The sequence below is a fragment of the Paracoccaceae bacterium genome (genome assembly GCA_019454225.1).
Taxonomy (GTDB): Bacteria; Pseudomonadota; Alphaproteobacteria; order Rhodobacterales; family Rhodobacteraceae.
The window spans coordinates 1068343-1980210 of sequence record CP075370.1 but is presented as its reverse complement, the minus strand read 5'-3'; the positions used below and the strand labels follow the sequence as shown (position 1 = coordinate 1980210).

General features: G+C 68.6%; 876 protein-coding genes, 9 tRNA genes, 2 other RNA genes and 2 pseudogenes (2 of these 889 cut by a window edge). 366 read left to right on the top strand and 523 right to left on the bottom strand.

Annotated features, from left to right (window positions below):
• On the bottom strand, window positions 1-843 hold the 5' portion of the coding sequence (locus KF887_09445; GenBank protein QYK43288.1) for an aminotransferase class I/II-fold pyridoxal phosphate-dependent enzyme. It extends 312 nt beyond the left edge of the window; only the first 843 of its 1155 coding nucleotides appear in the window; it begins with the start codon at window positions 841-843; the stop codon falls past the left edge of the window.
• A 58-nt stretch (window positions 844-901) separates the two neighbouring features.
• Here KF887_09445 and KF887_09440 point away from each other — a divergent pair, with 58 nt between their 5' ends.
• Complete coding sequence (locus KF887_09440) at window positions 902-2236, top strand: M48 family metalloprotease (GenBank protein ID QYK43287.1); 1335 nt, start codon at window positions 902-904, stop codon at window positions 2234-2236.
• Window positions 2233-2973, top strand: coding sequence for a thioredoxin domain-containing protein (locus tag KF887_09435; GenBank protein ID QYK43286.1), 741 nt, complete (start codon window positions 2233-2235; stop codon window positions 2971-2973). Before KF887_09440 ends, KF887_09435 begins: the two co-directional genes overlap by 4 nt.
• Window positions 2974-2996: 23 nt before the next feature.
• On the opposite strand, the gene KF887_09430 is transcribed toward KF887_09435, so the two are convergent.
• Complete coding sequence (locus tag KF887_09430; protein ID QYK43285.1) at window positions 2997-4217, bottom strand: MFS transporter; 1221 nt, start codon at window positions 4215-4217, stop codon at window positions 2997-2999.
• A gap of 91 nt (window positions 4218-4308) precedes the next feature.
• Here KF887_09430 and KF887_09425 point away from each other — a divergent pair, with 91 nt between their 5' ends.
• Window positions 4309-5202, top strand: coding sequence for a LysR family transcriptional regulator (locus KF887_09425; protein QYK43284.1), 894 nt, complete (start codon window positions 4309-4311; stop codon window positions 5200-5202).
• A 3-nt stretch (window positions 5203-5205) separates the two neighbouring features.
• Here the strand turns inward: KF887_09425 and ispG are convergent, their stop codons facing one another.
• The 4 genes from ispG to KF887_09405 all read right to left on the bottom strand — a co-directional run bounded on the left by ispG (window position 5206) and on the right by KF887_09405 (window position 9707).
• A complete protein-coding gene (ispG, locus tag KF887_09420; GenBank protein QYK43283.1) occupies window positions 5206-6330 on the bottom strand; it encodes a flavodoxin-dependent (E)-4-hydroxy-3-methylbut-2-enyl-diphosphate synthase in 1125 nt (374 codons plus the stop codon).
• Window positions 6331-6424: 94 nt separating this feature from the next.
• Complete coding sequence (locus KF887_09415; GenBank protein QYK43509.1) at window positions 6425-7552, bottom strand: DUF4115 domain-containing protein; 1128 nt, start codon at window positions 7550-7552, stop codon at window positions 6425-6427.
• A gap of 219 nt (window positions 7553-7771) precedes the next feature.
• Entirely contained in the window at window positions 7772-8995 is a 1224-nt protein-coding gene (gene hemA, locus KF887_09410) for a 5-aminolevulinate synthase (protein ID QYK43282.1), read from the bottom strand.
• Between the two features lie 148 nt (window positions 8996-9143).
• Entirely contained in the window at window positions 9144-9707 is a 564-nt protein-coding gene (locus KF887_09405) for a DUF4189 domain-containing protein (GenBank protein QYK43281.1), read from the bottom strand.
• Between the two features lie 109 nt (window positions 9708-9816).
• Between KF887_09405 and KF887_09400 the strand changes: the two genes are divergently transcribed.
• Window positions 9817-11211: a M20/M25/M40 family metallo-hydrolase gene (locus KF887_09400; protein ID QYK43280.1), complete on the top strand. Its 1395-nt coding sequence runs from the start codon at window positions 9817-9819 to the stop codon at window positions 11209-11211.
• 151 nt (window positions 11212-11362) lie between these two features.
• Here the strand turns inward: KF887_09400 and KF887_09395 are convergent, their stop codons facing one another.
• Window positions 11363-12100 (bottom strand): GNAT family N-acetyltransferase, encoded by a 738-nt coding sequence (locus KF887_09395; protein ID QYK43279.1) that lies wholly within the window; start codon window positions 12098-12100, stop codon window positions 11363-11365.
• A 106-nt stretch (window positions 12101-12206) separates the two neighbouring features.
• On the opposite strand from KF887_09395, the gene msrB reads away from it, so the two are divergent.
• Window positions 12207-12626 (top strand): peptide-methionine (R)-S-oxide reductase MsrB, encoded by a 420-nt coding sequence (gene msrB, locus KF887_09390; protein QYK43508.1) that lies wholly within the window; start codon window positions 12207-12209, stop codon window positions 12624-12626.
• A 21-nt stretch (window positions 12627-12647) separates the two neighbouring features.
• Here msrB and KF887_09385 read toward each other — a convergent pair whose 3' ends face one another.
• Entirely contained in the window at window positions 12648-13118 is a 471-nt protein-coding gene (locus KF887_09385; protein ID QYK43278.1) for an outer membrane protein assembly factor BamE, read from the bottom strand.
• A 155-nt stretch (window positions 13119-13273) separates the two neighbouring features.
• Between KF887_09385 and KF887_09380 the strand changes: the two genes are divergently transcribed.
• The 8 genes from KF887_09380 (at window position 13274) to KF887_09345 (ending at window position 18858) form a co-directional block, all read left to right on the top strand.
• The gene (locus KF887_09380) at window positions 13274-13855 is read left to right on the top strand and encodes a DUF177 domain-containing protein (protein ID QYK43277.1); all 582 of its coding nucleotides are present in this window, start codon (window positions 13274-13276) and stop codon (window positions 13853-13855) included.
• A gap of 163 nt (window positions 13856-14018) precedes the next feature.
• The gene (gene rpmF / locus KF887_09375; GenBank protein QYK43276.1) at window positions 14019-14225 is read left to right on the top strand and encodes a 50S ribosomal protein L32; all 207 of its coding nucleotides are present in this window, start codon (window positions 14019-14021) and stop codon (window positions 14223-14225) included.
• 22 nt (window positions 14226-14247) lie between these two features.
• Window positions 14248-15381, top strand: a complete 1134-nt coding sequence (plsX, locus tag KF887_09370) for a phosphate acyltransferase PlsX (protein QYK43275.1) — start codon at window positions 14248-14250, stop codon at window positions 15379-15381.
• Window positions 15378-16349, top strand: a complete 972-nt coding sequence (locus tag KF887_09365) for a ketoacyl-ACP synthase III (GenBank protein ID QYK43274.1) — start codon at window positions 15378-15380, stop codon at window positions 16347-16349. The genes plsX and KF887_09365 overlap by 4 nt, the downstream gene beginning before the upstream one ends.
• 110 nt (window positions 16350-16459) lie before the next feature.
• The gene (gene ihfA / locus KF887_09360; protein ID QYK43273.1) at window positions 16460-16762 is read left to right on the top strand and encodes an integration host factor subunit alpha; all 303 of its coding nucleotides are present in this window, start codon (window positions 16460-16462) and stop codon (window positions 16760-16762) included.
• A gap of 20 nt (window positions 16763-16782) precedes the next feature.
• Window positions 16783-17568, top strand: coding sequence for a MerR family transcriptional regulator (locus tag KF887_09355; GenBank protein ID QYK43272.1), 786 nt, complete (start codon window positions 16783-16785; stop codon window positions 17566-17568).
• Window positions 17569-17640: 72 nt separating this feature from the next.
• Window positions 17641-17718 (top strand) — tRNA-Pro (locus KF887_09350).
• Window positions 17719-17778: 60 nt separating this feature from the next.
• Window positions 17779-18858: a 2'-deoxycytidine 5'-triphosphate deaminase gene (locus KF887_09345; protein ID QYK43271.1), complete on the top strand. Its 1080-nt coding sequence runs from the start codon at window positions 17779-17781 to the stop codon at window positions 18856-18858.
• A gap of 24 nt (window positions 18859-18882) precedes the next feature.
• Here KF887_09345 and KF887_09340 read toward each other — a convergent pair whose 3' ends face one another.
• The 7 genes from KF887_09340 to lipA all read right to left on the bottom strand — a co-directional run bounded on the left by KF887_09340 (window position 18883) and on the right by lipA (window position 25362).
• Entirely contained in the window at window positions 18883-19095 is a 213-nt protein-coding gene (locus KF887_09340) for a hypothetical protein (GenBank protein ID QYK43270.1), read from the bottom strand.
• Between the two features lie 3 nt (window positions 19096-19098).
• Window positions 19099-19743: an SMC-Scp complex subunit ScpB gene (scpB, locus tag KF887_09335; GenBank protein QYK43269.1), complete on the bottom strand. Its 645-nt coding sequence runs from the start codon at window positions 19741-19743 to the stop codon at window positions 19099-19101.
• Window positions 19740-20525, bottom strand: a complete 786-nt coding sequence (locus KF887_09330; protein ID QYK43268.1) for a segregation/condensation protein A — start codon at window positions 20523-20525, stop codon at window positions 19740-19742. The genes scpB and KF887_09330 overlap by 4 nt, the downstream gene beginning before the upstream one ends.
• On the bottom strand, window positions 20515-21525 hold the full coding sequence (locus tag KF887_09325) for a glycoside hydrolase family 3 protein (protein QYK43267.1): 1011 nt from the start codon (window positions 21523-21525) through the stop codon (window positions 20515-20517). Before KF887_09325 ends, KF887_09330 begins: the two co-directional genes overlap by 11 nt.
• Window positions 21522-22514, bottom strand: a complete 993-nt coding sequence (locus KF887_09320; protein QYK43266.1) for an SPOR domain-containing protein — start codon at window positions 22512-22514, stop codon at window positions 21522-21524. Before KF887_09320 ends, KF887_09325 begins: the two co-directional genes overlap by 4 nt.
• A gap of 90 nt (window positions 22515-22604) precedes the next feature.
• Window positions 22605-24338 carry an arginine--tRNA ligase gene (locus tag KF887_09315; protein QYK43265.1) on the bottom strand — a complete coding sequence of 578 codons (1734 nt, stop codon included), beginning with the start codon at window positions 24336-24338 and terminating at the stop codon, window positions 22605-22607.
• A gap of 73 nt (window positions 24339-24411) precedes the next feature.
• The gene (gene lipA, locus KF887_09310) at window positions 24412-25362 is read right to left on the bottom strand and encodes a lipoyl synthase (GenBank protein ID QYK43264.1); all 951 of its coding nucleotides are present in this window, start codon (window positions 25360-25362) and stop codon (window positions 24412-24414) included.
• A 113-nt stretch (window positions 25363-25475) separates the two neighbouring features.
• Between lipA and KF887_09305 the strand changes: the two genes are divergently transcribed.
• Window positions 25476-26162, top strand: coding sequence for an aquaporin (locus KF887_09305; protein ID QYK43507.1), 687 nt, complete (start codon window positions 25476-25478; stop codon window positions 26160-26162).
• Window positions 26163-26198: 36 nt separating this feature from the next.
• On the opposite strand, the gene KF887_09300 is transcribed toward KF887_09305, so the two are convergent.
• The 7 genes from KF887_09300 to katG all read right to left on the bottom strand — a co-directional run bounded on the left by KF887_09300 (window position 26199) and on the right by katG (window position 36524).
• Complete coding sequence (locus KF887_09300; GenBank protein QYK43263.1) at window positions 26199-27110, bottom strand: endonuclease; 912 nt, start codon at window positions 27108-27110, stop codon at window positions 26199-26201.
• Between the two features lie 51 nt (window positions 27111-27161).
• Window positions 27162-27980, bottom strand: a complete 819-nt coding sequence (locus KF887_09295) for a sulfite exporter TauE/SafE family protein (GenBank protein QYK43262.1) — start codon at window positions 27978-27980, stop codon at window positions 27162-27164.
• Window positions 27981-28169: 189 nt separating this feature from the next.
• Window positions 28170-29147 (bottom strand): tRNA dihydrouridine(20/20a) synthase DusA, encoded by a 978-nt coding sequence (dusA, locus tag KF887_09290; GenBank protein ID QYK43261.1) that lies wholly within the window; start codon window positions 29145-29147, stop codon window positions 28170-28172.
• Between the two features lie 641 nt (window positions 29148-29788).
• The gene (locus KF887_09285) at window positions 29789-30814 is read right to left on the bottom strand and encodes an ABC transporter ATP-binding protein (GenBank protein ID QYK43506.1); all 1026 of its coding nucleotides are present in this window, start codon (window positions 30812-30814) and stop codon (window positions 29789-29791) included.
• Window positions 30815-30851: 37 nt separating this feature from the next.
• A complete protein-coding gene (locus tag KF887_09280; protein QYK43505.1) occupies window positions 30852-33041 on the bottom strand; it encodes an iron ABC transporter permease in 2190 nt (729 codons plus the stop codon).
• Window positions 33041-34063 (bottom strand): ABC transporter substrate-binding protein, encoded by a 1023-nt coding sequence (locus KF887_09275; GenBank protein QYK43260.1) that lies wholly within the window; start codon window positions 34061-34063, stop codon window positions 33041-33043. Before KF887_09275 ends, KF887_09280 begins: the two co-directional genes overlap by 1 nt.
• A gap of 259 nt (window positions 34064-34322) precedes the next feature.
• Window positions 34323-36524 (bottom strand): catalase/peroxidase HPI, encoded by a 2202-nt coding sequence (gene katG / locus KF887_09270; protein ID QYK43259.1) that lies wholly within the window; start codon window positions 36522-36524, stop codon window positions 34323-34325.
• 179 nt (window positions 36525-36703) lie between these two features.
• Between katG and KF887_09265 the strand changes: the two genes are divergently transcribed.
• Together KF887_09265 and KF887_09260 are read left to right on the top strand one after the other, a co-directional pair.
• On the top strand, window positions 36704-37621 hold the full coding sequence (locus KF887_09265; GenBank protein ID QYK43258.1) for a LysR family transcriptional regulator: 918 nt from the start codon (window positions 36704-36706) through the stop codon (window positions 37619-37621).
• 117 nt (window positions 37622-37738) lie between these two features.
• Window positions 37739-39064 (top strand): UDP-glucose/GDP-mannose dehydrogenase family protein, encoded by a 1326-nt coding sequence (locus KF887_09260; protein ID QYK43257.1) that lies wholly within the window; start codon window positions 37739-37741, stop codon window positions 39062-39064.
• 33 nt (window positions 39065-39097) lie between these two features.
• Here the strand turns inward: KF887_09260 and KF887_09255 are convergent, their stop codons facing one another.
• From KF887_09255 to KF887_09230, 6 genes are all read right to left on the bottom strand, one after another.
• Window positions 39098-40519: a gamma-aminobutyraldehyde dehydrogenase gene (locus KF887_09255; GenBank protein ID QYK43504.1), complete on the bottom strand. Its 1422-nt coding sequence runs from the start codon at window positions 40517-40519 to the stop codon at window positions 39098-39100.
• Between the two features lie 34 nt (window positions 40520-40553).
• Window positions 40554-41360, bottom strand: a complete 807-nt coding sequence (locus tag KF887_09250; protein ID QYK43256.1) for an ABC transporter permease — start codon at window positions 41358-41360, stop codon at window positions 40554-40556.
• Window positions 41350-42198: an ABC transporter permease gene (locus KF887_09245; protein QYK43503.1), complete on the bottom strand. Its 849-nt coding sequence runs from the start codon at window positions 42196-42198 to the stop codon at window positions 41350-41352. Before KF887_09245 ends, KF887_09250 begins: the two co-directional genes overlap by 11 nt.
• Before the next feature lie 83 nt (window positions 42199-42281).
• A complete protein-coding gene (locus KF887_09240; protein ID QYK43255.1) occupies window positions 42282-43289 on the bottom strand; it encodes an ABC transporter ATP-binding protein in 1008 nt (335 codons plus the stop codon).
• 156 nt (window positions 43290-43445) lie between these two features.
• Complete coding sequence (locus KF887_09235) at window positions 43446-44597, bottom strand: ABC transporter substrate-binding protein (protein QYK43254.1); 1152 nt, start codon at window positions 44595-44597, stop codon at window positions 43446-43448.
• 143 nt (window positions 44598-44740) lie between these two features.
• Entirely contained in the window at window positions 44741-45643 is a 903-nt protein-coding gene (locus tag KF887_09230) for a LysR family transcriptional regulator (GenBank protein ID QYK43253.1), read from the bottom strand.
• Window positions 45644-45849: 206 nt separating this feature from the next.
• Between KF887_09230 and KF887_09225 the strand changes: the two genes are divergently transcribed.
• The 5 genes from KF887_09225 (at window position 45850) to KF887_09205 (ending at window position 52473) form a co-directional block, all read left to right on the top strand.
• Window positions 45850-46809, top strand: a complete 960-nt coding sequence (locus tag KF887_09225) for a TAXI family TRAP transporter solute-binding subunit (protein QYK43252.1) — start codon at window positions 45850-45852, stop codon at window positions 46807-46809.
• An 82-nt stretch (window positions 46810-46891) separates the two neighbouring features.
• Entirely contained in the window at window positions 46892-48970 is a 2079-nt protein-coding gene (locus KF887_09220) for a TRAP transporter permease (protein ID QYK43251.1), read from the top strand.
• Window positions 48967-49320, top strand: a complete 354-nt coding sequence (locus KF887_09215) for a DUF1850 domain-containing protein (GenBank protein QYK43250.1) — start codon at window positions 48967-48969, stop codon at window positions 49318-49320. Before KF887_09220 ends, KF887_09215 begins: the two co-directional genes overlap by 4 nt.
• Before the next feature lie 76 nt (window positions 49321-49396).
• Entirely contained in the window at window positions 49397-51145 is a 1749-nt protein-coding gene (locus KF887_09210) for a sensor histidine kinase (GenBank protein ID QYK43249.1), read from the top strand.
• Complete coding sequence (locus tag KF887_09205) at window positions 51142-52473, top strand: sigma-54-dependent Fis family transcriptional regulator (protein QYK43248.1); 1332 nt, start codon at window positions 51142-51144, stop codon at window positions 52471-52473. Before KF887_09210 ends, KF887_09205 begins: the two co-directional genes overlap by 4 nt.
• 129 nt (window positions 52474-52602) lie before the next feature.
• Here KF887_09205 and KF887_09200 read toward each other — a convergent pair whose 3' ends face one another.
• Window positions 52603-53034, bottom strand: a complete 432-nt coding sequence (locus tag KF887_09200; protein QYK43502.1) for a DUF1489 domain-containing protein — start codon at window positions 53032-53034, stop codon at window positions 52603-52605.
• Between the two features lie 95 nt (window positions 53035-53129).
• Between KF887_09200 and KF887_09195 the strand changes: the two genes are divergently transcribed.
• On the top strand, window positions 53130-55409 hold the full coding sequence (locus tag KF887_09195) for an adenosylcobalamin-dependent ribonucleoside-diphosphate reductase (GenBank protein QYK43247.1): 2280 nt from the start codon (window positions 53130-53132) through the stop codon (window positions 55407-55409).
• Between the two features lie 65 nt (window positions 55410-55474).
• Here KF887_09195 and dnaE read toward each other — a convergent pair whose 3' ends face one another.
• Window positions 55475-58912, bottom strand: coding sequence for a DNA polymerase III subunit alpha (gene dnaE, locus KF887_09190; GenBank protein ID QYK43246.1), 3438 nt, complete (start codon window positions 58910-58912; stop codon window positions 55475-55477).
• A 38-nt stretch (window positions 58913-58950) separates the two neighbouring features.
• On the bottom strand, window positions 58951-59496 hold the full coding sequence (locus KF887_09185; GenBank protein QYK43245.1) for a DUF2269 family protein: 546 nt from the start codon (window positions 59494-59496) through the stop codon (window positions 58951-58953).
• A gap of 311 nt (window positions 59497-59807) precedes the next feature.
• On the opposite strand from KF887_09185, the gene xdhA reads away from it, so the two are divergent.
• The 10 genes from xdhA (at window position 59808) to KF887_09135 (ending at window position 71272) form a co-directional block, all read left to right on the top strand.
• Complete coding sequence (gene xdhA / locus KF887_09180; protein ID QYK43244.1) at window positions 59808-61184, top strand: xanthine dehydrogenase small subunit; 1377 nt, start codon at window positions 59808-59810, stop codon at window positions 61182-61184.
• Window positions 61181-63535: a xanthine dehydrogenase molybdopterin binding subunit gene (gene xdhB / locus KF887_09175; GenBank protein QYK43243.1), complete on the top strand. Its 2355-nt coding sequence runs from the start codon at window positions 61181-61183 to the stop codon at window positions 63533-63535. The genes xdhA and xdhB overlap by 4 nt, the downstream gene beginning before the upstream one ends.
• Complete coding sequence (gene xdhC / locus KF887_09170) at window positions 63528-64466, top strand: xanthine dehydrogenase accessory protein XdhC (protein QYK43242.1); 939 nt, start codon at window positions 63528-63530, stop codon at window positions 64464-64466. The genes xdhB and xdhC overlap by 8 nt, the downstream gene beginning before the upstream one ends.
• Window positions 64463-65992, top strand: coding sequence for an ABC transporter ATP-binding protein (locus tag KF887_09165; protein QYK43241.1), 1530 nt, complete (start codon window positions 64463-64465; stop codon window positions 65990-65992). Before xdhC ends, KF887_09165 begins: the two co-directional genes overlap by 4 nt.
• Window positions 65993-66067: 75 nt before the next feature.
• Entirely contained in the window at window positions 66068-67153 is a 1086-nt protein-coding gene (locus KF887_09160; protein ID QYK43240.1) for an ABC transporter permease, read from the top strand.
• Window positions 67153-68088 (top strand): ABC transporter permease, encoded by a 936-nt coding sequence (locus KF887_09155; GenBank protein QYK43239.1) that lies wholly within the window; start codon window positions 67153-67155, stop codon window positions 68086-68088. The genes KF887_09160 and KF887_09155 overlap by 1 nt, the downstream gene beginning before the upstream one ends.
• Window positions 68089-68136: 48 nt before the next feature.
• Window positions 68137-69222 carry a BMP family ABC transporter substrate-binding protein gene (locus KF887_09150; protein ID QYK43238.1) on the top strand — a complete coding sequence of 362 codons (1086 nt, stop codon included), beginning with the start codon at window positions 68137-68139 and terminating at the stop codon, window positions 69220-69222.
• Window positions 69223-69414: 192 nt separating this feature from the next.
• Window positions 69415-69663 (top strand): hypothetical protein, encoded by a 249-nt coding sequence (locus tag KF887_09145; protein ID QYK43237.1) that lies wholly within the window; start codon window positions 69415-69417, stop codon window positions 69661-69663.
• Window positions 69660-70055: a hypothetical protein gene (locus tag KF887_09140; protein ID QYK43236.1), complete on the top strand. Its 396-nt coding sequence runs from the start codon at window positions 69660-69662 to the stop codon at window positions 70053-70055. The genes KF887_09145 and KF887_09140 overlap by 4 nt, the downstream gene beginning before the upstream one ends.
• Before the next feature lie 143 nt (window positions 70056-70198).
• Window positions 70199-71272, top strand: coding sequence for an FAD-binding oxidoreductase (locus KF887_09135; protein QYK43235.1), 1074 nt, complete (start codon window positions 70199-70201; stop codon window positions 71270-71272).
• 1 nt (window position 71273) lies between these two features.
• Here the strand turns inward: KF887_09135 and KF887_09130 are convergent, their stop codons facing one another.
• Complete coding sequence (locus KF887_09130) at window positions 71274-72353, bottom strand: RluA family pseudouridine synthase (protein QYK43234.1); 1080 nt, start codon at window positions 72351-72353, stop codon at window positions 71274-71276.
• On the opposite strand from KF887_09130, the gene KF887_09125 reads away from it, so the two are divergent.
• The 8 genes from KF887_09125 (at window position 72352) to KF887_09090 (ending at window position 81426) form a co-directional block, all read left to right on the top strand.
• Window positions 72352-72687 carry a hypothetical protein gene (locus tag KF887_09125; GenBank protein QYK43233.1) on the top strand — a complete coding sequence of 112 codons (336 nt, stop codon included), beginning with the start codon at window positions 72352-72354 and terminating at the stop codon, window positions 72685-72687. The genes KF887_09130 and KF887_09125 overlap by 2 nt on opposite strands.
• A gap of 68 nt (window positions 72688-72755) precedes the next feature.
• On the top strand, window positions 72756-74504 hold the full coding sequence (locus tag KF887_09120; protein ID QYK43232.1) for a response regulator: 1749 nt from the start codon (window positions 72756-72758) through the stop codon (window positions 74502-74504).
• A gap of 50 nt (window positions 74505-74554) precedes the next feature.
• Window positions 74555-76003, top strand: coding sequence for an amidase (locus tag KF887_09115; GenBank protein QYK43231.1), 1449 nt, complete (start codon window positions 74555-74557; stop codon window positions 76001-76003).
• Between the two features lie 88 nt (window positions 76004-76091).
• Entirely contained in the window at window positions 76092-77141 is a 1050-nt protein-coding gene (locus tag KF887_09110; protein ID QYK43501.1) for an ABC transporter ATP-binding protein, read from the top strand.
• A gap of 5 nt (window positions 77142-77146) precedes the next feature.
• Window positions 77147-78058 carry an ABC transporter permease gene (locus tag KF887_09105; protein QYK43230.1) on the top strand — a complete coding sequence of 304 codons (912 nt, stop codon included), beginning with the start codon at window positions 77147-77149 and terminating at the stop codon, window positions 78056-78058.
• A complete protein-coding gene (locus KF887_09100; protein QYK43229.1) occupies window positions 78051-78854 on the top strand; it encodes an ABC transporter permease in 804 nt (267 codons plus the stop codon). Before KF887_09105 ends, KF887_09100 begins: the two co-directional genes overlap by 8 nt.
• A 40-nt stretch (window positions 78855-78894) precedes the next feature.
• Window positions 78895-79920, top strand: a complete 1026-nt coding sequence (locus KF887_09095; GenBank protein QYK43228.1) for an extracellular solute-binding protein — start codon at window positions 78895-78897, stop codon at window positions 79918-79920.
• Between the two features lie 96 nt (window positions 79921-80016).
• Entirely contained in the window at window positions 80017-81426 is a 1410-nt protein-coding gene (locus KF887_09090; GenBank protein ID QYK43227.1) for an amidase, read from the top strand.
• A 66-nt stretch (window positions 81427-81492) separates the two neighbouring features.
• Here KF887_09090 and KF887_09085 read toward each other — a convergent pair whose 3' ends face one another.
• A complete protein-coding gene (locus tag KF887_09085) occupies window positions 81493-82527 on the bottom strand; it encodes a cytochrome-c peroxidase (GenBank protein QYK43226.1) in 1035 nt (344 codons plus the stop codon).
• Window positions 82528-82693: 166 nt separating this feature from the next.
• Here KF887_09085 and KF887_09080 point away from each other — a divergent pair, with 166 nt between their 5' ends.
• Window positions 82694-83662 (top strand): threonine dehydratase, encoded by a 969-nt coding sequence (locus KF887_09080; GenBank protein ID QYK43225.1) that lies wholly within the window; start codon window positions 82694-82696, stop codon window positions 83660-83662.
• Between the two features lie 13 nt (window positions 83663-83675).
• Here the strand turns inward: KF887_09080 and thpR are convergent, their stop codons facing one another.
• Window positions 83676-84218: an RNA 2',3'-cyclic phosphodiesterase gene (gene thpR / locus KF887_09075; GenBank protein ID QYK43224.1), complete on the bottom strand. Its 543-nt coding sequence runs from the start codon at window positions 84216-84218 to the stop codon at window positions 83676-83678.
• On the bottom strand, window positions 84215-85354 hold the full coding sequence (locus KF887_09070; protein QYK43223.1) for an acetoin utilization protein AcuC: 1140 nt from the start codon (window positions 85352-85354) through the stop codon (window positions 84215-84217). The genes thpR and KF887_09070 overlap by 4 nt, the downstream gene beginning before the upstream one ends.
• Here KF887_09070 and KF887_09065 point away from each other — a divergent pair.
• On the top strand, window positions 85337-86050 hold the full coding sequence (locus KF887_09065) for an NUDIX domain-containing protein (GenBank protein ID QYK43222.1): 714 nt from the start codon (window positions 85337-85339) through the stop codon (window positions 86048-86050). The two genes, KF887_09070 and KF887_09065, sit on opposite strands and share 18 nt — an antisense overlap.
• A 113-nt stretch (window positions 86051-86163) precedes the next feature.
• Window positions 86164-86592 carry a DUF1178 family protein gene (locus KF887_09060; GenBank protein ID QYK43221.1) on the top strand — a complete coding sequence of 143 codons (429 nt, stop codon included), beginning with the start codon at window positions 86164-86166 and terminating at the stop codon, window positions 86590-86592.
• Between the two features lie 19 nt (window positions 86593-86611).
• Here the strand turns inward: KF887_09060 and KF887_09055 are convergent, their stop codons facing one another.
• Complete coding sequence (locus tag KF887_09055) at window positions 86612-87421, bottom strand: VCBS repeat-containing protein (GenBank protein QYK43220.1); 810 nt, start codon at window positions 87419-87421, stop codon at window positions 86612-86614.
• Between the two features lie 4 nt (window positions 87422-87425).
• Window positions 87426-87749 carry a 2Fe-2S iron-sulfur cluster binding domain-containing protein gene (locus tag KF887_09050; protein ID QYK43219.1) on the bottom strand — a complete coding sequence of 108 codons (324 nt, stop codon included), beginning with the start codon at window positions 87747-87749 and terminating at the stop codon, window positions 87426-87428.
• 207 nt (window positions 87750-87956) lie between these two features.
• Here KF887_09050 and KF887_09045 point away from each other — a divergent pair, with 207 nt between their 5' ends.
• Window positions 87957-88502 (top strand): peptidoglycan-binding protein, encoded by a 546-nt coding sequence (locus KF887_09045; GenBank protein ID QYK43218.1) that lies wholly within the window; start codon window positions 87957-87959, stop codon window positions 88500-88502.
• 80 nt (window positions 88503-88582) lie between these two features.
• On the opposite strand, the gene KF887_09040 is transcribed toward KF887_09045, so the two are convergent.
• The 6 genes from KF887_09040 to ssrA all read right to left on the bottom strand — a co-directional run bounded on the left by KF887_09040 (window position 88583) and on the right by ssrA (window position 95229).
• Window positions 88583-90052, bottom strand: coding sequence for a DegQ family serine endoprotease (locus KF887_09040; GenBank protein QYK43500.1), 1470 nt, complete (start codon window positions 90050-90052; stop codon window positions 88583-88585).
• Between the two features lie 230 nt (window positions 90053-90282).
• Entirely contained in the window at window positions 90283-91179 is an 897-nt protein-coding gene (locus KF887_09035; GenBank protein QYK43217.1) for a protease modulator HflC, read from the bottom strand.
• Window positions 91179-92360 carry an FtsH protease activity modulator HflK gene (gene hflK / locus KF887_09030; GenBank protein QYK43216.1) on the bottom strand — a complete coding sequence of 394 codons (1182 nt, stop codon included), beginning with the start codon at window positions 92358-92360 and terminating at the stop codon, window positions 91179-91181. The genes KF887_09035 and hflK overlap by 1 nt, the downstream gene beginning before the upstream one ends.
• A 63-nt stretch (window positions 92361-92423) precedes the next feature.
• Window positions 92424-93881 (bottom strand): FAD-dependent oxidoreductase, encoded by a 1458-nt coding sequence (locus KF887_09025; protein ID QYK43215.1) that lies wholly within the window; start codon window positions 93879-93881, stop codon window positions 92424-92426.
• Between the two features lie 72 nt (window positions 93882-93953).
• Entirely contained in the window at window positions 93954-94739 is a 786-nt protein-coding gene (gene rpiA / locus KF887_09020) for a ribose-5-phosphate isomerase RpiA (protein ID QYK43214.1), read from the bottom strand.
• Window positions 94740-94871: 132 nt separating this feature from the next.
• Window positions 94872-95229: a transfer-messenger RNA gene (ssrA, locus tag KF887_09015) on the bottom strand.
• 101 nt (window positions 95230-95330) lie between these two features.
• On the opposite strand from ssrA, the gene KF887_09010 reads away from it, so the two are divergent.
• A complete protein-coding gene (locus KF887_09010) occupies window positions 95331-95993 on the top strand; it encodes a hypothetical protein (GenBank protein ID QYK43213.1) in 663 nt (220 codons plus the stop codon).
• 61 nt (window positions 95994-96054) lie between these two features.
• Here the strand turns inward: KF887_09010 and KF887_09005 are convergent, their stop codons facing one another.
• Window positions 96055-97107: an extracellular solute-binding protein gene (locus tag KF887_09005; protein QYK43212.1), complete on the bottom strand. Its 1053-nt coding sequence runs from the start codon at window positions 97105-97107 to the stop codon at window positions 96055-96057.
• Between the two features lie 273 nt (window positions 97108-97380).
• On the opposite strand from KF887_09005, the gene KF887_09000 reads away from it, so the two are divergent.
• A complete protein-coding gene (locus tag KF887_09000) occupies window positions 97381-98619 on the top strand; it encodes an aminotransferase class V-fold PLP-dependent enzyme (protein ID QYK43499.1) in 1239 nt (412 codons plus the stop codon).
• Window positions 98620-98626: 7 nt separating this feature from the next.
• Here the strand turns inward: KF887_09000 and KF887_08995 are convergent, their stop codons facing one another.
• From KF887_08995 to KF887_08985, 3 genes are read right to left on the bottom strand one after another with little or no spacing between them, the layout of a single operon-like run.
• Window positions 98627-100006, bottom strand: coding sequence for an L-serine ammonia-lyase (locus tag KF887_08995; GenBank protein QYK43211.1), 1380 nt, complete (start codon window positions 100004-100006; stop codon window positions 98627-98629).
• 6 nt (window positions 100007-100012) lie between these two features.
• Window positions 100013-100663: a glutathione S-transferase family protein gene (locus KF887_08990; GenBank protein ID QYK43210.1), complete on the bottom strand. Its 651-nt coding sequence runs from the start codon at window positions 100661-100663 to the stop codon at window positions 100013-100015.
• Window positions 100664-100670: 7 nt separating this feature from the next.
• A complete protein-coding gene (locus KF887_08985; GenBank protein ID QYK43209.1) occupies window positions 100671-101360 on the bottom strand; it encodes a glutathione S-transferase family protein in 690 nt (229 codons plus the stop codon).
• Between the two features lie 173 nt (window positions 101361-101533).
• Here KF887_08985 and KF887_08980 point away from each other — a divergent pair, with 173 nt between their 5' ends.
• From KF887_08980 to KF887_08955, 6 genes are all read left to right on the top strand, one after another.
• A complete protein-coding gene (locus KF887_08980) occupies window positions 101534-102190 on the top strand; it encodes a DUF1194 domain-containing protein (GenBank protein QYK43208.1) in 657 nt (218 codons plus the stop codon).
• A gap of 93 nt (window positions 102191-102283) precedes the next feature.
• Window positions 102284-103558 (top strand): chromate efflux transporter, encoded by a 1275-nt coding sequence (gene chrA, locus KF887_08975; GenBank protein ID QYK43207.1) that lies wholly within the window; start codon window positions 102284-102286, stop codon window positions 103556-103558.
• A gap of 70 nt (window positions 103559-103628) precedes the next feature.
• Window positions 103629-104081 (top strand): hypothetical protein, encoded by a 453-nt coding sequence (locus tag KF887_08970; protein QYK43498.1) that lies wholly within the window; start codon window positions 103629-103631, stop codon window positions 104079-104081.
• Between the two features lie 89 nt (window positions 104082-104170).
• Entirely contained in the window at window positions 104171-105565 is a 1395-nt protein-coding gene (fumC, locus tag KF887_08965) for a class II fumarate hydratase (protein QYK43206.1), read from the top strand.
• A gap of 2 nt (window positions 105566-105567) precedes the next feature.
• Window positions 105568-105759, top strand: coding sequence for a DUF4169 family protein (locus KF887_08960; protein ID QYK43205.1), 192 nt, complete (start codon window positions 105568-105570; stop codon window positions 105757-105759).
• A gap of 85 nt (window positions 105760-105844) precedes the next feature.
• A complete protein-coding gene (locus tag KF887_08955; protein QYK43204.1) occupies window positions 105845-106060 on the top strand; it encodes a ribbon-helix-helix domain-containing protein in 216 nt (71 codons plus the stop codon).
• 4 nt (window positions 106061-106064) lie between these two features.
• Here the strand turns inward: KF887_08955 and KF887_08950 are convergent, their stop codons facing one another.
• Together KF887_08950 and KF887_08945 are read right to left on the bottom strand one after the other, a co-directional pair.
• Window positions 106065-107129, bottom strand: a complete 1065-nt coding sequence (locus tag KF887_08950) for a Hint domain-containing protein (protein QYK43203.1) — start codon at window positions 107127-107129, stop codon at window positions 106065-106067.
• 112 nt (window positions 107130-107241) lie between these two features.
• Entirely contained in the window at window positions 107242-108144 is a 903-nt protein-coding gene (locus KF887_08945; protein ID QYK43202.1) for a DUF2219 family protein, read from the bottom strand.
• A 233-nt stretch (window positions 108145-108377) separates the two neighbouring features.
• Here KF887_08945 and KF887_08940 point away from each other — a divergent pair, with 233 nt between their 5' ends.
• A complete protein-coding gene (locus KF887_08940; protein QYK43201.1) occupies window positions 108378-108614 on the top strand; it encodes a hypothetical protein in 237 nt (78 codons plus the stop codon).
• A gap of 9 nt (window positions 108615-108623) precedes the next feature.
• On the opposite strand, the gene KF887_08935 is transcribed toward KF887_08940, so the two are convergent.
• Complete coding sequence (locus KF887_08935) at window positions 108624-110618, bottom strand: AsmA family protein (GenBank protein ID QYK43200.1); 1995 nt, start codon at window positions 110616-110618, stop codon at window positions 108624-108626.
• A gap of 148 nt (window positions 110619-110766) precedes the next feature.
• On the opposite strand from KF887_08935, the gene rimO reads away from it, so the two are divergent.
• The 3 genes from rimO (at window position 110767) to KF887_08920 (ending at window position 114239) form a co-directional block, all read left to right on the top strand.
• The gene (gene rimO / locus KF887_08930; GenBank protein QYK43199.1) at window positions 110767-112143 is read left to right on the top strand and encodes a 30S ribosomal protein S12 methylthiotransferase RimO; all 1377 of its coding nucleotides are present in this window, start codon (window positions 110767-110769) and stop codon (window positions 112141-112143) included.
• Between the two features lie 132 nt (window positions 112144-112275).
• A complete protein-coding gene (locus tag KF887_08925; GenBank protein QYK43198.1) occupies window positions 112276-112839 on the top strand; it encodes a hypothetical protein in 564 nt (187 codons plus the stop codon).
• Window positions 112836-114239 (top strand): sigma-54-dependent Fis family transcriptional regulator, encoded by a 1404-nt coding sequence (locus tag KF887_08920; GenBank protein QYK43197.1) that lies wholly within the window; start codon window positions 112836-112838, stop codon window positions 114237-114239. Before KF887_08925 ends, KF887_08920 begins: the two co-directional genes overlap by 4 nt.
• Before the next feature lie 13 nt (window positions 114240-114252).
• Here the strand turns inward: KF887_08920 and KF887_08915 are convergent, their stop codons facing one another.
• The gene (locus KF887_08915) at window positions 114253-115014 is read right to left on the bottom strand and encodes an NAD kinase (GenBank protein ID QYK43196.1); all 762 of its coding nucleotides are present in this window, start codon (window positions 115012-115014) and stop codon (window positions 114253-114255) included.
• A 176-nt stretch (window positions 115015-115190) separates the two neighbouring features.
• On the opposite strand from KF887_08915, the gene KF887_08910 reads away from it, so the two are divergent.
• Entirely contained in the window at window positions 115191-116498 is a 1308-nt protein-coding gene (locus tag KF887_08910; GenBank protein ID QYK43195.1) for a serine hydroxymethyltransferase, read from the top strand.
• A gap of 51 nt (window positions 116499-116549) precedes the next feature.
• On the opposite strand, the gene KF887_08905 is transcribed toward KF887_08910, so the two are convergent.
• The 9 genes from KF887_08905 to coxB form a co-directional block, all read right to left on the bottom strand.
• Window positions 116550-117134, bottom strand: coding sequence for a GNAT family N-acetyltransferase (locus tag KF887_08905; protein ID QYK43194.1), 585 nt, complete (start codon window positions 117132-117134; stop codon window positions 116550-116552).
• Complete coding sequence (locus KF887_08900; protein QYK43193.1) at window positions 117134-118393, bottom strand: insulinase family protein; 1260 nt, start codon at window positions 118391-118393, stop codon at window positions 117134-117136. Before KF887_08900 ends, KF887_08905 begins: the two co-directional genes overlap by 1 nt.
• Window positions 118390-119787 carry a threonine synthase gene (locus KF887_08895; protein QYK43192.1) on the bottom strand — a complete coding sequence of 466 codons (1398 nt, stop codon included), beginning with the start codon at window positions 119785-119787 and terminating at the stop codon, window positions 118390-118392. The genes KF887_08900 and KF887_08895 overlap by 4 nt, the downstream gene beginning before the upstream one ends.
• A 10-nt stretch (window positions 119788-119797) precedes the next feature.
• Window positions 119798-120478 carry an SURF1 family protein gene (locus tag KF887_08890; GenBank protein QYK43191.1) on the bottom strand — a complete coding sequence of 227 codons (681 nt, stop codon included), beginning with the start codon at window positions 120476-120478 and terminating at the stop codon, window positions 119798-119800.
• A gap of 69 nt (window positions 120479-120547) precedes the next feature.
• A complete protein-coding gene (locus KF887_08885; protein QYK43190.1) occupies window positions 120548-121354 on the bottom strand; it encodes a cytochrome c oxidase subunit 3 in 807 nt (268 codons plus the stop codon).
• Between the two features lie 11 nt (window positions 121355-121365).
• On the bottom strand, window positions 121366-121935 hold the full coding sequence (locus tag KF887_08880) for a cytochrome c oxidase assembly protein (GenBank protein ID QYK43189.1): 570 nt from the start codon (window positions 121933-121935) through the stop codon (window positions 121366-121368).
• Window positions 121932-122126, bottom strand: a complete 195-nt coding sequence (locus KF887_08875; GenBank protein QYK43188.1) for a hypothetical protein — start codon at window positions 122124-122126, stop codon at window positions 121932-121934. Before KF887_08875 ends, KF887_08880 begins: the two co-directional genes overlap by 4 nt.
• Window position 122127: 1 nt before the next feature.
• Complete coding sequence (locus tag KF887_08870) at window positions 122128-123060, bottom strand: heme o synthase (GenBank protein ID QYK43187.1); 933 nt, start codon at window positions 123058-123060, stop codon at window positions 122128-122130.
• A 44-nt stretch (window positions 123061-123104) separates the two neighbouring features.
• Entirely contained in the window at window positions 123105-123986 is an 882-nt protein-coding gene (gene coxB / locus KF887_08865) for a cytochrome c oxidase subunit II (protein ID QYK43186.1), read from the bottom strand.
• A gap of 178 nt (window positions 123987-124164) precedes the next feature.
• On the opposite strand from coxB, the gene tldD reads away from it, so the two are divergent.
• The 3 genes from tldD (at window position 124165) to KF887_08850 (ending at window position 126588) form a co-directional block, all read left to right on the top strand.
• Window positions 124165-125589, top strand: a complete 1425-nt coding sequence (gene tldD, locus KF887_08860) for a metalloprotease TldD (protein ID QYK43185.1) — start codon at window positions 124165-124167, stop codon at window positions 125587-125589.
• A 155-nt stretch (window positions 125590-125744) separates the two neighbouring features.
• Window positions 125745-126119, top strand: a complete 375-nt coding sequence (locus KF887_08855; GenBank protein ID QYK43184.1) for a hypothetical protein — start codon at window positions 125745-125747, stop codon at window positions 126117-126119.
• A 37-nt stretch (window positions 126120-126156) separates the two neighbouring features.
• Window positions 126157-126588, top strand: a complete 432-nt coding sequence (locus tag KF887_08850) for a hypothetical protein (protein ID QYK43183.1) — start codon at window positions 126157-126159, stop codon at window positions 126586-126588.
• Between the two features lie 157 nt (window positions 126589-126745).
• Here the strand turns inward: KF887_08850 and KF887_08845 are convergent, their stop codons facing one another.
• The 4 genes from KF887_08845 to KF887_08830 form a co-directional block, all read right to left on the bottom strand.
• Window positions 126746-129028 (bottom strand): RNA-binding transcriptional accessory protein, encoded by a 2283-nt coding sequence (locus KF887_08845; protein QYK43182.1) that lies wholly within the window; start codon window positions 129026-129028, stop codon window positions 126746-126748.
• Window positions 129029-129130: 102 nt separating this feature from the next.
• Window positions 129131-129207 (bottom strand) — tRNA-His (locus tag KF887_08840).
• A gap of 13 nt (window positions 129208-129220) precedes the next feature.
• On the bottom strand, window positions 129221-130114 hold the full coding sequence (locus KF887_08835; GenBank protein ID QYK43181.1) for a DMT family transporter: 894 nt from the start codon (window positions 130112-130114) through the stop codon (window positions 129221-129223).
• Window positions 130111-131022 (bottom strand): bifunctional helix-turn-helix transcriptional regulator/GNAT family N-acetyltransferase, encoded by a 912-nt coding sequence (locus KF887_08830; GenBank protein ID QYK43180.1) that lies wholly within the window; start codon window positions 131020-131022, stop codon window positions 130111-130113. Before KF887_08830 ends, KF887_08835 begins: the two co-directional genes overlap by 4 nt.
• A gap of 119 nt (window positions 131023-131141) precedes the next feature.
• Between KF887_08830 and KF887_08825 the strand changes: the two genes are divergently transcribed.
• A complete protein-coding gene (locus tag KF887_08825; GenBank protein QYK43179.1) occupies window positions 131142-131351 on the top strand; it encodes a hypothetical protein in 210 nt (69 codons plus the stop codon).
• Here the strand turns inward: KF887_08825 and KF887_08820 are convergent.
• Entirely contained in the window at window positions 131332-131805 is a 474-nt protein-coding gene (locus KF887_08820) for an MmcB family DNA repair protein (GenBank protein QYK43178.1), read from the bottom strand. The two genes, KF887_08825 and KF887_08820, sit on opposite strands and share 20 nt — an antisense overlap.
• A 76-nt stretch (window positions 131806-131881) precedes the next feature.
• On the opposite strand from KF887_08820, the gene ssrS reads away from it, so the two are divergent.
• Window positions 131882-132038, top strand: a non-coding RNA gene (gene ssrS, locus KF887_08815) — 6S RNA.
• A 59-nt stretch (window positions 132039-132097) separates the two neighbouring features.
• On the opposite strand, the gene KF887_08810 is transcribed toward ssrS, so the two are convergent.
• The 9 genes from KF887_08810 to KF887_08770 form a co-directional block, all read right to left on the bottom strand.
• On the bottom strand, window positions 132098-132931 hold the full coding sequence (locus tag KF887_08810; protein QYK43177.1) for a DUF481 domain-containing protein: 834 nt from the start codon (window positions 132929-132931) through the stop codon (window positions 132098-132100).
• 237 nt (window positions 132932-133168) lie between these two features.
• Entirely contained in the window at window positions 133169-134050 is an 882-nt protein-coding gene (locus tag KF887_08805) for a LysR family transcriptional regulator (GenBank protein QYK43176.1), read from the bottom strand.
• A gap of 66 nt (window positions 134051-134116) precedes the next feature.
• A complete protein-coding gene (locus KF887_08800) occupies window positions 134117-134434 on the bottom strand; it encodes a hypothetical protein (protein QYK43175.1) in 318 nt (105 codons plus the stop codon).
• A gap of 72 nt (window positions 134435-134506) precedes the next feature.
• Window positions 134507-134896 carry an META domain-containing protein gene (locus KF887_08795; protein ID QYK43174.1) on the bottom strand — a complete coding sequence of 130 codons (390 nt, stop codon included), beginning with the start codon at window positions 134894-134896 and terminating at the stop codon, window positions 134507-134509.
• 36 nt (window positions 134897-134932) lie between these two features.
• Window positions 134933-135409, bottom strand: coding sequence for a transcription antitermination factor NusB (nusB, locus tag KF887_08790; protein ID QYK43497.1), 477 nt, complete (start codon window positions 135407-135409; stop codon window positions 134933-134935).
• 11 nt (window positions 135410-135420) lie between these two features.
• Entirely contained in the window at window positions 135421-135939 is a 519-nt protein-coding gene (locus KF887_08785; protein QYK43173.1) for a 6,7-dimethyl-8-ribityllumazine synthase, read from the bottom strand.
• 3 nt (window positions 135940-135942) lie between these two features.
• Window positions 135943-137049 carry a 3,4-dihydroxy-2-butanone-4-phosphate synthase gene (gene ribB / locus KF887_08780; protein ID QYK43172.1) on the bottom strand — a complete coding sequence of 369 codons (1107 nt, stop codon included), beginning with the start codon at window positions 137047-137049 and terminating at the stop codon, window positions 135943-135945.
• A 67-nt stretch (window positions 137050-137116) separates the two neighbouring features.
• A complete protein-coding gene (locus KF887_08775) occupies window positions 137117-137674 on the bottom strand; it encodes a hypothetical protein (GenBank protein ID QYK43496.1) in 558 nt (185 codons plus the stop codon).
• Window positions 137671-138270, bottom strand: a complete 600-nt coding sequence (locus KF887_08770) for a riboflavin synthase (protein QYK43171.1) — start codon at window positions 138268-138270, stop codon at window positions 137671-137673. The genes KF887_08775 and KF887_08770 overlap by 4 nt, the downstream gene beginning before the upstream one ends.
• A gap of 159 nt (window positions 138271-138429) precedes the next feature.
• Here KF887_08770 and KF887_08765 point away from each other — a divergent pair, with 159 nt between their 5' ends.
• The 3 genes from KF887_08765 (at window position 138430) to KF887_08755 (ending at window position 143031) form a co-directional block, all read left to right on the top strand.
• Window positions 138430-139719, top strand: coding sequence for a capsule biosynthesis protein CapA (locus KF887_08765; GenBank protein QYK43495.1), 1290 nt, complete (start codon window positions 138430-138432; stop codon window positions 139717-139719).
• Between the two features lie 110 nt (window positions 139720-139829).
• Window positions 139830-140960: a polysaccharide biosynthesis/export family protein gene (locus KF887_08760; GenBank protein QYK43170.1), complete on the top strand. Its 1131-nt coding sequence runs from the start codon at window positions 139830-139832 to the stop codon at window positions 140958-140960.
• Window positions 140961-140967: 7 nt separating this feature from the next.
• Window positions 140968-143031, top strand: a complete 2064-nt coding sequence (locus tag KF887_08755; GenBank protein QYK43169.1) for a capsular polysaccharide biosynthesis protein — start codon at window positions 140968-140970, stop codon at window positions 143029-143031.
• A gap of 4 nt (window positions 143032-143035) precedes the next feature.
• Here the strand turns inward: KF887_08755 and KF887_08750 are convergent, their stop codons facing one another.
• The 4 genes from KF887_08750 to KF887_08735 form a co-directional block, all read right to left on the bottom strand.
• Complete coding sequence (locus KF887_08750; GenBank protein ID QYK43168.1) at window positions 143036-143515, bottom strand: hypothetical protein; 480 nt, start codon at window positions 143513-143515, stop codon at window positions 143036-143038.
• A 60-nt stretch (window positions 143516-143575) separates the two neighbouring features.
• Window positions 143576-144067 (bottom strand): MarR family transcriptional regulator, encoded by a 492-nt coding sequence (locus tag KF887_08745; GenBank protein QYK43167.1) that lies wholly within the window; start codon window positions 144065-144067, stop codon window positions 143576-143578.
• Between the two features lie 87 nt (window positions 144068-144154).
• Window positions 144155-144433 carry a succinate dehydrogenase assembly factor 2 gene (locus KF887_08740; GenBank protein QYK43166.1) on the bottom strand — a complete coding sequence of 93 codons (279 nt, stop codon included), beginning with the start codon at window positions 144431-144433 and terminating at the stop codon, window positions 144155-144157.
• Entirely contained in the window at window positions 144430-144828 is a 399-nt protein-coding gene (locus tag KF887_08735; GenBank protein QYK43165.1) for a helix-turn-helix transcriptional regulator, read from the bottom strand. Before KF887_08735 ends, KF887_08740 begins: the two co-directional genes overlap by 4 nt.
• A 92-nt stretch (window positions 144829-144920) precedes the next feature.
• Here KF887_08735 and KF887_08730 point away from each other — a divergent pair, with 92 nt between their 5' ends.
• The 5 genes from KF887_08730 to KF887_08710 all read left to right on the top strand — a co-directional run bounded on the left by KF887_08730 (window position 144921) and on the right by KF887_08710 (window position 149808).
• Window positions 144921-146123 carry a pyridoxal phosphate-dependent aminotransferase gene (locus KF887_08730; protein QYK43164.1) on the top strand — a complete coding sequence of 401 codons (1203 nt, stop codon included), beginning with the start codon at window positions 144921-144923 and terminating at the stop codon, window positions 146121-146123.
• Window positions 146120-146485 carry a bleomycin resistance protein gene (locus tag KF887_08725; protein ID QYK43163.1) on the top strand — a complete coding sequence of 122 codons (366 nt, stop codon included), beginning with the start codon at window positions 146120-146122 and terminating at the stop codon, window positions 146483-146485. The genes KF887_08730 and KF887_08725 overlap by 4 nt, the downstream gene beginning before the upstream one ends.
• Before the next feature lie 7 nt (window positions 146486-146492).
• Window positions 146493-146909: a hypothetical protein gene (locus tag KF887_08720; protein QYK43162.1), complete on the top strand. Its 417-nt coding sequence runs from the start codon at window positions 146493-146495 to the stop codon at window positions 146907-146909.
• A 214-nt stretch (window positions 146910-147123) separates the two neighbouring features.
• Window positions 147124-148398 carry a 4-aminobutyrate--2-oxoglutarate transaminase gene (locus KF887_08715; GenBank protein QYK43161.1) on the top strand — a complete coding sequence of 425 codons (1275 nt, stop codon included), beginning with the start codon at window positions 147124-147126 and terminating at the stop codon, window positions 148396-148398.
• 129 nt (window positions 148399-148527) lie between these two features.
• Window positions 148528-149808: an O-acetylhomoserine aminocarboxypropyltransferase/cysteine synthase gene (locus KF887_08710; protein ID QYK43160.1), complete on the top strand. Its 1281-nt coding sequence runs from the start codon at window positions 148528-148530 to the stop codon at window positions 149806-149808.
• Window positions 149809-149850: 42 nt separating this feature from the next.
• Here the strand turns inward: KF887_08710 and KF887_08705 are convergent, their stop codons facing one another.
• Window positions 149851-150588 carry an SIMPL domain-containing protein gene (locus KF887_08705; protein QYK43159.1) on the bottom strand — a complete coding sequence of 246 codons (738 nt, stop codon included), beginning with the start codon at window positions 150586-150588 and terminating at the stop codon, window positions 149851-149853.
• Window positions 150589-150759: 171 nt separating this feature from the next.
• On the opposite strand from KF887_08705, the gene KF887_08700 reads away from it, so the two are divergent.
• Entirely contained in the window at window positions 150760-154185 is a 3426-nt protein-coding gene (locus KF887_08700) for a hypothetical protein (protein QYK43158.1), read from the top strand.
• On the opposite strand, the gene hppD is transcribed toward KF887_08700, so the two are convergent.
• The gene (gene hppD, locus KF887_08695; protein ID QYK43157.1) at window positions 154186-155280 is read right to left on the bottom strand and encodes a 4-hydroxyphenylpyruvate dioxygenase; all 1095 of its coding nucleotides are present in this window, start codon (window positions 155278-155280) and stop codon (window positions 154186-154188) included.
• Between the two features lie 132 nt (window positions 155281-155412).
• Between hppD and KF887_08690 the strand changes: the two genes are divergently transcribed.
• On the top strand, window positions 155413-155868 hold the full coding sequence (locus tag KF887_08690; protein ID QYK43156.1) for an Lrp/AsnC family transcriptional regulator: 456 nt from the start codon (window positions 155413-155415) through the stop codon (window positions 155866-155868).
• Window positions 155869-156015: 147 nt separating this feature from the next.
• Here the strand turns inward: KF887_08690 and KF887_08685 are convergent, their stop codons facing one another.
• On the bottom strand, window positions 156016-157674 hold the full coding sequence (locus KF887_08685; protein ID QYK43155.1) for a cation:proton antiporter: 1659 nt from the start codon (window positions 157672-157674) through the stop codon (window positions 156016-156018).
• A gap of 59 nt (window positions 157675-157733) precedes the next feature.
• Entirely contained in the window at window positions 157734-158753 is a 1020-nt protein-coding gene (cobT, locus tag KF887_08680; protein QYK43154.1) for a nicotinate-nucleotide--dimethylbenzimidazole phosphoribosyltransferase, read from the bottom strand.
• Window positions 158754-158832: 79 nt separating this feature from the next.
• Between cobT and cobS the strand changes: the two genes are divergently transcribed.
• Window positions 158833-159576 (top strand): adenosylcobinamide-GDP ribazoletransferase, encoded by a 744-nt coding sequence (cobS, locus tag KF887_08675; GenBank protein QYK43153.1) that lies wholly within the window; start codon window positions 158833-158835, stop codon window positions 159574-159576.
• A 61-nt stretch (window positions 159577-159637) separates the two neighbouring features.
• Here cobS and KF887_08670 read toward each other — a convergent pair whose 3' ends face one another.
• From KF887_08670 to KF887_08650, 5 genes are all read right to left on the bottom strand, one after another.
• A complete protein-coding gene (locus tag KF887_08670; protein ID QYK43152.1) occupies window positions 159638-160147 on the bottom strand; it encodes a CarD family transcriptional regulator in 510 nt (169 codons plus the stop codon).
• Window positions 160148-160446: 299 nt separating this feature from the next.
• Window positions 160447-160785, bottom strand: coding sequence for a ferredoxin family protein (locus KF887_08665; protein ID QYK43151.1), 339 nt, complete (start codon window positions 160783-160785; stop codon window positions 160447-160449).
• Between the two features lie 52 nt (window positions 160786-160837).
• Entirely contained in the window at window positions 160838-161158 is a 321-nt protein-coding gene (locus tag KF887_08660; protein QYK43150.1) for an RNA-binding S4 domain-containing protein, read from the bottom strand.
• Between the two features lie 27 nt (window positions 161159-161185).
• Entirely contained in the window at window positions 161186-164215 is a 3030-nt protein-coding gene (locus KF887_08655) for a helicase (GenBank protein QYK43149.1), read from the bottom strand.
• Between the two features lie 29 nt (window positions 164216-164244).
• Window positions 164245-164802 (bottom strand): hypothetical protein, encoded by a 558-nt coding sequence (locus tag KF887_08650; protein ID QYK43148.1) that lies wholly within the window; start codon window positions 164800-164802, stop codon window positions 164245-164247.
• Window positions 164803-164882: 80 nt separating this feature from the next.
• On the opposite strand from KF887_08650, the gene KF887_08645 reads away from it, so the two are divergent.
• Both KF887_08645 and KF887_08640 read left to right on the top strand, forming a co-directional pair.
• Complete coding sequence (locus KF887_08645) at window positions 164883-165167, top strand: SCP2 sterol-binding domain-containing protein (protein QYK43147.1); 285 nt, start codon at window positions 164883-164885, stop codon at window positions 165165-165167.
• A gap of 5 nt (window positions 165168-165172) precedes the next feature.
• The gene (locus tag KF887_08640; protein QYK43146.1) at window positions 165173-166117 is read left to right on the top strand and encodes an alpha/beta hydrolase; all 945 of its coding nucleotides are present in this window, start codon (window positions 165173-165175) and stop codon (window positions 166115-166117) included.
• A 69-nt stretch (window positions 166118-166186) separates the two neighbouring features.
• Here KF887_08640 and KF887_08635 read toward each other — a convergent pair whose 3' ends face one another.
• The 4 genes from KF887_08635 to KF887_08620 all read right to left on the bottom strand — a co-directional run bounded on the left by KF887_08635 (window position 166187) and on the right by KF887_08620 (window position 169411).
• On the bottom strand, window positions 166187-166909 hold the full coding sequence (locus KF887_08635) for a proteasome-type protease (GenBank protein ID QYK43145.1): 723 nt from the start codon (window positions 166907-166909) through the stop codon (window positions 166187-166189).
• A gap of 111 nt (window positions 166910-167020) precedes the next feature.
• Entirely contained in the window at window positions 167021-168001 is a 981-nt protein-coding gene (locus KF887_08630; protein QYK43144.1) for an alpha/beta fold hydrolase, read from the bottom strand.
• Window positions 167994-168746, bottom strand: coding sequence for an alpha/beta hydrolase (locus tag KF887_08625; GenBank protein QYK43143.1), 753 nt, complete (start codon window positions 168744-168746; stop codon window positions 167994-167996). Before KF887_08625 ends, KF887_08630 begins: the two co-directional genes overlap by 8 nt.
• A gap of 8 nt (window positions 168747-168754) precedes the next feature.
• Window positions 168755-169411, bottom strand: a complete 657-nt coding sequence (locus KF887_08620) for a DNA-3-methyladenine glycosylase I (protein ID QYK43142.1) — start codon at window positions 169409-169411, stop codon at window positions 168755-168757.
• Window positions 169412-169545: 134 nt separating this feature from the next.
• Between KF887_08620 and thrS the strand changes: the two genes are divergently transcribed.
• From thrS to KF887_08590, 6 genes are all read left to right on the top strand, one after another.
• Window positions 169546-171531, top strand: a complete 1986-nt coding sequence (thrS, locus tag KF887_08615) for a threonine--tRNA ligase (GenBank protein ID QYK43141.1) — start codon at window positions 169546-169548, stop codon at window positions 171529-171531.
• A 73-nt stretch (window positions 171532-171604) separates the two neighbouring features.
• Window positions 171605-171898 carry a DUF2282 domain-containing protein gene (locus KF887_08610; protein ID QYK43140.1) on the top strand — a complete coding sequence of 98 codons (294 nt, stop codon included), beginning with the start codon at window positions 171605-171607 and terminating at the stop codon, window positions 171896-171898.
• A gap of 55 nt (window positions 171899-171953) precedes the next feature.
• Window positions 171954-172802, top strand: a complete 849-nt coding sequence (locus KF887_08605) for a DUF692 domain-containing protein (protein QYK43139.1) — start codon at window positions 171954-171956, stop codon at window positions 172800-172802.
• Window positions 172799-173536 (top strand): putative DNA-binding domain-containing protein, encoded by a 738-nt coding sequence (locus tag KF887_08600; protein QYK43138.1) that lies wholly within the window; start codon window positions 172799-172801, stop codon window positions 173534-173536. The genes KF887_08605 and KF887_08600 overlap by 4 nt, the downstream gene beginning before the upstream one ends.
• The gene (locus tag KF887_08595; protein QYK43137.1) at window positions 173533-174087 is read left to right on the top strand and encodes a DoxX family membrane protein; all 555 of its coding nucleotides are present in this window, start codon (window positions 173533-173535) and stop codon (window positions 174085-174087) included. Before KF887_08600 ends, KF887_08595 begins: the two co-directional genes overlap by 4 nt.
• Window positions 174088-174236: 149 nt before the next feature.
• Window positions 174237-174443: a cold-shock protein gene (locus KF887_08590; GenBank protein QYK43136.1), complete on the top strand. Its 207-nt coding sequence runs from the start codon at window positions 174237-174239 to the stop codon at window positions 174441-174443.
• A 9-nt stretch (window positions 174444-174452) separates the two neighbouring features.
• On the opposite strand, the gene KF887_08585 is transcribed toward KF887_08590, so the two are convergent.
• Together KF887_08585 and KF887_08580 are read right to left on the bottom strand one after the other, a co-directional pair.
• Complete coding sequence (locus KF887_08585; protein QYK43135.1) at window positions 174453-174779, bottom strand: hypothetical protein; 327 nt, start codon at window positions 174777-174779, stop codon at window positions 174453-174455.
• Between the two features lie 63 nt (window positions 174780-174842).
• Window positions 174843-175253, bottom strand: a complete 411-nt coding sequence (locus KF887_08580; protein QYK43134.1) for a DUF2177 family protein — start codon at window positions 175251-175253, stop codon at window positions 174843-174845.
• 253 nt (window positions 175254-175506) lie between these two features.
• On the opposite strand from KF887_08580, the gene KF887_08575 reads away from it, so the two are divergent.
• Entirely contained in the window at window positions 175507-175887 is a 381-nt protein-coding gene (locus KF887_08575) for a hypothetical protein (GenBank protein ID QYK43133.1), read from the top strand.
• 216 nt (window positions 175888-176103) lie between these two features.
• Here the strand turns inward: KF887_08575 and KF887_08570 are convergent, their stop codons facing one another.
• Both KF887_08570 and KF887_08565 read right to left on the bottom strand, forming a co-directional pair.
• A complete protein-coding gene (locus KF887_08570) occupies window positions 176104-176694 on the bottom strand; it encodes a hypothetical protein (GenBank protein QYK43132.1) in 591 nt (196 codons plus the stop codon).
• Window positions 176691-177593, bottom strand: a complete 903-nt coding sequence (locus tag KF887_08565) for an FAD-dependent thymidylate synthase (GenBank protein QYK43131.1) — start codon at window positions 177591-177593, stop codon at window positions 176691-176693. Before KF887_08565 ends, KF887_08570 begins: the two co-directional genes overlap by 4 nt.
• Window positions 177594-177793: 200 nt before the next feature.
• Between KF887_08565 and KF887_08560 the strand changes: the two genes are divergently transcribed.
• Window positions 177794-178807, top strand: a complete 1014-nt coding sequence (locus KF887_08560; GenBank protein ID QYK43130.1) for a thymidylate synthase — start codon at window positions 177794-177796, stop codon at window positions 178805-178807.
• 2 nt (window positions 178808-178809) lie between these two features.
• Window positions 178810-180210, top strand: a complete 1401-nt coding sequence (locus KF887_08555; protein QYK43129.1) for a hypothetical protein — start codon at window positions 178810-178812, stop codon at window positions 180208-180210.
• Window positions 180211-180231: 21 nt separating this feature from the next.
• Here the strand turns inward: KF887_08555 and KF887_08550 are convergent, their stop codons facing one another.
• From KF887_08550 to KF887_08540, 3 genes are all read right to left on the bottom strand, one after another.
• Complete coding sequence (locus KF887_08550) at window positions 180232-180696, bottom strand: DUF1203 domain-containing protein (GenBank protein ID QYK43128.1); 465 nt, start codon at window positions 180694-180696, stop codon at window positions 180232-180234.
• A 99-nt stretch (window positions 180697-180795) separates the two neighbouring features.
• Window positions 180796-181179, bottom strand: a complete 384-nt coding sequence (locus KF887_08545; protein ID QYK43127.1) for an HIT domain-containing protein — start codon at window positions 181177-181179, stop codon at window positions 180796-180798.
• A gap of 4 nt (window positions 181180-181183) precedes the next feature.
• Window positions 181184-182761, bottom strand: a complete 1578-nt coding sequence (locus KF887_08540) for a glycosyl transferase (protein QYK43126.1) — start codon at window positions 182759-182761, stop codon at window positions 181184-181186.
• Window positions 182762-182913: 152 nt separating this feature from the next.
• Here KF887_08540 and KF887_08535 point away from each other — a divergent pair, with 152 nt between their 5' ends.
• From KF887_08535 to KF887_08525, 3 genes are all read left to right on the top strand, one after another.
• Complete coding sequence (locus KF887_08535) at window positions 182914-183732, top strand: sulfotransferase family protein (protein QYK43125.1); 819 nt, start codon at window positions 182914-182916, stop codon at window positions 183730-183732.
• A 242-nt stretch (window positions 183733-183974) separates the two neighbouring features.
• Window positions 183975-185075, top strand: a complete 1101-nt coding sequence (locus KF887_08530; GenBank protein ID QYK43124.1) for a GSCFA domain-containing protein — start codon at window positions 183975-183977, stop codon at window positions 185073-185075.
• A complete protein-coding gene (locus tag KF887_08525; protein ID QYK43123.1) occupies window positions 185072-185875 on the top strand; it encodes a hypothetical protein in 804 nt (267 codons plus the stop codon). Before KF887_08530 ends, KF887_08525 begins: the two co-directional genes overlap by 4 nt.
• Before the next feature lie 54 nt (window positions 185876-185929).
• On the opposite strand, the gene parE is transcribed toward KF887_08525, so the two are convergent.
• Complete coding sequence (parE, locus tag KF887_08520) at window positions 185930-187882, bottom strand: DNA topoisomerase IV subunit B (GenBank protein ID QYK43122.1); 1953 nt, start codon at window positions 187880-187882, stop codon at window positions 185930-185932.
• 157 nt (window positions 187883-188039) lie between these two features.
• On the bottom strand, window positions 188040-188699 hold the full coding sequence (locus KF887_08515) for a glutathione S-transferase family protein (GenBank protein QYK43121.1): 660 nt from the start codon (window positions 188697-188699) through the stop codon (window positions 188040-188042).
• A 156-nt stretch (window positions 188700-188855) separates the two neighbouring features.
• Between KF887_08515 and ppk2 the strand changes: the two genes are divergently transcribed.
• From ppk2 to KF887_08495, 4 genes are read left to right on the top strand one after another with little or no spacing between them, the layout of a single operon-like run.
• Complete coding sequence (ppk2, locus tag KF887_08510) at window positions 188856-189800, top strand: polyphosphate kinase 2 (GenBank protein ID QYK43120.1); 945 nt, start codon at window positions 188856-188858, stop codon at window positions 189798-189800.
• A 59-nt stretch (window positions 189801-189859) separates the two neighbouring features.
• Window positions 189860-190477: a class I SAM-dependent methyltransferase gene (locus KF887_08505; protein ID QYK43119.1), complete on the top strand. Its 618-nt coding sequence runs from the start codon at window positions 189860-189862 to the stop codon at window positions 190475-190477.
• Window positions 190478-190486: 9 nt separating this feature from the next.
• The gene (locus KF887_08500) at window positions 190487-191140 is read left to right on the top strand and encodes a DUF1007 family protein (protein ID QYK43118.1); all 654 of its coding nucleotides are present in this window, start codon (window positions 190487-190489) and stop codon (window positions 191138-191140) included.
• A gap of 50 nt (window positions 191141-191190) precedes the next feature.
• The gene (locus KF887_08495) at window positions 191191-192147 is read left to right on the top strand and encodes a hypothetical protein (protein QYK43494.1); all 957 of its coding nucleotides are present in this window, start codon (window positions 191191-191193) and stop codon (window positions 192145-192147) included.
• Between the two features lie 3 nt (window positions 192148-192150).
• On the opposite strand, the gene KF887_08490 is transcribed toward KF887_08495, so the two are convergent.
• The 4 genes from KF887_08490 to KF887_08475 form a co-directional block, all read right to left on the bottom strand.
• Complete coding sequence (locus tag KF887_08490; protein QYK43117.1) at window positions 192151-192558, bottom strand: hypothetical protein; 408 nt, start codon at window positions 192556-192558, stop codon at window positions 192151-192153.
• A 3-nt stretch (window positions 192559-192561) separates the two neighbouring features.
• A complete protein-coding gene (locus KF887_08485; GenBank protein ID QYK43116.1) occupies window positions 192562-196881 on the bottom strand; it encodes a hypothetical protein in 4320 nt (1439 codons plus the stop codon).
• A 187-nt stretch (window positions 196882-197068) separates the two neighbouring features.
• Window positions 197069-198013: a glyoxylate reductase (NADP(+)) gene (locus KF887_08480; protein ID QYK43115.1), complete on the bottom strand. Its 945-nt coding sequence runs from the start codon at window positions 198011-198013 to the stop codon at window positions 197069-197071.
• Complete coding sequence (locus KF887_08475; protein QYK43114.1) at window positions 198010-199035, bottom strand: LacI family DNA-binding transcriptional regulator; 1026 nt, start codon at window positions 199033-199035, stop codon at window positions 198010-198012. Before KF887_08475 ends, KF887_08480 begins: the two co-directional genes overlap by 4 nt.
• A 433-nt stretch (window positions 199036-199468) precedes the next feature.
• Between KF887_08475 and KF887_08470 the strand changes: the two genes are divergently transcribed.
• The 10 genes from KF887_08470 to KF887_08425 all read left to right on the top strand — a co-directional run bounded on the left by KF887_08470 (window position 199469) and on the right by KF887_08425 (window position 210334).
• A complete protein-coding gene (locus KF887_08470) occupies window positions 199469-200617 on the top strand; it encodes a mandelate racemase/muconate lactonizing enzyme family protein (protein QYK43113.1) in 1149 nt (382 codons plus the stop codon).
• Between the two features lie 103 nt (window positions 200618-200720).
• The gene (locus KF887_08465; protein QYK43112.1) at window positions 200721-202307 is read left to right on the top strand and encodes an ABC transporter substrate-binding protein; all 1587 of its coding nucleotides are present in this window, start codon (window positions 200721-200723) and stop codon (window positions 202305-202307) included.
• 13 nt (window positions 202308-202320) lie between these two features.
• Window positions 202321-203259, top strand: coding sequence for an ABC transporter permease (locus KF887_08460; GenBank protein ID QYK43111.1), 939 nt, complete (start codon window positions 202321-202323; stop codon window positions 203257-203259).
• Window positions 203256-204164 carry an ABC transporter permease gene (locus KF887_08455; GenBank protein ID QYK43110.1) on the top strand — a complete coding sequence of 303 codons (909 nt, stop codon included), beginning with the start codon at window positions 203256-203258 and terminating at the stop codon, window positions 204162-204164. The genes KF887_08460 and KF887_08455 overlap by 4 nt, the downstream gene beginning before the upstream one ends.
• The gene (locus tag KF887_08450; GenBank protein QYK43109.1) at window positions 204161-205141 is read left to right on the top strand and encodes an ABC transporter ATP-binding protein; all 981 of its coding nucleotides are present in this window, start codon (window positions 204161-204163) and stop codon (window positions 205139-205141) included. The genes KF887_08455 and KF887_08450 overlap by 4 nt, the downstream gene beginning before the upstream one ends.
• On the top strand, window positions 205138-206139 hold the full coding sequence (locus KF887_08445) for an ATP-binding cassette domain-containing protein (protein QYK43108.1): 1002 nt from the start codon (window positions 205138-205140) through the stop codon (window positions 206137-206139). Before KF887_08450 ends, KF887_08445 begins: the two co-directional genes overlap by 4 nt.
• On the top strand, window positions 206136-207155 hold the full coding sequence (locus KF887_08440) for a CoA transferase (protein QYK43107.1): 1020 nt from the start codon (window positions 206136-206138) through the stop codon (window positions 207153-207155). The genes KF887_08445 and KF887_08440 overlap by 4 nt, the downstream gene beginning before the upstream one ends.
• On the top strand, window positions 207142-208386 hold the full coding sequence (locus tag KF887_08435) for a CoA transferase (GenBank protein QYK43106.1): 1245 nt from the start codon (window positions 207142-207144) through the stop codon (window positions 208384-208386). Before KF887_08440 ends, KF887_08435 begins: the two co-directional genes overlap by 14 nt.
• The gene (locus KF887_08430) at window positions 208386-209237 is read left to right on the top strand and encodes a MaoC family dehydratase (GenBank protein QYK43105.1); all 852 of its coding nucleotides are present in this window, start codon (window positions 208386-208388) and stop codon (window positions 209235-209237) included. The genes KF887_08435 and KF887_08430 overlap by 1 nt, the downstream gene beginning before the upstream one ends.
• Window positions 209234-210334 (top strand): mandelate racemase/muconate lactonizing enzyme family protein, encoded by a 1101-nt coding sequence (locus tag KF887_08425; protein QYK43104.1) that lies wholly within the window; start codon window positions 209234-209236, stop codon window positions 210332-210334. Before KF887_08430 ends, KF887_08425 begins: the two co-directional genes overlap by 4 nt.
• Before the next feature lie 42 nt (window positions 210335-210376).
• On the opposite strand, the gene KF887_08420 is transcribed toward KF887_08425, so the two are convergent.
• The 5 genes from KF887_08420 to KF887_08400 form a co-directional block, all read right to left on the bottom strand.
• The gene (locus KF887_08420) at window positions 210377-211501 is read right to left on the bottom strand and encodes a fumarylacetoacetate hydrolase family protein (protein ID QYK43103.1); all 1125 of its coding nucleotides are present in this window, start codon (window positions 211499-211501) and stop codon (window positions 210377-210379) included.
• A gap of 102 nt (window positions 211502-211603) precedes the next feature.
• The gene (locus tag KF887_08415; GenBank protein ID QYK43102.1) at window positions 211604-212776 is read right to left on the bottom strand and encodes a D-galactonate dehydratase; all 1173 of its coding nucleotides are present in this window, start codon (window positions 212774-212776) and stop codon (window positions 211604-211606) included.
• Between the two features lie 42 nt (window positions 212777-212818).
• The gene (locus KF887_08410; GenBank protein ID QYK43101.1) at window positions 212819-214093 is read right to left on the bottom strand and encodes a TRAP transporter large permease; all 1275 of its coding nucleotides are present in this window, start codon (window positions 214091-214093) and stop codon (window positions 212819-212821) included.
• Window positions 214090-214533 carry a TRAP transporter small permease gene (locus KF887_08405; protein QYK43493.1) on the bottom strand — a complete coding sequence of 148 codons (444 nt, stop codon included), beginning with the start codon at window positions 214531-214533 and terminating at the stop codon, window positions 214090-214092. Before KF887_08405 ends, KF887_08410 begins: the two co-directional genes overlap by 4 nt.
• A gap of 180 nt (window positions 214534-214713) precedes the next feature.
• Window positions 214714-215736, bottom strand: a complete 1023-nt coding sequence (locus KF887_08400) for a DctP family TRAP transporter solute-binding subunit (GenBank protein ID QYK43100.1) — start codon at window positions 215734-215736, stop codon at window positions 214714-214716.
• A gap of 145 nt (window positions 215737-215881) precedes the next feature.
• On the opposite strand from KF887_08400, the gene KF887_08395 reads away from it, so the two are divergent.
• Together KF887_08395 and KF887_08390 are read left to right on the top strand one after the other, a co-directional pair.
• Window positions 215882-216661 (top strand): FadR family transcriptional regulator, encoded by a 780-nt coding sequence (locus KF887_08395; GenBank protein ID QYK43099.1) that lies wholly within the window; start codon window positions 215882-215884, stop codon window positions 216659-216661.
• A 162-nt stretch (window positions 216662-216823) separates the two neighbouring features.
• A complete protein-coding gene (locus KF887_08390) occupies window positions 216824-218185 on the top strand; it encodes an MATE family efflux transporter (GenBank protein ID QYK43492.1) in 1362 nt (453 codons plus the stop codon).
• A gap of 4 nt (window positions 218186-218189) precedes the next feature.
• Here the strand turns inward: KF887_08390 and KF887_08385 are convergent, their stop codons facing one another.
• Window positions 218190-218483, bottom strand: coding sequence for a DUF1330 domain-containing protein (locus tag KF887_08385; GenBank protein ID QYK43098.1), 294 nt, complete (start codon window positions 218481-218483; stop codon window positions 218190-218192).
• A gap of 30 nt (window positions 218484-218513) precedes the next feature.
• Window positions 218514-219290, bottom strand: a complete 777-nt coding sequence (locus KF887_08380) for a 23S rRNA (adenine(2030)-N(6))-methyltransferase RlmJ (protein ID QYK43097.1) — start codon at window positions 219288-219290, stop codon at window positions 218514-218516.
• 64 nt (window positions 219291-219354) lie between these two features.
• Between KF887_08380 and KF887_08375 the strand changes: the two genes are divergently transcribed.
• Complete coding sequence (locus tag KF887_08375; GenBank protein QYK43096.1) at window positions 219355-220293, top strand: hypothetical protein; 939 nt, start codon at window positions 219355-219357, stop codon at window positions 220291-220293.
• Here KF887_08375 and KF887_08370 read toward each other — a convergent pair.
• The 10 genes from KF887_08370 to KF887_08325 all read right to left on the bottom strand — a co-directional run bounded on the left by KF887_08370 (window position 220290) and on the right by KF887_08325 (window position 230980).
• On the bottom strand, window positions 220290-220670 hold the full coding sequence (locus KF887_08370; protein ID QYK43095.1) for a hypothetical protein: 381 nt from the start codon (window positions 220668-220670) through the stop codon (window positions 220290-220292). The two genes, KF887_08375 and KF887_08370, sit on opposite strands and share 4 nt — an antisense overlap.
• Window positions 220671-220701: 31 nt before the next feature.
• Window positions 220702-221781, bottom strand: a complete 1080-nt coding sequence (locus tag KF887_08365) for an endonuclease (protein QYK43094.1) — start codon at window positions 221779-221781, stop codon at window positions 220702-220704.
• The gene (locus KF887_08360; protein QYK43093.1) at window positions 221762-222463 is read right to left on the bottom strand and encodes a molecular chaperone DjiA; all 702 of its coding nucleotides are present in this window, start codon (window positions 222461-222463) and stop codon (window positions 221762-221764) included. Before KF887_08360 ends, KF887_08365 begins: the two co-directional genes overlap by 20 nt.
• A gap of 57 nt (window positions 222464-222520) precedes the next feature.
• Window positions 222521-223006: an N-acetyltransferase gene (locus KF887_08355; GenBank protein ID QYK43092.1), complete on the bottom strand. Its 486-nt coding sequence runs from the start codon at window positions 223004-223006 to the stop codon at window positions 222521-222523.
• The gene (locus KF887_08350; protein QYK43091.1) at window positions 223003-223611 is read right to left on the bottom strand and encodes a VOC family protein; all 609 of its coding nucleotides are present in this window, start codon (window positions 223609-223611) and stop codon (window positions 223003-223005) included. The genes KF887_08355 and KF887_08350 overlap by 4 nt, the downstream gene beginning before the upstream one ends.
• A complete protein-coding gene (locus KF887_08345; GenBank protein ID QYK43491.1) occupies window positions 223598-225148 on the bottom strand; it encodes a Ppx/GppA family phosphatase in 1551 nt (516 codons plus the stop codon). Before KF887_08345 ends, KF887_08350 begins: the two co-directional genes overlap by 14 nt.
• A 72-nt stretch (window positions 225149-225220) precedes the next feature.
• Complete coding sequence (locus KF887_08340) at window positions 225221-227413, bottom strand: RNA degradosome polyphosphate kinase (protein QYK43090.1); 2193 nt, start codon at window positions 227411-227413, stop codon at window positions 225221-225223.
• Between the two features lie 104 nt (window positions 227414-227517).
• Entirely contained in the window at window positions 227518-228189 is a 672-nt protein-coding gene (locus KF887_08335) for a chromosomal replication initiator DnaA (GenBank protein ID QYK43089.1), read from the bottom strand.
• On the bottom strand, window positions 228186-229289 hold the full coding sequence (locus tag KF887_08330; protein QYK43088.1) for an AI-2E family transporter: 1104 nt from the start codon (window positions 229287-229289) through the stop codon (window positions 228186-228188). Before KF887_08330 ends, KF887_08335 begins: the two co-directional genes overlap by 4 nt.
• A gap of 62 nt (window positions 229290-229351) precedes the next feature.
• Entirely contained in the window at window positions 229352-230980 is a 1629-nt protein-coding gene (locus tag KF887_08325) for a pentapeptide repeat-containing protein (protein ID QYK43087.1), read from the bottom strand.
• Between the two features lie 224 nt (window positions 230981-231204).
• On the opposite strand from KF887_08325, the gene KF887_08320 reads away from it, so the two are divergent.
• The 6 genes from KF887_08320 (at window position 231205) to KF887_08295 (ending at window position 236626) form a co-directional block, all read left to right on the top strand.
• Window positions 231205-232542 carry a proline--tRNA ligase gene (locus KF887_08320; GenBank protein QYK43086.1) on the top strand — a complete coding sequence of 446 codons (1338 nt, stop codon included), beginning with the start codon at window positions 231205-231207 and terminating at the stop codon, window positions 232540-232542.
• 25 nt (window positions 232543-232567) lie between these two features.
• Window positions 232568-233533, top strand: coding sequence for a hypothetical protein (locus KF887_08315; protein QYK43085.1), 966 nt, complete (start codon window positions 232568-232570; stop codon window positions 233531-233533).
• A gap of 5 nt (window positions 233534-233538) precedes the next feature.
• The gene (locus KF887_08310; GenBank protein QYK43084.1) at window positions 233539-234204 is read left to right on the top strand and encodes a hypothetical protein; all 666 of its coding nucleotides are present in this window, start codon (window positions 233539-233541) and stop codon (window positions 234202-234204) included.
• Between the two features lie 32 nt (window positions 234205-234236).
• A complete protein-coding gene (locus KF887_08305; protein QYK43490.1) occupies window positions 234237-235484 on the top strand; it encodes a lipoprotein-releasing ABC transporter permease subunit in 1248 nt (415 codons plus the stop codon).
• The gene (locus KF887_08300; GenBank protein QYK43083.1) at window positions 235477-236154 is read left to right on the top strand and encodes an ABC transporter ATP-binding protein; all 678 of its coding nucleotides are present in this window, start codon (window positions 235477-235479) and stop codon (window positions 236152-236154) included. The genes KF887_08305 and KF887_08300 overlap by 8 nt, the downstream gene beginning before the upstream one ends.
• A 64-nt stretch (window positions 236155-236218) precedes the next feature.
• Window positions 236219-236626: a c-type cytochrome gene (locus KF887_08295; protein QYK43082.1), complete on the top strand. Its 408-nt coding sequence runs from the start codon at window positions 236219-236221 to the stop codon at window positions 236624-236626.
• On the opposite strand, the gene KF887_08290 is transcribed toward KF887_08295, so the two are convergent.
• The 3 genes from KF887_08290 to scpA form a co-directional block, all read right to left on the bottom strand.
• Complete coding sequence (locus KF887_08290; protein ID QYK43489.1) at window positions 236617-237330, bottom strand: DUF1194 domain-containing protein; 714 nt, start codon at window positions 237328-237330, stop codon at window positions 236617-236619. The genes KF887_08295 and KF887_08290 overlap by 10 nt on opposite strands.
• Before the next feature lie 89 nt (window positions 237331-237419).
• On the bottom strand, window positions 237420-238130 hold the full coding sequence (locus KF887_08285) for a hypothetical protein (GenBank protein ID QYK43081.1): 711 nt from the start codon (window positions 238128-238130) through the stop codon (window positions 237420-237422).
• 66 nt (window positions 238131-238196) lie between these two features.
• Window positions 238197-240332 (bottom strand): methylmalonyl-CoA mutase, encoded by a 2136-nt coding sequence (gene scpA, locus KF887_08280; protein QYK43080.1) that lies wholly within the window; start codon window positions 240330-240332, stop codon window positions 238197-238199.
• A 67-nt stretch (window positions 240333-240399) separates the two neighbouring features.
• On the opposite strand from scpA, the gene KF887_08275 reads away from it, so the two are divergent.
• Window positions 240400-240879, top strand: coding sequence for a DUF4174 domain-containing protein (locus tag KF887_08275; GenBank protein QYK43079.1), 480 nt, complete (start codon window positions 240400-240402; stop codon window positions 240877-240879).
• A 4-nt stretch (window positions 240880-240883) separates the two neighbouring features.
• On the opposite strand, the gene KF887_08270 is transcribed toward KF887_08275, so the two are convergent.
• The 7 genes from KF887_08270 to KF887_08240 all read right to left on the bottom strand — a co-directional run bounded on the left by KF887_08270 (window position 240884) and on the right by KF887_08240 (window position 247065).
• On the bottom strand, window positions 240884-242887 hold the full coding sequence (locus tag KF887_08270) for an acetyl/propionyl/methylcrotonyl-CoA carboxylase subunit alpha (protein QYK43078.1): 2004 nt from the start codon (window positions 242885-242887) through the stop codon (window positions 240884-240886).
• A gap of 114 nt (window positions 242888-243001) precedes the next feature.
• The gene (locus KF887_08265) at window positions 243002-243208 is read right to left on the bottom strand and encodes a hypothetical protein (GenBank protein QYK43077.1); all 207 of its coding nucleotides are present in this window, start codon (window positions 243206-243208) and stop codon (window positions 243002-243004) included.
• A gap of 322 nt (window positions 243209-243530) precedes the next feature.
• The gene (locus KF887_08260) at window positions 243531-243929 is read right to left on the bottom strand and encodes a hypothetical protein (GenBank protein ID QYK43076.1); all 399 of its coding nucleotides are present in this window, start codon (window positions 243927-243929) and stop codon (window positions 243531-243533) included.
• Window positions 243930-244001: 72 nt separating this feature from the next.
• Window positions 244002-244139, bottom strand: a complete 138-nt coding sequence (locus KF887_08255) for a hypothetical protein (protein QYK43075.1) — start codon at window positions 244137-244139, stop codon at window positions 244002-244004.
• Between the two features lie 214 nt (window positions 244140-244353).
• A complete protein-coding gene (locus KF887_08250; protein ID QYK43074.1) occupies window positions 244354-244722 on the bottom strand; it encodes an acetolactate synthase in 369 nt (122 codons plus the stop codon).
• Between the two features lie 26 nt (window positions 244723-244748).
• Window positions 244749-245501, bottom strand: coding sequence for a class I SAM-dependent methyltransferase (locus tag KF887_08245; GenBank protein QYK43073.1), 753 nt, complete (start codon window positions 245499-245501; stop codon window positions 244749-244751).
• A 31-nt stretch (window positions 245502-245532) separates the two neighbouring features.
• On the bottom strand, window positions 245533-247065 hold the full coding sequence (locus KF887_08240; protein QYK43072.1) for an acyl-CoA carboxylase subunit beta: 1533 nt from the start codon (window positions 247063-247065) through the stop codon (window positions 245533-245535).
• A 177-nt stretch (window positions 247066-247242) separates the two neighbouring features.
• On the opposite strand from KF887_08240, the gene KF887_08235 reads away from it, so the two are divergent.
• The 3 genes from KF887_08235 to KF887_08225 are packed head-to-tail and all read left to right on the top strand — an operon-like array spanning window position 247243 to window position 250325.
• On the top strand, window positions 247243-247596 hold the full coding sequence (locus KF887_08235) for a DMT family protein (protein QYK43071.1): 354 nt from the start codon (window positions 247243-247245) through the stop codon (window positions 247594-247596).
• Between the two features lie 57 nt (window positions 247597-247653).
• Entirely contained in the window at window positions 247654-248874 is a 1221-nt protein-coding gene (locus KF887_08230) for a multidrug effflux MFS transporter (protein ID QYK43070.1), read from the top strand.
• 56 nt (window positions 248875-248930) lie between these two features.
• The gene (locus KF887_08225) at window positions 248931-250325 is read left to right on the top strand and encodes a DUF2083 domain-containing protein (GenBank protein QYK43069.1); all 1395 of its coding nucleotides are present in this window, start codon (window positions 248931-248933) and stop codon (window positions 250323-250325) included.
• 3 nt (window positions 250326-250328) lie between these two features.
• On the opposite strand, the gene KF887_08220 is transcribed toward KF887_08225, so the two are convergent.
• The 4 genes from KF887_08220 to betI all read right to left on the bottom strand — a co-directional run bounded on the left by KF887_08220 (window position 250329) and on the right by betI (window position 254320).
• Complete coding sequence (locus KF887_08220) at window positions 250329-250565, bottom strand: DUF465 domain-containing protein (protein QYK43068.1); 237 nt, start codon at window positions 250563-250565, stop codon at window positions 250329-250331.
• Window positions 250566-250638: 73 nt separating this feature from the next.
• Window positions 250639-252297 (bottom strand): choline dehydrogenase, encoded by a 1659-nt coding sequence (betA, locus tag KF887_08215; GenBank protein QYK43067.1) that lies wholly within the window; start codon window positions 252295-252297, stop codon window positions 250639-250641.
• Entirely contained in the window at window positions 252297-253742 is a 1446-nt protein-coding gene (gene betB / locus KF887_08210; protein ID QYK43066.1) for a betaine-aldehyde dehydrogenase, read from the bottom strand. The genes betA and betB overlap by 1 nt, the downstream gene beginning before the upstream one ends.
• A complete protein-coding gene (gene betI / locus KF887_08205) occupies window positions 253739-254320 on the bottom strand; it encodes a transcriptional regulator BetI (protein QYK43065.1) in 582 nt (193 codons plus the stop codon). The genes betB and betI overlap by 4 nt, the downstream gene beginning before the upstream one ends.
• A gap of 87 nt (window positions 254321-254407) precedes the next feature.
• Here betI and KF887_08200 point away from each other — a divergent pair, with 87 nt between their 5' ends.
• The 3 genes from KF887_08200 (at window position 254408) to choV (ending at window position 257266) form a co-directional block, all read left to right on the top strand.
• Window positions 254408-255334: a choline ABC transporter substrate-binding protein gene (locus KF887_08200; GenBank protein ID QYK43064.1), complete on the top strand. Its 927-nt coding sequence runs from the start codon at window positions 254408-254410 to the stop codon at window positions 255332-255334.
• A 67-nt stretch (window positions 255335-255401) separates the two neighbouring features.
• Entirely contained in the window at window positions 255402-256247 is an 846-nt protein-coding gene (choW, locus tag KF887_08195) for a choline ABC transporter permease subunit (GenBank protein ID QYK43063.1), read from the top strand.
• Window positions 256244-257266, top strand: a complete 1023-nt coding sequence (gene choV / locus KF887_08190; GenBank protein QYK43062.1) for a choline ABC transporter ATP-binding protein — start codon at window positions 256244-256246, stop codon at window positions 257264-257266. Before choW ends, choV begins: the two co-directional genes overlap by 4 nt.
• A 21-nt stretch (window positions 257267-257287) precedes the next feature.
• On the opposite strand, the gene KF887_08185 is transcribed toward choV, so the two are convergent.
• The 3 genes from KF887_08185 to dprA all read right to left on the bottom strand — a co-directional run bounded on the left by KF887_08185 (window position 257288) and on the right by dprA (window position 262228).
• Complete coding sequence (locus KF887_08185) at window positions 257288-258277, bottom strand: hypothetical protein (GenBank protein QYK43061.1); 990 nt, start codon at window positions 258275-258277, stop codon at window positions 257288-257290.
• Window positions 258274-260970, bottom strand: coding sequence for a type I DNA topoisomerase (topA, locus tag KF887_08180; GenBank protein QYK43060.1), 2697 nt, complete (start codon window positions 260968-260970; stop codon window positions 258274-258276). The genes KF887_08185 and topA overlap by 4 nt, the downstream gene beginning before the upstream one ends.
• A gap of 97 nt (window positions 260971-261067) precedes the next feature.
• A complete protein-coding gene (gene dprA, locus KF887_08175; protein QYK43059.1) occupies window positions 261068-262228 on the bottom strand; it encodes a DNA-processing protein DprA in 1161 nt (386 codons plus the stop codon).
• Window positions 262229-262349: 121 nt separating this feature from the next.
• Here dprA and KF887_08170 point away from each other — a divergent pair, with 121 nt between their 5' ends.
• The 9 genes from KF887_08170 to KF887_08130 all read left to right on the top strand — a co-directional run bounded on the left by KF887_08170 (window position 262350) and on the right by KF887_08130 (window position 269470).
• Entirely contained in the window at window positions 262350-262790 is a 441-nt protein-coding gene (locus KF887_08170; GenBank protein ID QYK43058.1) for a TerB family tellurite resistance protein, read from the top strand.
• Entirely contained in the window at window positions 262787-263551 is a 765-nt protein-coding gene (locus KF887_08165; GenBank protein ID QYK43057.1) for a PhnD/SsuA/transferrin family substrate-binding protein, read from the top strand. Before KF887_08170 ends, KF887_08165 begins: the two co-directional genes overlap by 4 nt.
• A gap of 47 nt (window positions 263552-263598) precedes the next feature.
• Window positions 263599-264420 (top strand): amino acid ABC transporter ATP-binding protein, encoded by an 822-nt coding sequence (locus KF887_08160; protein ID QYK43056.1) that lies wholly within the window; start codon window positions 263599-263601, stop codon window positions 264418-264420.
• Window positions 264420-265139, top strand: a complete 720-nt coding sequence (locus KF887_08155; protein QYK43055.1) for a transporter substrate-binding domain-containing protein — start codon at window positions 264420-264422, stop codon at window positions 265137-265139. Before KF887_08160 ends, KF887_08155 begins: the two co-directional genes overlap by 1 nt.
• Before the next feature lie 49 nt (window positions 265140-265188).
• Window positions 265189-265911 carry a transporter substrate-binding domain-containing protein gene (locus KF887_08150; protein QYK43054.1) on the top strand — a complete coding sequence of 241 codons (723 nt, stop codon included), beginning with the start codon at window positions 265189-265191 and terminating at the stop codon, window positions 265909-265911.
• Window positions 265912-265957: 46 nt separating this feature from the next.
• The gene (locus tag KF887_08145; GenBank protein QYK43053.1) at window positions 265958-266839 is read left to right on the top strand and encodes an ABC transporter permease subunit; all 882 of its coding nucleotides are present in this window, start codon (window positions 265958-265960) and stop codon (window positions 266837-266839) included.
• Entirely contained in the window at window positions 266836-267663 is an 828-nt protein-coding gene (locus tag KF887_08140; GenBank protein ID QYK43052.1) for an ABC transporter permease subunit, read from the top strand. Before KF887_08145 ends, KF887_08140 begins: the two co-directional genes overlap by 4 nt.
• Window positions 267664-267795: 132 nt before the next feature.
• Window positions 267796-269139 (top strand): glutamine synthetase, encoded by a 1344-nt coding sequence (locus KF887_08135; GenBank protein ID QYK43051.1) that lies wholly within the window; start codon window positions 267796-267798, stop codon window positions 269137-269139.
• Window positions 269140-269143: 4 nt separating this feature from the next.
• The gene (locus KF887_08130; GenBank protein ID QYK43050.1) at window positions 269144-269470 is read left to right on the top strand and encodes a hypothetical protein; all 327 of its coding nucleotides are present in this window, start codon (window positions 269144-269146) and stop codon (window positions 269468-269470) included.
• Here KF887_08130 and KF887_08125 read toward each other — a convergent pair.
• A complete protein-coding gene (locus tag KF887_08125) occupies window positions 269467-269784 on the bottom strand; it encodes a DUF3775 domain-containing protein (GenBank protein ID QYK43049.1) in 318 nt (105 codons plus the stop codon). The two genes, KF887_08130 and KF887_08125, sit on opposite strands and share 4 nt — an antisense overlap.
• A gap of 368 nt (window positions 269785-270152) precedes the next feature.
• Between KF887_08125 and KF887_08120 the strand changes: the two genes are divergently transcribed.
• The 4 genes from KF887_08120 (at window position 270153) to KF887_08105 (ending at window position 274838) form a co-directional block, all read left to right on the top strand.
• On the top strand, window positions 270153-270845 hold the full coding sequence (locus KF887_08120) for a type 1 glutamine amidotransferase (protein QYK43048.1): 693 nt from the start codon (window positions 270153-270155) through the stop codon (window positions 270843-270845).
• A gap of 36 nt (window positions 270846-270881) precedes the next feature.
• On the top strand, window positions 270882-272237 hold the full coding sequence (locus KF887_08115) for a glutamine synthetase (protein ID QYK43047.1): 1356 nt from the start codon (window positions 270882-270884) through the stop codon (window positions 272235-272237).
• Window positions 272234-273535 carry an FAD-binding oxidoreductase gene (locus KF887_08110; protein ID QYK43046.1) on the top strand — a complete coding sequence of 434 codons (1302 nt, stop codon included), beginning with the start codon at window positions 272234-272236 and terminating at the stop codon, window positions 273533-273535. The genes KF887_08115 and KF887_08110 overlap by 4 nt, the downstream gene beginning before the upstream one ends.
• 103 nt (window positions 273536-273638) lie before the next feature.
• A complete protein-coding gene (locus tag KF887_08105; protein ID QYK43045.1) occupies window positions 273639-274838 on the top strand; it encodes an aminotransferase class I/II-fold pyridoxal phosphate-dependent enzyme in 1200 nt (399 codons plus the stop codon).
• 36 nt (window positions 274839-274874) lie between these two features.
• Here the strand turns inward: KF887_08105 and phaR are convergent, their stop codons facing one another.
• The 3 genes from phaR to phaC all read right to left on the bottom strand — a co-directional run bounded on the left by phaR (window position 274875) and on the right by phaC (window position 277962).
• Window positions 274875-275426 carry a polyhydroxyalkanoate synthesis repressor PhaR gene (phaR, locus tag KF887_08100; GenBank protein ID QYK43044.1) on the bottom strand — a complete coding sequence of 184 codons (552 nt, stop codon included), beginning with the start codon at window positions 275424-275426 and terminating at the stop codon, window positions 274875-274877.
• A 139-nt stretch (window positions 275427-275565) separates the two neighbouring features.
• Window positions 275566-276027: a Phasin gene (locus KF887_08095; GenBank protein ID QYK43043.1), complete on the bottom strand. Its 462-nt coding sequence runs from the start codon at window positions 276025-276027 to the stop codon at window positions 275566-275568.
• Between the two features lie 144 nt (window positions 276028-276171).
• Window positions 276172-277962, bottom strand: coding sequence for a class I poly(R)-hydroxyalkanoic acid synthase (gene phaC, locus KF887_08090; protein ID QYK43042.1), 1791 nt, complete (start codon window positions 277960-277962; stop codon window positions 276172-276174).
• Between the two features lie 137 nt (window positions 277963-278099).
• Here phaC and phaZ point away from each other — a divergent pair, with 137 nt between their 5' ends.
• On the top strand, window positions 278100-279383 hold the full coding sequence (gene phaZ, locus KF887_08085; GenBank protein ID QYK43041.1) for a polyhydroxyalkanoate depolymerase: 1284 nt from the start codon (window positions 278100-278102) through the stop codon (window positions 279381-279383).
• A gap of 54 nt (window positions 279384-279437) precedes the next feature.
• Here phaZ and KF887_08080 read toward each other — a convergent pair whose 3' ends face one another.
• The 4 genes from KF887_08080 to KF887_08065 all read right to left on the bottom strand — a co-directional run bounded on the left by KF887_08080 (window position 279438) and on the right by KF887_08065 (window position 283430).
• Window positions 279438-280256: a transglutaminase family protein gene (locus KF887_08080; GenBank protein ID QYK43040.1), complete on the bottom strand. Its 819-nt coding sequence runs from the start codon at window positions 280254-280256 to the stop codon at window positions 279438-279440.
• Complete coding sequence (locus tag KF887_08075; GenBank protein ID QYK43039.1) at window positions 280256-281206, bottom strand: alpha-E domain-containing protein; 951 nt, start codon at window positions 281204-281206, stop codon at window positions 280256-280258. Before KF887_08075 ends, KF887_08080 begins: the two co-directional genes overlap by 1 nt.
• Window positions 281207-281210: 4 nt before the next feature.
• A complete protein-coding gene (locus KF887_08070; GenBank protein ID QYK43488.1) occupies window positions 281211-282614 on the bottom strand; it encodes a circularly permuted type 2 ATP-grasp protein in 1404 nt (467 codons plus the stop codon).
• A gap of 138 nt (window positions 282615-282752) precedes the next feature.
• Entirely contained in the window at window positions 282753-283430 is a 678-nt protein-coding gene (locus tag KF887_08065) for a hypothetical protein (protein QYK43038.1), read from the bottom strand.
• 107 nt (window positions 283431-283537) lie between these two features.
• On the opposite strand from KF887_08065, the gene KF887_08060 reads away from it, so the two are divergent.
• The 5 genes from KF887_08060 (at window position 283538) to KF887_08040 (ending at window position 289568) form a co-directional block, all read left to right on the top strand.
• Entirely contained in the window at window positions 283538-284542 is a 1005-nt protein-coding gene (locus KF887_08060; protein ID QYK43037.1) for a ligase-associated DNA damage response exonuclease, read from the top strand.
• 67 nt (window positions 284543-284609) lie between these two features.
• The gene (locus KF887_08055) at window positions 284610-286211 is read left to right on the top strand and encodes an ATP-dependent DNA ligase (GenBank protein QYK43036.1); all 1602 of its coding nucleotides are present in this window, start codon (window positions 284610-284612) and stop codon (window positions 286209-286211) included.
• 75 nt (window positions 286212-286286) lie between these two features.
• Window positions 286287-288110: a M3 family oligoendopeptidase gene (locus KF887_08050; protein QYK43035.1), complete on the top strand. Its 1824-nt coding sequence runs from the start codon at window positions 286287-286289 to the stop codon at window positions 288108-288110.
• Between the two features lie 195 nt (window positions 288111-288305).
• Entirely contained in the window at window positions 288306-289121 is an 816-nt protein-coding gene (locus KF887_08045; protein QYK43034.1) for a cyclase family protein, read from the top strand.
• A gap of 39 nt (window positions 289122-289160) precedes the next feature.
• Entirely contained in the window at window positions 289161-289568 is a 408-nt protein-coding gene (locus KF887_08040) for a carboxymuconolactone decarboxylase family protein (GenBank protein QYK43033.1), read from the top strand.
• Window positions 289569-289681: 113 nt separating this feature from the next.
• Here KF887_08040 and KF887_08035 read toward each other — a convergent pair whose 3' ends face one another.
• From KF887_08035 to KF887_08015, 5 genes are all read right to left on the bottom strand, one after another.
• A complete protein-coding gene (locus tag KF887_08035) occupies window positions 289682-290527 on the bottom strand; it encodes a B12-binding domain-containing protein (protein QYK43032.1) in 846 nt (281 codons plus the stop codon).
• 197 nt (window positions 290528-290724) lie between these two features.
• Complete coding sequence (locus tag KF887_08030; GenBank protein ID QYK43031.1) at window positions 290725-291714, bottom strand: Gfo/Idh/MocA family oxidoreductase; 990 nt, start codon at window positions 291712-291714, stop codon at window positions 290725-290727.
• 73 nt (window positions 291715-291787) lie between these two features.
• The gene (gene rpoH / locus KF887_08025; protein ID QYK43030.1) at window positions 291788-292681 is read right to left on the bottom strand and encodes an RNA polymerase sigma factor RpoH; all 894 of its coding nucleotides are present in this window, start codon (window positions 292679-292681) and stop codon (window positions 291788-291790) included.
• A gap of 159 nt (window positions 292682-292840) precedes the next feature.
• Window positions 292841-293614, bottom strand: a complete 774-nt coding sequence (locus tag KF887_08020; protein ID QYK43029.1) for a hypothetical protein — start codon at window positions 293612-293614, stop codon at window positions 292841-292843.
• Window positions 293611-294777 carry a hypothetical protein gene (locus tag KF887_08015; GenBank protein ID QYK43028.1) on the bottom strand — a complete coding sequence of 389 codons (1167 nt, stop codon included), beginning with the start codon at window positions 294775-294777 and terminating at the stop codon, window positions 293611-293613. Before KF887_08015 ends, KF887_08020 begins: the two co-directional genes overlap by 4 nt.
• A gap of 131 nt (window positions 294778-294908) precedes the next feature.
• Here KF887_08015 and KF887_08010 point away from each other — a divergent pair, with 131 nt between their 5' ends.
• The 6 genes from KF887_08010 (at window position 294909) to serS (ending at window position 302052) form a co-directional block, all read left to right on the top strand.
• Complete coding sequence (locus KF887_08010; GenBank protein QYK43027.1) at window positions 294909-295145, top strand: acyl carrier protein; 237 nt, start codon at window positions 294909-294911, stop codon at window positions 295143-295145.
• Window positions 295146-295367: 222 nt separating this feature from the next.
• Entirely contained in the window at window positions 295368-295889 is a 522-nt protein-coding gene (locus KF887_08005) for a TRAP transporter small permease subunit (protein QYK43026.1), read from the top strand.
• Entirely contained in the window at window positions 295886-297208 is a 1323-nt protein-coding gene (locus tag KF887_08000; protein QYK43025.1) for a TRAP transporter large permease subunit, read from the top strand. Before KF887_08005 ends, KF887_08000 begins: the two co-directional genes overlap by 4 nt.
• Before the next feature lie 49 nt (window positions 297209-297257).
• Window positions 297258-298295 carry a TRAP transporter substrate-binding protein DctP gene (dctP, locus tag KF887_07995; GenBank protein ID QYK43024.1) on the top strand — a complete coding sequence of 346 codons (1038 nt, stop codon included), beginning with the start codon at window positions 297258-297260 and terminating at the stop codon, window positions 298293-298295.
• A gap of 209 nt (window positions 298296-298504) precedes the next feature.
• Complete coding sequence (locus KF887_07990) at window positions 298505-300661, top strand: D-alanyl-D-alanine carboxypeptidase family protein (GenBank protein QYK43023.1); 2157 nt, start codon at window positions 298505-298507, stop codon at window positions 300659-300661.
• Window positions 300662-300759: 98 nt separating this feature from the next.
• Window positions 300760-302052 carry a serine--tRNA ligase gene (gene serS / locus KF887_07985; protein QYK43022.1) on the top strand — a complete coding sequence of 431 codons (1293 nt, stop codon included), beginning with the start codon at window positions 300760-300762 and terminating at the stop codon, window positions 302050-302052.
• Window positions 302053-302090: 38 nt separating this feature from the next.
• Here serS and KF887_07980 read toward each other — a convergent pair whose 3' ends face one another.
• Window positions 302091-302768: a lytic transglycosylase domain-containing protein gene (locus KF887_07980; protein ID QYK43487.1), complete on the bottom strand. Its 678-nt coding sequence runs from the start codon at window positions 302766-302768 to the stop codon at window positions 302091-302093.
• Window positions 302769-302894: 126 nt separating this feature from the next.
• On the opposite strand from KF887_07980, the gene ssb reads away from it, so the two are divergent.
• The 6 genes from ssb (at window position 302895) to KF887_07950 (ending at window position 307278) form a co-directional block, all read left to right on the top strand.
• The gene (gene ssb / locus KF887_07975) at window positions 302895-303419 is read left to right on the top strand and encodes a single-stranded DNA-binding protein (protein ID QYK43021.1); all 525 of its coding nucleotides are present in this window, start codon (window positions 302895-302897) and stop codon (window positions 303417-303419) included.
• 92 nt (window positions 303420-303511) lie between these two features.
• Complete coding sequence (locus KF887_07970; protein ID QYK43020.1) at window positions 303512-303874, top strand: SUF system Fe-S cluster assembly protein; 363 nt, start codon at window positions 303512-303514, stop codon at window positions 303872-303874.
• A gap of 27 nt (window positions 303875-303901) precedes the next feature.
• Entirely contained in the window at window positions 303902-304261 is a 360-nt protein-coding gene (locus tag KF887_07965; protein ID QYK43019.1) for an iron-sulfur cluster assembly accessory protein, read from the top strand.
• 114 nt (window positions 304262-304375) lie between these two features.
• Window positions 304376-305122: a triose-phosphate isomerase gene (gene tpiA / locus KF887_07960; GenBank protein ID QYK43018.1), complete on the top strand. Its 747-nt coding sequence runs from the start codon at window positions 304376-304378 to the stop codon at window positions 305120-305122.
• A 51-nt stretch (window positions 305123-305173) separates the two neighbouring features.
• Window positions 305174-306097, top strand: coding sequence for a DMT family transporter (locus KF887_07955; GenBank protein QYK43017.1), 924 nt, complete (start codon window positions 305174-305176; stop codon window positions 306095-306097).
• On the top strand, window positions 306097-307278 hold the full coding sequence (locus KF887_07950) for a cytochrome P450 (protein ID QYK43016.1): 1182 nt from the start codon (window positions 306097-306099) through the stop codon (window positions 307276-307278). The genes KF887_07955 and KF887_07950 overlap by 1 nt, the downstream gene beginning before the upstream one ends.
• Window positions 307279-307286: 8 nt before the next feature.
• On the opposite strand, the gene KF887_07945 is transcribed toward KF887_07950, so the two are convergent.
• Window positions 307287-307748 carry an Lrp/AsnC family transcriptional regulator gene (locus tag KF887_07945; GenBank protein QYK43015.1) on the bottom strand — a complete coding sequence of 154 codons (462 nt, stop codon included), beginning with the start codon at window positions 307746-307748 and terminating at the stop codon, window positions 307287-307289.
• Window positions 307749-307883: 135 nt separating this feature from the next.
• Between KF887_07945 and cobA (KF887_07940) the strand changes: the two genes are divergently transcribed.
• The 6 genes from cobA (KF887_07940) to KF887_07915 are packed head-to-tail and all read left to right on the top strand — an operon-like array spanning window position 307884 to window position 312671.
• Entirely contained in the window at window positions 307884-308645 is a 762-nt protein-coding gene (gene cobA, locus KF887_07940; protein QYK43014.1) for a uroporphyrinogen-III C-methyltransferase, read from the top strand.
• The gene (locus KF887_07935) at window positions 308642-308947 is read left to right on the top strand and encodes a DUF2849 domain-containing protein (GenBank protein ID QYK43013.1); all 306 of its coding nucleotides are present in this window, start codon (window positions 308642-308644) and stop codon (window positions 308945-308947) included. Before cobA (KF887_07940) ends, KF887_07935 begins: the two co-directional genes overlap by 4 nt.
• A complete protein-coding gene (locus tag KF887_07930) occupies window positions 308940-310622 on the top strand; it encodes a nitrite/sulfite reductase (protein QYK43012.1) in 1683 nt (560 codons plus the stop codon). Before KF887_07935 ends, KF887_07930 begins: the two co-directional genes overlap by 8 nt.
• Window positions 310612-311361, top strand: coding sequence for a phosphoadenylyl-sulfate reductase (locus KF887_07925; GenBank protein QYK43011.1), 750 nt, complete (start codon window positions 310612-310614; stop codon window positions 311359-311361). Before KF887_07930 ends, KF887_07925 begins: the two co-directional genes overlap by 11 nt.
• Window positions 311358-311765, top strand: coding sequence for a DUF934 domain-containing protein (locus KF887_07920; GenBank protein QYK43010.1), 408 nt, complete (start codon window positions 311358-311360; stop codon window positions 311763-311765). Before KF887_07925 ends, KF887_07920 begins: the two co-directional genes overlap by 4 nt.
• A gap of 51 nt (window positions 311766-311816) precedes the next feature.
• Window positions 311817-312671, top strand: coding sequence for a ferredoxin--NADP reductase (locus KF887_07915; protein ID QYK43009.1), 855 nt, complete (start codon window positions 311817-311819; stop codon window positions 312669-312671).
• Between the two features lie 73 nt (window positions 312672-312744).
• On the opposite strand, the gene KF887_07910 is transcribed toward KF887_07915, so the two are convergent.
• Window positions 312745-313461 carry a hypothetical protein gene (locus KF887_07910; protein ID QYK43008.1) on the bottom strand — a complete coding sequence of 239 codons (717 nt, stop codon included), beginning with the start codon at window positions 313459-313461 and terminating at the stop codon, window positions 312745-312747.
• A gap of 183 nt (window positions 313462-313644) precedes the next feature.
• Here KF887_07910 and infC point away from each other — a divergent pair, with 183 nt between their 5' ends.
• From infC to KF887_07895, 3 genes are all read left to right on the top strand, one after another.
• Window positions 313645-314184, top strand: a complete 540-nt coding sequence (gene infC, locus KF887_07905; protein QYK43486.1) for a translation initiation factor IF-3 — start codon at window positions 313645-313647, stop codon at window positions 314182-314184.
• A gap of 136 nt (window positions 314185-314320) precedes the next feature.
• A complete protein-coding gene (locus KF887_07900) occupies window positions 314321-314731 on the top strand; it encodes a winged helix-turn-helix transcriptional regulator (GenBank protein ID QYK43007.1) in 411 nt (136 codons plus the stop codon).
• Entirely contained in the window at window positions 314667-315089 is a 423-nt protein-coding gene (locus tag KF887_07895) for an SRPBCC domain-containing protein (protein QYK43006.1), read from the top strand. Before KF887_07900 ends, KF887_07895 begins: the two co-directional genes overlap by 65 nt.
• A gap of 118 nt (window positions 315090-315207) precedes the next feature.
• Here the strand turns inward: KF887_07895 and KF887_07890 are convergent, their stop codons facing one another.
• The 6 genes from KF887_07890 to KF887_07865 all read right to left on the bottom strand — a co-directional run bounded on the left by KF887_07890 (window position 315208) and on the right by KF887_07865 (window position 322289).
• The gene (locus KF887_07890; protein QYK43005.1) at window positions 315208-316206 is read right to left on the bottom strand and encodes a molybdopterin-binding protein; all 999 of its coding nucleotides are present in this window, start codon (window positions 316204-316206) and stop codon (window positions 315208-315210) included.
• Window positions 316206-317186, bottom strand: coding sequence for an XdhC family protein (locus KF887_07885; protein ID QYK43004.1), 981 nt, complete (start codon window positions 317184-317186; stop codon window positions 316206-316208). Before KF887_07885 ends, KF887_07890 begins: the two co-directional genes overlap by 1 nt.
• A 106-nt stretch (window positions 317187-317292) precedes the next feature.
• Entirely contained in the window at window positions 317293-319017 is a 1725-nt protein-coding gene (locus KF887_07880) for an OmpA family protein (GenBank protein ID QYK43003.1), read from the bottom strand.
• Between the two features lie 92 nt (window positions 319018-319109).
• Window positions 319110-320372 (bottom strand): VWA domain-containing protein, encoded by a 1263-nt coding sequence (locus KF887_07875; GenBank protein QYK43002.1) that lies wholly within the window; start codon window positions 320370-320372, stop codon window positions 319110-319112.
• A gap of 66 nt (window positions 320373-320438) precedes the next feature.
• Entirely contained in the window at window positions 320439-321347 is a 909-nt protein-coding gene (locus KF887_07870) for a MoxR family ATPase (protein ID QYK43001.1), read from the bottom strand.
• A gap of 48 nt (window positions 321348-321395) precedes the next feature.
• Complete coding sequence (locus KF887_07865) at window positions 321396-322289, bottom strand: LysR family transcriptional regulator (protein ID QYK43485.1); 894 nt, start codon at window positions 322287-322289, stop codon at window positions 321396-321398.
• A 100-nt stretch (window positions 322290-322389) separates the two neighbouring features.
• Between KF887_07865 and KF887_07860 the strand changes: the two genes are divergently transcribed.
• Both KF887_07860 and KF887_07855 read left to right on the top strand, forming a co-directional pair.
• Window positions 322390-323616, top strand: a complete 1227-nt coding sequence (locus KF887_07860; GenBank protein QYK43000.1) for an acyl-CoA dehydrogenase — start codon at window positions 322390-322392, stop codon at window positions 323614-323616.
• Between the two features lie 361 nt (window positions 323617-323977).
• Window positions 323978-324241, top strand: a pseudogene (locus tag KF887_07855) (transposase).
• A 19-nt stretch (window positions 324242-324260) separates the two neighbouring features.
• On the opposite strand, the gene KF887_07850 reads toward KF887_07855, so the two are convergent.
• From KF887_07850 to pyrC, 5 genes are all read right to left on the bottom strand, one after another.
• A complete protein-coding gene (locus KF887_07850; protein QYK42999.1) occupies window positions 324261-325172 on the bottom strand; it encodes a DUF4435 domain-containing protein in 912 nt (303 codons plus the stop codon).
• Window positions 325173-326531 carry an AAA family ATPase gene (locus KF887_07845; protein QYK42998.1) on the bottom strand — a complete coding sequence of 453 codons (1359 nt, stop codon included), beginning with the start codon at window positions 326529-326531 and terminating at the stop codon, window positions 325173-325175.
• A 148-nt stretch (window positions 326532-326679) separates the two neighbouring features.
• On the bottom strand, window positions 326680-328185 hold the full coding sequence (locus KF887_07840; GenBank protein ID QYK42997.1) for a replicative DNA helicase: 1506 nt from the start codon (window positions 328183-328185) through the stop codon (window positions 326680-326682).
• A gap of 219 nt (window positions 328186-328404) precedes the next feature.
• Window positions 328405-329085, bottom strand: a complete 681-nt coding sequence (locus KF887_07835; GenBank protein QYK42996.1) for an orotate phosphoribosyltransferase — start codon at window positions 329083-329085, stop codon at window positions 328405-328407.
• A gap of 93 nt (window positions 329086-329178) precedes the next feature.
• Window positions 329179-330219 (bottom strand): dihydroorotase, encoded by a 1041-nt coding sequence (pyrC, locus tag KF887_07830; GenBank protein ID QYK42995.1) that lies wholly within the window; start codon window positions 330217-330219, stop codon window positions 329179-329181.
• Between the two features lie 82 nt (window positions 330220-330301).
• On the opposite strand from pyrC, the gene KF887_07825 reads away from it, so the two are divergent.
• Window positions 330302-330703 (top strand): DUF1311 domain-containing protein, encoded by a 402-nt coding sequence (locus KF887_07825; protein ID QYK42994.1) that lies wholly within the window; start codon window positions 330302-330304, stop codon window positions 330701-330703.
• Between the two features lie 10 nt (window positions 330704-330713).
• Here the strand turns inward: KF887_07825 and KF887_07820 are convergent, their stop codons facing one another.
• The 4 genes from KF887_07820 to KF887_07805 all read right to left on the bottom strand — a co-directional run bounded on the left by KF887_07820 (window position 330714) and on the right by KF887_07805 (window position 336123).
• On the bottom strand, window positions 330714-331640 hold the full coding sequence (locus KF887_07820; GenBank protein ID QYK42993.1) for a phosphoadenosine phosphosulfate reductase: 927 nt from the start codon (window positions 331638-331640) through the stop codon (window positions 330714-330716).
• 129 nt (window positions 331641-331769) lie between these two features.
• A complete protein-coding gene (locus tag KF887_07815) occupies window positions 331770-332813 on the bottom strand; it encodes a glycosyltransferase family 2 protein (protein ID QYK42992.1) in 1044 nt (347 codons plus the stop codon).
• Entirely contained in the window at window positions 332792-333775 is a 984-nt protein-coding gene (locus KF887_07810) for a glycosyltransferase family 2 protein (protein QYK42991.1), read from the bottom strand. The genes KF887_07815 and KF887_07810 overlap by 22 nt, the downstream gene beginning before the upstream one ends.
• A 68-nt stretch (window positions 333776-333843) precedes the next feature.
• A complete protein-coding gene (locus KF887_07805; protein ID QYK42990.1) occupies window positions 333844-336123 on the bottom strand; it encodes a glycosyltransferase family 2 protein in 2280 nt (759 codons plus the stop codon).
• A gap of 193 nt (window positions 336124-336316) precedes the next feature.
• Between KF887_07805 and KF887_07800 the strand changes: the two genes are divergently transcribed.
• The 7 genes from KF887_07800 (at window position 336317) to KF887_07770 (ending at window position 343103) form a co-directional block, all read left to right on the top strand.
• A complete protein-coding gene (locus tag KF887_07800; GenBank protein QYK42989.1) occupies window positions 336317-338587 on the top strand; it encodes a hypothetical protein in 2271 nt (756 codons plus the stop codon).
• An 87-nt stretch (window positions 338588-338674) separates the two neighbouring features.
• Window positions 338675-339724 carry an alanine racemase gene (gene alr / locus KF887_07795; protein QYK42988.1) on the top strand — a complete coding sequence of 350 codons (1050 nt, stop codon included), beginning with the start codon at window positions 338675-338677 and terminating at the stop codon, window positions 339722-339724.
• Window positions 339721-340503 (top strand): ABC transporter permease, encoded by a 783-nt coding sequence (locus KF887_07790; GenBank protein QYK42987.1) that lies wholly within the window; start codon window positions 339721-339723, stop codon window positions 340501-340503. Before alr ends, KF887_07790 begins: the two co-directional genes overlap by 4 nt.
• Window positions 340500-341246 (top strand): ATP-binding cassette domain-containing protein, encoded by a 747-nt coding sequence (locus KF887_07785; GenBank protein QYK42986.1) that lies wholly within the window; start codon window positions 340500-340502, stop codon window positions 341244-341246. Before KF887_07790 ends, KF887_07785 begins: the two co-directional genes overlap by 4 nt.
• 4 nt (window positions 341247-341250) lie before the next feature.
• Complete coding sequence (locus KF887_07780; GenBank protein QYK42985.1) at window positions 341251-341616, top strand: hypothetical protein; 366 nt, start codon at window positions 341251-341253, stop codon at window positions 341614-341616.
• A 230-nt stretch (window positions 341617-341846) separates the two neighbouring features.
• The gene (locus KF887_07775) at window positions 341847-342587 is read left to right on the top strand and encodes a DNA repair protein (GenBank protein QYK42984.1); all 741 of its coding nucleotides are present in this window, start codon (window positions 341847-341849) and stop codon (window positions 342585-342587) included.
• Between the two features lie 51 nt (window positions 342588-342638).
• Window positions 342639-343103: a paraquat-inducible protein A gene (locus tag KF887_07770; GenBank protein QYK42983.1), complete on the top strand. Its 465-nt coding sequence runs from the start codon at window positions 342639-342641 to the stop codon at window positions 343101-343103.
• Between the two features lie 6 nt (window positions 343104-343109).
• On the opposite strand, the gene KF887_07765 is transcribed toward KF887_07770, so the two are convergent.
• The 3 genes from KF887_07765 to radA are packed head-to-tail and all read right to left on the bottom strand — an operon-like array spanning window position 343110 to window position 346227.
• Entirely contained in the window at window positions 343110-344225 is a 1116-nt protein-coding gene (locus KF887_07765; GenBank protein ID QYK42982.1) for a cystathionine gamma-lyase, read from the bottom strand.
• Window positions 344222-344821, bottom strand: a complete 600-nt coding sequence (locus KF887_07760; GenBank protein ID QYK42981.1) for a CvpA family protein — start codon at window positions 344819-344821, stop codon at window positions 344222-344224. The genes KF887_07765 and KF887_07760 overlap by 4 nt, the downstream gene beginning before the upstream one ends.
• Window positions 344822-344868: 47 nt before the next feature.
• Entirely contained in the window at window positions 344869-346227 is a 1359-nt protein-coding gene (radA, locus tag KF887_07755; protein ID QYK42980.1) for a DNA repair protein RadA, read from the bottom strand.
• Window positions 346228-346366: 139 nt separating this feature from the next.
• On the opposite strand from radA, the gene KF887_07750 reads away from it, so the two are divergent.
• The 3 genes from KF887_07750 (at window position 346367) to KF887_07740 (ending at window position 352206) form a co-directional block, all read left to right on the top strand.
• Window positions 346367-346711, top strand: a complete 345-nt coding sequence (locus KF887_07750) for a carboxymuconolactone decarboxylase family protein (GenBank protein ID QYK42979.1) — start codon at window positions 346367-346369, stop codon at window positions 346709-346711.
• 170 nt (window positions 346712-346881) lie between these two features.
• The gene (locus KF887_07745; GenBank protein ID QYK42978.1) at window positions 346882-347673 is read left to right on the top strand and encodes a glycoside hydrolase family 25 protein; all 792 of its coding nucleotides are present in this window, start codon (window positions 346882-346884) and stop codon (window positions 347671-347673) included.
• 138 nt (window positions 347674-347811) lie between these two features.
• Window positions 347812-352206, top strand: a complete 4395-nt coding sequence (locus KF887_07740; protein QYK42977.1) for a hypothetical protein — start codon at window positions 347812-347814, stop codon at window positions 352204-352206.
• Between the two features lie 55 nt (window positions 352207-352261).
• On the opposite strand, the gene KF887_07735 is transcribed toward KF887_07740, so the two are convergent.
• From KF887_07735 to KF887_07720, 4 genes are all read right to left on the bottom strand, one after another.
• Window positions 352262-354760, bottom strand: coding sequence for an FAD-dependent oxidoreductase (locus tag KF887_07735; GenBank protein QYK42976.1), 2499 nt, complete (start codon window positions 354758-354760; stop codon window positions 352262-352264).
• Between the two features lie 293 nt (window positions 354761-355053).
• The gene (locus KF887_07730; GenBank protein ID QYK43484.1) at window positions 355054-355842 is read right to left on the bottom strand and encodes a metal ABC transporter permease; all 789 of its coding nucleotides are present in this window, start codon (window positions 355840-355842) and stop codon (window positions 355054-355056) included.
• Window positions 355835-356611 (bottom strand): metal ABC transporter ATP-binding protein, encoded by a 777-nt coding sequence (locus tag KF887_07725; protein ID QYK42975.1) that lies wholly within the window; start codon window positions 356609-356611, stop codon window positions 355835-355837. The genes KF887_07730 and KF887_07725 overlap by 8 nt, the downstream gene beginning before the upstream one ends.
• A gap of 8 nt (window positions 356612-356619) precedes the next feature.
• Entirely contained in the window at window positions 356620-357087 is a 468-nt protein-coding gene (locus tag KF887_07720) for a transcriptional repressor (protein ID QYK42974.1), read from the bottom strand.
• Window positions 357088-357168: 81 nt separating this feature from the next.
• On the opposite strand from KF887_07720, the gene KF887_07715 reads away from it, so the two are divergent.
• Window positions 357169-358203: a zinc ABC transporter substrate-binding protein gene (locus KF887_07715; GenBank protein QYK42973.1), complete on the top strand. Its 1035-nt coding sequence runs from the start codon at window positions 357169-357171 to the stop codon at window positions 358201-358203.
• 54 nt (window positions 358204-358257) lie between these two features.
• The gene (locus KF887_07710; GenBank protein QYK42972.1) at window positions 358258-359232 is read left to right on the top strand and encodes a galactose mutarotase; all 975 of its coding nucleotides are present in this window, start codon (window positions 358258-358260) and stop codon (window positions 359230-359232) included.
• A gap of 4 nt (window positions 359233-359236) precedes the next feature.
• On the opposite strand, the gene KF887_07705 is transcribed toward KF887_07710, so the two are convergent.
• Window positions 359237-360466: a urate hydroxylase PuuD gene (locus KF887_07705; protein ID QYK42971.1), complete on the bottom strand. Its 1230-nt coding sequence runs from the start codon at window positions 360464-360466 to the stop codon at window positions 359237-359239.
• A 109-nt stretch (window positions 360467-360575) separates the two neighbouring features.
• Between KF887_07705 and KF887_07700 the strand changes: the two genes are divergently transcribed.
• A complete protein-coding gene (locus tag KF887_07700; GenBank protein QYK42970.1) occupies window positions 360576-361517 on the top strand; it encodes a LysR family transcriptional regulator in 942 nt (313 codons plus the stop codon).
• 6 nt (window positions 361518-361523) lie between these two features.
• Here the strand turns inward: KF887_07700 and KF887_07695 are convergent, their stop codons facing one another.
• On the bottom strand, window positions 361524-363035 hold the full coding sequence (locus KF887_07695; GenBank protein ID QYK42969.1) for a hypothetical protein: 1512 nt from the start codon (window positions 363033-363035) through the stop codon (window positions 361524-361526).
• Between the two features lie 70 nt (window positions 363036-363105).
• Window positions 363106-363465 (bottom strand): hydroxyisourate hydrolase, encoded by a 360-nt coding sequence (gene uraH, locus KF887_07690; GenBank protein QYK42968.1) that lies wholly within the window; start codon window positions 363463-363465, stop codon window positions 363106-363108.
• A gap of 148 nt (window positions 363466-363613) precedes the next feature.
• On the opposite strand from uraH, the gene puuE reads away from it, so the two are divergent.
• From puuE to KF887_07670, 4 genes are all read left to right on the top strand, one after another.
• Window positions 363614-365017 carry an allantoinase PuuE gene (gene puuE, locus KF887_07685; GenBank protein QYK42967.1) on the top strand — a complete coding sequence of 468 codons (1404 nt, stop codon included), beginning with the start codon at window positions 363614-363616 and terminating at the stop codon, window positions 365015-365017.
• Window positions 365014-365856 carry a (S)-ureidoglycine aminohydrolase gene (locus tag KF887_07680; GenBank protein QYK42966.1) on the top strand — a complete coding sequence of 281 codons (843 nt, stop codon included), beginning with the start codon at window positions 365014-365016 and terminating at the stop codon, window positions 365854-365856. The genes puuE and KF887_07680 overlap by 4 nt, the downstream gene beginning before the upstream one ends.
• Window positions 365857-365905: 49 nt before the next feature.
• Entirely contained in the window at window positions 365906-366379 is a 474-nt protein-coding gene (locus tag KF887_07675; GenBank protein ID QYK42965.1) for an ureidoglycolate lyase, read from the top strand.
• An 84-nt stretch (window positions 366380-366463) separates the two neighbouring features.
• On the top strand, window positions 366464-367879 hold the full coding sequence (locus KF887_07670) for a purine permease (protein ID QYK42964.1): 1416 nt from the start codon (window positions 366464-366466) through the stop codon (window positions 367877-367879).
• Window positions 367880-367924: 45 nt separating this feature from the next.
• Here the strand turns inward: KF887_07670 and KF887_07665 are convergent, their stop codons facing one another.
• Window positions 367925-368701 (bottom strand): methyltransferase domain-containing protein, encoded by a 777-nt coding sequence (locus KF887_07665; GenBank protein QYK42963.1) that lies wholly within the window; start codon window positions 368699-368701, stop codon window positions 367925-367927.
• A gap of 62 nt (window positions 368702-368763) precedes the next feature.
• Between KF887_07665 and gloB the strand changes: the two genes are divergently transcribed.
• The 3 genes from gloB (at window position 368764) to KF887_07650 (ending at window position 372397) form a co-directional block, all read left to right on the top strand.
• The gene (gene gloB, locus KF887_07660) at window positions 368764-369531 is read left to right on the top strand and encodes a hydroxyacylglutathione hydrolase (protein ID QYK42962.1); all 768 of its coding nucleotides are present in this window, start codon (window positions 368764-368766) and stop codon (window positions 369529-369531) included.
• Between the two features lie 180 nt (window positions 369532-369711).
• Complete coding sequence (gene clpA, locus KF887_07655; protein ID QYK42961.1) at window positions 369712-372030, top strand: ATP-dependent Clp protease ATP-binding subunit ClpA; 2319 nt, start codon at window positions 369712-369714, stop codon at window positions 372028-372030.
• A gap of 70 nt (window positions 372031-372100) precedes the next feature.
• Entirely contained in the window at window positions 372101-372397 is a 297-nt protein-coding gene (locus KF887_07650) for a hypothetical protein (protein QYK42960.1), read from the top strand.
• 16 nt (window positions 372398-372413) lie between these two features.
• Here KF887_07650 and KF887_07645 read toward each other — a convergent pair whose 3' ends face one another.
• From KF887_07645 to KF887_07635, 3 genes are all read right to left on the bottom strand, one after another.
• Window positions 372414-374552 (bottom strand): peptidoglycan -binding protein, encoded by a 2139-nt coding sequence (locus KF887_07645; GenBank protein ID QYK42959.1) that lies wholly within the window; start codon window positions 374550-374552, stop codon window positions 372414-372416.
• Window positions 374553-374555: 3 nt separating this feature from the next.
• Window positions 374556-375800, bottom strand: a complete 1245-nt coding sequence (locus tag KF887_07640) for a biopolymer transporter ExbB (protein ID QYK42958.1) — start codon at window positions 375798-375800, stop codon at window positions 374556-374558.
• A 114-nt stretch (window positions 375801-375914) separates the two neighbouring features.
• Window positions 375915-376448 (bottom strand): gamma-glutamylcyclotransferase, encoded by a 534-nt coding sequence (locus tag KF887_07635; protein ID QYK42957.1) that lies wholly within the window; start codon window positions 376446-376448, stop codon window positions 375915-375917.
• Between the two features lie 64 nt (window positions 376449-376512).
• On the opposite strand from KF887_07635, the gene KF887_07630 reads away from it, so the two are divergent.
• Window positions 376513-377532: a DUF2125 domain-containing protein gene (locus KF887_07630; GenBank protein ID QYK42956.1), complete on the top strand. Its 1020-nt coding sequence runs from the start codon at window positions 376513-376515 to the stop codon at window positions 377530-377532.
• A gap of 4 nt (window positions 377533-377536) precedes the next feature.
• On the opposite strand, the gene KF887_07625 is transcribed toward KF887_07630, so the two are convergent.
• On the bottom strand, window positions 377537-378130 hold the full coding sequence (locus tag KF887_07625; GenBank protein ID QYK43483.1) for a nicotinate-nucleotide adenylyltransferase: 594 nt from the start codon (window positions 378128-378130) through the stop codon (window positions 377537-377539).
• Between the two features lie 156 nt (window positions 378131-378286).
• Here KF887_07625 and KF887_07620 point away from each other — a divergent pair, with 156 nt between their 5' ends.
• Complete coding sequence (locus KF887_07620; GenBank protein ID QYK42955.1) at window positions 378287-379021, top strand: hypothetical protein; 735 nt, start codon at window positions 378287-378289, stop codon at window positions 379019-379021.
• 36 nt (window positions 379022-379057) lie between these two features.
• On the opposite strand, the gene KF887_07615 is transcribed toward KF887_07620, so the two are convergent.
• The gene (locus KF887_07615) at window positions 379058-380002 is read right to left on the bottom strand and encodes a sterol desaturase family protein (GenBank protein QYK42954.1); all 945 of its coding nucleotides are present in this window, start codon (window positions 380000-380002) and stop codon (window positions 379058-379060) included.
• On the bottom strand, window positions 379999-380400 hold the full coding sequence (locus KF887_07610; protein ID QYK42953.1) for a hypothetical protein: 402 nt from the start codon (window positions 380398-380400) through the stop codon (window positions 379999-380001). Before KF887_07610 ends, KF887_07615 begins: the two co-directional genes overlap by 4 nt.
• 99 nt (window positions 380401-380499) lie before the next feature.
• Between KF887_07610 and KF887_07605 the strand changes: the two genes are divergently transcribed.
• Both KF887_07605 and ettA read left to right on the top strand, forming a co-directional pair.
• The gene (locus tag KF887_07605) at window positions 380500-380952 is read left to right on the top strand and encodes a GNAT family N-acetyltransferase (GenBank protein QYK42952.1); all 453 of its coding nucleotides are present in this window, start codon (window positions 380500-380502) and stop codon (window positions 380950-380952) included.
• 314 nt (window positions 380953-381266) lie between these two features.
• A complete protein-coding gene (gene ettA / locus KF887_07600) occupies window positions 381267-382922 on the top strand; it encodes an energy-dependent translational throttle protein EttA (GenBank protein ID QYK42951.1) in 1656 nt (551 codons plus the stop codon).
• Between the two features lie 221 nt (window positions 382923-383143).
• Here ettA and KF887_07595 read toward each other — a convergent pair whose 3' ends face one another.
• The 6 genes from KF887_07595 to KF887_07570 all read right to left on the bottom strand — a co-directional run bounded on the left by KF887_07595 (window position 383144) and on the right by KF887_07570 (window position 388460).
• Window positions 383144-383494 (bottom strand): H-type lectin domain-containing protein, encoded by a 351-nt coding sequence (locus KF887_07595; protein QYK43482.1) that lies wholly within the window; start codon window positions 383492-383494, stop codon window positions 383144-383146.
• Window positions 383495-383618: 124 nt separating this feature from the next.
• Window positions 383619-384017, bottom strand: a complete 399-nt coding sequence (locus KF887_07590) for a F0F1 ATP synthase subunit epsilon (GenBank protein ID QYK42950.1) — start codon at window positions 384015-384017, stop codon at window positions 383619-383621.
• 9 nt (window positions 384018-384026) lie between these two features.
• The gene (gene atpD / locus KF887_07585) at window positions 384027-385451 is read right to left on the bottom strand and encodes a F0F1 ATP synthase subunit beta (GenBank protein ID QYK42949.1); all 1425 of its coding nucleotides are present in this window, start codon (window positions 385449-385451) and stop codon (window positions 384027-384029) included.
• An 18-nt stretch (window positions 385452-385469) separates the two neighbouring features.
• Window positions 385470-386336 carry a F0F1 ATP synthase subunit gamma gene (locus KF887_07580; protein ID QYK42948.1) on the bottom strand — a complete coding sequence of 289 codons (867 nt, stop codon included), beginning with the start codon at window positions 386334-386336 and terminating at the stop codon, window positions 385470-385472.
• 23 nt (window positions 386337-386359) lie between these two features.
• The gene (gene atpA, locus KF887_07575; GenBank protein ID QYK42947.1) at window positions 386360-387898 is read right to left on the bottom strand and encodes a F0F1 ATP synthase subunit alpha; all 1539 of its coding nucleotides are present in this window, start codon (window positions 387896-387898) and stop codon (window positions 386360-386362) included.
• A gap of 1 nt (window position 387899) precedes the next feature.
• Complete coding sequence (locus KF887_07570; GenBank protein QYK42946.1) at window positions 387900-388460, bottom strand: F0F1 ATP synthase subunit delta; 561 nt, start codon at window positions 388458-388460, stop codon at window positions 387900-387902.
• A gap of 338 nt (window positions 388461-388798) precedes the next feature.
• On the opposite strand from KF887_07570, the gene KF887_07565 reads away from it, so the two are divergent.
• The gene (locus KF887_07565; protein QYK42945.1) at window positions 388799-389239 is read left to right on the top strand and encodes a nuclear transport factor 2 family protein; all 441 of its coding nucleotides are present in this window, start codon (window positions 388799-388801) and stop codon (window positions 389237-389239) included.
• Here the strand turns inward: KF887_07565 and KF887_07560 are convergent.
• Window positions 389236-390213: an aldehyde dehydrogenase gene (locus tag KF887_07560; protein ID QYK42944.1), complete on the bottom strand. Its 978-nt coding sequence runs from the start codon at window positions 390211-390213 to the stop codon at window positions 389236-389238. The genes KF887_07565 and KF887_07560 overlap by 4 nt on opposite strands.
• A 161-nt stretch (window positions 390214-390374) precedes the next feature.
• Between KF887_07560 and KF887_07555 the strand changes: the two genes are divergently transcribed.
• From KF887_07555 to KF887_07535, 5 genes are all read left to right on the top strand, one after another.
• Window positions 390375-391706, top strand: a complete 1332-nt coding sequence (locus KF887_07555) for a flagellar biosynthesis protein FlgA (protein ID QYK42943.1) — start codon at window positions 390375-390377, stop codon at window positions 391704-391706.
• 189 nt (window positions 391707-391895) lie between these two features.
• Window positions 391896-392645: a type I methionyl aminopeptidase gene (map, locus tag KF887_07550; protein ID QYK42942.1), complete on the top strand. Its 750-nt coding sequence runs from the start codon at window positions 391896-391898 to the stop codon at window positions 392643-392645.
• Window positions 392646-392692: 47 nt separating this feature from the next.
• Complete coding sequence (locus KF887_07545; protein ID QYK42941.1) at window positions 392693-393316, top strand: winged helix-turn-helix transcriptional regulator; 624 nt, start codon at window positions 392693-392695, stop codon at window positions 393314-393316.
• 30 nt (window positions 393317-393346) lie between these two features.
• Complete coding sequence (locus tag KF887_07540) at window positions 393347-393877, top strand: dihydrofolate reductase family protein (GenBank protein ID QYK42940.1); 531 nt, start codon at window positions 393347-393349, stop codon at window positions 393875-393877.
• Between the two features lie 124 nt (window positions 393878-394001).
• Window positions 394002-394661 carry a glutathione S-transferase family protein gene (locus KF887_07535; protein ID QYK42939.1) on the top strand — a complete coding sequence of 220 codons (660 nt, stop codon included), beginning with the start codon at window positions 394002-394004 and terminating at the stop codon, window positions 394659-394661.
• A 165-nt stretch (window positions 394662-394826) separates the two neighbouring features.
• Here the strand turns inward: KF887_07535 and KF887_07530 are convergent, their stop codons facing one another.
• The 4 genes from KF887_07530 to KF887_07515 all read right to left on the bottom strand — a co-directional run bounded on the left by KF887_07530 (window position 394827) and on the right by KF887_07515 (window position 399269).
• The gene (locus tag KF887_07530; protein ID QYK42938.1) at window positions 394827-395786 is read right to left on the bottom strand and encodes an ornithine cyclodeaminase family protein; all 960 of its coding nucleotides are present in this window, start codon (window positions 395784-395786) and stop codon (window positions 394827-394829) included.
• Window positions 395787-395867: 81 nt separating this feature from the next.
• On the bottom strand, window positions 395868-397031 hold the full coding sequence (locus KF887_07525) for a DSD1 family PLP-dependent enzyme (protein QYK43481.1): 1164 nt from the start codon (window positions 397029-397031) through the stop codon (window positions 395868-395870).
• 8 nt (window positions 397032-397039) lie between these two features.
• Window positions 397040-398008 (bottom strand): pyridoxal-phosphate dependent enzyme, encoded by a 969-nt coding sequence (locus tag KF887_07520; protein QYK42937.1) that lies wholly within the window; start codon window positions 398006-398008, stop codon window positions 397040-397042.
• Between the two features lie 67 nt (window positions 398009-398075).
• The gene (locus tag KF887_07515; GenBank protein ID QYK42936.1) at window positions 398076-399269 is read right to left on the bottom strand and encodes an aminotransferase class V-fold PLP-dependent enzyme; all 1194 of its coding nucleotides are present in this window, start codon (window positions 399267-399269) and stop codon (window positions 398076-398078) included.
• Window positions 399270-399445: 176 nt separating this feature from the next.
• Between KF887_07515 and KF887_07510 the strand changes: the two genes are divergently transcribed.
• Window positions 399446-400267, top strand: coding sequence for an IclR family transcriptional regulator (locus tag KF887_07510; GenBank protein QYK42935.1), 822 nt, complete (start codon window positions 399446-399448; stop codon window positions 400265-400267).
• Between the two features lie 13 nt (window positions 400268-400280).
• Here KF887_07510 and KF887_07505 read toward each other — a convergent pair whose 3' ends face one another.
• Window positions 400281-400985, bottom strand: a complete 705-nt coding sequence (locus tag KF887_07505) for a tellurite resistance TerB family protein (protein QYK42934.1) — start codon at window positions 400983-400985, stop codon at window positions 400281-400283.
• Window positions 400986-401198: 213 nt separating this feature from the next.
• On the opposite strand from KF887_07505, the gene KF887_07500 reads away from it, so the two are divergent.
• The 3 genes from KF887_07500 (at window position 401199) to KF887_07490 (ending at window position 403705) form a co-directional block, all read left to right on the top strand.
• Entirely contained in the window at window positions 401199-401357 is a 159-nt protein-coding gene (locus tag KF887_07500) for a hypothetical protein (GenBank protein QYK42933.1), read from the top strand.
• Complete coding sequence (locus tag KF887_07495) at window positions 401354-401569, top strand: hemin uptake protein HemP (protein QYK42932.1); 216 nt, start codon at window positions 401354-401356, stop codon at window positions 401567-401569. Before KF887_07500 ends, KF887_07495 begins: the two co-directional genes overlap by 4 nt.
• A gap of 120 nt (window positions 401570-401689) precedes the next feature.
• On the top strand, window positions 401690-403705 hold the full coding sequence (locus KF887_07490; protein ID QYK42931.1) for a hypothetical protein: 2016 nt from the start codon (window positions 401690-401692) through the stop codon (window positions 403703-403705).
• A gap of 49 nt (window positions 403706-403754) precedes the next feature.
• Here KF887_07490 and KF887_07485 read toward each other — a convergent pair whose 3' ends face one another.
• A complete protein-coding gene (locus KF887_07485) occupies window positions 403755-404864 on the bottom strand; it encodes a phosphatase PAP2 family protein (GenBank protein ID QYK42930.1) in 1110 nt (369 codons plus the stop codon).
• A 202-nt stretch (window positions 404865-405066) separates the two neighbouring features.
• Here KF887_07485 and KF887_07480 point away from each other — a divergent pair, with 202 nt between their 5' ends.
• On the top strand, window positions 405067-406680 hold the full coding sequence (locus KF887_07480) for a hypothetical protein (protein ID QYK42929.1): 1614 nt from the start codon (window positions 405067-405069) through the stop codon (window positions 406678-406680).
• Here the strand turns inward: KF887_07480 and KF887_07475 are convergent.
• From KF887_07475 to KF887_07465, 3 genes are all read right to left on the bottom strand, one after another.
• The gene (locus tag KF887_07475; GenBank protein QYK42928.1) at window positions 406677-407498 is read right to left on the bottom strand and encodes a sugar phosphate isomerase/epimerase; all 822 of its coding nucleotides are present in this window, start codon (window positions 407496-407498) and stop codon (window positions 406677-406679) included. The genes KF887_07480 and KF887_07475 overlap by 4 nt on opposite strands.
• 56 nt (window positions 407499-407554) lie before the next feature.
• Window positions 407555-407764, bottom strand: coding sequence for a heavy-metal-associated domain-containing protein (locus KF887_07470; GenBank protein ID QYK42927.1), 210 nt, complete (start codon window positions 407762-407764; stop codon window positions 407555-407557).
• A 237-nt stretch (window positions 407765-408001) separates the two neighbouring features.
• Window positions 408002-409606, bottom strand: a complete 1605-nt coding sequence (locus KF887_07465) for an alpha glucosidase (GenBank protein ID QYK42926.1) — start codon at window positions 409604-409606, stop codon at window positions 408002-408004.
• Window positions 409607-409793: 187 nt separating this feature from the next.
• On the opposite strand from KF887_07465, the gene KF887_07460 reads away from it, so the two are divergent.
• Complete coding sequence (locus tag KF887_07460) at window positions 409794-410072, top strand: helix-turn-helix transcriptional regulator (protein QYK42925.1); 279 nt, start codon at window positions 409794-409796, stop codon at window positions 410070-410072.
• Window positions 410073-410124: 52 nt separating this feature from the next.
• Window positions 410125-411834, top strand: coding sequence for a SulP family inorganic anion transporter (locus KF887_07455; GenBank protein QYK42924.1), 1710 nt, complete (start codon window positions 410125-410127; stop codon window positions 411832-411834).
• A 4-nt stretch (window positions 411835-411838) separates the two neighbouring features.
• Here the strand turns inward: KF887_07455 and KF887_07450 are convergent, their stop codons facing one another.
• From KF887_07450 to KF887_07395, 12 genes are all read right to left on the bottom strand, one after another.
• Entirely contained in the window at window positions 411839-412750 is a 912-nt protein-coding gene (locus tag KF887_07450) for an MBL fold metallo-hydrolase (GenBank protein QYK42923.1), read from the bottom strand.
• A 54-nt stretch (window positions 412751-412804) separates the two neighbouring features.
• Complete coding sequence (locus KF887_07445) at window positions 412805-414067, bottom strand: FAD-dependent oxidoreductase (GenBank protein QYK42922.1); 1263 nt, start codon at window positions 414065-414067, stop codon at window positions 412805-412807.
• Window positions 414068-414127: 60 nt separating this feature from the next.
• Entirely contained in the window at window positions 414128-414832 is a 705-nt protein-coding gene (locus tag KF887_07440) for a c-type cytochrome (GenBank protein ID QYK43480.1), read from the bottom strand.
• A gap of 5 nt (window positions 414833-414837) precedes the next feature.
• Window positions 414838-415899, bottom strand: coding sequence for a c-type cytochrome (locus KF887_07435; GenBank protein QYK42921.1), 1062 nt, complete (start codon window positions 415897-415899; stop codon window positions 414838-414840).
• Window positions 415883-417136: a sulfite dehydrogenase gene (gene soxC / locus KF887_07430; GenBank protein QYK42920.1), complete on the bottom strand. Its 1254-nt coding sequence runs from the start codon at window positions 417134-417136 to the stop codon at window positions 415883-415885. The genes KF887_07435 and soxC overlap by 17 nt, the downstream gene beginning before the upstream one ends.
• Window positions 417137-417168: 32 nt before the next feature.
• Window positions 417169-418860 carry a thiosulfohydrolase SoxB gene (gene soxB, locus KF887_07425; GenBank protein QYK42919.1) on the bottom strand — a complete coding sequence of 564 codons (1692 nt, stop codon included), beginning with the start codon at window positions 418858-418860 and terminating at the stop codon, window positions 417169-417171.
• Between the two features lie 135 nt (window positions 418861-418995).
• Window positions 418996-419862, bottom strand: a complete 867-nt coding sequence (gene soxA / locus KF887_07420) for a sulfur oxidation c-type cytochrome SoxA (GenBank protein ID QYK42918.1) — start codon at window positions 419860-419862, stop codon at window positions 418996-418998.
• Window positions 419863-419894: 32 nt separating this feature from the next.
• Window positions 419895-420224 carry a thiosulfate oxidation carrier complex protein SoxZ gene (gene soxZ, locus KF887_07415; protein QYK42917.1) on the bottom strand — a complete coding sequence of 110 codons (330 nt, stop codon included), beginning with the start codon at window positions 420222-420224 and terminating at the stop codon, window positions 419895-419897.
• Window positions 420225-420248: 24 nt separating this feature from the next.
• Window positions 420249-420668 carry a thiosulfate oxidation carrier protein SoxY gene (gene soxY, locus KF887_07410; protein ID QYK42916.1) on the bottom strand — a complete coding sequence of 140 codons (420 nt, stop codon included), beginning with the start codon at window positions 420666-420668 and terminating at the stop codon, window positions 420249-420251.
• A 25-nt stretch (window positions 420669-420693) separates the two neighbouring features.
• Entirely contained in the window at window positions 420694-421167 is a 474-nt protein-coding gene (soxX, locus tag KF887_07405) for a sulfur oxidation c-type cytochrome SoxX (protein QYK42915.1), read from the bottom strand.
• A 103-nt stretch (window positions 421168-421270) separates the two neighbouring features.
• Window positions 421271-421843 carry a thioredoxin family protein gene (locus KF887_07400; GenBank protein QYK42914.1) on the bottom strand — a complete coding sequence of 191 codons (573 nt, stop codon included), beginning with the start codon at window positions 421841-421843 and terminating at the stop codon, window positions 421271-421273.
• Window positions 421844-421858: 15 nt separating this feature from the next.
• A complete protein-coding gene (locus KF887_07395) occupies window positions 421859-422593 on the bottom strand; it encodes a sulfite exporter TauE/SafE family protein (protein ID QYK42913.1) in 735 nt (244 codons plus the stop codon).
• An 82-nt stretch (window positions 422594-422675) separates the two neighbouring features.
• Between KF887_07395 and KF887_07390 the strand changes: the two genes are divergently transcribed.
• The gene (locus KF887_07390) at window positions 422676-423029 is read left to right on the top strand and encodes a thioredoxin family protein (protein ID QYK42912.1); all 354 of its coding nucleotides are present in this window, start codon (window positions 422676-422678) and stop codon (window positions 423027-423029) included.
• A 7-nt stretch (window positions 423030-423036) separates the two neighbouring features.
• On the opposite strand, the gene sulP is transcribed toward KF887_07390, so the two are convergent.
• Entirely contained in the window at window positions 423037-424773 is a 1737-nt protein-coding gene (sulP, locus tag KF887_07385) for a sulfate permease (protein ID QYK42911.1), read from the bottom strand.
• A gap of 245 nt (window positions 424774-425018) precedes the next feature.
• Between sulP and KF887_07380 the strand changes: the two genes are divergently transcribed.
• Window positions 425019-425633 (top strand): autoinducer binding domain-containing protein, encoded by a 615-nt coding sequence (locus KF887_07380; protein QYK42910.1) that lies wholly within the window; start codon window positions 425019-425021, stop codon window positions 425631-425633.
• 46 nt (window positions 425634-425679) lie between these two features.
• Here the strand turns inward: KF887_07380 and KF887_07375 are convergent, their stop codons facing one another.
• The 4 genes from KF887_07375 to KF887_07360 all read right to left on the bottom strand — a co-directional run bounded on the left by KF887_07375 (window position 425680) and on the right by KF887_07360 (window position 439602).
• Window positions 425680-435504, bottom strand: a complete 9825-nt coding sequence (locus tag KF887_07375) for a hypothetical protein (protein QYK42909.1) — start codon at window positions 435502-435504, stop codon at window positions 425680-425682.
• A 617-nt stretch (window positions 435505-436121) separates the two neighbouring features.
• Window positions 436122-436198, bottom strand: a tRNA-Met gene (locus KF887_07370).
• A 35-nt stretch (window positions 436199-436233) separates the two neighbouring features.
• Window positions 436234-438246: a hydantoinase/oxoprolinase family protein gene (locus KF887_07365; GenBank protein ID QYK43479.1), complete on the bottom strand. Its 2013-nt coding sequence runs from the start codon at window positions 438244-438246 to the stop codon at window positions 436234-436236.
• Between the two features lie 90 nt (window positions 438247-438336).
• Window positions 438337-439602 carry an RNA polymerase sigma-54 factor gene (locus tag KF887_07360; protein QYK43478.1) on the bottom strand — a complete coding sequence of 422 codons (1266 nt, stop codon included), beginning with the start codon at window positions 439600-439602 and terminating at the stop codon, window positions 438337-438339.
• A gap of 123 nt (window positions 439603-439725) precedes the next feature.
• On the opposite strand from KF887_07360, the gene selD reads away from it, so the two are divergent.
• A complete protein-coding gene (gene selD, locus KF887_07355; GenBank protein ID QYK42908.1) occupies window positions 439726-441939 on the top strand; it encodes a selenide, water dikinase SelD in 2214 nt (737 codons plus the stop codon).
• Here the strand turns inward: selD and mnmH are convergent.
• Window positions 441923-443005: a tRNA 2-selenouridine(34) synthase MnmH gene (mnmH, locus tag KF887_07350; GenBank protein ID QYK42907.1), complete on the bottom strand. Its 1083-nt coding sequence runs from the start codon at window positions 443003-443005 to the stop codon at window positions 441923-441925. The genes selD and mnmH overlap by 17 nt on opposite strands.
• Window positions 443006-443101: 96 nt before the next feature.
• On the opposite strand from mnmH, the gene KF887_07345 reads away from it, so the two are divergent.
• Both KF887_07345 and KF887_07340 read left to right on the top strand, forming a co-directional pair.
• Window positions 443102-443713 (top strand): DUF1287 domain-containing protein, encoded by a 612-nt coding sequence (locus tag KF887_07345; protein ID QYK42906.1) that lies wholly within the window; start codon window positions 443102-443104, stop codon window positions 443711-443713.
• Between the two features lie 275 nt (window positions 443714-443988).
• Window positions 443989-444471, top strand: coding sequence for a VOC family protein (locus KF887_07340; protein ID QYK42905.1), 483 nt, complete (start codon window positions 443989-443991; stop codon window positions 444469-444471).
• Window positions 444472-444482: 11 nt separating this feature from the next.
• Here KF887_07340 and KF887_07335 read toward each other — a convergent pair whose 3' ends face one another.
• The 16 genes from KF887_07335 to KF887_07260 form a co-directional block, all read right to left on the bottom strand.
• Window positions 444483-445235 (bottom strand): TIGR02186 family protein, encoded by a 753-nt coding sequence (locus KF887_07335; protein QYK42904.1) that lies wholly within the window; start codon window positions 445233-445235, stop codon window positions 444483-444485.
• Entirely contained in the window at window positions 445232-446152 is a 921-nt protein-coding gene (locus KF887_07330; protein QYK42903.1) for a sulfite exporter TauE/SafE family protein, read from the bottom strand. The genes KF887_07335 and KF887_07330 overlap by 4 nt, the downstream gene beginning before the upstream one ends.
• Window positions 446153-446233: 81 nt before the next feature.
• Window positions 446234-447031 carry a purine-nucleoside phosphorylase gene (locus tag KF887_07325; protein QYK42902.1) on the bottom strand — a complete coding sequence of 266 codons (798 nt, stop codon included), beginning with the start codon at window positions 447029-447031 and terminating at the stop codon, window positions 446234-446236.
• A gap of 177 nt (window positions 447032-447208) precedes the next feature.
• Window positions 447209-448174, bottom strand: a complete 966-nt coding sequence (locus KF887_07320) for an ABC transporter permease (protein QYK42901.1) — start codon at window positions 448172-448174, stop codon at window positions 447209-447211.
• A complete protein-coding gene (locus KF887_07315) occupies window positions 448174-449268 on the bottom strand; it encodes an ABC transporter permease (protein ID QYK42900.1) in 1095 nt (364 codons plus the stop codon). Before KF887_07315 ends, KF887_07320 begins: the two co-directional genes overlap by 1 nt.
• 160 nt (window positions 449269-449428) lie before the next feature.
• Window positions 449429-450985, bottom strand: coding sequence for an ABC transporter ATP-binding protein (locus KF887_07310; protein QYK42899.1), 1557 nt, complete (start codon window positions 450983-450985; stop codon window positions 449429-449431).
• Between the two features lie 9 nt (window positions 450986-450994).
• Window positions 450995-451990, bottom strand: coding sequence for a BMP family ABC transporter substrate-binding protein (locus KF887_07305; protein ID QYK42898.1), 996 nt, complete (start codon window positions 451988-451990; stop codon window positions 450995-450997).
• Window positions 451991-452126: 136 nt separating this feature from the next.
• Window positions 452127-452543, bottom strand: a complete 417-nt coding sequence (locus KF887_07300; GenBank protein QYK43477.1) for a GNAT family N-acetyltransferase — start codon at window positions 452541-452543, stop codon at window positions 452127-452129.
• Window positions 452544-452554: 11 nt separating this feature from the next.
• Window positions 452555-453250, bottom strand: coding sequence for a tRNA (adenosine(37)-N6)-threonylcarbamoyltransferase complex dimerization subunit type 1 TsaB (gene tsaB / locus KF887_07295; GenBank protein QYK42897.1), 696 nt, complete (start codon window positions 453248-453250; stop codon window positions 452555-452557).
• Window positions 453240-453797, bottom strand: coding sequence for a NifU family protein (locus KF887_07290; GenBank protein QYK42896.1), 558 nt, complete (start codon window positions 453795-453797; stop codon window positions 453240-453242). Before KF887_07290 ends, tsaB begins: the two co-directional genes overlap by 11 nt.
• Window positions 453798-453908: 111 nt before the next feature.
• On the bottom strand, window positions 453909-454877 hold the full coding sequence (locus KF887_07285) for a hypothetical protein (GenBank protein QYK43680.1): 969 nt from the start codon (window positions 454875-454877) through the stop codon (window positions 453909-453911).
• A gap of 120 nt (window positions 454878-454997) precedes the next feature.
• Window positions 454998-455453, bottom strand: a complete 456-nt coding sequence (locus tag KF887_07280) for a universal stress protein (GenBank protein ID QYK42895.1) — start codon at window positions 455451-455453, stop codon at window positions 454998-455000.
• Between the two features lie 235 nt (window positions 455454-455688).
• Window positions 455689-456552, bottom strand: a complete 864-nt coding sequence (locus KF887_07275) for a branched-chain amino acid aminotransferase (GenBank protein QYK42894.1) — start codon at window positions 456550-456552, stop codon at window positions 455689-455691.
• Window positions 456553-456571: 19 nt separating this feature from the next.
• On the bottom strand, window positions 456572-457897 hold the full coding sequence (locus KF887_07270) for an MATE family efflux transporter (protein ID QYK43476.1): 1326 nt from the start codon (window positions 457895-457897) through the stop codon (window positions 456572-456574).
• A gap of 11 nt (window positions 457898-457908) precedes the next feature.
• Entirely contained in the window at window positions 457909-458427 is a 519-nt protein-coding gene (locus tag KF887_07265; GenBank protein QYK42893.1) for a PaaI family thioesterase, read from the bottom strand.
• Window positions 458424-458849: a PaaI family thioesterase gene (locus tag KF887_07260; GenBank protein ID QYK42892.1), complete on the bottom strand. Its 426-nt coding sequence runs from the start codon at window positions 458847-458849 to the stop codon at window positions 458424-458426. The genes KF887_07265 and KF887_07260 overlap by 4 nt, the downstream gene beginning before the upstream one ends.
• Window positions 458850-458957: 108 nt before the next feature.
• Here KF887_07260 and KF887_07255 point away from each other — a divergent pair, with 108 nt between their 5' ends.
• The 11 genes from KF887_07255 to KF887_07205 all read left to right on the top strand — a co-directional run bounded on the left by KF887_07255 (window position 458958) and on the right by KF887_07205 (window position 468301).
• Window positions 458958-459332: a MerR family DNA-binding transcriptional regulator gene (locus KF887_07255; protein QYK42891.1), complete on the top strand. Its 375-nt coding sequence runs from the start codon at window positions 458958-458960 to the stop codon at window positions 459330-459332.
• Between the two features lie 167 nt (window positions 459333-459499).
• Window positions 459500-459892 (top strand): MerR family DNA-binding transcriptional regulator, encoded by a 393-nt coding sequence (locus tag KF887_07250; GenBank protein QYK42890.1) that lies wholly within the window; start codon window positions 459500-459502, stop codon window positions 459890-459892.
• A 74-nt stretch (window positions 459893-459966) separates the two neighbouring features.
• Window positions 459967-461742, top strand: a complete 1776-nt coding sequence (locus KF887_07245) for an acyl-CoA dehydrogenase C-terminal domain-containing protein (GenBank protein ID QYK42889.1) — start codon at window positions 459967-459969, stop codon at window positions 461740-461742.
• A 67-nt stretch (window positions 461743-461809) separates the two neighbouring features.
• The gene (locus tag KF887_07240) at window positions 461810-462022 is read left to right on the top strand and encodes a hypothetical protein (protein QYK42888.1); all 213 of its coding nucleotides are present in this window, start codon (window positions 461810-461812) and stop codon (window positions 462020-462022) included.
• A 272-nt stretch (window positions 462023-462294) separates the two neighbouring features.
• Window positions 462295-462930: a glutathione S-transferase family protein gene (locus tag KF887_07235; protein QYK42887.1), complete on the top strand. Its 636-nt coding sequence runs from the start codon at window positions 462295-462297 to the stop codon at window positions 462928-462930.
• Window positions 462931-462940: 10 nt separating this feature from the next.
• Window positions 462941-464152 carry an acetyl-CoA C-acetyltransferase gene (locus KF887_07230; GenBank protein ID QYK42886.1) on the top strand — a complete coding sequence of 404 codons (1212 nt, stop codon included), beginning with the start codon at window positions 462941-462943 and terminating at the stop codon, window positions 464150-464152.
• Window positions 464153-464296: 144 nt separating this feature from the next.
• Complete coding sequence (locus tag KF887_07225) at window positions 464297-464695, top strand: hypothetical protein (GenBank protein ID QYK42885.1); 399 nt, start codon at window positions 464297-464299, stop codon at window positions 464693-464695.
• Window positions 464696-464729: 34 nt separating this feature from the next.
• The gene (locus KF887_07220; GenBank protein ID QYK42884.1) at window positions 464730-465200 is read left to right on the top strand and encodes a cupin domain-containing protein; all 471 of its coding nucleotides are present in this window, start codon (window positions 464730-464732) and stop codon (window positions 465198-465200) included.
• Window positions 465200-465664: a cupin domain-containing protein gene (locus tag KF887_07215; GenBank protein ID QYK42883.1), complete on the top strand. Its 465-nt coding sequence runs from the start codon at window positions 465200-465202 to the stop codon at window positions 465662-465664. Before KF887_07220 ends, KF887_07215 begins: the two co-directional genes overlap by 1 nt.
• A complete protein-coding gene (locus tag KF887_07210; protein QYK42882.1) occupies window positions 465661-466116 on the top strand; it encodes a hypothetical protein in 456 nt (151 codons plus the stop codon). The genes KF887_07215 and KF887_07210 overlap by 4 nt, the downstream gene beginning before the upstream one ends.
• The gene (locus KF887_07205; GenBank protein ID QYK42881.1) at window positions 466109-468301 is read left to right on the top strand and encodes an enoyl-CoA hydratase/isomerase family protein; all 2193 of its coding nucleotides are present in this window, start codon (window positions 466109-466111) and stop codon (window positions 468299-468301) included. The genes KF887_07210 and KF887_07205 overlap by 8 nt, the downstream gene beginning before the upstream one ends.
• Before the next feature lie 186 nt (window positions 468302-468487).
• On the opposite strand, the gene KF887_07200 is transcribed toward KF887_07205, so the two are convergent.
• The 55 genes from KF887_07200 to KF887_06930 form a co-directional block, all read right to left on the bottom strand.
• Window positions 468488-469162, bottom strand: coding sequence for a sulfotransferase family 2 domain-containing protein (locus KF887_07200; protein ID QYK43475.1), 675 nt, complete (start codon window positions 469160-469162; stop codon window positions 468488-468490).
• A 124-nt stretch (window positions 469163-469286) separates the two neighbouring features.
• A complete protein-coding gene (locus tag KF887_07195; GenBank protein ID QYK43474.1) occupies window positions 469287-470222 on the bottom strand; it encodes a D-glycerate dehydrogenase in 936 nt (311 codons plus the stop codon).
• A gap of 11 nt (window positions 470223-470233) precedes the next feature.
• The gene (locus tag KF887_07190) at window positions 470234-470569 is read right to left on the bottom strand and encodes a tRNA-binding protein (protein ID QYK42880.1); all 336 of its coding nucleotides are present in this window, start codon (window positions 470567-470569) and stop codon (window positions 470234-470236) included.
• On the bottom strand, window positions 470566-471378 hold the full coding sequence (locus KF887_07185; protein ID QYK42879.1) for a pyrroline-5-carboxylate reductase: 813 nt from the start codon (window positions 471376-471378) through the stop codon (window positions 470566-470568). Before KF887_07185 ends, KF887_07190 begins: the two co-directional genes overlap by 4 nt.
• 28 nt (window positions 471379-471406) lie before the next feature.
• On the bottom strand, window positions 471407-471910 hold the full coding sequence (locus KF887_07180) for a YbjN domain-containing protein (GenBank protein QYK42878.1): 504 nt from the start codon (window positions 471908-471910) through the stop codon (window positions 471407-471409).
• 1102 nt (window positions 471911-473012) lie between these two features.
• Window positions 473013-473948 carry a hypothetical protein gene (locus KF887_07175; GenBank protein QYK42877.1) on the bottom strand — a complete coding sequence of 312 codons (936 nt, stop codon included), beginning with the start codon at window positions 473946-473948 and terminating at the stop codon, window positions 473013-473015.
• 1094 nt (window positions 473949-475042) lie between these two features.
• A complete protein-coding gene (locus tag KF887_07170) occupies window positions 475043-475864 on the bottom strand; it encodes a DNA adenine methylase (GenBank protein QYK42876.1) in 822 nt (273 codons plus the stop codon).
• 139 nt (window positions 475865-476003) lie between these two features.
• Window positions 476004-476822 (bottom strand): hypothetical protein, encoded by an 819-nt coding sequence (locus KF887_07165; GenBank protein QYK42875.1) that lies wholly within the window; start codon window positions 476820-476822, stop codon window positions 476004-476006.
• A 1-nt stretch (window position 476823) separates the two neighbouring features.
• Window positions 476824-479127: a hypothetical protein gene (locus KF887_07160; protein QYK42874.1), complete on the bottom strand. Its 2304-nt coding sequence runs from the start codon at window positions 479125-479127 to the stop codon at window positions 476824-476826.
• The gene (locus KF887_07155) at window positions 479124-481853 is read right to left on the bottom strand and encodes a hypothetical protein (protein QYK42873.1); all 2730 of its coding nucleotides are present in this window, start codon (window positions 481851-481853) and stop codon (window positions 479124-479126) included. The genes KF887_07160 and KF887_07155 overlap by 4 nt, the downstream gene beginning before the upstream one ends.
• Window positions 481838-482251, bottom strand: coding sequence for a hypothetical protein (locus tag KF887_07150; GenBank protein QYK42872.1), 414 nt, complete (start codon window positions 482249-482251; stop codon window positions 481838-481840). The genes KF887_07155 and KF887_07150 overlap by 16 nt, the downstream gene beginning before the upstream one ends.
• Complete coding sequence (locus KF887_07145; protein QYK42871.1) at window positions 482248-482937, bottom strand: hypothetical protein; 690 nt, start codon at window positions 482935-482937, stop codon at window positions 482248-482250. The genes KF887_07150 and KF887_07145 overlap by 4 nt, the downstream gene beginning before the upstream one ends.
• Complete coding sequence (locus KF887_07140) at window positions 482937-483614, bottom strand: hypothetical protein (GenBank protein ID QYK42870.1); 678 nt, start codon at window positions 483612-483614, stop codon at window positions 482937-482939. Before KF887_07140 ends, KF887_07145 begins: the two co-directional genes overlap by 1 nt.
• Window positions 483614-485785 carry a hypothetical protein gene (locus tag KF887_07135; protein ID QYK42869.1) on the bottom strand — a complete coding sequence of 724 codons (2172 nt, stop codon included), beginning with the start codon at window positions 485783-485785 and terminating at the stop codon, window positions 483614-483616. The genes KF887_07140 and KF887_07135 overlap by 1 nt, the downstream gene beginning before the upstream one ends.
• Window positions 485782-486204, bottom strand: a complete 423-nt coding sequence (locus KF887_07130; protein QYK42868.1) for a DUF1799 domain-containing protein — start codon at window positions 486202-486204, stop codon at window positions 485782-485784. Before KF887_07130 ends, KF887_07135 begins: the two co-directional genes overlap by 4 nt.
• Before the next feature lie 262 nt (window positions 486205-486466).
• Window positions 486467-487399: a hypothetical protein gene (locus KF887_07125; GenBank protein ID QYK42867.1), complete on the bottom strand. Its 933-nt coding sequence runs from the start codon at window positions 487397-487399 to the stop codon at window positions 486467-486469.
• 1 nt (window position 487400) lies between these two features.
• Window positions 487401-487559, bottom strand: coding sequence for a hypothetical protein (locus KF887_07120; protein QYK42866.1), 159 nt, complete (start codon window positions 487557-487559; stop codon window positions 487401-487403).
• A 2-nt stretch (window positions 487560-487561) separates the two neighbouring features.
• The gene (locus tag KF887_07115; protein ID QYK42865.1) at window positions 487562-488008 is read right to left on the bottom strand and encodes a hypothetical protein; all 447 of its coding nucleotides are present in this window, start codon (window positions 488006-488008) and stop codon (window positions 487562-487564) included.
• Complete coding sequence (locus KF887_07110; protein QYK42864.1) at window positions 488008-488436, bottom strand: DUF1320 domain-containing protein; 429 nt, start codon at window positions 488434-488436, stop codon at window positions 488008-488010. Before KF887_07110 ends, KF887_07115 begins: the two co-directional genes overlap by 1 nt.
• An 18-nt stretch (window positions 488437-488454) precedes the next feature.
• On the bottom strand, window positions 488455-488952 hold the full coding sequence (locus KF887_07105) for a hypothetical protein (protein QYK42863.1): 498 nt from the start codon (window positions 488950-488952) through the stop codon (window positions 488455-488457).
• Window positions 488953-489019: 67 nt separating this feature from the next.
• Complete coding sequence (locus tag KF887_07100) at window positions 489020-489913, bottom strand: Mu-like prophage major head subunit gpT family protein (protein ID QYK42862.1); 894 nt, start codon at window positions 489911-489913, stop codon at window positions 489020-489022.
• Window positions 489914-489925: 12 nt separating this feature from the next.
• Window positions 489926-490357: a hypothetical protein gene (locus tag KF887_07095; protein ID QYK42861.1), complete on the bottom strand. Its 432-nt coding sequence runs from the start codon at window positions 490355-490357 to the stop codon at window positions 489926-489928.
• Entirely contained in the window at window positions 490357-491346 is a 990-nt protein-coding gene (locus KF887_07090; protein ID QYK42860.1) for a hypothetical protein, read from the bottom strand. The genes KF887_07095 and KF887_07090 overlap by 1 nt, the downstream gene beginning before the upstream one ends.
• A gap of 102 nt (window positions 491347-491448) precedes the next feature.
• The gene (locus tag KF887_07085; protein QYK42859.1) at window positions 491449-491943 is read right to left on the bottom strand and encodes a phage virion morphogenesis protein; all 495 of its coding nucleotides are present in this window, start codon (window positions 491941-491943) and stop codon (window positions 491449-491451) included.
• On the bottom strand, window positions 491930-492127 hold the full coding sequence (locus KF887_07080) for a hypothetical protein (protein ID QYK42858.1): 198 nt from the start codon (window positions 492125-492127) through the stop codon (window positions 491930-491932). Before KF887_07080 ends, KF887_07085 begins: the two co-directional genes overlap by 14 nt.
• The gene (locus KF887_07075; protein ID QYK42857.1) at window positions 492124-493650 is read right to left on the bottom strand and encodes a hypothetical protein; all 1527 of its coding nucleotides are present in this window, start codon (window positions 493648-493650) and stop codon (window positions 492124-492126) included. Before KF887_07075 ends, KF887_07080 begins: the two co-directional genes overlap by 4 nt.
• On the bottom strand, window positions 493643-495316 hold the full coding sequence (locus tag KF887_07070) for a DUF935 domain-containing protein (protein QYK42856.1): 1674 nt from the start codon (window positions 495314-495316) through the stop codon (window positions 493643-493645). Before KF887_07070 ends, KF887_07075 begins: the two co-directional genes overlap by 8 nt.
• Window positions 495313-496962 carry a hypothetical protein gene (locus KF887_07065; GenBank protein QYK42855.1) on the bottom strand — a complete coding sequence of 550 codons (1650 nt, stop codon included), beginning with the start codon at window positions 496960-496962 and terminating at the stop codon, window positions 495313-495315. The genes KF887_07070 and KF887_07065 overlap by 4 nt, the downstream gene beginning before the upstream one ends.
• On the bottom strand, window positions 496959-497234 hold the full coding sequence (locus KF887_07060) for a hypothetical protein (GenBank protein ID QYK42854.1): 276 nt from the start codon (window positions 497232-497234) through the stop codon (window positions 496959-496961). Before KF887_07060 ends, KF887_07065 begins: the two co-directional genes overlap by 4 nt.
• Window positions 497234-497815, bottom strand: a complete 582-nt coding sequence (locus tag KF887_07055) for a DUF3486 family protein (GenBank protein QYK42853.1) — start codon at window positions 497813-497815, stop codon at window positions 497234-497236. Before KF887_07055 ends, KF887_07060 begins: the two co-directional genes overlap by 1 nt.
• A gap of 2 nt (window positions 497816-497817) precedes the next feature.
• On the bottom strand, window positions 497818-498123 hold the full coding sequence (locus KF887_07050) for a hypothetical protein (GenBank protein QYK42852.1): 306 nt from the start codon (window positions 498121-498123) through the stop codon (window positions 497818-497820).
• Between the two features lie 4 nt (window positions 498124-498127).
• Entirely contained in the window at window positions 498128-498517 is a 390-nt protein-coding gene (locus KF887_07045; GenBank protein QYK42851.1) for a DUF2730 family protein, read from the bottom strand.
• Window positions 498514-499026 (bottom strand): hypothetical protein, encoded by a 513-nt coding sequence (locus tag KF887_07040; protein QYK42850.1) that lies wholly within the window; start codon window positions 499024-499026, stop codon window positions 498514-498516. The genes KF887_07045 and KF887_07040 overlap by 4 nt, the downstream gene beginning before the upstream one ends.
• A 3-nt stretch (window positions 499027-499029) precedes the next feature.
• Window positions 499030-499398, bottom strand: coding sequence for a hypothetical protein (locus KF887_07035; protein QYK42849.1), 369 nt, complete (start codon window positions 499396-499398; stop codon window positions 499030-499032).
• Window positions 499398-500333, bottom strand: coding sequence for a glycoside hydrolase family protein (locus KF887_07030; GenBank protein QYK42848.1), 936 nt, complete (start codon window positions 500331-500333; stop codon window positions 499398-499400). Before KF887_07030 ends, KF887_07035 begins: the two co-directional genes overlap by 1 nt.
• A 99-nt stretch (window positions 500334-500432) precedes the next feature.
• Complete coding sequence (locus tag KF887_07025; protein ID QYK42847.1) at window positions 500433-500822, bottom strand: helix-turn-helix domain-containing protein; 390 nt, start codon at window positions 500820-500822, stop codon at window positions 500433-500435.
• Window positions 500819-501391, bottom strand: coding sequence for a DNA methyltransferase (locus KF887_07020; protein ID QYK42846.1), 573 nt, complete (start codon window positions 501389-501391; stop codon window positions 500819-500821). The genes KF887_07025 and KF887_07020 overlap by 4 nt, the downstream gene beginning before the upstream one ends.
• The gene (locus KF887_07015) at window positions 501388-501648 is read right to left on the bottom strand and encodes a hypothetical protein (protein ID QYK42845.1); all 261 of its coding nucleotides are present in this window, start codon (window positions 501646-501648) and stop codon (window positions 501388-501390) included. Before KF887_07015 ends, KF887_07020 begins: the two co-directional genes overlap by 4 nt.
• A gap of 3 nt (window positions 501649-501651) precedes the next feature.
• Complete coding sequence (locus KF887_07010; protein ID QYK42844.1) at window positions 501652-502086, bottom strand: regulatory protein GemA; 435 nt, start codon at window positions 502084-502086, stop codon at window positions 501652-501654.
• The gene (locus KF887_07005; GenBank protein QYK42843.1) at window positions 502083-502298 is read right to left on the bottom strand and encodes a hypothetical protein; all 216 of its coding nucleotides are present in this window, start codon (window positions 502296-502298) and stop codon (window positions 502083-502085) included. Before KF887_07005 ends, KF887_07010 begins: the two co-directional genes overlap by 4 nt.
• A gap of 4 nt (window positions 502299-502302) precedes the next feature.
• Entirely contained in the window at window positions 502303-502560 is a 258-nt protein-coding gene (locus tag KF887_07000; protein QYK42842.1) for a hypothetical protein, read from the bottom strand.
• The gene (locus KF887_06995; protein ID QYK42841.1) at window positions 502557-502727 is read right to left on the bottom strand and encodes a hypothetical protein; all 171 of its coding nucleotides are present in this window, start codon (window positions 502725-502727) and stop codon (window positions 502557-502559) included. Before KF887_06995 ends, KF887_07000 begins: the two co-directional genes overlap by 4 nt.
• Before the next feature lie 13 nt (window positions 502728-502740).
• Complete coding sequence (locus tag KF887_06990; protein ID QYK42840.1) at window positions 502741-503391, bottom strand: DUF3164 family protein; 651 nt, start codon at window positions 503389-503391, stop codon at window positions 502741-502743.
• Entirely contained in the window at window positions 503388-503591 is a 204-nt protein-coding gene (locus KF887_06985; protein ID QYK42839.1) for a hypothetical protein, read from the bottom strand. Before KF887_06985 ends, KF887_06990 begins: the two co-directional genes overlap by 4 nt.
• Window positions 503584-504030 (bottom strand): hypothetical protein, encoded by a 447-nt coding sequence (locus tag KF887_06980; GenBank protein QYK42838.1) that lies wholly within the window; start codon window positions 504028-504030, stop codon window positions 503584-503586. The genes KF887_06985 and KF887_06980 overlap by 8 nt, the downstream gene beginning before the upstream one ends.
• Window positions 504027-504401, bottom strand: coding sequence for a hypothetical protein (locus KF887_06975; protein QYK42837.1), 375 nt, complete (start codon window positions 504399-504401; stop codon window positions 504027-504029). Before KF887_06975 ends, KF887_06980 begins: the two co-directional genes overlap by 4 nt.
• Window positions 504398-504985, bottom strand: a complete 588-nt coding sequence (locus KF887_06970) for a hypothetical protein (GenBank protein QYK42836.1) — start codon at window positions 504983-504985, stop codon at window positions 504398-504400. The genes KF887_06975 and KF887_06970 overlap by 4 nt, the downstream gene beginning before the upstream one ends.
• Window positions 504982-505773, bottom strand: coding sequence for an ATP-binding protein (locus KF887_06965; protein ID QYK42835.1), 792 nt, complete (start codon window positions 505771-505773; stop codon window positions 504982-504984). The genes KF887_06970 and KF887_06965 overlap by 4 nt, the downstream gene beginning before the upstream one ends.
• 37 nt (window positions 505774-505810) lie before the next feature.
• A complete protein-coding gene (locus KF887_06960) occupies window positions 505811-507949 on the bottom strand; it encodes a Mu transposase C-terminal domain-containing protein (protein QYK42834.1) in 2139 nt (712 codons plus the stop codon).
• Window positions 507946-508809 carry a ParB N-terminal domain-containing protein gene (locus KF887_06955; GenBank protein QYK42833.1) on the bottom strand — a complete coding sequence of 288 codons (864 nt, stop codon included), beginning with the start codon at window positions 508807-508809 and terminating at the stop codon, window positions 507946-507948. The genes KF887_06960 and KF887_06955 overlap by 4 nt, the downstream gene beginning before the upstream one ends.
• A complete protein-coding gene (locus KF887_06950; GenBank protein ID QYK42832.1) occupies window positions 508806-509072 on the bottom strand; it encodes a hypothetical protein in 267 nt (88 codons plus the stop codon). The genes KF887_06955 and KF887_06950 overlap by 4 nt, the downstream gene beginning before the upstream one ends.
• Window positions 509069-509323: a hypothetical protein gene (locus KF887_06945; GenBank protein QYK42831.1), complete on the bottom strand. Its 255-nt coding sequence runs from the start codon at window positions 509321-509323 to the stop codon at window positions 509069-509071. The genes KF887_06950 and KF887_06945 overlap by 4 nt, the downstream gene beginning before the upstream one ends.
• A complete protein-coding gene (locus KF887_06940) occupies window positions 509320-509649 on the bottom strand; it encodes a hypothetical protein (protein QYK42830.1) in 330 nt (109 codons plus the stop codon). Before KF887_06940 ends, KF887_06945 begins: the two co-directional genes overlap by 4 nt.
• Window positions 509646-509873 (bottom strand): hypothetical protein, encoded by a 228-nt coding sequence (locus KF887_06935; GenBank protein QYK42829.1) that lies wholly within the window; start codon window positions 509871-509873, stop codon window positions 509646-509648. The genes KF887_06940 and KF887_06935 overlap by 4 nt, the downstream gene beginning before the upstream one ends.
• Before the next feature lie 130 nt (window positions 509874-510003).
• Window positions 510004-510279, bottom strand: a complete 276-nt coding sequence (locus KF887_06930; protein QYK43473.1) for an HU family DNA-binding protein — start codon at window positions 510277-510279, stop codon at window positions 510004-510006.
• 197 nt (window positions 510280-510476) lie between these two features.
• On the opposite strand from KF887_06930, the gene KF887_06925 reads away from it, so the two are divergent.
• Complete coding sequence (locus KF887_06925) at window positions 510477-510731, top strand: hypothetical protein (GenBank protein QYK42828.1); 255 nt, start codon at window positions 510477-510479, stop codon at window positions 510729-510731.
• A gap of 35 nt (window positions 510732-510766) precedes the next feature.
• On the opposite strand, the gene KF887_06920 is transcribed toward KF887_06925, so the two are convergent.
• Complete coding sequence (locus KF887_06920) at window positions 510767-511009, bottom strand: hypothetical protein (protein QYK42827.1); 243 nt, start codon at window positions 511007-511009, stop codon at window positions 510767-510769.
• Between the two features lie 87 nt (window positions 511010-511096).
• Here KF887_06920 and KF887_06915 point away from each other — a divergent pair, with 87 nt between their 5' ends.
• From KF887_06915 to KF887_06900, 4 genes are all read left to right on the top strand, one after another.
• On the top strand, window positions 511097-511816 hold the full coding sequence (locus KF887_06915; protein ID QYK42826.1) for a helix-turn-helix transcriptional regulator: 720 nt from the start codon (window positions 511097-511099) through the stop codon (window positions 511814-511816).
• A complete protein-coding gene (locus tag KF887_06910; protein ID QYK42825.1) occupies window positions 511813-512436 on the top strand; it encodes a hypothetical protein in 624 nt (207 codons plus the stop codon). The genes KF887_06915 and KF887_06910 overlap by 4 nt, the downstream gene beginning before the upstream one ends.
• Before the next feature lie 12 nt (window positions 512437-512448).
• On the top strand, window positions 512449-513072 hold the full coding sequence (locus KF887_06905; protein ID QYK42824.1) for an SOS response-associated peptidase: 624 nt from the start codon (window positions 512449-512451) through the stop codon (window positions 513070-513072).
• A 469-nt stretch (window positions 513073-513541) separates the two neighbouring features.
• Complete coding sequence (locus KF887_06900; GenBank protein ID QYK42823.1) at window positions 513542-514165, top strand: SOS response-associated peptidase; 624 nt, start codon at window positions 513542-513544, stop codon at window positions 514163-514165.
• Window positions 514166-514428: 263 nt separating this feature from the next.
• Here KF887_06900 and KF887_06895 read toward each other — a convergent pair whose 3' ends face one another.
• Entirely contained in the window at window positions 514429-516348 is a 1920-nt protein-coding gene (locus tag KF887_06895) for a PAS domain S-box protein (protein QYK42822.1), read from the bottom strand.
• Window positions 516349-516534: 186 nt separating this feature from the next.
• Here KF887_06895 and KF887_06890 point away from each other — a divergent pair, with 186 nt between their 5' ends.
• From KF887_06890 to mtaB, 3 genes are read left to right on the top strand one after another with little or no spacing between them, the layout of a single operon-like run.
• On the top strand, window positions 516535-517302 hold the full coding sequence (locus tag KF887_06890; protein ID QYK42821.1) for a DeoR/GlpR transcriptional regulator: 768 nt from the start codon (window positions 516535-516537) through the stop codon (window positions 517300-517302).
• A gap of 45 nt (window positions 517303-517347) precedes the next feature.
• On the top strand, window positions 517348-518187 hold the full coding sequence (locus KF887_06885; GenBank protein QYK42820.1) for a diaminopimelate epimerase: 840 nt from the start codon (window positions 517348-517350) through the stop codon (window positions 518185-518187).
• Window positions 518184-519449 carry a tRNA (N(6)-L-threonylcarbamoyladenosine(37)-C(2))-methylthiotransferase MtaB gene (mtaB, locus tag KF887_06880; protein QYK42819.1) on the top strand — a complete coding sequence of 422 codons (1266 nt, stop codon included), beginning with the start codon at window positions 518184-518186 and terminating at the stop codon, window positions 519447-519449. Before KF887_06885 ends, mtaB begins: the two co-directional genes overlap by 4 nt.
• A gap of 227 nt (window positions 519450-519676) precedes the next feature.
• Here the strand turns inward: mtaB and KF887_06875 are convergent, their stop codons facing one another.
• On the bottom strand, window positions 519677-520657 hold the full coding sequence (locus KF887_06875) for a quinone oxidoreductase (protein QYK42818.1): 981 nt from the start codon (window positions 520655-520657) through the stop codon (window positions 519677-519679).
• Window positions 520658-520899: 242 nt separating this feature from the next.
• Here KF887_06875 and KF887_06870 point away from each other — a divergent pair, with 242 nt between their 5' ends.
• On the top strand, window positions 520900-523410 hold the full coding sequence (locus KF887_06870) for a DEAD/DEAH box helicase (protein QYK43472.1): 2511 nt from the start codon (window positions 520900-520902) through the stop codon (window positions 523408-523410).
• Here the strand turns inward: KF887_06870 and KF887_06865 are convergent.
• The 4 genes from KF887_06865 to KF887_06850 all read right to left on the bottom strand — a co-directional run bounded on the left by KF887_06865 (window position 523407) and on the right by KF887_06850 (window position 527056).
• The gene (locus KF887_06865; GenBank protein QYK43471.1) at window positions 523407-524438 is read right to left on the bottom strand and encodes a tetraacyldisaccharide 4'-kinase; all 1032 of its coding nucleotides are present in this window, start codon (window positions 524436-524438) and stop codon (window positions 523407-523409) included. The two genes, KF887_06870 and KF887_06865, sit on opposite strands and share 4 nt — an antisense overlap.
• On the bottom strand, window positions 524438-525643 hold the full coding sequence (locus tag KF887_06860; protein QYK42817.1) for a 3-deoxy-D-manno-octulosonic acid transferase: 1206 nt from the start codon (window positions 525641-525643) through the stop codon (window positions 524438-524440). Before KF887_06860 ends, KF887_06865 begins: the two co-directional genes overlap by 1 nt.
• A gap of 12 nt (window positions 525644-525655) precedes the next feature.
• Entirely contained in the window at window positions 525656-525901 is a 246-nt protein-coding gene (locus KF887_06855; GenBank protein QYK42816.1) for a DUF4170 domain-containing protein, read from the bottom strand.
• 99 nt (window positions 525902-526000) lie between these two features.
• Window positions 526001-527056 (bottom strand): LacI family DNA-binding transcriptional regulator, encoded by a 1056-nt coding sequence (locus KF887_06850; GenBank protein QYK42815.1) that lies wholly within the window; start codon window positions 527054-527056, stop codon window positions 526001-526003.
• A 106-nt stretch (window positions 527057-527162) separates the two neighbouring features.
• Between KF887_06850 and KF887_06845 the strand changes: the two genes are divergently transcribed.
• From KF887_06845 to KF887_06835, 3 genes are all read left to right on the top strand, one after another.
• Window positions 527163-527238, top strand: a tRNA-Arg gene (locus KF887_06845).
• An 87-nt stretch (window positions 527239-527325) separates the two neighbouring features.
• Entirely contained in the window at window positions 527326-528111 is a 786-nt protein-coding gene (locus KF887_06840; GenBank protein QYK42814.1) for a ThuA domain-containing protein, read from the top strand.
• Between the two features lies 1 nt (window position 528112).
• Complete coding sequence (locus KF887_06835) at window positions 528113-529171, top strand: Gfo/Idh/MocA family oxidoreductase (protein QYK42813.1); 1059 nt, start codon at window positions 528113-528115, stop codon at window positions 529169-529171.
• Between the two features lie 4 nt (window positions 529172-529175).
• On the opposite strand, the gene KF887_06830 is transcribed toward KF887_06835, so the two are convergent.
• The 3 genes from KF887_06830 to KF887_06820 all read right to left on the bottom strand — a co-directional run bounded on the left by KF887_06830 (window position 529176) and on the right by KF887_06820 (window position 532872).
• Window positions 529176-529904 (bottom strand): serine/threonine protein phosphatase, encoded by a 729-nt coding sequence (locus KF887_06830; protein QYK42812.1) that lies wholly within the window; start codon window positions 529902-529904, stop codon window positions 529176-529178.
• Window positions 529905-529982: 78 nt separating this feature from the next.
• Window positions 529983-531593, bottom strand: a complete 1611-nt coding sequence (gene serA / locus KF887_06825) for a phosphoglycerate dehydrogenase (GenBank protein ID QYK42811.1) — start codon at window positions 531591-531593, stop codon at window positions 529983-529985.
• A 121-nt stretch (window positions 531594-531714) separates the two neighbouring features.
• Window positions 531715-532872, bottom strand: coding sequence for a phosphoserine transaminase (locus KF887_06820; GenBank protein QYK42810.1), 1158 nt, complete (start codon window positions 532870-532872; stop codon window positions 531715-531717).
• 200 nt (window positions 532873-533072) lie between these two features.
• Here KF887_06820 and KF887_06815 point away from each other — a divergent pair, with 200 nt between their 5' ends.
• Window positions 533073-533906 carry a c-type cytochrome gene (locus KF887_06815; GenBank protein QYK42809.1) on the top strand — a complete coding sequence of 278 codons (834 nt, stop codon included), beginning with the start codon at window positions 533073-533075 and terminating at the stop codon, window positions 533904-533906.
• A 68-nt stretch (window positions 533907-533974) separates the two neighbouring features.
• Window positions 533975-534850, top strand: a complete 876-nt coding sequence (gene serB, locus KF887_06810; protein QYK42808.1) for a phosphoserine phosphatase SerB — start codon at window positions 533975-533977, stop codon at window positions 534848-534850.
• Window positions 534851-534867: 17 nt separating this feature from the next.
• Here serB and KF887_06805 read toward each other — a convergent pair whose 3' ends face one another.
• The 7 genes from KF887_06805 to KF887_06775 form a co-directional block, all read right to left on the bottom strand.
• Window positions 534868-535941: an AFG1 family ATPase gene (locus KF887_06805; protein ID QYK42807.1), complete on the bottom strand. Its 1074-nt coding sequence runs from the start codon at window positions 535939-535941 to the stop codon at window positions 534868-534870.
• 39 nt (window positions 535942-535980) lie between these two features.
• Window positions 535981-536964: a biotin-dependent carboxyltransferase family protein gene (locus KF887_06800; GenBank protein QYK43470.1), complete on the bottom strand. Its 984-nt coding sequence runs from the start codon at window positions 536962-536964 to the stop codon at window positions 535981-535983.
• A gap of 14 nt (window positions 536965-536978) precedes the next feature.
• The gene (locus KF887_06795) at window positions 536979-537689 is read right to left on the bottom strand and encodes an allophanate hydrolase subunit 1 (protein QYK42806.1); all 711 of its coding nucleotides are present in this window, start codon (window positions 537687-537689) and stop codon (window positions 536979-536981) included.
• Entirely contained in the window at window positions 537686-538453 is a 768-nt protein-coding gene (locus KF887_06790; GenBank protein QYK42805.1) for a LamB/YcsF family protein, read from the bottom strand. The genes KF887_06795 and KF887_06790 overlap by 4 nt, the downstream gene beginning before the upstream one ends.
• A gap of 69 nt (window positions 538454-538522) precedes the next feature.
• Entirely contained in the window at window positions 538523-539107 is a 585-nt protein-coding gene (locus KF887_06785; protein ID QYK43469.1) for an aminotransferase class IV, read from the bottom strand.
• A 29-nt stretch (window positions 539108-539136) separates the two neighbouring features.
• Window positions 539137-540240, bottom strand: coding sequence for an aminodeoxychorismate synthase component I (locus tag KF887_06780; GenBank protein QYK42804.1), 1104 nt, complete (start codon window positions 540238-540240; stop codon window positions 539137-539139).
• A 75-nt stretch (window positions 540241-540315) separates the two neighbouring features.
• Entirely contained in the window at window positions 540316-540975 is a 660-nt protein-coding gene (locus KF887_06775) for a CPBP family intramembrane metalloprotease (protein QYK42803.1), read from the bottom strand.
• A gap of 181 nt (window positions 540976-541156) precedes the next feature.
• Between KF887_06775 and carB the strand changes: the two genes are divergently transcribed.
• From carB to KF887_06750, 5 genes are all read left to right on the top strand, one after another.
• The gene (gene carB, locus KF887_06770) at window positions 541157-544486 is read left to right on the top strand and encodes a carbamoyl-phosphate synthase large subunit (protein ID QYK42802.1); all 3330 of its coding nucleotides are present in this window, start codon (window positions 541157-541159) and stop codon (window positions 544484-544486) included.
• Between the two features lie 725 nt (window positions 544487-545211).
• Window positions 545212-546401, top strand: a protein-coding gene (locus KF887_06765) for an IS3 family transposase (GenBank protein ID QYK42801.1) whose coding sequence is annotated in 2 segments (ribosomal slippage) — window positions 545212-545470 and window positions 545470-546401 — 1191 coding nt in all. Because the reading frame shifts where the segments join, the coding sequence is not laid out codon by codon here.
• Window positions 546402-546873: 472 nt separating this feature from the next.
• Window positions 546874-549006, top strand: coding sequence for a PAS domain-containing protein (locus tag KF887_06760; protein QYK42800.1), 2133 nt, complete (start codon window positions 546874-546876; stop codon window positions 549004-549006).
• 295 nt (window positions 549007-549301) lie between these two features.
• Window positions 549302-550624 carry a DEAD/DEAH box helicase gene (locus KF887_06755; GenBank protein ID QYK42799.1) on the top strand — a complete coding sequence of 441 codons (1323 nt, stop codon included), beginning with the start codon at window positions 549302-549304 and terminating at the stop codon, window positions 550622-550624.
• Window positions 550625-550808: 184 nt separating this feature from the next.
• Entirely contained in the window at window positions 550809-551390 is a 582-nt protein-coding gene (locus tag KF887_06750) for a thymidine kinase (GenBank protein ID QYK42798.1), read from the top strand.
• Window positions 551391-551411: 21 nt separating this feature from the next.
• Here KF887_06750 and KF887_06745 read toward each other — a convergent pair whose 3' ends face one another.
• Window positions 551412-552350, bottom strand: a complete 939-nt coding sequence (locus KF887_06745; protein QYK42797.1) for a DMT family transporter — start codon at window positions 552348-552350, stop codon at window positions 551412-551414.
• 92 nt (window positions 552351-552442) lie between these two features.
• On the opposite strand from KF887_06745, the gene KF887_06740 reads away from it, so the two are divergent.
• Both KF887_06740 and KF887_06735 read left to right on the top strand, forming a co-directional pair.
• Window positions 552443-554071 (top strand): AMP-binding protein, encoded by a 1629-nt coding sequence (locus KF887_06740; protein QYK42796.1) that lies wholly within the window; start codon window positions 552443-552445, stop codon window positions 554069-554071.
• An 82-nt stretch (window positions 554072-554153) separates the two neighbouring features.
• Window positions 554154-555176 carry a hypothetical protein gene (locus tag KF887_06735; protein ID QYK42795.1) on the top strand — a complete coding sequence of 341 codons (1023 nt, stop codon included), beginning with the start codon at window positions 554154-554156 and terminating at the stop codon, window positions 555174-555176.
• Between the two features lie 104 nt (window positions 555177-555280).
• On the opposite strand, the gene KF887_06730 is transcribed toward KF887_06735, so the two are convergent.
• From KF887_06730 to KF887_06700, 7 genes are all read right to left on the bottom strand, one after another.
• Window positions 555281-556693, bottom strand: a complete 1413-nt coding sequence (locus KF887_06730; GenBank protein QYK42794.1) for an SPOR domain-containing protein — start codon at window positions 556691-556693, stop codon at window positions 555281-555283.
• Window positions 556694-556759: 66 nt separating this feature from the next.
• Window positions 556760-557392 carry a uracil phosphoribosyltransferase gene (upp, locus tag KF887_06725; GenBank protein ID QYK42793.1) on the bottom strand — a complete coding sequence of 211 codons (633 nt, stop codon included), beginning with the start codon at window positions 557390-557392 and terminating at the stop codon, window positions 556760-556762.
• Complete coding sequence (locus KF887_06720) at window positions 557385-558368, bottom strand: adenosine deaminase (protein QYK42792.1); 984 nt, start codon at window positions 558366-558368, stop codon at window positions 557385-557387. The genes upp and KF887_06720 overlap by 8 nt, the downstream gene beginning before the upstream one ends.
• A complete protein-coding gene (locus tag KF887_06715) occupies window positions 558365-559561 on the bottom strand; it encodes a phosphopentomutase (protein ID QYK42791.1) in 1197 nt (398 codons plus the stop codon). Before KF887_06715 ends, KF887_06720 begins: the two co-directional genes overlap by 4 nt.
• Window positions 559558-560865, bottom strand: coding sequence for a thymidine phosphorylase (locus KF887_06710; GenBank protein ID QYK42790.1), 1308 nt, complete (start codon window positions 560863-560865; stop codon window positions 559558-559560). The genes KF887_06715 and KF887_06710 overlap by 4 nt, the downstream gene beginning before the upstream one ends.
• Window positions 560866-560867: 2 nt before the next feature.
• Entirely contained in the window at window positions 560868-561263 is a 396-nt protein-coding gene (locus tag KF887_06705; protein ID QYK42789.1) for a cytidine deaminase, read from the bottom strand.
• A gap of 71 nt (window positions 561264-561334) precedes the next feature.
• Entirely contained in the window at window positions 561335-562417 is a 1083-nt protein-coding gene (locus KF887_06700; protein QYK42788.1) for a cupin domain-containing protein, read from the bottom strand.
• 149 nt (window positions 562418-562566) lie between these two features.
• On the opposite strand from KF887_06700, the gene KF887_06695 reads away from it, so the two are divergent.
• Together KF887_06695 and KF887_06690 are read left to right on the top strand one after the other, a co-directional pair.
• Window positions 562567-564846 (top strand): NADP-dependent malic enzyme, encoded by a 2280-nt coding sequence (locus KF887_06695; GenBank protein QYK42787.1) that lies wholly within the window; start codon window positions 562567-562569, stop codon window positions 564844-564846.
• Between the two features lie 148 nt (window positions 564847-564994).
• Window positions 564995-566884, top strand: coding sequence for a propionyl-CoA synthetase (locus tag KF887_06690; GenBank protein ID QYK42786.1), 1890 nt, complete (start codon window positions 564995-564997; stop codon window positions 566882-566884).
• A 90-nt stretch (window positions 566885-566974) separates the two neighbouring features.
• On the opposite strand, the gene KF887_06685 is transcribed toward KF887_06690, so the two are convergent.
• Window positions 566975-567970 (bottom strand): sugar kinase, encoded by a 996-nt coding sequence (locus KF887_06685; protein ID QYK42785.1) that lies wholly within the window; start codon window positions 567968-567970, stop codon window positions 566975-566977.
• Window positions 567861-568568: a GntR family transcriptional regulator gene (locus tag KF887_06680; protein QYK42784.1), complete on the bottom strand. Its 708-nt coding sequence runs from the start codon at window positions 568566-568568 to the stop codon at window positions 567861-567863. The genes KF887_06685 and KF887_06680 overlap by 110 nt, the downstream gene beginning before the upstream one ends.
• Window positions 568569-568671: 103 nt before the next feature.
• Here KF887_06680 and uxaC point away from each other — a divergent pair, with 103 nt between their 5' ends.
• The 11 genes from uxaC (at window position 568672) to KF887_06625 (ending at window position 579440) form a co-directional block, all read left to right on the top strand.
• Window positions 568672-570078, top strand: coding sequence for a glucuronate isomerase (gene uxaC, locus KF887_06675; GenBank protein QYK42783.1), 1407 nt, complete (start codon window positions 568672-568674; stop codon window positions 570076-570078).
• Between the two features lie 24 nt (window positions 570079-570102).
• A complete protein-coding gene (locus KF887_06670; protein ID QYK42782.1) occupies window positions 570103-571086 on the top strand; it encodes a TRAP transporter substrate-binding protein in 984 nt (327 codons plus the stop codon).
• A 56-nt stretch (window positions 571087-571142) separates the two neighbouring features.
• Complete coding sequence (locus KF887_06665) at window positions 571143-571667, top strand: TRAP transporter small permease (protein ID QYK42781.1); 525 nt, start codon at window positions 571143-571145, stop codon at window positions 571665-571667.
• Entirely contained in the window at window positions 571668-572948 is a 1281-nt protein-coding gene (locus KF887_06660) for a TRAP transporter large permease (GenBank protein QYK42780.1), read from the top strand.
• Window positions 572949-572956: 8 nt separating this feature from the next.
• Complete coding sequence (locus KF887_06655; GenBank protein QYK42779.1) at window positions 572957-573277, top strand: cupin domain-containing protein; 321 nt, start codon at window positions 572957-572959, stop codon at window positions 573275-573277.
• Window positions 573278-573288: 11 nt separating this feature from the next.
• Complete coding sequence (gene kduI, locus KF887_06650; protein ID QYK42778.1) at window positions 573289-574113, top strand: 5-dehydro-4-deoxy-D-glucuronate isomerase; 825 nt, start codon at window positions 573289-573291, stop codon at window positions 574111-574113.
• The gene (kduD, locus tag KF887_06645) at window positions 574110-574835 is read left to right on the top strand and encodes a 2-dehydro-3-deoxy-D-gluconate 5-dehydrogenase KduD (GenBank protein QYK42777.1); all 726 of its coding nucleotides are present in this window, start codon (window positions 574110-574112) and stop codon (window positions 574833-574835) included. The genes kduI (KF887_06650) and kduD overlap by 4 nt, the downstream gene beginning before the upstream one ends.
• 42 nt (window positions 574836-574877) lie before the next feature.
• Window positions 574878-576278, top strand: a complete 1401-nt coding sequence (locus KF887_06640) for a mannitol dehydrogenase family protein (GenBank protein QYK42776.1) — start codon at window positions 574878-574880, stop codon at window positions 576276-576278.
• On the top strand, window positions 576275-577438 hold the full coding sequence (uxuA, locus tag KF887_06635; protein ID QYK42775.1) for a mannonate dehydratase: 1164 nt from the start codon (window positions 576275-576277) through the stop codon (window positions 577436-577438). The genes KF887_06640 and uxuA overlap by 4 nt, the downstream gene beginning before the upstream one ends.
• Window positions 577431-578951 (top strand): altronate dehydratase, encoded by a 1521-nt coding sequence (locus KF887_06630; GenBank protein QYK42774.1) that lies wholly within the window; start codon window positions 577431-577433, stop codon window positions 578949-578951. The genes uxuA and KF887_06630 overlap by 8 nt, the downstream gene beginning before the upstream one ends.
• Window positions 578952-579179: 228 nt before the next feature.
• A complete protein-coding gene (locus KF887_06625) occupies window positions 579180-579440 on the top strand; it encodes a hypothetical protein (protein ID QYK42773.1) in 261 nt (86 codons plus the stop codon).
• A 48-nt stretch (window positions 579441-579488) separates the two neighbouring features.
• On the opposite strand, the gene KF887_06620 is transcribed toward KF887_06625, so the two are convergent.
• On the bottom strand, window positions 579489-580967 hold the full coding sequence (locus KF887_06620) for an NAD-dependent succinate-semialdehyde dehydrogenase (GenBank protein QYK42772.1): 1479 nt from the start codon (window positions 580965-580967) through the stop codon (window positions 579489-579491).
• A 69-nt stretch (window positions 580968-581036) separates the two neighbouring features.
• On the opposite strand from KF887_06620, the gene KF887_06615 reads away from it, so the two are divergent.
• A complete protein-coding gene (locus KF887_06615; GenBank protein QYK42771.1) occupies window positions 581037-581828 on the top strand; it encodes an alpha/beta hydrolase in 792 nt (263 codons plus the stop codon).
• Between the two features lie 123 nt (window positions 581829-581951).
• Here KF887_06615 and KF887_06610 read toward each other — a convergent pair whose 3' ends face one another.
• The 5 genes from KF887_06610 to KF887_06590 form a co-directional block, all read right to left on the bottom strand.
• The gene (locus tag KF887_06610) at window positions 581952-583214 is read right to left on the bottom strand and encodes an FAD-binding oxidoreductase (protein QYK42770.1); all 1263 of its coding nucleotides are present in this window, start codon (window positions 583212-583214) and stop codon (window positions 581952-581954) included.
• Window positions 583215-583316: 102 nt separating this feature from the next.
• Window positions 583317-584462, bottom strand: a complete 1146-nt coding sequence (locus KF887_06605) for an iron-containing alcohol dehydrogenase (protein ID QYK42769.1) — start codon at window positions 584460-584462, stop codon at window positions 583317-583319.
• Window positions 584459-585844, bottom strand: coding sequence for an aldehyde dehydrogenase family protein (locus KF887_06600; GenBank protein ID QYK42768.1), 1386 nt, complete (start codon window positions 585842-585844; stop codon window positions 584459-584461). The genes KF887_06605 and KF887_06600 overlap by 4 nt, the downstream gene beginning before the upstream one ends.
• 77 nt (window positions 585845-585921) lie before the next feature.
• Complete coding sequence (locus tag KF887_06595) at window positions 585922-587301, bottom strand: glutamine synthetase (protein QYK42767.1); 1380 nt, start codon at window positions 587299-587301, stop codon at window positions 585922-585924.
• Window positions 587302-587401: 100 nt separating this feature from the next.
• Entirely contained in the window at window positions 587402-588277 is an 876-nt protein-coding gene (locus KF887_06590; protein ID QYK42766.1) for a DMT family transporter, read from the bottom strand.
• 176 nt (window positions 588278-588453) lie between these two features.
• Here KF887_06590 and KF887_06585 point away from each other — a divergent pair, with 176 nt between their 5' ends.
• Complete coding sequence (locus KF887_06585; protein ID QYK42765.1) at window positions 588454-589440, top strand: hypothetical protein; 987 nt, start codon at window positions 588454-588456, stop codon at window positions 589438-589440.
• Between the two features lie 19 nt (window positions 589441-589459).
• Here KF887_06585 and KF887_06580 read toward each other — a convergent pair whose 3' ends face one another.
• From KF887_06580 to KF887_06550, 7 genes are all read right to left on the bottom strand, one after another.
• Window positions 589460-590398, bottom strand: a complete 939-nt coding sequence (locus tag KF887_06580; protein ID QYK42764.1) for a glyoxylate/hydroxypyruvate reductase A — start codon at window positions 590396-590398, stop codon at window positions 589460-589462.
• Window positions 590399-590427: 29 nt separating this feature from the next.
• Window positions 590428-591567 (bottom strand): rod shape-determining protein RodA, encoded by a 1140-nt coding sequence (gene rodA / locus KF887_06575; GenBank protein QYK42763.1) that lies wholly within the window; start codon window positions 591565-591567, stop codon window positions 590428-590430.
• A gap of 8 nt (window positions 591568-591575) precedes the next feature.
• Window positions 591576-593516, bottom strand: coding sequence for a penicillin-binding protein 2 (mrdA, locus tag KF887_06570; GenBank protein ID QYK42762.1), 1941 nt, complete (start codon window positions 593514-593516; stop codon window positions 591576-591578).
• The gene (locus KF887_06565) at window positions 593513-593992 is read right to left on the bottom strand and encodes a rod shape-determining protein MreD (GenBank protein ID QYK43468.1); all 480 of its coding nucleotides are present in this window, start codon (window positions 593990-593992) and stop codon (window positions 593513-593515) included. The genes mrdA and KF887_06565 overlap by 4 nt, the downstream gene beginning before the upstream one ends.
• A gap of 52 nt (window positions 593993-594044) precedes the next feature.
• Entirely contained in the window at window positions 594045-594965 is a 921-nt protein-coding gene (mreC, locus tag KF887_06560; GenBank protein ID QYK42761.1) for a rod shape-determining protein MreC, read from the bottom strand.
• Window positions 594966-595015: 50 nt separating this feature from the next.
• Window positions 595016-596053, bottom strand: a complete 1038-nt coding sequence (locus KF887_06555; protein ID QYK42760.1) for a rod shape-determining protein — start codon at window positions 596051-596053, stop codon at window positions 595016-595018.
• Window positions 596054-596332: 279 nt separating this feature from the next.
• On the bottom strand, window positions 596333-597919 hold the full coding sequence (locus KF887_06550) for a 2-isopropylmalate synthase (GenBank protein ID QYK42759.1): 1587 nt from the start codon (window positions 597917-597919) through the stop codon (window positions 596333-596335).
• Window positions 597920-598250: 331 nt separating this feature from the next.
• Between KF887_06550 and KF887_06545 the strand changes: the two genes are divergently transcribed.
• Entirely contained in the window at window positions 598251-599396 is a 1146-nt protein-coding gene (locus KF887_06545; protein ID QYK42758.1) for an MFS transporter, read from the top strand.
• Window positions 599397-599451: 55 nt separating this feature from the next.
• Here the strand turns inward: KF887_06545 and KF887_06540 are convergent, their stop codons facing one another.
• Entirely contained in the window at window positions 599452-599658 is a 207-nt protein-coding gene (locus KF887_06540) for a cold-shock protein (protein QYK42757.1), read from the bottom strand.
• Window positions 599659-599855: 197 nt separating this feature from the next.
• Here KF887_06540 and KF887_06535 point away from each other — a divergent pair, with 197 nt between their 5' ends.
• Window positions 599856-601106, top strand: coding sequence for a Coenzyme F420 hydrogenase/dehydrogenase, beta subunit C-terminal domain (locus KF887_06535; protein QYK42756.1), 1251 nt, complete (start codon window positions 599856-599858; stop codon window positions 601104-601106).
• 110 nt (window positions 601107-601216) lie between these two features.
• Window positions 601217-601699 carry a peptidoglycan-binding protein gene (locus tag KF887_06530; GenBank protein QYK42755.1) on the top strand — a complete coding sequence of 161 codons (483 nt, stop codon included), beginning with the start codon at window positions 601217-601219 and terminating at the stop codon, window positions 601697-601699.
• A 216-nt stretch (window positions 601700-601915) separates the two neighbouring features.
• Here the strand turns inward: KF887_06530 and KF887_06525 are convergent, their stop codons facing one another.
• Window positions 601916-602275, bottom strand: coding sequence for a winged helix-turn-helix transcriptional regulator (locus KF887_06525; protein QYK42754.1), 360 nt, complete (start codon window positions 602273-602275; stop codon window positions 601916-601918).
• 203 nt (window positions 602276-602478) lie between these two features.
• Here KF887_06525 and KF887_06520 point away from each other — a divergent pair, with 203 nt between their 5' ends.
• The 5 genes from KF887_06520 (at window position 602479) to KF887_06500 (ending at window position 605008) form a co-directional block, all read left to right on the top strand.
• Window positions 602479-602808 (top strand): AtpZ/AtpI family protein, encoded by a 330-nt coding sequence (locus tag KF887_06520; protein ID QYK42753.1) that lies wholly within the window; start codon window positions 602479-602481, stop codon window positions 602806-602808.
• A gap of 42 nt (window positions 602809-602850) precedes the next feature.
• Complete coding sequence (locus tag KF887_06515) at window positions 602851-603561, top strand: F0F1 ATP synthase subunit A (protein QYK43467.1); 711 nt, start codon at window positions 602851-602853, stop codon at window positions 603559-603561.
• 40 nt (window positions 603562-603601) lie between these two features.
• A complete protein-coding gene (locus KF887_06510) occupies window positions 603602-603838 on the top strand; it encodes a F0F1 ATP synthase subunit C (protein QYK42752.1) in 237 nt (78 codons plus the stop codon).
• A gap of 74 nt (window positions 603839-603912) precedes the next feature.
• The gene (locus KF887_06505; protein QYK42751.1) at window positions 603913-604449 is read left to right on the top strand and encodes a F0F1 ATP synthase subunit B'; all 537 of its coding nucleotides are present in this window, start codon (window positions 603913-603915) and stop codon (window positions 604447-604449) included.
• Between the two features lie 4 nt (window positions 604450-604453).
• Window positions 604454-605008 (top strand): F0F1 ATP synthase subunit B, encoded by a 555-nt coding sequence (locus tag KF887_06500; GenBank protein QYK42750.1) that lies wholly within the window; start codon window positions 604454-604456, stop codon window positions 605006-605008.
• A 48-nt stretch (window positions 605009-605056) separates the two neighbouring features.
• On the opposite strand, the gene KF887_06495 is transcribed toward KF887_06500, so the two are convergent.
• The 3 genes from KF887_06495 to KF887_06485 all read right to left on the bottom strand — a co-directional run bounded on the left by KF887_06495 (window position 605057) and on the right by KF887_06485 (window position 607529).
• A complete protein-coding gene (locus KF887_06495) occupies window positions 605057-605824 on the bottom strand; it encodes an FCD domain-containing protein (protein ID QYK42749.1) in 768 nt (255 codons plus the stop codon).
• 72 nt (window positions 605825-605896) lie between these two features.
• Window positions 605897-606550, bottom strand: coding sequence for an OmpA family protein (locus tag KF887_06490; GenBank protein ID QYK42748.1), 654 nt, complete (start codon window positions 606548-606550; stop codon window positions 605897-605899).
• Between the two features lie 115 nt (window positions 606551-606665).
• Window positions 606666-607529, bottom strand: coding sequence for a methylated-DNA--[protein]-cysteine S-methyltransferase (locus KF887_06485; GenBank protein QYK42747.1), 864 nt, complete (start codon window positions 607527-607529; stop codon window positions 606666-606668).
• A 110-nt stretch (window positions 607530-607639) separates the two neighbouring features.
• Here KF887_06485 and nth point away from each other — a divergent pair, with 110 nt between their 5' ends.
• Entirely contained in the window at window positions 607640-608284 is a 645-nt protein-coding gene (nth, locus tag KF887_06480) for an endonuclease III (protein QYK42746.1), read from the top strand.
• Window positions 608281-609264: an adenosine kinase gene (locus KF887_06475; GenBank protein QYK42745.1), complete on the top strand. Its 984-nt coding sequence runs from the start codon at window positions 608281-608283 to the stop codon at window positions 609262-609264. Before nth ends, KF887_06475 begins: the two co-directional genes overlap by 4 nt.
• A gap of 14 nt (window positions 609265-609278) precedes the next feature.
• On the opposite strand, the gene KF887_06470 is transcribed toward KF887_06475, so the two are convergent.
• Window positions 609279-609581 (bottom strand): DUF4387 family protein, encoded by a 303-nt coding sequence (locus KF887_06470; protein QYK42744.1) that lies wholly within the window; start codon window positions 609579-609581, stop codon window positions 609279-609281.
• Window positions 609565-610935 carry an acyclic terpene utilization AtuA family protein gene (locus tag KF887_06465; protein ID QYK42743.1) on the bottom strand — a complete coding sequence of 457 codons (1371 nt, stop codon included), beginning with the start codon at window positions 610933-610935 and terminating at the stop codon, window positions 609565-609567. Before KF887_06465 ends, KF887_06470 begins: the two co-directional genes overlap by 17 nt.
• Before the next feature lie 127 nt (window positions 610936-611062).
• On the opposite strand from KF887_06465, the gene KF887_06460 reads away from it, so the two are divergent.
• Window positions 611063-612406: a glutamine synthetase gene (locus tag KF887_06460; protein ID QYK42742.1), complete on the top strand. Its 1344-nt coding sequence runs from the start codon at window positions 611063-611065 to the stop codon at window positions 612404-612406.
• Window positions 612407-612565: 159 nt separating this feature from the next.
• Window positions 612566-613237, top strand: coding sequence for a hypothetical protein (locus KF887_06455; protein ID QYK42741.1), 672 nt, complete (start codon window positions 612566-612568; stop codon window positions 613235-613237).
• 39 nt (window positions 613238-613276) lie between these two features.
• Here KF887_06455 and KF887_06450 read toward each other — a convergent pair whose 3' ends face one another.
• The 7 genes from KF887_06450 to KF887_06420 all read right to left on the bottom strand — a co-directional run bounded on the left by KF887_06450 (window position 613277) and on the right by KF887_06420 (window position 622595).
• On the bottom strand, window positions 613277-614458 hold the full coding sequence (locus KF887_06450) for an MFS transporter (protein ID QYK42740.1): 1182 nt from the start codon (window positions 614456-614458) through the stop codon (window positions 613277-613279).
• Window positions 614459-614613: 155 nt separating this feature from the next.
• Window positions 614614-615675, bottom strand: a complete 1062-nt coding sequence (locus KF887_06445; protein ID QYK42739.1) for a serine protease — start codon at window positions 615673-615675, stop codon at window positions 614614-614616.
• Between the two features lie 26 nt (window positions 615676-615701).
• A complete protein-coding gene (locus tag KF887_06440) occupies window positions 615702-617687 on the bottom strand; it encodes a caspase family protein (protein ID QYK42738.1) in 1986 nt (661 codons plus the stop codon).
• Window positions 617688-617759: 72 nt separating this feature from the next.
• On the bottom strand, window positions 617760-619211 hold the full coding sequence (locus tag KF887_06435; GenBank protein ID QYK42737.1) for a patatin-like phospholipase family protein: 1452 nt from the start codon (window positions 619209-619211) through the stop codon (window positions 617760-617762).
• Between the two features lie 6 nt (window positions 619212-619217).
• Window positions 619218-620558, bottom strand: a complete 1341-nt coding sequence (locus tag KF887_06430; GenBank protein ID QYK42736.1) for a HAMP domain-containing histidine kinase — start codon at window positions 620556-620558, stop codon at window positions 619218-619220.
• Window positions 620555-621274 (bottom strand): response regulator transcription factor, encoded by a 720-nt coding sequence (locus KF887_06425; GenBank protein QYK42735.1) that lies wholly within the window; start codon window positions 621272-621274, stop codon window positions 620555-620557. The genes KF887_06430 and KF887_06425 overlap by 4 nt, the downstream gene beginning before the upstream one ends.
• Before the next feature lie 19 nt (window positions 621275-621293).
• The gene (locus KF887_06420) at window positions 621294-622595 is read right to left on the bottom strand and encodes a trypsin-like peptidase domain-containing protein (protein QYK42734.1); all 1302 of its coding nucleotides are present in this window, start codon (window positions 622593-622595) and stop codon (window positions 621294-621296) included.
• 195 nt (window positions 622596-622790) lie between these two features.
• On the opposite strand from KF887_06420, the gene KF887_06415 reads away from it, so the two are divergent.
• Window positions 622791-623417 carry a hypothetical protein gene (locus tag KF887_06415; protein ID QYK42733.1) on the top strand — a complete coding sequence of 209 codons (627 nt, stop codon included), beginning with the start codon at window positions 622791-622793 and terminating at the stop codon, window positions 623415-623417.
• Window positions 623418-623428: 11 nt separating this feature from the next.
• Window positions 623429-625501, top strand: a complete 2073-nt coding sequence (locus KF887_06410) for a caspase family protein (protein QYK42732.1) — start codon at window positions 623429-623431, stop codon at window positions 625499-625501.
• Between the two features lie 69 nt (window positions 625502-625570).
• On the opposite strand, the gene KF887_06405 is transcribed toward KF887_06410, so the two are convergent.
• The 3 genes from KF887_06405 to KF887_06395 form a co-directional block, all read right to left on the bottom strand.
• A complete protein-coding gene (locus KF887_06405; GenBank protein ID QYK42731.1) occupies window positions 625571-627553 on the bottom strand; it encodes a VWA domain-containing protein in 1983 nt (660 codons plus the stop codon).
• A complete protein-coding gene (locus KF887_06400) occupies window positions 627550-628089 on the bottom strand; it encodes an RNA polymerase sigma factor (GenBank protein QYK43466.1) in 540 nt (179 codons plus the stop codon). Before KF887_06400 ends, KF887_06405 begins: the two co-directional genes overlap by 4 nt.
• 177 nt (window positions 628090-628266) lie before the next feature.
• Window positions 628267-629076, bottom strand: coding sequence for a division plane positioning ATPase MipZ (locus KF887_06395; protein ID QYK42730.1), 810 nt, complete (start codon window positions 629074-629076; stop codon window positions 628267-628269).
• Between the two features lie 129 nt (window positions 629077-629205).
• Between KF887_06395 and KF887_06390 the strand changes: the two genes are divergently transcribed.
• Window positions 629206-629799, top strand: coding sequence for a rhomboid family intramembrane serine protease (locus KF887_06390; protein ID QYK42729.1), 594 nt, complete (start codon window positions 629206-629208; stop codon window positions 629797-629799).
• Window positions 629800-629809: 10 nt separating this feature from the next.
• On the opposite strand, the gene KF887_06385 is transcribed toward KF887_06390, so the two are convergent.
• From KF887_06385 to KF887_06340, 10 genes are all read right to left on the bottom strand, one after another.
• Entirely contained in the window at window positions 629810-630601 is a 792-nt protein-coding gene (locus tag KF887_06385) for an inositol monophosphatase (protein ID QYK42728.1), read from the bottom strand.
• Between the two features lie 94 nt (window positions 630602-630695).
• A complete protein-coding gene (gene cobA / locus KF887_06380; GenBank protein QYK43465.1) occupies window positions 630696-631472 on the bottom strand; it encodes a uroporphyrinogen-III C-methyltransferase in 777 nt (258 codons plus the stop codon).
• A gap of 20 nt (window positions 631473-631492) precedes the next feature.
• Window positions 631493-634111 (bottom strand): molybdopterin-dependent oxidoreductase, encoded by a 2619-nt coding sequence (locus KF887_06375; protein QYK42727.1) that lies wholly within the window; start codon window positions 634109-634111, stop codon window positions 631493-631495.
• Window positions 634108-634443, bottom strand: coding sequence for a nitrite reductase small subunit NirD (gene nirD, locus KF887_06370; GenBank protein QYK42726.1), 336 nt, complete (start codon window positions 634441-634443; stop codon window positions 634108-634110). The genes KF887_06375 and nirD overlap by 4 nt, the downstream gene beginning before the upstream one ends.
• Entirely contained in the window at window positions 634440-636866 is a 2427-nt protein-coding gene (gene nirB / locus KF887_06365) for a nitrite reductase large subunit NirB (protein ID QYK42725.1), read from the bottom strand. Before nirB ends, nirD begins: the two co-directional genes overlap by 4 nt.
• 6 nt (window positions 636867-636872) lie before the next feature.
• Entirely contained in the window at window positions 636873-637667 is a 795-nt protein-coding gene (locus KF887_06360; protein ID QYK42724.1) for an ABC transporter ATP-binding protein, read from the bottom strand.
• Between the two features lie 14 nt (window positions 637668-637681).
• Window positions 637682-638572, bottom strand: coding sequence for a nitrate ABC transporter permease (gene ntrB, locus KF887_06355; GenBank protein QYK42723.1), 891 nt, complete (start codon window positions 638570-638572; stop codon window positions 637682-637684).
• Between the two features lie 10 nt (window positions 638573-638582).
• A complete protein-coding gene (locus KF887_06350; protein QYK42722.1) occupies window positions 638583-639872 on the bottom strand; it encodes an ABC transporter substrate-binding protein in 1290 nt (429 codons plus the stop codon).
• A 276-nt stretch (window positions 639873-640148) separates the two neighbouring features.
• The gene (locus tag KF887_06345; GenBank protein QYK42721.1) at window positions 640149-641327 is read right to left on the bottom strand and encodes an ABC transporter substrate-binding protein; all 1179 of its coding nucleotides are present in this window, start codon (window positions 641325-641327) and stop codon (window positions 640149-640151) included.
• Window positions 641324-641908: an ANTAR domain-containing protein gene (locus KF887_06340; GenBank protein ID QYK42720.1), complete on the bottom strand. Its 585-nt coding sequence runs from the start codon at window positions 641906-641908 to the stop codon at window positions 641324-641326. Before KF887_06340 ends, KF887_06345 begins: the two co-directional genes overlap by 4 nt.
• Before the next feature lie 338 nt (window positions 641909-642246).
• On the opposite strand from KF887_06340, the gene KF887_06335 reads away from it, so the two are divergent.
• Complete coding sequence (locus tag KF887_06335) at window positions 642247-643338, top strand: GTP cyclohydrolase I FolE2 (protein ID QYK42719.1); 1092 nt, start codon at window positions 642247-642249, stop codon at window positions 643336-643338.
• A gap of 18 nt (window positions 643339-643356) precedes the next feature.
• Here the strand turns inward: KF887_06335 and purD are convergent, their stop codons facing one another.
• On the bottom strand, window positions 643357-644622 hold the full coding sequence (purD, locus tag KF887_06330; GenBank protein ID QYK42718.1) for a phosphoribosylamine--glycine ligase: 1266 nt from the start codon (window positions 644620-644622) through the stop codon (window positions 643357-643359).
• Between the two features lie 302 nt (window positions 644623-644924).
• Here purD and KF887_06325 point away from each other — a divergent pair, with 302 nt between their 5' ends.
• Entirely contained in the window at window positions 644925-646445 is a 1521-nt protein-coding gene (locus tag KF887_06325; protein QYK42717.1) for an exodeoxyribonuclease VII large subunit, read from the top strand.
• Between the two features lie 126 nt (window positions 646446-646571).
• Here KF887_06325 and KF887_06320 read toward each other — a convergent pair whose 3' ends face one another.
• A complete protein-coding gene (locus tag KF887_06320; protein ID QYK42716.1) occupies window positions 646572-647612 on the bottom strand; it encodes a LacI family DNA-binding transcriptional regulator in 1041 nt (346 codons plus the stop codon).
• A gap of 103 nt (window positions 647613-647715) precedes the next feature.
• On the opposite strand from KF887_06320, the gene KF887_06315 reads away from it, so the two are divergent.
• From KF887_06315 to KF887_06285, 7 genes are read left to right on the top strand one after another with little or no spacing between them, the layout of a single operon-like run.
• Window positions 647716-648816 carry a glycoside hydrolase family 88 protein gene (locus KF887_06315; GenBank protein ID QYK42715.1) on the top strand — a complete coding sequence of 367 codons (1101 nt, stop codon included), beginning with the start codon at window positions 647716-647718 and terminating at the stop codon, window positions 648814-648816.
• Window positions 648813-649646: a 5-dehydro-4-deoxy-D-glucuronate isomerase gene (gene kduI, locus KF887_06310; GenBank protein QYK42714.1), complete on the top strand. Its 834-nt coding sequence runs from the start codon at window positions 648813-648815 to the stop codon at window positions 649644-649646. The genes KF887_06315 and kduI (KF887_06310) overlap by 4 nt, the downstream gene beginning before the upstream one ends.
• A gap of 6 nt (window positions 649647-649652) precedes the next feature.
• Window positions 649653-652124, top strand: coding sequence for a hypothetical protein (locus KF887_06305; protein ID QYK42713.1), 2472 nt, complete (start codon window positions 649653-649655; stop codon window positions 652122-652124).
• Window positions 652125-652182: 58 nt separating this feature from the next.
• The gene (locus KF887_06300) at window positions 652183-653445 is read left to right on the top strand and encodes a carbohydrate ABC transporter substrate-binding protein (protein ID QYK42712.1); all 1263 of its coding nucleotides are present in this window, start codon (window positions 652183-652185) and stop codon (window positions 653443-653445) included.
• Window positions 653446-653449: 4 nt separating this feature from the next.
• Window positions 653450-654463 (top strand): sugar ABC transporter permease, encoded by a 1014-nt coding sequence (locus KF887_06295; protein QYK42711.1) that lies wholly within the window; start codon window positions 653450-653452, stop codon window positions 654461-654463.
• A complete protein-coding gene (locus KF887_06290) occupies window positions 654460-655509 on the top strand; it encodes a carbohydrate ABC transporter permease (GenBank protein ID QYK42710.1) in 1050 nt (349 codons plus the stop codon). The genes KF887_06295 and KF887_06290 overlap by 4 nt, the downstream gene beginning before the upstream one ends.
• A 10-nt stretch (window positions 655510-655519) precedes the next feature.
• Window positions 655520-656572, top strand: coding sequence for an ABC transporter ATP-binding protein (locus tag KF887_06285; protein QYK42709.1), 1053 nt, complete (start codon window positions 655520-655522; stop codon window positions 656570-656572).
• On the opposite strand, the gene KF887_06280 is transcribed toward KF887_06285, so the two are convergent.
• Both KF887_06280 and hpaR read right to left on the bottom strand, forming a co-directional pair.
• A complete protein-coding gene (locus tag KF887_06280) occupies window positions 656573-657487 on the bottom strand; it encodes a hypothetical protein (GenBank protein ID QYK42708.1) in 915 nt (304 codons plus the stop codon).
• A gap of 18 nt (window positions 657488-657505) precedes the next feature.
• Window positions 657506-657979 carry a homoprotocatechuate degradation operon regulator HpaR gene (gene hpaR / locus KF887_06275; GenBank protein QYK43464.1) on the bottom strand — a complete coding sequence of 158 codons (474 nt, stop codon included), beginning with the start codon at window positions 657977-657979 and terminating at the stop codon, window positions 657506-657508.
• Between the two features lie 109 nt (window positions 657980-658088).
• On the opposite strand from hpaR, the gene KF887_06270 reads away from it, so the two are divergent.
• From KF887_06270 to hpaH, 5 genes are read left to right on the top strand one after another with little or no spacing between them, the layout of a single operon-like run.
• On the top strand, window positions 658089-658493 hold the full coding sequence (locus KF887_06270; protein QYK42707.1) for a 5-carboxymethyl-2-hydroxymuconate Delta-isomerase: 405 nt from the start codon (window positions 658089-658091) through the stop codon (window positions 658491-658493).
• A complete protein-coding gene (gene hpaE / locus KF887_06265) occupies window positions 658490-659998 on the top strand; it encodes a 5-carboxymethyl-2-hydroxymuconate semialdehyde dehydrogenase (protein QYK42706.1) in 1509 nt (502 codons plus the stop codon). The genes KF887_06270 and hpaE overlap by 4 nt, the downstream gene beginning before the upstream one ends.
• Window positions 659999-660027: 29 nt before the next feature.
• Entirely contained in the window at window positions 660028-661008 is a 981-nt protein-coding gene (gene hpaD / locus KF887_06260) for a 3,4-dihydroxyphenylacetate 2,3-dioxygenase (GenBank protein ID QYK42705.1), read from the top strand.
• Between the two features lie 6 nt (window positions 661009-661014).
• Entirely contained in the window at window positions 661015-661899 is an 885-nt protein-coding gene (locus KF887_06255) for a fumarylacetoacetate hydrolase family protein (GenBank protein ID QYK42704.1), read from the top strand.
• Window positions 661896-662693: a 2-oxo-hepta-3-ene-1,7-dioic acid hydratase gene (gene hpaH / locus KF887_06250; protein QYK42703.1), complete on the top strand. Its 798-nt coding sequence runs from the start codon at window positions 661896-661898 to the stop codon at window positions 662691-662693. Before KF887_06255 ends, hpaH begins: the two co-directional genes overlap by 4 nt.
• 9 nt (window positions 662694-662702) lie before the next feature.
• Here hpaH and KF887_06245 read toward each other — a convergent pair whose 3' ends face one another.
• The 5 genes from KF887_06245 to KF887_06225 are packed head-to-tail and all read right to left on the bottom strand — an operon-like array spanning window position 662703 to window position 668464.
• The gene (locus KF887_06245; GenBank protein QYK42702.1) at window positions 662703-663956 is read right to left on the bottom strand and encodes a Tm-1-like ATP-binding domain-containing protein; all 1254 of its coding nucleotides are present in this window, start codon (window positions 663954-663956) and stop codon (window positions 662703-662705) included.
• A gap of 2 nt (window positions 663957-663958) precedes the next feature.
• Window positions 663959-665446: an aldehyde dehydrogenase family protein gene (locus KF887_06240; protein ID QYK42701.1), complete on the bottom strand. Its 1488-nt coding sequence runs from the start codon at window positions 665444-665446 to the stop codon at window positions 663959-663961.
• Complete coding sequence (locus tag KF887_06235; GenBank protein ID QYK42700.1) at window positions 665439-666926, bottom strand: tripartite tricarboxylate transporter permease; 1488 nt, start codon at window positions 666924-666926, stop codon at window positions 665439-665441. Before KF887_06235 ends, KF887_06240 begins: the two co-directional genes overlap by 8 nt.
• Window positions 666927-666932: 6 nt before the next feature.
• A complete protein-coding gene (locus KF887_06230) occupies window positions 666933-667472 on the bottom strand; it encodes a tripartite tricarboxylate transporter TctB family protein (GenBank protein QYK42699.1) in 540 nt (179 codons plus the stop codon).
• A gap of 26 nt (window positions 667473-667498) precedes the next feature.
• Complete coding sequence (locus KF887_06225; GenBank protein ID QYK42698.1) at window positions 667499-668464, bottom strand: tripartite tricarboxylate transporter substrate binding protein; 966 nt, start codon at window positions 668462-668464, stop codon at window positions 667499-667501.
• 120 nt (window positions 668465-668584) lie between these two features.
• Between KF887_06225 and KF887_06220 the strand changes: the two genes are divergently transcribed.
• The 4 genes from KF887_06220 to KF887_06205 all read left to right on the top strand — a co-directional run bounded on the left by KF887_06220 (window position 668585) and on the right by KF887_06205 (window position 675777).
• The gene (locus KF887_06220) at window positions 668585-669364 is read left to right on the top strand and encodes an IclR family transcriptional regulator (GenBank protein QYK42697.1); all 780 of its coding nucleotides are present in this window, start codon (window positions 668585-668587) and stop codon (window positions 669362-669364) included.
• Between the two features lie 14 nt (window positions 669365-669378).
• Entirely contained in the window at window positions 669379-670743 is a 1365-nt protein-coding gene (locus tag KF887_06215; protein ID QYK42696.1) for an aminotransferase class III-fold pyridoxal phosphate-dependent enzyme, read from the top strand.
• Between the two features lie 82 nt (window positions 670744-670825).
• The gene (locus KF887_06210) at window positions 670826-672043 is read left to right on the top strand and encodes an exonuclease SbcCD subunit D (GenBank protein QYK42695.1); all 1218 of its coding nucleotides are present in this window, start codon (window positions 670826-670828) and stop codon (window positions 672041-672043) included.
• A 5-nt stretch (window positions 672044-672048) separates the two neighbouring features.
• A complete protein-coding gene (locus tag KF887_06205; protein ID QYK42694.1) occupies window positions 672049-675777 on the top strand; it encodes an AAA family ATPase in 3729 nt (1242 codons plus the stop codon).
• 18 nt (window positions 675778-675795) lie between these two features.
• Here KF887_06205 and KF887_06200 read toward each other — a convergent pair whose 3' ends face one another.
• The 6 genes from KF887_06200 to KF887_06175 form a co-directional block, all read right to left on the bottom strand.
• Entirely contained in the window at window positions 675796-677895 is a 2100-nt protein-coding gene (locus KF887_06200; protein QYK42693.1) for an FAD-dependent oxidoreductase, read from the bottom strand.
• 1 nt (window position 677896) lies between these two features.
• On the bottom strand, window positions 677897-678652 hold the full coding sequence (locus KF887_06195) for a nitrilase (GenBank protein QYK43463.1): 756 nt from the start codon (window positions 678650-678652) through the stop codon (window positions 677897-677899).
• A gap of 88 nt (window positions 678653-678740) precedes the next feature.
• Window positions 678741-679766, bottom strand: coding sequence for an extracellular solute-binding protein (locus KF887_06190; protein QYK42692.1), 1026 nt, complete (start codon window positions 679764-679766; stop codon window positions 678741-678743).
• A gap of 18 nt (window positions 679767-679784) precedes the next feature.
• Window positions 679785-680591 (bottom strand): ABC transporter permease, encoded by an 807-nt coding sequence (locus tag KF887_06185; GenBank protein QYK42691.1) that lies wholly within the window; start codon window positions 680589-680591, stop codon window positions 679785-679787.
• The gene (locus KF887_06180; GenBank protein QYK42690.1) at window positions 680588-681517 is read right to left on the bottom strand and encodes an ABC transporter permease; all 930 of its coding nucleotides are present in this window, start codon (window positions 681515-681517) and stop codon (window positions 680588-680590) included. Before KF887_06180 ends, KF887_06185 begins: the two co-directional genes overlap by 4 nt.
• Entirely contained in the window at window positions 681517-682575 is a 1059-nt protein-coding gene (locus KF887_06175; GenBank protein ID QYK42689.1) for an ABC transporter ATP-binding protein, read from the bottom strand. Before KF887_06175 ends, KF887_06180 begins: the two co-directional genes overlap by 1 nt.
• 92 nt (window positions 682576-682667) lie before the next feature.
• Between KF887_06175 and KF887_06170 the strand changes: the two genes are divergently transcribed.
• Window positions 682668-683459, top strand: coding sequence for a helix-turn-helix transcriptional regulator (locus KF887_06170; protein QYK42688.1), 792 nt, complete (start codon window positions 682668-682670; stop codon window positions 683457-683459).
• Between the two features lie 19 nt (window positions 683460-683478).
• On the opposite strand, the gene KF887_06165 is transcribed toward KF887_06170, so the two are convergent.
• The 6 genes from KF887_06165 to KF887_06140 all read right to left on the bottom strand — a co-directional run bounded on the left by KF887_06165 (window position 683479) and on the right by KF887_06140 (window position 690936).
• Window positions 683479-684432, bottom strand: coding sequence for a LysR family transcriptional regulator (locus KF887_06165; protein QYK42687.1), 954 nt, complete (start codon window positions 684430-684432; stop codon window positions 683479-683481).
• Window positions 684433-684483: 51 nt separating this feature from the next.
• Window positions 684484-685965 (bottom strand): aldehyde dehydrogenase, encoded by a 1482-nt coding sequence (locus tag KF887_06160; GenBank protein ID QYK42686.1) that lies wholly within the window; start codon window positions 685963-685965, stop codon window positions 684484-684486.
• A gap of 10 nt (window positions 685966-685975) precedes the next feature.
• On the bottom strand, window positions 685976-686650 hold the full coding sequence (locus KF887_06155; GenBank protein QYK42685.1) for a DUF1028 domain-containing protein: 675 nt from the start codon (window positions 686648-686650) through the stop codon (window positions 685976-685978).
• Window positions 686651-686654: 4 nt separating this feature from the next.
• On the bottom strand, window positions 686655-687071 hold the full coding sequence (locus tag KF887_06150) for a RidA family protein (GenBank protein QYK43462.1): 417 nt from the start codon (window positions 687069-687071) through the stop codon (window positions 686655-686657).
• Between the two features lie 57 nt (window positions 687072-687128).
• Complete coding sequence (locus tag KF887_06145; protein ID QYK42684.1) at window positions 687129-688370, bottom strand: NAD(P)-binding domain-containing protein; 1242 nt, start codon at window positions 688368-688370, stop codon at window positions 687129-687131.
• A gap of 142 nt (window positions 688371-688512) precedes the next feature.
• Entirely contained in the window at window positions 688513-690936 is a 2424-nt protein-coding gene (locus tag KF887_06140; GenBank protein ID QYK43461.1) for a copper-translocating P-type ATPase, read from the bottom strand.
• Between the two features lie 300 nt (window positions 690937-691236).
• Between KF887_06140 and KF887_06135 the strand changes: the two genes are divergently transcribed.
• Together KF887_06135 and cueR are read left to right on the top strand one after the other, a co-directional pair.
• The gene (locus KF887_06135; GenBank protein QYK42683.1) at window positions 691237-691623 is read left to right on the top strand and encodes a DUF305 domain-containing protein; all 387 of its coding nucleotides are present in this window, start codon (window positions 691237-691239) and stop codon (window positions 691621-691623) included.
• A gap of 94 nt (window positions 691624-691717) precedes the next feature.
• On the top strand, window positions 691718-692161 hold the full coding sequence (gene cueR, locus KF887_06130) for a Cu(I)-responsive transcriptional regulator (GenBank protein ID QYK43460.1): 444 nt from the start codon (window positions 691718-691720) through the stop codon (window positions 692159-692161).
• A gap of 2 nt (window positions 692162-692163) precedes the next feature.
• On the opposite strand, the gene KF887_06125 is transcribed toward cueR, so the two are convergent.
• Entirely contained in the window at window positions 692164-693078 is a 915-nt protein-coding gene (locus tag KF887_06125; GenBank protein ID QYK42682.1) for an aldo/keto reductase, read from the bottom strand.
• Entirely contained in the window at window positions 693075-693920 is an 846-nt protein-coding gene (locus KF887_06120; protein QYK42681.1) for an NAD(P)-dependent oxidoreductase, read from the bottom strand. The genes KF887_06125 and KF887_06120 overlap by 4 nt, the downstream gene beginning before the upstream one ends.
• Before the next feature lie 174 nt (window positions 693921-694094).
• On the opposite strand from KF887_06120, the gene KF887_06115 reads away from it, so the two are divergent.
• Window positions 694095-695237 (top strand): ester cyclase, encoded by a 1143-nt coding sequence (locus KF887_06115; protein ID QYK42680.1) that lies wholly within the window; start codon window positions 694095-694097, stop codon window positions 695235-695237.
• Complete coding sequence (locus tag KF887_06110; GenBank protein QYK42679.1) at window positions 695237-696427, top strand: MFS transporter; 1191 nt, start codon at window positions 695237-695239, stop codon at window positions 696425-696427. The genes KF887_06115 and KF887_06110 overlap by 1 nt, the downstream gene beginning before the upstream one ends.
• On the opposite strand, the gene KF887_06105 is transcribed toward KF887_06110, so the two are convergent.
• On the bottom strand, window positions 696424-697491 hold the full coding sequence (locus KF887_06105) for an ester cyclase (protein ID QYK43459.1): 1068 nt from the start codon (window positions 697489-697491) through the stop codon (window positions 696424-696426). The two genes, KF887_06110 and KF887_06105, sit on opposite strands and share 4 nt — an antisense overlap.
• Before the next feature lie 227 nt (window positions 697492-697718).
• Between KF887_06105 and KF887_06100 the strand changes: the two genes are divergently transcribed.
• From KF887_06100 to KF887_06030, 15 genes are all read left to right on the top strand, one after another.
• Complete coding sequence (locus KF887_06100; protein ID QYK42678.1) at window positions 697719-698936, top strand: extracellular solute-binding protein; 1218 nt, start codon at window positions 697719-697721, stop codon at window positions 698934-698936.
• A 90-nt stretch (window positions 698937-699026) separates the two neighbouring features.
• A complete protein-coding gene (locus tag KF887_06095) occupies window positions 699027-700055 on the top strand; it encodes a sugar ABC transporter permease (protein ID QYK42677.1) in 1029 nt (342 codons plus the stop codon).
• A 13-nt stretch (window positions 700056-700068) separates the two neighbouring features.
• Complete coding sequence (locus tag KF887_06090; GenBank protein ID QYK42676.1) at window positions 700069-700950, top strand: carbohydrate ABC transporter permease; 882 nt, start codon at window positions 700069-700071, stop codon at window positions 700948-700950.
• Between the two features lie 10 nt (window positions 700951-700960).
• Window positions 700961-702019, top strand: a complete 1059-nt coding sequence (ugpC, locus tag KF887_06085) for a sn-glycerol-3-phosphate ABC transporter ATP-binding protein UgpC (protein ID QYK42675.1) — start codon at window positions 700961-700963, stop codon at window positions 702017-702019.
• Between the two features lie 38 nt (window positions 702020-702057).
• Window positions 702058-703368, top strand: a complete 1311-nt coding sequence (gene hisD / locus KF887_06080) for a histidinol dehydrogenase (GenBank protein QYK42674.1) — start codon at window positions 702058-702060, stop codon at window positions 703366-703368.
• A gap of 9 nt (window positions 703369-703377) precedes the next feature.
• The gene (locus KF887_06075; protein QYK42673.1) at window positions 703378-704142 is read left to right on the top strand and encodes an SDR family oxidoreductase; all 765 of its coding nucleotides are present in this window, start codon (window positions 703378-703380) and stop codon (window positions 704140-704142) included.
• Complete coding sequence (locus KF887_06070) at window positions 704139-705170, top strand: LacI family DNA-binding transcriptional regulator (GenBank protein QYK42672.1); 1032 nt, start codon at window positions 704139-704141, stop codon at window positions 705168-705170. The genes KF887_06075 and KF887_06070 overlap by 4 nt, the downstream gene beginning before the upstream one ends.
• Entirely contained in the window at window positions 705167-706174 is a 1008-nt protein-coding gene (locus KF887_06065; GenBank protein QYK42671.1) for a nuclear transport factor 2 family protein, read from the top strand. Before KF887_06070 ends, KF887_06065 begins: the two co-directional genes overlap by 4 nt.
• Window positions 706171-707160 carry an ester cyclase gene (locus tag KF887_06060; protein ID QYK42670.1) on the top strand — a complete coding sequence of 330 codons (990 nt, stop codon included), beginning with the start codon at window positions 706171-706173 and terminating at the stop codon, window positions 707158-707160. The genes KF887_06065 and KF887_06060 overlap by 4 nt, the downstream gene beginning before the upstream one ends.
• 20 nt (window positions 707161-707180) lie before the next feature.
• Window positions 707181-708140 carry a cupin domain-containing protein gene (locus KF887_06055; GenBank protein ID QYK43458.1) on the top strand — a complete coding sequence of 320 codons (960 nt, stop codon included), beginning with the start codon at window positions 707181-707183 and terminating at the stop codon, window positions 708138-708140.
• 53 nt (window positions 708141-708193) lie between these two features.
• Window positions 708194-709315, top strand: coding sequence for a cobalamin-independent methionine synthase II family protein (locus tag KF887_06050; GenBank protein QYK42669.1), 1122 nt, complete (start codon window positions 708194-708196; stop codon window positions 709313-709315).
• Window positions 709312-709998, top strand: a complete 687-nt coding sequence (locus KF887_06045; protein ID QYK42668.1) for an alpha/beta fold hydrolase — start codon at window positions 709312-709314, stop codon at window positions 709996-709998. Before KF887_06050 ends, KF887_06045 begins: the two co-directional genes overlap by 4 nt.
• A complete protein-coding gene (locus tag KF887_06040) occupies window positions 709995-710705 on the top strand; it encodes an RraA family protein (protein ID QYK42667.1) in 711 nt (236 codons plus the stop codon). Before KF887_06045 ends, KF887_06040 begins: the two co-directional genes overlap by 4 nt.
• The gene (locus KF887_06035) at window positions 710686-710877 is read left to right on the top strand and encodes a hypothetical protein (protein ID QYK42666.1); all 192 of its coding nucleotides are present in this window, start codon (window positions 710686-710688) and stop codon (window positions 710875-710877) included. Before KF887_06040 ends, KF887_06035 begins: the two co-directional genes overlap by 20 nt.
• Window positions 710864-712210, top strand: coding sequence for an amidase (locus KF887_06030; protein ID QYK42665.1), 1347 nt, complete (start codon window positions 710864-710866; stop codon window positions 712208-712210). Before KF887_06035 ends, KF887_06030 begins: the two co-directional genes overlap by 14 nt.
• Here KF887_06030 and hisD (KF887_06025) read toward each other — a convergent pair.
• From hisD (KF887_06025) to lepA, 9 genes are all read right to left on the bottom strand, one after another.
• Entirely contained in the window at window positions 712195-713487 is a 1293-nt protein-coding gene (hisD, locus tag KF887_06025; GenBank protein ID QYK42664.1) for a histidinol dehydrogenase, read from the bottom strand. The two genes, KF887_06030 and hisD (KF887_06025), sit on opposite strands and share 16 nt — an antisense overlap.
• A gap of 291 nt (window positions 713488-713778) precedes the next feature.
• A complete protein-coding gene (locus tag KF887_06020; protein ID QYK42663.1) occupies window positions 713779-714135 on the bottom strand; it encodes a hypothetical protein in 357 nt (118 codons plus the stop codon).
• 70 nt (window positions 714136-714205) lie between these two features.
• Window positions 714206-716575 carry a hypothetical protein gene (locus KF887_06015; protein ID QYK42662.1) on the bottom strand — a complete coding sequence of 790 codons (2370 nt, stop codon included), beginning with the start codon at window positions 716573-716575 and terminating at the stop codon, window positions 714206-714208.
• 401 nt (window positions 716576-716976) lie between these two features.
• On the bottom strand, window positions 716977-718200 hold the full coding sequence (locus KF887_06010; protein QYK42661.1) for an RNA polymerase subunit sigma-70: 1224 nt from the start codon (window positions 718198-718200) through the stop codon (window positions 716977-716979).
• Window positions 718197-718553, bottom strand: a complete 357-nt coding sequence (locus KF887_06005; GenBank protein QYK42660.1) for a hypothetical protein — start codon at window positions 718551-718553, stop codon at window positions 718197-718199. Before KF887_06005 ends, KF887_06010 begins: the two co-directional genes overlap by 4 nt.
• Window positions 718554-718569: 16 nt before the next feature.
• The gene (locus tag KF887_06000; GenBank protein ID QYK42659.1) at window positions 718570-719070 is read right to left on the bottom strand and encodes a hypothetical protein; all 501 of its coding nucleotides are present in this window, start codon (window positions 719068-719070) and stop codon (window positions 718570-718572) included.
• Between the two features lie 249 nt (window positions 719071-719319).
• Window positions 719320-719517, bottom strand: coding sequence for a hypothetical protein (locus KF887_05995; GenBank protein QYK42658.1), 198 nt, complete (start codon window positions 719515-719517; stop codon window positions 719320-719322).
• A 398-nt stretch (window positions 719518-719915) separates the two neighbouring features.
• Complete coding sequence (locus tag KF887_05990) at window positions 719916-720728, bottom strand: hypothetical protein (protein QYK42657.1); 813 nt, start codon at window positions 720726-720728, stop codon at window positions 719916-719918.
• Between the two features lie 229 nt (window positions 720729-720957).
• Window positions 720958-722757, bottom strand: a complete 1800-nt coding sequence (gene lepA / locus KF887_05985) for a translation elongation factor 4 (protein QYK42656.1) — start codon at window positions 722755-722757, stop codon at window positions 720958-720960.
• A 396-nt stretch (window positions 722758-723153) separates the two neighbouring features.
• Here lepA and KF887_05980 point away from each other — a divergent pair, with 396 nt between their 5' ends.
• Window positions 723154-723468, top strand: a complete 315-nt coding sequence (locus KF887_05980) for a hypothetical protein (GenBank protein ID QYK42655.1) — start codon at window positions 723154-723156, stop codon at window positions 723466-723468.
• Between the two features lie 28 nt (window positions 723469-723496).
• Here KF887_05980 and KF887_05975 read toward each other — a convergent pair whose 3' ends face one another.
• Entirely contained in the window at window positions 723497-723946 is a 450-nt protein-coding gene (locus KF887_05975) for a low molecular weight phosphotyrosine protein phosphatase (protein QYK42654.1), read from the bottom strand.
• 29 nt (window positions 723947-723975) lie between these two features.
• On the opposite strand from KF887_05975, the gene KF887_05970 reads away from it, so the two are divergent.
• A complete protein-coding gene (locus KF887_05970; GenBank protein QYK42653.1) occupies window positions 723976-724677 on the top strand; it encodes an NAD-dependent deacylase in 702 nt (233 codons plus the stop codon).
• Between the two features lie 21 nt (window positions 724678-724698).
• Here the strand turns inward: KF887_05970 and KF887_05965 are convergent, their stop codons facing one another.
• The 4 genes from KF887_05965 to KF887_05950 form a co-directional block, all read right to left on the bottom strand.
• On the bottom strand, window positions 724699-725580 hold the full coding sequence (locus KF887_05965; protein QYK42652.1) for a copper chaperone PCu(A)C: 882 nt from the start codon (window positions 725578-725580) through the stop codon (window positions 724699-724701).
• Between the two features lie 43 nt (window positions 725581-725623).
• Window positions 725624-725971, bottom strand: coding sequence for a hypothetical protein (locus tag KF887_05960; protein QYK42651.1), 348 nt, complete (start codon window positions 725969-725971; stop codon window positions 725624-725626).
• Between the two features lie 106 nt (window positions 725972-726077).
• The gene (gene rpmB, locus KF887_05955; protein QYK42650.1) at window positions 726078-726365 is read right to left on the bottom strand and encodes a 50S ribosomal protein L28; all 288 of its coding nucleotides are present in this window, start codon (window positions 726363-726365) and stop codon (window positions 726078-726080) included.
• Between the two features lie 102 nt (window positions 726366-726467).
• On the bottom strand, window positions 726468-726875 hold the full coding sequence (locus KF887_05950) for a DUF4864 domain-containing protein (GenBank protein ID QYK42649.1): 408 nt from the start codon (window positions 726873-726875) through the stop codon (window positions 726468-726470).
• 131 nt (window positions 726876-727006) lie between these two features.
• Here KF887_05950 and KF887_05945 point away from each other — a divergent pair, with 131 nt between their 5' ends.
• Window positions 727007-727873 (top strand): CHAD domain-containing protein, encoded by an 867-nt coding sequence (locus KF887_05945; GenBank protein QYK42648.1) that lies wholly within the window; start codon window positions 727007-727009, stop codon window positions 727871-727873.
• An 11-nt stretch (window positions 727874-727884) separates the two neighbouring features.
• Here the strand turns inward: KF887_05945 and KF887_05940 are convergent, their stop codons facing one another.
• Window positions 727885-729468 carry a lysine--tRNA ligase gene (locus tag KF887_05940; GenBank protein QYK42647.1) on the bottom strand — a complete coding sequence of 528 codons (1584 nt, stop codon included), beginning with the start codon at window positions 729466-729468 and terminating at the stop codon, window positions 727885-727887.
• Window positions 729469-729565: 97 nt separating this feature from the next.
• Between KF887_05940 and KF887_05935 the strand changes: the two genes are divergently transcribed.
• Window positions 729566-729988, top strand: coding sequence for a tellurite resistance TerB family protein (locus KF887_05935; GenBank protein QYK42646.1), 423 nt, complete (start codon window positions 729566-729568; stop codon window positions 729986-729988).
• 45 nt (window positions 729989-730033) lie between these two features.
• On the opposite strand, the gene KF887_05930 is transcribed toward KF887_05935, so the two are convergent.
• The 3 genes from KF887_05930 to KF887_05920 form a co-directional block, all read right to left on the bottom strand.
• Window positions 730034-730846, bottom strand: a complete 813-nt coding sequence (locus tag KF887_05930; protein QYK42645.1) for an ion transporter — start codon at window positions 730844-730846, stop codon at window positions 730034-730036.
• A 146-nt stretch (window positions 730847-730992) separates the two neighbouring features.
• The gene (locus tag KF887_05925) at window positions 730993-731883 is read right to left on the bottom strand and encodes a DMT family transporter (protein QYK43457.1); all 891 of its coding nucleotides are present in this window, start codon (window positions 731881-731883) and stop codon (window positions 730993-730995) included.
• Between the two features lie 55 nt (window positions 731884-731938).
• Window positions 731939-732826, bottom strand: coding sequence for a LysR family transcriptional regulator (locus KF887_05920; GenBank protein QYK42644.1), 888 nt, complete (start codon window positions 732824-732826; stop codon window positions 731939-731941).
• A gap of 131 nt (window positions 732827-732957) precedes the next feature.
• Here KF887_05920 and KF887_05915 point away from each other — a divergent pair, with 131 nt between their 5' ends.
• The 3 genes from KF887_05915 (at window position 732958) to KF887_05905 (ending at window position 734744) form a co-directional block, all read left to right on the top strand.
• On the top strand, window positions 732958-733428 hold the full coding sequence (locus KF887_05915) for a hypothetical protein (GenBank protein QYK42643.1): 471 nt from the start codon (window positions 732958-732960) through the stop codon (window positions 733426-733428).
• On the top strand, window positions 733425-733901 hold the full coding sequence (locus tag KF887_05910) for a hypothetical protein (GenBank protein ID QYK42642.1): 477 nt from the start codon (window positions 733425-733427) through the stop codon (window positions 733899-733901). The genes KF887_05915 and KF887_05910 overlap by 4 nt, the downstream gene beginning before the upstream one ends.
• Before the next feature lie 72 nt (window positions 733902-733973).
• A complete protein-coding gene (locus KF887_05905) occupies window positions 733974-734744 on the top strand; it encodes a methyltransferase domain-containing protein (protein ID QYK42641.1) in 771 nt (256 codons plus the stop codon).
• A 136-nt stretch (window positions 734745-734880) separates the two neighbouring features.
• On the opposite strand, the gene KF887_05900 is transcribed toward KF887_05905, so the two are convergent.
• Entirely contained in the window at window positions 734881-735318 is a 438-nt protein-coding gene (locus tag KF887_05900) for a transcriptional repressor (GenBank protein ID QYK42640.1), read from the bottom strand.
• 339 nt (window positions 735319-735657) lie between these two features.
• On the opposite strand from KF887_05900, the gene KF887_05895 reads away from it, so the two are divergent.
• Window positions 735658-736368, top strand: a complete 711-nt coding sequence (locus KF887_05895) for a hypothetical protein (GenBank protein QYK42639.1) — start codon at window positions 735658-735660, stop codon at window positions 736366-736368.
• A gap of 39 nt (window positions 736369-736407) precedes the next feature.
• Here the strand turns inward: KF887_05895 and KF887_05890 are convergent, their stop codons facing one another.
• Window positions 736408-737235 (bottom strand): transglutaminase family protein, encoded by an 828-nt coding sequence (locus KF887_05890; protein ID QYK42638.1) that lies wholly within the window; start codon window positions 737233-737235, stop codon window positions 736408-736410.
• Between the two features lie 185 nt (window positions 737236-737420).
• On the opposite strand from KF887_05890, the gene KF887_05885 reads away from it, so the two are divergent.
• The 9 genes from KF887_05885 to KF887_05845 all read left to right on the top strand — a co-directional run bounded on the left by KF887_05885 (window position 737421) and on the right by KF887_05845 (window position 743890).
• Window positions 737421-738113 carry a DUF1868 domain-containing protein gene (locus KF887_05885; GenBank protein ID QYK42637.1) on the top strand — a complete coding sequence of 231 codons (693 nt, stop codon included), beginning with the start codon at window positions 737421-737423 and terminating at the stop codon, window positions 738111-738113.
• 111 nt (window positions 738114-738224) lie between these two features.
• Window positions 738225-738734, top strand: a complete 510-nt coding sequence (fabA, locus tag KF887_05880; GenBank protein ID QYK42636.1) for a bifunctional 3-hydroxydecanoyl-ACP dehydratase/trans-2-decenoyl-ACP isomerase — start codon at window positions 738225-738227, stop codon at window positions 738732-738734.
• Window positions 738735-738750: 16 nt separating this feature from the next.
• Entirely contained in the window at window positions 738751-739980 is a 1230-nt protein-coding gene (gene fabB / locus KF887_05875; GenBank protein QYK42635.1) for a beta-ketoacyl-ACP synthase I, read from the top strand.
• A gap of 26 nt (window positions 739981-740006) precedes the next feature.
• On the top strand, window positions 740007-740795 hold the full coding sequence (locus KF887_05870; GenBank protein QYK42634.1) for an SDR family oxidoreductase: 789 nt from the start codon (window positions 740007-740009) through the stop codon (window positions 740793-740795).
• A 269-nt stretch (window positions 740796-741064) separates the two neighbouring features.
• Entirely contained in the window at window positions 741065-742321 is a 1257-nt protein-coding gene (locus KF887_05865; GenBank protein QYK42633.1) for a PQQ-dependent sugar dehydrogenase, read from the top strand.
• Window positions 742321-742917, top strand: a complete 597-nt coding sequence (locus tag KF887_05860) for a c-type cytochrome (protein QYK42632.1) — start codon at window positions 742321-742323, stop codon at window positions 742915-742917. The genes KF887_05865 and KF887_05860 overlap by 1 nt, the downstream gene beginning before the upstream one ends.
• A 62-nt stretch (window positions 742918-742979) precedes the next feature.
• Window positions 742980-743053 (top strand) — tRNA-Gly (locus tag KF887_05855).
• Window positions 743054-743320: 267 nt separating this feature from the next.
• Window positions 743321-743566, top strand: a complete 246-nt coding sequence (locus KF887_05850; GenBank protein QYK42631.1) for a hypothetical protein — start codon at window positions 743321-743323, stop codon at window positions 743564-743566.
• Window positions 743567-743632: 66 nt separating this feature from the next.
• Window positions 743633-743890 carry a hypothetical protein gene (locus KF887_05845; GenBank protein QYK42630.1) on the top strand — a complete coding sequence of 86 codons (258 nt, stop codon included), beginning with the start codon at window positions 743633-743635 and terminating at the stop codon, window positions 743888-743890.
• A gap of 225 nt (window positions 743891-744115) precedes the next feature.
• On the opposite strand, the gene KF887_05840 is transcribed toward KF887_05845, so the two are convergent.
• The 5 genes from KF887_05840 to KF887_05820 all read right to left on the bottom strand — a co-directional run bounded on the left by KF887_05840 (window position 744116) and on the right by KF887_05820 (window position 748908).
• A complete protein-coding gene (locus KF887_05840; GenBank protein QYK42629.1) occupies window positions 744116-745177 on the bottom strand; it encodes a DUF475 domain-containing protein in 1062 nt (353 codons plus the stop codon).
• A gap of 209 nt (window positions 745178-745386) precedes the next feature.
• Window positions 745387-745854 carry a YHS domain-containing protein gene (locus tag KF887_05835; protein ID QYK42628.1) on the bottom strand — a complete coding sequence of 156 codons (468 nt, stop codon included), beginning with the start codon at window positions 745852-745854 and terminating at the stop codon, window positions 745387-745389.
• Between the two features lie 158 nt (window positions 745855-746012).
• Entirely contained in the window at window positions 746013-746648 is a 636-nt protein-coding gene (locus KF887_05830) for a DUF1109 domain-containing protein (protein QYK42627.1), read from the bottom strand.
• Window positions 746645-747199 (bottom strand): sigma-70 family RNA polymerase sigma factor, encoded by a 555-nt coding sequence (locus tag KF887_05825; protein QYK42626.1) that lies wholly within the window; start codon window positions 747197-747199, stop codon window positions 746645-746647. Before KF887_05825 ends, KF887_05830 begins: the two co-directional genes overlap by 4 nt.
• 113 nt (window positions 747200-747312) lie before the next feature.
• Complete coding sequence (locus KF887_05820) at window positions 747313-748908, bottom strand: 5'-nucleotidase C-terminal domain-containing protein (GenBank protein ID QYK42625.1); 1596 nt, start codon at window positions 748906-748908, stop codon at window positions 747313-747315.
• 162 nt (window positions 748909-749070) lie between these two features.
• On the opposite strand from KF887_05820, the gene KF887_05815 reads away from it, so the two are divergent.
• Both KF887_05815 and KF887_05810 read left to right on the top strand, forming a co-directional pair.
• A complete protein-coding gene (locus tag KF887_05815) occupies window positions 749071-749424 on the top strand; it encodes a DUF952 domain-containing protein (GenBank protein ID QYK42624.1) in 354 nt (117 codons plus the stop codon).
• Window positions 749421-750482, top strand: coding sequence for a quinone-dependent dihydroorotate dehydrogenase (locus tag KF887_05810; protein QYK42623.1), 1062 nt, complete (start codon window positions 749421-749423; stop codon window positions 750480-750482). The genes KF887_05815 and KF887_05810 overlap by 4 nt, the downstream gene beginning before the upstream one ends.
• A 17-nt stretch (window positions 750483-750499) precedes the next feature.
• Here the strand turns inward: KF887_05810 and KF887_05805 are convergent, their stop codons facing one another.
• The 5 genes from KF887_05805 to KF887_05785 all read right to left on the bottom strand — a co-directional run bounded on the left by KF887_05805 (window position 750500) and on the right by KF887_05785 (window position 755506).
• Complete coding sequence (locus tag KF887_05805; protein ID QYK42622.1) at window positions 750500-750736, bottom strand: Lrp/AsnC ligand binding domain-containing protein; 237 nt, start codon at window positions 750734-750736, stop codon at window positions 750500-750502.
• 54 nt (window positions 750737-750790) lie between these two features.
• Window positions 750791-752323, bottom strand: a complete 1533-nt coding sequence (locus tag KF887_05800; protein ID QYK42621.1) for an AAA family ATPase — start codon at window positions 752321-752323, stop codon at window positions 750791-750793.
• Window positions 752324-752385: 62 nt separating this feature from the next.
• Window positions 752386-752580 carry a hypothetical protein gene (locus KF887_05795; protein ID QYK42620.1) on the bottom strand — a complete coding sequence of 65 codons (195 nt, stop codon included), beginning with the start codon at window positions 752578-752580 and terminating at the stop codon, window positions 752386-752388.
• A gap of 154 nt (window positions 752581-752734) precedes the next feature.
• Window positions 752735-754027 carry a crotonyl-CoA carboxylase/reductase gene (ccrA, locus tag KF887_05790; protein ID QYK42619.1) on the bottom strand — a complete coding sequence of 431 codons (1293 nt, stop codon included), beginning with the start codon at window positions 754025-754027 and terminating at the stop codon, window positions 752735-752737.
• Between the two features lie 114 nt (window positions 754028-754141).
• The gene (locus KF887_05785; GenBank protein ID QYK42618.1) at window positions 754142-755506 is read right to left on the bottom strand and encodes a 1-acyl-sn-glycerol-3-phosphate acyltransferase; all 1365 of its coding nucleotides are present in this window, start codon (window positions 755504-755506) and stop codon (window positions 754142-754144) included.
• A gap of 134 nt (window positions 755507-755640) precedes the next feature.
• On the opposite strand from KF887_05785, the gene KF887_05780 reads away from it, so the two are divergent.
• On the top strand, window positions 755641-757605 hold the full coding sequence (locus KF887_05780; GenBank protein ID QYK42617.1) for a protein meaA: 1965 nt from the start codon (window positions 755641-755643) through the stop codon (window positions 757603-757605).
• A gap of 1 nt (window position 757606) precedes the next feature.
• On the opposite strand, the gene KF887_05775 is transcribed toward KF887_05780, so the two are convergent.
• From KF887_05775 to sucC, 10 genes and pseudogenes are all read right to left on the bottom strand, one after another.
• Entirely contained in the window at window positions 757607-758044 is a 438-nt protein-coding gene (locus tag KF887_05775; GenBank protein QYK42616.1) for an ASCH domain-containing protein, read from the bottom strand.
• Window positions 758041-759429: a dihydrolipoyl dehydrogenase gene (gene lpdA / locus KF887_05770; GenBank protein ID QYK42615.1), complete on the bottom strand. Its 1389-nt coding sequence runs from the start codon at window positions 759427-759429 to the stop codon at window positions 758041-758043. Before lpdA ends, KF887_05775 begins: the two co-directional genes overlap by 4 nt.
• Before the next feature lie 82 nt (window positions 759430-759511).
• Window positions 759512-759922, bottom strand: coding sequence for an MAPEG family protein (locus KF887_05765; GenBank protein QYK42614.1), 411 nt, complete (start codon window positions 759920-759922; stop codon window positions 759512-759514).
• A gap of 343 nt (window positions 759923-760265) precedes the next feature.
• A pseudogene (odhB, locus tag KF887_05760) lies at window positions 760266-761483 on the bottom strand (2-oxoglutarate dehydrogenase complex dihydrolipoyllysine-residue succinyltransferase).
• Window positions 761484-761530: 47 nt separating this feature from the next.
• On the bottom strand, window positions 761531-764491 hold the full coding sequence (locus KF887_05755; protein ID QYK42613.1) for a 2-oxoglutarate dehydrogenase E1 component: 2961 nt from the start codon (window positions 764489-764491) through the stop codon (window positions 761531-761533).
• Complete coding sequence (locus tag KF887_05750; GenBank protein ID QYK42612.1) at window positions 764488-765327, bottom strand: FkbM family methyltransferase; 840 nt, start codon at window positions 765325-765327, stop codon at window positions 764488-764490. Before KF887_05750 ends, KF887_05755 begins: the two co-directional genes overlap by 4 nt.
• Complete coding sequence (locus tag KF887_05745) at window positions 765314-765487, bottom strand: hypothetical protein (GenBank protein QYK42611.1); 174 nt, start codon at window positions 765485-765487, stop codon at window positions 765314-765316. Before KF887_05745 ends, KF887_05750 begins: the two co-directional genes overlap by 14 nt.
• 31 nt (window positions 765488-765518) lie before the next feature.
• Window positions 765519-766403 carry a succinate--CoA ligase subunit alpha gene (gene sucD, locus KF887_05740; GenBank protein QYK42610.1) on the bottom strand — a complete coding sequence of 295 codons (885 nt, stop codon included), beginning with the start codon at window positions 766401-766403 and terminating at the stop codon, window positions 765519-765521.
• Between the two features lie 42 nt (window positions 766404-766445).
• Window positions 766446-766946, bottom strand: coding sequence for a hypothetical protein (locus KF887_05735; protein ID QYK42609.1), 501 nt, complete (start codon window positions 766944-766946; stop codon window positions 766446-766448).
• A gap of 175 nt (window positions 766947-767121) precedes the next feature.
• Window positions 767122-768315: an ADP-forming succinate--CoA ligase subunit beta gene (sucC, locus tag KF887_05730; protein QYK42608.1), complete on the bottom strand. Its 1194-nt coding sequence runs from the start codon at window positions 768313-768315 to the stop codon at window positions 767122-767124.
• A 268-nt stretch (window positions 768316-768583) separates the two neighbouring features.
• Here sucC and KF887_05725 point away from each other — a divergent pair, with 268 nt between their 5' ends.
• On the top strand, window positions 768584-769642 hold the full coding sequence (locus KF887_05725) for a glycosyltransferase family 2 protein (protein ID QYK42607.1): 1059 nt from the start codon (window positions 768584-768586) through the stop codon (window positions 769640-769642).
• Window positions 769643-769650: 8 nt separating this feature from the next.
• On the opposite strand, the gene KF887_05720 is transcribed toward KF887_05725, so the two are convergent.
• The 3 genes from KF887_05720 to mdh all read right to left on the bottom strand — a co-directional run bounded on the left by KF887_05720 (window position 769651) and on the right by mdh (window position 772616).
• Window positions 769651-770844 carry a hypothetical protein gene (locus KF887_05720; GenBank protein QYK42606.1) on the bottom strand — a complete coding sequence of 398 codons (1194 nt, stop codon included), beginning with the start codon at window positions 770842-770844 and terminating at the stop codon, window positions 769651-769653.
• 81 nt (window positions 770845-770925) lie between these two features.
• Window positions 770926-771597 (bottom strand): class I SAM-dependent methyltransferase, encoded by a 672-nt coding sequence (locus tag KF887_05715; GenBank protein ID QYK42605.1) that lies wholly within the window; start codon window positions 771595-771597, stop codon window positions 770926-770928.
• A gap of 56 nt (window positions 771598-771653) precedes the next feature.
• Window positions 771654-772616 (bottom strand): malate dehydrogenase, encoded by a 963-nt coding sequence (gene mdh / locus KF887_05710; protein QYK42604.1) that lies wholly within the window; start codon window positions 772614-772616, stop codon window positions 771654-771656.
• Between the two features lie 131 nt (window positions 772617-772747).
• Here mdh and KF887_05705 point away from each other — a divergent pair, with 131 nt between their 5' ends.
• Window positions 772748-773485 carry a sulfite exporter TauE/SafE family protein gene (locus KF887_05705; protein ID QYK42603.1) on the top strand — a complete coding sequence of 246 codons (738 nt, stop codon included), beginning with the start codon at window positions 772748-772750 and terminating at the stop codon, window positions 773483-773485.
• 23 nt (window positions 773486-773508) lie between these two features.
• Here the strand turns inward: KF887_05705 and KF887_05700 are convergent, their stop codons facing one another.
• Window positions 773509-773817: a hypothetical protein gene (locus KF887_05700; GenBank protein QYK42602.1), complete on the bottom strand. Its 309-nt coding sequence runs from the start codon at window positions 773815-773817 to the stop codon at window positions 773509-773511.
• Window positions 773818-774031: 214 nt separating this feature from the next.
• Here KF887_05700 and KF887_05695 point away from each other — a divergent pair, with 214 nt between their 5' ends.
• The 13 genes from KF887_05695 to KF887_05635 all read left to right on the top strand — a co-directional run bounded on the left by KF887_05695 (window position 774032) and on the right by KF887_05635 (window position 782922).
• The gene (locus KF887_05695; protein QYK42601.1) at window positions 774032-774913 is read left to right on the top strand and encodes a CoA ester lyase; all 882 of its coding nucleotides are present in this window, start codon (window positions 774032-774034) and stop codon (window positions 774911-774913) included.
• A 5-nt stretch (window positions 774914-774918) separates the two neighbouring features.
• Window positions 774919-775470 (top strand): NnrU family protein, encoded by a 552-nt coding sequence (locus KF887_05690; GenBank protein QYK43456.1) that lies wholly within the window; start codon window positions 774919-774921, stop codon window positions 775468-775470.
• Window positions 775470-775673 (top strand): DUF1737 domain-containing protein, encoded by a 204-nt coding sequence (locus tag KF887_05685; GenBank protein ID QYK42600.1) that lies wholly within the window; start codon window positions 775470-775472, stop codon window positions 775671-775673. The genes KF887_05690 and KF887_05685 overlap by 1 nt, the downstream gene beginning before the upstream one ends.
• Before the next feature lie 138 nt (window positions 775674-775811).
• Window positions 775812-776846, top strand: coding sequence for a MaoC family dehydratase (locus KF887_05680; protein QYK42599.1), 1035 nt, complete (start codon window positions 775812-775814; stop codon window positions 776844-776846).
• Between the two features lie 40 nt (window positions 776847-776886).
• Window positions 776887-777657 (top strand): hypothetical protein, encoded by a 771-nt coding sequence (locus tag KF887_05675; GenBank protein ID QYK42598.1) that lies wholly within the window; start codon window positions 776887-776889, stop codon window positions 777655-777657.
• Window positions 777658-777861: 204 nt separating this feature from the next.
• Window positions 777862-778245 (top strand): succinate dehydrogenase, cytochrome b556 subunit, encoded by a 384-nt coding sequence (sdhC, locus tag KF887_05670; GenBank protein QYK42597.1) that lies wholly within the window; start codon window positions 777862-777864, stop codon window positions 778243-778245.
• A 10-nt stretch (window positions 778246-778255) separates the two neighbouring features.
• Window positions 778256-778627 carry a succinate dehydrogenase, hydrophobic membrane anchor protein gene (locus tag KF887_05665; protein QYK42596.1) on the top strand — a complete coding sequence of 124 codons (372 nt, stop codon included), beginning with the start codon at window positions 778256-778258 and terminating at the stop codon, window positions 778625-778627.
• Between the two features lie 9 nt (window positions 778628-778636).
• Window positions 778637-780439: a succinate dehydrogenase flavoprotein subunit gene (locus KF887_05660; GenBank protein ID QYK42595.1), complete on the top strand. Its 1803-nt coding sequence runs from the start codon at window positions 778637-778639 to the stop codon at window positions 780437-780439.
• An 83-nt stretch (window positions 780440-780522) separates the two neighbouring features.
• Window positions 780523-780864 (top strand): hypothetical protein, encoded by a 342-nt coding sequence (locus KF887_05655; GenBank protein QYK42594.1) that lies wholly within the window; start codon window positions 780523-780525, stop codon window positions 780862-780864.
• The gene (locus KF887_05650; protein QYK42593.1) at window positions 780861-781154 is read left to right on the top strand and encodes a hypothetical protein; all 294 of its coding nucleotides are present in this window, start codon (window positions 780861-780863) and stop codon (window positions 781152-781154) included. The genes KF887_05655 and KF887_05650 overlap by 4 nt, the downstream gene beginning before the upstream one ends.
• On the top strand, window positions 781154-781897 hold the full coding sequence (locus KF887_05645) for an FkbM family methyltransferase (protein ID QYK42592.1): 744 nt from the start codon (window positions 781154-781156) through the stop codon (window positions 781895-781897). The genes KF887_05650 and KF887_05645 overlap by 1 nt, the downstream gene beginning before the upstream one ends.
• A gap of 3 nt (window positions 781898-781900) precedes the next feature.
• Entirely contained in the window at window positions 781901-782677 is a 777-nt protein-coding gene (locus KF887_05640; GenBank protein ID QYK42591.1) for a succinate dehydrogenase iron-sulfur subunit, read from the top strand.
• A 101-nt stretch (window positions 782678-782778) separates the two neighbouring features.
• Window positions 782779-782922 carry a hypothetical protein gene (locus KF887_05635; protein QYK42590.1) on the top strand — a complete coding sequence of 48 codons (144 nt, stop codon included), beginning with the start codon at window positions 782779-782781 and terminating at the stop codon, window positions 782920-782922.
• Here KF887_05635 and deoD read toward each other — a convergent pair.
• The 4 genes from deoD to KF887_05615 form a co-directional block, all read right to left on the bottom strand.
• On the bottom strand, window positions 782919-783638 hold the full coding sequence (gene deoD / locus KF887_05630; GenBank protein ID QYK42589.1) for a purine-nucleoside phosphorylase: 720 nt from the start codon (window positions 783636-783638) through the stop codon (window positions 782919-782921). The genes KF887_05635 and deoD overlap by 4 nt on opposite strands.
• A gap of 65 nt (window positions 783639-783703) precedes the next feature.
• Entirely contained in the window at window positions 783704-784066 is a 363-nt protein-coding gene (locus KF887_05625; protein ID QYK42588.1) for a DUF1127 domain-containing protein, read from the bottom strand.
• A 65-nt stretch (window positions 784067-784131) separates the two neighbouring features.
• Window positions 784132-784782 carry a GntR family transcriptional regulator gene (locus tag KF887_05620; protein QYK42587.1) on the bottom strand — a complete coding sequence of 217 codons (651 nt, stop codon included), beginning with the start codon at window positions 784780-784782 and terminating at the stop codon, window positions 784132-784134.
• Window positions 784783-784829: 47 nt separating this feature from the next.
• Window positions 784830-785552 (bottom strand): M48 family metallopeptidase, encoded by a 723-nt coding sequence (locus tag KF887_05615; protein QYK42586.1) that lies wholly within the window; start codon window positions 785550-785552, stop codon window positions 784830-784832.
• A 156-nt stretch (window positions 785553-785708) separates the two neighbouring features.
• On the opposite strand from KF887_05615, the gene KF887_05610 reads away from it, so the two are divergent.
• Complete coding sequence (locus KF887_05610) at window positions 785709-786044, top strand: TIGR02300 family protein (GenBank protein ID QYK42585.1); 336 nt, start codon at window positions 785709-785711, stop codon at window positions 786042-786044.
• 91 nt (window positions 786045-786135) lie between these two features.
• A tRNA-Ala gene (locus tag KF887_05605) sits at window positions 786136-786211 on the top strand.
• A 425-nt stretch (window positions 786212-786636) separates the two neighbouring features.
• On the opposite strand, the gene KF887_05600 is transcribed toward KF887_05605, so the two are convergent.
• On the bottom strand, window positions 786637-787557 hold the full coding sequence (locus KF887_05600; GenBank protein QYK42584.1) for a LysR family transcriptional regulator: 921 nt from the start codon (window positions 787555-787557) through the stop codon (window positions 786637-786639).
• 96 nt (window positions 787558-787653) lie between these two features.
• On the opposite strand from KF887_05600, the gene KF887_05595 reads away from it, so the two are divergent.
• Window positions 787654-787974 carry a nuclear transport factor 2 family protein gene (locus KF887_05595; GenBank protein QYK42583.1) on the top strand — a complete coding sequence of 107 codons (321 nt, stop codon included), beginning with the start codon at window positions 787654-787656 and terminating at the stop codon, window positions 787972-787974.
• A complete protein-coding gene (locus tag KF887_05590; GenBank protein QYK42582.1) occupies window positions 787974-788750 on the top strand; it encodes an SDR family oxidoreductase in 777 nt (258 codons plus the stop codon). The genes KF887_05595 and KF887_05590 overlap by 1 nt, the downstream gene beginning before the upstream one ends.
• A 95-nt stretch (window positions 788751-788845) precedes the next feature.
• Here the strand turns inward: KF887_05590 and KF887_05585 are convergent, their stop codons facing one another.
• Window positions 788846-789832, bottom strand: a complete 987-nt coding sequence (locus KF887_05585; GenBank protein QYK42581.1) for a GlxA family transcriptional regulator — start codon at window positions 789830-789832, stop codon at window positions 788846-788848.
• Between the two features lie 179 nt (window positions 789833-790011).
• Here KF887_05585 and KF887_05580 point away from each other — a divergent pair, with 179 nt between their 5' ends.
• Complete coding sequence (locus tag KF887_05580) at window positions 790012-790842, top strand: alpha/beta hydrolase (GenBank protein ID QYK43455.1); 831 nt, start codon at window positions 790012-790014, stop codon at window positions 790840-790842.
• 138 nt (window positions 790843-790980) lie between these two features.
• Here KF887_05580 and KF887_05575 read toward each other — a convergent pair whose 3' ends face one another.
• From KF887_05575 to KF887_05565, 3 genes are all read right to left on the bottom strand, one after another.
• Window positions 790981-799143 carry a hypothetical protein gene (locus tag KF887_05575; protein ID QYK42580.1) on the bottom strand — a complete coding sequence of 2721 codons (8163 nt, stop codon included), beginning with the start codon at window positions 799141-799143 and terminating at the stop codon, window positions 790981-790983.
• A gap of 644 nt (window positions 799144-799787) precedes the next feature.
• A complete protein-coding gene (locus KF887_05570) occupies window positions 799788-801155 on the bottom strand; it encodes a sensor histidine kinase (protein ID QYK42579.1) in 1368 nt (455 codons plus the stop codon).
• On the bottom strand, window positions 801155-801820 hold the full coding sequence (locus KF887_05565) for a response regulator transcription factor (GenBank protein ID QYK42578.1): 666 nt from the start codon (window positions 801818-801820) through the stop codon (window positions 801155-801157). The genes KF887_05570 and KF887_05565 overlap by 1 nt, the downstream gene beginning before the upstream one ends.
• Before the next feature lie 162 nt (window positions 801821-801982).
• Here KF887_05565 and KF887_05560 point away from each other — a divergent pair, with 162 nt between their 5' ends.
• The 4 genes from KF887_05560 to KF887_05545 all read left to right on the top strand — a co-directional run bounded on the left by KF887_05560 (window position 801983) and on the right by KF887_05545 (window position 807313).
• Entirely contained in the window at window positions 801983-803089 is a 1107-nt protein-coding gene (locus KF887_05560) for a tricarboxylate transporter (GenBank protein QYK42577.1), read from the top strand.
• Between the two features lie 164 nt (window positions 803090-803253).
• Window positions 803254-805188, top strand: a complete 1935-nt coding sequence (locus KF887_05555; protein ID QYK43454.1) for a tripartite tricarboxylate transporter permease — start codon at window positions 803254-803256, stop codon at window positions 805186-805188.
• Between the two features lie 59 nt (window positions 805189-805247).
• On the top strand, window positions 805248-806339 hold the full coding sequence (locus KF887_05550; GenBank protein QYK43453.1) for a 4-oxalomesaconate tautomerase: 1092 nt from the start codon (window positions 805248-805250) through the stop codon (window positions 806337-806339).
• The gene (locus KF887_05545; GenBank protein QYK42576.1) at window positions 806336-807313 is read left to right on the top strand and encodes a D-2-hydroxyacid dehydrogenase family protein; all 978 of its coding nucleotides are present in this window, start codon (window positions 806336-806338) and stop codon (window positions 807311-807313) included. The genes KF887_05550 and KF887_05545 overlap by 4 nt, the downstream gene beginning before the upstream one ends.
• A 5-nt stretch (window positions 807314-807318) precedes the next feature.
• On the opposite strand, the gene KF887_05540 is transcribed toward KF887_05545, so the two are convergent.
• A complete protein-coding gene (locus KF887_05540; GenBank protein ID QYK42575.1) occupies window positions 807319-808353 on the bottom strand; it encodes an AbrB family transcriptional regulator in 1035 nt (344 codons plus the stop codon).
• 214 nt (window positions 808354-808567) lie between these two features.
• Here KF887_05540 and dnaG point away from each other — a divergent pair, with 214 nt between their 5' ends.
• Both dnaG and rpoD read left to right on the top strand, forming a co-directional pair.
• A complete protein-coding gene (dnaG, locus tag KF887_05535; GenBank protein ID QYK42574.1) occupies window positions 808568-810499 on the top strand; it encodes a DNA primase in 1932 nt (643 codons plus the stop codon).
• Window positions 810500-810603: 104 nt separating this feature from the next.
• A complete protein-coding gene (gene rpoD / locus KF887_05530) occupies window positions 810604-812589 on the top strand; it encodes an RNA polymerase sigma factor RpoD (protein ID QYK42573.1) in 1986 nt (661 codons plus the stop codon).
• Between the two features lie 58 nt (window positions 812590-812647).
• On the opposite strand, the gene KF887_05525 is transcribed toward rpoD, so the two are convergent.
• Window positions 812648-812848: a transposase gene (locus KF887_05525; GenBank protein QYK42572.1), complete on the bottom strand. Its 201-nt coding sequence runs from the start codon at window positions 812846-812848 to the stop codon at window positions 812648-812650.
• A gap of 321 nt (window positions 812849-813169) precedes the next feature.
• On the opposite strand from KF887_05525, the gene KF887_05520 reads away from it, so the two are divergent.
• Window positions 813170-813257, top strand: a tRNA-Ser gene (locus tag KF887_05520).
• A 147-nt stretch (window positions 813258-813404) separates the two neighbouring features.
• Here the strand turns inward: KF887_05520 and KF887_05515 are convergent.
• From KF887_05515 to KF887_05485, 7 genes are all read right to left on the bottom strand, one after another.
• The gene (locus tag KF887_05515; protein ID QYK42571.1) at window positions 813405-813971 is read right to left on the bottom strand and encodes a hypothetical protein; all 567 of its coding nucleotides are present in this window, start codon (window positions 813969-813971) and stop codon (window positions 813405-813407) included.
• A gap of 184 nt (window positions 813972-814155) precedes the next feature.
• Entirely contained in the window at window positions 814156-816231 is a 2076-nt protein-coding gene (locus tag KF887_05510) for an FAD-dependent oxidoreductase (protein QYK42570.1), read from the bottom strand.
• An 18-nt stretch (window positions 816232-816249) separates the two neighbouring features.
• Complete coding sequence (locus KF887_05505; GenBank protein QYK42569.1) at window positions 816250-816909, bottom strand: TetR family transcriptional regulator C-terminal domain-containing protein; 660 nt, start codon at window positions 816907-816909, stop codon at window positions 816250-816252.
• Complete coding sequence (locus KF887_05500; GenBank protein QYK43452.1) at window positions 816906-817991, bottom strand: ABC transporter ATP-binding protein; 1086 nt, start codon at window positions 817989-817991, stop codon at window positions 816906-816908. Before KF887_05500 ends, KF887_05505 begins: the two co-directional genes overlap by 4 nt.
• A 50-nt stretch (window positions 817992-818041) precedes the next feature.
• A complete protein-coding gene (locus tag KF887_05495) occupies window positions 818042-818857 on the bottom strand; it encodes an ABC transporter permease (GenBank protein QYK42568.1) in 816 nt (271 codons plus the stop codon).
• A 3-nt stretch (window positions 818858-818860) separates the two neighbouring features.
• Entirely contained in the window at window positions 818861-819751 is an 891-nt protein-coding gene (locus KF887_05490) for an ABC transporter permease (GenBank protein QYK42567.1), read from the bottom strand.
• A gap of 3 nt (window positions 819752-819754) precedes the next feature.
• Window positions 819755-820879 carry an extracellular solute-binding protein gene (locus tag KF887_05485; protein ID QYK42566.1) on the bottom strand — a complete coding sequence of 375 codons (1125 nt, stop codon included), beginning with the start codon at window positions 820877-820879 and terminating at the stop codon, window positions 819755-819757.
• Window positions 820880-821062: 183 nt separating this feature from the next.
• Here KF887_05485 and KF887_05480 point away from each other — a divergent pair, with 183 nt between their 5' ends.
• A complete protein-coding gene (locus KF887_05480; GenBank protein QYK42565.1) occupies window positions 821063-821764 on the top strand; it encodes a DUF861 domain-containing protein in 702 nt (233 codons plus the stop codon).
• Window positions 821765-821781: 17 nt separating this feature from the next.
• Here the strand turns inward: KF887_05480 and KF887_05475 are convergent, their stop codons facing one another.
• The 9 genes from KF887_05475 to KF887_05435 all read right to left on the bottom strand — a co-directional run bounded on the left by KF887_05475 (window position 821782) and on the right by KF887_05435 (window position 833524).
• Window positions 821782-822405, bottom strand: a complete 624-nt coding sequence (locus KF887_05475; protein QYK42564.1) for a glutathione S-transferase family protein — start codon at window positions 822403-822405, stop codon at window positions 821782-821784.
• A gap of 153 nt (window positions 822406-822558) precedes the next feature.
• Entirely contained in the window at window positions 822559-823812 is a 1254-nt protein-coding gene (locus KF887_05470; GenBank protein QYK43451.1) for an FAD-dependent oxidoreductase, read from the bottom strand.
• Window positions 823813-823844: 32 nt separating this feature from the next.
• Complete coding sequence (locus KF887_05465) at window positions 823845-826304, bottom strand: GcvT family protein (GenBank protein QYK42563.1); 2460 nt, start codon at window positions 826302-826304, stop codon at window positions 823845-823847.
• A 529-nt stretch (window positions 826305-826833) separates the two neighbouring features.
• Entirely contained in the window at window positions 826834-828597 is a 1764-nt protein-coding gene (locus KF887_05460) for a hypothetical protein (GenBank protein QYK42562.1), read from the bottom strand.
• A 274-nt stretch (window positions 828598-828871) separates the two neighbouring features.
• Window positions 828872-829659, bottom strand: a protein-coding gene (locus tag KF887_05455) for an IS5 family transposase (GenBank protein ID QYK43450.1) whose coding sequence is annotated in 2 segments (ribosomal slippage) — window positions 828872-829323 and window positions 829323-829659 — 789 coding nt in all. Because the reading frame shifts where the segments join, the coding sequence is not laid out codon by codon here.
• 97 nt (window positions 829660-829756) lie between these two features.
• Window positions 829757-829833: transfer RNA gene (locus tag KF887_05450), tRNA-Arg, on the bottom strand.
• 59 nt (window positions 829834-829892) lie between these two features.
• Window positions 829893-831242 carry a HAMP domain-containing histidine kinase gene (locus KF887_05445; protein ID QYK43449.1) on the bottom strand — a complete coding sequence of 450 codons (1350 nt, stop codon included), beginning with the start codon at window positions 831240-831242 and terminating at the stop codon, window positions 829893-829895.
• A 125-nt stretch (window positions 831243-831367) separates the two neighbouring features.
• Window positions 831368-832789, bottom strand: a complete 1422-nt coding sequence (locus tag KF887_05440; protein QYK42561.1) for an FAD-dependent oxidoreductase — start codon at window positions 832787-832789, stop codon at window positions 831368-831370.
• A gap of 3 nt (window positions 832790-832792) precedes the next feature.
• Entirely contained in the window at window positions 832793-833524 is a 732-nt protein-coding gene (locus KF887_05435; GenBank protein ID QYK42560.1) for a TVP38/TMEM64 family protein, read from the bottom strand.
• Window positions 833525-833791: 267 nt separating this feature from the next.
• Between KF887_05435 and rpmH the strand changes: the two genes are divergently transcribed.
• From rpmH to yidD, 3 genes are read left to right on the top strand one after another with little or no spacing between them, the layout of a single operon-like run.
• Window positions 833792-833926: a 50S ribosomal protein L34 gene (gene rpmH / locus KF887_05430; GenBank protein QYK42559.1), complete on the top strand. Its 135-nt coding sequence runs from the start codon at window positions 833792-833794 to the stop codon at window positions 833924-833926.
• A gap of 37 nt (window positions 833927-833963) precedes the next feature.
• Window positions 833964-834371 carry a ribonuclease P protein component gene (rnpA, locus tag KF887_05425; GenBank protein QYK42558.1) on the top strand — a complete coding sequence of 136 codons (408 nt, stop codon included), beginning with the start codon at window positions 833964-833966 and terminating at the stop codon, window positions 834369-834371.
• Window positions 834368-834616 carry a membrane protein insertion efficiency factor YidD gene (yidD, locus tag KF887_05420; GenBank protein ID QYK42557.1) on the top strand — a complete coding sequence of 83 codons (249 nt, stop codon included), beginning with the start codon at window positions 834368-834370 and terminating at the stop codon, window positions 834614-834616. The genes rnpA and yidD overlap by 4 nt, the downstream gene beginning before the upstream one ends.
• A gap of 137 nt (window positions 834617-834753) precedes the next feature.
• Here yidD and yihA read toward each other — a convergent pair whose 3' ends face one another.
• The 6 genes from yihA to KF887_05390 all read right to left on the bottom strand — a co-directional run bounded on the left by yihA (window position 834754) and on the right by KF887_05390 (window position 841421).
• The gene (yihA, locus tag KF887_05415) at window positions 834754-835404 is read right to left on the bottom strand and encodes a ribosome biogenesis GTP-binding protein YihA/YsxC (protein QYK42556.1); all 651 of its coding nucleotides are present in this window, start codon (window positions 835402-835404) and stop codon (window positions 834754-834756) included.
• Window positions 835401-836159 (bottom strand): MOSC domain-containing protein, encoded by a 759-nt coding sequence (locus KF887_05410; GenBank protein QYK42555.1) that lies wholly within the window; start codon window positions 836157-836159, stop codon window positions 835401-835403. Before KF887_05410 ends, yihA begins: the two co-directional genes overlap by 4 nt.
• Window positions 836156-838009 (bottom strand): membrane protein insertase YidC, encoded by a 1854-nt coding sequence (gene yidC / locus KF887_05405; protein ID QYK42554.1) that lies wholly within the window; start codon window positions 838007-838009, stop codon window positions 836156-836158. The genes KF887_05410 and yidC overlap by 4 nt, the downstream gene beginning before the upstream one ends.
• A gap of 106 nt (window positions 838010-838115) precedes the next feature.
• A complete protein-coding gene (locus KF887_05400; GenBank protein QYK43448.1) occupies window positions 838116-839636 on the bottom strand; it encodes a GGDEF domain-containing protein in 1521 nt (506 codons plus the stop codon).
• A 101-nt stretch (window positions 839637-839737) separates the two neighbouring features.
• Window positions 839738-840616 carry a tRNA 2-thiocytidine(32) synthetase TtcA gene (gene ttcA, locus KF887_05395; protein QYK42553.1) on the bottom strand — a complete coding sequence of 293 codons (879 nt, stop codon included), beginning with the start codon at window positions 840614-840616 and terminating at the stop codon, window positions 839738-839740.
• A gap of 73 nt (window positions 840617-840689) precedes the next feature.
• Window positions 840690-841421, bottom strand: a complete 732-nt coding sequence (locus tag KF887_05390) for an SDR family oxidoreductase (protein ID QYK42552.1) — start codon at window positions 841419-841421, stop codon at window positions 840690-840692.
• A gap of 120 nt (window positions 841422-841541) precedes the next feature.
• Between KF887_05390 and argB the strand changes: the two genes are divergently transcribed.
• Entirely contained in the window at window positions 841542-842426 is an 885-nt protein-coding gene (argB, locus tag KF887_05385; GenBank protein QYK43447.1) for an acetylglutamate kinase, read from the top strand.
• A gap of 590 nt (window positions 842427-843016) precedes the next feature.
• Window positions 843017-843421, top strand: coding sequence for a hypothetical protein (locus KF887_05380; protein ID QYK42551.1), 405 nt, complete (start codon window positions 843017-843019; stop codon window positions 843419-843421).
• A 401-nt stretch (window positions 843422-843822) separates the two neighbouring features.
• Here the strand turns inward: KF887_05380 and KF887_05375 are convergent, their stop codons facing one another.
• On the bottom strand, window positions 843823-844185 hold the full coding sequence (locus KF887_05375; protein QYK42550.1) for an IS1595 family transposase: 363 nt from the start codon (window positions 844183-844185) through the stop codon (window positions 843823-843825).
• A gap of 11 nt (window positions 844186-844196) precedes the next feature.
• Between KF887_05375 and KF887_05370 the strand changes: the two genes are divergently transcribed.
• Genes KF887_05370 through KF887_05360 form a run of 3 tightly spaced genes read left to right on the top strand, consistent with a single transcriptional unit; the run spans window position 844197 to window position 845699 of the window.
• On the top strand, window positions 844197-844469 hold the full coding sequence (locus KF887_05370; GenBank protein ID QYK42549.1) for a hypothetical protein: 273 nt from the start codon (window positions 844197-844199) through the stop codon (window positions 844467-844469).
• A 43-nt stretch (window positions 844470-844512) separates the two neighbouring features.
• On the top strand, window positions 844513-845199 hold the full coding sequence (locus tag KF887_05365) for a ferredoxin (protein QYK42548.1): 687 nt from the start codon (window positions 844513-844515) through the stop codon (window positions 845197-845199).
• Entirely contained in the window at window positions 845196-845699 is a 504-nt protein-coding gene (locus KF887_05360; protein ID QYK42547.1) for a histidine phosphatase family protein, read from the top strand. The genes KF887_05365 and KF887_05360 overlap by 4 nt, the downstream gene beginning before the upstream one ends.
• 15 nt (window positions 845700-845714) lie before the next feature.
• On the opposite strand, the gene KF887_05355 is transcribed toward KF887_05360, so the two are convergent.
• From KF887_05355 to rpmC, 30 genes are all read right to left on the bottom strand, one after another.
• Complete coding sequence (locus tag KF887_05355; GenBank protein QYK42546.1) at window positions 845715-847067, bottom strand: sulfotransferase; 1353 nt, start codon at window positions 847065-847067, stop codon at window positions 845715-845717.
• A 14-nt stretch (window positions 847068-847081) separates the two neighbouring features.
• The gene (locus tag KF887_05350; GenBank protein ID QYK43446.1) at window positions 847082-847831 is read right to left on the bottom strand and encodes an amino acid ABC transporter ATP-binding protein; all 750 of its coding nucleotides are present in this window, start codon (window positions 847829-847831) and stop codon (window positions 847082-847084) included.
• Window positions 847832-847878: 47 nt separating this feature from the next.
• The gene (locus tag KF887_05345) at window positions 847879-849183 is read right to left on the bottom strand and encodes an amino acid ABC transporter permease (protein ID QYK42545.1); all 1305 of its coding nucleotides are present in this window, start codon (window positions 849181-849183) and stop codon (window positions 847879-847881) included.
• Between the two features lie 2 nt (window positions 849184-849185).
• Window positions 849186-850448 carry an ABC transporter permease subunit gene (locus KF887_05340; GenBank protein QYK42544.1) on the bottom strand — a complete coding sequence of 421 codons (1263 nt, stop codon included), beginning with the start codon at window positions 850446-850448 and terminating at the stop codon, window positions 849186-849188.
• 141 nt (window positions 850449-850589) lie between these two features.
• Window positions 850590-851609, bottom strand: a complete 1020-nt coding sequence (locus KF887_05335; GenBank protein QYK42543.1) for an amino acid ABC transporter substrate-binding protein — start codon at window positions 851607-851609, stop codon at window positions 850590-850592.
• A gap of 217 nt (window positions 851610-851826) precedes the next feature.
• A complete protein-coding gene (locus KF887_05330) occupies window positions 851827-852549 on the bottom strand; it encodes an ATPase (protein QYK42542.1) in 723 nt (240 codons plus the stop codon).
• Window positions 852550-852552: 3 nt separating this feature from the next.
• Entirely contained in the window at window positions 852553-853599 is a 1047-nt protein-coding gene (locus KF887_05325; GenBank protein QYK42541.1) for an RluA family pseudouridine synthase, read from the bottom strand.
• Window positions 853596-853967 carry a fluoride efflux transporter CrcB gene (gene crcB / locus KF887_05320; GenBank protein ID QYK42540.1) on the bottom strand — a complete coding sequence of 124 codons (372 nt, stop codon included), beginning with the start codon at window positions 853965-853967 and terminating at the stop codon, window positions 853596-853598. Before crcB ends, KF887_05325 begins: the two co-directional genes overlap by 4 nt.
• 84 nt (window positions 853968-854051) lie before the next feature.
• The gene (locus KF887_05315) at window positions 854052-855353 is read right to left on the bottom strand and encodes a replication-associated recombination protein A (protein QYK42539.1); all 1302 of its coding nucleotides are present in this window, start codon (window positions 855351-855353) and stop codon (window positions 854052-854054) included.
• Between the two features lie 86 nt (window positions 855354-855439).
• On the bottom strand, window positions 855440-856825 hold the full coding sequence (locus tag KF887_05310) for a trypsin-like peptidase domain-containing protein (GenBank protein QYK42538.1): 1386 nt from the start codon (window positions 856823-856825) through the stop codon (window positions 855440-855442).
• A gap of 104 nt (window positions 856826-856929) precedes the next feature.
• Complete coding sequence (locus KF887_05305; GenBank protein ID QYK42537.1) at window positions 856930-857520, bottom strand: N-acyl-L-homoserine lactone synthetase; 591 nt, start codon at window positions 857518-857520, stop codon at window positions 856930-856932.
• Between the two features lie 54 nt (window positions 857521-857574).
• Window positions 857575-858186, bottom strand: a complete 612-nt coding sequence (locus KF887_05300) for an autoinducer binding domain-containing protein (protein ID QYK43445.1) — start codon at window positions 858184-858186, stop codon at window positions 857575-857577.
• 227 nt (window positions 858187-858413) lie between these two features.
• Window positions 858414-858833, bottom strand: a complete 420-nt coding sequence (rplQ, locus tag KF887_05295; GenBank protein QYK42536.1) for a 50S ribosomal protein L17 — start codon at window positions 858831-858833, stop codon at window positions 858414-858416.
• 143 nt (window positions 858834-858976) lie between these two features.
• The gene (locus KF887_05290) at window positions 858977-859993 is read right to left on the bottom strand and encodes a DNA-directed RNA polymerase subunit alpha (protein QYK42535.1); all 1017 of its coding nucleotides are present in this window, start codon (window positions 859991-859993) and stop codon (window positions 858977-858979) included.
• Window positions 859994-860112: 119 nt separating this feature from the next.
• Entirely contained in the window at window positions 860113-860514 is a 402-nt protein-coding gene (gene rpsK, locus KF887_05285) for a 30S ribosomal protein S11 (GenBank protein QYK42534.1), read from the bottom strand.
• Window positions 860515-860529: 15 nt separating this feature from the next.
• Window positions 860530-860898 carry a 30S ribosomal protein S13 gene (gene rpsM, locus KF887_05280; protein ID QYK42533.1) on the bottom strand — a complete coding sequence of 123 codons (369 nt, stop codon included), beginning with the start codon at window positions 860896-860898 and terminating at the stop codon, window positions 860530-860532.
• Window positions 860899-861110: 212 nt separating this feature from the next.
• Window positions 861111-861764 (bottom strand): adenylate kinase, encoded by a 654-nt coding sequence (locus tag KF887_05275; GenBank protein ID QYK42532.1) that lies wholly within the window; start codon window positions 861762-861764, stop codon window positions 861111-861113.
• Window positions 861765-861776: 12 nt separating this feature from the next.
• Window positions 861777-863141 carry a preprotein translocase subunit SecY gene (gene secY, locus KF887_05270; GenBank protein QYK42531.1) on the bottom strand — a complete coding sequence of 455 codons (1365 nt, stop codon included), beginning with the start codon at window positions 863139-863141 and terminating at the stop codon, window positions 861777-861779.
• A 121-nt stretch (window positions 863142-863262) separates the two neighbouring features.
• On the bottom strand, window positions 863263-863739 hold the full coding sequence (rplO, locus tag KF887_05265; protein ID QYK42530.1) for a 50S ribosomal protein L15: 477 nt from the start codon (window positions 863737-863739) through the stop codon (window positions 863263-863265).
• Between the two features lie 324 nt (window positions 863740-864063).
• A complete protein-coding gene (rpmD, locus tag KF887_05260; GenBank protein QYK42529.1) occupies window positions 864064-864258 on the bottom strand; it encodes a 50S ribosomal protein L30 in 195 nt (64 codons plus the stop codon).
• 3 nt (window positions 864259-864261) lie between these two features.
• Window positions 864262-864831, bottom strand: coding sequence for a 30S ribosomal protein S5 (gene rpsE / locus KF887_05255; protein ID QYK42528.1), 570 nt, complete (start codon window positions 864829-864831; stop codon window positions 864262-864264).
• Between the two features lie 12 nt (window positions 864832-864843).
• Window positions 864844-865203: a 50S ribosomal protein L18 gene (rplR, locus tag KF887_05250; protein QYK42527.1), complete on the bottom strand. Its 360-nt coding sequence runs from the start codon at window positions 865201-865203 to the stop codon at window positions 864844-864846.
• Between the two features lie 11 nt (window positions 865204-865214).
• Window positions 865215-865748 (bottom strand): 50S ribosomal protein L6, encoded by a 534-nt coding sequence (gene rplF, locus KF887_05245; GenBank protein QYK42526.1) that lies wholly within the window; start codon window positions 865746-865748, stop codon window positions 865215-865217.
• A 10-nt stretch (window positions 865749-865758) separates the two neighbouring features.
• A complete protein-coding gene (rpsH, locus tag KF887_05240; GenBank protein ID QYK42525.1) occupies window positions 865759-866157 on the bottom strand; it encodes a 30S ribosomal protein S8 in 399 nt (132 codons plus the stop codon).
• Between the two features lie 12 nt (window positions 866158-866169).
• Window positions 866170-866475 (bottom strand): 30S ribosomal protein S14, encoded by a 306-nt coding sequence (rpsN, locus tag KF887_05235; GenBank protein ID QYK42524.1) that lies wholly within the window; start codon window positions 866473-866475, stop codon window positions 866170-866172.
• A 16-nt stretch (window positions 866476-866491) separates the two neighbouring features.
• On the bottom strand, window positions 866492-867052 hold the full coding sequence (gene rplE, locus KF887_05230) for a 50S ribosomal protein L5 (GenBank protein ID QYK42523.1): 561 nt from the start codon (window positions 867050-867052) through the stop codon (window positions 866492-866494).
• Window positions 867052-867357 carry a 50S ribosomal protein L24 gene (gene rplX / locus KF887_05225; GenBank protein QYK42522.1) on the bottom strand — a complete coding sequence of 102 codons (306 nt, stop codon included), beginning with the start codon at window positions 867355-867357 and terminating at the stop codon, window positions 867052-867054. The genes rplE and rplX overlap by 1 nt, the downstream gene beginning before the upstream one ends.
• Window positions 867357-867725 (bottom strand): 50S ribosomal protein L14, encoded by a 369-nt coding sequence (gene rplN, locus KF887_05220; protein QYK42521.1) that lies wholly within the window; start codon window positions 867723-867725, stop codon window positions 867357-867359. Before rplN ends, rplX begins: the two co-directional genes overlap by 1 nt.
• Window positions 867726-867786: 61 nt before the next feature.
• A complete protein-coding gene (rpsQ, locus tag KF887_05215; protein ID QYK42520.1) occupies window positions 867787-868029 on the bottom strand; it encodes a 30S ribosomal protein S17 in 243 nt (80 codons plus the stop codon).
• A gap of 10 nt (window positions 868030-868039) precedes the next feature.
• Window positions 868040-868246, bottom strand: a complete 207-nt coding sequence (gene rpmC / locus KF887_05210) for a 50S ribosomal protein L29 (GenBank protein QYK42519.1) — start codon at window positions 868244-868246, stop codon at window positions 868040-868042.
• Window positions 868247-868594: 348 nt separating this feature from the next.
• Here rpmC and KF887_05205 point away from each other — a divergent pair, with 348 nt between their 5' ends.
• Window positions 868595-869305, top strand: coding sequence for a class I SAM-dependent methyltransferase (locus tag KF887_05205; protein QYK42518.1), 711 nt, complete (start codon window positions 868595-868597; stop codon window positions 869303-869305).
• A gap of 87 nt (window positions 869306-869392) precedes the next feature.
• On the opposite strand, the gene rplP is transcribed toward KF887_05205, so the two are convergent.
• From rplP to KF887_05065, 28 genes are all read right to left on the bottom strand, one after another.
• A complete protein-coding gene (gene rplP, locus KF887_05200; GenBank protein ID QYK42517.1) occupies window positions 869393-869806 on the bottom strand; it encodes a 50S ribosomal protein L16 in 414 nt (137 codons plus the stop codon).
• Between the two features lie 12 nt (window positions 869807-869818).
• Window positions 869819-870535: a 30S ribosomal protein S3 gene (rpsC, locus tag KF887_05195; protein ID QYK42516.1), complete on the bottom strand. Its 717-nt coding sequence runs from the start codon at window positions 870533-870535 to the stop codon at window positions 869819-869821.
• Window positions 870535-870915, bottom strand: a complete 381-nt coding sequence (gene rplV / locus KF887_05190; GenBank protein QYK42515.1) for a 50S ribosomal protein L22 — start codon at window positions 870913-870915, stop codon at window positions 870535-870537. The genes rpsC and rplV overlap by 1 nt, the downstream gene beginning before the upstream one ends.
• Window positions 870916-870918: 3 nt before the next feature.
• A complete protein-coding gene (rpsS, locus tag KF887_05185; GenBank protein ID QYK42514.1) occupies window positions 870919-871197 on the bottom strand; it encodes a 30S ribosomal protein S19 in 279 nt (92 codons plus the stop codon).
• 3 nt (window positions 871198-871200) lie between these two features.
• The gene (gene rplB, locus KF887_05180; protein ID QYK42513.1) at window positions 871201-872040 is read right to left on the bottom strand and encodes a 50S ribosomal protein L2; all 840 of its coding nucleotides are present in this window, start codon (window positions 872038-872040) and stop codon (window positions 871201-871203) included.
• A gap of 117 nt (window positions 872041-872157) precedes the next feature.
• The gene (locus tag KF887_05175; GenBank protein QYK42512.1) at window positions 872158-872454 is read right to left on the bottom strand and encodes a 50S ribosomal protein L23; all 297 of its coding nucleotides are present in this window, start codon (window positions 872452-872454) and stop codon (window positions 872158-872160) included.
• Complete coding sequence (rplD, locus tag KF887_05170; GenBank protein ID QYK42511.1) at window positions 872451-873071, bottom strand: 50S ribosomal protein L4; 621 nt, start codon at window positions 873069-873071, stop codon at window positions 872451-872453. Before rplD ends, KF887_05175 begins: the two co-directional genes overlap by 4 nt.
• Window positions 873068-873790, bottom strand: a complete 723-nt coding sequence (gene rplC / locus KF887_05165; GenBank protein ID QYK42510.1) for a 50S ribosomal protein L3 — start codon at window positions 873788-873790, stop codon at window positions 873068-873070. The genes rplD and rplC overlap by 4 nt, the downstream gene beginning before the upstream one ends.
• Before the next feature lie 13 nt (window positions 873791-873803).
• The gene (gene rpsJ, locus KF887_05160; protein QYK42509.1) at window positions 873804-874112 is read right to left on the bottom strand and encodes a 30S ribosomal protein S10; all 309 of its coding nucleotides are present in this window, start codon (window positions 874110-874112) and stop codon (window positions 873804-873806) included.
• 56 nt (window positions 874113-874168) lie between these two features.
• Window positions 874169-875344 (bottom strand): elongation factor Tu, encoded by a 1176-nt coding sequence (tuf, locus tag KF887_05155; GenBank protein QYK42508.1) that lies wholly within the window; start codon window positions 875342-875344, stop codon window positions 874169-874171.
• 88 nt (window positions 875345-875432) lie between these two features.
• Window positions 875433-877547, bottom strand: coding sequence for an elongation factor G (gene fusA / locus KF887_05150; protein ID QYK42507.1), 2115 nt, complete (start codon window positions 877545-877547; stop codon window positions 875433-875435).
• A 12-nt stretch (window positions 877548-877559) separates the two neighbouring features.
• On the bottom strand, window positions 877560-878030 hold the full coding sequence (gene rpsG / locus KF887_05145) for a 30S ribosomal protein S7 (protein ID QYK42506.1): 471 nt from the start codon (window positions 878028-878030) through the stop codon (window positions 877560-877562).
• An 11-nt stretch (window positions 878031-878041) separates the two neighbouring features.
• Complete coding sequence (rpsL, locus tag KF887_05140; GenBank protein QYK43444.1) at window positions 878042-878413, bottom strand: 30S ribosomal protein S12; 372 nt, start codon at window positions 878411-878413, stop codon at window positions 878042-878044.
• A 257-nt stretch (window positions 878414-878670) separates the two neighbouring features.
• Window positions 878671-879564 (bottom strand): DMT family transporter, encoded by an 894-nt coding sequence (locus KF887_05135; protein QYK42505.1) that lies wholly within the window; start codon window positions 879562-879564, stop codon window positions 878671-878673.
• A 136-nt stretch (window positions 879565-879700) separates the two neighbouring features.
• Window positions 879701-883945 (bottom strand): DNA-directed RNA polymerase subunit beta', encoded by a 4245-nt coding sequence (gene rpoC, locus KF887_05130; GenBank protein ID QYK42504.1) that lies wholly within the window; start codon window positions 883943-883945, stop codon window positions 879701-879703.
• A gap of 86 nt (window positions 883946-884031) precedes the next feature.
• Window positions 884032-888165 carry a DNA-directed RNA polymerase subunit beta gene (gene rpoB, locus KF887_05125; protein ID QYK43443.1) on the bottom strand — a complete coding sequence of 1378 codons (4134 nt, stop codon included), beginning with the start codon at window positions 888163-888165 and terminating at the stop codon, window positions 884032-884034.
• A 263-nt stretch (window positions 888166-888428) separates the two neighbouring features.
• Window positions 888429-888806, bottom strand: a complete 378-nt coding sequence (gene rplL / locus KF887_05120; protein ID QYK42503.1) for a 50S ribosomal protein L7/L12 — start codon at window positions 888804-888806, stop codon at window positions 888429-888431.
• A gap of 66 nt (window positions 888807-888872) precedes the next feature.
• Window positions 888873-889388, bottom strand: a complete 516-nt coding sequence (gene rplJ, locus KF887_05115) for a 50S ribosomal protein L10 (protein ID QYK42502.1) — start codon at window positions 889386-889388, stop codon at window positions 888873-888875.
• A 276-nt stretch (window positions 889389-889664) separates the two neighbouring features.
• Window positions 889665-890363, bottom strand: coding sequence for a 50S ribosomal protein L1 (rplA, locus tag KF887_05110; GenBank protein QYK42501.1), 699 nt, complete (start codon window positions 890361-890363; stop codon window positions 889665-889667).
• Window positions 890364-890368: 5 nt separating this feature from the next.
• Window positions 890369-890821, bottom strand: coding sequence for a 50S ribosomal protein L11 (gene rplK, locus KF887_05105; GenBank protein QYK42500.1), 453 nt, complete (start codon window positions 890819-890821; stop codon window positions 890369-890371).
• Window positions 890822-890932: 111 nt separating this feature from the next.
• Window positions 890933-891466, bottom strand: a complete 534-nt coding sequence (nusG, locus tag KF887_05100) for a transcription termination/antitermination protein NusG (GenBank protein QYK42499.1) — start codon at window positions 891464-891466, stop codon at window positions 890933-890935.
• 168 nt (window positions 891467-891634) lie between these two features.
• Complete coding sequence (gene secE / locus KF887_05095; GenBank protein QYK42498.1) at window positions 891635-891832, bottom strand: preprotein translocase subunit SecE; 198 nt, start codon at window positions 891830-891832, stop codon at window positions 891635-891637.
• Between the two features lie 90 nt (window positions 891833-891922).
• Window positions 891923-892153: a hypothetical protein gene (locus KF887_05090; GenBank protein QYK42497.1), complete on the bottom strand. Its 231-nt coding sequence runs from the start codon at window positions 892151-892153 to the stop codon at window positions 891923-891925.
• Between the two features lie 103 nt (window positions 892154-892256).
• A tRNA-Trp gene (locus KF887_05085) sits at window positions 892257-892332 on the bottom strand.
• 45 nt (window positions 892333-892377) lie between these two features.
• On the bottom strand, window positions 892378-893742 hold the full coding sequence (locus tag KF887_05080; GenBank protein ID QYK42496.1) for an acyl--CoA ligase: 1365 nt from the start codon (window positions 893740-893742) through the stop codon (window positions 892378-892380).
• Between the two features lie 24 nt (window positions 893743-893766).
• Window positions 893767-894282 carry an outer membrane beta-barrel protein gene (locus KF887_05075; GenBank protein QYK42495.1) on the bottom strand — a complete coding sequence of 172 codons (516 nt, stop codon included), beginning with the start codon at window positions 894280-894282 and terminating at the stop codon, window positions 893767-893769.
• 409 nt (window positions 894283-894691) lie between these two features.
• Window positions 894692-895711 (bottom strand): ACR3 family arsenite efflux transporter, encoded by a 1020-nt coding sequence (gene arsB, locus KF887_05070; protein QYK42494.1) that lies wholly within the window; start codon window positions 895709-895711, stop codon window positions 894692-894694.
• On the bottom strand, window positions 895708-896031 hold the full coding sequence (locus tag KF887_05065; protein QYK42493.1) for a winged helix-turn-helix transcriptional regulator: 324 nt from the start codon (window positions 896029-896031) through the stop codon (window positions 895708-895710). The genes arsB and KF887_05065 overlap by 4 nt, the downstream gene beginning before the upstream one ends.
• 131 nt (window positions 896032-896162) lie before the next feature.
• Here KF887_05065 and KF887_05060 point away from each other — a divergent pair, with 131 nt between their 5' ends.
• From KF887_05060 to KF887_05035, 6 genes are all read left to right on the top strand, one after another.
• Window positions 896163-897023, top strand: coding sequence for a PhnD/SsuA/transferrin family substrate-binding protein (locus tag KF887_05060; GenBank protein QYK42492.1), 861 nt, complete (start codon window positions 896163-896165; stop codon window positions 897021-897023).
• A gap of 3 nt (window positions 897024-897026) precedes the next feature.
• On the top strand, window positions 897027-898445 hold the full coding sequence (locus KF887_05055; GenBank protein ID QYK42491.1) for a HAMP domain-containing histidine kinase: 1419 nt from the start codon (window positions 897027-897029) through the stop codon (window positions 898443-898445).
• Window positions 898438-899643 carry a sigma-54-dependent Fis family transcriptional regulator gene (locus tag KF887_05050; GenBank protein QYK42490.1) on the top strand — a complete coding sequence of 402 codons (1206 nt, stop codon included), beginning with the start codon at window positions 898438-898440 and terminating at the stop codon, window positions 899641-899643. The genes KF887_05055 and KF887_05050 overlap by 8 nt, the downstream gene beginning before the upstream one ends.
• 151 nt (window positions 899644-899794) lie before the next feature.
• Window positions 899795-900316 (top strand): arsenate reductase (azurin) small subunit, encoded by a 522-nt coding sequence (locus KF887_05045; GenBank protein ID QYK42489.1) that lies wholly within the window; start codon window positions 899795-899797, stop codon window positions 900314-900316.
• A 12-nt stretch (window positions 900317-900328) separates the two neighbouring features.
• The gene (locus tag KF887_05040; GenBank protein ID QYK42488.1) at window positions 900329-902788 is read left to right on the top strand and encodes an arsenate reductase (azurin) large subunit; all 2460 of its coding nucleotides are present in this window, start codon (window positions 900329-900331) and stop codon (window positions 902786-902788) included.
• Between the two features lie 63 nt (window positions 902789-902851).
• Window positions 902852-903382 (top strand): DUF2478 domain-containing protein, encoded by a 531-nt coding sequence (locus KF887_05035; protein QYK42487.1) that lies wholly within the window; start codon window positions 902852-902854, stop codon window positions 903380-903382.
• A 42-nt stretch (window positions 903383-903424) separates the two neighbouring features.
• Here KF887_05035 and KF887_05030 read toward each other — a convergent pair whose 3' ends face one another.
• The 3 genes from KF887_05030 to KF887_05020 all read right to left on the bottom strand — a co-directional run bounded on the left by KF887_05030 (window position 903425) and on the right by KF887_05020 (window position 906815).
• On the bottom strand, window positions 903425-904777 hold the full coding sequence (locus KF887_05030) for a hypothetical protein (protein ID QYK42486.1): 1353 nt from the start codon (window positions 904775-904777) through the stop codon (window positions 903425-903427).
• 154 nt (window positions 904778-904931) lie between these two features.
• Window positions 904932-906107, bottom strand: coding sequence for an elongation factor Tu (gene tuf / locus KF887_05025; protein ID QYK42485.1), 1176 nt, complete (start codon window positions 906105-906107; stop codon window positions 904932-904934).
• 132 nt (window positions 906108-906239) lie between these two features.
• A complete protein-coding gene (locus tag KF887_05020; protein QYK42484.1) occupies window positions 906240-906815 on the bottom strand; it encodes a hypothetical protein in 576 nt (191 codons plus the stop codon).
• A 131-nt stretch (window positions 906816-906946) separates the two neighbouring features.
• Between KF887_05020 and KF887_05015 the strand changes: the two genes are divergently transcribed.
• A complete protein-coding gene (locus KF887_05015) occupies window positions 906947-908320 on the top strand; it encodes a cytochrome P450 (GenBank protein QYK43442.1) in 1374 nt (457 codons plus the stop codon).
• A gap of 104 nt (window positions 908321-908424) precedes the next feature.
• On the opposite strand, the gene pbpC is transcribed toward KF887_05015, so the two are convergent.
• Both pbpC and KF887_05005 read right to left on the bottom strand, forming a co-directional pair.
• Complete coding sequence (pbpC, locus tag KF887_05010; GenBank protein ID QYK42483.1) at window positions 908425-910467, bottom strand: penicillin-binding protein 1C; 2043 nt, start codon at window positions 910465-910467, stop codon at window positions 908425-908427.
• Window positions 910467-911868 carry the end of an alpha-2-macroglobulin family protein gene (locus KF887_05005; protein QYK42482.1) on the bottom strand. 4016 nt of this gene lie beyond the right edge of the window, so only the last 1402 of its 5418 coding nucleotides appear in the window; its start codon lies off the right edge, out of view; its stop codon occupies window positions 910467-910469. The genes pbpC and KF887_05005 overlap by 1 nt, the downstream gene beginning before the upstream one ends.

The following is a 911868-nucleotide window of genomic DNA, read 5'->3' as shown; positions in this document are numbered from 1 at the left end:
CTCCAGTTCATCCACCGCATCAAGCGCGGCCAGCGCCGCCACCTGGCTGGCATGGGGCGGGCAGATGAACATGTTCTGCGCCAGCCGCTCGATGCTGCGCACATGCGATTCCGGCACCACCATCCAGCCGATGCGCCAGCCCGTCATGCTGAAATACTTCGAGAAGCTGTTGATCACATAGGCATCGTCCGAGATTTCCAGCGCCGAGACCGCACGGTCGCCATAGTGCAGCCCGTGATAGATCTCGTCAGAGACGAAGGCGATCCCGCGATCCCGCGCATGGGCGATCAGCGACGCCAGCGCCGTACGGTTCAGCATGGTTCCCGTCGGGTTGCCTGGCGAGGCCACGATCAGCCCGGCAAGGTCGGCCACGGCCGCGACATCCCCCGGAACCGGCTGCAACCGGTTCTCCGGCGCCGCCGGAATGCCGACCGGCACCAGCGACAGCGCGCGCAGGATCTGGCGATAACTGGGATAGCCGGGCTCTCCCAGGCCGACCCGATCCCCCGCATCGAACAGCGCCGTGAAGGCCAGCAGGAAGGCCGCCGAGGACCCCGCCGTCACCACCACGCGGTCGGGGTTCAGGTCGACGCCATACCAGCGCCGGTAAAGCCCCGCGATGCCCGCCCGCAGTTCGGGCAGGCCCAGTGCCACGGTATAGCCCAGCGGCCCCGACTCCATCGCGCGGGCCAGCGCCGCGCGGGCCGCCGCCGGTGCGGGGGTGCCGGGCTGGCCCACCTCCATGTGGATGATGCGGTGTCCCGCCGCCTCGGCCGCGCGCGCCGCCTCCATCACGTCCATCACGATGAAGGGATCGACCGCACCCCGCCTTGAAAGCCGCATCTCCGCCCTCCTATGGTGCGCCCGTTGCCGGAATGCCAAAGGACGGGGGGCAAGGTCAATGCGCGCGGGGGCCCTTGCCCTGATCTGCTGGTTCCTGCCGCTGGTCGCGGCCGCCCCGCCGGCGCAGGCGCAGGGCATCATCCGCGATGCCGAGATCGAGCACGGTCTGCGCGAACTGGCCCGCCCGCTGGCCGCGCAGGCCGGCGTCAGCGCCGGAAACCTGCGGGTGATGCTGATCAACGACCGCAGCCTGAACGCCTTTGTCGCCGACAACCAGACGATCTTCATCCACGCGGGCCTTGTGCTGCGGGTCAAGACGGCGGCCGAACTGCAATCGGTCATCGCGCATGAACTGGCCCATATCGCGAACGGCCACATCACCCGTCGCGGCACCGCCATGGGCAACGCCCGGTCGGCGGCGATGCTGGGCCTGATCCTGGCCGCGGCCGCAGGCGCGGCGGGCGGCGGCGAGGCCGCGGCGGGCGTCGCGCTTGGCGTCGCGGGATCGGCGCAGCGGATGTTCCTGGCCCACACGCGCGCCGAAGAGGCATCCGCCGACCAGTCCGGCCTGCGCTACATGGCTGCGGCGGGCATCGACCCGCAGGCGGCGGCGGACCTGCTGGAACTGTTCCGCGGACAAGAGGCGCTGAGCGCGCACCGGCAGGATGCCTATGTCCGCACCCATCCGCTGACCCGCGACCGGCTGCGCGCGGTCCAGGCCTTCGTGGCAGGCTGGAAGGGCACGCCGCGGGACGATCCGAACGCGGATTACTGGTTCGCCCGCGCGCAGGCCAAGCTCGATGCCTTCACCCGCAATCCCTCGGACGTGCTGCGCCGGGCGCCCGCCCGCGACACCTCGGACGCGGCCACGATCCGCCGGGCGGTCGCATGGCACCGGCAGGGCAAGACCGATCAGGCGCTGGCCGAGATCGGCCGCCTGGTCGAGCGTCGGCCGCGCGACGGTTTTGCCATGGAAACGCGGGCCCAGATCCTGCTGGAATCCCGCCGCTTCGACGCGGCCGCACGCGACTGGGGCCGCGCCGCCGCGCTGGCGCCGAACGAGCCGCTGATCCTCGGCGGCCATGGCCGCGCCCTGCTGGCCGCAGGCCAGACCCGCGCCGCCCTGCCCGCCCTGGAACGCGCCGCCGCGCGTGACGGAGCCGATCCGCGCATCCTGCGCGATCTGGCCACCGCCTATGCCAAGGCCGACCAGCCCGGGATGGCCGCCCTCGTCAGCGCCGAACGCTATGCCCTGGTCGGCCGCCTGCCGGATGCCGGGCCGCTGGCCAGACGCGCCGCCGGGATGCTGGCGCAGGGTTCGCCGGGCTGGCGGCGGGCACAAGACATCATCAGGGCGGCCGAGACAGCCGCGAAACGGAGCAGAACCCCATGACCCCTCGCCTTGTCACCGCGCTCGCGCTTGCGCTGTGTTTCCCCGCCCTGGCCCCGGCCCAGACGATGACGGATGCGGAACGCACCGCCTTCCGCGCCGAGGTGCGGGCCTACCTGCTGGAAAACCCCGAGGTGCTGATGGAGGCCATCGCGGTGCTGGAGGACCGGCGCAACGCCGATGCGGCGGCCTCCGACCGGCAGATGCTGTCGGACAACCGCGCCGCGATCTTCGAGGACCCGGCAAGCTGGACCGGCGGCAACCTTGAAGGTGACGTGACGGTGGTGGAATTCGTCGACTATCGCTGCGGCTATTGCCGCCGTGCCCATGACGAGGTTGCCGAACTGATCGCATCGGACGGCAATATCCGCTTCGTTCTCAAGGAATTCCCGATCCTCGGCGAGGCCTCGGTGATCTCGTCGCGCTTTGCCATCGCGACGCTGCAGATCGCGGGGCCCGATGCCTACAAGCGCGTCCATGACGAACTGATCGCGCTGCGCGGCGAACCCTCGCCCGACACGCTGTCCCGTCTGGCGACCGATCTCGGGCTCGATGCGCCCGCGATCCTTGCGCATATGGAATCGTCCGAGGTCACGGCGGTCATCGCCGCGAACCGCGACCTTGCCGACCGGATGGAAATCAACGGAACACCGACCTTCGTGATCGAGGGCACGATGGTCCGGGGCTATGTGCCGCTGGACGGCATGCGGCAGATCGTGGCCGAGCAGCGCAAGGGCTGAGCCGCGCGGCGGGGTGGCGGCGCTCAGGCCGCCACCGGATCGCGCCGCATCGTTCCGGCCGCCGCCACGCCACCGGCGATGGCCACCAGCCCCAGCCCCAGCACCGCGAAGGCGCCCTGCAACCCGAAGGTCGCCACCAGCGGCGCCGACACCAGCGGCGATGCGAACTGCCCCAGGAAGAAGGCCGTGGTCAGCATTCCCGCCGCGCGGCCCCGCTGGGTCGCGGGAACCCGCGCCATGAACCACGTGGTGTAGTTGGCCATCGACGGTCCCATGGCCAGCCCCGCCAGGACCGAGCCCAGCAGAACCCCCTGCCACCCTGTCGCCTGCGAATGCGCCAGCAGCGCGGCGCCCATCAGCGCAAAACTCCAGGCAAAGACGCCGAAGGCCGACACATGCCGCCGGATATGCCCGTAAAGCAGCGCGACCGGCATCGACACCAGTGTCAGCACGGCCATGATCGCGCCCACGGCCAGCGTGTTGCTGACGCCCAGATCCTCCAGCAGGAAGGGCAGCCGGGTCGGCGTCACGTAGAAGGCCACCATGAACAGGAAGGCCAGCGGCCCGACGAACAGATACGCCCCCCAGGGGAACGTCCCGTCCCCCGCCTGCGGCACCGTGCCGCCCGCCCGCGCCGCCGCCCTGCGGGTGCGGATCGACCGCGCCTCGGGCGCCAGGGCCCACAGCGCGAAGGCCGCCACCGGCAGCACCAGGCCATAGACGGCAAAGGCGCCGCGCCAGTGCAGCAGCGCCATCGCCCCGCCCAGCAGCATGAACACGATGCCGCCCGCCGAGATCGCCGCGCCCTGCATCCCCATGAACCGCGCCCGCGCCGGTCCCTGCCACAGGTCGGCCGCCCAGGCCATCGCAAGGGTCATCGTGCCCGCCACGCCGATCCCCAGCACGATCCGCCCGGCCAGGATCGCGGTCAGGCTTTCGGCCCACAGCCCCGCCATGCCCCCCGCCGCATAGAACAGCGCGGCGACCGCCAGCAGCACCTGCCGGTCGAACCGGTCGGCGAGCCACCCCACCAGCCCGGCCGTCAGCACGATCGACGCCGACGGCAGCGTCACGATCAGGCCCGCCAGCGTGTCGATGCCGGGCACCTCGGCATAATGGGCCCGCAGCCCGGGCAGCGACGACGCGATGGTCGCGTTCGCCATGATCGTCATGGCGGCGATGCCCATCACCGCCGCCGTCACCGGCCATCCCGGCTGCGCCTCGCCGGCACCCGTTGCCTGCATGTCCGTCTCCTGCATCTGTCGTCAGGCTGGACCTTGCAGAAATCCCGACATATGGACAATATCGCAATCAATGGAATGAGTGTTCAGAATCATGGATAGTGATCTTGATCTCGCCGCCCTTCGCGCCTTTCGTGCCGTGCTGCGCGAGGGCAGCTTTTCCGGCGCCGCCCTGTCGCTGCGGGTGCCGAAATCGACCCTGTCCAAACGTGTGGCCGATCTCGAAACGCATCTGGGCGTGCGGCTGATCGAACGCACGACCCGGCACCTGCGCGTGACGCAGGAGGGCGAGGTTCTTGCCGCCCGCGCCGACCGCCTGCTGGGCGAGGCCGACGACATCCGCCGCGCCCTGGGCGAGGCCAGCGGCCAGCCGCGCGGCCACCTGCGGCTGGCCATGCCGCCGGTGGTGGGCAACCTGCTGATGGGCCGGATCGCTGCCGAGTTCCGCCGCGCCCATCCCGAGGTGACGCTGGAAATCCACTTCCTCGACCGTGCGCCCGACCTGCTCGAGGAAGGGTTCGACGGCTGCCTGCGGCTCGGCCCGATGGAGGACAGCGCGCAGGTGGCGCGGCTGATGCTGCACGGCCAGGCGGTGCTGGCCGCGCATCCCGACCTGCCCGGCCTGTCCGCCATCCGCCACCCCGGGGATCTGACCGACCATCCCCTGATCGGGCTGGCGGCGCCCTGGCCCGGCGGCTGGCCCCTGGTGCGGGGCGACGAGATGATCGAGGTTCCCGCCCGGCCCGCGCTGCGCCTCGGCTCGCACCTGGCGATCCGCGACGCGGTGCTGGCCGGTGGCGGCATCGCCGCCCTGCCCCGCATCATCGCGCGCCCCGAGATCGCGGCGGGCCGCCTGGTGCAGGTGCTGCCTGGCTGGACGACCCCGCGCAAGGGCATCTATTTCGTCTATCCCTCGGCCCAGTCGGTCACCGCGCGGCTGCGCGCCTTCATCGACTTTCTGGTGCCCCGCCTGAAGGATGACGACTGATCGCTATTCCGCCGCCTGCGCGGCGGCCGCCTCGATCTCGGCCGCCTTGCGCTCGACCAGTTCGACGATGTGGTCGATCATCCGGTCGTTGCCCAGCGTATGCGCCTGCCGGCCCGCCAGATAGACCATGCCCTTCCCCGCGCCGCCACCGGTAAACCCGATGTCGGTCATCAGCGCCTCGCCCGGGCCGTTCACCACGCACCCGATGATCGACAGGCTCAGGCTGGTCGTCACATGCGCCAGACGTTCCTCCAGCGCCGAAACCGTCTTGATCACGTCGAATCCCTGCCGCGCGCAGGACGGGCAGGAGATGATCGTCACCCCCCGGTGCCGCAGGCCCAGCGACTTCAGGATCTCGAAGCCGACCTTCACCTCTTCCACGGGATCGGCCGACAGGCTGACCCGTATGGTGTCGCCGATCCCCATCCACAGCAGGTTGCCAAGGCCGATGGCCGATTTGACGGTGCCGCTGACCAGCCCGCCCGCCTCGGTGATCCCCAGGTGGATCGGCGCATCGGTCGCATCGGCAAGCTGCTGGTAGGCGGCGGCGGCCAGGAACACGTCCGACGCCTTCACGCTGATCTTGAATTCGTGGAAATCGTTGTCCTGCAACAGCCTGATGTGATCCAGGCCGCTTTCGACCATCGCATCGGGGCAGGGTTCGCCGTATTTCTCCAGCAGGTGCCGTTCCAGGCTTCCGGCGTTCACCCCGATGCGGATGCTGCAGCCGTGGTCCTTCGCGGCCTTCACCACCTCGCGCACCCGGGCGGCATCGCCGATGTTGCCCGGGTTGATGCGCAGGCAGGCCGCACCCGCCTCGGCGGCCTCGATCGCGCGCTTGTAGTGGAAATGGATGTCGGCCACGATCGGCACCGGGCTTTCCGCCACGATCTCGCGCAGGGCGCGGGTGCTGTCCTGATCGGGGGTCGAGATGCGCACGATGTCGGCGCCCGCGACCGCGCAGCGCTGCACCTGCTCGATGGTCGCGGCGACATCGGTGGTCAGCGTGTTCGTCATGGTCTGCACGCTGATCGGCGCGCCGCCGCCCACCAGCACCTTGCCGACGCGGATCTGGCGCGACGGACGCCGGTCGATGTTCCGCCAGGGGCGTATCGGATTGTGCGTCATGTCTGGGCCTGCCGGGTTCGGGATCGCGTGGCTCACAGATAACCCCGCCACGGCGTCCGGGCAACTGTGTCAATCCGGATTGACAGTGCGGCCGTCAGTCGGCGGCTGCCTCGGCAACCGTCGTGACATAGCGCGACAGGTCGGCATCGCGCGACAGGTCGGCCAGCGCATAGGCCTCGGTCAGCGCCTCCGGCGACAGCACCACGTTGCGCACCACCTGCGCCCCGGGCGCCGCCGGTCCATAGGCCTGCCCGTTGACCGAGAAATACAGCGAACCGGAATTGCCGGCACGCAAGAGCGGCGGCTGTTCCATCACCGGCACGGCGTAACGCTCGCCCGCATCGAGGATTTTCTCGAACAGTACCGTTCCGTCGGCCGATTGCACCCGCACCCATGACGGACGGACGGCCAGCAGCTCGACCCCCGGCGCGGCGGCGGCCAGCACCTGCACCGGCGCCTGCGCCGTATCCTCGGCGGTCAGCGCCTCGTCCACGGCAGCGGCGATGGCGTCGACCTCCCGGCGCGGGTCGATCGCGGCGATGGGGCCGTCGCGCGACACCATCACGGGCAGATCCAGCGCTTCGGGGCGATACAGCCGGTCGATGCCGCTGGGGCTGGCGCCCTGCGCCAGACCGGCGGGTGTCGCGCCGACAACCGCATCCGCGCCCCCCTCGGGCGCAGACCGGACCAGCGGGGGGGCGCCGGGAACATTGCCCAGCGGGTCGATATCGGCCACCACCTGCGGCGCCTGATCGACCGGGGCAAGCTGCACGCGCTGCACTTCCTGAAGAACCGACCAGCCGCCATAGCCAAGCGCCGAGATCAGCGCGACCAGAACCGCCACCGATCCGATGGCGCCCGGCTCGACCCGCGCCAGCACGCTCTCGCGGCGCGGCACGAAGGCGGTCGCCGGATCGGCGAAGGGATCGCGCCCGGGCGAGGCGCGGCGTTCGCGCGCCAGCGCGCTGGCGGGCGAGGACGCGGCCGCCGACATCCCGTGCGCCAGGGTGAAATTCGCCTCGGCGCAGAACCGGGCGAAGGACTCGTCGGGGTCCATGCCCAGATAGCGCGCGTAGGAGCGCACATAGCCGGCGATGAAGCCCGGCGTCTCGAAGGCCGACACATCGGCATTCTCGATCGCGGCGATGTAGGTGGCCTTGATCTTCAGGTCGCGCTGAACGTCCAGCAGGGATTTACCCATGGTCGCGCGCTCGCCGCGCATCAGGTCGCCCAGGCGCAGTTCAAAGTCGTCAAACCCCTTGGGTTTGGCCTCTGCTGGCGTCGAAGGTGTGGTCCTTCGCCCGATCATCCAAGCTGCCCCGTCCCGCCCCGTCTTGGTCGTTGTATCTGCCCGAGTCGCCCCCGGCAGTCTGTCGCGATTCCGCTCTATTGACGAAACGCTAACACATCACAAGGGCGTATGCACACGCAGAAAGCCGGATCACCCCGCCAGTTCGGCACGATTCAGCGCACAATGCCGCCACAGCCCGTCCATGGCGCGCACCAGATCGTCGATCATGCCCGCGTCATGCAGCGGCGAGGGCGTGAACCGCAGCCGCTCGGTGCCGCGCGGCACCGTCGGATAGTTGATCGGCTGCACATAGATGCCGTGGTTCTCCAGCAGCATGTCGCTCAGCATCTTGCAATGGATGGGGTCGCCCACATGCACCGGCACAATATGCGACCCGTTGTCGATGATCGGCAGGCCCAGCCCCCGCAGCCGCAGCTTCAGCGCGCGGGCCTGCGCCTGGTGACGGTCGCGCAGCGCCTGCGCCCCCTTCAGCACCCGCACCGAGGTCGCCGCACCCGCCGCCACGACCGGCGGCAGCGAGGTGGTGAAGATGAACCCGGGGGCATAGCTGCGGATCGCGTCGACCATCTTCGCACTTGCAGCAATGTACCCGCCGAACACGCCATAGGCCTTGGCCAGCGTGCCGTTCACGATGTCGATCCGGTGCGCCAGCCCGTCGCGCTCGGTCACCCCGCCGCCGCGCGGGCCGTACATGCCCACCGCATGCACCTCGTCGATGTAGGTCAGCGCGCCGAAGGCGTCCGCCGCGTCGCAGATCGCCGCGATCGGCCCGAAATCGCCGTCCATCGAATAGATGCTCTCGAAGGCCACCAGCTTGGGCGCCGCAGGGTCGTCCGCCGCCATCAGCTCCCGCAGATGCGCCGCGTCGTTGTGCCGGAACACCCGCCGCGCCCCGCCGTTCCGCCGGATCCCCTCGATCATCGAGGCATGGTTCAGCGCGTCGGAATAGATGATCAGCCCCGGAAACAGCCGGGGCAGCGTCGACAGCGTGGCATCGTTGGCGACATAGGCCGAGCTGAACACCAGCGCCGCCTCCTTGCCGTGCAGGTCGGCAAGCTCGGCCTCCAGCGCCTTGTGGAACACCGTGGTGCCCGAGATGTTGCGCGTGCCGCCCGACCCCGCGCCCGACCGGTCCAGCGCGCCATGCATCGCGGCCAGAACCTCGGGATGCTGGCCCATGCCCAGATAGTCGTTGCCGCACCATACCGTGATGTCGCGTGTCGTGCCGTCGGGACGGCGCCAGACCGCGCGCGGAAAATCGCCCTGCCGCCGCTCGATGTCGATGAAGGTGCGATAGCGCCCCTCGTCATGCAGACGCTTCAGCGCGGCATCGAGGGCGGCTTCGGGGTTCATGCTTGTCTCCGGTCGCTGGCGGAACCCCGGCAGGCCCGGAGTTCGCTTACTGCCGCAGCATGTATCGGCGGCGCATATTCAAGCTTTGATATTGATCAATTGCCGGTCTGGCGACAGGTCAATCTGACACACCCGCAGGCGATCCCCGTCAGTCGGCCACCACCACGCTGCAATCGCCCTTGCCCTTCACGTTGCATTCGGCCAGCGCGCGGGCCTGCGCCTCGGCGCCCTGTGCCAGCGCGAACTGCCCCGTCGCCGCCGACAGCGCCAGCGCGCGCGGCCCGCTGCGGCCATAGTCCTTGCGGAACGCCGCCGCCGCCGCCGCCGACATCTGCACCGGGCGCGGTTCCCACGCCGCGGGACGGATCAGCGCGACGATCACGCATTTCGCCCGCCCCTTCCGGCGCGCGTCGCAATCGGCCGCCGCCGCCGCAGCGGCCGCCTCGGTGCTGTGATAGTCCACCGCCGCCACCGTCGCCTCCGACATCAGCCCGTCGTCCGGCGAAAAGGCCACGGCACCGTAATGCGCCTGCCCCTTGGCAACCGTCGCCAGAACCTGCGCCTGCGCATCAGGCAGCGCCTTGTGGCGGATGATCTCGACCGAGACGCCCTTGTCCGGGATCAGCGCCTTGCGCGCCGCATCGCCGCCCAGCGGTTCGGCCACCGCCGGCCCCGCCGCAAGCATCATCGCCAGAACCGCCACCTTGCGCATCGCCGCCTCCTCGCACCCGACGATCGTTCTCCTAGCGCGGAACGCGCGGTCTGGACAGGGGCCGTTGCCCTGCTAGGGTCGCGCGCCGCATCACGACACGGAGAGTGCCATGCCCGCCCCCGCCGCGACCCCCGCCCTGCCCCCGGTGCTCGACGCGGTCGATGCCGCCCTGCCGCAGGCGATCGACCGCCTGATGGACCTCCTGCGCATACCCTCGATCTCGACCGACCCGGCCTATGCCGGCGATTGCGCCCGCGCCGCCGACTGGCTGGTGGCCGACCTGCGCGCGCTGGGCTTCACCGCCGCGGCGCATGCAACGCCCGGGCATCCGATGGTCGTCGGGCACGGCGGCGAGGGTGGCCCGCACCTGCTGTTCTACGGCCACTACGACGTGCAGCCGGTCGATCCGCTGTCGCTCTGGCACCGCGATCCCTTCGACCCCGCGATCGAGGACGGGCCGCGCGGCAAGGTGATCCGCGCGCGCGGCGCGTCCGACGACAAGGGCCAGCTCATGACCTTCATCGAGGCGATGCGCGCATGGAAATCGGTGCATGGCACCCTGCCCTGCCGCATCACGGTGTTCTGCGAGGGCGAGGAGGAATCGGGGTCGCCCTCGCTCATCCCGTTCATGCGCGAACAGGCGGAAACCCTGCGCGCCGACATCGCCCTGATCTGCGATACCGGGCTTTTCTCCGATCATGCGCCCGCCATCGTGACCATGCTGCGCGGCCTGACGGGCGAGGAATTCACCCTGCGCTGCGCCACGAAGGATCTGCATTCGGGGATGTATGGCGGGGCGGCGCTGAACCCGATCCGCGTGCTGACCCGGATTCTCGGCGGCATGCATGACGACCGGGGGCACGTGACGATTCCGGGCTTCTACGACGGCGTGGGCGAACTGCCCGAGACGATGCGCGCCCAGTGGCAGGGGCTGGCCTTCGATCACGCGCGGTTCCTGGGTGATGTCGGGCTCAGCGAACCGGCGGGCGAAACCGACCGCACACCGCTCGAAATGCTCTGGTCGCGCCCCACAGCCGAAATCAACGGCATCTGGGGCGGCTATACCGGCGACGGCTTCAAGACCGTGCTTCCGGCCGAGGCGCATGCCAAGGTCAGCTTTCGCCTCGTCGGCGATCAGGATCCCCACGCCGTGCGCGCGGCCTTCCGCGCCTGGGTCGAGGCCCAGCTTCCCCGCGATGCCCGCATCGAATGGCAGGCGCATGGCGCCAGCCCCGCCGGCCGGATGGCGATCGACCATCCCGCGTTCGAGGCCGCCCGCGCGGCGCTGACCGACGAATGGGGCCGCCCCGCGGCCTATGTCGGCTGCGGCGGGTCGATCCCGATCGCGGGATATTTCAAGTCGGTCCTCGGCATGGACGCGATGCTGATCGGCTTCGGCCGCGACGACGACCAGATCCACAGCCCGAACGAGAAATACGATCTCGAATGCTTCCACAGGGGCATCCGGTCCTGGGTCCGCATCCTCGACCGGCTGGCGGGCTGAGGCACCGGGCGCGCAGGCGAACGCGCGGGCCTGGGCCGCCCTGCGGCCCGGGAAACCGGCGCCCGCAGGGGACGATTCCTAACAGGTGGTTAACGCGCGCCGCCAAGTCATTGGAATCAAACGGCGCAGAAAGCGTCCCACCGTGGGACGCCTAGCCCGCCACCCCGCGCAGCAGCCGCGCCCGGCTTGGCGGGATCGACCGGATCTCCAGCCCCGTGAACACATGCAGCGTGTTCAGGTCCCGGTCGACGACCGCATGATCGCTGACCCAGCCCCCCATCATCAGATAGGTCCGCAGCAGGGGCGGCATCCCCAGCATCGCGCGCTTCGCGTCGGGTTTCCGCAGCCGCAGCTTCTGGGCGAACCGGAACACGTTCGGCGCCTTCACCCGCGGCAGCCAGCGGCGCGGCGCCAGATGCGCATCCTTCAGCATCGCGAAGGCATCCAGATAGGCCTCGGCCTCGGTGCCGTGGAACGACGAGCAGCCGAACAGCATCTCGACCCCCTCACGGTCCACCCAGGCGGTCATCGCCCCCCAGGCCACCCGCAGGATGTCGGCATCCTTCCAGTCGGGATGGATGCAGAACCTGCCCATCTCGACCATGCGGCCCTCATAGGCCGACAGCGCCCGCAGGTCGTAGAACTGCGCCGAATAGCTGCGGCTGATCTCGCAGCCCGCCGACAGCGGCAGCAGCCGGAAACAGGCGACCAGCGTGCCGCTCCGGGTTTCCTCGACCAGCATGTGGGTGCAGATCGCATCGAAGGCGTCGGCATCCTGCGGTCCGTCCGCCCCCCGGAAACACAGGGTCCGCAGATCCTGCGCGCGGGTGATGTCGTCCGGTGTGTCGGCGGTGCGGGCGCGATAGCGGCCCCGAAGAAGCGAGAGCACGGAAGGCTCCTCCTGCCTTGGCGGATGCGCATGGCCCGCCTAGATATGCGTATGGGTGGCATATCACGCAAGCCATGACGGCGATGCGACACAAGGGGCGGCGGCGATGGACGGAACGTCAGGCAACAGCGACGGCAAGGTGGTGAAGTCCGAGGCCGAATGGCGCGCGCAACTCTCGGACCTGGCCTACAAGGTGACGCGCCAGCACGGCACCGAACGGGCCTTCACCCATGACAACTTCCCCAAGGCCAGGGGCATCTTCCGCTGCATCTGCTGCGATGCCCCGCTGTTCGACCAGGCGCGCAAGTTCGACAGCGGCACCGGCTGGCCCTCGTTCTGGGCCCCGGCCGAAGACGCGCCCATCGCCACGACCGAGGATCGCAGCTGGTTCATGCGCCGGACCGAGGTGCACTGCGACCGCTGCGACGCGCATCTCGGCCACGTGTTTCCGGACGGACCGAAACCCACCGGCCTGCGCTACTGCATCAACGGGGTTGCCCTGCGGTTCGAACCGCAGCCGGACTAACCGCCAGGCGCCCCGCCGGCGTCAGCGCAGCAGCTCGCCCGCGTTGAACCGCCCGAAGTTCTGCAGCAGCTGGCGCACGAAGCTGAAGCTGCGGACGTTCGATTCGGTCACGCGGCGCGACAGGGCGACAACGCGCCCCTGCTCCAGCCCGAAGCGCTCGATGTTCTGCACCACGCCCGCCTGATCGTAGGTGATCGCGACGACCTGGCGCTCGATCTCCTTGGGTTCGCGCGGACCCATGTGGCGGAAACGGCTTTGCACATAGAACCAGCCGTCGTCGTTCAGCAGCCCCTGCGCCGAGGGTCGCCCGACCGTTTCGGCCACGCTGTCGCGCGTATCGACGCCCACCACGATCTCGGAGAGTTCCGCATCGGTCGGTGCGTAGCCATGCGTCCGGACGATCTGCGCGCAGGCCGCCGCCACCGCGAGTATTGCCACGGCAACACCCAGGCGCGCGCGCCGCATCCTCATCCCGCCCGACTGCCCCGCCATCGCCGCCTCTTGTTCCGGCCTCTTGTCCCGGGCGCCGCCTGCCCCTATGCGAAAGGTCAGGCCGCGCCGCCCTATCGGCTTAACGAAGGACGCGCGGCTGTTCAAGGAACATGCGCGTCGCCCTCCCGGCCCGCGCCCCTGACTGCGGAGGTCCCATGACAGACGCCGATGTCCCGCCGGATGCCCTGCCCTGGTCATGCCCATGGCCGGTGCGCAAGCTGCCCGCCCGCCGCACGCAGACCTTCGACCTGGCGCCCGACGCCGCGACGCGGGCCCGGATCGCGCGGTATCTCGACCTCATCGACCTGCCCGCGCTTCGGCTGTCCGGCGAACTGCGCCCCGTGGGGCGGCACGACGTGGAACTGCTGGCGCGGCTGACCGCGCGGGTGGTGCAGCCCTGCGCGGTGACCCTGGCCCCGGTGACCACCGATATCGCCGAGCCGGTGCGCCGCCTGTATGTGGCCGGGCACGAGGCGCCGCAGGGCGACGAGGTGGAACTGCCCGAGGACGTGGATACCGAGCCGCTGCCCGAGGCGATCGACGGCGGCGCTGTCGCGGTCGAGGCGCTGGCCCTGGCGCTGCCGCCCTATCCGCGGGCCCCGGGTGCGGGCCTGGGTGAGGCGGTCTTTGCCCCGCCGGGCATCGCGCCGCTGCGCGACGAGGATCTGCGACCCTTCGCGGGGCTTGCCGCACTGAAGGACAGCCTGTCGCGCGACCCGCCCGAGGACGAGCGCTGAGACACCGCGGCACAGGGCGAGAAAGCCCTTGCACCCGGGCGGAATCGCAGTATGTTCCGCGCCTCGTTCGAGGTTTGGCGCGCGTCGCCCCGGTTGTCGGGGCATGCCCCGGATCCGTGAGGAAAATCAGGGCCATCCGCCCGCATCTATCAAAGGTCGAGACATGGCTGTCCCGCAGAACCGAGTCACCAAATCCCGCCGCAACATGCGCCGTGCGCATGACGCGCTTGTCGCCGCCAATCCGGCGGAATGCCCGAACTGCGGCGAGCTGAAGCGCCCGCACCACGTTTGCGGCGCCTGCGGCCACTATGACGCCCGCGAGGTTGTGGCGACCGCGAAAGAGGTCGATCTGGACGAGGACGCGGCGTAAGCCGCGCCACTCCCGCCCTGCCATGCGCGATGCCGCCGACCGGCCCCCGACGGGCGAAGTAACGGGCGACGCGGGCCACGCCGCAGGGCGCATCGTGATATCGGTCGATGCGATGGGCAGCGACAGGGGTCCGGCGGCAGTGGTCGCCGGACTTGTGATTTCTGCCAGCAAGAACCCGGACATCGCCTTCATCCTGCATGGCGACGAGGCGGTGCTGCGCCCGCTGGTCAATCGCCGCCGCATGCTGGCCGGACGCTGCGAGGTCCGCCATGCGCCGCGCGCGGTGACGATGCACGACAAGCCCAGCCAGGTGATGCGGCACGGCGAGGGCACGTCGATGTGGTCCTGCATCGACGCGGTGAAATCGCGCGAGGCGACGGTGGCCGTGTCCTGCGGCAACACCGGCGCGCTGATGGCGCTGTCGATGATCAAGCTGCGCAAGCTGCCGGGCGTGAACCGCCCCGCGATCGCCTGCCTCTGGCCCAGCCGCAACACGGGCGGCTTCAACGTGATGCTCGACGTGGGCGCCGATATCCGCGCCGATGCCGACGACCTGCTGCAGTTCGCGACCATGGGCGCATCCTATGCGCGCAACGGCCTGAACCTGGACCGGCCGCGCGTCGGCCTGCTGAACGTGGGCACCGAGGAACACAAGGGCCGGGCCGAGCTGAAGCTTGCCCATGACAAGATGGCGGCGGCGGCCGAGGCCGGGGCCTACGAGTTCGTGGGTTTCGTGGAGGGCGGCGACATCCCGGGCAATCGCGCCGACGTCATCGTGACGGACGGGTTTACCGGCAACATCGCGCTGAAGACCGGCGAGGGGACGGCCAAGCTGATCTCGGACTTCCTGAAGGAGGCGTTCAACGCGACCTTCCTGTCGAAGATCGCGGCACTGCTGGCCATCACCTCGCTGCGGCGACTGCAGAAGCGCATCGACCCGCGCCGGGTGAATGGCGGCGTGTTCCTCGGGCTGAACGGAACCGTCGTGAAATCGCACGGCTCGGCCGATGCGACCGGCGTGGCGGCGGCCATAAAGCTGGCGTTCCAGCTTGCCAAGTCCGGCTTCAACGACCGCCTGGCGGCGCGGGTTGCCAGCACGGGCCGGGCGGGGCAGGATGCCGCGCAGTTGGGAGCGGGGGCAGAGTCAGCCGAATGAACGTGCGCGCCGTGGTCAGGGGCGTCGGGCACTATCTGCCCGAGCGCGTGGTGCCGAACAGCGAATTCGCCGCCCGCATCGAGACGTCGGACGAATGGATCCGGTCACGGTCGGGGATCGAGCGGCGGCATTTCGCGGCCCCCGGCCAGACCACGTCCGACCTTGCGATCCGCGCCGCGCAGGCCGCGCTGGCCGACGCGGGCCTTGCTGCCGACGATGTGGACGCCATCGTCCTGGCCACATCGACCGCCGACCTGACCTTCCCCTCGGCCGCGACCATGGTGCAGGCGGGTCTGGGCATGACGCGGGGCTTTGCCTATGACACCCAGGCCGTCTGCGCGGGCTTCGTGTTCGCGCTGGGACAGGCCGACGCGCTGATCCGGGGCGGCATGGCCGGACGGGTTCTGGTGATCGGCGCAGAGACCTTCAGCCGCCTGATGGACTGGGACGACCGCACCACGAGTGTGCTGTTCGGCGACGGCGCCGGGGCGCTGGTGCTCGAGGCGGCCGAGGGTGCGGGCACATCGGCTGACCGCGGCATCCTGTCGGTCGACCTGCATTCGGACGGGCGGCATCGCGACATCCTCTACGTCGACGGCGGCACCTCGACGGGAACGACGGGCCACCTGCGGATGCAGGGGAAAGAGGTGTTCCGCCACGCCGTCGAGAAGCTCGCCGAGACCGCCCATGCGGCGCTGGACAAGGCAGGGCTCTCGGGGGCGGATGTCGACTGGATCGTGCCGCATCAGGCCAACATCCGCATCATCGAAGCCACGGCAAAACGCATGCAGGTGCCCATGGAACGGGTCGTCGTGACCGTTCAGGACCATGGGAATACCTCTGCCGCATCGATTCCCCTGGCGCTGTCGATCGGCTGCGCGCGGGGCCAGATCAAGCGGGGCGACCTGGTCGTGACCGAGGCAATCGGCGGCGGACTGGCCTGGGGGGCTGTCGTCCTGCGCTGGTAGGCCCGCCGACCGGCGGAATCGCGCATTTGAAGAACGCGGCCCAAGTGTCTGATATTGACTCGCAAAATCCCGGCGCGCATCCTGCCGGGAAACAAGCGTGGGGGGACGACATGGGCGACCGGACTTTGACCCGGATGGACCTGAGCGAAGCGGTGTTCCGCGAGGTGGGCCTCAGCCGCAACGAAAGCGCGCAACTTGTGGAAAGCGTGCTGCAGCACATGTCCGACGCCCTGGCGGCAGGCGAGACCGTGAAGATCTCGTCGTTCGGCACGTTCTCGATCCGCGACAAGTCGGCCCGCGTCGGCCGCAATCCCAAAACCGGCGACGAGGTTCCGATCAGCCCGCGCCGTGTCCTGACCTTCCGCCCCTCGCATCTGATGAAGGATCGCGTGGCTGCCGGGGCCAAGGCCTGAGCCTGCAGGAAGGGGGGTAAGTGGACAAGTCGCCCGACGCCTTCCGCACGATCAGCGAGGTTGCCGAATATCTGGATACCCCGGCGCATGTCCTGCGTTTCTGGGAAAGCCGGTTTCCGCAGGTGCGGCCGGTCAAGCGGGCGGGTGGGCGGCGATACTACCGGCCCTCCGACGTGGCCCTTCTGGCGGGCATCCGGCGGCTGCTGCATGACGAGGGCATGACCATACGGGGTGTACAGAAAGTGCTGCGCGAACAGGGTGTCCGGCATGTCGCGGGCCTGTCGGCCGACGATGCGGCGGCGTTCGATCCGGTTGCCGCCGACGATGTGCCGCGCGCTGACATGCCGGTGGCGGAGATCTGGGACGGCGACGCGGATGCCGCACCTGGCGCCGAGGTGCGGGCCGGTCCGGACAGTTGGTTCGCGGCGGCGGGGGGCGATGAAGCCCCCGACGCGGCAGCAGAGGTGCCCGCCGAGCCGGTGTTGCCCGCGAGGCCGGACGGTGACGATGTGAGGGCGCCTGCGGCACCGGCGCAGGCGCCGCCGCAACCCGACGGGGCGCCGGATGGTTCGCGCGGTCCGCTTGACGGGCTTCCGCTGTTCTCGGGCGGGTTCGCGCAGCGGGAAGCGCCTGCCGCCCCGCCGCCGCCCGATCCCGCGGCCGCGTCGGCCCTGCCCCCCATGGCGACCCGTCTGCGCGCCTTGCGGGTGGGTGCGCTTGCCCCGCGTGCCGAGGCCGTAGCCCCCCTGCGCGCCGCGCTGGCCGACCTGTCCGAGCGGCTGGCGGACCGCAGCCCCCGCCGCTGACGCCGGGCCCGTCGTGGCAACCGCCTTTTCCCGCTTGCCCCTGACCGGAAAACCGGTATGTATCCCGGCGTTCGGGCCGTGGCGCAGCCTGGTTAGCGCGTCCGTCTGGGGGGCGGAAGGTCGCGAGTTCGAATCTCGCCGGCCCGACCATCATCGAAACCGCCCGCCGTCCGAAGGGACGCGCGGGCGGTTCCGTTCCGGGGGGATCGAATGACGGCGCACGGCGTTCTGCCCGCACAGACCCTGCGGTCACTGATCACCAGCGGGGCGATCTCGGCGGACGGCGCCGTGCTGCCGGTGCAGGTGCAGCCGGCCAGCCTTGACCTGCGGCTGGGGGGCGAGGCGATCCGCGTGCGCGCGTCCTTCCTGACCGGCGCGGGCCGCAGCGTGCAGGACCGGCTGGCCGATTTCGAGATGCACCGGGTGGACCTGACGAAGGGCGCGGTGCTGGAACGCGGCTGCGTCTATCTGATTCCGCTGGCAGAACGGCTGGCCCTGCCTGCGGCTGTGTCGGGTGTTGCGAACGCCAAGTCCTCGACCGGGCGGCTGGACCTGCTGACCCGGACGATCACCGACGGCGGTGTCGAGTTCGACCGCATACCCGCCGGATACAGGGGCCCGCTGTGGGCCGAGGTTTGCCCGAGGTCCTTCTCGGTCCTTGTGCGCAGCGGCATGCGGCTGAACCAGCTCCGCCTGCGGCAGGGCGAGGCGGTCCTGGACGATGCCGCGCTGAGCGCGCTTCATGCGGCGGTGCCGCTGGTCGACGGCCCTGCGGTGATCGCGGGCGGGCTGGGATTCTCGGTCGATCTGGAGGCGAAGGACGGCGATCTGGTGGGCTGGCGCGCAAAGCCGCACAGCGGCGTGATCGACCTGGACCGGATCGGGCACTACGTCGCCACCGATTTCTGGGAGCCGCTGACGGCCCGGAACGGGCAGCTGATCCTCGATCCGGGGGCGTTCTACATTCTTGTCAGCCGCGAGGCGGTGACGATCCCGCCCGATCATGCCGCCGAGATGGCGCCCTACCTTGCCATGGTCGGTGAGTTCCGGGTGCACTACGCGGGTTTCTTCGATCCCGGGTTCGGCTGGGCCGCGGCGGGCGGCGCGGGATCGCGGGGCGTTCTGGAAGTGCGCTGCCACGAGGCACCCTTTGTGCTGGAGCACGGGCAGGTCGTGGGTCGGCTGGTCTATGAGCGGATGGCCGAGGTGCCCGATGTGCTCTACGGCGCGGGAATGGCGTCGAACTACCAGGGCCAGGGCCTGAAGCTGTCGAAGCATTTCCGGGGCTGACAGGCCCCTGCGCAGGGCCCGGTGCTACTTGCCCAGCCGCCGGGTGACGCGGGCCGCCTGCCGTGCCCGCTTGGCAAGTTCGCGCCCGCGCGCCGCCTGATCGCGCTCGGCCGGTGTCATGTCCTTGGGCGCCTTGCCCTTCGCCGCCGTATGGCGAATGCCCTTGTTGATCGCGGTATTGACCCCGCGCCGCAGGAAGCGGTTGATGATCATCCGGATGACGCCGCCGAAATCCATGCCCTACTCCTCGAACATCTCGCTCTGGCCGGTGGTCCCGGCGTCATCGTCGTCCTCGCCCGATCCGCCCATGCCGGACGGAAGCGGGCGACTGTCAAGCAGGCCCGCCGCGCGCAGGTCCTTCAGCCCAGGCAGATCGCGCGCGGTCTCCAGGCCGAAGTGATCGAGGAACGCCTCGGTGACCACGAAGGTGACCGGGCGCCCCGGGGACATGCGGCGGCGGCCGAAGCGGATCCAGTCCATTTCAAGCAACTGGTCGATGGTGCCCCGGCTGACCGCCACCCCGCGGATTTCCTCGATCTCGGCGCGGGTCACGGGCTGATGATAGGCCACGATCGCCAGCGTCTCGATTGCCGCCCGCGACAGCTTGCGGTGCTCGACCACGTCCTTCTGCATCAGGAAGCCCAGATCGGCGGCCGTGCGGAAGGCCCAGGCATCGCCCACGCGCACCAGGTTGACCCCCCTGCCCTCGTACCGGCGGCGCAGCAGCACCATCGCCTCGGCCGGATCGCAGCCATGTGGCATCCGCGCGGCAAGATCCGCCAGCGTCACGGGTTCGGCCGAGGCAAAGAGCATCGCCTCGATCATCCGCTCCTGCTCGGCCAGGGGCGGGGCTGCGAACAGGCCGGGTTCGGGCGCCTCGGTCATGTCTCGCGCCGCCGGATCATCAGGGGGGCAAAGGTATCGGCCTGCCGCAGGTCGACATGCCCGCGCTTGGCCAGTTCGAGGATCGCCGCGAAATGCGCCGCCGTGGCCGATCGCCGCCGCATCGGATGCCCGCCCCAACCTTCGGGCAGGAACGAGGCAAGATCCGACCACTGTGCAGCGTGACCGATCAGGCCACGCAGCCGGTCAAGCGCCTGCTCCATGGTGAAGACATGGTCGCGCTCCATGGCGTAGGGGCGGAACTCGTCCTTGGTGCGGATGCGGGCATAGGCGCGCATCAGGTCCATCAGCGTTGCGCCGAAATGCACCTTCCGCAGCCGCACGACATCCTCGGGCAGGCCACGGACAAAGCGGTCCCGCCCCAGCCGGTCGCGCGCCATCAGCCGGGCGGCCGCGTCGCGCATCGCTTCCAGCCGTGCAAGCTGAAAGGCCAGGTGCGCGGCCAGATCCTCGGCCGAGGGGCCTTCCTCCTCGGGGTCCGGGGGCAGCAGCAGGCGCGATTTCAGATAGGCAAGCCAGGCGGCCATGACCAGGTAATCCGCCGCCAGCTCGATGCGCAGGCTGCGCGCACGGTCCACGAAGGCCAGATACTGTTCCGCCAGGTTCAGCACCGATATCCGGCGCAGGTCCACCTTCTGCGTCCGCGACAGCGTCAGAAGCAGGTCGAGCGGACCCTCGAACCCATCCACGTCGACAATCAGCGACTCGGCCGCCAGCCGGTCGGCGGTCGTCACGGGTTCGGTGCTGTCCCAGTCATCCGCCAAGGGCCACCCCGCCAGCAAGGCCCCGAAGTTCGGCCTCGAGCGCGGGGATGTCAACGGGGTCGGGCAACTGCCGTGCCGCAATGGCGCGGGCCGCACGATCAGCCGCCACCGCCGACAGGCGTCCGGCGGCTTCGGCGACGCGTTCCATCTCGGGGCGCTTGCCGTTGCAGTGCAGCGCGATGTCGCAGCCTGCCGCGAGGGCGGCAGCGGCCCGGCTGCCCACATCACCCGACAGCGCGTGCATCGACAGATCGTCGGTCATCAGTAGCCCGCCGAAACCGATCCGGTGGCGGATCAGCGCGATCAGCGCGGGCGAGGTCGTGGCAGGGGCGCTGTCGATGCTGCGGAACACCAGATGCGCGGTCATTGCCATCGGCAGGTCGGCAAGCGCGGCGAACGGCGCGAAATCCGTCGCTTCCAGTTCCGGCAGCGCCGCGCCGGTCTCGGGCAGGTGGTGGTGGCTGTCGGCGGTGCCGCGCCCATGGCCCGGCATGTGCTTGGCCACGGGCAGCACGCCGCCGGACAGATGCGCCTCGGCCACGGCACGGCCGATCGCGGCGACGGTGGCGGGGTCGGACCCGAGGCAGCGGTTCAGCAGGAAGGGATGCGTTTCCGGGCGTGCCAGATCGAGGCAGGGCGAGGCATTGGCGTCGATGCCGCAGGCGCGCAGTTCATGCGCGATCAGGCGCGACCGCAGCCAGAAGGCGCGCGGCGCCTGCGGCCCCGCCGCCGCAGCCAGCGTCAGGGGGGGCGACCATTCGCGCCAGTGCGGGGCACGCAACCGCTGCACGCGGCCGCCTTCCTGATCGGTCATCACGACCGCATTCCGCCCGACCGCATCGCGCAGGTCGCCTGTCAGGCGGCGCAGCTGCGCCGGGCTTTCGACGTTGCGGGCGAACAGGATGAAGCCCCAGGGATCAGCCTCGCGGAAGAACGCCGCCTCATCCGCCGAAAGGTCGCGCCCGGCACAGCCCAGTATCGTGGCGCCCGCAGACATCACCGCAGGGTAACCGGGATACAGGCTGTCTGTTCGGCAAGCAGGACGGCACAGAACCGGCGCGCGTCGGCCTCGGACTCGAAACCCTGCGCGCGCAGGCGCCAGAACGCCCGGCCGCCCGACTGCGCCTCCTGCACCACGCGCGCCTTGCCTGCCATGAGATCGCCGAAACGGATCGCCACGCGGTCCCATTCGGCACGCGCGAGATCGGCCGTTTCGAAGGCGCCAAGCTGAACCAGACGCATTCCGGGCGAAAGGCTGGCGGCGTCGACCTCGGCCGCCGGTGCGGCGGCCAGTGCCGTCGGTTCGACATTGGCACGCGCCGCCGGTTCGGCCTGGCTGCCCGGACGGGGCCTTGGGCGCACGGCCGAGGCGACGGCGCCGCGCGGCATCCCGGGGCCAAGGCGCAGCACCGGCTCGGCCACCTGGCCCGAACCGTCGAGCGACCCGGACAAGGCTGTCGCGGTGTCCGACAGCCGCGCCACAGCGTCCGCGTCCTGCCCCAGTGCTTCGGCCAGGGCGGCGGCGATGGCATCCTCCTGCGTGACTGGGGCGGACGGCGCGGCGGGCATTGGTGGCAGTTCCAGCGCGACCGCACCCTCGGCCCGGCCCGACACCGGCGCCGCCAGCGCGGCCAGCGTGCCGGCCAGATCCTCGTCGGCCAGATCGACGGGTGCGGGGGCAAGGACCAGCCGGTCGGCCGGGCCCGTCGCCGCGCCGGCGGCTGCGACCTCGTTCACGGCAAGGCCCATGTGGGCGGCGATCTCGCCTCCGGGGGCTTCGGGGGCCACGCGCATCGGCCCCTCCATCGCGCGCACCACCGGCACACCCGACACGTCGCGCACCGCAAGCTTGTAGCCCCATGCGCCCAGTCCCAGCACCAGCGCCACCGAAAGCCCCGCCGCCACCAGACTGACTGTCCGCGCCATCACGCCGTGGGAAACGCCCAAGGGCGAATCCGCTTCGAACCGATCGAAGTCAACTTCTGCCATGCTCTGCCTCTCGGCCCCGGATCGGTGCGGGTTTTCCCGCATCCCCCCGAAACTCGTTCTACTGTGCCCGTTCCCGGCAGGCGCCTTGCCTCAGCGCATTTCCTCCACCGGTTGGACGCCAAGGATAGCAAGGCCAGCGCGGATCACAACCGCCACGGCGCGGGCAAGGGCGATTTTCGCCGCCGTTGTGGCCGGATCGCCCTCCTGCACGAAGCGCAGCGCGGGTTCGTCGTTGCCGCGGTTCCAGTGGGCGTGCAGGTCGGAGGCCAGTTCATAAAGGTAGAAGGCCACGCGATGCGGCTCGTTCCCCCTGGCCGCGATCTCGACCAGACGCGGCCATTCGGCAAGCTTCGCGATCAGTGCCAGTTCCGAAGGATGCGACAGAAGCGTGGCATCGAAGGCCGTATCCGGGCCGATCCCCGCCTCGGCCGCGCGCCGTTCGACCGACCGGATGCGCGCATGGGCATACTGGACATAGAAGACGGGGTTGTCCTTGGACTGTTCCAGCACCTTGTCGAAGTCGAAATCCAGCGCGACGTCATTCTTGCGGGTCAGCATGATGAAGCGGGTGACGTCGGCGCCGACCTCCTCCACCACGTCGCGCAGCGTGACGAACGTTCCGGCGCGCTTGGACATCTTGAACGGCGCCCCGCCCTTCCACAGCTTCACCAGCTGGATCAGCTTGATGTCCAGTGGCACGCGCCCCGCCGACAATGCCGCGACCGCCGCCTTCATCCGCTTCACGTAGCCGCTGTGATCGGCGCCGAAGATGTCGATCAGCGCATCGAAGCCGCGCTCGACCTTGTCGTAGTGGTAGGCGATGTCGGGCGCAAAATAGGTCCAGCCACCGTCGGATTTCTTGACCGGACGATCCACATCGTCGCCATGCGCGGTCGACCGGAACAGCGTCTGTTCGCGGGGCTCCCAATCCTCGGGCGTCTTGCCCTTGGGCGGTTCCAGAACGCCCTCGTAGATCAGCCCCTGTTCGCGCAGCCGCGCCAGCGCCGCCTCGATCTTGCCGGTGCCGTAAAGCGCCTTCTCGCTGGAATAGACGTCCATCGTGACACCCAGCGCCGCCAGATCCTCGCGGATCATGGCCATCATCATCCCGGTCGCGAAGTCGCGCACCTCGGCCAGCCAGAACTGCTCGCCCTTGTCGAGCAGGCTGTCGCCGTACCTTGCCTTCAGCGCCTCGCCCACGGGGATCAGGTAATCGCCGGGATAGAGGCCCTCGCGGATGTCCGGGGACAGGCCGTGCGCCTCGCGGTAGCGTTCGTAGGCCGAACGCGCCAGAACGTCGACCTGTGCGCCGCCGTCGTTGATGTAGTATTCGCGGGTGACGTTCCATCCGGCGAATGCCAGAAGGCGCGCCAGCGCATCGCCGACAACCGCGCCGCGCACATGGCCGACGTGCATCGGCCCGGTGGGGTTCGCGCTGACGAATTCGACGTTGACCCGCGCGCCGCCGCCAATAGCGGACCGCCCGAAATCCGGCCCCGCCGCCAGCACGGCGGCGACGTGGCCCTGCCACACCTCGGGCCTCAGCCGCAGATTCAGGAAACCCGGCCCTGCCACATCGGCCGCAAGGATGCGCGGGTCCGCTGCCAGCCCCGCCGCCAGCCCTTCGGCGATCTGGCGCGGCGGCAGTCCGGCGGGTTTGGCCAGCACCATGGCCGCATTGGTTGCCATGTCGCCGTGCCCTGCGTCCCGCGGCGGTTCGACCGTGATCGCGGCAATGTCCAGGCCCTGCGGCAGTTCGCCCGCCGACTGCATGGCCGCCACCTCGGCCAGCACGAGCGCACGGATTTCACTGAAAAGGTTCATGATCGCGTCCCCTGTTGCCCCCGGCATTGCCAGAGGCCCGGCGCGGGGTCAATGGCGGGCGGGTTGCCCCGGGTCAGCCCCGGCCCAGCCGGGCCTCGCGGGCGGCGCGCATGGCCGCGAAATCATCACCCGCGTGATAGGACGACCGGGTGAGCGGCGTCGCAGATACCATCAGAAAACCCTTGCCGCGTGCCGCCTGTTCGTAGGAGGCGAATTCGTCCGGCGTGACGAACCGGTCGATCCGATGATGCTTGGGCGTCGGTTGCAGGTACTGGCCGATGGTCAGGAAATCGACGTCCGCCGCGCGCATGTCGTCCATCACCTGCAGCACCGCCTGCCGGTCCTCGCCCAGGCCCACCATGATCCCCGATTTGGTGAACATGGCGGGATCAAGCTCCTTGACCCGCTGCAACAGCCGCAGCGAATGGAAGTAACGGGCTCCGGGCCGCACCTCGGGGTAAAGCCCGGGGACGGTTTCCAGGTTGTGGTTGAACACGTCCGGGCGCGCCGCAACCACGGTTTCGAGCGCCGAGGGCCCGCATTTGAGGAAGTCCGGGGTCAGAACCTCGATCGTCGTGCCGGGCGCACGGTGGCGTATGGCACGGATCGTCTGGGCGAAATGCTCCGCCCCACCGTCCGCCAGATCATCGCGGTCCACAGACGTGACGACCACATGGTTCAGGCCAAGCTGTGCCACGGCATGCGCAACGCGGCCCGGCTCGAACGCATCGAGCGTCTGCGGCCGACCGGTCGCCACGTTGCAGAAGGTGCAGCCCCGGGTGCAGATCTCGCCCATGATCATCATGGTGGCGTGGCCCTGGCTCCAGCATTCGCCGACGTTGGGGCAACCTGCCTCTTCGCAGACGGTGACGAGCTTCTGATCGCGGATGATGTCGCGCGTGGCCTTGTAGCCGTCGGAGGTCGGCGCCTTGACCCGGATCCAGGACGGCTTCCTGGGCTGGGCCTGATCGGGACGATGCGCCTTTTCGGGGTGACGGCCTTCGGGCAGCTTGAGATCGCGCAAGGAAATTCCCCCTGACACATGGCTTTTGCGGTCATAGGCTCATTCCACGGCAGGGGCAACCGGACGCCACGCCGCAACGGGCCGGAAAGGCCCGCAACATGAACGAGGGAACCATGACGAAGAAACTGATCGCCGAAGGGCTTGGGACATTGATCCTTGTGCTTTTCGGCTGCGGGTCGGCGGTGCTGATGGGCGCGCAGATCGGAATGATGGGCATCGCGCTGGCCTTCGGCCTGGCCATCGTAGCGGCGGCCTACGGCCTGGGCGCGATCTCCGGGGCGCATCTGAACCCCGCCGTATCGCTGGGCATGGTGGCAGCGGGACGCATGAACATCAGCGAGTTCGCTGGCTATGCGGCCGCGCAATGTGCGGGGGCTCTGGTCGGCGCGGCAGTCCTGCTGACCATCGCAAGCGGCAAGGCAGACTATTCGCTGGCGACAAATGGCCTGGGGCAGAACGGCTTTGGCGCCGGGTATCTTGGCGAGTACTCGCTCGGTGCGGCACTGCTGTTCGAACTGGTGATGACGTTCATCTTCGTCACCGTGATCCTCGGCGCCACCGCATCGGGTGCCCCGGGCGCCATGGCCGGGCTGGCCATCGGGCTGACCCTGGCGGCGATCCACCTGGTCGGGATCAACGTGACCGGCGTGTCGGTGAACCCGGCCCGATCCTTCGGCCCGGCGGTTCTTGTGGGCGGCAAGGCACTGGGCGACCTGTGGGTCTTCATTGCGGCGCCACTCGCCGGGGGTGCACTGGCTGGCATTGCCTACAGGTCCGGCTTAACCCGGGCCGGGGACTGATCATCGCGGGAAGGGGCGCCAAGGCCGGCGCCCCTTTCATTCCGGCAGCGTCACATCGGCCACCACAGGATAGTGGTCGCTGGGCCATTCGCCGCCGAACCTCTGCCGCAGCACTGTGGGCGCACCCGCCGCCCGCAGCGGCCCGGCGAGCGCAATGTGATCGATCGCGGGCAACAGGTTCAGACCCCCGTTCAGGTGAAATGTGGCGCCCTGCACCGGCAGGAAGGAAAACCCCGCATCCTGCAGGATGGCCAGGGTCCGGGTTCCGGCAATATCGTTCAGGTCGCCTGCCAGGATCACCGGTTCGCCCGCCGTCAGCATCGGGGCGAGCCTTTCGGCGACCAGTGCCGCAGAGAGATGCCGGTTCGACCGGCTGCGGTGCTCGAAATGCACATTGACGACGCGGATGCGGCGCCCTCCATCCAGCGGCAGGAAATCGGCCCATGATGCGAAGGCGGGCCATGATCCGTTGAAGGTGCGGGAGTAGATCACATCGGGCGTCGTCGAAAAGAAGAACCAGCCCTGGTCCATCAGGCGCAGGCGGTCGCGCCGGTAGAAGATCGGCTGGGTCGAAGGAAAGACCCGCCAGTCACCGATCGCCGCCGCCGCATAGCCCGAGTTCCGCGCCAGCAGCCAGGCGCGGGCAATGTTGTCGCTGTCCTCGTCCCCGCCCCGAAAGCTTTCCATTTCCTGAAATGCGACGATGTCGGCACCGGTTGCCTTGAACGCCAGGTCGAGCGGTTCCCTGCGCCGGTCCCAGTCTGCCAGTGACCACGCACCCGTGGCACGGTTTGCCAGGATATAGTGGACGTTCAGCGTCGCGACGCGCAGCGCGCCGTCCGGACGCGGCGGCAGGGCCGGGTTGCCCGATTGCGCCACATGCAGCCCGCAGGCGACCAGCGCCAGCGCCGCCAGCACCAGGAGCATGCCCTTCGCGATCCGGCGCATCGCCGCCTCCCCTCGAGTCAAGGCGGGCTCGGCATCATGCCGACGGACCGCCTACCACCCCATCGACTTGCGCAGCATGTTGACCGCGACGATCAGAATGAACACCGCGAATATGCGCTTCAGCCGCCCCGCGTCCATGCGATGTGCCAGCCGCGCGCCCCAGGGCGTGGTGATCATCGTGGTTCCGATCACCGCCAGGAAGGCCGGAATGTTCACCGCGCCCACGGTCATCGGCGGCGGTTGCGCCACCGACACGAACAGGAACCCCGCGACAGCGGGCACCGCGATGACCAGGCCCAGCCCCGCCGCCGTGCCGATGGCGCGATGGATCGCCATGCCGTGCAGGGTCATCAGCGGCACGCCGAATGTGCCGCCTCCGATGCCCATCAGAACCGCAACATAGCCCAGGGCGCCGCCATAGCCGTAGAGCCGCGCTCCACTGGGCATCGCCGCCGCAAGTCGCCACTGCGCCCGACCAAACGCGAGATACAGCCCGGCGATCATCGCCAGGACACCGAACACCGCCTGCAGGGTCTCGGTCCGAAGCTCCATCGCGGTTGCCGTTCCGAGCACCGCGCCCAGCACAACGGCGGGCGATATCTGACGCAGCAGGCCACGGTCGACCGCACCCCGCGCATCATGCAGACGCACCGAGCGGAGGGACGAGAACACGATCGTTGCCAGAGAGGTGCCAAGGCAGACCTGCATCAGTCCCGGCCCATCGTAGCCGAGATGGGAAAAGGCGAACAGGAAGGCCGGCACCAGAACGATGCCCCCCCCGACACCCAGCAGCCCGGCGATGACCCCCGCCGCGCCGCCGATGACAAGCAGGAAAGCCAGCATGGGCAGAAGTTCGGCTAGTGCGGGCATGGCGGGGCTTTCACGGCTTTCGTACCCGTCTAGCGCGGCACGCAGGTGGGGGGAAGTGGCCGGGACGCGGGCGTTTCCATTGGCGCCGTGCCGGACGGCACGGGCGGCGGCGCATGACGGCAGGACGGGACAGGCAAGGGATGCACGCGGCCCCCCGGCTCCGGTGGCCTGGACATGGCTGCGCGGACGTCAGGCCGCAGCCTGCACGACCTGCCCCAGGGCCGCGTCATACACCTCGATCCCGCCGCGCGCGGCCCCCTCCGACAGCATCCGCCGCCAACCTCGTGCGCCCGGGCGACCGGAAAAGAGCCCCAGCATGTGCCGCGTCACCTGATGCAACCGCCCGCCGTTCGCCATGTGGTCGGTGATGTAGGACCGCATCCTTCGTGCCACGTCAAAGGGATCGGGGGCATGGTCCTCACCCCAGAGCGCATCGGCCCCGATCAGGACCGAGGCGGGATCGTGATAGGCCGCACGCCCGATCATCACGCCGTCGATGCCCTGCGCCAGCAGGTCGCGGGCCTGCGCAAGGCTGGTCACCCCGCCGTTGAGGCAGATCGTCAGCTGCGGGAACTCCCGCTTCATTCGGAACACCAGCGCATGGTCGAGGGGCGGAATCTCGCGGTTCTCCTTGGGTGACAGGCCTTGCAGCCAGGCCTTGCGCGCATGGATCACGAAATGCCCCACCCCGGCCGCCGAGACGTGGTGGATGAAGTCGGGCAAGGCACGTTCCGGAACCTGGTCATCAACCCCGATCCTGCATTTCACCGTGACGGGCACCGGGCTTTCCGCGATCATGGCTGCCACGCATTCGGCCACGAGCGCGGGCCGCTCCATGAGCACCGCCCCGAAGCAGCCGGACTGCACCCGATCGGAGGGGCACCCGACGTTGAGGTTGATCTCGTCATACCCCCAGTCCCGCGCAATCCGCACCGCCTGCGCCAGCTCGTCGGGATCCGATCCGCCGAGTTGCAGCGCGACGGGGTGTTCCGCCTGCGCGAAGCCCAGCAACCGCGCGCGCGGGCCGTGAATGACGGCGGGCGCGGTGACCATCTCGGTGTAAAGCATCGCGCGCCGGGTCATGCAGCGGTGGAAGGCCCGGCAATGCCGGTCCGTCCAGTCCATCATGGGCGCGACGGATAGTCTATGTGATTGATTTTCTTTCATTTTTCTTGTATCTTCAATCCGTTGGCACGCGTGATGTCCACGCCAGACTACGCCCTGCCAGCCCCGATTGTCCCCCGTTCCGACGTCTCACTGCACACATGGCGCACACGAAAATGGCCTCGATCACCAGGCTTCCCTCCGGTGCTTGCCGGGTCCAGGTCAGACGGAAGGGCCGCTGCGCGAGCGCGACGCCCCTCACGCCGTGGCGACGCCCGGAAACGGGCGCGCCAGGCCAAGACCCTGGTCGATCCGGCGCTTCCGCCCGACCGATCATCCCTCGCCCGCCTGCACGCCTTCGGTGACCTGGTTGACCTTCCCATAGCCGAAATATGCGCCGGAGGGAAACCACCCCGACGCGGTCCGGGGCGGCGCCCCTCACGCGCGATCGGATACAACGCCCCGACCACCCTGCATCCCCGCGATGGCGCCGCCGGCACCTCATCGTGAAAGCGCCGGGAAGAACCGGCTTCCGGCGGTCAAGGGCAGCATGGCGGCGCATTTCGGATCATCGCCGGCGCGCATCCCTGCCGCAAGGTCCGGCCCACCGCGCCGTCGCAGGCGGGGCTTGACGAAGACACCGATCGCACCGGTTCTGTCCCGTGCTGCCGACCTGACTCCGGGGGGGGAACCGCGGCTTGTGGTCAGGACACCCGCGTCAGATCGGCATGGTCGATCAGCAACGAGGCCTCCGCGCCCTCGGCCAGCACGGGTTCCGCGATCGGGCGCGAAACCAGAAGCTCACCCGCCCCTGTGGCCAGAAGGTATTCGGTGCGGCTGCCCAGATAGGTCGCCGACACGACGCGCGACGTCCCGCCGGGGCCGAGCCTGATACGTTCGGGCCGGATCGACACCGTGGCGGCACCATCCGCCCCCGGCACCGGGAACCGCAGGTCTCCGGCCACGAACACCCCGGCCGTGACTTCGCCGCGCAGCAGGTTCGCATCCCCGATGAAATCGGCCACGAAGGCATTCGCAGGCTGGTCGTACAACTCGCGCGGGGTTCCGATCTGGGCGATCCGGCCCTTTTCCATCACCACGATCCGGTCCGAGACGGCCAGCGCCTCCTCCTGGTCGTGCGTCACATAGACGGCGGTCAGCCCGAACCGGCGTTGCAGCGCCCGAATCTCGGCGCGCACGCGCCGCCGCAGCTTGGCATCCACATTCGACAGGGGCTCGTCGAACAGCAGGACATCCGGCTGCTGCACGATGGCGCGCGCCACCGCCACGCGCTGCTGCTGCCCGCCCGAAAGCTCGGATGGCAGGCGGTCATGCAGCCCCGACAGGCCGATCTGGTCCAGGATCGCCCGTGCCTTGTCACGCGCCGCGGCCTTGGGCAGGCCGCGGATCACGGGGCTGTAGGACACGTTGTCCAGCACGGTCATGTGCGGGAACAGCGCATAGGACTGGAACACCATCCCGACGTTGCGTTCCGATGCCGGGTCGCGGCTGACGTCGCGTCCGGCGATGATCACCTGCCCCTCGCTCGGCAGTTCCAGCCCCGCGATCAGCCGCAGCGAGGTGGTCTTGCCGCAGCCCGACGGCCCCAGAAAGGTGACCAGTTCCCCCTTGCGGATGGCAAAGCTGATGCCATCCACCGCCGTCGCGGTGCCATACCGCTTGATGACCTTGCGGAACTCGATCGCGGGGGCGGCTTCGGGGGCGGTCATCGCATCGGGTTGTGCTGTGTCGGGCATCATCGATCCTTCATTCCGCAGGCTGGGCGATGCTGCCCTGCAATTCCTGCCGTCGGCCCAACTGTCGACGGCCGACCAGCGCCTGGATCGCCACGACGCACAGGACCATCACGATCATCAGCACGGCGGAATAGGCGATCGCCAGCGCGTATTCGCCATTCTCCACGCGCCCCATGATGTAGGCCGTTGCCATGTTGTGCCGCGCCGTGACCAGAAAGATCACGGCCGACACCGCCGTCATCGCGGTCACGAACGAATAGACCAGCGCGGTAAAGACAGCAGGCCGGACCAGCGGCAGAACCACGCGGCGCAGCGTGGCAAAGCCGCCCGCCCCCATCGTCTGGCTCGCCTCCTCCATGCTGCGGTCGATCTGCGCCAGCGCGGCCATGCCTGCCCGCATGCCCACCGGCATGTTGCGGAAGACAAAGCAGATGACAAGGATCGCCATGGTGCCCGTGATGTCGACCGGCGGCACATTGAAGGCCGCAACATAGGAAACGCCCACCACGGTGCCGGGAATCGCGAATGACAGCATGGTACCGAATTCGAAGGCGCGCTTGCCCGCGAAATCCTGCCGCGCGATCAGCCAGGCCGCCAGGATGCCGACGATGGTGGTCAGCGGGGCCGCCACGCCCGACACCCACAGCGTGGTGATCATCGAGTTCCAGGCCGACCCGTAAAGCCGCAGCCCCTCGGCACCGATCTCGAAAGAGAATGCCGTCCACAGATGGGCGATGGTGGGTGACAGGTCCATCCGCGCCACGTCCTTGACGAACCCGCCGCCGATCACGATGGCATAGACGCCGATCGTGAACAGGACCCAGGGCACGATCACGGCCACGACGGCAATCTTCACCGGGCGCGGCAGCGGCGCGGCAAGGCCCGCATCGGACTTGCCGGTCACCGTCACATAGCTCTTGCGGCCCAGCCAGCGCATCTGCAGCCAGAACGCGATCATGGTCAGCGCCAGCAGCACCATGGCCAGCGTAGCGGCATTCGACAGGTCATAGCGGGCGCCCACGACGGCGAAATAGATCTTGGTGGACAGCACGTCATAGCCGCCGCCCAGCACGATGGGGTTCCCGAAATCCGCAAGGCTTTCGATGAAGGCCAGCAGGAACGCCGCCGCCAGACCGGGCCGCAGCAGCGGCCATGTGACCGTGCGGAAGGTGGCAAAAGACCGCGCGCCCAGCGTCTTCGACGCTTCCTCCAGCGTTGGATTGATCGCTTCGATCGTGCCCAGGAGCACCAGGAATGTCACCGGCGCGAAGGCCAGAACCTGCGCCATCAGGATGCCCGGCAGACCATAGACCCACCGGGTCGGACGCACGTCGAACACCTCGGCGCCGAACTGTGTCAGGACGCCCGTGCGCCCGAACAGCACGATGATCGCGACGCCCACGACGAAGGGCGGCGTGATGATCGGCAGGATCGAGATCGCCCGCAGCGCGCGCTTGAACCGCACATCGGTGCGCGCCACCAGCATCGCAAGCGCCAGGCCCAGCAGTGTGGAAAAGAACGCGGCCAGCACCCCCAGAACGACGGTGTTCACCACCACCCCGCAGCGCAGGCCCGATCCGGTAAAGCAGGACAGCCCCCACAGGTCCGGCGCCGCAAGCCGCGCGAGGAATGGCCCGAACGAAAGGCGGCCCTCATCGTCCATAAAGGCCGCAGCACCCAGCTTGACGATGGGAAACAGCACGAAGGCCGACAGCAGCGCCACGACAAAGACCACCGCGCCCGCAGGAAACCGCTCTCCCCGGCAGAAGCCGCGCACCGCCAGAACCTCGGCCAGCAGGCCAAGCAGCGCGATTGCCGCAAGAAATCCCCCCGGCCCCAGCCCGGGCTGGCCCTGCAGTGCGGCCGGGAACAGCACCTCGATCCCCGGAACCGCCGGGCCGCGCAGCCCCACCGCAAAGCCCTGCAGCACCAGCAGCGCAAGCCCCGCCACCACCAGCGGCATCGCTGCCGGACCGCGCGACCAGTGACGCCCCGCCGCCGCCAGGCCGCAAAGCGCCGCCGTCACCGCGACCAGCGGCAAAAGCCACGCCCGGCCCGCCAGCCCTTCGGCCAGTGCCGACGCAAGAGGCACGGACGCCAGCCCCGCCCCCTTGAACCAGGGCAGCAGACCGACGCCAGCCACCAGAAGGACGAGCCAGATCACCCCGGCTCGCCCTGTGTTGCTGGAATAGCCCGCGATCACTTCGGCAGCGAACCGATCTCGGCATCCGACCGGGCCAGCAGCCGGGTGCGTTCGTCGCTCGACCCGAACTTTGCGAAGTCGTAGTCGATCAGCTTGATGTCGGCCAGTTTCGGCGCCTCCGGCGGGGTGGCCGCGTTCTTGTTCGAGGGCACCTGGAAGCTCTTGGCAGTGGCGCCCAGTTCCTGCGCGGCCGCCGACAGCGCCCAGTCATACCATTTCTTCGCGTTGTCCGGGTTCGGACCGCCCTTGATCAGCGACATCGAGCCGACCTCATAGCCCGTGCCCTCGCAGGGGGCGACGGTCACGATGGGGGCGCCGTCAACCGCCTGGGTCACCGCGTCATGCATGAACACGATGCCGACCGCCGTTTCGCCGGTCGCCGCAGCACGGATCGGTGCCGATCCCGACTGGGTGTATTGGCTGACATTCTGGTGAAGCTTGGCCATGAAGGCAAAGGCTTCGTCCTCGCCCATCAACTGAACGAAGGTGGCCAGCATCGTGTAGGCCGTACCCGACGAATTCGGGTTCGCCACCTGCACGTCATCCTTGAACCGCGCGTCGATCAGATCGGCCCAGCAGGCCGGGGGGTTCTCGGTCACAAGCTCCGAGTTGTAGCCAAATCCAAGCCCGCCCGCATAGATGCCCACCGTGCGATAGCCGGCCGTCTCGGCCTGGGACAGCGCCCAGGGTTGCAGGTCGGCCAGCATGGGCGAGCGGTATTCCTCGGTCAGCCCTTCCTGCGCCGCCTGCAGATGCGGATCGCCGGTGCCACCCCACCACACGTCGCCGCGGGGCTGGCCTTCCTCGGCCTTGATCTGCGCATAGGTCTCGCCGCTCGACTTGCGGGTCATCAGCACATTGACGCCGGTCTCGCGGGTGAACGCCTCCGACATCACCCGGCACCATTCCTCCTGCACCGAGCAGTAAAGCACCAGTTCGTTCGACTGCGCCTGCGCGCCGGTTGCGGCAAGAAGGCCCAGCGCGGTGGACCCGGCCAGCAGCATTGTGCGACGTTCCATGACTCTCTCCCATCAGGTTGCTGTCGCGGCACTTAGGGGCCGCTTGTGACAGGACGGTGAAACGTCTGCAGGCAATTCGTCAAGCCCGGATCAAGGAATGCGCCCATCTCCTGCCGCCGGGCCGCGATTCCCGGGGTTCGAGCTGCCGCTGGACAGGGAATGTAACGATTTGATGAAACCGCGCTGCGACATTCTCGGCATGCGGACATGGCAAGGGCGCGGGCGGTTGCCCGCCCGCGCCCCTGCCAGCGACCTGCGGTCAGGCCAGATCGAACCTGTCGGCGTTCATCACCTTGGTCCAGGCCGCAACAAAGTCGCGCACGAACTTGCCGCCGTTGTCGGCCTGGCCATAGACCTCGGCCAGCGCGCGCAGTTGCGAGTTCGACCCGAACACAAGGTCCACCCGCGTGCCCGTCCACTTCACCGTGCCGGTCGCGCGGTCGCGGCCCTCGAACAGCGTCTCGGCCTCCGACACGGCGCTCCATACCGTCCGCATGTCCAGCAGGTTGACGAAGAAATCGTTCGTCAGCACACCCTCGCGCGACGTGAACACACCATGCTTCGCACCGCCCGCGTTCGCGCCGAGCACCCGCAAGCCGCCCACCAGCACCGTCATCTCGGGCGCGGTCAGCGTCAGCAGTTGCGCCCGGTCGACCAGCATCTCCTCGGCCGTCACCGCAAACTCGGCGCGCTGCCAGTTGCGGAACCCGTCCGCCTCGGGTTCGAGCGCCGCGAAGCTCTCGACGTCGGTCTGCGCCTGCGTCGCGTCGGTGCGTCCCGGGGCGAAGGGCACGGTCACCGCATGGCCTGCGGCCTTTGCCGCCGCCTCGACGGCCGCCGCACCGCCCAGCACGATCAGATCGGCGAGCGATATCTTCTTGCCGCCGGCCTGCGCCGCATCGAAGCGGGCCTTGATCCCCTCCAGCACCGCCAGCACGCGGGCAAGACGGTCAGGTTCGTTCACCGCCCAGTCCTTCTGCGGGGCCAGCCGGATGCGCGCGCCGTTCGCGCCGCCCCGCTTGTCCGATCCCCGGAAGGTCGAGGCCGAGGCCCAGGCGACCGATACGAGATCGGCCACCGACAGGCCCGAATCAAGGATCATGACCTTCAGCGCCGCGACATCGATCGCATCGACCAGCGGATGATCCACGGCCGGCACCGGATCCTGCCAGATCAGGTCTTCGGCCGGCACCTCGGGGCCCAGATACCGCACCTTCGGGCCCATGTCGCGATGCGTCAGCTTGAACCAGGCCCTGGCGAAGGCATCGGCGAACTGGTCGGGGTTCTCGTGGAACCGCTTCGAGATGGGGCCATAGATCGGGTCCATCTTCATCGCCATGTCGGCCGTCGTCATCATCGGACGATGCATCTTCGAGGGATCATGCGCGTCCGGCACCATGTGCTCGGGCGCCACGTCCTTCGCCAGCCACTGCCACGCGCCGGCGGGGCTCTTCACCAGTTCCCAGTCATGGCCCAGCAGCATGTCGAAATAGCCCATGTCCCAGCGGATCGGATTCGGCGTCCAGGCGCCCTCGATCCCGCTGGTGATGGCGTCGCCCGCCTTGCCGCTGCCATAGCTCGACAGCCAGCCAAGGCCCTGCGCCGTGATCCCGGCACCTTCCGGCTCCCGCCCCACAAGCGCCGCGTCCCCGGCGCCATGGCACTTGCCGAAGGTGTGCCCCCCGGCCGCCAGCGCCACGGTTTCCTCGTCGTCCATCGCCATGCGCGCAAAGGTCTCGCGGATGTCGCGGCCCGACGCGACCGGATCGGGTTTGCCGTTGGGACCTTCGGGATTGACGTAGATCAGGCCCATCTGCACCGCGGCCAGCGGGTTTTCCAGTTCCCGCTCGCCCTTGTAGCGGGCATCGCCCAGCCAGGTGTCCTCGGCGCCCCAGTAGATGTCCTCCTCGGGCTCCCACACGTCGGCGCGGCCGCCGCCGAAGCCGAAGGTCTTGAACCCCATGGATTCCAGCGCGACGTTCCCGGTCAGGATCATCAGGTCGGCCCAGGAAATTGCGTTGCCGTACTTCTGCTTGATCGGCCAAAGCAGGCGCCGCGCCTTGTCGAGGTTCGCGTTGTCCGGCCAGCTGTTCAGCGGTGCAAAGCGCTGCGTGCCCGACGAAGCGCCCCCCCGCCCGTCGCCCGTGCGGTAGGTGCCGGCCGAATGCCATGCCATCCGGATGAACAGCGGGCCATAGTGGCCCCAGTCGGCGGGCCACCAGTCCTGACTGTCGGTCATCAGCGCGTGCAGGTCACGCTTCAGCGCCTGATAGTCCAGCTTCGCGAACGCCTCCGGATAGCTGAACGCCTGCCCCATGGGGTCGGACAGGGACGAATTCTGGTGCAGGATTCGCAGGTTGAGCTGGTTCGGCCACCAATCGCGGTTGGACCGCGCCGCAAACGTCGCCTGCTTTGCCGTGCCGTGCATCACCGGGCACTTGCCCGCGTCATTTCCGTCCATGTCTTGCTCCGATCGTGGCTGGTTCGATACCCGGGGTCGCAACGGCCGCGATGCCCGGCGGGCGCCACGCAGGGCGGCGTCCGCAGCGGCTCGGCATCCCGTCGCCATGGAGGATGGTCTAGCAAACTCGCACGATTAGTTTAAGTTGAATCTCCTGATTGATGCGATAACTAATACTGATGAGAAGCCCGACACTGAAACAGTTGCGCTACTTTGAATCCGTTGCCCGCCACGGCCATTTCGGCCGCGCCGCCGAAACCTGCGCGATCTCGCAGCCCGCCCTGTCGATGCAGATCAAGGAACTTGAGCAATCGCTCGGCACCGCGCTTTTCGAACGCGGCGCGCGGCAGGTCACGCTCACCCCTTTCGGCGAGGCTTTCGCGCCGCGCGCCCGCGACATCCTGCGGTCGGTCGACGAACTGGCCGATCTTGCCCGCGCGGCCCGCGACCGGCTGGCGGGCCAACTGCGCATCGGCGTGATCCCGACCGTCGCGCCCTACCTTCTGCCCACGATCATGGGAAACCTGACACGCAGCTTTGCCGGGCTCGACATCCATCTGCGCGAAACGGTGACGCCGCGGCTGTTGCAGGAACTGGCCGAGGGGCGGCTCGACACCGCCATCGTCGCGCTTCCGGTATCGGAGCCCTCGCTGACCGAGGTCGCGCTGTTCGCCGAGGAGTTCGTGCTGGTGCGTCCTGCGGCCGATGCGGCCCGGCCCGTGCCCAGCCGCGAGACGCTGCGCGAGATGCGGCTTCTGCTGCTCGAGGAAGGCCATTGCTTCCGCGATCAGGCGCTGTCCTTCTGCAACCTCACGCCGGGACCGCCGCGCGAGATCCTTGACGGCAGTTCGCTGTCCACGCTGGTCCAGATGGTCGGCGCGGGCATCGGCGTCACGCTGATCCCCGACATGGCGGTCGCGGTCGAAACCCGGTCCGCCCCCGTCTCGGTCGCCCGCTTCGGCGATCCGCGCCCGACCCGCACGATCGGCATGGTCTGGCGCCGCACCACGCCGCTCGCCGCGCAGATGGCCCGCATCGCCGACGTCGTGCGCGAATCTGCGGTCGGCCTGCGCGCAGCCTCCCCGTCCGGGTCCTGACCCCCCTGTGGCCCCGGCGCGACGCGGGCCGGGCCGATCTGCGGTTTCCCGGTTGACGGCGCGGCGCGCTTTGCCGACCAGATGGCGCCAGTTCGCCAGGGCAGAGGTAGGCAGGCAATGCGCATCGCCATGATCGGCACGGGTTATGTGGGGCTCGTCTCGGGCGTCTGCTTCTCGGACTTCGGGCACGAGGTCATCTGCGTGGACCGCGACGCTGCCAAGATCGACCGCCTGAAGCGCGGCGAGATCCCGATCTACGAGCCCGGGCTTGACCTGCTTCTGGCCCGCAATGCGACTGCCGGACGCCTGGCCTTCACGACCGATCTGGCCGAGGCCGTGGCCGGCGCCGATGCGGTGTTCATCGCCGTCGGCACACCGACCCGTCGCGGCGACGCCCATGCCGACCTGACCTATGTGATGGCCGCGGCCGCCGAGATCGCCCGGGCGCTGACCGGCTATGCCGTGATCGTCACGAAATCCACCGTCCCGGTCGGCACCAACCGCAAGGTCGCCGAGGCGATCCGCGCCGCCAATCCGCAGGCCAGCTTCGACATCGCCTCGAACCCCGAATTCCTGCGCGAGGGCGCGGCCATCGACGATTTCATGCGCCCCGACCGCGTGATCATCGGCATCGACAGCGCCCGCGCCCGCGCCGTGATGTCCGACATCTATCGCCCGCTGTTCCTGCGCGACTTCCCGATCGTGTTCACCGATTTCGAAAGCGCCGAGGTCATCAAGTACGCAGCCAACGCCTTTCTGGCCACCAAGATCAGCTTCATCAACGAAATCGCCGCGCTGTGCGAACGGGTCGGCGCCGATGTCAAGTCGGTGGCCAAGGGCATCGGCCTCGACGGCCGCATCGGAAACAAGTTCCTGCATGCCGGGCCGGGCTATGGCGGTTCGTGTTTCCCCAAGGATACCAAGGCGCTGGCCCGCATCGGGCAGGAGCACGCGGTGCCCATGCAGATCACCGAGACGGTGATCCGTGTCAACGAGGGGGTGAAGGCCCGCATGACCGAAAAGATCGTCGACGCCTGCGGCGGCTCGGTCAATGGCAAGCGGCTGGCGGTGCTGGGCGTCACCTTCAAGCCGAACACCGACGACATGCGCGACGCGCCGTCGCTGACCATCGTTCCCGCCCTTGTCGGCGCGGGCGCGAAGGTCGGCGTGGTCGACCCGCAGGGCCGGCGCGAGGGCGTCGCACTGCTGCCGGGCGTCGAATGGATCGACGATCCCTACGCCGCCGCCGCCGGGGCCGAGGCGCTGATCATCCTGACCGAGTGGAACGAATTCCGCGCGCTCGACCTGCGCAGGCTGGCCGCGTCGATGTCGACCGCCCGGATGGTCGACCTGCGCAACGTCTATGACCCGCAGGACGCGCGCGACGCGGGCTTCGTCCACTATGAAGGCGTCGGGCGCCCGCAGGCGGCTCCCGCCGCCTGACGGCCCCGAACCGCCGCCCGGGCATCCGGCGGTTCAGTGCTTCACCATCACGTGCCGGACGACGGTATAATCCTCCAGCGCGTAGGAGGACATGTCCTTGCCATAGCCAGACTGCTTCAGCCCGCCATGCGGCATCTCGTTGACCAGCATGAAATGCGTGTTCACCCAGGTGCAGCCATAGCGCAGGCGCGCCGCCGTCGCCATCGCGCGGCCCACGTCCCGTGTCCAGACCGAACTGGCAAGGCCGTAGTCGCTGTCATTGGCCCAGTCCACCGCCTGTTCGACATCGGCAAAGGGCGTGACCGACACCACCGGCCCGAACACCTCGCGCCGCACGATCTCGTCCTCCTGCCGCGCCCCGGCGATCACCGTGGGGCGATAGTAGAACCCGCTGTCCATCCGCATCCCGCCCGTGGTGATCTCGATATGCGGCAGTTCGCGTGCGCGCTCCACAAAGCTTGCGACCCGGTCGCGCTGCCGCAGGCTGATCAGCGGGCCGATCTCGTTGACCGTATCGTCATCGTCGGCCAGCGCGATGGTCGAGACCGCCGCCGTCAGGTCCGCCACCAGCCGGTCATAGATGCCCTTGCCCGCATAGATGCGGCAGGCCGCCGTGCAGTCCTGCCCGGCGTTGTAATAGCCGAAGGCGCGCAGCCCCTCGACCACGGCACCCACGTCGGCATCGTCGAACACGACGACCGGCGCCTTGCCGCCCAGTTCCAGATGGGTGCGCTTCACCCCGCGCGCCGCCGCATCGAGGATCTTCCTGCCTGTCGCCACGTCGCCGGTCAGGCTGATCATGTCGATGCCCGGATGCGCGATCAGCGCCTGGCCCACCGTATGCCCCCGGCCCGTGACCACGTTCACCACCCCCTCGGGCAGGACCTCGGCCAGCACGCGGGCCAGTTTCAGCGCGGTGAAGGGGGTCTGCTCGGACGGCTTGAACACCACCGTGTTGCCCCCGGCGATGGCGGGCGCGATCTTCCAGGCCATCATCATCAGCGGATAGTTCCAGGGCGCGATGCTGGCGACCACGCCCACCGCATCGCGGCGGATCATGCTGGTATGTCCCGGCAGGTATTCGCCCCCCACCTGGCCGTGCATCGTGCGCACGGCCCCGGCAAAGAACCGGAAGCAATCGACGACGGCGGGGATTTCATCGTTGGTGGCCGCGTTGATCGGCTTGCCGCAGTTCAGCGCCTCCAGCGCCGCAAATCCGGCGGCCTCGGCCTCGATCCGGTCCGCGATGCGCAGCAGGGCCGTCGCGCGCTCGCCCGGTGTGGTGCGCGACCAGGCCGGAAAGGCCGCCCGCGCCGCCGCCACGGCCCGATCCACCTGCCCGCCCGAGGCTTCCGGCACCTCGACGATCAGATCACCGGTGCGCGGGTTCAGAACCGGCTCGGGCGCATCCTGCCCGGTCTCGAAATCCTTTCCGATCAGCAGTTCAAGGTCCATGGCGGTCATCGCGCGTCCTCCCCTCGCATTGCGTTCACTTGCCCCCGCCGGCGGTATCCGACCCGCCGCGCGTCAGGTAATAGGCCAGCAGGATCGGCACGAAGGTCACGGCAAAGACCACGATCGCCACGACATTCGTCACCGGCCGCTGCCGCGGCCGCACCAGTTCGTTCAGCATCCAGATCGGCAGGGTCGATTGCTGCCCCGCCGTGAAGGTGGTCACGATCACCTCGTCGAAGGACAGCGCGAAGGCCAGCATTCCCCCCGCCAGCAGCGCCGACCCCAGGTTCGGCAGCAGCACGTGGCGGAAGGTCTGGAACGCATTGGCCCCCAGGTCGGCGCTGGCCTCCATGATCCCGCCCGACAGCCGGCGCAGCCGTGCCACCGCGTTGTTGTAGACGATCACGATGCAGAAGGTCGCGTGGCCCAGCACGATGGTCCAGGTGCTGAACGGGATATCCATGATCGCGAAGGCCGACCGCAGCGACATGCCGGTGATCACCCCGGGCAGCGCGATCGGCAGGATGATCAGCAACGAGATCTGGTCGCGCCCGAAGAACCGCGTGCGGGCCATCGCACCCGCCACCAGCGTGCCCAGCACCATGGCCAGCGCCGTGGAAATCGCCGCCACCCGCAGCGACAGGTACAGCGGCGGCCAGATGTCGGCGCGGTTCCAGGCGACGCCGAACCATTGCGTCGTCAGCCCCGGCGGCGGAAAGGCATAGGTGCGCTCGTCCGTGGTGAAGGCGTAGAGAAAGATCAGCAGGATCGGCAGGTGCAGGAACAGCAGCCCCGCCCCCGCCGCGATCGCCAGCCCCAGCGGTGCCCGGTCAGAGCGCATCGAACGCCCCCGCCCGCCGCGCCAGCGCCAGATACACCAGCATGATCACGATCGGCACCACCGCAAAGGCGGCCGCCAGCGGCAGGTTCCCGGCCGTGCCCTGCAACTGATAGACCGTCTGCCCGATGAACCGCGCCGAGGTGCCGACGATCTGCGGGATGATGTAATCCCCCATCGTCAGCGAGAAGGTGAAGATGGACCCCGCGATCACCCCCGGCAGCGCCAGCGGCAGGATCACCGTGCGGAAGGTCTGCGACCGCGTGGCGCCAAGGTCGCTCGACGCCTCGAGCATCGACACCGGCACCCGTTCCAGCGCCGCCTGCATCGGCAGGATCATGTAGGGCAGCCAGACATAGACGAACACGATCCAGGTGCCGAGGAAGCTGGTCGACAGCGAATTGCCCCCGATCCAGGGCAGGCCCAGCACCGCGTCGAGGATCGGCGTGGTGCCGGTGGCGCCCGCCGCCCAGCCGATGATCCCCTCCTTGGCCAGGATCAGCTTCCAGGCATAGACCTTGACCAGATAGGACGACCACAGCGGCAGCATCACCCCCAGGTAGAACGCGGCCTTCCACCCGCCCCGCGCGTGGCGCGCGGCATAGTAGGCGATGGGAAAGGCGATCACCGCGCAGCCCAGCGTCACCGAGACCGCCATGGCCAGCGTCCGCAGGATGATGTCGAGGTTCTGCGCCCTGAACAGTTCGGCATAGGTCTTGAGCGTGAACTCGGGCACCACCAGGCCCGAGAATTCGTCGATCGAATAGAAGCTCTGCACCAGCAGCGCCGCCAGCGATCCCAGATAGACCAGCCCCAGCCAGACCAGCGGCGGCGCCAGCATCAGCAGCAGCAGCAGGTTGGGGCGCCGCCAGAACAGCGCGGTCAGCCGGTCGCCCGCCCCCCGTTCCGCCAGCACCGGGCCGGTCACGCGCCCCCCTCCATCACATGCAGCGCGGCGCGGTCGAAGGCCAGACCGGCCCGCGCGCCCGGCGCCGGCACCGCCCCGCCCGCCGGCACGAACACGGCCACCTCGGGCGCCTCCTCCGGCCCGTCCAGCCGCAGCGCCACCCGCGTCCCGGCGCCCAGATAGCGCGCGGCAACCACCGTCCCCGCCATCGCCGCCCCGTCCGGCGCCACCAGCCGCAGCGCCTCGGGCCGCAGGCTCGACCACGCGGGACCGCCACCCAGCAGCAGCGTCAGCGCGGGCGGCAGCACGTTCGACGAGCCCACGAAATCCGCCACGAACCGCGTGGCGGGGCGGGCATAGACCTCGTCGGGCGTGCCCACCTGCGCGATCCGCCCTTCGCTGAACACCGCCAGCCGGTCGGCCATGCTCAGCGCCTCGTGCTGGTCGTGCGTGACAAAGACAAAGGTGATGCCCAGCCGCTGCTGCAGCGCCTTCAGCTCGTCCTGCATCGCCTCGCGCAGCTTCAGATCCAGCGCGCCAAGCGGCTCGTCCAGCAGCAGCACGCGCGGCTCGTTCACCAGGGCACGGGCCAGCGCCACGCGCTGCCGCTGCCCGCCGGACAGTTGCGCGGGCTTGCGGTCGCCGTAGCCCGCCAGCTTGACCAGCGCCAGCATCTCCTCGGCCCGGGCGTGCCGGGTCGCGCGCGCCACGCCCTTGACCATCAGCCCGTAGGCCACGTTGTCCCGCACGTTCATGTGCGGGAACAGCGCATAGTCCTGGAACACGGTGTTCACGTTCCGCCGGTTGGGCGGCACCCGGCTGACATCCTGCCCGAAGATGCGGATATCTCCGCCGGTCGGCGCCTCGAAGCCCGAGATCAGCCGCAGGCAGGTCGTCTTGCCCGAACCCGACGGGCCCAGCATGGCAAAGAACGACCCCTCGGCGATGGTCAGGTCCACCCCGTCCACCGCCCGGACGGGGCCGAAATGGCGCGATACGTTGCGGAATTCGACGGCTTCGGTCATCGGAGGCCTGCGGCGTTCTGGCCCCGACGCCCGTGCCCCGGTCCCTTCCCCGCAAGGCGGAAGGTCAGGCGGCGGAACGGCCGGGTGCAGCGCATGTCACAAGGGCGGCTCCCTCCCCGGTCGCGGGGAGGGCATGGGTTCGGACCCGCGCGGCGGTCAGCGCCCGCCGATCACCCCGATATAGTCCGACACCCAGCGGTAATAGGGCACGCAGGTCCCCGCCCCCTGCGAGCAGTTGGCCACCGGCGTGGTCCAGAACCGGATCTTGTCGAAGTCGTCCAGCCCGTTCTTCGTGCAGCCCTCGGCGGTCTGCATCCCGCGCCCGTCGGTGCAGGCGGCCGGAACCGAGGGGTTGGCCCCGAACCAGACCGACAGGTCCGATTGCAGGTTCGACGCCAGCGAATGCTCCATCCACAGATAGGCACAGGTCGGGTTCGCGGCATCCACATGCATCATCGTCGTGTCGGCCCAGCCTGTCGCCCCCTCCTGCGGGATCACGCTGGCCACCGGCACCTTGTCGCCCTGCAGCAGGTTCACCTGGAACGGCCAGGTGCCGCTTGCCGCCATGCCCTCGTTCTTGAAGTCGTCCATCTGGATGAAGGCGTCGTGCCAGTAGCGCGACACCAGCGTCCGCTGCACCCGCAGCAGGTCCAGCGCCGCCTTGTACTGATCCTCGTTCAGCTCATAGGGGCTCGTGATCCCCAGTTCCGGCTTGTGGAACATCAGGTACTGCGCCGCGTCGGCAATATGGATCGGGCCGTCATAGGCCTGCACGCGCCCCTTGTTCGACTGCCCGTCGGGCAGCGTCATCTCCTCGAAGACGACGTTCCAGGACGTCGGCGGGGCATCCTTGAACACCTCGGTGTTGTACATCAGCACGTTCGGGCCCCACATGTAGGGCACGCCGTAATGCACCCCGTCGACCGTGTGCCAGGGCGCCGACTTCAGCCGGTCGTCCACCGTCGACCACGACGGCACGAGGTCGGTGTTCACCGGCTGGACCCGCTTGCCCGCCACCAGCCGCAGGCTGGCGTCGCCGCTGGCCGTCACCAGGTCGAAACCGCCCTCGTTCATCAGCGCGACCATCTCGTCCGAGGTGTTCGCCGTCTTGACATTGACCTTGCAGCCCGAGGCTTCCTCGAACTTCGTCACCCAGTCGAATTCCTTCATCGTCTCGCCGCGCTCGATGTAGCCCGGCCAGGCAACGATGTTGACCTGCCCCTCGGGCGTCCCCAGCGCGGCGATCTGCGCGGCGGCGGGGGTCACGGCAAGGGCGGTGGCAAGCAGGGTGGTCAGTGTGGACGTCATGCGCGGCATCTGGAATCTCCCTGGATTGACCGCCCGTCTTTCGGCGCGGACGGCTGGCCCGGAAACCATGAAACGCACGGCGACCTTTCGCAAATTCAAATGACAGAATGACGGTATCGGAAAAACCGATGCCTGAAATTGCGTCACCCCCCCTGCACCGCCCCCTGCGCGGTGCGCACGAAATGATGCGCGGGCGCCGACAGCGGCGCTCCCCGGCGCCAGGCCAGCCCCACCTGCACCGTCGGCAGATCGCCCGAAACGTCGCGAATCTCGATCCGGTCGCCCTCCAGCGACCAGGGCCGGTAGACCAGCCCCGGCAGCAGCGCCACCCCCGCCCCCGTCGCCACAAGCGACCGCACCGCCTCGACGCTGCGGGTGCGGAACATCACCCGGGGCGGCACCGCCATGGCCGCCATCAGCGCCCGCGTCGCCTCCTCGATCTCGTCCACCATCAGCTGGATCAGCGGATGGCTCGCCAGTTCCTCCCGCGCGATGGACTCCTGCTGCGCCAGCCCGTGCCCCAGCGGCAGCCAGAGCCGGAACGGCGACACCAGCAGCGATTCCACATGGAACGCGTGCCGGTCGCGCACCGAACTGGTCAGCAGCACCGCCACATCCAGCTCGCCCCCGATCAGCAGGTGCTGCAGATAGTCGCCGGTCTCCTCGATCACGCTCAGCTCGACCCCGGGAAACGCCCGGCGATACCGCGCCAGGATGTCCGACAGCACATAGCCCGCCACCAGGCTCGTCACCCCCAGCGACAATCGCCCGCTGGCAGGTTCGCCCTCGGCGCGGAACGCATCGCGTGCCAGCGCCACATCGCTCAGGATCTGCTGCGCATGGCGCAGGAAGGCCGCGCCGCGATGGGTGATCCGCAGGCCGCGCGCCTGCCGCTCGAACAGCGTGACGCCAAGGTCATCCTCCAGCGACCGGATCGCCTCGGTCACCGACGACTGGCTGATCGACAGCGCCCGCGCCGCGGCCGACACGCTGCCCGCCTCGGCGGCCGCGACAAAGAACTTCAGCTGGCGCAGCGTGAACGACATCGCCCTGTCCTATGCCTGCCGGCCCCCCGCCTCAAGCGCGGGCTGCGCGCGGCCGTGGCGGGCGTTTGCGCCGGGTCTGGCGGGGTTCTGCCAGAAATCTCGGCCATGATGGCCGAAACCGGTTCATCCGCCGCCGGTTTCGCGGCATCGTGCCCCCAGCCCCGAAGAGGAGAACGGGGTTCGCACAACGTCCGAAGGGAGGACCCATGACCCATCTCGTTCCGCGCGCCCTGCGCGCCGCGCTGCTTTGCGCCACCATCGTCGCGGCACCCGTGGCGGCCAAGGCCGAACAGTTCATCAACATCCTGACCGGGGGCACCTCGGGCGTCTACTATCCGATCGGCGTCGCGCTCTCGAAGGTCTATGGCGAAGGCATCCCGGGCGCCCGCACCCAGGTGCAGTCCACCAAGGCCAGCGTCGAGAACCTGAACCTGCTGCAACAGGGCAAGGGCGAATTCGCGCTGACGCTGGGCGATTCGCTGAAACTCGCCTGGGAAGGCGACGCCGACGCGGGCTTCGCGGCACCGCTGACCAAGCTGCGCGGCATCTCGGCCGCCTATCCGAACTACATCCAGATCGCGGCCAGCGCCGACAGCGGCGTCACCACGATGGCCGATCTCAAGGGCAAGTCGCTGTCGGTCGGCGCGCCGAAATCGGGCACCGAACTGAACGCCCGCGCGATCCTGACCGCTCTCGGCATGACCTATGACGATCTCGGCAAGACCGAATACCTGCCCTTCGCGGAATCGGTCGAACTGATGAAGAACCGCCAGCTTGACGCCACGCTGCAATCGGCGGGCCTCGGCGTCGCCTCGATCAAGGACCTCGCAACCTCGGTCCCGACCACCATCGTCTCGATCCCGCCCGAAGTGGCCGAGACGCTGGGCGCGCCCTACCTCGCCGCGACCATCCCGGCGGGCACCTACCAGGGCCAGACCGCCGACGTCCAGACGCTGGCCGTGGGCAACTTCTTCGTCACGCATGAGGATGTCGACGAGGAAACCGCCTACCAGATGACCAAGCTGCTGTTCGAGAACCTGCCCGAACTGGTCGCCGCGCACCAGGCCGCCCGCGCCATCAGCCGCGACGCCGCGCTCGACGGCATGCCGGTGCCGCTGCATCCGGGGGCCGAGCGGTATTACCGCGAGGTCGGCCTGATCCAGTAACGCAACCGGACGTCAACCGGGACGGGCGCAGCGGGGTGAACCCGGCGGCCCGTCCCGCCTTGCCTTGGGGAGAGGGGCGGCGATGACCGAACCGACAGCGCCGCCGGCGGCGGCCAACATGCATGACCCGCTTGCGGGGGGCTTTCCGCCCGGATCGGTCGGCCGCGTCCTGTTCTGGATCGCCGTCGCCTTCTCGGCCTTCCAGATCGCCACGGCCGCGCATCTGGTCGACTTCGCCAGCCAGATCGCCCGCGCCTTCCACGTCGGCTTCCTGATGCTGCTGGGCTTTCCGCTGCTGGCGATCGCGCGCGGCGCGGGCCCCGCGTTGCGCGCCCTTGCATGGGCGGCGGCGGCGGCGGGTGTCGCGGTCGCGGCCTACCAGTGGTGGGAATACGTGCCGCTGATCCTGCGCGCCGGCGATCCCCTGACCCGCGACGTGGTGATCGGGGCACTGGCCCTGGTTCTGGTCTTCGCCGCCGCCTGGGCGATGATGGGCCCCGCGCTGCCGGTCATCGCGGGCCTGTTTCTGGCCTATTGCTTCTTCGGCCAGCACCTGCCCTCGCCGCTGAACCACCGCGGCTATGACGTGGCGCAGGTCATCGACCACATGGCCTATGGCACCGAAGGCATCTACGGCATCCCGACCTACGTCAGTTCCACCTTCATCTTCCTGTTCATCCTGTTCGGCGCCTTCCTGGAAAAGGCGGGCATGATCCGGCTGTTCACCGACGTCAGCCTCGGCCTCGTCGGGCACCGCATGGGCGGCGCCGCCAAGGTCTCGGTGCTGTCCTCGGGGCTGATGGGCACCATATCGGGCTCGGGCGTGGCCAATGTCGTCACCACCGGCCAGTTCACCATCCCGCTGATGAAACGGTTCGGCTACCGCGCGGGCTTTGCCGGCGGGGTCGAGGCCACGGCCAGCATGGGCGGCCAGATCATGCCCCCCGTCATGGGCGCCGTCGCCTTCATCATGGCCGAGACGCTGGGCGTCGCCTATGTCGAGATCGTCCGCGCCGCCATCATCCCCGCGATCCTCTACTTCGCCGCCGCCTTCTGGATGGTGCATCTCGAGGCCGGGCGGATGAAGCTTGTCGGCCTGCCGAAATCCGAACTGCCCTCGCCCCGTGCGGCGCTGCGCGCGGGCTGGCACCTGATCCTGCCGCTGGCCGTGCTGGTCTGGCTGCTGTTCTCGGGCTACACGCCGCTCTATGCCGGGACGGCGGGCCTTGGCCTTACCGTGATGCTGATCCTCGGCGCCTCGGCCGCGCTGGGCCTGCCGCAGGGCGTTCTGCGCCTGGTGTTCTGGATCGGCCTCGGCCTGCTCGCCGCCGCCTTCCTGCAATTCGGAACGAAGGTGATGCTGGGCACGGTGGTGGCGCTGGTGGCGGCCAACGCGCTGACCCGCGGCGGGCGCGAGACGCTGGTCATCTGCCGCGACGCGCTGGCCGATGGCGCCCGCACCGCGCTGCCGGTCGGCATCGCCTGCGCGCTGGTCGGGGTGATCATCGGCACCATGACGCTGACCGGGGCCGCCAACACCTTCGGCCAGTTCATCGTGGGCGTGGGCGAAAGCAGCCTGTTCCTGTCGCTGGTCCTGACGATGATCACCTGCATCGTGCTGGGCATGGGCATCCCCACCATCCCCAACTACATCATCACCTCCTCCATCGCCGGCCCGGCGCTGCTGGAACTGGGCGTGCCGCTGATCGTCAGCCACATGTTCGTGTTCTACTTCGGCATCCTCGCCGATCTCACGCCGCCGGTGGCGCTGGCCTGCTTCGCCGCCGCGCCGATCGCCAAGGAACGCGGCCTGACCATCAGCCTCAACGCCGTCAAGATCGCGGCGGCGGGCTTCGTGATCCCCTTCATGGCGGTCTATTCCCCCGCGCTGATGCTGCAGGACGGCGGGCCGGTGGCGCAGTCCATGGGCTATGGCGCGGCGGTGGTCTATGTCGTGGCCAAGACGGCGCTGGCCATCGGTCTCTGGGGCGTGGCGGTGATCGGCTGGCTCGGGCGGCCGCTGACGCTCTGGCAGCGGTCACTTGCGATGGCGGCGGCCGGGGCGCTGGTGCTGGCCCTGCCCGCGACCGACGGGGTGGGCTTTGCCCTGGTCGCGCTGTTCGTCGCCCAGCACTACCTGATGCAGAGGGCGCGGGCGTGACCTGCCTCGTGGCGGGGGCGGCGGCGATCCTGCTGGCCGGTCCCGCCTTCACGCTCACCTGGACCCATTCGGTCGAACGCACCGAATGGCGCGAGCACTGGCGCATCGCCGAGGGCGCCCTGCATCTCGACCGCGCCGCGGTGCGCGGTTCGGGCGCGGGCATGGAACCGGGCCCCGGCGCCGTCCTGGCCGACGGCTGGTGGACCTGGTCGCCCGGACTGTCGCTGCCCGCCCTGACGCTCGCGGCCTCGGGCGCCACCGGCGCGGGCTGGCGGCTCTGCGACGCCGCGGCCTGCCACGACCTCGGCGCCGCCCCCGGCGCGCCCCTCACGCTGCGGCCCTGCCCGTGACCGCCGGGCGGCCTTTCCACCGGTGAACCGCGCGCGCCCCCTTTCCGTCCGCGCCGTCCTTCCGCAGGATGCGGGGATGCCACGCCTGCGCCCTGCCCTGCTGCCGCTGCTTGCCGCCCTTCTGGCGGCGCTCCTCGCCTATGCGCTGGCCCGCCAGATCGCCACCGCCGGGCTGCGCGACGATCTCGACCGGACGCTCCTGCTGACGGCCCGCGCCGTCGAGGCCGAAATCGACCGCTTCGCCGCCCTGCCCTCGGTCGCGGGCGAGGATGCCCGCATCCGTGCCGCGCTGACCGATCCGCGTGCCCTCGATGCCGCCAACCGCTATCTGGAAACCGTCGCGGCCCATGCGGGCGCGTCGGAACTGTTCCTGATCGACGCGCAGGGCGTCACCATCGCCGCCTCGAACTGGAACCGCCCGGGCAGCTTCGTCGGGCAGGACTACGGCTTCCGTCCCTATTTCCGGCAGGCGATGGACCGCGGGCGCGGCCAGTTCTACGCCATCGGCGTGACCACCGGCGTTCCCGGGTATTTCCTCTCGACCCGCGTCACGGCGGGCCCGCTGACCGGCGTGCTGGTGGTCAAGGTCGATCTGCGCCCCTTCCAGGCCACCTGGCAAGGCGCGGGCGCCACCGTCGCGCTGGCCGATGCCGACGGGGTGGTGTTCCTGGCCGGCCCGCAGGGCTGGCTCTACCGCCCGCTGGTGCCCCTGGCGCCCGACACGCTCGCACGGCTTGCCCGCGAACGCACCTACGATGGCGTAACGCTGGCCGCCGCCGATCCGATCCTCGCGGCCCCGCCCGATGGCGCCGACGCGGCCGGGGCGGGCCTGATCCTGCGGCTTGCCGCGCTGCCCGGCCCCGGCTGGCGCCTGATCGCCGCCCGCCCTGCGGCCGCCGTCACCGCCACCGCCGCGGGCTGGGCGCTGGGCGCCGCGCTGCTGGCGCTGTTCCTGGCGGGACTGGCCAAGGCCCGCGCGCAGCGCCGCCAGATCCTCGCCCTGCGGCTCAGCCAGTCGGACCGGCTCGAAGCCATGGTGACCGCCCGCACCATCGACCTCGCGCGCGAGGTTCAGGCCCGCGCCCAGGCCGAATCCGACCTGCGCGCCGCCCAGGAACACCTGATCCATGCCGAAAAGATGGCCGCCCTCGGCCGCATGTCCACCGCCATCGTGCACGAGATCAGCCAGCCCCTCGCCGCGATGGAGGCGACCCTTGCCGCTGCCGAGATGGGTCTGGCCCCGCAGGACAGCCGCACCGCCCCGCGCCTTGCCACCGCGCGCGGCCTGATCCGCCGGATGCAGCGCACCACCCGGCACCTGAAAAGCTTCGGCCGGAAAGAGGCGGGCACCCTGTCGCTGATCGACCTGCGCCCGGTCGTCGCTTCGGCGATCGAGCTCGTCACCCCACGCGCCCGCGCGGTGGGCGTGATGCCCGGCTTCGATGCCCCCGATAGCGCCGTCACCGTGATGGCGGGCGCGGTGCGCATGGAACAGGTCGTCGTGAACCTGCTCCTGAACGCGCTCGACGCGGTCGAGGGGCGCGCGGACGGCAGCATCCGCGTCACGCTCGACAGCACGCCGTCCGGCCTGCGCCTGATCGTGGCCGACACCGGCCAGGGCATCGCCGCCGACATCCTGCCCCGCGTCACCGAACCCTTCTTCTCGACCAAGACTGGGGGCGAGGGGCTGGGCCTCGGCCTTGCGATCAGCCGCGCGATCCTCGCCGAATTCGGCGGCGACCTCGCCGTCGCCTCGCAGGACGGACAGGGCACGACCGTCACCGTCACGCTGCCCGCCGCCGCCCGGGCCGAGGCCGCGGAATGACCGCGCGCCTGTTCCTGGTGGACGATGACGCCGACCACCTCGCCGCGCTGGCCGACCTGCTGACCGCGGCGGGCCATTCGGTGCGCGGCTTCCCCGCCGCCGCCGCGGCGCTCGACGCGCTTGCCGCCGATCCGCCCGACCTGCTGCTGACCGACCTGCGGATGCCCGGCACCGACGGGCTGGCGCTGCTCGCCGCGCTGCGGTCGCAGGCGCCCGACCTGCCGGTCATCCTGATCACCGGCCATGGCGACGTCGCCCATGCGGTGCAGGCGATCCGCGCCGGGGCCGAGGACTTTCTCGAAAAACCCTATGACGCGGCGCATCTGGTCGCGGTGATCGACAGGGCCCTGCGTGCCCATGCCACCCGGGCCGAGGTCGGGCGCCTGCAGACCGCGCTGGCCGACCGCACCGGCACGGCCATCCTGGGCGACAGCCGCGCCCTGCGCGCGCTGCGCGACCGGATCGCGGCGCTGGCCCCGCTGGATGTCGATGTGGTGATCACCGGCGAGACCGGCACCGGCAAGGAACTTGCGGCCCGCGCGCTGCACGGCGGCAGCCCGCGGGCGCGTGCCCCCTATGTCGCGGTGAACTGCGCCGCCCTGCCCGAGGCGATGTTCGAAACCATCATGTTCGGCCATGCCTCGGGCGCCTTCCCCGGCGCCGGCCCCGCCCGTCCGGGCAAGATCGAGGCCGCGCAGGGCGGCACCCTGATGCTCGACGAGGTCGAGGCGATGCCCCAGCCGCTCCAGGCCAAGCTCCTGCGCGTGCTGCAGGAACGCATGGTCGAACGGCTGGGCGAAAACACCCTGCGCCCGGTTGACCTGCGGGTGATCGCCACCACCAAGACCGACCTTCGCGCGGCCTCGGCCGAAGGCCGGTTCCGCGCCGACCTGTTCTACCGGCTGGCCGCCGCCGAACTGGCGACACCCCCCCTGCGCGAGACGGGTGACGACATCGCGCTGATCTTCGCGCATTACGCCCAGCTTGCCGCGCGCCGCTATGGCCGCCCCGACCCGGCGCTGCCCTACGGCCTGCGCCGCCTGCTGGCACGCCGCCCCTGGCCCGGAAATGTCCGCGAACTCAAGGCCGCCGCCGAGGCCCATGCGCTGGGCCTGCTCGACCTGCGCGCGGGCGATGCTCCGGTGCTGCCCGACGCCACGCTGGCCGACCGGGTGGCCGCCTTCGAGGCGCGCGAGATCGCTGCCGCGCTCGACCGGCACCGGGGCAACACCGTGCGCGCCGCCGAGACGCTGGGCCTGCCGCGCCGCACCCTGAACGACAAGATGCGCCGCTACGGCCTCACCGCGGAAGGTCCTGCGCCCGACTGATCGGCCGCGCGGTGCCAGCCGATGCCAGACGCGCGCCAGACGCAGGCCAGACGCGAGCCAGACCGTTCATCTTCCGGTAACGTTCCGGTTTCCGCAGCCGCACGAATGCCTTGCGCGGCATTCCTCACGCTACCGCAAGCCCATGTCCGCCAGCGCCCGCGCCATCTCCGGCGGCAGCAGATCGTCGCGAATCCGGCCGGAATCGAGGTCGCGGGGCGCCTCGGACGGGTCGAAATACCGCCAGCCCTGGAACGGCCTGCGCGGCACCGCCTCGGTCCGGTGGATCGCGCTGTCCAGATGGATCGCGCAGCGGCTGATCCCGTCACCCTCGGTCACCTGCTCCAGATCCAGTATGCGCTGGCGGCACAGGATCAAGCCCTTGATCACCCAGTACAGCGACCCCCCGTCCAGCACCTCGGCCTCGCGCTTCGGCCACATCCGCGTCACATGCACCGCCCGGCCCTTCGGCCAGCGGCCCGCCTGGCTGGCCTGCCAGTCGGCCAGATCCTCGACGCTTTCGGCGCCCACGCACAGCTTCAGAATGTGAATCATGGCCCGCAGGATAGGCGGCCGGACGGCGACGGCAAGGTGGACAATCGCCCCCCCCTGCCCTATCTTGTGGCCTCCCCCGACTTATCCACAATCCCGAGGGTCGCATGTCCCCTTTCTCCACCCCCATTGCCGAACAGATATGGGACATGAAGTATCGTCTGAAGGCGGCCGACGGCACGCCCGTCGACCGCACGGTCGAGGATACCTGGCGCCGCATCGCCCGTGCCCTCGCCGAATGCGAGGCCGATCCGGCACAGTGGGAACCCGTTTTCTATCAGGCACTTGCGGGGTTCAGGTTCCTGCCTGCGGGCCGCATCACGGCAGGCGCGGGCACCGGCCGGTCGGTCACGCTGTTCAACTGCTTCGTCATGGGCACGATCCCCGACACCATGCCCGGCATCTTCGAATCGCTGAAGGAAGCCGCGCTGACGATGCAGCAGGGCGGTGGAATCGGCTATGATTTCAGCACCATACGCCCGAAGGGCGCCGAGGTGCGCGGGGTCGCCGCCGATGCTTCGGGACCGCTCAGCTTCATGGATGTCTGGGACGCGATGTGCCGCACCATCATGTCGGCGGGGTCGCGGCGCGGCGCGATGATGGCCACCATGCGCTGCGACCACCCCGACATCGAGGCCTTCATCGAGGCCAAGAAAGACCCCGCCCGTTTACGGATGTTCAACCTGTCGGTGCTAGTCACCGACGCGTTCATGGCCGCCGTGCGGGACGACGCGCCATGGGAACTGTCCTTCGGGGGAAAGGTCTTTCGCACGATCCCCGCGCGCGACCTGTGGAACCGCATCATGCGCTCCACCTACGACGTGGCCGAACCCGGCGTGATCTTCATCGACCGGATCAACGCGGCCAACAACCTGTCGTATGTGGAAACGATCGCGGCCACCAATCCTTGTGGCGAACAGCCGCTCCCCCCCTATGGCGCCTGCCTGCTCGGGTCGATCAACCTGGCCGCGCTCGTCACCGGCCCCTTCACTGCCGGCGCCACGCTCGACCTGGCAGAGCTTGACCGCCTGACCCGCGTCGCCGTCCGCATGATGGACAATGTGGTGGACACCAGCCGCTTCCCCCTGCCGCAGCAGGCCGCCGAGGCGCAGGCCAAGCGCCGCATCGGCCTGGGCGTGACCGGCCTCGCCGATGCGCTGCTGCTGGTCGGGCTTCGCTATGGCTCTGATTCTGCTGTGGAAATGACCGAAACCTGGATGCACGCCATTGCCCGTGCGGCCTATCTCGCCTCGGTCGACCTGGCGCGCGAAAAGGGCACCTTTCCGCTGTTCGACGCCGAACCCTACCTCGCCTCGGGCACCATGCGCGGGATGGACGAGGACGTCCGCGCCGCCATCCGCACCCATGGCATCCGCAATGCGCTGCTGACCTCGGTCGCCCCCACCGGAACCATAAGCCTTTATGCCGGCAACGTTTCCTCGGGGATCGAGCCGGTTTTCGCCTACAGCTACACCCGCAAGGTGCTCCAGAAGGACGGCAGCCGGACCGAGGAGGAGGTGGTGGACCACGCCGTCGCGCTGTGGCGCAGGCTGCACGGCGACGCCCCGCTGCCCGACCATTTCGTGAACGCCCAGACGCTGGCCCCGCTTGACCATGTGCGGATGCAGGCGGCGGCACAGAAATGGGTGGATTCGAGCATCTCCAAGACGATCAACTGCCCCGAGGACATTTCCTTCAACGATTTCAAGGATGTCTACATGGCGGCATGGGACATGGGCTGCAAGGGCTGCACCACCTATCGCCCCAACGACGTCACCGGTTCGGTGCTCAGCGTCTCGGAATCCTCGGAAAAGACGCCGGCCGAGCAGCCCGCACAACTGCACGCGGCGCCCGGCGGGGCCGAGGTGGTCTATCTTTCCGAACCGCTCGACCGCCCGACGGCGCTGGAAGGTCAGACCTACAAGCTGAAATGGCCGGGCTCCGAGCACGCGCTCTACATCACCATCAACGACATCGTCATCGCCGGGCACCGCCGCCCCTTCGAAGTGTTCATCAATTCCAAGAACATGGAGCATTTCGCCTGGACCGTCGCGCTGACCCGGATGATCAGCGCGGTGTTCCGGCGCGGCGGCGACATCTCGTTCGTCGTCGAGGAACTGAAGGCGGTGTTCGACCCGCGCGGCGGGGCCTGGATGGAAGGCCGCTACATCCCGTCGATCCTTGCCGCCATCGGCGGCGTGATCGAACGCCACCTGATCGCCATCGGCTTCATCGAGGGTGAGGGGCTGGGCCTGAAATCCGATCCCAAGGCCGATGTGGTGGCGCTGCCGCGCGGGCGCAGCTGTTCGTCCTGCGGCAGCCACGACCTGCGGATGATCGAGGGTTGCCTGACCTGCGCGGCCTGCGGATTCTCGAAGTGCGGCTAGTAGAATCCAGAAAAATCATTGAATAGCAGAATATTGAACGATGTTCTTCAGACTCCGGATGAAGGCTAGAGATCCTCGACCATCGCCACGCCGGGCACCGCCCGCAGTGCGCCCTTGATCGCGGGCGATACCGGAAAGTCGCGCCCCAGCACGATCTCGACCTCGCGGTCCGGGTCGGGGCGGACGCACAGATGCACCGGCGCCCGCGCCTTGCGGCCGGCCTCGGCGCCGATCCGCGCCAGCAGCGCGGCAACCGCGCCGGCGGCCTCCTCGCGGTCCAGATGCACCCGCAGCCCGCTGGTGCCGCCCGCCTCGGCCACCCGGTCCACCGGTTCCACCCCGCGCGCCAGAAGCTTGACCCCCTCGCCTTCGGGCGTCGCCTCGACGGTCAGCACCACATTCGCCCCCGGTTCCAGAAAGGCGCGTGCGGCCTCCAGCGTGTCCGAGAACACAGTGACCTCGTAAAGCCCTGTCGGATCGGACAGGCTGACAAAGGCGAACCTGTTGCCCCGCGCGGATTTCTTTTCCTGCCGCGATGACACGGACCCGGCGATCCGGGCCACCAGCGGGCCGCGTTCCACCGCCGCCGCCACCTCGGCCAGGGTCTGCACACCGCGCCGGCGCAGCGCGCCCATGTAGTCATCCAGCGGATGGCCCGACAGGTAGAACCCGATCGCCTGATGCTCCTCGGCCAGCCGCTCGACCGGCAGCCAGTCGTCTCGGAACGGCAGGCGCGGCGGCGGCAGGTCGGCGCCCGGTTCGCCGAACAGGCTGACCTGCGCCGAGGCGCGGGCCTCATGGATCGTGGCGGACCAGGCGACCAGCGTGTCCAGACCCTCGAACACCCGCGCGCGGTTGCGCTCCAGCCGGTCGAAGGCCCCGGCGCGGGCCAGCATCTCCAGCGGCCGCTTGCCGACCCGCCTGAGATCCACGCGCCGGGCGAAATCCGCAAGATCGGCAAAGGGTTGGTCGCGCCGGGCGGCCACGATCAGACGCATCGCCTCGACCCCGACATTCTTCAGCGCGCCAAGCGCGTAGACCACCGCACCGTCACGCACCGAGAACATCGCCTCGGAGGCGTTGACACAGGGGGCCACGGTGCGGATACCCATCCGGTCCACCTCGCGCTTGTAGACGGCCAGCTTGTCGGTCAGGTGGATGTCGCAGTTCATCACCGCCGCCATGAACTCGACCGGGTGATTGGCCTTGAGCCAGGCGGTCTGGTAGCTGACGACCGCATAGGCGGCGGCGTGGGACTTGTTGAACCCGTAGTTCGCGAACTTCTCCAGAAGGTCAAAGACTTCGCCCGCCTTTTCCTTCGACACGCCGTTCTTGACCGCGCCCTCGATGAACTTCGGGCGTTCCTTGGCCATCTCCTCGGGTATCTTCTTGCCCATGGCGCGGCGCAGCAGGTCGGCACCGCCCAGCGAATAGCCGGCCATGACCTGGGCAATCTCCATCACCTGTTCCTGATAGACAATGATGCCTTGCGTCTCCTTCAGGATGTGGTCGATGGAAGGGTGAATGGATTCAAGGGGTCGCAGCCCGTTCTTCACCTCGCAGTAGACCGGGATGTTCTCCATCGGGCCGGGGCGGTACAGCGCCACCAGTGCCACGATATCCTCGATGCAGGTGGGCCGCATCCGGCGCAGCGCGTCCATCATGCCGGAGCTTTCCACCTGGAACACCGCCACCGTCCGGGCAGCGGCGTAAAGCTCATAGCTTCTGGCGTCGTCCAGCGGGATCAGGCCGATATCCACCTCGATCCCCCGCAGGCGCAGCAGATCAAGCGCGTTCTGGATCACCGTCAGCGTCTTGAGGCCGAGGAAGTCGAACTTCACCAGCCCCGCCGCCTCGACCCACTTCATGTTGAACTGCGTCGCGGGCATGTCGGACCGGGGGTCCTGGTAGAGGGGCACGAGTTCATCCAGCGGGCGATCGCCGATCACCACGCCCGCGGCGTGGGTCGAGGCGTTGCGCAAGAGCCCCTCGATCGCCGCCGCATAGTCCAGAAGCCGCGCGACCACCTCTTCCCGGGCGGCATCGCGCAGGCGCTGTTCGTCGGCCAGCGCCTTGGTGATGCTGACCGGCTTGACGCCCTCGACCGGGATCATCTTGGACAGGCGGTCGACCTGGCCGTAGGGCATCTGCAGAACCCGCCCCACGTCGCGCACCGCCGCCTTGGACAGCAGCGCGCCGAAGGTGATGATCTGGCCCACGCGGTCGCGGCCATACCGGTCCTGCACGTAGCGGATCACCTCTTCCCGACGGTCCATGCAGAAGTCGATGTCGAAGTCGGGCATGCTGACCCGCTCGGGGTTCAGGAACCGCTCGAACAGCAACCCGTAGCGCAGGGGGTCGAGGTCGGTGATGGTCAGCGCATAGGCCACCAGGCTGCCCGCCCCCGACCCCCGCCCCGGCCCCACGGGGATGCCCTGCGCCTTGGCCCACTTGATGAAATCGGCCACGATCAGGAAATAGCCCGGGAACCCCATCTGCTCGATGATGCCCAGTTCGAAGGCCAGCCGCGCCTCGTAGGTCTCGACCGGGGCGGCATGGGGAATGACCGCCAGCCGTGCCGCCAGCCCCTGCTGCGCCTGACGCCGCAGTTCCTCGACCTCGTCATCGGCAAAGCGCGGCAGGATCGGCTTGCGCTTGAAGGCCGCGAAGGCACAGCGGCGGGCAATCTCGACCGTGTTCTCGAGCGCCTCCGGCAAGTCGGCGAACAGGGCGCACATCTCGGCCTCGGTCTTGAGGCAGTGCGCGGGGGTCAGGCGGCGGCGCGGGGCCTGCTGATCGACATAGGCGCCCTCGGCGATGCAGATCAGCGCGTCATGCGCCTCGAACATCGCGGGTTCGGGGAAATAGACGTCATTCGTGGCGACCAGCGGCAGGCCCATGTCATAGGCAAGGTCGATCATCGGGCCTTCGGTGGCCCGTTCCGACTCGGGCAATGCGCCGGCGTCGCCCGGGTGGCGCTGCACCTCGACATAGAGCCGGCCCGGAAAGGCCGCGGCAAGCCGCCCGGCCAGGGCCCGCGCCTTTGTGGACTGCCCGTTGACAAGATACCGTCCCAGAGGCCCCTCGGCGCCGCCGGTCAGGCAGATCAGGCCCGCGGCGTGCTGCGCCAGTTCCTCGACCGTCACCTGCGGCAACTGTCCCCCCGCATCCAGCCAGAGGCAGGAGTTCAGCCGCATCAGGTTCATGTACCCCGTCTCGTCCTGCGCCAGCAGCACGACCGGCGCGGGCAGGCGCGGGCGTTCGCCGGGCTGCGCGGGATCGTAGGCAACCGCCACCTGGCAGCCGACGATCGGCTGCACGCCTGCCGACAGCGCCGTGGTCGAGAACTCGAGCGCGGCGAACATGTTGTTGGTATCGGTCACGGCGACGGCCGGCATTCCCGCCTTCTGGCAGAGCGCCACGAGCTTCTTGACCGGCACCGCGCCTTCCAGCAGCGAGTATTCGGTATGGACGCGAAGGTGGATGAATCGGGGGGCAGACATGGGCAGACCCTAGCCAGCCCGCCCCCCGGCGTGAAGGGTCAAGCGAAGGCGGGACGGCGCTGCGCCGGCCGCAGGCAGAGCACCGCGCCAACCAGGACGGCAAGCGCAACCCCGCCCAGCACGGCCTGATCGCCCCAGCCGGGCTTGGCCACCATCAGGAACACGATGGCGAACTGCACGACATAGTCAAACCGGCCAAGCCGCATCAGCCGTTGTGCGCCCGCCAGGTCGACGGATGGCCCCTGCGCCGCGAGCCGTTCAGCCTCGGGGCCGATTGCCACCGCGCCGAGCACGGCGGTGAAGGCGATACCGGCCAGACCCAGAACGATCCACGCCGGCCAGCCAAGCCCGCCCGCAAAGACCAGCGAAATCCCGGTCAGCAGGGTCAGCAGGCTGGCAGGCATGAACAGGCGCGGGCCGATGAAGGCGGTGTGCCTGATCAGGGCCGTCAGGCTGCCGTGCGCGGCGTCACCGCTGGCGCGCGCCACCAGAACCGAGCCGAGGAGGATGAAGGCAAAACCTCCGCCCAGCCAGACGACCGCGCAAAGGACATGCATGAACTTGAGACCGGTATAGAGGTCCATGGAAACACCTGTGTTCGATAATTTTCGATCCGGCGCGGATATCCGCCTTTCCGGGGCGCGGTCGAGTGCGGAATTCCTTACCCGCCGCGTGATCCAACGGCCGCCGCGCCGACCTCCTGCCCGTTCTTTCGGCAAATCCTGAAACTCCTTCGCCCGGCGCTGCAATCGTGGCGCTTGCCTTGTGGATCAGGGCCGGGCTTCATGCTTTCAACAACAAGGGGCGAAAACGTCCCGGGGCGCGGGCCCGCTTTACGCCGCATCGGGCGGACCCGCACAAGGCCTCCAACGGGGAGAAGGCGGCGGGTTGTGACATGTCGGAGATCGCGTTTCTGCTCAACGGAACGCCGGTCCGTGTGGCGGATGAACCGCCCACGCGGACCCTTCTCGACTGGCTGCGCGACAGTCGCGGACTGACCGGCACCAAGGAAGGCTGCAACGAAGGCGATTGCGGTGCCTGCACCGTGATGGTCACGGATGACCGGGGGGCACGCGCGCTGAACGCCTGCATCCTGTTCCTGCCGCAGGTGCACGGAAAATCGGTCCGCACGGTCGAGGGCATCGCCGGTCCGGATGGCGCACTGCATCCGGTGCAGCGCGCGATGGTGGAACACCACGGGTCGCAATGCGGGTTCTGCACGCCCGGCTTTGTCATGTCGATGGCGACGGCGCATCTGAACGGCCGCACCGACCATGACGACCAGCTTGCCGGGAACCTGTGCCGCTGCACCGGCTATGCCCCGATCGTACGCGCCGCCGAGGCGGCGGCGGCAGAGCCGGTGCCGGACTGGATGCGCGCCGCACCGGATGGCGCGCTGGCCGAGATGGGCGATCCCGCCGTGCAGATCCCGCGCAGTTCCGACGAACTGGCCGCATGGTATGCGGACCATCCCGACGCAACGCTGATTGCGGGGGCCACGGATGTCGGTCTCTGGGTCACGAAGCAGTTGCGCGACCTGTCGCCCGTTGCCTTCCTGAACCGCTGCACCGACCTGACCCGCATCGACCGGCAGGGCGACGCGCTGCGGATCGGTGCCATGGTCACCCTGTCGGACCTGTGGGAGGCGATGAAGCCCCTGCATCCGTCCTTTGCCGAGATGCTGCGCCGCTATGCGTCGGTGCAGGTGCGCAACGCCGCGACCATCGGCGGCAACATCGCCAACGGCAGCCCGATCGGCGACGGCCCGCCCGCACTGATCGCCCTGGGTGCCACGCTGCACCTGCGCCGGGGCAACGACCGGCGCGACATGCCGCTGGAGGATTTCTTCCTCGACTACCGCAAGCAGGACCGCCGCCCCGGCGAGTTCGTGGAGGCGGTCACGATTCCGGCGACGGCGCCCGGGCTGCGGTGCTACAAGCTGTCGAAGCGCTTCGACCAGGATATCTCGGCGGTGTGCGGCGCGTTCAACGTGACGGTGGCGAACGGCACCGTCACGGGCGCGCGCATCGCATTCGGCGGCATGGCGGGCATCCCGAAGCGCGCCGCCCAAGTCGAGGCGATGCTGGTCGGCCGCCCCTGGACACCCGGCACCATCGACGCCGCCAGGGCCGCATTCCCGCAGGATTTCACGCCGCTGAGCGACATGCGGGCCAGCGCGGACTACCGGCTCGCCGCCGCCGCGAACATGCTGACGCGCTACTGGCACGATCTTGCCGGTGCCCGGGTTTCGGTTCTGGAGGTCCGGACATGACGATCGGCGCCCCGCTGCCGCATGACGCGGCCCCGCTGCATGTCACCGGCCAGGCCCGCTATGTCGATGACATTCCGATGCCGGGTGCCGCGCTGCATCTGGCCTTCGGCCTGTCCACCGTCGCGCATGGCGACATCCTGTCGATGGATCTGACGGCCGTGCGCAGTGCGCCCGGCGTGGCAATGGTGCTGACAGCCGAGGATTTCGACGAGGTTCCCGACTGTTCACCCTCGGTGCATGACGAGCCGCTGCTTGCCACGGGAACCGTCCATCACGTCGGGCAGGCGGTGTTCCTGGTCGTGGCCGATAGCCACTTGGCCGCCCGCAAGGCCGCGCGGCTGGCGCGGATTGCGTACCGCGAGCGACCGGCCCTGCTGACGGTCGACCAGGCCCTGGCCGCGAACAGCCGGTTCGAGGGCGGTCCCATCGTCTGGTCGCGGGGCGATGCCGGCGCGGCGCTGGCCACCGCGCCCGTCGTCGTCGAGGGCCGGTTCGAGGTGGGCGGGCAGGAACATTTCTATCTCGAGGGCCAGGTCGCGGCAGCAATCCCGCTGGAAGGCGGCGACATGCTGATCCATTCCTCGACGCAGCACCCGACCGAAGTCCAGCACAAGGTTGCCCACGCGCTGCACCTGCCGATGAGCGCGGTCCGCGTGGACATGCGGCGCATGGGCGGCGGCTTCGGCGGCAAGGAAAGCCAGGGCAACGCGCTGGCCATCGCCTGCGCCGTGGTGGCCGCGCGCACCGGCCGTCCGGTCAAGATGCGCTACGACCGCGACGACGACATGGTGATCACCGGCAAGCGGCACGATCTGGCGATCCTGTATCGCGCCGGCGCGGATGCCGAAGGCCGCATCCTGGGGGTGGAGTTCACGCATCTGTTCCGCTGCGGCTGGAGCCAGGACCTGTCGCTGCCGGTGGCCGACCGTGCGATGCTGCATGCCGACAACTGCTACTGGCTGCCCGCGATCCGCATCGAAAGCCACCGCCTGCGCACCAATACCCAGAGCGCCACGGCCTTCCGCGGCTTTGGCGGGCCGCAGGGCATGGTGGGAATCGAACGCGTGATGGATCACATCGCCCACGCCACGGGCCAGGATCCCATGGCGGTGCGCAAGGCCAATTTCTACCGTGCGGTCGGGCCAGCTGGCGCGGGCAAGGGCCACCGCTTCGGCGGCGCGCATTCGCCGAAACCCGAGCAGATCGGGCCGCAGACCACGCCCTACGGCATGCCAGTCGAGGATTTCATTGGCGACGACCTGGTGGCAGAGCTGGAGCGGACATCCGATTTCCACGCCCGCCGCGACGCGATCCGCGCCTGGAACGCGCAAAGTCCGATCCTGAAACGCGGGATCGCGCTGACACCGGTGAAGTTCGGCATCAGCTTCACGCTGACCTGGTACAATCAGGCGGGCGCGCTGGTGCATGTCTATCAGGACGGTTCGGTGATCCTGAACCACGGCGGGACCGAGATGGGCCAAGGGCTGAACCAGAAGATCGCCCAGGTAACGGCGGCGGTGTTCGGGCTGGAGGCCGGGCAGATCCGGATCACCGCCACCGACACCGCCAAGGTGCCCAACACCTCGGCAACCGCAGCCTCGTCCGGGTCGGACCTGAACGGAATGGCGGCACAGGACGCGGCCACGCGGATCCGCGACCGTCTGGCGGTGCACCTTGCCGCGAAACATCAGGCCGATCCGTCGGAAGTGGTCTTTGAAGGCGGGCGTGTCCGCGTGAAGGGCGCCGACCACGCCTTTGCCGATGTCGCGAAAAGCGCCTATCAGGCGCGCGTGTCGCTGTCCTCGACAGGGTTCTATGCGACACCAAAGATCACATGGGACCGTATCCGGGGGCATGGCCGCCCGTTCTATTACTTCGCCTACGGCGCCGCGGTGACCGAGGTCGTCATCGACAGCCTGACCGGCGAGAACCGCATCCTTCGCGCCGACATCCTGCACGACACCGGCACCTCGCTGAACCCGGCGCTGGACATCGGCCAGGTCGAGGGGGCCTATGTTCAGGGTGCCGGATGGCTGACGACCGAGGAGCTGGTCTGGGACGGCAAGGGGCGGCTGACGACGCATGCCCCCTCGACCTACAAGATCCCCGCCTGTTCCGACCGCCCGCGCGTGTTCAACGTCGCGCTTTGGGGTCGGGCGAACCGCGAGGATACGGTGGGCAAGTCGAAGGCCGTGGGCGAGCCGCCGTTCATGCTGGGCATTTCGGCGCTGATGGCGCTGTCCGACGCGGTCGCGGCCTGCGGCGATGGCACGGTCTATCCTGCGCTTGATGCGCCTGCGACAGCCGAACGGGTGCTGGCGGCGGTGCGGAGGGTGCGGGGCCATGCTTGATCTCGACGGTCTTCGCACAACGGTCGCGCTTCACGGGCGGGTGGCCCGCGTCGTGATCGCGGATTTCGTGGGGTCCTCGCCGCGCGAGGCCGGGGCCGCCATGCTGGTCTGGCAGGACGGCCAGTCGGGAACGATCGGTGGCGGCGCCCTGGAGTGGGAGGCGACGCGGCAGGCGCGGGCCATGCTGGCGGACGGCGGAACGCGGGTCGATCGACTGCCCCTCGGCCCCGCGCTGGGCCAGTGCTGCGGCGGGGCCGTGACACTTGTGACCGAGGTGTTCGACGCGCGGAACCTGCCGGTTCCGGTGGCGGGGGTGGTTGCGCGCAGCATCGACGGGCGCGACATGCCGCTGTCCGTGCGGCGCATCATCGACCGGGCGCGCGCGCAGGGCGTTCCGGCGGCCGTCACGCTGACGCAGGGATGGCTGGTCGAGCCTGTGGCGCTGCCGCTTCGGCACCTGTGGGTCTGGGGTGCGGGACATGTGGGGCGCGCGCTGGTGGCGGTGCTGGCGCCGCTGCCGGAGTTGGCGATCACCTGGATCGACGTGGCCGAGAACCGGTTTCCGGCGGAGATCCCGGCCGGGGTGACGGTGCTGCCCGCGGCCGATGCCGCCGCGCTGGTGCCGCATGTCCCACGTGACGCGGAACACCTGATCCTGACCTATTCGCATGCGCTGGATCTCGACCTCTGCCACCGGTTGCTGGGCCATGGCTTTGCCGGCATCGGGCTGATCGGATCGGCAAGCAAATGGGCGCGATTCCGGTCGCGGCTGGCGGCACTCGGCCACGCGCCCGGCCGGGTGGCAACCATCCGCTGCCCCATCGGCGACCCCGCCCTTGGCAAGCACCCGCAGGCAATCGCAATCGGCGTCGCGGCAGAAATCCTGCGGGGCTGCACCATGGGAACCAACCGGCAGGAGAATGCGCGATGACGGAGCGGCCCGAACTTCTGGCGGTCGAAGGCGTGACCAAGGCCTATCCCGGCGTCGTTGCCAACAGCGACGTGTCATTTTCCATCGGCATGGGCGAGGTGCATGCCTTGCTTGGCGAAAATGGTGCGGGCAAGTCCACGCTGGTCAAGATGATCTATGGGCTGGTCAAGCCGGACTCGGGAACGATGCGGTTCCGCGGGGCGCCCTTCGCACCGGCCGAGCCCGCCGAGGCGCGGCGGACGGGCGTGGCCATGGTGTTCCAGCACTTCAGCCTGTTCGAGGCGCTGAACGTGGCCGAGAACGTGGCGCTGGGCATGGAGACCCCCCCGCCGATGCGCGACCTGTCGGCCCGCATCAAGGCCGTGAGTGAGGAATATGGCCTGCCGCTCGACCCTGCGCGGATGGTCGGCGACCTGTCGGCCGGCGAACGCCAGCGGGTCGAGATCGTGCGCTGCCTGCTGCAGGACCCCAAGCTTCTGATCATGGACGAACCGACCAGCGTGCTGACGCCGCAGGAGGTGGACATCCTGTTCAAGACGCTGCGGCAGTTGAGCGCCGAGGGCACCGCAATCCTCTACATCAGCCACAAGCTCGAGGAAATCCGCGCGCTTTGCGATGCGGCGACGATCCTGCGGCGCGGCAAGGTGGTGGCCACCTGCACCCCCCGCGAGCGGACCGCGCGCGAGATGGCGGAACTGATGGTCGGCGCCACGCTGACCCCGCCGGAACGACACCCCCGCGCAGGCGGTGCGGTGGCGCTGCAGGTGACCGGCCTTTCGGTCGCATCCCCGATCCCCTTCGGAACGGCGCTGAAGGACGTGTCGTTCAGCGTCGCGCAGGGCGAGGTTCTGGGGATCGCGGGCGTGGCAGGCAACGGGCAGGACGAACTGTTGCTGGCGCTGTCGGGCGAACTAAAGACCCCGAGCGACGCGGTGCGCATCGACGGCGCGGGGGTGGGCACGCTCGGCCCCAACGACCGGCGGAAGCTGGGCCTTGTGGCAGCACCCGAGGAACGGCTGGGCCATGCGGCGGCCCCCGACATGAGCCTTGTCGAGAATGCCCTGCTGTCGGGCGCGGTCCGCAAGGGGCTGACCCGGCGCGGCTTCATCGACTGGTCGGCGACACGCGACTTCGCGGCCCGGATCGTGGAACAGTTCGACGTCCGCACCCCGGGAACGCATGTGGCGGCGCGGGCGCTTTCGGGGGGAAACCTGCAGAAGTTCGTGGTGGGCCGCGAATTGAGCCAGGCGCCCGGGGTCGTGATCATCAACCAGCCCACATGGGGCGTGGATGCGGCGGCGGCGGCGGCGATCCGGCAGGCCATCCTGGACCGCGCGGGCGAGGGCGCGGCGGTCGTGGTGATCAGCCAGGACCTGGACGAATTGCTGGAGGTGGCAGACCGCTTTGCAGCGCTGAACGGCGGACGGCTGAGCGAACCCCGCCCGGTGCAGGGCCTGACCATCGACGAGATCGGCCTGATGATGGGCGGCGCGCATGGCATGGAGGTGGCGCATCATGGGCACTGACTGGCGCTGCGGCGGGCAGCCCGGAACGCGGGACTGCCGTGACGACCGCAACAACCGGCACGGAGGGCGCACGACATGCTGATCCTGGAAAAACGCCCCTCGCCCAGCCGGTTCTGGCAGGCGGCGACGCCGGTGCTTGCGGTCGCGCTGACCATGGTGGCAGGCGGCATCATGTTCGCGTTGCTGGGCAAGGACCCGGTGGCGGCGATCCGCACGATATTCTGGGACCCGCTGTTCGGCGAGTTCGCCTGGTATCTGCGCGGGCAGCTTCTGGTGAAGGCCGGGCCGCTGATCCTGATCGCGGTCGGGCTGAGCCTGGGGTTCCGCGCCGGCATCTGGAACATCGGTGCAGAGGGTCAGTACATCATGGGCGCGATCTGCGGCGCCGGTGCGGGCCTTGCGTTCTATCCGGATGGCGGCTGGTTCGTGTTTCCGCTGATGGTGATGGCGGGCGCCCTGGGCGGCTGGGCCTGGGCGATGATCCCGGCGATCCTCAAGACCCGCTTCAACACGAACGAGATCCTCGTGTCGCTGATGCTTGTCTATGTCGCGCAGACCATCCTGTCGAAGGCTGCGACCGGGTTCCTGCGCAACCCGGAAGGCGCCGGCTTCCCGGGGTCGCGCAACCTGTCGCGGTGGCAGCCGGGATCGAACCCCGAACTGATCGCGGGCTCGGGCATGCACTGGGGCGTGGTCGCCGCCTTCATCGCCGTGATCTTCACCTACATCCTGCTGCAAAGGCACATCCTGGGGTTCCAGATCAAGCTGGCGGGCCAGGCGCCGCGTGCGGCACGGTTCGCGGGCGTGAGCCCGGCGCGGCTGGTGGTGCTGTGTCTGGGCATCTCGGGCGGTCTTGCCGGGCTTGCCGGGCTGTTCGAGGTGGCCGGGCCCGCCGGGCAGATCTCGATCGACTTCGCCAGCGGCTATGGCTTCACCGCCATCATCGTGGCCTTCCTCGGGCGGCTGAACCCCTTCGGCATCCTGCTGGCCGGGCTGCTGATGGCGCTGACCTACGTGGGCGGCGAGATGGCATCGACCAACCTGCGGCTTCCTTCGGCGGCGATCCAGGCCTTCCAGGGAATGCTCCTGTTCTTCCTCCTCGCGGTCGACCTGCTGTCGAACTACCGCGTGCGGTTCCTTCTGGCGAAAAAGGTGGCGTGATGGACATGTTCGGCGGAATCAACCCGGCGGTTCTGATCGCCTCGCTGATGGCGGCCTCGGTGCCGATCATGCTGGCGGCGATCGGGGAACTGGTCGTGGAAAAGTCAGGCGTGCTGAACCTCGGGGTCGAGGGGATGATGATCATGGGCGCGGTCTGCGGGTTCGTGACTGCTGTCGGCACGGGAAGCGCGGTGCTGGGTTTTCTGGGTGGCGCGGCGGGCGCCATGGCGATGGCACTGGTCTTTGCCGTGCTGACGCAGGTCCTGCTGGCGAACCAGGTGGCAACCGGACTGGCGCTGACACTGTTCGGCCTGGGGCTGTCCAGCCTGATCGGACAGGGCTACGTCGGCATCAAGCCGCCGCCGACCGGCGCGGTGCCGTTCGGGCCGCTGGCGGACATCCCGGTGATCGGCCGCATCCTGTTTTCCCACGATCCCATCGTCTACCTCTCGATCGCGGCCATTGCGGCGGTCTGGGCCGTCCTGCGCTTTACCCGTACGGGCCTGATCCTGCGGGCGGTCGGCGAAAGCCATGACGCGGCGCATGCGCTTGGCTACAAGGTCACGCGCATCCGGGTCCTGGCAATCCTGTTCGGCGGCGCCATGGCGGGGCTCGGCGGCGCCTATGTCAGCCTTGTGCGGGTGCCGCAATGGACCGACGGGATCACCTCGGGCGCGGGCTGGATCGCTCTGGCCATCGTGGTGTTCGCCGCGTGGAAACCGTGGCGGGTGCTGATCGGGGCCTACCTGTTCGGCGGGATCACCGTGCTGCAGCTTAATCTGCAGGCAGCCGGTGCCCGAATTCCGGTCGAATACTTGTCGATGTCGCCGTACCTGATAACGATCCTGGTGCTGGTCCTGATGTCGGCAGACCGCGCGCGGGCGGCCATGAACGCGCCTGCCGCTCTGGGCAAGAATTTCCACGCCTCGCGCTGAGGCCAATGCAAACCGGGGCCGTCCGCGCCCCGCAACAGGGAGACGACAATGAACAGAAGAACGCTGCTGGCCGGGGTGGCCATGGGACTGGCGCTGACGACGGGCGGGGCCGCGCAGGCGCAGATGGACAAGGTGAAGGCCTGTTTCGTCTATGTCGGTCCGATCGGCGACGGCGGCTGGACCTATCAGCACCATCAGGGCCTGCTGGCCGTCGAGGCGGCCTATGGCGACAAGGTCGAGACCGCCTATCAGGAATCGGTGCCAGAGGGCGCGGACGCCGAGCGTGTGCTGACGCAGATGGCGCTGTCGGGCTGCAACATCATCTTCACCACCTCGTTCGGCTACATGGATGCGACAAACAGCGTCGCCGCCAAGTTCCCGGACGTGAAGTTCGAGCATGCCACCGGCTACAAGCGCGAAAGCCCGAATGTCGCCGTCTATGACGCGCGGTTCTACGAAGGCCGGGCGGTCATCGGCACCATCGCCGGCCGGATGACCAAGTCGAACAAGATCGGCTACATCGCGTCCTTCCCGATCCCCGAGGTGATCCAGGGCATCAACTCCAGCTTCATCCACGCCCGCAAGGTGAACCCCGACGTGACGATCTCGGTCGTCTGGGCCTACACTTGGTTCGACCCTGCGAAAGAGGCCGATGCGGCCAAGGCGTTGATCGAGCAGGGCGTGGACGTGATCCTGCAGCACACCGATTCGACCGCCCCGCTGGCCGAGGCGGCGAAGACGCCCGGCGTGATCGGCTTTGGCCAGGCCAGCGACATGGCCGCCTACAAGCCTTCGCCCCGCGTGGCGTCGATCATCGACAACTGGGCACCCTACTACGTCAAGCGCGTGGGAATGCTGCTGGACGGCACCTGGGAGTCGACCGCCTCGTGGGAGGGGATCGCGGCCGGCGAGGTCGAGATCGGCGAGATCACTGACGCCGTTCCGGCCGAGGTGAAGGCCGAGGCCGAAGCGATCCGCGACGCGATCGCGGCCGGCACCTACCACCCGTTCACCGGCCCGCTGAACAAGCAGGACGGGTCGGCCTGGCTGGCCGAGGGCGAGGTGGCCGAGGATGGCGTGCTGGCCGGGATGAACTTCTACGTCGAGGGGATCACCGGCGACATTCCGCAGTAACCAGGGCCCTGACCACATTGCAAAGGGGGGTGTCCGCAAGGGCACCCCCATCTGTTTGCGGGGGCCGTCAACAACACGTCAAAGTTGTTTCTCTGCGTGAATTGTCACGCTTGGGATGCGCTCCCTTGCGTTCGGCATGGCACATTGAACCGGCCGGAATTTCCCGGCCCGGTGCCCACAAAGGAGTTTCCCATGCCGCGCTTCGTCATCGACCTCGGCGACATCGAGATGCCGCCCGAAAAGGTGCAGGCCATCAACGCCGACCTGCAGAAAACCGCCCTGTCGCACCTGACCGGGATCAAGTTCGAACGCCCGATCGCCGTCCGCTTCCCGTGGGAATGGCTCGGCCTGGTGGCGCGGCTGGACCTGGAACGCGTCCAGATCGCCGAGAAGGATATCCTGGCGGGCATCGGCGATGTCCGCATGGGGAGGATGAAGTGACCGCCCCCGGGCAAGGTCTGACCTGCCCGAGCGCCCCGGCAGAACCCGGGGCGCTGCTACTGGGCCTGAAGGGTCCGCAGGGGCGGATCGTCCCCCTGCGCAGCGCGATGACGGTGGACGAGGGGTTCATCTCGGCCGCAACGGCCGAGGGACCGCCGGAGGCGCGCATGCGGTTTGCCAGCCCCTGCCGCGAGGGCGGATGCGCACAGTGGACCGGCGACCGCTGCGGCGTGATCGCCCGCGTCATGGATCACCTGAAGGTGTCGCACGACCCGGCTCCCGGCCTGCCGCCCTGCCTGATCCGGGCAACCTGCCGCTGGCACGCCGAACGCGGCAGCGCGGCCTGCAAGGTCTGCGACCTCGTCGTGACCGATCAGGTCGCGGCTGGCTGACCAGCCGGGGTTGCCGCCGCTCCCGCAGCCGTGGCACGGTGCAGTGCGGGGCATGGCGTCCCGAGGGGCCGCCCACGGGCAACCCCCGCAAGGTGTCTGCACGGGATCAAACAGGCGGCCTGCCCTGTTTCGGGATTGTTTCGATGTTCGACGTCGCGATCGTCGGGGGCGGTATCGCCGGGGTGTCGCTGGCAGCATCGCTTGCCGCGGATGCCCGTGTGATCCTGATCGAGGCCGAGCCGGTGCTGGCGCATCACGCCTCGGGGCGGTCCGCCGCTCTGTACGAACCGCGATACGGCAAGCCCGCCGTGGTGGAATTGTCGCTGGCATCGGGCACCGCGTTCGGCGCGCTGCCGGGCGTGCTGTCGCCACGCGGAATCATGGTGGTGGCCGACAGGTCGCAGCGCGCGGCATTTGAGGCGGACGCCGATGCGATGCAGATGGACCGGCTGACTGTCGATGAAGCCGTGGCACGCGTGCCGATCCTGAACCCGGATGCGGTGGCCCATGCGGCCCTGGCTGATCACGCCTGGGACATCGACACCGACCTGTTGCTGCAGGGCTATGCCCGCGCCGCCCGCAGCGCGGGGGCGCAGATACGGACCGGCGCGCGGGTCACCTCGGCCACCCGGGCCGGCGGGGCCTGGCGCCTGGCCTGGCCGGGGGGCGGGGCCGAGGCGCAGATCCTGGTCAATGCCGCAGGCGCGTGGGTTGACGGTGTGGCGGAAATGGCGGGCGCCGCACCACTTGGATTTGCGCCGATGCGTCGCTCGATGGCCCGGATACCCGCCCCGGGCGCGCATGACCCTTCGGGCTGGCCCATGGTCTTTGGCGCGGGCGAGGGCTGGTACATGAAGCCGGACGCGGGCGCCCTGATCGTCTCGCCGGCCGAGGAACACCCGATGCCCCCGCAGGATGCCTGGGCCGATGACATGGTTCTGGCGGAAGGGCTGGCGCGCTACGAGGCAATGGTGACCACCCCGGTCACGCGGATGCTGGCGAACTGGGCAGGCCTTCGCACCTTCGCGCCCGACCGGGTGCCGGTGATCGGCTTCGACCGCGCCGTCGCCGGGTTCTTCTGGCTGGCCGGACAAGGCGGATACGGGTTCCAGACCGCACCCGCGGCGGCGCGTCTGGCCGCCGACCTTCTGGCTGGCCGCGCGACCGAACTGTCCGCAGACCTTGTCGCGGCACTGTCACCCGCCCGCTTCGCCTGACCTAACCCTGCGACAGTGCCCGGGTCAGGGCCTGCATGTCGGCGGGCAGCGGCGCCGCGAAATCAAGGCGCTTGCCCGTCACCGGATGGTCAAAGCCAAGCTCGGCCGCATGCAGCGCCTGGCGCGGAAAGCCATTCGCAAGCGCCGCAGCCTCGGCACCGACCGCCCGCACCGGCAGGCGCCGCCGCCCTCCGTAGACCGGATCACCCACCAGCCCGTGCCCGGCATGGGCGAGGTGAACGCGGATCTGATGCGTCCGGCCGGTTTCCAGCCGACATTCGACAAGCGCGGCGGCCGGGGGCTTGCCGTAGGCCGCAACCACGCGGAATCGCGTCACCGCGTGACGCCCGCGCCCCTCGACCACGGCCTGACGCTGCCGGTCGGTCGGGTGCCGGTCAAGCTGGGTCGAAATGCGGATGACGCCACCGGGTTCCGCCGCCACCCCCCGCAGCCCGCGCAGACGCGGATCGCCGGGGTCCGGCAGGCCGTGCACCACCGCCAGATAGGCCCGCGCCACGCTGTGTGCCGCGAACTGCCCCGACAGTCCGCGGTGCGCACGATCGGACTTGGCGACAACCAGTAGGCCGGTCGTATCCTTGTCGATCCGGTGGACGATTCCGGGACGGCGTGCGCCGCCCACGCCCGACAGGCTGTCGCCGCAGTGATGCAGCAGCGCATTGACCAGTGTGCCGGTCCACGCACCGGGTGCAGGATGCACCACCATCCCGGCAGGCTTGTCGATCACGACCAGGTCGGCATCCTCCCAGATCACCGACAGGGGAATCGCTTCCGGCCTTGCCGCGACTTCGGCCGCTTCGGACAGGATGATCTCATACACCGCTCCGGGCTCCGGGCGCGCGTTCGCGTCGGACAGCGTCACGCCGCCGCACGATACGGCGCCCTCCGCGATCGCCTTGGCGATCCGCGAACGCGAGGGGGCCTCGCTCGGCGGCAGCGCAGCGGCGGCGGCACGGGCCAGTGCCTTGTCAAGACGACCATCGGGCTCTAGGCCGATGTCCAGACGCAGCACGTCGCCCGGCGGCGCATCGTCGTCGTCGGGATCATCGGAGGGCGGGATCATGAACGGCGGAACCGGCGATGGGGGGGATGTGGCGCTGCCGCCATCCCTGCGCTTTCTGAAATGGCTGGTGATCGTGCTGACGATCAGCATGATTGCCGGTGTCATAACGGTGGTTGCGCTGATTGTCACGCGGATGCCGCAGGCGATCCGGTCACCGCTGCCCGACCTGCCGGCGTCGCTGGCCCTGCCCGCAGGCACCCGCGCCGAGGCGGTAACCTTCGGCCGTGGCTGGATCGGGGTCGTGGTGTCCGGAGCGGACGATGTCGACCGGCGCTTCCTGATCTTCACCCCCGAGGGCGATCTGCGGGGCTCGGTGACACTGGACACCCCGTAGGATGACCGGAACCGATTGACGAACGGGCGGGGGGCGCCATGTCGGAAGAGACCCAAGGACAGAAAGGCATGACACGTCCACCCGCCGGTCCCATCGACACCGAAGCGCTGCACGACGAGATTGCGCGGCAGGCCGAGTTCCTGCGCGAGGAAACCCCGGTGCGGGCGGTGGCCACGCTGCTGGCCTACGGGATGACCACGATCTATCTGCCGTTGCCCTTCGTGGCGACGCTGCTTGTCCTCGACCTTGCGGGCGAGGTGATGTCGCAGCGCCTGATGCGCGACCCTGCCGCGATGGTCCGCGATCCCTGGCGCAGGCGGGTCATCCTTGCGGTCGTCTTCTGGATCGAGACCTGCTTTGCCCTGCCAGCGGCCGTCGTCTGGCATGTGGACGATCCCTACGCCAAGGCCCTTTCGCTGGGGTTGCTGTCCGGGTCGATGATGCACATGGCGACGGTACGCGCGATCCATCTGCCGCATGGTCTTGCCGGGGCGGCGGCACTGGCGCTGCTGATCTTCGGGTCGAATGTGGTCTACTGGCTGCCGCGTGGCGACTGGTCGGCGCTGGCGCTGACCAGCCTGTGCGGCGTGGTCGCGGTCGGCTACTTCGTGTCGGCCATGCTGTCGAACCACCGGCTGCACCGCGACATGGCGGCCGGACGGCGGGCGGCGCTCGAGGCGGATGCGGCGAAGGGAAGGTTTCTTGCGCGGATGAGCCATGAACTGCGCACGCCGCTGAACGGGATCCTTGGCCTCGCCCACGCCGAACTGCGCCTGAGCCGCGACCCCGAACAACGCGACCGCCTTGGCGCATTGCTCGCCTCGGCAGAGGGCCTGGCCACCATCCTGAACGACAGTATGGACGATGCGGTGGTCCGGGTGGGCGACATGCCGGTCAGGCCACGTGCGGCAGAACCCGCTGCCGTTCTGGCCGCATCTGTCGCCCTGTTCCGGCCCCGCGCGGCCGAGGCCGGGCTTTCGCTTGATCTGGAGATCGGGCCGGGGCTCGACCGCCCGGCGATGATCGACAGTCACAGGCTGCAGCAGTGCCTGTCGAACCTGCTGTCGAACGCGCTGCGCCACACGGCGCGGGGCGGCGTGAAGGTGACCGCCAGCCGGCGATCACAGGCGGCCACCGGCAGCGATGTGCTCGACATCATCGTGTCCGACAGCGGTCCCGGCGTCGCACCCGATCTGCGCGGTCGTCTGTTCGATTCGCAAGCGCCGTCCGGCGGCCCGGGAACCGGCCGTCGCGGCCTTGGGCTGATCATCGTGCGCGATCTCGCGCGGCGGATGGGCGGGGATCTGGCCTTGCTGCCGCCGTCCGACACCTGGTCCGGGGCCCGGTTTCACCTGAGCCTGGCCCTGCCGGATGCGCCGGAGGTTGCCCCGCCGCCCGCGCCCTCGGGAACGGAACTCGCCGGACTGCGGGCGCTTGTGGTGGACGATCTGGCAACCAACAGGCTGGTTGCCCTGTCCTGCCTGCGACTTCTGGGTGCAGAGGCTGCCGAGGCGGCGGGGGGCGAGGCCGCCCTTTCACATCTGGAAAGGTCGCAGGTGGATGTGGTGCTGCTGGACATGAACATGCCCGGCATGAGCGGGGCCGAGACCTGCGCAGCCATCCGCGCCCTTGCCGCCCCCGGCCCTCGCCCGGCCATCGTGGCGATGACCGCCGACGCCCTGCCCCAGGATCGCGCGCGGCACATGGCGGCGGGGCTGGACGGGTATCTGGTCAAGCCGGTCACACCCGACAGCATTGCGGCCGCGCTGACGCCCTTCCTGCGCCGCCATGCGGCTGGAAAACGCGATCCGGGCTAGCCTTGCCGCGCGCCTCCGCGCAATCTGCCACCAACCGGAAGGAGCGCCCGATGACCACCAGCCTGCCAGATGCCACCGCCGTTGCCGCACGCGTCGCCAAGGGCGAGGTGACACCGGTCGAGCTGCTCGACCGGGCGCTCGACGCGGTGGCGCGGGTGAACCCGCACCTGAACGCCGTGGTCCTGATGCAGGAAGAGGTCGCGCGTCGGGCCATCGCGGCGGGGTTGCCGCGCGGTCCGTTCCGGGGGGTACCCTTCCTGCTCAAGGACCTGGGCGCCGAGGCCGTGGACTTTCCCAGTCACATGGGGTCGCGCCTGTGGGCCGATACCCGCTACCGTCGGGACAGCGCGATCTGGGACCGGATGCGCGCAACGGGAGTGGTGACCTTCGGCCGGACGACAGCCCCGGAAGGCGGCATCGGCGCTGCGACCGAGGCCGCCGTCTATGGCGGGCCGACGCGCAATCCGTGGAACCCCGATCACACCCCGGGCGGATCCTCCGGCGGGGCCGGGGCGGCTGTGGCGGCAGGGATCGTGCCCTTTGCCCATGGCTCCGACGGTGGCGGATCGGTCCGCATTCCTGCGGCAAGCTGCGGGCTGTTCGGATTGAAGCCGACCCGCGCAAGGTTGCCGGATGGCCCCTACGCGGGCGAGGGCTGGGCCGGCATGGCGATCGACGGTTTCCTGACCCGCTCGGTGCGCGATACGGCCGTAATGCTGGATGCGTGCCACGGTGCCGATCCCGGCGCGCCCTACTGGGCCCCTCCCCTTCGTGTCAGCCACTCCGATGCCATCAGCCGCCCGCCACGTCGGCTGCGCGTGATGCTCTGCGATACCACCTTCACGGGCGGACCTGTCCACCCGGAGGTGGCCGAGGCCGTACGATCCGCCGCGCGTCTGCTGGAGGGACTTGGGCATCATGTCGAACCCGGGCGACCCAAGGCCGATGTCGCGATGATGATGCGGGCCTGGACCGATATCGTGGCCGTTGGAACCGCCCTGTCGATCCGGACCAGGCTGGCAGCACTGGGTCGCGACCTGCGGCCGGACGACGTGGAAGGCGTCGCGCGCGGCGCGCTGCGTCATGCCGAAACCCTGCACCCCACCCGCTACCTGGAGGCGGTGGGCGAGATCCACGACTTCGGCCGCCAGATGGCAGCGGCATTCGACCCCGATGCCGGACCGGCCTGCGACATCATCCTGTCTGCGACGCTTGCCGAACCCCCCGCGCGGGTGGGCCGCTTTTCGCATGTGACCGAGGACTATGTTGCATTCCGAACCGGCCCGCAGGGCATTTTCGCCTATTCGCCCTTCTGTGCCGTGTTCAATGCCTCGGGCCAGCCTGCTGCCTCCGTTCCGCTGGCAATGTCGGCAGCGGGGTTGCCGATCGGCATCCACCTGGCTGCCCGCTTCGGCGATGACGAGACCCTGATCGCGCTTTGCGCGGAACTTGAGCAGGCGCAACCCTGGTCACAACGGCTGCCGCCGATCTGTGCATGAAATGATCAAAAGACGGTGGACAGCGGGGAAATCCGCCGTCTAACCTGACATAGGGACAAGGGGACATCCGGTGACAGGAGCCACGGGCATCGAGGTGCGCCAGGCCGTCAAGGCCTTCGGTCTGGGCGCTTCCGCAGTTCGGGCGCTCGACAATGTGTCGGTCGAGATCGCAACGGGCGAATTCTTCACACTTCTGGGACCGTCCGGCTGTGGCAAGACCACGCTCCTGCGGCTGATCGCAGGGTTCGAGGCGCCGACATCGGGCACCATCTGGCTGGACGGACAGGACATCACCGCCCTGCCCCCGAACCGTCGCCCGGTGAACACGGTCTTCCAGTCCTATGCGCTGTTCCCGCACCTGACCGTGGCGCAGAATGTCGCGTTCGGGCTGGAAATGCTGGGCAAGCCCCGTGCCGAGGTGACGGCGCGCACCGACGCGATGCTGGCACTGGTCAAGCTCGAGTCGATGGCAGGGCGCAGGACATCCCAGCTTTCGGGCGGGCAGCAGCAGCGGGTGGCCCTGGCGCGCGCCCTGGCGCCGCAACCTCGCGTCCTGTTGCTGGACGAACCGCTGTCGGCGCTCGACCTCAAGCTTCGCAAGGAGATGCAGATCGAACTGAAGCGGTTGCAGACCGAGACAGGGATCACCTTCGTCTTTGTCACGCATGATCAGGAAGAGGCGCTGACCATGTCGGACCGCGTGGCGGTGATGCAGGCCGGGCGCATCCAGCAGGTCGGCGATCCGCGCATGATCTATACCCGCCCGGTGAACCGGTTTGTCGCGGATTTCATCGGCGAGACGAATTTCCTGATGGGTACCACCGTGCCGGGTGGCGTGCGGCTGGACTGCGGCGCGGTTGTCGAGGCGCAGGGGGCGGCGGGACCGGGGCGTGTCACCGTGGCGGTTCGGCCCGAACAGGTCCGGCTCGCGCCCGAAGGCGAGCCGGGCGCAATTCCCGCCACGCTGCGCGATCTGGTCTATTTCGGGACAGACACGCATTGCCATCTTGTGCTGTCCGACGGTGCCGAAGTCGTGGCCCGGGTGCAAAGCCCGGCGTCGGGCGATGCCGGGCTGTCGCGGGGGGCGGCGGTCGGGCTGCGATTTGCCCCGGGCGCCGTCCAGGTTCTGGGGGACTGACGGCGATGCGGGACGCCGAGACCGAGGCAGCCACACGTTCCGCCCGCAGGGCGTGGCTGCTGTCGGCGCCGGCGCTCGCTCTGCTGTTCTTCGCGGCCTCCGGGCCGCTCCTGATCGTTCTGGTCTATTCGTTCCTGGCGCCGGGCACATACGGCAATGTCGTATGGGAGTTCTCGTGGGACGGCTGGGTCAGCATCCTTTACACCCGCGATATCTTTGACGGCACGCTGAAGCTGGCGGATGCGCATCTGACGATCTTCTGGCGGTCGGTGAAACTGTCGCTCATGACAACCCTGATCACCTTTGCCGTCGGGTTCCCGACGGCGTGGTTCATCGCCACACGGCCACCCCAGCAACGCGCGATGTGGCTGTTCCTGATCACCATTCCGTTCTGGACCAACCTGCTGATCCGGACCTTCGCAATCAATGAGGTCATCCGGAACGAGGGCCTGATGAACACGGTGTTGATCAAGCTGGGCCTGATCGCACGCCCCATCCAGCTGGTCTATACCGACACCGCCGTCCTGATCGGCATGACGTATGTCTATCTGCCGCTGATGGTGTTGCCATTGTTCGCGGCCATCGACCGGTTCGACATGCGTCTGCTGGAGGCCGCGCATGACCTTTACGCCAGCCGCATGGCGATCCTGCGCAGGGTGATCCTGCCGATCGTCAAACCGGGCATCATCGCCGGGTCGATCCTGGTCTTCGTGCCCTCGCTCGGCGCCTATGTCACGCCGCGGGTGCTGGGCGGCGGCAAGAACATGATGATCGGCAACTTCATCGAACTGCAGTTCGGGCAGGGCCGCAACTGGCCGCTGGGGGCAGCGATCTCGATGACCCTGCTGGTGATCGTGATGGGGGCGCTGCTGGTCTACGTGCGGGTGGCCAACCGGGGGTCGAACCCGCATGGCTGAGCGCAGCTTCTCCGCATCCTACCTGCCGGGATTTGCCACGGTCGCCATCGTTGCCTTCGTGCTGCTTTACCTGCCGATCGCGACACTGGTCACGTTTTCGTTCAACGCGGGCAAGTCCGTCGCCGTCTGGGAAGGGTTTTCGCTGCACTGGTACGGCGATGCCTGGAAGAACCAGGCGATCAAGGACGCCACGGTCCGGTCGCTGGTCATCGCAAGCTTCGCGGCAGCCATCGCCACGACACTTGCCACCATGGCGGCGCTGGCGACGACCCGGCGCAAGGCGTTCAAGGGCCAGACCTTCATCTATGTGGTGATCAACCAACCGCTGATGGTGCCCGAGATCGTGACCGCCGTGGCATTGCTGATCTTCTTTGCCCAGATCAAGGTTGCCACGGGCTATCAGGGGCTTGGCTATCTGATCGTCGCGCATTCGGCGTTCTGCATCCCCTTTGCCTATCTACCCATACGTGCTCGTCTGGAAGGCATGGACCTGACGCTGGAAACAGCCGCCGCCGATCTCTACGCGACGCCGTGGCAGACCTTTCGCAGGGTGACGCTGCCATTGATGGCACCGGGGATCGCGGCCGGCGCGATGCTGTCCTTCGTGATCTCGCTCGACGACGTCGTGATTACCGAATTCGTGAAATCCGGGGGGCAGGATACCCTGCCGACCTACATGCTTGGGCAGATGCGCCGGGCGATCACGCCAGAGGTCAACGCAATATCGACCGCGCTTCTTGCGCTGACCGTGGTATTGTTGACCGCGTTTTTCCTGCTGACCCGCAAGCGGACGTAGACGCCGCCTGACCGACAGAAGACCAACAAGGAGAGAACACATGAAAAAGCTGCTGATGGCCACCGCGCTGACCTTCGCGTCGGCCCCGCTCGCGCAGGCTGCGGGCGAGTTGAACATCTTCAACTGGGGCAACTACACGAGCCCGGAACTGATCGAGAAGTTCTCGAAAGAGTTCGACGTGAAGGTGACGGTCACGGACTACGACAGCAACGACACGGCGCTTGCCAAGATCGAGGCGGGCGGCCACGGGTTTGACATCGTGGTCCCGTCGAACTCCTACGTGCCGATCTTCGTGGAGAAGGGCCTGCTGATGGAGCTGGATCCGGCCGAACTGCCGAATCACGCCAATATCGCGCCCGAGTGGATGAACGTGGACTGGGATCCGGGCCGCAAGCACACGATTCCGTGGCAGTGGGGCACGACCGGCGTTGCGGTGAACAAGTCGGTCTATGCAGGCGACGTGAACACCTCGGACATCTGGCTGAACCCGCCGGATGAGCTGAAGGGCAAGATCAACGTCGTGCCCGAGATGGCCGACGTGATGATGCTGGCGATTTCTTACGTCGGCGGCGACCGCTGTTCCGAAGACCTGGAGGTGATGCGCAAGGTGCGCGACGTGCTGGTGGCGGCCAAGCCGCACTGGATGTCGATGGACTATGGCATGACCGAGAAGCTGGCCAATACCGATGTCGCGGCCTCGGTCAACTGGAACGGCTCGACCATGCGGGCGCGTCTGGTCAATTCCGACATCGTCTATGGCCACCCGAGGGAAGGCTTCCCGCTGTGGATGGATTCGGCCGGCATCCTGTCGGACGCGCAGAACGTCGAGAACGCCAAGCTGTTCCTGAACTTCGTGATGGATCCCGAGAATGCCGCGATGATCTCGGCCTTCGCGCGCTATGCCAACGGGATCAGCGGGTCGGCACCGTTCATGCCCGAGGACATGAAGGACGCGCCGGAGCTGAACATTCCGCCGGAACTGATCTCGGCGGGCAAGTTCAACGCCACCTGCTCGCCCGCGGCCCAGGCGATCCAGACAGCGATCTGGACCGAACTGCAGAAGTGACGGAATGCACCCGCTGATGCGGGAGCCGCGCAGGGGGGCATGCCGCCCCCCTGCGCAGGCGGGACAGGCATGGCTTGCCAACATGAGGCTGAACAATTGGACCTGACCGACCTGTCGGCGTCGGAGCTTTCCCGCAGGATCGCCGCGCGGACCGTGGCCCCATCCGAGGTTGCCGCCGCCTTTCTGGCGCGCATTGCCAAGGTGAACCCCACAATCAACGCAGTGGTGTCACAGCGCGATCCTGAAACGGTGATGGCCGAGGCGCGTTTGCTGGACGATGCGCCACGCAGCGGCTGGCTGCACGGCCTGCCATTGTCGGTGAAGGACCTGGCGAATGTCGCGGGCATGCCCACGTCGTTTGGCTCACCCCTGTTCGCGGGACAGATCGCGCCGCAGGATGACCTGATCGTCGCCCGGATGCGGGCGGCAGGCGCGTTGTTCCTTGGCAAGACGAATACACCCGAGTGGGGCCATGGCAGCCACACGTTCAACACCGTGTTCGGTGCAACGCGGAACCCTTACGACCGGTCGCGCAGCGCGGGCGGATCGTCGGGCGGTGCAGCGGCGGCGCTGGCCGCGCGGCTCGCACCGGTCGCCGATGGCTCGGACATGATGGGCAGTCTGCGCAACCCGGCCGCGTTCTGCAACGTCTACGGTTTTCGCCCGACCTACGGGCTGGTTCCGGCGGACGCAGACGGCGAGACATTCATGGCGACGCTGGCCACGGAAGGCCCGATGGGCCGTACCGTCGAGGATGTCGCCCGACTGCTCGACGTGCTGGCGGGCGAGAACCCCGAGGTGCCGTTTGGCCGCACCGCAGGTGGATTCGGTGACCGGCTGGACCTCGACACCAGGGGGCTGCGGATCGGCTGGCTGGGTGACTGGGGCGGGGCCTATGCCTGCGAGGCGGGCATCCTTGACCTGTGTCGTGCAGCGCTTCGGGTTCTCGAAGACATGGGTTGCGTGGTCGACGAGGTGCAGCCACCCTTTGCCGCAGAAGACCTGTGGTTTTCCTGGACAACGCTGCGCGCCTTCCTGAATGCCGGGGCCAAGCGCGCGCTCTGGGCCGATCCGGCCAAGCGCGCCGCCCTGAAACCCGAGTCCGCATGGGAGATCGAGCAGGGCCAGGGCATCGGGGCCGATGCGGTGTTCCGCGCATCGGACATCCGCAGCCGCTGGTACGCCACCGTGGCGCGGCTGTTCAGGCGCTATGATGCCCTGGTGATACCGTCGGCGCAGGTCTGGCCCTTCCCGGTGGAATGGCGCTGGCCGCAGGCCATCGCGGGGCGGGCAATGGACACCTATCACCGCTGGATGGAGATTGTGGTGCCGGTCAGCCTGGCAGGGCTGCCCAGCCTTGCCTGTCCGGCCGGTTTCGGGCCGACGGGACTGCCCAACGGGTTCCAGCTGTTCGGTGCGGCCGGCAACGACGCAAGGGTGCTGGCCATCGGCAACGCCTATCACAGGGCAACGGACTGGCCGGGGCGGCATCCACCGCCCCTCTGACCGTGCCGATGTCCGTCGGATATCGCTCCGGGGCGGACTTTCGGATCCGCCCCGGAGACGTTCGCATCATCTGACCTCTGAGGTCGGCCGCGGCGTGGCGGCCGTCTCGGCCGGAAGGACCGGCAGGGTCACGGGCGCCAGTTGCCCCGTCAGGCTGTCAAGGAAAGCCACGAGTTGTGCGGTCTCGCCCGGTTGGAGCGATTCGCCAAGCTGGCTTTCGGCCATGATCTCGACGGCGACAGACAGATCCCAGACCTTGCCCGAGTGGAAGTAGGGCGCGGTAAGCCCGATGTTCCGCAGCGGCGAGGCGCGGAAAACATACTCGTCATCCGCGGTCTCGGTCACGGCAAAGCGGCCCTTGTCGCCCGGCGGCAGGATCTCGGCGCCGGGGCGCTCGATCAGGCCGAAGGGATAGTAGCCGTGGCCACCGACGTTGATGCCCGAATGGCAGGACGAACAGCCCTTGTCCATGAACAGGCGCAGCCCCGCCTTGGCGTCGGCGGTCATCGCGTTGTCGTCGCCGTTCAGCCAGGCGTCGAAGGGGGCCGGGGTGATCAGCGTGGCCTCGAAAGCTTCGATCGCCTTGGCCATGTTGTCAAAGCTCAGCGGATCGGCCTGGTCCGGGAAGGCGGTGGCGAACCATTCGACATAGGCGGGCATCGAGGACAGCGTGGCCTCGACATTCTCGGGCGTGTTCGCCATCTCGACACCGGCCTGCACCGGCCCCTTGGCCTGTGCGGCCAGGTCTTCGGCGCGACCGTCCCAGAACTGGGCTTCGTTCAGAACCGCGTTCAGCACCGTGGGGGCATTCCGCGGGCCCTTCTGCCAGCCGTGACCGACCGACACCTCCATGTTGTCGTCACCACCCGTTGTCAGGTTGTGGCAGGAATAGCACGAGAACACGCCCGATGCCGACAGTCTGGGGTCAAGGAACAGTGCCTTGCCAAGCTCGATCTTGGCGGGCGTCACCACGTTGTCCTTCAGCGCGGGAATGGTCGATGGCAGCGGCTTGAATATCTCGAGGGCCTCATCCCGCATCGGGTCGGCATAGGCAGTGCCGGCCAGCGTGCTGATGGCCAGCAGGGAAAACATAAGACGCATGGGACTCTCCGTTCGGAAGCTTGCTCTTGCAGCGCGTACAGACTGCCGGGTCGCGCGTGTTCGGAACCTGATCTGGATCAATTCTAAATCAATCTGCGACCACGGGCCGCATCCCCTTGCAGGCCGCCGGATTGCCTGAGAACGATGGACCGGAGGAGGACGCAGCATGTTCACCAGCGACGAACTCACGGCCGCGGCAGCCCTTGTGCACCGCCACATGTCGCCCACGCCACTCTATGCCTGGCCGACGCTGCAGCAGCGCACGGGTGCAAGGGTCTGGGTCAAGCATGAGAACCACGGCCCGACGGGGGCGTTCAAGGTGCGGGGCGGGATCACCTTCATCGACTGGCTGCGCCGCACCAGCCCCGACTGCCCGGGGGTGATCACCGCGACGCGCGGCAACCACGGGCAATCCCAGGCCAGGGCTGCGGTGGCCGCCGGACTGCGCGCCGTGATCTATGTTCCGCGCGGCAATGCGGTGGAGAAGAACGCGGCGATGCGCGCCTTCGGGGCGGAACTGGTCGAGTTCGGGGACGATTTCGATGCCGCGCGGGAAGAGGTGTTCCGCGTGGCCGCGACGTCCGGCCTGTTTCCCGTGCCGCCGTTTCATCGTGAACTGGTCCGTGGCGTGGCCACCTATGCCTGGGAGATGTTCACCGAAAAGCCAGACCTGCACACGGTCTACGTCCCTATCGGCTGCGGTTCCGGCATTTGCGGCGTGATCGCGGCACGCGATGCGCTTGGCCTTGCGACGCGCGTCGTCGGGGTGGTGAGCGAGGCGGCGCAGACGGCGAAGCTATCGGCCGAGGCCGGCCGACCGGTGGCCACCGAAACCGCGCGCACCTTCGCGGACGGCATGGCGGTGCGCGTTCCGGTCGAGGAGGCGCTTGCGATCTATGGCGCGGGCGCCGACCGCATCGTGGCGGTAAGCGACGATCAGGTGGCGCAGGCGATCCGCATCTACTTCGCCGACACCCACAACGCCGCCGAGGGCGCGGGTGCCGCGCCGCTGGCCGCACTGATGGCAGAACGTCATGCGATGGCGGGGCGCGAGGTGGGCCTGATCCTGTGCGGTGGCAACATCGACAGCGAATGGATGCGCATCGTGCTGGCCGGCCACACGCCACAGGTCTAGGACTGTTGCGCGCTCAGGCCAGCCGATAGCTCGCAAGCGCCTGATAGTGCGGACCCTTTGTACCCAGCCATGACCGGTAGAGTGTCACCTCCTCGACCTGCCAGGGGCCGGCCTGAAAGCCCGCTTCGGCCAGGATGGCGCGTTCCAGACGCACCCGATCAAGTGGCGCGGGAGGGGCGAACCGGCCCAGCGTGACATGCGGCAGAAACCGCCGCGCCTCGATCGGCACGCCGGCCTGCCGGGCAATGCGTTCGACTTTCGCCTGCAGGCGGCTCAGCGGTTCCGAAGGCGCAACCGTCGCATGGGCACCGCGCGCAGCCGCCCCCCCGATCACGTCCACACCCGACAGCATGATGGCGAAGGGCGCCATGCGCAGCGCAACCATGCCGTCGTCGACCGCAACCAGCACGGCGTCGGATACCTCACCCAGAAAGGCAAGCGTCAGATGCAGGTCTTCCCGCTCTACCCGGCGCGGCATCGGCAGCATGTATTGCAGAACCTGCAATCGCGCCCGCACATCGTCGGGCGGCGACAGGGCGAGAAAGGCCCGGATCATCCCGGCATCCCCCGTCGCGCCAGAACTGCGATGGCCTCGCGCAGATCGCGGCGAACGGGACCCTCGCGCGGGGGATCGGCCAGCGTGGTCAGCATCCGGGGATCCGGTGGCGGACGGCCGCCGCCACCCCAGGTCAGTCCGCGCAGCACCGCCTGCGCGGCATCCGGCAGATGGTCTGGCAGCTCCTGCCCCGCGAGGATCGCCCAGACGCCGGACCACAACCGCCCCACCGACCAGGGGTTATAGCCCCCGCCCCCCAGCACGATGAACCGCCGCGACAGCGGGGCAAGCGCCCGAACCACCCCCCAATGGGCATTGTTCGACAGCGACAGTCGCGAAAGCGGGTCCTCCTCGACGGCATCCGCCCCGCATTGCAGCACGATCGCCTGCGGACGGTGCGCCGCCACGCGGGGCAGGATCAGGTCGTCTAGGACGACACGCATCTCGGTATCATTGAACCCGCGCGCAACAGGAAGGTTGAACGCGTTGCCACAGCCACCGTCTTCCAGTCGTCCCGAAAACGGCCAGCGGCCCTGTTCATGCACCGAGATCATCAGAATTTCGGGCGTGTCGGCAAAGGCAGCCTCCACCCCGTCGCAGTGATGCGCGTCGATGTCCACATAGGCCACGCGGTCGATGCCCATCCGGCGCAGTGTCAGGATGCCAAGGACCACGTCGTTCAGATAGCAGAACCCGTTTGCCCGGTCGGGCATCCCATGGTGTGTGCCGCCACCCGGCACATGCACGACGCCGCCGTCGCGCACCAGTTCCGCCGCCAGCATCGTGCCACCCGCCCCTGTCGCGGGGCGACGCCATACCTGTGGAAATACCGGGTTCGACAGCGTGCCCAGATTGAACCGCAGGCGCATCTCCTCGGTGGCCTGACCGCTGGCCTCGGCGGCCTGAAGCGCCGCGATATAGTCCGGATCGTGCCAGACGGACAGCGCGGCCGCCTTGGCGCGCGGACTTGGGCGATAGCTGTCCGGCGGCAGCCAGCCCATCGCACGGCAAAGGTCCATGACGGTGGAAACGCGCGGAACACGCAACGGATGCGCGGGCCCGTAGCTGGACCCGCGATACACCTCGGACCCGACGAACGTCGGCATCGCCGCCACCTGATGCGCTTCTCCGTCCATGCGTCCCCGCCGCTCCGCGGCACCAGCCTAGTGCGCCACGCATCAGCGTCAATTCTGCGACATGACGCGATTTTTCGGTGGGCAAGAGCCCAATGCTGTGAGAGGGTTGGAGATGAACAGACATCTAGACAAATCCGCAGATGTCGGCACCGCGAGGATCGGACACGCCACCTGGCGTCAGCCGGTTCCGGACAGGCAACGAGCAAGGCGGGCAGAGTGAAACGGGCGGCAAGTGACAGTTTCCTGTCGGGCGAAGACGTAACGCACAGCCAGAATGCGGCACTGTGCTGGCGGGCGCACAACGGAGTGATCGAGATCCTTCTGGTCACCAGCCGCGAGACGGGGCGGTGGGTCATTCCGAAGGGCTGGCCGATCGAGGGTATGGACGGAGCCCGTGCCGCAGCGCGCGAAGCCTGGGAAGAAGCCGGGGTTCGCGGCAGGATCGAACCCCAATGCGTCGGCTTTTTCAGCTATGACAAGGTGCTGAACCGGAACGAAGACCGGTCGGTTTCCGTACCCTGCGTCGTGTCCGTGTTTTCGATCGCCGTCGACCGTCGGGACAAGCGTTTCCCGGAAAAGGGTCAGCGCCGGGTCCGCTGGTTCCGGCAGGACAAGGCAGCGACAAAGGTGGACGAGCCAGACCTGCAGGCGCTGATCGCCGCATTCGCCCCGCCCGCCCCTTCGTCCAGGGACTGATCGGACCATTGCCCTTGAACTTCTCCGCCCCGTGTTTAGCTTGATCAAAGGCATGCGCTGTGACGGCCGCATTGCCCAAGCACGACTGAAAGCCCCGAACCGGACCTGCACCGATGATCCGCTTCTCGCTCCGCTGCGCCGATGGCCACAGCTTTGACAGCTGGTTCCAGTCGTCGGCCGCCTTCGACTCGCTGTCGGCGGCGGGGCGGCTGACCTGCGCGGTCTGCGGCGGGGCGCAGGTCGACAAGGCGCCCATGGCACCCTCGGTCGTCACCGAACACGCCTCCGCCCGCCCCGAACGCCCGCTGTCAATGCCGACCTCGCCCACCGAGGCCGCACTCGCGGCACTTCGGCGCCATATCGAGGAGAACTCGGACTATGTCGGCATGAACTTTGCCGCCGAGGCGCGGAAGATGCATGCGGGTGAGGTTCCGGAACGGTCGATCCATGGCGAGGCGCGCCCGGATGAGGCGCGGCGACTGATCGAGGACGGCGTGCCAGTCGCCCCTCTGCCCTTCCTGCCTGCCGGCAAGGTCAACTGAGCGACTGGCCGAACGCGGGCTAGCGTTCGCAGGACGCGAGCGCGCGCGCCATGTCTCTTGCGCCGCGCCACGGACCGACATCACGGGCGATGACGCGCGCGCCATTCAGCCTGAGCGCCATCAGGCGCCCGCCCGCCGCCTGCGGCACCAGAACCTCGTCCCGGCCATCGCAGCGCCGGACACCGCCGTGGATCACGGTTTCCCCGATCGCGTGGTTCGAATAGCCGGGCACCCGCGCGATCTCTCGCAAGGTGGCACCGTCAAGCCGGACAAAAACCAGCTCGCGCAGAAGGTGCGGGCGATCGACATAGGCGATCACCGGTTTCCCGTCGCCCGCCAGATCGCCGATCCCCGCAGGGGCAAGCCAGCGAAATCGCGTCCCGATGTGCGGCGTGACCGCCGTGCGCACAAGTTCCGCCCCGGTGTCGGAATAGGTCCATACCGCAAGCCGCGCACCCAGCCGTTCATGGCTCTCGACGACCACGATCTCGGGACGTCCGTCGCCGTCGACGTCCCACAGGCGCGGCGCCACATCCTCGAACACAAGCGGCCGCGCCAGGATCTCGGTGCGCCCTTCACGGGCGTGGCGACATCCGCCGCAGGACAGGGCGCCCACCACAAGGGTGGTGAAGGCCGGAATGTCCCCCAGCACGTTGTGCGGATACCGGTCGGTAGGCCCGGACAAGGCCGCCTTCACCGGCCAGGCCGGCGTGAGATCGGTCCGGACTGCGGGACCGGGGCCCGTCACCTCGACCTGCTCGGTCCGCGCACTGGCATCGGTCATCCCGATCAGGCACGCCGCCGCGATCAGGAGCGCCGTGCGGACCATCGGCCTAGATCTGCTTTTCGGGCATGAACACCCGCAGCCCGTCAAGGGCCGGGCCAACCTTGATCTGGCATGTCAGGCGCGACCGGACCGGATCGGGCTGCCAGGCGAAATCCAGCATGTCCTCTTCCATCGCGTCCTTCTTGGGCAGCCGCGCCACCCAGTCGGGGTCGACATAGACATGGCAGGTGGAACAGGCACAGGCACCGCCGCAATCCGCCTCGATTCCCGGGATACCGTTGTCGCGCGCACCTTCCATCACCGTCAGGCCGTTTGCGACCTCGACGACATGTTCCCTGCCGCCATGTTCCACATAGGTGATGCGTGCCATTTACGTCCCCTCGCGCCCGCGCGCCATGTCAAGTCTTGTTGCTGCAAATAGGCCATAGTACCGGCGTTTGCCAGAGGGCGCAGGCGCACATGGGGCCCGCATGTCCATCCTGCGATCCAGGGCTTTCGCGCCCCCGTCCGGGCCGCTATCCTGCGATGCGGCCGCATCTGCGGCCCAAGAAACGGCGAACGGGCATTGACCGCAGGCATGACACAGAGCCCCGATTTCCGGCTGCGGCCCGCGCTGTCGATTGCGCTGTTGCTGGCGGCCTGCGCGGGCGGTCCGCTGCCGGCGCCGCCGTCCTCGGCCGATCTGACCGCTGCGCTCATCCCCCGCACGGGCCCGACCCCGCCCGAAACACCTGCGGGTGCCTGCTGGGCAGGCGACGTGACCCCGGCGGTGATCGAAACCGTCACCGAGCAGGTGCAGGCAAGCGCGGAACGTCGCGCGCCAGACGGAAGCCTGATCGCCCCGTCGACGTTTCGCACGGAGACCCGGCAACGCATCGTGTCCGATCGGCGCGAGGTCTGGTTCGAGACGCTCTGCGAGGACGAACTGACGGTCGATCTGGTGTCGACCCTGCAACGCGCGCTCAAGGCGCGTGGGTTGTATCTGTTGCCGCTGAGCGGACAGATGGACGGCCCGACCCGCAGCGCGATCCTGGCGTGGCAAAGGCCACGCGGACTGGACAGTGACATCCTGTCGCGCGAGGCGGCCCGTGCGCTTGGCATCGTCGCCGTCCCCAGGGAATAGATCGCGGAACGCTCAACGCCTGCCATCACGCGAAAAGGGGCGACGCCGCGCGCCGCCCCCGATCCCACGGTTGGCAGGGTTCAGTTCTCGATCGACAGCGCCACGAAGCGCGGATCGCCGCCCCGACGTATCAGGAGCAACAGCGACTTGCGCCCCGCCCCTTCGGCTTCCGAGATCCTGTCGGTCAGGTCCTGCAGCCGCGTGACCGCCTGCTGGCCTGCCTCGGTGATCACGTCACCCACGCGCAGGCCCTTTGCATAGGCCTCGCTCGTCTCGTCCACCGCGGTGACCGCCAGCCCCTGCGTATCCGCAGGCAGGCCCAGTTTCTCGGCTTCCTCGGCGGTCAGCGGCGTCACCGTCAGCCCAAGCACATCGGCGCTTTGCGGTTCCGGCACCTCGGTCGAGGCCGCGGGGGTTGCGGCACCCTCGGCCTCTTCCCGGCGCCCGAGCGTGACCGACAGCGTCTGGGTCTTGCCCTCGCGCATCACGACAACGCGCACCGCCTGCCCGACCGGTGCATCGGCAACGCGACGCACCAGTTCGCGCGTGTCGGCCACATCCGCCCCGTCGAAGGTGACGATCACGTCACCTGCCAGCATCCCGGCATCCTTGGCCGGGCCGTCAGGTACATCGGTGATCAGCGCGCCCTTGGCGGCGGCAAGCCCCATCGCTTCGGCCACGTCGGGCGTCACATCCTGAATGCGCACGCCCAGCCAGCCGCGCCGGGTTTCCCCGAACTGCCGAAGCTGGTCAACGACCTTGACCACCACGTTCGAGGCCATCGAGAAGCCGATGCCGATCGACCCGCCGTTGGGCGACAGGATGGCGGTGTTCACACCGATCACCTGTCCGTCCATGTTGAACAGCGGTCCCCCCGAGTTGCCCCGGTTGATCGCGGCGTCGGTCTGGATGTAGTCGTCGTAGGTGCCCGACAGCGCCCGGTTTCGGGCCGAGACGATGCCCGCCGAAACCGAAAAGCCCTGGCCCAGGGGGTTGCCCATGGCGACCACCCAGTCACCCACGCGCATCAGGTCGGAATTGCCGAACGGCACGAATGCCAGCGGCGTGTCGCTTTCCACCTTCAGAAGGGCAATGTCGGTCTTCGGATCGGTTCCCACGACCTTTGCCTTCAGCCGGGTGCCCGAAAAGAACTCGATCTCAATATCGTCGGCCTTCTCGATCACATGGTTGTTGGTGACGATATAGCCGTCCTCCGAGATCACGAACCCCGATCCAAGCGCCTCGGACCGGCGCGGCGCCTGATCGCCACGGCCCTGACGATCAAGGAAATCGCGGAAGAAATCCTCGAATGGCGATCCTTCGGGCACGACCGGCGAAGGGCCACCCGAACGGCCCGCAACGGTGGTCGTGGTGGTGATGTTCACCACGGACGGGCTGATCTGGGCCGCGAGATCGGCGAAACTCTCGGGCGCGCCCCGCGCGCCCGCGCCGGACGCCTGCGAGAGCGCAAGCGCCAGACCGAGCACGAGCGCAAGGAAAACGCGCATCGCACCTGTCGTCACAAGGCCGCGACCTTCGGCGGCCGACATGGTTCTGGACTGCACTTCGGAAACTCCTTTCCCTCTCGGTGGTCGAGCCGCCCTGCGGACCCGCACAGCCACCGCCTTGTTGCAGCATCCACCTAAGGTTGGCGCGCCGCAATGCAAACCCTGTTGCAGCCTCTCAATAGGATGTGAAAGTTCGTGGCGCAGGGCACCCCGGAACGGAACGGGCGGGCCGCATCGCAACCCGCCCGTTTTCACGCAGTTGAGCCTGTCCGTCAGTTCGCGGGTGCCGTGCTGCGATCAGCCGGCAGTTCGAAGCTGCGCAGGTAGTCGAAGAACTGGCTGTCAGGCTGCATCACGATCGAGGAGTTGCCACCGCGCAGGGCCCGCTCGTAGCTGGTAAGGGACCGGGTGAAGGCAAAGAACTCCGGGTCCCGCCCGAACGCCTCGGCATAGATGGCGTTGCGGGCGGCGTCAGCCTCACCTCGCACCACCTCGGCGTTCTTGCGGGCCTCAGAGGTGAGTTCCACCACCGTCCGGTCGGCGCTCGCGCGCACGCGCTGCGCCGCCTCGTTGCCGCGCGCGATCTCGTCCGCCGCCTCGCGCTCGCGCTCGGCGCGCATCCGCGCGAAGGTTGCCGCAAGGTTCTGTTCCGGAAGATCCGTGCGGGTCAGGCGCACGTCGATGATGTCGATGCCAAGGCTTGCGGCCTCGCGGCGGGCACGGTCACGGATCTGGTTCATCAGGGCGGTCCGGTCCTCGGACAGCACCCGGTTCGATGGCACGGCACCCAGAACCTCGCGGATCGCCGCGTTCAGGATACGGTCCAGCCGGACTTGCGCAGCGCGCACACCCTCGGTGCCGACCGATTCGCGGAACTCGATCAGGTTCACGATCCGCCAGCGGGCAAAGGCATCGACCACCAGGCGGCGGTCATCGAGCGGGGTAACCTCGAGCGGTTGGGTCGCCAGCCCCAGCACCCGGCCGTCATAGCGCACCACCTCCTGGATCAGCGGCACCTTGAACCCCAGACCGGGCGCTTCCTTGACCTGGCGCACCTGCCCGAATTGGAGAACAAGCACCTTCTCGCGCTCGTCCACGATGAAGATCGAGGACAACGCGGCGGCGGCGACAACACCCAGAATGGGCAGGATAAGCGCAGAACGTGCCATCAGTTGTTCCCCCCGGTCACGGCGCCCGCGCCGACCTGCTGGCCGGCCCGCGACAGTTCGTTCAGCGGCAGGAACGGCACAACGCCCTGCCCCCCGCCCTCGCCCCCGGTCACCCCGTCAAGAATGACCTTGTTCATGCTGCCAAGCACTACTTCCATGGTCTCCAGGTACATCCGTCGCCGTGTCACGTCAGGCGCCTTCACGTATTCCTCATAGACGGCGAGGAAGCGGCTCGCCTCACCCTGCGCGTTGTTCACCACCTGCGCACGATAGGCCTCGGATTCCTCCAGCAGCCGCGCGGCCTCGCCGCGGGCACCGGCCGTCACCCGGTTGGCGTAGGCGTCCGCCTCTTTCTCAAGCCGGTCGCGTTCCTGCTGGGCGGCCTGAACCTCGCGGAAGCTGTCGATCACCTCGCGGGGCGGGTCGGCCTTGTCAAAGTTCACGCGGATCACGCTGATCCCGGCGTTGTAGCTGTCCAGCGTCCCCTGCACCGCGGCGCGCAAGTCGCTAGCGATCACGCCACGGTCACGGTTCAGGATCGGGGAAAGCTCTGACCTGGCGATGATGTCGCGCATGGCCGATTCCGAGACCGCGCGGATCGTGTCCGCCGGATCGGCAAGGTTGAACAGGAAGGCCGCCGGATCGGACACGTTCCAGACCACCTGGAATTCGATGTCCACGATGTTCTGGTCGCGCGTCAGCATGAGGCCCGAATCCATCGCACCGCCACGGCCGGTGCCGATGTCGGTCTGGCGTTCGCCTGTCACCTGAACGATTTCCGCGGTGACGAGCGGCCAAGGGGCAAAGTTCAGACCCGGGTTGCCGACCGCCGAGAACTCGCCAAGAAACAGCTCGACCGAGCGCTCTTCGGGCCGCACCGTGTAGAACGACGCGAAGGCCCAAAGGCCGATCGCGGCAAGCCCGCCCAGCAACAGTCCGTTGCGCGAGAACATCGGCCCCATCGGGCCGCCCCCGCCGCCGCCCGAGCCACCGCGGCCGCCGCGCCCGCCCATCAGCACGCGCAGCTGTTCCTGGCCCTTCTTGACGATCTCGTCGATCTCGGGGATTGCGGGCTGGCCCTCGCCGGGGCGGCGCGGTCCGCGCGGCCCCTGATCGCGCCGGTCGTCATCGCCACCGCGGTTCCCGCCGCCGCCCCCCCAGGGACCTCCGTTGCCTGACATGCCTGTTCCTCTCCTGGAGCTTTGGCCCTTAACTGGTCATCCGGACGGCAAATTCAAGCGCTGTCAGCCGCGCCTGACGGGTTGCCGCATGGTGACCAGTTCCTCGGCCATGGTTGGATGGACCGCGACCGTCCGGTCGAAATCCTCTTTCGTGGCACCCATCTTCACCGCGATGGCGGCAAGCTGGATCATCTCGCCCGCCTCCGGTGCGACGATGTGGCAGCCAAGTACCCGGCGCGTCGACGCGCTGACGATCAGCTTCATCAGAACCCTGTCCGGTGTTCCGGCAAAGGCCGTGCGCATCGGCCGGAACGAGGTGCAATAGACCTCGATCTCCTCACGCTCGCGCGCCGCCTCCTCGGTCAGGCCGACGGTGCCGAGTTCGGGTTGCGTGAAGACCGCCGACGGGATCAGGTCATGATCGACCGGAGTCTGCACACCGCCAAACACCGTCTGCGAAAAGGCCGTGCCTTCACGGATCGCGACGGGCGTCAGGTTCACACGGCTGGTCACATCGCCGATGGCAAAGATCGAAGGCACGGAGGTCTGGCTGTAGCTGTCCACCTGCACCTCGCCACGCCGTCCGATCTGGACGCCCGCCTCGGCGAGACCCAGTCCGTCGCTGTTCGGACGGCGCCCGGTGGCGAAAAGCACGGCATCGAAGACCTTCGTCTCGCCGTTCGTCGCCTTCACCCAGACGGGCCCGCCCCGCGCGCCCTGCGGCAGAAGATCGGCGGCGTCCCGTGCCATGGCACCAAGGTCGGCGCCGCCGCCCGTCACGATGCCGGACAGCGCCTGATCGGCAGAGGCGGACGCCATCTCGACGATGTTCGTGCCGCAATGCAGCGCGATGCCACGCGAACGCATGGCCTCGGCCACCAGTCCGCGCGACTCGTCATCAAAGCCACGCAGGATCTGGGCGCCGCGGTAGTACTGTGTCACCGCAACGCCAAGGCCGTTCAGGATGCAGGCCATTTCGCAGGCGATGAACCCGCCGCCGACGATCAGCATCGACTGCGGCAGGCGGTCCATCAGGAACACGTCGTCAGACACCATACCAAGATCGGCATTCGGAAGATCCGGTCGTTCCGGGCGCCCACCGGTCGCGATGAGGACATGTCGCGCGGTGATCCGCGCGCCCGTATCCAGCCGAACCGTATGCGCATCCTCGACCACGGCACGGGCATCGTGGATCGCCACGCCCGATCCCTCAAGCAGACGGCGATACACACCCTCCAGCCTGTCGAGTTCGGCATGAAGCTTGCCCCGGAATGCCGGCCAGTCAAAGACACCGTCAGGAATGTCCCAGCCGTAGGCGCGCGCCTCGCCCGGCATCTCGCGGAAGGACGAGGCAAAGACCATCAGCTTCTTGGGCACACAACCGCGTATCACGCAGGTCCCGCCCATCCGGCTGGCCTCGGCCAGGACGACCTTCGCGCCGTAGCCGGCCGCAACACGCGCCGCGCGCACGCCGCCCGAACCGCCGCCGATCACAAAGAGGTCGCAGTCGAAATCCGCCATATCCCCACCCTGCCACCGACCCGCTATTTCACACAAAGTCGCGCAACGCCAGCCGCCGACCCGGCAGACACCTCAATCGAGGTCGGCAAAGATGTTCGCGGGCGGCACGAATTCCACCCGGTCGTCCTCGGTCGTGCCCGCGTTGATGTCGCGCACCACCACCCGGCCGTCGCCGTGCCCGATCACGACGATGTCGCAGATGTCGATGAACAGCCCGTTCTCCACCACGCCCGGGATCTGGTTCAGCACAAGAGCCAGTTGCCGAGGGTTGCCGATCCGCTTCAGGTGCAGGTCAAGGATATGGTTCGCCTCATCCGTGACCAGCGGCGCCGGGCCGTTCATGCGCAGCGACACGTCGCGGCTGAGCACATCCATCGAGACAAGCGTTTCCTCGATCAGCGCCTTGGTCGTCTGCCAGCCGAAAGGGATCACCTCGACCGGCAGCGGGAAGGCCCCGAGGCACGACACCTCCTTTGCGGCATCTGCGATCACGATCATCTGGTCCGACGCGGTCGCCACGATCTTTTCCTGCAGCAGCGCGGCGCCACCCCCCTTGATCAGGTTCAGATCGGCGTCGAACTCGTCCGCTCCGTCAATCGTCAGGTCCAGCCATTTCGCCTCGTCGAGGCTCATCACCGGAACCTTCAGCTGTCGCGCAAGATCGGCGGTGCGGCTGGACGTCGGCACCCCGGTGACGCGGAGCCCCTCTTCCCGGATGCGCTCCGCCAGGCAGCGGACCATCCAGGCAGCGGTCGATCCGGTACCAAGTCCGACCCGCATGCCGCCCTCGACATATTGCACCGCGCGCTGCGCGGCCAGGAACTTGGCCTTGTCGATGGGGGAAAGCTCGGCTGCCATGGCGATCTCCGGTCGTGCGTTCGCGGCGGTTATACCAGAGGCGCCACATTGGGCGAGGGGCAATCGGACCGTAACGCCTGCGGCGCGTTTTCCGGTCTGACGCGGTTCCCCGGTGAAATGACAGGCGGCGAAGGTGCAGGTTTCTGTTGCCAGGTACCTGCGAACCCCGCCTTACGCGGCTAGGCGCAAGGGCTTAGGTTTCGATGTTCCAGCTGCTTACGCAGCGAGAGCCACCGGAGCACGGTTGTCGTTGGCAACTATGCAATTTGCACCGATGACGGTGGTAGCTCACCGAGCGAAAGCTGGCCCCTTTAGACGTTCGTCGATCCTGTTTCGGCCCCGTCCTCCCGGCCAACGCCCGGGTGTGATGGTGGAGCCGCCGGGTACCGCCCCCGGGTCCGATCCGCGTATTACGGGTGCGTTTATCGCCATAGTTCCGGTTGCCCGGCACGCTTTGAATATAGGATGCACCGGGGCCCGCCCGCAAGCCCTGCCCGGAATCCGGCTTTGACCGTTGATCCGACTCGCCTTGCATGGATTAATCCCGCAGCCGCGCGGGTTGTGCGGTTTTTTCGAAGCGGAGGATTTCGGATGCGGTTGATTGCCTTTGGTGCGGGCGGTGCCCTTGGTGCTGTCCTGCTTGCGTTTGCGCCGTCGATGGCGTCTGCGCAGGATCTGCCTGCCTGCGGGCGCTACCCCGTGGCGGATGACACCTACACCTGCGCCTGCCCGGCCAATGCGCCGACGCGGTCTGCCTGGGGCAGCGGGCCCTACACGGCCGACAGCGACATCTGCACGGCGGCCCGCCATGCCGGAATGATCACCGAAGAGGGCGGCGCCGTCATGGCGTTCAAGCTTGACGGCATGGCCGAATACCCGGGCAGCGCCATGAACGGCGTCACCACATCCCGCTGGGGCCGCTACAACGTGTCGATTGCCTTTGCCCCGGTCGCAGCCGAGACCGAGGTGGCGGCAGGTGGCACCTGCAGCACGCTCGGACCCGATGTCGAGACGCGCTGCACCTGCGAGGCAAACGGCGTGAACCATGCGATCTGGGGTGCAGGCCCCTACACCACCGACAGCGACCTGTGCACGGCAGCCCGGCATGCGGGCGCCATCGGACTGGCGGGTGGAGAGATCAGCGTGATCAGGGCGCCCGGTCTGACCTCGTACAAGGCGACCGAGCGCAACGGCATCCTGTCGATGGAATGGGGCCAGTACGGCGAAAGCTTCATCGTGAACGCCAACAACTGATTGCAACGCAAAGGGCCGCGCCTTCCCGGCGCGGCCCCCCCATATCCGTCAAGCCGGTGGATCAGAACCCGGCCTTGATCTTCTCGAATTCTTCCAGCATCCGGTCGCGCACTGCGGTCGGGATGGGCGTCTGGGCCAGAAGCGTCGTGTCGATCGGGTTCACATCGGCGGCCGTCAGTTCCTCGGTCGAGATCTCGGCCATGGCGGCATCGTTGGAATGCGCGTAGCCAAAGTTCTCCAGAAGCCCGCGGGCGGACCCGTGGTCGAGCCAGGCGTTGATGAAATCATAGGCCTTGTCTTCCGACCCCGGCGCGTCCTTGATGTTGACATAGCCGCAGAACCATGACGATGCGCCTTCGGCGGCCTGCCGCTGGAAGCCCACCGGGAATCCTTCCTCACGCATCAGCGCGATCGAGTCGTTCCACGACCAGGCAACCAGAACCTCGCCGGTCGCCATCAGTTGCGCCAGTTCCGACGGGTCGGACCAGTAGGCGCGGACATTGCCATGCGCCGTGCGCAGCCAGGCGGCGGCAGCCTGGAACTGTTCCTCCGTCACGTCGGTCCAGTCGGTCACACCGGTGGCAAGCAGGGCGAGCGCGAACACGTCGTCGGTGTTGTCGGGCAGAGACATGCGGCCCGCATACTTCGGATCGTGGAAGACCTGCAGGCTGGCCACGTCCGCCTCGGGAACCTGATCGGTATTCCACGCGATCGCGGTGTAGGCATAGTCGGTCGGGATGTACCAGACGGTATCGCCATCCACGAAGGTCGTGCTGGCCTTGAAGCGGGGTGCGATGTTCGGCCATTCCGGGATCCGGCTGACATCCCAGGGCTCGATCAGACCGGCATCGCGGTACTTCGACACCATCTGCGAGCAGGGATGCACGACGTCGGCCTTGAAGCCCGAGGCGACCTTCTGGAACGCCTCGTCGTCATCGCCGAATAAGGCGTAGGTCGGGCCCTGCCCATGCTTGGCGAGATAGCCCTCGATAAGCGCGGATTCCTCGAAACCGGCCCAGTCGAACACGATCAGTTCGGGGTCGGCGGCAAGCGAAGGCGTGGCCAGGCCTGCGGCAAGCGCGGCTGAGGCCAGAAGATGGCGGCGAAAGGACATCGGTGCTCCTCGTCTGTCGGTGGCGGTTGGTCCGCTGTGTCTCGGGCCGGCCCTTCCCCTGGCCGTGCCGATTGCAGCGAAACTAGGTGAGGTGCTGCCGGCCCTCAAGGAAAAGTCGCGGCAGAGGGCATCATTTGCGCAAAGTTGATGCACAGCCCGTGCCAGATGCGCCGTCCCCTTGTGCGACATCGCCACACGAGCGGACTTGCAGGCGCCGTTCCGCCGGGCAAGGATCGTGCGCACCGCTGCAGGGAGTCACAGATGAACGCCGTTTTGCCCGCCCTCGACACCGCCTGGGTTCGGCGCCAGTTTCCCGCGTTCTCCGACCCGCTGACAGCCGGGCACGCGTTTTTCGAGAATGCCGGCGGCTCCTACCCTTGTCGCCAGGTGGTGGACCGGCTGACCCGGTTCTACACGTCGCGCAAGGTGCAGCCCTATGGGCCCTACCCCGCCGCGCAGGCGGGCGGCACGGAGATGGACGAGGCGCGCGCGCGGCTCTCGGCACTGCTCGGCGTGACCCGCGAGGAACTGAGCTTCGGCCCGTCCACCAGTGCCAATACCTTCGTTCTGGCGCAGGCCGTCCGCCAGTGGCTGCGGGGCAAGGACGCGGCCATCGTCGTGACCGATCAGGACCACGAGGCCAACAGCGGCGTATGGCGCCGTCTGGCGGATGAAGGCGCAGAGATCCGGGAATGGAAGATCGACCCGGCCACCGGTCATCTTGACCCTTCTCGCCTGCGCGACCTGCTGTCGGACGGCAGGGTGCGGCTGGTCGCCTTTCCGCATTGCTCGAACGTGGTGGCCGAAATCAACCCGGTCGCCGAGATCTGCGCCATGGCCAGGGCGGCGGGCGCGCGCACGGTCGTGGATGGCGTCAGCTATGCCCCGCACGGCTTTCCGGACGTTGCGGCCCTCGGTGCAGATGTCTACCTGTTCTCTGCCTACAAGACCTACGGGCCGCATCAGGGGATCATGACGATCCGCACGGATTTCGGTGCGGAACTGCCCGCGCAGGGGCACTGGTTCAATTCAGGGTGCCTGTTCAAGCGGTTCACGCCCGCCGGGCCGGACCACGCGCAGATCGCCGCATCGGCCGGCATGGCGGATTACATGGACGCGTTCTACGCCCACCACTTCGGCCGCACCGCCGCCGCCAGCCCCACCGCCCGTGCCGCCGCCGTGCATGACATGATGCGCAGCACCGAAGAAAGGCTGCTGGCCCCGCTTCTGGAACGGCTCGCGGCGCGGAACGATCTGCGGCTGATCGGCCCGGCCGACGCCGCGCGGCGGGCACCGACGGTTGCCGTCGCGCTCGACCGTCCGGCCGAAGCTGTGGCCGAAGCGCTGTCGAAGCGCGGGATCGCCTGCTGGGCGGGGGATTTCTATGCCGTGCGGCCGCTGACGGCGATGGGGGTCGACATGTCGAAGGGCGTGCTGCGCCTGTCCTTCGTGCACTACACGACCGTGGACGAGGTGGCGCAGTTGATCGCGGCGCTGGACGAGGTGCTGTAGCGCCCCGTCAGCAGTTCGGAACATTGACGGCCAGCCCGCCCAGCGAGGTTTCCTTGTACTTCTCGTGCATGTCGCGGCCGGTCTGGCGCATGGTCTCGATGCATGCGTCGAGACTGACAAGGTGCTGGCCGTCACCGCGCAGTGCGAGGCTGGCGGCCGACACCGCCTTGATCGCACCCAGCCCGTTCCTTTCGATGCAGGGCACCTGAACCAGGCCCTTCACGGGATCGCAGGTCATCCCGAGGTGGTGTTCAAGCGCGATCTCGGCCGCGTTCTCGACCTGCTCCGGTGTTCCGCCCAGCACCGCGGCGAAACCTGCGGCGGCCATCGCGGCGGCGCTGCCGACCTCGGCCTGACAGCCGCATTCGGCGCCACTGATCGAGGCGTTGTGCTTGCACAGCCCCCCGATCGCGGCGGCGGTCAGCAGGAAGTCCCCCACCTGCCGCGGACTCGCCCCGGGCACATGGTCCAGCCAGTACCGGATGACGGCAGGCACGACGCCCGCCGCGCCGTTGGTCGGCGCCGTCACAACCTGCCCGCCGGCGGCATTTTCCTCGTTCACGGCCATGGCATAGAGGCCGATCCAGTCGTTGATGGTGTGCGGCGCCGTCAGGTTCCGCCCGCGTTCCGCGAGCAAGGCATCGCGGATGCCCCTGGCGCGGCGACGCACCTTCAAGCCACCGGGCAGAATACCGTCCCGCGCCACGCCCCGGTCGATGCAGGCGTTCATCACCTCCCAGATCCGTGCGATGCCACGGTCCAGTTCGCTGGCGCTGCGAACGGTCAGTTCGTTCGCCCGTTTCATCCCCGCAACCGACAGCCCCGATGCGCGCGCCATCTCGAGCATCTCGGCGGCCGTCTCGAACGGATAGGGCACCTCTGCCCGCGCACGGCCCTTGGCGCCGCCCGATGCCGCGAGTTCATCCGCCGTCAGCACAAAACCGCCGCCGATCGAGTAATAGGTTTCCTCCAGGATCACGTCACCTTGCGCATCGGTGGCCCGCAGGATCATGCCATTCGCATGGCCCGGCAAGGCCGGGCCATAGTCGAACAGCAGGTCACGCCCGGGATCGAAGGACAGCGGCGGCAGGCCCGGGGGCGCGACCATCCGGGTGTCGCGGATCGTTGCAAGCGCGGCCTCGGCCTTTTCGGCATCATAGGTATCTGGCGCGAACCCTGCGAGGCCCAGGATCGTCGCGCGGTCGGTCGCGTGCCCGACGCCGGTGAAGGCCAGCGACCCGTGCAGCGAAACCCGCAGCCCGCGCGCCACAAAGGGCGAACCGCGCAGCCGGTCCAGAAACCGCGCGGCGGCCACCATCGGCCCCATCGTGTGGCTGGACGATGGGCCGATCCCAACCTTGAACATGTCGAATACGGAAAGGAACATGGCGGGTCAGCCTTGCGGACGGGTGAACGGGGTGCTGCCCAGACCTTCCTCCGCGGCGACCGCACGCGCGGCGGCCCGCGTTTCGGTGGCGGCCAGCAACGCGCTGAGGGCGGGAAGCTGCGACAGGTCAAGAGCATCGGCAGGATCGGCCGGAAAGGCCTGCACCCACCGCAGCAGCACGGCGACGTAGAAGGCCAGCGCAGGCCATGCGATCTCGGGCTCCACCGAAAGCGCCGCGTCGAGAACCGGCAATACCTCGCGCAGCCGCAGGGCGGCGGCACGCCCTGCCGCGGCCGACGCCTCGACCCCCGCGGCCCGTTCGGGATGAACCACCTGCATCGCCAACGGATGCAGCGTATTCGTCGTGAAGGCGAACCACGACAGGAACGCGCCGCGCCGCGGGTCGCCGGGCGGGGGCGCAAGCCCCGGATGGCGGTCGGCCAGCCACATCAGGATTGCCGCAGTCTCGAACACCGGGCCTTCCGGGGTTTCTAGCGCCGGGATCAGGCCGAACGGGCTGATCCGCAGGAAGCCCGGGGTCACGCGGACATCGCGCGCCTCGTCCTCCCAGACGATGGCGAACGGCGCCGCGATCTCGACCAGGGCCAGATGAATGATGGTCGATGCAAAATCGGGAATCGCATGAAGGGTCAGCATCGCATCCTCATGTGGAACTCCCTTCGGGCGGACGCGTCGGCACCGGCGCCGAGAACGGCGCATCCCCCAGACCTTCGGCCCGTGCAACTGTCCGTACCGCGGGGCGGGATTCAAGTGCTGCGGCAACCCGCATCAGCGACGGGTAGGCCGCGGCGTCGAACCAACCCGCCTGCCCGCGGGGATAGATCACCGACCACCGCATCAGCGCCGCGACATAGGGGGCCAGCACCGACGGCGGCGTGAACAGGTCGGGACTGTCGGCGCCGGCATCGTCAAGCAGGCGGAAATGCCGCTGCATCCGCGCCACCATCAGCGCCCGATGCCCTACACGGCCCGCATCATCGGCATACTGTGCCGGATAGAACACCTGTCGCAGGTCCGCGTGTGCCGTATTCGACAGGAAAAACAGCCATCTGAGAAAGTCCCCCCGTCGCGGCGCCTGCGGTGCGGGCGCAAGGCCCGCCTCGGGGTGCCGGTCGGCCAGCCACAGCAGGATCGCACCGGTTTCAGAGATCGGGCCATCGGGGGTTTCCAGGGTCGGGATCAGCCCCGCCGGATTCAACCGCCGGTACGCCGCGCTGTCCTGCGCCCGGATCCGGCGGTCGACGAGCGCGGGCCGATACGGCAGGACCGCCTCCTCAAGCACGATCCGCACGATCATCGAGGCGTTGTCGGGGGCGTAGTGCAGGACGTACATGCGGGCTCCGGGCCGGAATTGCCCGACCATCGCAGGCCGCGCCCCCGGCAGCGAGACAAAAAGCGACCGCCCGCAACGGCCCGGCGCCATCCGGCCGCCGGAGCAAACACAATTCCGCCATCTGCGGTGCCCGGGGGCTTGCCAGCCGGACGGGGTCACCCGACCATCGCAGGATGTTGCGCCGCGCCACCCTTGCCCTCTTGCTTGCCAGTGCCGCACCGGCCGGCGCCTGCGACACCGCGCTGCTGCTGGCCGTGGATATTTCCGGCTCGATCGATGCCGGCGAATATGCCGTTCAGATGCGTGGGCTGTCCGATGCGCTGGCCGACCCGGCCGTCGCGGAGCTTCTGGTCGCGGGCCAGGTGGCACTTGGCGTCGTGCATTGGTCGGGCGTCGGACGACAGGCCTTTGTCATGCCCTGGCAGCGGATGCTGACACCGCGACATGTCACGGCCTTTGCCGACCGCGCCGGTGCGCTGCCCCGCGCCTTCACCGCCTCCGATACCGCGGTGGGCGAGGCGCTGGCGTTTTCGGCCGCGCAGTTCGCGGCGGTCCCGGACTGCCGCCGCCGTGTCATCGACATCTCGGGCGACGGGCCCGAGAACGCAGGCCATACCGTGACGCGCGCCCGCGCCGCCGCCGTGGCGCAGGGGATCGAGATCAATGCGATCGCTATCGAGGACCCCGGGCCGTCGTCGCCTGTCAGCCGGTTCTATGCCCGATGGGTGATCAGCCCCAACGGCTTCGTCATGACCGCGCCCTCGGTTGATGCCTATCCCCGGACGCTGCGCGCCAAACTGATCCGCGAACTCGACAAACCCAGCAGCTAGACGGCGGCACGCCGGGGCATTGACCCCGATCGTCCCGCCGCTATCCCTGCCTGCACCGCGAATCGTCGGACGGCCCCGGGGAAGAGATCGACCATGACCGAAACGCACCGCGCGGCCCCGACCCTGGCAGATGTCACGCAGGTTTTCGGGCGCATCGGCGTCACCTCGTTCGGCGGCCCTGCAGCACAGATCGCGATGATGCACCACGAGCTGGTGGATCGCCGCCACTGGCTGACCGAAGCCGAGTATCTGCGCGCCCTTTCGTTCTGCATGATGTTGCCGGGGCCCGAGGCGATGCAGCTTGCGACCTATGCGGGATGGCGGCTGCACGGAACGGCGGGCGGCCTGATCGCGGGCCTGCTTTTCGTGGCGCCGGGGGCGCTCGTGGTGCTGGCGCTGGCCATGGCCTACGCCGCCTTTGGGCAGGTGCCGCTGGTCGCCGCCCTGTTCGCGGGCGTGCAGGCGGCGGTCCTGGCGATCGTGCTGCATGCCCTGTTGCGGGTGGCGCGCAAGGCGCTCCATACGGGGGCGCACTGGGTCTTGGCCGCACTTGCGTTCGCGGCGCTGTTCCTGTTCAACCTGCCCTTTCCGGTGGTCGTGGCCGCCGCCGCGCTCTGGGGGCTTGTGACGACGCGCGGCGCGGCCGTCACGGGCCCCCCGCTGCCGCCGCAGGCGCTCCGCGCGGCAATCGGGCGCATCGCGATCTGGGGTGCGGTCTGGCTGGTTCCGCTCGCTGCGCTCGGACTGGCCGAGGGCGGGTTGCTTTGGGAAATCGGCCTCTTCTTTTCGCAGCTTGCGGTGATGACATTCGGCGGCGCCTATGCCGTGCTCGCCTGGATGACACAGGCCGTCGTGCACGAGAAGGGCTGGCTCAGCCTGCAGCAGATGATCGACGCGCTCGGACTCGCCGAAACCACCCCCGGACCGCTGATCCTTGTCACCGAATTCGTGGGCTACCTGGCGGGGCACCGGGCAGGCGGTGTCTGGCTGGGCGCCGCAGGGGCCGCAACCGCGCTCTGGATGACCTTTGCACCCTGTTTCCTATGGATCTTTGCGGGCGCCCCCTTTGTCGAACGCCTAGCCACAGCGCCGCGGCTGTCCGGTGCGCTGGCCGCGATCACGGCAGCAGTCGTGGGGGTGATCGCCAACCTCTCGGTCTGGTTCGCCCTGCATGTCGTCTTTGCGCGGGTCGGGCTTCTGCAGGCCGGACCACTGCGCGTCGCCCTGCCCGACCCATCGTCGATCGACCTCGTTGCACTCGCCCTGGGGCTGATCGCAGGATGGCTGATCCTCGTCCGGCATGCCGGAATCCTGGCCACGCTGGCCCTTTGCGCGGGCCTGTCGGGCGCGATCTCGTTTCTCGTCTGATCAACCTCCCCGCCCCCTTCCCATCCGGGGGGAATCCCCTATGCTGACCCCCGAAAGGCGAGGAACGGCCATGGCGCGCGGCATCGACTACGGCAACCTGATGCACCGGGCGATGCGCGGACTGATCCAGTCCGTCCTGTCGGATGTTGCCGAGAACGGGCTGCCGGGTGCCCACCATTTCTTCATCACCTTCGACACCACGCACCCCCGGGTCGAGATGGCCGACTGGTTGCGCGCGCGGTATCCGGCCGAGATGACGGTTGTGATCCAGCACTGGTTCGAGAATCTGCAGGTCACCGATGACGGGTTTACCGTCACGCTGAATTTCGGCAACCAGCCCGAACCGCTCGCCATTCCCTTCGACGCCGTCCGCACCTTCGTTGACCCCTCCGTCGAGTTCGGCTTGCGCTTCGAGACGCATGAGGACGAGGATGACGAAGAGGGCGAGGATGACGACGACCTGTCCGAGGCGCCGCCCCGTCAGGATGCCGAGGTCGTCAGTCTGGACAAGTTCCGGAAATAGCCTGCGCGGCGGTATGCGACGGCATGCCGATTGATTTCCCGTCCCCCTGCGGCTAGTCCCCTTGCGACAATCCGCAGCCGGAGGCCACCATGTCCGCGACCCGTACCGAAACCGACAGCTTCGGCCCGCTCGAGGTGCCTGCAGACAAGTACTGGGGCGCGCAGACGCAGCGCTCGATCATCAACTTCCCGATTGGGTGGGAACGGCAGCCCGTCGCGATCGTGCGGGCGCTTGGTGTCATCAAGAAGGCCTGCGCCCTTGTGAACATCGCGCAGGGCGACATCCCAAGGGATCTGGGCGAGGCCATAGCCGCAGCGGCGCAGGAAGTCATCGACGGAAAGTTCGACGACAACTTCCCGCTGGTCGTCTGGCAGACCGGATCGGGCACGCAGTCGAACATGAATGCGAACGAGGTGATTTCGAACCGCGCGATCGAGATGCTGGGCGGCGCGATGGGGTCGAAGAAGCCCGTGCATCCGAACGACCATGTCAACATGGGTCAATCGTCCAACGACACCTTCCCCACCGCGATGCATGTGGCCATCGGAATGATGGCGCGTGACGTCTTGATCCCGGGGCTGGAGAAGCTTTCGGCCGGGCTTTGGGCCAAGTCGGCCGAGTTCAAGGACATCATCAAGATCGGCCGCACGCATACGCAGGACGCCACGCCGCTGACACTGGGGCAGGAGTTTTCGGGCTATGCCACGCAGGTTGACAAGGGCATTGCGCGGGTGAAGGCCTGCCTGCCCGACATCTACGAACTGGCGCAGGGCGGCACCGCTGTCGGCACCGGCCTGAACACCCGCGTCGGCTGGGATACCCGCGTGGCGGCGCAGATCGCCGAGATCACCGGCCTGCCCTTCGTCACCGCCCCGAACAAGTTCGAGGCCCTTGCCGCGCATGACGCGATGGTCATGTTCTCGGGGGCGCTGAAAACCGTGGCGGCCAGCCTTTTCAAGATCGCCAACGACCTGCGGCTTCTGGGTTCCGGCCCCCGTTCGGGCCTGGGCGAGCTGATCCTGCCCGAAAACGAACCGGGTTCGTCGATCATGCCCGGCAAGGTGAACCCGACGCAGGCCGAAGCGCTGACCATGGTCTGCGCGCATGTCATGGGCAACGACGCGGCGGTGGGTTTCGCGGGGTCGCAGGGGCATTTCGAACTGAACGTCTACAACCCCATGATGGCCTACAACGTGCTGCAGTCCATGCAGTTGCTGGGCGATGCTGCATCGTCCTTCACCGACAACATGGTGGCGGGCACCCAGGCCAATATCGCGCGGATCGACAAGCTGATGAACGAGTCGCTGATGCTGGTTACCGCGCTCGCACCGACCATCGGCTATGACAATGCCACCAAGGTCGCCAAGACAGCCCACAGGAACGGCACCACGCTGAAGGAAGAGGCCATCGCGCTTGGCTTCGTCGACGCCGAGACCTTCGACCGCATCGTGCGGCCCGAGGACATGATCGGACCGAAGGGCTGAGGGTGGGCGAGGTCGTCAACCTGCGTAACGCCAGGAAGCAGGCGGCCCGCAAGGCCGCCCGCGCCAGGGCGGACGAGAACGCGGTCCGCTTCGGCCGGACCGCCGCCCAGAAGGCGCGCGAGGCGCAGGATACCGCCCGCGCGCGGGCGGAACTCGACGGCAAGCGGATCGGGCATGAAGCATCCGACGAATGATCGCCCCGGCCCGAAAAAACTCTGCCCACCCCAACACCAACGCCAGCGCGGGCGGTCAGGGTCGGCCGGGCAGTAGCGTATCGCAATGACCACGCGACCCGAAAAGCATTCGCTCACCCTGCGCGGCCACCGGACCAGCGTGTCGCTGGAACCCGAATTCTGGGCGGCATTCCGCGAGATCGCCGATGCGCAGGGCTGCGGAATCAACGCGCTTGCCGCGCGGATCGATGACGCGCGCGGGCCGGACATCGGCCTTGCCTCGGCAATCCGTGTCTTCGTGCTGAACCATTGGCGGCGCTGACCGGTCAGGCCGCCAGATCGTGCCGCAGTATCGCCGCCTCGGCCGTCGTCAGGCAGCGTCTGGCGAAGTCGCCATAGGCCATCGGATCACCCGCCACCTCGGGCAAGATCGCCTCGAGCGCGAAACGGTCATGCGGATCAAGCGTGTCAAGCGCCGCTGCCCCTGGGTGGAAGCTTTCGGTGGCCAACCCGTTTGCCCAGACAACCTCGTGCCGTTCCAGCAGGACATGCACATAGGTCACCTCGCGCGCGGCCAGATCGACCGTGATGGACCCGCCGTTGACCAGGTCGGCCGCCGCCACCAGAACTTCCTCGGCGTTGAACAGCGCACGCGCCGCAGGGCCGCGCACCAGCATCCGGTGACGCGGTGATACCAGAAGGTCGCGGTCTGGCCGGCCGACCCCCATGGCACCGGCACGGAACCGAACCGGCCGCAGGTGCGGCATGGCGTAGAGCCTTGCGCCGGTCATCCGGCGACGTCCGGTCCACAGCACCTCCTGCGGGCCGTCGTCACGCGTCTGTATGCGATCGCCGGGACGCAGATCCTCGATCCGCACGCTGCCACCGGCAGTGCGCAACAGCGTGCCCGGCGTGAAGCAGATTACCCCGGCCTGCGTCGCGGGATCGGCCACCGGCGCGTCACCCAGCGACGACCGCACGATCCAGAGATCGGTGTCCGGTGGTGGCAGGTCGCCCGCAAACATCACCAGCCGCGCGCCGGTATCCGCCACCTCGATCACCGTGGCGACATGGCACGTCCGCCCATCCGTCAGGACAAAGCCGCGATCCACCATCGCCTCGGCCCCAGCCATCGCGGGTTTCGGCACGGCCCCGTGGACCGCCTCCCCCACCAGCCGCCGCACCATGCGCGCCGCCCGCGCACGCAATTCCGCCCCGCCCTCGGCCCCGGTCAGAGGGAGGATCTCGGGCACCCCGTCAACCCGCACGGCCTGACCCGTCCAGCGCCACGCGGCGCCGGGGGCGATCATGCTGACAGGGGCAGCGCGAAGGCCGTCCACTTCCGTCTGAGACCAGGACATGACGAACGTCGCCCGAAAGCCCGTTCCCATCGCCTGTATGCCTGCTCGTTTTTTGTCGTTTGTGCACAAAGGTTAACAGGACGAACTTCACCTGAATAGGGCAGAAAAGACACAATTGCCGGAAAGTCGTGCAGGAGGTGGATCAGAACCTGATCCGCGCGCGAATCGACCCGACCATCTGTCCGTCATGCTGCCCCTCGAACTCGGGGCCCAGATGCGTCAGGCCATAGAACAGCTCCGAAGTCGCGCCCTGCCAATGCACCCCGGCGCGCAGCCGGTGGCGATTTTCGCGGTGGGCAGGCCCGCCGGCAGGCAGCAGCGCGCTGTCGAACACCCGCGCCACGTCGCCCCCGAAGGTAAAGCTGAACCCGGGTGCCTCGGGGCCCCGGATGCCGTGATAGCGCTGGCCGGTGGTGGTGTCGCGCAGCATCAGGGCGCCGGTCCCGAACCGGCCGACGGTGACATCCGCGCCGCTCCGCACGAAGGTCTCGATCCCCGCCTGCGCCTCGACAAAGGGACGGACGACCGTGCCGCCCAGGGCGAACGCGCGTCCGACCTCGACCGAGGCGGTCGGATGGATGCCGTTCGGGATCTGGCGCGACAGGTCGGGCTTCGGCAGGTCGAAGATGCCGTGCGCCCAGGACTGGAACCGACCCAGGCCCGTGCCCGGCCCCGTGCCGACCAGATCGAGGCCCAGCCGGGTCTCGAACCCGCTCATGTCGAAATGCGTGTGGACGCCGATCGACAGAAGGCCCGCGTAGCGCCGGTCGCCCGCAGCGGGACGGCTCAGGTTCTCGGGCGCCACGATCTCGGCCCGCAGGCGGTACTCCAGCATGTCGCCGAACCGCGCAGGGGCAGCCCCGCGCCAGTCGCTGCCGCGCACCATGCTTACGGTGTAGGCGCCCGTGCGCCACCGGTCGCGCGCATCGCCAAGGCCATCGTTGGAAAACAGCCGGCCAAAGCCCAGCGTGGTGCGATCCTGCGCGATCGCCGGTGCGGAAAGCATCGGAAAAAGCGCGATCAGCGCGGGGAGAACCCATCTCATCTCGAACCCCGTTCGTGTCAGGCCCCCCAGCCTGTTCCGGGATTTACCCCGAACCGCCCGCCGCCGCTAGTGCGCGCGGGACACATGCTGTGAACATCGCCCCGGAAGGTCCGGGCAACGCTCGAAAAAGCTGTTTACGCACGGCCTTGGCCCGGTCCGTCACCACGTGGCGCTTTCAAAACCTGTGCGGGTTTGCTTTACTCTCGCCACATTGTTCCGTGGGAGAACCTGTTATGAGCTTCGGAAAGATCATCAAGGAAGTCACGAAACACGCAAAGACCATTACCAGCGACAGCAAGGACCTCGCCAAGGTCGTCAAGGACCTCGAGGACAAGATCGGCGACACGGACAAGCCGAACAACGAAGTTCAGCAGAGCATGAAGAAGCTGTCCGAGACGATGAAGAAGATCTCGGACCTTCAGACCGAGGCGAACAAGATCTCGCAAGAGGTGATCAAGAACGTGCGCTGACGGTTCAGGTCAGTTTCCGCCCAGCAGACGGTTCAGCGCACGCCCCGCCTCATCGCGCAACGCCTCTTCCGCCCGGCGCTTTGCCGCATCCTCCAGGCTTTCGCCGTCCTGACGCACGACGCCCAGTTCCTCGGCGGCCTTGGCCTCTAGCTGGGCCCTGGCCTTTGCCTCTGCCTCCTTGGCACGCGCTTCCAGCCGCGCCCGTTCCTCGGCAAGTTCCTGATCGGCAAGCGCCTTCAGATCCAGCCTGAACCGCGGGTCGGACCACGGCCCGGACACGATCAGCGGCACCCGGACGCCGCCCGTGCCATCCTCCTTGGTCAGGGCCGTCGGCGTGATGCGGTAGTCGATCACCTGCGCCCCGAGCCCCACGGTGCCCTGCCCGGACGCCGTGACATAGGGTGCGGTCATCCGCAGGTCGTCATTGCGCAACACGCCATTCTCGACGGTGAAGCTCGCGCTGAGCCCGTTGAAGATCGTGGTCTGCCCTGGCCCGACATAGCTGGCATCCAGCCGGCGCAGCATTCCCAACAGGTCAAAGCCGCGCAGTTCGCCCTGGCCAAGAACCACGCGACCGTCACCCTTCAGCGACGCCATGATCGTCGCCATGCTGTCGCCGACGCCCAGGAACTTGACCCGCAGGTCTCCGTTGGAGATCAGCCGGTCATATCCGGCAAGCTGCGACAGCAGCGGCTGCATCGCCAGCCCCGCCAGCACCAGATCACCGCCGACAGACAACCCCCCGCGCCCGTTCACCACGAACTGCCCGGAAATCTGGCCGCCGAACGCCTGCAGTTCGCGTGCCTCGATCACGGCGCGCGCCCGGTCCACGGTCAGCATCATCCGCAGCGGCCCGGCCCTTGTGCCGCCAAGGTCAACGGTCTCGGCCGTCAGCGCAACCTCGGCATCCAGGGTCGCAAGCGCCGATACGTCGATGCGCTCGCGGCTCCAGCCCGCATCGGTTCCCGCGTCGCCCCCGCCATCGCCGCCCCCGGTCATGCCCGGCATGGTCAGCGTGCCCGCCTGCACCTGCGCCGCGAGTTTCGGGCGAGGCCCGTCAAGGGTCAGATCGGCGGCAACGGCGATGCGGTTGCCGTCCAGCGTGACCGCAGCATCCCGCAGATGCAGCGAACCGGCCGGCGCAAGCGTCACCTGCCCGGTCATCTCGCGCAGGCGCCGCCCCATCCCCTCAGGCAGGTCGGGCGGCGACTGCCCGGTCAGCGCGGCAACAGCGCGCATGTCGGCGAGGTTCAGCGCCAGGCGGCCCTCGGCAACCGCCGGAACCAGCCCGGCGCGCCCGTCGAAGTCCGCCGTGCTGCCGCCCGCGGCAACGCGCAGCGAAACGCCGCCGACCCCGCCCGCCAGCAGGGTTGCGGCATCCGCCAGCTCTGCCGAAAGCCGCAGCGGCGTATCCGCCATCCGGCCTTCGGCGGTCAGCGTCAGGGGCGCATCGGGGGCGGGCCAGGCGGCCTCGGCCGCAATCCCCTCGACGGCGATGCGCGTAGCCGACGCATGGTCGATCCACAGCACGGCCGCATCCGTCACGACCAGCCGGTCCCAGCCGGTCACCGTGCCATCCGCCGCAGCACCTGTCCCGTCGCCCGGCGGAGGCGCAGGGTTGCCGCCGAGGTTCCAGTTCTCCCGACCATCCGCGCCGCGCTCCAGCACCAGCCGGGCGCCCCGCAGATCGATCTGGCGGATCTTCACCTGGCCCCGCAGCGCCGCTGCCACATCAAGCGCGACCGACAGGTCCTCGGCGACAAGCATCGGCCCTTCGCCGGACCAGTCGGCATTGGCCAGCGTGACACGGCCGGTGGAAATGCCTATCACCGGCCACAGCGTCGGACGCACATCGCCCTCGACCGTCAGCGTCCGGCCGGTCAGCCGCTGGAACTCGGTGCCGGCGGCGCGCGCGATGACATCGGCCGGTATCAGCCACAGCGCGGCAAACGCCAGCCCGACAAGCACGACGATCACCGACAGGCCCCGCAGGATCAAGCGCATGGCCACCCCACTTTCCACCAGATATGGAAAGTGTAAGGCGCAGGCACCCCCCGGGGCAAGCCATCGCCACCCTCCGCCCGAAAAGGTGAGCGAACCGCCGCCGTGCGCCCCCCTGTTCGCGGCGCCGCCCCCGCGCTATACCGCGCGCATGACCACGAACCCGCCCCTTCTGCGCCCCGATCTGGCACGCGCCTCGGTCCCCGACACACCCCGTCGCGACGGGCAGCCGACAATCGGAATGGTCAGCCTCGGCTGCCCCAAGGCACTGGTCGACAGCGAACGCATCCTGACCCGGCTGCGCGCCGAGGGCTATGCGATCAGCCCGAACTACCACGGTGCCGATGCGGTGATCGTGAACACCTGCGGCTTTCTCGACAGCGCCAAGGCCGAAAGCCTCGACGCCATCGGCGAGGCGTTGCGCGAGAACGGCCGGGTGATCGTCACCGGCTGCCTCGGGGCCGAACCCGACTACATCACCGGTGCGCATCCCAAGGTGATGGCCGTCACAGGCCCGCACCAGTACGAGGCGGTTGTCGATGCCGTCCACGCCGCGGTGCCCCCCGCGCCGGATCCGTTCATCGACCTTCTGCCCGCGTCATCGGTCAGCCTCACGCCGCGCCACTACAGCTATCTGAAGATTTCCGAAGGCTGCAACCACAAGTGCCGGTTCTGCATCATCCCCGACATGCGGGGGCGTCTGGTCAGCCGCCCGGCCTTTGCGGTGATGAAGGAGGCCGAAAGGCTGGTCGCGGCGGGCGTGCGGGAACTGCTCGTCATCAGCCAGGATACCTCGGCCTATGGCGTCGACCTCAAGCATGCGGAGGACCGCGGGCACCGTGCCCACATCACCGACCTTGCGCGCGATCTGGGATCGCTGGGTGCATGGGTGCGGCTGCACTATGTCTATCCCTACCCGCATGTGCGCGAGCTGATCCCGCTGATGGCCGAAGGTCTGGTGCTGCCCTATCTGGACATACCGTTCCAGCACGCCCACCCCGACACGCTGAAGCGCATGGCCCGGCCTGCCGCCGCGGCCCGGACGCTGGACGAGATCGCGGCATGGCGAGCGATCTGCCCTGAGCTGGCGCTGCGGTCGACCTTCATCGTGGGCTACCCCGGCGAGACCGAGGCCGAGTTCCAGACCCTGCTCGACTGGCTGGACGAGGCGAAACTCGACCGGGTCGGCGCCTTCCGCTACGAGAACGTCAAGGGTGCGCGGTCGAACGACCTTCCCGACCACGTGCCCGACGAGATCAAGGAAGACCGCTTCGCCCGGTTCATGGAAAAGGCGCAGGCGATCAGCGCCGCGAAACTCGCGGACCGGGTGGGGCAACACCTGACCGTCATCGTGGACGCCGTCGATACCGAGGGCGCGACCTGCCGCACCATGGCCGATGCCCCCGAGATCGACGGGAACCTGTTCATCGACGAAGGTTTCGCAGGCCTGTCTCCCGGCGACATCCTGACGGTCGTGGTGGACGAGGCCGGGGAATACGACCTTTGGGGCCGCCCCGCCGCAGGTTGACGCAGGGGCAACCGCGCGGTTCCGGACGCATCCCACTGGACATGACGCGTGCAGCGGGTAACTTCGGCCCATGCCACAACCTTGCACGACATGCGGATCCCCGCCGGTCATTTGCCCCCTCGGGGGCGCAGCATGACGTCGGACCCCGGGCGCGACAGGCTGCTGCCCGCACCGGGCCACGCCGCGGCGGCGCTCGTCGAACTGCGGGCCGGACTTGCCGGACTGATCGGCGCCGATCTGTCACCGGGCGAACGGCAAAGCCTGATCACCGCCCTGGCAGCGGCGGAACGCCTGCGGGACATCGTCGGGGGCCCCGATCCGCAGTTTCCCGGCACGCATCCCGACATCGACCCCGCCGCCTTCGATCCCGCACCGCTCAACCGGCTTTTTGCACTGATCGGCCCTGCCGATGCGGCCGACCTGACCACCCGCCTGAAGGCGGATCTCGAAACCATGCGCCGCGGCATCGTCACGGCCTTCGGGCCGCCGCCGGACGTCGCCACGCTGCGCCGCCACGCACACAGCCTGATCGCGGTGGCCGGAACCTGCGGTGCCACCGGCCTGCACCGCGCCGCGCTCGCGCTTCAGGCGGGTTCGGACGCCACGCTTCACCCCGAACTGCCCCTTCTGATCGAGGCCTGTTTCGACGCCATCCTGGCCCGAATCAACACCGGCCTCGGCAGCCAGGCAACATGACAAAGGCGGCGGCACGCACCCTGCCGGATACCGGCCCCGACATCCTGGTGATCGAGGATGCGCTGTCGCTGCAACTCGTCTATCGCGCCCTGCTGATCGAGGCCGGGCACCGCGTCCGCACCGCAGGAACCGCAGCCGAGGCCATGCGCGCCTTCGAGACGCACCGCCCCGCCGCAATCCTGCTCGACCTGATGCTGCCCGATCGCGACGGCCTTGACCTGCTGCGCGACCTCCTTGCGCGGGAACCGGGGCTGAAGGTGATCGTGGTCACCGCCAACGGGTCGATCCAGCGTGCGGTCGATGCGATGCGGGCGGGCGCGCACGATTTCCTCGTCAAGCCGGTGGACGAGACGCGCTTTGTCGCCGCCGTCGCCAATGCGCTGCGCAGCGCGCCGCCTGCGCCCCCGCCCCGCATCGCCGCCGCAAATCCCGCCGGCATGATCGGCACCTCGCCTGCCATCCGGCGGGTCGACGCGATGATCCGATCGGTGGCGGGGTCGATGGCCACGGTGTTCATCACCGGCGAAAGCGGCACCGGCAAGGAACTGGCGGCGCTTGCCGTGCATCAGCATTCCGGGCGCGCCAACGGACCCTTCATCGCGCTGAACTGCGGGGCGATCCCGCAGGACCTGCTGGAGTCCGAGGTGTTCGGCCATGTGAAGGGCAGCTTCACCGGCGCCGTGTCCGACAAGCCCGGCGCGGCGGTTGCCGCCGACGGTGGCACGCTGTTTCTGGACGAAGTGTGCGAGATGCTGCCCGCGCTGCAGACCAAGCTGCTGCGATTCCTGCAAACCTCCACCGTCACCCCGGTCGGCGCGGTGCGGCCGCGCAAGGTGAACGTCCGCATCGTCTGCGCCACCAACCGCGATCCGCTCGACGCGGTCCGCCGGGGCCTGTTCCGCGAAGACCTCTACTACAGGCTCTATGTCGTTCCGGTCCACATGCCGCCGCTGCGCGAACGGCTGGGCGATGTGATCGAGATCGCCGAGGCCGCCCTGCAACGTTTTGCCGAAGAGGAAAGCCGGCATTTCGACGGGCTTTCACCCGAGGTGCAGGCGCTGTTCCGCGCCCATCGCTGGCCGGGCAACGTGCGGCAGGTGCTGAACGTCATCCGCAACATCGTGGTGCTGAACGATGGCGGACAGGTCACGCTCGAGATGCTGCCCGAGAGCTTCGTGGCAGAGGCCGCCGCGCTGGCCCGCAGCGCCGGGGCCTCGGCGCGGGCGCTGTCAGGGGGCGATCCCTTTGCCGGGCTGACACTCGCGCAGATCGAACGGCAGGCGATCATGGCGGCGCTCGACCGTCACGGGGGGTCGGTGCCCCGCGCCGCGCGCGAGCTCGACCTGTCGCCCTCCACGCTCTATCGCAAGCTCGATGCCTGGGGTGAGGGCCGCACCTGACGGCACCCGAACGTCAGACGAATTGCTCGCGGATCAGCCGCTCGTCCAGCCCGTGCCCCGGATCAAACAGGATGCGGTGGCTGACCGTCCCGTCGGATCGCACCGTCACACGCCGTACGCTTCGCACCGAATGGCGGCTGTCGGCATCCGCCATCACCGGGCGCTTCTCGGGCTCCAGAATCTCGAAGGTGACCTCGGCCGACTTCGGCACAAGGGCGCCGCGCCACCGACGCGGACGGAATGCCGCCACCGCCGTCAGCGCCAGCACATCCGCCCCGATGGGCAGGATCGGCCCGTGCGCCGAATAGTTGTAGGCGGTCGAACCGGCGGGCGTCGCCACCAGGGCCCCGTCGCAGACCAGTTCGCCCAGCCGCTCGCGCCCGTCGATCAGGATGCGCAGCTTGGCCGCCTGCGGCCCTTCGCGCAGCAGGCTGACCTCGTTGATCGCCAGCGCCCGGTGCAGGATGCCGTCGGCATCCAGTGCCTCCATCACCAGCGGGTTCAGCACCTCCTCCACCGCCGCCGCCACCCGCGCGGCCAGGCCCTCGGCGGCGTAGGCGTTCATCATGAACCCCACCGTGCCGCAATTCATGCCATAGACCGGCACGCCGAGCCCCTGCACCGCCGACAGTGTCTGCAGCATGAACCCGTCGCCGCCGAGCGCCACAATCACCTCGGCCGCCTCGGGCGGATGCTGGCCATGGACATCGGTCAGTTCAGTCAGCGCCGCCTGCGCGGCAGGCGCCGGGCTGGCCAGAAAGGCGATGCGCTCCATGGGCTCCTTCCCTCCGGCAACGCTGCCGGACCTGCGGCAGTCTTGCCCGCCCCCCGCCCCGGGCACAACCCCGCCCGTGCGGCCTTCGCGGGTGCCTGCATCTGCGTCGCTTTCGGCGCTTTTCGCCGGTGCCGTCCTGCTCTATCTGTGCGCCACCCCCGGAACAGGAGCCGCCCATGAACGCCCCCGCCGATGCCCCGCACCGCGATCCCGGTTTCTTCACCGACACGCTGGCCACCCGCGACCCCGCGCTTGCCGCCGCGATGGCGGCCGAACTCGGCCGCCAGCGCGACGAGATCGAACTGATCGCGTCGGAGAACATCGTGAGCCGCGCCGTGATGGAGGCTCAGGGCGGCGTGATGACGAACAAATACGCCGAGGGCTACCCCGGCCGCCGCTATTACGGCGGCTGCCAGCATGTCGACGTGGCCGAGAACCTGGCGATCGACCGTGCCCGCCAGCTGTTCGGCTGCGCCTTCGCGAATGTCCAGCCGAACTCGGGCAGCCAGGCCAACCAGGGCGTGTTCACCGCGCTCCTGACCCCCGGAGACACCATCCTTGGCCAGAGCCTCGACGCCGGCGGCCACCTGACCCACGGGGCCAGGCCGAACCAGTCGGGCAAGTGGTTCAATGCCATCCAGTATGGCGTCCGCCGCCAGGACCTGACCATCGACTACGACCAGATCGCCGCCCTGACCGCCGAACACAAGCCGAAGATGATCATCGCCGGGGGCAGCGCGATCCCCCGCCACATCGACTTTGCCCGCATGCGCCAGATTGCCGACAGCGTCGGTGCCTTCCTGCTGGCGGACATCGCGCATTTCGCGGGCCTGGTGGCTGCCGGGCTGTATCCCGATCCGTTCCCGCATGCCCATGTCGTGACCACCACCACCCACAAGACGCTGCGCGGCCCCCGCGGCGGCATGATCCTGACCAACGACGAGGACATCGCGAAAAAGGTCAACGCGGCGATCTTCCCCGGCATCCAGGGCGGCCCGCTGATGCATGTCATCGCCGCCAAGGCCGTGGCCTTCGGCGAGGCGCTGCGCCCCGAGTTCAAGACCTACCAGGCGCAGGTCATCCGCAACGCCCAGGCGCTTGCCGATCAGCTGATGAAGGGCGGGCTCGACATCGTGACCGGCGGAACCGACTGCCACCTGATGCTCGTCGACCTTCGGCCCAAGGGCGTGAAGGGCAATGCCACGGAAAAGGCGCTCGGCCGCGCCCACATCACCTGCAACAAGAACGGCATCCCCTTCGACACCGAAAAGCCCACGGTCACCTCGGGTATTCGCCTTGGCACGCCCGCAGGCACCACCCGGGGCTTCGGCGAGGCCGAATTCCGCCTGATCGGCGATCTGATCGTCGAGGTGGTGGACGGGCTCGCGGCCCATGGCGAGGATGGCAACAGCACCGTCGAAGAGGCGGTGAAGGCCAAGGTCGCGGCGCTCTGCGCCCGCTTTCCGATCTATCCGGGTCTCTGAACCGGGACGCCGGGGGGCACACCCCCGGCCACCCGCCGGACCGGCGCGCGGTCAGCCTGCGTCGGTGCGGCCGCGCCGGTCGCTCCGCAGGTTGGCGTACAGCACATGGTTGCGCCATCGCCCCGCGATCTGCAGATAGCTTTGCGCGACACCCTCGTACTTGAAGCCCGATGCCTCCAGCAGGCCGCGCGACGGCGCATTCTCGGGCAGGCAGGCCGCCTCGATGCGGCTCAGGTCCATCTCGCGGAAGGCGTGGTGAACGACGGCGCGGATCGCCTCGGCCATCAGACCCTGCCGGGCGTGCGGCGCCCCGATCCAGTAGCCCAGCGTTCCGGCCTGTGCGGGCCCCCGCCGGATGTTGTCCAGCGTGATCGCGCCCAGCAGCGCCTGATCCGCGCGCCGGATCATCAGCAACGGCAGCGCCGTTCCCTGCGCCTCGGCCCGGGCGGCCCAGTAGACACGGTTGGTGAACGACCGGCGCGACAGATGGTCGGGCGACCAGACCGGTTCCCACGGGGCCAGGAACTCTTCGCTCGCGCCGCGCAGGTCGGACCATGCCCGCCAGTCGGCATGCTGCGGCAGGCGCAGCGACATGCGCTCGGTCTCCAGCCTGACCCTGCGCCGGAACCCGAACATCAGGCGGCCAGCCCCTTCCGCATCGCCTCCAGGTCCGGCGCCGCCGTCACCGGCCCGTAAAGGGCCAGCGCGGCACCGCCCTGCGTCATCGACCCGGCAAAGGCCCGCACCGCCGCCACATCGACGGCATCGACCTTGGCCACCGCCTCCTCGACGCCCGGCACCCGGCCCCAGATCGCCACCATCCGCGCCAGACGCTCGGCCCGCGACGACGGGCTTTCCAGCCCCATCACCAGACCGGCCTTCAACTGCGCACGCGCACGCGCCACCTCGGCCTCGGTCATGTCATCGGCCGACCGCTTCAGTTCCTCGACGGTCAGCGCGGCCAGTTCGGCAACCTCCTCGCCCGAGGTTCCGGCATAGATCGTGATCGACCCGGTATCCTCATAGGCACCGGCCTGGGCAAAGATCGAATAGCACAGACCCCGTTCCTCGCGGATCTTCTGGAACAGCCGCGATGACATGCCGCCGCCCATCGCCATCGCATAGACCTGCGCGGCATGAACCCGGTCGTCACGATAGCCCGGCGCCTCCAGCGACAGCGCGAAATGCGCCTGCTCCAGGTCCTTCTCCTCGCGCCGCTCGACCCCGGCGAACCGCGCGGGCACGACGCCCCCGTCACCCACCGCCGCGCGCCCGCCCAGCAGGGCGGTGGCCTGTGCCACGATGGTGTCATGGTCGATGCCGCCCGCGGCCGACAGGATCATCCGGTCCGGCCCGTAATGGGCCGCCACGAACATCCGCATGTCGTCGGCCCCGAATCGCTCCACCAGGTCGGCAGGCCCCAGGATGGTGCGCCCGAACGGCTGGTCGGGATAGCTCGCTTCCTGCAGCCAGTCGAAGATGATGTCGTCGGGCGTGTCCAGCGCCTGCCCGATCTCCTGCAATATGACATGCCGCTCGGTCTCGATGTCCTCCGCGGCAAAGACCGGGTTCATCACGATGTCGGCCAGGATGTCGATGGCCCTCGCCACGTCGCCCGACAGCACGCGGGCATAATAGGCGGTCATCTCCTTCGAGGTGTAGGCATTGATGTAGCCTCCGACATCCTCGATCTCCTCGGCGATGCGCAGGGCGCTGCGCGTCGGCGTGCCCTTGAAGGCCATGTGCTCCAGGAAATGCGCGACGCCATTCTGCTCGCGCCGCTCGTGCCGTCCCCCGGCGCTGACCCAAAGCCCCACCGAGGCCGACATCAGCCCCGGCATCTCCTCCGTCACGATCCGCAGCCCGTTCGGCAGCGTGGTCAGGCGTGCGGTCAATCTGCGATCCTTTCGCGGATGAGGGACTGGATGGCCTGCAGGTCGTCGGGCACCCGGGTGACCCGCTCGGGCCGGTCGAACAGGTCGGCCATGCGCGGCGGCAGCGGCGGACGCAGCCCTGTCGCGGCCTCGACCGCATCGGGAAACTTCGCCGGATGCGCGGTCGCAAGCGTGACCATCGGCGTCGCGGGGTTGCGCGGCCGATGGCGGTTGGCCACGGCCACGCCCACCGCCGAATGCGGGCACAGCAGTTCGCCCGTCTCGGCCCGCGCCCGCGCGATCGTGGCCGAGGTCGTCGCCTCGTCGGCCATGCCGCTGTCATAGATCGCCGTCAGGTTCGCCATGGCGTTCTGCGACAGGCGGAACCCACCGCTGGCCGACAGTTCGGCCATCAGCGCCGCCACCGCCGCACCGTCGCGGCCATGCGCCCAGAACAGCGCGCGCTCGAAGTTCGACGACACCTCGATATCCATCGACGGGCTGATCGTCGGCGCGACGCCGTGCTTGGTGTAGGCGGCGGTCTCCATGCAGCGGTGCAGGATGTCGTTCCGGTTGGTGGCGATCACCAGCCGGTCGATCGGCAGCCCCATCTCGCGCGCGATGAAGCCCGCGAAGATGTCGCCGAAATTGCCGGTGGGGACGGTAAAGCTGACCGGGCGCTGCGGTGCGCCCATCGCCACGGCGGCATAGAAGTAATAGACCACCTGGCTCAGCACCCGGGCCCAGTTGATGCTGTTCACCCCCGCGAGCCGCACCCCGTCGCGAAAGGCGAAGTCGTTGAACATGTCCTTGACCCGCGCCTGGCAGGCGTCGAAATCGCCATCCACCGCCAGCGCATGCACATTCGCCTCGGCCGGCGTGGTCATCTGGCGGCGCTGCACGTCCGACACGCGGCCGTGCGGATACAGGATGAACAGCCGCACGTTCGGCAGGCCCCGGAACGCCTCCATCGCCGCAGAGCCGGTATCGCCGCTGGTCGCCCCGACGATCGTGATCCGCTCGCCCGATTTCGCCAGCTGCGCCTGCATCATCTGCCCGATGAGCTGCATGGCGAAATCCTTGAAGGCCAGCGTCGGCCCGTGGAACAGCTCAAGCAGGAAATGTCCGGGCGCCAGTTGCACCAGCGGCGCCCGCGCCACATGGCCAAAGCCCGCATAGGCCGCCGCGACCAGACCGCGGAACTCGTCATCGCCGAAGGTGTCGCCCAGGAACGGGCGCATCACGCGGAACGCCACCTCCTCATAGGACAGCCCGGCCAGCGCCGCGATCTCCTCGGGCGCCAGGGCGGGCACGGCCTCGGGCACGTAAAGCCCGCCGTCGCGGGCAAGGCCCGTCATCATCGCTTCCGCAAAGCTCAGGACCGGGGCCGCCCCCCGGGTGGACACATAGCGCATCGCGACCCCTTCAAACCGTCCTGCGCCTGATACGCCAGACCCAGAACGCTGTCATCCCCAGCCATACGGCCGCCAGCCCGAACCACTGCACGGCATAGCCCAGATGGTCGTTCGGAATGCCCCCGGTATCCACCGGCATCGGCTCCACCCCCGCCCCGGTCGGGGTCCGCGCCACCACCAGCACCGGCTCGGTCCCCAGCGCCCCGGCCATGGCGGGCAGGTCGCGCGCGAACCACAGGCCGGTGCGGGCATCCGGTGCGGGGGTGAACCCGTCCACCTCGTCCGGCCACAGCAGGTTGCCCTCCAGCAGCACCGGCCCCGCCTCGGGCCCCGGCCGCGCGCTGCCGCGCGCCGCCTCGGGCAGGAACCCCCTGTCGATCAGCAGACGCCGCCCGTCGCTGTCCTCCAGCACCGCGATCACCCGGTATCCCGCGCCGATCTGCTTGCGGCTGACCAGCACGTCCAGCCCCTGCCCGGTGAACCGCCCCGCCACCGCGACCGGCAGATACTGGTCGCGCGCGGGGTCCGGCGCGGGCGGCACCGCCCCCGGCACGGCCGCGATGCGCGCGGCGATGTCGGCCAGCACGCCCTCTTTCCAGGCCAGCCGCTGCACCTGCCACAGGCCCAGCGACACCAGCACGGCAAAGCCCGCCAGCCCGAGGATCACCGGAAAGATCAAGCGGCGCAGCATGGCCGACCCCTCAAACAGACGGGGCGCGGGCCGTCTCCGGCCCGCGCCCGCCAACCCCCTGATGCGGGGTCACCGACCCCAGATATAGATCGCCAGGAACAGGAACAGCCAGACCACGTCGACGAAGTGCCAGTACCAGGCTGCCGCCTCGAACCCGATGTGCTTTTCCGGGGTGAAGTGCCCGCGATACACCCGGATCAGGCAGACCGTCAGAAAGATCGTGCCGACCAGAACGTGGAACCCGTGGAACCCGGTCGCCATGAAGAAGTTGGCGCCATAGATGTTGTCCGAGAAACCGAAGGCCGCATGGCTGTATTCATAGGCCTGGAACCCGGTGAACAGCACCCCCAGCGCGATCGCCAGGATCAGCCCGTGCTTCAGGTCCTGCCGGTTGTTCTCATGCACAAGCGCGTGGTGCGCCCAGGTGGCGGCAGCCCCCGAACACAGCAGGATCAGCGTGTTGATCAGCGGCAGGTGCCAGGGGTCGAAGGTCTCGATCCCGGCGGGCGGCCAGACGCCATCGACGATCGGGCTGATCCCGTCGGGATGCATCGGGTACATCGCGTGCTTGAAGAAGCTCCAGAACCACGCCGAGAAGAACATCACCTCGGACATGATGAACAGGATGAACCCATAGCGCAGGCCGATCCGCACCACCGGGGTGTGGTCGCCCACCGCGCTTTCCTTCACCACATCCGCCCACCAGGCGAACATGACGTAGAGCACCCCGACAAACCCGATCAGACCCATCCACGGGCCGCTGCCGTGCATCCACAGCACGGCGCCGAACAGCATCACGAAGGCCGCGACCGCGCCAAGGAACGGCCAGATCGACGGGGCAAGGATGTGGTAGTCGTGGTTCTTGGCGTGGGCCATGGTTCCCTCGTTCAGTTGACCGCGCCGGTCGTTGCCGGTGCGATGGCCGCCTGTTCTTCCGGCAGCGGCGTTTCGTGGAATGTATAGGACAGCGTGATGGTATGCACGAACCGCCCCTCACGGTCGGTCACGATGCCCGGATCGACGTAGAAGGTCACGGGCATCTGCACCGATTCGCCCGGTTCCAGCACCTGCTGCTGGAAGCAGAAGCAGTCGATCTTGGTGAAATAGCCGCCGGCCGCGTCGGGCGTGACGTTGAAGCTTGCGGTGCCCGCCACGGCGCGGTCGCCCGGGTTCGAGGCCTGGTAGAAGGCCAGCCCGACCTCGCCGATCCGCACCTTCATCTCGCGCTGCATCGGCACGAAATCCCACGGCATGCCGGATTCCTTCGACGCGTCGAACCGCACCGTCACCATCTGGTCCAGCACCGTCCCGGGCGCGGCCGATGCCGTCGCCGTGGTGCCGCCATAGCCGGTCACTCGGCAGAACCAGTCATAGAACGGCACGGCGGCGAAACTCAGCGACAGCATGGTCACGCCCACGGCGGCCAGCTGCGCGGCGGTCCTCTGCTGCGGGGTCATTGGCCTGCCCCCTCGGACGGAACCATCTCGGGGCGCATCACATGGTCGAAACCCTGCATCGGATCGCCCCGCGTCACCTTGACCACGGTCAGCGCAAAGACCAGCGCGACAAAGGCCACCAGGGTCAGGCCCAGCCCCAGGTTGCGCGAGAACCGGCGACGGTGGATTTCGTGATCGGGCCGGAACGCCATGTCACCAGCCCCCCAGACCATGGGTCCGCAGCGCCGCCTCGGCGAGGAAGGCCACGAAATGCAGGAACAGATAGGACAGCGAGAACCGGAACACCCGCTTCTCGACGCGATAGCCATCGGCAACGGCCGCCACCTCGTCGCGACGCCAGATCCGCCAGGCGCCCAGCAGGAACCAGCCGTTCAGCACCACCGCCACGGTCAATGTCAGCGGCCCGCCGATCCCCGACAGCGCCGCCCAGACCGACACCGGCACCAGCGCCAGCGTGTAGCCCAGGATGTGCGCCCGCGTCGTGCGCCGGCCATGCGTGACCGTCAGCATCGGCACCCCGGCGGTGTGGTAGTCCTCCTTCATGAACAGCGCCAGCGCCCAGAAATGCGGCGGCGTCCACATGAAGATCAGCGCGAACATCAGGCAGGCTTCCACGCTGACCGACCCGGTCGCGGCGACCCAGCCGATCATCGGCGGAAAGGCCCCCGCCGCGCCGCCGATCACGATGTTCTGCGGGGTCGACCGTTTCAGCCAGACCGAATAGACCACCGCATAGAAGAAGATGGTAAAGGCCAGCAGGGCCGCCGCCATCAGGTTCGTGGCCAGCCCCAGCATCACCACCGAAATCCCCGACAGCGCCAGCCCGACCGCCAGCGCCTCGCCCGCCTCGACCCGGCCCGAGGGCACGGGGCGGCGGCGCGTGCGGGTCATCACCGCATCGATGTCGGCGTCGTACCACATGTTCAGCGCGCCCGAGGCCCCGGCCCCCAGCGCGATGAACAGGATCGCCGCAAAGGCTTCGACCGGGTGCATCGACACCGGCGCCACCAGAAGGCCGACCAGCGCCGTGAACACCACCAGCGACATGACGCGCGGTTTCAGCAGGGCGACGTAATCGCCGAACCCCGCATCGCCCGTCCGGATGGTGGTGGTCGTGTCGGTCATTGTTCCGTCCCTTCAGCGGGGCCGCCGCGGCGGCCCCGGTTCCGTCAGTTCGCCGCGACCTGCACCGCCGGCACCGATCCGGCATATTCGGCCTTCGCGCCTTCCAGCCATTCGGCATAGGCGGCCTCGCTGACCACCTTGACGGTGATCGGCATGTAGGCGTGCGCGATGCCGCAGAGTTCCGAACACTGGCCGAAATAGACGCCTTCCTGTTCGGCCTTGAACCACAGCTGCGCCAGGCGGCCCGGCACCGCGTCCTGCTTCACCCCGAAGGCCGGGATCGTCCAGGAATGGATCACGTCAGACCCGGTCACCTGCACCACGATGGTCTTGTTCACCGGCACGACCATGGCGGTATCGGTCGCCAGCAGGAAATGCTCCCGCTGATAGCCGGCCTCGACCAGCTGCGCCTCGACCTCGGGCGTCAGGCGGTTGTCGCCGCCGGTCGCCGGGGCACCGATCATGTAGCTGTCGAAGGCAAAGCCGTCATCCACATACTCATAGCCCCAGTACCACTGGTAGCCCGTCGCCTTGATCGTGATGTCGGCCGTCGGGATTTCCTGCTGCTTGAACAGCACCGGCAGCGAGAACGCGCCGATGAACACAAGGATGATGATCGGAACCACCGTCCAGGCCACTTCCAGCGGGCTGTTGTGGGTGAAGGTCGCAGGCTTCGGGTTGCGCTTGTCGTTGTAGCGGATCGCCACCCAGGCCAGCAGGCCGGTCACGAAGATCGAGATCACCGTGATGATGTAAAGCAGCATCGTGTCCAGCCAGACGATGTCATGCTTCAGCTCGGTCGCCGATGGCTGGAACCCCATCCCCCCGTCGACCGGCACACCGATGATCGGAAGATCCTGGGCAAGGGCGGCCCCGGCGGCCAGAAGGCCGGCCGTCAGGCCTGTGATGAGGGTCGAAATGCGCATGTCCGGTTCCCGTTTCTCTACGCGGCCTCTGCGGGCCGCCGCGATCCCGCCCTCCCGGCCGGAATCCCGTTGTCTCCACCGCCTCTGAAACCATATTGGGGGGAACCGGGCAAGTACCCCGGTTGCGGCACTTTGGCCCGCTTGACGCAGATCAAGGCGCCACCCCCGAGGAGCACCCATGTCCGACGCCCCCTTCCGCCCCTTCGACACCCACCTCGACCAGACGGCCGCGCTGCGCATCCTGCGGGCCGCGACCGCCGGCGCCGAGGATGGCGAGCTGTTCCTCGAACGCCGCCGGTCCGAGGGCATCGTGCTGGATGACGGCCGGGTCAAGACCGCCTCCTACGACGCCTCCGAGGGCTTCGGTCTGCGCGCCGTCCGGGGCGAGGTGGCGGGCTACGCCCATTCCACCGAGATCAGCGAACGCGCCCTGACCCGCGCGGCGGACACCGCGCGCCTTGCGGTGGGCGATGGCGGCGGCACGCTGGCCGCCCCGCCCCCCGGCACCAACCGCCGCCTCTATTCCGACGCCGACCCGCTCGATGACGCGGCCTTCGCGGTCAAGATCGACACCCTGCGCGAGATCGACGCCTGGCTGCGCGCCCAGGACCCCCGCGTCGTGCAGGTGTCGGCCACGCTGTCGGCCAGCCACCAGGAGGTGACGATCCTGCGCCCCGAGGGGCATCTGGTCTCCGACATCCGCCCCATGGCGCGGCTCAACATCTCCTGCATCGTCGAGCAGAACGGGCGCCGCGAATCCGGCGGCATGGGCGGCGGCGGACGCTTCGGCCTGGCCGGCCTGATGGCACGCGACCACTGGCAGGGCGTCGCGCGCGAGGCGCTGCGCATCGCCTTGGTGAACCTCGGCGCCGTCGACGCCCCGGCGGGCGAAATGGATGTCGTCCTCGGCCCCGGCTGGCCCGGCATCCTGCTGCACGAGGCCATCGGCCACGGGCTGGAGGGCGATTTCAACCGCAAGCGCACCTCGGCCTTCGCCGGGCTTCTGGGAACCCGCATCGCCGCCCCGGGCGTGACGGTGCTGGACGACGGCACGATCCCCGACCGGCGCGGCTCGCTCTCGGTCGATGATGAAGGCACCCCCTCGGCCCGCAACGTGCTGATCGAGGATGGCATCCTCGTGGGCTACATGCAGGACCGCCAGAACGCCCGGCTGATGGGCGTCGCCCCGACCGGCAACGGTCGGCGCGAAAGCTTCGCCCATATCCCGATGCCGCGCATGACCAACACCTACATGCTGGGCGGCAATTCCGATCCGGCCGCGATCCTCGCCGACCTGAGGGACGGCATCTATGCCGTGGGATTCGGCGGCGGGCAGGTCGACATCACCAACGGCAAGTTCGTGTTTTCCTGCACCGAGGCCTATCGCGTGAAGAACGGCGTCATCGGGGCCCCGGTCAAGGGCGCCACGCTGATCGGCGACGGCGCCACCGCGCTGAAACACATCCGCGCGGTCGGCAATGACATGGCGCTCGACCCGGGCATTGGCAATTGCGGCAAGGCAGGCCAATGGGTGCCCGTCGGCGTCGGCCAGCCCACGCTGATGATCGGCGGGTTGACCGTGGGCGGCGCCGCGGCGCGCTGACGCGCCTGACGGGCGTTGTCAGTTGACTCGCATTTTGTTCGAACCTAGCGTTTTTCGCGTCTGATCGCGGTCCCGGGCGGGCCCGATCAGCACGCCGTGCAACGAAGTTTCAGTGAAAGGTTAGGAAAGTGGCTGCGAGACTGACAGATGTATTCATGGTGAACTTCGCCTTCGAACTGGTGAAGAACGAACCCACCGCAAAACAGTTCACCAATCTCAAGGAACCCCGGCAGCTTGCCAAGATCTGGAACCGGCGCATCGACCCGCTGATCTATGAGGCTGTCGGACAGTTTCTGGAAGCCGACAAGTTCTTCCAGGTCGTCGGCGACAAGCCGATGCCAAAGGTCACGCCGCAGGGCTTTGGCGACGTGATCAAGATGCTGATCAATGCCAAGACCAAGAAGCCCGCAAAAGAGGCCGATGTCCTCAAGCGGCTCGAAGACAACGCCCTGCTGAAATTCGCCATGCGCAAGGGCTACGGATCGACCATCATCAACATGCTCAGCGCCGAGAAACTGCTGCAACTCTGATCGGGGCGCCACCGTCGGGGAAGACGGGGATCGGACCATGGACCACCCTGCCACCTTCCCGGCGACGCTGATGCGATCACCCCCGCCGCCGCCGTGGCGGGGCCTTGTCCTGGCCGTGATCGTGCTATGGGTCGCCCCGGCCATCCTCGGCGGCATCCTTCTGGCGGTCTTCGCCCTCGCCGGTCAGGTGATGGGCGAGGTCGCGCTTGCCCTCTGGGCGATCGCCATGGCGCTGCTGTTCTCGCCCTTCCTGTCCTGGATCGGCTGGGCGCTTGCGCTGCCGATCGTCTGGCTCCTTCTGGAACGCGGCCGCTTCGGCTATCTGCCTGCCGGGCTTGTCGGCCTGGTGGCGGGCGCACTGGCCGCACGCATCGTGTCCAGCGAACTGGCCACCGGCTTCGGCGTGGCGATGCTTCTGGCCCTCCGCGCGATCCTCTGGCGCATCGGACCGGCCGCCCGCGCCGGATGATCCCGCACCCCGGCCGCGCGTTGCGTTTACCCCGCCACCGGGGCGCGGCCTGTCGGGACGGATGCCATACGCGGAACCGACGCCTGCGGGACGGGAAACCGACGCGGAAATTCCTGCCCTTTCAGCCGTTAACCGCCGATTCGCCGCGCCTTCCGCCTCATCCCTTGCCGAACCGCCCGCGCAACGCCTCGGCAAGGGCACCGCCTGCCCCCGGCGTCGCAGGCGCCGCCTTGGCCGGGCGCGCCGCCGCTGCCGCAGGCCGTTCGCCGCCCCCGTCCCTGCGCATGCTCAGCGCGATGCGCTTGCGCGCCACATCCACCTCGACCACCCGCACGCGGACGATATCGCCAGCCTTTACAACATCATGCGGGTCCTTGATGAAGCGGTCGGCCAGCTGGCTCACATGGACCAGCCCGTCCTGGTGCACGCCCACATCCACGAAGGCGCCGAAGGCCGCGACGTTCGTGACCGTCCCTTCCAGCATCATTCCCGGGCGCAAATCCTTGATCTCGTTCACACCTTCGGCAAAGACGGCGGTGCGGAACGCGGGCCGGGGGTCGCGCCCCGGCTTTTCCAGTTCCGCCAGGATGTCCCGCACCGTCGGCAGCCCGAACCGGTCATCCACGAAGCGCGCCGGGTCAAGCCGCCGCAGCGCCGCCCCGTCGCCCATCAGCGCGCGAATGTCCCGACCGCAGGCCGCAACGATTTTTCTTGCAACATCATAGGCTTCCGGATGAACGCCCGAGGCATCCAGCGGCTCCTTCCCGCCCTGGATGCGCAGGAATCCGGCTGCCAGTTCAAAGGCGCGGGGCCCCAGCCGCGCCACCTTCAGCAGGTCGCGCCGCGTCGCAAAGGCGCCCGCCGTCTCGCGATGCGCCACGATCGCCTCAGCCAGCGACGGCCCCACCCCCGACACCCGCGCAAGCAGCGGGGCAGAGGCGGTGTTCAGGTCCACCCCGACCGCGTTCACCGCATCCTCGACCACGCCCTCCAGCGCCCGCGCCAGCCGCGTCTGGTCCACATCATGTTGATATTGCCCAACTCCTATCGCCTTGGGCTCGATCTTCACCAGTTCCGCCAGCGGGTCCTGCAACCGTCGCGCGATGCTCACAGCCCCCCGCAGCGACACGTCCAGATCGGGCATCTCCCGCGCCGCCAGTTCCGATGCCGAATAGACGCTGGCCCCTGCCTCGCTCACCACCACCCGCTGCGGCCGCTCCCCGGGCAGGCGCTGCAGCAGGTCATCCACCAGCTTCTCGGTCTCGCGCGATGCCGTCCCGTTGCCGATCGCGATCAGCCGCACCCCATGCGCCCCGATCAGCCGCGCAAGGCTCGCCTGCGCCCCCCGCAGGTCGGATTTCGGCGGAAATGGATAGACCGTATCGGTCGCAAGCACCTTGCCGGTGGCGTCCACCACGGCCACCTTCACCCCCGTCCGGATCCCCGGATCAAGGCCCATGGTGGCCTTGCCCCCGGCCGGGGCCGCCATCAGCAAGTCTTTGAGGTTGCGCGCGAAAACCCGGATCGCCTCGGCCTCGGCGGCATCCCGCAGCTCGGCCGTCAGATCCAGCACCAGCGCGGTGCGTATCTTCACCCGCCAGGCCCATGCCGCCGCCTCGCGCAGCCAGGCATCCGCGGCGCCCGTGCCTGCGGCCTTCAGAGCCGCGCCGCAGGCGCGCTCTGCCGTGCTCTGGCCGCGCGGCGCCTCGGGCTCCACCTCCAGATCGACGGTCAGTACCCCCTCGTTCCTGCCCCGCAGCATGGCCAGCACGCGATGCGACGGCGCCTTGGCCCAGGGCTCGGAATGATCGAAGTAGTCCGCGAACTTCTGTCCCTCGGCGGCCTTGCCCTCGACCAGCTTCGCGACGATCCGCCCCGCCTCGCGCAGATGCGCCCGCAGCCGTCCCAGCAGCGCCGCGTCCTCGGCCAGCCCCTCAGCCACGATGTCACGGGCCCCTTCGAGCGCGGCCTTCGTGTCGGGCACCGCCCCGGACAGGAAAGCGGCGGCCAGCACCGCCGGATCGGCCCGGCGATCCTGCAGAATCGCCTCTGCCAGGGGGCCGAGCCCGTTCTCCCGCGCAATCTGCGCCCGGGTCCGGCGCTTCGGGCGGAACGGCAGGTAAAGATCCTCAAGATCGGCCTTGGTCGCCGCCTGCGCGAAGGCCCGTGCAAGCTCGGGCGTCATCTTGCCCTGTTCGGTGACCGCGGTCACCACGGCGGTGCGCCGGGCTTCCAGTTCGCGCAGATAGTCCAGCCTTTCCGAAAGCTTGCGCAACTGCGTGTCATCAAGGCCCCCCGTCGCCTCCTTGCGGTAGCGGGCGACGAAGGGCACCGTCGCACCGCCGTCCAGCAGGTCAGCCGCGGCTTGCACCTGCGCGGCCGAGGCGCCGATCTCGGTGGCGATCAGGCGGGCGATGCGGGGGGCGGCGGCGTCGGTCATGTCATCCTCGCAGGTCGGGGGACGGTGACCATAGCGGCACCCCGCCGGGGGGCCAAGGGCAGACCCGGCGGCACGCCGCAAACTGAAGGACGGGGGATCGGATGGTACCGCCTCCCCGGCTCGAACGGGGGACCCCCAGATCCACAATCTGGTGCTCTAACCAACTGAGCTAAGGCGGCACTGGCGGGGCATTTACCCCCGGGGGCGGCGGAATGCAAGCCGCGATGCGACCGGGCGCCCCGCCACCCGCAGCCCCGCCAGAACCAGCGCCAGCCCGGCCCAGACACCCCAGCCCGCGGCCTCGCCGAGCAGCCAGGGCGCAGCAATCGCGGCCACAACCGGCGAAAGCCCAAGATAGAGTGTGGCGGCAGCGGGTTCGAGGTTGCGCAGCGCCGTCAGCCACAGCAGGTATCCCGCCCCCGAGGATAGCCCGATGGCAAGGACAAGCAGCATCTCATGCCCCTGCAACCGCATCAGGGCGGACGCGGGCGCCTCGGCCAGCGCGGGCAGCGCCAGAACCGCCACTGCGGCCGCCATGGCCAGGGCGCCGACCTGCAAGGTCGGGTAGCGCGCCAGATAGGGGCGGCTGGCAATCGCGGTAAGCGCGCCGGTCGCCGCCGCGCCAGCCACTGCCAGCAGGCCCGGCATGTCACCCCAGGCCACCGCCATCGGCCCCAACGCCGCCGCCACGCCCGCCAGAACCAGCACCATCGCGCAGAGCTTTCGGGGGGTCATCGGCTCGACGGCAAGTGCGGCGGCAAAGGCCAGCGTCATCGCGGGCATCGTGGCAAAGACAAGTGCCGCAGGTGCGGCGGGCAGGCTCTGCAGTCCCAGGTTCAGCAGCCAGACCAGCAGCGCGAACTGCGCCGCCCCCAGCAGCGCGATACCCGCCAGATCGCGCCGGGGGATCGGTGCGCGAGCCATCAGCGCGAAGGGCAGTGCCAGAACCAGAACGGCCACACCATAGCGCAGGCAGGCCAGCGTCGCCGGGCCCACCGCGTCGCCCAGGGCCCGCGTGGCCAGGATGCCACCGCCCACCTGCAGCCCGGTGAACGCCGCCGCCAGATGGCCCAGCCTGCGGTTCAAAGCGGACGTTCCCAGACCTGTTCGACGACGTCCTGACCGAAGGCATGCGCCGCCGCACTCGACACCAGGCCAAAACCGTTCCGGTCATACAGCCGCCCGGCAGCCCGATGGCTTTCATGCGTCCACAGCCGCATGCGGGCATAGCCCGCCCCGCGCGCAAACCGCAGACATTCCTCGATCATCCGCTGCGCAAGTCCGGTGCCCCGCTCGGAATGCTCGACAAAGAACAGCCGCAGGCGGGCGCAGTCGGCTTCGTCCGCGCCCTCGGCCATGCAGAAGATCGCCCCGACCCGCACACCGCCCCGCCAGGCGATCCAGCCACGCTCGCGCGAGGGGTCATGGCTGTTCAGGAACCGCGCCACGATGTCCGCCACCAGCCCCTCGAAGCTGGCGTCATAGCCTTCGTCCTCGGCATAGAGCACGGCATGCCGGGCGATCACCCAGCCTGCGTCGCCCGGGCGAAGATCGGCCAGTTCGGCCGCGTCGCGCGTTGCGGTCAGGTGTGTCCTGACCTGCGTCAGCGCCTCGGCCACCGCATCCTGCGCCTCGGGCGGCAGCGGGGACAGAACCTGCGCCACGGCAGCCCGCGACCGGGCCTGCAGATCCTGCAGCCGGCTGCGCCCGGCATCGGTCAGCACCACGTCGCGCTGGCGGGCATCCTGCGGATTGGTGCTGCGCATGATCCAGCCGCGCGTCTCGAAACCGCGCAGGACGCGGCTGAGAAAGGCTTCGTCGATGCCCAGCGACCGCGCCAGTTCGCGCGCCCGGACCGGGCCTTCGCCCTGAAGGTCGTGCAGGATGCGCACCTCGGTCACGCCCAGCCCCGAACCCAGGTAGCTGCGCCCCAGCAGGCCCAGATGCCCGGTGTAGAAGCGGTTGAAGGCGCGGATGCGGTCGATCGTGTCCATGGCAACTCTCCCTGCGCAGGTGCAGCGGATGGCATTTCCTTGATTCCGTCAAGCAATTGCCGCTTGCACCGCCCCGGCATCCTTCGCTATCGGCAGTCGGGCGGGATCCGGAGGGTTTCATGGGTATCGACAAGCAAAGCGACATCGCGGCGAACCTGCAGATCGGGCCCACCAGCATTGGCATGGTGCGCATCTACATCGAGGCCGAGGGCGGCATCGAGCTGCCGCTCGACTTCGACCCCGACGAGGCCGAGGAGATCGCCGAGGAACTGCGCGCGGCGGCCGAGGCGGCGCGGGCCATGGGCGCGGTCAAGCCGAAAAGGCGCTGACCCCGGGATCGCGCAGCGCCTGCAGGCGCAGCGCGGCATGGCGGGCGAAACGCTGCGTCATCGCGCGGCGCCGCGCAGATGCCAGCGGCGTATCCGGAGCCATGCGCAGGATGTCGGCATCCCAGGCATCGGCAAGGATCAGCCCGGTCTCTTCGGGCAAGAGCGCGACCGGAAACTCCGCATCGACCGCCCAGAAGAACCGGTCGCAGAATTCCAGATAACCCTGCCACTTGCGGTCTGCGGCATAGTCCGCCCGGCCCGACTTGCACTCCACCACCCAGAGTTCGCCGCGCGGCCCGAGCGCCATCACATCGACCCGAAGGCCCGGCGCCGGAACCAGTTCCTCGACGCAGGCAAAGCCCAATGAGACCAGATGGCGGCAGACGCCGCGTGCCAGACGCTGCCCCGGAAGGGCAGGCAGCGACAGATCTGGCGATGCAGTCAGCGGATTCATGGGGCAATCATGAACCAAAGGTGAACATGTCGCAAGCCTTGCGGTGGCGGCGCGGCAGCCCTATCTTCGGCGGCGGCGGGTTCTGCTCTGCGCGTGCTTGGCACTTTTCCAGTGGCCGATAAGCATTTCCGAGGGGGCTGGCTCTGCCAGGGTTCTGGCCCTGGTATCTGGCGCCCACCTGATACGTCAGGCTCTCGGGAAATTCACGCCTTCACGGCTGCTGCGGTTCCCGCCGCAACGAGATGGGGCGGACCTTGCGGCCCGCCCCTTCCGTTCCTGCCCGGCGCCGATGTCAGAAGTTCAGCACCAGCGACACGCCCAGCTTGTTGTCGGTGCGGATCGCCCGGCTGTCGTTGTAGTCGGTCAGATAGCTGACCCGTGTGGTCAGGCTGTCCGTCATCTTGAAGTTCACACCCAGGTCGTTGTTCGCCCGCAGCGCCGACTTCGAGTTCAGCACATCGGTATCCATCGTCACAAAGGCCGTTTCGGTCAGTTTCCAGAACAGCCGCGACGAGGCGATTGCGCCGCCTTCGGTGTCAGACACGCCGGTGCCGTCCTTCAGGTAGCTGACACCGGGGCCGGCCTGGACGCGCCAGGCCACATCGGACGTGTTGACGATCCGATACCCCAGACCAAAGCCCAGGAAGGCATCGGTCTTGACGTCGTCAACCGTCGTGGCCAGGCCGTCGGTCTTTACCCGACCGAGGACGAAACCATACGCGTTCGGTGCAAAGTAGTAGTTCGCGTCATAGATGCCGAACACGTCTTCCTTTGTCTTGGACCCGGCGGCCTCGGCAAAGTCGAGCGCGATGCCGATCGACTGCACGAAGTCGCCCTGCGCATGGCGCAACCGGGCCCCCAGGGTGAATTCCTGCGTGTCCTGGTTGCCGGTCTTGGCCGCATAGGCCAGCGAGGCCGAGCCGGACAGGCCCGGACGGAATTCAGGGTTGCCGAACCGGCTTGCGTCCTCGGCCCGCGCGATATCGTCGCGCACGGCGGTGTCGATGTCATCCAGCCGGTCCTCAAGCGCCCGGGTCCCCGTAAGGGTCGCCTGAGCGAACGCGGCCGGGGCCGCCGTGGCGAGAAGAAGCGCGGCGACCGCGCCGGTCGAAAGCATGGTCTTCATGGCAAATCCACTCCATAAGTCCCGGCCGGCACATGCCGCAGCACCGGGGGTTGCTACCGACTGCGCACATAAGCACCTGACCGGGAAAGAAAAATTCGGAATACTCATGGATGACCCGAGAATTACTCATCGCAGTCGGGGGAACCGGAGCGCCGCACAGCAAACGGCCGGGCAGAAGCCCGGCCGCGCAATCATGTGCTGCCTGTGGCGCTCGCGGCGCAACTTCGCGCAATCGCCCTACAGGCTGTCCAGAAGTTCCGCGATGTCGCTCTCGGTCCGCTCGGCAACATGACGCAGCGTCTTTTCGGCGATCTCGGCAAGATCCTCGTCCAGATCGTCGCGCCAGACCGACCAGACCGGGTAGGGAAAGCGCGGCACATCCTCGACAAGATGCAGCCGACCGGCATCGACGTGCCGCTTGACATGTGCCGCCGGCAGGAAGGCCGCCATTCCGCGCCCGACCGCGAAGCGCGTGGCAAGCGCGCCAACCCCCAGCGTCAGGCCCGTGGCGCGCAGGCCGGGCAGGTTCTGCCCCTGGAAGGCCATGAACTCGGCACCCCAGTCGACCTGCGCATAGCGACCGTTCAGATCTTCCACCGTCGCCCCCTCCCATGACGCCACCAGGACCAGTTCATCCTCGATCAGCCGCTCCACCGACAGGCCGGGGCGGACGCGCGGCGTATGGGTCAGCATCACCTGCATGGCGCCCTCGGTCATGCCAAGTGTCAGCTCCTCGGTCGTGCCCATGTCGGCGCGGATCCCGAGGTCGGGCACCGCCTCGCGCAGGGCGTCGATCCAGCGGAACCCGATGCGCGGCCACAGTGTGACCTGCGCGCCGATGGTCAGCACCCGCGCAAATCCGTCGGGCACAGCAACGCGGGCGCGCGCCTCTTCCCAGGTGCGGATCAGCGAACGGGCATAGCCCTCGAACTCGCGGCCGTTGGGGGTCAGTTCGGCGCCGGTCTTTGCCCGCAGGAAAAGCTGCTGGCCAAGCTGGTCCTCAAGCCGCTGGATGCGCAGCGACACGGCCGACTGGGTGACAAACAACCGCTCCGAGGCCGCGATGAACGACCCGGTCTCGGCAACCTGAAGGAACGTCTTGAGAAGCGCGAGGTCCATGCCGCCAGAGAGTGCGACCGCGCCGCAGCCGCAAGGGGGCTCGCGGCGCCGTGACGCGCCCGCGGATCAGTGCCGCCGATGACCGGCGGCAATCCTCACGGGAACGGTGGCGATGGCGGGGGGCCTGTCACCTTTCGTGAACCTGCCGCCGCCGCCCGACCCCCTGTCGCCCATGCGCATCACCGCCACGGCAAACTGAACGCCGGCAAAGACAATGCCGTTGAACACCACGAGCATCGCCGCTGCGACCATCCCCATGTCGGACCCGAGGATCAGCCGACGCAGATGCGCCACGTCAAGTAGCAGCAGCAAGCTTACGAAGACCCCCGACAGGGCAAACCCGATCAGCACATTCACGATGTAGAGACGCACGAGTTTCGGCATGGCACCCTCCGGCTGGGTCGCATCCTAGCACGGGCACCGCAACGGAAAAGCGCCGCCTTGACGCAGGGGGGATCAGTCGAGCGGGGTGGCGTATTCCAGAACCGTCCCGGGGCCGGTCAGCGCCATCCGCACGCCGTCCGTTTCGATCCGGTCGACCTGCGACAGCGCCGCGAAATAGCGCGACTCGAACTCGAGCGCGGGGCAGGCCATCCGCGTTGCCATCACCGGACCGGCGCGGAATGCGGGGGCCGTTCCCGTCACTGATCCGCTGTAGCGGTTGCAGGGTCCCTGCCCTGCAAGACGCCCGGGCTCGGGAAAGGCAAGCGTCACCACCACATCCGGTGGTCCCTCGCCGTTCAGTGCGATCAGCCGCCAGACCCCGGGCCCCTCTGCCACGTCAGAGGCGGGCGCCATGGCAGGCATCAGGCAAAGCGCGACAAGCAGGGCAAGGACAGGGCGCATGGTGGTCTCCTCCATATGGGTCCGGCATGAGACGTATCAGAATCCGTCCGGCTTGGCCTCATGCGCCATATGATCGAGCACCGCATTCACGAAGGCGGATTCCTTGCCGCCGGGAAAGAACGCCTGCGCGATCGCCACATATTCGGTGATCACCACGCGGGGCGGCGTTTCCAGTTGCGTCAGTTCCGCCCCGCCTGCCCGGAACAGCGCACGCAGCACCGGATCGATCCGGTCGATGGGCCATTTCGCGACAAGCGCGCGGTCAGTCATCTGGTCGATGATCGCCTGCGCATTCACCGCATGGGCGATCACCGAGCGGAACAGGTCCACGTTGCCCTCGGCCAGTTCCGCGACCTCGCCATCCTCGATCTCGACCGTCGCGCCGAAGCGGTGCGTCTCGAACTCGCGCGCCACGGCTTCCACCGTCTGGCCCGAGCTTTCCATCTGGAAAAGCGCCTGCACCGCATAGAGCCGCGCGGCCGACTTGGCCCGGCGTTTCTCCTCGGTCTTCATCTGCCTGTCGGTCACGCCCGGTGCATCCCTTCCGCACGAAAGCCGATTCCCTTGCGCTCGCCCGACCAGCGGCGCGCGAGCGCCACCAGATGCAGCGCCGCCGCGGCCGCGCCGCCACCCTTGTCCTGCCCGGCCGGATCGGCACGCAGCACGGCCTGTTCGCGGTTCTCGACCGTCAGGATCCCGTTGCCGATGCACGCGCCCTGCAGGCCCAGCAGGCTGATCGCACGCGACGAGTCGTTGCAGACCGTCTCGTAATGCGTGGTCTCGCCCCGGATCACGCAGCCAAGCGCGACATAGCCGTCATAGTTCGCCATGCGTTCGGCCAGCCCGATCGCCGTCGGCACCTCAAGTGCGCCGGGCACCTCGACCAGATCGACCTCGGCGCCGGCGGCTGCGGCCCGGGCCCTTGCGCCCGCGATCAGGTTGTCGGCGATGTCGCGATAATAGGGCGCGACCACGATCAGCAGTTTCACCGGCCGGTCGAAGGCGGGCAGCGGCAGGTTGTAGTGCGTTTCGGTTCCGGCCATGGATCACTCCGATGCGGGGATGCTGCGGGTGCCGACGATTTCAAGGCCATAGGCCTCGAGCCCGACCACCTTGGGCTTTGGCGAATTGGTCAGCAGGATCAGATCCTTGATGCCCAGCGACGACAGGATTTGTGCGCCCAGCCCGTACTGGCGCAGCGTCTGCGGCGAAACCTCGTGATCGCTGACCATCTTCATATGCAGGTCGCGCAGCAGCACAAGGACACCCCGCCCCTCGGCCGCGATCAGCCGCATCGCATCGCCGAACTCACGGCTGCGGCCGGGTGCGCCGAGACCGAGCACGTCAAGTTGCGGGTCCAGCGTGTGCATCCGCACCAGCAGCGGCCCGGGGGCGGTGATGTCACCCTTGATCAGCATCACATGCTCGGCGCCCTCGGTCACGTCGGTATAGACGCGCATCGTCCAGTCGCCGCCGAACTCGCTGGACACCTGACGCTCCGATGACACCTTCACGAGGTTGTCATGGCGGCGGCGATACGCGATCAGGTCGGAAATCGTGCCGATCTTCAGGCCGTGGCGCTGCGCAAAGGCGATCAGGTCGGGCAGGCGCGCCATCGTGCCGTCCTCGTTCATGATCTCGCAGATCACGCCCGAGGGGTTGAGCCCGGCCAGCCGCGCCACATCCACCGCCGCCTCGGTATGCCCCGCGCGCACCAGCACGCCGCCGTCGCGCGCGCGCAGCGGGAACACATGGCCGGGCGTGGCGATGTCGGCGGCGCCCCGGGTCGGGTCGATGGCCACGCTGACCGTGCGCGCGCGGTCGGCGGCGGAAATGCCCGTGGTCACGCCTTCGCGCGCCTCGATCGACACGGTGAAGGCCGTTTCGTGCCGGCTGGAGTTCTTCGGGCTCATCAGCGTCAGGCCGAGCGCCTCGATCCGCGCCGAGGGCAGCGCCAGACAGATCAACCCGCGCCCGTGGGTTGCCATGAAGTTGATGACGGCAGGCGTACACATCTGCGCGGGGATCACCAGATCGCCCTCGTTCTCGCGGTCCTCATGATCGACGAGGATGAACATCCGGCCGTTGCGCGCGTCGTCGATGATCTCCTCGACCGAGGAAATCGCATCGGAGAAATCAGGGCTGTCGGTCATCAGGGTCCCCCGGGGCATTTCCCTGCCTCTAGCGCGGGCCGCGCGCGAAGGCCAGAGGCACGCCCCGTCACAGGGCGGCGAAGAACCGGTCGGCCGGAACAGCCGCGGCCAGCCGTCCGGCCGCCGCCCAGTCGGCCTCAAGCCCATGGGCCGCGATCAGGATCGCCCGGTCTGGGGGAACCGTGCCGAGCGCATCGCGCAGCCGCGCCCGCGCCTCGGAAAAGGCGGCCAGCGCCGCCGGGGCCGGATACGCTGCATCCAGTGCCGCCCCCGCCAGCGCCAGCAGGACCGGCGGGCTGATCGGCCGGGTGGCCAGCCCGATGCGCGCCGCCCCCGCAACCGCCGCGACCTTGCCAACACGGTCGGATGGCAGCGCGCGCCCGGCCAGCGCCATCAGCGCATTTGACGAAAACAGCACGGCCACCACGTCATGCCCGGTGGTCGCCCGGATCCCCGCATAGGTCCGGTAGTCGAGCCCAAGCTCGGCGGCACGCCGCAACCGGCCGCGCAGCACCTCGATGGGCAGGTGCGGCACCAGCGCAGCCCGCGCCGCGCCCCAGCAATGCCGCCGCCAGGATTGCCCGCCGTCCATCGACGGGCCGCGGTTGTGGCCGATCCCTGTCACATCCCCCACTCCCGCAACCGGGCGACATATCGCGCCAGGGTGTCGATCTCCAGGTTCACCGCATCGCCCTCCGCCACGCTGCCCCAGGTCGTCACCGTCTGCGTGTGCGGGATGAAGTTGATCCCGAAATCCGCTCCCTCGACCTCGTTGACCGTCAGCGAGGTGCCGTTCAGGCAGACCGATCCCTTGGGGGCGATGAACCCCGCCAGATGGTCAGGTGCGCGGAACGTGACCCGAAGGCTGTCGCCTTCGGGGCGCAGCCCGACCACCCGCGCCAGGCCGTCGACATGGCCCGACACGATGTGCCCACCCAGTTCGTCGCCCACCTTCAGCGCGCGTTCCAGGTTGATCCGCCGTCCCGGCCGCCAGTCGCCCGCGGTCGTCTTCGACACGGTTTCCGCCGATATCTGCACGTCGAACCAGTTGCGCGGCGCCGTGCCAAGCGCGATGACGGTCAGGCAGACGCCGTCGCAGGCGATCGATGCGCCGATGTCGATGGTTCCCGTGTCATAGGCCGTGGCAATCCGGGCGCGCAGGTCGCCCCCGCGCTCGACCTCCAGCACCTCGCCCATGTCGGTGACGATCCCGGTGAACATGTCGCTGCCTCCTGGTCCTGCTACCGAGGTAGCCGCCGCAACGCGCGGCTGCAAGTCCCGCCCAATTTCCGCCTGCATTGCCCTGTATCGACCCGATGCGCCACCTGTTCATTCCATCCGATTGCGGCAAGAATGACCGGCACGGCGCGGAGGAACGACATGCGCGCATCCGGCGAGGGCCGCCGCTTCCTGCTGCTCCAAGGGCCTCACGGGCCCTTTTTCCACCGCCTCGGCCGCATGCTGCGGTCTGCGGGGGCAGAGGTCTGGCGCGTCGGGTTCAACCGCGGCGACCGCGCCTTCTGGCCCGACACGGCCAGCTACATCCCCTATCGCGGCACGGTGGCCGACTGGCCCGGCGCCTTCCGCGCGCTTCTGGCAGATCGCGCCATCACCGACGTCGTGCTTTACGGCGATACCCGCCCGATCCATGCCACTGCCGTGGCCGCCGCGCGCGACGCGGGTGTCACCGTGCATGTGTTCGAGGAGGGGTACATCCGCCCCTACTGGGTCACCTACGAACGCGGCGGATCGAACGGACATTCCCGCCTCATGGATCTCTCCGTGGCCGAGATGGCGGCGGCGCTTGCACGTTCGGACGCAGAACTGCCCGACGCCCCCGCCCGGTGGGGCGACATGCGCCAGCACATGTTCTGGGGCGCGCTCTACCACTGGTTCGTGCTGACCGGCTTCTGGGACTATCGCAATTTCCGCCCGCATCGCGCGCTGACCGTCCGGCAGGAATTCCTGCTGTATCTGCGCCGGTTCCTGCTGATGCCGTTCCATCGCTGGGAACGCGCGTGGGAGACGTTCCGGATTCGCCAGGGCGGCTTTCCCTATCACCTCGTGCTGCTGCAGCTTGAGCATGACACCAGCTTCCAGAAACACTCGCCCTTCTCCACGATGACCGAATTCCTGGCCCTGGTGGTCGAGGGGTTCGCCCGTGGCGCCCCGCCGCATCACCGCCTGGTGTTCAAGGCCCATCCTCTCGAGGATGGCCGCGTACCGGTGCTGCACGACATCCGCACGCTTGCCCGCCGTCATGGCGTGGCCGACCGCGTGCATTTCGTGCGGGGGGGCAAGCTTGCAGGGCTGCTGAACCGGGCGCGTTCGGCGGTGACGGTGAACTCCACGGCCGGGCAGCAGGTGCTGTGGCGCGGCCTGCCGCTGAAGATTTTCGGGCGCGCGATCTACGGCAAGCCCGAGTTCGTCTCGGCGCAGCCGCTGGCCGAATTCTTCGCCAATCCCGACCGGCCCGACGCGCGCGCCTATCGCACCTTCCGCCATTACCTGCTGGAAACCAGCCAGGTTGCCGGCGGCTTCTACTCCTCGCGGGGGCGGCGCGAACTGCTACGACAGGTTGTGGACATGCTGCTGATGCCGCAGGATCCCTATGACGCGCTGACCGCCGGGATCGCGGCACCTCGGCAACAGTTGCGCCTCGTGACCTGACCGCCAAACCGGGGACTGGCGTTTTTTGTCGCCTTTCTGTAGGGTTGCAGACAAAACTTGAGGCAAAGCCAAGAACAACGCTCCAAACAAGGGGTCGAGCAGTGACAGGAATGGCAATCAGGGCAGCCCGCGGGGCCGTCCTCTTCGCGCTCGTATTGGGCGTTGCAGGCTGCGGCCTGCCGCGATCGGGCCCCAACAAGGCCGAGATCTTCAAGGGTTCCGTGCTGAAGGAAGGCGACGCCTTCATCGTCACCGTCAACCCGCGCGTCACCCGCGCGACCTCGGTGCTGCCCGCGCTCGGCTTCGGGTCGAACTTCCGGAACGCGGGCGTTGTCGGCTCGGACCTGATCTCGCCTGGCGACACCCTGGCCCTGACGGTCTTCGAGAACGTCAAGGACGACCCGCTTCTGGGCAACACCGGGCAACGGGTCTCGGTGCTGGAAACCGTGCAGGTCGATGGATCGGGCTTCATCTTCGTGCCCTATGCGGGCCGGATCAAGGCTGCCGGCAACACGCCCGAGGCCTTGCGCCAGGCAATCAGCCGCAAGCTCGACGCGCAGACGCCGGACCCGCAGGTCACCGTGCAGCGCGTGGCCGGCGACGGCTCGACCGTATCGGTCTCGGGCGCGGTCGGGGGCCAGGGCGTCTATCCGATCGAGCGGCCGACCCGCATGCTCAGCGCCATGCTGGCGCGGGCGGGCGGCGTCGCGATCGAGCCTGCATCGGCCATCGTCCGGGTGACACGCGGCGGTCATACCGGGCAGATCTGGCTGGAGGACCTCTACGCCAACCCCGCGCTCGACATCGCGCTGCGCCCGGGGGACCGGATCATCGTCGAACGCGACACGCGCGCCTTCGTGGCCCTTGGGGCCACCGGCGCGCAGAACCGCATCCCGTTCGAGACACAGGCGCTTTCCGCGATCGAGGCGATCGCCACCGTGGGCGGCCTCAACACCTCGCTCGCCGACCCGACGGGCGTCTTCGTGTTCCGCAACGAGCCTGCGGAAATCGCCAACCAGGTGCTCGGCCGCAATGACCTTCAGGGCGATCAGCGCATGGTCTACGTGCTCGACCTGACGCAGCCGACCGGCATGTTCGAGGCGCGCGACTTCCTGATCCGCGACGGCGACACCGTCTATGTCACCGAGGCGCCCTTCGTGCAGTGGCAGAAGACGCTGAGTGCGATCACCGGCACCGCAGGCGCGGCCAGCACGATCTCGGACATCGGCAGCGGTTCGTGACAACGGGATGAGCGCGGGCGCCCCCGACCCCGCTGCCGCCATTCCCCGGCGGCTGCGGGTGTTCAGCGCGGGCTTCCTGACCAATCGCCCGCTGCGCCGGATCATGGCCGCGGCGGGCCACGACCTGCGTGCGGGCTGGCCCGGCGAGGGCGAGGGCGTGGCGGTCTGGGGCCGGTCTCCCCATGCCTGGCGCGGGGAATGGGCCGCGGCCCGCAGTGGCGCGCCGCTGGTGCGGATCGAGGATGCCTTCCTGCGCTCACTGCGCCCCGGTCGCGCGGGCGATGCGCCGCTCGGCCTGATCATCGATCCGCTCGGGGTGCATTTCGACGCCGCGGCACCGTCGCGGATCGAGACCATCCTTGCAACCGACCCGCTGGACAATTCCGATCTTCTGACCCGCGCGAGGGACGGCATGGGCCGCCTGGCCCTGCATGACCTGTCGAAATACAACATGCACGATCCAGACGCCGCGCTGCCGCCGCCCGGCTACGTTCTGGTGATCGACCAGACGCGGGGCGATGCCTCGGTCCGCCACGCGGGGACCACGCCCGATGTCTGGGCGCGAATGCTCGGCGCCGCGATGACCGGGCATCACGGTGCCCCGGTGGTGATCAAGACCCATCCCGAAACCGCCATGGGCCTGCGCCCCGGCCATTTCGGCCCGGCCGATCTGCGGCCCGGCGTGACGCTGCTGTCGGCGCCCGTATCGCCCCGGCGCCTGCTGGAAGGGGCGGTTGCGGTGCATACCCTGTCGTCGCAGATGGGGTTCGAGGCGATCCTCGCCGGGCATCGCCCGCATGTCTGGGGCGGCCCCTTCTATGCCGGATGGGGATTGACCGAGGACGATCTGGCCTTTCCCCGCCGCAAGCGCCGCCTGACGCGGGCGCAGCTCTTCGCGGCCGCAATGATCCTTGCACCGGTCTGGCACGACCCCTGCCGCGATCGACCCTGCACCTTCGAAGAGGCGCTCGACCAGATCGAGGCCGAGGTGCGGGCGTTCCGCGAGGATCGGCGCGGCCATGTTGCCTGCGGCATGCGGCTGTGGAAGCGGCCGCGCCTGCAGCAGGTGTTCGGGCGCGAACGCCCGCTGGTCTTTGCCGACACGCCGGCCCGGGCGATTGCCGAGGCGCGGACGCGCGACCGCCCCATCCTGATCTGGGCAGGGCAGGAACCCGAGGGCTTTGCCGACGCGGCAGGTGCCCCGGTGCGCCGGGTCGAGGACGGGTTCCTGCGCTCGCGCGGCCTTGGCGCCGCCCTGGTGCCGCCACTGTCGCTGGTGGCCGACGATCTGGGCATCTACTACGACCCCACGCGCGAAAGCCGGCTGGAACGGCTGGTCCTGGCGCCGCTGCCGCCCGGCGGGGCGCGGCGGGCAGACCGGCTGGCGGCGGCCCTCGTGGCGCAGGGTGTCACGAAGTACAACCTGCCGGGCGCCCTGCCCGAGCTGCCGCAGGGGCACCGCCTGCTGGTTCCCGGTCAGGTCGAGGACGACGCCTCGATCCGTCTCGGGGCAGGGACGGTGCGCACCAATCTGGCGCTGCTGCGGGCGGCCCGCGCCGCCCATCCCCGCGCCGTCATCGTCTACAAGCCGCATCCGGACGTCGAGGCCGGCCTGCGGCCCGGAGCCATTGATGACACGGCGCTGCAGGGCCTGGCGGATGTCGTGACCCGTGGGGCAGATCCGGCCGCGCTGCTGGCGGCCTGCGACGAGGTCTGGACGATGACCTCGCTGATGGGGTTCGAGGCGCTGCTGCGCGGCAAGCCGGTGACCTGCCTGGGCGCGCCGTTCTATGCCGGATGGGGCCTTACCGCCGACCTGGGGCCGGTGCCGGACCGCCGCCGCCGCGCGCCCGACGGGCACCCCCTGCCCCGCCCCGGCCTGGCTGCGCTGGTCCATGCCGCGCTGATCGCCTATCCGCGCTACGTCGACCCGATCACCCTGCGGCCCTGCCCGCCGGAGGTCGCCGCCGACCGGCTGGCCAGCGGCGCGGTCCCGAAGGCCGCCCTGTGGAACCGGCTGCTCGCCAAGGCACAGGGCGCGCTGGCCGGACAGGCGCACTGGTGGCGGTAAGAAGTCACTTTCCGCAGGTGGTAATGCCTTTCTCGACCATCTCTTGCCATTTCGGCCCAAGCACACCCTTGGCATCCACGCCGTTGGAATAGCCAGGATCAGCACGATTCAACATTACAACGCCCAACGCTGCGTCGTGACTGCCGTAAATCATTGGCCCACCTCCACCGAATGTTGTCGTAGCATTGCCGTAGGTTGTGTTGCCGTAGTTCTGTAGCGTTCCTGTGGTGGTCGCATAGGTTGGCGAGCGCTGAATAACCCCCACATTGTTCGCCGACTGCGCACCGACAATGACGAATCGTTCAAATCCCCTTCGAATCGTCTCAACAGCGGCCATCCTCGCCGCAACGCCCTGTGCCCCGGAAGAACCGCAGACGGGGGCAGCTGAGGTATTGATAATTATCTGATTTCTAGCAACCGGCGTGACTGAGGTTGATGCACATGAGGAGAGTAGAAAGATTGCGAAAGGAATAAATTGTTTCATTGATCACCCCTGTCACAGTAGCGCCGACTATTTATTGCGCGTACTGATGTGTCAATCGCGTCAGTAGATGTACCGAATCTGCTCGGTCCAGAACCGTTCCATCCGTTTCAGGCTGGTGGTGATCTCGTCCATCGCCGACAGCCCGATCACGCCCCGCCGATCCAGAGTCGCGGCATGGCGCGAGAACAGGTCCGACAGCAGGGCCCGCACCCGCCGCCCCTTTTCGGTCAGCCGCACCCGCACCGACCGGCGGTCCACCTCGGACCGCTGGTGGTGCATGTAGCCCAGATCGACCAGCTTCTTCAGGTTGTAGCTGACGTTCGACCCCTGGTAGTAGCCGCGCGTCTTCAACTCCCCCGCCGTCACCTCGTTGTCGCCGATGTTGAACAGCAAGAGCGCCTGAACCGCGTTGATCTCCAGCACGCCCAACCGCTCGAACTCGTCCTTGATCACGTCCAGCAACAGCCGGTGCAGCCGTTCGACCAGCGACAAGGCCTCAAGGTATCCTGTCATCATCGCCCGGTGCGAACCGTCCAGAACCTCGTGCTGCATGATCCTCTCCGCCCGTTGCAACCGCGGGGCAGAATCAGCACGAAGCGCAAACATTCCGTAAACTCGCGGCGATTTCGCCGCGAATTATCAGGCGGGTCGGTCGCGTCGGACGAAGGCCGCGATCTCGGCGATCAGCGGCGCATGGGCGGCGGGTGCCGCCTGCGACCCCAGGACCCAGGGCAGCAGGTCCTGATCGTTTTCCAGCAGCAGCCGGTCGAACCGGTCCAGCGTCCCGTCATCCATCGCCGCCAGCCGGGCATCGGCAAAGGAACCCAGGATCAGATCCATCTCCTTGGTGCCCCGCCGCCAGGCGCGCATCGCCAGGCGTTTCAGCCGCGCCTCGGGCGTCTCGGCGACCGTGGTCATGCGGCATCCTCGCGCAACAGCACGCGCAGCCGTTTTTCCGCCCGCCCGACATCGGCGGACAGCACAACGAGCGCGTTGCGCAGCCGCGCAAGATCGGTCAGCACCTCCTGCGCCTCGGCGGCCAGCACGGTCTGCGCGGGCGGACGGTCCAGCCCGTCACCCTCGCCCGTCAGCAGCCAGCGGATCGACACGCCCAGCATTCCGGCCGCCATCTGCAACCTGTTGGCGCGCGGGTCGGCCCGGTCGTCCTCCCATGCCTGGACGGTGGTCAGCCGCACGCCCAGCCGGCGCGCCAGATCCTCCTGGCTCAGCCCCGCCGCCTCCCGCGCACCGGCCATCCGATCGCCGAAGGTCGCGGCCTCGTCGCTGAACCATCCCTGTTCCGTGTCGGTCATCTTGCCTCTCCTGCCTGCGATACCGCTTGAACGCCGATGCACCGGACCCTAAGAGAACCTGCCCCGAACGTCCACCCGAGAGGTCCCGGCCGATGGCCTTCCTGTCCGATACGCTTGCCCGTGTGAAACCCTCGCCCACCATCGCCGTGACGATGAAGGCGGCCGAACTCAAGGCCGCAGGGCGCGATGTGATCGGTCTCGGCGCGGGAGAGCCCGATTTCGACACGCCCGACCACATCAAGGCGGCCGCCAAGGCGGCGATCGACGCGGGTCGCACGAAATACACCGCCGTCGACGGCATCCCCGAGCTGAAAAAGGCGATCTGCGCCAAGTTCGCGCGCGAGAACGGGCTGACCTATGCGCCGAACCAGGTGACCGTGGGCACCGGCGGCAAGCAGATTCTCTACAACGCGCTCGTCGCCACGCTGAACCCGGGCGACGAGGTGATCATCCCCGCACCCTACTGGGTCAGCTATCCCGACATGGTCCTGCTGGCGGGCGGCACGCCCGTGCCGGTGACCTGCGGCATCGAGACGAATTTCAAGCTGACGCCCGCGCAGCTCGAGGCCGCAATCACGCCGCGCACCAAGTGGTTCATCTTCAACTCGCCCTCGAACCCCACCGGCGCGGGCTACACGGCCGACGAACTGAAGGCGCTGACCGACGTGCTGATGCGCCACCCGCAGGTCTGGGTGATGTCGGACGACATGTATGAACACCTGGTGTTCGACGATTTCGTCTTTGCCACCCCCGCGCAGGTCGAACCGGGCCTCTACGACCGCACGCTGACCTGCAACGGCGTGTCGAAGGCCTATGCGATGACCGGCTGGCGCATCGGCTATGCCGCAGGCCCCGCGCACCTGATCAAGGCCATGGGCACCATCCAGTCGCAGTCCACCTCGAACCCGTCCTCGGTCAGCCAGTATGCGGCGCTCGAGGCGCTGACCGGGCCGCAGGATTTCCTTGTCCCGTTCCGCGCCGCATTCGAACGCCGCCGGAACCTCGTGGTCGGGATGCTGAACGACGCGCCCGGCATCGTCTGCCCGAAACCCGAAGGGGCGTTCTACGTCTATCCCGACATCTCGGGCCTGATCGGCAAGACCACGCCCGCCGGAACGAAGATCGCCGATGACGAGACCTTCGCCACCGCGCTCCTGGAAGAGACGGGCGTGGCCGTGGTCTTCGGCGCGGCCTTCGGGGTATCGCCCAACTTCCGCATCAGCTACGCTACCGCCGACGACGTGCTGCGCGACGCCTGCACGCGCATCCAGCAGTTCTGCCGGAGCCTCGCATGACCGACCGCGCCACGCCCAACCTGCCCGCCCGCGATTTCGGCGAAACGGCAGCCTTCTGGGCGCGGCTCGGTTTCCGGACGTCCTATCGCGATGATCACTGGATGATCCTGGCGCGCGGCGACATGCAGGTGGAGTTCTTTCCCCATCCCGGCGTGGACAAGTGGTCAAGCTGGTTCTCGGCCTGCCTGCGCGTCGATGATCTTGACGCGCTCCATGCCGAATGGGCGGCACTGGACCTGCCCCGGGACAACACCGCGATCCCGCGCCTGACCGCGATCACCGACCGCCCCCCGGTGCCCCGGATGTTCGCAATGGTCGATGCCGATGGCAGCCTGATCCGGGTTCTCGAGAACGGCAGATAGGGCAGCGATGGCCGGCGATCTTCCCGACCATTACTTCCGGGTGCGCGAGAACGGCGCGGCTGTCTATCGCGTGGACACCGAGAACCGGAACCGCCGGATCGAGATGGACCAGATCGCCACGGTCAACGTGAAGAACGGCGACGTGAAACCCCACGGCGACCGCAAGCTGACGCCCGAGGATCGCGCCGCCATCGACCGCTGGCTGAAGGATCGCCAGAGGCTGCTGGCGATGCGCGAGGTCGACGACATCCTGCGCGCCGTCGACCATCTGAACCTGACCGCGCAATGGGTGCAGTCGCGGGCGACCGACGCCCAGCTGGAACAGGTGACCGACACGCTGCTGCTGGCCATGCATGACCTGCGCAGCGTGCTGGTGCGGAAAAAGGCCGAACGGCTGACCCGCGACACGGACACCGCCGAATAGGCCTGCCGCCGCGAAGATTCTGCCGTTTTTCGCCCCGGCCCGGAATGCCCGGGCAAGTGTGCCCCGCCCACCGCCCGTTCCGCGCAAGAATTCACCGCACCATGGCGATTTGATCAAAACTTCTTCCGCTGTGGCCGGCGCAGCCCCATCACCCCCGTTGCGCCCCCCGGCGCTTCCCTGCGAAGATGCGGCGAAACCGGCACCGGAGGGGAAGATGCTGAACGCAGAAGTGGCCAGGCGGCGCGATCAGGCGATCTCGCGCGGCGTGGGGATGATGACGCAGATCTATGCCGACCGCGCGCTGAATGCCGAGGTCTGGGATATCGAGGGCAACCGCTACATCGACTTTGCCGCCGGCATCGCCGTCGTCAATACCGGCCACTGCCATCCGCGCGTCATGGCAGCCGTGACCGAACAGCTGGGCCGCTTCACCCACACCTGCCATCAGGTCATGCCCTACGAGCCCTACATCCGCCTGGCCGAGCGGCTGAACGACAAGGTTCCGGGCGACTTCCCGAAAAAGACGATCTTCGTCACCACCGGCGCCGAGGCCTGCGAGAACGCGGTCAAGATCGCCCGCATCGCCACCGGCCGGAATGCGGTGATCGCCTTTGGCGGCGGCTTCCACGGCCGCACCTTCATGGGCATGTCGCTGACCGGCAAGGTCGAACCCTACAAGAAGGGCTTCGGCGCGATGATGCCCGATGTCTATCACGTGCCCTTCCCGATGGGGCCGCACGGCATCTCGACCGCCGATGCGATGAAGGGCATGGAAAAGCTGTTCAAGGCCGATCTCGACCCCGCCCGCGTCGCCGCGATCATCTTCGAACCGGTGCAGGGCGAGGGCGGGTTCTACCCCGCGCCCACCGACCTGGTGCGTGCCATCCGCCAGCTCTGCGACCAGCACGGCATCGTCATGATCGCCGACGAGGTGCAGACCGGCTTTGCCCGCACCGGCCATCTCTTCGCGATGCAGGCGCATGGCGTGGCCGCCGACCTGACCACCATGGCCAAGGGCCTGGCGGGCGGGTTGCCTCTGGCGGCCGTGACGGGGCGGGCCGACCTGATGGACGCCGCCAACCCCGGGGGCCTCGGCGGAACCTATGCCGGCAATCCGCTGGGCATCGCCGCCGCCAATGCCGTGCTGGACGTGATCGAGGACGAAGACCTCTGCGCGCGCGCCAACGAACTGGGCAGCCGCCTGAAACAGCGGCTCGAGGCGATCCGCTCCACCACGCCCGAGATCATCGACATCCGCGGTCCCGGCTTCATGGTGGCGGTGGAATTCGCCAACCCCGGCAACGGCGAACCCGATGCGGGCTTCACCAACCGCGTACGGCTCGAGGCGCAGAAGCGCGGTCTGATCCTGCTGACATGCGGCGTCTACGGCAATGTCGTGCGGTTCCTTGCCCCGATCACCATTCCCGACGCCCATTTCGCCGAAGCCATGGACATCCTCGAGGCTTCCGTCGCGGCGGCCCGCGCCTGAACCGGGCCCCGGCAACGATCCCGGCCCGCTGCCCTGCAGGGTGGCGGGCCGTTCGATTCCGGCCAACGACCGGCTAGGCGGCCCCGGCACAACCGGCTAACCTCACGCCCGAAACGCAGGGAGGTATCCATGACGCATGGTTTCGACACGCTTCAGATCCACGCAGGCGCCCGGCCCGACCCGGCCACGGGCGCGCGGCAGGTGCCGATCTACCAGACCACCGCCTATGTCTTCCGCGATGCCGACCATGCGGCGGCGCTCTTCAATCTCCAGGAGGTCGGCTACATCTATTCGCGCCTCACCAACCCCACCGTCGCGGCGCTTCAGGAACGCATCGCCACGCTCGAGGGCGGGGCCGGCGCGGTCTGCTGTTCCTCGGGCCATGCCGCGCAGATCATGGCGCTGTTCCCGCTGATGAACCCGGGCTGCAACGTCGTCGCCTCGACCCGGCTCTACGGCGGCACGGTGCAGCAGTTCACCAACACGATCCGCAAGTTCGGCTGGTCCGCCCGCTTCGTCGATACCGAGGATCTGGACGCCCTGCGCGCCGCCATCGACGAGAACACCCGCGCCATCTTCTGCGAATCGATCGCCAACCCGGGCGGCTACATCAGCGACCTTCCGGTCCTTGCCCGCATCGCCGAGGAACATGGCCTGCCGCTGATCGTCGACAACACGAGCGCGACACCCTACCTCTGCCGCCCGATCGAGATGGGGGCGACGCTGGTCGTCCATTCGACCACGAAATACCTCACCGGCAACGGCACGGTGACGGGCGGCGCCATCGTCGATTCCGGCCGGTTCGACTGGTCGGCCTCGGGCAAGTTTCCCTCGCTCGCCGATCCCGAACCCGCCTATCACGGGCTCAAGTTCCACGAGGTGCTCGGCCCCATGGCCTTCACCTTCCATTCCATCGCCGTGGGCCTGCGGGATCTTGGCATGACGATGAACCCGCAGGGCGCGCACTACACGCTGATGGGGATCGAGACGCTGTCGCTGCGGATGCAGAAGCATGTCGCCAACGCGCAGATGGTCGCCGAATGGCTGGAAGGCCACCCGCTTGTGGACACCGTGACCTATGCGGGGCTGCGGTCATCGCCCTGGCACCACCGGGCCGAAAAGGTCTGCCCGAAGGGGGCGGGGGCGCTGTTCACCTTCGCGCTCAAGGGCGGCTATGACGCCTGCGTCAAGCTCATCAACAACCTGAACCTGTTCAGCCATGTGGCCAACCTCGGCGACACCCGGTCGCTGATCATCCACTCGGCCTCGACGACCCACCGCCAGCTGACCCCCGAACAGCAGATCCGCGCGGGGGCCGCGCCGAATGTCGTGCGGGTGTCGATCGGAACCGAGGATCCGGCCGACATCATCGCGGATCTGGATCAGGCCCTGACCAAGGCCCACGCCTGATGGCGACGGGCGGGGCCGCCATGGCCCCGCCCGGCCTGCCCGTCAGGGCAGGAGTTCCCATACGACGGTAACCGAGGCTCGGATCGCGACCTCGCCCTGCTCGACCGGCACCGGGCTGGCCAGGGCGGCATCGGCACGGAACATCGGCGCCGGCATCCCGCCGCCGCCGCCCTCGCCGATCGTCAGCACCCGGCCCAGCCGCACGCCCGCCGCCGCCGCCAGCAGTTCGGCCCGGCGCCGCGCATCGGCCACCGCGCGGTTGCGCGCCTCGTCCATCAGCGGGCCGGGCTCCGCCATGCCGAAGGCCAGGCCGTTCAGCGTGTTCGCCCCGTCCTTCACCGCCGCATCCAGCACCGTCCCCAGCCCGTCAAGGGCCCGCACCCGCACGGTCACGCCATTCACCGCCTGATAGCGGTCGATCCGCTGGGGCCGGTCCCCCGAATAGTTGGACCATACCGGGTTCAGCGACAGGCCCGAGGTCTGGATGTCGCGCCCCTCGATCCCGGCGGCACGCAGGTTCGCGATCACCGTGGCCAGTGCCGCCGAATTGGCCGACAGCGCCTCGGCCGCCGTGACGCCCTCGGTCGTCACGCCCAGCGTGAGGGTCGCGAGGTCCGGCGCGGCCTCGACCTGGCCCTCGCCGGTCACCGTGATCTGCGGGATCGCCGCCAGCGGCAGCGGCGCATCCGCCCGGGCGGGCAGGCCGAAGGCCACCAGCGGCAGCGCCGCAAGCGCGGCCAGGGCAAGGGTGGTCAGGACAGGTGTGGTCTGGGGGCGCATCGGTAACCTCCGTGATCTGCGCGACGCTTCCCCATTGTGACGCAGGTCGCAAGCCGTTCCTTGGATCGCCGGGGCGGTCGGCTTTCCTTCGGCGGAAACCTGCTGTAGGAAAGAAGAATTTCGTGGCGTGCGCTACCGGCGCGCCGCTTAGCCATGCTAGACCGGCCCGCGATGAAACCGAACTTCGCCCTCACCCTGACCTTCGAGACGATCGGGATCCTGCGCCGCACCAGACGCGGCTGGATGGTCGTCGGCGAGGTGGCCACCGACAGCCCCGACCTGGAAGAAGCCCTGTCCTACCTGCGGTCCAAGGTTCTTGGCCTGTCGCCGCAGGGCTTTACCACCAAGGTTGTTCTGCCCGCCTCGGAAATCCTCTACACCCGCATCCCGGCTACCGGCACCGCGGACGAACGGCGCGCGACCGTCCGCGCCGCACTGGACGGGATGACGCCCTATGCGGTGGACGATCTGGTCTTCGATCTGGCCGAGGACGGTCAGGTCGCCGTCGTCGCGCGCGAGACGCTGGAACAGGCCGAGGCCTTTGCCACGCAGCACCGGCTGAACCCGGTCAGCTTCGTCGCCATGCCGGACAGCGGGCAGTTCCCGGGCGAACCGTTCTTCGGCACTGCGCAGTCGGCGGCGGCGATGATCGCGCCGGACGAAACCGTGGAACGCGACGACCAGCCTGTCGCGGTCGTGTCACGCGACGACGTGCGCGCCGCCCGCGCCGCCGAGGTGGCCAAGGCGACCGAGGCGGCACGCCTCGCCGCGGAAAAGGTGGCGGCAGCCGCGCGCGACAGATCGGGCGGCGCAGCGCCGCAGACCGCGCCCCCGGCAGAACCCGCCGCACCCGCACAGGCGATTGCGGGCGGCCCGGATGCAACCCCGGCAACCGCCCCCGCCGACAGCGCGCCCCCGGTCGAACCGCCCGCCGCGGCGGCGCCTGCCGCCACGCCGGACCCTGCGGCCGACACTCCGTCCACCGACAGCGCGCGGACCCCGCCCGAGGGCGACGCGCCACCGCCCGAGACGGCGGCCCCTGCCCCGAAGCCGGATGATGGCATCAAGCCTGCGGCCGACGGCCCCGCAGTCGAACCCGCGCCCCCGGCCCCGGCCGTGCCCGAGGCGGCGCCCGACACGGCGCCCGAGCCACCCATGGCCAAGGCCGAACCCGCCCCGGTCTCCGGGCCAAAGCCCGACCCCCTGGCGCCACCGCCGCTTGGCCGCCCGGCCGCGACCGCGTCGCCACCGCAGGACAGCGCCACCGCGCCGGAACCCGCAGCCGCAGCGGATGCGAAACCCGCGGGCGCAACCGTCGCCCCACCCGATCCGAAACCCGCGGCTGCGGATGTCGCGCCGCCGCCCGTCGCCGCAGCCGCGACGGGGGCCGACATCGCGGCGGCCCTGCCCGATGCGCCGGGTCCGGCCGGGGTCAAGGCCCCCGCGCGCGCCTCTGGCGCCGAACCCGCGCCGGACACCACACCCCTCGCCAGGCCCGAGGTCGCGACGGCCGACACCGCAGCGGCTTCGGCCGATGCCGCACCGGTCGGCAAGGCCGCGGCAGCGAAAACCGCCGACCCGGCGACACCCGGAGCCCCCGCCGCGGCCGCCGCCGGAACCCCGACAGGCACCGCACCGCCGGAACCCTCGCCCTCCTTCTCCAGCCGCCGCCGCGCCGATGCCGGTTCGGCACCGCAGCGGGGCGCCGCGCCGCCGCCCGCCGCCCGCAGCACCGGCCCGGCGGTCGCGCCGCCGCCCGCACCGGCGCCGCGCGCGCAGCCCGTGGTTCCGCCCCCGGCGGCCGCCGCGACACGGACAGAACCGGTTGCCGCCGCCACCCTGACCCAGCCACCCCGCGCCAGCGCATCGCCCCGCGCGGGCGCGACGGCAACGGTCGGCGGCAAGGCCAAGTCGATCATCACCTCCGTCACCGCCCCCATGATCCCGGGCAAGCGCGTGCAGACCCGCCCGCTGCCCCCCCCGGCCCAGCCCGGCGCCACCCCCGCCCCGGCACAGCCCGCCGCCAGGCCCGCGACCGGCACGGGCCTTGGCCGCAAGGCCGCTGCGCCCCCGCGCGGCAAGCCCCGGTATCTCGGGCTCGCGCTGACCGGCGTGCTGCTGCTGTTCCTTGCCATCGTCGCGGCCTGGTCCTCGATCTACCTGTCGCGCGACGACACCGCGCCGGACCCTGCGGTCCAGGTGGCCGAAACCCCGGCCCCCGATGCGCCGCTGCCCACCGCCCCGCCGCCGCTTGAGGTGACGGCGGGCGACTCCGTCGCCCCGCCACCCGCACCTGAGGCCGTGGCCGAACCCGCGCCCGCCGCCGATCCGGCCGGAACCGAGGTCGCGGCCGCCGACGCCACGGCCGAGGCCGAACCGCCTGCCCCAGCCGAGGTCCCGCCGGACCCGGAACCCGCGGCCGAGGAAACGGCGGTCGAGATACCGCCCGAGGCACCGCCCCCCGGCCTGAACGACGTGGCCGCCACCGCTGCCGCACGGCAGGCGCAGGCCACCGACGCGCAGCCCGAAATCTTCCTTCCCTCGAACGATGCAGCCCCCCCGGGCTTTGACGCGATGGCCCTGCCGGGCCCGGTCGCCCGGGCTGATCCGCCCCCCGCCGCGCCGATGCCGCCGCCGCCGGCCGGAACGGTCTATACCTTCGACACCGATGGCCGGATCGAGGCCGGACCGCGCGGCGTCGTGACGCCCGATGGTGTCTGGCTGATCGCCGCGCGGCCGCCGGTGCTGCCACCGGCCCGCCCCGCGCCACCGGCCGCCGCGCCCGAGGCCGCCCCCGCCGCCGAACAGGCGCAGGCCCCGCCGCCAGACCCCGCCACCGCCACCGAAGCCACTGCCTTCCAGCCCGATCCCGCCGCCGCCGCCCGCCGCCCCGAAGGCCGCCCCGCCGCGCTCACCCGGCCCCCCGCATCCGAGACGCCGCCCGATGCCGATGTGCAGGCCGAGGATGACGCGGCGCTGACCACCCCCGCCGATCCGCGCTTTGCCACGCTGCGCCCGCGCGGGCGCAGCCCCGCCATCCTCGCCCGCGCGGAAGAGGCGCGGCGCACGGCCGAGGCGGCCTCGCTGGTCGCCACCACCGCCACGGCTTCGGCCTTCGCAGATGCCAGCCCGCTGGCCGTCCCGATCTCGCGCCGCCCCGCCGCCCGTCCCCGCGATTTCAGCCGTGCCGTTGCCGCCGCCGTCGCCGCCGCGACCGGCGCCGCCCCGGTGGTCGAGGCCGCCGCGACCCGCAGCGCCCCGGCCGCCCCCGCGTCGCAGCCGCGCGCGGCCGAGCCCGAGGAAGAGGACGAGCCCGAACTCACCGCCGCCCGCGCCGCGCCGCGCATCCCCACCCGCGCCGACGTGGCACGCCAGGCGACCTTCGCCAACGCGATCAACCTGTCCCGGCTGAACCTGATCGGCATCTACGGCACCGCATCGAACCGCCACGCGCTGATCCGCACCGCGAACGGGCGCTATACCAAGGTCAGGGTAGGTGACCGGGTGGATGGCGGCACGGTCGCCGCCATCACCTCGACCGAGGTGCGCTATCAGAAAAGCGGGCGGATGCTGACGCTCGCCATGCCGCGCGGCTGATCACGACGCCTTCAGGACGCCGCGCTCGATCTGGTCGGCCTCGATCGATTCAAACAGCGCGCGGAAATTCCCCTCGCCGAACCCGTCATCGCCCTTCCGCTGGATGAACTCGAAGAAGATCGGGCCGATCACGGTCTTCGAGAAGATCTGCAGCAGGATGCGCGTCTCGCCGCCATCCACCACGCCCTCGCCGTCGATCAGGATGCCGTGCTTCGCCATCTGCTCGATCGGCTCGTCATGGCCCGCCACCCGGGTTTTCGACAGCTCGTAATAGGCCATCGGCGGTTTCGGCATGAACTTCAGCCCGCGCGCCGCAATCTCGTCGGTCGCGGCATAGATGTCCTGCGCGCCCACCGCGATGTGCTGGATGCCCTCGCCCTTGTAGCGCTTCAGGTATTCGACGATCTGCCCGGTCTCGCCCCGGTCCTCGTTGATCGGAATGCGGATGCGCCCGCAGGGGCTGGTCAGCGCGCGGGAAAACAGGCCGGTATACTTGCCCTCGATGTCGAAGAACCGGATCTGCCGGAAACCGAAGATCCCTTCATAGAACCGGAACCAGGTGTCCATGTTCCCCTTGTGAACATTGTGCGTCAGGTGGTCCAGATAGTGGAACCCCACGCCTTCCGGCTTGGGCGAGGTGACGAAGTCGAACCCCGCATAGGGGTGCGCGCCGTCGCGGTAGGCCTCGATGAAATAGATCAGCGACCCGCCGATGCCGACAATCGCCGGCACGTCCAGCACCTTGTCCGCCCCCTCATAGGCCGTGGCACCGCGCGACACCGCATGTGCCAGCGCGTGCTGCGCATCGACCACCCGCCAGCCCATCGACGGTGCGCAGGGTCCATGCTCATCGACAAAGCGGCGCGCATGGCTGCCGGGTTCGTCATTCAGCACATAGGTGATGTCGCCCTGCTGCCAAAGCTCGACGGCGCGGGTCGGATGGCGGGCGGTCATCGCATAGCCCATCATCGCGAACAGGTCGCGCAGCTTCTGCGGCTCGGGATGGGCGAACTCGACGAACTCGAACCCGTCCGTGCCAGCCGGGTTCGCCTCGGAAATGACAGCCTGCGGGGCCTGGTGCGGGAAGGGTCCCATGATGCGCTCCTGTTCTCTGGTCAATGCCAGAATACCGCATCTCACATGCAGGTTTTCCGCGTTCTTTCTTTCCAGACACTGAAATCGCGCGTATCTCTCGCATCAGTTGGGCATCGAACGAGGGATTCCCGCATGATCGACGCGACAGACACGCGCCTTCTTGCCGCGATTCAGGACAATGCCATGCTGACCGCGCAGGACCTCGGCGAACGGCTGAACCTGTCCGCCAGCCAGGCCGCCCGCCGCCGCCAGCGGCTGGAGGCGGAGGGCGTGATCACCCGCTACCGCGCCGAGCTCGATCCCGCCCGGATCGGCCTGGGCGTCGAGGCGTTCATCCGCGTCGTGATGGCCACCCACAGCGAACAGAACGCCCGCGACTTCGTGCGCCTGACCCGGGTGCAGCCCGAAATCACCGGCGCGTGGACCCTCACCGGCGAGGCGGATTACCTGTTGCGCGTGTTCTGCGCCGATCTGGTGGCGCTCAACCGGCTGGTGCAGCAGGTGCTGCTGCCTCATCCCGCCGTCAGCCGCGTGCAAAGCCAGATCGTCATGGAACGGATCAAGCCCGACGCGCCGCTGCCGCTCTGACCCGCGCGTTGCGTTAACCCCGCCCCCGGGGCACGGGCCGTCGGGACGGATGCCATACGCGGAACCGACGGCTGCGGGACGGCGGACGGCCCCGGGGTTTTGCCGCAGTTCCAATGCATTAACCCCGAAGCGAATCACCCTGCGCCGTCACAGCCGGGCCAGCTTCTCCGCCGCATGGTCGGCCGCATCCTCGAACGGGGTCAGCACCAGGTCCGCGCCCTGCGCCCGCAGGGCCTCGCCCTGCTCCGCGTCCCCCGCCGACAGGGCCACGACACCCCGGAACCCCGCCGCGCGCAACCCCTGCACCACCGCCACATGCGGGTCGGCCTCGCTCAGCGGACCGCGCTCGCGCGGCACGGCGGAAATGACCGCCCGCACCTCGGTCAGCGGCAGATGCGCCACGAACTCGGGATCGGTGGCATCGCCGAACGCGCCCGCCATGCCCATCTGACGCCATCGGGCCAGGGCCTCGGGGTCGAAATCGACGCCAAGCACCCGAAAACCGCGCGATGTCAATGCCTTGCCAATACGTCGCCCATAGCGGCCCAGGCCGAAGATGACAAAGTCATGCGGCGCCTCCGTCTCGCGCCCTTCCTCGGCCAGCTCACGGAACGGTTCGCGCCGCTCGGCCCAGCCCAGCAACGGCTCGCACAGCGCGTACAGTCGGTGCGAGAACGTGATCATGTAGACCGACAGCGCGATGGTGATCAGCCCGACGATGGTAACCAGCCCGACCGCGCTTTCCTCCACATGCCCAAGGCTCAGCCCCATCGCCATGAAGATCAGCGAGAACTCCGAGATCTGCGCCACCGTCAGCCCGGCCAGAAACCCGGTCCGCTTCCGGTACCCCATGTACCCAAGAATGATCAGCACGATCAAAGGGTTGCCCAGCAGCACAAAGACCGACAGCACCGCAGCCGGCCAGACCTGCGCGCCGATGGTCGAAAGGTCCAGCCCCGCACCCAGGTTGATGAAGAAGAACAGCAGCAGAAAGTCCCGCAGGCTGGCCAGCCGCGATCCGATGGCGTCGCGGTACTCGGTCGACGCCAGCGAAACCCCCGCCAGCAGGCCGCCAAGTTCCTTGCCAAAGCCGATCATGTCCGACAGCGCCGCAAATCCCCCCGCCCAGCCGACCGCAAAGATCACCATCAGCTCCGGCGACCGCGCGATCAGCCGCAACAGCGGCCCGGCGGCATAGCGGATGAAGACCAGCGTCCCGGCGATCAGGCCCACGCCGCCAAGCGCCAGCCGCAACACATCGCCCCCGCCCGCGCCGTCCTCGCCCGTCCCCATGCCGAACGCCGACAGGGCGATCATCGCGAAGACCACGAAAAGGTCCTGAACGATCAGGAATCCAAGCGCGATCCTGCCGTGCAGCGCCGCGATTTCCTGCTTGTCCGACAACAACTTGACGATGATGATGGTAGACGAAAACGTCAGCGCGACCGCAACGTAGACCGCCGTCAGCGCGTCGATCCCCAGGGCCACGCAGATCAGGAAACCGAAGACGGCGGTAAACCCCACCTGCCCCAGCCCCGTCGCCACGGCGACCCGACCAAGGCTTTTCACCAGGGAAAGATCCAGCTTCAGCCCGACCAGGAACAGCAGCACCGCAATCGAGATCTGGCTCAGCGTCTCGATGAACTCGGGCGAGGAGACCAGCCCCAGGGCACCCGGTCCGGCCAGGATGCCGACCGCGATGAAGGCCACGACCAGCGGCTGCCGCAGCATCAGGCCGACGAACCCGGCCCCGGCGGCAAGGATCACAAGGCCCGCGATCTCGTAGAACACGTTCCCGCCATGCATCGCCGCCCGCCTTTCATCCCGCCGTTACACCGCCCGGCACGTGCCTGGAATCCGGCCGATCAGCCGCCCGATACCCCCGCCTCCGCAAAGGTTGCCATGCCCGCGTGGCATTCGACCGCCGCCCGCATCACCGCCATCGCCAGTGCCGCACCCGAACCTTCGCCCAGCCGCAGCCCAAGGTCCAGCAGCGGTTCCTTGCCCAGCATCGACAGCAGCGCCCCATGCGCCGCCTCGGCCGAGACATGCCCGGCGACCGCATGGTCCAGGCAGCCCGGCACCGCCTCATGCAGCACGGCGGCGGCCGCGCAGGTGATGAAACCGTCCAGGATCACCGGGATCCGCTCGACCCGGGCCCGGGCGATGGCGCCCGCCATGGCGGCGATCTCGCGCCCGCCGAGGCAGCGCAGCGTTTCCAGCGGCGGCACCCCGGCATCGGCTCCGCCATGCCGCGCAACACCTGCCGCCACGGCTTCGGTCTTGCGGGCCAGTCCGGCATCGTCCACCCCGGTGCCCCGCCCGACCCATTGCGCCGGGTCGCCGCCATAGAGCGCGCAGGCAATCGCGGCGGCCGACGTGGTGTTGCCGATGCCCATCTCGCCCACCACCAGCAGATCGGCGGCGGGATCGACGGCTTCCCAGCCTGCGGCCAGGGCCTGCATCACTTCGCGCACCGACATCGCGGCGCCCTCGGTGAAATCGGCGGTCGGGCGGTCCAGATCCAGTGCCACCACCGACATCGCCGCACCGGCGACGCGCGACAACTGGTTGATCGCGGCCCCCCCGGCCTCGAAGTTCGCCACCATCTGCGCCGTGACAGCGGCCGGAAAGGCGCTGACACCCCGCGCGGCAACCCCATGATTCCCCGCGAATATCACGACCTGCGGCCGGGCCAGCACGGGGCGCGCCTCACCGCGCCAGCCGGCGTACCAGACCGCCAGATCCTCCAGCCGGCCCAGTGAACCGGGGGGTTTCGTCAACTGTCCCTGCCGGTTCTGCGCCGCCGCGATCGCACCGGCGTCAGGCCCGGGCGCCCCCGCCAGCGTCGCGCGAAAGGACTGGAGCGAGGTAAGCGGGGCCATGCGCGTTCTCCGTTGCCGAATGCCTGGCACTTGGCTACCCACGGCAGACCACGATGGCCAGCCCGAAAGCGACCCCGCAATGATGCACCGCGTCCTGTCCGATCTGGCCGAGGCCGCCGCGCTGCTGACGCGCCTGCCGGTCCCCGCCCACCGCCCGCGCGGCGCAGCCTCTGCCTGGGCCTGGCCGGTGATCGGCGCGGGCCTGGGGCTGCTGGCCGGGCTGGCGGGCCAGGCGGCGATGGCGGCGGGCCTGCCGCCGGGCGTGGCGGCGGTCTGCGTGCTGCTGGTTCTGGTGCTGACCACCGGCGCCCTGCACGAGGACGGGCTGGCCGATACCGCCGACGGCCTGTTCGGCGCCCGCGATCCCGCGCGCCGCCTCGCGATCATGAAGGACAGCCGGGTGGGCAGTTTCGGGGTGATCGCACTGTCGCTGGTCACGCTGGCCCGCTGGTCGGCGCTTGCCGCCCTCGCCGAAGGCGGCGGGCTGCTGGCGGCATGCGTGGCGGCGGGGGCCCTGTCGCGCGCGCCGATGGCGGCGATCATGGCCGCGCTGCCGAACGCGCGGGGCGCGGGGTTCTCGCATGCCACCGGCAGGCCCCCGGCGGGCACCGCCTGGGCCTGCGCCGGGGTCGCCATCGCGATCGGCCTTGTCGCGCTTGGCCCCGTGGTGGCGGCGGTCGCCATGGCAGGGGCGGTTCCCGCGATGCTGGTGGCCTGGACGGCGCGGGCCCGCATCGGCGGCCAGACCGGCGACATCCTCGGCGCGGCGCAGCAGGTGACCGAGGCGGCGGTACTGGCGCTTGCCGCGGCCTGGACGCGCTAGGCCCGAACGGAAACGGCGGCCCCCCGGGGGGACCGCCGTCCTTTGCACGCCGCAGGATGGGTCAGGCCGCGCGGGTCAGCAGAACCTCGTCCACCGCCTTCTGCGCGCCCTTCTCGTCCAGGTTCGACACCGCCGCAACCTCGCGCGTCAGGCGTTCCAGCGCGGCCTCGTAAAGCTGGCGCTCGGAATAGCTCTGTTCCCGCTGGTCGTCGGCGCGGTGCAGGTCGCGCACCACCTCGGCAATCGACAGCAGGTCGCCCGAGTTGATCTTCTGCTCGTATTCCTGCGCCCGGCGCGACCACATGGCCCGCTTGACCTTGGCCTTTCCCTTCAGCGTGTCCAGAGCCTTGGTCACCACATCGGGCGCCGACAGCGGGCGCATCCCGATCTCGGTCGCCTTGTGGGTGGGCACGCGCAGGGTCATCTTGTCCTTCTCGAAGGTGATGACGAAGAGTTCGAGCTTGAAGCCCGCGATCTCCTGCTCTTCGATGGAAATGATCCGGCCCACGCCATGCGCGGGATACACGACGAACTCGTTCGGACGGAAATCAGGCTTACGGGTCTTGGTCATTCGGTGCGCTTCCTCGGTCGGTTTGCATGCCCATCACCGGCGACACGCCACCGACCGCGGCGTGGCATCCGCGATGATGACGGTCATTTGTCACAGATGAACCCGGCCCAGGGTGGCAGTCCCGGGCCAGGCGGCAGGCTCCCATGCTTCTTTGTAACTGTTGTATAGCACAAAAAAGCCGCAAATCCAACGGGCGCCCACGCCGCAGGCATGCCGCAGCCCTATTGGAATCATTCACAGATTCGCGCGAACCCGCCGGACACCGCGCTTGACGCAGCGTCAGCCGATTCGGCGCCCGCTCAGCCGCCCTCGCCGGCGGCGGGCGAGAAGTACTTGTCCAGCTTGCCGGTTTCGCCGTCCCGCTCGGTCGCCTCGGGCAGCGGATCCTTGCGGGTCACGATAACCGGCCACATCGTCGAATACTTCCGGTTGAACTCGACCCATTTCTCCATGTCCGGCTCGGTGTCGGGGCGGATCGCGTCGGCCGGGCACTCCGGCTCGCACACGCCGCAGTCGATGCACTCGTCCGGGTGGATGACCAGCATGTTCTCACCCTCGTAGAAGCAATCGACCGGACATACCTCGACGCAGTCGGTGTACTTGCAGGCGATGCAGTTGTCGGTGACGACATAGGTCATGGGTCGGGTGTCCCTGGGTGTGGCACGCGCCTAGCTAGCCCGGCACGGCAGATCATTCAAGCGGGCCGGGGCCCTCAGCATCGCCCGAATCGAGATCGGCATAAAGCGCCTGCGCCTCGGGCGCCGGGCCGCGCCGGTCACCGAGCGCAAGAATCCGCACCACCCGGATGCGCCCGCCCTGCGGGAAGGTCAGCACATCGCCCGGCGCAACGCCATGCGCGGGCTTGCCGATGCGCTGCCCGTTGACCCGCGCGGTACCGCCCTCGATCATTGCGGTGGCCGCGCCGCGCGCACGGAAGAACCGTGCGTGAAACAGCCACTTGTCGATGCGCAGCGTTGCGCGCGGGGCGTCGCCGGGGGGCGGGGCCGCCATTGTGCCGTCAGGCCGGCAGCCGCGGTGTCACAGCCGCCCCTTCAGCGCGGCCAGCACGGCAAAGGGATTGTCGGGGTCGATGGGCTTTTCGGGGCGCGGCGGGCGCGCCTCGTGCACCTTCGGCCGGCCGTCGCGCGGGCGGTGGTCCGGCTTGCCGCCCTTGCCGCCCGGTTTCCCGCCATGCTTGCCTTGGCCGCCGCCATGCGGCTTGCCGCCGTGCTGGTGGCGCGGACCGCGGCCCCCTTCGCCCTCGGGGCGGGCTGCGGGTTCGGCGGGGCCTGCCTCGGCCGCCGCAGGCTGTGGCGCCGGGGCGGCGTCGCCCCGGGGCGGACGGCCGCCCTGCGGCTTCCGGTCGCCACGCGGACGGTCGCCACGGCCGCGGTTGCCGCCGCCGCCGGTGCCACCCTCTGCACCCTCGCCCTGCCCCCGGCCCTGGCCGCCCCGGCGCGCGTCGCCGCGCGGGCGCGGTGCCCAGGTGAAGGTGTAGAACGCTTCCATCTCGACCGGGGCCGCCGCCTCTGGTTCTTCCACGGCAGCCGCCTGTGGCCCCTCCGACGCGGCCTCGGGCGCCGCAGGCTGGGCGGGTTCGGCCGGTGCGGCATCCGGCGGCACGTCGGCTGCCCCTGCTTCGGCGGGCGCCTCGGTGGCCGGGAGTCCGGTCGCCGCCGCAGCCGCCTCGGGCCTGACCTTGGGCCGCTCGGCCTTCTCGGCGCGATATCCGAGCCCCCCCATCAGGTCGGCGAACTGGTCCATCGTCATGCCGGTGATCGACAGCATTTCGGGCATCGCCTCGAATCCCGCGCGGCTGTCCTTGGCCCGCAGCAGGTCGGCCAGCCGTTCCAGCATGTCGATGCGGATCGCCCGCGCGCCCGCCGGATGATAGCCCGACAGCGTGTAGTGCCCGCGCGGCACCTCGCGGAGGTTCGGAATGGTCACCAGGCCAGGCGGCGGGCTTTCCGGAAACTCGGACAGCCCAGCCCACAGCGACCACAGCACCAGCCGCAGCCGCGTCGGTGCCGGTTTCAGCAGGGCCTGCTGGAAGATCGTGTACTGCCCGAACCGCACGCCATTCTTGCGCAGTGCCGCCCGCGCCTCCTGGTCGAGCGCCTTGACATCCTCGGCCACATCGGCGCGCGGCAGCACCCCCATCGCCTCGACCAGGCGGAACGCGACGCCCCGCGCCAGTCCGGTCACCGCCTCGTCCTTCTGCAGCGCCAGCAGCGGCTCGAACAGCGACGCGACCTTGCGGTCGATGAAATGCTGCAGGCGGCGGCGCACCTTTTCGGCCACGTCGGGGCCCGCCTCGTCATCGACGAAGGGTTCGACGGCCGGGCGCAGCGCATCGCCCCCCTTGACCAGCTTGCCGACCGCCGTGGTGCCCCACATCAGCCCGCCCTGTTCGGTATAGTCCAGTTCGGTGTCCGGCGCGTTGTAGAACCGGTCCGCCCGCAGGTGGAACTCGGGGCGCAGGGCCTGTTCGGCCGCCTGGCGCAGCACGCGCGCCTCGTCGGGCGATCCCGTCGCATCCTGCCGGAAGCGGAAACCCTCCAGCCGTCCGGCGGGCTGCCCCTCGACGGTCACCTCGCCCTTGTCATTCACCTCGGCCACAAGGCTCTCCTTCTGCTTCAACCGGCGCAAAAGCACGGATGTGCGCCGGTCCACGAATGCGCGGGTCAGTGCGGCGTGGAGCGCATCCGACAGGCGGTCTTCTACCGCGCGGGTCTCGCCGCGCCAATGGGGTTCATCGGCGACCCAGCCCGCGCGTTGCGCCACGTAGGTCCAGGTGCGGATGAAGGCGAGCCGTTTCGACAGCGTGTCGATGTCGCCATCGGTGCGGTCGATGCGGGCGATGGCGGTGGCGATCCAGTCCGAGGGGATCTGCCCGTCCGACAGGAAGCCGAACAGACGCGCCAGCAGCGTCGCATGGTCATGGGTGCCCAGCCCGCGGAAATCGGGCACCCGGCACACATCCCAGAGCCGCCGCACCGCCTGCGGGCCGGTCAGCCGGGCCGCCACCTCGGGCATCTCCATCAGCGTCTTCAGCGCGATCTGGTCATCGGCCTCGCGGGCCCTGATCAGCCATTCGTTGGCCGTCGGCGCCTCCAGGCTGGCCACCAGCCGCGCGGCCGTGCCGAAGTCCAGTTCGCCGTTGCGCCAGAACAGCCGCCGGACCGGCGCGAACCGGTGATTCTCGATGGCCTCGATCAGTTCGTCGTCCAGCAGCCCCGCCTCGCCCGTCACCCCGAAGGTTCCCGGCGTCAGGTGGCGCCCTGCCCGGCCCGCGATCTGGCCCATCTCATGGGGGAACAGCGGGCGCATCCGGCGCCCGTCGAACTTGTCCGTCGCCGAAAAGGCGACATGCCGGATGTCAAGGTTCAGGCCCATGCCGATGGCATCGGTGGCGACCAGGTAATCCACCTCGCCGTTCTGGTACAGGTCGACCTGCGCATTGCGCGTGCGGGGCGACAGCGCCCCCATCACCACCGCCGCGCCACCCTTCATGCGGCGGATGACCTCGGCCATCGCATAGACATTCTCGACACTGAAACCCACGATGGCCGATCGCGCGGGCATCCGGCTTATCTTTTTCGAACCTGACCAGCTCAGCGTCGAAAACCGCTCGCGGCGCATGAACTGCACATGCGGCACCAGGGCCGCGATTGCCCCCCGCATCGCCTCGGACCCGAGGAACATGGTCTCGACCAGCCCCCGCGCGTTCAGCAGCCGGTCGGTGAAGATGTGGCCCCTGTCGGGGTCGGCGCACAGCTGGATCTCGTCGACCGCCAGGAAATCGGCCCCGATGTCGACCGGCATCGCCTCGACCGTGCAGACCCAGTAGGCCGCCCGTTCGCCCACGATCCGCTCCTCGCCCGTGACAAGCGCGGCAACCGAGGGGCCGCGCGCCTTGACGATGCGGTCATAGACCTCGCGCGCCAACAGGCGCAGCGGCAGGCCGATCACGCCCGTGCGATGCCCCAGCATCCGCTCGATGGCGTAATGCGTCTTGCCGGTGTTGGTGGGGCCCAGGACGGCCGTCACGCGCGAAGGTGTCAGCATGTGGCGTGCCCCGCCCGGGCGTGGTCAGGTCAGAGTTCCTGCCCCGACCGCTTGGCTTCCAGCCGGGACACCGCGTCCCTTACCCCGGCAAGGTGGGGATGTATAGCAAGCGCGGCGCGATAGACCTCAAGCGCCTCGGCCTCGCGGTCGGTTGCCTCCAGGATCGCGCCAAATCCGGCAAGCGCCCCGAAATGCCGCGGCTCCAGCCGCAGGACCTCGGCGATGTCGGACACCGAAGGGCCATACTGGCCGGCCTGGAAATAGGCGGTCGCCCGCGCATTCCACCCCTCGGCAAAGCCCGGGGCATGGTCGACAAGCGCCGTCAGGTGCTCGATGGCCGCATCCAGCTTGCCCTCGCGCATCGCGTCGCGGCCGCGCTGCAGCAGAAGGTCGGCCGAGGCAGAGCCCGATTTCGACCAGGCATTCCAGATCTCGCGCTCGACCCGCCGGGCGGCGCGCTCGTCCGCTTCCTTCAGGCGTGCAAAAAGGTCATCCGTGCTCGCGTCCTGCGCGAAACCGGGCACCGCCAGAAAAATCGGCACGAGTGCCGCAACGATATATTTGTGAAACAGCCCGCGTGCTTTCATAACGGCAAGTGTAGCGTGGGCGGGCCCGAATGCCAGTGGGGCGGCATCACGACTTCGGAACAGACGGAATGGAGACTGGGATGAGCGACGTGATCGCCGCGGCCGTGGCCGCGCTGAGCGAAAAGGTAGCCGGGTTCGACGGCGTGGCGAAGTTCGTGATCGAGGGCGAAGGCTCGATCATCGTCGATGGCGACGGCGTGCGCGCCGGCGATGACGAGGCCGATGTGACGCTGACGGCGGATGCCGATGTGTTCCAGGCGATCCTTTCGGGCGACATGAACCCGACCGCCGCCTTCATGCAGGGCAAGCTCGCCGTCGACGGCAACATGGGCATGGCGATGAAGCTCGGTTCGATCCTCGGCTGACGTTGATGGAAGGCGAAGCGCCGCTGCATCACGGCATCGCCGATGGCCCGCCCGGGGGGCGGGCGTTCTGGCTGCGGGCCGATGACGGCCTGCGCCTGCGCGCGGCGCATTGGCCGGGCGGCGACCGTGGCACGGTGTTCCTGATCCCCGGCCGCACCGAGTGCATCGAGAAATACGGCCGCGCGGCGGGCGATCTGGTGGCGCGGGGCTTTCATGTGCTGGCCATCGACAACCGCGGCCAGGGTCTCGCGGACCGGCTGACCCCGGACCCGATGCTGGGGCATGTGGGCCGCTTCGCCGACTATCAGCGCGACCTGCGCGCGGCGCTGCCGCTGGTGCAGGCGCTCGGCCTGCCCGCCCCGCTGCACCTGCTCGGGCACTCGATGGGTGGCGCCATCGGCCTGCGCGCGCTGATCGAGGCGTTCCCGGTGCGCTCGGCCGTGTTCTCGGCACCGATGTGGGGCATCGCCATGGCACCGATGCTGGCGCCCGTGGTCCGTGTGATGGGGGCCGCGGCGCGGGCCACGCGGCTGGGCGCGCGCTATGCGCCGTCGACCAGGCCCGTCCCCTACCCGCTGGCCGCCCCGTTCGAGGACAACACGCTGACCACCGACCGCGCGATGTGGGACTGGATGGGCGGCCAGTTGCGCGCCCATCCCGAACTCGGGCTGGGCGGGCCAAGCCTGCACTGGCTCGACTGCGCGCTGGCCGAATGCAACTGGCTGGCACGCCAGCCGCTGCCCGCGATCCCGGCGCTGGTGATCGTCGGAACCGGCGAACGCATCGTCGAGGTGCGGCGCCTGCGCGCGTTGATCGACCGCTGGCCCACCGCCCGGCTGGACATGGCCGAGGGCGCCCAGCACGAGGTGATGATGGAAACCCCCGCGATCCGCGCCCGCTTCTTCGACGCGGCGGCGGCGCATTTCGCGGCGGTTCCTAACAAACCGTAAACGCGGAACGACAACCCATTGGAATCGTTGGGCCCGAAAAGCGTCCCATCGTGGGACGCCCCGGCGCGATCAGATCTCGATCCGCGAGAACCCGTCGCGCAGCGCCTTTGACCAGGCCTCGGACATCGCGCGGAACGCCTCGTCGCCTGCCTCGATCCGGCGGCGCTCGGTCACCCGGCAGGCATCCCGCGCGATCACCGCCAGGTCCAGCGGCATTCCCACCGACAGGTTCGACCGCAGGGTCGAATCCATCGACAGCAGCACCGCCTTCTTCGCATCGGTCAGGCTGGTGGTGGGCTTGACCACCCGGTCGAGGATCGGCTTGCCATACTTGTGCTCGCCGATCTGCAGGAACGGCGTGTCCTCGGTCGCCTCGATGAAGTTCCCCTCGGGATAGATCAGGAACAGCCGCATCGCCCCGCCCGCGCGCTGCCCCGCCACGATCATCGTCGCGGTCACACCCTGCGCCATCGACATCTTCTCGTCGATCTCGCGGCGCACCTCGGCCAGCATGTCGCCGATGATCTGGGCGACCTTCAGCATCGTCGGCGCCAGCATGATCGAGGTGTCGGGCGTGGGTTCCGGCCCGTCGATCGCCTCGCGCAGGCGGGCCAGCGTCGTCTGGCTGACCGACAGGCTGCCCGCCGTGAGGATCGCGATGACCCGTTCGCCCGGTTCCTCGAACACGAACATCTTGCGGTAGGTCGCGATGTTGTCGAGCCCGGCATTGGTGCGCGTGTCCGACAGAAGGACGATGCCCTCGTTCAGCATGAGACCGACGCAATAGGTCATGAAAGCCCCCCGGGTCGCGCAGGGGGAACAGCTAGCGCCCGCAACGCCCGGGGGGAAGCGGCACGGCGCGCAAGCATCGGGATGTTGCGCCGAAGGCACGCCATGCCGCGCTCAGAGCCCCCGCGCCCAGTCGAGGATCAGCGCGGTTGCCCAGGCGGTCTGGCCCGGCGACAGCACATCGCCCGCGATCACATGGGCGTAGGGATCGTCGGCCGGGGTCAGATCCGGCTCGACCAGCCGGGCGGGCGCGCCCCAGGCCGACACGACAGCCGCCGAAGCCCCGGCATCAACCACCCGGTCCTGCGGCGACCGGATGACCAGCAGCGGCACCGTCATCGCCCCGAAGTCCAGCGCGCGCGCATGGCGCATCAGCGTGGCCATGGGAAACAGCGCAGCGGTCGGATAGCGGGTCGTCCACCACCGCGCGTGATCCGCGTTCACCGGCGTGAAGGCCCGTTCCGCCCCTGCCACCCAGGGGCCCCAGTGCCGCGCCAGCGGCATGTCGAGGATCGCGCCCGCAACCGATGCCAGCCGGTAGTTCGGCGACACGAACACCGCGCCCGCCACGTCGCGGGCCCCGGCAGGGTCGGCCAGCCCGACGGTGGCCAGGGTCGCCCCGGTCGAGGTGGCGATGATCAGCACCCGATCGCCCAGCCGCCGCCCGATGGCCAGGGCCTCGGCAAGGTCGGTCATCCAGTCCTCGGGGCTGGCCGTGGCCATCGCCGCCCCGTCCCGCCCATGCCCGGCCAGCCGGGTCAGGTAGAGGTTGGCGCCAAGCGCCCGCGCCACGTCCTGCGGCACCGGGGCGATTTCGTGCCAGGTGGCCGAAAAGCCGTGGACATAGACCACCGCCATCGCCGTGCGGACGCCCGGTTCGCCCGCCCATACGATGGCCTTCCCGGCGCCGGGCACGATGTCCGGGATGACCGCCTCGCGCGCCGCGAGCCAGGCATCCAGGTCTTCGGGCAGCGCGGCCGCATCGAAGTCCAGCGTCGGGTCCATCCGGTCGCGCGGCACGAGAAACCACAGGGCGGCGACCGTCACGATGACCAGGACAAACACGCGCCCGATCCATTTGCCAAGGCTACGCATCGTTGTCTCCGCACAGGTCGTCCACCGCCGCGCCGATCACGGCAAGCGCGCCGGGCGATGACAACCGATGGTCGGCGCCCTTGATCAGGGTCAGCCGGATGTCGGGGCCGTTCGCATGATCCATCAGCCGCAGCGCCACCGAGGGGGGCACGTCGGTGTCGGCCGTGCCCTGCACCAGACGCACCGGCATCGGCAGGTCGAGCGCGTCGCGCAGCACCAGATGGCGGCGCCCGTCCTCGATCAGCCGGCGGGTGTAGACATAGGGACCGTCGGCATAGGCCGAGGCGCGTTCCACCCGGCCCGCGGCCATCAGCTGCGCACGGTCGGTATCCGACAAGCCCGCCCAGACCAGATCCTCGGTGAAGTCCGGGGCGGCGGCGACCCCGACGAGGCCGATCACCCGGTCGGGCATGGCGCGCGCCAGCAACAGCGCGATCCATCCGCCCATCGACGACCCGACGATGACCTGCGGCCCCTCGGTCAGCGCCGCGACGGCCGCCATGGCGTCGGCCGCCCAGTCGCCGATGCAGCCCTCCTCGAAGGTGCCCGAGGACTCGCCATGGCCGGAATAGTCGAAACGCAAGAAGGCCCGTCCCGCGATGCGCGCGCGTTCCTCCAGATAGACCGCCTTGGTGCCTGTCATGTCCGACCGGAAGCCGCCCATGAACACCACCCCCGGCCCGCGCCCGGGTGTGCGGTGGTGGGCGATGCGACGGCCTTCGGGTGTCGTCAGGTAGTCCGTCATGCCGCCCCCTAGCCGATGCTCTGCGCCAGCACGCGGCTGATCGCCGACAGGCTCTGTCCGCTTTCGGCCCGCCAGCGGTCGAACGCCGCCTGCACCGCCGCCATGGCCTTGCGCGATCCCGGGGGGCCGTCGATCACCCCTTCGGCGACCAGCCGAGCCACCACGTCGCGCGTCAGGATGAAGCTTTCCTTGCCCATCTGGCGCAGCATGTATTGCCCCGTCGTGCCGCCGAGCCGGCTGCCGCCCCGGCCCAGCCAGTCCAGCAGCCCGACGAAATCGGAGGCGGGCCAGTCGCCCACCCGGCGCCCGAAACCGCCGGTTTCGCGGATGAAGGCGGCGTTGTCGCGGATCGCCGCGATCTTGGCGCCGCTGCGGATCACCCTCGGATCCGACACAAGCGCATCGAACCAGTCGTCATCCATCATCGACACACGGCCCACGTCGAAGCCGTGGAATGCCGTCTCGATGCCGGGCCATTTCGCATCGACCACGGACCAGCTGATCCCGGCCTGAAAGATGCCGCGGGCCATCGCGGCCAGCCAGCGGTCGTCGGGGATCGCGGCCAGTTCGTCTGGCGACTTCGGCACGGGCACGCCCGCCAGCACCCTGTCGGCCCCGCCTTTCCGTTCCGCCGCGATGGAAAGGATTTCGTCGAAACTGCGCATCCGCCCCTCCCTGTGCCGCGGCAGGCTGGCAGAGTGCCGGACCGTTGACAATGCCATGCGCTGCGCGCAGAACGCCGCGACCATACCCGCAACCGGGCGTTCCGTAGGCGCCGAACCGACGAGGAGAGCCAGCCATGGCCCCGATATCCCTGACCTTCCCCGATGGCGCCGTGCGGTCCTTCCCCGCCGGGACGACCCCCGCGCAGGTGGCCGCCGCCATCGCGCCCGGGCTGGCGAAGAAGGCGATCAGCGCCAGCGTGAACGGCGCGCACTGGGATCTGGCCTGGCCGATCGAGGCGGATGCCGCCATCGCCATTCACACCATGGCCGACGAGGTGCAGGCGCTCGAACTGATCCGCCACGACCTTGCGCATATCATGGCCCGCGCGGTGCAGGAGATCTGGCCCGACGTGAAGGTCACCATCGGGCCGGTGCGCGACCACGGCTGGTTCTATGACTTCGACCGGGCCGAGCCCTTCACGCCGGAGGATCTTGGCCAGATCGAGGCGCGGATGAAGGCGATCATCAACGCCCGCGATCCGGTCCGCACCGAACTGTGGGACCGCGCCCGTGCCCGCGCCCATTACGAGCAGCGCGGCGAACCCTTCAAGGTCGAGCTGCTGGACCGAATCCCCGAGGGCGAGCCGATCCGCATGTACTGGCACGGCCCCTGGCAGGACCTCTGCCGGGGTCCGCATCTGTCCCATACCGGGCAGGTGCCCGCCGATGCGTTCAAGCTGACCCACGTGGCAGGCGCCTACTGGCTGGGCGATGCCACCCGCCCGATGCTGCAGCGCATCTATGGGGTGGCGTTCCGCAGCCGCGACGACCTGAAGGCGCATCTGACCATGCTGGAGGAGGCCGCGAAGCGCGACCACCGCAAGCTGGGGCGCGAGATGGACCTGTTCCACATGCAGGAAGAGGCGCCGGGACAGGTGTTCTGGCATCCGAACGGCTGGACGATCTATACCGTGATCCAGGACTACATGCGCCGCCGCCAGCGTGCCGATGGCTATGTCGAGGTGAACACGCCGCAGGTGGTGAACCGCAAGCTGTGGGAAGCCTCGGGCCATTGGGAGAACTACCGCGAGAACATGTTCATCGTCGAGGTCGACGAGGATGGCGCGCGGGAGAAGACCATCAACGCGCTGAAGCCGATGAACTGCCCCTGCCATGTGCAGATCTTCAACCAGGGCATCAAGAGCTATCGCGACCTGCCGCTGCGGATGGCCGAGTTCGGCAGCTGCGCGCGCTACGAGCCCTCGGGCGCGCTGCACGGCATCATGCGCGTGCGCGGCTTTACCCAGGACGACGCGCATATCTTCTGCACGCTCGACCAGGTGGAGGCCGAAAGCCAGAAGTTCATCGAGTTCCTGGCCCGCATCTATGCGGACTTCGGCTTTGACAAGTGGCGCATCAAGCTGTCGACCCGCCCCGAAAAGCGCGTGGGCAGCGAAGAGATGTGGGACCGGATGGAGGCCGCGATGGCCAATGCGGTCACGGCGGCAGGCCACAGCTATACGATCTTCCCGGGTGAGGGCGCGTTCTATGCCCCGAAGCTGGAGTTCGTGCTGACCGATGCCATCGGCCGTGACTGGCAGCTTGGCACGCTGCAGCTGGACCCGAACCTGCCGGAGCGGCTGGATGCCAGCTATATCGGCGAGGACGGCGCGCGGCACCGGCCGTTCATGCTGCACCGCGCCGTGCTGGGGTCGTTCGAGCGCTTCATCGGCATCCTGATCGAGAACCACGCGGGCAAGCTGCCGTTCTGGCTGGCGCCGCGCCAGGTGGTCGTGGCGTCGATCGTGTCGGATGCCGACGATTATGTGGAAGAGGTTGCCGCAGCGCTGATCATGGCCGGGGTGCGGGCAGAGGCCGACACCCGCAACGAAAAGATCAACTACAAGGTGCGCGAGCATTCGGTCGGCAAGGTGCCGGTGATCCTTGCCGTCGGCATGCAGGAAGTGGCCGCGCGCAGCGTGTCGGTCCGCCGTCTGGGCGAGACGCGGGTGGAGTCCGTGCCGCTTGACACGCTGGTCACGGCGCTTGCCGCCGAGTCCCGGCCGCCCGATCAGCGCGCCGCCGATCACAGCCGCGTCAACGGCGCGCAACAGCCGTAACGCCGCACGGGGCCGCGCCGAATGGCTGGATGGCATCGCAATGGTGCGATCCGTCCAGCATCCGGAGTTACTCATGGCCCAGAACCTGTCCACCCTCGCTATCGCCGGCGCGCTTGCCGCCGCCTTCGCCGGTCACGTCGCCACGCCCGCCAATGCGCAGGCACAGGAAAAGTGCTTCGGCGTCTCGCTCGCCGGCAAGAACGACTGCGCCGCCGGTCCCGGCACCACCTGCGCGGGCACCTCGAAGGTCGACTATCAGGGCAACGCCTGGACGCTGGTTCCGGCGGGTTCCTGCACCACCATGGAACTGCCCGACGGCCGCATGGGCAGCCTCGAGGCTCTGGAGCGCGACCTGCCGCAGGGCTGATGCCCGCCGCCCCCTCCGGCATGCCGGAGGGGGCTTTCCACCGACGGAGGCACCGATGCTCGACCTGATCCCCGCACATCTGCCGCCGCGCCCCGGCGTCGGCTTCAAGCCCCAGCATTTCGCTTCGATCTCGGCGGGGCAGGACGCCGTCGGATGGATCGAGATCCACGCGGAGAACTACATGGGTGCCGGCGGCCGCCCGCTGGCACAACTGCGCCATCTGGCGGGACAGATGCCGGTGTCTGTGCATGGCGTGGGCCTGTCGATCGGCGGCGAGGGGCCGCTGGACGCGGATCACCTGGCGCGTCTGCGCCACCTGTGCGACTGGCTGCAACCCGCGAGCTTTTCCGAACACCTGGCCTGGTCGAGCCACGAGACGACCTATCTGAACGACCTGCTTCCCCTGCCCTACACCGCCGCGACGCTGGCCCGCGTCTGCGACCATATCGACCGCGTGCAGGACGTGCTCGGGCGGCGGATGCTTCTGGAGAATCCGTCGACCTACCTTGCCTTCGCGGCGACCGAGATGGACGAGGTGACGTTCCTGTCCGAAATCGCCCGGCGCACCGGCTGCGGCCTGCTGCTGGACGTCAACAATGTGTTCGTCTCGGCCACCAACCAGCAATTCGACGCGAATGACTACATCCGGCGGTTTCCGCTGTGGCTGGTCGGGGAAATCCATCTGGGCGGCCATGCCGAGGATGCCGACGACCACGGCGCGCCGCTGCTGATCGACAGTCACGGCAACGCGGTGGCCGATCCGGTCTGGGCGCTCTACGCGCGGACCATCGCGCTTGGCGGGCCGAAGCCCACGCTGATCGAATGGGACAACGACGTGCCCGAATGGCCGGTGCTGCAGGCCGAGGCGGCCCGGGCGGCGCGCCTGCTGGAGGCGGTGGCATGAACGCCGGTTTCACGGCCGCACTGCTGGATCCGGCCCGGCCGGTGCCCCCGGGCCTGACCGATCCGCAGGGCCGCCCCGCAGGCCGCCGCTTTGCCGTCTACCGCAACAACGTCGCGGTGGGCCTGACCGAGGCATTGATCGCCGGCTTTCCGGTGCTGACCAGGCTGCTGGGGCAGGATTTCTTTCGCGCGATGGCGGGGGTGTTCCTGCGCGCCCACCCGCCGCAAAGCCGCATCCTTGCCGACTACGGTCAGGAGATGCCGCTGTTCCTGCAAGGCTTTCCGCCGGTCGCGCATCTTCCTTACCTGCCCTGCACCGCCCGGCTGGAACTGGCCATGCGCGCGGCCTATCACGCGGCCGATGCAACACCGCTCGCGCCCGGGCGGCTGGCCGCGGTGCCGCCCGAACGACTGCCCGGGCTGCGGCTGCGGCTGGCCCCCGCCGTGCGGGTCGTCCGGTCCGCCTGGCCCGTTCACGGGATCTGGGCCGCCAACATGACCGATGCGCCACCGCCCGCGATGCGGCCCGAGGACGTGGTCATCCTGCGCCCGGATTTCGACCCCGTCCCTGCCCTGCTGCCGCCCGGTGGCGCCGCGTTCCTCGCCGCGCTGATGGCGGGCGAGACGCTGGGCAGCGCGGTCGAACGGGCTGGCGAGGCGCATGACATCAACGCCACGATCGGGCTGCTGGTCACCGGCGGCGCGATCACCGATCTGGAAGGGGACCGCCCGTGAACCGCCTGCTATCCTTGCACGACCGGATTGCCGACCACGCAGACAAGGCCGCGCCCGGCCTGTTGCCCCTGATCGCGCGCGCCGCCTTTGCCGCCGTGCTGCTGATGTATTTCTGGGCCTCGGCCGTCACCAAGGTCGGCCCCGGCATCGCCGGCCTGTTCGTGCCCTCGCAGGGTGCCTACATCCAGATCTTCCCGCGGGCGGTCGAGGCCGCGGGCTACGACATCTCGCAGCTCGGGGCGTTCCACTGGCTGGTGGTGCTGGCTGGCACCTGGGCCGAGTTCATCCTGCCCCTGCTGGTCGTCATCGGGCTGGCCACGCGGCTGGCGGCATTGGGAATGATCGGCTTCGTCCTTGTCCAGAGCGCGACCGACGTGATCGGCCATGGCGTCGGCGGGGAAACGCTGGGGGCGTGGTTCGACAGGGCGTCGGATGCGCTGATCCTGGATCAGCGCACGCTATGGATCGTGGTTCTGGCGATACCGCTGGCCATGGGTGGTGGATGGCTGTCGGCAGATGGATGGCTGCGCGCGAAACGCACGGCATCTTGATTTTTCGGGGGGTTTTGGCAGAGTCGACCCCGTGACGACAGCCTTTCTGACCTGATCCTGTCTGCTGAGCAGCCGGACGACACAAGGCCTGGCAGCACGCGCCCCCGGCAATGGCGCCCGGGGCGAACAGAGATTGGGGGATGTGGGGAATGCCCACCGGCACCGTGAAGTGGTTCAACGCGACGAAGGGCTATGGCTTCATCGCCCCCGACGACGGCGGCAAGGATGTGTTCGTCCACATCTCGGCGGTCGAGCGGGCGGGGCTCAAGGGTCTGAACGACAATCAGAAAATCGGTTACGAACTGCAGTCGGGCCGCGACGGGCGCGCCTCGGCCAGCGACCTGCGCCTGCTTTGACGCCGGCCGTCAGGCCGTCAGCGCGGCCTCGGTTGCCGCATCCCAGCCGAGCCAGAATCGGCCGTCCGATTCGATGACCGGGCGCTTCATGACCGAGGCCTGCGCCGCGATCTGCGCCTCGGGGTCCGCTGCCTTCAGGAAGTCGCTGAAGGCGCGATAGGTCGTGGACTGGCGGTTCACGATCCGGTCGCCGAATTCCTGCACCAGCCGCGAAATCTCTTCCGATGTCAGGGGGTTGGCCCGGATGTCGCGGAACGTCACGGGCTTTCCCGCGGCGGTCAGCGTCTTCAGCGCGCGCTTGCAGGTGTCGCAGGTCGAAATGCCGTAGAGGATCATTCGTTAACCGGAGGTTGATGGTCTGGCAGGCGTATGGCACGCGTCTGGCACGCGTATGGCGTTCTAGGACGTTCCGGCGCCCCCGAAAAGCCCCCGCGCCACCGCCACGCCGGCCCAGGCCGACACCGCCGTCAGCACCGTCCCCCAGGCCACATCGGCCGCCACCATCGCGGGGTGCCAGTCCTTCATGATGGCATAGCTGGTGAACTCGTAGGTGCCATAGGCCATCGCCCCGATCACCGCCGCCGGGATCACGACCGAGGTCCCGTCCCGCAGCGCAGGCCAGGCCGCCAGATAGACGAGGCCCGCCACATAGGCGAGGTAGAAGGCCGCCGCCGCCGCCAGCCGGATATCCTCCAGCATCAGCGGCCCGATGTGGCGGGTGAAGAGCGGCTTCATCACCGTCGTCAGCATGATCGCATCGAGGATCAGGAAGGTGGCGGCGGTGGCGAGGTAGAGGGTGGCGATCTGCATGGCGGCGGCTCCTTTCGGCTGCATCTAGCACGGCCGACACGGGCGGACAGGGCCGACGCACCCGGGCGCCGCCGCCGGGCACGGCCCGCCGCATGCGGGTGGCCACAGCCCGGAACCCTTGATCGGAAAGGAGAATCGGTCAAAGGTGAATCCGGGCCACATATCTGGTCCGGGGTTCCACCATTGCGGTTCGATGGCCTCGCCATTTCCCGTTCAGGTGGTTTTTTGTTATGCCAGGTGACGGAGGTTTCTGATGGCCGCGAATGACCCGAAGAAGAAGGCCGCCGCAATCGGATCGGCGATGGTCCATGCCCGGAAGGGGATGATCTATCTCGTGTCGGAGATCGGCGGCCAGAAAGGCGGCGCGGGCAAGGACCTGAAGACGCTGCTGGTGGATTTCCAGAAGCTCGAGATGGCCTTTGACAAGATCACCAGGGACATGCCCGACAGCGGCAAGGATGTGCAGACCTACATCGACGCGGTCAAGGGCGACATGGACGGCATCCGCAAGGCGATGATGGATATCGTGGTCGAGGTCGGGGACAGGACGCCGAAGGGCAAGGAGATCTCGAAGATCCTCGTCGATTTCCAGAAGGTCGAGGCGAATTTCAAGACGGCGGCGAAGTCGCTTTGACGGGCGGGCGGCGGCCCCGCATTGATCGCGGGGCTGGGGCACCTGCCGTCTTTTCCGTCCGGAATTGACGCGCTCCATGCGTTTCAGGAATTGACGGCCGTCCGCGCATCGGCCCGGTTTCGCAGCGACCGGTTGTTCCGCCGCCACACGGCGCGTGCGGGAAGAGGTTGCGCGGGCGAACGGTGCGCCATGAATGCGCACCCTACGGGCCTTGCTTCAGCTCCAACTTCTAGTCTGATACCGCTGGATAGTCAGACCTGAAACCTCTTGTAGGAATTGTATCTGATCATTTTCAGGAAGTTTGGAAAATCTTGCAATGTCAGAGTTAGTTAAGGCGGACATACCTGCTTCAGTAAGTATATAGCGTGAGTATTCAGTGGTAGAAATCACAGCAGGATGTGATTCTATAAAATTGTGCCGACGTAACTCTCTAACGCTTGGATGCTCACGCAATAGCTGAACGTAGTCAGGCGCGCACGAATGCACAAAGCCTAAGATAACGCGAGCCTCAATTGAAAGATCAACTCTTGATGCCGACACATTTTTAGCAATTCTCCTAATGCGACCAGAAGCCCAACCCAGCAAATTCAAAAGCAAATTCAGCGCCAAGATTGCTGAACTTACCCAGAACGTGATCGCAAACAACAACTTAAAGCTTGCTACTTGGTCAACAAGGCCAAAGTGGGTTGAAATTCCAAATAGATCAGTCAAGAATGCGCCTGAACCAAGGGCGACAATAAAAAAAATGTGCCATGGCTTGGCTATACTTCCTACCCAATCGGCTACCTTATCCCAGAAACCATTCACCCCCAAACCCCCACAAACTCCCGCCACTCGCCCTTGCTCATGCCGGACTCTTCCTGCGTTACCACCTCGCCCGCCAGCCGTCGTTTCAGCACCGCCACGGCCTTGGCCGACAGGTTCACCCCGCCCATCCGGTAATCCTCGAACGCCGCGAAGGCCAGGGGCACCCAATCGCGCACGGTGGCCGCGATCGCCTCGGCGTAGACGCGGATTTCGTATTGCGCGTGGGCATCGGCGCGCAGGCGCAGGAAATGGAACAGGTTGTGGAGGTCGGTCTTCCAGTACCACTGGGTATAGATGTTCATCGGCAGGTTCATCCGCGCGAGTTCGCGCGCAAGGCCCTGCTGGCCGTCCTGCGACAGCATCGCTTCGTAATGGTCGTACATCTGGGCGGCATCGGACTTGAGCATCGCCAGCACCCGCGCGGATTCGGCGCCCGACAGCACCTCGCCCCGGCCCTGGTTGTTGACGGTGGACTGCGCGGCCAGCTGTTCCGGCGCGGGGATGTAGAATTCGCGGTCAAGGATCGAATAGCGGGCCGAGTATTCGTTGACGTTGGCGGTGCGGTGCCGGATCCACTGCCGGGCCACGAAGACCGGCAGCTTCACATGAAGCTTGACCTCGCACATCTCGAAGGGGGTCGAGTGCCAGTGCCGCATCAGGTAGCGGATCAGCCCCTCGTCGTTCTGCACGTGCCGGGTGCCCGCGCCATAGGACACCCGGGCGGCCTGCACGATGGCGGCATCGTCGCCCATGTAGTCGACCACCCGGACAAAGCCGTGGTCCAGCACCGGATGGGGGATGTAGAGATGCGCCTCCATCCCCGGCGAGACGGCGCGCAGCGTGGGGCGTGGCGCGGCGCGCGAGGATGCGATCTCGGCCTCTTGGTCGGGGGTGAGCATGGGCGCCTCCGGCTAGATGTGGGGGGTGGACCGGATGAGACTACGACATGGGGGGTGCGGGCGGCAAGGGCGCGCGACATTCCTGCATCATCCGGACGGACCGGGCAGCCGAGGGGGCGGAAAAGATTGACAGATTCCGCTCATGCAGGCAGCGTGGCCGCAAAACGAACATAACATGGCGAGCAGTGACCATGAGATTGATGACGCTTGCGCCCCTGGCGCTGATGCTGCTTGCGGCATGTGACGGGAATCCGTTCGCGGGGGGAACCGACCCGACGGATCCCACCGATCCGACAGACCCCACCGACCCGCAGCCCACCGACCCGGTGGTGGTGGCCGAGGTGCTGGCCGCCAACATGAAGTCGGTCGCCTATGACGCCGACACCGACACGTTCCGCATCACCATGCAGGCGCTGGATACGACGCCGGTGACCGCGACCTGGACGCGCCGCGCGGCGCTGGACATGCCCGGCTACCGCGCCTACGCGGTACAGGAAGACCCGCTGGACCGCATGTTCGTCGGCCTGGCCAGCACGATCCCGACCACCGGCGGCAGCGTGACCGGGGTTCTGGGCGCCGATGGCGGGCAGTTCAACAAGGTGTTCCAGGGCGCATCCTATGGCCGCACGGGCGAGTACAGCGCGCCCGTGGGCACCGGCGCGCCGGGTTCGGGCCAGGTGAGCTATGCCGGAAGCTATGCCGGGATGACGAACATCGCCGCCCCGCGGCCCGGAGAGATCCTGCCGGTCGCTCCCGGAACCGCGCCCGAGGTCATCCCCGGGCAGCCGGCCCGCGTGGGGGGCGACATCTTCATCAACGCGAACTTCAGCGACAACAGCGTGAACGGCGCGATCTACAACCGGATCCTGATCGACTACGGGTTCAGCCTGCAGTCGGTGATCCTGACGCCCGCCGACATCCAGCCGAACGGCACCTTCCTGGGCGAGACCGAACGCTGGGTGAACGACGATCCGAACATGCCCAAGGTGGGCGACTATGGCGGCGTGTTCGGCGGCACCGGCGCAGATGGGGTGGCCGGTGCGGTGGCGCTGACGCGGATCTTCTGGGGTAGCGGGCCGCGCCCGGTGGATACCGACCCGGGCGACGAGATCCAGGGCGGGCTGGAACACGGGCTGTTCGTGCTGCAGCAATGCGGCGCAGCGGGCGCCCCGGCCATCTGCTCGCAGGTGCGGCCGGACTTTACCAATCCCTGACGATGGGGGCGCGGCGGATCCTTCGCGCCCTGGCGGTCATCGCGGCGGTGGGGATGGCGGCGGCATCGGGTGCCGGACCGGCGCCCGGCACCGCCGAGGGGCGTTTCCTGTCGGTCGAGGAGGCGCGGGCGATGGGGATCGCCGCCATCGAGGCGGCGCGGCCCGACGTGGCGGCGGACATCGCGCGGCAGATGCTGGCCAAGGACGCCGCCGACCCCTTCGCGCGGTTCCTGCTGGCGCGCGCGCTGATGGAGATGGGCGACCTTGCCTCGGCGCGGGGCGAGGCGCGGCTGGCGTTCCGCCACGCGCGCAGCCGCGAACAGCGGCACCAGGCGGCACGGCTGGCGGCGCTGGTGGCCTGGAACGACGGGCGTCATTCGGTGGCGCAATACTGGCTGCACAGGTCGGCCCTCGCCGCCCCGGCCGAGGTCAGCCGCACCGAGCGCCTGCGCGAACTGTCGGCGGTGCGCGCGGCCAACCCGGTGGACGTGAGTTTCGGCTTTTCCGCGATCCCGACCGACAACGTGAACGATGGCGCATCGTCCGAGTTCAACATCATCGACGGCGTTCCGGTGGTCGGGTGGCTGAGCCCGGACGGGCAGGCGCTGCCGGGCGTCGTGTCGCATCTGCGGGCGGGGATCGGCTATCGACTGCCCGAGGTGCAGAACCTGAGGGTCGGGCTGTCGGTTGACTGGCGGCGCGTCGACCTGTCCAGCGCGGCGCGGGCCCGGGTGCCGGACCTCGACCCGCGCAGTTTCGATTCGGGGCGTGTCGAGGTGGGGTTGCGCCGCACCTGGCGGCCCGAGGGTTCGCCATGGATGGCGCAGGCCGGGCTGACGGCGGGCGTGCAGATCAACGGCCGCGACACGGCCTATCGCTATGCGCGGCTGGACGGCGCGGTGATGCGCGGGATCGGCAACGCGACCGGGGTGGACGCGGGCTTTGCCATCGAACGGCGCGGGGCACAGGGCAGCCAGACCGATCCGGCCTGGGCCAAGAGCCTGTCGCTGGGCCTGCGGCGGCTGATCGGCGATGATGGCGGCCAGCTGACCACGCGGGTCTATGTCAGCCGCTATGACACGCCGATCGCCGGGCGCAGTTCGGAGACGCTGGGCCTCGACGTGAGCTATTCCTTCGGGCAGCCGCTGGGACCGGCGATGATCGCGCTTCAGGCCGGCTATGCCGAGACGCGGTTTCCCGACTACATGGTGGGCTTCATCGTGGTGCCCGGCGGGCGGCAGGACCGCAGCGTGAACGCAGCACTGACCGCGACCTTCCCGAAATACGCGGTGGGCGCGTTCGAGCCGCGGCTGACGATCAGCCACGGGCGCACCGATTCCAACGTCAGCCGCTTCGACACGCGGCGCAGCGGCATATCGCTGGGGCTGAACGCCAGTTTCTGACGGCAGGGCGGCGGGGCGGGCTCAGGCGCGCTCGATCCGGCACTGGTAGCAGTTGTTCCGGGCCGAACGCACATGCAGGTAGGCAACGCGCGGATCGTCCAGCAGGGCGGCAGCGCGCGCCGGGATATCGGGCGTGGCGACCACGGCGCCGGTTCCATAGACGATGCGGTCATCCGCGCCATAGCCGCGCAGGATGTAGTCGGGCGAGGCCAGCATCGCGGGCATCCCCGCCCCGCCCCCCGCGGCGCAATCATCGGCGCAGAGGAAGATCGGGCCGACCTCGGCATAGGGCTGGGGTGCCGGAAAGGGGCGGTGCGCCAGCACCAGCATCGGGGCATCCTCGGGCACCATGCCAAGGCAGTGGCGGCAGGGATTGCCGCCGCCCCGGGCCAGATGGCGTTCCGGCGGCTGGCCGTTGGCATCGAGGGCACCGGCGCGCCAGTTGCGGACGGTTCCGGTGGGGATCGGCAGGAAGCGGATGGTCATGGCGGGTCTCCTTGTCCGGCCACCCTGCCCTGCCGCCCCGCCGCGCGCGACCCGGACCCTGCGGTTTCGGCCGGGTGCCTGCGGACACCGCCGCGCCGGTCAGGAGGGGTCCGGCAGCATCCGCCCGAGGTTGCGGCCCCCGAGGATATGCAGGTGGTAATGCGGCACCTCCTGCACCCCGGCCTCGCCCGCGTTCGAGATCGTGCGGAAGCCGCCGCCGCCCTCGCCCGGCGAGACCCCCGCCATCGCGCAGACCTGCGCCGCGACGCGATGGAAATCGGCGATCTCCTCGGCCGTCGCCTCGGCGGCGAAATGGTCGAAGGCCACGTAGGGGCCCTTGGGGATCACCAGCACATGCACCGGGGCCTGCGGGCGGATGTCGTGGAAGGCGAGCGTGTGGGCCGTCTCGACCACGGTGCGGTTGGGGATTTCGCCGCGCAGGATGCGGGCGAAGACGTTTGTCGGGTCATAGGCATAGGCCATGGCGTCAATCCACGAAAAGGTATTCGGTTTCGGCGATCTTCCTCGCCCGGTCACCCGGGATACCAAGGAAGGCGGACAAGGCAACCGTGTTCTCGTCGACCCCGGCGGATTGCCGCATCCGGTAGAGCCCGGGGAAGTCGGCGTCGCGGATGCGGTCGCTTTCGAACTTCAGGTCGTAGCGGATGGTGGGCATCAGCCGGGCGATGACCTCGCGCGGGGTGCGGTCACCGGCCAGTCCGACGCGGCGGGCGTGGCCCAGGAGGTAGTCCTCGGTGAAGTCGCACTCGATTTCCAGGAAGCGGGTCTTTGCCTTGTCGCTGGCGAAGTCGCGCATCAGGTCGACCGAGGCGGGATCGAGGCACATCACCAGATGGTCCGACTGCCACCAGTCGAACAGCATGCGCACCAGCGCGCGGCGGTGGCGGGTGCGTTTTTCCAGCGTCGTCTCGATCCCGCCGAGGTCGGGGAGCGGTGTCGATGCCTCGTTGAACAGGTAGTCCACGGCCGGATAGTTGGTTTCCTGCCGGACCCGCTCCACCAGCCGCTTGGCGACATGCCACTTCTTGCACACCACCATCAGCAGCGTGCGTTCGCGCCCGAGGCTCGATTCCGTTTCCCAGAACCGGGGGGCGAAGCGGCGGCCGATGCGGCCCCGGCCCGACAGGAACTGGAACAGGCTGCGGCCCTCGTTCGAGATCGGGAAGCGCAGGCCGGTGGCGGCGTAGAGCTGGCCCAGGCGGCTTTTCAGATCCATCGCGTCGGGGCTGATCTTGCGCGCGAACAGATAGTCCTGCGAGGTCAGCAGGTCGTAGTGGTCGTTGTAGAAGGTCACCGGCATCCCGTAGTCGGTGAACATCAGGAAGGTGAGCGTACGGGTGCGTATCTCGGCCTCGGGCACCAGGTGGCGCACGATGGTCTGGAAGAACGTCTCGTCGGGGATCCAGGTCGTGGCGAAGAAGCGCATCACGTCGCGGCGCCGCCTGCAGAAGTCGAGCACCGCCTCGATGGTGCGGCGGCGCAGGCACCACCACTGGCTGCCGATCATCATCTGGATGTCGGCCGGCACCTTGCGCGTCAGGCCCAGCCGCTTCTGCCAGGACATCGAGGCATAGAACATCGCCTTGCGGGTGCGTTCGTTAAACCAGTGGCGGTAGATCAGCCGTTCTTCCTTGATGCCGGTCTTGATCCAGTCCGACTTGAAGAAATCGAAGCTCTCGATGAAGTCGGCATCGTCGCGATCGAGGAAGTCATGGGCGTATTCGGCCGACTTGATCGGCATGCAGTCGCCCGAGAGCATGTAGAAATGGGTGGCCGAGGGGAAGGCATCGACGGCGGCGCGCGTCGCCTCGAGCGTGGCGGCAACGAGGCTCCATTCGCCCCAGCCGCACCTGTGGCGACGCCGCGCGAAGGCCACGCCGGGGTTGGTCTCCAGCGCCGTGCGGATACGGTCGTAATCGGCGGGGCGGGCGCGGCCGTCGAAGTGGATCGCGACATAGTCGCCCGCCGCGGTCAGCCGCCGCGCCTGGGCGATGATCCCCTCGGGATCCTTGTGGCAGAGCAGGATGTAGGCGATTCTTGCCATGGTCGGAAACGATGCTGCCCTGTCCTGCCCGGTCGTTTCCAGTAAAGTGCTTCATGTGCCGTTGAAAAGACAGAAGTTGTTTGCTTCTGTGCAGCAGGCGTCATGCGGCGGGTGGCCCGCCGCGGGCGGCAGGAAGGCAAGGAGCGTGAGGCATGGGGTTTCCCGGCACCTGGATGACCGAGAGCGGCAGCGTGATCTACCGCGTGGTGCCGAAATGCGCCTGTTCCACCATCGGCCAGATCATGTTCCATTCCGATCACGGCCGGTTCTTCGACGGCGACATCCATGACGCCACCTCGGGGCTGCACAAATGGGCGCAGGAGAGCAGCCAGGCCGCCATCGAGAAGGCGGTAAAGGGGCGGCGCACCTATGCCTTCACCTGTGTCCGCAACCCCTATACCCGCGTTCTGTCGTCGTTCTTCGACAAGATCTGCGGCATCCAGCGGAACGGCAAGCGCTATCGCGGCAACCTTGTGCCGCTGCTCACCCAGAAATACGGGATCGAGGTGGGCGGGCCGGACGGCAAGGAGCCCTTCGACCAGGTTGCGAGCTTCCGGCGGTTCCTGCTGTTCGTGCGCGACACGATCCGCTGGAAGAAGCCGATGGAACCCGACATCCACTGGTCGGCGATGTCGGGGCATATCTCGACCTTCATCGTCAACGGCGGACGCTATGACCGCATCTTCTTTACCGAGGAGTTCAATCCCGGGATGCAGGGGGTGCTGGATGCAATCAAGGTGAAGCATCCCGTCGACCTGGCGACGATCCCGCGCTTCAACGAAAGCGAGGGCCACGGCCCGAAGCGCGAACATCCGGTCGAGGCCTATTTCGACGATCTTTCGATGCATCTGATGTGGGAAATCTACAAGCGCGACTTCCAGCTGTTCCGCTATGACTTCGACAACCCGGGCAACAAGATGCCGAAGGGGGAGGTCGATCTGGACGAGGTTCACAAGAAGCTGGGCGATTGAGGCGCGCGGTGCGGTGCGGGACCGCCGCGTGGCTGTCGCGAAGCATCGGGCGGACAGCGGCGGCGTGAGCCGACGATACGCGCGAGCCTGGCGGGCTGACGCCGATGCCCGCGCAGACTGCCGGTAAATGGTGCAGCCGCCCGGACCGGCAGCGGGGGCCGGGGGACCTGCGACGATTTTGCGTTGGCGCCCCCGACCCGCAGGTCTAGGGTCCAGCCAACCGGACCGGCAGGAGAATCGTGATGAATTCGCCCTATTCCGACCTTCCTCCGAAGGCCTACTGGCGCAATGCGGTGGCCGAGCGCGAACCGCTCGACCCCGGCGAGCTTTATGTGCCGCGCTTCCCGATCAACAAGCGGATGCGGATCGTCACGGCGGGGTCGTGCTTTGCGCAGCACGTGGGCCGCACGCTGCGGAAGGGTGGCTTCAACGTGCTGGACGTCGAGCCTGCGCCAGCGGGGATCAGCGACGAGGCCGCGAACAGGTTCGGCTATCGGCTGTATTCGGCGCGCTACGGCAACATCTACACGTCGCGGCAACTGTTGCAGTTGCTGAAGGAAGCCTGGGGCGAGTTCACGCCCGCCGATCCGGTGTGGGAGCGCAAGGGACGCTATTTCGACGCGCTGCGCCCCAGTGTCGAGCCTGACGGGCTGGACACGCCCGAACTGGTGATGGAGCATCGCAAGCTGCATCTTGAGAAGGTGCGCGAGGCGTTCGCGGCCGCCGACCTGTTCGTCTTTACCTTCGGGCTGACCGAGACATGGTCGCATCGCGCGACCGGCACGGTCTATCCCACCGCGCCCGGCACCATCGCGGGAACCTTTGACCCCGAGGTCCATGCCTTCACCAACCTGGGCTTCCAGGCCGTGCTGGCGGATTTCCGCGAGGTGCGTCAGCGGCTGGTGAAACTGAACCCCAAGATCCGCTTCATGCTGACGGTATCGCCCGTGCCGCTGACGGCGACGGCCTCGGGACAGCATGTCGAGGTTGCGACCTGCTATTCCAAGGCGGTGCTGCGGGCGGTGGTCGGCACGCTGTACGAGGAAAGCGCGCGGACCGACTATTTCCCGTCCTACGAGACGATAACCTCGCTGAACAATCGCGGCGTCTACTTCGAGGCGAACAAGCGGTCGGTGTCGAAGCTGGGCGTCGAGACGGCGATGGGCCTGTTCATGCGAAGCCACGGGGCGGCGGCGGAGGCGGCCGAGGAGACCCCCGCGCGGCGCGGCGACCGGCCCGGCAAGCCGGCGGGTGAACGCCGCCAGAAGGCTGGCCGGCCGCCGGTGCAGGAGACCGAGGATCTGGTCTGCGAGGATGCCCTGCTGGACGCGTTCGCGCGATGATGCGGATCGTCGTTGTCGGCAATTCCCATGCGGCCGCGATCCGCATGGGATGGGATCTTGTGGCGGCCGAGTTCCCCGAAGTGTCGCTGACCTTCCTTGCCGCGCCGCGCGCGGTGTTCGAGACCTTCGCCCATGACGGCAAGGGGCGGTTCGGCCTGGTGGACCCGGGCGGGCTGACCCCGAACATGCGCAAGGTGGTGGAGAGCCTGTCGGGCGCCGAGGGTGCGGCGCTGACCGTCGATCCGCGCGCCTTCGACCATGTGCTGATCGTCGGGCCGGAATGGGGCGAGTTCTCGCTGTTCGCGATGCTGGCGCATTTCGGCATCGACGGGGTGCTGGACCATCCCGGGGCGCCGCGGCTGTCGGCACCCGCCTTTGCCGCGTTCTGCGACGATCTGGTGCGGCAGTCGCTGGCGGTGCGGATGGCCGGGCTGCTGGCGGGGCACCGGGTGGCGGTGATGCCGCGCCCGCGCCGGTCGGAGCTGGGCCTTGGCAGCGATGCGGCGGGGGAAGAGACGGTCGTGCCGCGCCTGCCCGCCGGGCTGGACCCTGCGGGGGTGGAACGCGGCTTTGACCTGCATGCCGACCGACTTTCGGCGGCGCTGGGCAGGCTGGGGGCCACGCTGGTCCGCCAGCCCGCCGCGACCGTGGGCACGCGGCACCTCAGCCGGGCAGAGTATTCGGTCGGCCGAAAGGTGATCGAGCGGCGGGGTGTGACGACCGAGACGCTGGATACCGTGCCCATGAACGCCGACTATGGCGCGCTGTGCCTGCGGGGGTGGCTGGCCGGCCTGGCCTGAGCGCGGGCGCGAACGGACGGGCCGACGCCCGGGCATCAGCGGCGGCCGGCAACGCTAGACATCCAGTTCCTCGACGAACCGCGCGTTCTCCTGGATGTACTGGAACCGCAGTTCGGGCTTCTTGCCCATCAGCCGCTCGACCAGTTCGCCGGTCTCGCCGGGTTCATCCTCGTCGATGCTGACCCGGATCAGCTTGCGCGTGGCGGGGTTCATCGTGGTGTCCTTGAGGTCCTTGGCGTCCATCTCGCCCAGTCCCTTGAACCGCTGCACGTCGATCTTGCCCTTGCCGCCCAGCCCCCTGGCCAGCCATTCCTCCTTTTCCGCATCGTCGGCCACATAGATGCGCCGCGCCCCCTGGGTCAGACGGTAGAGCGGCGGGCAGGCGAGGTAGAGGTGGCCCTTGTCGATCAGCGGCCGCATCTGGCTGAAGAAGAAGGTCATCAGCAGGCTGGCGATATGGGCGCCGTCGACATCGGCGTCGGTCATGATGATGATCTTGTCATAGCGCAGGTCATCGACGTTGAACTTCGTGCCCATCTGCACGCCCAGAGCTTCGCAGATGTCGCGGATCTCGGAATTCTCGTGCAGTTTCGACGAGGCGGCGCCGAGCACGTTCAGGATCTTGCCCTTGAGCGGCAGCAGCGCCTGGGTCTCGCGGTCGCGCGCGCCCTTGGCGCTGCCGCCCGCGCTGTCGCCCTCGACGATGAACAGTTCGGTGCCCTCGCGGTTCTTGGCGGTGCAGTCGGTCAGCTTGCCGGGCAGCCGCAGCTTCTTGACCGCCGACTTGCGCGCGGTTTCCTTTTCGGCGCGGCGCCGCAGCCGTTCCTCGGCGCGCAGCACCATGAAATCGAGGATGGCGCCGGCCGATTTCGTGTCGGATGCCAGCCAGTTGTCGAAATGGTCGCGCACCGCCCCCTCGACCAGGCGCCCGGCATCCTCGGTCGCCAGCCGGTCCTTGGTCTGGCCCACGAACTGCGGGTCGCGGATGAACACCGACAGCAGCGCGCATCCCCCCGTCAGCAGGTCGTCGCGCGAGATGAGTTCCGCCTTGCGGTTCTTCACCAGGTCGCCATAGGCCCGCAACCCCTTGAGGACGGCCCACCAGAACCCCGCCTCATGCGTGCCGCCCTCGGGGGTGGGGACGGTGTTGCAATAGCTCTGGATGAAGCCGTCGCGGGCGGGCGACCAGTTGATCGCCCATTCCACCGATCCGGGCAGACCGTATTTCTCCTGGAACGAGATGCGGCCGGCGAAGGGGCGGTCGGCATAGGTCGTGGTCTTTTCCAGCTGGTCCGACAGATAGTCGGCCAGCCCGCCGGGAAAGTGGAACACCGCCTCCTGCGGCATGTCGCCGTCGGGCAGGGCGGATTTCCAGCGGATTTCCACGCCCGAGAACAGATAGGCCTTGGACCGGGCCATCTTCATCACGCGATGCGGCTTGAGCGTCTGGCTGCCGAAGATCTCGGGGTCGGGGTGAAAGGTCACGGTGGTGCCGCGACGGTTCGGTGCGGGCCCGATCTTCTGCAGGGGGCCCAGTGGGGTGCCGCGCGCGAATTCTTGCGCGAAGAGTTCGCGGTTGCGGGCCACCTCGACCCGCATCCGGTCGGACAGGGCGTTGACGACGCTGGCCCCCACCCCGTGCAGGCCGCCGCTGGTCTCATAGGCCTTGCCGCTGAACTTGCCGCCCGAGTGCAGGGTACACAGGATGACCTCGAGCGCGGACTTGCCGGGAAACTTGGGGTGCGGGTCAATCGGGATGCCCCGGCCGTTGTCGCGGACGGTCACCGCGTGGTCGGCGTGGAACTCGACCTCGATCCGGGTGGCGTGGCCCGCCACCGCCTCGTCCATCGCGTTGTCCAGAACCTCGGCCACCAGATGGTGCAATGCGCGTTCGTCGGTGCCGCCGATATACATGCCCGGCCGCTTGCGCACCGGTTCCAGCCCTTCCAGCACCTCGATGGACGAGGCGTCATAGGTGTCGGCGCCGGAAAGAAGGTCGTTGGGCATGTGGCAGCTCCTGGGCGGGTCGCGGCGATAGTGGCAGGCGGGGGCACCCGGGGCAAGATGTGGGGTCGGACACGCCGCCGCAACCGCGGGGCGGGCACCACACCGACCGCCGGGCCGCGTGGCCGGGCGGCCGCGGGACTGCTGCGGACCGGATGCGTCAGGCCGGTTCGGCGCTGCGCTGCGCCCACATCTTCTGGAAGGCCGGCCGTGCCTGGCAGCGGGCGAGCCAGGCCGAGACCGCCGGAAAGGGGGCCAGCACCGGCTTGTGCAGCGCGCCATAGCGCAGGCATTCGGCCACCATCACATCGGCCACGGTAAAGCGTCCGCCGACCAGCCACTCGCGCCCGGCAAGGTGCTGTTCCAGCCGGTTCAGGGGGCGTTGCAGAACCTCGGTCGCGGCGGCGATACGGGCCTTGCCCTGGGGCGTGTCCTCGAGCTTGTCCATGAATGTATAGAGAATCTCGACCCCCGGACCTTCCAGGCCGGTTGCGCCATACAGCGCCCACTGGTCGATCTCGGCCGCCTCGCGCCAGTCCTGCGGGGCCAGCGGGCCGCCGTGGCGGCGTGCGATGTGCATGCAGATCGCCAGGCTTTCGGTCAGCACCAGACCGTCATCCTCCATCGCGGGCACCTGGCCCTGCGGGTTCACCGCAAGGAAGGCGGGCGAGGCCGTGTTCAGCGGCGCATCCGCCGCCGCAGGGTCGGCCAGCCGGCGGGCCTGAATGACCGGCACATGGGCAAAGTCGAGCCCGATTTCATGCAGAAGCCAGAGGGGCCGCGTGGCGCGCGACCGGGCGACGCCGTAAAGGGTGATCATGGGGGTGTCCTTTCCGTTCCGCGCCAAGGCTAGGGCCGCGCGGGCGTGACGGAAAGGGGACAATTGCAACGGAATCATGACAGGCTTGACCCATGTCATTCAGGGCTGCCACCGCGCACCGCATCGTCGCCGCGATCCCGCAGACAGGAGAACGCCATGGACGACGCCCGGACGATCCCCGCCGATATCGCTGCCCCGGTGCCCCAGCCCGCCCCCCTGCCCCGGCCCGACGCCCACGACGGCGGCCCGCGCCGGTTTGCCGCCGTCGATCCCGACCGGATCCGCGAGGCCTTCGAGACCGGGCAGTATCCCTATCACCGCCCGCTGGGCCGCGCCGCCTATGAGGCCGAGAAGCTGCGGCTTCAGGCGGAACTGCTGAAGGTGCAGATCTGGGCGCAGGACAGCGGGCAGCGCTTCGTCATCCTGTTCGAGGGGCGCGATGCGGCCGGAAAGGGGGGCACGATCAAGCGGTTCATGGAACATCTGAACCCGCGCTATGCACGGGTGGTCGCGCTGACCAAGCCCTCTGACCGGGAAAAGGGCGAATGGTTCTTTCAGCGCTACATCGCGCATCTGCCCACTGCGGGTGAAATGGTGTTCTACGACCGGTCCTGGTACAACCGGGCGGGTGTCGAACGGGTGATGGGGTTCTGCACGCCCACCGAATACCTGGAATTCATGCGCCAGGCCCCGGAGTTCGAGCGGATGCTGGTGCGGTCGGGCATCAGGCTGCACAAGTACTGGTTCTCGGTGACGCGCGAGGAACAGCGCGCCCGCTTCATCGCGCGGGAAACCGACCCGCTGAAGCGGTGGAAGCTGTCGCCGATCGACAAGGCGAGCCTGGACAAGTGGGACGACTATACCGAGGCGAAGGAGGCGATGTTCTTCCATACCGACACCGCCGACGCGCCATGGACCATCGTGAAGTCGAACGACAAGAAGCGCGCGCGGCTGGCCTGCATGCAGCACTTCCTGTCGGGGCTCGACTATCCGGGCAAGGATCCGGCGGTCGTGCAGCCACCCGACCCGCTGATCGTGGGCGCGGCGCGGCAGGTGATCGGCGGCGGGGCCCTGCGGCACGCCGCCCCCGCGCGGCCCTGACGGCGCGCTTGCCGCGGGGCCGCCGCACCCCTAGCCTTGCCGCAGACAGGAGGCCGGCCATGTGGGACGAACGCTACGCGACCGACGACTATATCTTCGGCACCGAACCCGCCGCCTTCCTGGTGCGGGCGGCCCCGATGATCCCGCCGGGCAGCCGCGTCCTGTGCCTGGCAGAAGGCGAGGGTCGCAACGGGGTCTGGCTGGCGGGTCAGGGCCATCGGGTAACGGGCATCGACCAGTCGGCCGTGGGCCTGGCCAAGGCCGCCCGGCTGGCCGCGACGCGCGGGGTCACGCTGACCCTGCGGCAGGCCGACGTGATGGCCTGGGACGGATCGGACGGGCCCTGGGACGCGGTGGTCGCGATCTTCGTGCATTTCCACGTGCCCGAGCGCGAAAGGCTGGCCGCCGCCTGCGCGCGGGCGCTGCGGCCCGGCGGGCTGTTCCTGTACCACGGCTATGGACCTGCCCAGCTGGCGCTGGGCACCGGGGGCCCGAGGGACCCGGCGATGCTGGCCGAGGCCGAGGCGATGGTGGCGGCGTTTCCGGGCTGGGGCGTGCGGGTCGCGCGCGACCACGAGGACATGCTGGCCGAGGGGTCGCGGCATGTGGGCAGATCGGCGCTGGTTGACGTGATCCTGACCGCGCCGGGGGTGGATGCGCGCGCGCCGCAGGGATAGGATCGCGCGATGCGCCACATCCTTGCCGCCATGACCATCGCCTTCGGACTGGCCGGACCGGCCCATGCGCATCCGCATATCTTCATCGACACCGGGCTTGAGGTGATCTTCGACACCGAGGGGCGGGCCACGGCGGTGCGGGTGACCTGGACCTATGACGATTTCTATTCGCTGCTGATGATCGAGGACCGCAAGCTGGACGCCGATTACGACGGCGTGCTGACCCCCGAGGAGGAGGCGCAGCTTTCCGGTTTCGACATGGATTGGGACCCGGACTATCTGGGCGATCTTTACGTTCTGGCCGGCGAATTCGAGGTGCCGCTGTCGCGTCCGTCCGACTGGTCAGCCAGCTATGCCGACGGTCGCATAACATCGACCCATCTGCGGACCTTCGTCGAGCCGCTGGCCCCCGGGGCCGATCTGGTGATCCAGGTCTACGATCCGGGCTATTACACCGCGTATTTCATCGAGGGACAGCCGGTCCTGACGGGTGCGGGCAGCACCTGCACCGTTCAGGTCTTCGAACCCGACCGCGCGGCCGCCGACAGCCGCCTGATGGCGGCGATCGAGGAAATGGGTGCCACGGGCGATCTGGAGATGGACTTTCCCGCCATCGGATCGGCCTATGCGGAAGAGGCGCGGGTGACATGCGTGAACGGGTGATCGGCGGCACGGCGCGCGGGCCCTCCCGGGCGGGCCTGTGGCGCGGCCTGATGGCGGCGGGACTGGTGGCGGCGCTGCCGCTGCTGGTGCTCTGGGCCACTGGCGGGATCGACACGGTTGCGGCCTGGGCGGCCGAGGGGCAGCGATCGGCGCAGAACGCGCTGGCAGGCGCCATCCGGCGGCTGCGCGGCGGCGATCCGGGCGCGCTGGCGGCCCTGCTGTCGCTGGCCTTTGCCTACGGGGTGTTCCATGCCGCCGGGCCGGGGCACGGCAAGGTGCTGATCGGCGGCTATGGCGTGGCGCGGCGGGTTCCGGTGCTGCGGCTGGCCGCTCTGGCCCTGGTGTCGAGCCTGGCACAGGCGACCGTGGCCGTGGCCATCGTCTATGCCGGGGTGTTCCTGCTGGACTGGACGCGCGAACGGATGGTGGGACTGGCCGAGGACATCATGCTGCCGCTGAGCCATGGCGCGGTGGCCCTGATCGGACTGTGGCTGGCGTTCCGGGGGCTGCGCGGGCTGCGGCGCCAGGCCCGCACCGCATCGGCGCATGACCACGCCGGGCGCGACCACGGGCACGGACATGACCACGGCGCGCAGCAGCATCACGACCATCACCACCACGACCACCACCACGACGAACCGGCCTGCGCCGCCTGCGGGCACCGCCACGGGCCGACGGCCGAGGAGGCGGCCCGGGTCACCTCGCTGCGCGAGGCGGCGGCGCTGGTTGCGGGCGTGGCGATGCGGCCCTGCACCGGGGCGCTGTTCCTGCTGATCGTGACCTGGCAGATGGGCATCGGTGCCGCCGGGATCGCGGGGGCCTATGCGATGGGGCTGGGCACGGCGCTGATCACCGTGGGCGTGGCCGCCCTGTCGGTCTGGGCGCGCGAGGGCACGCTGTCCACGCTCGCCTCGGGCCGGATCGCCCGGGCGCTGCCGGTGCTGGAACTTGCCGCCGGGCTGGCCATCGCGGCGCTGTCGCTGACGATGCTGCGCGCGGCGCTGTAGCGGTCAGGCAGGGACCACCACGCCGACAAGCCGGTCCAGATCGGCCAGCATCCGGGACCGGGGGCGGTCCTGAAACTCCAGGAACTCCGCCATCCCGGTCATCGCGTTCAGCCGGTCGCCGGAAATCACCTCGGGCGCCGCCTCCAGCGCCGCGCGGGCCGCCCGGGCAAGCGCGGCGAAACGGTCGACGGCCTCGGGCGTGGTCAGCGTCTCGTCCAGTTCCGGGTCGAGGCAGCCGGGCATGTAGACCTCGGCCATGCCGCGCCAGGCCGACAGATAGGGATGATCGACCTCGGGAAAGCGGGCGGGGTCGGCCTCGGCGGTGTGGCGCAGCCAGGCCAGGGTCACGATGATCTCGGCGTCATGCATATGGGCCGAGCGCGGGCCGAACGAGACATAGGAATGCGCCATGGTCTACTCCAGGAAGATGATCGGCTTCGCGTTCTGTATGGTCAGGCCCTTGCCGACGGCCTCTTTCAGACCCTCGGCGATCTTGCTCTGCAACAGGATGCGTTGATCGGAGGTCAGGCCCAGCATGTCCACCACCATTTTCTTGGTGGCGGTGTTGGTCGTCAGGTCCTTGACCACCGACTTGGCCAGACCTTCGACCATCTTGTCGTTGATCGGGAACGCCGCCCCGGTCCTGCTGTTCAGCAGCGGCCCCTTGAGGCTGAGCAGATCGGCCCCGTCCATCAGGTCGGCCCCTTCCTCGGTGGCCGATGTGATCGGCCGTCCTGTCGCCTTTTCCAGCCGGGCGCCGCCGATCCCCTCGGCAAGGTCGGTCACCTTCTGCTCGTGATTCCAGCTCATCGCCTTGACGCGCGCGGGATCGAGATCCGCCGCCGGCGGCCCCTTGTGCAGCGTGCTGGGCGTCGGGATATCCGCGTCGCGCAGAAGCTGCTCGCCGATGTCGCGGCCCATGTCGTCAAGCAGCCCCCGGGCGGATTCGGGCAGCGCGCCACGCGCGGCCTTGTCCATCCCCTCGATCTCGCGCCGGAGTTCGGCAAGATGCGGTTTCAGCGCCTTGGCATAGGCCGGGTCGGCCGCCGCCCTGGTCAGCGCCTCGGTCAGGTTCGCGGCACCGCCGGGCAGCGTCTCGGCCCGCTTCAGCACGGCATCATAGGCCGGGACGGTGCTGCGCGCCTTGGCCATCGGTTCGAGCACGTCCGTCACGAAACGGCCCGCAGGCATGTCGGGTGTCTTGGCCCAGACCTTGAACGCCTCGTCAAGCTGGGCGTCCGACATGCCCAGATCGACCGCGCGCCGGGCGATGGTCTTGTACTCCGCCACCGCCATCTCGTAGGCCTTGGCGATCTTGTTGACGGCTTCGGGCGACAGCGCGTCGACGCCCTTGATCATGTCGGTGGCGTATCGGGTCTTCAGGAACGCGTCGAGCCGCGCCACGCCCTTGCGGATCGACATGCAGACCGGATAGGCGAACTGCGCGGCCAGATCGAGAAGCGGCGTCACGAGCGGGTCGATGTAGCCCGCGACGCGCCCGCCGCGCGCCAGCTTTGCCGCCGCCCAGGCGGCATTCGCCTCGGCCTCGATGCGGGCGGCGCGCATGACCGCCGCACGCACCGCCTTGTCCGCCTTGCCCAGATCCTGCTCCAGCCGCGCGAGCGCCCGGGCCACATCCTCGGCACTGGTCACGGTCTCCTGCGCCGCGTTGAAGCTGCGCACCGCCTTGCCGGCCTCGCTTCCGGCTTCCAGCAGCTTGGCGATATGCGCCGCCTTCGCCGTCGCGCGGATGCCCGAGGCCAACCCGAGCACGTCCAGCGGCAGGGTGGCCAGCGACACGACCACCCAGGCGAAGGACGGATCGGCCGAGGTCAGCCCGGCCTTGTTGGCGGCGTGTTCCTCGACATAGGCCGTGTAGGTATCCCACGCGTCATAGGCACCCAGACCAAGCGCCGCCGCGCCGCCCAGGACAACGACGGTGCCTTCGCCGAAGGTGAACAGCCCCGCAACGATCGCCAGCCCGCCGATGGCCAGCTTCCTGCCCAGGTTGGCCATCTGCTCGTCGCCGACCTTGTCCTTGATGACGGCTTCCTGCACCGAACCCGGCATCACGCCGCTGATCGCCCCGGCCCGCGCGATGGCGGCGTCAAAGGCCCAGATCTTCTCGGGGTCTTCGGCCAGAACCTTCCGGGTCGTGGCGATCCCGTCCCTGCGTTCCTCGAGCAGGACCATGATCCGGGCGCGCAGATCGGACGGGTCCGTCGCGTCGGTCAGAAGGTCGATCATCTCGTCGTCCAGATCGAACTCGGGGTTTTCGGCCTTCCGCAGCTCGAACAGCTTGGTCAGCCCCGGATCCCTGGCGATCGCGGCCTTCACGGTCTCCTTGATCTTGGGGCGGATGTCGTCCTTGTCCGGGCCGCCGCCAAACACCCAGGATGACTGGTTCGCCGGGTCCGCCGCGAGGCGGGCATATTCGGCCCGCACATCGGCAAGCGCGTCGAACATGGCGGCGACGCCCTCGCCGGTCAGCACCTCGGACTCGAAGGCGGCCAGTTCGCGCAGCCGGCGGTCCATTGCGTCATTCGCGATGTTCACGGCCTCGGTCTGGAACGCCTGGGTATAGGCCTCGATGTCCTTCTCGAACGCGTCCTCGGACGGATAGCCCCAGTCGGCAAGCTCCTGCTTCAGGCGCTGCTGGGCGGCGAAGGTCTCGGCGTTGTACGCCATCGTGAATTCGTCGGGCGGCATCCCTGGTTCGCTGGATGCGGGCAGGTAGGCCCGGTTCGCCGTGTCGTAGGTCTCGAACAGCGCCTTCTTGCCCACCAGCGCATTGTGCGCCGTGTCCAGCGCATCCCGGCTTTGCTGCCGCCCGGCAAGCTCGGCCAGATAGCGGTCGACCGAGGCCGCGAAGGCGGCGATGTCCGTGGTGGCGTGGGTCGCGCGCGCCCAGTAGTCGGCGATCGCCTCGTCCGACAGGCCCCGGACCTTTTCGGCAATGGCAAGGATCTGGTCGATGTTGTCGGCCGTGACCGGAACGCCGCCCGCCCTGAACCGGAAGAAGCGCTTGGCCTCCGGGGGTATGCGGTCCATCCGCCGCTCCTGGTCCACCACATCGGCGCGGAACGCCTTCCAGGCCTCGGACATCGCCTTGAAGTTCGGGTCGCTTGGATCGAGCTTTTCGCCCGGCTTGTAGTTCGTCTTTTCCCAGAACAGCGCGTCGGTCGCGGCATTGACGTCATTGCGCCGCGCATCGCCGTACTGCTTCAGCGTGTCCTCGGTCTGCTTCAGCTTTTCGTCACCGACCGGGCCGAGATCGTTGAAGTAGACGATGACCAGAACCGATCCGGCCTTCACATGCTGCTCGGTCACGACGAAGTCCAGCGGATGCACCCGATACCTCGGATCGCGGTTGTCCTCTTCCGCCTGCGCCCGGGTCATGCCGCGCGCGACCATGTCCACGTGGTTCGAGAATTCGAGATTGTCCATCACCCGGGTTACGGGAATGGCATAGGGCACCGCGCGCCGCTGCACCTGCTGGGCGGGCGCATCGGCCCCGCCGGTTCCGGCATCGCCCCCGCCCCCGCCGCCCGGTCCGCCCCCGGTGGTTTCCTCCTCGGCATCGGGCGGCGCGCCGACCCCGGCTGCCGGTGCAGCGAAGGACGCCTTGACCAGCCTCGGACCGTCGGGCGGACCGGCATTCCCGGCCGGACCGGGGGCAGAACCACCGCCGCCCCCCGCGGCCGTCAGCGCGTCGCGGATCTGCGCGATGGCCGCCGCCGCGGCATCCGCATCGCCGACCCCCAGCCCCGCCTTCATCGCCTGCAGCAACGGCTGGTAGAGCGCCCGCGCCTCCGGCCCGCCGGCCTTCATCGCCGGGGCAAGGTCGGCCATCAGCGCCGATGCCTCGGCCTTCAGCGTCCGCATCGCCTCGGCATTGCCGGACAGCGGATCGGCCGTTGCCGCGACGGCCTCGGTCTCCTCGTCATCGGCCAGCTCGCCCGACGGGCCCCGCGCGATCACCCGGTACAACAGTCCGCGGTCCTTCAGATACAGCCGCGCGCGTTTCGGCAGGCTGGTCGGGGGGTCCTCGACACAGGCGAGGACCAGGCTCTTGCCCTCAACCGTCATCTGGCCCCAGCCACCCCGCGCCGTCGCGCCCTCGGACTTGGCCTGGCGGATCAGCAGCTCGACCGGACGGCGCTTGTGGGCCTTCATCACCGCGCCGTCCGACGACAGCAGCCATGCAAAGTTGTAGGGCCGCTTGCGCAGCGCCCGCATGAGCGCCTCCAGATCGCCGGCCTCGGCGGCAAGGTCGTCTTCGTCGTCCTCGTCGCCGTCGCCGCGCGTGTCGGGGGAATGCTCATCCGCTGCCCCCTCCGGCGACGGACGCGGCGGCGCCTGTTCTTCCTCGGGCGCCGGTTCGCCGGCATCGGCGCCTGCGGTCTCACCCGTCAGCTCAAGGACGATCTGCATCGCCTGTCCGCGGTCCGAGAAATGCCGCTTGGCCAGCACCTGAAAACCGCCCGGCACCGCCTCTTCGCAGGTCAGCACCACGCGGCTGCCCTCGACCCGCATGGTGCCCCAGACCCCCTTGCCGCCACCGCCCGACCGCGCGGCACGGCGCAGGGTTTCAACCGGCTTGCGGGGATCGGCCTCGACCACCAGCCCGTCCCGCGCCATCAGCATCGCGAAGTTCACCGGCTTCTTCCGCGCGGCGGCAATCGCCGCGCCGAGAATCTTGCCATCCGCATCAAGTCCAGACTTGTCGGCCACGCAACACCTGCCTGAAATACTCAAGGTTGAAATCGGCGACCCGCGAATCGCCCGGAATGACATACAGGATAGGGGCACCGTCCGGCCCCCGACAAGATCGGTGCCCGTCAGCGTGACCACCCGCGCGGTATCCGGCCGATCATCCGGCGGACGCGCGCGTGTCAGCGCTGCGCTTTCCGGCCTCGTTCTAGTAGCGCCCGGCGCGGTTGACCGACCCCGTCATGGCGTCGGGGCGCCCCTCCAGCCAGGCGGTCAGGTTGGCATCCAGGATCGCCTGCAGCCGCCTTTCGGTCGAGGGCGCGCGCGAGGCGCAGTGCGGTGTCAGCACCACGCGGGGATGGACATAGACCCAGTGACCCTCGGGGGGCGGTTCCTCGGCCCAGACATCCAGGGTGGCGCGGGCGATCGGGCCCTCCAGGGCCGCGCGCAGGGCCTCGGGCTCGATCAGGGCGCCTCGCGCGACGTTGATCAGGTGCTGTCCGGGGCGGCAGTGACCAAAGGTTGCCGCGCCGAACAGGCCGCGCGTGGCCTCGGTCAGCGGGGCGCACAGGACAAGGTGGTCGCTTTCGGCGCAGAGTATCGGCAAGGGCACCAGGGCGACGCCGTCGGGGGCGGTGGCCTGCGTGCGGCGCGTGGCGCGCACCACCATTCCGAACGCACGGGCGCGTTCGGCGATGGCCCGTCCGATCTCGCCATAGCCCACAAGACCCAGCGACCGCCCCTCCAGGCTGCCCCCGCCAGGCGCCCGCCACTGATCGCGGCTGGTGACGCGCAGCGCGGCAAGCCCCTTTTCGGCATCGAGGACGGCGGCCATCACGTACTCCGCGATCGCGGGGGCCGAGGCGCCGCGCGACACCGTCAGATACGGCAGGCCGAACAGCCAGTCAGGCGCGTCGTCCAGCCCCGTCGGGCGAACATGCATCCATTCCACCCCCCCGGCCCAGGCGGGGGGCAGCCGCGACAGCCGCCGCAACATGCCGTTGCCCACCAGGACGACGCTGGCCCCCTCTGCCACGCCCCAGGGGTCGTCGGGGCCCAGGCGGTCGATCCGCGTTCCCGCAGGCAGCCGGGCGCGCAGCCAGTCATGCCGGTCGGCGCCGAACTGGTGGGCGATATGCAGGGGGCGGGTCATCCCGCGGCGTCGGGCGTGGCCCATCCGCCCGGGGCGGTGGAGGCGCGGACCACCAGTTCACCCGGCAGCGTGAACTGCCGCGGCGGCCCGATGTCATCGGCCACCAGCAGTTCGACGGTCTTGGCCACGATGGCCGGAACCGGCTGGCGATAGGTGGTCAGGGCGTAGCCGGTCCAGGCGGCCATCGGGATGTCGTCGAACCCCGTGACCGCGATCTCGCCCGCGCGACCGGCGTCCCGGATCGCGTCGATCCCGCCGAGGGCAAGGATGTCCGAGGCATAGACGATGGCATCGGGGTTCTGCGGCAGCAGGTCCAGCGTGCCGCGGCGGCCTGCGTCATGCGTGTAGGCCTCGTACGAGGCGGTGCCGACCAGACGCATCCCAAGCTCGGCCAGCCGCGTGGTAAACGCCCCCCGCCGGGTCATGCCGATGGTCGAACCGGTCAGACCCGCGACATAGCCGACCCGCCGCCGCCCGATCTGGTGCAGGTGATCGACCAGGGTGCGGAAGCCTAGCGCATTGTCGCAGCACACCGTCGTGATGTCGTCATGGCCCAGCCGGTTGAGCAGGATCGCCCGCCGCCCCTCGGTTGCCCAGGCCATGGTGCGGGCGTTCAGCACCGTGGCCGAGATGATGACCACGGCATCCACATTGTAGGTGCGGATGGCGTGAAGCTGGTCCTCGATGCTGGCGCCGGGCGCGATGTTGAAGAACAGGCTTTGCAGCCCCGCGCCCTGCAATCCCTGGGTCAGCTGCGCCAGCAAGGCGGGGTAGAACGGATTCTGCATGTCGGACACGACGACGCCGACGATGTTCGTGCGCCGCTTCGTCAGCATCGAGGCGATGGCGTTCGGCTGGTATCCGTAGTCGCGCGCCGCGCCCAGGATGCGGTTGCGCAATTCGGGCGTGATGCTGCTGCCGGGGGTGAAGGCGCGCGACACCGCCGACTGGCTGACCCCGATCAGCGCCGCAAGCTGGCGCGCGGTCATCGGGCGTGGTGCGGCGGGGCCTGTCTTGTTCACCGGTCGGGTTCCCGTGGCTGCATGATTCTCACGTTTAGCACTATGCGCGTGGCCCGGGCCATGGGGCAGAGATTTGCATGAATGCGGTTTCACGACAACCGCAATACGCCGCCGCAGGGCAGCATCGCGGCCGCAGAGAATCTTGCGCCCGCAGAAATCGACCGCTGCACAAGACAGGTTTCAGAACCGGAGGTCTGCCCGCATATGGCCTTAATATTGTTATTTTACATACTATTATGACTCACCGAAGAACGGCGAGGCTAGGATCCGTCAGCCTCGGGGCGCTGACGAACCCTCCGATCCCCGCGTGCACCCCCTTCCGTGATTCAATTCCGGAATCCCGAAATCAGGTATTGAATACGGATGCCAAACCTGCTCATCATCAAGGGCAGGACACAGCGCGCCCCGCGCGCCGCCCGGGGAGGGGCTTGCAGTGTCGGACCAGGAAACAGGAAAACCGGCAGCCATCGCCGCATCCGCCCACCGCATCACCTCGGTCGAGGCGTTCCAGGTGGCATGGAACCCGGGCGATCCGCCCGGACGGCGAACCGCGATCGTGCGCGTCCGTACCGACAGCGGCCTTGTGGGGCATGGCGAGGCCTCTCCGATGATGGGGGGCGACCACAGCCTGCTGGTCGTGCGCGACTTCGCCGCCAGCCTGATCGGCGCCGACCCCTTCGACCAGGCGGTGATCCAGGACCGGCTGTTGCACCGCTACATCAAGCTCGGCCCCGAAGGCGCGGTGACCGGCGCGCTGGCGGCGCTGGACATCGCACTGTGGGACATCAAGGGAAAGGCGCTGGGCCTGCCGGTCTACAAGCTTCTGGGCGGGGCCTGGCGCAACAGGCTGCCGTTCTATGCCTCGATCGGCGGCAATGCCACCCGCACCGTCGACGAGGTGGTGCGCACGGTCGAGGCGCGCTGGCGCAAGGAAACACCGTCAGCCATCAAGATCCGCTGGGATGGCGACCGGACCCGGCAGGACCACGACATTCCCGGAGACATCGCCAAGGCCCGCGCGGTCCGCAGGCTGGTCGGCGACGACTTCCCCCTGGCCTTCGACGCGAACAACCAGTACTCGGTCGGCGGCGCGATCCGGGTGGGGCGCGCGCTCGAGGACCTCGGCTACATCTGGTTCGAGGAACCGGTGCAGCACTATGACGTGCGCGCCATGGGCGAGGTGGCGCAACGGCTCGACATCACCGTCTCGGCGGCCGAGCAGACCTACACGACCCAGGCGCTCGTCGACATGATCCACGCGGGCGTCCGGATGGTGCAGCCCGACATCATCAAGATGGGCGGCATCACCGGGCTGATGCAATGCGCGGCGATCTGTTTCGCGCACGGGGCAGAGCTTGTCCCGCACCAGACCCAGCCGGGCATCGGACATGCCGCGAACCTGCATGTCCTGGCGACGCTGATGCACAACACCAAACCCGCGGAATTCGCGGACCCGGACACCCGGATGCATGTGGCCTTCGAGAATCCGTTGCTGCCGCGCGATGGCATGTTCGACGTTCCCGACGGGCCCGGGCTGGGCCTGCGGGTGCGCGACGACGAACTGGACCGGCGGCGCGCCTGACATCGGGCCGGGCAGGATCAGGTTTCAAATCCGGCGGAACAAGAACCGGGAAAGCGACGCGCCAGGGCAGAAGCCCCGCAACCGACGATAGGGAGGACGACACATGATCACGAGACGGACACTTCTGGGAACGGCCGTTGCCGCATCGGCAAGCGGTCTTTTCGCGCCTCGGCTCCGCGCCGCGGCACCCGACACGCTGCGTTTTGCCAGCGCGGCAGGCGGCCCCCGCAGGCTGGACCCGAACCAGACCACCCAGGGGTCGGACAACTGGGCGGTGGTTCAGGTCTTCGAATACCTCGCCCGGCCGCCGGACGGCAATTTCGGCGTCGCCCCGGGCGACTTCGAGCCATGGCTGGCCGAAAGCTGGACGATCTCGGACGACGCCAGGACCTGGGTCTTCACGCTGCGCCAGGGCGTGCAGTTCCACAAGGGCTATGGCGAGATGACGTCCGAGGACGTCGCGCGGTCCTTCATCCGCGCCCGTGACGAGGGGGTGAACGCCGCGAACTACAGCAACCTCGCCGAGGTGATCGAATCCGGCAAGTACGAGGTCACGATCCGGCTGCACAATCCCGACCCGATGTTCCTCAGCTCCACGGTCGCGGCCCGCCATGTCATGGTGATCTCGAAGAAGGCCGAGGCCGAGATGGGTGAGAAGTTCCTCACCGAGGCCATCGGCACCGGGCCCTACAAGCTCGACCGCTTCGACAGCGAGAAGGGCATGTTCCTGAGCAGGCACGAGGATTACTGGGGCGAACCCGCGATCATCACCAATGTCGAATGCCTCTACATCGCCGATACCACCGCGCGCACGTTGGCGCTGATCTCGGGCGATGTCGACATGGCCGAAGGCGTGCGCCAGCCCGGCTGGGTGCCGCAGATCCAGAACCAGAAGCCGGACCTGCTGTTCGACATGACCGTTCCGGGGTCGTTCAACACGCTGTTCTTCAACCTGGCCAAGGACCCGCTGCAGAACATCCAGGTGCGCAAGGCGATCATGCACGGCATCAACAAGCAGGAGATCGTCGACGCCCTGCAACCGATGTCGCGGATGGTCTACACGCTGAACCCGCCGAACTATCCGACCGGCTTCTCGCTCGAGGAACTGCCCGAGGATCTGCGCTACGAGTACGATCCGGACGAGGCGAAGAAGATGCTCGCCGACGCCGGGTTCCCCAACGGGCTGACCATCCCCGTCAACACCTCGCAGCGCGAGGACTACAGCACCCAGCACCTGATCATCCAGGAACAGCTGCGCCAGATCGGCATCAACATCGACCTGACGATCATGGACCATTCGGCCTATCACGCCACCAACCGGCAGAACCTGAACACGCTGAACATCAACTCGTCGTCGCTGCCGCCGGTGCCGCTCTATGTCTTCAACGACTATGCGGTGTCGACGGCAAACATGACCGATGACGGCAAGGGCGGGGCCAACTATTCGCACTACGGCGTGCTGATGCCCGGCGTCGATCACCTGCTGGCCGAGATGCTGCAATCCACGACGTTCGAGGATTACGTCGCCAAGGGCCGCGAGGTCGAGTTGCAGATCCAGCGTGACCTGCCGATGGGCGGCCTTCCGACGCTGTCCTATCTGGTGGTGCGCAACCCGCGCATCGACCTCGGATACGAAGTGCAGGGCGGCTATGCCTACTGGCGGTTCTGCAAGGCAAAGATCGTGGCCTGACGGGACCCTGCGCATGGCGAGATACCTTTTCCTCAGGCTTCTGGACATGGTTCCGACCGTGTTCCTGGTGCTGACGCTGGTGTTTGTCGCCATGCGCATCCTGCCGGGCGATCCGGCGCTGGCCGTTCTGGGACAGAACGCGGACGGGGGGCAGCTTGAAGCCTTCCGCGAGCGCATGGGCCTGAACGACCCTCTGTGGCTGCAATATGTGAAGTTCCTGCGCGATGCCGTGCAACTGGACTTCGGCCGTTCGCTGATGACGAACGTGCCGATCAGCACGCTGATCGCAAACAACCTGCCGCACACGATCTACCTGACCATCACATCGGTCGCGATGGGGCTGATCGTCGGTGTGCCGCTGGGGATCTGGGCCGCGACGCAGCGCAACAGATGGCCCGACAACGGCCTCCGGCTCTACGCGCTGATCGGCTATTCGGTGCCCGACTTCTATCTGGGCGCGATCCTTCTGGTGGTGTTCTCGCTGCACCTCGGGTGGTTCCCGATCAACGGGGCCGGCCAGGGGTTCTGGGGCGGGCTCTATCACCTTCTGCTGCCCGCCGCGGCGCTTGCCTTCCTGAAATCGGCCTTCATGGGCCGGCTGACCCGCACCTCGCTTCTGGAAGTGATGGGGCGCGACTATGTGCGCACGGCGCGGGCCAAGGGCGCCCGCGAGGGACGGGTGATCTTTCGCCACAGCCTGCGCAACGCGCTGCTGCCGCTGTCCACCGGTCTGGGCCTGTCGATCCTGGCCACGCTGTCAGGGTCGGTCGCCATCGAACTGGTGTTCAACCGCCCCGGCATCGGCCGCCTTCTCATCACCGCGATCCAGGAACGCGACTATCCCGTGATCCAGGCCGGGGTGATGATGTTCGCCTTCTTCGTCATCATCGTGAACCTGCTGATGGACATCGTCTATATCATCGTCGACCCGCGCATCCGGGTGAAATCATGACCGGAGCGCGCATCGAGCGGCCCACAGCCGAGGCGATTGCCGAACGCGAGGTCCTGGCGCCCGAACCGGGCTTCCGCGAGGCGTTTTCCGCCGTCGTGATGGGGCGGCCCTCGACCCAGATCGCCTTTGTCGTCGTGCTCGTGTTCATCGCGGTGGCGGTTCTGGCCCCGCTGATCGCCCCCTACGATCCGCTGCGCCAGTCGATCATGCGGATCAACCAGGCGCCGTCGTCGATGCACTGGCTGGGCACCGACCAGTTCGGCCGCGACGTGCTCAGCCGGCTGATCCACGGATCGCGCAATTCCCTGATCTTCGGCCTGCTGTCACCGGTCTTCGCGGCCTTCTTCGGCACGGTGCTGGGGGTGGCGGCGGGCTATTTCGGCGGCGTGGTCGACCGCGTCATCAGCCGCGTGATCGACATGCTGATGGCCTTTCCCGAACTGCTGCTGGCGATCCTGATCGCGGCCGCGCTCGGCGGCAGCTTCTGGAACATCGTCGTCGTCCTGACCGTCGCCTTCACGCCCGGCTTTGCCCGTGTCGCCCGCGCCTCGACCCTGTCGGTCAAGCAGGAACCCTATGTCGAGGCGGCGATCGCGGCCGGGGTCTCGACGCCCCTGATCATCATCCGCCACATCGTGCCGAACATCCTGGCGCCGATCGTGGTGCTGATGGCCCTGTGGTCCGCCAGCTCGATCCGGATCGAGGCCACGCTGTCCTTCCTGGGCATCGGCACCCGGCCGCCGAACCCGTCCTGGGGTAACATCATCCGCGATGGCCTGAACAGCATGTTCGCGACCCAGTGGCCGATCATCGCCGGCGGCCTTGCCATCACCATCGTCGTTCTGGCCATCAGCATCATCGGAGATGCCGTGCGCGACTTCCTCGACCCCGAGACCAACCAATGACCGCGCCGCTGCTGGATATCCGCGACCTCACGGTCGAGTTCGGCCCCGTCAGCCGCCCGTTGCGCGTGGTCGACCGCGTCTCCTTCGGCATGCGCCCGGGCGAGGCGCTCGGCGTCGTGGGGGAAAGCGGGTCGGGCAAGTCGATGACGGCGCTGTCGGTCATGCGCCTTGTCCCCGAACCGCCCGCCCGCGTCACCGGGCAGATCCTGTTCGACGGCAAGGACCTGCTGAAGGTGCCCAGACGGGACATGCCCGCGATCAGGGGCAAGGACATCGGCATGATCTTTCAGGAGCCGATGTCCTCGCTGAACCCGCTGATGACCATCGGCGACCAGATCGACGAGGCGATCATGCTGCATGATGCCGCCACCCCCGCCGAGCGGCGCGAACGGGTGATCGGGCTGCTGCGCCTTGTCGGGATGCCCGACCCGGAAAGCCGCCTTGGCGCCTATCCCAGCCAGTTCTCGGGCGGCATGCGGCAGCGGGTGATGGCGGCCATCGCCATGGCCTGCAACCCCCGGCTTCTGGTGGCGGACGAACCGACCACGGCGCTGGACGTGACGATCCAGGCGCAGGTGCTGGAACTGATGCTCGACATCCGTCGCCGCTTCAACTCGGCCATCCTGCTGATCACGCACGACCTGGGCGTGGTGGCCGAGGTCTGCGAGCGCGTCGTGGTGATGTATGCGGGGCGGATCATGGAGGATGCCGACGTCGCCTCGCTGTTCGAGAACGCCCGCCACCCCTACACGCAGGGCCTGATGAAATCGATCCCGACCCTGACCGACACGCGCAAGCGGCTGTACCAGATTCCCGGTTCGGTGCCCCCGGCGGGAACGATCCGCGAAGGCTGCCCCTTCCGCCCCCGCTGCCCCCTGCGGATGGATCGCTGCGCGGTCGAGATGCCCCCCCTGGTGTCGCACGGGCCGACGCATCGCGCCGCCTGCTGGGCGACCATGCAGGAGGCCGCAGCATGAGCGTGCTGATGGATGTGCGCGAGGTCAGCAAGACCTTTGTCGACACGACGCTGCGGCTGGGTCCGAAGCGCGCGCCGGTCCGCGCGGTGGATCGGGTCAGCTTCCAGGTCCACCGGGGCGAGACGCTGGCCGTCGTCGGCGAATCCGGCTGCGGCAAGTCCACGCTGGGCCGCCTGCTGCTGCACCTGATCGACCTGTCCGAAGGATCGGTGGTGTTCGACGGCCGCGACATGGGGGCGCTGCCCCGCGAAGACCTGCGCCAGATGCGCCGCCAGATGCAGATGGTGTTCCAGGACCCGTTCGGATCGCTGTCGCCGCGCCGCACGGTGGCCGACATCATCGCCGAACCGATGGACAGCTTCGGCCTGTCGGGCTCGCGCAAGGAACGGCGCGAGAAGGTGGCCGACCTGCTGAACATGGTCGGCCTGCCCCCGGCCTACATGGACCGCAAGCCGCGCCAGTTCTCGGGCGGCCAGCGGCAGCGCATCGGCATCGCGCGGGCGATCTCGGTCGACCCTTCCTTCATCGTGGCGGACGAACCGGTTTCGGCGCTGGACGTGTCGATCCAGGCGCAGATCATCAACCTCATGCAGGATCTGCAGCAGGACAAGGGTTTCTCGTTCCTGTTCATCGCGCATGACCTGGCGGTGGTGCGCCACATCGCAGACCGGGTCGCGGTGATGTATCTGGGCCGGATCATCGAGATGGGGACCAGGGACCAGGTCTATTCCGCCCCCCACCACCCCTATACCGAGGCGCTCCTGTCGGCGGCGCCGCGGATCGACCTCGCCGCGAAAAGCCGCCGCATCATCCTTCAGGGCGATGTGCCCAGCCCGTCGAACGTGCCCTCGGGCTGCGCCTTCCGCACCCGCTGCCCGCTGGCGACCGACCGCTGCGCGCAGGAACGCCCGGACCTTGCAGAGGTCGAGCCGGGGCGCACCGTGGCCTGCCACTATCCCGCGCCCTTCCCGATCTCCCGGCGGAGTGGGTCGGCATGAACGGGGCGCTTGCGGGGTTGGTGGTGCAGGACCGGTCCGGCACCATCGCGGGGCAGTTCTGCGGCAAGCTGCTGACCGATTTCGGGGCCGAGGTCTGGCTCGACGCGACGGACCATCCGGCCGCTCTTGCGGCGGGCGGCACGGGCGATCTGGCCAGCCCGCTTGACCTGCACCTGAACCTCGGGAAACGCCGCGGCGTGCCGCCGGTGCCGCCCGATGTCATCCTCTGCGGTCCGGCCGATGATCCCGCCGCCCTGCGGCACCGGCACCCGCAGGTGCTGGCGGTGGTCATCACCGGCTTCGGCGATGACGGGCCCAAGGCCGGATGGCGCGCGCCCGAGATCGTGCTGCAGGCCGCCTCGGGCATGATGATCTCGAACGGCATCCGGGGCCGCGAACCGCTCTACGGCACCGGCAACCGCGCCTCCTATGCCGCCGGCCAGGCGGCCTACATCCAGATCATGGCCTCGCTGCGCGCCCGCGCGCGGACGGGCCACGGCGATACCATCCGCATCGACGCCGCCGAAACCGCCGCCGCCATGTGCTTTCCCTATGTGCTGCAGGCCATCTACAACGGCACCGACCGGCGGCGCGGCGACCAGGACATCCCGGCGGGCGAGGTTCTGTGCCGGGGGTCCTGGGTGTGCCTCTGGGTCTATTCCAACCGCTTTGCCGCGCTCTGCCGGTCGCTGGGGCTGGACGATTGCCTTGCCGATCCCCGCTTTGCCGAGGCCCATACGCGGCAGGACCACTGGCAGGCGTTCTTTGCCCTCGTGCAGGCCCGCGTGGCCGACCGTGACCCCGACGCCTTTGTCGCCGAACTGCAGGGCATGAACATCATCGCGGCGCGGGCGTTCCGCATCAGCGAACTGCGCGACAGCGCCCATCTGGCCGCGCGCGGCTACTGGCGCCGGCTGACCCTCGGCGGGGAAGAGGTCGTACTGCCCGGCCCGCCCTTCCGGATGGGCCTGACACCGGCACGCGAACCGAAGGACAAGGCCGATGCTGCCGCTTGAGGGGATCCGCGTCGTCGAACTGACCACCGCCTGGGCCGGGCCGATGGCCGGGCGCATCCTGGGCTGGTATGGCGCGGAAAGCTTCCACATCGAAAGCCCGACGCGCACCAACACCTGGCGGTCGAACCGCGACAGGCCGAACCCGGTCACCTATCCCGATCTCGACCCGGGCGACCGGCCCTGGGACCGCTGCTTCACCTTCAACTCGCAGAACGTCAACAAGCGTTCGCTGGTGGTCGACCTCAAGAACCCGCTGGGTTTCTCGGTGGTGCGCAGGCTGGTTGCCCTCTCCGACGTGCTGATCTGCAACTTCCGCCCCGGCCTGCTGCAACGCCTCGGGCTGGACCATGCCACGCTGTCAAGGGACCACCCGGGCCTGATCGTGATCGAGATGCCGGCCTACGGTCTGTCGGGGCCCGCCTCGGGTTTCGCCGCCCTCGGCCCGACGATGGAGATGGCCGCGGGCATGTCGGCGATGATCGGCTATCCCGGCGGACCGCCGACGATCACCGGCCCCTCCTACATGGACCCGATCGGCGGCTTCAACGCGGCGGCGGCGATCCTGACCGCGCTGCATCACCGCGACCGTACCGGCCTCGGCCAGCATATCGAACTCGGGCAGGTCGAGGGCGCGATGCAGTTCATCGGCCCCGAACTGATCGCCGGGCAGGACATCGTGCCTGACGGCAACCACCTGCCCGACATGGCACCCCACAACGCCTATCCGTCGCCAGGCAAGGACAACTGGATCGCCATCGCCGCCCCGTCGGACGCGGCCTGGCTCCGGCTGGCGCGGATCATCGGCGGCGAGCGGCTGGTGCAGGACAGCCGTTTCGCCACACTCGAGGCGCGCAAGGCGAACGAGGCCGCGCTGGATGCCCTGATTGCCGACTGGACGCGGGAACAGGACCGGCACGCGCTCGCCGCGGCATTGCAGGCGCAGGGCATTCCGGCCTCGGCCGTCGAAACCGCACCCGACCTGGCCCGGTCCGACTATCTGCACGGACGGGGGTTCTTCACAACGCTCGATCACCCGGTGGCGGGCCGGCACGATCATCCCGGCCTGCCGTTCCATTCCGAGATCGCACAGGGGTCGGCCCGCAGCGCCGCGCCGGGCTATGGCGAAGGCAACGAATACGTCCTGCGCAGCGTCCTGGCCCTGCCCGAGGACGAGATCGCGGCAATCCTGGCCAGCGGTGCGCTGGCCGACGTTCCGGCGCCGGGCCTGTGATGCGCGACCTGCCCGAACGGATCGAGGTCACCGCCACGCTCGATCCGCGTCCCCGCTACAAGGGCACCAGCCACGATGACGCCACGGCCCGTGCCATGGGCTTCCGCGCGGCGCTTCTGCCGGGGGTGTTCGTCTACGGTCATGCGACGCGCCCGGCGGTCATCGGCTGGGGCGAGGATTGGCTGGCCCGCGGTCAGGCCAGCGTGCGGTTCCGCAGGCCGGTCTTTCACGGCGACCCGCTGGTCGTCCGGCGCGGGCCGGTCACCGCCGCATCCGGTGCGCTGACCGCTTCCGTCACCGTCAGCCATGCGGACACCGGCGAGGTCGTGCTGGATGGCAGCATCGGCCTGGCCGCGCGGGCCCCCGCGCCGCCGCAGGCCCTGCCCATCCTGCCCGCCTTCGCCCCAAGGCGCGCCATCGGCCCGGGGGCGGTGCCCGAGGGGCTGCAACTCGGCAGTGGCGAAACCGTCCTGTCGCCGCAGATCGTCACCGAATCCCTCGCCGATTTCCACGAAACCGCGCCGATCTTCGCGGACCGCAAGCTCGTCCATTCCGGCTGCCTGATCCGCGCGACCATGGGCGATGCCCTGGGCAACCTCCTGCTGCCCATGCCGGTCATCTTCACCGGCGTCACCGTCACGCATCTCGCCGCCGTGCCGCAGGGGGCCGTCTGCCGCACCTCGGCCCGCATCACCCTGGCGTGGGAAACGCGCGGCAAGCATTACTTCGAGACCGAGGAATGGCTGATCGCCGATGGCAGGCCGGTCGCCTGCCACCTGCGCCAGAACCTCTACGCCATCACCGAACAACCGGGCCGCCCGCCGCAGCCCGCCGGGGGGACAACCGCATGAAGATCGCCCGTATCGAGACCTTCACCAACCGCCTGATCGGCTTCGTCCGCGTCACCGCCGACAGCGGCGAACAAGGCTGGGGCCAGGTCTCCACCTACAACGCCGACATCACCTGCCAGGTGCTGCACCGCCAGGTGGCGCCCCATGCCATCGGCGCGGATGCGCTGGATTTCGCCGCGATGATCGACCTGATCGGCGAACGCGAATGCAAGTTCCCCGGCACCTACCTGCGCCGCGCCACCGGCGGGCTCGACACCGCGCTCTGGGACCTGCGGGGCAAGGTCGAGGGCAAGCCCGTCACCGCGCTGATCGGCGGCAGCCCCGGGCGCCTGCGCGCCTATGCCAGTTCGATGCGCCGCGACATCACCCCGCAGGACGAGGCCGACCGCCTCTGCCGCCTGCGCGACGAAAAGGGCTTCACCGCCTTCAAGTGGCGCGTCGGCAAGGAATGCGGCCGCGACATCGACCAGTGGCCCGGCCGGACCGAGGCCATCGTGCCCCATGTCGCCGGGGCGCTGGGCGACGGGATCGACAAGCTCGTCGATGCCAACTCGGGCTTCACCCCCGCCCGCGCCATCGCCGTCGGCCGGATGCTCGAGGACAACGGCATCTCCCATTACGAGGAACCCTGCCCCTACTGGGAATACGACTGGACGCGCGAGGTGCGCGACGCCCTGTCGATCGACATCACCGGGGGCGAGCAGGATTGCGAACTGTCCGCCTGGAAGACGATCATCGGCACCCGCACCGTCGATGTGGCGCAGCCCGACATCCTCTATCTCGGCGGCATCTGCCGGACCCTTCAGGTGGCGCGGATGGCCGAGGCCGCAGGTCTGCCCTGCACCCCGCATTCGGCCAATCACGGCATGGTCACGCTGTTCTCGATGCACCTGCTGCGCGCGATCCCCAACGCGGGCAAGTATCTCGAATACTCGATCGAGGGCCCCTACAGCCAGCAATGGGCCGACGGCCTGTTCCTCGAACGCCCCTTCGAGGTGACCGACGGCCATGTGCAGGTCAGCGACGCGCCGGGATGGGGCGTCACGGTCAACCCCGCCTTCCTCGACGGCGCCAGCCATGCGCTGACCGAAGCCTAGGCCGCCCGCGCTTCGGCTCCGTGCTTCGGATCTGGCCGCGCCTCAGATCAGGCCGCGACGCGCAAGGTTGGCCATCAGCGCCCGGATGCCGAAGGTCCATTCCGGACATTCGGTGCTCAGCGCCACCCGGTTGCGCAAGGCGCCCAGCCCCTCGGCGGATATCGTGACGACATCGCCCAGCCGGTGCGTGAAGCCGCCGCCAGGCTCATCCCGGTCCTCGGTCGGCGCGAACAGCGTGCCGAGGAACAGCATCAGCCCGTCGGGATACTGGTGATGCCGCCCGATGGCCTGCGCCACGAGGTCCGCAGGGTCGCGGCTGATCTGCGCCATGGATGACCGCCCCCGCAGCACGAACCCCTCGGGCCCCTCGACCACCAGCGACAGTTCCGCCCGCCGCACGTCGGCCAGCGCATAGCCATCGTCGAACAGCCGCAGGAACGGGCCGATCGCGCAGGACGCATTGTTGTCCTTGGCCTTCGACAGCAGCAGCGCCGACCGCCCCTCGACATCGCGCAGGTTCACGTCATTGCCAAGGGTGGCCCCCACGATCCGCCCCCGCGACGACACCGCCAGCACGATCTCGGGTTCGGGGTTGTTCCATTTCGACACCGGATGCAGCCCGACATCGGCGCCATGCCCCACCGATGACAGGACCTGCGCCTTGGAAAACACCTCGGCGTCCGGGCCGATCCCGACCTCCAGGTACTGGCTCCACAGCCCTTCGGCGATCAGCGCCGCCTTCACCGCCATGGCCTCGGCCGAACCGGGCCGGATGTTGCGCAGGCTGTCGCCGATGGCCGCCCCCACCCGCGCCCGGATCGCCTCGGCCGCCGCCGGGTTCCCCGCCGCCCGTTCCTCGATCACCCGCTCGACCATCGACCCCGCGAAGGTCACGCCGCAGGCCTTCACCGCCTGAAGGTCGCAGGGCGCCAGCAGGTGCCGGACCGACGCATCGCCCACCGGCGCGGCAAGCAGGTCCGCCACCGGCCCCAGGTCGCGCCCCGCCGCCCCGCGCACATATCCGGCCGGGTCCTCCATCTCGCAGATGTCGCACACGAGCGGCGCCTCGCGGCCGGTGATGTCGAACACCACGCCATCCCGCACCGTCACCACCGACGGACCCCCGGCGCCCGGGTCCCATATGCGCCCGATCAGTGTTCCGTCCATCCTGCTGCCTCCCGTCGATGCCCGCGCCTGCCGGCGGCGAACGCGGCGGGCCACGGTCCCGCCCCTGCCCCCGCCGGTCAAGCCCCGGCAGGTCCGCCGCGCCTACCAGTGCGCAATTGTCCCGTCCGGCAGCACCGCCTCCAGCGCGGGCACGATCTCGGGCGCAAAGGGGTGCCGCGCGGCGGCCTTCTCGTCAATCTCGACCCCGAAGCCCGGCCCCTGGGGCACCTCCCAGCAGCCATCCACCAGGCGCATGGGATGGGCGAAGATATCGTCGAACCACGGCACAAGGCCGACCGCCTCTTCCTGGATCAGGAAGTTCGGCGTGGCGACGTCGAAATGCAGCGCCACGGCCCCCGCGACCGGCCCCATCGGGTTGTGCGGCGCGATGCCCATCTGCCCGGCCTCGGCGATGGCCGCGATCTTCCTGCCGCCGGTCAGGCCACCGCAGTGGCTCAGGTCCGGCTGCACATGGGCCACCGCGCCCAGTTCCGCCAGTTCGGCGAACTCGCGCAGCGTGAACAGCCGCTCGCCCGTGGCCAGCGGGCAGTTCACCCGGCGGGCAAGGCCAGCCATGGCGGCGGCATTGCCCGGCTGGATCGGTTCCTCGACGAACAGCGGGCGGATCGGGGCGATCACGTCGATATAGGCCCGGGCCACCTCGGGCGATGCGGGCCGACCGTGGAAATCGGTCATGATGGCCACATCCGGGCCGACCCGTTCCCGCACCGCCACGGCCAGCCTTTCCACATGCAGCAGTTCGGGCACCGTCGCCTCGAAGGCGCAATAGGGCACGAACCCCAGCTTGACCGCATTGTATCCCATCGCCACGGTCTCCTCGACGGCGTCGCAGAAGGCGCCGATGTCGGCGGTGCCCACCTGCGCGCCGATCCTGGCCCGCCGCAGATGCGTATAGACCCGGACCCGGTCGCGCACCTGCCCGCCCAGCAGCTGCCATGCCGGAACGCCCAGATCCTTGGCCTTGATGTCCCACAGCGCCTGGTCGATGGCCGACACCGCCGTCAGCCCGATCGACCCCAGCGGCCAGAAGCTGAACTTGGTCATTCTGGCAAAGATGTGCTCGATCCGGCGCGGGTCCTCGCCGATGACGAACTGCTCCAGATCCTCGATGGCCCCCAGCACCGCGCGGGTCTTCCATTCCAGCGTCGCCTCGCCCCAGCCGTGCAGGCCAGGCTGGTCGGTCTGGACCTTCACGAATATCCAGTTCCGGTGGATCGCGTTCACCACCACGGTGCTGATGCCGGTAATCTTCATCAAGTCTTCTCGCCTAGATATGTGCGTTCAGGGGGCCGGGCATCAGTTCAGCAGGTTGGGCAGCCAGCTGGATATGCCGGGTATCAGACAGATCAGCGCGATGGCAGCCAGTTGTGCCAGCAGGAAGGGTGCCAGCGCGCGAATGAGCGGGAACATCCGCACCCGCGCCACGCGCATCACCACGAACAGCACCACGCCCACCGGCGGCGTCACCAGCCCCATCGCCAGCGTCAGCATGATCACCATGCAGGCCTGCATCGGGTCGATGCCCAGCTTGTAGACGACCGGCATGATCAGCGGCGCAAAGATCAGGATCGCCGCGCCGATGTCCAGGAACGTGCCCAGCACCAGCATCAGCCCCGCCACCGCGAACAGGAACAGCACGGGGCTGTGCTCGAACAGGCTGGCCGCCGAGGCCACCCACGCCGAAATTCCCAGGATGTTCAGCGCGTAGGACAGGATCGTCGCCGCCGCGACCAGCAGATAGATGCTGGCCGAGGTGCGCGCCGCCCGCAGGAAGGCCAGCCACAGCCCCCGGAGCGTCATCGCCCGGAACACCACCACCGACAGGAACACCGCATAGGCCACCGCGATCCCGCCGCCCTCGGTCGCGGTGTAGATCCCCGCGATCATCCCGCCGACGATGACGACCGGCAGGGTGATCACCGCCAGCGCCTCGACCGCCATCCGCGCCATGCCCTCGCGCCGGAACTCCAGCCTGCGGGGCCTCGGCACGCGGCCGCGCAGCGCGTCCACCGCCACCACGGCAGCGCAGGCCCCCGCCAGCAGCAGCCCCGGCAGGACACCCGCCAGGAACAGGTCGATCACCGAAAGCCCGGTCACCGCCGCCATGATGATCGCCAGGCCCGAGGGCGGGATGATCGGCCCGACCAGCGACGAGGCTGCCGTCACCGCCGCCGAATACTCGCGGCTGTAGCCTTCCTTCGGCATCTCCTCGGTGAACACCCGGCCCAGCGCCGCGGCATCCGCCACCGCCGAGCCCGAGATGCCCGCGAACAGCACCGAGGTGCCGATATTGGCAAAGGCCGTCCCGCCCCGCAGCCAGCTTGTCGCCGCCGACCCGATCGAGATCAGCCGCGCCGTGATCCCGCCCTGGCTCATGATCTCGGCCGCCAGGATGTAGAACGGCACCGCCAGGAACACGAAGCTGTCCACCCCGGTGAACAGCCGCGTCGCCACGACGCCCATCGGAATGCCCGCGATCCAGACGCCCAGCATCCCGGCGAGGCCCAGCGCAAAGGCCACCGGAACGCCCAGGAACAGCAGGCCCAGCCCCAGCGCGGCAACCCCGATCATCGCGCGTCCCCCCCGCCCGCCAGCCCGTCGCCGGGGGTGCCGTCGCCCCGGTCAGGCTCGAACCCGGCCAGCCAGCTCAGCGCGATCTGCACCAGCATCAGCGCCGCCCCGACCGGCAGCGCGGCATAGGGAAGGATCATCGGGATGCCCGAGGCCGGCGCCGTCTGCGCGGCGTTCCGCATCGCCAGCGGCCAGCCGTAGATCAGGATGACCACGCAGAACACCGCCGCCGCCGTGTACAGCGCCGACTTGACGAACCGGGCGTGCTGCGGCCGGACCAGCCCTTCCAGCGCCTCGATCCCCATGTGCTCGACCCGGAAGATGCAGGCGACGCTGCCCAGCATCATCAGCCAGATCATCGCGTAGCGCATCACTTCCTCGGTCCAGCTGAAACCGGTGCCGAACAGATAGCGCCCGCCCACCTGCGTCAGGTTCAGCAGCGTGACGGCGATCATCAGCAGACCCGCCGCAATCTCGGTGCTGCGGGCCAGCAGCCGGGCGGCCGTGGTGGCGGCATGCGTCATCGGAATTCCCTTGTGCGCGGGGCGCGCGCGGCATCCTGCCGGCGCGCGGACGCCGCCCCGGTCCGGTCCTGCGACCGGGCCGGGGCCGCGCCGCGATCAGTTGCCGTAAAGCTCGGCCTTGGCCGCGTCCACCGCCGCAGTCAGCTCGTCCACCAGGTCGCTGCCCACCCGGCTGCGGATGAACTCCAGCACCGGGGGCTGTGCCACGGCCTTGAAGGCCGCCTTCTCCGCCGGGGTCGAGACGTGGATCTGCATGCCCAGCTCCTCGGCCAGCCTGCGGCTGTAGCGCCAGTCGCCCTCGGTCTTCAGCAGGTTCTCGGTCCAGGCCATCAGTTGCGCGGCATCCTGGATCACCTGCTGGTGCCCCGGCTCCAGCGAACTGAACCAGTCGTTGTTGGCGATGATCACATGCAGCCCGAAGGTATGCTCGTTCAGCGTGTAATACTTCTGCACCTCGCCGTGGCCGCCGTTGTAGACCACCGCCGGCGGGTTTTCCTGCCCGTCGACCACGCCCTGCCGCAGCGCCATCACCACCTCGGCGCCGCTGATCGGAACCGCCGTGGCGCCCAGCGAATTGACCATCGTCATGTAGACCGGGCTTTCCATGGTCCGGATCTTCAGCCCCGCGATATCCTCGGGATTGACCAGCGGCCGCACGTTGTTGGTGAACGACCGGAACCCGTTCTGCGAGAATGCCAGCGCCCGGATGCCGGTGGTCGCCAGCATGTCGTCCTTCATCTTCTCGGCAAAGTCGCTTTCCAGCACCTTCCAGGCCACCGGCGCGGATTCGAACAGGTAGGGAATCGACCACACCTGCATCGGCGCATAGAAGCCGCTCATCGCGCCATCGGCCGGAAAGCTCAGCTCAAGGCTGCCCTGCTGGACCATCTCGATCATCTCGCGCTCGCCGCCCAGCTGGTTGTTGGGGAACAGCCGCACCGTGATCTCGCCGTTGGTCTTGAACTCGACATATTCCTTGAACCGCACAAGGGCCTGATACTCGGGGGAATCGCCCTCGGGCATCCCGATGCCGAACTTGATCTCCGTGGCATCGGCATCGGATGCACCCACGGCAAGGGACGCCGCCACCAGGGCAGCCGCACAGATCACATGTTTCATGTTCATTGGTCCTCCTCCATTTGGCTGGGTCCGCGGGCGCATGGTCTTGGTGCTTGCTGCCAGACGTTGCCAGTGCAGGCCGGGTGGCACTACATAGGATGTAGAATGAACAGTTCTAGATCACATGTAAAGAAGGATCGAGCGCTTGACCCACAGGCACGCGACAGCCGCAGCCCCCTCGCGCCGTCATCTGGACCTGCAGATTCCGGCCGAATTCACCTCGGCCCTGCCCACCGGCGCGGCCAAGCAGGCGGTCGAGGTCCTGGGGCAGCGGATCACCAATGACGTCTACTCGCCCGAGGCGGTGATGCCGACGGAAGAGGAGCTTGCGGAATCGCTCGGCGTCAGCCGCGCCACGCTGCGCGACGCCATCAAGGTGCTGTCGGGCAAGGGCCTGGTCCGCACCGCGCGGCGCTACGGCACGCGCGTGCGCCCGATCGAGGAATGGAACCTGCTCGATGCCGATGTGGTCATGTGGCACGACCCGGCACATCCGCGCATCCGCCGCATCTTTGCCGAAACCACCGAACTCCGCGCCATCCTCGAACCGGCGGCGGCGGCGCTGGCCGCCCGCCGCGCCACGCCCGAACAGGTGCGGACCCTGCTTGCAGCCGCAAATGCCATCCACCCCGGCCAGGTCGATGTCGAACACCTGTTCGACGCCGACTGCCGCTTCCACCTGACGCTGCTCGACATGACGCGGAACAACGTGATGCGGCAGATGCGCCCGATCATCCTGACCATGCTGCGCGTGTCCTACGAATTCGGCGTGGGGAACCCGCAGAACGAAAAGGTCAGCCGCGAAGGCCACATCGCCGTGGCCGAGGCCATCGCGGCCCGCGACGCCGAAGGCGCGCGCAAGGCGATGTCGGCGATGCTCGACCTCAACCGATCGCTCGCGGAAGACTACTGGCGCGGGGCCTAGCGCGGCGGCACGTCGGGGCGAAGTCTTGACAAAGGCTTAACGCGGCCAGGTCAAGCCATTGAAAACAAACGGCCCGAAAAATGTCCCACCGTGGGACGCCCGGCGACCCGCGCGCGCCCCCTTGCCCTGCCCGCGCGCCCGCGCTAGGGCGCGGTCATGTCGATGTCGTCCACCCTCCAGCCTCCGCTCTCCGCGGCGGGCCATGCGCGCGCCACGCTCGTGCTGGGGCTGCCGCTGATCGGCAGCCACCTGGCGCAGATCGCGCTGCATGTCACCGACACCATCATGCTGGGCTGGTACGGGGTGCTGCCGCTGGCCGCCGGCGTGCTGGGCGCGTCAAGCTTCTTCATCGTCTTCATCCTCGGCTCGGGCTTCGCCCATGCCGTGATGCCGATGGTCGCGGCCGCGCTCGGCCGGGGCGACCCCGCCCAGGTCCGCCGCGACACCCGCATGGCGCTCTGGCTGTCGATCGGCTTCGGCCTGGCCTTCTATCCGGTGTTCTGGTGGTCCGAACCGATCCTGCTGGGGCTGGCCCAGAAACCCGACGTCTCGGCTCTGGCCGCCGACTACATGCGCGTCGCCGGACTGGGGCTGATGCCGGCGCTGATGGTGATGGCGCTGAAGAACGCGCTGGCGGCACTGGAACGCACGCAGGTCGTGCTGTGGGTGACCGTCGCGGCGGCCCTGCTGAACGCGGCGCTGAACTGGGCGCTGATCTTCGGCAACTGGGGTGCGCCGGAACTGGGCGTGATGGGCTCGGCCATCGCCACGGTGGCGGTGCAGGTCTTCTCGCTGACCGTGCTGGTCGTCTATGCCAGCGTCCTGCCCGCGCTGCGCCGCTACGCCTTCTTCGTGCGGTTCTGGCGGCCGGACTGGCCCGCGCTGGTCCAGGTGTTCCGCCTCGGCTGGCCGATCGGACTGACCGGGCTTGCCGAAGGCGGGCTGTTCCAGGCATCGGCGCTGATGATGGGCTGGATCGGCACGGTCGAGCTTGCCGCCCACGGCATCGCCATCGAGGTGACGGCGCTGACCTTCATGGTCCATGTCGGCCTGTCGAACGCGGTCACCGTGCGCACCGGCCGGGCGCATGGCATGGGCGATGTCGCGGGCATGCGGCTGGGCGCGCAGGTCGCGGTCGTGCTGTCCTTCGGCTTTGCGCTGGTCACGGTCGCGCTGTTCCTGGCGCTGCCCGAAAGCATCATCGCGCTGTTCATCGACCCGGCCGACCCGGCCGCGCCGCTGATCCTGGCCTTCGGCACCACGCTTCTGGCGGTGGCGGCGCTGTTCCAGCTGGCCGACGGCATGCAGGTCATGGCGCTGGGCCTGCTGCGGGGCGTGCAGGATACCCGCGTGCCGATGTGGCTGGCGGCCTTCAGCTACTGGGCCATCGGCATCCCGACCAGCTATGTGCTGGCCTTCCCGCTGGGGATGGGCGGCCCCGGCCTGTGGCTGGGGCTGGTGGTGGGGCTGACGCTGGCGGCGGCACTGCTGATGGCGCGGTTCTGGCGACGGCTGCCGGGCTGACCGGTCAGCCCTCCCACCCCTCGACGATCACCAGGTCGGCCTCGGACACCGGCAGGCGCAGCGCGCGGGCGGCGGCGTAGTCGGGGTCGTCCCAGCAGGCGCGGGCGGCCTCGATCGTGGGGAACTCGATCACCACGGTGCGGGCGCGCGACCGGCCCTCGGCCTGGAACGCGGCGCCGCCGCGCACCAGAAAGCGGGCACCGTGGCGGGCGAAGGGCACCGCATTGGCGCGCCGGTAGGCCTCATAGGCCTGCGGGTCGGCCACATCCACCTGTGCCACCCAGTATCCCTTTGGCATGATCGCTCTCCTCTCTCCGTGACGCGCCGCTCAGGCGCTGCCGAACACCTCCGCCACCCCGGCCAGGCCCTCGGCCGTGCCCCAGGGCGGGTTGACCACGAACAAGCCCGATCCCGCCATGCGATGCCCCGGCCGCACCGGCGGAAACCGCACCTCGTGCCGCAGTCCCTCGGGAAACATCCCGGCCAGCAGGTCCAGCATCGCCAGATGCGGCCCGGACGCGAGGATCGGATACCACAGCGCGATCACGCCGACGTTCCATTTCCGCGCGATCCGCCCCATGGCGAGGGGGATCGCGTCGTAATCCTCCTTCACCTCCCAGGACGGGTCGATCAGCATCAGGCCGCGGCGCGGCATCGGGGGCGTCAGCGCCAGCGCCATCTCGATCCCGTCGCGGTCATGCAGATGCGCACCGAAGCCCGACATCGCCGCCGCAAGTGCTGCATGTTCCCGGGGGTGCAGTTCCGCCAGATGCATCACATCGCCCATCCGCAGTGTCAGCGCCGCGATCAGCGGCGACCCGGGATAGGCCTGCGCGCCCCAATGCGCCCGGACCTGCGCCAGCCGCCGCGCATAGGGATGGTCAGGCGGAAACCGCCCGGCCAGCCGCCCCACGCCCGCCGCCGCCTCGCCCGTCCGGCGCGCCTCTGCCGCGTCGAGATCATAGAGCCCACGGCCCGCATGCGTCTCGATATAGGTCAGCGGCTTGTCCTTGGCTGTCATGTAGTCGAGCATCAGCGCCAGCCCGGCGTGCTTGTGCACATCCGCCGGGTTGCCCGCGTGATAAAGATGCTGGTAGGAAAGCATTCCTGTTCCCTACCCGCCCCCGCGCCGCCGGGCAAGGCGCCCGGACAGCACCGTGAAAGCCCCGATGCAGAAGAAGCGCGGCCTTGTCATCTCGAACTGCCAGGCGGCGCCCCTGGCCCAGATGCTTGGCTATTTCTGCCGCGACATGCAGTTCACGGCCTTCTCGGTCAACCAGACGAACGAGGCCAACCGGGCAGCCCGCATCGCGGAACTGCTGGCAGGCCCGGGGTCCGGGGCCGACGTGGTGCTGTCGGTGCCGCTGTCGGCCGAGTTCGGTGCCCTGTCGCGGCCGCAGATCGCCGGAACCTTCGCCGGACGGCCGGTGCTGCTGATCCACAACATCTATTTCGCGGGCCTGCATCCCGACCTTACCTATGTGGGCGGCATGGGGCAGCGGGTGCAGGGGCCGATGGGCGACTACCATTCGCGGATCGTCGCGCTTTCTGTGGCGCAGGGCCTTCCGCCCGAGACCGCCCGGGCCCTGTTCCGCCCCGAGGTCTACCGCGCGCTCGGCTACAACCGGGCCTTTGCCGCCTCGCTTGCCGAGTTCCGCGAACGCGAGTTGCAGGTGGACGTTCCGTTCGCCGACCGGATGGCACGGCTGGTCCGCCGCGAACGCGGCTTTCTGACGGTGAACCACCCCACGGCGGTGACCTTCGCGGCCTATGCGCAGGTGATCGTCAGCCATCTCGAGGAACGCGGGCTCGCCCATCCGTCGGGCCTGCCGACCGATCCTTCGGTCCTGCCGAACGCGCTGGCCCCTTTCGGGGTTTTCCCGGTCTACCCGGAAATCGCCGCGCGCCACCGCCTGCCCTATTCCGACCCCTACCTGTTCCGGCCCGGCACCGTGGAGGGCATGCCGAACGTGCTGACGCTGGACGATTTCGTGGCGCTGGGACATGCCGCGCTTTCCGGGCTGCCGCGCGACCGGCTGGCGGCCTCGCCGCACCTGCGCCCGCACATGGACGACTTCGCCCGCGTGGCGGCGCGGTTCGCCGCCTAGAGCTCGATCTCGCCCTGCGGCTGGGGTGCGGGAAGGCCGGGCAGCGCCGGAGGCGGCGGGGCACCCGGCCGGCGGCGGATCAGGATGTCGCCGTTCGGCATCCGCTCCGGCGCCTCGTACTGCGTGACATCGCCCATCAGGTCCACAAGCTGCCGCAGCTTCGGGCCCATCTCGCGCAGCGCGGGCTCGATGTCCTGCAACGCGCGGCCCATCTCGTCCAGGGCGGGCTCCATCTCCTGCATGAGACCGCGGAACAGCAGGCGCGCGCCCTCTTCCATCAGGCTGAACCCGTCGTCGCCCCCGGGCGCGGCCTCTTGCGCCCGCAGCGGGGGCGACAGGGCAACGACCAGTCCGATGGCAAGGGCGACGGCACGCATGGGCACAGTATGCGCCCCTTCGATGACGCTTTCAAATCACATCGCGAACCGGCGGCAGGTCGACCGAGACAGGGAAATGGTCCGAGGCCGCCAGCAGCGCCTCGCGCAGGTCGGGCACGGCGGCGATGCGGGGGTCGTTGAACGGATGCCAGATGCGCCAGTCGGGGCGCAGCGCCGCCAGATCGGGCGACACCATCACGAAATCGAGCAGCGCCTCGAAATACCGGCGGTGCTGTTTCTGGAAGAACCGCGCCGTGGTCGGCGCCAGTCCGATCCGCCGTCCCAGCGTCATCGCCGCATGGGGATCGTGCACCCGCAGCGCCGGTTCGGCCCCGGGCCCCAGCACCACCTCGACCCCCGACCGCCCGAACAGCCGCTCGTAGTCGTCCAGGCCCGGGCCGTCGTTGAAATCGCCCGCCACGATCACGCTGTCGCCCGCCGCCAGATGCGCCTCGACCCGGCGGCGCAGCCAGACGCATTGCGCCAGCTGCTTTCGGCGGTTCTCGATGGCGATGCGGGTCGCGTGGTCGGCGTCGCGCGCGCCGTAGGGCGCCTTCGACTTCGCATGAACCCCGATCAGCCGGAACCGCCGCCCGCCGCCCGTCGCCGCCAGTTCCAGCGGCGGGCGCGACCACCGCACCATCTCGGGCAGGTCGTCGGCGTCGAGGTCCAGATGGAACACCCCGTCGAACCGCGGCGCATGGCCGCCGGGCGGGCCGTCCTGCGGGTCATGGTGCAGCGCGATCCGGTCGGGATCGTACATCACCGCGATTTCCTGTTCGCTGTCGGACGGATGCCCGCTGATCGCGCGCCGGGTCCGCAGCCCGCAGGCCGCCGCGAACCCCTCGAGCGCCCGCACGCAGGACCGGCGGGCCGACTGGTCAGGCGCCTCGACCACCACCAGCGCATCGGCCTGCAGCGCCGTCATCACGATGCCGATCGCGCCCAGTTGTTCGCCGCGCGTCACCCCGTGGCGCTGCGACGGCTCGGCGTCGTCCAGCATCCGCCCGGCATCGTCGAACAGCGCATTGAACCACTCGACATTCCAGGTCGCGATCCGCAGCCCGGGGGTGGATGCGGGTGGGCCGCCCTCAGGCGGGCTGGCGGGCATTGATCTCGGTCCAGGCCTCGTTCACGGCGATCAGCCTGCGTTCCGCCAGCTTCACCGCCTCGGGCGGAACTCCCCGCGCGATCAGCGTGTCGGGGTGGCTGTCCTTGACCGCCTGGCGCCAGGCCTCGCGCACCTTGTCCATCGGCGCGAAGGGCGACACGCCCAGCACATCATAGGGATCGCGCGGGGCGCCATCGACAAACCGCGCCCGGATCGAGCGGAAGCACGGTCCCCCGACCCCGAAGATCCGCGCCACCTCCATCAGGAAGGCATCCTCCGAGGGGTGAAAGTCGCCATCGGCCATGGCGACGGCGAACAGCCCCTCCAGCACGTCCATCAGCGTCTTGCGGCCGTCCTCGCCGGGGAACATCGCCGCCACCTTGCGCGCATAGGCATCGAACCCCGCCACGTCCTGCCTGGCCAGATCGAACACCCGACCGGCGTTGCCCTCTTCCTCGGGCGGGATCATGAAGATGCGGCGGAACGCGGAAACCTCGTCGCGCGTCACCTGGCCGTCGGCCTTGGCCATCTTGGCGCCCAGAGCGATCACCGCGATGGTAAAGCCCACCGTCCGCTCGGGCGAGGCAAGCGGTGCCCCGCGCAGCCGGTCAAGGATCGCCGACAGCCCTTCACCCCGGCCAAGGGCCGCGACTGCCTCGCTGATACGGGTCCAGATCGACATGAGGGCGGGCGCGTCACAGATTATGCGCGCGCAGCATAGCGGGAAGCGCGACGCCTGTCAGAGAAATTTCTGCATCAGGACCAGATCGAACCAGCGGCCGAACTTCCAGCCCACCCGATGCAGCACGGCCACCTCGGCATAGCCGATGGCCGCGTGAAAGGCACGGCCGGCCGTGTTCTCGGCCGACACGCCGCCGAACATCGAACCGGCGCCGCCGGCGCGGGCATGATCCTCGACCGTGGCCATCAGGCGGCGGCCGACCCCCCGGCCATGCGCCGCCGGATGCAGCAGGATCGTATGCTCCATCGTCCGGGCATAGCCCGCCCCGCCCCGGAACTGCGCATAGGTGGCAAAGCCCAGAACCGTGTCGCCCTCGGCCGCCACGAAGAACCCCTGACCCGCCGCCTGCCGCGATGCGATCATCGCGGCCACCTCGGCATCGGTCTTTTCGACCGGGTTGAAGGTGATCCCGGTATCGCGAATCACCGGGTTCCAGATCGCCAGGATGCCCGCCGCATCGGCCGCGTCTGCCGCCCGGATCATTCCAGCCACCGGCGCCCCCGGGGCGTGTCGAACTCGGCCCGGATCGCCACCGGCCCCGACACCACCGACACCCGCGCGTCGCGCAGCGGCGCCAGCGCCCGGCGCAGCGCATTGGCCTCGGGATGCGTCACGATCAGCCGCCGAAGGCTGACCCCCGACACCGGCAGCGCGCGGGCCGGATGCGCCGCGCCCTGCCACTGGATCAGGGCGGGAAAGCATTCGCCAAAGGGCAGCCGGCCGTCGTCGGGTATCCCCATGCGCCAGCGATACGCGCCGCGTTCCAGCGCCACGGCGCGGCCCGCGCCGGGCGGGGCGGCGGCCAGTGCGGCATCAAGGTCGTCGCAGGCGGCCACCCAGTTGGTCAGCCGCGCCGCGCCGCGCCGCTCGTCCAGCCGGAACCAGCGCGGACGCCCCGGCGGTGGCGCCGCCGGATCGGGGGTGATCACCTCCAGATAGATGTCGCCAAGGCCCAGCAACCGGTTGTGCGTGGACATCAGCGCGTGTTTCCCGCCCGGCCCCAGCGTCACGCCAAGCCAGGCCTCCACCGTCGCGACGCCGTCATCCAGATCGGGCGCCGTCACCGCCAGATGGTCAAGCCGCCACATGCCCGCCTTCCCGCACCACGCGCCCCGTTGCCCGCAGGGCCAGCACCAGCGACTGGAACCGGGCCTGCGCCACCTCGCCGAACAGCGCGTCGCCGGTCGGTGTCAGCAACAGGTCCAGTTCCCGCTTGCGCGGCCGCCAGCGCAGGCTGCCCGCCTGCGCCGGATCGCCCACCGAAAACATCGCACCGAACCGCATCGCCTTGCCCAGCACCTCGGCCTCCTGCAACTCGTCCTCGTCAAGCAGGTGGAACAACGGCTCCAGCCGCGATCCCGACCGGCTGTTCTTGTAGCGGTGCAAGAGCGAGAGGCCAAGGAACACCCGCCCCGGATGGTCCAGCCCGCCCAGGTTGGCGCGCGTCGCATTGTCGAAACAGACCTCGGCGCGATAGTCGGGATGCGCCCGCCATGTCGTGTCATGCAGCAGGCAGGCGGCCTTGATCAGCCGCAGCCTGCCGGGCGCCGCGCCCTTGAACAGCGGCTCCAGGAACGCGAACAGCTTCTTGCCGAACCCCGGCATCCGCGCCTGCGTGATCTCGGCCACCCGCGCCGCCTCGATCAGCGGGTCGCGGGCGCGCAGCCTTTCGGGCATCTGCTCGTAAAGCAGCCCCTCGCGGATGCCATAGGCCGACACGTCGATCTCGCGCGGGCGGAAGATGCGCACCAGTTCGCGCAGCACCTCGACCGCCAGCGGAACCAGTTCCATCCGTTCGGCCCCGGTCCCCGTCCGCGCGCGCAGCAACGCGAGGTCGCTTGCCGCGATCCAGTCGAGCGTTTCCAGCAGCGATTTCGGCGTCATCCGGTATTCGTGCAGCACCGTCAGCGGATAGGCACGGCGTTCCATGTCCAGCCGGGCGATCACCCGCCACGACCCGCCCACAAGATAGATGCGGTCGCCCTGGGGCTTCAGCTCGTCCGCCAGCCCCTTGAGGATGCGCCGGACATGCTCGCGCCGCTTGCCCGCGCCCCCTTCGATCTGCTGCAGGCGGAACGGGCCCAGCTGCGACGTCGCGCGCCGCCCGACCCGGCCCTCGCCGATCCTGGCCATCTCCATCGAGTTGCCGCCGATATCGCAGACGATGCCCTGCGCATCCGGCCAGCCCAGCAGCACGCCCTGCGCCGACAGCCGCGCCTCCTCGTCGCCCGAGATGACCCACAGCTTGAGGCCGGTCGCCGCCTCGACCTCGGCCTGGAACGCCGGGCCATCCTCGGCCTCGCGCACCGCCGCGGTGGCGACGCAGGTCAGCGAATCAACCTGCATCCCCTTGGCCAGCAGGGCGAACCTGCGCAGCGCGACCATCGCGCGCTCTTTCCCCTTGGGGTTAAGCCGCCCGGTCTGCGCCAGCCCCTGCCCCAGCCCCGCCATCAGCTTCTCGTTGTAGAAATAGGCGGGGCTGCGCGCGGCGCCGTCGAACACCACCATCCGGATCGAGTTCGATCCCACGTCAACCACGCCCACGCGGCGCAGCGCCCGGGTCGAGGGATCATCGAACAGCGGCTTGCCGAACGGTCCGGCATCGTCGGTGGCCTGTTCGCCCATGCCATCGCCCATCGCCGCCCTCCGTCTTGCGGCGCGACCATGCCGCCGGTCCCGGCTCCGGTCAACCGCCGATTAGTCGGAAGGCACGCTCTCGTCGCGCGGATGCGCCAGGCGCGGCACATCCTTGGCCCCGGCCCTGCCGCGCCCCGAAAGCGACGGATTCTCCATGAAGAACTTGTGACAGTTGAACAGCTTGCCATCCCGCGCCGCCAGTTCGCGGGCATAGCTGCCATCGGCCGACAGAACCCAGCTCTGCGCCTCGTCCGCCAGGTTCGCTGCCATGATCTGACTGACGATCTGGGCCTTCACGGTGGGGTTCAGCGTTTCCACCAGCGTTTCCACCCGCCGTGTCAGGTTCCGTCCCATCCAGTCGGCCGACGACAGGAAGACCCGCGCCTTCTTCGACGGCAGGCCGTGGCCATTGCCGAAACAGACGATCCGGCTGTGTTCCAGGAACCGCCCCACGACCGATTTCACCCGGATGTTCTCGGACAGCCCCTGCACCCCCGGGCGCAGCCCGCAGATCCCCCGCACCACGCAGGAAATCCGCACGCCCGCCTGGCTTGCCGCATAAAGCGCGTCGATCACCTCGGATTCGATCAGGCTGTTCAGCTTCAGCCAGATCTCGGCGGGCCGCCCGGCCCGCGCATGGTCGGCCTCGGCGGCAATCAGGTCCAGCAGCCGCGCCTTCAGGCTGATCGGCGAGATCGCCAGATTCTCCAGCCCCGCGGGCTGCGCATAGCCCGACAGGTAGTTGAACACCTTGGTCGCATCGCGCCCCAGTGCGGGGTCGCAGGTGAAGAACGACAGGTCCGTGTAGATGCGTGCGGTGATCGGGTGATAGTTGCCGGTGCCGTAATGGGTATAGGTCACCAGATTCTCGCCCTCGCGCCGGACGACGGTGCTGATCTTGGCGTGGGTCTTGTAGTGGATGAAGCCATAGACGACATGCGCGCCCGACCGTTCCAGCCGCCGGCTCTGGCGGATGTTCGCGGCCTCGTCGAACCGCGCCTTCAGTTCCACCAGTGCGGTCACCGACTTGCCCGCCTCGGCCGCCTCGCACAGCGCCGACACCACCGGGCTGTCCCAGCTCGTGCGATACAGCGTCTGCTTGATCGCCAGCACGTTCGGGTCGCGCGCCGCCTGTTCCAGAAACCGGATGACCATGTCGAAGGTCTCATAGGGATGGTGCAGCAGCATGTCCTTCTGCCGGATCGCTGCGAACATGTCGCCGTCATGATCCTGCACCCGTTCGGGCACCCTGGGCGCGAAGGGCGGCCACAGCAGATCCTTCCGCGCGGGCAGCACCAGTTCCTTCAGGTCGGCCATTCCCAGCAGTCCGCGCACCTCGACCACCTCGGGTTCGGTGACGCCCAGTTCCTCCATGATCATCGCTCGCAGCGTGGCAGGCGCCCCCGCCGTCATCTTCAGCCGGATCACCTCGCCCCGGCGGCGGCGCTTCAGCGCCACCTCGAACTCGCGCACCAGATCCTCGGCCTCGTCCTCGACCTCAAGGTCGCTGTCGCGCAGCACCCGGAACGCGCAATGCCCGCGGTCGACATAGCCCGGAAACAGGATCCCCAGATGCAGCAGCAGCAGTTCCTCCAGCGGCAGGAACCGGTGCTCGCCTGCCTTGGAGGGCAGCGCGACAAAGCGCGCCACCTGCTGCGGAATGGGCAGCAGCGCCTGCAGCGGCCGCCGGTCGACCGCGCGTTCCAGCTCCAGCGCCAGGCAGAATCCGGTGTTGGGAATGAACGGGAAGGGATGCGCCGGGTCGATGGCCAGCGGCGACAGCACCGGAAACACCTTGTGCAGGAAATGCGTCTCCAGGTGCTTCAGGTCGCGCGCGGTCAGCTTGGACCGCGTCAGGATCGCGATTCCCTCGGCCTCCATCGCCTTCTTCAGCCGGTTCAGCACGGTCTGCTGCATCCCCATCAACCGCCGCGCATCGGCGTTGATCAGGTCCAGCTGCTCCGCCGCGCTGCGCCCGTCCTCCGACAGTGTCCCCGATCCCGACCGGACCATGGCCATCAGACCCGCCACCCGGACGGTATAGAACTCGTCAAGGTTGGTGGCCGAGATCGACAGGAACCGCATCCGTTCCAGCAGCGGCACCGCCGGATTGGACGCCTCGTCCAGCACACGCCAGTTGAAGGCAAGCCAGGACAATTCGCGGTTGAAGAACCGCCTGGGACCGGCGGTTTCGGCCTCGGGCAGGGTCTCGGGGGCGGGGAAGGGGGCGTTCAGGAAATCGGCCTGGGTCATCGCTGCGAATACTCGGGGGAACGGTCGCCCATCGTGGCGCAACGGCGGCGAAAGGGCAATTTTCTTTGCAGAACGCAGGCGCGAATCTTTGGTGACACGCCGGGCTAGCCCTCGGCCAGCGCCAGTCGCGCCACCGCCAGCGTCACCGCCCCGCCCCGCGCCAGCGCCAGCGCATCGGCCCGCGCCACCAGGTCGGCCGCCGTCGACAGGCTGCGCTCCATCCGCGCCGCCAGATGCGCGATCACCGCGGGCGGCACCGCCACCTGCCGGTCGGCGAACAGCTTCACCAGCACTGCCGACAGCAGCGCGTCGCAGGGCGGATCGATCCGCACCACCGGAATCGCCTGCATCCGGCTGGCAAGGTCAGGCAGCGTCAGGCCCCAGCCCGCAACCCCGGTCCGCGCCGTCAGCAGCAGATGCCCCCCCGCCTCGCCCAGCATGTTGTGCAGGTGGAACAGCGCCGCCTCGCCGGGCCCCGCCACGCCCTCGGCATCCTCGACCAGCACCGCCCCCGCCGCCGCCAGGCCCGGCACGTCCGCCCCGGCCAGCGCCGCGCCCGCCACCACCGCCGCGCCCTGCGGCACCAGCCCGCGCCACACCTGCGCCAGATGCGTCTTGCCCGCGCCCGCCGCCCCGGTGATCAGCATCCGCCCCCCCGGCCAGCCGCGCCACCCCTCGACCGCCGCCAGCGCCACCGCGTTCGACGGCGCCACGAAGAAATCCGCCCGCCCCAGCGCCGTGCGCAGGGGAAGGTCCAGGGCCAGCTGCCGCGTCATGCCCGCTCGCGATCGGGGGGCTCGGGCGGCGGCGGCATCTCGACCCGCGCCTCGGCGCCCCGGTACAGCAGGCTCGACTGGTACTGTGCGATGCCGAACCGCGTCAGCACGCCGATCGCCGCCGCCACCGGCACCGCCACCAGCATCCCCAGGAACCCGAACAGCGAACCGAACACCGACAGCGCGAACAGAAGCCACACCGGATGCAGCCCCACGCTGTCGCCCACGATGCGCGGGGTGATGATGTTGCCCTCCAGGAACTGGCCCGCCATGAAGATGCCCACCACGATGCCGATCGACACCCAGTCGCCCCAGAACTGGAACAGCGCCAGCCCGATGGCCAGCGTCCCGCCGACCAGCGCGCCGACATAGGGAATGAAGGTGATCGCCCCGGCGATCGCCCCCACCACCAGCCCGAACTGCAGCCCCGCCAGCATCAGCGCCACGGCATAGAAGGCCCCCATGATCACGCAGACGCTCAGCTGCCCGCGCACGAAGGCCGCCAGCACCGCATCCACCTCGGCCGCCAGCCGCCGGATCACCGGCGCATGGTCGCGCGGCAGCATCGCGTCAAGCCGCGCCAGCATCCGGTCCCAGTCCATCAGCAGGTAGAAGCTGACCACCGGCACCACCACGATGAACACCACCGCGTTGATCACCCCCATGGCCGAGCCCAGCACCGCCTGGGCCAGTTCCCCGCCCTTGGCGCGGATCGTCTCGCCGATCTGCACCAGCGTCTGCCGCGCGGTCGAGGTGTCGTCGGCCAGTTCGGGAAACCGCTCCAGCGTGAAGTCGTGCAGCCGGCGGAAGATCTCGGGCGCCGCGTTCACCAGCTGCGTCAACTGGTTGAACAGCGTCGGAATCACCGCCAGCACCAGCGTCACCGCGATCAGCAGCGCGGCCAGGCTGATCACCGCCGTCGCCGCCGCCCGCCCCATGCCCAGCCGCGCCAGCCGGTCGGCCACCGGGTCCAGCAGATAGGCCACCGCGCCGCCCGCCACGAAGGGCAGGATCACGTCGCCCAGAAACCACATCAGCGCCAGGAACACCGCCGCCGCGATGGCCCAGTATTTCGCCTGTTCCTGCATCGGCAGCGCCATCATGCCCCCCGCCCGGCCCGGCATCAGACATGGCCCATGGGGGGGCCGGTTGCAAGGTGCGGTCAGGGGGGCGGGGGCGGACGGTAGGCGGCAGGGTCGGCCAGCCAGCGGCGGTATTCGGTGTCGAAGTCCTGCCAGTCGAGTTCGCGCTCAGGCCAGTGCGCCGGACGCACCGTGCCGCCGGGCAGGATCACGCTGGCATCGCCGAAGGCCGACGCAACCTGACGGCGCAAAATCGTGACGGACGAAAGATCAACCTCCCGCAGCACCGCACCGCGAAGCCTGGCGTCACCGAGGTCCGCACCCTCCATCCGCGCCTGCCGGAGGTTGGAACCCTCCATCCGCGCCAGCGTGAGGTCTGCCCCCTCAATCCGCGCCGCCCCGAGGTTTGCCCCCTGCAACCGCGCGTGCCACAGGTATGCACCCTCCATCCGCGCTTTCTCAAGGTTCGCCCCCTCCATACGCGCAGTCCCCAGGAATGCTCCCTCCATCTGCACCCCGCGCAAATATGCGCCCTGCATCTGCACGGACGCAAGGTTTGCACCCTCCAGCCGCGCCTGCCCAAGGTTCGCACCCTCCAGCCGCGCCCCCCCGAGGCTCGCCCCCTCCAGCCGCGCTTGCCACAGTTCTGCCCCCTCCAGCCGCGCCTTCTCGAGGTTCGCCCCCTCCAGCCGCGCGCCCTTCAGCTTGGCGCCGGACAGGACCAGACCCGACAGGTCGGCGCCTTGCAAATCGGTGTGCCGCAGGTCGGGGCGGTAGCCCGCGAAACCGTCGGCACGTTCCTTCCACGCAGCCAGACGGACCTTCCAGGCGTCCATCTCTGCCCAAGGGATCGCCGCCTCGCCCGCAGACTCGGGCGGTTGGGGGGGCGGTGTGTCGAAGATCCATTCGGCGCGCGGGTCAGCATCCGCGCCCCATCGCGCCTCGGCCTGCCGCTGTCCGGCATCGCGCCGCCCGATCACCCGCAGCGCCTGCCTGACGTCGGCGCGCGGCTCTTCCAGCGAACCCGCCCATGCCCGCGCCATGGAATCGAAGCTCTGTCCAAACCGCTCTTGCCGCTTCTCCAGATACGTCTCCCGCTCCGCCTCGGTCACATCGTCCTCGAGCGGCTCCCACTCAGGCAAGGGAAAGTCCTCCGCCCCGCTTGCAGGCGCATTCTCCCGCACATAGGCGCAGAGGATTTCCATCACCCGCACATGATCCCGCCCCCGGTCATGCCGCGTGCTGTCCTGCGCGATGCGTTCCAGCGACAGGATGGCCCCGATCCGCACCTCGATGTTGGGCCTGCTTTCCTCGACCGTGATCTCCGTTCCGTCCTTATCCCTGCGGCGCAGCTTGACCGTCTTTTCCGCACCCAGTTGCTCCACCGCCTTGGAAATGCGGTCGGTCATGTGCCCCTCACGCTGAAAGTTCAGCGTGGTCTGCCGGATCGCCGTGTTCCAGATCAGGAAGGGCGCGCCCAGCAGGGCCACGATCAGCCCGCCCGCGCCCAGCGTGGCCCCCGGCACCGACCCCGCGCTCGCCCTCAGGGCCGAGGCGATCAGCCACAGCGCCGCCCCCAGCAGAAAGACGACCAGCACCACCAGCAGCACACCCGCCAGCCCGCCCAGCAGGCGCGACCGCGTCCAGTGCGGGGGCCGGGCCAGGCCCAGCCAGTCGGCAAGATCGCGCGGGGGGTCGTCCTTTGGCATGGCGCACGATCCGGCATATTGGTTACCAGACCCTTATGAACCGCCCCCGCCGTGGCGCAAAGGGCGTTGCGCGGACCCGTTGCACCGCGCACGGCCTGTCGGGACGGATGCCATACGCCGGCCATACGCGGGCGGGACGGAAAACGGACGGCGAAATGCGCCCGCTTGCCTGCCCCGCCCCTTCCCGCTAGGAACCGCGGAACCCTGTCCGAAAGGCCCCGAACATGCGTCTTTCCCGCTACTTCCTGCCCGTTCTCAAGGAAAATCCCGCCGAGGCGCAGATCGTCTCGCACCGCTACATGTTGCGGGCGGGCATGATCAAGCAGCAGGCCGCCGGCATCTATTCCTGGCTGCCGCTGGGCTTCCGCGTGCTGCGCCGGATCGAGGAGATCGTGCATCAGGAACAGATGCGGGCGGGCCATATCCCGCTTCTGATGCCGACCCTGCAACCAGCCGATCTGTGGCGGGAATCAGGACGTTACGACGACTACGGGCAAGAGATGCTGCGCATCACCGACCGCCAGAAGCGCGAGCTGCTCTATGGTCCCACGAATGAGGAGATGATCACCGACATCTTCCGGTCGCATGTCGGCAGCTACAAGGATCTGCCGCTGACGCTCTACCACATCCAGTGGAAGTTCCGCGACGAGATGCGGCCCCGCTTCGGGGTCATGCGGGGGCGCGAGTTCCTGATGAAGGACGGCTACAACTTCGACGTCGACCGCGACGCCGCCCTGCACGCCTACAACCGCCACATGGTCAGCTACCTGCGCACCTACGAACGCATGGGCCTGACCGCGATCCCGATGCGCGCCGCCTCGGGGCCCATCGGCGGGGACAATACCCATGAATTTCTTGTGCTTGCGAGCACCGGGGAATCCGAGGTGTTCTACGACTCGGCGGTCACCGACCTGAAACTCGGGCAGCGCCAGGTCGATTTCGACGACCGCACGCAGGTCGAGGCGATCTGCAAGGAATTCACCGCACTCTATGCCCGGACCGACGAGACCCACGATCCGGCGCTGTTCGACCAGATCCCGGCGGAACGCCGCAAGGTCGGACGCGGGATCGAGGTGGGGCAGATCTTCTATTTCGGCACGAAGTACTCGGCCGCGATGGGGGCGACGGTGGTCACCGCCGACGGCAACCGCGTGCCGGTCGAGATGGGAAGCCACGGGATCGGCGTGTCGCGCCTGCTGGGCGCGATCATCGAGGCCAGCCACGACGACCGCGGGATCATCTGGCCCGAGGGCGTGACCCCCTTTCCGGTGGGCATCGTCAACCTGAAGCAGGGAGACGCGGCCACCGACACCGCATGCGGCAACATATACAACTTGTTGATGGATCGCGGCCTTGAGCCACTATATGATGACAGGGATGAGCGTGCGGGCGCCAAATTCGCCACGATGGACCTGATCGGGCTGCCCTGGCGCATCACCGTGGGGCCGCGCGGGCTGGCCGCGGGCAAGGTCGAGCTTGTCTCGCGCCGCACCGGCGCCACCGAGGAGATGAGCGCCGAGGCCGCCGTCGCCCGCATCGCCGAAATCTACGCCGGGCGCTGACGCCCCGAACCGAAGGGGAAACGCCTTGGCCGAACCGCCGCCCGATACCCTGAACGCCGAGTTCAACCGGGTCCTGACCGAGGATCGCGCGGCGCTGGGCCTGCCCGACCACTTCGGCCGCTGGCTGTTCGCCGAACGGCTGCGCGCCCGGGGCGAACGCGGCGAGATGGGGTTCTTCGCCTATGAGGGGCCGGGCCATGTTGCCAAGTTCTTCGGCTGGCATCGCAAGGCAGCCTTCCCGGATTACCTTGCGGATCATGGGGTTGCACAACTTGCCAGGGTTTCGGCCGAACGGGACGCGCAGGTCTTCGACCGCCTGGGCCTGCCGCCCGACCCGGCGCTGATGGCGCATATGGGGCGCTACAACGCGCAGGACCACATCCTGATGCATGCCTATCCCGTGCCCGAACGCATGCGGCCCCGGGTGCTGCTGGATTTCGGCGCGGGCCACGGGCGGCTTGCCAACCTCGGCTTCAACGCCCCCGACCCGAAACAGCGGCTGACGCATTACATCGCGGTGGATGCCATCCCCTCGACCTATTTCGTACAGCGCGCCTATCTGTCCGCGCTTGGCCTGAAGGTGTGGGACTACCTCGACCACCGCGAAACCCGCCCGGACGCGGCTGCGGTCAGGGCAGCCATGGCCGACCACCAGGTCATCCACCTGCCCACCTGGCGGCTGGACCTGTTGCCGGACGGCGTGGCCGACATGGTGTCCTGCGTCCAGGTGCTGAAGGAGCTTCCCGGGCAGATGGTGGTGGACGCCGTGCGGGCCTTTGCCCGGCTGACCGGGCCCAACGGCGCCGTCTATCAGCGCGACCACCTGCAGTTCCACGATCCGAACCACGTTCCGATCGACCGCCTCCTGGCGGCCGCGGGCTTTGCGCCGGAATGGACGCCGCCGATCCGCGACCGGACCGACCTGCACGGCGTGCCGCGCATCTGGCGGAAGGTGGACCCGTCGATCTGGGTCTGGCCGCAGAACGGCTGACCGGCATGACGATCGACCCTGCCCGCCGCCTGATCCAGTTCTGGGACAAACCCGATCCCCCGCCCGAGGTGGCACGGCTGATGGCCGCCTGGGCAGACCGGTTCGGCCCGGGCTATCGGCGGTTCGATCTGACGGCCGCCCGCGCGCTGATCGCCGAGCGCTTTCCGTTGCGCATCCAGACGGCCTTTGCCCGCTGCGGTGTCCCGGCGATGCAGGCCGATTTCTTCCGCTATTGCGCACTTTTCGCGGATGGCGGGTTCTATCTCGATGCCGATACCGAACCGCTGGGCGACCTGTCGGCCCTGGCCGCGCCCGCCGCCCGGGCCATGCTGATGGACCGGCGGGGTCGCATCGCCAATGACGTGATGTTCTTCCGCAAGCCCCGCGATCCGCTGCTGTTGCGGGTGATCCGTTCCGCCACCCGGAACATCGAGCGTGCCACCTCGAACAATGTCTGGGAGGTGACCGGCCCCGGCATCATGACGCGCCTGCGCAGTGACCCGGCCGAGGCCGGGCTGTTCGACGGGATCGACCTGCGCCCCGTGGCCGAGGTGGGCGAGGCGGTACGATTTGTCTGGAAACTGGACTACAAGGCCGGTGCCGATGACTGGCGCAGCGCCCACAAGGACGCACGCAGCATCTACCGCGACCCGGAAGGACCCGAGGATTGACCCGCCCTGCCCCGTTTGCCGCCTTCGAATGGATGATCGCATGGCGCTACCTGCGGGCCCGGCGGGCCGAGGGCGGCGTCAGCGTAATGACCTGGATTTCGCTGATCGGCATCACCCTGGCGGTCTTTGCCCTGATCGCGACACTGGCGGTCCGGGCGGGGTTCCGCGCCGAGTTCGTCGATACGATCCTCGGCGCGAATGCCCACATGACCGTCTATTCCGGCGCCTACACCGCCGATGACGGCCGCACGATCCGGGGTTTTGCCGATTATGACGCGGTGACCGACCGCCTGAGGTCGATACCGGGCGTCACCCGCGCCGCACCGCTGATCAAGGGGCAGGTCATGGCGACGGCCGGCGGGCGCAACGTGGGGGTCGAGATCTATGGCATGCGCGCCGAAGACCTGGCGGGGGTGCCCCGTGTCGCCAGCGGCCCGGACCAGGTGGGCGACCTGGCGCGCTACGAGGACGGCATCGCCATCGGGTCGGGGGTGGCGCGGGAACTGGGCGTGACCGTGGGCGACCGCATCCGCCTGATCTCGCCCGACGGGGCGCGCACCGCCTTCGGGTCAAGCCCGCGGGTCAATGCCTATGACGTGGTCTATGTGTTCACCGCCGGCCGATGGGATATCGACCGCACCCGCATCTACATGCCCTTCGACGAGGCCCAGTCCTACCTGAACCGCGAGGGGTTTGCCGACGAGATCGAGGTGATGGTGGAAAACCCGGATTCCATAGATGGTTACGCGGGGGCAATGATGCGGGCGGGCGGCGAGCGGACATTGCTGTGGTCATGGCGCGACAGCGCGGGCAGCTTCCTGCGCGCGCTCGACATCGAGGACAACGTGATGTTCGTGATCCTGTCGATCCTGGTGCTGATCGCGGCAATGAACATCGTGTCGGGGCTGATCATGCTGGTCAAGAACAAGGGCCGCGACATCGGCATCCTGCGCACGATGGGGCTGACCGAGGGGTCGATCCTGCGGGTGTTCTTCATCTGCGGCGCCTTCACCGGCGTCCTTGGCACCGCCATGGGTGTTGTCCTTGGCTGCCTGTTCGCAATCCATATCGAGACGGTCTTTGCCGCGGTGAACTGGGTCGCGGGCGGGGGCGTGTGGGACCCGTCGATCCGGGGGATCTATGACCTGCCCGCCAAGCTTCTGCCGGGGGACGTGCTGTCGGCTGTCGCGCTGTCGCTGGGCCTGTCCTTCGTCGTCACGATCTTTCCCGCGCGCCGCGCCGCGCGGATGAACCCGGTCGAGGCGCTGCGGTATGAATGACCCGACGCTGGTTCTGGACGGTATCGAGAAAGGCTACAACCGGGGCCGCCATGGCGAGGTGATGGTGCTGCGCGGCGCGAGCCTGGCGATCGCCCCGGGCGAGGTCGTGGCCCTTGTCGCGCCATCGGGCGCCGGCAAGTCGACGCTGCTGCACATCGCCGGGCTGCTGGATACGCCCGATGCGGGCCGGGTGCGGCTGACCGGGCAGGACATGACGGGCCAGCCCGACCGGACCCGCACCGCGGCGCGGCGGTCTCTGGTGGGCTTCGTCTACCAGTTCCATCATCTTCTGCCCGAGTTCACGGCACTGGAAAACGTTGTGCTGCCGCAGCTTGCCAACGGAACCCCGGCGACCGAGGCGCGCAGCCGGGCGGAGGGCCTGCTGTCGCGCGTCGGACTGTCGGAGCGCACCGGGCACCGCCCCGCCGCGCTTTCGGGCGGAGAACAGCAGCGGGTGGCCTTCTGCCGGGCCCTGGCCAACGCGCCGCGCCTGCTGCTGGCGGACGAGCCGACCGGCAATCTCGATCCGGCCACCTCGGACCAGGTCTTCGGCACGCTGATGGATCTGGTCCGCCAGACCGGGCTTTCGGCGCTGATCGCGACCCACAACCTCGACCTTGCCGCGCGGATGGACCGAGTCGTGCGGCTGGACGCCGGCCGGGTGAGCTGAGCGCGGGCTTGCCGCGCTCCCCCCGGCATGCGAGCCTTGCGCAAAAGAACAACCGGAGGCCCCGATGCAGCCCCTGACGATCATCGCCGCGCTTGGCCTTGCCGCCGCCGTGGCGGCCTGCATGCCCGTGAAGCCCGCCATTCCGACCGGGTCCGAGGACTATGCGACCTACTGCGCAGCATGCCACGGCGCCACCGGACGCGGCGATGGGCCGGGGGCAGCGGGCCTGACACGGCGGCCCGCCGACCTGACACGGATATCCGCGCGCAACGGCGGCAGCTTTCCGGCGACGCGGGTGATGGCCAAGATCTGGGGCTATACCGGCGGGCGCGACGGCGGGGCGGTGATGCCCGCGTTCGGACCGCTGCTGGACGGCGATCTGGTGCCCTACGACGGCGGCGACGGCATCGCCACGCCCACACCCGTCCGGCTGGTGCAGATCGCGGAATACCTGCGCGGCATTCAGGGCTGACCGGCCGAGGCGACCCGCGTGTCGGGCATGGTGCCCGAGATTTCCAGGATCAGCTTGCGGCGCACCGCGTCGGTGAAGCCGTCGGCCGTCTCGGCCGCAACCACGAATGCGCCCGGCCCCCCGATGATCTCGGCCTCGAATTCCGCGACGAGGTCGCGCGGCCCGAGGCTCGCCTGACACATCAGGCACAGCACGGCGAGGCCGTTGATCGTGATGCCCGCCGCCAGAACCTCGGCCCGCGCGGGCGCGATCGCGATGCCGGTGCGGTTCCATGTGCTGTCCGCGGAAAAATCGATCACCTGGCGCAGCCCCTGGAACCCGTTGGTCTCGATCAGTTCCTTGCCCTTCAGCAGCGCCGCGCCGAACCCGTTCCGGCCGTAGGCAAGCCGGGGCTGCGGCAGAAGCGCTGCGGCAAAGGCGCGCGCGCTGTCCTCGCCCTCGATCAGTGTCCAGGGCACCACCACCGCCTGGCTGTCGGCGCCCCCCATCTCGACATAGGTCACGGCGATACGGCCGGTCAGCGTGTTCGCGATTGCGGTCAGCACCCGCGGGTCGGTGATCGCATCGGCATAGCCCTGCCGCTGGAACATCAGTTCGGTGTGGTCGATCGATCCCGTGGTATCGGCCAGAAGCACGAGTTCCACATCGACCTCGGTCGCCGCGGCAGGGGAAGCCAGGCAAAGGGCAAGCAGGGCGGCGCGGATCATCGGCGGGTCCTTTCGTCGTCCGTTGGGGGACAAGCCTAGACCGCCAGCCGCGCAGGGCCAGACCACGATCCCGTGAACGCAGCCGATCAGCCCCGCCGGCAGACGCGGGCGCGGCCGTCGAGGCCGGTCCAGGTGACGGCGTTCACGTCGCCCCGGATCGCCATCCCCTCGCCCGCGTGGTCGATGGGGGGACCCTCGCCCTTGCGGCGGGTCAGGCTGAATACCGGGCCATTGCCCACCGTCACCTCGCCACGGCCCAGGGGCTCGCTGCGTTGGGTATAGCGGATCATCTCGCCCGTCCCGCAGACAAAGCGGTAAGGCACATCGGAATTGGGGAAGGACGCGGGGTCCGGCGGCGGTGGACGGGGCGCCGGGGGAACCACCACCACCGGCGGCAGCGGCGCGCCGCCCGCCATCACCAGATGCCTGGCCGATGACCAGCCGGTCTGGCCCCGCCGCGTGCGCACCTCGTACCAGATCAGGCCAGCCCTGCGGCAGTCACGCTCGATCGCCCGGACCAGACCGCCGCCGACAAAGCCCTGCTGCAGGTCGGCACAGGCCTCGGCGCAACGGCGTGTCAGGGCGTGCGCGCGCCCCGTGGCCCGGATGTCGCGCTGCCCGGGCAGCAGATCGCCGATCTTGCGATAGCTGGGCGCCGGGCCCTCGCGCAGCGTCAGCGTATCACCCGGCCCCACATCCGAAAGGCGCAGCGGTTCGCCGGGGTCGGGGCGGCAGATGTTTCCGGCAGCGGCCGGTCCTGCCGTCAGCAAGGCCAGCAACAGGACGCGATGGATCATCGGCACAGGCTCCGGTCGGGTCCGTGCAGCGTCGCGGGCGCGAAGCCCCGGGTCAAGCCCCGGAGGTCAGGCTGCGCGGCGCGTCGCCCGGATCAGGTCGAGGATCTCGCGCGCCGCCTCGGGGATGTTGGTGCCCGGGCCGAAGATCGCCCTTACCCCGGCCAGCTTGAGGAATTCATAGTCCTGCTGCGGAATGACGCCGCCGCAGATCACCAGAATATCCTCGGCCCCCTGCGCCCGCAGCGCCTCGATCAGCTTGGGCGCAAGGGTCTTGTGCCCCGCCGCCTGCGAACTGATGCCCACGACATGCACATCGTTGTCGACCGCGTCCTGCGCGGCTTCTTCGGGCGTCTGGAACAAGGGGCCCACATCGACGTCAAAGCCGATGTCGGCAAAGGCCGTCGCGATCACCTTGGCGCCGCGGTCGTGCCCGTCCTGGCCCATCTTGACCACCAGCATCCGGGGGCGCCGCCCCTCTTCCTCGGCGAAGGTCTCGACATCCTTCTGGATCGCCGCGAAGTCAGCGTCGCCCTCATAGGCCGCGCCATACACACCCGCCAGCGTCTTGACCTCGGCGCGGTGACGGCCGAACACCTTTTCCATAGCCATGCTGATTTCCCCCACCGTTGCCCGCGCGCGTGCGGCCGCCACTGCCGCCTCCAGAAGGTTGCCACCGTCACGCGCGCGGCGTTCCAGTTCCGCAAGCGCAGCGTCGCAGGCCGCCCCGTCGCGCGCGTCGCGCGTCGCCTTCAGCCGCGCAACCTGCGCCTCGCGCACCGCGACGTTGTCGATATCGAGGATGTCGATGGGGTCTTCCTTGGCCAGACGGTACTTGTTCACACCCACGATGACCTCTTCTCCCCGATCGATCATGGCCTGCCTGCGGGCGGCGCTTTCCTCGATCCGCAGCTTGGGCATGCCGGAGGCGACCGCCTTCGTCATGCCGCCCATCGCCTCGACCTCTTCCATCAGGGTCCAGGCCTGTTCGGCCAGTTCCGCGGTCAGGCTTTCGACATAGTAGCTGCCGGCGAGCGGGTCGACGACCCGCGTCACGCCGGTTTCCTCCTGCAGGATCAGCTGGGTGTTCCGCGCGATGCGGGCCGAGAACTCGGTCGGCAGCGCGATCGCCTCGTCGAACGAATTGGTGTGCAGCGACTGCGTGCCACCCAGGGCCGCGGCAAGCGCTTCATAGGCGGTGCGCACGATGTTGTTCATCGGATCCTGTTCCTGAAGCGACACGCCCGAGGTCTGGCAGTGGGTGCGCAGCATCAGCGATTCCGGCTTCTTCGCGCCAAAGCCCGTCATGATGCGGTGCCACAGCAGACGCGCCGCGCGCAGCTTGGCCGCCTCCATGAAGAAGTTCATGCCGATGGCGAAGAAGAAGGACAGACGGCCGGCGAAGGCATCCACATCCATGCCGCGCGCAAGGGCGGCACGGACATACTCGCGCCCGTCCGCCAGGGTGAAGGCCAGTTCCTGCACCAGGTTCGCGCCGGCCTCCTGCATGTGATAGCCGGAGATCGAGATCGAGTTGAACTTCGGCATCTCGCGCGCGGTGTATTCGATGATGTCCGCGATGATCCGCATCGAGGGTTCCGGCGGAAAGATGTAGGTGTTCCGCACCATGAACTCTTTCAGGATGTCGTTCTGGATGGTCCCCGACAGCGCGGCGCGTGGCACGCCCTGTTCTTCGCCGGTGACGATGAAGTTTGCCAGAACGGGGATCACCGCACCGTTCATCGTCATGGAAACGCTGATCTTTTCCAGCGGGATGCCATCGAACAGCACCTTCATGTCTTCGACGCTGTCAATGGCCACGCCCGCCTTGCCGACATCGCCCAGCACGCGGGGGTGGTCGCTGTCATAGCCGCGGTGCGTGGCCAGATCGAAGGCGACGCTGACACCCTGCTGTCCTGCGGCAAGGGCCTTGCGGTAGAAGGCGTTCGATTCCTCTGCGGTGGAAAAGCCGGCGTATTGCCGGATCGTCCAGGGACGGCCCGCATACATCGTGGCCCGGACGCCGCGCGTGAAGGGGGCAAGCCCCGGCAGGCTGCCCATATGCGAAAGCGCATCCGTATCGGCCGCCGTATAGAGCGGCTTGACATGAATGCCTTCCAGCGTCTGCCAGGTCAGGGCGTCGGGATCGCGCCCACGCAACTCCTTGGCGGCAAGCGCGCGCCAGGCAGCCAGATCTTCGGTCATCGCACACATCCTTCAACCGCTTTGGATTCTGCCGTCCCTGCCCTATATCGAAGGTGGAGGGACCCGCATGAAACCGCTTCACATCCTTGTTCTGTCGGTCTTTCTTCCGGCCGCCGCCGCTGCCGCGCAGGAGGTCGCCGCGCCTGTCGCCACAGAGTCCGCAGGGGCGCCTGCCGAACGGGCCATGATCATCGACGCCGCAGGCGCGACACTCGCCGAGTTCCAGTGGCTGCGCCGCCCCGTGCTGGTCTTTGCCGACAGTCCGAGCGATCCCAACTTCATCCGCCAGATGGAACTGATCGAGCGCGACATCGACGCCCTGGCCGAACGCGACGTGATCGTGATCACCGACACCGATCCGGTCGCCATGGGATATTTCCGCACGCGGTTCCGGCCACGGGGCTTCGGTCTGGTCCTGATGGACAAGGACGGCGTGACGACGCTGCGCAAGCCGCTGCCCTGGGATGTGCGGGAGATCTCGCGCGCCATCGACAAATGGCCGATGCGGCGGCAGGAGATGCTCGAGCGGTATCCCAGCGGGCGGTAGCCCATCACTCGAACTCCATGATCACGTCGTCCACCTTGAGGCTGGCGCCGGCCATGGCGGCAATGCGCTTGACCCTCCCCCGGCGCTCGGCCCGCAGGATGTTCTCCATCTTCATCGCCTCGACCGTCGCCAGGGCCTGGCCTTCCTGCACCTCGTCGCCTTCGGCCACGCTGAGCTTCACGACCAGGCCCGGCATCGGGCAGAGCAGGTATTTCGACGTATCGGGCGGCGCCTTTTCCGGCATCAGCGCCGCGAGTTCCGCCTGGCGCGGGGTCTGCACCAGAACCTTGAGATCGGCGCCGCGCAGCCGCAGCCGGAACCCCATGGGCACCTTGGCGACCTTCATGACCAGCGGCGCCCCGTCGACCGTGAGCCGTGCGAGCGGCTGGCCCGGCGTCCAGCCGCTTTCGACGCGGTGGGATGTGCCATCGTCGAAGGTCACGGTCGAACCTGCCCGGTCGGCGGCGATCCTGACAGGTCGCTTCTCGCCCTGGATGCTGACCACCCAGTCATCGCCAACGCGGCGCTGATGGTTGTCCATCGTGCCGGAGATGCGGGTGCGCCGGATCTCTGCAACCCGATGCATGGCGGCGGCCGCCGCCGCGACCCGTTGCAGCGTGGCCGGATCGAGCCGCGTGCCCTGAAACCCGTCGGGATACTCCTCGGCAATGAAGGCCGTCGTGATGTTGCCCGACACGAAGCGCGGATGATCCATCACCGCGCCCACGAAGGGCAGGTTGTGACCGATGCCTTCGACCTCGAACGTGTCGAGCGCCAGGCGCATTTCCTGGATCGCCTCGGCACGCGACGGCGCCCAGGTGCAAAGCTTGGCGATCATCGGGTCGTAGTACATGCTGATTTCGCCGCCCTCATAGACGCCGGTATCGTTGCGCACGATGCCGCCCCGTTCGGTGGTTCCCTCGGCAGGGGGGCGATAGCGGGTCAGGCGCCCGATCGAGGGCAGGAAGTTGCGATAGGGATCCTCGGCATAGAGGCGGCTTTCCATCGCCCAGCCGTTGATCTTCAGGTCCTCCTGGCGGAATGGCAGGGGTTCGCCATTCGCCACGTGGATCATCTGTTCGACAAGGTCCACACCGGTGATCAGTTCGGTCACGGGGTGTTCCACCTGAAGGCGGGTGTTCATTTCCAGAAAGTAGAAGTTCCGGTTGCCGTCGACGATGAATTCCACCGTGCCCGCGCTGGTATAGCCCACGGCCCTGGCGAGGGCGCAGGCCTGTTCGCCCATGGCCCTGCGCGTGGCTTCGTCGAGGAAGGGGCTCGGCGCCTCCTCGATCACCTTCTGGTTCCGCCGCTGGATCGAGCATTCGCGCTCATGCAGGTAGACGCAATTGCCATGTTTGTCGGCCAGCACCTGGATTTCGATGTGACGGGGCTGGGTCACGAACTTCTCGATGAAGATGCGGTCGTCGCCAAAGCTCGCCGCCGCCTCGTTCTTCGAGGACTGGAAGCCTTCGGCCACCTCGCCCTCGTTCCAAGCGATCCGCATGCCCTTGCCGCCGCCGCCCGCGCTGGCCTTGATCATCACCGGATAGCCGATCTGGCCCGAAATGCGGACGGCCTCCTCGGCATCCGCGATCAGGCCCATGTAGCCCGGGACGGTGCTCACCCCGGCGCCCTGGGCGATCTTCTTCGAGGTGATCTTGTCGCCCATCGCCTCGATCGCCGGCGAAGGGGGGCCGATGAACACCACACCCTCCGCTTCCAGCGCCGCCGCGAAGGCGCGGTTCTCGGACAGGAACCCGTAGCCCGGATGAACCGCCTGTGCACCGGTCGCCCTGATCGCCTCCATGATCCTGTCGATCACGATGTAGGATTGCGCGGCAGGCGGCGGGCCGATGTGCACGGCCTCGTCGGCCATTCGCACATGCAGCGCCTCGCGGTCGGCGTCGGAATAGACGGCGACCGTTGCAATTCCCATCTTGCGGGCAGTCTTGATGACACGGCAGGCGATCTCGCCACGGTTGGCGATCAGGATCTTGTCGAACATGAAGGGTCCCTGGATACAGGCCGGACAGCGCCCGGCGAAACGCAAAGGACCGCCCGGGCGGTCAGCCCGGACGGTCCTTCGTGCGATTGAGGCGCCGCAATGGCGCCGGTCAGGTCAGTAGCAGCGCGGCAGCCCCGGAATGCCGCAGGACACCGCACCTGCGGCCCCGCCGAGGAGCGCACCGGTAAGCACGTCGCCCTTTGTGGCATCGGCAATGATCGCGCCCGCGGCGGCACCGCCAAGCGCCCGCTCGGTGGGGGAAGACATGCATCCGGCAAGCGCCATGGACGCCAGGACGGCGAGAAGAAGGGATTTACGCATTGTGCTCGGCCTCTTTGCGAGTGTTTTGTATTCCCGCAATATACCGCAAGCCGCGCGTCTGAAAATGACAATTCCCGTCCGGCGCGGATTTCCGCCGAATCGCACCGCCCCGCGCCGCCGTCCGAAAGGTCCGGCCCGGTCTGGGGGAAACCGGGCCGGCAGTTCGGGGAAGGGGTAACCGCGCAGACGGAACCGAACACGGGCCACACCCGCTGCGCCGCGTCATGCTGCACCCGCAGTGCGCGGCCTGCATAGCCCCGATGACCGCGCCGCTGCGGGGCCTGCGCCGGTTCCTGCCGATCGGGACGGGCGGTCGGCAGGTTCATGCCCAGTCCCCGTCGTCATCCGCATCCGCTGCGGGTGTCGCCGCATCGGGTGCAAAGACCTGCGGAAACGCGGCCATCGCCCGCGCGACGTCGATGCGCATCATCGCGTCATAGCTCTCGGGATCGAACGGGTCTTCGGCGGGCACCACCTCGCGTCCGAAAAGCCAGGACAGGCGACCGGCGTCCAGATTGCCGCGCACGAAGGGTTCTTCGCCGAAATGGTTCCAGAGCGCCGCCATGAACGCCTCGTCCGCCCGCCGGTCGACCGCCTTGCGATCCTTGTAGCGCTCGCGGCGGACAATGCGTGTCACGCCATCCTTGTGGTTGGCGCGGCGGATGACGAACTGGAAATCGCTGCCGGGAAGGCGGCCGGGAAAGCCGCGGTGCTTGATCATCGCACACCCCCCGGTCCGGGGCGGCGGGAGCAGGCGGGCCGTGTCAGTTCCGACGCGGCCCGCCCGAATGGATCACTTGTACTTGCCGGTGTAGACCGGTTCGGTCGTGACCGGCTGATCGACGTAGACGACTTCTTCCTTCTTGGGCGCGCAGGCGGCTGCGACGGCCACGAAGACGAGCGCCAGAATGGCGCGGGTGCTGCTCGGCATCCTTTTTCACTCCTGTGTTCTTGCGGCGGCTCCGGGGATCGTTTCCCCCGGCCCCCCCGATGCGAGGCATTGACCGCTTGGGATCGGTCAGCGGAAACAATACCTTGGACGGGCGCCGAAGGACATAGCCAATCGCCCCCGGCCGCCCGTTGTGGCGCACCTACATCAATCCGCACCATCCGGACGCCTGATCGGACCACATCTTGTGGATACATCAGAAAGCCTCCCAGATGCAGATGCCATCTTCGACACGATAGGCCTCGAAGAACTGTGTCGCCTCGGGGTCGGCCTCTCCGAACACCACGGGACGGTCCGACAGCGACACGATGACCTGTGCGGGAACCGGACCGATGTCGGACAGGCGCGGCAGGGCATAGTCCTGGCAGAGGAACGCCATGTCCTCGACGGCCGCATCGAAGGTGATGCCACCGCCCGGCGCGATCTGCGGCGCGAGGAACCGGAACCGGAAGGTCAGGCCCTCGGGGCCTGGCTCGGCCCAGATCACCTCGATCAGGGTGACCGACTGCCCCGAGGGCACGGGGATTGGCGTGTCATCCGCGGCGACCGCGCTGCCCTGCCGCATCTGGACCGGATGTATCCGCCCGCCGGTCATGCCTTGGTCACCATCACGCGGCGCGCCTTGGGCGGCGCGGGCAGGTCGGTCAGCGTCCCGAATGCCGCGAGTTTCGCGGCCTGGTCCGCCGCGGTCGACTCGCGCAGGTCAAAGATTGCCGCCCCCCCGGGTTCAAGCGCGTCACGCAGAAAGGGCAGATACAGGTCAACCGGATAGTGGAAGCCGCAGGACAGGAACGACACCGCCAGATCGACCGGCCCGGCTGTCTCGGGCGCGCGGTCGCGGGGGTTCAGCGTCTCGATCATGTCCGGCGCAATGCCGTTGTCCTCCAGAATGCGGCGTGCCACCGACAGCGACGCATACGCCGCGCCCTCGGCCTTGAAGCCGAAGTGCCGCCGTTCGTTGGATTCCAGGTCGATCAGCAACAGGCGCGCGCCGTGTTCCCGCGCGAGGAAAAGGTCGAAGAACGCATAGCCGCACCCGATGTCAGCGACCCGGCGCGGCTTTCGCGCCGCCAGAACCGGTGCAAGGGCCCGGTATTCGGCATGGATGACGCCTGCGGCACGATAGGCGATCTCGGCCCCCAGGCGGGCGACTTCGGCACGCATCGGGGCATCGTCACCCGCCTCCCAGGCCCGGATGACCTGGCCCGAGCGCGGACGATCGAACATCACCTCGGACCGCTGCAGGATGAGGTTGACCAGATCGTCATCGGCAAGCGCCGAAAGCGCCAGGTTCCGCACGGCAGGATCGGCGGCTTCGGCCGCAATGTCGGGGGTCAGTGTCACCTTGGTCTCCCTTTGCCCGGCGAAGGCCGGATTACAGGGGAATGTTATCGTGCTTTTTCCACGGGTTTGTCAGGCTCTTGTTGCGCAGGCTGGCAAATGCCCGCGCCACCCGTCGCCGTGTCGAATGCGGCATGATCACCTCGTCGATGAAGCCCTTTTCGGCGGCGACGAACGGGTTTGCAAAGCGCCCCTCATAGTCCTTGGTGCGCGCCGCGATCTTGTCCTTGTCGGCCAGTTCGCTGCGATACAGGATTTCCACGGCACCCTTGGCGCCCATCACCGCGATTTCCGCCGTCGGCCAAGCATAGTTGAAGTCGCCCCTCAGATGCTTCGACGCCATCACGTCATAGGCACCGCCATAGGCCTTGCGGGTGATCACGGTCACCTTCGGCACCGTCGCCTCGCCATAGGCGAACAGCAGCTTGGCGCCATGCTTGATGACGCCACCATACTCCTGCCCCGTCCCCGGCAGGAACCCCGGCACATCGACGAAGGTGAGGATCGGGATCTCGAAGGCGTCGCAGAACCGGACGAACCGCGCGGCCTTGCGGCTGGCGTCGATGTCCAGACACCCCGCCAGCACCATCGGCTGGTTCGCCACCACGCCGACCGACTGGCCCTCCAGCCGGATGAACCCGGTGATGATGTTGCCCGCGAAGTCACGCTGGATCTCGAAGAAATCACCCTCGTCGGCAACCTTCAGGATCAGCTCGCGCATGTCGTAGGGCTGGTTCGGGTTGGCGGGGATCAGGCTGTCAAGGCTGGGCTCCAGCCGGTCGGGTGCGTCGAAGAACGGCCGCACCGGCGCCTTCTGGCGGTTGTTCAGTGGCAGGAAATCAAACAGGCGCCGGGTTTCGGCCAGTGCCTCGACGTCGTTCTCATAGGCGCCGTCTGCCACGCTCGACTTCCGCGTGTGGGTCGAGGCACCGCCCAGTTCCTCGGCCGTCACCACCTCGTTCGTCACGGTCTTCACGACGTCGGGCCCGGTCACGAACATGTAAGAGGTGTCCTTGACCATGAAGATGAAGTCCGTCATCGCGGGGGAGTAGACCGCCCCGCCCGCGCAGGGCCCCATGATCAGGCTGATCTGCGGCACCACGCCGGAAGCCATGATGTTGCGCTGGAACACGTCGGCATAGCCTGCGAGCGAGGCCACGCCCTCCTGGATGCGGGCGCCGCCCGAGTCGTTGATGCCGATCACCGGGGCGCCGTTCTGCATCGCCATGTCCATGATCTTGCAGATCTTCCGTGCATGCGTCTCGGACAGCGAGCCGCCGAAGACGGTGAAGTCCTGCGAAAAGACATAGGCGATCCGGCCGTTGATGGTGCCCCAGCCGGTCACCACGCCATCGCCCGCGGGGCGCTCGGACTCCATCCCGAAATCGGTGCAGCGGTGACGGACGAACATGTCGAATTCCTCGAACGATCCCTCGTCCAGCAGCAATTCGATCCGCTCGCGCGCCGTCAGCTTGCCCTTTGCATGCTGTGCATCAACCCGTCGCGCGCCGCCCCCGGCCCGCGCATCCGCGCGCCGACGGTCAAGCTCATCCAGAATGTCCTTCATCGCCACCTCCCTCGGTGTTGCGCGCGACCATAGGGCCGGGCGATCGTCGCGGGAAGCGGAAGATGGAAAATTTGCAAACTATTGGCAGATCATCATCAGATAATCGCAAATCAGCAAATCAGAGACAATCGGTTCCACCTGTGGCAGCGATGCGCGGTCGCAACCGCATCGGACATCATGCCCAACATTCCCGTTCCCGTCCTGACCATCGGGCTCCTGCTGGCCTCAAACGTCTTCATGACCTTCGCATGGTACGGCCATCTGAAATACAAGTCCGCTCCGCTGGTCACGGTGATCCTGATCAGCTGGGGGATCGCGTTCTTCGAGTATGTCCTCCAGGTGCCCGCGAACCGTATCGGGCACGGGCATTTCAGCGCCGCCGAACTCAAGACCATCCAGGAGGTCATCACCCTGACCGTCTTTGCCATCTTCTCGGTATGGTTCCTGAAGGAGCCGCTGTCATGGAACCATCTGGTCGGCTTCGGCTTCATCGCGGCGGGGGCGTTCTTCATCTTCCACAAATGGGCATAGTCCGCTGTGCGTCCGGGCCGGTGGACAGCGCCGGCCGCGCGGTCTAGGGCCTAGGGAATGACCGATCGTCCCATCTCTCGCTTCCTTGACCGACGCACCCCTCCGCATCTTGTCACGCTGGTCCTGATCTCGGGCATCGCGGCCCTTTCGCTGAATGTCTTCCTGCCGTCGCTGCCCTCGATGGCGACGCATTTCGGGGTGGACTATGCGACGATGCAGCTTTCGGTGTCGCTCTATCTGGGCATGACGGCCGTGCTGCAGATCTTCGTGGGGCCGATCAGCGACCGCTTCGGACGGCGCCCGGTGATGCTGGCCGCCACGGCCACCTTCGTGGCTGCGACGCTGGGCGCGATGCTGGCGCCCGCCTTCGGCATCTTCCTTGCCTGCCGGATGATCCAGGCAATCATTGCAACCGGGTTCGTGCTGTCCCGCGCGGTGGTGCGCGACATGGTCGGGCAGGATCAGGCCGCCTCGATGATCGGCTGGGTCACGATGGGGATGTCGGTGGTGCCGATGATGGGGCCAGTCCTCGGCGGCGCGCTCGACGCGGCCTTCGGGTGGCAGGCCTCCTTTGCCATCCTCGCACTCTGCGGCATCGGCCTCGGCCTGCTGATCTGGGCCGACCTGGGCGAGACGGCGCGCGGCCGCGCATCCAGCTTCCGCGAACAGGCGCGGCAATACCCCGAGCTTCTGCGGTCTCAGCGGTTCTGGGGCTATGCGCTTGCAGCGGGCTTTGCCTCGGGGGCCTTCTTTGCCTACCTGGGGGGGGCCCCCTATGTCGGCAGCGTGGTCTACGGCATGAACCCGGCCCAGCTCGGGCTCTGGTTCGGGGCGCCGGCAGTGGGCTACATGATCGGCAATGGCCTGTCGGGGCGCTATTCCGTGCGGTTCGGCGTCAACAGGATGGTGCTGGCCGGCGCCTGCATCGCCACCGCTGGCCTGGGCCTGTCGGCCGCGCTGACCGCAGCGGGCATCGCCGGACCGCCGGTGTTCTTCGGGCTGATGATCAGTGTCGGCCTTGGCAACGGAGTCCTCCTGCCATCGGCGAACGCCGGCATGCTGTCGGTGCGTCCGCAGCTGGCGGGGTCGGCGGCGGGGATCGGTGGCGCGCTGATCATCGGCTTCGGCGCGGCGCTTTCCGCGCTGGCGGGCATCTTGCTGGCCGTCGGTGACGGCGCCATGCCGCTGATCATGCTGATGCTGCTGTCGTCAGCGGCTTCGCTGCCGTGCATCCTCTGGGTCATTGCGCGGGCACGGGCTGTGGGCGCGGCGCCTTGATGGCTTGACCCGAACACTTTGCAAAGCCAACGCTGCGCTTGCAAAGGGAGGTGTCGATGGCGGTCCAGAAAATCTACGCCGGCACGCGGCTGCGCGAACTTCGCACGCGTCTCGGGCTCAGCCAGACGGCCTTTGCCGAACGGCTCGGCATATCGCTGCCCTATCTGAACCAGATGGAGCACAATCACCGTCCGGTATCGGCGGCCGTGCTCCTTTCGCTGGCCAAGGATTTCGGGCAGGACGTGGCAACCCTGTCCACCGGCGATGCCGAGCGGATGGCCGCCGATCTGCGCGAGGCGCTGTCCGATCCGGTTCTGGGCGGCGCGATCACGCCGGTGGCCGATCTGCGCCTTGTGGCCGCCAACGCGCCGGCACTTGCCCGCGCCGTGATCGACCTGCATCGCGCCTATCGGCAGACACATGAGAGGCTGGCGTCACTGGATGAGGCGCTTGGTCGCGATGAGGCCACGCTCCGACCATCGCCATGGGATGAGGTGCGCGACTTCTTTCACTACTGCGACAATTATATCGATGCCATCGACCGGGCGGCGGAACATTGGGGCGCGGCAGCAACCTCCTCACCCGAAATACTTCTGCTCGCGAAGGAATGCCTTTCCGGCCTGGGTGTCGAGATACATTTTTCCGATATTTCCTTGCTGCGCGACTACGACCCGCGCACACGTCGCCTGCATCTTCCGGCACGGGCGCACCCGGCAACACGCGCGTTCCAGTTGCTGCATCAGGTGGCGCTTGCCACGCAGGCCCCGCTGATCGAGGCGACCCTCGACCTGGCCCAGTTCCGCTCGGACGAGGCCCGCGCCATCGCGCGCATCGGCCTGGCGAACTACTTCGCCGGTGCGGCGCTGATGCCCTACCGCCGCTTCCAGGAGGCCGCCGAGGAGACGCGGCACGATCTCGAACGGCTGGCCGATGCCTTTGGCGCCTCGATCGAACAGGTGGCGCACCGGCTGTCCACGCTGCAGCGCCCGGGCGCGAAGGGGGTACCTTTCTTCTTCGTGCGGGTCGATCAGGCCGGCACCATCACCAAGCGGCACTCCGCGACGCGGCTGCAGTTCGCCCGCTTTGGCGGCGCCTGCCCGCTCTGGAACGTCCATCAGGCCTTCGAGACGCCCGGGCGGTTCCTGCGCCAACTGGCCGAGACCCCCGACGGCGTGCGGTACCTCTGCCTGGCGCGCGACGTGTCGAAGCCGGCGGGTGCCTGGGGTGCGCCGGTCCGCCGCTATGCCATCGGCCTGGGCTGCGAGATCGCGCATGCCGGACGGCTTGTCTATGCCGACGGAATGGATCTGCGGGGCCGTTTCGAACCCATCGGCATATCCTGCCGCATCTGCGAGCGCCCGGGCTGCCACCAGCGGTCCGTGCCCCCGCTGGAGCGGCGATTGCGGGTCGACCCCGACAGACGCGGGACCCTGCCCTATGACATCGGCTGAGGATCAGCCCGCAAGCATGCGCGATATCTGATCTTTCAGCCGCACCCGGCGCTGTCGCAGCGCCACCTCCGCCGCTTCGGGGATCGTGTCGAGCCGGGTCTCCGCCCGGTGCACGGCGCGATTGACCTCGTGATACTCCTCGACCAGTCGCGCAAAATGCGGGTCGCTGAGCTTCAGGTCATGAAGGCGTTCAGCCCGGTCGGGAAACTCTTCGGCAAGTTCGTGGGCCGTATGCGACATCGGTGCCTCCGTCGGTTCTGTCACCACGAGCATTGCGCGGTCGACGCGGGCGCGCCTTGAGATGGATCAATCGCTACCTCTGGGCGTTGCGCCAGTCGGGATGCATCCATGGCTCCAGGTTCATCGGGGCAAGCGGCACACGGCCCAGCAGGTGATCGGCCATCTTCTCGCCGACCATGATCGAGGGTGCGTTCAGGTTGCCGTTGGTCACGCGGGGGAAAACCGAACTGTCGGCCACGCGCAGGCGGTCGACACCGATCACCCGGCCTTCGGGGTCGACCACCGCCATCGGATCGTCACGCCGTCCCATGCGGGCGGTCCCGCAGGGGTGATAGGCGCTTTCGGCATGGTCACGGATGAAGGCGTCGATCTCGGCATCGGTCTGCATCGCCGCACCCGGCTGGATCTCGTGCCGGACATGCTCCGCCATCGCTGGTTGTGTGAAGATTTCTCGGCAAAGCCTTACACAGGAACGAAACTCGCTCCAGTCATCGGGATGGGACATGTAGTTGAATCGGATCACCGGCGCTGCTTCCGGGTCGGATGATCGGAGCGTCACGGCACCGCGGGACTTCGATCGCATCGGTCCCACATGGGCCTGAAACCCATGCCCCGCGGCAGCGGCCTTGCCGTCATAGCGCACGGCAATCGGCAGGAAATGAAACTGGATGTCGGGATAGTCGATTCCCGCAGCCGAGCGGATGAACCCGCAGGCCTCGAACTGGTTCGAGGCGCCAAGGCCCTTTCGGGTGAACAGCCACTGCGCCCCGATCACGCCCTTGCCAAGCAGATTCCAGTATTTGTAAAGTGTTACAGGCTTTTGCGCCGCGAACTGCATGTAGACCTCCAGATGGTCCTGCAGGTTCGCCCCGACCCCCGGTCGATCGGCGGTCACCGCGATCCCGTGATCGCGCAGATGCGCGCCCGGTCCGATGCCCGAGAGCATCAGGATCTTTGGCGAGTTGATCGAGGATGCCGCCAGAACCACCTCGCGCGCGGCGGGAATCACCTCGATCCGTCCGGCGCGCCGCACCTCGACCCCGGTTGCACGGCCGCCTTCGATCACCACGCGCCGCGCAAGCGCCCGCACCACCTGCACATTGCCGCGCGTCATCGCAGGGCGAAGATAGGCATTGGCGGCCGACCAGCGGCGCCCCTGCCAGATCGTCGCCTCCATCGGGCCAAAACCCTCCTGCTGGGCGCCGTTGTAGTCGGGTGTCACCGGATAGCCCGCCTGGCGGCCAGCCTCGATGAAGGCGGCAAAAAGCGGGTTGCTGCGCGGCCCGCGGGTGATGTGCAGCGGCCCGTCGCTGCCGCGCCACGCAGGATCGCCCCCGTCGGCATGGCCGTGCCAGTTCTCCATCCGCCGGAAGTAGGGCAGAACGTCGGCATGCGACCAGCCGGTCGCGCCCGCCTCGGCCCAGTGATCGAAATCGCGTGCATGGCCGCGGACATAGACCATGCCGTTGATGCTGGACGACCCGCCCAGCACCTTGCCGCGCGGCGTGGCCAGAACCCGCCCGCCCAGATGCGGCTCCGGTTCCGACTTGAGCCCCCAGTCATAGATCGACATGTTCATCGGATAGGACAGCGCGGCGGGCATCTGGATGAACGGCCCGGCGTCGGACCCGCCATGCTCGATCACGGTCACCCGAAGCCCCGCCTCGCCCAGCCGGAAGGCCATGGCACAGCCCGCCGACCCTGCCCCGACGATCACCACATCGGCCGTCATCAGTAGGGTGCCTCGATCGCCTGCATGCCCACATAGACCGACTTGACGCGGGTATAGTGCTCGACCGCCGCATTCCCGTTCTCACGTCCCACTCCGCTGGACTTGACCCCGCCGAAGGGCATCTCGACCGGGGTCAGGTTGTAGGAATTGATCCAGCAGGTCCCCGCCTGCAACCGGGCGATCACCCGGTGCGCGCGGGCCAGATCGGCGGTGAACACCCCGGCCGCAAGACCGAATTCGCTGCCATTGGCGCGGGCGATCACCTCGGCCTCGTCCACGAAGTCAAGCACCGCCATGACCGGCCCGAAGACCTCTTCGCGCGCGATGGTCATGGTGTCGGTGACGTCGGCAAACACCGTGGGTTCGACGAAAAGTCCACCCGGGCTGCCGCCGCCGCAGACCAGACGCGCACCCTCGGCCCGGGCCTGCGCGATGTAGGACATCACCTTGCCATGCTGCACCTCACTGACCAGGGGACCGATCTGTGTGTCATCATCCAGCGGGTCGCCCATGCGCATCGCGCGCGTCCGCAGGGCAAGGCGGTTCAGGAAATCCTCACGCACATCCCGGTGCACGAAAACCCGCGTGCCGTTCGAACAGACCTGCCCGGCGGAATAGAAGTTGCCCATCATCGCGGCACCCACAGCGCCGTCGAGATCGGCATCGGGAAAGACGATCAGCGGTGACTTGCCGCCAAGTTCCATCGTCACCGCCTTGATCCCCTCGGCAGCCATGGCATAGACCCGTCGCCCCGTCGGCACCGAACCGGTCAGCGAGACCTTGGCCACGCGCGGATCATTCACCAGGCGGGCACCCACATCGCGGCCCCCCTGCACGACGCTGAACAGACCCGGCGGCAATCCCGCCTCGGCCAGGACCTCGGCCAGTTGCAGGGCGCCCAGCGGCGTTACTTCGGACGGCTTGAACACCATGGCGTTGCCAAGTGCCAAAGCCGGCGCCGCCTTCCAGCAGGCGATCTGGCTGGGATAGTTCCACGCCCCGATCCCCACGCAAACGCCCAACGGCTCTCGCAGCGTATAGGCGAAATCGGCACCCAGCGGGATGGTCTGGCCGGTGACCGTGGGCGCAAGCCCCGCGAAGAACTCGAGCGCATCGGCACCCGAGGGCCAGTCCGCCACGCGGGTTTCCTGTATCGGCTTGCCGGTATCGAGCGTTTCGAGCCGCGCGAGGTCTTCGCCCCGCGCGCGGAGGATATCTGCGGCGCGCCGCAGGATGCGGGCACGTTCGACAGGCCGCGTTGCGGCCCAGGCGGGCTGCGCCGCCACCGCGGCGGCAAGCGCCGCGTCGGTGATCGCCGGTGTTGCCTCATGCAGGCGGGCGATCTCGGCGCCTGTCGCGGGATTCAGCACGGGCAGGACCGCGCCCGCGGTGTCCTCCGCCCAGGCCCCGTCAACGTGATGGCTGGCCTTTGGCTGTGCAATCATCGTCCACCCCCCAGATGCGCGGCCAGATAGGCCCGTGCCGTAGCCACCGCCGCACCGGCATCCGGCGCCCCATCCTTCAGGACCTCGCGCAGATAGACGCCGTCGATCAGCGCCCCCAGCCCATCCGCCAGGGCACCGGCACGCGCGTCAACCAGCGGGCGCAGGCAATGCAGCAGGTTCGATCGCAGCCGACGCTGATAGATCGCAAGCAACCGCTTCGCCTCGGGCACCGACTGCGCCAGCACATAGAAGTTGAGCCAGGCCCCCACCACTTCGCGCCGGAAGTTGGCCGGGCTGAACGACGCCGCGAGAATGGCATCCAGTCGGGCCTGTGGCGTGCGGGCCATCGCCAGGGCGCCGCGCACCTCGGCACCATAGAGCGTCAGCACATGCCGCATGGCAGCCAGGAACATCGCCTCTTTCCCGCCAAAATAGTGATGCGCAAGCGCCGTCGACATGCCGGCACGCCGTGCAATCTGGCCGACGGTCACATCAAGGCTGCCGGTGCGGCCGATCTCCACGATCGTGGCTTTGACGAGCGCGGCCTTTCGGATAGGCTCCATCCCGAGTTTCGGCATGCGTCTGCCCCAGATAATGCTTGCATGTCCGTGCTTGCGTGATCTTTATTGACTCGTCAATCAACAAAAACACAGGGAGCCTGATCGATGACCTTTCGTTCGATACTGCTGGCGGGCACTGCCGCGCTGATTGCCCAGCCGGCGTTGGCCGCGGGCTGCGACAAGGTGATCTTCTCGGACGTCGGCTGGACCGACATCACCGCCACCACGGCCGTCACCTCGGTGGTGCTGACCGCGCTTGGCTACGAGACCGAAACCAAGATCCTTTCGGTGCCGGTGACCTATGCGTCCCTCGCCAACGGCGATGTGGATGTGTTCCTCGGCAACTGGATGCCCACGATGGAGGCCGACATCGCCCCCTACCGGGATGCGGGAACCGTGGATACCGTGCGGGTCAACCTGACCGGTGCGAAATACACGCTGGCGACCAACAAGGCCGGCGCCGACCTGGGCATCACGGACTTCGCGGCAATCGCTGCAGCCAAGGACGCGCTTGACGGCAAGATCTATGGCATCGAGCCCGGCAATGACGGCAACCGCCTGATCCTGGACATGATCGAGGCCGACGCCTTTGGCCTGAAGGGCTGGGAAGTCGTCGAAAGCAGCGAACAGGGAATGCTGGCGCAGGTCGCCCGTGCCGATGGTCGGGGCGAGCCCGTGGTGTTCCTGGGATGGGAGCCGCATCCGATGAATGCCAGTTTCCAGATGACCTATCTGGAGGGCGGCGACGACTGGTTCGGCCCCAACCTGGGCGGCGCCGAGGTGCTGACCAACACGCGGGCGGGCTATGTCGCGGAATGCCCGAACACCGGCAAGCTGCTGTCGAACCTGGAATTCTCGCTGGCGCTCGAGAACGAGATCATGGGTGCCATCCTGAACGACGGCAAGGATCCGGCCGAGGCCGCGAAGGAATGGCTTGCGGCCAATCCGGGCGTGCTGTCGGGCTGGCTGGACGGCGTGACGACCAGGGACGGGGGCGACGCCATGGCCGCCGTGACGGCCGCCCTGCAATGACCCCGGGCGGCGGGGAATACCCCGCCACCCCTTCGGGGAACTCGGTCCCATCTGAAAGGGGTTCGGCTTGGATTTTCTGACCGACTGGCTGACCGGCACAAAGATCCCCGTGGGCCGCACCGCCAAACAGGCATTCGACTGGTTGCAGTCGAATGCCGCACCCATGTTCGATGCCATCGCCGATGCGCTGACGGCGTTGATCGACGCCATTCTCTGGGTGCTTCAGACGCCGCACCCCTTCGTGATCATCGGCGTCTTCGTGGCACTGACCTGGGTATTGCAGAGGTCATGGAAGACCTGCCTGCTGGTCGTTCTGGGATTCCTGTTCATCCTGAACCAGGGGTACTGGAAGCCGGTTACGGAAAGCCTGACCCTGGTGCTTTCGGCCTGCGTTGTCTGCATGGCCGTGGGGGTGCCCATCGGCATTGCCGCCGCGCACCGGCCTCGGCTCTATCAGGCTATGGTGCCGGTGCTCGACCTGATGCAGACGCTGCCCACCTTCGTCTATCTGATCCCGGCCATCGTGTTCTTCGGCATCGGCATGGTGCCCGGGCTGATCGCCACGGTTATCTTCGTGCTGCCCGCGCCGATCCGCCTGACGCATCTGGGCATCTCATCGACACCCCAGGCGCTGCTTGAGGCGGCGACGGCCTTCGGTGCGACCCCCCGGCAGCGCCTGTGGAAGGTAGAGCTTCCCTATGCCTTGCCACAGATCATGGCGGGTCTGAACCAGACCATCATGCTCTCGCTGTCCATGGTGGTGATCGCGGCGCTTGTCGGCGCCAACGGTCTGGGGGTGCCGGTGGTCCGGGCCCTGAACAGCGTGAACACGGCGCTTGGCTTTGAAAGCGGGATCATCATCGTCGTTGTCGCGATCCTTCTGGACCGCATGCTGCGGGTAAGCCGGAAATGAACGCGGTCGAGTTCGACAAGGTCTCCATCGTCTTTGGCGAGGCTCCGGAACGCGCGTTGCCGCTGATGGATGAGGGCAAGACCCGCGCCGAGGTTCAGGCGGCCACGGGCCAGGTGCTTGGGGTGCACGACTGCAGCCTGACCGTCGCGACCGGAGAAATCCTTGTGCTGATGGGCCTTTCGGGCTCGGGCAAGTCCACGCTGCTGCGCGCGGTCAACGGCCTCAACCCGGTGGCCCGGGGCAGCATGATCGTGCGCGACGGCGACTGGGAATGCGATGTCGCCACCGCGCCGCCCGAGGACCTGTTGCGCCTGCGGCGGGAATGCGTGGCGATGGTGTTCCAGCAGTTCGGCCTCTTGCCCTGGCGCACGGTGCGCGAGAACGTGGGGCTTGGCCTGGAACTTGCCGGCGTCCCCGAAGCCGCACGCCGTCCCAGGGTCGATGCGCAGCTTTCGCTGGTGAACTTGACCCAGTGGGCCGACCGCAAGGTCGGCGAATTGTCGGGCGGGATGCAGCAGCGCGTCGGACTGGCGCGCGCCTTCGTCACCGACGCGCCGATCCTGTTGATGGACGAACCCTTTTCGGCGCTTGATCCGCTGATCCGTTCGCGCCTGCAGGACGAGCTTCTGGATCTCCAGGCCAAGCTGAAGCGGACCATCGTCTTCGTCAGCCACGACCTCGACGAGGCATTCAAGATCGGCAATCGCATCGCCTTGATGGAAGGCGGACGGATCGTGCAGATCGGCACGGCGCGCGAGATCATCGCCAACCCGGTCAGCGAATACGTCGCCGACTTCGTGGCCCACATGAACCCGCTGTCAGTGCTGACGGCGGGCGACGTGATGGAGCCTGGCAGCTGCGAGGGGCCGCAGGTCCCGGCCGAAACACCGGTCAGGCTGGTCATGGGGTTGATCCGGGACGGCGAGGCCGCAGTGGGTGTGTCCGACGCCGCGGGTCGGCCGTTGGGTGTCATAAGGGCCGGCGGTCTGCTGGGGCGTCTGCTCGATCCGCGCGGATGACGACGCCCGACATCGGCGCAGCTAGAGCGCGAACAACTGGCGATGCGCGGCCAGCCAGTCGAAATCGGCCGGGGCGAGCGCCGCGAAATCGAGCGGCATGAAAGGCAGGTCCGGGGGCGGTTCACCGGCAAAGGCCTGCACATAGCCGATCAGCCCTGCCTCGGCAGCGATTGCGTCAAACCTCGCCTTGGCCTGCCTGCGCCCCGCCGGGGTGAACAGCGAATAGGCTGCCGTGTCGCCGGGTATCGCCTGCTTGCCGGCAGCCGTCTTCAGGAAGGCGTGCCGGTCAATCCCGAATCGCAGCCTTTCCTCGACACGTGGCAGATGCGTCAGGATCGTCTGCACCTTGTACCCCGGCCTGACATTCAGTGCCGGTCCGGAAACCGATCGCAGCGTGCCCTCGGCCAGCATGAGGCGCCGGTCGAATTCGGCCAGGATGTCATATCCCTTGCCGGCAAAGGCGACCTCGACGCCTTCCGCAACCAGACCTGTCAGACCCAGGCACAGGTTTCTGAACCAGCCGGGGCGCGGCGCCAGGTAGTCCTCGAACGAGGTCCCGGCGTTTCCGAAGCGCGCGCTTTGCAGATACATCGATTCAAGGAACGCGGTCATCTCGCGCAGGTAAATCACCGGCATGAGCCGACCCGCCCCCCGGATCGTGGCCAGCCATCGTCGAAGCATCGGGGCGGTCGCATGCCCGCAGAGATTGGCGAATGCCTCCGAACTGTAGACGGCCGTGCAGTCGCCCCGGTATCGGGGCAAGCCGAGCAGATCCGTCACCAGCCCCGCAGCATGGACCTCAGGTTCGCCGCCCGCGTTCAGATGGGCGCGCAGATCCTCGGCAAGCTGGTGATGTGCCCAGCGACTGTCGCGCGCGTAGGTCGGATAGATCACATGCGGCGCGGTCCTGTCCGTGAGGCGCCGCAGCGCGTTCTGCAACGCCGTCGTGCCGGTCTTCGGCATGCCGAGATGGATCAGGACACGACGCCCCGATGCATCCCCGCCGGTCATGCCCCGGCTTTCCCGGTCGTCCCTTTCGATGCCTTGCGGGTTGTTCCGCCTGCCGACCTGGCGGGCTTGGCCGCGGCTGCAGGCTTCGCGGCCTTGCGTGCCGGGGCCTTCCTCGGCTTCGCCTTCCCTGCCTTCTCCGCGACGAGCGCAATCGCCTCGTCCAGGGTCACCGTCTCGGGGGAAAGTTCCTTGGGCAGGGTGGCGTTGACCTTGCCCCATTTCACATAGGGGCCGTAGCGCCCGGGCATCACGGCAACGATGCCGCCGTCCCGATGTTCGCCAAGCTCCCGCAGCGGCGTGGCCGGGGCCGATGTCGCGCGGCCGCGTGTTGCCTTCTGCGCCAGAACCTCGACCGCCCTGTTCATGCCGATGGTGAACACCTCTTCCGCGTCGGACAGGTTCGCATAGGTCGCGCCATGCTTGACGAAGGGCCCGAACCGCCCGATCCCCGCCTCGACCGGGCCACCCTCGGGATGCTCGCCCACCAGTCTGGGCAGGGACAGCAGCATCATCGCGCGTTCCAGCGTGATCGTGTCCGGCGACCACCCCTTGGGCAGGCTGGCGCGGGGCGGCTTTGGCTCTGCCTCGGTTGCGTCGCCGCGCTGCACATAGGGGCCGAACCGGCCGGACTTCACCGCCACCGCAAGGCCGTTCTCGTCATGGCCAAGGATGCGGTCACCGCCGCCCGCGCCCTCCTCCGCCCCGGAGATCGGGCGCGTGTAGCGGCATTCCGGATAGTTCCCGCACCCGATGAAGGCCCCGCCCGACCGCGCGGTCTTGAGATGCAGCCGTCCGGTCCCGCAGGTCGGACAGGACCGGGGGTCGCTGCCGTCGGCACGCAAGGGGTAGAGATGCGGCGCAAGGAAATCGTCGATCTTGTCCAGCACCTCGCCAATCCGCAGGTCGGCCGTCTCCGCGACCGCGGCCGAGAAGTCGCGCCAGAACCGGGCCAGAACATCCTTCCAGTCGCGACCACCCGCCGAGACATCGTCAAGCTGCCCCTCAAGATCGGCGGTGAAGTCATACTCCACGTAGCGGCGGAAGAAATTCGTCAGGAACGCCGTGACCAGCCGCCCCTTGTCCTCGGGGATCAGGCGGTTCTTGTCCTTCTTCACATATTCCCGATCCACGATCGTGGTCAGGATCGAGGCATAGGTCGACGGTCGCCCGATGCCCAGTTCCTCCATCCGCTTGACCAGCGTCGCCTCGGTGTAGCGGGGCGGTGGCTGGGTATGGCTCTGGCTGGCCAGGATGGCCCCGTCCGGACTGATCACGGCAGAGCCCGCCCGTTCGGTCGGGGCACTGTCGGTCACGGTCCCGGCGGAACCGGCGACCGCCTTCTGGAAGGCAGCGCGATATGCGTCCTGCCGGGGTGTCACCGCCTCGTCAGCCATGATCTGCGGCAGCCTGCCGTCGTCATCGCCGTCATCGTCGCGGCCCTCGTCATAGACCTTCAGGAAACCGTCGAACAGCACCACCTGCCCGGTGGCGCGCAGACCGACCTGCCGGTCAGGGCTGCCCACCTCGACGGTCGTGCGTTCCAGCCGCGCCGCCGCCATCTGGCTGGCCAGGGTCCGCTTCCAGATCAGGTCATAGAGCCCGGCCTGGTCACGCTCGCTCAGGCGCAGTTTGTCGGGCGCCGCTGCCATGTCCGTGGGCCGGATGCATTCATGCGCTTCCTGGGCGTTCTTGGCCTTGTTCTTGTACATGCGCGGGCTGTCGGGAACGTAGCGGTCGCCGAACCTCCGGCGGATCTCGTCACGCGCGGCCATCACCGCCTCGGGCGCCATGTCGATGCCATCGGTTCGCATGTAGGTGATGTGACCGGCCTCATACAGGCGCTGCGCGGCGCTCATGCACTGCTTGGCGCCAAGGCCCAGCTTGCGGCTGGCCTCCTGCTGCAGGGTGGATGTCATGAACGGTGGCCAGGGGTTGCGGGCCGCGGGCTTTGCCTCTACCGATTCCACGCGCAATGTTCGCGAAGTGATCGCCTTTACCGCAATCTCGGCCGTTTCTGCTGTGGATATGTCGAACTTGTCCAGCTTCTTTCCAGCCAGCGAGACCAGTCGCGCCTCGAAATCCTGACCGCGCGGCGTCGTCAGCATGGCCGCCACGGTCCAGAACTCGCGGGGTCGAAACGCTTCTATCTCCATCTCGCGCTCGACGATCAGCCGCAGGCAGACCGATTGCACCCGCCCGGCCGACCGCGCGCCGGGCAGCTTGCGCCACAGCACCGGCGACAGCGTGAACCCCACCAGATAGTCAAGCGCGCGCCGCGCCAGATAGGCCTCGACAAGCGGCTGATCGACCGCCCGCGGGTTCGCCATGGCCTCGCCCACCGCGGCCTTGGTGATGGCGTTGAAGGTGACCCGCCTGACCTGCTTGCCCTTCTTGAGGCTGGAGGACAGGGCCTCCTGAAGATGCCAGGAAATCGCCTCGCCCTCGCGGTCGGGGTCGGTGGCAAGGATCAGCGTGTCATCGGTCTTGAGCGCGTCGGCAATCGCCTTCACATGTTTGCGGCTTTCAGGCGCAACCTCCCAGGTCATCGCGAATCCGCTGTCGGGGTCCACCGATCCGTCCTTGGCGGGCAGGTCGCGCACATGGCCGTAGGAGGCGAGCACGGTAAAGCCCGGTCCAAGATACTTGTTTATTGTCTTGGCCTTGGCAGGAGACTCGACGACAACTACAGCCATGAAACCCTCATCAATGGCCGCGCCGCCAGGGGGGGCGGCGCGGGCGGGGCACCATGTGGGCGGGGGCCGCGCATTGTCAATCAGGGCGAATGCCGCGTCAGACGGCGCGCGACAGCAGGCCCCCGGGCGCCCGCAGCACGCGCCCCTCCATCTCGAGCGTCAGCAATTCGGGGGCGACAAGCGCCGCCGGCATCGCCAGGTCACGGATCAACTGATCCTCGGGCAGCGGTGACGGGCCCAGCCGCGACAGGATCCGTGCATGCACCTGTGCCACGTCCGTCAGCGGGCGGCGCGCGGGCACCGGGCCGGGCAGCGGCGGGCGCGGCGGTTCCGGCGGCATCGCGGCGACCGGCGGCACCGCCAGCCCCGCGCCGATCGCCTCGACCACATCGGCGACCGATCGCACAAGGGTCGCCCCCTCGCGGATCAGCTGGTTGCAGCCGGCGGCGCGGGCATCGAACGGATGGCCGGGCACCGCCAGCACCTCGCGCCCCTGGTCAAGCGCCGCGCGGGCCGTCAGCAGGCTGCCCGATCGCGCCGCCGCCTCGACCACGACCACGGCACGCGACAGGCCGGACACGATGCGGTTTCGCTGCGGGAAATGCCGCGCCTGCGGCTCGGTGCCCACCGGCACCTCGGACAGCACGCAGCCACGCTCCGCCAGTTCGGCCAGCAGCGCGGTGTTCTCGGGCGGATAGGCGATGTCCACGCCGCCAGCCAGAACCGCCACCGTGCCCCCCGCCATCGCGCCCTGATGCGCCTCTGCGTCGATGCCACGCGCCAGGCCGGACACGACCGTGAATCCCGCCTCGGCCAGCCCCTCGGCCAGTCGGCGCGCCATGCGCAGCCCCAGGGACGAGGCATTGCGGGCACCCACGAGCGCGACCATCGGGCGTGCCAGATGCCGTGCATCGCCCCGCAGCCACAGGCAGGGTGGCGCATCGGCGATCCGCGCCAGCGGCCCGGGATAGTCCGCCTCACCCCGGCAGACCAGCCGCGCACCGACCCTCCGCGCCGCCGCGGCCTCGGCCCGGACCACACCTTCGGGGCAGGGCTCATAATCCGCGACGCCTGCGACCGCGGCGATACCGGGCAGCGCGGCAAGCGCCGCGCGCGCCGTCCCGTGCGCGGCCATCAGGCGGTGAAATGTCGCCGGACCGACCCGGCGCGACCGGATCAGGCGCAGCCAGTCCAGCCGCGCCCCGGGGTCGCCCGGCGGGTCATAGGTCGCGGCCGGTTCGTCGAAACCTTCGTCCATGGCGTTCCCCGGGGCCTGCCCGACCCTGTGCGACAAATGGTTAACACAACGTGAACTGTCGGATGCCGGTGCATGCACGGCGCATCTTTGCGCCGCTGCCCGCGGCCGCTATATCCGCTGGATGCTCGACGCGATCCTCCGCCGCCTGTCCGGCCCCGCCCCCGTCCCTGCCACACCCGATGCGGGTCTGGCGCTCGCGGCGCTGCTTGTCCGGCTCGCGCGGGCCGACGGCGACTATGCCGAGGCCGAGCGCCATCGCATCGACCAGGTGCTGGCCGCCCACCTGTCGCTGTCGCCCTTTGCCGTCGCTGATCTGCGTTCCCGGGCCGAGACGCTGGAATCGCAGTCGCCCGACACCGTGCGCTTCACCCGGGCACTGAAGGAGGCCGTGCCGCTCGAGGCGCGGGCGCATCTGATGGAGGCGATGTGGTCGGTCGTTCTGGCCGATGGCGCACGCGACGCCGATGAAGACCGCCTGATGCGACTGATCGCGGGGCTTCTGGGTCTTACGGATGTGGAATCGGCGCAGGCACGGCAGCGGGCGTCGGGGGCCGCCCGATGATCGCCGCGCTGCCGATGTACGATCCGCCGCCGCTGCGGGCGGCGAACGACCGGCTCTGGGCCCTGATCCGCGATGACCTGCGCGCGCGGGGCCGGGCTGCGCCCGAGGTGCTGACGCGGGGGCAGGATGATCTTTGGCCGGTCTGGACGGCGCCCGACCTCGTGCTGGCCCAGACCTGCGGCTTTCCCTTCCGCGCCCGGCTGCATGACCGCGTCGCACTTGTGGGCACACCCGACTATGGTCTGCCCGACTGCCCGCCGGGCCACTACTGCAGCGTGGTTGTCGCGCGCCGGGACGATCCGCGCGACCGCCTTGACGGCTTTGCCGGGGCGCGGCTGGCGTTCAACGACCCGATGTCGCAGTCGGGCTGGGCCGCCATCGCGCAGGACGCCGCACGGCTCGGGCTGCGCCCAGGCCCACAGACCGGAGCACACGCCGCCTCGGTCCGCGCCGTCGCCGGCGGGCAGGCCGATCTTGCGGCGATCGACGGCGTGACCTGGTCCATCCTGGAGGGAATCGAGGCCGCCGCCGCCGCGTTGCGGGTGATCCATCGCACCCCGCCGACGCCCGGCCTGCCCCTGATCGCGGCCCGCGAGGCCGACACCGCGACGCTTTTCGCGGCAACCGCGGCCGCCATCGCCGCGCTGGCGCCCGATGACCGCGCGGCGCTTCGCCTGCGCGGGATCGTCCGGATACCGGCATCCGACTATCTGGATGTGCCCATACCCCCGCCACCTGACCAAATCGGCGGCATTCGCTGACCGATCCGGCACCTGCCTGCGCCTGACTGTCCGGAAAGACCGTTGCAATGGCGCAGGACTTGCGCCCTACTCGCCCACCACGCCCGAAGGACGCCCCCTTGAACGCCGACACCCCGGTCATCGAGATTCGCAACCTGCACAAGAGCTATGGCCCGCTCGAGGTGCTCAAGGGCGTCGACATGCGGGCCCGGCGCGGCACCGTCGTGTCGCTGATCGGATCGTCGGGGTCCGGAAAATCGACGCTGCTGCGGTGCTGCAACCTGCTGGAGGACAGCCAGCAGGGCGATGTCATCTTCGAGGGCGAGGCCGTGCGCTGGAAGGGCCAGGGCCTGCAACGCCAGCCCGCCGACCGGGCGCAGGTCACCCGCATCCGCACCAACCTGTCGATGGTTTTCCAGCAGTTCAACCTCTGGGCCCACCTGACCGTCCTGCAGAACGTGATGGAGGCGCCGGTGACGGTGCTGCGCCGCGACCCGAAAGAGGTCGAGGACAAGGCGCGCGCCTATCTTGCCAAGGTCGGCATCGCGGACAAGGCCGATGCCTGGCCCGCGCAGCTCTCGGGCGGCCAGCAGCAGCGCGCCGCCATCGCCCGCGCCCTGTGCATGGAGCCCCGCGCGCTCTTGTTCGACGAACCGACCTCGGCGCTTGATCCCGAACTCCAGCAGGAAGTGGTGCGAGTCATCAAGGATCTCGCGGGTGAGCACCGGACGATGCTTCTGGTGACCCATGACATGAAGCTGGCCGCCGACCTTTCGGATCATGTCGTGTTCCTGCACCAGGGCCGGATCGAGGAGGAGGGCCCGCCATCCCAGGTGTTCGGGCAGCCGCGCACCGACCGGCTGCGCGCATTCCTGTCGGCGGGGGCGTGATGCCGGTGGTCCGCGCGCTGATCCTGTCCCTGGCGCTTGCCCTGCCCGGACATGCCGAAACCGTCCGGCTGGCGACCGAGGCCGCCTTTCCCCCCTTCAACTTCATCAATGACGCGGGCGACATCGCAGGCTTCGACCGCGACTTCGGCGATGCGATGTGCACGCGTGCCGGGCTTGACTGCGCCTGGGTCGTGGTGGAGTGGGACGCGCTGATCCCGCAGCTTCAGTCGGGCAATGTCGATGTGATCCTGGCCGCGATGACCATCACTGCGGAACGCCGGCAGGTCGTGGACTTCACCGCGCCCTATGTGCCACCCGAACCTTCGGCCTACATCGCGCGCGACGCCGATGCCGATCTCGACGGCGGGCTGGTTGCGGCACAGGCGGCCTCGGTCCACGCGCAGCATGTGGCGGCCTCGGGCGCGGTCCTGGTCGAGTTTCCCACCACCGACGACGTCGTCGCGGCCGTCCTGCGGGGCGAGGCGGATGCGGGATTTGCCGACCAGCGGTTCCTGTCGGAAACCGCCGCCGGGTCGGGCGGCGCGCTGATCCTCGCCCGTTCGGGCGTTCCGCTGGGCGAGGGCTTCGGCCTCGCGCTGCGCAAGTCGGACACCGGCCTGCGCGGGCAGATCGATGCCGCGATCGCCGGGATGAAACGGGATGGAAGCCTGAACGCGCTTCTGCTGAAATGGTTTGGCGAGGACGTGCCGACCTTCTGACTGCAACTTCGAACGGCGGGCCGCAAAGGCCCCTAACAGGGAGACGACAATGAAGAAACTGATCCTGACCACGGCCCTTCTGGCCTTTGCCGCGGGCGCATCCGCCGCCCAGACCGTCCGCATGGGGACCGAGGGCGCCTACCCTCCCTACAACTTCATCAACGACAAGGGCGAGGTCGACGGGTTCGAGCGCGAACTGGGCGATACGCTGTGCGCAATGGCGGGCCTGACCTGCGAGTGGGTCACCACCGACTGGGACAGCATCATCCCGAACCTGCAGTCGGGCAACTACGACACGATCATCGCCGGGATGTCGATCACCGAGGAACGCGACAAGGTGATCGACTTCACGCAGAACTACATTCCGCCGGCGGCCTCGGCCTACATGGCGCTCAAGGCCGATGCCGACATTGCGGGCGGCGTGGTCGCGGCGCAGGTCGGCACGATCCAGGCCGGCTATGTCGCCGAATCCGGCGCGACCCTGCTGGAATTCGCGACACCCGACGAAACCGTCGCCGCGGTGCGCAACGGCGAGGCTGACGCGGTCTTCGCCGACAAGGACTATCTTGCGCCGATCCTGGCGGAATCGGGCGGCCAGTTCGTCTGGGCCGGCGAGGACGTGCAGCTTGGCGGCGGCGTCGGCATGGGCCTGCGCGAAAGCGACACCGAGCTGAAGGCCAAGTTCGACGCGGCGATCGGTTCGATGAAAGCCGACGGATCGCTGAATGCGATGATCAAGAAGTGGTTCGGCGAAGACGCCACGACCTTCTGATGGACATGCCCCCGCCCGGCGCGGTCCGGGCGGGGGCAACCCCGCGATGTTCAGCGCCTGCGCCGACCCCAAGGCCATCGACGGCCTGACATGGCTGATGTGCTACCTCACCACGGGGAAGCACCTCGATTTCTATTGGTCCTTCATCACCGTCCTGACGCTGCTGGCCATCACCGCGCCGGTATCGCTGGCCTTCGGCTTCGGTGGCGCCATGGCGTCGCGTTCGTCGATCCTGCCGCTGCGGTGGTTCGGAAAGGGCTACACCGCGATGGTGCGGGGCGTGCCCGACATCGTGTTCTTCCTGTTCTTCGTGATCGCCATCGACCAGGGGCTGGAATGGCTGGTCCATCAGGCCCGCTGCCCCGACTGGACCGAACCGATCCGCAACGGGCTGGAATTCCGCGTCTGCCCGGCGGCCAAGGTGCCGCAGGGCTCCGCCCCCCAGGCGCTGCACGATCTCTATGGCTTCGCGCTTGCGGTGATCACCTTCGCCATCGTCTTCGGCGCCTTCGCGGCCAACGTCCTTTACGGCGCGATGCAGGCCGTGCCGCGCGCGCAACTGGAAACCGCGGAAGCCTACGGGATGTCCGCCCGCCAGGTGTTCCGCCGCGTGCTGGTGCCGCAGATGTGGGTCTATGCGCTGCCCGGCCTGTCGAACCTGTGGATGATCCTGATCAAGGCAACACCGCTGCTGTTCCTGCTGGGGGTCAAGGACATCGTCTACTGGGCACGCGAACTTGGCGGGGCCAAGACGCAGGCCTACGAATATCCCCATCCGGACTGGCGGCTGTGGTACTTCGGCTTCCTGCTGATCTTCTACCTCTTCATGACCTGGGGCTCGGAACGGGTGCTGTCGCGGCTGTCCGCCAGGCTGTCGCGCGGCCAGGCGACGGCGGCGGGCGAGGCCCTGCGAAAGGCTGCCGCATGACCTGCTGGGAAACGATCCAGGCCTATGCCTTCCGCAGCCTCGGCTACGGCGAACGCCTGCTGCCGCGAGAGGATTTCACGCTCTGCCAGCAGTTCACGCTGATCGGATCGGGTCTGATCTGGAACGTCTACTTCGGCGTTCTGGCGCTCGCCGCCGGGTTCTTCCTCGCCACCGCCATCGCGCTGGCCAAGAATGCCCGCAACCCCTGGGCGCGGGTGCCTGCCGAATGGTTCGTCTTCGTGTTCCGCGGCTCGCCGCTCTTCATCCAGTTCTTCTTTGCCTACGAGGCGCTTGTGCTGCTGCCGCGTGCAGGCATCAACATCTTCGGCCTGACCGCCGACGTCTCCTGGATGTCAAAGGCCTGGGCCGGGGCGCTGATCGTGCTGTTCCTCAATACCGCCGCCTACTCGGCCGAAATCTTCCACGGCGCGCTGCGGTCGATCCCCAAGGGCGACCTTGAGGCCGCGGACGCCTATGGGCTCACAGGCTGGGCGCGTTTCCGCAGGATCGAGTGGCCCACGATGCTGCGGCTGGCCTGGCCCGCCTACACCAACGAGGCGATCTTCCTGTTCCACGCCACGACGCTGGTGTACTTCTCGGGGTTCCCGGCGTTCCAGCAGCGTGGCGATGCGCTCTATTACGCCAAGTATTTCAACGACAAGACGTTCAACCCCTTCATACCCTACCCGATCACGGCCTTCTATTTCATCTGCCTGACGCTGCTGCTGATCTGGGGCTTCGGGATCATGAACCGGCGGCTCAACCGGCATCTTCCGGCCGAACGGCGCGCGCGAATTCGCTTGCGTCCGCAGCTTGTCCGGTAGTAGCGTGAATTTTGATCAAATTTCCGCGACGGCGGAAGATCGCCAACAGGGGAAGGGTCCGCAACCGGGCCGGACCGCCTGCCGGACCGTGGTGGACTGGCGCGGAGCCGGAACCATGCGGGCAGCAAAGACATGAACACGAAAGACTGGCTTCGCAAGCACCCGCATGTGCGCACCATCCGGGTCGCCGCCGCAGACCTGAACGGTCAGGCGCGCGGCAAGCGCATTCCCGCGCGCTTTGCCGACAAGGTGGTAAAGGATGGCACGCGGTTCCCGTTCAGCATCCTGAACCTCGACATCTGGGGCGAGGACATCGACGACAGCCCGCTGGTCTTCGAGCAGGGCGATCAGGACGGGGTGCTCAAGCCCACCGAACGCGGCTTCATGCCGATGCCCTGGCTCGAGGCGCCCACGGCCCTGCTGCCGATCTGGATGTTCCGCGAGAACGGCCAGCCCTATGAGGGCGATCCCCGGCAGGCCCTGCGGATGGTCGTCGAGCGCTACAAGGCGCGGGGCCTCACGCCGGTCGTCGCGATGGAGCTGGAGTTCTTCCTGATCGACGACTCGGGCAAGACCCTTCAGGTGCCGCCCTCGCCCCGCTCCGGCAAGCGCCGCAAGGCGGCCGAGACGATGTCGATCCGCGCGCTCGACGCCTTCGACACCTTCTTCACCGACCTGTACGACGCCTGCGAGGCGATGGACATTCCCGCGGACACCTCGACCTCGGAGACAGGGCTGGGACAGTTCGAGGTCAACCTGATGCATTCCGACGATGCGCTGCGCGCCGCCGACGATGCCTGGCTGTTCAAGCTGCTGGTCAAGGGCCTGGCGCGGCGGCACGGCTTTGCCGCGTCCTTCATGGCCAAGCCCTATGCGGAATACTCCGGTTCGGGCCTGCACACGCATTTCTCGGTGCTGGATGGCTCGGGCGACAACGTGTTCGACTCGGGCGGCCCCAAGGGCACGGCGATGCTGAAACAGGCGGTGGCGGGCTGTCTGGATGCCATGCACGATTCCACGCTGATCTTCGCGCCGCACGCCAACAGCTATGACCGGCTGGTGCCGGGCGCCCATGCGCCCACGGCGATCTGCTGGGGCTACGAGAACCGCACCGCCGCCATCCGGATTCCGGCGGGCAACCCCGCGGCACGGCGGATCGAGCATCGGGTGGCCGGGGGCGACGTGAACCCCTACCTGATGCTGGCCGTGATCCTGGGCGCCGCCCTGAACGGCATCGAGGATGCCGAGGATCCGCCGCCGCCCGTGACCGGCAATGCCTATGCCATCCCCGGCTTGCCGCAGATCCCGGGCACCTGGGCCGCCGCGATCGACGCCTTCGAGAACAGCCCGGTCCTGCCCCGCATCTTCCCGCGCGAACTGATCCGGAACTACGTGCTGACCAAGCGGCAAGAGGCGCACTATCTGGCCGAACTCAGCCCCGAGGAGCAGGTCGAACTCTATCTCGACACGGTGTGACGCCTTGGCCGGTCTGCCCGGGCTGTTCGATCCGCCGCCGTCCGGCTGGGGCCTGCGCGGCGACCCGGCGCTGTGGTCGGCGATGCGCGAGGGCTTTGCCGGCCAGCCCCTGCCGAATTCCGAGACGGTCCTGCTGGCGATGATTGCTGCGTCCTTCCGGCGGATCGCCGGCCGGGGATGGGACACCGACGATCCGATCCCGGTGCCGGGCCTCGCCGGTCCCCGGGGCGGGTTGTCGAACGGCCTGGTGGCGCCCCGCTGGTGGCGCGATGCGGGGGTCCCGACGCTGGTGGCGCGGTGGCGCGCGGCAAGGGCCGCGCTGCCCGGCTAGAGAAAATCCTCCTCGGCGTCGCCCACGTCCACGCCCATCGCATCCAGCCCGGCCTCCAGGTTCTCGGCCAGATGCGGCATCCCCATCAGATAGACCTCGGTCGGAACGGTCGCCTCCTCGAACGCGGTCTCGACGGCGCGGGGGTAGTCCTCGGGTTCGAAGGCACCGCGCCCGACCCACGCGAGCGCGGTCAGATGCGCCTTTTCGTCGTCGTTCAGTGCCGCGATGAACGTCGCAAGCTCGCGGCCCCCCGCCGCGCCTTCGCGGGCCAGAAACACCACCTGCACCACCTTGTCCGTGCCGATCTCGATCATCGTCGCCGTCCTCCGCGCCGCCGCGTCCTTTGCCGCCTGTCCCGATGGTCGCCCCGATCCGTCCGCGTGGCAAGGGTTGAGTCGGCGGCGGGCGTCCCACGGTGGGACGCGAATCGGATGCAGCGTTTTCAATGGGTTGGCGTCGCGCGTTTACCATTTATTCATCTTCGGGTGCCCGTTGCCGCCCGGCCGCCCGGGACGGCGGGGCGGCACCACCCGGTCCGGCTGCCGGAACGGCCGACGCGCATCGGCATTCCGTGCCGATCCGCCTGCCCTGCCTGCGCGCATCGTGTGCCGGGCGGCCGCGCGCCCCCTTGCCGCACCCCCGGGCGCCCGGCTACCATGTGGCCAGTCAACCAGAGCCAACCATGCGCATCGGCATCCTTCAGACCGGCCAGGCCCCCGACGCCCTGAAACCGGAAACCGGCGACTACCCCGACATGTTCGTCCGCCTGCTGGACGGCCACGGCTTCAGCTTCCGCACCTGGCATGTCGAGGCGATGGAGTTTCCCGCCTCGGTCCACGATGCCGACGGCTGGCTGATCACCGGCTCGCGCCACGGCGCCTATGAGGATCACCCCTTCATCAAGCCGCTGGAGGCGTTCATCCGCGACGTCTATGCGGCGGGCGTGCCGCTGGTCGGCGTCTGCTTTGGCCACCAGATCATCGCGAAGGCGATGGGCGGCAGGGTCGCGCGGTATCCGGGCGGCTGGGCGGTCGGGCCGACCGACTACGACTTTGGCGGCGAGACCGTCACGCTGAACGCATGGCACCGCGACCAGGTGGTCGAGAAACCGGATGCGGCGCAGGTGGTGGCCGGCAACGCGTTCTGCGCCAATGCGGCGCTGGTCTATGACGACCGGGCCTTTTCGGTGCAGGCGCATCCCGAGTTCGGCAGCGGCTTTGTCGATGGGCTGATGCGCACGCGCGGTCCCGGGCTGGTGCCTGACGACCTGATGGCGCGGGCGCGCGAGCGGCTGACCGAGCCCATCGACAGCCCGTCGCTGGCCGGCCGCATCGCGGCGTTCTTCAAGATGCCGCGCGCGCACCGCGCGGCCTGACCCCCCGCCCCCGCCGGGGCCAACCCGAGACACATCATGTCCAAATGGACCGACCGACTGCCCGATGCCGCGCGCGACTTCATCGGCGGCCGCCGCGTGGACGAGGTGGAATGCATCATCGCCGACATCGCGGGCGTGGCCCGCGGCAAGGCCATGCCTGCCTCGAAATTCGCCAAGCAGGCCAACTATTTCCTGCCGAATTCGATCTTCCTGCAAACGATCACCGGCGAGTGGGCCGACAACCCCACCGGCGCCTTCACCGAACCCGACATGATCCTTGTGCCCGACTGGGAGACGGCGACCGCCGCGCCATGGACGGCGGATGTGACGCTGCAGATCATCCATGACGCCGAGGACCAGGACGGCCGCCCGGTGCCCACGGCGCCGCGCAACGTGCTGCGCCGGGTCTGCGAGCTTTACCGGCTTGAGGGATGGCAGCCGATCGTCGCGCCCGAGATGGAATTCTTCCTTGTCGCGCGGAACATCGACCCGAACATGCCGATCATCCCGCCGATGGGCCGGTCGGGCCGCCGGGCGGCGGGCAAGCAGGCCTATTCGATGTCGGCGGTCGACGAATACGGCAAGGTCATCGACGACATCTACGACTTCGCCGAGGCGCAGGGCTTCGAGATCGACGGCATCCTGCAGGAGGGCGGCGCGGGCCAGGTCGAGATCAACCTGGCGCATGGCGATCCGGTCAAGCTGGCCGACGAGATCTTCTTCTTCAAGCGGCTGATCCGCGAGGCGGCGCTGCGCCACGACTGTTTCGCCACCTTCATGGCCAAGCCGATCGAGGGCGAGCCGGGCAGCGCCATGCACATCCATCATTCGGTGGTCGACCTGAAGACCGGAAAGAACATCTTTTCGGAGAAGAAGGGCGCCGAGACCGAGGCCTTCGGCCATTTCATCGCCGGGATGCAGAACCACCTGCCCGCGGCCGTCGCCCTGCTGGCGCCCTATGTGAACAGCTACCGCCGCTACGTTCCCGACTTCGCCGCGCCGATCAACCTGGAATGGGGCCGCGACAACCGCACGACGGGGCTGCGCGTGCCGGTTTCGGGCCCCGAGGCGCGGCGGCTGGAGAACCGGCTGGCCGGGATGGACTGCAACCCCTACCTGGGCATCGCCGCAAGCCTTGCCTGCGGCTACCTGGGGCTGAAGGAGGGCAAGCCGCCCCGCCCCGAATGCAAGGCCGATGCCTACAACATGGAAACCGACCTGCCCTACAACATGGGCGACGCGCTGGACCTGCTGGAAGAGGACACGGCGCTGTGCGAGGTGCTGGGACCCGAGTTCTGCCAAGTCTATGACAGCGTGAAGCGCAACGAATACAAGGAGTTCCTGCAGGTCATCAGCCCGTGGGAACGCGAACACCTGCTATTGAACGTATGAACCTGCTGCACGCCAACGACCGGGCGGGCGAATACCCGCCCTCATGGTATGCCGCGACGGCGCAGGCGCTGCCGCCCTGCCCGCCCCTGCGCGGCGACAGCGTGGCCGATGTCTGCGTGATCGGCGCGGGCTATACGGGACTGTCGGCAGCGCTGCACCTGGCCGAACGCGGCCTGAGCGTGGTGGTGCTGGAGGCGCAGCGCGCGGGGTTTGGCGCCTCGGGGCGCAACGGCGGGCAGGTCGGATCGGGCCAGAGGCTCGACCAGGACGATCTGGAGCGGATGGCCGGGGCGGCGGACGCCCGGCGGCTGTGGGACATGGCCGAGGAGGCCAAGGCGCTGGTCCGCGATCTGGCCGACGGCATGCCGGGCACCGACTGGCGTCCGGGCGTCGCCCATGCCTGCCGGACCCCTGCCGAGGTGCGGGCCGACCATGCCCATGCCGAGCGGCTGGCGCGCGACTACGGCTATGACCGGATCGAGACGCTGGACCGCGCGGGCATCCGTGCGCTGATCGGATCGGACACGTTCGCCGGTGGCGGCATCGACTGGGGCGCGGCGCATCTGCATCCGCTGAACTTCGCGCTCGGGCTGGCCCGGGCGGCGATGGCGGCGGGGGCTGTGATCCACGAACGGTCCGAGGTGCATGCGATCGATCCCGGCGCGCGGCCGGTGGTGCGCACCGACGCGGGCCGGGTGACCTGCGACCACGTGATCCTGGCCGCCAACGGCTATCTTGCGGGCCTCGCGCCCGAGGTCGAGGCGCGGGTGATGCCGATCAACAACTTCATCGTGGCAACCGAACCGCTGGGCGACCGCGCGGCGCAGGTGCTGTCGAAACCCGTCGCCGTCGCGGATTCGCGCTTCGTGGTGAACTACTGGCGGCTGTCGCCCGACAACCGGTTGCTGTTCGGGGGCGGCGAAAGCTACGGCTGGCGCTTCCCGGCCGACATCGCGGCCACGGTCCGCAAGCCGATGCTGCAGATCTATCCCCAGCTGCGCGATACCCGCATCGACCATGCCTGGGGCGGCACGCTGGCCATCACGATGACGCGGCTGCCCTGCTTCCGCCGGGTGGCGCCGAACGTCCTGTCGGCCTCGGGCTATTCCGGGCACGGGGTGGCGCTGGCGACGATGGCGGGCAAGGTCCTGGCCGAGGCGGTGGCCGGTCAGGCGGGGCGGTTCGACCTGATGGCGGGCCTGCCGCAGCCCCGTTTCCCCGGGGGGGTGGCCTTTCGCTGGCCGATGCTGGTGCTGGCGATGACCTGGTATGCCATGCGTGACAGGCTGGGGCTATGACGCAGGCACAACGCCGCCACATCGTGCCACAGGCAACACCCTGCCACTGGCCAAACCCCGCGCTTGGCCCTAAGACAGGCCCGTGATGCGAGGAGATGCCCCCATGGCGCATGACGGATCGGCCCCCGCAGCGGCCCAGTCGGTCAACCTGACCGAGGCCGAACCCATCCCGGCCGAGGCCCGCGCCGAGATCGACCGCCTGCTCGCCTCGGGCGACCTGTTCCGCTACACCTCGCCCGCCGATGCCCCGGTGCCCCGGCTCGAGGCCGAATTCGCCGCCCTGATCGGATCGCGCTATGCGCTTGCCGTGTCATCCTGCTCGGCCGCGCTGTTTCTGGCGCTGAAGGCGCTCGACCTGCCGCGCGGCGCGACAGTGCTGATCCCGGCCTTCACCTTTGCCGCCGTCCCGTCCTCGGTGCTGCATGCCGACTGCACGCCGGTGCTGGTCGAGGTGGACGACAGCCTGCGCATCGACATGGCCGATTTCCGCGCAAAGCTGCCCGGCGCGGGCGCGGTGATGATCAGCCACATGCGCGGCCATACCTCGGACATGGACGCGATCATGACGGCGGCCGAAGCCGCCGGCGTGCCGGTGATCGAGGATGCGGCGCATTCGCTGGGCACCCGCTGGGGCGGGCGCCGGATCGGGACGATCGGCGCGATCGGCTGTTTCAGCTTCCAGTCCTACAAGCTCGTGAATGCGGGCGAGGGCGGGATGCTGGTGACCGACGACCCCGACATCGCCGCCCGCGCCGCGATCATGTCGGGCGCGTATGAGACGAACTGGAAATCGCATCCCGGGATGAAGGACATCGCCGGGAAATGGCAGAACCGCCTGCCGCTCTACAACATGCGGATGCAGAACCTGTCGGCCGCCGTGATCCGCCCGCAGTTGCCGCTGGTCGACGACCGGGCGCGGCGTGGCCTTGCGAACCATGACCGCGTGGCGGCGCACCTGGCGCGGGTCAACTGGTTCCGCGTTCCCCCGGCCCTGCCGCAGGAAGAACGCGCCCCCGATTCGCTGCAGTTCCTGCTGACCGGCGACTGGACCGACGATCAGGCGCTGGCCTTCCAGGCCGAGGCGAAATCGCTCGGGGCGCCGGTGCAGGTGTTCGGGCTGTCCGAGGGCAATGCGCGGGCGTTCTGGAACTGGGCATTCCTGGGCACCCCGCCCGACCTGCCCAAGACCCGCGCGATGCTGATGCGCGCCTGCGACCTGCGCCTGCCGGCGCGGCTGTCGCCCGACGAATGCGACCTGCTGGCCGATGCCCTGGTCACGGCGGCGCGCACCGTGCGCGCCTGACCGGGGCAGCGGTGGCGGACCGCCGTCACCCCCGCTTCAGAGCTTCGACAGCTTTGCCTGAAGTTCGGCAAGCTGCTTCTTGATCTGTGCAAGCTCGTCGCCCGGTTCCGCGCGTTCCTCGCGCGCGGCCGTCCCCGGGGGCCAGCCCGGCAGCCCCGCCATCATCGTCTTCATGAAGGCTTCCTGGCTTTTCCGCATCGCATCGAACCCGGGCATCGCGGCCATCGGGTTCGGCAGGGCGCCGAGGTTTTCCATCATCTTCGACTGGCCATCGCGCAGCATCTCGAAGCTCGCGGCCAGGAAGGTCGGCACGACCGACTGCATTCCCGTGGTGTAGGATCGCACGAGGTCGGTCAGCACGTTGATCGGCAGGACCGAGTCGCCCTTCGATTCATGTTCGGCGATGATCTGCAGCAGGTACTGCCGCGTCAGGTCGTCGCCGGACTTCAGGTCGATGATCTGCACCTCGCGCCCGGCGCGGATAAAGCCCGCGATATCCTCAAGCGTCACATAGTCGGAGGTTTCGGTGTTGTAGAGTCGGCGGCTCGCATACCGCTTGATCAGGAGCGGCTTGTCGGTATCGGCCATCGTTCCCCTCGCATGTTGCGCTGCGGCAATCCTAGGGCAGCCGCGCCGGATTGCAAAGGAAAAGGGCGGACCCCAAGGGGGGCCCGCCCAGCCACGCGTCAGTCCGACAGGGAGGAGGGTCGTACGCGCGGTGCAGCGATCACTTCGCGGCGGCAGCAGCGGCGGTCGTCACCTTCTTGGCGGCAGCGGTCGCGTCGGCGGTCGCCTTCTTGACGGCGGCGGTCGCGTCTTCCGACATGTCCTTGCCGGCGGCCAGCATCAGCTCGACGGTTTCCATCTGCACTTTCTTGGCCACTTCGGCATAGGCCGCCATGTGCTCGGCGGTCATCTCGGCAGCGGCCGAGGCGAAGTCGGTGAAGGCCTTGGTGTAGTCGGTCGGCTCGGTCTTGGCCTTCGACACGTCGCCCAGCTTGGCGATGGTGGCCTTGGTCCACTGGGCCGAGATCTCGGTCGACTTCTCGGCGGCTTCCAGAGCCACTTTCGACAGCTTCTCGCCCATCGCGGCCTGCGTCTTGAACGCGTTCTGCATCGCCGAGGCGTCCACCGGGAACGCCGCCATCATGTCCTGCATCACCTTGGTGAAATCGTTGGTCTTGGTCATCTTCATCTCCATTCGCCCGAGGCGGGATCGTGTGTTCCTGATGACCAAGATATAGATGCTGCACCGCAGCATTGCAAGTGAATTTTCTGCGTCGCAGCATGACGCGGCGGCAGGTCGCAGGCGTGCCCGGAATTCCGTTCCCGATCAGGCGGCTGGGCTGGACATCACATAGGTGCCCGGCGCCGGGGCCAGGACCTCGGCCCCCTCGCCGGGTATGCGGGCGGGCACCTGCTTGCCGGACCGCTTGGCAAGCCAGGCCCCCCAGCGGGGCCACCACGACCCGGCGTTGAAGGTCGCACCCGCCATCCATTCCTCGGGCGTCGTCATCGGGCCGTCATTGGTGTAATGGCCGTACTTCCCCTTGGACGGCGGGTTGACGATACCCGCGATATGGCCCGACTGGGACACGATGAAGGTCTTGTCCTTCGATCCCATCTGCCTGATTCCGTTGAAGCTTCCCTTCCAGGCCGCGATGTGGTCGGTCTCGCAGGCGATGGCGCAGAGCGGCACGGTCACATCCCGGATCGCCACCGGCTCGCCGAACACCGGAAAGCCGCCGCGCGCGAACTCGTCGCGCTGGCACAGGCCGCGCAGGTATTCCACCGCCATCCTGGCGGGCAGGTTGGTGCCGTCGCCGTTCCAGTACAGCAGGTCGAAGGCGGGCGGCGCCTCACCCAGCATGTAGCTCTTGATCGCGGGCTGCCAGATCAGGTCGTTCGACCGCAGGAAGCTGAAGGTCCGGCTCATGAAGGTCCGGTCAAGGATGCCGTCCTGTTCGACCTGCCGCTCGATCCCGTCCACGAAGTCGTCATCCAGGAACACGCCGACCTCGCCCTGATCGGAAAAATCCGTCAGGGTGGTGAAGAAGGTGGCCGACTTGACCGAAGTGTCCCCCGCCTTCTTCAGATGTGCCAGCGTCAGCGACAGCGTGGTTCCGGCGATGCAGTAGCCCACCGCGTTGATCTGTTTCTCGCCGGTGATCCGCCGCACCTCGGCCATGGCCCGCAGGTATCCGTCGCGGATGTAGTCATCCATCCCGACATCGCGATAGCGCGCGTCAGGGTTCACCCAGCTTACGACGAATAGCGTATAGCCCTGATCCACGATCCATCGGATCAATGAGTTCTGCGGCTTCAGGTCGAGGATGTAGAACTTGTTGATCCATGGCGGAAAGACCAGGAGCGGCACCTGATGCACCGTCTCGGTGGTGGGCGTGTACTGGATCAGCTCGAACATGCGGTTGCGATAGACCACCGCGCCGGGCGCCGTTCCGATGTTGCCGCCCAGGGTGAAGGCCTCGCGGTCCGCCAGCGTCACCAGCAGCTCGCCCTCGTTGGCCTCGATGTCGCGCACCAGGTTTTCCAGCCCCTGCACCAGGCTTTCGCCATCCGTCGCGACCGCGCGCTCCAGCGCGTCGGGGTTCGTGGCCAGGAAATTGGTGGGCGAGAACATGTCCACGATCTGCCGGGTGAAATAGTCCACCCGCTTCCGCTCGGCCGGGTCCAGCCGGTCAAGCCCCGCGACCGCGCCGGTGATCGCCTCGGCGTTCAGCAGGTACTGCTGCTTGAGGTAGTTGAAGAACGGATGCGTCTCCCACAGCGGATTGGCGAATCGGCGATCCCTGGGCGTCGGGTCGTCGGGCGCCTTCAACTCGCCCTTCAGCAGCATCTGCTGCGCCTCGACATAGTGTTTCAGCGTCTTGCCCCAGTAGCCGATCTGGTGTTCCAGCACTTTCGACGGGTTCTGCATCATTTCGGCCACATAGGCCGCCGCGGCCTTCAGATAGACGTCCTGGCTGGGCCCGTGCAGCGCGGGATCGGCCGACTTGCGCCGCGCAAGGGCCGCCGTCAGCCGTCCGGTCAGTTCCTCCACCCGCGCCAGATTGGCATTCAGCCGCGCCAGCCTCTCGCCCGCGCCGATGTCATCTGTTGTCATGCGAATGTTTCCCCCCTAATCTCGCCGCTGCGCAGCATCCGTTCTTTCCGACGGTCGCCCGCGCAACATACCGTCGCCTGTTCAGGGGGGAAAGCGACGAATACTGCCTGATTCCCGCCGGGGCATGGAGACGCCTGATGAAGTACATGTACACCTACGACATGATGGAAAGCGCCCGCAACACCAACGAGTGGCTGGGCGCCTCCGCGCGGGCCTGGGCCTCCTACCCGGCCTTCGCACTGTCGCTCAACCCGCTCCTGCCGCTGGTCGCGGCCTGGGGCGAGGTGACCGAACGGACGTTCGCGCGCATGGTCGCCAAGCCCGACTGGGGCATCCGCTCGATCGTCGGCCCGGACGGCCAGGACCACCTGGTCGACGTCGTGCCGGTGGTCGACATGCCGTTCGGCAATCTCGTCCACTTCCGCGTCCGCCGCCGCCAGCCGATGGCGCGCAAGGTGATGCTCGTGGCCCCGATGTCGGGCCATTATGCGACGCTCCTGCGGTCTACCGTGATGTCCCTACTGCCTGACTGCGACGTCTATGTGACCGACTGGCACAACGCCCGTGACATTCCCGTCAGCGCCGGGAAGTTCGATGTCGAGGACTACACGCTCTACCTCGTCGAATTCCTGCGCCACCTCGGGCCCGACACCCATGTGATCTCGATCTGCCAGCCGGTTCCGCTCACGCTCGCGGCCGTCGCCTATCTGGCGGGCGAGGACCCGGCGGCGCAGCCCCGCTCGATGACGCTGATCGGCGGCCCGGTCGACCCCGACGCCGCCGCCACCGAGGTCACCGATTTCGGGCGCCGCGTGACGATGGGCCAGCTCGAGCAGATCGCGATCCAGCGTGTCGGGTTCAAGTACAAGGGCGCGGGGCGGCTGGTCTATCCGGGCCTGCTGCAATTGCAGAGCTTCATGTCGATGAACGCCGAACGCCATTCCAAGGCCTTCTCGGACCAGATCATGCGCGTGGCCCAGGGCGATGCCAGCGACCACGACACCCACAACCGCTTCTATGACGAATATCTTGCCGTGATGGACATGACGGCGGAATTCTACCTGTCCACCGTCGAACGCATCTTCAAGAACCGCGAAATCGCGCGCAATGTCTTCACCGTGGCGGGCAAGCGCGTGGACATGGGCGCCATCACCCAGGTCGCGGTCAAGGTCGTCGAGGGCGCGGCCGACGACATCTCGGCCCCCGGCCAGTGCCTTGCCGCGCTTGACCTGCTGACCGGCCTGCCCGACTCGAAGAAGGCCAGCCACCTGGAACCGGGCGCCGGGCACTACGGCATCTTTGCGGGCAAGAGCTGGCGCCTCAACATCCGTCCGCTGGTGCTCAGCTTCATCGACGCGAACGCGGGCGGTCCGCAGCCGGCGCGCAGCACGAACGTGGTATCCATCACCGCCGCGCAATAGGTCCTGCCACCGCGGCGGCGGCGCCCCCGGGTGCCGCCGTCCGACGCCCCGGGGCTATTGCTGCGTCTGCACCTGGCCCTGCGCCACCCGCAGGCTGACCGCCATGCTTTCCTCTCCGGCGGCGCCCCGCGTGGTACCCCGGATCGGCGCGGCGTCCTGCGCGTCCCGTCCCGATCCCAGCCGCACATAGCGCGCATCCGGGCAGCAGCGGTTCGCCGGGTCGAACCCCACCCAGCCCAGCCCTTCCACCCAGACCTCGGCCCAGGCATGGGCCGCGTCGCCCTCGTCGGGCGCGTCCAGCATGTAGCCTGTGGCATAGCGCGCCGGAAACCCGCCCGCCCGCGCCGCCGCGATCAGCACCTGCGCATGGTCCTGGCATACGCCCTCGCCCAGGGCCAGCGCCTCGGACGCGGTGGTATGGGCCCGGGTCTTTCCCGGTGTCCAGACAACCGCCGCGGCCACCGCGTCGGCCATGGCATGCACCTGCGCCAGCGCCTCGCCCGCCCCGCGCGACTGGATCGCCAGCGCCCGGATCGCATCGTCGGGCCGCGTCGCGGCGGTTGGCGTCAGCCAGACCATCGGCGGCACCTTTTCCCGATGCCCGCGCAGCAGGCCCGCGTTGTCCACCGTCTCGACCAGCCCGCGCACCGTCACCGCGATCTCGCTGACCGGGCCCGAGACGGTCCAGCCCTGGATCCAGTCGCCGGCCCCGTCGCGGAACCCGCCGCCCTTCACGCCGTCGGTCACCGCCACATCCCAGGACAGCACGCGCTGCCCGTCGAACTCGGCCGGCGTCAGCCGGTGGCTCTGCACGACGCCGCGCACCGGGCGGTCATAGCGATAGGTCGTCACATGCTCGACCGCGATCAGCATCAGCGCACGTCCCCGCTCAGGTAACTCATGTGAACCGCCGCCCCCAGATCTGCCGTCTCGCGGATGAACCGGGTCAGGAACTCGTGCAGACCCTCCTCGAAAATGTCCTCGGTCCGCAGTTCGGCCAGCCCCGCCAGCATCCCGCGCGCCCGGTCCTGCGCCCGGGTCGACCGGCGGTATCCGCGCGCCAGCCGGTCAAGGTGGATGTTCGCGCCCTCGACGCAGGTCACCAGGCTGCGCGGCATCTGCGGGTTCAGGATCAGGAAATGCGCGATCTTGGCCGCCGTCACCTCGCCGCCATAGGCCCAGTGGAACGCGCGATGCGCGCTCATCGCGCGCAGAAGCGTCGTCCACTGATAGTTGTCCAGCCCCGATCCCACGAACTCCAGGCTCGGCAGCAGCACATAGTACTTCACGTCCAGCAGCCGCGCGGTGTTGTCCGCCCGCTCGATGTAGAATCCGAGGTTCAGGAAATCATAGCCGTCGTTGCGCAGATGCGTGGCCTCCATCGCGCCCCGCAGCAGCGCCGTCTGCCGCATCGTCCATTCCGTCATCCGGCTCAGCGCCAGCTCGCTGCGCGGCGTGCGGTCGAACACCCGCAGGTCCTGAAAGGCCGAATTCAGCGCGTCCCACATCTGCGTGGTCAGCGCGGTGCGCACGATCCGCCCGTTCTCGCGCGCGGCCGTCAGGCAACTGGCCACCGAGGACGGGTTGTCGCGGTCGAAGAACAGCCAGCTTTCCAGGTTGCGCTGCACCGGTTCGCCGTATTTCTTCTCGAAGGCGATCGAGGTGCCGCTGGCGCGCAGCAGGCTGTCCCATTCGCTGCGGAACCCGTGGGACGACGGCAGCAGCGCTATGCGCGCGCCCACCTCCAGCAGCCGGGCAGCGGTTTCGGCCCGCTCCACATAGCGGGCCATCCAGTACAGGTTGTCGGCGGTCCGGCTCAGCATCGCATCACTCCGCCAGCACCCAGGTATCCTTGACGCCCCCGCCCTGCGACGAGTTCACCACCAGCGACCCTTCGGTCAGCGCCACCCGCGTCAGGCCGCCGGGCACCAGTTCGATCCGCTCGCCCACCAGGCAATAGGGCCGCAGGTCCACATGGCGCGGCGCGATCCCCTCGGCCACGAAGGTGGGCGTGGTCGACAGCGCCAGCGTCGGCTGGGCGATGTAGTTGCCCGGATCGGCCACGATCCGCGCCCGGAACGCCTCGATCTGCTCGGCGGTCGACTTCGGACCCACCAGCATGCCATAGCCGCCCGATCCGTGAACCTCCTTGACGACCAGTTCGCCCAGCCGCTCCAGCACGTATTTCAGATCGTCCGCCTTGCCGCATTGCCAGGTCGGCACGTTCCGCAGGATCGGCTCCTCGCCCAGGTAGAACCGGATCATCTCGGGCACGAAGGTATAGACCGCCTTGTCATCGGCCACCCCCGCCCCCGGCGCCGAACAGATCGCGACGCCCCCCGACCGGTAGACGTCCATCAGCCCCGGCACCCCAAGCATGCTGTCGGGCCGGAAGCACAGCGGGTCGATGAAGGCGTCGTCGATCCGGCGATAGATCACGTCCACCTTGCGCGGCCCCTCGGTGGTGCGCATCCAGACAAAGGCACCCTCCACGAACAGGTCCTGCCCCTCGACCAGTTCCACGCCCATCAGGTCGGCCAGGAACGAATGCTCGTAATAGGCGCTGTTGAAATGCCCCGGCGTCAGGATCACCACGCAGGGCTCTCCATCGCATTTCTGCGGGGCCACCGATGCCAGCGTGCGGCGCAGCAGTTCGGGATAGCTGTCGACCGGCTGGATGCGGTTTTCCCGGAACAGGTCGGGAAACATCCGCATCATGATCTCGCGGTTCTCCAGCATGTAGGACACGCCCGACGGCGTGCGGCAATTGTCTTCCAGCACGAAGAACTCGTCCGCCCCGGTGCGCACCAGGTCGATGCCGACGATATGGCTGTAGACGCCCTTGGGCGGCACGATGCCCGCCACCGCCTTTTCGTAGGCATTGTTGCGATAGACCAGCGCGGCCGGTATCCGCCCGGCCTTCACGATCTCGCCGCGGCCGTAGACATCGACCAGAAAGGCGTTCAGCGCCCGCGCCCGCTGCTTGATGCCGCGCTCCAGCCGCGTCCATTCGGCGGCGGTGAACACGCGCGGGAACATGTCGAACGGGATCAGCCGGTCAGGGTCGCCCCCCTCGCCATAGACGGCAAAGGTGATGCCGATGCGGCGGAACAGCTGCTCTGCCTCGGCCTGCTTCATCTGGCGCAGTTCGGCCGGCATGTCGCGGGTCCAGGCTTCCAGCCGGGCATAGGGCTCGCGCACCCGCGCCCCCCCGGCGCCCTCGGCGAACATCTCGTTGAAATAGCTCGTCACCGCGCACCGCCCCGCCACCTGATTTCCGTCATGTTAATCAGCCCCCGTCCCGCGCGAAAAGGGGGGCGCCGCGAATTCCGCCGATACCCGCCGGATCCGCCCAAAAAACCGGCGCCCTCATCCATACACCCGGACCTGCATCACGAAGAAGATGTTGTTCTGCTCGGCCCGCGTCAGCGACCGCTGCCGCGCGGCCTGGCCCAGCGGCACCAGCGGGTCGGCCACGGTGATGTCCTCGATCCCGCGCAGCGCCCCCGTCCGGTCGGTCAGATAGGTCATCGCGGTCATCACCGTGGCATGTCCCAGGGCCCCGTTGATCAGCGGATAGCCGTTCGCAAGGTCGCGGGCCGAGGCCTGCACCACGTTCGGGTTGCCGAGGCCCCGGCTCAGATCCAGCAGGGTCTGCGCCTCGGCCCGGAACCATCGCCCGTCATCCGCCTGCCAGTCGCGGTTCACCACCCGCTCGATCTGCCCGCCGTTGGCCGCAAGGCACAGGTCGGCCCGCCCGAACAGCACGCCGACGATGCGGCTCTGGTCGCGGATCACGAAACCGGCGGTGGCGAAAAGGCTCTGGATGCAGGCCGCCCAGCACCAGTGCGGGCAAAGCTGCCCCGCCCCCCGCACATTCAGCGCGGGCAGGCCGGCCACGCAGCGCTGCACCCCCTCGGGCCCCGGCGCGGTGAACCCCGAACAGGTCAGCCCCGCCCGCGCGGCCCGCGGCATGGCAAGCGCCGCCGCCGCGCCGGCCACAAGCCCGCGCCGCGTGATCCCGCCGCCTGTCAAAATCCGGACCATGGCGCCAAGGTGGCGGCGAATCGCGCCGGGGGCAAGCCACCGCCCACCCGCCGCTGTTGCGCCACAGCGGGATGTTGCACCGGGCGCGGGGGCGCTATCTATCGGGCATGGCCCGTGATCCCGTCCTCACCTTCACCGACCGCGGCATCTTCTGCCCCGCCGGGGGGTTTCACATCGACCCCTGGCGCCCGGTGGATCGCGCGCTTGTCACCCACGGCCATTCCGACCACGCCCGCCCCGGCCACGGACGCTATCTGGCGACGGGCGCGGCGCTGCCGGTGATCCGTCACCGCCTCGGCGACATCGCCGCCGAGGCGATCGGATGGGCCGAACCCCGGCGCATCGGCGATGTCACCGTCAGCTTCCATCCGGCAGGCCATGTGCCCGGCTCCGCGCAGATCCGCGTCGAGCACCGGGGCGAGGTCTGGGTGGTCTCGGGCGACTACAAGACCGAGGCCGACGGTCTGTCGGAACCCTTCGAGCCGCTGCGCTGCGATGCCTTCATCAGCGAATGCACCTTCGGGCTGCCGATCTTCCGATGGGCCCCGCAGGCGCAGGTGATGCAAGACATCGCGGACTGGTGGGCGGCCAACGCCGCCGAGGGGCGGATCAGCCTGGTCGGCGCCTATGGCCTTGGCAAGGCGCAGCGCATCATGGCGGCCCTGCCGGCGCTCGGGCCGATCCATACCCATGGCGCGGTCGAGGGGCCGACGGCGATCCTGCGCGCCCAGGGCTATGCGCTGCCGCCCACCCTGCCCGCCCGCGCCGGAGCGGTGCCGCCCGGTGCGCTCGTCCTGGCGCCGCCCTCGGCGCTGAACACGCCCTGGGCCGACCGGCTGGGCGCCCCCGTCGCGCAGGCCTTCGCAAGCGGGTGGATGGCACTGCGCGGCATCCGGCGCAGGCGGGGCCTGGCCACCGGCTTCGTCATCTCGGACCACGCGGACTGGCCTGGCCTGAATGCCGCCATCGCCGCCACGGGGGCCGAGCGCGTGTTCGTGACGCATGGCTACACCACGCCGTTCCGCCGCTGGCTGGCCGGACAGGGCCGCGACGCGCGGGTGGTCGAGACCGGCTGGTCCGGCGACGGGGAAGAGCCCGAGGGCCTCGAATGACGCGCGTCGCGGCCGCCCTCCTGTCCCGACGCATGCCAGACGCATGCCAGACGCGTGCCAGACCGTTATGAAACGGTTTACCAAGCTCTTTGCCGCCCTCGACGGCACCACCCGCACCGGCACCCGGACCGAGGCGCTGGCCGCCTATTTCCGCACCGCCCCCGAATCCGACCGCCTGTGGTGTGCGGCGCTCCTGTCGGGGCGGCGGCCAAAGCGGGCGGTCAATGCCACCGAACTGCGCCTCTGGGCGGCGCAGGCCGCGGCCATTCCCGACTGGCTGATGGAGGAAAGCTATGCCGTCGCGGGCGACCTGGCCGAGACCATCACGCTGCTGCTTCCGCCGCCGTCCCGGTCTGAGGATCATTCTCTAACCCACTGGATTCAATTCCTGATCGGGCTGACCGGCCAGCCGGTCGAGACGCGCCGCGCGGCCATCCTCGGGGCCTGGGACGGGCTTGGCGGCGCCGAGCGGTTCCTCTTCATCAAGCTTCTGACCGGCGGTTTCCGCATGGGTGTCAGCCGGGGGCTGATGACGCGGGCGCTGGCCATGGCCACCGGCCGGGCCGAGGCCGACATCGCCCATCGCCTGATGGGTGACTGGCACCCCGACCACATCACCTGGGCGCAACTGCTCGATGCGACCGCAACATCTGGGGGTACGCGACCCTACCCCTTTGCCCTCGCCTCGCCCCTGGAGGATCCGCCCGACAGCCTCGGGCCGCCCGCCGACTGGTCCGCCGAATGGAAGTGGGACGGCATCCGGGGCCAGATCGTCGCGCGTGCCGATGCCTTCGCCGTCTGGTCCCGGGGCGAAGAGCTGATGACCGATCGGTTTCCGGAATTCGCGCTTCTTTCCAGCATGTTGCCCCATGGAACCGTGATCGACGGCGAGATCCTGGCCTGGAACCGGGCAGCCGCCCGGCCGCAGCCCTTCGCCGCGCTGCAACGCCGGATCGGCCGAAAAACCCTTTCCCGCCAGTTGCTTGCCGAAACTCCCGTGCATTTCCTGGCTTATGACCTGCTGGAGGATGCCGGCGCGGACCTGCGCGCCACCCCCTTCCATGCCCGCCGGTCCCGCCTGACCGCGCTGCTGGCCGCCCTGCCGGCCGCCGCGCCGGTCTCGATATCGCCCGACATCCCCTTTGAATCATGGGATGATCTGGCATCCCTCCGGCGCGGGTCGCGCGACCGGCAGGCCGAGGGGCTGATGCTGAAACGCGCCCTGTCGCCCTATTTCACCGGCCGCCGCCGTGGCGATTGGTGGAAGTGGAAGATCGACCCCTACACCGTTGACGCGGTTATGCTTTATGCCCAGGCAGGCCATGGCCGCCGTGCCACGCTCTACACCGATTTCACCTTCGGCCTGCGCGACGGCGACACCTTCGTGCCGTTCACCAAGGCCTATTCCGGCCTGACCGACGCCGAGTTCGCCGAGATCACGGCCTGGGTTCGCGCCAACACCCTCGAACGCTTCGGCCCTGTGCGGCGGGTGACACCACATCTTGTGTTCGAACTGGCCTTCGAGGGCATCCAGGACAGCCCCCGCCACAAGTCCGGCATCGCCCTGCGCTTTCCCCGGATGCTCCGCTGGCGCCGCGACAAGCCGGTCGCCGAGATCGACACGCTCGACAGCCTGCGCGGCCTGCTGCGCGCCCACCGCGAAAATTGACCCCGCCCGCGGGGCGCAAGGGTTGCGGTTCCGCCGCCACCCCCCCTAGATGGAACCAAACGCAAGAGGTGCCCCATGTCCCCGATCCAGCCCCTGTTCGATGCAGACGCCAGCGGCGGCGGCGCCTTCGGCGACCTGCCGGAATGGGACCTGCGCGATCTCTATCCCGCGCCCGACGCCCCGGAATTCGCCGCCGACATGACCCGGCTTGTTGCGGATTGTGACGCCTTTGCAAAATCTTACGAGGGGAATCTCGCATCGCTTGACGCGGCCGGGCTGCGTGCCTGCGTCGAGTCCTACGAGGCGATCGACATCCTTGCAGGGCGCATCATGTCCTATGCGGGGCTGCGCTATTACCAGAACACCATGGACAGCGAACGCGCCAAGTTCATCGCCGACGCGCAGGACAAGGTGACCGAGGCGACCACCGCGCTCGTGTTCTTCAGCCTGGAGTTCAACCGGCTGGAAGATGACCATCTGGCCGCGCTTCTGGCCGCCGACGCGGGCCTTGCCCGCTACAAGCCGGTGTTCGACCGCATGCGCGCGATGCGCCCGCACCAGCTGTCGGACGAGTTGGAACGCTTCCTGCACGACCAGTCGACGGTCGGCGCCGCGGCCTGGAACCGGCTGTTCGACGAGACGATGGCGGGTCTGACCTTTGCCGTCGCGGGCGAGGAGGAACGGCTGAACCTCGAGTCCACGCTGAACCTGCTGACCGACACCGACCGCACCCGGCGCGAGGCCGCAGCGCGCGCATTGGCAACCGAATTCGACAGGAACATCAAGCTGTTCGCGCGTGTCCACAACACGCTGGCCAAGGAAAAGGACATTCACGACCGCTGGCGCAAGATGCCCTCGCCGCAGCACGGGCGCCATCTGTCGAACCATGTGGAACCCGAGGTCGTGCAGGCCCTGCGCGATGCCGTGGTGGCCGCCTATCCGCGCCTGTCGCACCGCTACTACCGGCTGAAGGCCCGCTGGATGGGTCTTGACCGCCTTCAGGTCTGGGACCGCAACGCGCCCCTTCCGCTCGAAGCGCCCCGGTTGGTCGACTGGGGCACCGCCCGCGCCATGGTCAGCAGCGCCTATGCGGCGTTCAGCCCGCGCCTCGCGGAACTGGCCGAGCCGTTCTTTACCCGCGGCTGGATCGACGCCGGCGTGAAGCCCGGCAAGGCGCCGGGGGCCTTCGCCCATCCGACGGTCACCACCGTCCATCCCTACGTGATGCTGAACTACCTGGGCAAACCGCGCGACGTGATGACGCTGGCGCATGAACTGGGCCACGGGGTGCATCAGCGGCTTGCCGCCGCGCAAGGTGAGCTTCTGGCTGCAACCCCTTTGACTCTCGCGGAAACCGCCAGCGTGTTCGGCGAGATGCTGACCTTCCGCCGCCTCCTGTCCGAGGCCGCGACCCCGGCCGAACGCAAGATCCTGCTGGCGGGCAAGGTCGAGGACATGATCAACACGGTGGTGCGGCAGATCGCCTTCTACGACTTCGAATGCAAGTTGCATGCCGCACGGAAGGCCGGGGAACTGACACCTGACGACATCAACGCGCTGTGGATGAGCGTGCAGGCCGAGAGCCTCGGGGATGCGTTCGACTTCATGGACGGGTACGAGACCTTCTGGGCCTATATCCCGCATTTCGTCCACTCGCCCTTCTACGTCTATGCCTATGCCTTCGGCGATGGCCTGGTGAACGCACTCTACGCGGCCTATGAATCGGGGCTTCCCGACTTCGAGGCGAAGTATTTCGCGATGCTCGAGGCCGGCGGGTCGAAGCATCACCGGGAATTGCTGGCGCCCTTCGGGCTTGACCTGTCGGACCCGGCGTTCTGGGACCGGGGGCTTTCGATGATCGCGGGCTTCATCGACGAACTGGAGGCGATGGAAGGCTGAGCGTCGCGGATGCCCGGTGCGCGCAGTGCAAGACCGCGCCATCGGCGCGCCCGGGCCGGTCGGCCGCCGAGGATCGCGCGGTCCGGGATTCGCCTGACGGTTGACAGGCTTCAAAACTGGCGCACTCTGTGTCCGACGCCGCGCGCAAATCACTGCCGCATCAGTGCGTTACAACATAACAGGGAGTGTCCGGCGATGTGCCATGCCTGTGTGACCGAAAGCGTGAAGGAACGGATGCTGTCGCGGCGCGGGTTTCTGCGCGCCGGGGCGGCGGGAATGGCGGGGGCGGCGGCGGCATCGGTGATACCGATGCCGGCCATGGCGCAGGCGGCGCGCAGCGTCACCGACATGACCCACACGCTGACGACCGATTTCCCGACCTTCTTCGGCGACCAGCAGTTCTTCGAGACGCAGGTGTTCAACTATGCCGAGCACATGTTCAACCTCAAGGAAATCCGGGTGAACGAGCATACCGGCACCCACATGGACGCGCCGCTGCATTTCTCGGCGGACGGCCTGTCGGTGGATGCGATTCCGCCGGAACGGCTGGTCTGCCCGCTCTGCGTGGTCGATATCCGGGCGAAGGCGGCCGAGAACGCCGACGCGCAGGTGACGCCCGACGACCTTTCGGCCTGGATCGCGGCGCACGGGCCGGTGCCGGCGGGGGCCTGCGTGGCGATGCTGTCGGGTTGGGGGCCGCTGTTGCGCGACGCGCGGTTCCGGGGGCTCGACGCCGAGGGCAAGATGCACTTCCCCGGGTTTCACATCGAGGCGGCGCAGATGCTGATCGAGGCGGACGCGGCGGGGATTGCGGTGGACACGCTGTCGCTGGATCACGGGCCGAGCCCGGACTTCGCCACGCACTATGCCTGGCTGCCCTCGGGCCGCTGGGGGATCGAGTGCCTGGCGAACCTCGAGACCGTGCCCGCGACGGGGGGCACGCTGGTGGTGGGGGCGCCGAAACATGCCGGGGGCACCGGCGGCCCGGCGCGGATCTTCACGCTGGCCTGAGCGGCGCAGCAGTCCCCGCAGGCTGAAAGGAGTCGCATCTTGGCAACCGTGACCCCGCCCGCCGATCCCGAGGCCGACCCCCGGGTGAAGGCGGTGTTCGATGATATCCGCGCCACGCGGGGATCGGACTTCGTCAACAATGTCTGGCGATACCTCGCCTTCGACCCGGCGCTGCTGGCCGAGACCTGGGCGGGCGTGAAGGGGGTGATGGCCACGCCCTCGGCGCTCGACCCGAAGGTGAAGGAGATGATCTATGCCGCCGTCAGCATCGTGAATGCCTGCGACTACTGCACGCATTCGCATCTGGCGGCGGCCCGCGCCAGGGGCATGACGGCGGAGGAGCAGGCCGATCTGTTCCGGGTGGTCGCGCAGGCCGCGCGGACCAATGCGCTGCTGAACGCGATCCGGCCGCCGGTGGATGCGGCCTTCCGCATGGAGGACACCTGAAAGGCAGGGGCGTCCCACGATGGGACGCCCTTTCCATATCAATGATTTCAATGAGTTGACACTGCGCCGTTCATCATCCGTTAAGAATTGTGACCGCGCGCGGCAGCCCGCCGCTAAAGCTGGGCGCTGCCCTGCATCTGGGCGACGTAGGATTCCATCATCCGTTCTGCGGCCGGCACATCCCGTGCGGCGGCGTCGGCATCGACCAGGGCCGCGACGTCGGGTTCCAGATCGGTGATGCCGCCGCAGGCCATGATCCAGGCCCCGGGGTTCGACACGCGCAGCGCGACGATCAGACGTGCCAAGGGGAACAGCATCCGGCCGGACGACGCCGAAAGGCCGATGATCGGATAGTCGGCGTTGCCGATCTCGGCCACGAGGCGGTCATGGTCGAGCCCGGCGCGCAGGTCGATTTCCCATCCGTGCATCGTCAGCAGATCGGCGGCCATCGCCACGCCGAGGATATGCGTCTCGCCGGGGACGCTGGCAAAGACCGCACGGAACCGTTCTCCGCGCCATGGCCCCCGGCCGAACAGACGGCGCAGGCCGCGCATGATGGCATAGATCCGGCCTGCCCCGATCACCACCTCGACCGAGGTGATGCGGTCCTCTTCCCACCAGCGGCCAAGGCGGCGCGCGGCCTCGGCCAGAAGGCCGAGATACAGCGTTTCGACCGGAACGCCGTCGGTGTGGGCCTGCATCACGATCTCGGTCGCCTCGGCATCGTCGAGGGCGAGCAGCGCATGGCTGAGCGATTCGATCCGGCCTTCCATCCTGCTGGCGCTGTCTGCGGCGGCCCATATGTCGATGGCACCGCCGCGACTGGACAGCCTGGCGAGAACCTCGGAGGCCAGCGCCTCGACCGCCTTGCCCGGCAGGCGCGGCGACGGGGCGACAAACAGGCCCTTGGCACGCTCGAACGCCTGCGCATCGAGAAGCAGCCTGTCGTCCTTGTTCATCCGTCCGCGCCCATGCCCACAGGTTACGATTCCCGCCCCGTGATCCTAGCATCTTGAAAGTGTCAATCAAGACGGACAAATCATGCAGAATTTCCGCCGTTGTTTGAAATACTTGGCGGAAATCTGTCTAGTTTGGTTTACAAAATGTGCAGACTGCAGCGAGTCACCGACAAGCCCGACTGACACAACGGCCGGATTCAGGCGGGCGCAGCGACGGCGAACACGCGGTCGATCATCGCCTGCGTGCCCCTGGTGAATTCCAGCGGACAGCCGTAGGGCCCGCCGTCACGCAGGGATGCGCCAAATGCCTCGACCTGAAGGACATAGTGGTTGACGCCGGGAAAGCGTTCGGCCGTGACGCTCAGCCCGGGGCGGTGGAGTTCCACCCGCGCCTCGCCGAAGACGTTGGCGTTGAACGGACAGGTCAGCCGCAGCAGACCCCTCTCGCCCTGGAAGGTCATTTCCTGCCGGGGGAACAGGCGCATCGAGGTGACGGCGGAATAGGTGAAGCTGTGGCCATTGCCTGAAAAGCGCCCCGTGACCTGGGCCCAGGTATCGACGCCGTTTTCGAGCACCCAGCGGGCGCGCAGGGTTTCGGGTTCGGGTTCGGCGCCGGTGGCGAAACGGGCGGAGCCGTAGGTGTAGACACCGATGTCGCGGATGCCGCCGCCGCCGGTTTCGGGCCGGTTGCGGATATTCGCGAGATCGTGGCGATTGTCATAGCTGAAGGCGCCATCCACATGCAGGACGGGGCCGATGGCACCATCGGCGATGAGCGCGCGGGCGCGCTGCCACTGCGGGTGATGCACGATCATGTAGGCCTCGGCGGCCAGCCGTCCGGCGGCATCGCGCGCCGCGATCACCGTGTCGTATTCGGCGGCGGTCATGGCCAGCGGCTTTTCGGTCAGCACATGCTTTCCGGCGGCAAGCGCCCGCAGCGTCCATTCGACGTGAAGGTGGTTGGGCAGCGGAATGTAGACCGCGTCGATCGCGGGGTCCGCGAGCAGGGCGTCATAATCCCCAAGCACCCGCAGCCCCGGCGCAAGCTCGGCAAAGGGCAGGGCGCGGGCCGGGTCGGAGGTGGCAACAGCGGCCAGCATGGCGCCGCGCGCGGCATGGATGGCGGGCGCCATATGGTCGCGCGCGAATTTCGATGCGCCAAGAATGCCCCAGCGGATTGTCTGCATGATCACGCCCCTTGTTGATGCAGGGGCATGTTAGCGGTCGCAGGCCGGTGGGGAAACCGGCCTGCTGCCGATCTCAGGCGGGAATCAGCATTCCCTTTCCGCGCGCCAGGTCGCGCATCTTGCCCTGCAGCTTTTCGAAGGCGCGCACCTCGATCTGCCGGATCCGCTCGCGGCTGACGCCGTAGCTTTCCGACAGTTCCTCCAGCGTCACCGGTGCGTCGGACAGGCGGCGCTGCACGAGGATGTCCTTTTCGCGGTCGTTCAGGACCGACATGGCCTGCACGAGCAGGGCGCGGCGGGCTTCAAGCTCGTCCCGCTCGGCATAGTCGGCGGCCTGGTCGCTGTCTTCGTCTTCCAGCCAGTCCTGCCACTGCGATCCGCCATCCTCGGACCCGACGGTGGCGTTCAGCGAGGCGTCCGACCCCGAGAGGCGCCGGTTCATCGCGATGACCTCATCCTCCGAAACCGACAGGTCCTTGGCGATCTGGGCCACGTTCTCGGGGCGCAGATCGCCTTCCTCGAGCGCGCCGACCTTGGCCTTGGCCTTGCGCAGGTTGAAGAACAGCTTTTTCTGGGCACTGGTCGTGCCGAGCTTCACCAGGCTCCAGGACCGCAGGATGTATTCCTGGATCGAGGCGCGGATCCACCACATCGCATAGGTGGCCAGGCGGAACCCGCGTTCGGGATCGAAGCGCTTGACCGCCTGCATCAGGCCGACGTTCGCCTCGGAAATCACCTCGGCCTGCGGCAGGCCGTAGCCGCGATAGCCCATGGCGATCTTGGCGGCGAGCCGCAGGTGGCTGGTGACAAGCTGGTGCGCGGCGCCGGCGTCCTGATGGTCGACCCAGCGTTTGGCGAGCATGTATTCCTGTTCGGGTTCCAGCAGCGGGAACTTGCGGATTTCCTGGAGATACCGGTTCAGCCCCTGTTCCGGGCTGGGCGCGGGAAGGTTCGCATAGGTGCTCATCATGGCCTCCTGCCGCCGGGGCTCCTGCCCCGAAGCGCGGTCTATCTATGTATCGCGGCGTAACATCACAAGATGATGCGCCGGTTGCTTTTGTCCTAACGAAGGATGCGCCGGGTTCCGTCGCGGGACCAGTGGCGTGACAGGACTTTCACGCGGATGTCAGGGGCGGTGATCCCCGGGCGCCGAATGTGACAGGCCCCGAAACAGGCAGCGCCCGTCATCGGCGGTTATCGCCGCAGCCATGCCGCCGTCGCGGGGGTCGAGGCGCACCTCGAGCGTCTGGCCGTCCTCGGCATTGCCGTAGAGGAACCCCTCGCGCGCGACCGGCCGGGGCACGGCCTCCATCGCCTCGGCCACCCGCACCAGCCGGGCGAAGTTGCGGAAATAGAACAGGTCGGCGGCGTTGAAGTCGGTCAGGCGGCAGACACGGTGGCGATGCGTGACCGTGGCGGGCCGCGGGGCCGACTTGGCCCGGTGATGCGCGTCGAGCAGCGCCTCGACCGCGTCGGCACCATGGTCGGGGGCGGTCCAGATGTCGCGGACGGTGGCGAACTTCTTGTTGGTGCCGCGCGCCTCGCGCCGGACGAAGCCGGTCAGCAGCCGCACCTCGGCACCCGCGCCCCGGCCCCAGTCGATGCGCGTGGCCGACAGGGCATAGGGCTTGCGGATCGCGGTCAGCGCGGTGTGCAGGGTGAAGGGGTCGTCCTCGGCCAGCGGGAATGCGGGATCGTCACGGAAGGCCAGCCAGACCACGGCGGCATAGACCCGTTCGCCCGTGCTGTCGCGCCAGCACGAGGGGCGGATGCCCATGCTTTCCGCCAGAAGCTGCCAGTGCTGGTCGCAGGCCATGGTCAGCGCCCAGTCCTCGGACAGGCCGACCGGGCCGAGATGCGGCATTCCGGCGACGTGGCGGGTGATGCGGGCGGGCGTCACGGGGCGGGCCTGCCGGGCGCGGGCAGATGCAGCAGCACGCCCGAAATCGCCTCGGGCGGCCCCGTCAGCATGTCGGACAGGCATCCGGTGTAGAACGCCGTGAAGGCGGCGTCATAGTCGTCCGGCGCCATGCCGGCTTCGGCCCGGGGCCCCGGGATCAGGCGGCGGACGAACCGGGCGCCATCCCAGCCGCAGGCGGGAAAGAAGGGTGCGGCACGCGACTGGAACGCCAGATGGGCCGCCCCCCGGCCGATGCGGAACGGATGCCCCGCCAGCGTGCCGGTGGCGATTTCGCCGCCGTCCGCCGCATCGGGATAGATTTCCACGAAATGCGGCGTGCGGCGCATCGCCTTGACCAGCTTCAGATAGCGCAGCGCGAGATCGGGCTGCACGGTCGAGATGTCGAGCGTGCGCGCCTCGGCCGGGGTCAGCGGGCGGCGGCGCACCCTGGCGCGGGGCAGGCGAACGCCGCCGTCCACCCAGTTGAACCGGCCGGGCATGTCCAGATGCGCGGCGGCGATCACGACAGACCGCCCCTCGGCCTGCGCCGCCAGAACCGGCGACAGGTCAATCGGCGGCACGATGCGCGCCTCCTGCGCGTGAAGCGCGATCACCGCGTGTTCGTCCTCGGTCAGCGGGCGGTCGGCCCCGCGCAGGGTTTCCTCCAGCCGGCCGACATGCGACAGCAGGGCACGCAGGGCCGCGCCCGTGGCAAAGCGGGCGACGAATTCGGCGCGATCCGGCCCGCCGCCGCGCAACGCATGCAGGCGCGGGCCAAGCGCGGGCTGCATCGCGAAGCCCTGCGTGTCGGCGAGGTCTGCCAGATGATCCTCGATCCGGGCGCGGGGCGGGCCCCAGGCCCAGAGGAAATCGCCGATCCGCGCGGGCAGCCTGCAGGTGGCGTTGATGCGCAGGGCCAGACGGCGAAGCTCGGGGTCGTCGCCCATCCGGTCGCGCAGCGCCTGTTCCTCGGCCAGCAGCAGCGGGCGATCATGCAGGCCCGCAGCCGCCCGCAGCCGCAGCGCCGCAAGGCCCGCCGCCCAGTAGTCGCCGGGTGCCGCGCTGCGCGACAGGTCATAGGCGGCGCGCGCCTGCCCTGCGTCCAGCAGCCTGCGGCATTCGGCCACCATGGCGGCGCGTGCGGTGTCGGCCCCGGATGGCACCGGGGCCCCCCGATCTGGCGCCCCCTGATCTGGCGCCCCCCGATCTGGCACCCCTTGACCCGGCGCCGTTGCCGGGGTCGGATCGGCCGGTGCGGCATCCCGCCGACCGATCAACCTGCGCAGGGCCTGCCATGCTGCCACTCGACCAATTCCTCCGGCTTCTGGCCCGGCACGCCCGCCGATCCGAGGTTCGTGCGGACGATGCGCTGTTCGACGGCGGGATCGACCTGTCGTCCTTGCGGTTTACCGAGTTCATCATGGATCTGGAAGAGACCTGCGGGATCGATATCGACGTCGACACGCTGGACGCGGGCATCGTGACGGCCGGGCAGTTGCATGCCCGGCTTGCGGCGCAGGGCGACGGGTGACCGCCGTGCGCGGCGGCACCGGCCGCGTTCCGGTGGCGGATGCCTGCGTTTTCAGCAGGCGGGGGCGCCCGGCGATGGCTGGACCGACCTGCCGCAAAGGTCAGGTCAGGGGGGCTTGTCAGCGCACAAACGCTTGTCCAATCTGGCAATAACGAAACAAGAAGGCGCCGGGCCATGCCCCGGGGTCAACCCGCAGGGAACGAGGAGCCACCCGGTCCGGCCATGCCAGCCGCCCTTATCGCCTTTGTCCGCCTTGTCGAGGCGCTGAACCGCGCTGTCGGACGCGGGGCGATGTATCTGCTGTTCGCGCTGATGGCGGTGATGCTGTGGGGTGCGGTGAGCCGGGCGGTCTGGGTGCCGCAGGTCTGGACCGACGAGACGGGCCAGTTCCTGCTGATGGGTTATTTCATGCTGGGTGGCGCCTATGCGATGCAGCTGGGCAGCGCGGTACGGATGGACGTGTTCTATTCCGCCTGGTCGCCCCGCACCAAGGCCATGGTGGACAGCATCACGATCCTTGCGCTGCTGTTCTACCTGGCCGTGCTGCTGTGGGGCGGCGTCGAGAGCGTGCAATACGCCCTGCAATACGGCGAGCGGCGGTCGGGCCTGTGGCGGCCCTACATGGCGCCCGTGAAGATCGTCATGGTGATCGGGATCGTGATGATGATCCTGCAGGCCGTCTGCTTCCTGATCCGCGATGTCGCGCGGCTGCGGGGCGTCCAGATACCGGAGCGCGGCATTTGAGCTACGACTGGATTGCGGCCCTGATGTTCACCTCGATGCTGGTCATGCTGATGACCGGGCAGCGGATGTTCGGGATCATCGGCTTCGTGGCGGTGGCCGCGGCGCTGCTGCTGTGGGGGGAACGCGGCGGCTATGACCTGGCCTTCGCGCAGACGCTGAAGGTGATGAACTGGTTCCCGCTGCTGACGCTGCCGATGTTCATCTTCATGGGCTATGTCCTGTCGGAAAGCCGCCTGGCGGATGACCTGTACCGGATGTTCCATGTGTGGTTCGGGCCGGTTCCGGGCGGGCTGGCCATCGGCACGATCTTCCTGATGGTGCTGATCTCGGCGATGAACGGGCTTTCGGTGGCGGGAATGGCGATCGGCGCGACGATCGCCCTGCCCGAGCTGCTGAAGCGCAACTATGACAAGCGGATGGTCACCGGGGTGATCCAGGCCGGGGCGAGCCTTGGCATCCTGATCCCGCCGTCGGTCGTACTGGTGCTCTACGCCCTGATCGCGCGGCAGTCGGTGGCTGACCTGTGGCTGGCGGGCATCCTGCCGGGGCTGATGATGGCCGCGATGTTCGTGGGATACATCTGGCTGCGCTGCCGGCTGAACCCGGCGCTCGGGCCCGTGCTGGCACCCGAGGAGCGCGCCAGGGTCACGCGGGCCGAGAAATGGCGGCTGCTGACGGCGGGGCTGCTGCCGCTGGGAATATTCCTGGCGATGATGGTGCCCTTCGTCACCGGCTACACGCGGCTTGTGGAAAGCTCGGTCATCGGGGCGCTGTCGGCGCTGCTGGTGGCGGTGGTGAAGGGCCGGATGACCCGCGCGGTGTTCGAGACGGCGACGCGGCAGACGCTGGCGATTTCCTGCATGTTCCTGTGGATCATCCTGGCCGCGCTGGCCTTTGGCGCGGTGTTCGACGGGCTGCGGGCGGTGGATGCGGTGAAGGGGCTGTTCCTGGACCAGATGCACCTGTCGCGGTGGGAAGTGCTGATCCTGATGCAGCTGTCCTTCATCCTGATGGGCACGTTCCTCGACGACACCGCGATGCTGGTGATCGTGGCGCCGCTCTATGTGCCGCTGGTGCGGGCGCTGGAATTCGACCTTGTGTGGTATGGTGTGCTCTACACCATCACCTGCCAGATCGCCTACATGACGCCGCCCTTCGGCTACAACCTGTTCCTGATGCGCGCCATGGCCCCGAAAGAGGTCAGCCTGGCCGACATCTACCGGTCCATCGTGCCCTTCGTGGGGGTGATGGTGGTGGCGCTTGCGACGGTCATGGCCTTTCCCGAGATCGCGCTGTGGCTGCCCGCGCAATTCAAGTGACGACCGAGGGGCGGCCAAACCGCCCCCCCAACAACAAGGAGAGACCGACATGACGACAAGACGGAAGTTCCTCACGACCGGCGCGCTTGCGGCGGGGGCGACGACGCTGGCGGCGCCTGCGGTTCTGGGCCAGGCACCGATCCGCTGGCGGTTGCAGACCTATGCGGGGGCGGCCCTGGGCGAGCAGGTGGTGAAGCCCGCCATCGACAACTTCAACAAGATCGCCGCCGGCCAGATGGAGATCGAACTGTATTTCGCCGATCAGCTGGTTCCCACGGGCGAGCTGTTCCAGGCGATGCAGCGCGGCACCATCGACGCGGTGCAGTCGGATGACGACAGCATGGCCAGCCCGACCGAGGTGACGGTGTTCGGCGGCTATTTCCCGCTGGGCCTGCGCTACAGCCTGGATGTGCCGGTGCTGTTCAACCAGTACGGCCTGAACGAGATCTGGGACGAGGAATACTCCAAGGTGGGCGTCAAGCACATCTCGGCCGGGGCCTGGGACCCCTGCCATTTCTCGACCAAGGACCCGATCAACAGCCTTGCCGACCTTCAGGGCAAGCGGGTGTTCACCTTCCCCACAGCGGGCCGGTTCCTGAGCCAGTTCGGCGTCGTCCCCGTGACCCTGCCCTGGGAGGATATCGAGGTCGCGGTGCAGACCGGCGAACTGGACGGCATCGCCTGGTCGGGGATCACCGAGGTCTACACGGTGGGCTGGTCGAACGTGACCAACTACTTCCTGACGAACAACATCTCGGGCGCCTGGATCGGGCATTTCTTTGCCAACATGGACCGCTGGAACGAGCTGCCGGAAAACCTGCAGACGCTGATGCGGGTGTGTTTCGAGCAGTCGCACTATTACCGCCAGCACTGGTACTGGGGCGGCGAGGCGAACCTGCGGGTGAACGGGCCGAAGCTGCAACTGACCACGATCCCCGATGCCGAATGGGCGACGGTCGAGGCGGCGGCGGTGAAGTTCTGGGACGAGATCGCGGCCGAGAGCCCGACCAAGGCCAAGGTGGTCGAGATCATCAAGACCTACAACGACCAGATGCAGAAGGCGGGCCGCCCCTACCGCTTCGGCTGACCCATCCCCTGCCCCGGGTCCGCCGCGCGCGGTCCCGGGGTAAGGCTTTCTGACAGATGACCATTTTTGATATGCGAACCGGCGGTTTCATGATACCGGCGACTTGCAGGGCAGTTTTTCGCCCGAACGGATTTCAGGAAGACAGGCGTCCAGGAAGACGGGCGTTTCGGCACGGCCCACGATGCCGGGCGTGATTGACGGAGGTATTGATGGCGAAGAAACCCGAGGCCGATGCGAAGGACGAAAAGGGCCTGTCGCTGGCTGACATCATCCGCCTGGGCAAGTCACGCGAACTGAACTTCGTCGCCGCAGTCGGCAAGGGCGGGGCGGCCATCGTCGGCGACCTGCGCAAGTCGGGCAACGCGCTGTGGAACCTGGCCAAGGAGAAGAACGAGGGAATCTCGCGCGCCAAGTCGGTGTCGGGGCGCCTGACGATCAACGGCAAGGAACTGAACCTGTCGCTGGACGAGGAAGAGATCCCGGGCGCGCTGAAGAAGCAGATGAAGAAGACGCTCAAGGAAGCCGGGATGCCGATGAAGATCATCTTCCGGCTGCCCGGCGGCCAGACCGAGGAAGAGTCCGAGGAGGACGACGCCGAGGAACCCGCGGCCGATGGCGCCGCCGCGCCGGATGGTCCGGCCGGGGGGGCCGAGGGGTCATCGGCCGCAATGCCGAACCTCGACCAGATTCGGGCGCAGCTTGACAAGGAGTTCGGCGCGATCAGTGCCGATTTCGACCGGATCGTCGCCGAGGGCGCACCCGCTGCCGCCCGCAAGGCCGAACAGCTGGGCAAGATGTTCCACGATGCGAAGGACGGGCCCGATCCGACGCGGGCGATGCCGATCCTGCGGCTTCTGGGGACGTTCGTCGCGGGCGAGTTGATCAAGGTCGGCAAGATGGCCGCCCCGGCCGGGGGTGCGGTGGCCCAGTCGGCCAAGATGGGCGGCGGCAAGGCCGCGATGTTCGGTGGCGGCGCCGAGGGAAATCCGTTTGCTGGCGACGGCAAGGGCGCATTCGCCAAGGGCAGCGGGCCGGTCAGTTCCGCAGGGGACGACGGCAGCAAGGCGGCAGCCTTCGGCACGGGCAGTGCCAAGGGGTCGGACGGCGGCGGATCATCGGCAAGCGCCGCGGCCGCCAAGGGCGCGGCATCGGGCGATTACGGCAAGGGGGCACCGGGCGGCACCGGGGGCGAGGCCGCCGCGCAGGGCGGCAACCTGTTTGAAGGCGTGGGCGGCGCACTGGGCGGCATCGCGGGCGCGGCCGGCAAGATCATCGGCGGGATCTCGGGCGCCGCGGAAGGTGCCGCGGGGGCGATCGGCGAGGCGGTCGGCAAGATGCTCGGGCCCGATGGCAAGGATGCCGGCTACAAGGAAAGCGCGGGCGGCGAGGGCAAGGCACCCGACGGCGGTGCGGGCACCGGGGCAAGCCCGTTCGAGGCCGCGGGTGGCATGTTCGGCGGCATCGCGGGCGCGGCCGGCAAGATCATCGGCGGCATCGCGGGCGCCGCGGAAGGTGCCGCCGGGGCGATCGGCGAGGCGGTTGACGGTCTGCTCGGCGCGGGCGGCAAGGCGGTGGCGGGTGCCATGCCCGGCGCCGGCGGCAAGGCGGCCGGTGGCACGGGCGATGCGCCCGAAAGCGACACCCCCCCCGCCGAGACGGGGCCGGGCGGCACCGGCGAGGCACCCGGTTCCGTGCCCGTTCCCGATGCCGGGCCGGGCGGCACGGGCGAGGCGCCGGGCTCGGTGCCCGGCCTTGACGAGGGACAGCCCGAGGAAAAGAAGGCCGAGGGCGGCAACGACAAGTCGCTGAGCGGGCGCGCCTGGTTCAACGCGAATCAGTCGAAATACCCCAACAGCAAGAGCGTCGATGACCTGTCATCGACCTTCAAGCCCAAGGTGGTGAAGTTCATCAAGGCGCTTGAAACGGCCGGCGCCACCGTCTCGATCACCGCCACGCTGCGGTCGGCGGCCCGGGCCGAGATCATGTACTACTGCTGGCAGGTCGGCGTGAAGGGCATGAAGGCGGCCGACGTTCCCAAGATCGACGGGGTGGACATCACCTGGGACCACGGTGACGAGGAGGCGTCGAAGAAGGGCGCGAAGGAGATGTATGATGCGTTCGGGATGACCGGGCAGGTCGCCAAGCCGGGCAAGTCGAACCACCTGACCGGCAATGCGATCGACATGAACATCAGCTGGACCGGAACCCTGAAGATCAAGGATGGCGAGGGCAACGACGTCGAGATTGACACGACCCCGACCGACGAGACCAACACCGACCTCCAGGCGCTTGGCGCCACCTATGGCTGCAAGAACGGCGCCAAGACGCTGAGCGAGCCCTGGCACTGGTCGCCGACGGGCAACTGACGGCCCGCGCGGGGCATTTCCCGCCTTCACGCGGCAGATGCTCTGGGGCATAAGCCCCATCCGGCGCCTGCGCGCCACAAGCACCGGAGCCACCAGCCATGCACGACATCCGCGCCATCCGCGAGAACCCCGCCGCCTTCGACGCCGCCCTGGCCCGCCGGGGGCTTCCGGGCCAGTCGTCCGCGGTTCTGGCGATCGACGCGGCACGCCGGGCGGCGATCCTGGCGGCCGAGACCGCGCAGGCCGCCCAGAACGCCGCGTCGAAGGACGTGGGCGCGGCGAAGGCGCGCGGCGACACCGCAGGGTTCGAGCGCCTGCGCGCCCTCGTGGCCGAGAAGAAGGCCGAGGTGGCGCAACTGACCGACGATGCGGCGGCCGAGGATGCCCGTCTGTCGGCACTGCTGGCGACCATCCCGAACCTGCCGCTCGACGAGGTGCCCGAGGGCCGCGACGAGGCGGACAATGTCGAGATCCGCCGCTGGGGCACACCGCGGGCGTTCGACTTCACGCCGCTCGAACATTTCGAGATCGCCGGCGTGCGCCCCGGCATGGATTTCGAGACGGCGGCAAAGCTGTCGGGCGCGCGGTTCGTCGTGCTGAAGGGCGCGGTGATCCGGCTGCACCGGGCGCTTGCGCAGTTCATGCTGGATACGCATGTGGCCGAACACGGGCTGACCGAGGTCTGGACACCTGTGCTGGTGCGGGACGAGGCGATGTTCGGCACCAACCAGTTGCCGAAATTCGCCGAGGACAGCTACCAGACCACGAACGGCTGGTGGCTGGTGCCGACGTCCGAGGTGACGCTGACGAACATGTCGGCGGGCGAGATCCATGACGAGTCCGCGCTTCCCCTGCGGTGGACCGCGCACACCCAGTGCTTCCGCTCCGAGGCGGGCAGCGCGGGCAAGGACACCACGGGGATGCTGCGCCAGCACCAGTTCGAGAAGGTCGAGATGGTATCGGTCACCACGCCCGAGGCGAGCCTTGCGGAACACGAGCGCATGACGGGCTGCGCCGAGGCGATCCTGCAGAAGCTGGGCCTGCCCTATCGCACGGTGGTGCTGTGCACCGGCGACATGGGGTTCGGTGCGCGCAAGACGCATGACATCGAGGTCTGGCTGCCGGGTCAGGGCCGCTATCGCGAAATCTCCAGCGTGTCGGTCTGCGGCGATTTCCAGGCGCGGCGGATGAACGCGCGCTATCGCCCGGCGGGTGGCGGGCGGCCCGAATTCGTGCATACGCTGAACGGGTCGGGGCTGGCGGTGGGGCGCTGCCTGATCGCGGTGCTGGAGAACGGCCAGCAGGCAGACGGATCGGTGGACCTGCCGCCGGCCCTGCATCCCTGGCTCGGCGGCGCGACGCGCATCACCGCGGAGGGCCGGCTGGCCTGAGGCGGCAGACCTTCGGGGCCTGCGCGCGGCGCGCAGGCTCAACCCCCGAGGATCGCCTTCACGTAGCCCTTGGTCTCGGCATAGGGCGGGATGCCGTCATGTTTCTCGACCGCCGCCGGTCCCGCGTTGTAGGCGGCAAGCGCCAGGCGCCATGACCCGAACTTGTCCTTCATCATCCGCAGGTACTTTGCCCCGCCGTCAAGGTTCTGGCTGGGGTTGTTGATGTCCACGCCGACAAGCCGCGCGGTGCCCGGCATGAGCTGTGCAAGCCCGGTCGCGCCCTTGTGGGACACCGCGCCGGGGTTCCAGCCCGATTCCTGCTGCACAAGGCGCAGGAACAGATCCTCCGGCACGCCATGGCGGCGGGCGGCGGCCTTTGCCACCTCCAGATACTCGCCCTTGTAGCTGCCGCGGAACCGGGGAATCGCGCCTTCATCCGCCTTGGCCAGGTCAGACTTCGGTTTCAGCCGGACGGAACCGGAATACTGCCTGGAAAGTTTGGTATCCAGAAGGCGCGTCTGCTGGTTGAACATCGCGCTGCGCGACTTGGCGGCGGACGAGGTGGACAGGAACAGCCCCTCGGCCCAGGCGGCATTGCCCCAGATCGCCGCCGCAACCGCAACCGCCCCGATGTAGTGCCGCACTGCCTGACCTGCCCTGCCCGAACCCTGCGAGAGAATAATGGATTTGCAACGATTGACCAGCCCCGGCGGCATCGGCGGGACGGCGTCGGCAACCCGCCGCCCGGGGCCGCGGTTGCGGGCCATGCGCGGCGGGTCTATAGGCTTTGTTAACCAGGACCGGCGAGGCTGCCGGCAGAACCGGCGACAGGGAGTGGCAGCATGGCAGGATCGGTGAACAAGGTCATTCTGGTGGGCAACCTCGGCCGCGACCCCGAGGTGCGCAGCTTCCAGAACGGCGGCAAGGTGGTGAACCTGCGCATCGCCACCTCGGAAACCTGGCGCGACAAGGCCAGCGGCGAGCGGAAGGAACGCACCGAATGGCATTCGGTGGCGATCTTCAACGAGGGCCTCGCCCGGATCGCCGAGCAGTATCTGAAGAAGGGTTCCAAGGTCTATATCGAGGGCCAGCTCGAGACGCGGAAATGGCAGGACCAGTCGGGCCAGGACCGGTACACGACCGAGGTCGTGCTGCGGCAGTTCCGCGGGGAACTGACGCTGCTCGACGGCCGCGACGGTGGCGGCGGGTCCTATGCCGAGGATCGCGGCGGCTCGGATGAGGGCGCGCGCATGTCGGGGCCGTCCGGCGGGGGCGGGCGCGGTGGCTATGGCGATGCCCCGGCGCGGGGCGGCTATGGCGGGGCACCTGCGGGCCGGGGCGATATCGACGACGAAATCCCGTTCTGATCGCCCCCCCCGCGCGGTCCGTTCGCAGCGGGTGCTTTACCCCGGCCGGACAATTCCTATATAAACGCTAGGAAACATCCGGCGGGAGCGTCATGAACCAGCCTCAGGAACGCCTCGAAGGCACGCCGCTGATCCGGCCGTCCAGCACCGACCATCCGCTCTATCCGGCGGTGGTCGAGGCGTGTCGCACGGTCTATGACCCTGAAATCCCGGTGAATATCTACGATCTGGGTCTGGTCTACACGATCGAGATCGGGCCCGAGAACGAGGTCGAGGTGATGATGACGCTGACCGCCCCGGGCTGCCCGGTGGCGGGCGAGATGCCCGGCTGGGTGGCCGATGCCATCGAACCGCTGGCCGGTGTCAAGCAGGTGAACGTGCAGATGACCTTCGATCCGCCCTGGGGCATGGACATGATGTCGGACGAGGCGAAGCTGGAACTGGGGTTCATGTAGCGCCCGCCCCCGCGCAGGAGAAAGACGATGTTCGGCATCCCCGGCAAGGCCGCCCTGACGATGAGCCCCGCCGCCGCGCGCCAGATCGCGCGGCTGATGGCCCGCGACGGCAAGCAGGGTCTGCGGATCGGCGTGAAGAAGGGCGGTTGCGCCGGAATGGAGTACACCATGGACTATGTGTCCGAGGTGAACCCGCTGGACGAGGTGGTCGAACAGGACGGCGCGCGGGTGCTGATCGCGCCGATGGCGCAGATGTTCCTGATCGGAACCGAAATCGACTATGAATCCACGCTGCTGCATTCCGGGTTCAAGTTCCGAAACCCCAATGTGGTCGAGGCCTGCGGTTGCGGCGAATCGATCAAGTTCAAGGACGCGGCCGCCGGCTGATGCCGCACCCCGCCGCGGCGGGGACGCGCGGATCGCTGGCCCTGCGGCCGCAATACCCCTTCACCGGCGACCGTGCTTGGCCTATCCCGGTTCCGAGCCATGGGAGGACACGGGATGCGCAAGCTTGCGGCGGGCAACTGGAAGATGAACGGCACGGGCGCCGACCTTGACGAGGTGCGCGCCCTGATCGCGGCCCATCCCGCCCCCGGCTGCGAGATGCTGATCTGCCCGCCCGCCACGCTGCTGTCGCGCATGGCCGATGCCGTCCGGGGATCGGCGCTGATGCTGGGCGGGCAGGATTGCCATGCCCGGCCCGGCGGCGCGCATACCGGCGACGTCTCGGCCGCGATGCTGGGCGATGCCGGGGCGACCCATGTCATCGTCGGCCATTCCGAACGGCGCACCGACCACGCGGAATCCGACGCGACGGTGCAGGCCAAGGCCACCGCCGCCCTGGCTGCGGGTCTGGTGGCGATCATCTGCCTTGGCGAGACGCTGGCCGAACGCGAGGCCGGGCGCACGCTGGCGGTGGTGGCGGGCCAGCTTGCCGGATCGCTGCCCGCGAGCGGTGAGGCGGTGCAGCGCATCGTCATCGCCTATGAACCGGTCTGGGCCATCGGCACCGGCCTGACCCCCACGACCGCCCAGATCGCCGAGGTGCATGCCGCCATCCGCAGGCATCTGGCCGACAGGTTCGGCGCTGCGGGCAAGGCTGTGCGCATCCTCTACGGCGGGTCGGTGAAGCCGTCGAACGCCGCCGAGATCTTCGCGATTCCCGATGTCGACGGGGCGCTTGTCGGCGGGGCCAGCCTGAAGGCCGCCGACTTCGGACCGATCGTCGCCGCTCTGGAAGCGGCATGAGGCGTCGCAGACGGGGCCGCAGGATGCGCCCCGATCTGCGATGACCCCAGCATGACAGTCCTCTCCCCAACCCTCGCCCCGGGTGGCCGCCTGTCGGCGAACCTGATCTGCATGGCCTCGATGCTGGTCTGGTCGGCCGGCCTGCCGGCCGCGGAACTGGTCATCCCGCATATCCCGCCCCTGCCGATGACGGCACTGCGGACGGGGCTGGCAGCGCTTGTCCTGCTGCCGATCTGGTGGCTGGTCGATGGCGCCGCGGCCGTTCGCGAGGCGCCATGGGGCCGCGGGATCGTGGTGGGGGGCATCTGCCTGGGCCTTGGCGCGCTGCTGCTGGTGATCGCGCAGGGGCGTACCGATCCGGTCACCGTGGCGGTGATCACGGCGACCATGCCGGTGGTGGGCATCGCGCTTGAATGCCTGCTGGACGGGCGGCGGCTGACCGGGGCGCTGATCCTCGGGCTGCTGCTTGGCCTGGCGGGCGGCATCCTGGCCTATGGCGGGGGCGCCGCCGGCCTGACGCTGGGCTGGGGCGCGGTCGCGGCCTTCGGGTCGGTGCTGGCCTTCACCTGGGGATCGCGCGCCACCGTCACCGCCTTCCCGCGCCTCACACCGCTGGGCCGCACGGCGCTGACCGTCTCGGGGGCGGCCATCGCGGCGACGCTGATCGCGGGAACGCATATGGCGCTTGGCGGCCCCGGGCCAGACTGGGCACGGCTGGGGCCGACGGAATGGGGTGCGCTGTCGGTCTATGGCATCGGTTCGCTCGCCGTCAGCCAGATTCTCTGGATCGTGGCTGTGGGCCGCCTGGGAATCGGCGTGTCCTCGCTTCATTCCAATGCCGTCCCCTTCTATGTGATGCTGATCCTTCTGGCCTTCGGTCAGGGGTGGAACTGGACGCAGGCCGGCGGTGCCGCGATCGTGGCGCTCGGGGTGCTGGTGGCACAGGGGGTGATCCGCCTGCCGGGACGCGCGTGATGCGGACGCTCGCGCAGTCCCCGACCGACGCGGCCTTCGTGCAGAATCCCTATGCCTTCTACGACCGGGCCCGCCGGGCCGGGCCGTTCTTCCACTGGCGCGACTACCGGCTGACCGCGACGGCCTCGGCGGCGGCCGTCGGGGCCATCCTGCGCGACCGCCGGTTCGGGCGCGAAATCCCTGCGGCGCTGCGCAAGCCGGTTCCCGCCCATCTCGAACCGTTCTATGCGGTCGAGGACCATTCGATGCTGGAACTCGAGCCGCCGCGCCACACCCGGTTGCGCGGCCTTGTCCTGCGCGCCTTCACCTCGCGCCGCATCGCCGCCCTGGCCCCCGAGATCGCCGCGCTGTCCCACGCGCTGATCGACGCCCTGCCCCGCGACGGGTTCGACCTGCTGCCCGCCTTCGCGCAGCGCCTGCCGGTGATCGTGATCGCCCGGCTGCTGGGGGTGCCGGAAACGATGGCGCCGCAGCTTCTGGCCTGGTCGAACGCGATGGTCGGCATGTACCAGGCCGGGCGCACGCGCGCGGCCGAGGATCGCGCCGCCGCCGCAGCCGCCGGTTTCGCGGCCTTCCTGCGGGACTATGTGAACGAACGCCGCGCCCGACCGGCCGACGACCTGATCACCCATCTGATCGCTGCGGAAGCCGATGGCGACCGCCTGACGCCGGACGAGCTGATCTCGACCTGCATCCTGCTTCTGAACGCCGGGCACGAGGCGACGGTCCACACCATCGGCAACGGCGTCAAGACGATGCTGGAAACCGGCACGCCGTCCGCCGCGCTCGCGCCCGACCGCATCGCGGCCACGGTCGAGGAGATCCTGCGCTTCGACCCACCGCTGCACCTGTTCACCCGCTGGGCCTACGCGGATGTCGAGGTGATGGGCCACCTGGTCCCAGAGGGCACCGAGGTTGCGTTGCTGCTGGCCGGCGCGAACCGTGACCCTTCGGTCTGGGCCAATCCCCACCGGTTCGATCCTGACCGGCCGGAAAAGCCCAACCTGGCCTTCGGCGCGGGGCTGCATTTCTGCGTGGGCGCCCCGCTGGCACGCCTTGAGCTGCAGATCGCGCTGCCGATCCTGTTCGACCGGCTGCCGGGGCTGCGGCTGGCCGCGCCGCCGGCCTATGCCGACCTCTACCATTTCCACGGGCTGAAGGCGCTGAACCTGTCCGCCTGACCGACCCGCTACAGCGGCAGCGCGGTCGTCGCCTTGATCTCCTCCATGCTCAGAAGCGCTGTGACGTTGTAGATGCGCACTTCCGAAATCAGCGCCTGGTAGAAGGTGTCATAGGCGCGGGCGTTCTTCACCCGCACCTTCAGGATATAATCGATGTCGCCCGCCAGGCGGTGCGCCTCCAGCACCTCGGGACGCCGCTGCAGCACATCGAGGAAGCGGCGCTGCCATTCCGCCTCATGCTCGGACGTGCGGATCAGCACGAAGAAGCAGGCCTCGAGCCCGAGCGCCTCGGGGTCGAGGATCGCGGTCTGCCGGGTGATCACCCCCGCCTCGCGCATCCGGCGGATGCGATTCCAGACCGGCGTCTTGGACGACCCCACCTTGCGCGCGATCTCGTCCAGCGACTGGCTGGCGTCCGCCTGCAGTTCGCCAAGAATTTTCCGGTCGATCTCGTCCAGCCGGACCGCCATTCCTGCCCCCCGCGATTGCGCGGGAAACCGGCCCCGCATTTGGACCAGACTAGAACAGAAATCCTTATCGGCAAGCCCCCATGGCGCGTGACAGGAACAATGTCCTATATTCCTGCCAACCAACGAGGTGCCGCCATGCTTCCGCCCGCCCCCCTCCAGCCTGTCGCATTCGTCGGCGCCGGCCCCGGCGCGGCGGAATATCTGACGCTTGGCGCGCTGCGCGCCATCGAGATGGCCGAGGTGGTGATCCACGACCGCCTGGTCGGCCCCGAGGTGCTGGCCCTGATCCCCGCCGATGCGCGCCGGGTGGATGTGGGCAAGGAGGGGTTCGGCCCCTCGGCCGCCCAGTCCGACATCAATGCCGCCCTCGTGGCCCATGCCCAGACGGGGGCGCGGGTGGTGCGGCTGAAGGGGGGCGACTGCGGCATCTTCGGCCGCCTCGACGAGGAAATCGAGGCGCTGGAGGCGGCGGGCCTGCCCTTCCGCATCCTGCCCGGGCTGACCTCGGCAACCGTGGCCGCCGCACGGATCGGCCAGTCGCTGACCCGCCGCGGCCGCAACGCCAGCCTGCGGATCGTCACCGGGCATGACATGGCCGGTTTCGCCGAACAGGACTGGCGCGGCATGGCCCGCGCGGGCGAGGTGGCGGCGATCTACATGGGCAAGAAATCGGCGCGCTTCATCCAGGGCCGCCTGATGATGCACGGTGCCGATCCGGCAACCCCGGTGACCGTCGTGGCCAACGTCAGCCGACCGGACGAGACCGTCATCGGCGCCACGCTGGCCACCCTGGCGCAGGCGGCGGTGCGGGCCGAGGGGCCCGCCGTCATCCTGTTCGGCCTTGCCCCCCGGGCGGCCGTCGCCGTCATCCCCGACTTGCAGGAGGCCCGCGCATGAAAGGCCGGTTCACCCCGAAGGTCGTCACCGCCAATGACCTCGTTGCGGGCGACGTGATCTATCTGACCGCCGACGACCGCTGGTCCCGCCATCACCACGAGGCCGAACTGATCGACGACGAGGCGCATGCGCAGATGCGGCTGCTGCATGCGGCGGCGCAGAAACTGTCCGTGGTCGGCGCGTACCTGGCCGACGCGCGCATGGGCGCGCGCGGCCCCGAACCCGTCCACTTCCGCGAGGAATTCCGCACCCGCGGCCCGTCCAACTATCCCCACGGGAAACAGGCCGACAGCCATGTATGACTATTCCGAATTCGACGAAGCCTTCGTGCGCGCCCGCGTCGCGCAGTTCCGCGGCCAGGTGGAGCGGCGCCTCGACGGATCGCTCAGCGAGGACGAGTTCCGCCCGCTGCGCCTGATGAACGGGCTCTACCTGCAACTGCATGCCTACATGCTGCGGGTCGCCATCCCCTATGGCACGGTCAACCCGCGCCAGATGCGGCAGCTTGCGATGATCGCCGACCGCTGGGACAAGGGCTATGGCCATTTCACGACCCGGCAGAACATCCAGTTCAACTGGCCGAAACTGCGCGATGTGCCCGACATCCTGTCGGCGCTTGCCGATGTGGGCATGCATGCGATCCAGACCAGCGGCAACTGCGTGCGCAACGTCACGGCCGACCATTTCGCGGGCGCCGCCGCCGACGAGATTGCCGATCCCCGCCCGGTCGCCGAACTGCTGCGCCAATGGTCCACCGACCATCCCGAATTCCAGTTCCTGCCCCGCAAGTTCAAGATCGCCATCACGGGGTCGCCGAATGACCGCGCGGTGACGCGGGCGCATGACATCGGCCTGCGCATGGTGCGCAACGCCGCCGGTCAGCCGGGCTTCGAGGTGATCGTGGGCGGCGGCCTGGGCCGCACCCCGATGATCGGCCACACGGTGCGCGAATTCCTGCCCCGGGCCGATCTGCTACCCTATGTCGAGGCGGTGCTGAGCGTCTACAACACGCTTGGCCGCCGCGACAACAAGTACAAGGCGCGGATCAAGATCACCGTCCACGAGACCGGCAAGGAAGAAATCACCCGGATGATCGAGGCGCGGTTTGCGGAACTGCGCCCGCTGTTCGGCGGCGCCGACCAGGCGATGCTGCGCGAGATCGAGGCGGCCTTTCAGCCCCCCGCCTTCCGCAACGCGCCGACCGATGCCTTCGATGCGTTCCGCAGCGCCGATCCCGCCTTCCGGTCCTGGACCGACACCAACCTCGCCCCGCACCGGAACCCGCAATACGCCATCGTCACGGTCAGCCTCAAGGCGCATGGCGCGACGCCGGGCGATGCGACATCCGACCAGATGCGCCTGATCGCCGATCTGGCCGAAACCTACGGCCATTCGGAAATCCGCATCAGCCACGAACAGAACGTCATCCTGCCGCATGTCCACCGGGGCGACCTGCCCGCGCTGCATGCCGCGCTGACCCTGGCGGGGCTGGCCACAGCGAATGTGGGCCTGATCTCCGACATCATCGCCTGCCCGGGAATGGACTACTGCGCCCTTGCCACCGCGCGCTCGATCCCGGTCGCGCAGGAAATCGCCACGCGGTTCCGCGACCTTGATCTCGAACACGAGATCGGGCCGCTGAAGATCAAGATCTCGGGCTGCATCAACGCCTGCGGGCATCATCATGTGGGCCATATCGGCATCCTCGGGCTCGACCGGGCGGGGGTCGAGAACTACCAGATCACCCTTGGCGGCGATGGCACCGAAACGGCAGTGATCGGCGAACGCGCCGGCCCGGGCTTTGCCTATGACGAGATCGTCCCGGCGGTCGAGCGACTGGTCATGGCCTATCTCGCGCTGCGCGACACGCCCGAGGAATCCTTCCTGATGGCCTATCGTCGTCTTGGCATGGCGCCGTTCAAGGCCGCGCTTTATGGCGATGCCGATACCCAGGGCGGCGCGCGCGATGCCGCGTGACCACGCAGGGCGCAGCGTCGCCGACCGTGTCGCGGCGCTGAACACGCGCTATCGCCACCATGCGGCGACGGCGGTGCTGGAACATGCGCTGAAGGATGCCGATCTCGGGCGCGTGGCGCTCGTGTCGTCCTTCGGCGCCGAGTCGGTGGTGCTGCTGCATCTGGTCAGCGTGATCGCGCCGGAAACCCCGGTGCTGTTCATCGACACGCGGATGCTGTTTGCCGAGACCCTGGACTATCAGCGCGAGGTGGCCGAAAAGCTGCACCTCTGCGACATCCGCACGATCCGCGCCGCGCAACCGCGCGTCGCCTTCGAGGACCCCGACGGAACCCTGCACCAGTTCAACACCGATGCCTGCTGCGCCGTGCGCAAGGTCGAACCGCTGGAACGCGCCCTGCGCGATTTCGACGGCTGGATCACCGGGCGCAAGCGGTTCCAGGGCGCCGGCCGGGAAACGGTCCAGTTCTTCGAGGCCGAGGGCGACACGCGCATCAAGGTCAACCCGCTGGCCCACTGGGACCGGGCGGATATCGAGGACTACATGGTCGAGAACCGCCTGCCGCGTCACCCGCTGGTGGCACAGGGCTACCCTTCGATCGGTTGCGCCCCCTGCACCAGCCCGGTGGCGGCCGGGGAAGACCCGCGCGCCGGCCGCTGGCGCGGCACCGCAAAGACCGAGTGCGGCATCCATTTCATCGACGGCCGCGCCGTCCGTGTCAGACAGGAGAACGCGGCATGACCGTGATCGTGACCGATGCAGGCTTTTCCCCCGACGACTGGACCGGCGGCTTTGCCACGCTGGGCGATCTGGACGCGGGGACGCGCGCGCTCGACCTGTCGAACACCGATGACCCGTCGCTGGCCGCCGCCGCGCTGCCGCGGTTGTCGCTGATCCGCATCGCCTTTCCGGCCTTCAGCGACGGGCGGGGCTTTACCCTCGCCCGGCGCCTGCGGATGATGGGATACCGGGGCCGGCTGCGGGCGGCGGGCCATGTGATCGCCGATCAGTACGCGATGGCGCGGCGCGTCGGGTTCGACGAGGTCGAAATCTCCGACGACCTGGCCGCGCGCCAGCCCGAGGCGCAGTGGCGCTTCCGGGCCGACTGGCAGGCGCATGACCATCAGTCGCGCCTGCGGGCGTGACTTCGGGGTTTCGCCGCCCTGCCGAATGACCTATTCCGAAAGACGCATGCAATGACCGAAGCGCCCGTGATGCACGACGCCGCCCCCCCTTCTGCCGCCGCCACCGACCGTGTGGCCAAGCCCCATCTGCCCGACGCCCAGACGGTGACCGCCGTGACCCACTGGACCGACCGGCTGTTTTCCTTCCGCGTCACGCGGCCCCGCACCCTGCGTTTCCGCTCGGGCGAGTTCGTGATGATTGGGCTTCTGGGCGACAACGGCAAACCGCTGCTGCGCGCCTATTCCATCGCCTCGCCGTCCTGGGACGAGGAGCTGGAGTTCTATTCGATCAAGGTGCCCGACGGCCCGCTGACCAGCCGGCTCCAGCACATCGTGCCGGGGGACGAGATCATCCTGCGCCCCAAGCCCGTCGGCACCCTGGTGCATGACGCGCTCCTGCCCGGACGGCGCCTGTGGTTCCTTGCCACCGGCACCGGCCTCGCACCCTTCGCCAGCCTGATGCGCGACCCCGAGACCTACGAGAAATACGACCAGGTCATCATGATGCACACCTGCCGCGAGGTGGCCGAACTGGAATACGGGCGGCAGCTGGTCGAGGCGCTGAAGGCCGACGAGCTGGTGGGCGAACTGGCGGCGGGCAAGCTGCTCTACTATCCCACCACCACGCGCGAACCCTCGGCCCGCATGGGCCGCGTCACCGACAACCTGTCGTCGGGCAAGGTCTTTGCCGATCTGGGCATCCCCGGTCCGATGGACCCCGCCACCGACCGCGCGATGGTCTGCGGATCGCTGGCGTTCAACGTCGATGTGAAGGCGATCCTGGAAGGCTGGGGCCTGCGCGAGGGCGCGAACTCCGACCCGGCCGAATATGTGGTCGAGAAGGCCTTCGTGGGCGACGGCATCTGACAGGCGCCGCAGCAGAAAGGGCCGCCCCGGTTCCCCGGCGCGGCCCCCTTGCCTGATCCATGGTCACTGCGGCTCAGAGGCCGAGCGCGGCCTTCACCTGATCCACCACGCCCTGCACAAGGGTCGGGTTCGTGGCTGCGGCCTGCACCGCCGCCTTCAGCGTGAGCTTCGTCGCATCGTCCAGGGCCGATCCGTCGATCAGCGCGGTCACGGCCGCGGCATCGAACGTGGCCGGGTCGAGCGCGGCCGGAACCGCGGCGGCGGCCTGCGCGGCGGCCTCCTCGGCAGCCTTGCGCGCGGCTTCCTCGGCGGCAGCGGCGGTATCGGCGGCGGCCTGCGCGGCAGCGGCGGCATCGGCAGCAGCCTTGGCGGCGGCTTCATCGGCAGCCTGCTTCGCGGCTTGCTCGGCGGCGGCAGCCTCGGCGGCGGCGGCATCGGCAGCGGCCTTGGCGGCGGCTTCCGCCGCAGCGGCATCGGCTGCGGCCTTGGCGGCAGCCTCCTCGGCGGCCTTCTTCGCGGCCTCCTCGGCGGCGGCGGCGTCGGCTGCGGCCTTGGCGGCGGCTTCCTCGGCAGCCTTCTTCGCAGCTTCCTCGGCAGCGGCGGCTTCGGCGGCAGCAGCGTCTGCCGCGGCCTTGGCGGCGGCTTCGGCAGCGGCGGCATCAGCGGCGGCCTTCTTCGCGGCTTCCTCGGCGGCGGCGGCCGCTTCCTGCGCGGGCTTGTAGCTGAACTGGTAATAGCCCAGCCCGGCCGCCACGACGAGAACGGCCCCGATGATCACTGACTTGTTCATTGCACTTCTCCAGCGGGCCGCAATGGCGGTGCGGCGACGCGCGGTATCTGACAGAATTATGGCGGTTTGAAAAGACGCGCTGCAGCGCGGCGGCGGCCTCGGCCCCCCGCAATACGGGTTGAAGACGCACGCAACGCCCCTTATCTTGCGCGCCTGCATCGCCACAACAGAAGGACGACCGCCATAGCCCGTAGACCGCACAACGCCCCGCCGCAGCGCGAATCCGGCCCCCGCGTCAATGACCGCATCCGGGGCGGCGAAATCCGCCTGATCGGCGCCGACGGCGAGAATGTGGGCGTCGTGACGCCCGCCCGCGCGCTCGCCATGGCCGAGGAGGCCGGGCTTGATCTGGTGGAGATCTCGCCGACTGCCGTGCCGCCGGTCTGCAAGATCATGGACTATGGCAAGTTCAAGTACGAACAGCAGAAGCGCGAGGCCGAGGCGCGCAAGAAGCAGCACATCATCGAGATCAAGGAAATCAAGTTCCGCCCGGGCACCGACACCCATGACTATGACGTCAAGATGCGTTCGGTGATGAAGTTCCTGGAGGAAGGCGACAAGGTGAAGGTCACCCTGCGCTTCCGCGGGCGCGAGATGGCGCACCAGCAGCTTGGGCTCGATCTTTTGAACCGGGTCGCGGCCGATGTCGGCGACAAGGGCAAGATCGAGGCGATGCCCCGGCTGGAAGGCCGCCAGATGGTGATGATGATCGGGCCGAAATAGCCCGGCACGCCCCGCGCCGCGGGGCGCATGGTCCCGCGACCGGTGACGGGGGGGCATCTGCCCCCCTTTTTCATGTCCGGCCGCGTCATTCACATCTCTTGTTGACTGATGCGGCCGCAGGTCATAATTCAACATCATGGTTGAACGAATCGACGACCCCCTGAGCGATGTCCTGAAGGCCGCGGGCGACCCCACGCGGCGGGCCATCCTGACGCATCTGGCGCAGAACGGACCGACCCGGGTGACGGAAATCGCCGACCGCTTCGCGATCAGCCTCAACGCGATCTCGCGGCACATCATGGTGCTGGAACGCGCGGGGCTGGTGTCGCGGCGCACCGTCTGGCGGGCGCATTACATCGCGATCAACCTCGCGCCCCTGGCCGAGGTCGATCACTGGTTCGCGGGGCTACGTTCGATCTGGGCACTTCGGCTCGAGGCGCTCGGCGGCATTCTGGAAAAGGAGACGGCTGATGGCCCAGGTGATGACAGCAGAACTGACGATGACGGTCTCGCACAGCGTGACCGCCCCCCCGGGCCGGGTCTATGAGGCATGGCTCGATCCCGCGATCCTGTCGCGGTTCATGCTGCCCTGCACCGGCGGGCGCCAGGCCGAGGTGCACAATGACCCCCGCACCGGCGGCACGTTCCGGATCGTGATGTTCGATGGGGAAACTGCGATCCCGCATCACGGCACCTACCTGGAACTCGTGCCGGACGAACGCTTGCGCTTCACATGGGTTTCGCCGCATTCGGTCGAGGGCAGCGTGGTCACCGTGGCGCTGACGGCCGAAGGTCAGGGCACGCGCATCGAGCTGCGGCAGGACCGCTTCGCGTCGGAGGGCCTGCGCGACGGCCATCTCAAGGGCTGGACCGTGATCCTGGGCGAACTGCAAGCCGCGCTCTGACCCGGCGGGGCAACGACACCAGAGACGGGCGATTTCCTAAGAAGTGGTTAAATCGCAAGGGTCAAGCCATTGAAATCGCTTGCTGCGTTCCGCGTCCCACGATGGGACGCGGGCCGCATCACGGCTCGCGCGCCTGCGGCCGGATCGGGATTTCCTTCAACAACCCCCCCACGCCCATGCCCGCGATGTCGTCGTCGGTCAGGTCGATCCCGCAGGCCAGCCGCTCCAGCACCCAGTCGGCCCCGTTCAGCGCGGGTGACCGCGCACAGCCCGGCAACCCGATCACCGGGCGGGCGCCCAGGCTTCCCACGAACAGCAGGTTCCCCGGATCGACCGGCATCCCGAACCGCATCACCCGCCCGCCCGCCGCCCGCAGCGCATCCGGCGCCGTGTCATGCAGGTCGGACGTGGCCGATCCCGTCAGGATCAGGACCATGTCCCCCGGAACCCGCCGCAGCGCCTGCGCGATGGCCGCCCCGTCATGCGGCACGGTCTGGCATTCGGCCAGCGCCATTCCCAGGGCCCGCAGCCGCCCCTCGATCGCCCGGCGCCCCTTGGCGGCCAGCTTTGCATCCTGGTCGGGAACCTCGGTCAGGATCAGGCCGGCGCTGCCGCGCACCACCGGCCGCACGCGGATCGCCCCCGCCGCCACCCGGCAGGCCGCCGCAAGCTCGGCCCCCGGCACGGCATAGGCGATGATCTTGACCGTGCCGGTCAGCAGGCCCGGCGTCACCCGTGTCAGGGGCGCCAGCGTGGCCAGGGTGATCGCGGGATGGATCCGGTTCAGCGCGTGGATCGCCGTAACGTCCAGGTCGACCAGTCCGGGCGCCCGCGCGTTCAGGTTCACCCGGCCGGTGAAGGCCGCCGAAACATCAAGCCCCGCCCCCGCCGGGTCGGGCACCAGTGCGGCGGCCAGCCGCGCCGCCGCCTGATCCTCGGTCACATCGCCCGCGTCAGGCCGCGCCACGACCACCTCGGCCACGCCTGCGGCATTCAGCGCGGCCAGATCGGCGCCGGTCAGCACCACCCCCTTGCGCAGCCGTCCCCCCGGCAGCAGCACCGAATGCGCCAGGATCGCGCCTGCGGCCTCGGCCAGCGGGACCGGACCGAAGCGCATCACCCCTGCCGCAGCACTTGGGTGACCTGCGCCAGGACCGACACCGCGATCTCGGCGGGGCTCTTGGCACCGATGTCGAGCCCGACCGGCGCATGAAGCCGCGCGATCGCCGCATCGTCCACCCCTTCGGCGCGCAGCCGTTCCAGCCGCTTGGAATGGGTGCGCGGCGACCCGAGGCAGCCGATGTAGAACGCGGGCGATGCCAGTGCCGCCCGGATCGCCGGATCGTCAAGCTTGGGGTCGTGGGTCAGCGTCACCACGGCCGTCCGGGCGTCGGGCGCGAGCGCAGCCATCGCCTCGTCCGGCCAGTCGTCGCGGATCGTCTCGCCGGGGAACCGGTGCGCGGCGCCGAAACCGGCACGCGGGTCAATCAGCACCGGATCATAGCCGCACAGCCGCGCCATGGCGACAAGCGGCTGCGCGATATGGACGGCGCCGACGATCACCATGCGCAGGGGCGGGTTGTGGACGGCGATGAAGGTGCCGTCATCCTCGGGGCCCGAGCGGTCGGCACGCATCCGCTGGGCGATGACGCTTTCCAGCGGGTCTCCGGGCCCTGCGGTCAGCCGCCGCGCACCGGTTTCCGGATGCACCACATAGGCCACCGCCCGCCGCGCCTGCCGCGCCGCCACCAGATCGGCCAGCATCGCCTCGGGCATGCCCATGCCCACGGGTTCGACCATCACGCGAATGCGCCCGCCACAGGCCAGCCCCACGGCAAAGGCCGTCTCATCCGCCACGCCGAAGGACAGAACGCGCGTCCGGCCGTCGTCCAGGGCCTCGGTCGCCTCGGCGACAACGGCGCCCTCGACGCATCCGCCGGAGACCGAGCCCATCATCTGCCCGTCGCGCGACACCACCAGCTGGCTGCCGACGGGGCGGGGTGCCGACCCCCAGGTCTCGATCACCGTGGCAAGCGCGGCGCCGCGTCCGTCACGGTGCCAGTCAAGCGCGATTTCCGGAATGCGGTCATGGTCCATTTCGGCCTCCCCCGGGCCACGACTATGCGTCAGGGGGCGGGGCAGCGCCACTGTCAAAAGGTGGCGGCAGTCCGCACCCGGACCCGCCGCCACCGGGCACCGCCGGTCAGCGCAGCCGCGCCTCGAGCAGCGGAGAGATCAGCCGCACCGCGACCCGGCGGTTCAGCGGTTCGGCCGTCTCGACCGGGATCAGCAGGTCGCCCTCGCCATAGCCCTGCACGATCAGGTTCTCGGGCGGCACTCCGAAGTATTCGGTCAGCGCCAGTGCCACCGATTCGGCCCGGCGGTCCGACAGGGCAAGGTTCGATGCGGCCGACCCCACGGCATCGGTATGACCCTCGACCAGGAACAGCTCAAAGGGTCGTTCGCGCACCGTATCCGCGATGAACCGGCCAAGCGCCGCAAGCTTTTCCGCCTCGGACACGTCGATGGCGGCCGAGCCGGTCCGGAAGGTGATCGGTGTCACGTCGATGGCCGGCGCAAGCATCCGGACCTCGCGCAGGTCCCGGATCTGGCGAAGCGAGAAGCCGCGCGCCGACTCGCGGGCCGCAATCGCGGCCAGGGCCGCCGAAAGCGAGGCATCGGCGCCCGAGCCCGAGATGGTGACAGGCGGCGCAGGCGGCGGCAGCGTGGTCACATCAACCGGACGCACCGGCGCGAGGTCGTCGACCAGCAGGGTTTCCCGCCCGTCCGCATCGACCCGCGCGCGGCGCAGCACGCGGCCTGCGGCATCGCGGATGGTGACGATGCTGCTGCCATCGCCCCGCGTGACGACGGTGCGGCTGGACCCGTCGCGGAAGGTCTCGGTCTCGACGGTCGAGCCGGGGCGGCGCAGCAGGGTGTCATCGTCCTTCAGCACTTCGAACCGGCCGTCGCCCCGGTCGACCACCACGCGGTCGCCCGTGTTCGACACGACACGGTCGCCGTTCTTCAGGATCGCACCGACGGCAAGCGCGCCAAGCGCAACCAGGCCCACCCGCTCAAGATCGGACAGGCCGCGCCGGCCCTGCGCATCGGCCTGCGGGGCGGCCGAGAATTCCTCGGCGGAGGACCGGGTATCGGCTTCGGTGATCGTGGCCTTCGTCGTGCTGACAGGCGCCGGAGCCTCGGCATCGGCGTCTTCGGCAGGCGCGGCGGCGGCCACCGGCGGGGCGGCCTCGGTGCCGTCGGCGGCAGGTGTCTCGGGCGACAGGATGGCCTCGAGCGACTCGACCGCCTCGGGTTCGGGTGCCGGCGGAACCACCGGTTCGGCGGCCGGTGTCACGACAACCGCATCACCGGAGCCGGTTGCGGGTTCGGCTTCGGCCTGTGCGGCTTCGTCGGTGGCCTTCGCGGCAGCGTCGGCCTTTGCCTGGGCGGCAGCGGCGGCGTCGGCCTCGGCCTGGGCGGCAGCGGCTGCCTGCTCTGCCGCTGCGGCGGCGGCATCCTCGGCGGCCTTGGCAGCCGCGTCGGCCTCGGCCTGGGCGGCGGCTGCGGCGTCGGCTTCGGCCTGTGCTGCCGCTGCTGCTGCGGCATCCGCTTCGGCCTGTGCTGCCGCAGCGGCGGCGGCATCGGCTTCGGCCTGTGCGGCAGCCTCGGCCTCGGCGCGTGCGGCTTCCGCGGCGGCTCTCTCGGCTTCGGCGGCGGCCTCGGCGGCCAGTGCCTCGGCTTCCGCGGCGAGCTTCGCGGTGACGGCCTCGAGATCGCAGGCCGCACCTTCGGCCGGGGTGCAGAGCACCGCGCCATCCGGGCCGATCACCCGGCCCTCGGCATCCAGCGTCTGCGCCAGGATCGGCGCGGCTCCGTTCAGCGCGACGGCAAGCGCGGTGGTCGTGGCGATCAGTCGGTTCATGGCGATTCCCTTCCCATGCGGAACACCCGCAGGCAGGGCACGGTCATGCCCGCGTCCCGCGCGATATGCCATATCAACGCCGGATCCGCCCGTCAGTTCCCCATCATCCGCATCAGGCGCGGTTTTTCCCCCGCGTCCCGGGCCGCCGATATCGCCGCGCCAAGGGCTTCGAGCGTGGCGATCGAATGCCCGGCCCTGAAACAGTCGACATGCGGCAGCAGCGCCCGGATTCCCCCGGCGCGCGGCGCGAACCCGTCCCAGCGGAGCAGCGGGTTGATCCAGACCAGTCGGCGCGCCGACAGGTGCAGCCGCTCCGCCTCGCGCGACAGGGCGCCGGTATCGTCGCGGTCCAGCCCGTCGGTGATCAGCAGGACCACTGCCCCCTGCCCCAGCACCCGCCGCGACCAGTCGCGGTTGAAGGCATGCAGGCAGGCGCCGATCCGGGTGCCGCCCGACCAGTCCTGCGCCTCGCGTCCCGCGGCGGCAAGCGCCTGGTCGACATCGCGGGCGCGCAGGTGGCGGGTGATGTTGGTCAGCCGCGTGCCGAAGGTGAAGGCATGCACCCGGGCCCAGCCCTGCCCCTTGCGGTTTGCGACCGCGTGGACAAAGTGCAGCACCATCCGGGAATACTGGCTCATCGAGCCCGAGATGTCGCAAAGCACCACCAGGTTCGGCCAGCGTTCGCGGGGGCTGCGATGCAGCAGCGCCGCCACCTCGCCGCCCCGGCGCATGGCGGCGCGCAGGGTGGCCCGGGGGTCGATGCGCGCGCCGCCCGCATCCACCGCCATCCTGCGCGTCGCCAGCGGCGCCACCGGCAGCGACAGCCGCGCCAGCATGCGCCGGGCTTCGGCCACCTCGGCCATGCTCATCTGTTCGAAGTCGAGCGTGCGCAGGCGTTCCTCTCGGCTCATCGTGGCCGAGGCGTCGATCTCGATCTCTGCATCCTCGCCCGAATCTTCGGGCGTATCCTGCGGCACATCCCGGTCGGCCCCGTCCAGCAGCGCCTCGGCCGCGCGTTTCTCGGCGGCCTCGGCGCCGCGTTCCTCGGCCACGCCCCGCAGCGCCGGAAGCATCAGCGACATCATGTGTTCAAGGTAGCGCGGATCGCGCCAGAACAGCCGGAACACCTGGGCAAACACCGGGCGGTGTTCCGGACGGCTGACGAAACAGGCGTGCAGCACCCAGTAGAAATCGCGCCGCTCGGTGAACCCCACGGCCTGCACCGCGCGGATCGCATCCGCGATCCGCCCCGGCCCGATGGGCAACCCCGCCTTGCGCAGAGCGCGCGCGAAATGGGCGATGTTGGCCACTAGGCGCGGATTGTCGGGCAGCGGAAGATCGGAATACTCAGCCATGGCCACCAGGGCGCCCGGCGCCCGGCGTGTCCGGCCACAGGCGCAGCCGTCGGGCCGGCCCCGGGATCACGCCGCCAGCCCCGCCCGGGCCTCGTCCAGCAGCTTCTTCGCGGCCGAGCCCTGGATCTTCTGGATATCGTCCTGATACTTCAGGATCGCGCCCAGCGTATCGGCAATCACCTCGGGCGACAGGGCGATCACATCAAGCGCCAGCAGGCACTTGGCCCAGTCGATCGTTTCGGCAACCCCGGGTTTCTTGAACAGATCCTCGGTCCGCAGACGCTGGACAAAGGCCACCACCTCGCGCGACAGCGCCGCCTCGGCCTCGGGCGCGCGGGATCTGAGGATGGCGAGTTCGCGGTCGAAATCGGGATAGTCCACCCAGTGATACAGGCAGCGACGCTTCAGCGCGTCATGCACCTCGCGCGTGCGGTTCGATGTCACGATGACGATCGGCGGTTCGGGCGCCCGGATCGTGCCAAGCTCGGGGATGGTCACCTGGAACTCCGACAGCGCCTCCAGCAGGAAGGCCTCGAAGGGTTCGTCAGTGCGATCCAGTTCGTCGATCAGCAGCACCGGCGCGCCGCCGGGCTGCGGGCGCATCGCCTCGAGCAGCGGACGGGCGATCAGGTAGTCCTCGGTAAAAAGCTCGGACTTGAGCGCATCCCGGTCGGCCGTGCCTGCGGCCTCGGCCGTGCGGATCGCCACCATCTGCGCGGCAAAGTTCCACTCGGCCACCGCCGAGGCGGCATCGAGCCCCTCATAGCACTGGAGGCGGATCAGGCGGCGGCCAAGCGCCGCGGCGATGGCCTTGGCGATCTCGGTCTTGCCCACCCCGGCCTCGCCCTCCAGGAACAGCGGACGACCCAGCCGCAGGGCAAGGAACACCACCGTCGACAGCGCGCGGTTGGCGACATAGCCCTGCCCGGCAAGCAGGGTCTCGACGGCGTCGATGGTGGCTGGTGCGGCGGTCACGGGCGTTCTCCACTGGCCGGGCGACGTTGCCGGGGCCGCCGTGCGCGGTCAATGGGGCGCGGCGGGCTCTGCGACCAAAGCAGGGGCAAGGGCCGCGCGGAAGGCCGTGAAGGCGGGCAGGTCGGAGGTTCGGTCGGGCCAGACCAGCAGGTAGGGCGCGCCGCCGTCCAGGCGCCGGGTCGATGCCGGGCGCAGGGCGCCTGCGGCAATCTCCTGCGCCGCCAGGATCTCGGGCACGAGCGCCACGCCCATCCCCGCCCGTGCCGCTGCCAGCACCATGCCGAACTGTTCGAACCGGGGGCCGCGCAACAGGCGGATCGGGTCGATCCCCGCATCGCGGAACCAGTCGAGCCACAGGTCGGCCCGCGTCGCCTGCTGCAACAGCGGCAGGCGCGGCAGGTCGGCATCCGGCAACGGCCCGTCGGGCAACAGGGCGGGTGCAGCCACCGCGACCAGCCGGTCGGGCGCCAGTTCCATGGCGTTCTGCCCGCGCGGCAACGGCCCGCGCAGGATCGCCGCGTCCCGCGGATCGCGGTCAAAATCGAGCGGCGCAAGCGTGGTCGAGATGTCGAAGGTTACCTCGGGCCCCATCTGCGGCAGGCGCGGGATCAGCCACAGGCTGGCGAAGGTAGGCAGGCAGGCAATGCGCAGGACGCGGCGATGGCCGCCGAAGGCCATCACGGTCAGCGCGGCACGGTCGAGCGTGGCCAGCACCCGCTCGGCCTCGGGCAGGAAGGCCCGCCCGGCGTCCGACAGGCGCAGACGCTGGCGTTCGCGGTGGAACAGCCGCACCCCGAGCCGCGCCTCCAGCGTCGAGATCGACCGGCTGACCGCGCTTTGCGTCAGACCCAGCACGGCACCCGCCCCCGTCGCCGTCCCCGCGCGCGCCGCCGCGGCAAAGGCCTGAAGTTCCGGCAGGGACGGCGTTCTGGCGCTGCGCATCATGGCCGGATCATGCGTTGCGCGCATGAACCCGTAAAGGCTTCTCATTTGCCGGGTGCCGCCTCCCGGCGTAAGATGCCGGCACTGACAGGAGGACGACATGGACACCACCACCCCGCCCGCGCTGAAGGCCAAGGACGCCCCCGACCTGGGCCGGTTCGACTGGGCCGATCCGTTCCGGCTGGACGACCAGCTGACCGAGGACGAGCGGGCGCTGCGCGACGGGGCGCGGGCCTTTGCGCAGGACCGGCTGATGCCGCGCGTCACCGCCGCCTACCGCGATGAGGTGACCGATCCCGCGATCTTCGCCGAGATGGGCGACATGGGCCTCCTGGGCCTGACCATCCCCGAGGAATACGGCGGCCTGGGCGCCAGCTATGTGGCCTATGGCCTGGTGGCGCGCGAGGTCGAGCGGGTCGACAGCGGCTATCGCAGCATGATGTCGGTGCAGTCGAGCCTGGTGATGTATCCGATCCATGCCTACGGGTCCGAGGCGCAGCGGCGGAAATATCTGCCGGGCCTCGCGGCGGGCACCCTGATCGGCTGCTTCGGCCTGACCGAGCCCGATGCCGGGTCCGACCCCGGCGGCATGAAGGCCCGCGCGGTGAAAACCGAAGCGGGATATAGGCTTAACGGATCGAAGATGTGGATTTCCAATGCCCCGATTGCCGATGTCTTTGTCGTCTGGGCGAAGTCCGAGGCGCATGGCGGCAAGATCCGGGGGTTCGTGCTGGACCGGGGGACGCCGGGTCTTTCGGCGCCCAAGATCGGCGGCAAGCTCAGCCTGCGCGCCTCGGTCACGGGCGAGATCGTGCTGAAGGATGTCGAGGTGGGCGAGGATGCGCTGCTGCCCCATGTCGAGGGGCTGAAGGGCCCCTTCGGCTGCCTGAACCGCGCGCGCTATGGCATTTCCTGGGGGGTCATGGGCGCGGCCGAGGCCTGTTTCCATGCCGCCCGCCAATACGGTCTCGACCGCCGCCAGTTCGGCCGCCCGCTGGCCCAGACCCAGCTTTTCCAGAAGAAGCTGGCCGACATGATGACCGATATCGCCTTGGGATTGCAGGGAAGTCTGCGCGTCGGGCGGCTGATGGACGAGGCCCGGGCCGCGCCCGAGATGATCTCGGTCGTCAAGCGCAACAACTGCGGAAAGGCGCTGGAGATCGCCCGGATGGCCCGCGACATGCATGGCGGCAACGGCATCCAGGAAGATTTCCATGTGATGCGCCACATGGTCAACCTGGAGACGGTGAACACCTATGAGGGCACGCATGACGTGCATGCGCTGATCCTGGGCCGGGCGATCACGGGGCTGCAGGCGTTCTTCTGAACCGCCGACCGGGCGCCCCGGGGGCCGGTGCGGACGGCGCCTTCACCGCCCCCCGGGACGGCGTCGGCGCGTATGGCGGGCGTCCCGCCCGCGTCCGGTCCGCGTATGGCATCCGTCCCGACAGGGCGCGCGCCGCAACCCGTCAACCCGCAACACCCGAATCAGCCCCGCCCGGTCAGGCGGCGGCCGGGTCATGCGTGGCAGTCATGATGCGGCCCGGACACCGCCCGAGGGCTGCGGGGGCGGTGGAGACGGGGCGGGTCTTGCCGGGGGGTCCGATGGCGATGCCGTGCGCCAGGGGCCGGGGCGGCGAGCCCCGCGTCGCACACCATCCGTTAACCCCGATGCGCGAGGGTGGCGCATGTCCCGCTACCTGCGCCCCCGCATTCCCGGCGCCTCGGTGTTCTTCACCGTGGCGCTGGCCGACCGGCGTTCGGACACGCTGGTGCGGGAGGTCGAGGCATTGCGGGGTGCCGTGCGGGCGACGCGGGCAGAGCGGCCGTTCCGCATCGACGCCTGGGTGGTGCTGCCGGATCACCTGCATTGCGTCTGGACGCTGCCCGAGGGGGATGCGGAGTATTCGGTGCGGTGGAGTGTCATCAAGGCCCGGTTCACGAAGGCGCTGCGTGCGGCGGAACTCCACACTACGCGTGCTGCGGTAATCCGAGCGCTTCAGAAAGGCGAGGAGTCGGAGGCGCAAACGTAGCGGCACAGGCAAAGACGGTGTCTGAGTTCAAGCTTGATAGTGCCGAGCGGTGAAAGGAAATAATCTCGCCCGCCTTGTGCTTTTGAAGAAGGAGTTCGCCGACTGCTCTAAGTAACTCCAAGAAAACTACCGCTAGGAACTTTCCGCGAAGTCCAAGATGAGGTGGGAATTTGCTGTAGTCGTCCGCGAGTTGTGCAAACTCCTGCTCATCAATCTCCTGCAGGCCGATAGAATTTTTTTGATCGTCGGAAAGAACTACTTCCGGGGGTGGCCTTCCAGCTAAAGTCCGCCTAACAATACCTGTGATGTCTAGCCTATCTAAATCTAGCTCCCTCCCCTGATATATTCCGCAGAATATCCTCGCATGAACGCCCTTGAGCTGGTAAAACACCGAGGAGGTTACCGCGTCGAAGGCGTCGCATTGAGCGGAAACATCAAACTCTAGTGCATTCACTCCAAAGCGAATCTCAATAAATCTTGCCAGACTATCCCGTGTAAACACATAATTTTCAACAGAATAGCCGCATGTAAAAAAGACGCGGCTCGAAACTGCGTTACCGCGCAACAAGCAATCGTAATCCCTGTCGCGAATGAATAGAACGCTCCGGCCGATAAGACCAGATTGCTCATAAAGATTGTCTATCTCTGCGAGTTTCTTCTTCCCGAAGCAAACGAAGAAGCTCGCAGGTCGCTGCCGTCGATCACAGACATGCGAATAGTATTCTTTGTCGGCATAGCCTTCCACGAAAACTTCCAGCGTCCCGGGCTCCGGTTTGGAAGTGCGGAAAAGTTGGAAGATCGCAATGGCCGATCTGCCCTTTTGCAAAAGCGCTTCCTTGAAGGTCATCATTTATCCCAAGCGACATGTTTCGAAGTCGATTACTGAGCTCGCAAGTGAGTTTTCAAACACGAACGGCGAGTGAGTAACGGCAATGAGCTGGGCGCATGATTTAAAGCGTACCAAGTCTTCTAGGAACGTTGTCTGCCATACTGCCGACAAGGACAGCTCTGGTTCGTCAATCAATACCAGAGATTTCTCCGTGGAGAATCCAAGCATTGCAAAGAGTGATACAAGTTGCTTTTCGCCAGATGATAGCTCGTTAAGGGCGATATCCTTCCCATTCTCGGCGAAAATCCCAAAGTGATACTTCTCAATGTCATACACCGCATTCTTTGGCCTGAGGTACTTCTGAATGACTGAAACAAACTCTCTCATTGGCCGTTCACTGCTTGTCATTTCGTCGCTCACACCCATCAAGCGTACGAAGAAGTGCGCTAGCCATTTCTTGTGGAAAGGGGGATTGCCGCTACCTGGTTTCGTGAGAGATGTGAGGATCTCCGAGATCTTTTCTCGCTCCGGTACTGAGATTACATTCTCTTCAATCCGTGCCAGGACATTTTGGACCTTTTCAGAGTTTACGTTTGTTTCTCGGATTGCCTTGACGGAAATTGCCTCCTCGTTCGCCATGTCCTTTAAGAGTGTGGACATCATTCTATTGAATTTTGCGCGCGAGACATCGCGCGTTTTTTGTTCAAATGACCTTAGAATCTGGTCAATATCATCCATGCCAAAGCGGATTATCTCCTCAAAGAACTTTATGGATGACTGTTTCTGGAACGCTTCAGAAATTTGCGATCGAACATATTCAGGCAGCCTATCGGTTACTCTCGCGAGGTCAAACTCGATCCGGCGCGACGTCGGCAAAAAAAGAACCCGTGGGACCGATAGCCTTTCCAGATCTTTTGCAAACTGAATGACTTCCGTGTCGGCTAGGCTTGCGGACGGTGAATCGTCACGCAACAGGGACTGAGCGCGCCTAATTTCTGCTCGGCTAACAAATTGTGACTCGTATTTTCTAATCTCAGAAGGCTGCTCCAAATCCGCATGAAGGAACTCATTAATTGCATCTATCGTTGGGAACCGGTCAATAAAGTTCATTCCGCGGCGCTTGGGTGAGCTTGAGTATGCGGCACACGCCTCTCTTGATAGGTGAAGCTTCTCAGCGCCTATGCTTACTTCTATTGAAGTAAACCGCTGCTTAGATAGAAGGCCCCATTGGCGTCCGAGTGCGTACGCAGAGATCTGAAGTGCCGTACTTTTCCCGACGCCGTTAGGTCCAACAATTATGCAGTTTCTGCCACGAAATTTTATCTCAAAGGTCGCATGCTCGTTTAGTCCAACGATCTTGATTCCGTTTATTTGGGCCATTTGCGAGCTCTTTTAGCCGGGGGCGAAACTGTGTTCGCCAACAATGTTAAGGCAAATATTGTCGTCCCTGCAATGGGTAGTTTTTTGTCTGTTAGGGCGCGCAGATGCACGCAGCAACATCCTACGTGCACGCAAGTCGGCCGCTCCCTCAATACCCCCCACCCCCACCATCCCCCTGCCACGCCCGCGCCAGGTTCGAGAACCGGGTGAACCGGCCCTCGAAGGCCAGTTCGACCGAGCCGATGGGGCCGTGGCGCTGCTTGCCGATGATCACCTCGGCCTTGCCGTGCACCTGTTCCATCATCGCCTGCCAGGCTGCCATCTTGTCAAGTTCGTGGTCGCCGGGCTTTTCCCGCTCGCGGTAGTATTCCTCGCGGAAGACGAACATCACCACGTCGGCGTCCTGCTCGATCGAGCCGGATTCGCGCAGGTCGGACAGTTGCGGGCGCTTGTCGTCGCGGTTCTCGACCTGGCGGGACAGCTGCGACAGGGCAATGACGGGGATGTTCAGCTCCTTGGCGATCGCCTTGAGGCCCTGGGTGATCTCGGACACTTCCTGCACGCGGTTGTCGCCGGTGCGCGACGAGCCGCGCAGCAGTTGCAGGTAGTCGACCATCAGCACGTCGAGCCCGTGGGTGCGTTTCAGGCGGCGGGCGCGGGCCGCGACCTGGGCGATGGGCAGCGCGGGGGTGTCGTCGATGTAGAGCGGGCAGGCCTCGAGCGCCTTGGCGGCCTCGACGAAGCGGCGGAACTCGGCCTCGGTCATGTCGCCGCGGCGGATCTGTTCCGAGGGCACCTCGGCGGCCTCGGAGAGGATGCGGGCGGCGAGCTGTTCGGCGCTCATCTCGAGGCTGAAGAAGCCGACGACCCCGCCCTCGACCGCGCCCTCGGACCCGTCGGGCAGGCGGCCCCGGCGATGCGCCCTGGCGATGTTGAAGGCGATGTTGGTGGCGAGCGAGGTCTTGCCCATCGAGGGGCGCCCCGCAAGGATGAGAAGGTCGGACGGATGCAGGCCGCCCAGCTTGCGGTCGAGATCGGTCAGGCCGGTCGAGATGCCGGCCAGCCCGCCGTCGCGCTGGTAGGCGGCGTTGGCGACGTTGACGGCATCGGTGACCGCCTTGAGGAAGGACTGGAAGCCGCGCTCGGCATGTCCCTGCTCGCCCAGCTTGTAGAGCCGCTGTTCGGCCTCGGTGATCTGGTCCCTGGGTTCGGAGGCCACGTCGACCGTGGCGGCCCGGGCGGCGATGTCGCGGCCGAGGCCGATCAGTTCGCGACGCACGGCCAGGTCATAGATCATCTGGGCATAGTCGCGGGCGGCATAGGCGCTGATCGCCGCCCCGGCGAGACGGGCCAGATAGGCGGGGCCGCCCAGTTCCCTGAGCCCCGCGTCATCCTCGAGATAGGCCTTGAGCGTGACCGGCGAGGCGAGCGCGTTCTTCTGGATGCGGGCGGCGGCGATCTCGAAGATCCGGGCGTGGGTGGGTTCGTAGAAATGCTCAGCGCGCACCAGGGCGGCGATGCGGTCGTAGACGTCGTTGTTCGTCAGGATCGCGCCCAGAAGCTGCTGTTCGGCCTCGATGTTGTGGGGCAGCGCCTCGGGTTCGGTGCCGGTGCCCGCCGGCACGACCTGCTTGAAGGATACGATCTCGGTCATTCCCGCCCCCTGTCCGCGCCCCCGGTCTGTCGCCGGGTGATCCCTGTTGCCCCGGAACGCGCACCGGGCGCAAGCCCGGGAGAAACCTGTGGACAACCACCATACCACAACAAGTGGTGCGGATCATCCCCCGCATCGCTACGGGTGGGGCGGTGTGGACAGAGGCCCGAGTCGTCCCCAGGCTGTCCACAGAACCGCCCACGGAAAAGAGCGGCGCGGTCAGCCGGGCTTGCGGGCGGCGCGCCAGGCCTCGGGGTCGTTCAGGAAGACCTCGACCTCGGCGAGGGTGGCGGCGTCGAACACGGCGCCGTCACGCGCGGCGGCCAGCACGTCCCACCAGGTGCAGAGCGCGTGCAGCGCGATGCCGTGGGCGGCCAGGCGTTCGGTGGTGCCCGGGAAGATCCCGTAGGAGAACACGACCGCCGTATGGGCGCAGGTCGCGCCGGTTTCGCGGATCGCGTCGACGAAGGAAAGCTTGGACCCGCCGTCGGTCGTGAGATCCTCGACCAGCAGCACGCGGTCGCCGGGGGCCATCGGCCCCTCGATGCGGGCGTTGCGGCCGTAGCCCTTGGGTTTCTTGCGGACATAGGCCATCGGCAGGGCCAGACGCTCGGCGATCAGGGCGGCGAAGGGGATGCCGGCGGTTTCACCGCCCGCAATGATGTCGAAAGCCTCCATCCCGGCGTCGCGCAGCACGGTCGCGGCCATGAAGTCCATCAGCATCGACCGGACGCGGGGAAAGCCGATCAGGCGGCGGCAGTCGATGTAGGTGGGGCCTTGCAGGCCGGAGGCATAGGTGTAGGGCTCGGCCGCGTTGAAATGCACCGCGCGCACGTCCAGAAGGGCGCGCGCGGTCAGGCGGGCAATCTCGGCGGCGGGCGGAAAGGTGGCGGGGATCATCGTGGTCCTCTGGTCGGCTGGGGCAAGGGCAATCGCCGGACCGGCGTTCCACGGGGCCGGATCGCCGCCGTGGCCGCCACATCGGCGGGCGGGTCAGGGCAGGACGTGCCAGTGCACGGGAAAACCGGGGTCGAACACGGTGATCGGCCCGGCCTCGGTCAGGATCCGGGCGGGCCATGTGGCGGGCCCGGCCTTGCGCAGGGTGATGGTGCCGTCGTTCGGGGGCAGACGGTAGAAGGCCGGGCCATGCAGGCTGGCGAAGCCTTCGAGCCGGTCGAGCGCGCCCTCTTCCTCGAACACATGGGCGAGGAGGGGCATGGTGTTTGTCGCGGTGAAACATCCCGCGCAGCCGCAGGCGGCCTCTTTCAGCGGGTCGACATGCGGTGCGCTGTCGGTGCCGAGGAAGAAGGACGCATCGCCCGAGGTCGCGGCAGCGCGCAGGGCAAGCCGGTGATGTTCGCGCTTGGCCACCGGCAGGCAGTAGTAGTGCGGCCGGATGCCACCCGCGAGGATGTGGTTGCGGTTGATGATCAGGTGATGGGTGGTGATCGTGGCGCCGATGCCGTCGCCGCCCGCGCGCACATAGGCCACGCCCTCGGCGGTGGTGACATGTTCCATCACGACACGCAGGCCGGGGATGCGGCGGCGCAGCGGATCGAGAACGGTGTCGATGAAGACCGCCTCGCGGTCGAAGATGTCGACCGCAGGATCGGTCACCTCGCCATGCAGGCAGAGCGGCAGGCCGATCTCGGCCATGCGTTCCAGGACGCCGGTGACGCGCGACAGGTCGCGCACGCCCGCGTGGCTGTTGGTGGTGGCCCCCGCCGGATAGAGCTTGACGGCGCGCACCAGGCCCGAGGCGGCGGCGGCGGCGACATCGGCGGCATCGGTCGTCTCGGTCAGGTAGAGCGTCATCAGGGGTTCGAAGGCCGCGCCCTCGGGCAGCGCCGCAAGGATGCGGTCGCGGTAGGCGGCGGCCTGGTTGCCGGTCACCACCGGCGGCACGAGGTTGGGCATGATGATGGCGCGGGCGAAATGGCGGGCCGTCTCGGGCAGCACGGCGCGCAGCACCGCGCCGTCACGCAGGTGAAGATGCCAGTCGTCCGGACGGCGGAGGATGAGTGTGTCGGTCATGTCTTGGCCCTAGCGCAGGCCAGCCGCGGATTCCAGTGGCAAGCCGCACCGGCGGGACGCTAAGCTGCGCGGAAACACGGAGATGCCGATGATCCGCGCCGCCCTGACCGTGACGCTTGGCTGCCTTGCCCTGCCCGCCGCCGCGCAGCAGGTGAATTGCGCCGATCCGCAGTTCCAGATGGAGATCAACTTTTGCGCCGAGCAGGAATGGCTGGCGGCGGATGCCGACCTGAACACCGCCTACCGGGGGGCGCGCGACGCGATGCGCCGGATCGACGCCGCGCTGCCGCCGAACGAACGGGGCGCCGAGGTGAACCTGCGCGATGCGCAGCGCGCCTGGATCACGTTCCGGGACAAGACCTGTGCGGCCGAGGGCTGGGCGATGAAGGGCGGATCGGGCGAGCCGATGCTGATCTATTTCTGCATGGCACGGGTGACGGCCGCGCGCGCCGAGGACCTGCGCGAGATGGCGACCATGTACTGACGGCGGATGCCTAGCGGTCCGACCCGGTCAGCTCGGTCAGCCGCTTGCGGAAGGCGGGGGCACGGACACGGGCGACGACCGACCGGCAGACGCCGATCTCGCGGGCGGTATGGCCGGTATCGGCGGAAATCTGCAGCATCCGCTTGAGGTAGGGGCCGTAGTTGCGCCGCATCCGCAGGGCGCGGGCGAAACCGGCCCGGTCCAGCCGCCCCTCGACCGCCGCGACGATCAGGCCGTCCAGAACGCCGAGGCGCCGCAGCACGAGTTCGAGGTTGCCGCCCAGCCGACGCGCGGGCAGCAGCGTCACCCAGGGGCGGTGGAACAGCGCGGCATGCATCGCATCGTCGCGTTCCAGCGGGTCGAAGACGACATGGGCATGGCCCGCGCCTTCGGTCATGTCGGGGGCAAAGCCGTAGCGGCCGGTGAAGTCGAGCCGGCGCGCGGCTGGAAAGCGGGCGTCCCATCCGGCAAGCGCCGGGGTCAGCGTGGCCTGCGGGCAGATCGCCAGCACCTGTGCGCCCGGGGCCACCACGGAATAGGCGGCGGCGGCATAGCCCCCGGGGCCCGCACCGTAGAACAGCACGCGATCGAAATCCTCGAAGAAGGCATCGTCGACCAGCCGGTCCATGTAGCGCCAGACGCCTTCGTCGCGCCACCAGGTCGTCCCCTCGGCCAGGATGCACAGTTGCGACCAGCCATACGCACGGGCCAGCGTCAGCCCGAAGGGCAGCCGGCCCGGCGCCTCGGCGCGCACCGTCTCGGCCTGTTCGAAGGTCACGAGCAGCGTCGTGCCGTCGTCGCAGAACACCGCGCGGTGGCGGGGGCCCAGCGGTTCGGCATGGCCCAGATCGTCGGCGATCGCGTCAAGCGCAGCAGTCCAGCCGTCGCGATCGGCCGCGTCGATCGACAGGGGGGTGGCTGCGGTGGTGGCGGTCATGTCACGTCTCCGGGGGGCGCAGTGGCACGCCCTTTTCCCTTTTGCCCATTGTCCGTGGCAGGGCCGCGCTGACAAGGGGGCAAGGCCATGGCGGGGGGTGGACAAATGCCGATGATTGTTTGCAACCGCTCAACTGCCGGGGGCGGGCCGCAGCCCGGCACGCCAGATCCGCGCGGCCTGTGCGGCGGTCAGCGCGCGGGTGGGCGGCGTCATCAGCAGCCGTCCGTAGAGCGCGCGCCAGGATTCGTCAGAGGCCATCAGCGCGGCAAAGCGGGCCTGGCGCCAGGCCACCGCCGCATGGTGCAGGGGGCCGAGCACCGGATCGGCGAGAAGCCCCGCGCGCAGGGGGGCCGCCGCGTCGCAGAGCGGCAGGATCGAGCGGTCCTCGACATCGCAGAAATTGCGCTCGATCCAGTAGCCCATGTCGAAGGCCGAGGCGTCGCGGTTCGCCCTGCCCCGGTCGCATTTCACCAGATAGGACTGCATCGCGCCAAGGGCGTAGTGGTTGACCTGCGCCAGGGCATAGTGATCCTGCCCGGGGGGCGAGAAGGTGCGGGCGGGGGGCCAGGCGGGGGGCAGGCGTTGCCCCGCGCCATCGAACATCGCCGCGTCCGGGGCGCGCGCACGGTCCGGGGCGCGGGGACGGTGGACGCCGGGCTTTGCCCAGGTGCCGTCGTTGCGGTAGAGCGTCTTGACCTGCTGCGCCCGCCACGGCCAGTGCAGCACGCGCGGCGCCGCGCGGGTGAATTGCTGCATGACCGGAACATCCGCGATGCCGTCGACGCCCGCATTGCCGAACATCCGCCATGTCAGCACCACGGCCGCCGCATCGGGCAGCGCGGCGATCAGCGCGGGCAGGGTCCGGTCACCGATGGCCACGTTCACGAACTCGTCGATGTCGAGGCCGATCACCCAGTCGGCGGCACCGTAGAGCGGCTGGCGCGGCGCCGCCTTGAGCGCCGCCCATTGCGGGCCCTGCGGATGCGGGCCGTCGTTGCGCAGGTGGGTCAGCCAGCCCATCGCCTGCAGGCGGTCGAGCATGGCATCGGTGCCGTCGTCGCAGTCGTTGGAAAAGGCCAGCACGTCGGTCACGCCGCACAGCCGGTGATGCGCCAGCCATTCGATCAGGAAGGCGCCTTCGTTCCGGACGGTCAGCAGGGCAAGGATGCGCATCGGGACAGTCTTTCGCGGATGGCGGCGGCAAAGGCCGCCCAGCCAGGGTCTGCGGCCAGCCGGAGGGCGCGGGCGCGGTGCCAGGCCACGGCCTCGGCATGCAGGCGGGCCAGCGTGCCGTCCTGCATCAGCCGGTCGCGCCACTGCGCTACGGCGGGCGCGATGCCCGACAGCGCGTCACAGGGTACGGCCGCGCGGTCGAACCGGTCCCAGTAGTCAAGGCCCATGTCCTGCCCGGTGTGGTTGACCCGGCCCCGGTCGCGCTTGACCAGAAAGCTCATCCCCGCGCGCAGGGCGTAGTGGTTCACCTGGCCATGGGTGAAGTCGGCCTGCACGAACAGACGGTGATGCTGGGGGATCAGTGGAACCCCGCCGGGCAGTTCGACCCGGAAGGGCCGGTCGGCATCGGCGCGGGGGAGCGGCGCGTGGATGCCGATGCGATGATAGGGCAGATCGCCCCGGAACAGCGATTTCGGATAGGCCATCAGCGGGGCGCCGGGGCCGGTGGCGGGTTCGGCCAGCCGGAACAGCTGGGTCACCGGCCGGTCCTCGTAGGCCCAGCGTCCGGCGGGGCCGAAGATGCGCCAGGGGACCGAGATCACCTCGGCCTCGGGCGAGGCGGCGGCGGCAAGCGCCCGCACCGTGCCGTCGCCAAGACGCGGCGCCAGATACTCGTCGGCATCGCAGACCCAGACCCAGCCTGCCCCCGTCACCTCGGGGTAGCGGCGCACCTGTTTCAGCGCCGACCGCTGGATCGAGGTGGCGGGCCAGTGGCGCGTCGCGTGATGCCGCGCCAGGCCCATGTCCTGAAGGCGCAGCGCGATCTGGCGGGTGGGATCGGCGCAGTCATTGGTGCAGATCACGACATGGTCGAAACCGAGCGCCTTGTGATGCGCCATCCAGTCGAGAAGGAAGGCGCCCTCGTTCTTCATGCAGGCGACGGCGGTGAAGGTGTCAGCCATGGGCGGCGTGCCCGCGCGCGTGCCGGTGGGGGGCGGCGTCCGGGGACCGTGCGGGGTGCCGGCCTCGGTCAATGCGCGGCCTCGCCCTGCGGTTCGACGGTGAAGAAGAAATCGGCGGGCAGGTCGCGCAGATGCAGATCCTCCGGGATCACCTGGGGCCCGGCGTTGAACACGGCCGACCCGAAATGCCGCTGCATCCGGCACAGGGTTTCCATCCGCTCGCCCGTCAGTTCGCCGTAGAAGCGTTCGTAGTTCTCGGTCGCGCGCAGTTCGGTGATCTTGGCGCGATGGGCAGCGACCGAGAAGTCATGGGCCGCGCGAATCTCGGGGTCGGCCAGCAGCCGGTCCCATTCGGCCTGCAACATGGGCAGGCGGGCGCGGAGCGACCCGTCCTGTTCGACATTGTGGTTCATGCGGAACCAGTAGTTCAGGCCCTGGTCGCGGTCGACATGGTTCACCCTGCCCCGGTCGCGCTTGACCAGAAAGCTTTCGGCGGAGCGCACGGCATAGTGGTTCAGCTGCACCCAGTCGTAGCCGTAGGTTTCCAGCGTCGACCGCCAGCCGTTGCGGAACATCGCACGGGGCATCGGCCGCCCTGACCCGTTCAGCCATTTGACCCGGTCCCACAGGTCGGGCACCAGACCCTTGGGCCGGTGGACGCCAAGCTTCTTGTAGATGTCGATGTTGCGGAACAGCGTCTTGAACCCCCAGGCCTGGTGCGGCTTGCGGATCACCTCGGGCGCGCAGCGGTCGAACTGGTCGACGATGAATTCGTCCCGGTAGGCGCGCACCTCGGCGTTGCCGAACAGCCGCCAGGTCAGGGCGATCATGTTGGCGCCGGGCAGCGCGGCCTCCATCGCGGCGTAGAGCGTGGGCAGCCGGCCGTCACCCAGCTTGATGTTGATGAATTCATCCACGTCCATGCAGATGCCCCAGCCGCAATCACGCATCAGGGGTTCATCCTCGGCCGCCTGGAGCGCCGCATGCTGCGGCTTCAGGTCCATCGCGCGGAACGGGTTGTCGCGGTGCTGCACGATCCCCTTGCGCTGCAGGAGGTCCAGCATCGTGTCTGTGCCGTCGGTGCAGTCGTTGGTGTAGATCAGGAAATCGTCGACCCCGATGGCGCGGTGCCAGGCCAGCCATTCCAGGATGAAGGGGCCTTCGTTCTTCATCGTGGTGACGATGGCGGTGCGACCGGTGCCGCTGTCGGCGCGCGGCCGCGAGACCGGCGGGCGCACCGGTTTCCACCCCAGCACGTCGCGGGAAAAGCGCAGCAGTTCGGCATCCTCGACCAGCGAGGTCTTGGGTGCGAGTTCCGAGGCGGCGCGGCCCGGAACGCGGATCGCCATCGCCCGCCAGAACCGGGCCGCATGTTTCGCGTCGGGCTTGGCATAGGCCACGCGGACCATGCGCCAGGTGTTTTCCAGCCCCGCCAGATCGGGGGCGACGCCCCAGCGGGCCAGCCCTTCGCCCCGGTCGAAGGGGGCGCAGATGTGGTCGCCCATCCGGGCGGGGGCGCCAGCCCGGACGCGCCAGGGATAGACCCGCCGTCCGGCCAGCGGCACCACGCCGTGCCGCGCCGTGCGGCAGAGGTCGAAGGCCGAGGGCGCGCCGGAGTCGCGCGGCACCAGCCAGTCGCAGGGATCGAGCGTCAGGACGGCGCGCGCATGCGCCAGGAACCGCCATTTCACCACCTCGAACATCAGCCCCTCGCCCAGCGGGCTGCGCCAGGGGTCGGGTTCGGGAACCTCCATCCGGTCCTTGCCGGGGGCATCGGGGGCCAGGATCGGGTGGCTTTCGGGTGGCTGGCCGGGCTTGCCCAGGGGCACGGGCGAGTCGAGCAGGATGGCGGTGAAACCCTCGGGCAGCAGCGGCGACAGGGCGTCGGCAAAGCCAGCCGGATCGTCGGGGGGCACGCGGTGCACGATCACGGCGCCGCCCGCGCCGTGGTGGTTCGCGTGATAGGCCAGCCATTCGCCCAGTTGTTCGGCCGTCTCCTCCAGCCTGAAGGCCAGCAGGCAATCGCGACCGGCCAAGAGGTCGACATCAGCCGCGACGGGCGCAAGGGTGTCGCGCGCGCCATCCGACAGCGCCACGACCGCCGGCCCCTCGGCAAAGACGCCCAGCGTGCCGCCCGAAACCTCGCGCAGGTCCATCGGCAGGGCGCAGCCCGGCGCACCGTCGGGCGCGAAGCGTGCCGGAGGGCTGCCGGTTCCCCAGAAGGCGCGCAGATGTCCGTCATGGCAGCGCAGCGCCTCCAGCAGCAGGCCCGCCGCCGTCGGACCCGCGCCCAGCGTCCGGCGGATCACGCCGCCCTGCCGCACCTTCGCCCCTGATCTGCCTGCCATCGCTGCCGCCCGCCCCTGCCGGGCGATCTGCCGCCGCCCCTGTCCTTCCCTACCATGCCCAGGGCTTACGGGCAAAGCGCCGATCCGGCGGATTGTGCCGTTCCCGTTGCATTCCGCACGGTTTTCGCCAGACTGTTTCCCAAGGCGCGCCAACAGCGCCGCATTTCCGGCACGAGGCGGCAAGGGGTCAGGCATGGCACGGGTGCGAGAGGTCGGCACGCTCTGGATCGGGGGGGCGCTGTCCTGGCTTGAACGGCTGTGCCTGAAGTCCTTTGTCGATCAGGGGCAGCGCATCACGCTGTTTTCCTATCACGACATCCCGAACGTGCCCGAGGGTGTGATCCGCCGCGACGGGCGCGAGGTGCTGGATACAGACAACTTCCTGAAATACGAGAAGAAGGACAGCTTCGCGCTGTTTGCCGACCTGTTCCGGATGCACATGCTGCGCGCCTGCCCGGGGATGATCTGGGTCGACACGGATGTCTATTGCCACCGCCCGATGGACTATGACGGCGACGTGGTGATGGGGTTCGAGTTGCCCGAGAGCCAGAGGGTGAACAACGCCGTGCTGGGCCTGCCGCCGGATCACCCGATGCTGGCGGCGATGCTGGATTTCATGGCCGATCCGTTCGCCGTGCCACCCTTCCTGAAACGCGGGGTGCAGGCGGACTATCGCGCCGCCGCCGGGCGGGGCGAACCTGTCCACGTCTCGCAGATGCCCTGGGGAACCTGGGGGCCGCTGATGGTGACGCATTTCGCGGCCGCGCACGGGGTGCTGGACAAGGTGCAGCCGCTTGCGGCGTTCTATCCGATCCCGTTTCCGGACCGGCTGCTTTTCCTGCGATCCACGCGCAAGGTGCAGGCGCTGCTGAGGCCGGAGACGACGGCGCTGCATCTGTGGGCGTCGAACAAGCGGGAACTGGGCCTGCGCCATCACGGCCTGCCGCCGCCCGGCAGCTATATGGCCGATCTCTGCGCCCGCCACGGGATCGACCCGGTGGCGGCCCCGATCGCCGGACGCGGCAAGCGGGTGTTCGACGCGGGGCTTCTGGCGGCGATCGACCTGCCCGAGGTGGAACGATTCGCCGATGCCGGGGGCACGGCGCAATCGATGGCGCTGGCGGCGCATGCGCGCTGGGGCTGTGCCATCGACCTGATCGACATCGACCACAAGGGGCGGATGCTGGACGCGCCCTCGGCATGGGTGTCGCCCTATGTCGATTTCCTGCTGGACCATGGCGTGCCCGCAGCCCGCATCCGCCGCGTGGGCGCCCCGGGCGACCTGCGCCCCGCGCAGGTGCTGGCGGCCCTGCAGGGCTTTGGCGACACCGCGCGGATCAAGGGGGCCGCGGTGCTGCTGGATCACGCGCTGGCGCCGGGCGGCAGGATGCTGCTGGACATCCGCAAGGGGTCGGGCAGCTTTCCCTTCCTCAAGCCCTGGGGCGAGGTCAGCGTGCTGTCGACCCGCGACGACGCGGGCACGCAGGTCAGCCGGGCGGTCCTGGCCAGGACGGACGGCGCAGCGGCGCCCGCGGTGCCCGCGCCGGTCGGCGTGGCAGCCGACCCGCCACCAGCCGCGGCACCGCCGGACGAGTCCCCGGACGCGCCGTGGTCGGCCATCGCGACGCGCCTTGCCGGGGCGGACGGGTTCTACCGCGAGGGTGCCGAGCATGCGATGCTGTTCGTTCCCCGCAGCCCCGATGTGCTTGTCGTGACGTTCGACAATCTCGACATCGCGATGGACAAGCGTGACGACCGGCGCCCCTGGGGTTTTGCCTTCATCGAGAAGCAGGGCTGGTCGATGCTGGGTGTCACGGCGGCGGGCTGGACCTGGTTCCGCGATGCCTGGGTGTCGGGCCAGTTCGATGCGCTGCGCGACGCAGGGTTCTTTGCCCGGTTCGGCCGCGTGGTGTTCTACGGCGCCTCGATGGGCGGCTACGGCGCCTGTGCGTTCTCGGCCGCATGCCCCGGTGCCGACGTGGTGGCAATATCGCCGCAATCGACGCTGGACCGGGCACTGGTGCCCTGGGAGACCCGCTATCGCACCGCCTGGGGGCGTGATTTCTCGGGGCCCTATGGCGATGCCGCGGCGGCCAGCGGCGCGGCGCGGCGCGTCACCCTGCTCTACGACCCCTACGAGCCGCTGGACGCGGCCCATGTGGCCCGCTTCGACGGCCCGAACGTGATGCGCCTGCGCACGCCGCTGCTGGGCCACAGGCTCGGCTCGTCGCTGCATCAGATGGGCATCCTGTCGCCCACGATCCTTGGCGCTCTGGGCGGAACGCTGACCGAGGGTGAATTCTACCGCAGCCTGCGCGCCCGCAAGACGTTCCCGCGCTACCAGCGTGAGCTTTTCGACCGCGCCGTCGCGCGCGGCCATGCGACGCTGGCCCGCCGGATGGCGCGCTGGGTGCTGACGCGGGGCGACAACCGCCATATCCGCAAGGCGCTTGCGGCGATGTAGCGCCCCGCGACGGCGGGGACGATGCGGAACGGCCACCGGGGGCGTTTCCGCTTGAACCCCGGACGCGGCGGCGGCAAAGAGGGCGGCATGGCAACCGGCACGCTTTCCATTGATCTTGACGCCATCGCCGCCAACTGGCGCGCGCTGGACCGCATGTCGTCCTCCGGCACCCAGACCGGCGCCGTGGTGAAGGCCGACGCCTATGGTCTGGGCGCCGCCCGCGTCGCGCGCGCGCTGGCGCAGGCGGGTGCGCGGCGGTTCTTCGTGGCCGTTGCCGAGGAAGGCGCGGCAGTCCGGCAGGCCCTGGGGCCCGGGCCGCAGATCTGCATCTTCTCGGGCCACATGGCCGGGGACACCGAAATGATCGGCGATCTCGACCTGACGCCGATGCTGAACTCGATCGAGCAGATCACGCGGCATCTCGAATCCCTGCCCGGCCATCCGTTCGGAATCCAGCTGGACACGGGGATGAACCGCCTGGGGATGGAACCGGCGGAATGGGAGGCGGCGGCGGCCTTCGTGCTGGATGCCGGCCCCGAGATGCTGATGTCGCATCTGGCCTGCGCGGACGAACCCGACCACCCGATGAACGCCGAACAGCTTGCGGCCTTCCATGCCATGACCGACGGCACCGACCTGCCACGGTCGCTGGCCGCGACGGGTGGCATCCTGCTGGGCGCCCGCTATCACTTCGACCTGACGCGCCCCGGCATCGGCCTGTATGGCGGCCTGCCCTTCGAGGGCGCGGCACGGGTGGCGGGCCTGTCGCTTCCGGTGGTGCAGCTGCGCGACCTCGCCCCGGGCGAGGCGGTGGGCTATGGCTGCACCTTCGTGGCCGAGGCCGAGACCCGCATCGCCACGGTGTCGGGCGGCTATGCCGATGGCCTGATGCGGGCACTGTCGCATCGCGCGGTGCTCTGGGCGGGCGACGAGCCCTGCCCGGTGGCGGGGCGGGTGTCGATGGACCTGATCGCCGTCGATGTCACGCATCTGCCGGACGTTCCGCGCGCGCTGGAGATCCTCGGGCCGCATCAGACGGTGGACGATCTCGCCGAGGCCGGCGAGACCATTGGCTACGAGATTCTCACCTCGCTTGGTCCGCGCTATGCCCGCCGCTATGTCGAGGGTGCGGCGTGACGCTGACGCAGCCGCTGGCCGCGTTGGGGCGCGCGGTGCTGCAGGCGCTGGCCGCCGTGGGCCGCGTGGCGATCTTTGCCGGCCGCGCCGTGGGGCACATGGTGCGCCCGCCGTTCTACCTGCGCGAGTTCGGCCATGCGCTGATGGCGATCGGTTGGCTGTCGCTGCCGGTGGTCGGGATGACGGCGCTCTTTACCGGCGGGGCGCTGGCGCTGCAGATCTACGCGGGCGGCGCACGGTTCAATGCGGAATCGGTGGTGCCCTCGATCGTTGCCATCGGCATGGCACGGGAACTGGGGCCGGTGCTGGGCGGGCTGATGGTGGCGGCGCGGGTCGCCTCGTCCATCGCGGCCGAGATCGGCACCATGAAGGTGACGGAACAGATCGACGCGCTCACGACGCTGTCGACCGACCCGGTGAAATACCTGGTGGTGCCGCGGGTTCTGGCGGCGACGCTGTCGGTGCCGGTTCTGGTGGCGGTGGGCGATGCCATCGGCATCATGGGCGGCTGGCTGGTGGGCATCACGCGGCTGGACTTCAACTCTGCCGCCTACATCAAGAACACGGCGGATTTCCTGGAGTTCTGGGATGTCGGCTCGGGGCTGGTGAAGGGCGCGGTGTTCGGCTTCCTGGTGGCGCTGATGGGGTGCTACCACGGGATGCATTCGGGCCGGGGCGCGCAGGGCGTCGGCGCTGCCACAAAATCCGCCGTGGTGGCCGCCTCGGTGCTGATCCTGGCCGCCAACTACATCCTGACCGAAGCGTTCTTTTCCGCATGATCGAGCTGCGCGGGGTTCACAAGGCGTTCGGGTCCAACCGCGTTCTGCGGGGGGTGGACCTGACCATCGCATCGGGCACCTCGACCGTGATCATCGGCGGGTCCGGCACCGGCAAGTCGGTGCTGCTGAAATGCATCCTCGGGCTGGTCCGCCCCGACGCGGGCAGCATCACGCTGGACGGGCAGGATGTGACGGCGGGCGACCGCGACGCCTTCCTTGCCCGGTTCGGAATGCTGTTCCAGGGCGGGGCGCTGTTCGATTCGCTGCGCGTGTGGGAGAACGTGGCCTTCCGGCTGATGCGCGGCAAGGGACGCCTGCCCAAGGCCGAGGCGCGCGCCGTGGCGATCGAGAAACTGCGCCGCGTGGGCCTGACCGAGGCCGTGGCAGACCAGTTTCCCGCCGAACTGTCGGGCGGCATGCAGAAGCGCGTGGGCCTTGCCCGCGCCATTGCCGCGAACCCCGAGATCATCTTCTTCGACGAGCCGACCACCGGTCTCGATCCGATCATGTCGGGCGTCATCAACGCGCTGATCCGCGAGATCGTGACCGAGATGGGCGCGACCGCCATGACCATCACGCATGACATGTCATCGGTGCGGGCCATCGCCGACCATGTGGCGATGTTGCATGGCGGGGTCGTCCAGTGGACCGGCCCGGTGACCGGGATGGACGCCACGCCCGATCCCTATGTGCAGCAGTTCATCCATGGCCGGGCCGAAGGGCCCATCGCGGCGGTGCGATAGCGCGATGCTGTCGCCGATGGCGCTGGGGGTTCTGGCGGCGGGCGCGGGGGCGGCGGCGATCCTGGGCATGGCATGGACAGCCATCGCGGCGCTGTCGGCCGATGGCCGCGCCGGTCGGGCGGGGGCGCTGATGGCCGTGCTTCTGGGCATGGCGGTGGCGCCGCTGGGTCTGCGGGCGCTTCGGGCCCGGGCGGTTGCGCCGGGCGAGGGACAGGTGTTCCTGGGCGCCACGCTGATCCTGGCCGCCGCCGCGATTTGCCTGTGGCGCCTGCGCGGCACCCCGGGGGCGGGACCGGCGCCGGTGCTGGGAATCGGGGCCTGCGCCCTGCTCTGGCTGGTGCTGGCGGGGCAGGCGCTGCCGGGCGGCTGACTGCCGGAGGTGCAGGACCGCACAACATTCGCAACCCCGGGTTGCCAACCGTTTCCAGCGGCGAAACAATGGCGCGCCATTTCACGCCCGGCATGCCACAATCGCCCCCAGCCTGACGATTTTCGTTGCCTTCTCCGTGCCTTGCGGCACGTTCGGGGAACTGTCGGGCCGGGGGGCAACGGGACATGATGTCAGGACTGGGGCCGTTCGTTCGGCAGGCGCAGCGAGGAATGCAATCGGCCGCGCAGGCGCTTCTGGTGATCGCGGCGCTGGCGGCGCTGGGCGCCACGGCGGCGGCCGCGCTGGGGTTCCTGCCCTGGCCCGAGATGTCGCTGCGCTGGGGCGGTGTCTATGTGCCGCAGGCGGGGATGTGGCTGCAGGTGGGGCTGACCGCGCTGCTGCTGATGCTGTGCCTCTGGCTGCCCGCCAATGCCCGCATGGCCAGGCTTGAGGCCGGGCACCGCAGTTTCGTGCTGTCGGTCGAGGATGTGCGCCGCGCCTACGAGATCGCCCATGCCGCCGACCGGCGGTCGGTCTTTGCGCTGTCCTCGGAATTCGATTCGCTGCGGCAGCGGATGGAGCACCTGCGCCGGCACCCCGACCTCGCCGACCTGGAACCCGAACTGCTGACCATCGCCGCACAGATGAGCCACCAGAGCCGCGACCTCGCCCGGGTCTATTCCGCCGACCGGGTGGAACGCGCCCGCACCTTCCTGCGCCAGCGTCAGGAAGAAACCGCGCGGATGGCCGAACGGCTGTCGCTGGCCCGGTCGATCTGCGACGAGCTGCGCCGCTGGCTGACCGACATCGAGGCGGAAGAGCGGAAGAACCACACGCAGGTCAAGCGGCTGGAGGCCGACCTGCGCGAACTGCTGCCGATGCTGGGCTATGAACTCGACGACCCGCGCGATGCGAATGTGGTGCCGCTGGGCCTGCCGCCTGCCATGGCCTCGGCCGCGCGGCGGGATTGACGCGGCGTCCGCCGCCCCTCACATCGGGCAGGCCGCCGAACGGAGCCGCCCATGCCCCGCCCTGCCCTGCTCGCGCTGACCGCCCTGCTGGCGGTGCTGTTCCCGGTCGCCTGGTTCGCGCCGCTGATGACGGTGAAGGTCCGGCTGGCCTTCTGGGCCGGGGGCACGGACCTGTCGCTGATCACCACGCTGCAATCCGTCTGGGCCGAGGATGCGGCACTGGGGCTGCTGCTGACCTTTGCGGCCATCGTGGCGCCCACGGTCAAGGTTCTGGGCACCGGGCTGCTGCTGCTGCGCCTGATGTCGCCCCGTGTCGAGGCCGTGCTGTGGCACATCGGGCGTTTCGCCATGGCCGACGTGTTCCTGATCGCGGTCTATGCGGCGCTGTTCAAGGGGATCGACGGCGGAACCATCACCTTCGGCTGGGGCCTGCACCTGTTCACCGGCTGCGTGATCGGCTCGCTGCTGCTGTCGCTGGCCGCGGCACAGGGACACGGGCCCGCGGCCCGGCGCTGACCGGCGTCAGGCGCCCACCGGGGCAAGCGCATCGGCGATGGCCGACCACAGCACCTCGACAGGCTCGCATCCGACCGACAGCCGGATGAAGCCCGGCGCCACCGGGTCGCCCCAGCGGGCACGGCGTTCGCCCGATGTATGGGTCGATCCGAAGCTCGTGGTCTGCGCGATCAGCGGACAGGCGGACAGGAAGGTCTCGGCCTCGGCCTCGCCCTCCAGCTCGAACCCGATCAGAAAACCGAAACCCGCCATCTGCCGACGTGCCAGCCGATGCGCCGGGTCGCCCGGCAGACCTGGATAGCGCAGCCCCCGGACCCGCGGATGCCCCGCCAGACGCCCGGCGATGATGCCCGCAGTCTCGCACATGCGGGCCAGCCGCACCTCCAGCGTCTCGATCCCGCGATGCACCAGCCAGGCCTCGAACGGGCCCGGCACCGCGCCCGACAGCCGACGCCAGTCGCGCACCCGCGCCATCAGCCCCGCTTCGCGCCCCGCCACGTGCCCGAACAGCACGTCGGCATGCCCCGCCGGTGCCTTGGTATCGGCCGCCACCACCAGGTCGGCCCCCAGATCAAGCGGGCGCTGCAACAGCGGTGTCATCGTCGTGTTGTCCGCGATCACCACCGCCCCGGCGGCATGTGCCCTCTGGGCGACATCCGCGATATCCACCAGATCGAGCCCCGGGTTGGACGGAGTTTCCAGATAGACCACCGCGACACCCGCGAAATCGGCCGTCGCATAGTCCCGCGTCGGCAGTTCGGCAACCGATACACCGAACCGCGCCAGGAACTCCCGCGCCAGAACCCGCGTGACATAGTAGCCGTCCGACGGAACCACGACGCGCGCGCCGGCGCCCAGTGTGGCGAACAGCGCCGCGGAAATCGCCGCCATGCCGGACGGGAACGCCACGCAGGGTGCGCCTTCCAGCAGGCCAAGCTGCGCCTCGACCTCGTCCCAGGTCGGCTGGCCGTTCCGTCCGTAGACATGCGGCGCACCCGCCACCTCGGGCAGGTGAAAGGTCACGCCGGTGTGGATCGGGGGCGCCAGCGGCGCCCCGGTGGCCAGCCCGGCAGCCCGGTGATGCTGGATCTGCGCGGCCGAACGCGCGGTGTCGTCGCTCACGGCGCGGCGGGGGCCGGGGTCGAGGGGGCGACAGGCGCCGCCGGAGCGGCGCAAACGCCGGTCAGTTCCTCGTAGCGCGCCACGATCCAGCCCGGCGCATCGTCGGGAATGTTTTCGTCGATGTTCGACTGGAAGCTGGCAAAAACCTTGGCCGACCGCGAGTTGTCCACCATCGGGATGGTGTTGGCCGAGACCGCGCGGTCATAGACGATGAAGGCCACGGCAACCAGCACGATGCCCCGCAGCACGCCGAACAGGAACCCCAGGCCCTGGTCCAGCCCGCCCAGGATCGACCGCTGCACCAGCCCCGACATCAGCGGCGCGAACAGCGACGCGACGACCAGGCCCAGGGCAAAGACCGCCGCGAAGGCCGCGATGATCGACAGTTCGCAACTGTCGGCCAGGAAATCGCCGATCACCGGCAACTCCTTGATCAGCGGCTGTGCGGCAGCCGCGAACATGTAGGCCACCACGGCCGCGCCGATCCACCCGAGGATCGCGAGCGCTTCCCGCACCAGCCCCCGCGAATAGGCCAGCACCGCCGACAACACGATGACGAGGGCGACCACACCATCGACCAGCGTAAAGCCTTCCATTCCCTCGCTCCTGTTCCGGGGCGTCTCTGGCCCGCGCCCCTTGCCGTTCAGCCCGCCCCGAACATCTGGCCCGTGAAGGTCGTCAGGTCGGGCATGTCCCGCACCGCGATGCCCGATGCATCGCCGCGCGGGCGCGCGGGCGCCACGGCCTGTGAGAAACCAAGTTTCGCCGCCTCTTTCAACCGGTTTTCCGTCTGCGCCACCGGGCGCAGCGCGCCCGACAGGCTGATTTCGCCGAAAAACACCATGTCACGCGGCAATGCCACGTCCTCGCGTGCCGAAAGCAGCGCGGCCGCCACCGCCAGATCCGCCGCCGGCTCCGTCACCCGCAGCCCGCCCGCGACGTTCAGGAACACGTCGAGTCCGGCAAAGGGGATCCCGCAGCGCGCCTCGAGCACCGCGAGGATCGTCGACAGCCGCCCACCGTCCAGCCCCACCACCGTGCGCCGGGGGGTGCCCAGCGGCGAGGGCGCCACCAGGGCCTGAATTTCGGCCAGCAGCGGCCGCGTGCCCTCGATCCCCGCAAAGACCGCCGAACCCGCGACGGGCGCGCCACGTTCCGACAGGAACAGGGCCGACGGGTTGGCCACCTCGGCCAGTCCCGCGCCCGTCATCTCGAACACCCCGATCTCGTCGGCCGGGCCAAAGCGGTTCTTGACCGCGCGCAGGATGCGGAACTGGTGGCCGCGCTCGCCCTCGAAATACAGCACGCAATCGACCATGTGCTCGACCACGCGCGGCCCGGCGATCTGGCCGTCCTTGGTGACATGGCCCACCAGCACCACCGCCACGCCCCGCCGCTTGGCAAAGGTCACCAGTTCATGCGCCGCCGCGCGCACCTGCGCCACGGATCCCGGCGCGGCCTCGACCGTGTCGAGCCACATGGTCTGGATCGAATCGATCACCGCCAGCGCGGGCCGCTCCGCATCCAGTGTCGTCAGGATGTCGCGCAGGGCCGTCTCGGCGCCCAGCCGCAGCGGCGCATCCGACAGGCCCAGCCGCGCCGCCCGCATCCGCACCTGCGCCGCCGCCTCCTCGCCCGAGACGTAAAGACAGGTCTGGCCGCTGCGGGCAAAGGCCGCCGCCGCCTGCAACAGCAGCGTCGATTTCCCGATCCCGGGATCGCCGCCCACCAGGATGGCGGATGCCGGCACCAGCCCGCCACCCAGCACCCGGTCAAGCTCGGCAATCCCCGACTGCAGGCGCGGCGGCGGGGGTTCGGCCGTCGACAGGTCGGACAGCACGATGCCCTTGCCGCGTGCCGTGGGACCGCGCGGGCCCGCCGACAGCGGCGCTTCCTCGACGATGGTGTTCCACCCGCCGCAGGCGTCGCAGCGGCCCGCCCATTTCGCATGGACGGCGCCGCAGGCGGTGCAGGTGAAGACGGTGGCGGGGGCGCGGGCCATGGCGCCTTTGTGCCTCCGCCGGACCGGGGGCGCAACCATCCGCAGGGAACGCGGGCTTCCGGCCGCCAACTGATCTGGATCAGCGTCGCCAGCCCCAAGCCATGCGATGCGCGCCCGGGAAACATTCCGGAGACGTCCCATGACCTATCGTGACAAGGCCGGCGCGATGCGCGGCGAACTTCGCATCCTGAACCGCACGCTGCCGCTGACCATGGCGGGCTTTGCCGAACTCTCGCGGGCCGCCAAGGACGAGGGGCCCCTGTCGGTCAAGGAACGGGAATATGTGGCGCTTGGAATCGCCGTCGGCCTGCGCTGCGAACCCTGCATCGTCTTCCATGTCGAGGCACTGGCCAAGGCGGGCGCGACGCGCGACGAGGTGGCGGCGGTGCTGGCGATGGCTGTGCAGATGGGCGGCGGTCCGGCGGTGATGTATGCGGCGCATGCGCTGGCCGCCTGGGACGAATTCACCGCGCCGCAGGCGTGATGCCTGGTGAAGCGGCATCATGCAGCAACGCAATCTGTCCACAGGCCGGGCAGCCAAAAATTCCGGGTCATGGCCTGCAGTTCCTGTAGATATCGCACAATTGGTGCCTGATCGCCCATGGTCGCCGACCCGGGGGTGACAGGCGCGCCGCGGCACGGCAGGATGGCGCCATGCGCATCTGTCCGCCCCTCCTGTCGACCCTGGCCGTCCTGCTGCTCGTCGCATGCGGGGCGCCCGCGCCCCGGGCGCCAGACCGGACGCCGCCCGCAGTCACGGTGACGCCCCCGAACTTCGGCGATGACGATCCGCATCCCTGGGCGGGCCGCGCGCCGCAGAGCTATCCGGTCCACGGCATCGACATCTCGCGCTGGCAGGGCGTGGTCGACTGGCCGACGGCACGGGCGAACGGCGTCAACTTCGCCTTCCTCAAGGCCACCGAGGGCGGGGACCTGGTCGACCCCCTGTGGGATGCGAACCGCCGCGCGGCCCGGGCGGCCGGCGTGCCGGTCGGCGGCTATCATTTCTGGTATCACTGCCGTCCGGCGGCCGAACAGGCCCGCTGGTTCATCCGCCACGTCCCCCGGGGCGGTCTGCCGCCGGTGCTCGACATGGAATGGACGCCGCATTCCCCGACCTGCCGCATCCGCCCCCCGGCCGAGACCGTCCGCGCCGAGGCGCGGGTCTTTCTCGACCTTGTGGAGCGTCACTACGGCCAGCGGCCGATCATCTACTCCCCCGTCGACTTCTACCGCGACAACGAGATGTGGCGGCTGGGACCCTACGAGTTCTGGCTGCGCTCGGTCGCCGGGCACCCGCAGGACGTGTTCGGCGGTCGTCACTGGACCTTCTGGCAATACTCCGGCACCGGCCGTGTGCCCGGGATCACCGGCAAGGTCGATCTGAACGTCTACGAAGGTTCGCGCGCCGACTGGGCCGCCTGGCTTGCCGCCCGCGCGCGCTGACCGCCGCGCATCCCTGCAAATTCCGTTTACGTAAGGTCGGCTGTCATGCTAGCCATATATCGGGGCCGATTATTGACCCTGCAAGTCGTTTGATTCACTGCGGCCCAAGCGCCGCGCCGTTTCTGGGAGTGCCGGGCCATGGCTTTGAAGGGCAAGGGAAATAAAGGCAAGGGTGGCGACGAGGACGACGGCGAGAGCCCGTTCATGCCCCTCGAGGAGGTGTTCCGGAAGCTGAAGTCCGGCACGATGAACTTCGGCATGTATTTCACCGGCGACAAGGACAACCCGGTGCTGATCGCGGCGCACAAGCGCAAGAACCCCGAGGTTCTGGGCAAGCAGGCGAAGAAGCAGGCGGGCACGTCGAAGGGCGCCTTCGGCAAGGTGACGCTGGAATCGGGCGAGCTGCGCTTCGAATGCGAGACCGACAAGGTCCCGGGCAGCATGACGAAAAAGCTCAAGGTCCTGCTGAAGAACGAAGGCTTCATGAAGTTCAAGCCCCGCATCCTGCTGCCCGGCGGCGTGGAACTGGGCGAAAGCGACGATGACGGCGACGACGACGATATCGACGAGATCATTGCACCGGGCGGGTCGGCCACCAAGACGCGGCGCCCGGGCAGCGGCGGCGGCGAACCCGACAAGGAAGAAAAGCAGGAACTTGCCGTCGAGGTGCTGACCGCGCGGGCCGACAAGCTGGAATCGACGCTGGCCAAGCTGGCCGAGGTCGTGGGCGACGTGGCCGATGTGCTGGATGACCTGATCGTGCGGGCGCGCGACGGGATCAAGACGGGCGATCTGGAACAGGCCAGTGACCACCTTGATGAGGTCGAACGCCGCCTGAAGGATGCCGTGGGCGAAAAGGGCGCCGATGCCGGGCCGGATGACGACGGCGGCAGGCGCAGGGGCGGCGGCGGCTCGGCCGGCGGCGACGAGGGCGGCGGCGAGGGGGGCGGCGAGGGGGGCAAGGCGGGCGGCGCGAAACCGCCCAAGGGCGGCGCAGCGCCCGAGGAGGAAGAGGGCGGCAAGGGCAACAAGGGCGGCAAGGGTGACGACAAGGATGATTTCGACGCCCGCTGGGAAGAACAGCAGCCGATCCTCGAGACCCTGATCGAGACTGGCGATGCCGCCCTTTCGGGCCAGGCCGCCAAGCTGCTGAAGATGATGGAAACGGTCCTGAAGTCGGGTGACCGCAAGAAGGCCAAGGGCGTCCTGACGGTGATCGACAAGTTCATCGAGAACGCGCTCGAGGACCTGGGCGACACCAACGGCGACAACGGCCAGGCGCCCGGCGCCGGCAGCGGCGGCGGTTCCGGCAGCGGCAGCGGCGGCAGCAGCGGCGGCGCCAATCCCGGCAGGGGCAGCGCCGGTGGCGGCAGCGGCGGCAGCAGCGGCGGCGCCAATCCGGGCAGCGGCAGCGCCGGTGGCGGCAGCGGCGGCAGCAGCGGCGGCGCCAATCCGGGCAGCGGCAGCGCCGGTGGCGGCAGCGGCGGCAGCAGCGGCGGCGCCAATCCCGGCGCAGGTGGCGGTTCCGGCACGGGCGCCGACGCGGACGAGGAGGCGCGCGCCAAGGCGGCACAGGCCGAGGCGCTGCGCGTGGCCCAGGGTGCCAGCGCCGCCTCATCCGGGGCCGAGGCCGCACGCGAAAGCGCGGCCCGTTCCCAGGCCGCAGCCGAACAGTCGATGGCCGAGGCCGAAACCTACCACATGGAAGGTCTTGACCAGGTCGGCCCGGAACGTGCCGCCGAGGTGAAGGCCGCATTCGACAAAGCCAAGGCCGCGGCAGAGGAGTGCAAGCAGGCGCTCGAGGAAGCCCGCGCCGCCTCGGCCGAGGCCGAGGCCGCCGCAATGGAGGCGCAAAGCACCGCGCAGGGCACGCGCGATGCCTCGGGCGTCCAGGCGACCCAGGGCAAGGTGCAGGCCGCCGAGGCCGCCCGCGCCAAGGCCGATGCAGCGGCCGCGAAGGCCCGTGATGCCTATGTCCGGGCGCAGACGGCCCGCGGCGAGGCGCAGGAGCTGCTTGCCAAGGCTCTTGAGGAGGCCAAGAACCACAACAAGGAAAAGGAGGCCGAGGCCGAAACCGTCGTTCAGGACATCAAGGCAAAGGTCGGCCAGGCAGCGGGTCAGGTTGCCGAAGGCATCATCGACACGATCGTCGACCAGGCCAAGGCGGCGGCCAAGACAATGGAAACCATGGCCCGTATCGCCGTTCCCGGCGCAGGTGCCATCGGCGATGCGCTGATCAGCATCTTCACCGACAAGAAATCCCAGACGCAACAGATGGTCGAGACCGCCATCGGTGCCGTCACCGCCGCCGCGCAGAAGATCGCCGAGGGCGGCAAGGCGCTCTACGAGGCCGAGAAGGCCAAGTATGACGCCGCGCAACAGGCCTACGAGATGGTCAAGAAGGGCTGGGAGGCCCAGGAACAGGCCTTCGAGAAGATCGTCGCGCAGGGCGGCAGCTTTGTCGAGAAGATGCTCGCCGCCAAGCGCGATATGGTCAAGTCGGGCATCGAGAAGGTCGGAGAGCACAACGCCAAGGCGGGCGAGGCGCTGACCGAAACGCAAAGCGGCGTGCAGGCCCTGACCGGCGCGATCTCGCGTGCCGCCACCGGCTTCATCGACCGGGTCAGCGAGGGCAAGGTGAAATCGGCCTCCGGCCTGCTGGCCGCCGGGGTCGAGGCGATGACGACCGCCAAGTCGGGCGTCGAGGCCGCCATCACCGATTTCGGGCAGGCATCGACGGCGGCGGTTCAGGCTGCCCAGGCGGAACGCGACCGGCTGAAGCAGGAAGCCGAGGATCTGGCCAAGCCCTATCTGGACAAGGCGAGCCAGATCGCCGGTGTGACCGGCGAAGTCGCGGTCAAGGCGCTCGAGGAGGCCCGCAAGGCCGGAACCGGGCTTGGCGGCATGTTCGGGCCGATCATCGACACCGCGCTCGGCTTTGGCGGCAGCCTGTTCGAAGAGGCGAAACAGGCCGCCGAGGCCAAGAAGAGCGAGGCCGAAAAGGCCGTCGGCCAGATCATCGCCGAGGTCGAAAAGACCAAGGCCCAGATCGAGACGGCGCTGACCGGCAAGAAGCAGGAAATCCAGACCCTTGCCGAGCAGAAGAAGACCGAGGTCACCGATCTGGCCGAACGGCTGAAGGACCTGTTCGGCAAGCCCACCGCGCCCGAGACCGAATTCGTGGGTCTGCCCACCGAGATCGGCGTGTTCGCGGATGCCGCGAAGGCGCCGATCGACGCTCTCAAGGCGCTGCGCGGCGAGGGTACGGCGGCGACCGACGCGATCGGCAACATCGTGTCGGATATCGGCGAGGGCATCGGGCGGCTGGGCGATCTGGTGAAGGATGCGGTCGAGAAGATCGTGCCGGATCTGTCGGATGATCCGGTGACGCCAAAGGTCGAGGAACTGGACGGCAAGGCCAAGGCTGCCGAAGCCAAGGCCGGCGAACTGGCCGCGGGCGAGAAAAGCGCGCTGGACGCGATCCTTGCCGCCAAGAAGGCCGCCGAGGATTTCGTCAAGGGCAAGATCGACGAGGCCACGGCACTGGTCTCGGATGCCGAGTCCATCGCGAAGCAGGCTGGCACGGGCATGTCCGGCCTGCGCAACGGCATGATCTCGGACCTGAAGAAGAAGCTTGAAGAGCTTCTGAAGAAACAGGAAGAGGCCAAGGCCAAGGGCGGCAAGATCCCGGCAGAGGTGCTCGAGGGCACGAAGGAGGCCCAGGCCAAGATCGAAGAGGCCAAGACCGCCACCGAAGAGCAGATCAAGAAGGCCGCCGATCTGCTCAAGAACGAGATCGACGCCTGGAAGAAGGCACATGAAGCCGGAACCGCCCAGCGCGACGAGATCAAGAAGATGGTCGTCGACGGCACCGCCGAATTCGACAAGGTCAAGGCCGAGCTTGTCGCCAAGTACGGCCAGACCGGCGCGACGATGGCCGACAGCGCACGCGATCCCTTCGACAATGCCAAGGCTGAGGTCGATTCAATCGCCACCGAATTCAACGCGGTGCGCGATGCGGCCAAGGCGGCCGAGGCAAAGCTGGCGCTCGTGGTCGACAATCCCGACAACGCTGCCGAACTGATCGCCGCCAAGGATGCGCAGACCCGCGGCATGGTCACCCAGGAAAACCTGATGAAGCGGCTGCCCGGGATCAAGACGCAGATACAGGCGGCAATCGCCAAGGTGCGCACGTTGCCTGCGCAGGCGGCGGCAGACTTCAAGGCGACCGAGGGCAGGCATGTCGCCGACATGAAGTCGAAGGTGACCACGCTTCAGGCGCAACTCGGCCAGGCCAAGCTGAAGAAGGACCCGAGCGCGCTCGACAGCTTCATTGAATCGGCGCGGAACCGGATGGGCGACGCCAATGGGATCGTGACCTTCTATGACGATTTCAAGGGCGGCTCCGAACCGGCGCGGGTCCGTGCGGTCGTCGCCGCCGACCGCGAGCGTATCGCCCAACTGCTGAAAGAGGGCGAACAGGCAAAGGCCGAGATGCAGGCCGGAGAGGTGCCGCCGGCGGGCGGCGCCTGATCCCGACACCCGCGCGCGTCCCCCCCCCGGCAATCCCGGGGGGTGGCGGCTCGCCCTAGCCGTCCACCCGGATCCGCGCGTTCGCGGGGTCGTGCGGGCTGTCCTCGGTCACCACGGCGGGCCATTCCTGCCGCAGCATCCGTACGCTCAACCGCGTGCCCGGCGCCGCCAGGTCGGGCCGCACATAGCCCATGCCGATCTGCTTGCCGAAGGCCACCGACCAGCCGCCCGAGGTCAGGCGGCCCACCTTGGCGCCGTCATGCAGGATCGCCTCCTTGCCCCAGGGATCGGTGTCGCCCGGCCCGTCGATCAGCACCGTCACGCATTTCGCCCGGATGCCGGTGGCCAGCATCGCGGCCTTCCCGGTGAACTCCTTGCCCAGGTCCACGAACCGGTCCAGCCCGCCCTCCAGCGGCGTCGCGTCGCGGCCCAGTTCCGCCCCGAAGGCGCGATAGCTCTTTTCCTGCCGCAGCCAGTTCTGCGCCCGCGCGCCCACCGGCTTCAGCCCGTGCGCGGCCCCGGCCGACAGGATCAGGTCCCACAGGTAGCGCCCCATCTCGACCGGGTGATGCAGTTCCCAGCCCAGCTCCCCGGTATAGGCCACGCGCACCGCACGCACCGGGCACATGCCCAGTTCGATGTCGCGGCACGACAGCCAGGGGAACCGCTTGTTCCCCAGCACCGTCCCGGCATCGCGGTCGCGCACGATGTCCTTCAGCAGCGCCCGCGAACCCGGCCCCGCCAGCGCGAAGACGCCCCATTGAGTCGTGACGTCGTGAATATCCACCCAGGCACCGCCCGCGGCGATGAAGTCCTCTGTGGATTTGTGCAGAAAGTCCGCGTCATAGGCCGTCCATGCCCCGGCGCTGATCAGATAATATTCGTTTTCTGCAAGCCGGACGATCGTGTACTCGGTCCGCACCGTGCCGTGCGCGGTCAGCGCATAGGTCAGGTTGATGCGTCCCACCCCCGGCAGCTTGTTGCAGGTGAACCGGTCGAGGAAGGCGGTGGCGCCCGGCCCGCGCACCAGATGCTTGGTGAAGGCGCTCGCGTCGATGATCCCGCAGGTCTCGCGCACGGCGCGCGCCTCGGCCTCGGCAAAGGGCCACCAGGCCGCCCGGCGGAAGCTGCGCGCATGGTGGTCATAGTCGGGCGCCGCGTCCCGCGGGCCATAGTAGTTCGGCCGGTCCCAGCCGTTCACCTGCCCGAACTGTGCCCCGAGCGCCTTCTGCCGGTCATAGGCCGGTGCCGTGCGCAGCGGGCGGCAGGCTTCGCGCTCCTCGTCGGGGTGGTGCAGGATGAACACGTGGTCATAGCATTCCTCGTTCTTCCGCGCCGCATATTCGGTCGTCACCCATGACCCGTAGCGCTTGGGATCGAGGCTCGCCATGTCGATCTCGGCCTCGCCCTGCGTCATCACCTGCGCCAGATAGTGCCCGGTCCCGCCCGCCGCCGTGATGCCAAAGCTGAACCCCTCGGCCAGCCACATGTTGCGCAGCCCCGGCGCGGGCCCGACCAGCGGGTTGCCGTCGGGCGTATAGCAGATCGGGCCGTTGAAGTCGTCCTTAAGCCCGACATGCTCCGACGAGGGGATGCGGTGGATGAACGACATGTACTCGCCCTCGATCCGCTCCAGGTCCAGCGGGAACAGGTCGGCGCGGAAACTGTCGGGCACCTCGTGCAGGAACCGGGCCGGGGCGCCTTTCTCGTAGGGCCCCAGAATCCAGCCCCCCCGCTCCTCGCGGACATACCATTTCGCATCGGCATCGCGCAGCACCGGGTGCTGCGGGTTCGTCTTGCGCCATTCCACCAGCGCCGGATCGGGTTCGGTCACGATGTACTGGTGTTCGACCGGAATCGCCGGAATGCGGATGCCCAGCAGCCGCGCCGTGCGCTGCGCATGGTTGCCCGTCGCGGTGACGACATGTTCGGCGGTGATCTCGAACACCTCGCCCGACGGCACCAGCCGCCCGCCCGCCTCGACCATCCGCTCGCAGGTCACCACCCATTCCGATCCGGTCCAGCGATAGGCGTTCACCTGCACCTTGCGCTCGAAATGCGCGCCAAGCTGCCGCGCCCCCTTGGCCATGGCCTGCGTCACGTCGGCGGGGTTGATGTAGCCGTCCTGCGGATGGAACAGCGCGCCCTTCAGGTCGGCGCTGCGCACCAGCGGCCAGCGCTCGCCGATCTCCTTCGGGGTCAGGAATTCGTGGTACACCCCGGCGGTTTCCGCGACCGAGGAATACAGCATGTATTCGTCCATCCGGTCCTGGGTCTGCGCCATGCGCAGGTTGCCCACCACATAGAACCCGGGGTTCAGCCCGGTTTCGGCCTCCAGCCCCTTGTAGAAATCGACGCTGTACTTGTGGATGTGGGTCGTCGCGTAGGACATGTTGAACAGCGGCAGCAGGCCCGCCGCATGCCAGGTCGACCCCGAGGTCAGCTCGTCGCGCTCGACCAGCATCGTGTCCCATCCGGCCTTCGCCAGATGATAGGCGATGCCCGTTCCCACCGCACCCCCGCCCACGACCAGCGCCCGAACATGGCTTTTCATCGGCCCGACTCCCCTGTTTCACGCACCATATGTGCCGCGCCGGTGCCGGCACGGGCAAGGCGGGGCGACCCTTCGCGGCGAAATGCGACATCGGCAGCCTGACCGCCGGGCGGGGGTCGGGCACGCGCCGCCATGGCGCGCGTCGGGCGCGGCATCGCACCTCTCCGCGCGTTGCGTTAACCGGCGCCGCGCGGTGCGGCCTGTCGGGACGGAAAACCGACGCGGAACCGACGGCCGCGGGACGCAAGACAGACGCGGAAAATCCCGCCGTTCCAGCGGTTAACCCCGATTCGCTAGCGCCGCGCCTGGCCCAGCGCGGCGGTCACCGCGAACATGCCGGCCGCAACGGTCACGATCGAGGGCCCGGCCGGCGTGTCGAGGGACAGCGACATGAACAGCCCCCCCGCCACCGCCGCGACGCCGATCGCCGCCGCCATGGCCGCCATCGCCTCGGGGCTGCGGGCCAGCCCGCGTGCGGCGGCGGCCGGGATGATCAGCATGGCCGCGATCAGCAAGGCCCCCACGATCTTGATGGCCACCGCCACCACGACCGCAAGCGCCAGTGTCAGGACCAGCCTCTCGCGGTCGGGGTTCACGCCTGCGGCATGGGCCAGGTCCTCGCTGACCGTCGCCGTCAGCATCCGCTGCCAGCGCCAGCCCATCAGCGCCAGCACCACCGCCGCCCCGGCCCAGACAAAGCCCAGGTCACCCCGTGACACCGCCAGGATGTCGCCGAACAGCAGCGCGGAAAGATCGGTCCGCACCCCCTGCAGGAACGAGACCGCCACCAGCCCGAAGGCCAGCGCCGAATGCGCCAGAACCCCCAGCGTGGTATCCATCGCCCAGCCCTTCGCCGCCAGCGTCGACACCGTCCCGGCCATCGCCAGCGCCACGAAAAGCGTGCCCACGCCGGTCGGCAGACCCAGGGCCAGCGCCATCGCGACACCAAGGATAGCGGCATGGGCTGTCGCATCCCCGAAATAGGCCATGCGCCGCCAGACGACCATCGCGCCCAGCGGCCCTGCCGCCAGCGCCAGCCCGGCCCCCGCCAGCCCTGCCCGGATCAGGAAATCGTCAAGCATGGCGATGCTGGCGATGCCCGTCATGGGCATGGTCATGGCCATGCTCGGGCCCGTGGTCATGGCCATGTCCGTGGTCGTGTTCATGCCGGTACAGCGCCAGCGCCCCCCCGGTGCCCAGACCGAACAGCGCCCTGTACTCCGGCGCCGCCGACACCACCTGCGGCGTCCCCTCGCAGCAGACATGCCCGTTCAGGCAGACCACCCGGTCCGACGCCGCCATCACCACATGCAGATCGTGGCTGACCAGCAGGACCGCCGCCCCGGTTTCGCCGCGAACCTCTTCAAGCAGCCGGTAGAACGCGGCTTCCCCCGGTTGATCAAGGCCTTGCGTGGGTTCGTCCAGCATCAGAACCTGCGGCGACCCCAGCAAGGCCCGGGCCAGCAGAACCCGCTGCAACTGCCCGCCCGACAGCGCCGTCATCTGCCGCCCGGCGCAATCGGCGACACCCGTGCGGGCCAGCACGGCCATCGCCTCGGCCTGCGGAACCGGCTGTGGCAGCGACAGGAACCGCAGCGCTGTCAGCGGCATCGCCCGGTCGATCGCAAGCCGCTGCGGCACATAGCCGATGCGCAGCCCCGCCATCCGCGCCACCCGCCCGGCAGAGGCGGGCACGATCCCCAGAAGTGCCCGCAGCAGCGTGCTTTTTCCTGATCCATTGGGGCCGACAAGCGTCACGATCTCAGCGGTGTCCAGCCGGAAATCGACACCTTCCAGCACCGTGCGCCCACCCAGACGCACGCCCAGACGCTCTGCCGACAACAGGCTCACGCCGACGTTCACCGGCAGGCCGGGCAAAGGCCAAGCGCCTCGACCGTCGCGCGCTCCACCACGAAACCCGCCGTCGCGGCGGCGGCGTCCAGCGCCACGCGCACGGCAGTGCCCGGCGCCTCGGCCACCTGGTCGCAGGTCCGGCAGATCAGGAACACGGGTGCATGCACCTCGCCCGGATGCATGCAGGCGGCAAATGCGTTCAGGCGCCGGATGCGATGCGCAAGCCCATGTTCCACAAGGAAATCCAGCGCCCGATACGCGACCGGCGGCTGATGCCCGAAACCTTCGGCGGCCAGCCTTTGCAGCACGTCATAGGCCCCCATCGCCCGATGTTCCTCAAGCAGGATCTCCAGGGCGCGGCGCCGCACCGGCGTCATGCGCAGCCCCTTGGCCTGGACCATCGCCTCGGCCCGGCCCAGCACATCGGCGGCGCAATGGTCATGATCATGGGCATGGAAGGCCGGGGTCGTCATGGCGGTCTCGCGCTTCGGGGGTTGACCTGTTACGATATTACATACATCAGATGCGCATCCTGCGATCCGGAGGCAAGACCGATGCGTTATACCATATCCGTTGTGCTGGCCAGCCTGATGGGAACCACGGCACTGGCCGAGGTGCCGAAGGTCGTCACCGACATTCCGCCCGTGCACTCGCTGGTCGCACAGGTGATGGGCGACCTTGGCACACCCCTGCTGCTGCTGGACCGGGGCGCCAATGCCCACGACTTCCAGCTGCGCCCCAGCCAGGCCACGGCCGTCGCCGATGCCGGTCTTGTCGTCTGGATCGGCGAGGGGATGACGCCCTGGCTCGCCCGGGTGATCGAGGGCACGGGAACCAGGGGCACCGTGCTGAGCCTGCTGGACGCCGCGGGAACGCACCGCCAGGCCTTCGGTGCCGGTGGCGCGGCGCATGACCAGGACCACGACCACGACCACGACGACCACGCGCATGGCGGCCATGACCATGGCCATGACCACGAGGAGCACGCGCATGAGGGCGGCGATCATGCCGACCATGACCACGCGCATGATGACCACGACGATCACGCCGGACATGACCATGGCGACTTTGACCCCCATGCCTGGCTGGACCCCCACAATGCAGAGGTCTGGCTGACCCTGATCGCGGCCGAGCTTGGGCGGCTCGACCCGGAAAATTCAGACGTTTACGCCGCCAATGCGGCAACGGCCGCCGGTTCGATCGAGACGCTGGAAGCGGAAATCGCGGCGCTTCTGGACCCCGTGAAGGACCGCCCCTTCGTGACCTTCCACGACGCCTATGGCTACTTCACCGGGCATTTCGGGCTGATGCAGGCAGGGTCGATCGCGCTTGGCGACGCGGCCTCGCCCGGCGCGCAGCGGCTGGCGGACCTGCGCGCGGGGCTGAAGGACGGCGCGGCCCTGTGCGTCTTTCCCGAGGCGAACCACGACCCCCGCCTTGCCGCGCAACTGGCCGAGGCGACGGGCACCCGGCTTGGCCCGGTCCTCGACCCCGAGGGGTCGTCGCTGGAACCGGGGCCGGGGCTCTACGCCGCGCTGCTGCGGCAGCTTGCACGGGGGCTGACCGAATGTCTGGCGACGACCGGCTGACCGCTTGACCCGAGCCTCCGCCACGGGCACGCCTGTGGAAACCGGGGGGCGGACATGCAGGCAGCGGAACATTTCGGCACGGCGGCGGACGGGCAGGCGGTTCGGGCCCTGACACTTGCGGCGGGCGGGCTGACCGTCAGGGTGCTGACCCTCGGCGCAATCCTGAATTCGGTGCGTCTGGCGGGCGTGCCGCATGATCTGACGCTCGGCTCGGCCAGGCTGGCCGACTATGCCGGCCCGATGCGGTTTCACGGCGCGATCGTCGGCCCGGTCGCCAACCGCATCAGCGGGTCATCCGCCGTGATCGACGGCGTGACACACCCGCTGGGCGACGCCGGTGACCCCGCACCGCTTCTGCATTCCGGCCGACGCGGTCTTCACGCCCGCGTCTGGGATGTGGCCGACCATGACACCGACCGCGCCACGCTGTCGCTGGACCTTGCGGCGGGCGATGCGGGCTTTCCAGGCAGGCGCCGGATCAGCGCGACATTCAGCGTGGCGGCGCCCGCGACCCTGCGGCTGACGCTGACCGCAGGGACCGACGCGCCCACGCCGATGAACCTCGCCAGTCACAGCTACTGGAACCTCGACGGATCGCCCGGCTGGGCCGGTCACCGCCTGCGCATCGCCGCTGACAGGATTCTGGCGCATCACGCCGACGGCCGCGTGACGGGCCCGGTGCTGCCGGTGGGCGGTACGCCCCATGACCTGCGCCGCGGGCGTCTCATGCATCCGCAAGCCCCGGATTTCGATCACAACTACTGCCTGGCCGATGCCAGGCGCGACCTGACCGAAGTGCTGGAATTCACCGGGCGCTCCGGCATTGCGATGCGCATGGCCACGACCGAGCCGGGCCTTCAGGTCTACGACGGTCGCGGGGCAACCCAGGGGCTGCACGGCCCGTGGGCGGGCATGGCATTCGAGCCTCAGTTCTGGCCGGATGCCCCGGCCAATGCCGGGTTTCCCTCGATCATCCTGCGGCCCGGCGAGCCGTGGGAACAGGTCACCGAATGGCGGTTCGCAGGCTGACGGGCTAGCCTGCGCCGCCCGCGCGGAACCACCGGACGATGGCGGCCCGTTCGTCATCCTCCATCCAGCTGAGGTTCCCGGGCGGCATGGCGTGGCTGATGCCCGACTGCATGTAGATGCGCCGCGCCTCGGTGGCGATCTGCGCGGGGGTTTCCAGCACCACACCCTTGGGCGGCCACAGCATCCCTTCCCAGTTCGGTTCGGCCGCATGGCACATCGAACAGCGGCCCAGCACGATGTCGGTCACATGCTCGAAGCCCGGCGCGGCGGCCATCCGCGCGGCGGCGGGCGGCAGGGCCGACACGTCGTCGGGCGCCGTGGCCCGCATCGGCGCCGTCGACAGCCAGGCGATGACGAGGAACAGGATCGCGGTCAGACCCCAGGTCCAGTGCGGGTTGCCCGCCCGGGCGTGCTTGGTGTTGAACCAGTGCCGGATGGTGACGCCCATCAGGAACACGAGGCTGGCGATGATCCAGTTGTATTTCGTGGCAAAGACAAGCGGATAGTGGTTCGACAGCATGAGGAACAGCACCGGCAGCGTCAGGTAGTTGTTGTGCGTGCTGCGCTGCTTGGCGATCTTGCCGTACTTGGCGTCGGGCGTGCGCCCGGCCTTGAGGTCGGCCACCACGATCCGCTGGTTCGGCATGATCACCATGAAGACGTTGGCCGACATGATCGTGGCGGTAAAGGCCCCCAGGTGCAGCAGCGCCGCCCGGCCCGAGAACACCTGCGCATAGAACCAGGCCATCCCCACCAGCACGACGAACAGCGCGACCATCAGCACCGTCTGGTTCGCCTTGACGAACACCCGGCACAGCGTGTCATAGGCCGCCCATCCGAAGGCCAGCGAGGCCAGCGAGATCGCCACCGCCTGCCAGACCGCCAGATCCATCACATTGGGGTCGATCAGGTAGAGCTCGGCCCCCAGATAGTAGACCAGCACCAGCATGGCAAAGCCCGACAGCCAGGTGGCATAGCTTTCCCATTTGAACCAGGTCAGGTGCTCCGGCATCATCGCGGGGGCAACCAGATATTTCTGGATGTGGTAGAAACCGCCCCCGTGAACCTGCCATTCCTCGCCATGCGCCAGCGGCGGCAGGCTGGGCGTCTTGCGCAGCCCGAGATCGAGCGCGATGAAGTAGAACGACGATCCGATCCAGGCGATGGCCGTGATGACATGCAGCCACCGCACCCCGATCTCGACCCATTCCCACATCACGGCCCAGTCGTACATCGTCAGCCCTCCGCTTTCTCCGCAAGGCTATACCGGCGCGCACTTTCGCGGTAATCCTTGAAATGCCGGATCACTTTCAAACCCGCCCGGATAATCGGAAGGACGGCCCATGTCCTACGTCGCCACCTTGCGGATGTTCGTGCGAGTCTACGAATTGGGCAGCATGAGTGCGGCCGCGCGGGATCAGCGCACCTCGGCTGCCGTTGCCTCGGCCCGAATCTCCGAACTTGAAAAGCACCTGGGCGTGCGGCTGTTCAACCGCACGACCCGCAGCCTGCAACCGACCGAGAACGGCCGCCTGTTCTATGACGGCGCGCAGAAGGTGCTGGACGCGATCGAGGAGGCCGAAGCCGCGGTCATGGACGTCGGCCAGAACCCGCGCGGCACGATCTTTGTCGCCGCGCCGCTTGGCGTCGGCCGCCGTTTCGTCGCCCCGCATGTGCCCGCCTTCAAGGATCTCTATCCCCAGATCGACATTCGCCTGCGCCTGTCAGACCGCAACGTGGATGTCACGGCCGAGGGGCTGGACATGGCGTTTCACCTTGGGATGCTGGAGGATTCCACGCTCAAGATGCGGCTTGTCGCCGATTGCCCGCGGCTGCTCTGCGCGGCGCCGGCCTATGTCGCGCGGCGGGGCATGCCGGCGGATGGCGCGGCACTCGTGACCGACCGGCATGATTGCCTGAACCTGCGGTTTCCGGGTGCGCGTGAATTCCAGTGGACGCTCGTGACGCCCGAGGGCCCCCGGCGGTTCGAGATTGCGGGTCCGTTCGAATCCGACGACGGCGACGTGCTGACGGCCTGGGCCCTGGACGGGCGGGGGATCGTGCTGAAGCCGCTGTTCGAGGTGGCCGACCACCTGCGGTCCGGCGCCCTGGTTCCGGTGGCGGCGGCAACGCCGCCCCTGCCCGTGCAACTGACCTGCCTGACCCAGCACCGGCGGCTGAAGGACCCGAAGATCCGCCTGTTCACCGACTATGTGATCCCGCGCATCAGGGCCGATCTGGCAGCGCAGGTCGCGGGGCCCGATCCCGTGAAGGCGGCGGATTGACCGCGCCTAGCGCATCTTCATCCCGTTCACATGGATCGAACCGTCCGGGCGTGCCTCGATCTCGGAGGTCAGGCTGTCATCGCCCGCCCCGGGCCGCATGAACATGCCAAGCATCATCCGCGCGCCGCCGACATCGTCGGCACTGGCCAGCCCGGCCGCCACCGCCCCGTCCAGCAGCGCATTGGCGCCGGTCAGGTCAATTGTCATCCGGCCATCCGGCACGGGCGCCCCGCCCGGGGCTGTCGCAAAGGTGAACGCGCCCTGCCCCGCCACAGCGGCACCGGCGAGCGAAAGGGCGATGCTGTGCAGATCCAGCGACAGGATTTCCGGCGTCCGCGCCGGATCGGGCCCGGTCCCGGCCAGATCGTCGGCAACAAGCCCGAGAAGATCAAGCCGGGCCTTGCCCGCGACGTCGATCTCGAACGACGCGGCATCGCGCGGGAACACGCGGCCGGCGTCGAACAGATCCCAGACAGCATCGCCCAACGCGATGTCGGCCCATGACATGCGCAGCGCAAACGGGTCCGGCCCGGAATTGGCGATCAGCGGCATGCGGAACAGAAGGTCAAACGCCCCGAAGCTCGCATCGAACCCGCCTTCGGGCAGCCCGCCAACGGTTCCCCCGACGGTGCCGCCCGAAACGCTTCCTTCGATGGACATGCCGGTCCGGTCCAGCGTGGCGACCGACATTCCGGGCTGCGTGGAGATGCGGATGTCGTACTCCATCACGCGGTCCTTCGTGGCATCGGTCTGCACCGTCACGCCCTGTTCGAAATCCAGGCGAGCCGCCATGCCGTCCTGCAATGCGCGGGCCAGATCGTCGGGGCCCCGCATCGCCAGAAGCGGCGCCGTGGCAGGCACCGAAAGATCCAGCCCGATCGTCACATCCGCGCTGCGACTGGTCTGTGCCGAATTGCTGCCGAGGATCTGCGACGCCATGGTCAGATCATAGTCGAGGCTCGTCGCAACAATCTCGGCCCGCGTGCGCGTCTTCTCGCCCGGGGTCGTCTCGGCCTTCAGGGTAAACCCGTGAATGCCCAGCCCGAAGTTCACGATGAACTCGTCGCCTTGCGCGCGATCCCCGTCCTTCGCGGTGAATGTGCCCTCCAGCCGGTCGGCCGACAGGTCATACACCATCCCGCCGGTGGCCTGCCCCTCGCGCAGGATGAGCGTCATCCCCTGCTGTGCTAGGCTGAACCCCGCCGTGCCGTTTTCCGGTGACAGGATCATCGCCACCGCATCGGGAAATGCGGCAGAGACGCTGCCATCCGCCCCTTCGGTCAGCACGATCTCGGCGATGTTCACCTGCGGCCCGCCTGCCCGCAGCACCGACACCCCGGCCAGCCGCAGCGCCGCCCCGTCGCGTGCGGCCGAATCGGCCGCGACGGTCAGCCCGGCAGCCGCCGCGCCATCCCGCCAGGATTGCCAGACGTCATCCGCCGTCAGGTCGGCCCGCGCCGTGGTGCCTGCGGCCAGGAACAGCAGCGCCAGGGCAAGCGTTCGGTTGCAGGGTGGCATCGGCAGGCTCCATCATGTGTCGTCCCGCGCAACAGACCCGATGGCACGGCCCACCGCAAGCCGCCTGCTGTCAGCTGCCCCGGTAGGTCGAATAGGCGAAGGGCGAGATCAGCAGCGGAACATGATAGTGCTGCGCCGCATCCGGCACGCCGAACCGGATCGGGATTTCGTCGAGAAACAGCAACCCGCCGCCCGCCTGCCCCGACGCCCGCAGATAGTCGCCCGCGAAAAACACCAGTTCATAGGTCCCCGCCGTCAGCGCCGCACCTGCCAGCATCGGCGCGTCGGTGCGCCCGTCGGCATTGGTCACCGTCTCGGCGATCTTGCGGTGGCTGTTGCCTGACACCCGGTAAAGCGCGATCCGCACGCCCGCCGCGGGTTTTCCCCGCGCGGTGTCCAGCACATGCGTGGTCAACCGTCCGTCCGCCATCATCCATCCTCCGACCGTTTCCCGGGCAGTCTATGCGCGACCGCCCCACCGCGCGACTGCCGCGGCGCCGATAAGGACCTTCGCGGAAAATTTGAAACCGCCCCCGCGATTTCTGCCCTACCGTCATCCAAAATGACAGGAGGCCGCCTTGCTGCGCTATCCCCGCGATTTCCATGGTCACGGCCCCACCCCGCCCGATGCCCGCTGGCCTGGCGATGCCCGCGTCGCGGTCAGTCTGGTGCTGAACTATGAGGAGGGCGGCGAAAACAGCATCCTGCACGGCGACGGCCAGTCCGAGGCGTTCCTGTCCGACATCGCGGGCGCGGCGCCCTGGCCGGGGATGCGCCACTGGAACATGGAATCGATCTACGACTATGGCGCGCGTGCGGGTTTCTGGCGCCTGCATCGCCTGTTCACGACGCGCGGCCTGCCCGTCACGATCTATGGCGTGGCCAGCGCGCTGGCCCGCGCCCCGGGCCAGGTGGCGGCGATGAAGTCCGCGGGATGGGAAATCGCGTCGCACGGGCTGAAATGGGTCGATCACCGCGACATGCCGGAAGACGAGGAGCGCCGCCAGATCGCCGAGGCCATCCGCCTGCATGCCGAGGTGACCGGCGAACCGCCGCGCGGCTGGTACACCGGGCGATGCTCGGTCAACACCGTCCGGCTGACAGCAGAGACCGGTCAGTTCGACTGGATTTCCGACACCTATGACGATGACCTGCCCTACTGGACCGACATCGGCGGCCGCGACCAACTGGTGATCCCCTACACGCTGGAAGCCAACGACATGCGCTTTGCGACGGCGCCGGGCTATGTCACGGGGCGCGAGTTCGGCGACTACCTCTGCGACAGTTTCGACGTCCTGCATTCCGAAGGCGGCCGGATGTTCTCGGTCGGATTGCACTGCCGCCTGATCGGCCGCCCGGGCAAGATCGCGGGTCTGGCGCGGTTCCTCGACCATGCCGCGCAGAAGGGGGGCGCGTGGTTTGCAACGCGCGGCCAGATCGCCGCCCACTGGGCGCGCGAGAACCCGCCGGTGCGGCGCGAACGGCCCTCGCGGATGGACCGCACGGCCTTTGTCGCCCGTTTCGGAGGCGTGTTCGAACATTCGCCCTGGATCGCCGAGCGCGCGCACGGGCTGGAACTCGGACCCGCGCATGACACCGCCACGGGGCTGCACAACGCGCTGGCCCGCGCGTTCCGTTCGGCCAGCCGCGACGAACGCCTGGGCGTGCTGCGCGCCCACCCCGATCTGGCCGGCAAGCTGGCACAGGCGCGGAGGCTGACGGCCGAGTCGACCGCCGAACAGGCCTCTGCAGCACTTGACGCGCTGACCGACGACGACCGCGCGACCTTCCAGCGGCTGAACGCCGACTATGTCGCGCGCCACGGCTTTCCCTTCATCATCGCGGTGCGCGACAACACCCGCGACACCATCCTTGCGGCCTTCCGCCGCCGCATCGCGAACGACACCGAAACCGAGTTTGCCACCGCCTGTGCGCAGGTCGAGCGGATCGCCGAACTGCGCCTGAAGGACATGCTGCCATGACAAGCTACGCGCTGCCCGCCGACGGGCTGCCGCCACAGACCGCGCTGCACACCGGGCGGGCCGTGTTCACCGAGGCCTATGCGGTGATCCCGCGCGGCGTCATGTCGGACATCGTGACCAGCTATCTGCCCGGATGGGACGCGACGCGCGCCTGGATCATCGCCCGCCCGATGACCGGCTTTTCCGAGACCTTCTCGCACTACGTGATGGACGTGGCCCCGGGCGGCGGGTCGGATGCGCCCGAACCCGAGGACGGCGCGCAGGGCGTGATCTTTGTCACGACGGGTCGCCCGACGCTGACAATCGGCGACGAAACCCATGCCCTCGCGCCCGGCGGCTATGCCTATCTGCCCCCCGGCACCCCCTGGCGGCTGCGCAACGGTGGCACCACGCCCGCCGGTTTCCACTGGATCCGCAAGCTGTGGCAACCCGCCCCCGGCCTGACGCCGCCGCCCGCCTTCGTCACCAACGAACAGCACGTCACGCCGGGGGCGATGCCGGGCACGCAGGGTCGCTGGGCGACCAGCCGTTTCGTGGCCCATGACGACCTGCGCCATGACATGCATGTCAACATCGTCACCTTCGAACCCGGCGGGCTGATCCCCTTCGAGGAGACGCATGTGATGGAACACGGTCTCTATGTGCTCGAGGGCAAGGCCGTCTACCGGCTGAACCGCGACTGGGTCGAGGTCGAGACGGGCGACTACATGTGGCTGCGCGCCTTCTGCCCGCAGGCCTGCTATGCCGGGGGGCCGGGGCGGTTCCGCTATCTGCTCTACAAGGATGTCAACCGTCACGCCAACCTGCGCGGGGCGCTGGCCGACAGGGGGGCAAGGTGACCCGCGCAGGCGCCGCAGGGCGGACGGCGACAGCGGACGGGCGCCCGGCATGAAGACAATCCGCCCTGCCCCCCTGACCGCCGCCGCCTTCGCACCCTATGGCCAGGTGCTGGATGCGGCGTGCGAATTCCGCCTGATCAACGCCGGGCTCTGCCGCCGCCATCACGACCGCGCGACGCTCGACTTCGCGGACGGGCGGGCGGGCATCTCGGTCTTTCACGCCGAACCCAGGGCCCTGCCCTACGCCTTCGACCTGATCGAGCGCCACCCCGAGGGCAGCCAGGCCTTCCTGCCGATGACGCAGCATCCCTTTCTGGTCATCGTGGCGCCCGATCCGCAGGCAGAGCCGCTGGCCTTCATGACGAATGGCGCGCAGGGCATCAACCTGAACCGCGGAACCTGGCACGGCGTGTTGACGCCGCTTCATGCGCCCGGACTGTTTGCCGTGGTCGATCGCATCGGACCGGGCACGAACCTCGAAGAACACCGGTTCACGGAACCGTGGACGGTGACGGCGCCCTGACCGGCGCCACCTGACCGGACCGCCTCCGGGGGGAGGGAGCGGAGACGGCGAGAACAACATGTCCCCCAGGGAAAGGATCAAGCCATGACCGCGACCTCGCTGGGGTCCGCGCAGGAAATGCGCGACCCCGACTACATGCCCCCGCTTGCCCAGGCGGTTCCGCTGGGCATCCAGCACGTTCTGGCGATGTTCGTCTCGAACGTCACGCCCGCCATCATCGTCTGCGGCGCAGCCGGGATCGGATTCGGGTCCGATCAGGCGGCCCTCGGCTTTCCGGACATGACCTACATGATCCAGATGTCGATGCTGTTCGCAGGCATCGCCACGCTGTTCCAGACCATCGGGATGGGCCCGGTCGGGGCAAGGCTGCCCATCGTGCAGGGCACGTCCTTCGCCTTTGTCCCGGTGATGATCCCGGCGGTGGCGGGCATGGGTTCGGCGGGTCTTGCAGGGCTGATGACCGGCGTCGTGATCGGCGGCCTGTTCCATTTCTGTCTGGGGTTCTTTGTCGGGCGCATCCGCTATGCGCTGCCGCCGCTGGTCACCGGGCTGATCGTGCTGATGATCGGCCTCGCACTGGTCAAGGTCGGCATCCAGTATGCGGCGGGCGGCGTGCCCGCGCTTGAGGCGGGGCAGCGCGCCATCGCCGCCGCGCAGGCCGCCGGAACGCCGGTCGACTGGTCGCAGGTGCGTTTCGGCAGCCTTGCCATGTGGGCGCCCGCCATCGTCGTCGTGCTGGTCACGCTGGCGGTCAAGTTCTTCGCACGCGGCTTCATGGCCATCGCGGCCGTCCTGATCGGCCTGATCGCGGGCTATGTCGTGGCCTTCGCCATGGGCCAGGTCAACCTGACGCCCATCGAGCGCGCCGGGGTGTTCGCGCCGCCGATGCCGTTCAAGTGGGGGTTCGAGTTCAACACCGCGATCATCCTTGGCATGTGCTTCATGGCCATCGTCTCGGCGATCGAGACGGTCGGCGATACCTCGGGGATCACCAAGGGCGGCGCCGGGCGCGAGGCCACGGATCGCGAGATCACCGGCGCGACCTTTGCCGACGGTGCGGGCACGGCGATTGCCGGGGTCTTCGGTGGCCTGCCCAACACCTCGTTCAGCCAGAACGTCGGCCTGATCGCCATGACGGGCCTGATGAGCCGCCATGTCGTGACCATCGGCGCGGTGTTCCTGATCGTCTGCGGCCTGATCCCGAAGATCGGCGCGGCGATCAACACCGTGCCGATCAACGTGCTGGGCGGCGGAGTGATCGTGATGTTCGGCATGGTCTGCGCCAGCGGTGTCAACATGCTGTCCGAGGTGCGGTGGAACCGCCGCAACATGGTGATCTTCGCCACCGCGCTGTCGATCAGCCTCGGCCTGCAACTGGAACCCGCAGCGCTTCAGCACATGGGGCGGACGGCACAGATCCTGCTGACCTCGGGTCTGCTGCCCGCGGCGGCCATCGCCATTGTCCTGAACCTGCTGCTGCCCGAGGATCTGGGCGACTGACGCGGCCGGCACGGATCGCGGGCCGGGGTGCACTCCGGCCCGCCTTCACTCCGCCATCCGGCCCAGCCCCGGCGTCCGGGCGGGCTGCGGGCGCGGCTGGCCGATGCCCTCCAGCACGCCCAGCGGCTTGCGCACCGTGGCGCCAAGCCCCCCGCGCCGCGGCTGCCACACCTGTTTCGTGGCCTCGACCATCAGCACGCCACCCGCCCGCCATGGCAGCACGCGGCGCCCCATCCGCTCCCAGAAGGCCGACGTGCGCAGCCAGAACCGGGCCTGGGACGGCGGCGCATAAAGCGCCGAGATGCTGCGCTCCGGGGTAAAGCCGTGCCGGACAAGCTGCGCCTCCAGCTGGCGCGCGGTGTAGGGGCGCCCGAAACCGAAGGGCGTGCCATCGGCCCGCGCCCAGATGCCGCCACGCGCGGGCACCACGAACAGCGCCCGGCCGCCAGGTGCCAGCACCCGCGCGCCCTCGTCCAGGACCGCGCCGGGATGTTCCGAGGTTTCCAGCCCGTGCAGCATCACCAGCTTGTCAATCGACCCGCCCGCAAGCGGCCACTGCGTTTCCTCGCACAGGACCGACACGTTCTCCATTCCGGCGGGCCAGGGCATCACCCCCTGCGGTGCCGGCATCAGGGCGACGACGCGCGCCGCATCGGGCAGGAAGGGCCGCAGCAGCGGCGCGGCAAAGCCGAAGCCCGCCACCGATTGCCCCTTGTGGTCACCCCACATCGCCACCACCTGGTCGCGGATCGCCCGCTGCGCCACGCGGCCCAGCGGGGTACGGTAGTAGAAGTTGCGCAGGTCGAGCACGTCGAGGTGCATTGCGGGCCTGGGACTTTCCGGTCAGGGTCGACGCAGGATAGGCAAGGACGAGGGGCAAGACCATGACATTCGAACTGCTGACCGTGCCCTGCCTGTCGGACAACTACGCCTTTCTTCTGCACGACCCATCCTCGGGCGCCACCGCCCTGGCCGATGTGCCCGAGCCGGCGCCGATCCTGGCCGCGCTGGCCGCCCGTGGCTGGCGGCTGACCGACGTCTGGATCACCCACCACCACCGCGACCATGTCGGCGGGCTGGCCGATATCGTGGCCGCCACGGGTGCGAGGGTCACGGGCGCGGCGGCGGACGCGCATCGGCTGCCGCCGCTGGACCGTGCCGTCCGGCCCGGCGAGTCCTTCGAATTCGCGGGGGAACGGGTGCATGTGATCGACGTATCGGGCCATACGGTGGGGCATGTGGCCTTTCACCTGCCCGCTGCGGCCATCGCCTTCACCGGCGACAGCCTGATGGCCGCAGGCTGCGGGCGGATGTTCGAGGGCAACGCCCCCGACTACCACGCCGGGCTGTTGCGGCTGGCGGCGCTGCCGGACGATACGCGCATCGCGTCCGGCCACGAATACACCGCCGCCAACCTGCGTTTCGCGCTGTCCCTTGAACCGGCCAATCCCGACATTATCTCGCGATCCGAGACGGTGGCGTCCCTGCGCACGGCAGGCCGCCCGACCGTGCCGTCCCTTCTTGCGGAGGAACGGCGAACCAACCCCTACCTGCGGGCACATCTGCCCGCGCTCAAGGCGGTCATGGGCCTGGCCGACGCGCCCGACGCCGCCGTCTTTGCCGCGATCCGCGCGGCGAAGGACAGATTCTAGGCGCATCCTCGACGGCGCCGCAGCACTTCTGTCACTTTTCGCGGCGTTCGCCCGATGTTCGGGCGACTTCCGAAAATACCACTTGAAGCCCGGCCAAAAGAACCGAAGTTTAACCTTCATGAGGCCAGGCTTCGGCGGGGCTGCAAGCCCCCCGGACCCGCAGGACAGGAGCACCGGAACGTGCCGTCATTTTCCCAGACCCTCGAGCAGGCCATCCACGGCGCACTTGCCCTTGCAAATGCGCGCCGCCATGAACTCGCGACCCTCGAGCATCTTCTGCTCGCACTGATCGACGAACCCGATGCCGCGCGGGTGATGAAGGCCTGCTCGGTCAACCTCGACGAGCTGCGCAAGACGCTGCAGGACTTCATCGACGACGATCTCTCGACGCTCGTGACCGATGTCGAGGGGTCCGAGGCGGTGCCCACCGCCGCCTTCCAGCGGGTGATCCAGCGTGCGGCGATCCATGTGCAATCCTCCGGCCGGACCGAGGTCACGGGTGCCAACGTGCTGGTCGCGATCTTTGCCGAACGTGAATCGAACGCCGCCTATTTCCTGCAGGAACAGGACATGACGCGCTACGACGCGGTGAACTTCATCGCGCATGGCGTGGCCAAGGATCCGTCCTATGGCGAAAGCCGGCCGGTGACCGGCGCCGATGAACCGCAGGAAACCCCCAAGGCCGAGGCGGGCGAGGCCAAGGAATCCGCTCTGTCGAAATACTGCGTCGATCTGAACGTGAAGGCCCGGAAGGGCGACGTGGACCCCCTGATCGGCCGCGACATGGAGGTCGAGCGCTGCATCCAGGTGCTGTGCCGCCGCCGCAAGAACAACCCGCTTCTGGTGGGCGACCCCGGCGTGGGCAAGACCGCCATCGCCGAAGGCCTGGCATGGAAGATCGTCAAGCACGAGGTGCCCGAGGTTCTGGCAGGCGCCACGATCTACAGCCTCGACATGGGCGCGCTTCTGGCCGGCACACGGTATCGCGGTGATTTCGAGGAACGCCTGAAGGCCGTGGTCAAGGAGATGGAGGATCACCCCGACGCGATCCTGTTCATCGACGAGATCCATACCGTGATCGGCGCGGGCGCCACCAGCGGCGGGGCCATGGATGCCTCCAACCTGCTGAAACCCGCGCTGCAGGGCGGCAAGCTGCGCTGCATGGGCTCGACCACCTACAAGGAATTCCGCCAGCACTTCGAGAAGGATCGCGCGCTGTCGCGCCGGTTCCAGAAGATCGACGTGAACGAGCCTTCGGTGGAGGATTCGATCAAGATCCTCATGGGCCTGAAGCCCTATTTCGAGGAACATCACGACCTGCGCTACACCTCCGAGGCGATCAAGTCCGCGGTGGAACTGGCCGCGCGCTACATCCATGACCGCAAGCTGCCCGACAAGGCCATCGACGTCATCGACGAGGCCGGCGCGGCGCAGCACCTCGTGTCGGAATCGAAGCGCCGCAAGACCATCGGCCCGAAGGAGATCGAGGCGGTGGTGGCCAAGATCGCCCGGATTCCGCCCAAGACCGTCAGCAAGGACGATGCGGAAACCCTGCGCGATCTGGAAAAGACGCTGAAGCGCGTCGTCTTCGGCCAGGACAAGGCGGTGGAATCGCTCTGCTCGGCGATCAAGCTGGCACGCGCGGGCCTGCGCGAGCCGGAAAAGCCCATCGGCAACTACCTGTTCGCGGGCCCGACCGGCGTCGGCAAGACCGAGGTCGCCAAGCAGCTGGCCTCCAGCCTGGGCGTGGAACTGCTGCGCTTCGACATGTCGGAATACATGGAGAAGCACGCCGTTTCCCGTCTGATCGGCGCGCCTCCGGGCTATGTCGGCTTCGACCAGGGCGGGATGCTGACCGATGGCGTCGACCAGCACCCGCATTGCGTGCTGCTGCTGGACGAGATCGAAAAGGCGCATCCGGATGTGTACAATATCCTGCTGCAGGTGATGGACCACGGCAAGCTGACCGACCACAACGGCCGGCAGGTCGATTTCCGCAACGTGATCCTGATCCTGACCACGAATGCGGGCGCTTCCGACATGGCCAAGGCGGCCATCGGCTTCGGCCGCGACAAGCGGTCGGGCGAGGATACGGCGGCGATCGAACGGCTGTTCACGCCCGAGTTCCGCAACCGCCTGGATGCCGTGATTTCCTTCGCGCCTCTGGCCAAGGAAACCATCATGCAGGTCGTCGAGAAGTTCGTGCTCCAGCTCGAGGCGCAGCTGATGGATCGCGGCGTGCATATCGAACTGACGCCCGAGGCGGCCGCCTGGCTGGGTGACAAGGGCTATGACGACAAGATGGGCGCCCGGCCTCTGGCACGGGTGATCCAGGAACACGTCAAGAAGCCGCTGGCCGAGGAACTTCTGTTCGGCAAGCTGATGAAGGGCGGTGTGGTGCGCGTGGGCCTGAAGGACGACGCCATCGACCTGCAGATCGAAGGTCCGCAGAAGCCGCGCCTGACCGGATCGAAACCGCCACTCCTGACGGCGGAATGATCCCGGACCGTGACCGCAGCGAAGGCCCCCGCGGATGCCGGGGGCCTTCGGTTCCGCGCTGAGGCAGGGCATGTCCGACACGACGGCGCAGCGCGCGATCCTCGAACTTGCCGCCGCGCGGGGCGAGGTGGTTCTGGCCGGAAACAAGGAATACTATTCCTACCTTCAGCGGCAGGCCAATGGCCTGTGGCTGCGCGTCGATGGCGACACCATGACCCGCCAGGAGGAGGTCACCCAACTGCAGGACGCCGACGTGCTGCAAGCGATCTTCTGGCGGGCCCGCGACATGCTGGGGCATTACGGACCCGATGACGGCTCGGTCACCTGGCAGGATGTGCTGGCCTGGCTGCACGGCAGCCGCGTCTGACGGCCCCGCCGCCCGCCTATCGTTCGGTCAGCTTCAACTCGATCCGCCGGTTCGCCGCCCGTGCCTCGGCGCTGTTGCCCGTGGAAACGGGCTGCCATTCACCGAACCCGGTGGCGGCCATCCGGTTCGGCGGGAATCCCAGATCGTCCTGCATGAACCGCACCACCGACAGCGCCCGCGCCTGGCTGAGCGCCCAGTTGTCGGCAAAGGCCCCGAAGCCCGACAGCGGCACGTTGTCGGTGTGCCCGTCCACCCGGATGATCCAGTCGATGCCCGCAGGGATGCGCCCCGAAATTTCCCGCAGCGTCGCCACCACACCCGCGATCTGCGCCCGGCCCTCGGGCGACAGGTCGGCCGAACCCGGCGCAAACAACACCTCGGACGAGAACACGAACCGGTCGCCCACCACGCGAACCCCCTCGCGGCCGGCAAGAAGCTCGCTCAACTGCCCGAAGAACTCCGACCGGAACCGCTCAAGATCCTGGTTCGCGGCCTCCAGCCTCTGGCGTTCGGCGGCCTCCAGATCGGCGCGGCGCCGTTCCTCGGCCGCCACCTGCGCCAGGGCGGCGTTCAGCCTGCCGCCAAGCGCCTCGATCTGCACCTGCGCGGCGGCATCGCGGGCGCCCGCCTCGTCCAGCAGCGCCTGAAGTGCCCCAAGCTGCGCCCGCAGGGCCGCAACCTGCTCGTTCAGCAACGCAACCTGCCGCTGCGCCTGCAATGCCCCCTCGCGTTCGGCAGACAGCGCCGCCTCGGCGGCGGCCAGCCGCGCGGCGCGCTCATCGCCCGATGTCGCGGCCGATGCCGCCTCCGACCGCGCGGCGGCCAGCAGCGTCAGGGTCTCCTCGGCCCGGCGGCGCTGCTCTTCCAGCGCCAGTGTCATCGCCGTCAGTTCGGTCTCGGCCCCGGCCAGCCGCGCCCGCAGCGCCTCGGCAGCGGCCAGGTCGGCCAGGCGCTGCGCCTCGGCCTCGGTCAGCGCGCCCTCCGTCTCGGCCAGCCGCGCGCGCAGGGCCTCGGCCGCCGCCGCCTCGGCCAGCCGGGCCTTCTCGGCCTCGCTCAGGCCCGCCTCGATCTCGGCCAGCCGCCGCCGCGCCTCGGCCAGGGCGGCCGCCTCGGCCAGCCGCGCGCGCTCGGCCTCGGTCAGGGCGCCCTCGGCTTCGGCCAGCCGGGCGCGCAGCGCGTCGGCCGCGGCCAGATCGGCCAGCCGCGCGCGTTCCGCCTCGGTCAGGCCCGATCGCGCCTCGGCCAGCCGTGCGCGCAGCCCCTCGGCCTCGGTTCCCGCCGCCGCGATGACCCGGCCCAGTTCATCGGTCAGGCCCGCCACCGCTGCCTTCAGCCCGTCGCGTTCGGCCGTCGCCCGCGCTTCGGCCTCGGTCAGCGCCGCGACACGCGCGGTCAGGGCGGCGATCTCGTCCGCCCGGTTGCCCGCCAGCCCCTCGGCCGCCTGCAGCCGCGCCAGGGCCTGCGCCAGCGTGGCCTCGCCCTCGCTGGCCTTCGCCCGCAGGTCGGCCACGAGCGCCTCCATCGCATCGGCCCGCGCCGCGGCCAGCCGCGCCGCCTCGGCCCCCGCGTCGATCTCGGACCGCGCGGCCGCAAGCGCCAGGTTCAGCGCCTCCTGCTCGGTCAGCAACTGCGCGCGCGCAGCCTCAAGCTCCGCGACCGACGTCGACAGCCGCGCGCCTTCGTCGGCCAGGCGGTCGCGGTCGGCCAGCAGGCTGGCCACCTGCGCCTCGAACGCCGCGATCCGCCCGCCCGCCGCCTGCAGATCGGCCTCGCGCGCCGACAGGGTCGCCGACAGCGTCGCGATCATCGCCGCCTGCTCGGCCCCTTCCGCCCGCGCCGTGGCCAGCCCTGCGGTCAGCTGCCCGACCTCGGCCTGCAGCCGCTCTGCCCGGTTCCGCTCCAGCCCCAGGGCATCGGCCAGGCCCGCGACCTGCTCTGTCAGCGCCTGCAGCGCGCTGTCCTGCCGGGCAATCTCGGCCTGGCGCTCGGCAAGCTCGCTGTCCTGCGCCGAAATCGTGTCGCGCAGGACCGACTGCACGATCATGAAGATCGACAGCACGAACATCAGCACCAGCAGCAGCGCGGTCATCGCATCGACGAAACCGGGCCAGCTTGTCCCCGCCATCCGTGCACCGGTCCGCCGCGACAGCGCCATCGGTCAGCGCCCTCCCTGCCCGCGTCCCAGCTGCCGCACCGCCGCCGTCAGTGCCGCCAGATCGGTGCGCAGGTCGGTCACGCTTTCCTGCCTGCCGGCCGAAATCTCCTCCAGTATCCGCAGAAGCTGCACGTCGATCGACCGCAGGCGCATGCGGCTTTCCGCATCCACACCCGCCGTGTCGGGCGCAGGGGTTTCGGTCAGCCGCGCGGCAATGCCCTCCTGCCCGGCGGCGATGGCCTCCTGCCCGGCCGCAATGGCCTCCTGCGCCGCCGCGATCCGCGCCAGCACCTCGGCCAGCCCGCCGTCGCGCCCGGTCTCGCCCTCGATCCGCTGCGCCAGCCGCTCGACCGATCCGGCCAGCCGCAGGATACGCTCGTCCAGCACGGCCCGCCCGGCCTCGGCCCGGGCGGCCAGGGCGATCAACCCTTCCATCTGTGCCTCGATGCGGCCTGCATAGTCGCCCAGGGCGCCCGCCACGGCGCCCGCGTCGCCGCTGCCCTCGCCGTCACCGGCGGCAAGGCCGATGCGCGTGATCGTCGAGGTCCATTCCTCCAGTTCGCGGAAGAACCGGTTCTGGCCATGACCCGCGAAAAGCTCCAGCAGCCCCACGACCAGCGATCCCGCCAGCCCCAGCAACGACGAGGAAAACGCCGTGCCCATCCCGCCCAGCTGCGCCTCAAGCCCGCCCATCAGCTTGTCGAAGACCTGAACGCCGGTCTCGCCCTCTTGCGGGGCTAGCGCGCGGATGGTGTCGACGACCGCCGGCACGGTGGTTGCCAGACCATAGAACGTGCCCAGAAGCCCCATCAGGATCAGCAGGTTGACGATATAGCGCGTGATGTCGCGCGCCTCGTCGATCCGCATCGCCACGCTGTCCAGGATCGAACGCTGCGAGGTCGTCGAAATCTGCAGCCGCGACCGCCGCGCCGCCAGCAGCGACGCCAGCGGCGCCAGAAGGCGCGGCGCGTCGGCGGCGTCGATGCCGGGGCGCCCGCCCGCGAAACCCTCGATCCAGCTGACGGAATAGATCAGTTGCACGACCTGCCAGATGCAGGCAACGACACCGATCAGGAACACCACGCCGATGGCACCGTTCAGCCAGATGTTCGCGCCGAACACCTCCTTGACCTGCGGCAGGGCCAGCCATGCCCCGGCCGAGACAAGGCCGATGACGGCCAGCATCAGCACGATCTGCCGCACCGGCTGCGTGAAGGACGCCCCGGGGGTGGCGGTGGTCTTGTCCATCGGCGCGGCTGCCCCCTCTTGCCCTTGCCCCTCGCAGATTAGGCGCTGCCCGCCCCCCCCCGCAACGCCCCGCGGGTCACAAGCGCAAGATTCCCCGCATGAAAAGCCGAAAGATCACGCGCCACGCAGGGCCCGCACCCGCGCCACCAGCCAGTCGAGGTCGGGATCGGCGATGCCAAGTTCCGCCAGATGCGCCGCCGTCGCATAGAGATAGTCGCAATTCGCGCCCCGCCCGCCCCGCGCGGTCGCGATGATGCGGGCCTGCTCCTCCATCGCGAGCCCTCCGCAATACTGCCCGTGCCCCGGGTCGATCACATAGGCAAGCGCGGTCAGCCTGCCCTCCGCCTCGACCGGCAGCCACTCCTCCAGATAGGCGGACGAGATCAGTTCGCGTTCGCGCAGCGCGGCCAGCGTCGCCGCCTCCGCCCCCGGCGCGACCCGCAGTGCCAGCCCGTCGCAGAACGCCCCGGATTCGCGGTCAAGCGCCAGCACAAGGCCCGGCGCCTCGACCGACCCGCGATGGTGGATCGACCGCATGCAGAACCCGCGCCGCCAGCCGTCCAGCCGCGCCAGCCGCCGCTCGGCAACCGGAAATCCGGGATCCCAGATCAAGGATCCGTAACCGAAGACCCAAAGCGCATCCTGCATCGCTGGTCCTTTCCCCTGTCCCGCCTTAGAACCCGGGCGCAAGGCAAAGGAAAGGGGCGGCGTCATGCGGTGGCTCGTCTGGGTGGTGGTCGGCGCGGCGGTGCTCTGGGGCGGGCTGTGGTTCGCGATGGCCACGGCGGTCAGCCGTGGCACGGCGGCGGCCTTCGACCAGATGTCGGCGCAGGGCCTGCTGGCCGAGCGGGCGGGCATCGCGGTGAACGGCTTTCCCAACCGCCTCGACCTGACCGTCACCGAACCCCGTCTGTCCGACCCGGTCACCGGCACCGGCTGGACCGCACCCTTCGTTCAGGTCTTCACGCTCACCTGGAAACCCTGGCACATCATCGCCGCCTTCCCGCCGGAACAGCGGCTGGCGCTGCCCGGCGCCTCTGTCACGCTGGCGTCCGACCGGCTTCAGGCCAGCCTGGTGGTGCAGCCCTCGGCCGCGCTGCCGCTCGACCGGCTGGCGGTCGCGGGGGATGCGCTGCACCTGACCCTGGCACCTGGGGCCGCCGCCCCCGCCACTCTGGCGGTGCGGACCCTGCGCCTGGGCACCCGCCGCGACCCGTCGCGTGCCGACACGCATGAGATCGGGCTGGACCTGTCGGGCATTGCCCCCGATCCCGCATTCTTCGCGGCACTTCCCCCCGGCACCACGCTGCCCGGCGAGATCGACCGCCTGCGCGTCGTGGCCTTTGCCGGGCTTTCCGCGCCGCTCGACCGTTTCGCGGGCGATGCCCGCCCGCAGCTGCTGCGCCTTGACCTGCGCGAGGCATCGCTGGGCTGGGGCGGGATCGCGTTCTGGGCCGAAGGGTCGCTCGCGCCCGATGCCGAGGGCTTTGCCGAGGGCCGCATCGACATCCGGCTGACTGGCTGGCGCGCGGCGCTGGATGCCGCGGTGGCGGCCGGGCTGATCCGGCCGGAAATCGCCCCCACATGGGCCGAGTTCGCCCGGCGCCTCGCCGAAACCTCGCCCGATCCGGACCGGCTCGACCTGCCGCTGACGCTGGGGCGCGGACGCATGTCGCTGGGGCCGCTGCCGCTGGGCCCGGCCCCGCGCCTGACCGGCACCGCCGGGGGCTGACGGATCAGCCGCGCCAGTCCCCCCGCGCGCGGATCGCGCTTGACGATGCCTTGACCATCGGCAGCGCCACGAAGGCCCAGGCGGGCGCCGCAGCCCCGCGCAACCCGCGCGGCACCTGCCGCCGCGCCATCATCGCCCGTCCCGCAGGCGACAGCAGCGCGCGCGCGCCCTGCCCCGGTCGCGCGGCAACCGCCACCGGCACCATCTTCAGGATGTCCTGCCAGCGGTCCCACCGGTGGAACTGCGCCAGGTTGTCCGCCCCCATCAGCCAGATGAACCGCACGCCCGGATAACGCAGCCGCAACCCGCGCAGCGTGGCCGCGGTGAACCGCGTGCCCATCCGCACCTCGACATCTGTAACGGTCACGCGCGGGTGGTCCATCACCGCCCGCGCCCGGGCAATGCGCGCGGCCAGCGGCGCGGGTCCGCGCGACTTCAGCGGGTTGCCGGGCGACACCAGCCACCACACCGCATCCAGGCCCAGACGCTTCATGGCCTCGCGCGAGATATGGGCGTGGCCCTGGTGCGCGGGGTCGAACGAACCGCCCAGCAGACCGATCACCATGCCACGCTCTGCCCTGGGCCAGCCCTGCCGCACGCCCGTGATCCCCTGCAATTCCCGGCCCGATCTGGCGTCGCGGGCAGGGCGATGTCAACGCGCCCCGTCCGTCAAAAATATGCATCCGGCGCACATCAAAGGTGGACACCCGAGTCCCCGCCCGCTACGCGAAAACAGGAAATGAAGGGAAGATAGATGGCTGCTTTCAACGGAACGAAGTACAATGAAGTGATTTATATGAACTTTCTCAGTTCAACTGTAACTGCGTCGCCCGGCGACGCCAGCCCCAGTGCGGCAGACGACACGATCTTTGGCGCCGGCGGCAACGATATCATCACCGTCAACGGCGGCAATGACATGATCTATGGCGGCAACGGAGATGACTCGATCAGCTTCTTTGGCGACAGTGCGTCCGTCTTTGGCGGCCGCGACGACGACTACATCTACATGCTTGGCGATGGCCAGTATTACGTCGATGGCGGCGTCGGCAACGACACGATCCTCGGCGCCGCGGCGACCGACACGCTGTTCGGCGGCGACGGAGATGACGTGATCTATGTCGCGGGCGGCACCGGTCGCGGGGCGAACGGCCAGGACGCGCTGTTCGGCGGCGCCACGAATGACCGCCTGTTCGGCGGGGCCGACGACGATCACCTGACCGGCAATGCCGGCAACGACACGATGAGCGGCGGCACCGGCCAGGATACCTTCGTGTTCCATGCGGCCGCGCACGAAGGCCGCAACCTGATCACGGATTTCGAGGTCGGCGTCGACAAGATCTCGATCTCGGGGGTCAGCTTCGCCGACCTGACGCTGCGCTCGATCCAGGGGGGCACCGGCACCAGCATCATTCTGGACAGCGGCACCCGCATCGTGCTGCGGGGCGTGGACATCGACACGCTTCAGGAAAGCGACTTCTACCTGTTCTGACACCCGCGTCCGGTGCGGGCCTCCGGGCCCGCGCGCCTACCGCGCCGTCACGTCCTCGAACCCGGGCGTCCCGGCCTCTTCCGGGTGGCGCGACAGATGTGCGCGCTTGATCGCCTCGGAGGTCTCGCGGCTGCCATCGTGGCTCCAGCCCGGGGGGCCGAACGCATACATCACCCGGTCGCGCCAGGTGATCCCGCGCTGCGTCACGTCGCGCCAGATGCCCACCCATTCGTGGAACGCGATGCGGATCGGGTTGAACGTGCCAAGGTTGTGGACCAGCCCGTAATCCGGCTTCTCGCGGTCCAGCTCGGGCACGAAGGTGCCGAACAGCTTGTCCCAGATGATGAACACCCCCGCATAGTTCGCATCCAGATAGCGCGGGTTGCGGCCATGGTGCACCCGGTGGTGCGACGGCGTGTTCATCACCGCCTCGACCCAGCGGGGCAGGCGCCCGACTGCCTCGGTATGGATCCAGAACTGATAGATCAGGTTCAGCCCGCCCACGAACACGATCATCGCCGGATGGAACCCCAGCAGCACCAGCGGCGCCCGCACGATCATCATGAAGGTGAAGGTGCCGGTCCAGGTCTGCCGCAGGGCGGTCGTCAGGTTGTAGTGCTGGCTCGAATGGTGGTTCACATGGCTGGCCCAGACCCAGCGGCAGCGGTGCCCGATACGATGCACCCAGTAGTAGCGCAGATCATCCAGCACGAAGCACAGGATCACCACCGGAATCGAGGTTCCCAGGTCCAGCGGCGTCAAGCGCCACAGCAGCATGTAGAAGGCAAAGCCCACGAACCCCAGCAGGATCCCCTCGGCCACATTGCCCGCCCCCATGATCAGGCTCGTCACCGCGTCGCGGGTCTCGTAGCGCCCGCCCTTGCGGCGCCAGATGATGTAGCCGATCTCGATCAGGATCAGCAGGATGAACAGCGGCACCGCCCATTGCACCACGTCCGGATACTGCAGGTCGCCCATCATGCCGCGTCTCTCCTCTCTGTCGCGGCAAGCCGCCCCAGCCAGTCCGCCGCCATGGCGGCCGGCATCGCCACCACCACCGGCGGCGCCCCGAAATCGTCGAACCGCAGCCGCAGCCCCCGCGCCACCGCATCGGCCCCCCGGATGCGATGCGCCACCGTATCGGCCCCGAAGGACCGGATCAGCCCCGGCCCGCCCCGGGTTTCCACCATCGCCGCCATGCCCCCCGGCGCCAGATGCACCGCCGTCACCGTGTCCTGCGGAAAATGCCGCGCCCAGCCGGTGCGCACGGCCTCAGCGTCCGACAGGTCGAACCGCCGCGAAGCGCCGGTCAGGTGCAGCAGCACCGCGATCCCCGCGATGCCCCCCACCACCAGCACAAGCAGCAACTCCAGCGGCATTCCCTGTTCCCCCCGCTGCCGCAGGCTGCCCCGGCTTGGCCCGGCCGGTCAATCGCGGCGTTGCGTCACCCGCGCCGCCGCGCCATGCTGCCCCCCGCCATGACACCCGCCATCACCCCCGCCGACCCCGACGGCCCCGCCGCGGACACCTGCCTTGCCGCCTACTTCGCCGAACTTGCGGCCCGATTCCCCGAAGGTTTCGACCCCGGGCCGGGCCCCCATGGCGCCGCCTTCCACCCGCCGCACGGGGCCTTCCTGATCGCGGGCGATCCGCCCCGGGGCTGCGTCGGTCTCGCCCCCGGCCCCGATCCCGCGACGCGTGAGGTCAAGCGCCTCTGGGTCGCCGCCGACGCGCGCGGCACCGGCCTTGCCCGCCGCCTGATGCAGGCCGCCGAGGATGCGGCCCGCGCCATGGGCGCCACGCGCCTCGTGCTCGACACCCACCCCACCCTCGCCGAAGCCATCGCCTTCTACCGGCGCGAGGGCTGGCTGCCCGTGGCGCGCTACAACGACAACCCCTACGCCGGCCACTGGTTCGCCAAGGCGATCTGAAGCCCCCGGCGCGCGGCCCGTCCGGCCGTTGCGCCATCGGCATCGAATCGGCCGGAGCCGGGCGTCTGGCGCCGCGACGCGCATCCGGGGCGGCATCACCGGCCATGGGGCGCGGCGCTGGCGGCGGCACGCGCTGGCCGGGCGCCGCGCGAAGCCGGTCAGGCGGCACCCAGGCACGCGCCCGCGCCACCGCTCGACAGCCTTGTCGGGTTCGCCGGGCTTTTCCCGTTCCGCCACCCGAGGCGCCGCCTAATCCCTTGGCTCCGCGCCGCCCGCAGGATAGAACGCCCCGTCACCAGCCGCGGGGGTAAGTCATGGCCAGCTACCAGTACGTCTATCACATGGACGGCGTGTCCAAGGCCTATCCGGGCGGCAAGAAGGTGTTCGAGAACATCCGCCTGAACTTCCTGCCCGGGGTCAAGATCGGCGTCGTCGGCGTCAACGGTTCGGGCAAGTCCACGCTGCTGCGGGTGATGGCCGGGATCGACAAGGATTTCACCGGCGAGGCCTGGGCCGCCAAGGGCGCGCGGGTGGGCTACCTGCCGCAGGAACCCCAGCTTGACCCCGCGCTCGACGTGCGCGGCAACGTCATGCTGGGCGTCGCCGCGAAACAGGCCAAGCTCGACCGCTACAACGAACTGGCGATGAACTATTCGGACGAGACGGCCGAGGAAATGGCCAGGCTCCAGGACGAGATCGACGGCGAGAACCTGTGGGATCTCGACAGCCAGATCGACGTGGCCATGGAAGCGCTGCGCTGCCCGCCCGACGATGCGCGGGTCGATACCCTCTCGGGCGGCGAGAAACGCCGCGTCGCGCTCTGCAAGCTCCTGCTGGAGGCGCCCGACATGCTGCTGCTGGACGAACCGACCAACCACCTGGATGCCGAAACCATCGCCTGGCTTCAGAAGCACCTGATCGAATACCGGGGCACGATCCTGATCGTCACCCATGACCGCTACTTCCTTGACGACATCACCGGCTGGATTCTCGAACTCGACCGCGGCCGGGGCATCCCCTACGAGGGCAACTATTCCGCCTGGCTGGAACAGAAGGCCAAGCGCCTGGCGCAGGAGGCGCGCGAGGACAAGGCCAAGCAGAAGGTGCTGGAGCGCGAACTGGAATGGATCCGCGCGGGCGCCAAGGCGCGGCAGGCCAAGCAGAAGGCCCGGATCAACGCCTATGAAGAGATGGCGGCAAAGACCGAGCGCGAAAAGATCACCTCGGCGCAGATCATCATCCCCAACGGCCCGCGCCTCGGCGGCAAGGTGATCGAGGTCGAGGGCCTGAAAAAGGCCATGGGCGACAAGCTGCTGATCGAGAACCTGACCTTCTCGCTGCCGCCGGGCGGGATCGTCGGCGTCATCGGGCCGAACGGCGCGGGCAAGTCCACGCTGTTCCGCATGCTGACGGGCGAACTCGCCCCCGACGCGGGCACCGTCACCTTCGGCGACACCGTGCAGCTTGCCTATGTCGACCAGTCGCGCGACGCGCTCGACGCCGGCAAGACGGTGTGGGAAGAGATTTCGGAAGGGCTCGAGATCCTCGACATCGGCGATGCCACGATGAACAGCCGGGCCTATTGCGGCGCCTTCAACTTCAAGGGCGGCGACCAGCAGAAGAAGGTCGGCCTCCTGTCGGGGGGCGAACGCAACCGCGTCCACATGGCGAAACTGCTGCGGCGCGGCGGCAATGTGCTGCTGCTCGACGAACCGACCAACGATCTTGACGTGGAAACCCTGCAGGCGCTCGAGGCCGCGCTCGAGGACTTCGCGGGTTGCGCCGTGATCATCAGCCACGACCGCTTCTTCCTCGACCGCCTTTGCACCCACATCCTCGCCTTCGAGGGGGATGCCCATGTCGAATGGTTCGAGGGCAACTTCGAAGCCTACGAGGAAGACAAGATCCGCCGCCTCGGCCCGGACTCGGTGGAACCGAAGCGCGTGAAGTACAAGAAATTCGCCCGCTGAGGGCGTGGGGGTCCATCCTCGCCGCGCGCAGGGCGTGGATGGACCCCCGGTTGCCCCCGATGCGTCACGGCGATGCGCGCACCCCCGGCAGGCCGCCGGGCCGATGCCCATCCGCGCGACCTGCGGCCAATCCCTAACGATCCGTAAATTCGCGAGGGCAAGCCATTGATTTCGCTTGCCTCGCGCAGCGTCCCATCGTGGGACGCCCCCCGGGGCGTGCCTCAGTCCACGTCCCAGTCGTCCTCGTCCCGGACCGGACCGATTGCCATCCATTCGGCCCGGATGCGGGCCACGCGGGTATCGCCCCAGGTCTTGAAGACGATATGAAACCCCTCGGCCGTCACCTTCTCGGCGCCGATGTCGGCGCGCAGGTTGGTTTTCTGGTCCATGTCCCACATCGAGATTCCCACCGTCACCACCGGCAGGTCCGAGAAGGCTTCCTTGAAGGTGATCACATGGCGGCTCTCGCGCGGGCCCTGCCCCGTCCACATCTGCCCCCCGTCGGCGAAATCCGAGAACAGCACGCGGCTGCCCTGCTGGATGCCGATCGAGGATGTGGAAAACCGCTTCATCCGGCCCTTCGTCATGATCCCCCGACCCTCGCATGAAAAACGGGCGGAAAGGTGGAAAATTCAAGCCGCTCTACGACAAAGGGCCCCGCCGTGGCAGGGCCCCCGCACAACCGTCGGCGACGGGTCAGTGGCCCGCCGCCGCCTTGAGCGCCAGCATGTCGCCGACCGCCTTTTCCGCCGCGTCCCGCGTCTCGGGGCCCGCGGCCGCCGCAGCCTCGCGCGCCTCGGCCACCAGGGCCTCCAGCATCGCGGCCGAGGCCTCCTCTGCCGGAACCGCCCGCTCGGCCAGCACCGACACCGCGCCCGCCGTGATCTCGGCAAAGCCGCCGGTCACCACATAGGCCTTGGTCCCGTCCCCCGCGACCGCGCGCAGGATGCCGGGGCGCAGCGTGGTGATGGTGGGGGCGTGCCCCTCCATCGCCGTCAGGTCGCCGTCGGCGCCCGGGATCTGCACCTCGGTCGCCGAGACGGAGGCAAGCCTGCGCTCCGGCGACACGAGGTCGAATTGCACCGTGCCAGCCATGTCGCCCCCTTATGCCGCAGCCGCGGCCATCTTCTGTGCCTTGGCCACCGCCTCGTCGATGTCGCCCACCATGTAGAAGGCGCCCTCGGGCAGATGGTCATACTCGCCCGCGACGACCGCCTTGAAGCTGGCGATGGTCTTTTCCAGCGGCACCTGCACCCCGGGCGAGCCGGTGAACACCTGCGCCACGTCGAAGGGCTGCGACAGGAAACGCTGGATCTTCCGCGCGCGGGCCACCGTCAGCTTGTCCTCTTCCGACAGTTCGTCCATCCCGAGGATGGCGATGATGTCCTGCAGCGACTTGTAGCGCTGCAGGATGCCCTGCACCGAACGGGCCACGGTGTAATGCTCCTCGCCCAGGATCTGCGGGTCCATCAGGCGCGAGGTCGAGTCGAGCGGGTCCACCGCCGGATAGATCCCGAGTTCCGAGATCGCCCGGCTCAGCGTGGTGGTCGCGTCGAGGTGCGCGAACGAGGTGGCGGGCGCAGGGTCGGTCAGGTCGTCGGCCGGCACGTAGATCGCCTGCACCGAGGTGATCGAGCCCGCCTTGGTCGAGGTGATGCGTTCCTGCAGCGCGCCCATGTCGGTGGCCAGCGTCGGCTGATAGCCCACGGCCGAGGGGATGCGGCCCAGAAGCGCGGACACTTCCGAACCGGCCTGGGTGAAGCGGAAGATGTTGTCCACGAAGAACAGCACGTCCGTGCCGGACTGGTCGCGGAACTGTTCGGCCAGCGTCAGGCCGGTCAGCGCCACGCGGGCACGCGCGCCCGGGGGCTCGTTCATCTGGCCATAGACCAGGGCCACCTTCGACTTCGTCAGGTCGTCGATGTTGATGACGCCCGACTCGATGAACTCGTGGTACAGGTCATTCCCCTCGCGGGTCCGTTCGCCCACGCCCGCGAACACCGAATAGCCCGAGTGCACCTTGGCGATGTTGTTGATCAGTTCCTGGATCAGAACCGTCTTGCCCACGCCGGCGCCGCCGAACAGGCCGATCTTGCCGCCCTTGGAATAGGGCGCCAGCAGGTCGATCACCTTGATGCCGGTGACGAGGATCTGCGCCTCGGTCGACTGCGCGGCAAAGTCGGGGGCGGGCTGGTGGATCGCGCGCAGCGGCGCGTCGGTGATGGCGCCGCGCTCGTCGATCGCGTCGCCCACCACGTTCAGGATGCGGCCCAGCGTCAGGTCGCCCACCGGCACCGAGATCGGGCCCTCCATGTCGGTCACGGCCGCGCCGCGCACCAGACCCTCGGTCGCGTCCATGGCGATGCAGCGCACGGTGCTTTCGCCCAGGTGCTGCGCCACTTCCAGAACCAGACGCTTGCCGTTGTTCGTGGTCTCAAGCGCGTTCAGGATCGCCGGAAGCGCACCGTCGAACTGCACGTCCACCACGGCGCCGATCACCTGCGTGACTTTGCCAGTTGCCTTTGCCATGTCCAAACTCCGGTTCCGTCAGAGCGCCTCGGCGCCCGAGATGATTTCGATAAGCTCTTTGGTGATCGCGGCCTGACGGCTCCGGTTGTACTGGATCGTCAGACGGTTGATCATTTCGCCCGCGTTGCGCGTCGCGTTGTCCATCGCGGACATCCGCGCGCCCTGCTCGCTGGCGCCGTTTTCCAGAAGGGCGGTGAAGATCTGCGTGGCCACGCCGCGCGGCAGAAGGTCGGCCAGGATGGCCTCCTCGCTCGGCTCGTAGTCGTACAGCGCGCTTTCGCCCGTGGTCTCGTAGGCGGCGGGGATCACCTGCTTGGCGGTCGGGACCTGGCTGATCACCGACTGGAAGCGGTTGTAGAAGATCGTCGCCACGTCGAACTCGCCCGCGTCGAACCGCGCCAGCACGTCACGGGCAACCCGCGACGCCTCGGCATAGCCAACCCGCTTCACGTCGCTCAGGTCCACATGGCCCACGAAACGCTCGGCATGGTCGCGCTTCAGCTGTTCGCGCCCCTTCTTGCCGACCGTCAGGATCTTCACGGTCTTGCCCTGCGCAAGCAACTCGTTCGCCCGCGCGCGGGCCAGCCGCGCGATGGTCGAGTTGAAGCCGCCGCAAAGCCCCCGCTCGGCCGTCATGACCACCAGCAGGTGCACCTGGTCCCGGCCCGTCCCGGCCAGAAGCCGCGGCGCGGCATCCGACCCGGCCTGACCGGCGGCAAGGCCGCCGATCACGGCATTCATCCGCTCGGCATAGGGCCGTGCGGCCTCGGCGGCCTCCTGCGCGCGGCGCAGTTTCGCCGCGGCGACCATCTGCATGGCCTTGGTGATCTTCCGCGTGTTCTTGACGCTGGCGATCCGGTTCTTGAGTGCCTTCAGGCTGGGCATCGCGCCTTACTCCCCGCGCCCGCTCAGGCGAAGTCTTTGGCGAAGGTCTCGATCGCCGAGCGGATCGCCTTCTCCAGATCGCCTGCAACCTTCCGGTCGTTCCGGGTGATGTCCTCCAGCAGGTCGCGGCAGTTCGTGCGCAGGTGCTTCAGAAGCCCCGCCTCGAACCGGCCCACGTCGCGCACGCCGACCTTGTCGAGATAGCCGAGCGTGCCCGAGCAGATCACGACCACCTGTTCGGCGTTGGTCAGCGGCGAATACTGCGGCTGCTTCATCAGCTCGGTCAGGCGGGCGCCGCGGTTCAGCAGCGCCTGGGTCGCCGCGTCGAGGTCGGACCCGAACTGCGCGAAGGCCGCCATCTCGCGATACTGCGCCAGTTCCAGCTTGATCTTGCCCGCCACCGACTTCATCGCCGCGGTCTGCGCGGCCGAACCCACGCGGCTGACCGACAGGCCGGTGTTCACGGCCGGGCGGACACCCTGGTAGAACAGTTCGGATTCAAGGAAGATCTGGCCGTCGGTGATCGAGATCACGTTGGTCGGGATATAGGCCGAGATGTCGCCGGCCTGGGTCTCGATGATCGGCAGCGCGGTCAGCGAGCCGGCCCCGAAATCGCTGTTCAGCTTCGCCGAACGCTCCAGCAGGCGCGAGTGCAGGTAGAAAACGTCGCCCGGATAGGCCTCGCGCCCCGGCGGGCGGCGCAGCAGCAGCGACATCTGGCGATAGGCCACGGCCTGCTTGGACAGGTCATCATAGATGATCAGCGCATGGCGGCCGTTGTCGCGGAAGTATTCCGCCATCGCGGTTGCCGAATAGGGCGCCAGGAACTGCATCGGCGCGGGGTCCGAGGCGGTCGCGGCCACCACGATGGTATAGGCCATCGCGCCGGTTTCCTCGAGCTTCTTCACCAGCTGCGCCACGGTCGAGCGCTTCTGCCCGATGGCGACATAGATGCAGTAGAGCTTCTTCGATTCATCCGAACCGGCGGCGTCGTTATAGACCTTCTGGTTCAGGATGGTGTCGAGCGCCACGGCAGTCTTGCCGGTCTGGCGGTCGCCGATGATCAGCTCGCGCTGGCCGCGGCCAACCGGCGTCATCGCGTCGATCGACTTCAGGCCGGTGGCCATCGGTTCATGCACCGACTTGCGCGGGATGATCCCCGGGGCCTTCACGTCGGCCACGCGGCGCTCGGTCGCGGCAATCGCGCCCTTGCCGTCGATCGGGTTGCCCAGGCCATCGACCACGCGGCCGAGCAGCGCATCGCCCGCCGGCACGTCCACGATCGAGTTGGTGCGCTTGACGGTGTCGCCTTCCTTGATCGAACGGTCGTCGCCGAAGATCACGATGCCGACGTTGTCGACTTCCAGGTTCAGCGCCATCCCGCGGATGCCGCCGGGGAATTCGACCATCTCGCCGGCCTGCACGTTGTCGAGCCCGTGGACCCGGGCGATCCCGTCGCCCACCGACAGCACGCGACCGACTTCGGCCACCTCGGCGTCCTTACCGAAGTTCTTGATCTGCTCCTTGAGGATCGCAGAGATCTCGGCAGCCTGGATTCCCATGTTATCCGACCTCTTTCATGGCATTCTGGAGGGAGGCGAGCTTGGCACGGATCGAGGTGTCGATCATCGTGGAGCCGACCTTGACGACAAGTCCGCCGATGAGCCCTTCATCGACGGACGCCTTGAGTTTCACCTTCTTGCCCACGCGGGCGGCGATGGTATCCGACAGCGCCTTGGCCTGTGCCTTGGTCAGCGCGACGGCCGAGGACACCTCGGCCGTGATCTCGCCCTTCTCGGTGGCGATCAGCGCGCGCACCTGGGCGACCAGCTGGGGCAGGACGAACAGGCGGCGCTTCGACGCCATCAGCGCGATGGTGTTCGCGGTCAGCGCCGACAGGCCCATCTTCGCGCCAACCGCGGCCATCGCGGCGGCCTGATCCTCACGCGAATACAGCGGGCTCGAGATCAGGTCGCGCAGGTCCTCGCTGGCGGCCATCGCGGCGTCGAGCGCATCCGCATCCCCCTCCAGCGTGGCAAGCGCGCCCTCGTCCCTTGACAGATCGAACAGCGCCGAAGCGTAGCGCGCGGCAATACCGGAGGATATCGAGGCAGATTCCGACACGTCAGCCCTTCCGTTGTCCTTGCCCCGCCGATTGCGGCCCAGGGACCGCACACAAGGGCATTGCCCGGCGCCCGAAGCCTTCCCGGCGCCGCATTTCGGCCCCGCGTGTAGCAGAGGGTTTCATACCTCGCAACCGGGAAGGTCACTGTCGGCAGCCCCCGCCGGCCCGCCATTTCTCAGGCGCGCCGCCACATCCGCCACGCCTGCGACGCTTTGAAGCTGCACCTGCCGCAACGCCGTCGCTGCATCGCCGCATTCCGGGCCCCGCCACCAGAATCAGCAGGGTCGAGCAACCGCCGGAACCGTGCTAGCATCCGCCCGTCCAGCAGGAGCGTGCCATGCCGCCCATCCGATCCGCAGCGATTGCCCTGCTGTGCCTGGGTCCCGGCGCCGCGGGCGCCGAGCTTGCCCTCGATGCCCCGCGCCGGGCCGCCGAGGTCTTCGTCGCGGCGGTCAATGCCCGCGACGCCAAGGCCATCGCCGCGATCTATGCGCCCGATGCCGTGGTGCTGAACCCCGCGTCGCCCCCGATCGCCGGGCGCGACGCCATCGGCCAGGCCTGGGCGCAGAACCTGGCGGGCGGACTGTCGGCCATCGCCTTCGGCGACATCCGCACCGAGCGGGGCAGCGACCGCGCGGCGGTCATGTGGACATGGGAAATCACCGTCTCGCCCCCCGGCCAGGCTGCCGTCGTCGTGCGGGGCCGGTCGCTCGTCTATTTCGTGCTGACGCCGCAGGGCTGGCAGATCAGCGCCGACATGTGGCACCCAGCACCCTAGCCGCGCATCCGCATCGCGACATCCAGCATCCGGTTGGAAAAGCCCCATTCGTTGTCATACCAGCCGAACACCCGCAGCAGGCCCTGCGGCGTGACCTTGGTTTCCGGGCAGGCCACCACCAGGCTTTCCGGCCGCGCCCGCAGGTCCGACGACACCAGCGGCAGGTCGGTCGTCCCGATCACCCCGCCCGCCGCGCGCAGCCCGGCGTTGACCGCCGCGGCATCCGCGGGCCGTGCCGTCTGCACCACAAGATCGATGCAGGACACGCTGGCCACCGGCACCCGCACCGCCTGCGCCACGATCCGCCCCGCCACCTGCGGCAGCACCGTATCCAGCAGCCGCGCCGCCGAGGTCGTGGTCGGCACCATCGACAGGGCAGCGGCGCGCGACCGCGCGAAATCGGCGGCGGGCGCATCCACCGTCGGCTGGCTTCCGGTGTAGCAATGCACCGTCGTCATCGAACCGGTGGCGATTCCCCAGCCGTCGTGCAGGAACCGCACCAGCGGTGCCATGGCATTCGTCGTGCATGACGCGTTCGACAGGATGCGCTGCGCCCCGATCACAGCCTCGTTCGCACCCAGCACCACCGTCGCCTCGGCCGCGCCGGACGGGCCGGACACCAGCACCCGCCCCGCCCCCGCCCGCAGACCGCGCCCCGCCACCTCGGCCGTGTCAGCCCGGCCGGTGCATTCCATCACCACGTCGACGCCCGTCAGATCCAGCGTCGACAGGTCCGCCGCGCGGTGCAGCGGAATCGCCCGCCCGTTCACGACCAGCACGCCGTCCGCCAGCGAAACGCTGCCCCGCCAGGGGCCGAACACGCTGTCATAGCCGAACAGATAGGCGCACATCTCGGGCGCCGCGATGTCGTTGATCCCCGCGATCTCCAGCCCCGGCCAGCGATCCGGCGCCTCGGCCCAGGCGCGCAGCACCGACCGTCCGATCCGCCCGAAGCCGTTGATGAACACCCGCATCGCACGCTCTCCCCGCCCGCCGCTTCACAGAATACCCGCCAGCCCCGCTCCGCAAGCCCGCGGGCCCGGGAATCTTGTCACCATGACAAGGGTTTGGAACGGCCCGCCCCCTTGCGGCCGGCGCCCCGCCCGGGCAGGCTCGGCCTCACAGGAGGAAACCGATGAACCTCGCATCCCTTGCCACCGCCCGCGCCGACGCGGGCCGCCCCGTCCGTGCCGCCCTGATCGGCGCGGGCAAGTTCGGCACCATGTTCATGGCGCAGGTGCCGCATGTCGCAGGGCTCACGCTGCCGGTGGTGGCCGATCTCGATCCCGATCGCGCCCGCGCCCAGGCCCGCGCCGCAGGCTGGCCGGATGACCTGATCGCCGCCACCCGCTTCACCGACAGCGGCACGCAGGCCGCCGCCGCCGATGTCGATGTGGTGATCGAGGCGACCGGCCACCCCGAGGCCGGGATCGTCCATGCGCTCGCCGCCATCGAGGCGCGCCGCCACGTCGTCATGGTGAATGTCGAGGCCGATGTCCTGGCGGGCCCCGTCCTTGCCGCCCGCGCCCGCGCGGCGGGTGTGGTCTATTCGATGGCCTATGGCGACCAGCCCGCACTTGTCGCCGAAATGGTCGACTGGGCGCGCGCCGCGGGCTTCGCCGTGGCGGCGGCGGGCAAGGGCACGAAATACCTGCCCGCCTATCACGGCGTCACCCCTGACCACGTCTGGGACCACTACGGCCTGACCCCCGAACAGGCCCGCGCCGCAGGCATGAACCCCCAGATGTTCAACAGCTTTCTCGACGGTACGAAATCGGCCATCGAGATGTGCGCCATCGCCAATGCCTGCGGCCTTGACGTGCCGGACGCGGGCCTCGGCTTTCCGCCCTGCGGGGTCGATGACCTGGCCCGCACCCTGCGACCCCGCGCCATCGGCGGCCAGCTCGACCGCGACGGCATGGCCGAGGTCGTGTCATCCCTCGAACGCGACGGCCGCCCGGTGTTCCGCGATCTCCGCTGGGGCGTCTATGTCATCCTGCGCGCCCAGACCGACTATGCAAGCGCCTGCTTCCGCCAGTATGGCCTGCCCACCGACGATACCGGGCGCTATGCCGCGATGTACAAACCCTTCCACCTGATCGGAATGGAGCTGTCGATCTCGGTGCTCTCTGCCGCGCTGCGGGCCGAGCCGACGGGCCAGACCCGCGCCTGGCGCGGCGACGCCGTGGCCGTCACCAAGCGCGCATTGAAGGCCGGCGAGATGCTGGACGGCGAGGGCGGATTCACCGTCTGGGGCCGCGCCATGCCCGCAACCGCCTCCCGCGCGATGCGGGCCCTGCCCATCGGCCTCGCCCACCGCGTGCCGGTCCTGCGCGACATCCCGGCGGGCGCGGTGCTGACGCTGGCCGATGTCAGGCTGGACGAGGGCGCCATGGGCGTGCGGCTGCGGCACGAGATGATCGGGGAACGGGCAGGTTGGACCCGACCTGCCAGCCCCGATTCCTAACAACCCCTTAACGGGACCACCTCAACCCATTGATTTCCCTGACACCGCGCAGCGTCCCATCGTGGGACGCCCCGGTGGCCCGGCGTGGAGGCTGTCGCCGCCCGGCGACGGCCGCGCCGGTGCGGGACAATGCCCGCCGCCGATGCTAGGCTCACACCCCAGAACCCCGCACCGGCCCGGAAAACCAGCATGACGATCACCAAGCAGGACGAACTGGACGGGCTCAAGGCCATCGGCCGCATCGTGGCCAACACCATGCAGGCCATGGCACAGGCGATGGAACCCGGGATGACGACGCGGGACCTCGACGACATCGGGCGCGCGCTCCTGGAACGCGCGGGCGCCCTGCCCGCCCCGGAAACCACCTATGACTTTCCGGGCGCCACCTGCATCAGCGTCAACGAAGAGGTCGCGCACGGCATCCCCGGCGACCGCGTCATCCGCTCCGGCGATCTGGTGAACATCGACGTGTCGGCCAGCAAGGACGGCTATTTCGCCGACACCGGCGCGACCTTCCGGGTCGGCACCGTGCGGCCCTCGCTCGACCGGCTCTGCCGCGACGGGAAACGCGCCATGCAGATCGGCATCGCGCAGGTCGGCCATGACCGGCCGCTGGCCGGCATCGGCAACGCCATCGGCCGCTTTGCCGCACAGCGCGGCTACACGCTGATCCGCAACCTTGCCAGCCACGGCGTCGGCCGCGCCCTGCACGAACCGCCCGAGGTCGTGCCGACCTGGCCCACCCGCGACGACCGGCGGCGGATCCACCGGGGCCTCGTGCTGACGGTCGAGCCGTTCCTGTCGCGCGGCGCGATCTGGGCGACCCGGGGCAAGGACGACTGGACGCTTTACAGCGAACCCGCGGCGCCGGTCGTGCAGTACGAACACACCGTCGTCGCGACCGATCGCGGCGCGGTCATCGTCACGCTGCCGGGCTGACCGGCCACGCGGCGCAGCCCCGGCAATGCCGTCTCACCGGAAAGGCCATGCTGTTCACATCCGATATCCTCGACCAGATCGCCACCGGCCGCGTCACCCTTGCCTTCCGCCGCTGGCAGCGGCCATCGGTCAGGGCGGGCGGCACCCTGCGGACGCCCGCCGGTGTCCTGCGGATCGACAGCCTGACCGAAATCGACGCCAGCGCGATATCCGATGCCGAGGCGCGGCGCGCCGGTTTCGGCAGCCGCGAGGCGCTGCTTTCCGGCCTGCGGGGCGGCAAGGGCCGGGCGCTCTATCGCATCGGATTTCATGTCGAGGGCCATGATCCCCGCATTGCCCTGCAGCACGATGCCGATCTCTCGGGCCCGGCGCTGCAATCCCTGATCGACGGCCTCGACACCCTCGACCGGGCATCGCGAAGCGGCCCGTGGACAACCAACGTGCTGCGCCTGATCGCCGAGCGGCAGGGAACGCCATCGGCCGAGATCGCCCGCATCCTCGGGATGGACCAGCCTGCCCTGAAGCGGCGGGTCCGCCGGTTGAAGGACCTGGGCCTGACCCGCAGCCTGCACACCGGATACACGCTGTCGCCGCGCGGGGCGCGGCTGTGGGACGCACTGGAACGCCGCTCGCAGGCGGCAGCACTTCCGATCCGCCCCGGCACCGGCTAGGCTGACGCCGCAGGATGGAGATGTCGCGGCATGGCCAGGTTTGTTTGCGGAATGAACGTATCGCTCGACGGCTACGTCGACCACGAGCAGTTCGCGCCGGACCCCGCGCTTTTCGACCACTGGACCGAACAGGTGCGCGCCGCCGCCGGCAGCATCTGCGGCCGCCGCATCTATGAACTCATGCGCTACTGGGACGAGGACCAGCCCGGCTGGACCGCCAGGGAACACGCCTTCGCGGCGGCATGGCGCGGCCAGCCGAAATGGGTCGTGTCGCGCTCGCTGTCCGAGGTCGGCCCCAATGCCACGCTGGTGTCGCAGGACATCGAGACGACGCTGCGCGGGCTCAAGGCGACACTTGCAGGCGAGATCGACCTGTGCGGCACGGTTCTGGCGCAAAGCCTGACCGAGCTTGGCCTGATTGATGAATACCGGCTCTACTTCCATCCGGTCGTCCTGGGCCGGGGCACACCCTTCTTCGCCGGGCCGCGACCGCGCCTGCGCCTTGTTGCCAGCGACCGGATCGGCAGCGACGCGATCCGTCTGACCTACGTTCCCGCCTGATCACCCGCACCCCCGGTCGGGTCGGGCCTGCGGCGGATGCGTGCATGCGTCCGTTGTTGCGCGACCCGGCCTCGCGCAACAACGGCCGAACTGGCGATCACCATCGACGGGAAGGAACGCTGCCATGACAGTCATCATCACGGCCTTCGCGGCATCGCCCGACCGCGGGCAGGGACAGGCGCGCGACATGCGCGTCCGCTGGGCGCTCGAGGAGGTGGGCCAGCCCTACGAGGTCCGGCTGGTGTCGTTCCGGCAGATGAAGGAACCCGCCCATCTGGCGCTTCACCCGTTCGGGCAGATCCCGACCTATCAGGATGGCGACCTTGCGCTGTTCGAATCCGGCGCGATCGTGCTGCATGTCGCAGGGCAGCGCGCGGGGCTGCTGCCCGAAGACCCGGCCGCCCGGGCACGCGCGATCTCGTGGATTTTCGCGGCACAATGCACCGTGGAACCACCGATCCTGGAACGCGAGACTGCCCATTATTCGGAACGCGATCAGGGTTGGCACCCGTCGCGGCTGCCGCTGATGGAGGCTCGCATCCGCGAACGGCTGGGACAGCTCTCGGTCCGGCTTGGCGATGCAGACTGGCTGGACGGCGCGTTCAGTGCCGGGGACCTGGTGATGGTGGGCGTGCTGCGCCGCCTGAACGGATCGCCGCTTCTGGACGCGTACCCGAACCTTGCCGCCTATATCGCCCGGGCCGAGGCGCGGCCCGCGTTCCGGCGTGCCTTTGCGGATCAGCTTGCGGTCTTCACGGCACGACAGCGGGACACCGGCGGATGACCGAAGCGTCCATCGACCGTCCGCGGACCGTCACAGGCCGGCACCCCGTCGGCGTCGAACCCGCGCGGCGCCCGGCCGAAGTCTGAAGAAGTGGTTAACCCGGAAAGCCAACCCATTGATTTAAAACGCCTCGAAAAATGTCCCACCGTGGGACGCGCCGCGGGATCAGACCGCAACCTCGATTCCCTGCCCCCGCTCGCGCGCCCGGCGCACCGCCACGTCGGCCACGGCCAGGTCCTGCAGGCCCACCCCGGTGCCGTCGAACAGGGTGATCTCTTCGGGCCGGGTCCGGCCTGGATGGGTCCCTGCCAGCACCTGTCCCAGCGGCACGATGTCCGCCTCTGCCACCAGCCCCGCCGCCACCGCATGCTGCGCCTCGCCGATGGTCACCGATTGCGCCACCTCGTCGCAGAACACCGTGGCCCGCGCCAGAAGCGCGGGCTCCACCTCCTGCTTGCCGCGCGTGTCGGTGCCCATGCAGGCAAGGTGCGCCCCGGCCGAGACATGGGCCGCCATCAGGCTGGCGGCAGGGGAGGAGGTGATCGTCACGATCACATCCGCCTCGGCCATCCGCTCCAGCGGCACCGCCTCGAAGGGCAGGCCCAGTTCCGCCGCAACCCCGGCCAGCCGCCCCAGCATGTCGGGATGAAAGTTCCAGCCGATGACCCGATCGAAGCGCCGCACCCGGGCCGCCGCCCGCAGCTGGAACGCGGCCTGATGCCCCGCCCCCACCATGCCCAGCACCCGTGCATCCCGCCGCGCCAGACGGTCGATCGAGATCGCACTGGCCGCGGCCGTCCGCAGCGCGGTCAGAAGATTCCCGCCCACCATGGCCACAGGGCGCCCGGTGTCGGGATCGAACAGGAAGACGCTGGACTGGTGGTTGATCATGCCCCGCGCCGCATTGCCGGGAAAATAGCCCCCCGCCTTGACGCCCAGCATCCCCCCCGCGCGATCCAGCCCGGACTTGAACCCGTATTGCCGCCCCTCGCCCAGGGCCTCGCGCACCACGGGAAAGTTGTAGGCCTCACCCCGGGCCATGGCGGCAAAGGTCGCCTCGACGGCCGCAAAGGCATCCTCGGGCGACACGAGGTCCGCAATCAACGCCTCGGGAACGATCAGCATGGCCACACTCCTGCTTCTTCTGTCCTGACCCGTCCGCCGGAGAGCCGCAGGCGGGGGCGGCGCCCCCGCCACGACCCGCCGTCAGTAGGCCTTGCCCCGGGCCGAGACCGGCCAGACCACCTCGACCCGGCCGCCGCGCACGCCCACATACCAGTCGTGGACGTTGCAGGTCGGGTCGCAATGGCCGGGAACGAGGCGCAGCTTGTCACCGACCTTCAGCTTGCCCTCGGGGTCCATGACCACCCCGTGCTCGTCGCTGCACTTCACGTATTTGACGTCATCGCGGCCAAAGATCACGGGCAGGCCCGAGTCCACCGACTGCGCCTTCAGCCCGGCATCCACGATGGCCTTGTCGGCCTTGGCATGGCTCATGACCGAGGTCAGGATGAACAGCGCATTCTCCCACTCGCCCTGGTCGATGCGGCGGCCCTGCTGGTCGAGGATCCGGCCGTAGTCGGCATCCATGAAGGCATAGCTGCCGCATTGCAGTTCGTTGTAGACGCCCGAATTGCTTTCGAAATAGTAGCTGCCGGTGCCGCCGCCGCCGACGATGTCGCAGTCAAGACCGAGGGCCTTGAGCGCGTCGACCGCATCCTTCACCTGCGCCACGGCAAGGTCGATCTTGGCCTTGCGGTCGTCATAGCTGTCCATGTGCTGCATGGCGCCCTGATAGGCCTGGATGCCCGAGAACTTCAGCCCCGCCGCCGCCGCGATGGCCTGGGCGATCTCCACCACGGCCGGGGTCGTGGTCACGCCGCAGCGCCCGGCGCCGCAGTCGATCTCGACCAGGCACTCGATCGTCGTGCCGTGCTTCACGGCCGCCGCCGACAGGTCAGCCACATTCGCCACGTCATCGACGCAGACGATGGTCCGCGCGCCCAGTTTCGGGATGCGCGCCAGCCGGTCGATCTTGGCCGGGTCGCGCACCTGGTTCGAAACCAGCACGTCCCGGATGCCGCCGCGGGCGAAAACCTCGGCCTCGCTGACCTTCTGGCAGCACACGCCGCAGGACCCGCCCAGCCGTTCCTGCAGCAGCGCCACATCCACCGATTTGTGCATCTTGCCATGCACGCGGTGCCGCATGCCATGGGCGCGGGCGTAATCGCCCATCTTGCGGATGTTGCGTTCCAGGGCGTCCAGATCGAGGATCAGGCAGGGCGTCTGGATGTCGGCCTCATCCATCCCGGGCAGCGCCGGGATGTCGTAGCCCACTTCCAGTCCTTCGAATTTCGGCTCGATGTTCATGGCGTTCCTCATTTCATCCAGGGCAGTTTGTCGAGGTCCACGTTGCCGCCGGTGATGATCACACCGACACGGCGCCCGCGAAAGACCTCGGGGTTCTTCAGGATCACGGCAAGCGGCACCGAACAGGATGCCTCGATCACGATCTTCATCCGCTTCCAGGTCAGCTTCATCGCGTCGACGATCTCGTCCTCGGTCGCGGTCAGCACATCGGTCACGTGGGTCCTGACGAAATGCCAGGTCAGTTCCTTGAGCGGCACCTTCAGCCCGTCCGCCACCGTATCGGGCGCATCGTCCGCGATGATGTGCCCGGCGCGGAACGACCGCGCCGCGTCATCCGCGTTGACCGGTTCGGCGGCATAGATCCTTACCTGCGGCGCCAGGTTCGACAGCGTCAGGCAGGTGCCCGAGATCATGCCGCCACCGCCGATCGGGGCGACGACGGCATCCAGCCCCTCGACCTGCTCGAGCAGCTCGCGCGAGCAGGTGCCCTGCCCCGCGATCACGCGCGGGTCATTGTAGGGATGCACGAAATCGGCGCCGGTGCGCGCCTGCACCTCGGCAAAGACCGCCTCGCGGCTGCTGGTCGAGGGCTCGCATTCGGTGATGATCCCGCCATAGCCTTTCACCGCATCCTTCTTGGCCTGCGGCGCGGTGCGGGGCATGACGACATGGCAGGGAATGCCCCGCCGCCCCGCCGCGTAGCTGAGCGACAGCGCGTGGTTGCCGCTGGAATGCGTGGCGACGCCGCGTTCAAGCTGGTCGTCGCGCAGGCCGAACACCGCGTTCGATGCCCCGCGCACCTTGAAGGCGCCCGCCTTCTGGAAGTTCTCGCACTTGAAGAACAGCTCCGCCCCCGTCAGGGCATTCAGGTACGACGAGGTCAGGACCGGCGTGCGATGGATATGCGGCCGGATACGCGCATGCGCCTCGACCACATCATCGAACGTCGGCACCATCAGACCGTCCATATCCTTCATCTTTCGGCCTTTCATCCTGGATTGACCATTGCGGGACGCGGCGGCGATGCCGGTGCGTCCCGCCGCTTCATGCCGCCGCGCGGGCGGGCTCGGCCACCGATCCGCGATAGTATTCCTGCGCCGCCGCGACACCCGATCCCAGCTTCACCGGCCAGCCAAGGTCAGCCATGCACATCTCGGCCGTGGCAAGCCCGGCCAGGACCATGACATCGGTCAGCGACCCCAGGTGCCCGATGCGGAACACCTTGCCCGCCACCTCGCCCAGGCCGACGCCAAAGGCGACGCCATATTTCTCGGCGGCCAGCCTGACCAGGTCGGTGCCGTTGCACCCCTCGGGCACCACGACGGCCGTCACCGTCTCGGAATAGAGGTCGGGCGACATCGCGCAGGGCCGCATGCCCCAGGCCGCGATCGCGCGGCGCACGCCTTCGGCAAGGCGCGCATGGCGGGCGAACACATGGTCAAGGCCTTCCTCTTCCAGCATCTCGATCGCCTCGGCCAGACCGGCGATCAGGCCGACGGCCGGGGTGTAGGGATAGCCGCCCGCCGCGTTGGTGCGCATCATGTCGCGGAAGTCGAGGAAGGTGCGCGGCAGCGTGGCGCTGTCCATCGCCGCCAGGGCCTTCGGCGACAGCCCCAGGATCGCCAGCCCCGCGGGCAGCATGAAACCCTTCTGGCTGCCGGTCACCGCGATATCGACGCCCCAGCCGGCCATGTCGAAGGGCATGCAGCCGATCGACGACACGCCATCCACCATCAGCATGGCGGGATGCCCCGCCCGGTCCATCGCGCGGCGGATGCCGCCGATGTCCGACCGCACGCCGGTCGCGGTCTCGTTGTGGGTGGCCAGAACCGCACGGATGCGGTGGCCCGCATCGGCCTTCAATGCGGCCTCGATGGCCGCGAGCGGCGCACCCTGGCCCCACGGCGTCTCGATGACCTGCACGTCCAGGCCGTGGCGCTGGCACATGTCGATCCAGCGGTGGCTGAACATGCCGAAGCGCGCGGCAAGGACCGTGTCGCCGGGCGACAGGGTGTTGGTGATCGCGGCCTCCCAGCCGGCGGTGCCGGTCGCCGGGTAGATCAGCACCTCGCCCGCCGGCCCCATGTTCAGCACCCGCCGCACCCCGGCAATCGCCGGGCGGAAGATCCGTCCGAAGGCCGCCGACCGGTGATCCATCGTCTGGATGTCGCAGGCCTTGCGGATGCGGTCGGGAATGTTGGTGGGCCCGGGGATGAAGACGGGGTTCTGGCTGGTCATGGTAACCTCCCTGCACGCGATGGATGTGGGTCTAGACCGGGGAACAGCCACAGGCAATTTTTTCGAAATTGTTTTTCGTCCAACGAAAAACGTGATATTGTTTATCCATGTCAGGTGCTTGCCGTTTTTTCACCATGGCGCACCCCTTCGGTTTCTCTGCAGGAAAGCGACGAATCATGGCCGAAGCCCCCCAGAAGAAACCGCGCGGCCGGCCGCGCGCCTTCCACGACAAGACCGACCAGAACACGGTGCAGGCGCTCGACCGGGCGCTTGGTCTTCTGGAAAGCCTGGCGGCCCACCCCGGACTGACGCTCAGCGAACTCGCCGAGGTATCGGGGCAGGCGGTCGCGACGGTCTATCGCGCGCTCGTGACCATGCAGGCGCATGGCATGGTCGAGGTCGAGGAACCCGGGCAGGTCTGGCACATCGGCGGCGGCGCGTTCCGCGTCGGCTCGGCCTTCCTGCGGCGGACCAAGATCGCCGAGCGGGCGCGCCAGCCGATGGACGCGCTGATGCGCGCCAGCGGAGAGACGGCAAACCTGGGGGTCGAGTGGAAGGACGAGGTTCTGTTCCTCGCCCAGGTCGAGACGCATGAGGCGATCCGCGCGTTCTTTCCGCCCGGCACCCGCGGTGCGATGCATTGCTCGGGCATCGGCAAGGCATTGCTTGCCTGGTATCCGGAAGAACGGGTGCGCGGGATCGTGGCCCGACAGGGACTGGAGCGGTTCACCTCGCTCACCATCACGGGCGAAAGCCTGCTTCTGCGCGATCTGGCGCGGACGCGCGAGCGCGGCTTTGCGGTTGACGACCAGGAACGCGCCGAGGGCATGCGCTGCATCGCGGCGCCCGTGTTCAATGCCTTTGGCGAGGCGGTCGCGGGTCTGTCGGTGTCAGGCCCGGCTTTTCGCGTCGGCCTGTCCGATGCGTCACGGCTGGGCGCCCGGGTGCGCGAGGCCGCCGACCGCGTCACCGAGGCGACGGGCGGTCAGCGGCCCTGATCGCGCCCTGTGTTCAGGTCAGGTCCGCCACCCGCGCGTGCAGATGCGCGACAAGCCCGGGCGCCAGCCCCATCCTTGCGGCCAGCATCGCCAGATACCCCTTCTCGGCAGGGGCCTCCGGGTCAACGACCAGCAGCGAGGCGGCATAGATCTCGGCCGCCTCCTCCGGGCCGCGGGCCAGGGCGGCGATGCGTCCCGGGTCCAGTGGCGCATCGAGTTCCGCCGCGATCAGCGCCTGCGCCTCGCCGCCCAGGCCCAGTTCCGCGATCTGACCCTCGATCCTGCGGCGCTCCATCCCGGTGACATGCCCGTCGGCCTTGGCCGCGGCCACCATGGCCTGCACCAGGCGGGCGGCCAGATCGTCAGCCGCCGCAGGATCGGCGGGCAGGAAGGGCGTGTCGCCCGGCGGCGGCAGCGCGACGGGCGGCGCCCCGGCAGGCGCGGGCAGCGCCGCCTTGCCCGCCTGCCAGTCCTGCCAGGCCTTCCACGCAAGCCCGCCCAGCACGGCCGCGCCGCCCACCTTCAGCGCCGATCCTGCCAGGCGCCGGGTATCCTTGCCGCCCAGCAGAACACCCAGAAGCCCGCCCGCAATCGCACCCTTGGTCAGCGCCGATTGCCCGTCCCAGGCGCCCCGCGCCCGCGCCGCCATGTCGCCCATGCCACCGGGCGCCGATGCGCCTCCCAGCAGCCCGTCCAGTAGGGATTTCGCGTTCTTCATGTCGTCCTCATGCCTGCGCGCCGGGGGTCGGGCGCCCGCGTCACATGGGAACGGCCCGAGGCAGCGTCAATCACGATGTGGTCACATCGGGCGGGCACGCCTCTAATTCAGATTAAAAGAATCGGGATTTACCGCCCTTCCGCGCTGCGCTATGCTTTCGCCATCCAAGCCAGCCTGGAAGGTCAGCCCGGACCCAACCGACAGGAGCCGCGCATGACAACCGCCCTTCCCCCCTCTGCCCCGCCCCCGGACCGCATGGTCCCCGACCGGATGTCGGACCTTCGCGATCTTCTGGCGCTTGCGCTGCAGGGCCAAACCGCGCCCGGCCACGGGTTGCGCCAGTTGTTCGACAGGATCGGGGGGCTGGCATGACCGTGGCCTTCAACGGGCGGGATGCCCGGCGAATCGACGGCCCGCTGCGGCTGCCCCAGGCCGTCGAGGTACCGCCGCAACCGGCGCAGGCGACGCCCCTGCACGACGCGCGCCGCCTGACGGGGCCGGGCGGCACCGCGCAGATCATTCTGGACGGCCAGCTTTACGTGCTGCGCATCACCCGCGCCGGAAAGCTGATCCTGACGAAATAGCGGCAGCCGCGGCCGGGCGTGAAAGCCCCGTCAATTCATCCCGGGCGCGGGCGGGGGTTTTGACCCGCGCGCCGCTTCGGTGGCATGGTCGGCGCCAAGCCCCATTTCATCAGGTGCCCCATGACGCCCGACGACACGCCCGCCCCCGCCACCCTGCCGCCGCACCGGTCGGGCTATGCCGATTGGGCCGCCGTGCTGGACCGCGCCTCCGGTCTGCCCGGTTCGCGAGCCATCGCCCGAAAGGGGCCGACGCGTCTGAACACCGCGCTCGTGCGTCTCTTGGACCGCGACGCGGCGCTGCGGGCGCTCGCGGCGGGAACCATCCGGGTCGATGCCACCACCGGCGACCTGCCCGAAGACCCGGACGAAACCGTGCTGATCTACTGGCAGGATGAGGGCGCCGGCGCCCCCGCCTTTGCCGAGGTTGTCGCAGATGGCGCCATGGTGGAACTTTCGCCCGATGACCCGGACCCGGCCGAATCGCAGGCCGCCCCTGTGGCGCGGCAGTCGGCACCGGCGGCTGCACCGGTCTCGGCGATCGTCGCCGTGATCGACGACGGGATCGGGTTCCTGAACGCCCGGTTCTGCCGCAGCGACCCCGCCATGGAATCGGGCCTGCCTCTGCGAACCCGGTTCCATGCCGTCTGGCTGCAGTCGCTGCGCGCGGTACCCGGACCGGGCGGCACGCTCGCGGCCGGGCGCGTGCTGCGGCGGCCCGCCATCGATGCGCTTCTGTCGCAGGGCACCCGGCTGGAAGAGGCCGCGACCTATCGTCGGCTGAACACGCAACTGTTGCGCCCCGGGGCGCCCCGCCTGTCGGAACGCGGCACCAGCCACGGCACCCATGTGCTCGACCTGGCCGCAGGCGCGCTGCCCGACGACACCGCCGACCCCGCGCGCGACTGGGCGCTGCTGGCGGTACAGCTGCCGCCCGAGGCGGTGGACGATACCGCGGGCACCTGGCTTGAGCCGCTGCTCGTGCAGGCGGTCCGCTGGTGCCTGAGGCAGGCCGAGGCCGTCGACGCCACGGCGCCCGTCATCATCAACATCTCCTACGCCACCTTTGCCGGACCGAAGGACGGGACCAAGGCCGTCGAGGCGCTGATTGCACGGGCGGTGGACCGCTGGCGGGCACGGACCGGGCGCGAGGCCCGGGTGGTGCTGGCGTTCGGAAACGCGCGGCTGACGCGACAGGCTGCCCGCCTTTCGGTGGCGGCGGACGCGCCCGCATCGCTGGACTGGCGGCTGCCGCCCGACGATCACACCGCAAGCTATCTGGAGATACGCCCCGACCGGCCCAAGAGCCTGTCGCGGCTGACGCTTGGCCTGACGCCACCCGGGGCGCAGGCGGCCCAGGTGATCGCGCCGCTGGCCGCCGATACCTACGCCGAGGTGGCCGATGGCGCGGGGCAGGCCGTCGGGCGGCTCTATCACATCGGGGCGCGGCGGACCGCGCCGGGCGTCACCACGCCCGCACATCTTCTGCTGGCCATGGCGCCGACATCCGAACACGGCACCCGCCCGCGCGCCCCGCACGGCGGCTGGCGGCTGGACCTTTCGGCGACCGGCGGCAACCCCGTCGCGCTGCGGATCGAGGTGCAGCGCGACGACACGCCGATGGGCTATCGGCTGAACGGACGGCAGAGCTATCTTGACCATCCGGGGGCCGAGGGCTGGGACACCGAGACACATGACTACGGCGCACCGGAACCCGGTTGCCCGATCACCCGCGCGGGCACCCATTCCAGCTTTGCCACCGCACCGTCGGCCGCCGTCATCACCGTGGGCGCGGCGCGCGACGATACGCGGGCGCCGTCCCGATACGCGGCCGAGGGCGCCGATTTCACCGCACGGTCCGGGCCGGACCTTGCCGCCCTGGGCGACCGGTCACCGCTGGCGCCGGGGCTTGTCGGCTCGGGCACGTTCAGCGGGTCCGGCCGGGCGCTCGACGGCAGTTCGGCGGCGGCGGCCCGGGTCACGCGGGCCCTGGCGCTGCATCTTGCGGCGGGGCCATCGACACCCGGCGCGGCCGAGATCGGTGCGCTTGTGGCGGCCTGGGGCCAGCCCGCCGCGCCTGCGCTGGCAAACCGCCTGGGCGCCGGCGTGCTGACCGATCCGCGCGACCGGCGTCTCTAGCCGTCGGTCCGGGCGGGCAGGCCCGGCGGCCCGCCCGCGCCCCGTCACGTCAGGCGCGGGGCCATTCGTCGCGCGCGATGTTCCACAGGCTTGCCAGCACCGGCGGCGGCGGCTTGGCCGGATCAAGGGCAACGCGGCTCGGCACGGCAGGCAGCAGCGATTGCAGCGTGGCCAGATCGAAATCACCGGCCCAGTCGGTGGCATCGAACGCATAGACCGGCGTATCGGGGCGCCCCGACAGCCAGTTCACCAGCAGTTCCCCGATTCCCAGACCCAGCATCGCCCCGGCCATGCTGTCGGTGGGGTAATGCACGCCCGCCACCGTGCGGTTCTCGGCGATCCGGGCGGCCAGCCGCATCGGCAGGCTGCGGTTCGCGATCTCGGTCGCCGGGTCGATCGTGCCTGGGGCCTGCAATGCCGAGAACAGCGTGGCCACCGCGAAGGCCTCGGTCGCATGCCCCGAGGGCCAGGACCCGTGGCCCGGCGTCTGGATGATCGGCTGCACATCGGGGCTGATCGCGATCGGGCGGGGAAAGTCGAAATGCATCTTCACACGCATCTCCAGCCGCCCGACCAGCCGCAGCAGCGCCCAAATCAGATCGAGCGACCGGCGCGTCGCGACCCGGTCAAGATAGGCCTGCGCACCGAAGAAGCTGACAAGGTCGTTCGACTGCACCTGGATTTCGGCCATCCGGTCCAGTCGCAGGTCGGCATAGCTGCGAATCAGGGCCAGCTGGGCATCAAGAAGCGCGGCGGTCACGCCGGGCCGGGTCAGCGACACCACCGCAGCCCCGCCCGTCAAGGGCGACACCACCTGCGCCGACAGCGGACCCCCGAGGTCAAGCGCGGCGACCTGCGACAGTTCATAGTCGATCACCGCGACCTGCGGCGCATCCTGCATCTTGCGGAACGCGTCCCAGTGACCGGGCAGGCTGACCGTCGGAATCAGCGCGCTCTGGCCCGTCCAGTGCCGCGCGATCCCGTCCCGTGTGCTGGCCAGCGCCGCCCCCAGATAGGGCCCTCCGGCGCCGCCCGCGCTTTGCGTGCCCTGGGTTCCCTGGGTGCCTTGCGTCCCTTGCGTACCTTGTGTGCCCTGCGTCCCCTGCGTTCCCTGGGTGCCCTGCGTCCCCTGGGTGCCTTGCGTTCCCGAATAGGCCATCGTCGCTCTCCGATCATGCTTCCGGCGCGGGCCGCAGCGGACCTGTCGCGCATGGCGCCACAGTAGGACGGGCCTTTCGCGCGGTCCAACGCCGCGACGCAGGCTCCGCCGAATTGGCGCGGTTTTGACGGCACATCAAAAGCCTACCAGACGGCGCGGCACGGTGTTAACGTGGCGTCACCGCCAGGATCCGGGAACGTCTATGCCGCCCGACGACAGCCCCCCCGCGCGCCCTGCGCCGGTTGTTGAACTTCGCCTGAACGGCCCGTTTTCGGCAACGGGCCCCGGGGGCGTCGATCTGACGCCGAAGCCGCACAAGGCGCGGGCGCTGCTGGCGCTGCTGGCAACGGCGGATGACCAGCGGCGCGGTCGCCGCTGGATCGAGGAACATCTGTGGTCGGACCGGGGCGCGCAGCAGGCGGCGGGCAGCCTGCGCCAGGCACTTGTCGATCTGCGCCGCGCCTTCGGCGACTGGCACGGCGTGGTGCAGGCCGACCGCGAATGGGTGCGCCTGGAACCCGGCACCGTGACCGTGCTGCGCGACGGGCCGGGGGAGTTCCTGGACGGGATCACCGTGCGCGACACCGGTTTCCTGCGCTGGCTGGAAGGCATGCGGCAGCGCAACGGCGCGACGCCCGCCACACGCGCCGCCGATGCCGGGGGGCCGGGCACGTCGCAGCAGCCGATCGTGATCCGCTGCGGCGCCTCCGCGCTGCCCGGCTCGGCCTCGTCCCTCGTGGCCGAGATCATCGCGGCCCGCATCGCGACCGACATTTCGGACAATGTGACGGCGGCCATCGTCGCCCCCGTCGCGGGCACGGCATCGCCGCCCTGCGACATCGACGTGTCCTGCAGCGTGGTCGAGGACAACGGCATCTGCCTGGCGCTGATCAAGGTGCTGCACCTCCCGACCGGGCGGGTGCTGTTCCAGAAGGATTGCAGGTTTGTCGGCACCGCCTCGTCGCTGGTCGGCGGGGCCGACCTGATCCGCGTGGCCTATGAGGCGGCAGAGCGCACCGTGGGCAAGGTGCCGCACATGCTGGGCCTCGGGCGTGCGGCAACCAAGTCGGCGGCGCTGACGCAACTGGCGCTGCACCGCATGTTCAGCTTTGACGAGGCGCAGTTGCGCGAGGCCGACAAGCTGATGCAGGCGGCCTGGGAGGTCGAGGAAAACCCTGTCCACCTGGCCTGGCGCGGGCTTCTGCAGATGGTCAAGGCGATCGAACTGCCGCAGGCGCTGCGGCCCGAACTGCATGACCTGGCCGAGTCGCTGACCCGGCAGGCAGGGGAACGCGACACCGGCAATGCGACGTTGCAGGCGCTGATCGCCCAGACCCGGGCGATGCTGTTCGGCGACGCGCAGGCGGCGGGCGAGGCGGCGAAGGCGGCGGTCGAGGAAAACCCCCGCAACCCCTATGCCCTGCAGGCGATGGCGGTGGCGCGGATGCTGGCGGGGGACGGAGAGGCGGCCTATCGCACCTCGCTGCTGGGGCGCGCCTATGCGGAACGGTCGGCGTTCCGCCACTGGTGGGAGGCGCATCACGCGACGGTCTGCGTGGCGACCGGCCGCATCGACGAGGCGATCCGGTCGGCCGAGGCCGCGACCTTCGGCGCGCCCTCGCTGCGGCCGGCCTATCGCTATCTGATGTCGCTCTATGCGCAGCGCGGCGACCTGATGCGCGCGAACTCGATGAAGGAAGCCCTGGAACGGCTGGAGCCGGGATTTTCCATCGACCGCATGCTGGAAGACCCGGAATATCCCGTGCGGACCCTGCGCAATACCGGATTGCTGAAGGAAATCAGGAAGCTGCGCTAGATCGCCAGCCCCATGGCCGCCAGGTGTTCCGCCCCCCGCAGGAGGCCCCGCTGATCGTTCACCTCAAGGATCAGGCGCGGCATCTGGCGCAGCGAGCCGAGCGCGGCAAAGACCGACCGCCAGTTCAGATCGCCTTCGCCCGGGTGCCAATGCCGGTCGGCATAGCCGTCGGTGTCCTGCAGGTGGACGTGCTGGAGGCGCTTGCCGGCGGCGTGGATGAAGACGTCGACCGGGGGTGCACCGGCCAGGCGGTGGGCGTAGTGGGCGTGGCCGGTGTCGAGCGATACGGCGACCGCCGGGCTGTTCAGCGCGTCGGCCAGCCGGCAGCGGGCGGCGGGGTCGATATCCTCGACATTCTCGATGACCAGGGTGACGCCCTCGGCCTCGGCCCGGGCGATCACCGGCGCCATGAGCCAGCGGACACGCTCGATCTGGATCGGCTCCTCGGCCGGTTCGGCCAGGTGGTTGGAGTGGTCCCAGATCGTGACGGGCGAGTGGATCACCATCTGGTCAGCGCCGAGCGCCGCGCAGGCGTCAAGGCAGGCCAGCATGCGGCGGCGCACCACCTCGGCCACGTCGGGGTCGTAGGCGTCGATGGCAAAGCCCAGGAAGGGACCATGCAGGCCCAGCCTGCCGCTGTGCCCGTCAAGCAGGCCGCGTGCCCGGTCGATCAGGGGCCGCATGTCGCCCGACAGCGCGCGGGCTGAGGCAAAGCTTTGAATTTCCAGATCTCTTGGGGCCGACAGGACCCAATCACGATGTCTCGCCAGCATGTCGAGCGTCAGTGCGGCACCCAGCACGGGCAGCGGTCTGGCCATCGGTTTCCTCCCCCGGTCCCCTGATGCCGCCAGTTGGCGCGGAGCGGGGGCCGGGATCAAGCCCCGTCTGCGGCGACCCGGGCCGGGAAGCCCGCGGCGTCGAGCGCGGCGACCAGCAGGGCCGGGGCGGCGGCGCCGGCCACGGTGGCGCGGCGGGCGGGCAGGTCGACCGCGACCGCCGCGCCGGGATCGGCGCCGGTCAGGGCGCGTTCGACGGCGGCCTTGCAGTGGCCGCAGGACATGTCGGGGATTTCCAGCGTGATCATGGGTGCTCCTGTCGTCGTCGCCAGATGGGCACCGGCGGCGGAAAACGTCAATCCCCGCGCCGGGCGCAACGGCGGCGGCAGGGTGCGGCGAATCGGGGGTTAACGGCTGAAAGGGCTGGATTTTCCGCGTCGGTTTCCCGTCCCGCCCGCGTCCGTTCCGCGTATGGCATCCGTCCCGACAGGCCGCGCGGGGCGGCCACGGTTAACGCAACGCGCGCAATCGGGCCGCGCGGGGGGTCAGACCAGCGGCCGCGCCCCCGGCAGGAAGGCGAATCCGTTCGGCCCGAGGTGCAGGGCGTTGCCGTGGGCGCGGGCGGACAGGCACGGGCCCACCGGCACGGCCGGTGCAGCAAGCGCCACGTGCTGTGGTTCGGGCGACAGGTTGAAGACGCAGAGGATGGCATCGGTGCCTTGCCCGCGCGTCAGGGCCAGCACGGGTTCGGCGGTATCGTGGAACCGGAAGGCCGCACCACCGAGGCCGGGGGTTGCGCGGCGGAAGGCCAGCAAGGCGCGGTAGAAGGCCAGCGGCGAGTCCGGATCGGCCGCCTGCCCCGCGACATGGCGGGCAAGTTGCGGCGGCTTGACGGGCAGCCAGGGCGTGCCGGTGGTGAATCCGCCCTGCGCGCCGCCATCCCAGACCATCGGGGTGCGCGTGTTGTCGCGCCCAACCGGCGCGGGCCAGAAGGCGATGCCCTGCGGGTCGGTCAGTTCCTCGAAGGTCAGCGCGGTGTCGGTCTGGCCCAGTTCCTCGCCCTGCCAGAGGCAGACCGAGCCGGGAAACGACAGCAGCAGCGCCGCCGAGAGTTTCGCCAGGGTTTCGGGCGTGGCGCCATGGGCGGCCCAGCGGGTGACATGGCGCGGCACGTCATGGTTCGAGAAGGCCCACATCGGCCAGCCTTGCGGGGCACCGGCAAAGAACGCCTCGATCCGCGCGCGGAAGGCGGCGGCGGTGAATTCGGGGCCCATCATCTCGAACGAGTAGCACTGGTGCAGGCGGCCGGGCGCCGTGTATTCGCCCATCATCGCGATGGCATGATGGCTTTCGCCCACCTCGCCCACCGCCATCCGGGCGCCATAGCCATCGAGCAGCGCGCGGATGCGTGCCAGCCAGGCCAGGTTTTCGGGGCGGTTCTTGTCGAACAGGTGATACTGCATGCCATAGGGGTTCGATTCCGGCGCGGGCTTGTCGCGCGGGTCGGCCGGGTTGTCGCGCAGAAGCCGGTCATGGAAGAAGTAGTTGACCGTATCGAGGCGCAGGCCGTCGACGCCACGGTCGAGCCAGAAGCGGATGTTGTCGAGGTGCCAGTCCTGCACGTCGGGGTTGTGAAAGTTGAAATCCGGCTGACAGGACAGGAAGTTGTGCAGGTAGTACTGGCGGCGGCGGGCATCCCATGTCCAGGCCGGGCCGCCGAACACCGACAGCCAGTTCGAGGGCGGGCCGCCATCGTGCCGGGGGTCGGCCCAGACATACCAGTCTGCCCGCGGATTGTCGCGGCTGGCTCGGCTGGCGGCGAAGAAGGGGTGGCGGTCGGAGGAATGCGACAGCACCTGGTCGATCACCACTTTCAGCCCCAGGGCATGCGCCCGGGCGACCATGGCGTCGAAGTCGGCGAGCGTGCCGAACACCGGGTCGATGTCGCGGTAGTCCGACACGTCATAGCCCATGTCGGCCATCGGCGAGCGGAACACCGGTGACAGCCAGATCGCATCGGCGCCGAGATCGGCCACATGGGACAGGCGCGCGGTGATGCCCGGCAGGTCGCCCACCCCGTCGCCGTTGCTGTCCTGGAAGGACCGGGGATAGACCTGATAGGTCACGGCACCACGCCACCAGTCGTCCATCGCCGTCTCCTGCCCCGTTTGCCGGGCCAGATTACGGTGCCGCCCGGCGCCCGCAAGCCCGGGAATGCCGCCCGCGGCAGATGGCGCAGCGTGCCGGGATGATGCGCTGGACATCACTTCAAATGTCCGGAATGGTGATCATGGGGCACCAGCCCCATGCCGGACCCTGCGACGGAGACCCAGGCGCGTGATCACCTCTGCCCAGTTGCGCGCCGCGCGCGCCTTGCTTGGCATCGACCAGAAGACGCTGGCCGAACGCGCCGGCCTGTCGTTGCCGACGATCCAGCGGATGGAGGCGAGCGACGGGCAGGTGCGGGGCGTGGTGGACAGCCTGGTGAAGGTGATCGCGGCGCTGGAGGCGATGGGGGTGGACCTGATCGCAGAGGGCGCGGCATCGGATGGCGGCGGGCGCGGGGTGCGGCTGCGCCGCCCTGGCAACGGCGGCGGACGGCCGCCGCCGGAATGACCCGGCCGCCGGAGCCCGCCACCCTGCCCCCGAGATTGCCGCCGAGACCGTGATGACCAGCCAAGCGCCCCGCCCTGCCCCCCGCCCCGCCCATGTCGACGATTTCGCGACCATCGACCTTTACACCCCTAAGCTGCTGACGGTGCTGCGCGAGGGCTACGGCGCGGCGCATCTGCGGGCCGACGCGCTGGCCGGGCTGACCGTGGCGATCGTGGCGCTGCCGCTGTCGATGGCGATCGCCATCGCCTCGGGCGTGACCCCGGCGCAGGGGCTGGTGACGGCGATCGTCGGCGGGTTCCTGGTGTCGATGCTGGGGGGATCACGGTTCCAGATCGGCGGGCCCGCCGGGGCCTTCATCGTGCTGGTGTCCGCCACGGTGGCGCTGCACGGGGTGGACGGCCTGATCCTGGCCACCTTCCTGTCGGGGCTGATGCTGATGGGGGTGGGGGCGCTGCGGCTGGGCACCTACATCAAGTTCATCCCCTTCCCGGTGACCGTGGGCTTCACCGCGGGCATTGCCGTCATCATCTTTGCCAGCCAGATCAAGGAGCTGATGGGCCTTGCCCTGACCGCCGAGCCGGGCCCGCTGCTGGAGAAGCTGCCCGCGCTCTGGGCGGCGCTGCCGACCTGGACGCCGGCGGCGGTGGTGCTGGCGGCGGCGACGGTGGGGATGATCCTGGGGCTCAAGTCCTGGCGGCCGCACTGGCCGGGGATGCTGATCGCGGTGGCGGTGGCGGCGGTGGCCACCTGGATGCTGAACCTGCCGGTCGAGACCATCGGCACGCGGTTCGGCGGCATCCCCTCTGCCCTGCCCGCGCCGCACCTGCCCGAGCTGAGCTGGGCGCGGGTGGCCGAGGTCTTTCCGGCGGCGGTGTCCTTCACCCTGCTGGGTGCCATTGAATCGCTGCTGTCGGCGGTGGTGGCCGACGGGATGACGGGGCGGCGGCACCGGTCGAACTGCGAACTGGTGGCGCAGGGGGTGGCCAATGTGGGATCGGCGCTGATGGGCGGGTTCTGCGTGACCGGCACCATCGCGCGCACGGCGACCAATGTGCGCGCCGGGGCGCACGGGCCGGTGTCGGGGATGCTGCATGCGGTGTTCCTGCTGGGGTTCATGCTGCTGGCGGCGCCGCTTCTGTCCTTCATCCCGCTGGCGGCGCTGGCGGGGGTGCTGGCGGTGGTGGCCTGGAACATGATCGAGAAACCGGCGGTGGCGGTGCTGGTGCGGTCGGGCTGGGGCGATGCGACGGTGCTGGGGGCGACCTTCGGGCTGACCATCTTCCGCGACCTGACCGAGGCCATCGTGGTGGGCTTCCTGCTGGGGGCGGTGCTGTTCATCCACCGGATGAGCCAGGCGGCCGCGGTGACGACCGAGATCCCCTTTGTCGCCACCGACCGCGCCGACGAGGGCAAGCCCTATGACGAGGCGCGCGCGGCAAACCCCGAGGTGGTGATCTATCACATCCGGGGGGCATTCTTCTTTGGCGCGGCGGCCTCGATCGGATCGGTGCTGGACCGCATCGCCGACACGCATCGCGCGCTGATCCTCGATTTTGCGGCGGTGCCGTTCCTCGATTCCACCGGGGCGAACGTGGTCGAGGGACTGGCGCGCAAGGCGCACCGGCGGGGCATCCGGCTTTACATCGTCGAGGCGGCGCCGGACATCCGGAGGGCGCTGCTGACCCATGGCGTGCGCCCGCCCGAGGTGGTCTTTGCCACCGGGATCGAGGCGGCGCTGGCCGACTACCGCGCCGCCGGCTGAGCGGTCAGGCGGGGCGGAAGGCGTAGGCGTCGCCCTGCGGTTCCGCCCGGCCGATGCCCTGGCCGGGAAAGTGGAAGCCGACCACCCACATCCCGGCGCCCGCGACATGCGACAGCAGACGCCGTCGCGTCGCGGCCGCCATCGCCGCGTCCTGATCGGCCCCCGACAGCCAGTCGGGCCGTTCGAAGGCGACGTGATGGTTGCCAAGCGCATCGCCCGCCACCATGGCCGCCGCACCGCCCTGCCCGACCTCGAAGGCCAGGTGGCCGGGCGTGTGGCCGGGCGTCAGGCGGGCGACGATGCCGGGCAGCACCGTCTCGCCGTCCGACAGGCGGCGCAGCCCGCCCGCGATCGCGCCGAGCCGCCGCGCGGCACCGACGGCAAAGCTGGCGCGCGCCTCGCCGATCCGGGCGACGGTGGCGGGGTCGGTCCAGTAGTCGAGTTCGCTGCCGCCGATCATGTGCTCGGCATTGGCAAAGACCGGTTCGTCGAATTCGTCCAGCAGCCCCCAGAGATGGTCGGGATGGCCATGGGTAAAGATCACATGCGTCACGTCCCCGGGCGCCAGGCCGATGGCCTGGAGCGCCTCCGGCAGCTTGCCGGCCGAGGGCTGGAAATCGGGGCCCGCGCCGGTGTCGAACAGGATCGTGCGGCTGCCGTCGCGCAGCAGCGTCACGTTGCAGGGCGGGGTCGCGCTGTCGGCGGTCATGCCGTGGCGGGCAAGGATCGTCGCCAGTTCGTCCTGCGGCATGGTGCCGAACAGGAAATCGGGCGGCAGCACCAGGTTGCCGTCGCCCAGCGTGTCGAGCCGGTAGTCGCCGAGGTCGAGCGATGCCTGCGCCCAGACCCGGCCCGGCCCGGCCGCCATGGCCATCGCCGCGCCGCCTGCGGCGCAGAAAAGCCGTCGCGTGATCATTGCCGTACTCCTTGCGCCCCCCCCCGGCCGCGGGGGCCGGGGGGGGGTGGCGGATCAGCCGAACATGTCGGCGGTGATGCCTGCGTACCAGCCGAGGCTTTCCTCGTAGGTGGCGCGGCGCAGGGCGGCGTCCTCGCCGGTCTGGCTGATGAAGCTCGAGACGCTGGCGATCTTTTCCGGGGTGGGTTCGTAGGCCGCGCCCACCTTCACCCCGTCCTCGGGCGCGATCAGCGACCAGCAGGTGTTGGTGTAGCGCGCCGGGAACACCCGGCTGCCGGTCAGCTCGCCCCGGATCGCCATCGCCGCCACCTTGGCCTGGCTGTTGGCCGAGAAGCCCGACTTCGGCATGTCGCCCTGCGCCGAGGCATCGCCCAGCACCCAGACATTGCCGTCCGCCTTCGACCGCATGCTGTCGGGTTCCACCGGCGCCCAGCCGCTGTCCGCCGTCACCCCCGCCGCCGCCGCGATCGCCCCGGCGCGCTGCCCGGGGATCACGTTGCAGCAGTCCACCTTCGTCACCTCGCCATCCACCACGACCTCCATCGTGGCCGGACGCACCTCGACCTTGCCGCCGCCGAAGTCCGGGCCGATCCATTCCACCATGCCCGGGTAGTGCCGCCCCCAGCCCTCCTCGAACAGCGCCTTCTTCGAGAAGTTCTCCTTCGGGTCCAGCACCATGATCTTGGCCGTCGGGTTCCGCCCCTTCAGCACATGCGCCACCATGCTGATCCGCTCGTAGGGGCCCGGCGGGCAGCGGTAGGGGTTGGGCGGCGCCACCATCGCGAAGACCCCGCCCTGCGGCATCGCCTCGACCTGCGCCTTCAGCAGCTGCGTCTGCGGCCCGGCCTTGTAGGCATGCGGCATCACCTCGGCATCCGCCGTGCTCCAGCCCGGCACCGCGCCCTCGGCAAAGTCGATCCCCGGCGACAGCACCAGCCGGTCCCAGGGCAGCACCTGGCCCCCCGCCAGCGTCACCGTCCGCGCGTCGCGGTCCACCCCGGTCGCCAGGTCGTTGACCACCGTCACGCCCCCCGCCGCCAGACGCTCATAGCCGTGCTGCAGGTCCTCGAAGGCATGGAACCCCCCGAGATAGAGGTTCGAGAAGAAGCAGGTCGTGTAGACCGGGTTCGCCTCGACCAGCGTCACCTCGATCGCCCCGGCGCTGTCGGCGGCCAGATAGCGCGCCGCGGTCGCACCCCCCGCGCCCCCGCCGATCACCACGACCCGGGGCTTGCCCTGGCCCAGCACCGCCGGCGCGGCCAGCGCCGCGCCGGCCGACAGCGTCGTACCCATAAACAGACGGCGGTTCAGTCTCATGTCGGTCTCCTCCCGTTGCGACATGGGCCGGATGCGCGACACGCAGCCGGGCCGGGTTCCTCACTCGAGCTTCGCGAAATAGGCGGCCAGCGCCGCGATCTCCTCGTCCGACAGCCGACCCGCCATCATCTGCATCACCGGATGCGGCCGCAGCTTCTGCCGGTAGGCATGCATCGCCACCACGAAATCCTCCTCAGGCCAGCCGGTGATCGCCGGAATCCCCGCATCGCCGCCGTCGCGCAGGTGGCAGGTCGTGCATTCCGACGACAGGTATTCCCCGTAATCCGCATCCCCCACGATCGCCAGGACCGCCGGCGGCAGGTTCGGCATCGTCGGCCGCGCCGTCGGCGCCGATTCCGGAATGTCGGCCGGCGAGGCCGTGGCGCTGCGCAGATAGGCCATCAGGTCCGCCCGGCGCCCCGCGTCCTTCAGCCCCCGGTAGCTCATCCGCGTGCCCGACACCAGCGTCCGCGGGTTCTCCACATAGGCGTCCAGCGTCTCCAGCGTCCAGACCAGGCCATCCGCCCCCATCCGCGACAGCGACGCCGAATAGCGAAACGCCACGCTCCCCGCCCGGCGCCCGAAAAGATCGTTCAGATGCGGACCCACACGGTTCGACGCCCCGGACCCGATCTCATGGCACGCACCGCACGCCCGTTCAAAAACATCGCCACCGCGAAGAACATCGCCAAAGCCTTCGGAACGGCCGGGATCGGGAAGCAGCAGCAGCGCGGCGAGGATCGGGGCGAGCCGCGTCGCGACCATCGCCATCATTCCGCGAAGGTCGCGAGATAGGCGATGACGGCGGCGCGTTCATCAGCCGACTTGAGCCCCGCGAAGGACATCCGCGTGCCCTTCATGAAGCCCTTGGGATTGGCCAGGAAGGCATCGAGCGCGGCCGCGTCCCAGACCAGGCCCGCCGCCGCCATGTCGGCCAGGGGCTTGGAATACTTGAACTTGTCCACGCTGCCCGCGGCCTTGCCGACGATGCCGTTCAGATGCGGACCGGTGCCGTTCCTGGCGCCGTCGCCGACCTTGTGGCAGGCCGAGCATTTCTTGAACGCCTTCTCGCCCGCCTCGATCAGCGCCGGATCGGGGGCGGAGGCTGCCGGGGCCGCCTCGGCCGCCGCAGGCGCCGCCGCGGCAGGCGCATCGGCCTGCGCGAGCAGGAGGGGCAGCGTGCCCGCGGGTCTGCCATCGGGGTCGGTCGGGGTGACGCCCAGATCGCTGGCCTTCCTTGTCACCTGCGGCGCCGGGCCGCAGGCCGACATGCAGGGTTCGCCCGAGAACAGCGGCACCTCGGTTGTGTCGCGGTCATCGGGGTAGAAACCGTCGGCGTTGGGCAGCACGACCTCGCGGAAGTTCGCATCCGACAGCACGAAGTCATCCTCGACCAGACCGTTGGAGTAGAGGATGTAGGCGGTGATCGCGTAGGTATCGTCGACGCCGATGGTCTGCGCCCCGCCGAAGGGCATCGAGCGGTGGACATAGTCGTAGACCGTGGACAGGTACGGCCAGTAGGACCCGACCGTCTTGACCGGGCGCGGATCGGTCAGGGTGCCGATGCCGCCGGCCAGCACCGGCCAGCTGTCGATGCCTTCGGCAAATTCGCCGTGGCAGGAGGCGCAGGCCTCGGCAAAGACCTCTTCGCCCTGCTCGACGCTGCCCGACCCCGGGCGCAGGCCGGTGCCATCGGGCAGGACGGCCACGTCCCAGGCGGCGATCTCCTCGGGCAGGGCGGCGCGGCCGAGCCCCAGCTTCCCCGCCGCGGCAGGCATGGCGATGACGGAGACAAGCGCCGTTCCGATGACAAGTTCACGCAACCTCGACATTCTCCACCTCCCCGTCGCTCTTGATCCACCACGTCTGGATGGCGTTGTTGTGATAGACGTTGTTGACGCCCCGGATGGCGCGCAGCTGGTCCTTGGTCGGCTGGACATAGCCGGTCTCGTCGATCGCGCGGGACATGATCAGCATGTCCGACCCATCCCAGACGTGATCGAGATGGAACCGGGTCAGCGCCTTGGACTTGGCATCGCCGCTGATCCGCGCGGTCTGCCAGTTCACGCCGCCATCGAGCGACACATCGACCCGGGCGATGCGGCCGCGGCCCGACCAGGCCAGTCCTGTGATCACAAGCGGCCCGGCGCCATGCCGGATCGGCGCCTGCGGCGAGGGCGAGGTGATGACCGACTTCGCATCCATCACCCAGGTCCACTTGCGGGCCCGTCCGTCCTTCATCAGGTCGGTGTATTTCGAGGTTTCCTCGCGGCTTTCGACCGCCTGGTCGTAGACCCCGATCCGGCGCAGCCACTTGATCCACATGTTGCCTTCCCAGCCGGGCACGACCAGCCGCACGGGATAGCCATGTTCCTTGCGCAGCGCCTCGCCATTGGCGAAGAAGGCCACCATCACGTCGTCGAGCGCCTTTTCCAGCGGGATCGAGCGGCCGTTGGACGAGGCGTCGGCGCCCTCGACATAGATCCACTTGCCTTCCGGCTGCACGCCCGCCTCGGCGAGAAGGTCGCGCAGCATGACGCCGGTGTATTCCATGTTGTGAATCATGCCCTGGGTGAACTGGCAGCCTTCCAGCTGGGCACCGCCCCATTCCATGCCGCCATTGGCCGCGCATTCGCAGAAGGCTGTGGTGATGGCGCGGGGAAAGCGCATCAGATCCTCGAAGGTGAACACCAGCGGCGTTTCCACGAGCCCGTTGATCATCAGCCGGTAGTCGCCCTTGGACAGGTCGATCGCGCCGGAATGGTGGCGTTCGAAGGCGCAGCCCTGCGGCGTGATCGTGCCCTCGAGCGCGTGGATGGGCGTGAAGTTGATCGACGAGACCGGGCTTTCGGTCAGCCATTCGACATTGCGGCGCACCACATGCGCCTCGTGGCGCGAGGGCAGGCCATAGGGCGCGGCATCCACCGGATCACCGAATTCCGAGGCCCAGGGCTGGATCTCGGTGATCAGCGGATCTGGGGCGGCCGCGGCGGTGCCGGCCGCGGCCAGCGCCGCGCCGCCCGCCAGCCCTGCCCTGAGGAAACCGCGGCGGGTTGTCTCGTCGGTCATGTTGCCTCCTGGGGTCTTCGGATGACGGGCGGTCATGCGCCGGTCACGACAACGGATGTGTTGGGTTCAAGCCGGACGGTGCCGATCTTGCGCACATGCGCCTCGACCACGTCCCAGATCTGCGGGCCTTCCGTGCCCTGGTTCACGCTGGCCCAGCCCGCGACGGTGTAGCTGCGGGCGGGGTCGATGGCCTCGCCGGTGCGCAGCAGGGTCATGCCGGTGACGCGGCTGCCGATCGGCTGCGAGACGTCGATGTGGTATCCCATGCCGCCCACGCGCACCATGTCGCCGCCCTGCTGGTAGTAGGGATCGGGGTTGAAGATGTTGTCGGCCACATCCTCCATGATGACCTTGAGCGTCTCGCCGGTCATCTGGGTGCGGTAGCAGGCACCATAGGACATGGTGGTGACGCTGTGGATGTCCTCGCGCCGGATGTCGTCGCCGGGCAGCAGCGAGGCCCCCCAGCGGACGCCCGGCGACAGCGCGATCTCGGCGTCGCGCTCGGACAGGATGGCCTGGCAGATCAGGTCGTCCCAGGTGCCGTTGAAGTTGCCGCGGCGGTAGAGCAGGCTTTCGGTCTTGCCCAGCACCTCGTCCAGTTGCGGCTGGAAGGGCGCGCGTTCGGTGTCGATCAGCGCGGCCATGTCGGGATCGGGCGCGATCACGTCCGAGAACACCGGGATCAGCCTGTGCCGGAAGCCCACCATCCGGCCGCCCTGCACATCCAGATCGACGCGGCTGACGAATTTTCCGTGGCTGCCGCTGGCGATCAGGATCGTCTCGCCCACGAGGACCGGTTCGGGAAGGGCGTCATGGGTATGTCCCGTCAGGATCACGTCGATGCCGCGCACCCGGCCCGCCATCTTGCGGTCGACGTCAAAGCCGTTGTGCGACAGGACCACCACGAGGTCGGCACCCTCGGCGCGCACCTCGTCGACCATCTCCTGCATCCGCTCGTCGCGGATGCCGAAGCTGTATTCGGGGAACATCCAGCCCGGGTTGGCGATGGGCATGTAGGGGAAGGCCTGGCCGATCACCGCGATCCTGGCGCCGCCGCGTTCGAAGAAGGTGTAGGGCTCGAAGGCGGGTTCGTTCCATTCCTGGTCAAAGATGTTCTGGCCGAGGAAGGGGAAGGGCAGGCCCTCGACAATCTCCAGCACGCGCTCGGTGCCGAAGGTCCATTCCCAGTGCGAGGTCATCGCCTCGACGCCAAGCTGGTTCATCACGTTGACCATGTCCTGCCCGCGTGTCGCGAGGCTGGTCATCGAGCCGTGCCAGGTGTCGCCGCCGTCGAGGATCAGCGCCTCGGGCCGGGCGGCGCGGATCGCCTTGACCACGGTGGCCACGCGGTCCATGCCGCCCATGCGGCCATAGGCGCGGCCGAGCGCCGCGAAATCCTCATGCGTCAGGGCATAGGCCTCGGGCGTGCCCGGCTTCAGCCCGAACATGTCGAGAAATCCCTGCCCCACGATATGCGGAGGCTTGCCCCGGGCGTCTCCGATGCCAAGGTTCCATTCCGGTTCGCGGAACCAGATCGGCTTCAGCTGCGCGTGGATGTCGGTGACATGGACGAGCGTGACGTTGCCGAAATCCTGGAACGCCAGAAGCTGCTCCTGCGTCAGCGCCTGCTGCGCCGCCAGACGCGACCAGCGTCCGAGACCCGATGCCCCGACGATGGCGGATGCGGCCACCGAGGCCTGGAGGAATTCGCGCCGGCTGATCATGCAAGTCTCCGTGGTCGTCGGCTGGCCGCCTCCGTTCGCGCGGGCGCGTCAGGGGCGGTGAACCGGTGTGTCATGTCCTTGGCCGGCCGGGGCCGACGGCACGGCCCCCGCGCGGGCGGGGGCCGCGGTTGGGTATCAGTGCCTGACCGAAACGCCCTCGACCGAAAGTCCGTTGCCCCGCGAGGCAACGTAGAGTTCGAGCGCCTTGAACTCGTCCGAACCGGCCTTGAAGGTTTCGGCGCGGGTGTCGCGGACACAGCCGACGAAGCGCTGCTGCGCCGACAGGATGCCCGCGTCCTTGAGCCGGTAGACCGGGAAGCCGTTCACCTGGCCCTGGCTCAGATGGTCGGCGCGGATCATCAGGCCGTAATTGTCCTCATGGCAGTTCGCGCAGGACATCTCCAGCTGCCCGAAACGGGTGTAGTAGATTTCCTTGCCCTTTTCCCAGAACGGGGCAGCGGCGCCGTCGATGGCGACATTCACGATCTCGCCGCGCGACTGCATCGAGATCAGCGCCATCGTGTCCTTCATCTGCGACGAGGTCATGCCCCAGGCCTCGGCGCCCATGCGCTCGGTCCGGCACTTGTTGATGTAGTCCTCCATGATCATCAACCCGCCCGTGGCCGCGTCGACCCGCGGCAGCACCGCGCGCAGGCCCTTCATGCTTTCGGGGCCTTCGTGGCACGAGGCGCAGGCCTTGCCCGCCGTGCCCTCGGCGGTGTTCCAGCGATCGAGGCCGCGATCGACGAACACCATGCCCGGGTTGTCAAAGTCGTCCTTCTGCAGGGACCGGGTTTCGTCCTCGCGGAAGTGCCAGCCGGAATAGATGGTGTCCATCACGTCCTGCAGGTGGTCGGGCGCCGACGTGGTGGTGACCAGCGTCAGCGTTCCGTCATCGGTCTCGATCTCCAGCACATCCTCGACCGGATCGGCTGCGGCCATGCCCGCGAGGGCAAGGCCAAGGGCAGTGGCGGCCAGGACTGCGGCCATACGCTTCTGCATGATGTATCCTCCCAACGATGATCTGCGAAGCGTCAGGCGATTTCGATGGGCTTGACGTCGGTGTAGACCGAGCCGTCGTCATCGTACCAGGTGAAGGTGAAATCGCCCGCGGCGTCGACCCTCGCGTCGAACTCGAAATAGGGGTTCGTCGAAACGGCCGGGTCGATCGCCACGTCGATCACGTTCACCCCGTTCAGGTCGCAGGTGAAGCGGTTGATGATCGAGCGGGGGATCAGGTTGCCGTCAGAGCCCTTCCGCTGACCGGATTCCATGGTGTGGCTGATCAGGCTCTTGATCGTGATGACCTCGCCGGCCTTGGCCGACTTGGGAACCTTCACGCGGGGTTTTGCGTCATTTGCCATCTGTGTTCTCCTCGCGTCCTGATGTCAGCCGCCGCAGCCGCCGATGGTGACCTTGACGGTCGCCGCCGCCTGCACGACCGAGCCGTCGGCCATGCGCGCCAGCGCCACGACATCCTGGGTCTTGGCCAGGCGGATGCGGGTTGCCGCCATCTGGCGCCCGGCCGCCGGTCCGAATGTGAAGGTCGCCACCGCGGGGGTGGGGTTGCCCGCCGCAAGCAGCATGATCGCGGTGGCGCCGGGCGCATCGACCGAAACCGGGACCGTGTTGCCGTTCTCGGCGATCTCGGGGGCGGTCAGCGTGATGCCGCCGGTTCCCACCGCCGCACCGTTCGCAAAGGCCGCCACGGCCTCTTCCATGGTTGCCGACCAGGCAGTGGCGGGCAGCATGGCCGCCGCGAAGCCACCAAGACCGACCAGAAGGGTCTCGCGTCTTGTCAAAGCCATCGTGTTTTCCTTTCGTCCTTTCCGGTCATTCCTTGAGCGTCATGAGATAGGCCACGACATCCTCGACCTGCTGCGCGCTGAGGATCGGCGGCAGCGGCTCGGCCCCGGCCTTGCCGGTATAGCCATCGCCGGGGCGCACGAAGCCCCTGCCCTTGTAGAAGGCAGGCATGAACGTGCCGTCGAAGGTCATCTTGGCATTGGCGATCAGACCGCGCAGCTGCGCCTCCGAATAGCGGTCGGCGACGCCGTCCAGCGGCGGCGCGATGTTGCCGGGGAACTGCACCTCGGGCATCGCCTCGACCACGTGGCAGGCCACGCAGTTGCCGAGGGCCGCCGTCGTCATCGCCTTGGCACCCGCTGCCGGGTCGCCCGCAACGCCGGTCAGAGATTCCTCAACCGCGCCATCAACATAGCTGACATCGGCCGGGACAACCTCGGCCTGCGCAAAGCTACCCAGTACCGCCCCCGCTGCCGCGAGCGCGATGGCAAAACGAGCCATCCGTTCCTCCCTTGTCTTTCCCTGCATTCACACTAGCGCGACGATTACATTTCACGCAACAGAAATATATTGATTCTTGAATAATGGAATGGCCCCTTCCCGATCAAGGCGATACGGCACCCGAGGCCATCGCCCGGGCCAGATAGGCCTGGAAGTTCTCGCCCGAATCATAGCCTCGGTCGCGCACCCAGGTCAGCAGCGCGCCAGTGGTGCCCTTGCCGAAGGCGCCCGGCATCGCGGCCACTGCCGCCTCGGCCGCCGTCCGGCCCTCGGCGACCTCCTCGGGCATGAACATCAGCGTCGGTGTGAACATCACGCCCCAGCGCATGGCCATCGCCTTTTCCGACCGCGCCGTTCCGTCGAAATCGGTCACCTCGACATCGCCGAACAGGTTCATCTGCACCACGAAGTAGTGGTCCCGGATCAGTTGCTCGATGGTCGGATCGACAAATACCTCTTCGTGCATCCTGGTGCAGTAGATGCAACCGCGCTGCTCCCAGATGATCAGCAGGCGCTTGCCCTCGGCGTTCGCCTCGGCCAGATCGTCCGACATGTCTCGGAACGTCTCGCGCAGCCACTCGGGCTTGTGCAGGCCGTCATCGCCCAGCGGTGCGGCCAGCGCGCCGGACAGCGGCAGGATCAGCGCGGCCAGTGCCGCGAACAGGACATGCTTCATCTCGGACTTCCTTTCCTAGATCAATGTGGCCGACCAGTCGAAGTTGCGGATCATGAAATCGGCGATCAGGTTCACGCTGCCCGTCGCGATCAGCAGGCCGAACGCGATCAGCATGACGCCCATCACCTTTTCCACATGCGCGAGCGCCCCGCGATGCCGGGACACCCAGCGCAGGAAGGGCCCGGCGAACACCGCGACGATGACGAAGGGCAGCGTCATCGCCAGGCCGTAGACAAGCAGCAGCAGGCCACCGCGCCACAACTCCTGCATCGCCGTCGCCACCATCAGGATCGCCGCCAGCGCAGGCCCCACGCACGGGGTCCAGCCGAAGCCGAAGGCAAGCCCCATGGCATAGGCGCCCGCCAGCGTGCTGGGGGGCATGGTGCTTTCGCTGCGCATCTCGCGCATCAGGAACGGCAGGCGGAGCACGCCGAGGAAATGCAGGCCGAACACGATCAGGATGCCTGCGGCGACCCAGGACAGCGGTTCGCGCCACTGCGCGAATCCGCGCCCAAGCGCCGTGGCGCCCATCCCCAGCATGACGAAGATCGTGGTGACGCCCAGGGCGAAGATGGCCGACTGGATCACCAGGCGCCGCCGCGCATCGGGCGGCATCTCACGCGCACCGCGCAGTTCCTGCATGGATATTCCGGCCAGATAGCACAGATAGAACGGCACCATCGGCAGCACGCAGGGAGAAAAGAACGACAGCAACCCCGCAAGTGCCGCTCCGCCGAAACTCGCGTCCATGCCCCCTCCCCGGACTTGTCCCGACGGCAGTCTGATCATATCCTCAGGTCATATTCAAATCTTAAAAGACACGCATGTACAGATGACACACCTCGCGTCCCTCATCCTTGCCTGCGCGCTGCTGGCGCTGCCCGCCCATGCCCAGACGCGCGAACTGCTGATGTTCGAGCGCCCGGGATGCAGCTGGTGCGAACGCTGGCACGCCGAGATCGCCCCGGCCTACCCCAACACCGACGAGGGGCGCGCGGCGCCGCTGCAGCGCCTCCAGGTGTCGGAACCGCTGCCCGACGGCGTCACGCTCGACCGGCCCGCCATCCTGACGCCCACCTTCGTGCTGATCGAGGACGGGCGCGAGGTCGGGCGGATCGAGGGCTACCCTGGCGACCAGTTCTTCTGGTTCCTGCTGGGCGAGGTTCTGGCGCGACCCGCGCCCTGACGCCCGTTCATTCCGCCGCCCGGGCCGGATCGGGGGCCGCCGCAGAGCCGAGCGCCTGCATCGCCCGGTGCTGCGTCAGAAAGACCTGGCCCTTGAAGTGACTGAAGAAGTCGGAGCGCCGCAGCGTATCCATCACCGGTCCCTTGACCTCGGACAGATGGAACCCGATGCCCGCGCTCTGCAACCGGTGTGCAATCGCCTCGAGGCTTTCCAGTGCACTGGCATCGATCAGGTTGACCGCGGGACACATCAGCACGACATGGCGCACCTCGGGCCGCGCGGCGGCGGCGTCATAGATCATATCCTCCAGAAAGCGGGCGTTGGCAAAGTACAGGCTTTCGTCCACCCGGATCGTCAGGATCGCCGGATCGGTTTCGACGGCGTGGCGCTTGATGTTGCGGAAATGCTCGGTTCCGGGCACCCGGCCGACAACCGCGGTATGGGGCCGGCTGGTGCGCCAAAGAAACAGCAGGATCGACAGCGCCACACCGGCCGAGATTCCCGCCTCGACGCCCACCGTCAGGACCAGCGCCATCGTCACCGCCATCGCCGCGAAATCGGCCCGCGAATAGCGCCACGTGCGGCGCAGCGCGCCCAGGTCAACCAGCGACAGCACCGCGACGATGATCGTGGCGGCCAGCACCGCCTGCGGCAGATAGCGGAACGCCGGGGTCAGGGTGAGCGTCGCAATCAGAATGCCCACGGCCGTATAGGCCCCGGCAAGCGGCGTGCGCGCACCCGCGTCGAAGTTCACGACCGACCGCGCGAAGCCGCCGGTCACCGGATAGCCGCCGGTCACCGCTCCGGCGAGGTTCGCCGCGCCTAGCGCGGTCAGTTCGCGATTCGCATCGATCCGCTCGCGCCGTCGTGCAGCCAGGGTCTGTGCGACCGAGACCGATTCGACAAAGCCGACGAGCGAGATCAGAAATGCAGGCAGCGCAAGGTGACGCCACAGCCCGGCATCGAGTGCGGGCAGCGTCAGGGGCGGCAGGCCCGCCGGGATCGAGCCCACCACCCGAACCCCCCGCGCATCCAGCGCAAGAAGCACGACGGCCAGGATCGACACCACCACCGCAACCGCCGGTCCCGCCTTCGCCAGGCCATCGGCAAGCCGGGGCCGCAACCCCGCGCGGATGAGCAGCGGCTTGAGGCGTCTGCGCACCCAGAACAGGAAGACCAGCGCAGCCCCGCCGACCCCCGCCGTGAACGGATTGGTCTGGCCGATGTTCCCCGCGATCCCGGGCACCAGGTCGACCAGGGTGTCGCCCCCGGCGGGCACGCCCAGGACATGCTTCACCTGACTGGCGGCGATCAACAGACCCGAGGCGGTGATGAAGCCCGATATCACCGGATGGCTCAGGAAGTTGGCAATGAACCCCAGCCGCAGGGCAGACATCGCCACCATCATCAGCCCGGACATGAACGCGAGGGTGATCGCCGCCGTCACCGGGTCCACATCGCGCACCGCCGTCACCTGCGCCACCGCAGCCGCCGTCATCAGCGACACCACCGCGACCGGTCCCACCGCCAGCGTCCGGCTTGTGCCGAACAGCGCATAGGCCACCAGGGGCAGGATCGAGGCATAGAGCCCTACCTCTGGCGGCAACCCGGCCAGCATCGCATAGGCAAGGCTCTGCGGCACCAGCATGATCGTCACGATCACCGCCGCCAGCAGATCGGCCGCCGCGTCGTCCCGCGTATAGGCGCGGCCCCAGGTCAGGATCGGAAACAGGGTCTTCAGCATGGCGCGATCTTTTGCGAAGAGGAACGGATGGCGACCTACATAGATACATATTCCTATCTTGCAATGTGATATATGTCCGCCCTGCGCGCGATCAGCGCAGGGCGTCCGTCGGGGAACACTGGCTGCGCTGCCCCCCGCAAGGCCCGCGTCAAACGGTGAAGTGTCCGAAAAACGCCACGCGGGCATTGGCCTTTTCCAAAGAGATAGCTATCGTATCGCGCCGGGGCCCCTGACAACCGGTAAGCATGATGGACAGGTTCGCATTCATCGAGACCGAACTGGCCCGCATTGGCGAGATCGCGACGGCAGGGTATTTTCTTGCCTTGCGGAACCGTGGCACCTCGCCGTTGCTGACATACCGGACCTATCCGCAGGCATGGATCGACCTCTACACCGAAAAGGGCTATGTCCTGCGCGACCCGATCACCACCTGGGCGCTGACGGTGGGCGGCACCATCCGGTGGAGCTCGCCCATGCTTCCCGATCCGTTCCGGATATTCCAGCAGGCCGCCCGCCATGGCCTGATCTACGGGGCCTCGATCGCCCATGGCCCGTTGAAATCACTCACCATCTGCTCGTTCTCGCGCAGCGATCGCGAGTTTACGGATGACGAGATCGAGGCGGTCCGGAAGATCGTCTTCGAACTGCATGAACGCACCAAGCTGCCCGAGTCGCTGGAGGAAGACCAGCGTGCGATCCTGCGCATCTTCGGCGAGGGCCGGACGATGAAGGATGTGGTCGCGCGCACCGGGATGGCCGAGCCGGCGATACGGACACGCCTGAACCATCTGTGCGATCTCCTGCTTGCCAAGACACCGGCCGAGGCGGTGCAGCGCGCGAGGGACTACAAGCTTCTCTGATCATGCGGCGGCATCCCGCGGCCAGGTCCCATGGGGCACCGGGCGATCAGAACACGAAGAAGTCCTCGTGGGTGAGTGCAAGGTCGGCGGCCAGCGTCACGATCAGGCTGCGCGCTCCGGCGCCGGTGCCGTTGGCGTCGAAAAAGACCCGTCCGGTATCGGTCTCGTAGATCAGCCGGTGCAGCGGGTCGGTGGCCAGCCCGGTCAGGTTGGCGGTAAAGGCAGATGCCGCCAGAACGCCTTGCGCCAACCCGACGAACACGGCGTCATCCAGACGGATCGTGTCGTCCACCACCGAAAAGTCGGTGATGACGTCGCGGTTGGTGGCCGATGGCGCCGTGTCGAACACGAAGGTGTCGGCGCCCGCGCCGCCTGTCATCGTGTCGGACCCGAGGCCGCCGTTGATCGTGTTGCTGCGTGCATTGCCGATCAGCACATTCGCCAGGTCATTGCCGGTGGCATTGATGTTCTGCGTGCCGGTCAGGGTCAGGCGTTCGACATACTGCGTGCCAACCGTCGCATTCAGGTTGAAGCTGACGCTGCTCTGGATCGTGTCGATTCCGCCGGCATCGACGGTGCTGGTCGTCGTGGTCGTTTCGAACACGCGGTCCGACAGGGAATTCACGATGTAAAGGTCGTTGCCCGCCCCGCCAAGCATCGTATCGAATCCGGCCCCGCCATCGAGGGTATCGTTCCCGGCCTCGCCGCTCAGCAGGTCGTCGCCCGCGCCGCCGATCAGGCGGTTGTTCGCGGCGCTGCCGCCCAGTGTGTCGTTGCCGGTGCCGCCGGTGACATTCTCGATGTCCACCATGGCGCGCAGGAACCCGTCGTCATAGGTGCCTGCAGCCAGATCGACCGCGATGGTGAAGCCGACATAGGCGCTTACATCGACGTGGTCGGTCCCCGCCCCGCCGAAGATATTGCCCGAATAGAAGGCGTTGCTGAAAACAAAGGTGTCGTCGCCATCGCCACCGTAGCTTTCGGCATCAATGGATTCTCCGGTCGTGATGAACAGGTCGTTGCCTTCGCCGCCAAACAGCGTATCGGTGCCGCCGCCACCTTCCAGCGTGTCGCGCCCCTTGCCCGCGGAAATCATGTTCGCCAGCCCGTCGCCGGTCAGACGGTCGTTCTTGGCGCTGCCGATGATGTTTTCGATGCTGATGTAGCGGTCGCCTACAGCCTCGCCCCGGTTCCGTTCGGGGGCAGCCAGGTTGACCGTGACGCCACCCTTGGCCGTGCCATAGTCGGCAAAGTCGGTGCCATCGCCGCCGTTCAGCAGGTCGCCCCCCGGACCTCCGCGCAGCGTATCGTTCCCGGCGCCACCCTCAATCAGGTCGTTGCCGTCGCCGCCGAGCAGGATATCCGCGTCGTCGCCGCCTTGCAGCGTGTCGTCGCCCGCACCGCCGTCCAGCGTGTCAAGGCCGATCCCCCCGACCAGCAGGTCGCTGCCGTCCTCACCCTTCAGGCTGTCGTCGCCCGCGTCGCCGTAGAGTTCGTCGGCGCCGCCCCCGCCGCTGAGCCTGTCGTTGCCGTCCCCGCCGCGCAGTCTGTCGCGGCCGGCACCGCCGTAAAGCATGTCGCGACCGCCGTCGCCGTCCAGCATGTCGTCGCCGTCGTTGCCCGTCAGCGTGTCGTTGCCTTCCCCGCCACGCAGCAGGTTCTGCGCGGCATTGCCGGTCAGCACGTCGTTTCTCAGCCCGCCCCACACACCTTCGACGTTTGTCACTTGGTCGAACTGCGCCGCGCCGCCGGTCAGGGCAAAGCCGCTATCGGACAGCTCGACCGAAACGGCCACATTCGCCGTGGCATAGGAAACGATGTCGAACCCGTTTCCGCCGTCGATGCTGTCGAAGCTGCCACCGACCAGAGTGTCGTTCCCGTCGCCTCCGCGCAGGGTGTCTGCGCCCGTGCCGCCAGTCAGCAGGTCGTTGCCGCTGCCCCCCTCCTGCACGCTCGACGCACCTGCCCCACCGATCAGGACATCGTCGCCGTCGCCACCCGACAGGGTATCAAGCCCGTCGCCATCGCCGCCGTGCAGCGTATCCCTGCCGCGTCCGCCCGCGATGAAATCGCTGCCCACGCCGCCGTCGATGCTGTCGTTGCCGGTGTCCCCTCTCAGTTGGTCGTCGCCGTCCCCGCCCAGGATCGTGTCATTCCCCGCACCGCCGAACACGGTATCGTTGCCCGCCCCGCCGTCGATGCTGTCGCCCAGATCGGTTTCGGTGATCCCGCCGACGATGCTGTCGTTGCCGTCATCGCCCAGCAGCGTGTCCGAAAGGTCACCGCCGAACAGCGAATCCTCCCCGCCACGGCCCATGATCAGATCCGCGCCGCCGTTGCCCAGGATGGCGTTGGCCTCGTCGTCGCCGCGCAGCACATCGGACTGTGCGGTGCCAATGACGTTCTCCACGGAAACGAGGGTTGCGATATTGACCGCGGTGCCCGTGTTCACCGTCGTTCCGCCGCGGTGGAACACGCTGATCCCGCTGTGCGTCAGGTCCAGGTCGATGGCAAACTGGAACCCGGCAAAGCTGGCGGTGTCGCGGTCGGCCCCGCCATCCAGCAGGTCCAGCCCGGCGTCATAGATCAACAGGTCATTGCCGGCCCGGCCGCGCAGGGTGTCGTTGCCCAGGCCGCCCGAAAGGAAGTTGTTCAGCTCGTCGCCCGCGATGGAATCGTTGAAAGCGGTGCCCACCACGCCTTCCACGTCGCCATCGGGCGCCGTCACGATTGTCCGGAACACCCCGCCCGTCGCCTTCGGCAGGTCATTCGTGCGCGCTGTGTCACTGAGGTTGCGGAGATCCACCCTCGCCGCGCTGGTGAAGGCGGACAGGTCGAGCGTGTCGATCCCGGCCCCGCCCGTGAAGGTATCGACACCCGATGTGTAGATCAGCGTGTCGTCCCCGTCGCCGCCGAAGAACACGTCATCGCCAAGCCCGCCGCGGAAGGTGTTCGCGCCCGCATCGCCGGTCAGCGTGTCGTCGCCCGTGCTGCCGATGACGTTCTCGATGCCGGTGATGAAGAGGTTCGCATAGGAGGCCGTCAGGTCGATGTCCCAGCCGGTCAGCCCGTCGATCTGCAGGCTGTCCACCCCTTCGCCGCCATCGACCGTGTAGAAGAAGATCGGCGGCTGGACCTGCGGGTCGAACGGCGGCACGAAGATGCGGATCAGGTCATCGCCCGCGCCGCCGATCAGGACCGTGTCGCCGCCCAGACCCACCAGCGTGTCGTTGCCGTCGCCGCCGTGCAGTTCCGAAAAGGTGATGCTCTGGCCCAGCGGGCGCATCACGTTGCCTTCAAGGAAGTCGCCATGCCGCGACCCGACAACCACCATGATGTCGTCGAACAGCGTGGCGCGGCGGGTGCCGTCACCGGTGATGGTGGGCGCATCGTCGGTGCGCGCGATGCCCGAGGACATCCGCACATGCATGGCCGCGTCGAACAGCGCATAGCTCAGCGTGTTGCGCCCGCCGAGGAACACGTTGGTGCCCGTCACCTCGTCAAGGCCGCCGGTGTAGGAATAGACCTGCAGGAACTCGCGGTTGGACGGGTTTGACTGGTCGGGTGCGGACAGGGTGATCACGTCGTCGCCGAGGCCGCCCGCGACGTGTTCGATCCCGTCCAGTAAGCCGATCTGCACACCATTGGCAAAGACCTGGCTGCCGGTGATCGTGAGGCCGGTCTCGAACTGGTCGTAGAGGGCGGTGTCGAACCCGGCGCCGCCGATCATGTGGTCGAAGGTCGTGAAGAAATCCGCAATCAGGACATCGTTGCCGTCCTCGCCACGCAGGCTGTTGCTGCCCTCGCCGCCCAGCAGCGTGTCATTGCCGAAAAAGCCCAGCAGCGTGTCGTTGCCGAACTCGCCGAACAGGATGTCGTTGCCGTTCAGCCCGTTCAGGAAATCGCCGCCGTCCCCGCCAATCAGTTCGTTGTCGTCGTCGTTCCCCTGGATGTTGTCGGCGAACCGGGTGCCCTGGACGATGGTGATGTTGAACAGACGGTCGGTGTTCCCGTGGCTGTCGGTCCCCGCGACATGGGGGCTCAGACCCGGAGTAAAGGCCTGAAAGACAAGGTCGATGCCTTGTCCGCCGGATTCCTGGCTGTAATCGACGAAACCCAGGCGACCGGTGCTGATGAAAGTATCGGCACCAGCATGGCCCACCATCACGTTGAAGCCGAGCCCGCCGTCGATCACGTTGTCCTGGGCGTTGCCGATCAGTTGGTCGTCGAAATCGGTGCCGCGCAGGTTCTCGATGTTCGCCAGGGAGGCAATTGCGATCTCGCGCACGCCATTGCTGGACAGCACCGGCGTGCCCGCGAGCAGATCGACCGAAACCCCGGCCGTGTGGAGCGAGAAATCGACCCAGTCGATGCCGACCCCGCCATTGATCGTGTCACGCCCGTCGCCGACATAGACTATGACGTCGTTTCCGTTGCCACCATTGACCCGGTCATTCCCGTTGCCGGTCTCGATCAGGTCATCGCCCTCGCCGCCATTCAGGCTGTCCCTGCCGTCACCGCCGCGCAGGATGTCATTGCCCGTGCCACCCAGCAGGGTATCGTCGCCCTCGCCGCCGTCCAGGAGGTCGTTGTCATTGCCACCGTCGAGGCTATCCTCACCGGTGCCGCCGAACAGCGCGTCGTCGCCATCGCTCCCGAACAGCGTGTCATCGCCTTCATCTGCGACAAGGGTATTGCTCGCCGCCGACCCGACCAGAAGGTCGTCGAAGACCGATCCTGCCACGTGTTCGATTGAACTGTAGATGTCGCCTTCGGCATCGTTGCCGGTGCCGCTCTGAAAGCCCAGATCGACGGACACGCCACCGGCCGAATTCCGGTAGGACACGCCGTCCTGGCCGGAACCGCCGAAGAACAGGTCGGCACCGCTTCCTGCGTCCGCAAAGTCGTCGCCTGCGCCCATGTGGATGATGCGTCCGACATGGTTGCCCACGCTGAAATCATCGTTCCCTGCGGTCCCGTGCAGCACCGCGCGGGTGGCGACGGCAAGGCCTGTGAAGGCCCCGAACCCCGACAGGTCGAGGGTGAAGCTGTCGTCCATCGTCACAAAGGTTGCGTTCACCCCGTTCGGACCGGGCGCGAAGTAGTCCTGAAACCGCAGGTTGCTGGGAATGATGTTGGTGGGAGACGTGGTGACCAGAAGGTCGAGCCCATCCGCGCTGAACGACAGTTGGTCCCGCAGGACGCCCGTGAACATCAGGATTGTATCGGTGCCGAATTCATCCAGGATGACGGCAGAGCCGAACAGGTCGTCAAATACATAGGTGTCCTGGCCGGCCCCGCCCGTCATGACATGGTTGCCCTGGCGCACGATCAGCACGTCGTCGCCATCGCCGCCATCCAGCAGCGTCTGGCCGAACCCGCCCAGCAGCACGTCGTTCTGCCCGCTTCCGGTGGCGAACACTTCGCGGATACCGCTGTAGCGCAAGGAATTGTCCTGGTGCGTCAGCAGAAAGGTGAAGGCGTCGCTGCTCAGCGCATCGTCGAACACCGTAATGGATTGCAGGCCGGTCTGGCGGGACAACAGCGGCCCGACCGGCGTCGTGTCGTTCAGCAGCTGAATCTGGGCCGGGCCCTCGGCCTGATAGACCAGCGTCGATCGGCCGAAGCTTCCGATCACCGTATCGTTGCCGCCGACATGTTCGAAAAGGCCACCTCCGGTGCCCATGGCGAAATAGTCGTCGCCGGTGCCGCCCAGGAAGGTGATGTAGCCCGTCGTACCCTCGACATGGTCACCCAGGTCGCCGCCCCGCACCAGATGCGTGCCGTCGCCCAGCAGCAGGTGGAAACGTTCGAACCCGCCCAGCTTCAGACCCTCGGCGGCCTCGTAGACCTTGCTGGTGCGGGCATCGAAGATCATGTCGCCAAAGCTGATGCCGGGATTCACCTTGAACCGGAAATCGCCGGCGAACAGGTCGCCGAAATCGTCGCCTCCGATGTAGTTCTCGCCATACTGGAAAAGGGCTATGTCGTTGCGGAACCCGTCACCGGCGAACTCGACGCGCGAGATGTTGCTGTAGTCAACGGCATGGGCGCCCGTGTCGTAGATGAACCGCGACGCGAACAGGGCCTGATCGACCACGGCGCGGATCGCTTCATGGCTGGACCCCGCATGCAGCGCACCCGACGCGGTCAGTTCGACGCCGGACGGCAGAAAGACACGCAATGTGGCCTGCGCATCGGCATTTGCCGCCATCACCAGCACGTCGCGCCCGTTCAGGTCGCGGAAACTGCCGCCGACGATGGTGTCGTTTCCGGCACCGTCCCACATGAACAGGTCGTTGCCTTCGCCCCCGATCAACACGTTGTTGCCTGCGCCGCCAATCAGCGTGTCGGCTCCCGCGCCGGCATGGAAATAATCGTCCAGCCGCCCACCGACCAGCAGGTCATTGCCCGCCCCGGTGATCAGCACGCCTCGATCGATGCCTTCGACGTAGATGGTATTGGCGATGGTATAGCCGTCGGATCCGTCCAGTGCCTCGTCATCCTTGATGACAAAGGTGATCCCGACGTTGAAGGCCGAAAGGTCGGCGACGAAGGTATCCTGATCGCCGGCCGTCTCGCCGCCGATGTAGCTGACACCGCCCTGATAGATCAGGACGTCGTCACCCGGCACCGATCCGCGGATGTTGGCGACCTCCATCTGGTAGGTTCTGGCGAAGACCCCGTTCTCGAAGCTGAGGTCCATCGAATAGAAGGTGTCCAGTGTCCGGGTGTAGTCGAGCGCGTCCAGCAGCAGGGCGGCGCTGTCATAGGCCCAGTAGAACACCTCGCTGCCCGGCAGGATCAGGCCGTCGGTAAAGCTGACGAACCGATAGCGCAGCCCGTGCGCTTCCAGCCCGTCGGCCGCAATGTCCAGCCGGTCGATGCCCGCCCCACCCCGGATGTCGTCGGCCCCGGCATTGGTCCAGACGATAAAGTCATTGCCGTCGCCGCCGAATAGCGCGTCTGCCGCCTTGTCGGCGCCGCCCGACAACACGTCGTTGCCCTCATCGCCGAACAGGAAATCCGACAGCATGCCGCCTACCAGCACGTCATTGGCCGATGTGCCTGCGACCAGCAGACGTTCGAACCCGTCGATGATGGTTTCTCCGAAAAACCCGTCGATGCCCGTGCGTCCGGCAACGATGTTCACACCGGCGCGTGCGCCGAAAGCGGGTTCGAACCTGCGGAAATCGGCGCCGAATGTGTCGGTGCCGTCGCCGCCTTCATAGCGTGTTCCACCGAGGAAGATCGCCAGATCGTCGCCCGCGCCGCCTTCCACGATGCTGATGTATTCGAAAGACCTGTCGAACTGCATCTGGCCGAAGGTAAAGCCGTTGCGCAGGACGATCGCGTATTCAGGTTCCAGGTTTGCGCCGCCACCGGGCAGGTCGGCGGCGACGCTGCCCGGATCGGATGCGAGGCTCGCATAGCCCCAGGCCCCGAGATCAAAATAGAACTGCGCGATATCGCCAAAGCTTGCGTCGGCCCCGATCCCGAACGTGTCGCCAAACCGCAGGCCGATGCCGGAGGGGCCGAAATCAAAGCCCTGCGCGGTGATGTCATAGCGCAATCCGGCCGTGCCGGCGGTGACAAAGGCATTGTCGATGCCGGTGCCGCCATAGATCACGTCGACCACGGTATCCGCCGTGGCGCGCAACCCGCCGATATATACGTCATCGCCACCTTCCAGCATGGCGACGTCAGAGGCGCTGTCGACCGGCATGATGACAATGTCATCGCCGTCGCCGGTGATGAATATGTCGCCCCGCTGCCAGCCCACCAGATAGTCATCCGCCGCGCCGGTCCGCAGGATCGCGCGTTCGATGTTGCGCACGGTCAGCGTGGTGATCGACGGGTCGTTGTCGAACAGCGTGATGCCGCCCGCAGTATTCGGGTCAGAATCGTTCTCTGCGGTCACCGATGCGTTCAGATCCCAGCGGATCGCCACATCGCCGTAATGGGCGGCGAAATTCGCCATGAACGTGTCGAACCCGCCCGACAGTTGCCCGCCGCCGTTGATGAAACTCGTGTCGTTCCGGTAAAGGAAAATGAAATCGTTGTTGGCGGTGCCTTCATAGTTGATCGAGGCATTGGTGGTCAGCGTCTTGCCGTTGATGCGGACCAGAGCGGAATCGTTCGGATTGGCCGAGGAATGTTCAAGCGCCGCATAGGCCGTCGTCGGATTGACGACACTGTTCATGAGGAAACCGCCGCTTTGTCCAGACAGCAGCGCTGCGTTGGACGGCAGGGTGGTGGCCAGATCGACCGTTGCCACGCTGCCGTTCGTGCTGTTGAGCGTTACGGTCTGGTCAAAAAGGCCGGTCCAGATGAACATCACCTTCTGAGCTTCGCCGCTGAAATCGTAGGACGACGCCGGAGGATCGTTCAGCGGTGGGCGCAGCAGAAAGCCGTTGTCGCTGTAGGTCGCCTGAATCGCGGCCAGCTGTTCATGCGACGCCCGGAAATAGGCGTAAAGCGTCTCTTCGGCATTCGGCAGGTCGGGATTGTACCCGGTCGGGGCCAGCGCCTGTTCGACGTAGAATACCTCGTAGGTCCTGACTTCCGTGTTGAAGGCCGATCCTGACACCTCGAACGTGTCTTCATACAGGTTGCCCAGGTTGATCTGGAACCCGCCATCGGGGATCTGCGTGGAAAACAGCGGGCCAAAGCTGAACCGCAGCGCCTCGGGCACCCAGGACCCGGTCAGATAGCCCGACAGCGCGTCGATGGTGATCGAGGCATTGATGCCCACGCCCACGCCGTGAAAGAAACTCGCGCGGTTGACCTCGTAGGTCGCGGTGATGATAGCGTCGCCAACGCCTGTCGTGTTGGGCGACATCAGGGTCAACACCTGCCCCAGGGCGCCGCGCACGCGGATGTCGTCGGCAGCGTTGCCCGGCGTGCCATTGTCCGACACCAGCGTGACGATGATGTCGGGCGTGTTGGTGCCGGGTCTGTTGATGTCGAGGCTGACCTCCTCGGTCACGTTCAGCCCGGCATTGGCAGTGATGTCGAGGAGGGTAAAGTTGAACGCTGCCTTGCCCTTGCCGATGAAGGGCAGGAAGCTGTTGAGGTCGTAGGTATGTTCGGCAAAGACCACTTCGCCCAGGAACTTCGCCACCACCTGCACCGGCGGCGCGGGGATCTTGTTCAGCAGCCTGACCAGAAGCGCGTCCAGATCGGCGTCGAGCGACAGGAATTGCCGGTCGGACACGCCTTCGCCAGAGACCCTGCCGCCGCCGTTCGAGGCCGTGCTTTCCCTGATGCTGGCCCCGGTCGGCAGCCGGGCGGTCAGGGTCACGCCCTCGGTCAGGTCCAGCGAGAACTCCGGGTTCAGCGGGCTGACCGCGATCAGTTCGATCCGCTCGTCCACGTCGAAGATGGTGAAGTCGTGGGGGCCTTCCTCGCCGAACCAATGTCCGAACACGACGTCCCGGAACCCGGTTTCAAGCTTGATGATCAGGTCCAACCCCGCACCGATCTTGCCCGCGCCCGAGGACTCGGGCGTCCCGAAGCCCGCCGTGGTGATGCTGGACGAGGTGACAGAAAAGTTGCGAAAATCGAAGGCCATGGTGTTGCCGGCGATCACCGCCGTCGGCAGTTCGACCGCAACCGAGATGTTGTACTCCGCGTCGAAATGCCCGCCCGTGCCAAGGCTGGCATAGGCAAGAAGGCCGAATTTCACGTCCAGGTAGAATTCCGCATCCAGGGAAAAACCCAACGCACTGAAGCCGAATTGCTCGACGATGGGATCGGGGTCCCAGATCAGAATGTTGCCCGAATCGATGGTCAGGTCTGTGGCCGGACCGGGCCGCCACAAGGATTGCGTCTGGGTGAAGAACGTGAGGTTGGTATTGACAATTGCCATGCTGCGTTCCTTGAAGAAAAATGTGCGACTGGCCGCGCACATCCATCAAAAAACTGCAGCGAGATCCGAGTTTCGCCAGCCTCGAAGGCCTCTCGCGAAGAAGAAGAAGCATGCTGCCAGATTCGAGGCAACGATTCGATCAATCTGCCGTGGCCGCAGCTGATCTGCCTGGTTCCCAAGTCGATGCCGCCAACCGCAGCGTGGGGCCGATCGGAACCGCTGCGCTGCGGTCGGCCCGTCATGCCCGATGCCGGCTCCGGCGCCGCCCACCTCCGGCGTGGTTCTGAAAGTCTGCCGAGAGGCAGGTGATGGCAACGCCGTTTCCGCAGGTGGGCCGCAATGGGAGCTGTGGAAAGCGCCCGCAATGGGATGGCGATGAACATTGCCGCAGAAAAGCGGCCTGAGGCGCGACGGTCCCTTTCCCTGTCGGCGTCATGCCGCGCGGACGATCTCGGCAGTGCCGAGGGGCTCTGATGCTGTAGACGCCCCCCGGCGACATCTCGGAGCGATGGTGGACTTCAGTGGTTCCGGCCAGACAGTGCTGGACAGACGTCCTCAGCAAACCCCTCGCAACACGGGGGATTCAGGTCGTCACAGGACTTCTTCGGATTGGGAAGTGGTGGCGAGGGGGGGACTCGAACCCCCGACCCCGTGATTATGAGTCACGTGCTCTAACCAGCTGAGCTACCTAGCCACGGCGCCGGGCAATAGGCGCGGGCGGGGCGGGCGTCAAGCGGAATCGCCATGCGCCACGCGCGGCCGGCCCGACGCAACCACCGTCAGCCGCGCCTCGACAAAGACGCGTCGCCCCTCGATCTCGGCCTCGCGCAGGTCTCGCTCGACCCGCAGCGCCACGTCGGCCGCACCGGCGCGCAGGGCACGCGCCCGCGCGACGGTGGAAAGCTCGTCCTCCAGCGTCGCCAGCGCCAGTTCGCGGTTGGCCAGCACCCGCACCCCTTCGGGCAGGTGCAGCACGAACCGGCCCTCGGCCGGACAGGTGATCAGGCCCGTCACGCGCTGCACCACCTGCCCGGCCACGGCGCCGATGGCATTGGCGACCCCGGCATCGTCGGGCAGGATCATCGGGCACCCCAGAACCCGCCCCACGGCGCCGTAATAGCTGGGCGCCGACGCGCCCAGACCGATCACCGGCATGCCCAGCCGCGCGGTCAACGCCACGGCCCCCGCATGCGCGGCAAGTCCGGCGCGCAGCAGGGGATGCGCGGCCAGCGTCTCGGGCGGCAGCGCGGCGAAGGCCGGGTCATGGGCAAAGGCCGCCTCCAGCAGGCAGGTTGCGGTCTGCTCGGTCAGCCGGTCCACGATCATCGCGGCCATCGCCCGGGCATCAGCCGCCAGCCGCTCGCCCGACCCGCTGCGCCGGCGCGCCAGAAGCTGCAGCGCCTTGTCCGCCGCCGTCGCATCCCAGGCCGCCAGTCGGCCATCGACATGCGCGGCATCCGACGGCGTCGCGCCGGCCACCATCACCAGGCCCCGCGCCACCAGCCGATCCAGCGCCGCCCCCTCCAGCCGTGACCGCAGCGCGTCGGCCAAGGGCATCGGGGCCGCGATGCGCGCCCAGAGCGCCGCCTCGCGTGGCGTCAGTCCCGCCGGATCGCCCGCCATCGGCACGACGAAACGCCCGTCATGATCGCCCGCCGCCTCGGACGACAACGCCCGGTCCAGCGCGGCATGGACCATCGCGCCATGGTCCACTGCCAGCAGCGACACCGGGATCAGGCGGCGCGGTCCCAGCCGCACGCCACCCTCCAGCCCCCCGGTCACGGCATGAACCTCGCTGTCGCCGCCAAGCCCGGTGGTGCGCATCGCCACCGCCTCGACCATGGTGCGGAACGGGCCGACGCGCGCGCCCTCGGGGTCGATCCGTGGCAGGCCGCCGGTCAGCACGGCAACATCCGTTGTCGTGCCCCCGATGTCGGACACCAGCGCCTCGGTTGCGCCCGTCAGCCATCGCGCGCCGACGATCGAGGCGGCCGGCCCGGACAGGATCGTCTCGATCGGACGCTCGCGCGCCACATCGGCCGAGATCAGCGCCCCGTCACCCCGCACCACCATCAGCGGCGCGGTGATGCCGCGCGCCGCCAGCCAGCCCTGCGTCGCCCCGATCAACCCGTCGATCAGCCCGATCAGCCGCGCGTTCAGCACCGCCGTCAGCGCACGGCGGGGGCCGTTGAGTTGCGCCGAAAGCTCGTGGGAACAGGTCACGGGGCGCCCCGTCGCGGTCCTGATCGCGGCGCGGGCGGCAATCTCATGCGCGGGGTTGCGGGTGGCAAATCGCGCGGCCACGGCGAATCCTGCCACCCCCGGCGCCACCTCGGCCACGCGGGCAAGCAAGGCGGGCAGGTCCAGCGGGGCGGCCTGCGCGCCGGCATGGCCATGGCCGCCCGCCACGGTGATCACCGGATCGCCCCGCATCGCCTCGGCCAGCCCGCCGCGCTCCAGATCGCCCGCGTCAAAGCCGATGGCCACCAGCGCGACGCGGGCGCCCTGCCCCTCGACCAGCGCATTGGTCGCCAGTGTCGTGGACAGCGACACCAGCCCCACCTCGCCCGGGGCCACACCTGCCGCCGCAAGCGCCGCCTCGACCGCCCGGCCCACACCCAGCGACAGATCGCCCCGCGTGGTCAGTGCCTTGGCGCGGCCGCGCACGGTGGTCGCACCCTCGTCCAGCACGGCGGCATCGGTAAACGTGCCGCCCGTGTCCACCCCCAGAAGAACCGCCACGCCCGACCTCCCGATGTCCGCCTCTGCCAGAGGCCCGAAATCGCGGAGCTTGTCCATGGGGGGCGAACGGCGGGCGGCCCTGGCGCGCGGCTATCGCCGCCGCCTGCGGTGCGCGGCCGGAATGGCCAGCATCGCGCGGTACTTCGCGACCGTGCGCCGCGCCACGGGCTCCCCGCCCGCCACGGTCAGCCGCGCGGCCAGGGCTGCGTCGGACATGGGTGCCGCGGCGTCCTCGGCAGCCACGAGATCGGCCAGCCTGGCCCGCAGCGCCGCCGCGGCGACGCCTTCGCCGACAGCGCCCGAGAACATCGCGCGCAACCACACCGTGCCGCGCGGCGTATCCATGCTGACGCCCGAAACGGCCCGGCTGACAGTGCTTTCATGCACCCCGAGCGTCTCGGCCACCTCGGCCATTCCCATCGGCACGAGGGCGGCCGGGCCACGGTCCAGCGATGCGGCCTGCCGCCGGACCACCTCGACCGCGATGCGCAGCAGCATCTCGCCCCGGGCCCGGAGCATCCGCTGCAAGCCGCGGGCCGCCGCCGCATCGCCCGCCCCGTCGCGCACCAGCACCGTCGGCAGCGCCGCCCGGTTCAGCGCGACCGACCATCCGCCATCGGCCCGCGCCACCGTCAGGTCAGGCTCGTGCACCGCCGCCGCGCCAGGGTCGAACTGGGCGCCGGGCTTGGGGTTCAGCCCGCGCAGCCGTCGCAGGCGCAGCGCGATCTCGGCCTCCGGCACGCCCGCACGCCGCGCCAGCCCCGCAAGATCCCCCGCCGCGACCCGGTCCAGGTTGCCCAGGACCACCGCCATAGGCGGGTCGAGCCATCCCGCATCCTCGACCTGCAACGCAAGGCATTCGCGCAGCGATCGCGCGAACAGGCCGGTCGGCTCGATCCCCTGCAGGCGGCGCAGCAGGGCTTCCGCCTCGGGCATCGTCATGCGCGCCTCGACCGCGAGGCTGGCCAGCGGTTGACCCAGCCAGCCCGAAGGTTCCAGCGCCATGGCAAAGACCGTCGCCCGGTCCCGGGCGCGCGGGTCCGGAAACATCGCGGCGATGGCCTGCATGACATGGGCGGTCAGGCTCGGGGCCGGGCCTGCGACACGCTCCTCGGCGCCGCTGTCGGCCGGGTATGCACCCTGCGTCCGGAACACGCCGGTCCAGCGCGGCAGCCAGTCGTCCGGCGGCAGGTCGGCGGGCACCAACCGCACCGCCGGGTTCTCGGCCGCCTGCTCCTCCAGATAGCGCGACAGGCCCGAGGCATCGAACCGCAGCAGCCGCATCGCCGCCGTCAGGCTCTGCGTCAGGCGCAGCTTCTGCGTCTGCACCAGCTTCGTGCCGCCGCGCTGCGACATGGCCATCTCCCTTGTCCGTCCACCCTAGGCCCGTGCCCGGGCCCGGCGCAATCTTGTGTATGGCCTCGTCCATCCCGCCGGGCTAGGCAGGGCCGCAAGCGGCGGCAGGGGGCCCGGGACGACATGCAGCAGACAGCGGCCTTTCCCGCGACGCGCGATCTGGTGCTGGTGGGCGGCGGGCATGCCCATGCGCTCGTGCTGCGCCGCTGGGCCATGAACCCCCTGCCAGGCGCACGCCTGACCCTGGTGAACCCGGGCCCTGTCGCGCCCTATACCGGCATGCTCCCCGGGCTGATTGCCGGACACTACCGCCGCGACGAGATCATGATCGACCTCCTGCGCCTCGCCGCTCAGACCGGGGTGCGGCTGATCCTCGACCGGGCCACGGGCCTCGATCCCGCGGCGCGCCTGCTCCGCCTGGGCGGGCGCGGCGACCTTCCCTATGATCTGCTGTCGGTCGACATCGGCATCGGATCGGACCTGCCCGACCTGCCGGGCTTTGCCGATCATGCCGTCGCCGCCAAGCCGCTGGGCCCCTATGCCGACCGCTGGGATGCCTTCGTCGCGGCGGCGCCGCCTGCCCCGCGCATCGTCATCATCGGCGCGGGCGTGGGCGGGGCGGAACTGGCGCTGGCCTCGGCGCACCGTCTGCGCGCGGCAGGCCGGCAGCCGTCCGTCACGCTGGTCGACCGGGGGACGACGGCACTGCCGCTGATGGGTGCGCCCGCCCGGGCCCGCCTGCTGGCCGCGCTCGCAACAGCCGGCGTCACCATCCTGACCGGGTCCGACCCGGCGGCGATCCACGCCGACGCGGTGACGCTGGCCGACGGCCGCCGCCTGCCGTCGGACTTTACCCTGTCAGTCGCGGGGGCCCGTCCCCAGGACTGGCTGCGCGACAGCGGGCTGGACCTGACCGATGGCTTCCTGAACGTCGGCCCGACCCTGCAGACCTCGGACGCCCGCATCTTTGCCGCCGGTGACTGCGCCTATCTTGCCCATGCCCCACGCCCCAAGGCCGGTGTCTATGCGGTGCGTGCCGCCCCGGTGCTGGCACACAACCTGCGTGCCGCCCTGTCGGGCCGCCCCTTGCGTCCCTTCCACCCGCAGCGCGACTATCTGAAGCTCATCTCGCTGGGCGACCGGGCTGCGCTGGCCGACCGCCGCATCCTCGGGCTGGCGATGGCGCCCTCCGGTCGCTGGCTCTGGCGTCTCAAGGACAGGATAGACCGCGCCTTCATGGCAAGGTTCGCCCCGCGCCCGCAGCCGCCCGCAGCCACACCCCGCGACATGGCCGATGGCCTGACCGACATGCTGTCGGGCCGCCCGCCCTGCGGCGGCTGCGGTGCGAAACTGGGCGCGCAGGTGCTTCAGGCAGGCGTCTGCGCCCTGCCCGCACCCGCCCGCCCCGATGTCCTGTCCGGTCCCGGCGACGATGCCGCGATCCTGCGCCTGGGAACACAGGAACAGGCGCTGACCACCGACCATCTGCGCGCCCTGACCCTCGACGAGGGCCTGATGGCCCGCATCGCCGCCACCCATGCGCTCGGCGACATCTGGGCCACGGGTGCCCTGCCCCAGGCCGCGCTGGCCCAGATCATCCTGCCCCGGATGGCGCCCGCCCTGTCGGCCCGCAGTCTGGCCATGATCATGTCCGCGGCGGGTGCGGTGTTCCGCGCCGCGGGGGCCGAGATCGTGGGCGGGCATTCGACCGCCGGGGCAGAGCTGACCATCGGCTTCGCCGTGACCGGCCTTGCCCCGGAAGGCGGGCGGCTGGTCCCGGGCAGCGGCGCGCAGCCCGGCGACGTGCTGATCCTGACCAAGCCGCTGGGCAGCGGCACGATCCTTGCGGCGCTGATGGCGGATGCGCCCGCACCGCCGGGCCTGATCCTGGGCGAGTCGGCGGCGGCCGCCTTTGCCGCCATGGTCCGCCCGATGGATCGCGACGCCGCGATCCTGGCGCCGCAGGCCCGCGCGATGACCGACGTCACCGGCTTCGGCCTGGCGGGCCACCTGGCCGCGATGACAGGCGCCGAAGCCGGGGCGGAACTGTCGCTGTCCGCCCTTCCGCTCCTGCCGGGCGCGGCGGTGCTGGCGGGCGCCGGCCAGTCATCCAGCCTCGCACCCGAAAACCGGGCGGCACTGGCCGGGCGGATCGACCCGGCCGATGATCCCCGCGCCGCGCTGCTGTTCGATCCTCAGACCTGCGGCGGCCTGCTGGCGGCCGTGCCGCCAGAGCGCGCCGATGCCGTGCTGGCCGCACTGCGGGCCGCGGCGATTCCCGCCGCACGGATCGGCACGGTCAGCGCGGGTCCGCCCCGGATCACCCTGCGCCCGTGACAGCGGCTCCACCGCCACCGACCTGCGCCACCAGCGCCGCCACCCGATCCGCCGCCGCCGCCAGCGCGCCCTCGTCCATCGCGGGCATCTCCACCCGCGCCACGGGCGGGCCAAAGCGCGCCCGGGCCCGGGCATAAAGCGGGTCGTAGTGCCGTTCCATCAACCCCTCTGCCAGCCGCGGCAAGTCGCCTGCGGACACCGCCGCCGCCCAGTCGGCGATCACCTCGCGCGGCTGCCACGGCCGCAGCCGCTCGATCAGCGCGACAAGCCGCGCGCGATCCTCCAGCAGATCGGGATAGGCGGTCAGCAGCCAGGCCGCGCGGGCCCCTCGCGGTGCCGCCAGTTCGATGCGGGGCGCCCGCGCCAGCGCCCGCAGCACGATCGGCGGCAGACGCAGCCCGCCCAGGATCGCGCTTTCCGCCTCAATCACCACCGGGCGCGCGGGATCAAGCCGGGCCAGCGCCACGGCAAGCGCGCCCTCGAACCGCTTCTGCGTGGGCTGCGGCCCCTCCAGCCCGCCGAAAACCGATCCGCGGTGCCGCGCCAGGCCCTCCAGATCCACCACCTGCACGCCCCGTGCCGCCAGCCGCGCCAGCAGCGCCGTCTTGCCGGTGCCGGTGTCGCCGTCGACCACGACCACCCGGGACAGATCCGCCGCGCCGTGCAGCGCCTCGACCACAAGCCGCCGCCAGGCCTTGTAGCCGCCCGCCACCGTCTCGACCCGCCAGCCGATCGCCGACAGGATGCTGGCAAACGACCCCGACCGCTGCCCGCCGCGCCAGCAGTAGACCAGCGGGCGCCAGCCCCCCGGCCGGTCCGCCAGAACACCCTCCAGATGCGCCGCCGCGTTCCGCGCCACCAGGGCGGCACCCAGCTTGCGCGCGGTGAAGGGGCTCACCTGCTTGTAGATGGTGCCGACACGCGCGCGCTCCGCGTCGTCCAGCACCGGCAGGCTGATCGCCCCCGGCAGATGGTCATCGGCGAATTCGGCGGGCGCGCGCACATCGATGATGTCGTCGAACCCCGCATCCAGCGGCTGCAGCAGATGGGTGATCGTCAGGGCCATGTGCCTCAGTATCGCGCCGCCCCGCGACAGGCCAGAGGCCGCCGACGCGCTGCCGCCCGTCTGGACGGACAGCGCCCGAACGGGCACTCTTCCGCCATGCTCCGCCGCACCTTCCTTGGCATTGTCCTGGCATCCGCGCTTCCTGCCCGGGCCGACCCACCGGCCGCACTGGTCGACGCGGCGCGGTCGCAGGTCGGCGTGACCGTCACCTATGACCCTGCCTATGTCCGGCTCGATTTTCCGGGTGGCGACATCGACCGGTCGCGCGGGGTCTGCACCGACGTTCTGATCCGCGCCTTCCGCGACGCGGCGGGGATCGACCTTCAACTGGCCGTGAACCGCGACATGAAGGCCGCTTTCGCTGCCTATCCCCGCACCTGGGGCCTGGCACGCCCCGACCGCAACATCGACCACCGCCGCGTCGGCAACCTTGCCACGCTGTTCGATCGTGTCGGCGCCGGCCTGCCGCCTTCGTCGCGGCCCGCCGATTTCCTGCCCGGCGACATCGTCGCGGTGATGCTGCCGGGCAACCTGCCGCATGTCGCCATCGTGTCCGACCGGACCGGGCCCTCGGGCGCGCCGATGATCCTGCACAACGTCGGGCGGGGCGCGGCCGAGGAAGACCTGCTCTTCGCCTGGCCGCATACCGGGCGCTTCCGCCTCGATGGCGCCGCGACCGAACGGCTGGCCCGGCTGGGCCGCCCCTGAACCGGCTGCATGACAGCCATTGTCACGTGATCGATTCAACACCGCCGCTAGGGTGGCGATGGCGGTCCCCACCGCCCGACTCGGGTCAGCCCTGTCCCATCCCCTTGCGGCGCCGCCTTCCCCGGCACCGCCGCTCTGGCCCGAAACCTCGCGCCCCCGGTTCGTCCGGGGGCGCCTTTTCCGGTCGCCCGCGCACCATCGCTGTGCAGCCGGCGCCCTATGTCAGCGCCTCCACAGCCGCTAGATTGGTGCAATCCCCGTAGCCGGAGCTTGTCATGCCCATCCTGCCCCCCGCCACCCGCGTCGGCCATGTCCACCTGAAGGTGTCCGATCTCGACCGCGCCATCGCCTTCTACTCCGGCGTCCTGGGGTTCGAGGTGCAGCAGCATTACGGCCGCCAGGCCGCCTTCCTGTCGGCGGGCGGCTATCATCACCACATCGGCCTGAACACCTGGGAGTCGGCAGGCGCCACACCGCCGCCGCCCGGCCACACCGGACTCTACCACACCGCCTTCCTGTTCCCGGACCGCGCCAGCCTCGGCGCCGCGCTGAAGCGGGTGGTCGAGGCCCGCATCCCCATCGACGGCGCGGCGGACCATGGCGTCAGCGAGGCGATCTACCTGCGAGACCCCGACGACAACGGCGTCGAACTCTACCGCGACCGCCCCGAGGCCGAATGGCCGCGTGATCCCTCCGGTCGCCTTGCCATGGTGAATGCCCCGCTCGACCTGCGCGCCCTTCTGGCCGAGGCCGGGTGAACCCGCCCGCACTAGGACCGGACCAGACGGAACGCCGCGCTCGCCCCCCAGCCGGCACCCGCCGCAAGCAACAGGGACAGCAGGCCGTAAAGCAGCGGCTGCTCGCGCGACAGGTTGAAGATCCAGCGCTCCAGCCCGGCCTTGGCCACCGGGATCACCTGTTCCTGCCAGTCGACCACCCGGCCGCCCCGCAGCAGGAACAGGCGGACCCGGTAATCCCCCTCGGTCAGGTTCGACGGCAGCATGACATCCGCCCGGAACAGCGTTTCCTCCGCCAGGCTCACCCCCGCCTCGTCCAGCGCATAGCGCCCCTCCACCTCGCGGATGCGGATCAGCGCATCGACAAAGGCCGGGGCATCCCGCGCCTCCGACGATATCCCCACCGCCCGGATCGCGCGGGGAATGGTGATGCGGTGGCGCAGGTTCTCGGTCTCGCTCAGGATCGCGCCCAGGGGCCCGGTCGCCGCCACCGCGTAGAAGGCGGGGGCGCGGTCCACCCGCACCGCATCGCCGTTCATCCAGATCCCGAAGCGGCGTTCCTTCTTGCGCACCACGACCTGCCCCTGCGGACCCTCGGCCGTCACGATGACATGCAGCGGCGGACCGTCGGGCGCCGGGGCCTCGCGCTTGACCGCACCGTAGACGAGGATCTCCTCGCCGGTGAAATCGGCGGTGATCGCCACGCTGGTCTGGCTCAGCCCCGCAACGATGGTCTCGGCCCGCGCCGGGCAGGCAAGCAGCAGCAGCAGTGCCAGCCACCTCATGGCATCACCCCCGGCGCCAGCGAATACAGCTCGTCCGGTGTCAGCAGCAGATCCAGCGCAACCCGCAGACAGACCCCGAGCACCAGGAGCGCCAGCAGGATGCGCAACTGCTCGGCCCGCAGCATCAGGCCGATGCGCGCGCCCACCTGCGCGCCGACGACCCCGCCCAGGATCAGCAGCAGCGCCAGCACCATGTCGACCGTCTGGCTGGTCACCGCATGCATCACCGTGGTGAAGGCGGTGACAAAGATGATCTGGAACAGCGAGGTGCCCACCACCACCTTGGTCGGCATTCCCAGCAGGTAGATCATCGCGGGCACCATGATGAACCCGCCACCCACCCCCATGATCGCCGCCAGGAACCCGACCATCGCCCCCACCGCCAGGGGTGGCAGCACCGAGATATAGAGGCCCGACGCGCGGAACCGCATCTTGAACGGCAGGCCATGCACCCAGGTATGCACATGCGCCCGGCGCACCGGCGCGCCGGGCCGGCGCGACCGGCGCAGCGTGGCCAGGCTCTCCTGCAGCATCATCGCGCCCATGCCGCCGAGGAAGATCACATAGCAAAGCTGCACGAAGACATCGACCTGCCCGGCCCGCGCCAGCGCCGCGAACACCCAGATGCCCCCCGCCGATCCGATCACCCCCCCGCCCAGCAGGACCAGCCCCATCCGGAAATCGACGGCCTTGCGCCGCAGTTGCGCCAGCACGCCGGACACCGACGAGGCGACCACCTGGTTCGCCCCGGTCGCCACCGCGACCGCGGGCGGGATGCCCAGAAAGAACAGGAGCGGCGTGATCAGGAACCCGCCGCCCACCCCGAACATCCCCGACAGCAGGCCCACCAGCCCGCCCAGGCCCAGAAGGACCAGCGCGTTGACCGACAGTTCGGCAATGGGAAGATAGATCTGCATCGGGCGGGCGTGTCCCGGCGGGTGGAACCCCACCGTCGCCCAGCCCCCGCCCGGTGTCAAAGCGCGATGACCGCGCGGCGATCACATCGCGCGCAGCATGGCGCGCAGGACACGTTCCAGCTTGGCCGCACCCAGCGGCGCCATGGCCTTGGTGTGCTCATGGCTGATCTTCTCGTCCGACAGCCCCGCCGCCATGTTGGTGATGGTCGATACCGCCGCCGCCCGCAGGCCCAGGAACCGCGCCAGGATCACTTCGGGAACCGTCGACATCCCCACCGCATCCGCGCCCAGCGCACGGATCGCCCGGATCTCGGCCGGCGTCTCGAAGGAAGGCCCGGAATACCAGGCATAGACCCCCTCGGGCAGCGCCACCCCCTCGGCCGCCGCGGCCGCCCGCAGGGCCGCGCGATAGCCGGGATCGTGGGCATCCCCCATCGGCACGAAGCGCGCATCCGACGGCTCGCCGATCAGCGGGTTCAGGCCCGAGAAATTGATGTGGTCGGACAGCAGCATCAGGTCACCGGTGCGGATGTCGGGGCGCAGCGATCCGGCCGCATTGGTCAGGATCACGCCCTCGGCGCCCAACGCCTTGAGCACCGCGAGCGGCAGGCGCATCTCGGCCGGATTGCCCCGCTCGTAGTAATGCGCGCGGCCCCCGAACACCGCGACCCGCACCCCTTCCAGATCGCCGATCACCAGATGCGGGTTGTGCCCGCTGACACCCGCATGCGGAAAGCCCGCCAGGTCCGCATAGGGGATCGCCCGGCCCGACACCGCCCCCGCCAGATGCCCCAGCCCGGACCCCAGCACCAGGCCAAGCCGCGGAGGCGCATCGCCCGCGCGCGCCCGGATCAGATCCGCCAATGCCTCTGCCGTCATCGTCCCGCCCCCGTTCGTCCGTCGCAGGGGGGCCTTCCGCCCCCCTCGCCCCTGCGGGGCTCACCCCCCCGAGGGTATTTTTTCAAAGAAGAGAACAATTTAAGTCGAATTGTCGCTCTTCTTCGCCGAAATACCCCGGGGGAAGGGCCCGGCACGGGCCCGAGGGGGCAGCGCCCCCTACCTTTCCTTCACATAGGGTTCGCCGCCCGCGCGCGGCGGAATCGCCTTGCCCACAAAGCCCGCGAGGATCACCACCGTCAGGATGTAGGGCAGCGCCTGCATGAACTGGACCGGCAGCACCGCGAAACCGAGGTCGATGTTCTGGTAGCGGTTGCCCACTGCCTCCAGGAGTCCGAACAGCAGGCAGGCGCCCAGCGCGTGCCAGGGCCGCCACTTGGCAAAGATCAGCGCCGCCAGCGCGATGAAGCCGCGCCCGGCCGTCATTTCCTTGCCGAAGCCCGCCGCGAGGCCCGTGGCCAGGTAGGCACCCGCAAGGCCGCAGAGCAGGCCGCAGATCGCCACCGCGGCAAAGCGGATGCCGATCACGCTGACGCCCGCGGTATCGACCGCCGCCGGGTTCTCGCCCACCGCCCGCAGCCGCAGCCCGAAGCGCGTGCGGAACAGCAGCCACCAGGTCAGCGGCACGCAGGCGGCCGCCACATAGACGAGGATCGTGTGGCCCGAGATCAGTTCGGCGTAGACCGGTCCGATCACCGGCACATCCGCCACCTGGCCGGCAAAGGGCAGGTTCACCGGCTGGAACCGCGCCGCGCCCGCCAGCGGCGGCGTGCGGCCGCCCTGGCCGAACCAGCTCTGCGCCAGGAGCACGGTGATCCCGCTGGCCAGGAAGTTGATCGCCACGCCCGAAATAAGCTGGTTGCCGCGGAAGGTAATCGACGCCAGCCCGTGCACCGCGGCCAGCATCAGCGATCCCAGCATCCCCGCGCAGAGGCCCAGCCAGACCGACCCCGTCACCGCCGCCACCGCACCCGAGGCGAAGGCTGCGATCAGCATCTTGCCCTCGAGCCCGATGTCGAACACGCCCGCGCGCTCCGAGAACAGCCCCGCGAGGCAGGCGAACAGCAGCGGCGTGGCCAGCCGCACGGTCGAGTCGAGTATCTGTATCAGCGTCGCGAAATCCATCACCGCGCCCCCTTGCGGGCGATCAGGAACAGGCTCTCGACCGGGCGGCGCACCATGTTGTCCAGGGCGCCGGTGAACAGGATCACCAGCGCCTGGATCACCGTGATCAGTTCGCGCGGAATCTTGGTCCACAGCGCCAGTTCCGCCCCGCCCTGGTACAGGAACCCGAACAGGATCGCGGCCAGGAACACCCCGAAGGGATGCGACCGCCCCATCAGCGCCACCGCGATGCCGATGAAGCCCGCCCCCTCGACGCTGTTCAGCAGAAGCCGCTGCGCCTCGCCCATCACCTGGTTGGTCGCCATCAGCCCCGCCAGCCCGCCCGAGATCAGCATCGCATACATGGTGATCCGCACCGGGCTGATGCCGGCATAGACCGCCGCCTTCTCCGACTTGCCGAAGGCGCGGATCTGATAGCCGAGCCGGGTGCGCCAGATCAGCAGCCAGACCGCGAAACAGGCCGCCACCGCGATCAGGAAGGTGACGTTGGCGGGCGTGCCCTTGGCAAAGGGCAGGCCCAGCCCGTTGACGATCTCGCCCAGGCGGGGCAGCCGCATCTCGGGCGCGAACCGGGCCGAGGCCGGGTCCATGCTGCCCACGGGGCGCAGGAGGTTCACCAGGACATAGTTCAGCAGCGCCGCGGCGATGAAGTTGAACATGATGGTGGTGATCACGATGTGGCTGCCGCGTTTCGCCTGCAGCCAGGCCGGCACCGCGGCCCAGAGCGCGCCGAACATCGCCGCCGCCAGCACCGCCGCGGCCAGCGCAAGGCTCCAGTGCGGCCAGGGCAGGAACAGGCAGACCAGCGCCACGCCCAGGCCGCCCAGGGTCGCCTGCCCCTCGCCCCCGATGTTGAACAGCCCGGCATGGAAGGCCACCGACACCGCAAGGCCGGTGAACATGAAGTTCGTGGCGTAATACAGCGTGTAGCCCCAGCCATAGGTCGAGCCCAGCGCGCCCGTCACCATCAGCTTCATCGCGGCCCAGGGGTTTTCCCCGATCAGCAGGATGACGACGGAGGAGATGGCAAAGGCCAGGACGAGCGAGATGGCGGGCACCAGCAGCACGTCGGCCCATTTCGGCATGCGGTCCATCAGCGCCCCCCCCCGAAGCCTGCCGGGCGTCGCCCCCCACCCCCATCCCCTCCGCACAAGGCGGAGGGAAGGCGCAGCGCCGATCGCGCGGGCGTCTCCCTCCCCCCTTGCGAGGGAGGGAGGGGAAGGGGGGGCTGTCCGGCAGGCCGATGCGCCCGGTTCATTCCCCCACCCCCGCCATGAGCAGCCCCAGTTCGCGCTCGTTGGTCGCGGCGGGTTCGCGGAAGCCCATGATGCGGCCGTCGAACATCACCGCGATCCGGTCCGACAGGCTCATGATCTCGTCCAACTCCACGCTGACCAGCAGGATCGCCTTGCCCGCGTCGCGCAGCGCCACGATCTGCTTGTGGATGAACTCGATGGCGCCGATGTCCACGCCCCGCGTCGGCTGCCCCACCAGCAGCAGGTCGGGGTTGCGCTCGATCTCGCGGGCCACGACGATCTTCTGCTGGTTGCCGCCGCTGAAGCTCTTGGCGGCCAGCGCCGGGATCGGGGGGCGCACGTCGAACCGTTCCATCTTGCGCTCGCAATCCGCGAACAGCGCGGCATTGTCCATGAACAGGGCCGATTTCTGGTATTCCGGCGCGTGGTGATAGCCGAAGCCCACGTTCTCCCATGCGGCAAAATCCATGATCAGGCCCAGCACCTGCCGGTCCTCGGGCACATGTGCGATGCCCTGCGCGCGGCGGCTCTGCCCGTCCGAGGCCTTGCCCGTCAGATCCAGCGCCTGCCCGTTCAGCTTCACGCTTCCGGTGCCCTGCGCGATCCCGCCCAGCACCTCCAGCAACTCGGTCTGCCCGTTGCCCGCCACCCCGGCGATGCCCAGGATCTCGCCCGCCCGCACCTGCAGCGACACGCCCTTCAGCCGCTCGACCCCCTGCATGTCGCGCACCCGCAGGCCCTCGACCTCCAGCACGGTTCGGCCCGGGGTCGCGGGCATCTTGTCCACCCGCAGCAGCACCTTGCGCCCGACCATCAGTTCCGCCAGCTCCTCGGAGCTGGTCGCGGCGGTCTCCACCGTCGCCACCATCTGCCCGCGCCGCATCACGCTCACGGCGTCGGTGATCCCCATGATCTCGCGCAGCTTGTGGGTGATCAGGATGATCGTCTTTCCCTGGTCCTTCAGCCCGTTCAGGATGCGGAACAGATGGTCCGCCTCGGCCGGGGTCAGCACCCCGGTCGGCTCGTCCAGGATCAGGATGTCCGCCTGCCGGTACAGCGCCTTCAGGATCTCGACGCGCTGCTGGTGGCCGACCGACAGATCCTCGATCCGCGCGTCCGGGTCCACGTCCAGTTCATACTCGCGCGCCAGGTCGGCCAGCACGCGGCGCGCCTTGGCCAGCGACGGCGCCAGGATGCCGCCCTCCTCGGCACCCAGGATGATGTTCTCCAGCACGGTGAAATTCTGCACCAGCTTGAAATGCTGGAACACCATGCCGATGCCCGCGCGGATGGCGCTCTGGCTGTCGGGAATGGCCGTGACCTTGCCGCCGATCAGGATCTCGCCGCTGTCGGCCCGGTAGAACCCGTAGAGGATGCTCATCAGCGTCGACTTGCCCGCGCCGTTCTCGCCGATGATGCCGTGAATGGTGCCGCGCCGGACCTGGATCGAGATGTCCTTGTTCGCCTGCACCGGCCCGAAGGACTTGGAAATGCCTTTCAGTTCGATGGCAAAGGGGGCGGCCGAACCCGGCCGCCCCGCCTCATCATGCACCATCGCGTCCATTCAGAACGACGCGGCCGGGCAGGTGTTGTCGCTCATGTAGTCATGCACCGCCAGTTCGCCCGAGATGATCTTGGCCGCAGCCGCGTCCACCGCCGCCTTCATCTCGTCGCTGACCAGCCCGGCATTGTGCTCGTCCAGCGCATAGCCCACGCCCTCGGAGGCCAGGTTCAGCACGTTGAAGCCCGTGGTCATCTCGGTGCCTTCCATGAAGGCGTTGTAGACGGCGTTGTCCACGCGCTTCAGCATCGAGGTCAGCACCTTGCCCGGATGCAGGTGGTTCTGGTTGCTGTCCACGCCGATCGACAGGATGCCCTCGTCCGCGGCGGTCTGCAGCACGCCCACGCCGGTGCCGCCAGCGGCCGCATAGACCACGTCGGCGCCCTGCGACTTCTGGCTGCGGGTGATCTCGCCGCCCTTCACGGGGTCGTTCCACGCGGCGGGGGTGGTGCCGGTCATGTTCAGGATCACCGTGGCGTCCGGGTTCACGGCCTTCACGCCCTGCGCATAGCCGCAGCCGAAACGGCGGATCAGCGGAATGTCCATGCCGCCGACAAAGCCCACCGTGCCGGTCTTCGACGCCATCGCGGCCATCATGCCGACCAGATAGCTGCCCTCATGCTCGGTAAAGACCACCGACTTCACGTTGGGCTGCTCGACCACCATGTCGATGATCGCGAACTTGGTGTCGGGGAAATCGGGGGCCACGGTGTTCAGCACGTCGCCGAAGGCGAAGCCCGTCATCACCACCGGGTTCGCCCCGGCCTCGGCCAGCCGCCGCAGCGCCTGTTCCCGCTGCGCCTCGGACTGCATCTCCAGTTCCTTGAACGTGCCGCCGGTTTCCTGCGCCCAGCGCTGCGCCCCGTTGAAGGCCGCCTCGTTGAACGACTTGTCGAACTTGCCGCCAAGGTCGAAGATGATCGCGGGCTCGGCGGCTGCGGCGCCTGCCATCAGTGCCAGCGCGGCAGTGGCGCCGGCAAGGTGCTTCATCAGGGTCATGGATGTCTCCCGGTTGTTTGTCATTGGCCTGCCCCTCGGCTGGCGCCGGGGGCGGATCGTCGGCAATTTAGGGCGTGTTCGGCGGATTCCGTCAATGGCAATCTGCGTGATCTCCGGGCCAGTTTTGATCCCTTGGTCAGATTCCGGGCAGGTCGCGGGCCATCACCAGCGCATCCACCGCCGCCCGTCCGGGCATGGCGTAATAGCCGCGCCGCCGTCCCGCCTGCGCGAAACCGGCCCGCACATAGGCCGCCCGCGCCGCCGCATTGTCGGCCGCCACCTCCAGGAACGCACGCACCGCACCCAGCGCCGCGGCCCGTTCCACGAACCGCGCCACCAGCCTGCCGCCGATGCCGCGCCCCTGTGCCGCAGGCTCGACGGCCAGGGTCAGCAGTTCCGCCTCGCCCGCCAGCACCCGCCCGATCAGGAACCCCGCGGGCGGCGCGCCGTCATCGAGGATCAGAAAGGCGCCCGCCCCCGCCAGAACCCCGCCGATCTCCTCGGCAGACCAGGGGCGCGGCACCGCGAAGGCCCGCGCATGCAGCGCCGCCATCGCCCCCGGGGTCACGGCAGGATCACCGGCGGCGGGTCCGCGGGCGGGGCCGCATCGGCCGCCCGCAGGTAGAACGGCGCGGGCCGCGCCCCGGGGGTCCGGCCCGCCGCGATGCGCGCCACCGCCTCGGCCAGCGGCATCGCGGGCGCCAGCACCTCGGCCCCCGGCACCATCGCCGCCCCCGACCCCGTCACGCGCGCCGCCCCGACATCGCCCACCCGCATCAACCGCGCCGGCCCCTCCGGCCGCACCTGCCCCGACCGGGCGCCACCCTCCGCCCCTGTGGCGGGGGGACGCGGCGGCGGGGCCGCCCCGCCGGCATCATGCCCGAACGCCTGCACATAGGCCTCGCCACGCCGCGCGTCCTCGACCACGGTCACCGCGCCCAGCCCGCAGGCCAGCGCCTCCAGCCGCGTCACGCCCAGCGCCGGAATTCCCAGCCCCAGCGCCAGCCCGCGCGCCGCCGCCACCGAAATCCTCACGCCGCTGAAGTTGCCGGGCCCCGTCCCCACCCCGATCCGCGACAGGTCGCGCCAGCCGATCCCGGCCTCGGCCAGCATCTCCTCCAGCATCGGCATCAGCCGTTCGGCCTGCCCGGTCGCCATCGGCTCGTCGGCCAGCGCCACCAGCCGGTCGCCCGACAGCAAAGCGGCGGCGCAATGCGCCGCCGATGTGTCGAAACCCAGGACGAGGCGGTCAGGCGGCAACCGGCCGAACCTCGGTCACTTCCGGGATGTAGTGGCGCAGCAGGTTCTCGATCCCCATCTTCAGCGTCAGGGTCGACGACGGGCAGCCCGCGCAGGCCCCCTTCATGTGCAGATAGACCACGCCCCGGTCGAAGCCGTGAAAGGTGATGTCGCCGCCGTCCTGCGCCACGGCAGGGCGCACCCGGGTATCCAGCAGTTCCTTGATCTGGCGGACGATGTCACCATCGGGCCCATCATGCACCGCATGCGCCGCCTCGGCCTCGCCCTCGATGGCCGGGGCGCCCGACTGGAAATGCTCCATGATCGCGCCCAGGATGCCCGGCTTCACATGCGCCCAGTCGGCACCCTCGGCCTTGGTCACGGTCACGAAATCGGTGCCCAGGAACACGCCCGTCACCTGCCCCGCCGCAAAGATGCGCCGCGCCAGCGGGCTGGTGGCCGATGCCGCTTCCGACGGAAAATCCGCCGTGCCCATCTCCAGCACCGTCTGGCCGGGCAGGAATTTCAGCGTCGCCGGGTTCGGGGTGGATTCGGTCTGGATGAACATGGCAGGTCTCCGACTTGTTCACTCGGATATGCGCCCCCGCACCGGCCATGTCAAGTTTTGGAACCGTTCTAACGTTCGGCCCGCCCCGGCAGGGACGGGCCGAAGTCGGGGTCAGCAGTCGACCTCTTCGGGCTCTTCCTCGGGCTCTTCCTCGACCGGGGCGTTCTCGTTTCCGATCTGGCCGAACGCCTGGGCGAAGTCGCAGAAGAAGCGGGCATCGTCATGGCTGCCGCGCGACAGCATCAGCCGCAGATGCGGGCCCCCGTCCCGGTCGTCGTCCCGGTCGTCGTCCTCGTCGTCCCGGTCGTCGTCCTTGCGGCCCCACCGGCCATGGCCCCTGTCGTCCTCGTCGTCCCGGTCGTCGTCCTTGCGGCTCCACCAGTGGCCCTTGCCGCCACCCTTGTCGTCGTCGTCGTCCTTGCGGCCCCACCAGCCATGGCCCTTGCCACCGCCCCTGTCGTCGCAGTCGTCGTCCTTGGGGTGGTCGTCCTTGTCGTCATCGTCCTCGCAGGTCTCGCCCTCGTCGCCGGTGAAGTAGTAGTAGGATTCACCCTCGGCCTGGCTGTAGATCGTGGCCTTGATCACGATCTCCTTCGGGTCCCGCGTCGGATAGTTATCCTTCAGGTCGGCAACCACCGTGTCGTAATAGTCCTGGAAGTCGAACTCGGCCGGATCGCTGCCATAGGGCGGTTCGACGAACAGGTATTCGTCGATCTCGCCGTCACCGTTCAGGTCGATGTGGAAGGTGATCCCGTAGGCATCGGCCGGCAGGTCGGGAAAGCCCGAACCGGCCTCGCAGGTCTCGCCACCGTCATCGTCGTCGTCGTCACGGTCGTCGCAGGCATCGTCGCCGCGCCCCGGCCCGTGGCCGCCCCAGGGCCAATGCCCGTGGCCGCCGCCATGGCTCTGGCCGCCCCCGCCGCCATGCCCGTGGCCATGCCCGTGGCCCTGGCCGCCGCCATGGCTGTGCCCACCGCCATGCCCGCGATCATCGTCGCAATCGTCATCGCGGCCCCTGTCATGGCCACGATCATTTCCAAAGAACGAACGTCCGCCCGTTCCACCCCAGCCTCTGGTCATCGCCCCGTCTCCCGGTACGCAGACCCCCACCGGGCGGCAGGCTAGGCACAAAGCCTCAATCTTGCCATGATTTCGCCGGAAACATGCCGGTTCCATTCCGGAACCAATCGCGCGACTCGCTCAGGTGATCGCCTCAAGCCGTTCCTTCGACATGTCGCCCGGCACCACCGTCAGCGGGATCGGCAGGTTGCCGGAGTTGCGCGACATCGCCGTCACCAGCGGGCCTGGCCCCGATTTCTCGGTCGCGGCGCCCAGCACCAGCACCCCGATCTCGGGATCGGCCCGCACCTGCGCCAGGATCTCGGCCACCGGGTCGCCCTCGCGGATCACCAGCATCGGGTTCACCCCCTGCCGGTCGCGCATCCACTTGGCGAACACCTCGAAATGCGCCTCGATCCGCTCGCGCGCCTCGGCCCGCATCAGGTCGGCAACGCCCATCCAGTGCTGGAACTCCTCGGGCGGGATCACCGACAGGATCACCACGCCGCCCCCGGTATGCGCCGCCCGCAATGCCGCATAGCGCATCGCGTTCAGGCACTCGCGACTGTCGTCCAGCACCACAAGGAACTTGCGCATCGCCGACCCCCTTTTGGCCCGCCGATCATGGCCGCCGCGCGCGCCGCTGTCCAGCGGATGTCCGGCGGCCCGATTCGGGCGCCCCTGGTTAACCGCCGTCCGCCGATCCGGCTGCCACCGCCGGCACCAGACGCGAGCCATACGCACGCCAGACGCTTGCCAGACCGGACGCCCCCGGTATTTCACCACCAGATCAGACGGTTAACACAGCGTCCGCCACAATCCGGAACCCGCATCACCCCCCCGAATGCGCCCATTCCCAGTACAGCGCGCGCGCCTTCCGCGTGACCGGCCCGACCTGGTAGGCGACATCCTCGAAGGCCGTCACCGGCATGATCTTCGACAGGTTGCCCGTGGTGAACACCTCGTCCGCCGCCCGGAAATCGTCGAAGCTCAGCACCGTCTCGACCACCTCGACGCCGGCTGCCCGCAGGTTGGCGATGTGCCGGGCCCGGGTGATCCCGGCCAGGAAGGTGCCGTTCAGGATCGGCGTCATCGCCACGCCGTCCTTGACCATGAAGATGTTGGCGGTCGCCGTCTCGGCCACGTTGCCCATCGCATCGGCCACCAGGGCATTGCCGAAACCCCTTGATTTCGCTTCCACAAGCATCCGCGCATTGTTCGGATACAGGCATCCGGCCTTGGCGTTGCACACCGCATCCTCCAGCACCGGCCGGCGGAACCTGGTGCGGCACAGCGTGGTGCTGGCCCCCTCGGGCGGCATCGCCACGTCCTCCAGACAGATGCAGAACCCGGTCACGCCGCGCTTCGGCTCGACCCCCAGTTCGGTGCCGTCGATCGCCCAGTACATCGGCCGCACATAGACCGCCGCACCGGCCGGAAACCCCTTCAGCCCCTCGCGGATGATCCCGATCATCTCGTCGGGCTGCATCGTCGGGGTGATCATCAGCGCCTCGGCCGACCGGTTCACCCGCGCGCAGTGCCGGTCCAGGTCGGGCGTCACCCCCTCGAAGGCCCGCGCCCCGTCGAACACGCTCGACCCCTGCCAGGAACCATGGTCCGCCGCCCGCATCACGGGCACATCGCCGTCATGCCAGGCGCCCTGCCAGAAGGTGCGGATGGTCTTTCCGAATGCCATGATATCCCTCGCCTTTTCCTCAGTTTCCGCGCTCTGCGGCCCGGATCACGGCAGGCCACATCACCCCCATGGTCACCGCCCGCAGCGTGTTCAGGACCATCAGCCCCGCCCAAAGGCCATGATTGCCGAACGCAGGCAAGAGCCACATCAGCGCCAGTGCATATACCGCGACCGACCACAGCATGGCCCGCCGCATCTCGCGCGTCAGGGTGGCGCCGATGAAGATTCCGTCCAGCATCCAGCTTGCCAGCCCGACCAGTGGCGCCGCGATCAGCCAGGGCAGATAGACCCGTGCCTCGGCCCGCACCTCGGGCGCGGTCGCCATCAGGTCGATGATCGCCGGGCCAAAGGCCAGAAAGGCCAGACACATCAACGCCGTGCCCGCCAGGGCCCACAGCGAGGTCAGCCAGGCACCCCGCCGCACCATGGCCACCGAACGCGCGCCCACCGCCTGACCGACCAGTGCCTCGGCGGCAAAGGCGAACCCGTCCAGGGCATAGGCCGCCACCTCGATGAACTGCAGCAGCACCTGGTTCGCGGCCAGCGTCACATCGCCCAGCCCCGCGCCCAGAAAGATGAACGCCGTGAACGATCCCTGCAGCAGGACCGACCGGATCATGATGTCGGTGTTCACCCCGGCCATGCGACGCAGCCGCGCCCGGTCGAACACCCGCGCCCAGGCGCTTGAAAACACGCCGGAAAACGCATCCCGACAGAACCACAGACCCAGACAAAGCCCCGACCATTCGGCAATCAGCGTGGCCACGGCCACCCCCGGAACGCCCCAGCCCAGCCCCAGCACGAACCACAGGTCCAGCCCGATGTTCACCCCGTTCTGCCACACCTGCAGCACGAACACCGCCCGCGTCCGTTCCAGCGCGATCAGCCAGCCGGTCACCGCATAAAGCGCGATGGTCGCCGGCGCGCCCCAGATGCGGATCGCCAGATACTGCCGGGCCAGGCCCTCGACCTCGTCGCTGGCGGGGGCCACACGGAACGCTGCCCACATGATCGGCCCCTGCAGCAGGATGAACGCCACCCCCGCCGCCGCCCCGATCATCAGCGCCCGGTACAGCGTCGCCGACCGTTCCGGCATGTCCCCCGCGCCATGCGCCTGCGCCGCCAGGCCGCTGGTTCCCATGCGCAGGAAGCCGAAGATCCAGTAGAACGACGCCAGGACGATGGCCCCCACGCCGACCGCGCCGATCGGTGCGGCCTGCCCCAGCTGGCCGACGACGCCGGTATCCACGGCCCCCAGCAGCGGCACCGTGGCATTCGACAGCACGATGGGCAGTGCGATCCTCATCACCCGCGCATGGGTGATCTCGCCCGTTCCGCCGGTCATCGCGGCTGCGGTCATTCCACCTGCCCGGCCCGCGCCGGCATCACGAAATGCCCCGTCCCCTGCGCGAACAGCCGCGCCCGGTTGTCCTGCCACGCCTCGACATGCACCGAGGCATAGCGCCGTCCCGACCGGTTGACGCGGGCCCGCGCATAGGCATCGCGCGGCAGCCCGGACCGCAGGTAATCCACCGTGAAATCAATGGTCTTGGGCAATCTCGGCAGATGCGCGGCATCCATTGCCGATGGGTCCAGCCGCCCCTGCTCCATCTCCTCCCACAGGATCGACCACGACAGTTCGATGATCGCGGCCACCTCCAGGAAGGCCGCCGTCACCCCGCCATGCAGGGCCGGAATCAGCGGGTTGCCGATCAGTTCGTCACGATAGGGCAGCACGGCGGTCAGCTCGTCCCCGCGCCGGTCGAACTCGATCCCCAGATACTGGATGTAGGGCACCCCGCCCACCAGGGCGCGCAGCGCTGCGTCGCGCCGCTGCTTGATCACCTGCACGGGTTCGGGCCGCGGCCGTTTCATGCCCGGCCCCGTTCGACGGTAAAGGCGCCGGTGGCCCCCGCCACCGGGCGGGCCGCATCCTCGTCGGTCGCCGTCACCCGCACGAACGCCACCGACCGCGTGACATGATAGCATTCGGCCCGCGCCGTGATCCGCTGGCCGGGCGTGGCGGGGCGCATGTAGTCGATGCGCAGGTCCAGCGTGGCGGTCCCCGCCGGTGCCGAGGGGTGGCACATCACCGCCGCCCCGCTGGCCGTGTCCATCAGCGCCGACACCGCGCCGCCATGGATCACCCCGGTTGCCGGATCGCCCACGAAGCGCGTGTCATAGGGCATCGAGATCACCGCCACCCCGGCCTCGATCCGGTCCACATGCATGCCAAGCGCGCGGGAATGGGGAATCGCCTCGATGAACTGGCGCGCGATGCGGTCGATGTCGGACATGGGGCCTGCCTCCGTCAGGCGGCCATGATCCCCAATCCGCCGCCGCCCGCAACCCCTCCGTTGCCAGCGCGCCCCGCCCGCACTAGCCTGCCTGCGGGAGGGCCGCCGATGACCGACACACGCCTGAGCTTCAAGGAGATGTGCGCAAGGTTCGACGTGACCCCGCGCACCCTGCGCTATTACGAGTATATCGAGCTTCTCGCGCCGGAAAAGGACGGCCGTGCAAGGTATTACGGCCCGCGCGAGGTGGCGCGCATGACGCTGATCCTGCGCGGCCGGCGGTTCGGGTTCAGCCTTGAGGAAATCCGCCAGTGGCTGCTGATCTACGGCAAGAAGGGCGAGAAGCCGCAGCTTCAGGCCTGGATCGACCTGGCCGACCGGCAGCTTGCCGAGCTTGACCGGCAGAAGGCCGATCTGGAAACCGCCATCGCCGATCTGCGCGCCCTGCGCGAAACCGCCCGGCGCGAGCTTGAGGGCGGCTGACCCTCGCCGCCCTGAACCCCGCGTCACACGGAAATCTGACGTGACGTTCCGTTTACGCTCGCGTCAATCCCTCTGGTAAGGTCGGGTCGAAACGCACATCTGCCCCTACGGAAGGCAGGCGGAAAGCCGTTTGCCGCCCCTGACGGGGTTTCGGTGCGAGAGAGACGATGACGACCGACATGATGACGATCCGCCAGATGTGCGACGCCTTCGCGGTGACCCCGCGCACGCTGCGCTTCTACGAACAGAAGGAACTGCTGTTCCCGCAGCGCGACGGCTCGCGCCGCCTGTATTCGCGCCGCGACCGTGGCCGGTTGAAGCTGATCCTGCGCGGCAAGCGTTTCGGCTTCTCGCTGGAAGACATCCGCCAGCTGCTGGACATCTACGACCGCGACGGCGGCGAGGCGCAGCTTGCCCGCACCTACGATCTTGCCCAGGCCCGCCTGGCCGAGATGCAGGCACAACGTGTCGAACTGGACGAGGCAATCGCCGAACTGACCGAACAGATCGCCAAGGGGGCCGAGATGCTGGCCGCCTTCCGCCGCGAGGCTGCCGAATAGACCAGGATCGCGGGCCGCAGCGCCCGCCACGAACCGCCCGCCACGGGCCACCTATCGACCAGGGAGAGAGACCGATGCCATCCTATGCCGCCCCCGTGAAGGACATGCAGTTCCTGCTGCACGACGTGCTCAAGGTCACCGAATCCGGCATTCCGGGCTATGAGGACCTCGACCAGGGCTTCACCTCGGCGGTGCTCGAGGAGGCGGGCAAGGTGGCGTCCGAGGTGCTGGCACCGCTGAACGCGGTGGGCGACCGCGAGGGCTGCCATCTGGAGAACGGCGTGGTCCGCACGCCCGCGGGCTTCGACAAGGCATTCGCGGCGATGAAGGAGGGCGGCTGGACCGCACTCGACTGCGACCCCGACTATGGCGGGCAGGGCCTGCCCTACCTGATGGGCACCGCGGTGGGCGAGATGTTCGTGTCGGCCAACATGGCCTTCAACATGTACCAGGGCCTGACCCACGGCGCCTATTCGGCGATCCACACCCATGGCACGGCGGACCAGAAGGCCACCTATCTGCCCAGGATGGTGTCCTGCGACTGGACCGGCACCATGAACCTGACCGAACCCCATTGTGGCACCGACCTCGGGCTGATGCGCACCAGGGCCGAACCGCAGCCGGACGGCAGCTACAGGATCACCGGCCAGAAGATCTTCATCTCGGCGGGCGAGCATGACCTGGCCGAGAACATCATCCACCTCGTCCTTGCCAAGGCCCCCGGCGGCGGCGAGGGCACCAAGGGCATCTCGCTCTTCATCGTGCCCAAGTTCCTCGTGAACGGTGACGGCAGTCTCGGCGCCCGCAACGCCCTTTCCTGCGGCAAGATCGAAGAGAAGATGGGGATCCACGGCAACGCCACCTGCGTGATGAACTACGACGGCGCGACGGGCTGGCTGCTGGGCGACCTGCACAAGGGCATGCGCGCCATGTTCACCATGATGAACGAGGCGCGGCTGGGCGTCGGCCTGCAGGGCTATGCCCAGGCCGAGGCCGCCTATCAGAACGCGCTGGCCTATGCGCGGGACCGCCTGCAGGGCCGCGCCGTGACCGGCGCCGAAAACCCCTCCGGCCCCGCCGACCCGCTGATCGTCCACCCCGACATCCGCCGCAACCTGATGGAGCAGAAAAGCTTCGTCGAAGGCGCCCGCGCCCTCACCTTCTGGGCCGCGACGATGATCGACCGCTACACCCGGACCGGCGACGCCGCGGCCGAGGGCCTCGTCAGCCTGATGATCCCGGTGATCAAGGGCTTCCAGACCGACAAGGGCTTCGAGATGGCGGTGGCGGCCCAGCAGGTCTACGGCGGTCACGGCTATATCGAGGAATGGGGGATGTCCCAGTTCGCCCGCGACGCCCGGATCGCGATGATCTACGAAGGCGCCAACGGCATCCAGGCGCTCGACCTCGTGGGCCGCAAGCTCGCGCAGGACGGCGGCAGGCATGTCATGGCCTTCTTCGAGATGGTGAAGGCCGAGGTGAAGGCGCATGACGGCGACGACCGCATGAAGCCGTTCGCCGAACCGCTCAAGGCGGCCTCGAAGCAGCTCCAGCAGGCGGGCATGTTCTTCATGCAGAACGGCATGAAGAACCCCAACGCGGCGCTCGCGGGCAGCTATGACTTCATGCACATGATGGGCCATGTCTGCCTCGGCCTGATGTGGACGCGGATCGCCCGCGCCGCCCATGACGCCCTGGACGGCGGCGCCCCCGACCGTGCGTTCCTCGAGGCCAAGATCGCCACGGGCCGCTACTACATGACCCGCCAGCTTCCCGCCTGCGGCATGCACCTGGCGCGGATCGAAAGCGGGGCGGAACCGGTGATGGCGCTCGACGCGGCGGCGTTCTAGGCTGGCGGTATCGCGCGGGGGCCCGGCAGCAGGGCCACCCCTGCGCCCGCCCCCGAGGGAGGATCCCATGCCCAAGCGCTTCCGGCTGACCCGCCGCTTCCCGGTCGCGATGACCGAAGACGGCTACCGCCGCCTGCGCCGCTTCGCCGCCGAGGCGGGGCTCGACGAGGGCGAGGCGCTCTCCTTCCTGTTCGAGCATTTCGACAGTGTCACCGACCGTGACAACCTCGTCCACCGGCTGCGCCTGTTCAATGCCGAGCTGGACGCACGCAAGGACTGAACCGGGCCGCAGGGAGGTGGCGTCGCATGGGTATTTTTGCGAAGAAGAGAACCGGAAGGTCAGTCCCGATCCGGCGGCCGTGGCCGAATGACGCTGTCGTTCTCGCGGACCGGGACGTCCTCTCCTTCGGCGGTCATCGGCACCCCTGCCTGTACCGCAGCGCCAGCATGCGAGGCGAAGGTTAACACTTCGTTCCTCTTCTTTGTGAAAATACCCCACGGGGGTGCGGGGGTGTGAAACCCCCGCTGCCGACGGAAAGGCCGGGCACCACGATGACCATGAAGCTCCACTGTTTCGGCGAAAGCGGAAACGCCTACAAATGCGCGCTGGCGCTCACCATGGCCGATCTGGAATGGGAGGCGGTCTTCGTCGACTTCTTCAACGGCGAGACCCGCACGCCCGGGTTTCGCGCGCTCAACCCGATGGGCGAGGTTCCGGTGCTGGTCGATGGCGCCAATGTCCTGACGCAATCGGGGGTGATCCTCGACTACATCAGTTCCAGGAACGGGCGGCTCGGCGGCAAGTCGGCGGCCGAGCGGCGCGAGGTGCTGCGCTGGATGTTCTGGGACAACCATCGCCTCTCGGGGATGGTCGGCCCGCGCCGGTTCCTCGAGAACTTCCTGCCCGAAGACAGGCGCCCCCCGGGCGCGATCCCCTTCCTGCAGGGGCGGCTCAAGGCGGCCTACGGCGTCCTGAACGACCATCTGGCGGCGCGGCCCTGGGTTGCCGCGGCCGAGGTGACCATCGCCGACCTGTCCTGCTGCGGCTACCTCTACTACCCCGAACCCTTCGGCTTCGACCGGGCCGACTGGCCCCACATCGACCGCTGGCTGGATCGCATCGCCGCCCTGCCCGGCTGGAAACATCCCTATGAACTGATGCCCGGCAACCCGTCCGACCGGGCCTGAGGAGAACGCCATGACCGACGCCTATATCTACGACGCCGTCCGCACCCCCCGCGGCAAGGGCCGCCCCGACGGCAGCCTGCACGAGGTCACCTCGGTCGCGCTCTCGGCCAAGGTGCTGAACGCGGTCAAGTCGCGCAACAACCTGTCCGGCCACGCGGTCGAGGATGTGATCTGGGGCAATGTCACCCAGGTCGGCGAACAGGGCGGCTGCCTCGCACGCACCGCGGTCCTGGCCTCGGATCTTGACGAGCGCATCCCGGGCCTTGCCATCAACCGCTTCTGCGCCAGCGGAATGGAGGCGGTGAACCTGGCCGCCAACCAGGTGCGCGGCGGCGCGGGCGACGGCTACATCGCGGGCGGGGTCGAGATGATGGGCCGCGTGGCCATGGGTTCGGACGGCGCGGCCATCGCCGCCGACCCCGGCCTGGCCATGCGCACCTATTTCGTGCCGCAGGGCATCTCGGCCGACATCATCGCCACCGAATTCGGCTTCACCCGCGACCAGGCCGACGCGCTGGCGGTGGAAAGCCAGCGCCGCGCCGCGCAGGCCTGGGCCGAGGGCCGGTTCGCGAAATCGGTGATCGAGGTGCGCGACCAGAACGGGCTGACCATCCTCGACCGCGACGAATACATGCGCCCGCAGACCGACATGCAAAGCCTCGGCGCCCTGAAGCCCGCCTTCAAGGACATGGGCGAAACCATGCCCGGCTTCGACAAGGTGGCGATGATGAAGTATCCGCATCTGGAGCGGATCGAGCACATCCACCACGCCGGCAACTCCAGCGGCATCGTCGATGGCGCCGCCGCCGTGCTGATCGGCAACCGCGAGTTCGGCATCCGGCACGGGTTGACCCCCCGCGCCCGTATCCGCGCCACGGCCAAGATCGGCACCGATCCCACGATCATGCTGACCGGCCCGGTCCCCGCCACCGAGAAGATCCTGCGCGACAGCGGCATGGCGGTTTCCGACATCGACCTGTTCGAGGTGAACGAGGCCTTCGCCTCGGTCGTGCTGCGCTTCCAGCAGGCCTTCGATGTCGATCCGGCCCTGGTGAACGTGAACGGCGGGTCGATCGCCATGGGGCACCCGCTGGGGGCCACCGGCGCCATCATCATCGGCACGCTGCTGGACGAACTGGAACGCACCGGCAAGGGCGTGGGCCTTGCCACGCTCTGCATCGCCAGCGGCATGGGCGCGGCCACGATCATCGAGCGGGTCTGACGATGCACGGGGTGACGCTGCGTCATTTGGTCCGTCGGCGCGCTGCCGTCGCATTTGGCGCGGATTGCGTCCGATCCGGACTTCTTTCTGCGCCGCAGCATCCCTATATGACAGCCTTGCTGACCCATGTCGACGGAGCGGGCGATGCCGTGCGGGCAATCGAAGGCGGACTATCGGGCGGAATGCCTGACGGCCGGGCACTACGATCTTCTGGTCGCGGAATATGCGGATCCGCTGACCGTCTACCTGCCGGGCGAACCACCGATGATCGCCACGCCGCAGACCGTCCGCGCCTTCTTCCGCGCGCTTCGCGGCGGGCTCGAACTGCAGGGGATGACGCGGATGACCGGGCGCGTCACCGCCGAGGGCCTGCCGATCCGGGGCCGCGCGCGGCTCTGGACCGACTGGTATGGCGAGGCCCCGGGCCGCGCGCCGGAACTGGTGGCGCAGACGGTCTGCTACCGCCGCGTCGATGGTGCCGACGACCGTACCGAAATGCTGGAGTTCACGCGGCTGGACCTGCCGATGCCGGCCGCCGCCTGACCGCCGGGGCGCTCCCGGCAGGGGGAGGTGCCCGATGCCCAGGCTCGATCTGACGGCGGTGCCGGTCAGGACCGGCTCGATCTATCCCGAACCCTACGCGACCATGATGCGCGGCCGGTCCTCGCTGCGCCTGGGCGATGCCGGGGGGCTGACGCAGTTCGGCGTGAACCTCGTCACGCTCGAACCCGGCGCGCTGTCGTCGCTGCGGCACTGGCACCTGCACGAGGACGAATTCGTCATGGTGACCGAGGGGGAATGCATCCTGGTCGAGGACGCGGGCGAGACGGTGATGCGCCCGGGCGACTGCGCGGCCTTTCCCGCCAACACGCCCGACGGGCATCAGTTCCAGAACCGCAGCGACCGGGTGGCGCGTTTCCTGGTCATCGGCACCAGGGCCCCGCAAGAGGTGGCCACCTACAGCGACATCGACCTGCGGGTCGAGATCGGCGGCGGCCGCGCCACCTTCACCTACCGCGACGGCACGCCCTGGCAGGGTCCGCGCTGATGCCGCGCGTGCAGCTTCCCGCCTGGGTTGACGAGCCCGATCCGCAGCATCCCGTGCTGGGCGGCGGCTGCGGCCCCTACCGCTATCTGCTGCTGTCCGATCCCGGCGGGCTGACCCAGTTCGGCGCCTTCATCGAGGAACTGCCCCCCGGCAGCCGTTCGGGCCACCGCCACTGGCACGAGACCGAGGACGAGATGGTTCTGATCCTGGAAGGCGAGGTGGTTCTGGTCGAGGATACCGAGACCACGCTGCGCCCCGGCGATGCCGCGGCCTGGCCCGCGGGCCGGCCCCAGGGCCACCGGCTCGACAACCGGTCCGACCGCCCGGCGCGCTACCTGGTGATCGGCACCCGCAACCCGCGGGACCGCATCCACTACGCGGACCGCGACCTGATCACCGAAAAGGACGGCACCGCGCGGCGCTACCTGCACGCCGACGGCACCCCGCGCGAGATCCCGACATGACGACCGCACCGCAAATCCTCCAGCACTACCTGGACGAGGTCGGCGCCGCCGTCCTGCGCCAGGACTGGCCCGCCTACCGCGCGCGCGTCACCCTGCCGTTCCACCTGGTCACCCACACGGCAAACCTGACCGTCACCGACGAACAGGACCTGCGCCTGGGGTTCGACACCTTCGCCGAAACCCTGCGCATCCAGAAGATCACCGACTACATGCGCCTTGTCGAAGGCGCCGACTTCCTCGACGATATCCTGCTGAACGGCCGCTACATCACCCACATGATGGCGGGCGGGCATCGCGTGCTCCCTCCGTTCCGGTCGCAGATCACCCTGCGGTTCGAGGATGGCCGCTGGCGCGGCGCCTCGATCAGCAACGCTCTCGCGAACTCCCGCTGGCCCATCGTGGTGCCCGCGCTTTCCCCGACACCCGATCCGAAAGGAAGCCCCGATGCCTGATTTCCACTATGCCGTCGATGCCGAGGGCGTCGCCACCATCACCTGGGATGTCGCCCAGAAATCCATGAACGTGATGTCGCTGGCCGGCTTTGCCGAACTGGACGGCCATATTGACGCGGCCCTGGCCGATCCTGCCGTCAAGGGCGTCATCATCACCTCGGGCAAGAAGGATTTCGCGGGGGGGATGGACCTGAACGTGATCGCCCGGATGAAGCAAGAGGGCGGCGCGCAGGGCATCTTCGACGGCGTGATGATGATGCACGGCATCCTGCGCAAGATCGAACGCGCGGGCATGGACCCCAAGACGCTGAAGGGGGGCAAGCCCATCGTCGCGGCCCTGCCCGGCACCGCCCTGGGGATCGGCCTGGAAGTGCCGCTGTCCTGCCACCGCATCATCGCCGCCGACAACCCGAAGGCCAAGATCGGGCTGCCCGAGATCATGGTCGGCATCTTCCCCGGCGCGGGCGGCACCACCCGCCTCGTGCGCAAGCTGGGCGCCATGGCGGCCGCGCCCTTCCTGCTGGAGGGCAAGCTCAGCGACCCGAAATCCGCCAGGTCCGCAGGGCTGATCGACGAGGTCGTGGCCCCCGACCAGCTCCTCGCCCGGGCACGGGAATGGGTGCTGTCGGCCAAGGATGCCGATCTGGTCAAGCCCTGGGATGCCAAGGGCTACAAGATGCCCGGCGGCACTCCCTATCACCCCGCCGGCTTCATGACCTTCGTGGGCGCGGGCGCAATGGTCCATGGCAAGACGATGGGCGTCTATCCCGCCGCGAAGGCGCTGCTGTCCGCCGTCTACGAGGGCGCGCTCGTCCCCTTCGACACCGCGCTGAAGATCGAGGCGCGGTGGTTCACCAACGTCCTGATGAACCCCTCCTCGGGCGCGATGATCCGCTCGCTCTTCATCAACAAGGAGGCGCTCGAAAAAGGCGCGAACCGCCCCGCCGTTCCCGACCAGAAGGTCACGAAGGTCGGCATCCTCGGCGCGGGCATGATGGGCGCGGGCATCGCCTATGTCAGCGCCAATGCGGGCATCGAGGTGGTGCTGATCGACGCCAGCCAGGAGGCCGCCGATCGCGGCAAGTCCTATTCCGAAGGGATCCTCGACAAGGGCATCCAGCGGCGCAAGGTGACGGCCGAGCAGAAGGCCGAGGTGCTGGGCCGCATCACTGCCACCACCGACTATGCCGCGCTTGCCGGCTGCGACCTGCTGGTCGAGGCGGTGTTCGAGGACATGAAGGTCAAGGCCGATGTCACGGCGCGGGCCGAGGCGGTTCTGCCCCGGGATGCGATCTTCGCCACCAACACCTCGACCCTGCCGATCTCGGACCTGGCAAGGGCGTCGCAGCGGCCCGAACAGTTCATCGGGATCCACTTCTTCAGCCCCGTGGACAAGATGATGCTGGTCGAGATCATCCGGGGCAAGGCCACCGGCGACCGCGCCGTGGCCAAGGCGCTCGACTACGTGCGCCAGATCCGCAAGACGCCGATCGTCGTCAACGACGCGCGCTTCTTCTACGCCAACCGCTGCATCATCCCCTACATCAACGAAGGCATCCGCATGGTGGCCGAGGGGGTCGAGCCCGTGCTGGTGGAAAACGCCGCAAAACTGGTGGGCATGCCGCTGGGCCCGCTGCAACTGGTCGACGAGACCTCGATCGACCTCGGGGTCAAGATCGCCAAGGCGACAAAGGCCGCCATGGGCGATGCCTATCCCGATGGCGCGGTCGATGCGGTGCTCTTCGCGATGGCCGACAAGGGGCGGCTGGGGCGCAAGGCGAACGCAGGTTTCTACAGCTATTCGGACAAGGGTGAACGCCTCGGCCTGTGGGAAGGTCTGGACTCCGCCTATCCGCTTTCCGCGGTTCAGCCCGGGCTGACCGAGGTGCAGCACCGGCTGCTGATGGCCCAGGTTCTCGAGGCCGTGCGCGCGCTTGAGGATGGCGTCCTGACCGACATCCGCGAGGGCGACGTGGGCGCGATCCTCGGCTGGGGCTTCGCGCCCTGGTCGGGCGGCCCGTTCTCCTGGCTCGACATCATCGGCGCGCCGCGCGCGGTGGCGATCTGCGACGACCTTGCCGCCCGGCACGGCGCCCGCTTCACCACCCCCGCGCTGCTGCGCGAGATGGCGGACAAGGGCCAGTCCTTCTATGGCCGCTTCGGCGGGCAGGCCAAGGCCGCCTGACCCCCCGCACCACCGCACGACCTGTCCGCACCCCGGGGCCGCACGCCCCGGGGAGCATGGTTCCCTGCGTCCGGGCGTTGCGGGTTGACGGCGGGCAGCGTGCGCCCTGTCGGGACGGATGCCATACGCGAAACAGACGGCAACGGGACGGATGCCATACGGTCAACATCCCGCCGTTTCATGGGGTTAACCCGCCGAACCCTCACCCGCCGCGTCATCGAACCCATATCCGAACCGCGCAACGTCCTCGGCGCAAAGCTCGGCCAGCAGCGCCGCCGACGCATCGTCGTAATAGGGTCGCCAGTCCGCCGCCCGGTCGCTCGCATTGCTGCGCACCAGCGGCAGGCGGAACCCCAGATGGGTCTCGAAGGGCGCCGCGTCGCTGGCGAAATGTTCCAGCCGGATGAAGCAGCGCGCCCGCTCCACCCCCGCCGCGTCACGCATGTAGGCGCCATAGGGCCACAGCCGGAACGCCGCCCGGGTCTGCGGATGCCCCAGAAATCCCTTGAAATCCAGTGCCTTGGCAAGGCCGACGGCGGGATGCGCGAAACCCTGCCCGCGCAGCCAGTGATAATAGCTCACGGCCCGGTCCCAGGGGTTGCGGACCATGGTGACGGTGAACAGTTCCGCAAGTTCCGCGGTGGTCACCAGTCCGTCGATGTCGGCAAGGGTCGAATGCTTCCACAGCCGCCCCGCCGCCTTCATCCCCTTCACCCGGCCCCGCCGCTGCCGGGCCTTGGGCGTATCCCCGATCAGGATGTCATCCGCCATCGCGCGCGCCTCCAGCGCCAGCGCCAGGGCGGTGCCCCCCGTCTTGGGGACATGCACGAACACATAGCGCCGACCCCGCGAGATGATCATCGCCGCCGCCCCGAACGCCCCCGGGGCCTTGGCTGCAACCACCTCATTTCACGGACAAAATTCCACGGTCCCGGCCCGGCGCAGCAGGCGGGGGGCGCAGGCCCCCGCACTGCCCCGCCGCCGTTCATACCGGGTTCGGCAGGGCGCGGTCGCCGGCATGGGCCAGCAGATTGGCCACCGCCATCATCCCCATGCCGACCCGAACCTCCAGGGCCGCGGTGCCCAGATGCGGCAGCAGGGTGACGTTTTCCATCGCCACCAGTTCCGGCGGCACCTTGGGCTCGAACTCATAGACATCCAGCCCTGCCCCCCCGATGCGCCCTTCCCGCAACGCCGCGACCAGCGCCGCCTCGTCCACCACATCGCCCCGCGCGATGTTGACGAAGATGCCATGCGGCGCCATGTGCGACAGCGCCTCGGCATTGATCAGATGGTGCGTCGCCGGGTTCGCGGGCACCGCCACCACCACCACATCCGCACCCATCGCCTCGGCCATGCTGACCTGCCGGGCGGGCAGGCCCGGGTCCGCCACGGCGGACCGGTTGGCAAAGATCACCTGCATTCCGAACCCGAAATGCGCCCGCCGCGCGATCGCCTTGCCGATGCGGCCCAGCCCGATGATCCCGATCGTCTTGCCCGACACATGCAGCCCCAGCAGTTGCGTCGGGTGCCAGCCTTCCCATTTCCCCGCGCGCAGCATCCGTTCACCCTCGCCCGCCCGCCGCGCGGTGGCCAGGATCAGCAGCATGGCGATATCGGCCGTCGCATCGGTCACCGCCCCCGGCGTATTGGTCACCGCAACCCCGGCCGCACGCGCGGCCGCAACGTCTATGTGGTTGTAACCAACGCCGAAATTCGCCAGAATCCTGGCACGCGGCGCAGCCACGTCGGCAAACACATCGGCCTGGAACCGGTCGCCCAGCGTGGGCAGGACGGCATCGAAATCGCGCAGCGCGGCGCGCAGTTCCGCAGCCGAAAGCGGCAGCGTGCTGTCCCGCACGGTCACCTCATAGGCGGGGCGCGCGGCGTCGACGACCTCGGCGGGCAGCGGGCGGGTCACGAGCAGTGTCTTCAAAACAGTCTTCCTCCATTCGGGACGGCATGGCCGGGGCCGATCAGCACGACCTCGCCCTCCGCATCGGGCACCCCCAGGACCAGCACCTCCGACAGCACGGGGCCGATCTGGCGCGGTGGAAAGTTCACCACCGCCAGCACCTGCCGACCGACGATCTGCTCTGGCCGGTAGTGCCGCGTGATCCGGGCCGAGGACCGTCTTACCCCGATCCCTTCGCCGAAATCGACCCAGAGTTTCAAGGCGGGCTTGCGCGCCTCGGGGAATGGCTCGGCGCGGGTGATCGTGCCCACCCGGATGTCGACCTTGGCGAAATCGTCCCAGGTGATCGTCATGCGCCCAGTTCCCGGCCCCGGTCCGCAGCCGCCTGCACCGCGCGCCGCATCAGCGGCGGCAGGCCCTGGTCCGCATCCATCAGCACCGCCAGGGCCGCCGCCGTGGTGCCGCCCGGCGAGGTCACGTTGACGCGCAACTGCGCCGCCGTCTCAGCCGACCGGAAGGCAAGTTCACCCGCGCCGCAGACCGTGGCACGCGCCAGTCGCATCGCCACGTCGTCGGGCAGGCCCTGCGCCGCCCCCGCTGCCGCCATCGCCTCGATCAGGTGGAAGACATAGGCGGGCCCCGACCCCGACAGCGCCGTCACCGCGTCGATCTGGTCCTCGGCATCAAGGTCCACCACCTCGCCCACCGCTGACAGAAGGGCGCGGGCGGTTGCCATGTGATCGGGCGTCGCGCGGGCATTGCCGCAGATCGCGGTGATGCCGCGCCCCACCATGGCGGGCGTGTTGGGCATGGCGCGAACCACCGGCGTGCCCGCGCCCAGCATTGTCTCGAAGGCCGCGATGCGCGTGCCCGCCGCGATCGACAGCACAAGGGTCGCCCCCCCGCCAAGGCCGCCCACGCCCGGCAGCGCCGTGGCCATCATCTGCGGCTTGACCGCCACCACCAGCACAGCCGGCGCCCCGGGCATTGCGCCGTTCACCGCAACCCCGGTGCCGCGCAGCCAGTCCGACGGGTTCGGTTCGGTCACATGCACGGCCTCCGGCGGCAACCCCGCCGCCAGCCAGCCCGCCAGCAGCGCCGACCCCATCTTGCCGCAGCCGAGCAGCACGAGCCCCCGATCCCTCACCGTGTCCAGCGTCATGCGCCCCCCGTTCGTTGCGGGGTCGAACCTAGGCGCGTCCGAAGGCCTCGGCAATGGCGACCTTGACCGCCCCGGCGGCGTCCTCGTCGCCCCAGGCGGCAAGCTGGAACGCCGGATAGAACCGTTCGGCGGCCATCACCGCGCCGCCGATCAGCCGGTCGATCTGTTCCGGCGTGGCGATCTGCCCGCCCGCCAGGCACAGGCCATAGCGCCAGACCATCAGCTTCTGCTCGGCCCACCAGGTGAAGGCGCCGGTCCAGACCATGTCGTTCACGCGGTTCAGCACGTCATGGACCACCGGCAGCCGCCCCTCGGGCGGCTCCATCTCGAAGGTGCAGATCAGGCGCAGCGTCTCGTCCCCCGCCGACCAGGCCAGCGTCAGCGAATAGGTCCGCCACTGCCCCTCGACCGCCATCGCGATCTGGTCGTCCGTCACCCGGTCGAACTCCCAGTCGTGATGGGCGGCAAGCGTCTCGACGATGTCGATGGGATGAAGATCCTCGCTCGACAGGTAGTCTTCGGAAAGCGACATGGCCCGGCCTCATATGGAGCAACCGCAGGCCGAGACCCACAGGATGCTGGGTGTCTGGCAAGGTGCAGCCAAACATGTTGCTGCCCTTACTAGATATAGTGAGAGTTGACCGAAAGCCTGTAAAGCGTTTTCTCTGCCGATATCCTGTGGACAAGACCATTGTGGCTGTGGCTCGCCAACCAAACCTGCACAGTTTGACAACCTAACCTGCAGCAGAACGGTTTTCAGAACCGGGCGCTGAAGGGGGCGTTGAAGGTCTGCAGCTCGACGGGCACCAAGCACCAAGCTTACTTCAGCCTGGGCCTACACCTGTCGCGATGGGTGCGTAGCTTGTCTAGAAGCCTATCAAGCTGTCGACAGAACTCCTCTCCGCGTGCCCCGCGGGTGGAAGGGTCCGCATCTGTGTTCGAGAGCGCTTCCCATGATGCCTCAATTTCGTCAGTGCTATACGACACCCAGCCGTCGTCGCAATCGAAGGGCTGCACGGCAAGATCATTGATGGTTCGGTTCAGTGCTCTTAGAAGCGAAAATAATCGATCGCCGACATGCGATAGGTCGGTGTGTGGCTGCCGTTGCCACCGAAAGACATCTAGGTGCAATTCGTCAAATCGAGCGAAGATGTGATCGAGCGGGACCTCAACAGTTCGAACAAACTCATCGCGCCCATCTCGCTTGGCCAGCTCGCTGTTGAATGATTGGTACTGCATCCAGAAGCCAATCAAGGTGAGCGCGCCCATTACAACTGTGTCTAGATGTCCCAGAAACCATGCCACGTTGCACTAGACGCGGTTACGATGACAAGCTTCGGTCGTTATGGAGACGGAGGCGCTCGAGCCCAATTTCGAAGTCGCGACGCAGGTACGGCGACAGCTTTGAAAGATCATATTTCCGCTCAACACCAGTCATACCTAGCGTCTTGATAGAGGCTGCGAACATTCCCTGCACGAACGATGGGGTAACTGCTTCGAGCTCCGGAGGAGCCACAACAGTTACAACCTCTTCACCGGCCTCAAGCCGGTCGAGTTGGTAGTATGTACGACCAGCCAGTCCGCGCTGATGTCCGGTAAGCATGCGTACCTTCCTGTGTGTCAGGTGGGCAAGGTCAACTGCGGGCATCTTCAGCCTTCGTTAGGTAGTCGTGATCCAAGGGGAACGCCATCGAGATCAAGGTGCCCCGAAACTCGTTTACAAGTTCTATCACGGAAGTGCGATCCGGAGGACGGTGTTTTTCGTTCGTTTCGTTCAGCCAAATATTGAACGGTCTGCCAGGCAGTGGTCTCGACAGCTCACAGTGTCGAGGACCAACATGTAGGCACGTCCAACCAGAGACGATAGCAAGTCTTGCGGGTTCCAGGCCTGGCGCGATAGCAGCGAGGTCACCAAAGAGGTTGATAATGTCGCTGAAACCGGTACCGCCACGTCCGTTCGCAATCGCATCTGGGTCACCGGAGACTAGGTCTTGAAGAGCGTAGATCGTTCTTAAGTGCGCTTCAGCATGCTTGTGATTCGCCAGGCTGCCCCGGTGCAGCCGCACGTACTCCTCCATGGCAGCCCTGGTAGGAGCGTCACAGTTCACTACTGTTGACGCGATAGATGTCCCCACGCTGAGGAAAGCTAGCTGGCACCAGTACTGGGTCTTGCTGCTCACACTGTCGCGACGCATGAAACCCGTGATCGACCAGTCACCGTCGTTCGGGAAGTCAGGTCGACTGAACCGCTCCGCGTTATCGAGTACTTCTCCTGCGATCTTGCTCACTTTGCGTCGGCCCTCGATGCTAAGCTGTAGGTGAGAGCCGGTTTCTAGCCAGGTATTCAGCGCATCACAAAGCTCGCCAGGAACGACCTCATTGGACTGAGCATCAGTGAAGCGAGTTGGAGAGGTCGACGACCCCGCCCGTCGCCTACTTCTCAGCGGGAAGACCCAAAGATCCTTGGATGAGCGCGGCTGACGGATCAACGACATATTGAGGGCTTCGGTCAGGCGTAGAGCCTTGATTATCAGAGACAGTTCGTCACCGATCTCGCCACCCACGAACATGGGTAGCATTTCCTGCCGCATCACAGCAAGTACCAGCCATGGTCCCAAGTCCAGGCAAGTCCTATCCTTAAAGTTGATCGTGCCTCTGAGGCACTTCGTCTCGGCCCTCGCTATGGCAGCAAGCGCCTCGATGGTCTCGTTGGGGTGGCGCAAGAAGGAAAAATTCTCGACAGAAATCTCTATCGCAACGCGACTCTTGAGCCGTTTGCTAACCGACATCCAACTGTCGGATCGATCGGGAACTAGCCCGTCTAGCAAGATCGAGGAGCGGTACCTGCCGGTGAGAAGCCTCGTACGCACATCTTCGCGAACTCCGCCTAGAGGTGCTCTCGTATCGAGTGAATGCAGCAGTATTTTTCTTGCGGTCTTTGCGACGTGAGTGTTCCAACCTCTAGCAGACTGCAGTCTCGGACCCTGCAGTCCCGCCAGCTTGATCGAGTAGTAGGAACGATAGTGCGCCGCAAATTCACGTCGTTCAGGTGATTTCTTGAGCTTCGAGCGATACGGCTTCGGATTGCGCCACGGAAATCGCAATTCTTGTACTCCAAGAACACCTAAGGAATAGTTCCACGTTCATCACTGATACGGGCGAACCTCGCATACCTGCCAACAGTTGCGCGAACAACACATGGGTATAACCTAGCAGACGATGTGACAACAAATACCATGCGACTCCCAGTACCGATCATGACGTTATGTAAGGTGCGTTCGGAGCCAAGTTGATCCAACCTCCCCCCCTCAGCATGCGCTCGCCCCGTGGCTGCAGCCATCGCCAGTCCGGCGGCGGGTTCGGATTGGTCTTTTCTAGGCGCCGGTCGGCGGCTCGGGTTTGTCCTGCGCCTTGCGTGCCCTCAACCGCGCGAACATCTCGTCCAACTGCCGCATCTCGATCTCATCCATCTCCGCCGCCGACAGTAGACCGCGTGTCCTCGCCGCCTTCGATGATGCGGCGGGTTTGGCCGAGCGGGGGGGTATCGTCGGTTGCGACATGGCGGTGAACAAGGCCTTTCTTCCTGACGGTGGTCGGTTCGCGGTATCCCGTCAATCCCCTGCGACATGACATCGGGCGGGCCGAAGCGACCCTCGGCCGCGCATCAGCCTCCACGACCCGGCAGCGTCCAGTTCGAGATCAGGAGCTCGCCGCGCTCGGCCGGACCCTTCGACGCGATCGTGTAGAGTGTCCGCACCTCGCACATTTCAAACCCGGCGAAGGTGTCGCGCACCCCTTGAACGTCGTTCAAGGACAGGATGAAACGCCCCTTCAACGCCCTGAGGACGTCCGCCATCTCCTCGAATCGTTCGCGGCCGAAGAGATCGCGCCCATAGTAGTCCTCGCAGCCCCAATAGGGCGGATCGAGGTAGAAGAGTGTGCAGGGTCGATCCACGCGGCGGATGAAGTCGGGGAAGTCGAGGCACATCACGGTGACCCCGGCCAGTCGGCCGTGCAGCGCCTCCAGATCGGGTTCAAGCGTGGTCAGGTTGAACCGGCCCGGCCGTTCCACCGAAAACCCGAAGTTCCGGCCTGAGACCTTGCCGCCGAAGGCGCAGCGCTGGAGGTAGAGGAATCGCGCGGCGCGCTGCATGTCGGTCAGGGTATCTGGGTCTACCGCCACCAGCCGCTCGTAGTTCGCCTGGGTGGTGATCTGGAAGCGCAGCAGGTCGAGGAAGGCCACGTAGTGCTCCTGCAGCACACGGAAGAGGGTATAGACGTCGCGGCCGCGGTCGTTGATGAATTCGGCCGCCGGGCGGCGGGTGCGGCGAAGGAAGATGCCGCCCATGCCGACGAAGGGCTCGGCATAGGTGGCATGGCTGTCCTGGTCGATGATGGCGCAGATGCGCTTTGCAAGGTTCCTCTTGCCGCCCACCCAAGCAGCGATGGGGCGGACGGGCTCGACGGGAATCAGTGACTTTCTCATTTTGTTCTGCTCTTTTTCCGCTGCCCTCGCGAGGGTGGTGCGGCCATGAGCGTTTGCTGGTCGGCGGGGGTTTCTTGATCGATGACCCCGTGTCGGGGGGCGTTGGCGCGCCCCCCGGCCTCCTCCGGAGAGGAGACCGTCAGGCGGCGAGCGGGTCGTCGGCCCAGCCGTAGTAGGCCTGCAGATAGCCGCGCAGATGGGCCCAGAAGACCGGATCGTCGGTCACGTCGACACCGCGGAAGAACATGTGCATCGCCATCCCGCCGGTGAACCGGCTGACGTTCGGGGTCTCGTCGGACCGGGTTCCGATCAGCAGCGGAATCGGGGTGACCGGGGCGGTGCCGGGCGTGCCGTTCTGGCGCGCCCCGTCGACGATCAGGGTATGGCGGATGCCGTTCCAGCCGACGGCATAGGCGATCCATGCGCCCGCCGTCACGTTGGCCGCCAGCCGCTCCTGCGTGCGGCCATGGGTATAGGAGAGGCTCGCGTTGGTGCCGCCCAGGTAGACCCCGACCGCATTGTCGCCGAGGCTGTTGTTGCCCCAGACGAAGCTGAGGTTGCCGGGCTGGTCGGGGCGGATCACGCCGATCATGGAATAGGGCAGCGCCGGGTCGAGCGCTGCCAGCGCGTCATTCGGGAGCAGATAGTCGCGGGTGTTGCCGGGGCTGGCCGTGGCCCCGTCGAAATAGAGCCAGGGCCGCCCGCCGATGACAGCGGAATCGCCGTTCGGCACGAGCAGCGCGCGGTTGGCGGGCGTCTCCTGCAGATACCCGGCCTCGAGCGTGCCGCGCGAATGCCAGGCCCCGACACCGCCACCGGCCAGTTCGGCAGTCCCGCCATCGCCCCAGAAGGCCAGTTCCTCGCGCGCGAGGATCACGCTGGCCGGGGGCTGGTAGATCGGGCCGGTCCACCCGGCGGGCGCGGGATAGGGAAAGGTCCGGACGAGGCAGTTCGACATCTCAGGCTCCTGTCAGGGTGAGGCGCTGCGGCACGGCGTAGTCATCCAGCCGGATCGTCGTGTCACCGATCGTGACCGTGTCGACGGATGTGTTGCGGATGCAGGCCCGCGCGCCATGCCGGTTGCCCTGGACCGCGTTGGCGCCCAGGTCATAGTAGTTCGCGACGTTGACCATGGCGGTCGCCGGATCGCCGATCGCCGACGACAGGCTGGCGGTCACCTCATTGCCGGACACGCTGACGCCGGAGACGGTGACCGTCGGATGCGGCAGCTTGCCGGTCGCATCGGCCAGCAGGATGCCGAAGGGACGGCGCGGATCGGCGGCCTCGTAGGTGGCATCGGTGGCCGGATCGGTGACCAGCGTCGTGTCGATCTCGAGCGGCCCGGCCTCGGGATTGAGGTAGGTCCAGCTGACCGACAGCCCGTCGGGCGCCAGCACCGCGGGACCGGGACAGTAGAGCGGCATCCGCTTGGCCCCGGCCAGGAGTGCAAGCCAGGCGCGCGCCTGATAGGCGCCGACCTGCATCTGGCCCAACGCAGAGCGGTGGACCGGATCGTCCTCGCCCGCCTCGGCGAGCGCGCCGATCGCCATGTGGCAGACGTATTCCGGGCCCCAGACCGCGACGCGCGGATCCTCGAGCGAGACGGCCAGCTGCGCGAGCGGCACCTCCGAGGCGCGGGTACCCGGGGAATAGACGCCCGCGCTGGCCGTCAGAACGGTGAACAGGCCCTCGCCCGGCTCGGGGCTGTCGGGCGTGCCCCCGGCGGCGGCGATGTCGGCGGCATGCAGGGCGACGATGCGCCGGATCAGGCCCTTGTGATACTCGAAGCCATCGTCCTTGTTCGCGTTGCCGTGGTCGAACATCAGCACGGCGCGACGCGCGAAGGGCACCAGCCTGGTGTCGGCGAAGCGGCGCATCGCGGCCAGGGCCCGGCGACGCGACAGGCCGGACGGGCCGGTGTTGACGACCTCGATCTTCGAGCCGCCGACGCCGCAGGTGAAGGTCACGAAGCGGGCGCCCGGCAGCGCCGGGCCGACCTGCTTCAGGAAGGTCCAGGCGCTGGTGGCGCGGTTCGATCTGGCGCTTTCGCGGTGGTTCTCGAGGCGGCGGAGCGTGACCTCGGACACCGGCGCAGCGCGCCCCGAATCGTGCGAGGCCATGAACCGGGGGCCGGACCGGCCGAAGGTGAAGGCGCGGCCGGGCAGGACAGGCTCCTGCATCGCGGCGAAGAGCGGGGCAGGCAGGCTCGACTTGGTGCCGAGATCCAGCGACTGGCCCGTGCGGCAGACCGGGATCACCTCGTCGCCTGCCGCGGTCCAGTCGGGCGCGTTCAGCGCATCGTTGCCATCGGCGCTGCCGGACCAGCTGACCAGCTGGCCACGTCGCGTGATGCCACCCATCGGATAGCCCTCGGCCGAGAGCCAGAGTTCGAGGAAGCGCGGGTCGTCGACCAGCTCGGCCCTGATGTCGCCCACCGCGAAGCCGCTGGCAAAGCCGATCCCGCCCCCGTCAAGCCGCCCGTCCCAGCGCTGCGCATAGAGCAGTCGGCCGTCCGCGCTCTGCTCGACGACGCGATAGACCGGGTCGATCTCCAGATCCTCGGCGACCCCCGGCGCATTCAGGCGGGGTGTGACCTCCGCCTCCAGCCCGTTGATGCGGCCATCCGAAGGCACGGTCATCAGATAGGTTGCAACAGGCCCGGGATCGTGGCGGTAGAGTTCGGTGCCGATCCCCTCGACGACGATCCCGAAGCTCTCTCCCTCGGCAACACCGCCGGGGCCGAGCGCGGTCTCGACGTCGTCATATACACCCCGGAACAGCGCCACGGCGGTGGTGGCGTCGCGGGCCTCCTCGGCGCGGACCGCCGCGCCGTCGGCCTGCCCTGCCGCCTGCCCGGCCAGCGCCGCCTGCCCGGCCGCCTGCGCCAGCGCCGCGCCCGCCTCCTCCGTCGTCAGGACGCGGTAGTAGCCCGGCGGCTCGGGGATCGCCTCGGCCAGGAGACCGCCCAGCGTCTGGCCGTCCTCGTCGCGCGGCTGGACCCGGCCAATCAGCGTCGGCCGCAGCCCGTCGACCACCTGCACCCTGTAGTGCGCGCCGCGCAGGCCCCTGACCGGCGGCCAGAGGGGCACGGTCGCGCCGTCTGCCGTCAGCCGCACCCGGGTCGGGGTGGTGGTCACCACGCGGCTGCCGTCCTGGTCGGGTTCGCTGAGCGTGAACACCAGCTCCATGCCCGGCCTCAGCAGGCCGCCCGCGTCGGACAGGCGGATCAGGATGTCGCGCGTAGGAAGGTCTGTCTCGATCATCGGCTCAGCTGCTCCAGGATCATGGCGACATCCTCGATCTCGACGGCGGGCGAGCCCGAGGTGACATAGCCCACCAGGCGGTAGTCGGCGGCGCCGGTGGGGATGGCGGTGTGGCCGTGGTCGGCCGAGAAGATCACCTGCCGCAGCGCGTAGATCGGCGCTGCGGCGGCCGGGAAGGCAAAGGCGAAGGACTGCACGTCGGACCATCCGCTGCCCGCGTCGCGCTGCAGCATCAGCACGATGCTGCCCGCCTCGGGGCCGACCGGCCGGATCGTGGCGCCGAGCTTGGCGACGACCGGATTGCGGGGCGCGGCGGGATCGCCCAGGTAGGCGGCCGGATCGTATTCGGTGGTGCCCGACACCGTGACGGCCGACCCCGCGCCGACCGTGACCGGGCGGATCGACCAGGCGGAGAGGGTCATCGCAGCGGCGGAGTTGAACTGCAGTGCGCCCTCGGTGTTGCCGGTCACCGCCACCAGCGTCTCGTCAAAGGTGCCGACGCTGGTACGGCTGGTGCCTGGGACCAGCGTGCCACCGCGCAGCTGGGGCGCCACCGCGCCGCCCGACCGCGTCGCCACGGTGAACCGGTGACGGTAGGATTCCCCCGGCGTCAGGGTCAGCGGATAGGTCAGCTGCCGGTTGGCGCCCGAGGCAGTCACCACGATCTCGCCGCCGGTGATCGCGATATTGGTGCCGAGCGTGTAGCCCGTGGCCGACCCCAAGCCGGGCAGCATATCGGCGCCCACCGGCGAGATCGTCATCACCGCGGTCCGCGACAGGAAGGCCCGGCGCGTCACCGCGCCCTCGGCCACGTCCTCGCCCGACAGGCCCACGGCATCGGTCGTCACCGGCTCCCAGTCGGTCCATGCGGGCGGCCGGTCGTCCAGCCAGCGCGCCCGCACCTCGTAGTCGGTGGCGGGCAGCACCCCGTCGGCCAGCACCAGCGCGCCGGTCAGCACCGCCGCCGTGGTGCCCTGAAGGACAGTGGCGCCACCCTCGAGCCGCAGCTCCCAGGACAGCGCCGTGGCGCCCGCCGCCGAGCCCGCGTCCCAGTCCAGCCGGATCGCGGCCCGGCGGTCGGTATCGCCGTCGCCCAACGTGATGGCGGTCGCCGCGAAGCCGTCGACGGTCGCGGCAACCGGGGGCACCACCGCGCCCGAGACCGGCGCGACGATCACGGCGGTCTCGGGGTCCCAGAGCCAGTCGTCGGGATCGACCTCGCGCAGTGCGACGGCCTGCACCAGGCTCAGCGCCTCGTCGGCCACCTGGCCGATGTCGAAGAGCTTGCCATCATAGCCGTTGCGCGCGCTGGTCCAGGCCAGCGTGTCGAGCGGTTCCAGCGCGGCGGCGGCAGGCGGCAGGCTCAGCCCGTGGCGCAGCATCCGCCGGTGGTCGGACAGCGCCGCACGCATCAGCCGCTGCACCTGCAGACCGTAGGGCACGGCAGGCAGGGACAGGTCTGCGGGCAGGCGGCGGCCGCCGTCCGCGGCCTCGAAGGCCGCATCGTGTAGCGGCGGGGCATCGGTCGCCTCCCAGAGCGCGTCGGGCGAGGGATGCGCGGCCGTGACCCCGTTGAAGGTCGTCTGAAGTCCCGGGAACGGGTCGTAGTCCTGCGGACGGCTGACCAGGACATCGGCATCGGTGATCACCATCGCGGGCAGGCCCGGCGGCCCCACCCGCACCCGGCAGCGTCCGCCCGCCTCCGACACCGCCCCGGCGCAGGCCTTCATCAGCTCCTCGATGACCGCGGCAGGCTCGTCGTCCAGCCGCACCTCGAAGCCCGCGCGGTACTGCGGCTCGGTCGCCTCGTCGCCGATGTCGACCGGCTCGTCGCAGGCGTTCATCGCCGCCATCCAGTTCGACAGCGGCAGCTCGACCGGATCGCCGCCGCCCCAGACCGACCCGTCGGGCAGCGCCAGGCCCGTCCGGATGTTGTAGGCCATGACGACCGGGTTCAGCGTGAACGCCCAGCTGTCGGGATCGTCCCGGCGATGATCGCCGCTGCCGCCGACGGTGCTGTCCTCCCGGGGATCGTAGAGCGGCGATCCGTCGATCTCGAACAGCACCTTCGGCAGGTTCTGGTAGACCTCGCGGTCGTAACGGAACACGAGGATCGCATAGGCGACACCCGTGCCCACCATGTCCTCCGACCAGGGCCGCTCGGGATAGTCGGCATAGGTCGCGAGCAGCCAGGGGTCGGCCGCCGTCTGCGTGCCGTCATGGACCTTGATCCGGGCCTTGCCCGCGAATCGCCCGAGGACCGGCAGGAAGCCGTCGCCATCGGGCGTCTCATCCAGCTCGACCCATTCTCCGTCGATCGCCAGCCGCGACAGGCCATGGATCGGCATGTCCGCCAGGTCGATCACATAGGTCAGGTCGCGGTTCGAGGGTCCGTGCGACATCGGCGGGCAGACGGCGGTTCCGCCCGTGGCATAGCGCCCAAGGATCACCGTGGCGGGGTTGGTGCCGCCCGCCTGGGTAACCCGCGTCTGCAGCCCGGGATCGCGGGCCCGGGGCACCCGCGCCCGGCTCAGCGCGGTCAGGACCACCGTGACCAGGAGCCGCCCGCCGACGGAGGTCCAGAACGCGCCCAGCGTGATCGCGCCGGTAAACCCCGCCGCGCCGGTCAGCAGGCCCACCAGCGCCGCCACCGGCCCCGCATGGGCGGGACCGGCCAGCGCCAGCAGGATCAGGAGCGCGCGCCAGGCCATCACGGCACCCGCCATGCCGCCACGGCCTGCAGCAGGTCCACCGTGGCCAGGCCGGTCTCGCGCAGCACGTAGATCCGCTCGCCCTGCACCACGCCCAGCGCCAGGCCCGCCTCGCCCGGCACCGCTGCCAGGTCTCCCGCCCGGGCGAAGGACGGCGGGCAGGGCGCCAGTGTCGCGGTCACCAGCGCCAGGTGATCGCGGTATCCGGCGCGGCGCAGCACCCTGAACCCGCCGCGCAACGTGGTGTATCTGCCGCGCCAGGGGGCGGCCGGATCGCTGCCGGTCATCGCGGCCACCGCTCCGGCGGCAAAGAGTGCGCAGTCGTGGCGGCCGGGCCGGTACCGGGTCGCGGCGGCCCCGGCGACATAGGTGCCGAGGCGGCTGCGCCAGTCGGGAAGGCGGCGCGCGATCATCGGTTGCTCCCGTCCGGCCGGTCGCCGCCCGGAGCGGTGGCCGAACCCTTCTCGGTCGAGGTGACGGGCGGGGCGACGGGCGCCGTGTAGCGCGCGGCCCCCCACCAGACATCGACCACCTTGCTCACATCGGCGTAGCGCCGGAACCGGTCGCCGCCCCGCAGTTGCTGGCTTGCATCAGACTTCTTGAGCGTCAGCGGGCGCGTCAGGTCGCGGGCGGATGGGGCAAGCGTCAGGCTGATCGTGGTGGTGCCGCCCTTCTCGGGCGTGCGGATCGGTGCCTTGTCGACCACGCCCCGGAACAGGAGCACGGGCGGTCCCGCCGCCTCGCCCGTCTCGGGATCGAGGACCAGGCGGTGCAGCTCGACCGGCGCCAGGCGCGCGTCATAGGCCCGCATCGCCTCGTCGATTCGGGGATGCACGCCCGACAGCCGGATGGTCTGCATCCTGACCACGAGCCCGGTCTCGGCGATCACGGGATCGGACCGCAGGAGCCCGCCCGCCGCGTGATAGACCCGCTCGTCATCGCCGATCGTCAGGGTCATCGGCTCGACGTCCGAGCAGAAGCCGAAGGGCTCGGGGTCGCCGGTCACCCGGTCGCGCGCCACGATCCAGAACAGCAGGCGCACCACCAGGCCGCGGCGCGCGGCGATCAGGGCGGCGAGGGCGGGATCGTGTTCACGCATCAGGCAAGCCCCGCCAGCTGCTGCACCCAGCCGAAGGATGCGCCGGTGACCAGCCGGTCGCGGGTCTCGCCAGGCTGCCAGCTGCCCGGGCGATAGACCGCGCGCAGCGCAGGGCGCAGCAGGGTGACCGTGGGCGTGCCGGTCACGCCCGGCCGGATCGGCGGCACGACCTCCATCCAGCCGGTCGAATCCCCGAAGCTGTCCGCCGTGTTGCCCGTGACGATGCGGTGCCAGGCGCAGCGTGCCGGGCTGCCGTAGTCGAAGGCCAGCCGGTCGCCGCGCGACAGGACAAAGGAAGCGGGCAGTCCGGTCAGCACGATCTCGCGCCCGCCGGACTGCGTGTTCGCGAGCCGCGTGGGCCCGAACGGGTTGAAGGCGGACAGCACGGTCCCCGCAGGGTCCGAGGCGGGGCCGCGCCGCCGCAGGTCGGCCAGGAGGAAGGAGCGGCCCGGGGCGCGTATCAGGTCGATCAGCGCGGCCGCGTCCTGCGCCTCGCGATAGTCCATGGCGCCCAGCACCACGCGGCCCTCCCAGAGGCGGGCACCCAGCTCGGCGACCAGCAGTTCGCCGCCGCCCGTCTCGTCGGACTGCATCGCCTCGCCCAGGTCGAAGGAGACACCGGCGACCGGCAGCAGGTCGAGGAAGTCGGCCAGCGGCAGGGGAAAGGTCAGGGCCATCAGCCGCGCCTCCGCCGGTCGCCGTCGATCTCGGCAATGCGGTCGGGCAGGCGCTCGGTGTCATAGGCGCCGAGCCCCTCCTGCACCACGTCGATCGCCACGTCGCGGGCGATCTGGCGCATCTCCGCCCGCAGGCCGGGGGCAAGGTCGACACGCAGCGTGCCGATCTGGCCGCCGCCCGGCGCGGTCCCCTCCGGTGCCGATCCGGCCCAGCCGCCCCTGGCAAAGCGCGGCGGCGATCCGGCGTTGATCTGTTCCAGGAGGTCGCGGTTGCGGGCGGCGGCGGCGGCCCGCACGACGAACTCGCCGTCGGACAGCAGGGCCGGAATGCGGTCGCCGGTCGGCCCGCCGGGCCCGGTGATCCAGCCGCCGCCCGCGCGCCGCTGGATGCCGCCGCCACCGAGGATGCCGAGGATGCCGACGCCGCCGAAGAGGCCCGCCAGCGGCCCGGTGCCCAGCAGCGCCGCCTGCGCGACGGCCCGGGCGAGCGTGCGGATCAGCTGCTCGCCCGCGTCCTTGCCACCCATCAGCGCGTCGATCAGCGCCGTTCCGGTCTGGTCGGCGACGTAGTTCAGCGCCTCCATCGCCGCGCGCTCGCGCTCGCGCAGCGTGATCAGCCCCTCGACCTCGGCCCGCTCGGCGGCCGAGGCGCCCGCCAGGTCCTCGCGCAGGCGCAGCATCTCGGCCTTGACCGGATTGGCCTCGCGGGCGATCTCGACCTCGCCGCGCAGCCGCGCGATCAGCTCGGCCACCGCATCCGCCTCGGCCGCCGCCGCGCCGCCGCCGCCGCCGCCTGCCGTGCGTCCCAGATTGCGCAATCTCGCTGCGATCTCGGGCGTGATACCGCCGGTCGAGGCAATGAAGGCGTCTACGCGCGTGGGGACGACCGATCCGCGTCCCGAGTAGACTTGGCCTGATGGATCAGGATTCGCCCTGACAACACCTTGCGGGCCGAGCGCGGCCAGCTTGATTGCGGTGTCCAGAGAAATGCCAAGCTTTTCTGCAAGGGCTGCGGCCGCACCCGCAGCGGCTCGGATACCTGCGGCCAGGTTAAGTTCCGCCAGTCGCTGCCCCTCGGCCAGTGCCGCGCGCATCTCGTCCTTCAGCGCCTCGCTCGCGTCGCTGCCCGCCAGCATCGCCTCGAACACGCGGCGTTCCTCGGCCGCGCGCAGGGCCGCGACCTGGGCGCTGTCGCGCCCGAAGGCGAGGGTCGCCGCAGCGATCCCGTTCTCGGCCTGAAGGAGCGCGAGCTTGTCGCGCAATTCGGCATTGGCGAGTTCCTGCGCCGACCCGACGCCCAGCTGCGCCGCCTGGATGCGCCGGAGCATCTCCTCGACCTGGTTCAACTGGTCGAAGAACGCGGCCGCCTCCAGTGTCATCTGGCCCTGACCGCCCGCGGCCAGCAGGACCTCGCGCCGCAGCGACTGGACAAGTTCCAGCTGCGTGCCGATGCCCTTCGAATTGCCGAGCGCCGTCAGCATCGCGTCGATCCGCGCGATCTCGGGCACGATGCCCGTGCCCCCGCCCGGCTCCGTGACATAGCCGCCCAGCATCTCGGCCAGCGGCGCCTCGCGGGCGCGGCCGAACGGCGCCTTGACCAGCGCGCTGATGGCCCGTGCCGCCTGCTGCGCTTCCAGCTCGGCCATCCGCTGGGTGGTGCGCCGCACCTCCTCGTTGAACAGCCGCAACTCGGGCGTGATCGACCCGAACTGCTTGCGCAGGTCACCGAAGCCGCGCGCGGCCGCCTCGCCCATCCGGTCGATGGCGCCCTCTGCCTCCTTCAACTCCTCGGTCAGACCCCTGGCGGCCTTGCCCCCGCCGAACAGACTGTCTGCCAGCGTCGCCCCCAGGGCGGCCGCCGCGAAGGTCAGCATGTTGACCGGCGACAGCGTCGACAGCAGCGCCGGGCCGATCGCGCGCAGCGCCCGGCTGGCCCCGGCGGTGGCCAGCAGCTGCTGGGTCAGCGTCCGCTGGGCCCGCGACAGCCCGCCGGTGGCCACCGTCTGTCGCTGCACCGCCACCGTGGCCTGGTCGGCCCCCGCCGCCGCCTGCCTGCCAGCCGATGCGCCGGTGGCGCCAACTTCCGCCAGCCCGGCCTTGGTGGCCTTCAGCGCCGCCTGCGCCTGGGCGGCGTCCATCGTGATCAGCCCGGATACCTTGAACTGGCTCACTTCGCCTCTCCGAATCCCTTGATCGCGCCGGCCTCGATGGCGCGCAGGTCGCGCCAGACCTCCGGCGTCACCTCGATCCCCTCGGCCGCCAGCGCGGCCAGCGCGGCCGCGTAGTCGAGCCCGATCACCACCCCGCCCGGCGCCAGGCGCCACTGCGTGCAGACCGCCAGAAAGGCGCGGGCCGGGGCCGCATGCCGGGGCCAGAGCCCGAAGGCCGGCGGCCGGGGCGGCGGCTCGAGGCCGAAGCGGCGGGCATCGTCATCTGCCTCGTCCCGCGCGCCCCCGCCGCCTAATGCGCCACGCGCCCAGCGGCGGCCGAAGTCGCGGAGTTTCCCAGGGCGTGCCTCACCATGGCCTCCTGGTAGCCCCGCAGCAGCGCCATCCGCACATGCGGATAGGCCAGCAGGCGGACGCGCCACTCGCCCGCGCCGTCGAGCACGGCGCCATCGCCATCGACCAGATCGAGGAATGCCACCACCGCGCGGTCGAGGATCGCGGCAGCGCCGCCCGCCTCGTCCAGCGCCGCCATCTCGTCCTGCGCCAGCACGCGGAAGCGGGTGCGCAGGGTCTGCGCCGCCCAGCCCTCGCCATCGGGAGTGTCGACGCGCACGGGCTCGACGAATTCGGGGTTCGGGATCACGCGGAACATGGGGCCTCCTCGGGGCGGGTCGGGTCAGGGTGTCAGGTCAGCGCCAGCGTCCACTGGTCGTTGCCCGCGTCGGGCAAGGGCACGAAGGACAGCGGCCACTCGACGATGCCGTCCTGGTTGGACAGCCCCTGCGGTCGCTGGATTTGCGCGCGCGGCACCGACAGGGTCGTGATGCGCCCGGCGCCGGTACCGTGCACGATGCTCAGCGCGGCTGCAGTCTGTGACGCGGCCAGCGCGTAGGGGTTCAGCGTCGCCAGCGGCACCGCCTCGACCACGGCGGCGATCTTCTCGGACCGCTGCGGGATCAGGATAGATTCCGAATTCACGAGGAACCGCGGCACGATCTGGTTGCCCAGATCGAACTCGAGGCTGCGCAGCACCATGTCCACCGAATTGAAAGTGACGGTGGGGGTGTTTGCGTCCGACACGATCTGCGGCGCGGCCCAGGCGGTCAGCGTCGGCGTGGGGTTCGCCCCGGCCGCGGGCTGGGTGAAGAGGCCGGTCAGCTCGAACATGATCTTCGGCACGGCGCTTGCCGCCAGCATCAGCTTGCCCGTGCCGCGCCCGCCGACCAGCGCATAGCGCGTGCCGTCCACGAAGAAATGCAGCGTCACGCTCTCATGGTTGGCCGAGATCGGGTTGTAGGCGACCGAGACGCCCGCGCTGACCACCTGCGCCACCGCGCAGGCCCGCAGGAGCGGCCCCCAGGCGGGCACGGTGCCTGCGGTGCCCGAGGGCGCAAGCTCGACCTCAAAGGACATCTTCGCATGCAGGCCCGCCGGGATCGTCGCGTCGGCACCCAGCGTGGCCCGCTCGAGCCCGCGCGCCACGTCCTCGCCCTCCATGGGCATCAGCGACACGTTGATCGCCTGCACCGCGTCGGCGGCCCCGGTCGGCGTGGCGTCGGTGCCGTAGATGGTCTCGACCTTGCACAGGACGACCTTGCGGTTCCAGAACAGCGGCATCTCAGGCCTCCTTCACGGGGGGTTCAACGGGGCTTTGAACGGGTGCCTCGGCGTCGCGCACAAGGCGGCCGTCGGGCAGGCGCAGCCAGGCGCCGCCCTCTCCCGGCAGGGGCAAGGGCGCGGGCGTCGGAGCTTCGGCGGCGGGTTTGGGGCGGGTCATCCTCAGGTCCTCAGCTGGTCGCGCGCGGCGAATTGCATCTCGTAGACAAAGGTGCCGCCCGCCCCGCTCGGGGCCGAGACGCGGCGAAAGGCCATCGGGTCGCCGATCGTGCCGGGGGGCACCCACCCGGCCAGCGCCTGGGCGACATCGGCGATCAGGACGTCGGCCTGGTCGACGACGGCGTTCGCGGCCGGGTCGCCCGCGCGGAACATCAGGACGATGGTCACGACGCGGGTGACGATCTGCAGATGCGCGCCCGAGGCCCGGTCCTGCTGGCCGCCCTCGATTCCGCCCGGCAGAACGAAGGCCGACATGCCCGACTGCGGTGCCGCGTTGTTGCGCATCAGCGCCGACAGATCGGCCGCGCGCCGCACGCGCCCGGTCATGGCGGGCATCATCGCCTCGAGCCGCGCGATGACGGCCTCGGTCAGGGGCGCCGGGGCGGGCATCAGATGAACCCCTTCAGCGTGGTTTCGGTCATCGGCCGCTCGCGGTCGGTGAACATCGCGCCGGTGTCCCCCGTGCCGGGCGTCTCGACCCCGGCCAACGACAGCCGCACCCGGCCGTCCGCGATGTCGCGCAGCATGCGCAGCGCGTCGGCGTGGTCTTCCTTCAGCTTCGGATCGGCGGCATAGGGGTGCAGCCGGTAGATCGCGATGGCCTGGGCGATGTCGGCCAGGAGTGGCGGCACATCGGCCAGCGGCAGGGCGTAGCGGTCGTTGAGGAACCCGTCGATCACCGCGTCGGCCGAGGCCAGGGCCCGGGCGATGGTCGCCATGTCCGGCGCGCCGGTCGGCACCGCGCCCCGATCGGTCGCCGCGATGAGCATCTGCTCGCCGTAGCGTTCGGTCAGCTGGTCTGCGGTGGCGTAGGTCATGCCGGGCGGTCCTCGGGGTCAGTAGGGCGCGTTGATGGTCTGGATTGTCAGGGCGGGGTCAGTCATCAGGGCGGCGATCTCCGCCTCTGACAGGTCGGACACCGCCAGCGTCACGGGCTCGGGGCCGAACTGCCGCCCGGCGCGGCGGCGGCCGGATTTGGGACCGGTGACGATCAGCGACCAGACCGGCTCCAGCGACGGGGCATTCCCGTCATCGGCGGGGGTCGGAGCCTCGGCGGAGGAAGGCGAGCCCTCCCCCGCCGCTGCCGCCTGCCCCTCGGTCCCCGTTTCCGGTTCGGGCGTCGGGCCGCTTTCCGCAGGTGTCGCGGTGTCGGCCTCTTGGGGAACAACCGCCTTGGCCGCCTCGTCGGCTGCGGCAGGCTCGATCACCACCTCCGGCACGGAGCCGGAGGTGGTGACCGCCGCGCCCGTTTCGGGCGCGTCCGGGCCGGATACTGCCCCGGGGGAGAGTTTCCCGGCCTTCGGATCGGTGGCGGCTTTCGCGCGATGTGCCATAGGTGAGCTCCTTTCGGTTCAACGATGGGGCCGGTGTTCCCGGCCCCACTTTCAACCGAACGCCGCCTCAGGCGAGCCAGGGCGCGACCATCACGGTCGCGGTGCCCTTCCACTCGTTGCTCTCGCCGCCCGAGCCCAACTCGTTGTTGACGATCTTTAGCGCCGCCGATTCCAGCGCGGGCGGCACCACCAGAAGGCTGGGACGCAGGCCCAGCGGACGGCCATAATCGCCTTTCATGCTCATCACGGCCGAACGGGCGACGGCATAGTTCGTTGCGTTCAGCGTCTGCTTCGATCCCCAGGCCATCTGCCAGAACCCGAAGCCCGCGTTCATCCGGGCGTCGACGCCGTAGATGAACTCCTTGTTCATGAAGACGTTCGGGGCGCTGAGATCGGTCAGGGCGGTGAACTCGAAGTCCTTGCGCTGCTGGATGATGATCGGCTTCAGCGCCCGGCTGACGTCCAGCAGGAACCAGGGCGTACCCGACCCGCCATCGGTGTTGGCCACGCTGATCGTGTTGCCGTCCTTGTCCAGCACCGGGTGATCGGTATCGAAGAAGAACTGCTTGTCATAGCACTCGGTCGAGAAGCCGTCCTTCAGGAGGCCGAAGGCCAGTTCGTCCTTGTAGGCCCCCGACGACATGCCCATCTCGGTGAAGAGCGGCGTGTAGATCCCGAGGTTGTCGGTCTCGATGTCGTCGCGGTCGACCCCGATGGTCAGTTCGAGCGGCTTTTCCTTGATGGCGTAGTCGTGCTGCATCAGGTTCTGGATGGCGCGGGCGCCGACCCATTCGCGCACGCGCGGCAGCTTGCCGAGCCAGCCGTATTTCTGTTCCTTCTGGGTCGCGGTGATCACCGTGGCGATCATCGCGAACTGGCTGGCGGCCTGCGACAGGCCGTTCTGGAAGGCGGTGCCGTAGCCGACGCGCAAGCTGTCGAGGTTGGCTGCGTTTACAAGCATCTGGGGGTCTCCTTACGAGAGCATGGCGCGGGTGAGGCTCTCGTCGAAGCGCACCCAGACGCCCTGGGCGTCCACGCTGTCGACGACGCCCGCCGGGCTGCGGGTGTTGGTGCCACTCGTCTTGGCGACCGTCTGGTCGTCGACGATGTAGCAGACGGTGCCGATGTCGGCCTTGGCGATGGCGTCTCCGGCGGCCGAGTTGGCAAAGCGGAAGATGCCCGGGCGGTAGCGGATGGCGGTGGCCCCGGCTGTGGTCGAGGCCATCCGCTCCAGCGCCATGCCGACACCGAAGGACCCGGTCGCGGTCGCGCCCTCGATCAGGTCACCCGTGGCGTTCCGCATCAGGATCGCCCCGGCATAGATCAGCTGGTTGGCACCAAGCGTGCCCACGCGCTCGTCGCCCTCAAGGCGCGGCGTGTTGCGGTCGGAGGTCAGGGCCACCATCAGTTCTGTTCCTTCTTGCGAGCCTCGATGAATTTCTCGGCCGGGATGCCAAGCACCCGGGCCGCTTCCAGATCCGAGGCGTTGAGCGAGGTGATGCCACCGGGCTGGGCGGCGGGCGGGTCGGTCGACATGCCAGTCGGGCCGATCGGCTGGATCGTCAGGATCGCGGCCTCGGTCTTCTGCGGGTCGGCCATGTGCAGCGACACGAAGTAGTCGCGCGTCTGGGTGTTCAGGCCGGGGCGCTTGTCGGCGATGGCCCTGTCGATGAAGGCTTCGGCACGGGTGCGCTTGTCGGCTTCCTCGCGGGCGTTCAGCGCGGCCGATAGCCCGGCGACCTGCGTCTGCAGGGCGCTCACTGCGCCCTGGGCCTGCTGGAGCGATGCCTGCAAGGCCGCTTCGCCAACGCCCGCGTTCTTGCGGCCGATGGCGGCGATGATGTCGTCGGCGCTGGCGCCAGCCTGCAGCCCAAGGGCTTCGGCGATCTTGTCCATGGGTTTCTCCTGGTCTGCGGAATTCAGGGCGACGAGCCCCTTGAGATTCGGACGGTTGACAAGCGACGCCCGCGGGATCGCGTGCACGACCTTCTTCGCGTCATGCAAAAGCACCGGGCTGATGCCGCGATAGGCGCGATCCGCCACAAGCCTGCGGCCCTCGCCCGTCCACTCGACGCGGCCCCAGATGCCGTCGGCGCGCGCCTCCATGGCCACGATCCAGCCCCGCGCCGGGGCCGGAAAGCCCTGCGGGGCCAGTTTGTCGGTGGCATGCTCCTGGTCGATGATCAGCCGGTCGGCCCCGGCAAAGCTCGCCGCGATGATCGACTGCAGGCCGGCGGCCCGGTAGGGGCCGCGCTGGTCATCCGTCCGGATCGCACCATCTGCCGCGACAGGCAGGAGGTGAATCCATTCCGGCACGGCTGCTTCATCCCCGGAGGCAACCGGGGCAAACGCCATCATGACGGACGAAAGGGCTGTGGACTGGTTCGGGGTCATGCCGCGACAATCGCGGATCACCCTCGGCCGATACATCCGCAACGGTGTGCGGGGGCGCGGGGCCTGCCCTTGCCGACAGGGTGACGGCGCGGGCCGTGCCGGTCAAGGCGCTTCGACGGCACCCTCCAGCCACTCGGCCAGGTCGTCCAAGATCACCGCCTCATCCTCGGGCGACAGGCCCAGAAAGGGGCGGGCGGGAATGTTGCCCCAGGGGATGGCCGAGCCGTTCGCCATCGATCCGAAGGCGCCCTTCGCCGCGCCGAACTGCATCACGGCCGAATAGATCAGGTTCGACCCCCATTCGACGCCCGTGGCCGTTGGGAAGCTTGCGAACTGCTGCGACAGAAGGCCGGTCGGGCCGTAGAGCGGGCGCAGGGGTTGGCCGTCGCCCCGCCTGGCATAACGGGCAAGGGTCGTGGCGGACTTCGGCGCCCAGGGCGTGCCATCGGGGGCCTTGCCGGTCGGGAAGCGTTCGCGGGTCGAGGTGACCAGATACTCGCCGAGGCTCTGCATCACCGGCGTCATGTCGGTCATCCGGCCCGACAGCGCCGCCAGTGCGGCCACGGCAAAGCTCACATCGATCTCATGCCGGATCATCAGCATCCCCGCCTTCAGGCGGCAGTTCGTTCAGCTTCAGGACCAGCGCCTCCCACAGGGCGGGAAACATCGCCCGGTCCTCGACGCTGGCTTCGCGTTCTAGCGCCCGCATCGCTGCCTCAGGGTCTGGATGCGTGGCGGCGGCGTCGATCAGCTGGCGGGCGCGGTCGAAGATGTCGGTCATGTCTGCCGGTCCTTCCTCTGGAAATAGGCAAGCAGCTCCGGGTGTAGCCGGAAGAACTGGGTCGCGTCACCGCGCATGTAGAGGGCAAAGCTCTCGGCGATGAACTCCTCGCGGTTGGTGCCCGCATAGCGACTGATCAGCTTCGGCCAGCCGTCGGCGATCATGGCGTGTCGGTCGATCAGGTCATCGACCTCCCGGCGCCAGCTGTAATGCAGATGGTGCCCCCATTCATGGGATGCGATGTCCCTGACCTCGCGGACCACGCTCCAGCGGCGCGGCGCCATGCGGGTGGCGCGGTCCCGCACCTCCGAACTGGCGCGGGCCAGCTCGTCATGCCATCGCGCCACAGTCGAGGGCGCCTCATCCAGATCGAACAGGGCCTTCACCTGCGACGGCGAGACGCCCTTGGCCTTCACCCCCATGGACTGCATGCTTGCGACGTAGAAGGCTGCCGCCCGGCGCGCGCCGCGCACCCGGAACGGCAGGTCCGAGGCTTCGGCAAAATGCCGGAGTTTCGGCAGCCCAAAGCGCTGGGTGATCTCCGCACCTTGACGCAGATAGGCATTGACCCCGGCCATCGGCAGCGACGACCGCAGCGAGACGTTCTCGGCCACACCGGCGGCGACGGCCGCGCGGCGGACGTCCTCGAGGGTCCGCACCCGGGGCCAGTCCGTCCAGGCAAGGAACTCGGGCACCGGCGGCGGGGCGGGCTGGGGCGCGGGTTGCGGCGGCGGGGCGGGCGGCACCTGCGCGGGCAGGTCACGGCCCAGATCGCCCGCCAGCAACCCCGGCAGGCCGGGCAGCTTGGCCGCAACCTGCGCGATGGTCTCGGCCACGCTGGCGCCGGGCGCATAGGCCCAGCCCTTGTCGATGCCCGGCGGCGCGCCGGTCTTGGGCGACCGGACCGCCCAGCCGTCCGGCAGGGTCTTGCCGGGCTTGCCACCCTTGCGCACCGCGTCGCGCATCGACCGCGCGCCGATGACATAGCAGCTGCAGCCCCATCCGTTCGGCGGGGCGTGGGTCTGCCAGAAGGGATGGTCGGCGGGCAGAATCAGCCCGTCCCAGCCCAGATGCTGCAGGCGGGGCTCGAGGCTGCCGCCGTGCCTGTAGATCAGCAGCGGAAACCCCGCCTGCTTCAGCTGGGCCCAGCGCCCGGCCGCAAAGGTGGTCTGCATGTTGGTCTTGTAGATGACCCGCGTGCGCCAGGCCTCGCCCCGCTTCGACCCCTCGCCCGTCCAGCCGTGCCAGCCGCGCCGTTCCACGATCTCGCGGAACTCGGCCCGGAACCGCTCGATGCCGGTGCCCTCCTCGATCGCCGACTGCACGGCCGCCGCGAGATCGGCCAGCAGGTCCGCCTTCAGCGCGCCCGCCACCATGAAGGCGCGGTCATGCTCGGCCTGCCAGAGATCGGTCCAGGCCCGCGTCGGACGCAGGTCGCCCAGCCGCAGCCGGAACGCGGCCACCTGTTCGGGGAACGGGCGCCGGAAGACCGCAAAGGCGCGGGGCAGCGCCGTGTCAGCCATCGTCTTCCTCGGTGACAGCGACGCGACCACCAAGGTGCGCCGCCAGAAGCCCCTGTGCGATGACCCGGCCAAGGCTGGCCACGTCGAGATCAGGGAAGGCCGCCAGCATCATTTCACGCAGCTCCCCGAGCGAGGTGGCGGCCTGTGCCATCGCCTCGATCCGCGCGACGAGCCGGGCCATCTCGGGTGCCGCCTCGAGGGCCAGCTGGCGCGTCAGGGTCTCCGCCGGGTCCACCCCCGAAAACGGGCCGCCAGAGGCCATCAACGCCTGCGCCGCCGTCTCCATGCCCGGGAGGCGCTGACCCCGTTTAAATTCGCCGGATTCCCGTTTAATCGGCGAAGTCTGCCCCGGGGCCTCGGTGCCATCTGCACCCGGCGACACGTCATCAGCGGTTCCGGACGCAGGACCGGCCCCTTTTGGGCGCAGAAGCGCGTCCTCCCTGCCCGGCTCCGGCAAGGCGAACTTCTCGCGGATCGTCGCCTCGGACACCTGCAGCCCACGGTCGATGAAGGGCGTCACGGCCATGGCGAAGGCGGCAAGGTCCTCCTGCTCGGGGCGACCGATCTTCAACCGGGGCCACATCGGCTTCGGCACGCCGTTCAGCGCCATCCAGATCCCGACCAGTTCCCGGTTCAGGGTGGCCGACAGGGCCTTCGCGTCGGCCCGCTCGATGTCCTCCTGCACCTGGCGGTGTTCCTTGCCGGACCCGAGGCCACCGGTCACGGCATCGGTGGTGGCCGTCTGCCCAAGCACGGCCTTTGACACCTGCTGATCCAGCCAGTCGGCCCGATCCTTGTAGAGGCTCGACCCCGCTCCCACGTTCGCGGCTTCGATGAAGTCGATCTGCATCGTGTCGGGGATGATCGCGGCCATGTCGCCCGCGATGTTTGCCACCGCGCGGAACAGCTTTGACTTGTCCTCCTCGCTGGCCCCGGTGCCCCATTTGCCTACCCGGACAGGCTGGCCATAGGTCTGCGTGAAGATCGCCCAGTCCCGCTGCGTGTAGGCCTTGAACATCCACGCCCACGCGACGATCCGGGCAAGACCGGACCGCAGGGGCAGGCCAGACTTCGCGCGCATCACCGCCCAGATGAACTTGCCGGGCTCAAGCGGCACCTTCTCGCCACTGGGCTGCAGGCGCATCGGCGTCGTCAGGTCGCGGGTCTCGAACCGGAACCACCGCGGGTCGCGCCATTCCAGCCGCGCGGGTTCCCACTGCCCCTCCGAAGTGTCCCAGATGATCTCGGTCCCCGAGTAGCCCTTGCCGATCGCGTCGAGGATGTCGAAGAGGTCCGACTGCAGCTCCTCGCGCTGCAGCCATTTGCGCACGACCTTTGCCCAGCGCTCCCCTTCCGCGCCGCCCTCCTCGGCCGCCTCGACACTGATATCGAGCTGGCTGACCGACCGGCGCCGGGTGCCCAGCACGCCCACGTAATGCAGGTCGCGTTCCTCGATCGTCTGGGCGAGTTCCATGTAGCGGATCGGATCGCCGCCATCTGCCTCGCGCAGGATGCTGGCCAGCCGTTCGGGGTTCAGCCCGTCGGCAGGATAGCCTGTCAGCGGGCTGCGGACGCCACCCAGCGTGGCAGCCATGACCTCTTCGGTCAGGGCCGACCGTTCAAGCGGGCGGCCGTAGGCGTCGATCAGGAGGGGCTTCTTCATCACATCCAGCCTTTCAGCGCAGCGCCCAGCGGCGGTTTCCACCAGGCCCGCGCGGTATCCTCATCCGGCCCACCGAGAGGATCGGAGGCTGCCTCCTGCGGCTTGGCGGACTGGTAGTCGTATTCGGTCCAGGGCAGGCGACTGGCCCAGTGCGCCAGCGCCACCGCGACGGCATGGTCGCCATGGCGCTTCTTGCCGGTGTCGCCCTCGCGCAGCGCTGGCAGGCGCGCGATCCCGCGCACCAGCTTGATGGCGCGCAGGTCGGACAGATGGTCCGCATCGCGGATCAGCGCGATCTGGTCATCCTCGAACGCCGCCTTCAGGGGCGGCATCTCCAGCCGGTACCATTCCTCGGTGAACTTCAGGGCGATGATCAGTCCCGCGCCCTCGGGGGTTTCGCGCAGCCCGAAGATGCGCCCCATGTCCTCGGCGACGGTCCAGCCCATGCCGGTCGCGTCGAAGGCGGCCCCCACCAGACGCGCACGGACATGGCCCAGCACCTTGCGGGCGACGTCCTTCTGCTCGTTGCCCGGCACGTTGCGCAGCTCGTAGGCCAGCACCTCGCGGCGTTTAAGGCCCGTTTCAATGGCCATCAATGACCCGGTGGACAGGTCCACATGGCGCGCGAAGTCGGACCCGAAGGCAAAGCGCAGGGTCAGGTCCAAGCCGGCCAGCTGCGCGTCCAGCGCCTCGAGGAAGGGCGCCATCAGCGCCTCCTGACTCAACCGATCGCGGTGCAGGTAGTCCTTCGGCAGTTCCAGCCGCAGCACCGGCACCTGGACCGTCATCCGCGCCTCAATCAGGGGGGCGGGCAGCCAGGACCCGGACGACTGGCTCGGGACGCAGTAAAGTTCCTCGTCCGCATTGTCGCGATAGAAGTCGAGGATCTTCTGCCGCCATTCGGCCTCGGCCTCCGGCGTCCAGGTCTTGCCGCGCACAAGGCAGATGCGCCGAAAGAGGCCGTCGTGCAGCGCCTGGTCCAGATCGATCCGCATGTGGGCATAGGGCGACCGCCCGGCCAGGATGTCCTGTATCTCGGCGTTGAACGGGTTGTCCGCGCCCAGATGCGTGGAACAGACCACCACCTGCCCGCCCCACATCAGGAAGGCCATGGCGGATTTCAGGAGGGCGGCGAGGTCATCGACGAAGGCCGCTTCGTCGATGATCACCACGCCCTGCTTGCCGCGCAGGCCGCGCGGGCTCGAGGACAGCGCCATGATCTCAAAGCCGGAGGCGAACTTGATCCGGAAGGCGTTGATCGCGCGGCCGTCGTCGCCCTGGTCGAAGACCGTCTCCTCGACGGCCGCCGCCGCGCTGTCGAAGGCGCGCGCCCACATCGCGCAGACGTCGATGAACTCGCGCGTCATCTCGCGGCTGTAGCTGATGTACATGACGTCCATGCCGCCCGCCGACTTCTGCCGCGCAGCGCGCAGGACGGCATAGGCACCGAGCCCCCAGGTGAGGCCGATCCGGCGCGACTTCTCGATGAACAGCGCCTCGACGGCGACAGAGTCCAGAAGATGCACCGCGCGGGCCTGATAGGGCAACAGGACCGACGGCAGCCCCTCGGCCTTCACCATCCCCGGGATCGCATCCATCGCGGCCGCGCGTGCCGCCGCCCACTCGACCTGGCTGGGGATCGCGGTCATCCGGCCGCCCTCAAGTCCCGGAGCGTTTGAAGCCCGCGGCTGATCGACTTGGCGATCTGCGTGTCCGGCTGGCTGCGGAACCTGAAGTCGAGCCACGTCATCCGGTCCTGAAGGCCATGCCAGGTGCGCCCGTCCACATGCTCCCCGGCCAGGAGCTTGCGGATCACCCGCGCGGCTTCACGGCAGGCGCGCGCCACGTCCTCATCCCGGCGCAGGAAGAACGCCCCCTGCGCCGCCAGATCATTCGCCACTTCGGCAGGTGTCGCGGGCATCACACCACCCCCAGAATTTCGCGCTTGATCGCCTCGGTCGTGTCGCCAGTCAGGCCGCGCGCCCTGGCGACGGTATCGACCGCCTCGGCCATCCGGTCCTTTACCGCCGCCTCGATCTTCGCCCGCCGATCGGCGCTCATGTTCTGCGCCGCCTGCGCCGCGCGCAGGCCATCGGCCAACGCCTTCAGCTCCTTCGGCTCGACACCGTCGGCCGCGTCACCCAGCATGTGCAGGACGACGGCCTTGACCATCTCGGCCGCCATGATCGTCAGGTCGTCGCTGGCCTTGGCATCGTGCTTCTGGCTCAGGACCGCGACGATCTCGCGCGTCTGGTCCAGCCGTCGCGACAGCCGCGCCTGCCGCAGGCTGAAACGGTTGAACGAGGCGAATGCCGGAATGCGGAACTCAAGCTCGCCCCGATGTTCCTTCATCAGCGCCTCGCAGCGCGTCACGAACTCGGCGTAGATGTCGGTCTGCGTCTTTTCCCGGTCGGCCAGTTCCCCGGCCGCCCAGGCGACAATGTGATCGGCCTCCTTCGGCAGAAGGTCGAAACTCGACAGACGCCCGCGCCCGCTGGCCATGCCTATTCACCCGGCCGCGCGGGGCGTTTGACGCCTTCGATCACGACAGAGCGCCGCAGGTGGCGGGCGCCCTTTTCGGCAAGGGTGGCCACGACCACGCTGCCGGGCTTGGTCAGCGTGACGGCTCCCATCTCGGCCAGCCAGTCCAGCTCGCCGTGCACCCACTCGCGCGGCCGGTCGATGCCGAAGCGGCGCAGCTCCTCGCCGATGAACCCCGAATGCAGCCGCTCGTCCGTCTGGGCGGCCAGCGCCTTCAGGATGATCAGCCGGGCGTCTGGGCGGACACTCTCGTTCTCGTAATCGGTCATCGGGTCACTTCTTCAGCAGATGATCTTCGTGCCGCGCCACCAGGGCCTCGACGCGCCGCATGATCTCGTTCTGGCCGCGCATCGCCTCGGACATCGTCGCCATCTCGCCCTGCAGCCGGGTCATCGCGATCTCCAGCTCGTGCAGCTCCTCCTTTGCGGGGATCGCGCGCAGGGCCTGCTCGACATTGCCGATCCGCTCGCCATGCGCGCCAAGCCGCGCCATCAGCGCCTCGTGCTGTGTGGCAACGCGGGTTTTCAGCGCCTCGATCTCGGTCCCGTTCTTGCGCGAAGGCCCCGAGAAGACCCCCCAGATCAGCGAGATGAAGTTGAACAGCGTGGTCAGCGCCACGGCCCAGAGGACGAGCGACTGGATGGAGGTATCGGCGGGGGTCATGCCTTGGCCCCCCATTTCGCAGCCAGGTCCTTGACCGTGTGCCCGCCCATGTAGAGGCCCATGTACAGGCCGCTGATCTGGATCAGATGCTCGAAGGGCATGGGCGGAAGCGCGATCCGCCAGATGGCGTTCGCGACGTGCAGCAGCACGATGTTCCAGAGCCAGAGGAACCCGAGCAGGTACATGCCCGCCGGGCGCCAGGCGCGGGCCCAGAGGGGCTCGTCCTGCTCGCGCGCCTCAAGCGCGGCGCGGGCCTCGACCTCGGCCAGGTAGAGCGCCGTGCGGTCGGCGGCATCACCCGCCTCGACCGCGCGCAGCGCCTCGATGACCCGGCCGGGGGTGTCTGCCGCCAGCTGCTCCAGTGCCTCGGGCGCGGCACCGGCGCGGGCGGCGACGGCCCGGATGACGTCGCTGGCCAGTGCGCCGTTCGCGGGCCCGAGGCGGCCCGACAGGATGCGCTCGACCAGCGGCAGGCCCGCCTGAAGGGCAAGCGCGGCAAGTGCGGACATCGATCAGCCCTCCGTGCCGGGCGGCACCGGCGCGGCGGGCGACGCCGCAGCCCAGCCGGTGCCGCTTGCCATCATGCAGGCAATCCCGTCCGGACGGACCACCAGCGCCGTCCAGGTGGTGCCATCCGGGTTGACCAGGACCGCCATGGCGTGGCCGTTGGCTGCCCTGCCGTCGAACAGCAGCTGCTCGCCATAGCGGTCGCGCAGTTGCGCCTCGACCGCGTCGAGCGGCGCGCATTGCGCCTGCGCCTCCGCGTGCGATGGCCAGAGGATCGTCAGGAGCCACAGGCCAAGGGTCACGATCGCCCCCACCCCGAGCATCCACAGCAGGATGGCACGCGCGGCCCCCACCAGCGTTTCGACGGCTTTCATCAGAAGCTCCTCATCAGGGCCGCCAGTCGCGGCGAGAACGATTGGACAGCGGGGGCCAGGGCATCGCGATAGGTCCAGGCCAGCCAGATCAGGCGCAGCACCGCCGCAACCGCCACGGCCTCGCCCACCGGCAGCCCGCCAGTCAGGGCATCGAGATCGGGCACGGCACCCGATCCGCCCGCCACCGCCCCGCCAGCGGCGGCACCTGCGGCGGCCGGGGCAGACTTCGCCCGGGCGTCCAGGACGCGTTGCAGCACCGACGCCGTGGCCCGGCCGATGATCCCGTCATCGGTCAGCCCGTGGTCGCGCTGGAACTGCTGCACCGCGCCTGCGCGGACCTGCGCCGGGTTGAGCCCGACCTCGTAGCCCAGCCCCTGCAGCGCCTCGCGGATCGCGGGCACCTCGGCCGCGGTCACCGGCGCCGCGATGCGGGCAGAAGCCGCGGTCGTCGTCGGCCGGTCCGGGCGGACAGGGGTACCGTGGCCATAGTCGCCCTCGCGCAGCAGCGCGAACTCCTCCGCCCGGCGCCTGACCAGACCCGGCAGGACCTTGCCGCCGCCCTTCCTCCAGGCCGCCAGCGCGGCGCGAGCCTGGTCCCAGGCATAGACCCGCCAGTGGCCCACCCAAGTCGCCCGGCCGATCGCGCCGGTGTTGAAGTGAAAGGAGACGCCCGCGTCGAACTCATGCTGCTTCGCGCCTGCGGGCCGCGTCATGGCCTTGTCCACCGCGGGCTCGTAGTTCCGGGTCAGCGCCTGGATCAGCAGTCGGCGCGCCTCGGCCGCGTCGATCGTCATCCCCGCTGTCGGCTGCACCACACCGGAGGCAGCAGTCAGGCCAGCACCGATAGTCCAGACCCCGGCCGGGCAGCGGTAGGCGCGCAGCACCACACCCTCGTGCCTCTCAAGAAACGCGACGCCTTCCGCGCTTGTCCGCATGCCTGCCCCCGGGGATTGTGCCGCCGGTCGCCCCGACCGCAGCCCTGCCCCACCATGGCGGTCAGGCGGCATGCGGAAACACCCGCAACGGTGTGCGTTTCAGAGGAGCGACATCTGCCGGGGATCACCGCCCGTCGCGGCCGGGCCGGTGCCGTGGTCGGGGCGCTGCTTCAGCCAGCGGCGCACCGATACGTTCGAGGCGTGCAGCCTGCGCGCGATTTCGTCGCCGGACAAGCCCCGCGATTTCAGGACATGCGCGATCCACACATTCGCCGTCGGCACCCGCACCTTGACCGCGCCCACCGCCTCCGCCAGCGCGGCGGCGCGGTCAGGCCCATAGCGCTCGGCCAGACGGCTGCGCCGCGACGGGCGATCGGCCAGATAGAGGTCGCCGCCCCCGAAGGTCATCAGGAAGTCGACGGCGTCGTCGACGCCCAGCACCTGGACATAGGGCGCGACATGGGCCGGGGGCCGGGGTGCCTCGGTCATTCCGCGCCCCCGAACTTGTGCGCCTCGTCTCCCCAGGCGGCCCAGCCAGGGCGCGCCTGGCGCGAGAAGAGCTCGCAGCGCTGTGCGTTGGGCATCAGCCGCTCGGCCGCGATGAAGGCCGCTTCCGGCTTGCGGCTGTGTTCGCGCGCCTCCCCGATGATGACCGACCGCACGCCGCGCGTCGTGACCGGCGCGCCGCGCGTCCCGATCAGGAAGGGCTCGCCCGCACAGCGCAGGATGTAGCCGGTGCCGAAGGTCTGCTTGCCCGATTTCGTGACCTTGGCCCAGTGGCCGGCGGTCTTGAACGCGAACCCCCACGCCTCCATGACGGCAAGCGCCTGCGGCAACTGGGGGTTCACGGCCCAGAGCCACAGGACGCAGTCGGGGGCGGCCAGCAGCTCGACCGGAAGGCGGGAAATCGCCTCGACCGACATCGTGCGGTACTGCCCCTCGGGGGCCTTGGCATACCCCTTGTCCGACCGCATCGCATAGGACCAGGGCGGGTCGGCCATGATCAGGCCGAACCCGCCCGCCGGGCGCAGTGACAGGAATGCGGCCAGGTCGCTCATTCCCCGCGGCCCTCTGCCCGCTGGTGGCCTCCCGCCAACCACTCCGTCTCGATCACGGTCGTGATCACCGGCCCGTCCGGACCGTCCTTGACTCGGAAGGACACGCCCTCGATCTGCACGCCACAGGCCCCGGCCAGTACCGCGTCCTCGACCCGCCGCCCGATCTCGCGCCGCAGGCGCTCCACGTCGAATCCGCCCACCCGTTCCAGGTAGCGCAGGACGGCGTGATCGCTGACGCGGATCCGGGACTTCTTCACGGCTCAGACCTCGATTCCGGCGCGGGCGCACATCGCCTTCAGCGCCTCGATCAGCGTGGCGATCTTCCGCGCGTCGCGCAGGGAGTCCACGTCGATGGGCTCGGCCCCCCAGGCCGCGCCGAACCGGACACGAACGAAGGCATTGAGGCCCTTCGCCCCCGGCGTGGCGACCGCGCCCGCCTTCGAGAGCTTGCCCCAGAGGACATGCGCGAGGCGCAGGTCGCCGCGCGGGGCGGCTGCGCGCCTGGCGCGCGCCCCGCCCGACGGCTTGAACCCCCTCTTCTTCAGGGCTTCAACCACCGCTTCAAGGTCGGCCTCAGTCATGTCGGTCAGGCTGGCCTTGCCGGTCACAGTCAGCTGCAGGTCGCGCCGCGTCTCGGCATCAAGGCACAGGTCGCGCGCCGCCACATGGATCAGCGTCTTCAGGGCACGGGTCATGGGCGGCCATCCGGCCTTGGTAGCGCCAAAAGGGCCTTAGGCTTCGCCTTTTGCGCACGCGTCAAGTTGGCCAACTCTTTAAGCAGGAACGCGACCTCCATCGGATCGTCGATCTCAAGCTCGATCTTGAGGATGGAACGCTCGCCCTTCGAAGACGACGAGAACGATTTCAACCGGAAGCCCGGCCTTGGTTCGTTGAAGACGTGGATCATGGATTCACCCTTTTCCCATTGGGGCCGGGGGCCGCGCCTTCAGCACGGCCTCATAGGCGCCCTGCCCTATCGCCTGCAGATCGACGGCGAAGGTGGCACCCGACTGCGTGAACCGGACATGGATTTCCGCCGTCGTCACCGAGATCGTCACGCCGTCGCGGTCCGCCCATTCCGCCAGCACGGGGCCAAGCGGCGGGCGGCCGGACACCGGCCAGACCGGCACTGACAGCGTGGCGATGGGCTGGACGGCCGCCATGGTCATGCATCGACCTCAGCCAGCGCGGCCGTGACGTCGGCCTCGGTCACCCGCAGCCGGTGCGCCACGATCCGGCGCACGCCGCGCAGGTCGCCCTCGGTCGGAACGCCGCCGATCCAGTAGCGGACCCGCGCGCGGCATTCATCGGCGACGGCTTGCCTGATGGTCTGCATATCCGCCATCGCCTCAGGCCTTCGCCAGATCGATGCTGACCGGCTGCCACGGCGCGTCGAAGTGCGCGCGGGCATAGCAGCGGATATAGGTCCGCGACCCCACGATCCGCATCGCGTCGCGGATGGCCTGCATCGCGCGCTTCCAGCGCTCGTCCCCGATCTCGAGCCGCAGGAGCATGAAGATCTCCGACCGGTTGATCTGCCCGGCCTTGTCGGTGTTGAAGGCGCGGGTGACGATCGCCCTGATCTCGTCGCGGGCGTCGGCGGCCCATTCGTTCAGGCATTCGTCCACCAGCGTCTTGGCGATCTGCAGCTCAGGACCAAAGTCGATGTTGTCGGCCACCTGGACCTGCACCTTGTAGAGTCCGTCATGGCTCATCAGGGTCTTGTTGCCCTTGGCCCCGCCAACCTTCGCCCCGTATTCCTGCGCCAGCAGCGCCTCGAAGGCGCCGATGTCATCAAAGGTGTGGGCCTTGAACCGGGTCAGCTGCTCGGACAGGGCGATGGCATAGCCCATGATCTTGCGGACCAGCTCGTCCTGCAGCTGGTCCTGCGGCTTCACGAGGTCGACGGCCCAGAGGCCGCCCTTGCTGTCGCGCATGTGCGGCTTGCCTTCGACGAGGATGCGGCCATCGGGCACGGGGGCGGGTTCGAACTTGCTCATGTCGGGTCTCTTTTCAGGTTGGCGGGTTGCAGGAGGGCGGGCGGCAGCGCGCCCGACAGCGCGAGGACGGCCGCCATGGCGGCGACCTCGTCGCATGTCACCAGCGTCGTGCCGCGATGACCCAGAAGGTCGATCTTCAGGACGCCCCGCGCGGCCAGGCGCAGCATCTGGTCCTCGGTCCAGCGCGCAGGATCAGCCATGGCGCGGCCCCATCAGCTGCAGCGCGGCCTGGCGGGCGTCGGCATCGCTCAGCCCGGCGTCGGCCAGCACCGCCCGGACGGCGGTCAGGCACAGGTCGGGCGTCATGACCTGCTCCGCGCCGCGCAGGATCACGGCGCGGGCGAACAGCATCTCGCGCCGATAGCCCTCGTCGCTCGCGATCCGGTCGCTGATCTGGTCGATCCCGTGCCGCACGGTCTTGGCGTCGCGCCCGCCCACCACCTGCCCGATCTCGGCCAGGCTTAGATGGGTCAGGTCCCGCAGGAACCACATCAGCTCGTGGCGTGCCTGCACGACCGCCCGGGTGGCGGCGCGCGACTGGATCACTTCTTCGGCCGAGGCGTGGCGCAAGGACAGGAACGCCTCGACCACCTCGGCGGCAGGCCGGGTTTCCTTGAGGGGCGGGGGCATCATGTTCATGCGTGTTCCTCAGGTTTCTGGTTGCGCGGGCAGCCCTTGCAAGCGCGGAACATCCGAGTGCGCAGGGGGTTGCCCACCGCGAAGACCCGCGCCTTCGCCCGCCAGTCCTGGCATTCGTTCGCGGGCAGATCGCCCAGCGCGGGACAGATCACGCGTCCGTCGAGGAAGATCCCGCGCACCCGCTCCTCGATCCGGCCCATGTCGGCCCCGTAGCAGCGCCGCAGCACCTGGCTGACCACTGCGCCGGACCGCCCGATGTCCTTGGCCACCTTCGCCTGGCTCGACAGCGCGCAGGCCTGCGCCAGCGCCGCGATCCAGTCAGGCAGCGGCGTGCCCCATGCCTCCTCGGCGATCTCGACGGGCCCCCTCATGCCGACGCCCCGGTCACTGACAGCACCTTGACTGCTCGGGTGTTGGCGTCGACGACGGCACGCACCCGCCGCTCTCGCGGCGGCAGCGGTCCGGTGTTCTGGATCAGCCGGTAGCGCGCCTCGCGCTCGCGTGCCGGATCGGCCTTGCGTTCGACCCGCAGGTAGCCTGCCTGCATCAGCAGGCGGCAATAGGCGCGGGCATGATCGACGGGCACGACGATCAGGTCGTTCGTGGCATGGGCCGCGATATCTGTCGGCGTGAAGCTGACCAGGCCCCGCATCGCGGTCCAGAGATTGTCCTCCGGCGTCCGCCCGCGCGGGCGCTGAAGCGCCTCGACGGCGGTGCCGCAAAGCCGGAACAGCCTCGGCTGCGCGCCCCGCGCCTGCCGCACGATCTCTGCGAGTCCTTGTGCCAGCCAGCCGCGGACGATGTCGGTGGCGCGCTCGACGGGGATGTGGACCTCGGCGGCGATATGGGCATAGCCCCACTCGCCAAGCTTCCGAGCGGCGGCCATCGCGGCATCTTCGATCGCTTGCCTGTTGGCGGCCACGCGCGCCGCCCGCTTCTCGGACCGACCCGTCATGCTGCCCCCCGGCGCCGTCCGGCACGCTCTGCGGGCAGGACCGCGACGCCGGGCGTCGCGCGCCGCACTGCCGGGGGCTCGCCGGTGTGCATCGGCTGATCGCCCCAGGCGGCCCGGTCGACCGCCGCCAGACCGCGCACTGCGGCAAACTCCCGCACCGCCGCGAGGTTCGTCGAGACGTAGCGCAGCGATCCCCGGCTGGCGGCCAGGATCGCCGCCCGCAGGTCGGCATGCACCTCGACGCCCCGGGCGTAGATCGGCACCAGGTGCCCGACGTCCTCGATCGTCGCGGGCTCAGCCGCCACCCAGGCCAGCATCCGGCCATGCACCCGCTCCCAGCGCTGCAGCTTCTGCGGCAGCGCTTCCTCTCCACACAGGATCACCGGGACCTGGGTCGCCTCGTACAGCCGACGGATCGTCTCTATCGTCATGTCCTTCAGGCAGAGGTCTGCCTCGTCGATGATCAGTGGCCGACCGGTGCGCCCCAGTTCCTCGGCCGCCTGGTCGAACAGCCGGGCGGCTGTCGGCGTCGGTCGCAGGCCGAGTTCCAGGACGATCATCTCCAGGAGCTTGCGGATCCCGCCAAGGCTCATCGCCTCGACATGCACGGCGTCGAGGCGGTTCTGCGCGTAGATTGCGGCGGTGGTCTTGCCCCAGCCCGCCCGGCCGTGGAAACAGCCCATGCCGGGCAGGCCGTGCGCCCGGTCCCGGCATCGCATGATCAGCGCCTGCAGCCTGGCCACATTGGCCAGCGGCGCCACCGAGTTGAAACTTCCAGTCATGGTCATCCTCTGCCCTTGTTGCCGGGGCTCGCACCCCGGATCGTCACCCGAAGATCTCGTCCCCATAGTCCCGCCAGAGCAGGCGCTCGGCCTGGTAGGCCGATGACGCCTGGAAGGCGGCCAGCCAGCGCGCCTGTTCGATCGTCAGCACCTCGCCCGTCGCCTCGCGACGCTCCAGGTCCAGCGCGCGGCGGAACCTCTCGCGGTCCGTCTCCTCGGCCGGTGCAGTGGCGACGGGCGCGCGGCGCGCGGACAGGTCGGCGATGATTGCCGCCTGGTGCCGCGCGACATCGGCGCTGACCGGGGCGCCGGCGGGCGGCGCGGCGGGCCGCTCCGGCACGGCTGCGGGCTGCCCGAACACGGGCCGCACGACCTTGGCATCGGGCGGGGACGCAGGGGCGGGCGCGGTCGCATCCAGAATTGCCCCCAGATCGGACGCGGTCATGCGGCGGTGCGCCTCGGCCGCGCGCTTCTCGGCGTTGACCCAGTCACGGCGCGCCTTCGCATGGGCCCGCGCCTCGTCCATGTCGAAGAACCCTGCCTTCTCGCGGCACGCGGCATGTCCCAGATAGGCCCCGTCGGCCCCGTAGATGTGGACGCCCGCGTGCAGGTCGGCCGGGTCGAAGCGGATCACCACCCGCTTGCCCGCGATCTCGTGGCACCAGGGCTCCCAGAACCCGTTGCCCATGAACGCGATCTGTCCGGTGGTCGCGTGGGCACGCAGACCCTCTGCCCCCAGCAGCCAGAGACGACGCTGCGCCTCGGTGGCCTTGCGGATCGGCGCGGTGGCATAGCTCTCGTCGAAGACCTCGGCAAAGGACCGCCGCCAGGCGACCTCCGACCGCCGCCCCTGGCGGGAATTATGCTCCTCGATCCGCTCGGCCAGGACCGACAGGAAGTCGGCCAGCGGCACCGCGCGGCTGCCGTAGTTCTCGGGCTTCGCATCCGGGCTGTTGCCGGTATAGGCCCCTTCGAACCGCACATCCTTTGCGACAGACTGCGCCCAGTCGCGGAAGGCCCGCTCGATCGGCTTCGACTGGCCCGAATAGGGGGTCGCCCAATGGACCTGACAGCCGAGCGCCGTGAACAGGCCCGGGATGTCGTCCTCCTTGACCTTGAACCGGAACCGTGTCGAGGTGCCGCCGGTGATCGCCTTGGCCGCGAACTCGCGCCCGTTGTCGAGGACAACATGGCCGGGGATACCCCAGCGTTCGATCATGTCGCCTGCCGCCAGCAGGACGGCGGTACTGTTGGCGCTGACATCCACGCGCCAGCTCAGGATGCGGCCCGAATAGAGGTCCTGGAACGCCACGATCTGGGGCCGCAGGATGGTGTCAGGTTCCCCGTTGCGCCCGGGCCAGCGCACGAAGACGTCGATCTTGTGGAAGTCGGCGTTGACCCCCTCCATCGCCACGAGGCTGGTCTTGTCGCGCACCTGCGGCGGATAGAGACGCTTCAGCGCCTCCGGCCCCTGCCGCATCAGCACCTGCACCGGCTGGCTTACCGCCGCGTCCAGGCGCCGCCGCATCGTCCGTTCGGGCAGGACATCCCACCCTGCCGCCTTCGCGGCGCGCAGCGCGTCGCGGTAGGCATCGGTAAAGGCAGGCTCGCCCATCCGCAGATAGGCCGCCTTGAGGGCGTCGAAGAACGCCGGGTCGCAGTCGCGCAGGCGCGGCCGGTCGGCGCGCGCGCGATTGCGCGGTGCCAGGTAGGGCAGACGGTCGTCGGGGCGGACGCCCTCGACCAGGCCGAACCAGCTCCAGATGGTGCGGGCGCCCTGCCCCGATTCACGCGCCACCGACAGCACCGCCATGTGTCGGCCGACGGCAGGCTCCAGCGCCTCGACCGTCTGCAGGATCTGCAGACGGGCGGAAGCGCGGTCCTTCACGCCCTGTGGCAGGCTCTCGTACCAGGTCCAGGCCTCGTCCCGGGCGGGGCGGTCGGACGCTACCGGGGCGGCGGCCTGCAGCAGGCGCCGCTGCGCCCGCGCCGGGAAGAGACGCCAGGAATACTCCCAGCCCCCGCCCCGGCCCGACCGCCGCCGTGCCATGGTCGGAAAGCCGCGCCAGGACATCCGCGCTGCCAGCGCATCGACACCCTGCCGCGTTGCGGGAAGGTCGGGCAGGCCGCTCGTCGCGATCTCGTCGGTGGTCCACCATTCCTGCGACGGGGTCAGGCTCATTCCGCCGCCTCCCGCCAGTTGACCAGTGCCGGGCCCGCGTTCTGCGCGTGCCAGACCTCGCGGGAATGCTCCAGCAGGAACCGCTTCCTGGCAGCCATCGGCGCCCGCGACCACGCCTTTGAAAGGACCTTGAACGCCTCTTCAACGGGGTCCTTGGGCACCGCCACAGGTGACCGCAGCGCCCGGCGGGCCTCGGCGGCAGACTTGGCCCTGCCCTCGGCAAGCGCGTCGATCACCGCATAGCGCTCGGTCGTCTCGCCGACCCGCGACAGTTCCACCAGGTCCTTGAGGGTGACGGGGCGCGGCGCGGCGCGCAGGCGCGCCGCCTGGTCTGGCGCGATGCGGGCACCGGCGGCGGCGATCTTGTAGACCTGCCGCTCTGTCATCCCGAACTTCGCCGCCGTGGCGGGGACAAATGCAACTGAACTCGGTTCAGTTGCATCCCAACGCGCCAGCGCCCCGGCCACGCCCCGCTTCGTCTCGGGGTGCAGCCGTTCATAGACCGCCTTGCGCGCGGCGAGAAACACCGCCGTGTCCAGCGGCGACAGCTCGGCCCCGGCCAGGTTGTCGTCGATCTCCATCAGGCGCGACCAGTCATCGGTCACATCGGCCCAGACCTTGGCCTCAATATCGGGCCAGCCCAGCCGCCGCGCGGCCTCCAGCCGATGCAGCCCCGCGATCAGCACCAGGCGGCCATTCTTGCGGCGGCGCACATGGATCGCGTCCTTCATCACGCCGACCTCGGCAATCGACGCCATGATCGCGGCGATGCCCGCCTCGCTGGCCGGACGCAACCGCTGCGCGCAGTCGATCTCGTCAAGGCTGACGCGGGTGATCGTGGTCAGCGTCGGGGCCTTCATCGCGCACCTCCGGCCATGGCGTGCGCGACGCTGCGCACGGCCGCCTCGATCACGGCGGCCTCGTCCGCGAGCCCGCGCATCTCGCTGGCCAGAAAGGTCAGGTCCAGGTTGGCCAGCCCTGCCGTCCGCATGTCCTCGGTCGCCTCGGCCATCCGGCCGATCTGCAACTGGTGCGCCCGCGCCAGTGCGGCCAGCATGGCCAGCACCTGGTCGGGCCTCATGGCAGCGGGCGTGTCGAAGCTCGGCAGATCGGGGCGGGTCATGCGGGGGGCGCCTTCGTCATTGTGTAGGTGAATCGCCAGCCGACACCCCCGGGGGCGCGGGACCGGACGCAGGTGATCTCGGCGCCGTGGTGACGCAGCTCGGCGACGATGGCGTTGACCGCCGCCACATGGGCCTTGCGGATGATCCCGCGGGTCGTGTGCGGCCGCCCGTCCGACAGCAGGCGCAACACCCGCTGCAGACGGGGGCTCGACAGCGGCCCCGCATGGATATGTCCGCAAGGCCCGCTCATGCCCGCGCCGCCTCGCCGGGGCGCCGCGCCCGGGCCCAGCGCATGGCAACGGGTCCGGGATCCTTGTGGCGGCAGGTGCCGCACAGCCGGTGGCCAGGCCCGGTCGACTTGAAGGCAGAGCCGCAGCACATGCAGGCGCGCTCGCGCGGCTGCGATCCCGATGGCATCGCCTTGACACGCCGCGCCAGTTCCGCCTCGGCCGCCTTCCGGCTCCGGAAGGGCGCGATACGTTCGGCAAAGCCGACGACTTCCCATCCTTCCTTGCAGCTGCGCACTGCAGGTCCGCTCTCGCGCTGCCGCACCGGCTCGGCACGGGGGGCGGTCATGCCGTCCCGCCCGGCGCCGTCAGCAGCGCCTCGATCCGGTCCCACTCCGCCACATGCGTGTCGGCCGTCAGCAATCCCACAAGCGTGGCGCAGCGTGCGTCGTACTCCAGCCACGCCGCCTCCCGGAAATCGTCCGTCTCGGCCGAGGTCGCGTCGCATTCGGCATCCACCGCCTCTGCCGCAGCCGCCCGCAGTCGCCGCACCAGATCCAGCAGGCCGCCCATCACCACCCGCCCCCCAGCACATGCGCCGCGACCAGCGCCAGCCAGCCGCCGACGAACAGGCTGACGACCCCGATCAGGTCGCCCGCCCAGTGATCCTCCAGCCCCCGAAGGGCGCGCACGACCCGGCGCATCAGCCGCGCCACCGCTTCGCCGGGCGGAACCCCACCGTGGTGCTGGCCGCGATCTCGATCGTCTCGCCGGTCTGCGGATTGCGCCCCATGCGGGCGGCGCGATGGCGGGGCTCGAAGGTCCCGAAGCCCTGCAGCGTCACCGCGTGACCGCCCACGACTTCATCGGCAATGAAATCGAGCGCGGCGGTCACCGCGCGCCCGGCATCTGCCCGGCTCAGCGCATGACAGTCTGCCAGATGCGCAATCAGGTCGGACCGAGTTCTCTTGGTCCCCATGGCTTCACTCCTCTCTGTGGTGGCGGAACGTGCGGCCGCGATGGCCCGGCGCAGCGCGCCGTCCAGTGCCCGCAGATCGGGCAGCGTCATCGCGGAAAGGTCGGGGATGTCAGGGACGTCGGTCATTGGCCCGATTTCCCTTCGCGAAAGGCGGCAACCGATTTACCCTTCGCGGTGTGAACGATCGGAGCAGCGCCATGGCCGAACGTCCCAGCCCGAAGGGCAACGTCGAACAGATCGATGCGCAGCTGCAGTTGCTCGTCGAGGTCTGGATTGCGACGACCGCAATCGCCCACCCGGCAGGCTCCCTGCGGGCCGATCTGATCAACGACACGCTGCGCGACATGGCAGACGCACTGCGCGCCAGCGGCGGTGAGTACCTGGCCAACGTGCTCTACAGCTGGATACACCGCCTCGAATTGGCCGGACGCGGAAAGTCCGGAGCCAACTGATCGCCGCTGTTCGCGGCATGCCACAGCGGCCGCCATCACGCAGCCTCCTCACGACGCGCCGGACGCGGGATGTCCGCAGGCCACTCGAGATCGGCAGGCCAGTGCACCGAGAACCAGGCGAGAAGCCTGTTGGCCTTCTGAAGCGTGAGGCCCGAGTTGCCCTTGAGGTTCCTAAAGTACTTCCCGTCGGCTGCAGCGTATGTCGAGACCGTCGCCAATGTGAGTCCACGATGCCCTCCATAGAGCTCGGCAAGACGGATCAGCATTTCCTTGGTCATAAGCCTGCCTCGGTGTTCTCTCCGATCACGTAACCGGAGTTTTCACCGATAGTCAAGCGTGCTACAAGTCGGTATTTTCTCCGATTCGTGGATACAGCAGAAATGTCCTTTGCTAAGCAGGTTGAAGAGCGTCTCAAGGCGCTGAATTCAAATGCGTTTGCGGTTGAACGGCAGCACGGATTGCCAGCTGACGCGATCCGAAGCGTCCTTCGCGGCAATAAGAAGTCCGGAACAACCCTGAAGAACGCCCGCGCCATCTGTGATGCGCTGGGCTTGGACTTCTACATTGGGCCCCGGCGATCAACTGATCCGCCTCGGACAGTCGTCATCGACAGCTCCGACTATGCGGTAGTACCCCTGCACGATGCCGCCCTGTCCGCCGGGCCTGGCGCGTTGAACGGCGACTCGACAGTGGTCGGCGCGCTTGCCTTCCAGTCCGACTGGCTGCGCCGCCAAGGTATCGAGCCGGGCACTGCGGCGCTCGCCAGGGTGTCTGGCGACAGCATGCGCCCCACCCTTGTTCCCGGCGATGTCCTTCTGATCGACACCTCCGACGCCGCCCGCCAGGTGCCCGTGCGCCGCCCGAGGCCAGGCAAGTCCCGGCCGCCGATCTATGCGCTTGCCGATGGGTCAGAGGCGCTTGTGAAACGCCTGATCCGTCCTGATCATGGTTCGGTCATGCTGCTGTCCGACAATCCTGATTGGCCGCCAGACCTCCGCACCGGCCGCGCGCTGGAAGCTTTGCGCATCCTCGGTCGGGTCGTATGGTCCGGGCGCACCTGGGCCGACAAGGTGGACGGGTCATGACAAGCCCGGTCTTCGCGGTGACATTGTCCACCTTGCACCTGTGCCTTGCCTTGACGTCAGGCCCTGTCGCCGCCCAGTCGTCGCTGCCAGCATCCGCGCGAGCCGAGCTGATCGCCGCCTGCGCATCCGCCATCTCCACGGGCAACACCTCTGCTGCAGACACGGCCGCGAAGTCCATTATGCAGTTCCGCTATGTCTTCGACACCAAGCAGATCGCGGCAAGCCTCGACTGCCTGAACGCAGTTACGGGACAGGCGTGGATCTACAGCAGTAGTGAGGCCGCGTTTCTCACAGTCGAGGACAACCAGGCGCGCGCGTCGGCTCGGGAGGCCGAGGCTCGGGCGCGTGAACTGGCTGCCAGCGAACGTGCCCTTGAGGAAGCTCGGCAACAGGCCGCCCTCCGGATCGAACAGGAGGCCGAGGCCGCCGCCCTCCGGGCCGAGCGGGACGCCGAGGCCACCGCCATCCGGGCCGCGCGCGAAGCCGAACGCGAGCGCCGCGCCGACATCTTGTTGCGCACCTACCTCGCCTGCCAGACCCTCCTCGCCAAAGACGAAGTCGCGGCCCTCACGAACCCGGTCTGCCACCCGCTCTTCCTCGAGCTCGGCCTGGGTGACTGAGGCGGGCGGACAATGTGCGGGCGCTACATCGATCCCAACCTGCGCGGCACCGAGGCCGAGCTGAGCGAGATCAAGATCGATCCCTTTCCGGCTCGGCGGTTCAACATCAAGCCGACCGAACAGGTGCTGATCCTCGCCAGGACGCCGCTGACGGGCATGACGGCGCGGTGGTGGCTGGTGCCATCCTGGTTCGATGGCGCGGCGGCGAAGGACTGGAAGGCCACCACCTTCAACGCCCGGATCGAGGAGGCGCGCGACAAGCCCACGTTCCGCGCCGTCTGGCGCAAGGGCCGGTGCCTGATCCCGGCGGGCGGATACTATGAATGGACCGGCGAGCGGGGCGCCAGGCAGCCCCATGTCATCCTCTCGGCGGGCAATACCCAGACGCTCTTCTTTGCTGGGCTGGCATCCCGGTGGCGCGACCTGCTGACCTGCACCATCCTGACCCGCGCGGCCAACGACAGCATCGCCGGCCTGCACCACCGCATGCCGGTGATCCTGGACGCCGAGGAGCGCGACGCATGGCTGGGCGGCACCGACGACCTCGACATCGGGGCGGGCGCCCGCCTGCGGCATCACCCGGTGCGCCCCTTCGGCATTGCCGACGACGGACCCGACCTGATCGAACCGGCCTAGGTCAGGTTCGCGGAAACCGGCCCTCGGGCGCCAAAATCATTTGCATGTTCCGTCCGGCTCCGACACGCGACTTGGCACATGGGTTATCCCGCGTTTCCAACAGCTTGCAGGCAACATGCAAATGCAACATGCAACTCGCGGCGAGATTTGCATGTTCCGCCGCGCATGCCCGTCCTCACAAGCCCGCACCGCAGTGGTTCCGCACCGCTGTTTAATCCGTCTTTACAGGTAGTTAAACGCGCCCTGAACGCCCGGCCCACCGGCGCCGCTCCCCACCCCCAGCCGCCGTCCTGACCGCCTCCACGCGCCGGTGTGCCGACTTGCCGCCCCGGCACCCCTCCTTCGCAACCCAACGGCCAACCCCTTGGGATATCGCCTTTTCCCGGCTGTTATCACCTGTTCCCACATCGCCCCGGCTTCTGCCGATTAGGTTGTCAACGCACAGCTGGGCAACTGAGGCAGGCGGACAATGTGCGGGCGCTACATCGATCCCAACCTGCGCGGCACCGAGGCCGAGCTGAGCGAGATCAAGATCGATCCCTTTCCGGCTCGGCGGTTCAACATCAAGCCGACCGAACAGGTGCTGATCCTCGCCAGGACGCCGCTGACGGGCATGACGGCGCGGTGGTGGCTGGTGCCATCCTGGTTCGACGGCGCAGCGGCGAAGGACTGGAAGGCCACCACCTTCAACGCCCGGATCGAGGAGGCGCGCGAAAAGCCCACGTTCCGCGCCGTCTGGCGCAAGGGCCGGTGCCTGATCCCGGCGGGCGGATACTATGAATGGACCGGCGAGCGGGGCGCCAGGCAGCCCCATGTCATCCTCTCGGCGGGCAATGCCCAGACGCTCTTCTTTGCGGGGCTGGCATCCCGGTGGCGCGACCTGCTGACCTGCACCATCCTGACCCGCGCGGCCAACGACAGCATCGCCGGCCTGCACCACCGCATGCCGGTGATCCTGGACGCCGAGGAGCGCGACGCATGGCTGGGCGGCACCGACGACCTCGACATCGGGGCGGGCGCCCGCCTGCGGCATCACCCGGTGCGCCCCTTCGGCATTGCCGACGACGGACCCGATCTGATCGAACCGGCCTAGGTCAGGTTCGCGGAAACCGGCCCTCGGGCGCCAGCATCATCTGCAAGTTCCGCCCGGCACCGGCACGCGACCTGGCACATGGGTTACCCCGCGTTGCCAACATCTTGCAGGCAAGATGCAGATCTCGCGGCGAGCAGGCCACGCGCGACAGCCGGCGTGGCGGCAGACGCAGGGCGGGCCCGGGCCGCATGGCGCCCCTGGCCCGGCGCGACATGCGGCCTGCGGCGTGGCTGCCGGTGCGCCGGATCACGCGGGTGTCCGCGCTACACCTGGGACAGTGTCGCGATCAGGCACCGCGCCAGATCGGCCTTGCGGTAGGGCTTGCTCAGGAACACCGCGCCCTGCGGCATGCGGTCATGCGCGTTCAGGGTCTCCATCGCATAGCCGGAACTGAACAGCACCCGCAGGCCGGGCAACAGACGGCGTGCCTTTTCGGCCAGTTCCCATCCGCTGATGCCGCCCGGCATGACGATATCGGTCAGAAGGATGCTGATCGGATGGCCCTCGGCGATGACGTGAAGCGCCGCCTGGCCGCTTTCGGCGGTGACCGACCGGTAGCCGAGCGACTGCAGGCATTTCTCGGCGTAGTTCCGCACCAGCGGATCATCCTCGACGATCAGGACCAGTTCCCGCCGCCCGACCGGGTCGGGCGGTTCGTCGGCATGGTCGGACAGTGCCGGTGACCGCAGCCCCCGCGCCGACGGCAGGTACAGCCGCACCGTCGTGCCTAGGCCGGGCTCGCTGTAGATCGACACATGCCCGTTCGACTGCTTGGCGAAACCATAGACCATCGACAGGCCAAGACCGCTGCCCTTGCCGACCTCCTTGGTGGTGAAGAACGGTTCGAACACCCGCGCCAGAACCTCGGGCGACATCCCGTGACCGGTGTCGGTGACCGCGATCGCCACATAGTCGCCGGGCGGCACCTCCAGGTTGCGGTCGCGGTAGCTGGGATCAAGCGTGATGTTCGCGGTCGACATGCTCAGGTTGCCGCCATCGGGCATCGCATCCTGCGCATTCAGGCACAGGTTCAGCAGCGCCGATTCCAGTTGCGCGTGATCGACGACGGCGGCGTGCAGGTTGTCGGCCAGGCTGACGTTGACGACGATGTGCTCGCGCAGCGTGCCCCGCAGAAGGTCGCGCAGTTCCAGGATCAGCTGGTTCGGATCGATCGTCGTCGGCTGCAGCATCTGCCGGCGGCTGAAGGCCAGCAGCCGCCGGGTCAGTTCCGCGCCCCGATCGCCCGCCCGCGCGATGCCGTCGGCCAGCGCGTGCAGATCGGGGCGGGCCTTCAGGCCATGGGTCAGCAATTCGGCATTGCCGATGATGACGGTCAGCAGGTTGTTGAAATCATGGGCGATGCCGCCCGACAACTGGCCCACGACCTCCATCTTCTGCGCCTGGGCAAGGCGTTCCTCGGTCGTCTTCCGGGCCGTCAGGTCATGGATGATCCCGACGAATATCGACCCGCCGTCCTGCCTGGCCTCGCCGACCGACAGGTCCATCGGGAACACCGTGCCGTCCTTCCGCCGCCCTTCGACCTCGCGGCCGATGCCGATGATCTTGCGCTCGCCGGTGCGCAGGTAGTTGGCGATGTAGGCGTCGTGAACCTCGCGGAAATGCGCGGGCATCAGCATCTTGACGTTGCGCCCGATGACCTCTGCCGCGTCATGGCCGAACAGCCGCTCGCAGGCCGGGTTGAACATCAGCACCGTGCCCGAGGAATCGATCAGGATCACCCCGTCGACGGCGGTGTTCACCACCGTCTCCAGTTGCGTGATGGCCTCGCGGATCGCCTTTTCGCTGCGCAGGCGTTCGGTCAGATCATGGATGATCCCGACGAAGAACGACGTGTCGCCGCGCTTGGCCTCGCCGACCGACAGGTCCATCGGGAACACCGTGCCGTCCTTCCGCTGGCCCTGCACCTCGCGGCCGATCCCGATGATCTGCCGTTCGCCGGTGCGCAGGTAGTTGCCGATGAAGGCGTCATGCCGGTCCCGGAAATGCGCGGGCATCAGCATCTTGACGTTGCGCCCGATGACCTCTTCCGCGTCATGGCCGAACAGCCGCTCGCAGGCCGGGTTGAACATCAGCACGGTGCCCGAGGAATCGATCACGATCACCCCGTCGACGGCCGTATCGACCACCGCGCGCAGCATGTCTTGCTCGTGCTTGACGTTCATCAGGACCACCGCGCAGAAACAAGGGGGCGCCACACGCGACAATATCGGTCCGAAAAGATATTACCGAGATTCAGCAATAAATGAACCCCCAATCCGCGGCGCCCCGTTCGGCATGCCTTGGGGTTTGCCTCTGGCCGGCGGATTGCGCATGGTCGGCGCCGGAACATCGGCAGAAGGACCGGCGACGTGGCACTGAGCTTCCGGCAGAACGAGATTCTGGAGATCGCCCGCGCCGAGGGCCGCGTGGTGGTGGACGATCTCGCGCAGCGTTTCGACGTGACGTTGCAGACCATCCGCCGCGACCTGACGGACCTGGCCGATGCCGGCCATCTCGACAGGGTGCACGGCGGCGCGGTGCCGCGCAGCGGCATGGCAAACCTCGGCTATGTCCAGCGGCGCCGGATGAACGAGGCCGCCAAGACGCGAATCGCACGCGCCTGCGCCGCCGCCATCCCCGACAATGCCTCGATCATCTTGAACCTCGGCACCACGACCGAGGCCGTGGCCCGCGAACTGCTGGGCCACCGCAACATCACCGTCATCACCAACAACATGAACGTGGCCAACACCCTTGCCGCCAACGACGGCTGCGAGGTCGTGGTGACCGGCGGCGTCCTGCGCCGGTCCGACGGCGGGCTGGTCGGCGATCTGGCCAGCCAGACCTTCGAGCATTTCAAGGTCGACTTCGCGGTGGTCGGCGCCTCCGCCCTCGATGCCGAGGGCGACATCCTCGATTTCGACCTGGCCGAGGTGCGGGTGTCGAGGGCGATCCTGCGGCAGGCCCGCGCCGCCTTTCTGGTCTGCGACCAGTCCAAGATGGGCCGCTCGGCGCCGGTGCGCCTGGCATCGCTGCGCGATCTTTCCGCGCTCTACACCGACCAGCCGCTGCCCGCCGACCTGGCCGCGCGCTGCGCCGAATGGGGCACGCAGGTGGTGGTGGCCGATCCGGGCTGATCCGGGCCACTGGAAAATCGCCCGCAAAGGGCGTATCTGCGCGCCATGGCCCGCCTCGATACCCCCGCCCCCCTGCCGTTCCGCAAGATGCACGGCGCCGGCAACGACTTTGTCGTGGTCGACAGCCGGGGCCTGGGCGGCGGCGCCCGCATCACCGCCGACCTGGCCCGCGCGATCGGCGACCGGCATCGCGGCGTCGGCTTCGACCAGTTGGCCGAGATCCGCGACGACGCGCAGGGCGCGGGCATCGCGCTCGACTTCTGGAACGCCGACGGCAGCCGGGCGGGCGCCTGCGGCAACGCCACGCGCTGCGTCGCCTCGCTGGTGATGGACGGCGGCGACCGGCTGACCATCCGCACCGCGCGCGGCCTGCTGGCCGCCGAGCGCCGCGACGGCCAGCTCTGGGTGAACATGGGGCCCCCGCAGCTCGGCTGGGATGAAATCCCGCTGTCGCGGGCCGCCGATCCGCTGCATCTGCCCCTGCCGGGCGATCCGGTGGGCGTCGGCATGGGCAACCCCCATGCGGTGTTCTTCGTCCCCGATGCCGCCGCCGTCGACCCGGCCCTGCGCGGCCCGGGGGTGGAACATGACCCGCTGTTCCCCGAACGCACCAATGTCGAATTTGCCAGCCTGGCGGCCCCCGACCACCTGCGCCTGCGGGTCTGGGAACGCGGCACCGGCGTCACGCTGGCCTGCGGCTCGGGCGCCTGCGCAACCGCCGTCGCCGCCCACCTGCGCGGCCTGACCGGCCGCCGCGTCGCCATCACCGCCGATGGCGGCCTGCTGCATGTCGACTGGCGCGACGATGGCGTCTGGCTGACCGGCCCGGTCGCCACCGTGTTCGAGGGCGCGCTGTCGCCCGACCTGATGCGGGTGCCGGCATGACCGCCCCCGCGACGCCGGTCTTTGCCACCTTCGGCTGCCGCCTGAACGCCTACGAGACCGAGGCGATGCGCGAACTTGCCACCGCCGCGGGCCTGCCCCATGCGGTCATCGTGAACACCTGTGCCGTCACCGCCGAGGCGGTGCGCAAGGCGAAACAGGACATCCGGCGCCTGTCGCGCGAAAATCCCGGCGCACCCGTCATCGTCACCGGCTGCGCCGCGCAGACCGAACCCGAGACCTTCGCCGCAATGCCCCAGGTGACGCGCGTCATCGGCAACCGCGAGAAGATGGAAGCCTCCACCTGGGCGGCCCTCGCCGTCCCCGACCTGATCGGCCAGACCGAGCGGGTGCGCGTCGATGACATCATGTCGGTGCGCGAAACCGCCGGTCACCTGATCGACGGCTTCGGGCGCCACCGCGCCTATGTGCAGGTCCAGAACGGCTGCGACCACCGCTGCACCTTCTGCATCATCCCCTTCGGGCGCGGCAATTCGCGGTCGGTTCCCGCCGGGGTGGTGGTCGATCAGGTGCGCCGCCTGCGCGACCGCGGCTTCAACGAGGTGGTGCTGACCGGGGTCGACCTCACCTCCTGGGGCGCCGACCTGCCGGGAACGCCGCGCCTCGGCGATCTGGTGCTGCGGCTGCTGCGGCTGGTGCCCGACCTGCCGCGCCTGCGGATCTCCAGCATCGACAGCATCGAGGCCGACGACAGCCTGATGCAGGCCATTGCCACCGAACCCCGCCTGATGCCGCACCTGCACCTGTCGCTGCAACACGGCGACGACCTGATCCTGAAACGGATGAAGCGCCGCCACTTGCGCGACGATGCCATCCGCTTCTGCGAACAGGCCCGCGCGCTGCGGCCGGGCATCGCCTTCGGCGCCGACCTGATCGCCGGTTTCCCGACCGAGACCGAAGCGCATTTCGACAGCACCCTCCGGCTGGTGCAGGACTGCGGGCTGGCCTTCCTGCACGTCTTTCCGTTCAGCGCGCGCCGGGGCACGCCCGCCGCCCGGATGCCGCAACTGCCCGGCCCGGTGATCCGCGACCGCGCCGCACGGCTGCGCGCCGCCGGGGATGCGGCGCTGGCGCGGCACCTCGCGGCGCAGGCAGGCAGCACCCAGACCATCCTGACCGAAGGCCCGCGCCTCGGCCGCTGCGCCGATTTCACCGAGGTGGCCTTCGCCACCGACCAGCCCGAGGGCACGCTGCTGACCGCCCGCATCGCGGGCCATGACGGCACGCGGCTGCTGGCCGCCTGACCCCGCATTCCCCCGCCCGCCCGACCTGCCGCGCGCCGCCGGACCGTGGCGCGCGCGTTGCGTTAACCCGCGCCGCCGCGCGCGGCCTGTCGGGACGGATGCCATACGCGGAACGGACGCGGGCGGGACGGGAAACAGACGCGGAAATTCATCGGATTCCCGCCGTCAAACCCTGATTCGCGGGGGACGCGCCGGGCGCGGCTGTTCCGCCGCCCCGGCGCAACGCCTCAGGGCAGCAGCACCGTCGACCCGGTGGTGGCCCGCGCCTCCAGCACCCGCTGCGCCTCGGCCACCTCGGCCAGCGGGAACCGCTGGTCGATGCGGATCGTCACCGCCCCCGACACCACCTTGCCGAACAGTTCCGCCGCCATCGCCTGACAGGTCGCCGGATCGGCGATATGGGTGAACAGCGTCGGCCGCGTGATCTTCAGCGATCCCTTGGCCGCCAGCGTGCCGATATCGAAGGGCGGAACTTTTCCGCTGGCATTTCCAAAGCTTATCATCATCCCCAGCGGACGCAGACAGTTCAGCGACCCGTCGAATGTCGCGGCCCCCACCGCATCCATCACCACATCCACGCCCCGCCCGCCGGTCAGGTCGCGCACCCGCGCCACCCAGTCCTCGCGGGCATAGTTGATCGCCTCGGACGCGCCATGCTCCAGGGCAAGCGCGCATTTCTCGTCGGTTCCGGCGGTTGCGATCAGGCGGATGCCCTCGGACCGCGCCCATTGGCAGGCAATCAGGCCCACGCCCCCTGCCGCCGCATGGAACAGCACCGTATCACCCCGCCCGATCGGCACCGTCCGGCGGAAAAGATAGTTTGTTGTCAGACCCTTGAGCATCATCGCGGCGCCCTCTTCGAACGACAGCGCATCCGGCAGCGGGCACACCTGCCCGGCGCCCATCGTCCGCAGATCGGCCCAGGCGCCGGGCGGTCCGGCGGCATAGGCCACGCGCTGCCCCTCCACCAGATGTGTCACCTCTGCCCCGACGGCGGTGACCACCCCGGCCGCCTCCATCCCCATCGTGGCGGGCATCGCCAGCGGATAAAGCCCCGACCGCTGGTAGACATCGATGAAGTTCAGCCCCCCGGCCCGCAGCTCGACCGTCACCTGCCCCGGCCCGGGCGGGGGCACGTCCCGCTGCCCGATCTTCAATACCTCGGGCCCGCCATGGGCCTCGATCACAACAGCTCGTGTGGTGGTCATGGCAATCTCCCTGTTCCGCCGGCGGGATCATGGCGCCCCGCGGCGCCGGGTCAAGCCACCGCGGCACCCCGCCGGGCACCGCGCCAGTCGCCGCTATACATCCGGGCCCGCTTCATGTATGCCCCGCCGGTCGGCGTGATGGTTCCGCAGGCAGCGGGCAGGGAGGCCGCGCTGCCGCCGGGGGATGAGGCGCCGCCTCTTTCCGGGTGCCGCAGGCACCCCAGTGGGATCAGATGATGACAATGACGACGACGGGGATCGCCGCCCCCCTTGCAGCGGCTTTGGCGGAAAAGGGCTACGAAACCCTGACCCCGGTGCAGGAGGCCGTCCTGGCCGCCGACGCCGCCGGGCGCGACCTGCTGGTCTCGGCCCAGACCGGATCGGGCAAGACCGTGGCCTTCGGCCTGGCAATTGCCGGCGAAGTGCTTGACGGCAAGGACATTCTTCTGCCCGCGGCCAGCCCGGTCGCCCTGGTCGTGGCACCGACGCGCGAACTTGCGCTGCAGGTCCGGCGCGAGTTCGAATGGCTCTTCGCGGGGGCGGGCGCGATCCTCGCTTCCTGCGTGGGCGGCATGGACTATCGCACCGAACGCCGCGCGCTCGAACGCGGGGCGCATGTGGTGGTCGGCACCCCCGGCCGCCTGCGCGACCATATCGAACGCGGTTCGCTCGACCTGTCGGCCGCCCGCGCCGTGGTGCTGGACGAGGCGGACGAGATGCTGGACCTCGGTTTCGCCGAGGACCTGGGCTTCATCCTGGGCGCGGCCGCCCCGGGGCGCCGCACCCTGATGTTTTCGGCCACCGTCCCGGCAGGGATCGAGAAACTGGCCGCCGAATTTCAGCGCGACGCGCTGCGCCTGTCGGTCAAGGGCACCGGCGCACAGCATGCCGACATCGCCTATCGCGCGATCTCGATCGCCCCGCGTGACAAGGAACACGCCATTTTCAACGTGTTGCGCTTCTACGAGGCGGAACGCGCCATCGTCTTCGCCAAGACGCGCGCCAATGTGAACCATCTGTTCGCGCGCATGGTGAACCGTGGCTTCCAGGCGGTCGCACTGTCGGGCGAGCTGTCGCAGTCGGAACGCACCCACGCGCTCCAGGCGCTGCGCGACGGCCGCGCGCGCGTCTGCATCGCCACCGATGTGGCGGCCCGGGGCATCGACCTGCCGGGCCTCGAACTGGTCATCCACGCCGACCTGCCCTCGAACCCCGAGACGCTGCTGCACCGGTCCGGACGGACGGGCCGGGCGGGGGCCAAGGGCACCTCGGTGCTGATCGTGCCGCCCGCCGAGTTCCGCAAGGCCAGCCGCATCCTGCGCGATGCCAAGGTCGAGGCCGAATGGGGCAAGCCGCCCTCGGCCGACGAGGTGCAGGACCGCGAGGATGAACGCCTGATGACCCATCCGGCACTGTCCGAGGCGCCGGGCGACGAGGCGGGGATCGCCGAGGCGCTGCTGGACGCGCATGGCGCCGATCGCGTGGCGGCAGCCTTCGTGCGGCTGTGGCGGTCGGGCCGCTCGGCGCCCGAGGTGCTGTCGGATGCCGTGGACACCCCGCCGCGCACCCCTGCGCCGCCGCGCGACCGCGCGGCCTTCGGGCCGGCTGTCTGGTACGCGCTGTCGGTCGGCCATGAGGGCCGGGCCGAGGCCCGCTGGATCCTGCCCAAGATCTGCGACGCGGGCGGGGTGGCAAAGGATGCCATCGGCGCCATCCGCGTGCAGCGCGACCGCACCTTCGTGCAGATCGCCGAGGCGCAGGCCGGACGGTTCGGCGCCGGGCTGGACCTGGAACCGGGCCTCACCATGACGCGCATCGAGGGCGAACCGGCGATGGACAGACCGGAACACGGTGAACGCCCCGCCCGGTTCGACCGCGCCCCGCGCCCCGAGGGCAGCCGTCCCGAGCGCGCCAAACCCGCCTATGCGCCAAAGCCTCCGCGCATCGTCGACGATGCGCCACCCCCGGCGCCTGCGGCGGACGCAACCGCGCCCCGTCCCGCATCCAGGGGCCCCGCCGCCACGCGGTCGCAGGACGATGGCCGGAAACCCCATGCCCCCCGCCCGCAAGGCGAAGAGCACCGCCCCTACACTCCGCGACCCCAGGGTGACGCGCGCAAGCCCTATGCGCCTCGTCCGAAAGGTGACGACCGCAAGCCCTATACCCCGCGCGCCCAGTCCGAGGACCGCAAGCCCTACGCCCCCCGTGCCCAGTCCGATGACCGCAAGCCCTACGCCCCCCGTCCGCAGGGTGAGGACCGGCGCCCCTACTCGCCCCGTGCCGAGCGGCCCAAGGGTGATGCCCCCCGCCCCGCACGTGACAGCGCCGCAGCGGGGGCCGAGGGCGGGCACAAGCCCCGTTGGAAAGGCGGTGAACGCCCGGCTTCGCCCGCAGGCGGCGCAAAGCCCTGGGGTGCCAAGGCGGGTCCGGCCAAGACCTACAGCCCCCGGCCCCGCAGCGATGCGCCGCAGGGCGAACGGCCTGCGGGCGGCGGCAAACCCTATGCGCCCAGGACCGGCGACAAGCCCGGAGGGTTCAAGTCGGCCGGGTTCAAGTCGCATGGCGGCGGCGACGGAAAGCCCGCGCGCTCGGCGGGTTACAAGTCGCACACTGCGGCAGGCGGGGCGCCCACCGGCGACCGCCCGCCCGCCAAGCCCCGCGCGCCGGGCTTTGCCAAGCCCGCACCCAGACCGCCGGCGGACCCCGCCGACACCTCGCGCCGGTTCGTGCCGCCGAAAAAGCCGCGCGGCTAGGCGTCCGGCTTGGCCGGATCGGCGGCGCCCCGGCGCCCAAGGCCGATCCGCGCCAGCCCGGCATCGAACGCCGACCAGTCGTCCACCCGCAGCCGCACCGGCAGCGTCAGCACCTTGGGGCGGAAGGCGGGCGGCAGGCGAACGGCATCCTTTTCGGTCGTGACAAGCTGCGCGCCGAGCGTGGAAGCCTCGGCCTCGAGCCGCCGCAGCAGCGCGTCGCCCAGCGGTTGATGATCGTCCAGCGGCACCGCGCGCAGCACCTCGGCCCCCAGATCGCGCAGCGTGGCAAAGAACTTGTCCGGCCTGCCGATCCCGGCAAAGGCCAGCACGCGGGCGCCCGACCAGTCCATGCCGGTCGCCAGCGGTGCCAAGTGGCCCGTCAGATGCGGCAGCCGCAGCGCGGCACGCCAGGTCGCGCGCAACCGCTCCTGCGCCTCGGGCGGGCCGATCGCCAGCGTCAGGTCGGCACGGGCCAGCCCCGCCGCCACCGGTTCGCGCAGCGGCCCGGCGGGCAGGCAGCGGCCGTTGCCGAACCCGGCGGCCGCGTCGATCACCACCACCGAAAGGTCGCGGTGCAGCGCGGGGTCCTGGAACCCGTCGTCCATCACGATTGCCGCCGCACCGGCCCGCGCCATCGCCGCCGCACCCGCCGCCCGGTCGCGCGCCACCCAGACCGGCGCGAAGGCCGCCAGCAGCAGCGGCTCGTCCCCGACATCCGCCGCCGAATGGTGGCGGGGGTCCACCTGCACCGGACCGGCCAGCCGCCCGCCAAAGCCGCGCGACAGCACCTGCGCCGTGATGCCGCGCGCCGCCAGCCGCTCGATCACCGCCATCACGGCAGGCGTCTTGCCGGTGCCGCCGACGGCGATGTTGCCAAGGCAGATCACCGGCACCCCCGGGCGCATCCCGGGCCCCCGCGCCACCCGCCGCGCCGTCGCCGCCGCATAGACCGCGCCCAGCGGTGCCAGCAGCCGGGCCGCAAGGGCGGGCCGGTCGGGCGGGGTGAACCAGAATCCGGGGGCGCGCATCATCCCTGACCCCGCGCCAGATCCAGCAGCATGGCCGCGATACGGTCCGAAACCTCGCCCCCGTCCGAGGCCACGGCCCAGGCCGCCTGCGCCAGGCGCGCCGCCCGGTCCGGCGCCAGCAGTTCCCCCAGCGTCTGCGCCAGATCCGCCGCCGATCCGACAAGCGCCGAGGCCTGCGCCGCCGCCAGCCGCCCGATCGCGCCGCCAAAGTCCCCGGCACGGGGCCCGTGCAGGATCGCGGACCCAAGCGCCGCCGCCGCCATCGGGTCGAACCGGCACCCGCCCGGCGTCAGGCTGCCGCCCAGATAGGTCAGCGGCGCAAGCCGCAGCCACAGCCCCATCTCGGCCAGACTGTCCGTCACCAGAACCTGCACGTCCGAATCCGGCTCGTCATCGGCCCATCGGCGCGCCACCGTCCAGCCTTCCACCTTCTCCATCCGGTCGGCCAGCGGGGCCGCGCGCTCCGGCTGGTCGGGCGCCACGATCAGCAGCAGCCGGTGCGCCAGCCGCAGCGTCCGGCGATGCGCCTCGATGGCGGTCGTCTCCTCGGCCTCGGGCAGGGCAGCCGCAAGCCAGACCGGACGGGTCGCCAGAAGTCGCGCAAGGGCGGCACGCTCTGCCTCGGTGCAGGTCAGCGCGGCCGAGGGCTGTTCCATCCGCCCGGCCGACTCGACCCGCGAGGGCGGCGCGCCCGCCTTTCGGAAGACGCGCGCGGCGGGCTCATCGACCGCCAGCACGGCGTGGAACCCTGCCAGCAGGCCGCGCACGAGGCCCGGCCACCACCCCGCCCGATCGCGCGGCAGCGACGGTTCGCGGGCCTCTGCCATCACCAGCGGGATGCTGCGTTCCTGGGCCGCATGGATCAGCGCCGGGCGCAGCACCCCGCCGGCCAGCAGCGCCACCGAGGGCCGCCAGTGATCGAGAAAGCCGCGCACCGGTGCGGGCGCGTCGGCGGGCACGGCGTCGGCCGTGACGCCCGGCGGCAGGCGCGTCGGCGGGGCTTCGTCCTCAGCCGTCAGGACCACGGCGGCGGCGGCACCGCGCGTCAGCCGGGGCGCAAGCGCCAGCAGCGCGCGGCGCGCGTCGGAATCCGATCCGTGCAGCCAGATCACCGGGCCGGCGGGACGCGGCGGATGCGGCGGCACCGGCCCGGCCGGTGCGCGTGCGCGCATCATGTACAGCGTCAGGCCCAGCGAATAGGCCATCCCGTCGGGGCGTCAGCCGCCGAAGACTTCGGTGGCCGACCCGGCCTGTTCGGCATCGCGCAGGCGGTGAAGGTGGGCGATGAAATACCGCATGTGGGCATTGTCGACGGTGCGCTGCGCCTCGGCCTTCCAGGCCGAATGCGCGGTGGCGTAGTCGGGGAACATGCCCACGATGTGGATCTGCGACACGTCGCGGAATTTCGTGGACGACGGGTCCACCAGTTCGCCGCCGAAGACAAGGTGAAGGCGTTGGGTCATGGCTGTGTCCGCCCGTTGGGGCCGGTCTCCGGATTTTTTCTGCGGATGCAGCGTAACCGGTGCGCGCGGCGGGTCAAGCCATGGCGGCTGTCGCGCATGTCACGCGCGGATCGTGTCGCCCGGCTGCAATTGCGGCAGCAGTTCCACGACGGCCGGTTGCCCGGGCGGGGCCGGGCGGGGCCGCTTGCCCGACAGGATCTCGGCCGCAATCGTGCCGATCTCGCGGCGGCAGGCATCCATCGTGGCCAGCCGGCGCGGCAGGCCGTCCAGCAGTTCCACCCCGTTGAATCCCGCCAGCCCCAGCGACCGGGGCACGTCGCAGCCGTGGTCAAGGCACCACAGCAGCCCCCCTGCGCCGATCATGTCATTGGAGTAATAGAGGAAATCCAGATCGGGGCTGCGCCGCAGGATGGCCTGCGTCATCTCGCGCCCCTTCAGCAGGCTGGATGATCCGCCATAGTACTCGCGGTCGACCAGGGTCACCCCGGCCGCCTGCAGGGCCGCCTCGAACCCTTCCATGCGTTTGCGCGCACGGTGGTCATGCGGCATCATCGTGCCAAGGAAGCCGATCCTCCGGTACCCGGCCGCCAGGATGGCGCCCGCCATCGCCTCGCCGGCCCGGCGATGCGAGATGCCGATGGCCGCGTCGACAGGCGTGCCGTCGATATCCATGATCTCGACAATCGGGATCCCGGCGTTTTCCAGCATGGCCCGCGCGGCGGGGCTGTGTTCCAGCCCGGCCAGGATGATCCCCGAGGGCCGCCAGGACAGCATCTCGTACAGCACCGATTCCTCGCGCTCGGGCGAATAGTTGGTCACGCCGACCACCGGTTGCAGCCCGGTATCCTCAAGCGTGTCGGAAATGCCCGCCAGAACCTCGGGAAACACCATGTTGGCGAGCGACGGGATGATCACCGCAACCAGGTTCACCCGCTGGCTGGCCAGGGCACCGGCGATCCGGTTCGGAACGTAGCCAAGCCGCCGCGCCGCCGCCAGCACGCGTTCCCGCGTCGCATCCGACACATCGCCGCGCTGGCGCAGGACGCGGCTGACCGTCATCTCGCTGACGCCCGAGGCCTCTGACACATCACGCAGGGTCAGGGTCCGGCGGGCGTCATGCGCGTGATGCTTGGCCAAGTGCGGTGTCCTTACCATGCCTTGCCCCAGTGTTAGCGCCCAAACACGGGCTTGTCCAAGGCCCTGTGCGGCGTCGAGGTTTCGGTTGCATGGACTTGGGTTTTCCGCGAAGACAGGCACCGAAGGCCCCGTAGCTCAACGGATAGAGCGATCCCCTCCTAAGGGATAGGTTGCAGGTTCGATTCCTGCCGGGGTCACCACCCCGCCCGCATCCGCATCTCGATTGCACGCTGCGCCAAGACGTTCTACGGTGCTTCCAAAGCGCTTTGGAAGCAGGGAGTCGGACCATGGCCATCCGCGTGACCGTGTGGGGCGAGAACGTCCACGAACGGACGAACCGCACCGTCGCCACGATCTATCCCGACGGGATGCACGCGACGATCGCGGCCGCGCTGAACCTTGATCCGGCGATCCGGGCGACCACGGCGACCCTGCAGGACCCCGAGCACGGCATGACCGAGGCGCGGCTGGCCGAGACCGACGTGCTGGTCTGGTGGGGCCATGCCGCGCATGGCGAGGTGACCGATGCCGTGGCCGACCGCGTGGTGCGCGCGGTCTGGTCGGGGATGGGCGCGATCTTCCTGCACTCGGCGCATTTCGCCAAGCCCTTCATGCGGCTGATGGGCACCCCGTGCAACCTGACCTGGCGCGAAGCGGGCGAGCGCGAGCGTGTCTGGCTGACCGCCCGCGGTCACCCGATCGCCGAAGGCCTGCCGGATCATTTCGAGCTGGAGCATGAAGAGATGTACGGTGAGCCCTTCGGTGTTCCCGAGCCGCAGGAAACGGTCTTTGCCAGCTGGTTCCAGGGGGGCGAGGTGTTCCGTTCCGGCCTGACCTGGCGTCGCGGCCAGGGGCGCGTGTTCTATTTCCGGCCCGGGCACGAAACCTATCCGACCTATCATGATGCCCATGTGCAGCGGGTGATCCGCAACGCCGCGCATTGGGCGCACAACCCGGCTGCGCGGCTGGCCGATCCGCAGGCGGCGCCGAACGTGCCGGTCGACCGTGCCCCCGAGCCCCTGGTGGAACGCGGCCCCCGCCTGCACCGCGACGGCGAAGCGGGGTTGCGCTGAGATGGCCGCGCCGCTGCGTCTGCTGATCCTCGGCTGCGGCGGCATGGCGAAAAGTCATGCCGAGGCCTTCGCCGCCATCCCTGGCGTCAGTCTCGTGGCGGCGGTTGACACCAATGCCGAGCGGCTGGCGGCCTTCCGGGCCGACCATCGCATTCCGCAGGGCTTCGCCCGGCTGGACGAGGCGCTTGACTGGGGCGGTTTCGATGCCTGCGCCAATGTCACGCCGGACGCCGCGCACCATCCGACCACGCTTCCGCTGCTGGCGGCGGGCAAGCATGTGCTGTGCGAAAAGCCGCTGGCCACGAACGCCGCCGATGCGGCCGAGATGGCGGGCGCGGCAGCCCGGGCGGGGGTGGTGGCGATGGTCAACCTGACCTACCGCAACGTCCCGGCCCTGGCCGAGGCGGCAGGCCGGATCGCGGCAGGCGCCATCGGCAGGGTGCGCCACCTCGAGGCGAGCTATCTGCAAAGCTGGCTGCTGCAGCCCGCATGGGGCGACTGGCGGACCGAGGACCAGTGGCTGTGGCGGCTGTCCACCGCGCACGGGTCGAAGGGCGTGCTGGGCGATGTGGGGATCCACATCCTCGACTTTGCCACCCATGCCGCGGGCGAGGATGTGGCCGAGGTTTCTTGCCGCCTGGCCACCTTCGACAAGGCGCCCGGCGGGCAGATCGGGCGCTACCGGCTGGATGCCAACGACAGCGCGGTCATGCAGGTGCGGCTGGCAGGCGGTGCGCTTGGCACGGTGGCCGCGACGCGGATGGCGGCCGGTCACCTGAACGACCTGCGGCTGCGGATCTTCGGCGATCTGGGCGGGCTCGAGGTGGCGTTCGAGCGGGGGCAGAGCCGGTTGCGCGGCTGCATCGGCACCGATCTGGCGGCCGCCGGATGGCGCGACATCCCGGCACCGCCCGTGCCGACGGTCTATCAGCGTTTCGTCGCCGCGATCCGCGAGGGCGGGCCTGCGGAACCCGGCTTCGCCCGGGCGGCGGTGCTGCAGCGCGTGCTCGACGCCGCCGAGGCCTCGGCGGCCGACGACGGCCGCGCGCGGGCGCCCTGACCTTTCAGGGCCGCAGCGCGACGCGGCCCTGACGGGTCAGGACAGACACGTCGCGCCCTTCGATGACCACGGCGGTCAGCGGGCCGCCATAGGCCGCACCGGAATCGATGTTCACACGGTTCCCGTAATGTGCAGGGGTCTCGAGCGCGGTGTGGCCATGCACCACAAGCGCCCCGTGGTCGCGCGGGTCATCCAGAAAATCCCGACGTATCCACAGCAGATCGGTCTCGTTCTGATCCGCAAATGCGATGCCTGGGCGAATACCGGCATGCACAAACAGAACATCACCGCGCTGATGCCAGGTCGGCAGACCGTTCAGGAAATCCGTGTGCCGCGCGGGCACGGCGGCCAGGGCATCGGCATGAACCGCGCCCACCGGCCGGTCCCCTGGATGTGCGACGCCGTAGGACGCCAGCGTCGCCGCCCCGCCGAGGCGCGGATGCAGCCATGACAGATCGGACCGCAGGCCGGGGTCCTGCGCCCGCGCATCCGCGAGGAACAGGGTGAACATCCGGTCGTGGTTGCCCTTGAGCACCACCCAGTCCTGCCCCGCCGCGATGCCGCGCGACAGGTATTCGATCACCCCCTGGCTGTCCGGTCCCCGGTCCACCAGATCGCCCACATGCACGACCTGCCCGGGCCCGTATTGCGCGACATCCCGCGCGATCAGGTCATGCGCCTGGCGCAGCAGGTCCAGGTGGCCGTGGATATCGCCGATCGCATAGGTCCGCATGCAGGCTCCTGTGTCGAAGGGGGCGCGGCGGGCCAGGCCCTGCCGCGCCCTTCGGATGATCGCGCCGGGATCGCGGGGTCAGCCCACCTCGAAGGCCAGCGGCTTGACCTGCTGGAACATGCCGGTGCCTTCCAGCGTTTCCACCACCTTGGGGTCGATCCGCTGGTCGAGGTAGAGAAGGGCGATGGCGTCCTGCCCCTGCCCCGACCGGCCCAGCGTGAAGTTGGCGATGTTCACACCGTTCTTGCCCATGGTCATGCCCAGCAGGCCGATGATGCCCGGCACGTCCTCGTTGGTGGTGTAGAGCATGTGGGCCCCCACCTCGGCGTCGATGTTGATGCCCTTGATCTGGATGAAGCGCGGCTTGCCATCCGAGAAGCAGGTGCCCGCGATGGACCGTTCCCGCCGGTCCGTCACCATGGTCACCTTGATGTAGCCGTCGAAGGCGCCCGACTTGTCCTGCCGCGTGGTCGACAGCTGGATACCGCGCTCGCGGGCGATCACCGGGGCGGACACCAGGTTCACGTCAGGGTTCGTGGCCTTCATCACCCCGGCGATAACCGCGCAGTTCAAGGCATTGAGATTCATCGCGGAAACCGATCCGTCATACAGCACGTTCAGTGCCTTGATCGGTTCATCCGTCATCTGGCCGATGAAGGCGCCCAGATGCCCCGCCAGCTTGATCCAGGGACCCATGACCGCCGCTTCCTCGGCGGTCACCGACGGCATGTTCAGCGCGTTCTGCACCGCCCCGGTCAGCAGGTAGTCCGACATCTGTTCGGCAACCTGGAGCGCCACATTCTCCTGCGCCTCGGTGGTCGAGGCGCCGAGATGGGGTGTCACCACCACGTTCGGCAGGCCGAACAGCGGGCTGTCCGTGGCGGGTTCGACGGCAAATACGTCAAAGGCCGCACCCGCGACATGGCCCGTCTTCAGCGCCTCGGCCAATGCGGCCTCGTCCACCAGACCGCCGCGCGCGCAATTGATGATGCGCACGCCTTTCTTTGCCTTTCCAAGGGCTTCCGCAGACAGGATGTTGCGCGTCTTGTCGGTCAGGGGCACATGCAGGGTGATGAAATCCGCCCGTGCCAGCAGTTCGTCCAGCTCGACCTTGGTTACGCCCAGCACCTTGGCGCGTTCCTCGGACAGGAAGGGGTCATAGGCGACGACCTTCATCTTCAGGCCGAGCGCCCGGTCGCAGACGATGCCGCCGATGTTGCCGGCGCCGATCACGCCGAGGGTCTTGTTGAACAGTTCGACCCCCATGAAGCGAGATTTTTCCCACTTCCCGGCATGGGTCGAGGCGTTGGCCTCGGGCAGCTGGCGGGCAACGGCGAACATCATGGCGATGGCATGTTCCGCCGTGGTCACCGAATTGCCGAAGGGCGTGTTCATCACGATCACGCCGCGCTTCGAGGCGGCGGGGATGTCGACGTTGTCGACGCCGATGCCCGCGCGGCCGATCACCTTGAGATTGCTGGCCTTTTCCAGAAGCTTCTCGGTCACCTTGGTGGCCGAGCGGATCGCCAGGCCGTCATACCGGTCGATGATCGCGGCGAGCGCGTCCTTGTCCTTGCCGAGCTTCGGCATGTAGTCGACCTCGACCCCGCGGTCGCGGAAGATCTGCACGGCGGTTTCGGAAAGCTCGTCGGAAACGAGCACGCGGGGCGGGGTGTTCGGGAGGGCCATGTCGGGGCTCCTTGCGATGGAAAGGGTGGCGCGAAGGGCGCGCGGGGGTGTCTGTTCTGCGTCTGGCAGGTGTATGGCGCGCGTCCGGCATCCGTACCGACAGGGCGCGCGCCGCAGGGCTCTAGGCCGCAACGGGCTGCGATGCGATCTCGGCCGCGAAGGCCCAGTCGATCCAGGGCATCAGGGCGGCGACATCGGCCGTCTCGACGGTCGATCCGCACCAGATGCGCAGGCCGGGGGGGGCATCGCGATAGGCGCCGATGTCAAGCGCCACGCCCGCCTTTTCCAGCCGTGCCGCAACCGCCTGGGCGAAGGCCGCACCGTCCGCGATGCGGGGGTCGGCAAAGGTCAGGCAGACGCTGGTGGTCGATGCCGTGGCGGGGTCCTGCGCCAGGTTCGCGATCCACGGGCGGGTCGCCACGAAGTCGCGGATCACGCGGGCATTGGCCTCGGCGCGGGCGATCAGCGCGGGCAGTCCGCCGATCGATCTGGCCCAGTTCAGCGCCACGAGGTAATCCTCGACCGCCAGCATGGACGGGGTGTTGATGGTCTCGCCCTTGAAGATGCCCTCGATCAGCTTGCCCTTCGAGGTGAGGCGGAAGATCTTGGGGATCGGCCAGGCGGGTGTGTAGCTCTCCAGCCGTTCGACGGCACGGGGCGACAGGATGATGACGCCATGCGCACCCTCGCCCCCGAGCACCTTCTGCCAGGAGAAGGTGGTGACGTCGAGCTTGTCCCAGGGCAGGTCCATGGCGAAGGCCGCCGAGGTCGCATCGCAGAGCGTCAGGCCCTTGCGGTCAGCCGGGATCGCGTCGCCGTTCGGCAGGCGGACGCCCGAGGTGGTGCCGTTCCAGGTGAACAGCACGTCACGGTCGAAATCGACCTCGGCAAGATCGACGATCCGGCCATAGTCGGCCCGGCGCACCGTGGCATCGACCTTGAGCTGCTTGACCGCATCGGTGACCCAGCCCTCGCCGAAGCTTTCCCAGGCCAGTGCCTCGACCGGGCGTGCGCCCAGCAGCGACCACATCGCCATCTCGTAGGCGCCGGTATCCGATGCGGGCACGATGCCGACGCGGTATCCGGCGGGCACGCCCAGGATTTCGGCGGTCAGGTCGATCGCGGCCTTCAGCCGGGACTTGCCGACACTGGCACGGTGGCTGCGGCCCAGCGGGGCATCGGCCAGCATGTCGAGCGAATATCCGGGGATCTTGGCGCAGGGGCCGGAGGAAAAGCGCGGATTGACCGGGCGCGCGGCCGGGGTCTGAAGTTCAGACATGGTATCCTTCCAGATAGATGCCCCTCGTTGGGGAGGGGTGTCCCGCCGTCGCGTTTAGCGGTGGCGCGCGCGCCGTGCAACGGGAATGTTCGGGATGCGACATGTCGGGCGCGAAGCGCGACAGACCGGCGGCCCGGTCCTGCGATCCTGTCGTCGGCTTGTCGCGGACGGCGAGTCGGGAACCAGGAAAGGGCATCGCGATGTTCACGCGAATGGTGATGGCTGCCGTGGTCGCGGCCGGGGCCGCCGCCGCCGAGACGCCGATGGAACGCGGCGAATATCTTGTGCAGGGTCCGGGGGGATGCGGCAACTGCCACACGCCGTTCGGGGCGGCGGGGCCGGACTGGTCGAAGGACCTGGGCGGGCGGCTGGTCGAGGAAAGCGCGGCCTTCACCGCCTGGGCACCGAACATCACGCCGGGCGGCCGGGTCGCCGGGTGGAGCGATGCCGCGTTCGCCCGCGCGATCCGCGAGGGCATCCGCCCGGACGGCTCGCTGATCGGGCCGCCGATGCCGTTTGCGATGTACCGGGGGCTGAGCGATTCGGATGTGGCGGCAATGGTGGCCTATCTGCGCGCGGTGCCCGCCGTGCCGGGCGAGACGCCCGCCTCGACCTACAACATCCCGCTGCTGCCCGCCTGGGGGCCGCCGGTGGGTGCGGTCGCCGATGTGCCGCGCGGTGTGACGGCCGAGTACGGCGCCTATCTCGCGGGGCCGGTGTCGCATTGCATGGAATGCCACACCCCGATGGGACCGCAGGGTCCGATGCTGGACACGCGGCTTGGCGCGGGGGGGTTCGCGTTTCACGGGCCCTGGGGCACCTCGGTCGCGTCGAACCTGACGGGCCATGCCGACGGGCTGGCCGGATATTCCGATGCCGAACTGGCCGACATGATCGCCCGGGGCATGCGCCCGGGCGGGGTGCCGATGCTGCCGCCGATGCCCTATGGCTATCTGTCGCGGTTCACCGACGATGACCTGGCCGCCGTGATCCTGTATCTGCGCAGCCTGCCGCCCCTGCCCGATCAGGACTGACCCCTCTGGCCCTCGGGCGCGGGGCGGGCTAACGCAGGCCGCGCACGCCCGCGCCCCGAGGAGGCCCGATGTTCACCGCCACGCTGATCGCCGCCCCCGACCGCGCCGACCTGTCGCGCGCGACCGTCGAAAGCCTGCGGAATGCCTGGGGCGGCGGCGCGGCCCGCTGGCTGAACCCGGGGGTGGCGGCCGAGTTCGACCTGCCCGCGATACCCGGGAACCGCTGGGACGCCTGGTCCGGGTTGCAGGACCTGGAAATCGACCTGGCGGTGCAGGCCGCGGCGGGGCGGCGCAAGCGGCTGCTGCTGGCCGACATGGATTCGACGATGATCCGGCAGGAGTGCATCGACGAACTGGCCGACGAGGCCGGGGTGGGCGCGCATGTGGCCGCGATCACCGCGCGGGCGATGAACGGCGAGCTGGAGTTCGAGGGCGCGCTGCGCGAGCGCGTGGCGCTGCTGCGCGGGCTGCCCGAGGCCGTGATCGACCGGGTGTTCCGCGACCGCATCACGATGATGCCGGGGGGGGCGGTGCTGGTGGCCACGATGAAGGCGCACGGGGCGCGGGCGGCGCTGGTATCGGGGGGGTTCACCGCCTTTACCGGGCGGGTGGCCGGGGTGCTGGGTTTCGACGAGCATCGCGCGAACCTGCTGCACGTCGCCGACGGGCGGCTGACCGGCACGGTGGCCGAGCCGATCCTGGGGCGCGCGGCCAAGGTCGCGGCGCTGCACGAGATCACCGCGGCGATGGGCATCTCGCCCGCCGAGGCGGTGGCGGTGGGCGACGGGGCGAACGACCTGGGGATGCTGGGGCTTGCGGGAATGGGCGTGGCGCTGCACGCAAAGCCCGCGGTGGCGGCGCAGGTTGACCTGCGGGTGAACCACGGCGACCTGACCGCGCTGCTGTACCTGCAGGGCTATGCCGTGACCGACTTCGCCGGCTGACCGCGGCGCCCGGCCCCTCAGGCGCCCCAGTCGGCGGCCTGCATCTCGCGCAGGCGGCTGGCGGTGCGCTCGAACTCGAAGGCGCCCGCGCCCTCGATATACAGCCGCTCGGGCTCGTCGGCGGCGCTTGCGATCAGCTTGACCCGCGCCTCGTAGAGCGCGTCGATCAGCGTGACGAAGCGCTTGGCCTCGTTGTAGTTCGCGGCGGACAGTTGCGGGATGTCCTCGAGCATCAGCACGCGCACGGCCCCCGCGATGGCCAGATAGTCGGCCGGTCCCAGCGGGCGGGCGCAGAGTTCCCAGAAGGTCGCCCGGGCCACGCCACTGGCCACCCGCGACAGTTCCACCTGTCGGCCGTTCACCGCCAGCACCAGCGGTTCGCCCGGCGCGCCGCCGGTCAAGTCTGACCAGATCGAGGCCATCGCCGCCCGCGCCTTGCCCGCCGGATGGAAATAGACCTGCGCGCCCGCCAGACGGTGCTGGCGATAGTCGGTCGGGCTTTCCAGTTCCGCCACCTCCAGCCGCTCGCGCAGCATGGCGATGAAGGGCAGGAACAGGTTGCGGTTCAGCCCGTCCTTGTACAGGTCCTCGGGCGGGCGGTTCGACGTGGTGACGATCACGACCCCGCCGTCGAACAGTTTCTGGAACAGCCGCCCCACGATCATCGCGTCGGTGATGTCGGTGATCTGCATCTCGTCGAAGGCCAGCAGCCGCAGGTCGCGGATCAGCGCGGCGGCCACCGGTTCGAGCGGGTCCTCGACCCCCCGGGCGCGCGCGGCGTGCATGCCGCGATGCACCTCCTGCATGAAGGCGTGGAAATGCACCCGGCGCTTGGCCGGGCTGTCGGTCGCGGCCACGAACAGGTCCATCAGCATCGACTTGCCGCGCCCCACACCCCCCCAGATGTACAGGCCGCGCGGCGCCTCGGGGCCCTTGATCAGCCGGGCAAGAAAGCCGTGGCGGCGCGGCCCCTGCGCCTCGATCCAGTCGCGAAGATCCTGCAGGCGCGGCAGCAGGCCATGCTGTGCCGGGTCCGGGCGCAGGGTGCCCTGGGCCACGCGGGCATCGTAGATCTCGGTCAGACTGGGCATGGTGCGCATCTAGCGGGGCGGGGGCGTGCCGGAAAGGGGTCAGGGATCGCGGGCATCGACCGCCCCGCCCACGAGGTTCAGCGACAGCAGGTGTTCGGCGGTCAGGCGCGGCGCGCGGGCATGGGCCAGCCAGGCGGCAGCGCGCGCCTGCGCGTCCGCGCGGGCGCGGGCGGCGCCGCTGCGGTCGGTCAGCGCAAGGCGGACGGGTTCGCCCGGGCGGGTCTGCGCCAGGCGCGGCAGGTCGGCCGAGATCACGCAGGCGATCTTGGGATAGCCGCCGGTGGTCTGGCGATCGGCCATCAGGATGCGCGGCAGTCCGTCGCCGGGCACCTGGATCGCCCCCATCACCACGCCATCCGACACGATGTCATGCCCCGCCGCATGCACCAGCGGCACCCCGTCGAGCGCATAGGCCATCCGGTCGGACCGGGGCGACAGCCGCCATTCGGTGCCCGCCAGCCGGTCGCACGCATCGGCGGCAAACCGATGCGCCTGCGGCCCGGGAATCACCCGGACCGGACCGGCACCATGGTCGGGGGCGGGCAGGCCCGGCAGATCGGGCAGGTCGGCCACCCCGGCAGGAAGCCGGTCGCCCGGTGCCAGGGCACGCCCGCCGAACGGCCCGAGGGCGGAACGGACATGGGTGGCGCGGCTGCCCAGGACCGGCGGCACCGCGATGCCCCCCGCAACCGCCAGCGTCGCAAAGGCGCCCGCCGCGCCCGCGCGCATCGCCATCACCTGCCCCGGATGCAGCGTCAGGCGCAGGGCCGGGCCCACGGCACGCCCGTCCACCCGGATGTCGAAGGCGCCGCCCACGACCGCCAGCGTGACCGGGCCGCCCTCGACCCGCAGGGTCAGCCCGCCCGGCGTCACCTCGACCGCCGCCGCATCGGGCGGGTTGTGCAGCAGCGCGTTCGCAAGGGCATGCGATGCCGCGTCCATCGGCCCGGCCGGGGTCAGGCCGTGGCGCATCAGGCCGCGCCGCCCGCCATCCTGCACCGTCACCCCCGGCCCGGCGGCCATGACGCAAAGGCCGGTCACGCCGGGCGGCCCAGGAATTCGCCCGCCGCCGCCCGCGCGGCAAGCGCGGGATAGTCGGCGGCCGGAACCGGATCGAACCGCACACGGTCGCCGACGGCCAGCGGAAACGGGTCGTCGGTGCCCGGGCGGAAGGTGGCCAGCGGGGTGCGCCCGATCACATACCACCCGGTCGGCATCGACACCGGTGCAATCAGCGCCTGCCCCCCCGCGATCATCAGCGACCCCGGCGGGGCCGGCGGGCGCGGGGTCGCGCGGCGCGGGATCGCCAGCTCCGCCGGGCAGCCGGACAGATAGGCAAAGCCCGGCGCAAATCCGAACATCGCCACGCGCCAGTCGCGGCCCGCGTGGATGTCGGCCAGCCGCCCGGGCGTGATCCCGGCCAGGGCAGCAGCCTGCCCGATATCCTCGGCCAGGGCCGGATCATAGCAGGCGGGCGCGCACCAGAGCCGCCCGGCCGGGGCCTCGGTGCCCGCTGTCAGCAGCGGGCGGATCGCATCCTCCAGCCGCTCGGCCGGGATCGTGTCGGGGTCGAAATGGACCAGCAGCGACCGATAGGTCGGCACCCATTCCAGCACGCCCGGCAGGGCCGCGCGCGACAGCGCCGCATCAAGCGCGCGCACCTGCGCCTCGGCCGCCGGGTCGATCGCCTCGCCGAACTCCACGGCAAGGGCGGTGTCGCCCAGGTCGCGGAACAGTGGCCCGGTCACGGCCGGACAAAGGGCGCGAGCGTCACGCCCATGCCCGTCAGCCGGTCGCGCACCGCGCGGGCGGCGGCCACGGCGGTGGCGCCGTCGCCATGCAGGCAGAGCGAATCGAAGGGCAGCGGGCGGCGGGCCCCCGACAGCGTGGCCACCTGCCCCGTTGCCACCATGTCGGCGGCGCGTTCGGCGATGGCGGCGGGATCGTGCAGCACCGCGCCCGGCTGGCCACGCGGCGCCAGCGTCAGGTCATCGGCATAGGCGCGGTCGGCATAGGCCTCGAGCGCGATGGCAAGCCCGGCCTCGCGGGCCTCGCGTTCCGCCGCGGTGCCCGGCATCACCAGCAGGACAAGCGCCGGATCGACGGCACGCACCGCCCGCGCCACTGCCCGCGCCGCCCCGGCGTCGGTCTGGCACAGGTTGCTGAGCGCGCCATGCGTCTTGACATGCCCGATCCGGTGCCCGGCCAGCGCCGCGATCGCGGCGGCGGCGCCCAGCTGATAGGCCACCATCCGCTCCATCCCCTGCGCATCCATCGGGATGATCCGGCGGCCAAAACCCGCGCGGTCGTCATAGCCCGGATGCGCCCCCACGGCGACGCCCCGGTCGCGCGCCAGGGCGAAGGTCGCGGCCATCGTGTCGGGATCGCCCGCGTGGAAACCGCAGGCCACGTTCGCCGTCGTCACGATGCCAAGCAGCGCGGCATCGTCCCCCATGCGCCAGGGTCCGTAGCTTTCGCCAAGATCGGCGTTCAGGTCGAGCATGCGTGCCATGGCCGCCCCTCGCGGTGACAATCGCCCCTCCATGGGCGATCCGGCCCGCCAGTGCAAGATCGCGGGCGCCTAGCCCGCCCAGACCGCGGGCATCAGGCCGCGCAGCGCGTTGCCCAGCCACAGGCGGGCCACCGGCAGGTCGGCGGCGCGCAGCACCGCCTCGTGGCACTGCCCGGCCTCCAGCATCCCGGCACGCAGCACGCCCGGCAGCAGGCCCGAGGCGCGGGGCGGGGTGCTGAGGCCCCGGCCAAGGTCGAAGAACACCGTGGTGATGGTGCCGTCGCAGACCTCGCCCCGCTCGTTCAGGAATGCCACCTCGTCGCATCCGGCGGGCAGCGCGGCGCGCGCCGCATCATAGGCCGCGCGGCGGGTCGACTTGACCGCCAGCCAGGGATCGCCCGACGACAGCCGCGCCTCGGCCAGGCCGAGGCGCCAGACGGCCGGCGAGGCCGGCAGGTCGGTCGCCACGACCGCCACGGCGCCATCCGCCCCCAGCGTCAGCCGCACCCGGCGCGCGACGCCCGGGGCGACGGCATCGCGCAGCGCCGCCGCCACGGCGCTCCGGTCACAGGGCCAGCCAAAGGCCCGGGCGGACCCGGCAAGCCGCGCCATGTGCCCCGCGATCCGGGGAAAGGCCGCGCCGTCCCACAGCATCGTCTCGATCAGCCGCAGGTCGGGCGCGGTCAGATCGGCGCGGCGAAACGGGCCTTCCACAGCGCCTCCTCCCATTCTCCGGCCTCGGTCGAATCGGCCACCACGCCACCGCCCACGCCGAATTCGGCCCGCCCGTCGGGCCACAGGCTGATGGTGCGGATCGCGACCGAAAAGACCGCATCGCCATCCGGCGCCATCCATCCGAAGGCCCCGCAATAGGCGCCGCGCGGATGCGGCTCGACCGCGCGGATGATCTCCATCGCGCGGATCTTCGGCGCGCCGGTCACCGATCCGCAGGGGAACAGCGCCGCCATCAGCCCCGCGATCCCCGGCGCCCCCGCCAGCAGCCCCGTCACGGTCGATGACATCTGGTGCACCGTGGGGAACGCCTCGACGGCGAACAGTTCGGGCACCCGCACCGACCCGACGCGCGACAGGCGCGCGATGTCGTTGCGCAGCAGATCGACGATCATCAGGTTCTCGGCCTGCGCCTTGCCGCTTTGCGACAGTTCGGCGGACAGGCGGCGATCCTCGGCAGGATCGGGCGACCGGGGCGCGGTGCCCTTCATCGGCCGGGCACGCAGCCTGTCGCGCTCGACCGCGAAGAACAGTTCGGGCGAACGCGACACCACCGCCGGGCCGATGCCAAGGTCGATCAGCCCGCCAAACCCCGCGCGGCCCCGTGCAGACAGCGCGCCATACAGCGCCGCCGCGCCCCCGTCGACACGCGCGGCCATGGGAAAGGTCAGGTTCGCCTGATAGCAGTCGCCCGCCGCGATCCAGTCCATCACCCGGGCGAAGGCGCGGCCATAGCCGGCCCGCGTGATCATCGGCTCGGCCGCCGTCAGCCGCACCGCACCGCCGGGCATCGCGGCCTCTTCGGGCCCGTCATGGACCCCGAAGGCCAGCAGCGGCCCCTGCCGCCCCGGCGGCATCAGCGGCGTCAGGCGCGGCTCCAGTGCATGACCCGCCTCATAGGCCAGGTAGCCCGCGATCCAGCCCCCGGCGCCGCGCGCCGCATCCAGCCGCGCCAGGGCGGGCCGCACCTCGGCCGGGTCCCATGCCAGGATCACCTCGCGCGGGTGCCGGAATGCCACCGGCCTGCCGCCCGGCCCTGCCTCCAGAAGGATCACGCCCGCCGCCCTCCGCCTGCCCTGCCGCGCATCTGGCACGCCCCCGCCCGCCCGGCAAGCGGCGCAGGCGACACCCTAGAACGGGCGATCGACATTGCCGGAGTAGAAGAACATCCCCAGGCCGAGCGCGAACACGATCTGTCCGGCAACCGCGTGCATCACCACCGCCATGACGAAGGACCCGCGCTGCGCATAGGCCCAGGCAAAGGCCAGCCCGCCGAAAAAGGTCATCGCCGCCACGATCCACGACCAGTACATCAGATGCGCGAACGAGAACACCGCCGCATTCAGAACGGCCGCCGCCCCGCCGCCCGGCAGCACGGCGCCGTAGCGGCGAAAGAACAGCGGGCGGAACACCAGTTCCTGCGGCAATGCCGACAGGAACGGATAAAGACACAGGATCATCACCAGAAGCCCCGGGTTCATGCTGGCAAAGGCCAGCGGCCGCCCCCCCGTGGTAACCCAGGACACCGCAAGGGCCGTCACCAGTGTCACCGCGGCGAAGGCCGCCACCGCGGGCCAGTCCACCCGCCCGCGCGCCAGTTCGCCCCAGCGGAAGCCGGGCGTCAGGTGCAGCAGGCCGATCCCCACGGCGGTTGCCGCGAACAGCGCCGTGAACATCGCCGAGGGCGGCAGGAACAGGGCGATGCCCAGCGGCACGGCCAGGAAGAACAGGATGAATTCCACCCGCAGCCGCATCCGGCGCTCCGGTTCCGCGATCACGATCCCTGTCATCGGCCTCTCCTTCGTGCTGGTCGCGACATAGGGCACCGATGCGCTCATGCGAAGGAATCCGTGGGGGTGCGCGAAAATTTTGGCCCCCGGCCGCACCGGCCTGCCCGGGGGGCGAAACCGCTTGCGCCCCCCTGCCGCCCCTCTATAAGGCGGTCGATTTACGCCGAACCGGGGGCCGCCCATGCCGAAACGCACCGACATCCGCTCGATCATGATCATCGGTGCGGGGCCCATCGTGATCGGCCAGGCCTGCGAGTTCGACTACTCCGGCGCCCAGGCCTGCAAGGCCCTGCGCGAGGAAGGCTACCGGGTCATCCTGGTGAACTCGAACCCCGCCACGATCATGACCGACCCGGGTCTGGCCGATGCCACCTACATCGAGCCGATCACCCCCGAGGTGGTCGCCATGATCATCGAAAAGGAACGCCCCGACGCGCTGCTGCCGACCATGGGCGGGCAGACCGGCCTGAACACCGCGCTGGCGCTCGCCGACATGGGCGTGCTCGACCGCTTCCGCGTGGAACTGATCGGGGCCAAGCGCAAGGCCATCGAGATGGCCGAGGACCGCAAGCTGTTCCGCGAGGCGATGGACCGGATCGGGCTGGAAAACCCGCGTGCCACCATCGTGGCCGCGCCGAAGCTGCCGAACGGCAAGTTCGACATTGCCGCCGGGGTCGCGCAGGCCATGGCCGCGATCGAGGTCGTGGGCCTGCCTGCCATCATCCGCCCCGCCTTTACCCTTGGCGGCACCGGCGGCGGCGTCGCCTACAACCGCGACGACTATGAGGCCATCGTGCGCTCGGGGCTCGAAGCCAGCCCGGCGGCGCAGGTGCTGATCGACGAATCCCTTCTGGGCTGGAAGGAATTCGAGATGGAGGTGGTGCGCGACACCGCCGACAACGCGATCATCGTCTGTTCGATCGAGAACGTCGACCCGATGGGCGTCCACACCGGCGACAGCATCACCGTGGCCCCGGCGCTGACCCTGACCGACAAGGAATACCAGATCATGCGCAACGGCTCCATCGCCGTGCTGCGCGAGATCGGGGTGGAAACCGGCGGCTCCAACGTGCAATGGGCGATCAACCCGGCGGACGGCCGCATGGTGGTGATCGAGATGAACCCGCGGGTCAGCCGGTCATCGGCCCTGGCGTCCAAGGCCACCGGCTTCCCGATCGCCAAGATCGCCGCGAAACTCGCCGTCGGCTACACGCTGGACGAGCTGGACAACGACATCACCCGCATCACGCCCGCGTCCTTCGAGCCCTCGATCGACTATGTGGTGACCAAGATCCCGCGCTTCGCCTTCGAGAAGTTCCCCGGGGCAGAACCCAACCTGACCACGGCGATGAAATCGGTAGGCGAGGTCATGGCGATCGGCCGCACCTTCCACGAATCCGTGCAGAAGGCGCTTGCCGGGCTGGAAACCGGGCTGACCGGCTTTGACGAGATCGCCATTCCCGGTGCCCCCGACCGCGCCTCGATCCTCAAGGCGCTGAGCCTCGCCACCCCGGACCGCCTGCGCGTCACCGCCCAGGCGATGCGCCACGGCCTGACCGACGACGACATCCACCAGGCCACCGCCTTCGATCCCTGGTTCCTCGCCCGCATCCGCGAGATCATCGACACCGAGAGGCAGGTCCGCCAGGCGGGCCTGCCCGTCACCGCCGAGGGGCTGCGCCGGCTCAAGACCATGGGCTTCACCGATGCCCGGCTTGCCAGGCTGACCGGCCGCGACGAGGCGCAGGTCCGCCGCGCCCGCCGCAACCTCGGCGTCACCGCCGTGTTCAAGCGCATCGACACCTGCGCCGCCGAGTTCGAGGCGCAGACGCCCTACATGTATTCCACCTACGAGATGCCGGTGATGGGCGATGTGGAATGCGAATCCCGCCCCACGGCGGCGAAGAAGATCGTCATCCTCGGCGGTGGACCCAACCGCATCGGCCAGGGGATCGAGTTCGACTATTGCTGCTGCCATGCCTGCTATGCGCTGACGGCGGCGGGCTACGAGACGATCATGGTCAACTGCAACCCCGAGACCGTCTCGACCGACTATGACACCTCGGACCGCCTGTATTTCGAGCCGCTGACGCTGGAACACGTCCTGGAAATCCTGCGGGTCGAACAGGACAACGGCACGCTTCATGGCGTGATCGTGCAGTTCGGCGGCCAGACGCCGCTGAAACTGGCCAACGCGCTGCATGCCGAGGGGATCCCGATCCTCGGCACCACCCCCGACGCCATCGACCTGGCCGAGGACCGCGAGCGGTTCCAGAAGCTGCTGAACGACCTGGGGCTGAAGCAGCCGGTCAACGGCACCGCCCGTTCGCGCGACGAGGCCTTCCGCGTCGCGGCCGAGGTCGGCTATCCGCTGGTCATCCGCCCGTCCTTCGTTCTCGGCGGCCGCGCGATGGAGATCATCCGCGACGATGCCCAGCTTGAACGCTACATCCGCGAGGCGGTGCAGGTGTCGGGCAACAACCCCGTGCTGCTCGACAGCTATCTTTCGGGCGCGATCGAGGTCGATGTCGATGCCCTGTCGGACGGCCGCACGGTGCATGTGGCCGGGATCATGGAACATATCGAGGAGGCGGGCGTGCATTCCGGCGACAGCGCCTGCTGCCTGCCGCCGCATTCCCTGTCGCCCGCCACGATCGACGCGCTCAAGGAACAGACCGTGCAGATGGCCCTGGCGCTGCATGTCGTGGGCCTGATGAACGTGCAGTTCGCGATCAAGGACGGGGTCATCCATGTGCTCGAGGTGAACCCCCGCGCCAGCCGCACCGTGCCCTTCGTGGCCAAGGCGACCGACAGCGCCATCGCCAGCATCGCCGCGCGCCTGATGGCGGGCGAGCCGATGTCGAACTTCCCGATGCGGCCCGCCTATGCCCAGGGCGTCGGCCCCGACACGCCGCTGCCGCTGATGGACCCGCTGACGCTTGCCGATCCGCAGACCCCCTGGTTCAGCGTGAAGGAGGCGGTGCTGCCCTTCGCGCGCTTCCCCGGCGTCGATCCCGTGCTGGGGCCGGAAATGCGGTCAACCGGCGAGGTGATGGGCTGGGACCGCACCTTCGCCCTGGCCTTCCTCAAGGCGCAGATGGGCGCGGGCACCCACCTGCCCGACAGCGGCCGGGTGTTCCTGTCGGTCAAGGACACGGACAAGACCGATGCCCTGGCCGCCGCCGCCCGCGATCTGGTGGCCATGGGGTTCGAGATCGTGGCCACCCGGGGCACCACCCAGTGGCTTGCCGCCCATGACGTGCCCGCAACCGCCGTCGCCAAGGTCTACGAGGGCCGCCCGAACATCGTGGACCGGCTGAAGAACAACGACATCGCCCTTGTGATGAACACCACCGAGGGAACGCAGGCGATCTCGGACTCGCGGGATATCCGCCGCGTCGCCCTGATGGACAAGATCCCCTACTTCACCACCGCCGCCGCGAGCATTGCCGCCGTGGCCGCAATGAAGGCGCGCGGCGAGGGCTATGGGGTGCGGACGCTGCAGGGGTAAGGCGCGGCCCCGCCGCCCGCGCCGGGGCGAAAGCAGTGGGCGGGGCCCTACTTCAGCAACTCGGATGCATAAACGACGTTGCCCGCGCGTTCCGTCACAGGCACATAGCAGGCATCCGCCCTCGGTGCCCTCTGTTTGCCGCTTAGTGTCGCCAGAATTGACGGCGGCACTTTCGAAAGGTCGCATTTGGGCAGCTCGGTCACACTGTACCCGCGGCGCGCCAGACATCTTGCGAAGAAACTTGCCCGCAAGTCAGAATTCGCGTCGTAGGAATACGCAGTCCCACCATAAACCTGCCCGCCTGTTGTATTGCATTGAACAGAGTAGCCAATTTTGTAGCAGTTCGTCTGCGTTGGTGTAACGTAGGTTGGCGTTACACCAATTCGCGTGTCCTGAGGAACACTTTGTGCCGCTGCCAACTCGCATTCGAAGTAATCATTGTCGGTCCGAGCGACCGACGCGCCACTCTTGAATACATAGTTATCTGTCGTTGGCATACAGGAGGCCAACAGAAGAATGAAAAGGCTAAGGTAGAATTTCTTGCTGCTCATTGTCCACAAAGCCAGTCACCTCGTGCGCGCATCTCGCTGAAACGTAAGGGCGACTCACGGGGTAAATCAAGGAAATTGAGGACGCCAAGATTCCAAGCTTGGGGCCGCTTTGACGTTGCCCCCTCCACCTAATCCAGTTCGAGATAGGTTCTGGCCCAACCGAGAGGACCAGAGATGAAGCGCAGCAGGTTCACTGAAGATCAGATCATCGGCATTCTGAAGGAGCATGAGGCCGGGGTTTCCGTTGCCGATCTGTGCCGCAAGCACGGCGTCAGCGATGCGACCGTCTACAAGTGGAAGGCCAAGTATGGCGGCATGGATGTCAGCGAGGCCAAGCGCCTGAAGGGGCTCGAGGACGAGAACGCCCGTCTGAAACGGCTGCTGGCGGACGCGATGCTGGATAATGCCGCGCTGAAGGATCTCCTTGGAAAAAAGTGGTGACGCCCGCCGCGAAGCGGCAAGCAGTCGCGCATCTGGTGGCGGGCCACGGGATGAGCGAACGGCGGGCGTGTCGGGTGATCGGCTGTTGCCGGATGACCATGCGCTACGAGGCGATCCGGCAGGACGACCCTGTGCTGCGCGAGCGGCTGAAGGAGTTGGCGAGGGTGCGCCGCCGGTTCGGCTATCGGCGGCTGCATGTGTTTCTGCGCCGCGAAGGCCACGAGGTGAACCATAAGCGCTTGTTCCGCATCTACCGCGAAGAACGGCTGCATGTCCGGCGTCGCGGTGGCCGCAAACGGGCCATTGGCACGCGAGCCCCGATGGCGCTGCCGCTGATGCCGAACCAGCGGTGGTCGCTCGACTTTGTCTCCGACCAGCTGACCGATGGCCGCCGCTTCCGGATCATGACCGTGGTCGACGACTGCACACGGGAATGCCTCGCCCTCATCGCCGACACCTCGCTCTCAGGCGCACGGGTGGCGCGGGAACTGGCCACGCTGTTCGAGACCCACGGCAAGCCAGGAACAGTGGTAAGCGACAATGGCACCGAGTTCACCTCGAACGCGATCCTGACCTTCGCGGACGACCGCAAGATCGACTGGCACTACATCGCGCCGGGCAAGCCGACCCAGAACGCCTTCATCGAGAGCTTCAATGGCCGCCTGCGCGACGAGCTTTTGAACGAAACGCTGTTCCCGTCCCTGAACCACGCCCGCGCCACGCTCGCGGCCTGGCGCAAGGACTACAACACCGAACGCCCCCACTCCCGCCTCGGATGGCAGACCCCTGCCGAGTTCGCCCAAACCTTCACCCCGCAATGGGGCCTGACGCTGCGCAACCCGCAAAGCTCCGCGCCAGCCCCCGTTGCCCAAACCGCCCAAATGGGCAAAACTCAAACCCGGAGTCTCGCTCACGCTGGATAAAGGTCGGGGGCAACGTCAGCTTGTTTGAGGCGCCGCCACCGAAGGATGACGCATATGAGAAGCGTTGCAGTTGATTGATAAGAGAAAAGCCGTTGATCCCCACGCGATCTGTCCCGCAACCGGTCGCGGCACGCTCGCCCGCCGGATCTTCGGCCCCCGACAACCGCAGACCGCCCGTCCACGCCGCAGGGCGGGCGCAGGCCCGGCGTGTCGCCGATCCCTAACAAATCCCTAACATCGCCACCCCAAGCCCTTGATTTCAAAGGGACCGCAAAGCGTCCCACCGTGGGACGCCGCAGCCATTCCGACGTCCGCCCCGAATCCGGCACTCCCCTGCCCCCGGCCAGGCCGCTCCACAACGGCCCTTGGATGGTTGCGTCGCGGGCGATATGGGGCATCATGCGGCATGGGGACGACAGGCCGCGCGGGCGCCCCGGCCCGACCGGCGACCCAACCGAAAGCAGCGATGCCGATGGCCGACACGGAAGACACGCCCGCGACCCGCCGCCAGCGACAGGCCGTAAGGACCGTGCTGATCGCCCTGGCGGTCGCGTTCTGCGGCGCGATGCTGGGCGTGGTGTTCGGCGTGGCCCTGGGCGAGGTCGCGGGCCCCGAGGCCTGGATCATCGGCCTCTGTGCCGTGGTGACCGGCGGGCTGCTCGTGCTGCTGTCCGTCAGGCCGGACATGGCGACCGGCGCCATCACCGGCACGCTCGCTGTCTATTTCGTGTTCCACCTGAACGTCGGTGCGATCCTGGCCTTCCGGACGTCGCAGGACATCGTGCTGATCGTGCCCTACATCATCTGGTTCTTTCCGCTGGTGATCTTCCACCAGTTCACGAACCTGGGCTTCCACAAGCGCGCCATCGGCCTGCTCGTCAGCCTCGGCCCGGTCCCGGTCGCAGCCTTTGTGCTCGGCTACCGGCCGGACGCGCTGGCGATCGCGGACATCGACGCGATCGTGACCTTCCTCGTCTGCTTCGCCGCCTTCATCCTGTTCGTCGGCATCTACGCGCGGCACCGCGATGCCGAGGTCCTGCGCGCGGCGATGACCGAGGAGGCGCAGCGCAGCGCCGAGGTGCTGCGGGTCAGCGAGGAACGGTTCCGGCTGCTCGGCCGCGCCACCAACGACCTGATCTGGGATGCCGACCTGAAGTCGGGAAGGATCTGGTGGAACGACCGCCTGCACGACATCTACGGCTATGATGCCGAGGCGCTTGGCACCAACATGGTGGCGTGGGAAAGCTGGGTGCATCCCGACGACCGCGCGCGCGTCACCGAAAGCCTGCAGTCCGCCATGGACAGCGGCAGCAGCAACTGGACCAGCGACTACCGCTTTGTCTGCGTCGACGGCCGGACGGTGGATGTGGTGGATCGCGGCCTGATCGTGCGGGATGACAGCGGCACGCCCATCCGGATGATCGGCAGCACGGCGGATGTCACGGAACTGCGGGCGCTGGAAAGGAAGCTGCGCCAGTCGCAGAAGATGGAGGCCATCGGGCAGCTGACCGGCGGCGTCGCCCATGATTTCAACAACCTCCTGACGATCATCATCGGCAATTCCGAGATCCTGGCCGAGATGAATGCCGACGACCCCAAGGCCCGGCGACTGTCCGAGGCGACGATGCAGGCGGCAGAGCGCGGGGCGATGCTGACCAGCCGCCTGCTGTCGTTCGCAAGGCGGCAGGCGCTTGAGCCAAGGCTTCTTGATCCGGGAACGCTGTTGCGCGGGATCGAGGGGCTTGTCCGCCACACGATCAACGAATCCATCGCCATCGACCTGCGTGTGGCCCACGGCATCTGGCCGATCGAGGTCGATCCGAACCAGCTGGAAAACGCCATCCTGAACCTCGTGATCAACGCCCGCGACGCCATGCCGAAAGGCGGGCGGCTGTCGATCGACGTCTCGAACGTGACGCTGGAAGACGGGGCTCCATGGCAAGACGAGGCCGTCGTGGCAGGCCGGTACGTGCTGATCGACGTCGCCGACAACGGATGCGGGATGCCCCCCGAGGTCATGGAACGGGCGTTCGAACCATTCTTCACGACCAAGGAGGCGGGCAAGGGTTCGGGGCTTGGCCTGTCGATGGTCTGGGGGTTTGTCCAGCAGTCGAACGGCTACGCCCGGATTTCGTCCGAGCTTCGCAAGGGCACGTCGGTCAAGCTGTACTTCCCCGCCATGGGCGGCCTGCGCGCCGACGAGGCGAAGCCCGGTGCCAGGACCGGACTGGTGGGGGGAACCGAGCGCATCCTTGTCGTCGAGGACGATGCACTGGTCCGCCGCCATGTCGTCACCCAATTGCGCGACCTCGGCTATGACATCACCGAAACCGCGTCGGCATCCGAAGCGCTGGCGGTCCTGGAAAGCGGCGCGGAATTCGACCTGCTGTTCACCGACGTGGTGATCCCGGGCGGCCTGAACGGCCGCCAGCTCGCCGATACCGCGCTGTGGTGGCAACCCACGCTCAAGCTTCTGTTCACCTCGGGCTACACGCAGGATGCCATCGTCCATCACGGCCGGCTTGATCCCGGCACCAACCTGCTGGGCAAACCCTACCGGCGCGCCGAACTTGCCGCGATGGTGCGGCGCGCACTGGACGAATGAACGGCACGCGCCGCGCCGCCCGGACCTTACCCACATCCTGACCGGCCGCGCGCCCTGTCGGGACGGATGCCATACGCCTGCCATACGCCGGCGGGACGCGGACCAGACATCGGTTTCCCCTTGACTTTGCGCCGCTCCGGCCACATCTCACCGCTGTCCGACAGCCCGTGCCGCGTGAGCATATGAAGGCCCGGACAAAGGTTCCCACCATCACGCAGGGGCGCCGCGCAGCGCACACGGCTTCCGGGGTTCCCCGGGGGCGAGGGTCGCTGGCCCTTTGACGTACGGAACGGACATGACCACTTTCGCCGATCTTGGACTTTCGCCCAAGCTTTTGAAGTCGCTTGAAAAAACGACTCTCCAGACACCCACGCCGATCCAGGCGCAGGCCATCCCCCACATCATGCAGGGCCGCGACGTGATGGGCCTTGCCCAGACCGGCACCGGCAAGACGGCGGCCTTCGGCCTGCCGCTGCTGCATCGCCTGCTGGACATCGGCCACCCGCCGGGCCCGCGCAACGTCCGCGCCCTGATCCTGGCCCCCACGCGCGAACTGACCCTGCAGATCAAGGACAATCTTGAAACCTTCACAAAAGGTACTGCAATCAAGGTGTTGATGGTCGTTGGCGGGGCCTCCCTGGTCAAGCAGTCGGCGGCTCTGGCCCGTGGCGCGGATGTTCTGGTGGCCACCCCCGGGCGGCTGATCGACCTGCTGGAACGCGGCGACGTCTCGCTGCAGAACTGCGGCTATCTGGTGCTGGACGAGGCCGATCACATGCTGGACATGGGTTTCATCCACGCCCTGCGCCGCATTGCCAAGCACATCCCGCAGAAGCGCCAGACACTGCTCTTCAGCGCCACGATGCCCAAGGATATCGAAGAGATCGCAAGCACTTACCTGCGCGATCCGGTGCGCGTGCAGGTGGCGCCGCCGGGCAAGCCGATCGAGCGGATCGTGCAGGGCGTGCATTTCATCCCGCAGGGGGACAAGGCGAAACTGCTGGAATCCTATCTGCTGAAGCACCCGGGCGAACAGGCCCTGGTGTTCGGCCGCACCAAGCACGGGTCCGACAAGCTGTGCAAGCTGCTGCTCGCCTGGGGCTTCAAGGTCGGCGCCATCCACGGCAACAAGAGCCAGAACAACCGCGACCGCACCCTGACCGAGTTCCGCAACGGCGAGCTTGACGTTCTGGTCGCCACCGATGTGGCGGCACGGGGCATCGACATTCCGACGGTGCGGCACGTCTACAACTACGACATGCCGAACGTGCCCGAGAACTATGTCCACCGCATCGGTCGCACGGCGCGGGCCGGGGCGGACGGCACGGCGGTCGCATTCTGCGCGCCTGCCGAGATGGGCGAGCTTCAGGCCATTGAGAAGCTGATGAAAAAGACGCTTCCGGTGGTGGGAGGGGCGGCATGGGCCGCCGATATCGTCGCCGCCGCGCCGAAGCCCGGGCAGGGCCGCGGAAGGCCGCAGGGACAGCGCCCCGGCCAGGGGCGGCCGCAGGGACAGGGGAAGCCCGGACGGGGTGGCGCGCCCAAGGCACGTGCGGCACAGGGCGGCACCGCCGCCCCGCGCGGCCCGCGCCCGGCAGGCAAGCCCGGCCGCGGCTGATCGCCCGGCGTTAACCCGGCGGTGACCGATCGCGCGCAAGCTGCGCGCACCGCCAAGGCGGACTGTCTGGACGAGTGCGCGGCACCCGCCGCACGTATCCTCCGCCATGCCGCGGCCCCCGCGCCGGGCATGGCGGAACCGCTCGGCCGCTTGTGCCGCCGCGCGCCGGTTGCTACCAGCGGCCATGGCCAAGCTGCACTTCAACTATTCGACCATGAACGCGGGCAAGTCGACCGCGCTGTTGCAGGCCTCCTACAACTATCACGAGGGCGGGATGCAGACCTATCTGCTGACGGCCCGTCTGGACGGGCGAGCCGGAACGGGCCGCATCGCCAGCCGCATCGGCATCGGCCAGGCGGCCGACACCTTCACCCCCGAGGATGACCTGCACGCCCGCATTGCCACCCGTCTGGCGCAGGGCAAGGTCGCCTGCGTCTTTGTCGACGAGGCGCAATTTCTGACCAAGGCGCAGGTCTGGCAGCTTGCCCGCGTGGTCGACGACCTTGGCGTGCCGGTCATGGCCTACGGGCTGCGGGTGGATTTCAGGGGAGAGCTGTTCCCCGGTTCCGCCGCACTTCTGGCCTGGGCGGACGAGATGCGCGAGGTCCGCACGATCTGCCACTGCGGCAAGAAGGCCACGATGGTGATCCGGCGCGGTCCCGACGGCCGGGCGCTGCGGGAAGGCGAGCAGGTGCAGATCGGCGGCAACGAGACGTATCAGAGCCTGTGCCGCCGTCACTGGCGCGCCGCCGTGGATGACCGGTGAAATCCCGCAGGGACCGCGGCCTCACGACATCGCGACCGCCGCAGTCCGCGCCCGCGCCGCGATCATCAGCCCGGCGGCCGTGATCAGCACCATGCCGACCCCGGCCAGCGGCGTCAGCATCTCGGCCCAGATCAGCCAGCCCCAGAAGGCCGACAGCGGCAGGATGACGTATTCGATCACCGACACGCGGCTGGCCTCGGCCAGTTGATAGGCGCGCACCATCAGCCCGACACCGACCAGCGAGCCTGCCGCCTGCACGAAGGTCCAGGCCAGCACGGCACCCGAGGGGCTGACCCATCCGCGCAGCACGAAACCTGCGGCGCCGTCGGCCGCAGGCAGGGGCACGACCGCCAGCACCCCCATGCCGACCAGGCCCAGGATACCCAGGGCAGCGAAGAACCCGGTGGTCAGCACAAGCGCGCTTTCGCCCGCGCACCATTCGCGCGTGGCGATGTTGCCCATGGCATACATCGCCCCCGCCACAACCGGCAGCGCGGCGGCCAGCGTGGCACCGCGCAGCGCCTCGGGGCCGAGGACCAGCACGACACCCAGGAACCCGACGGCAACCGCCGCAACCCGCACCGGCCCGATGGGATGCCCATAGACCAGACGCGAGATCAGCAGCACGAAGATCGGCGCCGTGAACAGCCCGGCGGCCACCTGCGCCACCGGCAGGAAGGCAAGCGCCCCGAAATACAGCAGCATCGCGCAACCGTGGATCGCCGACCGCCCCGCCACGGCCGTCAGTCGCCGGGGCCGCATGTCCAGCCGCAGCGCCACGGCCGCCACGGCGACCAGCACCGCGGCCATCGCCGAGCGCATCGCATGGAACTGCCACAACCCGATCTCGGCGGCGATCACCCGCACCCAGTTGTCGGTGAAGCCGATGATCGTCGCATAGACCAGGATCAGGCCGGCGGCGGCAAGCGTGCGGTCGGGGGGTGCGGCGAGCGGGGTCATGACCCTTTCCAACTGACCCGGGCGGGGCCAATATGCTGGCCGGAAAGCGACATGCGTGCCCCGGGCGCGGCACGCGCATGGGGGAGGTGTCGATGGGATGGCTGGCAGACGAGGACGGGCTGGGGCGGAATGCGGCGAACTTCCGCGCGCTGACGCCACTGGCGCATCTGCAGCGGGCCGCCGATGTCTTTGCCGACCGCATCGCCCTGGTCTATGGCAATCTTCACCGGACCTATGCCGAATACCATGCGCGGGCGACCCGGCTGGCATCGGCCCTGGCCCGGGCAGGGGTCGAGCCGGGCGACGTGGTGGCAACAATCCTGCCCAACATTCCCGCACAGGCCGAGGCGCATTGGGGCATTCCGGCCTGCGGCGCCATCCTGAACACTATCAACACGCGCCTTGATGCCGATACGGTGGGCTACATCCTGGAACACGGGCAGGCGAAGGTGCTGATCTGCGACACTGCGTTCCTGTCGCTTGCCGAGGCGGCCACGGCACGGATGGACGCCCCCGCCCCCCGCATCATCGAGGTGCCGGATCCGGTGGCGGGGATCGGGGCTTCGGGCCGCCACACGGTCTATGAGTCCTTTCTTGCCGGGGGCGACCCCCACATGCCCTGGTCGATGCCCGAGGATGAATGGGAAAGCCTTGCGCTGAACTACACGTCGGGCACCACGGGGCGGCCGAAGGGCGTTGTCTATCACCACCGGGGCGCGTTCCTGAACACCATGGGCACGGTGGTGTCCTGGGGCATGACGATGCACCCGGTCTATCTGACCATCGTGCCGCTGTTCCATTGCAACGGCTGGTGCCACACGTGGATGGTGCCGGTTCTGGGCGGCACCATCGTCTGCTGCCGCGACATCACGGCGCGGGCGATCTATGACGCGATCGCGGATCACGGGGTGACGCATTTCGGCGGGGCGCCGATCGTGCTGAACACGCTGATCAATGCCCCCGACAGCGATCGCCGCGCGTTTTCCCATGTGGTCGAGGTGTTCACAGCGGGCGCCCCGCCGCCTGCCGCGACATTGGCCGCCATCGAGCCGCTGGGATTCCACGTCAAGCAGGTCTACGGCCTGACGGAAACCTATGGCCACATCACCGAATGCCTGTGGCAGGACCGCTGGAACGACCTGCCGCAGGCCGAGAGGGCCGCGATCAAGGCGCGGACCGGCGTGGTGCAGCCGATGGCGGGCGAGGCCGTGGTGATGGATCCCGCCACGATGTCGCCGGTGCCGCGCGACGGTGCGACGCTGGGCGAGATCATGCTGCGCGGCAATACGGTGATGAAGGGCTATTACCGCAACCCGGCCGCCAGTGCCGAGGCGTTCAGCGGCGGCTGGTTCCACTCGGGCGACATCGCCTTTCAGCACGAAGACGGATACATCAAGATCACCGACCGGGCGAAGGACATCATCATCTCGGGCGGCGAGAATGTCAGTTCGGTCGAGGTCGAGGGCGTGCTGATGCATCACCCGTCGGTCCTGCTGTGTGCCGTGGTGGCGAAACCGGACGAGAAATGGGGTGAGGTGCCGTGCGCCTTCGTCGAGTTGAAACCGGGGGCCGCGACGACCGAAGGCGAACTGATCGCCTTTTCGCGCGAACGTCTGGCGGGGTTCAAGACGCCCAAGCGCGTGGTCTTTGGCGATCTGCCCAAGACGTCGACCGGAAAGATCCAGAAGTTCGAACTGCGGACCCGCGCCAAGGCACTCTAGCCGCTGCGACCCTATCGACAGCCCCGGGCCGCCCGGTATGATGCAGGCGCATGGCAGGACCCCTGGCAGGAACAATGCGGCAATGACCGCCCTGGCGAAATACCAGCGACTTGAGGCGCGGGGGCTTTGGCGCGACCTGCCCGAGGCGCAGCGCCGCGAGGTCGTCGTCAACCTTGGCCAGGCCTCGCTGGTGCTGTCGGACCCGCGCAGCGACACCGCGATCACGCATTGGTCGCTTCCCGCCGTGCGCCGCCTGAACCCGGGCGAGATGCCCGCCCTGTTCGCCCCCGGCGAGGATGCGGGCGAAACGCTGGAACTGCAGGACCGCGACATGGTGGACGCACTGGAGACGGTGCATGCCGCGCTGCTGGCGGCGCGACCGCGTCCGGGGCGGCTGCGCGGCGCGATACTGGGCGCGCTTGTCCTGGGTGTCATGGCCGTCGGGGTGACCGTATTGCCGGGCGCGATCCTGAACCATACCGCCTCGGTCCTTCCGCAGGTCACGCGGGCCGAGATCGGGGCGATGGCCCTTGCCGACCTGTCGCGGCTGACGGGTGCGCCCTGCGCGGCGGGGCGCGGCAGCGTCGTGCTGGCCGGTCTGGCGGACCGCCTGTTTCCCGGCCCGGCGCGGGTGACGCTGGTGGTGGTGCGCGAAGGCGTGCATGGCGCGGTAGCCTTGCCCGGCCGGCGCGTCATCCTGTCCGAGGCGCTGCTGGCCGAGGCAGACGGGCCGGACCTGCTGGCAGGCGCCGCCCTTTCGGCCCGCAGCGGCGCGGAAGTGGCGGATCCGGTGCTGCCGATCCTGCGCCACGCCGGATTGATGGCAACCTTCCGGCTGCTGACCACCGGGTCCATCGCCCCCGATGAGATCGCGGGCTATGCCGAGCGGCTGTTGCAGGAACCGCCTGCGAACCTGCCGCCGGACACCCTGCTGGACCGGTTCAGGGCCGCCGGGGTTCCATCGTCACCCTGGGCCTACTTCCGCGACCCGACGGGCGAGGCCGTGCTGCCGCTGATCGAGGCCGACCCCTTTCCCGCCGGGGCGCCGCGTCCGCTGTTGCCGGACGAGGACTGGATCGCGCTGCAGGATATCTGCGAGACCTGACGGCACAAAGAAAACCCCCGGCCGGGGCCGGGGGTCCTGAGTCTGTTTCTGCCCGACTTCTTGCCATGCGCCCGGGTGTCAGAAGGCCCGCGCGCCGGGGTGAACTATCGTATGAAGGCGTCCGCAAAGCCCGCGCCCCGGGCCACCGAAAGCGCCCTGCGCGCCTCGGCCTCGGTGGCGAAGGGGCCTGCGTGCACGACCTGCACCGCCTTGCCCTTTATGCTGCCGCGACCGGTTGCGACCGGAAGACCCATGCCGGCCAGCCGGCCCCGCGCGCCATCCGCGTTGGACGGAACGCCGAAGCTGCCGACCTGCACATAGAACCGCCCGGGAACGGCGCGGGCCACAGGTGCCGCACTGGTTGACAGGGTGACGGCCTGCGCCGCCTTGCGCGGTGCGTTGCTGGCCGACGTGGTCACCCGCGTCCGGGTGGCCGTGGCGACCTGGCGCGCGGGCACCTCGCGGCTCCACACGCCGTCCTGTGCTGCCTGGCCCGCCGCCGTGCCCAGGCCGCGGCGGGGGTTCAGCCTGTCGTCCTGCCAGGCAAGGCGATATCCCCGCGGAACGGTGACGGGGTCGATCGGTGCCGCGGTGCGCCCCGACGGGGCGACATAGCCCGCCACTGCCGCATCCATGCCGCCGCCGCCCGTGGTGCAGAGCAGCGTGCTGCCCCCGCCCTGCAACGGGAAGCGCTGCGCGACCGGCTGGCTGGCCGGGCAGGACACGCGACCGTCCGGATAGTAGCGCGGCCCGACCGGCGACGCCGGGGCGACGGGGGCAACGGTCACCGGGGTGCTGGCCACGCGGGCCACGGGCGCGGGTTCGGCACGCGGCGCCACGGCCACGGGCTGCGGCGCAGGTGCTGCGATGCGCCCCGTCGCGGCACCGAGACGCCGAGCGAAATCGGGAATGCCATCGGCGGTGGCCACGCACAGAAGGGCACTGCGACCGTCGGTGGTCAGCAACCGCTCGCCATAGGGCGCGTGCGCGGGGCAACCCGGGGTGATCGACGCTGCCCGCGCCGTCCGCACGACCGGTGCGGGTTCAGGCGCCGCCACCGGCGCCGCGGCGACCGCGCGCGGCGCGGGGGAAGGGTTCACGACGGGCGGCGCGGCATACCGTTCGGCCGGGATCGCCGTACGGCGCGACGTGTCGCGGATTGCCGGTGCGGTTGTCGTCGTGGCAACGGTGGCGAGAGGATCACCCGCACGGCGCGGTGCCACGGCCGCCGGGGGTTCGGCACGCGGCGCCTCGGCCACCGCGACGGGTGCGGGCGCCGGGGTGAAGCTGGGCGGCATCCCGCAGAGTTGACGGCGGTTCGCACTGACCCGCGGAACCCAGGTGGTGGTGCCCGCAACCCCGCCACGCAGGAACACGCAGCCCCGGCTGTCGACATACTGCTGGCCGGTGAACCCCGGAGGCGGCAGCTCGCGCGGCCCGCTCAGACCCTGCGCCTGACCGACGGATGCGAGACTCAGCAAGGAAAGGCCGGAAACGGCCAGAACACGAAACAGCATGCGGCACCCCCCATGGGTTTGGGAAAGAATGCGGCAGCTTTGTTTCCGAGTAAAGCAGGAATTCCCCTATTTTGTACCAAACATGCGGTCGCCCGCATCCCCTAGCCCAGGTACAATATATCCATGGTCATTCAGATGGCTGTCCACAGCCGCTGTGACGATGGGTACGTCAGGATGCGCGGCCTTCATGCGCTCGATGCCTTCCGGGGCCGCCAGCAGGCACAGGAAGCGGATGTTGCGCGCGCGCGCATTCTTCAGCAGATCGACCGCCGCAGCACTGGAATTGCCGGTGGCCAGCATCGGATCGACGACGATGCAGACCCGGTCTTCCAATGCGTCGGGCAACTTGCAGTAGTACTGGACCGGCTGCAGCGTCTCGGGGTCGCGGTAGAGCCCGACGAACCCGACCCGCGCCGCCGGGATCAGTTCCAGAATCCCGTCCAGCAACCCGTTGCCCGCGCGCAATATCGAGATCAGTGCCAGCTTCTTGCCCTCGATGGCCGGGGCATCCATCGCGCAGAGGGGCGTCTCGATCGCCCGCGTGGTCATCGGCAGTTCGCGCGTGACCTCGTAGGCCAGCAGAAGGCTGATCTCGCGCAGCAGCCTGCGGAAGGATGCGGTCGAGGTTTCCCTGTCGCGCATGATGGACAGCTTGTGCTGCACGAGCGGATGGGTGACGACGGTCAGATGGTCAGGCATCGGTGCTCTCCAGCCGCTTGAGGATGCGCTCCCGGGTATCGGCATCGCAGAAAGCCGCGTCAAGCGCGGTGCGGTTCAGCCGCGCGAACTGTCCCGCGTCCCAGTCCAGAGCCTCAGCCAGCCGGTCCCATTCGCGCGTCATCGTCGTGTGGAAGAACGGCGGGTCGTCGGTCGAGACCGTCACCTTCACCCCCCGGCGGTCAAGTTCGCCGATCGGATGCCGCCGCCAGTCCGGATAGAGGCCAAGCGCGATGTTCGAGCCCGGGCAAACCTCCAGCACGATGCCGTCCTCGGCCAGCCGGTCGACAAGCGCGGGATCCTCGATGGCACGCACCCCGTGCCCGATGCGCGTGGGCCGGAAGGCGGCGAGCGCGTCGCGGATGCTTTCCGGGCCGCCCCATTCGCCGGCATGGGCGGTCAGGCCCAGCCGGGACTCGCGGGCGCAGTCAAAGGCCCAGGTGAAATCGGCGGGCTTGCCTGACCGTTCATCCCCGGCGATGCCGAACCCTACGACGAAATCGCCCGCCGTCTCGGCCGCGCACCGCGCCGTCTCGCGCGCCTTGTCCGGGCCGAAGTGGCGGATGCAGGTGATCACGGCACGCAGCACGATCCCGCAATCCCGCTCGGCGTCGGCGGCGGCCTCGCGGATCGCGGCAAGATATTCCCGCCAGGCGATCAGATCCCGTCCGCCGCAGAAGTCGGGCGACAGGAAGGTCTCGGAATACACCACGCCGCTGGCCGCGCTTTCCTCAAGCACCGCGCGGGTCAGCCGGGCATAGTCCTCGGGCCGGGTCAGAACCGAGGTCGCAGCCTCGTAGACCCGCAGGAAATTCCAGAAGTCGGTGAACCGGTAGTTGCCCTGCCCGTCGAAGATGCCGGACAGGTCGATGTGCTTTTCCTTGGCCAGCCCGCGCACGAAGGCGGGCGGCGCGGCACCTTCCAGATGCAGGTGCAGTTCGATCTTCGGGGGCGTCACAGGCGGCTCCTTCCCGGTCCGGCGGGCGGCAGGCCCAGATGCATGGCCACGGTTTCCGCAACATCGGCAAAGGCGATGTGGCCCAGCGGCCCCGCCCCCGCCCCGGCGATCAGCACGGGAACCCGCTCGCGGGTATGGTCGGTGCCGGGCCAGGTGGGATCGTTGCCGTGATCGGCGGTGAATATCGCCATGTCCCCGGGTCGCAACCGCGCCAGAAAGTCACCGGCGACACCATCGAACCATTCGAGCGCACGGGCATAGCCGGCCACGTCACGGCGATGACCATAAAGGCTGTCGAACTCAACGAAGTTGACGAATGTCAGCGATCCAGGCTCCGCCTTGTCCGCAAGCGTGTGGATATGTTCGGAAAGATCAGCATCGTTTTGTCCCTTCCATTCCTGACCGATGCCCTTGTGGGCAAAGATGTCGCCGATCTTGCCGACCGCATGGGTCATCCGCCCGGCCGCCTGCGCCCGATCCAGGATCGTCGGCGCGGGCGGTTCCATTGCATAGTCGCGCCGGTTGCCGGTGCGGCGAAACGCGCCGGGCGCGCCGGTGAACGGACGCGCGATCACCCGTCCCACGCGCATCGCGTGCAGCCGTGGTGCAACCGCCGCGCACAGCGCCTGCAACCGCGCAAGCCCGAATGCGTCCTCATGCGCGGCGATCTGGAACACGCTGTCGGCCGAGGTGTAGCAGATGGGCCAGCCGGTCCGCAGATGCTCGGCCCCGAGCGCCTCGACGATCGGCACGCCCGAGGCATGGCAGTTGCCCAGGGTGCCCTCGGTGCCCGCCGCGCGGGACACGGCCTGCATCAGGTCGGCCGGAAAGGCGGGCACCTCGCGCGGGAAATAGGTCCAGTCCCAGGGCACCGGCACCCCGGCAAGTTCCCAGTGCCCCGACGGCGTGTCCTTGCCGCGCGACACCTCGGTCGCGGCTCCCCAGCGGCCCGAAGGCTCCGCGCTCATGCCCGGCATGTCGGCACCGGACGCCAGCCGCACCGCCGCCGACAGGCCAAGGCCGTCAAGCACCGGCATCCGCAGCGGCCCGCTGCGCCCCGTGTCGGCACGGCCCGCAGCACAGGCCGCCGCGATGTTGCCCAGGGTATTGGCCCCGGCATCCCCAAAATCGGCCGCATCGGGCGCACCGCCCGCACCGACGGAATCCATGACGATCACGAAGGCCCGCGTCATGCGATGCGCCCCAGAACCAATGGCGGCTCGCTCGGGGCGGCATCGTCGATGCGATAGGCCGCACGCACCGCAGCGACAGCAGCCTCGGCCTCGGCCTCGGTCGCGGCATGGACAAGCGCAAGCGGCACCCCCGCGGTGACATCCTCGCCGATCGAGGCGAGGTCGGACAGGCCGACCGAGGGATTCACCCGGTCGCCGTCGCGCAGCCGCCCGCCGCCCAGCCGCACCACCGCCAGGCCAAGTGCCTCGGTGTCGATCGCGCCGACAAAGCCCGCTTTCGGGCTTTGCACCTCGCGCGTCACGGGCGCGGCAGGCAGGCGGTCAGGCCAGCGTTCGGTGAAATCCGCGGGCCCGCCCTGCGCCGCGACCATGCGGCCGAAAACCTCGACCGCCGCACCGGATTCGAGCGCCTGGCGGATGCGTCCGGCGCCGTCCTCCGGGTCGGCGGCAAGCCCGCCAAGCGCAAGCGCCTCGCCGCCGAGGGCCGCGGTGATATCCCAGAGGGCCGCGTTGACCGAGGTGCCGGTCAGCGTCTCCATCACCTCGATCACCTCCAGCGAATTGCCCGCAGCCGTGGCCAGCGGCTGCGACATGTCCGTGACAAGCGCGGTCGTCATGCAGCCCGCCCCCTGCGCCGCGGACACGAGCGCGCGGGCCAGCAGGTCGGCATCGGCGCGGGTCTTCATGAAGGCCCCCGAGCCGCATTTCACGTCGAGCACGAGCGCCTCGAGCCCCGCGGCAAGTTTCTTGGACAGGATCGAGGCCGTGATGAGGTCGATCGACTCGACCGTGCCGGTCACGTCGCGGATCGCATAGAGCCGCCGGTCGGCCGGTGCGATGGCCTCCGAGGCGGACACGATCGCGCAGCGCACGTCGGCCATCTGCCGGCGCAGCGCGCTTTCGGACAGCTGGGTGCGGAAACCGGGGATCGCCTCGAGCTTGTCGAGCGTGCCGCCGGTATGGCCCAGGCCACGCCCCGAGATCATCGGAACATAGGCACCGCAGGCCGCGAGTGCCGGGGCAAGGATCAGCGACACGCAATCGCCGATGCCGCCCGTCGAATGCTTGTCGACCACCGGTCCCGGCAGGTCCCAGGACAGCACCTGCCCGCTGTCCCGCATGGCACGGGTCAGCGCGACACGGCCCGCCTCTCCAAGCCCGCGCAGGCAGACCGCCATCGCGAAGGCCCCCGCCTGGGCATCCGTGACCGCGCCCGACGCCAGCCCATCGGCGAACCAACGCAGGTCGTCTGCATCCGGCACCTCGCCGCGACGGAGCTTCGCGTTGATCGATCTGGCGTCCATCGTCAGTCGAGACCGGGCAGGAACCCGGCGTCGAAGGCGCCGGGCAGCAGGTCGGCCAGCGTGACCGTGCTGCGCCGGCCCCGGGTGGTGCACATCGTGACCGGGGTGTCGGGTGCCGCAAATTCAGCGATCTTCTGGCGACAGCCGCCGCAGGGCGGCACCGGCCGCTCCGCATCCGCAACCACGAGGATCTGTGCGATGCGCGTGTCTCCGGCCGCGACCATCGCCGCAATCGCCCCGGCCTCCGCGCAGGTTCCCTGCGGATAGGCAACATTCTCGACGTTGCAGCCCAGATGCAGGTTTCCCTCGACCGACAGGATCGCCGCACCAACCTTGAACCGGGAATAGGGCGCATGCGCATTCTCGCGCACTGTCATCGCGGCATCGAACAGGTCCATGGCCCCTCCGGATTTGATCATGCGGTCAGGATGCGGCGGCCCGAACGGCAATGCAAGCGCGGCCCCGCCGATCAGCATGGCGCGGTGGGAACCTCGGCGGGCAGGCTGACCTCCAGCAGTTCGAGGTCGGGCGACGGTTCGCCATAGCGTGTGGCAAGTCCGGGCGGGATGACGAAGGCATCTCCCTTCTCCAGCGGCACCGGCGCCCGCCCCTCGCCCTCCAGAACCAGGGTGCCGGCCATGACATAGGTGAACAGGATGTCGCCGGAATGCCGCATCCAACCGGCGACCCCGCCACCGGGCCGGACCACAAGAACCGACGCGACCCCGCCCGTGTTCGCGGCGATGGTCGTGTCCCTCGCGACAAAACCCGGCAGGCGATGCGGCGCGAACGCCCCCCGGTCGGCGGTGTTGTGCACGAACCGCTGGCCGCCCCATTGGCGATCGGGCCGCAGGTGCGGTGTCGGCAGGGCCATGTCGTGGTCGAGTTCGGTGATGTGCTCGGCGGGAACACCGATCTCGATCACCTCGATGCCGTCGCTTGCGTGCAGGACGCGATGGCGGATCTCGGGCGGCTGGATGAAGCAGTCGCCGGCGTGCAGGCGGATCGGCGGGCCCTGATCCTCGTAGACGACATCGACCCAGCCTGCGACGCAGAAGATGAGCTGAAAGCCGACCTTGTGGAAATGCACCATGTCGGGCACCGGGCCGCCCTGCGGAATCCGGATATGGCTGGCGATCATCGCGCCGCCGAGACGGGTGGGAACAAGGTCGCGATACTGCATGCCGGCGCGTCCGACCACCCAGGCTGCGCCATCCGCCAGGCGGCGCACGACAAAATCATGCTGCACCGGCGGCATCACCAGCGGCGGGTCGAGTTCGGCGATCTCGATGCGGGTGCCGCCCGGGGCCGTCAGGCGGCGCATTCCGCCGGCGATCAGCACCGGGTCGTCCGCCAGGATGCCGATCGTTCCGGGGGTGCCATCGCCCGTTTCCAGCCTGACGCGCAGGCCATGGCCCGAGAACACCGCCACCTTCGGGTCGTCGGCAGGAAAGATCCGGTCCATCCGCATTCCCAGCGTCTTGGTGAAGAAGGCGATGTCCTCGGACAGCGCGCGTGTGGGCAGGCGCACCTCGGCCCGGATGTTCTGCATGGAGTCCCCCGTCGTGACCGGCCCAGCCTGCGACTGGCGCGCGGGATTTGCAAGAATCCGGAAAACGCGCCAAAGGATGGCGGGAACGGCAGCGGGCTTGCGCCTGCCAGCCAATCGTTTAACGTTAAACAATCACGTCGGAGGGGCAGATGGAAACCGGAAACAAGGATGCCGCACGGCACCCGGCGCTCGACTATCACGAGTTTCCGAAACCCGGAAAGCTGGAAATCCGCGCCACCAAGCCGCTGGCGAACGGGCGCGACCTGTCGCTGGCCTATTCCCCCGGCGTTGCCGAGGCATGTCTCGAGATCAAGGCCGACCCGGCAACCGCCAGCCGCTACACCGCCCGCGGAAACCTTGTCGCGGTCGTGACGAACGGCACGGCGGTGCTCGGGCTGGGCAACATCGGCGCGCTTGCGTCCAAGCCGGTGATGGAGGGCAAGGCCGTCCTGTTCAAGAAGTTCGCCAACATCGACTGCTTCGACATCGAGGTGAACGAACCCGATCCGGTGCGGCTGGCCGATATCGTCTGTGCCCTTGAACCGACCTTCGGTGCGATCAATCTTGAGGACATCAAGGCCCCCGATTGCTTCGTCGTCGAGGAACTGTGTCGGGCGCGCATGAACATCCCGGTGTTCCACGACGACCAGCACGGCACCGCGATCGTCGTTGGCGCCGCCGCCACCAATGCGCTGCACGTGGCCGGCAAGCAGTGGGCGGACATCAAGGTGGTCAGCACCGGCGGCGGCGCGGCGGGCATCGCCTGCCTGAACATGCTGCTCAAGCTGGGTGTCCGCCGCGAGAATGTGTGGCTCTGCGACATCCACGGCGTGGTGCACCAGGGCCGCGAGGTCGACATGAACCCGCAGAAGGCGGCCTTTGCCCAGGCGACAGATGCGCGGGTCCTGGCCGATGTGATCGCGGGCGCCGACCTGTTCCTCGGGCTGTCCGGCCCCGGTGTCCTGACGCCCGAGATGGTGGCGCGGATGGCGCCGCGCCCGATCATCTTCGCGCTTGCCAACCCCTCGCCCGAGATCCTGCCGGACGTCGCCCGCGCCGCCGTGCCGGATGCGATCATCGCCACGGGGCGCAGCGACTTTCCCAACCAGGTCAACAACGTCCTGTGCTTCCCCTTCATCTTCCGGGGCGCGCTCGACGTCGGCGCGACGACCATCAACGACGCCATGGAACTGGCCTGTATCGAAGGGATCGCCGCCCTCGCCCGCGCCACCACAAGCGCCGAGGCCGCGGCGGCCTATCAGGGCGAACAGTTGTCCTTCGGTGCCGAGTACCTGATCCCCAAGCCCTTCGACCCGCGCCTGATCGGGGTAGTGGCAAGCGCGGTGGCGCGCGCCGCCATGGAAACCGGTGTCGCCACCCGTCCGATCGAGGACCTTGATACCTACAAGCGGCGCCTTGACGGCTCGGTCTTCCGCTCGGCGCTGATCATGCGTCCGGTGTTCGAGGCCAGCCGCATGGCCGCAAGAAAGATCGTGTTTGCCGAAGGCGAGGACGAGCGCGTCCTGCGCGCCGCGAACGCGATGATCGAGGAAACCACCGACGCCCCGATCCTGATCGGCCGCCCCGACGTCGTCGCCGCGCGCTGCGAACGGGCGGGCCTGCCGATCCGCCCCGGGCAGGATTTCGAGATCGTGAACCCCGAAAGCGACGGCCGGTATCGCGACTACTGGGAAAGCTATCTGGCGCTGATGAAGCGGCAGGGGGTCACGCCCGACATCGCGCGGGCCGTGATGCGTACCAACACCACGGCCATCGCCGCCGTGATGGTGCACCGCAACGAAGCCGACAGCCTGATCTGCGGCACCTTCGGCCAGTATCTGTGGCACCTGCGCTATGTGCGCGAGGTGCTGGCGCGCGACGGGCTGCATCCGGTAGGGGCGCTCTCGCTGATGATCATGCAGGACGGCCCGCTGTTCATCGCCGACACGCATGTGCACCCCGAACCCACCCCCGAACAGATCATGGAAACGGTGATCGGCGCGGCGCGGCATGTCCGGCGCTTCGGACTGTCGCCCAAGGTGGCGCTGTGCTCATCCAGCCAGTTCGGGAACCTCGACTGCGACACCGGCCGGCGCATGCGCGCCGCCCTCGAACTGCTGGACGCGCGCGAACCCGACTTTGCCTACGAGGGCGAGATGCACATCGACGCGGCGCTCGACCAGGCCACCCGCGACCGGCTGTTCCCCGGCAGCCGCTATGACGGGGCGGCCAACGTGCTGGTCTTTGCCAACTCGGACGCTGCGTCGGGCGTCCGGAACATCCTGAAGATGCGCGCGAACGGGCTTGAGGTCGGTCCGATCCTGATGGGCATGGGCAACAAGGCGCATATCGTGACGCCCTCGATCACCGCCCGCGGCCTGTTCAACATGTCGGCCCTCGCGGGGACGCCGGTCGCGCATTACGGATAGCGGCGGCATCGAGGCCGCGCGCGGACCGGCGCGATAGCGCAAACCGTGACACCGGGCCGCGCCCCCGCGACCCGCAACAGTCGCGCAACATTCTTGTGTCACCCCCCGCCGCGGCGTAACGAAGGCGCAGCGTGAATGGGGGCATACCATGGGATACCGTGAAACCTATGCGGACTGGCGGGCCGATCCGGAGGGGTTCTGGATGGATGCGGCAAAGGCCATCGACTGGTCCGCGTTTCCGACCCGCGCGCTGAACGACACCCGGGCACCGCTGTATGAATGGTTCGACGACGGCCTGGTGAACACCTGCTGGAACGCGGTCGATCGCCATGTCGCCGCCGGCCGGGGTGGCCAGCTTGCGATCATCCACGACAGCCCCGTCACCCACACCAAGCGCGGCATCACCTATGCCGAATTGCAGTCCCGCGTCGCCTCGCTGGCCGGGGCCTTGCGGGCGAGGGGCGTGGAAAAGGGTGACCGGGTCATCATCTACATGCCGATGGTGCCCGAGGCGTTGGAGGCGATGCTGGCCTGCGCCCGGCTGGGTGCTGTCCATTCGGTGGTGTTCGGCGGCTTTGCGGCGGCCGAACTGGCCGTGCGGATCGACGATTGCAAGCCGCGGGCGATCATCGCGGCCTCCTGCGGGATCGAGCCGAACCGCGTGGTGCATTACAAGCCGCTGCTTGACGGCGCCATCGACATGGCGGCGCACAAGCCCGATTTCTGCGTGATCTTCCAGAGGGAACAGGAGGTCGCGCATCTGGTCCCCGGCCGCGATCTGGACTGGCACGAGTTCCAGTTCGGAACCGACCCCGCCGATTGCGTGCCGGTTCCCGGCAACCATCCCGCCTATATCCTCTATACCTCGGGCACCACCGGCGCGCCGAAGGGCGTGGTCCGCCCGACCGCGGGGCATCTGGTGGCGCTGCACTGGTCGATGGGGGCGATCTATGGCGTCGGCGCGGGCGACGTGTTCTGGGCCGCCTCGGATGTCGGGTGGGTCGTGGGCCACAGCTACATCTGCTATGGTCCGCTGGTGGCGGGCTGCACGACCATCGTGTTCGAGGGCAAGCCGGTCGGAACCCCGGATGCCGGCACGTTCTGGCGGGTGATCGCGGAACATGGCGTGAAAAGCTTCTTCACCGCGCCCACCGCGATCCGGGCGGTCAAGCGCGACGATCCGGAGGGCAGGCTGGTCGCGCAACATGACCTGTCGGGTCTGAACACGCTCTACCTCGCGGGTGAGCGCGCCGATCCCGACACGATCGAATGGGCGCAGCGGCATCTGGGCAAGCCGGTGATCGACCACTGGTGGCAGACCGAGACGGGCTGGCCGATCGCGGCGAACCCGATGGGTCTGGGGCCCCTGCCGGTCAAGCTGGGCAGTCCTTCGGTCCCGATGCCGGGATATGACGTGCAGGTGCTGGACGAGGGCGGCCATCCCCTGCCGCCCGACACGCTGGGCGCCATCGCGGTGAAGCTGCCGCTGCCCCCCGGCACGCTGCCGACGCTGTGGAATGCGGAGGAGCGGTTCGTCAAATCCTACCTGTCGCACTTCCCCGGCTACTACGAGACGGGCGACGCGGGCTATATCGACGCGGACGGCTATCTGTACATCATGGCGCGCACCGATGACGTGATCAACGTCGCGGGGCACCGGTTGTCGACGGGCGCGATGGAGGAGGTTCTGGCCAGCCATCCCGATGTTGCGGAATGCGCGGTGATCGGGGTTGCGGACGATCTGAAGGGGCAGTCGCCGCTCGGGTTCCTGTGCCTGAACCGGGGCACCAACCGGCCGCATGACGCCGTGGTGAAGGAATGCGTGACGCTGATGCGCGAGAGGATCGGGCCGGTTGCGGATTTCAAGCGGGCGGTGGTGGTGGACCGGCTGCCCAAGACCCGCTCGGGGAAAATCCTGCGGGCGACCATGGTCAAGATCGCCGACAGCCAGCCGTTCAAGGCCCCCGCCACGATCGACGATCCGGCCATCCTGGATGAGATCGCCGAGGCGCTGCGGGGCATCGGGCTGGCCCGCTGACGGCGGGCGTCCCACCGTGGGACGCTTTTCCGACCCAATGATTCCAATGGATTGCCTTTTGGAATTCACCGTCTGTTAGGAATCTGACGGTCAGGGCACAAGCGCACCCCGCGCCCCGATCACCCGCGCGGCAAGCTCTGCCCCGGCCGCCATCGCGGGCTGAAGCCCCGCGCCTGCCAGCCACGCGCCGAGGAATGCCGCGTTGAAACTGTCGCCGGCCGCCGTGGTATCGACCACGCGCGGCACGGCAGCCGGCATGTGCCACGTCAGCCGCGCCGCCTGGCGCGCCACGATCGCGCCGGGGCCGTTCTTGACCACCACGAGCGAGGCACCCGCCGAAGCGTAGCGTTCGGCCGTCGCCTCGGGGTCGGCATCGCCGAAATGGGTGGCCTCGTCCTCGTGCGACGGAAGCACGACATCGGCCACCCCCGCACCTTCCGTGATCGCCGCGCGCATGTCGGCGGCCCCGGGCCAGAGGCGCGGCCGCAGGTTCGGATCGAACGCGACCACCGTGCCCGCCCCGCGCGCCCGGGACAGCGCGGCCAGCAGGCGTGCCCTGTCGGGTTGCGACAGGATCGCCAGCGTGATCCCCGACAGATAGGCCAGACGAACCCCTTGCAGCGCCGCCTCGATCCTGGCGGCATCCCGGGCCAGGCAGCGCGCCGCCGATTGCCCGCGCCAGTAGGCGAAACTGCGTTCGCCATCGGTCAGCTCGATCAGGTAGAGGCCGACGGTCCGGTCCGGCAGACGCGACACGGCCGACGTGTCGATCCCTTCCCGCGCCATGAAGGCCAGCATCCTGTCCGATACCGCATCCTGACCCACGGCTGTCAGATAGCGCACAGCCCACCCCGGGGGCAGGCAGCGCCGGGCATACCAGGCGGTGTTGAACGTGTCGCCGGCAAATCCCATGGCATAGCCGCCGCCGTCCTGCGGCGCCATTTCGACCATGCATTCGCCGATCGAGAGAAAGACGTCACGCCGCACCGCCGGCCCCCTCGAAATAGGCCTCGTGCTCGGCGCGGATGCGCCCGATCTGGTCCTTGATGCGGGCCAGGTGCGCCCGCATCGCCGCCACGGCCGCATCACCGTCGCGGACGCGCAGGGCATCCATGATCCGCACATGATCGTCAAAGGCGTCCTGGCTGGCGAAGGCGAGGGACAGGAACCTGACCCGATCCATGTGCGCCTTGTTCTCGCGGATGATGTCCCAGGCGAAGGCGTTTCCGCCGCGCGCGCAGATCTCGCGGTGGAACAGGTCGTCCAGATTGTGAAACACCAGCGGTTGCCGTGCCGCGACCGCCGCGGCCTGATCGTCGAGAATCCGGTCGAGCGCGTCCATGTCCTCGGCGGTCAGGCGGTGGCAGGCGACGCGCACGGTTTCCGCCTCGATGGCCGACCGGATGAACCGCGCCTGCATCACGGCGGCATCGGAGATCTGCGACACGGTGGTGGCGCGCTGCGGGCGAATCGACAGGAAGCCGAGCTTGGACAGGCGGTAGAAGGCATCGCGCACCGGTTGCCGCGACACGCCGAGCGCGCGCGCCACCTCGACCTCGGACAGTCTCGCGCCGGGCGGCAGTTCAAGGTTGAGGATCTGCTTGTGCAATTCGTCGAACACGGTGTCCGCGACGGATGGCCGCTGGATCGGTTCGAGCATGCGCAGCGCCACGGGTTCCGGCATCTGTCACCTCCGTTGACAGGTCACGCATACTAGCATATTACCATAGCGGTCCGATGGAAAGCACCTTCTGCGCCACGGCCAGACCGGGAGGAATTGACCACCGATGCCCCTGCTCGATCCCGATCGCCTGTTCCCGCCGGACCCGGCCACGCGCCGGGTGGCCCGGGACCTGTTCGATACGGTCGAGCACCTGCCCATCGTCAGCCCCCACGGCCACACCGACCCCCGGTGGTATGCCGAGGACGCGGCCTTTCCGGACCCGGCGCAGCTGTTCGTGACGCCCGATCACTACATCTTCCGCATGCTGGCCTCGCAGGGTGTGCCGCTGCGCGACCTGGGCGTTCCGCGCGCCGATGGCGCGCCGGTGGAAACCGACGGGCGCGCGATCTGGCGGCTGTTCGCGCGCCATTTCCACCTGTTCCGGGGCACGCCGTCGCGGATGTGGCTGGACCATGCGTTCCAGACGGTTTTCGGCATCGAGGACAGGCTGTCCGAGGCCACGGCGGATGCGATCTATGACCGGATTGCCGAGGCGCTTGCCACCCCTGCCCTGCGGCCGCGCGCGCTGTATGACCGCTTCGGGATCGAGGTGATCTCGACCACGGATGGCGCGCTTGATGACCTGCGCTGGCACGCGATGATCCGGGATTCGGGCTGGCACGGGCGCGTCGTTCCCGCCTACCGGCCCGACGCGGTGGTCGACCCCGAGATGCCGGGTTTCGCCGACAACGTGATGCGTCTGGGCGAGTTGACGGGCGAGGACACGGCCACCTGGCAGGGCTATCTGGCGGCCCACAGGGCGCGGCGCGCGTTCTTCCGGGTCTATGGCTGCACCTCGTCGGACCACGGCCACGCGACGGCCCGCACCGAGGACCTGCCGCAGGATCAGGCGGCGATCCTGTTCCAGAAGGCGCTGCACGGCACCTGCACCGCGGACGAGGCCGACGCCTTCCGCGGCCAGATGCTGACCGAGATGGCGCGGATGAGCCTGGATGACGGGCTGGTGCTGCAGATCCATCCCGGCAGCCGGCGCAACCACCATGCGGGGGTCCTGGCGAGTTTCGGGCGCGACAAGGGGTTCGACATACCCGGCCGCACCGACTATGTCGCCGCGCTGCGCCCCCTGCTCAATGCCGTGGGGCTGGACCCGCGCCTGTCGGTCATCGTCTTTACCCTGGACGAGACGGCCTATGCGCGGGAACTGGCGCCGCTGGCGGGGGTCTATCCGGCGCTGCGGCTGGGGCCGGCCTGGTGGTTCCACGACAGCCCCGAAGGCATGCGGCGGTTCCGCGAGATGACCACCGAAACCGCCGGGTTCTACAACACCGTCGGGTTCAACGATGACACCCGCGCCTACCTGTCGATCCCCGCCCGGCACGACGTCGCGCGGCGCGTCGACTGCGCCTTCCTGGCGACGCTGGTCGCCACCGGGCGGCTTGCGCGGGATGAAGCATTCGAGGTCGCGCAAGACCTCGCATACCGGCTTGCGAAACAAGCCTACCGGCTCTGAAAGCCACAACGGGAGGAGACCCAGATGACACAGTTCAAGACCCTTGCAGCGGCGCTGCTGGCCTCGGCGGCGATGACCGGCGCGGCGCTTGCGGAATGCGAGATCACGCTCAAGTCCTCGGACACGCACCCCGACGGCTATCCGACCGTCGACGCGGTCAAGCACATGGGCGAGCTGCTGAAGGAGCGTTCGGGCGGCCGCATCTGTGTCGAGGTGTTCCACTCGGCGCAGCTGGGCGAGGAAAAGGACACGATCGAGCAGACGAAGTTCGGCGTGATCGACTTCAACCGCGTGTCGATGGGTCCGTTCAACAACATCATCGAGGAGACCAAGGTCGTCTCGCTGCCGTTCATCTTCCGGGGCACCGACCACATGCACCGCGTGATGGACGGCCCGGTGGGCGACGAGATCCTGGCCGCCTTCGAACCCCACGGCTTTGTCGGGCTTGCCTATTACGACGGCGGCAGCCGCAGCTTCTACAACAAGCAGAAGCCGATCACCTCGATCGAGGATCTGGCGGGGATGAAGATCCGCGTGATGCAGTCGGACGTGTTCGTGGACATGATGACGGCACTTGGCGCGAATGCCACGCCGATGCCCTATGGCGAGGTCTATTCCGCGATCCAGACCGGCGTCATCGACGGCGCCGAGAACAACTGGCCCTCGTTCGAATCCTCGGGCCACTACGAGGTCGCGGGCTACTACACGCTGAACCAGCACCTGATCGTGCCGGAAGTCCTGGTGATGTCGAAGGTCAGCTATGACAAGCTGTCGCCCGAGGATCAGGCGCTTGTCACGCAGGCCGCAAAGGACTCGATCCCGGTGAACCGCGAGCTCTGGGCCGCGCGCGAGAAGGTGTCCGAGGAAAAGGTCCGCGCGTCGGGCGTGCAGGTCATCACCGAGATCGACAAGACGCCGTTCATCGAGGCGATGGCCCCGGTCTACCAGAAACACGCCAACACGCCGAAGCTGCAGGATCTGGTCACCCGCATCCAGGCGACCGAGTGAACTGACAGCGGGCGGCCCCGGGGCACGGGGCCGCCCAACCACGCGGGGGAGCATCCATGCAACCGGGATTGTTACGGCTGGCCCACGGGCTTGGCCTGCTGGCACGTTTTGCGCTCTGGACGGCCGGGGCGGGCCTGGTGGCGATGACGGCGATCATCGCGTCGCAGGTGTTCTTCCGCTATGTGCTGAACGACAGTCTGATATGGTCGGAACCCGCCGCCGTCATCCTGATGGGATGGTTCATCTTCCTGGGGGCCGCCGTCGGCATCCGCGAAGGCTATCACCTGTCGTTCGACGTGCTGCTTTACGTCCTGCCGCGCCGGGTGGTGCTGGTGCTGCACACGGTATCGGACATCGTGGTGCTGGGCTTCGGTTTCGGGATGTTCTGGTACGGCGGGCAGCTGATGGTCTCGGCCTATGGCGTGACGCTGCCGTCGCTGGGCGTCACCGGCGCCATCGACTTCCTGCCGCTGGTGATGGGCGGCGTGCTGATGATGATCTTTTCCGCCGAACGCATCGTCCGGCGGGCCGCCGGCCTGCCCACGGCCCGTTTCGGCGAAGACACGGCGGAGGCGGCCTAGATGGAACTCTGGGTTCTCTTCGGCACCTTCGGCGTGCTTCTGGCGATCGGCACGCCGGTCGCCTTCTGTCTGGGCGTCGCGTCGTTCGCCACGGTGCTGTACCTGGGACTTCCCCCGGTGGTCGTGTTCCAGCGGCTGAATTCGGGCGTCTCGGTGTTCGCGCTGATGGCAATTCCGTTCTTCATCTTCGCGGGCGAGGTGATGGTGCGCGGCGACATCGCGCGGCGGCTGATCGCGGTGGCCGGGGCCGCGGTGGGGCACCTGCGGGGCGGCCTGGGCCAGGTGAACATCGCGTCATCGGTGCTGTTCGGCGGCATCTCGGGCTCGGCGGCGGCGGATGCCTCGGCGATCGGCGGCATCATGATCCCGCAGATGAAGGAAAAGGGCTATGACGTGGACTACGGGGTGAACATCACCGTCGTGTCCTCGATCATCGCGCTGCTGATCCCGCCGTCGCACAACATGATCATCTATTCGATCTCGGCCGGCGGCCGGCTGTCGATTGCCGACCTGTTCACCGCAGGTATCCTGCCGGGCTTCGTGCTGGCGCTGTCGCTGATGATCGCGGCCTGGTTCGTGGCCCGCCGGAAGGGCTATCCGACCGAAGCCTTCCCCGGCTGGGGCATGTTCGGGATGCTGTTCCTGAACGCGATCCCCGGCATCCTGCTGATCGCCATCATCTTCGGCGGCGTCCGTTCGGGCGTGTTCACGGCCTCGGAATCGTCCTGCATCGCGGCGGTCTATGCCCTGGCGGTGACCACGCTGGCCTATCGCACGATGGGTTGGGCCGAGTTCACCGGCGCGGTCAGGGCGGCGGTGCGGACCACGGCGATGGTGCTGCTGGTGATCGGATGCGCGGCCTCGTTCGGCTGGCTGCTGGCCTTCCTGAAGGTTCCCGCCGCCATGGTCGCGGCCATGCAGGGCCTGACCGACAATCCGATCCTGATCCTGCTGCTGATCAACGTGCTGCTGCTGATCCTCGGCACCTTCATGGACATGTCGCCGCTGATCGTGATCACCACGCCGATCTTCCTGCCGGTGGCGCTGGCCTTCGGGGTCGATCCGATCCACTTCGGCGTCATCCTGATCCTGAACCTGGGGATCGGGCTTTGCACGCCGCCGGTGGGGGCGGTGCTGTTCGTGGGCTGCGCGGTCGGACGGATCAGCGTATGGCAGGCGGTGCGCACGATCTGGCCGTTCTATGGCGCGGCCTTCGCGACGCTGATGCTTGTCACCTATATCCCCGGGCTGTCGCTCTGGCTGCCCGCACTGTTCCGCTAGAGGCCATCATGGACACCGACACGCTGTTTCCCGAAACCGCAACCGCCCCGAACGTCACCCGGCAGGTTCTGGCCCACACGCCCGAGATGATGACGGTGCGGTTCCGCTTTGGCGCCAAGGGCGCCGAGGGCGCGCTGCACAGCCACGCGCATGTTCAATCGACCTATGTGCAATCGGGCCGGTTCCGGTTCTTCATCGGCGGCGAGACGCGGGTCGTCGGGCCCGGCGATGCCTTCGTGATCCCCGGCGGCGTCACCCACGGCTGCATCTGCATGGAACCCGGCGTGATGATCGACGCCTTCACCCCCCGCCGCGACGATTTCCTCTGAAAGGCCCGCCCATGCTGACCGTCGAGACCCGCCCCGCCGTATCGCCCACCGAGGCCCGCACGATGGACACCGCCGCCCTGCGCGCGGCGTTCCTGGGCACCGGACTGTTCGCCGAGGGCGAGGTGCGGCTGATCTACAGCCACTACGACCGGATGATCGTCGGGGGCGCGGCGCCCGCCGGGGGCAGCCTGACGCTGGACCATGTGAAGGAATGCGGCACCGCCGGCATCCTGGACCGGCGCGAGATGGGCGTGGTGAACGTGGGGGGCCAGGGAACCGTGGCGGCCGGGGGCGAAAGCTGGACGCTGGACAAGGGCGATGTGCTCTACCTGCCGAAGGGGGCCGGGCCGGTCACCTTTGGCGGGGCGGGCCGGTTCTACCTGACCTCCTGTCCGGCGCATGCCACCCATCCGGCGCGGCTGGTGCGGCTGGCCGAGGCGGTGAAGATCACGCTGGGGGCGCCCGAAACCGCGAACCACCGCACCATCAACAAGTTCATCGACCCCGACGTGATGCCGTCGTGCCAGCTGGTGCTGGGCTACACGCAGTTCCACGGCGGGTCGGTCTGGAACACGATGCCCGCCCACCTGCACGACCGGCGGATGGAGGCCTATTTCTACTTTGACCTGCCCGAACCGCAGCGCGTGCTGCACCTGATGGGCGAGCCGCAGGAGACGCGGCACCTGGTCGTGGCCAACGAGCAGGCCGTGCTGTCGCCCCCCTGGTCGATCCACTGCGGCGCGGGCACGGCGAGCTATGCCTTCGTCTGGGCCATGGCGGGGGACAATGTCGATTACCGCGACGTCGAGTCCGTGCCGATGGAGAGCCTGCGATGACCCCGTTCTCGCTAGCGGGGCAGACCGCGCTTGTCACCGGCGCCAATACCGGAATCGGGCAGGCGATCGCGGTGGCCATGGCAGAGGCCGGGGCGCATGTGATCGCGGCGGGCAGGTCGGACTGTTCGGCGACGGTCGCCCTGACCGGGGGCGAGGCGCTGCACCTCGACCTGTCGGACCCGATGGCGGCACGCGACGTCTTTGCCGGACGCCCGGTCGACATCCTGGTCAACAACGCCGGGATCATCCGCCGCGCCGATGCGGTGGATTTCACCGAGGCCGACTGGGACGCGGTGATGGACGTCAACCTGAAGGCGGTGTTCTTTGCCTGCCAGGCCTTCGGCCGGGCGGCACTGGCCCGGGGGGCGGGCGGCCGGATCGTCAACGTGGCGTCACTGCTGTCGTTCCAGGGGGGCATCCGGGTGCCATCCTACACCGCGGCAAAGCACGGCGTCGCGGGGATCACCAAGCTGCTGGCAAACGAGTGGGCGGCAAAGGGCATCAACGTCAATGCCATCGCGCCGGGCTATATCGAGACCAACAACACCGAGGCGCTGCGCGCCGATCCGGACCGGTCGCGGGCGATCCTCGACCGCATCCCGGCAGGCCGCTGGGGCCGCCCCGAGGATATCGGCGCGGCTGCCGTGTTCCTGTCATCGGCGGCGGCGGCCTATATCCACGGCGCGATCCTGAATGTCGACGGAGGCTGGCTTGCGCGCTGATCACATCGTCTGCCGCGACGCCGCCCCGGGGGAGGCGGACGGATGACCGCCGCGCGGCTGGGCCGCAGCGCGCCTGCCCGACCGGTGGGGATCGTCCATCTGGGCCTTGGCGCGTTCTTCCGCGCGCATGGCGCGATCTATGTCGAGGAGGCGGGGGGCGACTGGGGGATCCTGGGGGTTTCGCTGCAATCGCCCAGGATGCGCGACCAGCTGGTGCCGCAGGGCGGGGCCTATACCGCGCTTGAACTGGGGCCGCAGGGCGAAACCGCGCGGATCGTGAACATCGTGCAGGGCGTGCTGGTGGCGCGCGAGGACCCGGCGGCGGTGCTGGCTGCGATGACCGATCCGGCGGTGCGGATCGTGACGCTGACGGTCACGGAAAAGGGCTATTGCCACGAACCCGCGACCGGCAGGCTGAACCCCGGGCATCCCGACATCCTGCATGATCTGGCTGATCCGCTGCCGCTGTCGGCGCCGGGGTTCCTGGTGCGGGCGCTTGCGCTGCGGCGCGACCGGGGGCTGGCGCCGTTCACCGTGCTGTCCTGCGACAACCTGCCGGACAACGGCCGCGTCGTGCGCGGCGTGGTGCTGGATCTTGCGGCCCGCATCGATCCCGCGCTTGGCGACTGGATCGCGGAACATGCGCGGTTCCCGTCGTCCATGGTCGATCGCATCGTTCCCGCCACCAAGCCCGAGGATATCGCGCGCGTCGCCGCGCTGACCGGCCGCCACGATGCGGCGCCGGTGATGCACGAACCGTTCCGCCAATGGGTCGTCGCGGACGACTTTGTCAACGGCGACCGGCCCGACCTGGGCCGTGCGGGCGTGCAGATGGTGCAGGACGTGACCGCATTCGAGCACATGAAGCTGCGGATGCTGAACGGCACGCATTCGCCGCTGGCCTACCTGGGCTATCTTGCAGGCCATGAGACCATTGCCGACTGCATGGCCGACCCGCTTTTCGCGGGCCTGGTCGAGCGGCTGTGGCGGCACGAGATCATCCCGGCGCTGACCCCGCCCCCCGGCGAGGACCTGGCGGCCTATGCGGCGGCACTGCGGGCGCGCTATGCCAACCCCGCCATACGTCACCGGACCTGGCAGATTGCGATGGACGGCAGCCAGAAGCTGCCGCAACGCATCCTGGGCACGCTGGCGGCGGGGCTGGATCAGGGGCGGCCCTGCCCCGGCCTGATGCTGGCCGTCGCGGCGTGGATCGCCTATGTCTCGGGGACAGACCTTGACGGACAAGCCATCGACGTGCGCGACCCCCTTGCCCCGACCCTGCGCACCGCCGCCACCGGCCCCGATCCCGTGGCCGCCGTCCTGTCGCTGGCCCAGGTGTTTCCGCCCGACCTTGCCGCCCGCCTGCGTCCGCCGGTGACCGCGGCCTACAACGCGCTGCGCGCCCATGGCGTGCGCGGCGCCATCGAGAGGCTGACATGATCGAAAGCTGGCGTTGGTATGGCCCCTTCGACCGCATCGCCCTGCCCGAGATCGCGCAGGCGGGGGCAAGCGGCATCGTCACCGCGCTGCACGAGATTCCCTATGGCGAGGTGTGGCCGCGCGACCTGATCGCAAGCCGCCGGGCCGAGATCGAGGCGGCGGGGTTTTCCTGGGTGGTGGTCGAAAGCCTGCCGATCCATGAACGCATCAAGCGCGGCGAGGGGGATCTGTCGGCCCTGTTCGCCAACTACCGGCAAAGCATGGCGAACCTTGCCGCCGAGGGGATCACGACGATCTGCTACAACTTCATGCCGCTGCTCGACTGGACGCGGACGGACCTGACCGCGCCTGTCGCCCGGGGCGGCACCTGCCTGCGGTTCTCTGCCCCGCGCATGGCGGCCTTCGAAATCCACATGCTGGGGCGCGAGGCGGCGCGCGACGACTATCCGCCCGAGGCGCTGCAGGCCGCCGCGATCTGGCACCAGCAGGCGACCGAGGACGACCGGCAGGCGTTGCTGCATGCCATCATGTCGGGCCTGCCGGGCGCCTATGACCGCTATGACATCCAGGGCCTGCGCGAGGCGCTCAAGGGCTACGAGGATATCGGCCGGGACGCGCTGCGCGCCAACTTCCGCCGCTTCCTGTCCGAGGTGATCCCGGCGGCGGAAGACCTTGGGATGCGGTTCTGCGTGCATCCCGACGACCCCCCGCGCGACATCCTGGGCCTGCCGCGCATCGTGTCGGATGCCGAGGACATCCGCTGGGTGCTGGACGCGGTGGACAGCCCCGCGAACGGGCTGACCTTCTGCACGGGATCGCTGGGCGCCAACCCGGCGAACGACCTGCCGGCAATGGCGCGTGCCTTTGCGCCGCGCGTCCATTTCGCGCATCTGCGCAACGTGCGCAAAGACCCCGACGGCAGTTTCGAGGAAGCCGCGCATCTGGCGGGCGACACCGACATGGTGGCGGTTGTCGCGGCGCTGCTGGACGGGACGCGGGGCCGCGACGTGGCCTTCCGCCCCGATCATGGCCATGAACTGCTGGACGACGCCGCGCGCGGCACCCACCCGGGCTATCCGCTGGTCGGGCGCCTGCGCGGCCTTGCCGAACTGCGCGGCGTGATCGCCGCCCTGTCGCATCCGGGCACCCGCCATGGCTGAGCCGCTGGTGCTGCACCCGGCGGACAGCGTGGCCATCCTGACCACCCGCGCGCAGCGCGGCGACGATCCGCTGCGCCTGGGCAACGGGCTGCCCGGCCCGGTCGCGCCCGGCCACAAGATCGCCCGCAGAGCGCACGCGGCGGGCGCGCCGGTGATCAAGTTCGGCCAGACCATCGGCGTGGCGACCGCGCCGATCGCGGCGGGCGCGCATGTGCACAGCCACAACTGCGCCTTCGGCGACCATGACCGCGACTACCGGATCGGCGCCGACCTTGCGGCCGCCCGCGCCGCCATCCCGTCACCGGCCCCGCGCAGCTTCATGGGCTATCGCCGGGCGGACGGGCGGACCGGCACGCGCAACATGATCGCGCTGATCGCCACGGTGAACTGTTCCGCCACGGTGATCCGCCGCGCGGCGGATGAGATCGCGGCCTCGGGCCTGCTGGCCGCCTGGCCCGACATCGACGGCATCTGCGCCTTCGCCCACGGATCGGGATGCGGCATGGCGGCGACCGGGGCGGGGGCCGACATCCTGCAGCGGGTGCTGTGGGGCCACGCCACCCATCCCAACGTCGGTGCGGCGATCTTTGTCGGCCTTGGATGCGAGGTGATGCAGATCGAGCGGATGAAGGCCGCCTTCGGCCCCGCCGGAGCCGACCGTTTCCATGGGCTGACCATCCAGGACACCGGCGGAACCCGCGCGACGATCGACGCGATCAAGGCGAAGGTGGCCGAACTGGCGCCGCTGGCCGGCGCGGCGCGGCGGGTGCCCTGCCCCGCTTCAGCGCTGCGCGTCGCCCTGCAATGCGGCGGGTCCGACGGATTCTCGGGCATCACCGCAAACCCCGCGCTCGGCCTGGCCTCGGACATGATCGTCGGGCTGGGGGGCACGGTGATCCTGTCGGAAACGCCCGAGATCTATGGCGCCGAACAGCTGCTGCTGCGCCGCGCCGCCGATCCGCAGGTCGCCGCGCGCCTGATCGAGCGGATCCGCTGGTGGGAAGGCTACACCGCGGCGGCGGGCGCCAGCGTCGACAACAACCCCTCCCCCGGGAACAAGGCGGGCGGCCTGACCACGATCCTGGAAAAATCCCTCGGCGCGGCGGCAAAGGGGGGCAATACCCCGCTGACCGCCGTCTACGGCTATGCCGAGCCTGTGACCGCGGCGGGGTTCACCTTCATGGACACGCCCGGCTATGATCCGGTGTCGGTGACGGGGCAGATCGCCGGGGGGGCGCAGGTGGTGGTGTTCACCACCGGGCGCGGATCGGCCTTCGGATCGAAACCCGCGCCGACCATCAAGCTGTCCACCCAGACCGCCCTGGCCCGGGCGATGCCCGACGACATCGACCTTGATTGCGGTGACGTGCTGGCGGGGACCAGCCTGGCCGACAAGGGGTCCCAGATCGTCGAGCGCATCCTGGCCGTGGCGGGGGGCGCGCGGACCGCATCGGAACGGCTGGGCCTTGGCGATCATGAGTTCGTGCCCTGGCAGATCGGTGCGGTGCTCTGACCGTTTCCGTTCGGCAACAGCTGACGGGCCTGCCCGGGCCCGGGGGATTGCACGCGATGCGCGCGGCGGTATCCTGCCCGCCGGTCCTTTGCGGACAGGAGCCTTGATGTTGGAGCTTGCGACAGTCGCCTGACGCCGCCCCCGGGGGCAAGGCGTCATCCCCGTGCCGGGCGCGATGGCCGCGCGCCGGACGGTTGCGTCTGATCCCATCCCGACATCGAGACCACCATGAACATCTCACGACCCGAACAGCGCGTGCTGCACGTGCTGGCGCAGGGCGGCGTCATCCGGCATGACCGCGGCCAGGCGCGCAAGGTCCAGACCGTGCTTTGCGTCACCCGCGACGGCATGATCCTGGAAGACTGCACGCTGGACCTGTTCCGCCGCCTTCGCGCGCGGCGCCTGATCGAATCGCGAAACGGCGGGCCCTACCGCATCTCGCGCAGCGGGCGGCTTGCCGTCAGGGCGCAGCCCGACAACGCCATGTGACCGGAACCGGAAGGAAAAGGCGCGGCCCTGCGGGGCCGCGCCGACCCGTCACACCGACAGGCAGATGTATTTCATCTCGAGATAGTCCTCGATCCCGTGGCGCGACCCTTCCCGCCCGAGCCCCGATTGCTTGACGCCGCCGAAGGGCGCGACCTCGGTCGAGATGATGCCGGTGTTCACCCCGACGATCCCGTATTCAAGCGCCTCCTGCACCCGGGTCACGCGGCCGATGTCGCGGGCGTAGAAATAGGCGGCAAGCCCGAAGATCGTGTCATTGGCATGCGCAATGGCCTGTTCCTCGGTCTCGAAGCGGAACAGCGGCGCCACCGGGCCAAAGGTTTCCTCTTGCGCCACGGCCATCGCCTGGGTCACGCCGGTGATGATCGTGGGTTCGAAGAACGAGCCGCCGAGCGCGTGGCGCTTGCCGCCCGCGACGACCTTGCCGCCCTTGGATACGGCGTCGGCGATGTGTTCCTCGACCTTGTCGACGGCCGCCATGTTGACCAGCGGGCCGAACTCCACCGCCTCGGTCAGGCCATCGCCCACGCGGGTCCTGGACAGGGCCGCCGCCAGTTTCTCGGCAAAGGCGTCATAGACGCCCGCCTGTACATAGATGCGGTTGGCGCAGACGCAGGTCTGGCCGTTGTTGCGGAACTTCGAGGCCATCGCGCCCGTCACGGCCGCATCCAGATCGGCATCGTCGAATACGATGAAGGGGGCGTTGCCGCCCAGTTCCATGGAGCATTTCAGCACCTGGTCGGCCGCCTGCCGCAGCAGGATGCGCCCCACCTCGGTCGAGCCGGTGAAGGTGAGCTTCCTGACCTGCGGGTTCTCGCAGAATTCCTTGCCGATGTCGGACGACCGCTTCGAGGTGATGATCGAGAAGATGCCCCCGGGCAGCCCTGCCCGGTCGGCAAGCACGGCCAGGGCCAGGGCCGACAGCGGCGTTTCCGCCGCAGGCCGCCCGACAAAGCCGCATCCCGCCGCAAGGGCCGGGCCGCACTTGCGGGTGATCATCGCGTTGGGAAAGTTCCACGGCGTGATTGATCCAACGACGCCAATGGGTTGGCGCAGGACGGTGATGCGCTTGTCGCGCATGTGGCCGGGGATGGTTTCGCCGTAGATGCGCTTGGCCTCTTCGGCGAACCATTCGATGAAGCTGGCGCCATAGGCGACTTCACCCTTGGCCTCGGCCAGCGGCTTGCCCATCTCGGCGGTCAGGATCTTTCCCAGATCCTCCTGGTTTTCCATCATCAGGTTGAACCACGCGCGCAGCAGGTTGGCGCGTTCCTTGGCGGGGCGGGCGGCCCAATCCTTCATCGCCTCGGCGGCAGCGGCGATCGCGCGGGCGGTCTCGGCCCGGCCGAGGTTCGGCACATGGGCGATCACATCGCCCCGGGCCGGGTTCACCACAGGAAAAGTCGAGCCGTCGTCGGCATTTATCCATTCTCCGGCGACATAGGCGCGGGTCGCCAGAAGCGACGTGTCCTTCAGCATCGAGGCAAGATCGGTGACGGAATCGAGCATGGCAGCCTCCCTTGTTCGCGGCCATCCTGTCCTGCATCCTCGGGGCGGGAAAGTCCAGTTGGAGACGTCATGCCGTTCCGATCCGAAGCCGACCGCGCCTATGCGAACGGCGCATTCATCCCCGGGGCCGAGGCCTATCCGCTTCGCTGGGCGGTCGCCGCGCAGGAATTCCGCCATGGCCTGGGCGCCCGCGCCCGGCTGGGGCTGGCCTATGGCCCGGGCGAGCGGCAGCGGTTCGACCTGTTCCTGCCACCCGGAGACCCGCGCGGCCTGCTGGTGTTCGTGCATGGCGGATACTGGCTGGCGTTCGGCCGCGAGACCTGGTCGCACCTGGCGGCGGGGGCGGTGGCGCGGGGCTGGGCCTGTGCCATGCCGTCCTACACGCTGGCACCCGAGGCGCGGATTTCCGCGATGACACAAGAGGTTGCGGGGGCGGTGCGGGCGGCTTCGGGGCTGGTTCCGGGGCCTGTGGTGGTGACGGGGCATTCGGCGGGCGGGCAGCTGTCGGCCCGGATGGGCTGCGCCGGGATCGACCTGCCGCGGGTGGCGCGGGTGGTGCCGGTTTCGCCGCTGGCCGATCTCGCGCCGCTGATGGCGACCGAGATGAACGACCGGTTGCACATCGATGCGGCCGAGGCGGCGGCGGAAAGCCCCGCCGGGCTGCCCCTGCGCGCAGGGGTGCAGGCGCATGTCTGGGTCGGCGGGCAGGAACGCCCCGCCTTCCTGTGGCAGGCGCGGTTGCTGTCGGAAGCCTGGGACTGCCCCTGGACGGTCGATCCGGGGCGGCATCATTTCGACGTGATCGACGGGCTTGCCGACCCCGAGGGGGGCCTGACGCGGGCCTGTCTGGACGGGTTCTGACACGCGGCCCGCAAGCTGCTGGAAAGGAACGAAAACCCCGTATGTTCCGCGTCGGTTTCGCGTATGGCGGGCGTATGGTATCCGTCCCGACATGGTGTCCAGACAGGCGGGCGGCCGGACCGGTCAGAATCGCGCGGGGCGGCAGGCTTCCACTGCCGGGCCGGGGTCGCGGCCGGCGATCATCGCGGCCACCGCACGGGCCGTTGCCGGGGCCAGCGTCAGCCCGATGTGGCCATGGCCGAAGGCGAGGATCACATCGGCCCCGCCGCCCGCCGGCCCGATCACCGGCAGGCTGTCGGGGATCGAGGGGCGCAGGCCCATCCATGTGCGGTCGGGCGGGCCGAGATCGGGGAACAGCGCGCGCACCCCGGCTTCGAGCCGGGCCAGCCGGTGCGGCGAGAGGGGCGCGCCGATGCCGCCGAGTTCAACCGTCCCGGCGGCGCGCAGCCGCCCGGACATTGGGCAGAGGTAGAACCCGCGCGCCACCGGACAGGCCGGGCGGCCGAGGCGCGGCGCGGGCATGTCCCATTCGAGATGATAGCCGCGCTCGGCATCGAGCGGCACGCGCGAACCGGCCATCCGGGCCAGGGCGCGCGACCGCGCCCCCGCCGCCAGGACGACGCGGCGGGCGGTGCGGATGAAGCCCGGGCCCTTCAGCACGACGCCGGTGGCGTTGCGTTCCAGATGTTCGACACGGGCGACGACCTGTTCGACCCCGGCGGCACGGCAGGCCGCCGCGAGCCCGGCCATCATGGCCCCGGGATCGGACAGCGACACGGCGCCGGGAAAGTACGCAGCACCCCCCGCCATCGGCGGCAGCCCGGGTTCGAGCCCTGCCAGGGCATCGGGCGTCAGCCGGTCGACCGCCACGCCAAGGGCGCGCCGCGCGGCCAGTCCGGGTTCGGCGGCGCGACCCTCGGCCTCGGTGGCGTAGAGATACAGGCATCCGGTGTCGCGCAGCAGGCCAGCGGCACCGATGCCCGCCGCCAGGTCGCGCCACATCGGGGTCGCATCGGCCAGGAGGGCGGCCAGGGCTTGCGCCCCCCGCCGCGCCGGGCCGGGCAGCGACGCCCGGGCAAAGCGCAGCAGCCAGGGGACAAGCGGCAGAAGGCTGGGCCGATGGATCGCCAGGGGCGAGTCGCGGTCGAACAGCAGGCGCGGCAGGTCGCGCAGGACATCCGGCGTGCCGACCGGGCTGACGGCGTAGTCGGCGATGGTGCCCGCGTTGCCGTGGCTGGCGCCCGAGCCGGGCGGTTCGGGATCAATCAGCGCGACGGTGCGGCCTTCGCGCGCCAGGGTCAGCGCGACGGTCAGGCCGATCACGCCCGCGCCGATCACGGCGACCTCGGTCGTCTGGAGCGCACGGGCTGCGGGCGGAAGCGGCATGGCGGATCGGCCAATCGGGAGGGGATGCAGGGCCGGGGCGCGGGGGGTGTTCATCCTGCCCGCACCGGGGGGTGGAGGGGGCGCGCAGGCGCCCCCGCCCGCCTAGAGGCAGGCCTCGAACAGCGCGCGGGTGTTTTCCGCCGTCATCTCGCGCGGGTTGCCGCCCGCCGTGGGATCGGCAAGCGCCATCGCCGTCAGCCGGTCGAGATCGGCCGCCCTGACGCCCATGGCGGCGAGCCCGGTCGGAATGCCGAACATCGCGCGCAGTTCCATCACGCGGTCGCGGAACCCGTCGAACCCGCCACGGATGCCGAGGTAGTCGGCGGCGCGGGCCAGCCGGTCCTCGACCAGCGGGCGGTTGAAATCGAGCACCATGGGCATGACCACGGCATTGGTGGTGCCGTGGTGGGTGTTGTAGAGCGCGCCGACCGGATGGCTGAGCGCGTGGATCGCGCCCAGGCCCTTCTGGAAGGCCACGGCACCCATGGCGGCGGCGGCCATCATCTGGCCCCGCGCCTCGAGGTCGTCGGGGGTGTCGTAGGCGCGCGGCAGGTAGTCGTTGACCAGCCGCAGCCCCTCCAGGGCGATGCCCTGGCTCATCGGGTGGAAATAGGTGCTGCTGTAGGCTTCGAGGCAATGCGCGAAGGCATCCATGCCGGTTCCGGCGGTAATGAACCTGGGCATCCCGACGGTCAGCTCGGGGTCGCAGATGGTGACCACGGGCATCAGCTTGGGGTGGAAGATCACCTTCTTCACGTGGTCGGCCGAATTGGTCAGCACGCCCGCGCGCCCCACCTCGGACCCGGTGCCCGCGGTGGTGGGCACGGCGATGACGGGGGCGATGGTCGCGGGGTTGGCGCGCGTCCACCAGTCGCCCACGTCCTCAAGCTCCCAGACGCTGACCGGCTGGTCGACCATCAGCGCGATCATCTTGCCGAGATCGAGCGCCGAACCGCCGCCGAAGGCCACGACACCGTCATGGCCGCCCGCGCGGTAGGCCGCGAGCCCCTCGGCCATGTTGCGGTCGGTCGGGTTGGCGTCGACCCCCGAGAACATCGCGCGGCCCAGCCCGCCGCCTTCCAGCACGTCGAGCGCGCGGGCGGCGATGGGCAGGGCGGCAAGCCCGCGGTCGGTGACCAGCAGCGGCCGCGCGATGCCCGCCGCCTTGCAGTGGTCGGCCAGTTCCGCGATGCGGCCCGCGCCGAATTTCACGGCCGTGGGATAGGACCAGTTGGCCTTGAGCTTCATTTCGTCACCTTCTTCAGATGGTAGGATTTGGCGCGCGTGACCGACTGGAACCCCAGATGCGACAGCGAGGTGCCGCGCCCGGTGTCCTTGACGCCCGTCCAGGTCAGCGCGGGGTCGAGATAGTCGCAGCGGTTCATGAACACGGTGCCGGTTTCCACCTGCGCGCCGATCGCGGCCGCGCGTTCGGGATCGGCCGTCCAGACCGAGCAGGTCAGCCCGTAGGGCGAATCGTTCATCAGGGCGATCGCCTCGGATTCGGTGGAATAGGGCATGATGCCGACGACCGGGCCGAAGGATTCCTCGCGCATCACCCGCATCGAATGGTCGACGTCGACGAGGATCTGCGGGGCCAGGTAGGCGCCGCCGTCATCGGCGGGGTGGTTGGCGGGGTCGATCAGGGGCCGGGCACCGGCGGCGATGGCCTCGGCCGTCTGGGCGCGCACCACGGCGGCAAAGCGGCGGTTGGCCATCGGACCGAGGGTGGTGGCGGCATCCAGCGGGTTGCCGAGGCGCAGCTGGCCGACCCAGGCCACCGACTTCTCGACGAAGCTGTCGAACATCGACCGGTGCACATAGACCCGCTCGATCCCGCAGCAGCATTGCCCGGCGTTGTAGAAGGCGCCGTCCATCAGGCTGTCGACCGCCGCGTCGAGATCGGCGTCGGGCAGCACCAGCCCCGGGTCCTTGCCGCCGAGTTCGAGACCGAGCGGCGTGAAGGTGCCCGCTGCCGCGCGTTCGATGGCGGCGCCCCCGGCCACCGAGCCGGTGAAGTTGACAAAGCCGAAGGACCGCGCGGCGATCAGCCCTTCGGTGGTGGCGTGGTCGAGCACGATGTTCTGGAACACGTCATCCGGCACGCCGCCGGCGTGGAACGCCTGCGCCAGCCGGTCGCCCGCCAGCAGGGTCTGGGACGCATGTTTCAGCACCACGGAATTGCCCGCGATCAGCGCGGGCACGATGGTGTTGATGGCGGTCAGGTAGGGGTAGTTCCACGGCGCCACGACAAAAACGACGCCGACGGGTTCGCGTGCGATCAGGCGGCGGAAACGGTCGCTGTCCTCGGCCACCATGGGGGCCAGCGCAGCCTCGGCGATGCCCGACATGTAGGCCGTGCGTTCGTTCACCCCGCCGAATTCGCCGCCATAGCGGGTCGGGCGGCCCATCTGCCAGGCGAGTTCTGGGACGACCTCGGGCTTCATCGCGTTCAGCGCCTCGACGCCCGCCCTGACGCGGGCAATCCGGTCGGCCAGCGGCAGCGCCGCCCAGGCGGGCTGCGCGGCCCTGGCACGGGCCACGGCGGCGGCGGCGGCCTCGGGGGTCAGGGGCATGCGTTCGGCATAGATGCTGCCGTCCACGGGTGAGATCAGCTGGATGGGTTTCATGGGGTTCCGTCCGGGTGTGGCGCGCGGCGGCGCGCGCCGTTGCAGGGGCGGTGCGTGCCTGGCGCACGCACCCGGTATCAGGCGCGTTCCAGAAGCCGCGCCAGTTCGAAATCGGTGACCACGCGATCGGTCTCGGCGATCTCCCAGCGGGCGGCGTGGGCGTAGTGGTCCACCACCGCGTCGCCGAGCGCGGCGCGCAGCATCGACGAGCCGTCCAGCCGGTCGGCGGCCTCGCGCAGGGTCCTGGGGATTTCGCGGATGCCGGTTGCCGAATACATGTCGCCGCGCTGTTCGGGTTCGAGCGCATAGTTGCCCTCGATCCCCGCCAGTCCGGCCGCCAGCAGGCCGGCGCAGGCGAGATAGGGGTTCAGGTCGGCCCCGCCGATGCGGCATTCGATGCGGATGCCCCGGGTCCCCTCGCCGCAGACGCGGAACCCCGCGGTGCGGTTGTCGCGGCTCCAGACCGCCTTGGTGGGGGCGAAGAGCCCCACGCAGAAGCGCTTGTAGCTGTTGACATAGGGGGCCAGGAAGGCCGCCAGTTCCTCGGCATGGGCCAGTTGCCCGGCGAGAAACTGCTTCATCGTGGCCGACATGCCATGCGCATCGGCTTCGTCGCGGAACGCGGGCTTGCCATCCAGCGTCCAGAGCGACTGATGGATATGGCTGGACGACCCGGCCTTGCGGTGGTCGTACTTGGCCATGAAGGTGACGCTGCGGCCCCTGGACCAGGCGATTTCCTTGACGGCGGTCTTGGTGATCGTGTGGTTGTCGGCGGTGTCGAGCGCGTCGGAATAGCGCACGTTGACCTCGGCCTGGCCTGCGTCGGCCTCGCCCTTGGTGCATTCGACGGGCACGCCGGCGCCGTAGAGGCCGTTCCGCACGGCGCGCAGCACCTCTTCCTCCTTGGTGGTCTGGAACAGGTGGTAATCCTCGTTGTAGGCGCTGACCGGACGCAGGCCGGTGATCGCGCCATGGTCGCGCAGGCTGTCGCGCAGACCCTCGTAGCTGTTCTCGAAGATGTAGAACTCCAGTTCGGTCGCCATCATCGCGTCAAAGCCGAGCGCGCGCGCGCGGGCCACCTGGCGCTTCAGGATCGCGCGCGGGCTGACGGCCACCTCGGCATGGGTGTGATGGTCCAGCAGGTCGCACAGCACAAGCGCGGTGCCCGGCAGCCAGGGCAGCGGGCGCAGGGTGGCGAGGTCGGGCTTCATGACATAGTCGCCATAGCCCTTTTCCCAGCTGGCCGACTTGTAGCCCGGAACGGGGTTCATCTCCATGTCGATGGCCAGCAGGTAGTCGCAGCAATGCGTCTCTTCGTGGTTGTCGACGAAATGCGCCGCGTGGAACCGCTTGCCCATCAGACGACCCTGCATGTCGATCCCGGCGACCAGCACCGTGTCGATCGTGCCCTTGCCCACCGCCTCGCGCAGCGCTTCCAGCGTCATCGTCCCCGGCATGTCGCGCATCCCCCTTGTCGTGTCCCTGGTCGGTTCGTCCCCGCCCCGCATCTTGCACAAGGCACGGGGCGCCCGCCAGAGGCCGCAGCGGGTGATTTGATCAGATTCGGGCAGGCCGCGCGGCAAGGCCGGACAGCGCGTTGAAGGCAACCGCCGTCAGCACCACCCCGCCGCCCAGAAGCGTGGCGGGCGTGGCGCCCTCGGCCAGCAGCACCCAGGCCCAGACCGGCGCCAGCAGCACCTCGATCATCGACAGCAGCGTGAGTTCGGCGGCAGGCACCACCCGGCTGCCCGCCGTGTAGAGCGCCATGCCGAAGGTCAGCAGCACCACACCCGCACCGGCGCTGATCGCGATGTCGCGCAGCGGCACGGCCAGGGTGCCGCCCTGCGCCGCCGACACCACGGCCGCCACCCCGATCGACATCAGCGCGCCGAGCAGGATCATCGGGAACATGTCGGCCAGCCGCCCCCAGCGCAGCGCCAGCGTGAACAGCGCGAAGCCCAGCGCCGAGGCCAGCGCCGCGGCGTTGCCAAGACCCATGCCGAGGCTGAGCCCCTCGCGCACCATCAGGAACATGCCGGCCCCGGCCAGCGCGATGGCCCCCCAGGTGGCCGGCCGGACCGTCTCGCGCAGGATCAGCCGGCCGAGGATGGCGGCAAGGAACGGCGAGGCGGCGAACAGGAACACCGCATTGGCAACGGTGGTGGTGCGGATGGCAAAGATCGCCCCTGCGAAGGCCAGCACCAGCCCGAAGCCCCCCACCAGCCCGGCCAGCCCGGTGGCGCGCATCGGGCCGACCAGCCGCCCCCCCGACCGCCAGAGAATCAGCAGGACCAGCGCCGGGATCATCCCGGCCGAGCGCCAGAACAGCACCGCCCAGGTATCGGCCTCGTCCACCAGCCGGATCGCGATGGCGATCAGCGACCAGAGCGTTGCCGCCGCAAGAACAAGAAGGACACCCGTGCCATACCGCATGCCGCCGTGGTGCCGAGCGCCGCGCGTGCTGTCTGTTCCGTCCGCGACACGCACCATGCCGGAGGCAGGCAGGGCGAGGTGCCGCCACTTGTGCGGCGCGCGACATTCGCCATAGGTTCGCGGCGTGGCGGTTGCCGGCGGAGCGGCAGTGTTGACGCCACGCAAAGGTGGAACCCATGCACATCCCAAGACTCGCGGCGATTGTCGTCTGCGCCGCCGTGCCGGCCGCAGCCCAGAACAACGTCTACGGCGGCTATGACATCGTGGCCCTGGCAGGACAGGAGACCTTCTATGGCGAGGCGCGCGGCTGGAACGTATTTGCCGCGCGCGCACCCTCGGGCCCTGCCTATTGCTTTGCCGAAGCCGTCCGCAGCGACGGTGCGGCCCATCGGCTCGGCTGGGACGGGATGCAATGGCAACTGGCCGTGCCGGTCGCTTCGACCCCCGAATGGGAGGGGACGCTGCGTGTCGACGGCCTGGGGTCGGGGCAGGGCTACGGCCGCGGGTCCGACCATGCCTCCGGAACCGCGGTCGGGGGCTGGACGATCGCCTGGCTGGGCATGGCCGAACTGGACGGTCTGCGGCAGGGGCGCGAGGCGATCCTGGGCCTGGGCCGGGGCGACTATGACTTCATGCTGTCCGGCAGCGCGGCGGCGATCCTGAAGGTCGAGGAGTGCATGGCACAGCCGGGCCCCCTGTCGGCCGGTGCGGCCGAGCCTTCGGAAACGACGCTGACCCGCGTGGCCGTCGCGGGCGACTGGGTCATCAACGAGATCCGGGCGGACGGCCGGGTGCTGGCTTGCGAAGCCCAGGACACGGTGCAGCCGACGCTGCGGTTCGAGATCGACCGCGACAATTCCTACATCGACTTCAGCGACAACGGCCCGATGGGCGGCCCCGGCGCGCGCGTCGCCGTCATGGTCAGTTTCGGGCCGGGCGACACCCCGACGCCCCACGATGTCGAGATCATCGAGGGCCGCGACGGCCGGGCCTGGGGCCGGATTACCGAAGGCCGCATGGACGGGCCGGGGCTGATCGACGATTCGTTCCAGAACGCCACGCAAGTATCGTTCCAGGGCCCCGGCATCATCCTCGAACGCGGCCTCTACGGCAGCAAGGCGGCACTGGACGCGTTCTTCCGTTGCAGCGACGCGATCCGGTGAGCCGGCGACGGCGCGCGGGTCAATAGCCCCGCGCGCGGTCCACCAGATGCAGGAACGGCAACCCCGCCTGCCCCCGCACGATGTTCTGCGCGATCACGCGGCTTGCCGTCTCGGGCCGCGTGTAGGCGGCGACATGCGGGGTGACGGTGACGCGGGGATGCGCCCAGAACGGATGGTCGGGCGGCAGCGGTTCCTGCCGGAACACGTCGAGCGTGGCATGCGCGACATGCCCGCTGTCGAGCGCCGCCAGCAGGGCGTCGTCGTCGATCAGCGGCCCTCGGCCGGGATTGATGACGAAGGCGCCGGGGGCCAGCAGGGCCAGGGTTCGGGCGTTCAGGATGTTCTCGGTCTGCGGCGTGCGCGGCACCAGCAGGATCACCATCGCGGCGCCGCGCAGCGCCGCATCCAGCCCGCCGGGGCTCGACAGGCAGCGCATCCCCGGCACCTCGGCGGGGCTGCGGCTCCACCCGGTCAGGGGAAATCCGAAGGGCGCGAGCACCCGCGCGCAGGCCCGCCCCAACTCGCCCAGGCCAAGGATGGTGACGGGGCGTTCGGGGGCAAGCGGCGGGCGGGCGGCCTTGTCATGCCGCCAGACGCCATCCTGCCCCCGCACGTGCACATCGGTGCCCAGATGGTGCCGCAGCACATGCGCGGCCACCCATTCGGCCATGCTGTCGGTCATCGCGGGGTCGACCATCCGGCACAGCGGCTGGGTCAGCGTGTCGTTCTGCACGACCCGCTCGACCCCGGCCCACAGGTTCAGCACCGCCCGGGTGCGCGTGTAGGGCCGGAAATCCTGCACCGTGCCGCCCGGCGAGAACACGATATAGTCGACCGTGGCGGGGTCGGCCTCGGTCACGACATCCGCGGCGATCCCCGCCTCGTCCAGCGCCTGCCGCAGGGGCGGGGCGTAATGGGGCCAGAGGTCGCGGTCGGCGGCAAAGAGGACGGTGATCACGGGAGGAACAGCCTTTCCGGTTCGTGCCGCTAGCGCGGCCTGTGGACATGCGCGCTTTGCACGATCCCGAAGGCGGCCAGCAGCACCAGCATCGAGGACCCGCCATAGCTGACCAGCGGCAGCGGCACGCCGACCACCGGCGCCAGTCCCATGACCATCAGCATGTTGATGGCGAAGTACAGGAAGAAGGTGGCGGCGATGCCGAGCGTGACCAGCGACGAGAACCGGTCCTTGTTCTGCATCGCCGCGACGATGCAGAACCCGATGATCAGCACATAGAGCACCAGCAGCGAGAAGCCGCCCACGAAGCCGAACTCCTCGGCCAGGGTGGTGAAGATGAAGTCGGTGTGCTTCTCGGGCAGGAAGTTCAGGCGGCTCTGCGTGCCCTGCATGTAGCCACGCCCGGTCCAGCCGCCCGATCCCAGCGCGATCTTGGCCTGGCTGATGTGATAGCCCGCCCCGAGCGGATCGTTGGCGGGATCGAGGAAGGTGTCGATGCGGCGGTACTGATAGTCCTTCAGCAGTTGCCATTCGCTGCCGCGCGACAGGAACACCGCCGAGACCGCCGCGGCGCCCATGCCGATGACCACCGCGAAGTAGAGCCAGTGGACCCCGGCGCAGAACATCACGATGCCGCCGCCGATGGCGATCAGCAGGCCGGTCCCGAGGTCGGGCTGGATCAGCGTCAGCCCGGCGGGCAGCAGGATCAGGAACAGCGGGATCGCGACATAGAGCGGGCGCGACGTCTTCTTCACGTCCAGCCAGTCGTAATAGGCCGCCAGCATCATCACGAGCGTGATCTTCATCAGTTCCGACGGCTGAAGCCGCATGAAGCCCATGTCGATCCAGCGCTGCGCGCCCATGCCCACGACACCGAAGAATTCCACCGCCAGCAGCAGCAGCAGCGACAGGCCATAGGCCAGGCCCGAGATGTTGCGCCAGAACCAGATCGGCACGAAGGCCACCGCGAACATCACCGCCAGGCCGAAGGCAAAGCGCTTCATCTGCGGCTCGGCCCAGACATGCAGCCGCCCGCCCGCCACCGAATAGAGCATCAGGAACCCGACCGAGGCGACCGCCGCCAGCAGCAGCACCAGGGGCCAGTTCACATAGAGGACCTTGCGCAGGCCCGTCGGCACCATCTTGACGCGGTATTCGAGGAAACTCATCGCCGCACTCAGGCCCGGGACGGCACGGGCGGCAGGCTGCCCGGATCGCGCAGCGGCAGGTTCTTGTGCATCGTCTCGATCCGGTTGCGCTGCGCCGCCGGATAGGCCGACACCGGCGGCACGCCATCGTGCAGCGCCCGCAGGATGGCATCGCGGCCGATCGGCGCGGCCGCCGCCGACCCGCCGCCGCCGTGCTCGACCACCACCGACACCGCGTAGCGGGGCGCATCGTAGGGGGCATAGCCGACGAACAGCGCGTGGTCGCGCCGGTTCCACGGCAACTGGTCGTTGCTGATGACGCCGCGCGCGCGTTCGGCGGCGCTGATGTTGCGCACCTGGCTGGTGCCGGTCTTGCCGGCAAAGCGCATCGTGCGTTCGTCGATGCGGCTGCCATAGGCGGTGCCGCGCTGGCTGTTCATCACCTGGAACATGCCCTGCCGGACGGCGTCCAGCATCACCCGGTCCAGCCCCAGTTCGGGTGCGGCCGCCACCGGCACCTCGCGCCCGTCCACCGAATGCACCAGGCGCGGCACGACCGCGCGGCCGCTGGCCAGCCGCGCCGTCATCACCGCCAGCTGCAGCGGCGAGGTCAGCACATAGCCCTGCCCGATGCTGGCGTTCACCGTGTCGCCGATGCGCCAGTCCTGCTTGTGGCGGGCCTGTTTCCATGCCCGGTCGGGCATGATGCCCTCGGTGATCGCCGACATCGGCAGGTCGTGCCGGATGCCGAGGCCCAGCCTGCGGCCCATCTCGGCGATCCGGTCGATCCCGACCTTCAGCGCGACCTCGTAGTAATAGACGTCGCAGCTTTCGGCCAGGCTGCGTTCCAGCGCCACCGCCCCGTGGCCGCCGCGCCGCCAGCAGTGGAACCGCCGCCCGCCCACCTCGTAGTGGCCCGGGCAGCGCACCGAGGTCTGCGTGGTGATCACCCCCGCCTCCAGCGCCGCCAGCGCCGTCACCATCTTGAAGGTCGAGCCGGGCGGATAGGCGCCCTGCACCGTCTTGTTGGCGAGCGGGCGGTGGTCGTTCTCCATCAGCGCGTTGAAATCGGCATGGCTGATGCCGCGCACGAACAGGTTCGGATCGAACGAGGGCGACGAGACACAGGCGAGGATGTCGCCGTTCTCGACATCCATCACCACGCAGGCCGCGCTTTCCTCGCCCAGCCGCGCCTGCACGTAGTTCTGCACATCCGCGTCGATGGTCAGCCGCAGGTCGGCACCCGCGTCGCCCTCCTGCCGGCCCAGTTCGCGCATGATCCGGCCCGAGGCGTTCACCTCGACCCGGCGGCTGCCCGCCCGGCCGCGCAGGTCGCTCTCCATCCAGGTCTCGACGCCGATCTTGCCGATCTGGAACTTCGGCGTCTGCAGCAGCGGATCGGGGGTTTCCAGCTTGGCAAGGTCGGCCTCGCTGACCGGACCGACATAGCCCACGACATGCGCGAAATCGACGTCGCGCGGATAGACGCGGCTGAGCCCCACCTCGGGCGAGACGCCGGGCAGCGCGGGGGCGTTCACCGCCACCTTCGACACGTCATCCCAGGGCAGGCGATCGGCCACGATGATCGGCAGGGGCGACCGTTTCTTGGCCTCTTTTAGCGCACGGTCCAGATCGTCGGGCGACAGCGGCACGACGCTGGCCAGCCGGTGCAGCACATCCTCGGCATCGCCCGCATCCTCGCGGCTGATGACGATGCGGTAGTTCTGTTCGTTGCCGGCGATCAGCTTGCCGTTGCGGTCATGGATCAGCCCGCGCGCGGGCGGGATCAGCCGGATCGAGATGCGGTTGTCCTCGGCCAGCAGGCGGAACTGGTCGGCCTGGTCCACCTGCATGCTGCGCATGCGCAGGCCAAGCAGGGCCACCACCGCCGTCATCGACCCGCCAAGGAACAGCGCGCGCCGGGTGACGCCCCTTGCCGCCTCTTCGGTGTCGCGTGCCGAACGTCTCACAACCGTCTCCCGAGGGCATCGACCTCACCGGTCGAAGGTTTGCGCAACTGCAGTGCCAGGTGCAACAGCCCGGTCACCACCGGATAACACAGGATCGTCATCACCGTCTGCGCAAAGGCCGGGCCGAAGGCGGGCTGGTCGACAAAGGCCACCGCCAGCACCAGCCGATAGCCCAGCAGCATGGCCAGCATCACGACACCCACCATCAGCCATTCGGCCAGGAACCCCAGTTCGCGCGTCAGCGCCTGGCGCGAACGCAGGAACTCGGTCGCCAGCACGACGATGGCGGTCCACAGCCCGGGTGGCCGCATCAGCATCAGGTCCTCGACCAGAACCATCCCGGCGATCAGCACGGCAGGCAGGTAGTCCGGGCGCCGGTTGACCCAGGCCAGCATCAGGCACAGCATCAGGTCGGGCCCCGGCCAGGCCCCCGCCGTGCTGCCGATGGGCAGGATGCGGATGAACAGGATGACCATCGCCAGCCCCAGGAAGGCCGCACGGTACAGCCAGATGCGGGCCGAGACCGGATCAACCACCGCCAGCCCCCACCTGTGCGGTATCGGGGGCGGCCTCGGGCAGCGGCACGGCCACGGGTTCGGCCACCAGACCGCCCGGGTCGGTGATCGGCTCGATCTCGTGGCTGCGCAGCACCCGCAGGAATTCCAGCCGCCCGTAGTCGGCCGCCAGCCGCACCCGCAGCCGCCGGTCCGCCCCCTGCACCACCGTTCCCACCAGAAGACCCGCCGGGAACACCCCGCCATCGCCCGAGGTCAGCACCTGGTCGCCGGGGCGCACCAGATCGGCCGCCTCCAGGAAATCCAGCGGCGGGGCCGGGGTGTTGTCGCCCGACAGCAGCGCATTCTGGCCCGAGGGCTGCACCGTCACCGGGATGCGGCTGTTCGAATCGGTCAGCAGGATCACCCGCGACGTGCGCTGCCCCACCCCCGAAATCCGGCCGACCAGCCCGATCCCGTCCATCGTGGCCCAGCCGTCGCGGATACCGTCGCGCGCGCCCACGTTCAGCAGCACCGACTGCCGGAAGGGCCCGCCCGCATCGGCCAGCACCACGCCGGTCACATGGGTCAGCCGGGGGTCCATCCGCACCTGGTTCAGGTCCATCAGGCGGGCGTTCTTCTGCTCCAGCTGCAGCGCCGCCTCCTTCCAGGCCTTCATCTGCTGCAGCTCGCGCCGCAGTTCCTGGTTCTGTTCGTAGATCCGCGTGTAGGACTGGAAGTTCTCGACCATCCCCACCGCCTTGGTGACCGGAACCAGCGCCCAGTCCATGTTGGGCACGACCGCATCGACCAGCGCGGTGCGGAACCGCTCGACACGCGGGCTGTCGACGCGCCACAGCAGGAACAGCACCAGCAGCACCAGCACCAGCACCCCGATCAGGATGCGGCGGACGGGGGTGGTGAACTCCTCTGGCGATACGCTTTTCCGTGCCACGGGGCGGGGTCCTTTCGCGCCTCGGGCCGCAGACCTGACAAGGCCGGCCGTCAGCTGTCGTAATCGATCACATGCCGCAACTGCTTTTCGTATTCCAGCGCCTTGCCGGTGCCCAGCGCCACACAATTCAGCGATTCATTGGCAACGCTGATCGACAGGCCGGTCTGTTCGCGCAGGCTCAGGTCAAGATCGCCCAGCAGGGCGCCCCCGCCCGTCAGCATCACGCCCCGGTCCACGATGTCGGCGGCAAGGTCGGGCGGGGTCGCCTCGAGCGCCTGCATCACCGCGTCGCAGATCTGCTGCACCGGTTCGGCCAGCGCCTCGGCCACCTGCGCCTGATTGATCTCGGTCTCCTTCGGCACGCCGTTCAGCAGGTCGCGCCCCCGGATATGCAGCGACATGCCGCGCCCGTCGTCGGGCATCCGGGCGGTGCCGATCGTCGTCTTGATCCGCTCGGCCGTGGATTCGCCGATCAGCAGGTTCTGATGCCGCCGCAGATAGGAAATGATCGCTTCGTCCATGCGATCCCCCCCCACGCGCACCGAACGGGCATAGACGATGTCGCCCAGTGACAGCACCGCCACCTCGGTCGTGCCGCCGCCGATGTCCACGACCATGTTGCCGGTGGGGTCCGTTATCGGCATCCCAGCCCCGATGGCGGCGGCGATCGGCTCGGCGATCAGCCCCGCACGCCGCGCCCCCGCCGACAGCACCGACTGCCGGATCGCGCGCTTTTCCACGGGCGTCGCGCCATGCGGCACGCAGACGATGATCTTCGGCTTCGAGAACGTCGTCCGCTTGTGCACCTTGCGGATGAAGTGCTTGATCATCTCTTCCGCCGTGTCGAAGTCGGCGATGACCCCGTCGCGCATCGGGCGGATCGCCTCGATGCTGCCGGGGGTGCGGCCCAGCATCAGCTTGGCATCCTCGCCCACCGCCAGAACCTGCTTCTTGCCGTCCTTGACGTGATAGGCCACGACCGAGGGTTCGTTCAGCACGATGCCCTTGCCGCGCACATAGACCAGCGTGTTCGCGGTCCCGAGGTCGATGGCCATGTCCGACGAGAATAGGCCGCTGAGTATCGACATGACGTCGTGATCCCGTTCGCCAGATGAATGCGCACCCGCGACTCGGCGTCCTGCGCGGGCGCTTTCCTATAGGACCGCCCCGACACAAGGGAAAGGGCCTTGCCCGGCCGGGCCACGCCAAAGCCCGCCGCGCGCGGCCCTGAAAGGCCCGCGATTGCAGCTATTGCGCACCCCGTGGCACCGAATACCGGCGCCATGGCGCGTTTGGGCCTGTGGACAGGTCGCAATTCCACAATTCTGCGGAATTCCGCCACAGGCCCCCCGACCCCGCCCCGCAGGTCACGAGTCGCGATAGCTCACACCCTTCACGTCATCGCCCGGCGCCGATTTCTGGCGCCGCAGGACCAGCCGGTTCAGCGCGTTGATATAGGCCTTGACGCTGGCGACCACGGTGTCGGTGTCGGCCGACTGCCCGGTCACGATGCGCCCGTCCTCCTGCAGCCGCACGCTGACCGTGGCCTGCGCATCGGTGCCCTCGGTCACCGCGTGCACCTGATAGAGTTCCAGCCGCGCCTGATGCGGCCACAGCTGCTTGACGCATTGGAAGGCCGCATCCACCGGCCCGTCGCCGGTCGCGTCGATGGTGTGGTCCACCCCGTCGATGGCCAGCGTCATCTCGGCCTCCTGCGGGCCCTCGGTGCCGCAGACCACGCGCAGCCGCTTCAGCACCAGCGTTTCGGCGCCCTGGTCGGATGCCTGGTCCTGCACCAGCGCCACGATGTCGTCGTCGTAGACCTCCTTCTTGCGGTCGGCCAGCGCCTTGAACCGCACGAAGACGTCGTTCAGCTGGTTGTCGGCCAGGTCATAGCCCAGTTCGCGCAGCTTCGCGCGCAGCGCGGCGCGGCCCGAATGCTTGCCCATGGCGATGTTCTTCGCCGTCAGGCCGATGTCCTCGGGCCGCATGATCTCGAAGGTCTGCACGTTCTTCAGCACCCCGTCCTGGTGGATGCCGCTTTCATGCAGGAAGGCGTTCTTGCCCACGATCGCCTTGTTGAACTGCACCGGAAAGCCCGACACCGCCGACACCCGCCGCGACAGGTGCATGATGCGGGTCGTGTCGATGCCGGTGGTGTAGGGCATGATGTCATGGCGCACGCGCATCGCCATCACCACCTCTTCCAGCGCGGTGTTGCCGGCCCGTTCGCCCAGCCCGTTGATCGTGCACTCGATCTGCCGCGCGCCCGCCGCCACCGCCGCCAGGGCGTTCGCGGTCGCCATCCCCAGGTCATTGTGGCAATGCGTGGCAAAGACGATGCTGTCGGCGCCCGGCACCCGTTCCAGCAGCATGGCGATCAGCTCGGCGCTCTCGCGCGGCGCGGTATAGCCCACGGTATCGGGAATGTTGATCGTGGTCGCGCCGGCCCGGATGGCGATCTCGACCACCCGGCACAGATAGTCATGCTCGGTCCGCGTGGCGTCCATCGGCGACCACTGCACGTTGTCGCACAGGTTGCGCGCATGGGTCACGGTGTCGTGGATGCGCTCGGCCATCTCGTCCATGGTCAGGTTCGGGATGGCCCGGTGCAACGGCGAGGTGCCGATGAAGGTGTGGATGCGCGGGCTTTTCGCATGGCGCACCGCGTCCCAGCAGCGGTCGATGTCCTTGAAGTTCGCGCGCGCCAGCCCGCAGATCGTGGCGTTGCGCGCGGCCCGGGCGATCTCGCTGACGGCGCGGAAATCGCCCTCGCTGGCGATCGGAAAGCCCGCCTCGATCACGTCCACGCCCATCTCGTCCAGGAGCGTGGCGATCTCCAGCTTCTCGTCATGGGTCATGGTGGCGCCGGGCGACTGTTCGCCGTCGCGCAGCGTGGTATCGAAGATCAGCACGCGCGCCGGGTCTGCGGGGCGGTGGGATGTGTCGGTCATCTGGATTGTCCTTCCTTGGCCTTTGCGTCTTCCCGGGCGCTGTTCACCTCCGAGCGGTCGCGCCCAAGGGCACGCTCAGAGGCGGCTAAGAAGAAGCAGGCCACGGGATTGCGCGCGCGGGCAGTCCGCGCGGGCGGCGCGGCGGATGCTCTGGCTGATCGGTTCCCGTGTCATGGCGCGTGACTATACGAACCCCGCCACGGAAGAAAAGCCCGAAATGCCGCGCGGGCCGCCGGGACGGTCGCCCCCGGCCCTTGCCCCGTCCGCCGCGCCGGGCTAGCTGCGCCCTGCCCCCCCGGTGGCGGGCACCGCAACCGTCAGGCCCGTTCCCATGACCTTCCTCGCCCTCCTGCCCATGGCCCGCGCGCCGCTCGCGGCCTTCTCGGCGATGGGCGTGCTCTGGGGCACCTTTGCCGCCGTCCTGCCCGACCTCAAGGCAATGCTGGGCGTGGACGAGGCGCGCCTCGGCCTGCTGATCTTCGCCACGCCCATCGCCGCCGTCGCGGCGATGCTTGCCGCCCCCGCGATCGGCGCGGCGCTGGGCCGTGTCGCGCTGCCGGTGGCGGCCTGCCTGATGGCGGCGGCCTTCGCCCTGCCCGGCCAGACCGCCTCGCTCGTCCTGTTCCCGCTGGCCATGATGTGCTGCGGCGCCGCGACCGGCCTGACCGACGTGCTGATGAACGCCCGCGTCGCGGCGCTGGAAAACGACCGGGGCGTGCCGCTGATGAACCTCTGCCACGCCGCCTATTCCTTCGGCTACGCCGGCGGCGCCATCGCGACCGGCGCGATGCGCGCCGATGGCTGGCCGCCCGGCGCCGTCATGGCCACGATGTCGCTGGTGGCCCTCGTCCTCGCTGCCCTGACGCGCGAGGCCGACGGCACCATCCACGGCCTGCGCCGCCCCGAGGGCGGGGGGCCGGGTCTGGGGCTGGTCCCGGTGCTGGGCGGCGGCATCGTGCTCATCGCCTTCCTGACCGAGAACGCGGCCGAGAACTGGTCGGCCCTGCATATCGAGAAGACGCTGGGCGGCACCCCGGCCGAAGGCGCCATGGGTCCGGCCGCCCTCGCGATCACCATGGGCGTGGCGCGGCTGGTCGGCCAGGGCTTTGCCGCCCGGGTCGATCCGCTGCGCCTGCTGGGGGGCGGCGCGATCATCTCGGCCTGCGGCGCGCTGACCGCCGCGATGGCCGGCACGCCCGCCATGGCCTATGCGGGCTTCATCGTCATGGGGATCGGGTCTTCGGTCATCGCGCCCACCGCCTTCTCGCTGGTCGGCCGCCATGCCCGCCCCGATGCCCGCGCCCGCGCGGTCGCCCGCGCCACGCTGCTGGGCTATTTCGGCTATTTCTTCGGCCCGCCGACACTGGGCTTCATCGCGGGCGCCTTCGGCCTGCGCATGGCCTTTGTCTTTGCCGCCGCCATGCTGCTCTGCGTGCTGGTTCTGGCACCGCCGATGCTGCGCCGGCGCATCGCCTGAAAGCAAAGGGGGCGGCCCCTGCGGGCCGCCCCCCTGTTCCGCAATGCGGATGAAATCACGCCAGCGCGAGGTTCATCGCCGACTCGCGGCCGTCACGGCCACGCTCGACGTCGAAGGTCACGGCCTGGCCATCGGCCAGTTCACGGATGCCCGCACGTTCCAGCGCCGAGACATGCACGAACACATCGCGCGAGCCGCCTTCCGGTGCGATGAAGCCGAAACCCTTGGTTGCGTTGAACCACTTCACGGTGCCATTGGCCATCGTGGATACTCCTGTCAGTTCGCCACCCGCAACATCGCGGTGGCCCGGCTCGGGATCAGAATCGCAGACTGAAGCCCGAAGGAGACAGAAGGTCGATCAAGAAAGCGTCGCCCGACGCTTATGCGCCCTTTCCGCCCCGAAGACAACCCAATTCGCCGTGATTGCGCCCCCGGCCGCCCCGCGCCATGGTGGCCCGCATGACCAGCCCCGGCCTCATCGTTCCCGACATCGGCGGCGCCGCCCGCCCCGGCCTCTGCACTGATTGCGGGATCAGCCGCATCGGCGACGGCCGGGCCTGCGGCCGCGCCTGCCAGTTCATCCGCCCCGACTATCCCGGGCTCGAACAGGCCGCCCACGGCCGCGCCGCCGATCCCGCCCGGGGGGACGAGGCGCATTTCGGCGTCACCCTCGCGATGCACCGCGCCCGCCTCGCCCCCCCGGCCCCGGGCGCGCAATGGACCGGGCTGACCACCGCGATCGCCGCGCGCCTGCTGGAAACCGGCGCGGTCACCGCCGTCCTGACGGTAGCCCCCCACCCCGATGACCGCTGGCGCCCGCTGCCCGTCATCGTGACCGATCCGGCCGATCTGGCCCGCGTGCGCGGCATGCGCATGGGCTATGCCCCGGTCGCCGCCCTGATCCCGCAGGCGGTGGCGCGCGGCCATCGCCGCATCGCCGTCGTGGCGATCCCGTGCCAGACCTATGCGATCCGGGCCCTGCAACAGGAATGGGGCCTCGAAACGCTGCTGGTGCTCGGCACACCCTGTTCCGACAACACCACCACCGAGAACTTTCACGGCTTCCTGAGGCTTCTTGATCCGCATCCCGAAACCATCAGCTATTTCGAGTTCCGCGCCGACTATGTCTGCGAGATGCGGTTCGACGATGGCCGCCCCCCGCGCACCCTGCCCTTTCTTCAACTGCCGATTTCGAACCTTCCCGCCGACTTCTTTCCGATGACCTGCCGCACCTGCGTGGACTATACGAACAGGCTGGCCGATCTGACCGTGGGCTACATGGGCGGTTCGGGCGACCAGTGGGTGATCGCCCGGAACCGGCAGGGCGCGGCCATGCTGCGCCTTCTGGGTGACCGGCTGGCCACCGCGCCGCTGGTCGACCGGGGAAGCCGCAAGGGGGCGGTCGCGGGCTTCATCGCCAACACCGCCCGCGCGGCGGGGGGCATGCCGCTGCGCCGGATGCCCGGCTGGTTGCGCCCGCTGGTGTCCTTCCTGCAGCCGCGGATCGGGCCGCGCGGGCTGGAATTCGCCCGCGCGCGGGTCGAGATGAAGGCGGCAGAATCGGTCCTGCACCTGCGCCGCGCCTATCCCGCGCGGCTCAAGAACATGCTTCCCGCGCATGTCTGGCGACTGGTGGCGGCCTACGGGCTGACCCCGAAGGATTCCGAGCTGCCGCCGGAACCCGCTGAAAAGAAAAACGTTATCCGATAGCAGACGGGCGTCTTTGCCTATCTTGCCCCGGCCGTCCATCTCTGGTCGCAGGGCAGACGAGGCGTGTCTGCCGCCACCCGGCTTCTGCTGCCACAGAAAAGGACGACACGATGACCATGACATTCGCCAAGACCGCCGCCGCCGCTGTCACCGCCTTCGCGCTGGCAGCCGGCACCGCCGCGCCCGCCCATGCCTGGGGCAAGAACGAACAGAACTTCCTCAAGGGCGTTCTGGCCGCCGCCGCCGTGGGCGCGATCATCAACCACAACCGCAACAAGGCGCATGCCCAGCCGCAGCCGCAGTATTTCGCGCCCGCCCCGGCCCCGCGCCCGCATCACGGCGCGCCGCACTACGGCAACCCGGCACCGGTCTACACGCCGGTCGCGGCGGCCTTCAACGAATACTCGCCCGCCTCGCGCCGGGCGATCCAGACCCGCCTGCGCGCCTATGGCTACTATCGCGGCGGCATCGACGGCACCTTCGGCCCCGGCACCCGCGCCGCGATCGAGGCCTATGCCCGCGACACCGGCAACGTCCAGGCCCTGCGCTCGCGCGACGGCACGGTGCGCCTGCTGAACGGCTTGCTGGTCTGATCCCTTTCGGCGGGGGGACGAGCAGCCCCCGCCGGACCAGCCCGGGTGCGCGGCCCCCGAAGCCCCCACGACGGGGTCGGGCGCCCGGGCGACCTGTCGATCCGCCCCGTCCGGCCGGTGGGGCGGCCGCACATGTCTAGACAACTTGTCGGGACGGATGCCAGACGCGGAACCGACGCGGGCGGGACGGAAACCAGACACGGTTTTTCCGCGATCTCAAGGAGTTGGGCCGTCTTCCTGCGGTTCGGCCAGTTCCGCCGCCAGAAACCGCTCCAGCCCGTCCAGGTCGACCGGGTCGAACTGCCCGAAGCCCTGCATCCAGACGCTCGCGCCGCGCAGCGCGTCGGGGTCCAGCTTGCACCAGGTCACGCGGCCCCGCCGCTCCTGCTGGATCAAGCCGGTTTCCGCCAGCACTTTCAGATGCTTGGAGATTGCCGCCAGCGACATCGCGAAGGGTGCCGCAACATCGGTCACCGCCATGTCATCCTCCAGCAGCATCGCCAGGATCGCCCGCCGCGTCGGATCGGCCAGGGCGGCAAAGACGGCGGACAGGGGGTCGGGTTGCACCTCGATCATGCCCCCGTCCTGCCCCCGAAGCCGCCAAAGGTCAACCGCCAGGTTGACAATGCCCCCAGCCGGCCGACCACTGGCGCGATCTGACGCACCCCAGTAAAATCATTGTTTTTCATCACCTTGTGGCATTCTGCCCTGCGGCGATCCGTGCTTGACTCCTGCCCCCGCCCTCTCTAGTCATCGCCGCGTCTGAAAGGTTTCGTGGAATGGCCGACGAACCCGACCCCGACCGACTGCGCGCCCTCGACGCGCGGCTCGCCCGGGCGAAAGGGAAGCCGACACCGCCCAAGGGACCCGCAGGCAAGGCATTCTCGCAGGGCGAGATGGCCTGGCGGATGGTGATCGAACTGGTGACGGGCATGTGTCTTGGCCTGGCCATCGGTTACGGGCTGGACTGGATGTTCGGCACGTTTCCCGTCTTCCTGGTGATCTTCTCGCTCTTCGGCTTCGCCGCAGGGGTGCGCACGATGCTGGGCACCGCGCGGTCGATGGGACAGGGCACGGACGGCGGAAACGCCGGAAAACCAAGGGGTTGACAGGTGGCGGAAGAAGGCGGCGGCGGCTTCAACATCCATCCGATGGATCAGTTCATCGTGAAACCGCTGTTCGGCGGGACCGAGGTTCACTGGTACACCGTAACCAACGTGACCCTCTGGATGGCGATCGGCGTGGCCTGCATCGCCGCGCTGCTGATCCTCGGCACCCGCCGCCGGGCGCGCGTTCCGACGCGGACGCAATCGGTGGCCGAACTGATCTACGGCTTCATCCACAACATGGTGGAAGAGGTGACGGGACATGACGGGGTGAAGTACTTCCCCTATGTCATGACCCTGTTCCTGTTCATTCTTTTCGCGAACCTGCTGGGCCTTCTGCCGATGGCCTTCACCACCACCAGCCATGTTGCGGTGACCGTGGTGCTGGCGCTCCTGGTCTTCCTGGGCGTCACGATCCTTGGTTTCGCCAAGCAGGGCATCGGGTTCCTGGCGATGTTCTGGGTCTCCTCCGCCCCCGCCCCGGTGCGTCCGGTGCTGGCGGTGATCGAGGTGATCAGCTACTTTGTCCGCCCGGTCAGCCATTCCATCCGTCTTGCGGGCAACCTGATGGCAGGCCACGCGGTGATCAAGGTGATCGCGGGCTTTGCCTCGCTGGCCGTGGTCTCGCCGGTGGTCATCGGCGCGGTTACCGCGATCTATGCCCTGGAACTGCTTGTCGCGGTGGTCCAGGCCTATGTGTTCACCATCCTCACCTGCGTCTACCTGCGCGATGCCGTCGGCGGCGCACATCACTGACGCACTCTGAAATCTCAACCTTTCCAAAGGAGTATCCATCATGGAAGGCGATATCGCTGAAATGGGCAAGTACATCGGCGCGGGTCTGGCCACGATCGGCCTCGGCGGCGCGGGGATCGGCGTGGGCCATGTCGCGGGGAACTTCCTCGCCGGCGCGCTGCGCAACCCCTCGGCGGCGCCCGGCCAGACGGCGACGCTGTTCGTCGGCATCGCCTTTGCCGAGGCGCTCGGGATCTTCTCGTTCCTGATCGCGCTTCTGCTGATGTTCGCCGTCTGATCCAGCGACCCTGACCTCGGGCCGGCGGGCATGATGCCCTCCGGCCAGACCCTGGTTCTGCGGGAGACGACGACATGGCAACCGATGCCCATTCCGCAGCGGCCCACGGCGGCGAATCCGCCGCCGGCATGCCGCAGCTGGATTTCTCGACCTGGCCCAACCAGGTGTTCTGGCTGGCCGTCTCGCTGGTCGCCATCTACATGATCCTGAGCCGCGTGGCCCTGCCGCGCATCGGGGCGGTTCTGGCCGAACGGCGCGGCACGATCATCAACGATCTTGCGGCCGCCGAGGAACTGAAGGCCAAGGCGGTCGAGGCCGAAAAGGCCTATAACGACGCCCTTGCCACGGCACGCGCCGAAGCCGCCAAGATCGTGGCGAAGGCGCGCGCCGACATCGAGGCCGACCTCGCGGCCGCAACCGCCCGCGCCGACGCCGAAATCGGCGAACGCACCGCGGTCAGCGAAAGCCGCATCGCCGAGATCCGCGCCGGTGCCGTGGAAAGCGTGACGGAAGTCGCGCGCGAAACGGCCGCCGCCATCGTGGCGGCGCTCGGCCAGCCCGCAGACCAGGCGGCGGTTGCCGACGCGGTCGCGGCCAGAATGAAGGGGTGACGCGATGATCCGGCTTTCCCTTGCCCTCGGGCTGACGGCAACCCCGGCGCTCGCCGCCACGGGCCCCTTCTTCTCGCTTGGCAACACGGACTTCATCGTCCTGATTTCGTTCCTGATCTTCGTGGGCGTGCTGGTCTATGCCGGCGTCCCGGGGATCATCACCAACCTTCTTGACAAGCGCGCCGCACAGATCAGCGCCGAGCTTGACGAGGCCGCGGCCCTGCGGGACGAGGCGAAGGCGATCCTCGCCTCCTACGAGCGCAAGAAGAAGGACGTGCAGGAACAGGCCGACCGGATCGTGGCGGCTGCAAAGGACGAGGCGACACGCGCGGCCGAAGAGGCGAAGGAAGAACTGAAGCGGTCGATCGCGCGGCGCCTTGCGGCGGCCGAGGATCGCATCGCTGCGGCCGAAACGGCGGCGGTGCGCGAGGTGCGCGAGCGCGCGGTCACGGTTGCGGTGGCGGCGGCGGGCTCGATCCTGGCGCAGCAGTCCACGCCCAAGACCGCGGCCGCAGCCATCGACGCGGCGATCGAACAGGTCGGCGCCCGCCTGCACTGACCGGACGTGCCATTGCTGAGGAACCCCCGGCCGCCGGCCGGGGGTTCCTCATTTCTGGGCCTCGTGCGACAGGCGCTGTTGCGCCACCGCCTCGTTCCGTTCGGCGCGCAACTGGTCCGAAAGCGCGCGCTCGATATAGCCCATGTGCGCCTCGACCGCCGCGCGGGCCATCGCCGGATCGCGGGCCTGTAGGCCGGTGTTGATGGCGCGGTGCTGGTCAAGCAGGGTGTCGCGCGTCACGCGATTGCGGAACAGCATCTGACGGTTGTAGAAGACCCCCTGCCGCAGCAGGTCATACATCGACCGCATCATGTGCAGCATGACGACGTTGTGGCTGGCCTCGATGATCGACATGTGGAAATCGGCGTCAAGCGCGGCCTCGTCGGTCGGGTCACGCTTGGCATGCGCGGCTTCCATCTTGCGGAAGATCGTGTCGACCACCTTGAGGTCGGTCTCGGAGGCAAGCCGCGCGGCACGCTCGGCCGCCAGCCCCTCCATGTCGCGGCGGAATGCGATGTAGTCGAACACCGCCTCGTCATGTTCGGCGAACAGACGGACAAGCGCGGGTGAAAAGGCAGAGCCCAGAACCTCGGCCACGTAGACACCGGCACCCGGCCGGATTTCCAGCAGGCCACGCGCCTCGAGGTCGGCCACCGCATCGCGCAGGCTGGGGCGTGACACCCCCAGCCGGTCGGAAAGGTCGCGTTCAGGGGGCAGCCGCTCACCCGGGCGAAGGATGCCGCGCAGGATCAGCTGTTCGATCTGGCGCGCGATCGATTGCGAGAGTTTCTCGGACAGGATCTTCTGGAACGGCATGGCACACCCCGGTTCCGGTCAATTGATATGACCAGTTCCGGGATGGCTCAATGCCCAAAAGGTCGGCAGGGCTCAGGCGGTCGGGCGGATGATGATCTCGACCCGGCGGTTCTGCGCGCGCCCCTCGACCGTGGCATTCGACGCAACCGGCTGGTCGAAGCCGCGCCCGAACGCCTGGATGCGGGCACCTGGAACACCGTTGCTGCGCAGTTCCGCCGCCACCGCGCCCGCGCGGCGCTGCGACAGGTCATAGTTGTAGGCGGCCGTGCCGGTATTGTCGGTATGGCCGATCACCTGCACGACGCTGTCGGGATAGCGGTTCAGGCTGCGCGCCACCGTTCCCAGATCGTTGCGCAGGTCGGGGCGAAGGGCGGCGCTGTCGGTCGCGAACAGGATGTCCTGCGGCATGACCACGCGCAACTCCGACCCGGTATTGATCACCTGCACGTTGTTGCCGAGTTCGCCCCGCAGTTCGGCGGCCTGGCGATCGAGCGTCGCGCCGATGGCACCGCCGACGATGGCGCCCAGACCCGCGCCGACCGCGGTCTTGAGCAGCTTGTTGTCGCCATCGCGGGTTGCGCCGATGGCGCCGCCGATCAGCGCGCCGGTGATCGCACCGGTCTGCGCCCGGGAATTGTCGGTCGTGCCGGTCACCGCCGGGTCGATGCAGCCCGCAAGGGCCAGGGTCCCCGCCATGGCGAGGAGGATCGGGGATTTCAGCATCATGTCTCGTGCCTCATGTGTCCTTGGCGCCCGCACGGACCGCGCGGGCGCGCGCGCAGTATAGCAGGCACCTCGCCGGGTCAAAATACCCGGCGCAGCATCGGCACGTTCCTGCGCATCACGGTTGCGGCACGGCACCCGCGTCGGCCCGCGCCGCTTCCCACGCGAGCATGGCGCGCTTGACCGGCAGGCCCCAGTGATAGCCGCCAAGCGCGCCGGACTTGCGCAGCGCGCGGTGGCAGGGGATCAGCCACGAGACCGGATTGCGCCCGACGGCGGTGCCCACGGCGCGCACCGCCTTTGCATGGCCGATGGCGCCCGCAATCTCGCCATAGGTGGTGACATGCCCCGAGGGGATGCGCAGCAGCGCTTCCCACACCTTGATCTGGAATGGCGCGCCGATCAGGTACAGGGGCGTGTCCGCGTTCTGCCCCGGCGCCGCGCCAAAGGCCGACAGCACCCAGGGCCGCAGCATCATCGGGTCTTCCACGAAATCCGCCCTCGGCCAGCGGCCGGTCAGGTCGGAAAAGGCCGCCGCCTCGCCCGTTTCGGCGGCAAAGGCCATGCCGCAGATGCCCCGGTCGGTGCCGGTGACAAGCGCCGGTCCGAAAGGGCTCTCGAACCAGCCCCAGAACACCCGCAGCCCCTCGCCCCCGCGTGCGTAGTCGCCGGGTGTCATCGCCTCCCACCGCAGGAACAGGTCGTGCAGGCGCCCGCCCCCCGACAGCCCGGTCGCCAGCGAGGTTTCCAGCACGGTGAACCGGTCGGCGAGCAGGCGGCGGGCATGGTCGAGCGTCAGGTATTGCTGATACCGCTTGGGGCTGACTCCCACCCATTGCGAGAATATCCGCTGGAAATGCGCGGGCGACATGGCCATGCGCGCGGCCAGGTCGTCGAGCGTCAGGGTCGGGCCGCCCGCGTCGATCTCGCGCAGGGCACGGCCGATCACCTGGTAGTGGTAGGCGGGGGAAAGGTCGGTCATGGTCGTGTCTCCGTTTCCCCCTGCATAGCGGCCAAGGCCCCCGCGATGCGACCCGCTTTCTGCGCCTTCGCGCCCTTGCCGCGCCGCAGCGGCTGCGCCATACCGGGCACATGCCCGCGCAGTTGCCCTATGCCAGCATGTCCCAGATCTTCGCCCGCTTTGCGGCGCGGGAGCCCGAGCCGAAGGGCGAACTGGAACATCTGAACGCCTACACGCTTCTGGTTGCCGTTGCGCTGTCGGCGCAGGCCACGGACGTCGGGGTGAACAGGGCGACGCGCGCGCTGTTCGCGGTGGCCGATACGCCCGAAAAGATGCTGGCGCTTGGCGAGGAGCGGTTGATCGAACACATCCGCACCATCGGGCTTTACCGCAACAAGGCGAAGAACGTCATGCGGCTGAGCCAGCTGCTGATCGAGCGGTTCGGCGGCGAGGTGCCATCGTCGCGCGCCGCCCTGACCAGCCTGCCGGGCGTCGGGCGCAAGACCGCGAATGTCGTGCTGCAGATGTGGTTCGGCCTGCCCGCGCAGGCGGTGGACACGCATGTGTTCCGGGTGGGCAACCGAACCGGCATCGCCCCCGGACGCGACGAGATCGCCGTCGAACGCGCGATCGAGGACAACGTGCCTGCCCCCTATCTGCGCCATTCGCATCACTGGCTGATCCTGCATGGCCGCTATATCTGCACCGCGCGCAAGCCCCGCTGTGGCGACTGCCTGATCGCCGACCTTTGCGCCTATGAGGAGAAGACTGCATGAAACGCTATGACGTCGTCGGCATCGGCAATGCCATCGTCGATGTGCTTTCCACCGCCGACGACAGTTTCCTCGACCTGATGGGGATCGAGAAGGGCATCATGCAGCTGGTCGAGCGCGAGCGGGGCGAACTGCTTTATGCCGCCATGAAGGACAGGCGGCAGGCACCCGGCGGATCGGTGGCCAACACGCTGGCGGGCATCGGCAACCTCGGTCTGTCCACCGCCTTCATCGGGCGGGTGCATGACGATGCGCTCGGCCGGTTCTATGCCCGCGACATGGCGGCCAGCGGCACCGACTTTCCGAACGCCCCGGTGGCAGGCGGCGAACTGCCGACGTCGCGGTCGATGATCTTCGTCTCTCCGGATGGCGAGCGGTCGATGAACACCTATCTGGGCATCTCGTCGGAACTCGGACCCGAGGACGTGAAGGACGAGGTCGCGGGGCGCGCCGGCCTGCTGTTCCTGGAAGGATACCTGTATGACAAGCCCAAGGGCAAACAGGCCTTCGAGCGCGCGGCGCGGCTGTGCCGCGAGAATGGCGGACGGGCGGGCATCGCCCTGTCCGACCCGTTCTGCGTGGACCGGCACCGCGCGGACTTCCGGCGCCTCGTGCGGGATCTGGATTTCGTAATCGGCAACCAGCACGAATGGGAATCGCTGTACCAGACCGATCTTTCGGCGGCACTTGAGGCGGCGGCGGCCGAAACCGGGCTTCTGGTCTGCACGCGGTCCGGGCATGACGTGATCGTGGTGCGGGGCGACGAGCAGGCGGTCGTGCCGGTGCGCTATGTCACTCCGGTGGATGCCACGGGCGCGGGCGACCAGTTCGCGGCGGGGTTCCTGTACGGCGTGGCGACCGGCGCCGATCTGGCGACCTGCGGTCGCATGGGCTGCATCGCGGCCGCCGAGGTGATCAGCCATTTCGGCGCCCGGCCTGAAACCGAACTTGCCGCGCTGTTCCGTGCCGAAGGGCTGATCTGACCGGGCCCTCCCCGTCAGTCGATGGCGGCCTCGGCCAGCAGATGCGCCCATTGGGCACCGTGCATGTCACGGTCATCGGCTGATCCCTGCACCACCGGGCGCGGGAACGAGAACTTGATGACCGAAAGGTCCGGAATGTCGAACCGTCTCACCAGTTGCATCGGCTGGCCATAGAGCGCCGCAACCCGGGCCGTCGGCAGCGCGCCGACGAGGCGCGCGAAGGCCTCGGGCGTGCCGCAGAACACGTCAATGGTTACCCAGAACGGTCCGGCGTTCTTGGACCGGACCTTGAAGGCCACGTCAGCGACCTGTGGCATTGCCCACCTCCGTCACGGTCAGGCGGAACGCCGACATCGGGTCATCCAGCATCATCACGTGGTTCAGCGCGAATTCGTACAGCGCGCCGCGGTCGGTGGTGGCGGGCGAATAGGGAAAGGCGAAGGTCGGCAGTTCCTCATCCTCGGTCAGGGGATAGTGCAGCACGAAAGGGTTCATCAGGCGCCCGATCTCGGCCGCGATGGCCTGGGACTGCGCGGTCACGATGCCAAGCACACCCACCTCGGCCGGATCGCCCGCGCGCCGCTCCAGCGGCCCGAGGGCGGCATCCATGCCGATCAGGCGAAACTCGATGCGATAGGCATCGGGACCAAGCCCCAGTTTGCGCGCGATCGAGTCGTGCAGGAAGGCCGTCAGCCGTGTCACCCAGTCACGCGCGCCTGCCACATATCGCGGCTCGCGCAGGACGGCCAGAATCGTCGTCTGATAGCCCGCGACGCGCGCGCCCTCCAGCTTGACGCTGTAGGGCGCCGTCACCCAGGCCGATCCCTCGACCCGCACGCGCCGCCCGTCAAGCGCGTGATAGCGCGCGCCGGTGACGTCGAGATGCCCGCCAGGTTCGTGCAGGATGAAGGGATCGGCGTTCTCGTACAGCATGTGCGCCGAGACCGAATGGGGCGTGCAGGCCGCCGCTTCGGCCATCGGCTCGACCGTGAAGCCGTCCCGGTCGAAGGCGACCATGATGACCCCGGTCGTCGGATGGGTCGAACACAGCGCCCCGCATTCGGCGATCTTGGCGCCGTGCCAGGCCGCGCCCGCGTGTTCGCCCCGGGCGATGGGCAGGGCCGCGATGATTGCCGTGTCCGTGGTGCGACCGCAGATCACGATGTCGGCCCCGGTGCCAAGGGCGGCTTGCACCTGCTCGATCCCGGCCAGGGCCACGATGTTCGTCATGGCGGCGACACCCTCGGGCGTGACCTCGGGCGCGGGCGTCAGGGGGCGCAGACGACCCTGTTGCAGCGCATCGGCCACCCGCGCCGCGGGCTGACCCGAATAGAGGCGGGCGACGCGCAGCCGCTCGCCCGTCTCGGCCGCGATCTCGGCGGTGATGTCGAACATCCAGTCGACGGTCGCGTCGGCGCCGCAGGTGCCCGCCGATCCGATCACCAGCGGCACGCCCGCCTGCGCCCGGGCCGCCATCAGATCGCGCCATTCCGATTTCGTGGCCGCGCGGGAATACTTGGACTGTCCCGCCCCCAGGCTGAATGGCCCCGAGTCGGTCGATCCGCCATCAATGGCAATGATGTCGGGGCGCTCTGCCACCCCGCGCGCCAGGGCCGCGCGGTCGAACCCCAGACCAAGCACCCCCGAAGGCACCAGCACGCGCGTGACCATCCATTCCCCCGTTTTCCGGCGGACCCTAGGCCAAAGGTCCGGCAGGGAAAAGCCGGAAGGTTGACCACCACCTCGGGGCCGGGCCAGTGTGGGGCGCCAAACAGGATCGGACCGGACAATGCCCGCCATGCCCCGCGAACTGGCCGACTATCTCGACGCCCATCCCGGGACGCGGTTCCTGGATGCGGTGATGTTCGACCTGTGCGGCACCGCCATCGGCAAACGCTATCCGGTGCGGGATGCGGCAAAGGTGTGGTCGTCGGGTGTGGCGTTCTGCGCCGGGATCACCACGCTGGACGCGCAGGGTGCCTGCTGGGACGTCGAGGGGATCGGATTTTCCGATGGCGATCCCGATGCGACATCGTGGCCGATCCCTGGCACGCTGGCCCCCGTGACATGGGAGCCCGGCGTGGCACAGGTGCTGATCGCCCCCGCGCCGCCGCCGGACGAGACCGGATGGTGGTTCGACCCCCGGTCAATCCTGTCGCGCGCGGTTGAACGATTCGGTGCGCTTGGCCTGATGCCTGTGGCGGCCTGCGAGCTGGAGTTCTATCTGGTCGACCCGACACGCGATCCGTCCGGACGCATTGCCCCCGCCCGCCCCGCCCGCCCGGGGCGCGATCCGTCATCGCCGCGCGTGCTGGCCTTCGACAAGCTGGCCGAATGGTCGGCGGTGCTGGCCGACATCGACGCAGCCTGCCTGGCGCAGGGCGTGCCCGCCGGGGCGGCGACCGCCGAGTATGGCGGGGCGCAGTTCGAGGTGAACCTGGGCCACCTGCCGGACCCTGTTGCGGCGGCCGACCACGCCCTGCTGCTGCGCCGCATCGTCAAGGGCGTGGCCCGGGCGCATGGGCTGGACGCCACCTTCATGTCGAAGCCCTTTGCCGACCAGTCGGGATCGGGGCTGCACATCCACCTGTCAGTGACCGACGCGGCCGGCAACATCTTCGATCCCGCGCGGGCGGATGGCGACCTTCGGCTGGGGCACGCCATTGCCGGTCTGCAGGCCAGCACCGCCGATGCGATGGCGATCTTCGCCCCGAACCTGAACGCCTACCGCCGGTTTGCGGTGAATCAGTTCGTGCCGGTGAACACCACCTGGGGCACCAACAACCGGTCGGTCGCCTTCCGCGTCCCGGCAGGCGAGGGCAGCGCGCGGCGGATCGAGCACCGCATCGCGGGCGCCGAGGCGAACCCCTATCTGGTGATGGCCGCAGTGCTGGCCGGGGTGCATGACGGGCTGGCGCGCGGGCTGACGCCGACGCCGCCCTCGGGGGGGAATGCGGGCGACACCGCCGACCCCGACATGCCGCTGCGCCTGTGGACGGCGCTCGACCGGATCGAGCGCTCCGCATTTCTGGCCGATTGGCTGGGCCCGCGCTATCCCGCCGCCTATGCGGCGATCAAGCGCGCGGAATTCGAGGCGTTCATGTCCGACGTCCTGCCGCGGGAATACGACTGGTACCTGTAGGCCGAACCGCGGCCGCGACGGGCCTGGTGTCCTTCCACGTGACGGAATTTGTCACGGCAAGGCGGCTTCCCATGCGGCACCGGGGATGGCATGTTCGCGTCATACGCCCGCAGGGCGGGTTCAAGGGAAGGACATGATACAATGCTGAAAACCTTTTCCATGGCACTTGCCACCACGGCGCTTGTCGCCCTGGCGGCACCTCTGGCCGCGCAGGACCAGTCGGGAACCAACGTCGACCCGGCCGGCACGGGCACCAAGGGCGGCGCGGGACAGATGGCGCTTGCGCAGGATCTTTACGCCGTGGGCATGGAAACCAAGGACGCGCTCATGGTGCTGACGGCGGCGCGGCTTGCCGCCGGGGTGACGCTGACGGATGTCGAGCGCGAACTGGAAACCAAGGGCGACGAAGTCGCCGAAGAACCGGATGTGGCCGACGCCCCGGTCGACGCGGCCGCGATGCTTGCGGCAGCCAGGTCGCTGGCGGGTGAAGACGAGGTGATCCTGGGCCTGATCGAGGATGCCGAGGCCGAGGGTTCGCGCGGCCGGATCGGCGGCGCCTCGCGCACGCTGAGCCGCCTGCCCGCCGGCCGGTCGGACGTCTGGAAGGTTCCGTTCTACGGCAAGTCCTATGCCGAGGTGGCCGTGGTGGGCGACGGCGACTCGAACCTCGACGTGCTGATCACCGACGAGAACGGCAACACGATCTGCTATGACGTCAGCTGGTCCGACAAGGTCTACTGCGACTTCGTGCCCGCGTGGAACGGCTACTTCTACATCACGGTCCAGAACACCGGCCGCAAGCGCAACAGCTATTACCTGCTGACGAACTGATCGGCAGCCGGGCGGCCCCGGCGAACCCGGGGCCGCCCGTCACGCGCCGCGCAGGCGCGGCACGGCGGCAAGCGACGCGAGGGCAAGTGCCATGAACACGGTTCCCGCCAGCCCGAGCGCGGCATAGCCGCCCGTTGCATCGAGCACCCATCCCCCCGCCAGCGTGCCGACCGAGGCCGCCAGATAGACCGCCGATGCGTTAAGGGCAAACATGACGGACGTGTTCCGAGGGTCGAGCGCGGCAAGCCGCGCCTGCTGCGCCGCCATGAACGACCAGCCGCACACGCTCCACAGAGCGACGAGCAGGGCCGTCGCGGCATAGGGCAGTGTCAGCCCCGAAACCAGCGGCAGCGTGACCCCCTGTGCGAGGCAAAGGATCGCCAGTGTCCGCCCCGTACCGATCCGGTCGGCCATGCGCCCGCCAAGCGCGTTCCCGGCAACGGCACCCAGCCCGAACACCATCAGAAGCATCGAGATTCCGGCACCCGACAGGTCCAGCCGGGTGATCATCATGGCGCCGAAGAAGCTGTAGACGCAGTAGATCCCGCCCAGGAACAATACCCCGAACCCGACCGCCACCATGCGCCAGCCGGACGCCAGCACCCGCGCCAGGGCGCCAAGGCTTGCGCCGGGAACGGTGATGCCGCGCGGCACGGCACGGGCCAGGGCAACTGCGGCGCCCGCGGCCAGCACCGCCACCGCAACAAAGGCCGCCGGCCAGCCAACCGCGAAGCCAAGCCACGCCCCGGCAGGCACGCCGATCACCTGTGCCAGCGTCAGGCCGCCGAACACCGTGGCCAGCACCCGCCCCCGCATCTCGGGCGCCGACAGGCCCGCCGCGATGGAGGCGGCGACCGGCGTCACTACCCCGGCCCCCAGTGCCATCACCGCCCGCGCCGCCAGCAGCACCGGGAACGACGGGGCAAGCGCCGCAACCGCCGCCCCGACCCCGAACAGCATCAGCCCCGCGACCAGCAGGTCGCGCCGGTCTGTCTGGCCGGTCAGCGCCACCATCAGGGGTGAGGCCGCCGCATAGACAAGCGCATAGAGCGTCATCACCCAGCCCGCCACCGAAGGTGCCAGGGCATAGTCCTGCGCGATCGGGGGCAGCAGACCGACGACGACAAAGGCGCCCATCCCGATCACGAAGTTCGCGGTCGCCAGCAGCAGCAGCAGACCTTGCGGCGGCGGGCTGCGGTCGGATGGGATCGGCGGTGTCATGGCTGGCGGCCCCTGTTGGTCGCCGCGCAGGCTGGTGCGGAACGGGCGGCGGCGCAAGGGCACAACCCCGCGCATCCGCGCCGGCCCAGAACGGCAGCGGGGGCCGGATCATCCGGCCCCCGCCCGTGCAGCCGTCGCTGTCCGACGACCCGCCGTCAGGGATTGGCCGAAATGACGCCTTCCAGCCAAGGCAGATAGTTGGACACCCGCGTATAGGCCGAGAACGGGGCCCGTTCGTTGCAGCCCTTGCCACCGCTGCCCGACAGGCCCCAGCTGACAACGCCTGCCTGCACATAGGTGCCGTCATCCAGAGCGACGACAAGCGGACCGCCGCTGTCACCCGAGCAGGCCGTCTTGCCGCCCTCGAACGTGCCCGAACACAGCATGTTCCCCGACATCGGCGCAGGCGCACTGGAAACGAGCTGATCCCACAGCGCGTAGGCGTCATCTTCCTTCACGCCAAAGACGTTGACAGCGTGCGAGAAGCCCTTGGCCGCCTCGTTCGCGCGCGCCTCGATCAACGCGGCATTGCACAGGTCGCGATCCATCATCTGGATCTCGGCCTGGCGCAGCGCGGTCGGTTGCGTGCCGCCCTCGATCAGGCCCCAGCCGGTCACCGTGGTCACGACGCCCGGCTGGTCCAGATAGTCGCCGAACTGCGCGTCGGGCACCTTGATCGTGGCATAGGCTGTCTGCGGCGCGCGGGCGAGGCGGATCAGCGCGATATCGTTGTCATACTCGGTGCCCACATAGTCGGGATGGACATGGACCGACCGGACCGGCACCGCATCGCCCTGCCCGGGCACCAGATCGTTGGCCCCCACAAGGATGCGGATGGCATCGGGCCGCAGGTTGCCCCAGCGGCCATCGGGCGCCTGCATGTGCACGCAATGCGCCGCTGTCAGAACCCATTCATCCAGAAGCATCGTCCCGCCGCAGAACTGGGCGCCTGGCCCGACCTCCTGAGCGGCGATCAGAAGCGCGACCTGCCAGGGCCATGCGCCGGGGGCCGCGATCTCGCCGCCGACCACGCGCGCGCCGCTGGCCTCGGCCTCGGCGGCGGCGGCACGGGCGGCCTTCTGGCCGGCTTCGGCAAAGGCAAAGGGCGACAACTGCACAGGATCGGCGGTGGCGTCATCGGGTAACGTGGTCTGCGCGGCCAGCGGCACGGCCAGCGCCGTGCAGGCAAGCAGGGTCAGGATCGGTCGCAGGGTCATGGTTTGCCTTTCTTCCTTGGGCATCGTCACGGTGCGGGAGGCGCGATCCGCAGGGGTTCGCGCAGGATCATCAGGGGGGGCCGCGCGGCGGTGAAGGCCCGCGTTCCCGCCGAGTCCGGGTCCATCAGCGCATCCACGGCGGCGAGCGTGGCATCCGATCCGGTCGCGCGCAGCCGGTCGGGCGTGGCAAGGGCCGCCAGCGGGGCGCTGTCGCCGCGCAGATCGGCGGCAACGGCGACGACCAGCAGTTCCTCGACGCCCGGTGCGGGCGTATCGGGGGTGATGCGCAATCCGACACGGGCAGTTCCGCCATGCGGCAACCGCCCCGACAGGCTGCGCGCGGGCCAGACCGGCGTCACGGTGAAGTCATGGCCCTGCCAGAACACGGTCACATCCTGCGCCTTGCCGGTGCTGTTGGTCAGCGTCAGCCAAAGTTCGTCGCAGGGCGAAGCCCCGACGCCCGACGCAACTGGCACGGCATCGCCGGCCCGCTGGCACTCGCCGCCCGCCAGCCGCCCCGGTCGCCGTTCCATGGTCATGCCGATCCGGCCAAGCGCGCCCGGCCCCCGGCCCGCAAGCCGGGTCAGCACCGCGCGCAGGCGCAGCGCATGGGCGGCCGTCTCGATGGTGCGCAGGGTTGCCTCGGCCTCGGTCTCGCCCTCGCGCAGGACGATGCGGGGGGTTGAGCCCGGTCCGGCGGGATCAAGCACGCCATCGCCACCGGCGAGCGCCACCGAACCGCCGGTCAGGATCGGCACCAGATCGGCCGGGTCCCCGCGCTCGGCCAGTCCTTCAGCCGTCGCCAACGAAAGCGCCGCCACCCATGGACCATAGTCGAACCCGTCGTCCGGCGCGGCGCGGACCGGCGTGGCCATGCGCAGGGGCGGCGGCGGCGCGGGGGCCACGACCTCGGCCCAGAGCGCGCCATCCGGCGGCGCAGGATCAAGCATCGCGGTGGTCGCCCTGGCCGCAGTCACCCGCGCCTCGGCAAGCGGCGTGCCACCCTGCGGCCGGTCGTAAAGCGCGACGCGCGCGCCTTCGTCCAGCCCGTCGATCAGCCCGGCGGCAAGGCCACCTCCCGCAACGGCCATCCGCGTCGCGCCTGCACCCTGGCCGAAAACCGGCGCGTCCATCAGGGGGCCTTCGCCATCGGGGTCCTGGCGCTGCGCGGCGGCAGCCAGATCGTCGCGCACAAGGCGCAGCGCCTGCCGCCAGGTCAAGTCAGGGTGCTGCGTCAGCGCGCGGGCCAGGGCAAGCGTGAAGCCACCCTGCCACTGTCCGGCCGGATCGGCGGCATCAAGCGGATACTCGAAGGACCGCTGATCGGATTGCGCGGCGTAGAGAAAGGCGAAATCACCCGGCAGCGGCGGCGGCGGCGGCGGCGCCACGGCGGGTGGCACGGCCTCGGGCACGCCCAGCGTTTCGGCGTCGATCACCCGCGCCACACCATGTCCGCCGACGGCGCGGAACCCCGTGCCCGAATGGCAGGCGTCGATCACGCCGACCACCCGGACGCCCCGTTCCAGCAGGCCGCGCGCCCAGACTTGCAGTTCGTCGTCGACGATGGCGTTCTCGACATCGCCGGTCGCCCCGCGCCAGCCCCTTGCATCAGCGGGCAGCAGGATCTGGTCCATCCCCGTCACCTCGTCGCCGTCGCGGTCGGGCGCCTGGCTGCCATGGCCCGAGAAATAGAACAGCACCGTATCGCCCGGGCGCGACGCGCCCGCCAGCCGATCCATCGCCGCAAGAACGCCGGCGCGGGTGGGCAGGCCCGAAACCACTCCCGTAGGCAGGTCGGGCAGGTCGGGCGCGGAGATCAGCGCCTCGATCGACCCGCCGGGAACGCCCCGGCCAGTCAGAACCCGCGCCATCAGGGCGACATCATGCGGGGGTCCGCGCAGATCGGCATCAAGGTGCAGGTAGTCACCCACGCCCACCAACACCGCCCGCACCTCGGCCATCGCCGGGGTCGCTGTGCAGAATGCCAGAAGTGCAAGGCGGTTCAACCACATGACGCAAAGATACCCGGACCGGGCGCGGCGACAAGCCTCTGCATCGCCATGACGGGATTTGTCACGCCGCCCTCAGTTGCCCGTCGGCGCGATGCGCCGCCCGCCGCGGGCGATGCCCGCCGCGATGCGCGCGTCGATGTCATTGCCGTCAAGCGCGGCGACAAAGCCGTTGAACTCGGGCGTGGCAAGCGTGGCAAGCCGCCCGGCCTCGATCGCAAGATCGACCTCATCCATCTTCAGCCGCAGCCGCGTCGGCACCTTGTTCAGCCGCGTCCGCATCGGTGCAGGCAACGAGTCGCCGTTCGCCTGCCCGACGAACAGCTTGACGTCCCGGCAATCCCAACCGGCCAGCGTTCCGCGCAGGCGCCGAACCTCGGACGGGGGCAACGCGCACCGCCATTCGATCAGGTCCTCATGCCATTTCCGCATCTCGCCGCGCATCGCGTCATACCCCGATCGGGTGGCGGCCGAGAGCGAGGCATTGGCAATCGACATCGCAAGCGCGGGCCCACCCGGCCCCCTGATCCGCAATGCCCAGGCGGGGTCACGTTCGACCCCCGCATCGGCGACAAGAAACAGCAATCGCTTCAGCCGCACCGCCTGTGCCGGGGTCATCGGGGCAAAGGCCGCCTGGGCGCGGGCCCGTTCAACGGCCAGTCCCGTGGTGCCAAAGTTGTCCGTCACCCCGCCGTCCAGCAGCTTGACGAACCTGACACGCTCGGAATCGCCATAGCTTTCGAGCGCACGGGCATGGGCACGCATCGCGCTTGAGGCCTCGGGGTTGAAGCGCGCTGCGGTCAGCCAGTCGGGTTCGCGATAGTCGCAGCGCCCCTGATGGGCCTCCAGCACGACCGGGCTGAACACTAGCGGGAAGGCCGCACTGGCCGCCACCGCCTCCGAGATCGGGAAGGACGCGAGGTCGGAGCACAGCGCGTCGAAGGTCTCGGGCGAGAACAGGAAGGGTGTGGAATTCGCCATGTCGGTGGCGTTGATCCATGTCTTGATCCGGGACCGTCCGGCCAGATCGCCAAAGGTCGCGCGGTGGAACAGGGTCTCGTCCAGATAGCGGGCAAAGGTGGCCCGCCCGTTCGCGCCGCCCGACAGCCCGCGCACGATGGTCAGCGGGTTCAGCGGCGAGTTCGCCATGTACTTCTCGGCATCCGTCACCAGATACCGCTCGCGATATCCGCGCAATCCTTCGGGCCCGTTCAGGCCAAGCTGTGCCGCCGTCACCGAACCGCCAGACACCCCCGAGACGAGGCGGACATGGTCCAGCAGGCCGTTGGGGCTGCCCGGGTCGGCGGCGCGCAGCGCCTCGGTCATGCCATAGGCGAAGGCCGAGGCCCGCATCCCCCCGCCCGAGAACGCAAGGCCGATCCAGACCTCATCCGCTGCGACCGTCTCTTCCGCAAGCATGGGCGGATTGGCGGCGGTGCTGAGGGGTGCATTGACCGGACTGTTCCAGGCAGCGCAGCCCGACAGCGCCAGAAGGGCAAAGATGAACGCGCGCAACAGGGTCCCCATCCCGTATCAGTCGGCTGGCAGTCTAGGCCACAGGATATGGATGGCAAAGCCCTGCGTGGTCGGGGGCAACACGATGCGCGCGCCGTGCCGCGCCGCGATCGCCCGCACGAGCGCCAGGCCAAGGCCATGGCCGGGCACCGGCGCCCCGCCGCGGGTGAACCGGTCGAAGGCGGTCTCGCGCAGGTCGGCCGGCAGGCCGGGGCCGGTATCGGCAAGGGTCAGACGGATGGTCTCACGTTCTGGCACAAGGGCCAAGTCGATGCGGTCGCCGGGGCGGCAGTACTTCACCGCATTGTCGAGCAGATTCGCGATCATCTGCCCGATCAGCGTGCTGTCGCCCAGCACGGTCAGCCCGGGCGGGGCCGCCGCCGTGACCGTCATGCCCGCATCCTCGGCCACCGGCCCGTATAGCTCGGCCATCTCGGCCACAAGCGCCGACAGGTCCAGCGGCAGAAGGCCGCCGCCGCCGGTGTCCGCCTCGGCCCGGCTGATGTCGAGCAGCGCGTCGAACACCCGCACGGCCGCCCGCATCTCGGCGCGCAGGTCGTCGACCACGTCATCCTGTCCTGCGATCGCACCCAGCTTCTGCGCCATGCGGTTCAGCGGCGTGCGCAGTTCATGCGCGATCGTGTCCGACAGCCGGTGCGTCGCCCGGTTCAGCGCCTCGATACGATCCAGCATGGCGTGGACATGGGTTTCCAGCAGGCCGAATTCATCATCCGGCCGCACCCCCGGCAAGCGCGCCGCAAGATCACCGCCCGCCACCCTGTCCGCCAGGCCGTTCAGCCGCGCGATGCGGCGCATCGGGCCACGCGCGGCAAGCCATCCGACGCCCGCCCCCATGGCCAGCATGCCGAGGGTGATCGCGGCCATGGCCCGGCGCAGCGCTGCCAGCGTGGCGTCCACCCCGGCCAGCGACCGCGCCACGATCAGGGGAAAGCCGCCCGGCAGGGTCCGCGCGACCCCCAGCCACCGGGTGCCGCCATCGGCAAACACCTGCGCCGCCTCGGCAGAAAATCCCTCACCCGCAGGCGTCATCGCGGCAGGCCATTCCGCGCGCGTTCCCGCCAGCCGCCCGCCTGCACGATCGCCCAGCCACAGCATCTCGTCCGCCAGAGCGGCGGCAGCGCGATAGTCGATGGCCTGCCGCAGCGCGATGATCCGCCGCTGGTCGTAGAGCGCCGCCAGTCCGTCCAGATCGGCCGAAAGCAAGGACCGTGCCTGCTCCATCAGGCGCGCCTCGACCAGCCGGTACTGCAGCACCATCCCCGCAAGCGACAGCACGGTGATGGCCACGGCCACCACACCAGCCAGCCGCAGCGTGACGCGGGGGCGCGGGCGGCTCACCCCGCCGTCCCGCCGCCCGGCATCATCGGAGCAAAGACATATCCTGTGCCCCGCGCCGTGTGGATGACCGGCCGTCCGGCCGCCTCCTCCAGTTTGCGGCGCAGACGGCCCACATGCACGTCGACGACGTTGGTTCCGGGATCGAAGCGCAGGTTCCACACCTGCTCCAGAAGTTGTGTCCGCGTCACCGGCTGCCCCGCGTTGCGGGCGAAGAAGGTGATCAGTTCGAATTCCTTGGGCGATACCGGCACATGCACCCGGCCTACATGCACGGTGCGGGCACGCAGCCGGATCTCCACGTCGCCGAACGCCATCACATCGTTCGCCGCCGACTGCGTCATCGCCCGGCGCAGCAGCGCGCGCAGGCGGGCGCGCAGTTCTTCCGGCTCGAAGGGCTTTGCAAGATAGTCGTCCGCGCCCTTCTCCAGCCCCTCGACCCGCTCGGACGCACGCCCGAGCGCCGACAGCACCAGGATCAGCGCCCGCGACCCGGCGGCGCGCAGGGCGGCAAGCGCCCCCACCCCGTCGCCCCCGGGCAGCATCCGGTCCAGCACGATCACCGCGTAGTCCCCGGACGCCTGCTCCAGCCCGGCATCCAGAGTGGCCACGACAACCGGCGCACAGCCGATGCCGCGGGCGATCTCGGCCACGGCATCGGCGGTGGCGGCATCGTCCTCGACAATCAGGATGCGGGCTGTGGGGGAAGGGTCGGTCATGTCCATAGCAGCCTCCATGTCAGAACACCGCGACCGAGGGGTCAAGCACATTCGCGCCACCCTGCGGGCGGAAACCCGCTCCGGCATCCCAGGGATCGAGCAGGATGTGCAGCGTGGCGCCGCCCCGCCGCTCCACCAGGATCAGCGCCGGCGCGGTCAGCCGCAGCTCGGCCAGGGCGGCCACGCCGACCGGCTTGCCGTTCACCGCCATGATCCGGTCGCCCCGCGCCATTCCGGCCAGGGCGGCAGGCGAGGCTTCGGTCAGATGGCCGACAACGGGGCCGTCGCGGTCGGCAACCGTCACGCCCAGATCGGCCAGCGAATAGGCCGACACGCGCGCCACGCCGACCCCCGGTTCGCGGGTTGCCAGCATCGCCTGGGGCGGGACCAGCGGCAGCAGCATCTCGACGGGACCGCCCGCCCGGATGACCGAAAGCGATACCGACCCGCGCACCACCGCCGCCTCGACGGCAAAGGCCAGATCGCCGGGCGAGGCGACGGCCCGCCCATCGGCGGCACGGATCACATCGCCCGCGACCAGGCCCGCACGCGCCGCCGGGCTGCCGGGTTCCACGCGGTCCACCAGGGCGCCGCCGGGCGTCAGGCCAAGCGCCGCCGCGATCTGCCGCGACACCGGACGCAGCATCAGCCCGAGGCGCGGCACGGGTGGCAGGGTTTCCGCGACCAGGCCCCCGACGATCCGCGAAAGGTCTGGCGCCGAAATGGCATAGGATATCCCCACATAGTGCCGCGACCCGTCGGCGATGCGGCTGTTCATGCCAACCACGCGCCCCTCTGCATCGATCAGCGGCCCGCCGGACGACCCGGGGTTCACCGCCGCGTCATGCTGCAGCAGGCGCAGGGGAACCGTCGGCTCCACCTGGCGCGCCGAGGCCGAGACCATGCCCCGCGTTGCCGTGAACTCTGCCCCGAGCGGCGCGCCCAGTGCCCAGACCGCCTCGCCCAGCACGGGCACGGGTCCGGTCGCCAGCCCGGTCCGGCCCGGCGGCAGCCCGATCACCGCGACATCCCGCAGCGGATCGCGCGCGATGACCGGCGCCACGATGGTCGCCCCCGCGCGATCCTGCAGCCGCACCTCGGCCGCCTCGCCCACCACATGCGCATTGGTCACGGCCACCTCGCCCTCTGTCCCCCAGACGAAGGCGGAGCCGAGGAACCGGTCGGCCGCGTCGGCGCTGCGCACCACCAGAACCGCTTCCATCGCGGTGTCGAGCATCGAGGCCCTGCCTTGCGCGGGCGCCAGCGCGGCCAGCGCGGTCAGCACGGCGAGCGCGGCAAACACCCGGGAAAGCGGCCGCATGAAGGCGGGCATTGGCTGGGATCGGGTCGCGGTCTGCATGATCGTCCTTTCGGCCTTGGGTCTTGGGCCGGACGTTACCGGCGGGTCGCGCAGGGGTCACATGACAAAGGCAGTCATCAAATAATCCTGCGTTTACAGACGACCACCCTGTCGCGCATGGTAATCCGGCACGCCTTCGCCCCGAAAGGACCGCCCATGCCGCGCCTGCCCGCCCTTGCCCTTGCGATGCTCCTGCCGGTGTGGCCCGTCATGGCCGAACCGCTGTCGGGCGTGCAGACGGCCGCCCTGTCGGCGCGGCTCTACGAGGTGGGTCTTGCGCAGGGCGATCCCCTGCTGGTCCTGTCGGCCGCGCGCCTTCGCAAGCAGATCGCGCCCGCCGAGGATACCGCCCGCCGCGCCGAGGATGGCGAGCCCGGCACCGAACCGCCGTTGACCTGGGAAGACATGGCCGAAGCGGCCGGGCGGCTGGCCGACGGCGACGAGGTGATTGCGGGCCTGATCGACGATCTGCGCGTGGAAACCACCAAGGGCGTGGTTTCGGGCCCGGTGTACAACATCGGCACCCTCGCGCCCCGCAGGTTCGACACCTATGCCCGCATCGACTTCAAGGGCGGCGAATATGCCGAGGTCTATGTCGAGGCGCGCAGCACCGTCGACCTGAACCTGACCGTCACCGACGCGCAGGGGCGGCTGGTCTGCGCCGATACCGACCGGTCCCACATCGCCTATTGCGGGTGGCGCCCGGATGCCACGGGGGCCTTCACGCTGAAGGTCGAGAACCGCGGCACCGCCGCGACCGGCTATGCCCTGATGACCAACTGACGGAGGATGCTATGCTGCGACACCTGCTTCTGGGCACGGCGCTGTCTCTGGCCGCGGTCCCGGCACTGGCGCGGGACAACCATGCCATCCTGATCGGCGCCAATACCTACGAGAACCTTGACCAGCGGTTCTGGCTGAAGGGCCCGGCCAATGACGTCAGGCTGGTGCAGACCTACCTGACCACCGTCGCCCCGGTCCGCTTCGATGCCGCGAATGTCGCCGTCCTGGCCGACGGGATCGACGGCGCGCCCGCCCCGACGCTGGCCGCGATCCGTGCTGCCTTTGCCGATCTGACGGCCCGGGTGCAGCCCGGCGACTTCGTCTATCTGCATTTCTCCGGCCACGGCAGCCAGGCACCCGCCCGCGATCCCGACTCGGAGCTTGACGGGCTGGACGAGCTGTTCCTGCCGGTCGACATCGGGCCATGGTCCGACAGCGTGGGCGAGGTCGAGAACGCCCTTGTCGACGACGAGATCGGCGCGATGCTCGATGCACTGACGGGGAAAGGGGCGGATGTCTGGGTGGTCTTCGACAGCTGCCATTCGGGCACCGCCACCCGTGCCGCGCCGTCGGGCGACGACGAGGTCGCGATGCGCCAGCTTCCCCCCGAGGCGCTTGGCCTGTCGGCCGACCGGATGGCCGAGGCCGAGGCAGGCGTGGCAACGCGCGCCCTGCCCGACCCGCGCGCCCGTCCGCCGGCGCCCGTGGCGGCCTCCGGCGCGGGCGGCAGCATCGTCGCCTTCTTCGCGGCGCAGACGAACGAGGTGACGCCGGAAAAGAACCTGCCCAAGGGCAAGCCCGGCCGCGTGCCGCAGGGCGTGTTCACCTGGACGCTTTTCGAGACGCTGGCGGAATACCCCGGCGCCACCTACGGCCAGATCGCGCAGGAGGTGCTGCGCAAGTACGCGGTCAAGAACCTCGCCCGGTCGACCCCCCTGTTCGAGGGCGACCTGGACCGCGTGGCCTTTTCCGGCGAGGCTGCGCCCCGGGTCGCGCAATGGCCGGGCCTGCGTGACGGCGACGATTTCACCCTGCCGGCCGGCACCCTGCACGGCCTTGTCGAGGGCAGTCGGCTGGCGGTGCTCGCCTCGGCGGCCGATTCCACCGAGGCGGCGCTCGGCTTCGTGACGGTGACCCGGGCCGATACCTTTGCGGCGACCGCCGCGCCCGACGCCGACGCCGCCCCGCCGGATGAACTGCCGCGGGGGATCGTGCTGCGCAAGGTGTCGTCGGATCTGGATTTCTCGCTGACCGTCGCCCTGCCCGAACCGGGCAGCGCCCCGGCCGACGCGCTGGCCGCCGCCGCCGAGGCCCTGCGCGGCGCCGCGGGCTCGCGGCTGGCCTTCGTTCCAAGCGGCACCGAGGCCGACCTGCGCCTTGCCGTGCTGCCCGAAAGCCCGCGGCCCGATGCGATCTGGATCCTGCCCGCGACCGGCATCGCCGACGACCTGTCGCGCACGCCCTCGGTCTCGACCGGCGACAAGACCCCCGAAATGCTGGCCGAAACCCTGGCCGACACGCTGACGCGGATGGCCAAGGCGATCAACCTGATGAAGCTCGGGGCGGCCGTGGGGACCGGCGACGCGGGGGTGGAGGTGGATCTTCTGACGCGCGATCCGGGGAACCGCACGCTGCGCGGTCTGGACACGCAGGGCGTGCCGCGCCTCGTGCCCGATGACGAGGTGCATGTCGAGGCCCGCAATACCACCGACGGTCCGATGGACCTGAACGTGCTCTACGTCGGGTCGGACTGGTCGATCACCCACATGTTCGCGGGCCGGATGCAGCCGGGCGACACGCTGAAGAAGGGGCTCTTGCGGATCACCGACGATGCCTTCGGACGCGACCGGATCGTGATGGTGATGACCCCGGCGAAACCGCAATCCGCCGTCGAGAACCTGGCCTACCTCGCGCAGGACGCCGTTGAAGTGACGCGGGGCGGCGGGTCCGGCCTGTCGGCGGCGCTGCGCGAGGCGGGCTTCGGCGAGACGACGCGCGCGGCCGTCAGCCTGGACGAAGAAGAGGACGCCGGGCCTGCGCCGATGATCCTGCAGTTCGACATCGACACGGTTCCGGCGGACTGACGGGAAGGGGCAGCGATCCGGTCCCGGATCGCTGCCCCTGCGCCGCCCGCCCGGGCCGACGCGCCGCGTCTATCGGGCGGCCAGGGCCTGCGCCAGGCGCATCAGCCCGATCGCCTCGGTCCGATAGCCGAACGGGTCGTCGCCGCGCCCCTCGAGCGCCAGGGCGATCGCCTCGTCCCAGCCCCAGTCACCCAGATAGCGGCCGCCGGTCAGCAACTGGCCGAAACCCGCCATCGCCGCCGCAAAGCGGGCCTCGGCGCCCGCCGGTGCCATGTCCGGCAGGATCGGCGTTTCCGCAAGCTGCGACACATCGGCCCCCGGATCCTTCCACCGCAGCCGCAGAAAGCCAAGTTCGTCAGAACCTTGCGTCGCCGCGGCCGTCCCGTAGCGCAGGGGGTCGGTGGCGCGCGCCGGGCTGTCGGGGGCGGTGATCTCATAGATCGCGGTCACCGCGTGGCCCGCCCCGATCTCGCCCGCGTCGACGCGGTCGTCGTTGAAATCCTCGCGGGCCAGGATGCGCGTCTCATAGCCGATCAGGCGATACTCGGCGACCTGCGCGGGGTTCCACTCGACCTGCACCTTCACGTCATTGGCAATCGGGAACAACGCACCGGTCAACTGGTCCACCAGCACCTTGCGCGCCTCCTGCGCGGTGTCGATGTAGGCGGCCATGCCGTTCCCGGCCTGCGCAAGGGCCTGCATCGTGGTGTCCTGCAGGTTGCCGCGCCCGAAGCCCAGCACCGACAGGTAGACGCCGGTGTCGCGCTTCTTCGCGATGTAGGATTCCAGGCCGTCGGGATCGGACAGACCCACGTTGAAATCGCCGTCCGTCGCCAGCAGGACGCGGCCGATCCGCCCCTCGCCCGCCATCCGGCCGGCCACGGCATAGGCCAGTTCCAGACCTGCGCCGCCTGCCGTGCTGCCCCCGGCCTCCAGCCGGTCGAGCGCGGCCAGGATCGCGGCGCGGTCGGTCGCGGGGGTGGGTGCCAGCACCTCGCCCGCCGACCCGGCATAGGCCACCACCGCCACCTGGTCCTCGGGGCGAAGCTGCGGCAGGATCAGTGCAAGCGACTGTTTCAGAAGTCCGATCCGGTCGGCACCCTGCATCGATCCCGAGGTGTCCACAAGGAATACCAGGTTCAGCGCGGGCCGGTCCTCGACCGCCGGAAGGCGGCCCTGCAGCGCGATGGTGACAAGCTGGCGGTCGGTGTTCCAGGGCGACGGCATGACCGTGACGGTCGAGCGGAACGGCGCATCGGCGGTGTCGGGCGCGGGCCAGGCATAGGGAAAGTAGTTCACCATCTCCTCGATCCGCACCGCCTCGGCCGGGGGCAGGTAGCCCGCCATCAGCGACGACCGGACCACGGCATAGGAGGCGGTGTCGACATCGACCGAGAAGGTGGAAACCGGCGCCTCGGCCGTCACCTTGACCGGGTTCGGATCGGCATTGGCGAAGGCTTCGCGGTCCTCGGGCTGCGGTGCGATGGTGTCGGAAATCGCGGCGGGCATCGCCCCGCCCGCCGGTGCGGCGGCGGAACTTTCGTTCTGAACCAACGATTTGCGAACGGCTTCGGCTGCCGGAGGGGCGGGTGGCGGCGGGGCCATGGACGCCACGGCATCGGCAGGCGCGGCCTCGCCCACGATCATGGGTTCCACAACCGGCCCGGGCGCCAGATCCTCGGCGCGTTGCCGCACCTCGGGGGCGGGCGGCAGGGCGGACGGTGCCAGGTCGGACAGGCCCGGGCGTGGGGTGGTGGTCAGCAGCGGCTGGACCATCACGACACCGAGACCCAGCGCGGCGACCGAGGTCATGGTGGCCAGGGCCGGGCGAGAGGTAAGCGAATTCAGCATGTTGCGCACTCCGGTCAGGAACCCCGCCCCGAGTTCCGGGCGGTCCTGACTGGGACGTGCGGCGGTGGGGGTTCCTTGGAGGCGGTCGAAGTTTTCCATGGCCAGCCGCAGGGCAGCGTTGCGGGCGGCGGCGTCGGCGGTCGGGGGGGTGGCACGCAAGGCCTTGGAAAGGCGGTCGAATTCGTCGTGATCGCCGGTCATTGCCGCGTCTCCTCTGCCGCCATGGCCCGCAGGCGGCGCTTGACCTCGGACATGCGCCAGGCAACGGTGCCCTCGGCGATGCCCAGAACCCGCGCGGCCTCGGCCTGGCTGAGATCCTCGCCCAGGACGAGCGCGACCGTATCGCGCAGGTCGGGCGGCAGGGCGCGCATCGCCGCCGCCAGCCATTCCTGCGCCGCGCGATCCTCGGCCATTTCGTCCTGGCGAGAAATTTCCCAATCTCCCCAACCTGTTGCAGCGCGTGCCCGGGTGGCGGCGCGGCGCCTTGCGTCATGTGCGGCGTTCATCACCACACGGTAGAGCCAGGTGGTGAACCGCGCCTGGCCGCGGAACGAGGCAAGCTTGGCGGGCAGCGCGGCGCAGATGTCCTGTGCGAGGTCCTGCGCCTGGTCACGGGCGCCGGTCAGGCGCCAGGCCAGCCCGAAGATGCGGTCGTAATGCCGCGAAACGAGCGTCGCAAAGGCCGCGCGGTCGCCCGCGGCGGCAGCTTCGGCCAGGGTTTCATCGGCGGTGTCCATCAGCATGACATCTACCGGGACGCGGGGCAGGTGTCGATTCTTGGCGGGTGACCCGAGGTTTTTCGTTTCCCGGGGCAAGGTGCTGAAAACACCGGAAAACCCGTGCCATCCCGCGTCTGGCATGCGTCTGGCACGCGTATGGCATCCGTCCCGACACCGGGGCGGGCGGCGCCGGTGTCAGAACGCGACCGAAACGCCGGGCAGGCGCAGTTCGGCCAGGAGGTCGCGCAGTTCCTGCCGGGCCGCGATGTTCGACAGGCTGAGCGATTCGACGCCGGTGTCCTTGAGGTCGAGCAGCGTCAGGCCGCGCGGAAAGAGCTCGCGGTAGATCACCCGTTCGGAAAGGCCCGGCGCGACGCGAAACCCGATGCGGCGCGCCAGATCGTCAAGCGCGGTGCCAACCTTGCGCTTGTTGTGCATGGCCTGGACGCCGAGACGGTTGCGCACCACCACCCAGTCGATAGGCTTCAGCCCGGCGGCGGCGCGCAGTTGCCGCGCCTGCCAGACCATCTCGGCATAGATCGAGGGGCCGCGCACCTTGCCGGTTTCCGGGTCGAGCCGCGCCAGAAGGTCGAAATCGACGAAGCTGTCGTTCATCGGCGTGACCAGCGTGTCGGCCAGCGAATGCGCCACCTGGCTGAGCCGGGTATGCGACCCCGGGCAGTCGATGACGATGAAGTCCGACACCGGGTCGAGCGTCGCGATGGCCGAGGCAAGGCGGGCGTCAAAGATGTTCTCGCCTTCCGGCAGGCTGGCCGGGTCGATCTCGGGCAGCGGCGCGACGTTGGGCGAGGCCAGCGACAGGCCCGCACGGGCGGCGTGCGACAGCCGGTTCTCGATGTAGCGGGCGAAGGTCTGCTGGCGCAGGTCGAGATCGAGCGCGCCGGTGCGATGGCCCATCCGCGCGAGCGCGGTGGCCAGATGCATGCAGGTGGTTGACTTGCCCGAACCGCCCTTCTCGTTCCCCACGACGATGATGTGCGCCATGTCCGCCCCTTCAATCCGTCCGGTGGGCTGCGCCCTCCGGGACGGCGCTTTTGGCAAGGACTAGCCGAAAGGGGAAGGGCTTGACAGGCAGAATTATGCCGGTCGGTGTTGCGGACGGGGAGGTGTGCCATGCGGGGCATCGGGGTGGTGATCGGGCTGGGGCTGGTGCTGCTGGCCGTGCATGCGGGGCTTGCGCTGCTGATCGGGGCAGAGCCGCGCGAGCTGCGGCATCTGGGCTATCGGCTGTCGATCGGGATGCGGTTTTCCGAGGAGGTGTTCCGCGGCGGCGACGGGGTCTATTCCGGCCAGCGGTGGGGCATGCTGCTGACGCACGGGTTTCGCCATGTGTCCTGGCTGCATCTTGCGGTGAACCTGGGCACGCTTGCGCTGTTCGGCCCGTTCCTGGTGCGGCGGACCGGGGCGCGGCGGTTCCTGTGGGTCTGGTTCGGCACGATGGCGGTGGCGGCGGTGGGCTATGGGCTGGCCGCCGCCCCGGGGGCCACCATGGTGGGCGCGTCGGGCGCCACGCATGGCGTGGCCGGGGCGCTGGCCGTCCTGCTGTGGCGCGACGGCGCGCGGGGGAGGGCGGCGGCGGTGCTGGCCACCGTTCTGGCGATGAATGCCGCGTTCTGGTGGGGAACCGCCGGTCGGTTCGCCTGGGAACTGCATGTCGCCGGGTGGCTGGCGGGGATGGGTGCGGGCCTCATGCTGCGGCGGCGCTGACCGCCCTGCCCTAGTGACCGGCGATCCGGGCGAGATCGGCATAGGCGGCAGGGGCGGCGGCCAGCGCGGGGCCACCCCGGGCCAGCATCTCGGCCAGCGGCACGGGCAGCACGCGGCCCCCGGCCTCGACCACGATCAGGAACCCGCCGAGGCAGTCCCAGGCGTTCATGTGCGGCTCGTAATAGCCCGCGAGGCGACCGGCGGCGACCGACGCCAGCATCAGCGCGCCGGACCCGTTGCGGTAGAAGATGCCGCCAGCCTCCATCAGGGCCAGGATCACCTGTCCGACATGTTCGGCGGGTGTGCGGTGGCTGGCGCCGATGGCGGTCATCCGGCCGGTCAGCGTCAGCGCGGGGTCGATCGCCAGGGGGGCGCCGTTCAGCCGGGCGCCATGGCCCGCGCGGGCGTCATAGAGATCGCCGGGGACCGGGGCGAAGGTGGCGGCCGCCACGCAGCCCTGCGCATCCGCCACGGCGATGGCCACGCACCAGTGCGGCAGGCCCGACAGGAAGGGCATGGTGCCGTCGATCGGGTCGATCACCCAGACAAAGCCGGTGGTGCCGGGGTTTCCGCCGCCCTCCTCGCCCAGGATCGCGTCGTCGGGGAAGGCTTCGGCCAGGCGCGCGCGGATCATCGCCTCGACCTCGCGGTCGGCGCGGCTGACCACATCCTGCGGGTTGTCCTTGGATTCGACCACCAGGGCCGCGCGGTCGGCGAAGAAGCCCAGCGCCAGGGCGCCCGCCGCGCGGGCCAGGGTGCAGGCCAGGGCGTGGCGCGCGGCGACGGGATCGGGCTGGGACATCGGAACCTCGGGCAGGACGGGGCGCGGCGGCCCGGACGGCGATGCGCGAGACTTGCCCGCTGGCGGCGGGCGGGGCAAGGGGGCGCGGCGGCTGTCAGGCCGGAACGCAGGCTGCGGACGGCGCCGGGTGGGCGGCCGGCGCGCCGTGGGGGTGGCGGATGAAGATCACCGCGGGGTTGCCGATGCGCGCCCGCGCGGCGTCCGCGACAAGGCCGCCCAGCGTGGTGGCAAGATGGCAGGCGCGCGGTGTTTCGGCATGGGCCGCGATCAGGACGGGATGATCCTCGGGCAGGCCAAGCGCGCGCAGGTCGGCCTGGACCTGCGGCAGGCGGTGCATCGCCATGTAGAGCGCCATGGTGGTGCCCGGCACCAGCACCCCGGCCAGCCCGCCCCAGGTTTCGCCCGGGCGGCAGGTGGCGGTGGCCAGCGTCAGGCGTTCGGTCCGGCCGCGCTCGGTGAGCGGGGCGCAGAGGCTCGCCGCCGCCGCACTGGCGGCGGTGATGCCGGGCACCACCTCGACCGGGATGCCGCAGGCGCGGGCGGCGGCGATTTCCTCGGCAGCGCGCCCGAAGATGCCGGGGTCGCCCGATTTCAGCCGCACCACATGCAGCCCCGCGAGGGCGTCGGCGCAGATCGCGCGGTTGATGCGTTCCTGCGGCCAGGCATGGGCGCCGACCTCTTTTCCCGCGAAGATGCAGGTGGCGCGGGGATTGGCGAGCGCCAGCACGGCAGGGTCCACGAGACGGTCATAATACACCGCGTCGGCATGGCGCAGCCGGTCGGCGGCACGGAAGGTCAGCAGGTCGGCCGACCCGGGGCCGGCGCCGACAAGGGTGATGCGGCCGGTCGCGGAGGCCGCGGGGGCCAGCATGTCGGGCAGGGGATGCATGGTCATTCTGCGGCCTCGGCAATCGGCAGGTGGGTGGCGATCAGGGCGGCGATCTCGGGGCGGCAGGAGCCGCAGCCGGTGCCCGCGCGCAGGGCGGCGCCGACCGCATCGACGCTGCGCAGGCCCTGCCCCGCGACCGCACGGGCAATGTCATGCGCGCCGACGGCAAAGCAGGCGCAGACCTGCGGGCCGGGGTCGGGGACATCGGCGGGGGCGCGTCCGGCAAGGGCGGCGGCATCCGCCGGGCTGCCGAGAAGCGCCGCGAGATGGCTGCGCGACAGCGCCACCGGGCCGCGCGCCACGAACAGCGCGGCGGCAAGGCGGCCACGGTCCAGAAAGACCAGCCGGTGCAGGCCGCGCGCCGGGTCGCTGACGGACAGCGGCGTGCCGGTCAGGCCGAACAGCGCGCGGGCATAGGCCGGCCAGTCGGGCGGATCGCAGTCGCCCGCGAGTTCGGCCTGCATCCCCGCCGCCAGCGGCGCCCGCGCCCAGTAGGCGCAATCGGGGCGGAAGGGGGTGCGGGCGACGGCGTGGCCGAACCAGCGGGCGGCAAAGGGCCGGATCGCCACGGCGGCGGATTTCAGCGCGGGCTGGCCCGAGACCGGATCGGTAAGGCCGGGCACCACCGCGTCGATGCGGCCGGTGGGCGCGGTTTCGGCCGTCCAGTGCATCGGGGCGAAGGGATGGCCGGGGGCCACGCGGTCCGAGACCAGCACGCGCAGGATGGCGCTGCCGCCTTCGCCCGTCACCCGGGCCAGCGTGGCGGGGGACAGGCCGATGCGGGTGGCGTCGGCGGGGTGAATCTCCAGGAACGGCTCGCCCAGATGCCGGCCGAGGCGCGGCGACAGGCCGCTGCGCGTCATCGTGTGCCATTGGTCGCGGATGCGTCCGGTGTTGAGGCGGAACGGACGGTCCGGCGGCGCGGCAGGCGGCAGGCGCGGGATGACGGCCACCATGCGGGCGCGGCCGTCGGGCGTGTGGAACCGGCCATCGGCAAAGAACCGGCCGCCCTGGCGCGCCGGGCTGTCGGGCCAGCGGAAGGGTGCCATGGCGGCGTATCCCGCATCGTCGAGCGTGGCGCGGGCCGAGATATCGAAATCGGACCCGAGCGTCCCGGCGACCCCGGACAGTGCCGCATGTTCGCGGAAGATCGCGGCCGGGCCGGACCAGCCGAACCCGGCAAAGCCCATGCGGCGGGCCACCTGCGCCAGCGCCCACCAGTCGGGGCGCGCCTGGCCCGGCGGGGCGCGGAAGGCGCGCTGTCGGCTGACGGTGCGGTCGGAATTGGTGACGGTGCCGTCCTTTTCGCCCCAGGCGGCGGCGGGCAGCAGCACATCGGCCAGCCGCGCGGTATCGGTCGCGGCGGTGATGTCGCTGACCACGGTGAACGGGCATGCGGCGATGGCACGGGATACGGCATCGGCGTCGGGCATGGTGACGGCGGGATTGGTGTGGAGAATCCACAGCGCCCTGATCTGCCCGGCGGCGGCGGCGCGAAACATGTCGACCGCCTTGAGCCCGGGCCTGTCGGCGATGGCGGGGCTGCGCCAGAAGCCCTGCACGGCGGCGCGATGGGCGGGGTCTTCAAGCTCCAGATGGCATGCCAGCGTGTTGGCCAGCCCGCCGACCTCGCGCCCGCCCATGGCGTTGGGCTGGCCAGTGACGCTGAACGGGCCGGTGCCGGGCCTGCCGATGCGGCCGGTCGCCAGATGGCAGTTCAGGATCGCGTTGACCTTGTCGGTGCCGCTGTCGGACTGGTTGATGCCCTGCGACCAGAGCGTGACCACCCGTTCGGTCCCCGCCCAGAGATCGAGGAAGCGGGCGAGGTCGGCCGGGGCAAGCCCGGTCAGCGCCGGATCGGTGGCGCGGGCGGCCGACAGGGCCCCGGGCCAGCCGTCGAGACGGGCCAGGGCGGCGGGATCGGTGCGGCCGGTCGTGTGAAGATGCGCGAGGAGCGTGTTGAACAGCGCGGCGTCCGCGCCGGGGGCGATGCGCAGGTGCAGGTCGGCACCCTCGCAGGTGGCGGTGCGGCGCGGATCGACCACGACGATGCGCAGCCCCGGCCGGGCGGCACATGTGGCGGCGATGCGCTGGTGCAGCACGGGGTGGCACCAGGCGAGGTTCGACCCCACGAGCACCACGAGATCGGCCAGTTCCAGATCGTCGAACAGGCCCGGCACCGTGTCGGACCCGAACGCCCGCCGGTGGCCCGCCACGCTGGACGCCATGCAGAGGCGCGAGTTGGTGTCGATGTTGGCGGCGCCGATGAAGCCCTTCATCAGCTTGTTGGCGACGTAGTAGTCCTCGGTCAGCAATTGCCCGGACACGTAGAAGGCGACGGACCCGGGGCCGTGTTCGGCGATGGTGTCGCGGAACCGCCGGGCGACGAGGTCGAGCGCCGTGTCCCAGCCGGCGGGACGCCCGGCGATCCGGGGCGTGTCCAGCCGACCGGCGAGGCCCACCGTCTCGGCCAGGGCGGCGCCCTTGACGCAGAGCCGCCCGGCATTGGCGGGGTGGTCGGGATCGCCCCGCACCTCCACGCCCGATGGCGTGGGCGTGAGGATCACGCCGCACCCCACCCCGCAGTAGGGGCAGGTGGAGCGGACGGGCGCGGCGGTCATGCGGCGCTTTGCCGGGCAAGGCGCCCGGCGTCGAGCAGGATGCGCCCGCCCTCGGCGCGCACCGCGAAGGTGGCGACCGACCCGCTGTCGGCGCCCTGCGCCTGGCCGGTGTTCAGGTCGAACACCCAGCCGTGCAGCGGGCAGGTGACCGCCTCGCCATGGACGATGCCTTCGGACAGCGGCCCGCCCCGGTGGGGGCAGCGGTCGTCAAGCGCGAAGAGGCGGTCGTCGAGGGTGCGGAACACCGCGACGCAGCCGAATGCGGTCTTCACGACGCGGGCGCCCTGGCGCGGGATGTCGTCAAGCGCGCCGATATCGACGGGGCCGGTCATTCGGCGGCCCTCGGCGTCAGGTCGGCCAGCGGCGCCCATGCGGCGGGCACGCGGGCGTGTTCGGCCCAGGGGTCCACCTGATAGACCGACTGGCTGACCGCGAAGCGATCGCAGAGCGCGCGGCGGTTGGCCGGGTCGGCGATCTGCGCGCGGCACCAGTCGATGCCCACCTTCGCCACCCATTTGTAGATGCGGTGCAGATAGCGCGCGTTCTCGCGGTAGAGCTGGATGAAGGCGGCGATGGCCTCGACCGCCTCGGCCTCGGTGGCGACGGCGATCAGGGGTTCGGTCTCCTTCACGTCCATGCCCGCGGCACCCGCCACGCTGATCTGGTAGCCGCTGTCGACGCAGACCACGCCCACGTCCTTGCAGGTGGCCTCGGCGCAGTTGCGGGGGCAGCCCGAGACGCCGAGCTTGACCTTTGCAGGGGTCCAGGATCCCCAGAGCAGTTTTTCGAGCCTGATGCCGAGGCCCGTGGAATCCTGCGTGCCGAAGCGGCAGAATTCGCTGCCCACGCAGGTCTTTACCGTGCGCAGGCCCTTGGCATAGGCGTGGCCGCTGACCATGCCGGCGGCGTTGAGATCGGACCAGATGGCGGGCAGGTCCTCTTTCCGGACACCCAGCAGGTCGATGCGCTGGCCACCGGTGACCTTGACCATCGGCACGGCATACCTGTCGGCCGCGTCGGCGATGGCGCGCAGTTCGGCGGGCGTGGTGACGCCCCCCCACATCCGGGGCACCACGGAATAGGTGCCGTCCTTCTGGATGTTGGCGTGGTTGCGCTCGTTCACGAAGCGGCTTTGCCGGTCGTCGCGGTATTCGGTCGGCCAGTCCGCGATCAGGTAGTAGTTCAGCGCGGGGCGGCAGGATGCGCAGCCGCCGGAGGTCTTCCAGCCCAGTTCCTGCATCACCGCGGGGATGGATTTCAGGCCCATCGACTTGATCAGCCGGCGAACGTCGTCATGCGTGTGGTCGGTGCATCTGCACATGGGCGGATTGGCGTTGGCGGAAAAGCCGTCGCCAAGGGTCAGCGCCATGACCTGCTCGACAAGCCCGGTGCAGCTGCCGCAACTGGCGCTGGCCTTGGTCGTGGCGCGCACCGCATCCAGCGTCCTGGCACCGCCGTCGACGGCCTGCACGATGCGGCCCTTGCAGACGCCGTTGCAGCCACAGATCTCCGCCTCAGGCGGCAAGGCTGCAACGGCTGCCAGAGGGTCCGGCCGGGCACCTCCCTGATAGGCCGGGCCGAAGATCAGCGTGTCGCGCATCGGGCCGATGTCGGTGCCGTCCTTCATCAGGCCGAAGAACCAGGCGCCATCGGCCGTGTCGCCATACATCACCGCGCCGGTCAGGCGGTCACCGTCAAGCACCAGCCGCTTGTAGATGCCGCGCCCGGGGTCGCGGAACACGATGTCCTCGCGCCCCGGCGCATCGGCGAAATCGCCCGCGCTGAACAGGTCGACTCCGGTGACCTTGAGCCTTGTCGCGGTCTGCGCGGGCGTGAAGGCCGCGTCCTGCCCCATCAGCGTCGCGGCCAGAACCCGGGCCTGATCGTAAAGCGGGGCGACCAGGCCGAACAGCTGGCCGTCATGTTCCACGCATTCGCCAAGGGCGAAGATCGCCGGGTCCGACGTGCGCAGCCTGTCGTCGACGGTGATGCCGCGACCGACCTCCAGACGCGCGTCGGTGGCCAGCCGCACCTCGGGACGGATGCCCACGGCCATGCAGACCAGATCGGCGGCAATGACCGTGCCATCCTCCAGCAGCACCGCCTCGACGCGGTCCTTGCCCAGAATGGCCTTGGTCGCGCCCTTGCAATGCACCCGGATGCCCCGGCGTTCCAGATCCTTCTGCAGCAGGTATCCGGCGGCGGGGTCCAGCTGCCGTTCCATCAGGTGACCCATCAGGTGGATCACCGTCACCTCGGCCCCGCGCGCGGCCATGCCTGCGGCGGCCTCGAGCCCCAGGAGGCCGCCGCCGATCACCACGGCCCGGGCGCCGGGCGTGCTGGCGGCGATCATCGCGTTGGTGTCGTCAAGGTCGCGGTAGGTCACGACGCCGGGCAGGTCGCGGCCCGGGACCGGGATGATGAAGGGGGCGGAACCGGTGGCGATGACAAGTGCGTCATAGGGCACGCCCCCGGCGCCGGAACAGACCACCCGATTGGCGCGGTCGATCCGCACGACCGCCTCGCCGAAGCGGCAGTCGACGCCATGCGCCGCATACCAGCCGTCATCATGGGTGACGATCTGGTCATAGGTCTTTTCGCCCGACAGGACCGGTGACAGCATCAGCCGGTTGTAGTTGCCGCGCGGTTCCGCGTTGAACAGGGTGACATCGAAATCGCCCCCCGCGTCGAAGATGTGTTCCAGGAGGCGGCCCGAGGCCATGCCAGCCCCGACCACGACAAGCCGTTGTTTCATGGGCGCTTACTCCGCCGCTTCGACAAAGCGGTGACGTTCGTAGAGGAACCGCAGCACGGCTTCGCGGGCGCGGAGATAGTCGGGGTGGCTGGCCAGGCGGATGCGGTCGCGCGGGCGGTCCAGCGGAACCTCGAGCACCTCGCCGATGGTCGCGGCCGGGCCGTTCGTCATCATCACGATCCGGTCGGCCAGCAGAACGGCCTCATCGACATCGTGGGTGATCATGATCATCGTGTTCCCCAGCCGGGCGTGGATATCCATGACCGCGTCCTGGAGATGGGCCCGGGTCAGGGCATCGAGGGCGCCGAAGGGTTCGTCCAGCAGCAGGATCTTCGGCTCCATCGCGAGGGCGCGGGCGATGCCCACGCGCTGCCGCATCCCGCCCGAAATCTCTGCCGGGCGCTTGTCGGCGGCATGGGTCATCTGCACGAGATCCAGGTTCTGCATGATCCAGTCGTGCCGCTCGGCCCGGGTCTTCGTGGCACCGAAGACCTTGGTCACCGCCAGCCTGACGTTGGCATAGACGGTCAGCCACGGCAGCAGGCTGTGGTTCTGGAACACCACGGCGCGGTCCGGACCGGGGGCGTTGACCTCGCGCCCCTCCAGCTTGATGCCGCCGGTCGTCACCTGTGTCAGGCCCGCGATCAGGTTCAGCAGCGTGGACTTGCCACAGCCGGAATGGCCGATGATGCTGACGAATTCGCCCTTGTCGATGGTCAGGCGGATGTCGGCCAGCACCTCGGTCGTGCGGGTCCTGGTCGGGTAGGATTTGCAGACGCGGTCGATCTGAAGGTATTTCATGGCCCGTTCCTTCCCTAGCTTGCCGTGCCGCGCGACACGGCGCGGCCCAGCCAGCCCACCAGCCGGTCAAGCACGAACCCTGTGAGGCCGATGTAGACGAGCGCCACGATGATGTCGGTCAGCCGCGACGAGTTCCACGCATCCCAGATGAAGAACCCGATACCCACGCCGCCGGTCAGCATCTCGGCCGCGACAATCGCCAGCCAGGACAGGCCGACGCCGATGCGCAGCCCCGAGAAGATGTAGGGGGCGGCGGCAGGCACCATGATCTTCCAGAAGAATTCCACCTGGTTCAGCCGCAGCACGGCGGCCACGTTGCGGTAGTCCTGCGGGATGGCGCGCACCCCGGCGGCGGTGTTGATGATGATCGGCCAGATCGCCGTGATGAAGATCACGAAAATGGCGCTGGGCCGGCTGTCCATGAACGCCGCCAGGCTGATCGGCAGCCAGGCCAGCGGCGGCACGGTCCGCAGCACCTGGAAGATCGGATCGAGGCCGCGCATCAGCCAGACCGACTGCCCGATGGCGGCGCCGGTCAGCACCCCCGCCACGGCGGCAAGGCCAAAACCGTAGGCCACCCGTTCCAGCGAGGTGAGCACGCGCCAGCCCAGGCCTATGTCCTGGGACCCGTAGACGAAGAACGGGTCGAGGATAAGCTCGGCGCTCTCGGCCCATACAGCGGCGGGGGTTGGGAGACCCGAAGTTCCCCCGGAAAACGCAACCTGCCAGACCGCCAGCAGCACAAGCAGCACGGCGGCGGGGGGGACGACGTTTTCTGTCAGCAGCCGCAGCAGGGCGGAGGCTCGGGCGGGCGCGCGGCGGGGCGCGGCGGGAAGGGCCAGCACCTGACCTGCGGGTTTCGGGGCGGCGGGCGGGGTCTTGGGTTTCAGCGCGGTCACGGTCATCGCGGCACCCTCACGCCATCGCCTTGATCGACAGGCTGTCGAGATAGCCATCGGGGTTCGCCGGATCGAAGGTCTTGCCGTCGAAGAAGGTCTCGACCCCGCGGCTGTCGCCGAAACCGGCGGCCAGGCCGAGACCCCGGGCGGCGGCAAGCCAGAGGTCGGAACGGTTGGTCGCGTCGACCAGCGCCCGGGTGTCCAGATCTCCGGGGAAATAGCCCCACCGCTTGTTCTCGGTGACGAACCAGGTGTCGAGCGACTTCCACGGATACGAGGTCTCGCCTGCCGCACCCCAGAACTTCATCGCAAGGTCGGGTCGCGTCTCGACACGGCCCCGGCCATAGTTGAACTCGCCCCGGATGCGGCCGATGATGTCCTTGACCGGGACGTTGTACCACTGGCGGCGGCCGATGATCTCGGCCATCTCCTGCTTGTTCCCGGGCGCTTCGCACCAGATCTGCGCCTCCATCACCGCCATCATGATGGCAAGGGTGGCGTTCGGATGGGCATCGACCCAGTCGGCCCGCATGCCCAGCACCTTTTCGGGATGGCGCGGCCAGAGTTCGCCGGTCGTCGCGGCGGTGAAGCCGATGCCCTGGTTGACCAGCTGTTCGTTCCACGGCTCGCCCACGCAGAAGGCTTCCATGTTTCCGACCTTCATGTTGGCCACCATCTGCGGCGGCGGCACCACGATCAGGTCGACGTCCCGGGTCGGGTCGATGCCGCCCGCCGCCAGCCAGTAACGCATCCACAGGTCATGGGTGCCGCCGGGGAAGGTCATCGCCACCGGCACCTCCTGCCCGGCGGCGCGCTTGGCGGCAAAGCCCTCGCGCAGGGGCGCGGAATCGAGGCCCACGCCGGTGTCGGCCCAGGACTGCGCGACCGACAGGCCCTGGCAATCCTCGTTGAGGCTGAGCAGGGTGTACATCGGCAGCGGCTGGTTGTTCTGCATCACGCGGCCGGTGGCATAGAGATGCACCTTGGGCCGCAGGATATGGCCGCCGTCGATGCCGCCGTTCGCGGTGCCAAGCGCCATGTTGTCGCGCGTGGCGCCCCAGCTGGCCTGCTTCTCGACCACCATGTCGGGGACGCCGTGTTTCGCGAAGAACCCCTTTTCCAGCGCAATGATCAGGGGGGCGCTGTCGGTCAGCGCGATATAGCCAAGCTTGGTGCCCGACACCTCGGGCGCGGGGGTGGCGGCGAAGGCGCCGCCGGGCAGCAGGGCGCGGGCGGCGGCCACGGTGGCCAGCGTTCCGGCGGCAGAGGTCAGAAGGCCGCGGCGGGTCAGGTGCGTATGGGTCATCGGGTCTGGCTTCCTTTCGGGCGCTGCGAGGTGCGCCCCATGGGCTGGCGTGCGAAAACGAAAAGCCACCCGTGACGAAGCCCGATGCGGACCGCGCGCGTGGTGGCGTCATTGCCTGTGGGGAAGCCCGCATCTTTGCGGGCGAGATGACCGACGCGCCGTTGCGCCGTTCTGATGAAACACTGCCAGCGGCGGTGGCGTGCTGCAAGTGCAGCGTCGGATATTCGCGGATGCAGCACGAAATTGGGTCGCCCCGCGCCCGCCCTGCCGCAATTTTCAGCGCGGTTCGGACGGCGGCTCGAAGGTGCGGCCGTCGAAGAAGGCGTCGGGGTGCAGAATCATCCGTCCGGCCTCGGATGCCACCGCGTGCGGATGGGCCATCGCACCCTCGACCTTGGACGATGCGCCGGGCAGATCGGCACCGGCGGGGCGCAGGTGGTGGCGGTAGAGATCGGTGCGGAAGGTGGCCATCGCCGCGGTCATGGCGGCGCGGGGGTCAAGCCCGTGGCGCCATGCGATGCGTTCGGCAAACAGCGCGGCCTGGCTTTTCCAGGGAAAGGTCGCGGCACCGTCGTGGAAGCTGATGAAGGGAGAGGTCTGGCGCATCTCGCCCGCCGGGCTGACGACCAGCCGACCGATCAGGCCGCGCTCGGTGATCTCGGACGGCAGGTTGAGGTAGTCGGGGCGCGACAGGATTTCGGCCGCGGTGCCCCGGTTCTCGGGGTGGTCGAGCCAGCGGCCCGCGCGCCAGATCGCCCGCATCAGGCGCCCGGTGCTGTCGGGATCGCCCTCGGCCCGGTCACGCCGCATGACAAGACCCTTTTCCGGCGCCCCCGCCCAGATCGCCCGCCCCGGCAGCAGCAGCGCACCGACCCCGGTTTCCACCGCGACCGACGCCCAGGGTTCGCCCACGCAGAAGGCATCCACCTCGCCGCCGGCCATCGCCCCGGCCATCATCGGCGGGGGGACGGTGCGCACCGTGACCTCAGCCGGGTCGAACCCCGTCGCGGTCAGCCAGTGCCACACAAGTTCCGCCTGGGTCGAGAACGGGAACGGCACGCCCACACGCAGCCGCCCGCCGCAGGCCGCATGCAGCGCGGCCCCTGCCGCGCGGGGATCGGCGAAATCGAAGGGATGGCCCGCTGCGCGCATCGCCTCGGCCAGGGCACGGCTGACCGCGACGGCCTGGCCGATCTGCGACAGCACCATCAGCAGGTCGAAATCCGGCAGCGCGGGCCCCAGGCCCAGACGCTGCGCGATCGGCAGGGGGACCAGCATGTGCGCCGCGTCGATGGTGCCCGCACCCAGCTGATCCCGGCTCTGCGCCCAGGAGGTCAGGCGCAGGAGTTCCAGCGACAGCCCCTCCTCGGCCGCGAAGCCGAGTTCATGGGCCACGATGCAGGGTGCGGCGTCGGTCAGCGGCACGAAGCCCAGGCGCAGCGGCACAAGTGTCATGTCAGCAGGCCCGCCGCCATGACCAGTTGCTGCGCGATGTCGGCCACGCGGCGCTTCTGGTCCATCGCGGTCTTGCGCAACAGCGCATAGGCCGCCTCTTCGTCGATTCCGCGGGCCTTCATCAGGATTGCCTTGGCCCGGTCGATGACCTTGCGCTCTTCCAGCGCGGCGCGGGTCGCGGCCAGTTCGGCGCGCATCCGCTGGAACAGGTGGAACCGCGCGATGGCGGCATCGAGGATCGGCTTGATCCGGTCGGGGCGCAGCCCGTCCACCACATAGGCCGACACGCCCGCCTCGATCGCCGCGCGGGTCAGCGCCGCGTCCGACCGGTCGACGAACATGGCGACGGGTCGGTCAAGCGGGCCCGAGGCCAGCGCCAGTTCCTCGAGAATGTCGCGCGAGGGGTCGCCGGCGTCGATCAGCACGATGTCGGGCGCGCGCTCGCCGATGCGGCGGGCCAGCGCCGTGCCTTCCGAGATCACGAGTATGTCATGTTCGCCCGCCTCGCGCAGGCCGTCGACGATGCGCAGCGCGCGCTCGGCGTCCTTTTCCACCACGATGATCGACAGCCGTTCCTTCATCGCGGTCCCCTTGCGACAGGGCGGGAATTCCACGGTGGCGGGGCGGGGCACAGAGGGACGGGGCCACGCTGCGGCTGACGACCGGGCAAACGGGCAGCCAACGGCGCGGATTCGGGCGGCTTGCTCAATTCAGCAGCACATATGCGGCGGGCAGCCGATCGCGAAGGCCGGGGATCGGGCGCATGGCGCGGGCCCTTCCCGATGGGCCCTTTCGCCCGGCCGCCCGCGCCCCTATCTTGCCCCTGCCCGGGCCGCGCAAGTGATCCGAAGCGCGCGCGCCCGCGTATCCCTGCTGACATTGACGGCCGGAACGGCCCGAACCGGAAGGACCCCCTGCCATGAACGTTCACACCCCCGAGATCGACCGCAAGCCGTCGCGCGCCGAGGTCGAAGCCGCGCTGGCACTGATCCGGCAGTGGGCGGGCAAATCCTCGGATGCCGAGATCGCGGCGGTCGACGGCGCGGCGCTGGGCCTCGTGGGGGCGGTCGCCTATCCGGCGCTGCGGCGTGACTATCCGGCCGAGTTCCGCGCCGACGATGCCTACAAGGCGGGCCTGCCTGACCTGCAGAACGGCCCGTCCAGCCTGATCGTGGGCGCGAAGGCACCGATCCAGCATGTCGGGATCTCGAACTTCCGCCTGCCGGTCCGCTATCTGACCCGCGACGCCGGCGAGACCGTCCTGGAAACCTCGGTCACCGGCACGGTCAGCCTGGAGGCCGAGAAGAAGGGCATCAACATGAGCCGCATCATGCGGTCGTTCTATGCCCATTCGACGCGAAGCTTCAGCTTCGGTGTGATCGAGGCGGCGCTGGACGACTACATGCGCGACCTCGGGTCTTTCGACGCGCGCATCATGATGCGGCTGTCCTTCCCGATGCAGGTGACGTCGCTGCGGTCGAATCTGGTGGGCTGGCAGTATTACGACATCGCGCTGGAACTGGTCGAACGGGCGGGCGTGCGGAAGAAGATCATGCACCTCGACTTTGTCTATTCATCGACCTGCCCCTGCTCGCTGGAACTGTCGGAGCACGCCCGCATGACGCGCGGGCAACTGGCCACGCCGCATTCGCAACGGTCCGTCGCGCGGATCTCGGTCGAACTGCGCCCGGGCCGCACGCTGTGGTTCGAGGATCTGGTGGAACTGGCGCGCGCGGGCGTGCCGACCGAGACGCAGGTGATGGTCAAGCGCGAGGATGAACAGGCCTTCGCCGAACTGAACGCCGCCAACCCGATCTTTGTCGAGGATGCGGCGCGGTCGTTCTGCAAGGCGCTGGAAGGCGACGCGCGGATCGGCGATTTCCGCGTGGTCGCCAGCCACCAGGAAAGCCTGCATTCCCATGACGCCGTCAGCCTGCTGACGCGGGGCGAGACCTTTGCCGCCGAAAGCCTTGATCCGCGGCTGTTCCAGTCGCTCGTCAAGGCGGGCTGACCGGTCGTCGCGCGCCGCCTAGAGCGCGCGCCAGCCGATGTCGCTGCGGCAGAACCCGTCAGGCCAGTCGATCCCCTCGACCAGGGCATAGGCCCGCGCGCGGGCCTCGGCCAGCGTGGCGCCCCGCCCCGTCGCGTTCAGCACCCGGCCGCCGGCAGCCACCACATGCCCCTCGGTGTCGCGGGCGGTGCCTGCGTGGAACACGGTCTGGAAACCGTTGTCGGGCAGCGTCGCCAGGCCCCGGATCACCGTTCCCCTGGCATGTGCGCCGGGATAGCCCCGGGCGGCCATCACCACCGTCAGCGCGTGGTCGTCGGCATAGGTCACCCGCGCCTCGGCCAACCGTCCCTCGGCGCAGGCCAGGATCAGGTCAAGCGCCTGCGCACCCAGCCGCATCATCAGCACCTGCGCCTCGGGGTCGCCGAAGCGGGCGTTGTATTCGACCAGCCGCGCCCTGCCCCGCTCGATCATCAGACCGGCGTAGAGAACGCCCTGATAGGGCATGCCGCGCCGCGCCATCTCGGCCAGGGTGGGGCGGATGATCAGGTCCATCGCCTGCGCCTGCAGGTCAGAGGTCAGCACCGGGGCGGGCGAATAGGCGCCCATGCCGCCGGTGTTCGGCCCCTCGTCGCCGTCGAAGGCGCGCTTGTGGTCCTGCGCGGTGCCCAGCGGCAGGGCCGTCTCGCCGTCGCAGAGGACGAAGAAGCTTGCCTCCTCGCCCGGCATGAATTCCTCGATCACCACCTCGGCGCCCGCCGTGCCAAGACTGCCGCCCAGCATGTCGGTGACGGCCGCGCGCGCCGCCTCCGGCGTCATCGCGACCACGACACCCTTGCCCGCGGCAAGACCGTCGGCCTTCACCACCACCGGCGCCCCGGTCCGCTCCAGATGCGCCAGCGCCGACGCCGGATCGGCGAAGCGTGCCCAGGCGGCGGTGGGCGCGCCGCAGGCATCGCAGATTTCCTTGGTGAAGGCTTTCGATGCCTCAAGCTGCGCCGCCATCGCCGAGGGGCCGAACGTGGCGACGCCCGCCGCGCGGGTGGCGTCTGCCACGCCTGCGGCCAGCGGCGCCTCGGGGCCCACGATCACCAGGTCAATCGCCTCGGCCGCCGCGAACTCGACCACGGCGCGCGCGTCGAGGATGTCGAGCGCCGCGCATTCGGCAATCTCGGCGATGCCCGCGTTGCCCGGGGCCACGATCAGCCGGTCGCATTTCGGGTTCTGCTTGACCGCCCAGGCCAGCGCATGCTCGCGCCCGCCACCACCGAGAATGAGGATGTTCATGCGCGCCCCCGCTGGCCGAAACTGGACTAGCCCATAGGGTCAGCGCCGGACGAGGGCAAGCGGATGCGCCCGGTTCGCCACGCGGACATGCGCGCGATGCAACGGGGCTGCCGAGGATGGGCGCCACTGCCGTGCCGGGCGAGAGGGGCCGACGCTGCATGGCGTTGCGCCGCCGCGGGAAATGTCGATGATGGCGGGCGCGGTGCCGGGCTTGCCGGTGCCGCGCGACCCCCCGGGCGCGGGCCGGATTCCGGTCTGCGCCGTTCCGACGGGCGGGTGATTGCGCTGGGGATGGCCTGACGATGGACCTGATCGAGGATGAACCCGGCCCGGGCGGCAACCGCCCGGAATTCACCGTGTCCGAACTTTCGGGGGCGGTAAAGCGGGTGATCGAGGGCGAATTCGGTCTGGTCCGGGTGCGGGGCGAGGTGGGGCGCGTGTCGCGGCCGGGCTCGGGGCACCTGTATTTCAACCTCAAGGACGACCGGTCGAGCCTTGATGCGGTGTGCTGGAAGGGCCAGGCGGCGCGATTGCAGGTGCGGCCCGAGGAGGGGCTCGAGGTGGTGGCGACCGGCCGCCTGACCACCTTTCCCGGCGGATCGAAGTATCAGCTGATCGTCGACGACCTGGCACCCGCCGGTGCGGGCGCGCTGATGGCGATGCTGGAGAAGCGGCGCGCGGCGCTGGCGGCCGAGGGGCTGTTCGATGCGGCGCGCAAGCAGCCGCTGCCGTTCCTGCCGCGGGTGATCGGGGTGGTCACCTCACCCTCGGGCGCGGTGATCCGCGACATCCTGCACCGCCTGCGCGACCGGTTTCCGGTGCATGTGCTGGTCTGGCCCGTTCCGGTGCAGGGCGAGCGCTGCGCGCCCGAGGTGGCGGCGGCGATCCGCGGGTTCAATGCCATCGCCCCCGGGGGGCCGGTGCCGCGGCCCGACCTGATCATCGTGGCGCGGGGCGGTGGCAGCATCGAGGACCTGTGGGGTTTCAACGAGGAAATCGTGGTGCGGGCGGCGGCGGGGTCGGCAATTCCGCTGATCTCGGCGGTGGGGCATGAGACGGACACGACGCTGATCGACCATGCCGCCGATCTGCGGGCGCCGACGCCCACGGCGGCGGCGGAGATCGCGGTGCCGGTGCGGGCGGAACTGGTGGCGGCGCTGGATACGCTGGCCGCGCGGCAGAGCGCGGCGCTGGCGGCGGGCGCGCGGCTGCGGCGGCAACGGCTGCGCGACCTGGCGCGCGCCCTGCCCCGGCCCGAGCGGCTGACCGAGGGGGCGCGGCAGCGGCTGGACCGCTGGGGCGGGCGGCTGTCGGGGGCGCTGGGGCTGATGGCGGCGACGAAGCGGGGCGCGTTCGCGCGGGCGGCGTCGGGGCTGCGGATGGCGGGACTGACGGCGCTGGTGGCGCGGGCGGCGGACCGGCTGGCCGAGCGGGCGGCGCGGCTGGTGGTGGCGCGGGACCGGGCGATCGCGGGGGCCGGCCGCGAGGCGGCGCGGGGGCGCGAGCGGCTGGCCGGGCTGGGGCTGCGGCTGGAGGCGGCGCCGGGCCTGCGGATCGAGGCGGCGCGGCGGCGGCTGGCCGAGCTTGACCGCATGCGGCAGACGCTGGGCCATGCCGAGACGCTGCGGCGGGGCTATGCGGTGGTGCGGGCGGGCGATGCGGTCGTGACGCGGCGGGCGGCGGCGGCAACCGAGGCGGCGCTGGAGATCGAGTTCCACGACGGCAGGCTGGCGGTGCGGCCCGAGGGCGAGGCACCCGCCGCCCCTCCGCGCCGGGCGCGGGGGCGCGGCGATCCGCCTCCGGGGCAAGGCAGCCTGTTCTGAACAGCCCGCGACGGGGCGTCCCACGATGGGACATTTTTCGAGACAAGCGTTTTCAAGGGGTTGCGTTTTCGATTTAACCCCTTGTTCACACTTGCCCCGCCTTCCGCGCCGACTGGACGGGCGGCGTCACGGCGCCGGGCCGCAGGAACCACGGTCGAGCAAGCGGCAGGCCAGTTCGATGCGGCGCGCGGGCAGGTGCTGGCCCGCGCCCAGATCGCGCAACAGGTCCACCGCCACGGCGCCGATCTCGCGCATCGGCATCTCGATGGCGGTCAGCGGCGGGTTCAGGAAGGCACCCTGCGGCAGACCGTCCATCCCCATCACCGACACCTGCCCGGGCACCGCGATGCCCATCGCCGCAAGGCCCTGCATCGCCCCCATCGCCAGGCTGTCGCCTGCCGCAAGGACGGCGGTGAAATCGAGCCCGCGCGCGGCGACGCGCGCGCGGATCGCCTCGGCCGCGAGGTCGGGCAGCCAGTCGGCCACGCCCAGGACCAGGTCGGGGTCATGGGCGCCGCCGGGGAACATGCGGTCGCCCCAGCCTTCGAGACGCCGCTGGATGGTGCGTCGGCCGCGCCGCATCAGGAACAGGATGCGGCGATGGCCCAGCCGCATCAGGTGGTCGGTGGCCAGCGCCGCCGCCGCCCGGTTCGACGGCGCGACCGATGACAGCAGCATCGAGGGATCGTCGCCATTCACCAGCACGACCGGCTTTGGAAAACCCCGTGCGCCCGCCAGCATGTCCTCGTCATCAAGGGTCAGGAACAGCAGGCCCGCCACCTGGTCGTCATCGGCGGCTTCGGTCAGGGCGCGGCGTTCCTCGTCGGTCGATCCGATGGCGCGGGCCTCGACCACGGCGCGTTGCAGCGCGGCGCGTTCCTCGAGGCCCTGCATGACGTTGAGGGTGAACTGGCTGCGCGAATAGTCCTCCATCGCGGCGGGACTGGCCAGGACGAAGATGCGTCGCCCGGCCAGCGGCGACGGGGTGGCATAGCTGAAATCGCGGGCCATGCGTTGCAGCCGCTCGGCCAGGTCGGGCCGCACCCCGGCCCCGCCCGACAGGGCGCGCGAGACCGTCGCGACGGAGACGCCCGAGGCGGCGGCCAGATCCTCGAGCCGGACGCGGCGGCTGGCCTTGCCGCGCTTGCCTTTGGGTGCGGTTGTCATGCGGGGTCCTCCCACCGCAACATTGTAAAAAATTTTCAGATTGTGCAAATAGTTTTCCTTTCGCAGACTGTGCGGGCAGGAGACGACTCGGGGAGGAGGGGTCATGCGGCCGGATGCGGCGGAGCTGGAACGCCAGCTTGACCTATTGGTGCACGGGCTGACCCGCCTGCGCCATGACGGACGGTTCCACGAGCCGAACCTGGACGGCACGGCGGGCGACTACATCGGTTTCGAAAGCTGGGAATGGCCTCAGGGCGTGGGGCTTTACGGGCTTGCACAGCTGTGGCTGCGGGGCCGGAACCCGGCGCTGCGGACGCTGCTGGAGGACTGGTATGCGCGGCGGCTGGCCGAGGGGCTGCCGGGGCTGAACATCAACACCACCGCGCCGATGCTGGCGCTGTCGGTGCTGTGGGCGGAAACCCGCGATCCGCGCTGGCGCCCGGTGCTGGACGACTGGGCCGACCGGCTGATGACCGAAGCGCCGCGCACGCTGGAGGGCGGGTTCCAGCACGATGTGTCGGACAAGCTGAACCCGGGCGAGCTGTGGGACGACACGCTGTTCATGGCGGGGCTGTTCCTGGCCCGCCACGGGCAGGCATCGGGGCGCGCCGACCTGCTGGACGAGGCGATCCGGCAGTTCCTTGTGCATGCGCGCTATCTGTCCGACCCGGGGACGGGGCTGTGGTTCCATGGCTGGACGTTCAACGGCCGGCACAACTTTGCCCGGGCGCGCTGGGCGCGCGGCAATGCCTGGATCACCGCCTGCATCGTGGACCTGTTCGAGCTGGCCGATCTGCCCGGCTCGGTGCGGATGTACCTGGAAGGCGTGCTGGTGGCGCAGGTCGAGGCGCTGTTGCCGCTGCAGGCCGCGTCGGGTGCCTGGCGCACGCTGCTGGACGACCCGGGCAGCTATGAGGAGATCAGCGCGACGGCGGGCTTTGCCTATGGCCTGCTGAAGGCGGCGCGCATGGGCATCGGCGACGACCGCTGGTCGGCGGCGGGATGGCGCGCGGTGGGCGCGGTGATGGGCAGCATCGACGGCGCGGGCGTGGTGCAGAACGTGAGCTACGGCACGCGGATGGGCCATGACCTGCAGTTCTACCGCGACATCCCGATCCAGCCCACGGGCTATGGGCAGGCCCTGGCCATGCTCTGCCTGGTCGAGGCGCAGGGGCAGGTGCGGGCGGAAAGGGCCGTGGCATGATGGATGTGCGCTATGGCGGGAACCCCGCCGAGGTGATGACCGCGACGACCGACCGGCTGCGCGCCGACTACATGGTCGAACGCGCCTTCGCCCCGGGCGAGATGCGGCTGACCTATACGCATGTGGACCGGATGATCGTGGGCGGGGCGGTGCCGACGGGGGCGCCGCTGATGCTGGGCGACGGGGCCGAACTGGGCACCGCGCATTTCTTTTCGGCGCGCGAGGGCGGCATTGCCAACCTGGGCGGGCCGGGCACGGTGACGGTGGACGGCACGCGGTTCGAGATGGGCAACCGCGACATCCTGTATGTCGGGCGCGGCGCGCAGGCGGTGACGATGCAGAGCGCCGACCCGGCGCGGCCGGCGCGGTTCTACCTGAATTCGGTGCCCGCAGGGGCCGACCATCCGCACCGGCTGATCCCGCGGGCCGGGGCCAAGCGGATCGACCTGGGCGAGGCCGGAAAGGCCAACCGGCGCAGCCTGGCGATGTACATCCACCCCGAGGTGGCGCCGTCGTGCCTGCTTCTGATGGGCATCACCGACCCGGCGCCCGGCAGCATCTGGAACACCATGCCGCCGCATCTGCACGAGCGGCGGATGGAGGCCTACTGCTACTTCGACATGGGCGCCGAGGACCGGGTGATGCACTTCATGGGCCGCCCCGACCAGACGCGGCACCTGGTGATCGCGGATGGCGACATCGTGCTGTCACCGGCATGGTCCATCCACATGGGGGCGGGCACCGGCCCCTATGCCTTTGTCTGGGGAATGACGGGCGAGAACCAGGCCTATGCCGACTTTGCCCCCGTTCCCGTATCTGCACTGAGATAGCATCCGATGACCGGCTTCCTTGCCCATCCCCTGACATCCGGCGCCGCCATCGGCTATTGGCGCGTGGGCGCGACGCATGAGGCGCGCCACGACCTGCCCGACATGCCGATGCAGGGCGAGATGGACCCGTTCTTCTTCCTGACCAAGGACAAGAACTTCATTCCGCACGAGTATCCCTGCCGCACGCAGTTCGCCGCCGACCGGCGCGGGCGGCGGCCGCTGGTGTCGGGCGCGTTCGGCGCGGCGCGGAACTGGCTGCCGTTCGGATCGCCCCGGCTGGACCTGTCGGGGTTCTGGTTCCGCCCGACGGTGGTGTCGACCTGGGCCGAGACGGTGGTGCGCTGCGTGACGGGCGGCAGCGCGCGGCTGCGGCTGCGCACCTGCGGGGGGGCGGTGCTGTTCGTCAACGGGGCCGAGGCCGGATGGATGGCCCCCTACCGGCGCAATGCCGAGACGGCGGCCGAGTTCCAGGTGACGCTGGCGGCGGGCGACAACCGGCTGGCGGTGTTCTTCGACGACCTGTCGGAACGTGACGCGCGCTATTACATCCAGATCGACTGGCTGGAGGGGCCCGAGGCAGAGGCGGGCATCCCGGTGGACTGCGGCACCGATCTGGCGCGCGCGGTCGAGACGGCGCTGTCGACGATGCATTTCGACCGGCCCGCCTATACCGGGGGCGAGGTCGCGCTGACCCTGCCCCGCACGATCCCGGCGGATGCGGCGGTATCGGTGCGGGTCGAGGGCGATTTCATGTCGCACCATCCGCAGGCGCTGATCCGGCATCTGCCGGCCGGGGCGGAGCGGCTGGCGATCGACCGGGCGGAGAACCTGCCGGGGGATTTCCGGCACTTCATCGTCACGCTGACCTGCGACGGCTTTGCCGCCACCCGGACCTTCGGCGTCGAGGTCTGCGACCTTGCCGCGCAGGGCGCGGCCCCGGCCGATCCGGCCGACCGCATCGACGAGGCGCTGCGCTGGATCGCCACCCGGGCGGAACCCGACACGGTGGCCGCGCTGGCCCGGCTTGGGCTGGGCATGGGCGGCGAGGCGACCGAGGCGATGATCGACGCGACGCTGCCCGCGATCGAGGATTGCTGGGACTGCGCCGATTTCGCGCTGGTCCCGCTGATCTGGGGCCGGGCGCGGTTCGGCCATCTGCTGTCGGACCGCATACGCCAGCGCATCGACGCGGCGATCCTTGGCTATCGCTACTGGATGGACGAACCCGGCAACGACGTGCAGTGGTACTTCAGCGAGAACCACGCGCTGCTGTTCCATACCTCGGCCTATCTGGCGGGGCACCTGCTGCCCGATGCGACGTTCCGGCGATCGGGCCGGCGGGGCGCCGACCAGTCCGCCACGGGGCGCGACCGGGTGCGGGCCTGGCTGGACCATTTCGAGCAATGGGAAATGGCCGAGTTCAATTCGGCCCCCTACTTTCCGATCGACCTGAAGGGACTGACCGCGCTGTTCGCGCTGGCCCCGGATGCGGACATCCGCGCGCGCGCCGCGCGCAGCATCGCGCGGCTGCTGGAGCATGTCGCCAATTCCGCCCATCACGGCATCCTGACGGCGGCGCAGGGCCGCAGCTATGAGCACACGCTGCGGGCGGGACGGACGCTGGAACTGTCGGCGATCACCCGGATGCTGTGGGGCACGGGACATTTCGGCGCGCGGTTCCACTGCGTTCCGGGGCTGGCGCTGGCGATCCGCGATCACGGGCTGGCGCCGGACCCGACGCTGGCGGCGCGGGCAAGCCTTGCGGCGGGCGAGCAGGACTGGTGCTTTGCCCAGGGCGAGGGGCGGTTTGCGGCGCTGGCCCATGCCAAGACCGCCGACTGGGCGCTGGGCAGCGCGGCGGCCTATCGCTGGTTCGACTGGGGATATCAGGAAACGCTGGTCCATGGCCGCATCGGCCGCGACGCGGACGCGCAGATCTGGGTGAACCACCCCGGCGAGGTGATCCAGTCGGGTTACGGGCGGCCGTCCTACTGGGGCGGCTCGGCCTCGGTGCCGCGCTGCCAGCAATACCGGGGTCTGGCGATCCTGTGGTTCGACGGCCAGCCCGAGCAGCCCGGCTTCACCCATGCCTGGTTCCCGATGCCGGTGTTCGACGAGGCGCAGGTGTCCGGCGACACGGCGGCGGCGCGCAAGGACGGGGGGGCCGTGATGATCCGCACCTCCGGGCCCCTGGTGCCGGTGACCGAGGGACCGACGACGGGATGCGAGATCCGCCTGGAGGGGCGGCGGGGCTGGTGGGTGCTGCGCCTTGGCAGGGCCGAGGCGCTGGCGCCGTTCGCCGCGCGCTTTGCCGCCCTTGGCCCGGCCCCCGGTGACGACCCGCGCGCCATCATCACCATCGACGACCCGGACTATGGGCGCGTAGTCTTTCACCCGGACGGGCGAGTTTCGGCAGAGGGCCGCGAGATCGCCCCGAAGGACTGGACGGTCGAGGGGACACGGAGGCTTTGCGACTGATCACGACGACCCGGCCCGTCCGCAGAGACGGCGCCGGACAACAACGGAGGAGAAGGCAATGAGGACGAAACTGACCGGCGCGACCCTTGCGGCGCTGTTGATGAGCTCGACCGCGATGGCGGGCGACGTGCGGATGATGTGGTATTCGGACGGCGTGGAAGGCGAGGTCATGAAGGACCTCGTGGCGCGGTTCAACGCCGCGAATCCGGGGATCAACCTGATCCTGGACGAGGTGGCCTACAAGGTGGTGCAGGAGCAGCTGCAGATCCAGCTGGAGGCCGGGGACGGCCCCGACATCGCGCGGGTGACCAACATCAAGACGCTGGCGCCGCACTGGCTGGACCTGACGCCGCACCTGTCGGATGCGGACTACTGGCGCACCAATTTCGGCGCCCATGCCGACTGGATGCGCGAGGACGGATCGGACGCGATCACCGGGTTCATGACGCAGCTGACGCTGACCGGCGGGTTTGCCAACGCCACGCTGTTCGAGCAGGCGGGCGTCGCGCTGCCGGGCGCGGGGGCGACCTGGGACGACTGGGTGAACGCCGCCGACCAGGTGGCCAAGTCGCAGGGCACGGCGGCGGCCTTTGCCATCGACCGGTCGGGCCACCGGATTTCGGGGCCGAACGTTTCCTATGGCGCGAACTACATCGGGCCGGACGGGATGCCCCTGCCCGTGGACGACGGGGTCAAGGCCTTTGCCGCCAAGCTGGTCGGCTGGGTCGAGGGCGGCCAGATGCTGAAGGATACCTGGGTCGCGGCCTCGGGATCGACCTACCGGGCGGCGGCGGACGACTTCATCAACGCGCAGATCCCGTTCTACTATTCAGGGTCGTGGCAGATCGCCAACCTGTCGACCAAGATCGGCGACGGGTTCGACTGGGTTGCCACGGGTTCGCCCTGCGGCACGGCCGGGTGTTCGGGGCTTGCGGGCGGTGCGGCGCTGGTGGCGGTGAAATACACCAAGAACGCCGCCGAGGTCGCCAAGGTCATGGAGTTCTTCGCGCAGGAGGACATCGTGAAGGAGTTCTCGGAACGCACGCTGTTCCTGCCGGCCCACGCCGGGGTGGCCGCCAAGGGCGGGCTGGACTGGCAGACCGATGACCCGAACGTGAAGGGCGCGCTGGACAAGTTCGTCGCGGCGGCGGGCGAGATCGAGCCCGGTGCGGCGGCACTGCCCGCATGGAAATGGGCCTCGGCCTATTACGGCGCGATGGTGAACCGGATCAGCCAGGTGATGGCCGGCGAGATGACGCTGGACGAGGCCTATGCCCGGATCGACTCGGACATCGCCGAGCAGGTCGCGGCGGCGAAGTAGGGGCATGAAGCGCCTGACACAAATGGCGGGGGCCGTGGTGACGGCCCCCCTCGGCTGGCTGGCCGCGCTGATCGACCCGCCGCTGCGGCTGTGGCAGCGGGTGGCCGGGCAGAAGGGCATGGTCGGCTTCTTCCTGCTGCCGAACATGGCGATCTTCGGCGTGTTCGTGCTGTTTCCGCTGGTGGTGAACATCGCCTATTCGATGACGACGGGCGGCGCGCTGTTCCTGGCCGACCGCGAGTTCGTGGGCGGCGCGCAATATGCGCGGCTGCTGACCTGCCAGAATTATCTGGACATCCGCACCTGCCAGGAGGACCAGTTCTGGACGGCGGTGCGCAACACCGGCACCTTCGTGGTGCTGCAGGTGACGCTTCTGGTGATCTGCGCCACCGCGACCGCGCTGATCCTGAACCGCGAGCTGAGGGCGCGGGGGTTCTGGCGGGCGGTGTTCTTCTTTCCGGTGCTGCTGTCGCCGGTGGTGGTGGGCCTGATCTGGCGCTGGATCCTCGACCGCAACGGAGTGCTGAATGCCGGGCTGGTGGGCGTGGGGCTTGACCCGGTCAACTGGCTGCTGGACCGCAACTTTGCCTTTGCCGCCGCGATCGGGGTGACGATCTGGGCGCATCTGGGGTTCTTCGCGCTGATCCTGCTGGCCGGGTTGCAGGCGATCCCGCGCGACCTGTACGAGGCGGCCGAGATGGACGGCACGCGCCCGGCGCGGGTGTTCTGGCGCATCACCCTGCCGCTGCTGATGCCGAACCTGCTGGTCGTGGTGGTTCTGGCGCTGATCCGGGCGGTGCAGGTGTTCGACGAGGCCTATGTGCTGACCGGGGGCGGGCCGGGCACGGCGACGCTGTTCCTGACGCAATACATCTACGAGGTGGGCTTTGCCTCGCTGCTGAAGAACCCGGGGCTGGCGGCGGCGGCCTCGATCCTGATGGGCGGCGTGCTGGTGGTGCTGACGCTGGTGCAGCTGGCGCTGGGACGGCGCAACGAGCGGAGGGGCAAGCTGAAATGACACGCGCGCTTGGCTTTCTGACGCGGCGCCGTGGGGGTGCGGGCTGGCACTGGACGGATGTCGTGACCTTCCTTTGGCTTGGCGCCGGGGTGGCCATCATGTTCGGCCCGGCGCTGTGGCTGGTGCTGTCATCGTTCAAGTCGCCCGCGCAACTGGCCGAGTTTCCGCCGACGCTGCTGCCCTATGAGGCGCGCACGGCAGTGGTCGAGGGCTATGACCGGCCGCTGCCGCTGTTCGTGGTGACCGACGAGGCGGGCAGCCGCACGCTGGCCGAGGTGCGGCGCGTGGGCACCGTGGCGCAGATGGTCGACCCGGAGAACCCCGGCGAGATCGAACGGGTCAACATCGCCAACCGCGCGCCCGACCGGCAGGTGGGGTTTTCCTGGGGCAACTACCTGGACCCGTTCCTGCGGTTCGATTTCCTGAACTACACGCTGAATTCGGTGTTCGTGACGGTCGTCGCGACGCTGATCACCCTGCTGACCAATTCGATGGCGGCCTTCGCCCTGTCGAAATACGAGTTCCGGGGGCGCAACCTGGTGGTCGTGCTGATCATCGCGACGCTGATGATCCCGCTGTCGGTGATTCTGGTGCCGCTGTATTCGATCATCTCGGCGGCGGGGCTGGTGAATTCGCTGTGGGGCGTGATCCTGCCCACGGTGGCCACGCCGACCGGCGTGTTCCTGCTGCGGCAATACATGCTGACGATCCCGGACGAGTTGCTGGAAGCCGCCCGGATGGACCATGCGAGCGAGTGGCAGATCTACTGGCGCATCGTGCTGCCGCTGACCGCGCCCGCGCTGGCGGTGCTGGCCATCTTTTCGGTGGTCTGGCGGTGGAACGATTTCCTGTGGCCGCTGATCGTGCTGTCCCGGCAGGAGGTCTATACGCTGCAGGTCGGCCTGAATGCCTATGCGGGCGAACTGAATGTCCAGTGGCATTACCTGCTGGCGATGACTGTCATCACCATGATCCCGGTGGTTCTGGTCTTTGTCTTCCTGCAACGCTTCATCGCCTCCGGCATCGCCGGGACGGGCCTGAAATAGGAGGTTGCCGATGGGCCGCATCGCGCTGCACGACATCCGCAAGAGCTTTGGCGCGGTCGATGTGCTGAAGGGCATCGACCTGACGATCGAGGAGGGCGAGCTTGCCGTCTTTGTCGGCCCCTCGGGCTGCGGCAAGTCCACGCTGCTGCGGATGATCGCGGGCCTGGACCGGCCCACGTCGGGCCGGATCGAGATCGACGGCGCGGATGTGACCGCGAAGGGCGCGGCCGACCGCGGCCTTGCCATGGTGTTCCAGTCCTACGCGCTCTACCCGCACATGACGGTGCGGGCGAACATGGCCTTCGGGCTGGAGAACACCCGGATGCCGCGGGCCGAGATCGACGCCCGCATCGCCGAGGCGGCGCGGATGCTGGAGATCGAGCCGTTGCTGGAGCGCCGCCCGGGGCAACTGTCGGGCGGGCAGCGGCAGCGCGTGGCGATCGGGCGGGCCATCGTGCGCCGGCCGACCGCCTTTCTGCTGGACGAGCCGCTGTCGAACCTGGATGCGGAGCTGCGGGTGTCGATGCGGGCCGAGCTTTCGGCGCTGCACGACCGGCTTGGCGCCACGATGATCCATGTGACGCATGACCAGGTCGAGGCAATGACCATGGCCGACCGGATCGTGGTGCTGCGGGCCGGCAGGATCGAGCAGGTGGACACGCCGCTGAACCTGTACAATCGGCCCGCCAACCTGTTCGTGGCGGGGTTCATCGGGGCGCCGGGCATGAACCTGTGGCCGGGGCTGGCGGTGAGGGGCGCGGTCCAGATCGAGGGCGGGCCGCGGCTGGAGGTGCCGGGCCTGCCGGACGGCGGTGTGACGGTGGGCCTGCGCCCGCAGCATCTGCGGCTGGACCCGGCCGGGCCGGTGGTGGCGCGGGTGGGCATGGTCGAGGCCCTGGGTGCCGAAAGCGTGGTCCATGCCCGCACGCCCGGGGGTGCGCCGGTGCTGGCGGTGCTGCCCGGCCAGCCCGACCTTGCACGCGGCGCCGAGATCACGCTGGGTTTCGATGTGGACGACCTGCACCTGTTCGACAGCGAGGGTCAGCGCCTGCCGGGTCGGTGATCAGGCCAGTTCGCCGCGCAGGAAATCCAGCACCGCCGCCCGCATCGCAGGGGACTCGCGGTGCCCCGTTTCGGCTTCGCGGTGGATGACAAGGCGGCCTCCGGTGCGGGCATAGGCCGCCGCCAGTTCGGTCAGCGCGGGATCGGCGGCATCGGGGGGCGTCAGCGGATCGCAGTCGCCCAGCCCGACGAACTGCGCGCGGGGCGCCACCATCCCGGCAATCGTGCCGTTCGAGGCGAGCGGCAGCAGCCCCGGGATCGTCAGGTAGGGGCCGTGCAGGTCATGCGCGCCGGTGGCGATCAGCGCGCGGAAATCGGCGAGACAGCACAGCTGGGCCAGGGCGCGGATGCGGGGTTCCACCGCCGCCAGCCAGTAGCCCAGCGTCGCCCCCATCGAGATGCCGTAGACACCGATGCGGTCGGGCCGGATGCCGGGCTGGCCCGACAGCCAATCCAGGGCCGCCCGGCTTTCGCCCAGCATCTGGCCGGCAAGGCTGCGCCCCTCCCACAGGCGGGCCTTGGCGGCGGGGCCCTCGGCCTCGGCCGCCCTGTCGCCGAAGCAGGGCATGTCGAGGCAGAGCGAGGCGATCCCCAGCCCCGCCAGCGCCGGTGCGAGCGGCCCGGCCAGTGCCGGACGCCCCCCGATCAGTTCAGAGGCTCCGATGTCGTAGCGGCCGCCATGGGCGTGCAGCACCAGGACCGCCGGCACCGGGCCGGATGCCGCGACGGGCCGGCAGAAGAAGCCGCGCACCGCCTCGCCCCGCGCCGTGCGGAAGGCGAGGCGCTGCAAGGTCATTGCAGGGTCCGCCGAAGGCTCGGGCCGGGCCGCATGAAACGCCAGCGGGTGATCGTCCAGTCCGAACAGCGGCCAGAGGCGGTTGCGCAAGGTGGCGGTGGCCTCTGCTAGGGTCGGCATGGCGGGTCTCCCTCGGCATCAGCCGCGTGGCGCATCGTCATCCCGCAGGGCATCGGTCAGCGCGGCAAGATCGTCAAGCAGGGCGTCGATCCTGGCGCGGCCAAAGCGCCGTTCGATCGCGGCATAGACCTCGGCGCTGCGCGGCGAGACCTCTGCGATGAAGGACCGGCCCGGCTCGGTCAGCACGATCTTGGCGCGGCGCCCGTCCGAGGGGTCGCGGTGCAGCGTGATGAAGCTGCGGGATTCCAGTGCCCTGAGCATCCGCGTCAGCGAGGGCGGCAGCACGCAGGCCGCCGTTGCCAGGGCCGTCGCATCCGTCGGCCCCCGTTCCTGCAGCACGCGCATCACGCGCCATTGCTGTTCGGTGACGCCATGCGCGTTCAGCATGGGGCGGAAGCGGTCCATCACCGCCTCGCGCGCGCGCAGCAGGGCGATGGGCAGCGTGCGCCGGGTGTCGGCAAGCTGGAAACCGTCATGCGGCGCCTTGTCCATCATCCGCCCTGCCCTGCGATGCCCCCCTGTCACATGTCGCACCACGGCGCGCTTGACAAGACTCGCGGCGCTTAACATGTTAAACGATGTGACGGGAGGGGGGAATCTCGTGCCGCATCTGACTGTCGAGTATTCGCCGGGGCTGGCGGACCGCGTGGCGATCGCGGGGCTGTGCCGCGACCTGCATGCCGCGATGGTTGCGACCGGGGTGTTCCCGCTGGCGGGCATCAGGGTGCGCGCCCATGCGGCGGACTTCGCCATCGTGGCGGATGGCCATCCGGCCAACGGGTTCGTGGCGCTGACGCTTGCGGCCGGGGCCGGGCGCCCGCGCGACGTGCTGGCCGATGCGGGCGCCCGCATCATGGCCGCCGCCGAGGCCGCGCTGGCCGGGCCGCTGTCGACGCCGCATTTCGCGCTGTCGCTGGAGATCCGGGAGATCGACCCGGAGCTGAGCTGGAAGAACAACCCGATCCACGCCCGGCTGTCGGGCGCCGCACCGGGGGCCAGGCCATGACCGCCCTTGATGACAACATCGCCCGCGCCAGCGCGCTTCTGGCGCGGTTTGCGTCCGATGGCGTACCGCACCGCATCGGCGGCATGCCGGTGCCGCCCGCGTCGGGCGACTGGTTCGACACCATCAGTCCGGTCGACCTGACCCCGCTGGCACGCGTGGCGCGTGGCGGCGCGGCGGATGTGGACCGCGCCGTGGCGGCCGCGACGGCAGCGTTCCCGGGGTGGAGCCGCACCCCCGGCACCGAACGGCGGCGCATCCTGATCCGCGTTGCCGAGGCGATCGAGGCGCGCGCCGACGAGATCGCGCTGACCGAATGCATGGATACCGGACAGGCGCTGCGGTTCATGTCCAAGGCAGCGCTGCGCGGGGCCGAGAATTTCCGGTTCTTCGCCGACCGGGCACCTGCCGCCGAGGACGGGCTTGCCCTGCGCAACGCCGGGCAGATGAACGTCACGTCGCGCCGCCCCATCGGGCCGGTTGGCGTGATCACGCCGTGGAACACGCCCTTCATGCTGTCCACCTGGAAGATCGCGCCCGCGCTGGCCGCCGGGTGCACGGTCGTCCACAAGCCCGCCGAACTGTCGCCGCTGACCGCCACGCTGCTGGTCGAGATTGCCGAGAGCGCGGGGCTGCCGCCGGGTGTCCTGAACCTGGTGAACGGTCTTGGCGAGGAGGCGGGCCGCGCGCTGACCGAACATCCCGGGATCAAGGCGATCGCCTTTGTCGGCGAAAGCCGCACGGGGTCGATGATCATGGCGCAGGGGGCGGCGACGCTGAAGCGGCTGCATTTCGAACTGGGCGGGAAGAATCCGGTGATCGTGTTCGACGATGCCGATCTGGACCGGGCGGTGGATGCGGCGGCCTTCATGATCTGGTCGCTGAACGGAGAGCGCTGCACATCGTCATCGCGCCTGCTGGTGCAGGAAGGGGTGCATGACGTGGTGGTCGAACGGCTTGCCGCGATGGCCGACCGGATCCGCGTGGGTCATCCGCTGGACCCGGAAACGGTTGTGGGGCCGCTGATCCACCCCGAGCACGAGGCCAAGGTTCTGGGCTATGTCGACAAGGCCCGCGCGGCGGGCGCGACGGTGGCGGCGGGTGGCGTGAAGGTGGGCGATACCGGCTGCTACCTGCGCCCCACGCTGTTCACCGGGGCCACGAACGACATGGCCATCGCGCAGGAAGAGATATTCGGGCCGGTCCTGACGGTCATGCCGTTCCGGGACGAGACCGATGCCCTGCGGCTGGCGAATGACGTGCCCTATGGCCTGGCGGCCTATCTGTGGACCAGCGACCTGAACCGGGCGATGCGGATGACCGACGGGCTGGAGGCGGGGATGATCTGGGTGAACTCGGAGAACCTGCGCCACCTGCCCACGCCCTTTGGCGGCGTCAAGGCATCGGGCATCGGGCGCGACGGGGGCGATTGGTCGTTCGACTTCTACATGGAAACGGTGAATGTCTGTTTCCCCCGCACGGAACACCGCATCCCGAAACTCGGCTGACGCCCGGCGCGCCAAAGGGGAGACCGACCATGCCCGTCCCGCCGCACAACCTGTACCCGCCCTTCGCCATCGTCCGGCTGAGCCATGTGGAGCTGGACGTCACCGATCTGGCGGCGTCGCGGGCCTTCTATGTGGACATGCTGGGGCTGCAGGTGACCGAGGAGGACGACCGCGCGATCCACCTGCGCGCGATGGAGGAACGCGGTCACCACAGCCTGGTCCTGCGCCGCGCCGCCGTGCCGGGGGCGGGCGCGCTGTCGTTCAAGGTCTATGACGAGGGCCAGCTTGATCGCGCGAGGGATTTCCTGACCGCGCGGGGCCATGGCTGTGCCTGGGTGGACCGCCCGCACCAGGGGCGCACGCTGGCGACCACCGACTGTTTCGGGATGCCGCTGGAATTCCACGCGACAATGACGAGGCTGCCACCGATCCACCAGGACTATGCGCGCTACCGGGGCGTGAAGCCGCTGCGCATCGACCATTTCAACGTGTTCTCGCCCGATGTGGACCGCGCGGTCGCGTTCTATTCGGACATCGGGTTCCGGGTCACGGAATACACCGAGGACGCGGCCTCGGGGCGGCTATGGGCCGCATGGATGCAGCGCAAGGGCGGCGTGCATGACATCGCCTTTACCAACGGCACGGGGCCGCGACTGCATCACGTCGCATTCTGGGTGCCGACGCCGCTGAACATCATCGACCTGTGCGATCTGATGGCAACCTCGGGCTGGCTGGCCAACATGGAGCGCGGGCCGGGGCGTCACGGCATATCCAACGCGTTCTTCCTGTATGTCCGCGATCCCGACGGCCACCGGATCGAGATCTATTGTTCCGACTATCAGACGGTCGACCCTGACCACGAGCCGATCCGCTGGGATCTGACCGATCCGCAGCGCCAGACCCTGTGGGGTGCCCCCGCGCCCCGGTCATGGTTCGAGGAGGGATCGACGTTCCACGGTGTCGCCCCGGTGCCCGCGACGCTGGACGCCACACCCATCATCGCGCCCTGAGGCCACATGCCCGACCGAACCCAGGACCTGCCGCCGCGCCTTGCCGCGTTCCGTGCCGGAGGCACCGACCGCTTCGGCGTCGTGACCGATGCCGGGATCATCGACCTGACCGGCGCGTTCGGCCATCGCTTCGCGGCGTTGCGGCAGGCGATCGCGGCGGGCGCGGTGGACGAGATGATCCTGGCGGCGGCAGGCCGCATGCCGGACCATGCCGCCGATGCAGTGGAATACCTGATACCGATCGGCGACCCGGGCAAGATCATCTGCGTCGGCGTGAACTTTCCGGACCGGAACGCCGAATACCGCGACGGGCAGGCCGCGCCCGGATTTCCGTCGCTGTTCGTCCGATTTCCCGCCAGCTTCACTGGCCATGGCCAGCCGCTGACCCGGCCACCCGAAAGCCCGCAGCTGGACTATGAGGGCGAGATCGCCGTGGTCATCGGAAAGCCGGGCCGCCGGATTGCGGCTGCGGCGGCCTATGACCACATCGCGGCGCTGACGCTGTGCAACGAGGGCACGCTGCGCGACTGGGTGCGCCACGGCAAGTTCAACGTGACGCAGGGCAAGAACTGGCAGGGTTCGGGCTCGATGGGGCCGTGGCTGGTGCCGTTCCGGTCGGCCGCGCAGTTGGACGACATCGAGCTGAGCACCCGCGTCAACGGCGAGATCCGGCAGCAGGACAGGACCGGCCGGATGATCTTTGGTTTCCGGGCGATCATCGCCTATGTCTCGACCTTCTGCACGCTGGAGGCGGGCGACATCCTGGTATGCGGCACGCCCACGGGGGCGGGCGCGCGGTTCGATCCGCCGCGCTGGCTGCAACCCGGCGACGTCGTCGAGGTTGCCGCCGACGGCATCGGCACGCTGCGGAACGGAGTGCGCGACGAATGACCCCCGATGCCATCGCCGACGCCGCCGGCGCGCTGTTGCAGGCCGAGGCCACGGGGCGGCAGATCGGCCTCTTGTCGCAGCGGCATCCGGGCATGACGCTGGACGAAGCCTATGCGATCCAGTCCGCCTGGCTGTCGCACAAGCTGGCGGCGGGGCGCCGCATCATCGGCTGGAAGATCGGGCTGACATCAAAGGCGATGCAGGACGCCCTGGGCATCGACACGCCGGATTCGGGCGTATTGCTGGACGACATGCTGTTCGCCACGGGCGGCACGGTTCCACCGGGCCGGTTCATACAGCCCCGTATCGAGGCCGAGATCGCCTTTGTCATGCGCGCGCCCCTGTCGGGCGAGGTGACGCGCGACGATGTGCTGGCGGCCACCGAAAGCGTGGTGCCGGCGCTGGAGATCCTGGACACCCGCATCCTGCGCAGCGATCCGGCCACCGGGCTGGCGCGCCGGATCACCGACACGGTGGCGGACAATGCGGCGAATGCCGGGATCGTGCTGGGACAGGTACGGCACGATCCGCGGGACATCGACCTGCGATGGGTGGGCGCCATCGTCAGGCGCGGCGATGCCGTCGTGGCGACGGGTCTGGGGGCGGCGGTGCTGGACGATCCGGTCATGGGGCTGGTGTGGCTGGCGCGCCGGATGGGGCACTACGGCCAGCGGATCGAGGCGGGGCAGATCGTGCTGTCGGGGTCGTTCATCGGACCCGTCGAATGCCCCCCCGGAACGGCGATACGCGCGGATTTCGGCGCCTTCGGCGCGGTGGCGGTGAACTTCGCCTGAACCCGCGCGTCAGGGCCGCCCCGGGGGCACGATGCCCCGCGCCACCCAGTCATCCAGAACGGCCAGGGCAGCATCGGCAAAGCCCGCGTCATTGATGTGGCAGGCCACTTCGGTGAACGGAATCCGGCCGGACAGCGCCTTCCGTGTCGCGTCGACAAAGGCGGCCAGCGCCTGCGGGTCATGGGCCGCCTCGCCCGGGCGATCCCATTCCTCGATCCCGCCTGCGGGCAGGACCACATGCACCGGCCCCCCGGCCCCTGCCAGCCGGTCCGCCATCGCGCGGGCCAGGGCCCGGCGTTCGTCGGCGGTGAACACCAGGCTCTTGATCAGGCGGTTGTGCTGGTGGAAGGCCCGGTCGGCGAACCCCTGCGGAAAGTCCTGCCAGCCTGCGAAATCCAGGATGTCCATCGCGCCCGGTGCAACGATCTGCGGGGTTCCGCTCTGCCCCGCGCCGGTCAGGCGGCCGGGCCCGCTGGAGACCAGCGATCCGTGCAGCATGTTGACGAATTCCTGAAGCGAGAAATCCATGACGCAGGCAAAGGCCCCGGCGGCCGCCAGCCGTTCGAAGGCCATGCCCCCCATGCCGGTCGTGTGGAAGACCGCCACGTCATAGCCCCGCGCCACCAGGGCGGGGTGCAGCGCCTTCATGTAGCGCAGGCAGGACGACCCGAGCGAGGTCATGCCCACAAGCGGCCGGTCGCCCGCGGGCGGCTCGACCGCACGTGCGGCGCCAAGCACCGCCCCCGCCGCCTGGCTGAGCGACGAGCGGCAGATCGGGTTCAACCCGTAGAGCCCGCCCGCCCAGAGGATCGTCTGCACATCGGGGGCCAGACGGTCGGGCGCAATCAGCGGCGAGCCCGCCACGGTGGACACGATGTACTTGGGCACCCCCAGGGGCAACGCCTGCGCGCAGTCGAGCGCGAGATCGGTGCCCATCGTGCCGCCGAGGGCGATCATGCCGTGAAACCGCCCGGCGGCATGGGCCTGCGCCGTCAGCGCCGCCGCGCCCGCGCTCATCCGCAGGAAGGCCGCATGTTCGTCGCCCAGGGCCACCAGCCCGGCGATGGTGGCACCCGCCGCGGCAGCCACCTGATGCTTGGTGATATCGACAGGCCCGGGCGGGTCGCCCAGGACGCTGACATCCATGGTCAGGACGCGGCCGCCCTGCGACCGGATGCGACCGGCCAGATAGGCGAGTTCGGCGGCCTTCGTGTCATAGGTGCCGATCACCAGGATGGTCCGTTCCATGGCGTCCTCCCCCATCGTCAAAGCCTGATCCACGCGGTCTTGAGATTGCGATACTTTTCCAGTGCGTGCAGCGACTTGTCATGTCCATTGCCAGACTGGCCGACCCCCCCCAGCGGCACGGTCAGATCGGTGCCGCCATAGGTGTTCACATGCACGACCCCGGCGCGCAGCGCCCGCACCATCCGATGCGCGCGGCCGAGGTGCGCTGTCCAGACACCCGCCGCCAGTCCGTAGTCGGTATCGTTGGCGATCCGGATCGCATGGGCCTCGTCGCGGAAGGGGATGACGGCCAGCACCGGGCCGAACACCTCGGCCCGGGCAAGGCGGTGGTGCGGGGCAACGCCGGTCATCACGGTCGGCGCCATGTAGGTACCGCCGGTTTCGGCCAGAATGCGCGCGCCGCCCGTCACCAGCGTGGCGCCTTCGGCCCTGGCCTCGGCCACGAAGCGCAGGTTCTGGGCAAGCTGCCGTTCCGAGTTCACCGCGCCCACGTCGGTGGACAGCGACAGCGGGTCGCCCACCCGCAGCCGCGCAGCCTCGGCGCAGAGCGCATCGACAAAGCGGTCGTGGATGCCCTGTTCGACCAGCAGGCGCGACCCCGCCACGCAGACCTGCCCGGAGTTGCGGAAAATCGCATGGGCCGAAACCCGCGCAGCCTCGGCCAGGTCGGGCGCATCGGCAAAGACGATGTTGGGCGACTTGCCCCCCAGTTCCAGCCACACCCGCTTGAGGTTCGACCGGGCGGCACAGTCCAGCAGCCGCCGCCCCGTGGCGCCGGACCCGGTGAAGGCCAGCACATCCACCCCCATCGACATGGCCAGCGCCTGCCCGATCACCGGCCCCTCGCCCGTCACGACATTCAGCACCCCCTCGGGCAGCCCTGCCTGAAGCGCCAGGTCCCCCAGCCGCAGCAGGGCCAGCGATGCTGTTTCCGCCGGCTTCAGCACCACCGAATTTCCGGCGGCCAGCGCGGGCGCCACCTTCCATGCGCCGATCATCAGCGGAAAGTTCCACGGCACGATCGCCGCGACGACGCCCGCCGGTTCGTGATGGACCAGTGCCAGCACATCCGGCCCGGTCGGTGCGATCTCACCGGGAACCTTGTCGATGGCCTCGGCATACCAGCGGAAGGTCTGGGCCGCCGATCCCGTCTCGGCGCGCAGCGCCATGGCGATCTCGGTGCCGTTGTCGCGCACGCCGAGCACGGTCAGCGCCAGCGCCTCGCGCTCGATCAGGTCGGCCAGGCGGTGCAGCACGCGCTTGCGTGCGGCGGGCGGTTGGGCCGACCAGCGCCCATCGTCGAAGGCGGCGCGGGCCGATGCCACGGCCGCTTCGGCGTCGGCAGGCGTTCCGGCGGCGACCGAACCGATCACCCGGCCGTCGATGGGCGATGTCACCTCGATCCGCCGGCCATCGGAGGCGGGCACGGCCCGTCCCGCGATCAGATGCGCCCGGTCGCCCACCACCGCGTCGCGCAGGGCGTCGATTGCCGCCTGGTCAGCCATCGCGTCGCCCCTTTCCGGTCCGCAGGGTCACCCACACATGCATCGCCAGTGCCGCCACGATCATCAGGAACAGCACAAGGGCGATCGGCCGGTTGATGAAATCCAGCGGGTCGCGCACCCGGGCCATGGCGGTGCGCAGCTTGTCCTCCATCAGCCCGCCCAGCACGATCCCCAGGATCACGGGCGAGGTCGGCCAGTCCAGCCGCTTCAGGATGAAGCCGAACACGCCGAAACCTGCCGCGACGGCCACATCCTTGAGCGAATTGCGCAGCGAATAGACTCCGATCAGGCTGAACGTCAGGATCATCATCCCCAGGAACCGGTTCGGGATCAGCATCACCTTCATCAGGTGGTCATTCGCGAAGAACAGGAATACCACGACCAGGATGTTGAGCAGGAACAGGCAGATATAGAGTGCCAGCACGAAATCCGGCTGGCCCGCGAAAAGCTGCGGCCCCGGGATGACGTTGTGCACGTAGAACACCGCCAGCATCATCGCCGTCAGCTCCTCGCCCGGGATGCCGAGTGCCAGCAGCGGGATCATCGCCGCGGGGGGCACCGAATTGTTCGCGGATTCCGACGCGACCAGCCCCTCGGGGTTGCCCTTGCCGAAGGTCTCGGGGGACTTCGACATGCGCTGTGCATGGCTGTAGGACAGGAACTGCGACATGAACTCGCCCACGCCCGGGATCATGCCGCAGACGACGCCGCAGCCCGACCCCACCGCGGCGACGCGCTTGTAGCGCAGCACACCCGCCAGTTCCCTCAGGAAGCCCCGCTTGTCGACATGCGGCATGGGGAAGTTGCGGTCGCGGTCCATGAACAGGACAAGCGCCTGGCTGATGGCGAACAGGCCCAGCACCACCACGATCAGGTCGACGCCGGATTGCAGCCAGCCCTGCCCGAAGGTGTAGCGCTGCGTGTAGGCGGTGCTTTCGATGCCGATGGTCTGCAGGAAGATCCCGAAGCAGGCGAGCATCGCGGCCGCCAGCACCCGGCCGCGATGCGTCAGGATGACCAGCGTGATCCCCAGCAGCGCGGCCAGAAAGATCTCGCGCGCCCCGAACATCGGCGCGATGCCGGCCAGCACCGGCGCGAGCAGCATCAGGCAGAGGATGGAGACCAGCCCGCCGAACAGCGAGGCGCCATAGGCCAGGCTGAGCGCCCGCCGCGCCTCGCCGCGCTGCGTCATCGGATAGCCGTCATAGGTGGTCAGCGCATTCACCGGCGTGCCGGGGGTGTTGATCAGGATCGCCGGGATGGCGCCCCCGAACATTGACGACCCGTAGATGCCCAGCAGCGCCGTCAGGCCCACGATGGGTTCCAGCGCGAATGTCACGGGCAGCAGGATGGCGATGGCGACGGCGGCGCCGACGCCCGGCAGCGCCCCCACCAGGACCCCGCCGATTGACCCGATGGCGAGTGCCGCGGCCACGTCCCACCGCGCGATCAGGTCAAGGCTGGCAAGGAACAGGTCCATGTCGCCTCAGAAATACCGGAACAGGATGTAGCGCAGCCCGTCCGGCGCGAGATCGTAGAGCGCGCCACCCGGAATCTTGACGTTGAAGACCGTCTTGAACAGAAGGACGACCGAAAGCGCGAAGGCGAGCGCCGCCGCATAGGCCTGCGGCGCGCGATAGCCCAGCCGCCAGGTCAGGAACAGGCAGAAGGCCAGCGTTGCCGGCAGGTAGCCGACCAGCGGGACCCCCGCGACATAGACCAGATACCATCCGGCATATTCCAGCGACCGCAACCAGAGCGCCGCCTCCTGCCAGCGGCCCGGGCGCCGGTCCTGCGACCGAACCGCCATCCAGTTGAGCCCGGCGAAGACCAGCATCCCGCCCAGCCCGATCGCGGGCCAGAGGCGCGGTTGCGCCGCCCATCCCTTGCCGGGCAGCCATGTCGTCTGCCAGCCGATCTGTGCCAGCATCGCCGCCGCGAACAGCAGGATCAGCGTGCTGAACAGCAGCTCGCCGGGTTTTCTGCCCTGCGGAAAGACATGGGGCGTGCCATCGGGTCCCGACATGCGCGGCGCCTCGGCCCGGACGGCCGCTACTGAGCGATCATCGCATTGATCCGCGCCGTCACCGCGAGGTCGGATGCGATGCGGGCCTGTGCCGCGGCCGCGTCGGTCCAGTAGACCAGCGCGCCGGTTTCCGCCGCCAGTTTCTGCGCGCGTTCGGAGGCCATCGTGCGCTCGGCCACGGCCACGATCCTTGCGCGCACATCCGCCGGGGTATCCTTGTGGACGAACAGGCCGTTCCACAGCGAGATGTTCAGCGCGGGCGCGATCGAGGCCAGCGTCGGCGCGTCGGGCACGACCGGGATCGGCGCCTCGGTGATCGTGGCAAGCACCCGCACCCGGTCGAGGCAGGGCAGGACAAGCTGGATCGTGGTGTTGATCACGTCGAAGTCGCCCGAAGCCAGTGAATTGCAGTCCAGCGCGTCGGCCGACGCCTCGGAGCCCCATTCGAAACCGAGCTCCTTCGCGGCCGCAAAGGTCGCCTGGGTGGGCAGCAGGAAGGATCCGAAATGCCCCAGGACGACGGGTTCGGTTTTCGCATGATCGGCCAGTTCCGCCATCGTGGCGTAGGGCGCATCGGCGGATGTCGCGATGACGAAGGGATAGGTCAGGAAGATGCCCAGCGGTTCGAACGGGTTGGGGTTGAGCGCCGGGATGCCGACCTCGGGGCCGACGACGGGGATGTCGACCACGAAGGAACCGACCGTATAGCCATCGGCGGGGGCCGCCGCGACCTCGGCCGCGCCGGGGAAGGGTCCACCGTCTGACGGCTTGTTCAGCACGGCCGCCGCCACGCCATAGGCGGCCTGGAAATCCTCGGCGATCATCCGTGTCAGCACATCTTCCAGATCGCCCGGCGGGAACGGCACGACGAAGCTGACGGGTTTCTCGGGATATTCGGCCCGGGCGGTCCCCGCCGACGCAACGGCCAGCGCGGCGAGCAGGGCCGGGGCAAGAGCGCCGATGGTCGGCGCGCAGCGAAAGTGGTTCGGCATGACTACCCCCTATTGGTTCATTATTATCACCGATGGTTCAAAAAGCTTGCTGCGGATGGAAAGGTCTGTCAATGTTTCTTTTGCAACCATTTCAGGAATGCCGCGCAGGAGATCCGAGCCTTGTCATCAACGGTCGCGAAAGCGCTGTCCCTGCTGGATATTTTCTCGGAACATGAACCCGAGATGGGGCTGTCCGACATCGCCCGACGCGCGCGGGTCGACAAGGCCACGGCCCACCGGATGCTTGCCGTCCTGGCCGAGTCGGGACTGCTGGAGCAGCGGCCGGACACCCGGGCCTACCGGCTCGGTGCGGGGCTGCTGCGCCTTGCACGGATCCGCGAGGCGGCCTTTCCGGTATCCGCCGAAATCCAGGCGGCGCTCGATGGCCTGACGCGCGACACCGGCGAGACGGCGCATGCCTCGCTGATCACCGGAATGCGGCTTGCCACGGTCGGCGTCAGCGACGGGCAGCGCGCCACCCGTGCAACGATCGAGGCGGGCGAGGCGTTGCCGTTCCATTGCACCGCGTCCGGCGTGGTCGTGCTGGCCTTCGCATCACCGGACCTGCTCGACCGCGTCGTGGCGGCGCCGCTGACCCGGCACGCCCGCCACAGCCCGACGGAACCCGGGGCGCTGCGGGCGGCGGTCGAACGTGCCCGCGCGCAGGGGTTTGCCGTGGCCGACCAGACCTACGAGGACGAGGTCTGCGGCATCGCGGCGCCGCTGTTCGATGCGGGCGGACAGGCCTGTGGCGCATTGGCTGTCGCCACCCCGAACCATCGGATGAGCCCCGCCCTGCGCCAGCAGATCGCCGCCGCCGTCGTGGCCGCCGCGATGCGCACCACCGAACGCACCGGCGGCAAGCTGCCGGAGACCTATCGCGCCGCCATCGCCGCCTGAAGGAGAGCCCGACCGTGATCCACGACCGCCCCGACGCGAATTTCCTGAAGGCCAACAATGCGCGCAGCCTGTGGCACCCGATGACGGCACCCGCCGACAGTCTGCAGAATCCGCCCGTCATCATCACCGAGGCACAGGGCGTTCGGGTTCGCGACATCGACGGGCATGAGGTGGTCGATGGCGTCGGAGGGCTGTGGAATGTGAACCTCGGCTATTCCTGCGCGCCGGTGAAGGCGGCCATCGCCGCCCAGCTTGATCGGTTGCCATATTATTCGATCTTCCGCGGCACGTCGAACGATGCCGTGATCGAACTGGCCGAGCGGCTGCGCACGTTCTTTGCGGCGGACGGCCTGACGCGGGCGTTCTTCACGTCGGGCGGGTCCGACAGCGTGGAAACCGCTCTGCGGCTGGCGCGGCAGTATCACCGCATCCGCGGGCAGGCTGGCCGAACCAAGTTCCTCAGCCTCAAGAAGGGCTATCACGGCACCCATATCGGCGGTGCGTCGGTCAACGGCAACGCCAACTTCCGCGCCGCCTATGAACCGCTGCTGCCGGGCTGTTTCCACATCACTGCCCCCTATGCCTACCGCAACCCGTTCAATGAATCCGACCCCGCAAGACTGGCGCAACTGATCCTCGCGCAGATCGAGGACGAGATCGCCTTTCAGGGTGCCGACAGCATCGCCGCCTTCATCATGGAGCCGATCCTCGGCGCGGGCGGGGTGATCCCGCCGCATGCCAGCTTCATGCCGGGCGTCGCCGCGATCTGCCGCCGCCACGGCATCCTGCTGATCGCGGACGAGGTCATCACCGCCTTCGGCCGCACGGGCGCCTGGACTGGAAGCCGTCTGTGGGGCGTTCAGCCCGACCTGATGTGCACGGCCAAGGCCATCACCAACGGCTATTTCCCCTTTGGTGCCGTGATGATCGCCGAAGGGGTGGCCGAGGTGTTCGAGGCCGACACGACCGGCCGCGCCGCCATCGGGCACGGCTACACCTATTCCGGCCATCCGGTCGGCGCGGCCGCCGCGCTTGCCTGCCTGGCCGAGACCGAACGGCTGCAGGTGACGGCGAACGCCGCCGCCCGCGGCGCGCAACTGTGGGCCGGGGTGCAGGCGCTGAAGGACAGCCATGCCGCCATCGGCGACGTGCGCGGCGGCCACGGGCTGATGCTGGCCATCGAACTCGTCGCAGACCGGGAAACCCGGAAACCCGCCGACAAGTCGGTGCCTGCGCGGGTGCAGGCGGCGGCCTATGCGGCCGGTGCGATGGTGCGCGTCTCGGGTGCGAACATCATCCTTTCGCCGCCGCTTGTGCTGACCGAGGCGGACGCGCAGACGATCCTTGACGCGCTCGACGCGGGGTTCCGGACACTCTGATCGCGCGGGCACGTTGCCCCTTGGCCTGCGGCGCTTGATGCCGCAGGTTGCATGCGGCCGATCACACCCCGAAGGGCGACCCATGCGCATCCTGCACACCGGCGACTGGCACATCGGCCAGACCCTGAACGGCTGGTCGCGCGATCATGAACACCAGGCCTTTCTGGACCAGTTGCGCGACACCATCGTGGCCGAGCGCGTGGATGCGCTGCTTGTCGCGGGTGACGTGTTTGACGGCATCAACCCCTCCGGCGAGGCGCAGCGGCTGCTCTACTCGGCGATTGCGGGGTTCCTGCGGGCACGGCCCGGCCTGCAGGTCGTGATGATCGCCGGGAACCACGACCCTGCTGCCCGGCTGGAGGCGCCAGAGGCGGTGCTGCGCGAACTGGGCGTCCGGGTGGCGGGCACGTTGCGGCGCAGCGAGACCGGGGTGGACATGGATCGCCATCTGGTTCCGCTGCTTGACCGGTCGGGCCGGCCGGGCGCCTTCGTCCTGGCCATACCCTTCCTGCGGCAGGCCGACCTGCCGGGCCTGACCCTTGGGGCGGAGGGCGGAACCGAGCCTGCCGTCGTGGCGGCCGCAAGGGCGCTGCATGCCGGGATGGCCGAGGCGGCAGCGGCACGCGCGGGTGGACTGCCGGTTCTGGCCATGGGGCACCTGACCTGCGCGGGCGGTCTGGAAAGCGAAGGCGCCGAACGCCGCATCATGATCGGCGGGGCCGAGGCCGTGCCGCCTGACATCTTTCCCGCGTCCTTGGCCTATGTGGCCCTTGGCCACCTGCACCGGCCGCAATCCCTCGACGGCGGGCGGGTGCGGTATGCCGGATCGCCCTTTCCCCTGTCGGCCACCGAAATCCCCTATGACCATGGCGTCACCCTGCTGGATCTGGCCGATGGCGCCGCGCCGCGCCACATACCGCTGCCGCGCCCGGTGCCGGTGTTGCGCCTGCCCGCCGCAGGTGCCGCACCGCTGGAGCAGGTAGCGGCGATGCTGGCCGCACAGGCGTTCGACCCTGCGGTGCCGCGCGACCGGCAGCCGTTCGTCTATGTCGCCCTGACACCCGACCGCCCCGCCACCACCCTGCTGGCCGAGGCGGAAACGCTGCTGGACCGCCATCCCGTGCGGGTCGCAGGTCTGCAGATCATCCGAGAGACCCGCGCCATGACCCCGGCACCGCCACCCTCGCTGGCCGAGACGACGCCCGAGGATCTGTTCATCGCGGCCTTTCGGCAGGCCCATGGAATCGAACCCGACAGCCGTCACCTGTCGGCTTTCCGCGACGCGTTCTCCGAGGTGTGACAGCGATGCGCATCCTTTCGATCAGCGGCCAGAACATCGCAAGCCTCGCCGACAGGTTCGAGATCGACTTCACTGCCGAACCGCTGCGCAGCGCCGGGCTGTTTGCGATCACGGGGGAAACCGGCGCGGGCAAGTCCAGCATCCTCGACGCGATGTGTCTGGCGCTGTACGGCGAGGCGCCCCGCCTTGCGGTGGGCGCTGCGGGTGACGAGGTTCCCGACGCCGGGGGTGATGCGATCAAGGCACGGGATTCGCGCGCGATCCTGCGCCGGGGGGCGGCTCTGGGCTGGGCGGAGGTGCGCTTTGCCGCACTGGACGGGGCGGTCTACGTTGCCAGGTGGCAGGCCCGCCGGGCCAGGGACAAGGCCGATGGCAGGTTGCAGACCGTCGCACGATCGGTTGCGCGGGCATCCGACGGGCAGATGCTGGCCAGCCAGGCCACCGCCGTTGCCGAGATCGTCCAGAACCTGACCGGGCTGTCCTATGACGAGTTCCGGCGCACCGTCCTACTGGCGCAGGGCGACTTTGACGCCTTCCTGCGCGCAGATACCGCAGAACGCGCCGCCCTGCTGGAAAAGGTCACCGGAACGGGTCTTTACCGGGCAGTATCGGTGCGCGTCTTTGAACGGGCCGAAGCCGCCCGCGCCGCCCATGAGGCGCTGATGCTGCGGCGGGGCGAACACCGTCACCTGCCGGACGAGGCACGCGACGCGCTGCTGCAGGAGCGCGCGGATCTTCAGCGCTTGAACCTCGCCGCCCAGGCCGAACGCGACGCGGTCGCCGCACAGTTGGCACAGCACCACAGGCTGGCCGAGGCACGCCGGCACCTCGTCAGCGCCGAAGCGCAGGTTCAGGCCGCGACGCAGGCTGCCGCCGATGCCGCGCCGGAACGCGCCCGGATTGACCTGATCGACCGCGCCGAGGCGTTGCGCGTGCAGTGGCTGGCCGCAGCGGAGACGACGCTGCGCGTGACGGGCGGAGAAACGATGCTGGCCGCGGCGGCATCCGCCGTGGCCAAGGCACAGGAAGATGCAGAGGCCGCGCAGCAGGCCGCCGGGTTGGCCGATGCCGCCCATGCCGCGAAAGAGGCCGAGTTCAAGGAGCTTGGCCGCATCTGGGACAGGGCGGCCGATCTGGACACGCGCATCGCCACCGCACGGTCCGAGGCCGAGGCGGCGGCCGTCCATGCGAACGATCTGGCGGCGCGGGCAGCGGCCGCGCGCGGCACACTGGCCGATCTGACCGAAGCCGAACGCCGGACAACCGCAGCCTTCGACACGGCACGCACCCAGTGCGAAACGCTGGCCCCGCTGGCCCCTCTGGCCGACAGATGGGACCAGACCGCGCGCGATCTGGCCGCCCGCGCCGCAGCCGGCAAGGCCGAACGGCAGGCCATGGCACAGGCCGGGTCGCTGCAAGCGCAGGCGGACGCGTTGGCCGCAACGCTGGACACGCTGGTCAGGACGGATACCGCCGAAAGGGCAGAACGCGACCGGCTGGTCACCGAGGCCGAGGCGCTTGCCGCCCGGCTGGCCCTGCGTGAGGCCGAGGCGCCGCAGGAACGGGCCGAGGCGCTTTCGGCGGTCATGGAAACGCTCGAGCGGCTTGAACGCGCCAGAAGCGACCACGCGGCGGCGCAGGATGCGGGCGAAACAGCGACCGCCGCGCTGCAGGCCGAGCGGGCCGAAGCCGATGCGGCACAGGCCGATGTTGTCGCCGCAAAGTCCGCCATCGCGGCGGCAGAGGCGCAGGCGCAGGCACTGGCCGCGCCGGCAGCGCGTGCCGACCTCGCCCTGTCCGACATGGCACAGCATCTTCGCCTGCGGCTGGAGGACGGCGAACCCTGCCCGGTCTGCGGCGCCACCGACCATCCGGCACGGGATGGTGGCGCCCTTGCCATGCTTGCGGAAAGCCTGCGTGTCGATCTGGCCGCCGCGCGATCGGTCGCGGAGGACGCGCGGCAGCGGCATACCGAAGCGCAGGGTCGGCTTGCCGGTGCCGGGGCGCGGGCCGATCAGGCCAGGGCCGCAGCCGCCTCGGCCAGACAACAGGCCGATCGTGCGCTTGCAGACTGGGCGGCGGGTGTGGCGGTGGCCCGGTCCAGCAGCCTTTGCCCTCGCCTGCCCGACAACCCGGACGGGGCGGCGGCGCCGCTTGCCGAAGCTGCACGCGCCGTGGCGACGGCCCGCGCGGCGGTGACGCAGGCCGCGCGCGACAGTGCTGCCCTGCGCAAGGCGCTGACCGACCTCGACCGGAGGCGGAACACGCTGACAACCGCGCTGGACACCCGCGCGGGTGAGCGCACGGAGCTGTCGAACAGGATTGCCCAGGTCCTGCAGGATGCGGCCCTTGCCCGGCAGCAGGCCGCCACGCACGCCGCCCGCTGCGACGATCTGGACAGCACGCTCCTACCGCTGCTCGAAGCGACGGGCGAGCCGCCGGAGCGGCTTGAGACCGACGCTGACCTGCCCGCACGACTGGCCGAACGCGTGAACGCGGTGACCCGGGCCCGCAAGGACGAGGCACGGGCCCTCGATGAATTGGCCCGCCTTGCCCCACAACTGGCCAAGGCACAGGGGCTCACCGACACGGCGGCCGAAGACGCGGCCAAGAGCGCACGCGACGCCGGGGCGCGGGCGGAAACGCTTCGGGACCTGCTGGCGGAGCGCGCGCCGTTGCTGGATGGAACCCCGACCGAGCGGCACCGCACGGCGTTCAACCAGACTCGCCTTGACGCGCAGAACGCCAGGGACGCCGCACAGGCCACCCTGAACGAGGCACGGGCAACCCTGGCCACGGCACGTGGCGGGCACGCCGCGGCCCGGCAACATCTCGATGAGGCGCTTGCGGACCAAGTGCAGGCCGCCGAGGCGTTGACCGACGCGCTCGCCGTTGCCGGTCTGTCGCGCGACGAGGCGGGCGAGGCCCTCGCTCTGCCACGAGCCGAGGTCGACTTGCTGCGTCGGGGGATACGGGAACTCGACGATGCGATGACCGCGGCCGCATCCGCCCTGACCGCCCGGCGTGCCGATCTGGCCGCGGCCGAGGCTGCCGGCCTGCCCGAAGCCCCGCCCGAAGACCTGAGCGCGGCACTTGGCGACCATGACACCGCCCGGGCCGCCCGGCTGGAACGGATCGGCGCGATCTCGGCCCTGCTGGAGACCGACCGTTCGACCCGCGCCGCCCTCGCAGGGCTCGAGATGGAGGTCGCCGCTGCACGCGAAACGCTGGATGTCTGGCTTGCGGTGAATGCCGCCGTCGGCTCGCGCAGCGGCGACCGGTTCGCGCGCATCGCGCAGCAGGTCACACTGGACGTCCTGGTCACCCAGGCGAACCGCTACCTGTCCGACCTCGCCCCGCGCTATCGGCTGCGTCGGGCCGCGGATCTGGCGCTGCAGGTCGAGGATCGCGACATGGGCGACGAGGCACGGGCCACCCGCAGCCTTTCGGGGGGCGAGCGGTTCCTGGTGTCGCTCGGCCTCGCGCTGGCGCTGTCCCGGCTGGGTGGAAAGGGTGGGCTTGCGGCGACGCTGTTCATTGACGAGGGCTTCGGATCGCTGGACGCGGCCAGTCTCGATCTGGCGATCGACGCTCTGGAAACGCTGCAGTCGCAGGGCAGGCAGGTGGGCGTGATCAGCCATGTCGAGGCGATGAAAGACCGCATCCCGACGCGGATCGCCGTGCGCAAGCAAGGCGGCGGGAAAAGCAGGGTCGCGGTATCCGGTCCGGTCTGATCCGCAAGGATCCGGCAATCAGGGCAGGCGCGACGGTCCGGGCTCCAGCGCCGCCACCTCACGCCGGAAGGCGGGCGTGTCGCCGCGATCATCCTCGGCGTCGATCTCTTCCGCAAAGCGCCGGCCGGCATAGGTCGCCCAGGCGATCGGTCCCGGGGCAGCGGCATCGCCGATCAACCGCACCGACATGACGCCCGCATCACGCCATTCCGTCTGCCGCCCGCGCAGGTCCTGATAGAGCGCATCCTGCGGAATCCGCGAGGTGACCATGACAACGGCATCGGCCGCCATGCCGGTGGTGGCCCCCGTCCAGGTGCAGCCCAGCGTCACCTCGCCCGCCCCGATGGCCTCGGGTGCCTTGCCGGTGTGGATGCGGACACCAAGCTCCAGCAGGCGGCGCATGATGACTGTCTGCTCCAGCGTGTTTTCGGCCCATTCCGCAACCTTGGCTGCGGGCGTCACGAAATCCACCCTGCAGCCGCGCGCCACCAGCACCTCGGCCATCACCGAACCCATGTAGAAATGGTCGTCGTCGTAGATCATCACGCGGCCCGCCACGGGCCCCTGCCCGACCATCAGGTCGTCGGGCGACCAGACCGGCATCGCCGCATCGGTCGGGATCGGATGCAGGTGCAGCCGCGCGACCGCATCGCGCCGCCACCGCGCACCGGTGGCGATGGCCACATGTTCCGCCCCCATCGCCAGCACATCATCGGCGGTCAGGCGGCTGTCGCGGTAGATCTCGGCATTTGTCAGGGGGGCAAGCTGGCCGGTGCGGTAGTCGGCCACACGGCCCCAGGCCGACAGGCCGGGCAGCAGCCGTTCCCGCGCCACCCGCCCGCCCAGAACGGTCGAGGCCTCGGCCAGCGTCACCCGATAGCCGCGCCGGGCGGCCTGCAACGCGGCCTCGAGCCCCGCCGGACCGGCGCCCACCACCAGCACGGTTTCGGACGGCCCCCGTGGTCTCGCCCGTTCCGGATGCCAACCCTTGCGCCACTCCTCCATGAAGGCGGTGTTCTGGGTGCAGCGGCTGATCCCGCCGGTCATGTCACCCGACACGCAGATGTTGCAGCCGATGCATTCGCGGATATCGTCAAAGCGACCCTCCTCGATCTTCTTCGGCAGGAAAGGGTCAGCGATCGAGGGGCGCGCAGCGCCGATGAAATCCAGTATGCCCGACCGGATCTGGCGCACCATGGCATCTGCACTGGTGAACCGTCCGACACCCACCACAGGTTTCGAGGTCAGCGCCTTGATGCCGCGCACCAGATCTTCCTGCGCGCCCTCCGGCTTGAACCGCGAGGTCCCCGAACAGGCCTCCCAAGTGCCGTGCGCCAGATCCCAGATGTCGGGCAAGTCGCCGTGCATCGCGATGAAATCGCGCAACTCGCTGTTGGAAAACCCGAAGGGCCCGGCCTCGTGCAGTGACATCCGCAGCGAAATGGCGATCTCGCCCTTCGTCTCCTCGCGCGCCTCGTCCACGACCTCGCGCAGGAAACGCGACCGGTTCTCAAGGCCGCCGCCGTATTCGTCGCTGCGATGGTTGGTCGCGCGCGACAGGAAATGCTGCAGGATACCGAAGCCATGCGCGCCATAAAGGCAGATCAGGTCGAATCCCGCCGTCTGCGCCCGACGAAAGGCGTTGCGGAACCAGCGGCGCAGGTCGCGGATGTCATCCCTGTCCATGGTGCGGGCCTGCACCGGATCGGACGTGAAGGTCAGGATCGGGCCGCCGGTCACGGCCAGCGGCACCTCGCGGCTGTAGAGGTTCGGCCCGTTGATGCCGGAATAGGCCAACTGGATGCCCGCCAGCGCGCCGTGCGACTTCATCGCCTCTGCCATCGCCGCAAGTGCCGGGATGTCCTTGTCTTCCCACAGATGCTGTTCGATGAAGGGCGTGATCTCGCTGCTCGGATGGATCTCGGTCTGTTCGGTAAAGATCACGCCCCAGCCGCCTTCGGCCTTGGTGCGCCGCATCTCGGCCACCGCCGAGGGGTCGCGATACCCGCCGCCGTTGCAGTGCGGAACCTGGTAGAAGCGGTTCCTGGCCACCTTGGGACCGATGCGCAGGGGCTGGAACAGGATGTCATATGGGCTGTCGCGCGTGTCTTTGGGCATGTCAGGGCGTCCGAAGATCAATGGCCTGGGTGGACAGGCGTGCGGGGTCGCGTGCCGGCAGTTCGGCCACCAGAAGGGCGGGTGTGTCGCCGGCCTGTGCCAGAACCTCGCCATGCGGTCCCGCGATGAGACTGCCGCCCACATACGTCAGGTCACCCTCGATGCCGCAGTAGTTGGCGTACACGATCGAAACGCCGTGGTTCGCGGCCATCGCAGGAACGGTGTGGCGCACCACATGCACGAAAGGCTGCATGTTGGCCGTCGGCGCAAGGATCAGTTCGACCCCCTGTGCGGCCAGTGCGGCCACATGGGGCGCGAACTCGACATCGTAGCAGATCAGCATCGCCGTCCGCCGCCCGCCAAGGTCAAAGACCGCATAGCCCGCGCCGGGGTGAAAGATCGAACGCTCGCGCGGGCCGTAAAGCTGCAGCTTGCGGTATGTCGCAACGAAGGTCCCGTCCGGGCCGATGCAGGTCGACGCGTTGTAGACCCCCTCGTCCGTCGCCTCGGCATGACCCACGACCACCGCACAGCCGGTGCCGCGCGCCGCCTGCGCCAGCCTGCGCATCGCGGGATCGTCCTGCCGCAGGGCGCGGGTTGCAAGGTCGGGCCGGTTGTAGCCGGGCAGCCAGACCTCCGGCAGCACCAGCACCGCAGCCCCCATCGCGGCGGCCGCGTGCAAGGCGCGCACGGCCTGATCGACCGCCGCGCCCGTGTCGCCCTCGGGTGACCGGCCCTGCCACAGGGCAACGCACATCTGTCCCGCCTCTGACGGGTGGGGATCGCTTCGGGTCATCGCATGGTCCTGGAACAGGGGCGGCCCGCACGCGGACCGCCCGGACGGGTCACTTCTTCAGGTTGATCCAGATCGCGTCATAGAGCTTCTGCGTTTCCTCGTCGCAGACCTGCGCAAAGGCCCCGGGCGCGGCATCGGCGGGCGGGTTGTTTTCGGGGCTGTTGCGGATTTCCTCCAGCAGGAACGGCTCGACCCCGGCGACGCCCGAGGTATAGGCGGCATAGTTCGTCACCGCCGCCGCGTTCTCGGGCTCCAGCAGGAAGTTCATGAAGCGGATCGCGTTGTCCCGGTTCGGCGCATCCTTCAGCAGCACCATGTTGTCCATCCACAGGACGTGGCCTTCCTTCGGATAGGAGTATTCCACATTCGCGCCCTCGGCCCGCGCCTTGGCGGAGAAGCCGTTGTAGATCATCCCTGCCGCGGCATCGCCCGAGACCAGAACGTCCTTGGCCGTGTCGGAACCGAAGCTGGCCCAATGTGCCTTGGCCGCAACCAGCATGTCCGACAGCGCCTTCAGTTGCGCACGGTCGGTGGTGCATTGCGGGATGCCCAGGTACAGCGATCCGAGGATCAGCACCTCGTTCTGGCTGTCCAGCACGTTGATGCGGCCACGCAGTTCCTCGGGCGGATCGAAGATGACGGACAGCGACGAGATGTCGCCCTGATAGACGTCGCGGTTGACGCTGAACGAGGTCGACCCCCACTGATAGGGGATCGACGACTTGCGGCCCGGATCAAACGGCACGTCCAGCCATTGCGGCGCGATGTTGCCGAGGTTCGTCATCTCTTCGGCGGTGAACGTGTCCAGCATGCCGTCGGCGGCCATGATCTGCACCATGAAGTCGGCGGGAACCGCAACGTCGTACTGGCCCAGCTTGCCGGCCTTCAGGCTGGCCAGCATCGCCTCGTTGCTGTCGTAGGTGTCGATGGTTACCGCGATTCCGGTCTCGGACGTGAACTTGTCAACCAGTTCCTGCGGGATGTATTCGAACCAGTGATACACCGAAAGCGTGCCCTCGGCATGGGCCGCAGTGCCCAGGATGGCAAAGGCGGCGGTCGTCAGCAGACGGTTCATGGAGTGCTCCTTGGCTTGTTAGGGGCTCACGCGGCCCTTGCGGTTGATCAGGTAGGACAGGGTGACGAACAGCACCGACACGCCGAGCATCAGCGTCGAGATCGCCATGATGTTCGGCTTGATGCCCTGCTTCACCGACCCGAAGATCGCGGTCGGCAATGTCTCCATACCCGCGCCCTTGACGAAGTTGGTGATGATGAAGTCATCGAGGCTGATGATGAAGGCCAGCAGGTATCCCGACACGACACCGGGCGCCATCAGCGGCAGCAGCACCAGAAAGAACGACTGCGCCCGCGAGGCATAGAGATCGCGCGCCGCCTGCTCGAAGCTTCCGTCGATCCCCTGCAGCCGTGCCGCCATCGGCAGATAGGCGAAAGGGATGCAGAAGGTGACATGGGCGATCAGGATCGTCAGATAGCCCGGCGTCAGCCCGACCATGGTGAAGAAGATCAGCGTCGCCACCGCAATCACGATCTCGGGCACCATCAGCGGCATGTTGATCAGCGCGAATGTCAGCGACTTGCCCCTGAACTTGCCTGCCCGCAGCATCGCCAGCGCCGCCGCCGTGGCGATGGCCGTCGAGATCGTGGCGGCAAGGAAGGCAATGGTCAGCGAGTTCCACGCGGCGGCCCGGAAGCGCGGGGCCTCGGGACCGTAGAACACATCGCCATACCACCGCAGCGAAAACCCGCCCCAGCTGGTGATCGAGGTGGAATCGTTGAAGGAATAGACCGTCACCACCACCAGCGGTGCATAGAGGATGACAAGGCAGAGCACCGTCATCGCCAGGAAGCCCGGATAGTGGCGGACGCTTCGCAGCCTCATCGCCGCGCCTCCGCCCGGGCCATGGCGCGCGCATAGACCATCAGCAGGATCAGGACGAGCGTCATCAGGATCATCGACACCGCCGCCCCGAAGGGCCAGTTGCCCAGCGACCGCTTGAACTGCTCCTCGATCAGCGACCCGATCATGAAGTTCTTCGCCCCGCCCAGCAGGTTGGGCGCGAGGAACGCCCCCAGCGAGGGAATGAACACCAGGATGCAGCCTGCGATGATCCCGGGCTTCACGATGGGAAGCACGATCTCGCGCAGCGTGACCCAGCGGTTCGCATAAAGATCGGCCGCCGCCTCGGAGAAGGCAAAGTTGTAGCGTTCGACAGCCGCATAGATCGGTAGAACCATGAAGGGCAGATAGCTGTAGAACAGCCCCATCTGCACGGCAAAATCGGTGTTGATCAGTTGCAGCGGACGCCCGATCACCCCCGCACCGATCAGCGCATCGTTCAGCGGACCATTCTCGCGGATCAGGAACCGCAGCGATACGGTGCGGATCAGCAGGTTCACCCAGTACGGCACGGTGATCAGGAACAGCCACAGGCCGCGTGTCGCTGCCGGACGGGTGGCAATGAACCAGGCGGTCGGAAACCCGACCACCAGGCAGATCACCGTTGCCACCGCCGCCTGCGCGATCGATCGGCCGAACACGGTGATGTAGGTCCACTCCAGCCGGGCGGGTTCATCCCCGAACAGCCCGCGGTCGATGAAGAACTGGTCATAGGCGGCCAGCGAGAATTCCCAGATGACGCCGCCGCGGAATTCCTTGGTCAGGAAGGAGTATACCGCCATCAGGGCGACCGGCAGCACCAGGAAGACACCGATGGTCAACCAGGTAGGCAGCAGAAGCGGCACGATCAGGCCACGATACCCCTTGTCCCCGGCGTTGTCCCCGCCCGATGGCGCCATGCCCGCCATCAGTCGGCCAGAAGGCGCGCCGCGCCCTCCTCCAGAACCAGGCCGACGCGGGTGCCGGGTTGCGGCACCTCGATCCGGGCAGAGTTCTGCAGCCGCACATGCATCTCGGTCCCGCCGTCGAGCCGCGCCATCAGTTGCAGGTCGGTGCCCAGATAGACCACGCGCTCGACCACCGCCTCCAGATCGGCGCCGACAGGGGCCAGCGTCAGGCGTTCGGGCCGGATCGACAGGTGATGCCGCCCCGCCCCCTGCCCCGCCGATGCGCAGGCGATGCGGTGGCCGCCGGGCAGCACGACCTGCGCGCGATCCGCCGCGACCTCGGTCACCTCGACCTCAAGAAGGTTCGTCTCGCCGATGAAATCGGCCACGAAGCGGTTCACCGGCGCCTCGTAGATGTCCCGCGCCGTCCCGATCTGCTGCACATGCCCCGCGCTCATGACGGCGATGCGGTCGGACATCGTCAGAGCCTCTTCCTGATCGTGGGTGACGAAGATGAAGGTGATGCCGGTCTCTTCCTGAAGCTGCTTCAACTCGACCCGCATCGCCTGCCGCAGCTTGAGATCCAGCGCCGAAAGCGGCTCGTCCAGCAGAAGCACCTTGGGTTCCGGGGCCAGCGCCCGTGCCAAAGCCACGCGCTGCTGCTGCCCGCCCGAAAGTTGCGCGGGCAGCCTGTCGGCGAACGCGGACAGGTGCACCATCTCCAGCATGTCGCCCGCCCGCTTCCGGCGGCTCGCCGCGTCCATTCCCTTCATCTTCAGCCCGAAGGCCACGTTGTCGATGACCGACAGATGCGGGAACAGGGCGTACTGCTGGAATACCGTGTTGACCGGCCGGTGGTTCGGTGCCAGCCGCGCGATATCCTGCCCGAACAACAGGATTTCGCCCGCCGTCACATCCTCGAACCCGGCAATCATGCGCAGCAGCGTGGTCTTGCCGCAGCCCGAGGGGCCCAGAAGCGTGAAGAACTCGTTGTCCAGGATCGACAGCGACACGCCGTGCAGGGCGGTGAACGTGCCATAACGCTTGGTGACCGTGCGGATGTCGATGGCGGTGTTCATGCCGCTGGCCCATACCCCCGGATTCTGCAAGAAACAGGCTAATGGCGGCATGATCGGGGGTATATACCCCCAGAGAGGTATCGGAACCGTCGATGAGGCCACTGCCGAACCTGGCCGAGAGCCAACTGGCCGAAACGATCCGGCTGCTGAACCAGCCGGGCTTCGAAAGCGCATTGTGGCAACTGTTCAGGGCAGTTGCCGCCCTCGACAACCTGATCATCCTTGCCTATCGCGATGCCGGGCCGCCGCAGGTGCTGTACAGCCAGACCGACGACCCGCAGGTCTTTGCAGAACTGACGGGCACCTACCTGCCCGGTGCCTACCGGCTGGATCCGTTCTATGACCTGCATCTCAGCCGCGTGCCCGCCGGGGCCTATCGGTTGCTGGACGTGGCCCCCGATGCGTTCCACCGCAGCCGCTATTTCATCGAGTACTACGAACAGACCACGCTGGTCGACGAGGTGACCTTCATCGCCTACCCTTCGCCGGGTGTCTCGCTGAACCTGTGCATCGGACGCGATGCATCGTCCGCGCGCGCCTTCTCGGAGCGCGAGGTCGAGACCTGCCAGCGCCTCGCCCCCGTCGTCGCGGCGCTGTCGGAAGCGCATTGGACCGGGCTGGCGCGCGCGCCCGGTCCGGCCGAGGATACCGCCGTCATGCTGGCCCAAGCCGCGCGCTCGGCGCATGGGATCCACCTTTCGCCGCGCCAGGCCGAGGTCGCGCTGCTGATCCTTCGCGGCCATTCCACCATGTCGATCGGCCTGCGTCTTGGCCTGTCGGCCCAGACCGTCAAGGTGTTTCGCCGACAGCTCTATACACGCTGCGGAATATCCTCGCAGGCGGAACTCTTCGCGATGATGCTGCCACTGCTGAAACTGGGCTAGGCGGCGCGGCGCGGACGCCTCAGGCGTCGGACGGGTCTGCCGCGATGTGCATCCGCAGCCCCGGGGTGGCGGCAGCCGTCACATGCGCGCGGCAGTGCGCCGCAAAGGCCCGGATCGTGTGCACCTGCACCGCGCCCTCCGCCTGCAGCAGGCCCAGCCGCATCGGACGAAGCGGCCCGGCAAGCGGGACGATACGCAGCGGGCGGCCATCCGGGGCGCGATCCGACAGCGGGCGGATGTTGGCGATGGAGTAGCCGAAACCATTGGCCACCAGGCTGCGCATCACCGAAATGTCCCGCGTGCGCTCGGCGATCACAGGCTTCAACCCGCGTGCGGCGAAGACCGACAGAAAATAGTCCGCGCTGTGGGGCAGGTCGAGCAGCACCATCGGCAGGCCCGCCAGATCCTCGGGCGCCAGATGCGGACGCTCTGCCAGTGGATGACCGGCGGGCAGCACAACATGCGGCGGCAGGCTGGCGAGGCCGGTGAACGACAGATCGGCAGGAATGTTCAGGTCATAGGTCAGGGCCACGTCGATATGCGCCCGGCGCAGTGCCGCGAACAGTTCGTCCTGATGCCCTTCGGTCTGCCGGAACTCCACCTGCGGGTGGGCCGCCATGAAGCTGCGCCGCAACTGCGGCAGCACGACCTGCGCAAAGGTCAGCAGGCAACCCACATGCAGCGTGCCCCGCACCGTTCCAGAGATCGCCGATGCCAGATCGTTCAGCCGCGCCGCCTCGGCCAGGATGACCCGCGCCTGGTCGATCACCTGCCGCCCCGCCTGCGTCAGCGACAGGCCCTGCGCGTGGCGGCGCACGAACAGCGGCAGGCCAAGCTGCGCTTCCAGCTGCGAGATCGCGACCGAAACCGACGGTGCCGACACCCCGACGCGCTCGGCCGCCGCGGCAACGGACCCGGTCTCGCCCACGGCGACCAGGTATTCCATCTGCCGAAGCGTAAATCGCAGCGCCATCACGCCCCCTTATCGGAAAAAGCCTAGCTCAGGGGTGGCAGGCCGCAAGTCTCAGTACTTCACCCACACCGTCTTGAGTGCCGAATACTTGTCGAAGGAATGGATCGAGAGGTCGCGGCCGAACCCCGACTGCTTCATCCCACCGAAGGGCGTCATCGCGGACAGCGCATCCACCGTGTTCACCGAAACAGTGCCTGCGTGCAGCCGGTCCGCCATCGACAGCGCGCGCGACAGGTCGCGCGTCCAGACCGATGCGGCCAGACCATAGATGCTGGCGTTCGCCATCGCCGCCGCCTCGTCCTCGGTCCGGAACGTCTGGATCGACAGCACCGGGCCGAATATCTCCTCGGTGGCAATGCGCGCGCCGGGTGCCGCCCCGGCAAAGACCGTCGGCTGCACGAAGGCATCCGATCCGCCGATCCGCACCCGCTCGCCGCCGCAGATCAGCCGCGCCTCGGCTCGGCCCGCCGCGATATAGCCCATCACCCGGTCGGCATGGCGCGCATCGACCATCGCGCCCAGCGTCGTCTCCGGGTCCAGCGGATCGCCGGGAATGATCGCGCGGGCCCGCGCGGCCATGCGTTCGGTCATGTCCTCGGCGATGTCGGCATGCACCAGCAGCCGGCTGTTGGCCGAACAGACCTCGCCCTGGTTGAAGAAGATGCCGAAGGCCGCCATGTCGGCGGCAGCCTCCAGATCGGCATCGGGAAAGATGATGTTGGGCGACTTGCCCCCCGTCTCCAGCCAGACCTGTTTCATGTTCGACTGGCCGGCATAGCACTGGAAGAGCTTGCCGACCTCGGTCGAGCCGGTGAAGGCCAGGCAATCGACATCGGCATGGCGGCCCAGGGCCTGCCCGGCATCCTCGCCGAAGCCCGGCACCACGTTCAGCACCCCGTCCGGCAGGCCCGCCTCGGCCGCCAGTTCCGCAAGCCGCAGCGCCGACAGGGGCGACTGTTCCGCAGGTTTCAGCACGACCGAATTGCCCATGGCGAGCGCGGGCGCCAGTTTCCAGGTTGCCATGTCCAGCGGAAAGTTCCACGGAACGACCGCGCCCACCACCCCCAGCGGAACCCGCCGCACCATCGCCAGGTCACGCCCGCCGGTGGGTGCGATCTCGTCGTAGAGCTTGTCGATCGCCTCGGCATGCCACTGGAAGAAATGTGCCGAACCGGGGGCATCGATGGTGCTCGAATCGCGGATAGGCTTGCCCATGTCCAGTGTGTCGAGCAGCGCGAGCTCCGGCACATTGGCCCGGATCAGCGCGGCCAGACGAAGCAGGATGTCCTTGCGTGCGGCCGGGGTCAGCCGTGACCAGCGGCCATCCTCGAACGCACGGCGTGCCGCCTTGACGGCGCGGTCGATATCCTCGGCACCGCCGCGCGCGACATCGGTCAACACCGCGCCCGTCGCCGGATTCACCGTGTCGAACCGGTCGCCCGAGGCTGCCGGGACAAAACGGCCGTCGATCCAGCAATTGTTCCGAAACTGCAATGCGGCGGCGCGCGATTGCCATTCAGCCTGTGGATACATCGCTTGCTCCTTATTGATCTCCCGGCACGCCATAGGACGGCGCGCGCGTGGGGTCCTCGGCGCGCTGCACATAGGCCGCCATCTGCGGGCGATAGACGGCCCATGCCGCCCGAAGCGCGGCGATCGGACAATCCTCGGTCCAGTCCACCCGCAGGTCGACAAGCGGCCATGACAGGCGGTCGGCAATCTTCATCCCGGCGGAATGCACCGGACCGGCCTCGCCCCCGGCCGCAAGCCCTGCCTGCACCGCGGCCATCAGCCGGTCGCCCAGATGCCCCGTCGCATCGCCGAAGGCCGCGACCATCGCCGCGGGCACGGCGGGATCTGCCAGCAGGTTGCCGCCCGCCGCACAATCGGGACCGCGCGCCTCGCCCCACAGGCCCAGCACCTGCGCCCCGGAGTGGATGGCGACGCCACCCTGCCGGTCCACCGCCAACAGTTGCCGGTAGTCGATGAAGTCGCGTCCGTGCGTGACCTCCGCCATGGCGTCGGCGGCGCATTTGCCCGCCGCCATCGCATCCAGCAGCAGTGGCCCGAGCGCGGGATCGGTGACGTTCTGGCTGGCAACCACCCCGACCCCCGCCCGCACATGCGCGCAGCGCGCCGCCACTGCCGGGGACGAGGACGAGATCACCATGCCGAACTGGCCGGTCCGCGCGCAGCGCGCGACAAGCGAGAAGGTCATCGCCTCAGTCCGGAATGACGGCGGTGGCGTCGATCTCGACCAGCCAGTCAGGCCGCGCCAGCGCCACCACCGTCAGCCCGGTGCAGACCGGATGCACGCCTTTGATGTATTCCCCCATCGTCCGGTAGACCGGTTCGCGGTGCCGCACGTCGGTCAGGTAGACGACCAGCTTGACCAGATGCTCCATCTGGCCGCCCGCCTCCTCGATCAGCTGGCGGATGTTCTGCATCACCTTGTGGGTCTGTTCCACCGGATCATGACTGTCGATGTTCCGGGCAGTGTCCAGATCCTGCGGACACTGGCCACGCAGCCACAGCGTCGTGCCGCCCCGCGTGGCGACCAGTTGGCAAAGATCGTTGTCCAGCCGTTGCTCGGGGTAGGTGTCGCGCGTGTTGAAGCTGCGGTAGCGGGTATGTGCCAAATCGGCCTCCATGGCGGGTCGGTTCTCGATCGTCGGTGCGGCGGCGCTGCGGGTCCGTCAGGCGGCCCCGGCGGTGCGCCGCGCCGCGATATGATCGGCCAGATATCGGGCATCGTGCCAGACGCCCCAGATGAAACTCGATCCACGCCGCGACAGCCATGGCAGCCCCAGGAAATACAGCCCCGGCACCGCCGATACGCCGCGCCTGTGGCTGGGCCTGCCCTTTTCGTCGAAGGCATCAACCTTCAGCCATCCGAAATCCAGTGCATAGCCGGTTGCCCAGATGATGGCGGCGATCCCCGCGTCCGCAAGGTCCAGTGACAGGATCGGATCGGTCACGCAGGGCGGATCGGGCAAGATGCGGCGTGCTTCGAGCTCTTCGGGCAGGTCCAGCCGGTTGCGGGCGGCATGGGCGTCGGCCTCGTCCAGCACGGACAGGTAGTTGGCATCCCCCCGCGCCAGATTGGCCGCAAGGTCCGCCGCGAAGCCCAGCACCCCGTCTGCATGATGCTCGGTCCGGCCGAGCAGTATCATGCCCCGCGCGGCAAGCTCGCGGAAATCCACCGTCTGCCCGCCATGCGCACCGCTGACCGCGATGGTCACATGTTCGGTGCCGGGCGCCGGAACCTCGATATCCCACTTGCCCAGAACCCCCAGCCACCAGACGAAATCGCGCCCGCGATACCGGCGCGGCGGCCGGTCGTGCGGTCCGACCGACAGATAGACACGTCGGCCCGCCCGCAGCAGTTCGTCCGCGATCTGCACCCCCGACGATCCCGATCCGACCACCAGAACCGCGCCCTCGGGCAATTGCGCGGGATTGCGGTAGTCGCAGGAATGGATCTGCACGATCCCGCGGTCCGCAGGAACAACCTGCGGGATCACGGGCCGCTGGAACGGGCCCGTCGCCGCAACAACGTTGGTCGCCTCGAGCACACCCTCGGATGTCTCGACGCGGAACCCCTCGCGGCCGTCGAGGCGCTCGACGCGGGTGACATCAACGCCGCAGCGGATCGGTGCCGCGATCTTGTCGGCAAAGGCCGCGAAGTAGTCCGCCACGCTGTCCTTCGGCGCGAAGGCGTCGGGGTCGGTATCGGCGAACTCCATCCCCGGGAAACGATCGTGCCAGGCCGGGCCGTTCGCCACCAGCGAATCCCACCGCCCCGTCCGCCAACGTTCGGCAATCCGGTGGCGTTCCAGGACCAGATGCGGCACGCCGCAGTCGTGCAGATGCGCACTCATCGCGACGCCGGCCTGTCCCGCCCCGACAATCAGCGTATCCACGGTCTCGACTGGCATGGCTCGGTCCTCATATCCGTCAGGTGTCAGCGGCGGCAGGTGGCAGCGTGGCCACGGCAACCGTTCAGGTTGGTACAAGGTGCCACGTCTGCACATAGGCAGGAAGCAACGAATGTCTTGCCATAGATTAGCGAGGGACTAATCAATGCACCCGTCGCGCCGCCGGATCGAACGTGCGCAGCCGCAACGCATTTGCCAGCACGAAGACGCTCGACAAAGCCATCGCCCCCGCCGCAAAGATCGGCGACAACAGGATGCCCCATGCCGGGTACAGCAGACCGGCGGCCACCGGGATCAGCGCGGTATTGTAGGCAAAGGCCCAGAACAGGTTCTGCCGGATGTTGCCGATCGTCGCCTTCGACAGGGCAATCGCATTCGGTATGCCCTGCAGGCTGCCCGACATCAGCACCACATCGGCAGCCTCGATGGCAATATCCGTGCCGGTGCCGATGGCCAGGCCCACATCGGCGGCCGCCAGGGCCGGCGCGTCGTTGATCCCGTCTCCGACAAAGGCAACGGTGCCATGTGCTGACCCGAGGCGCCGCAGCGCCTCGACCTTGCCGTCGGGCAGGACCTCGGCCACCACCTCGTCGATACCCAGCCTTGCCGCGATGGCCTGCGCGGTGCGGGCGTTGTCGCCGGTGATCATCGCCACCCTCAGACCCAGCCCGTGCAGGGCCGCAATCGCGCCCGGCGTCGTGGACTTGATCGGGTCGGCAATCGCGATGATGGCCGCCAGCCGTCCCCCGATCGCCGCATAGATCGGCGACTTCCCCTCGGCTCCGAGTTGCGCTGCCGTCACCGCGAAGGCGCCGGGATCGACGCCGAGATGATGCATGAAGCGATCGGCCCCGATCTCGATGCGCGCACCGCCGACCAGTGCGCCCACCCCGAGACCGGTCACCGACGCGAAGTCGGCGACCTCGGGCAACCGCAGCCCGCGCGCCGTCGCAGCCTCCACGATGGCCCGTGCGATCGGGTGCTCCGACCGCGCCTCGACCGCCGCGACCCCGGCCAGCACCAGGTCATGGTCAAACCCCCCGGCGGTTACCAGGTCGGTCAGCACGGGCCTGCCCTCGGTCAGGGTGCCGGTCTTGTCCACCGCCACGACCCGGGCGTCACGCAGCCGCTGCAAAGCCTCGCCCTTGCGGAACAGGATGCCCAGTTCGGCCCCCCGGCCGGTCCCGACCATGATCGAGGTCGGCGTCGCAAGGCCCATGGCACAGGGGCAGGCGATGATCAGCACGGCCACCGCATTGACCAGCGCAAAGGACAGCGCGGGGTCCGGCCCAAGCGCGAGCCAGACGGAAAAGGTCGCCACCGCCGCGGCAAAGACGGCGGGCACGAACCACATCGTCACACGATCCACCAGCGCCTGTATCGGCAGTTTGGACCCCTGCGCCTGTTCCACCATGCGGATGATCTGCGCAAGAACCGTGGCGCCGCCGACGGCCGTCGCCCGGACCTTCAGCGCGCCCGTCTGGTTGACCGTGCCACCCACCACCACGCTGCCGGGTTTCTTGCCAACCGGCATCGGCTCGCCGGTGATCATGGATTCGTCCACATGGCTTTCGCCCTCGGTGACCTCGCCATCGACCGGCAGCCGCTCGCCCGGACGCACCAGCACCAGGTCGCCCTGCCCGACATCGCTGATCGCCACTTCGAGCACCGCACCGTCGCGCAGCACGCGGGCCGTGCGCACCTGCAGGCCGGCCAGCCGCCGGATCGCCTGCGATGTCCGCCCCTTCGCGCGCGCCTCCAGATAGCGGCCCAGCAGGATCAGCGTGACGATGACGGCCGCCGCCTCGAAATAGACATTGATCGTGCCGGGCGGCAGCAGGCCGGGCGCAAAGGTGGCGACAATCGAGAACCCGTAGGCCGCGATGCTGCCCACGGCGACCAGCGAGTTCATGTCGGGTGCCAGGCGGACCAGCGCGGGAATTCCCTTCAGGTAGAACCCGATGCCCGGCCCGAACAGCACCAGCGTGGTCAGCAGGAACTGCACGGTCCAGTTGTTCTGCATCCCGATCGTGCGGTCGATCAGGGCATGCATTCCGGGCACCACATGCGCACCCATCTCCAGCAGGAACACCGGCAGTGTCAGAAGGGCCGCCACGATCACGTCGCGCCGCAGGGCCAGACGCCCGGCATCCTTGCGCGCCGCTGCGTCCTGCGTGTCGCCCTGATCCGGCGGGATCACCCGCGCCGTGTATCCGGCCGCGCCAATGGCCGCGATCAGCGCGTCGGAATCGGCGACGCCGCGCACCGTGGCGCGTTCGGTCGCAAGGTTCACAACCGCTTCGGTCACGCCCGGCAGCGCGTTCAGCGTACGCTCCACCCGCCCCACACAGGACGCGCATGTCATGCCTTCGACGGCAATCTCGGTGGCCGTCATGGGCACTGCATAGCCTGCCCCTTCCACCGCCGACACCACGGCCGCAACATCCACCTCGCCGTCCTGCCGGATGACCGCGCGCTCGGTTGCAAGGTTGACCGACACCGATGCCACGCCGGGTATCGGGGCCAGCACCCGTTCCACCCGCCCAACGCAGGAGGCGCAGGTCATGCCCTGGATGGGCAGCGAAAGCACGCGCGCAGGGGCGGTATCGCCGTTTGCTGTGGCCTTCATTGCCGCGTCCTTTCAGGATTCGATGCCGTTCGGCCATTCATCTAGGGTTTCCAACCATAGGAAGGTCAATGCCGCTTGCAGGCCTGGCGGGACGCCAAGGCGAGTTGCCTGCCCGCGCGCCTCCTCGGGGTGTTGACCTTCCCATCATGGAAAGCCGCACACTGTGCCCAATCGGTGATTCGACCGGCCGTGCCACCCTCGGAACACCGGCGCCGCAACAGGAACGGAACCACAGCAATGACCAGACCACGCTCCCTGCTGATCGCCGCAATCCTTGCGATCGGCGGCGGCCTTGCCGCCATCCATAGCCATGCCGACGTCACGCATGGCGGCCATGGGAACCACGCCGCCACCGCGGGCGCGGCCGATAACCCGGCGGTCGCCGCCTTCCAGGCCGCCAACGACCGCATGCATGCCGACATGGCCATCCCCTTCACCGGCGACGCCGACGTGGATTTCCTGCGTGGCATGATCCCTCACCACCAGGGTGCCATCGACATGGCGCGTGTGGTTCTCGAACACGGGTCCGACCCCGAGGTGCGCGCCCTTGCCGAGAGCATCATCGCCGCGCAGGCGGCCGAGGTCTCCATGATGCGCGAATGGCTTGCCAAACGCGGATACTGACGCGGGGCCGGGGCAGTTGCCGACAGGGGCCGCGCTTGCCATCATGGCAAGGTCCACCCTCATGGCAGATGGCCAGAAGCAGCGGGGAATCGCGATGAACATCGGGGGCGCGTCAAGGGCGACCGGGATCTCCACCAAGATGATCCGCTACTATGAATCGATCGGCCTGATCGCGCCCGCGCACCGGACGGGCGCGGGCTACCGCGTCTACACCCCGCCCGACCTGCACGCCCTGCGCTTCATCAACCGCGCCCGGGAACTCGGCTTTTCCGTCGAACAGATGCGCGATCTTCTGGCCCTCTGGCGCGACCGCAACCGCGCCAGCGCCGATGTCAAGGCCATCGCCCTCGCCCATGTCCGCGCGCTCGAGGAAAAGGCCGCCGCCCTGCAGGAGATGAGCCGTACACTGGCCCATCTCGCGGCTACCTGCCACGGCGACGACCGGCCCGATTGTCCGATCATCGAGAATTTCGCCGTCTCCGCCGCCCCGCCCGCACCCGCCCGGCGCCAGCCGCGCTTCGGCACAGCCGGACGATAGGCTTACCCCGCCGCGAAGGCCGCCCCGATCTGCGCCGCGGTGCGGCAACCGATGACCGGGAACACCGGAAACTTCCGGGCAATCATCTGCCCGAGCATCGCCTGCGTCGGCGTCAGATCCCGCGCGGCCGCCGCATCGGCCAGGCCCCGTGCTGCTGCCCGGCTCTGCGGGTTGTCATAGAGCCGCGCCGTGGCAGCGTCCAGCCGACCCGCCGTCAGCTTGTCGAAGTAGCCCCGCGCCTGCGCCGAGTAAGGCACCAGCGGCAGGCCCGTCTGCGCATGGAATGCGAGCATCCCGACATCCGCCGTCACCAGATCGGCGGCCCGGCTGTCCGCGTTGCGATGCGCAAGGTTCCATTCCACCTGGCTTGCCACGAAACCCTGCCATCCCTCGGCCCGCGCCGCCTCCTGCGCGGCTTGCAGCCGCGGGAGCGCCCAGTTCGATGCCGCGTAGTGCGCGATCACCCCGTCGCGCCGCAGGTCCTCCAGCACCGCAAGGATGTCCCGCACCGGTGTCGCGGGATCGTCGCGGTGCAGGTAGAACAGGTCGATCCGCGGCAGGCCCAGATTGTCGCGGCTGGCCAGCGCGTCCTCACGCAGCGACGCCGCATCGAGCCGGGCGCGATGCGGTCCCTCCAGCGGCGGATGGCCGCCTTTTGTCGCCACCACCACCCGGGCCGCAGCTCCCCGCGCCGCAATCCACCGGCCGATGGTCCGTTCGCTGCAACTGCGCTCCGCTTGCGGCAGCCAGTCCGCATAGACGCGCGCCGTGTCGATGAAGTTGCCGCCCCGCGCCGCAAAGGCATCCAGCAGCGCGAAGGATTCCGCCTGGTCCAGGTCGCCGCCAAGCCGGTTGCCACCAAGGCAGAACCGCGACAGGCGCAGCGCCGTTCCGGGCAGCACGATCAACCCGGTCACGCGGCACCCTCCAGCCCCGCCAGCCGTTCGAAGGTTTCGAGAATCGCATAGATGTCGCGCTTCCCGCTGCCCGTCGCCTGGGCCGAGGCCATCATCTGGCGCACCGTCGCCGCCATCGGCAGGGGCATGCGGTCACGCCGCGCGGTGTTCAGGATCAGGTCCATGTCCTTCGCGGCGGTGTCGATGTCGGACGGCGGCCTGTCGAAGTCACGCGCTTTCAGCACCGGTGCCTTCAGCGTCATCTGCCGCGATCCCAGCGGTCCGGGCTCCAGAATGTCCAGCATCATATCCACGGACAGGCCGCCCCGCTGTCCGAAGGCCAGCGCCTCGCCGATCATCGCCGAATAGACCCCCACGATCAGGCTGTGAACCAGCTTCAGATAGGCGGCCTCATCCCCCGCGCCGACATGATGGACGGCGCGCGCCATCGCCGCGAATGCGGGACGGCACCGTGCGAAATCTGCAGCATTCCCCGACGCGAACAGCGTCAGTCCCGCGCTCTCGGCAAGCGCCACGCTGCCCGCCACCTTGCCGCAGACATAGCCACGCCCCGCGCCGGATGCCGCCTGCCCGACCCGGCGCGACACCTCGGGAGATACCGTCGACAGGTCTGCCAGAATGGCGCCCGGCGCCAGATGTGCCAGCACGCCGTCGCTGCCCAAGGCCACACGGTCCAGTATCTCGTCGGTCATCAACAGCGTGATGACGACATCGGCGTCGGCTGCCACCGCCGCCACCGACGGCAGGCTTGCGCCACCGGCCGCCACCAAGGCCGCGCCGCGAGAGGGGTCGATATCGAATCCACTGACGACAAACTCCGCACGCGCAAGATTTGCCGCCATCGGCAGACCCATCCGTCCCAGACCGACAAAACCTATCCGTTGCATGCCGTCCCGCCGCCCCCTCCGCCAATGCCTGGCATCTTTCTGCAGGCAAGCGTTGCATACGTTTTCAAAACATGCAACCTTGCCCACGAACAGCCCCCATCACGCATCGTGACAGCACAGGATTCGACGATGAAGAACCCCGACCAACCCGCCACAGCCCCGACCCGCAAGTCCGGCGGAGAGGTTCTTCAGGTCGAACGGCACGATTTCACTGATCTGGTTCCGGTCGGCCGCGAACGCGCGCAGCCGATGAAGGGCTTCGACGAGATCTATACCGATATCGTCGACTACATCGTGCGGTGTACCCACCGCATCTGGGACGAACGCGACGTCGGGCTGATCTATACCCACTACACGCACAACTGCGTGCTCTACAGCGCGACGGGCACGATCTATAACCGCGAAGATGTGGTGCGCGACACGATCCAGCGCCTTGTCAGCCTGCCCGAACGGCGCGGCATGGCAACCCATGTGATCTGGACCGGTGACGACCAGCAGGGGTTCTACACCTCGCATCTGGTCACCGGATCGGGTCGGCACACCCAGAACGGCCACTACGGGCCGCCGACCGGGCGAACCTTCACGTCGCGCACCGTGGCCGACTGCATGGTCTACGAAAACATGATCTACCGCGAATGGCTGGTGTCAGACCAGTTGGCAATCCTCCGGCAACTGGGCCTCGACACTCAGGCCTATGCCCGGAAACTGGCCCAGACCTATTTCGACAAGGGCCTTCTGGCCATCGACATCGGCGAGAACCGGCGCCTGATCGGGCAGTATCCGCCAGAGTCCCAGGCGGACCTGTCCATTGCAAAGACCGATCTGGAGCGTGAAACGCTGAAGTGGCTGCATGAGGTGTTCAACAAGCGGATGTTCGGCAGGATCAAGGACGTCTACGCCCCGACCGTCCAGTATCACGGCCCGCTGATGACCGAACTCTATGGGGTGGCCGCCGTGATGCACCAGACGCTCGGGCTTGTCGGATCGCTGCCCGATTGCAGCTTCGTGCCGCAGCACATCTGCTCCACCCCCTGCGAGGAGGGCGGCACCAAGGTGGCTGTCCGCTGGATCATGGAGGGGCATCATCTGGGCTACGGCCTGCTGCAGGAACTCGGCGATCCCACCGGAAAGCGTCTGCAGGTCATGGGCATGACCCACTTCCACTACAAGAACGGCAAGATCGTGGACGAATGGCGCGTCTATGACGAGTTGTCGCTGTCGATGCAGGTGAAACTCGCGCAGATGGCAGACACACCGACCGCCGTATTGTGATGACCCCGGGCGGGCCGCCGCCCGCGCCCATCGCCAGCCCCGCTTTCGTCGCGACCGCCTGTGCGCTCATGGCGCTCGTGTCGCTGTCTATCGACGCGATCCTGCCGGGTCTGCAGGATCTGGCGACCGACCTCGGGGTGGCGCAGGGCAACCGCCGCCAGTGGGTGATCACGGCGCTGTTTCTGGGGCTGGCAGTCGGGCAACTGTTCTATGGCCCGCTGTCTGACACGATAGGGCGGCGCAAGGCGATCCTGCTGGGGGTTGCCGTGTTCAGCGCGGGGTCGGTGATTTCCGCCGCGGCGCAGTCGTTCGAGGCGATGCTGCTGGGCCGCACGATCCAGGGATTTGGCGTCGCCGGCCCGCGCACCGTGACGGTGGCGATGATCCGCGACCGCCTAGATGGGGCGGCCATGGCACGGCTGATGTCGTTGATCATGACCGTTTTCATCATGGTGCCCGTGCTGGCGCCCGGACTGGGACAGCTTGTCCTGCTAGTGGTCGATTGGCGGGTGCTGTTCCTGATCGTCATGGCATTCGCCTGGGCTGCGGCGCTTGCACTGGTGCTGCTGGTTCCAGAGAGACGGATCAACCGCCCGCCGTTCAGCCTGCAGTCCACCCGGACCGGCGCGGTCGCGATCCTGGCGCATCGCCGATCGATGGCCATCACCGCCGCGGGTGGCTGCGTCTATGGCGGGCTGATGGGATATGTGAACTCGTCCCAACAGATATTCCACGGCATCTTTGCGACGGGCGCGATGTATCCGGTCTATTTCGGTGGTCTGGCGCTGTTCATGGGGGCCGCGACCATCACCAATCGCTGGCTGCTGCGCCGCTCCTCCATGCAGACGATCTGCGTGGTTGCCCTTGCGCTGCACTGCATCTGGTCGGCAGCCGCGCTGCTGGCCGAATTCGTTGTCGGCGGTCTCGGGTTGTGGTGGTTCATCGGCTACAGCGCGGTCACATTATTCGCGTTGGGGCTGACGTTCGGCAATTTCAACGCAATGGCCCTGCAACCCTTCGGCCACATCGCGGGTGCGGCGGCGGCGGTGCAGGCGACAGTACAGACGGTGGTCAGCCTCGTGATGGCGGCAATCATCGGCAACCTGTTTGACGGCACGCTGGTGCCGGTGCTGCTGGGCTATCTCTTGATGGGGGTGTTCGCCCTGGCACTGATGCGCGCGCCGCGCTAGGCCCCGCGCCGGAAATGGCTTTGCATCCTGGCCATCACATCGACGCCCATCTGCAGCAGAAGCTCAAGGATGTCGAGCGGCACCCAGTTCTCGCGGATAAGCCCCTCGTGGTGCAGGTAAAAATCCATGACCCGCATGGTCACCGGTCGCCCTGTCGGGCCGGTCCCGAGGAAACCCCCGCCCTTGTGCAGAGCAAAGACCGAGGGCCAGCCGCCCGTCACCGAATAGGGGCCGTCGCCGATGCGGATGTAATGACCGCCCCCCATCTGCGTCTTCAGGTCGGCAATCTCGTGCCACTGCCCGCCCCCTTTCCGCTTCGGAAAGGCGGTGCGGAACGGCAACTGGTGATAGTCGACGAACCCCGACAAGCCCCGGGTCGTCCCGATGCCCGCTGGCCCGTACCACATCATCTTCGGGTGCCAGTGTTCGCGCTGAGGCATCGCCAGCAGCCCCTCGCGACCCTCGCCGTTCAGATCGTCATAGGCCCCCAGCGTGGCATGCATCGCCAGCGTCTGCGCCAAGCTGGATGCCGACTCGTCCGGGTCTGTGTCGCGCAGCACCAGACCGTCGCCGGTGATCGGGCCAGGCCACATTCCCTCGGTGCCCAGTGATGGCGCCAGGGGCCAGAACCCGGCCTGCCGCATCACGTCCAGCACGTCCCACAGGCAGTTGCTCTGCACGATCCGGCCGTCGACCACCTGATGAACCTCGCCATAGCGCAGGAAGACAGGGCGCCCCGTGGAAGGAATCGTCAGCCAGTCCCGCCGGAAGGTGCCGCAGTAGTGACCGACCATGGCAACATAGTCGCGCCCCTCGAACCGGCCGCCGGTCAGGATCAGGTCGCGACGCTCGAGATCCGGAAACGCCTCGCCCAGCGGCCCCCAGACCCCGTGCTCGATCGCCTCGATCCCGGACAGTTCATTGATCGGATGCGATCCACGCCACCCTGCATTTGGCGCATAGAGGGTTTCCAGAATCGCGGGCCGCGCGGCCGGTGCCGCCCCGGCCAAGTCACCCAAGAGACCGGAGATACGTTTCTTGTTGCGCAGATGCAGGCTGTCCATCGGGGCCACCATGTTGGGAACAGCCGCATCAAACATCAACGGGAGTCATTTTGCAATCCTATGCAAAAACTCGTTGCAAGCGAATTCATGCATTGCTAAGGTTCCTTACGGCTGACGGAGTCGCCCTTGCGCGGACGCGCAGTGCGACGGGGCGGGCCGGCACCGCAACTGGCCGAGACAAGGCCGCACTGTCCGACAGGGCAGGCACATTCCAACAGGAGATGGAGATGAAGACGTTTCTCATGGCAACGGTTGCGACCGGCGGGCTTCTGGCCTCGGTCGGGCTGGCCTTCGCGGACTGCGGGATCGAGAAGGGATCGGTGCGCATCCTGTCCAACGATTTCGAGGCGCTGCATGTCGTCGCTGCGGGCGCCGAGAAATGCGCAAGCGCCACGGTCACCGTCACCAAGAACCAGACGACCGAGCACAAGAACATCCAGGTGCCCGCACTGACGACAAACCCCGCAACGTACACCGTGGCGGTGGTTGCGAACAACTCGATCGTGCCCCTGCTGAACGAGGGCCTCATCCGCCCGCTGGACGATCTGATTGCCAAGTATGGCCAGCAACTGAACGAGAACCAGCTTGTCCGGATCGACGGAAAGGTGATGGCCATCGCCTTCATGGCGAATACCCAGCATCTCTACTACCGCAAGGACCTGCTGGAACAGGCCGGGATCGCCCCGCCGAAGACCTATGAAGAGGTCCTGGAAGCCGCCAAGATGCTGCGCGAAAAGGGCATCATGGAGAACCCGCTGGCGCTGAACCTCAAGCCGGGTTGGGATCTCGCTCAGGAGTTCGTCAACATGTACGCGGGCTACGGCGGCGAGTTCTTTGCGCCGGGCACCGCCGAGGCGGCGATCAACAACGAGAACGGCATCAAGGCCCTCGAGATGCTGAAGGCGCTGTCGGGCTACATGAGCCCTGATTTCGTGACCTACAACACCAATGCGGTCAAGCCGATCTGGGAAGCCAATAGCGTCGCGATCCTGAACGGCTGGGGATCGCGCGCGGGTGCGTTCATCGCCGATGACGCTCCGGTGCCCGAGATCGCCAAGGGCACGGCTTTTGCGTCGGCGCCGATGGTCGGCGGCGGGTCGATCCCGGCCACGACGCTGTGGTGGGACGGGTTCACCATTGCCAAGAACATCAGTGACGAGGATGCGGAGGCCAGCTTCCGCGCCATGATGAACGGCATCGCGCCGCAGGTCGCGGTCTGGCTGATCTCGGGCTACCAGCCGACGCCTGCCGCGGTGGGCGTGTTCGAAACCATCGAGAACAAGGCCCGGCCCTTCCCGATGCTGGCCTACATGGGCCTTCTGCATACGGCGCTTGGCGACAACCTGGCGGAATTCATGCAGGGTCAGGAAAGCGCCGAACAGGCGCTTGCAGATGCCACGGCGGCCTACACGACGGCCGCGCGCGAGAACGGCTTTCTGAAGTAAGCTGTATCCGGCGCGGGGCGGCCTCGATCCGCCCCGCGCCCCCGCGCCAAGAACTCCGCAACCGATGGCCGAACGTAACGGGATTGCAGAATGCCGCACCGAACATTCATTGCCTTCATCCTGCCGTCGCTGGTTGCGATGTTCGTGTTCATCGCGCTGCCGATCTTCTCTGTCGCCTATCAGTCGCTGTTCGTCAGCCATCCGCGCGTGATCATCGAGGTCGAGAACTGCGGCCCGTTCGGCTGCAGCATGGAAAGCCGCGTCGACACCGCCGCCATGGCCGAGTTGCAGCGCGAAAGGCCGATGGGCGTGTTCAACGGCCTGGGGACATATACAAACTCCGGGCATCTGGCCCTTGACGACCTTGCGGCCATCTGGCGCGACAGCCCCGACTGGGGCACTGCGGCCAAGGCCATCTTCAACCTGCCGTTCTACAAGGCACTGGCCTTCACGCTGGCATTCACCTTCATCGTCACACCTCTGGTCATCGTCTTTGGCTTCCTGATTGCGCTCGCGGTCAACGCCATTCCGTCCCTGATCAAGGGACCGGTTATCTTCCTGTCGCTGCTGCCGATGATCGTGACGCCGCTGATTGGATCGCTGGTGCTGTTCTGGATGATCGACGCGCGGGGCGTGATCGGGGCGACGCTGCAGCTGATCTTTGACGACCCGCAACTGTCGCTGAAGGCATCGCCTACACTGACCTGGGTGGTCCTGTTCGTCTATGGTGTCTGGCACTCGGCCCCGTTCAGCTTCATCGTGTTCTACGCCGGGCTTCAGACCGTACCGAAGGACACGGTGGAGTCGGCCATGATCGACGGAGCAAGCAGGTGGCAACGGATCCGGTTCGTGGTGATCCCGCACCTGATGCCCTTGGTCACCTTCGTGGCGCTGATGCAGTTGATGGACAATTTCCGGGTGTTCGAACCGATCGTCGGTTTCAGCGCCGCCGCCAATGCGACCTCGCTCAGCTATCTGATCTACAACGATCTGCGCGCCGGGGATGCGCCGCTGTTCGGATCGGCCGCCGCGACGTCAATGCTGACGATCCTGGGCGTGGTGATCCTGCTGACACCGGTCCTGATCCGCAACTGGCGCGAGTTCAACCGCAAGACCTGAAGGGAGGACCGTCGTGACAAACCGCGCACATCGCCTGTCGCTGCCACTGACGATCCTGTCCACGGGGTTCATCGTCCTCTGGCTGTTCCTGGCCGCCTTCCCCTTCGTCTGGACCGTCTGGGGATCGTTCAAGGTCGAGGCCGATTTCTTTTCCTACAGCGACTGGATGAACGCGATCACGGGGCCCAGGACCGTGGCCCAGACCGGCAGCGCCTTTACCGGGGACGGCTATCACGGGTCGTGGATCGAGCAGGGGTTCTGGAAGTCGGTCGTCAACACCACCATCGTCACCGTGTCGGTCGTGGTGATCTCGCTCACGCTGGGAACGCTCGGAGGCTACGCGCTCGCACGGTCGGGGTTCCGCTATGCGTTCTGGATTCTGCTTCTGGCCCTGGTGTTCCGGGCGATGCCGCATGTCACGCTGGTGTCCGGCTACCTGCTGCCGTTCTTCCAACTGAACATCTGGGGCTACCTGCCGACCACGATCATCGTGCTGGTGGCGATCAACCAACCCTTCACGCTGTGGATGCTGCACAGTTTCTTTCTGTCGATCCCGAAGGATCTCGACGAAAGCGCGATGGTCGACGGCTGCACACGGTTTCAGGCGTTCCGCCTGGTGGTCATTCCGGTGATGTGGCCGGGGGTGGTGACGACGGGGCTTTTCAGTTTTCTGCTGGCCTACAACGACTTCACTGTGACCTCGATGCTGCTGAGCCAGGACAACCAGACGATGGTGCCGAAGATCGCATCCTTCCTCGGGTCGACGCAGGCCGAGGGCAAGGTGATGTACGCCGTTGCCGCCGTGGTTTCCGCGATCGCACCGCTGTTCGTGCTGGTGCTGTTCTTTCAACGCCAGATCGTCAGCGGCCTGACCGCCGGCGCGGTCAAGGGATAAGGGGGCTGTCATGGCGGAACTGCGCCTGAGGAACGTGTCGAAACGCTGGGGCAGCTATGTCGCGGTGGACAACTTCAACCTCGACATCGCGGATCAGGAATTCCTGGTGCTGCTTGGCCCATCGGGCTGCGGCAAGACCACCACGATGCGGATGATCGCGGGGCTGGAGGATGTGACCGAAGGCGAGATCTGGCTGGGCGACCGCATCGTGAACAAGCTGGAACCGAAGGACCGCGACATCTCGATGGTATTCCAGAGCTACGGGCTGTACCCGAACCTTTCCGTCTACGAGAACATCCGCTTCCCGCTGCGGGTGCGCAATGTGCCCAAGGATCAGCACCATGACCGCGTAATGACGGCGGCGAGGATGGTCGAACTGACCGATTTCCTGGATCGTCGCCCCGCCGAACTGTCCGGCGGGCAGCGTCAGCGCGTGGCGCTTGGCAGGGCCATCGTGCGCAAGCCCACGGTGTTCCTGATGGATGAACCGCTGTCGAACCTTGACGCCAAGCTTCGCGTGTCGACGCGCGCGCAGATCAAGAACCTTCAGCACACGCTGAAGACAACCACGGTCTATGTCACGCATGACCAGATCGAGGCGATGACGCTGGCCGACCGGGTTGTGGTGATGAACAAGGGCGTGATCCAACAGGTCGGCACGCCCACAGATATCTATGACCGGCCGGCAAACACCTTCGTCGCGGGCTTCATCGGCAGCCCGGCCATGAACCTGGTGGCCGGCAGCATGTCAGGTGGGGTATTCGAAGCGCCGAACATCCGCATTGCCGGGCTGGCCAGCGGACGATCCGGCCCTGTGACACTGGGATTTCGCGCCGAGGATGCGACCATCGTGCCCTCGGGCGGCGACATCGCGGCGCCGGTCTATTCGCTCGAACTGCTGGGCGAAGCGTCAATGATCACCTGGCGGATCGGCGGTGCGCTCGTCTCGGTCAAGACAGCCAAGGAGTTTCGTGCCGAGATCGATCAGACGGTCGAGGCGCGCATCGCCCCCACGCTGTGCCACCTGTTCGACGCGACGACCGGCAAGCGGATCGAGACAGAGGCCTGAGGCCCGGCCGCAGTGCCGGAGCGAGGAAGGAACCGACCATGACGATCACCCATCTCAAACGCGGCAAGCCCGAAGCGGACCGTGCAGAAGATGACGCACGCGTGCGCGCGACCGTCGAGAGCGTGCTGGCCGACATCTCGGCACGCGGCGACGCGGCCGTGCGCGACCTGTCGGCGCGCTTTGACGCCTATGCCCCCGCGTCGTTTCGCCTGACCCCGTCCGAGATCGAGGCGGCGATCCAGAAGGTTCCGGCCCGCGACATGGAGGACATCCGCTTCGCCCAGGCCCAGATCCGCCGATTCGCCCAGGCGCAACGCGACAGCATGACCGATATCGAGGTGGAAACCCTGCCCGGTGTGATCCTTGGCCACCGCAACATCCCGGTGCAGTCGGTCGGTTGCTATGTGCCGGGCGGCAAATTCCCGATGGTGGCCAGCGCGCATATGTCGGTGCTGACGGCGCAGGTCGCCGGCGTGCCGCGCATCGTGGCATCGGCGCCGCCGGTCAAGGGCGCACCCCACCCCGCGATCGTGGCCGCCATGCATCTGGGTGGAGCGCATGAAATCTATGTGCTGGGGGGTATGCAGGCCGTGGGTGCCATGGCGCTTGGCACCCAGACCATGCGGCCCGTCGACATGCTGGTGGGCCCCGGGAATGCCTATGTGGCCGAAGCGAAGCGCCAGCTTTTCGGCAAGGTCGGCATTGATCTGTTTGCCGGCCCGACCGAGACCATGGTGATCGCGGATGACACGGTGGACGCCGAGTTGTGCGCAACCGACCTGCTGGGACAGGCCGAACACGGCTATAACTCGCCTGCCGTGCTGCTGACCACGTCTCGCAGACTGGCAGAGGCCACGCTGGCCGAGATCGACCGGCTGCTGTCGATCCTGCCGACCGCCGACACCGCCGCCGTGTCCTGGCGCGATTACGGTGAGGTGATTCATTGCGACACCCATGACGAGATGCTGGCCGTCGCCAATGACATCGCCAGCGAGCATGTCCAGGTGATGACCGATCGCGACGACTGGTATCTCGCCAACATGCACAGCTATGGCGCGCTGTTCCTCGGACCGCGCACCAACGTGGCGAACGGTGACAAGGTGATCGGCACCAACCACACCCTGCCGACGCGCCGGGCAGGGCGCTATACCGGCGGTCTGTGGGTTGGCAAGTTCCTGAAGACGCACAGCTATCAGAAGATCACCACCGACAGCGCGGCGGCAATGATCGGCGAATACGGATCGCGCCTCTGCATGCTGGAAGGTTTTGTCGGCCATGCCGAGCAGTGCAACATCCGCGTTCGCCGCTTTGGCGGGCGCAATGTGGCCTACGGCACAGCGGCGGAATAGGGCATACCGATGCCCCTTCCGCGCACACCCTCCTTCCGGCTGGACGGGCGCCGCGCCCTGGTGACCGGTGCCTCATCGGGCATCGGCCTTGGTGCGGCGGCGGCATTGGCGCAGGCGGGTGCCGAGGTGTGGATGGTGGCGCGCGGCGAGCCTGACCTGCGCGCCGCCTGCGGACTGGTCCGCGCAGCGGGCGGACAGGCGCAGGCGCATGCGCTCGACATCACCGATCTTGCCGCTGCTGCCGCATTCGTGGCCGATCACGGCCCCTTCGACGTCCTGGTGAACTCGGCAGGACTGGCCCGGCACGGATCGGCCCTGGTCACCACGCCGGACGACTATGACGCGGCGATGAACCTGAACCTGCGGGCCGCCTATTTCCTGACGCGCGAGGTTGCGAAAGGGCTGATCGCTGCGGGCAAGCCCGGCAGCCTGATCAACATCTCGTCCCAGATGGGCCATGTTGGTGGCCCTGACCGCGCCGTCTATTGCGCCAACAAGCATGCGCTCGAAGGCATGACGAAGGCCATGGCGATCGAGTGGGGGCCGAAGGGCGTCCGCGTCAACACGATCTGCCCGACCTTCATCCGCACGCCTCTTGGTGAACAGACGCTGGCCGTCCCCGAACGCCGCGCCTGGATCGAAAGCAAGATCAAGCTCGGCCGTGTCGGCGAGATCGAGGATGTCATGGGGCCTGTCGTCTTCCTTGCGTCCGATGCTGCCGCCATGATCACCGGAACGGCATTGCTGGTCGACGGGGGGTGGACAGCGGGATGACACAGGAAAAGGTGACTTCACTGGACGTGGCACGCCTTGCGGGTGTCAGCCAGTCGGCCGTCAGCCGCGTCTTCACGCCCGGCGCATCGGCATCGGCAAAGACCATCGCGAAGGTGCGCAAGGCGGCCGAGCAGCTTGGCTACAGGCCCAATCCGCTGGCGCGGGCGATGATCACCGGGAAGAGCCGGATCATCGGCCTGGTGGTGGCCTATCTCGACAACTACTTCTACCCGACCGCCGTGGAACGCCTGTCGGTCGCCTTGCAGGAACAGGGTTATCACGTCCTGGTGTTCATGGCCGCACCGACGGTCGGCGACGTGCAGGGGGTTGTGCAGGAAATCCTGGACTATCAGGTCGATGGTCTGGTCCTTGCCTCGATCTCGCTGTCGTCCTCGCTGGCCGAACAGTGCGAGTCGCTGAATATCCCTGTCGTTCTGTTCAACCGCGATCAGGACGATCCGCGCCTCTCCTCGGTGACGACGGACAACCGCGCCGGCGGGCGTGCTGTGGCCGAACACCTGATCGCCACGGACCACCGTCGCATTGCCTATATCGCCGGCTTCGAAGCCGCATCGACACAGCGCGACCGGGAACTCGGGTTCCGCGAAGGGCTGGCCGCCCATGGACGTGACCTGCATTCGCGGCGGGTCGGCAACTTTGTGCAAGAACAAGCCCAGCAGGCCGCGCGCGAGATGTTCGACCGTCCCGACCACCCCGACGCCGTGTTCGTCTGCAACGATCACATGGCCTTTGCCGTCATGGACGTGTTGCGCTCCGAACTGCGGCTGGACGTGCCGGGCAATGTTTCCGTCGCGGGGTTTGACGACGTGCCGATTGCCGCATGGCCCGCCTACGACCTGACGACCTTTCGCCAGCCGCTGAATCGCATGGTAAGCGAGACGGTCACGACGCTGATGGAACGGATCGACGGCAAGGACAACGAGGCACGGCGGATCAAGATCGACGGCCGCCTTATCCTGCGCGGTTCGACCCGCAACACCCTGAAGGAAAAAGGTAACACGGAATGAAGGGCTTTGACCCTAAGTGGCGCGATGTCGAGCATTTCATCATCGGCGTCACCAAGGAGATCTGGGAAGACCGCGAGATCGGCAGCTTGCGCCACCGCTATGCGCCCGGGCTGGTCGTTCGGTCCCCGGCCTCGGTGCTGGTCGACAATACCCGGGTCATCGCCGCGACCATGGCAACGCTTGCCGAGTTTCCCGACCGGGCGCTTCTGGGTGAGGATGTCATCTGGTGCAACGACGCGGCGCGCAGCGACGATACGACCGATGCGTTCCTGTCGTCGCACCGGCTGATCTGCACCGCCACCCATACCCGGCCCGGCATGTATGGCGCGCCGACCGGGCGGCGGCTGTGCTACCGCATCCTTGCCGACTGCGCGATCAGCCATGACCGCATCTATGACGAATGGCTGGTGCGCGACCAGTCGGCGATTGTGCGGCAGATGGGCCACGATCTGGTGGACTGGACGCGCGACCTGATCGCCCGCGAGGGCGGCCCCGAACGCTGCGTCAAGCCGATGACCCCCGCGAACGACATGCCCGGCCCGTATGACGGGCGCGGCAACGACAACGAATGGGGCGCGATGCTGGCCGATACGCTGTCGCACATCATGGCCGCCGACATGGACGTGATCCCCCTGCGATATGACCGGGCGGCGAACCTGTTCTATCCGGGTGCGCAGGACGGGCTTGGCTGGTCGGACGCCGATCAGTTCTGGATGGGCCTGCGGGCCGCCTTCCCCGATGCCCGTTTCACGATCGAGCATGTCATGGGCCGGGATGACCCTCTGATGCCACCCCGCGCCGCCGTTCGCTGGACGCTGCACGGCAAGCATGCGGGATGGGGGCGCTTCGGTACTCCGACGGGCGCCGAGGTCTACATCATGGGGATCACCCATGCCGAGTTCGGCCCCTTCGGCAACGGGCAGCCGACCCTGCGCCGCGAATACACGCTGATCGACGAAACCGCGATCTGGAAGCAGATTCTGCTTGCGACAGGTGCCGCATGAAAGGCTTTGACCCGCATTTCGCCGACCTGCCCGACTACATCCTCAAGATCACCAGGGAAATCTGGGAGGATCGGGGGCTGGCGACGCTCAATCGCTATTACGCGCCTGACCTGCCCATGCGCTTTCCCTCGGGCCTCGTGCGCGGCAATCAGGCGGTGATCGACGGCACGCTTGCAACGCTGGCCGAGTTTCCAGACCGGGAACTGCTGGGCGAGGATGTGATCTGGTCGGGCGACGATGAGGCCGGGTTCCTGTCGTCGCACCGCCTGGTTACCAGCGGCACCCATACCGGGCACGGCGCCTTCGGCCCTCCGACAGGCCGCCGGTTCACCATCCGGGCGATTGCCGACTGCGCGGCCAGGGCGAATGTGATCTACGACGAATGGCTGATCCGGGACGCGGGCGGGATCGTGCGCCAGCTGGGCATGGACCCCGAAACCTTCGCCCGCGACCAGATCGCCCGAGAAGGCGGCGCAGAGCGCGCCACGCGCCCCTTCACACCCGACGACGACGTGGATGGCGGCTATCACGGGCGCGGCAACGACAATGAATGGGGAGGGCGGCTGGCCGACATCCTGACGCGCATCATGCACAAGGACTTTGCCGTGATCGGCGCGGAGTACGACCGTGCGGTGCGCAGCGAACATCCGGGCGCGCAGGGTGGTTGGGGCCGTGGCTATGCCGAAACGCAATGGATGCGTCTGCGGTCATCTTTCCCCACCGCAGCCTTCGCCATCCATCACGTCATCGGGCGCTCCGACCCGCAGCAGCCGCCCCGCGCCGCTGTCCGCTGGTCGCTGACGGGCATCCATTCCGGCCCCGGCACCTTTGGCCGCGCTACCGGCGCCCCGGTTCATGTCATGGGCATCACCCATGCCGAATTTGGCCCCTTCGGCCCGAACGGCTGGGGGTTGCGCCGAGAGTTCACGCTGTTCGACGAAATCGCCATCTGGAAACAGATTCACCTGCACACCGGAGACCTGTGATGACCGCCCCCTCCCTGACCATGGCCGAGATGGAAGCCCGCATCGTGCGCTATGGAGATCTGAAGCCGTGCAAGACCGCCTTCATCGACGCCCACACACCGGGATCGAACCAGAAGGAAAACTTCACCATCATCGGCGGTGGCGTGTCGGAAAGCCCGGACCAGCACGTCCACATCAAGGAAACGCCCGGCTTCAACATCGGCGCGGCGGGCCAACCGCCAAAATGCCGCAACAGCCTGCACAGCCACCGCACGGCCGAGGTGTTCTTCGTGCTGAAAGGGCGCTGGCGGTTCTTCTGGGGCCGCTGGGGCACCGCGGGCGAGGTGGTGCTGGAAGAAGGCGACATCATCAACATCCCAACCGGCATCTTCCGCGGTTTCGAGAACATCGGAACCGACTATGGAATGATCATGGCCGTCCTGGGCGGCGACGATGCGGGCGGCGGCGTGATCTGGGCGCCGCAGGTGATCACCGACGCCAAGGACCACGGCCTGATCCTGGGCGAGAACGGCAAGCTCTACGACACCAAGAAAGGCCAGTCGCTGCCCGACGGCATCAGGCCGATGCCGCTGCTGACGGATGACGAGCTGACGGCATTTCCGGAACTGGACGTGACCGAGGTTCTGCCCGGCTATGTCGCGCGCTACTGGGATCTGATGGCGCTTGCGCGCAAGGCTCCGGCCAGGGTGATCGGCGCCGAGGCGCTGCTGAAGGACCGGCCCGGGTTCGAGGTGGAACTGTTGACCCGTGGCTCGATCCCCGAGACACCCTATACCAGCCCGCGGCACGAGGTGCTGATGGTGATGCGCGGTCACTGGCGCCTAGCCTGGGACGGCGGTGAAAAGGTGTTGGCCCCCGGCGACACCTGCGCCGTGCCACCCGGGCTGACGCACAGCCTTGTCCCTTCGATGACCGGCGAGGCAAGCCTCTATCGCGTCATCCCGACCGACGACAAGCCGGGCGCCACCTGGCGGCACTGATCCATCGGCGGGTGGCCGCAGGGCCACCCCACCTCTCCAACGGCAGGTTCCCCATGTCCATTCTGACGACGCATGTCGGCTCCCTTCCCCGCGCGCAGGCGGTGGTTGACCAGCTTTTCGCCCGTGAACGTCGCGAGCCGCACGACCCCAAGACATTCGACGCCGTGATGACCTCCGCGGTGTCCGAGGTGGTTCGCCGCCAGGTTGCCGCCGGGGTCGACATCGTCAGCGATGGCGAGACATCCAAGATATCCTACGCGACCTACGTCAAGGATCGCTACACCGGCTTCGACGGCGACAGCCCGCGCAACGCGCCTGCCGACCTGAAGCTGTTCCCCAGCTTCCTCGACCGCCTTGCACGCGAGGGCGGCACCCCGAAATATGCCCGCCCGATGTGTGTGGGCGAGGTGAAGTCGCGGGGTCAGGGCGAGTTGCACAAGGACATCGCCAACCTTAAGGCGGCAATGGCCGAACACGGCGCGGCGCGGGGCTTCATGAATGCCGCCTCGCCCGGCGTGATCTCTCTGTTCCTGCAGAACGCGCATTACCCCGACCGTGGCGCCTATCTGGCCGCCCTGGCCGACGCGATGCGCGACGAATACCGCACCATCGTCGCGGCCGGCCTGGACCTGCAGCTGGACTGCCCCGACCTCGCCCTGTCGCGGCACATGTTGTTCAACGATCTGAGCGACGACGAATTCGTGAAGGTCGCGGAAACCCATGTCGAGGCGCTGAACCATGCGCTCGACGGCATCCCGGAAGATCGCATCCGCATCCATATCTGCTGGGGCAACTACGAAGGCCCGCATGTCTGCGACATCGACATGGCAAAGGTATTCCCCGTTCTGATGAAGGCCCGCGCAACCTATGTGCTGTTCGAGACCGCGAACCCACGCCATGGCCATGAATGGACCGTGTTCCGCGACCGCGCCCGCGAGATACCCGATCACAAGGTGCTCGTGCCGGGCGTCGTCGACACGACCACGAACTTCGTCGAGCACCCCGACCTTGTGGCACAGCGACTGCAGCGGTTTACCGCGATCGTCGGGCGTGACCGGGTGATCGCCGGATCGGACTGCGGGTTCGGCACCTTCGCGGGCTTCGGCGCGGTCGACCCGGAAATCGCCTGGGCCAAGCTTGCGACGATGGCCGAGGGCGCGCGGCGCGCGGCATGACACCGCTGGTCCTGCTGCCGGGCATGATGTGCGATGCCCGCCTGTTCGGCGCGCAGATCGGCGCGCTGTCGGCCCGATGGCCGGTGATGACGCATCCCATCGGGTTCGCGGCCAGCATGGAGGGTCTTGCCGAACAGGTGCTGGCCCGCGCCCCGCAGCGCTTTGCCCTGGCCGGTCTCTCGATGGGCGGGATCGTGGCCATGGAGATCCTGCGGCAGGCCCCCGGCCGCGTGGAACGTGTTGCCCTGATGGATACGAACCCGCTGGCCGAGCCGCCCGAAGTGGCCGCGCGCCGCCCCGCGCAGGTCGCCCGCGCGCTTGCCGGGGAACTCGCCGACGTGATGCGCGACGAGATGAAGCCGAACTACCTGGCAGAGAGCAACACAGCGCTGCTCGACCTCTGCCTCGACATGGCACTGGCCCTTGGCCCGCAGGTGTTCGCGCGGCAGTCACAGGCACTTGCCACACGTCCTGACCAGACCGCCACGCTTGCAGCCTTTCGCGGGCCCGCACTGGTCCTTATGGGGGCCGAGGATCGGCTATGCCCGCGTGACCGGCACGATCTGATGCACCGATTGATGCCGCAGTCGCGGTTGGCGATCGTGCCGGGCGCAGGCCATCTGCCACCCCTTGAACAACCGCACGCAACGACGGCGGAACTGATCCGCTGGCTGGAGGAATGATGCCCGAGATGCTCGACCCCGACCTTCTGGCCCTGTTGCGCCGGGTCGATACGCCCACGGTCTGCAACGCCATTGAGGTGGCACAGGGGCAACGCGGGTTTCAGGGATATACCCGCGGCACGATGCTGTGCTCGGCCCCGGACGAGCCTGCGATGGTCGGCTTTGCCGTCACGGCACGGATCGCGGGCCTCGCCCCCCCGACCGAGGACAAGCTGACCCTGCGCACCCGCCGCATGGACTATTACCGGGCAATGGCCGAGGCCCCGAAGCCCTCGGTCGCGGTGGTCGAGGATGTGGACTATCCGGGCTGCGTTGCCGCCTACTGGGGTGAGGTGAACACCGCCATCCACAAGGGATTTGGCATGTCCGGAGCGCTTACCAACGGTGTGATGCGCGATCTGGCGGATCTTGAGCCGGGCTTTCCCGTGGTCGCGGGTTCGGTCGGTCCCAGCCATGGCTTCGTTCATGTGCGCGAGGTGGGCACCCCGGTGACGATCTTCGGGCTGACCGTGGCGACGGGCGACCTGGTCCACGCCGACCGGCACGGTGCGGTCGTGATTCCGCCCGATGTGATCCCGCGCCTGGCCGACGCCATCGGCAAGCTGCTTGCCACCGAAAAGCTGGTGCTCGGCCCCGCGCGGGCCCCGGGCTTCGACTTCGCCGCGTTCGAAACCGCATGGACCGCCTTTGAAAACGCCCGCACCTGACCCCCGGCGCACGCCGCCCACCGAAACCTCGCTGCTGGCCGATCTTGCGGCGGCTGGCCTGGTGCTGGCACCCGCCCAGGTTCCGGGTGTGCTGGAGACCGCAAGATACCTGCATCGCGCCTGCGGGCTGATCGAGACCTGTCTGCACACGGCGCCCGATGAACCCCGCTGACCTGCCAATTCCCGAGGCGGCGCAGCGGCTGCGGGCGGGCAGCCTGACGGCCGCTGCCCTGACCGAGGCCCATCTGGCCCGGATCGCCGTCCGTGACGCGGATGTCGGCGCCTTCGTCGTGGTGACACGCGACATGGCCCTTGCCGCCGCCGCTCGGGCAGACGCCGCCTTCGGCGCCGGCGTCGATCTTGGGCCGATGCAGGGGATTCCCTTTGCCATCAAGGATCTCATCGACATGGGGGGGGTGCCCTCGACCTACGGATCGCGCCGTCATGCCGCGCATGTTCCAGCCACGGATGCCGAGGTGGTGGCGCGGCTGGTGGCCGGGGGGGCCGTGCCCATCGGCAAGGTCGCGACCTACGAGTATGCACTGGTCGGACCGAGTTTCGATCAGCCGTATCCCCCTGCCCGGAATCCCTGGAACAGATCGCACATCACCGGCGGGTCATCATCCGGCTCGGCTGCGGCGGTCGCCGCCGGGCTGGTCAGGGTGGCCATCGGCACGGATACCGGCGGCTCGGTGCGTTCGCCCGCCTGCTACTGCGGGGTCGTCGGGTTGAAGCCCACCCATGGCAGCCTGCCCGCAGAGGGCGTGTTTCCGCTTTCCCCGACGCTCGACCATATCGGCGTGCTTGCGGCGACCGTGGACGAGGCTGCGATCTGCATGGCGGCCATGGGCGCCCCGCCCCGCGTGGCGGCACAGGATGTCCGGGGACTTCGGATCGGCTATGCCCGCGACTGGTTCTGTGACGATCCCGCATGCCACCCGGCCGTGCTGGCCGCGCTCGATGACACTGCGGGCGTGCTGACCCTGCTGGGTGCCAGGGTCGAGCTCACGACATTGCCCGACTATCCGCTGCTCGAGGCGACAGGCGCGGTGATCCTGCACGCCGAGGCCCTGGCGCATCACCTGGGCAGCATGCGCACCGACGGTGCGCGCTATGGACGACAAGCCTATCAGAGCCTTGCCGCAGGGGTGGGCCTCACCGATGCCGATCTGGGCCATGCACGCACCGTTGCCGGCCGCCTGCGCGTGGCGATGGATGCCTGCCTGGCCCCCTTTGACGCTGTGCTGACGGCCTGCGTCCTGGCCCCCGCGCCGCCCTTCTCGGATTTCTCGGATGACCGCGCGATCTGGACGGCCATGCGTACCCTGCCCTTCAACGTGACCGGCCATCCGGTACTGGCCCTGCCGGTCGGATTTGCGGAAGGCTTGCCACTTGGGGCACAGATCATTGCGCGTCACGGCGACGAGCCGATGGCACTGCGCATCGGCGCCGCACTGGAGGCGGCGACCGATGCGGGGGCTCAGCGTCCCTACATGCGCGCCTGAAGCCGGTCGAGGCGCAGTTGCGCCGCGCGGCGATGGCCCTCAAGCCCTTCGGACGCGCTCTGCCGCACGGCGGGCGGCGCGACGGCCCGCACGCCGCGTTCATCCAGCCACTGATGCGTGGCGATCTTCACATAGGCCCCGACCCACAGACCCCCGGTGTAGCGCCCGGCCGCCATGGTGGGCAGGGTGTGGTTGGTACCCGAGCATTTGTCGGAATAGACGACGCTGGCCAGTTCGCCGATGAACAGCGACCCATAGTTGCGCAGACGCTTTGCCATGTCATGCGGATCGGCGGTATGAAGCTGCAGGTGTTCGGCGGCAATATGGTCGGAGCAGGCGATCATCGCGGCCTCGCTGTCGCAGAGGATGATCTCGCCGTAGTCCCGCCACGCGGGGGCAGCGACAGAGGCCGTGGACAGCGTACCCAGCTGCGCCTCGACCTCGGCCAGCACCGCCGTTGCCAGGGCGGCATCCGTGGTGATCAACCCGACGCGGGTGCGCACGTCATGCTCGGCCTGCGCCAGCAGGTCGGTCGCGATCATGGCCGCATCCCCGGTCTGGTCGGCCAGAATGTAGATCTCTGACGGGCCTGCAAGCTGGTCAATGCCGACAGGGCCGAAGACCTGGCGCTTGGCCTCGTTCACGAAGGCGTTGCCGGGGCCGACGATCTTGTTCACCTGCGGCACCGTTTCGGTGCCATAGGCCATCGCCGCAATCGCCTGCGCGCCACCGATACGGAAGATGCGGTCCGCCCCCGACAGATGGCAGCCCGCAATCATCGCCCGGTGTGCATTGGGTGGCAGGCAGGCCACGACCTGATCCACGCCCGCCACCTTGGCCGGGACGATGGTCATGATCGGCGCCGACAGCAGCGGAAAGCGTCCGCCCGGCACATAGCAGCCCACCGTCTGGATCGGGATCACGCGGTGCCCCATGTAGACCCCCGGCAGGGTCTCGACGTCCAGCGGCAGGATCGTGGACAGTTGCGCCTCGGCGAACTTGCGGACGTTCGCGATGGCGAATTCGGTATCGGCGCGGGTCTGCGGGGCAAGCGCCTCGACCGCCGCCAGCCGATCCTCCATCGAAACCTCGAAGGCGTCGAGTTCCGCCTTGTCGAAGCGCAGCGAATAGTCGCGGACTGCCGCGTCACCACGATCGCGCACGGCGGCAAGAATTTCCTGGACCAGCCCCTCGACCGAGGCGGTGTCAGTGGTGGAGTTGCGGGCCGGGGCCTTGAGCCAGGTCAATCCTGCTGGCAGGGCGGAAGGGTTCGGCATGGGTTCATATCTCCTCTGGCGCCGCGGATCGCGCGCAACGGGCCTTTCATCCGCTGCACTACCACCCCGCGGCTTCCGATCCAACCAGATTTTGCATACGATTTCACGCCCGGTTCACCGGGGCAGCGCGACCCGCTGGCAACAGACCTCGAGCCTCTCGGCAAGGCTACGCTATCGCGCAATCCGGGCCGCCGGATCGGCCATGCCGACCGCCGCCTCGATGCCGTCGATCACAACTTGGCGGTGGCGCGAAAAGTCGGCCGCGCGGACCGACGGCCCGCCCGCCGCGCGTCAGTTTGCGGCGGGCTCCAGGCGTTTGGCGAACAGATAGTCGTAGTTGCTGGCCAGAAAGTGCATCGCCGCGGGCGGATAGTCCGGGCTGTCGCGGGCGATCCGTTCGGTTCCCGACGTTCTGATCCAGGTGCCGTCTGCCATCTGTTGGCGCCGCGAACGCTCGACCTCAAGCACATCCCTTGCCGCGATCGGGGCCCAGCGTTCCCGAAGCGCAAGATGCTCGACATCCTTTCCCGCAAGGGTCAGGGTGGCGAAATGCGCGGTATCGAAGGTGATCGAGCCGATTTCGACCGTTTCACCGTTGCGGAAGATCGAAATGTCGTAGGTAACGGGCATCGTCGTTTCCTCGGTCATTTGGGCCGGTATCGGCGTGGTGTTCCATCCCGATGGCAACGTAAGGCGCAGACCCGGACGTTTGCAGGGTTCAGTTGAGCTCCTGGGTGTATCCGCCGCCATATTCGGGGGGGAGATCCTTGCGAACGCGGTTTGCGGTATGGCGGGACTGCTGCTCCATAGGAGAATGCACATAAACGTCCCATACATTGTAGTCACCCGGAAACTGTTTGAAATACTTCCTGTCGAACGAAAGGCTTCTGGCCTGTTCATATTCCGGGCTCCCCGGCTTGAGTTTGCCACTCTCATATTTTTCGATCAGGGATTCCTGATAGCCGTGGCCGACTTCGTGGACCAGGTTCTGCACCACGTCGGTAAAGTCGGACTGCGGGTTCCATTCGCCCGAGGGATTTCCGACGCACACGCCGATTTCCTCGGCCTTTGTCGCGCTGGCCGGGGAATGATAGCCACGCAGGGTGGAGTCGGTCAGGCACAGCCCCTGCTGCGCGGTAAAGTTGATCTTCTCCGACCCTTCCACGTTCCAGCCGTCCGGGCCGCCGATGATGGCACCCACGTCCTTCATCGCGGCCTGTTTCGCTGCCGGGTCCATCGTTGCCCATTCGGCGGCGTATTTCTTGATTTTCGGATCGTCGCGCAACTTCTTCACGATACCGTCGGTGGTTTTCTTGTCCATCGCCTCGTAAGCCGGGTCGAGTTTCGCGGTTGATTGCCAGATCTCCTGCACGGCCTTCTGTTCGTCGGGCGCGATGCTGTTCAACAGTCCATTCTTTGTCAGCTTTTCGATCAGCATGTTGCGCGCCTCGATCGGCAGGTCCTTCAGCGTGTTGTCATTCTTCAACTCATCCACGATCTTGACGGCCTCGGTGTCGGACCCGAACATCTTGTCCAGCCGGTCGCGGATCTTGCGGATCTTCTCCAGATCGGTGGCAAGTTTCCTGGCGCGCTCCATGATCTCGACCGCCTCGGTCAGGTCATCCTTGCCGGCAAGCGCCTTGTCCAGCGCAGCGATGTCGTTCTTCAGCATCTTGGCGCTGGACAGTTCGCCGTTGCCCTTGTCGTCGGCGGCGGTGCGCATGGCAGGCAGTTCGGGGGTGATCTTGGCGCGCAGCGTGGCGTCGTGGGCATCATGCGCGGCCTGGAAATCGGCAAGCGCCTTTTCCAGGCCACCGATGCCATTCACGGCAGCGTCCCAATCCTCCGCGCTTGCGGCTTTCTCCATGTCCTTCAGGATCGTGCGCACGGCGGTTTTCTGCGGCTCCAGCGGGTAGGTACAGGGTTCGACGTGGCTGATCAGGTGGTCGAATGCACCGCGCGCGGCATCGTATTCGGCCTTCTTCGCCGCAATCGCCGCGTGGAACTCGGCAAGTTTCGCTTCAAGATCGGCGATCAGGACCACCGCCCTGGCGTAGTCATGCGCGGCGGCTGCGGCCTCCATCTCGGTCTGGATACCGGCCATTTCAGACTGGATGGGTTCCAGATAGGTCCATCGCGGATCGCTGACCAGGGCTTCGGCCAGTTCGGTCTGGATCGCCGCAAGCCGCGACTGATAAAGCTCGAAATTCTCGACCACGGTCTCATAGGCGGTCAGCGCGCGTTCCAGCTCGGCGGCCTTCTCCATCGCCTGGACAAACTCCGACGCACCGGCAGCGGCCGTCATCGCAGACTCGGCGTCGATGATCTCATGTTGCAGCGCCTCGGCCCCGATGGGCAGGGATGTCGAGACCGCCTGAATCCGCGGGGCAAGCGCGGTCAGCGCGGTCTGATAGGCGGCTTCGGCAACCCGAAGGGCTTCGATCTCGGTCTCAGCGGTGGTCAATTCGGCTACGCCGATCCGCAGCAGGTCAAGCGCACCGACGTAGTTCCGGGCGGCAGCCTCGGCATCCATCGCGCCCAGGTTCCCCCGGATTGATGACAGACGGCCGGTGATCGTCCCGTTCTGCGGCGTGGCGCCATCGGCGGTGGTCAGCCGGCCTGTCAGGTCGGCGCGCAGGGGTTCGTATGCGGCCCGCGCGGCGATCTGCGCCTCGTAATCCGCCCACGTTGGTCCGATATTGGCCATGGCCTGCTGAAGTTCGGCCGTGGCATCGGGCCAGCGCTGATCGGCGGTGGCCAGGTTGATCGCGGTTTCGGAGTCGGCAAAGGTGCCAAGATCGCGGTGGTCAAAATCGCGCAGCGCCTGGACCTTGGCCTGAAGATCGGCCCATTCGGCGCCGTGGCTTTCCCAGATACGCTTGTTTTCCTCGATCTCGGCACGCAGTTGGGCGACCACACCGCGCAGCTTGTCGATCTTGGCCTTGGTGCGGTCCAGCGCATCCTGTTCAGTGGCGTCGATCACGCCGTCCTGAAGGTAGATCTGCCGCATCCGGGACTCTTCGCCAGACAAGGCGGTAATCGCCGCCTCGGCCTCCTGTATCCGTTCGATCTTGACGTTCCCGGCCATTATGATGCCCCCGATGGTTTGAAATGCCGAGTGAAAGAAGCGCAATATGACAGGCTGGACGATCTGGTGGCGAGGGCGGCCGTCATCGGCGTCGCGCGCCATCGGAAAATTCCATGGCGCAACGTAGCAAGACGATGCAAGGCGTCAAGCGTGGAACGCTGCCCCGCGCGACGGACCCGTGGGTTTTGCCAGATGGACGCGGTACCTGTCGCGGCGGCGTTGGTTGCGGCGGGTTGCGGGCGATCTTGTGCCGGATGCCGCTGTGGCCCCGCAACCGCCACTTGGACGTCGTGGATATGGTGAACCGGCTGGAGAGCGGGAGCCGCGGCGGCAAGCCGGGCCGCGTGGCTGTCTATCTGACGGCCGGCATCATGGCGCAGGACCGGCGACGCGTTCGGACTTCAACAGGCCAGGGCAGCCCGCTGCCGGGCGAGGAACCGGCGCATGGCCGGATCGGCGGTCAGGGCCATGGCGCGGGCATAGGCCTCGGCCGCCAGGGCGGGATCGCCGGTCCGGCTCAAAGCATGGGCGCGCACCGCCCACCAAGGCTGATAGGACTGTGCGAAGGCAGGATCGGCTGCGTCCAGTACGGCCAGCGCGGCAGAAGAATCGCCGGCGTCGGCGAGGGCTCCTGCCAAACCAACCCGGGCGCCGATGGTCGGATGCAGCGCCACTAGACCGCGATAGAGCGCGGTGATCGCCTGCTGATCGGTCCTTTGCCCATGTCGGCGGGCGGCGTGGGCGGCGGCGATGGAGGCTTCGATCTGGTAACGGCCAAGCGTCGGGTTGCGGGCCGCCAGCCGCAACGCCAGATCGGCGTCGTCCAGCATTCTCGCGTCCCACAGGGCCGTGTCCTGCTGCGCCAAGGGTATGAGGCAGCCGGACGCGTCAAGGCGCGCCGGGCGCCGTGCCTGGGTGTAGAGCATCAGCGCGAACAGAGCCTGGGCTTCGGATGCGCCGGGCATCCGCGCCGCCACAAGACTGCCCAGCCAGAGGGCCTCGCGCGCCAGAGAGGTGGATTTCACATCGCCCGCCCCCTCGCCATCGATCCCCACGGTGAAGGCGACATAGATGGCGTCGAGCACATGGGTCAGCCTTGGCCCGAGGTCGCGCCCCTCTGGAACGGCATAGCCGATACGTGCCGCCTCGATTTTGGACCGGGCCCGGGTCAGCCGCTGGCCGAGTGTGCCGGGCGGGATCAGAAACGCCCCTGCCATCCGCCGCGCGTCGAGGCCCAACACCAGTTGCAGCATCAAGGGCGTGCGCATTCGGGCTTCGATGGCCGGATGCGCACAGACGAACATCAGGTTCAGCGTCGGGTCAGGGGTTGCGGCCTGTGCCATCTCGGCACGTTCCTCCTCCAGCAGGGCGAGGGTTTCGGCGGCCCGGGCGGCCCGGGCCGACTGACGCCCGGCATCGGCGACGCGGTTCCGCGCGGTCGCGATAAGCCATGCCTCGGGACGGTCAGGGATCCCGCGTGCGGGCCAGGTCTCCAGCGCACGCAGGACCGCGTCCGACAGGGCGTCCATCGCGTCGGACACCCCGCCGGTTCGGGTGGCGAGAATGGCGACGAGCCTGCCATACGACAGGCGCGCCGCCTTCTCGATCTCGTCGGCTGCGCTCACGCTGCCCCGCGCATGACGACGGGGCGCACCTCGACGGCCCCGGAAGTTGCCGCCGGGTTCAGCGCGGCCCAGTTGAGCGCGGTGTCGAGGTCGGGGACATCAATGATGTAGTAGCCGCCGAACTGCTCCTTGCTGGCCGCATAGGGACCGTCCTGCACATCGCGCACCTCGCCCCGAACGCGGAGCGTGGTGGCGGTGTGCGATGGATGCAGGGCGTTGCCGCCGACAAAGACGCCGGCCTCGATCAGCGCGCGGGTGTAGGCGCTCCAGACCTCGCCCGCGGCGGCCGCTGCGACCGCATCGGCGTCGGCGTACTCCGACGGGGACGTGTAGTTCAGGATCATGTAGTGCATGGGCTGGGCGTCCTTTTCAGCGGGCGACAACGGCGGGAAGCAGCGCGGCGGGTGTCCTGTCGGCGGTGCACAGGTCGTTGTCGGCCGGGCGCACGCCGAAGTGCAGTCCCTCGACCGTCAGGGCAAGCAGGTCGTGGTCTTCGCCGCATTCTGCCACCGGCCGCCATGCCGCGCATCCGGTTTCCGAGATGTCGGCCTCGAGGTTGACCGTCAGCCCGCAGTCGCCAATGCCCATGGCGGCGGCGATTTCGGGCACAGGGGTCAGCAGCGTAAGGTGCTTCCAGTCCTCGTCAAACACCGTGTGGAACGCCCCCGGCACGGTTCGGGATGCCTCTCGCACCTCGTAGGCGCCCCCGGTGCGGAACTGGAACGTGCGCTGCGTCATTCCGGGGTCGAGCGCATGGATGAAGGTCAGGCTCCACTGCCCGTCGGCAAAGACGAACTCGCGGGTGCCGTGGCCGCCATACCAGTTCTCGACGACCGGGCTGTGGAACGTTCCGGACAGCGTTTGCAGCACGGAGCGGTCAGTGGTTTGCGCGGCGACGGAACTTGCAGACGCGGCGACAGCGACGATGAGGGCGGGAAACAGGGTGTTCATGGGGTCCGTATCCTTTCGGGTCTGGCAGCGCCCGAAATGGGCGCCGATACCCCATGACGATCGGAATCGTCCCGATTTCTACATCCTGCGATGGGTTTTTGCGCTGCCGCCATGGCGCCCCGGTGATCGAATTGCCGTCGCGCACCGCCAAGACCTTGAACATCGAGGTCATCGCGAAATGGTTGCGGGCAGCGCCGTCGCCTCGTCCTCGATCCAGAAGGGCTGGATCTTCATGCCGCCGGACCGGTCTGCAAATGCTTCCTCGGAACAGGCATGGCGTGCCCGGATCTTGCCCTTGACCGGTGGCTCGCCGTTCGTGAGCCGGGTTCTCAGCAGGATACAGGTGCCATGACAAACGAGCGCCACGACCCTTTCCCGCCTCGTGGGTCCGCGCGACGAAGGCGTGCAGACCGTTGTCGCCGATCCTGTTGACCATGGGGGACTGCCCCGCCCACCGTCTGGACGGGGTTCGGTCCTATGGCAATGGCGTGGTCCACCTCGCGGCTGCGCATCCGCCGTGAGCCCTGGCGTCCGAACTGCCGGTCGGCGGATGAGGTGGCCGGAGGAAGCAGTCCCGCGACGTGTCGCCGATCGGTTCCGGCGCCAACGTCATCTTCGGCCGCGGCGGCGCGGTCCTGCCGCAGATCCTGATCTTCCCGGTCTTCGGGCTGCACACGACGCTGGCCCCAAAACCTGAAGTGGGCGTTGTGTTTCCGGTGGTGCCGTCCTGCCCGAACCTGCGGACGTGTCGGAGCGCGATGCCTTCAGACGCCCGCAAGCGCCGCCATCCGCTGGATCATCGGGGCGTTGATGGCGCTCGCGAACAACCCGGTCAGGACCACCAGCCGGGCCGAAAACCTCATGTCTTCGCCCCTCAGGATGGCGTAGGTCATCGCGGCGGCGCCCAGGGGTGCCCATACCAGGATCAGCGTCGCATTCATCGCATGGGCAGCAAGCCGCAGCTTGGCGTTCATGCGCGCGGGCACCAGTTCTTCGGGGTTCGCTGGGTACAGCGCCTCCCTGAGCCGTGCGAGCTCGGCGCTGCGCGTGGCGGGCAGTGCGGGACGGTCGTTGGCGGCCTCTGCCCCGCCCTGCGCCGACGCCGCGCGTGGCAACGGATCGACCAAGACATCGGGTTCCGGACCGGCGCGGTCCCCCGGCGATGGCGGCAATCCGTCGGGCAGGGCATCGGGCAGGTCAGCGCGTGGCGCCTCCGCGGCCTGAAGCCAGCGGATCGCCAGCGCCGGATGGCGTTCGTGCAGCCGCCTGACCAACTGCGCGCACATCTCCTCGTGGCCAACGGGCGAGGCGCAGGTCGCGACGTCCGGCCGGGGCGCGACCGATACCAGCAGACAGGCCAAGTTGCCATTCGCGGGCCTGTCATCCCACCCGAGCGCAATTCGGCCGGTGGGCAGGTCGAACATGGCGAGATCGTCGCAGTCCCAGCCAAGTTCCAGCTGCCTGCCGTGTACGGGCGCAAGGATCGCCCGGAACGCGGCGACAAGGCGGGCGAAGTTCGGCGGATGATCGTCGGCATGGGCAAGCAGCACGACGGTTCCGGATTGATGCATAGTCATGTCTTAATCCCCCATCTTGTCTCCTAGACCGCAACACTTCGACAGAAACGTGATCCAACTGTGGCGATGAAGCGCAGTTGCCGTGTGGCGGGTAGGGGATGTTGACCTTCAGGGTCTGCTGGCGGCGCGACGGCGTGCTGAAGTCAGGTACAGCCCAAGCAGGCCCGCCCTGCTCACTGCAAGCTTGCCGGCGCGCCCTTGGCGGTCTGAGCGATCGACGGCACCCGGCCTAGCCATCCATCTTCAGCGCGCTGATGAAAGCCTCCTGCGGGATCTCGACCTTCCCGAACTGGCGCATCCGCTTCTTCCCGGCCTTCTGCTTCTCCAGAAGCTTCTTCTTCCGGGTCGCGTCGCCGCCGTAGCATTTCGCGGTAACGTCCTTGCGCATGGCCGACAGCGTCTCGCGCGCGATCACGCGGCCTCCGATGGCGGCCTGGATCGGGATCTTGAACATGTGGCGGGGGATCAGGTCCTTGAGCTTTTCCACCATGGCGCGGCCGCGCATCTCGGCCCGGTCGCGGTGGACCATCATCGACAGGGCATCGACAGGTTCCTCGTTCACCAGAATCGACATCTTGACCAGATGGTCCTCGCGGTACTCCGCAAGCTGGTAGTCGAAGCTGGCATAGCCCTTGGTCACCGATTTCAGCCGGTCGTAGAAGTCGAACACCACCTCGGCCAGCGGCAGGTCGTATTCGACCATGGCGCGCGACCCGGCATAGGTGAGGTTCAGTTGGATGCCGCGCCGGTCCTGGCAGAGCTTGAGGATGTCGCCCAGGTATTCGTCGGGCACCATGATGGTGGCCTTGATCCGGGGTTCCTGGATGTGGTCGATCAGCATCACGTCGGGCATGTCGGCGGGATTGTGCAGCTCGACCACCTGACCCGACTTCATGTGCAGCTTGAACACCACCGAGGGCGCGGTGGTGATGAGATCGAGGTCATATTCGCGTTCCAGCCGGTCGCGGATGACCTCAAGATGCAGGAGGCCCAGGAAGCCGCAGCGGAAGCCGAAGCCGAGCGCGGCAGAGGTTTCCATCTCGGAACTGAAGGAGGCGTCGTTGAGCGAGAGCTTCTCGATGGCGTCGCGCAGGGCGTCGAAATCGGCGGCATCGACGGGGAAGAGACCGCAGAACACCACAGGCTGCGCGGGCTTGAAGCCCGGCAGGGCGGTGGTGCAGGGCTTGCGTTCATGGGTGATGGTGTCGCCGACGCGGGTGTCGCGGACCTGCTTGATCGAGGCGGTGAAGACGCCGATCTCGCCGGGGCCAAGCTCGGCGATGTCGCGCATCTCGGGCTTGAGAACGGCGAGGCGGTCGATGCCGTAGGCGGCGCCGGTCTGCATCATCTTGATGCGGTCGCCCTTGCGGACCACGCCGTCCATGACGCGGATCATCACGACGACGCCGAGATAGGCATCGTACCAGGAATCCACCAGCATGGCCTTGAGCGGCGCGTCGCGGTCGCCCTGCGGCGCGGGCAGGCGGGTGACGATGGCCTCGAGCACCTCGGGAATGCCGAGGCCCGACTTGGCCGAGATCAGCACCGCATCCGACGCGTCCAGGCCGATCACGTCCTCGATCTGTTGGCGGACACGGTCGGGCTCGGCGGCGGGAAGGTCGATCTTGTTCAGCACCGGCACGATCTCGTGCCCGGCGTCGAGCGCCTGGTAGACATTGGCGAGCGTCTGCGCCTCGACCCCCTGCGATGCGTCGACCACGAGCAGCGAGCCCTCGACGGCGCGCATCGAGCGGCTGACCTCATAGGCGAAGTCGACGTGGCCAGGGGTGTCGATCAGGTTCAGGATATAGGTCTGGCCGTCCTTCGCGGGATATTCGATGCGGACGGTGTTGGCCTTGATGGTGATGCCGCGCTCGCGCTCGATATCCATGCTGTCGAGGATCTGCTCCTTCATCTCGCGCGCGGCGACCGTGCCCGTCAGCTGGATCAGGCGGTCGGCCAGCGTGGATTTGCCGTGGTCGATGTGCGCCACGATGGAGAAGTTGCGGATGTGCGAAAGCTCGGTCATCCGCGCGATATAGACGGTTGCCGCATGCCCGGAAAGGGGCCTTCCGCCCTTGATGAAATCCGGGACGGACCCACGCGCCGGCACGGCGGGCCTGAACAAATCCTTGCCCAGCCAGCGACGCCTTCATGACTGCGCCATTCCGACGCGGAGCGCGGCACATGCCGGGCGGGCCATGCGTCGGTCACCACGATTCGGGCATGCCGACGCGGCCTCGGGGGCAGCATGTTGCGGCGGTGCGGGACGTTGGCCACCATGACTTGTATCGGGCGGAGTGCCGCCGTTCTGCGCCGCAGAAAGATTGATTATCCTTGCCAGAATCGGCATGATTGTTGCCAAATCCAGACCGGCTGCGGCACCGCTGCACTGGCGATATCGAGGCAAGGCAGGACGATCCCGATGAAAAGAACCGTGTTGGCCGTTGCGGCGGCAACCCTGATTGTTCCGTTTGCAGCGACGCTGGCGATGGCAGGGCCGATCGAGCGTGCCTGTCTGTCATCCGACCGCAAGGCGGTGTCGCGCGCGATGTGCGGCTGCATCCAGCAGGCCGCCGACATGACGCTGCGCGGGTCCGACCAGCGGAAGGCCGCGCAGTTCTTCAAGGACCCGGATCGCGCGCAGCAGGTGCGCATGTCGAAGTCGGACGCCGACAACGAGTTCTGGACGCGCTACAAGAATTTCGGCACGACGGCCGAGGCGTTCTGCGCGGGCTGAGCCCACGGACGGGACCCCCGGCACCGTGCTAGCGCAGCCGGTCGATCAGACCCGCGCAGGCGGCTTCGACAAGGTCCAGCGTTTCCTCGAAATCGCCGGTGTACCAGGGGTCGGGAAGATCGCTGCGGGACAGTTGCGGCGCATAGGGCAGCAGCAGGCGTGGTTCGGGGGCACCGGGCGGCGCCAGCCGCGCCAGATCGCGCAGGTTCTGCCCATCCATTGCAATGATCAGGTCGAACCGGCCGAAGTCGGCCGCCACGACCTGCCGCGCGCGCAGCGACGACAGATCATAGCCCCGGCGGGCGGCGGTCGCGACCGTTTCGGGATGCGGGGGTTCACCCCGATGCCAGCCGCCGGTGCCTGCGCTGTCGGCCTGGGCATCAAGGCCCGCGCGCGCGGCCATGGTGCGGAACACGCCCTCGGCCGTGGGCGAGCGACAGATGTTGCCGAGACAGACGAACAGGATACGCTGCGCCATGGCGCGGTGATAGCAGGTGCGGTGGCGCGATGAAACGGATCGTCGTTCTGACGGGGGCGGGGGTATCTGCGGAAAGCGGGCTGGGCACGTTCCGCGACCGGGACGGGCTATGGTCGCAATACGACCTGAACGAGGTCGCGACGCCCGAGGGGTTTGCCCGCAATCCGCAGAAGGTGCTCGATTTCTACAACGCGCGTCGGGCGAATGCCGCGGGCGCGCGGCCCAATGCGGCGCATCTGGCACTGGCGCGGCTGGGCGCCGCGCTGCGCGAGCGGCTGGTGCTGGTGACGCAGAATGTGGACGTGCTGCATGAACAGGCCGGATCAACCGGGGTGATCCACATGCACGGGCGGCTGGACCGCGCGCGCTGCACCGGTTGCGGGGCGGACTGGCAGGCCCCGGCGGTGATGCAGGCCACCGACCCCTGCCCCGCCTGCGGCGCCCCCGCGACGCGGCCCGATATCGTCTGGTTCGGCGAGGAGCCGAAGATGATGGACGAGATCGAGCAGGCCGTGCGCGGCTGCGGTGTCTTTGTGTCGATCGGCACCTCGGGGGTGGTATGGCCCGCCGCCGGGCTGGTGGCGCGGGCGAACTTCTACGCCCGCGCGCATACGGTCGAGATCAACATGGAGCCGACCGGGGCGGATGGCGCCTTTGCCGATCGCCGCCTGGGACCGGCGAGCGTCACCGTGCCCGCCTGGGTGGACGAGGTGCTGGCGCGGGGGCCCTGACGGCCGCCCGCGCCGCGCCGTTCAGTGCCCGGTATGGACGCCGCCCACCATCACGATGCCTTCGAAGGAGGACCAAAGCGCCACCTTCTCGCTGCCCATCGCATCCTCGGCACCGGCAAAGGCGGCCGCCAGCCGTTCCGCGGGGCCGACGCCGTGCTGCGTCAGGAAGGACGGCAGGCGCAGGTCGGCGCCACCGCACAGCACGATGGTCCACTGCCCGTCACGCCGTTGCAGCAGGGCGCGGCCGCCCTTGTCATCCTGCGCCCAGGAGGCCAGCGCATGCACGCCCTCGACGGTCACGGGGCCAACGTTCAGGGGCGCCTCGGGGCGGTCGAACTGGGCCATCATGACGGCAACGATCGCATCGGCATCGGCCATGCCGGCCGTGTCGACCGCCGTCGGGGCGCCATGGTGGTTGTGCATGTTGTGGCCCGACTGCTCGCCGTGACCGTGGCCATGCGCGCCGTCGCCGGCCTTGCGGGCATTATCCACCGGAACCTCGACGGTGATCGCCTCGCCGCGCTCAAAGGTCAGGGTGACCGATATCACGTCGCCGTCCTTGAGCGGCCGCGTCAGGCCCATCAGCATGACGTGGTCGCCCCCGCGCATGAGGCTGCGCGTCTCGTTCGCGCCGACCGGGATGCCGTCCTTCACCTCGACCATGCGCATCACGCCCTGCGCATCCTGCACATGGGTGTGCAGTTCGACGCGGGCGGCAGCATCCGAGGCGGCGGCGACCAGGCGGTCGGCCTCGGCCGCGTGGTTGACGATGTCGAAGAACACCGCCCCCGAACCGGAGGCGGCGACGCGGGCATAGGCGTTCTCGATGTGGACGCCGTCATGGGCGAGTGCGGGAAAGGCCAGAAGGGCCGCGAATGCGGCGGGAAGGATGCGGGACAGCATGGAATGCTCCTGTCGGCGGGTTGGGACTGATCGGATTGCGGGATCAGGCCCGCAGGGGCGGGGCACGGGCCAGCGGCGCCGGTGCGGGGCGCGGGATGGCGACGGGCTGACCCGGCGGCAGGATGCTGCGGCCGGTGGTGGCGGGGCGGTGCAGCACGGGGGCCGCGGGTGGCAGGAAGGGGGCAAGGGCCGCCAGGCAATCGGGGCAGGGATGACGGGGGCCGGTGGGGTTGCCTTCTGCGTCCAGCGTGACGGTGACGGTTCCCGATCCGGTGCACAGCACCATCTCCAGCCCCGGCACGCCCGCCTGCGCGCGTGCCACCGCGCCCGTCTGCGAGACGAGCGCCAGCACGACGGCCAGGACGAGCGACAGGGCGGAGCGCCAGATCATCCGGCTGGAATAGCGCCTTGGCGGCTCGGGGTGAAGCGGACAAAACCGCGCAAATGACAAAGACCCCGCCGGGGCGGGGCCTTGCGGGTGCTACGGCGCCCGGCAATCAGGCGGCGGTCTGCGCCTTTTCCACGTCGCGCTTGATCTTCAGCGCCTTGGGCGACAGTTCGTCATCCTTCGCCTTGGCGAGGAAACCGTCAAGCCCGCCGCGGTGATCGACCGTGCGCAGGGCATGCGCCGAGATCCGAAGCTTGAACGACTGGCCGAGGATGTCCGAGATCAGCGTGACCTCGTTCAGGTTCGGCAGGAAGCGCCGCTTGGTCTTGTTGTTGGCGTGGCTGATGTTGTTGCCCACCATCGGGCCCTTGCCACTGAGTTCGCACACGCGCGACATCGTCGTATTCCTTGTTTCAACAGGGTATTGTGCCGCCGGACGCAGCCCCATACCCGTTCCATCGGCGCCGTCTAGCGGGTCGCACCGGCGGCGTCAAGCGATTCAGGCGCCGACCCCGGCCGCCTTGAGCAGTTGCACACCGTTGATCTGCCAGCCGTCGGGGGTGGCAAGCATCTGGTAGTCGAGCAGATGCGTGCGCCCTTCGGCATCCGTCACCATGACCCGCTGCCATAGGGCACCTGCCACCTCGCGCAGTTCCAGCATGCGGACGCTGCCGGGACGATGGACCATGGGATAGCCGTTCCTGACCATCGCGCCGAAATTCTCGGGCGTGCGGAAGATGCCCTTGATGTTCGGGGCGGCGAAGGTGAAGGCCGTGGCGAAATCGTCGGCGCGGAACGCCTCGATCTGGCCGAGGATGGTCGATTCGATGCCCGCGCGATCGGCCCCCTGTGAATGGGCCGGCGCGGCGAGCAGGACGAAGGCGGCGGCGAGCAGGGTCTGGCGCATCGGAACGCTCCGGTGTTCGGGGGGCCTTGGATGAAGCCTAGAACGAACTGCCCGGGGATCAAGTTTCATGGTGGTCCTGCCCGCGACTCGTTTCGTTTGCGGGTCGCAGGCGGCGCCCCTATGATCGCCGCATGAGCTTTGCCTTCCGCCGCCGCGACGCTGACCTGACCGCCGGACTGCGCCGCATCGCGGCCACCGAGATCGCAGCCGCGCTTGCCCAGCTTGACCCCGGGCCGCCCGATGCCGCGGGGGTGCATGACCTGCGCAAGCGCATCAAGAAACTGCGCGGCCTGCTGCGGCTGGTCCGGCCCGGCATGGCGCGGGCGACCGACGAGATTGCCGTGCTGCGCGACGCGGCGCGGGGGCTTTCGCCAGTGCGCGACGCCGAGGTCATGCTGATGTGGCACGACCGGCTGGCGCCCGGGGCCGATGGGCCGCTGCGGGCGATGCTTGCCGCGCGCGTCGAGACGGCACGCGCGGGGGCAGACCTGCCCGGAGCGGCCGAGGCGGCGCGCACGGCCTTGCAGGGGGTCGCGGAACGGGTGCCGGAATGGCGCGTCAAGGGAAAGGGCGCGGCGGTGCTGAAGGCATCGCTGGCGCGCAGCCTGCGCCGGGGCGCCTCGGCAATGCAGGAGGCCCGGGCCACGCGCGAGGTCGAGGCGCTGCACGACTGGCGCAAGCGGGCGAAGGACCTGTGGTACCAGACCCGCCTGCTGTCGCCCGTCTGGCCCGATGCCGTGGCGGTGTGGCAATCGCTTGCCGACGATCTGGGCGAATGGCTGGGCGAACACCACGATCTTGCGGTGTTCCAGGCCCTGACCGCAGACGCCGAGGGCGCGGCCGGGACCGAGGCCATGGCGGTCCGGGCGCAGGCACGGCTGATGTCATCCGAGATCGAGGCGAAGGTGTTCGAAGCGGGCGGGCGGCTTTACGCCGCCGACCCCGATGCGGTGGCGGGCATCATCGTGGACTGGTGGCGGGTCTGGCGCGAAGGCTAGGGCCGGCCGGGTCAGGCGGCGGCGAGTTCCCCGGCAAGCGCCCGGTCGATCAGGGCCACCGTCTCGGCCAGCCCGTAGAGCGCCACGAAGCCGCCGAAGCGCGGGCCTTCGGAGGCGCCCAGCAGCACCTCGTAGAGCGCGCGGAACCAGTCGCGCAGCGGTTCGAACCCGTGGTCCTTGCCGACGGCATAGACCACGCTCTGCAACGCCTCGTCCGCCACTGCCCCGTCCCAGGCGGCAAGCCGCCCCCGCAGGTCCGAGATCGCGGCGCGTTCGCGGTCGTCAGGCAGCCGGTAAGCCTTGGTCGGCCGGACCTTGTCGTTGTAGTAGCGCACGGCATAGCCCGCCGCGGCATCCAGGTCGGGGTTCGCCTCGGGCGTGGCGCCAAGCGCATATTTGCGCAGAAAGGCCCAGAGCACCGCCTTGTCCTCGGCCGCCGCCGCCGACGCGAGGTTCAGGAGCATCGCGAAGGACACCACCATGCCGGAGGCGGGAGGATTGCCGCCATGGATGTGCCAGACCGGATTGTTGACCCGGGCGTCGGCGTCCTGCGCCGGATAGGCGCTGAGCTGCTGGTGGTATTCGTCCACCGCCTTGGGGATCACGTCCCACCACAGGCGCTTGGCCGTCTTGGGCTTCTGGTACATGAAGTAGGACAGGCTTTCGGTCGACGCATAGGTCAGCCATTCGTCGATGGTCAGGCCGTTGCCCTTTGACTTGGAGATCTTCTGGCCGGCCTCGTCGAGGAACAGCTCGTAGGTGAAGTGATGGGGCGCCCGGCCCCCCAGCACCTCGCAGATACCGTCATAGATCGGGGTGTTGGTGGAATGGTCCTTGCCATACATCTCGAAATCGACACCCAGCGCGGCCCAGCGGGCGCCGAAATCGGGCTTCCACTGCAGCTTGCAATGCCCGCCCGTGACCGGCACCGTCCATTCGCGGCCCGTCTCGTCATCGAAGGTGATCGTGGCGTCCCGCGCATCGACATGCTTGATCGGCACATACAGGACACGCCCGGTTTCGGGGTGGATGGGCAGGAAGCAGGAATAGGTCTGCTGGCGTTCCTCGCGCAGGCTGGCCAGCATGATCTTCATGATGGCATCGTAGCGTTCGGCGGCCAGCCGCAGCGTGTCGTCGAACCGGCCCGAGCGGTAGAAGTCGGTTGCGCTGATGAATTCGTACTCGAACCCGAACGTGTCCAGGAACCGGCGCAGCATGGCGTTGTTGTGGTGCCCGAAGCTTGCAAACTCGCCATAGGGATCGGGGACAGACGTCAGCGGCTTCTGCATGTGCTGGCGCAGCATCTCTTGCCGGGGCACGTTGTCGGGCACCTTGCGCATCCCGTCCACATCGTCCGAGAAACAGATCAGCCGCGTCGGAATGTCGCTGATCACCTCAAAGGCGCGGCGGATCATGGTGGTGCGGGCCACCTCGCCGAAGGTGCCGATATGCGGCAGACCCGAGGGACCGTAGCCGGTTTCGAAAAGGACATGGCCCTTGGCCGGGTCCTTGCCGCCAAATCGCTTCAGGATGGCGCGCGCTTCCTCGAAGGGCCAGGCTTTCGATTTCATCGCGGCGTCGCGCAGGGCGGACATGGGGCGCATCCTTCCGGGGTTCGGGGCTGTCGTCCTCTATTGCCGGGGGGGGCGCGCGTCAATAATCTCCGCCGCAACGCCGCAACAGGAGCCGCCGATGCCCGACACGCCCCCGTCGATGACCCCACAGGACGCGCTGCTTGCGATCATGGTGGCGGTGTCGATGTCGGATGAACAGATCCGCACCTCGGAACTGGTCGCGATCCAGCGGATCGTCGGCAGCCTGCCGGTGTTCGAGGGCTATGACCCGGACCGCTTCCGCCAGATCACCCAGGTCGTGATGGACCTGTTCGAGGAGGAGGAGGGGCTGGAGGCGCTGTTCGGCCTGGTGCGCGACGGCCTGCCGGACCACCTGAACGAGACGGCCTATGCCCTGGCCTGCGACGTGGCGGCGGCGGACGGCAGCCTGCGCGAGGTCGAACTGCGGATGCTGGAGGAGGTCAGGCACGAGCTGAGCGTCGACCGGCTGCACGCGGCGGCGATCGAATGGGGCGCGCGGGCGCGGCACATGCGGCCGTGAGTGCGGTGGCGGGCAGCCCCTCGGGGGCCTGCCCGCGCCCCTGCGTCAGGCGCCGATGCGCTCGGCTTCCATGCGGGCCAGCATGGCGCGGATGTGCTTGACGTCTTCCTCGATCTTGGCAAGGCGCAGGCCGTCCGACACTTCCTCCACCTCGACGCCCTGCACCGCCATCTCTTCCCGCACCTCTTCTTCCTTCGCCTTCTCCATCGCGTCCACGATGATGCCGAACAGCAGGTTCAGCGTCGTGAAGTTGGTGAAGATGATGAAGCAGACAAAGAAGATCCATGCGCGCGGGTGATGCACGATCACCTCGTCGGCGATGCCGTTCCAGCCTTCCAGCGTCATCAGCTGGAACAGCGTGAAGAAGGTGGTGCCGATGTCGCCGAAATACTGCGGCACGTTCTTCGAGAACAGCGTCACGCCGATGATGGCGCCGACGTAGTACATGATGAACAGGATCCCCGCGATCGAGGCCCCGCCCGGCAATGCCGCGAACATGCCGTTGATCACCCGCCGCATCGAGGGCACGGCGGTGGCCAGCCGCAGCACCCGAAGCACCCGAAGCGCCCGCAGCACGCTGAGCGACCCGGTGGCGGGCAGCAGGGCGATCCCCACGACCACCGCGTCAAAGATGTTCCAGCCATCGCGGAAGAACTGCCCGCGGTAGACGAACAGCTTCATCGCGATCTCGGCCACGAAGACGACAAGGCAGAGGTTGTCGAGCAGCTCCAGGAATTTCCGCAGGCCCGGTGAAAGGTCCAGCGTCAGCAGCCCCAGGATTGCCGCGTTGACCAGGATGACCCCGATGATGAACGATTGAAACTGACGGTCATCGACCAGCTTGTGGATCGACGTCATGATGCGTGCTCCGCGCGTGTGGTTGGGTTTGGCGGAAACGACCGCCCGACGGCATGCGAAATTCCGGGCCAGACCGGCACGACCGTTTCCTCGTTTCCGCCGTTATGCCGGGAAATTCCGGGGGTGCGGAGATGGACGCGACGCTATCACATGGGCGCGGTTTGTCGCGGGGATTCTGGCGTTTTGACGGTTTCTTCCTTCAGCAGCAGGCCCAGTGCCGCGACGGTAAGCGCCACACCGGCCAGCACGCCCACCGGCGGGGCGTCACCGCCCGCGGCCAGTTCCCACAAGATCACCCACGAGGGCACCAGATAGGTATAGGCCATGACCTTTGCCGAGGGCAGCCTCAGCGCCGCATATTGCAGCAGCACGAAGGTCATGGCCGATGCGGCGACCGCCACATAGACCAGCGTGATCCAGACCAGGGGCGGCAGCGCGGACCAGTCGGTCGCGCGGATCGCGGGCCATGACCACAGCGTCAGCATCACGAAGCCCGCCACCATCATCCCGAAGGTGAACACGATGGCCGGTTCGCCCCGGTTCAGCCATCGCACCATCGGGGCATAGACCGCGTGGGCCAGGCAGCCCCAGAAATACACCACCTCGCCCCGGCCGATGTTCATCGCCATCAGCGCGGCGATGTCGGCACGAAAGATCACCCACAGCGCCCCTGCCCCGCCCGCCGCCAGGGCCAGCGCCATGCGCGGTGTCGTCACCTGCCGCAGCATCAGCCAGCCGAACAGGCCCGCCATCGGCGGGGTGAGCGTGAAGACGGCCGCGGCCGATACCGGCGTCGCCGTCTTGAGCCCCTCGAACATCAGCACGAAATAGGCCGCGAGCAGCGCACCAAGCAGCACATAGCGCCAGGGCGCCCGCCAGGCGCTGCGGGGAATGCCCGTGGTGGCAAGGGCGGCCGCCCCCACGATCAGCCCCGCCAGCAGGAACCGCAGCGCCGTCAGCGCGCCGGGATCGATCAGCGGCGCGGCCCGCGCGCCCAGGCTGAACGACCCCGCCACGAGACCCGAGAAGGCCAGCATGGCCAGATGCCCGCGCGCGGGCTCCGACAGGCGGGCAAGGCGGGCCGCCGTCATGTCACAGCCCCTGCCAGCCCTTCGCCGCCTCTTTCAGATGCGCAAGGAACCGCTGCACCTTCAGCGTGCGGTGCAGGTCGACATGGGTGACCAGCCACAGCGGCGCATCCCATTCGGGCCGGGGCGGCAGGATCTGGACGAGCGCGGGATCGGCATCGCCCTGCCAGACCGGCATGAAGCCGATCCCGGCGCCCGCGCGGACGGCGGCCTCGATCCCCGCCTGTTCACTGGCGCGGAACACCACGCGGTCTTCGGGCAGATGGTCGCGCATCCACACGGAAAAGGGCGCCCGGCTTTGCGGGTCGTCGGCCCCCACCAGGTCATGGGCGGCCAGGTCAGCCTCGGTCGCGGGCTTGCCGCGCGCGGCGACATAGTCGGTGGATGCGTAAGGCGCGTTGCGCAGCCGCAGGAAGGGTTGCGCCACGTTGTCGGGCTCGGACGGTGCGGCACCGGCGCGGATCGCCACATGCGCCTCGCCGAAGTCCAGCCGGAACAGCCGCAGGTCGGACAGGAACCGGACGATCAGCCCGGGATGCGCGGCACGGAAACTGGCCAGCACCGGGGCCAGGATCGGCGCCAGCCCGCTGATCGAGGTGACGACCAGTTCGCCCGTCACCGACTCGCCCTGCCCCCGGATGCGGCCTGCAAGCTGCGCGAACTGTTCCTGCGTGACCTGCGCCACGGCCAGCAGATCCCGCCCCGCCTCGGTCGGCGTGTAGCCGCGCGGATGACGCTGGAACAGCCGCACGCCCAGCCGCTTTTCCAGCGCATCAATGTGGCGGATCACCGTGGCATGGTGGACCCCCAGCACCTCGGCCGCGCCCGAGACGGTGCCCAGGCGCGCGACCTGAAAGGCGGTGCGCACCTCATCCCAGTTGTCGAAGCCCATGTTGGCCCTTCCCGCGACGGATGGCACAGGGTTAGCGCGGGGCGCCGCGGGATCAAAGGGCAATTCGTGGTGATCGCCCCGGTTGACCGGGCCGCCCCCCGCGCGCAGCATGTGTCCGGGGGGAACGGCGGATGCGGGTGATCGAGGAGACGGCAGAGCGGCTGGTGCTGGTGCACCGGCCCTGGCTGATGGGGCTGGGGCTGGCTGTGGCGACGCTGGGAACCGCGCGGATCGCGCTGGCCCTCTGGTCAGAGGGCGACCTGCCCGGCACGCTGATGATCGGGGCGGGGGCGGTGCTGTGCGCGGTGGCCTTCGCGGTCTTCGTGCGGCCCGCCCGGGCGGTGTTCGACCGGCGGGCCGGGACGGTCGAGGTGACGGAATGGACGGTGACCGGGACGCGGCGGCGCGGGGCGCCGCTGGCGCAGGTCACCGGCGCCACGATTTCGCGCGGGCGCGACACGATGAAGCCGGGGGCCGCGCGCGGCGCGCTGGCCGTGGTGTCGCTGCGCGAGGGGGCGCTGCCGCTGGGATCGGCCTATCTGGGTTACCGCCCGGCATCGCGGGCGGTGGCGGCGGTGCAGCGCTGGCTGGGGCCGGTGTGAGGGTCCGGCAGGACACGCCCGAGCGCCTGGTGCTGGAGGACCGGCCCTGGGTCATGGGCATCGCGATGGCTGGCGGTGTCCTGATCTTCGTGGCCGTCGCGATCACGACGCTGGCCGAAGCGCCCTGGCTGGCCGTCGGAATGCTCGGCGGGGCGGCGCTGTTCGGGGGGATCGGCGCCGTGCTGATCCGCCGCTCGATCGCGATCTTCGACCGGGCGGCGGGCGCGATGGTCTGGCGCGAGGTCAGGATCGGCGCGACCCGCGAGGAAACGGTGGCGCTGCGCGACATCCGGGCAGCGGTGGTGCAGACGGGATCGACCGGGGGCAGCGGCGCCACCACCCGGCGCTGCGCGCTGCGGGTGGACGGCCGGGCCGAGGTGCTGCCGCTGACAGTGGTCTATTCCTCGGGGTCCGGGGCGGTGCAGGCGGCCGAGGCGGTGAACCGCTGGCTGGCCGGGAACCGCCCGGCATAGGGCCCGGCATCGCCGCCGTTGAACCGCCGCCGCCGCCGTGGCAGCCTGCCACCCGGGCAGATGGGGGCGCCGATGGACGAACTGTATCACGACCGGCTGATCCGTTTTCTGGAAGGGCTGTGGGGCGAGGGGTTCCTGTCGCCCGGCGGACCGGAAGAGGTGGCGCGGATCCTGGACGGGCGGCGGCTGGACGGGCTGTCGGTGCTGGACATCGGATGCGGCGCGGGCGGGGTCAGCCTGTGCCTGGCGCGCGATCACGGGGCGGCCTGGGTGACCGGGATCGACGTCGAGGACGGCGTGATCGGGCGCGGGCGGGCGGTGATCGCGGCGGCGGGGCTGGCGGGGCGCATCGGGCTGGCCAAGGTGGCGCCCGGCCCCCTGCCCTTTCCGCCCGGCTGTTTCGACGTGGTGTTCTCGAAGGATTCCATCGTCCACATCCCCGACAAGGCCGCGCTGATGGCCGAGGTGTTCCGGGTGCTGCGGCCGGGCGGGATGTTCCTGGCGTCGGACTGGCTGATCGGGCATGACGGCCAGCCATCGGCGGAGATGGCGGCCTATATCGCGGCGGAGGGCCTGGATTTCGGCATGGCCTCGGCGCGGACCTATGCGGCCGCGATGGCGGCGGCGGGGTTCGGGGCGATCGAGACGGTCAGCCGCAACGCCTGGTACCGGACGGCGGCGCGGGCCGAGCGCGACCGGCTGCGGGGGACCGAGGGCGCGGCCATGGCGGAAGCGGTGGGGCAGGATTTCGTGGACCACAACATCGAGCTGTGGGACCGGATGATCCCGGTTCTGGACAGCGGAGAGCATTGCCCGACGCATCTGCGGGCGGTCAAGCCGTGACAGGCAACGGGGCGTCCCACCGTGGGACGCCTGGCCGCATGTGGGATTTCAAGGGGTTGCACAGGGGTCATTAACCACCTGTTAGGAATTGCACCGCAATCCGGAGGCGCAGGTCGACCGGCGCGGGGATCCCGCGTCAGGCCCGGCGCAGCCGGATCACGACATCGACCCGCGCGATTTCGGTTCCCGCAGGCGGGCGCGGCAGGCGCGCGATTTCCAGTTCGTCCGCCGGCGCGTCGGTCAGCGTGGCGCTGTCTTCCCAGTAGAAATGGGGGTGGTCGTCCATCCGGGTGTCGAAGTAGCTTTTCGATCCGTCGACCACGACCTCCTGCATCAGCCCGGCGTCGCAGAACGCACGCAGCGTGTTGTAGACGGTCGCCAGGCTGACGCTTTCGCCCGCGTTGGCCGCTGCCGCATAAAGGCTTTCCGCGGTGACATGGCGGTTCTGACCGTCGCCCACCAGCAGCACCGCAAGCGCCACGCGCTGCCGCGTCGGCCGCAGGCCGCCCTGCGCAAGCCAGGTTTCGCCGCGCGCGGCGGCGGTATCGGAAACAGACGTGGCAAATGGCTCCATGTCCGGAATATAGGGCAGGAAGCCCGCGTGTTTCAATCGGGATTTGTCGAAAGCGCCCGCGGACCGGCCAGGTGACGCGGCCATGCCGGTGAAACGCGCATCGACGCACCGGCATGGCGCGAGGCGGGCGCAGGCCGCTGCCCGCCGGTTGCCCGTGCGCCCGCAAGCCCGGCGATCAACCGGTGGTGTTGCGCGACGAACACGTCGCCTACTGCTCGCGCGGAATTGCGCGGCATCTGGTTTTGCAAGCCTGCACCATGGGTTACGGTCTGCGCCGGGGTCATGTGGACCCCGGGCAGACCAGACGGGCACAAGCCCGCGCATCTACAGGAGCAGTTCATGAGAGTTCGCGTTTGCGCCGCTGTTGCGGCCGCATGTGTTGTTGCCGCACCGGGCGCGATGGCGCAGCAGGTGACCGGCGGCAGCATCACCCTGTCGCACTCGGCATTCACCGAGGATGGCGACGTTGCGAAAACCTCGCTGGCGGGTTCGGTCGAGGTCGGATTCAGCCGCGATTTCTCGGTCCAGTTCGACCTGGGCGGCAGCCGCCTGAATTTCGCGGACGAGACGGTGACGACCGGGGTTCTGCACGGCATCTATCACCTGAACGCGAACACGTCGGCCGGGGTGTTCGTGGGCCTTGACCGTGCGGCGGGCGAGTCGCTGAATTTCGTGGGTTTCGAGTTCGGCCACATGGCCGGGCGCACGGGGTTCGAGGCCTATGTCGGACGGGGCGAGGAACAGGGCGTGTCGGGGACGCTGATCGGGCTTTCGACGCGCTATGCGGCAACCGAGCAGCTGGGTGTGGGCGTGTCGCTGGACCAGATGGATGTCGGCCCGCTGAACGCCACGCGCTACAGCCTGAACGGCGATTACGCGGTGACGCCGAACGTCAAGGTGTTTGGCGAGATCGGCGCGGCGCGTGCCGAGGTGCTGGGCCTGTCGGACAGCGAGGGCTACGTGAAGATCGGCGGCAAGTTCACCTTTGGCGCCAAGCGCGGCACGACCTTCGGCCAGCGGTCGGTGCTGAACATCCTGCCGGGGCTCTGACGGCCTTGTCCGGCCCCTGCGCGACCCGCGGGGGCCGGATCAGTCGGGCAGGTTCGGCGGGGGCGCGGCCAGATCGTAGGCCCAGACGGTGAACCGCTGCAGCGTGTGCGGCCCGAAGGAATGCACCAGCGGCACATCCGCCGCATCGCGCCCGTGGGACACCTTGACCCGGCCGATCCGGCGCGTGTTGTTGCGGGGATCGAAGGTCACCCATCGACCGTCGAGCCAGACCTCCATCCAGGCCGAGAAGTCCATCGGGTCGACCACCGGCACGCCGATGTCGCCGAGATAGCCGTTCACATAACGGGCCGGGATGTTCATGCAGCGGCAGAGCGCGATGCCCAGATGGGCGAAGTCGCGGCAGACGCCGACCCGTTCGGCCTGGGCGTCGCCGGCGGTGCGGGTGGCGCGGGCGGCCATGTAGTCGAAGCGGATGTGCCCCTTCACATAGTCGCAGATCGCCTGCACCCGCGCCCAGCCGGGCGGCAGGTTGCCGAACAGGTTCCAGGCGGTCTGGCTGAGGCGGTCGGTTTCGCAATAGCGGCTGCCGAGCAGGTAGATCAGCGTCTCGTCGGGCAGGTCGGCGATGGGGGTTTCCCGGGCATCGGGCAGATGGGCATCGGGCAGGCCGCTGTCGCGGACGGTGCAATCCTGCCGGATCGAGAAGTCGCCCTGCGGCGCCAGCATCCGCAGGCAGGTGTTGCCGAACAGGTCGCGGTAGCGCGACACCGGCACCGGCGGGTCGGTGATCACCGGCCCCTGCCGGTCCAGATCGTCGCGCCGTTCGTCATGCAGCGTCAGCAGGCAGATCAGCGGCGTCGGCTGCGCGCAGCGGATGGTGATGTGATGGCCGAACCGGATCAGCATGGATGCCCGCCTTTCGGCGCCGCGACCCGTTCGCGCTGCCAATCCTGCACATGGGGCCAATCGTCGCCGATAGCCAGCCCCATGCGCCGCGGCGGCGGCGGCGGGGTTGGGTTGCGCGGCGGATTGCATGATGAATGGGCAGGATCGGCACGATTCGGCCGTGGCGGGGCGTGACAGGAGGGGCCGTGCAGGACTGGCAGGATCATGTGTCACCGGCTGGCGATCCGCCGAACCGCCATCTGGGCAGGCGGTTCGACCTGGCCGGGCGGTTCCTGCCCGAGGCGGGGAATACGGTGATCTGCCAGCTTGTCCCGGGATCGGCCAGCGAGGCGGCGCTGCTGGACCTGCGCGCGGCGCTGATGGCCCTGCCCCATGCCGACCATTTCGCCCTCACCACCCCCGCAAGCTGGCACATGACGCTGTTCGACGGCGTGATCGACAGCGCCCGGGATGCGGATGGCTGGGCAACCGGCTTGCCGACCGACACGCCCATCGAGACGATGACGGCGGCGCTGGCGGCGCGGCTGGAGGGGTTTCCGGCGCTGCCCGCGTTTCGCATGGCGATCACCGCCGTCACGCCGATGGGCCTGCAGCTCGCGGGGGTCACGCCAGCGGACGAGGCGGCGGCCCGCGCCTGGCGCGATGCGCTGTCGGACCGGCTGGGCATCCGCAGGGCCAATCATGCGACCTATCGCCTTCACCTGACACTGGCCTATGTGCGCCGCTGGCTGCCGCGCGCGGCGCTGCCCGCGCTTGCCGCGCGGCTGGACGGCCTGACCCGGGAGATGCGCGGGCGGCTGCCGGTTCTGGATCTTGCGCGCCCGGCGTTCTGCCGGTTCGACGACATGAACGGCTTTCCGGTGGTCCGCCCGCTCTGACCTCGGCGCGGGGCGCACTTGCACCCCGGCGAAGCGCGGTGTTACAGGATGTGACAGGCCGGTGATTGCGCGGCCGGAGCGAGGGCAGGGCAAGGGGAGGCACCGCGCCATATGGCGGATTTTCCGACACGTTTCGACCGCGACGACCTTCTGAAATGTGCGCGGGGCGAGCTGTTCGGCCCCGGCAACGCCCAGCTTCCCGAGCCGCCGATGCTGATGATGGACCGGATCACCGACATTTCGGAGGACCGGGGCGAGCACGGCAAAGGCCATGTGGTGGCCGAGTTCGACATCACGCCCGACCTGTGGTTCTTTGCCTGCCACTTTCCCGGCAACCCGATCATGCCCGGATGCCTGGGGCTGGACGGCCTGTGGCAGCTGACCGGGTTCAACCTGGGCTGGCGCGGCTGGCAGGGGCGTGGCTATGCCCTGGGGGTGGGCGAGGTCAAGCTGACCGGGATGGTCCGGCCCGACCGCAGGATGCTGACCTACAAGGTCGATTTCACCAAGGCCCTGACCACCCGCCGCCTGACCATGGGCGTTGCCGACGGGATTGTGGAAGCCGACGGCGAGGTCATCTATCAGGTGAAGGACATGAAGGTCGCGCTGTCGGCCTCGTGACGCGAAAGGAGAAGCCATGCGCCGCGTCGTGATCACCGGAATGGGCGTGGTATCGCCCATCGGCAATACCGTCACCGAAGTCGAGACCAGCCTGCGGGCCGGCAGGTCAGGCATCGTCTTTGCGCCGGAGTATGCCGAGCACGGCTTCCGGTCGCGGGTGCATGGCCAGCCGCAGATCGTGCTGGAGGACCATATCGACAAGCGCGACCTGCGCTTCATGGGCGACGGCGCGGCCTACAACTTCATCGCGATGAAACAGGCGATCGAAGACAGCGGGCTGGATGCGGCCGACGTGTCGAACGAGCGCACGGGGATCATCGTGGGGTCCGGCGGGCCGTCCACGAAAAGCTTTTTCAAGGCGCATAACATCGTGCGCGAGACCGGCAGCCCGAAACGCATCGGCCCCTTCGGCGTGACAAAGGGGATGTCGTCGACCACCTCGGCCTGCCTGGCGACGCCCTTCAAGATCAAGGGCGTGAACTATTCCATCACCTCGGCCTGCTCGACCTCGGCGCATTGCATCGGCAACGGCGCGGAGCTGATCCAGATGGGAAAGCAGGACATCGTGTTCGCGGGCGGCGGCGAGGAACTGGACTGGACACTGTCCTGCCTGTTCGACGCCATGGGCGCGATGAGCAGCAAGTACAACGACGCGCCCGAGACGGCGAGCCGGACCTATGACGCCACGCGCGACGGGTTCGTGATTGCGGGCGGCGGCGGGGTCGTGGTGCTGGAGGAGCTTTCGCATGCCCTGGCGCGGGGCGCGAGGATCTATGGCGAACTGACGGGCTATGGTGCCACGTCGGACGGGCACGACATGGTCGCACCGTCGGGCGAGGGCGGCGAGCGGTCGATGCGGCTGGCGCTGTCGACGCTGCCCGAGGGGCGGCGCATCGACTATATCAACAGCCATGGCACCAGCACCCCCGTGGGCGACGTGACCGAGATGGAGGCGATCCGCCGGGTGTTCGGTGACGGCAGGACGCCGCCGGTGGCCTCGACCAAGTCGCTGACCGGGCATTCGCTGGGCGCAACCGGGGTGCATGAGGCCATCTATTCGCTGATCATGATGAACGCGGGCTTCATCGCGGCGTCGGCGAATGTCACCACGCTGGACCCCGCGCTGCGCCCCGAGGAAATCGTGACGACGCTGCGCGAGGGTGTCGAGATCGACGGCGTGCTGTCCAACAGCTTCGGCTTCGGCGGGACGAATGCGACGCTGGTGATGAGCAGGTACCGCGACTGATCGGGGACAGGGCAGGAGGAACGGCCATGGCCGATCTGATGAAGGGCAAGCGCGGCCTGATCATGGGCGTTGCCAACGAACGGTCGATCGCCTGGGGCATTGCCCGGGCCATGGCCGACGAGGGCGCCCAGCTGGCATTCAGCTATCAGGGCGAAGCCTTCGGCAAGCGGGTGGAGCCGCTGGCGGCGTCGGTCGGATCGGACCTGCTGGTCGATGTGGACGTGACGGACGACGACAGCCTGGACGCCTGTTTCGCGGCGCTGCGCGACCGCTGGGGGACGATGGATTTCATCGTCCACGCCATCGCCTATTCCGACAAGGCCGAACTGACGGGCCGGTTCATCAACACGTCGCGGGCGAACTTCAAGAACTCGCTGACGATTTCCTGCTTCAGCTTCATCGACATCTGCCGCCGGGCCTCGGACATGATGCCGGATGGCGGCACCTGCCTGACGCTGACCTTTCAGGGATCGAACCGGGTGACGCCGAACTACAACGTGATGGGCGTGGCCAAGGCAGCGCTTGAATCCTCGGTGCGCTATCTGGCCAATGACCTTGGCCCGCAGAAGATCCGGGTGAACGCGATCAGCCCCGGCCCGATGAAGACGCTGGCAGGAGCCGCGATCGGCGGGGCCCGCGCGACCTTTCGCCATACCGAGGCGAATGCACCGCTGCGGTCGAATGCGACGCTGGAGGCGGTGGGGGGCACGGCCGTCTGGCTGGCCTCGGACTACGGCGCCTTCACGACCGGCGAGGTGGTGCGCGTCGATGGCGGGTTCCACGTGCTGGGGATGCCGCAGGCCGAGCACCTTTAGGGGCCCGGGACAGGCCGACAGGCCCTGCGCTGCCGCAGGCGGCCTGCGTCATGCACAAGTTGCGACCAAAGTCGTATACATCCCCGCAACCATGGGGCGAGAATCCGTTGACCCGGCGTAAATTGGTGCACTAACCTTACCAATACCGGGGGTTTGCGACGCTGCCAACCGCCATGCCCCGGCACCCCGAAACCGGCGCAGCCGCTGCGCATCGGCCTGGCCGGTGTGTGCTGCTGCACGCTTCGGGCCATCATGATGGGGAGGAAAACATGCATCGACTGACAGGCACCGTCGCGGCCCTTGCGCTGACGGCGGGTGGCGCGCTGGCACAGGGCGCCGCCGTTCCCGACAATCTTGAGAAACTGTCGAACTTCCAGTCCACCGGCACCACGGAATTCATCTTCGTGGAGCAGGGTGGCGACTATGCCGAGGGGATCAAGAGGAACCTCGAACGCATCACGCTGCCGCCGGGGTTCAAGATCGGGCTCTACGCCGTGGTGCCCGATGCGCGGTCCATCGCGGTGGGGCCGCAGGGGATCGTGACCTTTGTCGGCACGCGCAAGGACAAGGTCTGGGCGGTCACCGACCGCAACAAGGACCGGGTGGCGGACGAGGTGAAGAACTTCGCGCCGTCGCTGACCTTCTCGATCCCGAACGGGCCGTGCTTCTCGAAGGACGGATTCCTGTACATCGCCGAGCAGAACCGGGTGCTGCTGTTCCCGGCGGCCGAGTTCTTCTACGAAAGCCCCGATGTCGCGGCGTTCAACCTGGTGGCCAAGGGTGACCTGATCCCGGTCGAGGAGGAGTCGTTCAACCACACCGCCCGGGTCTGCCGGATCGGACCGGACAACAAGATCTATATCTCGCTGGGCCAGCCCTTCAACGTGGCCCCGCCGGAGAAGCTGGACCTGTACAACCGCCATGGCATCGGCGGCATCATCCGGATGAACCTGGATGGCACGGGGCGCGAGGTCTATACCTACGGGGTGCGCAACTCGGTCGGCCACGACTTTCACCCGGTGACGGGCGAGCTGTGGTGGACCGACAACCAGGTGGACGGGATGGGCGACGACATCCCGCCGGGCGAACTGAACCGCCAGACCGCGGCGGGCCAGCACTTCGGCCATCCCTGGTATGGCGGCGGCACCGTGCGCACCAACGAATACGCCGGGCAGGAGGTGCCGGTGGAGGTGGTGCATCCGGTGGTCGAGACGGTGGCGCATGCCGCCGATCTGGGGATGTCGTTCTATACCGGCAACATGTTCCCGGCGAAGTACAAGAACGCGATCTTCTCGGCCCAGCACGGATCGTGGAACCGCACGACGCCGGTGGGGGCGCGGGTGATGGTCACCTTCATCGGCGAGGATGGCACGGCAACGATGGAGCCCTTTGCCGAGGGCTGGCTGGACGAGAACGGCGAGTATCTGGGCCGCCCGATGGATGTGGCGCAGCTGCGTGACGGGTCGATCATCGTGTCGGACGACCTGGCGGGCGCGCTGTACCGCATCTGGTACGAGGGGAACTGATGCGGCGTCTTGCGCATCTGGTGGGCGGGGTTGTCCTCGCCCACCTTGCGGCCCTTGCGGGGCTGGCCGAGGTTCCGGCGGGTGATCCTGCGGCGGGCAGGGTTCTGGCGGGCCAGTGCCGCACCTGCCACGGGCTTGACGGAATGGCGCGCATTCCGATCGCCCCGCATATCGGGGGCGAACCGGCGGGCTACCTGTCGCGCCAGCTTGCCGCGTTCCGGTCGGGCGCGCGCGAGCACGAGATGATGAGCGTCGTGGCAAAGGGGCTGACCGACGAGGCGATCGGCAACCTGGCCGCCTGGTACGCGGCGCAGGTGCCCACGGCGGGCCTGCCCGCGGGCCGGACCGAGGCCGATGCCCCCGAGGCCTGCACCGCCTGCCACGGTGCCGACGGCATGGCGACGATGGAGGACGCGCCGAACCTGGCAGGTGAGAACGTCATGTACATCGACACGCAGCTCAAGGCGTTCCGGTCGGGCAAGCGGGTGCATGACATCATGACCGGCATCGCGGCGGACCTGAGCGACGACGACATCCGGGCACTCGCCGCATGGTATGCGGGCACCACGCTGACGCTGGCGCCACCCTCGCCCTGATCGCGGCGGCGCCCCTTGGCACATCTTGCGACGGGCGCCGCAGCCTAGTATGACGGCCCGGCGCGGGCGTTGTGTAATGGTAAGACCCTAGCCTTCCAAGCTAGAGACGCGGGTTCGATTCCCGCCGCCCGCTCCATTTGACCCCCTTCTTGGCCATATTTCCCAACGACCTCCGACACTTGCGTTCCGTTCCGGTGCGCTTTGGAGCACACGCGGGGCCACATGGGACTTGTCTTGAAGCAAGTTGAATGCACCAAATCGGGCAGTTGGCAGTATCGCCGACCTAGTCGCCCGCGTGACCCGCGTGTCGGTCGAGACGGTGGAGATCGTGGAGGCGATGAAGGGAGCAAAGCGGACGCCGACCGCCGGCGTGGTCCGAGGGGATTAGGACGAGGTTTCGATCATGGACCATTGGCACTTAACTCTTGAAGGATACGGCGACAGGGACCGCGAAAGCGGAGACGTGATCACCAAGGATGGCGAGATCATCGGGACGTGGTCAGCCGACGCCGAAGGTCACTGCAGCTTCACGCCCAACGGACAGACGGAGCCAATCCTCTGGAATCCGTTCTTGGGCCTGTTCTGCAAGAGCGTGGCTGAGTGGCATGAAGAGCAGGAAGCCCAACGCAAGGCGGGAAGGCCCCTGTAACGAGGGCGCAGACAAGTGTCTTGCTATGTGGTTCAACACACCTAAGGCATTGAAATGGAGGCCCTTATGTTCTTCACCAAAGCGGGACGGATTGCCGCGTGGATTGCGACCGTAGTGGCGCTCATGTCCATCGTCCTAGGCTATGCAATTGGATGGGGCGGGACCGAAACCGCTTTGGCAGAGGCCTTCCGTATCGACTCTGCCCAGAAGGCCGCCGCTCAAAGCAAGCTGTCTCTAAGCCAAGGTTATGCCCTGCTGTTCTGCGGCCTTGTCTTGGGCATCTTGGCTGAGATCAGCGAGTCCGTGGCCAGTCGCGGGGAATGACCGCTTGCCTCGTCGGCGCAATGTTACCACACCTCAGGCACACAAGGCACTATCCAGCCGGAAGCGGAGCGCTTGGGAAGCTTTTGAGAAATATAGGAAAAGGCTGATAGCTTCAGGGTTCGATTTTCAAGCCCGGAGACCGCCGCCCGCTCCAATCCCGAAGCCGCGCCCATCGGACCCGCAGACGCGGCACCGTCGGGCGCCGTGCCGGGGGAGTGCCGCCGTTCAGGCCGGTCGCGCGCGGTTCCAGCGGATCGACGACCACAGCGACACGCCGATCAGCGCCGCGCCGCCAAGGCCGGTGATCACCTCGGGGATATGCACGAGCGTCTGGACATACATGATCACCGACAGGATGAGGATCGCGTAGAACGCGCCATGTTCCAGATAGCGGAACTGCTGCAGCGTTCCGCGCTCGACCAGCATGATGGTCATCGAGCGCACATACATCGCGCCGATGCCCAGGCCGATGGCGATCACGAACAGGTTCTGCGACAGTGCGAAGGCCCCGATCACGCCGTCAAAGCTGAACGAGGCGTCCAGCACCTCGAGATACAGGAACGCCCCGAGGCCACCGCGCGCCGCCGTTCCCATCGCCTCGTCGCTCTGGTCCAGAAGGCCGCCGAGGATCTCGACCAGCAGGAAGGTCAGAAGTCCGTAGATCGCCGACATCACGAAGACTTCGGCCTCGGCCGCCGGCAGCAGCCGCGAGAAGCCCAGCATGATCAGCAGCACGATCCCGATCTCGATTCCCCGGATCGTGGCCGAGCGGGCGATCTTTTCCTCGATCCAGCGGACCCAGTGCACATCCTTTTCATGGTCGAAGAAATAGGTCAGCCCGACCATCATCAGGAACGTGCCGCCGAAGGCCGCGATCGGCAGATGCGCGTCGTGCATGATGCGCGAGTATTCCTCGGGCTGGGTGGCCGCGAGGACCATCGCCTGCCAGGGCCCGATGTTCGCCGCGATCACCACGATCAGCAGCGGAAACACGATCCGCATGCCGAACACCGCGATCAGGATGCCCCAGGTCAGGAACCGGCGCTGCCATTCGGGGCGCATGTCCTTGAGCTTGTTGGCATTCACGATGGCGTTGTCGAAGGACAGGCTGATCTCCAGCACCGCCAGAACGGTGCAGATGAAGAAGATCGACAGCGTGCCGGACAGCGTGCCCGTGCTTTGCCAGCCCAGCAATGCCCCCAGCGCCAGACCGGCGGCGGTGACGATGAAGGCCCAGGTGAAATAGGACAGCGTGGGACGCGCCACCGGGGATGCGAGGCCGCTCATCGGGCAGCCCTCCCGCTGGCGGGGGTCGGGTGACGGGGTGTCATGAAAACGGTTTCCGCGCGGCGGGTGGAAGGGCGGCGCCGACATCGCAGGGGGGCCGCATTCCCATGCCAGAGGGGCCCGGTCGCCGATCGGGGCAACATGCCTGCGGAACCGGCAGAAATCAAGGGCGCTGCGAGGGCGGCGCGTGCCGCCCCCGCAGGGCAGTGTCAGAGCCTGTCGGCCTCGGTCGCGAAGATGCGCTTCCAGTTGCCCTCGCCCTTGCTGATCGTGCCGGCCGTATCCTTGAGGAACAGGTTGAAATGGGCGGCCTCGGAACTGTTCAGGTAGAGCTGGCCATCGACGATGGCGAAGAATTCCGGCCTGGTCGGCACCTTCTTGCCCTTCGAGGCACCGGCCGAGCACCAGCCGCCATAGGCGGGCGCGTATTTCGCGGGATCGGCGATGAACATGTCGCGGTTCTCGGCCGAGGCGAAGTTCCAGGCCGCGCCCTGATAGGTCGCGGTGAACATCGCGTCGCCCTTCGTGGGCATGCCTGCGGTATGATAGGCCACGGCGTCATAGCCGCCGATGGCGACCCCGTCGGCCAGATAATGTTCATCCGCCGCCATGGCGGACACCGGCGCGAGCAGGACGAGCGACAGGACAAGGCGGCGGGCTGTGGTCGAAAGGGTCATGGAGGGGCTCCCGTTGGGTCGATTGTACGTGCCGGGCCTTGGGCCCTGGCAAGCCGTGCCCCTGATGGGCGCGACACCGGGTCATCCGTTCGTGAAACCGGTCGCGTTACACCGGGACGGGTGCCCTGAACCATCCGTGAACGGATGCGAGGCGGCCGTTACCAGCGCAGCGCGCGCGGGCCGATCAGCGCACCCAGACCGGCCGCCAGCAGCATGCCGAGCGTGTACCACACCGCGATGAAGGCCGGGGCGCCTTCGGTACAGGCCAGCGCATAGGCCATGGCCGCCAGCCCGCCGGCGGCGAGGCCCGCCGCCGCCCCCGCAAGGCGCAGCCGCACGGGCGCAAGCTGGCGGGCCGCGGCCATCGCCACCGCCATCGCGGGAAGGGAAAGCGCCAGGATCGCCAGCGGGCATTGGGACGCCGACTTGCCCATCAGCCGCATGGACCGCGCGCCCGCGTCGGTGGACATCATGTCCGCGAGGCCGGACGCGAGTGCGATGCCCAGCACGGTGGCGACCATGGCTGCGGGAACCGCCACCGGCGCGCCGGGTCGCCCCAGACGCCGCAGCAGCCACAGCCCCGAGCCGGACAGCGCCGCCGCATAGATCAGCTTGGGCAGGGTCGCACTCGGCCCCCAGAGGCCGGGCGACAGGAACCCCAGCCACAGCGCAACCGCGAACGCCGCGGCGCCAAGCGCCAGCGGCAGGCCCATCAGCAGCCTGCGCATGTCGCCGGCGGACCGGACGGGCTCGGCCCCGGTGGCAAGCATCGCGATCAGGTCGTCAGTCTTCATGCCCCGCCTCCGCCTGCCCTGGCCATGAGACGCTGCAACCCGCGGTGCACGCGCACCTTCAGCGTCGTCACCGTGATGCCCATCCGCGCGGCGGCCTCCTCGGTCGAATAGCCCTCGACCTTGACCAGTTCGATCGCCTCGCGCTGCGCGTCGGGCAGCGTGCGCAGCAGCACGCCCAGATCGCGGCGGGCGACGGCGGCCTGCACCCCTTCGGACGTCTCGGGCGCCTCGTGCAGGCTGTCGTCCAGTTCGACCGTGCCGCGACGCCCCTGCCGACGCCAGTGGTCGGTCAGCCGGTAGCGCGCGATGGCATGCAGCCAGTTCGACACCGGCAGGTTCGGGTCGTGCGTGTCGCGCTTCAAGTGAATGGCCAGAAGCGTCTCCTGCACCAGGTCCTCCGTCTCGTCGGGCTGGCCCGCCAGCCTGCGCCCGTAATATGCCCTCAGGCGTCCGGCGATCAGCGCCAATGCCGTCCGGTAGGCCGCCGCATCGCCGCCCCGCGCCGCCGCCCATAGCGGTGCAAGCCTGTCCTCGAAGGGGTCGCCCGTCATGGCGATGGATGGTCCTTGCTGTTTACGTTGCGACGCGGCCAATCGTTACAGCCTGCGCGGAAAAGTGAAAGGGCGCGCCGATGCGGCGCGCCCCCGTCCGGCCGGTCAGCCCGTCACTTGCGGGTGATGCGACCGTCGAGCGCGGGCGATACCGGGCCCGACTTGGCCATGTATTCGGCCGTGACATCGGCCAGATCCGGGCCGTAGTCGTAGGCATTCGCCGCGTCAATGAACATGCGGTAGCCGTCGCCGCCCTTGCGGACGTAGTCATTCGACACGACACCATAGACCTTGGCCGGATCGATCGGTCCCCAGGTGCCGCCCTCGTTCACCATGACGTCGGACACCCGAGCGCCCTTTTCCGCCGCGGGATCGAAGGTGTACTTCAGCCCGGCCACCTGCGGGAAGCGGCCGCCACCGTCCTCAAGCGTGCTGACACCGTTCTCCAGCGCCTTGACGATGGTCTCGCCGCTGACCTGGAAGGTCGAGAGCGTGTTCTGGAACGGCAGCACCGTCAGCACCTCGCCCATGGTGACCGGACCGGCATCGATCGAGGCACGAATCCCGCCGCCGTTCTGAATCGCGATCTGAACACCCTGTTCCTTGACCCGGTCGAGCATGGCCTCGGCGATGATGTTGCCCATCGCGCATTCCTGCTGGCGGCAGGTCCCGCGCTCGCCGTCGAGCACGTCGCTCGCCTCGGCCACCACGCGCGCCTTCAGTTCCTCGATCGGCCCGGCCAGTTCCTTGATCCGGGCCTCGATGGCCTCGTCCTGCGGGACCGAGGCATCGAGGACGATGGTGTCGCCACCGGCAAACACCAGTTCGCCCGCATCGTCGAAGGTCAGTTCAAGATGCCCGACGTAGACGGAATAGGCCCCGGCCTGGACCACCGGCACGATCCCGCCCGATTCGGCATCGACCCAGGTCGGATAGGGCCCCTGGCGCTTGGGGTCGGTCGCCGACAGGTAGGTGTGGGAATGCCCGCCCACCACGGCATCGATCCCCGGCACCTTTGCCGCGATTTCCATGTCCTTGCGATAGCCGACATGGGTGACCGCGATGATCTTGTTCACCCCTTCGCCCGTCAGGGTGTCGACATCGGCCTTCAGGCTGTCGATCTCGTCCTGGAAGATCACGTTCGGACCGGGGCTTGAGGTATCCACCGTGTCGGTGGCCAGCGCCGAGATCAGCCCGATCTTCTCGCCGCCGACATCCAGGACGACATGGTTCTGCACGCGCCCCGCCAGCACGTTCGACTGGCTGACGTCGATGTTGCCCGAGATCACCGGGAAGGTCACGATGTCGAGGAAGGCCGCAAGGCCCTCGGGCCCGTCGTCGAATTCGTGGTTGCCGACCGCCATCGCGTCGAAACCGATCTTCTGCATCATCTCGGCTTCGACCGCGCCCTTGTAGGTCGTGTACATCAGGCTGCCCTGGAACTGGTCGCCCGCGTCGATGACGATGACGTTCTTGCCCTCGGCCCGCAGCGCGTCACGCAGTTCGTTGATCTTGGTGGCGACCCGTGCAACGCCCCCGAAGCACTTGTTTTCCTCGGCATCCTTTGACCCGCAGGTAGAACCGAAGGCGCTGACCTGCTCGATCCGGCTGTGCAGGTCGTTGATGTGCAGGACATGCAGCGTATAGTCGGCCTGCGCGGCACCGGCGGCCAGCGCGAAGGCCGATGTGGAAAGAAGACGGAACAGCATCGGCGGTTCTCCCTGTTCTGGTTTGCCTTGACACAATTCTGTTGCACGGCGTCCGAGTCAACGTCTGGCGTCGGGCGTAACCATCGCAGATGAAGGCCAGATGACGGAACGGGCAATATGGCGGGCATTGACCCGCGAACGGTCCGGGTGCATGACGCGGCCATGCTGATCTTCAAGATCTTCCGCCGTCCCGAATGGAATGCCTTCGCCGCCGCGGGCGAAACGGCAGGCGCGCCGGTGGACCTGGCCGACGGATACATCCATTTCTCGACCGCAGCGCAGGTGGCCGAGACTGCCGCCCGGCACTTTGCCGCGGAAAGCGATCTGGTGCTGGTGGCGGTGGATGCCGACAAGCTGGGCGCCGCGCTGAGGTGGGAACCGTCGCGCGGCGGCGCGCTGTTCCCGCATCTCTACCGTCGGCTGGCCATGGACGACGTGATCTGGGACAAGTCGCTGCCGCTGGGCGCCAGCGGCCACATCTTTCCCGAAGGCCATCTGTTCGAGAGCCAGCGGTGAGCCTGGTCGAACGTGCGGGGCTGACGCTGCTGCACCGGCTTGACCCCGAGGTGGCGCATGGCCTGTCGCTGCGGGCGCTCAACGCGGGGCTTGTTCCGCTGCCCGGTCCTGTCACCTCGCCCCGGCTGGCGGTGCGGCTGGCGGGGATGGAGTTGCGCAATCCGGTGGGGCTGGCTGCGGGATTCGACAAGAATGCGGTCGCCATCGCCGCGCTGTCGCGCGCCGGCTTCGGCTGGATCGAAGCTGGCGCCGCGACGCCGCGCCCGCAACCCGGCAACCCGAAGCCGCGCCTGTTCCGCCTGCGCGCGGACCGCGCCGCGATCAACCGGTTCGGCTTCAACAACGAGGGCGCGACGGCGATCGCCGCCCGTCTGGCCGCCCGGCAGCGCAGCACGGTGCCCGTGGGGCTGAACCTTGGCGCCAACAAGGACAGCACCGACCGCGCGGGTGACTTTGCGCAGGTGCTGGCAGCCTGCGGCCCCCATGTCGATTTCGCCACCGTCAACGTGTCGTCCCCCAACACCGAACGGCTGCGCGACCTGCAGGGGGCCGATGCGCTTGCCGCGCTGCTGGCGGGGGTCATGGCGGCGCGGGCCGCCCTGCCCCGCCCGATTCCGGTGTTCCTGAAGATCGCGCCCGACCTGTCCCCGGCCGAGATCGAGGCGGTGGCCGGGGTGGCGGAGACGGCGGGGGTCGATGCCATCATCGCCACGAACACCACGCTGTCGCGCGAGGGCCTGACCTCGCCCGATGCCGCGCAGGCGGGCGGCCTGTCGGGGGCGCCGCTGTTCGAGCGGTCGACCCGGGTTCTGGCGCGGCTGTCGGTGGCGACGGGCGGGCGCATGCCGCTGGTCGGCGTGGGCGGGATCGGTTCGGGCGAAGACGCGCTGCAGAAGATCCGCGCCGGGGCGACTGCCGTGCAGCTTTACACCGCGCTTGCCTATCAGGGCCTGTCGCTGGCCGCACGCATCGCGCGCGATCTCGATGCCGCCCTGGCGCGCGAGGGCTTTGCCTCGGTGACCGAGGCCGTGGGCACCGGACGCGACCGCTGGTTGTGACCGGCCGGGCGCGGCTGTCAGAATGCCTTGAAGGTCATCGTGGTCAGCGTGCGCACGATGCCCGGGATGTCGAACAGCCGGTCGGACAGGAAGTGCCCCACATCCTGATCCGCCGGGATGTAGACCTTTGCAATCAGGTCGTATTCGCCGGATGTCGAGTAAAGCTCGCTGACCACCTCGCGGTCCCAGATGGCGTTCGCCACCTCGTAGGTCTTGCCGGGGGTGCAGCGGAACTGGACGAAAACGCAGATCATCGGGGGGCTCCTTGTGCGCGCAGCCTAGCCGTGCCCGCGCGTCGGCGAAAGGGGCTATGCTTCGGCCGGTCCTTCCTCCAGCGCCAGACCCGCCGGGGCAACGCGCCGCAGGTCATCCACGCCCAGCGGTTCGATCGGCCGCGCAAGGCGGTTCCGCACCACCCAGACCAGACGCTTCTCGGCGCGCGTGATCGCGACATAGGCAAGCCGCTTCCACAGGGGCAGCCCGGCCTCGCTGCGCCCGGCCTGCGCGGCGGCCCACAGGTCGGGGGCAAAGACCTGTACGGTTTCCCACTGCGACCCCTGCGCCTTGTGGATCGTCACCGCCGCGCCATGCAGGAACACGGCCCCCATCCGCGCGGCCGAGGGGATGAAGGGTTCCTCCTCGTCCGGCTTCTCGATCTTGATGATGGCGGCGGCGGAAACCTGCGGCTCTTCCGCCCCCACGACATGCAGCCGCGCGAATCCCTCGCGGTTTCCCGGCCCGAGATAGATCGTCTGCGCACCCTTGATCAGCCCCCGCGCCTCGAGGTCGATCCGCTTCTTCCGGTGCTTCAGGGGCAGCTCGATCCCGTCGCAGATCAGCGGCTCGCCCGGCAGAAGCGCGTCGTCGGGTGCCCCATGGGCCAGGCGGAACGCCGTGATCAGGCGGATGCGCGTGCTGTTTCGCCAGACCAGAACCGGGGACCGCGCCATCAGCCCCGCATCCACCCGTTCGGCCACGCAGACACGATCGTCGGCACGGGCGGCACGTTCGACCATGCGCTCGAACTCCTCGAACCCGATATCACCCGCCAGCGCATGTGCCAGATCGAGGATCGGGTTGCCCTCGGCCTGCCGGTGAATGCGCGACAGGGTCAGACGACGCGCGGGGGCAAGCCTGTCGAACACCATCTCGCCCGACTGGCCCACGGGCGCCAGCTGGGCCGGATCGCCGAACAGCACCAGCGTCGAGAAGATCTCGCGCAGGTCATCGAACTGGCGTTCGTCCAGCATCGAGCTTTCGTCGACAAAGCCCACATCCAGCGGGTCCTCGCGCCGCTTCCAGCCCTTGATGAAATCCGACCCCCGAAGGCCGGCCGCCGCCAGTGCGCCGGGTATGCTGGCAACCTGGCTGTAGAAGGCATGCGCGCGGTCAAGCGCCAGGTCGGTCAGGCCCTCGACCACCGGGCGCGGACCGTTGCCGGCCAGCCATTCGGCGATGCGTTCGTACTGCGGATCGTAGACCGGGGTGTAGAGGATGCGGTGGATCGTGGTCGCGGGCACGCCGCGCAGGCGCAGCACCGACGCGGCCTTGTTCGTGGGCGCCAGCACCGCCAGCGTGCGCCGGTCGCGGCGGCGGCGCCCCTCCCAGTCGGCCGAGACGATGTCGACGCCCGCAGCCTGCATCGCCTTGGTGAGCGCGGCCAGCAACATGGTCTTGCCCGACCCGGCCTTGCCGACCACGGCAAGCACGCTGGCCCGCCCCTCGGTCACGGGCGACGTGGTGCCGTCGTCGATATCGACACCGGTATCGCGCAGCACCTCGGCCAGGCGATCCCAGGCGTCGGCCTGATCCTCGGAAAACGGCAGTGCGGGCAACGGCATGGCGGCACCCTAGCCGCAGCCTGCGGCCAAGGCCAGACGACGCGGATGCGGCGCGGTCAGGCTCAGTGCGGGCGACCGCCGGGCGGCGCGCCGTGGCCGCCGGAGTCGTCGGTGTCATCGCCGATGGCCAGTGCCGCGATCTCGGCCCGGGCGACGCGCATCGCATGTTCGGCCTGCTCCGCCAGCGCAGGCAGGCCGTTGGCCTGCGCGTAGGTGCGCAGGTCCATCAGCACCTCGAAGATCCAGTCATGGCGCATCGCGCCCCCGGGGCGGGCATTGGGTTAATCCGCGCTAACCTTAAACCCGACCGCCGCCCGAGAGTATCCCGATACCCCGCGACAGTCCGTTGCCACGGCGGATACAGCAAGAATTTGCCAACGCTGCGCGAAACTGTGGCAGCCGCCCGTCGGATCAGGCCGATCTGCTGGCCTCCAGCGTGTCCTCGAAGGTGCGCAGGCCGGTGCGGGGGGCCTGCACGAGCACGGCCATGTTGCCGGGCTTGTGCTGGTTCTTCCACATCTTCGTATGGGCCTGCGGAATCTCGGCCCATGCAAAGACCTCGGACATGCAGGGATCGAGGCGCCGCTCGACCATCAGCTTGTTGGCGGCAGAGGCCTGCTTCAGATGGGCAAAGTGGCTGCCCTGAAGGCGCTTCTGGTGCATCCACATGTAGCGCACGTCGAAGGTGCAGTTGAACCCGGTGGTGCCTGCGCAGATCACGACCATGCCGCCCTTCTTGCACACCAGCGACGACACCGGAAACGTCGCCTCGCCCGGATGTTCGAAGACCATGTCGACGTTCACGCCCTTGCCGGTGATGTCCCAGATCGCCTTGCCGAAGCGGCGCGCCTCTTTCAGCCAGTCGTTGTATTCGGGGCTGTTCACCTTGGGCAGCTGGCCCCAGCACTTGAAGTCGTTGCGGTTGATCACGCCCTTGGCGCCGAGCCCCATGACGAAATCGCGCTTCGTCTCGTCGCTGATGACGCCGATCGCGTTGGCGCCCGCCGTGTTGATGAGCTGGATCGCATAGGAGCCGAGCCCGCCGGACGCCCCCCAGACCAGCACGTTCTGGCCGGGCTTCAGGTCATGCGGTTCATGGCCGAACAGCATCCGGTAGGCCGTCGCCAGCGTCAGCGTGTAGCAGGCCGATTCCTCCCAGGTCAGGTGGCGCGGGCGGGGCATCAGCTGCTGCGCCTGCACGCGGGTGAACTGGGCAAAGCTGCCGTCCGGCGTCTCATAGCCCCAGATCCGCTGGGTGGGGCTGAACATCGGGTCGCCACCGTTGCATTCCTCGTCGTCGCCGTCGTCCTGGTTGCAGTGGATCACCACCTCGTCGCCGACCTTCCAGCGCTTGACCTTGTCGCCCACTGCCCAGACGATGCCCGAGGCATCCGATCCGGCGATGTGATAGGGCTGCTTGTGGCCGTCAAACGGGCTGATCGGCACGCCAAGCCCCGCCCAGACACCGTTGTAGTTGACGCCCGCCGCCATCACGAGCACCAGCACCTCGTTCGAGTCGATCTTCCAGGTATCGACAACCTCGACCTGCATCGCCTGTTCGGGTGGACCGTGCCGGTCCCGCCGGATCGACCAGGCATACATCTGCCGCGGCACATGGCCGAGCGGCGGCATCTCGCCCAGAGCGTAGAGGTCCTTCACGGGGGCCTCGTAGGGAACGATTCCCGGTGCGTTGTCCAGTGCCATGCGGGTCTCCTGTCATCCAATGTGTATGCCGCAATGCAGAATCATGACGGCGTTGCAGCAGGGATAGCTATCGCCGCGCAACATTGCAATAGAACACAGGTCAGGTTTGTAATTTTATGTCTGCCGCGTTGCGGCATTGTCCTCCAGGCGCTGCAGCACCGGCGCGGCGTAGAAGGCCAGAAGGTCCGGCGCGGCCGGGATCAGACCGCCCTCGCCTTCGGCCACGATCCCACGGGCGACCAGCGGCACAAGGCCCGCCCCGGCCACGTCTTCGGCAGGCAGGCGCAGCACCGCGCCTTCGGCCGCAAGGCGTTCGGCCAAGGCGGCGACGCGGGCGGGCAGACCGGCGCGCGGCACCGGCCCGGACGACAGGGCCGCCGCCACCAGCGGCACCGGGACAACCGGCACGGCAAGGCGGATGCGCGCCATCAGGTCCGCCCCGAGCGCCTCGGTCGACCGGTCGGGGGTGGCGGACAGCCAGCCGCGCAGCGACAGCGGCGCGCCGAAGCCTGCTGCGACCGTGCCGAACCCTGCAAACCGTCCGCGCATCCGCCGCCAGAGCATCCGGCCCACGAAGGCGGCGATGGTGAGCGGTCGCGCCCGGAACCGCCGCGTGCCGGCCGCCGCCGCTTCGGTCAGCAGGCGGTCTTCCAGGACCCGGTCATAGGCCAGCCCCACAGGCACGAACACCACATCGCGCCCCTGCGCATCGAACCCCGTCAGGATATAGTGCAGCAACCCCATCCGCGCATCGCCCACCCGCCCCGTCAGGCTCAGGCCACCTTCGGGGAACATCGCCTGCGTCGTCCCCTCGGCCGTGGCGATCTGCACGTAGCGGGCCAGCACCTTGCGATACAGCGGATTGCGAGAGTTGCGGCGGATGAAGAATGCCCCCATCGCGCGGATCAGACGGGACAGTGGCCAGACACGGGCCCATTCGCCCACCGCGTAGGACAGCGTCGTGCGCTCGGCCACGAGCCAGGTGATCAGCACATAGTCCATGTTGGACCGGTGGTTCATCACGAAGATCACGGTGGCCTTGGGGTCGATCTGGGCCAGGGCCTCGTCCACCTGCCCGATCCTGACGCGATAGAGCAGCCGCGAAAGCGCCCGCGCCGCGCGCGTGGCGAATCCGAAGTAGAGGCTTGCGGAAAAGCCCGGCACGATCTCGCGGGCATAGCCCTCGGCCTCGGCAAAGGCGACCGCGGGGGGGGCGCCGGTTTCCGCCGCATGTTCGGCGACCGCCTCCATCACCTTGGGATCATAGGCCAGGCGCGTGACCATGTCCTTGCGTCGGGCCAGACGGAAGGGCTCGATGGGCCGCTGGAGGCGGGTGTTCAGGCGGGCGACCACTCGTTCCATCCGCCGCCGCAGGAACCACCGGATTCCCGGCCCGATCACCCGGTCCAGCGTTGCCACCATCGCGAGGATCAGCACCAGAGCCAGCAGCCATACGGGGATCTCGACGGTATCGGCCATGGGACGACCGTAGGGTGCCACGGGCGTCCGGTAAATCCCGCCATGCCGCAGCGCAGCGGATTGACAGCGGAACGAAATGTCGCCTACCTGCGCGATGACGAAACGATATTGCGCGCCGATTCACGGAGACCCCGATGACCGCACCCAAGGAAGCCCCGTGGCTGTTCCGGACCTATGCCGGGCACTCGACCGCCGCGAAATCGAACGCGCTCTATCGCACGAACCTGTCGAAGGGCCAGACCGGGCTGTCGGTGGCCTTCGACCTGCCGACCCAGACGGGCTATGACAGCGATCACGAACTGGCGCGCGGCGAGGTCGGCAAGGTGGGTGTGCCGGTGGCGCATCTGGGTGACATGCGGCTGCTGTTCGATGCGATCCCGCTGGACCGCATGAACACCTCGATGACCATCAATGCCACGGCGCCCTGGCTGCTGGCACTGTATGTTGCGGTGGCCGAGGAACAGGGGGCCGACATATCGGCACTTCAGGGCACGGTGCAGAATGACATCATCAAGGAATACCTGTCGCGCGGCACCTACATCTGCCCGCCGCAGCCCAGCCTGCGGATGATCACCGACGTGGCGGCCTGGACGCGGGAACACCTGCCGAAATGGAACCCGATGAACGTCTGCTCGTACCACCTGCAAGAGGCTGGCGCGACGCCGGAACAGGAACTGGCCTTTGCACTGGCCACCGCCCAGGCGGTGCTGGACGACCTGCGCCGCAAGGTGGCGCCGCAGCACTTCCCCGAGATGGTCGGGCGGATCAGCTTTTTCGTGAATGCCGGCATCCGCTTTGTCACCGAGATGTGCAAGATGCGCGCCTTCGTGGACCTGTGGGACGAGATCTGCCTTGAACGCTACGGAGTCGCGGATGCCCGCTATCGCCGGTTCCGCTATGGCGTGCAGGTCAATTCGCTGGGCCTGACCGAGCCGCAGCCGGAAAACAACGTCTACCGGATCCTTCTGGAAATGCTGGCCGTCACCCTGTCCAGGAAGGCACGGGCACGGGCCGTGCAGCTGCCGGCCTGGAACGAGGCGCTCGGCCTGCCCCGTCCATGGGATCAGCAATGGTCGCTGCGGATGCAGCAGGTTCTGGCCTATGAAACCGACCTGCTTGAATATGATGACCTTTTTGACGGCAACCCGGCGGTTGACCGCAAGGTCGCGGCGTTGAAGGACGGCGCCCGGGCCGAGCTTGCGGTGATCGACGGCATGGGCGGGGCGGTGGCCGCGATCGACTACATGAAGGCGCGGCTGGTCGAGGCCAATGCCGAGCGGATCGCCCGGATCGAGGGCGGCGAGACGGTGGTGGTGGGGGTGAACCGCTTCACCTCGACCGAACCCTCGCCGCTGACCACCGGCGAGGATGCCATCATGACCGTCGATCCGGCGGCGGAAGCCGAACAGGTTCAACGGCTTGCCAACTGGCGGGCCACCCGCGACGCGGCGGCGGTCGCGGCCGCGCTGGCACGCCTGCGGGCGGCCTGCGCAAGCGGCGAGAATGTCATGCCCGCTTCGGTGGCGGCTGCGAAGGCGGGTGTCACGACGGGGGAATGGGGGGCCGTGGTGCGCGCCGCCTTCGGGCAGTACCGCGCGCCCACCGGGGTTTCGAAGGCCCCGTCGAACCGCACCGAGGGGCTGGAGCCGATCCGCGAGGCGGTGTCGAACGTCTCGGCGCGGCTGGGGCGGCAGCTGAAGTTCCTTGTGGGAAAACCGGGGCTTGACGGCCATTCCAATGGCGCCGAACAGATCGCGGCGCGGGCGCGGGACTGCGGGATGGACATCACCTACGAGGGCATCCGGCTGACCCCGGCCGAGATCGTGGCGGCGGCGGCGGACCAGAAGGCGCATGTGCTGGGCCTGTCGATCCTGTCGGGCTCGCACCTGCCGCTGGTCGCCGAGGTGATGCAGCGGATGCGGGCGGCGGATCTGGGCCAGGTGCCTGTGATCGTTGGCGGAATCATCCCCGACGAGGATGCGGCGCGGCTGCGGGCGATGGGTGTCGCTGCGGTCTACACGCCCAAGGATTTCGAGCTGAACCGGATCATGCTGGACATCGTGGGGCTGGTGGACCGGGCGCCGGTGGCGGCGGAATAGCTCACGGCGTCCAGACCACCCGGAAGCGTTCGCACAGCAGCGCCGTGTCGGCGGTGAAGGCGGGGTCAAGCGCCTGATACCATTGCAGCATTCCGGCGCGGAACGCGGCAGCGTCGGGCCATTCGGCATAGGCCGCGATGAAATCCGGCGGCATCGCGTTCAGGCAGAGGCGCGTCATCGACAGGGTTTCGACCACCGCGCGGGGGCGTCCGGCCGCGCCAAGGAGGATCGACAGGTCACCGGGTTTCGGGGGCGGCTGATCACCGAATTCCTTCGGATGCGAAGATGTTGCGGTCTTGCTGCCGCAGACCACCAGATCTGCACCCTCGTCCGATCCCGCCCCGATCCCGAAGGCGGAATGGAACCGGGCGTCGGCATCGGGCGGCGCCGCGCCCGATGCCATGTAGGCGGCCCAGAAGGCAGCCTGCCCCTCGGTCATGCGTGGATCGCACCGTCACCGCAGGCCAGCGCCGCCTCGCGCACAGCCTCACTATATGTGGGGTGCGCGTGGCAGGTCAGCGCAAGATCCTGTGCAGATGCGCCGAACTCCATGGCGACGCAGATCTCGTGGATCAGGTCACCGGCCATCGGCCCGATGATATGCGCGCCCAGAATGCGGTCAGTGACCTTGTCGGCGATGATCTTCACGAAACCCTCGCCCTGATGCACCGCCTTGGCGCGGGCGTTGCCCATGAAAGGGAATTTCCCGATCTTGTAGGCGCGACCTTCCTCTTTCAGCTGTTCCTCGGTCTTGCCGACATTGGCGGCCTCGGGCGTGGTGTATATCACGCCGGGGATTACCCCGTAGTTAACGTGGCCATGCTTGCCCGCCAGGATCTCGGCCAGGGCCATGCCCTCGTCTTCGGCCTTGTGGGCCAGCATCGGCCCCGCGATGGCATCGCCGATGGCGTATATGCCCTTGATATTGGTCGAGAAGTGATCATCGGTCTTGACCGTGCCACGGGGGCCCATCTCGACCCCCAGCGCGTCGAGGCCGAGACCCGCCGTATAGGGTTTGCGGCCCGTGGCCACCAGAACGGCATCGGCCTGCAGGCTGTGCTCACTGTCGTCCTTGCGCAGCCGGTAGCGCACGGTGGCCTTGCCCTTGGTCACGTCGGCACCCTGCACCGCTGCCCCCAGGACGAACTTGAGCCCCTGCTTCGACAGGATTCTCTGCAGGTTCTTGGACAGTTCGCCATCCATGCCCGGCGTGATGTGGTCGAGGTATTCGACCACCGTCACCTCGGCCCCCAGACGGGCATAGACCGAACCCATTTCGAGGCCGATCACGCCCGCGCCGATGACCACCAGCCGTTTCGGGATGGATTTCAGCGCCAGCGCGCCGGTGGAGGTGACAATGACGGTTTCGTCCACGGTCACGCCGGGCAGCGCGGCGGATTCCGAACCCGTTGCGATCACGATGTTTTTCGCGTTGTGAACCTCATCCCCGACCTTCACCTGGCCGGGCGCGGGGATCGCGCCCCAGCCTTTCAGCCAGGTCACCTTGTTCTTCTTGAACAGAAACTCGATGCCCTTGGTGTTCTGGCCGATCACCTCGTCCTTGTAGGCCAGCATGCGCGACCAGTCGACCTTGGGCGCGGCGCCCATCAGGCCCATTTTCTCAAAGTTCTCATGGGTTTCGTGCAAGAGGTGGGTGGCGTGCAGCAGCGCCTTCGACGGGATGCAGCCGACGTTCAGGCAGGTGCCGCCCAGCGTTTCGCGGCCTTCGACAACGGCCACCTTCTGGCCCAGTTGCGCCGCGCGGATGGCGCAGACATAGCCGCCGGGGCCCGCGCCAAGGATGATCGTATCGAAGTCGGCCATGGTTCTTACCTTTCGGTTAACGGTCTGGCATGCGTCTGGCAGGCGTCTGGCTTGCGTCCAGACATCCGGCGGGCGCGCGCGGTCATGTCAGGGTGGCCAGGATCATGGCCACGGTGGCGAGAAATCCCGCGGCCCAGATGACCGAGCGCCAGGGCACCCAGCCGAAGGCATAGGCGGGAACATAGAGGATGCGGGCGGCGAGGTAGGCCCAGGCGCAGACGGCGGTGAAGCCCGAGGACTGGCCCGACAGGGTGACGACGACCACCGCGAGGGTGAACATGATCAGCCCCTCGAAGTGATTGTTGAGCGCGCGGAACAGCCGGCCGGTGCGGGGGCTGACCTGTTCGATCAGCGGCTTGCCCAGCCGGTCGGGATCGCGGGGCGACATGGTTTTTCGCGACCCGAGTTCGAGGTTCGCGGGCACCGACATCAGGACGTATTGCACGGCCTGCAGGAGGCCCGCGAGGGCGAGGGCGGTGAGTTCGGGGGTCATGGCTGCGCCTCTCTGGCCATTGCTATGTCCTCTGCCAGTTCAAGTTTCGCAGGGCCCTGGTAGGGTGCGCTTCAGCGCACCTTGGGCGCGGGGTGGTGGTGCGCTGAAGCGCACCCTACGCAATGGCTCATCCGTCAGCGCGCGCTTCCCACGACGCATCTGCATCACCCGTGACAACGCTGACTTCCAGCGCCTCCTTGTCGTGGCCAAGGTCGACGTAGAGGATGGGTCCACCAATGAATTTGATCGTGACGTTCCGATCATTGTCCTGTCGCACCCATTCGACTGCATAGCCTTCAAGCAGATAGGTCAGTCGCGCACTGATTCCGGTGAGGTCGTCTACTCACAGATCCATCAGCAGCCGCCGCGGATCCTCAAGCGCCTCCTTCACCCGGACGAGGAAGGTGACCGCGCCCTTGCCGTCCACGATGCGGTGGTCGTAGCTGAGCGCAAGATACATCATGGGCCGGATCACGATCTGGCCGCCGACGACCACGGGTCGGTCCTGGATCTTGTGCATGCCGAGGATGCCGGACTGCGGGGGGTTGAGGATGGGGGATGACATCAGGCTGCCGTAGACGCCGCCGTTCGAGATGGTGAAGCTGCCGCCCTGCATCTCGGCCATGGAGAGCTTGCCGTCGCGGGCGCGCAGGCCCAGTTCGGCGATCTTCTTCTCGATGGCGGCAAAGGACATCTGGTCGGCGTCGCGCACGACGGGGACGACGAGGCCCGAGGGGGTGCCGACGGCCACGCCCATGTGGACGTAGTTCTTGTAGATCACGTCGGTGCCGTCGATCTCGGCGTTGACCTCGGGCACCTCCTTCAGCGCGTGGCAGCAGGCCTTCACGAAGAAGGACATGAAGCCCATCTTGACCCCGTGCTTCTTCTCGAAGGCGTCCTTGTATTCGTTGCGCAGGCCCATGATGCCGCTCATGTCGGCCTCGTTGTAGGTCGTGAGCATTGCGGCGGTGTTCTGCGCGTCCTTCAGGCGGCGCGCGATGGTCTGGCGCAGGCGGGTCATCTTGACCCGTTCCTCGCGCGCGGCGTCATCGGCGGGGACCGGGGCGCGGGGGATCGGCGCTGCCGCCGGGGCGGGGGCCGGGGCGGGCGCGGCCTTGGCGGCGGCCACGTCCTCTTTCATCACGCGGCCGTCGCGGCCGGTGCCGGTGACCTGGTCACGGCTCAGCCCGGCCTCGGCCATCGCCTTTTTCGCGGCCGGCGCATCCTCGACATCGCGGCGCGGCGCGACGGTTTCCGGCCCGGCGCCGGGCGAACCCACCGCCTCGGCCGCGGCCGCCTTGGGTTCGGCCTTCTTCGGTGCAGGGGCGGCGGCGCCCTCGGTGATCACGGCAAGGCGGGCATTGGCGGCCACGGTCGTGCCTTCGGGCGCGAGAATCTCGGCCAGGACGCCGGAGACGGGCGCGGGCACCTCGACCGACACCTTGTCGGTTTCCAGTTCGCACAGCATCTCGTCCTGCGCCACGGCGTCACCCGGCTTCTTGAACCAGGTGGCCACGGTCGCCTCGCTCACGCTTTCGCCCAGGGCGGGCACCATCACGTCGGTCATGTCTCAACTCCTTGGGCCGGGGGCGCCCGGCATATGCTTCTTCAGGCGAGGGTCAGGGCTTCGTTCACCAGCGCGTCCTGCTCCGCCTTGTGGCGGGAGGCGAGGCCGGTGGCGGGCGAGGCGCTGGCGGCCCGGCCCACATAGCGGGCGCGGGAATGCGAGGCACCGATGCGGGTCAGAACCCATTCGAGGTTCGGCTCGACAAAGCTCCACCCGCCCTGGTTCTTGGGTTCCTCCTGGCACCAGATCATCTCGGCGCCCTTGAAGCGTTCCAGTTCCTTCACGAGGCTGAGCGCCGGGAAGGGATAGAACTGTTCGAGCCGCAGCAGGTAGACATCATCGGCGCCGCGCTTGTCGCGTTCGGCCAGAAGGTCGTAGTAGACCTTGCCCGAACAGATGACGACACGTCGGATCTCGGCATCGGGCCTGAGCGTCAGGTCGGAATGGCCCTTCTGCGCATCGTCCCACAGCACGCGGTGGAACGTCGAGCCGGTGGTGAAATCCTCGGCGTCCGAGATGCACATCGGATGCCGCAGCAGGGATTTCGGCGTCATCAGGATCAGCGGCTTGCGGAAGCTGCGGTGAACCTGGCGGCGCAGGATGTGGAAGTAGTTGGCCGGGGTCGAGCAGTTCGCCACGATCCAGTTGTCGTTGGCCGACATTTGCAGGAAGCGTTCGGGCCGGGCCGAGGAGTGTTCGGGCCCCTGCCCCTCATACCCGTGCGGCAAGAGGCAGACGAGGCCCGACATGCGCAGCCACTTGCTTTCGCCCGAGTTGATGAACTGGTCGAACATGATCTGCGCGCCATTGGCGAAGTCGCCGAACTGCGCCTCCCACATCACCAGGGCGTTGGGTTCGGCAAGGCTGTAGCCGTATTCGAAGCCGAGCACGGCGTATTCCGACAGCATCGAGTCGATCACCTCATACCGCGCCTGACCCTCGCGGATGTGGTTGAGGGGGTAGAAGCGTTCCTCGGTCGACTGGTCGATGAAGGCGGAATGGCGGTGGCTGAAGGTGCCGCGCGTGCAGTCCTGCCCGGCCAGGCGGACGGGGAAGCCCTCGGTCACCAGCGAGCCGAAGGCCAGCGCCTCGGCCGTGGCCCAGTCGAAGCCGCGGCCGGATTCGAACATCGCCTTCTTGGATTCGAGCTGGCGCCCGATGGTCTTGTGCAGGTCGAAGCCCTCGGGCACGCGGGTCAGCGCGGCGCCCACCTCGGCCATGGTTTCGGGGGCAATGGCGGTCTGGCCGGGCTGGTAGTCTTCCTTTTCGCGGTCGAGGCCGGACCAGCGGCCGTCCAGCCAGTCGGCCTTGTTCGGGCGGAAGTTCTTGCCCTGCTCGAATTCCTCGTTCAGCCGGGCCTGGAAGGCGGCCTTCATGTCCTCGATCTCGCCCTCGGGGATCAGGCCGTCGCGCACCAGCCGTTCGGTATAGAGCTGCAGCGTCGTCTTCTGCTTGCGGATGCGGGTGTACATCGCGGGGTTGGTGAACATGGGTTCATCCCCCTCGTTGTGGCCGAAGCGGCGGTAGCAGAAGATGTCGATCACCACATCCTTGTGGAACTGCTGGCGGAATTCGGTGGCCACCTTGGCGGCATGCACCACCGCCTCGGGGTCGTCGCCGTTGACGTGGAAGATCGGCGCCTCGACCATCAGGGCGATGTCGGTCGGATAGGGGCTGGAGCGCGAGAAGTGCGGCGCGGTCGTGAAGCCGATCTGGTTGTTCACGACGATATGGATGGTGCCGCCGGTGCGATGCCCCTTCAGCCCCGACAGGCCGAAACATTCGGCGACCACGCCCTGCCCCGCAAAGGCCGCGTCGCCGTGCAGCAGGATCGGCAGCACCGTGTGGCGGTCGGCGTCGTTGTACTGGTCCTGCTTGGCGCGGACCTTGCCCAGCACCACGGGGTTCACCGCCTCGAGGTGGCTGGGGTTGGCGGTCAGCGACAGGTGGACGGTGTTGTCGTCGAAGGTGCGGTCGGACGAGGCGCCGAGGTGGTACTTCACGTCACCCGAGCCGTCGACATCCTCGGGCTTGTAGCTGCCGCCCTGGAATTCGTGGAAGATCGCCCGGTAGGGTTTCTGCATGACGTTGGCCAGCACCGACAGGCGGCCGCGGTGGGGCATGCCGATGACCACGTCGCGCACGCCCAGATTGCCGCCGCGCTTGATGATCTGTTCCATCGCGGGGATCAGGCTTTCGCCGCCGTCAAGGCCGAAGCGCTTCGTTCCCATGTACTTGACATGAAGGAACTTCTCGAAGCCCTCGGCCTCGACAAGCTTGTTCAGGATGGCGCGGCGGCCCTGGCGGGTGAACTGGATTTCCTTGCCCAGACCCTCGATCCGCTCCTTAAGCCAGGCGGCCTGCTCGGGGTTCGAGATGTGCATGTATTGCAGCGCGAAGGTGCCGCAGTAGGTGCGTTTCACGATCTCGACGATCTGGCGCATGCTGGCATGGGTCAGGCCCAGCACGTTGTCGATGAAGATCGGGCGGTCCATGTCGGCCTCGGCAAAGCCGTAGGACCGCGGGTCCAGCTCGGGGTGGTTGGTGTCCTCGCGAAGCCCGAGCGGGTCGAGATCGGCGGCCAGATGGCCACGGATACGATAGGCGCGGATGATCATCAGCGCGCGGATGCTGTCGAGAACGGCGCGCTTGATCTGGTCGTCGGTCAGGGCGACCCCGCCCTCGGCGGCCTTGGCGGCGATCTTCTGCGCGGCGGCGCGGCCCTCTTTCGCGGGGGCCTGCGGCCATTCGCCGGTCAGCGCGGCGGTCAGGTCATCGCCGGGCGCCGGCGGCCAGTCATTCCGCGCCCATGACGGGCCCCGCGCCGCGCGCTGCGCATCCACCTCGGTCTCTCCGAGGCTGCGGAAGTATTCGGCCCATCCGGGCTCGACCGAGTTCGGGTCGGCCGCATGGCGGGCCTGCAACTGGTCGATGTAGTCGGCATTGGCGCCATCCATGAAGGTCGAGGCGCGGAAGGCGGCGTTGGGGGTCTGTTCGGTCATCGGGCGGGCTCCCTGTTCGCGGTGGCCGCGGGGCGCGGCGTGGCGAGGTAGTTGAAGGCGAGGAACGGATACTCGCGATACAGCGCGAAGGTTTCGGCGGTGATCGGCGGGCGGTTGTAATGCATGTCGAAGACGGCGCGGATGTCATAGGCCATCTCGTCCGTCAGCCAGGCGAACAGCGCGGGGTAGTCGGCCATCGCAAGGTCGGGGTCGCGGGCGGCGCCCGCCTCGAACAGGATCACGGGCCGGTCGCGCGACAGGATGCGCGCGGCGCCGCGCAGGGCGGGGTATTCGAAGCCCTCGACGTCGATCTTCAGGAAATGCAGCGGCACGTCCCGGGGAATCATGTCGTCCAGGCGGCGGGCGGGAACGGTGATGGCACGGGTGGCGCCCCGGCTGGCGCGGTCGGCCAGCGAGGAGAAGCCGGGGTTGGCGGTGTTGACATGGAACATCACCGGGCCGGGCGTGTCGCTTGCCGCCTCGGCAAAGACCTGCGCGCGGGGGAACCGGCGGGCCAGGAGCGCGGCCTTCTGCGGCACTGCCTCGACCGCGAACAGGCGCCCCCCGGGCGCAAGCCGCGCCAGAAGCGCGGTGAACGAACCGACATGCGCGCCCACGTCCGCGGTGTTCCAGTCGGGCCGGATCAGCCGGGCCAGGACCTTCGGCATCAGGATGGCTTCCTGCCGCAGCAGGCCGAGTTCGGGATGCCGCCATGTCTGCCCGAAGCCCAGCATCCGGTGAAGCCGGTCGAACAGCGGCCCGGCAGGACTGGTTGCCAACCTGTGGCGGAGCCAGAGGCCCGCACCGGGGGCGCCAAGCGTCTCAGGGACGGGCATGGATCAGCACTCCGGCGCCCGCCGCGATCCAGCGGGCGTTCGGTTCCGCATGGGCGAGCGTCTGGGCAAAAGCAACGCCAAGCGCGAGGAACAGGGCGCCGAACGCGGCGAGCGCCGCGCGCGACGGTCGGTCGGATGGCTGGTCGGTGCGGTCGTCCATGCGCCTTGCCTCCCCTGCGCGTGCCGGTCCGTCAGCCCTTGATCGCCGCCTGCACCGCCTGCCCCAGATGCGCGGGGCTTTCGGCGACCACGATGCCTGCGGCCTTCATCGCCTCGATCTTCGACTCGGCGTCGCCCTTGCCACCCGCGACGATGGCGCCCGCATGGCCCATGCGGCGGCCCTTGGGTGCCGTGCGGCCCGCGATGAAACCGGCGGTGGGCTTCCAGCGGCCCTTCTTGCGTTCGTCCGCGAGGAACTGCGCCGCGTCCTCTTCGGCCGAGCCGCCGATTTCGCCGATCATGATGATCGCCTCGGTTTCGGGGTCGGCCAGGAACATCTCGAGCACGTCGATATGCTCGGTCCCCTTGATCGGGTCACCGCCGATGCCCACGGCCGAGGACTGGCCGAGGCCCAGATCGCTGGTCTGTTTCACAGCCTCATAGGTAAGGGTGCCGGAACGCGACACAACCCCCACCTTGCCGCGCCGGTGGATATGGCCCGGCATGATGCCGATCTTGCAGGCGCCCGGCGTGATGACGCCCGGGCAGTTCGGCCCGATCAGGCGCGACCTGGAATTCAGGATCGCGCGCTTGACCTTCATCATGTCGAGCACCGGGATGCCTTCGGTGATGCAGACGATCAGCGGAATTTCCGCGTCGATGGCCTCGAGGATCGAGTCGGCGGCGAAGGGCGGCGGCACGTAGATCGCCGTGGCATCGGCGCCGGTGCGGGCCACCGCCTCGTGCACCGAGTCGAACACCGGAAGGTCGAGGTGCGTGGTGCCCCCCTTTCCGGGGGTCACGCCGCCGACCATCCGGGTGCCGTAGGCGATGGCCTGTTCCGAATGGAACGTGCCCTGGCTGCCGGTGAAACCCTGGCAGATGACTTTGGTGTGTTCGTTGACGAGGACGGCCATGGTCTTTCTGTCCTGATAGGGGGCCCCGGGGGGCCGGAGTCTTTAGGTGTCGCCAATGGTGAAGCGGAGCGCGGCGCCGGTTTCGCTGGTGCAGGCGGGGTCCTGCCCCTCGCCGGTCAGTTGCAGGAGCGTGCCCTGCCCGAGGTCGATCACGGCGCATTCCTCGCCGTCGGTGCCGAGGATCTGCATCCCGGGCCAGTCTTCCGTCGCCGCAAGGATGACGCCAAGCGCGGCCTCGGTGCCCATGGCATCGGTTTCGACCATGCAGAAGCCGGGTTCGTGCCAGTGCATCGCCCAGAGCCCATCGGTCCAGTATTCCGCCGTGCCCTCGAACTCGGCATCGGCGGCCTCCCAGGCCCCGTCGATGAACAGGCCCTCGGCGATGGCGGGATCATAGACGATCTCGGCGCAGGCGAGGATCGCGCCAGCCAGCCGCGCCTCGGGCGTCTCGTCCCGCAACAGTTCGACAATCACGGCGGGGCCGGGGGTTTCCGCCAGAACGGGTGCCGCGGAAAGGATCAGGGCAAGAAGGGCGCGCCGCATCGCGTCAGATCCGTTCCAGCATCGCGCCGACGCGCGACGCCGGCCCGTAGCCGCCGGTGCACCTGCCCGGGTGGATATCGCTTGAGGCTTGCATGGCGACGAGGGCCATCTGTCTCTCCCTGGGGTTGGGTTCGGCGCGGCACATGCGGGGCGGGCGGGGCCGCGCCCCGCGGGCCTAGCCCTTCACCGCCTTGACGATCTTCTGCGCCGCATCAGCCAGGTCGTCGCCTGCGATCACGTTCAGGCCCGACTCGGCGATGATCTTCTTGCCGAGATCGACGTTGGTGCCTTCCAGACGCACGACCAGCGGCACCTGAAGGCCCACTTCCTTGACCGCCGCGATGATGCCTTCCGCGATGATGTCGCAGCGCATGATGCCGCCGAAGATGTTCACCAGGATGCCCTTCACGTTGGGGTCGCTGGTGATGATCTTGAAGGCTTCGGTCACCTTCTCCTTGGTCGCGCCGCCGCCCACGTCGAGGAAGTTCGCGGGTTCGGCGCCGTAGAGCTTGATGATGTCCATCGTGGCCATGGCCAGCCCGGCGCCGTTCACCATGCAGCCGATCTCGCCGTCCAGCGCGATGTAGTTCAGGTCGAACTTCTGCGCGGCGAGTTCCTTGGGGTCTTCCTCGGTCTCGTCCTTCAGCGCCATGATGTCGGCATGGCGGTAGAGCGCGTTGCCGTCGAAGCCCATCTTGGCGTCCAGCAGTTTCAGGTTGCCGTCCTTCATCACCACGAAGGGGTTGATCTCCAGCATGTCCATGTCCTTCTCGACGAACAGCCGGTAGAGGTTCCTGACGATCCCCACGCATTGCTTGACCTGGTTGCCGGTCAGGCCAAGCGCAAATGCGACGCGGCGGCCGTGGAAATCGGACAGGCCGGTGGCGGGATCGACCGTGAAGCTGACGATCTTTTCGGGGGTGTCATGCGCCACGTCCTCGATCGACATGCCGCCCTCGGTCGAGCAGACGAAGGAGATGCGGCTGGTCTGCCGGTCGATCAGCAGGGCGAGGTAAAGCTCGCGCGCGATGTCGCTGCCGTCCTCGATGTAGACGCGGTTGACCTGCTTGCCCGCGGGGCCCGTCTGGATGGTGACCAGCGTGCGTCCGAGCATCTGGCGCGCGAACTCGGCCGCCTCGCCCACCGAACGCGCCAGTCGCACGCCGCCCTTCTCGCCCGCCTCGGGTTCCTTGAAATGGCCCTTGCCGCGACCGCCCGCGTGGATCTGCGCCTTGACGACCCACAGAGGCCCGTCGAGTTCGCCCGCCGCCGTCTTGGCCTCTTCCGCGCGAAGCACGATGCGACCGTCGGACACGGGGATGCCATAGCTGCGCAGAAGCGCCTTGGCCTGATATTCGTGGATGTTCATGGGATGCGCCGCCTCGTGCTGGCTGTCTTCGGGGGCGGAGTGACACGAAATTGCGCAGTTGCAAAACGCCTTCTGCACCGGGGCGGCGTTTTGGCGCGGAAATCGGGCATATGTGATCACAGCCAGAAAAAGTGTGATCACAACCTCGATTCCCGGCGCATCGCCAATGATTCGCGACGGTGGCGCCGGGCCTGCGTTGACACCGCGCGGGGCCGTGCCTATCGCCGCGACATGCGGGCAACCGGGCGGGGTAACCGGAAAGGTGCGGATGGCGGACTGGGGCGTGGCGGCACTGGTGGACGAACCGCGCGACCTGCTGGTGGCCTTTGCGGCGCATTGCCTGGCGCAGGGCGCGGCGGGGGTGCATCTGTTTCTTGACCGCGCGCGGCCCGACGTGATGGCGGCCCTGGGCGGGCGGCCCGGGATCAGGCTGACCACCTGCGACGCGGACTGGTGGGCTGCCCACCGGCGCGAGGGGCGTCCCGCCCTGAACACCGGGCGGCAGCAGTTTGTCGTGAACCTGGCGCTGCGCGACTGGCCGCACGACTGGATGCTGCATTGCGATGCCGACGAATTCCCGATGGCCGAGCGGCCGCTGGCCGATCTGCTGGATGCCGTACCGGCGGGACGGCAGTTCGCGCATGCCGGCGTCGCGGAACGGCAGTTCCTGCGGGGCGCGGCGCAGGGAACGATCTTTGACGGGGTCTTGCGGCTGGGTCGGCCGGGCGACGGCACGCGGGCCGCGGGGCTGGGCGCGGCGCTGGCGCCCTGCCTGAACGTTCACGGCCTGATCGGGCATGGCGCGGGGAAATGTGCGGTCCGCAGGGGGGCAGAGCTTCGGGTCGGGGTGCATTTCCCGATGCCGCATGGACGGGGCCTTGATGCCGCCGCGCAAGAGGACTGGCGCCGGACAAACGGCGTGTCGATTGCCGCCCGCCTTGCGCATTTCGACGGGCTGACCCCGCTGCACTGGGTGCTGAAGATGCTGCGGCGCCAGTTGCAGGCCGAACGCCAGGCGACGCCCGGCGCGCCGCCCGATTTCGGCAAGATCGGCGCGGCCCGGCGCAACCAGGTCGCGCTGGTCCACGGGTTGCGGCAGGATCCCGTGGCCCTGGCCGCGGCCGTCGACGCGCTGCTGGCCCTGGGGCCGGACGAGGCGGCGGCGCTGGCGGCGGCGGGCACCGTGATCGGCCCCGCACCGGACATCGCCACGACGGCGCGGCGGGTGTTCCCCGACCTCGACCTCGATTTCACGCCTGCGGCCTTCGACCGGCACCTGCGGACCTTGCAGGCGGCGCTGATCGCGGAGACCGGCCTGACGCTCTGATCGGCGGTTCAGTTCAGCAGGACCGCGAACATCACCGCATCACCGCGCACCAGCGACTCGAAGTCCTGCCAGTTCGCGGGGCTGACACGCTCGCCCTTCTCGGCATAGGGCAGCAGCCCCTCGCCCTGCACCCAGGTGACCAGATCGACGGCGGGCGGGTTCTCGAACATCTTGCGCAGGTTCAGGCCCGCCTCGGCGCCCATGCGCCAGTGGGGCATCAGAAGCCGCCCCTCCAGAAGCCCCTCGGCATCCGCAAGAACCGCCTGCCAGCGCTTGCCGGTCCCCTCGGGCATGCGGATGCCCAGGGCCGATTCCTGCCGGTCGTTCGGCACCCATTCGCGGTCATTGTCGGACTCGGCCTCGACCAGCGCCCAGAAGCGGCGGTTCTCGGCGATCATCGCCGTCAGGTGGCCATGCGCCGCCTTGGTCAGCGTGGCATCGGGCGGGGTCGAAAGGGCGATCAGGATGATCGCCGCACGGTCCACCTGGCGCCCGAAGATCGCGTCCAGCGCATTGGGCGGCGGCGTGTCGCCCCAGAGTTCCTTCATCGCGGCGGACGAGGCCAGCACCCGCTCGACCGCCGGGGCGGGGTCGAAGGCCAGGGCCAGCGTCGCGAAGGCCGACAGGAAATGGGTGTAGGCCCCCAGCCAGGCCGCATCGGCCGTGTCGAAACGGATAACCGGATCGGGCGGCGGTTCCATGAAGCCGCGTGCGGCGCCCGCCATGGTCAGGCCGGCCACCCGCGACACCTCTTCGCCCGCGTCGCGGCTGCCGTTGCCGTTGATGTCGAACCACAGGTCGGACAGCGCGATTTCCACGGCCACCTCGCGCCCGTCCAGCCGGGCGAGCGCGTCGCGCGCCGCGTCCATGTTCGTCTGCACGCCGGTCAGCAGGTCGGTCAGGTCGTCGGGGCGGAAGGCGCGCGCGGCAGGATTTTCCGGGATCGGCAGGCGCATGATCGGCAGTTCGGACCAGTCGGCCCGCACGCCGGTCTGCCAGCGCAGCTGAAGCGCGCCCTCGACCCCCCGCAGGAACCGCACACCGGCCAGCGCGAACAGGTCGTCCGCCGTGGGATCGGCCAGCGCCGCCAGCCGCGCCTCGGTGCGCGCAAGCCCGTTGCTGCCGATCTCGCGCGACAGCGACAGGTCGGCGGCGGCGGGGGTGGCCAGGGCCAGCGAAAGGGCAAGGGTGAGCGCACGCATGATGTCCTCCGGGTTGGGGCATCCTGAACCTGCGGGGCCGGTCGATCAAGCGCCGGTGCGCATCCCGGCCAGGCCCGGATGTCAGACCGGGCGGGCCACCAGCAGCCGCTGGCCCCGCGGCAGGCGGTCGGGTCGAAGGACGGCATCGAACCCGGTTGCGGCGAAGTCGGCCAGGACGGACGCCGCGGCACGGTGCCAGGGCGGGCGATCGGGATGGGTGACCACGCCGTCCGGCTGCCGCAGCGGGCCCGCCTGCCCCTCGGGTGCCAGGAACACGGTGACAAGCAGGCCGCGCAGGCCCGGGCATCGGGCCCGCAGCGATGCCAGGGCGGGACGCAGGCGGTCGGCGGGCAGATGGGTAAAGACGGCAAAGGCAATCGCCATGTCGATCTCGTCGGGCACGCCCGGAAAGGCGAAGTCCGCATCCCCGACCAGCCGGGATTCGGGCAGGCGGGCGGGATCGTCCAGTTCGGTCTCGCGCCCCCGCAGCATCAGGGCACGGCTGGCATCGGTGGCCCAGTAGTTGCCGGGTTCGAGGAAGGGCACCGCCTTGCACCCCAGCCGCAGCGACCCCGCGCCGATGTCGAGCAGGCGGTGGCGCGGTTCCAGCCCCTCGGCCCGCAGAAGCGCCAGTTGCAGCCGCCCGGTTTCATCCCAGCGACCGCCGACGATGTCGCGGTGGCGGCCCTGCGCAAGCGCCCGGTCATAGAAACCGGGCACGAGATAGGGTGAGGGGATGCTGCGGTCGGGCATCGCGCGCGCCGGGGCGAACCGCGCCGGTGGCGGCGCGGCCCCCGCTGCTGGCCGCGTCAGGCCAGCGTCGGGTCGATGCCCTTGCAGGCGGCGACAAGGCCCTTCACCGCATCGACCGACTTGTCGAACATGGCCTGTTCGGCGGTGTTCAGCTTGATGTCGACGATGCGCTCGATCCCGCCCGCGCCGATGATCGTGGGCACGCCCACATACATCCCGTCCAGCCCCAGCGCGCCCTTGACGAAGGCGGCGCAGGGCAGCAGGCGCTTCTGGTCCTTCAGGAAGGCCTCGGCCATCTCGATGGCACTGGTCGCGGGCGCGTAGAAGGCCGACCCCGTCTTCAGCAGGCCCACGATCTCGGCACCGCCGTCGCGGGTGCGCTGCACGATCGCGTCCATGCGTTCCTGCGTGGTCCAGCCCATCGCCACCAGATCCGGCAGCGGGATGCCCCCCACCGTGGAATAGCGGACCAGCGGCACCATCGTGTCGCCATGCCCGCCCAGCACGAAGGCGGTGACATCGCGCATCGAGACGTTGAATTCCAGCGACAGGAAGTGCCGGAAGCGCGCCGAATCGAGCACACCCGCCATGCCCACCACCATGTGATGCGGCAGGCCCGAGAATTCGCGCAGCGCCCAGACCATCGCGTCCAGCGGGTTGGTGATGCAGATCACGAAAGCCTTGGGCGCATGGGTCTTGATGCCCTCGCCGACGGCCTTCATCACCTTCAGGTTGATGCCCAGAAGGTCATCGCGGCTCATCCCGGGCTTGCGTGGCACGCCGGCGGTGACGATGCAGACGTCGGCGCCCGCGATGTCGGCATAGCTGTTGGCGCCCTTCAGGCTTGCGTCGAACCCTTCGGACGGGCCGGACTGCGCGATGTCCAGCGCCTTGCCCTGCGGCGTGCCCTCGGCGATGTCAAAGAGCACGATGTCGCCCAGTTCCTTGATGGCGGCAAGATGCGCGAGCGTGCCGCCGATCTGCCCCGCGCCGATCAGCGCGATCTTGGGTCTGGCCATGGGTTCCCTCCGGTTCCGATGTGGTTGGTCGGGCGTTGCCTATGCCGAAGCCGCCCCGCGCGCAAGGATGCTGCGTTGCGGCATAAACGCAACCCCTGTTTGTTGCGCCAAAGGGGCGCTATGGCGACGTCATGGATGGATGGGTTTTCTGGGTGCTGGCGGTGACGGCCGCCATGCTGGTGGGCATGAGCAAGGGCGGTCTGCCGCTGATCGGCATGCTGGGCGTGCCGGTGCTGGCGCTGGCGATCTCGCCGGTCACGGCGGCGGGCATCCTGCTGCCGATCTTTGTCGTGTCGGACATGTTCGGCGTCTGGGCCTACCGACGGCAGTTCAACGCCCGCATCCTGGTCATCATGGGGGCGGGGATGACGGCCGGGGTCGCCCTGGGCTGGGCCACCTCCAGCATGGTCAGCGAACGGATGGTCACCGGAATCGTCGGAACCATCGGGCTGGTCTTCGCGCTCACGCTGATCCTTCGGCGCGGACCGGGCGAACCCCGGCCCGTCCGCGTCGGGCCCGGCCTGTTCTGGGGTGCGGTGACGGGCTTCACCAGCTTTGTCAGCCATTCGGGCGCGCCGCCCTACCAGGTCTATGTGCTGCCCCTGAAGCTGCCCAAGCCGATCTACGCAGGCACCACGACACTGGTCTTTGCCTGGGTGAACGCGGTCAAGCTCGTGCCCTACTGGGCGCTCGGACAGCTGTCGCCACAGAACCTGGCGGTTGCCGTGTGGCTGGCGGTTCCGGCCGCCCTGGCGGTGTTTCTGGGCGTGCGGCTGGTGCGCTGGCTGCCCGAGGCGCTGTTCTTCCGGATCGTCACCTGGGCGCTTCTGCTGATCTCGGTCCGATTGCTGTGGCAGGCGGTGGTCTGACGGGCGGGGCCGGGCCCGCGGGGTCAGGCCGGGGCGCCCCGGGCGGGCAGTTCCTCGGTCACGGCCCCGAAACCGTGGCCGCTGGCGACAAGGCAGGTCATCCCCTCTGCCGTCGTCACGGTGATGGTCCAGCTGCCGGTTTCCCGGCTGGCATGAACCTCCATCAGCATGTTGTTGGCCGCCAGACCGACAGACTGGCGGGTTTCGGCGTAGTTGTCGGCAAGTTGGGCCAGCACGCCGGCGCGCGGGCCGCATTGCGCCGCCGCCTGCGCCTGGGTGGCAAGGATCAGCCCGGCAAAGCCGAGCGACAGCGCGAACAGGTCCTTCATCATGCGATCTGCCTTTCCGGGTTTGCGCCGGGGTGGACCGGCGATGCAGCCGTGGTTCCGGCGCATGACGGAAAGGCTGCGCCCGCTTTCGAACCATGAGGTTAACGCGCCGGGCGCGTGAACACAGGGCGAACTTTCTGCGGCGCGGCACATTCTCCCTTGCCGAATGTGCCAAAATGGTGATCCCTCGCGCACGAAAATTGCCGGGGAGAGAATCATGAACAGCCATCCGACGATCGGCCTGGCACGCCCCTGCCGCTCGGTGCTCTACATTCCCGGGTCGAAGGAGCGCGCGCTGGAAAAGGCGCGCGGCCTGCCTGCTGACGCGATCATCTTCGATCTCGAGGACGCGGTGGCGCCGGACGAGAAACCGGCGGCGCGGGCGTTGCTGGCGCGGGTGCTGGCCGCCGCCGACTATGGCCCCCGGCTGCGGATCGTGCGGGTGAACGGGCTGGACACGCCCTGGGGGGCGGATGACCTGGCCGCCTTCGCCGGCAGCCCGGCGGACGCGGTCCTGATCCCCAAGGTCGGCGCGCCGGGCGACCTGGACGCGGCCGCCGCCCGGGTGGCGCAGCCGCTGTGGGCGATGATGGAGACGGCCGCCGGGATGCTGAACGCCGCGGCCATCGCGGCGCATCCGCGCCTTCAGGGCATGGTGATGGGCACCAACGACCTGGCGCGCGAACTGGGCGCGCGGTTCCGGCCGGACCGGCTGGCGATGCAGGCGGGGCTGGGGCTGTGCCTGCTGGCGGCGCGGGCGCATGGCCGGGTGATCGTGGACGGGGTGTTCAACGCCTTCCGCGATGCCGAGGGGCTGCGCGCGGAATGCGAACAGGGTCGCGACATGGGGTTCGACGGCAAGACGCTGATCCACCCGGACCAGCTGGCCGTGGCGAACGCGGCCTTCGCGCCGTCCGAGGCCGAGACGGATCTGGCGCGGCGCCAGATCGCGGCGCATGAGGCGGCGCTGGCGGCGGGCGAGGGCGTGGCGGTGGTGGATGGAAAGATCGTCGAGAACCTGCATATCGTGACGGCGAAGGCGACGCTGGCCAAGGCGGCGGCGATCGCCGGGATGGAGGCAGCACAGGGGGCGCCGTGATGTATCTGTTGGTCCTGATCCTTGGCGTGGCGCTCTGGGCGGGCGCGCATCTCTGGAAACGGCTGGCGCCCGGCAGCCGGGCGGCCTGGGGCGAGAAGGGCAAGGGGCCGGTCACGCTGGCGCTGCTCGGGTCGGTCGTGCTGATGGTGGTGGGCTACCGGGGCGCCGAGCCGGTGCAGCTGTGGTATCCGCCGGCGTTCCTGACGCATGTGAACAACCTGCTGATGCTGGTGGCGTTCTACCTGTTCGCGGCGTCGGGCATGAAGACGCTGGTGACGCGGGCGGTCCGGCATCCGCAGCTGACCGGCTTCAAGACCTGGGCGGTGGCGCATCTGCTGGTCAACGGCGACCTGGCCTCGGTGATCCTGTTCGGCGGGCTGCTGGCCTGGGCGGTCGTCAGCGTGATCCTGATCAACCGGGCGCAGCCCGCGTGGGAGAAGCCCGACCAGTCGTCGCTCGGCAAGGAGATCGGCGCCGGGGTCGGCGCGGTCGTCGTGACGGGCGGTGTGGCCCTGATCCACATCTGGCTGGGCTACTGGCCGTTCGGAGGCGCGTGATGAAGCTTTACCGGTTCCTGACCGAGGACGACACCTCGGCCTTCTGCCACAAGGTGACGGCGGCGCTGAACAAGGGGTGGCAGCTGCACGGCGGGCCGACCTATGCGTTCGATGCGGCGAAGGGCGTGATGCGCTGCGGGCAGGCGGTGGTGAAGGAGTCCCCGGGCACCTACACGCCCGAGACGAAACTGGGCGAGCACTGAGGCGTCCCACGGTGGGACGCTTTTTGGACCAAGCAAAATCAATGGGTTATCTTTCGGGATTCACCCTTTGTTAAGAGTTTGCCGCCGCCGGGCTGCTGGCGCGGCGGCGGCGGACGGACCGGGCAGGAGCCAGACCGAATGACCAAGACCAATCCGGGCCGCTTTTTCGAGGACTACCGGCTGGGCGAGACGATCATCCATGCGGTGCCGCGCAGCATCAAGATGGGCGAGCGGGCGCTGTATCATGCGCTGTATCCCGCCCGGCACGCGCTGCATTCGTCGGACGCGTTTGCGCAGTCCTGCGGATTGCCGTTCAGCCCGCTGGACGATCTGGTGACGTTCCACACGGTCTTTGGCAAGACGGTGCCCGACATCAGCCTGAATGCGGTGGCGAATCTGGGCTATGCCGAGGGGCGCTGGCTGACCCCGCTGTGGCCCGGCGACACGGTGCGGGCGGAATCGACCGTGATCGGGCTGAAGGAGAACTCGAACGGCGCCTCGGGCGTGGTCTGGGTGCGGACCCGGGGGATCAACCAGCACGGCGAGGTGCTGCTGGAATATGTGCGCTGGGTCATGGTGCGGAAGAACCGGCGCGAGGCCCCGGCACCCGAACCGGTGGTGCCGGTGCTGGCGCCCGCCGTGGCGGCGGGCGATCTGGCGATCCCGAAGGGGCTGGACTTCACGCGCTACGATGTCGCGCTGGCGGGCGAGCGCTGGCGGCTGGCCGACTATGCGCTGGGCGAGCGCATCGACCATGTGGACGGCGTGACCATCGAGGAAGCCGAGCACATGATGGCGACGCGGCTGTGGCAGAACACGGCCAAGGTGCATTTCGACGCGACGTTCCGCGAGGACGGGCGGCGGCTGATCTATGGCGGGCATGTGATCAGCCTGGCGCGGGCGCTGTCATTCAACGGGCTGGCCAATGCGCAGATGGTCGTGGCGCTGAACGGCGGGGCCCATGCGAACCCCTGCTTTGCGGGCGACACGGTGCGGGCCTGGTCGGAAGTGCTGGACCGGGCGGAGACGGCGGCGCCCGGCGTGGGGGCGATCCGGCTGCGGACGGTGGCCGTCAAGGGGGCGGCGGAACCCTTTGCGCTGAAGGGGGCCGACGGCAGATATCTGCCGGACGTGCTGCTGGATCTGGACTATTGGGCGCTCATGCCGGCCTAGCCGGGTTGAGCCCAACCGCCCCGGCGTGGCATGAAAGGCCATGCTGCGGCCCCTGACCCTGACGGTGAGCCTGCTGTTCGCCCTGCCCCTGGGCGCCGAGAGCCGCCTGGCGATGCGGCCTTCGGCGGCGGATGCCGCGCAGGCGGGGTTCGTAGAGTCAAATCTGGTCTTCATGTTCCACCACGAGGTCGCGCATGCGCTGATCGACGTGCTGGGCCTGCAGGTGGAGGGGCGCGAGGAAGATGCGGCCGACACGCTGTCGGCCATCCTGATCGACCGGCTGCGCGACGAGCAGGCGGCGGTTTCGCTGTTCTACGACGCGGCGCTGGCCTTCCTGTACTATGCCGAGGAGACCGAGGCGGATAGCGGCCAGACCCGGTGGGGCCGCCATTCGCTGGATATCGAGCGCTATGACAACCTGGTCTGCCTGTTCTATGGCGCGAACCCCGACGACCGGGCGGGGCTGGCGCGCACGCTGGGCCTGACGGACGCGCGGCGGCGGGCGTGCCCGACGATCTTTGCGCTGGCCGCCGAGGACTGGCGCGGCAAGCTGGCGGGGATGCCGCCGCAGGACCACGGGCCGGGCCTGCGGCTGGTGGTTCCGGCGGGGCGCGACGCGCTGACCCGGGTGATCGCGGCCGAGGTGCGGGCGCTGAACGGCGAATACGGCTGGCCGCGCTGGGTGGATGTGACGGTGGAACCCTGCGGCGAGGCGAACGCGTTCTACGACCCCCGGGCGCGGCGCATCGTGGTCTGCACCGAATATGCCGAGGATCTGGGCCGGCTGTGGCGGTCGCATCATGGCGACTGAGTCGCCCGGCCCCGTCCGATTTGTGATCACACCTCGAAAATTCGTGATCACAACCCCTGGATTTCTGCACCTGCATTGCCGCGCCGGATGGATTCCGCGCGTTCCGCCGCGTGACTTGCGCGAAAAATCCGCTATTCAGGATGGAAAAGGATCCAGCGCTTGCCGGCGAACCGGCGGCAGCGAGACGCACGAAGGGAACCGATGATGGCTGAAGCAAAGCGGGTCGAACGGCCCCTTTCCCCGCACCTTCAAATCTACCGCCCGCAACTGACCTCGATCACCTCGATCCTGACACGGATCACCGGGAACGCCCTGATCGTGGGGGCGGTGCTGGTGGTGTGGTGGCTGCTGGCCGCGGCGACCTCGCCTGCGTATTTCGCGCTGGTGGACGGGCTGCTGCGGTCGTGGCTGGGGGTGCTGGTGCTGACCGGATCGCTCTGGGCGGTCTGGTATCACTATCTGGCGGGGCTGCGGCATCTGTATTTCGACGCGGGCAAGGGGCTGGACATACCCACGGCCGAGAAGCTGGGCTGGGGCTGCATCGGCGGGTCGGTGGTGCTGACCGTCCTGACGCTGCTGGTGATCTGAGGGGGATGGAATGCGCTATCTGACCGACCGCAAGCGCGCCGTGGGGCGCGGGGCATCCGGCACCGGGACCGAGCATCACTGGTCGATGCAGGTGTCGGCCGTGGGGCTGGCGATTCTGGTGCCGACCTGGGTGTTCATCTTCGGCCGCGCGCTCGGCGGCACGCAGGACGAGGTGGTGGCCACCTTCGCCCGGCCGTTCCCGGCGATCCTGACGGCGCTGCTGCTGGTGGTGGGGATGCGCCACTTTGCCAAGGGTGCCACGATGATGATCGAGGACTACGCCCGCGGCACCACCCGCAAGATCGCCGTGATCACGGCGATCTCGATTTCCTATGCGATTGCGGCGACGGGGCTGTTCGCGCTCGCCCGCATCGCGCTCTGAGGTTCTGACATGGCTGCATATCCTTACGAGGTTCACGACTACGACGTGGTCGTGGTGGGTGCCGGCGGCGCGGGGCTGCGCGCGACGCTGGGCATGGCGGAACAGGGCCTGCGCACGGCCTGCGTGACCAAGGTGTTCCCGACCCGGTCGCACACGGTGGCCGCGCAGGGCGGCATCGCGGCCAGCCTGTCGAACATGGGGCCGGACAACTGGCAGTGGCACATGTACGACACCGTGAAGGGGTCGGACTGGCTGGGCGACACGGACGCGATGGAATACCTCGCGCGGGAGGCGCCGAAGGCGGTCTACGAGCTGGAACACTACGGCGTGCCGTTCAGCCGCACGGAAGAGGGCAAGATCTACCAGCGGCCCTTCGGCGGCCACACCACCGAGTTCGGCGAGGGCCCGCCGGTGCAACGCACCTGCGCGGCGGCCGACCGCACCGGCCATGCGATCCTGCACACGCTCTATGGCCAGAGCCTCAAGAACAACGCGGAGTTCTACATCGAGTATTTCGCGCTGGACCTGATCATCACCGACGGGCGCTGCACCGGCGTGGTGGCCTGGAAGCTGGATGACGGCACGATCCATGTGTTCAACGCCAAGATGACGGTTCTGGCGACCGGCGGCTATGGCCGGGCCTACTTCAGCGCGACATCCGCCCATACCTGCACCGGCGACGGCAACGGGATGGTGGCGCGGGCGGGGCTGCCGTTGCAGGACATGGAATTCGTGCAGTTCCACCCCACCGGCATCTATGGCGCGGGCTGCCTGATCACCGAGGGCGCGCGGGGCGAGGGCGGATACCTGACGAACAGCGAGGGCGAGCGGTTCATGGAACGCTACGCGCCCACCTACAAGGATCTGGCGTCGCGCGACGTGGTCAGCCGCTGCATGACGATCGAGATCCGCGAGGGCCGGGGCGTGGGCGCGGGCAAGGACCACATCCACCTGCACCTGAACCACCTGCCGAAAGAGGCGCTGGACCTGCGCCTGCCGGGCATTTCGGAAAGCGCGCGGATCTTTGCGGGCGTCGACGTGACCAAGGAGCCGATCCCGGTGCTGCCGACCGTGCACTACAACATGGGCGGCATTCCCACGAACTACTGGGGCGAGGTGCTGAACCCCACGCCCGAGAATCCCGACGCGGTGTTCCCGGGCCTGATGGCGGTGGGCGAGGCGGGCTGTGCGTCGGTCCATGGCGCGAACCGGCTGGGGTCGAATTCGCTGATCGACCTGGTGGTGTTCGGCCGCGCCGCCGCGATCCGCGCGGGCAAGGTGGTGAACCCCGGGGAATCGGCGGCACCGGTCAATCGGGCCGAGGTGGACCGGGCGCTGTCGCGGTTCGACGGGTTCCGCCACGCCAAGGGATCGGTGCCGACGGCGGACCTGCGGCTGGAGATGCAGAAGACGATGCAGGCGGATGCGGCGGTGTTCCGCACCGACAGGACGCTGGCCGAGGGCTGCGGCAAGATGGACGCCATCGCACGCAAGATGGACGACCTGTCGGTGACCGACCGCAGCCTGGTCTGGAACAGCGACCTGATGGAGACGCTGGAACTGGCCAACCTGATGCCCAACGCGCTGGCCACCATCGTGGCCGCCGAGGCGCGCAAGGAAAGCCGTGGCGCCCATGCGCATGAGGACTATCCGCAGCGCGACGATGCCACCTGGCGCAAGCATTCGCTGGCCTGGGTGGACGGCGCGACGGTGACGCTGGGCTATCGCCCGGTGCATCTGGACCCGCTGACGACCGAGGCCGAGGGCGGGATCGACCTGAAGAAGATCGCGCCCAAGGCGCGCGTGTATTGACCGGGTTCGGACGGCAGACGGGTCGGCGGTCCATGCCGCCCGGCGCCGTGCGGGCCGTCAGGACCGGAGCGGAAGGAGCGGCAATGCGGCGTCTGGGATCGGCTGGCCGGGGATGGCTGGGGGCGGCAACGGCGGTGCTGCTGCTGTCGGCCTGCGACCCCGCAGCCACGGCGGGCGGCGTGAAATCCGCCGCCGCGCGGTCGGTTCTGGTGTCGGTGGCAGAAACGGTGATGCCCGCCTCGCAGGCCGAGACGGCGGCCTTCTGCCTGGCCAGCCACGCGACCCCGGCCGAGATCGACAGTCTGGCGCGCGATGTGGGCACCCGGCCGGGCACCACGACCTATGCCACCGCGCGCGCCATCGCCGCGCGGCCGGACGCGCAGATCTGCCTGCGGGAGCGGGGCGTGGCCCCGATGCGGCTGTGACATGGCGCGCGGCGGCGATCCTTGCGGCGGCGGTGGCGGCCTGCGGCCCGATCCCGGTCGAGGATGCCGAGCGGATGTGTCTGGACGAGGCGCGCGGCGCGCGGGCGCCGCGTGGCGAGGTGATGGTGGGCGGCGGCACGGGGGGCGTGGGCGCGCGGGTCGTGCTGGACGTGTCGTCGGATTTCCTGCTGGGGCGCGACCCGTCGGCGGTGTTCGATGCCTGCGTGCAGAGCCGTTCCGGCCAGCCGCCGACGCGGCCGCTTTCGGCGCAGCCGGGGTGGAGGCGGTGATGCGGACGGCCGAGGACCGGGCCGAGCGCGACGACCTGCGCCGCCGCCTGCGCCGTCAGGGGCTGGTGGCGCAGCCGGACAAGTCGGGGCCCGGGCATCTGCGCGCCTTCGGCCTGTCGCCGGACGTGATCTTCGACGTGGGCGTGGATACCGGCACACCCGCGCTGTACCGGGCCTTTCCGCAGGCGCAGTTCGTGCTGGTGGACCCGCGCCCCGAGGCGCGCGCGGCGCTGGCGGGCCCCGACGCGCCCGCGCGCGCCGTGTTCCACGAGACGGCGCTGGGCGCGGCGCGGGGACGGATGGACCTGTCGATCCCGGTGACGGCGCGGGGCATCGAGGGCGCCCGCGCCTCGCTGGGCCGCCCGGTGGGGCGCATGGCGCGGGCGATCACGGGGTATCGCAGCATCGAGGTCGAGGTCACGACGCTGGATGCGCTGGCGCAGGCCTGGCCGGGGCGGCTGGGCCTGAAGATCGATGCGGAAGGTCACGAGGCCGCGGTGCTGGAGGGCGCGCGCGCCAGCCTGCCGCGGTGCGATTTCGTGATCCTGGAACTGTCGCTGACGCGGCGGTTCGAGACCACACCGCGCCCGAGCGCGGTCTTTGCGATGCTGGCGGCCGCGGGACTGGAGTTCCGCGATGTGCTGCGCAGCACGGGCGACGGCGCGGGGGGCCCCGCGCCGCGGCTGTTCGACGTCCTGTTTACCCGCTGGCCCGACGCCGGTCTGGCCGTCAGAGGAGACTGATCCATGGTGCAGTTCACGCTTCCCAAGAATTCCGCCGTCCGCACCGGCAAGACCTGGCCGAAGCCCGATGGCGGAAACGTGCGGAAGTTCCATATCTACCGCTGGAACCCCGACGACGGGCAGAACCCGCGGGTGGATACCTATTTCGTCGACATGGACAGCTGCGGCCCGATGGTTCTGGACGCGCTGATCAAGATCAAGAACGAGATCGACCCGACGCTGACGTTCCGCCGGTCGTGCCGGGAAGGCATCTGCGGGTCCTGCGCGATGAACATCGACGGGATCAACACGCTGGCCTGCATCTACGGCCTCGACGAGGTGAAGGGCGATGTGAAGATCTACCCCCTGCCCCACATGCCGGTGATCAAGGACCTGATCCCCGACCTCACACATTTCTATGCCCAGCATGCCAGCATCATGCCCTGGCTGGAAACCAAGACGAACCGCCCGGCGAAGGAATGGCGCCAGTCGATCGAGGATCGGGAAAAGCTGGACGGTCTGTACGAATGCGTGATGTGCGCGTCCTGCTCGACCGCCTGCCCGAGCTACTGGTGGAACGGCGACAAGTATCTGGGGCCGGCGGCGCTGCTGCATGCCTACCGCTGGATCATCGACAGCCGCGACGAGGCGACGGGGGAACGGCTGGACGATCTGGAGGATCCGTTCAAGCTCTACCGTTGCCACACGATCATGAACTGCGCCAAGACCTGCCCCAAGGGGCTGAACCCGGCCCGGGCGATTGCGGAGATCAAGAAGATGATGGTGGACCGGGTGGTGTGACGGCATCACGGGCTGCGGCCAAGGCGCGCAGCCGGTCGCAGGCGGCGGCGTTCGGTGCTATCTTGTCCGTCAGGGAGGGCAAGCCGGACGAGGTGCGCCCGATGACGAACGTGATCCCCTTTCCCCGCAGGACAGTGCCCCCGCGCACCGCCGAACCGGCGGCGTGCAAGGCCGACGAGGCGCCGATGCCGCGCGTCGACCTGGCGCCGCTGATCCAGATGTATGCCTATTGGGCGGCAGACTAGGCGAAGGCCGCCGTCAGCGCGATGTCCACCATGTCGGCGAAGGAGCGTTCGCGATCCTCGGCGGGCAGGGCCTCGTGCGTCAGCAGGTGGTCGCTGACGGTCAGCACGGCCAGCGCCCGCCTGCCATGGCGGGCGGCGATGGTGTAAAGCTCGGCCGTCTCCATCTCGACCGCCAGGACGCCATGTTCCTGCAGGACGGCCCCCAGGTCCGGCCGCTCGTCGTAGAAGGCATCCGACGAGAGGATGGCCCCGGCATGCAGCCCGAAGGCGCGGCCCCGCGACCGGAGCGCCATCGCGGCGCCGTGGGCCGCTGTCAGCAGGCCGAAATCCGGCGTCGGGGCAAAGTTCGCCTCGCGGAACATCGGGCGCGACGGGAAGGACAGGGTGCAGGCCGCCGTGGCCAGCACGACGTCCCGGATCGCCACATGCGGCTGCATCGCGCCCGCCGACCCGATGCGGATCAGGGTTTTCGCGCCATGGTCGCGGATCAGTTCGGTCGCATAGATCGCCATCGACGGCATGCCCATGCCCGTTCCGTGGACCGTCACCGGGCGCCCCTGCCAGAGGCCGGTGAACCCCAGCATGCCGCGCACCGCATTGACCTGGCGCGCGTCGGTCAGGAAGGTTTCGGCGACCCAGCGGGCGCGATAGGGATCGCCCGGCATCAGGACGGTTTCGGCGATCTCGCCGGGTTTCGCGCCGATATGTGTGCTCATGCTTTCCTCGCTGTCACTGCGTCGCAGGCTAGGCGAGGGGCGCGCGCAAGGGAATGGCGAAGCGGTCAGGCGGACAGCGCCTGCCAGGTCGGCGCGTTGGGGCAGAATCCGCAGTCTGCGGCGCCGACCGATCCGTCCAGCACCCGGGCGCGTTCGAGCGTGCGGCGGCATTGGGCGGTCTGGCGGCAGGCGGCGCAGGTTTCGGCCACCTCGCGCCACAGCAGCGGATCGGCGGCAACCGCGTCGGCGTCGACCCCGAACACGGCCGCCATCGCGCGAAGGCGCGCCTCGCCGTCGCCGGTGAGCCGGGCCAGCATCAGCGCCTCGTCCCGCGAGAGGCCCAGATCGGTGAGCGTCCGGTCATCCCATTCCGCGATCGCGGCGGCATCCTGCCGCGCCTGTAGCCATGCCCTGAGTCGCGAATACACTGTCGCCTCCCTTGCCGATGCCGGGATATTCTGGGGCCGGGGCCGTGGGCTGTCCTTGATCCGGGTCAACTGGCCAGATGGCGCAGACCCTGCGTCACGTCGGTGCGCACCGCCAGGCGCAGCCCGGGTTCATCACCCGCCCGCAGTGCGGCCAGGATCATCCGGTGATGCTGGGGCGGTTCGCGGCGGCGCAGCCGGGTATAGAGCGCGCGCATCGTCGGCCCCAGTTGCAGCCAGACGGTCTCGGTCAGGGCCAGCATCGCGGGGGCCTGCGCGCGCAGATACAGCGTGCGGTGAAATTCCAGGTTGGTGCGGATGTAGGCGACGGCGTCCTGCTTTACCACGGCTTCGGCGTTCAGCCCGTTGATCGCGGCAAGCCGGTCGATCAGCGCGAAATGCGCGCGCGGCAGGGCGCGGGCCGCCAGTTCCGGTTCCAGGAGCGCCCGGATCGCGGCCAGTTCCTCGATCCGCTCGGGCGTCAGTTCGGGGGTCGAGACACGGCCCGAGGACGACAGGGTCAGCGCGCCTTCGGCGACCAGGCGGCGCACCGCCTCGCGCGCGGGGGTCATCGAGACGCCGAACTGCCTGGCCAGGCCCCGCAGCGTCAGCGGCATGCCCGGCGCCAGTTCGCCATGCATGACCTGCCCCCGCAGTGTGCGATACAGCCGTTCATGCGCGGCAGCGTTGGGGTCGAGCGGACGGGGGGATATGGGCATGATCGCCAGCCAAGCACCGGGCGGGCGGGCGGTCAATCCCCGGCCCGTCAGAACCGCAGGGCGTGCAGCGCGTGACCCTCACCGCGCAGCCAGGCGCGATGGGCGGCATAGTCGGGGCAGAGCCGGGCGACGGCCGCCCAGAACGCAGGGGAATGATCCATGTGCGCCAGATGCGCGACCTCATGCGCGGCGACATAGTCGAGCACGGGCGGCGGCGCCAGGATCAGCCGCCACGAGAACATCAGGCGACCCTGCGCGCTGCACGACCCCCAGCGCGACCGGGGGTCGGACAGCACGAGCGTCGCAAAGCGGCGCCCCAGCGTGGCGGCGTGCCTGTCGCAGGCGGCGGCCAGCCGGTCGCGGGCCAGGGCGCGCAGGAAGGTCGCGGCGCGGCGCGGCGCCATCTCGGCCGGGCCGGGCACCAGGAGGCGGTCGCCCTCGATGCGGACCGACCGGCCGGTGGCCGGTGTCAGGACGAGGTCGCGGCCCTCGACCGGGACGCGGCCACCCGGAGCCAGGGCGATGACCCCGGGGATCGCCGCAAGGGTGCGCCGCAGCCAGCCCTCCTGCGTCGCAAGGAAGGCCTCGGCCTCGGCCGCACGGACGCGGTGCGGCACGGTCAGCGTGACGCGGCCGTCGCCCCGGCTGACCCGCAGCGACAGGCGGCGCGCGCGCGCCGAGGCCCGCAGGATCACCTCGACCGGCGGCGGTCCGGGCAGGTGCAGCCGGTGCGGCAGGCCGACGGTCGGGAAGGGCAGTCGAAAGGGCATCGCGGGCCTTGCGGGGGACGCCGCCACCCTAGCCGGACACGGCCGCCGCGCAAGCCCCGCAGGAGGGCTTGACAGGGCGCGACGGTTGCGGCAAGCGGCGCTTTTCCGGATAAGCCGCCCCCCTTCCGGGGCGGCCCGCGACAAGGGGAATCCGACATGCCCAAACCCGAATGGGGCACCAAGCGAATCTGCCCGACCACCGGCAAGCGGTTCTATGACCTGAACCGGACGCCCGTGGTCAGCCCCTATACGGGTGAGGTGGTGGATATCGAAAGCGCCCGCCGCAAGGCCGTAGCCGCCGTGATCAGCCGCGTCACGCCCGAGAAGGACGACGACCTGCTGGTCGAGGACATCGCCGCCGACGACGACCTGCTGGTGCCCGGGGCCGCCGATGACTCGGATATCGACGACGATCTGCTGGAGGAGGACGCGGACGAGAACGTGTCGCTCGACGATCTGGCGGATGTGGCCGGGGCCGAGGAAGAGCCCTGAGACGGCCGTGGGGGGCGTATTTTCCGCTTGCAGCGGGAAACGCCCTTCACTAGAGAACGCGAACGGCGCGGCAGCGCGCCGGACCTCCGGTGGGGCCATAGCTCAGTTGGGAGAGCGCTTGAATGGCATTCAAGAGGTCAGGGGTTCGACTCCCCTTGGCTCCACCAATCAAACACATCCAGATCAAGATGTTGCAGGCCCCGCCACGTTGCGGGGCTTAGTCATTTCCGGATCAGGTCAGCATCAGGTCAGCACGCGGCGGGATTTGGCGGGGGCGGCGACGCGCCGCATGTGCGCAGGCCGGGGCGTCTTCATGGGCCGAACAGCCAAGCATATTGCGGCAGGGGACCGGGCCGCACGGGGGAATCGACCCGTCCGTCCTGCCGGTCGGGGATAGGGCCTGCGCCCCGTCGATCCGCGGAACCGGGTCCGCATCCCGGGTGCGTCATCGCAGCATCGCCGTGCTGAGGGACCGCGAAACCGGCAGGTTCGCGGCGCGCAGGCGCGGGCCCGGCCGCCCGCGCGAAGACTGCCGCTGGAGGAACGGCGTGACGTGCAGGAAGCGGCCGGATGCCCCCTTCGTTCGGTCGGTTCACCCCTGAAGCTGTCCGCAAGCCGGGCCGGGGGACGCCTGTTTGCGGACCATCGCCAGAAAGGCCACGAATCCGGCCGAGGGGTTGCGGCGGCCGGGGTAGTAGAGGCTGAACCCCGGGCGTTCCGGCGTCCAGTCTTCGAGCAAGCGGATCATGCGGCCGGCGGCGATGTCGTCGGCCACGTCCGCCTCGTGGAACAGCCCGATCCCCGCACCGTCCAGCACGGCGGCGCGGGCGATGGCGGCTTCGTCCACGGTCAGGCGGCCCTCGGCCTCGAACGCAACCTGCTCTCCGTCCTTTTCCAGCGGCCAGCGCAGCAGGGCGCCATTCGGCAGGCGCACGCGGATGCAATGGGCGGGGTCGAGATCGGCGGGTGAACGGGGCGCGGGATGGATGGCCAGCCATTCGGGCGCGGCGACGACCGCGTGACGCTGCGGTTGGCCCAGGGCCAGAGCGATCATGTCGCGCGGAACCAGATCGGCCGGGCGGATGCCCAGATCGAAGCCCTCGGCCACGATGTCAACCAGCCGTCCCTCGGTCACCAGATCGACCTGCATGTCGGGGTAGCGGCGCAGGAAGGCCAGCACCACGGGCGCCACCGCCCTGCCCGACTGAACCGAGGCATTGATCCGCAGCGTGCCCGAGGGCGTCTCGCGTTGCGAGCGGACGGTTTCCATCGCGGCGCGGATTTCGGCGATCGCAGGCGCGACACGGGTGACGAACTCCCGCCCCGCATCCGTCAGGGCGACGCTGCGGGTGGTGCGGTTGAAAAGCCGCACGCCGAGACCCGCCTCCAGCCGGCCGACCACGTGCGACAGGGCCGTGGTCGACATGCCCAGGTCCAGCGCCGCGGCCCGGAATGACCCGCGCCGCGCGATGGCCAGCACCGCCTCGATACCCTTCAGGCCCGTCTCGGTCATTGTCCCGATCCTGTCATTACTTCATGCCACATTATCCCGATTATGCGGATTACCGTCGAGGTCTAAGTTGGGGACAGAAACGCACAGGAGTGTCAGATGATCCTGCCGACCCCGATCGACACATATTTCGCGGCCCAGGCGCCGCAGGACGGCACGGCATTTGCGGCGGCCTTTGCCCCGGATGCCATCGTCCATGACGAGGGCGCAACCCATCGCGGTCCGGACGAGATCGTGGCCTGGTGGAAGGCCGCGAAAGCCAGGTATCGCCACCGGGCCGAGCCCCTGGACATGACCGAGGCGGGGGGCACGTTCCTGGTCCGCGCGCGGGTCAGCGGCGATTTTGCCGGCAGCCCTGCGGTGCTGACCTTTGCCTTCGGCCTGGCGGGCGACCGCATCCAGAACCTGAGGATCGGCTGATGGACCCCTTCCTGACGCTGCGCGGAAAGCGCGCCCTGATCACCGGCGGCACCCAGGGCGCGGGTGCCGCGACCGTGGCCCTGTTCCGCGCACTGGGCGCGCGGGTTCTTACCTCGGCCCGGAAAACGGCTGATCTGCCCGCGGACATGTTCGTGGCCGCCGATCTGACCGACCTTCAGGGCTGTGAAGCCCTGGCCCAGGCCGTGCGCGACCGGTTGGGCGGCGTGGATATCATGGTGCACATGCTGGGCGGTTCCTCCGCGCCGGGGGGTGGCTTTGCGGCCCTGGGCGAGACCGAGTGGCAGAATGAACTGAACCTGAACCTGATGCCCGCCGTTCGCCTTGACCGCGCGCTTCTGCCCGGAATGATCGCGCAGGGGTCGGGCGTCGTGGTGCATGTCACCTCGATCCAGCGCGCCATGCCCCTGCCCGAGGCGACCACCGGCTATGCCGCCGCCAAGGCCGCGCTGTCGGTCTACAGCAAGAGCCTGTCCAAGGAGGTCGCGCCGAAGGGTGTGCGCGTGGTGCGCGTGTCGCCAGGATGGATCGCCACCGACGCCTCGATCCGGCTGGCCGAACGGCTGGCAGCCGAAGCGGGGACAGATCTTGAGGGCGGCAAGCGGATGATCATGGACAGTCTGGGCGGTATCCCCCTCGGACGGCCATCAACCCCGGACGACGTGGCAAACCTGATCGCTTTCCTTGCCTCGGACCGGGCGGCGAGCATCACCGGCGCCGAATATGTGATCGACGGCGGCACCGTGCCAACGACCTGACATCACAAGCGTTTTCACCGCATCGAGAGCTTCTTCCGTCACCGGCGGCGGCTTGTGCCGCCCTGCACAGGGCTGTTGGACCAATGGGGGCCACGTCACCGTCCGATGCCGAACTGCTGGCGATAGGCTGCGGGGGGCAGCCCGGTCAGTTTCTGGAAAAGTTTCCGGAAGGCGGCCGGGTCGGAGTAGCCCACATCCCAGGCGATGCGGTCCACCGGAGTCAGCGACCGCTCCAGCGCCTCGCGCGCCTTGGCGATGCGGACCTGCTGAAGGTATTCGACCGGGGTGAAGCCTGTCGCGGTGCTGAACCGGCGCAGGAAGGTGCGGGCGGTCATCCCGGCCTGATCGGCCAGATCGGCCACGCCATGCAGGGTTGCGGCCTGGGCGTGGATCAGGTGCTGGCTGGCGCGGATCGCATCGTCGCCATGGTCGAAGCGCGGGATGAACTGGGCGAAGGGCCGCTGGCTGTTCCGCGGTGGTTCGATCAGCAGGAACCGCGCGGTGGCCAGCATCGTCGCGGGACCAAGCAGGCGCCCGACCAGCGTCAGCCCAAGGTCGGCCCAGGCCAGGATGCCGCCCGCGGTCAGGATGTCGCCCTCGTCCACCACCATATGCGCGTCGGCCAGATGCACCTTCGGGAAGCGTTCGGCCAGTTGCCGGGCAAAGGCCCAGTGCGTCGTCGCGCGGCGGCCGTCGATCAGCCCGGTCTCGGCCAGCACGAAGGCCCCGGCGCAGACCGAACACAGCGTGGTCCCGGCAGCGTGCCGGTCCCGCATCCACGTCGCGGCAGCGGGCGCGGGGGCCATCCGTTCCGGCATGACGATGCTGGGCGGGGCGATGATATGGGTCAGCCGGTGGTCCGTGCCGGGGTGACTGTCCCAGACGCAGGTCACGCCCGCATCATCCGCCTGCCAGTGCGACACGCGGAAGCCGCGCTGCGGCTCGCCCGTCCAGTCCTCGGCAATCTTGAACAGATCGGTCAGCCCGTAGACCGCCGCCAGCGCGCAGCCCGGGTAGATGAGAAGGCCGATCTCGGCCACGCGCTCCACGCCCCGCGCCATTGTCCGATATACCCCGATCATTGTCATTTCCGCCACGTCCATCCCTGCATTGCAGGGCGTAGCTTGTCCATACCGAAACGAAAGGCACCGCGATGAACCCGACACTGACCAGACGCACGCTGATGACCACCGGGGCCGCTGCGGCCGCCCTTCTGATCCTGAACCGCACAACCCACGCGCAATCCCAAGGAGACCTGATCATGGCAACCTTCACCACCGCTGACGGCACCAACATCTTCTACAAGGACTGGGGCCCGCGCGACGCGCAAGCAATCGTGTTCCACCACGGCTGGCCGCTGTCGAGCGATGACTGGGACACCCAGATGCTCTACTTCCTCGAGCAGGGCTACCGCGTCGTCGCCCATGACCGCCGCGGCCATGGCCGGTCGGACCAGACCGACACCGGCAACGAGATGGACACCTATGCCCAGGACGTCATCGAACTGGCCCGGCATCTGGACCTGAAGAACGCGATCCACATCGGCCATTCGACCGGCGGAGGCGAGGTCGCCCGCTATGTCGCCCGGGCCGAGCCTGGCCGCGTCGCCAAGGCCGTGCTGATCGGTGCGGTGCCGCCGGTGATGGCCAAGACGGAAAGCAACCCCGACGGCATCCCGCTGGAAGTGTTCGACGGCTTCCGCGCCGCGCTGATCGCCAACCGGGCGCAGTTCTTCCTCGACATCGCCTCCGGCCCCTTCTTCGGCTTCAACCGCGAAGGTGCCACGGTCAGCCAGGGCCAGATCCAGAACTGGTGGCGGCAGGGCATGATGGGCGGGGCCAAGGCGCAGTACGACTGCATCAAGGCCTTTTCCGAGACCGACTTCACCGAGGATCTGAAGGCCATCGCCGTCCCGGTGCTGGTGCTGCACGGCGAGGATGACCAACTCGTCCCGCTTGCCAACACCTCGGCTCTGGCGGCCAGGCTGGTGCAGAACGGCACGCTGAAGACCTACCCGGGCCTGTCGCACGCCCCCTTCGCGACCCATCCGGAGCTGGTGAACGCCGACCTGCTGGCCTTCATCCGGGCATGAACAGCCCGATCCGGGGACGGGTTCGCCCCGTCCCCGGACACTGATCGCCCGATGTTCGATGAGGACGGCGACGGCCTGGACGGTGCCGCGCGGCTGACGGCGAACGGTGACCCTGCCTTCAAGGGCGCGCGTCCGGACTCACAAGATGACAAACTGCGCGTGGCTGTCCTGAAGATGGGCCACCGTCATGTCGTCGATCCGGATGATATCGGCGTCGGAGAAATGCAGTTCGACCCGCCTTCCGATCTGCATCGCATGGCTGGCGATGAAATCGCTGACGGAAAGATCGCCCGCCGCCTCCCACAGGGCCTGCGAGATCCGGACAGTGTCATCCGCCGAGAAATCGGTGATCCGGTCACGACCGAACCCGATGTCGAAGACAAAGACATCTGCCCCGAAGCCGCCGGTCATGACATCGTCCCCGGCGCCGCCGATCAGGGTGTCGTCACCGTCGCCGGCGACAAGCCGGTCGTCGCCCCACAGACCCGAGAGGATGTCGTTGCCCGCACCGCCCGATATCACGTTGTTGCCGGCGTCGCCCGTCAGGCTGTCCGCATGGGACGAGCCGGTCAGGTTCTCGATACCGATCAGCACATCGCCCCTGGCGTCACCGCCCCGGGCGGACCCGAGAGCAAGGTTCACCTCGACGGCTGCCTTCGAGGTCCGGTAGCTGGCGGTATCGATCCCGTCACCCCCGATCAGCAGGTCCGCCCCACGGCCACCGACAAGCCGGTCGTTCCCGTCGCCACCGTCCAGCGTGTCATTGCCCGCACGCCCCTGAAGACCATTCACCCCCGAATCGCCCGTCAGCACGTCGCCGTGACGCGAACCCACCACATTCTCGAAACCGGAGATCACGTCGCCGGTGGCGTCCCCCCCGGTGGCGGACTGGAAACCGCCCGGCAGCGCGGTCAGGTTCACCTGAACGGCGGCCGTCGACGTGGCATAGCTGACAGTATCGCGGCCGTCCCCGCCGGACAGCGTGTCGCGCCCGCCGCCCCCCGAAAGCACGTCATTGCCCGCCGCCCCGGCCAGCCGGTCATTGCCCGAGCCGCCCCGCAGGTGGAACTCCTCGACATCCGAGAAGTGCTGCTCGACGGTGCCGAATACCGGCACGCTGGTGCGGTAATAGGAGGATGCGCCGGACTGCACGAGGGTGATGTTGGACACCGTCGCCGACCAGTCGATGATCAGCCGGTCATAGCCCTCGCCCGCGTCGAAGTCGGCAAAGCCCAGCGACAGCAGGTCCGTCGCATAGGTGTCATCCCCCGCCCCCGCGCTGAAGTAGTGCGAGACGCCGTAGAGGCCGGACGACGACGCCACCCCCCGCGTGTCGTAGAGGTCGTTGCCCGCACCCGTATACAGGTACATCCGCTCCATCCCCAGGATGCGGGTCTCGGACGCGGTCCCTGCGTAATACACCGCCTCGGTGGTCTGGTTCGCGGCCAGCACCATCGCGATGTCCTCGGCCGGGTCGGTCTCGCCCTCGCCCCAGCGCAGGTCCAGCGACGCCCAGTCCTGCCCCGCGCCCGCATCCAGCGTGTCGCCCCGGTCCAGCCCGTAGACGCGGTCGCTGCCCGACCCCGTGCGGAACCAGTCCCGCCCGCCCACCGCGTAGACGATGTCGTTGCCCGACCCGGTCCGCAGGTCGATCTCCTCGACGCCCGAGAAATGCTGCTCGACCGAGCCGAACACCGGCACGCTGGTGCGGTAGTAAAGCTCGGTCGAGGTGCTGACCCGCGTCACGTCCGCCGCCGTCGCCGACCAGTCGATGATCAGCCGGTCATAGCCCTCGCCCGCGTCGAAGTCGGCAAAGCCCAGCGACAGCAGGTCCGTCGCATAGGTGTCATCCCCCGCCCCCGCGCTGAAGTAATGCGAGAAGCCGTAGAGGCCGGACGACGACGCCACCCCCCGCGTGTCGTAGAGGTCGTTGCCCGCACCCGTATACAGGTACATCCGCTCCATCCCCAGGATGCGGGTCTCGGACGCGGTCCCTGCGTAATACACCGCCTCGGTGGTCTGGTTCGCGGCCAGCACCATCGCGATGTCCTCGGCCGGGTCGGTCTCGCCCTCGCCCCAGCGCAGGTCCAGCGACGCCCAGTCCTGCCCCGCGCCCGCATCCAGCGTGTCGCCCCGGTCCAGCCCGTAGACGCGGTCGCTGCCCGACCCCGTGCGGAACCAGTCCCGCCCGCCCACCGCGTAGACGATGTCGTTGCCCGACCCGGTCCGCAGGTCGATCTCCTCGACGCCCGAGAAGTGCTGCTCGACCGAGCCGAACACCGGCACGCTGGTGCGGTAGTAAAGCTCGGTCGAGGTGCTGACCCGCGTCACGTCCGCCGCCGTCGCCGACCAGTCGATGATCAGCCGGTCATAGCCCTCGCCCGCGTCGAAGTCGGCAAAGCCCAGCGACAGCAGGTCCGTCGCATAGGTGTCATCCCCCGCCCCCGCGCTGAAGTAGTGCGAGACGCCGTAGAGGCCGGACGACGACGCCACCCCCCGCGTGTCGTAGAGGTCGTTGCCTGCACCGGTGTAGAGGTGCATCCGCTCCATCCCCTGGATGCGGGTCTCGGACGCGGTCCCTGCGTAATACACCGCCTCGGTGGTCTGGTTCGCGGCCAGCACCATCGCGATGTCCTCGGCCGGGTCGGTCTCGCCCTCGCCCCAGCGCAGGTCCAGCGACGCCCAGTCCTGCCCCGCGCCCGCGTCCAGCGTGTCGCCCCGGTCCAGCCCGTAGACGCGGTCGCTGCCCGACCCCGTGCGGAACCAGTCCCGCCCGCCCACCGCGTAGACGATGTCGTTGCCCGACCCGGTCCGCAGGTCGATCTCCTCGACGCCCGAGAAATGCTGCTCGACCGAGCCGAACACCGGCACGCTGGTGCGGTAGTAAAGCTCGGTCGAGGTGCTGACCCGCGTCACGTCCGCCGCCGTCGCCGACCAGTCGATGATCAGCCGGTCATAGCCCTCGCCCGCGTCGAAGTCGGCAAAGCCCAGCGACAGCAGGTCCGTCGCATAGGTGTCATCCCCCGCCCCCGCGCTGAAGTAATGCGAGAAGCCGTAGAGGCCGGACGACGACGCCACCCCCCGCGTGTCGTAGAGGTCGTTGCCCGCACCCGTATACAGGTACATCCGCTCCATCCCCAGGATGCGGGTCTCGGACGCGGTCCCTGCGTAATACACCGCCTCGGTGGTCTGGTTCGCGGCCAGCACCATCGCGATGTCCTCGGCCGGGTCGGTCTCGCCCTCGCCCCAGCGCAGGTCCAGCGACGCCCAGTCCTGCCCCGCGCCCGCATCCAGCGTGTCGCCCCGGTCCAGCCCGTAGACGCGGTCGCTGCCCGACCCCGTGCGGAACCAGTCCCGCCCGCCCACCGCGTAGACGATGTCGTTGCCCGACCCGGTCCGCAGGTCGATCTCCTCGACGCCCGAGAAGTGCTGCTCGACCGAGCCGAACACCGGCACGCTGGTGCGGTAGTAAAGCTCGCTCGAGGTGCTGACCCGCGTCACGTCCGCCGCCGTCGCCGACCAGTCGATGATCAGCCGGTCATAGCCCTCGCCCGCGTCGAAGTCGGCAAAGCCCAGCGACAGCAGGTCCGTCGCATAGGTGTCGTCCCCCGCCCCCGCGCTGAAGTAGTGCGAGAAGCCGTAGAGGCCGGACGACGACGCCACCCCCCGCGTGTCGTAGAGGTCGTTGCCTGCACCGGTGTAGAGGTGGACCAGTTCGATGCTTTCCCAGACCGTCTGAACCGCCGTCCCCGCATTCACCGTGACAGGACCCGATTGCGTGTCGAGGAGCCGCAGACGGAAGTCGAGGCCGAGGTCGACGTCATCGCTGGTGCGCTGGCTCACCAGGGCAAAGTCGTGGCCTGTCCCGCCGCTCAGATCCGCCGCGCCGCGATAGGCATAGAGCCGGTCATTTCCGGCACCCCCATGCAGCGTGTCGTCACGATCGCCACCAAAGAGAATGTCCGTTCCCGAGCCCGACCGCAGATCATAGGATTCGAACCCGGTGAAATGCGCCTGGATCGTTCCGAATATCGGGACGCTGGTCTGGTAATAGCTGACATTCGACGTCTGGACGCGGGTGACATTCGACGTGGTGTCCGACCAGTCGATGCGCAGCGTGTCGATCCCTTCGCCACCATCGAGCGTGTGTTGCCCGCGCGAGGCCAGGGTCAGGCGCAGGTCGTCGTCCCCGCTTCCGCCGTAAAGCTGCTCGACCCCGCCGCCGCCCGCGATCAGCGTGTCGTTGCCTGCCCCGCCCGACAGAAGGTCGTTGCGGCTGTTGCCGATGATGAGGTTGTTGCGGTTGTTGCCGGTGATGGCGACGTTGCGGAAGGCATCGACGACCGTCAGGTCCTCGACGGTCGTCGCATTCGCGGCCATGTCATAGCCACCCGCAGTGGCGGTCGAGAACTCGATCAGATCGCGACCGCCGCTGTCCAGCACGACATCGGCCGCATTGTCCAGGATGTAGACATCGCGGCCCGCGCCGCCATCGAGCGTATCCGCCCCGGCAAGGCCGTTCAGCGTATCCGCGCCCGAGGTGCCGACGATCAGGTTGTCCAGAGAATTGCCGGTGCCGCGCCGCGCCGCGCCGGTCAGCACCAGCACCTCGACGGTCTGCTGCCCGGCCATGTTCAGCGACCAGTCCACCGAGGCCTCGACCGTATCGCTACCCGTTCCGGTTTCCGTCACGACATCAGCGGCATTGTCGACCCGATACAGATCGTTGCCGTCACCGCCCTGCAACAGGTCAACCCCGAGCCCGCCGTCCAGGATGTCGGCCCCGTCGCCACCGTAGAGCGTATCGTTGCCGTCCTGGCCCGCCAGCGTGTCGTTGCCTGCGAGGCCGATCAATACGTCATGGCCGGCAGCGCCGGTCAGACGGTCGGCATGCACCGAACCCTCGAACTCCTCGATGTCGACATAGGTGTCGCCCTCGGCGTCGCCGCCGGTCTGCGCGGCAAGCGCGAGGTCGATGGCCACCCCCATGGCCGCCGTACGATAGCTGGCGCGGTCGATCCCCTCGCCGCCATTCAGCGCATCGGCACCCCCGCCGCCAATCAGCGTGTCATTGCCGTCCGCGCCGATCACCAGCTGGTCAAGCGCGTTGCCTTCCAGGCGACCCGAGAAGATCGCCGGAGCCAGGGCGAGGATCTGGACATCGGCGTCGGCCGCCAGCGTGTAGCTTGCAAGGCTGACGATCGCCGTATCGATGCCGCCATCCACGCCTTCGACGATGACATCGCCCAGGCTGTCGATCAGATAGGTGTCGTCGCCCGCACCGCCGATCATGCTGTCCGCGCCGGTGCCACCGTCCAGCACCTCGCCCGCGGCCGAACCGATCAGCGTGTCGTTGCCGCCCGCACCGTTCAGCCATCCGCCGGGCAGTGCCGCGGCATTGGCCGTGATCACGTTGTCCAGCGCATTGCCGGTACCGACCACGGCGGCGCCGATCAGCGTCAGGTTCTCGATGTCGCCCTGAGCGCCGGTCGACAGCGACCAGTCGATCGCGGCCCGCACCTCATCGATACCGGGGTCATCGCCGGGACGTATCTCGCCATAGCGGTTCTCATCCACGACATCGCCAGCATCATCGACGTAATAGACATCGTCCCCGGCCCCGCCGACCAGCGTGTCGGCCCCCGCGCCACCGTCCAGTATGTCATGACCGGCCGAGCCCAGCAGCACATCCGAGCCACCCTGCCCCGAAAGCACGTCATCGCCATCGAGGCCCACGAGCATCTCGTCCGCCGCGCTTCCGGACAGCGTATCGGCATGTCGCGATCCCTGCAGCACCTCGACGTTGGCCAGCCGATCCCCTTCAGCCTCGCCGCCGCGGCCCTCACCCGTGCCAAGGTCGACGTCAACCCCGGCATCCGAGTAGGCATAGGACACCATGTCCTCGCCTGCGCCGCCGTCGATCGTGTCCGCGCCGGCACCGCCCAGAAGGATGTCGTCACCGTCACCCCCCGCAAGCACATCGTTGCCATCACGCCCGAACAGCGTATCGACGCCGCCCCCGCCCGACAGCGTGTCGCCGGCGGAACCGCCTGCCAGAAGGTCATTGCCGTCACCGCCGGAAAGGTCGCCCGCGATCTCGAGCGCCGCCCCCAGTGCGATCTGGTCGTTGCCCGCCCCCGCGTCGCCGACGATCCGGCTGACGCCTGAAAAGCCCTCGGCGTAGCCGTCGATCGAAACGAAGGTTTCACCGCCGATGCCCGCCGACACGTTCACCGTTTCCGGGCCATCCGTCGCCCCGCCGACGGTCCGACCACCGGCAAGCGCCCCCACGTTCAGCGTCAGCGTTCCCCCGGCAAGCGTCCCAAGCCCCAGCGGCGCCTCGACAGGCAGCGTTGCCCGTTCGGCAAAGTTGAAATCGGCAAGCGTCAGGCGAGGGCTGTCCAGCCGGAACACGTCGGCGCCCAGCACCCGCGCCGCCAGCGAGAGGCCCACCGTGATCGACCCCGAGGTATCGAACAGACTGAACGGATTGGCCGTCGCGGCGTCGATGAACTCGTCGAAATACAGCCGTCCGGGGACCGATTGCAGGCCGTCGGCCAGATCCAGCAGGATGGTCCCGGTGATGTCGCCACCGCCATAGATACTTGCGATCAGCGCGTCGAGGTTCACGCCAAGGTTGATCGCGGCCTGCAGGGCCACTTCCGTTGCGGGCCCGTCAATGATGTAAAGCCCGTTCAGCGCCGTGGTGATCGAGGCGCCGGGCTGCGTCAGCCCCCGTGTGTCATATCCGAAGGCAAGGTCGAACGCGGCACTGACCATGCCGCCGATGGCCACGTTGATACCCGGGAACACCGGGATCTGGATCAGAGTTTCGCTGCCGGCAGACAATTCCACGCGCGGAAAGTCGATCTCGATGAGGTCCGCATTGCCTCCGAACAGCAGCTTGATGATCTGCGCGGGGTCCTGGAGGATCGGCAGGCTGAATGTGCTGCCCGAAGCCATCTGCTCCAGAATGTCGCGTCCGCCACCCGCGCCTTCCCAGCCGCCCCCCGACAGGGCGGAGATCGCATCGGTCAGGGTCTGCGCCAGGGAGTCGAAGTTTCCGGATGCCTCGGCCAGATCGAAGGCCAGTGACCGGATGTCCTGCCCCGGCCCCAGCGAGAAATCGCCGAACACCAGGTCGGCCGCGGCCAGATCGACCGACGACAGGAAATCCGCCCAGGTCAGGATATCCGACGCCAGTTGTATGAAATCCTCGATCGGCCCGAGATCGAGCGCCTGGTCGGCCAGCCGCAGCAGGTCGAGCAGGTTGATCTTGCCGTCGCCGGTCTTGTCGAGCAACGTCTCCCAGTCGGGCAGCAGCTTGAGCATTCCGATATCGGCCGTCACGACATCGAGCGCGATGCGGATAGGCCCGAGGACCGGTCGGATCGCATCGAAGACCGGCAGCATCACGTCCTCAAGGAAGCTGCCAAGATCGAGCGTCACATCACCGACGACGACGGTCGGTCGAGATCCGAAGGTCTCATTCTGGTCGAACGGATTGACGATGGCGTTCGCGAAATCCCAGTCGACGTTCAGCAGCGCCGAGACCGAGGGCAGTGCCCCCGACCCAAAGTCTGCGGCCAGCCCCAGCCGGATATCCGCCGCGCCGCTTGCCGTGACCGCGAGGAAGTCGGACGACAGTTCCGACAACCGCAACTTGCCGTCCGCATCGGTCAGTCGCACGTCGAAATCGAGCGCCACGGACGAACCCTGATCGCTGATCTCATAGGACAGGATGCCGAAGTTCCCGCCCTGGGCCAGGTCGAGATTGCTGCCGCCGACCGAAAGCTCGATCCCCTGCCCCGCGCCGGTCTGCAGATAGAAGCCGACGGCATCGAGGCCCATGGTGAGGTTGAACGCCGCGTGGGCCTCGACGTCGATCGTACCCTCGACGCTCAGCGCCATCCCGGGCAGCCCGAGGTCGGTCGGCACGCCCACGGTCGCCGAGCCGATGTCATAGCCCGAGAACGACAGGACAAAACCGCCAGGGCCGACATCGGCATCGACGTTCACACCGGCAATGCCACGATCACGTATGGCGTCATCGACGGCATTCTCGATCTCGGCGACAGTATAGGTTGCGGCGCCTGACAGCGTCGCGAGCCCGCTGGCCAGCGCAAGACGCAGGTTCAGCGCGATGTCCGAAGCCGCCCCGCCCGCCGCGCCGAGCGATGCGCCCGCCAGCGGCAGCGTCTCGGCCAGTGCCTGCGCACGATATGCAGCGTTCAGCGCGTCAAGCGCCGAAGTCGCCCCGGCGCGAAGGGCGTTGACCTCTGCCTGCGAAAGACCTGTCATTTTTCAATCTCGTCCGGTGCGGCTGGCACGGCGAGAACCGACAAAAGACTTTCGTTGCAGAGCTTTGCCAAGGAACCCACCAAGCTTTCGCGGGCAGACTATTGACCATTTCGCGTCTGTTCAATTGGCAACGCCATGATGACAGCATTTGTCATGAAAGCAGCTTGCGGCGCCACGCGCGCGGAACCGACGCGACGCGAACGGGTGACGGGCAGGCCGTGCGGATCAAGGGACGTCTCGCTTCACACCGGTCTGCCCGGCGGAGGACGTACCGACGAAACCGGACGCAGGCCACCCCAGGCGCTTCCCGCTTGCAGGCAGGCCTGGGGGATACGCGCCAAGACGATACTTTTCTAATTAAATCAGTAATATATGGCAGCGATAGGGGGGCCTGACTTCGGACGTTCTCGACTACATTGCAAAGCCTGCGGAGGGTGCACGGCTGACCAGTGGCACTCTGTCCTGTCATCGCAGCGCGTTCCTGGAAGCGCTTTTGTCGATGCAAAGGCACTGCCCCGAAGAACGTGCCACAGTGGCTGCAAGCGGTGCGTTGACACTGCTCCGAGGCCAAGAGACTTGTGCCGTACCCGGGACCAGCGGGCCGAAGCCGCCGATCTGGTCGAGCATCCTTTTCGTTGCGCGCCCTAGCGGGCAAGGTGGATCTCGAAGACAGCGCCCGATCCACCAGACCGGCAAATGGCCGTGCCGGCGTGGGCCTTGGCAACATCGGCAACGATCGCGAGACCGAGCCCACAGCCGCGCGACTGGTCCGAATCCAGCCGGAAGAAGCGGTCGAAGATGCGTTCGGTCATTTCGGGGGGGATTCCGGGGCCGTCGTCACCAAAACGCAGCGTGATGCCTTGCGGGGCAAAGTCGACCGCCACATCCAGATGCCCGCCGGGACGCAACCCGTATTTTCCGGCGTTGTCGAGAAGGTTGGTCACCAGTTCCTCGACCAGAACGGGGTCGCAATCGACCGGACGGGGTGTTCCCGTGATGGAAAAGCTGACGTCCACGCCGCGCCGAAGCTGGGTTTCGGCAAAGGGGCGCACCCTGTCACGCAGCAGCGTCACGATATCCACAGGCTGGACGAATTCCTTCAGGCTGCGCCCCCTGACCCTTTCCAGTGACAGAAGCTGTGCCGTCAGACGGCTGATCGCGCGGGCGCTGTCGGCAAGATCGGCCACGCGCGACCGCAGGTCCGCTTCGATCGGGGCAGTCATCGCGGCCTCGGCCTGACTTTGCATGGCAGCCACCGGGTTGCGCATCTGATGCGCCGCATCCGAGATGAAGCTGTCACGCAGGGCAAACGCCCGGGAAAGCCGTTCAAAAAGCGAGTTTGTGGTCACCACCAGCGGGCGCAGTTCCGGCGGAACCCAGCGGCGGATCGGGCGCAGGTCGTCGGCACTGCGCTGGCCGATGGCGTCGCGCAGGTCCAGAAGCGGCTTCAGCCCGACCTGAATTCCGAACCACAGGATCAGCGCCGCAGTGACGATGACGGACCCCAGGAGCATCACCGATTGCGTGACAAGCTGGCGCGACAGGGCGTGCCGCTGGCTGATCGTCTGCCAGACCTCCACCGTCACCCAGCCGCCGAATTGCGGTTCGCTGATGAATTCCCGCAGCACGACCGCGCGCACCGGCTGTCCCAGCGAGGTGCTGTCGAAGAAAACGGGCTCGCCGCCCTGGCTGACAACCCCGTCGGGCAGGTTCGGCGGGTCGGAATAACCGGTGACGAAACTGCCTCCCGGCCCGGTGATGCGGTAATAGACCGGGTCCCCAAGCGCGGCGGTCAGGTCCTCCAGCAGCTGTTCGGTCAGGATGTCGCCTTCGGAAATCACAACATCGCGCGAGATTGTCAGCGCGACGGCCAGCAGGGTGTTGTCATAGAGCTCCTGCGACAGCCGGTTCGCGGCCTGATAGCGGGCAAAGGATGCCGCCGCCGCCACCACGATCAAGGGCAGGATCAGCAGCAGGAACAGCCGCCCGCGCAAGGAGATGTGGCGCGGCATCATCCGTCGTCCAGCATGTATCCCAACCCGCGCGCCGTCCGGATGGTGGCGCCCGATCCGTCGATCTTGCGGCGCAGGCGCGAGACCAGCAGCTCCACCGCGTTCTGTTCCACCGCGACCCCGGTGCCATACAGCGCATCGGCGATCCGGTCCTTGTCGATCAGCCGTCCGCGCTGATCCAGCAGCAGTTCGAACAGCGCGAGTTCCCGGCGCGGCAGGTCCAGGTTGCGCCCGTCCAGCAGCACGATGCGCTGGTCGCGGTCATAGGTCAGGCGCCCGATGCTTTCGCGTTGCGGGGCAACCGTGGGCCTGCGGCGGGCCAGGGCGCGCAGGCGGGCCACCAGTTCCTCCATCTCGAAGGGCTTGACCAGATAGTCGTCGGCCCCGGCCTCCAGCCCCTCGACCCGTTCGGACGTCTTGCCGCGCGCGGTCAGCACCAGGACAGGTGTCGCATCCCCGCGGGCGCGCATCCGCCGGATGATCTCCAGCCCCGAAAGCCGGGGAAGATTGATGTCGATGATGGCCACATCTGCATGACCGGTCGTCAGGAAACTGTCGCCATCAGCGCCATCGTCCATATGGTCAACCGCATGGCCCCGGTCCCGCAGGGCATTCTCGATGCCTCTGGCAAGGCTCTGGTTGTCCTCGATCAGGATGACCCGCATCGCAATCTTTCTTCCGACCGGACAGGTTGCCGACAGGAAATCCCCCTATTCATTTCCGATGAAGCCGGGCTGGGGAGGAAAAATCAAGCACGGCTGAATCCTGCGCTGTCCCCGCGCCCGCGGGGCGCAGTGCGTGCGAGACTGGACACGAGGGAGGACGACATGACGGAACAAACGAAGATTACCCGGCGCGTGGCGCTTGGACTGGCAGCCGGCGCGATGGCACTTGGCCTTGCGGGCCCCGCGACTGCAGAGGCCGATTTCTCCGGAAAGACGGTGGAATGGATCATCCCGTTCTCGGCCGGGGGCGGGTCGGACACCTGGGCCCGTTTCAACGCGCCGCTTCTGTCAAAGTACCTGCCGGGCAACCCGGTCGTGGTCGTCGTCAACGAACCCGGCGGCGGCTCGACCAAGGGGACCAACCTGTTCGCCGCCCGGGCCAAGCCCGATGGCCTGATGATCCTGGGCACCTCGGGCTCCACTCAGTTCCCGTATCTCCTGGGCGACCCGCGCGTGCGCTACGAATACAAGGACTGGAAGATCGCGATGGCCGGCCCGACCGGCGGCGTGGTCTATACCACCCCGGCCCTGGGCCTGAAGGGGCCTCAAGACATCGGCATGCTGAAGGGCCAGCAACTGGTCTATGCCAGCCAGGGCGCGACCTCGCTGGACCTGGTGCCGCTTCTGGGCTTCCGGCTGATGGGCTTCGACGTGCAGCACGTCTTCGGCTTCAAGGGCCGCGGCGACGGCCGCCTGGCCTTCGAACGTGGCGAGACCAACATCGATTACCAGACCTCGTCGGCCTACATCAAAAGCGTGCAGCCGCTGGTCGATGCCGGTCAGGCCGTTCCGCTGTTCAGCTGGGGCGTGCTGAACGAGGCGGGCGAGGTCGTGCGCGACCCGACCTTCCCGGACCTGCCGTCCTTTGTCGAGGCGTACCAGACCCTGACCGGCAACGCCCCGTCGGGCGCCGATTATGACGCCTACTTCGCCTTCTTCACCGCCGGTTTCCCGGCGCAGAAGATGGTGTTCCTGCCGAAGGACACGCCCGACGACATCGTGGCGGCCTACCAGAAGGCGTTCGAGGACATGAAGGCCGACCCCGACTACCTGGCCAATGCCGAGGCGGTGCTGGGCTCGTACGACCAGGTGACCGGCCAGCTGGCGCAGGCGCTCTTCGAGAAGGGCACGACCATCGCCCCCGAACTGCGCAAGCAGGTGGCCGGCATGCTGGGCACCGAATACGGCGTGAAGCTGGGCGAGGACTGATCCCTCGGCCATCTTCCTGCGGGTGGCCCGAGCCACCCGCACCCTGTCCCGCTCTGATTGCTGACCCGTCGCCGCCGCGCGACCAACACGGGGAGTGTCCGGCCGTGGTCGATACCCTTTTCACCGCGCTTGGCGCGCTGCTGACCCTCGAGCACCTGTTCTACATGCTGATCGGCGTCTCGGTCGGGCTGGTGATCGGCGTCATCCCCGGGCTTGGCGGCATCGCCGGCCTGTCGCTGCTGATCCCGTTCCTCTACGGCATGGACGAGATCACCGCCCTTGCGATGCTGATCGGACTAGTCGCGGTGATCCCGACATCGGACACCTTCTCGTCGGTCCTGATGGGCATTCCCGGGTCCTCGGCCAGCCAGGCGACCGTACTGGACGGCTTTCCCCTTGCCCGGCAGGGCCAGGCGGCCCGGGCGCTGTCGGCGGCCTTCATCTCGTCCATGGCGGGCGGCATCTTCGGCGCGGTGGTGCTGACCGGGTTCGTGGTCGTCGCGCGGCCGATCATCCTGTCCTTCGGGTCGGCCGAATTGTTCATGCTGGCCCTGTTCGGCCTGTCGATGGTGGCGGTCCTCGCCGGGCGCAGCCTGGCCAAGGGGCTGGCGGCCTGCTGCATCGGCCTGATCATCGGCTCGATCGGCGGGGCGCCAGCCACCGGCGAATTCCGCATGATCTTCGGCTTCGACTATCTCTATGACGGCATCCCGCTGGTGATCGTGGGCCTTGGCTTCTTCGCCATCCCGGAAATTGCCGACCTGTTGCGCAAGAACTCGGCCATCGCATCGGGCCATGCGCTGGGGTCGGGCTGGTTCCAGGGCTTCCGCGACTGGTGGGCGAATGTCTGGCTGTCGATGCGATGCGCGGGGCTGGGCTGCATCATCGGCGCCATTCCCGGCCTTGGCGGATCGGTGGTGGACTGGATCGCCTATGGCCACGCCGTGCAGACGGTCAAGAAGGACCCGCAGTTCGGCAAGGGCGACATCCGCGGCGTGATCGCGCCGGAAAGCGCCAACAATGCCATGCAGGGCGGCGCGCTGCTGCCGACGATGCTGTTCGGCATCCCGGGGTCGGGGGCCATGGCGGTGTTCCTGGGTGGCATGGTGCTGCTCGGCATCCAGCCCGGCCCCGCGATGGTGGGGTCGGATCTGCACATCACCTATTCGGTGGTCTGGTCGCTGGCGCTGGCCAACGTGATGGGCGCGGCCATCTGCCTTGCGCTGGCCATCCCGATCTCGCGGCTGACGCAGATCCCATTCCAGCGCCTCGCCCCCTTCATGATCGTCCTGATCTGCTTCGCCGCTTTCCAGGCCACGCGGTCGCTGGCCGATCTGGTCGCGCTGCTGGTGCTGGGGGTACTGGGCGTCCTGATGAAGCGGTTCGGCTGGCCGCGCCCGGCACTGCTGATCGGCTATGTGCTGGCTCCGCAGGCCGAGACCTATCTCTACCAGGCGCTGCAGTTCAACGGCTGGTCCTTCCTGGGACGTCCCGGGGTGATCGTCATCGGGCTGATGACGCTGGCCTCGGTATACTTCGGGCTGCGCAACCGGGTGGATGAGCACGGCAGCGTCGTGCCCAAGGCCGATGACGCGCCGGACAAGCCGGGCCTGCGGGTGCATCTGCCGCAGATCGGCTTTGCGCTGGCCATGGGTGCGGTGCTGCTGGTCGCGCTGCTTGATGCGTTGAAACACGATTTCCTGGCGCAGGTGTTTCCGCTGTCGGTGGCGGTGATCGGGCTGGGGATGCTGGCCGTCCTGATCCCGCAACTGGTGGCAGGCAAGACCGGGCACCACGCGCATTTCGACGGCGAGCTGACGGGTGACCATGTCGGCCAGCCGGGCATCGGCAGCCTGTGGGGCGGGCTGGCCTGGATCGCCGGACTGGTCGGGCTGACGGCGCTGGTCGGGTTCTATGCGGCGCTGCTGGTGTTCTTTCCGGCGTTCCTGATCGTCCGGGCCAAGGCCGGGCCGCTGGCCGTGGTGCTGATGACGGCGGCGGCGGCGGGGTTCATCCTGCTGCTGGCCTGGGCGCTGGCGCTGAACTTCCCCTCGGGGCTGTTGCAGGACGCCGCGGACCTGCCCTGGCCTTTCCGCTGACCGCATCCGGCCCCGCGCCCCCCGGCGCGGGCCTTTTCCGTTTGCATGAGGATACGATGATGGCCCAGACCGCCATTCCCTTTCATTTCTTTCGCGGCGGCACCTCGCGCGGGCCGTACTTCCGGCGCGAGGACCTGCCGCAGGACCGCGAGACGCTGGCCCGCGTTCTGGTCGCCGCGGTCGGGTCGGGGCACCGGCTGAACATCGACGGCATCGGCGGCGGGGCGGCGGTGACGACCAAGGTGGCCATGCTGTCGCGGTCGGACACGAACGATTGCGACATCGACTATTTCTTTGCGCAGGTCAGCGTCGAGGATGGGCTGGTGGACTTCAAGCCTACCTGCGGCAACATCCTGTCGGGCGTCGGGCCGGCCGCGCTGGAAATGGGGCTGATCGACCCGCAAGGCGATGTCACGCGCATCCGCATCCGCTCGGTCAACACCGGCGCCAAGGTCGAGGCCGTCGTGCGCACACCGGGCGGTCAGGTGGATTATGCCGGCGATGCCGCGATCGATGGCGTGCCCGGCACGGCGGCTCCGGTGTTCCTGAACTTCATGGATGTGGTGGGGTCATCGACCGGCGCCCTGTTGCCGACCGGGCAGCTGCGCGACGTGATCGACGGGATCGAGGTGACCTGCATGGACGTGGCCATGCCCATCGCCATCGCCCGCGCCAGCGACTTCGGCCTGACAGGCTATGAGACGGTCGAAGAACTGGACGCCAACCGCGACTTCTACGCCCGGATGGAGCCGATCCGCCTGCAGGCAGGGCAAAAGATGGGCATGGGCGACGTTTCGAAATCGGTCACCCCGAAATTCGCGCTTCTCGCCCCGCCACGGCAGGGCGGCACTGTCACCGCGCGCTACTTCATGCCGTGGAACTGCCATCCGACGATGGCGGTGACCGGGGCGCAATGTCTGGCGTCCTGCGTCCTGACCCCCGGCACCGTGGCCGAGGGGCTGTTCACCGCGCCCCAGGGCGTGCCTGCCCTGGTCCTGATCGAACATCCCAGCGGCGCCATCGACGTGACTGTCGACTATGAAAACGGTAGCAACGGTTTTGTCCTGAAGTCGGCCGGGCTCCTGCGCACCGCGCGGCTTCTGGCCCGGGGCGAAGTGATGGTGCAGGGGGCGGTCTGGGACGGGAAATGAAGATCCATATTCTGGACGACTGGTTCGATACGCTGCGCGGTTTGCCCTGTTTCCAGCGGCTGGCGGGCCACGATGTCACCGTATGGACCGATCACGAACCCGACCCGGCCCGACTGGCCGTACGGGTGCAGGAGGCCGAGGCGCTGGTGCTGTTTCGCGAAAGAACACGGATTGGCGCCGAACTTCTGGACTGCCTGCCCAACCTACGTCTGATCAGCCAGCGCAGCGTCTACCCCCATGTCGATGTGGTTGCCTGCACCCGCAACGGGGTGCTGCTCTGTTCCAACATGCATGGCGACGCCCCCTCCTATGCGGCGGCAGAGCTGACGCTTGCGCTGATGCTGGCCAGCTTCCGTCAGATCCCGCAGCAGGTGGCCAGCATCCGGCAGGGCGATTGGCAGATGGGCGTCGGTCGCACCCTGCGCGGGCGGACGCTCGGCCTTTACGGCTATGGCCGCATCGCCCGGGCGGTTCAGGGCTATGCCCTGGCCCTGGGGATGCAGGTCCAGTGGTGGGCGTCCGAGGCAGGCCGTGCCCGCGCCCGCGGCGATGGCAAGACCGTTGCGGACGGCCGCGAGTCCTTCTTTGCGACCTCCGATATCGTCAGCCTGCATGTCCGACTGAAGCCGGAAACGAAAGGCATCATCACCGCCGCCGATCTGGCGGCGATGCGCCCGCGCAGCCTTCTGGTGAACACCTCCCGATCAGGGCTGATCGCGCCCGGCGTGCTGGAGGCAGAGATCGCCCGGGGCCGCATCCATGCGGCGGTCGATGTCTTTGACACCGAGCCCCTGCGCGACCCGCAGCACGGGCTGCTGACACATCCGAATGTCCTGCCGACACCCCATATCGGCTATGTGACCGAGGACGAACTTGACCTGCAGTTCAGCGATATCTTCGATCAGGTCAACGCCTATGCGGCCGGAATGCCGATCCACATGATCAACCCCGAAGTCTGGGACCGCGGGGCTTAGTTCCGCTATCCGCGCCTGACGCCCACCAGCCGGGCGGCGACGGGCGCGCCCAGGATCACGACGACCATCCGCGTCAGGTGGTGCAGGATCACAAAGCCCAGGTCCGCCCCCGTGACCAGCGCCAGCACCGTCATTTCCGCCTGCCCACCGGGCGCAAAGGCCAGGAAGCCCTCGACCGGGCGGGCGAGGCCGGACAGGGTGACGATTTCGGTGAACAGCGCGGCGAGCGCGGCCAGAAGGACAACAAAGGCCAACCCCGACAGCACGAAAGCCCGCAGTTCGCGCCAGGTGACGCCGACATACTGCACGCCGATCCCCAGCCCGATGAACAGTTGCGCCGCCAGGATCGCCTCGGCGGGCGGGCGCGTGTGGACTACATCGGCCAGCGACAGCGCCGCCGTCAGGATCATCGGCCCAAGGATCGAGGCCCCGAACAACCCTATCCGCTCCGCGATCTTCCAACCCGCCACGGCCGCCACGGCCAGAATGACCAACTCGCCCATCGGCATGTCGCGCGCCGGGGTGCCGATCGCACCGCTCAGGCTCGATCCGTAAGCCCAGGTCAGGATGACCGGCGCCATCGTCACGATGATCAGCACGCGCGTCGCATGGATCAGAGACAGCGCGCGCACATCCGCCCCCGCCTCCTGCCCGAAGGCAACCATGTCCTGCAATCCGCCCGGCATTGCGGCATACCACGCCGTCGCCGGATCGTGACCCATACGCCGGAAGAACGGGAACCCCACCAGTCCGATGATCGCCACATACACCGGCACCAGTGCCACGCTGCCCGCCATCTGGGGAATACGTCCGACGACCTCGGGCGTGATCGAGGCCCCGACCGCCGCGCCCAGAACCGTCCGCGCCAGCGTCGAAACCGGCCCCATGCCCTTCAGCGGCGCACCGGCCAGCGCGGCGATCAGGCACGCCGCCATCGGGCCGAACAGGAATGGCAAGGGCAGATGCAACAGGTGGAACAGCACGGCGCCCGCCAGTGCAAGGGCCAGCGTTGCCCCGCGTCGGGCCATGTCGGGCGGCATGATGTCTCCCTGCGCAGATTTGTATCCAACTGTATACATCAGGACACAGCCGCCGCAAGCGAGTCGTTTCATGTCCGATGACAGCGAGCTTCAGGCAGCCGTCGCAGGCGTCGCGCGGTCACGGGCCGGCAGCGGCCGCGAACCTGCATTGCGCCGGCAGTCAGGCCGCCGGCCCTGCTGGACACGGCCGCCCCCGGCACCGATATTCGCGGGCATGAGTCTGCCTCCCGGTTTCATCGACGAGTTGCGCACCCGCATCACGCTGTCGTCCATCGTGGGGCGCCGGGTCACATGGGACATGCGCAAGTCGAACATGGCCAAGGGCGACTGGTGGGCGCCCTGCCCGTTCCACCAGGAAAAGTCGGCCAGCTTCCATGTGGATGATCGCAAGGGGTTTTACTATTGCTTCGGATGCCATGCCAAGGGCGACGCGCTGACCTTTCTCAAGGAGAGCGGCAACATCGGTTTCATGGAGGCGGTCGAGGAACTGGCGCGCGAGGCGGGCATGACGATGCCGGCACGCGATCCGCAGGCTGCCCAGCGGGCGGACAGGCGGACGCAGTTGGCCGCGGTGATGGAAGAGGCCGTCAAGGTCTACCGACTGCAGTTGCGCACGGCGGCTGCCGGTCCGGCACGCGACTATCTGGCACGGCGGCGCCTGTCGGACGCAACGCTTGACCGCTGGGAAATCGGTTACGCACCGGATGCAAGGACATTCCTGATCTCGGCCCTGGCCCAGAAGGGCATCGGCATCGACATGCTCGAAACCGCGGGCCTGGCGGCCAGGGCGGAAGATGGCAGTTTCTACGACCGGTTCCGGGGCCGTATCATCTTTCCGATCCGAGACGGTCGGGGGCGCGCGATTTCTCTCGGCGGCCGGGCGATGGATCCGAACGCACGAGCAAAATACCTGAACGGGCCCGAGACAGAACTGTTCGACAAGGGTCACAACCTGTTCAACCTCGGTCCGGCGCGCGAGGCGGCAGGCAAGGGCCAGCCGCTGATCGTGGCCGAGGGCTACATGGACGTGATCGCGTTGGTCGATGCGGGTTTCGGGGCTGCGGTCGCCCCCCTCGGCACCGCCGTGACCGAGGAACAGTTGCGCCTGATGTGGCGCGTCCATCCGGAACCGGTGATCGCGCTCGATGGCGATCCGGCGGGCATACGCGCGGGGCTGCGGGTGGTGGACCTGGCGCTGCCCCTGATCGAGGCCGGACAAGGCCTGCGCTTTGCGATGCTGCCGGGCGGCAAGGACCCAGACGACCTGATCCGGGCCGAGGGCGCGGCGGCGATGGGCCGCGTGATCGCGGCTGCGGAACCTATGGTCAACCTGCTATGGCGCAGGGAAACCGAGGGCGCGATCCTGGACAGCCCCGAACGCCGCGCCGCTCTGGACAAGCGGCTGCGCGCGGCCATCGACACGATCAGGGACACTTCGATCCGCGCCCATTACGCCGAAGAAATCCGCCGCATGCGGTGGGAACTGTTCGGTCAGGGCCGTCGCCCGACCCCGCCACGCGGGCGCGGCACCGATCCGGCCGCGCGGAGGCATCTGGCGGCCCCCACCGCGACGGCCCGTGCCTCTTCGCTGGTGACCGGTGACGAGGCGCAGTCAGAGATCCTGATCGAGGCGGTGATCCTCGCAACGCTTTGCGGCCATCCCCGCATGGTCGAGACATTCCTTCCAGAGGTTGAAACGACGGCGTTCAAGGGTGAAGGACACGACGTTCTGCGCCATGCGCTGCTGGCACTGCATCCCTGCGACCCGTCGGCGCTTCGCGACGCCCTGCCGCAGGATGCGCGCGCGGTCCTTGAACGGCTGGCCGCCGACGCCCATGTTCGCGTTGCCCCTCCGGCGCGTCCGTCCGCTGAGGACGAACTGGTCCGGCTCTGTCTGGCGGAGGGCTTTGCCAAACTGTCCGCGCGCCGAGGTGTCCGGGCCGAGATCATCGAGGCGATGGAGGACATGACCGGGCTGGCGGACGAGGGGATCACATGGCGGCTGTCGCAGGCGGCGCATGCGGCGCACTCGGCGGAACGGACGCCGCTGGACACCGGAAACGACCTTGGAGAGGATCGCGCGGCACTCTCCCGAAGGCTGCAGGAGCTGCTCGACAGTGAGCCCTGGATCAAGAAAAGGCGCTGATCCGCTTTCCCCTGCCGTGATTCGCGCTATTGAGTCGGGATGGTGCGCAACTGATTCGCACCCCGCCCCGTCCGCACCGACGCGCCCGTATCGAAGGAGCATCCATGGCCCTCAAGGACACCGACGACGCCAAGCCGGAAGCTGACGAGGCCGATACCTCGCTCGACATGAGCCAGGCGGCCGTCAAGAAGATGATCGCGGAAGCGCGCGAGCGCGGCTACATCACCTATGACCAGCTGAACACGGTCTTGCCGCCCGACCAGGTGTCCTCGGACCAGATCGAGGACGTCATGGCGATGCTCAACGAAATGGGCATCCAGGTGACCGAGGCCGAAGAGCCGGAAGAGGGTGAGACAGCGGGCGAACTGGTCGAGACCAGCGGTTCTCGCGAGATCGCCCTGGCCGGGGCATCGACCGAGGCGCTCGACCGGACGGACGATCCGGTGCGGATGTATCTGCGCGAGATGGGTTCGGTCGAGCTTCTGTCGCGCGAAGGCGAGATCGCCATCGCCAAGCGGATCGAGGCCGGGCGCAACACGATGATCGCGGGGCTTTGCGAAAGCCCGCTGACGTTCCAGGCGATCACGATCTGGCGCGACGAACTGCTGTCGGAAGACATCCTCCTGCGCGACGTGATCGACCTGGAGGCCACGTTCGGGCGCAGCCTTGATGGCGACGACGAACTGGTCGGTCCTGATCTGGAAGGGGTCGAGGTATCGGCAGCCCCGCGCCGCGCGGGGGGCAGCGAGCCCGAGCTTGACGCCGACGGCAACCCGATCATGCGCGCCGATGATGACGACGACGACGACGAGGCTTCGGCGATGTCGCTGGCGGCGATGGAGGCCGCGCTGAAGCCGAAGGTGCTGGAAACCCTTGACCTCGTCGCCCGCGACTATGCGCAGCTTGCGGCCATGCAGGAAGCGCGGATGTCCGCGACCCTGTCCGAAAAGACCCGCTTCTCGGCCGCCGACGAGGCGGCCTATCAGAAGCTGCGGTCCGAGATGGTCGTTCTGGTGAACGAGCTTCACCTGCACAACAACCGGATCGAGGCGCTGATCGACCAGCTGTACGGGATCAACCGCCGGATCATGGCGATCAACTCGAACATGGTGAAGCTGGCCGACGCCGCCCGCATCAATCGCCGCGAGTTCATCGACGAGTATCAGGGCTACGAGCTTGATCCCACCTGGCTCGACCGGATGGCGGCGAAGTCCGGACGCGGCTGGCAGGCGCTGATCGAGAAAAGCCGTGACAAGGTCGAGGAACTGCGCACCGAAATGGCCCAGGTCGGCCAGTATGTCGGCGTCGACATCTCCGAGTTCCGCCGCATCGTGAACCAGGTGCAGAAGGGCGAAAAGGAGGCCCGGCAGGCCAAGAAGGAGATGGTCGAGGCCAACCTGCGCCTGGTGATCTCGATCGCCAAGAAATACACCAACCGCGGGCTGCAGTTCCTGGACCTGATCCAGGAGGGCAACATCGGCCTGATGAAGGCGGTGGACAAGTTCGAATACCGCCGCGGCTACAAGTTCTCCACCTACGCGACGTGGTGGATCCGGCAGGCGATCACCCGCTCGATCGCCGACCAGGCCCGCACGATCCGTATTCCCGTGCACATGATCGAGACGATCAACAAGCTGGTGCGGACGGGGCGGCAAATGCTGCACGAGATCGGCCGCGAACCGACGCCCGAGGAACTGGCCGAGAAGCTGCAGATGCCGCTGGAAAAGGTCCGCAAGGTGATGAAGATCGCCAAGGAGCCGATCAGCCTCGAAACCCCCATCGGCGACGAGGAGGACAGCCAGCTTGGCGACTTCATCGAGGACAAGAACGCCGTCCTACCCCTGGACAGCGCCATTCAGGAAAACCTGAAGGAAACCACGACCCGCGTCCTGGCCTCGCTGACCCCCCGCGAGGAACGGGTGCTGCGCATGCGGTTCGGCATCGGCATGAACACCGACCACACGCTGGAAGAGGTGGGGCAGCAGTTCAGCGTCACGCGCGAGCGCATCCGCCAGATCGAGGCGAAGGCGCTGCGGAAGCTGAAGCATCCGAGCCGGTCGCGGAAGTTGCGGAGCTTCCTCGATCAGTGAGGGATCATGTTCGTTCCACACTCGATTGGCGTTGCCTTGGCTCCAGCCTCATTGCTCGTCAGAGCCAGAAGATGACGGCTGCGGCGAGCGCGACGGCGGAGAGGACGGTCATGGCGCACCTGGCGTAGCGGGTGGCAATGCGGCGCCAGTCCTTCACCCTGCCGAACATGATCTCGATCCGATTGCGGCGTCTATAGCGACGCCGGGCGCATCTGACGGCCATGCCGCGGGACTTCCAGCCGGGAATACAGGGCTTCATGCCCTTGTCGTTCAGCGCTTCCCCGAACCAGTCGGCCCTCGCCGGTTCGCTTGAACCGGTGGCGCATGCCGGCTCGATAGCCGCGGCCGGCGATCAGCCCTTCCGCGCCAGGCAGGCTGCCCATCAGTGGTCGACACGTCGATTTCAGGCCGCCGGGTTGGGGTTCTGGGGAACCGCAGCGGTATGCAGCGGCAGCGACAGACCGTGCCACGACCCTCAAAGCGCGCAAGCTTGCGGGCCCGCTTGCGTCATCCCGCCCGCTGTCCTAGACCGCTGCGGCGATGACCAAGATCGCGGGCAGCGATCTCCAGAGCCTGCGATGGATGAGTGGCCGAGTGGTTTAAGGCACTGGTCTTGAAAACCAGCGAACCGAAAGGTTCCGTGGGTTCGAATCCCACCTCATCCGCCACATTCAGACACCGAATCCGTCCAAGGGCCCCGATTGGGGCCCTTTTTCTTTTGTTTCAAAGGGCGTTGGCAGGCAAAAGGCAGCAGAAACCGAACGAGGCGGGCGTATACCAAACTAGTGGCACCCCAGTCCCTCCATCGACTGAAGTCACACCAAGAGAGAGACCGTGTCGTTCAAGGTCACGACTCCATCCTGCTCGACCGAACAGTAGATTCCGCGCAGGCGATAGTGGGCGGTGGCTTCGGCGCGCACCCAGCGATAGGCGTCCTTGCCGCAGCGGACCTTCCACTTGGCGCAACCGTCGTTCGGTTCGTCGCTGACGCGCAGGATCGCGGTGCCGGCTTTGAGCAAGGTGCCTGTGGGCAGGTTGGCGCGGCTGAGATCGAGGTCGACGGCGATGTTGTCGCCCGGATGGAGGCGAGGCTCGCGCGAGCGCCAGACCAGATCCAGGACGCGCGCGGACGTCAAACTGACCTGATTGCGCGGATCGGGGCTGCCATCGGGCAGGGTCAGCCAGGGACGCGAGGCCTCGAAGTCGCCCAGGACACCGGTGGCCCGGGTCAAGGTCAGGCTTTCGGGAAAGTTGCGCTGGTTGGGCTTTGGCCGTGCGCACAGGAGGCGGATCGGGCCATCGGTGCGGGGCGCTGCAAGGACCTCGGGCAAGGCGGCCTCAAGGCTGGCGAGATCGGCGAAATCGGGGGGCAGGGCGTTCATGGCATGGCCTCCTTGGCCAAGAGGGCGCGGACGCGGGCGGTGTTCTGATGGCGGGCGTCGCAGCTTGAACAGGCGATCGCGGGGGAATCCTCTGCGCCGACGGGCAGGCGCTGCGCAGCGGCCCAGGCCAAAAGTCCCAGGCCCAGCAGCGCAAAGCCCAGAAGCAGGGTTCGCCTGCGCGTCCTCACTCTGCCGCCGCGCGCCAAGCGGGTGGAAGTTCGGCACCGACATCGATCTTTTCATGCTGCATGGGCAGATCGATGTCGATGGGGCGGTCAAGTTCCCGGGCGTAGCGGTGCCCGGCATAGGTGGCAGCGGCGATGATCGCGGGCGCCTCGGCATCGCCGATGCGGGCAAGGGTAAACGGCAGGGGGCCCGCGTCCTTCAGCGCGTGATAGAGGTCATCGACCGGGGCGCGCTGGCCCACCAGCACCAGGTTCGCGGCTGTCAGAACCTTCTCGCGCCCGGAGTGTTCGCAGGCGAGCGTCACCGCTTCCCCGTCGAACCACTGCATGCCATGCGCCGTCAGAAGGTTCACCCCCATTCCCATGAGGTATCCCGGCACGCGCCAGCCTTCGCCGGTGTTCTCGGTCCATCGTGACACACGGTCATCCGGTGTCACCAGCGTCACCTCCAGCCCCGCCTTGCGGAGACGGACGGCGATCACACCCCCCATGTAATAGCCGTCGGCGTCATAGATCACCGTCGGCCCGTCGGGCAGGCGGCCGTCCATGATGTCGTCGGGGGTGAATATCTGCGTGCCCGCGTCAGCGATGGGTTCGAACCGCTTGGCCCCGAACAGGTCGCGCCGCCAGCGGGCGCCGGTGGCGATCACCACATGGTCGGCGCCGAAGTCGCGGATGTCCTCGGCCGTCAGGCGGCTTTCCAGATAGACCTCGACATTGGGCATCTTCGCGATCTGCCCGGCACGGTAGTCGCGCACGCGGATATATTCGCTCATCCCCGGCAGCGCCGCCTCGCGAACCACACGGCCGCCCAGCACACGCGCGGCTTCGGCCAGCGCCACACGATAGCCGCGCTGACCCAGCGCGCAGGCGGCTTCCAACCCCGCAGGCCCCGCGCCGACGATCAGCACCTGGGTATCCGATCCCTTGGCGTCGATCTTTTCCGGGTGCCAGCCGCGCCGCCATTCCTCGCCCATCGTGGGGTTCTGCGTGCAGCGGATCGGCACCGACAGGCTGTCGCCGGAATAGCAGACGTTGCAGCCGATGCATTCGCGGATGTCCTCCAGCCGCCCTTCCTCGATCTTCTTCGGCAGGTAGGGGTCGGCAATGGAGGGCCGCGCCGCGCCGATCATATCGGTGACACCAGACTTGATCATCCTGACCATGGTGTCGGGCGAGGTGAAGCGGCCCACAGTCACCACGGGCTTGGTCGTCATCGACTTGACCCAGGCCATGTAGGGTTCAAGCGAGCCTTCCTTTGCAAACCGCGACGGACCCATTTCCAGCGAATAATCCTGGATGTTGATGTCCCACAGGTCGGGCAGTTCGGCCAGCATGGCGAACATATCCTGCCGTTCTCCAATGGTCGGACGGCCATCTTCGCCTGTCTCGGCATCGGCGGCAAAGCGGACGGCTACGGCGCAGCGGTCGCCCACGGCGTCCTTCGTCTCCTCGATCAGCTCGCGCACCAGACGGGTGCGGTTCTCCAGCGACCCGCCATATTCGTCGCTGCGCGTGTTCGTCTCGGGGTCGAGGAAATGCGCCAGGAGGTAGTTGTGCGTCGCATAGACATAGACCAGATCGAATTCGGCCGCCTTGGCCCGCAGTGCCGCGTTGCGGTGCCAGCGGCGGAAGTTGCGGATATCCTCGCGGTCCATCGCGCGGGACTGAAAGGGGTGGCCCAGGCCATTGGGGCGGCTGGCCACGTCCATCGACACCAGCCGGGTGGCAAGGTTCGCGCTGCGCGAGCCGCCATACCAAAGCTCGACTCCGGCGAGGGCGCCGTGTTCATGTACCTTGTCGGTCATGAGCCGATGGCTTCGGATGTCGCCGTCATCCCAGAGGCTTGCCGAGATATGCAGTTGATCGTCAGATGCGGGGTGGATCGAGCAGTACTCGGTATTGACCACCCCCCAACCACCCTGCGCCTTGACCCCGCGCATTTCCGCCACCGTCCGTGGGCGCGCCCAGCCCATGCCGGTGCAATGCGGCACCTGATAGAAACGGTTCTTCGTCGTCACCGGGCCGATCCTTACCGGGGTGAAGAGAATGTCATAGCGCGGGTCGCGGGTCATGGCGGGTAAACCTCTGGATCAGTCCGTTGCGGGGCCGATGTCGAAATGCCTCGGGAACAGCATGGCGATCATGCGCATCGCCCGGTCGCGGCAGACAGAGCGGCGGAACTCATTGGGATAAAGCAGCATGTTGAGCCAGAGCCCGTCCCACATCGCTTCGGTGGTCAGCACGGTTTCTACCGGGTCGATCCCGACGTAGCCGGCCTCTTCGATCATCTCCGCGATCAGCGCGGCACTGGCCTCCAGCCGTTCGTCATCTACATCCCCCACGGCGCGGCGATAGATGTCGCGCGCGCCTGCGTCGCCATAAAAGGCGAACCACACCGCCAGCTTGCGCCGCGCACAGATCGCCGGGTGAAAGCGAGATTCAACGATGGCGCGCAGAAGGTCGGCGCTGGATCGGTCCGGCCCCTGCAGGCGGGATTGCCAAAGCGCGCGTTGTTCATCCGCAAGATGCTGCAACACGGCCTCGAACAGGCGTTCCTTGCTGTCGAAATGAAAGTTCGCCAGCCCGACCGACACGCCCGCAAGCTCGGTCACCTTGGCCATCGTGGTGCCGGAAAGACCGAACTTCGCAATGCAGTCGATCATCGCCTCGATCAGTTGCAGCCGTCGCTCAGCCTTTGCTTCGGCCCTACTGCTGCGCGGGGCGCCGGGTTTCGGGCTGGCTTCGTTCATCGCGTTCCTCTTGCGTGCTGTCCGGTCTCGTCCGCATCAAGTATCAGGATCGCATCGTCCTTCCACGTCATCCAGACCGTCTGGCCTTGCGCCATGTCGTCGCCCGTCTCTTGCAGCGCCACGGCGACCGGCGTCCGGTGGCCTGCAAGCCCGACATGCAGCATGTGCCGTCCGCCCAGATACTGCTGCGCCTGCACCACCCCTTCGACGGCCCGCCCTTCGGGCTTGCGCGCGGTCAACGCCAGCTTTTCAGGGCGGATCGCGACCGTGACCGCCCCGCCCGTGGCGTGACGCGCGCCAAGACCCGCCACAGTGATCTGGCCCAGCCCCACAACCTCGACCTCACCTGACGGGCGCAGGATGCCGGGAAAGAAGTTCATCGAGCCGATGAACCCGGCCACCGTGCGATTGTGCGGACACTCATAAAGCACCGAGGGCGTGTCGACCTGCACCACGCGTCCCGCCGCCATCACCGCCACGCGGTCCGACAGGGTCAGCGCCTCTTCCTGGTCGTGCGTCACCAGAAGGAAGGTGATCCCCAGCCGCTGCTGCAACAGCCGCAACTCCAGTTGCATCTGTTGGCGCAACTGCTTGTCCAGCGCGCCAAGGGGTTCGTCCAGCAGCAGGACCTTCGGCTTCAGGATCAGCGCGCGCGCCAGCGCCACGCGCTGCTGCTGCCCGCCCGACAATTCGTTCGCGCGCCGGTCGCCATACCCGGGCAGGGCGATCATCTCCAGCATCTCGCCGACCATCGCCTCTTGCCGGTCCTTGGGCAGGCCAAGGCGGCGCAGGCCGTAGGCAATGTTGTCGCGCACGTTCAGGTGCGGAAAGATCGCGTAGTTCTGGAACACCATGTTGACCGGGCGCAAATGCGGCGGAAACTCCTGCATTTCCTGCCCATCGATCAGGATGGTGCCCGAGGTCACGCCCTCGAACCCCGCGATCATCCGCAGCAGCGTGGTCTTGCCCGACCCCGAGGCGCCCAGCAGAGAAAAGAACTCGCCCTGCCGGATGTCGATCGACACGTCCTGCACCGCCTTGACCCGGCCGAAGGACTTGTTGACCCCGCGGACCGAGATCATCACCGCGCCCGTCGCCGCCGTGGCATCCGTTTGTATCCCGCCCTGCACGTTCATCGCCCGGCCCCCGCTTGCGGCTGGCCCACGCGCATCAGGCGCAGGCTGGTGAAGACCAGGATGAAACTCGCCAGCAGGATCAGCGTGGACAGCGCCAAGAGCGACGGGAAATCCTGCGGGAACCGCAGCTGGCCCCAGATGTACATCGGCAAGGTGGACTGCGCGCCAGACAGGAAGAAGGCCATGAAGAACTCGTCGAACGAGATGGTGAAGGTCATCAACAGGCAGGCAAGGATGCCCGGCATGTTGCAGGGCAGCGTCACGCGCCAGAAGGTCTGCAGGGGCGGCTCGCCCAGGTCGGCCGAGGCTTCCTCCAGCGACCGGTTGAACCCGATGAAGCGCGGCAGCAGCACGGAAATCGCGTAGGGCAGGCAGATCACTATGTGCCCGATGGTCACGGTGACCAGCGACAGTTGCACCCCCATCCGGTTGAGCAGCGTCAGCAGTGCCACGCCCAGGATCAGCCCGGGCAGCACCAGCGGCAGCATGATGAACCCCACCGCAGGCGCCTTGCCCGGCATGCGGTAGCGCGCGATAGCAAGTGCGGCAGGGATGGCGATGGCTGTACACAGCACGCTGACGAAGAGCGCGACCTCAATGCTGTTCCAGAACGCGCGAAGCAGCGGCTCGCGGCTGAAGAGGTCGGCGTACCAATCCAGCGTGAAGCCTTGAAGCGGGAACTTCACATAGACGCCCGCGTTGAAGGAAAACAATGGGATGAACAGGATCGGCAGATACAGCAGCACCGCAAAGACCGCCGCATAGACGGCCAGCGGGCGGTTCGGCTGATAGAACCCGGTGTACCTTGCCATCGCCTACCTCTGGACCAGCCGATTGACGCCCACAAAGGCCAGCCCGGCCGTGGCGATGGTAAGCATCATCACCACCGCCAGCGCCGCGCCCGCAGGCCAGTTGTTCATCGGTCCGAACATCGCCTGCACCAGATTGCCAATCATCATGCTGTCGGGTCCGCCGACCATCAGCGGCGTGATGTATTCGCCCATCGTGGGCACGAACATCATGATGAAGGCGGCCAACACCCCCGGCAGCGACAGCGGAAAGGTGATCCGCCAGAACCGCCGCGCCGGACCGTCGCCCAGGTCTGCAGCGGCCTCCAGATAGGTGCGGTTGATCTTTTCGAGGCTGACATAGATCGGCAGGATCGCGAACGCCGCCCAGGAATGGGCCAGCACGATCGTCACGGCGGTCTGGCTGTACAGAAGCGCCGCCACCGGCTCGTCCACGATGCCAAGGGACAGAAGACCGGTGTTCAGCACCCCCTCGTAGCCCAGCACCACTTTCCACGCAAAGACCCGCAGCAGATAGCTCGTCCAGAACGGCAGGGTCAGCACGATCAGCCACAGCGCCTTGTTGCGATGCGTATGGAAGGCTACGAAGTAGGCCATCGGATAGACCAGGATCACCGTGAACGCCGTGCATGTCAGCGCGATCACCAGCGTCCGCAGGATCAGAACCCGGAACATCGGGTTCTCCACCATGGCAGTGTAATTGCCCATGCCCGGCGTTGGGTCGATATCGTAACCCGCCAGCGACCATGTGCTCATGGTCAGCGTCATGCCCAGGGGAAACAGGATCGCCGCCGCCATCAGGATCAGCGCGGGTGCCAGCAGCAGATGCCCGCGCCAGCCTTCGTGCCGGTGAAGGAACCGCGTCAGCGCATTCGGGCGGGCCAGCGCGGCGGTCATGCCCTAGAACCCCAGCTTGATCTGTTCCCAGGTCGAGGTCATGCGCTGGTCCCATTCGGCCGATTGCGGACTGCCGAAATGCCCGGCTTGCAGGATGTCCAGCGGGTTCCGGGACAGGCCAAGGTTGGCCAGATCCTCGTCGGAAAATGAATCAAACGCCTTGCGGTTGGCCGCACCATAGCCATAGCCGCTCATCTGGTAGACTGACGCCTTCTCGCTGATCAGCGTGTCCAGCACCTCGTAGGCGCTTTCAAGCTTGGGCGCGTCCTTGTGCAACATCTGCCCGCAGACCCATGTCAGCGCCCCTTCCTTTGGCTTGGCGAATTTCACCGGCACGCCCTGCCCGGTCAGACTGACCACCGAACTGTTCCACGCCATGACCGCAACAATCTCACCAGCCGCCAAAGCTGTGTCGCTGGAGGTGGTGTCATCGGTATACATCCGGATCAGAGGGCGCTGTTCGCGCAGGGCCGCTGAAATCTTCTCGAACGCCTCGTCCGTATGGATCTGGTCAAAGGGCACGCCCGCCTTGATCGCCGCGCACCACCATGCATCACCGCCGCCCGCCAGCATACCCAGACGCCCCGAGTATTTGGCGTTCCACAGCATGTCCCAGCTTTCTTCCGCGCCTTCCAGATCATACAGATCCGTGCGGTAGGCCACCGAAGTCTGGCCCCATTCCCATGGCATCATCCAGATCTTGTCGCCCGCGCGGTTGTACGCCACATCCCACAACTCGGGGATCACATCAGGCCAGTTCGACAGCCGTGTCGGATCAATCGGCTGGAACAGGCCAGTGTCCGACCAGCGCGGCACATCCGAAAGGCAGGGCATCACGATATCGGCGACAAAACCCGACTTCAGCTTGTTCAACGCCTCTTCCGCCGAACCATAGGTCGAAAAGTTCGGAAGCTCGCCGTGTTTCGCGACATAGTCCTCAAAGAACGCAGGATCGTCGAATCCGCCCCATGTGAACCATGTCGCGTGATCCTCGGGCGCGGCCAGTACGCGGCGGGGCATGAGCGGTATCGTTACCGACACGATGCCGACCGAAGCCAGCGACCGGGTGAACGCCCGGCGGCTGAGCTTGCCTTCGCGCATCGCGCCCAACTGGTCGAGAATGTCCATCGGCATCACCCTCCTGTCTGTGTGGCCTGCCCGGTTGCCGGGTGCCTGCTGCGTGGCCGGCGGTGCAGGCGCCGGCCTGCCTTAATTCACTGAACGTTCATTCAATCAATTCATTGACAGGCCCCCCGAGTCAAGCGTTTCCTGCACGCCATCGCAAATGCCGCCGACGACAGGAGAACCGCCATGCACGCGAACCCCCGTGTGATCCGTCTTGACCCCGCGGGCCCCGACGGCGCGGGCCTGCAACCGCTGGAGCTAGACCCCGCGACCTTCCAGTCGGCGCTGCCGGTGCAGAACTACCACCTGTATTTCGAGGACGAGTCGATCGGCCTTTCGGTCGGCATCTGGGACACCACCACGATGCAAGAGGCGTTCGGCCCCTATCCGACCGACGAATTCATCCTGGTGCTGGAAGGCGCCTTTGCCATGGTCAACGGCGAGGGTGGCGCGGTGACGGCCAAGGCGGGGGATTCGGTGTGCTTTCACCAGGGCATCCCGACAAGCTGGAAGCAGGACGGCTACCTGCGCAAGGTCTACCTGACGCTCGCCGATCCGGCGGCCGGCATGCCGGTCAAGGCCAGCGCCGAGGGCGGTGTGATCGTCCTGCGCCAGCCGCCGGAAAGCGACGGGGCCATCGTTTATCGCAATGATCCCGGCACGATGGTGGTGCGGCACATCGCATCCGGCGCCTTCGAAAGTCCCTTGGACGCTGCGCAGGCGCATATGCTTGTCCAGCTTCTTTCCGGCGAGGTGGAGGTCAACGAACCCGGCGGGGTTTCTCAGGTCTTCCGCGCCGGGCAGGTGTTCTTCATCCCGCAAGGCACTGTACATGGGATGAAGGCCAGCACCGGTTTCAGGGCCTATCGGGTCAGCGTCGGCCAGTAAGCGACGGCAGATGCCGGTCAGAGGTGGCGCTTGGCCGTTTCGGCAAGGTTGGGTGCGGCCGAAAGCGCATCTGCCATCGCCAGCAACCCAGGCGCGGTGGCAGAGACCTGGTCGCGGTCCAGCCAGGTCAGGATCACCCAGATCAGGAAATCCACGCCCATCGGCCCGCTGCCCAGCAGGAACGGCCCTGCCCCGACCGCATCCTCCAGCAGCGCAAGGTGGCGAAAGACATAGGCCTCGGCCGCAGCCTTGATCCCGGGCACACCGGCGGGGTCGGTGGTGTAGCGGTCAGTGTAGTAGACGCGCAGCACGGCCTCGTAGATGTTGGCATGGGTGAACGCCATCCATCGATCATGCTGCGCCCGCAGGGGCGATCCGGGTGGCGGGGCAAGGCCGCTGCCCGGGTTCGCATCCGCAAGATGCGACAGGATCGCGGGCAGTTCGGTGACCACCGACCCGTCCGGCAGGACAAGCGCAGGGACCTGCCCTCGCGGGTTGATCGCAAGGAAGTCCGGGTTTGTCAGGTCGCCTGCTGCAGGATCAAGGTCGACCCTTTTATGCGCTATGCCACCTGCCAGCAGCGCCAGTTCCACCGCCGCCGACCCTGACCCTGCATAGCCATACAGCTGATAGCCTGCCATCGTCCTCTCCCTGCCCGTTCGCTGGGCCATGCCCGCCAGTCCAAGGCTTTGCACCATGCCGGCCCCCGCTTTGCAAGCGCCCGGCCGCCCTCCGCGACGTGACAGGGCCACCCCGGCGAATGGTCGCAACGGACAGGGGTTGCGCGGGTTGGCTCATCCCTCCCGCCGCCCGCCGGCCGCCAAGCGCGCCGCCGTCTGGCGACCGGTGATCAGCGCACCGTGGACCGTTGCGGGCTGGTCGGGCGAACAGGCCTCTCCTGCAAAGTGCAGCCGCCCATCCCAATCAGAGCCGAACAGCGCCTTGCGATCCTTGCGGCGGGTGCCTACGGCCTTGAATGAATAGGCCCCAAGCGCGAACGGGTCCTGCCGCCAGCGGCTGACCTGCGCGCCGATGGGGTCGGGCACGGCGCTGCCGAACATCGAGCGCAAGGCCTCCATCGCCAGGGCGGTCGTGGCGCGGTCATCCAGCGCCTCGATCTCATCCGCCGTGCGCGCGGCGTTGAACCCCGCCAGCAAAGGATGGCCGGTCGCGCGCAGATAGCTGGTCCAGTCGGCCCAGAGCGTCTCCGCCGGGCTGAGGTAGTCGATCCAGTCGGCATCTTCGGGCCAGAACACCCGGTCGAACCGCAGCACGCACTTGTTCAGAAGGCCCATGCCAAGGCTGTCGATGGCGCGTTGGCGGCGGGGGTCAAGCGGTTCTGCAAAGGCCACTCGGCCCGACTGCAGGACTCCGAGCGGCAGGGTGACGATGGCGCAATCGGCCTCGTGCCTGCCGCTGGCCGTGGTTACCGCAACGCCTCGCGCCGTGGGCGCGATGGCGGTGACCGGTTCGCCAAGGCGGATGTCCAGCCCCCGCGCCAGATGCGCGATGATCGGACCGAACCCCGGTGTCACCACCGCCTCGTCACCCGGGAAATCCGTGCCGTCATCGAAATGCCAGGCCGACATGCGCGACCAGTCGCCGGAGTATTCGTGTTCGATCCGCGTGTTGATCGCCAGCCGCGCCTCCGCGCGGTCATGGGGGCCAAGCGCCTGCCAGTCGGGATGTGCGGTGATTGCCGCCTCAAGCGAGACATCGGCCTCCAACCCGTCCACCGCCGCCCGAGCAAGCTCCAGCAGTTTCATCGCGCGTTTTGCGGGCTTGATGAAATCGACAGGCTGACCGAGGTGATCATAAGTCACCGACCGCGCATAGGTCGTGGGGGTGATCCTCAGCCCGACCTTGCGGGCCAGTTTCGTGACCGGATTGCCCTTGGTTCCATGGATCCAGCTCGCGCCCATGTCCACCGGCAGGTCTGGCCACAGGTGGCTGGTATGCGTCCGCCCGCCGGTGCGGCCCCGCGCCTCGATCACCGTCACCCGCGCCCCGCCCTTGGCCAGCCGCGACGCCGCACCCAGCCCCGCCATTCCGGCGCCGATCACCACCACATGCGGCGGCGTCACCCGCGCACCCGTTCGCCCTTCGGATCGTAAAGCGGCGACAGCGAGACGGTCGCCGCCACGAGCAGGTCGTTGATCTGCACCTCGAACCGCTGCGCGCGCAGCCGCTCTGCCGTCACGCCTCCGGCCAGTTCAACCATCCCCAGCCCCACCGAGGCACCCAGCGTCGGCCCGAAAGCCCCCGCGCGGACATAGCCCACATCCACCCCGTCGCACAGGATCGGCTCGTTGCCGAACAGCAGCGGCTCGGGGTCGGAAAGCAGGAGTTGAACCAGCCGCCGCGCCGGCGGGCCCTCGGCCCTCTGCGCCACAAGTGCCTCGCGCCCGATGAAATCGGGCTTCGAGAAATCCACCACGAACCCCAGCCCCGCGGTCAGCGGCGTATCGGTATTGTCGATGTCCACCGCGAAATCGCGGTAGCCCTTTTCCAGCCGCAAGGACTCCAGCGCCACCAGCCCGCAATGCACCACCGGCAAGCCCGCCGCCCGGATTGCCCCGGTCAGAGCATCATGCGCCGCGTGCGAATACTCGGTCGGGATATACAGTTCATACCCCAATTCACCCATATAGGTCACCCGAACCGCCCGCACCGGCACCGGGCCGCATTCGATCATCGCGCTTTGTCGGAAGGGCAGCGCCGCGTTCGATAGGTCCGCCCCCGACAGCGCCTGCAACACCTCGCGCGACCTTGGCCCCTGCAGCGACAGGATCGTATAGGCCGAGGACACATCCGTCACCGCGCAGACCTCGCCCGGCAGGGTGTGCCGCCGCAGCCACGCCAGCGTGAAGGACTGCAGCACATCGCCCGTGACCAGCAGAAACTCCTGATCCCCCGTCCGCGTGATCGTCAGGTCCGACAGGATACCCCCCTGATGGTTCAGCCATTGCGTATAGACATTGGCCCCCACCGGCACGTCGATGTTGTTGGCGGATACGCGGTTCAGCACCGTCAGCGCATCGCGCCCCTGCACCACGATCTTGCCCATGAAGCTTTTGTCAAACAGCCCCACGGTGGTGCGCGTGGCAATGTGCTCAGTCTCGGCCAGCTTGTGCCAGGGCTGGCGGGCGTGGGTGTATTCCACCTTGGGCGGGGGCGCGTCGGGGCAGAACCAGTTCGGCATTTCCCAGCCCGAAAGCTCCACGAAATAGGCGCCCATCGCAGCGTAACGGTCATGCAGCGCGAGGCGGCGCATGCCGCGCGCTGTGGTGTGCTTGAAATGCGGCAGGGGCGCGTAGGTGAAGGTATAGCCGAGCGATTTCGGGATGCGCGCGCCAAGGAAGGCACGCGTCGCCTGATGCGGGCGGCTGCGGGCGGGGGCAAGGCCCGTCACATCCTGATCCGTCACCCCGGTCATCAGCAGGTCGGCCATGATCTTGCCCACCCCGCCCGCCGACAGGATGCCCAGCGAGTTCAGCCCGTTGGCAAGGAACAGCCCGTCCACCTCGGGGCTTTCGCCCACCAGATAGCTGCCATCGGGTGTAAAACTCTCCGGCCCGCAGAAGAACGTCTTGATCCCTGCCTCGTGCATCACCGGATAGCGCGTGAATGCATGTTCAAGGAAAGGTGTCATCCTGTCCCAATCCGGCGGCAGGGTCGAGAAACTCGCGTCTTGCGGGATGCCTTTCAGGTTCCACGTCGCCCCTTCCGGCTCAAACAGGCCAAACAGCAGGCCCCCGCCTTCCTCACGCACATAGGTAAAGGTCGTCGGATCCTCCACCACAGGCATCTCGGGGGTCACATCCGCCAAGGGTTCGGTCAAGAGGTAGTAGTGTTCCGCCGCCTGCAACGGTACCGCTACCCCCAGCTTTGCGCCCAACTGGCGCGACCACATGCCCGTCGCCAGCACCACCTTGTCCGTGCGGATGTCGCCTTCAGCCGTCCGCACACCCGTGACACGCGCCCCTTCCGTCAGAATGTCCGTAACCGGCGTCCCCTCAAGGATAAGTGCCCCCCGCGCCCGCGCCCCCGCCGCCAGCGCCATTGCCGCATCGACCGGGTTCACCCGGCCATCGGTTGGCGTGTAAAAGCCCGAGATGATCCCCCTTGCTTCGATCAGCGGAAACAGCGCCGCAATCTCGGCAGGCGAAATCTCGTGCCGTTCCACCCCTTGCGTCCGCACGAAATTCGCGTCCCGCCGCAACACATCGCGCCGGACGGGGTCGCAGGCCAGATGGATGTGGCCGCACTGCCGAAACCCGGTGGAAAGCCCCGTCTCCCCCGGCAGGTCCAGATACAGTTGCCGCGTATACTGCTCGATCCAGATCAGCGTATCCGTTGACATGCCCCCCGAGGCGATCAGACCCGCCGCATGCCAGGTGGTGCCCGAGGTCAGCTTGTCACGCTCAAGCATCAACACATCACGAACGCCCAGCCGCCCGAGGTGATAGGCGATCGAGATGCCGATGATACCGCCGCCGATGATGACGACCGGTGCATGCTTGGGAAGGGCCTTCGTCATCGCAGTCGTCCCACTTTGTCAGACGATTCCCAGTCATCGAGCAGCGCACCAACCGCCGGCAATTGGGGGGTGGGAATGGTCTCCGATTGTTTCCCGCTTTGGCATTTCGTTGAACGATTATTCAACGAAGCAGTTTGCAACCGTGTTGTCAATGCGGTCGTGCAGCGGACCAAGTCTGCCGTTACGAATACAGGTCAGGCCAGCGTTCATGTCGTTGTTTCGCTGGAGTTAAGGTTCTTGAAGGAGAATCATTTCTTCCGCCGAGGCCGCAGGTTCCCCTGACTATGACGCCAGTCAGTGGAGCTGCACCAGCACGCGACCGCTTCAGGCTCACGCGCAATGTCAGCGCCACGCGCAATGCGCCGCAAATGGAGGTCTGCTTGCCGCTCGTTCGATGTGGCAGTTCCGCGACGATATCAGACCGCTCTCCGCCCGAAGATGTCACTCGCGAACCGTCGGGCATGACTCGGACGGGGTTCGCGACCCTGTAGTTTGGAGCGGCGGGGCGATCTGGCCGCCCCGCCGCGGATCAGACCAGGAACAGGTCGTCGGCCAGCACGATGTTGCCCACGATGATCGGCCCGGCGTTCTGCACGAAGATCGTGTCGCCATCGCCTTCGAGCGTGATCAACAGACCGCCATCGCGTGTCTCGAAAGACCGGATGGTCGCCCCCGACTCGAGCACGATGGTGTCGAGAGCGGCGTTGTAGTCGGTTATGACGTCGCGGTCCCGAATGCCGTCGCTGGCATCGGCGCCGAAGACGAAGGTGTCCTCACCCAGGCCGCTTGTCAGGCGGTCGTTGCCTTTGCCACCGATGATCACGTCGTCGCCCGTGCCGCCGATCAGCCGGTCGTTGCCACTGCCGCCAAGGATCAGGTCGTCGGCTGCAGTGCCGCGCAGGGTGTCCTTTTCCGACGTGCCCTCCACCAGGTTCAGGTTCCGCTCCGGCTGGGGCAGGGTGACCCCGTCCTGGCTGAAGCCGACGTCCAACCAGGTCAGGTCGTGGTCGGTGATCGTGAAGCTGATGACCCGCGCCACGTCCAGGATCGACTTGCCGACCGCGGCCAGCGCGTCGGTGTCGAACAGGAAGGTGTTGGTGCCGATGCCGTAGGACGCAGGCGAGCCGCCGCCGAACATCACCGCCTCGATCCCGGTCAGGATGGTGCCGTCGGTGAAGGTCAGGTTGGCCAGCACCTCGATGTCCTGGGTCACGACGGGCTGCGGGCCACCGCCGAGGATCCGGACCCCCAAGGTCACGCCTTCGCCCACGTCGTCGCCGCGGATCAGGTCGCCGTCGACCAGCGTGGCGATCCCGAAGTCGGTTTCCAGCGTTACATTGAACGTCGGGTTGACGATGAAGCTCTGGCTGTTCTGCGAGAACCAGATGGCGGTCGTGGCGATGCCTTCCACCAGGTCCGGCACCGGCGGCGGCGGCGGTTCGGGCAGGCCGCCGCCGGAAAAGCCCAGGTCGGCCCATGTCAGGTCGTGGTCCGTGGTCGTGAAGCTGATGACCCGCGCCACGTCGATGACCGATTTGCCGACGGCGGCCAGCGCGGCGGCATCGAACAGGAAGGTGTTGGTGCCGATGCCGAACGAAGCAGGCGATCCACCGCCGTACATCACGCCATTTACCCCGGTCAGGGTTGTGCCGTCGGTGAAGGCGATGGTGGTCCGAACCTCGGTCGGCCGGGGTTCGCCCGCGTCGTTGCCGCGGATCAGGTCGTCGTCGACCAGCGTCACAACCCCGATCTCGGCGTCGAGAAAGACGTTGAACCCCGGGCGTTCGATGAAGCTTCGGTTGTCCTGCGAAAAGGACATTGCCGTGGCCTGCGTGGGTTCTTCCGGCTCGGGCTGGGGCTCGGGTTCGGGCAGGTTGCCGCCGGAAAAGCCCAGGTCGGACCAGTTCAGGCCATGGTCGAACCGCGCGAAGCTGTTCACCTTGGCCACATCGTTGATCGACTTGCCGACCGCGGCCAGCGCATCGGTGTCGAACAGGAAGAAATAGTTGCCGCCGACGTTGTAGTTGGCGCCGTCCACCAGCGCCCTGACCCCGGTCAGGATAGTGCCGTCGTCGAAGGTCAGGCTTGCGAGGATCTCCCGGTTCTCGTCGAAGAACGAACGCCGGCCGCGCCCGAGGGTCGCGCCCTCGCGTTCGTCGTTGCCGCGGGTCAGGTCGTCGTCGACCAGCGTCGCGACACCAAGATCGGTGCGGACAGGCGGGGGCGACTTCGTGTTGATCAGAAAGCTTTGACTGTTCTGGATGAAGTAGGTGGTGGTCGCCGCTGCCGTCATGTCCAACTCCCTGTGCCGCGGTTTCATGGGACTGTTCGGCCACAACCCCTGAACGTTTCACGGCAGACATCACGTTGGCGTGTCCCGGTGACAGCTTGGCGGTCGAAGGCGGAATGCAATGTCCGCGGCACCTGGATCGTGGACTTTGCCGCCGACCTTGCCGACGCAGATACCCAAAGACGCCCATCCATGCACGGACGATAGGCCGACGGGCCGATGGGTCACATTTTCTGCAGGCGCAGCGGGAGTTGAGTCGGCCATTTCGCGAGCCAGGTCATGTCGACAAAAGGCGGAACCAGAGGCGGATCGATGTGATGTCGATGAAACCGAGGGAGCTTTCGGCGGCCTTGTCGTAACGGGTAGCGACGCGGCGGGCGTTCTTCTGCTTGTTGAAGTACCGCTCGACGCGGTTGCGGAGCCGGTAGGGCTTGCGGTCAATGGCCACGCGCAGCTTACGGGATTTTCGCATCTGGATCACCGGCACGACATCGCGACCCTCCATGGTTTTGCGAACCCTGTCAGCATCATGGCCACGATCCGCAAGCAGGACGCGGGGCTCGGGCAGGTCGTCGTCCATGACCAGATCGAAGCCTGGATAGTCCGAGGTCTGCCCCGGCGTGATGTCCGACCTCATGGGCATGCCGGTGCCATTGACGCGGAGGTGGATCTTGGTCGTGAAGCCACCGCGCGAACGGCCAAGACCCTGTCGCGGAGTCCCCCTTTTGCGCCCGCTGCCCTATGAAGGGCGCGGACCACGATGCTGTCGATCGACTGGAGCCCAAACGGCACGATCCGGCTTTCGTTCAGGGCTTCCATGATCTGCTCCCACAGGCCCGCCAGGGTCCGGCGCCGGAACTGGCGGCAAACGCTGGACCACTTTCCGAACTCTTCCGGCAGGTCGCGCCGAGGAAAGCCCGTCCGCGGGATCCAGAAAATCCCATCCGGAACAAGGCGGTGGCTCGCGGGTCGGCGTCCGTTCGGCGCGCGGACGGCCAGAACGAAGCGCTCGTGGAATTCCCGTTCCTCATCCGAGATCAGGTCTCGTGCCAAGCTGGTCTCCATCGTGGATACCAGCATGAATCACGATCATCACGCCCTGTGAATCCATTTAGTCTACACGACCCAAGGTGACCGAATATTCAATGAATTCAAGGTGGGGTGGCGGACCCGGAGCGATTCGAACGCCCGACCCTCAGATTCGTAGTCTGATGCTCTATCCAGCTGAGCTACGGGTCCGTCGTGGGATGGTCATCTATCCCCCCGACCGGGGGTTTGCAAGGCGGAAAAGCGCGGGGTCAGCCCTCGACCGGCCCTTCGCCCCTGGGCAGGCGGATCGCGAACTCGGTGCCCTCGGCATCGGTCTTGACCAGGTCGAGCCGTCCGCCATGGCCCCGGACCAGTTCGGCCGCGATCGCAAGACCCAGGCCGGTGCCCCCCTTGCGGCTGCCGCCCTGAAAGGCGGTGAACAGGTGCTCGCGCGCCTTCGGCGGCAGACCAGGCCCGGTATCGCCCACCTTGATCCACCAGTCGGCCTCATCCTCGCCGCCCGAGATCTCGATCGTGCCGCCCGCGCCCTGCGCCTCGATCGCCTGCCTTGCATTGCGAACCAGGTTCGACAGCACGCGATAGAGCTGCTCGGCATCCGCCCGGATGGTCATGCCCGGGGGCACGTCGATCAGGCAGGAAATGGCACCCTGCGCGGCCTCGCCGTCAAGCCCTTCGCCCGCCGCGACATCCTCGGCCAGCAGCCGCAGGTTCAGCCGAACCAGACGCGGCGGGGGTTCCTCGGCCTTGCCGAAGGCCAGCGTCGCCTCGCACAGATGCACGGCGCGGGAAATCGACCCCACCAGCTTCGGTGCCACGCGCGCAACCACCGGGTCCTGCGAGCGCTCGATCCGGTCGGCAAACAGCTGCGCCGTGGTCAGGATGTTGCGCAGGTCATGGCTGATCTTGGCCACCGATCCGCCAAGCTGGGCCAGCCGCTCCTTCTGCCGCAGGGCCCCGGCCAGCTGGGTCTGCAGGCTCATCAGCGCCTCTTCGGCCGCGCGCAGTTCGGCCACACCGGCTGTGGGCGCGATCACCCCGCGCGCGTCCTCGGGGGCGGCGGCAAAGGCCGCCATGTGGCGCACCACCCGGGCGATCGGTGCCACGATCAGCCGTCGCGCCGCGATGAACAGAAGGGCTGCGGTCACCCCCGATATCAGCGCCGACAGGATCAGGATGCGCAGCCCGTAGTCCAGCATGGCATTGCGCAGGGGGCCGCTTTCCAGCGTGATCTCGATCAGCAGTCCCGCGTCCTGCACCGGGTTGCCGATCACCCGGATCACCCGGTTCTGGCCATCGGCGAGCTGGGCCATGGAATCGCGAATCAGCTCCCATGGTCCTGACAGCCGAAGGTCGAAGGTGGCGGCCACCGGCCCGGGAATCGGCGACGACAGGATCAACTGGCGCAACTCGTCCCGCCGCAGCACCACGTTGAACACGCCCGCGTTCGACAGAAGCTCGGCCTCGAGTTCCGTGCTGATCTCGCCATCGGTCGCCAGCAGCGCCAGCGAGGCGATCTGCGCCTTCTCCAGCCGAAGGATCAGATAGTCGGCACGGAACCGGGCGATCGAGGGCACGAAGATCAGCACCTCGGCGATCATCACGAAGATGACCGTCAACACGAGGAACCGCCCCGACAGGCTGTTCAGAAAGCCGAAGCGCCTGCCCGCCACCTGATCCTTGCCCCTTTGCGCCCGTGCCGCGCCGCCTCGGGGGCCACCATCCCCTAGGGCAGGTATCGCTGCACGAGGCCCACCACACGCTTGATCCAAGGATTATCAAACAGTTTCGGGGAAAAATAGGCGCCCGCCGCACGTTTGCCGATTTCCGCCATCGTGGGATAGGGCAGCACTGCGGCAGACATGGCCGACATGCCCAGCCGGGCCGAGATCGCCAGTGCCCAGGGCGCGATCAGCTCCCCCGCCATCGGCCCGGCGATGCCCGCACCCACCGGGCGCCCCCTGGCGACCATCACCTTCAGCAGGCCCTCGGTCCGGCCTTCCGCCTGGGCGCGGTCATTCCCCGCGAAGGGCACACGAAGCACCGTCAGGCGGCCACCGTATTCCTTGCGCGCCTCGTCCTCGGTCAGGCCGACCTGGGCGATCTCGGGGTCGGTATAGGTGGCGCGGGGAATGTGATCGGTGCGTGCCCTGGCCGGCAGGCCAAGCACGATCTGCCGCACCACCACCCCCGCGTGATAGCCTGCAAGATGGGTGAACTGCATCCCCCCGGCCGCATCGCCCACCGCGTAGACCCGCCGGTTCGAGACCGAGCGCAGCGAGGCGTTCACCTTCACCCCCCGGCGGTCATGGTCCACCCCCGCCGCCGCGAGATCGAGCCGGTCCAGCGCCACCACCCGCCCCACGGCCACAAGCAGGTGCGTGCCCTCGATCACACGCCCTTCGCCCAGCGTCACCCGGATCGCGCCCGCAGCCCCCGCGATGGCGGTGGCGGGCGTGCCCTCGACAATCTCGACACCCTCGGCGCGCACCCGGGCCAGCGCCACGGCGGCCAGTTCGGCATCCTCGCGCCCGAGCGCCCGGGCCGCCTCGACCACCGTGACCCGGCAGCCAAGGCGCCTGTGCGCCTGCGCCATCTCGATACCGATCGGACCGCCGCCCAGGATGATCAGGTGTTCGGGACGTTCGCGCAGGCCAAAGACCGTCTCGTTCGTCAGATAGGGCACCGCATCCAGCCCCGGTACGGGTGGCACGAAGGGGCGCGAGCCCGTGGCGATCACGAAGCGCCGCGCGGTGATCCGGCAGCCGCCCGCCTCGACGGTCTTGGGGTCGGTGAACCGCGCCCAGTCGCGGATCACCCGCACCCCCAGCCCCTCGAACCTCTCCTGGCTGTCATGCGGGGCGATGGCGGCGATCACCTGCGCCACATGGTCCTTGGCGGCGCCGAAATCCACCTGCGGCACCACCGGCGCCACGCCGAACCCCGCGCCGCTTTCCTGGGCATGGGCGGCCTTGGCCGCCGCGATCAGGGCCTTCGACGGAACGCAGCCATGGTTCAGGCAGTCGCCGCCCATCTCGGCCCCCTCGATCAGGACGACGCGCGCGCCCATCTGCGCCGCGCCGGCCGCAACCGACAGGCCGCCCGAGCCGGCGCCGATCACGCAGATGTCGGTGTCGATGCGATCCATGGTTCAGCCCCTGCGCCAGCGTTTCAGAAGGATGGGCAGCGCCGACAATGCGGCAAGACCCAGGATCGGCCCCAGCACATGCGGGGCAAAGATGATGCCCAGATCCGGCGTCTCGCCCCGGGCAAAGACCTTGCCCAGACCGGCACCGACCGAGGTATAGACCACACCGCCCGGAATGATCCCCAGAAATGTGGTGATCGCAAAGCGCGAAAGCCTTACGCCCACGAAGGCCGGGATCAGGTTCGCCAGAAAGAACGGCACGGCAGGCACGAGCCGCATCAGGAACAGCACCGACCATTCGTTCTCGCGCAGCGCCGCCTGCAAGCGCGCCGCAGCGCCTCCGCCCGTCTCGATGCGCTGCGCGATGCCGGCACCGAAACCCGCCCGGGCCGCCAGGAAGATCGCCACGGCCCCGGCCGTCGCCGCGACGACGTTGAACAGGGCGCCGGGAAAGATGCCGAACAGGAACCCGCCGGTCAGCGTGGCGATCGTGGCACCGGGCAGCGACAGGGCGACGATGGCGGCATAGGCCAGGACAAAGGCCAGGGCCGCCAGCGGATAGTTGGCGTCGCGGAACGCGATCAGCGTCTCGCGGTGTTCGGCAAGCGCCTCGAACCCCAGGTGATCGCGCAACAGGAACGCCCCCGCCACGGCGGCGCACAGGATGGCCAGGAAGGGCAGTTTGCGTGCCAGCCCGGTCTTCGGGGCGGGCTTCGGGTGGGGGCCGGTGGCCATATGCAGCGTCGCCTCTTCCTTCGGGTTCCCGGACCATACGCATTACGCGGCAGCCTGGGGCAGGTTACCTGCGGTCACGCGCGATTGAACAGCGGGGCCGGGCCTGAAACATCACCGCGCGGGCACGCCGCCCCGCACGCGATTCTTGCCGCAAACCCGGACGGGTGCATTGACTTGGGGGGCGCGGGTCCGTAAAGGGCGGGCTTCGAATGATGCGGCGCTCGAATCCGTCCGGTTTCGCGCTGCCCTGATGGATGGAGAGCCGCGATGAAGCGCACCTATCAACCCTCGGAACTGGTCCGCAAGCGGCGCCACGGCTTCCGCGCGCGCATGGCCACCAAGGGCGGCCGCCTGGTTCTGGCCGCGCGCCGCGCCAAGGGCCGCAAGAAGCTTTCGGCCTGATCCACCGGCCCCCGCGCGGGCCATCCGGGACAAGACCATGACACCGCCGGAGGATGGGCAGACAGGCAGCGATGCCGGGTGCCCCGGGTCCTCGGCGGTGTTGTCGTATGCGATGCTTTCCCGGCGGGCCGATTTCCTGCGCACGGCGCAGGCGCGGCGGCAGGGGACCGCGGGCTTCCTGCTGCAGGCAAGGGACCGGCGGGACGGGTTGCCCGGGGTGCGCGTGGGGTTCACCTGTTCCAAGAAGATCGGCAACGCCGTCGCCCGCAACCGGGCCAAGCGGCGCCTGCGCGAGGCCGTGCGGGCGGTTCTGCCCCGGCTGGCGCGGCCGGGCTGGGACTATGTGCTGGTAGGGCGGCCGGGTGCCACCACGGAGCGGGAGTTCGCGCTGCTGCTGTCCGACCTTGAAACCGCGCTGATGACTGTGCACGGGGGGCGGCGATGAGCCCGCTTGCCCATCTGGTCGCCCTGCCCGTCCGGGCCTACCGCCTGTTGCTGAGCCCCTGGGTCGGTCATGGCTGCCGGTTCCAGCCGACCTGTTCGGCCTATGCCCTGGAGGCACTGGAGCGGCACGGCGCGATCCGGGGCAGTTGGCTGGCGATCCGGCGAATCGGGCGGTGCCATCCGGGGGGCGGGTCGGGATACGACCCGGTTCCGGGGGCAGACCCGGAGCATGACCACGGCAAGTGACCCGGGCGTCCCATCGTGGGACGCTTTTCACCGCGTTCGAAATCAACAGGTTGGAGTCGCGCCTTCATCATGCGTTAAGGATTGCGCGCCCGGTGCCGCGCCGGCCTTCGCCGCGATGCCCCGCCCGGGCCGGGCGTTCAGGCCAGACCGGCGATCAGGGCGCGCAGCGTGGCGATGCCCTCGCCGGTCTCGGCGGACGTCAGCACGATCTCGGGAAAGGCCGCCGGATGTCTGGCAAGCGCCGCCTGCACCTGTGCCACGGTCGCCTCGCGCGTGGCGCGGTTGACCTTGTCGGCCTTGGTCAGCACGGCCTGGAAGGTCACGGCGGACCGGTCGAGCAGCGTCAGGATCTCGGCATCCACTGCCTTGATCCCATGCCGCATGTCGATGAGCACGAAGGCGCGGCGCAGGGTGACCCGACCCGCCAGATAGGCGCGCAGCAGCGCCTGCCACTTCGCCACCGTGGCCACCGGCGCCTCGGCATAGCCATAGCCCGGCAGGTCAACCAGATAGCGCGTGTCACCCAGGGCGAAATAGTTGATCTCTTGCGTGCGTCCGGGGGTGTTCGAGGCGCGCGCCAGTGTCTTGCGCCCGGTCAGCGCGTTGATCAGGCTTGATTTCCCGACGTTGGACCGGCCCGCGAAGCAGACCTCGACCCGGTCTGCCGGCGGCAGGCCCGACATCGCCACGACGCCCTTGACGAAATCGACCGGGCCCGCGAACAGCAGGCGCCCCGCCTCGCGCGCGGTCTCGTCAGGTTCGGGCGCCTCGGGGAATGGCAGCGTCATGCGAAGCCGCAGAGGTCGCCCACGGCGACCTCGCCCCCTTGCACGACGCGGGCATAGACGCCGAAATCCTGATGCCCACAGCCATCCTGCAGCGCCTGCAGCGTCGCGGCATCAAAGCGGCCGGTTTCGGGGTTGGCCTCGGTCGCGCGGCAGCGGGTGATGCGCTGTTCGACATGCAGCGTGGCATCGCCGATGCGGATGTCGCGCCCGACCAGATCGAACTCTTCCCAGGGGGCAAGACCGTCAAGCCAGATGTTGCCGCGCCAGCGGTGGATCGACAGCGCCTGGCCCAGCCGCTGCGACAGCGCGCGATTGGACGACAGGTTCAGCACCGCGACGAAGGGATCGGGCACGTCGGTCATCGGCACGCCGGGCACGTGGATGACATGCGCGGGGTCGGGCCGCACCTGCGGCCAGAACGGGCGCAGCCAGTCGATCAGCCGGGACTGGTCGCCGGGGTCATCGGGCGCGACGGTGATCGCGGCCGCCCGGGGGTGGCGCAGCGTGACGCGGCGCGCGGCCTCGTCAGAGGTGCAGGACACCGCCATCAGGTCGGCCGAGGCCCAGCCGCGCAGGAAGTTGAGCTTGGGCTGCCAACTGTCGGTCGCGGCGCCAAAGCGCGCGGCGGCATGGGCCACCGCCCATTCGCGGTCGAACGGAAAGGCCCGGCCCGCCGTCAGCACCGCGCGCGCGATCTCTTCATGACCGCCCGACTTGATCGGATGGCGGCAGAGATGCGCGACGCTGCCGTTCATTTCTTGGCCGGGGTCTTTTTCGCCGGGGCCTTCGGACTGTTGGCCGCGGGCTTGGCGCCGGCGGCGGCGGCTGCGGGCTTCTTGCGGAAACTCGACTTGATGTTGCCGAAGATGTCGGGGGTGTGGCCGTGGCTGCGCATGATCAGGAACTGCTGGACGAAGGTGATCACGTTGTTCGCGATCCAGTAGACCACCAGGCCCGAGGCAAAGCCGCCCAGCATGAACATGAAGATCCAGGGCATCCAGGCAAAGACGGCGGCCTGCGTCGGATCGGTTGGCGTCGGGTTCAGTTTCTGCTGCAGCCACATCGAGATGCCCAGAAGGATCGGCAGGATGCCGATGAAGATCAGGTGCATCAGGCTGCCCACCACCGGGGCGTCCCAGGGCAGGATGCCGAACAGGTTGAACAGCGACGACGGGTCGGGCGCCGAAAGGTCGGTCAGCCAGCCGAAGAACGGGGCATGGCGCAGCTCGATGGTGACGAAGATCACCTTGTAGAGCGAGAAGAAGATCGGGATCTGCAGCAGGATGGGCAGGCAGCCCGCCGCCGGGTTCACCTTCTTGTCCTTGTAGAGCTGCATCATTTCCTTTTGCAGCTTCTGCTTGTCATCGCCCGCGCGTTCCTTCAGCGCCTCCATCTCGGGCTGCAGTTCCTTCATCCGCGCCATCGAGACATAGGACTTGTAGGACAGCGGAAAGACGATGGCCTTGAGCACGAAAGTCAGCGCGATGATCGCCAGGCCCATGTTGCCGATGGCGGCGTTGAGCCAGTGCAGCAGCGCGAAGATCGGCTTGGTCAGGAAGAAGAACCAGCCCCAGTCGATGGAATCGATGAACCCCGGGATGCCCGCGTTGTTCTGATACCCCCGGATCGTGGCCCATTCCTTGGCCCCGGCGAACAGGCGGGTGGCCGATGTCGCGGTCTCGCCGGTGCCCACGGTCATCAGCGCCTTGCGGGTTTCCACCTGGTAGATGTCGGACTGGGCGACATACTTGGCGACGGCGGTGAAGGGCTGCCCCTGCTGCGGGATCAGCACCGTCATCCAGTACTTGTCGGTAAAGCCGATCCAGCCGTCGGTCGTGGCCTCGGTCACCTGGGCCTGCGCGGCCTCGCGCGCGACCACGGGAAGGTCGCGCAGGTCGTCATAGTCGGTTTCAGCCAGCTTGCCGTCTGCGCGGGCGACGACGCCTTCGTGCAGGACGAAGAAGTTCTGCAGGTCGCCCGGCTTGCCGTGGCGCGCGACGATGCCGTAGGGCTGCAGGCTGACGGGGGCGCCGGTGGCGTTCGTCACCGCATCGGTGACGGTGAACATGTAGTGGTCATCGACCGCGATGCTGCGGGTAAAGGTCAGGCCCTTGCCGTTGTCCCAGGTCAGGGTGACCGGCTGGCCGGGAGCCAGGCGCGCGGCGGGGTCGGCGGTCCAGGTGGTGTTGGCGCCCGGCACGTCGTCGAAGGTCAGCGCACCGGCAGGCGCCCAGCCGTAGAGCGCATAATAGGCGTTGGGCTGGCCCACGGCGGTCAGCAGGTGCACGATGTCGGACCCCGGCGCCAGTGTCTGGCGATAGGTCTTCAGCGACAGGTCGTCGATCCGGCCGCCGAGGGTCGAGATCGAACCGGTCAGGCGCGGCGTGTCGATGTCGAGGCGCAGGGCCTGGGCGGCCACCGGTTCGACCGGCGCGGCGGCGGTGCCGCCGGCCGCGGGCGGGGTGGCCGCCTCGGTCGCCGCGGCCGGGGCGCCCGCGTTCGGGTCGACCACCGGTTCGGGCGGCGGGAACAGGATGAACCACACCAGGATGACGAGGAAGCTGAGCGCCGTCGCCAGGATGAGGTTCCGGTTGTTGTCGTCCATCGGTCGCACCAGAGGTCCGGGAATTCGGGTCAGGGGTGCTTCAACGACAGGGGGGGCGAAAGGTCAAGCGGATTCCCCCCGCGCGGGCGGTGCGCGGCACCCTGCCCTAGCGTGCGCGGTGTCCGATGCGGGGGGTCGCGGTCTGGCGGGCGCGGTGCGCTGCGATCCAGGCCAGCGTATCCTCGGCGGGCATCGGGCGGGCAATCGAGAACCCCTGGACATGGCCGCAGCCGAGTTGCGCCAGCATCGCATGTTCGGCCGCGGTCTCGACCCCCTCGGCCAGGGTCTCCAGCCCCAGCCGTTCGGCCATCGACAGGATCGCCGAGACAATGCGCTGCTGTTCGCGATCGTCGTCGATGCGGGTGACGAAGCTGCGGTCGATCTTGACCCGGCGCACGGCGAAGCGGCGGATGTTGGTGATCGAGGCATGGCCGGTGCCGAAATCGTCCAGGTCGATGCCGCAGCCCATGCGCGACAGTTCCGCGACATTGGCCACGATCACATCGTTCTCGGTCTCGGCCACCACGTTTTCCAGCACCTCGATGGACAGCCGTTCGGGTGTCAGGTCGAACCGGTCGAGTTCCCAGCGCAGCTTCTCGGCGAGTCGCGGGTTGCGCAGTTCGGCGCCCGAGAAGTTGACGCCGACGGTCGGGATGCGGTGCCCGGCCTTTTCCCAGCGCGCCATCGCGACCAGCGCGTTGTAGAGGATCACCTCGCCTAGCCGGTCGGACAGGCCCGCCTCCTCGATCGCGGGCAGGAATTCGGCGGGCGGCACGACGCCGCGTTCCGGATGCACCCAGCGCGCCAGCGCCTCGAACCCGGTGATCGCGCCGGTATCGGTGGACAGCTGCGGCTGGAACCAGGGGCGGATCTGCCCTTCGTCCAGCGCGGTTTCCAGCTGCGCGCGATAGGCGTCGCGGTCGGCGCGCTTGCGCGCCATGTCGGGCGCATAGGCACGGATGGCACCGGGCCCGTTGCGCCGCGCCTCATCAGCCGCCACCTGCGCGGCATCGAGCAGGGCGCGACCGTTCGGCAGGGGCGCCCGGGCGCCCAGGCAGAATCCCACCGAGGCCTGGACGTAAAGCCTTGCGCCATCGACAGAGATCGGAGGCGCCAGCGCGGCCTGCACGCGCGCGGACAGCTGCACCATGATTTCCAGGTCGAGCCGCCGCACCGGACCCAGCGCCACGGCGAAGCCGCCGCCTTCCAGCCGTGCCACCGTGTCGCCCTGACGCAGCGCCGAGCAGATGCGCTCGGCCGAGCGCGCCAGAACCTCGGTCTGCGCGGCCCGGCCGTGGCGATCCAGCAGGCGGTCGGCATCGTCAAACTGGACGACCAGGCATCCCGTGGTCATGCCCGTCACCTGGCTGTCGCGCAGAACCTCGTCCATCTGGCTGACGATCTGGGGGCGCAGCGCCAGCCCCGACATGCCTTCGGCCAGCGGCGGCAACTGCGGGTCGCGGAACCGGAAGGCGCCGGCCATGGCGAACAGCATCGGCATGCCCAGCGCGATCAGGATCAGCCAGCGTTCGCCGCCGAGCCAGAAGGCGGCCAGCGTGACCGCCGGCAGGAATACCATGAGTTCGGGCCGCCGGATCAGCCCCAGCGCCCACGCCGCCCCGGCCATCAGCCGCGTCCCGTCCAGATGCCGCATCGCAGGGCCCCCTTGCCGCACGGTGCGCCCGCCGCACCGCCGCAGACCCTAGGGCCCTGCCCCTGATCGTTTTCTTAATCGCGCGCGGAAAGTTGCGGCGGATTTTCGGCGATCTCTCCGGATTCGCCCCGCAGCAGCGCCGCGAAGTCGAACAGCGCCGGATCGGCCAGATGCGAGGGCCGCACGTTCATCAGGGCGCGGAACATCACCTGCCGCCGCCCGGGCGTGCGGGCTTCCCATTCGTCCAGCAACCGCTTGACCTGCATCCGCTGAAGCCCCTCCTGGCTGCCGCAGAGATCGCAGGGAATGACCGGATAGCCCATCGCGCGGGTGAACCGGTCGCAGTCGGCCTCGGCCACGAAGGCCAGCGGGCGCAGGACGTGCAGATCGCCATCCTCGTTCAGCAGTTTCGGCGGCATGGCGGCCAGCCGCCCGCCGTGGAACAGGTTCATGAAGAAAGTTTCCAGGATGTCGTCGCGGTGGTGGCCCAGCACCACGGCGCTGCATCCCTCCTCGCGCGCGATGCGGTAGAGGTTGCCGCGCCGCAGCCGGGAGCAGAGCGAGCAATAGGTCCGCCCCTGCGGCACCTTCGACACCACGACCGAATAGGTATCCTGATACTCGATCCGGTGTGGCACGCCCATGCGGGTCAGGAAATCGGGCAGCACGGTGGCGGGAAACCCGGGCTGGCCCTGGTCGAGGTTGCAGGCCAGCAGGTCCACCGGCAGCAGGCCGCGCCACTTCAACTCGTGCAGGATCGCCAGCAGGGCATAGCTGTCCTTGCCGCCCGACAGGCAGACCAGCCAGCGGGTGCCCGGCTCGACCATGCCGTAGGTGTCGATCGCGTCGCGCACCTCGCGCACCAGGCGCTTGCGCAGCTTGCGGAATTCCAGGCTGGCGGGTGCGCCGTGGAACAGCGGATGGATTTCGGCAGGCTCGTCGTCGTCCAGCATCGGCCCCTCCGGTTGTGCCGTGCCGCTTTGCGCCATCGCCCGGCGCAAATCAAGCGGCCGGGCCCCGCCCGGTTCAGACGTGCTGGGCGCCGTTGACCTCGATCTCGGCCCCCGAGATGTAGGAGGACTGGTCGGAGCACAGGAACCAGATCACGTCGGCGACCTCGCGGGGCTGGCCAAGCCTTTGCATGGGCAGCCTTTCCACGATCTTGTCGGTGCCGGGCGACAGGATCGCGGTTTCCACCTCGCCCGGGGCGATGGCGTTGACCCGGACGCCCAGGGGGCCGAAGTCATGCGCCATCTCGCGCGTGAGCGCGGCCAGCGCAGCCTTGGAGGTGGCATAGGCCGCCCCCGCGAAGGGATGGACGCGGACGCCCGCGATCGAGGTGACATTGACGATGGCGCCCCGCGCGGCCGAAAGCTCGGGCTGCAGGCCGCGTGCCAGGATCACGCTGGAGAAGAAGTTCACATGGAACACCTGGCCCCAGACCCGGAGGTCGGTGTTCAGCGTGTTCAGGCGGCCGCCCCCTTCGCCCTTGGGGCTGATTCCCGCATTGTTCACAAGGGCATGCAGGCGGCCGCCGATCTTGGACTTGATGGTCTCGATGGCGGCGATGGTCTTGTTCGGGTCGGCCAGGTCAAGCTGGATGTGGTTGTCCTCGCCCCCCGGCCAGGGGCAGCGGGGATCGAAGGGCTGGCGCGAACAGGTCAGCACCCGCCAGCCTTCGGCCGAGAACCGCTTCACGGTGGCATGGCCGATGCCGCGAGAGGCGCCGGTGAGGACGAGGACCTTCTGTTCTGGCATGTCGGGCTCCTGCCGGGCGATCCTGACGGTTCCGGTCGGGAACGGCAAGCGGCTTCACAGGGGCGCGCCAAAGGGGTAGTCGGGGACAGCAACCGGGGGCCGCGGATGAGACGCCAGACCATGACCATCGAAGACAGCATCGCAACCGCTCGTATCCTGAGCGAGGCACTCCCCTACCTGCAGCGCTACTCGGGCGCCGTGGTCGTGGTGAAGTTCGGTGGCAACGCGATGGGCGACGAGGCGGCAATGGCCGAGTTCGCCCGCGACATCGTGCTGATGAAGCAGGTCGGCGTGAACCCCGTGGTGGTCCATGGCGGCGGGCCGATGATCAACGAGATGCTGCAGAAGCTGGGCATCCGGTCGGACTTCGTGCGCGGCAAGCGGGTGACCGACAAGGCCACGGTCGAAGTGGTCGAGATGATCCTGTCGGGTCTGGTGAACAAGCGGATCGTGCAGGCGATCAACGACCAGGGCGGGCGGGCGGTCGGGATTTCCGGCAAGGACGATGACCTGATGGTTTGCGAGGCGGATGATCCGGAGCTGGGATTCGTCGGGAAACCCGTTGAAATGAATGTGCAAATCCTGCGCGACCTGTATGGGGCCGGGATGATTCCGGTGGTGGCGCCGGTGGCCACGGGCATGGCCGACAACGAGACCTTCAACGTCAACGGCGACACGGCCGCGGGTGCGATCGCGGGGGCCCTGCAGGCCGACCGCCTGCTGTTGCTGACCGACGTGTCGGGGGTGAAGAACCGGGCGGGCGAATTGCTGACGCAACTGACGCCCGAGGACGTGCGGGCGATGATCGCGGACGGGACGATCGGGGGCGGGATGATCCCCAAGACCGAGACGGCGCTGATGGCGCTGGACGAGGGGGTGCGGGCGGTGACGATTCTGGACGGGAGGGTGCCGAATGCCTGCCTGCTGGAACTGTTCACCGAGCATGGTACGGGGTCGCAGATCCGGTCGACGGAGCCGCGCATCAAGCCGCGTGTGCGGCGGTAGCCAAGCCCTTGCGGGCGCTGCATTAACACCGGGGATTAACGGGGTGTGAACGGTCTGGCCTGCGTCTGGCCTGCGTCTGGCACGCGTCTGGCCGAGGTCGGGCGCGCGGACGGTTAACACGGCCGGCGAATCGGGGGCGACGCAGGGGCGGGGCGGACAACCGTGGTCCGGGCCATCACGTTCACCACGGCGCAAGTGTTCCGGGACGCGGCATGGCCGACGGGGTGATCCTGCGGCTGGCGATCTTCCTCAAGGTCTCTGTCAGCTTGGCCTCGTCGTCGTCGCACTCAAGCTGGCGGGCTATTTCTCGGAAGCGGTCGACCCGCGGACGTTCGTCTTGCTTAACCATATGATACGCATATATTTTTCGTGCGTTAAACGCATGACGCAGATTTTTCTTGGCGCAACTTGCCCTGTACCGTATATTTGTTGTGGGGTGGGACGCACCTCCCCCAAGATGTAGCAACGGCCCCGTGGCGAAACTGGTAGACGCAGCGGTCTTTAAAACCGAAACCTTCCTAGGGTGTTGCGGGTTCGATCCCCGCCGGGGCCACCACTTCGGAGAAGAGGATATGGCAAGAGGTCCGACTATGCAAAGCCTTCAGGAAAGGCTGGATTCTATCCGGCGCGACCTTGATATGGCGCTGCGTGAAGTGGAGAAGATCAGAGCGCAAGAAGCCTTGATCTTGGACATGCAGCGCGAGGCTCGCGGTGAGCCGAAAACGAAAATCCGCGCACCTAGGTCCAACGTCAAACAGACGATTCTGGACCTTCTGGCGGATGCTGGTGACGCGGGCCTAAATGCCGCCTTGGCAGTTGAAACTGCGGCCAAGGCTAAGGTGACGCTTGAGCGCGGCACAGTGTCAAGCCTCCTGTCTCGCCTCAAGAATGAGGGGGTCGTGAGCTACGATGGCTCGCTCTACAGGCTGGTGAAGCCAAAACAGGACACATCCCCAAATGTCCATCCTCTTAGAACTTCGGGCGTTTTCTCATGATGTGAGCGCCGAGAAGCCCGCCCCCACTAGCGTTAGGCCCTGAGAAGCTTGCTAGGGGGGCGGTTTAACGTCCAGCAAGGGAGAACCCTCATGGACACCGACGAAACGCGGTACATTTACCGCGCTTCTATCCGCCTCCGAAACGGAACGCGGATTTTCGCTTGGCAGTATGGGCTAAAAGCGTTCAGGATCAGACTGAAACACGGCTTCCCTGAACAACCCAGACTGCCCGGCCTTTGACAGACCGGAGGGGCGGGCAACCGCCCCTTCTTCTTTGGAGAGGTAGACGCAACGGCGAACCGTTACCTTCCTAGGGGTTTGACCACCACTTCCGATTCGGATGATGTAACATTCTCTGACTGCGTACCATTGCCGAAGGACGCGGAGTCGGTTTGCGCAAGCTATTGCGCGCAGGACAGTCGCTTGCCGACACTCCCTTGGAGCGCAACGCTTGCCCGCGCTACGTCATCGACGCCGTTCGCCACACGGTTGCTGTACCGGAATGCAAACTCTGCGGCATAGCGATACAGGTGCTTCTTGCCGCAGCGCTGGTCGACGCCCTTCATGCCGCGCTTGAAGATGCTGAAATAGGGTTCCACGGTGTTCGTGGTCACGTCGCCGCGCACATACTCTTCCGCGCCATGGTTGACGGACGCATGGCCCGCAAAGTGCTGGTAGAGGTTGTCGTACTGCATGGCTTCGTCAGTGTGGACCGTCGCGTCCTTGGCGATGTTCGCCTTGAGGATCAGCAGGAGCGTAGACACACCGCATCAAGTTGCCCGCGTGGCTGGAGTTCGGTGCGGCCGTTCTGATCCTCGACCTTGCGATCTGGCTGTCGGCAACCGCGATCTTCAGCCACGCCAATCTGGCGGTGCCAGGCTGGCTGGACCGGGTGCTGCGGGCGGGGATCGTGACCCCCGACGGCACCGCGTTCACCATTCGTTGCACCGTCCTGCGCATGACAGCAATTTCGGCTTTGCGCTTTCGGTCCGGGACCGCATCTTCGGAACGTATCGCGCGGCCCCGGAGGCCGGACATGACGGCATGACGGTGGGGTTGGAATGGCAGGACAAGAGACCCGCGCGCCTGGGATGGAGCCTGATGCTGCCGTTCCGGCGACACTGGCGGACATTGCGCTGCGGCTGGCGGCCGAACGGCTGGAGGTACTGGGCGGGTTTGCCTGCGCGGAGGACGAGCCTGGCCTGCCCGGGGGCACGCGGACGGTGCTGATGGTGGGGCCGGGTGCGGGGTTCTGGCCGCATCTGACGGCGGCGGCGGAATGGCAGGACGGCGCCCCCGATCCGGTGGATCGCTGGTCGCGCCGCGTGGTGGGACGCATCGCCTGCGACCTGGGGGCCAAGGCGCTGTTTCCCTTCGGCGGGCCGCCGTGGCATCCGTTCCAGACATGGGCGATGCGGACCGGCCGGGTCTGGGAAAGCCCGGTGCGCCTGCTGGTGCATGACGCGCAGGGATTGTGGGTGAGCTTTCGCGGGGCGCTGGCGCTGAAGGCGGCAATCGACCTGCCGCCGCCGCCCGCCGCGGCCCCCTGCGAGACCTGCGCGGGCCGCCCCTGCCTGACCGCCTGCCCGCCCGGCGCGCTGACCGGCGCGGGCTATGGGCTGGCCGAGTGCCACGGCTTTCTGGACCGCCGCGCCGGAGCGGATTGCATGGGGCGCGGCTGTGCCGTGCGGCGCGCTTGCCCGGTGTCACAACTGTATGACAGGATGCCCGAACAGTCGGCCTATCACATGGGCCAGTTTCACCGGGGGGGACGATGAAGCGCCTGATCCTGACACGGCATGCCAAATCGTCCTGGGACGATCCGCTGACCCCCGACCATGACCGCGACCTGAACGAGCGCGGCAAGGCGGCGGCGGCCGACCTGGGGCAGTGGCTGGCCAGCCGGGGCTATGTGCCGGACGAGGTGCTGTGTTCGGACAGCCTGCGGACGCGCAAGACCTGGAGCGGGCTGGCCCCCGCCCTGCCCGGGACACCGATCCTGGAGCTGAAGCCGGCGCTGTACCATGCCGGGCCGGATGTGATGCTGGCGGTGCTGCGGCATGGCCGGGGCGATACGGTGATGATGATCGGCCACAACCCGGGGATTGCGGAGTTCGCGCACCGGCTGGTGGTGCGGCCGCCGCTGCACGAGGGGTTTGCGAAATATCCCACTGGGGCGACGCTGGTGGCGGATTTCGCCGTGGACAGCTGGGCCGGGGTTTCCCTTGGCACCGGCGCGACAGTCGATTTCGTGGTGCCGCGCGAGCTGGTGGGATAGCGGCCCGCCCGGGCGTCAGACCTTGGCCCCCGGTGCCGGACCGGCGGCCTGCGGCGGTGTGGCCTCGGGGGGGGCGCTGTCGGCGGGCGGGGCATCGCGGAAGGCCGGGTGCTGCGGAAAGATGACGGCGGCGGCGGCGCGGGCGGCGGCGGCCTCGTCGGGCTGGCCGAGGCGATCCAGGAGGGCGATGCGGCGCAGATGGGCGCCGAGCTTGCCCTTGGCCGCAGCGATGACCCGCGCGTAGAGATCAAGCGCATCGCCGGTGCGGCCCGCATTCTCGGCGGCCCGGGCGGCGACAAGGGCCATGTCGGGATCGGCGGCCAGTTCCAGCCTGCGGGGGGCCAGCGCGCGGTCGAGGTCGGACAGGAGTTGCGCGTCGCCGCTGCGCATGATCGCGGCGGTCAGAACCTGCACCGCCTGGCGCAGCGGTCCGTCATCGGGACGGGCGGCGCGTGCGGGCGTTGCGGCGGGCGCGGCGCGGACATGGGCGATGGTGTCGCGCATCGGGGCCAGCCAGGGCAGCATGGCCCGGGCCTGCGGCACCGCGTCGAGCACCTGCGCGGCATCGGCAGGGGCAAGCCAGCGGTTGCCGCCGGGATCGGCCAGTGCGTCGAACACCTGCCGCGCCAGATCGCCCCAGGCCGAGGCGGCGGGCGCGGCATCCGGCGCGCGGCGCTGGCGGTGCAGCCCGGGCTTGACCCCCTGCCGCGCGAAGGCCAGCAGGCTGGCCGGGCGCGTGGGCAGCGCAAGGTCGCGCGTCAGCGCCTGAAGCACCGGCTGCGGCTGGCCCACCAGATCGGCATGGCGCACGAGATAGATCCCGTCATCCGGCGGGTCGGCCAGAAGCCCGGTCGTGGCCACCACCCAGAGCGCGCGCATCGGTTCGGGCCGGCCGATGAGGCGGTGTTCGTGGCGGTTGCGGGTGGCGCGGGCCACCTGGCTGGCCACCACCTCGTCAGGGTGGCGCAGGATCATCACCGCACGCGGCCGGAAGCCGGCATCGGCCGCCGCGCGGCGCCAGAACGGCCAGAGCGCGCAGATCCGGGGGTCCTTGACCGCCGCCGGGCCGTCGCCTTCCAGCGCGAAGCGCAGCAGGGTTGCGGCATCCTGGCGGAAGGGATCAAGCTCGGACAGGCGGCGCGCAACCTCGCCCGCATGGAGCGACCAGTCGTCCCAGGAGGAACCGAGTGCCGCCAGCATCCGGTCGTTGAGGTCGCGCACGCCGGGATGCTCGAAGAACCCTTCGGGGTTTTCCTCGGCGCGCACGTCCTCGAATTCGCCCAGCGTGCAGCCGAGCGCCTGGAGCGCCGCTGTCAGAACCGAGGTACCCGAGCGATGGACGCCAAGAACGAAGATCAGCGGCCGCACCGGGATTGCCCCTGTCAGTGGCCGAGGATCTGGCTGAGGAACAGCTTGGTGCGATCGCTCTTGGGGTTGTTGAAGAACTCCTTGGGTTCGTTCTGTTCGACGATCTGACCCTGGTCCATGAAGATGACGCGGTTCGCCACCGCCTGGGCAAAGCCCATCTCATGCGTGACGCAGAGCATGGTCATGCCTTCTTCCGCGAGCTGGATCATGGTGTCGAGCACCTCCTTGATCATCTCCGGGTCGAGGGCGGAGGTGGGTTCGTCGAACAGCATGATGCGCGGCTTCATGCAGAGGCTGCGGGCGATGGCGACGCGCTGCTGCTGGCCGCCGGACAGTTGCCCCGGATACTTGTGCGCCTGTTCGGGAATCTTGACCTTGCGCAGGAAGTGCATGGCGGTTTCCTCGGCCTCCTTCTTCGGGGTCTTGCGGACCCAGATCGGGGCGAGGGTGCAGTTCTCGAGGATCGTCAGGTGCGGGAACAGGTTGAAGTGCTGGAACACCATGCCGACCTCGGAGCGCACCTTGTCGATGTTCTTGAGGTCGGAGGTCAGTTCGGTGCCGTCCACGACGATCTTGCCCTGCTGATGTTCCTCAAGCCGGTTGATGCAGCGGATCAGCGTGGACTTGCCCGAGCCCGAGGGCCCGCAGATCACGATGCGCTCGCCGCGATGCACGGACATGTTGATGTCGCGCAGGACGTGGAACGTGCCGTACCACTTGTTCATGCCGACGATGTCGATCGCGACCTCGTCGCTGACCTGCATGTGGCTGCGGTCCACCTTGCGTTCGATGGCTTCCATGGTGGTGCTCCTTACCGGTGGTCGGTTTTCAGCTTGCGTTCCAGATACATCGAGTACCGGGACATGCCGAAGCAGAAGATGAAGAACAGGGTGCCGACGAAGATGTAGGGTTCCCAGTAGATACCCTTCCAGTCGGTCGAGGCGCGCACGGCATCGGTGATGCCCTTGAGCGGGTCGAGCAGGCCCACGAACACGACGAGCGTGGTATCCTTGAACAGCCCGATGAAGGACGACACGATCCCCGGGATCGAGATCTTGAGCGCCTGCGGCAGGATGATGAGCCGCTGCGCCTGCCAGTAGTTCAGGCCCAGCGCGTCCGCCGCCTCGTACTGCCCCTTCGGCAGGGCCGCCAGGCCGCCGCGGATCACCTCGGCGATATAGGCGCTGGCAAACAGCGTCACCATGATCACGACGCGCAGGATGATGTCAAAGTTCGATCCGGGCGGCAGGAAGTAGTTCAGCAGCAGCGAGGCGGTGAACAGCAGCGTGATCAGCGGCACGCCGCGGATGAATTCGATGAACACCACCGAGAGCGACTTGACGAGGAACATGTCCGACTGCCGCCCCAGCGCCAGGGCGATGCCCAGCGGCAGCGACAGCGAGATCGCCGTGATGCCGATGATGACCGACAGCACGAAGCCGCCGAACCTGTCGGAGCGGACGGTTTCCAGCGAGAGCGGCACGATGTCGGCAAGGATGCCGGTGATCGGCCCCGCGAGGAACAGCCACCACAGCACCGGCGCCAGGACCGCGCCGACCGCGGCGACGATGACGTTCACCGGCGCAAGCGCCCGGTAGGCGGCATAGCCGACGGCGAAGCCTGCCAGGGCCACGACGGGGAACCACAGCGTGCCCCCCCACAGCAGCCAGTAGCCCAGCCCCGGATAGACCGCCGCGAACCACAGCGCCTTGCGCGGGATCTGGGTGAACAGCACCGGCGCCAGCGCCACGAACATCAGGACCATGGCCAGGTTCGGACGCCAGTAGAGGTGGTTGGGGTAGAAGCCGTAGATGAACTGGGTCCAGCGTTCGCGGATCACCGCCCAGCAGGCCCCGGTCGCGCCTTCGCCCCAGGTGGCCTGGATGACCGCGCGGCATTCGGCCAGGTTGTCGGCGGTCCAGACCGAATTGCGCAGCCATGGCCAGGCGGAGGCGACAAGCCAGTAGATGGCGAACAGGCCGAGGATGGTGAGGATCGAGTTGAACCAGCCCGAGAACAGGTTCTCGCGCACCCACTTGACCGCGCCCTTCTCGGTCAGCGGGGGTTCCATGGGGGCCAGCATCTGGTCGCGGACGAAGGTGGCGGTGCGGGTCATGATCAACGCTCCTTCAGTTTGACGCTGGCGTTGTAGACGTTCATCACGCCCGAGATCACCAGGCTGATGATGAGGTAGATCAGCATCATCAGCAGCACGCATTCCAGCTCGCGCCCGGTCTGGTTCAGGGTGATGCCGCCCAGCGTGCCGCGCAGGTCAAGATACCCCACCGCGATGGCCAGCGACGAGTTCTTGGTCAGGTTCAGGTATTGCGAGATCAGCGGCGGGATGATCACCCGCAGCGCCTGCGGCAGGATCACGAGGTTCATCGTGCGGCCCGGGCGCAGGCCCAGGGCGAAGGCCGCCTCGGACTGGCCCTTGGAAATGGCCATGATGCCCGCGCGCACGATTTCCGCGATGAAGGCCGCGGTATAGAGCGTGAGGGCCAGCCACAGCGCCATCAGCGAGTTCGACACGTTGATGCCGTCGACGAAGTTGAAGCCCTGAAGCCGGGGATAGGCCAGGTGGAAGCCCAGCGCGACCAGCACCGCGACGACCGGCACGATCCAGATCAGCAGAGATTTCCACCAGGTGACCGGACGGTCGCCGGTGGCTTCCTGCACGCGGGTCGCGTTGGCCAGAAGCGCGCGGTTGGCAAAGAAGCTGAGCAGCAGCGCGGCGATCAGCGCCAGCAGATCGACCGATACGTTGAACAGGCCCAGGCTGATTTCGCCCAGCGACCGCGAGAACAGCGGGTCGGGCACGGCGGTGTAGCGGTTGGTCACGGCGATGGTGTCGAACAGCTGCATCGACATGCCGGGCGTGCCGTCGGGCAGCGTGCGGTAGGCGTTCGGGCCGGGCGTCGCCTCGATGAACACCGTGTAGATCAGCAGGATCCACAGCAGCAGCGGCACGTTGCGGAACATTTCGACATAGACGGTCATCAGCCGGCCGACGAGCCAGTTCTTCGACAGGCGCAGCACGCCCACGAAGATGCCGAGCACGGTGGCGGCGAGACAGCCGAGGAAGGCCACGAGCAGGGTGTTCAGCAGGCCGATCAGCATCGCGCGGCCATGCGTGCTGTCGTTGGTGTATTCGATCAGGACCTGCGGGATGTCATAGCCCGCGCGGGTCCAGAGGAAGGAGAAGTTGAAATCCTTCCCGAGCAGCTGGAGGTTCCGGTAGGCGTTGTCCACCAGCCAGGCTGCCCCCGCCATGACGAGGAAGAAGACCACGACCTGTATGGTCAGCGACCGATACCGCGTGTCGTAGATGAGCATGGAGAGCCGGAATGACTCTTTAGGCACGTCGGTGATGACCGCCATGTTCGCTATTCCCCCTGTGTCCGGGCCGACGCGTTTGCGCGTTCTGGTCTGTCGGTCCGTTCGGACGCGGACAGGGCCGGGTGTCATGTTGTGTCGGTGTGAAAAGGGCGCGCCGTGGCGCGCCCTTTCCGGTTGTCGTTCTCAGCGGAACGGCGGCGAGTACAGCAGGCCGCCCTGGGTCCACTGCGCATTCAGGCCGCGTGCCAGGCCGATCGGCGTGCCTTCACCCAGTTCGCGGGCAAAGATTTCGCCATAGTTGCCGCCCACGGCGATCGCGCGCTTGGCCCATGCCGCGTCGAGACCCAGCATCGCGCCCAGATCGCCCTCGGTCCCCAGCAGCCGCTTGACTTCCGGGTTGGTCGAGTTCGCGGCCATTTCCTCGAGGTTGGCCGAGGTCACGCCGTATTCTTCCGCCGCGATCAGCGCGTTCAGCGTCCAGCGCACGATGTCGCCCCACTGCTGGTCGCCATGGCGAACCAGCGGGCCGAGCGGCTCTTTCGAGATGATCTCGGGCAGGATGACGTGGTTGTCGGGGTCGGTCAGCGTGGCGCGGGTGGCCGCGAGGCCGGACGCGTCGGTGGTGTAGGCGTCGCAGGCACCCGACGCATACTTCTGTTCCATCTCGGCGTTGGTTTCGGCCGGGACGGGCTGGTAGGTGATGTTGTTCGCCTTGAAGAAGTCGGCGAGGTTCAGCTCGGTCGTGGTGCCGGTCTGGATGCAGACGGTCGCGCCATCAAGTTCCTTGGCGGAGGACACGCCCAGATCCTTGCGCACCAGGAAGCCCTGGCCGTCGTAGTAGTTCACGCCGGCCCATTCGAACTTGAGGTCGACGTCGCGCGAGAAGGTCCAGGTCGAGTTGCGGGCCAGCACGTCGATCTCGCCCGAGGCGAGCGCGGTGAAGCGGGTCTGGCCGGTGGTCGGCACGAACTTCACCTTGCTGCCGTCGCCCAGCACGGCGGCGGCCACGGCACGGCACACGGCGACGTCAAAGCCGGTCCAGTTGCCATTCGCGTCGGGCAGCGAGAAGCCGGTCAGGCCCGTCGTCACGCCGCAGTTCAGTTCGCCCCGGGCCTTCACGTCGTCGAGCGTGGCAGCCGCCGACATGCCGGCGGCCAGCGCGACCGTCGCGGTCAGCGTGGCGAAGAATACCGATGATTTCATGTTTACCTCTTCCTGATTGGCGCCGCGCCTTGGCGGCGGGCATCTTTTTCCCTGCCCTGTGCAAGGTCTTGCCGACAAGCGGTCCTTGCCAGCGTTCCACACTTTCGACCGAAGCGGTTTGAAAGGTCAAGTGCAACCGGGTCCGCCTGTGATCCCCCCGAGATTTCAGGGACTTGCCGGGGAGACGGCCACGAAGCGGGCAGGTCTGCCCGGATTTTCAGCAATCCTGTGTCCCGCACAATCCGAAGAATCGGGCGGCATGGCCATGTGCGCTGCGTTTCAGCGCCTCGGATTCGGCCGCCTCGTCGTCCCGGCCCCAGAGTTCGGCCTGCCAGTGTTCGTCGATCCGCGACATGTCGAAGGCCGCAGCGGCCGTCAGCCGCCCCCCGGCAACGGCAAGGCCGAGGACCAGCGATCCGGGAATCGCCACGAGATCATGCAGCGCGGAAAGCTGGAACGGGGTCAGGCCGTCCAGCCGCCGGGCCAGCGCGGCAAGGCTGGCGGGGGGCTGCGCGACCGGCATGACGCCGGTGACGCTGCGCAGCGGCGCCGACAGATGGTCGGCCGCCCAGGCGAGCAGCGGGTCCCAGGCGGCAGCCTGGCGCGCGGCGAGTTCGGCCGGGGCGGACGCCCGGTAGCAGAGCAGGTCGGTGGCGCCGTAGCCCGCCAGTTCCGCCGCGACGGCGGCGGCCTGAGGGGCGACCTTGTCGATGGCGGAATGGGCGATGCGGGCCAGAGGCATGGTGGCCGGGCGCACCTCGGCCTGCTGGGCCTGCCATTCGGCGGCGATCGCCTCGGCCAGCGGCAGGCTGGGCAGGACGAGAGGCGCCCTGGCCGGCGTCTTCAGCGCGCGCCCGTCGAGCAGCACGGTCCAGCCGCCGCCTGGCACCGCCCCTGCCCGGGCCTCGGCCCAGAACCGTTTGCGCGGCCAGCCGGACATGGGCTAGCGGATCGCGGCGAAGGGATCGGCGGGCACGTCGTCTTCCTTCCAGTCGAGCAGTTCCCAGGTGCGGGCCATGTGTTCGGGCAGCGGCGCCGTGAAGGTCATCGTCGCCTTGGTCACGGGATGCTCGATGGTGATCTGGCGGGCGTGCAGGTGCAGCTTGCGGCTGAATTCGCCGCCGATCCCGGCGCCCCAGCCATCGCCCGCATTCTCGGCCGCCGATCCGCCATACTTGCCGTCGCCGATGATCGGGTGGCCGATCTCGGCCATGTGGGCGCGCAGCTGGTGGGTGCGGCCGGTGACCGGTTCGAGCGCCATCCACGACAGGCGCGAGCCAAGGAACCAGAGCGTGAAGAAATCGGTCTGCGCCCGTTTCGCGTCGGGGTGGTCCGCCATCCTGGCGGGATGGATGCAGACCATCCGTTCGCCCTCGCCGCCGCGCCCGTGGCCCGGCGCCTTCATCAGCGCGAACTTGACCGAGCCCTGCTTGGGGTTGGGCACCCCGGCCACCACGGCCCAGTAGATCTTGCGCGCCGCGCGGTGACGCAGCGACTCGGACAGGGCACGGGCGACACGGTCGGTGCGCGCCAGCATCAGGACGCCCGAGGTATCCTTGTCGAGCCGGTGGACGAGCTTGGGGCGTTCCTTGTAGCCGAAGGTCAGGGCATGGGTCAGACCGTCGACATGGCGGTCGCCCTGCCCCGACCCGCCCTGCGAGGGCAGGCCCGGCGGCTTGTTCAGCACGATCATGTGCTGGTCCATGAAGATCACGGCGTCCTGGATCATCCGGGCGTCCGAAGGCGCGATGCGCGGACCCTCGGGCCGTTCGGGTGGCGGCGTGTCGGGCAGGGGCGGCACGCGCACGGCCTGCCCCGGCGCCAGCCGGTCGGCAGCCTTGACGCGGCCCCCGTCGACGCGCAGCTGGCCGGTGCGGCACAGTTTCTCGACCGCGCCCTGGGTAAGCTGCGGGAAATGCCGCTTGAGCCAGCGGTCAAGGCGCATGTCGGCTTCGTCCTCGGCCACGGTCAGGGTCTGCACGCCGGTCATGAAAGGCCCCTTGCGAGGAGAACGCCGACGGCCAGCGCGGCGAGGGAAAGGATGACGGAGGCCCCGACATAGAGCGCGGCCGCCCCGGCCTGGCCGCGTTCCCACAGGCAGAAGGCATCGAGCGAGAAGGCCGAGAAGGTGGTGAACCCGCCAAGGACACCGGTCAGCACGAAGGGTGAGAACCGCCCCTCGCGCGTCAGCAGGACAAAGAGGATGCCCATCGCCAGCGACCCCGCCACGTTGACGACCAGCGTGCCCAGCGGAAACCCTGGCAGGCAGGCCCGCGCCGCCCCCCAGGTGACCAGGTAGCGGCCCACGGAACCGATGGCGCCACCGAGGGCGACCTGGAGAAGGATGGCGGGGGTCATCCGCACCCCATGGGGCGCCGCGCCCGGCTTGTCAACCGGGCGCCCCGGCGCCGCGCGCCGGACGGGGCATGCTGCGGCGATGGCCTAGCTGCGGCGCTTTGCCCGCAGCCCCGCGAACCAGTCGAGACGTTTCTTCAGGTCACGCTCGAACCCGCGTTCGGCGGGCAGATACAGGACCGGCCGCTTCATCCCCTCGGGGAAATAGTCCTGCCCGGAAAAGCCGTCCTCGGCGTCGTGGTCGTAGGCATAGTCGCGGCCGTAGCCCAGATCCTTCATCAGCCGCGTCGGCGCGTTGCGGATGTGCAGGGGTGGCGGCTGGCTGCCGGTGTCGCGTGCCAGCGCACGGGCGGCCTTGTAGGCGGTGTAGGCCGCGTTCGATTTCGGCGCGAGGGCAAGGTAGACCACCGCCTGCGCCAGCGCCAGTTCCCCCTCGGGGCTGCCCAGCCGTTCGTAGGTTTCCCAGCCCTGAAGGCAGACGGCCTGGGCCTGCGGATCGGCCAGCCCGATGTCCTCGACCGCCATGCGCGTCAGGCGGCGGGCCAGGAAGCGCGGATCCTCGCCGCCCTCCAGCATCCGGGCGAACCAGTAGAGCGCGGCGTCGGGGTCGGACCCGCGCACGGACTTGTGCAGCGCCGAGATGAGGTTGTAGTGCTCTTCCCCCGACTTGTCGTATTTCGCGGCACGGCGCTGCAGGCGGGCGGCCAGCGTGTCGGGGTCTAGCCGGGTGTCGCCCTTCCAGGCCGCCACCTGCTCGACCAGGTTCAGCAGCGCCCGGCCGTCACCATCGGCCATGTCGATCAGCCGTTCGCGGGCCGGGCCGGTCAGCGGCAGGGCGCGGCCAAGCTCGCGCTCGGCGCGCTGCGCCAGACGTTCGAGATCGGCCGGGGACAGGCGTTCGAGCACGATCACCTGCGCGCGCGACAGGAGCGCCGCATTCAGTTCGAAGCTCGGGTTCTCGGTGGTGGCGCCGACCAGAAGGATCGTGCCGTCCTCCATATGCGGCAGGAATCCGTCCTGCTGTGCCTTGTTGAAGCGGTGGATCTCGTCCACGAAAAGCAGCGTGCCCTGCCCCTGCTGGCGCTTCATCCGCGCGGTATCGAACACCCGGCGCAGGTCGGGGACGCCGGTGAAGATGGCGCTGATCTGGACGAAGGCGCGATCGGTTTCCGTCGCGAGCAATCGGGCGATCGTGGTCTTGCCCACCCCCGGCGGCCCCCAGAGGATGAGCGAGCCCAGCGAACCCGCGGCAAGCATCGCGCCCAGCGGGCCGTCGGGCCCCAGCACATGCCCCTGCCCGATGACATCGGACAGCCGCGCCGGCCGCAGGCGGTCGGCCAGCGGGCGGGGAGGTTCGGGGGCGGCGGCGGTATCGAAGAGATCCGGCATGGATGCCTGCGGCTGACCCCGGGGCAAGCATCCCCGGGCAGCCGCAGGCTATGCCAGCACGGCAGCGGACGGAAGCATGCGCAGCATCAGAACCGGAACCGCAGGATCACGCGCTGGCCCTCGCGCAGCGCCTCGACCTGCCAGAGGCGCGGACGGTCGCCCGACAGCCGGGCAACGTCGCCGGGCGACCGCACGGGCTGGCCGTTGATCGCCACGAGGATGTCGCCGGGGCGCAGCCCGGCGCGCGCCGCGCGGTCGCGGGCATCGGTGACAAGCGTGCCCGAGGCCGAGAACGGCAGGCCATGTTCCGCGATCAGCGCCGGGTCGATGCGGGCGACGGTGAGGCCGCGCAGCGCCACGTCACCGGTGATGGCGGTCTCGTCGCGGTCGCCCACGGGGGGCGGGATCAGCGCCACCTCGGTGTCGCGCGTCTGGCCATCGCGGGCATAGCCCAGCGTCGTGGAGGCGCCGGTGCCCGCGACGGCAAGGCGGAACATCACCTCTTGCGGGCTGTTCACCGGCTGGCCGCCCAGCGTCAGGATCACATCGCCGGGGCGCAGGCCCGCGGCGGCGAAGGGGCTTTCCGGGTGCAGGTCGGTGATCACCACGCCTTCGGGTGCGGCAAGGCCCAGCGCCTCGGCCAGGCCCGGATCGACGCCCTGCCCCCCGATCCCCGCCCAGGGCCGGGTGAAGCGCGCGGCACCGGCCCGCGCCTGGTCGAGCACCCGGGCCACGAGATTGGCGGGAATCGCGAAGCCGACCCCGTTCGATCCGCCGCCGCGCGTCAGGATCGCGGTGTTGATGCCCAGCAGGCGGCCCTGCATGTCGATCAGCGCCCCGCCGGAGTTGCCCGGGTTCACCGCCGCGTCGGTCTGCAGGAAATAGCCGCGCCCCGACCCGAGGCTGAGGGTGGACCGGCCCAGCGCCGAGACGATGCCGGAGGTCACGGTCTGCCCGACGCCGAAGGGGTTGCCGATGGCCAGCACCAGATCGCCCACCTGTGCGGCGTCGCTGTCGGCCAGTTCAAGGACCGGCAGGGCCGCCGCATCGCGCAGGCGCAGGACGGCGAGGTCGCTTTCCTCGTCCGACAGGACCAGATCGGCGGCAAATTCGCGTCGGTCGGCCAGCACCACGCGGATGTCCTGTGCCCCGCCGACGACATGGTAGTTCGAGACCACGAGGCCGTCACCGGTCAGGATGACGCCCGAGCCCAGCGCGTTCTGCACGCGCGGCTGGGCGCGGCCCAGATCGCCGAAGAAATCGCGGAAGAACGGATCGGCGGCGAAAGGGTTCACCCGGTCGGCGACGATGCGCGTGGCATAGATGTTGACGACCGCCGGAGCGGCGGCGCGCACCAGCGGCGCGAATGTCAGCTGCACCTCGGCCCGCGTGGCGGGCACGGTTTCGGCAGCCAGCGGCAGCGCGAGAAGAACGGCGGCCAGAACGGCCGGAAGACTGCGGTGAATGCCCATGTCTCACCAGTTCGGATGTCGGCGGCGCCCGGGATATGGACATCCCCGGGCGCCGCCGCAAGCGCCGACGCGACCCACCCGCGTCCGCGCGGCCCTTGCCTGGCTCAGTGCAGCGCGGAGGTGAAGTCCATCATGACGACCTGGTTGTTGACGTTCTCGATTTCCATCACCGGGCCCATCGCATCCATCTTGACCCCGACGCGGTTGCACCAGCGCGGCCAGTTGGCGTTCAGCAGCGTCAGGCAATGCGTGGCGCCAAGGCGACGCGCGGCCTTGCCCAGTTCCTCGACCAGCCGGGCGTGGACGGCACGGCGCTGCGCCATGGGCACGTCATGGCTGACGAACAGGCGCGAGCTTTCCCAGATGTTCTCGGCCACCGGCGCCTCGTCATAGAGCAGCGTCGAAGGGATGGTGTCGAGAAGGCCACGCTGCGCGTCGCGGATCATGTAGGTGTAGATGCCGCATTTCGTGGTGGTGGGCGTCAGGCGGTTGCCCGCCAGCACGCGGCCGAGTTCGTCATGCACGACGACCCAGCGCGAGGCCGGGGTATCGTACTGGTCGTATTCCATGCCCATGGCCTCGGGCAGGTTCCATTTGTTGTGAACGATGAAAAGTTCACGCCGGGCGCGCATGTAGTTGGCAAAGAGTTCGCCATGGTTGTGGAGGTTGGCGAACGAGAGGGTCGTGGTCTGCATGATGTGCTCCTTGCAGGGTTGACGGTCGAATAACCTTGCAGGAGGCAGATCGGTTCAGATCAGCCGATAGTCTTTCGCGCGCTGGATAGCTTCGGCGGTCGTCCGAGCCATGAGCCGGATGCGGGCCGATGTAATGCGGGCCTTCAGCGCGCTTTCCGATATCCCCAGCTTGGCGGCCGCGGCAGCATGCCGGTCGCCCCCTGCAATACAGCGCAGCGCCTCGACCTGGGCGCGCGTCAGTTCCTCGGGTGGCTCGGTCACGTCGTGCAGTCGCAGCACGATGGACTCGGCCAATGCGATCTCGTTGTCGGCATACTCCCGATCGGGGCGCGCCAGCGAGGCGATGGTGCGCGACTTGATCGGTCCGCAGGAGACCGTGAAACCATAGCAGAGACCGAACTGCGCGGCCTCCTTGAAGATGCCGAAGGGATCGGGAAGCAACGGGTCGCTCCAGCGGATCCAGCCGGTGCGCGAGAACCCCCAGGCGGTGGCGGGGTCGCGCAGCACGAAACCGTTGTCGGTGTAGTGATCGAGCCAGGCCTGGTCGTAGGTCTGGAACGTCATGAGCGGCGCGGTAAAGCGGATATGAAGGCCGAGGAAATAGCCCGCAGGTGCCAGCAATGTCAGCTGGTGCAGCTCCAAGTCTATGCCCGCCTTGATCGACATGTCTGTTTCGACAGGTTTCATGATTCTAGGTCAACCATAAATTGCATGATGCAGCTAAACCAGTCGTATGGACCGTTTCCGATGCTGCGTCGGGACTTGCGCCAGTTTGGTCGGCGCGTTCCCGCAAATCCGGTGGACCAGATCCCGCGTGGACCAGCGCCGCAAACCAGAATGCCCGCCTGTGGGGCGGGCATTCGGCGATGGCAGCACTGCGGTGCATGTCCGTGTCAGGCTTCCGCGGCGTCTTCGGCCTCGGTGCGGGCGCGGTCGCCGGCACCCTTGGCCGAAGGATCGCGATCGACGAACTCGATGATCGCCATCGGCGCCATGTCGCCATAGCGGAAGCCGGCCTTCAGGACGCGGACATAGCCGCCCTGCCGGTCCTTGTAGCGCGGGCCGAGGATCGCGAAGAGCCGTTCGACATGCTTGTCTTCCTTGAGCTGCGCGGCAGCCTGGCGACGGGCGTGCAGGTCACCGCGCTTGGCCAGCGTGATCAGCTTCTCGATGACCGGTCGCAGTTCCTTGGCCTTGGGCAGCGTCGTCTTGATCTGCTCGTGCTCGATCAGCGCGCCGGACATGTTGGCGAAAAGCGCCTTGCGGTGCTCGTGGGTGCGGTTGAGGCGGCGGTAGCCGCGGGCGTGACGCATGATGGTCTCCTATGGTCTCATTTTGCTTTGTGTTGCCGCCCGTGCGTTGCGGGCCGCGTCGTTGGGGCGGGATTGCCCGGGGTGGTCATGATGCGCCTGAATGCGCACCCTACGTAGGGTGTGCCTTCAGGCGCACCGTCGCTTCAGAACTGGTCCTCGAAGCGCTTGGCCAGATCCTCGATGTTCTCCGGCGGCCAGTCCTCGACTTCCATGCCGAGGTGCAGGCCCATGCCGGACAGCACTTCCTTGATCTCGTTCAGCGACTTGCGGCCGAAGTTCGGGGTGCGCAGCATCTCGGCTTCGGTTTTCTGGATCAGATCGCCGATGTAGACGATGTTGTCGTTCTTCAGGCAGTTGGCGGAACGGACCGACAGTTCCAGCTCGTCCACCTTCTTCAGCAGCAGCGGGTTGAACTCCAGCCCGGCGTCCTCGATGCCCTTGGTGGCCGACTCCGGCTCCTCGAAGTTGACGAAGACCTGAAGCTGGTCCTGCAGGATGCGCGCGGCATAGGCCACCGCATCCTCGGGCGACAGCGAGCCGTTGGTCTCGACCTTCATCGTCAGCTTGTCATAGTCGAGCACCTGGCCCTCACGGGTGGGGGTGACCTCGTAGCTGACCTTCTTGACGGGCGAGAAGATGGCGTCGATGGCGATCAGGCCGATCGGGGCATCCTCGGGCTTGTTCTTGTCGGCCGCGACATAGCCCTTGCCGGTATTGACCGTCAGTTCCATGAACACGTCGGCGCCGTCGTCGAGGTGGCAGATCACGTGATCCTTGTTCAGCACTTCGATGCCGTTGGATTCCGAGATGTCGCCCGCCGTCACCACGCCCGGCCCCTTGGCCGAGATGGTCAGGCGCTTGGGTCCCTCGACCTCCATCTTGATCGCCACGCCCTTCAGGTTCAGGACGATGTCGGTCACATCCTCGCGGACGCCGGCGACGCTGGAAAACTCGTGCAGCACGTTGTCGATCTGCACCGAGGTGATGGCGCCACCCTGCAGCGAGGACATCAGCACGCGGCGCAGCGCGTTGCCCAGCGTCAGGCCGAAACCCCGCTCCAGCGGTTCCGCGACCAGGGTCGCGGTGCGGTTGGCATCCGGCCCCGGCTTGACGACCAGTTGCGCGGGCTTGATCAGTTCCTGCCAGTTCTTGTGGATCATGCGTGTCGCCTCCATACTAGCCCGCTGCCCATGTCCAGAAAGCTGCGGACGCCCGAGGTTATCGAAATGACGAATCCGGGCCGCACCCTGGCGGGGCGGCCCGGCGGATCAGGCAGGTGTCAGACGCGACGGCGCTTCGGCGGACGGCAGCCGTTGTGCGCGATCGGCGTCACGTCGCGGATCGAGGTGATGGTGAAGCCCACCGCGGCCAGCGCGCGCAGCGCCGACTCGCGGCCCGAGCCCGGCCCCTGCACCTCGACCTCCAGCGTGCGGACGCCGTGTTCCTGCGCCTTGCGGCCGGCATCCTCGGCGGCCATCTGGGCGGCGTAGGGGGTCGACTTGCGGCTGCCCTTGAAGCCCATCGTGCCGGCCGACGACCACGAGATCGCGTTGCCCTGCACGTCCGAGATCAGGACCTTGGTGTTGTTGAAGGACGAATTCACATGCGCCACGCCGGCGGCAATGTTCTTGCGTTCCTTCTTCTTGACGCGGGAAGCGGCGGCTTTGGTATCGCGTGCCATATCTGTGCGCTCCCCTTACTTCTTCTTGCCGGCGATGGGTTTCGCCGGGCCCTTGCGGGTGCGGGCGTTGGTATGCGTGCGCTGGCCGCGAACCGGCAGGTTCTTGCGGTGGCGCAGGCCCCGGTAGCAGCCCAGGTCCATCAGGCGCTTGATGTTCATCGACACTTCGCGGCGCAGGTCGCCCTCGACGGTGTAGTTCGCGTCGATATGTTCGCGAATCGCCAGCACTTCGGCATCCGAAAGCTGGTTGACGCGGCGGGCGCGGTCGATGCCGACAGCCTCGCAGATCTGTTCGGCGACGAAGGGGCCGATCCCGGTGATGTAGGTCAGCGCGATCGGAACGCGCTTTCCGGTGGGAATGTTGACGCCGGCAATACGAGCCAAGGCCTTGTCCTTTCGTTGCGGTTCCGTGTTGCCAGAACCTTTTTTCACAACCGAAGGGGGCCAACCCCGGCTGGGCGGGCCCCTTTCACGATCCGTCCCGGCCTGTGTCATGCCACAGCGGACGATTCCCTTGCGGGACGGTGTGCCTTAAGGGGTTTCCCCCGGGGCGTCAAGGGCAGCCGACACGGGACGTTCAGGCTTTTGCGGACCTGTCAAGTGGTGCCGTCAAGCGCCTTCGCCACCGCCGCCGAAACCGCGTCCACCTCGGCCAGGCCATCGACGCCCGACAGCTTGCCCTTGGCGTAGTAGTAGCCGATGAGCGGCGAGGTCTTCTTGTAGTATTCCATCAGCCGCGTCTTCAGCGCGTCCTCGGTGTCGTCCGCGCGGCGGCGCAGGTCGGTGGAGCCACATCTGTCGCAGACGCCCGGCGTCGCGGTCGGCCGGGTCTGGTCGTGATAGACCTCGCCGCAGTTGCCGCAGGTGAAGCGGCCGGTGATGCGGGCGACCAGCGCGGCGTCATCCACCTGCATCTCGATCACCGCATCCAGGCCCTGCCCCATCCGCGCCAGCAGCTCGCCCAGGGCATCGGCCTGTTTCAGCGTGCGCGGAAAGCCGTCGAAGATGAAGCCGCCGGGCGAACCCTGCGCAATCCGCTCCTCGATCAGGCCGATGACGATCTCGTCCGTCACCAGTTCGCCCCGGTCCATCACCGCGGCGACCTTGCGACCCATCTCGGTTCCGCTGCTGCGCGCGGCGCGCAGCATGTCGCCGGTGGACAGTTGCACCATCCCCCGCGCCTCTTCCAGAACCCGCGCCTGGGTTCCCTTGCCCGCACCGGGAGGGCCCAGAAGGATCACGTTCGCCATGGAAAGCCCCCGTCAGCGTCTCTGGGGCGCCTTGGGCGCCGTGCCGGGCTTCTTGCGCCCCCGAAGCTGCGACTTCTCGATCAGGCCCTGGTACTGGTGCGCCAGCAGGTGCGACTGCACCTGATTGATCGTGTCCATCGTCACCGACACCACGATCAGCACCGAGGTGCCGCCGAAGTAGAACGGGATCGCCAGTTCGTTCCGCAGGATTTCCGGCAGAAGGCAGACCGCGACCAGATAGGCCGAACCCAGCACGAGGATGCGGGTGACGACGTAGTCCAGGTATTCCTCGGTCTTCTTGCCCGGCCGGATACCGGCGATGAAGCCGTTCTGGTTCTTCAGGTTCTCGGCCACGTCCTCGACCTTGAAGGCGACGTTGGCGGTGTAGAAATACGCGAAGAACACGATCATGGCCGCGTAGAACAGCAGGTACAGCGGCTGGCCCGGCCCCAGATAGGCCAGGATGGTCGACATGACCGGCCCGGTCTGCTGGCCCGAGAAGGTTGACACCGTGACCGGCAAGAGCAGCAACGACGAGGCAAAGATCGCCGGAATCACGCCCGAGGGGTTCACCTTGACCGGCAGGTGCGACGACCCGCCGTCATAGACCTTCATGCCCACCTGCCGGCGCGGGTACTGGATGGTGATCTTGCGCAGCGCGCGCTCCATGAACACGACGAAGGCGATCACCGCCACGACCATCACCAGCACGCCCACGATCACCGCCGGCGACAGCGCGCCCGACCGGCCCTGGCTGAAGAACTGGGCCAGCGCGGCGGGGATCTCGGCCACGATGCCGACGAAGATGATCAGCGAGATGCCGTTGCCGATGCCCCGCGCCGTGATCTGCTCGCCCAGCCACATCAGGAACATGGTGCCGCCGACCAGCGTGATGACGCAGGAGGCGATGAAGAACCAGCCCGGGTTGGTGACAAGCTGCCCCGACTGCAGGCTGACCGCGATGCCATAGGCCTGGAACGTGGCCAGGAACACGGTGCCGTAGCGGGTATACTGGTTCAGCTTCTTGCGGCCCTGCTCGCCTTCCTTCTTCAGCTGCTCGAAACGCGGCACCATGGCCGACAGCAGCTGCACGATGATCGAGGCGCTGATGTAGGGCATGATGCCGAGCGCGAAGATGCCCATGCGGCTGATCGCGCCGCCGGTGAACATGTTGAGCATGCCGCCGATGCCGGTGGTCAGGTCCTGCATGAAGTCGCGCAGGGCGGTGCCGTCGATGCCGGGCACGGGAATGAAGGTGCCGATGCGATAGACGATCAAGAGGCCGATCGTGAAAAAGATGCGCTGCCGCAGGTCGGTGGCCTTGCCCAGAGCACCCCAGCTCAGGTTGGCCGCCATCTGTTCCGCTGCCGATGCCATGCTTGCATTGTCTCCGGGTCGGAAGGAATGCGCCGCCGGACCGGTCTCCGGTCGGCGGCGCGGGAAAACCACATGTCATGTAAGCCGCGCGCGCGCGGCCCACAAGCCACGAAAGCGCGGGTTACTCGGCCGCGGCCGCCGGGGCCTTGACGGTCAGCGTGCCGCCTGCCGCCTCGACGGCGGCGATGGCCGAGGCCGAGGCCCCGGTGACGACCAGCGAGACCTTCGAGGTGATGGCGCCCTTGGCCAGCACGCGGATACCGTCGCGCTTGCGGGCGGTGACACCGGCGGCGATGATCGCGTCCTCGTCGATCGGCTGGCTGGCGTCGAGCTTGCCGAGGCCGATGAATTTCTCGATCAGGCCCAGGTTCACCACGGCAAATTCCAGGCGGTTCGGCTTGTTGAAGCCGCGCTTGGGCAGGCGGCGATAGAGCGGCATCTGGCCGCCTTCATAGCCGCCGAGGGCCACGCCGGAGCGGGACTTCTGGCCCTTGATGCCGCGACCTGCGGTCTTGCCCTTGCCGGAGCCGGGGCCGCGCGCCACGCGCTTCTGCTTCTTGGCGGCGCCGGGATTGTCGGAAAGTTCGTTCAGTTTCATGTCGCATTCTCCTGTGCCGGAAGGCCCCTGCCTGCGACGGGCGGGAGCAACGCGGCGATTCTTGTTGATTCTGCGGCCCTCGGGCCACCGGCGGCGTTTACACGAGGGCGCGGCGCGTGACAAGGGACGGGGTGTCCCACGGTGGGACGCGACGGCGCATCAATGGAATCAATGCGTTGGCGCCGCGCCTTCAGGGTCTGTTAACACTCTCGCCCTGATGCACCCTTGCCGGCGCCGCAAAAGGGAACGCCCCCGCGACGGCGCGGGGGCGTTCTGTCTCGTGCCTGCGGGGCCGGACCCCGCATCACCGGCATCGGCCGAGGATCAGCCGCGCTCTTCCACGATCCGCACCAGATGCGAGATCGAGTTGACCATTCCGCGAACCGAGGGCGTATCCTCAAGCTCGCGGGTGCGGCGCATCTTGTTCAGGCCGAGGCCCTTGAGCGTCGCGGTCTGGATGGCCGGGCGGCGGGCAGCCGAGGCCACCTGCTGCACGACGATGGTTTTCTTGCCGGTCATCTATCAGGCCTCCACCGCCACGGCTTCCGCCTCGGGCTTCTTCAGGATCTCGGCCACCTTCTTGCCGCGGCGCTGCGCGACCATGCGGGGGCTCGATTCCTTCTGCAGACCGTCGATGGTCGCGCGGATCATGTTGTAGGGGTTCTGCGAGCCGATGGATTTCGCCACCACGTCCTGCAGGCCCAGCATCTCGAACACTGCGCGCATCGGACCACCGGCGATGATGCCGGTCCCCGCGACGGCGGTGCGCATCACGACCTTGCCCGCGCCATGGCGGCCTTCCATGTCGTGATGCAGCGTGCGGCTGTCCTTGAGCGGCACGCGGATCAGGCTGCGCTTGGCCTGTTCGGTCGCCTTGCGGATCGCCTCGGGCACTTCCTTGGCCTTGCCCTTGCCGAAGCCGACGCGGCCCTTCTGGTCGCCGACCACGACGAGCGCGGCAAAGCCGAAGCGCTTGCCGCCTTTCACCGTCTTGGACACGCGGTTGATCGCGACGAGCTTTTCGCCGAACTCGGGGTTCTCCTCGCGGCGGTCGTCGCGGCGGCCCTCGCGGCGGTTCTCACGTTCTGCCATCTGTCACACTCCTCAGAACTTCAGGCCGCCTTCACGGGCAGCATCGGCCAAAGCCTTGATCTTGCCGTGAAAGAGGAAACCACCGCGGTCGAAATAGCAGGTTTCGACGCCCGCCTTCCTTGCACGCTCTGCGATCGTCGCGCCGACCTTGGCCGAGGCTTCGACGTTGTTCTTGCCGTAGAAGCCCAGGCCCTTTTCGAGGGTCGAGGCCGCAGCCACCGTCACGCCCTGCGCGTCGTCGATCAGCTGGACGCTGATGTTCTTGGACGAGCGATGCACCGACAGGCGCAGACGGCCCGCCGACATTGCCTTGAGCTTGTTCCGCACCCGCAGGCGGCGTTTCAGGAACAGCTCTCGTTTCGTGTTTGCCATGTTCCCGATCCTTACTTCTTCTTGCCTTCCTTGCGGAAGATGAACTCGCCCTTGTAGCGGATGCCCTTGCCCTTGTAGGGCTCGGGCTGGCGCCACTCGCGGATGTTCGCGGCGACCTGGCCGACGAGCTGTTCGTCAATGCCTTCCACGACGATCTCGGTCTGCTTCGGCGAGGTCACGGTGACCCCCTTCGGCACTTCGAAATTCACCTCGTGGCTGTAGCCGAGCGAGAGTTTCAGGACGTTACCGGCCACCGCGGCGCGATAGCCGACGCCCTGGATTTCCAGTTCCTTGCGGAAGCCGCTGGTCACGCCGGTGACGAGGTTGTTCACCATCGACCGGGCGAGGCCCCATTGCTGGCGCGCGCGCTTGGACGTACCGCGCGGCGCGACCTTCACCGCGCCCTCGTCGATGGTCAGCGTCACGTCGTCGGTCGCGGTGAAGCTGCGGGTGCCTTTCGGACCCTTCACCTCGATCGTCTGACCCGAGATCGTGGCGGTCACGCCCTTGGACAGCGGGACGGGTTTCTTGCCGATACGAGACATTGCACCCTCCTCAGAACACGGTGCACAGCACTTCGCCGCCAACATTGGCAGCGCGCGCATGTGCATCGGACATGACACCCTTGGGCGTGGACACGATGGAAACGCCGAGGCCGTTGCGGACCTGCGGGATTTCCTTCACGCCCATGTAGACACGGCGCCCGGGCTTGGAGACGCGCTGGATCGTGCGGATGACCGGCGTGCCCTCGAAGTATTTCAGCGAGATGACCAGTTCGCCCTGGCCGTTCTCGGTTTCCTTGCGCTCATAGCCGCGGATGTAGCCTTCGTCGGCCAGCACATCCAGCACCCAGGCCCGCAGCTTCGACGCCGGCGTGGCGACGGTGGACTTGCCGCGCATCTGCGCGTTGCGGATGCGGGTCAGCATATCGCCGAGAGGATCGTTCACAGACATATCCTGCCCTCCTTACCAGCTCGACTTCACCATGCCGGGGATCTGGCCGAACGAGGCCAGTTCACGCAGCATGATGCGGCTGAGCTTGAGTTTGCGGTAATAGGCGTGCGGGCGGCCCGTCAGCTGGCACCGGTTGTGGATGCGCGTCGCCGACGAATTGCGCGGCAGGCCAGCCAGTTTCAGAGTGGCCTTGAACCGCTCTTCCATCGGCCTTGTCTGATCGTAGATGACCGACTTGAGGCTTGCCCGCTTGGCGGCGTGCTGCTTGACCAGCTTGGCACGCTTCACTTCGCGGTTCACCATGGATTTCTTTGCCATGTCTCTCTCCTCCCGCTCAGGCCGTGAAGGGCATGTTGAAGTGCTTCAACAGCGCCTTGGCTTCGGCATCCGTCTTGGCGGTGGTGCAGATGATGATGTCCATGCCCAGCACGTCATCGACCTTGTCGAAGTCGATTTCGGGGAACACGATCTGTTCCTTCAGGCCCATGGCATAGTTGCCCCGGCCGTCGAAGGAGGTGGCCTTGACGCCGCGGAAGTCGCGGACGCGGGGCAGCGCGATCGAGATCAGGCGGTCCAGGAATTCGTACATCCGGTCGCCGCGCAGCGTGACCTTGCAGCCCAGCGGCATCTGCTCGCGGACGCGGAAGCCCGCGATCGACTTCTTCGCATGGGTCACCACGGCCTTCTGGCCGGCGATCAGCGTCAGCTGCTCGGCCGCGGCCTTGACCTTCTTGGTGTCCTTGACCGCCTCGCCCACGCCCATGTTGATCACGATCTTGTCCAGACGCGGGATCATCATGTCGTTCTTGTACGAGAACTCGGTCTTCATCGCCGGGCGGATCGTCGCCTTGTAGGCGGCCTTCATCCGTGGCGTGTAGGTGCTTTCGTCGAGCATCAGATCGCCTCCCCGGTGGATTTGGCGTAGCGCACCTTCTTGTCGCCTTCCATGCGGAAGCCGACGCGGGTGGCCTTGCCGTTGGCGTCAACGATGGCGAGATTCGACAGGTCGATCGGCATGGCCTTGGCCACGCGGCCGCCCTGTGACGACGCCGACTGCTTGGTGTGGCGGATGGCGATGTTGATGCCTTCGACGACGGCCTTGTTGTCCTTGGGCATGACGGTGGCGATCTCGCCGGTCTTGCCCTTGTCCTTGCCGGTCAGCACGACGACCTTGTCGCCCTTCTTGAGTTTCGCGGCCATCAGAGCACCTCCGGCGCCAGCGAGATGATCTTCATGAAGTTCTTCGCGCGCAGTTCGCGCACCACCGGCCCGAAGATGCGGGTGCCCACGGGCTCCATCTGCTTGTTCAGGATCACGGCGGCGTTGCGGTCGAACCGGATGGCGGTGCCATCCTCGCGACGGACTTCCTTGGCGGTGCGGACGACGACGGCCTTGTGGACGTCGCCCTTCTTCACCTTGCCCTTCGGAATCGCCTCTTTCACCGACACCACGATGATGTCGCCGACCGAGGCATAGCGGCGGTGCGACCCGCCCAGAACCTTGATGCACTGCACCCGGCGCGCGCCGGAGTTGTCAGCGACATCCAGATTGGTCTGCATCTGGATCATTTCAGTCTCCCGACCTTCGGGGCTGGGCCCCGGGGTTTCGTTAGACTGGCAGCAGTGTCGGTCAGGCTTGCGCCGTCTCGGTCACCACGTGCCAGCGTTTCGTCTTCGAGATGGGCGCGCATTCCTCGATACGGACAACGTCACCCACCTTGAACTGGTTCATCGGGTCATGCGCCCGGTATTTCTTGGACTTCCGCACGGTCTTTTGCAGCAGCGGATGCTTGAACCGACGCTCGACCAGGACGGTGATCGTCTGTTCGTTCTTGTCCGAGGTCACGGTGCCTTGCAGGATGCGCTTGGGCATGTCTCGCTCCTCAGTTCGCTTGGGCGGCGGCAGCCGCCTTTTCGTTCAGCACGGTCTTGATGCGCGCCACGTCGCGGCGCACGGCGCGCATGCGGGCGGTGTTCTCAAGCTGGCTGGTGGCCTGCTGGAAGCGCAGGTTGAACGCTTCCTTCTTCAGCGCGACCAGGCTGTCGCGCAGCTGGTCCGGCGTCTTGTCGCGCAGTTCCTTGGCGTCCATCGCCATTCTTCCTTCCACAATCACCGAAGTGCCCCAGCAGATGCGCGGGGTAACACTGAACCCGGTGGATCAATGATGAACCCGCAATTCCAGTCACCCGGAATCGCAGGATGCGTCCCATTACAGGATGAGCCAAGCCGCGACAAGGGAAAGTTGCGCAAGCGCCGGCGCGGCGGCGGCGGCGGCGGCCCGCCTTGTCGGCCTGCCGCGGCCCAAACGCAACACCTGACCGCTTTTGTCGGTGCCGCCGCCCGGAAAGAATTCTTCGTACCTCACAGCTCGGGCAAGGTTTTCCATGAGGCAACCAAGACCGGCAAAGACCGGTGCATCCCATGAGCAGGCAACCCCATGAATATTGCAGTCCCGATTGACACCTCCGCAAACGCTATCCGCACAAGCAGCTATGAAGGCGTATTGCCCAAACTGCCGATGGGCTATCCGAATGGCTGGATGTCGGCCAAGGACCTGACTGTTCTCTACAACACGGCCCGGAACTCCTCGGGCGACGTTCTGGAGGTGGGCCCCTGGCTTGGTCGTTCCTCGAGCGCGATTGCCGCGGGCCTTCAGGCCCGCGAGGCTGCGGGGGCCCCGCGCGCGAAGTACGACCTGATCGACTTCGGCATCACGACCGCCGCCGAGTGGCAGGAACGCTTCAACGAAAAGTTCAACATCGCCAAGGATAGCGGCCGGGTCGTCGAAGCCGTCTATCATCCCGGCGGAACGATTGCCGTTCTGATCCAGAACCTCAAGAACAACGGCCTTCTGAAATACGCCACGAACATCATCCGGGGCGATTTCCTCGACTGCCCGCTGTCGCGGAAGTACGGGATGATCTTCTGCGACGCCACGCATGACGAAGCCGAAATTCATCGGCACCTGCCCAAACTTGCCTCGCAGGCGGCTCCCGGTTGCGTGATGGTGTTTGATGACGTCGTCACCGACGCCCGCGCCGATCTGATCTGCGACTACCTTGACGTGTCGCAGCGTTTCCTGACGCGCGAGGTCTATCCGCGCAAGGCTGACCGCTGCAAATTGCTGATAGTCGAACTGCGCACATGAACTGTGCTTGGCGTCCAAACGCAGCCGCCCCGCCGGAAGGTCCGGCGGGGCGGCACGCTGTAATAGACAGAGAACTGAAAGTCCTTCTTACCAGTCTTCGCGCTGCACGACGCGCGTGGTCACCGGAAGCTTCATCGCACCCAGGCGCAGCGCCTCGCGCGCGATCGGTTCGGCGACGCCGTCGATCTCGAACATGATGCGGCCCGGTTTCACCTTGGCCGCCCAGTAGTCGACCGAGCCCTTGCCCTTGCCCATCCGCACCTCGGTGGGTTTGGACGAGACCGGGACATCCGGGAACACCCGGATCCAGACGCGGCCCTGGCGCTTCATGTGGCGGGTGATCGCGCGGCGGGCCGCCTCGATCTGCCGCGCGGTCACACGCTCGGGCTCGGTCGCCTTCAGGCCGAAGGTGCCGAAGTTCAGCATGAAGCCGCCCTTCGCCTCGCCGTGGATGCGGCCCTTGTGCTGTTTGCGGAACTTGGTCCGTTTGGGTTGCAGCATCTTCTCTCTCCGTTACGCGCGTTCGCGGTCGCGGCGGGCACCGCGCGGAGCGGGGCCATCCTGGGCTTCGGACAGGCGGCGGTCGTGGGCCTGCGGATCATGCTCAAGGATCTCGCCCTTGAAGATCCAGACCTTGACGCCGATGATGCCGTAGGGCGTTTCCGCCTCGTCCAGCGCATAGTCGATGTCGGCGCGCAGGGTGTGCAGAGGCACGCGGCCTTCCCGATACCATTCGGTGCGCGCGATCTCGGCACCGCCAAGGCGGCCCGACACGTTCACCCGGATGCCGAGGGCACCCATGCGCATCGCGTTCTGCACGCCGCGCTTCATGGCGCGGCGGAAGGACACCCGGCGCTCCATCTGCTGGGCGATGCTTTCGGCGACAAGCTGCGCGTCAAGCTCGGGCTTGCGAATCTCGACGATGTTCAGGTGCAGTTCCGACTTGGTGAAGGCCGTCAGCTTCTTGCGGAGCCCTTCGATGTCGGCGCCCTTCTTGCCGATGATGACACCCGGACGGGCGGCATGGATCGTCACGCGGCACTTCTTGTGCGGCCGCTCGATGATCACCTTCGACACGCCGGCCTGCTTGGCTTCCTTGTGGATGAACTCGCGCATGCGGAGATCTTCCAGAAGCAGGTTGCCGTAGTCCTTGCTGTCGGCGAACCAGCGGCTGTCCCAGGTGCGGTTGACCTGCAGGCGCATCCCGATGGGGTTGACCTTCTGTCCCATTACGCGGTCTCCGCTTTCTGACGCACCTTGATGGTGATTTCGCTGAACGGTTTCATGATCTTGCCGAAGCGGCCGCGCGCCCGCGGGCGGCCCCGCTTGAGCGTGATGTTCTTGCCGCACCAGGCCTCTGCCACCACCAGCTCGTCAACGTCGAGACCATGGTTGTTCTCGGCATTGGCCACGGCCGACTGAAGGCATTTCAGCACGTCGTGCGCGATCCGCTTCTTCGAGAAGGTGAGGTCGGCCATCGCCTTGTCGACCTTCTTGCCGCGGATCAGCGCCGCGACGAGGTTCAGCTTCTGCGGGCTGGTCTTCAGCATCCGCGTCTTGGCCATCGCCTCGTTGTCCGCCACGCGGCGGGGATTCTTGTCCTTGCCCATGGCTTACTTCCTTTTCGCTTTCTTGTCGGCGGCATGGCCGTAGTAGGTGCGTGTCGGCGAATACTCACCGAACTTCTGACCGATCATGTCCTCGGTCACCGCCACGGGGATATGCTTCTTGCCGTTGTAGACCGCGAAGGTCAGGCCGACGAACTGCGGCAGGATGGTGGACCGGCGCGACCAGATCTTGATCACCTCGTTCCGGCCGCCCTCGCGCGCCTTCTCGGCCTTCTTCAGGACGTAGCCGTCGACGAAGGGGCCTTTCCAGATAGAACGTGCCATGGATCAGCGCCCCTTCTTCTTGGCGTGCCGCGAGCGGACGATCAGATTGTCCGACGCCTTGTTCTTGCGGGTCTTGTTGCCCTTGGTGCCCTTGCCCCACGGGGTGACCGGGTGACGGCCGCCCGAGGTGCGGCCTTCGCCGCCGCCGTGGGGGTGGTCGATCGGGTTCATCGCGACGCCGCGCACCGTCGGGCGGATGCCCATGTGCCGGCGGCGACCCGCCTTGCCGAGGTTCTGGTTCGAGTTGTCGGGGTTCGACACCGCGCCGATGGTCGCCATGCATTCCTGGCGCACCATCCGCAGTTCGCCCGACGACAGCCGGATCTGCGCATAGCCGCCGTCACGGCCGACGAACTGGGCATAGGTGCCCGCCGCGCGGGCGATCTGGCCGCCCTTGCCGGGCTTCATCTCGACGTTGTGGACGATCGTGCCGATCGGCATGCCCGAGAACGGCATCGCGTTGCCGGGCTTCACGTCGGTCTTGGCGCCGGCGATCACGCTGTCGCCCACGGCCAGACGCTGCGGCGCGAGGATATAGGCAAGCTCGCCATCCTCGTACTTGATCAGCGCGATGAACGCGGTGCGGTTCGGATCGTATTCGATGCGCTCGACGACCGCCGCCATGTCGAACTTGTTCCGGCGGAAATCCACAACGCGGTAGAGCCGCTTGGCCCCGCCGCCCTTGTGCCACATCGTGACGCGCCCGGTGTTGTTCCGTCCGCCCGTCTTGATCAGACCCTCGGTGAGAGCCTTGACGGGGCGGCCTTTCCACAGCTCCGAACGGTCGATCAGAACCAGCCCGCGCTGGCCAGGCGTCGTCGGTTTGTACGACTTGAGTGCCATGCTTTCTGTCTTCCGTCTGCTTGGCGGGCCTTGCGGCCCGGGTTGCCCTTCAAAAAGTCATCGGCCCCGGTCGCCCGGGGCCGCCCTGGATTCGCGGCCTTCTATCAGAGGGCCATCTCAGAGGCCAGTGGACACGTCGATCGTGTTGCCTTCCTCGAGCGTCACATAGGCCTTCTTGCGGTCGGACCGTTCGCCGGGGCGACCGCGGAAACGCTTGACCTTGCCCTTCGAGATGGTCGTGTTCACGGCCTTCACCTTGACGCCGAACACCGCCTCGACCGCTTCCTTGATCTGCGGCTTCGAGGCGTCCATCGCCACCTGGAACACCACCGCGCCCGACTCGGACGCCATGGTGGCCTTTTCGGTGATGACCGGCTTCTTGATCAGGTCGTAATGTTCCGGTTTCGCGGTCATTTCAGGCGCGCCTCCAGCGCTTCGACCCCGGCGCGGGTGATCACGAGCTGATCACGGCGCAGGATGTCATAGACGTTGGCCCCGATCGAGGGCAGCACGTCCACGGTTTCGAGGTTGCGCGCGGCCAGCGCGAAATTCGCGTCGACCGTCGCGCCGTCGATCACCAGCACGCGCTTCCAGCCCAGGTCCTTGGCAACCTTGGCCAGGGCCGAGGTCTTGGGCGCGTCCATCGCGGCGGCTTCAAGGATCACCAGCTCGCCCGCCTTGGCCTTGGCAGACAGGGCGTGGCGCAGGCCGAGCGCGCGGAACTTCTTGGGCAGGTCGTGCTCGTGGCTGCGGGGCGTCGGCCCCTTGTAGACGCCGCCGTGCCGGAAGATCGGCGCCTTCTTGGACCCGTGGCGTGCGCCGCCGGTGCCCTTCTGGCGGTAGATCTTCTTGGTCGAATAGCTGACGTCCGACTTGCCCAGCACCGAATGGGTGCCGGCCTGGGCCTTGGCCCGCTGCCAGCGCACCACGCGGTGCAGGACATCGGCGCGCGGCTCAAGGCCGAACAGCGCCTCGTCCAGCTCGATCTCGCCGGCCTTGCCGCCGTCAAGCTTGATCACATCGAGTTTCATGCCTCACCCCCATCGGCCGCGACTTCCGCGACCGGAGCAGACGCCGCCGCACGGACCGCGGCCGGTTTCGGCGCTTCCGCATGGGCGGGTTTCTTCACCGCGTCCTTGATCGTGACCCAGCCGCCCTTGGAGCCCGGCACCGCGCCCTTGACCATGATGATCCCGCGCTCCGCATCGGTGCGCACGACCTCGAGGTTCTGGGTGGTGACGCGCACGGCGCCCAGGTGGCCGGCCATCTTCTTGCCGCGGAACACCTTGCCGGGGTCCTGGCACTGGCCCGTGGACCCGTGCGACCGGTGGCTGATCGACACGCCGTGGCTGGCCCGCAGGCCGCCGAAGTTGTGCCGCTTCATCGCACCGGCAAAGCCCTTGCCGATCGAGGTGCCCGCGATATCCACGAACTGGCCCGCGAGATAGTGGTCGGCGGTGATTTCCGCGCCCACGTCGATCAGGCAGTCGGGCGTCACGCGGAACTCCGCGATCTTGCGCTTGGGTTCCACATTCGCCCTGGCGAAGTGGCCACGCATCCCCGCGCTGGTGCGCTTGGCCTTGGCCGCGCCCGCGCCAAGCTGCACGGCGGTATAGCCGTCACGCTCGGCGGTGCGCTGCGCCACCACCTGCAGGTTGTCGAGTTGCAGAACGGTCACCGGCACCTGCCGTCCGTCTGCCATGAACAGCCGGGTCATGCCCAGCTTCTTTGCGATCACGCCGGAGCGCATTGGCCTGCCCCCCTTACACTTTGATTTCGACATCCACGCCCGCGGCGAGGTCGAGCTTCATCAGCGCGTCCACGGTCTGCGGGGTGGGGTCCACGATGTCGAGAAGCCGCTTGTGCGTGCGGATTTCCCACTGGTCGCGCGACTTCTTGTCGATGTGCGGACCGCGCAGAACGGTGAACTTCTCGATCTTGTTCGGCAGGGGGATCGGCCCCCGCACCGTGGCACCCGTGCGCTTGGCGGTCGAGACGATTTCGGCGGTGCTGGCGTCCAGCACGCGATAATCGAACGCCTTGAGCCGGATGCGGATGGTCTGACCTTGCATCTTGTTCGTCCTTGGGCAGGGTGGGTGGGTTTTTCACCCACCCCACATTGTCTTGCTTACGCGATGATTTTCGAGACGACGCCTGCGCCGACGGTGCGGCCGCCTTCGCGGATGGCGAAGCGCAGCTTTTCCTCCATGGCGATCGGGGCGATCAGTTCGACCTCGAACTTCAGGTTGTCGCCCGGCATCACCATCTCGGTGCCTTCCGGCAGCTGCACCGTCCCGGTCACGTCCGTCGTGCGGAAGTAGAACTGCGGGCGGTAGTTGGCGAAGAACGGCGTGTGGCGCCCGCCCTCTTCCTTGGTCAGGATGTAGGCCTCGGCCTCGAACTTGGTGTGCGGCTTCACCGAGCCGGGCTTGCACAGCACCTGGCCACGCTCCACGCCCTCGCGGTCGATCCCGCGCAGGAGCGCGCCGATGTTGTCGCCCGCCTCGCCCCGGTCCAGAAGCTTGCGGAACATCTCGACCCCGGTGCAGACCGACTTCTTCGTCGGGCGGATGCCCACGATCTCGACCTCGTCGCCGACGTTGATCACGCCACGCTCCACCCGGCCGGTCACCACCGTGCCGCGGCCCGAGATCGAGAACACGTCCTCGATCGGCATCAGGAACGGCTGGTCCACCGCACGCGCCGGCGTCGGGATGTAGTCGTCCACCGCCTTCATCAGCGCCCGGATCGAATCCTCGCCGATGTCCTTGCGCTCGCCGATCATCGCCTGGTGCGCCGAGCCCTTGATGATCGGGATGTCGTCGCCGGGATAGTCGTAGGACGACAGGAGCTCGCGCACCTCCATCTCGACCAGTTCCAGCAGTTCCTCGTCATCCACGAGGTCGATCTTGTTCAGATAGACCACCATGTAGGGAATGCCCACCTGCCGGCCCAGCAGGATGTGCTCGCGCGTCTGCGGCATCGGGCCGTCCGACGCCGCGCAGACCAGGATCGCGCCGTCCATCTGCGCCGCGCCGGTGATCATGTTCTTCACATAGTCCGCGTGGCCGGGGCAGTCGACGTGCGCGTAGTGGCGCGCATCCGTCTCGTATTCCACATGCGCCGTCGAGATCGTGATCCCCCGCGCACGCTCTTCCGGCGCGCCGTCGATCTGGTCATAGGCCCGGAACTCGCCGAAATACTTCGTGATCGCAGCCGTCAGCGTCGTCTTCCCATGGTCAACGTGACCAATGGTCCCGATGTTCACATGCGGTTTGTTCCGTTCAAACTTTGCCTTACCCATGGGGGCATCTCCTCAGTTCGGTGTCGGTGGCGGCGGGGTGAACCCCGCCCTACGGGGCGGTAGGGCGGGGCTCACCCCGCCGCACCGGTCAAGCGTATTTCTTCTGGATCTCGTCCGAGATGTTCTGCGGCACCGCGTCATAGTGGTCGAAGAGCATGGTGAACACCGCACGCCCCGACGACATCGAACGCAGGTTGTTGATGTAGCCGAACATGTTGGCCAGCGGCACCATCGCGGTGATGACGTTGGCGTTGCCGCGGCTGTCCTGGCCCTGCACCATGCCCCGGCGGCTGGTCAGGTCGCCGATGATCGAGCCGGTGTATTCCTCGGGCGTCACGACCTCGACCTTCATGATCGGTTCCAGCAGCTTGGCGCCGGCCTTCTTCAGCCCTTCGCGCATCGCGGCGCGGGTGGCGATCTCGAAGGCCAGGACCGACGAGTCGACGTCGTGGAAGGCACCGTCGACCAGCGCCACCTTGAAGTCGATCACCGGGAAGCCGGCCAGCGGACCCGAGTCCATCACCGACTTGATGCCCTTCTCGACACCCGGGATGTATTCCTTGGGCACCGCACCGCCGACGATCTTCGACTCGAACGAGTAGCCGACGCCCGGTTCCACCGGGTCGATCTGCAGCTTGATGCGGGCAAACTGGCCCGTGCCGCCGGTCTGCTTCTTGTGCGTGTAGTCGATTTCCGTCGGACGGCTGATCGTCTCGCGATAGGCCACCTGCGGGGCACCGATGTTCGCCTCGACCTTGAACTCGCGACGCATGCGGTCGACGAGGATGTCAAGGTGAAGTTCGCCCATGCCCTTCATGATGGTCTGGCCCGACTCGATATCGGTCTCGACACGGAACGACGGGTCCTCGGCAGACAGGCGCGCCAGCGCCAGGCCCATCTTTTCCTGGTCGGCCTTCGACTTGGGCTCGACGGCGATCTCGATCACCGGCTCGGGGAAGGTCATGGTTTCCAGGACCACCGGTTTGGACGGATCGCAGAGCGTGTCGCCCGTGGTGGTGTCCTTCAGGCCCGCCAGCGCGATGATGTCGCCCGCGAAGGCCTCGCCGATCTCTTCCTGCTTGTTGGCGTGCATCATCACCATGCGGCCGATGCGCTCGCGCTTGCCCTTGGTCGAGTTCAGGAGCTGGTCGCCCTTCTTCATCTGGCCGGAATAGATCCGGGTGAAGGTCAGCGAACCCATGAACGGGTCGTTCATGATCTTGAACGCGAGGCCCGAGAAGGGCTCGCTGTCATCGGCATGACGCTCGATGTTGCGGGTTTCCGTCTCGTCGCCCGGGGCGAAGCCGACATAGGCCGGCACGTCCAGCGGCGAGGGCAGGAAGTCGATGACCGAGTTCAGAAGCGGTTGCACGCCCTTGTTCTTGAAGGCCGAACCGGCCGTCACCGGCATGAAGGTCAGCGACAGGCAGCCCTTGCGGATCAGCGCGCGCAGGGTCGCCTCGTCCGGCTCCTCGCCTTCGAGATAGGCCTCCATCGCGGCATCGTCCATCTCGACGGCCAGTTCGATCATCTTGCCGCGCCATTCCTCGGCTTCCGCCTTGAGCGCGTCACGGATCGGCTGGCGCACCCAGGTCGCGCCCAGGTCTTCGCCCTGATACACCCATTCTTCCATGGTGATCAGGTCGATGATGCCTTCCAGCTTGTCCTCGGCGCCGATCGGAAGCGCGATCGGGCAGGGCGTCGCGCCGGTGCGATCCTTGATCATCCGCACGCATTTGAAGAAGTCGGCACCGATCTTGTCCATCTTGTTGACGAACACGATGCGCGGAACCTTGTAGCGGTCGGCCTGGCGCCAGACCGTCTCGGTCTGCGGCTCGACGCCCGCGTTGGCGTCCAGAAGGCAGATCGCGCCGTCCAGCACGGCCAGCGAACGCTCCACCTCGATGGTGAAGTCGACGTGGCCGGGGGTGTCGATGATGTTGAAGCGGTGCTTGTCGCCATGGGTCACGCCGTCGAGCGTCCGCGCCCAGAAGGTGGTCGTGGCCGCCGAGGTGATGGTGATCCCGCGCTCCTGCTCCTGCTCCATCCAGTCCATCGTCGCGGCGCCGTCATGCACCTCGCCGATCTTGTGGGACTTGCCGGTGTAGTAGAGAATCCGTTCGGTCGTCGTGGTCTTGCCGGCATCGATGTGGGCCATGATGCCGAAGTTGCGATAGAGGTTGAGCGGATATTCGCGGGCCATTTCGGCGGTCCTTTACCAGCGGTAATGGCTGAACGCTTTGTTCGCGTCGGCCATCTTGTGGGTGTCTTCACGCTTCTTCACCGCGGTGCCGCGGTTGTTGCAGGCATCGGCCAGTTCGGCGGCCAGACGCTCTTCCATCGTGTTCTCGTTGCGCTTGCGGGCGGCGGTGATCAGCCAGCGGATCGCCAGCGCCTCGCGCCGCTCGGTGCGGACCTCGACGGGAACCTGGTAGGTGGCCCCGCCGACCCGGCGCGACCGCACCTCGACCGAGGGCTTCACGTTATCCAGCGCCTCGTGGAAGGCCTGCACAGGCTCGCGCTTCAGGCGGGTCTGCACACGCTCCAGCGCGCCGTAGACGATGGTTTCGGCGACGGATTTCTTGCCGTCCACCATCAGGTTGTTCATGAACTTGGTCAGCACCGTGTCGCCATACTTGGCGTCGGGCAGGATTTCGCGCTTTTCGGCGGCGTGACGACGGGACATTTCTCAGTTCCTCACTTCGGACGCTTCGCGCCGTATTTCGAGCGGCGCTGACGACGGTCTTTGACGCCCTGGGTATCCAGAACGCCGCGCAGGATGTGGTAACGCACGCCCGGAAGGTCCTTGACCCGGCCACCGCGGATCAGGACTACCGAGTGTTCCTGCAGGTTGTGCTTTTCGCCGGGGATGTAGCTGATGACCTCGAAACCATTGGTCAGGCGCACCTTTGCAACCTTCCGCATGGCCGAGTTCGGCTTCTTCGGCGTCGTGGTATAGACGCGCGTGCAGACGCCGCGCTTCTGCGGGCAGGATTCCAAGTGCTGCGACTTGGACTTTCTCACGTTCGCTTCCCGCGGCTTGCGGATCAGCTGTTGGATCGTCGGCATCAGGTTCTCGCCCTTCTTCAACCCGTTCGCGCCCCCCGGGGGGCAATCTTCACGCGCCTGCGCGTCCGCAAACGCAAAAACCGCATGCGTCCCCATTCGCGGGGACGACGCGGTGGAATTCCAGAGGATCGGGGCGCGGGGCCCGGATCGTGACCACATCGGTTCAGATACCCGTCGGGCGCGGTGCACCCGTCAGGTGCGGGGCGTATAGGGGGAGTCGCAGGGGTTGTCAACACGGGCTGCGCGGCGCCGCGGCGTCAGCGGCGCACCCGGTTCAGACGCGCCTCGCGCCACAATGTGAACAGGCCCGACGCCACGATCAGCCCGGCCCCGGCCCAGGTCAGGGCGTCGGGAAGGGTGCCGAACACCAGCCAGCCCAGCAGGATCGCCCAGATCAGCGAGGTATAGCGGAACGGCGCCACGATCGACACATCACCCGACCGCATCGTCTTGACGATGAACAGATATCCCAGGACGACCATGATCGCGGCACCGGCAAGCTGGGCCAGTTCCCCCGCCGAGGGCGCCACCCAACCCTGCCCTTGCAGCGCGCCGACACCCATTCCGACGATCCCCATCGCCATGACTGCCACCGAGGTAAGCAGCGCGATGGTGACCGATGGCAGACTGGTGGAAAACCGCCGGGTCGACAGGTCGCGCACCACCACGAACAGCACCGACAGCACGCCCACGACTGACCAGATGTCGAACCCCTCTGCCCCCGGGCGGATGATCAGCAGGACACCCAGAAATCCCGTGCCGATGGCCAGCATGCGCCGCCAGCCGACAGGTTCGGCCAGGAACAGCGCCGCCGCCAGCGTCACCGCCAGCGGCAGCGACTGCATGATCGCGGACAGGTTCGCCAATGGCATGTGCATCAGCGCCGACAGGAACGTCAGGGTCGAGGCAAGCTCGGCGAAGGTGCGCAGCGCCATCCGCCCCCGGTCCGCACGTGGCAGGGCGATGCGCCATTGCCCCAGCGCCCGGGCCAGGGCCAGCAGAAGCACGGCCGAGATCGCGCCGCGTATCGCGATGGCCTGCATCAGCGGCAGGCTCTGCGTCACGGACTTCATCAGCGCATCGTTGCCGGTGAAGGCGGCCATTGCCACGCACATGAACAGGACGCCACGCGCGTTGTCGGACAGGATCAAGACGGGCCTCGCTGCACCATGGGCGGGGCAGCGGTATCCCTTGCCGCAGCAAAGGACAAGGGCGCGCGGCGGGCATGGAAAACCCCGCCGCCCGGAGAGGGCGGCGGGGTCTGGGTCTGCCGTCCGGCAGGCCGGCTTACAGGTCGCGGCTCTCGATCGTGTCCACGAGTCCCGAATCGCCCTCGACGTCGATCACATCGTCCATCGGCGCGGCCAGCGCGGCCGCAGCCTCTGCCTCGGACCGGCGCAGGTCGATGACCTGCTGGTCGCGGTCGGTCGCGATCTTCTTGACCCGCGTCGTGGCCCCGCCGGTCCCTGCCGGGATCAGTCGGCCCACGATCACGTTCTCCTTCAGCCCCACCAGCTTGTCCCGCTTGCCCTGGACCGAAGCCTCGGTCAGCACCCGCGTGGTTTCCTGGAAGGACGCCGCCGAGATGAAGCTGCGGGTCTGCAGGCTTGCCTTGGTGATGCCCAGCAGGATGGGCTCGGCCGAGGCAGGGCGCAGGCCGCGGTTTTCGGACTTGGCGTTCTCTTCGTCAAGCTCGGCCTTGTCCACATGCTCGCCCTTGAGCAGCGTGGTGTCGCCGGATTCGAGGATCTCGAACTTCTGCAGCATCTGCCGCACGATCACCTCGATGTGCTTGTCGTTGATCTTCACGCCCTGCAGGCGATAGACGTCCTGCACCTCGTCGATCATGTAGTTCGCCAGCGCCTCGACCCCCATGATCCGCAGGATGTCATGCGGCGCGGGGTTGCCATCCATGATGTAGTCGCCCTTCTGGACAAAGTCGCCTTCCTGGACGGGAATGTGCTTGCCCTTGGGGATCATGTATTCCTGCGGCGTCAGCGTCTCGTCCACCGGCTCGATGGTGATGCGGCGCTTGTTCTTGTAGTCCTTGCCGAACCGCACATAGCCGTCGGTCTCGGCAATGATCGCGTGGTCCTTGGGCCGCCGCGCCTCGAACAGTTCCGCCACGCGGGGCAGACCCCCGGTGATGTCCTTGGTCTTGGCGCCTTCGCGCGGGATACGCGCCACCACGTCGCCGGGACGGATGTCCTGCCCGTCCTCGACCGACAGGATGGCATCCACCGACATCGCATAGCTGATCGGGTTGCCGCCATCGCCCCGCACCGGGTCACCGGTTGCCGGGTCCATGATGATGACTTCCGGCTTCAGGTCGTTGCCACGCGGCGCCGACCGCCAGTCGGACACGATCTTCTGCGTCATGCCGGTGGCTTCGTCGGTTTCCTCGCGCACCGAGATGCCCGAGACCAGGTCCACGAACCGCGCCACGCCGCCCTTTTCGGCGATGATCGGCAGGGTGTAGGGGTCCCATTCGAACAGCTTGGCGCCGCGCTTCACCTGCTGGCCGTCCTTCACGTGCACCTTGGCGCCATAGGACACCTTGTGCGACGCGCGTTCCTGCCCGTTGTCGTCGATGATCGCGATGGACATGTTGCGGCCCATCACCACCTGTTCGCCCGCCGCGGTCTCAAGAAGGTTGCCGTTGCGGAACTCCACCCGGCCCTCCTGCGACGCTTCGAGGAACGACTGCTGGCCGCCCTGCGCGATGCCGCCGATGTGGAAGGTCCGCATCGTCAGCTGCGTGCCGGGCTCGCCGATCGACTGCGCGGCGATGATGCCCACCGCCTCGCCGATGTTCACCAGCGTGCCGCGGGCCAGGTCGCGGCCATAGCACATGGCGCAGACGCCTTCCTCGGCCTCGCAGGTCAGCGGGCTGCGGATGCGCGCCGATTGCACGTTCGCCGCGTGGATCGCATCCGCGCGCCGTTCGTCGATCAGTTCACCCGCCGCGACGATCACCTCTTCGGTGCCCGGCACCACGATGTTGTCCGCCGCCACGCGGCCCAGCACGCGCTCGGCAAGCGATGACACGACCTCGCCGTCGTTCACCGCGGCCTCGGCGGTGATCGCACGTTCGGTGCCGCAATCATGGCTGCGCACGATGCAGTCCTGTGCCACGTCCACCAGACGCCGCGTCAGGTAACCCGAGTTGGCGGTCTTCAGCGCGGTGTCGGCCAGACCCTTCCGGGCGCCGTGGGTCGAGTTGAAGTATTCAAGAACGGTCAGGCCTTCCTTGAAGTTCGAGATGATCGGCGTCTCGATGATCTCGCCCGACGGCTTGGCCATCAGGCCGCGCATCCCGCCAAGCTGCTTCATCTGCGCGGGCGAACCCCGCGCCCCCGAGTGCGACATCATGTAGACCGAGTTGGGCTCTTTCTCGGCGCCCGCATCGTCGTAACGGACGGCAGAGATTTCCTGCATCATCTCGGCGGCCACCTTGTCCGAACACTTGGACCAGGCATCCACGACCTTGTTGTACTTCTCGCCCTGGGTGATCAGGCCTTCCATGTACTGCTGTTCGAATTCCTTCACCTGGTCGCGCGTGGCATTCACGATCGGCCATTTGGTGTCGGGGATCAGCATGTCGTCCTTGCCAAAGCTGATGCCGGCACGGAACGCCTCGCGGAAGCCCAGCGTCATGATCTGGTCGCAGAAGATCACCGATTCCTTCTGGCCGCAGTAGCGGTAGACGGTGTCGATGACGGTCTGCACGTCCTTTTTCCGCAGCAGGCGGTTCACCAGTTCGAACGGCGCCTTGGCGTTCAGCGGCAGCAGATTGCCCAGCCGCAGGCGGCCCGGCGTGGTGTCATAGCGCTTCCAGACCTCGTTGCCTTCCTCGTCGATCTGGCGGATCCGCGCCTTGATCCTGGCGTGCAGGTGCACCACGCCCTGGCTCAGCGCGTGCTCCACCTCGTCGATATCGGCAAAGGCCATGCCTTCGCCGGGCATGCCCTTGCGCTCCATCGTGACGTAGTAGAGGCCCAGGACCATGTCCTGCGACGGCACGATGATCGGCGCGCCGTTGGCGGGCGACAGCACGTTGTTCGTGGACATCATCAGGACGCGCGCCTCAAGCTGGGCTTCCAGCGACAGGGGCACGTGAACCGCCATCTGGTCGCCGTCGAAGTCGGCGTTGAAGGCCGAGCAGACCAGCGGATGCAGCTGGATCGCCTTGCCCTCGATCAGGATCGGCTCGAAGGCCTGGATGCCCAGACGGTGCAGCGTCGGCGCGCGGTTCAGAAGGACCGGGTGTTCCCGGATGACTTCATCCAGGATGTCCCAGACCTCGGGACGTTCCTTTTCCACCAGCTTCTTGGCCTGCTTGACGGTCGAGGAAAGCCCCTTGGCCTCAAGCCGCGAATAGATGAACGGCTTGAACAGTTCGAGCGCCATCTTCTTCGGCAAGCCGCACTGGTGCAGCTTCAGTTCCGGGCCGGTCACGATGACCGACCGGCCCGAGAAGTCGACGCGCTTGCCGAGCAGGTTCTGGCGGAACCGGCCCTGCTTGCCCTTCAGCATGTCCGACAGCGACTTCAGCGGGCGCTTGTTGGTGCCGGTGATGACGCGGCCGCGACGGCCGTTGTCGAACAGGGCGTCCACCGCTTCCTGCAGCATCCGCTTTTCGTTCCGGACGATGATGTCCGGCGCGCGCAGCTCGATCAGCCGCTTCAGTCGGTTGTTCCGGTTGATGACCCGGCGGTAGAGGTCGTTCAGGTCGGACGTGGCAAACCGGCCGCCGTCCAGCGGGACCAGCGGGCGCAGTTCCGGCGGGATCACCGGAAGGACGGTCAGCACCATCCATTCCGGGCGGTTGCCGGATTCCAGGAAGGACTCGACGATCTTCAGCCGCTTGATGATCTTCTTCGGCTTCAGTTCGCCCGTCGCCTCCTTCAGCTCCTCACGCAGCTGGTCCGCCGTCGCCTGCAGGTCGATGGCCGCCAGCATCTCGCGGATCGCCTCGGCGCCGATGTTGGCGGTGAAGGCGTCGGCGCCGTACTGGTCCTGCGCGTCGAGGAATTCCTCCTCGGTCATCAGCTGGCCATAGGTCAGGTCGGTCAGACCCGGCTCGATCACGACGTAGTTTTCAAAGTAGAGGATGCGTTCCAGATCGCGCAGCGTCATGTCCAGCATCAGGCCGATGCGGCTGGGCAGCGACTTCAGGAACCAGATGTGGGCGACGGGCGCAGCCAGTTCGATATGGCCCATCCGCTCGCGCCGCACCTTCTGCAGCGTCACTTCCACACCGCATTTCTCGCAGACGACGCCGCGATACTTCATGCGCTTGTACTTGCCGCACAGGCATTCGTAGTCCTTGATCGGCCCGAAGATGCGGGCGCAGAACAGGCCGTCACGCTCGGGCTTGAAGGTCCGGTAGTTGATGGTCTCCGGCTTCTTGATCTCGCCATAGGACCACGACAGGATCCGCTCCGGACTGGCCAGAGAGATCTTGATCTCGTCGAAGGTCTTGACGGGGGCAACCGGGTTGAACGGGTTGTTGGTCAGTTCCTGGTTCATTTCATCATCCCAATCAAAGGGTTGCGGGGGAAGAGCGGCGGGGCAAGCCCCGCCCTACGTAGGTCGGGGCTTGCCCCGACTCCGCCTCACTCCTCCTCCGCATCCAGGAGTTCCATGTTGAGGCCGAGGCCCCGCACTTCCTTGACAAGCACGTTGAACGATTCCGGCACGCCGGCCTCGAAGTTGTCCTCGCCCTTGACGATCGACTCGTAGACCTTGGTCCGGCCCGCCACGTCGTCCGACTTCACCGTCAGCATTTCCTGAAGGGTGTAGGCGGCGCCGTAGGCTTCCAGAGCCCAGACCTCCATTTCCCCCAGACGCTGGCCACCGAACTGCGCCTTGCCGCCCAGCGGCTGCTGGGTGACGAGCGAGTAGGGACCGGTCGAACGTGCGTGCAGCTTGTCGTCGACAAGGTGGTGCAGCTTCAGCATGTACTTCACGCCCACCGTCACCTTGCGCGCGAACTTCTCGCCCGTGCGGCCGTCAAAGACATCCGACTGGCCCGACTGGTCGAACCCGGCGCGCTTCAGCGCATCGTTCACGTCGGCCTCCTTCGCGCCGTCGAACACCGGCGTCGCGATCGGCACGCCCTTGGTCACGTTGCCCGCCAGTTCAAGGAAATCATCCTCGTCCCGGTCGGCAAAGGCCGCCTCGTAGGTGTCGTCGCCATAGGCGATGCGCATCGCCTCGCGCACCGGGGTCAGGTCACCCGACCGGCGATAGGCCTTGAGCGCCTCGTCGATCTTGATGCCGAGGCCGCGCGCGGCCCAGCCCATGTGGGTTTCCAGGATCTGCCCGACGTTCATGCGCGAGGGCACACCCAGCGGGTTCAGCACCAGATCGACGGTCGTGCCATCCGACAGGAACGGCATGTCCTCGGTCGGCACGACCTTGGACACCACGCCCTTGTTGCCGTGGCGCCCGGCCATCTTGTCGCCCGGCTGCAGCTTGCGCTTCACCGCCACGAACACCTTGACCATCTTCATCACGCCGGGGGGCAGGTCGTCGCCGCGGCGCACCTTTTCCACCTTGTCCTCGAACCGGTGGTCCAGCGCACGCTTCTGCGCCTCGAACTGGTCGTGCAGCGCCTCGACCTCCTTGGCCTCGGCTTCCTCGCCCAGGGCAAGCTGCCACCACTGGCCGCGGCTCAGCGTCGACAGAAGCTCGTCGTTGATCTCGGACCCGGCCTTGACGCCCTTCGGCCCCTTGACCGCGACCTTGCCCATGATCAGCGACTTCAGGCGCGAATAGATGTTCCGCTCCAGGATCGCCAGCTCGTCGTCACGGTCGCGCGCCAGACGCTCGACTTCCTCGCGCTCGATCTGCAGCGCGCGTTCGTCCTTGTCCACGCCATGCCGGTTGAACACCCGCACTTCCACGATCGTGCCATAGGCCCCGGGCGGCAGGCGAAGCGAGGTATCGCGCACATCGCTGGCCTTTTCGCCGAAAATCGCGCGCAGCAGCTTTTCTTCCGGCGTCATCGGGCTTTCGCCCTTGGGGGTGATCTTGCCCACAAGGATGTCGCCCGGCTGAACCTCGGCCCCGATATAGACGATCCCGGCCTCGTCGAGGTTGCGCAGCGCTTCCTCGCCGACGTTCGGGATGTCGCGGGTGATCTCTTCCGGCCCGAGCTTGGTATCGCGGGCCGCCACCTCGTATTCGTCGATGTGGATCGAGGTGAAGACGTCATCCTTCAGGATGCGCTCGCTGATCAGGATCGAGTCCTCGTAGTTGTAGCCATTCCACGGCATGAAGGCGACGACCACGTTCCGGCCAAGCGCGAGCTCGCCCATGTCGGTGCAGGGGCCGTCGGCCACCACCTCGCCACGCGCCACCGTGTCGCCCACCTTCACCAGCGGGCGCTGGTTGATGCAGGACGACTGGTTCGATCGCTTGAACTTGCGCAGGCGATAGATGTCGACGCCCGGCTCGCCCGGCTCCAGCAGTTCGGTCGCGCGCACGACGATACGCTGCGCATCGACCTGGTCGATCACGCCCGCACGCCGCGCCATGATCGCGGCACCGCTGTCGCGCGCCACCACGGCCTCGATCCCGGTGCCCACGAAGGGCGCGTCCGATTGCAGCAGGGGCACCGCCTGGCGCTGCATGTTCGATCCCATCAGCGCGCGGTTCGCGTCGTCGTTCTCGAGGAACGGGATCAGCGAGGCCGCGACAGAGACAAGCTGCTTCGGCGACACGTCGATCAGGTCCACGGCATCCGACGGGTTCAGCATGAACTCGCCACCCTTCCGGGTGCTGACCAGTTCGTTGACGAACCGGCCATCGGCATCCAGCGAGGCGTTGGCCTGCGCCACCGTATGCCGCATCTCCTCGGTGGCCGACATGTAGACCACGTCATCGGTCACCTGGCCGTCGACCACCTTGCGATAGGGGGTCTCGATGAAGCCGTACTTGTTCACCCGGGCGAAGGTCGCAAGGCTGTTGATCAGGCCGATGTTCTGGCCTTCCGGCGTCTCGATCGGGCACATCCGGCCATAGTGGGTCGGGTGGACGTCGCGGACTTCAAAGCCCGCGCGTTCGCGGGTCAGACCGCCCGGCCCCAGCGCCGAAAGGCGGCGCTTGTGCGTGACTTCCGACAGCGGGTTAGTCTGGTCCATGAACTGCGACAGCTGCGACGAGCCGAAGAATTCACGCACCGCCGCCGCCGCAGGTTTCGCGTTGATCAGGTCCTGCGGCATGATCGTGTCGATTTCCACCGACGACATGCGCTCCTTGATCGCCCGCTCCATGCGCAGCAGGCCGACGCGGTACTGGTTTTCCATCAGCTCGCCGACCGACCGCACCCGGCGGTTGCCCAGGTGGTCGATGTCGTCGATCTCGCCCTTGCCGTCGCGCAGTTCGGTCAGCGCCTTGATGCAGGCGATGATGTCGTCGCGGTCCAGGGTGCGCTGCGTGTCGGGCTTGCCCAGATCGAGGCGCATGTTCATCTTGACCCGGCCCACGGCGGACAGGTCATAGCGTTCCTTGTCGAAGAACAGCGTGTCGAACAGCGCGCTCGCCGCCTCGACGGTGGGCGGCTCGCCCGGCCGCATCACGCGGTAGATGTCCATGAGCGCGGTATCCCGCCCCATGTTCTTGTCCACCGCCATCGTGTTGCGGATGTAGGGGCCGACGTTGACGTTGTCGATGTCCAGCACCGGAACGTCGGTGATGCCCTGATCCAGCAGCAGCTTGACGGTGCCGCCCTTGGGCTGGCCGTCGCGGTCGTAGTCCATCGTCAGCTCGTCGCCGGCCTCGACCCAGATCTCGCCGGTTTCCTCGTTGATGATGTCCTTGGCGACATACTTGCCCACGATGTTGTCGAAGGGCACCAGCAGCTCGGCGATGTTGCCTTCGCGCGCCCAGGTGTTCGCCATCTTCGGCGTCACCTTCTCGCCCGCCTTCAGGATCACCTCGCCGGTCGCCGCATCCACCAGGTCATAGGACGGGCGGGTGCCCGACAGGCGCCTGGGGAAGAACTTCGTGGCCCAGCCCTTGTTCTTCACATGGCGATAGCTGACCGTCTCGTAATAGGCATCCATGATGCCTTCCTGGTCCATGCCCAGCGCATAGAGCAGCGTCGTCACCGGCAGCTTGCGGCGACGGTCGATCCGGGCGAACACGATGTCCTTGGCGTCGAACTCGAAGTCCAGCCACGACCCGCGATAGGGAATGATGCGGCAGGCGAACAGCAGCTTGCCCGACGAATGGGTCTTGCCCTTGTCATGGTCGAAGAACACGCCGGGGCTGCGGTGCATCTGCGAAACGATCACCCGCTCGGTGCCGTTCACGATGAACGTGCCGTTCGACGTCATCAGGGGCATGTCGCCCATGTAGACGTCCTGTTCCTTGATGTCCTTGACCGACCGCGCGCCGGTGGTCTCGTCCACATCGAACACGATCAGCCGCAGCGTCACCTTCAGCGGCGCGGCATAGGTCATGTCGCGGCTCTGGCACTCGTCCACGTCGTACTTGGGCTTCTCCAGCTCGTAGCGCACGAACTCCAGAACGGCCGTCTCGTTGAAATCCTTGATCGGGAAGACCGACTGGAACACGCCCTGGATCCCCTCGCCGTCGGCCGGCTTGTCGCCGTCGCCCGACCGCAGGAACAGGTCGTATGAGGATTTCTGAACCTCGATGAGGTTCGGCATCTCCAGCACTTCGCGGATCTTGCCGAAGTAGCGGCGGATGCGCTTCTGGCCAACGTAGGACTGCGCCATGCTCGTGGTCACCTTTCGTCTCTGTCGCGGGCGGGCGGCCGTCGGGGGCACGGGCGCACGCCGTTTGCGAGAGGGGGCAGGGTTCCATTCGTGCCGTCCGTCCCACCGGGCGGCTCCCGAACCCTTTGCCGCACCCGGGGGGAGGGTCCGCCACGCGGACCCCCCGCCAGGAGGCGGGCCTTTCTACGGACACGACCGGGCCCGGCGAAGGCCGGACCCGGTCACATCTTCGTGCTGTCAGGATGCCGGCGGCATCCCGCCGGTCACTTCAGCTCGACCTTGGCGCCAGCCTCTTCGAGCTTCTTCTTCATGGCTTCGGCGTCGGCCTTGTTGGCCTGTTCCTTCACCTTGCCGCCGGCTTCCACCAGGTCCTTGGCCTCTTTCAGGCCCAGGCCGGTGATGGCGCGCACTTCCTTGATGACGTTGATCTTGTTCGGGCCGGCTTCCACCAGCACGACGTCGAACTCGGTCTTCTCTTCCTCGGCCGGGGCAGCGGCGGCGCCCGGGGCGGCAGCCATCATGACGGCGCCACCGGCGGCCGGCTCGATGCCATACTTGTCCTTGAGGATCGTCTTCAGTTCCTGGGCCTGGAGCAGCGTGAGGTTCACGATCTCTTCGGCGAGTTTGTTCAGATCAGCCATTTTTGCTTTCCGTTCAGGTTAGATGGGGTCCAACGACGCGGGATCAACCCGCGCGGGCGAGAGGGATCAGGCGGCAGCCTTCTCCTCGATGGTCGACAGGATGCTCGCGATGTTCGACGCAGGCGCACCAATGGCCCCGGCCAGATTCGATGCCGGAGCACCGATGCAAGCCACGACCTGAGCGATAAGCTCTTCGCGCGACGGCATCGAAGCCACGGCCTTCACACCGGCCGGATCCAGGATCGCACTGCCCATCGCCCCGCCAAGGATGACGAACTTCTCGTTCGTCTTGGCATAGGCCTCGCAGACCTTCGCCGCAGCGACGGGGTCTTCCGAGAAGGCCAGCACGGTCATGCCCGTCAGCAGCGCACCCATCTTCTCGCTGGGTTTGCCGTCGAGGGCGATCTTGGCGAGCTTGTTCTTGGCAACGCGCACGGAACCGCCGACGTCGCGCATGCGCGCCCGCAGATCCTGCATCTGTTTGACCGTGACACCCGCGTAGTGGGCAACCACCACGACGCCAGAGCTTTCGAAGATCTGGCCGAGTTCCTCGACCAGTTTTTCTTTCTGGGCTCTATCCACAGTTTCACTCCAAGGTAGGGGGTTTCCCCCCGGCTCATGTCTTCCCCGGATCGCTCCGGGGCCTTCGGGTCCGTGATGCGTCCCGAAACCAAGACCACCCAGGGGGTGAAATCCGTCTCGTTCCCCATCTCAGGCTGGATATTAAGGTGTTTGCGCACCACCCGCCGTCTCGGACAGGACCGGGCGTCTCCGCCCGGCCATCCCTCTGCTTTCGCATCGGGAATTCACCTTGCGCCCCGTAGGGTGCGCATTCATTGCGCACCCCTACGGATCACATCAATTCGCGGTCGCGCTGGACAGGTCCACCGACACGCCCGGCCCCATGGTCGAGGACAGCGACACCTTCTTCAGATAGGCACCCTTGGCCCCCGAAGGCTTGGCCCGGCTGACCGCATCGACGAAGGCGCGCACGTTCTGCGCCAGTTTCTCGTCGTCAAAGCTGACCTTGCCCACGCCCGCGTGGATCACGCCGGCCTTCTCGACCTTGAACTGCACCTCGCCGCCCTTGGCATTCGCCACGGCCGTCTTGACGTCCATCGTCACCGTGCCGACCTTCGGGTTCGGCATCAGGTTGCGCGGCCCGAGGATTTTCCCAAGGCGACCCACCAGCGGCATCATGTCGGGCGTCGCGATGCAGCGGTCAAAGTCGATGTTCCCGCCCTGGATGCGCTCCATCAGGTCCTCGGCGCCCACGATGTCGGCACCCGCGGCCTTGGCCTCGTCAGCCTTCGCGCCACGCGCGAACACCGCCACGCGCACGACCTTGCCCGTGCCGTTCGGCAACTGGACCACGCCGCGCACCATCTGGTCGGCATGGCGCGGGTCGACGCCCAGGTTCATCGCGATCTCGACGGTTTCGTCGAACTTCGCGGTCGCGGCCTGCTTGATCAGCTTGACGGCCTCTTCGACCGACAGGTTCGCCTTGCCCTCGACAACGGCGCGGGCAGCCTTCAGACGCTTTGCAACTTTTGTCATGATGCTCAGCCCTTCACTTCGATGCCGCAGGACTTGGCCGACCCGAGGATGATCTGCATCGCCCCCTCGATGTCATTGGCATTCAGGTCCTTCATCTTGGTCTCGGCGATCTTGCGGATCTGCGCCACGGTCACCGTTCCCGCCACGTCGCGGCCCGGCTTGGCCGACCCCTTGGCGCGGTTGCGCTTGCCGACCGGCGGCAGGCCGGCCGCCTGCTTCAGCAGGAAGGACGCGGGCGGCGTCTTGAACTCCAGCGTGAAGCTCTTGTCCTGATAGTAGGTGATGACCACCGGCGTCGGGGTGCCCGGCGCGATCTCGGCGGTCTTGGCGTTGAATTCCTTCACGAACGCCATGATGTTCAGGCCGCGCTGGCCCAGCGCCGGGCCCACGGGGGGCGACGGGTTGGCCTGCTGGGCCTTCACCATCAGCTTCAGGCTTCCGATTACCTTCTTGGCCATGATGGCCGCTCCTTTCTCACTGCGCCCCGGCCCTGTCGGGCGGTCAGGCGCGGTTTAGTGGTTCGGTCCGTCACCGGGTCGCCCCGGCGCTCGCCTCCCACGGTTGCCCACTCAGAAGCCTTTCGACACCTGCGTGAATTCCAGTTCCACCGGCGTCGGACGGCCGAAGATCGACACCGACACCTTCAGGCGGCTGTGCGCCTCGTCCACGTCCTCGACCATCCCCTCGAAGCCCTCGAAGGGTCCGTCGGTCACCTTCACCTTCTCGCCCACGTCGAACCGGATCAGGTTGCGCGGCGCGACCTCGCCCTGCTCGACGCGGTTCAGGATCGCGTTGACCTCCTCGTCGCGCATCGGCATCGGCTTGCCCTGCGGCCCCAGGAACCCGGTCACCCGGTTGATCGAGGAAATCAGGTGATAGCCGCGGTTGCTCATCTCCATGCGCACCAGCACATAGCCGGGCATGAAGCGCCGCTCGCTCGTCACCTTCTTGCCGCGCCGCACCTCGATCACCTCTTCGGTGGGCACCAGCACCTCTTCGATCTCGTCCTGAAGGCCCGCATCAACCACGGCCTGCCTGATCTGTTCGGCGATCTTCTTCTCGAAGTTCGAGAGAACACTCACCGAATACCACCGCTTCGCCATGCCTGCCGCATCCCCTCTGTCCCCGGTTGGCCGGGTCTATGTTCTGCCGGACCCGCCAGGGCCCACCGGAACGAAAAAAGCGCGCAACCCGAATCGCTGCGCGCCGATGTCGCCGGAACGGGGGTCGCGATACCGCCCCCGCGCCCGGAGTTCAAGGCGAAATGCGTGTCACCCCACGGCGCCGAGCATCAGGCTCAGGCCCCAGCGGATCGAAAGGTCGACCAGCGAGAAGAACGTGGCGGTCAGCGCCGCCATGATGAAGACCATGATCGTGGTCAGCAGAACCTCGCGCCGCGTCGGCCAGACGACCTTGCCGACCTCGGCGCGTGCCTGCTGGAGGAACTGGAGCGGGTTGGTCCTGGCCATGGTCGGTATCCTGCGCGATCGGGGATCAGGGGCAGATACGCGGACGGGCGGGGGAATTCAAGGGCAGGCGGCGCCTTGGCGGCCCGGCCGTCACGCCATGCCCTGCATCAGCCGCCGCACCGGCGGCCGGGCCTCGCGCGCGCGCTCGTGCAGCGCCATCGCGGCCAGCCGCCGCGCCACCGCCTCGGGCACCTCCTCGGCCGCGCCCCCCCGGCGGCCGCGCAGCGCCGCCAGCCGCGCGACGATCCCCGGCGCGGGCGCGCCGGGCTCCCGGGCGGCGGGCTTCAGACCCCGAAGAATGCGTGCGATGGACAGTGGCATGGCGCTCTCCTCTTGCGGACAGGACCAAGAGTCGCCTGCAACTTTGACGAAAACTTGCCCTTCCGGGGACACGCCCGGGGAAAGATCGCGCCATGTTCGGGACTGGCAGGGGCAGCAGGGCTCGAACCCGCGACCTACGGTTTTGGAGACCGTCGCTCTACCAACTGAGCTATACCCCTATTCCTGCCCGCCGATTACGTCAGCCCGTGCTGGAACGCAAGGGGTCACGCCTCGGCCGCAAGGCGCCGCAGCGCCGCCCGGTCCGGCTTGCCCGCGCCCGTCAGCGGCAGCGCCGCCATGCGCAGCACCTGCACGTCCGGCAGCCCCGGCACCGCCGCGGCCACCGCCGCCGCCAGCGCCGACCGCGACAGCTCCCGCCCCGCCACCAGCGCCAGCCAGGGCACATCCCAGCCGTCGCCGCGCGGCACGCCAAAGGCCGCCGCCGCCGTCACATGCGGCACCGCCAGCGCGGCGGCCTCGATCACCTCGGGCAGCACCGTCACCGTGCCGCAGGACAGCGCCAGATCGGCCCGCCCCGACAGATGCAGCCGCCCTGCCCCGTCCAGGTGCCCGCAATCCGCCGTCAGCATCCAGCCGTCATCGTCGAACGGCCCCTCCGCGTTCAGATAGGCCCCGGTCCGCTGCGCCTCGGGCACGCGGATGCGCAGCCGCCCGCTGCCCGGCTGCGGCTCCACCTCCACCCCCGGCACCAGCGCCCCGATCTGGCCGGGGGCGTCGCCCTCCTGCCCCGGCCGCCCCAGTGCCACGGTGCTCAGTTCGGTCGTGCCGTAGATCACCGTCAGCGGTGCCCCGAACACCAGTTCCACGCGCTGCGGCAGCCCGGGCGGGCACATCGCCCCCACCGTCATCGGCATCCGCACGCCAGGCCCGCCACCGCCCGCCGCCCGGCACAGTTCGGCCAGTTGCGCGGGTGCGGCGATCATCATGTCGACCCGTTCGGCCCCGATCCGCGCCAGCGTGGCCGCCGGTGTCGGTGCAGGCAGGATCACCGCCTGCCCCTCGGCCCAGGCCGCATAGGCATAGCGCCACCCCGCCGCAGACCCGATGTTGAGGCAGGTCATGATCGGCCCGCGCGGCGCGCCCGCCATCTGCACCAGCAGCCGGTGCCGCGCCAGTGCCGTGCCCGGGCCATAGCCGATCAGCTTCGGCACACCCGATGATCCCGATGTCGCCAGGATCAGCCCGGCCTCGTCCCCGGGCACCGGCGGCAGGTCGCCGCCATCGTCGCGGTCCGCCGACCAGTCCGGCCCGAAGGCAACGACCGTCCGCGCAGGCCCGCCGCTGCCCGGCTGCACGACCGCAAGATCGGCACGGAACCCGGTCTGCGCCAGCACGGCAGGCGGCACCAGCAAGGGCCGCGCGCCCAGACGCATCGCCGCCAGCCAGATGCAGGCCTGAACCGCCGGATTGTCCACCCATGCCGCCACCGTCTGCCCTGGCGCGGCGCCCGCGCCCCGCATCCGCCGCGCAAAGCCTTCGGCCGTGGCCCACAGCCGCGCCCACCCGACGCGCTGGCCGTCACCCGTCAGCAGCGCAAGCGCCTCTGGCCGTGTCCCGGCCTGACGCATCAACGACGAAAGGATCACGACAGGTCAGAAACGGAAGAACGCGCCCACGCGCAGCGTATCGACCTTCCAGTCCGGCAGCGTCACCTTGCCGATCGTCCCGCCGGTGTCATAGCTGTCGCGGATCGCCTCGACCCGCAGCTTGAACCGGTCCTGAACCGGAACCTCGATACCGATGCCAAAGCTGGTGCCCGACGACTCGCCGCTCAGATCGGCAAAGGGTCCGCGCATCCGCACGGCGCCCGCCGCGACGAAGAACGACACGTCCTGCGTCTTGATCCCGGCAAGCACCCGCAGGCGCGACACCCCGTCGATGTCGGCGCTGCCCGAGGCCGTCCCGGCCTCGACCTCGCCGCCCAGAAAGAAGTTGCCGCTGACCGGATACTGCACGCCGCCGATCACCGACAGCTCGTTGTAGTCGTCGAACCCCGACGGGCTGATCGACCCGGCGCCGACACCCAGACCCAGATAGAACTCCTGCGCCTGGACAGGTGCCAGGGACAACAGGGCAAACGGCGCGGTCGTGCACAGCAGGCGGAGCATCCGATCCTCCAGATTCGCAGGCGATTCGATCATGCGCCTGCGCCCGCATTCCGTCAACGGCAGGCCGGGGCGGGGCGATTCGCCGTTGCAGGTTAACAGGGCGGTGCGCGCGGCCTGTCGGGACGGATGCCATACGCGGGCCATACGCGGGCGGGACGGTCGCGGGACGGGCACGGCCGCCGGAATGCCCCGGTAAATCCAGCGCGCGCAATGGCTTGGCCGCGACAGTCAGCAAAAGGCCCGCCGCACCCCCGTGCAGCGGGCCAGGCCTCGATCCCGCACGGTCAGATGTTCCCGGCCGACATGCGGTTGATGCCCGGATCATGCGTGCCGGGAAAGGGCGGCGGCGGGAAAAGCCGTTCACGATCAATGGCAGGCACCAGCGCGTCGTCAGTGTTGGGCGTGTCGGTCATGCCGGAAACCTGTGTCGGGTGCGGTTGGCGAAGGCGACCAGCGAGAGCATGACGGGCACCTCGACCAGCACACCGACGACGGTCGCCAGAGCCGCACCGGAGTTCAGACCGAAAAGACCGATGGCCACCGCCACCGCAAGCTCGAAGAAGTTCGACGTGCCGATCAGGGCGCAGGGCGCCGCTACCCGGTGCGGCAGCTGCCAGGCGAAGGCCCAGGCATAGCCAAGCGCGAAGATGCCGTAGGACTGGATGAGGATCGGCACGGCGATCAGCCCGATCAGAAGCGGCTGTGCGATGATGACCTGCCCCTGAAAACCGAAGAGAAGCACGACGGTCAGCAAGAGGCCAAGAACCGAACCCGGTTTGATCCGCGCCGTGAAGCCCGAAACCGCCGCGTCCCCGCCGCGTGCCATCAACGCCCGGCGTGTCAGCGCTCCTGCAATCAGCGGGATCACGATGTACAGGACCACCGAAAGGATCAGCGTCTCCCATGGCACGGAAATGTCGGTCACACCCAGCAGGAAGGCCACGATGGGCGCGAAGGCCACGACCATGATCAGGTCGTTCACCGAGACCTGCACCAGCGTGTAGTTCGGATCGCCCTTTGTCAGCTGTGACCAGACGAAGACCATCGCCGTGCAGGGTGCGGCCCCCAGCAGGATCAGCCCCGCGATGTATTCAGGGGCCTTTGCCGGGTCGACCAGCCCTGCGAACAGGTGGTTGAAGAACAGCACGGCCAGCGCGGCCATGGTGAAGGGCTTGATCAGCCAGTTGATCACCAGCGTGATGACCAGCCCCTTCGGTCGCCGTCCGACATCCTTGAGCGAGCCGAGGTCGATGGCGATCATCATCGGATAGACCATCGCCCAGATCAGCACGGCCACCACAAGGTTGACCGAGGCATATTCCAGCCCCGCCAGAACGCCGAACAGGCCGGGCACGAGGTTGCCAAGCACAAGCCCCGCCAGGATGCAAAGCGCGACCCACAGGGTCAGCCAGCGCTCGAACAGGCTCATGCCGTTTCCTTCTTTCCGGGAATGCAGCAGGCCCCGTCCGGCGGAGGGGTGAGCCCCTTGATCAGGTCAGACAGCGGGGCCAATGCAGTCGGGTTGAGCGCATAGCAAATCCGGGCCCCGTCGATCTCGCCCGAGATCACACCTGCGGACTTCAGGATGCGGAGGTGCTCCGACACCGTGGACTGCGCCAGGCCGACGGCCTCCACGATGTCGCCTCCGATGCAGCCGGGAGTAGCCTGAAGCAATCGGAGGATCCGGATCCGCGCCGGATGTGCGAGAGCCTTTGCCAGGGCGGCCGTTGTCGTCTCGTCCGTTGCCATCGGCGCACTTCCCAAGCCGGAAGGATTCCGTATATCGTCGATCTACGATTTCACCCTCCATCAGACAAGAGAGTCCGTGGCGCTTGAGATCGTGGGTGGCGCGGGGGAGACGCGCTCCGGGGGGGAAATGGATGAAAAGCACGCGTCGCGCCGTGCTGATGGGAGCGGCGGCGTCGGCCGCGCCCTTCGTTGCAACTCGAAGCTGGGCCCAAGGCCCGGCACCCTTCAGATTTGCTCTGACACCCGTCTTCCTCGACAACGACGCAGCGGTCATTTCCGCCCTGCGCGCCGCTTTGGCGGAAGGCATGGGCCAGGACATCGAACTCGTCCAGCGACGCACATATCAGGAAATCTCGGGCGCACTTCTCGACGGTTCCGTGGATGCCGCGTGGACATGCGGCTACCCCTATCTTCAGCACGAGGCAAAACTCTCGCTTCTCGGGGTGCCGGTCTGGCGCGGCCGTCCGCTGTACCAGTCCTACCTCATCGTTGACGCGGACGATCCGGCGGGATCACTCGCCGAGCTGAGGGGCGGGACGCATGCCTTCTCCGACCCAGACAGCAACTCGGGTTTCCTTGTCACGGCTTCGGATCTTGCGCGCCTTGGCGAGACAACGGACCGCTTTTTCGCCCGGACGATCTTTGCCTATGGCCACCGCAACGTGGTGCGGGCGGTTGCCGGCGGGTTGACCCGGTCGGGCAGTGTCGACGGCTACGTCTGGGAGGCCCTGAGCGAGACCGAACCTGACCTGGCTGCACAGACGAAGGTCATCGGGCGGTCGGAATGGTTGGGCTTTCCGCCGTTCGTTGCCCGGGCAGACCGTATCGCCGAACCCGGGATCGCTGCCTGCGGCACCGCCCTGCGCGGGCTGAAGGACAGCGCCGTCGGACGGACGGTGCTGCAGCTTCTGTTTCTCGACGGTGTCATTGCGGGCACGCCAACCCTCTTCGACGGCATCGCCGCCCGGATGGCCGAAATGGGGGACGGTTGACTCATGCGGCGCTTCCGCGACCTGCCCATCACCCTGCGCGTGCCGCTGATCATGGCGGCCCTGATGATCGCCCTGGGGCTGGTCGCGAGCTACGGCGTCCTGGCGGCGCTTGGCCGCGTGCAGGATGCGCGCCTGTCCGAAACCGCGCGCCTGCACATGGAAGGCCTGTCCGTGGCGCTCGGGCCTTCCGTCCTGCGGCAGGATGTGTGGGAGGTCTTCGACATTCTCGACCGCGCGGCGGCATCGGGACATCGCCAACGGCTCTTGCTGACCGTCGTCCAGGACGATGCGGGCCGGGTTCTTGCCGCGACGGATCCTCGGCGTGCACCGGTTGGCGCGGATGCTGCGCCTTTCGAGGCGGATGCCGTGCCGGCCGCGTCGGTTCGCATGACGGGCGACGCGATCCTGCGGGTCGTCGAGCCACTTGTCGTGCAGGGCCGGTCCGTCGGGCGTATCGTGACCGAGATGGACGCCAGCGACCTTCTGGCGGAACGCCGGAGCCTCGCGCTCTGGCTGCTGTCCGGAAACGCGCTTGCCACGTTGCTCCTCGCCTTCGCCGGATGGCTGGCCGTCGCGCGTATCCTGCGCCCGGTCGGCCTGCTGGTGCAGGCGATGGACGGAACGCGTGGCGCACCGCAACCCATACCACCCGGCAACATGCCGCACGGCGATCCCGGCATGATCAGGTTGATTGCCGCCTACAACCGGATGACCGGCGCTGTCGAGGCCCGGGCCGAGGCCGAGCGACGGCTGGCCGAGCGGGAGCGCTTCGTCAGCCTCGGGCGGCTGTCGTCCTCGCTTGCGCATGAGGTGAACAACCCCCTCGGCGGCCTTCTGAACGCGGCGGACACGATCCGAACCTATGCCGACAGGCCCGAGGTCGTGCGCCAGTCGGCCGACCTGATGCACCGTGGCCTGGCACACCTGCGGGATGTGACCCGAGCGATGCTCGACCAGAATCGGCTTGACCGCACGGGGGAGCCATTGCGGCCCGAAGACTTCGAGGACCTGAAGCTTTTGTTCGAGCCCGAGGCGCATGGCCGGTCACAGGCTTTGGACTGGGAAGTGGTCGCCCCCGCCGCTTCGCTGGCGATGCAGCCTTCCGCGCCGGTGCGGCAGATCGTGCTGAATCTTCTCCTGAACGCGGGTGCGGCCGCAGGTTACGGCGGGAAGGTCGGCCTGCGTGTTGCCAATGGCGCCGGTCATCTTTCCATTGTCGTTCGGGACACGGGGACCGGCCTCGATCCGGCCATGGAAGCGCGCCTTCTGGGTTCCGGGCCGTTGCCGCCCGGCGGGGGTGTGGGACTGCGTCTGGTTCATGATCTTGTGGCCGGCCTCCAGGGCCAGGTCGCGCATGACCGGGAAGGTGCCGAGACGGTGATCCGGGTCGACCTGCCGCTTCAGGACCCGACCCATGCTTGAGGGCCGCCGCATCGTCCTTGTTGAAGATGACGACATCATGGGAAACTCGCTTGTCCAGCGACTGACGCTGGAGGGGGCCGAGGTTCAGTGGCACCGCCAGATCGCGCGCGCCCTACCTGCAATCCGCACACCTCGGCGCAGCATCGACGGCGTCGTCTGCGACATCCGGTTGCCGGATGGAACCGGCGAGGAGTTGTACGAGACACTCTTGCGCACGCGCCCACCGCCGCCGTTCCTGTTCATCACCGGACAGGGCGGGATCGAACAGGCCGTGCGACTGATCCGGTCCGGGGCGTCCGACTACATCACCAAACCTTTCGACATGGCTTCCTTCCTCAGGCGTCTGGCGCTGGTCATGCAGGCGCGGCCCGATGTTGAAATGCCGCCGCAATCGGGAATCAGCCCGGCGGCAAGAGCGCTCGACCGGCAGATCGACGCCGCTGCCGCGCGAGAAGGTCCGGTATTGATCACGGGCCCGTCAGGCTCGGGCAAGCTGAGGCTGGCCCGCCGGTTGCATGCAGCGTCTGATCGCTGTGCAGCACCGCTTGTCACCCTCGATGTGGCGCAGGAACCAGATGCGGCCGTCGCCATCAGCGCGGCGGCAGAGGAAGCGCGCGACGGAACCCTGGTCGTCGTGGCCATCGACCGATTGCCAGGGCCGGGGCAGGATCGGATGATGACGCTGGCCCGCAAAGGCAGCCCCAGGCTGATCGCGACGGCCGGTCAGGGTATGGGATTTGATCCGTCCGCTCTGCGTGGCGATCTTGGGGCGCTGTTCGGGGCGCATTCGATCGTCGTGCCGCCTCTTGCCGACCGGCCGGACGATGCGGTCTGGCTTGCACACAGACTGTTCCCCGGCCTGAACGCCCGCCGCGATGTGCCACTGGCGGGGATCGCGGCCATGGCGGACGAGGCGATGCGCGGCCATGACTGGCCCGGAAACGGACGCGAAGTGCGGGCACGGCTTGCGCGCGCGGTGGAGATGGCGACGGGTGGGATGATCACCACAGCGGATCTTTTCCCCGAGCGCGCCGAAGCAGAGACGGTGCGACCCTTGGCCGAGGTGCGCGATGCGGCCGAACGTGCCCAGATTGCCGCGGTCCTCGATCGGACGGGAGGGCAGGTTGGCGAGGCTGCGCGGCTCTTGCGCGTCTCGCGCACGACCCTTTGGGAAAAGATGCAGAAACTGGGGCTATGACTGCCCCTTGCCTGTTCGGAAATCCGAACGTCTGAATTTTCGGCACTTTCCGAACGACTTGCCGCAAGGCAGCATCCGCTTCAAATCGCGCCGCGCCCTGCATTGACTGGCTAAACTGGGCCCAATCCGGAAGCCAGGGAGGGCCCCAGCAATGAAATGCTCGAAGCTCGTCGACGTTGGTCGGCGACAGTTCCTGCGCGGCGGCGCGATCAGCGCCGCGGGTGCGGCCGCTGCCACGTTCATCGCCCCTGCGCCCGCGCAGGCGCAGTCGCTCGCGCGGCTCGACTACCCCTCGAACCGGCTGGCGAATCTGTCGGCCCTCAAGGTCAACGAACCGATGGACATCGCCTATCCCGATTCCGACAGCCCCGGTGTGCTGCTGAGGCTGGGAAATCCGGTCCAGGGGGGCGTCGGGCCGGATGGTGACGTCGTCGCCTTCTCGATCCTGTGCCCGCACAAGGGATGGCAGATGTCCTACAACGCCGGGGACAAGACGCTGAACTGCCCCGGCCATTTCAGCCGGTTCGACTGCGAGGCAGGCGGGCAGCAGACCTGGGGCCACGCGACGCAGAACCTGCCGCAGTTCACGCTGCGGGTCGACGCGAACGGCGACATCTTTGCCGAAGGGGTGGACGAGCTGATCTACGGCCGTCTCTCCAACGTGCTGGCATAGGGGGGAAAGGACATGGCCTACAAACGCAACATCGACCGCCTGCCGATCATCCCCGCGGATGCCAAGGTGCACAATGTCACCTGCCACTACTGCATCGTCGGCTGCGGCTACAAGGCGTACACCTGGCCGCTGAACCGCCAGGGGACGCCGCAATCCAACTGGTCGGGCGAGGACCTGAGCAAGCAGCAATTCCAGGAAACCGATGCCTGGTACGCGCCATCCATGTACAATGTGGTCAAGCAGGATGGCCAGAACGTCCACCTCGTGATCAAGCCCGACGTTGACTGCGTGGTGAACGCGGGACTCGGGTCTGTCCGGGGCGCGCGGATGGCCGAGAACCGCCGGTCCGACGTGACGGGCACGCAGCAACAGCGCCTGACCGACCCGCTGGTCTGGCGTTACGGCACCTGGCAGCCGACGACATGGGATGACGCGCTCGACCTCGTTGCGCGCGTGACGGCACGGGTGGTGGACAAGGACAACGAGGACGACCTTTTTGTCTCGATGTTCGACCACGGCGGCAGCGCAGGCGGATACGAGAACACCTGGGGCACCGGCAAGCTTTATTTCGGGTCGATGAAGGTAAAGCACTGCCGCATCCACAACCGTCCGGCCTACAACTCGGAAGTGCACTCCGGCCGAGACATGGGCGTGGACGAGCTGAACTATCAGTATGCCGACTACGAAGTGACCGACACCATCTTCATCGTCGGTGCCAACCCGCTGGAAACACAGACGAACCTGTTCCTGAACCACATGGTTCCGGGAATGCGGAACGGCGCGCGGGTGATCGTGGTCGATCCGCGCCGGTCGGTCACCATCAATGCCTGCGAAGAGGTCGCGGGCGCTGAAAACGTTCTTCACCTCGCCATCAACTCGGGCAGCGACCTCGCGCTCTTCAACGCCCTTTTCACCCACATCGCGGATCAGGGATGGGTGGATCAGGACTTCATCGCGGCGTCGACCTTTGCCGACGGCATTGCCGTGCCCGAGGATGCCGCACACCCCGCCAATCTCGGGTCTTTCGCGGCGGCGCGCGAGGCCTGCAGGATGCGCCTGGCCGACGCGGCCGCGATCACCGGCCTGACCGAGGCCCAGATCGTCCAGGCTGCGGAATGGATCGCCAAGCCCAAGGACGACGGAAGCCGCCGCAAGACGGTGACGGCCTACGAGAAGGGCATCATCTGGGGCAACGACAACTACCGGACCATCGGCGCGCTCTTGAACATCGCGCTCGCCACCGGGAACGTCGGGCGCGAGGGCGGTGGCTGCTGCCGCCTTGGCGGCCACCAGGAAGGCTACTACCGCCCCGGCGACGGCCATGTCGGCCGGCCCGCGCCCTACTTCGATCAGCTGGTCATCGCCGGTCGCGGCAAGGTGCACCACAACTGGGCGACCGACCACTACAAGACCACGCTCAACGCAAGCGCGTTCAAGCGCGAGTACAATCGCCGCACCAACATGGTGAAGGAGGCGATGGATGCGCGGCCGGGCGCGACGCGCGCCGAGATGGTGGACGCGATCGTGGCGGCGATCGAGGCAGGGGGGCTGTTCTCGGTGCATGTGGACATCATCCACACGCAGAACGCGCAGGCCGCGCATGTCATCCTGCCCGCCGTCGAGGCAGGCGAGATGAACCTCACCTCGATGAACGGCGAACGCCGCCTGCGCCTGACCGAGAAGTACATGGACGGTCCCGGCCAGGCGATGCCCGACTGCCTGATCGCCGCGCGGCTCGCCAATCATCTGCAGCGCGTGCTGACCGAGGATGGGCGGACGGACTATGCTGCCCAGTTCACGGGTTTCGACTGGCAGACCGAGGAAGACGCCTTCATGGACGGCTACCACCAGGGCAACCCCGAGGTGACCTACGAGCGTCTGCGCGCGATGGGCACGAACGGCGTTCAGGAACCGGTCACAGGCTTTGCCGACGGCAAGCTGGTCGGCACGCCGCGCCTCTACGAGGACGGCATGTTCACGCGGCACGGACGCGAGGACAAGAAGGCGCTGTTCATGGCCGCAGGCTGGCGCGGGCTCGAGGCGCCGGGCAAGGAACAGCAAAGGGCGAACCACCGCTTCCTGATCAACAACGGACGGTCCAACATCAACTGGCAGAACTGGTTCCTCGACCAGGACAACGACTTTGTCGCAGATCGATTCCCGTTGCCCTACCTTCAGATCAACCCTGAGGATGCCGCAGAACTCGGGCTGAAGAACGGCGACATGGCCGAGGTCTACAACGACGTCGGAGCGACCCAGGCGATGGTCTACATCGAACCGACGGCACGGCGGAACGAAACCTTCATGCTGTTCGGCGCGCCCTCGGGCACGCAGGGCAACGTGATCAACGCCGGGACGAACACGCTGATCCTGCCGAACTACAAGCAGACCTGGGCCAACATCCGCAAGATCGCGGATGCCAGCCCCAAGATGGCGCAGCTCAGCTTCAAGTCGTGGGAGGTTACGCTCTGACGACCGACAACGTGCCGGGGTGCGCCTGCCGCGCGCCCCGGTTCCTGCGAGCGTGAGCATGACATGCAGATTGCCTTTGTGACCCTTGAGGGCCGCGGCCTGATCGACGACTGCCTGAGCGACGCCGTCGCCCGTCTGCAGGCACGCGGGTTGCGGCTGGCGGGCACCGTCCGGGCCCTGCCGGTCAGTCACCACGCCCATCCCTGCGACACCGACATCCGGGTTCTGCCCGACGGTCCGCTGCATCGGATCAGCCAGCCGCTCGGGCAGGGCTCTCGAGGTTGCCGCCTCGACTCCGGAGCGATCGAAGCTGTTGCGGCCGACGTCGAGGCGAGGCTGGCCGGATGCGATGTCCTCGTGGTGAACAAGTTCGGCAAGCAGGAATGTCTCGGCCGCGGCCTGCGACCCGCCATCGTTCGCGCGCTCGACCTCGGCGTCCCCGTCATCGTTGGCGTCAATGGATTGAACCTGCCAGCATTTCTGGAGTTCGTCGACGGGCTGGCGACACCGCTCGAGGCGCGGGCTTCACGGGTTGTCGCCTGGGCCGAAGGCGCGGCGGCGCGCAACCTCGCGATGACAGAAGCGTCGGACTGAAACCAGGCCAGCAATCAGAATGCAGCTTTGTGCATGCCCACCCTATTCGGCGGGGTGCAGGCGCGGCACGGAGGCACTGGCGCGGCCCTGTTCCCGTTCCCGTTCGGCACGGACCTGTGCAGCCAGCCGGTCGAACGGATCGGGGCCTGACAAGGCAGCGCCGCGTCGCGCCGGAAGCATGTCGCGCAGCGAGAACCCGGGGCGGATCGCCAGTGGCCCGGGGGCCCCGCGCCGGGACACGATGACGGGCGGCAGGGCTGGCGCCGGCGGCATCGCGGCGGCAGCCGGGGGCGGTGCGGTCTGCTTATGTTTCACCATGGCCCAGGCCGGCAGGCCCACGGCAGGCGTCGCGACCGGAACGGCAACGGGGGGTGGCGCAACCGCCGGAACCTGCGGGCGCCGCGTCAGTAAGCCCAGCACCCGCAGAACGCGGCGCACCATCAGTACGATGACGACCAGCATGGCGACGAGGGTCAGCAGGATCGGCGCGATCACCGAAACCGCATCGGCCCCGGCATTGCCCCAGAACCCGGCCCATCCGCCCGTGATGTCCGCAAGTTCGAGCGGCTTGCCGGTCGCCCCGAAGTAACCGCTGAAGGCCTTCATCCACGCCCAGGCACCGAGGCCCACCGTGACGACGGCGATGCCCAGCAGCCGCCGCACCCAGGGCAGCGGCCTTGCGACAGCCGCCTTCGGCGCGGCAGGGGCCGGGGCTGCCGTCGCGGTGCGTCTGCCACCCAGCAGCCGCTTGACACCGATCAGCCCGAACAGCCCGGCGAAGCCGAAGATGATCATCGGCAGGTCGCCGCTGTCGCGGGGCGCGGCGGCGAGTGTGCCGGCCCGTCCGTTCACGAAGGGCTCCACGAAGAAGAACTCCGGCGCGACCGTCAGGCCCTGTTCGCGCATCGCCTTCCTGGCGTGGCTCGCCTCGCCAGGCCGGGCCACGAGGCCGCCGATCTCGACCACCGGCCCCTTGGCGGCAAAGCCGACGGAACTGCCGATCAGATAGGTTGCCACCCGTTCCAGATCATCGGGGTCGATCACGATCCCGGCCCGCGCCACCATGGTGCCGGCGTCGGCCTCGGGATCCATCAGGACGTAGAGCAGGCTTTCGCCCGTGGTGATACCGTTGGTCTTGCGCACCAGCCGCACGTTGTGGTCGGTCGCCAGCGTCGCGCGAATCCGCAGTTCCACCGGCAGCTTCCCGGCCGAGCCGGGGCTGAAGGCCCCCACATTGACCGCAGCCGGCGGTTCGGCCGCCTGCAACGCCTGCCGCGCGGCCAGAAGGGCGGCCTGGTCCTGCTGGACCGACAGACCGAACCATGTCAGGGCCGCCGCAACGGCGAACTGGATCACGAACGGGCCGCCAAAGACGAACCGGAACACATACCCCACGATGCACCTCTGCGCAGTTGTCCGTGCCAGCGTTGCGCGCGGATCGTGGCCGGACTGGGGCTGCCCGATGGCATTCCGGGGCATGAAAGAACACAGGGCCGCCCGTGGCGGGCGGCCCTGCAAGAGGTGGATCGCGTTTTCGGGCGCGAAGCCCTTACGCGATGATTTTCGAGACGACGCCTGCGCCGACGGTGCGGCCGCCTTCGCGGATGGCGAAGCGCAGCTTTTCCTCCATGGCGATCGGGGCGATCAGTTCGACCTCGAACTTCAGGTTGTCGCCCGGCATCACCATCTCGGTGCCTTCCGGCAGCTGCACCGTCCCGGTCACGTCCGTCGTGCGGAAGTAGAACTGCGGGCGGTAGTTGGCGAAGAACGGCGTGTGGCGCCCGCCCTCTTCCTTGGTCAGGATGTAGGCCTCGGCCTCGAACTTGGTGTGCGGCTTCACCGAGCCGGGCTTGCACAGCACCTGGCCACGCTCCACGCCCTCGCGGTCGATCCCGCGCAGGAGCGCGCCGATGTTGTCGCCCGCCTCGCCCCGGTCCAGAAGCTTGCGGAACATCTCGACCCCGGTGCAGACCGACTTCTTCGTCGGGCGGATGCCCACGATCTCGACCTCGTCGCCGACGTTGATCACGCCACGCTCCACCCGGCCGGTCACCACCGTGCCGCGGCCCGAGATCGAGAACACGTCCTCGATCGGCATCAGGAACGGCTGGTCCACCGCACGCGCCGGCGTCGGGATGTAGTCGTCCACCGCCTTCATCAGCGCCCGGATCGAATCCTCGCCGATGTCCTTGCGCTCGCCGATCATCGCCTGGTGCGCCGAGCCCTTGATGATCGGGATGTCGTCGCCGGGATAGTCGTAGGACGACAGGAGCTCGCGCACCTCCATCTCGACCAGTTCCAGCAGTTCCTCGTCATCCACGAGGTCGATCTTGTTCAGATAGACCACCATGTAGGGAATGCCCACCTGCCGGCCCAGCAGGATGTGCTCGCGCGTCTGCGGCATCGGGCCGTCCGACGCCGCGCAGACCAGGATCGCGCCGTCCATCTGCGCCGCGCCGGTGATCATGTTCTTCACATAGTCCGCGTGGCCGGGGCAGTCGACGTGCGCGTAGTGGCGCGCATCCGTCTCGTATTCCACATGCGCCGTCGAGATCGTGATCCCCCGCGCACGCTCTTCCGGCGCGCCGTCGATCTGGTCATAGGCCCGGAACTCGCCGAAATACTTCGTGATCGCAGCCGTCAGCGTCGTCTTCCCATGGTCAACGTGACCAATGGTCCCGATGTTCACATGCGGTTTGTTCCGTTCAAACTTTGCCTTACCCATGGGGCACGCCTCGTGTGGTTGGGGGGCCTCCGCCGTGGTCGGATGCGACCGGCGCGCGGGCCCTCATTGCGACGCGGCGCACTTAGCCGCCGGACGAAGGAAAATCAAGCGGGCGAAGGGCCGCGCGGCGGGTTATTCCACCTCGGCCGAGGTGTCGCGGGGGCCCGGGGGCAGACCGAACCATTCCGGATTGGCCAGCAGGTATTCCTCGATCCGCCGCACCGCCACGAAGGCCAGGCTTTCCATCTGTTCCTCCTTCGTCTTGGTCAGGCCGGAGCCGACGATGGTGCCACCCGAGGTTTCCTCGAACGCGGTGATCTGGTGGCCCTTCCGGTCCTCGTTCAGCATCTCGCCCTTCGCATCGTCGAAGACCGCCACCGTTGCGACGAGGATCGACTTCGGCGAGGCCACGATCGGCACGCCGGGCGGGGCCAGGGCATAGCCGTCCACGGTCACGCCGATGTTGTAGAACCTGTCGCCCTCGTAGCGGCCGAACCGGTCCCTGAGCGCCTTGTCCAGTGCCGCCTGCCACTCCTCGCCCGTGGCCTCGCGCGAGATCGGAACCTTCTGCATGTTGTCGGTCACGACCACGGCCAGTCCCAGGCGGAAATCGCCAAGGTTCGCCGGCGGGTCGTTCAGGTCATCGCGCGCGCAGCCGGTCACCAGCGTCAGCCCCAGCACGGCAACCAATAGACGGAATGCGATCATGGTGTCCTTCCCGGATGTCACTACCGGGGGATAGCCCGCCCGGCCCCCCGGCGCAACCGCCGCACCCCGGCATGGCTGGCCGGACGGCGCCGGGATGCCTATATCCGGCGCTGATGTCCGAGGTCGCGACCATGCTGTCCACCGAACTGCCCGCCGCAAGCCTGCCGGTCCGCGTTCCGCTGACGACCACGCCGCTGGGCGTGATCGGATCGTTCAGGGCCGGACGCCGCAACGTGCTGGAACTGATTCCCGAGATCGCCACCCGCGCGCCCATGCTGTCGGGCCGCACGGTCAAGCGCTGGCACATGGTCATGGCGCCCGAGGCGCTGCGCCGCATCCTGCGCGAGAACGTCGACAACTATCCGAAGTCGGTGGTGACCAAGCTGATCCTCGAACCCGCCATCGGCGACAGCCTGTTCGTTGCGGAAGGCGCCGAATGGATGTGGCAGCGACGCACCGCCGCGCCGGTGTTCAGCCACCGCAACGTCGCGGCACTGGGCCCGGTGATGACTGCGGCCGCCGAACGCGCGGCCGAGCGGATCGGGCGTGCCACGGGCCGCGCCGCCGACCTGTATGACGAGATGGTGGCCACGACATTCGAGGTGATCTCGGATGTCACGCTGTCCGGCGATCCGGCAGGCGGGTTCGACCGGAGCGCGGTGCATCGCGCGATCGAACACTACATCGCCCAGACCGCGCGGGTGTCGCTGCTCGACATCATCGGCGCGCCGCCCTGGGTGCCGCGCCCGGGACGCATGGTTGCCGGATCGGCGATGCGGCAGATGAAGCGCGTGGCCGATGCGGCCATCGACCGACGGCGGGCGGAAGGCGGGCGACCGGTCCCCGATCTGCTCGACCTGCTGATGGCGGGCGAGGATCCGAAGTCCGGCCGACGCATGACCACCGCGGAACTGCGCGACAATCTTCTGACCTTCATCGTTGCAGGGCACGAGACGACTGCCCTGACACTGGCCTGGGCGCTGTATCTGTGCGCCTTCGACGGAGACGTTCAGGCAGAGGCGCGGGCCGAGGCGCAGGCGGTGCTTGGCGGGCGCGCGGCAACTGCCGCCGACGTGTCGGCGCTGCCGCTGATCCGCCGGATCGTGGACGAGACGCTGCGGATGTATCCGCCCGCGGCTTTCCTGTCGCGCACCGCGCGGGCAGCCGACACGCTGATGGGTCGCGACATCCTGCCCGGCGACACGGTGATCCTGCCGATCTATGCGCTGCACCGTCACCACAGGCTCTGGCCCGATCCGGACCGTTTCGATCCGTCGCGCTTTGCCGACCCCAAGGCCATCGACCGTTTCGCCTGGCTGCCCTTCGGCGACGGGCCGCGGGTCTGCATCGGCGCCAACTTCGCGGTGCAGGAGGCGGTGATCATCCTGGCCACGCTTCTGTCGCGGTTCCGGTTCTCGCTGGTGCCCGGCAAGGCGCCGAAGCCGGTGATGATCCTGACGCTTCGGCCGGAGGGCGGCGTGTGGCTGAAGGTGGAGCGGGCCTGACGCGACCCCGCCGCAAGGGCGGGCCCTGAACCGTCGCGCGCCGGCAAGGCATGCGCAGGGCGGGCACGCCGCGGTGCCAGTTCTGTCCGGATGCGGGCGGATGCTCAGCGCAGGCGCACCCGCACCCGCACACGGGCAGACCGGCCATCGGCATCGATGACCGACAGGGTCACGAATCCTTCTCCAGGCGCCTCGATCATGGTCTCGCGCGATGCAAGGCCGACGGCGACCGGCGACCCGTCCGCCAGCCAGGTGAACGGCGCACGCCCGCCGCGCACCCGCAGCATCAGTCCCTCGGGCAGGAGTTCCACCTCGGTTCCGTCGCGGGGGAAGGCGACGGCGGGTGCATCGGGATCGGGCGAGAACACCGCGTCGCGCGGCCGGAAGCGGCGCAGCGGCGCCGGCAACTGCGCATTCGACACCAGCAGCGTTGACGCAGGGGGTTGCGGCAGCGGGTCAAGACCGGGTTTCACCCGCTGAAACGTCTGGAACAGCACCGGTGCGGCAAGATCGCCACCGAACACCCCCGGTACCGGCGTGCCATCCGCCCGCCCCATCCAGACACCCGCCACGTGCCGCCCGTCAAAGCCGACCGCCCAGGCGTCGCGGTGGCCATAGCTCGTGCCGGTCTTGTAGGCGAGGCGGTTTGCGGGTGCCCCCGGTGGTGGTGGCAGCCCCGACAGGATGTCGGCCACCTGCCAGGCGGCCACGGCGCTGAGCACCCTGGCGCCCTCGGCGCCAACCTCGCCCGTGTGCAGGGGACGTGCCACACCGCCGCGCGCGATCGCTGCATAGACACTGGTCAGATCCTCGAGACTGATCCCGACACCCCCGAGCGCCACCGCAAGACCGGGCGCACCACCTGGAAGGCGCGGTGCGGCACCTGCCTGGCGCATCGCCGCCATCAGCCGCGCAGCGCCCATCGCATCGGTCAGCGCGACCACCGGCACATTCAGCGATTGCTGCAGCGCCTCGCGCACCCGGATCGTGCCGCGGAACATCCGGTCGAAGTTCTGCGGCGCGTAACCTGCAAAATCGGTCGGACGGTCGTCGATCATCGTTTCGGGATGCGCGAGGCCCTGATCGAAGGCCAGGCCATAGACCAGCGGCTTCAGTGTGGACCCGGGGCTGCGCAGGGCGCGCGTCATGTCGACGAACCCGGCCCGCGCATCCGCCTGATAGGCCGCCGACCCGACCGAGGCGAGAATCTCGCCCGACCTGTGGTCGGCCACCAGAATTGCAACCTGCATCGCCGCGCCCTGCCCGACCAGCACCTCGGCGGCCAGCTGCTCCAGCCGCGCCTGCAGCCCGGCGTCAAGCGTCGTGCGGTGGAGAGGCCGGTCAGGGTGCGCCAGGCGCAGCCGGTCCGCCAGGTGCGGCGCCAGCGCGGGCACGGCGCGGCGCGCGGTAGGCACGGCCTCCCGCCCGGCGGCAAGGGCGGCCTCGGCGGTGATCAGCCCGGCGGCAACCGCCCGGTCAAGCACGCGCGCCCGGGCAGCCTCGGCCACGACCGCGTGGCGATCGGGGCGGCGTGCGACCGGCGCCTGCGGCAGGGCGACCATCAGCGCCGCCTCGGCGGGCGTGAGGCGGCGGGGCTCCTTGCCGAACCAGGCGAGCGTCGCGGCCCGCAACCCCTCGACGTTGCCGCCATAGGGCGCAAGGTGCAGATACAGTGACAGTATCTGATCCTTGGTCAATTGCCGCTCAAGCGCGAGCGCCAGGCGCACCTGCCGCAGCTTGCCCCGCCAGGCGCCGGTTCCGCTGTCCTCCAGCAGCCGCGCGACCTGCATCGTCAGCGTCGACCCGCCCGACACCACGCGACCGGCGCGCAGCGATTGCCACACGGCGCGGCCGATCGCCCGCAGGTCGACACCCCCGTGGTCGCGGAACCGCCGGTCCTCATAGGCAAGCAGCATCGCCACAAAGGCCGGATCGACAGTGCCCGGCTCCACCGCCATCCGCCACCGACCGTCGGCCACCGTGTAGGCACGCAGCAGCCGCCCGTCGCGCGCGGTCACCTCGACCGAGGTTTCCACGCCCAGAGGCGGCAGCACCGTCGCATCGACCCAGGCGTCCCCGGCATCGCGCGCACCGGCGCCGACCCACAGGGCAAGGGCCAGGCCGAACAGGGCGCGATGGCCATGCATCACTCGGTCACGGTCACCCGGCCCGTTTCGCTGCGGGCGCGGAAGTCGGGTCGATACATGTCCTCGACCGAGGCCGCAGGGTGGTGGAACCCACCCGGCGACACCGCCCGCACCAGATAGGCCAGCCTGAAGGCCGAACCGTCATAGCGGTCGATGGCGGTCAGGAAGCGATCCTGCCGGAACTCCGAATGCGCCACCTCCTGCGCCGTGTCCAACCAGTCGAGCGCGCCGACCTGTCCGCCTGTCAGCAGGTTGGGATTGTCGATCTCGAACCCGGCGGGCAGCGGGTCGGACACCATCAGACGGGCCTCTCCCGGGCCGAAGGGCGTGACCTGCAACACGACGGCCAACCGGGTTCCGGCCCTGACCCCTGTGGTCAGGTCAACCGGTTCTCCCGCCAGCGTGTAATAGCGGCGCGTGATGTCATAGCCGTTGCCACCGGCAGGTTCAGGTTCGGTCGGCACGCCAAAGGCCGTGACGGTCAGCACCTGCGACCGCCCCGAGGTATTCGTGACGACCACGGGCGGATTGCCTGCACCTTCGACAAGCCGGACAACGGGGCCCTCGGCAGGTGCGCCGTTCAGCGTGATCCCCGCCGCGCCCGGGGCATCGAGCATCGCGTGGCTGGCGAGCAGCATCCACACGGCCTCCTGCGTCGACAGGTTCGTGCGACCCGACAGACGCGAGACCAAGACCTCGCGGTCCACTGCCTGCGATCCGGATTCCAGCGCCAACGCCAGCACCGCCGCCGTGTCGCGCACGACGGTGCCATAGTCGGCGCGGTAGATCTGCGCTTCGTCGCGCAGTGGCAGCGTGTCGGCGGCGCGGCGGAACATCGCGTCGGCCCGCTGCTGGTCGCCATAGGCGGCCAGTGCCGCACCCAGCTGCGCCTTTGCCAGCGGGGTCGAGAAGGCATCGGCCTTCACATCGGCGTAATAGCGCAGGTCGCCGATCGCCGCCGCGCCCTCACGCGCCAGAACCATCAGGGCATAGGCCAGGGCCTCGCCGCCACTGTCGAAATCAGGCGCGGTGTTCACCTGGTTCCGCAGGTTGTCGAGTGCCATCCGGAACGCCGTATCGGGCACGGCATGGCCGGAACTGCGGGCACGGCTGAGGAAGTCGGTGACATAGGCGTCCAGCCAGAAATCACCCCCGACAGGCCGCCAGAGGCCAAACCCGCCTTCCGCGGTCTGGTTCAGCAGCACCTCGTCGACCGCCTGCGAGATACGGGTTCCGATCTGGTCGGCCCCTTTCAGGCGCATCGCCTGCGCGACCTGATCGTAGTAGATCAGCGGCAGCGCGCGCGAGGTGATCTGTTCGGTACAGCCATAGGGATACCGGTCAAGCGCCGCCAGCAGGCCCGGCACGTTCATGCGCGCGATCGGACCCACCGCCATGGTG

Coding starts and splice junctions, on each gene's coding strand:
- KF887_08275 (QYK43079.1), top strand. CDS start 240,400: ATGAAACCGCTTCACATCCTTGTTCTGTCGGTCTTTCTTCCGGCCGCC.
- KF887_05965 (QYK42652.1), bottom strand. CDS start 725,580: ATGCTGTCCCGCATCCTTCCCGCCGCATTCGCGGCCCTTCTGGCCTTT.
- KF887_07965 (QYK43019.1), top strand. CDS start 303,902: ATGTTCGGCATCCCCGGCAAGGCCGCCCTGACGATGAGCCCCGCCGCC.
- KF887_08385 (QYK43098.1), bottom strand. CDS start 218,483: ATGCCAAAGGGATACTGGGTGGCACAGGTGGATGTGGCCGACCCGCAG.
- KF887_08795 (QYK43174.1), bottom strand. CDS start 134,896: ATGCGCCCTGTCCTTGCCCTGCTTGTCGCGCTTTGCCTGATGCCTGCC.
- KF887_06755 (QYK42799.1), top strand. CDS start 549,302: ATGACCACTTTCGCCGATCTTGGACTTTCGCCCAAGCTTTTGAAGTCG.
- KF887_08300 (QYK43083.1), top strand. CDS start 235,477: ATGAATGACCCGACGCTGGTTCTGGACGGTATCGAGAAAGGCTACAAC.
- soxC (QYK42920.1), bottom strand. CDS start 417,136: ATGACCGACGAGACAACCCGCCGCGGTTTCCTCAGGGCAGGGCTGGCG.
- kduI (QYK42714.1), top strand. CDS start 648,813: ATGATGGATGTGCGCTATGGCGGGAACCCCGCCGAGGTGATGACCGCG.
- KF887_06145 (QYK42684.1), bottom strand. CDS start 688,370: ATGCCAGTCGAGACCGTGGATACGCTGATTGTCGGGGCGGGACAGGCC.
- KF887_08730 (QYK43164.1), top strand. CDS start 144,921: ATGGCCTTCCTGTCCGATACGCTTGCCCGTGTGAAACCCTCGCCCACC.
- KF887_08935 (QYK43200.1), bottom strand. CDS start 110,618: ATGCGCTTGATCCTGCGGGGCCTGTCGGTGATCGTCGTGCTTGTCGGG.
- KF887_08755 (QYK43169.1), top strand. CDS start 140,968: ATGAGCGCGGGCGCCCCCGACCCCGCTGCCGCCATTCCCCGGCGGCTG.
- KF887_08375 (QYK43096.1), top strand. CDS start 219,355: ATGCAGAAGAAGCGCGGCCTTGTCATCTCGAACTGCCAGGCGGCGCCC.
- KF887_08435 (QYK43106.1), top strand. CDS start 207,142: ATGCTGCCGCTTGAGGGGATCCGCGTCGTCGAACTGACCACCGCCTGG.
- KF887_06815 (QYK42809.1), top strand. CDS start 533,073: ATGTTCACGCGAATGGTGATGGCTGCCGTGGTCGCGGCCGGGGCCGCC.
- KF887_07955 (QYK43017.1), top strand. CDS start 305,174: ATGACAGTCCTCTCCCCAACCCTCGCCCCGGGTGGCCGCCTGTCGGCG.
- KF887_05610 (QYK42585.1), top strand. CDS start 785,709: ATGCCCAAACCCGAATGGGGCACCAAGCGAATCTGCCCGACCACCGGC.
- KF887_08760 (QYK43170.1), top strand. CDS start 139,830: ATGGCAATCAGGGCAGCCCGCGGGGCCGTCCTCTTCGCGCTCGTATTG.
- KF887_09315 (QYK43265.1), bottom strand. CDS start 24,338: ATGAACCTTTTCAGTGAAATCCGTGCGCTCGTGCTGGCCGAGGTGGCG.
- KF887_06545 (QYK42758.1), top strand. CDS start 598,251: ATGACCTTCCTCGCCCTCCTGCCCATGGCCCGCGCGCCGCTCGCGGCC.
- KF887_06505 (QYK42751.1), top strand. CDS start 603,913: ATGGCAACCGATGCCCATTCCGCAGCGGCCCACGGCGGCGAATCCGCC.
- atpA (QYK42947.1), bottom strand. CDS start 387,898: ATGGGAATCCAGGCTGCCGAGATCTCTGCGATCCTCAAGGAGCAGATC.
- KF887_07125 (QYK42867.1), bottom strand. CDS start 487,399: ATGCCGCTGTTCTGGAACCGCAAGGTCGTCCTGTGCAAGGTCGAGACC.
- KF887_06015 (QYK42662.1), bottom strand. CDS start 716,575: ATGGCCGGGAACGTCAAGATCGAACGGATACAGGAGGCCGAGGCGGCG.
- KF887_07515 (QYK42936.1), bottom strand. CDS start 399,269: ATGACCAGCCAGAACCCCGTCTTCATCCCCGGGCCCACCAACATTCCC.
- KF887_08800 (QYK43175.1), bottom strand. CDS start 134,434: ATGCCGAAACTCGTGCGTCTCTACATCGTGAATGTGCTGATCGGGTTT.
- KF887_06775 (QYK42803.1), bottom strand. CDS start 540,975: ATGACAGGGATCGTGATCGCGGAACCGGAGCGCCGGATGCGGCTGCGG.
- radA (QYK42980.1), bottom strand. CDS start 346,227: ATGGCCCGCGCCCCCGCCACCGTCTTCACCTGCACCGCCTGCGGCGCC.
- KF887_06040 (QYK42667.1), top strand. CDS start 709,995: ATGATGCCCGAGATGCTCGACCCCGACCTTCTGGCCCTGTTGCGCCGG.
- KF887_05340 (QYK42544.1), bottom strand. CDS start 850,448: ATGGCGGTCATCACCGACGTGCCTAAAGAGTCATTCCGGCTCTCCATG.
- ntrB (QYK42723.1), bottom strand. CDS start 638,572: ATGACCGTGACCGCGCTGAAACCCAAGACCCCGCCCGCCGCCCCGAAA.
- KF887_08575 (QYK43133.1), top strand. CDS start 175,507: ATGGCCGCGAATGACCCGAAGAAGAAGGCCGCCGCAATCGGATCGGCG.
- KF887_08700 (QYK43158.1), top strand. CDS start 150,760: ATGAAACCGAACTTCGCCCTCACCCTGACCTTCGAGACGATCGGGATC.
- KF887_09340 (QYK43270.1), bottom strand. CDS start 19,095: ATGGATTTCGGCGGCGTCATCCGGATGATCATCAACCGCTTCCTGCGG.
- KF887_08140 (QYK43052.1), top strand. CDS start 266,836: ATGACCTGCTGGGAAACGATCCAGGCCTATGCCTTCCGCAGCCTCGGC.
- KF887_06655 (QYK42779.1), top strand. CDS start 572,957: ATGGACACCGACACGCTGTTTCCCGAAACCGCAACCGCCCCGAACGTC.
- KF887_08580 (QYK43134.1), bottom strand. CDS start 175,253: ATGCAGATCGCCACCCTCTACCTCGCCACCGCCGCCACCTTCCTGATC.
- KF887_07090 (QYK42860.1), bottom strand. CDS start 491,346: ATGACCCCGAACCAGTCCACAGCCCTTTCGTCCGTCATGATGGCGTTT.
- uraH (QYK42968.1), bottom strand. CDS start 363,465: ATGGCGGACGGACGGTTGACCACGCATGTGCTGGACACCGCGCGGGGA.
- KF887_05825 (QYK42626.1), bottom strand. CDS start 747,199: ATGACGGGCGACCCCTTCGAGGACAGGCTTGCACCGCTATGGGCGGCG.
- rodA (QYK42763.1), bottom strand. CDS start 591,567: ATGAGTTTCCTCGAATACCGCGTCAAGATGGTGCCGACGGGCCTGCGC.
- arsB (QYK42494.1), bottom strand. CDS start 895,711: ATGAGCCTGTTCGAGCGCTGGCTGACCCTGTGGGTCGCGCTTTGCATC.
- KF887_05940 (QYK42647.1), bottom strand. CDS start 729,468: ATGTCCGCCCTGCGCGACGCCGCGATGAAATCGAAAGCCTGGCCCTTC.
- KF887_06960 (QYK42834.1), bottom strand. CDS start 507,949: ATGAGCCTGACCCCGTCGCAGGAATGGTGGACCACCGACGAGATCGCG.
- KF887_05525 (QYK42572.1), bottom strand. CDS start 812,848: ATGAAGCCCTGTATTCCCGGCTGGAAGTCCCGCGGCATGGCCGTCAGA.
- KF887_06390 (QYK42729.1), top strand. CDS start 629,206: ATGCGGGGCATCGGGGTGGTGATCGGGCTGGGGCTGGTGCTGCTGGCC.
- KF887_07215 (QYK42883.1), top strand. CDS start 465,200: ATGCCGCGCGTGCAGCTTCCCGCCTGGGTTGACGAGCCCGATCCGCAG.
- KF887_06415 (QYK42733.1), top strand. CDS start 622,791: ATGCCGCGCCTGCCCGCCCTTGCCCTTGCGATGCTCCTGCCGGTGTGG.
- KF887_08360 (QYK43093.1), bottom strand. CDS start 222,463: ATGTCGATCTGGACCCGTATCAGCGAGGCAGTCGCGGCCCTTGGCCGG.
- hpaH (QYK42703.1), top strand. CDS start 661,896: ATGACCCCCGATGCCATCGCCGACGCCGCCGGCGCGCTGTTGCAGGCC.
- KF887_06475 (QYK42745.1), top strand. CDS start 608,281: ATGAAACGCTATGACGTCGTCGGCATCGGCAATGCCATCGTCGATGTG.
- KF887_06875 (QYK42818.1), bottom strand. CDS start 520,657: ATGACCACCACACGAGCTGTTGTGATCGAGGCCCATGGCGGGCCCGAG.
- KF887_07145 (QYK42871.1), bottom strand. CDS start 482,937: ATGCGTGAACACGATCCCGCCCTCGCCGCCCTGATCGCCGCGCGCCGC.
- rplD (QYK42511.1), bottom strand. CDS start 873,071: ATGAAACTCGATGTGATCAAGCTTGACGGCGGCAAGGCCGGCGAGATC.
- KF887_08105 (QYK43045.1), top strand. CDS start 273,639: ATGGCGCATGACGGATCGGCCCCCGCAGCGGCCCAGTCGGTCAACCTG.
- KF887_07520 (QYK42937.1), bottom strand. CDS start 398,008: ATGAAGGATATGGACGGTCTGATGGTGCCGACGTTCGATGATGTGGTC.
- KF887_06405 (QYK42731.1), bottom strand. CDS start 627,553: ATGACCGGCGATCACGACGAATTCGACCGCCTTTCCAAGGCCTTGCGT.
- KF887_06615 (QYK42771.1), top strand. CDS start 581,037: ATGCCGTTCCGATCCGAAGCCGACCGCGCCTATGCGAACGGCGCATTC.
- KF887_07535 (QYK42939.1), top strand. CDS start 394,002: ATGACAGTCATCATCACGGCCTTCGCGGCATCGCCCGACCGCGGGCAG.
- KF887_08525 (QYK43123.1), top strand. CDS start 185,072: ATGATGCGGATCGTCGTTGTCGGCAATTCCCATGCGGCCGCGATCCGC.
- soxB (QYK42919.1), bottom strand. CDS start 418,860: ATGATCAGCCGGCGCGAATTCCTCCAGGCCTCGGTGGCCGCATCCGCC.
- KF887_08340 (QYK43090.1), bottom strand. CDS start 227,413: ATGACCCAGGCCGATTTCCTGAACGCCCCCTTCCCCGCCCCCGAGACC.
- KF887_05345 (QYK42545.1), bottom strand. CDS start 849,183: ATGACCCGCACCGCCACCTTCGTCCGCGACCAGATGCTGGCCCCCATG.
- KF887_05775 (QYK42616.1), bottom strand. CDS start 758,044: ATGACCGAGGGGCAGGCTGCCTTCTGGGCCGCCTACATGGCATCGGGC.
- KF887_07865 (QYK43485.1), bottom strand. CDS start 322,289: ATGCGCAGCGCCAGAACGCCGTCCCTGCCGGAACTTCAGGCCTTTGCC.
- KF887_07930 (QYK43012.1), top strand. CDS start 308,940: ATGTATGACTATTCCGAATTCGACGAAGCCTTCGTGCGCGCCCGCGTC.
- KF887_08605 (QYK43139.1), top strand. CDS start 171,954: ATGCTCGACCTGATCCCCGCACATCTGCCGCCGCGCCCCGGCGTCGGC.
- KF887_06730 (QYK42794.1), bottom strand. CDS start 556,693: ATGCTGTTTCGTGTTCTGGCCGTTTCCGGCCTTTCCTTGCTGAGTCTC.
- KF887_06290 (QYK42710.1), top strand. CDS start 654,460: ATGACACGCGCGCTTGGCTTTCTGACGCGGCGCCGTGGGGGTGCGGGC.
- KF887_05860 (QYK42632.1), top strand. CDS start 742,321: ATGCGGCGTCTTGCGCATCTGGTGGGCGGGGTTGTCCTCGCCCACCTT.
- KF887_09275 (QYK43260.1), bottom strand. CDS start 34,063: ATGGAACGTCGCACAATGCTGCTGGCCGGGTCCACCGCGCTGGGCCTT.
- hisD (QYK42674.1), top strand. CDS start 702,058: ATGACGATCACCCATCTCAAACGCGGCAAGCCCGAAGCGGACCGTGCA.
- KF887_06710 (QYK42790.1), bottom strand. CDS start 560,865: ATGGACGCCAGATCGATCAACGCGAAGCTCCGTCGCGGCGAGGTGCCG.
- KF887_07670 (QYK42964.1), top strand. CDS start 366,464: ATGACCGCGACCTCGCTGGGGTCCGCGCAGGAAATGCGCGACCCCGAC.
- KF887_05945 (QYK42648.1), top strand. CDS start 727,007: ATGAGCTTTGCCTTCCGCCGCCGCGACGCTGACCTGACCGCCGGACTG.
- KF887_07220 (QYK42884.1), top strand. CDS start 464,730: ATGCCCAGGCTCGATCTGACGGCGGTGCCGGTCAGGACCGGCTCGATC.
- purD (QYK42718.1), bottom strand. CDS start 644,622: ATGAACATCCTCATTCTCGGTGGTGGCGGGCGCGAGCATGCGCTGGCC.
- KF887_06295 (QYK42711.1), top strand. CDS start 653,450: ATGAAGCGCCTGACACAAATGGCGGGGGCCGTGGTGACGGCCCCCCTC.
- KF887_07000 (QYK42842.1), bottom strand. CDS start 502,560: ATGACCATGGCGGCCGTCCAGCCCATCGCCACGCTGTCAGTGCCGGTC.
- rplO (QYK42530.1), bottom strand. CDS start 863,739: ATGAAACTGAACGAACTTTCCGACAATCCCGGCGCCGCCAAGAAGCAG.
- KF887_06140 (QYK43461.1), bottom strand. CDS start 690,936: ATGACCTGCGCCTCCTGCGTTGGGCGGGTGGAACGGGTGCTGGCCCCG.
- betI (QYK43065.1), bottom strand. CDS start 254,320: ATGCCGAAACTCGGGATGGAGCCTATCCGAAAGGCCGCGCTCGTCAAA.
- KF887_05805 (QYK42622.1), bottom strand. CDS start 750,736: ATGATCTGCGTTTTCGTCCAGTTCCGCTGCACCCCCGGCAAGACCTAC.
- KF887_05700 (QYK42602.1), bottom strand. CDS start 773,817: ATGATGAAGGACCTGTTCGCGCTGTCGCTCGGCTTTGCCGGGCTGATC.
- KF887_09005 (QYK43212.1), bottom strand. CDS start 97,107: ATGTCCTTTCGCCGCCATCTTCTGGCCTCAGCCGCGCTTGCCGCAGGC.
- KF887_07610 (QYK42953.1), bottom strand. CDS start 380,400: ATGCCGCTGGAGTTGCTGCTTGTGCTGGTGGTGGGGGGCATCGCGGGG.
- KF887_09155 (QYK43239.1), top strand. CDS start 67,153: ATGGACATGTTCGGCGGAATCAACCCGGCGGTTCTGATCGCCTCGCTG.
- KF887_08590 (QYK43136.1), top strand. CDS start 174,237: ATGCCCACCGGCACCGTGAAGTGGTTCAACGCGACGAAGGGCTATGGC.
- rpsK (QYK42534.1), bottom strand. CDS start 860,514: ATGGCACGCGATACCAAAGCCGCCGCTTCCCGCGTCAAGAAGAAGGAA.
- KF887_06520 (QYK42753.1), top strand. CDS start 602,479: ATGGCCGACGAACCCGACCCCGACCGACTGCGCGCCCTCGACGCGCGG.
- KF887_06340 (QYK42720.1), bottom strand. CDS start 641,908: ATGAAGGAACGGCTGTCGATCATCGTGGTGGAAAAGGACGCCGAGCGC.
- KF887_06935 (QYK42829.1), bottom strand. CDS start 509,873: ATGGGCGGCCTGCTGGATCTGGTGCGGCGACTGCGGGCGGCTGCGGCA.
- KF887_08505 (QYK43119.1), top strand. CDS start 189,860: ATGTGGGACGAACGCTACGCGACCGACGACTATATCTTCGGCACCGAA.
- KF887_09235 (QYK43254.1), bottom strand. CDS start 44,597: ATGACGTCCACACTGACCACCCTGCTTGCCACCGCCCTTGCCGTGACC.
- KF887_07260 (QYK42892.1), bottom strand. CDS start 458,849: ATGTCCGACATCGACCGCATCGCGCGCCAGTTCATCGAGGCGATTCCC.
- KF887_07890 (QYK43005.1), bottom strand. CDS start 316,206: ATGCGCTTCGGTCCGGTCCCGCTGGCCGAGGCCGCAGGCGCGATCCTG.
- KF887_08670 (QYK43152.1), bottom strand. CDS start 160,147: ATGACCAAGACCCGTAAGCCTGATTTCCGTCCGAACGAGTTCGTCGTG.
- KF887_08045 (QYK43034.1), top strand. CDS start 288,306: ATGTGCCATGCCTGTGTGACCGAAAGCGTGAAGGAACGGATGCTGTCG.
- tuf (QYK42508.1), bottom strand. CDS start 875,344: ATGGGTAAGGCAAAGTTTGAACGGAACAAACCGCATGTGAACATCGGG.
- KF887_08335 (QYK43089.1), bottom strand. CDS start 228,189: ATGACGCGGCAGCTGGCCCTGGACCTTCCCCTGCGCACGGCGCTGGGG.
- KF887_05820 (QYK42625.1), bottom strand. CDS start 748,908: ATGCTGTTCCGTCTTCTTTCCACATCGGCCTTCGCGCTGGCCGCCGGT.
- KF887_06495 (QYK42749.1), bottom strand. CDS start 605,824: ATGCCGTTCCAGAAGATCCTGTCCGAGAAACTCTCGCAATCGATCGCG.
- KF887_05640 (QYK42591.1), top strand. CDS start 781,901: ATGGTGCAGTTCACGCTTCCCAAGAATTCCGCCGTCCGCACCGGCAAG.
- KF887_05495 (QYK42568.1), bottom strand. CDS start 818,857: ATGGCAAGGTACACCGGGTTCTATCAGCCGAACCGCCCGCTGGCCGTC.
- sucD (QYK42610.1), bottom strand. CDS start 766,403: ATGGCCGTCCTCGTCAACGAACACACCAAAGTCATCTGCCAGGGTTTC.
- KF887_09115 (QYK43231.1), top strand. CDS start 74,555: ATGACCACCAGCCTGCCAGATGCCACCGCCGTTGCCGCACGCGTCGCC.
- KF887_06605 (QYK42769.1), bottom strand. CDS start 584,462: ATGAAGCTCAAGGCCAACTGGTCCTATCCCACGGCCGTGAAATTCGGC.
- KF887_07875 (QYK43002.1), bottom strand. CDS start 320,372: ATGGCTGAGTATTCCGATCTTCCGCTGCCCGACAATCCGCGCCTAGTG.
- KF887_07525 (QYK43481.1), bottom strand. CDS start 397,031: ATGAACATCGAGCCGAAATTCGAAGGACTGGAAGTGGGCTACGACATC.
- soxX (QYK42915.1), bottom strand. CDS start 421,167: ATGGCTCGTTTTGCCATCGCGCTCGCGGCAGCGGGGGCGGTACTGGGT.
- soxA (QYK42918.1), bottom strand. CDS start 419,862: ATGCAGAAGCGTATGGCCGCAGTCCTGGCCGCCACTGCCCTTGGCCTT.
- sdhC (QYK42597.1), top strand. CDS start 777,862: ATGGCTGAAGCAAAGCGGGTCGAACGGCCCCTTTCCCCGCACCTTCAA.
- KF887_07045 (QYK42851.1), bottom strand. CDS start 498,517: ATGACCCCCGCCGATACCTCCATCCAGTCGCTCGTCCTCTGGGCCGTG.
- KF887_07480 (QYK42929.1), top strand. CDS start 405,067: ATGCCGCCCGACGACAGCCCCCCCGCGCGCCCTGCGCCGGTTGTTGAA.
- KF887_06910 (QYK42825.1), top strand. CDS start 511,813: ATGACAAGCCCGGTCTTCGCGGTGACATTGTCCACCTTGCACCTGTGC.
- KF887_09160 (QYK43240.1), top strand. CDS start 66,068: ATGCTGATCCTGGAAAAACGCCCCTCGCCCAGCCGGTTCTGGCAGGCG.
- KF887_05515 (QYK42571.1), bottom strand. CDS start 813,971: ATGAACGCCCTGCCCCCCGATTTCGCCGATCTCGCCAGCCTTGAGGCC.
- KF887_06525 (QYK42754.1), bottom strand. CDS start 602,275: ATGATCGAGGTGCAACCCGACCCCCTGTCCGCCGTCTTTGCCGCCCTG.
- KF887_06705 (QYK42789.1), bottom strand. CDS start 561,263: ATGGACCTGTTCGATGCCGCGATGACAGTGCGCGAGAATGCGCATGCG.
- KF887_06235 (QYK42700.1), bottom strand. CDS start 666,926: ATGGACCTGTTCCTTGCCAGCCTTGACCTGATCGCGCGGTGGGACGTG.
- KF887_05050 (QYK42490.1), top strand. CDS start 898,438: ATGCTTGAGGGCCGCCGCATCGTCCTTGTTGAAGATGACGACATCATG.
- KF887_07590 (QYK42950.1), bottom strand. CDS start 384,017: ATGGCTGGCACGGTGCAATTCGACCTCGTGTCGCCGGAGCGCAGGCTT.
- KF887_09300 (QYK43263.1), bottom strand. CDS start 27,110: ATGCGCCGGATCGCGAAGGGCATGCTCCTGGTGCTGGCGGCGCTGGCG.
- KF887_05765 (QYK42614.1), bottom strand. CDS start 759,922: ATGACCCCCGAACTCACCGCCCTCGCCCTCGCGGGCCTCCTGCAGGCC.
- KF887_06335 (QYK42719.1), top strand. CDS start 642,247: ATGAACGTTCACACCCCCGAGATCGACCGCAAGCCGTCGCGCGCCGAG.
- KF887_05590 (QYK42582.1), top strand. CDS start 787,974: ATGGACCCCTTCCTGACGCTGCGCGGAAAGCGCGCCCTGATCACCGGC.
- ccrA (QYK42619.1), bottom strand. CDS start 754,027: ATGGCACTGGACAACGCACCGGGAATCGTTCCCTACGAGGCCCCCGTG.
- KF887_06435 (QYK42737.1), bottom strand. CDS start 619,211: ATGGGGACCCTGTTGCGCGCGTTCATCTTTGCCCTTCTGGCGCTGTCG.
- KF887_07555 (QYK42943.1), top strand. CDS start 390,375: ATGAACCTCGCATCCCTTGCCACCGCCCGCGCCGACGCGGGCCGCCCC.
- KF887_06800 (QYK43470.1), bottom strand. CDS start 536,964: ATGGCCGCCGGGCCGGGGGTGACGGTGCAGGATGGCGGGCGGCGCGGC.
- KF887_08880 (QYK43189.1), bottom strand. CDS start 121,935: ATGACCCCGCAGCAGAGGACCGCCGCGCAGCTGGCCGCCGTGGGCGTG.
- KF887_05915 (QYK42643.1), top strand. CDS start 732,958: ATGCGGGTGATCGAGGAGACGGCAGAGCGGCTGGTGCTGGTGCACCGG.
- KF887_06345 (QYK42721.1), bottom strand. CDS start 641,327: ATGACACTTGTGCCGCTGCGCCTGGGCTTCGTGCCGCTGACCGACGCC.
- cobA (QYK43014.1), top strand. CDS start 307,884: ATGCTTCCGCCCGCCCCCCTCCAGCCTGTCGCATTCGTCGGCGCCGGC.
- lepA (QYK42656.1), bottom strand. CDS start 722,757: ATGACCGAGCTTTCGCACATCCGCAACTTCTCCATCGTGGCGCACATC.
- KF887_05830 (QYK42627.1), bottom strand. CDS start 746,648: ATGAAGACTGACGACCTGATCGCGATGCTTGCCACCGGGGCCGAGCCC.
- KF887_08430 (QYK43105.1), top strand. CDS start 208,386: ATGCGCGACCTGCCCGAACGGATCGAGGTCACCGCCACGCTCGATCCG.
- KF887_09220 (QYK43251.1), top strand. CDS start 46,892: ATGACCGAACCGACAGCGCCGCCGGCGGCGGCCAACATGCATGACCCG.
- KF887_08870 (QYK43187.1), bottom strand. CDS start 123,060: ATGACCGACACGACCACCACCATCCGGACGGGCGATGCGGGGTTCGGC.
- rplP (QYK42517.1), bottom strand. CDS start 869,806: ATGCTGCAACCCAAACGGACCAAGTTCCGCAAACAGCACAAGGGCCGC.
- KF887_06595 (QYK42767.1), bottom strand. CDS start 587,301: ATGCCGGGGACGATGACGCTGGAAGCGCTGCGCGAGGCGGTGGGCAAG.
- KF887_06955 (QYK42833.1), bottom strand. CDS start 508,809: ATGAAGGCCCCGACGCTGACCACGATCACCCGCGTCAGCCTTGACGAG.
- KF887_09260 (QYK43257.1), top strand. CDS start 37,739: ATGCGCATCGCCATGATCGGCACGGGTTATGTGGGGCTCGTCTCGGGC.
- KF887_07490 (QYK42931.1), top strand. CDS start 401,690: ATGACGCCCGACGACACGCCCGCCCCCGCCACCCTGCCGCCGCACCGG.
- KF887_07850 (QYK42999.1), bottom strand. CDS start 325,172: ATGATGACCTTCAAGGAAGCGCTTTTGCAAAAGGGCAGATCGGCCATT.
- KF887_08480 (QYK43115.1), bottom strand. CDS start 198,013: ATGACCCGCCCCCTGCATATCGCCCACCAGTTCGGCGCCGACCGGCAT.
- KF887_08980 (QYK43208.1), top strand. CDS start 101,534: ATGTTGCGCCGCGCCACCCTTGCCCTCTTGCTTGCCAGTGCCGCACCG.
- KF887_07110 (QYK42864.1), bottom strand. CDS start 488,436: ATGACCTACGCCACCGCAGACCAGCTGACCGAACGCTACGGCGAGCAG.
- hpaD (QYK42705.1), top strand. CDS start 660,028: ATGCCCGTCCCGCCGCACAACCTGTACCCGCCCTTCGCCATCGTCCGG.
- KF887_05045 (QYK42489.1), top strand. CDS start 899,795: ATGAAATGCTCGAAGCTCGTCGACGTTGGTCGGCGACAGTTCCTGCGC.
- KF887_06240 (QYK42701.1), bottom strand. CDS start 665,446: ATGGCTGACCAGGCGGCAATCGACGCCCTGCGCGACGCGGTGGTGGGC.
- pyrC (QYK42995.1), bottom strand. CDS start 330,219: ATGACCGACACACTCATCCTCCGCCGTCCGGACGACTGGCATCTTCAC.
- KF887_07140 (QYK42870.1), bottom strand. CDS start 483,614: ATGGCCCTGACCTTTCCCCTGCCGCTGGCCGACTTCCTCGACCTGCTG.
- KF887_07530 (QYK42938.1), bottom strand. CDS start 395,786: ATGCTGATCGTTCCCGAGGCGTTGATTGCGGACCTCGTGTCGCCCGAG.
- KF887_09415 (QYK43509.1), bottom strand. CDS start 7,552: ATGCGCGGCGAGCGCGCGACCATGGGTAAATCCCTGCTGGACGTTCAG.
- KF887_08440 (QYK43107.1), top strand. CDS start 206,136: ATGAACGGGGCGCTTGCGGGGTTGGTGGTGCAGGACCGGTCCGGCACC.
- KF887_09305 (QYK43507.1), top strand. CDS start 25,476: ATGACGAAGAAACTGATCGCCGAAGGGCTTGGGACATTGATCCTTGTG.
- KF887_08585 (QYK43135.1), bottom strand. CDS start 174,779: ATGATCCTCTACGGCATTTCGACCTGCGACACCTGCAAGCGCGCGCTG.
- KF887_09425 (QYK43284.1), top strand. CDS start 4,309: ATGGATAGTGATCTTGATCTCGCCGCCCTTCGCGCCTTTCGTGCCGTG.
- KF887_05445 (QYK43449.1), bottom strand. CDS start 831,242: ATGATCGCCGAGGTGCTGATCTTCGTGCCCTCGATCGCCCGGTTCCGT.
- KF887_05020 (QYK42484.1), bottom strand. CDS start 906,815: ATGATCGCATTCCGTCTATTGGTTGCCGTGCTGGGGCTGACGCTGGTG.
- fabA (QYK42636.1), top strand. CDS start 738,225: ATGGCGGATTTTCCGACACGTTTCGACCGCGACGACCTTCTGAAATGT.
- KF887_06315 (QYK42715.1), top strand. CDS start 647,716: ATGCGGCCGGATGCGGCGGAGCTGGAACGCCAGCTTGACCTATTGGTG.
- KF887_08305 (QYK43490.1), top strand. CDS start 234,237: ATGATCGCATGGCGCTACCTGCGGGCCCGGCGGGCCGAGGGCGGCGTC.
- KF887_05815 (QYK42624.1), top strand. CDS start 749,071: ATGCTGATCTTCAAGATCTTCCGCCGTCCCGAATGGAATGCCTTCGCC.
- hflK (QYK43216.1), bottom strand. CDS start 92,360: ATGTCAGGCAACGGAGGTCCCTGGGGGGGCGGCGGCGGGAACCGCGGT.
- KF887_06970 (QYK42836.1), bottom strand. CDS start 504,985: ATGACGGGTCGGTCCGAGAAGCGGGCGGCGCGCGTGGCCGCCAACAGG.
- KF887_05705 (QYK42603.1), top strand. CDS start 772,748: ATGGATGGATGGGTTTTCTGGGTGCTGGCGGTGACGGCCGCCATGCTG.
- KF887_07275 (QYK42894.1), bottom strand. CDS start 456,552: ATGGCATTCGGAAAGACCATCCGCACCTTCTGGCAGGGCGCCTGGCAT.
- KF887_06300 (QYK42712.1), top strand. CDS start 652,183: ATGAGGACGAAACTGACCGGCGCGACCCTTGCGGCGCTGTTGATGAGC.
- KF887_07720 (QYK42974.1), bottom strand. CDS start 357,087: ATGACGACCCCGGCCTTCCATGCCCATGATCATGACCATTGCGCCGCC.
- KF887_05550 (QYK43453.1), top strand. CDS start 805,248: ATGGCCCAGACCGCCATTCCCTTTCATTTCTTTCGCGGCGGCACCTCG.
- argB (QYK43447.1), top strand. CDS start 841,542: ATGACCATCGAAGACAGCATCGCAACCGCTCGTATCCTGAGCGAGGCA.
- KF887_07510 (QYK42935.1), top strand. CDS start 399,446: ATGGCCGAAGCCCCCCAGAAGAAACCGCGCGGCCGGCCGCGCGCCTTC.
- KF887_06065 (QYK42671.1), top strand. CDS start 705,167: ATGAAGGGCTTTGACCCTAAGTGGCGCGATGTCGAGCATTTCATCATC.
- upp (QYK42793.1), bottom strand. CDS start 557,392: ATGCCTGACCATCTGACCGTCGTCACCCATCCGCTCGTGCAGCACAAG.
- ppk2 (QYK43120.1), top strand. CDS start 188,856: ATGGACGACGCCCGGACGATCCCCGCCGATATCGCTGCCCCGGTGCCC.
- betB (QYK43066.1), bottom strand. CDS start 253,742: ATGATTGCACAGCCAAAGGCCAGCCATCACGTTGACGGGGCCTGGGCG.
- KF887_09385 (QYK43278.1), bottom strand. CDS start 13,118: ATGGCGGGGCAGTCGGGCGGGATGAGGATGCGGCGCGCGCGCCTGGGT.
- KF887_09195 (QYK43247.1), top strand. CDS start 53,130: ATGTCCCCTTTCTCCACCCCCATTGCCGAACAGATATGGGACATGAAG.
- KF887_05435 (QYK42560.1), bottom strand. CDS start 833,524: ATGGCCACCGGCCCCCACCCGAAGCCCGCCCCGAAGACCGGGCTGGCA.
- KF887_07020 (QYK42846.1), bottom strand. CDS start 501,391: ATGAGCGACCTGGCCGCATTCCTGTCACTGCGCCCGGCGGGCGGGTTC.
- KF887_06450 (QYK42740.1), bottom strand. CDS start 614,458: ATGACACCGCCGATCCCATCCGACCGCAGCCCGCCGCCGCAAGGTCTG.
- KF887_08170 (QYK43058.1), top strand. CDS start 262,350: ATGCTCGACGCGATCCTCCGCCGCCTGTCCGGCCCCGCCCCCGTCCCT.
- rpmH (QYK42559.1), top strand. CDS start 833,792: ATGAAGCGCACCTATCAACCCTCGGAACTGGTCCGCAAGCGGCGCCAC.
- phaC (QYK43042.1), bottom strand. CDS start 277,962: ATGACAACAGATGACATCGGCGCGGGCGAGAGGCTGGCGCGGCTGAAT.
- KF887_07185 (QYK42879.1), bottom strand. CDS start 471,378: ATGACGCTGGACACGGTGAGGGATCGGGGGCTCGTGCTGCTCGGCTGC.
- KF887_07645 (QYK42959.1), bottom strand. CDS start 374,552: ATGGCGCTGTCGCGGCGGACCGGTGCACGGATGGCGGGGACAAGCTGG.
- kduD (QYK42777.1), top strand. CDS start 574,110: ATGACCCCGTTCTCGCTAGCGGGGCAGACCGCGCTTGTCACCGGCGCC.
- KF887_07730 (QYK43484.1), bottom strand. CDS start 355,842: ATGCTTGACGATTTCCTGATCCGGGCAGGGCTGGCGGGGGCCGGGCTG.
- KF887_05720 (QYK42606.1), bottom strand. CDS start 770,844: ATGCGTGCGCTCACCCTTGCCCTTTCGCTGGCCCTGGCCACCCCCGCC.
- KF887_08600 (QYK43138.1), top strand. CDS start 172,799: ATGAACGCCGGTTTCACGGCCGCACTGCTGGATCCGGCCCGGCCGGTG.
- KF887_07160 (QYK42874.1), bottom strand. CDS start 479,127: ATGATCGAGACAGACCTTCCTACGCGCGACATCCTGATCCGCCTGTCC.
- KF887_07860 (QYK43000.1), top strand. CDS start 322,390: ATGGACACCACCACCCCGCCCGCGCTGAAGGCCAAGGACGCCCCCGAC.
- KF887_06695 (QYK42787.1), top strand. CDS start 562,567: ATGGAAACCGGAAACAAGGATGCCGCACGGCACCCGGCGCTCGACTAT.
- KF887_08820 (QYK43178.1), bottom strand. CDS start 131,805: ATGAATCCGCTGACTGCATCGCCAGATCTGTCGCTGCCTGCCCTTCCG.
- KF887_06360 (QYK42724.1), bottom strand. CDS start 637,667: ATGAAATACCTTCAGATCGACCGCGTCTGCAAATCCTACCCGACCAGG.
- KF887_08115 (QYK43047.1), top strand. CDS start 270,882: ATGTCCAAATGGACCGACCGACTGCCCGATGCCGCGCGCGACTTCATC.
- rpsE (QYK42528.1), bottom strand. CDS start 864,831: ATGGCAGAACGTGAGAACCGCCGCGAGGGCCGCCGCGACGACCGCCGC.
- KF887_06620 (QYK42772.1), bottom strand. CDS start 580,967: ATGCTCGATTCCGTCACCGATCTTGCCTCGATGCTGAAGGACACGTCG.
- KF887_07170 (QYK42876.1), bottom strand. CDS start 475,864: ATGAGAAAGTCACTGATTCCCGTCGAGCCCGTCCGCCCCATCGCTGCT.
- KF887_05695 (QYK42601.1), top strand. CDS start 774,032: ATGAACAGCCATCCGACGATCGGCCTGGCACGCCCCTGCCGCTCGGTG.
- KF887_06175 (QYK42689.1), bottom strand. CDS start 682,575: ATGAACACCGCCATCGACATCCGCACGGTCACCAAGCGTTATGGCACG.
- KF887_06885 (QYK42820.1), top strand. CDS start 517,348: ATGGCCCGCCTCGATACCCCCGCCCCCCTGCCGTTCCGCAAGATGCAC.
- KF887_05865 (QYK42633.1), top strand. CDS start 741,065: ATGCATCGACTGACAGGCACCGTCGCGGCCCTTGCGCTGACGGCGGGT.
- KF887_05930 (QYK42645.1), bottom strand. CDS start 730,846: ATGACGTCGATCCACAAGCTGGTCGATGACCGTCAGTTTCAATCGTTC.
- KF887_06135 (QYK42683.1), top strand. CDS start 691,237: ATGACCAGACCACGCTCCCTGCTGATCGCCGCAATCCTTGCGATCGGC.
- KF887_06550 (QYK42759.1), bottom strand. CDS start 597,919: ATGACCGACACATCCCACCGCCCCGCAGACCCGGCGCGCGTGCTGATC.
- nirB (QYK42725.1), bottom strand. CDS start 636,866: ATGAAACAACGGCTTGTCGTGGTCGGGGCTGGCATGGCCTCGGGCCGC.
- KF887_05205 (QYK42518.1), top strand. CDS start 868,595: ATGAATATTGCAGTCCCGATTGACACCTCCGCAAACGCTATCCGCACA.
- KF887_05655 (QYK42594.1), top strand. CDS start 780,523: ATGCGGCGTCTGGGATCGGCTGGCCGGGGATGGCTGGGGGCGGCAACG.
- KF887_06020 (QYK42663.1), bottom strand. CDS start 714,135: ATGACCGAGGAAACGACGATGCCCGTTACCTACGACATTTCGATCTTC.
- KF887_06715 (QYK42791.1), bottom strand. CDS start 559,561: ATGACGCGGGCCTTCGTGATCGTCATGGATTCCGTCGGTGCGGGCGGT.
- KF887_07270 (QYK43476.1), bottom strand. CDS start 457,897: ATGACCGGCGGAACGGGCGAGATCACCCATGCGCGGGTGATGAGGATC.
- KF887_08810 (QYK43177.1), bottom strand. CDS start 132,931: ATGAAGACCATGCTTTCGACCGGCGCGGTCGCCGCGCTTCTTCTCGCC.
- KF887_08160 (QYK43056.1), top strand. CDS start 263,599: ATGGCGCAGGACTTGCGCCCTACTCGCCCACCACGCCCGAAGGACGCC.
- KF887_09285 (QYK43506.1), bottom strand. CDS start 30,814: ATGACCGCCCCCGAAGCCGCCCCCGCGATCGAGTTCCGCAAGGTCATC.
- KF887_08905 (QYK43194.1), bottom strand. CDS start 117,134: ATGTTCGGGTTCCGGCGCAGGGTCAGGCTGGAGACCGAGCGCATGTCG.
- KF887_07190 (QYK42880.1), bottom strand. CDS start 470,569: ATGACGATCACCTGGGACGATTTCGCCAAGGTCGACATCCGGGTGGGC.
- parE (QYK43122.1), bottom strand. CDS start 187,882: ATGCCCAACGACCTTCTTTCCGGCGCCGACACCTATGACGCCTCGTCC.
- KF887_09060 (QYK43221.1), top strand. CDS start 86,164: ATGATCCGCTTCTCGCTCCGCTGCGCCGATGGCCACAGCTTTGACAGC.
- KF887_06470 (QYK42744.1), bottom strand. CDS start 609,581: ATGCCACAGGTCGCTGACGTGGCCTTCAAGGTCCGGTCCAAGAACGCC.
- rpmC (QYK42519.1), bottom strand. CDS start 868,246: ATGGACGCCAAGGAACTGCGCGACAAGACGCCGGACCAGCTGCGCGAC.
- KF887_05350 (QYK43446.1), bottom strand. CDS start 847,831: ATGCAGGTCAGCGACGAGGTCGCGATCGACATCGTCGGCATGAACAAG.
- KF887_08065 (QYK43038.1), bottom strand. CDS start 283,430: ATGGTCCGGATTTTGACAGGCGGCGGGATCACGCGGCGCGGGCTTGTG.
- gloB (QYK42962.1), top strand. CDS start 368,764: ATGACATTCGAACTGCTGACCGTGCCCTGCCTGTCGGACAACTACGCC.
- KF887_08825 (QYK43179.1), top strand. CDS start 131,142: ATGGGTATCGACAAGCAAAGCGACATCGCGGCGAACCTGCAGATCGGG.
- phaR (QYK43044.1), bottom strand. CDS start 275,426: ATGGCCGATACCGACAAGCCGCTCCTGATCAAGCGGTATGCGAGCCGC.
- KF887_08055 (QYK43036.1), top strand. CDS start 284,610: ATGAAACGGTTTACCAAGCTCTTTGCCGCCCTCGACGGCACCACCCGC.
- KF887_07325 (QYK42902.1), bottom strand. CDS start 447,031: ATGACGGCAGAGGCATTGGCGGATCTGATCCGGGCGCGCGCGGGCGAT.
- KF887_06945 (QYK42831.1), bottom strand. CDS start 509,323: ATGAGCGGGCCTTGCGGACATATCCATGCGGGGCCGCTGTCGAGCCCC.
- KF887_06045 (QYK42668.1), top strand. CDS start 709,312: ATGACACCGCTGGTCCTGCTGCCGGGCATGATGTGCGATGCCCGCCTG.
- xdhA (QYK43244.1), top strand. CDS start 59,808: ATGTCGGAGATCGCGTTTCTGCTCAACGGAACGCCGGTCCGTGTGGCG.
- KF887_08625 (QYK43143.1), bottom strand. CDS start 168,746: ATGACGGACTACCTGACGACACCCGAAGGCCGTCGCATCGCCCACCAC.
- KF887_09430 (QYK43285.1), bottom strand. CDS start 4,217: ATGCAGGCAACGGGTGCCGGCGAGGCGCAGCCGGGATGGCCGGTGACG.
- KF887_06590 (QYK42766.1), bottom strand. CDS start 588,277: ATGCGGTATGGCACGGGTGTCCTTCTTGTTCTTGCGGCGGCAACGCTC.
- KF887_06100 (QYK42678.1), top strand. CDS start 697,719: ATGAAGACGTTTCTCATGGCAACGGTTGCGACCGGCGGGCTTCTGGCC.
- KF887_09255 (QYK43504.1), bottom strand. CDS start 40,519: ATGGACCTTGAACTGCTGATCGGAAAGGATTTCGAGACCGGGCAGGAT.
- KF887_08185 (QYK43061.1), bottom strand. CDS start 258,277: ATGACCGGCGGGGATGCATCGGGGCGTCGTGTCCTGATCCATCTCGGC.
- KF887_05645 (QYK42592.1), top strand. CDS start 781,154: ATGCGGACGGCCGAGGACCGGGCCGAGCGCGACGACCTGCGCCGCCGC.
- KF887_08725 (QYK43163.1), top strand. CDS start 146,120: ATGACCGACCGCGCCACGCCCAACCTGCCCGCCCGCGATTTCGGCGAA.
- KF887_05305 (QYK42537.1), bottom strand. CDS start 857,520: ATGCAGACCACGACCCTCTCGTTCGCCAACCTCCACAACCATGGCGAA.
- KF887_08550 (QYK43128.1), bottom strand. CDS start 180,696: ATGACCATCCGCTTCCTGCCGATCCCCACCGGAACCGTCCGCAACTGG.
- KF887_08030 (QYK43031.1), bottom strand. CDS start 291,714: ATGCAGACAATCCGCTGGGGCATTCTTGGCGCATCGAAATTCGCGCGC.
- KF887_08530 (QYK43124.1), top strand. CDS start 183,975: ATGAATTCGCCCTATTCCGACCTTCCTCCGAAGGCCTACTGGCGCAAT.
- KF887_06600 (QYK42768.1), bottom strand. CDS start 585,844: ATGAAACCCATCCAGCTGATCTCACCCGTGGACGGCAGCATCTATGCC.
- KF887_05485 (QYK42566.1), bottom strand. CDS start 820,879: ATGGACATTCTCGACCAGTTGGGCGCGATGCGCGAAGGCAAGCTCAGC.
- katG (QYK43259.1), bottom strand. CDS start 36,524: ATGGACGGAAATGACGCGGGCAAGTGCCCGGTGATGCACGGCACGGCA.
- KF887_06120 (QYK42681.1), bottom strand. CDS start 693,920: ATGGCGGCAAATCTTGCGCGTGCGGAGTTTGTCGTCAGTGGATTCGAT.
- KF887_05090 (QYK42497.1), bottom strand. CDS start 892,153: ATGCCACTGTCCATCGCACGCATTCTTCGGGGTCTGAAGCCCGCCGCC.
- KF887_06510 (QYK42752.1), top strand. CDS start 603,602: ATGGAAGGCGATATCGCTGAAATGGGCAAGTACATCGGCGCGGGTCTG.
- KF887_08735 (QYK43165.1), bottom strand. CDS start 144,828: ATGACCGACACGGAACAGGGATGGTTCAGCGACGAGGCCGCGACCTTC.
- KF887_06455 (QYK42741.1), top strand. CDS start 612,566: ATGGCACTTGCCACCACGGCGCTTGTCGCCCTGGCGGCACCTCTGGCC.
- KF887_05310 (QYK42538.1), bottom strand. CDS start 856,825: ATGGGCATTCACCGCAGTCTTCCGGCCGTTCTGGCCGCCGTTCTTCTC.
- KF887_08830 (QYK43180.1), bottom strand. CDS start 131,022: ATGGACACGATCGACCGCATCCGCGCCTTCAACCGCTTCTACACCGGG.
- KF887_09055 (QYK43220.1), bottom strand. CDS start 87,421: ATGGTCCGCACGGCGCTCCTGATCGCGGCGGCGTGCCTGATCGGGATG.
- KF887_08635 (QYK43145.1), bottom strand. CDS start 166,909: ATGACCTATTGCGTCGGTCTCATGCTGAACGAGGGCATCGTCCTTCTG.
- KF887_08095 (QYK43043.1), bottom strand. CDS start 276,027: ATGACCAAGACCAACGATTTCACCAAGGTGATGCAGGACATGATGGCG.
- KF887_08260 (QYK43076.1), bottom strand. CDS start 243,929: ATGATCAAGCACCGCGGCTTTCCCGGCCGCCTTCCCGGCAGCGATTTC.
- rplK (QYK42500.1), bottom strand. CDS start 890,821: ATGGCCAAGAAGGTAATCGGAAGCCTGAAGCTGATGGTGAAGGCCCAG.
- rpsL (QYK43444.1), bottom strand. CDS start 878,413: ATGCCGACGATCCAACAGCTGATCCGCAAGCCGCGGGAAGCGAACGTG.
- KF887_05325 (QYK42541.1), bottom strand. CDS start 853,599: ATGACCGGCGTGCAGACCCTGACCGTGGCCGAGGACGAAGCCGACATG.
- rpoH (QYK43030.1), bottom strand. CDS start 292,681: ATGAGCACCTATGCGAACCTTCCCGCGCCCAGCCCGGAACAGGGGCTG.
- KF887_08310 (QYK43084.1), top strand. CDS start 233,539: ATGACGATCGACCCTGCCCGCCGCCTGATCCAGTTCTGGGACAAACCC.
- KF887_06485 (QYK42747.1), bottom strand. CDS start 607,529: ATGACCGACCTTTCCCCCGCCTACCACTACCAGGTGATCGGCCGTGCC.
- KF887_07840 (QYK42997.1), bottom strand. CDS start 328,185: ATGACCGAGATCGTATCCTTCAAGCAGGTCGTGCCGGCGGGCACCGGC.
- KF887_08845 (QYK43182.1), bottom strand. CDS start 129,028: ATGACCGACGCCGCCGCCCCCCGCATCGCCCGCCTGATCGCCACCGAG.
- betA (QYK43067.1), bottom strand. CDS start 252,297: ATGACGGCCGATGTGGTGATCGTCGGGGCAGGGTCGGCGGGCTGTGCC.
- topA (QYK43060.1), bottom strand. CDS start 260,970: ATGGCTGTAGTTGTCGTCGAGTCTCCTGCCAAGGCCAAGACAATAAAC.
- hisD (QYK42664.1), bottom strand. CDS start 713,487: ATGCCGAACCCTTCCGCCCTGCCAGCAGGATTGACCTGGCTCAAGGCC.
- KF887_06555 (QYK42760.1), bottom strand. CDS start 596,053: ATGTCGATACTCAGCGGCCTATTCTCGTCGGACATGGCCATCGACCTC.
- KF887_07285 (QYK43680.1), bottom strand. CDS start 454,877: ATGACCAGAGGCTGGGGTGGAACGGGCGGACGTTCGTTCTTTGGAAAT.
- rplC (QYK42510.1), bottom strand. CDS start 873,790: ATGCGCTCCGGCGTGATCGCAAAGAAGCTGGGCATGACCCGGCTGTTC.
- KF887_05290 (QYK42535.1), bottom strand. CDS start 859,993: ATGATCCACAAGAACTGGCAGGAACTGATCAAGCCCGCGCAACTGGTC.
- rpoC (QYK42504.1), bottom strand. CDS start 883,945: ATGAACCAGGAACTGACCAACAACCCGTTCAACCCGGTTGCCCCCGTC.
- KF887_06840 (QYK42814.1), top strand. CDS start 527,326: ATGGCCATCCGCGTGACCGTGTGGGGCGAGAACGTCCACGAACGGACG.
- KF887_07115 (QYK42865.1), bottom strand. CDS start 488,008: ATGCCCGCCCCGGCGCCCCTGACCGAGGCCGTCATCGCGCGGCTCGAG.
- KF887_07100 (QYK42862.1), bottom strand. CDS start 489,913: ATGCTTGTAAACGCAGCCAACCTCGACAGCTTGCGCGTCGGCTACGGC.
- KF887_09210 (QYK43249.1), top strand. CDS start 49,397: ATGCCACGCCTGCGCCCTGCCCTGCTGCCGCTGCTTGCCGCCCTTCTG.
- KF887_06515 (QYK43467.1), top strand. CDS start 602,851: ATGGATCAGTTCATCGTGAAACCGCTGTTCGGCGGGACCGAGGTTCAC.
- KF887_05360 (QYK42547.1), top strand. CDS start 845,196: ATGAAGCGCCTGATCCTGACACGGCATGCCAAATCGTCCTGGGACGAT.
- KF887_06850 (QYK42815.1), bottom strand. CDS start 527,056: ATGGTAAGGACACCGCACTTGGCCAAGCATCACGCGCATGACGCCCGC.
- KF887_07880 (QYK43003.1), bottom strand. CDS start 319,017: ATGAACCGACTGATCGCCACGACCACCGCGCTTGCCGTCGCGCTGAAC.
- KF887_05330 (QYK42542.1), bottom strand. CDS start 852,549: ATGTCCGGCTGGCCGCGCAAACGGTTCTGGGCCGAGGCCCGGGCAGGG.
- choV (QYK43062.1), top strand. CDS start 256,244: ATGAACGCGGTCGAGTTCGACAAGGTCTCCATCGTCTTTGGCGAGGCT.
- KF887_08220 (QYK43068.1), bottom strand. CDS start 250,565: ATGTCGCATACGGCCCACGAACTTGCCGAAGAGTTTCCCGACCGGGCT.
- KF887_05715 (QYK42605.1), bottom strand. CDS start 771,597: ATGCCCGACCGCAGCATCCCCTCACCCTATCTCGTGCCCGGTTTCTAT.
- KF887_05835 (QYK42628.1), bottom strand. CDS start 745,854: ATGACCCTTTCGACCACAGCCCGCCGCCTTGTCCTGTCGCTCGTCCTG.
- ettA (QYK42951.1), top strand. CDS start 381,267: ATGGCCAGCTACCAGTACGTCTATCACATGGACGGCGTGTCCAAGGCC.
- KF887_07340 (QYK42905.1), top strand. CDS start 443,989: ATGCCCATCCTGCCCCCCGCCACCCGCGTCGGCCATGTCCACCTGAAG.
- KF887_07735 (QYK42976.1), bottom strand. CDS start 354,760: ATGAAAAGCCATGTTCGGGCGCTGGTCGTGGGCGGGGGTGCGGTGGGA.
- KF887_07200 (QYK43475.1), bottom strand. CDS start 469,162: ATGATCATCTCGCGGGGTCGGCGCTATGTGTTCGTGCATGTCCCCAAG.
- KF887_06665 (QYK42781.1), top strand. CDS start 571,143: ATGCAACCGGGATTGTTACGGCTGGCCCACGGGCTTGGCCTGCTGGCA.
- KF887_07635 (QYK42957.1), bottom strand. CDS start 376,448: ATGCAGGATGCGCTTTGGGTCTTCGGTTACGGATCCTTGATCTGGGAT.
- KF887_07085 (QYK42859.1), bottom strand. CDS start 491,943: ATGATCCGGCATGAGATCGATGTGAGCTTTGCCGTGGCCGCACTGGCG.
- ssb (QYK43021.1), top strand. CDS start 302,895: ATGGCAGGATCGGTGAACAAGGTCATTCTGGTGGGCAACCTCGGCCGC.
- KF887_05635 (QYK42590.1), top strand. CDS start 782,779: ATGACGAACGTGATCCCCTTTCCCCGCAGGACAGTGCCCCCGCGCACC.
- scpA (QYK43080.1), bottom strand. CDS start 240,332: ATGACCGAAGATCTGGCTGCCTGGCGCGCGCTTGCCGCCAAGGAGTTG.
- KF887_07205 (QYK42881.1), top strand. CDS start 466,109: ATGCCTGATTTCCACTATGCCGTCGATGCCGAGGGCGTCGCCACCATC.
- KF887_06920 (QYK42827.1), bottom strand. CDS start 511,009: ATGACCAAGGAAATGCTGATCCGTCTTGCCGAGCTCTATGGAGGGCAT.
- KF887_08660 (QYK43150.1), bottom strand. CDS start 161,158: ATGGCGGCCCCGCCCCCCGGCGACGCCCCGCGCGCAACGCTGCGCATC.
- KF887_09065 (QYK43222.1), top strand. CDS start 85,337: ATGCGCTTCTCCGTCCATGCGTCCCCGCCGCTCCGCGGCACCAGCCTA.
- cobT (QYK43154.1), bottom strand. CDS start 158,753: ATGGCCCCGCTTACCTCGCTCCAGTCCTTTCGCGCGACGCTGGCGGGG.
- KF887_07605 (QYK42952.1), top strand. CDS start 380,500: ATGACACCCGCCATCACCCCCGCCGACCCCGACGGCCCCGCCGCGGAC.
- KF887_07745 (QYK42978.1), top strand. CDS start 346,882: ATGCGCATCTGTCCGCCCCTCCTGTCGACCCTGGCCGTCCTGCTGCTC.
- KF887_09265 (QYK43258.1), top strand. CDS start 36,704: ATGAGAAGCCCGACACTGAAACAGTTGCGCTACTTTGAATCCGTTGCC.
- deoD (QYK42589.1), bottom strand. CDS start 783,638: ATGAGCACACATATCGGCGCGAAACCCGGCGAGATCGCCGAAACCGTC.
- KF887_07470 (QYK42927.1), bottom strand. CDS start 407,764: ATGATCACGCTGGAAATCCCCGACATGTCCTGCGGCCACTGCAAGGCC.
- hpaR (QYK43464.1), bottom strand. CDS start 657,979: ATGGACAAGGCGCCGCATGACGGTTTCCAGCTTGCCGACACCCGGCGC.
- KF887_07105 (QYK42863.1), bottom strand. CDS start 488,952: ATGGCACATCGCGCGAAAGCCGCCACCGATCCGAAGGCCGGGAAACTC.
- KF887_06535 (QYK42756.1), top strand. CDS start 599,856: ATGACCAGCCCCGGCCTCATCGTTCCCGACATCGGCGGCGCCGCCCGC.
- rimO (QYK43199.1), top strand. CDS start 110,767: ATGACCACGAACCCGCCCCTTCTGCGCCCCGATCTGGCACGCGCCTCG.
- KF887_08655 (QYK43149.1), bottom strand. CDS start 164,215: ATGCTGACACCTTCGCGCGTGACGGCCGTCCTGGGCCCCACCAACACC.
- KF887_05540 (QYK42575.1), bottom strand. CDS start 808,353: ATGCCGCCCGACATGGCCCGACGCGGGGCAACGCTGGCCCTTGCACTG.
- KF887_09070 (QYK43223.1), bottom strand. CDS start 85,354: ATGGACGGAGAAGCGCATCAGGTGGCGGCGATGCCGACGTTCGTCGGG.
- KF887_08940 (QYK43201.1), top strand. CDS start 108,378: ATGAGCTTCGGAAAGATCATCAAGGAAGTCACGAAACACGCAAAGACC.
- KF887_07050 (QYK42852.1), bottom strand. CDS start 498,123: ATGACCGATTACGAGAACGAGAGTGTCCGCCCAGACGCCCGGCTGATC.
- KF887_07770 (QYK42983.1), top strand. CDS start 342,639: ATGCCCCGCCCTGCCCTGCTCGCGCTGACCGCCCTGCTGGCGGTGCTG.
- hemA (QYK43282.1), bottom strand. CDS start 8,995: ATGAACCCCGAAGCCGCCCTCGATGCCGCGCTGAAGCGTCTGCATGAC.
- KF887_06385 (QYK42728.1), bottom strand. CDS start 630,601: ATGTCCCAGCCCGATCCCGTCGCCGCGCGCCACGCCCTGGCCTGCACC.
- KF887_07435 (QYK42921.1), bottom strand. CDS start 415,899: ATGTCGAGGTTGCGTGAACTTGTCATCGGAACGGCGCTTGTCTCCGTC.
- KF887_07485 (QYK42930.1), bottom strand. CDS start 404,864: ATGGCCTATTCGGGAACGCAAGGCACCCAGGGGACGCAGGGCACCCAG.
- KF887_05585 (QYK42581.1), bottom strand. CDS start 789,832: ATGATCGGGGTATATCGGACAATGGCGCGGGGCGTGGAGCGCGTGGCC.
- KF887_08765 (QYK43495.1), top strand. CDS start 138,430: ATGCGCGCATCCGGCGAGGGCCGCCGCTTCCTGCTGCTCCAAGGGCCT.
- KF887_08560 (QYK43130.1), top strand. CDS start 177,794: ATGACGCTTGCGCCCCTGGCGCTGATGCTGCTTGCGGCATGTGACGGG.
- KF887_07155 (QYK42873.1), bottom strand. CDS start 481,853: ATGGCGGGTGCCGTGATGGCCTGGCGCGCGCTCCTGATCCTGCTGGCG.
- KF887_06785 (QYK43469.1), bottom strand. CDS start 539,107: ATGCTGTGGGACGGCGCGGCCTTTCCCCGGATCGCGGGGCACATGGCG.
- KF887_07945 (QYK43015.1), bottom strand. CDS start 307,748: ATGGCGGTCCGGCTGGACGAGATCGACCGGAAAATTCTTGGCGAACTG.
- KF887_06585 (QYK42765.1), top strand. CDS start 588,454: ATGCACATCCCAAGACTCGCGGCGATTGTCGTCTGCGCCGCCGTGCCG.
- KF887_07665 (QYK42963.1), bottom strand. CDS start 368,701: ATGCACCTCGACGTGCTCGACCTGCGCAACTTCTACTACCGTACCCCG.
- KF887_06740 (QYK42796.1), top strand. CDS start 552,443: ATGGGATGGCTGGCAGACGAGGACGGGCTGGGGCGGAATGCGGCGAAC.
- KF887_07055 (QYK42853.1), bottom strand. CDS start 497,815: ATGGCCAGCGGGCGCGGGCGTCTGTCGAGTTTCGACCTTCTGCCGAAG.
- KF887_05850 (QYK42631.1), top strand. CDS start 743,321: ATGGACCATTGGCACTTAACTCTTGAAGGATACGGCGACAGGGACCGC.
- KF887_05725 (QYK42607.1), top strand. CDS start 768,584: ATGGCGGACTGGGGCGTGGCGGCACTGGTGGACGAACCGCGCGACCTG.
- tpiA (QYK43018.1), top strand. CDS start 304,376: ATGCGCAAGCTTGCGGCGGGCAACTGGAAGATGAACGGCACGGGCGCC.
- thpR (QYK43224.1), bottom strand. CDS start 84,218: ATGATCCGGGCCTTTCTCGCCCTGTCGCCGCCCGACGATGTGCGGGCG.
- KF887_05750 (QYK42612.1), bottom strand. CDS start 765,327: ATGCCCGTCCCTGAGACGCTTGGCGCCCCCGGTGCGGGCCTCTGGCTC.
- KF887_08320 (QYK43086.1), top strand. CDS start 231,205: ATGCGTCTTTCCCGCTACTTCCTGCCCGTTCTCAAGGAAAATCCCGCC.
- KF887_05490 (QYK42567.1), bottom strand. CDS start 819,751: ATGACCGCCGCGCTGGCCCGCCCGAATGCGCTGACGCGGTTCCTTCAC.
- rpmB (QYK42650.1), bottom strand. CDS start 726,365: ATGTCGCGCGTGTGCGAACTCAGTGGCAAGGGCCCGATGGTGGGCAAC.
- KF887_07255 (QYK42891.1), top strand. CDS start 458,958: ATGACCGACACACGCCTGAGCTTCAAGGAGATGTGCGCAAGGTTCGAC.
- serS (QYK43022.1), top strand. CDS start 300,760: ATGCACGACATCCGCGCCATCCGCGAGAACCCCGCCGCCTTCGACGCC.
- KF887_05575 (QYK42580.1), bottom strand. CDS start 799,143: ATGACAGGTCTTTCGCAGGCAGAGGTCAACGCCCTTCGCGCCGGGGCG.
- KF887_07675 (QYK42965.1), top strand. CDS start 365,906: ATGAAGACAATCCGCCCTGCCCCCCTGACCGCCGCCGCCTTCGCACCC.
- KF887_09440 (QYK43287.1), top strand. CDS start 902: ATGCGCGCGGGGGCCCTTGCCCTGATCTGCTGGTTCCTGCCGCTGGTC.
- KF887_07630 (QYK42956.1), top strand. CDS start 376,513: ATGCGGTGGCTCGTCTGGGTGGTGGTCGGCGCGGCGGTGCTCTGGGGC.
- KF887_06895 (QYK42822.1), bottom strand. CDS start 516,348: ATGAACGTCAAGCACGAGCAAGACATGCTGCGCGCGGTGGTCGATACG.
- KF887_05015 (QYK43442.1), top strand. CDS start 906,947: ATGCTGTCCACCGAACTGCCCGCCGCAAGCCTGCCGGTCCGCGTTCCG.
- KF887_05665 (QYK42596.1), top strand. CDS start 778,256: ATGCGCTATCTGACCGACCGCAAGCGCGCCGTGGGGCGCGGGGCATCC.
- KF887_09345 (QYK43271.1), top strand. CDS start 17,779: ATGACGGCGCACGGCGTTCTGCCCGCACAGACCCTGCGGTCACTGATC.
- KF887_05365 (QYK42548.1), top strand. CDS start 844,513: ATGGAGCCTGATGCTGCCGTTCCGGCGACACTGGCGGACATTGCGCTG.
- KF887_05685 (QYK42600.1), top strand. CDS start 775,470: ATGAAGCTTTACCGGTTCCTGACCGAGGACGACACCTCGGCCTTCTGC.
- KF887_05380 (QYK42551.1), top strand. CDS start 843,017: ATGCAAAGCCTTCAGGAAAGGCTGGATTCTATCCGGCGCGACCTTGAT.
- KF887_07505 (QYK42934.1), bottom strand. CDS start 400,985: ATGAAGAACGCGAAATCCCTACTGGACGGGCTGCTGGGAGGCGCATCG.
- KF887_08715 (QYK43161.1), top strand. CDS start 147,124: ATGCTGAACGCAGAAGTGGCCAGGCGGCGCGATCAGGCGATCTCGCGC.
- KF887_06050 (QYK42669.1), top strand. CDS start 708,194: ATGTCCATTCTGACGACGCATGTCGGCTCCCTTCCCCGCGCGCAGGCG.
- KF887_05335 (QYK42543.1), bottom strand. CDS start 851,609: ATGAAATCATCGGTATTCTTCGCCACGCTGACCGCGACGGTCGCGCTG.
- KF887_08515 (QYK43121.1), bottom strand. CDS start 188,699: ATGATCACCCTTTACGGCGTCGCCCGGTCGCGCGCCACGCGGCCCCTC.
- KF887_07785 (QYK42986.1), top strand. CDS start 340,500: ATGATCGAGCTGCGCGGGGTTCACAAGGCGTTCGGGTCCAACCGCGTT.
- KF887_07280 (QYK42895.1), bottom strand. CDS start 455,453: ATGCGCAAGTTCCTTGTGGTGCTGGACGACAGTCGCGAGTGCCTGAAC.
- thrS (QYK43141.1), top strand. CDS start 169,546: ATGGCCCCGATATCCCTGACCTTCCCCGATGGCGCCGTGCGGTCCTTC.
- KF887_08325 (QYK43087.1), bottom strand. CDS start 230,980: ATGCCAAAGGACGACCCCCCGCGCGATCTTGCCGACTGGCTGGGCCTG.
- rplN (QYK42521.1), bottom strand. CDS start 867,725: ATGATCCAGATGCAGACCAATCTGGATGTCGCTGACAACTCCGGCGCG.
- KF887_08285 (QYK43081.1), bottom strand. CDS start 238,130: ATGATCCATCGCGTCCTGTTGCTGGCCTTGCTGACGGCAGGACCGGCC.
- KF887_08230 (QYK43070.1), top strand. CDS start 247,654: ATGACCGATCGTCCCATCTCTCGCTTCCTTGACCGACGCACCCCTCCG.
- KF887_05510 (QYK42570.1), bottom strand. CDS start 816,231: ATGACCCGCGACCCGCGCTATGACATTCTCTTCACCCCGGTAAGGATC.
- KF887_07025 (QYK42847.1), bottom strand. CDS start 500,822: ATGACCGAGGCACCCCGGCCCCCGGCCCATGTCGCGCCCTATGTCCAG.
- tuf (QYK42485.1), bottom strand. CDS start 906,107: ATGGGTAAGGCAAAGTTTGAACGGAACAAACCGCATGTGAACATCGGG.
- KF887_08010 (QYK43027.1), top strand. CDS start 294,909: ATGCTGCCACTCGACCAATTCCTCCGGCTTCTGGCCCGGCACGCCCGC.
- KF887_06155 (QYK42685.1), bottom strand. CDS start 686,650: ATGACCTTCTCGCTTGTCGCGCGCTGCGCGCGGACCGGCCAGTTCGGC.
- KF887_07715 (QYK42973.1), top strand. CDS start 357,169: ATGCGTTATACCATATCCGTTGTGCTGGCCAGCCTGATGGGAACCACG.
- KF887_06925 (QYK42828.1), top strand. CDS start 510,477: ATGGCCGAACGTCCCAGCCCGAAGGGCAACGTCGAACAGATCGATGCG.
- KF887_08650 (QYK43148.1), bottom strand. CDS start 164,802: ATGAAAGCACGCGGGCTGTTTCACAAATATATCGTTGCGGCACTCGTG.
- KF887_06305 (QYK42713.1), top strand. CDS start 649,653: ATGACCGGCTTCCTTGCCCATCCCCTGACATCCGGCGCCGCCATCGGC.
- KF887_09145 (QYK43237.1), top strand. CDS start 69,415: ATGCCGCGCTTCGTCATCGACCTCGGCGACATCGAGATGCCGCCCGAA.
- KF887_06245 (QYK42702.1), bottom strand. CDS start 663,956: ATGGGGGAGGACGCCATGGAACGGACCATCCTGGTGATCGGCACCTAT.
- fabB (QYK42635.1), top strand. CDS start 738,751: ATGCGCCGCGTCGTGATCACCGGAATGGGCGTGGTATCGCCCATCGGC.
- KF887_09100 (QYK43229.1), top strand. CDS start 78,051: ATGGCTGAGCGCAGCTTCTCCGCATCCTACCTGCCGGGATTTGCCACG.
- KF887_05970 (QYK42653.1), top strand. CDS start 723,976: ATGAAACGGATCGTCGTTCTGACGGGGGCGGGGGTATCTGCGGAAAGC.
- KF887_08165 (QYK43057.1), top strand. CDS start 262,787: ATGATCGCCGCGCTGCCGATGTACGATCCGCCGCCGCTGCGGGCGGCG.
- KF887_07240 (QYK42888.1), top strand. CDS start 461,810: ATGCCCAAGCGCTTCCGGCTGACCCGCCGCTTCCCGGTCGCGATGACC.
- KF887_06285 (QYK42709.1), top strand. CDS start 655,520: ATGGGCCGCATCGCGCTGCACGACATCCGCAAGAGCTTTGGCGCGGTC.
- KF887_08945 (QYK43202.1), bottom strand. CDS start 108,144: ATGAGATGGGTTCTCCCCGCGCTGATCGCGCTTTTTCCGATGCTTTCC.
- KF887_08370 (QYK43095.1), bottom strand. CDS start 220,670: ATGCGTGCCGTCGCCCTTGCCATCGGACTGGTCGTTGCCCTGTCGCCC.
- KF887_09230 (QYK43253.1), bottom strand. CDS start 45,643: ATGTCGTTCACGCTGCGCCAGCTGAAGTTCTTTGTCGCGGCCGCCGAG.
- uxaC (QYK42783.1), top strand. CDS start 568,672: ATGCCCCTGCTCGATCCCGATCGCCTGTTCCCGCCGGACCCGGCCACG.
- rplR (QYK42527.1), bottom strand. CDS start 865,203: ATGGCAAACACGAAACGAGAGCTGTTCCTGAAACGCCGCCTGCGGGTG.
- KF887_06075 (QYK42673.1), top strand. CDS start 703,378: ATGCCCCTTCCGCGCACACCCTCCTTCCGGCTGGACGGGCGCCGCGCC.
- KF887_05615 (QYK42586.1), bottom strand. CDS start 785,552: ATGCCCTTTCGACTGCCCTTCCCGACCGTCGGCCTGCCGCACCGGCTG.
- KF887_07290 (QYK42896.1), bottom strand. CDS start 453,797: ATGTTCATCCAGACCGAATCCACCCCGAACCCGGCGACGCTGAAATTC.
- KF887_06985 (QYK42839.1), bottom strand. CDS start 503,591: ATGGCTGATCCTGCGCGCTGGACCGAGGACCAGATGCTGCGCCTGGCC.
- KF887_05660 (QYK42595.1), top strand. CDS start 778,637: ATGGCTGCATATCCTTACGAGGTTCACGACTACGACGTGGTCGTGGTG.
- KF887_09380 (QYK43277.1), top strand. CDS start 13,274: ATGACAGACGCCGATGTCCCGCCGGATGCCCTGCCCTGGTCATGCCCA.
- KF887_05400 (QYK43448.1), bottom strand. CDS start 839,636: ATGGCCGGGGCGGCGTGGGCGCTGGGGCTGATCCGGCGGCCCGAACTC.
- KF887_07395 (QYK42913.1), bottom strand. CDS start 422,593: ATGGACGCGAGTTTCGGCGGAGCGGCACTTGCGGGGTTGCTGTCGTTC.
- KF887_07345 (QYK42906.1), top strand. CDS start 443,102: ATGCTCCGCCGCACCTTCCTTGGCATTGTCCTGGCATCCGCGCTTCCT.
- rpsC (QYK42516.1), bottom strand. CDS start 870,535: ATGGGACAGAAGGTCAACCCCATCGGGATGCGCCTGCAGGTCAACCGC.
- xdhB (QYK43243.1), top strand. CDS start 61,181: ATGACGATCGGCGCCCCGCTGCCGCATGACGCGGCCCCGCTGCATGTC.
- KF887_07565 (QYK42945.1), top strand. CDS start 388,799: ATGCCGCCCATCCGATCCGCAGCGATTGCCCTGCTGTGCCTGGGTCCC.
- KF887_07440 (QYK43480.1), bottom strand. CDS start 414,832: ATGGTCGCGACGCGGCTCGCCCCGATCCTCGCCGCGCTGCTGCTGCTT.
- KF887_05935 (QYK42646.1), top strand. CDS start 729,566: ATGCCCGACACGCCCCCGTCGATGACCCCACAGGACGCGCTGCTTGCG.
- KF887_08740 (QYK43166.1), bottom strand. CDS start 144,433: ATGACCACGGTCGCCGAGACGCCCGAGGCGCGGCTGAAACGCCTGGCG.
- KF887_06375 (QYK42727.1), bottom strand. CDS start 634,111: ATGACCGCCGCGCCCGTCCGCTCCACCTGCCCCTACTGCGGGGTGGGG.
- crcB (QYK42540.1), bottom strand. CDS start 853,967: ATGACCCCCGCCATCCTTCTCCAGGTCGCCCTCGGTGGCGCCATCGGT.
- KF887_07750 (QYK42979.1), top strand. CDS start 346,367: ATGACCTATCGTGACAAGGCCGGCGCGATGCGCGGCGAACTTCGCATC.
- KF887_05675 (QYK42598.1), top strand. CDS start 776,887: ATGCTGCGGCCCCTGACCCTGACGGTGAGCCTGCTGTTCGCCCTGCCC.
- soxZ (QYK42917.1), bottom strand. CDS start 420,224: ATGGCAAATGACGCAAAACCCCGCGTGAAGGTTCCCAAGTCGGCCAAG.
- KF887_08785 (QYK43173.1), bottom strand. CDS start 135,939: ATGGCCGGAACCGAAACGCACTACAACCTGCCGCTGCCCGCCTTCGAC.
- KF887_08240 (QYK43072.1), bottom strand. CDS start 247,065: ATGAAGGACATTCTGGATGAGCTTGACCGTCGGCGCGCGGATGCGCGG.
- KF887_05500 (QYK43452.1), bottom strand. CDS start 817,991: ATGATCTCGGTCCGCGGGGTCAACAAGTCCTTCGGCCGGGTCAAGGCG.
- KF887_07990 (QYK43023.1), top strand. CDS start 298,505: ATGGCGAAGAAACCCGAGGCCGATGCGAAGGACGAAAAGGGCCTGTCG.
- secE (QYK42498.1), bottom strand. CDS start 891,832: ATGGCCAGGACCAACCCGCTCCAGTTCCTCCAGCAGGCACGCGCCGAG.
- KF887_07165 (QYK42875.1), bottom strand. CDS start 476,822: ATGTCGAACTGCCTCGTCCGGACCTTTCCCTATCCCGCGCCCGCCGGG.
- KF887_06395 (QYK42730.1), bottom strand. CDS start 629,076: ATGGCGCACATCATCGTCGTGGGGAACGAGAAGGGCGGTTCGGGCAAG.
- KF887_07640 (QYK42958.1), bottom strand. CDS start 375,800: ATGGACAAGACCACCGCCACCCCCGGGGCGTCCTTCACGCAGCCGGTG.
- KF887_08070 (QYK43488.1), bottom strand. CDS start 282,614: ATGTTCGCCGAGGGCGCCGGGGGGGCGCGGGTGCGCGAGCCCTATGCC.
- KF887_05890 (QYK42638.1), bottom strand. CDS start 737,235: ATGCTGATCCGGTTCGGCCATCACATCACCATCCGCTGCGCGCAGCCG.
- KF887_06280 (QYK42708.1), bottom strand. CDS start 657,487: ATGCCGACCCTAGCAGAGGCCACCGCCACCTTGCGCAACCGCCTCTGG.
- KF887_05460 (QYK42562.1), bottom strand. CDS start 828,597: ATGACGGCAGCGGCGACCACCACCTACTTCATCCAGAACAGTCAAAGC.
- KF887_06980 (QYK42838.1), bottom strand. CDS start 504,030: ATGAACATGATGCCCCCGCCCCTCAAGGAAACCCGGCCTGCCGCCGAG.
- KF887_05870 (QYK42634.1), top strand. CDS start 740,007: ATGGCCGATCTGATGAAGGGCAAGCGCGGCCTGATCATGGGCGTTGCC.
- KF887_08270 (QYK43078.1), bottom strand. CDS start 242,887: ATGTTCGACAAGATCCTGATCGCCAACCGTGGCGAGATCGCCTGCCGT.
- KF887_07265 (QYK42893.1), bottom strand. CDS start 458,427: ATGAAACGGCCGCGGCCCGAACCCGTGCAGGTGATCAAGCAGCGGCGC.
- KF887_08225 (QYK43069.1), top strand. CDS start 248,931: ATGGCGGTCCAGAAAATCTACGCCGGCACGCGGCTGCGCGAACTTCGC.
- KF887_05920 (QYK42644.1), bottom strand. CDS start 732,826: ATGGGCTTCGACAACTGGGATGAGGTGCGCACCGCCTTTCAGGTCGCG.
- KF887_08705 (QYK43159.1), bottom strand. CDS start 150,588: ATGCGCCCCCAGACCACACCTGTCCTGACCACCCTTGCCCTGGCCGCG.
- dctP (QYK43024.1), top strand. CDS start 297,258: ATGACGACAAGACGGAAGTTCCTCACGACCGGCGCGCTTGCGGCGGGG.
- KF887_06105 (QYK43459.1), bottom strand. CDS start 697,491: ATGGACAGCCTGCATCTGCGCAACAAGAAACGTATCTCCGGTCTCTTG.
- KF887_08645 (QYK43147.1), top strand. CDS start 164,883: ATGAGCGACGTGATCGCCGCGGCCGTGGCCGCGCTGAGCGAAAAGGTA.
- KF887_08805 (QYK43176.1), bottom strand. CDS start 134,050: ATGGACCTCGCGCTTCTCAAGACGTTCCTTCAGGTTGCCGAGACCGGG.
- kduI (QYK42778.1), top strand. CDS start 573,289: ATGCTGACCGTCGAGACCCGCCCCGCCGTATCGCCCACCGAGGCCCGC.
- rpsJ (QYK42509.1), bottom strand. CDS start 874,112: ATGCAAGGTCAGACCATCCGCATCCGGCTCAAGGCGTTCGATTATCGC.
- hppD (QYK43157.1), bottom strand. CDS start 155,280: ATGGGACCCTTCCCGCACCAGGCCCCGCAGGCTGTCATTTCCGAGGCG.
- KF887_07700 (QYK42970.1), top strand. CDS start 360,576: ATGTCCTACGTCGCCACCTTGCGGATGTTCGTGCGAGTCTACGAATTG.
- rnpA (QYK42558.1), top strand. CDS start 833,964: ATGACACCGCCGGAGGATGGGCAGACAGGCAGCGATGCCGGGTGCCCC.
- KF887_06680 (QYK42784.1), bottom strand. CDS start 568,568: ATGCCGGAACCCGTGGCGCTGCGCATGCTCGAACCGATCCAGCGGCCA.
- rplV (QYK42515.1), bottom strand. CDS start 870,915: ATGGGCAAGGACAAGAATCCCCGCCGCGTGGCGGACAACGAGGCGATG.
- KF887_07315 (QYK42900.1), bottom strand. CDS start 449,268: ATGGACCGCATGCCGAAATGGGCCGACGTGCTGCTGGTGCCCGCCATC.
- rpsQ (QYK42520.1), bottom strand. CDS start 868,029: ATGCCCAAGCGCATCCTGCAAGGCACCGTGACCTCGGACAAGAACGAA.
- KF887_07775 (QYK42984.1), top strand. CDS start 341,847: ATGCAATCGGCCGCGCAGGCGCTTCTGGTGATCGCGGCGCTGGCGGCG.
- KF887_05475 (QYK42564.1), bottom strand. CDS start 822,405: ATGGCAGGCTATCAGCTGTATGGCTATGCAGGGTCAGGGTCGGCGGCG.
- KF887_06700 (QYK42788.1), bottom strand. CDS start 562,417: ATGCAGAACATCCGGGCCGAGGTGCGCCTGCCCACACGCGCGCTGTCC.
- KF887_08390 (QYK43492.1), top strand. CDS start 216,824: ATGTCGTCCACCCTCCAGCCTCCGCTCTCCGCGGCGGGCCATGCGCGC.
- KF887_09045 (QYK43218.1), top strand. CDS start 87,957: ATGACACAGAGCCCCGATTTCCGGCTGCGGCCCGCGCTGTCGATTGCG.
- KF887_08265 (QYK43077.1), bottom strand. CDS start 243,208: ATGCGTAAATCCCTTCTTCTCGCCGTCCTGGCGTCCATGGCGCTTGCC.
- mdh (QYK42604.1), bottom strand. CDS start 772,616: ATGGCCAGACCCAAGATCGCGCTGATCGGCGCGGGGCAGATCGGCGGC.
- KF887_05055 (QYK42491.1), top strand. CDS start 897,027: ATGCGGCGCTTCCGCGACCTGCCCATCACCCTGCGCGTGCCGCTGATC.
- KF887_08050 (QYK43035.1), top strand. CDS start 286,287: ATGTCCCCGATCCAGCCCCTGTTCGATGCAGACGCCAGCGGCGGCGGC.
- KF887_05040 (QYK42488.1), top strand. CDS start 900,329: ATGGCCTACAAACGCAACATCGACCGCCTGCCGATCATCCCCGCGGAT.
- KF887_08400 (QYK43100.1), bottom strand. CDS start 215,736: ATGAAACATGTGATCTGTGCGGCTGCCCTGGTGGCGGCGTCCCTTGCC.
- KF887_08110 (QYK43046.1), top strand. CDS start 272,234: ATGAACCTGCTGCACGCCAACGACCGGGCGGGCGAATACCCGCCCTCA.
- KF887_07695 (QYK42969.1), bottom strand. CDS start 363,035: ATGCCACCCTGCAACCGAACGCTTGCCCTGGCGCTGCTGTTCCTGGCC.
- fusA (QYK42507.1), bottom strand. CDS start 877,547: ATGGCCCGCGAATATCCGCTCAACCTCTATCGCAACTTCGGCATCATG.
- KF887_07010 (QYK42844.1), bottom strand. CDS start 502,086: ATGACCCGTGCCCTGAAGACGCTGATCCATGTGGCGGCGCGCGACCTG.
- KF887_08915 (QYK43196.1), bottom strand. CDS start 115,014: ATGGAGCGCATCGCCTTTCTGGCCAGCCCGGCGCCTGCCGCGCAGGCG.
- KF887_07495 (QYK42932.1), top strand. CDS start 401,354: ATGACCGTGGCCTTCAACGGGCGGGATGCCCGGCGAATCGACGGCCCG.
- carB (QYK42802.1), top strand. CDS start 541,157: ATGCCGAAACGCACCGACATCCGCTCGATCATGATCATCGGTGCGGGG.
- KF887_07230 (QYK42886.1), top strand. CDS start 462,941: ATGACCGACGCCTATATCTACGACGCCGTCCGCACCCCCCGCGGCAAG.
- KF887_05060 (QYK42492.1), top strand. CDS start 896,163: ATGAAAAGCACGCGTCGCGCCGTGCTGATGGGAGCGGCGGCGTCGGCC.
- KF887_05895 (QYK42639.1), top strand. CDS start 735,658: ATGAGAGTTCGCGTTTGCGCCGCTGTTGCGGCCGCATGTGTTGTTGCC.
- scpB (QYK43269.1), bottom strand. CDS start 19,743: ATGACCGAGGCGCCCGAACCCGGCCTGTTCGCAGCCCCGCCCCTGGCC.
- hpaE (QYK42706.1), top strand. CDS start 658,490: ATGACCGCCCTTGATGACAACATCGCCCGCGCCAGCGCGCTTCTGGCG.
- KF887_06900 (QYK42823.1), top strand. CDS start 513,542: ATGTGCGGGCGCTACATCGATCCCAACCTGCGCGGCACCGAGGCCGAG.
- KF887_06820 (QYK42810.1), bottom strand. CDS start 532,872: ATGTCTGAACTTCAGACCCCGGCCGCGCGCCCGGTCAATCCGCGCTTT.
- xdhC (QYK43242.1), top strand. CDS start 63,528: ATGCTTGATCTCGACGGTCTTCGCACAACGGTCGCGCTTCACGGGCGG.
- rplF (QYK42526.1), bottom strand. CDS start 865,748: ATGTCTCGTATCGGCAAGAAACCCGTCCCGCTGTCCAAGGGCGTGACC.
- KF887_06500 (QYK42750.1), top strand. CDS start 604,454: ATGATCCGGCTTTCCCTTGCCCTCGGGCTGACGGCAACCCCGGCGCTC.
- KF887_07895 (QYK43006.1), top strand. CDS start 314,667: ATGACAGCAGAACTGACGATGACGGTCTCGCACAGCGTGACCGCCCCC.
- KF887_07300 (QYK43477.1), bottom strand. CDS start 452,543: ATGGCGGCGCTGCATGCGCGGGCCTTCGCGGTGCCGCGCCCCTGGTCT.
- KF887_06070 (QYK42672.1), top strand. CDS start 704,139: ATGACACAGGAAAAGGTGACTTCACTGGACGTGGCACGCCTTGCGGGT.
- KF887_09240 (QYK43255.1), bottom strand. CDS start 43,289: ATGACCGAAGCCGTCGAATTCCGCAACGTATCGCGCCATTTCGGCCCC.
- KF887_08255 (QYK43075.1), bottom strand. CDS start 244,139: ATGCCGAGCAGCACCCGCGCCATTCTGGCGCTCGTCTTCGTGGCCGTC.
- KF887_06855 (QYK42816.1), bottom strand. CDS start 525,901: ATGACCCAACGCCTTCACCTTGTCTTCGGCGGCGAACTGGTGGACCCG.
- KF887_09120 (QYK43232.1), top strand. CDS start 72,756: ATGACACGTCCACCCGCCGGTCCCATCGACACCGAAGCGCTGCACGAC.
- KF887_06805 (QYK42807.1), bottom strand. CDS start 535,941: ATGCCCAGTCTGACCGAGATCTACGATGCCCGCGTGGCCCAGGGCACC.
- KF887_05065 (QYK42493.1), bottom strand. CDS start 896,031: ATGGCAACGGACGAGACGACAACGGCCGCCCTGGCAAAGGCTCTCGCA.
- KF887_09125 (QYK43233.1), top strand. CDS start 72,352: ATGAACGGCGGAACCGGCGATGGGGGGGATGTGGCGCTGCCGCCATCC.
- KF887_08345 (QYK43491.1), bottom strand. CDS start 225,148: ATGGGCGAACAGGCCACCGACGATGCCGGACCGTTCGGCAAGCCGCTG.
- KF887_08855 (QYK43184.1), top strand. CDS start 125,745: ATGGTGAACTTCGCCTTCGAACTGGTGAAGAACGAACCCACCGCAAAA.
- KF887_07305 (QYK42898.1), bottom strand. CDS start 451,990: ATGACCCTGATGAAGCACCTTGCCGGCGCCACTGCCGCGCTGGCACTG.
- KF887_07805 (QYK42990.1), bottom strand. CDS start 336,123: ATGGCAGGCAGATCAGGGGCGAAGGTGCGGCAGGGCGGCGTGATCCGC.
- KF887_06110 (QYK42679.1), top strand. CDS start 695,237: ATGACCCCGGGCGGGCCGCCGCCCGCGCCCATCGCCAGCCCCGCTTTC.
- KF887_07900 (QYK43007.1), top strand. CDS start 314,321: ATGGTTGAACGAATCGACGACCCCCTGAGCGATGTCCTGAAGGCCGCG.
- alr (QYK42988.1), top strand. CDS start 338,675: ATGGCAACCGGCACGCTTTCCATTGATCTTGACGCCATCGCCGCCAAC.
- KF887_07400 (QYK42914.1), bottom strand. CDS start 421,843: ATGAAGCATGTCCTGTTCGCGGCACTGGCCGCGCTGATCCTGCCGCTG.
- KF887_07380 (QYK42910.1), top strand. CDS start 425,019: ATGATGGACAGGTTCGCATTCATCGAGACCGAACTGGCCCGCATTGGC.
- rpsH (QYK42525.1), bottom strand. CDS start 866,157: ATGTCTGTGAACGATCCTCTCGGCGATATGCTGACCCGCATCCGCAAC.
- ugpC (QYK42675.1), top strand. CDS start 700,961: ATGGCGGAACTGCGCCTGAGGAACGTGTCGAAACGCTGGGGCAGCTAT.
- KF887_07360 (QYK43478.1), bottom strand. CDS start 439,602: ATGTCGCAGCGCGGCGGCACGAAGCTGGTGCAGACGCAGAAGCTGCGC.
- KF887_06170 (QYK42688.1), top strand. CDS start 682,668: ATGAGGCCACTGCCGAACCTGGCCGAGAGCCAACTGGCCGAAACGATC.
- KF887_06115 (QYK42680.1), top strand. CDS start 694,095: ATGAAGAACCCCGACCAACCCGCCACAGCCCCGACCCGCAAGTCCGGC.
- dnaE (QYK43246.1), bottom strand. CDS start 58,912: ATGTCTGCCCCCCGATTCATCCACCTTCGCGTCCATACCGAATACTCG.
- KF887_06400 (QYK43466.1), bottom strand. CDS start 628,089: ATGGACACCGCCGATGAAACCCTGGCCGAAGCTGCCGCCGCGGGCGAC.
- KF887_07540 (QYK42940.1), top strand. CDS start 393,347: ATGGCCAGGTTTGTTTGCGGAATGAACGTATCGCTCGACGGCTACGTC.
- KF887_06610 (QYK42770.1), bottom strand. CDS start 583,214: ATGCCGCTTCCGCCCGCAGCCCGTGCGCTCCAGACGACCGAGGTCGCC.
- KF887_08920 (QYK43197.1), top strand. CDS start 112,836: ATGACAAAGGCGGCGGCACGCACCCTGCCGGATACCGGCCCCGACATC.
- KF887_08885 (QYK43190.1), bottom strand. CDS start 121,354: ATGGCCCACGCCAAGAACCACGACTACCACATCCTTGCCCCGTCGATC.
- KF887_05570 (QYK42579.1), bottom strand. CDS start 801,155: ATGCCGCGCCACATCTCCTTGCGCGGGCGGCTGTTCCTGCTGCTGATC.
- KF887_08640 (QYK43146.1), top strand. CDS start 165,173: ATGGAAGGCGAAGCGCCGCTGCATCACGGCATCGCCGATGGCCCGCCC.
- KF887_07915 (QYK43009.1), top strand. CDS start 311,817: ATGACCGAAGCGCCCGTGATGCACGACGCCGCCCCCCCTTCTGCCGCC.
- KF887_06830 (QYK42812.1), bottom strand. CDS start 529,904: ATGCGGACCTATGCGATCGGCGATATCCACGGCCACCTGGACCTGCTG.
- KF887_07095 (QYK42861.1), bottom strand. CDS start 490,357: ATGGTGGCCCTGACCTCCGACCGCAACACGCCGCGCCTTGAGGGCGAC.
- KF887_07065 (QYK42855.1), bottom strand. CDS start 496,962: ATGACCGCGATCCCCAGCCAGGTCGAGTGGGCGGCGGCACGCGCGGCC.
- KF887_08610 (QYK43140.1), top strand. CDS start 171,605: ATGGCCCAGAACCTGTCCACCCTCGCTATCGCCGGCGCGCTTGCCGCC.
- KF887_07390 (QYK42912.1), top strand. CDS start 422,676: ATGACACACCTCGCGTCCCTCATCCTTGCCTGCGCGCTGCTGGCGCTG.
- KF887_08465 (QYK43112.1), top strand. CDS start 200,721: ATGATCACGAGACGGACACTTCTGGGAACGGCCGTTGCCGCATCGGCA.
- KF887_09320 (QYK43266.1), bottom strand. CDS start 22,514: ATGGCAGAAGTTGACTTCGATCGGTTCGAAGCGGATTCGCCCTTGGGC.
- sucC (QYK42608.1), bottom strand. CDS start 768,315: ATGAACATCCACGAATATCAGGCCAAGGCGCTTCTGCGCAGCTATGGC.
- KF887_08750 (QYK43168.1), bottom strand. CDS start 143,515: ATGAAACAATTTATTCCTTTCGCAATCTTTCTACTCTCCTCATGTGCA.
- KF887_05300 (QYK43445.1), bottom strand. CDS start 858,186: ATGTCGATCAAGGCGGGCATAGACTTGGAGCTGCACCAGCTGACATTG.
- KF887_06350 (QYK42722.1), bottom strand. CDS start 639,872: ATGACCCATACGCACCTGACCCGCCGCGGCCTTCTGACCTCTGCCGCC.
- rpsN (QYK42524.1), bottom strand. CDS start 866,475: ATGGCAAAGAAATCCATGGTGAACCGCGAAGTGAAGCGTGCCAAGCTG.
- KF887_06530 (QYK42755.1), top strand. CDS start 601,217: ATGACCATGACATTCGCCAAGACCGCCGCCGCCGCTGTCACCGCCTTC.
- rpmD (QYK42529.1), bottom strand. CDS start 864,258: ATGACCGGCAAGAAAACCATCGTCGTGCAGCAGGTGGCCTCGGCTGCC.
- rplX (QYK42522.1), bottom strand. CDS start 867,357: ATGGCCGCGAAACTCAAGAAGGGCGACAAGGTCGTCGTGCTGACCGGC.
- KF887_06990 (QYK42840.1), bottom strand. CDS start 503,391: ATGAGCAAGTTCGAACCCGCCCCCGTGCCCGATGGCCGCATCCTCGTC.
- rplA (QYK42501.1), bottom strand. CDS start 890,363: ATGACAAAAGTTGCAAAGCGTCTGAAGGCTGCCCGCGCCGTTGTCGAG.
- KF887_06965 (QYK42835.1), bottom strand. CDS start 505,773: ATGACCATGACTGGAAGTTTCAACTCGGTGGCGCCGCTGGCCAATGTG.
- KF887_06640 (QYK42776.1), top strand. CDS start 574,878: ATGACCGCCGCGCGGCTGGGCCGCAGCGCGCCTGCCCGACCGGTGGGG.
- KF887_06760 (QYK42800.1), top strand. CDS start 546,874: ATGGCCGACACGGAAGACACGCCCGCGACCCGCCGCCAGCGACAGGCC.
- KF887_08995 (QYK43211.1), bottom strand. CDS start 100,006: ATGTTCCTTTCCGTATTCGACATGTTCAAGGTTGGGATCGGCCCATCG.
- KF887_05900 (QYK42640.1), bottom strand. CDS start 735,318: ATGGAGCCATTTGCCACGTCTGTTTCCGATACCGCCGCCGCGCGCGGC.
- rpsG (QYK42506.1), bottom strand. CDS start 878,030: ATGTCCCGTCGTCACGCCGCCGAAAAGCGCGAAATCCTGCCCGACGCC.
- KF887_08890 (QYK43191.1), bottom strand. CDS start 120,478: ATGCTGCGCCGCTTGATCTTTCCGGTGATCCTCGGGCTGGCGGGCTTT.
- cobA (QYK43465.1), bottom strand. CDS start 631,472: ATGCTGGCCCCCGCGGCCTCCGCGACCGGCCGCATCACCCTTGTCGGC.
- KF887_05410 (QYK42555.1), bottom strand. CDS start 836,159: ATGAACGGCAGCGTCGCGCATCTCTGCCGCCATCCGATCAAGTCGGGC.
- ribB (QYK43172.1), bottom strand. CDS start 137,049: ATGACCGACAGCCCTGATTTCTCCGATGCGATTTCCTCGGTCGAGGAG.
- KF887_06565 (QYK43468.1), bottom strand. CDS start 593,992: ATGGTCATCCTGTTCATCCGCATCCTGCCCATCGGCAGCACGGCGGGG.
- KF887_07740 (QYK42977.1), top strand. CDS start 347,812: ATGGCTTTGAAGGGCAAGGGAAATAAAGGCAAGGGTGGCGACGAGGAC.
- KF887_05075 (QYK42495.1), bottom strand. CDS start 894,282: ATGCTCCGCCTGCTGTGCACGACCGCGCCGTTTGCCCTGTTGTCCCTG.
- lpdA (QYK42615.1), bottom strand. CDS start 759,429: ATGGCCGACTTCGATACGATCATCCTTGGCGCGGGCCCCGGCGGCTAT.
- nirD (QYK42726.1), bottom strand. CDS start 634,443: ATGACCGGCCCCGTCGATATCGGCGCGCTTGACGACATCCCGCGCCAG.
- KF887_09135 (QYK43235.1), top strand. CDS start 70,199: ATGTTCGACGTCGCGATCGTCGGGGGCGGTATCGCCGGGGTGTCGCTG.
- KF887_08200 (QYK43064.1), top strand. CDS start 254,408: ATGACCTTTCGTTCGATACTGCTGGCGGGCACTGCCGCGCTGATTGCC.
- chrA (QYK43207.1), top strand. CDS start 102,284: ATGACCGAAACGCACCGCGCGGCCCCGACCCTGGCAGATGTCACGCAG.
- KF887_07560 (QYK42944.1), bottom strand. CDS start 390,213: ATGCGGGTGTTCATCAACGGCTTCGGGCGGATCGGACGGTCGGTGCTG.
- KF887_08420 (QYK43103.1), bottom strand. CDS start 211,501: ATGGACGGAACACTGATCGGGCGCATATGGGACCCGGGCGCCGGGGGT.
- KF887_06995 (QYK42841.1), bottom strand. CDS start 502,727: ATGCAGACCATCAGGCAAGCCGTCGCCGATGAATGCCGCGCGCGGGTC.
- KF887_07120 (QYK42866.1), bottom strand. CDS start 487,559: ATGACCCGCCCCAAACCCGCCGCCGAAGCTCCGACGCCCGCGCCCTTG.
- KF887_09150 (QYK43238.1), top strand. CDS start 68,137: ATGAACAGAAGAACGCTGCTGGCCGGGGTGGCCATGGGACTGGCGCTG.
- KF887_07705 (QYK42971.1), bottom strand. CDS start 360,466: ATGTACGACTGGGCCGTGATGTGGGAATGGGTCGAGATCGGGGTGCGG.
- KF887_08745 (QYK43167.1), bottom strand. CDS start 144,067: ATGCAGCACGAGGTTCTGGACGGTTCGCACCGGGCGATGATGACAGGA.
- KF887_07935 (QYK43013.1), top strand. CDS start 308,642: ATGAAAGGCCGGTTCACCCCGAAGGTCGTCACCGCCAATGACCTCGTT.
- uxuA (QYK42775.1), top strand. CDS start 576,275: ATGATCGAAAGCTGGCGTTGGTATGGCCCCTTCGACCGCATCGCCCTG.
- dnaG (QYK42574.1), top strand. CDS start 808,568: ATGAGTCTGCCTCCCGGTTTCATCGACGAGTTGCGCACCCGCATCACG.
- yidD (QYK42557.1), top strand. CDS start 834,368: ATGAGCCCGCTTGCCCATCTGGTCGCCCTGCCCGTCCGGGCCTACCGC.
- KF887_06630 (QYK42774.1), top strand. CDS start 577,431: ATGGCTGAGCCGCTGGTGCTGCACCCGGCGGACAGCGTGGCCATCCTG.
- KF887_06095 (QYK42677.1), top strand. CDS start 699,027: ATGCCGCACCGAACATTCATTGCCTTCATCCTGCCGTCGCTGGTTGCG.
- KF887_06185 (QYK42691.1), bottom strand. CDS start 680,591: ATGAGGCTGCGAAGCGTCCGCCACTATCCGGGCTTCCTGGCGATGACG.
- KF887_05680 (QYK42599.1), top strand. CDS start 775,812: ATGACCAAGACCAATCCGGGCCGCTTTTTCGAGGACTACCGGCTGGGC.
- KF887_06940 (QYK42830.1), bottom strand. CDS start 509,649: ATGACCGCCCCCCGTGCCGAGCCGGTGCGGCAGCGCGAGAGCGGACCT.
- mtaB (QYK42819.1), top strand. CDS start 518,184: ATGACCGCCCCCGCGACGCCGGTCTTTGCCACCTTCGGCTGCCGCCTG.
- KF887_08380 (QYK43097.1), bottom strand. CDS start 219,290: ATGCTTTCCTACCAGCATCTTTATCACGCGGGCAACCCGGCGGATGTG.
- KF887_08950 (QYK43203.1), bottom strand. CDS start 107,129: ATGGGAACGGGCTTTCGGGCGACGTTCGTCATGTCCTGGTCTCAGACG.
- KF887_05480 (QYK42565.1), top strand. CDS start 821,063: ATGCACGCGAACCCCCGTGTGATCCGTCTTGACCCCGCGGGCCCCGAC.
- KF887_06160 (QYK42686.1), bottom strand. CDS start 685,965: ATGTATCCACAGGCTGAATGGCAATCGCGCGCCGCCGCATTGCAGTTT.
- KF887_06490 (QYK42748.1), bottom strand. CDS start 606,550: ATGATGCTGAAATCCCCGATCCTCCTCGCCATGGCGGGGACCCTGGCC.
- rplE (QYK42523.1), bottom strand. CDS start 867,052: ATGCTCGACGAAAGCACCTACACGCCACGGATGAAGGCCGCCTACAAG.
- rpsS (QYK42514.1), bottom strand. CDS start 871,197: ATGGCACGTTCTATCTGGAAAGGCCCCTTCGTCGACGGCTACGTCCTG.
- KF887_08875 (QYK43188.1), bottom strand. CDS start 122,126: ATGGCGTTCCGGCCCGATCACGAAATCCACCGTCGCCGGTTCTCGCGC.
- KF887_05560 (QYK42577.1), top strand. CDS start 801,983: ATGACGGAACAAACGAAGATTACCCGGCGCGTGGCGCTTGGACTGGCA.
- KF887_05620 (QYK42587.1), bottom strand. CDS start 784,782: ATGCCCATATCCCCCCGTCCGCTCGACCCCAACGCTGCCGCGCATGAA.
- KF887_06195 (QYK43463.1), bottom strand. CDS start 678,652: ATGTGCGTTGCCCTGTGGCAGGGCCGGTCACCCGAGGGCGACACGGGC.
- KF887_08250 (QYK43074.1), bottom strand. CDS start 244,722: ATGCGGCAGGGCAGCGCGGTCGCCGCGGATGACACGCCAATCCCCGTG.
- KF887_05315 (QYK42539.1), bottom strand. CDS start 855,353: ATGCCGGATCTCTTCGATACCGCCGCCGCCCCCGAACCTCCCCGCCCG.
- KF887_07620 (QYK42955.1), top strand. CDS start 378,287: ATGGCTGCTTTCAACGGAACGAAGTACAATGAAGTGATTTATATGAAC.
- KF887_07030 (QYK42848.1), bottom strand. CDS start 500,333: ATGCGGACAAGCGCGGAAGGCGTCGCGTTTCTTGAGAGGCACGAGGGT.
- KF887_08075 (QYK43039.1), bottom strand. CDS start 281,206: ATGCTGAGCCGGACCGCCGACAACCTGTACTGGATGGCCCGCTATGTG.
- KF887_09105 (QYK43230.1), top strand. CDS start 77,147: ATGCGGGACGCCGAGACCGAGGCAGCCACACGTTCCGCCCGCAGGGCG.
- KF887_06005 (QYK42660.1), bottom strand. CDS start 718,553: ATGCACTACATGATCCTGAACTACACGTCCCCGTCGGAGTACGCCGAC.
- KF887_08005 (QYK43026.1), top strand. CDS start 295,368: ATGCCAGCCGCCCTTATCGCCTTTGTCCGCCTTGTCGAGGCGCTGAAC.
- KF887_05845 (QYK42630.1), top strand. CDS start 743,633: ATGTTCTTCACCAAAGCGGGACGGATTGCCGCGTGGATTGCGACCGTA.
- KF887_08355 (QYK43092.1), bottom strand. CDS start 223,006: ATGATCCGGGCGGCAGACGCGGCCGATGCGGCGGGCATCCTGGCGATC.
- KF887_07680 (QYK42966.1), top strand. CDS start 365,014: ATGACAAGCTACGCGCTGCCCGCCGACGGGCTGCCGCCACAGACCGCG.
- KF887_07885 (QYK43004.1), bottom strand. CDS start 317,186: ATGGACCATGACCGCATTCCGGAAATCGCGCTTGACTGGCACCGTGAC.
- KF887_06200 (QYK42693.1), bottom strand. CDS start 677,895: ATGCCCAAAGACACGCGCGACAGCCCATATGACATCCTGTTCCAGCCC.
- KF887_05785 (QYK42618.1), bottom strand. CDS start 755,506: ATGGCCGATACCGTCGAGATCCCCGTATGGCTGCTGGCTCTGGTGCTG.
- KF887_08545 (QYK43127.1), bottom strand. CDS start 181,179: ATGGCCTATGCCTATGACCCGACAAACGTCTTCGCCCGCATCCTGCGC.
- KF887_07835 (QYK42996.1), bottom strand. CDS start 329,085: ATGATCCCCGCCACCTTTCCGCCCGCCGCCGAGATTGCCCGCCTGACC.
- KF887_05975 (QYK42654.1), bottom strand. CDS start 723,946: ATGGCGCAGCGTATCCTGTTCGTCTGTCTCGGCAACATCTGTCGCTCG.
- KF887_06905 (QYK42824.1), top strand. CDS start 512,449: ATGTGCGGGCGCTACATCGATCCCAACCTGCGCGGCACCGAGGCCGAG.
- KF887_09035 (QYK43217.1), bottom strand. CDS start 91,179: ATGGCACGTTCTGCGCTTATCCTGCCCATTCTGGGTGTTGTCGCCGCC.
- phaZ (QYK43041.1), top strand. CDS start 278,100: ATGAAGTACATGTACACCTACGACATGATGGAAAGCGCCCGCAACACC.
- KF887_07445 (QYK42922.1), bottom strand. CDS start 414,067: ATGAGACTGAACCGCCGTCTGTTTATGGGTACGACGCTGTCGGCCGGC.
- KF887_06410 (QYK42732.1), top strand. CDS start 623,429: ATGCTGCGACACCTGCTTCTGGGCACGGCGCTGTCTCTGGCCGCGGTC.
- KF887_08490 (QYK43117.1), bottom strand. CDS start 192,558: ATGGCGCATTCCTATGTCTCGTTCGGCCCGCGCTCGGCCCATATGCAT.
- dusA (QYK43261.1), bottom strand. CDS start 29,147: ATGAAAGAAAATCAATCACATAGACTATCCGTCGCGCCCATGATGGAC.
- KF887_06670 (QYK42782.1), top strand. CDS start 570,103: ATGACACAGTTCAAGACCCTTGCAGCGGCGCTGCTGGCCTCGGCGGCG.
- KF887_08970 (QYK43498.1), top strand. CDS start 103,629: ATGGCGCGCGGCATCGACTACGGCAACCTGATGCACCGGGCGATGCGC.
- yihA (QYK42556.1), bottom strand. CDS start 835,404: ATGACGCTGCCATTCCCCGAGGCGCCCGAACCTGACGAGACCGCGCGC.
- KF887_05780 (QYK42617.1), top strand. CDS start 755,641: ATGACCGCACCCAAGGAAGCCCCGTGGCTGTTCCGGACCTATGCCGGG.
- KF887_08985 (QYK43209.1), bottom strand. CDS start 101,360: ATGTACGTCCTGCACTACGCCCCCGACAACGCCTCGATGATCGTGCGG.
- KF887_06540 (QYK42757.1), bottom strand. CDS start 599,658: ATGGCCAATGGCACCGTGAAGTGGTTCAACGCAACCAAGGGTTTCGGC.
- KF887_06425 (QYK42735.1), bottom strand. CDS start 621,274: ATGACCGACCCTTCCCCCACAGCCCGCATCCTGATTGTCGAGGACGAT.
- KF887_09085 (QYK43226.1), bottom strand. CDS start 82,527: ATGCGTCTTATGTTTTCCCTGCTGGCCATCAGCACGCTGGCCGGCACT.
- KF887_06225 (QYK42698.1), bottom strand. CDS start 668,464: ATGCCGAACCACTTTCGCTGCGCGCCGACCATCGGCGCTCTTGCCCCG.
- KF887_08410 (QYK43101.1), bottom strand. CDS start 214,093: ATGATCGGGGTTGCCGCGCTGGGGCTGGGCCTGCTGTTCCTGGGCGTT.
- KF887_07970 (QYK43020.1), top strand. CDS start 303,512: ATGAACCAGCCTCAGGAACGCCTCGAAGGCACGCCGCTGATCCGGCCG.
- KF887_05580 (QYK43455.1), top strand. CDS start 790,012: ATGGCAACCTTCACCACCGCTGACGGCACCAACATCTTCTACAAGGAC.
- KF887_07035 (QYK42849.1), bottom strand. CDS start 499,398: ATGAAAGCCGTCGAAACGCTGGTGGGGGCCGCGCGTGCCATCCTGCTG.
- KF887_07780 (QYK42985.1), top strand. CDS start 341,251: ATGCTGTCGCCGATGGCGCTGGGGGTTCTGGCGGCGGGCGCGGGGGCG.
- coxB (QYK43186.1), bottom strand. CDS start 123,986: ATGCGCATTTCGACCCTCATCACAGGCCTGACGGCCGGCCTTCTGGCC.
- KF887_06460 (QYK42742.1), top strand. CDS start 611,063: ATGCCCCGCGAACTGGCCGACTATCTCGACGCCCATCCCGGGACGCGG.
- KF887_07475 (QYK42928.1), bottom strand. CDS start 407,498: ATGGCCAGACCGCTGCCCGTGCTGGGTGCCGCACTGACGCTCGACATG.
- KF887_05545 (QYK42576.1), top strand. CDS start 806,336: ATGAAGATCCATATTCTGGACGACTGGTTCGATACGCTGCGCGGTTTG.
- KF887_05565 (QYK42578.1), bottom strand. CDS start 801,820: ATGCGGGTCATCCTGATCGAGGACAACCAGAGCCTTGCCAGAGGCATC.
- KF887_08555 (QYK43129.1), top strand. CDS start 178,810: ATGGGGGCGCGGCGGATCCTTCGCGCCCTGGCGGTCATCGCGGCGGTG.
- KF887_07815 (QYK42992.1), bottom strand. CDS start 332,813: ATGCGCATCCTTGCCCTGCTGACCGTCCGGAACGAAGGCGCCTTCCTG.
- KF887_06625 (QYK42773.1), top strand. CDS start 579,180: ATGAACATCTCACGACCCGAACAGCGCGTGCTGCACGTGCTGGCGCAG.
- KF887_07595 (QYK43482.1), bottom strand. CDS start 383,494: ATGAAGCGGTTTTCCACATCCTCGATCGGCATCCAGCAGGGCAGCCGC.
- KF887_09405 (QYK43281.1), bottom strand. CDS start 9,707: ATGCGCAAGGTGGCGGTTCTGGCGATGATGCTTGCGGCGGGGCCGGCG.
- KF887_07250 (QYK42890.1), top strand. CDS start 459,500: ATGACGACCGACATGATGACGATCCGCCAGATGTGCGACGCCTTCGCG.
- KF887_05505 (QYK42569.1), bottom strand. CDS start 816,909: ATGAACGAAGCCAGCCCGAAACCCGGCGCCCCGCGCAGCAGTAGGGCC.
- KF887_05175 (QYK42512.1), bottom strand. CDS start 872,454: ATGACCGCGAAACCGGAACATTACGACCTGATCAAGAAGCCGGTCATC.
- KF887_07210 (QYK42882.1), top strand. CDS start 465,661: ATGACGACCGCACCGCAAATCCTCCAGCACTACCTGGACGAGGTCGGC.
- KF887_06870 (QYK43472.1), top strand. CDS start 520,900: ATGACGACGACGGGGATCGCCGCCCCCCTTGCAGCGGCTTTGGCGGAA.
- fumC (QYK43206.1), top strand. CDS start 104,171: ATGTCCGCGACCCGTACCGAAACCGACAGCTTCGGCCCGCTCGAGGTG.
- KF887_07080 (QYK42858.1), bottom strand. CDS start 492,127: ATGACCGACATCTTCGACCGCGCCCGCCAGCTGATCGACGCCGCCGCC.
- KF887_08445 (QYK43108.1), top strand. CDS start 205,138: ATGAGCGTGCTGATGGATGTGCGCGAGGTCAGCAAGACCTTTGTCGAC.
- KF887_08060 (QYK43037.1), top strand. CDS start 283,538: ATGGCCCGTGATCCCGTCCTCACCTTCACCGACCGCGGCATCTTCTGC.
- KF887_09250 (QYK43256.1), bottom strand. CDS start 41,360: ATGCGCTCTGACCGGGCACCGCTGGGGCTGGCGATCGCGGCGGGGGCG.
- KF887_09245 (QYK43503.1), bottom strand. CDS start 42,198: ATGCTGGCGCCGCCGCTGGTCTGGCTGGGGCTGGTCTATCTGGGATCG.
- KF887_05950 (QYK42649.1), bottom strand. CDS start 726,875: ATGCGCCAGACCCTGCTCGCCGCCGCCTTCGTCCTGCTCGCCGCGCCG.
- mnmH (QYK42907.1), bottom strand. CDS start 443,005: ATGGCCCTGACGATCACCCATCTGCTGCAGCCGCTGGATGCGGGGTTC.
- atpD (QYK42949.1), bottom strand. CDS start 385,451: ATGGCAAAGGCAACTGGCAAAGTCACGCAGGTGATCGGCGCCGTGGTG.
- KF887_07980 (QYK43487.1), bottom strand. CDS start 302,768: ATGCCGCCGGGGCTGGTCAATCGTTGCAAATCCATTATTCTCTCGCAG.
- KF887_06320 (QYK42716.1), bottom strand. CDS start 647,612: ATGACAACCGCACCCAAAGGCAAGCGCGGCAAGGCCAGCCGCCGCGTC.
- KF887_07040 (QYK42850.1), bottom strand. CDS start 499,026: ATGTCCGCACTTGCCGCGCTTGCCCTTCAGGCGGGCCTGCCGCTGGTC.
- KF887_08455 (QYK43110.1), top strand. CDS start 203,256: ATGACCGGAGCGCGCATCGAGCGGCCCACAGCCGAGGCGATTGCCGAA.
- pbpC (QYK42483.1), bottom strand. CDS start 910,467: ATGCATGGCCATCGCGCCCTGTTCGGCCTGGCCCTTGCCCTGTGGGTC.
- KF887_07820 (QYK42993.1), bottom strand. CDS start 331,640: ATGACCGCCACCACCGCAGCCACCCCCCTGTCGATCGACGCGGCCGAT.
- plsX (QYK43275.1), top strand. CDS start 14,248: ATGCGCGATGCCGCCGACCGGCCCCCGACGGGCGAAGTAACGGGCGAC.
- KF887_08150 (QYK43054.1), top strand. CDS start 265,189: ATGAAGAAACTGATCCTGACCACGGCCCTTCTGGCCTTTGCCGCGGGC.
- KF887_05600 (QYK42584.1), bottom strand. CDS start 787,557: ATGACCGAGACGGGCCTGAAGGGTATCGAGGCGGTGCTGGCCATCGCG.
- KF887_06060 (QYK42670.1), top strand. CDS start 706,171: ATGAAAGGCTTTGACCCGCATTTCGCCGACCTGCCCGACTACATCCTC.
- KF887_08690 (QYK43156.1), top strand. CDS start 155,413: ATGATCGACGCGACAGACACGCGCCTTCTTGCCGCGATTCAGGACAAT.
- KF887_08925 (QYK43198.1), top strand. CDS start 112,276: ATGACGTCGGACCCCGGGCGCGACAGGCTGCTGCCCGCACCGGGCCAC.
- KF887_08365 (QYK43094.1), bottom strand. CDS start 221,781: ATGCCCGCCAGCCCGCCTGAGGGCGGCCCACCCGCATCCACCCCCGGG.
- KF887_07710 (QYK42972.1), top strand. CDS start 358,258: ATGCAGGCAGCGGAACATTTCGGCACGGCGGCGGACGGGCAGGCGGTT.
- KF887_08770 (QYK43171.1), bottom strand. CDS start 138,270: ATGTTCACCGGGATCGTCACCGACATGGGCGAGGTGCTGGAGGTCGAG.
- KF887_06255 (QYK42704.1), top strand. CDS start 661,015: ATGCCCGACCGAACCCAGGACCTGCCGCCGCGCCTTGCCGCGTTCCGT.
- KF887_06735 (QYK42795.1), top strand. CDS start 554,154: ATGACCGCCCTGGCGAAATACCAGCGACTTGAGGCGCGGGGGCTTTGG.
- KF887_09165 (QYK43241.1), top strand. CDS start 64,463: ATGACGGAGCGGCCCGAACTTCTGGCGGTCGAAGGCGTGACCAAGGCC.
- KF887_09295 (QYK43262.1), bottom strand. CDS start 27,980: ATGCCCGCACTAGCCGAACTTCTGCCCATGCTGGCTTTCCTGCTTGTC.
- secY (QYK42531.1), bottom strand. CDS start 863,141: ATGGCATCGGCAGCGGAACAGATGGCGGCCAACCTGAGCTGGGGTGCT.
- KF887_06975 (QYK42837.1), bottom strand. CDS start 504,401: ATGAGGGGGCCCGTCGAGATCGCCGAGGAGGCATGGGGCACGCCGCTG.
- cueR (QYK43460.1), top strand. CDS start 691,718: ATGAACATCGGGGGCGCGTCAAGGGCGACCGGGATCTCCACCAAGATG.
- KF887_07500 (QYK42933.1), top strand. CDS start 401,199: ATGACAACCGCCCTTCCCCCCTCTGCCCCGCCCCCGGACCGCATGGTC.
- KF887_08330 (QYK43088.1), bottom strand. CDS start 229,289: ATGGCGCTGCCGATGCAGGAACAGGCGAAATACTGGGCCATCGCGGCG.
- sulP (QYK42911.1), bottom strand. CDS start 424,773: ATGCTGAAGACCCTGTTTCCGATCCTGACCTGGGGCCGCGCCTATACG.
- serA (QYK42811.1), bottom strand. CDS start 531,593: ATGGCCCTCCCGAACACCCCGCCCCGCGTGCTCGTTTCCGACGAGCTT.
- KF887_09050 (QYK43219.1), bottom strand. CDS start 87,749: ATGGCACGCATCACCTATGTGGAACATGGCGGCAGGGAACATGTCGTC.
- ttcA (QYK42553.1), bottom strand. CDS start 840,616: ATGCTGGACGACGACGAGCCTGCCGAAATCCATCCGCTGTTCCACGGC.
- KF887_05080 (QYK42496.1), bottom strand. CDS start 893,742: ATGCGTCAGGCCGGGACACGGCCAGAGGCGCTTGCGCTGCTGACGGGT.
- KF887_08460 (QYK43111.1), top strand. CDS start 202,321: ATGGCGAGATACCTTTTCCTCAGGCTTCTGGACATGGTTCCGACCGTG.
- KF887_09435 (QYK43286.1), top strand. CDS start 2,233: ATGACCCCTCGCCTTGTCACCGCGCTCGCGCTTGCGCTGTGTTTCCCC.
- KF887_08850 (QYK43183.1), top strand. CDS start 126,157: ATGGACCACCCTGCCACCTTCCCGGCGACGCTGATGCGATCACCCCCG.
- KF887_06055 (QYK43458.1), top strand. CDS start 707,181: ATGGCCGAGATGGAAGCCCGCATCGTGCGCTATGGAGATCTGAAGCCG.
- KF887_05470 (QYK43451.1), bottom strand. CDS start 823,812: ATGGCGGGGCTGGGTGCGGCGTCGCGGCTGGCCAAGGGCGGGGCGCGG.
- KF887_08535 (QYK43125.1), top strand. CDS start 182,914: ATGGGGTTTCCCGGCACCTGGATGACCGAGAGCGGCAGCGTGATCTAC.
- KF887_07075 (QYK42857.1), bottom strand. CDS start 493,650: ATGGCTGACACGGCGCTGCCCCGCGCCTTTGCGGTCTTCCGGCGCCCG.
- KF887_08710 (QYK43160.1), top strand. CDS start 148,528: ATGACGCATGGTTTCGACACGCTTCAGATCCACGCAGGCGCCCGGCCC.
- cobS (QYK43153.1), top strand. CDS start 158,833: ATGATGCACCGCGTCCTGTCCGATCTGGCCGAGGCCGCCGCGCTGCTG.
- KF887_08495 (QYK43494.1), top strand. CDS start 191,191: ATGGCGGCGGGACTGGTGGCGGCGCTGCCGCTGCTGGTGCTCTGGGCC.
- KF887_07650 (QYK42960.1), top strand. CDS start 372,101: ATGTCCGACACGACGGCGCAGCGCGCGATCCTCGAACTTGCCGCCGCG.
- KF887_07545 (QYK42941.1), top strand. CDS start 392,693: ATGCTGTTCACATCCGATATCCTCGACCAGATCGCCACCGGCCGCGTC.
- KF887_06445 (QYK42739.1), bottom strand. CDS start 615,675: ATGACCCTGCGACCGATCCTGACCCTGCTTGCCTGCACGGCGCTGGCC.
- ihfA (QYK43273.1), top strand. CDS start 16,460: ATGGGCGACCGGACTTTGACCCGGATGGACCTGAGCGAAGCGGTGTTC.
- KF887_09400 (QYK43280.1), top strand. CDS start 9,817: ATGCCCGCCCCCGCCGCGACCCCCGCCCTGCCCCCGGTGCTCGACGCG.
- KF887_07450 (QYK42923.1), bottom strand. CDS start 412,750: ATGATCACGCGACGGCTTTTCTGCGCCGCAGGCGGCGCGGCGATGGCC.
- nusG (QYK42499.1), bottom strand. CDS start 891,466: ATGGCGAAGCGGTGGTATTCGGTGAGTGTTCTCTCGAACTTCGAGAAG.
- KF887_07005 (QYK42843.1), bottom strand. CDS start 502,298: ATGATCCACGTCTTCAACGAACCAAGGCCGGGCTTCCGGTTGAAATCG.
- KF887_08630 (QYK43144.1), bottom strand. CDS start 168,001: ATGCGTAGCCTTGGCAAATGGATCGGGCGCGTGTTTGTCCTGGTCATC.
- KF887_05755 (QYK42613.1), bottom strand. CDS start 764,491: ATGACCGAACAGACCCCCAACGCCGCCTTCCGCGCCTCGACCTTCATG.
- KF887_09010 (QYK43213.1), top strand. CDS start 95,331: ATGCGGTTGATTGCCTTTGGTGCGGGCGGTGCCCTTGGTGCTGTCCTG.
- ispG (QYK43283.1), bottom strand. CDS start 6,330: ATGACGCACAATCCGATACGCCCCTGGCGGAACATCGACCGGCGTCCG.
- KF887_07910 (QYK43008.1), bottom strand. CDS start 313,461: ATGAACAAGTCAGTGATCATCGGGGCCGTTCTCGTCGTGGCGGCCGGG.
- KF887_08135 (QYK43051.1), top strand. CDS start 267,796: ATGAACACGAAAGACTGGCTTCGCAAGCACCCGCATGTGCGCACCATC.
- KF887_09365 (QYK43274.1), top strand. CDS start 15,378: ATGAACGTGCGCGCCGTGGTCAGGGGCGTCGGGCACTATCTGCCCGAG.
- KF887_08620 (QYK43142.1), bottom strand. CDS start 169,411: ATGCGCAGTTTCGACGAAATCCTTTCCATCGCGGCGGAACGGAAAGGC.
- KF887_06860 (QYK42817.1), bottom strand. CDS start 525,643: ATGGCCTATTCGCTGGGCCTGACGCTGTACATGATGCGCGCACGCGCA.
- KF887_08080 (QYK43040.1), bottom strand. CDS start 280,256: ATGCTGATCGCGGTCGAGCATGTGACGACCTATCGCTATGACCGCCCG.
- tldD (QYK43185.1), top strand. CDS start 124,165: ATGTCCGACGCCCCCTTCCGCCCCTTCGACACCCACCTCGACCAGACG.
- KF887_07245 (QYK42889.1), top strand. CDS start 459,967: ATGCCATCCTATGCCGCCCCCGTGAAGGACATGCAGTTCCTGCTGCAC.
- soxY (QYK42916.1), bottom strand. CDS start 420,668: ATGGCTTTGACAAGACGCGAGACCCTTCTGGTCGGTCTTGGTGGCTTC.
- KF887_09040 (QYK43500.1), bottom strand. CDS start 90,052: ATGTCGGCCGCCGAAGGTCGCGGCCTTGTGACGACAGGTGCGATGCGC.
- KF887_08155 (QYK43055.1), top strand. CDS start 264,420: ATGCCGGTGGTCCGCGCGCTGATCCTGTCCCTGGCGCTTGCCCTGCCC.
- KF887_05745 (QYK42611.1), bottom strand. CDS start 765,487: ATGGACGACCGCACCGACCAGCCATCCGACCGACCGTCGCGCGCGGCG.
- KF887_06420 (QYK42734.1), bottom strand. CDS start 622,595: ATGCGGCCGCTTTCCCGGGTGTTTGCCGCGCTCGCCGTGCTGACCGCG.
- KF887_05390 (QYK42552.1), bottom strand. CDS start 841,421: ATGCCAGAACAGAAGGTCCTCGTCCTCACCGGCGCCTCTCGCGGCATC.
- rpoD (QYK42573.1), top strand. CDS start 810,604: ATGGCCCTCAAGGACACCGACGACGCCAAGCCGGAAGCTGACGAGGCC.
- KF887_06690 (QYK42786.1), top strand. CDS start 564,995: ATGGGATACCGTGAAACCTATGCGGACTGGCGGGCCGATCCGGAGGGG.
- selD (QYK42908.1), top strand. CDS start 439,726: ATGCAGCAGACAGCGGCCTTTCCCGCGACGCGCGATCTGGTGCTGGTG.
- KF887_08350 (QYK43091.1), bottom strand. CDS start 223,611: ATGTGGCGGCTTGACCATCTGGCGGTGACGGCGCCCGATCTGGATGAC.
- KF887_06190 (QYK42692.1), bottom strand. CDS start 679,766: ATGAACCGTCTGCTGACGACCGCCGCCTTTGCCATCCTGGGCACTGCG.
- KF887_07375 (QYK42909.1), bottom strand. CDS start 435,504: ATGGCAATTGTCAATACCAACCTCACGTTCTTCACCCAGACGCAATCC.
- KF887_08235 (QYK43071.1), top strand. CDS start 247,243: ATGCCCAACATTCCCGTTCCCGTCCTGACCATCGGGCTCCTGCTGGCC.
- KF887_06230 (QYK42699.1), bottom strand. CDS start 667,472: ATGTCGGGACCCGATGGCACGCCCCATGTCTTTCCGCAGGGCAGAAAA.
- KF887_06685 (QYK42785.1), bottom strand. CDS start 567,970: ATGCGGCCGTGGCGGCGATGCGGGCGCACCTGGCCCGCATCAAGGACC.
- KF887_05735 (QYK42609.1), bottom strand. CDS start 766,946: ATGCGGCGCGCCCTTCTTGCCCTGATCCTTTCCGCGGCACCCGTTCTG.
- map (QYK42942.1), top strand. CDS start 391,896: ATGACGATCACCAAGCAGGACGAACTGGACGGGCTCAAGGCCATCGGC.
- KF887_07330 (QYK42903.1), bottom strand. CDS start 446,152: ATGCAGATCTATCTTCCCATTGCCGAACTGTCGGTCAACGCGCTGGTC.
- KF887_05840 (QYK42629.1), bottom strand. CDS start 745,177: ATGAGCGGCCTCGCATCCCCGGTGGCGCGTCCCACGCTGTCCTATTTC.
- rpoB (QYK43443.1), bottom strand. CDS start 888,165: ATGGCGCAGTCCTACGTTGGCCAGAAGCGCATCCGCCGCTACTTCGGC.
- KF887_06835 (QYK42813.1), top strand. CDS start 528,113: ATGGCCGCGCCGCTGCGTCTGCTGATCCTCGGCTGCGGCGGCATGGCG.
- KF887_07175 (QYK42877.1), bottom strand. CDS start 473,948: ATGTTCGTGGGTGGCGAGATCGGTGACGAACTGTCTCTGATAATCAAG.
- KF887_07920 (QYK43010.1), top strand. CDS start 311,358: ATGACCGTGATCGTGACCGATGCAGGCTTTTCCCCCGACGACTGGACC.
- KF887_07760 (QYK42981.1), bottom strand. CDS start 344,821: ATGGAAGGCTTTACGCTGGTCGATGGTGTGGTCGCCCTCGTCATCGTG.
- KF887_08955 (QYK43204.1), top strand. CDS start 105,845: ATGACCACGCGACCCGAAAAGCATTCGCTCACCCTGCGCGGCCACCGG.
- rpiA (QYK43214.1), bottom strand. CDS start 94,739: ATGGCAGCCGAGCTTTCCCCCATCGACAAGGCCAAGTTCCTGGCCGCG.
- KF887_06745 (QYK42797.1), bottom strand. CDS start 552,350: ATGACCCCGCTCGCCGCACCCCCCGACCGCACGCTTGCCGCCGCCGGC.
- msrB (QYK43508.1), top strand. CDS start 12,207: ATGGACGGAACGTCAGGCAACAGCGACGGCAAGGTGGTGAAGTCCGAG.
- KF887_08665 (QYK43151.1), bottom strand. CDS start 160,785: ATGACCTATGTCGTCACCGACAACTGCATCGCCTGCAAGTACACCGAC.
- KF887_08910 (QYK43195.1), top strand. CDS start 115,191: ATGAACGCCCCCGCCGATGCCCCGCACCGCGATCCCGGTTTCTTCACC.
- KF887_08450 (QYK43109.1), top strand. CDS start 204,161: ATGACCGCGCCGCTGCTGGATATCCGCGACCTCACGGTCGAGTTCGGC.
- KF887_09080 (QYK43225.1), top strand. CDS start 82,694: ATGTTCACCAGCGACGAACTCACGGCCGCGGCAGCCCTTGTGCACCGC.
- KF887_06865 (QYK43471.1), bottom strand. CDS start 524,438: ATGCGCGCCCCCGGATTCTGGTTCACCCCGCCCGACCGGCCCGCCCTT.
- yidC (QYK42554.1), bottom strand. CDS start 838,009: ATGGACGACAACAACCGGAACCTCATCCTGGCGACGGCGCTCAGCTTC.
- KF887_09130 (QYK43234.1), bottom strand. CDS start 72,353: ATGATCCCGCCCTCCGATGATCCCGACGACGACGATGCGCCGCCGGGC.
- KF887_06205 (QYK42694.1), top strand. CDS start 672,049: ATGCGCATCCTTTCGATCAGCGGCCAGAACATCGCAAGCCTCGCCGAC.
- KF887_08145 (QYK43053.1), top strand. CDS start 265,958: ATGTTCAGCGCCTGCGCCGACCCCAAGGCCATCGACGGCCTGACATGG.
- KF887_06660 (QYK42780.1), top strand. CDS start 571,668: ATGGAACTCTGGGTTCTCTTCGGCACCTTCGGCGTGCTTCTGGCGATC.
- KF887_07235 (QYK42887.1), top strand. CDS start 462,295: ATGACCATGAAGCTCCACTGTTTCGGCGAAAGCGGAAACGCCTACAAA.
- KF887_09095 (QYK43228.1), top strand. CDS start 78,895: ATGAAAAAGCTGCTGATGGCCACCGCGCTGACCTTCGCGTCGGCCCCG.
- KF887_05990 (QYK42657.1), bottom strand. CDS start 720,728: ATGACTATGCATCAATCCGGAACCGTCGTGCTGCTTGCCCATGCCGAC.
- KF887_08120 (QYK43048.1), top strand. CDS start 270,153: ATGCGCATCGGCATCCTTCAGACCGGCCAGGCCCCCGACGCCCTGAAA.
- KF887_08295 (QYK43082.1), top strand. CDS start 236,219: ATGCAGCCCCTGACGATCATCGCCGCGCTTGGCCTTGCCGCCGCCGTG.
- KF887_07225 (QYK42885.1), top strand. CDS start 464,297: ATGCCGTGCGGGCAATCGAAGGCGGACTATCGGGCGGAATGCCTGACG.
- KF887_06465 (QYK42743.1), bottom strand. CDS start 610,935: ATGGTCACGCGCGTGCTGGTGCCTTCGGGGGTGCTTGGTCTGGGGTTC.
- KF887_06030 (QYK42665.1), top strand. CDS start 710,864: ATGAACCCCGCTGACCTGCCAATTCCCGAGGCGGCGCAGCGGCTGCGG.
- KF887_05035 (QYK42487.1), top strand. CDS start 902,852: ATGCAGATTGCCTTTGTGACCCTTGAGGGCCGCGGCCTGATCGACGAC.
- KF887_07810 (QYK42991.1), bottom strand. CDS start 333,775: ATGGCTGACACCTTCACCGCCGTCGCCTGCATGAAGAACGAGGGCGCC.
- KF887_07060 (QYK42854.1), bottom strand. CDS start 497,234: ATGCCCGCGACACCTGCCGAAGTGGCGAATGATCTGGCGGCGCAGGGG.
- KF887_07455 (QYK42924.1), top strand. CDS start 410,125: ATGACCAGCCAAGCGCCCCGCCCTGCCCCCCGCCCCGCCCATGTCGAC.
- KF887_05960 (QYK42651.1), bottom strand. CDS start 725,971: ATGATCTGGCGCTCCGCCCTGTCGCTCGTCCTGGCCGTCGTGCTGGCG.
- KF887_06210 (QYK42695.1), top strand. CDS start 670,826: ATGCGCATCCTGCACACCGGCGACTGGCACATCGGCCAGACCCTGAAC.
- KF887_07580 (QYK42948.1), bottom strand. CDS start 386,336: ATGCCCAGCCTGAAGGCACTCAAGAACCGGATCGCCAGCGTCAAGAAC.
- KF887_09025 (QYK43215.1), bottom strand. CDS start 93,881: ATGGCGGATTTCGACTGCGACCTCTTTGTGATCGGCGGCGGTTCGGGC.
- KF887_05555 (QYK43454.1), top strand. CDS start 803,254: ATGCTGATCGGCGTCTCGGTCGGGCTGGTGATCGGCGTCATCCCCGGG.
- KF887_05925 (QYK43457.1), bottom strand. CDS start 731,883: ATGCTGGCCTTCTCGGGTCTCGTGGCGGGGTCGTTCAGCCTGGGCGCG.
- KF887_05595 (QYK42583.1), top strand. CDS start 787,654: ATGATCCTGCCGACCCCGATCGACACATATTTCGCGGCCCAGGCGCCG.
- KF887_05980 (QYK42655.1), top strand. CDS start 723,154: ATGAAAAGAACCGTGTTGGCCGTTGCGGCGGCAACCCTGATTGTTCCG.
- KF887_07320 (QYK42901.1), bottom strand. CDS start 448,174: ATGGATTTCGCGACGCTGATACAGATACTCGACTCGACCGTGCGGCTG.
- rplQ (QYK42536.1), bottom strand. CDS start 858,833: ATGCGTCACGCCCGCGGCTACCGCCGCCTCAACCGCACCCACGAGCAC.
- KF887_07615 (QYK42954.1), bottom strand. CDS start 380,002: ATGATGGGCGACCTGCAGTATCCGGACGTGGTGCAATGGGCGGTGCCG.
- KF887_05800 (QYK42621.1), bottom strand. CDS start 752,323: ATGCCGTTGCCCGCACTGCCGTTTTCCGAGGATCAGGCCGACGCCTGG.
- KF887_08500 (QYK43118.1), top strand. CDS start 190,487: ATGCGCCACATCCTTGCCGCCATGACCATCGCCTTCGGACTGGCCGGA.
- rpmF (QYK43276.1), top strand. CDS start 14,019: ATGGCTGTCCCGCAGAACCGAGTCACCAAATCCCGCCGCAACATGCGC.
- KF887_08035 (QYK43032.1), bottom strand. CDS start 290,527: ATGAACAAGGACGACAGGCTGCTTCTCGATGCGCAGGCGTTCGAGCGT.
- KF887_07150 (QYK42872.1), bottom strand. CDS start 482,251: ATGATCGCGCGCCGCCTTCCCGACTGGCGCAGCCGCCTCGGCACCTAT.
- nth (QYK42746.1), top strand. CDS start 607,640: ATGCCCGCGCAGTTGCCCTATGCCAGCATGTCCCAGATCTTCGCCCGC.
- KF887_07465 (QYK42926.1), bottom strand. CDS start 409,606: ATGGACGACTGGTGGCGTGGTGCCGTGACCTATCAGGTCTATCCCCGG.
- KF887_05795 (QYK42620.1), bottom strand. CDS start 752,580: ATGCGCCATGACTGGATCTTCGAGGTGCTGATGGACCTGCGCACCTAC.
- KF887_08990 (QYK43210.1), bottom strand. CDS start 100,663: ATGCTGACCCTTCATGCGATTCCCGATTTTGCATCGACCATCATTCAT.
- KF887_05275 (QYK42532.1), bottom strand. CDS start 861,764: ATGGCGAACGTGATCCTTCTGGGCCCTCCCGGTGCGGGCAAGGGAACC.
- dprA (QYK43059.1), bottom strand. CDS start 262,228: ATGGACGAAGGTTTCGACGAACCGGCCGCGACCTATGACCCGCCGGGC.
- KF887_05440 (QYK42561.1), bottom strand. CDS start 832,789: ATGGATCGCATCGACACCGACATCTGCGTGATCGGCGCCGGCTCGGGC.
- KF887_06440 (QYK42738.1), bottom strand. CDS start 617,687: ATGTGGTTGAACCGCCTTGCACTTCTGGCATTCTGCACAGCGACCCCG.
- KF887_06950 (QYK42832.1), bottom strand. CDS start 509,072: ATGACCCGCCCCGATCTGCCGAGCTTCGACACGCCCGCTGCCATGAGG.
- KF887_06750 (QYK42798.1), top strand. CDS start 550,809: ATGGCCAAGCTGCACTTCAACTATTCGACCATGAACGCGGGCAAGTCG.
- KF887_07925 (QYK43011.1), top strand. CDS start 310,612: ATGCCGCGTGACCACGCAGGGCGCAGCGTCGCCGACCGTGTCGCGGCG.
- KF887_08125 (QYK43049.1), bottom strand. CDS start 269,784: ATGATCGAGATCGGCACGGACAAGGTGGTGCAGGTGGTGTTTCTGGCC.
- KF887_07310 (QYK42899.1), bottom strand. CDS start 450,985: ATGGTGCATGATGAGGCGGGGCGGCCGGGTTCGGCCGCCCCCTTTGCC.
- KF887_06790 (QYK42805.1), bottom strand. CDS start 538,453: ATGGCACGCATGCTCGACCTGAACGCCGATCTTGGCGAAAGCTACGGA.
- KF887_07950 (QYK43016.1), top strand. CDS start 306,097: ATGCGGACGCTCGCGCAGTCCCCGACCGACGCGGCCTTCGTGCAGAAT.
- KF887_09225 (QYK43252.1), top strand. CDS start 45,850: ATGACCCATCTCGTTCCGCGCGCCCTGCGCGCCGCGCTGCTTTGCGCC.
- KF887_06165 (QYK42687.1), bottom strand. CDS start 684,432: ATGGCGCTGCGATTTACGCTTCGGCAGATGGAATACCTGGTCGCCGTG.
- KF887_08895 (QYK43192.1), bottom strand. CDS start 119,787: ATGCGCTATGTGTCCACCCGGGGGGCGGCCCCGGTCCTGAGCTTTGCG.
- KF887_08415 (QYK43102.1), bottom strand. CDS start 212,776: ATGAAGATTACCGGCATCAGCACCGTGGTGGTGAACGCGATCCACCGG.
- KF887_08720 (QYK43162.1), top strand. CDS start 146,493: ATGGCCGGCGATCTTCCCGACCATTACTTCCGGGTGCGCGAGAACGGC.
- KF887_07825 (QYK42994.1), top strand. CDS start 330,302: ATGCCGATGATCCGCGCCGCCCTGACCGTGACGCTTGGCTGCCTTGCC.
- KF887_07845 (QYK42998.1), bottom strand. CDS start 326,531: ATGGCCCAAATAAACGGAATCAAGATCGTTGGACTAAACGAGCATGCG.
- nusB (QYK43497.1), bottom strand. CDS start 135,409: ATGAAGACCGAGGAGAAACGCCGGGCCAAGTCGGCCGCGCGGCTCTAT.
- KF887_07800 (QYK42989.1), top strand. CDS start 336,317: ATGGCACGGGTGCGAGAGGTCGGCACGCTCTGGATCGGGGGGGCGCTG.
- KF887_07180 (QYK42878.1), bottom strand. CDS start 471,910: ATGTCGCTTTCCGAAGACTACCTGTCGAGCGAGGATCTTCATCCCATC.
- rplB (QYK42513.1), bottom strand. CDS start 872,040: ATGGCACTCAAGTCGTACAAACCGACGACGCCTGGCCAGCGCGGGCTG.
- KF887_06180 (QYK42690.1), bottom strand. CDS start 681,517: ATGGCGGGCATGGCGCCATCGGGCGGGGACAACGCCGGGGACAAGGGG.
- KF887_08565 (QYK43131.1), bottom strand. CDS start 177,593: ATGCTCACCCCCGACCAAGAGGCCGAGATCGCATCCTCGCGCGCCGCG.
- KF887_07335 (QYK42904.1), bottom strand. CDS start 445,235: ATGAGGTGGCTGGCACTGCTGCTGCTGCTTGCCTGCCCGGCGCGGGCC.
- KF887_09185 (QYK43245.1), bottom strand. CDS start 59,496: ATGGACCTCTATACCGGTCTCAAGTTCATGCATGTCCTTTGCGCGGTC.
- KF887_08685 (QYK43155.1), bottom strand. CDS start 157,674: ATGCATGGCGGGAACGTGTTCTACGAGATCGCGGGCCTTGTGATCCTT.
- KF887_08425 (QYK43104.1), top strand. CDS start 209,234: ATGAAGATCGCCCGTATCGAGACCTTCACCAACCGCCTGATCGGCTTC.
- KF887_06325 (QYK42717.1), top strand. CDS start 644,925: ATGGACCTGATCGAGGATGAACCCGGCCCGGGCGGCAACCGCCCGGAA.
- rplL (QYK42503.1), bottom strand. CDS start 888,806: ATGGCTGATCTGAACAAACTCGCCGAAGAGATCGTGAACCTCACGCTG.
- serB (QYK42808.1), top strand. CDS start 533,975: ATGTTCACCGCCACGCTGATCGCCGCCCCCGACCGCGCCGACCTGTCG.
- KF887_08540 (QYK43126.1), bottom strand. CDS start 182,761: ATGGCAAGAATCGCCTACATCCTGCTCTGCCACAAGGATCCCGAGGGG.
- KF887_05465 (QYK42563.1), bottom strand. CDS start 826,304: ATGACGAAGGCCCTTCCCAAGCATGCACCGGTCGTCATCATCGGCGGC.
- KF887_05905 (QYK42641.1), top strand. CDS start 733,974: ATGGACGAACTGTATCACGACCGGCTGATCCGTTTTCTGGAAGGGCTG.
- KF887_09205 (QYK43248.1), top strand. CDS start 51,142: ATGACCGCGCGCCTGTTCCTGGTGGACGATGACGCCGACCACCTCGCC.
- KF887_06930 (QYK43473.1), bottom strand. CDS start 510,279: ATGGGGACCAAGAGAACTCGGTCCGACCTGATTGCGCATCTGGCAGAC.